At 55.0% G+C, this 922746-nt stretch carries 806 protein-coding genes, 15 tRNA genes, 2 other RNA genes and 16 pseudogenes (1 of these 839 only partly in view); 262 read left to right on the top strand and 577 right to left on the bottom strand.

Features of this window, described 5'->3' with window-relative positions:
* Positions 1–531 precede the first annotated feature (531 nt).
* Both L9H78_RS05395 and L9H78_RS05400 read right to left on the bottom strand, forming a co-directional pair.
* Positions 532–1605 carry an AAA family ATPase gene (locus L9H78_RS05395; RefSeq protein ID WP_249619485.1) on the bottom strand — a complete coding sequence of 358 codons (1074 nt, stop codon included), beginning with the start codon at positions 1603–1605 and terminating at the stop codon, positions 532–534.
* A 137-nt stretch (positions 1606–1742) separates the two neighbouring features.
* Positions 1743–2399 carry an HNH endonuclease gene (locus L9H78_RS05400; RefSeq protein ID WP_249619486.1) on the bottom strand — a complete coding sequence of 219 codons (657 nt, stop codon included), beginning with the start codon at positions 2397–2399 and terminating at the stop codon, positions 1743–1745.
* A gap of 954 nt (positions 2400–3353) precedes the next feature.
* Here L9H78_RS05400 and L9H78_RS05405 point away from each other — a divergent pair.
* The gene (locus L9H78_RS05405) at positions 3354–3905 is read left to right on the top strand and encodes a recombinase family protein (RefSeq protein ID WP_249619487.1); all 552 of its coding nucleotides are present in this window, start codon (positions 3354–3356) and stop codon (positions 3903–3905) included.
* Positions 3906–4715: 810 nt separating this feature from the next.
* Here the strand turns inward: L9H78_RS05405 and L9H78_RS05410 are convergent.
* The gene (locus L9H78_RS05410; RefSeq protein ID WP_249619488.1) at positions 4716–5054 is read right to left on the bottom strand and encodes an antA/AntB antirepressor family protein; all 339 of its coding nucleotides are present in this window, start codon (positions 5052–5054) and stop codon (positions 4716–4718) included.
* Between the two features lie 960 nt (positions 5055–6014).
* On the opposite strand from L9H78_RS05410, the gene L9H78_RS05415 reads away from it, so the two are divergent.
* From L9H78_RS05415 to L9H78_RS05430, 4 genes are read left to right on the top strand one after another with little or no spacing between them, the layout of a single operon-like run.
* Entirely contained in the window at positions 6015–6932 is a 918-nt protein-coding gene (locus L9H78_RS05415; RefSeq protein ID WP_024272921.1) for an ABC transporter ATP-binding protein, read from the top strand.
* A 4-nt stretch (positions 6933–6936) separates the two neighbouring features.
* On the top strand, positions 6937–7698 hold the full coding sequence (locus tag L9H78_RS05420; protein WP_249619489.1) for an ABC transporter permease: 762 nt from the start codon (positions 6937–6939) through the stop codon (positions 7696–7698).
* A complete protein-coding gene (locus L9H78_RS05425; protein ID WP_249619490.1) occupies positions 7699–8844 on the top strand; it encodes a sensor histidine kinase in 1146 nt (381 codons plus the stop codon).
* The gene (locus L9H78_RS05430; protein WP_249619491.1) at positions 8841–9449 is read left to right on the top strand and encodes a response regulator transcription factor; all 609 of its coding nucleotides are present in this window, start codon (positions 8841–8843) and stop codon (positions 9447–9449) included. Before L9H78_RS05425 ends, L9H78_RS05430 begins: the two co-directional genes overlap by 4 nt.
* Before the next feature lie 122 nt (positions 9450–9571).
* On the opposite strand, the gene L9H78_RS05435 is transcribed toward L9H78_RS05430, so the two are convergent.
* The 7 genes from L9H78_RS05435 to L9H78_RS05465 all read right to left on the bottom strand — a co-directional run bounded on the left by L9H78_RS05435 (position 9572) and on the right by L9H78_RS05465 (position 15976).
* Positions 9572–10006, bottom strand: a complete 435-nt coding sequence (locus L9H78_RS05435; protein WP_021353940.1) for a metal-sulfur cluster assembly factor — start codon at positions 10004–10006, stop codon at positions 9572–9574.
* Entirely contained in the window at positions 10006–10458 is a 453-nt protein-coding gene (gene sufU / locus L9H78_RS05440) for a Fe-S cluster assembly sulfur transfer protein SufU (RefSeq protein WP_249619492.1), read from the bottom strand. Before sufU ends, L9H78_RS05435 begins: the two co-directional genes overlap by 1 nt.
* A 5-nt stretch (positions 10459–10463) precedes the next feature.
* Positions 10464–11705 carry a cysteine desulfurase gene (locus L9H78_RS05445; RefSeq protein ID WP_249619493.1) on the bottom strand — a complete coding sequence of 414 codons (1242 nt, stop codon included), beginning with the start codon at positions 11703–11705 and terminating at the stop codon, positions 10464–10466.
* A gap of 73 nt (positions 11706–11778) precedes the next feature.
* Positions 11779–12534 carry a Fe-S cluster assembly ATPase SufC gene (gene sufC / locus L9H78_RS05450; RefSeq protein ID WP_021353942.1) on the bottom strand — a complete coding sequence of 252 codons (756 nt, stop codon included), beginning with the start codon at positions 12532–12534 and terminating at the stop codon, positions 11779–11781.
* 77 nt (positions 12535–12611) lie between these two features.
* Positions 12612–13778 carry a Fe-S cluster assembly protein SufD gene (gene sufD, locus L9H78_RS05455; RefSeq protein ID WP_249617178.1) on the bottom strand — a complete coding sequence of 389 codons (1167 nt, stop codon included), beginning with the start codon at positions 13776–13778 and terminating at the stop codon, positions 12612–12614.
* 1 nt (position 13779) lies between these two features.
* Positions 13780–15222, bottom strand: coding sequence for a Fe-S cluster assembly protein SufB (gene sufB, locus L9H78_RS05460; RefSeq protein ID WP_249617179.1), 1443 nt, complete (start codon positions 15220–15222; stop codon positions 13780–13782).
* Positions 15203–15976: a helix-turn-helix transcriptional regulator gene (locus L9H78_RS05465; protein WP_249618826.1), complete on the bottom strand. Its 774-nt coding sequence runs from the start codon at positions 15974–15976 to the stop codon at positions 15203–15205. The genes sufB and L9H78_RS05465 overlap by 20 nt, the downstream gene beginning before the upstream one ends.
* Before the next feature lie 239 nt (positions 15977–16215).
* Between L9H78_RS05465 and mptB the strand changes: the two genes are divergently transcribed.
* The 5 genes from mptB to L9H78_RS05490 all read left to right on the top strand — a co-directional run bounded on the left by mptB (position 16216) and on the right by L9H78_RS05490 (position 21820).
* Positions 16216–17877: a polyprenol phosphomannose-dependent alpha 1,6 mannosyltransferase MptB gene (mptB, locus tag L9H78_RS05470; RefSeq protein ID WP_249619494.1), complete on the top strand. Its 1662-nt coding sequence runs from the start codon at positions 16216–16218 to the stop codon at positions 17875–17877.
* Complete coding sequence (locus L9H78_RS05475) at positions 17874–18836, top strand: ABC transporter ATP-binding protein (protein ID WP_249617181.1); 963 nt, start codon at positions 17874–17876, stop codon at positions 18834–18836. The genes mptB and L9H78_RS05475 overlap by 4 nt, the downstream gene beginning before the upstream one ends.
* The gene (locus tag L9H78_RS05480) at positions 18823–19590 is read left to right on the top strand and encodes an ABC transporter permease (RefSeq protein ID WP_249619495.1); all 768 of its coding nucleotides are present in this window, start codon (positions 18823–18825) and stop codon (positions 19588–19590) included. The genes L9H78_RS05475 and L9H78_RS05480 overlap by 14 nt, the downstream gene beginning before the upstream one ends.
* A gap of 182 nt (positions 19591–19772) precedes the next feature.
* The gene (locus L9H78_RS05485; protein WP_249620743.1) at positions 19773–20780 is read left to right on the top strand and encodes a COX15/CtaA family protein; all 1008 of its coding nucleotides are present in this window, start codon (positions 19773–19775) and stop codon (positions 20778–20780) included.
* A 68-nt stretch (positions 20781–20848) separates the two neighbouring features.
* Positions 20849–21820 (top strand): quinone oxidoreductase family protein, encoded by a 972-nt coding sequence (locus L9H78_RS05490; protein ID WP_249619496.1) that lies wholly within the window; start codon positions 20849–20851, stop codon positions 21818–21820.
* A 60-nt stretch (positions 21821–21880) separates the two neighbouring features.
* On the opposite strand, the gene L9H78_RS05495 is transcribed toward L9H78_RS05490, so the two are convergent.
* Positions 21881–22816 (bottom strand): heme o synthase, encoded by a 936-nt coding sequence (locus tag L9H78_RS05495; protein WP_249619497.1) that lies wholly within the window; start codon positions 22814–22816, stop codon positions 21881–21883.
* Positions 22817–23073: 257 nt separating this feature from the next.
* On the opposite strand from L9H78_RS05495, the pseudogene tkt reads away from it, so the two are divergent.
* The 5 genes and pseudogenes from tkt to pgl all read left to right on the top strand — a co-directional run.
* Positions 23074–25167: pseudogene (gene tkt / locus L9H78_RS05500) on the top strand (transketolase); the annotation flags it as partial.
* A 201-nt stretch (positions 25168–25368) separates the two neighbouring features.
* A pseudogene (tal, locus tag L9H78_RS05505) lies at positions 25369–26385 on the top strand (transaldolase); the annotation flags it as partial.
* A gap of 65 nt (positions 26386–26450) precedes the next feature.
* Positions 26451–27977, top strand: a complete 1527-nt coding sequence (gene zwf, locus L9H78_RS05510) for a glucose-6-phosphate dehydrogenase (RefSeq protein ID WP_249617184.1) — start codon at positions 26451–26453, stop codon at positions 27975–27977.
* A 42-nt stretch (positions 27978–28019) separates the two neighbouring features.
* Positions 28020–28967: a glucose-6-phosphate dehydrogenase assembly protein OpcA gene (locus tag L9H78_RS05515; protein WP_249619498.1), complete on the top strand. Its 948-nt coding sequence runs from the start codon at positions 28020–28022 to the stop codon at positions 28965–28967.
* 4 nt (positions 28968–28971) lie between these two features.
* The gene (pgl, locus tag L9H78_RS05520) at positions 28972–29694 is read left to right on the top strand and encodes a 6-phosphogluconolactonase (protein ID WP_249619499.1); all 723 of its coding nucleotides are present in this window, start codon (positions 28972–28974) and stop codon (positions 29692–29694) included.
* A gap of 157 nt (positions 29695–29851) precedes the next feature.
* Here pgl and secG read toward each other — a convergent pair whose 3' ends face one another.
* The 29 genes from secG to pyrR form a co-directional block, all read right to left on the bottom strand.
* A complete protein-coding gene (gene secG, locus L9H78_RS05525) occupies positions 29852–30088 on the bottom strand; it encodes a preprotein translocase subunit SecG (RefSeq protein ID WP_021353958.1) in 237 nt (78 codons plus the stop codon).
* 199 nt (positions 30089–30287) lie between these two features.
* Positions 30288–31067: a triose-phosphate isomerase gene (gene tpiA, locus L9H78_RS05530; RefSeq protein ID WP_021353959.1), complete on the bottom strand. Its 780-nt coding sequence runs from the start codon at positions 31065–31067 to the stop codon at positions 30288–30290.
* 42 nt (positions 31068–31109) lie between these two features.
* A complete protein-coding gene (locus tag L9H78_RS05535) occupies positions 31110–32324 on the bottom strand; it encodes a phosphoglycerate kinase (RefSeq protein ID WP_023019437.1) in 1215 nt (404 codons plus the stop codon).
* Positions 32325–32388: 64 nt separating this feature from the next.
* Entirely contained in the window at positions 32389–33435 is a 1047-nt protein-coding gene (gap, locus tag L9H78_RS05540) for a type I glyceraldehyde-3-phosphate dehydrogenase (RefSeq protein WP_249619500.1), read from the bottom strand.
* A gap of 21 nt (positions 33436–33456) precedes the next feature.
* Positions 33457–34497, bottom strand: coding sequence for a DNA-binding protein WhiA (gene whiA / locus L9H78_RS05545; protein WP_249619501.1), 1041 nt, complete (start codon positions 34495–34497; stop codon positions 33457–33459).
* Positions 34498–34501: 4 nt separating this feature from the next.
* Positions 34502–35617 carry a gluconeogenesis factor YvcK family protein gene (locus L9H78_RS05550; RefSeq protein ID WP_430622726.1) on the bottom strand — a complete coding sequence of 372 codons (1116 nt, stop codon included), beginning with the start codon at positions 35615–35617 and terminating at the stop codon, positions 34502–34504.
* Positions 35618–35725: 108 nt separating this feature from the next.
* Positions 35726–36610 carry an RNase adapter RapZ gene (gene rapZ / locus L9H78_RS05555; RefSeq protein ID WP_249617190.1) on the bottom strand — a complete coding sequence of 295 codons (885 nt, stop codon included), beginning with the start codon at positions 36608–36610 and terminating at the stop codon, positions 35726–35728.
* 33 nt (positions 36611–36643) lie between these two features.
* Positions 36644–38677 carry an excinuclease ABC subunit UvrC gene (uvrC, locus tag L9H78_RS05560; RefSeq protein ID WP_249619502.1) on the bottom strand — a complete coding sequence of 678 codons (2034 nt, stop codon included), beginning with the start codon at positions 38675–38677 and terminating at the stop codon, positions 36644–36646.
* A gap of 17 nt (positions 38678–38694) precedes the next feature.
* Positions 38695–39255 (bottom strand): PH domain-containing protein, encoded by a 561-nt coding sequence (locus L9H78_RS05565; RefSeq protein WP_249619503.1) that lies wholly within the window; start codon positions 39253–39255, stop codon positions 38695–38697.
* Positions 39252–39764: a 6,7-dimethyl-8-ribityllumazine synthase gene (gene ribH, locus L9H78_RS05570; RefSeq protein WP_249619504.1), complete on the bottom strand. Its 513-nt coding sequence runs from the start codon at positions 39762–39764 to the stop codon at positions 39252–39254. Before ribH ends, L9H78_RS05565 begins: the two co-directional genes overlap by 4 nt.
* A 50-nt stretch (positions 39765–39814) precedes the next feature.
* Complete coding sequence (locus L9H78_RS05575) at positions 39815–41092, bottom strand: bifunctional 3,4-dihydroxy-2-butanone-4-phosphate synthase/GTP cyclohydrolase II (RefSeq protein WP_249619505.1); 1278 nt, start codon at positions 41090–41092, stop codon at positions 39815–39817.
* An 11-nt stretch (positions 41093–41103) separates the two neighbouring features.
* Entirely contained in the window at positions 41104–41844 is a 741-nt protein-coding gene (locus tag L9H78_RS05580; protein WP_249619506.1) for a riboflavin synthase, read from the bottom strand.
* 24 nt (positions 41845–41868) lie between these two features.
* A complete protein-coding gene (gene ribD, locus L9H78_RS05585; RefSeq protein WP_249617196.1) occupies positions 41869–42939 on the bottom strand; it encodes a bifunctional diaminohydroxyphosphoribosylaminopyrimidine deaminase/5-amino-6-(5-phosphoribosylamino)uracil reductase RibD in 1071 nt (356 codons plus the stop codon).
* A complete protein-coding gene (gene rpe / locus L9H78_RS05590) occupies positions 42940–43689 on the bottom strand; it encodes a ribulose-phosphate 3-epimerase (protein WP_249619507.1) in 750 nt (249 codons plus the stop codon).
* A 64-nt stretch (positions 43690–43753) separates the two neighbouring features.
* Entirely contained in the window at positions 43754–45346 is a 1593-nt protein-coding gene (locus L9H78_RS05595) for an RsmB/NOP family class I SAM-dependent RNA methyltransferase (protein WP_249619508.1), read from the bottom strand.
* The gene (fmt, locus tag L9H78_RS05600) at positions 45343–46302 is read right to left on the bottom strand and encodes a methionyl-tRNA formyltransferase (RefSeq protein ID WP_249619509.1); all 960 of its coding nucleotides are present in this window, start codon (positions 46300–46302) and stop codon (positions 45343–45345) included. The genes L9H78_RS05595 and fmt overlap by 4 nt, the downstream gene beginning before the upstream one ends.
* Positions 46303–46356: 54 nt before the next feature.
* Positions 46357–48444, bottom strand: coding sequence for a primosomal protein N' (locus L9H78_RS05605; protein ID WP_249619510.1), 2088 nt, complete (start codon positions 48442–48444; stop codon positions 46357–46359).
* Positions 48445–48461: 17 nt separating this feature from the next.
* Positions 48462–49697 carry a methionine adenosyltransferase gene (gene metK / locus L9H78_RS05610; RefSeq protein WP_283775174.1) on the bottom strand — a complete coding sequence of 412 codons (1236 nt, stop codon included), beginning with the start codon at positions 49695–49697 and terminating at the stop codon, positions 48462–48464.
* Between the two features lie 138 nt (positions 49698–49835).
* Positions 49836–51086, bottom strand: coding sequence for a bifunctional phosphopantothenoylcysteine decarboxylase/phosphopantothenate--cysteine ligase CoaBC (gene coaBC, locus L9H78_RS05615; protein ID WP_249617201.1), 1251 nt, complete (start codon positions 51084–51086; stop codon positions 49836–49838).
* Positions 51087–51112: 26 nt separating this feature from the next.
* Positions 51113–52732: a sodium:solute symporter family protein gene (locus L9H78_RS05620; RefSeq protein WP_249619511.1), complete on the bottom strand. Its 1620-nt coding sequence runs from the start codon at positions 52730–52732 to the stop codon at positions 51113–51115.
* Between the two features lie 443 nt (positions 52733–53175).
* Positions 53176–53457, bottom strand: a complete 282-nt coding sequence (gene rpoZ, locus L9H78_RS05625; protein WP_023019425.1) for a DNA-directed RNA polymerase subunit omega — start codon at positions 53455–53457, stop codon at positions 53176–53178.
* A gap of 66 nt (positions 53458–53523) precedes the next feature.
* Positions 53524–54093, bottom strand: coding sequence for a guanylate kinase (gmk, locus tag L9H78_RS05630; protein WP_249619512.1), 570 nt, complete (start codon positions 54091–54093; stop codon positions 53524–53526).
* A gap of 5 nt (positions 54094–54098) precedes the next feature.
* Entirely contained in the window at positions 54099–54422 is a 324-nt protein-coding gene (gene mihF / locus L9H78_RS05635) for an integration host factor, actinobacterial type (protein WP_021352521.1), read from the bottom strand.
* 296 nt (positions 54423–54718) lie between these two features.
* Positions 54719–55558, bottom strand: a complete 840-nt coding sequence (pyrF, locus tag L9H78_RS05640; RefSeq protein WP_249619513.1) for an orotidine-5'-phosphate decarboxylase — start codon at positions 55556–55558, stop codon at positions 54719–54721.
* Complete coding sequence (gene carB / locus L9H78_RS05645) at positions 55548–58883, bottom strand: carbamoyl-phosphate synthase large subunit (protein WP_249619514.1); 3336 nt, start codon at positions 58881–58883, stop codon at positions 55548–55550. The genes pyrF and carB overlap by 11 nt, the downstream gene beginning before the upstream one ends.
* Positions 58884–58885: 2 nt before the next feature.
* On the bottom strand, positions 58886–60094 hold the full coding sequence (gene carA, locus L9H78_RS05650; RefSeq protein WP_249617206.1) for a glutamine-hydrolyzing carbamoyl-phosphate synthase small subunit: 1209 nt from the start codon (positions 60092–60094) through the stop codon (positions 58886–58888).
* A 66-nt stretch (positions 60095–60160) separates the two neighbouring features.
* Positions 60161–61552: a dihydroorotase gene (locus L9H78_RS05655; protein WP_249620745.1), complete on the bottom strand. Its 1392-nt coding sequence runs from the start codon at positions 61550–61552 to the stop codon at positions 60161–60163.
* Positions 61553–61632: 80 nt separating this feature from the next.
* The gene (locus L9H78_RS05660; protein ID WP_249617208.1) at positions 61633–62568 is read right to left on the bottom strand and encodes an aspartate carbamoyltransferase catalytic subunit; all 936 of its coding nucleotides are present in this window, start codon (positions 62566–62568) and stop codon (positions 61633–61635) included.
* A complete protein-coding gene (gene pyrR / locus L9H78_RS05665; RefSeq protein WP_249617209.1) occupies positions 62568–63203 on the bottom strand; it encodes a bifunctional pyr operon transcriptional regulator/uracil phosphoribosyltransferase PyrR in 636 nt (211 codons plus the stop codon). Before pyrR ends, L9H78_RS05660 begins: the two co-directional genes overlap by 1 nt.
* A 641-nt stretch (positions 63204–63844) precedes the next feature.
* Between pyrR and L9H78_RS10645 the strand changes: the two are divergent.
* The 3 genes and pseudogenes from L9H78_RS10645 to L9H78_RS05680 all read left to right on the top strand — a co-directional run.
* Positions 63845–64696: pseudogene (locus L9H78_RS10645) on the top strand (TIGR01777 family oxidoreductase); the annotation flags it as partial.
* Between the two features lie 172 nt (positions 64697–64868).
* A complete protein-coding gene (locus L9H78_RS05675) occupies positions 64869–65387 on the top strand; it encodes a YbjN domain-containing protein (protein ID WP_249617211.1) in 519 nt (172 codons plus the stop codon).
* Positions 65388–65403: 16 nt separating this feature from the next.
* A complete protein-coding gene (locus L9H78_RS05680; RefSeq protein ID WP_249617212.1) occupies positions 65404–65856 on the top strand; it encodes a YbjN domain-containing protein in 453 nt (150 codons plus the stop codon).
* Between the two features lie 2 nt (positions 65857–65858).
* On the opposite strand, the gene L9H78_RS05685 is transcribed toward L9H78_RS05680, so the two are convergent.
* The 16 genes from L9H78_RS05685 to aspS all read right to left on the bottom strand — a co-directional run bounded on the left by L9H78_RS05685 (position 65859) and on the right by aspS (position 83175).
* Complete coding sequence (locus tag L9H78_RS05685; RefSeq protein WP_249619515.1) at positions 65859–66746, bottom strand: PPK2 family polyphosphate kinase; 888 nt, start codon at positions 66744–66746, stop codon at positions 65859–65861.
* Positions 66747–66752: 6 nt separating this feature from the next.
* Positions 66753–67301 (bottom strand): transcription antitermination factor NusB, encoded by a 549-nt coding sequence (gene nusB / locus L9H78_RS05690; RefSeq protein WP_249617214.1) that lies wholly within the window; start codon positions 67299–67301, stop codon positions 66753–66755.
* Between the two features lie 10 nt (positions 67302–67311).
* Entirely contained in the window at positions 67312–67875 is a 564-nt protein-coding gene (gene efp, locus L9H78_RS05695; protein ID WP_021352535.1) for an elongation factor P, read from the bottom strand.
* 113 nt (positions 67876–67988) lie between these two features.
* Complete coding sequence (locus L9H78_RS05700; RefSeq protein WP_249619516.1) at positions 67989–69080, bottom strand: M24 family metallopeptidase; 1092 nt, start codon at positions 69078–69080, stop codon at positions 67989–67991.
* A gap of 109 nt (positions 69081–69189) precedes the next feature.
* Complete coding sequence (aroQ, locus tag L9H78_RS05705) at positions 69190–69645, bottom strand: type II 3-dehydroquinate dehydratase (protein ID WP_249619517.1); 456 nt, start codon at positions 69643–69645, stop codon at positions 69190–69192.
* Between the two features lie 32 nt (positions 69646–69677).
* The gene (gene aroB / locus L9H78_RS05710; RefSeq protein ID WP_249620746.1) at positions 69678–70793 is read right to left on the bottom strand and encodes a 3-dehydroquinate synthase; all 1116 of its coding nucleotides are present in this window, start codon (positions 70791–70793) and stop codon (positions 69678–69680) included.
* A 35-nt stretch (positions 70794–70828) separates the two neighbouring features.
* Positions 70829–71362 carry a shikimate kinase gene (locus L9H78_RS05715; RefSeq protein ID WP_249619518.1) on the bottom strand — a complete coding sequence of 178 codons (534 nt, stop codon included), beginning with the start codon at positions 71360–71362 and terminating at the stop codon, positions 70829–70831.
* Positions 71359–72618, bottom strand: coding sequence for a chorismate synthase (gene aroC / locus L9H78_RS05720; protein WP_249619519.1), 1260 nt, complete (start codon positions 72616–72618; stop codon positions 71359–71361). The genes L9H78_RS05715 and aroC overlap by 4 nt, the downstream gene beginning before the upstream one ends.
* Before the next feature lie 8 nt (positions 72619–72626).
* Positions 72627–73085: a prepilin peptidase gene (locus tag L9H78_RS05725; protein ID WP_249619520.1), complete on the bottom strand. Its 459-nt coding sequence runs from the start codon at positions 73083–73085 to the stop codon at positions 72627–72629.
* 50 nt (positions 73086–73135) lie between these two features.
* Positions 73136–73981: a shikimate dehydrogenase gene (locus L9H78_RS05730; protein ID WP_249617219.1), complete on the bottom strand. Its 846-nt coding sequence runs from the start codon at positions 73979–73981 to the stop codon at positions 73136–73138.
* Entirely contained in the window at positions 73974–75170 is a 1197-nt protein-coding gene (gene mltG / locus L9H78_RS05735) for an endolytic transglycosylase MltG (RefSeq protein ID WP_249619521.1), read from the bottom strand. The genes L9H78_RS05730 and mltG overlap by 8 nt, the downstream gene beginning before the upstream one ends.
* Positions 75171–75185: 15 nt before the next feature.
* Complete coding sequence (gene ruvX, locus L9H78_RS05740; RefSeq protein WP_249620747.1) at positions 75186–75716, bottom strand: Holliday junction resolvase RuvX; 531 nt, start codon at positions 75714–75716, stop codon at positions 75186–75188.
* 134 nt (positions 75717–75850) lie between these two features.
* Complete coding sequence (gene alaS, locus L9H78_RS05745) at positions 75851–78523, bottom strand: alanine--tRNA ligase (RefSeq protein WP_249619522.1); 2673 nt, start codon at positions 78521–78523, stop codon at positions 75851–75853.
* A 66-nt stretch (positions 78524–78589) separates the two neighbouring features.
* Complete coding sequence (locus L9H78_RS05750) at positions 78590–80032, bottom strand: replication-associated recombination protein A (protein ID WP_249617223.1); 1443 nt, start codon at positions 80030–80032, stop codon at positions 78590–78592.
* Positions 80032–81243 carry a phosphotransferase gene (locus L9H78_RS05755; protein ID WP_249619523.1) on the bottom strand — a complete coding sequence of 404 codons (1212 nt, stop codon included), beginning with the start codon at positions 81241–81243 and terminating at the stop codon, positions 80032–80034. Before L9H78_RS05755 ends, L9H78_RS05750 begins: the two co-directional genes overlap by 1 nt.
* A gap of 126 nt (positions 81244–81369) precedes the next feature.
* Positions 81370–83175 (bottom strand): aspartate--tRNA ligase, encoded by a 1806-nt coding sequence (gene aspS / locus L9H78_RS05760; RefSeq protein ID WP_249619524.1) that lies wholly within the window; start codon positions 83173–83175, stop codon positions 81370–81372.
* Positions 83176–83566: 391 nt separating this feature from the next.
* Between aspS and L9H78_RS05765 the strand changes: the two genes are divergently transcribed.
* The gene (locus L9H78_RS05765) at positions 83567–84976 is read left to right on the top strand and encodes an L-serine ammonia-lyase (protein ID WP_249619525.1); all 1410 of its coding nucleotides are present in this window, start codon (positions 83567–83569) and stop codon (positions 84974–84976) included.
* Here L9H78_RS05765 and hisS read toward each other — a convergent pair.
* The 3 genes from hisS to tpx are packed head-to-tail and all read right to left on the bottom strand — an operon-like array spanning position 84973 to position 87464.
* Entirely contained in the window at positions 84973–86247 is a 1275-nt protein-coding gene (gene hisS, locus L9H78_RS05770; RefSeq protein WP_249619526.1) for a histidine--tRNA ligase, read from the bottom strand. The two genes, L9H78_RS05765 and hisS, sit on opposite strands and share 4 nt — an antisense overlap.
* An 11-nt stretch (positions 86248–86258) precedes the next feature.
* Positions 86259–86912, bottom strand: a complete 654-nt coding sequence (locus L9H78_RS05775; protein WP_249619527.1) for an MBL fold metallo-hydrolase — start codon at positions 86910–86912, stop codon at positions 86259–86261.
* Positions 86913–86963: 51 nt separating this feature from the next.
* Complete coding sequence (gene tpx / locus L9H78_RS05780; RefSeq protein WP_249617229.1) at positions 86964–87464, bottom strand: thiol peroxidase; 501 nt, start codon at positions 87462–87464, stop codon at positions 86964–86966.
* A 222-nt stretch (positions 87465–87686) separates the two neighbouring features.
* Here tpx and L9H78_RS05785 point away from each other — a divergent pair, with 222 nt between their 5' ends.
* Positions 87687–88559, top strand: coding sequence for a peptidylprolyl isomerase (locus L9H78_RS05785; RefSeq protein ID WP_249619528.1), 873 nt, complete (start codon positions 87687–87689; stop codon positions 88557–88559).
* 101 nt (positions 88560–88660) lie between these two features.
* Positions 88661–89002, top strand: coding sequence for a hypothetical protein (locus L9H78_RS05790; RefSeq protein WP_249617231.1), 342 nt, complete (start codon positions 88661–88663; stop codon positions 89000–89002).
* Between the two features lie 205 nt (positions 89003–89207).
* Here L9H78_RS05790 and L9H78_RS05795 read toward each other — a convergent pair whose 3' ends face one another.
* The 10 genes from L9H78_RS05795 to L9H78_RS05840 form a co-directional block, all read right to left on the bottom strand.
* Entirely contained in the window at positions 89208–91499 is a 2292-nt protein-coding gene (locus tag L9H78_RS05795) for a RelA/SpoT family protein (protein ID WP_249617232.1), read from the bottom strand.
* Between the two features lie 18 nt (positions 91500–91517).
* The gene (locus tag L9H78_RS05800; protein ID WP_249617233.1) at positions 91518–92084 is read right to left on the bottom strand and encodes an adenine phosphoribosyltransferase; all 567 of its coding nucleotides are present in this window, start codon (positions 92082–92084) and stop codon (positions 91518–91520) included.
* 141 nt (positions 92085–92225) lie between these two features.
* A complete protein-coding gene (locus tag L9H78_RS05805) occupies positions 92226–93998 on the bottom strand; it encodes an ABC transporter substrate-binding protein (protein WP_249619529.1) in 1773 nt (590 codons plus the stop codon).
* Positions 93999–94047: 49 nt separating this feature from the next.
* Positions 94048–95199 carry a protein translocase subunit SecF gene (secF, locus tag L9H78_RS05810; RefSeq protein WP_430622675.1) on the bottom strand — a complete coding sequence of 384 codons (1152 nt, stop codon included), beginning with the start codon at positions 95197–95199 and terminating at the stop codon, positions 94048–94050.
* Entirely contained in the window at positions 95192–96979 is a 1788-nt protein-coding gene (secD, locus tag L9H78_RS05815; RefSeq protein ID WP_249619530.1) for a protein translocase subunit SecD, read from the bottom strand. Before secD ends, secF begins: the two co-directional genes overlap by 8 nt.
* Positions 96980–97057: 78 nt before the next feature.
* On the bottom strand, positions 97058–97384 hold the full coding sequence (gene yajC, locus L9H78_RS05820; protein ID WP_249619531.1) for a preprotein translocase subunit YajC: 327 nt from the start codon (positions 97382–97384) through the stop codon (positions 97058–97060).
* Positions 97385–97522: 138 nt separating this feature from the next.
* Positions 97523–98644 (bottom strand): Holliday junction branch migration DNA helicase RuvB, encoded by a 1122-nt coding sequence (ruvB, locus tag L9H78_RS05825; protein WP_249619532.1) that lies wholly within the window; start codon positions 98642–98644, stop codon positions 97523–97525.
* A gap of 22 nt (positions 98645–98666) precedes the next feature.
* Positions 98667–99299, bottom strand: a complete 633-nt coding sequence (gene ruvA, locus L9H78_RS05830) for a Holliday junction branch migration protein RuvA (RefSeq protein ID WP_249619533.1) — start codon at positions 99297–99299, stop codon at positions 98667–98669.
* 7 nt (positions 99300–99306) lie between these two features.
* Positions 99307–99846 (bottom strand): crossover junction endodeoxyribonuclease RuvC, encoded by a 540-nt coding sequence (gene ruvC, locus L9H78_RS05835; protein ID WP_249619534.1) that lies wholly within the window; start codon positions 99844–99846, stop codon positions 99307–99309.
* Between the two features lie 5 nt (positions 99847–99851).
* Complete coding sequence (locus L9H78_RS05840) at positions 99852–100607, bottom strand: YebC/PmpR family DNA-binding transcriptional regulator (RefSeq protein WP_249617241.1); 756 nt, start codon at positions 100605–100607, stop codon at positions 99852–99854.
* A gap of 465 nt (positions 100608–101072) precedes the next feature.
* Here L9H78_RS05840 and L9H78_RS05845 point away from each other — a divergent pair, with 465 nt between their 5' ends.
* A complete protein-coding gene (locus L9H78_RS05845; RefSeq protein ID WP_249619535.1) occupies positions 101073–101549 on the top strand; it encodes a DUF3817 domain-containing protein in 477 nt (158 codons plus the stop codon).
* Positions 101550–101604: 55 nt separating this feature from the next.
* Here the strand turns inward: L9H78_RS05845 and L9H78_RS05850 are convergent, their stop codons facing one another.
* The 15 genes from L9H78_RS05850 to L9H78_RS05920 form a co-directional block, all read right to left on the bottom strand.
* Entirely contained in the window at positions 101605–102129 is a 525-nt protein-coding gene (locus L9H78_RS05850; RefSeq protein WP_249617243.1) for a hypothetical protein, read from the bottom strand.
* A complete protein-coding gene (locus L9H78_RS05855; protein ID WP_249619536.1) occupies positions 102126–103223 on the bottom strand; it encodes a glycosyltransferase family 4 protein in 1098 nt (365 codons plus the stop codon). The genes L9H78_RS05850 and L9H78_RS05855 overlap by 4 nt, the downstream gene beginning before the upstream one ends.
* Positions 103224–103234: 11 nt before the next feature.
* A complete protein-coding gene (locus L9H78_RS05860; RefSeq protein ID WP_249619537.1) occupies positions 103235–104212 on the bottom strand; it encodes a phosphatidylinositol mannoside acyltransferase in 978 nt (325 codons plus the stop codon).
* A complete protein-coding gene (gene pgsA, locus L9H78_RS05865) occupies positions 104209–104832 on the bottom strand; it encodes a phosphatidylinositol phosphate synthase (RefSeq protein WP_021352572.1) in 624 nt (207 codons plus the stop codon). The genes L9H78_RS05860 and pgsA (L9H78_RS05865) overlap by 4 nt, the downstream gene beginning before the upstream one ends.
* Entirely contained in the window at positions 104825–105427 is a 603-nt protein-coding gene (locus L9H78_RS05870; protein ID WP_024272711.1) for an HIT family protein, read from the bottom strand. Before L9H78_RS05870 ends, pgsA (L9H78_RS05865) begins: the two co-directional genes overlap by 8 nt.
* Positions 105390–107453 carry a threonine--tRNA ligase gene (thrS, locus tag L9H78_RS05875; RefSeq protein ID WP_249619538.1) on the bottom strand — a complete coding sequence of 688 codons (2064 nt, stop codon included), beginning with the start codon at positions 107451–107453 and terminating at the stop codon, positions 105390–105392. The genes L9H78_RS05870 and thrS overlap by 38 nt, the downstream gene beginning before the upstream one ends.
* A 149-nt stretch (positions 107454–107602) precedes the next feature.
* Positions 107603–108823 carry a Dyp-type peroxidase gene (locus L9H78_RS05880; RefSeq protein ID WP_249620748.1) on the bottom strand — a complete coding sequence of 407 codons (1221 nt, stop codon included), beginning with the start codon at positions 108821–108823 and terminating at the stop codon, positions 107603–107605.
* Between the two features lie 157 nt (positions 108824–108980).
* Positions 108981–109610, bottom strand: coding sequence for a copper chaperone PCu(A)C (locus L9H78_RS05885; RefSeq protein ID WP_249619539.1), 630 nt, complete (start codon positions 109608–109610; stop codon positions 108981–108983).
* A gap of 121 nt (positions 109611–109731) precedes the next feature.
* Positions 109732–110331 (bottom strand): copper resistance CopC family protein, encoded by a 600-nt coding sequence (locus tag L9H78_RS05890; RefSeq protein ID WP_249619540.1) that lies wholly within the window; start codon positions 110329–110331, stop codon positions 109732–109734.
* Between the two features lie 211 nt (positions 110332–110542).
* A tRNA-Gly gene (locus L9H78_RS05895) sits at positions 110543–110615 on the bottom strand.
* Positions 110616–110675: 60 nt separating this feature from the next.
* Positions 110676–110748: transfer RNA gene (locus L9H78_RS05900), tRNA-Val, on the bottom strand.
* 33 nt (positions 110749–110781) lie between these two features.
* Positions 110782–110852 (bottom strand) — tRNA-Cys (locus L9H78_RS05905).
* Positions 110853–110897: 45 nt separating this feature from the next.
* Positions 110898–110970, bottom strand: a tRNA-Gly gene (locus tag L9H78_RS05910).
* 30 nt (positions 110971–111000) lie between these two features.
* Positions 111001–111073 (bottom strand) — tRNA-Val (locus L9H78_RS05915).
* Positions 111074–111153: 80 nt separating this feature from the next.
* Positions 111154–111226: transfer RNA gene (locus tag L9H78_RS05920), tRNA-Gly, on the bottom strand.
* A gap of 173 nt (positions 111227–111399) precedes the next feature.
* Here L9H78_RS05920 and L9H78_RS05925 point away from each other — a divergent pair.
* From L9H78_RS05925 to msrB, 3 genes are all read left to right on the top strand, one after another.
* A complete protein-coding gene (locus L9H78_RS05925) occupies positions 111400–112116 on the top strand; it encodes a pyrimidine reductase family protein (RefSeq protein WP_249619541.1) in 717 nt (238 codons plus the stop codon).
* A complete protein-coding gene (locus tag L9H78_RS05930; RefSeq protein WP_249619542.1) occupies positions 112116–113321 on the top strand; it encodes a glycosyltransferase family 87 protein in 1206 nt (401 codons plus the stop codon). The genes L9H78_RS05925 and L9H78_RS05930 overlap by 1 nt, the downstream gene beginning before the upstream one ends.
* Positions 113322–113417: 96 nt before the next feature.
* Positions 113418–113819, top strand: a complete 402-nt coding sequence (gene msrB / locus L9H78_RS05935) for a peptide-methionine (R)-S-oxide reductase MsrB (RefSeq protein ID WP_249617252.1) — start codon at positions 113418–113420, stop codon at positions 113817–113819.
* Between the two features lie 87 nt (positions 113820–113906).
* Here msrB and hemQ read toward each other — a convergent pair whose 3' ends face one another.
* Positions 113907–114641: a hydrogen peroxide-dependent heme synthase gene (gene hemQ / locus L9H78_RS05940; RefSeq protein ID WP_249619543.1), complete on the bottom strand. Its 735-nt coding sequence runs from the start codon at positions 114639–114641 to the stop codon at positions 113907–113909.
* A 225-nt stretch (positions 114642–114866) separates the two neighbouring features.
* Here hemQ and L9H78_RS05945 point away from each other — a divergent pair, with 225 nt between their 5' ends.
* The gene (locus L9H78_RS05945) at positions 114867–115469 is read left to right on the top strand and encodes a DUF3000 domain-containing protein (RefSeq protein WP_052013793.1); all 603 of its coding nucleotides are present in this window, start codon (positions 114867–114869) and stop codon (positions 115467–115469) included.
* Positions 115470–115545: 76 nt separating this feature from the next.
* Complete coding sequence (locus L9H78_RS05950) at positions 115546–116769, top strand: HRDC domain-containing protein (RefSeq protein WP_249619544.1); 1224 nt, start codon at positions 115546–115548, stop codon at positions 116767–116769.
* On the opposite strand, the gene dxs is transcribed toward L9H78_RS05950, so the two are convergent.
* From dxs to dut, 4 genes are all read right to left on the bottom strand, one after another.
* A complete protein-coding gene (gene dxs, locus L9H78_RS05955; protein WP_249619545.1) occupies positions 116741–118642 on the bottom strand; it encodes a 1-deoxy-D-xylulose-5-phosphate synthase in 1902 nt (633 codons plus the stop codon). The two genes, L9H78_RS05950 and dxs, sit on opposite strands and share 29 nt — an antisense overlap.
* 126 nt (positions 118643–118768) lie before the next feature.
* Positions 118769–119995: a class I SAM-dependent RNA methyltransferase gene (locus tag L9H78_RS05960; protein ID WP_336621386.1), complete on the bottom strand. Its 1227-nt coding sequence runs from the start codon at positions 119993–119995 to the stop codon at positions 118769–118771.
* Between the two features lie 2 nt (positions 119996–119997).
* Positions 119998–120957, bottom strand: coding sequence for a DUF3710 domain-containing protein (locus L9H78_RS05965; protein WP_249619546.1), 960 nt, complete (start codon positions 120955–120957; stop codon positions 119998–120000).
* Between the two features lie 105 nt (positions 120958–121062).
* Positions 121063–121515, bottom strand: coding sequence for a dUTP diphosphatase (dut, locus tag L9H78_RS05970; protein WP_126925668.1), 453 nt, complete (start codon positions 121513–121515; stop codon positions 121063–121065).
* 134 nt (positions 121516–121649) lie between these two features.
* Here dut and L9H78_RS05975 point away from each other — a divergent pair, with 134 nt between their 5' ends.
* Positions 121650–122162 (top strand): DUF3093 domain-containing protein, encoded by a 513-nt coding sequence (locus tag L9H78_RS05975; protein ID WP_249617257.1) that lies wholly within the window; start codon positions 121650–121652, stop codon positions 122160–122162.
* Between the two features lie 90 nt (positions 122163–122252).
* Here the strand turns inward: L9H78_RS05975 and L9H78_RS05980 are convergent, their stop codons facing one another.
* Positions 122253–122543, bottom strand: coding sequence for a DUF4193 domain-containing protein (locus L9H78_RS05980; RefSeq protein ID WP_021352592.1), 291 nt, complete (start codon positions 122541–122543; stop codon positions 122253–122255).
* Between the two features lie 120 nt (positions 122544–122663).
* A complete protein-coding gene (locus tag L9H78_RS05985) occupies positions 122664–123605 on the bottom strand; it encodes an inositol monophosphatase family protein (protein WP_249619547.1) in 942 nt (313 codons plus the stop codon).
* A 78-nt stretch (positions 123606–123683) separates the two neighbouring features.
* Here L9H78_RS05985 and ppgK point away from each other — a divergent pair, with 78 nt between their 5' ends.
* Entirely contained in the window at positions 123684–124448 is a 765-nt protein-coding gene (gene ppgK, locus L9H78_RS05990) for a polyphosphate--glucose phosphotransferase (RefSeq protein WP_249619548.1), read from the top strand.
* Positions 124449–124627: 179 nt separating this feature from the next.
* Complete coding sequence (locus tag L9H78_RS05995) at positions 124628–126010, top strand: RNA polymerase sigma factor (RefSeq protein WP_023019376.1); 1383 nt, start codon at positions 124628–124630, stop codon at positions 126008–126010.
* A 126-nt stretch (positions 126011–126136) separates the two neighbouring features.
* Here the strand turns inward: L9H78_RS05995 and L9H78_RS06000 are convergent, their stop codons facing one another.
* The 3 genes from L9H78_RS06000 to L9H78_RS06010 form a co-directional block, all read right to left on the bottom strand.
* Positions 126137–126700, bottom strand: coding sequence for a tripartite tricarboxylate transporter TctB family protein (locus L9H78_RS06000; RefSeq protein ID WP_249617260.1), 564 nt, complete (start codon positions 126698–126700; stop codon positions 126137–126139).
* Positions 126701–126841: 141 nt separating this feature from the next.
* Positions 126842–128635 (bottom strand): DEAD/DEAH box helicase, encoded by a 1794-nt coding sequence (locus L9H78_RS06005; RefSeq protein WP_249619549.1) that lies wholly within the window; start codon positions 128633–128635, stop codon positions 126842–126844.
* Positions 128636–128694: 59 nt separating this feature from the next.
* Positions 128695–128937: a DUF3039 domain-containing protein gene (locus tag L9H78_RS06010; RefSeq protein ID WP_249619550.1), complete on the bottom strand. Its 243-nt coding sequence runs from the start codon at positions 128935–128937 to the stop codon at positions 128695–128697.
* Between the two features lie 59 nt (positions 128938–128996).
* Between L9H78_RS06010 and L9H78_RS06015 the strand changes: the two genes are divergently transcribed.
* The 6 genes from L9H78_RS06015 to galE all read left to right on the top strand — a co-directional run bounded on the left by L9H78_RS06015 (position 128997) and on the right by galE (position 134563).
* Complete coding sequence (locus L9H78_RS06015; RefSeq protein WP_249619551.1) at positions 128997–129467, top strand: DUF3099 domain-containing protein; 471 nt, start codon at positions 128997–128999, stop codon at positions 129465–129467.
* Positions 129468–129510: 43 nt separating this feature from the next.
* Positions 129511–131061 carry a DUF7782 domain-containing protein gene (locus L9H78_RS06020; protein WP_249619552.1) on the top strand — a complete coding sequence of 517 codons (1551 nt, stop codon included), beginning with the start codon at positions 129511–129513 and terminating at the stop codon, positions 131059–131061.
* 106 nt (positions 131062–131167) lie between these two features.
* The gene (gene dtd, locus L9H78_RS06025) at positions 131168–131608 is read left to right on the top strand and encodes a D-aminoacyl-tRNA deacylase (protein WP_249617265.1); all 441 of its coding nucleotides are present in this window, start codon (positions 131168–131170) and stop codon (positions 131606–131608) included.
* Positions 131609–131733: 125 nt separating this feature from the next.
* A complete protein-coding gene (locus L9H78_RS06030) occupies positions 131734–132723 on the top strand; it encodes a sigma-70 family RNA polymerase sigma factor (protein ID WP_018119693.1) in 990 nt (329 codons plus the stop codon).
* Positions 132724–132841: 118 nt separating this feature from the next.
* Positions 132842–133522 carry a metal-dependent transcriptional regulator gene (locus L9H78_RS06035; protein ID WP_249617266.1) on the top strand — a complete coding sequence of 227 codons (681 nt, stop codon included), beginning with the start codon at positions 132842–132844 and terminating at the stop codon, positions 133520–133522.
* Positions 133523–133570: 48 nt separating this feature from the next.
* Complete coding sequence (gene galE / locus L9H78_RS06040; RefSeq protein WP_249617267.1) at positions 133571–134563, top strand: UDP-glucose 4-epimerase GalE; 993 nt, start codon at positions 133571–133573, stop codon at positions 134561–134563.
* Here the strand turns inward: galE and L9H78_RS06045 are convergent.
* The gene (locus L9H78_RS06045) at positions 134529–135605 is read right to left on the bottom strand and encodes a DUF4192 domain-containing protein (RefSeq protein WP_249619553.1); all 1077 of its coding nucleotides are present in this window, start codon (positions 135603–135605) and stop codon (positions 134529–134531) included. The genes galE and L9H78_RS06045 overlap by 35 nt on opposite strands.
* Positions 135606–135906: 301 nt before the next feature.
* Here L9H78_RS06045 and L9H78_RS06050 point away from each other — a divergent pair, with 301 nt between their 5' ends.
* The 3 genes from L9H78_RS06050 to L9H78_RS06060 all read left to right on the top strand — a co-directional run bounded on the left by L9H78_RS06050 (position 135907) and on the right by L9H78_RS06060 (position 140581).
* Positions 135907–136860, top strand: coding sequence for a PAC2 family protein (locus L9H78_RS06050; RefSeq protein WP_249617269.1), 954 nt, complete (start codon positions 135907–135909; stop codon positions 136858–136860).
* Between the two features lie 28 nt (positions 136861–136888).
* Positions 136889–139438 carry a DEAD/DEAH box helicase gene (locus tag L9H78_RS06055; protein ID WP_249619554.1) on the top strand — a complete coding sequence of 850 codons (2550 nt, stop codon included), beginning with the start codon at positions 136889–136891 and terminating at the stop codon, positions 139436–139438.
* Between the two features lie 180 nt (positions 139439–139618).
* Entirely contained in the window at positions 139619–140581 is a 963-nt protein-coding gene (locus L9H78_RS06060; RefSeq protein WP_249619555.1) for a hydrogen peroxide-inducible genes activator, read from the top strand.
* A gap of 15 nt (positions 140582–140596) precedes the next feature.
* Here the strand turns inward: L9H78_RS06060 and L9H78_RS06065 are convergent, their stop codons facing one another.
* On the bottom strand, positions 140597–141571 hold the full coding sequence (locus L9H78_RS06065) for a hypothetical protein (RefSeq protein WP_249619556.1): 975 nt from the start codon (positions 141569–141571) through the stop codon (positions 140597–140599).
* 196 nt (positions 141572–141767) lie between these two features.
* Between L9H78_RS06065 and hrpA the strand changes: the two genes are divergently transcribed.
* Entirely contained in the window at positions 141768–145829 is a 4062-nt protein-coding gene (gene hrpA, locus L9H78_RS06070) for an ATP-dependent RNA helicase HrpA (RefSeq protein ID WP_249619557.1), read from the top strand.
* Between the two features lie 35 nt (positions 145830–145864).
* On the opposite strand, the gene nrdR is transcribed toward hrpA, so the two are convergent.
* A complete protein-coding gene (gene nrdR / locus L9H78_RS06075) occupies positions 145865–146320 on the bottom strand; it encodes a transcriptional regulator NrdR (RefSeq protein WP_023019363.1) in 456 nt (151 codons plus the stop codon).
* A gap of 90 nt (positions 146321–146410) precedes the next feature.
* Positions 146411–146737 carry a hypothetical protein gene (locus tag L9H78_RS06080; protein WP_249619558.1) on the bottom strand — a complete coding sequence of 109 codons (327 nt, stop codon included), beginning with the start codon at positions 146735–146737 and terminating at the stop codon, positions 146411–146413.
* Positions 146738–147017: 280 nt separating this feature from the next.
* Between L9H78_RS06080 and lexA the strand changes: the two genes are divergently transcribed.
* Positions 147018–147731, top strand: a complete 714-nt coding sequence (gene lexA / locus L9H78_RS06085) for a transcriptional repressor LexA (protein WP_249619559.1) — start codon at positions 147018–147020, stop codon at positions 147729–147731.
* Positions 147732–147778: 47 nt separating this feature from the next.
* Positions 147779–148558 carry a DeoR/GlpR family DNA-binding transcription regulator gene (locus L9H78_RS06090; protein WP_249619560.1) on the top strand — a complete coding sequence of 260 codons (780 nt, stop codon included), beginning with the start codon at positions 147779–147781 and terminating at the stop codon, positions 148556–148558.
* Between the two features lie 32 nt (positions 148559–148590).
* Here the strand turns inward: L9H78_RS06090 and L9H78_RS06095 are convergent, their stop codons facing one another.
* Both L9H78_RS06095 and hflX read right to left on the bottom strand, forming a co-directional pair.
* Entirely contained in the window at positions 148591–149853 is a 1263-nt protein-coding gene (locus L9H78_RS06095; RefSeq protein ID WP_249620750.1) for a uracil-xanthine permease family protein, read from the bottom strand.
* 35 nt (positions 149854–149888) lie between these two features.
* Positions 149889–151541 (bottom strand): GTPase HflX, encoded by a 1653-nt coding sequence (hflX, locus tag L9H78_RS06100; RefSeq protein ID WP_249619561.1) that lies wholly within the window; start codon positions 151539–151541, stop codon positions 149889–149891.
* Between the two features lie 79 nt (positions 151542–151620).
* Here hflX and L9H78_RS06105 point away from each other — a divergent pair, with 79 nt between their 5' ends.
* Complete coding sequence (locus L9H78_RS06105) at positions 151621–152391, top strand: hypothetical protein (RefSeq protein ID WP_249619562.1); 771 nt, start codon at positions 151621–151623, stop codon at positions 152389–152391.
* 122 nt (positions 152392–152513) lie between these two features.
* Complete coding sequence (locus L9H78_RS06110) at positions 152514–153053, top strand: hypothetical protein (protein ID WP_249617280.1); 540 nt, start codon at positions 152514–152516, stop codon at positions 153051–153053.
* Between the two features lie 48 nt (positions 153054–153101).
* On the opposite strand, the gene dapF is transcribed toward L9H78_RS06110, so the two are convergent.
* The 3 genes from dapF to L9H78_RS06125 are packed head-to-tail and all read right to left on the bottom strand — an operon-like array spanning position 153102 to position 155802.
* Positions 153102–153971, bottom strand: coding sequence for a diaminopimelate epimerase (gene dapF, locus L9H78_RS06115; protein WP_249620751.1), 870 nt, complete (start codon positions 153969–153971; stop codon positions 153102–153104).
* Positions 153972–153994: 23 nt separating this feature from the next.
* Entirely contained in the window at positions 153995–154975 is a 981-nt protein-coding gene (gene miaA, locus L9H78_RS06120; RefSeq protein WP_249619563.1) for a tRNA (adenosine(37)-N6)-dimethylallyltransferase MiaA, read from the bottom strand.
* Positions 154976–155004: 29 nt separating this feature from the next.
* The gene (locus L9H78_RS06125) at positions 155005–155802 is read right to left on the bottom strand and encodes a hypothetical protein (RefSeq protein WP_249619564.1); all 798 of its coding nucleotides are present in this window, start codon (positions 155800–155802) and stop codon (positions 155005–155007) included.
* A 193-nt stretch (positions 155803–155995) separates the two neighbouring features.
* Here L9H78_RS06125 and L9H78_RS06130 point away from each other — a divergent pair, with 193 nt between their 5' ends.
* A complete protein-coding gene (locus L9H78_RS06130; protein WP_430622676.1) occupies positions 155996–157360 on the top strand; it encodes a DUF349 domain-containing protein in 1365 nt (454 codons plus the stop codon).
* 18 nt (positions 157361–157378) lie between these two features.
* On the top strand, positions 157379–158626 hold the full coding sequence (locus tag L9H78_RS06135; RefSeq protein ID WP_249617284.1) for a GNAT family acetyltransferase: 1248 nt from the start codon (positions 157379–157381) through the stop codon (positions 158624–158626).
* Here the strand turns inward: L9H78_RS06135 and L9H78_RS06140 are convergent.
* From L9H78_RS06140 to dapB, 18 genes are all read right to left on the bottom strand, one after another.
* Positions 158623–159285, bottom strand: a complete 663-nt coding sequence (locus tag L9H78_RS06140) for an Rv2732c family membrane protein (RefSeq protein ID WP_249619565.1) — start codon at positions 159283–159285, stop codon at positions 158623–158625. The two genes, L9H78_RS06135 and L9H78_RS06140, sit on opposite strands and share 4 nt — an antisense overlap.
* A 23-nt stretch (positions 159286–159308) precedes the next feature.
* Positions 159309–160847: a tRNA (N6-isopentenyl adenosine(37)-C2)-methylthiotransferase MiaB gene (gene miaB / locus L9H78_RS06145; protein ID WP_283775234.1), complete on the bottom strand. Its 1539-nt coding sequence runs from the start codon at positions 160845–160847 to the stop codon at positions 159309–159311.
* 289 nt (positions 160848–161136) lie between these two features.
* The gene (locus L9H78_RS06150) at positions 161137–162075 is read right to left on the bottom strand and encodes an ABC transporter permease (protein ID WP_249619566.1); all 939 of its coding nucleotides are present in this window, start codon (positions 162073–162075) and stop codon (positions 161137–161139) included.
* Complete coding sequence (locus L9H78_RS06155; RefSeq protein WP_249617287.1) at positions 162075–163130, bottom strand: quaternary amine ABC transporter ATP-binding protein; 1056 nt, start codon at positions 163128–163130, stop codon at positions 162075–162077. Before L9H78_RS06155 ends, L9H78_RS06150 begins: the two co-directional genes overlap by 1 nt.
* 272 nt (positions 163131–163402) lie before the next feature.
* A complete protein-coding gene (locus tag L9H78_RS06160) occupies positions 163403–164050 on the bottom strand; it encodes a regulatory protein RecX (protein WP_249619567.1) in 648 nt (215 codons plus the stop codon).
* Positions 164034–165185 carry a recombinase RecA gene (gene recA, locus L9H78_RS06165; protein ID WP_249617289.1) on the bottom strand — a complete coding sequence of 384 codons (1152 nt, stop codon included), beginning with the start codon at positions 165183–165185 and terminating at the stop codon, positions 164034–164036. Before recA ends, L9H78_RS06160 begins: the two co-directional genes overlap by 17 nt.
* A gap of 208 nt (positions 165186–165393) precedes the next feature.
* On the bottom strand, positions 165394–165609 hold the full coding sequence (locus L9H78_RS06170) for a DUF3046 domain-containing protein (RefSeq protein WP_021352635.1): 216 nt from the start codon (positions 165607–165609) through the stop codon (positions 165394–165396).
* Between the two features lie 45 nt (positions 165610–165654).
* Positions 165655–166530: a PspA/IM30 family protein gene (locus L9H78_RS06175; RefSeq protein WP_249619568.1), complete on the bottom strand. Its 876-nt coding sequence runs from the start codon at positions 166528–166530 to the stop codon at positions 165655–165657.
* A gap of 109 nt (positions 166531–166639) precedes the next feature.
* Complete coding sequence (locus L9H78_RS06180; protein ID WP_249619569.1) at positions 166640–167014, bottom strand: helix-turn-helix domain-containing protein; 375 nt, start codon at positions 167012–167014, stop codon at positions 166640–166642.
* A 172-nt stretch (positions 167015–167186) separates the two neighbouring features.
* Positions 167187–167687 carry a CinA family protein gene (locus L9H78_RS06185; RefSeq protein WP_249619570.1) on the bottom strand — a complete coding sequence of 167 codons (501 nt, stop codon included), beginning with the start codon at positions 167685–167687 and terminating at the stop codon, positions 167187–167189.
* 1 nt (position 167688) lies between these two features.
* Positions 167689–168249 carry a CDP-diacylglycerol--glycerol-3-phosphate 3-phosphatidyltransferase gene (gene pgsA, locus L9H78_RS06190; RefSeq protein WP_283775177.1) on the bottom strand — a complete coding sequence of 187 codons (561 nt, stop codon included), beginning with the start codon at positions 168247–168249 and terminating at the stop codon, positions 167689–167691.
* Between the two features lie 36 nt (positions 168250–168285).
* Complete coding sequence (locus L9H78_RS06195; RefSeq protein WP_249619571.1) at positions 168286–169302, bottom strand: TerC family protein; 1017 nt, start codon at positions 169300–169302, stop codon at positions 168286–168288.
* A gap of 221 nt (positions 169303–169523) precedes the next feature.
* Positions 169524–173033 carry an FtsK/SpoIIIE family DNA translocase gene (locus tag L9H78_RS06200; protein WP_249619572.1) on the bottom strand — a complete coding sequence of 1170 codons (3510 nt, stop codon included), beginning with the start codon at positions 173031–173033 and terminating at the stop codon, positions 169524–169526.
* A gap of 85 nt (positions 173034–173118) precedes the next feature.
* Positions 173119–173745, bottom strand: a complete 627-nt coding sequence (locus tag L9H78_RS06205; RefSeq protein ID WP_249619573.1) for a TIGR03085 family metal-binding protein — start codon at positions 173743–173745, stop codon at positions 173119–173121.
* A 48-nt stretch (positions 173746–173793) separates the two neighbouring features.
* On the bottom strand, positions 173794–176055 hold the full coding sequence (locus L9H78_RS06210; protein ID WP_249619574.1) for a ribonuclease J: 2262 nt from the start codon (positions 176053–176055) through the stop codon (positions 173794–173796).
* On the bottom strand, positions 176056–176964 hold the full coding sequence (dapA, locus tag L9H78_RS06215) for a 4-hydroxy-tetrahydrodipicolinate synthase (RefSeq protein WP_249619575.1): 909 nt from the start codon (positions 176962–176964) through the stop codon (positions 176056–176058). It lies immediately after the preceding gene.
* A 117-nt stretch (positions 176965–177081) separates the two neighbouring features.
* A complete protein-coding gene (gene thyX / locus L9H78_RS06220; protein ID WP_249619576.1) occupies positions 177082–177837 on the bottom strand; it encodes an FAD-dependent thymidylate synthase in 756 nt (251 codons plus the stop codon).
* 3 nt (positions 177838–177840) lie between these two features.
* The gene (gene dapB, locus L9H78_RS06225) at positions 177841–178590 is read right to left on the bottom strand and encodes a 4-hydroxy-tetrahydrodipicolinate reductase (RefSeq protein WP_249619577.1); all 750 of its coding nucleotides are present in this window, start codon (positions 178588–178590) and stop codon (positions 177841–177843) included.
* 145 nt (positions 178591–178735) lie between these two features.
* Here dapB and L9H78_RS06230 point away from each other — a divergent pair, with 145 nt between their 5' ends.
* A complete protein-coding gene (locus tag L9H78_RS06230; protein WP_249619578.1) occupies positions 178736–179431 on the top strand; it encodes an AMIN domain-containing protein in 696 nt (231 codons plus the stop codon).
* A gap of 139 nt (positions 179432–179570) precedes the next feature.
* On the opposite strand, the gene L9H78_RS06235 is transcribed toward L9H78_RS06230, so the two are convergent.
* From L9H78_RS06235 to L9H78_RS06245, 3 genes are all read right to left on the bottom strand, one after another.
* Positions 179571–181877 (bottom strand): polyribonucleotide nucleotidyltransferase, encoded by a 2307-nt coding sequence (locus L9H78_RS06235; protein ID WP_249619579.1) that lies wholly within the window; start codon positions 181875–181877, stop codon positions 179571–179573.
* A gap of 232 nt (positions 181878–182109) precedes the next feature.
* Entirely contained in the window at positions 182110–182379 is a 270-nt protein-coding gene (gene rpsO / locus L9H78_RS06240) for a 30S ribosomal protein S15 (RefSeq protein WP_021352650.1), read from the bottom strand.
* A 155-nt stretch (positions 182380–182534) separates the two neighbouring features.
* Positions 182535–183608 carry a bifunctional riboflavin kinase/FAD synthetase gene (locus L9H78_RS06245; protein ID WP_283775178.1) on the bottom strand — a complete coding sequence of 358 codons (1074 nt, stop codon included), beginning with the start codon at positions 183606–183608 and terminating at the stop codon, positions 182535–182537.
* 30 nt (positions 183609–183638) lie between these two features.
* On the opposite strand from L9H78_RS06245, the gene truB reads away from it, so the two are divergent.
* Positions 183639–184622, top strand: a complete 984-nt coding sequence (gene truB / locus L9H78_RS06250; RefSeq protein ID WP_249617300.1) for a tRNA pseudouridine(55) synthase TruB — start codon at positions 183639–183641, stop codon at positions 184620–184622.
* Positions 184623–184664: 42 nt separating this feature from the next.
* Here the strand turns inward: truB and L9H78_RS06255 are convergent, their stop codons facing one another.
* The 9 genes and pseudogenes from L9H78_RS06255 to rimP all read right to left on the bottom strand — a co-directional run.
* A complete protein-coding gene (locus L9H78_RS06255) occupies positions 184665–185342 on the bottom strand; it encodes a 4'-phosphopantetheinyl transferase family protein (RefSeq protein ID WP_249617301.1) in 678 nt (225 codons plus the stop codon).
* Positions 185339–186271 (bottom strand): metallophosphoesterase family protein, encoded by a 933-nt coding sequence (locus tag L9H78_RS06260; protein WP_249617302.1) that lies wholly within the window; start codon positions 186269–186271, stop codon positions 185339–185341. Before L9H78_RS06260 ends, L9H78_RS06255 begins: the two co-directional genes overlap by 4 nt.
* Positions 186253–187605, bottom strand: a complete 1353-nt coding sequence (locus L9H78_RS06265) for an MATE family efflux transporter (RefSeq protein WP_283775180.1) — start codon at positions 187603–187605, stop codon at positions 186253–186255. The genes L9H78_RS06260 and L9H78_RS06265 overlap by 19 nt, the downstream gene beginning before the upstream one ends.
* Positions 187602–188567, bottom strand: a complete 966-nt coding sequence (locus tag L9H78_RS06270) for a DHH family phosphoesterase (protein ID WP_249617303.1) — start codon at positions 188565–188567, stop codon at positions 187602–187604. The genes L9H78_RS06265 and L9H78_RS06270 overlap by 4 nt, the downstream gene beginning before the upstream one ends.
* A 25-nt stretch (positions 188568–188592) precedes the next feature.
* Positions 188593–189024: a 30S ribosome-binding factor RbfA gene (gene rbfA, locus L9H78_RS06275; RefSeq protein WP_249617304.1), complete on the bottom strand. Its 432-nt coding sequence runs from the start codon at positions 189022–189024 to the stop codon at positions 188593–188595.
* Positions 189025–189195: 171 nt separating this feature from the next.
* Positions 189196–192102 (bottom strand): translation initiation factor IF-2, encoded by a 2907-nt coding sequence (infB, locus tag L9H78_RS06280; RefSeq protein WP_249619580.1) that lies wholly within the window; start codon positions 192100–192102, stop codon positions 189196–189198.
* Positions 192103–192203: 101 nt separating this feature from the next.
* On the bottom strand, positions 192204–192512 hold the full coding sequence (locus L9H78_RS06285) for a YlxR family protein (protein ID WP_021352659.1): 309 nt from the start codon (positions 192510–192512) through the stop codon (positions 192204–192206).
* Positions 192513–192615: 103 nt separating this feature from the next.
* Positions 192616–193863 (bottom strand): transcription termination factor NusA, encoded by a 1248-nt coding sequence (nusA, locus tag L9H78_RS06290; RefSeq protein WP_249619581.1) that lies wholly within the window; start codon positions 193861–193863, stop codon positions 192616–192618.
* Between the two features lie 116 nt (positions 193864–193979).
* Positions 193980–194564, bottom strand: a pseudogene (rimP, locus tag L9H78_RS06295) (ribosome maturation factor RimP); the annotation flags it as partial.
* Here rimP and L9H78_RS06300 point away from each other — a divergent pair.
* Positions 194563–195471, top strand: coding sequence for a hypothetical protein (locus L9H78_RS06300; RefSeq protein WP_249619582.1), 909 nt, complete (start codon positions 194563–194565; stop codon positions 195469–195471). The pseudogene rimP and the gene L9H78_RS06300 overlap by 2 nt on opposite strands.
* 9 nt (positions 195472–195480) lie before the next feature.
* Entirely contained in the window at positions 195481–196371 is an 891-nt protein-coding gene (locus L9H78_RS06305; RefSeq protein WP_249617308.1) for a PhzF family phenazine biosynthesis protein, read from the top strand.
* 70 nt (positions 196372–196441) lie between these two features.
* On the opposite strand, the gene L9H78_RS06310 is transcribed toward L9H78_RS06305, so the two are convergent.
* Positions 196442–198271, bottom strand: a complete 1830-nt coding sequence (locus L9H78_RS06310) for a proline--tRNA ligase (RefSeq protein ID WP_249619583.1) — start codon at positions 198269–198271, stop codon at positions 196442–196444.
* A gap of 43 nt (positions 198272–198314) precedes the next feature.
* On the opposite strand from L9H78_RS06310, the gene yaaA reads away from it, so the two are divergent.
* The 3 genes from yaaA to L9H78_RS06325 all read left to right on the top strand — a co-directional run bounded on the left by yaaA (position 198315) and on the right by L9H78_RS06325 (position 201685).
* Entirely contained in the window at positions 198315–199088 is a 774-nt protein-coding gene (gene yaaA / locus L9H78_RS06315; RefSeq protein ID WP_249619584.1) for a peroxide stress protein YaaA, read from the top strand.
* A gap of 194 nt (positions 199089–199282) precedes the next feature.
* Positions 199283–200215, top strand: coding sequence for an ornithine cyclodeaminase family protein (locus L9H78_RS06320; RefSeq protein WP_249619585.1), 933 nt, complete (start codon positions 199283–199285; stop codon positions 200213–200215).
* 3 nt (positions 200216–200218) lie between these two features.
* Positions 200219–201685, top strand: coding sequence for a protein adenylyltransferase SelO (locus tag L9H78_RS06325; protein WP_249619586.1), 1467 nt, complete (start codon positions 200219–200221; stop codon positions 201683–201685).
* Positions 201686–201814: 129 nt separating this feature from the next.
* On the opposite strand, the gene mqo is transcribed toward L9H78_RS06325, so the two are convergent.
* Entirely contained in the window at positions 201815–203311 is a 1497-nt protein-coding gene (gene mqo, locus L9H78_RS06330) for a malate dehydrogenase (quinone) (protein WP_283775181.1), read from the bottom strand.
* A 266-nt stretch (positions 203312–203577) separates the two neighbouring features.
* Here mqo and L9H78_RS06335 point away from each other — a divergent pair, with 266 nt between their 5' ends.
* Positions 203578–204642, top strand: coding sequence for an alpha/beta hydrolase (locus tag L9H78_RS06335; protein ID WP_249619587.1), 1065 nt, complete (start codon positions 203578–203580; stop codon positions 204640–204642).
* A 17-nt stretch (positions 204643–204659) separates the two neighbouring features.
* On the top strand, positions 204660–206087 hold the full coding sequence (gene mtr / locus L9H78_RS06340; RefSeq protein ID WP_249619588.1) for a mycothione reductase: 1428 nt from the start codon (positions 204660–204662) through the stop codon (positions 206085–206087).
* 105 nt (positions 206088–206192) lie between these two features.
* Here mtr and map read toward each other — a convergent pair whose 3' ends face one another.
* The 5 genes from map to dxr all read right to left on the bottom strand — a co-directional run bounded on the left by map (position 206193) and on the right by dxr (position 212920).
* Positions 206193–207059 carry a type I methionyl aminopeptidase gene (gene map / locus L9H78_RS06345; protein WP_249617315.1) on the bottom strand — a complete coding sequence of 289 codons (867 nt, stop codon included), beginning with the start codon at positions 207057–207059 and terminating at the stop codon, positions 206193–206195.
* A 249-nt stretch (positions 207060–207308) separates the two neighbouring features.
* Complete coding sequence (locus tag L9H78_RS06350; RefSeq protein ID WP_249619589.1) at positions 207309–209159, bottom strand: penicillin-binding transpeptidase domain-containing protein; 1851 nt, start codon at positions 209157–209159, stop codon at positions 207309–207311.
* Between the two features lie 32 nt (positions 209160–209191).
* The gene (ispG, locus tag L9H78_RS06355; protein ID WP_249619590.1) at positions 209192–210355 is read right to left on the bottom strand and encodes a flavodoxin-dependent (E)-4-hydroxy-3-methylbut-2-enyl-diphosphate synthase; all 1164 of its coding nucleotides are present in this window, start codon (positions 210353–210355) and stop codon (positions 209192–209194) included.
* A gap of 67 nt (positions 210356–210422) precedes the next feature.
* Positions 210423–211643, bottom strand: a complete 1221-nt coding sequence (locus L9H78_RS06360) for a M50 family metallopeptidase (RefSeq protein WP_249619591.1) — start codon at positions 211641–211643, stop codon at positions 210423–210425.
* Positions 211644–211711: 68 nt separating this feature from the next.
* Positions 211712–212920, bottom strand: a complete 1209-nt coding sequence (gene dxr, locus L9H78_RS06365; RefSeq protein WP_249619592.1) for a 1-deoxy-D-xylulose-5-phosphate reductoisomerase — start codon at positions 212918–212920, stop codon at positions 211712–211714.
* 174 nt (positions 212921–213094) lie between these two features.
* Between dxr and L9H78_RS06370 the strand changes: the two genes are divergently transcribed.
* Positions 213095–213532 carry a DUF2631 domain-containing protein gene (locus L9H78_RS06370; protein WP_021352678.1) on the top strand — a complete coding sequence of 146 codons (438 nt, stop codon included), beginning with the start codon at positions 213095–213097 and terminating at the stop codon, positions 213530–213532.
* Between the two features lie 160 nt (positions 213533–213692).
* Here the strand turns inward: L9H78_RS06370 and rlmN are convergent, their stop codons facing one another.
* The 6 genes from rlmN to rpsB form a co-directional block, all read right to left on the bottom strand.
* The gene (gene rlmN / locus L9H78_RS06375) at positions 213693–214820 is read right to left on the bottom strand and encodes a dual-specificity RNA methyltransferase RlmN (RefSeq protein WP_249617320.1); all 1128 of its coding nucleotides are present in this window, start codon (positions 214818–214820) and stop codon (positions 213693–213695) included.
* 40 nt (positions 214821–214860) lie between these two features.
* On the bottom strand, positions 214861–215754 hold the full coding sequence (locus tag L9H78_RS06380; RefSeq protein WP_249617321.1) for a phosphatidate cytidylyltransferase: 894 nt from the start codon (positions 215752–215754) through the stop codon (positions 214861–214863).
* A 176-nt stretch (positions 215755–215930) separates the two neighbouring features.
* Positions 215931–216488, bottom strand: a complete 558-nt coding sequence (gene frr / locus L9H78_RS06385) for a ribosome recycling factor (RefSeq protein ID WP_249619593.1) — start codon at positions 216486–216488, stop codon at positions 215931–215933.
* A 70-nt stretch (positions 216489–216558) separates the two neighbouring features.
* Positions 216559–217254, bottom strand: coding sequence for a UMP kinase (gene pyrH / locus L9H78_RS06390; protein WP_249620754.1), 696 nt, complete (start codon positions 217252–217254; stop codon positions 216559–216561).
* A gap of 242 nt (positions 217255–217496) precedes the next feature.
* Positions 217497–218324 (bottom strand): translation elongation factor Ts, encoded by an 828-nt coding sequence (gene tsf / locus L9H78_RS06395; RefSeq protein WP_126849794.1) that lies wholly within the window; start codon positions 218322–218324, stop codon positions 217497–217499.
* A 75-nt stretch (positions 218325–218399) separates the two neighbouring features.
* Positions 218400–219218 carry a 30S ribosomal protein S2 gene (gene rpsB / locus L9H78_RS06400; protein ID WP_021352684.1) on the bottom strand — a complete coding sequence of 273 codons (819 nt, stop codon included), beginning with the start codon at positions 219216–219218 and terminating at the stop codon, positions 218400–218402.
* 424 nt (positions 219219–219642) lie between these two features.
* Between rpsB and L9H78_RS06405 the strand changes: the two genes are divergently transcribed.
* Entirely contained in the window at positions 219643–220251 is a 609-nt protein-coding gene (locus tag L9H78_RS06405; protein ID WP_249617322.1) for a M23 family metallopeptidase, read from the top strand.
* 29 nt (positions 220252–220280) lie between these two features.
* Here L9H78_RS06405 and L9H78_RS06410 read toward each other — a convergent pair whose 3' ends face one another.
* From L9H78_RS06410 to rplS, 9 genes are all read right to left on the bottom strand, one after another.
* On the bottom strand, positions 220281–221234 hold the full coding sequence (locus L9H78_RS06410) for a tyrosine recombinase XerC (RefSeq protein ID WP_249617323.1): 954 nt from the start codon (positions 221232–221234) through the stop codon (positions 220281–220283).
* Between the two features lie 94 nt (positions 221235–221328).
* Positions 221329–222540 carry a DNA-processing protein DprA gene (dprA, locus tag L9H78_RS06415; protein WP_249617324.1) on the bottom strand — a complete coding sequence of 404 codons (1212 nt, stop codon included), beginning with the start codon at positions 222538–222540 and terminating at the stop codon, positions 221329–221331.
* Positions 222537–224087, bottom strand: a complete 1551-nt coding sequence (locus L9H78_RS06420) for a YifB family Mg chelatase-like AAA ATPase (protein ID WP_249617325.1) — start codon at positions 224085–224087, stop codon at positions 222537–222539. Before L9H78_RS06420 ends, dprA begins: the two co-directional genes overlap by 4 nt.
* Positions 224074–224508, bottom strand: a complete 435-nt coding sequence (locus L9H78_RS06425) for a YraN family protein (protein ID WP_249617326.1) — start codon at positions 224506–224508, stop codon at positions 224074–224076. The genes L9H78_RS06420 and L9H78_RS06425 overlap by 14 nt, the downstream gene beginning before the upstream one ends.
* A gap of 187 nt (positions 224509–224695) precedes the next feature.
* Complete coding sequence (locus L9H78_RS06430) at positions 224696–225004, bottom strand: DUF2469 domain-containing protein (RefSeq protein ID WP_021352690.1); 309 nt, start codon at positions 225002–225004, stop codon at positions 224696–224698.
* Between the two features lie 123 nt (positions 225005–225127).
* Positions 225128–225745 (bottom strand): ribonuclease HII, encoded by a 618-nt coding sequence (locus L9H78_RS06435; RefSeq protein WP_249620755.1) that lies wholly within the window; start codon positions 225743–225745, stop codon positions 225128–225130.
* Positions 225746–225824: 79 nt separating this feature from the next.
* Positions 225825–226487: a signal peptidase I gene (gene lepB, locus L9H78_RS06440; protein ID WP_249619594.1), complete on the bottom strand. Its 663-nt coding sequence runs from the start codon at positions 226485–226487 to the stop codon at positions 225825–225827.
* 55 nt (positions 226488–226542) lie between these two features.
* Positions 226543–227235: a signal peptidase I gene (gene lepB, locus L9H78_RS06445; protein ID WP_249618844.1), complete on the bottom strand. Its 693-nt coding sequence runs from the start codon at positions 227233–227235 to the stop codon at positions 226543–226545.
* Between the two features lie 306 nt (positions 227236–227541).
* On the bottom strand, positions 227542–227886 hold the full coding sequence (gene rplS / locus L9H78_RS06450; protein WP_249617328.1) for a 50S ribosomal protein L19: 345 nt from the start codon (positions 227884–227886) through the stop codon (positions 227542–227544).
* Between the two features lie 177 nt (positions 227887–228063).
* Between rplS and L9H78_RS06455 the strand changes: the two are divergent.
* The 5 genes and pseudogenes from L9H78_RS06455 to L9H78_RS06475 form a co-directional block, all read left to right on the top strand.
* Positions 228064–228729 (top strand): annotated as a pseudogene (locus tag L9H78_RS06455) (thiamine phosphate synthase); the annotation flags it as partial.
* A 57-nt stretch (positions 228730–228786) separates the two neighbouring features.
* A complete protein-coding gene (thiO, locus tag L9H78_RS06460; protein ID WP_283775235.1) occupies positions 228787–229911 on the top strand; it encodes a glycine oxidase ThiO in 1125 nt (374 codons plus the stop codon).
* 83 nt (positions 229912–229994) lie between these two features.
* Positions 229995–230228: a sulfur carrier protein ThiS gene (gene thiS / locus L9H78_RS06465; RefSeq protein ID WP_249617329.1), complete on the top strand. Its 234-nt coding sequence runs from the start codon at positions 229995–229997 to the stop codon at positions 230226–230228.
* A 7-nt stretch (positions 230229–230235) separates the two neighbouring features.
* Positions 230236–231018, top strand: a complete 783-nt coding sequence (locus L9H78_RS06470) for a thiazole synthase (protein WP_249617330.1) — start codon at positions 230236–230238, stop codon at positions 231016–231018.
* A 9-nt stretch (positions 231019–231027) separates the two neighbouring features.
* Positions 231028–232260 carry a ThiF family adenylyltransferase gene (locus L9H78_RS06475; protein WP_249617331.1) on the top strand — a complete coding sequence of 411 codons (1233 nt, stop codon included), beginning with the start codon at positions 231028–231030 and terminating at the stop codon, positions 232258–232260.
* Positions 232261–232339: 79 nt separating this feature from the next.
* Here L9H78_RS06475 and L9H78_RS06480 read toward each other — a convergent pair whose 3' ends face one another.
* From L9H78_RS06480 to rpsP, 5 genes are all read right to left on the bottom strand, one after another.
* Complete coding sequence (locus L9H78_RS06480) at positions 232340–232507, bottom strand: hypothetical protein (RefSeq protein ID WP_021352699.1); 168 nt, start codon at positions 232505–232507, stop codon at positions 232340–232342.
* A 185-nt stretch (positions 232508–232692) separates the two neighbouring features.
* On the bottom strand, positions 232693–235038 hold the full coding sequence (locus L9H78_RS06485; protein WP_249619595.1) for a Tex family protein: 2346 nt from the start codon (positions 235036–235038) through the stop codon (positions 232693–232695).
* A gap of 92 nt (positions 235039–235130) precedes the next feature.
* Positions 235131–236015 carry a tRNA (guanosine(37)-N1)-methyltransferase TrmD gene (trmD, locus tag L9H78_RS06490; RefSeq protein ID WP_249617333.1) on the bottom strand — a complete coding sequence of 295 codons (885 nt, stop codon included), beginning with the start codon at positions 236013–236015 and terminating at the stop codon, positions 235131–235133.
* Complete coding sequence (gene rimM / locus L9H78_RS06495; protein ID WP_249617334.1) at positions 236012–236512, bottom strand: ribosome maturation factor RimM; 501 nt, start codon at positions 236510–236512, stop codon at positions 236012–236014. The genes trmD and rimM overlap by 4 nt, the downstream gene beginning before the upstream one ends.
* Positions 236513–236622: 110 nt before the next feature.
* Positions 236623–237111, bottom strand: coding sequence for a 30S ribosomal protein S16 (rpsP, locus tag L9H78_RS06500; RefSeq protein ID WP_249617335.1), 489 nt, complete (start codon positions 237109–237111; stop codon positions 236623–236625).
* A 415-nt stretch (positions 237112–237526) separates the two neighbouring features.
* Here rpsP and L9H78_RS06505 point away from each other — a divergent pair, with 415 nt between their 5' ends.
* The gene (locus tag L9H78_RS06505) at positions 237527–239617 is read left to right on the top strand and encodes an acyltransferase family protein (RefSeq protein WP_249617336.1); all 2091 of its coding nucleotides are present in this window, start codon (positions 237527–237529) and stop codon (positions 239615–239617) included.
* A 1-nt stretch (position 239618) separates the two neighbouring features.
* Here L9H78_RS06505 and ffh read toward each other — a convergent pair whose 3' ends face one another.
* The 16 genes from ffh to gdhA all read right to left on the bottom strand — a co-directional run bounded on the left by ffh (position 239619) and on the right by gdhA (position 259400).
* Positions 239619–241193: a signal recognition particle protein gene (ffh, locus tag L9H78_RS06510; protein ID WP_249617337.1), complete on the bottom strand. Its 1575-nt coding sequence runs from the start codon at positions 241191–241193 to the stop codon at positions 239619–239621.
* A 306-nt stretch (positions 241194–241499) separates the two neighbouring features.
* Positions 241500–241892: a cation:proton antiporter gene (locus tag L9H78_RS06515; RefSeq protein WP_021352707.1), complete on the bottom strand. Its 393-nt coding sequence runs from the start codon at positions 241890–241892 to the stop codon at positions 241500–241502.
* Positions 241892–242152, bottom strand: coding sequence for an MrpF/PhaF family protein (locus L9H78_RS06520; protein WP_021352708.1), 261 nt, complete (start codon positions 242150–242152; stop codon positions 241892–241894). The genes L9H78_RS06515 and L9H78_RS06520 overlap by 1 nt, the downstream gene beginning before the upstream one ends.
* Positions 242152–242523 carry a Na+/H+ antiporter subunit E gene (locus tag L9H78_RS06525; protein ID WP_021352709.1) on the bottom strand — a complete coding sequence of 124 codons (372 nt, stop codon included), beginning with the start codon at positions 242521–242523 and terminating at the stop codon, positions 242152–242154. Before L9H78_RS06525 ends, L9H78_RS06520 begins: the two co-directional genes overlap by 1 nt.
* Positions 242523–244115: a monovalent cation/H+ antiporter subunit D family protein gene (locus L9H78_RS06530; RefSeq protein ID WP_249619596.1), complete on the bottom strand. Its 1593-nt coding sequence runs from the start codon at positions 244113–244115 to the stop codon at positions 242523–242525. Before L9H78_RS06530 ends, L9H78_RS06525 begins: the two co-directional genes overlap by 1 nt.
* Complete coding sequence (locus L9H78_RS06535) at positions 244115–244462, bottom strand: sodium:proton antiporter (protein WP_249617339.1); 348 nt, start codon at positions 244460–244462, stop codon at positions 244115–244117. Before L9H78_RS06535 ends, L9H78_RS06530 begins: the two co-directional genes overlap by 1 nt.
* Positions 244463–244465: 3 nt before the next feature.
* Positions 244466–247282 (bottom strand): DUF4040 family protein, encoded by a 2817-nt coding sequence (locus L9H78_RS06540; protein ID WP_249619597.1) that lies wholly within the window; start codon positions 247280–247282, stop codon positions 244466–244468.
* Positions 247283–247306: 24 nt separating this feature from the next.
* Positions 247307–248887, bottom strand: coding sequence for a signal recognition particle-docking protein FtsY (gene ftsY, locus L9H78_RS06545; RefSeq protein ID WP_249619598.1), 1581 nt, complete (start codon positions 248885–248887; stop codon positions 247307–247309).
* Positions 248888–248974: 87 nt separating this feature from the next.
* The gene (locus L9H78_RS06550; RefSeq protein WP_249617342.1) at positions 248975–249853 is read right to left on the bottom strand and encodes a glycine betaine ABC transporter substrate-binding protein; all 879 of its coding nucleotides are present in this window, start codon (positions 249851–249853) and stop codon (positions 248975–248977) included.
* Between the two features lie 122 nt (positions 249854–249975).
* Positions 249976–253443 carry a chromosome segregation protein SMC gene (gene smc / locus L9H78_RS06555; protein ID WP_249619599.1) on the bottom strand — a complete coding sequence of 1156 codons (3468 nt, stop codon included), beginning with the start codon at positions 253441–253443 and terminating at the stop codon, positions 249976–249978.
* A gap of 39 nt (positions 253444–253482) precedes the next feature.
* A complete protein-coding gene (locus L9H78_RS06560) occupies positions 253483–254964 on the bottom strand; it encodes an alanine/glycine:cation symporter family protein (RefSeq protein ID WP_249619600.1) in 1482 nt (493 codons plus the stop codon).
* A gap of 19 nt (positions 254965–254983) precedes the next feature.
* Positions 254984–255907 carry a bifunctional DNA-formamidopyrimidine glycosylase/DNA-(apurinic or apyrimidinic site) lyase gene (mutM, locus tag L9H78_RS06565; RefSeq protein WP_249619601.1) on the bottom strand — a complete coding sequence of 308 codons (924 nt, stop codon included), beginning with the start codon at positions 255905–255907 and terminating at the stop codon, positions 254984–254986.
* A 5-nt stretch (positions 255908–255912) separates the two neighbouring features.
* Positions 255913–256674, bottom strand: a complete 762-nt coding sequence (gene rnc, locus L9H78_RS06570) for a ribonuclease III (protein ID WP_249619602.1) — start codon at positions 256672–256674, stop codon at positions 255913–255915.
* Positions 256667–257209: a YceD family protein gene (locus L9H78_RS06575; protein ID WP_249619603.1), complete on the bottom strand. Its 543-nt coding sequence runs from the start codon at positions 257207–257209 to the stop codon at positions 256667–256669. The genes rnc and L9H78_RS06575 overlap by 8 nt, the downstream gene beginning before the upstream one ends.
* A gap of 31 nt (positions 257210–257240) precedes the next feature.
* The gene (locus L9H78_RS06580) at positions 257241–257963 is read right to left on the bottom strand and encodes a DivIVA domain-containing protein (protein ID WP_249617348.1); all 723 of its coding nucleotides are present in this window, start codon (positions 257961–257963) and stop codon (positions 257241–257243) included.
* A 93-nt stretch (positions 257964–258056) separates the two neighbouring features.
* Complete coding sequence (gene gdhA / locus L9H78_RS06585) at positions 258057–259400, bottom strand: NADP-specific glutamate dehydrogenase (RefSeq protein ID WP_249619604.1); 1344 nt, start codon at positions 259398–259400, stop codon at positions 258057–258059.
* A gap of 265 nt (positions 259401–259665) precedes the next feature.
* Here gdhA and L9H78_RS06590 point away from each other — a divergent pair, with 265 nt between their 5' ends.
* Positions 259666–260781, top strand: coding sequence for a glycerate kinase (locus L9H78_RS06590; protein ID WP_249619605.1), 1116 nt, complete (start codon positions 259666–259668; stop codon positions 260779–260781).
* A 25-nt stretch (positions 260782–260806) separates the two neighbouring features.
* On the opposite strand, the gene L9H78_RS06595 is transcribed toward L9H78_RS06590, so the two are convergent.
* The 3 genes from L9H78_RS06595 to L9H78_RS06605 all read right to left on the bottom strand — a co-directional run bounded on the left by L9H78_RS06595 (position 260807) and on the right by L9H78_RS06605 (position 267084).
* Positions 260807–261205 carry a hypothetical protein gene (locus L9H78_RS06595; RefSeq protein WP_021353236.1) on the bottom strand — a complete coding sequence of 133 codons (399 nt, stop codon included), beginning with the start codon at positions 261203–261205 and terminating at the stop codon, positions 260807–260809.
* A 227-nt stretch (positions 261206–261432) separates the two neighbouring features.
* Entirely contained in the window at positions 261433–262725 is a 1293-nt protein-coding gene (locus tag L9H78_RS06600) for a GA module-containing protein (protein WP_249619606.1), read from the bottom strand.
* A gap of 294 nt (positions 262726–263019) precedes the next feature.
* A complete protein-coding gene (locus L9H78_RS06605) occupies positions 263020–267084 on the bottom strand; it encodes a hypothetical protein (RefSeq protein ID WP_249619607.1) in 4065 nt (1354 codons plus the stop codon).
* Positions 267085–267462: 378 nt separating this feature from the next.
* On the opposite strand from L9H78_RS06605, the gene L9H78_RS06610 reads away from it, so the two are divergent.
* Entirely contained in the window at positions 267463–268704 is a 1242-nt protein-coding gene (locus tag L9H78_RS06610; protein WP_249619608.1) for an amidohydrolase, read from the top strand.
* Between the two features lie 40 nt (positions 268705–268744).
* On the opposite strand, the gene pyk is transcribed toward L9H78_RS06610, so the two are convergent.
* The 16 genes from pyk to L9H78_RS06690 all read right to left on the bottom strand — a co-directional run bounded on the left by pyk (position 268745) and on the right by L9H78_RS06690 (position 282365).
* Positions 268745–270175 carry a pyruvate kinase gene (gene pyk, locus L9H78_RS06615; RefSeq protein WP_249619609.1) on the bottom strand — a complete coding sequence of 477 codons (1431 nt, stop codon included), beginning with the start codon at positions 270173–270175 and terminating at the stop codon, positions 268745–268747.
* Between the two features lie 30 nt (positions 270176–270205).
* Positions 270206–271105 carry a prolipoprotein diacylglyceryl transferase gene (lgt, locus tag L9H78_RS06620; protein ID WP_249619610.1) on the bottom strand — a complete coding sequence of 300 codons (900 nt, stop codon included), beginning with the start codon at positions 271103–271105 and terminating at the stop codon, positions 270206–270208.
* A gap of 114 nt (positions 271106–271219) precedes the next feature.
* Entirely contained in the window at positions 271220–272098 is an 879-nt protein-coding gene (locus tag L9H78_RS06625) for an indole-3-glycerol phosphate synthase TrpC (RefSeq protein ID WP_249619611.1), read from the bottom strand.
* Positions 272099–272166: 68 nt separating this feature from the next.
* Positions 272167–272838, bottom strand: coding sequence for a TIGR02234 family membrane protein (locus L9H78_RS06630; protein ID WP_249619612.1), 672 nt, complete (start codon positions 272836–272838; stop codon positions 272167–272169).
* A gap of 4 nt (positions 272839–272842) precedes the next feature.
* Positions 272843–273208, bottom strand: coding sequence for a phosphoribosyl-AMP cyclohydrolase (gene hisI, locus L9H78_RS06635; protein ID WP_249619613.1), 366 nt, complete (start codon positions 273206–273208; stop codon positions 272843–272845).
* Positions 273205–273984 carry an imidazole glycerol phosphate synthase subunit HisF gene (hisF, locus tag L9H78_RS06640; RefSeq protein ID WP_021352406.1) on the bottom strand — a complete coding sequence of 260 codons (780 nt, stop codon included), beginning with the start codon at positions 273982–273984 and terminating at the stop codon, positions 273205–273207. Before hisF ends, hisI begins: the two co-directional genes overlap by 4 nt.
* Before the next feature lie 194 nt (positions 273985–274178).
* Positions 274179–275000, bottom strand: a complete 822-nt coding sequence (locus L9H78_RS06645; protein ID WP_249619614.1) for an inositol monophosphatase family protein — start codon at positions 274998–275000, stop codon at positions 274179–274181.
* 12 nt (positions 275001–275012) lie between these two features.
* Positions 275013–275774, bottom strand: coding sequence for a bifunctional 1-(5-phosphoribosyl)-5-((5-phosphoribosylamino)methylideneamino)imidazole-4-carboxamide isomerase/phosphoribosylanthranilate isomerase PriA (gene priA, locus L9H78_RS06650; protein ID WP_249619615.1), 762 nt, complete (start codon positions 275772–275774; stop codon positions 275013–275015).
* A gap of 41 nt (positions 275775–275815) precedes the next feature.
* The gene (gene hisH / locus L9H78_RS06655) at positions 275816–276448 is read right to left on the bottom strand and encodes an imidazole glycerol phosphate synthase subunit HisH (RefSeq protein ID WP_249619616.1); all 633 of its coding nucleotides are present in this window, start codon (positions 276446–276448) and stop codon (positions 275816–275818) included.
* Between the two features lie 15 nt (positions 276449–276463).
* A complete protein-coding gene (locus tag L9H78_RS06660; RefSeq protein WP_249619617.1) occupies positions 276464–277846 on the bottom strand; it encodes an MFS transporter in 1383 nt (460 codons plus the stop codon).
* Positions 277847–277902: 56 nt separating this feature from the next.
* Positions 277903–278070, bottom strand: a complete 168-nt coding sequence (locus tag L9H78_RS06665; RefSeq protein ID WP_249617364.1) for a hypothetical protein — start codon at positions 278068–278070, stop codon at positions 277903–277905.
* The gene (gene hisB, locus L9H78_RS06670) at positions 278070–278675 is read right to left on the bottom strand and encodes an imidazoleglycerol-phosphate dehydratase HisB (RefSeq protein WP_249619618.1); all 606 of its coding nucleotides are present in this window, start codon (positions 278673–278675) and stop codon (positions 278070–278072) included. The genes L9H78_RS06665 and hisB overlap by 1 nt, the downstream gene beginning before the upstream one ends.
* Complete coding sequence (locus L9H78_RS06675) at positions 278672–279766, bottom strand: histidinol-phosphate transaminase (protein ID WP_249619619.1); 1095 nt, start codon at positions 279764–279766, stop codon at positions 278672–278674. Before L9H78_RS06675 ends, hisB begins: the two co-directional genes overlap by 4 nt.
* 3 nt (positions 279767–279769) lie before the next feature.
* On the bottom strand, positions 279770–281095 hold the full coding sequence (gene hisD / locus L9H78_RS06680; RefSeq protein WP_249619620.1) for a histidinol dehydrogenase: 1326 nt from the start codon (positions 281093–281095) through the stop codon (positions 279770–279772).
* Positions 281096–281117: 22 nt separating this feature from the next.
* The gene (locus tag L9H78_RS06685) at positions 281118–281654 is read right to left on the bottom strand and encodes a hypothetical protein (RefSeq protein WP_249619621.1); all 537 of its coding nucleotides are present in this window, start codon (positions 281652–281654) and stop codon (positions 281118–281120) included.
* 3 nt (positions 281655–281657) lie between these two features.
* Positions 281658–282365, bottom strand: coding sequence for a hypothetical protein (locus tag L9H78_RS06690; protein ID WP_023019272.1), 708 nt, complete (start codon positions 282363–282365; stop codon positions 281658–281660).
* Positions 282366–282572: 207 nt separating this feature from the next.
* Here L9H78_RS06690 and L9H78_RS06695 point away from each other — a divergent pair, with 207 nt between their 5' ends.
* The 3 genes from L9H78_RS06695 to L9H78_RS06705 all read left to right on the top strand — a co-directional run bounded on the left by L9H78_RS06695 (position 282573) and on the right by L9H78_RS06705 (position 286609).
* Positions 282573–283280, top strand: a complete 708-nt coding sequence (locus L9H78_RS06695) for a TetR family transcriptional regulator (protein ID WP_249619622.1) — start codon at positions 282573–282575, stop codon at positions 283278–283280.
* A 59-nt stretch (positions 283281–283339) separates the two neighbouring features.
* Positions 283340–284752 (top strand): hypothetical protein, encoded by a 1413-nt coding sequence (locus L9H78_RS06700; protein ID WP_249619623.1) that lies wholly within the window; start codon positions 283340–283342, stop codon positions 284750–284752.
* Positions 284753–284851: 99 nt separating this feature from the next.
* Entirely contained in the window at positions 284852–286609 is a 1758-nt protein-coding gene (locus tag L9H78_RS06705) for a BCCT family transporter (protein WP_249619624.1), read from the top strand.
* A 36-nt stretch (positions 286610–286645) separates the two neighbouring features.
* On the opposite strand, the gene L9H78_RS06710 is transcribed toward L9H78_RS06705, so the two are convergent.
* The 5 genes from L9H78_RS06710 to L9H78_RS06730 all read right to left on the bottom strand — a co-directional run bounded on the left by L9H78_RS06710 (position 286646) and on the right by L9H78_RS06730 (position 292947).
* Entirely contained in the window at positions 286646–287335 is a 690-nt protein-coding gene (locus tag L9H78_RS06710; protein ID WP_249617373.1) for a S1 family peptidase, read from the bottom strand.
* A 98-nt stretch (positions 287336–287433) separates the two neighbouring features.
* Complete coding sequence (locus L9H78_RS06715; RefSeq protein ID WP_249617374.1) at positions 287434–288267, bottom strand: ABC transporter ATP-binding protein; 834 nt, start codon at positions 288265–288267, stop codon at positions 287434–287436.
* Between the two features lie 5 nt (positions 288268–288272).
* Positions 288273–290327, bottom strand: a complete 2055-nt coding sequence (locus L9H78_RS06720; RefSeq protein ID WP_249619625.1) for a dipeptide/oligopeptide/nickel ABC transporter permease/ATP-binding protein — start codon at positions 290325–290327, stop codon at positions 288273–288275.
* Positions 290327–291292, bottom strand: a complete 966-nt coding sequence (locus L9H78_RS06725) for an ABC transporter permease (protein ID WP_023019265.1) — start codon at positions 291290–291292, stop codon at positions 290327–290329. The genes L9H78_RS06720 and L9H78_RS06725 overlap by 1 nt, the downstream gene beginning before the upstream one ends.
* Positions 291293–291303: 11 nt before the next feature.
* The gene (locus L9H78_RS06730; protein ID WP_249617376.1) at positions 291304–292947 is read right to left on the bottom strand and encodes an ABC transporter substrate-binding protein; all 1644 of its coding nucleotides are present in this window, start codon (positions 292945–292947) and stop codon (positions 291304–291306) included.
* A gap of 308 nt (positions 292948–293255) precedes the next feature.
* On the opposite strand from L9H78_RS06730, the gene L9H78_RS06735 reads away from it, so the two are divergent.
* On the top strand, positions 293256–293957 hold the full coding sequence (locus L9H78_RS06735) for a FadR/GntR family transcriptional regulator (protein WP_249619626.1): 702 nt from the start codon (positions 293256–293258) through the stop codon (positions 293955–293957).
* 45 nt (positions 293958–294002) lie between these two features.
* Here L9H78_RS06735 and L9H78_RS06740 read toward each other — a convergent pair whose 3' ends face one another.
* The 3 genes from L9H78_RS06740 to L9H78_RS06750 form a co-directional block, all read right to left on the bottom strand.
* A complete protein-coding gene (locus L9H78_RS06740; protein ID WP_249617378.1) occupies positions 294003–294734 on the bottom strand; it encodes an N-acetylmannosamine-6-phosphate 2-epimerase in 732 nt (243 codons plus the stop codon).
* A 70-nt stretch (positions 294735–294804) separates the two neighbouring features.
* Positions 294805–295791 (bottom strand): ROK family protein, encoded by a 987-nt coding sequence (locus L9H78_RS06745; protein ID WP_249619627.1) that lies wholly within the window; start codon positions 295789–295791, stop codon positions 294805–294807.
* Between the two features lie 2 nt (positions 295792–295793).
* Positions 295794–296735 (bottom strand): dihydrodipicolinate synthase family protein, encoded by a 942-nt coding sequence (locus tag L9H78_RS06750; RefSeq protein ID WP_249618846.1) that lies wholly within the window; start codon positions 296733–296735, stop codon positions 295794–295796.
* Between the two features lie 150 nt (positions 296736–296885).
* Between L9H78_RS06750 and L9H78_RS06755 the strand changes: the two genes are divergently transcribed.
* The 4 genes from L9H78_RS06755 to L9H78_RS06770 all read left to right on the top strand — a co-directional run bounded on the left by L9H78_RS06755 (position 296886) and on the right by L9H78_RS06770 (position 302728).
* A complete protein-coding gene (locus tag L9H78_RS06755) occupies positions 296886–298103 on the top strand; it encodes an N-acetylglucosamine-6-phosphate deacetylase (protein WP_249619628.1) in 1218 nt (405 codons plus the stop codon).
* A gap of 39 nt (positions 298104–298142) precedes the next feature.
* Complete coding sequence (locus L9H78_RS06760) at positions 298143–298916, top strand: glucosamine-6-phosphate deaminase (protein WP_249619629.1); 774 nt, start codon at positions 298143–298145, stop codon at positions 298914–298916.
* A 54-nt stretch (positions 298917–298970) separates the two neighbouring features.
* Entirely contained in the window at positions 298971–301892 is a 2922-nt protein-coding gene (locus L9H78_RS06765; protein ID WP_249619630.1) for an FAD-binding and (Fe-S)-binding domain-containing protein, read from the top strand.
* A gap of 152 nt (positions 301893–302044) precedes the next feature.
* On the top strand, positions 302045–302728 hold the full coding sequence (locus tag L9H78_RS06770) for a hypothetical protein (protein WP_249619631.1): 684 nt from the start codon (positions 302045–302047) through the stop codon (positions 302726–302728).
* Between the two features lie 56 nt (positions 302729–302784).
* On the opposite strand, the gene L9H78_RS06775 is transcribed toward L9H78_RS06770, so the two are convergent.
* From L9H78_RS06775 to lspA, 9 genes are all read right to left on the bottom strand, one after another.
* Entirely contained in the window at positions 302785–303183 is a 399-nt protein-coding gene (locus L9H78_RS06775) for an RNA-binding S4 domain-containing protein (protein ID WP_023019256.1), read from the bottom strand.
* Positions 303184–303191: 8 nt separating this feature from the next.
* The gene (locus L9H78_RS06780) at positions 303192–303428 is read right to left on the bottom strand and encodes a hypothetical protein (protein WP_023019255.1); all 237 of its coding nucleotides are present in this window, start codon (positions 303426–303428) and stop codon (positions 303192–303194) included.
* Positions 303429–303434: 6 nt separating this feature from the next.
* Positions 303435–304082 carry an IMPACT family protein gene (locus L9H78_RS06785; protein WP_249619632.1) on the bottom strand — a complete coding sequence of 216 codons (648 nt, stop codon included), beginning with the start codon at positions 304080–304082 and terminating at the stop codon, positions 303435–303437.
* 13 nt (positions 304083–304095) lie between these two features.
* Positions 304096–305397 carry a threonine ammonia-lyase IlvA gene (gene ilvA, locus L9H78_RS06790; protein WP_249617385.1) on the bottom strand — a complete coding sequence of 434 codons (1302 nt, stop codon included), beginning with the start codon at positions 305395–305397 and terminating at the stop codon, positions 304096–304098.
* Between the two features lie 87 nt (positions 305398–305484).
* Complete coding sequence (gene dnaE, locus L9H78_RS06795) at positions 305485–309063, bottom strand: DNA polymerase III subunit alpha (RefSeq protein ID WP_249617386.1); 3579 nt, start codon at positions 309061–309063, stop codon at positions 305485–305487.
* Positions 309064–309086: 23 nt separating this feature from the next.
* Positions 309087–309278, bottom strand: a complete 192-nt coding sequence (locus L9H78_RS06800; RefSeq protein ID WP_021352291.1) for a hypothetical protein — start codon at positions 309276–309278, stop codon at positions 309087–309089.
* Between the two features lie 10 nt (positions 309279–309288).
* Positions 309289–309978, bottom strand: a complete 690-nt coding sequence (locus L9H78_RS06805) for a hypothetical protein (protein WP_249619633.1) — start codon at positions 309976–309978, stop codon at positions 309289–309291.
* A 91-nt stretch (positions 309979–310069) separates the two neighbouring features.
* Complete coding sequence (locus L9H78_RS06810; protein ID WP_027018283.1) at positions 310070–311005, bottom strand: RluA family pseudouridine synthase; 936 nt, start codon at positions 311003–311005, stop codon at positions 310070–310072.
* Positions 310995–311576 carry a signal peptidase II gene (gene lspA, locus L9H78_RS06815; protein WP_283775187.1) on the bottom strand — a complete coding sequence of 194 codons (582 nt, stop codon included), beginning with the start codon at positions 311574–311576 and terminating at the stop codon, positions 310995–310997. Before lspA ends, L9H78_RS06810 begins: the two co-directional genes overlap by 11 nt.
* Before the next feature lie 64 nt (positions 311577–311640).
* Between lspA and L9H78_RS06820 the strand changes: the two genes are divergently transcribed.
* Together L9H78_RS06820 and L9H78_RS06825 are read left to right on the top strand one after the other, a co-directional pair.
* Positions 311641–312858: a hypothetical protein gene (locus tag L9H78_RS06820; protein WP_249619634.1), complete on the top strand. Its 1218-nt coding sequence runs from the start codon at positions 311641–311643 to the stop codon at positions 312856–312858.
* 384 nt (positions 312859–313242) lie between these two features.
* Entirely contained in the window at positions 313243–314904 is a 1662-nt protein-coding gene (locus tag L9H78_RS06825) for an L-lactate permease (protein ID WP_430622751.1), read from the top strand.
* A 120-nt stretch (positions 314905–315024) separates the two neighbouring features.
* Here L9H78_RS06825 and L9H78_RS06830 read toward each other — a convergent pair whose 3' ends face one another.
* Entirely contained in the window at positions 315025–315648 is a 624-nt protein-coding gene (locus tag L9H78_RS06830; RefSeq protein ID WP_249619636.1) for a WKL family lipoprotein, read from the bottom strand.
* A gap of 107 nt (positions 315649–315755) precedes the next feature.
* Between L9H78_RS06830 and L9H78_RS06835 the strand changes: the two genes are divergently transcribed.
* A complete protein-coding gene (locus tag L9H78_RS06835) occupies positions 315756–316712 on the top strand; it encodes an asparaginase (protein ID WP_249619637.1) in 957 nt (318 codons plus the stop codon).
* Here L9H78_RS06835 and L9H78_RS06840 read toward each other — a convergent pair.
* Both L9H78_RS06840 and L9H78_RS06845 read right to left on the bottom strand, forming a co-directional pair.
* Positions 316709–318148, bottom strand: coding sequence for a DNA polymerase IV (locus L9H78_RS06840; RefSeq protein ID WP_249619638.1), 1440 nt, complete (start codon positions 318146–318148; stop codon positions 316709–316711). The two genes, L9H78_RS06835 and L9H78_RS06840, sit on opposite strands and share 4 nt — an antisense overlap.
* 819 nt (positions 318149–318967) lie before the next feature.
* Complete coding sequence (locus L9H78_RS06845; protein ID WP_249619639.1) at positions 318968–319288, bottom strand: hypothetical protein; 321 nt, start codon at positions 319286–319288, stop codon at positions 318968–318970.
* Positions 319289–319576: 288 nt separating this feature from the next.
* On the opposite strand from L9H78_RS06845, the gene L9H78_RS06850 reads away from it, so the two are divergent.
* Entirely contained in the window at positions 319577–320614 is a 1038-nt protein-coding gene (locus L9H78_RS06850) for an HtaA protein (RefSeq protein WP_249619640.1), read from the top strand.
* A gap of 7 nt (positions 320615–320621) precedes the next feature.
* On the opposite strand, the gene L9H78_RS06855 is transcribed toward L9H78_RS06850, so the two are convergent.
* From L9H78_RS06855 to L9H78_RS06870, 4 genes and pseudogenes are all read right to left on the bottom strand, one after another.
* The gene (locus tag L9H78_RS06855; protein WP_249620797.1) at positions 320622–320813 is read right to left on the bottom strand and encodes a hypothetical protein; all 192 of its coding nucleotides are present in this window, start codon (positions 320811–320813) and stop codon (positions 320622–320624) included.
* Positions 320810–321040: an ATP-binding cassette domain-containing protein gene (locus tag L9H78_RS06860; protein WP_249620798.1), complete on the bottom strand. Its 231-nt coding sequence runs from the start codon at positions 321038–321040 to the stop codon at positions 320810–320812. Before L9H78_RS06860 ends, L9H78_RS06855 begins: the two co-directional genes overlap by 4 nt.
* A gap of 73 nt (positions 321041–321113) precedes the next feature.
* A pseudogene (locus tag L9H78_RS06865) lies at positions 321114–321308 on the bottom strand (ATP-binding cassette domain-containing protein); the annotation flags it as partial.
* Positions 321305–321865: pseudogene (locus L9H78_RS06870) on the bottom strand (FecCD family ABC transporter permease); the annotation flags it as partial. The pseudogenes L9H78_RS06870 and L9H78_RS06865, both read right to left, overlap by 4 nt.
* A gap of 79 nt (positions 321866–321944) precedes the next feature.
* Between L9H78_RS06870 and L9H78_RS06875 the strand changes: the two are divergent.
* Positions 321945–322322 (top strand): ArsR/SmtB family transcription factor, encoded by a 378-nt coding sequence (locus L9H78_RS06875; protein WP_347276355.1) that lies wholly within the window; start codon positions 321945–321947, stop codon positions 322320–322322.
* 68 nt (positions 322323–322390) lie between these two features.
* Here L9H78_RS06875 and L9H78_RS06880 read toward each other — a convergent pair whose 3' ends face one another.
* The 14 genes and pseudogenes from L9H78_RS06880 to L9H78_RS06945 form a co-directional block, all read right to left on the bottom strand.
* Complete coding sequence (locus L9H78_RS06880) at positions 322391–323266, bottom strand: urease accessory protein UreD (protein WP_249619641.1); 876 nt, start codon at positions 323264–323266, stop codon at positions 322391–322393.
* 1 nt (position 323267) lies between these two features.
* On the bottom strand, positions 323268–323882 hold the full coding sequence (ureG, locus tag L9H78_RS06885; RefSeq protein WP_021352269.1) for an urease accessory protein UreG: 615 nt from the start codon (positions 323880–323882) through the stop codon (positions 323268–323270).
* Between the two features lie 81 nt (positions 323883–323963).
* The gene (locus L9H78_RS06890) at positions 323964–324713 is read right to left on the bottom strand and encodes an urease accessory protein UreF (RefSeq protein ID WP_249619642.1); all 750 of its coding nucleotides are present in this window, start codon (positions 324711–324713) and stop codon (positions 323964–323966) included.
* Positions 324694–325167 (bottom strand): urease accessory protein UreE, encoded by a 474-nt coding sequence (locus L9H78_RS06895; RefSeq protein WP_249619643.1) that lies wholly within the window; start codon positions 325165–325167, stop codon positions 324694–324696. Before L9H78_RS06895 ends, L9H78_RS06890 begins: the two co-directional genes overlap by 20 nt.
* 74 nt (positions 325168–325241) lie before the next feature.
* Positions 325242–326954: an urease subunit alpha gene (gene ureC / locus L9H78_RS06900; RefSeq protein WP_249619644.1), complete on the bottom strand. Its 1713-nt coding sequence runs from the start codon at positions 326952–326954 to the stop codon at positions 325242–325244.
* Between the two features lie 53 nt (positions 326955–327007).
* On the bottom strand, positions 327008–327319 hold the full coding sequence (locus L9H78_RS06905; RefSeq protein ID WP_249617414.1) for an urease subunit beta: 312 nt from the start codon (positions 327317–327319) through the stop codon (positions 327008–327010).
* A 44-nt stretch (positions 327320–327363) separates the two neighbouring features.
* Entirely contained in the window at positions 327364–327666 is a 303-nt protein-coding gene (locus L9H78_RS06910; protein WP_021352264.1) for an urease subunit gamma, read from the bottom strand.
* Positions 327667–327764: 98 nt separating this feature from the next.
* Positions 327765–328397 (bottom strand): annotated as a pseudogene (locus L9H78_RS06915) (EamA family transporter); the annotation flags it as partial.
* A gap of 475 nt (positions 328398–328872) precedes the next feature.
* Positions 328873–329475 (bottom strand): hypothetical protein, encoded by a 603-nt coding sequence (locus L9H78_RS06920; protein ID WP_249617415.1) that lies wholly within the window; start codon positions 329473–329475, stop codon positions 328873–328875.
* Between the two features lie 35 nt (positions 329476–329510).
* On the bottom strand, positions 329511–330608 hold the full coding sequence (locus L9H78_RS06925; protein WP_249619645.1) for a hypothetical protein: 1098 nt from the start codon (positions 330606–330608) through the stop codon (positions 329511–329513).
* Positions 330609–330807: 199 nt separating this feature from the next.
* Positions 330808–331815 (bottom strand): hypothetical protein, encoded by a 1008-nt coding sequence (locus tag L9H78_RS06930; protein WP_249619646.1) that lies wholly within the window; start codon positions 331813–331815, stop codon positions 330808–330810.
* A 419-nt stretch (positions 331816–332234) separates the two neighbouring features.
* The gene (locus L9H78_RS06935) at positions 332235–333188 is read right to left on the bottom strand and encodes a hypothetical protein (RefSeq protein WP_249619647.1); all 954 of its coding nucleotides are present in this window, start codon (positions 333186–333188) and stop codon (positions 332235–332237) included.
* Between the two features lie 282 nt (positions 333189–333470).
* Positions 333471–336620, bottom strand: coding sequence for an isoleucine--tRNA ligase (ileS, locus tag L9H78_RS06940; protein WP_249620758.1), 3150 nt, complete (start codon positions 336618–336620; stop codon positions 333471–333473).
* A gap of 348 nt (positions 336621–336968) precedes the next feature.
* Complete coding sequence (locus L9H78_RS06945; RefSeq protein ID WP_249617419.1) at positions 336969–337121, bottom strand: zinc-binding dehydrogenase; 153 nt, start codon at positions 337119–337121, stop codon at positions 336969–336971.
* A gap of 224 nt (positions 337122–337345) precedes the next feature.
* Here L9H78_RS06945 and L9H78_RS06950 point away from each other — a divergent pair, with 224 nt between their 5' ends.
* The 3 genes from L9H78_RS06950 to L9H78_RS06960 are packed head-to-tail and all read left to right on the top strand — an operon-like array spanning position 337346 to position 340259.
* On the top strand, positions 337346–338149 hold the full coding sequence (locus L9H78_RS06950) for a (Fe-S)-binding protein (RefSeq protein ID WP_249619648.1): 804 nt from the start codon (positions 337346–337348) through the stop codon (positions 338147–338149).
* Positions 338149–339624: a LutB/LldF family L-lactate oxidation iron-sulfur protein gene (locus L9H78_RS06955; protein ID WP_249619649.1), complete on the top strand. Its 1476-nt coding sequence runs from the start codon at positions 338149–338151 to the stop codon at positions 339622–339624. The genes L9H78_RS06950 and L9H78_RS06955 overlap by 1 nt, the downstream gene beginning before the upstream one ends.
* The gene (locus L9H78_RS06960) at positions 339624–340259 is read left to right on the top strand and encodes a LutC/YkgG family protein (protein WP_249619650.1); all 636 of its coding nucleotides are present in this window, start codon (positions 339624–339626) and stop codon (positions 340257–340259) included. Before L9H78_RS06955 ends, L9H78_RS06960 begins: the two co-directional genes overlap by 1 nt.
* 309 nt (positions 340260–340568) lie before the next feature.
* On the opposite strand, the gene L9H78_RS06965 is transcribed toward L9H78_RS06960, so the two are convergent.
* The 20 genes from L9H78_RS06965 to L9H78_RS07060 form a co-directional block, all read right to left on the bottom strand.
* Positions 340569–341645, bottom strand: coding sequence for a DivIVA domain-containing protein (locus L9H78_RS06965; RefSeq protein WP_249619651.1), 1077 nt, complete (start codon positions 341643–341645; stop codon positions 340569–340571).
* A 206-nt stretch (positions 341646–341851) separates the two neighbouring features.
* Positions 341852–342142: a YggT family protein gene (locus L9H78_RS06970; protein ID WP_024272910.1), complete on the bottom strand. Its 291-nt coding sequence runs from the start codon at positions 342140–342142 to the stop codon at positions 341852–341854.
* A gap of 34 nt (positions 342143–342176) precedes the next feature.
* Positions 342177–342758, bottom strand: a complete 582-nt coding sequence (locus tag L9H78_RS06975) for a cell division protein SepF (protein WP_249617424.1) — start codon at positions 342756–342758, stop codon at positions 342177–342179.
* A 56-nt stretch (positions 342759–342814) separates the two neighbouring features.
* On the bottom strand, positions 342815–343621 hold the full coding sequence (locus L9H78_RS06980; RefSeq protein WP_249619652.1) for a YggS family pyridoxal phosphate-dependent enzyme: 807 nt from the start codon (positions 343619–343621) through the stop codon (positions 342815–342817).
* Positions 343622–343634: 13 nt separating this feature from the next.
* Positions 343635–344324 (bottom strand): peptidoglycan editing factor PgeF, encoded by a 690-nt coding sequence (pgeF, locus tag L9H78_RS06985; RefSeq protein ID WP_430622717.1) that lies wholly within the window; start codon positions 344322–344324, stop codon positions 343635–343637.
* Between the two features lie 90 nt (positions 344325–344414).
* Complete coding sequence (ftsZ, locus tag L9H78_RS06990) at positions 344415–345665, bottom strand: cell division protein FtsZ (RefSeq protein WP_249617427.1); 1251 nt, start codon at positions 345663–345665, stop codon at positions 344415–344417.
* A gap of 201 nt (positions 345666–345866) precedes the next feature.
* A complete protein-coding gene (locus L9H78_RS06995) occupies positions 345867–346523 on the bottom strand; it encodes a cell division protein FtsQ/DivIB (protein WP_064834393.1) in 657 nt (218 codons plus the stop codon).
* A 2-nt stretch (positions 346524–346525) separates the two neighbouring features.
* The gene (gene murC, locus L9H78_RS07000) at positions 346526–348043 is read right to left on the bottom strand and encodes a UDP-N-acetylmuramate--L-alanine ligase (protein WP_249620759.1); all 1518 of its coding nucleotides are present in this window, start codon (positions 348041–348043) and stop codon (positions 346526–346528) included.
* A 111-nt stretch (positions 348044–348154) separates the two neighbouring features.
* Positions 348155–349297 (bottom strand): undecaprenyldiphospho-muramoylpentapeptide beta-N-acetylglucosaminyltransferase, encoded by a 1143-nt coding sequence (gene murG, locus L9H78_RS07005; RefSeq protein WP_249619653.1) that lies wholly within the window; start codon positions 349295–349297, stop codon positions 348155–348157.
* Positions 349270–350814: an FtsW/RodA/SpoVE family cell cycle protein gene (locus tag L9H78_RS07010; protein ID WP_347276356.1), complete on the bottom strand. Its 1545-nt coding sequence runs from the start codon at positions 350812–350814 to the stop codon at positions 349270–349272. The genes murG and L9H78_RS07010 overlap by 28 nt, the downstream gene beginning before the upstream one ends.
* A gap of 2 nt (positions 350815–350816) precedes the next feature.
* The gene (gene murD / locus L9H78_RS07015; RefSeq protein WP_249619654.1) at positions 350817–352334 is read right to left on the bottom strand and encodes a UDP-N-acetylmuramoyl-L-alanine--D-glutamate ligase; all 1518 of its coding nucleotides are present in this window, start codon (positions 352332–352334) and stop codon (positions 350817–350819) included.
* A 7-nt stretch (positions 352335–352341) separates the two neighbouring features.
* Positions 352342–353439 (bottom strand): phospho-N-acetylmuramoyl-pentapeptide-transferase, encoded by a 1098-nt coding sequence (gene mraY / locus L9H78_RS07020; protein WP_021353838.1) that lies wholly within the window; start codon positions 353437–353439, stop codon positions 352342–352344.
* 74 nt (positions 353440–353513) lie between these two features.
* The gene (locus L9H78_RS07025) at positions 353514–355037 is read right to left on the bottom strand and encodes a UDP-N-acetylmuramoyl-tripeptide--D-alanyl-D-alanine ligase (protein ID WP_249619655.1); all 1524 of its coding nucleotides are present in this window, start codon (positions 355035–355037) and stop codon (positions 353514–353516) included.
* Positions 355037–356623, bottom strand: coding sequence for a UDP-N-acetylmuramoyl-L-alanyl-D-glutamate--2,6-diaminopimelate ligase (locus L9H78_RS07030; protein WP_249619656.1), 1587 nt, complete (start codon positions 356621–356623; stop codon positions 355037–355039). Before L9H78_RS07030 ends, L9H78_RS07025 begins: the two co-directional genes overlap by 1 nt.
* 110 nt (positions 356624–356733) lie before the next feature.
* A complete protein-coding gene (locus L9H78_RS07035; RefSeq protein ID WP_249620761.1) occupies positions 356734–358644 on the bottom strand; it encodes a peptidoglycan D,D-transpeptidase FtsI family protein in 1911 nt (636 codons plus the stop codon).
* A 106-nt stretch (positions 358645–358750) separates the two neighbouring features.
* Positions 358751–359737: a cell division protein FtsL gene (ftsL, locus tag L9H78_RS07040; RefSeq protein ID WP_249619657.1), complete on the bottom strand. Its 987-nt coding sequence runs from the start codon at positions 359735–359737 to the stop codon at positions 358751–358753.
* 2 nt (positions 359738–359739) lie between these two features.
* A complete protein-coding gene (gene rsmH / locus L9H78_RS07045; protein WP_249619658.1) occupies positions 359740–360918 on the bottom strand; it encodes a 16S rRNA (cytosine(1402)-N(4))-methyltransferase RsmH in 1179 nt (392 codons plus the stop codon).
* Positions 360919–361062: 144 nt separating this feature from the next.
* Complete coding sequence (mraZ, locus tag L9H78_RS07050; protein WP_021353831.1) at positions 361063–361497, bottom strand: division/cell wall cluster transcriptional repressor MraZ; 435 nt, start codon at positions 361495–361497, stop codon at positions 361063–361065.
* A 462-nt stretch (positions 361498–361959) separates the two neighbouring features.
* Positions 361960–362415, bottom strand: a complete 456-nt coding sequence (locus tag L9H78_RS07055) for a DUF3040 domain-containing protein (RefSeq protein WP_249619659.1) — start codon at positions 362413–362415, stop codon at positions 361960–361962.
* 198 nt (positions 362416–362613) lie between these two features.
* Positions 362614–363057, bottom strand: a complete 444-nt coding sequence (locus L9H78_RS07060) for an SAV_6107 family HEPN domain-containing protein (protein ID WP_249619660.1) — start codon at positions 363055–363057, stop codon at positions 362614–362616.
* Between the two features lie 198 nt (positions 363058–363255).
* On the opposite strand from L9H78_RS07060, the gene L9H78_RS07065 reads away from it, so the two are divergent.
* From L9H78_RS07065 to L9H78_RS07075, 3 genes are read left to right on the top strand one after another with little or no spacing between them, the layout of a single operon-like run.
* Entirely contained in the window at positions 363256–363825 is a 570-nt protein-coding gene (locus L9H78_RS07065; protein WP_249619661.1) for a GNAT family N-acetyltransferase, read from the top strand.
* Positions 363826–363873: 48 nt separating this feature from the next.
* The gene (locus L9H78_RS07070; protein ID WP_249619662.1) at positions 363874–364986 is read left to right on the top strand and encodes a polyprenyl synthetase family protein; all 1113 of its coding nucleotides are present in this window, start codon (positions 363874–363876) and stop codon (positions 364984–364986) included.
* Positions 364986–366518 (top strand): alpha-(1->6)-mannopyranosyltransferase A, encoded by a 1533-nt coding sequence (locus L9H78_RS07075; RefSeq protein WP_249619663.1) that lies wholly within the window; start codon positions 364986–364988, stop codon positions 366516–366518. The genes L9H78_RS07070 and L9H78_RS07075 overlap by 1 nt, the downstream gene beginning before the upstream one ends.
* Here the strand turns inward: L9H78_RS07075 and L9H78_RS07080 are convergent.
* Positions 366515–366898, bottom strand: coding sequence for an Rv2175c family DNA-binding protein (locus tag L9H78_RS07080; RefSeq protein WP_249619664.1), 384 nt, complete (start codon positions 366896–366898; stop codon positions 366515–366517). The two genes, L9H78_RS07075 and L9H78_RS07080, sit on opposite strands and share 4 nt — an antisense overlap.
* 141 nt (positions 366899–367039) lie before the next feature.
* Between L9H78_RS07080 and L9H78_RS07085 the strand changes: the two genes are divergently transcribed.
* The gene (locus L9H78_RS07085; RefSeq protein ID WP_249619665.1) at positions 367040–368380 is read left to right on the top strand and encodes a protein kinase domain-containing protein; all 1341 of its coding nucleotides are present in this window, start codon (positions 367040–367042) and stop codon (positions 368378–368380) included.
* 172 nt (positions 368381–368552) lie between these two features.
* On the opposite strand, the gene L9H78_RS07090 is transcribed toward L9H78_RS07085, so the two are convergent.
* The 14 genes from L9H78_RS07090 to ctaC all read right to left on the bottom strand — a co-directional run bounded on the left by L9H78_RS07090 (position 368553) and on the right by ctaC (position 382708).
* The gene (locus L9H78_RS07090; protein ID WP_249617442.1) at positions 368553–369941 is read right to left on the bottom strand and encodes a class II 3-deoxy-7-phosphoheptulonate synthase; all 1389 of its coding nucleotides are present in this window, start codon (positions 369939–369941) and stop codon (positions 368553–368555) included.
* Positions 369942–369973: 32 nt separating this feature from the next.
* Positions 369974–370489, bottom strand: coding sequence for a polyadenylate-specific 3'-exoribonuclease AS (locus tag L9H78_RS07095; RefSeq protein WP_021353822.1), 516 nt, complete (start codon positions 370487–370489; stop codon positions 369974–369976).
* A 43-nt stretch (positions 370490–370532) separates the two neighbouring features.
* Entirely contained in the window at positions 370533–370688 is a 156-nt protein-coding gene (locus L9H78_RS07100; protein ID WP_021353821.1) for a hypothetical protein, read from the bottom strand.
* 45 nt (positions 370689–370733) lie between these two features.
* A complete protein-coding gene (locus L9H78_RS07105) occupies positions 370734–371831 on the bottom strand; it encodes an acyltransferase family protein (RefSeq protein ID WP_249619666.1) in 1098 nt (365 codons plus the stop codon).
* A 13-nt stretch (positions 371832–371844) separates the two neighbouring features.
* Positions 371845–372585, bottom strand: a complete 741-nt coding sequence (locus L9H78_RS07110) for a lysophospholipid acyltransferase family protein (protein ID WP_249620762.1) — start codon at positions 372583–372585, stop codon at positions 371845–371847.
* A 78-nt stretch (positions 372586–372663) separates the two neighbouring features.
* A complete protein-coding gene (locus L9H78_RS07115; protein WP_249617445.1) occupies positions 372664–373620 on the bottom strand; it encodes an ROK family protein in 957 nt (318 codons plus the stop codon).
* Between the two features lie 175 nt (positions 373621–373795).
* Positions 373796–374833 (bottom strand): C40 family peptidase, encoded by a 1038-nt coding sequence (locus tag L9H78_RS07120; RefSeq protein WP_249617446.1) that lies wholly within the window; start codon positions 374831–374833, stop codon positions 373796–373798.
* Between the two features lie 90 nt (positions 374834–374923).
* Positions 374924–375517, bottom strand: a complete 594-nt coding sequence (locus L9H78_RS07125) for a C40 family peptidase (protein ID WP_249617447.1) — start codon at positions 375515–375517, stop codon at positions 374924–374926.
* Between the two features lie 700 nt (positions 375518–376217).
* A complete protein-coding gene (gene qcrB, locus L9H78_RS07130; RefSeq protein ID WP_249619667.1) occupies positions 376218–377843 on the bottom strand; it encodes a cytochrome bc1 complex cytochrome b subunit in 1626 nt (541 codons plus the stop codon).
* The gene (qcrA, locus tag L9H78_RS07135; RefSeq protein ID WP_027018322.1) at positions 377843–379063 is read right to left on the bottom strand and encodes a cytochrome bc1 complex Rieske iron-sulfur subunit; all 1221 of its coding nucleotides are present in this window, start codon (positions 379061–379063) and stop codon (positions 377843–377845) included. Before qcrA ends, qcrB begins: the two co-directional genes overlap by 1 nt.
* A complete protein-coding gene (qcrC, locus tag L9H78_RS07140; protein WP_024272904.1) occupies positions 379063–379956 on the bottom strand; it encodes a cytochrome bc1 complex diheme cytochrome c subunit in 894 nt (297 codons plus the stop codon). The genes qcrA and qcrC overlap by 1 nt, the downstream gene beginning before the upstream one ends.
* Positions 379957–380020: 64 nt before the next feature.
* A complete protein-coding gene (ctaE, locus tag L9H78_RS07145) occupies positions 380021–380635 on the bottom strand; it encodes an aa3-type cytochrome oxidase subunit III (protein ID WP_430622718.1) in 615 nt (204 codons plus the stop codon).
* Between the two features lie 529 nt (positions 380636–381164).
* A complete protein-coding gene (gene ctaF / locus L9H78_RS07150) occupies positions 381165–381596 on the bottom strand; it encodes an aa3-type cytochrome oxidase subunit IV (RefSeq protein ID WP_021353811.1) in 432 nt (143 codons plus the stop codon).
* A gap of 20 nt (positions 381597–381616) precedes the next feature.
* The gene (gene ctaC / locus L9H78_RS07155) at positions 381617–382708 is read right to left on the bottom strand and encodes an aa3-type cytochrome oxidase subunit II (RefSeq protein ID WP_021353810.1); all 1092 of its coding nucleotides are present in this window, start codon (positions 382706–382708) and stop codon (positions 381617–381619) included.
* Between the two features lie 423 nt (positions 382709–383131).
* Between ctaC and asnB the strand changes: the two genes are divergently transcribed.
* On the top strand, positions 383132–385054 hold the full coding sequence (gene asnB / locus L9H78_RS07160) for an asparagine synthase (glutamine-hydrolyzing) (RefSeq protein WP_249619668.1): 1923 nt from the start codon (positions 383132–383134) through the stop codon (positions 385052–385054).
* A 145-nt stretch (positions 385055–385199) separates the two neighbouring features.
* Here asnB and L9H78_RS07165 read toward each other — a convergent pair whose 3' ends face one another.
* On the bottom strand, positions 385200–385544 hold the full coding sequence (locus L9H78_RS07165) for a HesB/IscA family protein (protein WP_249617452.1): 345 nt from the start codon (positions 385542–385544) through the stop codon (positions 385200–385202).
* A gap of 195 nt (positions 385545–385739) precedes the next feature.
* On the opposite strand from L9H78_RS07165, the gene L9H78_RS07170 reads away from it, so the two are divergent.
* Both L9H78_RS07170 and L9H78_RS07175 read left to right on the top strand, forming a co-directional pair.
* Positions 385740–386495: a DUF3043 domain-containing protein gene (locus tag L9H78_RS07170; protein WP_249619669.1), complete on the top strand. Its 756-nt coding sequence runs from the start codon at positions 385740–385742 to the stop codon at positions 386493–386495.
* A 56-nt stretch (positions 386496–386551) separates the two neighbouring features.
* Positions 386552–387679 (top strand): nicotinate-nucleotide--dimethylbenzimidazole phosphoribosyltransferase, encoded by a 1128-nt coding sequence (locus L9H78_RS07175; protein WP_249619670.1) that lies wholly within the window; start codon positions 386552–386554, stop codon positions 387677–387679.
* A 3-nt stretch (positions 387680–387682) separates the two neighbouring features.
* On the opposite strand, the gene L9H78_RS07180 is transcribed toward L9H78_RS07175, so the two are convergent.
* Positions 387683–388771 (bottom strand): branched-chain amino acid aminotransferase, encoded by a 1089-nt coding sequence (locus L9H78_RS07180; RefSeq protein WP_249617455.1) that lies wholly within the window; start codon positions 388769–388771, stop codon positions 387683–387685.
* Positions 388772–388920: 149 nt separating this feature from the next.
* Between L9H78_RS07180 and L9H78_RS07185 the strand changes: the two genes are divergently transcribed.
* Positions 388921–390471, top strand: a complete 1551-nt coding sequence (locus L9H78_RS07185) for a leucyl aminopeptidase (RefSeq protein WP_249619671.1) — start codon at positions 388921–388923, stop codon at positions 390469–390471.
* Here the strand turns inward: L9H78_RS07185 and L9H78_RS07190 are convergent.
* The gene (locus L9H78_RS07190) at positions 390468–390860 is read right to left on the bottom strand and encodes an oxidoreductase (RefSeq protein ID WP_249619672.1); all 393 of its coding nucleotides are present in this window, start codon (positions 390858–390860) and stop codon (positions 390468–390470) included. The two genes, L9H78_RS07185 and L9H78_RS07190, sit on opposite strands and share 4 nt — an antisense overlap.
* Positions 390861–390986: 126 nt before the next feature.
* Here L9H78_RS07190 and sucB point away from each other — a divergent pair, with 126 nt between their 5' ends.
* From sucB to L9H78_RS07215, 5 genes are all read left to right on the top strand, one after another.
* The gene (sucB, locus tag L9H78_RS07195) at positions 390987–393152 is read left to right on the top strand and encodes a 2-oxoglutarate dehydrogenase, E2 component, dihydrolipoamide succinyltransferase (protein WP_249619673.1); all 2166 of its coding nucleotides are present in this window, start codon (positions 390987–390989) and stop codon (positions 393150–393152) included.
* A gap of 284 nt (positions 393153–393436) precedes the next feature.
* Positions 393437–394651 (top strand): MFS transporter, encoded by a 1215-nt coding sequence (locus tag L9H78_RS07200; protein WP_249619674.1) that lies wholly within the window; start codon positions 393437–393439, stop codon positions 394649–394651.
* 45 nt (positions 394652–394696) lie between these two features.
* On the top strand, positions 394697–395458 hold the full coding sequence (lipB, locus tag L9H78_RS07205; protein ID WP_249619675.1) for a lipoyl(octanoyl) transferase LipB: 762 nt from the start codon (positions 394697–394699) through the stop codon (positions 395456–395458).
* 54 nt (positions 395459–395512) lie between these two features.
* Positions 395513–396556 (top strand): lipoyl synthase, encoded by a 1044-nt coding sequence (gene lipA, locus L9H78_RS07210; protein ID WP_021353799.1) that lies wholly within the window; start codon positions 395513–395515, stop codon positions 396554–396556.
* Positions 396557–396753: 197 nt separating this feature from the next.
* Entirely contained in the window at positions 396754–397533 is a 780-nt protein-coding gene (locus tag L9H78_RS07215) for a DUF4191 domain-containing protein (RefSeq protein ID WP_023019198.1), read from the top strand.
* 6 nt (positions 397534–397539) lie between these two features.
* On the opposite strand, the gene L9H78_RS07220 is transcribed toward L9H78_RS07215, so the two are convergent.
* The 5 genes from L9H78_RS07220 to thrC all read right to left on the bottom strand — a co-directional run bounded on the left by L9H78_RS07220 (position 397540) and on the right by thrC (position 402209).
* A complete protein-coding gene (locus tag L9H78_RS07220) occupies positions 397540–398028 on the bottom strand; it encodes an RDD family protein (RefSeq protein ID WP_021353797.1) in 489 nt (162 codons plus the stop codon).
* 133 nt (positions 398029–398161) lie between these two features.
* Positions 398162–399094 (bottom strand): SGNH/GDSL hydrolase family protein, encoded by a 933-nt coding sequence (locus L9H78_RS07225; protein WP_249619676.1) that lies wholly within the window; start codon positions 399092–399094, stop codon positions 398162–398164.
* Complete coding sequence (locus tag L9H78_RS07230; protein WP_249617462.1) at positions 399087–399626, bottom strand: NUDIX hydrolase; 540 nt, start codon at positions 399624–399626, stop codon at positions 399087–399089. Before L9H78_RS07230 ends, L9H78_RS07225 begins: the two co-directional genes overlap by 8 nt.
* Positions 399627–399644: 18 nt before the next feature.
* The gene (locus L9H78_RS07235; protein WP_249619677.1) at positions 399645–400721 is read right to left on the bottom strand and encodes a chymotrypsin family serine protease; all 1077 of its coding nucleotides are present in this window, start codon (positions 400719–400721) and stop codon (positions 399645–399647) included.
* 30 nt (positions 400722–400751) lie between these two features.
* On the bottom strand, positions 400752–402209 hold the full coding sequence (gene thrC, locus L9H78_RS07240; protein ID WP_249618853.1) for a threonine synthase: 1458 nt from the start codon (positions 402207–402209) through the stop codon (positions 400752–400754).
* Between the two features lie 191 nt (positions 402210–402400).
* Here thrC and L9H78_RS07245 point away from each other — a divergent pair, with 191 nt between their 5' ends.
* Positions 402401–403741: an MFS transporter gene (locus L9H78_RS07245; protein WP_249620763.1), complete on the top strand. Its 1341-nt coding sequence runs from the start codon at positions 402401–402403 to the stop codon at positions 403739–403741.
* Here the strand turns inward: L9H78_RS07245 and L9H78_RS07250 are convergent.
* The 4 genes from L9H78_RS07250 to L9H78_RS07265 all read right to left on the bottom strand — a co-directional run bounded on the left by L9H78_RS07250 (position 403647) and on the right by L9H78_RS07265 (position 409290).
* Positions 403647–404216, bottom strand: a complete 570-nt coding sequence (locus L9H78_RS07250) for a hypothetical protein (RefSeq protein ID WP_249619678.1) — start codon at positions 404214–404216, stop codon at positions 403647–403649. The genes L9H78_RS07245 and L9H78_RS07250 overlap by 95 nt on opposite strands.
* Positions 404217–404425: 209 nt before the next feature.
* Positions 404426–407659 (bottom strand): bifunctional [glutamine synthetase] adenylyltransferase/[glutamine synthetase]-adenylyl-L-tyrosine phosphorylase, encoded by a 3234-nt coding sequence (locus L9H78_RS07255; protein WP_249619679.1) that lies wholly within the window; start codon positions 407657–407659, stop codon positions 404426–404428.
* Between the two features lie 22 nt (positions 407660–407681).
* Positions 407682–409019: a glutamine synthetase family protein gene (locus L9H78_RS07260; protein WP_021353789.1), complete on the bottom strand. Its 1338-nt coding sequence runs from the start codon at positions 409017–409019 to the stop codon at positions 407682–407684.
* Positions 409020–409077: 58 nt separating this feature from the next.
* Positions 409078–409290 (bottom strand): hypothetical protein, encoded by a 213-nt coding sequence (locus L9H78_RS07265; protein WP_027018408.1) that lies wholly within the window; start codon positions 409288–409290, stop codon positions 409078–409080.
* Between the two features lie 225 nt (positions 409291–409515).
* Here L9H78_RS07265 and L9H78_RS07270 point away from each other — a divergent pair, with 225 nt between their 5' ends.
* Positions 409516–410811 (top strand): galactokinase family protein, encoded by a 1296-nt coding sequence (locus L9H78_RS07270; protein WP_249619680.1) that lies wholly within the window; start codon positions 409516–409518, stop codon positions 410809–410811.
* Here L9H78_RS07270 and rnpB read toward each other — a convergent pair.
* The 4 genes from rnpB to L9H78_RS07290 all read right to left on the bottom strand — a co-directional run bounded on the left by rnpB (position 410805) and on the right by L9H78_RS07290 (position 414425).
* An RNA gene (rnpB, locus tag L9H78_RS07275) (RNase P RNA component class A) lies at positions 410805–411240 on the bottom strand. The genes L9H78_RS07270 and rnpB overlap by 7 nt on opposite strands.
* Before the next feature lie 26 nt (positions 411241–411266).
* Positions 411267–412433 carry a bifunctional RNase H/acid phosphatase gene (locus tag L9H78_RS07280; RefSeq protein ID WP_249619681.1) on the bottom strand — a complete coding sequence of 389 codons (1167 nt, stop codon included), beginning with the start codon at positions 412431–412433 and terminating at the stop codon, positions 411267–411269.
* 29 nt (positions 412434–412462) lie between these two features.
* Positions 412463–413224, bottom strand: a complete 762-nt coding sequence (locus tag L9H78_RS07285) for a zinc ribbon domain-containing protein (RefSeq protein WP_249618854.1) — start codon at positions 413222–413224, stop codon at positions 412463–412465.
* A 61-nt stretch (positions 413225–413285) separates the two neighbouring features.
* Positions 413286–414425: a Nif3-like dinuclear metal center hexameric protein gene (locus tag L9H78_RS07290; RefSeq protein ID WP_249619682.1), complete on the bottom strand. Its 1140-nt coding sequence runs from the start codon at positions 414423–414425 to the stop codon at positions 413286–413288.
* A 94-nt stretch (positions 414426–414519) separates the two neighbouring features.
* Here L9H78_RS07290 and L9H78_RS07295 point away from each other — a divergent pair, with 94 nt between their 5' ends.
* The 5 genes from L9H78_RS07295 (at position 414520) to L9H78_RS07315 (ending at position 421694) form a co-directional block, all read left to right on the top strand.
* Positions 414520–414996, top strand: a complete 477-nt coding sequence (locus L9H78_RS07295; RefSeq protein ID WP_249617471.1) for a low molecular weight protein-tyrosine-phosphatase — start codon at positions 414520–414522, stop codon at positions 414994–414996.
* Between the two features lie 62 nt (positions 414997–415058).
* Positions 415059–416165, top strand: coding sequence for an SURF1 family cytochrome oxidase biogenesis protein (locus L9H78_RS07300; protein ID WP_249619683.1), 1107 nt, complete (start codon positions 415059–415061; stop codon positions 416163–416165).
* A 171-nt stretch (positions 416166–416336) separates the two neighbouring features.
* Positions 416337–418880, top strand: coding sequence for a YhgE/Pip domain-containing protein (locus tag L9H78_RS07305; protein WP_249619684.1), 2544 nt, complete (start codon positions 416337–416339; stop codon positions 418878–418880).
* Positions 418877–421099, top strand: a complete 2223-nt coding sequence (locus L9H78_RS07310) for a YhgE/Pip domain-containing protein (protein WP_249619685.1) — start codon at positions 418877–418879, stop codon at positions 421097–421099. The genes L9H78_RS07305 and L9H78_RS07310 overlap by 4 nt, the downstream gene beginning before the upstream one ends.
* 85 nt (positions 421100–421184) lie before the next feature.
* Positions 421185–421694, top strand: a complete 510-nt coding sequence (locus tag L9H78_RS07315) for a 2'-5' RNA ligase family protein (protein WP_249617475.1) — start codon at positions 421185–421187, stop codon at positions 421692–421694.
* Positions 421695–421803: 109 nt separating this feature from the next.
* Here L9H78_RS07315 and L9H78_RS07320 read toward each other — a convergent pair whose 3' ends face one another.
* Complete coding sequence (locus tag L9H78_RS07320; protein ID WP_249617476.1) at positions 421804–422247, bottom strand: hypothetical protein; 444 nt, start codon at positions 422245–422247, stop codon at positions 421804–421806.
* A gap of 238 nt (positions 422248–422485) precedes the next feature.
* On the opposite strand from L9H78_RS07320, the gene L9H78_RS07325 reads away from it, so the two are divergent.
* Together L9H78_RS07325 and L9H78_RS07330 are read left to right on the top strand one after the other, a co-directional pair.
* Positions 422486–423577 carry a 2,3-butanediol dehydrogenase gene (locus tag L9H78_RS07325; protein WP_249619686.1) on the top strand — a complete coding sequence of 364 codons (1092 nt, stop codon included), beginning with the start codon at positions 422486–422488 and terminating at the stop codon, positions 423575–423577.
* 91 nt (positions 423578–423668) lie between these two features.
* Positions 423669–423986 (top strand): hypothetical protein, encoded by a 318-nt coding sequence (locus L9H78_RS07330; RefSeq protein WP_249619687.1) that lies wholly within the window; start codon positions 423669–423671, stop codon positions 423984–423986.
* Positions 423987–424222: 236 nt separating this feature from the next.
* Here the strand turns inward: L9H78_RS07330 and L9H78_RS07335 are convergent, their stop codons facing one another.
* The 3 genes from L9H78_RS07335 to L9H78_RS07345 form a co-directional block, all read right to left on the bottom strand.
* Positions 424223–425539, bottom strand: coding sequence for an acid phosphatase (locus L9H78_RS07335; protein ID WP_249619688.1), 1317 nt, complete (start codon positions 425537–425539; stop codon positions 424223–424225).
* Positions 425540–425666: 127 nt separating this feature from the next.
* Complete coding sequence (locus tag L9H78_RS07340; RefSeq protein WP_018120433.1) at positions 425667–425867, bottom strand: hypothetical protein; 201 nt, start codon at positions 425865–425867, stop codon at positions 425667–425669.
* A gap of 18 nt (positions 425868–425885) precedes the next feature.
* Positions 425886–426698: a GTP pyrophosphokinase gene (locus L9H78_RS07345; protein ID WP_249619689.1), complete on the bottom strand. Its 813-nt coding sequence runs from the start codon at positions 426696–426698 to the stop codon at positions 425886–425888.
* Between the two features lie 119 nt (positions 426699–426817).
* Between L9H78_RS07345 and L9H78_RS07350 the strand changes: the two genes are divergently transcribed.
* Entirely contained in the window at positions 426818–427756 is a 939-nt protein-coding gene (locus L9H78_RS07350; RefSeq protein WP_249619690.1) for a S1 family peptidase, read from the top strand.
* Between the two features lie 50 nt (positions 427757–427806).
* Here the strand turns inward: L9H78_RS07350 and L9H78_RS07355 are convergent, their stop codons facing one another.
* Positions 427807–428505 carry an alpha-ketoglutarate-dependent dioxygenase AlkB family protein gene (locus L9H78_RS07355; RefSeq protein ID WP_249619691.1) on the bottom strand — a complete coding sequence of 233 codons (699 nt, stop codon included), beginning with the start codon at positions 428503–428505 and terminating at the stop codon, positions 427807–427809.
* A gap of 50 nt (positions 428506–428555) precedes the next feature.
* Positions 428556–430937 carry a Rib/alpha-like domain-containing protein gene (locus L9H78_RS10550; protein WP_283775195.1) on the bottom strand — a complete coding sequence of 794 codons (2382 nt, stop codon included), beginning with the start codon at positions 430935–430937 and terminating at the stop codon, positions 428556–428558.
* A gap of 222 nt (positions 430938–431159) precedes the next feature.
* On the opposite strand from L9H78_RS10550, the gene L9H78_RS07365 reads away from it, so the two are divergent.
* Positions 431160–432317 carry a Fic family protein gene (locus L9H78_RS07365; RefSeq protein ID WP_249619692.1) on the top strand — a complete coding sequence of 386 codons (1158 nt, stop codon included), beginning with the start codon at positions 431160–431162 and terminating at the stop codon, positions 432315–432317.
* Positions 432318–432378: 61 nt separating this feature from the next.
* On the opposite strand, the gene L9H78_RS07370 is transcribed toward L9H78_RS07365, so the two are convergent.
* The 9 genes from L9H78_RS07370 to L9H78_RS07410 form a co-directional block, all read right to left on the bottom strand.
* On the bottom strand, positions 432379–433602 hold the full coding sequence (locus tag L9H78_RS07370; protein WP_249619693.1) for an amidohydrolase: 1224 nt from the start codon (positions 433600–433602) through the stop codon (positions 432379–432381).
* Positions 433603–433614: 12 nt separating this feature from the next.
* On the bottom strand, positions 433615–434922 hold the full coding sequence (locus tag L9H78_RS07375; RefSeq protein ID WP_249619694.1) for a DUF3100 domain-containing protein: 1308 nt from the start codon (positions 434920–434922) through the stop codon (positions 433615–433617).
* 95 nt (positions 434923–435017) lie between these two features.
* Positions 435018–440267 (bottom strand): AAA domain-containing protein, encoded by a 5250-nt coding sequence (locus L9H78_RS07380; protein WP_249619695.1) that lies wholly within the window; start codon positions 440265–440267, stop codon positions 435018–435020.
* Positions 440268–440529: 262 nt separating this feature from the next.
* Positions 440530–441798: an alkylhydroperoxidase domain protein gene (locus L9H78_RS07385; protein WP_249619696.1), complete on the bottom strand. Its 1269-nt coding sequence runs from the start codon at positions 441796–441798 to the stop codon at positions 440530–440532.
* Between the two features lie 55 nt (positions 441799–441853).
* Positions 441854–443470 (bottom strand): dipeptide ABC transporter ATP-binding protein, encoded by a 1617-nt coding sequence (locus tag L9H78_RS07390; RefSeq protein WP_249619697.1) that lies wholly within the window; start codon positions 443468–443470, stop codon positions 441854–441856.
* Positions 443470–444282, bottom strand: a complete 813-nt coding sequence (locus L9H78_RS07395) for an ABC transporter permease (RefSeq protein ID WP_126843600.1) — start codon at positions 444280–444282, stop codon at positions 443470–443472. Before L9H78_RS07395 ends, L9H78_RS07390 begins: the two co-directional genes overlap by 1 nt.
* Entirely contained in the window at positions 444273–445319 is a 1047-nt protein-coding gene (locus L9H78_RS07400; protein WP_249619698.1) for an ABC transporter permease, read from the bottom strand. The genes L9H78_RS07395 and L9H78_RS07400 overlap by 10 nt, the downstream gene beginning before the upstream one ends.
* Positions 445319–446974: a TIGR04028 family ABC transporter substrate-binding protein gene (locus L9H78_RS07405; protein WP_249619699.1), complete on the bottom strand. Its 1656-nt coding sequence runs from the start codon at positions 446972–446974 to the stop codon at positions 445319–445321. The genes L9H78_RS07400 and L9H78_RS07405 overlap by 1 nt, the downstream gene beginning before the upstream one ends.
* A gap of 449 nt (positions 446975–447423) precedes the next feature.
* The gene (locus L9H78_RS07410; protein WP_249619700.1) at positions 447424–447702 is read right to left on the bottom strand and encodes a hypothetical protein; all 279 of its coding nucleotides are present in this window, start codon (positions 447700–447702) and stop codon (positions 447424–447426) included.
* Positions 447703–447967: 265 nt separating this feature from the next.
* Between L9H78_RS07410 and L9H78_RS07415 the strand changes: the two genes are divergently transcribed.
* The 3 genes from L9H78_RS07415 (at position 447968) to L9H78_RS07425 (ending at position 449407) form a co-directional block, all read left to right on the top strand.
* Complete coding sequence (locus L9H78_RS07415; RefSeq protein ID WP_249619701.1) at positions 447968–448336, top strand: hypothetical protein; 369 nt, start codon at positions 447968–447970, stop codon at positions 448334–448336.
* Positions 448333–448776, top strand: coding sequence for a hypothetical protein (locus tag L9H78_RS07420; protein WP_249619702.1), 444 nt, complete (start codon positions 448333–448335; stop codon positions 448774–448776). Before L9H78_RS07415 ends, L9H78_RS07420 begins: the two co-directional genes overlap by 4 nt.
* 148 nt (positions 448777–448924) lie before the next feature.
* A complete protein-coding gene (locus tag L9H78_RS07425; RefSeq protein WP_249619703.1) occupies positions 448925–449407 on the top strand; it encodes a type IIL restriction-modification enzyme MmeI in 483 nt (160 codons plus the stop codon).
* Here L9H78_RS07425 and L9H78_RS07430 read toward each other — a convergent pair.
* The 15 genes from L9H78_RS07430 to L9H78_RS07500 form a co-directional block, all read right to left on the bottom strand.
* A complete protein-coding gene (locus tag L9H78_RS07430) occupies positions 449324–450877 on the bottom strand; it encodes a Fic family protein (RefSeq protein WP_249619704.1) in 1554 nt (517 codons plus the stop codon). The genes L9H78_RS07425 and L9H78_RS07430 overlap by 84 nt on opposite strands.
* A gap of 9 nt (positions 450878–450886) precedes the next feature.
* Positions 450887–451753: a class C sortase gene (locus L9H78_RS07435; protein WP_249619705.1), complete on the bottom strand. Its 867-nt coding sequence runs from the start codon at positions 451751–451753 to the stop codon at positions 450887–450889.
* Between the two features lie 10 nt (positions 451754–451763).
* Positions 451764–452693 carry a class C sortase gene (locus tag L9H78_RS07440; RefSeq protein ID WP_249619706.1) on the bottom strand — a complete coding sequence of 310 codons (930 nt, stop codon included), beginning with the start codon at positions 452691–452693 and terminating at the stop codon, positions 451764–451766.
* Positions 452694–455729, bottom strand: coding sequence for a hypothetical protein (locus tag L9H78_RS07445; protein ID WP_249619707.1), 3036 nt, complete (start codon positions 455727–455729; stop codon positions 452694–452696).
* 146 nt (positions 455730–455875) lie between these two features.
* Positions 455876–457525 carry a SpaH/EbpB family LPXTG-anchored major pilin gene (locus L9H78_RS07450; protein ID WP_249619708.1) on the bottom strand — a complete coding sequence of 550 codons (1650 nt, stop codon included), beginning with the start codon at positions 457523–457525 and terminating at the stop codon, positions 455876–455878.
* Positions 457526–457777: 252 nt separating this feature from the next.
* Complete coding sequence (locus L9H78_RS07455) at positions 457778–457981, bottom strand: hypothetical protein (RefSeq protein WP_249620799.1); 204 nt, start codon at positions 457979–457981, stop codon at positions 457778–457780.
* Positions 457982–458030: 49 nt separating this feature from the next.
* A complete protein-coding gene (locus L9H78_RS07460; RefSeq protein ID WP_249619709.1) occupies positions 458031–458813 on the bottom strand; it encodes a class E sortase in 783 nt (260 codons plus the stop codon).
* Positions 458814–459147: 334 nt separating this feature from the next.
* Complete coding sequence (locus L9H78_RS07465; protein ID WP_249619710.1) at positions 459148–460056, bottom strand: class C sortase; 909 nt, start codon at positions 460054–460056, stop codon at positions 459148–459150.
* A gap of 179 nt (positions 460057–460235) precedes the next feature.
* A complete protein-coding gene (locus L9H78_RS07470; RefSeq protein ID WP_249619711.1) occupies positions 460236–461870 on the bottom strand; it encodes a SpaH/EbpB family LPXTG-anchored major pilin in 1635 nt (544 codons plus the stop codon).
* Positions 461871–462329: 459 nt separating this feature from the next.
* Positions 462330–463091 carry an LPXTG cell wall anchor domain-containing protein gene (locus L9H78_RS07475; protein ID WP_249619712.1) on the bottom strand — a complete coding sequence of 254 codons (762 nt, stop codon included), beginning with the start codon at positions 463089–463091 and terminating at the stop codon, positions 462330–462332.
* Positions 463092–463229: 138 nt separating this feature from the next.
* Positions 463230–466520 (bottom strand): vWA domain-containing protein, encoded by a 3291-nt coding sequence (locus L9H78_RS07480; RefSeq protein WP_249619713.1) that lies wholly within the window; start codon positions 466518–466520, stop codon positions 463230–463232.
* 54 nt (positions 466521–466574) lie between these two features.
* Positions 466575–467489, bottom strand: coding sequence for a class C sortase (locus tag L9H78_RS07485; RefSeq protein WP_249619714.1), 915 nt, complete (start codon positions 467487–467489; stop codon positions 466575–466577).
* 109 nt (positions 467490–467598) lie between these two features.
* Positions 467599–469107 carry a SpaH/EbpB family LPXTG-anchored major pilin gene (locus L9H78_RS07490; RefSeq protein WP_249619715.1) on the bottom strand — a complete coding sequence of 503 codons (1509 nt, stop codon included), beginning with the start codon at positions 469105–469107 and terminating at the stop codon, positions 467599–467601.
* Between the two features lie 216 nt (positions 469108–469323).
* Positions 469324–469396, bottom strand: a tRNA-Val gene (locus tag L9H78_RS07495).
* Between the two features lie 95 nt (positions 469397–469491).
* Positions 469492–469935 carry a DUF3052 domain-containing protein gene (locus tag L9H78_RS07500; RefSeq protein ID WP_018120400.1) on the bottom strand — a complete coding sequence of 148 codons (444 nt, stop codon included), beginning with the start codon at positions 469933–469935 and terminating at the stop codon, positions 469492–469494.
* 336 nt (positions 469936–470271) lie between these two features.
* On the opposite strand from L9H78_RS07500, the gene aceE reads away from it, so the two are divergent.
* The 4 genes from aceE to L9H78_RS07520 all read left to right on the top strand — a co-directional run bounded on the left by aceE (position 470272) and on the right by L9H78_RS07520 (position 475740).
* Positions 470272–473043: a pyruvate dehydrogenase (acetyl-transferring), homodimeric type gene (gene aceE, locus L9H78_RS07505; RefSeq protein ID WP_249619716.1), complete on the top strand. Its 2772-nt coding sequence runs from the start codon at positions 470272–470274 to the stop codon at positions 473041–473043.
* 322 nt (positions 473044–473365) lie between these two features.
* Positions 473366–474055, top strand: a complete 690-nt coding sequence (locus tag L9H78_RS07510) for a hypothetical protein (RefSeq protein ID WP_249619717.1) — start codon at positions 473366–473368, stop codon at positions 474053–474055.
* Between the two features lie 58 nt (positions 474056–474113).
* The gene (locus tag L9H78_RS07515) at positions 474114–474371 is read left to right on the top strand and encodes an acyl carrier protein (protein ID WP_249619718.1); all 258 of its coding nucleotides are present in this window, start codon (positions 474114–474116) and stop codon (positions 474369–474371) included.
* Positions 474372–474810: 439 nt separating this feature from the next.
* Positions 474811–475740, top strand: a complete 930-nt coding sequence (locus tag L9H78_RS07520) for a CE1 family esterase (protein WP_249619719.1) — start codon at positions 474811–474813, stop codon at positions 475738–475740.
* A 75-nt stretch (positions 475741–475815) separates the two neighbouring features.
* Here the strand turns inward: L9H78_RS07520 and L9H78_RS07525 are convergent, their stop codons facing one another.
* The 3 genes from L9H78_RS07525 to L9H78_RS07535 form a co-directional block, all read right to left on the bottom strand.
* Positions 475816–476646, bottom strand: a complete 831-nt coding sequence (locus L9H78_RS07525) for a serine hydrolase domain-containing protein (protein ID WP_430622727.1) — start codon at positions 476644–476646, stop codon at positions 475816–475818.
* Between the two features lie 69 nt (positions 476647–476715).
* Positions 476716–477537, bottom strand: coding sequence for an enoyl-CoA hydratase (locus L9H78_RS07530; protein ID WP_249619720.1), 822 nt, complete (start codon positions 477535–477537; stop codon positions 476716–476718).
* Positions 477538–477640: 103 nt separating this feature from the next.
* The gene (locus tag L9H78_RS07535) at positions 477641–478852 is read right to left on the bottom strand and encodes a bifunctional alpha/beta hydrolase/OsmC family protein (RefSeq protein ID WP_249619721.1); all 1212 of its coding nucleotides are present in this window, start codon (positions 478850–478852) and stop codon (positions 477641–477643) included.
* A gap of 213 nt (positions 478853–479065) precedes the next feature.
* On the opposite strand from L9H78_RS07535, the pseudogene L9H78_RS07540 reads away from it, so the two are divergent.
* A pseudogene (locus tag L9H78_RS07540) lies at positions 479066–480429 on the top strand (CitMHS family transporter).
* A gap of 77 nt (positions 480430–480506) precedes the next feature.
* On the opposite strand, the gene L9H78_RS07545 reads toward L9H78_RS07540, so the two are convergent.
* Positions 480507–481034, bottom strand: a complete 528-nt coding sequence (locus tag L9H78_RS07545) for a hypothetical protein (protein ID WP_249619722.1) — start codon at positions 481032–481034, stop codon at positions 480507–480509.
* A 283-nt stretch (positions 481035–481317) separates the two neighbouring features.
* On the opposite strand from L9H78_RS07545, the gene L9H78_RS07550 reads away from it, so the two are divergent.
* The 5 genes from L9H78_RS07550 (at position 481318) to L9H78_RS07570 (ending at position 485184) form a co-directional block, all read left to right on the top strand.
* Positions 481318–481740: a DinB family protein gene (locus L9H78_RS07550; protein ID WP_249619723.1), complete on the top strand. Its 423-nt coding sequence runs from the start codon at positions 481318–481320 to the stop codon at positions 481738–481740.
* Between the two features lie 257 nt (positions 481741–481997).
* Positions 481998–483593: a glutamate-cysteine ligase family protein gene (locus L9H78_RS07555; RefSeq protein WP_249619724.1), complete on the top strand. Its 1596-nt coding sequence runs from the start codon at positions 481998–482000 to the stop codon at positions 483591–483593.
* Between the two features lie 194 nt (positions 483594–483787).
* Positions 483788–484075, top strand: a complete 288-nt coding sequence (locus tag L9H78_RS07560; RefSeq protein ID WP_249617515.1) for a MarR family transcriptional regulator — start codon at positions 483788–483790, stop codon at positions 484073–484075.
* A gap of 1 nt (position 484076) precedes the next feature.
* Positions 484077–484298, top strand: a complete 222-nt coding sequence (locus L9H78_RS07565; RefSeq protein ID WP_249617516.1) for a hypothetical protein — start codon at positions 484077–484079, stop codon at positions 484296–484298.
* 127 nt (positions 484299–484425) lie between these two features.
* Complete coding sequence (locus L9H78_RS07570) at positions 484426–485184, top strand: hypothetical protein (protein WP_249617517.1); 759 nt, start codon at positions 484426–484428, stop codon at positions 485182–485184.
* Positions 485185–485296: 112 nt separating this feature from the next.
* Here L9H78_RS07570 and L9H78_RS07575 read toward each other — a convergent pair whose 3' ends face one another.
* From L9H78_RS07575 to L9H78_RS07615, 9 genes are all read right to left on the bottom strand, one after another.
* Positions 485297–485764, bottom strand: coding sequence for a Panacea domain-containing protein (locus L9H78_RS07575; protein ID WP_249617518.1), 468 nt, complete (start codon positions 485762–485764; stop codon positions 485297–485299).
* Positions 485757–486683, bottom strand: a complete 927-nt coding sequence (locus L9H78_RS07580; RefSeq protein ID WP_249617519.1) for a GAF domain-containing protein — start codon at positions 486681–486683, stop codon at positions 485757–485759. The genes L9H78_RS07575 and L9H78_RS07580 overlap by 8 nt, the downstream gene beginning before the upstream one ends.
* A 106-nt stretch (positions 486684–486789) precedes the next feature.
* On the bottom strand, positions 486790–487956 hold the full coding sequence (locus L9H78_RS07585) for a tyrosine-type recombinase/integrase (protein WP_249617520.1): 1167 nt from the start codon (positions 487954–487956) through the stop codon (positions 486790–486792).
* Between the two features lie 1878 nt (positions 487957–489834).
* The gene (locus tag L9H78_RS07590) at positions 489835–491133 is read right to left on the bottom strand and encodes a hypothetical protein (protein WP_249619725.1); all 1299 of its coding nucleotides are present in this window, start codon (positions 491131–491133) and stop codon (positions 489835–489837) included.
* Positions 491134–491700, bottom strand: a complete 567-nt coding sequence (locus L9H78_RS07595) for a hypothetical protein (RefSeq protein ID WP_249619726.1) — start codon at positions 491698–491700, stop codon at positions 491134–491136. It lies immediately after the preceding gene.
* Positions 491700–491909, bottom strand: coding sequence for a helix-turn-helix domain-containing protein (locus L9H78_RS07600; protein WP_249619727.1), 210 nt, complete (start codon positions 491907–491909; stop codon positions 491700–491702). The genes L9H78_RS07595 and L9H78_RS07600 overlap by 1 nt, the downstream gene beginning before the upstream one ends.
* Before the next feature lie 679 nt (positions 491910–492588).
* A complete protein-coding gene (locus L9H78_RS07605; RefSeq protein WP_249619728.1) occupies positions 492589–493836 on the bottom strand; it encodes a tyrosine-type recombinase/integrase in 1248 nt (415 codons plus the stop codon).
* Between the two features lie 177 nt (positions 493837–494013).
* A tRNA-Ile gene (locus L9H78_RS07610) sits at positions 494014–494087 on the bottom strand.
* 120 nt (positions 494088–494207) lie between these two features.
* Positions 494208–495590 carry an FAD-dependent oxidoreductase gene (locus tag L9H78_RS07615; protein ID WP_249617521.1) on the bottom strand — a complete coding sequence of 461 codons (1383 nt, stop codon included), beginning with the start codon at positions 495588–495590 and terminating at the stop codon, positions 494208–494210.
* 339 nt (positions 495591–495929) lie between these two features.
* Here L9H78_RS07615 and L9H78_RS07620 point away from each other — a divergent pair.
* Positions 495930–496002 (top strand) — tRNA-Asn (locus L9H78_RS07620).
* Positions 496003–496312: 310 nt separating this feature from the next.
* On the opposite strand, the gene L9H78_RS07625 is transcribed toward L9H78_RS07620, so the two are convergent.
* Together L9H78_RS07625 and L9H78_RS07630 are read right to left on the bottom strand one after the other, a co-directional pair.
* Positions 496313–497089 (bottom strand): DUF3800 domain-containing protein, encoded by a 777-nt coding sequence (locus L9H78_RS07625; protein ID WP_249617530.1) that lies wholly within the window; start codon positions 497087–497089, stop codon positions 496313–496315.
* Between the two features lie 222 nt (positions 497090–497311).
* Positions 497312–497803, bottom strand: a complete 492-nt coding sequence (locus L9H78_RS07630) for a hypothetical protein (protein ID WP_249619729.1) — start codon at positions 497801–497803, stop codon at positions 497312–497314.
* A gap of 564 nt (positions 497804–498367) precedes the next feature.
* Between L9H78_RS07630 and L9H78_RS07635 the strand changes: the two genes are divergently transcribed.
* A complete protein-coding gene (locus L9H78_RS07635; RefSeq protein WP_249617533.1) occupies positions 498368–498652 on the top strand; it encodes a hypothetical protein in 285 nt (94 codons plus the stop codon).
* 46 nt (positions 498653–498698) lie between these two features.
* Here L9H78_RS07635 and dnaG read toward each other — a convergent pair whose 3' ends face one another.
* From dnaG to L9H78_RS07650, 3 genes are read right to left on the bottom strand one after another with little or no spacing between them, the layout of a single operon-like run.
* Positions 498699–500603: a DNA primase gene (gene dnaG / locus L9H78_RS07640; RefSeq protein ID WP_249617534.1), complete on the bottom strand. Its 1905-nt coding sequence runs from the start codon at positions 500601–500603 to the stop codon at positions 498699–498701.
* Positions 500604–500644: 41 nt separating this feature from the next.
* Entirely contained in the window at positions 500645–502006 is a 1362-nt protein-coding gene (locus tag L9H78_RS07645; protein ID WP_249619730.1) for a deoxyguanosinetriphosphate triphosphohydrolase, read from the bottom strand.
* Positions 502003–502824, bottom strand: a complete 822-nt coding sequence (locus tag L9H78_RS07650; protein ID WP_249619731.1) for a YdcF family protein — start codon at positions 502822–502824, stop codon at positions 502003–502005. Before L9H78_RS07650 ends, L9H78_RS07645 begins: the two co-directional genes overlap by 4 nt.
* A gap of 50 nt (positions 502825–502874) precedes the next feature.
* On the opposite strand from L9H78_RS07650, the gene L9H78_RS07655 reads away from it, so the two are divergent.
* Complete coding sequence (locus L9H78_RS07655; RefSeq protein WP_249619732.1) at positions 502875–505148, top strand: TPM domain-containing protein; 2274 nt, start codon at positions 502875–502877, stop codon at positions 505146–505148.
* Here L9H78_RS07655 and L9H78_RS07660 read toward each other — a convergent pair.
* On the bottom strand, positions 505145–505669 hold the full coding sequence (locus L9H78_RS07660) for a hypothetical protein (RefSeq protein ID WP_249619733.1): 525 nt from the start codon (positions 505667–505669) through the stop codon (positions 505145–505147). The genes L9H78_RS07655 and L9H78_RS07660 overlap by 4 nt on opposite strands.
* A 44-nt stretch (positions 505670–505713) precedes the next feature.
* Positions 505714–507093, bottom strand: a complete 1380-nt coding sequence (locus L9H78_RS07665; protein ID WP_249617539.1) for a glycine--tRNA ligase — start codon at positions 507091–507093, stop codon at positions 505714–505716.
* Positions 507094–507543: 450 nt separating this feature from the next.
* Between L9H78_RS07665 and L9H78_RS07670 the strand changes: the two genes are divergently transcribed.
* Together L9H78_RS07670 and L9H78_RS07675 are read left to right on the top strand one after the other, a co-directional pair.
* On the top strand, positions 507544–507831 hold the full coding sequence (locus tag L9H78_RS07670; protein ID WP_018120374.1) for an ArsR/SmtB family transcription factor: 288 nt from the start codon (positions 507544–507546) through the stop codon (positions 507829–507831).
* A gap of 13 nt (positions 507832–507844) precedes the next feature.
* Entirely contained in the window at positions 507845–508279 is a 435-nt protein-coding gene (locus L9H78_RS07675; RefSeq protein ID WP_249619734.1) for a Fur family transcriptional regulator, read from the top strand.
* 113 nt (positions 508280–508392) lie between these two features.
* On the opposite strand, the gene L9H78_RS07680 is transcribed toward L9H78_RS07675, so the two are convergent.
* The 10 genes from L9H78_RS07680 to L9H78_RS07725 all read right to left on the bottom strand — a co-directional run bounded on the left by L9H78_RS07680 (position 508393) and on the right by L9H78_RS07725 (position 516613).
* Entirely contained in the window at positions 508393–509646 is a 1254-nt protein-coding gene (locus L9H78_RS07680) for a VIT1/CCC1 transporter family protein (protein ID WP_249619735.1), read from the bottom strand.
* A gap of 74 nt (positions 509647–509720) precedes the next feature.
* Positions 509721–510458 (bottom strand): isoprenyl transferase, encoded by a 738-nt coding sequence (locus tag L9H78_RS07685; RefSeq protein WP_249619736.1) that lies wholly within the window; start codon positions 510456–510458, stop codon positions 509721–509723.
* A 44-nt stretch (positions 510459–510502) separates the two neighbouring features.
* Positions 510503–511243 (bottom strand): DNA repair protein RecO, encoded by a 741-nt coding sequence (gene recO / locus L9H78_RS07690; RefSeq protein WP_249619737.1) that lies wholly within the window; start codon positions 511241–511243, stop codon positions 510503–510505.
* 3 nt (positions 511244–511246) lie between these two features.
* Positions 511247–512173 carry a GTPase Era gene (gene era / locus L9H78_RS07695; RefSeq protein WP_249617543.1) on the bottom strand — a complete coding sequence of 309 codons (927 nt, stop codon included), beginning with the start codon at positions 512171–512173 and terminating at the stop codon, positions 511247–511249.
* Positions 512174–512176: 3 nt separating this feature from the next.
* Positions 512177–513058 (bottom strand): pyridoxal kinase PdxY, encoded by an 882-nt coding sequence (gene pdxY, locus L9H78_RS07700; protein ID WP_430622728.1) that lies wholly within the window; start codon positions 513056–513058, stop codon positions 512177–512179.
* Positions 513059–513154: 96 nt separating this feature from the next.
* Positions 513155–513820 (bottom strand): rRNA maturation RNase YbeY, encoded by a 666-nt coding sequence (gene ybeY / locus L9H78_RS07705; protein WP_249619738.1) that lies wholly within the window; start codon positions 513818–513820, stop codon positions 513155–513157.
* Between the two features lie 42 nt (positions 513821–513862).
* Positions 513863–514822: a PhoH family protein gene (locus tag L9H78_RS07710; protein WP_249619739.1), complete on the bottom strand. Its 960-nt coding sequence runs from the start codon at positions 514820–514822 to the stop codon at positions 513863–513865.
* 84 nt (positions 514823–514906) lie between these two features.
* A complete protein-coding gene (locus L9H78_RS07715) occupies positions 514907–515635 on the bottom strand; it encodes an anti-sigma factor (RefSeq protein ID WP_249619740.1) in 729 nt (242 codons plus the stop codon).
* Positions 515628–516209 (bottom strand): sigma-70 family RNA polymerase sigma factor, encoded by a 582-nt coding sequence (locus L9H78_RS07720; RefSeq protein ID WP_249619741.1) that lies wholly within the window; start codon positions 516207–516209, stop codon positions 515628–515630. Before L9H78_RS07720 ends, L9H78_RS07715 begins: the two co-directional genes overlap by 8 nt.
* Positions 516210–516220: 11 nt before the next feature.
* Positions 516221–516613, bottom strand: coding sequence for a hypothetical protein (locus L9H78_RS07725; RefSeq protein ID WP_249619742.1), 393 nt, complete (start codon positions 516611–516613; stop codon positions 516221–516223).
* 239 nt (positions 516614–516852) lie between these two features.
* Between L9H78_RS07725 and L9H78_RS07730 the strand changes: the two genes are divergently transcribed.
* The gene (locus L9H78_RS07730) at positions 516853–518469 is read left to right on the top strand and encodes a cytochrome c biogenesis protein CcdA (protein WP_249619743.1); all 1617 of its coding nucleotides are present in this window, start codon (positions 516853–516855) and stop codon (positions 518467–518469) included.
* 88 nt (positions 518470–518557) lie between these two features.
* On the opposite strand, the gene L9H78_RS07735 is transcribed toward L9H78_RS07730, so the two are convergent.
* The 4 genes from L9H78_RS07735 to hemW all read right to left on the bottom strand — a co-directional run bounded on the left by L9H78_RS07735 (position 518558) and on the right by hemW (position 522910).
* On the bottom strand, positions 518558–519298 hold the full coding sequence (locus L9H78_RS07735) for a 16S rRNA (uracil(1498)-N(3))-methyltransferase (RefSeq protein WP_249619744.1): 741 nt from the start codon (positions 519296–519298) through the stop codon (positions 518558–518560).
* Between the two features lie 30 nt (positions 519299–519328).
* Complete coding sequence (gene dnaJ / locus L9H78_RS07740) at positions 519329–520474, bottom strand: molecular chaperone DnaJ (RefSeq protein ID WP_249619745.1); 1146 nt, start codon at positions 520472–520474, stop codon at positions 519329–519331.
* Positions 520475–520619: 145 nt separating this feature from the next.
* Positions 520620–521651 carry a heat-inducible transcriptional repressor HrcA gene (hrcA, locus tag L9H78_RS07745; RefSeq protein ID WP_021351798.1) on the bottom strand — a complete coding sequence of 344 codons (1032 nt, stop codon included), beginning with the start codon at positions 521649–521651 and terminating at the stop codon, positions 520620–520622.
* On the bottom strand, positions 521651–522910 hold the full coding sequence (gene hemW, locus L9H78_RS07750) for a radical SAM family heme chaperone HemW (RefSeq protein WP_249619746.1): 1260 nt from the start codon (positions 522908–522910) through the stop codon (positions 521651–521653). The genes hrcA and hemW overlap by 1 nt, the downstream gene beginning before the upstream one ends.
* Positions 522911–523077: 167 nt before the next feature.
* Here hemW and L9H78_RS07755 point away from each other — a divergent pair, with 167 nt between their 5' ends.
* Positions 523078–524538 (top strand): hemolysin family protein, encoded by a 1461-nt coding sequence (locus tag L9H78_RS07755; protein ID WP_249619747.1) that lies wholly within the window; start codon positions 523078–523080, stop codon positions 524536–524538.
* Positions 524539–524541: 3 nt separating this feature from the next.
* On the top strand, positions 524542–525582 hold the full coding sequence (locus L9H78_RS07760; RefSeq protein WP_249617554.1) for a CNNM domain-containing protein: 1041 nt from the start codon (positions 524542–524544) through the stop codon (positions 525580–525582).
* Positions 525583–525610: 28 nt separating this feature from the next.
* Here the strand turns inward: L9H78_RS07760 and L9H78_RS07765 are convergent, their stop codons facing one another.
* From L9H78_RS07765 to L9H78_RS07785, 5 genes are all read right to left on the bottom strand, one after another.
* The gene (locus tag L9H78_RS07765) at positions 525611–527353 is read right to left on the bottom strand and encodes an HNH endonuclease signature motif containing protein (protein ID WP_249619748.1); all 1743 of its coding nucleotides are present in this window, start codon (positions 527351–527353) and stop codon (positions 525611–525613) included.
* Positions 527354–527547: 194 nt separating this feature from the next.
* Positions 527548–528660, bottom strand: a complete 1113-nt coding sequence (locus tag L9H78_RS07770) for a thermonuclease family protein (protein WP_249619749.1) — start codon at positions 528658–528660, stop codon at positions 527548–527550.
* Positions 528661–528708: 48 nt separating this feature from the next.
* Positions 528709–529392, bottom strand: a complete 684-nt coding sequence (locus L9H78_RS07775; protein WP_249619750.1) for a hypothetical protein — start codon at positions 529390–529392, stop codon at positions 528709–528711.
* A 292-nt stretch (positions 529393–529684) separates the two neighbouring features.
* Positions 529685–531514 carry an AMP-dependent synthetase/ligase gene (locus tag L9H78_RS07780; RefSeq protein ID WP_249619751.1) on the bottom strand — a complete coding sequence of 610 codons (1830 nt, stop codon included), beginning with the start codon at positions 531512–531514 and terminating at the stop codon, positions 529685–529687.
* Positions 531515–531792: 278 nt separating this feature from the next.
* A complete protein-coding gene (locus L9H78_RS07785) occupies positions 531793–532047 on the bottom strand; it encodes a hypothetical protein (RefSeq protein ID WP_249619752.1) in 255 nt (84 codons plus the stop codon).
* A gap of 277 nt (positions 532048–532324) precedes the next feature.
* Here L9H78_RS07785 and L9H78_RS07790 point away from each other — a divergent pair, with 277 nt between their 5' ends.
* Together L9H78_RS07790 and L9H78_RS07795 are read left to right on the top strand one after the other, a co-directional pair.
* Entirely contained in the window at positions 532325–533089 is a 765-nt protein-coding gene (locus L9H78_RS07790; protein ID WP_249619753.1) for a hypothetical protein, read from the top strand.
* Between the two features lie 3 nt (positions 533090–533092).
* Positions 533093–534424, top strand: a complete 1332-nt coding sequence (locus L9H78_RS07795) for a carboxylesterase family protein (protein ID WP_249619754.1) — start codon at positions 533093–533095, stop codon at positions 534422–534424.
* Positions 534425–534492: 68 nt separating this feature from the next.
* Here L9H78_RS07795 and L9H78_RS07800 read toward each other — a convergent pair whose 3' ends face one another.
* A complete protein-coding gene (locus tag L9H78_RS07800; RefSeq protein WP_018121472.1) occupies positions 534493–535056 on the bottom strand; it encodes a hypothetical protein in 564 nt (187 codons plus the stop codon).
* Between the two features lie 261 nt (positions 535057–535317).
* Between L9H78_RS07800 and L9H78_RS07805 the strand changes: the two genes are divergently transcribed.
* The 8 genes from L9H78_RS07805 (at position 535318) to L9H78_RS07840 (ending at position 545966) form a co-directional block, all read left to right on the top strand.
* Positions 535318–537201, top strand: a complete 1884-nt coding sequence (locus L9H78_RS07805; RefSeq protein ID WP_249619755.1) for an ABC transporter ATP-binding protein — start codon at positions 535318–535320, stop codon at positions 537199–537201.
* A 104-nt stretch (positions 537202–537305) separates the two neighbouring features.
* Positions 537306–538454: a MalY/PatB family protein gene (locus L9H78_RS07810; protein ID WP_249620766.1), complete on the top strand. Its 1149-nt coding sequence runs from the start codon at positions 537306–537308 to the stop codon at positions 538452–538454.
* 106 nt (positions 538455–538560) lie between these two features.
* Positions 538561–539964, top strand: coding sequence for a branched-chain amino acid transport system II carrier protein (gene brnQ / locus L9H78_RS07815; RefSeq protein ID WP_249619756.1), 1404 nt, complete (start codon positions 538561–538563; stop codon positions 539962–539964).
* 75 nt (positions 539965–540039) lie between these two features.
* Positions 540040–541092 (top strand): LLM class flavin-dependent oxidoreductase, encoded by a 1053-nt coding sequence (locus tag L9H78_RS07820; protein WP_283775197.1) that lies wholly within the window; start codon positions 540040–540042, stop codon positions 541090–541092.
* Positions 541093–541136: 44 nt separating this feature from the next.
* On the top strand, positions 541137–542669 hold the full coding sequence (locus L9H78_RS07825; protein WP_249619757.1) for an ABC transporter substrate-binding protein: 1533 nt from the start codon (positions 541137–541139) through the stop codon (positions 542667–542669).
* Positions 542666–543628 (top strand): ABC transporter permease, encoded by a 963-nt coding sequence (locus tag L9H78_RS07830; RefSeq protein ID WP_249619758.1) that lies wholly within the window; start codon positions 542666–542668, stop codon positions 543626–543628. The genes L9H78_RS07825 and L9H78_RS07830 overlap by 4 nt, the downstream gene beginning before the upstream one ends.
* Positions 543625–544461 carry an ABC transporter permease gene (locus L9H78_RS07835; RefSeq protein ID WP_249619759.1) on the top strand — a complete coding sequence of 279 codons (837 nt, stop codon included), beginning with the start codon at positions 543625–543627 and terminating at the stop codon, positions 544459–544461. The genes L9H78_RS07830 and L9H78_RS07835 overlap by 4 nt, the downstream gene beginning before the upstream one ends.
* Positions 544458–545966, top strand: a complete 1509-nt coding sequence (locus L9H78_RS07840; RefSeq protein ID WP_249619760.1) for an ATP-binding cassette domain-containing protein — start codon at positions 544458–544460, stop codon at positions 545964–545966. The genes L9H78_RS07835 and L9H78_RS07840 overlap by 4 nt, the downstream gene beginning before the upstream one ends.
* Before the next feature lie 3 nt (positions 545967–545969).
* On the opposite strand, the gene L9H78_RS07845 is transcribed toward L9H78_RS07840, so the two are convergent.
* The 7 genes from L9H78_RS07845 to L9H78_RS07875 form a co-directional block, all read right to left on the bottom strand.
* Positions 545970–547280, bottom strand: coding sequence for an alpha/beta fold hydrolase (locus L9H78_RS07845; protein WP_249620768.1), 1311 nt, complete (start codon positions 547278–547280; stop codon positions 545970–545972).
* Positions 547281–547560: 280 nt separating this feature from the next.
* Complete coding sequence (locus tag L9H78_RS07850; protein WP_249619761.1) at positions 547561–549162, bottom strand: succinic semialdehyde dehydrogenase; 1602 nt, start codon at positions 549160–549162, stop codon at positions 547561–547563.
* A 58-nt stretch (positions 549163–549220) separates the two neighbouring features.
* Positions 549221–550216 (bottom strand): bile acid:sodium symporter family protein, encoded by a 996-nt coding sequence (locus tag L9H78_RS07855; RefSeq protein ID WP_249617568.1) that lies wholly within the window; start codon positions 550214–550216, stop codon positions 549221–549223.
* A 161-nt stretch (positions 550217–550377) separates the two neighbouring features.
* Positions 550378–550926: a 5-(carboxyamino)imidazole ribonucleotide mutase gene (gene purE / locus L9H78_RS07860; RefSeq protein ID WP_249617569.1), complete on the bottom strand. Its 549-nt coding sequence runs from the start codon at positions 550924–550926 to the stop codon at positions 550378–550380.
* Positions 550927–551002: 76 nt separating this feature from the next.
* A complete protein-coding gene (locus tag L9H78_RS07865; RefSeq protein WP_283775236.1) occupies positions 551003–552250 on the bottom strand; it encodes a 5-(carboxyamino)imidazole ribonucleotide synthase in 1248 nt (415 codons plus the stop codon).
* 180 nt (positions 552251–552430) lie between these two features.
* Positions 552431–552946, bottom strand: a complete 516-nt coding sequence (locus tag L9H78_RS07870; RefSeq protein ID WP_249619762.1) for a hypothetical protein — start codon at positions 552944–552946, stop codon at positions 552431–552433.
* The gene (locus L9H78_RS07875) at positions 552946–553770 is read right to left on the bottom strand and encodes a biotin--[acetyl-CoA-carboxylase] ligase (protein ID WP_249619763.1); all 825 of its coding nucleotides are present in this window, start codon (positions 553768–553770) and stop codon (positions 552946–552948) included. Before L9H78_RS07875 ends, L9H78_RS07870 begins: the two co-directional genes overlap by 1 nt.
* 32 nt (positions 553771–553802) lie before the next feature.
* On the opposite strand from L9H78_RS07875, the gene L9H78_RS07880 reads away from it, so the two are divergent.
* From L9H78_RS07880 to L9H78_RS07930, 11 genes are all read left to right on the top strand, one after another.
* Positions 553803–554924 carry an ABC transporter ATP-binding protein gene (locus tag L9H78_RS07880; protein WP_249619764.1) on the top strand — a complete coding sequence of 374 codons (1122 nt, stop codon included), beginning with the start codon at positions 553803–553805 and terminating at the stop codon, positions 554922–554924.
* A gap of 161 nt (positions 554925–555085) precedes the next feature.
* Positions 555086–556420 carry an ABC transporter substrate-binding protein gene (locus L9H78_RS07885; RefSeq protein WP_430622729.1) on the top strand — a complete coding sequence of 445 codons (1335 nt, stop codon included), beginning with the start codon at positions 555086–555088 and terminating at the stop codon, positions 556418–556420.
* A gap of 1 nt (position 556421) precedes the next feature.
* Positions 556422–557480, top strand: a complete 1059-nt coding sequence (locus L9H78_RS07890; protein WP_249619765.1) for a carbohydrate ABC transporter permease — start codon at positions 556422–556424, stop codon at positions 557478–557480.
* On the top strand, positions 557481–558353 hold the full coding sequence (locus L9H78_RS07895; protein ID WP_249619766.1) for a carbohydrate ABC transporter permease: 873 nt from the start codon (positions 557481–557483) through the stop codon (positions 558351–558353).
* A 5-nt stretch (positions 558354–558358) separates the two neighbouring features.
* Positions 558359–558532 (top strand): hypothetical protein, encoded by a 174-nt coding sequence (locus L9H78_RS07900; RefSeq protein WP_249617575.1) that lies wholly within the window; start codon positions 558359–558361, stop codon positions 558530–558532.
* 160 nt (positions 558533–558692) lie between these two features.
* On the top strand, positions 558693–560312 hold the full coding sequence (locus tag L9H78_RS07905; protein ID WP_023019073.1) for an acyl-CoA carboxylase subunit beta: 1620 nt from the start codon (positions 558693–558695) through the stop codon (positions 560310–560312).
* Between the two features lie 53 nt (positions 560313–560365).
* The gene (locus L9H78_RS07910) at positions 560366–560584 is read left to right on the top strand and encodes an acyl-CoA carboxylase subunit epsilon (protein WP_249619767.1); all 219 of its coding nucleotides are present in this window, start codon (positions 560366–560368) and stop codon (positions 560582–560584) included.
* Between the two features lie 52 nt (positions 560585–560636).
* Positions 560637–562229 (top strand): acyl-CoA carboxylase subunit beta, encoded by a 1593-nt coding sequence (locus tag L9H78_RS07915; RefSeq protein WP_249619768.1) that lies wholly within the window; start codon positions 560637–560639, stop codon positions 562227–562229.
* Between the two features lie 45 nt (positions 562230–562274).
* The gene (locus L9H78_RS07920) at positions 562275–562478 is read left to right on the top strand and encodes an acyl-CoA carboxylase epsilon subunit (RefSeq protein WP_249619769.1); all 204 of its coding nucleotides are present in this window, start codon (positions 562275–562277) and stop codon (positions 562476–562478) included.
* A 43-nt stretch (positions 562479–562521) separates the two neighbouring features.
* Positions 562522–563109: a Maf family protein gene (locus L9H78_RS07925; protein ID WP_249620771.1), complete on the top strand. Its 588-nt coding sequence runs from the start codon at positions 562522–562524 to the stop codon at positions 563107–563109.
* Positions 563110–563167: 58 nt separating this feature from the next.
* Complete coding sequence (locus L9H78_RS07930) at positions 563168–563650, top strand: DUF3151 domain-containing protein (RefSeq protein WP_249619770.1); 483 nt, start codon at positions 563168–563170, stop codon at positions 563648–563650.
* Between the two features lie 79 nt (positions 563651–563729).
* Here L9H78_RS07930 and L9H78_RS07935 read toward each other — a convergent pair whose 3' ends face one another.
* Complete coding sequence (locus tag L9H78_RS07935) at positions 563730–564875, bottom strand: Cj0069 family protein (RefSeq protein ID WP_249620772.1); 1146 nt, start codon at positions 564873–564875, stop codon at positions 563730–563732.
* 120 nt (positions 564876–564995) lie between these two features.
* Here L9H78_RS07935 and L9H78_RS07940 point away from each other — a divergent pair, with 120 nt between their 5' ends.
* The 4 genes from L9H78_RS07940 to L9H78_RS07955 all read left to right on the top strand — a co-directional run bounded on the left by L9H78_RS07940 (position 564996) and on the right by L9H78_RS07955 (position 569770).
* A complete protein-coding gene (locus L9H78_RS07940; RefSeq protein WP_249619771.1) occupies positions 564996–565886 on the top strand; it encodes a sulfurtransferase in 891 nt (296 codons plus the stop codon).
* A gap of 181 nt (positions 565887–566067) precedes the next feature.
* Positions 566068–567846 (top strand): acetyl-CoA carboxylase biotin carboxylase subunit, encoded by a 1779-nt coding sequence (locus L9H78_RS07945; protein WP_249619772.1) that lies wholly within the window; start codon positions 566068–566070, stop codon positions 567844–567846.
* A 59-nt stretch (positions 567847–567905) separates the two neighbouring features.
* Positions 567906–568406 (top strand): GNAT family N-acetyltransferase, encoded by a 501-nt coding sequence (locus tag L9H78_RS07950; RefSeq protein ID WP_249617584.1) that lies wholly within the window; start codon positions 567906–567908, stop codon positions 568404–568406.
* A 245-nt stretch (positions 568407–568651) separates the two neighbouring features.
* Positions 568652–569770 (top strand): ABC transporter substrate-binding protein, encoded by a 1119-nt coding sequence (locus L9H78_RS07955; RefSeq protein WP_249619773.1) that lies wholly within the window; start codon positions 568652–568654, stop codon positions 569768–569770.
* A gap of 31 nt (positions 569771–569801) precedes the next feature.
* Here the strand turns inward: L9H78_RS07955 and L9H78_RS07960 are convergent, their stop codons facing one another.
* From L9H78_RS07960 to upp, 5 genes are all read right to left on the bottom strand, one after another.
* Complete coding sequence (locus L9H78_RS07960) at positions 569802–573230, bottom strand: pyruvate carboxylase (RefSeq protein WP_249619774.1); 3429 nt, start codon at positions 573228–573230, stop codon at positions 569802–569804.
* Positions 573231–573395: 165 nt separating this feature from the next.
* The gene (locus L9H78_RS07965) at positions 573396–574802 is read right to left on the bottom strand and encodes an NAD(P)H-quinone dehydrogenase (protein WP_249618863.1); all 1407 of its coding nucleotides are present in this window, start codon (positions 574800–574802) and stop codon (positions 573396–573398) included.
* A gap of 202 nt (positions 574803–575004) precedes the next feature.
* A complete protein-coding gene (locus tag L9H78_RS07970; protein WP_249617588.1) occupies positions 575005–576195 on the bottom strand; it encodes an amidohydrolase in 1191 nt (396 codons plus the stop codon).
* Between the two features lie 107 nt (positions 576196–576302).
* Complete coding sequence (locus tag L9H78_RS07975) at positions 576303–576764, bottom strand: helix-turn-helix domain-containing protein (protein ID WP_249619775.1); 462 nt, start codon at positions 576762–576764, stop codon at positions 576303–576305.
* A gap of 216 nt (positions 576765–576980) precedes the next feature.
* Entirely contained in the window at positions 576981–577616 is a 636-nt protein-coding gene (gene upp / locus L9H78_RS07980) for a uracil phosphoribosyltransferase (protein ID WP_249619776.1), read from the bottom strand.
* Positions 577617–577705: 89 nt separating this feature from the next.
* Between upp and L9H78_RS07985 the strand changes: the two genes are divergently transcribed.
* From L9H78_RS07985 to L9H78_RS07995, 3 genes are all read left to right on the top strand, one after another.
* Entirely contained in the window at positions 577706–578077 is a 372-nt protein-coding gene (locus tag L9H78_RS07985; protein WP_249619777.1) for a hypothetical protein, read from the top strand.
* A 12-nt stretch (positions 578078–578089) separates the two neighbouring features.
* The gene (locus tag L9H78_RS07990) at positions 578090–579118 is read left to right on the top strand and encodes a C40 family peptidase (RefSeq protein WP_249619778.1); all 1029 of its coding nucleotides are present in this window, start codon (positions 578090–578092) and stop codon (positions 579116–579118) included.
* 144 nt (positions 579119–579262) lie between these two features.
* On the top strand, positions 579263–580513 hold the full coding sequence (locus tag L9H78_RS07995; RefSeq protein ID WP_249619779.1) for a hypothetical protein: 1251 nt from the start codon (positions 579263–579265) through the stop codon (positions 580511–580513).
* Here the strand turns inward: L9H78_RS07995 and L9H78_RS08000 are convergent.
* Complete coding sequence (locus L9H78_RS08000; RefSeq protein ID WP_249619780.1) at positions 580510–581574, bottom strand: amidohydrolase family protein; 1065 nt, start codon at positions 581572–581574, stop codon at positions 580510–580512. The two genes, L9H78_RS07995 and L9H78_RS08000, sit on opposite strands and share 4 nt — an antisense overlap.
* 232 nt (positions 581575–581806) lie before the next feature.
* Between L9H78_RS08000 and L9H78_RS08005 the strand changes: the two genes are divergently transcribed.
* Positions 581807–583132, top strand: a complete 1326-nt coding sequence (locus tag L9H78_RS08005; RefSeq protein WP_430622730.1) for a D-alanyl-D-alanine carboxypeptidase family protein — start codon at positions 581807–581809, stop codon at positions 583130–583132.
* Between the two features lie 68 nt (positions 583133–583200).
* Here the strand turns inward: L9H78_RS08005 and L9H78_RS08010 are convergent, their stop codons facing one another.
* The 6 genes from L9H78_RS08010 to L9H78_RS08035 all read right to left on the bottom strand — a co-directional run bounded on the left by L9H78_RS08010 (position 583201) and on the right by L9H78_RS08035 (position 588940).
* On the bottom strand, positions 583201–584289 hold the full coding sequence (locus L9H78_RS08010) for a YhjD/YihY/BrkB family envelope integrity protein (protein WP_249619782.1): 1089 nt from the start codon (positions 584287–584289) through the stop codon (positions 583201–583203).
* 166 nt (positions 584290–584455) lie between these two features.
* Positions 584456–585487, bottom strand: a complete 1032-nt coding sequence (trpS, locus tag L9H78_RS08015) for a tryptophan--tRNA ligase (protein ID WP_249617596.1) — start codon at positions 585485–585487, stop codon at positions 584456–584458.
* A gap of 107 nt (positions 585488–585594) precedes the next feature.
* Entirely contained in the window at positions 585595–585786 is a 192-nt protein-coding gene (locus tag L9H78_RS08020; RefSeq protein ID WP_021351859.1) for a hypothetical protein, read from the bottom strand.
* Positions 585787–585841: 55 nt separating this feature from the next.
* Positions 585842–586621: a trimeric intracellular cation channel family protein gene (locus L9H78_RS08025; RefSeq protein ID WP_021351860.1), complete on the bottom strand. Its 780-nt coding sequence runs from the start codon at positions 586619–586621 to the stop codon at positions 585842–585844.
* 75 nt (positions 586622–586696) lie between these two features.
* The gene (locus tag L9H78_RS08030; protein WP_249619783.1) at positions 586697–587632 is read right to left on the bottom strand and encodes an exodeoxyribonuclease III; all 936 of its coding nucleotides are present in this window, start codon (positions 587630–587632) and stop codon (positions 586697–586699) included.
* Positions 587633–587680: 48 nt separating this feature from the next.
* Positions 587681–588940 carry an MFS transporter gene (locus L9H78_RS08035; RefSeq protein WP_249619784.1) on the bottom strand — a complete coding sequence of 420 codons (1260 nt, stop codon included), beginning with the start codon at positions 588938–588940 and terminating at the stop codon, positions 587681–587683.
* Between the two features lie 201 nt (positions 588941–589141).
* Between L9H78_RS08035 and L9H78_RS08040 the strand changes: the two genes are divergently transcribed.
* Complete coding sequence (locus L9H78_RS08040) at positions 589142–591358, top strand: NADP-dependent isocitrate dehydrogenase (protein ID WP_249619785.1); 2217 nt, start codon at positions 589142–589144, stop codon at positions 591356–591358.
* 293 nt (positions 591359–591651) lie between these two features.
* Here the strand turns inward: L9H78_RS08040 and L9H78_RS08045 are convergent, their stop codons facing one another.
* Positions 591652–593004 carry an SLC5/6 family protein gene (locus tag L9H78_RS08045; protein ID WP_249619786.1) on the bottom strand — a complete coding sequence of 451 codons (1353 nt, stop codon included), beginning with the start codon at positions 593002–593004 and terminating at the stop codon, positions 591652–591654.
* Between the two features lie 242 nt (positions 593005–593246).
* On the opposite strand from L9H78_RS08045, the gene metX reads away from it, so the two are divergent.
* From metX to L9H78_RS08060, 3 genes are all read left to right on the top strand, one after another.
* Complete coding sequence (gene metX / locus L9H78_RS08050) at positions 593247–594365, top strand: homoserine O-acetyltransferase MetX (protein WP_249617602.1); 1119 nt, start codon at positions 593247–593249, stop codon at positions 594363–594365.
* Positions 594366–594578: 213 nt separating this feature from the next.
* Positions 594579–595682: an SWIM zinc finger family protein gene (locus L9H78_RS08055; RefSeq protein WP_249619787.1), complete on the top strand. Its 1104-nt coding sequence runs from the start codon at positions 594579–594581 to the stop codon at positions 595680–595682.
* A gap of 29 nt (positions 595683–595711) precedes the next feature.
* The gene (locus L9H78_RS08060) at positions 595712–596233 is read left to right on the top strand and encodes a gluconokinase (protein ID WP_249619788.1); all 522 of its coding nucleotides are present in this window, start codon (positions 595712–595714) and stop codon (positions 596231–596233) included.
* Here the strand turns inward: L9H78_RS08060 and L9H78_RS08065 are convergent.
* Genes L9H78_RS08065 through L9H78_RS08075 form a run of 3 tightly spaced genes read right to left on the bottom strand, consistent with a single transcriptional unit; the run spans position 596220 to position 598909 of the window.
* Positions 596220–597602 carry a GntP family permease gene (locus tag L9H78_RS08065; RefSeq protein ID WP_249619789.1) on the bottom strand — a complete coding sequence of 461 codons (1383 nt, stop codon included), beginning with the start codon at positions 597600–597602 and terminating at the stop codon, positions 596220–596222. The two genes, L9H78_RS08060 and L9H78_RS08065, sit on opposite strands and share 14 nt — an antisense overlap.
* Positions 597603–597651: 49 nt before the next feature.
* Positions 597652–598068, bottom strand: a complete 417-nt coding sequence (locus L9H78_RS10600) for a DUF3017 domain-containing protein (RefSeq protein WP_347276358.1) — start codon at positions 598066–598068, stop codon at positions 597652–597654.
* On the bottom strand, positions 598058–598909 hold the full coding sequence (locus tag L9H78_RS08075) for a bifunctional methylenetetrahydrofolate dehydrogenase/methenyltetrahydrofolate cyclohydrolase (protein WP_249619790.1): 852 nt from the start codon (positions 598907–598909) through the stop codon (positions 598058–598060). Before L9H78_RS08075 ends, L9H78_RS10600 begins: the two co-directional genes overlap by 11 nt.
* Before the next feature lie 23 nt (positions 598910–598932).
* Here L9H78_RS08075 and L9H78_RS08080 point away from each other — a divergent pair, with 23 nt between their 5' ends.
* Complete coding sequence (locus L9H78_RS08080) at positions 598933–599403, top strand: tRNA (cytidine(34)-2'-O)-methyltransferase (protein WP_249619791.1); 471 nt, start codon at positions 598933–598935, stop codon at positions 599401–599403.
* Here L9H78_RS08080 and L9H78_RS08085 read toward each other — a convergent pair.
* The 5 genes from L9H78_RS08085 to L9H78_RS08105 form a co-directional block, all read right to left on the bottom strand.
* Positions 599400–600971: a PH domain-containing protein gene (locus tag L9H78_RS08085; RefSeq protein WP_249619792.1), complete on the bottom strand. Its 1572-nt coding sequence runs from the start codon at positions 600969–600971 to the stop codon at positions 599400–599402. The genes L9H78_RS08080 and L9H78_RS08085 overlap by 4 nt on opposite strands.
* Positions 600968–601417 carry a PH domain-containing protein gene (locus L9H78_RS08090; RefSeq protein ID WP_249619793.1) on the bottom strand — a complete coding sequence of 150 codons (450 nt, stop codon included), beginning with the start codon at positions 601415–601417 and terminating at the stop codon, positions 600968–600970. Before L9H78_RS08090 ends, L9H78_RS08085 begins: the two co-directional genes overlap by 4 nt.
* An 82-nt stretch (positions 601418–601499) precedes the next feature.
* Positions 601500–602162, bottom strand: coding sequence for a hypothetical protein (locus tag L9H78_RS08095; protein WP_152514582.1), 663 nt, complete (start codon positions 602160–602162; stop codon positions 601500–601502).
* 36 nt (positions 602163–602198) lie between these two features.
* A complete protein-coding gene (locus tag L9H78_RS08100) occupies positions 602199–602342 on the bottom strand; it encodes a hypothetical protein (RefSeq protein ID WP_172641406.1) in 144 nt (47 codons plus the stop codon).
* Positions 602343–603551: 1209 nt separating this feature from the next.
* On the bottom strand, positions 603552–604160 hold the full coding sequence (locus L9H78_RS08105) for a neocarzinostatin apoprotein domain-containing protein (protein WP_249619794.1): 609 nt from the start codon (positions 604158–604160) through the stop codon (positions 603552–603554).
* Between the two features lie 151 nt (positions 604161–604311).
* Between L9H78_RS08105 and L9H78_RS08110 the strand changes: the two genes are divergently transcribed.
* The gene (locus L9H78_RS08110; protein WP_249619795.1) at positions 604312–604782 is read left to right on the top strand and encodes an excalibur calcium-binding domain-containing protein; all 471 of its coding nucleotides are present in this window, start codon (positions 604312–604314) and stop codon (positions 604780–604782) included.
* A 267-nt stretch (positions 604783–605049) separates the two neighbouring features.
* Here L9H78_RS08110 and L9H78_RS08115 read toward each other — a convergent pair.
* The 3 genes and pseudogenes from L9H78_RS08115 to L9H78_RS08125 form a co-directional block, all read right to left on the bottom strand.
* Positions 605050–605778 (bottom strand): annotated as a pseudogene (locus tag L9H78_RS08115) (SPFH domain-containing protein); the annotation flags it as partial.
* 259 nt (positions 605779–606037) lie between these two features.
* Positions 606038–606643, bottom strand: a pseudogene (locus tag L9H78_RS08120) (hypothetical protein); the annotation flags it as partial.
* A 15-nt stretch (positions 606644–606658) separates the two neighbouring features.
* Entirely contained in the window at positions 606659–609196 is a 2538-nt protein-coding gene (locus L9H78_RS08125; RefSeq protein ID WP_249619796.1) for a nitric-oxide reductase large subunit, read from the bottom strand.
* Between the two features lie 219 nt (positions 609197–609415).
* Between L9H78_RS08125 and L9H78_RS08130 the strand changes: the two genes are divergently transcribed.
* The 3 genes from L9H78_RS08130 (at position 609416) to L9H78_RS08140 (ending at position 611409) form a co-directional block, all read left to right on the top strand.
* Positions 609416–609679, top strand: coding sequence for a hypothetical protein (locus tag L9H78_RS08130; RefSeq protein ID WP_249619797.1), 264 nt, complete (start codon positions 609416–609418; stop codon positions 609677–609679).
* A 69-nt stretch (positions 609680–609748) separates the two neighbouring features.
* Positions 609749–610501 (top strand): NAD-dependent deacylase, encoded by a 753-nt coding sequence (locus tag L9H78_RS08135; RefSeq protein WP_249619798.1) that lies wholly within the window; start codon positions 609749–609751, stop codon positions 610499–610501.
* Between the two features lie 227 nt (positions 610502–610728).
* Positions 610729–611409, top strand: a complete 681-nt coding sequence (locus tag L9H78_RS08140; protein WP_249619799.1) for a hypothetical protein — start codon at positions 610729–610731, stop codon at positions 611407–611409.
* 42 nt (positions 611410–611451) lie between these two features.
* On the opposite strand, the gene L9H78_RS08145 is transcribed toward L9H78_RS08140, so the two are convergent.
* Positions 611452–611901, bottom strand: a complete 450-nt coding sequence (locus tag L9H78_RS08145; RefSeq protein WP_347276376.1) for a type I restriction endonuclease subunit R, EcoR124 family — start codon at positions 611899–611901, stop codon at positions 611452–611454.
* Positions 611902–611995: 94 nt separating this feature from the next.
* On the opposite strand from L9H78_RS08145, the gene L9H78_RS08150 reads away from it, so the two are divergent.
* Both L9H78_RS08150 and L9H78_RS08155 read left to right on the top strand, forming a co-directional pair.
* Positions 611996–612304, top strand: coding sequence for a transposase (locus L9H78_RS08150; protein WP_249617617.1), 309 nt, complete (start codon positions 611996–611998; stop codon positions 612302–612304).
* Positions 612305–612669: 365 nt separating this feature from the next.
* Entirely contained in the window at positions 612670–612864 is a 195-nt protein-coding gene (locus L9H78_RS08155; RefSeq protein WP_249617618.1) for a hypothetical protein, read from the top strand.
* Between the two features lie 135 nt (positions 612865–612999).
* Here L9H78_RS08155 and L9H78_RS08160 read toward each other — a convergent pair whose 3' ends face one another.
* Complete coding sequence (locus L9H78_RS08160) at positions 613000–613935, bottom strand: Abi family protein (protein ID WP_249617619.1); 936 nt, start codon at positions 613933–613935, stop codon at positions 613000–613002.
* Positions 613936–614177: 242 nt separating this feature from the next.
* Here L9H78_RS08160 and L9H78_RS08165 point away from each other — a divergent pair, with 242 nt between their 5' ends.
* The 3 genes from L9H78_RS08165 to L9H78_RS08175 are packed head-to-tail and all read left to right on the top strand — an operon-like array spanning position 614178 to position 615129.
* Complete coding sequence (locus L9H78_RS08165; protein ID WP_249617620.1) at positions 614178–614462, top strand: BRO-N domain-containing protein; 285 nt, start codon at positions 614178–614180, stop codon at positions 614460–614462.
* Between the two features lie 60 nt (positions 614463–614522).
* The gene (locus L9H78_RS08170; protein WP_249619801.1) at positions 614523–614891 is read left to right on the top strand and encodes a phage antirepressor KilAC domain-containing protein; all 369 of its coding nucleotides are present in this window, start codon (positions 614523–614525) and stop codon (positions 614889–614891) included.
* Between the two features lie 49 nt (positions 614892–614940).
* Positions 614941–615129: a hypothetical protein gene (locus tag L9H78_RS08175; protein ID WP_021351898.1), complete on the top strand. Its 189-nt coding sequence runs from the start codon at positions 614941–614943 to the stop codon at positions 615127–615129.
* Between the two features lie 411 nt (positions 615130–615540).
* On the opposite strand, the gene L9H78_RS08180 is transcribed toward L9H78_RS08175, so the two are convergent.
* The 6 genes from L9H78_RS08180 to L9H78_RS08205 form a co-directional block, all read right to left on the bottom strand.
* Positions 615541–615729, bottom strand: a complete 189-nt coding sequence (locus L9H78_RS08180; RefSeq protein WP_049150149.1) for a hypothetical protein — start codon at positions 615727–615729, stop codon at positions 615541–615543.
* Positions 615730–615876: 147 nt separating this feature from the next.
* The gene (locus L9H78_RS08185) at positions 615877–619155 is read right to left on the bottom strand and encodes an AAA family ATPase (RefSeq protein ID WP_249619802.1); all 3279 of its coding nucleotides are present in this window, start codon (positions 619153–619155) and stop codon (positions 615877–615879) included.
* A 257-nt stretch (positions 619156–619412) separates the two neighbouring features.
* On the bottom strand, positions 619413–621056 hold the full coding sequence (locus tag L9H78_RS08190; RefSeq protein WP_249619803.1) for an amidohydrolase: 1644 nt from the start codon (positions 621054–621056) through the stop codon (positions 619413–619415).
* A 28-nt stretch (positions 621057–621084) separates the two neighbouring features.
* The gene (locus L9H78_RS08195) at positions 621085–622710 is read right to left on the bottom strand and encodes an AMP-binding protein (protein WP_249619804.1); all 1626 of its coding nucleotides are present in this window, start codon (positions 622708–622710) and stop codon (positions 621085–621087) included.
* 39 nt (positions 622711–622749) lie between these two features.
* Positions 622750–623811 (bottom strand): trimeric intracellular cation channel family protein, encoded by a 1062-nt coding sequence (locus tag L9H78_RS08200; protein ID WP_049150142.1) that lies wholly within the window; start codon positions 623809–623811, stop codon positions 622750–622752.
* Between the two features lie 116 nt (positions 623812–623927).
* Entirely contained in the window at positions 623928–625133 is a 1206-nt protein-coding gene (locus tag L9H78_RS08205; RefSeq protein ID WP_249619805.1) for a glycerophosphodiester phosphodiesterase family protein, read from the bottom strand.
* A gap of 116 nt (positions 625134–625249) precedes the next feature.
* Between L9H78_RS08205 and L9H78_RS08210 the strand changes: the two genes are divergently transcribed.
* The 3 genes from L9H78_RS08210 to hisC all read left to right on the top strand — a co-directional run bounded on the left by L9H78_RS08210 (position 625250) and on the right by hisC (position 629498).
* Positions 625250–626989 (top strand): thiamine pyrophosphate-dependent enzyme, encoded by a 1740-nt coding sequence (locus tag L9H78_RS08210; protein ID WP_249619806.1) that lies wholly within the window; start codon positions 625250–625252, stop codon positions 626987–626989.
* Between the two features lie 87 nt (positions 626990–627076).
* Positions 627077–628417, top strand: coding sequence for an amino acid permease (locus L9H78_RS08215; RefSeq protein ID WP_249619807.1), 1341 nt, complete (start codon positions 627077–627079; stop codon positions 628415–628417).
* Between the two features lie 34 nt (positions 628418–628451).
* The gene (gene hisC / locus L9H78_RS08220) at positions 628452–629498 is read left to right on the top strand and encodes a histidinol-phosphate transaminase (protein WP_249619808.1); all 1047 of its coding nucleotides are present in this window, start codon (positions 628452–628454) and stop codon (positions 629496–629498) included.
* A gap of 108 nt (positions 629499–629606) precedes the next feature.
* Here hisC and fucU read toward each other — a convergent pair whose 3' ends face one another.
* From fucU to L9H78_RS08235, 3 genes are all read right to left on the bottom strand, one after another.
* Positions 629607–630032 carry an L-fucose mutarotase gene (gene fucU / locus L9H78_RS08225; protein WP_249619809.1) on the bottom strand — a complete coding sequence of 142 codons (426 nt, stop codon included), beginning with the start codon at positions 630030–630032 and terminating at the stop codon, positions 629607–629609.
* Between the two features lies 1 nt (position 630033).
* The gene (fucP, locus tag L9H78_RS08230) at positions 630034–631416 is read right to left on the bottom strand and encodes an L-fucose:H+ symporter permease (protein ID WP_249619810.1); all 1383 of its coding nucleotides are present in this window, start codon (positions 631414–631416) and stop codon (positions 630034–630036) included.
* Between the two features lie 67 nt (positions 631417–631483).
* The gene (locus L9H78_RS08235; protein WP_249619811.1) at positions 631484–632773 is read right to left on the bottom strand and encodes an enolase C-terminal domain-like protein; all 1290 of its coding nucleotides are present in this window, start codon (positions 632771–632773) and stop codon (positions 631484–631486) included.
* A gap of 254 nt (positions 632774–633027) precedes the next feature.
* Between L9H78_RS08235 and L9H78_RS08240 the strand changes: the two genes are divergently transcribed.
* From L9H78_RS08240 to L9H78_RS08265, 6 genes are all read left to right on the top strand, one after another.
* Positions 633028–633801 carry an IclR family transcriptional regulator gene (locus L9H78_RS08240; protein WP_249619812.1) on the top strand — a complete coding sequence of 258 codons (774 nt, stop codon included), beginning with the start codon at positions 633028–633030 and terminating at the stop codon, positions 633799–633801.
* 105 nt (positions 633802–633906) lie between these two features.
* A complete protein-coding gene (locus L9H78_RS08245) occupies positions 633907–634692 on the top strand; it encodes an SDR family oxidoreductase (RefSeq protein ID WP_023019013.1) in 786 nt (261 codons plus the stop codon).
* 44 nt (positions 634693–634736) lie between these two features.
* The gene (locus L9H78_RS08250; protein WP_249619813.1) at positions 634737–635552 is read left to right on the top strand and encodes an amidohydrolase family protein; all 816 of its coding nucleotides are present in this window, start codon (positions 634737–634739) and stop codon (positions 635550–635552) included.
* Entirely contained in the window at positions 635553–636437 is an 885-nt protein-coding gene (locus L9H78_RS08255) for a dihydrodipicolinate synthase family protein (RefSeq protein WP_249619814.1), read from the top strand.
* Positions 636438–636484: 47 nt separating this feature from the next.
* Positions 636485–637921, top strand: coding sequence for an aldehyde dehydrogenase (gene aldA / locus L9H78_RS08260; protein WP_249619815.1), 1437 nt, complete (start codon positions 636485–636487; stop codon positions 637919–637921).
* 43 nt (positions 637922–637964) lie between these two features.
* Entirely contained in the window at positions 637965–638999 is a 1035-nt protein-coding gene (locus L9H78_RS08265; protein ID WP_249619816.1) for an ABC transporter substrate-binding protein, read from the top strand.
* A 77-nt stretch (positions 639000–639076) separates the two neighbouring features.
* Here L9H78_RS08265 and L9H78_RS08270 read toward each other — a convergent pair whose 3' ends face one another.
* A complete protein-coding gene (locus L9H78_RS08270; RefSeq protein ID WP_249619817.1) occupies positions 639077–642325 on the bottom strand; it encodes an error-prone DNA polymerase in 3249 nt (1082 codons plus the stop codon).
* A gap of 216 nt (positions 642326–642541) precedes the next feature.
* Between L9H78_RS08270 and L9H78_RS08275 the strand changes: the two genes are divergently transcribed.
* The 3 genes from L9H78_RS08275 (at position 642542) to L9H78_RS08285 (ending at position 645317) form a co-directional block, all read left to right on the top strand.
* Positions 642542–643447, top strand: coding sequence for a MetQ/NlpA family ABC transporter substrate-binding protein (locus tag L9H78_RS08275; protein WP_249617642.1), 906 nt, complete (start codon positions 642542–642544; stop codon positions 643445–643447).
* 122 nt (positions 643448–643569) lie between these two features.
* Positions 643570–644646, top strand: coding sequence for a methionine ABC transporter ATP-binding protein (locus L9H78_RS08280; protein ID WP_021351923.1), 1077 nt, complete (start codon positions 643570–643572; stop codon positions 644644–644646).
* Positions 644643–645317 carry a methionine ABC transporter permease gene (locus L9H78_RS08285; RefSeq protein WP_021351924.1) on the top strand — a complete coding sequence of 225 codons (675 nt, stop codon included), beginning with the start codon at positions 644643–644645 and terminating at the stop codon, positions 645315–645317. The genes L9H78_RS08280 and L9H78_RS08285 overlap by 4 nt, the downstream gene beginning before the upstream one ends.
* Positions 645318–645444: 127 nt before the next feature.
* On the opposite strand, the gene arsB is transcribed toward L9H78_RS08285, so the two are convergent.
* Positions 645445–646554 carry an ACR3 family arsenite efflux transporter gene (gene arsB / locus L9H78_RS08290; protein WP_249619818.1) on the bottom strand — a complete coding sequence of 370 codons (1110 nt, stop codon included), beginning with the start codon at positions 646552–646554 and terminating at the stop codon, positions 645445–645447.
* Positions 646555–646657: 103 nt separating this feature from the next.
* Here arsB and L9H78_RS08295 point away from each other — a divergent pair, with 103 nt between their 5' ends.
* Together L9H78_RS08295 and L9H78_RS08300 are read left to right on the top strand one after the other, a co-directional pair.
* Complete coding sequence (locus L9H78_RS08295; protein WP_081703730.1) at positions 646658–647005, top strand: ArsR/SmtB family transcription factor; 348 nt, start codon at positions 646658–646660, stop codon at positions 647003–647005.
* A 60-nt stretch (positions 647006–647065) separates the two neighbouring features.
* Complete coding sequence (locus L9H78_RS08300) at positions 647066–648112, top strand: ArsO family NAD(P)H-dependent flavin-containing monooxygenase (RefSeq protein WP_249619819.1); 1047 nt, start codon at positions 647066–647068, stop codon at positions 648110–648112.
* 14 nt (positions 648113–648126) lie between these two features.
* Here L9H78_RS08300 and L9H78_RS08305 read toward each other — a convergent pair whose 3' ends face one another.
* Positions 648127–649092: a ferredoxin family protein gene (locus L9H78_RS08305; protein WP_249619820.1), complete on the bottom strand. Its 966-nt coding sequence runs from the start codon at positions 649090–649092 to the stop codon at positions 648127–648129.
* Between the two features lie 248 nt (positions 649093–649340).
* Between L9H78_RS08305 and L9H78_RS08310 the strand changes: the two genes are divergently transcribed.
* A complete protein-coding gene (locus L9H78_RS08310; protein WP_249619821.1) occupies positions 649341–649937 on the top strand; it encodes an AMIN-like domain-containing (lipo)protein in 597 nt (198 codons plus the stop codon).
* On the opposite strand, the gene L9H78_RS08315 is transcribed toward L9H78_RS08310, so the two are convergent.
* From L9H78_RS08315 to guaA, 3 genes are all read right to left on the bottom strand, one after another.
* A complete protein-coding gene (locus tag L9H78_RS08315; protein WP_249619822.1) occupies positions 649934–651598 on the bottom strand; it encodes a Y-family DNA polymerase in 1665 nt (554 codons plus the stop codon). The genes L9H78_RS08310 and L9H78_RS08315 overlap by 4 nt on opposite strands.
* Entirely contained in the window at positions 651599–652396 is a 798-nt protein-coding gene (locus tag L9H78_RS08320) for a hypothetical protein (RefSeq protein WP_249619823.1), read from the bottom strand.
* Between the two features lie 653 nt (positions 652397–653049).
* Complete coding sequence (guaA, locus tag L9H78_RS08325) at positions 653050–654624, bottom strand: glutamine-hydrolyzing GMP synthase (RefSeq protein ID WP_249619824.1); 1575 nt, start codon at positions 654622–654624, stop codon at positions 653050–653052.
* A gap of 151 nt (positions 654625–654775) precedes the next feature.
* Here guaA and L9H78_RS08330 point away from each other — a divergent pair, with 151 nt between their 5' ends.
* Complete coding sequence (locus L9H78_RS08330; protein WP_249619825.1) at positions 654776–655750, top strand: EamA family transporter; 975 nt, start codon at positions 654776–654778, stop codon at positions 655748–655750.
* Here L9H78_RS08330 and L9H78_RS08335 read toward each other — a convergent pair.
* Positions 655747–656907: a GuaB3 family IMP dehydrogenase-related protein gene (locus L9H78_RS08335; protein ID WP_249619826.1), complete on the bottom strand. Its 1161-nt coding sequence runs from the start codon at positions 656905–656907 to the stop codon at positions 655747–655749. The genes L9H78_RS08330 and L9H78_RS08335 overlap by 4 nt on opposite strands.
* Positions 656908–656934: 27 nt before the next feature.
* Entirely contained in the window at positions 656935–658452 is a 1518-nt protein-coding gene (guaB, locus tag L9H78_RS08340) for an IMP dehydrogenase (RefSeq protein ID WP_023018999.1), read from the bottom strand.
* Between the two features lie 168 nt (positions 658453–658620).
* Here guaB and L9H78_RS08345 point away from each other — a divergent pair, with 168 nt between their 5' ends.
* Positions 658621–659001, top strand: coding sequence for a DUF5319 domain-containing protein (locus L9H78_RS08345; RefSeq protein WP_027017540.1), 381 nt, complete (start codon positions 658621–658623; stop codon positions 658999–659001).
* A gap of 12 nt (positions 659002–659013) precedes the next feature.
* Here the strand turns inward: L9H78_RS08345 and L9H78_RS08350 are convergent, their stop codons facing one another.
* From L9H78_RS08350 to glmS, 11 genes are all read right to left on the bottom strand, one after another.
* A complete protein-coding gene (locus tag L9H78_RS08350) occupies positions 659014–660024 on the bottom strand; it encodes a hypothetical protein (protein WP_249619827.1) in 1011 nt (336 codons plus the stop codon).
* 2 nt (positions 660025–660026) lie between these two features.
* Positions 660027–660596 (bottom strand): sigma-70 family RNA polymerase sigma factor, encoded by a 570-nt coding sequence (locus L9H78_RS08355; RefSeq protein WP_249619828.1) that lies wholly within the window; start codon positions 660594–660596, stop codon positions 660027–660029.
* A 363-nt stretch (positions 660597–660959) separates the two neighbouring features.
* The gene (gene groL, locus L9H78_RS08360) at positions 660960–662579 is read right to left on the bottom strand and encodes a chaperonin GroEL (protein WP_027017538.1); all 1620 of its coding nucleotides are present in this window, start codon (positions 662577–662579) and stop codon (positions 660960–660962) included.
* A 16-nt stretch (positions 662580–662595) separates the two neighbouring features.
* Positions 662596–662895, bottom strand: a complete 300-nt coding sequence (groES, locus tag L9H78_RS08365) for a co-chaperone GroES (protein WP_126844147.1) — start codon at positions 662893–662895, stop codon at positions 662596–662598.
* Positions 662896–663115: 220 nt separating this feature from the next.
* Complete coding sequence (gene tsaD / locus L9H78_RS08370; protein ID WP_249617656.1) at positions 663116–664174, bottom strand: tRNA (adenosine(37)-N6)-threonylcarbamoyltransferase complex transferase subunit TsaD; 1059 nt, start codon at positions 664172–664174, stop codon at positions 663116–663118.
* Positions 664171–664695: a ribosomal protein S18-alanine N-acetyltransferase gene (rimI, locus tag L9H78_RS08375; protein ID WP_249620774.1), complete on the bottom strand. Its 525-nt coding sequence runs from the start codon at positions 664693–664695 to the stop codon at positions 664171–664173. Before rimI ends, tsaD begins: the two co-directional genes overlap by 4 nt.
* Before the next feature lie 116 nt (positions 664696–664811).
* Positions 664812–665558 (bottom strand): tRNA (adenosine(37)-N6)-threonylcarbamoyltransferase complex dimerization subunit type 1 TsaB, encoded by a 747-nt coding sequence (gene tsaB / locus L9H78_RS08380; RefSeq protein WP_249619829.1) that lies wholly within the window; start codon positions 665556–665558, stop codon positions 664812–664814.
* A gap of 2 nt (positions 665559–665560) precedes the next feature.
* A complete protein-coding gene (locus L9H78_RS08385) occupies positions 665561–666031 on the bottom strand; it encodes a hypothetical protein (RefSeq protein ID WP_021351942.1) in 471 nt (156 codons plus the stop codon).
* A 135-nt stretch (positions 666032–666166) separates the two neighbouring features.
* Positions 666167–666736, bottom strand: a complete 570-nt coding sequence (gene tsaE, locus L9H78_RS08390; RefSeq protein WP_064834642.1) for a tRNA (adenosine(37)-N6)-threonylcarbamoyltransferase complex ATPase subunit type 1 TsaE — start codon at positions 666734–666736, stop codon at positions 666167–666169.
* Positions 666733–667845: an alanine racemase gene (alr, locus tag L9H78_RS08395; protein ID WP_249619830.1), complete on the bottom strand. Its 1113-nt coding sequence runs from the start codon at positions 667843–667845 to the stop codon at positions 666733–666735. The genes tsaE and alr overlap by 4 nt, the downstream gene beginning before the upstream one ends.
* Before the next feature lie 81 nt (positions 667846–667926).
* A complete protein-coding gene (glmS, locus tag L9H78_RS08400; RefSeq protein ID WP_249619831.1) occupies positions 667927–669798 on the bottom strand; it encodes a glutamine--fructose-6-phosphate transaminase (isomerizing) in 1872 nt (623 codons plus the stop codon).
* A 91-nt stretch (positions 669799–669889) separates the two neighbouring features.
* Between glmS and L9H78_RS08405 the strand changes: the two genes are divergently transcribed.
* Positions 669890–670729, top strand: a complete 840-nt coding sequence (locus tag L9H78_RS08405) for a dienelactone hydrolase family protein (protein ID WP_249617661.1) — start codon at positions 669890–669892, stop codon at positions 670727–670729.
* A gap of 18 nt (positions 670730–670747) precedes the next feature.
* Here the strand turns inward: L9H78_RS08405 and L9H78_RS08410 are convergent, their stop codons facing one another.
* The 4 genes from L9H78_RS08410 to glmM form a co-directional block, all read right to left on the bottom strand.
* Entirely contained in the window at positions 670748–671062 is a 315-nt protein-coding gene (locus L9H78_RS08410) for a hypothetical protein (RefSeq protein WP_249617662.1), read from the bottom strand.
* Positions 671056–672735, bottom strand: coding sequence for a hypothetical protein (locus L9H78_RS08415; protein ID WP_249619832.1), 1680 nt, complete (start codon positions 672733–672735; stop codon positions 671056–671058). Before L9H78_RS08415 ends, L9H78_RS08410 begins: the two co-directional genes overlap by 7 nt.
* Complete coding sequence (locus tag L9H78_RS08420) at positions 672732–673046, bottom strand: hypothetical protein (RefSeq protein ID WP_035000469.1); 315 nt, start codon at positions 673044–673046, stop codon at positions 672732–672734. Before L9H78_RS08420 ends, L9H78_RS08415 begins: the two co-directional genes overlap by 4 nt.
* 159 nt (positions 673047–673205) lie before the next feature.
* Positions 673206–674549: a phosphoglucosamine mutase gene (glmM, locus tag L9H78_RS08425; RefSeq protein ID WP_249619833.1), complete on the bottom strand. Its 1344-nt coding sequence runs from the start codon at positions 674547–674549 to the stop codon at positions 673206–673208.
* A gap of 103 nt (positions 674550–674652) precedes the next feature.
* Between glmM and L9H78_RS08430 the strand changes: the two genes are divergently transcribed.
* Together L9H78_RS08430 and L9H78_RS08435 are read left to right on the top strand one after the other, a co-directional pair.
* Entirely contained in the window at positions 674653–676032 is a 1380-nt protein-coding gene (locus tag L9H78_RS08430; protein ID WP_249619834.1) for an MFS transporter, read from the top strand.
* 352 nt (positions 676033–676384) lie between these two features.
* Positions 676385–677303, top strand: a pseudogene (locus L9H78_RS08435) (transposase).
* Positions 677304–677415: 112 nt separating this feature from the next.
* Here the strand turns inward: L9H78_RS08435 and L9H78_RS08440 are convergent.
* From L9H78_RS08440 to eccCa, 7 genes are all read right to left on the bottom strand, one after another.
* A complete protein-coding gene (locus tag L9H78_RS08440; protein ID WP_249619835.1) occupies positions 677416–677796 on the bottom strand; it encodes a hypothetical protein in 381 nt (126 codons plus the stop codon).
* A gap of 325 nt (positions 677797–678121) precedes the next feature.
* Complete coding sequence (gene rpsI / locus L9H78_RS08445; RefSeq protein ID WP_126844596.1) at positions 678122–678661, bottom strand: 30S ribosomal protein S9; 540 nt, start codon at positions 678659–678661, stop codon at positions 678122–678124.
* Positions 678661–679104 carry a 50S ribosomal protein L13 gene (gene rplM / locus L9H78_RS08450; RefSeq protein ID WP_021351957.1) on the bottom strand — a complete coding sequence of 148 codons (444 nt, stop codon included), beginning with the start codon at positions 679102–679104 and terminating at the stop codon, positions 678661–678663. Before rplM ends, rpsI begins: the two co-directional genes overlap by 1 nt.
* A 322-nt stretch (positions 679105–679426) precedes the next feature.
* Complete coding sequence (locus L9H78_RS08455) at positions 679427–679714, bottom strand: WXG100 family type VII secretion target (RefSeq protein WP_018121609.1); 288 nt, start codon at positions 679712–679714, stop codon at positions 679427–679429.
* Between the two features lie 90 nt (positions 679715–679804).
* A complete protein-coding gene (locus tag L9H78_RS08460; RefSeq protein ID WP_049148452.1) occupies positions 679805–680122 on the bottom strand; it encodes a WXG100 family type VII secretion target in 318 nt (105 codons plus the stop codon).
* A 144-nt stretch (positions 680123–680266) separates the two neighbouring features.
* Positions 680267–681466 (bottom strand): type VII secretion-associated protein, encoded by a 1200-nt coding sequence (locus L9H78_RS08465; protein ID WP_249619836.1) that lies wholly within the window; start codon positions 681464–681466, stop codon positions 680267–680269.
* Positions 681463–685542 (bottom strand): type VII secretion protein EccCa, encoded by a 4080-nt coding sequence (gene eccCa / locus L9H78_RS08470; protein ID WP_249619837.1) that lies wholly within the window; start codon positions 685540–685542, stop codon positions 681463–681465. The genes L9H78_RS08465 and eccCa overlap by 4 nt, the downstream gene beginning before the upstream one ends.
* Before the next feature lie 136 nt (positions 685543–685678).
* Between eccCa and eccD the strand changes: the two genes are divergently transcribed.
* Together eccD and L9H78_RS08480 are read left to right on the top strand one after the other, a co-directional pair.
* Complete coding sequence (eccD, locus tag L9H78_RS08475; protein WP_249619838.1) at positions 685679–687073, top strand: type VII secretion integral membrane protein EccD; 1395 nt, start codon at positions 685679–685681, stop codon at positions 687071–687073.
* Positions 687073–688629, top strand: a complete 1557-nt coding sequence (locus tag L9H78_RS08480; protein WP_249619839.1) for a S8 family serine peptidase — start codon at positions 687073–687075, stop codon at positions 688627–688629. The genes eccD and L9H78_RS08480 overlap by 1 nt, the downstream gene beginning before the upstream one ends.
* Positions 688630–688674: 45 nt before the next feature.
* Here L9H78_RS08480 and eccB read toward each other — a convergent pair whose 3' ends face one another.
* The 3 genes from eccB to L9H78_RS08495 form a co-directional block, all read right to left on the bottom strand.
* Positions 688675–690270 carry a type VII secretion protein EccB gene (gene eccB / locus L9H78_RS08485; protein WP_249619840.1) on the bottom strand — a complete coding sequence of 532 codons (1596 nt, stop codon included), beginning with the start codon at positions 690268–690270 and terminating at the stop codon, positions 688675–688677.
* Between the two features lie 65 nt (positions 690271–690335).
* The gene (gene truA, locus L9H78_RS08490) at positions 690336–691220 is read right to left on the bottom strand and encodes a tRNA pseudouridine(38-40) synthase TruA (RefSeq protein ID WP_249619841.1); all 885 of its coding nucleotides are present in this window, start codon (positions 691218–691220) and stop codon (positions 690336–690338) included.
* Positions 691210–691995, bottom strand: a complete 786-nt coding sequence (locus L9H78_RS08495; RefSeq protein WP_249617672.1) for a metal-dependent transcriptional regulator — start codon at positions 691993–691995, stop codon at positions 691210–691212. Before L9H78_RS08495 ends, truA begins: the two co-directional genes overlap by 11 nt.
* 166 nt (positions 691996–692161) lie before the next feature.
* On the opposite strand from L9H78_RS08495, the gene L9H78_RS08500 reads away from it, so the two are divergent.
* The 4 genes from L9H78_RS08500 to L9H78_RS08515 are packed head-to-tail and all read left to right on the top strand — an operon-like array spanning position 692162 to position 695702.
* Positions 692162–693124 (top strand): metal ABC transporter substrate-binding protein, encoded by a 963-nt coding sequence (locus L9H78_RS08500; protein WP_249619842.1) that lies wholly within the window; start codon positions 692162–692164, stop codon positions 693122–693124.
* Positions 693125–693178: 54 nt separating this feature from the next.
* Positions 693179–693970 carry a metal ABC transporter ATP-binding protein gene (locus L9H78_RS08505; protein WP_249619843.1) on the top strand — a complete coding sequence of 264 codons (792 nt, stop codon included), beginning with the start codon at positions 693179–693181 and terminating at the stop codon, positions 693968–693970.
* Positions 693967–694839 carry a metal ABC transporter permease gene (locus L9H78_RS08510; protein WP_249617675.1) on the top strand — a complete coding sequence of 291 codons (873 nt, stop codon included), beginning with the start codon at positions 693967–693969 and terminating at the stop codon, positions 694837–694839. Before L9H78_RS08505 ends, L9H78_RS08510 begins: the two co-directional genes overlap by 4 nt.
* A complete protein-coding gene (locus L9H78_RS08515; protein WP_249619844.1) occupies positions 694836–695702 on the top strand; it encodes a metal ABC transporter permease in 867 nt (288 codons plus the stop codon). Before L9H78_RS08510 ends, L9H78_RS08515 begins: the two co-directional genes overlap by 4 nt.
* A 96-nt stretch (positions 695703–695798) precedes the next feature.
* Here L9H78_RS08515 and L9H78_RS08520 read toward each other — a convergent pair whose 3' ends face one another.
* The 17 genes from L9H78_RS08520 to L9H78_RS08600 all read right to left on the bottom strand — a co-directional run bounded on the left by L9H78_RS08520 (position 695799) and on the right by L9H78_RS08600 (position 706490).
* On the bottom strand, positions 695799–696002 hold the full coding sequence (locus L9H78_RS08520; RefSeq protein WP_249617677.1) for a YgaP family membrane protein: 204 nt from the start codon (positions 696000–696002) through the stop codon (positions 695799–695801).
* A 166-nt stretch (positions 696003–696168) separates the two neighbouring features.
* On the bottom strand, positions 696169–696666 hold the full coding sequence (rplQ, locus tag L9H78_RS08525; protein ID WP_023018971.1) for a 50S ribosomal protein L17: 498 nt from the start codon (positions 696664–696666) through the stop codon (positions 696169–696171).
* Positions 696667–696780: 114 nt separating this feature from the next.
* Positions 696781–697788: a DNA-directed RNA polymerase subunit alpha gene (locus L9H78_RS08530; protein WP_021351967.1), complete on the bottom strand. Its 1008-nt coding sequence runs from the start codon at positions 697786–697788 to the stop codon at positions 696781–696783.
* An 81-nt stretch (positions 697789–697869) separates the two neighbouring features.
* Positions 697870–698475 carry a 30S ribosomal protein S4 gene (gene rpsD, locus L9H78_RS08535; RefSeq protein ID WP_021351968.1) on the bottom strand — a complete coding sequence of 202 codons (606 nt, stop codon included), beginning with the start codon at positions 698473–698475 and terminating at the stop codon, positions 697870–697872.
* Between the two features lie 21 nt (positions 698476–698496).
* The gene (gene rpsK, locus L9H78_RS08540) at positions 698497–698898 is read right to left on the bottom strand and encodes a 30S ribosomal protein S11 (RefSeq protein WP_018121275.1); all 402 of its coding nucleotides are present in this window, start codon (positions 698896–698898) and stop codon (positions 698497–698499) included.
* A 3-nt stretch (positions 698899–698901) separates the two neighbouring features.
* Positions 698902–699270 (bottom strand): 30S ribosomal protein S13, encoded by a 369-nt coding sequence (gene rpsM, locus L9H78_RS08545; protein WP_021351969.1) that lies wholly within the window; start codon positions 699268–699270, stop codon positions 698902–698904.
* A 186-nt stretch (positions 699271–699456) separates the two neighbouring features.
* Positions 699457–699675 (bottom strand): translation initiation factor IF-1, encoded by a 219-nt coding sequence (gene infA, locus L9H78_RS08550; RefSeq protein WP_018121277.1) that lies wholly within the window; start codon positions 699673–699675, stop codon positions 699457–699459.
* Between the two features lie 267 nt (positions 699676–699942).
* Positions 699943–700680 (bottom strand): L,D-transpeptidase, encoded by a 738-nt coding sequence (locus tag L9H78_RS08555; protein ID WP_249619845.1) that lies wholly within the window; start codon positions 700678–700680, stop codon positions 699943–699945.
* 69 nt (positions 700681–700749) lie between these two features.
* Entirely contained in the window at positions 700750–701295 is a 546-nt protein-coding gene (locus tag L9H78_RS08560; protein ID WP_249617679.1) for an adenylate kinase, read from the bottom strand.
* Positions 701295–702620: a preprotein translocase subunit SecY gene (secY, locus tag L9H78_RS08565; RefSeq protein WP_126856737.1), complete on the bottom strand. Its 1326-nt coding sequence runs from the start codon at positions 702618–702620 to the stop codon at positions 701295–701297. The genes L9H78_RS08560 and secY overlap by 1 nt, the downstream gene beginning before the upstream one ends.
* Before the next feature lie 343 nt (positions 702621–702963).
* Positions 702964–703413: a 50S ribosomal protein L15 gene (gene rplO / locus L9H78_RS08570; RefSeq protein WP_021353412.1), complete on the bottom strand. Its 450-nt coding sequence runs from the start codon at positions 703411–703413 to the stop codon at positions 702964–702966.
* Between the two features lie 7 nt (positions 703414–703420).
* Positions 703421–703606, bottom strand: coding sequence for a 50S ribosomal protein L30 (rpmD, locus tag L9H78_RS08575; protein ID WP_021353411.1), 186 nt, complete (start codon positions 703604–703606; stop codon positions 703421–703423).
* A 3-nt stretch (positions 703607–703609) separates the two neighbouring features.
* Complete coding sequence (gene rpsE / locus L9H78_RS08580; RefSeq protein ID WP_249619846.1) at positions 703610–704224, bottom strand: 30S ribosomal protein S5; 615 nt, start codon at positions 704222–704224, stop codon at positions 703610–703612.
* A gap of 40 nt (positions 704225–704264) precedes the next feature.
* On the bottom strand, positions 704265–704660 hold the full coding sequence (rplR, locus tag L9H78_RS08585) for a 50S ribosomal protein L18 (protein ID WP_018121284.1): 396 nt from the start codon (positions 704658–704660) through the stop codon (positions 704265–704267).
* Positions 704661–704663: 3 nt separating this feature from the next.
* Positions 704664–705200, bottom strand: a complete 537-nt coding sequence (gene rplF / locus L9H78_RS08590) for a 50S ribosomal protein L6 (RefSeq protein WP_021353409.1) — start codon at positions 705198–705200, stop codon at positions 704664–704666.
* A 17-nt stretch (positions 705201–705217) separates the two neighbouring features.
* Positions 705218–705613: a 30S ribosomal protein S8 gene (gene rpsH / locus L9H78_RS08595; protein WP_249617680.1), complete on the bottom strand. Its 396-nt coding sequence runs from the start codon at positions 705611–705613 to the stop codon at positions 705218–705220.
* A gap of 367 nt (positions 705614–705980) precedes the next feature.
* The gene (locus L9H78_RS08600) at positions 705981–706490 is read right to left on the bottom strand and encodes a hypothetical protein (RefSeq protein ID WP_249617681.1); all 510 of its coding nucleotides are present in this window, start codon (positions 706488–706490) and stop codon (positions 705981–705983) included.
* A 157-nt stretch (positions 706491–706647) separates the two neighbouring features.
* Between L9H78_RS08600 and L9H78_RS08605 the strand changes: the two genes are divergently transcribed.
* Complete coding sequence (locus tag L9H78_RS08605; RefSeq protein WP_021353406.1) at positions 706648–706845, top strand: hypothetical protein; 198 nt, start codon at positions 706648–706650, stop codon at positions 706843–706845.
* Between the two features lie 71 nt (positions 706846–706916).
* Here L9H78_RS08605 and rplE read toward each other — a convergent pair whose 3' ends face one another.
* From rplE to rplN, 3 genes are read right to left on the bottom strand one after another with little or no spacing between them, the layout of a single operon-like run.
* Positions 706917–707471, bottom strand: coding sequence for a 50S ribosomal protein L5 (gene rplE / locus L9H78_RS08610; protein WP_023018966.1), 555 nt, complete (start codon positions 707469–707471; stop codon positions 706917–706919).
* Positions 707472–707474: 3 nt separating this feature from the next.
* On the bottom strand, positions 707475–707789 hold the full coding sequence (rplX, locus tag L9H78_RS08615) for a 50S ribosomal protein L24 (protein WP_018121290.1): 315 nt from the start codon (positions 707787–707789) through the stop codon (positions 707475–707477).
* Entirely contained in the window at positions 707790–708161 is a 372-nt protein-coding gene (rplN, locus tag L9H78_RS08620; RefSeq protein ID WP_018121291.1) for a 50S ribosomal protein L14, read from the bottom strand. It abuts the gene before it with no gap.
* A 433-nt stretch (positions 708162–708594) separates the two neighbouring features.
* Between rplN and L9H78_RS08625 the strand changes: the two genes are divergently transcribed.
* From L9H78_RS08625 to L9H78_RS08635, 3 genes are all read left to right on the top strand, one after another.
* Positions 708595–709617 carry a FecCD family ABC transporter permease gene (locus tag L9H78_RS08625; protein ID WP_249619847.1) on the top strand — a complete coding sequence of 341 codons (1023 nt, stop codon included), beginning with the start codon at positions 708595–708597 and terminating at the stop codon, positions 709615–709617.
* Positions 709614–710708: a FecCD family ABC transporter permease gene (locus L9H78_RS08630; protein WP_249619848.1), complete on the top strand. Its 1095-nt coding sequence runs from the start codon at positions 709614–709616 to the stop codon at positions 710706–710708. The genes L9H78_RS08625 and L9H78_RS08630 overlap by 4 nt, the downstream gene beginning before the upstream one ends.
* 113 nt (positions 710709–710821) lie before the next feature.
* Positions 710822–711622, top strand: coding sequence for an ABC transporter ATP-binding protein (locus tag L9H78_RS08635; RefSeq protein ID WP_249619849.1), 801 nt, complete (start codon positions 710822–710824; stop codon positions 711620–711622).
* A 7-nt stretch (positions 711623–711629) separates the two neighbouring features.
* Here the strand turns inward: L9H78_RS08635 and L9H78_RS08640 are convergent, their stop codons facing one another.
* From L9H78_RS08640 to rpsJ, 12 genes are all read right to left on the bottom strand, one after another.
* Complete coding sequence (locus tag L9H78_RS08640) at positions 711630–712607, bottom strand: iron-siderophore ABC transporter substrate-binding protein (protein ID WP_249619850.1); 978 nt, start codon at positions 712605–712607, stop codon at positions 711630–711632.
* A gap of 203 nt (positions 712608–712810) precedes the next feature.
* Entirely contained in the window at positions 712811–713119 is a 309-nt protein-coding gene (rpsQ, locus tag L9H78_RS08645; protein WP_249617686.1) for a 30S ribosomal protein S17, read from the bottom strand.
* A gap of 2 nt (positions 713120–713121) precedes the next feature.
* Entirely contained in the window at positions 713122–713352 is a 231-nt protein-coding gene (gene rpmC / locus L9H78_RS08650; RefSeq protein WP_249617687.1) for a 50S ribosomal protein L29, read from the bottom strand.
* Positions 713352–713768, bottom strand: coding sequence for a 50S ribosomal protein L16 (gene rplP, locus L9H78_RS08655; RefSeq protein ID WP_021353221.1), 417 nt, complete (start codon positions 713766–713768; stop codon positions 713352–713354). Before rplP ends, rpmC begins: the two co-directional genes overlap by 1 nt.
* A gap of 3 nt (positions 713769–713771) precedes the next feature.
* Entirely contained in the window at positions 713772–714509 is a 738-nt protein-coding gene (gene rpsC / locus L9H78_RS08660) for a 30S ribosomal protein S3 (RefSeq protein WP_018121301.1), read from the bottom strand.
* A complete protein-coding gene (gene rplV / locus L9H78_RS08665; RefSeq protein ID WP_021353219.1) occupies positions 714510–714872 on the bottom strand; it encodes a 50S ribosomal protein L22 in 363 nt (120 codons plus the stop codon).
* A gap of 3 nt (positions 714873–714875) precedes the next feature.
* Complete coding sequence (gene rpsS / locus L9H78_RS08670; protein WP_018121303.1) at positions 714876–715151, bottom strand: 30S ribosomal protein S19; 276 nt, start codon at positions 715149–715151, stop codon at positions 714876–714878.
* 16 nt (positions 715152–715167) lie between these two features.
* Complete coding sequence (gene rplB, locus L9H78_RS08675; RefSeq protein ID WP_021353218.1) at positions 715168–716004, bottom strand: 50S ribosomal protein L2; 837 nt, start codon at positions 716002–716004, stop codon at positions 715168–715170.
* Between the two features lie 24 nt (positions 716005–716028).
* Positions 716029–716331 (bottom strand): 50S ribosomal protein L23, encoded by a 303-nt coding sequence (rplW, locus tag L9H78_RS08680; protein WP_021353217.1) that lies wholly within the window; start codon positions 716329–716331, stop codon positions 716029–716031.
* 1 nt (position 716332) lies between these two features.
* Positions 716333–716992, bottom strand: coding sequence for a 50S ribosomal protein L4 (gene rplD, locus L9H78_RS08685; RefSeq protein WP_021353216.1), 660 nt, complete (start codon positions 716990–716992; stop codon positions 716333–716335).
* Between the two features lie 2 nt (positions 716993–716994).
* Positions 716995–717645: a 50S ribosomal protein L3 gene (gene rplC / locus L9H78_RS08690; RefSeq protein ID WP_021353215.1), complete on the bottom strand. Its 651-nt coding sequence runs from the start codon at positions 717643–717645 to the stop codon at positions 716995–716997.
* A 54-nt stretch (positions 717646–717699) separates the two neighbouring features.
* Positions 717700–718005, bottom strand: coding sequence for a 30S ribosomal protein S10 (gene rpsJ / locus L9H78_RS08695; protein ID WP_018121308.1), 306 nt, complete (start codon positions 718003–718005; stop codon positions 717700–717702).
* 757 nt (positions 718006–718762) lie between these two features.
* Here rpsJ and L9H78_RS08700 point away from each other — a divergent pair.
* The 7 genes from L9H78_RS08700 to L9H78_RS08730 all read left to right on the top strand — a co-directional run bounded on the left by L9H78_RS08700 (position 718763) and on the right by L9H78_RS08730 (position 722799).
* The gene (locus L9H78_RS08700) at positions 718763–719233 is read left to right on the top strand and encodes an Asp23/Gls24 family envelope stress response protein (protein ID WP_249619851.1); all 471 of its coding nucleotides are present in this window, start codon (positions 718763–718765) and stop codon (positions 719231–719233) included.
* Positions 719234–719235: 2 nt separating this feature from the next.
* Positions 719236–719577: an Asp23/Gls24 family envelope stress response protein gene (locus tag L9H78_RS08705; RefSeq protein ID WP_249619852.1), complete on the top strand. Its 342-nt coding sequence runs from the start codon at positions 719236–719238 to the stop codon at positions 719575–719577.
* 20 nt (positions 719578–719597) lie between these two features.
* A complete protein-coding gene (locus tag L9H78_RS08710; protein WP_021352949.1) occupies positions 719598–719786 on the top strand; it encodes a hypothetical protein in 189 nt (62 codons plus the stop codon).
* The gene (locus tag L9H78_RS08715; protein WP_249619853.1) at positions 719786–721177 is read left to right on the top strand and encodes an Asp23/Gls24 family envelope stress response protein; all 1392 of its coding nucleotides are present in this window, start codon (positions 719786–719788) and stop codon (positions 721175–721177) included. Before L9H78_RS08710 ends, L9H78_RS08715 begins: the two co-directional genes overlap by 1 nt.
* The gene (locus L9H78_RS08720; RefSeq protein WP_249619854.1) at positions 721170–721727 is read left to right on the top strand and encodes a DUF6286 domain-containing protein; all 558 of its coding nucleotides are present in this window, start codon (positions 721170–721172) and stop codon (positions 721725–721727) included. The genes L9H78_RS08715 and L9H78_RS08720 overlap by 8 nt, the downstream gene beginning before the upstream one ends.
* Positions 721724–722287, top strand: a complete 564-nt coding sequence (gene amaP, locus L9H78_RS08725) for an alkaline shock response membrane anchor protein AmaP (protein WP_249619855.1) — start codon at positions 721724–721726, stop codon at positions 722285–722287. The genes L9H78_RS08720 and amaP overlap by 4 nt, the downstream gene beginning before the upstream one ends.
* Before the next feature lie 206 nt (positions 722288–722493).
* A complete protein-coding gene (locus L9H78_RS08730; RefSeq protein WP_249619856.1) occupies positions 722494–722799 on the top strand; it encodes a hypothetical protein in 306 nt (101 codons plus the stop codon).
* Between the two features lie 323 nt (positions 722800–723122).
* Here the strand turns inward: L9H78_RS08730 and tuf are convergent, their stop codons facing one another.
* From tuf to L9H78_RS08785, 11 genes are all read right to left on the bottom strand, one after another.
* Entirely contained in the window at positions 723123–724313 is a 1191-nt protein-coding gene (gene tuf, locus L9H78_RS08735) for an elongation factor Tu (protein WP_021352944.1), read from the bottom strand.
* Positions 724314–724764: 451 nt separating this feature from the next.
* Positions 724765–726897, bottom strand: coding sequence for an elongation factor G (gene fusA / locus L9H78_RS08740; protein ID WP_249619858.1), 2133 nt, complete (start codon positions 726895–726897; stop codon positions 724765–724767).
* A 297-nt stretch (positions 726898–727194) separates the two neighbouring features.
* Positions 727195–727662, bottom strand: a complete 468-nt coding sequence (gene rpsG, locus L9H78_RS08745) for a 30S ribosomal protein S7 (RefSeq protein ID WP_021352942.1) — start codon at positions 727660–727662, stop codon at positions 727195–727197.
* 6 nt (positions 727663–727668) lie between these two features.
* Positions 727669–728037 (bottom strand): 30S ribosomal protein S12, encoded by a 369-nt coding sequence (gene rpsL / locus L9H78_RS08750; protein WP_018121319.1) that lies wholly within the window; start codon positions 728035–728037, stop codon positions 727669–727671.
* Between the two features lie 453 nt (positions 728038–728490).
* On the bottom strand, positions 728491–729261 hold the full coding sequence (locus tag L9H78_RS08755; protein ID WP_249620775.1) for an energy-coupling factor transporter transmembrane component T family protein: 771 nt from the start codon (positions 729259–729261) through the stop codon (positions 728491–728493).
* Between the two features lie 34 nt (positions 729262–729295).
* On the bottom strand, positions 729296–730708 hold the full coding sequence (locus L9H78_RS08760) for an ABC transporter ATP-binding protein (protein ID WP_249619859.1): 1413 nt from the start codon (positions 730706–730708) through the stop codon (positions 729296–729298).
* A 60-nt stretch (positions 730709–730768) separates the two neighbouring features.
* On the bottom strand, positions 730769–731392 hold the full coding sequence (locus L9H78_RS08765; RefSeq protein WP_249617695.1) for an ECF transporter S component: 624 nt from the start codon (positions 731390–731392) through the stop codon (positions 730769–730771).
* Between the two features lie 346 nt (positions 731393–731738).
* Positions 731739–735734: a DNA-directed RNA polymerase subunit beta' gene (locus tag L9H78_RS08770; protein WP_249619860.1), complete on the bottom strand. Its 3996-nt coding sequence runs from the start codon at positions 735732–735734 to the stop codon at positions 731739–731741.
* An 82-nt stretch (positions 735735–735816) separates the two neighbouring features.
* A complete protein-coding gene (gene rpoB / locus L9H78_RS08775; protein WP_249619861.1) occupies positions 735817–739311 on the bottom strand; it encodes a DNA-directed RNA polymerase subunit beta in 3495 nt (1164 codons plus the stop codon).
* A 267-nt stretch (positions 739312–739578) separates the two neighbouring features.
* Complete coding sequence (gene pgfA, locus L9H78_RS08780; RefSeq protein WP_249619862.1) at positions 739579–740655, bottom strand: cell envelope lipid trafficking protein PgfA; 1077 nt, start codon at positions 740653–740655, stop codon at positions 739579–739581.
* Between the two features lie 116 nt (positions 740656–740771).
* A complete protein-coding gene (locus L9H78_RS08785; RefSeq protein ID WP_249619863.1) occupies positions 740772–741311 on the bottom strand; it encodes a flavodoxin in 540 nt (179 codons plus the stop codon).
* 371 nt (positions 741312–741682) lie between these two features.
* Here L9H78_RS08785 and L9H78_RS08790 point away from each other — a divergent pair, with 371 nt between their 5' ends.
* Positions 741683–743002, top strand: coding sequence for an ATP-binding protein (locus L9H78_RS08790; protein WP_249619864.1), 1320 nt, complete (start codon positions 741683–741685; stop codon positions 743000–743002).
* Between the two features lie 171 nt (positions 743003–743173).
* Here L9H78_RS08790 and rplL read toward each other — a convergent pair whose 3' ends face one another.
* The 13 genes from rplL to L9H78_RS08855 form a co-directional block, all read right to left on the bottom strand.
* A complete protein-coding gene (gene rplL / locus L9H78_RS08795) occupies positions 743174–743560 on the bottom strand; it encodes a 50S ribosomal protein L7/L12 (RefSeq protein ID WP_018121329.1) in 387 nt (128 codons plus the stop codon).
* A 150-nt stretch (positions 743561–743710) separates the two neighbouring features.
* Positions 743711–744232, bottom strand: coding sequence for a 50S ribosomal protein L10 (gene rplJ, locus L9H78_RS08800; protein WP_021352088.1), 522 nt, complete (start codon positions 744230–744232; stop codon positions 743711–743713).
* Between the two features lie 287 nt (positions 744233–744519).
* A complete protein-coding gene (locus L9H78_RS08805; protein WP_249619865.1) occupies positions 744520–746073 on the bottom strand; it encodes a phytoene desaturase family protein in 1554 nt (517 codons plus the stop codon).
* A 44-nt stretch (positions 746074–746117) separates the two neighbouring features.
* Positions 746118–746597, bottom strand: a complete 480-nt coding sequence (locus L9H78_RS08810; RefSeq protein WP_049167383.1) for a YbaN family protein — start codon at positions 746595–746597, stop codon at positions 746118–746120.
* A gap of 239 nt (positions 746598–746836) precedes the next feature.
* Positions 746837–747547, bottom strand: a complete 711-nt coding sequence (gene rplA / locus L9H78_RS08815) for a 50S ribosomal protein L1 (RefSeq protein ID WP_249619866.1) — start codon at positions 747545–747547, stop codon at positions 746837–746839.
* Positions 747548–747703: 156 nt separating this feature from the next.
* Positions 747704–748153 carry a 50S ribosomal protein L11 gene (rplK, locus tag L9H78_RS08820; RefSeq protein WP_018121334.1) on the bottom strand — a complete coding sequence of 150 codons (450 nt, stop codon included), beginning with the start codon at positions 748151–748153 and terminating at the stop codon, positions 747704–747706.
* A 210-nt stretch (positions 748154–748363) separates the two neighbouring features.
* Entirely contained in the window at positions 748364–749299 is a 936-nt protein-coding gene (gene nusG / locus L9H78_RS08825) for a transcription termination/antitermination protein NusG (protein WP_249617702.1), read from the bottom strand.
* Positions 749300–749420: 121 nt separating this feature from the next.
* Positions 749421–749753, bottom strand: coding sequence for a preprotein translocase subunit SecE (secE, locus tag L9H78_RS08830; RefSeq protein WP_249617703.1), 333 nt, complete (start codon positions 749751–749753; stop codon positions 749421–749423).
* Between the two features lie 55 nt (positions 749754–749808).
* Positions 749809–749884 (bottom strand) — tRNA-Trp (locus L9H78_RS08835).
* A 118-nt stretch (positions 749885–750002) separates the two neighbouring features.
* Positions 750003–750074, bottom strand: a tRNA-Met gene (locus tag L9H78_RS08840).
* 43 nt (positions 750075–750117) lie between these two features.
* Positions 750118–750190, bottom strand: a tRNA-Thr gene (locus tag L9H78_RS08845).
* Positions 750191–750484: 294 nt separating this feature from the next.
* Positions 750485–750566: transfer RNA gene (locus L9H78_RS08850), tRNA-Tyr, on the bottom strand.
* A gap of 117 nt (positions 750567–750683) precedes the next feature.
* Positions 750684–751700, bottom strand: coding sequence for a polyprenyl synthetase family protein (locus L9H78_RS08855; RefSeq protein WP_249619867.1), 1017 nt, complete (start codon positions 751698–751700; stop codon positions 750684–750686).
* Positions 751701–751804: 104 nt separating this feature from the next.
* Between L9H78_RS08855 and L9H78_RS08860 the strand changes: the two genes are divergently transcribed.
* Positions 751805–753244: a geranylgeranyl reductase family protein gene (locus tag L9H78_RS08860; protein WP_249619868.1), complete on the top strand. Its 1440-nt coding sequence runs from the start codon at positions 751805–751807 to the stop codon at positions 753242–753244.
* Between the two features lie 573 nt (positions 753245–753817).
* On the opposite strand, the gene L9H78_RS08865 is transcribed toward L9H78_RS08860, so the two are convergent.
* The 7 genes from L9H78_RS08865 to L9H78_RS08895 all read right to left on the bottom strand — a co-directional run bounded on the left by L9H78_RS08865 (position 753818) and on the right by L9H78_RS08895 (position 762942).
* Entirely contained in the window at positions 753818–754525 is a 708-nt protein-coding gene (locus tag L9H78_RS08865; RefSeq protein ID WP_283775238.1) for a demethylmenaquinone methyltransferase, read from the bottom strand.
* Positions 754526–754567: 42 nt separating this feature from the next.
* Entirely contained in the window at positions 754568–755851 is a 1284-nt protein-coding gene (locus tag L9H78_RS08870; protein ID WP_430622731.1) for a glycosyltransferase family 4 protein, read from the bottom strand.
* 6 nt (positions 755852–755857) lie between these two features.
* Positions 755858–756430 (bottom strand): DUF3592 domain-containing protein, encoded by a 573-nt coding sequence (locus L9H78_RS08875; RefSeq protein WP_347276359.1) that lies wholly within the window; start codon positions 756428–756430, stop codon positions 755858–755860.
* A 12-nt stretch (positions 756431–756442) separates the two neighbouring features.
* Positions 756443–758206: a 2-succinyl-5-enolpyruvyl-6-hydroxy-3-cyclohexene-1-carboxylic-acid synthase gene (gene menD, locus L9H78_RS08880; protein ID WP_249619869.1), complete on the bottom strand. Its 1764-nt coding sequence runs from the start codon at positions 758204–758206 to the stop codon at positions 756443–756445.
* A 137-nt stretch (positions 758207–758343) separates the two neighbouring features.
* Positions 758344–759096, bottom strand: coding sequence for a hypothetical protein (locus L9H78_RS08885; protein WP_249619870.1), 753 nt, complete (start codon positions 759094–759096; stop codon positions 758344–758346).
* 36 nt (positions 759097–759132) lie between these two features.
* Positions 759133–761769 carry an ATP-binding cassette domain-containing protein gene (locus L9H78_RS08890; protein ID WP_430622732.1) on the bottom strand — a complete coding sequence of 879 codons (2637 nt, stop codon included), beginning with the start codon at positions 761767–761769 and terminating at the stop codon, positions 759133–759135.
* Positions 761770–761796: 27 nt separating this feature from the next.
* Positions 761797–762942 (bottom strand): o-succinylbenzoate synthase, encoded by a 1146-nt coding sequence (locus L9H78_RS08895; protein ID WP_283775209.1) that lies wholly within the window; start codon positions 762940–762942, stop codon positions 761797–761799.
* Between the two features lie 27 nt (positions 762943–762969).
* Here L9H78_RS08895 and L9H78_RS08900 point away from each other — a divergent pair, with 27 nt between their 5' ends.
* Together L9H78_RS08900 and menE are read left to right on the top strand one after the other, a co-directional pair.
* Positions 762970–763989 (top strand): 1,4-dihydroxy-2-naphthoyl-CoA synthase, encoded by a 1020-nt coding sequence (locus L9H78_RS08900; protein ID WP_249619871.1) that lies wholly within the window; start codon positions 762970–762972, stop codon positions 763987–763989.
* A gap of 91 nt (positions 763990–764080) precedes the next feature.
* Positions 764081–765274 (top strand): o-succinylbenzoate--CoA ligase, encoded by a 1194-nt coding sequence (menE, locus tag L9H78_RS08905; protein WP_249619872.1) that lies wholly within the window; start codon positions 764081–764083, stop codon positions 765272–765274.
* A gap of 37 nt (positions 765275–765311) precedes the next feature.
* Here menE and L9H78_RS08910 read toward each other — a convergent pair whose 3' ends face one another.
* The gene (locus L9H78_RS08910) at positions 765312–766445 is read right to left on the bottom strand and encodes an aldo/keto reductase (protein WP_249619873.1); all 1134 of its coding nucleotides are present in this window, start codon (positions 766443–766445) and stop codon (positions 765312–765314) included.
* 213 nt (positions 766446–766658) lie between these two features.
* On the opposite strand from L9H78_RS08910, the gene L9H78_RS08915 reads away from it, so the two are divergent.
* Together L9H78_RS08915 and L9H78_RS08920 are read left to right on the top strand one after the other, a co-directional pair.
* Complete coding sequence (locus tag L9H78_RS08915) at positions 766659–767549, top strand: 1,4-dihydroxy-2-naphthoate polyprenyltransferase (protein WP_249619874.1); 891 nt, start codon at positions 766659–766661, stop codon at positions 767547–767549.
* Between the two features lie 155 nt (positions 767550–767704).
* Positions 767705–768634, top strand: a complete 930-nt coding sequence (locus tag L9H78_RS08920) for an AEC family transporter (protein ID WP_249619875.1) — start codon at positions 767705–767707, stop codon at positions 768632–768634.
* A 15-nt stretch (positions 768635–768649) separates the two neighbouring features.
* Here the strand turns inward: L9H78_RS08920 and L9H78_RS10605 are convergent, their stop codons facing one another.
* Complete coding sequence (locus L9H78_RS10605) at positions 768650–769120, bottom strand: DUF4229 domain-containing protein (protein ID WP_347276360.1); 471 nt, start codon at positions 769118–769120, stop codon at positions 768650–768652.
* 45 nt (positions 769121–769165) lie between these two features.
* Between L9H78_RS10605 and L9H78_RS08930 the strand changes: the two genes are divergently transcribed.
* Positions 769166–769567 carry a hypothetical protein gene (locus L9H78_RS08930; protein ID WP_249619876.1) on the top strand — a complete coding sequence of 134 codons (402 nt, stop codon included), beginning with the start codon at positions 769166–769168 and terminating at the stop codon, positions 769565–769567.
* 222 nt (positions 769568–769789) lie between these two features.
* Here the strand turns inward: L9H78_RS08930 and ccsB are convergent, their stop codons facing one another.
* From ccsB to L9H78_RS09000, 14 genes are all read right to left on the bottom strand, one after another.
* Entirely contained in the window at positions 769790–770782 is a 993-nt protein-coding gene (ccsB, locus tag L9H78_RS08935) for a c-type cytochrome biogenesis protein CcsB (protein ID WP_249617714.1), read from the bottom strand.
* A gap of 255 nt (positions 770783–771037) precedes the next feature.
* The gene (locus tag L9H78_RS08940) at positions 771038–772630 is read right to left on the bottom strand and encodes a cytochrome c biogenesis protein ResB (RefSeq protein WP_249620781.1); all 1593 of its coding nucleotides are present in this window, start codon (positions 772628–772630) and stop codon (positions 771038–771040) included.
* 161 nt (positions 772631–772791) lie between these two features.
* Positions 772792–773781 (bottom strand): cytochrome c biogenesis CcdA family protein, encoded by a 990-nt coding sequence (locus L9H78_RS08945; protein WP_249620782.1) that lies wholly within the window; start codon positions 773779–773781, stop codon positions 772792–772794.
* Positions 773782–773805: 24 nt separating this feature from the next.
* Positions 773806–774432 (bottom strand): TlpA family protein disulfide reductase, encoded by a 627-nt coding sequence (locus L9H78_RS08950; RefSeq protein ID WP_430622733.1) that lies wholly within the window; start codon positions 774430–774432, stop codon positions 773806–773808.
* An 88-nt stretch (positions 774433–774520) separates the two neighbouring features.
* A complete protein-coding gene (locus L9H78_RS08955; RefSeq protein ID WP_249619877.1) occupies positions 774521–775237 on the bottom strand; it encodes a histidine phosphatase family protein in 717 nt (238 codons plus the stop codon).
* A gap of 208 nt (positions 775238–775445) precedes the next feature.
* Positions 775446–776879 (bottom strand): glutamate-1-semialdehyde 2,1-aminomutase, encoded by a 1434-nt coding sequence (hemL, locus tag L9H78_RS08960; protein WP_249619878.1) that lies wholly within the window; start codon positions 776877–776879, stop codon positions 775446–775448.
* A 76-nt stretch (positions 776880–776955) separates the two neighbouring features.
* Positions 776956–778518, bottom strand: a complete 1563-nt coding sequence (gene hemG, locus L9H78_RS08965; protein ID WP_249619879.1) for a protoporphyrinogen oxidase — start codon at positions 778516–778518, stop codon at positions 776956–776958.
* 93 nt (positions 778519–778611) lie between these two features.
* Positions 778612–779709, bottom strand: coding sequence for a uroporphyrinogen decarboxylase (hemE, locus tag L9H78_RS08970; RefSeq protein ID WP_249619880.1), 1098 nt, complete (start codon positions 779707–779709; stop codon positions 778612–778614).
* A 107-nt stretch (positions 779710–779816) separates the two neighbouring features.
* Positions 779817–780632 carry a hypothetical protein gene (locus tag L9H78_RS08975; RefSeq protein ID WP_249619881.1) on the bottom strand — a complete coding sequence of 272 codons (816 nt, stop codon included), beginning with the start codon at positions 780630–780632 and terminating at the stop codon, positions 779817–779819.
* A gap of 70 nt (positions 780633–780702) precedes the next feature.
* Positions 780703–781692: a porphobilinogen synthase gene (gene hemB, locus L9H78_RS08980; RefSeq protein ID WP_249619883.1), complete on the bottom strand. Its 990-nt coding sequence runs from the start codon at positions 781690–781692 to the stop codon at positions 780703–780705.
* Positions 781693–781867: 175 nt separating this feature from the next.
* Positions 781868–783604 (bottom strand): uroporphyrinogen-III synthase, encoded by a 1737-nt coding sequence (locus L9H78_RS08985; RefSeq protein WP_249619884.1) that lies wholly within the window; start codon positions 783602–783604, stop codon positions 781868–781870.
* A 279-nt stretch (positions 783605–783883) separates the two neighbouring features.
* Positions 783884–784777, bottom strand: coding sequence for a hydroxymethylbilane synthase (gene hemC / locus L9H78_RS08990; RefSeq protein WP_249619885.1), 894 nt, complete (start codon positions 784775–784777; stop codon positions 783884–783886).
* 71 nt (positions 784778–784848) lie between these two features.
* Complete coding sequence (locus tag L9H78_RS08995) at positions 784849–786315, bottom strand: glutamyl-tRNA reductase (protein ID WP_249619886.1); 1467 nt, start codon at positions 786313–786315, stop codon at positions 784849–784851.
* Positions 786316–786574: 259 nt separating this feature from the next.
* Positions 786575–786799: a glutaredoxin family protein gene (locus L9H78_RS09000; RefSeq protein WP_249620783.1), complete on the bottom strand. Its 225-nt coding sequence runs from the start codon at positions 786797–786799 to the stop codon at positions 786575–786577.
* Between the two features lie 392 nt (positions 786800–787191).
* On the opposite strand from L9H78_RS09000, the gene L9H78_RS09005 reads away from it, so the two are divergent.
* Together L9H78_RS09005 and L9H78_RS09010 are read left to right on the top strand one after the other, a co-directional pair.
* Entirely contained in the window at positions 787192–788157 is a 966-nt protein-coding gene (locus L9H78_RS09005) for an HAD family hydrolase (protein WP_419145539.1), read from the top strand.
* A 131-nt stretch (positions 788158–788288) separates the two neighbouring features.
* Positions 788289–790007, top strand: a complete 1719-nt coding sequence (locus tag L9H78_RS09010) for an HNH endonuclease signature motif containing protein (RefSeq protein WP_249619889.1) — start codon at positions 788289–788291, stop codon at positions 790005–790007.
* 155 nt (positions 790008–790162) lie between these two features.
* On the opposite strand, the gene L9H78_RS09015 is transcribed toward L9H78_RS09010, so the two are convergent.
* From L9H78_RS09015 to L9H78_RS09035, 5 genes are all read right to left on the bottom strand, one after another.
* Complete coding sequence (locus L9H78_RS09015; RefSeq protein WP_003855542.1) at positions 790163–790264, bottom strand: 30S ribosomal protein bS22; 102 nt, start codon at positions 790262–790264, stop codon at positions 790163–790165.
* Between the two features lie 251 nt (positions 790265–790515).
* On the bottom strand, positions 790516–790707 hold the full coding sequence (locus tag L9H78_RS09020; RefSeq protein WP_021352134.1) for a helix-turn-helix domain-containing protein: 192 nt from the start codon (positions 790705–790707) through the stop codon (positions 790516–790518).
* A gap of 353 nt (positions 790708–791060) precedes the next feature.
* Positions 791061–791867, bottom strand: coding sequence for a pyrroline-5-carboxylate reductase (proC, locus tag L9H78_RS09025; protein WP_027017487.1), 807 nt, complete (start codon positions 791865–791867; stop codon positions 791061–791063).
* 165 nt (positions 791868–792032) lie between these two features.
* Positions 792033–793439, bottom strand: a complete 1407-nt coding sequence (locus L9H78_RS09030; protein ID WP_249619890.1) for a hypothetical protein — start codon at positions 793437–793439, stop codon at positions 792033–792035.
* A gap of 11 nt (positions 793440–793450) precedes the next feature.
* Positions 793451–794380 carry a Ppx/GppA family phosphatase gene (locus L9H78_RS09035; RefSeq protein WP_031267958.1) on the bottom strand — a complete coding sequence of 310 codons (930 nt, stop codon included), beginning with the start codon at positions 794378–794380 and terminating at the stop codon, positions 793451–793453.
* A gap of 33 nt (positions 794381–794413) precedes the next feature.
* On the opposite strand from L9H78_RS09035, the gene L9H78_RS09040 reads away from it, so the two are divergent.
* Positions 794414–795316 (top strand): DUF3109 family protein, encoded by a 903-nt coding sequence (locus L9H78_RS09040; RefSeq protein WP_249619891.1) that lies wholly within the window; start codon positions 794414–794416, stop codon positions 795314–795316.
* Positions 795317–795347: 31 nt separating this feature from the next.
* On the opposite strand, the gene L9H78_RS09045 is transcribed toward L9H78_RS09040, so the two are convergent.
* From L9H78_RS09045 to mshA, 4 genes are all read right to left on the bottom strand, one after another.
* The gene (locus L9H78_RS09045) at positions 795348–796046 is read right to left on the bottom strand and encodes a response regulator transcription factor (RefSeq protein WP_249619892.1); all 699 of its coding nucleotides are present in this window, start codon (positions 796044–796046) and stop codon (positions 795348–795350) included.
* 110 nt (positions 796047–796156) lie between these two features.
* On the bottom strand, positions 796157–797587 hold the full coding sequence (locus tag L9H78_RS09050) for an ATP-binding protein (RefSeq protein ID WP_430622734.1): 1431 nt from the start codon (positions 797585–797587) through the stop codon (positions 796157–796159).
* Positions 797588–797592: 5 nt separating this feature from the next.
* Positions 797593–798369 (bottom strand): phosphoglyceromutase, encoded by a 777-nt coding sequence (locus L9H78_RS09055; RefSeq protein ID WP_249619893.1) that lies wholly within the window; start codon positions 798367–798369, stop codon positions 797593–797595.
* 93 nt (positions 798370–798462) lie between these two features.
* Positions 798463–799782: a D-inositol-3-phosphate glycosyltransferase gene (gene mshA, locus L9H78_RS09060; protein WP_249619894.1), complete on the bottom strand. Its 1320-nt coding sequence runs from the start codon at positions 799780–799782 to the stop codon at positions 798463–798465.
* Positions 799783–800037: 255 nt separating this feature from the next.
* Here mshA and L9H78_RS09065 point away from each other — a divergent pair, with 255 nt between their 5' ends.
* From L9H78_RS09065 to L9H78_RS09080, 4 genes and pseudogenes are all read left to right on the top strand, one after another.
* Positions 800038–801756, top strand: coding sequence for a long-chain-fatty-acid--CoA ligase (locus L9H78_RS09065; protein ID WP_249617730.1), 1719 nt, complete (start codon positions 800038–800040; stop codon positions 801754–801756).
* 535 nt (positions 801757–802291) lie between these two features.
* Complete coding sequence (locus L9H78_RS09070) at positions 802292–804100, top strand: long-chain-fatty-acid--CoA ligase (protein ID WP_249619895.1); 1809 nt, start codon at positions 802292–802294, stop codon at positions 804098–804100.
* Positions 804101–804355: 255 nt separating this feature from the next.
* Positions 804356–806056, top strand: a pseudogene (locus L9H78_RS09075) (long-chain-fatty-acid--CoA ligase); the annotation flags it as partial.
* A gap of 597 nt (positions 806057–806653) precedes the next feature.
* Complete coding sequence (locus L9H78_RS09080) at positions 806654–815956, top strand: type I polyketide synthase (protein WP_249619896.1); 9303 nt, start codon at positions 806654–806656, stop codon at positions 815954–815956.
* 355 nt (positions 815957–816311) lie between these two features.
* Here the strand turns inward: L9H78_RS09080 and L9H78_RS09085 are convergent, their stop codons facing one another.
* On the bottom strand, positions 816312–818717 hold the full coding sequence (locus L9H78_RS09085; protein WP_249619897.1) for a leucine-rich repeat domain-containing protein: 2406 nt from the start codon (positions 818715–818717) through the stop codon (positions 816312–816314).
* A 432-nt stretch (positions 818718–819149) separates the two neighbouring features.
* Entirely contained in the window at positions 819150–819599 is a 450-nt protein-coding gene (locus tag L9H78_RS09090) for a hypothetical protein (RefSeq protein ID WP_249619898.1), read from the bottom strand.
* Between the two features lie 179 nt (positions 819600–819778).
* Between L9H78_RS09090 and L9H78_RS09095 the strand changes: the two genes are divergently transcribed.
* Both L9H78_RS09095 and L9H78_RS09100 read left to right on the top strand, forming a co-directional pair.
* A complete protein-coding gene (locus tag L9H78_RS09095) occupies positions 819779–821020 on the top strand; it encodes an alpha/beta hydrolase (RefSeq protein ID WP_249619899.1) in 1242 nt (413 codons plus the stop codon).
* Positions 821021–821078: 58 nt separating this feature from the next.
* Entirely contained in the window at positions 821079–821582 is a 504-nt protein-coding gene (locus L9H78_RS09100; RefSeq protein ID WP_249619900.1) for a hypothetical protein, read from the top strand.
* Positions 821583–821615: 33 nt separating this feature from the next.
* Here the strand turns inward: L9H78_RS09100 and L9H78_RS09105 are convergent, their stop codons facing one another.
* Positions 821616–822788 (bottom strand): UDP-N-acetylmuramate dehydrogenase, encoded by a 1173-nt coding sequence (locus L9H78_RS09105; protein ID WP_430622752.1) that lies wholly within the window; start codon positions 822786–822788, stop codon positions 821616–821618.
* 38 nt (positions 822789–822826) lie between these two features.
* Here L9H78_RS09105 and L9H78_RS09110 point away from each other — a divergent pair, with 38 nt between their 5' ends.
* Together L9H78_RS09110 and L9H78_RS09115 are read left to right on the top strand one after the other, a co-directional pair.
* Positions 822827–823318 (top strand): DUF2505 domain-containing protein, encoded by a 492-nt coding sequence (locus L9H78_RS09110; protein WP_023018875.1) that lies wholly within the window; start codon positions 822827–822829, stop codon positions 823316–823318.
* A 29-nt stretch (positions 823319–823347) separates the two neighbouring features.
* On the top strand, positions 823348–824238 hold the full coding sequence (locus L9H78_RS09115) for an LmeA family phospholipid-binding protein (RefSeq protein ID WP_249619901.1): 891 nt from the start codon (positions 823348–823350) through the stop codon (positions 824236–824238).
* Positions 824239–824269: 31 nt separating this feature from the next.
* Here L9H78_RS09115 and L9H78_RS09120 read toward each other — a convergent pair whose 3' ends face one another.
* From L9H78_RS09120 to lpdA, 9 genes are all read right to left on the bottom strand, one after another.
* Entirely contained in the window at positions 824270–825112 is an 843-nt protein-coding gene (locus L9H78_RS09120) for a hypothetical protein (protein WP_249619902.1), read from the bottom strand.
* A 46-nt stretch (positions 825113–825158) separates the two neighbouring features.
* Positions 825159–825548 (bottom strand): DUF2516 family protein, encoded by a 390-nt coding sequence (locus L9H78_RS09125; protein WP_249619903.1) that lies wholly within the window; start codon positions 825546–825548, stop codon positions 825159–825161.
* A gap of 109 nt (positions 825549–825657) precedes the next feature.
* The gene (locus L9H78_RS09130; RefSeq protein ID WP_249619904.1) at positions 825658–826095 is read right to left on the bottom strand and encodes a hypothetical protein; all 438 of its coding nucleotides are present in this window, start codon (positions 826093–826095) and stop codon (positions 825658–825660) included.
* Positions 826096–826175: 80 nt separating this feature from the next.
* Complete coding sequence (locus L9H78_RS09135) at positions 826176–827594, bottom strand: DUF445 domain-containing protein (protein ID WP_249619905.1); 1419 nt, start codon at positions 827592–827594, stop codon at positions 826176–826178.
* A 120-nt stretch (positions 827595–827714) separates the two neighbouring features.
* Entirely contained in the window at positions 827715–828083 is a 369-nt protein-coding gene (locus tag L9H78_RS09140; protein WP_249619906.1) for a hypothetical protein, read from the bottom strand.
* 138 nt (positions 828084–828221) lie between these two features.
* Positions 828222–828971, bottom strand: a complete 750-nt coding sequence (locus L9H78_RS09145; protein WP_021352824.1) for a succinate dehydrogenase/fumarate reductase iron-sulfur subunit — start codon at positions 828969–828971, stop codon at positions 828222–828224.
* Positions 828971–830980: a fumarate reductase/succinate dehydrogenase flavoprotein subunit gene (locus tag L9H78_RS09150; RefSeq protein ID WP_419762736.1), complete on the bottom strand. Its 2010-nt coding sequence runs from the start codon at positions 830978–830980 to the stop codon at positions 828971–828973. Before L9H78_RS09150 ends, L9H78_RS09145 begins: the two co-directional genes overlap by 1 nt.
* Before the next feature lie 66 nt (positions 830981–831046).
* On the bottom strand, positions 831047–831802 hold the full coding sequence (locus L9H78_RS09155) for a succinate dehydrogenase cytochrome b subunit (RefSeq protein ID WP_249619907.1): 756 nt from the start codon (positions 831800–831802) through the stop codon (positions 831047–831049).
* A 354-nt stretch (positions 831803–832156) separates the two neighbouring features.
* On the bottom strand, positions 832157–833572 hold the full coding sequence (gene lpdA / locus L9H78_RS09160; RefSeq protein WP_249619908.1) for a dihydrolipoyl dehydrogenase: 1416 nt from the start codon (positions 833570–833572) through the stop codon (positions 832157–832159).
* Between the two features lie 813 nt (positions 833573–834385).
* Between lpdA and L9H78_RS09165 the strand changes: the two genes are divergently transcribed.
* The 6 genes from L9H78_RS09165 (at position 834386) to L9H78_RS09190 (ending at position 840854) form a co-directional block, all read left to right on the top strand.
* On the top strand, positions 834386–835510 hold the full coding sequence (locus L9H78_RS09165) for an alpha/beta hydrolase (RefSeq protein ID WP_249619909.1): 1125 nt from the start codon (positions 834386–834388) through the stop codon (positions 835508–835510).
* A 224-nt stretch (positions 835511–835734) separates the two neighbouring features.
* On the top strand, positions 835735–836730 hold the full coding sequence (gene rfbB / locus L9H78_RS09170; protein WP_249619910.1) for a dTDP-glucose 4,6-dehydratase: 996 nt from the start codon (positions 835735–835737) through the stop codon (positions 836728–836730).
* Positions 836731–836745: 15 nt separating this feature from the next.
* Entirely contained in the window at positions 836746–838110 is a 1365-nt protein-coding gene (gene rfbD / locus L9H78_RS09175) for a dTDP-4-dehydrorhamnose reductase (protein ID WP_249619912.1), read from the top strand.
* A gap of 6 nt (positions 838111–838116) precedes the next feature.
* The gene (rfbA, locus tag L9H78_RS09180; protein ID WP_249619913.1) at positions 838117–838983 is read left to right on the top strand and encodes a glucose-1-phosphate thymidylyltransferase RfbA; all 867 of its coding nucleotides are present in this window, start codon (positions 838117–838119) and stop codon (positions 838981–838983) included.
* A 51-nt stretch (positions 838984–839034) separates the two neighbouring features.
* Positions 839035–839976, top strand: a complete 942-nt coding sequence (locus tag L9H78_RS09185; RefSeq protein WP_249617749.1) for a DsbA family protein — start codon at positions 839035–839037, stop codon at positions 839974–839976.
* Positions 839977–839993: 17 nt separating this feature from the next.
* Positions 839994–840854, top strand: a complete 861-nt coding sequence (locus L9H78_RS09190) for a cytochrome c biogenesis CcdA family protein (protein WP_249619914.1) — start codon at positions 839994–839996, stop codon at positions 840852–840854.
* Positions 840855–840926: 72 nt separating this feature from the next.
* Here L9H78_RS09190 and L9H78_RS09195 read toward each other — a convergent pair whose 3' ends face one another.
* Together L9H78_RS09195 and L9H78_RS09200 are read right to left on the bottom strand one after the other, a co-directional pair.
* Positions 840927–841544: an MBL fold metallo-hydrolase gene (locus L9H78_RS09195; protein WP_249619916.1), complete on the bottom strand. Its 618-nt coding sequence runs from the start codon at positions 841542–841544 to the stop codon at positions 840927–840929.
* A 3-nt stretch (positions 841545–841547) separates the two neighbouring features.
* On the bottom strand, positions 841548–842699 hold the full coding sequence (locus L9H78_RS09200; RefSeq protein ID WP_249617751.1) for an S-(hydroxymethyl)mycothiol dehydrogenase: 1152 nt from the start codon (positions 842697–842699) through the stop codon (positions 841548–841550).
* A gap of 271 nt (positions 842700–842970) precedes the next feature.
* On the opposite strand from L9H78_RS09200, the gene L9H78_RS09205 reads away from it, so the two are divergent.
* Positions 842971–844614, top strand: a complete 1644-nt coding sequence (locus L9H78_RS09205) for an AMP-binding protein (protein WP_249619917.1) — start codon at positions 842971–842973, stop codon at positions 844612–844614.
* Positions 844615–845359: 745 nt separating this feature from the next.
* Here the strand turns inward: L9H78_RS09205 and L9H78_RS09210 are convergent.
* The 5 genes and pseudogenes from L9H78_RS09210 to L9H78_RS09230 form a co-directional block, all read right to left on the bottom strand.
* The gene (locus L9H78_RS09210; RefSeq protein WP_249619918.1) at positions 845360–845638 is read right to left on the bottom strand and encodes a DDE-type integrase/transposase/recombinase; all 279 of its coding nucleotides are present in this window, start codon (positions 845636–845638) and stop codon (positions 845360–845362) included.
* Between the two features lie 58 nt (positions 845639–845696).
* Positions 845697–845888: an IS3 family transposase gene (locus L9H78_RS09215; RefSeq protein ID WP_283775210.1), complete on the bottom strand. Its 192-nt coding sequence runs from the start codon at positions 845886–845888 to the stop codon at positions 845697–845699.
* A gap of 275 nt (positions 845889–846163) precedes the next feature.
* Positions 846164–846405 (bottom strand): annotated as a pseudogene (locus tag L9H78_RS09220) (hypothetical protein).
* A gap of 541 nt (positions 846406–846946) precedes the next feature.
* Positions 846947–847022, bottom strand: a tRNA-Thr gene (locus L9H78_RS09225).
* A 141-nt stretch (positions 847023–847163) separates the two neighbouring features.
* Entirely contained in the window at positions 847164–848543 is a 1380-nt protein-coding gene (locus L9H78_RS09230; protein WP_249619919.1) for a DNA polymerase III subunit delta', read from the bottom strand.
* A 43-nt stretch (positions 848544–848586) separates the two neighbouring features.
* Here L9H78_RS09230 and L9H78_RS09235 point away from each other — a divergent pair, with 43 nt between their 5' ends.
* A complete protein-coding gene (locus L9H78_RS09235; RefSeq protein WP_249617754.1) occupies positions 848587–850113 on the top strand; it encodes an adenylate/guanylate cyclase domain-containing protein in 1527 nt (508 codons plus the stop codon).
* Positions 850114–850284: 171 nt separating this feature from the next.
* Positions 850285–851634: a DUF418 domain-containing protein gene (locus L9H78_RS09240; protein WP_249619920.1), complete on the top strand. Its 1350-nt coding sequence runs from the start codon at positions 850285–850287 to the stop codon at positions 851632–851634.
* A 3-nt stretch (positions 851635–851637) separates the two neighbouring features.
* Here L9H78_RS09240 and topA read toward each other — a convergent pair whose 3' ends face one another.
* Both topA and cspE read right to left on the bottom strand, forming a co-directional pair.
* Positions 851638–854652: a type I DNA topoisomerase gene (topA, locus tag L9H78_RS09245; RefSeq protein WP_249619921.1), complete on the bottom strand. Its 3015-nt coding sequence runs from the start codon at positions 854650–854652 to the stop codon at positions 851638–851640.
* A gap of 226 nt (positions 854653–854878) precedes the next feature.
* Positions 854879–855082: a transcription antiterminator/RNA stability regulator CspE gene (gene cspE / locus L9H78_RS09250; RefSeq protein ID WP_021352804.1), complete on the bottom strand. Its 204-nt coding sequence runs from the start codon at positions 855080–855082 to the stop codon at positions 854879–854881.
* A gap of 187 nt (positions 855083–855269) precedes the next feature.
* Between cspE and L9H78_RS09255 the strand changes: the two genes are divergently transcribed.
* A complete protein-coding gene (locus L9H78_RS09255) occupies positions 855270–857654 on the top strand; it encodes a DEAD/DEAH box helicase (protein ID WP_249619922.1) in 2385 nt (794 codons plus the stop codon).
* A 33-nt stretch (positions 857655–857687) separates the two neighbouring features.
* Here L9H78_RS09255 and L9H78_RS09260 read toward each other — a convergent pair whose 3' ends face one another.
* From L9H78_RS09260 to L9H78_RS09290, 7 genes are all read right to left on the bottom strand, one after another.
* Positions 857688–858062, bottom strand: coding sequence for an Rv3654c family TadE-like protein (locus L9H78_RS09260; RefSeq protein WP_249619923.1), 375 nt, complete (start codon positions 858060–858062; stop codon positions 857688–857690).
* A complete protein-coding gene (locus L9H78_RS09265) occupies positions 858059–858367 on the bottom strand; it encodes a hypothetical protein (RefSeq protein ID WP_249619924.1) in 309 nt (102 codons plus the stop codon). Before L9H78_RS09265 ends, L9H78_RS09260 begins: the two co-directional genes overlap by 4 nt.
* A 22-nt stretch (positions 858368–858389) precedes the next feature.
* A complete protein-coding gene (locus L9H78_RS09270; protein WP_249620788.1) occupies positions 858390–858551 on the bottom strand; it encodes a DUF4244 domain-containing protein in 162 nt (53 codons plus the stop codon).
* Between the two features lie 197 nt (positions 858552–858748).
* The gene (locus tag L9H78_RS09275) at positions 858749–859189 is read right to left on the bottom strand and encodes a type II secretion system F family protein (protein WP_249617759.1); all 441 of its coding nucleotides are present in this window, start codon (positions 859187–859189) and stop codon (positions 858749–858751) included.
* A 140-nt stretch (positions 859190–859329) separates the two neighbouring features.
* Entirely contained in the window at positions 859330–860130 is an 801-nt protein-coding gene (locus L9H78_RS09280) for a type II secretion system F family protein (protein ID WP_249619925.1), read from the bottom strand.
* Entirely contained in the window at positions 860127–861371 is a 1245-nt protein-coding gene (locus L9H78_RS09285) for a TadA family conjugal transfer-associated ATPase (RefSeq protein ID WP_249619926.1), read from the bottom strand. The genes L9H78_RS09280 and L9H78_RS09285 overlap by 4 nt, the downstream gene beginning before the upstream one ends.
* A 98-nt stretch (positions 861372–861469) precedes the next feature.
* Entirely contained in the window at positions 861470–862684 is a 1215-nt protein-coding gene (locus tag L9H78_RS09290) for a CpaE-like family protein (protein WP_249619927.1), read from the bottom strand.
* A 270-nt stretch (positions 862685–862954) separates the two neighbouring features.
* On the opposite strand from L9H78_RS09290, the gene L9H78_RS09295 reads away from it, so the two are divergent.
* The 3 genes from L9H78_RS09295 to L9H78_RS09305 are packed head-to-tail and all read left to right on the top strand — an operon-like array spanning position 862955 to position 865464.
* Positions 862955–863938, top strand: a complete 984-nt coding sequence (locus tag L9H78_RS09295) for an HAD family hydrolase (protein ID WP_249619928.1) — start codon at positions 862955–862957, stop codon at positions 863936–863938.
* On the top strand, positions 863935–864438 hold the full coding sequence (locus L9H78_RS09300; RefSeq protein ID WP_249619929.1) for a phage holin family protein: 504 nt from the start codon (positions 863935–863937) through the stop codon (positions 864436–864438). Before L9H78_RS09295 ends, L9H78_RS09300 begins: the two co-directional genes overlap by 4 nt.
* 60 nt (positions 864439–864498) lie before the next feature.
* Positions 864499–865464, top strand: a complete 966-nt coding sequence (locus tag L9H78_RS09305; RefSeq protein ID WP_249617764.1) for an alpha/beta fold hydrolase — start codon at positions 864499–864501, stop codon at positions 865462–865464.
* Positions 865465–865502: 38 nt separating this feature from the next.
* On the opposite strand, the gene L9H78_RS09310 is transcribed toward L9H78_RS09305, so the two are convergent.
* The 3 genes from L9H78_RS09310 to L9H78_RS09320 are packed head-to-tail and all read right to left on the bottom strand — an operon-like array spanning position 865503 to position 868167.
* Entirely contained in the window at positions 865503–866699 is a 1197-nt protein-coding gene (locus L9H78_RS09310) for a MarP family serine protease (protein WP_249619930.1), read from the bottom strand.
* Positions 866700–866734: 35 nt separating this feature from the next.
* Positions 866735–867484: an NUDIX hydrolase gene (locus L9H78_RS09315; protein ID WP_249619931.1), complete on the bottom strand. Its 750-nt coding sequence runs from the start codon at positions 867482–867484 to the stop codon at positions 866735–866737.
* The gene (locus L9H78_RS09320; RefSeq protein ID WP_249619932.1) at positions 867484–868167 is read right to left on the bottom strand and encodes a TlpA family protein disulfide reductase; all 684 of its coding nucleotides are present in this window, start codon (positions 868165–868167) and stop codon (positions 867484–867486) included. The genes L9H78_RS09315 and L9H78_RS09320 overlap by 1 nt, the downstream gene beginning before the upstream one ends.
* A 128-nt stretch (positions 868168–868295) precedes the next feature.
* Between L9H78_RS09320 and L9H78_RS10555 the strand changes: the two genes are divergently transcribed.
* Both L9H78_RS10555 and glxR read left to right on the top strand, forming a co-directional pair.
* A complete protein-coding gene (locus tag L9H78_RS10555) occupies positions 868296–868418 on the top strand; it encodes a hypothetical protein (protein ID WP_021353542.1) in 123 nt (40 codons plus the stop codon).
* Positions 868419–868525: 107 nt separating this feature from the next.
* Complete coding sequence (glxR, locus tag L9H78_RS09325) at positions 868526–869209, top strand: CRP-like cAMP-activated global transcriptional regulator GlxR (RefSeq protein WP_021353541.1); 684 nt, start codon at positions 868526–868528, stop codon at positions 869207–869209.
* Positions 869210–869393: 184 nt separating this feature from the next.
* On the opposite strand, the gene L9H78_RS09330 is transcribed toward glxR, so the two are convergent.
* The 4 genes from L9H78_RS09330 to L9H78_RS09345 all read right to left on the bottom strand — a co-directional run bounded on the left by L9H78_RS09330 (position 869394) and on the right by L9H78_RS09345 (position 871363).
* Positions 869394–870221, bottom strand: coding sequence for an MBL fold metallo-hydrolase (locus tag L9H78_RS09330; RefSeq protein ID WP_126849740.1), 828 nt, complete (start codon positions 870219–870221; stop codon positions 869394–869396).
* Between the two features lie 77 nt (positions 870222–870298).
* Positions 870299–870769, bottom strand: a complete 471-nt coding sequence (locus tag L9H78_RS09335; RefSeq protein WP_023018847.1) for a RidA family protein — start codon at positions 870767–870769, stop codon at positions 870299–870301.
* Position 870770: 1 nt separating this feature from the next.
* The gene (sp36, locus tag L9H78_RS09340; RefSeq protein ID WP_021353538.1) at positions 870771–870926 is read right to left on the bottom strand and encodes a Sp36 family protein; all 156 of its coding nucleotides are present in this window, start codon (positions 870924–870926) and stop codon (positions 870771–870773) included.
* A gap of 83 nt (positions 870927–871009) precedes the next feature.
* The gene (locus L9H78_RS09345) at positions 871010–871363 is read right to left on the bottom strand and encodes a WhiB family transcriptional regulator (protein WP_249617768.1); all 354 of its coding nucleotides are present in this window, start codon (positions 871361–871363) and stop codon (positions 871010–871012) included.
* Between the two features lie 153 nt (positions 871364–871516).
* Between L9H78_RS09345 and L9H78_RS09350 the strand changes: the two genes are divergently transcribed.
* On the top strand, positions 871517–873928 hold the full coding sequence (locus L9H78_RS09350; RefSeq protein WP_249619933.1) for a transglycosylase domain-containing protein: 2412 nt from the start codon (positions 871517–871519) through the stop codon (positions 873926–873928).
* On the opposite strand, the gene L9H78_RS09355 is transcribed toward L9H78_RS09350, so the two are convergent.
* Positions 873925–874431, bottom strand: coding sequence for a GatB/YqeY domain-containing protein (locus tag L9H78_RS09355; protein WP_249619934.1), 507 nt, complete (start codon positions 874429–874431; stop codon positions 873925–873927). The genes L9H78_RS09350 and L9H78_RS09355 overlap by 4 nt on opposite strands.
* Positions 874432–874540: 109 nt before the next feature.
* Here L9H78_RS09355 and L9H78_RS09360 point away from each other — a divergent pair, with 109 nt between their 5' ends.
* Together L9H78_RS09360 and L9H78_RS09365 are read left to right on the top strand one after the other, a co-directional pair.
* Complete coding sequence (locus L9H78_RS09360; RefSeq protein WP_249619935.1) at positions 874541–875443, top strand: metallophosphoesterase; 903 nt, start codon at positions 874541–874543, stop codon at positions 875441–875443.
* Positions 875444–875565: 122 nt separating this feature from the next.
* Positions 875566–875639, top strand: a tRNA-Pro gene (locus L9H78_RS09365).
* Between the two features lie 289 nt (positions 875640–875928).
* On the opposite strand, the gene L9H78_RS09370 is transcribed toward L9H78_RS09365, so the two are convergent.
* A complete protein-coding gene (locus tag L9H78_RS09370) occupies positions 875929–877299 on the bottom strand; it encodes a collagen-like protein (protein ID WP_249619936.1) in 1371 nt (456 codons plus the stop codon).
* A 269-nt stretch (positions 877300–877568) separates the two neighbouring features.
* Here L9H78_RS09370 and L9H78_RS09375 point away from each other — a divergent pair, with 269 nt between their 5' ends.
* On the top strand, positions 877569–877859 hold the full coding sequence (locus tag L9H78_RS09375) for a peptidase M23 (RefSeq protein WP_249619937.1): 291 nt from the start codon (positions 877569–877571) through the stop codon (positions 877857–877859).
* Positions 877860–877946: 87 nt separating this feature from the next.
* On the opposite strand, the gene L9H78_RS09380 is transcribed toward L9H78_RS09375, so the two are convergent.
* Together L9H78_RS09380 and L9H78_RS09385 are read right to left on the bottom strand one after the other, a co-directional pair.
* Positions 877947–879479 carry a hypothetical protein gene (locus L9H78_RS09380; RefSeq protein WP_249619938.1) on the bottom strand — a complete coding sequence of 511 codons (1533 nt, stop codon included), beginning with the start codon at positions 879477–879479 and terminating at the stop codon, positions 877947–877949.
* A gap of 219 nt (positions 879480–879698) precedes the next feature.
* A complete protein-coding gene (locus L9H78_RS09385) occupies positions 879699–881246 on the bottom strand; it encodes a catalase (RefSeq protein WP_249619939.1) in 1548 nt (515 codons plus the stop codon).
* A 151-nt stretch (positions 881247–881397) separates the two neighbouring features.
* Here L9H78_RS09385 and L9H78_RS09390 point away from each other — a divergent pair, with 151 nt between their 5' ends.
* Entirely contained in the window at positions 881398–881946 is a 549-nt protein-coding gene (locus L9H78_RS09390; protein ID WP_249617774.1) for an RNA polymerase sigma factor, read from the top strand.
* An 88-nt stretch (positions 881947–882034) separates the two neighbouring features.
* Positions 882035–883342, top strand: a complete 1308-nt coding sequence (locus L9H78_RS09395; protein WP_249617775.1) for a YkvI family membrane protein — start codon at positions 882035–882037, stop codon at positions 883340–883342.
* Between the two features lie 109 nt (positions 883343–883451).
* Here the strand turns inward: L9H78_RS09395 and L9H78_RS09400 are convergent, their stop codons facing one another.
* Positions 883452–884489, bottom strand: coding sequence for an aspartate-semialdehyde dehydrogenase (locus L9H78_RS09400; RefSeq protein WP_249619940.1), 1038 nt, complete (start codon positions 884487–884489; stop codon positions 883452–883454).
* A 44-nt stretch (positions 884490–884533) separates the two neighbouring features.
* Entirely contained in the window at positions 884534–885799 is a 1266-nt protein-coding gene (locus L9H78_RS09405) for an aspartate kinase (RefSeq protein WP_249617777.1), read from the bottom strand.
* Positions 885800–886148: 349 nt separating this feature from the next.
* On the opposite strand from L9H78_RS09405, the gene leuA reads away from it, so the two are divergent.
* The 5 genes and pseudogenes from leuA (at position 886149) to L9H78_RS09430 (ending at position 892859) form a co-directional block, all read left to right on the top strand.
* Entirely contained in the window at positions 886149–887972 is a 1824-nt protein-coding gene (leuA, locus tag L9H78_RS09410; protein WP_249619941.1) for a 2-isopropylmalate synthase, read from the top strand.
* A 116-nt stretch (positions 887973–888088) separates the two neighbouring features.
* A pseudogene (locus tag L9H78_RS09415) lies at positions 888089–889210 on the top strand (DNA polymerase III subunit epsilon); the annotation flags it as partial.
* Positions 889211–889573: 363 nt separating this feature from the next.
* Positions 889574–891040, top strand: a complete 1467-nt coding sequence (locus tag L9H78_RS09420; protein WP_249619943.1) for a Mur ligase family protein — start codon at positions 889574–889576, stop codon at positions 891038–891040.
* Between the two features lie 3 nt (positions 891041–891043).
* Positions 891044–891892 (top strand): type 1 glutamine amidotransferase, encoded by an 849-nt coding sequence (locus tag L9H78_RS09425; RefSeq protein WP_249619944.1) that lies wholly within the window; start codon positions 891044–891046, stop codon positions 891890–891892.
* Between the two features lie 55 nt (positions 891893–891947).
* Complete coding sequence (locus L9H78_RS09430; protein ID WP_249617782.1) at positions 891948–892859, top strand: siderophore-interacting protein; 912 nt, start codon at positions 891948–891950, stop codon at positions 892857–892859.
* 61 nt (positions 892860–892920) lie between these two features.
* Here L9H78_RS09430 and recR read toward each other — a convergent pair whose 3' ends face one another.
* From recR to L9H78_RS09470, 8 genes are all read right to left on the bottom strand, one after another.
* Positions 892921–893580: a recombination mediator RecR gene (gene recR, locus L9H78_RS09435; protein ID WP_064833057.1), complete on the bottom strand. Its 660-nt coding sequence runs from the start codon at positions 893578–893580 to the stop codon at positions 892921–892923.
* Positions 893581–893919: a YbaB/EbfC family nucleoid-associated protein gene (locus L9H78_RS09440; protein WP_018121069.1), complete on the bottom strand. Its 339-nt coding sequence runs from the start codon at positions 893917–893919 to the stop codon at positions 893581–893583. It lies immediately after the preceding gene.
* Positions 893920–894046: 127 nt separating this feature from the next.
* Positions 894047–896584 carry a DNA polymerase III subunit gamma and tau gene (locus L9H78_RS09445; protein WP_249619945.1) on the bottom strand — a complete coding sequence of 846 codons (2538 nt, stop codon included), beginning with the start codon at positions 896582–896584 and terminating at the stop codon, positions 894047–894049.
* Between the two features lie 78 nt (positions 896585–896662).
* Positions 896663–897241 carry a suppressor of fused domain protein gene (locus tag L9H78_RS09450; protein ID WP_027017441.1) on the bottom strand — a complete coding sequence of 193 codons (579 nt, stop codon included), beginning with the start codon at positions 897239–897241 and terminating at the stop codon, positions 896663–896665.
* A complete protein-coding gene (locus L9H78_RS09455) occupies positions 897222–898490 on the bottom strand; it encodes an aspartate aminotransferase type Ic (protein WP_249617784.1) in 1269 nt (422 codons plus the stop codon). The genes L9H78_RS09450 and L9H78_RS09455 overlap by 20 nt, the downstream gene beginning before the upstream one ends.
* 151 nt (positions 898491–898641) lie before the next feature.
* The gene (locus L9H78_RS09460; protein WP_249617785.1) at positions 898642–899466 is read right to left on the bottom strand and encodes an ABC transporter ATP-binding protein; all 825 of its coding nucleotides are present in this window, start codon (positions 899464–899466) and stop codon (positions 898642–898644) included.
* The gene (locus L9H78_RS09465) at positions 899459–900307 is read right to left on the bottom strand and encodes an ABC transporter permease (protein WP_249617786.1); all 849 of its coding nucleotides are present in this window, start codon (positions 900305–900307) and stop codon (positions 899459–899461) included. The genes L9H78_RS09460 and L9H78_RS09465 overlap by 8 nt, the downstream gene beginning before the upstream one ends.
* A 9-nt stretch (positions 900308–900316) precedes the next feature.
* Entirely contained in the window at positions 900317–901522 is a 1206-nt protein-coding gene (locus L9H78_RS09470; RefSeq protein ID WP_249617787.1) for an ABC transporter substrate-binding protein, read from the bottom strand.
* Between the two features lie 874 nt (positions 901523–902396).
* Here L9H78_RS09470 and L9H78_RS09475 point away from each other — a divergent pair.
* Complete coding sequence (locus L9H78_RS09475) at positions 902397–902651, top strand: DUF6968 family protein (protein ID WP_249617788.1); 255 nt, start codon at positions 902397–902399, stop codon at positions 902649–902651.
* A 51-nt stretch (positions 902652–902702) separates the two neighbouring features.
* On the opposite strand, the gene L9H78_RS09480 is transcribed toward L9H78_RS09475, so the two are convergent.
* Positions 902703–903467: a transposase gene (locus tag L9H78_RS09480; RefSeq protein ID WP_347276361.1), complete on the bottom strand. Its 765-nt coding sequence runs from the start codon at positions 903465–903467 to the stop codon at positions 902703–902705.
* A gap of 502 nt (positions 903468–903969) precedes the next feature.
* Here L9H78_RS09480 and L9H78_RS09485 point away from each other — a divergent pair.
* The 3 genes and pseudogenes from L9H78_RS09485 to L9H78_RS09495 all read left to right on the top strand — a co-directional run.
* On the top strand, positions 903970–904455 hold the full coding sequence (locus L9H78_RS09485; RefSeq protein WP_023018828.1) for an RrF2 family transcriptional regulator: 486 nt from the start codon (positions 903970–903972) through the stop codon (positions 904453–904455).
* 19 nt (positions 904456–904474) lie between these two features.
* Positions 904475–905683 carry a globin domain-containing protein gene (locus L9H78_RS09490; RefSeq protein ID WP_249617789.1) on the top strand — a complete coding sequence of 403 codons (1209 nt, stop codon included), beginning with the start codon at positions 904475–904477 and terminating at the stop codon, positions 905681–905683.
* A 21-nt stretch (positions 905684–905704) separates the two neighbouring features.
* Positions 905705–906168 (top strand): annotated as a pseudogene (locus tag L9H78_RS09495) (OB-fold nucleic acid binding domain-containing protein); the annotation flags it as partial.
* 21 nt (positions 906169–906189) lie between these two features.
* Here the strand turns inward: L9H78_RS09495 and L9H78_RS09500 are convergent.
* Positions 906190–907005: a hypothetical protein gene (locus tag L9H78_RS09500; RefSeq protein ID WP_249619946.1), complete on the bottom strand. Its 816-nt coding sequence runs from the start codon at positions 907003–907005 to the stop codon at positions 906190–906192.
* A gap of 117 nt (positions 907006–907122) precedes the next feature.
* An RNA gene (ffs, locus tag L9H78_RS09505) (signal recognition particle sRNA small type) lies at positions 907123–907217 on the bottom strand.
* Positions 907218–907349: 132 nt separating this feature from the next.
* Between ffs and L9H78_RS09510 the strand changes: the two genes are divergently transcribed.
* Both L9H78_RS09510 and L9H78_RS09515 read left to right on the top strand, forming a co-directional pair.
* Positions 907350–908723: a YibE/F family protein gene (locus tag L9H78_RS09510; protein WP_249619947.1), complete on the top strand. Its 1374-nt coding sequence runs from the start codon at positions 907350–907352 to the stop codon at positions 908721–908723.
* A gap of 248 nt (positions 908724–908971) precedes the next feature.
* Entirely contained in the window at positions 908972–909481 is a 510-nt protein-coding gene (locus L9H78_RS09515; RefSeq protein ID WP_249619948.1) for a hypothetical protein, read from the top strand.
* On the opposite strand, the gene L9H78_RS09520 is transcribed toward L9H78_RS09515, so the two are convergent.
* From L9H78_RS09520 to L9H78_RS09530, 3 genes are all read right to left on the bottom strand, one after another.
* Complete coding sequence (locus L9H78_RS09520) at positions 909469–910383, bottom strand: siderophore-interacting protein (protein ID WP_249617793.1); 915 nt, start codon at positions 910381–910383, stop codon at positions 909469–909471. The two genes, L9H78_RS09515 and L9H78_RS09520, sit on opposite strands and share 13 nt — an antisense overlap.
* 62 nt (positions 910384–910445) lie before the next feature.
* On the bottom strand, positions 910446–911567 hold the full coding sequence (locus L9H78_RS09525; RefSeq protein ID WP_249617794.1) for a glycosyltransferase family 4 protein: 1122 nt from the start codon (positions 911565–911567) through the stop codon (positions 910446–910448).
* A gap of 106 nt (positions 911568–911673) precedes the next feature.
* The gene (locus L9H78_RS09530) at positions 911674–912297 is read right to left on the bottom strand and encodes a hypothetical protein (RefSeq protein ID WP_249617795.1); all 624 of its coding nucleotides are present in this window, start codon (positions 912295–912297) and stop codon (positions 911674–911676) included.
* A gap of 72 nt (positions 912298–912369) precedes the next feature.
* On the opposite strand from L9H78_RS09530, the gene L9H78_RS09535 reads away from it, so the two are divergent.
* Entirely contained in the window at positions 912370–913143 is a 774-nt protein-coding gene (locus L9H78_RS09535; RefSeq protein WP_249617796.1) for a class I SAM-dependent methyltransferase, read from the top strand.
* A gap of 5 nt (positions 913144–913148) precedes the next feature.
* Here L9H78_RS09535 and L9H78_RS09540 read toward each other — a convergent pair whose 3' ends face one another.
* The 3 genes from L9H78_RS09540 to L9H78_RS09550 all read right to left on the bottom strand — a co-directional run bounded on the left by L9H78_RS09540 (position 913149) and on the right by L9H78_RS09550 (position 916199).
* The gene (locus L9H78_RS09540; RefSeq protein WP_249617797.1) at positions 913149–913586 is read right to left on the bottom strand and encodes a hypothetical protein; all 438 of its coding nucleotides are present in this window, start codon (positions 913584–913586) and stop codon (positions 913149–913151) included.
* 181 nt (positions 913587–913767) lie between these two features.
* A complete protein-coding gene (locus tag L9H78_RS09545) occupies positions 913768–914121 on the bottom strand; it encodes a hypothetical protein (protein WP_249617798.1) in 354 nt (117 codons plus the stop codon).
* 245 nt (positions 914122–914366) lie between these two features.
* Positions 914367–916199 (bottom strand): phosphoenolpyruvate carboxykinase (GTP), encoded by a 1833-nt coding sequence (locus L9H78_RS09550; RefSeq protein ID WP_249617799.1) that lies wholly within the window; start codon positions 916197–916199, stop codon positions 914367–914369.
* Positions 916200–916475: 276 nt separating this feature from the next.
* On the opposite strand from L9H78_RS09550, the gene trmB reads away from it, so the two are divergent.
* The 5 genes from trmB (at position 916476) to L9H78_RS09575 (ending at position 921971) form a co-directional block, all read left to right on the top strand.
* Entirely contained in the window at positions 916476–917336 is an 861-nt protein-coding gene (trmB, locus tag L9H78_RS09555) for a tRNA (guanosine(46)-N7)-methyltransferase TrmB (RefSeq protein WP_249617800.1), read from the top strand.
* Positions 917337–917453: 117 nt separating this feature from the next.
* Positions 917454–918113: an NYN domain-containing protein gene (locus L9H78_RS09560; protein WP_249617801.1), complete on the top strand. Its 660-nt coding sequence runs from the start codon at positions 917454–917456 to the stop codon at positions 918111–918113.
* Positions 918114–918121: 8 nt separating this feature from the next.
* Positions 918122–920515: an MMPL family transporter gene (locus L9H78_RS09565; protein WP_249617802.1), complete on the top strand. Its 2394-nt coding sequence runs from the start codon at positions 918122–918124 to the stop codon at positions 920513–920515.
* Between the two features lie 14 nt (positions 920516–920529).
* Positions 920530–921567 carry a lysylphosphatidylglycerol synthase transmembrane domain-containing protein gene (locus L9H78_RS09570; protein WP_249617803.1) on the top strand — a complete coding sequence of 346 codons (1038 nt, stop codon included), beginning with the start codon at positions 920530–920532 and terminating at the stop codon, positions 921565–921567.
* 5 nt (positions 921568–921572) lie between these two features.
* On the top strand, positions 921573–921971 hold the full coding sequence (locus L9H78_RS09575) for a DUF3054 domain-containing protein (RefSeq protein WP_249617804.1): 399 nt from the start codon (positions 921573–921575) through the stop codon (positions 921969–921971).
* Here the strand turns inward: L9H78_RS09575 and rarD are convergent.
* Positions 921885–922746: the 3' portion of an EamA family transporter RarD gene (gene rarD, locus L9H78_RS09580; protein WP_249617805.1), read on the bottom strand. Its footprint extends 107 nt past the window's final position; 862 of the gene's 969 nt are visible here — the last part of the coding sequence; the start codon falls outside the window, past its right edge; it ends in the stop codon at positions 921885–921887. The two genes, L9H78_RS09575 and rarD, sit on opposite strands and share 87 nt — an antisense overlap.

Consider the following 922746-nt stretch of genomic DNA (forward strand, 5'->3'; position numbering starts at 1 on the left):
GAAAAACTGTTTACACAGCGAACCCTGTGGTTCGCTTGTTGGTTACCCCATCGGCAACCCCTCCGGTTGCCTCCAACATGGTTCAACCCCTTTGTTGGGGTTTCACCTAAACCAATCCACCTACCGGCCGTTGCTACGGCCTTACGGTGGTCGTATCACCACAGCCCCAACGGCTGTGATGCTACTCACTTTAGAAATGGTTTAGGCGGCCTCCGAAGGCCGCCATAACAACAGTTGGTTTTTCACCTGCGAACACGCCTGTTGGTTCAGGCGTATTCTTCGGTTCAACAGCTCAGACGTTTAGCAGCCCGCCGGGGCTGCCAAAGTCTTTCGCTTGGTATCGTTCACCCCTCCGGAGAATCGGCGCGAAGCCGCCGTAGGGGTTCACTCAGTGGGGGATATATAAGGGGGGTGCAGGTTGCAGGTGCATTGCTGTGACCTGCATAAACGCTAGAGAGTGCAACCGTGCCGGGTTGCACCCAAAAGCCTGTGACCTGCACGTTTACAAAACAGTGCAACCTATGAGGTGCATCACATTCTAAGCTTGTCGCCTGCCTCGTAGCAGCCTCTAGCCCGTGGATCACTGGACTTAACCAACAGGCCACACTTAACCAGTGCAGGCAATTTTTTGCCACTCAACGTTTTAGCACTTAGCCCTGCATCGCTAGCAATATCCTCAGCCACCCCGGCAACGGTGGTTGCTTTGGAGCCTACAGCCAGCCGCGCTATTGCAGCGTTGTTGTCAAGGGTTTGGCTATCCCTTTGCCTGCCAGCCTCCGGCTTATCGTCACTGTCATCAACCAGCGTCAACCCCTCCGGGGCAAGCATCGCCTGCAACCGTTCGTCTTCACCGTAGTTGTTCAACACCACAATCTCACGCAACGGGTTGGACCGGTTGCGCTCATCCGGCCTGTGCACCTCAACACGGGTACGTGCGAGCTGTGTAGCTGCACTGTTTCCGGAGGGCCTGTGAATGGTTTGCCCCTGGAATTTGGAATCAGTCGCATGACCAACCAGTAGCACCGGAACACCCAACGAATCCAAAAGTTCCCACAAGTTGCCCCACGGCTCACGCTCGTTAATGTTTTGATCCGTGGGTATAATCCCGGTGGCGTGGTCGAACACAGCAAACCCGTAGCCACCGATGGCAATCAGGTCTGCAACCTCTGCAAGCCGTTCCGGCTTTGGGTTAATGCCAACCGGAACCAAGACCACTCGGTCATCAGGTGCAACGCCTAAATCGTTTAGACGGTCATCGTAGGCGTAATCATCACCCGCGTCCGTTGTGACAATCACCACACCGTCAACCGTTTTCAGTGGTTGCCTACCCAAAAACGGCTTACCGTCCAACAGACTGGCCACAACGTTGGCCACCACAAACGACTTACCCACCTTCGACTGCCCGTAAAGGTACGTCAACGAACTGGACACAAACCCGGGAATTAAAAAATGCCGCGCCGGGTCATCTGGTTCATCAGCCAGTTCTGCCCGTGTTTTAGCCTGCAAACGGTGCTTAAGCAATGACGCCACCCCGGCGTTGGTGAGTTCCCCGGTGGAATCGTCAAAGAACACAGGGGCCTGTTGCTGTTTTTCAGCGGTTAACACAAAAATCCTTTCACACAACAAAAAACGGACACAGCACCCCGAAGCAACCTCACTGGTCAGAGTCTTCCGCTCAAAATTGAGCGTAAGTCCTAACCTGCAACAAGCCACCCCGGGGGTTGGTTACAGCTCAGACGGGCCTAACCGACGGCCTCAAACTCTGGTTCACGCATGAACGTGTGCATGTACTCGCAAAACAGCATCTCAACCGGTTCACCCACCGGTGCAGACTGTTTGACTGGTTGTGTCCAGCACGCTTTTGTGAGCTGTTCCACCGTCACCGGGTCAGCCGGGTGTTCACGGCTGGCCAGGAATTGAACAAGGTGTTTGCTGTGTTTTTGCTTGTTGCAGCTGGCACAGCACGGGATCAGGTTTGCTTTGGCGTGGCCTTTGGACCCTTTCAGACACAACGGTTCCAAATGGTCAATGTTGAAAAACTCAGGTGCGTCTTTGTCCATGCTCAGGACAACGTCACAGTATGCGCAACGGTTCGGGTCCAAGCCCCGGCGCGTCCACTCTTTCAGCACCTGTTCCCGTGTCACCCGGTAGGCGCGGCGGCCACACTGTTTAGCCTGTTTTGCACCGTTGTACAGGCGGCTTTGCAGCGGGGTTCGGTCTTTGCCACCTGAACGGTTGGCTGCCAGCTTGCAATCCCGGCAACGGTTTTCGTAGCCGCGGTAGTTGGACTTGTTGGGTGCCATCTGTGTTTCGGGTTTGATCTCGTTGCACGTTCTGCACCGGCGTTTACCCTGTTGTGCGAGCTGTTCGCGTTCGGTGTTGTAGTCTGGGTTTGGCAAGTGTTAACCTCTTTCTTGGTTGTGGAGCGGTTTGTTTTTCCACGGGCTTGCACCCCGTGAACACCGCTGTTGTTTGAACAATCGTCACAGCCTGTTGGCTGCTGTTTACTACCCCGGTCCATCTGATCCGTCTACTGCGTTGCATGACCGTGGACAAGGCTAGCCCTTCCAAGTTACTCTTAGCCGAAGGCTAAAGCAACATAAACGTTTGTGGTGTTTGTCACCTTAGAAACCTGTACAAGACCGGAGACCCGCATTACCTTGCGGTCTGGAACCCGGGGCGAGGGTATACCCCGTGGGGTGCACCAACAGCACCCGCTACAAGCCCGTCTGAGGTGTTAAACCACCGTGGCAAGGCAATCACCCCAACCGCTTGCCTAAAACCGCTTAAACGAGCGTACAGCCAAAACGGCTTTGTAAAACACCTGGTCACAGCCTCGCAAAAACAGCTAAAAACGGCTGGCCCAACCGATACACCCACCAACCGGTAACCGTGTATCCCTACACCCGGTAGCCGGGGCTGTACCCCGGCGGTAGCACCTGCCTAGCCAACCGGACCACGCCGGTGCCCTGCACCCGGCAACCCCGAAGCCTGTGCACGCCACAGCCCAACCGAGGCCACCGGAGGGTGTGCACCTACCCAACACCACAGCACCTGCCAGTGCACGGGACACCGGAGGCCACAGCACCCCGCGTGTATCCGGCAACCGGTAGCCGCGTTGCAAACGAGGCCCCTAGCCTTGCAACCCCGGCGCGCCGGGGGAACCAACCGAACCACGGTTGTCCAGTGTCTAGCCGTGTGTCTAAACAGGGTATACCCAAAATGAACACGCACCGGGTAAGCAAAACACCGTAAAAACAGGGTGGTTAACAACCCGTTTTGACACATGTATACCCGGGTCTTAGACTTTGCTTATACACACACCCCCGGATCAAGCAAAGGAACCCACCGCTATGGCCATCGTTGGATACAAACGAGTTTCAACGGTTGAACAAAACACCAACCGACAGTTGGACGGTGAACACGTTGACAAGGTGTTCGTGGACAAGGCCAGCGGAAAAAACAGCCACAGGCCACAGCTGCAGGCGGCTTTGGACTACGTGCGAGACGGTGACACGCTGGTTGTGCACAGCATGGACCGGTTGGCCAGAAACCTTGACGATTTGCGCAGCATCGTAAAACAGCTCACCACCGACGGTGTTCGTGTCCGTTTCGTCAAAGAATCACTAACGTTCACCGGTGAAGATTCCCCCATGAACACCATGCTGTTGTCCATGCTTGGTGCGGTTGCAGAGTTTGAACGGTCCATGATCCTGGAACGACAACGTGAGGGAATAAAAATTGCCCAACAACAGGGCAAATACAAAGGGGGTAAGCCGAAACTCAGCGACCAACAGGTCACAGAACTTAGGGCACGCAAAACCGGCGGGGAAACGGTTACAGCGCTGGCCAAAGAATACGGTGTGACACGCGCCACCGTGTACAACTACCTGGCCAACCGGTAACCAAACATGCAGGTCAGGATTTTTTGCCATTTTTGGCAAAAAGTTCTGATGTCACTTTTACTCAAAAATGAGTAAAACCCACAGGCCAAAGAATTTACGCCAATTTTGGCGAAAACCTCAGGCAAGACTTTTTTCGAAAAATCGAAAAAATACCGGCGTGACTTTTGTACAAAAATGTTCAAAACCAACGGCTAGGAGTTTTCGACAAAAATGTCGGAAACTAATGGCTAGGGGTTTTTCGGAAAAATCTGAGAAACTCCGGCAACATCATGGGCGTTTTCATTCTCAGCTGTGAAACCCAACAAGGTACAGACCACATGCACAGGGGTTAACAACCGAACCCACCACAGCCCCGGCGCGCCGGGGCATCAACAAACCCTTTCGCGTTTCAAACGCGATGGGGCCGAAGTCGAACACTGTGCAAACACCGTTGGTGCGTCCGTCTCAACGAGCGCAACGAACGGGAACAAGCCACAGTTGCCACCACCAGAACACCACGGTCTAAGCGACGCATAGCCTCACCCGTGGTTGTTTGTCGTCTGCACAAGGCTGTTAGACGGGTTTAAACCCCGTTGGGGCACCCTCTGACACCTGTAATCGGTTCTAAGCCGTCTACGGGGCTTGTGGCAGCCCCAAACCGTTGGAAACAACCGACTAAGACCATGAATAACCGCGGATCGTATCAGCTACTCAAATTTGAAAACCCCACACAACCGCGTTGTGTGGGGTGATACGTGCTTGGTTCAAGCCTTTGTAGAAGGATGAGACCATAATAACTCGTTTTAGCCGTATGTTCAAATCCGGCTTTGATCAGGGAAAAGACTTTCGGACAATTTTGTCCGAAACCACCGGGGTCATCTGAAACAGCTCAGGGGTTAGCTCCGGCTGGAGCTGCTTCATGCGACGCTCGCACTCGATGAAATACTGGCGAGCCTGACGTCCACGGTCGTTGTTTTGAACCATGGACAACTCCTTGGCCATGTCAAGCGTGAGGATGTGGTCTTGTTGCGGGCGGCCACGTCCGGTATTTTTCGACAAATTTGTCGAAAAATCCTGACCTGCGACAAAGCCGTATTTTTCGATTAGGCGGGTAATCCATCGGCTGTAATGTTCTTTGGATTCCAGGAACTCGTGTAGGTCTCGACCCATGACGGCTTTACCCCCGTCTGGGTTGGTGTGTACTGGGATTAGTTCTGTTGAAGCAAAGCCAGGACTACAACCCCGAAGCCTGTTCTACGGCAACAACAAAACCCGGCGCGAACCCTACGCGCCGGGCCTGTACAGTCACCGCCACCGGAGGTTGTTAGACGCTGGTGGTTTTGTGCACCGGCAAGTACCTACCAACCATGACAACGGACCCAACAAACTCTGCACAGGACATAAAAAACTTTGACGCATCAACCCGTTCACCGAACCGGGTGCTGCCAGCCTTGAACCCGTCTCTGTCCTCTGCAATCAACGTAAACCCTCCTTCGGGATCCGATAGCAGCAAAAACTTGTCACCTTTGTCAACGATCATTGTGACCTAAACCTCTTTCCTTGTTGTGAAAACGTTTACAGCAACCAGCACCGGGGCCACCAAAACCGTGTTCGATCGGTCCTGTTGCTGTGCACAGCGCCGGGAAACCCGGCGACTACAAAACACAGCCGCAAAACCAACCGAAAACAGCCGCAACCGTGCCCTGATTTTGGGCACGAATTGGGCACGCGCCGGGTGTAAGCTGGTTTCACCGGGAAAATTCAACGCAAAAACAGGGTTTAACCAGCGGTTTTAAAAACCGTTGGGGGTCGCAGGTTCAAATCCTGTCAGTCCGACAATAGCCCTGGCAGGGCAATGTTTCAGGTTAGCCTTATCTGATTCTTCCCTGTTCTGGGCAAGACGTACTCACTATCCGAATCCCGGCAATCCTTCCGGAATCCGCCAAAGCTCTCTGCCGATAGGTGTGATTCTGGTTTGATAAGGCACGCTAGTATCCAGCTGCTCATTGGTTCGTAATAAATAGAGACTTGGAAGTGCGGACGTTTTGTACCCCCCATGACAAATATCATGGGTGATTTCATGACGATTTCCATACGGCCACGAATCCCCAGATCATTAGCGTTGTCCGTATGAAAGCAATGCAGCAAACACAAGCCATTGAAGTTTCAGGAGCGAGTAAAACCTTCAACGCACACTCTCGTTCACCGGTACACGCATTAAAGAACGTGGACCTTTCCGTTCAACGTGGTGAGATCGTCGCGTTGCTCGGAACCAACGGAGCAGGCAAGACTACTTTAGTGGACCTCATCTTAGGGCTTAGCAGACCGACGGCTGGAACCGTCGAAGTCTTGAACAACTCCCCCAAACTCGCAATTTATAGGCAGAACATCGGTGCGCTAATGCAAACCGGTGGGCTACTGCACGAAATGACGGTGCAGGACACTGTAAAGATGATCGCCGCTACCTTCCCCCGCCACCTACCGCTGGACGACGTTGTCAAGCAAGCCAACCTGGAGCCAATCTACACCCGCCGCGTCGGCAAATGCTCCGGCGGTGAGCAACAACGCATACGCTTCGCATTGGCCATTCTGGGTAACCCGGACATCCTCATCCTGGACGAGCCCACCGCGGGAATGGACGCAGGCGCGCGCAGCCAGTTTTGGCAATCGATGAGGCGCCAGTCTGAACAGGGCCGCACGATCATCTTCACCACCCATTACCTGAAAGAAGCTGAGGAGTTCGCCGAGCGCATCGTACTGATGCACAAAGGCGAAATCATCGCCGACGGCACCACCTATGAGCTGCAGAATATGAGCTCTGAGCGCATCGTCACCGCTGAGTTCCCAGGCGAAATCCCGGAACTCGCGGACATACCGGGCGTGACTGCTAATGAAATTCACGGCCATCATCTGCGTCTGGTGAGTCAGGACTCTGATGCTCTGGCCCGCTACCTGTTATCGGAAACTGATGCCCGCAATCTCAGCATCACCAATCCCAGCCTAGAAAACATGTTCCTTGAGCTGACAAACCAAAACCAGGAAATCTAACCCCATGAGCACTACACTAAAATTCACCGGCCAGGAATTGCTGCGACTGCGCCGGGACATGACCACCTTGTTTTTCAGCGTTGTTTTGCCGGTCTTCTTTTATCTCGTTTTTGGCGCATCTCAGCCCTACGGCGCTCAGGAAATGAATGGCGGAAACGTCTCCGCCTTTGTCATGCTGGCCATGGCTTTGTACGCGGGCGTCGTCGGAGCGGTCGGTGCGGCTGGTTCGGCGTTCACTGATGATCGCAGTGGCTGGGGGCGGCAATTGGCTCTTACTCCACTGCGTAGTTGGCAACTCGCTTTCGCTAATACACTCAGCATCACGGTACGTGCGGTGCTTCCTATCGCAGCGGTATTCATCGCCGGCGCTCTCACCAACGCACACTTGCAAGCAATTCAGTGGGCAATAAGTTTCTTCGCTTGTGTTATCTGTGCCATTCCTTTCGGATTTTACGGCTTAGCTTGGGTCTTGGTGGTTCCGAAAGAAAACACAGTGGCGATCGCCACGGCCTCCATCGTGATCCTTGCCTTCGCGGGAAACGTGTTCATCGGCCTCAGCGGCACCCTGCTGCAAATCGCTCGATTTACCCCAATGTACGGTGCAGTCACACTGGTGCGCTGGCCTCTGGCCGAAGGTGCACAGCTGCAGCCGACAGGAATGATCTTCGATCCTATGTGGTACTCCTGGGCTAACATCACGATATGGACGGCCGTATTCGTTACTCTCTGCCTGTTGATGCGTAACCGCGACAAGGAGCGAAACTAAATGCACCATAGTGACATTTTTCGACGAACTGACTTCATCTCTGCTTCGGTATCGCTCCTATTTTTGTCACCACTCATGGTGCAGGTGTACACCGCTCCACAGCTCAGTACCGGGGACAAGGCATGGGTCACCGTCTGCGTGGGGTCTTTTGCTGCCTTCTATAGCTTCGCCTTTGGCTCGCTGGATTATTTTCCGCGAGGTTGGGATCGGCAGCCGCGAGCGCTTCTCCGATGGAGCGTTCTGCTTGCAATTGCCCTGGCCACCGCACCGGTGATCAGCATAGGAGTAGCGAATTTCGCCCCATTTCTGGCCGCGATGTTGGGTTTCACCTTGCCGCTGAAGAAATCCCTGCCCATCGTAGTCGCAACCGGCGCAATCGGTGCCGCGGCAGTGTGGCTCTGGGCACCGCAAAACCCGATCTGGCCCGCCGTACTCCTTTTCGGCATACCGTTGGGGCTGGTTGTACCGTTGGGACTGGTGGTGTTGGGCGCATTTATCCAATATGAAGAATCTCGCGACGAACTTCGACACAAGCTAGATCTAGCGCAGCAACGCGAAGATATCGCCACCGACGTCCACGACCTGTTAGGGCACTCCCTGACGGTTATCAACTTGAAATCCGAGGTCGCACGACGAGCCATCGATTCTAATCCTGAGCAGGTACGGCAGGAACTGAACGAGATCAGCGAGCTATCGCGCACGGGGCTAGCCGAAGTTCGCTCCACCGTGACCCGCATGCGCACCCCCACCTTCGCTGGCGAACTGCAAGCAGCACGCCGGGCTTTGGAAACTAAAGAAATTACTGCGCACCTACCCGAGCCGTTAACGACACCGGGCGCTCACGATTCGGTGTTTTCCTGGGCTCTACGAGAGCTCACGACGAACGTGCTACGACATTCGGGAGCGACTGAGTGCTGGATAAGTATCACAAACACTAAGCTGCAGGTAAAAGATAACGGCTGTGGTTTTCAATGCCAGTGGACGCATACGAAGGGCGGGCTGTCAGGCTTGCGCGAAAGAATTGAAGCCGCCGGCGGACGGCTGATCATACAACGCAAAGAGGGACTTAGCACCGTGCTGGTTTCCATGAGCGATGACAACACACTGATCGATGACGGCGCTGTGACGGAGGAATCTACCCTATGACCACACCGATCCGAATACTGATCGCCGAAGACCAATCGCTGGTACGCGGCGCGCTAATTGCGCTTTTAAACGCCGAATCCGACATCGAAGTCGTCGCCGAATGCGCCACAGGCACCGAGGCTGTGCGGCTCGTGCGGGAAAAATCGGTTGATGTAGCCCTGCTAGATATCGAAATGCCTGGGCTCAACGGGTTGGATGCAGCGGTGGAGCTTTCTGGCGAGTCCTGCCGTTGCATAATCGTCACAACTTTCGGCAGAGTTGGGTACGTCAAACGTGCAGTGGAAGCCGGGGTGGACGGGTTCGTCGTCAAGGACACTCCACCAGAACAGCTTGCCGACGCTATCCGCCGGGTGCAGTCCGGTATGCGTGTGATAGACCCAACGCTTGCACAAGAAAGCTTATTGACTCCCGATAATCCGCTAAGCAGACGAGAAGGTGAGGTCTGCCAGCAGCTATTCGAGGGTAAAAACTCGGCTGCCATAGCCAGAGCGTTGTTTCTGTCACCGGGAACGGTGCGTAACCATATTTCCAGCATCATGGCGAAAACGGGAGCGGGTAACCGTTACGAGGCGGCATACCTGGCGAAGAAGAACGGCTGGATCTAAAAATTGGATTGATCAGTGCCCGACATAATAGGGTGTACAGTTCGACACCCCGCCACTAGTAGAACTAGCAACGGGGCGTCGAATGCTTCTGCTGATCAGATCAGAAGCTAAAGGTACGGCGGCTATACTGCGAAGCCAAGAGCACGCAATTGTTCACGACCTTCGTCCGTGATCATCTGCGGGCCCCATGGCGGCATCCATACCCAGTTAAGCTCGAGCTCATCACACTTGGTGTTAGCTACTACGGCTTGCTCAGCCTGTTCAGCGATGACATCGGTCAATGGGCAGGCTGGCGACGTCAGCGTCATGTTAATGACGCAACGTGTCTTTCCGTCCTTTTCTTCAATCCAAAGGTCATATACCAAGCCCAGATCAACGACGTTGATGCCCAACTCCGGGTCAATGACGTCGCGAAGAAATTCTTCACAGTCATACGCCAAGCTCAGTTGTTCTTCTGTCTGCTCCGGTTTTTCACGCGCACCATCAAATGAGGAATTCTCATTCTGGTACGGATCAACCGGCTGGTCAGAAGATTGTGTTTGAGTATTCTCAGACATTATTTCTCCAATTCATTCAGCGCATCCGCGGTCGCGGATTGGAACGCTTTCCAACCCAACAGAGCGCACTTCACGCGGGCTGGGTACTTCGAGACACCAGAAAACGCGACTCCATCTCCAATGATGTCTTCGTCTCCTTCAGCTTTGCCTCGTGAGGTGATCATCCGCTCAAACTCAGCGAGCTTTTCCATCGCGCGGTCACGAGACATACCAATGATCTCTTCCGCCATTACCGAGGTCGACGCTTGCGAGATTGAGCATCCAACAGCGTCGTACGAGACGTCCTCGACGGTCCGCCCGTCATCAGACAACTGCACCCGCAGCGTGAGCTCATCGCCACACGATGGGTTCACGTGGTGGACTTCAGCCTGATACGGCTCACGTAATCCCCGGTGTTGCGGGTTTTTATAGTGATCTAGAATCACTTCCTGATACATCGATTCGAGATTCATCTAGATCAGACTCCAAAAAATTCTTGAGCATGCACGATGCCGTCGGCAAGCGCATCGATTTCTTCGGTGGTGTTATACAAGTAAAAACTTGCACGCGCAGTGGACTGCATTCCCAGGCTGCGGTGTGCCGGCCAGGCGCAATGGTGACCGACTCGCACGCACACCCCGCGATCATCCAGTACCTGACCTAAATCATGCGGGTGTACCCCATCCACTACAAACGATACTGCCCCGCCCCGGTTTTCTGTATCCAGCGGACCTGCAATCTGAACTCCAGGAATGGCAGAGAGTTTCTCCAAACAGTATTTGGTTAGTTCTTGCTCATGCGCGTGGATTTCGTCCATCCCGATTTCTTGTAAGAACTTGACGGCTGCCCCCAAACCAACAACTTGGCTGGTCATCTGGGTTCCCGCCTCAAACCGCTGCGGTGGTTCGGCGAAAGTCGTCTTTTCCATTTTCACGACTTCAATCATGGAGCCGCCGGTCAAAAATGGCGGCAACTTCGCCAGTAGATCTGGTTTGCCGTACAAGACACCAACCCCAGAAGGGCCGCACATCTTGTGGCCCGAAAACGCGGCAAAGTCCACATCCAATTCCCGGAAATCCACGGGCATATGCGGCACCGACTGGCAGGCATCCAAGACCACCAGTGCGTCAACCGCGCGAGCACGCTGGACAACTTCGTGAACGTCGACCACAGCACCAGTAACGTTGGACTGGTGGCTGACCGCAACCACTTTCACGGATTCATCGAGCTCAAGTGAATCCAAGTCAATGCGGCCGTCGTCCGTGGCCCGGTACCACTTGAGAGTGGCACCAGTTTTCTCACACAACTCCTGCCACGGAACCAAGTTAGCGTGATGTTCCAGCTCGCTAACCACCACGGTATCTCCTTCGCCGACGTACAGGTCCTCGGAGCGGGGGTCAGCGAAGGTAAATGCAACCAGGTTCAATGCTTCTGTCGCGTTCTTTGTGAACGCAATTTCAGCACCGTCTACACCGACGAAGTTGGCGATGGCCTCACGAGCATCCTCGTAGGCGTCGGTAGCTTCCTCAGCCAATTGGTAGGCGCCGCGGTGCACGGGCGCGAAAGAATTCAGGACGAATTCCTTTTCCGCTTCCCACACCACCTCGGGGCGTTGCGAGGTCGCGCCAGAATCCAGATAGACCAAAGGATGATCGCCGCGAACCGTACGCGACAGGATCGGAAAGTGTTTCCGAATTGCGTCGGTATCCAAAGTAGACATCGAGATGTTAAACCTAGTTTCTTCGTTTCTTCGTATCAGCGCAAACGTGGCCAGAGGAAGTTACTGGCTGCGTTTACATGAACTGATCGTAACCGCTGGACTCAAGGGTGTCGGCCAATTCAGCACCGCCAGTTTCGACGATGCGTCCTTTAGCAAACACGTGAACGAAGTCAGGGTTGACGTAGTTCAAGATGCGCTTGTAGTGGGTGATCATCATGATTCCGCCATTGGTTTCGTCCTGGTAACGGTTGATTCCGTCAGAGACGATACGCAACGCGTCAACGTCAAGGCCGGAGTCAGTTTCGTCCATGATGGCGAATTTTGGTTTCAGCAGACCCAGCTGCAGTACTTCGTGGCGCTTTTTCTCACCACCGGAGAAGCCTTCGTTGACCGAGCGCTCACCGAAGGACTTATCGATGGACAGCGCCTCACGGGCTTCGTTGACTTCCTTGACCCACTCACGCAGCTTTGGTGCTTCGCCGCGAACGGCAGATACTGCCGAACGCATAAAGTTCGACGAGGAAACGCCAGGAACTTCGGTTGGGTACTGCATGGCAAGGAACAGACCGGCCTGCGCGCGCTCGTCGACTTCCATCTCTAGGATGTTTTCACCGTCGAGAAGTACTTCGCCTTCAGTGATTTCGTAACGAGGGTGACCCGACAAGGCGTAAGCCAAGGTCGACTTGCCGGAGCCGTTTGGCCCCATGATGGCATGAGTTTCGCCCGACTTGATGGTCAGGTTGACGCCTTTCAGAATTGGCTTTGGCTCTGCGGTCTCATCCGACGGCAGCACCTGAGCGTGCAGATTCTTAATTTCCAAGGTAGACATAGCTCACTCTTTCCGTGGTTATAGGTCGTGCGTGTAGGGGCGACTGGAGCCGCTGCCCTAGCGATTTCGATTTCGTGTTATGCCGAGATGCTTGCGAGTTCGTCGTCGACTCGCTTTGCCAAGTCTTCGCGCAAGTTCTGCACTGGAATGCGGTTGATGATCTCCAAGAAGAAGCCACGGATAATCAAACGACGTGCCTCTCCTTCTGGGATACCGCGCGACATCAAGTAATAAACCTGCTCGTCGTCGAACCTGCCGACGGTTGCAGCGTGACCAGCTCCAGCGATCTCGCCGGTTTCGATTTCCAAGTTCGGGATCGCATCTGCGCGGGCACCATCGGTCAGCAAGAGGTTGCGGTTAACCTCGTAGGTGTCGGTGTTTTCTGCGTTTGAGCGAATCAGAATATCGCCAACCCAGCACGAGCGGGCGTCTGGCTTGGAGGAGCCCGGTGCTCCCTGAATCGCGCCCTTGTACATGACGTTGGAACGGCACGATGGCTGCGAGTGATCCATCAGCAGGCGGTTTTCGAAGTACTGCCCTTCGGAAGCGTAGTACACGCCCAGCAATTCCGCATCGCCACCTGGCGCACGGAAACCGACGCGAGGAACCATGCGAACGATCTCGCCGCCGAAAATGGCTGCGTTGTGGCGCAGGGTTGCGTCACGTCCCAGAGAAGCAACCTGGTGTGACAGGTGCACTGCATCATCATCCCAGTCGGCATCAACCACGACGTTGACGTGGGCGCCGTCTCCGATGACAAATTCCACGTTGTCTGCGTGCGTGCCAGAGCCCTGGTAGTTCAATACGACGGTGACCTCAGCATGGTTGCCGATCTCTACCGAAGTGGCGCCGAAGGACGTCACATCGTCGCCTGCACCGGTGATCGTAATGACCACGGCATCGTCGTACTGCTTGTCACCGTCAATGGTGATGACCTGACCAGCGAGCATCGAAGTCCAAGCTTGCGCTGCGACACGGTCTGCCGGTGCGCCCGCACGTCCCAGACGGGAATCGTCCGGAGCAACTTTTTCGCTCTTGACGCCACCTTGTTCGCTTACGCTGATGTTTTGTTCCACGACCTTAGAAAAAGTGCCATCGTGTAATCCCCGCAAGCTACGCAATGAGATATAGCGCCACACTTCGTCACGACCACTTGGCACCTGGAAGTCATCGACGTTAAATGACGTGAACTGGTCGCCCTTCGTGGCCGCTTTCGTGGTGTTGAATTCGTTGGAGTTAACCAATTTAGCCCACGGATCCTTCCATTTGTAGTTCGATCAGACGGTTCAATTCGAGTGCATATTCCATTGGCAACTCTTTCGCGATTGGCTCGACAAATCCGCGCACAATCATTGCCATTGCTTCTTCTTCGGCGATACCGCGCGACATCAAGTAGAACAATTGTTCTTCAGAAACCTGCGAAACCGTAGCCTCATGCCCCAAAGTGACATATTCGTTACGAATGTCATTGTATGGGTAGGTGTCGGTACGCGAGATTGAATCAACCAGTAGCGCGTCACACTCAATGTTCGAAGTCGAGTGCTTCGCGTTCTTGTTGATCTGCACGAGACCTCGGTACGAAGCACGCCCACCTGCACGGGCAACAGACTTGGACACGACGTTGGAGGAAGTGCGTGGTGCCATATGTACCATCTTGGCGCCGGTGTCCTGGAACTGGTTTTCGCCAGCAAACGCTACGGACAAAACTTCACCCTTGGCACCTTCACCGGTCATCCATACGGCCGGATATTTCATGGTGACCTTCGAACCGATGTTGCCGTCAACCCATTCCATGGTTGCGCCTTCTTCAGCCTTAGCGCGCTTAGTAACCAGGTTATAAACGTTTTGAGACCAGTTTTGGATCGTCGTGTAACGGCAACGAGCGTTCTTCTTGACGACGATTTCTACGACCGCGGAGTGCAACGAATCCGACTTGTAGATCGGTGCGGTGCAGCCTTCGACGTAATGGACATAGGCATCTTCATCAACGATGATCAAGGTGCGCTCAAACTGGCCCATGTTTTCGGTATTGATACGGAAATACGCCTGCAACGGAATATCGACATGCACGCCCTTCGGTACATAAATGAAAGAGCCGCCAGACCAGACAGAAGTATTCAACGCAGAGAACTTGTTGTCACCGGCTGGGATGACAGAGCCGAAGTATTCTTTAAAGAGATCTTCATATTCCCGCAGGCCAGTATCAGTGTCTACGAAAATGACACCTTTTTCCTCCAGGTCCTCGCGGATCTGGTGGTAAACAACCTCAGATTCATACTGCGCTGCAACGCCCGCAACCAACCGCTGCTTTTCTGCTTCTGGGATGCCCAGTTTGTCATAAGTAGCCTTAATGTCTTCTGGGAGGTCTTCCCAGGAAGCAGCTTGGCCCTCAGTCGAAGAGACGTAGTATTTAATCTGATCGAAGTCGATATCCGACAGATCAGCGCCCCACGTAGGCATTGGTTTCTTTTCAAAGATGCGGTAAGCCTTCAGACGAGCTTCGAGCATCCACTCTGGCTCATTCTTACGGCGCGAGATATCGCGGACTACGTCTTCGCTAATGCCACGTTCAGCGGATGCGCCCGCGGCGTCGGAGTCGTGCCAGCCGTACTCGTAGGCACCGATCGAATCGATAATCTCATCATCGGTCATCTGCGGAGTCTCTGGCTTAGGTTGTGCCTGAGTCATGACCAGCTCCTTTCATGATGGTTTGTGATTGCGTCAAGGGAATATTCGTGGTGCAAATACCGTGGCCTTCCGCGATGGTAGCCAGGGGCTGCACGTGTTGGCTTAGAAGCGAAGTAATGACCTCATGCTCAGCTTCACACAATTCTGGGTGTTCTGCCGCAACGTGAGCGATGGGGCAATGATGCTGGCACATCTGGATGCCTGATTCCGACGGGCGCACCGTCGATATGTAACCATGTGCGCTCAACGTTTCCGCTAACTGTTTGGCGGTGTGCTCCACCGCATGTTCATCAACTTGCTCCTCAGCGTCATCTGGGGATGTCGCTGGTGTTATTTTATCGAGGATTTTCCGGACACGCTGCCGTGCGAAAGCACGGACCGCATCTGCCCCTCCAGCTTCACGCAGAGCTTCCAGAGCATCCGATGCCAATAGGTCGTAGGAGTGCCCGAAATATGCACGTCCTCGATCAGTTAAGCGGAAGTGTTTTGCGGGCCGACCCCGCGTCTGCCCTCGCGGGCGACGGTGCACGGTTTCCGTCAATCCATCCTCCACCAAAATGTCCAGGTGTCTGCGCACACCCGCGGCCGAAAGGCCGAGATGATCACCAAGCATTCCAGCCGTAATCGGCCCTTGCTTGAGCAGCAAGTGCATTACTTGGCGACGGGTATCGCCATCAGTAGTACGTGTTTCTTTTCCAGTCAGCCCAGTAGCTTCGCCGGAATCTTGGTCACTATCGACACTTCTGTCGGGCATAGTCGCCATCATGCACCTCCTTAGCCCTTAACGGTGGTTCATCTTTTGACAACACTAGTGTTCCTTAAATATCGCGCAGTGTCCAGCTGGAGTGGGTTATACCTAGCCCTAACCAACTGGCCATATTCATCAAAAACTATGACTTCCACGCCGAGATCAAATCGCTATCGCCCGTACCCTGCCAAAGCAGAACCGACAGGGTTACAGCCACCCGAGGAATATGACTAAAATAGGCTTCCGTGAATTTGCGCACGCTGAACCCTTGGCCCTCCATCCGCGCGGTTTTACCGCGAGTGGGCACAGCTGGATCACGCTCTGCGCAGCTCTCCGACGCCACGCAAAAACCTCCGGTACACGAGGAGCCCACGCCCCGGGAGGCTCGGTTATTTCGTCTTTGGCAATGGATGGGCACGGTTGCGACTCTTCTGATCGGCTTGGGCGGACTCGGTGCAGGTGCTCTTCCCGTAGTTAACAACCCATATTCGGATTTTCCGTTGGGTTCGTTAATGGCCCGTATGCTGCAGACCTCCTCTGCATTAGTCATGCTAGGGATCGGAATTTTAGTATTCTCGTGGGTTGCTATGGCTCGATTTGTCGGAATTAGTTTCCGTTTCGACTCTGTGCAACGTCTCACGATTGGCACCGGCGAGTTAAAACTAACTTTGGTCGCCTGGTCGGTGCCATTGGTGTTTACCGCTCCTCTATTTACACAAGACATTTATTCTTACCTGGCGAATGGCTCAATCGTTGCGCAGGGCTTGAGCCCGTATGAAGCAGGACCGGTGGAACTTCTCGGGACTGAAAACGCGTTGGCACGCTCAGTGCCTTTTATCTGGGCGCAATCCCCTTCCCCATATGGCCCCGTAGCTTTGGGCATTGCTGCTGCGATCAGCCAGCTAACTAGCGACGGAATCGTATTCGGTGTTCTCGCGCACCGCCTAATTTCCCTAGTGGGTATCATCGCGATGGCTTGGGCGCTTGCCAAGCTTGCGAGACGTTGTGGAATCGCCCCAGAAACTGCCTTATGGCTTGGAGTGCTCAACCCCGTGGTCATGCTTCACTTGCTGGGTGGCATTCACAACGAAGCAATTTTATTGGGCTTCCTCTTGGTCGGCATAGAACTGGCCCTTCGCGGTATTAACAATCCGTGTTCGGCACGGCGATGGAGCTTATTATTCGCCGGTGGATTTCTACTCGCGTGCGCCGGGATGGTCAAGGTTACCGGCTTTATCGCTTTGGGTTTCGTCGGCATGGCACTGGCACGTTGGCTGGCGAACAACGGCATGCGCCGCTGGCTAGCGGTCGTCTTGGCAGCTGGTTTCTATCTTGTAACGCTTGTGGTCAGCATTGCTGTCATCACACTAATTACTGGTATCGATCTCGGTTGGATCAGTGCGCAAGGCGGGGCTGCGACCATCCGCAGTTGGCTGTCTTTAACAACAGCATTGGGAGTGATCAGCGGTTTTATTGGCACAGTGCTGGGGTTGGGAGACCACACAGAGTCCATTTTGGTAATCACCCGCACTCTTGGTGTGGTGGTGTCAGGAATTTTCCTGCTCCGCATGCTCTTCGCCACTTTTCGGGGAGCTATCCATCCGGTCGGGGGGCTTGGTATGGCAACCCTCGTGTTAGTCATATTCTTTCCGGTTGTACACCCGTGGTACCTACTGTGGGCAATCGTTCCACTAGCCGCATGGGCCAACCGTGCCGTATTCCGGGTACTGGTCACAATCTATTGCGTCATAGTGAGCTTCTTAACTCTGCCCCGCGGAATGGCACTGCCGCCGGAAGTTGTTGCTGGTATTTACACACAAGCGCTGCTCACTGCCCTGGTCATAACCAGTATCGTTACCGTGGTTTCCTACCTGCTTCGGCATCGCAAAACTTCTACCCTACAATGAGTGACGTGCATAAAACTTTCGATGGCTTCGAGGAGTCCACGGCCAACAGCTCGCCCGCCGTGGTGCTCGACAACGTCAGCAAACGTTTTGCTGACACCTCCGCAGTCGATGCACTCAACCTCACGGTTCCGCGCGGGTGCATCGTTTCCCTGCTTGGCCCAAATGGTGCAGGTAAAACTACCACCATCGAAATGTGCGAGGGCTTCACGCAACCATCTTCTGGACGCATTGAAGTCCTTGGCATGAACCCAGCTACGGAACCAGATAAAGTCCGTCAGCGCATCGGCATGATGCTGCAAGGCGGAGGTGGTTATTCCGGTGCTACCGTTTCTGAACAACTCAATTTGGCTGCGAAGTATTACGCCAACCCCCATGACCCCGAATGGCTGATCGACCTGGTTGGTTTACGCCCGCACAGTACAACCACTTACCGCCGACTTTCAGGTGGTCAACAGCAACGTCTTTCTCTCGCTTTGGCTCTTCTGCCCAGGCCAGAACTTATTTTTCTCGATGAACCAACCGCCGGCATGGATGCCCAAGCACGACGCTTAACCTGGGAACTCATCGAAGCCCTTCGTAGAGATGGCGTAACGGTCGTTTTAACCACCCATTTGCTTGACGAAGCTGAACGGCTCTCTGATTACATCTACATTATGGACCACGGCCAATTGCAAATTTCAGGCACACCTCAAGAGCTGCTCGCCCAATCGACGGGAGAAAGTCTAACGTTTACCACGGACACTGCGCTTGCCGACGACATGTTGCCTTCCGACTGGTCACTCAGCTCCATTGGTCACAACCGTTATCTCTTGCATTCAACACCTACCCCGGAGTTAATCGAACAACTTGGTACAACCATGGCCGCGCACAAGATCTTGCTGCGCGAATTAAATGTCACTGCCCGCAGCCTGGAAGATGTCTTTCTAGCCGTTACTGAGGACGTTGATGACCGCACATAGTTTTCCTGCTGGAACTTTTAGCCCTGCTCCGCTCCCAGCTTCGTTCCTCCGTATCGTCGGGGCACAGACCCGGATGGAAACCTCGCTGATTCTGCGTCACGGCGAACAATTGCTACTAAATATCGTTGTTCCTTTAGCAATTTTGGTCGGCGCAGCGTTTGTTCCGTTTTTGGGGGAAGAACGCGGCCTCGACGAAATTTTTCCTATGGTTTTGGCGGTTGCTGCTATGGGGTCGGGTTTTACTGGGCAAGCCATTGCCGTGGCTTTTGACAGACGCTACGGTGCTTTGAAAAGAGCAGGAGCTTCCGGGGTACCACGCACCGCGATCATTATCGGCAAAATCACCGCGATTGTTATCGTGACGCTGATACAAGCAATTGTGCTTGCAATTACAGCTGGAATTCTCGGGTTTCGTGCTAGCTTCGCAGAGATCTTTTTGACGCTCGTCGTATTGCTACTCTCTACTGCCAGCTTTACTGCTTTCGGGCTATTGCTCGGCGGGACATTGGCAGCTGAAAAAGTCCTTGGCTTGGGCAACTTTTTGTGGCTGGTTTTACTAGGAGTCGTCGGCTGGGTTCTGTACGCTCAAGGTTTGGGCAGCAACGGGTTATGGACATTGGTTCCCTCTGTTGCAGTAGCTTCCGGGCTCGCTGAAGGCTTACGCGGAATCATCCCTATCACCGAGTTGCTGATCATCATCGCCTGGGGGTTAGCAGCTGCGGGATTGGCGATCAAGAAATTTCGATTCTCCTAACCCAGAATTGACTTAACTTCCAGGACATTGTTCTGTGGCGACAGAGGACTGCCAGCATCGCGCGAAATGTGGGCAACGACTCAACATATCCGCCCTCCGCACGTTCGGAACCCGTGTATTCACCGAGTAGAATAATCGATGTGAACACCGTAAATCAGCAGGCAGATAGTACCGGAGTAGCTATGTCAACGAGCCCAGAAACGAGCCAGACAGCTAACAGTCCGCATTTCAGCCCCAGCCTGAAATGGCAGAGGCGTCTTGCGCTAATACTGTTGCTCTCCCAGGCGGGAATTACGGTTTCTGGATCTATCGTACGTGTGACTGGATCAGGATTAGGCTGCGATACTTGGCCGAATTGTCAGGAAGGTTCTTTGGTCCCGGTCGCTGGCGCACAGCCTTGGGTCCATCAAATTATCGAATTTGGTAACCGTCTGCTGACTTTCGTGGTCGTAGCTGCAGCAATCGCGGTGTTGGTTGCGCTAAAGCAAGCCGGCAGGCGCCGTGAGCTTAAAGCCTATAGTGTTGCATCAATTCTAGGTATCGTCCTGCAAGCGGTAATCGGCGGAATTTCCGTGCATATGGAGTTGCATTGGTGGTTTGTTGCATTGCACTTTCTACCCTCTATGGTCTTGGTCTGGATAGCAGCGCTACTCTACTCCCGGATCGCGGAAGATGATTCACAATCACCACAACGAATTTTCGCCGCGCACACCCGGCAATTTGCAGCTCTTGCCGCCGGCGCACTGTCGATTGTGCTGATCACGGGCACAATGGTCACCGGTTCCGGACCGCACTCCGGTGATGCGGATGCCGGTATGAAAGGCCGCCTGGAACTAGATACTGAAGTATTAGCGGTAGTCCATGCCGTGTGTATGTATGCCTATCTTTTGTTGACACTACTCGTCGTGTGGCAGCTGTATAAGCAAAAAGCACCGCAGCGTGCGAAACATACTGCGTGGGTCCTAGTCACGGTAATTATTATTCAATGGGGCATCGGTGTAGCACAGTTCTATCTTGGAGTCCCACGTTGGACCGTACCTTTTCATATCGCGATGAGCTCGGTGGTCGTAGCCTTTACCGCAGCTTTGTGGGCTCGCGGTTACGCACGTCCACGGTTCCAGTTGGACTATTCCGCCCGTGAAACATGCAGCTCGTCTGGCCTAGTCTCACAAAGAAAAGGCTCCAATTAACCCGGGCACGCACCAACCACCGGACTACCTAACCCACGCAACGCCCACAGACTGTAACCTCGATAACTATGAAGGCAATACAGATTACTCGCACCGGCGGCCCGGAAGTGCTCCAGATCGCTGAGGTCGAAAGCCCAACACCGTCCGACGATCAAGTCCTCGTAGACGTGCTCGTTGCCGGAGTTAACTACATCGACACCTACTACCGTGAAGGCATTTACTCAGCCACGACGCCGTTTATTCCTGGATTCGAAGGCGTTGGCCGTGTTCGCCACGATCCTATTGGGAAAATCGCTAGCGGCACTATGGTCGCGTGGAATACCGCGTTCGGCTCCTATGCCGAACAGGTATGTGTCGCCAGAGACAAGCTAGTTGCGGTACCAAACGATTTCGATTTATCCACCGCCGCTTCCATGCTGCTACAAGGCATTACCGCGCATTACCTCATGCACGGTGTCTACGAGCTTGCCGACGGCGACAACTGCGTGATCACCGCCGGTGCCGGTGGTGTTGGCCTGTTAGCTACGCAATTTGCTGCAGCAGCCGGCGCAAATGTTTACACCGTAGTCTCTTCCGATGAAAAAGAAGAATTGTCCTACCAAGCAGGAGCTACTCACGTATTACGTTATGGCCCGGAGTTAGCCAACCAGGTACGAGAATTAACTGCGGGAAAGGGCGTCGATGTAGTCTACGACGGCGTAGGCAAGGACACCTTTGAACAATCATTAGATATGGTTCGTAATCGCGGGACTGTCTGCTTATTTGGTGCAGCTTCCGGCCCGGTTGACCCTATTGATCCACAGATTTTAAATGAGAAAGGCTCCATATTTCTCACACGACCATCTGTGGCCGGGTGGACTAGTCGAGAAGGCGAATTCCAGATGCGGGCACAGGCAGTTGTACAAGCCGTCGTCGATGGGGACCTAAAGTTCCGGGTGCGCGATTCTTATCCATTGGAAGAAGCTGCACAAGCGCACCGTGACCTGCAAGACCGGAAGACCACTGGTTCTATTGTTCTGCGGGTCCAAGAAATGATCTAAAAAGAGAATTGAACCGCCCAAATTCGGTGAGACACCGTTCAAATGCAAGCCTACAGACAACTAAGCTAGAAACGGTGTCCACCCAATAATGGCGTCAACAGACAAGCTCAAGAACAAAATCGCTAGATAATTATTCGACCAGATGAACAGCGCCATGGGTTGTACCTTGGCGCCTTTTTTCACCCCTTGGTGTAGACGACTGGCCATGTAGAGAAACACGGCTGCTGTACTGACCGAGCCGACGAGATAGATCCAGGATGCGGCTGGGATCAGCGCGAAAGAAGTAATCACCATCGCCACTGAATAAAGCAGGATTTGACGGGTAACTTCAGATTCCTTGGCAACGACCGGCAGCATTGGAATGCCAGCACGCTTGTAATCCTCTTTGTATTTCATGGCCAAGGCCCAGGTGTGCGGTGGGGTCCAGAAGAAGATGATCAAGAAAAGCGCGATCGCTTGCCACCATCGCGCTGGTTCTTCTGCCGGAGCGTTATCGGTAATGACCGCCCAACCGACCATGACAGGCATGCACCCCGCAAGCCCGCCCCACACAATATTTTGCGAGGTTCGCCGTTTCAGGAACTTGGTATACACCACGATGTAGTGCACATTCGTCAAAATAACGAATAAGGCCGCCAACCAAGAATTCGCTAATATTCCCAGCCACAGCACAGAAATGACTAATAACAGGGAACCGAAAACAGCAGCTTCCCGCTTAGAAACGACATCATTAACTAACGGTCGGCCGCGAGTGCGTTTCATCTGCTGGTCTAGCTCATAGTCGGCAACCATGTTGAAGGTATGTGCAGCTGAGGCCCCCATCCAGCCGCCCAACAAAGTAAGTATGATCAGGCCAAAGTTATTGGATATCGCTTCTGTACCGCGCTCCGCTTGCAGCATGGCAGGAAGCGCAGCCACCAAGAGCAGTTCAATAATCCGCGGCTTGGTTAACGCGAAATATGCCTTGATCTTTCCCAAGGAAAAATCCTCCAACAACGTGCCAAATAAGTCCCTCTATGTTTGCCACCAGTCGGACTCCAGCGGCACTAGAGAGAGTCGTTTACAAAGGGCGGAAAGTTCCCACCAACTTTAGGCGGATAGAAACTGACTGTCCCGAACCACCATAGCCTACATGCCACCCACCGTGCGGCTCATAATCGCGTGCAAGTACACAAAACTCTGAATCTACCTTTAGACTAAGGAGCACACCATTGTTTTCACCGTTGCAAACAGATTGATGCGAGGAACCAGCTGTGTCACTGTCCCCCAAGCTTAAAGCTAAAACCATTCGTCGCTACCCGAGTGACTGGAGCGAGACGGATACCCGCGCTGTAGATACGGTGCGGTTATTAGCCGCCGACGCGGTGCAAAATTGCGGTTCTGGACACCCCGGCACCGCAATGTCACTCGCCCCGTTGGCTTACACGCTTTATCAGCGTGTGCTGAAACACAACCCGGCCGACCCGCAGTGGGCCGGGCGTGACCGTTTCGTGCTGTCTGTCGGCCATTCATCTCTGACACAATACATTCAGCTTTTCCTAGGTGGCTTTGGCTTAGAGCTGGATGATCTGAAGCAACTGCGTACCTGGGGCTCGTTGACACCAGGGCACCCCGAATACGGACACACCAACGGTGTAGAGATCACGACTGGACCTCTCGGACAAGGCCTAGCTTCCTCCGTCGGTATGGCGATGGCCGCTCGCAAAGAGCGCGGCCTATTCGACCCTGATGCACCTGCCGGACAATCTCCATTCGACCATTATGTTTACACCATTTGTTCCGACGGTGATGTGCAAGAAGGCGTCACGGCCGAAGCATGTTCCCTGGCGGGTACGCAACAGCTGGGCAACTTGATCGTCTTTTGGGATGACAACAACATCTCCATCGAGGATGACACCGACATCGCTTTCTCTGAGTCTGTGACCAAACGCTACGAAGCCTACGGTTGGCAGGTGCTTGAGGTGGGTTCTGGAGAAGACGTTGCTGCACTAGAACAGGCGGTCAAGCTCGCGAAGCAAGATACTTTGCGCCCGACTTTTATCCGGGTGCGAACGGTTATCGCCTACCCTGCGCCAAATGCTATGAATACCGGTGCCTCACATGGTGCAGCACTTGGTGAAGAAGAAATCCAGGCGACCAAAAAATTCCTTGGCTTTGACCCTGATGAGCACTTTCACGTCGACGAAAAAGTGCTTGCACACACCCGCGAGCTAGTCAGCCGCGGCACCAAAGCGCAACAAGAATGGCAGCAGCGTTTCGACGACTGGGCCAAGAAAAACCCAGAACGCAAAGAACTCTTCGACCGCATGGCGGCATACGAGTTACCAGAAAACTTCGGCGAAGATATGCCAGTTTGGGAAGCCGATTCTAAAGGCATTGCGACGCGTAAGGCCTCCGCGGAGGTAATTCAAGTCCTCGCAGCACAGCTGCCAGAGCTTTGGGGCGGCTCAGCGGACTTGGCTGGTTCCAACAACACTGTCATCAAGGGGGCACCTTCGTTCGGCCCGCAATCAATCTCTACGGATATGTGGCAAGCTGACCCGTTACACGGTCGCAATCTACACTTCGGCATTCGTGAGCATGGCATGGCAGCGATCATGAATGGTATTGCCTTACACGGCCACACCCGTGTTTACGGGGGAACATTCTTAATTTTCTCGGAATACATGTACCCGGCGGTTCGCCTGGGAGCCCTGATGGGCACCGACACCTACTACGTATGGACCCACGACTCCATCGGCTTGGGCGAAGATGGCCCAACTCACCAGCCGGTTGAGACCTTGGCCGCGCTACGTGCTATTCCAAATCTCGCGGTCATCCGCCCGGCGGACGCCAATGAAACTACACAGGCATGGGTATCCGCGATGCGCAAGGAGAAAGGCCCGAAGGGGCTAGCATTAACCCGGCAAAACGTCCCAGTGCTGGAGGGAACCGCCGAAAAGGCCTCCGTAGGCGTCGCAAAGGGTGCTTATGTTTTGGTGGAAGCTTCGGCTTCGCCAGAGCTCATCCTGATTGCGACGGGCTCCGAGGTACACCTCGCTGTGGCCGCTGCCGAACGGTTAGAAGCTGAAGGCACACCGACACGTGTCGTTTCTGCGCCTTGTTTGGAATGGTTCGAACAGCAAGACGAAAACTACCGCGAATCGGTTCTCCCACGTGAAGTTACTGCGCGAGTATCCATTGAAGCTGGTCTCGCCATGCCATGGCACAAATACACTGCACCGTTTGGCCGGCAGATTTCTCTGGAACATTACGGTGCCTCTGCCCCAGCAGAAGAACTCTTTGCAAAGTTTGGCTTTACCGTCGACAATGTAGTGGCCGAAGCCAAGAAAGCACTGGAACAAGCCCCCGCAGCTGGCAAAGTTCCTGGTTGGGGCAACACTGCCGACAATAACGATGATACTTCGGTGAGCGCAGACGCAGCCTCTATTACCGCCTCTGCTAGCTCGGTAACACCGGCACAGGCCATCGATTCTGCCGACGCCGACACTGCCTTGGCAGAGCTGGCAGCTGTTGGTACCGCAACTTGGTTGGATGATCTTTCTCGCGAGCGCATAGTCTCCGGAAATTTAAAAGAGCTCATCGAAACCAAGTCGGTATTGGGCGTAACTACTAATCCCTCAATTTTTTCTGCTGCAATGAGCAAGGGGGATTCCTATGACGCGGATATTGCACGTCTGGCCACACGTGATATCTCTGCCGACCAAGCCGTCTATGAGCTTGCTATTTCCGATGTGCAAAATGCTTGCGACATCTTGTCTTCGGTCCATCAACGCACCGGTGGCGCCGATGGACGCGTATCGATCGAGGTGGACCCGCGAATTTCTGCGGACACGGACAAAACTTTGCAGCAAGCACGCGACCTATGGAAGCGCGTCGACCGCAACAACGCGATGATTAAGATTCCGGCAACACCAGAAGGGCTGCCAGCCATCACTGCTGCGCTCGCGGAAGGCATCTCGGTCAACGTGACCTTGATTTTCTCTGTAGAACGGTACCGAGAAGTTATCCAGGCGTACAAGGAAGGCATTGCGCAAGCTAGGGAAAACGGTCTTGATCTTTCCAAGATCCATTCGGTTGCGTCTTTCTTCGTTTCCCGCATTGATACCGAAGTGGATAAGCGCCTCGAGCAGATTGGCACGGAAGAAGCGCGCAACTTGCGCGGGCAGGCAGGTATTGCCAATGCACGGCGCGCCTACGCACTATTTATCGAGGAGTTCCAAAACTTCGATGTTCCAGGTGCACACAAACAACGTCCATTATGGGCATCTACCGGAGTAAAAAATCCCGACTATCCTGCTGACATGTACGTCACGGAACTGGCAGGCCCAGACACTGTCAACACTATGCCGGAAGCAACGCTCGAAGCGGTTCTAAATAGCGGTACTATCAATGGCGATACTTTGACTGGCGCGGGTGATAAGGCTGAAGCTATTTTCCGCAAATTAGAATCTGCAGGCATTGATTTCGCAGATGTCTACGCGAAGCTCGAACTCGAAGGCATCGACAAGTTCGTGAACGCATGGGAAGAACTGCTGGAATCCATGTCTCAACGGCTGCGTTAACCAAACCACGCCAGTTAAATAGCACGACAACCGCCCAAATCCGGGCTAAGAAAGGACATTCGCCTGTGACGTCGAATCCTTGGCATAACCCCCTGCGCAACCCGCACGATTCCCGACTGCCGAGGATCGCCGGCCCTTCGGGCATGGTGATTTTTGGAGTCACAGGCGATCTGGCCTACAAAAAGCTTCTGCCTGCTATCTACGACCTAGCAAACCGCGGGTTGTTGTCTTCGGCATTCATCTTGGTTGGTTTCGGTCGCCGAGATTGGTCCAACCAAGATTTTGTGGACTACGTGAAACAGGCAGTCCAAGATGGCGCACGCACACCATTCCGTGAAAATGTGTGGCGTCAACTTGCTTCCGGAATGGAATTTGTAGTCGGTGGTTTCGATGATGACGGCTTTGACTGCTTAGCTGAACGCATTTCCGAAGTTGACGAGCAGCGCGGTACTGCTGGTAACTGGGCTTATTATTTGTCCATTCCACCGAGTTTTTTCTCCGAGGTTTGTCACCAGCTCGAGCGTACAAACATGGTGAATGCACAACCAGGGGCATGGCGGCGCGTCATCATTGAAAAGCCTTTCGGGCACAACGAACGATCCGCGCGTGAGCTCAATGAAATCGTTAACCAGGTTTTCCCGGAGGAATCGGTCTACCGTATCGACCATTATCTGGGTAAAGAGACAGTACAGAACATCCTCGCCTTGCGCTTTGCTAACTCGATATTTGAGCCAATCTGGAATGCTCGGCACATCGATCATGTGCAGATAACCATGGCTGAAGACATTGGGCTCGGTGGGCGTGCTGGATACTACGACGGCATCGGAGCAGCCCGTGATGTAATGCAAAACCACTTGCTGCAATTGTTGGCATTGGTGGCGATGGAAGAACCTATTTCATTTACCCCGGATGCACTGCGCGCGGAAAAGGTTAAGATTTTGCAAGCTACCTCGCTAGCTACGCCACTCGAGCACAGCACAGCCCGGGGACAATACTCTGCAGGTTGGCAGGGTTCGCAAAAGGTACAAGGATTGCGAGAAGAAGACGGTTTTGACCCAGAGTCAACAACTGAGACCTACGCGGCTTGCACCTTGGAGATTAACTCGCGCCGTTGGGCTGGTGTGCCGTTTTATTTGCGCACCGGCAAGCGTTTAGGGCGTCGCGTCACAGAAATTGCTTTAGTGTTTAAACACGCTCCACATCAACCGTTTGCGAAAAATGGTGCACAGCACGGACAGAACACCGTAGTCATCCGGGTACAGCCTGACGAGGGTGTGTTGATGCGATTCGGCTCCAAAGTCCCAGGTTCGGGCATGGAAGTTCGAGACGTCAATATGGACTTCTCTTATGCTGAAGCTTTTACCGAAGAATCTCCGGCTGCCTACGAACGTCTTATCCTTGATGCGCTCTTGGATGAATCCAGCTTGTTCCCTACCAACAAGGAAGTGGAGTTGAGTTGGTCGATCCTTGACCCGATGCTGGAGTATTGGCAGCACGCTGAACAGCCAGAAAGCTACCCGGCAGGCAGTTGGGGACCGGCAAGCGGTGATGCCATGCTGGCACGCCGCGGCCATGCTTGGCGCCGGCCATAATCTGTGTCCGTGATTGACCTGTACAAGGAGTAATTAACAACCATGATTCATTTCCTCACGGATACCACCACCACAGACATTGCCCGCGAACTAAATCTCGCCCAGGAGCACTACACGCTAACTACTGGACGGGTGCTAACCCTGATTATCGTGGCCTCTGCCAGTGACGACGTCGAAGCAATCCTGCGTGCCAGCCGTGATGCTTCGCACGAGCACCCAGCACGTGTCCTGATCTTGTTGACGGGCGACTCCATGGATGAGACCTACCTTGATGCAGAGCTTCGCGTTGGCGGTGAGGCCGGCGCTTCTGAGATCGTCGTTATGACGCTTAACGGCGCGATGGCTCACCACCCTTCATCCATCGTGACCCCATTATTGCTCCCAGATACTCCGATCGTGGCCTGGTGGCCCAACGTTCATCCGGAGAGCCCAGCAGAAGATCCAATCGGCAAGATTGCGCAACGCCGCATTACCAGTGCACGGGATTTCTCGCAGTTATCTCGCAACTATTCGCCTGGTGACTCAGATACGGCATGGTCTGCAATTACCGCCTGGCGTGGCATCGTTGCATCTGCCTTGGACCGTTACCCACATCACGAGGTACAGTCTGTCAACATCAGCGGTGACCAAGGTCCAGAACACGTGATTGCTGCAGGTTGGTTGGCCGATGCCCTAGGCGTTCCGGTAACTAGAAGCACTGCCATGCCCAGTAGCAGTTCAGCCGACGACACTAACCACCAAGGCGAAGAACAGTTTGCTGTCGAAAGCCTGACACTGGTGATGGACGATAGAGAAGCAATTAGCATCACCCGCGCCGATAACCACACCGTTGGTGTCCAGGTGCCCGGAGCCGCGCGTAATCTCGTCGCCCTCAACGTTCGCAGTTGGGCAGAACGCCTATCTGAGGAGCTACGGCATTTGGAACCAGACGAAACCTATGCGCGAGCATTACGGGCCATCTACTTCGATAACTCGCACGCCGAAGGATAAAACTATGACCACGATTTTCCCTGCTACAGATAAACACGACCTAGTTTCCAAGGTTGCCCACCGCTTCGTAGAATTGGTTTCTGAAATCCAAAATACTGGTGGTGGCTCGCATGACGACGGCACCGTTCGCGTAGTTCTCACAGGAGGAACTTCCGGAATTGCAGTGTTAGAGGCGTTGGCTACGACGGATTCCGATATCGAATGGTCTGGTGTCCACTTTTTCTTTGGCGATGAACGAAACCTAGCTATTTCCGACGAAGAATCAAACGAAGGACAAGCGCGGCGAGCGTTCCTCGACCAACTGGATATACCCGAAACCAATATCCACGGCTATGGATTAACCGGTGCCGATGATCTGGCAGAACGTGCACAGGAATACACCGCGATGCTCGAAAAATTCGCGCCCGCTGGTTTTGACATCCACATGGCAGGCGTTGGCGATGATGGGCATATCAATTCCTTGTTTCCGCACCATGCAGGGTTAAAAGACAATTCCGCTGTCATTAGCGTGACTGATTCCCCGAAACCTCCCGCGCAGCGTTTGAGCTTAGGTCTAAAGAAGGTTGCCCAATCCGACCGAATTTGGCTGTTGGCAGCAGGTCAAAATAAATCCGAGGCAATCGCTCACTTAGTTTCCACCACTACTCCAGATGCTTCATGCCCTGCCACACTCGTACACGGTCGCATTGAAACGCTTCTCTTTAGCGATGTAATCCCGGCGCACTAACTGCTCTGCTTGCGCGCATTCTAAAGCGCGCAGCAAATCAAAACATTAGGCATGTGGGGTGCCCGCGATCACGCCCCCACACAAAAGAATATCCACCGGTGGGAGTTAACCTCCACCGGTGGATATTTTATGCAGAAATTCGCTCGGAAGCTTCCACCTATAAATTATAAGCCTGTAACAGGTTCAAGGCGACGATCGCGGCAATCCAAATTAACGCCAAAACAATCGTATAACGCGTCAGGTTTTTCTCGACGACAGTAGAACCTGACAAGTTAGACTGCACTCCGCCACCAAACAAACTCGACAGACCGCCGCCTTTGCCCTTATGGAGCAGAACGAAAATCGTCATCAAAATAGCTGTCACCAGCAGGATGATCTGCAGCGTTAATTGCATTCAGGTGTTCCTTCACGAAAGTGCGAGTTGTATGGGCTTGCCGTGCGTTAAGTATACCCATTTTAGCCACGCAATGCGCGACTGTTCTAGAGTATTGTGCACAACCTTACAGCATTGTAACTTGCAACGCTGTAAGGCTCAGCCAGGCGAGCATGATTACAGGAGATAATTCAATCTACGTACAAGCTTCGCTTGCTAGCTAGAGTTGCGCGACGGACGCAGCGGCCAATTTGGCAAATTCTTCTCCATCTAGCGACGCTCCGCCGACCAAGCCACCATCGATATCAGGCTGTGCGACGATATCAGCGATCGAATCAGTCTGCACGGAACCGCCGTACAGGATCCTAATAGCATCAGCTGTTTCGTCGTCTGAAAGTCTCCGAACTAAGGTTCGCAATGCTTGGCAAACTTCTTGGGCATCTTTCGGCGACGCTGCCTTACCGGTACCAATTGCCCAAACCGGCTCGTATGCCAGAACTGTGTTTTTCAGCTGCTGAGCTTCCAAACCATCCAGCGAATTGCGGGCTTGCTCGACGATATAATCGAGGTAGCTGCCAGATTCGCGGATATCCAAGGACTCTCCTACGCACACTATCGGTTTAATTCCGTGCTTGTGTGCGACTTGTGCCTTTTGCGATACCAAATCTGAAGTCTCATGATGGTGTTGACGGCGTTCGGAGTGCCCCAGGATAACCCATTCGCAGCCGAGTTTTGCCAACATCGGGGCAGAAATATCTCCTGTATATGCTCCTTTTTCTTGTGGAGCTAGGTTTTGGGCGCCGTAACTGATCTTCATTTTCTCCCCGTTCACTACGGTTTGAATAGAGCGCAGATCAGTGAATGGTGCTAATACCGCGATATCTACCTGCTCGTAATATTCTTTCGGCAAAGCGAAAGTCAGCTTCTGGATGTTCTTGATCGCTTCAAGGTGATCAAGATTCATCTTCCAGTTGCCGGCGATCAATGGAGTTCGTGGCATGTGCTTCTCCTTCTTGTGATTTACGCGGATTTCCGGAAATTATTAACCAGCCAGGACGGCAACGCCCGGTAGTGCTTTCCCTTCTAAGAACTCCAGAGATGCTCCACCACCTGTCGAAATGTGGCTAAATCCGCTCTCATCAAGCCCTAAAGCACGCACGGCTGATGCAGAATCCCCACCGCCAACGACAGTGAATGCACCGTTGCTGGTAGCTGCAATGATGGCCTTTGCCACGCCTTCTGTGCCTCGCGCAAATGGTTCTTTTTCGAAGACCCCCATTGGACCATTCCAGAAAACAGTCTTCGACGAGGTAATTAGTTCTGCGAATTTTTGTACGGATTTTGGCCCGATATCTGGCGAGAGCCATCCCTCTGGAATCGCAGCCAATTCTACGATTTTTGTGTTTGCGTCGGCTGAAAATTCATCCGCAGCGAGCAAATCGACTGGCAAGCAGATTTTATCGCCAAAGCGGTCTAACAGTTGCTTGCAGGTATCGATCATGTCTTCCTGTAGCAAGGAATTCTGCACGTTATAGCCTTGTGCCGCGAGGAAAGTGTAGCACATTCCACCACCAATAATGATGTTTTGGGCTTTTCCAGCTAATGCTTCAATAACGCCCAGCTTGTCGGATACTTTCGATCCACCCAACACCACGGTGTAATCTTGCTCTGGATTGTCGGCTACAGCGGACAACTTTTCCAACTCGGCTTCCACCAAGTATCCGGCGTAGGCATCAAGTTTGTTCGCGACGTCGTAAACCGATGCCTGTGCACGGTGGACGACACCGAATCCATCCGAGACAAACACACCGTCATCAGCTGCCAAGGCAGCCAGTTCAGCGGCGAATTCTGCGCGTTCCGAAGCGTCTTTGGAAGTTTCACGTGCGTCGAACCGCACATTTTCCAACAACATAACGTCGCCGTCGTTCAGCCCATTGGCGCGTTCGTGTGCGTCTTCTCCAGTAACATCCTGAGCCAATGCCACCCACTGACCTAGTTCATCTGAAAGCGCTTCTGCAACAGGGGCCAGCGAATATTTCTGGTTAAACTGCCCCTTTGGACGTCCCAGGTGAGCAGCAATAACAACTTTGGCGCCGGCAGCAACAAGCGCCTGAATCGTTGGCAAAGCTGCGGTAATGCGACCCGGATCAGCGATTTCTCCCTCATCTGTCAGCGGTACATTTAAATCTGCCCGCAACAAAACATGCCGGGACTCGAGGTCCTGCTCCAACAATTGCGCTAGCTTTCGAAATGCCAATGTATTTTCCTTTACGCGATCAGGTTTTCGTGTGCGAGTGTACAAGCAAATGCTTGTAACAAGGCTAGAGTTGGGCGCCGACGTGTTTGCACAGTCGCAGCAATTGGCTGCTGTATCCCCACTCGTTGTCGTACCACGCCACTACCTTAACTAGATTGTCACCAATCACTTTGGTTAAGGGGGCATCAAAAATCGCCCCGTGGCCGTTGCCCACGATATCGCTGGACACCAACGGATCATCAGAGTATTGGACGATTCCAGATAAGTAACCGTCCGCCGCTTTCTGCACGGCAGCGTTAATCTCCTCCACTGAGACAGTTCGCTCAGCTTGGAACGTCAATTCCATCGCAGATCCGGTCAGAGTTGGGACTCGTAGCGCATACCCATCGAGTTTTCCGGCAAGCTCCGGGATCACCAAACCAACTGCTTTCGCTGCACCGGTAGAGGTAGGAACGATATTCTGTGCAGCAGCGCGAGCCCGGCGTAGATCTTTATGCGGCCCATCAACAAGCTGCTGATCACCGGTGTAAGCGTGGATGGTCGTCATTAAACCATTTGCGATCCCAAATTCTTGGTTGAGGATTTGTGCGATTGGCGCCAAGCAATTTGTAGTACACGAGGCCGCGGAAATGACATCCTGCTGCGCAGGGTCATAATTATCGGAGTTGATGCCGTAAACGAATGTGCCGTCGACGTCTTTGCCCGGTGCGGACAAGATGACCTTTTTCGCGCCTGAGTCCAGATGTGGATGAGCCTGTTCATTAGAACGGAACTTACCAGTGGCTTCAACGACAATATCTACATTGAAGGTTTTCCAAAGTAATTGTGAGGGATCTTTGATGTTAGTTAACGCGATACGGTGTCCATCAACCAGCAATTCTGCTGCCAAGTGGGTGTCATTAGCAGCCGAGCCTTCTTTGCTAGGAGGCTCGATCGAGACATCTGCCGCTAGAATCCCGAGCCCGGTGTCGAATTTCAACAAATGAGCTAAGGTTTCTGGTTCTGCCACGTCATTAATGGCAACGATCTCAATATCGCCCGGTGATTCTAGGACGGCGCGCAGAAAGCTGCGCCCAATGCGGCCAAAGCCGTTAATTGCTACGCGAGTCATGCTTATATTTTACCCGGTATTTTAGGACTTCGTCGGCTCTGAACTATCTCCCTCGCCGGTGAAGTGCTCAGCGCCTCCCAAATCATCGTCGAAGAGGTCTTCGTCAATGCCTTCTGAGGTATCCGGAATCCCAAGTTCTTCTGCGCGTTTATCAGCCATTGACAGCAATCTACGGATACGTCCGGCTACCGCATCTTTCGTCATTTGCGGATCCCCGAGGCGACCGAGTTCTTCTAAGGAAGCCTGCCTGTATTTCACTCGCAGATTACCTGCCTCAGCCAAGTGCTCGGGCACGTCATCTCCCAAAATTTCCATTGCGCGGTGTACCCGGGCAGCTGCAGTAACTGCCGCACGTGCAGAGCGACGCAAATTAGCATCATCGAAATTAGCTAAACGGTTTTGTGAGGCACGCGCTTCCCGACGCAAGCGCTTTTCGTCCCACTCCAAACGCGTCATTTGCGCCCCCATGCGTGTCAACAATGCGCCAATTGCTTCCCCATCGCGGATAACCACGCGATCAGTCCCACGTGATTCCTTCGTCTTTGCGGATATACCAAGCCTGCGCGCACAACCTACCAACGCCAGCGCGGCCTCTTGGCACGGACAAGCAACTTCCAGCGAAGAAGAACGACCAGGTTCGGTCAACAATCCTTGCGCCAAAAAAGCCCCACGCCAAGCCGCTTCATTATCAGCGATAGTCCCGGAAATCACCTGCGGTGGTAACCCAACCACGGGGTGCCCGGATTTCGTGACCAAACCGAGTCGCCGCGCAATGGTTTTTGCATTCCGGCTAATCCGCAACTGGTACCGAGGAGTCTTGTGTGTACCTGCTAGGCCCGTCGGAGTGGGACGAATCACGATATTAAACAACTCTTCTATATCTTTAGCCAAGCGTTCCGCAACCGCCCGTGAATTGAGTTCTACTTCAAAGGTGAGTGCGTCACCTACAACTTCCATGGTGGAGGCAAGGCGTAGGATAGCGGCGACTTCCGCGCTTCGAGCAGATTGTTTCGTCGGAACCACCCTGGTGAGTTCTTCTTGGACCTGTTCTGTCAGTCCCATCGCGTCACCCCTGTTTCTCTTCGGTTGGTTCAATTTCGGCCGGCTCCTGGTCATGGGTGTGCCTAACGTAAACATCGCTCAGAACCTGGGCCAGTTTCAGTTCATCATGTCGGGAACTTGCTCTGCCAGCCTCGTCGATTTCTCGAACATCAGCAAAAACCATCGAGGCCTGCAGAATACGCGCTGCTTTCTGCAAATACTCGCGCTCAGATTCCGAGGTTACCGATGCCGAATCACAAATGACTACGTCGACATGCAAGCCCGGCGCATGTTGCGCTAAGACGTGGATATGACGCTCATAAGAAAATCCCTGCGTTTCGCCAGGCTCACCATTGAGGTTGAGCACCAAGATTCTTAAAGCATCGGACTCATTAATTGCACGCACTACCTGTGGAAGCACAAGGTGCGGGATCACACTAGAAAACCATGAGCCGGGGCCTAGCGTGACCAGATCAGCTCCACGGATAGCCTCGAGTGCTGCGGGGTTAATTTCAGGGTTTTCTGGAATAACGCTGACTCGCCGTACCTGCCCTGGTGTCGATGCGACAGCTACCTGACCACGAACTGAACGCATTACCCTTGGGTCGTCATCTAGACCAGACACGTCCGCTTGAATATCCAACGGCTCTGTACACACCGGCAGTACCCGGCCCTGAGCACCGGTGAGTCGCATGACCGCATCGAGAGCGGCCTGTTCTTGACCAAGAATTTCTTTCAAACCGGTAATCAATAAATTGCCTAAGGCATGACCAGCCAGCGCGCCACTACCACCAAACCGATGTTGCAGGGTCTGCTCCCAAAACTTACCTTCCGCATCATCGCGCACTGACAAGGCGACTAGCGCCATACGGAGGTCACCAGGCGGAATCATATCGAATTCCTTACGCAATCGCCCAGAACTACCACCGTCATCAGCGACAGTGACGATTGCCGAAATATCCTCTGGAGCAAGCCGTCGCGCAGCTTTCAGCGTTTGAAACAGCCCATGGCCGCCCCCTAATGAGGCAATATGTAAGGGGCCTGGCCGTTTCTGACCTTGCTGGGCTTCTAAGACACGCGAAGACTCCGCGTTCGATGTGGTTGATTCGGGCTGTTCGGACTGTTCTGACTCTGCAGCCATAGTGCAGTATTATTCCTTCGTAGGTTGTATTACATATACGGAGTGCGGGTACTAAGGAGCAGTACCTAGGGTCTCTAGCAACAATTCTGTCTTCTACCCCTAAGGCAGCTAGGAGCGCTCAAAATCACGATGCATGATAGTAACCTCCAATTCATCACGGATCCGCAGCCTCCGAGCAAGCTCCTCCGAAATGGCAACTGATCGATGATGACCACCAGTACAACCTATTGCCACCGTGATGAAATTTTTACCTTCGTGCCGATAACCATCAAGCATGGAATCAAGCATCTTCTCGAAATTCGCGATAAAACTATGAGCAGCCGGGCTAGCCAAGACATAGTCGGCTACTGGCCCATCGGTGCCGCGGTATTCTCGCAATTCCGGAACCCAATACGGGTTAGGCAAAAATCGCACATCGAGTACCAAATCCGCATCCCGTGGTGCCCCATGTTTGAACCCAAACGACTCAACAGTGACATGCTGTTTATCCAGACCGCTGGAACCGAAACTGGCTTCCATTGCGCGACGTAAATCATGCACAGACAGATTTGAAGAATCGATGATGACGTCAGCTCGTTCTTTGAGTGCAGAAATTGCTGCCCGTTCTCGCTCGATACCGACTTGTAAGGTATCTTTTTCTTGCAACGGGTGGGTTCTGCGCACCGAATCAAAACGCCGAATCAAAACATCGTCACGGGCATCCATAAACAAAACTGTGACCGGCATATTCCGATTTTTTAGCTCATCCATAGCAGACAAGATCGAGCCACCGAACATACGCGAGCGAACATCCGCTACGACTGCCACTTTGTCAACCGGTGAATTGTCGTCTGCACACAAATCGAACAACTGCACCATAAGCTCCGGTGGCAAATTATGAGCGACATAGAACCCTTTGTCTTCCAGCACACGAGCAGCTGTAGACAGGCCTGCTCCAGACATTCCGGTAAGCAAAATTGGCGACGTGGCGAATGCGGTCATGCTGTAAAGCATAGTCGCTGGATCACACCAGTGCGATTCGCTTCCTTACTTATGGAGCGCAGCATAAATACTTTCTGCTAACGCAGGACCAAACCCCTTCACCTCAGTAATTTCCTTCACACTGGCTTGTTTTAGCTTTTTGACCGAACCAAAATGCTTCACCAAGTCTGCGCGCCGGGCTGGACCCAAGCCAGGTACCGCGTCTAACGCTGAGCTGCGCATACGCTTGGAACGCTGCTGACGGTGATAGCTAATTGCAAAGCGATGTGCTTCGTCGCGAATGTGCTGCAGCAAATAAAGTGCTTCACTTCCGCGTGGAAGGATAATCGGCTCTTCTTCACCGGGAACCCAGATTTCTTCGAGCCGTTTAGCCAAACCAATCAATGCCACATCGTTAACGCCAAGATCATCGAAAACTTTCTGTGCTGCATTAACCTGCGGTAAGCCACCATCGACGACGAATAATTGCGGTGGGTAGGCAAAACGATTCCCATCCGCGGATTCTTCTGTGACGTCCTCGTCTGCAAACGTGCTCGCTTCAAGTTCTTCATCAGGCACATGCAATTTATCATCCTGGTGACGCTTGAACCGTCGCCGCGTGACCTCAGCGATGGAAGCAACGTCATCTGAATGCCCACCACCTGCAGCTTCCTTTATTCGGTAACGACGATAACTTGCTTTGCGTGGAAGACCGTCCTCAAAAACGACTAATGACGCGACCACGTCTGTGCCCTGAATATGCGAAATGTCAATGCACTCAATACGTAGCGGGGCGCTATCCAAGAACAGAGAAGTCTGCAGATCTTGCAGGGCCGCCGACCGCGCGGTGAGATCACCGACGCGTTTTAGCTTGTGCTGTTTCAGCGCATCTAGGGCATTCCGATGCACGGTGTCCATGAGGGCTTTTTTCTCGCCTCGTTGTGGTACCCGAACTTCCACTGGCCCACCACGTAGATCAGATAATACTGTCGATACCTGCTTAACATCTTGTGGTTCGGTATGCACCATGATCTGGCGTGGAATCACATCGCGCGTGGTAGTCCGCGCTGCTTCGTCGTGTTCTTGGATTTCTAGCCTGGATTCTTGATCTACCCCGCGCCTGTCAATGAGTTTAGCGTCTTCCGCTGCTTCCATTTCTTCACGCTCAGCAGCATCGGAATAGAACTGGACCAAGAAATTTTCTATCAGTTCTGGAAGTTCCGTCAATTTTTCTACTACCCAGCCGCGCTGACCCCGGATACGTCCATCGCGCACATGGAAAATCTGCACTGCAGCTTCCAATTCATCATCCGCGAAAGCGATAAGGTCTGCTGCCGTACCATCCCCGAGCACCACCGTCTGCTGCTCCATCAGCTTATCGATCGCCCCTAGGTCATCACGCAAGCGTGCTGCTTTCTCAAATTCGAGTTCCTCTGACGCTTTTTCCATGTCTGCAGTCAGACGCTTAACGACGTCGTTGGTACGTCCACGCATGAAACCAACCAACCCGTTCACGGTTTCGCGATGTTCATCGGCACTGACCCGTCCAATACACGGCGCATCGCATTTGCCGATATAACCTAGCAAGCATGGCCTGCCCAACCGTTCGTGTCGGCGATATACACCGGATGAACAGCTACGCATTGGGAAAACTCGCAACAACAAATCCATGGTTTCGCGCACCGCCCAAGCATGCGCGTATGGACCGAAATACCGGACTCCACGTTTTCTTGGCCCCCGGTAGAAAAACACCCGAGGAACCTGTTCTCCCACTGACACCGCGAGCATCGGATATGTCTTGTCATCGCGGTACATGACATTAAATCGGGGGTCGAATCTCTTGATCCAGGTGTACTCCAGCTGAAGTGCTTCGACTTCGCTAGCGACGACTGTCCATTCCACAGAATCTGCGGTCTGCACCATTTGCCGCGTCCGTGGGTGCAGTTGCGTGATGTCCTGGAAATAATTCGATAAACGTGCCCGGAGGTTCTTCGCCTTACCGACGTAAACTACTCGACGATTCTCATCACGAAATTTGTAGACGCCGGGTTCCGTGGGGATAGTTCCGGGCGCCGGTCGGTACGTTGCTGGATCACTCATCGCTAAGAAATATTTCGCTATTCTTCGGGCATGTATTGGGCTTCAAGCTCGCGGAATTTTCTTACCGCCTGGATGGTGTCCGCACCATCGGAAACTTGAATCGCCCACAACGGCATATACTCGAATTCAGGAAGTTCGAGACGTGCCATACGAGCGCCTTCAGGAACGGATAGTCCGTAAATGAGTTGCCAATAATAAAACCGAGTTCCGATAATATTACGGACTTCTACGCCATCACTATTGACCCGCACGCGAGGACGCGAAAGCGCGAGCCAAACTAAAACAGAAATAATCATGCCGACGCCGGGAAATGCGATGAAATCGACGCCAGTGACCGATGCTCCAGTAAATTCGAGGCTAAGTTGCCAAGCCATGAAAATGTGAACAACCATGATGATCGGAATCAAGAGCATAGCGTAGACGCGCAGTTTACGAGAAGTAATGGTTAACTCCCACGGCTTATTGCTCGTCACCGAAAATGGATCCAGCGCGGTATACGCTGCTAATTTTTTTTCGTCGAGCTGCTGCTCTTTGTCAAACTGTTGGTGGGAATTCGTCTCATGAGATTGGGACGTCATGCTTGTTCCTCGCAAACGTCTGTCTCACGGTGGTGCGCAGTGGCGCGCAGCTCACGAAGGGTAGCCAATGTGTCAAGCGCTGCAGCCATGGCCTCACCACCCTTATCCTCAATCGAATCCGAAAACCCAGCTCTGGCACGTGCCTGCTCTTGGGAATTCACGGTCAACACCCCGTTGGCAACCGGGGTCGATTCATCCAGACTCACCCGGGTTAACCCCTGGGTCACAGAATCACAGACATAATCAAAGTGCGGGGTTCCGCCCCGAATCACGCAACCCAAAGCAACCACCGCGTCGAATTGCCGCGCCGCTTGCTGGACAACAACTGGCAGCTCAATCGCACCCATGACACGTGCTTCCGAAACCGTGGCCCCTGCTTCAGCAGCCACGGCTAGCGCCCGGGAGCGCATCTGCTCACAGACTTCCTCGTTCCAGCGAGTGCTCACTACGCATACTCGCACCCCTTTAGCGCTGCCTAGGGGGATCTGCGGTGCTCCACCGTGTGCCATGTCAGCTCCTTGCTGTAAATAGATATATGATGACGCAAATTTGCCGCGGATTATTGTGGACGTTGCACATCCCAGTCCGCAACCGTTGGCAAGTCATGCCCCATGCGGTCACGTTTCGTCCGTAGGTACGCGATGTTATCTTCGTTCGCTTCGGTAAGCAGTGCAGTGCGTTTAGATACTTCGACGCCAAACCCTTCCAAGGCTTCGGCCTTGAACGGGTTATTGGTCAACAAATTAGCGCTCGCGATTCCCAAATCAGCCAAGATCTGACCAGCCACGGAAAATTCGCGTGCGTCCGCAGGCAGCCCTTGTTCCAAATTCGCATCTACGGTATCAGCACCACTTTCCTGCAGACGATAAGCTTTAAGCTTGGCGAGTAGCCCGATGCCCCGGCCCTCATGTCCGCGAATATAGATCACTACGCCGCTACCAGCTCTTTGGATATAGTCAACCGCCTGATCCAGCTGCTGTCCACAGTCACAGCGGCGCGAGTGGAAAATATCACCAGTGAGACATTCCGAATGCACGCGTACTGGGACGTCTGTGGCATTGTGCAACTCGTCCACCGAGCCCGCGATCAGTGCCACATGCTCTGTCCCATCCACCTGGTGGCGATACCCGAGCGCAGTCATCGGTCCAGCATCCGTCGGCAAGCTGGTTACTACCTCACGGACCACCTGCATTTCATTACGACGTCGCCACTGAATCATTTGCTCTATTGAGATCAAAGCCAGGTCATGGGTATCAGCAAATTCCCGTAGTTCCGGAAGACGTGCCATATCGGTCGGGTCTTTTTCCGACACAATTTCACAGATCACACCGGCCGGGCGCAAACCTGCCAAGCGTGCCAAATCAACAGAAGCTTCGGTATGTCCGTTGCGTTCCAACACACCATGAGGGCGAGCGCTCAGGGGTACGACGTGGCCCGGGCGGGTGAACTGCTCCCGATGCGCATCCGTGGACGCCAATGCGCGCAAGGTCTTAGCACGACTAGCCGCAGAAATACCAGTGGTGCCGTCATTGAAATCAACAGTCACGGTATAAGCCGTACCGCGCACGTCCTCGTTAACCGCCGCCATAGGCGGCAAGCCTAGGCGATTGAGGTCCTCTGGAAGCATCGGCGCGCAGATATAGCCAGAGGTGTACCGGACCATAAAAGCCACTAATTCTGGAGTAGCTTTTTCTGCGGCAAAAATTAGATCGCCTTCGTTTTCGCGGTCTTCATCATCTACGACCACAACAGCTTTGCCTGCCCGAATATCGGCTATTGCACGTTCGACGCTATCAAGCTTGATTGCTTTGCCATCCTGGGTGACCTCGATGCTCATATGTCTCCACTTTAGTGTGTGTCTGACGGAAAGCTATAACCGGTCGGTGTTCCCGCGGCCAACAGCTTTTCGACGTATTTGCCGATGATGTCGACCTCTAGATTAACCCTCTCGCCCACTGCCAAGGTGCCTAAGGTGGTTTCGGACAATGTCGTAGGGATCAAGGAGACTTCAAACCAGTCGCCACTGTCAGCATTAGGGGTAGGAGTCGTTCTGGAAATCGCTTCAAATTCTGGACCAGAGGGCACAGTCGATGTCGCGGCCGTGGCCGCAGCTGATGGTCTAGGAGTCTCAGATATGGCAGACACAGTCAAAGACACACCGCTGATAGCAATAGACCCTTTTTCTACGACGTATTTTGCCAGTTGCTCTGGTAATTCGAAGCGCAAAACTTCCCAGTTCTCTGAGGGAGTGCGAGAAACCAGTCGCGCTGTACCATCAACATGCCCTTGCATGATGTGACCACCAAGTCGCGCGTCGGCACGGAGCGCACGCTCGAGGTTCACCATGCTGCCAGGGCGCAAGTCGCCCAGCACTGAACGATTTAGTGATTCCTGCATGACATCAGCGCCAAAAACTCCGGATTCAACATCCAATTCCGCAACCGTCAAGCAGACGCCGTTGACTGCTATGGAATCCCCCAGGCTGGCATCGTGCGTGATTCTCCCACCTTGGATGCTCATACGAACCGCATCCCCGACGTTGTCGACCGTTACGACCTCACCAGTGTTTTCTACCAATCCACTAAACATTTATTGCCTTTCTCCGTAGCTTATCTACTGCGCTCCCGGCACCATGGTCAACAACACATCATTGCCAAGTCTTTCCACACGATTGATCTCTAAACGCATACCATCTACCAGATTCGCACCAACAGCAGAAGCAAGCACACTGCGCCCGTCTCCTAGCAATAACGGTGCCACATATGCTTGCACTGCATCGACGTAACCACTCCCGACAAATGAACTCAGGAGTTTCGGACCGCCCTCGACTAGCACATCTCGACAGCCCTGTTCCCATAAGGCGGTCAGAGCAGTAGGAATATCGGGGTATTGTGTAAAGCCGAGACGCTGCAAATTACTGCATGCGGACAAATCTGACTTGCCGATTACCACACGACGTGGCTGCTGCTTATACGGCAAGGTTTCTCCGGTTTCGGAGATATAGCGAGCGGTCAACGACGGATTATCGGCTAACGCTGTCCCCGTACCAATAATGATCGCATCACGTTTACTGCGATCGAGATGCACCCTCTCTCTTGCCTTAGAACCAGTGATCCACTTGCTTGATCCGTCAGATGCAGCACTAAACCCATCGACCGATTGTGCGAACTTTGCCGTGACGTGCACTCGCCCCATGGCTGTAGCCTGCAGCCATGGCTCCAGCTCGTCGCCTAAAATCGCGGTGGAATCCCACTGCAAAAGACCAGAGGCCCCAAGATGATGAACCGCAATTCCCGCCGCGCGTAGTTTTTCTGCACCACCGGCTGCAATCACGTTGGGGTCAGCATGTAAATAATGCACTGAAGCCACACCTGCATCGATGAGAGCTTGCGAGCACGGGCCGGTCCTGCCTTGATGGTTACACGGTTCGAGGGTGACCACTACATGCGCACCCTTCGAAGACCTACCCGCCTGGTCCAACGCAACAATTTCTGCATGTCGCCCACCTGGCGGTTCAGTGGCGCCGACTCCACAAATATCTCCGTTTTCAGTCAGAATTACTGCCCCTACGGGCGGATTCGGGCTCGTGCTACCACGGACCTCCAGGGCTGCTCGGTGAGCTGCCGAGAGCGCAGCGTTGAGAATACGAGCGTCTAAGGCGCTCGCAGAAAATTCAGAAGTCATTTAGTGTTGTGTCGCCCCAGTCGCTAACGCGCGAAGATGATTCACCGCTGCTGCCGGATCTGTTTTCTTGAAGACCGCGGAGCCTGCAACGAAGGCATCACAACCAGCTTCAGCGGATTTCTCGATTGTATGTTCTGAAATTCCGCCGTCAATCTCGATGAGACAATCAAGATCCCGCTCATCAATGGCCTGGCGCAGTGCGCGAACTTTGTCTAATTGGTCAGGCATGAACGATTGTCCACCAAATCCGGGCTCGACACTCATTACCAAAGCCAAGTCGAAATGTTCAAGATCCTCAAGATACGGCTCGATCGGAGTAGCCGGTTTCAGCGAGAAGCCAGCACGAACGCCTTTTTCCCGGATCTTTTTGGCTAAAGCAACATGGTCATCAGTCGCTTCTACATGGAAGATGATGCAATCAGCACCGGCAGCAATATAGGTATCGACCCAGTGCTCCGGATTTTCGATCATCAAATGCACATCTAAATACTGCTCAGTGATCTTATCGACGGTTGCGGTCACATCCGGACCAAACGACAAGTTTGGGACAAAGTGTCCGTCCATGATGTCCACGTGAATCCAGTCAGCGTTGTCAACGCTACGGACTTGATCGCCAAGACTGGAAAAATCCGCGGCCAAAATAGACGGCGCGATCAAGGCACGCCGCTTGATTAATGGGCCAGAAATAGAAGACGATACATCAAGGGGCGAGACTCCCGGAGAGGAATTTGCTGAATCACGAACAGACATACTGGCCATTCTACGGTGATTCGGGCTAACGTCTAGTCCACTGGTTAACGTCTAGTCCACTGGTTTAGCTAATCCTCCGGCGGAGCACAGCAAAAAACATAGCGTCAGTGCCGTGCCTATGTGGCCACATCTGTGCCGAGATGAAATTCCCAGTGCCGATTCCTGGAATGTCCGGAAGAGTTGCCAACGCCGATAACTCTTCTACCGCCGGGCCGTCAGTATCCCCCAAAATTGTGTCAACGATTGACCGCGTTTCACGCAGGTCTGGCGAGCACGTGGAATAAACCACCACGCCACCTGGTCGCACCAACTGCAGCGCTGAGCGTAATAACTCCACTTGCAGTGTATTCAAATCCAGAATATCGCTATCGTCTTTTTTCCAGCGTGCTTCCGGACGTCGACGTAACGCTCCCAGCCCTGAGCATGGGGCGTCGACAAGCACCCGGTCAAAACCAGCTGCTAACCCCGGACTTCTACCGTCAGCCACGTGCACTGTGACCGGCAAATCAGCTACCGTTGAGCGAATCAATTCCGCACGGTGAGACGAGACTTCCACCGCGTCGATCGAAGCACCATCGATCGCGGCTAAAGCACCTAACAGAGCAGCTTTTCCACCAGGCCCAGCACAAAGGTCGAGCCAACGCCCAGAGTCTTCTCCCAGCACCTCGGCTTCCACGACCGCACGCGCAATCAACTGCGAACCTTCATCTTGCACTGCCGCCATTGACTGCTGCACTGGTTCCAATGCCCCCGGGTTGCCACCAGACTCCAAGTACACCGCATATGGGCTATACCTGCCGGTTTCTCCCCCAATCATCAACGCGAGTTCTTCAGCACTAATCTCTCCTGGACGCGCGACCAAATGCACCAATGGGCGCTCTGAATCGGCCGCAAGCGCCGCGGCAAGTTCTGGATGAATCCCGTCAGAATGCGGGCTTTCCACACCTAAGCTGGCATCTTGGTTTTCCGCCAACAACGCCTCATTGAACGACCGTGCAATCCACTCAGGATGCGCATGTTCAAATGCCAAACCAGCGAGTTCACCTTCTGGTCGCAGCTGTGCGATCCATTGCTCTCGGGGGGTTCGGCCGACCGTGCGCAAAATGCCGTTAACAAAACCTTTAGCCTTACCATGCTCAGCCGATTCGACTAGTCGCACTGAGGTATCCACAGCAGCATGATCATCAACGCGCGTAAACAACAATTGGTAAGTTCCCAAGCGAAGGGCATTCAGGACCGGCGTGGCGAGCGAGTCCAACTCGCGTGACGAGCACGCGTCAATCACAGTATCGAGAACGCCAAGCGACCGGAGGCAGCCATAGGTGATTTCTGTTGCAAACGCAGCATCACGCCCTTTAACACGCTCTTCCCGCAAACATTTCGGCAGAATCAAATTCGCATAGGCATCATCGTCGCTAACCCGATTCAAAACCGCAAAGGCAAGCAGGCGAGGCTTGTCGACGCCCGCTGTCTCGCGGCGTACTCGCTTCTGTCGCTTCTGCGGCTTGTAGCTGTGTGGACGCCGCTTGTCATGCTGTTGCGACTTAGCTCCTCGAGCATCCGTCTTTTTCCCAGTCTGGTTGCCTGCTTTGTCCGCTAAACGCGGGGATTCGCCGGAGCGCGACCGCGATCGAAATCCGCCAGCTTCTGCACTCATGACAAAATTCCTTCCGGTTGATTTCCGCGCGCCCAAGCTGCGGCATCCATTCTCTTCTTTCCTGGTGCTTGGACCATTCCCAAGCGCACTGGTGTAGTAGCGGTGCCAACAAACACATCGTTTTTCGCAACATACAATTCGCCAGCAGACAAAGATTTCTTCGCAAACAGGGCCGCAGCGTCACTACCCGCTGTCACCAGCGTCACCGGTGCAATCTTTAAACGTTGCTCACCGAGCATCGTCCACGCGCCAGGACCGGGTGTATAAGCCCGAATGTGCCGATCGATCGCAAAATCTGGTTGTGACCAATCGATGTGTGCCTGCTCAGCAGAAATTTTCGGGGCGTAGGTGGTCTCACCAGATTGCGGCTGCGCCTCTAAGCGTTCGTCGGCAAGCCCATCCATGGTAGCAACCAACAAATCCGCGCCGGAATAAGCCAGACGCGTCAACAGATCATCCGCTGTATCGTCGTCACGAATAACCTCTGTCACCGTGCCAAATACGTCCCCGGTATCAAGTCCTTCTTCGATCCGGAATGTGCTGGCACCAGTAATGTCATCACCATGCGCAATCGCAGCTTGCACCGGAGCAGCTCCGCGCCACTGTGGAAGTAGAGAAAAATGCAGATTAATCCAGCCATGCCGGGCAACGTTCAACAAATCCGTACTAATCAATTTACCGTAGGCCACCACCGCGATTGCCTCCGGAGCTAATTCCTGCAACCAGGCGCGAACCTGAGAACCATCCTCGCTGTCAGCGCGCAAAGTCTCGGGAGTAAGCACCTCAATCCCACGTTCCCGAGCCAAAGCTGCAACCGGCGACGGCGCCAAACTACGACCGCGCCCTTTCCGTGCATCTGGACGGGTAAGCACACCGACGACCTCGTGCTCAGATTCCAAGAGTGCTTCCAAAGCCACAACAGCCGGCTCCGGTGTACCAGCAAACACAATCCGCATTGTTCTTCCTACTCCTTTAATGGTCCATAACTATTCAGACTAACCGATTCTGGTTTAACCAATATGGGGCGGATCGACCTGAATCCGTAAAGGAAGCTCGTCTCTCCGCAAACTACGAGCCACCGCAGCGGTGCGCAACGCCACGCCTAGTTCCGCCCGGGGCCCCAACGGGGTCCGCACCAAAATTCTCTGTGGCGGGCCAAAGCGCTGTTCATCATAGTCCCCAGGCAAACTGGTGGAATAAGGCAAGTCAACTGGGCCCAGTACCTCCGCGTGCGTTGGAAGCTCAACTAAGTCAAGAAACATGTCCAGGCTCGCATCCGCGCCATCAATAGCAGCCATATGCACGGCGGGGGGAAATTTGGTCTCCCTACGCCCTGCCAATTCAGCAGTTGCGGCTCCTACGGGGTCCCAACGAATCAAATACTGCACGGACGGCAAGCTAGCTTCAGCCACAACGATGACCATGCCACCTGAAGCACGACTTTCCACCAAAGCGGCAGCGCGCATCCACGTCGCCAGGGTATCTTCCGCGGCACGTAAATCCTGCCTGCCAAGCAAAGCCCAAGTATCCAGTAACAACGCGGCCCCGTAATGGCCACCATCCACCGGGGGTTCCGCACCTGGGGTCGCAACCACCAACGCGGGTGAATCTGGAACCGAATCCAATACCCGAGAACCACCAGAGGTAATAACACGTGTGGACGGAAACGCTCTCCCCAATTCTTCCGCGGTGCGTTGTGTACCAAGTACCACTGCCCGGAGACGTTGTGAGCCACATTCGCCGCACCGAAACGATGAGTGCATCGCTCCACACCATCGACATGTGGGCACTTCCGCTCGTGATTCGGTTGATGTCGCGACTCGTGGCTGTGACTGTGGTTGTGGCTGTATCGCGCTCGTCGCGGATGCTGCCGCAGCAGCCGCAGGGTCCTGCCCGGGTAATCCTATCGGCCCATTACAGATACGACATCGCGCTGGATGTCGGCACTGTGCGCAAGACAGCGTCGGGATATAGCCCTTCCGTGGAACTTGCACCAAGACTGGCTTTCCTGCAGAAAGCGCCCGACGAGCTGCATCAAACGCGAGCCCTGGTACGCGAGCCTGCGCGGCTACCGGGTCTTTTTCCAGTTCGAAATCCGTATCGGCTGCCGCTCGTATCAGTGGGGACGATTCGCGTACTCGATCGCGTGAAGCAAGCAAACCGTGCATCCAGCCGGCTTCCACCAATAGCTGTGTCTCCGCGGTGCGGGCAAGCCCGCCGATGAGCAACGAGCAGCCCTCCAGCCCAGCACGCGTGGTCAGCACTTCCCGAGCGTGAGCATAAGGAGCACGCTGTTCGATGAGGTTTTCGTCTCCATCATCGATAATGACAGCTAAACTTAGATTTTTCAGTGGAGCATACGCCGCGCTGCGCGTACCAATTACCACCCGTGCTTGTCCATGTAAGACGGATAAAAATCTACGGTAGCGTGCCTGCGCCCCCAACTGAGCGTTAAGCACCGTGATTTGCTTCGGACCCAAATGCTCGCGAAGGGCAGTTTCCACGCGGTCAAGATCCCTTTGATCAGGCACCACAGCCAGTGCTCCGCCCCCATCAATGGCTACTTTCGCTAACAACGATGCCACGATGCCTGCCCAGTCATCGCCTGGTGTGATCTGCCATGCAGCACGTGCGGAACGGCGAGCAAGTACTGAATCAACAAAAGACTGCCCGTGCCGATAATTCGACCATCCAGAAAGGTCCGGCTCAATAGCTTCGCCGAGTTTGTCCCAGGCAGTAACAAAATCGGAGGATTCCGCTTGGGCATGACGCGGAGGTATCGCGGTTCTGATGAGGTCCGCACGGGTGCCGCCATAGCGCTGCGCCAGGGATTCCACAAGCCGTGCGGTCTGCTGAGGATAGACAACGTGCTCGGAATAAACCCGCTCTAGATAACGCAATCGCCCTAAATGCTCTGAGTGCGCACGACGTTCCAACACAATCCCGTCGACGAGTCGGCCGTGAAATCGAATGCGCACACGAGTACCTGCCTGGGCCACTTTGTCGTCTTTGTCTGCGACTAAGTAATCAAACCCACGGTCCAGATGTGCTAACCCCAAAAGAGGCAACACATGCGCAACCGGATGAGCTAGCTCCATAAACTCTCCATGAAGAGCTAGGATACCCCCGCGGCAGCCCGTAATTGCTCAACACGGTTCGTCTGTTCCCATGGCAGATTCAAATCTGTGCGACCGAAATGGCCGTAGGCAGCGGTAGGACGGTAAATCGGACGCAATAGATCTAACTCACGAATAATAACCGCAGGGCGAAGGTCAAAAGTCTTCGCGACGGCAGCTTGAATTGATTCATCGTCCAACCCATGGTGCGCAGTGCCAAAGGTTTCGACATAGAGTCCCACAGGATTCGCTCGCCCGATAGCATATGCGACCTGTACTTCTGCACGGTCAGCCAGCCCCGCAGCCACAATATTTTTAGCGACCCAACGCATCGCGTAGGCTGCGGAACGATCTACCTTCGACGGATCTTTCCCGGAAAAGGCTCCTCCACCGTGACGCGCCATGCCACCATAAGTGTCAACGATAATCTTGCGTCCGGTCAGGCCTGCATCGCCCATAGGACCGCCCAGGATGAAGGAACCGGAGGGATTAATAAGCAGCGTAACATCGTCGGTATAGAAATTCTGCAGACCAGCTTCAGCAATAACGTATTCAATGACGTGCGTGCGGAGCTGCTCTTCCAACCATTCCTGCGTAACTTCCGGATCATGTTGCGTAGAAATCACGATAGTGTCAATGTGCGATGGACGATCACCGGAATACGCAAACGTCGCCTGAGTTTTACCGTCCGGGCGCAAGTGCGGAACAATTCCTTGCTTCCGCACCTCCGTGAGTCGACGAGACAACCGGTGCGCGAGTGCGATTGGCAACGGCATAAACTCTGCAGTCTCATTCGTTGCATAGCCGAACATGAGCCCTTGGTCACCGGCACCAGCGAGATCATCGTCGTCAAGCTGCGATCCCGAACGCGCTTCGTGCGAGCGATCGACTCCATCCCCAATTTCCTGAGACTGCTCGCCAATGGCAATATTCACGCCACAAGTACGACCATCAAAACCAACATCTGAACTGGTAAACCCAATATCGACAAGGGTTTTCCGAACTAGTTGCGGGATTTCTACGTAACTCTTAGTACGCACTTCACCAGCGACATGAACTTGCCCGGTAGTCACTAGTGTTTCCACTGCCACACGTGCATGTTGATCCTTAGCCAGGAGAGCGTCCAATATGCTGTCCGATATTGCATCGCAAATCTTGTCGGGGTGACCTTCTGTCACAGATTCTGAAGTAAACAGACGCAAGCCCGAGGCGCTTGCGCGAACTGGTGCAGCCACAAAAAATCCTTAATGAGCAGAGAAAACGACGTACATTGCTAATTCATGCTGTCTAAAACAGCGTGTGTGGCGCAGAAAACTGCTTAAGAAAACCACGCCTGAATACCACTTAGTATAGATTACTATAGACAAAGCTGTCTACAGGCGCAATGCCAATTTATCCAAAATCTGGGCAGCCACCATATGCTTCGTCGCCGCAGCGATCTCACTAATCCCGCCGTCCTTATCCAGAAGGTAACCCTGGTTAGTGGATTGCCCGAAAACTTTGCCAACGCCGACTTCATTACACATCAGCATGTCGCAGCCCTTACGTTCGAGCTTTTCTTGGGCATATGTCAGAATCGATTGCGTATCGTCGCCCGTTTCAGCAGCAAAACCCATGATGATAGTCTCTGGAGCCAACGTGCGATCTGCCCGCGCTTTAACCAGGCTAGCTAACACGTCCGGATTTTCCGTCATCTCAATTCTGTTCAGACTGGGACTGTCCGTTTCATTCGATTTCTTCATTTTGAATTCTGCTGGATTCGCCGGGCGAAAATCCGACACCGCTGCAGCCATGATGATTACGTCAGCCTCCGGTGCCTGATTGTGCAGCTCCTGCTGCAGTTCTCGGGTTGTTTCCACCGGGATAACGGTGGCCCCGGGAGGAGCTGGCAAGGCGGCACTATTCGCAGCGACCACAGTGACCGTAGCCCCCCGCTGTACTGCAATTTCTGCCAAGGCAAAGCCTTGTTTTCCAGAAGAGCGGTTACCGATAAAACGAACCGGGTCAATAATTTCTTGCGTTCCACCGGCACTAATAAGTACGTTAACTCCCGCAAGCGTCTGTTTCATGCTGGCACCGGAAAAAACAGTTCGCGCAATATCAGCGATATGGCTAGGTTCCGGCAATCGTCCCGGCCCGGAGTCTTTGCCAGTAAGACGACCGGTGGCAGGATTTACCACGACGATCCCCCGTTCACGCAGCGTTGCAACGTTAGCTTGCGTGGCCGGATTCTCCCACATTTCTGTGTGCATAGCCGGTGCAATAATCACTGGACAAGCCGCCACCAACACGGTAGCCGCCAATAAATCATCAGCACGCCCATGAGCCACACGAGCCAAAAAATCTGCGGTAGCGGGAGCAATAACAATGCCATCCGCTTCCTGACCTAGCCGGACATGGGCGACTTCATCAACTTCAGAGAACACCGTGGTAGAAACAGGGTTACCGGACAACGCCTCAAAGGTCGCGCTACCCACAAACCGCAAGGCAGATTCGGTGGGAATAACACGAACCTGGTCACCTGCTTCGGTGAAGTCTCGAATCAACTGACAAGACTTATAAGCAGCAATCCCACCACATACCCCGATGACGAGGTTGCGTGGCTGGCTTTGATCTCCAGGCATCGTACGTTGGCCTCCTGCTGGTTGGGCTAGCTCATAATAGGGACATAGAAAAATCCTACCGCGCTAAACAAAATGGCAATAAAGCCGATCGCTACGTAAATGTATCGATTAGTCACCTTGACTTCCGCGACAGTCACGTCCGACTCTACGCGCTGCTTTAACTCCGAAATGTACTGCCACGAGTTTTTCTCGACTGGTCGCAGCATTGATCCAACGATGACCGCGATCAAACTTGCCGCAAGTCCGAACAACACCGGGTGGAATGCCATCGGCCAGTCCACACCACCGAAGGTCTTGATGCTCTCCAGGATCAAGGTAATCACGCCACCCAACAACATTCCCCAAAAAGCGCCAGTTTCGGAAATCCGCTTTGACTGTGTAGAGGCGAAGGCCACAATTCCCCAGGAAGCAGCAAAAAACGATGCAGCCATATAACCAATATCGAGCACGCTCGGGGTGGCAATATAGGCCAACAGCAACGCGATGGCCCCCACGATCAACATTGCCCAACGAGCACTACGCACATTATCAGTCTTTGTATCTCCACCATCGAGGCCTTCACCACGGCGGAACATCGGCCCCACGTCGTGTGCTGCACTGAAGCCGACTAACGACAAGAACGTCGATGCTGAAGATAAACCAGCAGCGACGATACCCGTGACAAGAATAACACCAATTGCAGTAGGCATGATGTTGTAGGCAGCCCAAATGAATACCTGGGAGTTCGGTTCAATGTCCGGGTTAATCAAATTCACGGCATACGCCGCGAACATGACGAAAAGATAGAAAGATGGGATTATCAGCAGGGTAACAATACCCGCCCGTATAGCAGTGTGACTGGATTTTGCCATCATGTAACGCGAAGCCTGCCACGGGCTCACAGCCGTGACAAAGGCCCACACCAGACCAAAGGTGAATATATAGATGAGGGCTTCCCCTATCGAGTTCAGACGCTCACCTGGTCCTTCAACCTGACCATGCCACAGCAAGCCCTCGCGCAGCGTAGGGTCAGCTGCCAGTTTGTTGAAGGTTTCTTTTACACCACCGGCCTCCCGGAAAATCGCTACCGACCCCAGCACGCCTCCGATGATAAAGAAAAAGAACATCATCGTATCGGTAATAATTACGCCCTTGGATCCAGACAACACCGTAAAAATCGTAAATGCCACCCAGGTTATGAACACCGCCCAAAAACCATCGATCCCCAGAATTGCTTCGATAACGACCGCTAGGCCACGAGTAACGGTAACCAGATAGAGCCCCATGCCCACTAACACTGAAGCCCCGGCTAGAGCCCGCAACCGAGACGAATTAAACCGCTTGCCAAAAAATTCCGGGATGGTCAATGCATCAGAATCGCGGAGATAACGACCAAACAGTACGACCCCGGCCAGGTAGCCCATTTTGGACATGACACCGAGCAATAGGATTGGCCAAGGGAAACCGTCGTAGGCCATACCGGCCTCACCCATGAGCGCCACCGTCGACAGAAAGGAAGCCACGAGCGTACCGACGATGAACAAAACGCCGACATTGCGACCCGCAACAAAGTAGTCGTTTTTATTGTTAATTCCCCGACTAACCCAAATTCCGACTACCAAAAACCCGATAAACGAGAGGACTACAGTGATCGTAAACGTATCCACTATTTCTCAACCTCCCCGTTCTGCTCGGCGGGGTGCTGGGCGTTTTTCAATTCAGAATTCAGCTTCCAAAAGGCCAAACTAAGTCCGAGACTAAACACCACAATATGCAATATGCTGGGAAACAGCAGTTCGAGCATTCATCACTCCATTCAACAACTCATCAGAACCAGGGTTCTCAAACAGTGGAATCCTAGCGTACTTTATAGTTCTTGTCAGGTTTCTCACACGACCCACAACTTGTGCTAACGTCAGAGCTCCCTATTACGAGCGCGAACAGCTTGAATTCAGAGGGCTTGAATTCAGAGGGGCGTTGCACACAGAAAACCCACCGCCCCGTTCTCGGGAACAGTGGGTTATAGAATAAGCACTGAAGCAGAGACTCGATACCAGCTAAGCGTCGAAGCCTGCGCAATACTAAAAGTTATTCATTGCAGCGGAGCGAATTAGCGAGCTTCTTCGTGATCTAACAAGCCTTCTTCGATTTCACGCAAAGACAAAGAGAGAGGTTTTTCGCCTGGCTCTGGGGTGACCAGCGGACCGACGAATTCGAATACGCCCTCGTCTTGCTCCTGGTAATAACTATTAATCTGGCGTGCGCGCTTCGCAGCAAAGATCACCAGAGCATACTTCGACGAGACTTTATTCAGTAGTTCGTCGATCGGTGGATCAGTGATGCCTTCGGGTGTGTCGAAGACGCTGTCAGATTTCGTGGACTCAGTAGCCACTACGAGACCAACCCCTTTTCGCGTTGAGTGTATGAAAATATATTAGCCGTCGAGTTGAAACAAGAGCTAACTGCGCAAGAATTCAGCAATGGACTCTACGGCCTGTTTTAGATCATCGTTAACCACAACGTGATCGAATTCGCCCTGTGCATCCAACTCTATACGAGCTGTGTCTAAACGACGACGGACAACATCGTCTGGTTCGGTACCCCGATTGCTCAAGCGCTCGCACAGCACCTCCCAAGATGGTGGCGCCAAAAATATCGTGGTTGCTTCCGGCATCTTTGCCTTCACATTTCTTGCACCTTCCAGGTCCACCTCTACAAGCACAGGGCGGCCTTGTTCCAAGGCCTCGGTTACTGGCTGAGCAGGTGTACCTGAACGCTGCAAGCCGGAGTGTACCTCTGCCCATTCAAGCATTTTCCCACTGTCAATGGTCTCCTGGAAACGCTCGGGGCTAACGAAATAATAGTCGACTCCATCAGCCTCTCCAGGACGCGGTGCCCTGGTGGTCATAGAAACTGAAAAATAGAGATCTGGGACGGTAGTGCGCAGTTGTTTCACGACCGTCGATTTCCCAACGGCCGTCGGCCCAGCTAACACGACCAAACGGCCCCGTGGTATCACGCCGGTCATCAGCTTTAGTTTTCGGAGTATCCGAAACGGTCCAGCAATGCACGACGCTGGCGCTCACCCAAGCCGCGAAGGCGACGAGTCTGAGCAATCTCCAGGTCCTCCATGATTTCGCGTGCCTTGACCTTGCCAACCTTAGGCAAAGCTTCCAGCAAAGCCGCAACCTTGGTCTTGCCGATGATCTCATCGGTTTCAGCCTTGTCCAGAACTTCTTTTAGATTGGTTCCGCCACGCTTCAGTTCGGCTTTGAGCTCAGCGCGTGCTTTACGTGCCTCAGCAGCCTTTGCCAGGGCTTCTTTACGCTGCTCATCAGTCAACTTTGGAAGGGCCACGTGGATTCCTCCGATTCAATGTGGGTTTATGGTTCTTATCTTCGGCAACTGTATCAGTTGCCTCCCGACTAGGAATTATAGAGCCGAGATCTATAGAGCCGAGACGCGGTCAATTGACGTGAATTAGCCACTTGTGCCACTCACGTTTCTGACAACGTCAGCTTTTCGCATATCTTAACACCGCAACCAGGCAATCCGCGATATTGCACCAGGCACAACGGCATAATTCTGTCATGCCACAGCTTCATCCACGATATTTTCTCGCAGAATATTCAAATGGTACAAACGACTGAATATTAACGCCCAGGAAAATTATTAGCCTCCTTCAGAACCGCTTTCCGCAGGTCAGAAACATCAGGGCCTGCGGAAAGTACACTCCGAGAGACATTAGGAAATGACCATTCTGTCGCATCTGCTGTAATCCGTGCGATGTCAGCCACAGTGCCGCCTTGCGCCCCAACTCCGGGCATGAGTATTGGACCATTGAATCCGCCCAGATCGAGCGGGCTAGACACTGTAGCTCCCACGACAATTCCCAGCACTGCTGCATTACGGTCTTGGTTAAAATCCCGGCAATAGTCCACTACGTGCTGCGCTAAACTGACGCCTGCTTGTTGAAAGCTTTGCAGTTCTACCGCTTCCGGGTTCGAAGTTGCCGCTAGCACGAAAACGCCGGCGCCATTTTGCTCCGCAGCTGCAATTGCTGGTTTTAGTGCCCCCAAACCGAGATATGGAGCCACTGTGACAGCATCAGCGTGTAACGGCGAATCCGGATCGAGCCAAGCAGACGCATATCCTTCCATAGTGGAACCGATATCGCCGCGTTTGGCATCCGCAATTACCAGCGCACCTGCGTCTCGTAGCGCGGCGAGCGTTTCTTCCAGCACCGCATAACCTGCAGAACCGAAGCGTTCATAAAACGCGACCTGCGGCTTGACGACGCATGCAGTATCCGCAAAGGCGTCGACACAACGCCGGGAGAATTCTCGCAACCCAGCAATATCGTTGGCAAGCCCCCAATCCTGTAATAGACCTGCATGCGGATCAATACCGACGCATAGCCGCCCGCGCTCGGCGGCACGTTCGCGAAGACGTTCGCCAAAACTAACAGAATTGCCTCGCGTACTAGTCGCCATGGTTAAGTTCCTGCAAGCTACGGACGGTCAACTCATCTCCACGCAGAGCTTCGATTCCCTGCACGGCTGCAGTAATTCCTTGGACGGTGGTAACGGCAGGAATACCTACTGAAATTGCTGCAGTACGAATGTCATATCCATCATGGCGGGCACCAGCAGAGCCAGCCGGGGTATTCAGGATCAGATCGATATCACCTTCAGTGATCTGATCCACGATGGATTTTCCTTCGACTTTGCCGGCACGGATTTCCGACGCCTTATGCGCAATCTCACAATCGATGCCGTTACGGCGCAGCATCTGTGCGGTTCCAGCGGTCGCTACGAGGTTAAATCCAAGCGAAGCGAGACGCTGAATAGGAACGATCAAAGTACGCTTGTCTCGGTTTGCCACGGAAACAAATACCGTTCCCTGGCGGGGCGGACAGCCAAAAGCTGCGGTTTCCGCTTTCGCATAAGCAGCACCGAAGTTATCTGCCAAGCCCATTACTTCACCGGTAGATTTCATTTCCGGTGACAGCAAGGTATCTAATGGAGTACCGTCCGGACGCCGGAAACGCTTGAACGGCATCACGGCTTCCTTCACTGCGATAGGGTGATCCAATGGCAGTGACCCGCCATCATAAGTCGTTGGAATCATTCCTTCAGCACGTAAGTCTTGCAACGTCGCACCAAGCATAATCCGCGCTGCAGCCTTCGCCAGTGGCACACCGGTAGCTTTCGAAACAAACGGAACTGTGCGAGAAGCACGCGGGTTCGCTTCAATGACGTAGAGAATGTCATCTTTGAGCGCAAACTGTACGTTTATCAAGCCTTTTACCCCGATGCCATGCGCCAATGCTTTGGTCGATTCACGTACTTTGTCGATATCTTCCGGCCCCAATGTCATCGGAGGCAATGCGCACGACGAATCACCGGAGTGAATGCCCGCTTCCTCAATGTGTTCCATCACGCCGGCGAGATAGACTTCTTCCCCGTCACACAGAGCGTCGACATCAATTTCAATTGCCGAATCTAAGAAGCGATCCACCAGAACGGGGTGGTCTTCACTAAGCTCTGTAGCGCGTTCGATATAACTTTCCAGGCTGGCCTCGTCATAGACGATTTCCATGCCGCGTCCACCAAGCACGTAGGAAGGGCGCACAAGCACTGGGTAGCCGATCTGCGCAGCGACTTCACGCGCTTCAGCATACGTGGTCGCAGTACCAAAATCTGGTGCTGGCAGTTTAGCCTGCGCCAACACTTTGCCGAAGACCCCGCGATCTTCAGCATTATTAATGGCCTCTGGACTGGTTCCCACCACTGGTACCCCGGCAGTCGCGAGACGTTCGGCCAGGCCGAGTGGTGTTTGTCCACCGAGCTGCACGATCACGCCAGCGACGTTTCCGGACTGCGATTCAGCGTGGTAGACCTCCATGACGTCTTCGAAAGTCAGAGGCTCAAAATACAGGCGGTCAGCCGTGTCATAGTCCGTGGAGACTGTCTCAGGGTTGCAGTTAACCATTACGGTTTCGTAGCCAATACGCGACAGTTCCAACGCAGCATGCACACATGAGTAGTCAAACTCGATTCCCTGACCGATGCGGTTTGGCCCAGAGCCCAAGATTATGACTTTGTCCTTGTCAGGCTGCTCAGAAACCTCTGATTCTGCGTTTGGATCATATTCATAGGCCGAATAATGATACGGCGTATGGGCTTCAAATTCTCCAGCGCAGGTATCAACAGTCTTGTAGACAGGGCGGATGCCCAGGCTCCAGCGCAACGAACGCACGCCGTCTTCGCCAGCAAACTCTGGTCGAAGCGCAGCGATCTGTGCATCTGACAGACCCATAACTTTCGCCTGCCGGAGTAGTTGTTCGTCTAAAACCGGTGAGGTACGCAAATAATTACCGAATTCCACGAGGTGCGCTAATTCGGCAAGGAACCAGGGATCAATTTCGGAAGCTTCGTGCACTGCATCAATGCTGGCACCCCAACGAATAGCCAATTCAGCATCGTACATACGCCCTGCGGTTGGGCGCCGCAAGCGATCAAGAATCTCAGAAACCTCAGTTGCCTCGCCCGCGATGACCTCATCTGGCACAGTCCAAAGGCCAAACGGTTTGGCTTCCAGCGAGCGCATAACTTTGTTCAAGCCTTGGATATAGTTGCGACCAATTCCCATGGCCTCGCCCACAGATTTCATAGTGGTCGTCAGCGTGTTATCGGCACCCGGGAATTTTTCAAAGGCAAAACGGGGTGCTTTTACGATGACATAATCCAAAGTCGGCTCAAAGGCTGCCGGGGTAGTTCCCGTGATGTCATTACTAACCTCATCCAAGGAATATCCGATCGCGAGCTTGGCTGCCAGCTTTGCAATTGGAAATCCAGTCGCTTTGGATGCCAGAGCTGACGAGCGAGACACTCGCGGGTTCATCTCAATAACAATGATCCGCCCGTCGTCCGGGTTGATAGCAAACTGGATATTACATCCGCCGGTATCCACTCCCACTTCGCGAATAATGTCGATACCCAGATCACGCATTCTCTGGAATTCACGGTCGGTTAGCGTCAGGGCAGGCGCTACCGTTACCGAATCACCAGTGTGCACGCCGAGGGCATCGACATTTTCGATGGAGGCAATAACCACGACGTTATCATCACCGTCGCGCATCAACTCCAACTCGAATTCTTTCCAACCTAATATGGATTCCTCAATGAGAACATTCGCATCTGGCGATGCGGCAATACCTCCGCCGGCAATTCTTTCCAAATCCTCGTAGGTGTAAGCAAGCCCTGAACCAAGGCCACCCATGGTAAACGATGGACGCACTACGACCGGAAGCCCTAACCGTTCGACGCACGCATGGACTTCGTCCATCGTGTAGCACACCTCAGAACGTGCTGATTCACCACCGACTTTCTCGACGATATCTTTAAACTTCTGACGATCTTCGCCACGTTCGATCGCATCGATATCAGCACCGATAAGCTCAATGCCATGTTTATCCAGGACACCAGCACGGTCTAATTGGATCGCAGCATTCAACGCAGTTTGTCCGCCAAGTGTCGCGAGCACAGCGTCAATCGGATGGCCACCGGCGCGTTCTTTTTCGATGATTTTCTCTATGTACTCAGTCTCGATCGGTTCGACGTAAGTCGCGTCAGCAAATTCCGGATCGGTCATGATCGTAGCTGGATTCGAATTCACCAAGGTTACCCGTAGGCCCTCAGCCTTCAGAACCCGGCATGCCTGTGTACCCGAATAATCGAACTCACAAGCTTGGCCAATAACAATTGGTCCAGATCCAATGACCAGGACGTGTTGAATATCAGGGCGCTTTGGCATAATTAAGCTTTCCTTTCCTGGTCGTGCTGATCAAGCAGAGCGAGAAATTGATCGAAAAGTGGGTGGGCATCGTGTGGCCCCGCAGCCGACTCTGGGTGGTATTGAACCGAATAAGCTAAACCACTACGAAGTGCCACGCCTTCAACAGTGCCATCGTTAAGACAAGTATGAGTGATTAACGCCGGTCCGAAATCAGTGGAAAACGCTCGATCAGTTTCTGGGCTGTCAGCAGTCAAAGTCTTGGTATTACCAGGCGCGGCCAAGGCAAAACCGTGGTTTTGTGAGGTGATGTCGATCTTCCCTGACTCATGGTGCACCACTGGAACATTGATTCCACGGTGCCCAAACTTCATTTTGTACGTCTCTAAGCCCAACGCTCGCCCAAGCAGCTGATTACCGAAACAGATACCGAAAAACGGAATTTTTGCAGCCAAAATTTCTCGTAGCGTAGACACCATCTCATCCGCTGTGGCCGGATCTCCCGGGCCGTTAGAGATAAATACTCCATCAGGCTGCAGCTCTTGCACTTCCGCAAAACTAGTACCTGCCGGAACCACCACAGTTTCAATTCCACGACGCGCAAAATTGCGCGGCGTCGCAGTCTTGATACCCATGTCGAAGGCAACTACGCGGTGACGGGTCTGTCCTTCTGCAGGCACCGTGTAGGCTTTGTCTACCGACACCTCACTGGCCAAATCCGCACCGGCCATGTCGTTCTGTCCCTGAACTTCTGCAATCAGCTCAGAATGCGGACGTTGTGCTTGCGCACCAGAAAATATTCCGGCCTTCACGGAGCCATGATTACGGAGACGCCGAACTAACGTGCGCGTATCGATACCCGAAATTCCTATGATTCCCTGCTTTTGCATAACTTCGGGTAACGAGCTCGTCGCACGCCAATTGGACACGCGGTGAGCCAGGTCGCGGATAACGAGCCCTGCGACCCAGATTCGCCCATCATGTGACTCATCATCTTCCTCATTCCAGCCGGTATTACCAATGTGCGGAGCCGCGGCCACCACAATCTGACGATGGTACGACGGATCCGTCATCGTCTCTTGGTAACCAGTCATCGCAGTTGTAAATACAGCCTCGCCGAGGTTTTTTCCGGTAGCGCCGAATCCAAACCCCGGATATACACTGCCATCTCCGAGGACAAGGACTGCAGGTATTGCCTCCGGTGGATAACTTCTGGCTGCAGGATTATTCACGGTCGTTGCCTTTCGCTTGCTGTGTTCGTGTTCTCGAGTACTCAATGCAATTATTCCCTGTGGGGACTACTTTTTGTTCGCCGGTTGTGCAGACTTGGCAAGCTCAAAACTCAAGCCACCACGCAAGATAGTGTGGGTGACTTTCGCCCCAAATTCGAGACCCTCATATGGGTTATTCCGAGATTTAGAGGCAAATTCCTCGGCTTTCGACGTCCAGGAATGAGCCGGATCTACCACCGTAAGGTTGGCGGGTTCTCCCACTGCGATCGGTCGGCCATGATCCGGCAGATGAGTAATTTGCGCAGGGCGTTCGGACATTACCCGCGCGACAAATCTCCAGTCAGCGATTCCTGATTCAACAAAAATCTGCGCTATGACAGCCAGAGATGATTCTAATCCGAGCATTCCGGGTTTCGCGTGTTCAAATTCGACGCATTTGTCTTCGCTACCATGCGGTGCGTGATCGGTTGCCACGCAGTCAATTACGCCATCAATCAAAGCTTGGCGCAAAGCCATCGTGTCTGATTCCTCGCGTAGCGGAGGATTCACACGAAAAATTCCGTCATACGTGCGCAGCTTCTCATCATGGAGCAATAAATGATGTGGCGTGACTTCCGCGGTGATAGGGATATTATTCTGCTTCGACCAGCGGATAAGCTCAACGGTTCCGGCAGTAGAAGCGTGGCAAATATGCACGCGGTTTCCGTAATCCCGTGCTAATAGCGCATCCCGGACGACGATCGATTCTTCTGCGACCCTCGGCCAGCCCGATAATCCAAGCTGCGCGGCAGTCGCCCCCTCGTGAGCAACCGCCGTTTGGGTCATACGATGGTCTTCTGCATGTTGCGCGATCAATACGTTCAAGCCTTTGGCATATTCCAGGGCGCGGCGCATCAATTGTGGATCGTTGACGCATTTACCATCGTCAGAAAACATTCGCACTTTCGCGGCGCTGCGTGCAAGCATGCCAAACTCTGTAAGGTTTTTCCCTTCCAGCCCCTGGGAAATCGACCCCACGGGATGCACATCGCAAACCCCATATTGCTGCCCCTTGTACCAGACGGACTCTGCGATCACCGGCTGATCAGTAACTGGCTGTGTGTTAGCCATGGTGAAGACTGCAGTAAAACCGCCGCGTGCCGCCGCCTCGGATCCCGTGACGATAGTTTCTGTGTCTTCCCTGCCCGGTTCACGCAAATGCACATGCATGTCTACCAGCCCAGGTAACAAGATATTGCCGCCTAAATCCCGCTGGTCATCTGCATTAAGCTTCGCAGCGGCCGGTGAATCGGTAGGCTCCATCGCCTGAATGCGACCGTCGGCAAGCAGCACATCGACTGGGCTGCCCTCTCCGTACGGGCGCACGTTGCGCAACAACAGCGATTGCGGTGCTGCTGGACGCAGCTCCCCGGTGGCTGGATATTCTCCGTGAGCCAGGGCATGGTGTGCATGAGACATGTTCGTCGCTTCCCCTGTGTTATGTGGTTTGTGTGCTGTCATTTTTTGTTCTTTATAGATGTTGTCTAACCTGTCTCGCATTACGCCGCCCCGGACCCGGCCAACAACGTGAATAACACCGCCATCCGCATATGCACACCGTTATTTACCTGCCCCAATACGACGGTATTGGGGTAATCGGCGACATCATAGTTGATTTCCATACCACGCAACATGGGGCCTGGGTGCATGATTATAGCTTCATCGCGTAACAGCGCCGCACGATCTTTCGAGAGTCCGTAATAGGTAGCGTACTCACGATGCGATGGGAAAAACCCACCGTCCATACGTTCTTTTTGTACGCGCAACATCATGACAGCATCCGCTTCAACTAACTCGGCATCAAAATCATGGCTGGTGCGTACCGGCCAGTTTTCCACACCATGCGGCAACAAAGTCTGTGGAGCCACTAACACTACGTCCGCGCCCATTGTGGCTAGCAAATCAACGTTCGAACGCACAACTCTGGAATGCAAACAGTCTCCAACGATTACCACCCGGCGCCCGGCAATTTCGCCGAGGTGTTGGCGCAGGGTCATCGCGTCCAACAACGCTTGAGTAGGATGCTGATGCGCTCCATCACCAGCGTTAATCACTGACGGGCCTGACCCATCAGTATCCACCCAGTTAGCAAGTAGTTGGGCTGCTCCAGACGATGGGTGCCTGGTAATAATCGCATCTGCGCCAATTGCTGCCAATGTCAATCCTGTATCACGCAGCGATTCCCCTTTGGACACTGATGACGAGGATGCAGACAGATTAATCACATCGGCGCTCATCCACTTCCCCGCAGTTTCAAACGAAGAACGAGTACGCGTCGAGTTTTCATAAAACAAGGTATAAATCGTCCGACCACGCAAGGTGGGAAGTTTCTTCACATCTCGATCGAGCAAGGCTTCCGAAAACCGTTCAGCTTCGTCCAGTAAAGCCGTAATTTCATCCGCGCTCAAGTCCGAGATCGACAATAAATGTTTCACTACTGTTCTCCTTGGCTAGTCTGCTCACCGACAGATGTCACTAGCGCCTGTGTGGCACGCGAACCGCGCGACAAAATCACTGCGTCTCGACCATCAATATCTGCGTTTAAAACCGAAATACCCTCAGAACGGGCAGTTGGCAGATTTTTACCGACGAAATCTGCGCGGATCGGAAGTTCACGGTGGCCACGATCAACTAAAACAGCTAACTGGATCGCGCGCGGGCGACCGATATCCGACATCGCATCAAGCGCCGCGCGAATCGTGCGACCAGAAAACAATACGTCGTCGACAAGCACCACAATGGCATCATCGAGACCACCACGTGGAATAGAAGTTGGTTTCAGTGCACGATGTGGCTTCGAACGAAGATCGTCACGGTACAGGGTAATATCCAACGCACCAGTGGCAACAGATTGTCCGGAAAATTCCTCAATTTTTTCCGCTATACGTTCTGCTAAAGGTAGGCCGCCTGATGGGATGCCCAATAAAATCACCGGCGCCGATTCCGGTGAACCAATAGCATTTTTCTCAATGATCTGGTGCGCGATGCGTGCTATCGTGCGCGAAATTGCAGCTGTACTCAACAACTCAGTTGTCTCTGCTGCTCCTGCGGACGGTTCTTCCACTGTCATCGTGCCCTCCTTCCCCGCCTCTCTGTGCGGACTTTAAAGGATGCCGACTGCATTTCTGTTTGAGTCTATGATGGAGACACCGCTTCAGTCTAGCACTAAGGATTACGCGCGTGAGCTTCTCCTCCCAGCACCTCGTTCCGGCCCCACGCCCCCAAGTGTGGGACTGGCATACCCGACCTGGGGCAATCGCTCGTCTCACCCCACCTTTTATGCCAATGACCCCCCATTCTGAGGCCCAAAATCTTGCCACCGGAACCACAGTTTTCCGCCTGCCTGCCGGCCTGAAATGGGTCTCGCGCCACGATCTGACTCGTTACCAACCAGAAATATCCTTTTCCGATATATGTTTAAATTCGCCGGTGCGGCAACTTGCGCAATGGCGTCACGACCACCATTTTGCCGATGGTACGCAGCCAAACACCACACTAGTCACTGACACAGTTCATACCCGTGCACCAGCAAATTTGTTGCGCTCAGTATTTGCCTACCGGCAACAACAACTCATCTCGGATTTGTCTTTCTTAACATCCCTCCGGCTCGTTGACGGTTCGGCGACTACTAAGCCCACGAAATCACTTACTATTGCGATTACCGGTGCGCATGGTTCTGTAGGTCGTAACCTCAAGGCTCAACTAACTACAGCTGGGCATACAGTCATCGAGTTAGTTCGCGGTACTGCCACAACCGGTCAGCGCCACTGGAATACCGATTATCCCTCAGTACACCTGCTTGCAGGCGTTGACGTGCTCGTGCACTTGGCAGGAGAACCCATTTTTGGTCGTTTCAACGAAGCACATAAAAAAGAGATTCGTGATTCACGAGTAAACCCTACCTACAAGCTAGCGCGCTTAGTCGCTGAATCCGCGAGCGTCACCACAATGGTATGTGCTTCTGCAATAGGCATTTACGGACCAGATCGTAGTACAGAAGAACTCACGGAAAGTTCTGGTCGCGGCGATGGTTTCCTCGCCGACGTCGTTACTGACTGGGAGCACGCATGTCGTCCAGCTGCAGACGCCGGAAAACGTGTGGTCAATATTCGTACCGGAGTGGCACTTTCCGGAAATTCTGGTCTGCTGCCACTTCTCAAAACATTGTTTTCCACCGGTTTGGGAGGGAGTTTCGGCGATGGCAATTTCTGGTTTAGTTGGATCGCAATGGACGATCTAACCGATATCTATACCCGTGCGATCGTCGACCATCGAATTAGTGGCGCAGTTAATGCGACTGCCCCAGAGCCCGTGCTCAATAAGGACATGGCGAAAGCACTCGGAACTGAACTCAATCGCCCAACCCTGCTGCCTATCCCTGCCTTCGGCCCAAAACTTTTACTCGGCAAAGAAGGTGCTCATGAATTAGCTCTAGCTGACCAACGAGTATCAAGTGCGAAAATACGTCAACTGGGCCATAATTTCCGTTTTTCGACCATCGAGGCAGCGCTAGCGCACGAACTAGGAGGTGAACAACTACAGGATAGCAGCGCTTATCTTTAATACAGCCGGAGTAGTGCAAAAATGCATTCGCCGAACCAAGCCGAGGGTCGAGAATACCGATTTCACCAATGTCTTTGCGTTAACGCATGCGGGACAACAATGATTTTCGGGAGCATTTCCCGGTACGGTGGCATTAGTTAGATCAAGTCGAACCCCAGAATGGAAACACCCCATGAACCAACAGTCCGTACCGAATGAGCAAGAACGTTCGCCAGAAACCGTCAATGACATCGCAGAAGTAACATTTGAGCGGATCGGCGAGATCCTCGAAGCGGAAAACCTCATTTACCGTCATGAAGAACAAGACATCCCCGATGGCAGCACGTTGCAGGTGGTACGAACCGGGTTTAGCAACGCAGCAATCGCGATAAGCGTGCGACAAAATACTCTCATCGTCGATTCCCTCTGGCGTGGACAGTTGAGCACCAGCCAAGCCGTGGATGTGCTTGCGGTCGTAAACTCTTGGAACCAAGCACAATTTGCGCCGACGCTGCGTTTTTTCGAACAGGGCGAAGAATTACTCGCAATCTCGGCTGTACGTGAGGCAGATGTCAGCACCGGAATGACGCGTAACCAATTGGGCGCGTTCCTTCTCAGCACGCTGGATGCAGTACTTGAATCTTTCCAGTCACTCGAAAAACAATTCCCGGATTCAGTCACCTGGGAAAGCAATCACGCACACGACAAGTAAAAATAGGAGTCCGAGGATGAATCAAGCAACGCAGCTTGCACCTGCCAGCATAGATCGCGTCATTACAACAATGCGGGAATTCGACGTAGAGCTAACAAGAGTGCAAGACAAAGAAATAGCCACGGCCAATCTAAATGACACGTTATGCACATTTGCTGTACTCGGTTCTGCCATGGTCGTCCGGTCAGAGGTAGCAACAGACACAAAATATGACAGTGCTGACGCGGGCCTGTTTCTAGCCGCTAACCAAATTAACTCCACCTCGATTGGGGCGCGAGCCGTAATCGCAGAGCACGAAGGAAAACTAATCGTGCGTACCGAACGCGACATCGTCGTAGCGGCGGGGATCTCTGATGAACAGCTTAAGGCGACTCTTAAAACGGCCGTGGACGGCGTAGTCCGCGCCCAAGATGCCATGGTCGCGGCCGCAGAAGAAATGCGCAAACTTAACGAGCATCGTGATCAGTAAAACTACTGGCTCAGGCGCCGCTGCTGCGCAGCGACGTCATAGCCAGGATCAGGCCAGTTAAGCCCCATCGCCCGCAACCGGCGAAGTAATAAAAACTTCACGGCTGTGCGGGCATAAAGTTTGTTATCACTCGGGACGATGTACCACGGTGCGTGATCGCTATCGGTACGATCAATCGCAATCTCATAAGCGCGCTGATAATCATCCCATTTAGCGCGGTTCTCGATGTCAGACGGATCGAATTTCCAGCGTTTATCCACCCTGCGCAAACGGCGAAGCAAGTTTTTCTTCTGGAAATCAGGAGAGATGTGGAGCATGACTTTTATTATGCTAACGCCTTGCGCAGCCAATTCTGATTCAAAATCGACGATGGCCCCATAGCGGCGCTCGATTTCTTCCGGCGTTGCCATGCTCTCTACTCGTTGAATCAGTACGTCCTCATAGTGAGAACGATCAAAGACAACAATTTCCCCCGGCCGCGGGGTGTGCTTTCGTATCCGCCAGAGAAAGTCGTGGGAAAGTTCCTCTGCATTCGGTGCACCGAAACTGATCGGTTTTAAGCCCTGTGGATCGAAAACTGATAAAGCATTGCGAATCATCCCGCCTTTGCCTGATGTATCCATCCCCTGCAGGATAAGTAGTATTGCTCCAGCTCTATTCGTACCTCTCCCACCCGAGGCAGAATCGTCGGTGCTAGCGCTAATCCGTGCATGGGCGAAGAGCTGCTCCTGTAGAGTCCGCAATTCTTCATCAAACTTATGAAATCGGCGACGCAGTCGTTTTCCGCTAACCTTGCCTACATATCCCGGGGTGGACAGAGGATTAATTGCGGCGAGATCGACAGGAAGGTCTGCCCGCAGTTGCTCTACACCTTTGGGCTTGAATCGCATTTTGCCTTAATCGCTTCCCGCCGATGATTCATCACTGGCTTCTGCAGGCGCCCCATCCCCCATCGGGTTATCTGCCGATTGGGTCTGCGCAATGTCATCAAGGACTGCATGAATGTATGGGGCAGCCGAATCAGTGGAATACTCGCTGGCTAATTCAACGCCTTCCACCACCGCTACAGCAGCGGGGACCTCTTTATTGAAGAGAATCTCCCACGCGGAGACTCGCATGATTGCGCGATCCACCGCCGGCAAACGCCTCAGTTCCCATTCTTGAGACAAGAAGCGCGCGATCAATTCATCAATTTCATCAAGCTTCTCAGCGGCACCAGCAACAATTTCTTTGGTGTAATCCGCCACTGGTGGAACAGGAGGTTGTTCCCAACTAGCTAACTCTACCCGTTCTTTGACGATTGCCACGGGGTCAAGGTCTCTAGTTTCAGCTTCATAGAGAATATCTGCAGCACGGCGGCGGGCTCGATATCGTTTAGTGTGTAGACGTTGGTCTAGCCTGTTGAATCGAGCACCCGCACTAGGCTGATTCTTCTTTACTGACATACCCTGCGCGTTAATTGTTGCTACGGGACAGGTAGTCGCCGGTACGGGTATCAATCTTCACCACGTTGCCGGTCTCAATAAACAATGGCACCTGAACTTCCGCACCCGTTTCGAGCGTTGCGGGCTTGGTTCCGCCATTGGAACGATCTCCCTGCAAACCTGGTTCGGTGTGCTCTACCTTGAGGTCGACGTTGATGGGAAGTTCAGCGAACAGGGGCTCGTTGTCGTGGAAAGAAACCTGAATCCGCATATTTTCCAACAAGAAGTCAACGGCACGACCAAATTTCTCTGCGTCTAACTCCACCTGGTCAAAGGTCTTATCATCCATAACAACGTAGTTGGTGCCGTCATTGTAAAGATACGTCATATCCCGACGGTCAACCGTCGCGAGTTCTGCCTTTGCACCGGCATTCCAGGTCTTATCGGTCACCTTGCCAGTCATGACATCTTTCAGCTTGGTACGCACAAAGGCAGGACCTTTGCCAGGCTTCACGTGCTGGAATTCGACAATTTGCTGCAGCTTGTTGTCAATTTTCAGGACGACGCCGTTTTTAAACGAAGTAGTATCAGCCACGAATCAACTCTCCAATGTGTCTAGTTAGCGGCAGTACGCTGTTTCCGGCACTGCTTAGTTCAGATTAGCTTGCGCCAGTATAACCCTAACGCTTCTGCACAAACTCCGCTGGTTTACAGTTCACGTAATTGCTTTGTAGGCGTTGACAGATTCTTGGGCTTACCGTCGGTAATCACCAATGTGTCTTCAATGCGAACGCCAAGCTTACCTGGAATATAAATACCAGGTTCAATCGTCAGTGTCATTCCAGCCTCAAGGCTACCTTGACCACTCTTCGCAGCCGCCGGAGCTTCATGTACATCCAAGCCGATTCCATGGCCAGTAGAGTGGACAAAATACTCGTCATAGCCTGCTTCTCGGATAATTTCACGACACGCCTCATCGACGTCAGAAAGAGATGTGCCCGGAGTAGCTGCTCGAACCCCTGCTTCCTGTGCTTTGAGCACAAGGTCATAAATTTCCCGGGCAAAATCATCAACGGGGCCGATAGCCACGGTACGGGTCATATCCGAGTTAAACCCGCGCAAATGCGCACCATAGTCGATAGTGACTAGATCCCCTTTTTGCAGCTCTCGATCGTCCGCCCCATGGTGTGGTTTCGCACCGTTCGGGCCACTTGCAACAATAGTGTCAAAACTAGGCCGTTCGGCCCCCAACAGCCTCATACGATATTCCAAATCGGCGGCCACCTGCCGCTCGGTACGGCCCGCTGCAATTTCGCCAGCAGCAATCATGTCTTCCAGTGCTTGCGACGCTAATTCTGCAACCCCGGTCAAACGCTCAATTTCGACGTTGTCTTTTACCAGGCGGATCTTCTCAATCATCCCGGAAATAGGTACTAAGGTGACTTCATCCGGGCACTGTTTTTCGAGCTGCTTAAACTGCTCAATGCTCACGAAATCGGATTCAACCCCGACGCGACGCGGTCCTTCCAGTTTCTGCAACAGCTCTTTCGTGATAGCGCTCGTGATCACCGCGTCGATATCCGGTACTTCCTCAGCGATCTGTGTTGCATAGCGACCATCAGTGCTAATAGCAGCTGATTGGTCTTTCGACAGCAGGACTGCTCCGTTAGATCCAGAAAATCCAGAGAGGTAGCGCACGTGTATTAAGTGAGTAACCAAAAAGTCGTCGAGTCGCTCCTCCGCCATTGCAGTCGCCAACTTACGGCGGCGGTTACTGAAACGAGTATCTGCCAGTGCCATTTTTCTCCTCATCGTAAACTAAATCTTATGATCGAATTAAAATCTGCGGTGATTCGCGATTGATTGCTCTCTTGCTCATATTCTATGAAAAGAATTACAAATCACGATGTTACGCCAAATTCTTCGCCCAATAATCTACTGCTGCGTAATAACCGGAAACGCCTAACCCGCAAATCACTCCTCGAGCGATAGGAGAAAGGTAGGAATGCGCACGAAACGGTTCGCGGGCATGGATATTGGAGATGTGTACCTCAATGAACCCCTTCTGTTCGGCAACTTCTGCTAGCGCATCACGCAATACTACCGACGTGTGTGTCAGTCCACCCGGATTAATAATCACAGGCCACTGCTTATCCGCAGCTTCATGCACGTATTCCACTAATTCGTGCTCTGCGTTCGATTGTCGACATACTACCTGCAGGCCTCGTGCATGACCTGCGCTGACCAGCTGTTTTTCCAGTTCCGGCAAGGTTACAGCACCGTAAATATCTGGTTGCCGCTTCCCTAAACGATTCAGGTTTGGGCCATTAAGCACCAAAATCGTCGGATGCTTATCACTGGACATTAATTCCTCCTTAACGTTGCGCAGCTACAGTATTAGCTACTGATCGCTGTGTACGCTGCGCGTAATTCCTCATCTGAGGCATCTGAAATGCGAGTGCACTCACCGATTCTTGTGAGGGCGACAAAGCGCAGATTTCCATCACGATTTTTCTTATCTCGACTCATACCGTCGCGCAGTACAGAAAAGTGTCCAGCTTCATACGAAACCGGGAGGCCGACAGACTGCAAGATGTTTCGATGACGTCGCAAAAGATCTTCGTCAATCAGTTTGCGATTGTGCGCGAGATGCGCAACATACATCATGCCGACGGCCACAGCGTCGCCGTGGCGCCACTGGAATTCTTCTCGCAATTCCACTGCGTGCGCGAAGGTGTGTCCATAATTCAAAGTCTCACGTAATCCAGACTCACGAAGATCCATTCCGACGACGTTCGCCTTTACTGCAATCGAACGCGCAATTAATTCTGGAAGGTAACCATCCGGGTCTAGGCAGTTCTGTGGATCTGCCTCGTAACGATCGATGATAATGCTGTCACTGATAAATCCAGTCTTAATAATTTCCGCTGATCCAGCAATGATTTCATTTTGCGGAAGCGTCGTAAGCCGGTCCAGATCGACAAATACACTATCGGGCTCATGGAATGCTCCCACCAGGTTTTTACCGTGACCAGTATTAATTCCTGTTTTTCCACCAACAGCTGCATCCACCATCGCCAACAGCGTGGTAGGTACTTGAATGACTTTGATACCGCGCATCCAGGTAGCAGCAACAAACCCCGCGAGGTCTGTGACCGCACCACCACCAAATCCAATGACCACGTCGCTGCGAGAAAAATTATGCTGTGCGAGCTTATCCCATAATTCGCTGACAACCTCTAGGCTCTTCGCGGCTTCTGCATCGGGTACCGGAAACAAATGCACTCGTAAGCCACGATCTTCGATGGCAGATGCTACCTGACGCGCCGGGGCTGCCATCGTCGGCTGGTGAATAATACCTACGGTTTGTGCGCCAGTCTGCTTACTCCGCTCTGCTATCGCATCAGTCAAGCCACGGTCGACAATAACTTGGTACGGATTAGGGCCGTTAACCTCGATAACCTCCGTAGTACCGCGGGCAAATTGCCGATTATCCGGCGATGGTGAAAACATGTTGAAGTTCATCGTCGTGTACTGCCTTCCAGGCGCTATAAGGTTTCCAAGAATCCCAAAATATCGGCAACAACCTGCTGCGGGCTGCGTTGCTCTGTCCGCGCGCGATAATCAGCGACTTCTCGGTACAACGGTCGCCGTTGCGCCATTAATTTTCGGTACCGTTCGCTGGCGTCAGCCCCAGCTAGTAACGGGCGCTGGTCTCTGTTGTGCGGTCGAGTAGTCCGCTCGATACCGGTTTCATCACTGACGTCTACAAAGACTACGGTTTGTTCTCCAAGCAACCCACGAGTGCCTTCGTGTATAACTGCGCCACCTCCGAGTGCAAGTATCCCGGGTTCATGTAATGCTTCAGCAATTATTTCGGCTTCCAGCTCACGGAATGCATCTTCTCCGCTATCAGCGAAAATCTCGGCGCAGGTTTTCCCAGCACGTTGTTCAATTACGGAATCAGAATCGACAAAAGTTTGGTTCAGTACCCGCGCCAAGCGACGCCCAATAGTGGTTTTTCCAGCTCCGGGAGGACCAACGAGTACGACAGAAGGGCGTGGCTGCTCTGCAGAAGTCATTGTTCCCCCTCTTCTACTGGTCCCGTACTTGCCCCTCCTGCCGACTGAGCTCCGCAAAACGAAAACCGCTTGTCGACGCTTTCTTGATAAGCCTGAAAATTGCGACGCGTTTCCGCAACGCTATCGCCACCAAATTTTTCGAGCACCGCCTGTGCAAGTACCAAGGCAACCATAGCTTCTGCGACAACTCCGGCAGCAGGCACCGCGCAGACATCCGAACGCTGGTGAATAGCAGTCGAAGACTTGCCGGTATTCATGTCGAAGGAGCGTAAAGCTCTGGGAACAGTAGAAATTGGTTTCATAGCGGCGCGTAACCGTAGCTGTTCACCATTGGTAGTCCCTCCTTCCAAACCGCCTGCCCGATTCGTCGCGCGGGTTAAACCAGATGCTGCATGCATAAATTCGTCGTGTGCTGCTGAGCCTCGTGAACGAGCCTGAGTGAAACCATCACCAATTTCCACGCCTTTAATGGCTTGAATACTCATCAAGGCTGCCGCCAACTGTGCATCCAGTCGAGTCTGACCCGAAACATGAGAACCTAAGCCGATAGGAAGACCATCGACAACGACTTCGACGATGCCGCCAAGCGTGTCACCAGCTTTTTTCGCCGCTTCTATTTCAGAGACCATCGATTCTTCTGCATCTTTGCCAAAAGCACGCACTGGAGAAGCATCGATGCGGTCAATATCATCCGGCGTTGGTGCAGGACCATCATAGGGTTGCGATGGCCCAATGGAGATTACATGGGAAAGAACTTCCACGCCGAGAACTTGCCGTAAAAAATTACGCGCAACCGTCGCACAGGCTACTCTCGCAGCAGTCTCACGTGCAGACGAACGCTCGAGAATATTACGAGCATCACTATGCTCATATTTCACCATGCCTGAGAAGTCTGCATGCCCTGGACGAGGTCTCGTCAACTGCGCACCACGCCCCGAACTCATTGCTTTAGCAATCTCGGGGTCATCCACATCAACCGGATTCGCAGCCATGATAGTTTCCCACTTCGGCCACTCTGTGTTACCGATCATGATCGCGATTGGACTGCCCAGTGTCTTACCATGCCGTATCCCTGCAAGCAGACTTAACTCGTCTGCTTCAAATTTCATGCGTGCCCCGCGCCCATAGCCCAGGCGACGGCGTGCGAGTTGGTGCGCAATATCATCTGAAGTGAGTTCAACGTGTGCAGGCATATTCTCTACGACAGCCACAAGTGCTTGGCCGTGTGATTCCCCAGCGGTTGTCCAACGAAGCATAGACACCATTATTCCACAAACACTATTGAAACCATCACAGTGGCCAATATCATAGCTGGTCCATGTGCAACGTAGCTGCGCCGTAGTAGTGTTGCAGCACACAAACTCAGTATTGCTGCGGTCATCGATGCAAGTAAAACAGCAAAAATATTGCCGACAGCGGCTGCGGCAACCCCCAAGGGAACGGCGAGTTTGATGTCACCGCCACCAACTCCGCGATTACATCCGTCCCGCCCATTGCAGAAAAAACTTACAACAAGTTGTGCAATATACAAGGTCGGCCAGGTTACTGCAGCCCAGAGGATCTGACCTGTGTTCTGCATAAAAAGAGCCCAAACCACCGACACCAATGCAGCAGGCACGGTAAGTAAATTTGGCAACCGGTGAAAGCGCAAGTCGTAGTAGATCAGAGCGCTAGCCCACACGATTGCAAGAACAACTAATGCGTATAGTGATAATCCCCCCATGCTTACTCACGGTACCGCAAGTCCTTAAAGCAACCGGTTATAAGCCACAATTATGCGATGCGAGACGCCAGTACCCGTTCCAATGCTTCCCACATACTTGATTCGGGAGCGGACTTTCCAGTAAAGGCTGTGAACTGGCCAAAAGCCTGATAGGCCAACATAACGTGTCCGCCTACGCTGCGGTGCCCATTAGAAGCAGCTTGAGTGGTCAATGCTGTCGGCCACGGATCATAAATCACATCGAGAACCGGTGCATGAGCAACACGGCGTTCATGACCAAGCAAAGCTGCGGAAGGAACAGTCGATATCACAGCATCGCTATCCGGAACTTTGTCTTCCCAACTAATTGTCCGCCAATTAAGTCCGACCGCTTCTGCTAGCGGAGCCCATTCATTACTACGATCCCTTCGGTTTACGACGGTGACAGTAGAAACACCGAGCGTACCCAACGCCCACAAGACAGGCCGGGAAGTTCCCCCGGATCCCAACACCACGACATGCTCCAATTGTTTACTGGTCTGTGGAAACAGCTCTTTTAATGCACCAAGCACCCCATCTCCATCAGTATTATCGGCAAACCAGCCGTTTTCGCGGCGAACCAGGGTGTTCGCCGCACCAATCATTTGGGCACGCCCGCTGACGGAATCGGCGACTTGGAGTGCTTCAAATTTTCCCGGCATGGTGACTGAAAACCCCTGAAATGAGGGATCAGCATTAGCCACAAACGATGCTAACTGTCCTTTAGGAACATCGAAGGATAGATAGTGCCACTGGTCAAGCCCCAATGCAGCGTAACCAGCATTATGTAATACCGGTGAGAGCGAATGAGAAACCGGCGACCCCAGCACGGCTGCACGGTGCACGATTTCCGAGCCACTCGGAACGGAACTACTCATGGTGATCCAAGATTCCGGATTCGAGCGCCCGATCTACATCTTCTAAGTGTTTTTCGAAGGTGTCGTTGAATACTGTGGTGCCTTTGTTGTCAATCGTCACGAAAAACAGCCAATTCCCCTCGGCAGGATGTTCCATAGCATGTAATGCATCATCTGAAGGCGCAGCAATCGGGGTTGCCGGCAAGCCATCCATCGCATAAGTATTCCACGGAGTTTGGCGTGCTCGATCTTCATCCGAGGTTGCGAGTTCAACATCATCCAACCCATAATTTACCGTCGAATCAAATTCTAGACGCATTGGTTCGTCTAAGCGGTTTAGAATCACACGCGCGACTTTGTCAAAGTCGCCCGCTGGTGCTTCCCTTTCTACCAAGGAAGCCGCAATCAATAGCTCATATGGTTCCAAGCCCACTGCTCGCGCACGTTCGACAATTTTTGAATCGTTGTACCGCTTGGTTGTTCGCGTTACCAGATCCGTTAAGATTTCTTCTGCATCCATACTCGGGTCAATGACGTATTGACCTGGAGCAATTAATCCTTCAAGCCGTTTTGGATCAGAGCCTTGCGCGCGGACAGGATCCAGCGCCCACTCAGGCGCGCCGAGATCCGCCGGGTCTTTATTAGCGGCTACAGATGCTAGTTCTTCAGCGCTAACACACTGATCCTCTTCATTATCTGCGCAGCTGACATTGGAAATCTGGCTATATATCCCAAGCCGAACATTACCACCTTTGACGTTGACATCCTGCAAAGTAGCGCCGCCGTGAACGTCAAGCAGGTCGACCTGCTTAGCTGGATCCAGCAGCGCTGCGACTGCAGCTTGAGCACTCATCTCCTCTTCCAGGCGGTAAAATCCAGGCTGTACATTTCCAGCATCTGGATTACTAGCAGCAGCAGTCTGGAATACGGAATCAGATGCTACAATGCCACGTTCTTCTAGCTCCGGGCCTAATGACGAAATAGAATCGCCCTCTTTAATCTGCACCATGGCAACGACGCCATTGCCATTCCCGTCGTAGTCATCCACAGATGCACCTCCACGAGCAAAAACGACATTGAACGCGATATAGGCGCTCACACCGATTATCAAGATAAATGACGCAATGAGGACAGCAAGACCCCGCTGCCGACGTTTGACATACTTCGGGTCCATGCTGCGCTTTACGCGCACTCGAGTTTGATTGCTCATCTCTATAATCTCTTCTTAGTTCGGCGAGTCATTTTCACGCTGGCGGGCGAGTGCAAGGGAATCCAACCACGATTGCAAAATTTCCACAGCTGCGGCTTGATCAATCACCGCTCGCCCGGCTTTTTCAGATACACCCGATGCACGCAATGCTTGGGATGCTGACACGGTAGTTAATCGTTCATCAGCGAACACTACGGGGGTCTCGACACCAGCACTACGCAGACGACGTCGGATGCGAAAGGCAATTTCTTTCGCGTGTTTCACGCTTTTTGAGCCATGACCTTGTAGATCCCTAGGCAGTCCGACGATAATCTCCACAGCCTCGTACTGTTCGATCAGACTGAGTAAACGGTCGATATCGCTTTGGTCGCGATCCTTAAACCCAGTTTTGCGCTGCACAGTTTCCACGGGAAATGCCATTGTCGCTTCGCGGTTCGAAGCAGCAACACCAATACGAACGGTACCGACATCGAGACCGATTCGGCGCCCAGCGATTGAAGCATAGTCGCCAGGAGAATCAACGCTTGGCGCGTCTGGCTCGGGCATACTCACGTATACTTTCTACCTTTCTGGTGCCGACAGGTCCATTGTATTGGGCTTCGTAGGTATTCTATAACTAAACGGTAACAAAATGACGATCGGCGCGGCTATTACGGCCTATCCCCTCTCGAAATACCACGTTAGATCTGAGAAATTTCCTCCCGCACAGCCGCAAAACCTTGGTTTATTCCAGCTGCGAGGTTCCCTGAGCCTTGCGCTAAGTCCGGTTTTCCTCCACCTTTTCCGCCAACATAGCCTCCAAACAGAGATACCAATTTGCCAGCTGCAATTCCCTTGTCGACTGCAGCCGAGCTTACGGCAGCTACGAACGGCACTTTACCGTCATTATCTGCAGCCAGAACGACCACGGCTGGGCGATCTTTAATGCGATTACGGATATCCACGGCGATCGAACGCAACTGCCCCCCATTAACATCAGATGGCAATTGTGCACAAACAACAGCAATTCCGTTCACATCTACTGCATCACTTGCGTATTCCGTGGCCTGTGCTGCCATTTGTTGTTGTCGAAGAGCCGCTACCTGTTTTTCGGCATCTTTCAACTTTCGGGTTAGTGCTTCGATTCGTTCCGGGACTTCATTCGGTTTAGCTTTCAACGATTGCGCAACGCCATGGGCCAACGCGGCTTCTTTCGAGAAATATCGGAAAGCATCCAATCCAGAGTAGGCCTCAATTCGGCGTGCGCCGGATCCTACGGATGATTCGCCAAGAACGGAAACCGGACCTATCTGCGAAGAATGGCTAACGTGTGTACCGCCACATAGCTCTGTCGAAAACGGGCCAGCAATCTCAACTACCCGAACTCGTTCGCCATAGTTCTCGCCAAATAGCGCGAGTGCTCCCATTTCTTTAGCCTGATCAAGCGTAGTTTCCATGGTGTTGACCTGGTAATCTGCGTCGACGACTTGGTTGGTGATCGTCGCGATCTGATCCATCTGCTCAGCGCTCAGCTGTTCAGTGTAGTTGAAGTCGAATCGCAAATACCCCGGCCGATTCATCGACCCCGCCTGCACAGCAGTTGGGCCAAGAACGTCTCGCAAAGCACCGTGGATAAGATGAGTCGCGGTGTGTGCCTGGCGTGCGCCATGACGCCATTGCTGGTCGTATTCTGCCGTCGCTGCCTGACCAATTTCAATAGAACCGCCTAGCAGTTGTCCACGGTGCACCCACAGTTTCTTGGCAATCTTTTGCACATCGGTAACTTCGACGGTGGCGTCCCCTGCAGTAATCGTACCGCGATCTGCCAGCTGGCCTCCGGATTCCGCGTACATCGGGGTTACATCCAGAATAACTTCCACATTCTCACCGCTGTGGGCGGTTGTGACTGATTGACCGTCGCGAACCAAACCGATGATCGTGGAATTCGTCGCTTGCTCTGAATAGCCCGCAAATTCAGTGGGTTGGTTATCCACCCATTCGCGGTAGACGGATTCGTCAGCGTGGGTATTTTTCTTCGCCTTATTATCGGCTTTCGCCCGCGCTTTTTGCTCGGCCATGGCGGTGTGAAAACCGTCCATGTCCACGTCTAAGCCAGCTTCTGCCGCCATTTCCATCGTCAAGTCAATGGGAAAGCCGTAAGTATCGTGCAGCAAAAAGGCGTCTGAGCCAGTGAGTACCTTTTCGCCACGTTGATTAAGCTGTTGTGCGGTCTCATCAAAGCGGCTTGTTCCCGATTCCAACGTTTTCAAAAAAGCTCGTTCTTCTGCTGAAGATACAGCCAGAATTCGTTCGCGGCTTTCTTGAATTTCTGGGTAGGACGGTTCCATCGTATCCATCACGGTCGACATAAAAGTCTTGATGGTTTCAGCACGGGCACCAAGCAGACGAGCAGAACGAATAATCCGGCGTAGAAGGCGTCGCAAAATATAGCCACGGCCTTCATTCGATGGTGTTACGCCGTCGAGAATTAGCATCATCGCGGTGCGCGAGTGATCAGCAATAACGCGGAACCGTACGTCATCGCCTTGTTTAGCACCATAGTCGGCACCAGTGAGCTTCTCCGCTGCAGAAATCACCGGGCGTAACAGATCAGTTTCGTACACATTATCTACGCCCTGAAGAAGGCAAGCCAGTCGTTCGATGCCTAAGCCAGTATCGATGTTTTTCGCTGGCAACTCTCCCAGAATTTCGAAATCGCCCTTACCGGAGCCAGTCGATTCACCACGTTCATATTGCATGAATACGAGGTTCCAAATCTCCATATAGCGGTGTTCGTCGGCTGCGGGGCCGCCTTCAATACCGTACTCTGGTCCGCGGTCATAATAGATTTCGGAGCATGGTCCGCACGGACCTGGCACGCCCATGTGCCAATAATTGTCTTCAACACCCATTCGCTGGATGCGTTCAGCTGGAATTCCGACAACATTTTGCCAGATTTCGGCGGCCTCATCATCGGTCTCATAGACAGTCACCCAAAGGCGATCCGGGGCAAGCCCTAAACCACCATCAGCCAACGAGTTGGTCAGCAGAGACCAGGCATTGGTAATGGCGCCTTCTTTGAAATACTGACCAAACGAGAAGTTACCAGCCATTTGGAAGAAAGTATTATGCCTCGTCGTAATACCTACTTCATCAATATCAAGAGTACGGACGCACTTCTGAATCGAGGTCGCGGTCCCATTCGGGTACGGAGGGTTCTGTTGCCCCAAGAAAAACGGCTTGAATGGAACCATACCCGCGTTCACGAATAGCAAATTTGGATCGTCTAAAACCAATGAAGCGCTCGGCACAACCTCATGTCCACGACGCGCGAAATGCTGAATAAATCGGTCTCTAATCTCATGAGTTTTCACTGCGAAGTCCTTTTCTCTTTGTCAAAACCTTTTTCAGAAGCGAGTCTACTAACTCGCTTCTCTTTCTTATTTCTTACCTCGTACCAACCTACGCAGTCTGCCCAGGTATTCCGAAATACGGCTCTCATTACCGTGGTCAGTAGGCTGGTAATAAACTGCATCGTCTAGCCCATCCGGGATATATTGTTGCTTGACAACACCGCGCGGATCATCATGCGGATACACATAGTCTTGCGCGTTCCCGAGGCGTTTTGCCCCTTGATAGTGTCCATCACGCAAATGAGCTGGCACCATTCCAGTTTTCCCCGCGCGAACATCACCCAGCGCTGCAGTAATCGCTTGATATACACTCGCTGACTTCGGTGCAGTTGCAAGGTGAATAACTGCCTGGGCAAGAGTTAATTTTCCTTCAGGCATCCCGATAAGTTGCACTGCTTGGGCCGCTGCAACTGCAACCTGCAGCGACTGCGGATCAGCCATACCGATATCCTCGCTTGCCAAAATCACTAACCTGCGTGCGATGAACCGGGGATCCTCCCCTGCCTCAATCATTCGTGCAAGGTAATGCAGCCCGGCGTCGACATCGGAACCACGGATTGATTTGATCAAGGCACTGGAAACGTCATAATGCTGATCACCATCACGGTCATACCGGACCAAAGCCTTGTCGACGCTTTGTGCCACCATGTCTGCGGTAATTTCGGGAGTATCCTGTTCATCGTTCCGATAAACCGCAGTTTGAGCCGCATCTCCATCTGCAGCTGATTCTTCGGCCAAAGCAGATTCTGCAGCGGCTTCTAGGTAAGTCAAAGCGCGACGAGCGTCCCCTCCTGCCAAGCGCACGATGTCCTTGACCGCCGCATCTGAAATCTCCACGCGGCGCGCAAGTCCACGATTATCAGAAACTGCACGACGGACGAGTTCAGCAACAGCAGCATTATCCAGTGGTTGCAGAGTCAATAACAAAGAACGAGATAACAGAGGAGACACAACCGAGAACGAGGGATTCTCCGTTGTCGCAGCTACCAAAAGCACGGTTTGGTTTTCTACCGCAGCTAAAAGAGCATCCTGCTGTGTTTTCGAGAATCGGTGAACCTCGTCTAGAAATAGCACGGTCTTCTTGCCAAGCTGCGCATCACGGCGTGCCACGGTAATGACTTCGCGGACTTGCTTAACCCCCGAATCTAATGCGGACAAACCCACAAAATTATGATTCATTTGCGCAGCTATAAGTGAAGCTATTGTAGTTTTTCCCGTTCCAGGTGGACCATAGAGTATGACTGAACTACGGCCGAAACCTTCCACTAACCTGCGCAACGGTTTGCCTTCATCTAGGAGGTGCCCCTGCCCCAAAACCTCGTCCAATGCCCTCGGACGCATGCGAGCTGCCAACGGTGCATCGTCCCCAGTTTGGAAGAGTTGTGTTCCGCGAAGGTTTTGCAAATCCTCGCTTGGATCGTTTATATCGGATCCAAGACGGGCAGAACCAAACAATGAATCCTGACTCATTACTTCCAACCAGGCTTTTCGACGCGCTGAGCAATACTGCGAGCGAACTCTGCAATCTGAATACTAGAAGCTGCACCTCCATACGTGCCATACCTCGACATAGCTTCGAAAGTTTCAAAAATATCGCGGCGCGCAAGTATTTCGTCTTCAGTGAAACTGTCGGCTGCACCAACCCGTAATAGTCTCGCCGCATGTTCGAGATCTCCAGTAATATCGTCGCCTTTTTCTAACATCCCGACGACCCCGCTCAAGTTCCCGGCAGCCATCGTCGCAAGTGTCGACAAGCCCCAACCAACAAGCGCAGCTAAGACTCTGCCGTGGAGATACTCTGGCTCAGCGAGTTTAGGAAAAACACTTTTGATCTCGCGTTTCCAAGCTGAAATAAAGGTCTCAACTTCATCGTCAGTAATAGGGTGGGTGAAAACGAACTGCGGGAAGCCCGCAATGACGCAAGCGATGTCAAAAGACACGTCCCGAAATCCAGCCCACTCATAATCCAAAAAATGAGTTCTGTCTGAGACAATAATATTGTCCGGTGACAAATCAAATGGCGTAAATGCTCGGGCCGATCCCCCCAGTACCCGCTTGCGCGCAATCTGCGCGGCGTCGCGAAAAGCTTGTGGTAAAACGAATCCAGAGTGCTCTAAGATCTGCTCACCTAATAGAATCGACTTTTCTAAGGCCGCATCCCGAACGCCTTGGTTTTCGCTAAATTGCGGGTGGTGTTTAAGCATGCGCGAAGTCAGAATATCGAATTCCTTTTCGCGCTCTGCAGTACCGGCATGCATGCGCCCAAGCGAACTACCAAGGTTACGTAAAATATGACCCCGTGTGTCCTGCTTAGCGGTTTCTAACAGCTCAGCAAAGGTATCGCCGTCCCCGGAATCTGTCATCACCACCAACCGCTCATCCATATCATAAGCCAAGAGGACCGGGCCAGGACGGACATTCTCCGGAAGAGCCGTTGTGAATTGGTAGGCCACCACTTCGCGCATCAAAGCAGCGTCATAAAGTACCTCGCCGGTCATTGGAACAAATTTCAATACCACCGTGCGGTGCTGCAAAAATGGTTGGCTGGCAACCTGTGCACGCAACACCGTGGATTCTCCAGATCCTGCAAGCACTTCAACATTTTCAAGGCGTTGGGAACCGCCAAATCGGTGCGATAGCAAATCTTGGGCGATACGTACTAATTGTTCCTTGCTAGGCACTCTACTTACTCCATAATGTGGTAATACCGCGCTGCTCATAGTTTTTTGCAGGCTCTCCGCAACTGGAGAGTGAAATAGCTATCAGCCGCGCGGTGGGAAGAAACCGAAAACAGGCACCGAAAAAGATTAAGCCTTCGGATTTTCTGCCTGCGGTTTTCCAGCCTTCGGCTTATAATCCACTCCGGTTTCCTTACGTTGTGCAGCAGAAATTGGTGCTGGTGCATCAGTCAATGGGTCTACACCGCCACCGGACTTCGGGAACGCGATGACATCACGAATGGAATCGAATCCGCCGAGCAACGAAACAATACGGTCCCATCCAAAGGCGATTCCGCCGTGTGGAGGTGCACCGTAGCTCATAGCTTCCAATAGGAAGCCAAACTTCGATTGGGCATCTTCCTCGCTGATGCCCATAACTTTGAATACCCGTTCCTGCAGATCTTTGTTGTGGATACGGATCGAACCGCCACCGATCTCGTTGCCATTGCAGACCAGATCATAAGCGTAGGCAGTAGCCTCACCTGGATTCTCATCAAAAGAGTCGATCCATTCTGGCTTTGGGGAGGTGAAAGCATGATGCACCGCGGTCCATTTCGAGTCGCCCAACGCGACATCGCCGTCAGCTACAGCGGCTTCCGCTGGTTCAAACAAGGGGGCATCAACGACCCAAACGAACGACCAGTCGCCGTCTTTAATAAGGCCTAGTTTCTGTGCAATCTCATTGCGAGCAGCGCCCAGCAGTGCACGAGAGGACCTGGTATCGCCAGCAGCAAAGAAGATGCAGTCTCCAGGATTCGCGCCAACGTGTGCTGCGATTCCCTCACGTTCTGTCTCGGTAATGTTCTTAGCGACAGGCCCGGATAGCGTGCCGTCTTCACCAACCAAGATATAAGCAAGCCCCTTAGCGCCTCGCTGTTTGGCCCATTCCTGCCAAGCATCTAGCTGTCGCCGTGGCTGGTTGGCCCCTCCGCACATTACTACTGCGCCAACATATTCGTTCTGAAAGACGCGGAAAGTTGTGTCCTTAAAAAAGTCGGCACATTCGGTGATCTCGATATCGAAGCGTAGATCTGGCTTATCTGAGCCGTATTTACGCATGGCATCAGCGTAGGTGATGCGTGGAATTGGGCGCGCAATCTCATGTCCGATTAGGCTCCAAAGCTCAGCAGCAATCTCTTCACCCAGGGAAATAACGTCTTCCTGGTCTACGAATGACATTTCGACATCAAGCTGAGTGAATTCTGGCTGCCGGTCCGCACGGAAATCTTCGTCTCGATAGCAACGCGCGATCTGGTAGTACCGTTCCATGCCTGCAACCATCAACAACTGTTTGAAAAGCTGTGGGGACTGCGGTAGTGCATACCAGGACCCTGGTTTCAAACGTGCTGGCACAACGAAATCCCGTGCGCCTTCAGGCGTGGAACGAGTCAAAGTTGGGGTTTCAATCTCCAAAAAATCATGCTTGTCCAACACGCGGCGTGCGGCCTGGTTAGCACGTGAACGCAGTTTCAACGCTTCTGCTTGCTTCTGACGGCGGAGGTCCAGATAGCGGTGACGCAAGCGTGCTTCCTCGCCTACGTCGTTAGACGAAGCATCTTCGACCTGGAATGGCAACGCTTCAGAGGCTGACAAGACCTTGAGCTCAGTGACGTTAACTTCAATCTCACCGGATGCCAGGTTTGGGTTTTCCGATCCAGCTGGACGTGGCTCTACTTCCCCGGTGATCGCGATGCAGTATTCCGAACGCAGCGCATGGGCTTGTTCAGCGACCTGTGAATCACGAAATACAGCTTGCACGTATCCAGAATGATCTCGCAGGTCGATAAAGATGACGCCGCCGTGGTCACGGCGACGAGCAACCCATCCGGCAAGGGTTACTGAGTTTCCTGCAAGGTCTTTGCCAAGCTGTCCTGCTGAATGTGTGCGCAGCACGATTATCGAAAATCCTTCCATAGGGTCGAATGGTTCTCACGCATTGCTTGTCTCACCGCAGCGCAAACGCGTAAGCGGTAACATTAGCGCAACAAGAGGCGCTGAACCATATTTAGACTGTCCCAATCCTACATTGTTTGATTATTACTCTTCACATGCCGGGGTTAATCTGTCGACGACCGAATTTTTCCATGGAGACAGCCTTGTATGCATATTCACGATTTATATTTCAGTCACACAAAATTATGGGAATCTGCCACCTAGATAGTTCGGCTCAAAGGCACGTAGACTAGACACCTCAAGCTTCGAAAATTGTTAAACAATTTTTCTTACTCGGTTAGTCCAGCGAAAAGCAAGAGTGCACACCCATAAAAGAATTGAGGACATCTCTATGACCATAAGTGTGACTGATATTTTCTCCATCGGCATCGGACCATCCTCGTCTCATACGGTTGGCCCCATGCGTGCAGCAAAATCATTCATCAATTCTTTAACGGCCATTCCTCACCGAGTCCAAGCCGAACTCCGTGGTTCCTTAGCCGCTACTGGACGTGGACATGCCACTGACCGTGCAGTTATTCTTGGCCTCGTCGGCTGGGATCCGCTTGATGTACCACTCGACGCCGAACCCCGAGCAGACCAACCCATTCCAACTAAAGGGTCAGCCACCGGCCCTGATAGGGAAATCCACTACGAACTTCGGTTCATTAATGAGCCCCTTCCACAACACCCCAACGCCGTGGTTTTTAGCGCCTGGGACGCCGAAGGAGAATGTCTTGCCAACGGCATCGAATACTTTTCTGTCGGCGGAGGGTTTATCCTCACGCGAGAAGAGCTAGATAAAGAACTCGAAACAGAAAACGAAGTGCCTGCCGGTATGGCTGCAGCTGATGGGCAGTCAGAAGTACCATACCCATTTAGGACGGGCGCGGAACTGCTGCGCATGTGCGAAGAATCGGGCCGGGAAATTTGGGAACTTGTCGAAGCAAATGAAAAGGCTTTACATGAAGGCAATGGTGGGCTGGATTTCGTCAATAACCACTTGACCACTGTGTGGGATGTTATGCGTTCATGCGTAACCGAAGGCATCGCTACCCAAGGACATTTACCTGGCGGATTGCATGTACCGCGCCGTGCACACCGAGTCTATGAGCAGCTTCTCGACGCTGTCGATGACACGTCGCACGGGTTTTCCGCTATGGAATGGGTCAATCTCTACGCGTTAGCAGTAAACGAACAAAATGCTGCCGGCGGTCGTGTGATAACTGCCCCCACCAACGGTGCCTGCGGAATCATTCCTGCGGTTTTGCACTACGCCCGCGATTTCCAAGCAAACTTCACCAGGGAATCCGCCCGACGCTACCTGCTAACTGCTGGCGCTATCGGCATGATCATCAAGCAAAATGCTTCAATCTCGGGTGCAGAAGTTGGTTGTCAAGGCGAAGTGGGCTCTGCTTCAGCCATGGCTGCTGCAGGAATGGCACAACTACTGGGTTGCACGCCGGCACAAATTGAAAATGCCGCGGAAATAGCGCTCGAACACAACCTCGGGTTAACGTGCGACCCAGTCGGTGGATTAGTGCAGATTCCGTGCATTGAACGCAACGCGATTGGCGGAGTGAAAGCAATCAACGCTGCGCGTCTAGCCAAGATCGGCGAAGGTACCCACCATGTCACACTGGACAACGCGATCAATACAATGGCTGAAACTGGCCGCGATATGCTCTCTAAATACAAAGAAACATCCATTGGCGGCCTAGCAAAAACCTTAGGCTTTACAGTCAGTCAGGTCGAGTGCTAACGCAGTTTCTCGAGTAGCCACTTCCCTAGTTGTTCGGCTGGGACTTCGGTTTGTTCGTGCGCAGCAAGGTCTTTAACCGCCACCACGCCCTCGGCCAACTCTGCCTCGCCAAGCACCAAGGCATAGGCCGCACCGGAACGGTTGGCAGCTTTCATGGACCCTTTCATTCCCTTGCCCCCGAAGGCCATATCCGCAGAAATACCCTCTTGCCTTAAAGAGTTAAGTAACAGTGGCATGCGAGCACCTGCGGCTTCGCCCAACGGAACACCAAAAACCTCAACCCTCTGTTCAGTTCCTTCCAGCGTGATACCTTCGGCCTCCAATGCCAGGATCGCGCGGTCAACTCCCAGACCAAAGCCTATACCTGACAGTTCCTGTCCGCCGAGTTGAGCCATCAGCCCGTCGTAACGGCCGCCACCACCAATGCCCGATTGTGCACCCAAACCATCGTGGACGAATTCGAAGCAAGTCTTCGTGTAATAATCCAAACCACGAACCATACGAGGGTTAATCGTGTATTCGATTCCCATCTCATCCAGATAGTTCGTTACCGCATCGAAGTGAGCACGGCACTCGTCGTTAAGGTGATCCAGCATTAGGGGCGCGTCGGCAAGCTGATTTTGCACCGCTTCACGCTTATCATCCAGTACCCGTAAAGGATTGATTTCAGCGCGCTTACGAGTCTCCTCATCTAAATCTAGCTGAAACAAGAAATCCTGCAGCTTCTGGCGGTATTGCGGACGACAATTGTGGTCACCCAAACTAGTGATTTCCAAACGGTAACCACGGAGACCAAGCGCTTTATATGCCCGATCTGCAATCGCTATTACTTCAGCGTCCAGTGCAGGATCATCTGCTCCAATCGCCTCAACGCCAACTTGTTGGAGCTGCCGATAGCGACCTGCTTGTGGCCGTTCATAGCGGAAGAACGGCCCATTGTATACCAATTTCACTGGCAGCGGACCACGATCGAGACCATGCTGGATGACAGCACGCACCACCCCCGCAGTACCTTCCGGACGTAAAGTCACAGAACGATCACCACGGTCTGCGAAAGTATACATCTCTTTCGATACCACGTCGGTTGATTCACCTACGCCTCGGGCGAAAAGCTGTGTATCTTCAAAAATCGGGAGCTCAATATGCTCGAATCCTGCTAAACGAGCATGATGCACTAACGTGTCACGTACTTTCACAAACGTCGCTGACTGGGGCGGGACATAATCTGGCACACCCTTCGGGGCTGCTGCTTTGAATTTCGAAGTACTCACAGGCAACCAGTTTAGCCCCTATACTCCGCTAAGAATGGATTGGTAGCCTTCTCGTATTTCATAACGGTTGTAGGACCGTGACCAGGCAGGACGGCTAGCTCATCAGGCAAAACTGCGACAACCTCACGCAAAGAAGACATCATTGCCTGCTGATCTGAAAAAGGCAGATCAGTCCGACCGATGGCTCCCCGAAACAGTACGTCACCAGAGAAAATAACATCTTCGTCTTGCAACATCACACAGCCAGGTGAATGTCCTGGCGCGTGGACCACACGAAAATGGTGCCCCAGTAATTCGAGCGATATAGGTTCGTTGCGCGAACCTGGGGTTCCGATAATACGCAAGTCTTTAATCGGGACCATGTTAGCTACGTCGAATAGCGCCTGCATCTGGGACGGCAGATCGGTCATATCATTCAACCAGAATTCATCAGCAGCATGAATATAAACCGGAATATCGAATTTCGCGGCTAAATCACCGGCGGATCGCGTGTGGTCAAAATGCCCATGGGTCAGAAAAACCGCCTCGAGCTGCAACGATTCAGTTGCTTGCACGACGCGGTCTACAGCATGCATTCCGGGATCAACCACGAACGCGCGCCCATTATCTGAAACAATATAACAGTTGGTTTTATACGGCCCTGCAGCAAATCCAGAAATCTCCATGGGCAGATTTTAACGGATTATTGCCGGGCCACCGCACTGTCGTATACAGAGCTATTTCTGTAACGCTTCCAAAGCGGCGTCGTAATTAGGCTCAGAGGTAATTTCCTCTACAAGCTCCACGTGGGTGATGGTGTGCTCCGCATCAGCGACGATCACGGTGCGAGCGAGCAGTCCCTTCAGCGGGGACCCCTCGAGTGTGACGCCATAATCCTTGCCAAAGCTGGAGCGGAAGACCGAGCCCGTTTTAACGTTATCGATGCCTTCTGCATCGGTAAACCGACCGTGTGCCATTGGCAAGTCCGCGGAAATGCCCAAAACGGCAGCGTCGTCGAGACTGGCAGCTTCTTCATTGAAACGACGCACAGAAGCTGCACAAACACCCGTATCCAAGGACGGGAAAATATTGAGCACTAGCTTCTTGCCAGAGAAATCCGCCAAAGAAAATTCCTGCAAGTCGGAGCCAACAACAGTAAAGTCAGGCAGCTTGTCACCGACCTTTGGCAGCTCTCCGACGGTAGCCGTTTCTTCATCGTGAAATTTAGTAGTAGCCATGCCCACGATAGTAATCATGGCTAGGCACTCGTGCCACCCTTTCGGCTACCACTATGTTCATTTCTGACTTATCGCCAGCACGGCACAGGTGGTCTGCCAGGATACCCTCAGTAGTGTTGAAGATATTACAAAGCCTTATGCTCCCCACCAGTCAGCCATATTCGTTAGACTCTTCGCAGATGCCTAGGCTCGGCACAGTAACCGCTAGTAGAAAGTCCAACAGTGGATAAGAAACAACAAAACAACCAACAACGAGGCGTAGAATCGCTTGACGAACTCGACAAAGCGCTGAAGTCTCGCGAACGTAAAGAAAAATCCCGCCCTTTGGGAATAGCAGCAATCGCAGCACTCGCAATCGTCGTTTTAGTGGGAGGCATTTGGTTATTGGCAACCCGGGACGGTGACGACGCGGATCTTACTGCAGAAGAAGAAAGCACAACCCCGGAAGCCCCAGATGTAGAGCCCCTCGCATTGGAGCGCTCCGAAGAACTTCCCGAAACCGTGACTTGCACCTATGAGAAGCGCGATGCCGAAAATGGGGCTTCCGACGCAGGCACTCCGAAGACGGATGAAGTTTCTGCACGGGGTCACGTAAATGTCACGTTGGAAACCTCGCAGGGCGAAATCGGAATGGAGCTCGACCGCGAAGTGGCGCCATGCACGGTGAATGCAATCGAACATTTGACAAGCGCAGGGTACTACGATGACACCGTCTGCCACCGCCTGACTACTTCTGGAATCCACGTCTTGCAATGCGGCGATCCAACGGGCCAGGGTTCCGGCGGTCCAGGATTCCAGTTCGCCAACGAATACCCAACTGATGAATTTGGAGATGAAGCCGCGTCAACTCAAGTTGTATACCCCCGTGGATCCATTGCCATGGCTAACGCCGGCGCCGGCACCAATGGTTCACAGTTCTTCCTGAACTATAAAGATTCCCCGCTACAAGCCAATTACACCTACTTCGGGCAAATCAACGACGAGGGACTGAAGACATTGGACGCAATTGCGCAAGCCGGTACCGAGGACGGCTCCGGTGACGGTGCACCATCGGAAGAAGTTCGAATCAAGAAAGCTGTTGTACAGGATTCCTAAAGAATCGCAAATCTTCTAGTGAAAACACTTGCAAGCAGAGAGGAACCTGCGTTATGCTGAGCAAAGTCCAGACACATCTAGTTCTAAGGAATTCAGGCAATATGAAGTTTTCCCCTCGCAAGGCAATTTTGGCCGGCGCAACTGCCCTCGCACTGTCCACTACTGCCCTGACTGCCGCTCCAGCTATCGCTGTTGAGGGACAGCCTGCTCAGAACAAAACTGCCACATTTAGCTCTAACATCTCTGAGACCTTCGCCGGTTCTTCAAATGAGGAAAACACCAAAGAATCCGGAACTGGCGCCAAGGAGACCGGCAACGGCTCTTCAACCAGCGAAGGTGGATTCAACTTTGATAGCTTCAACAAAATCTTGAAGGCCATCTCCGGTGTCGTCGGCGTTGCCAGCACCATCTTCGCTTTCTTGAAGAGCTTGAAGGTAATCTAACCAGAGGCTAACGAGGCATAAGCCCGTTAACAATTCTCGACTTAACACGATATTCCGGGCATTCCCGGATAAAATAAGTCGTAGATCATGGTTGACCATAGCAAGAGGACTCGATGAGCAATCTAACTGCTCATCGAGTCCTCTTCGTCTTCCGATGCTGAATCAATTACGGCAGACGAAAGAAACTCATCGGCCTAATTAATTACTAGGCTGTCACCCGGTAAACGTCGAATACGCCCTCAGTGTTTCGCAGAGTATTCATCAAGGCACCCAACTGTTTGCTGCCCGAAACGGTAAAGGTAAACCGGACCGTCGCCACATGGTCTTCCGAACTTTGCGAATTCATCGAAAGCACTGACAACGAAGATTTCTGAAAAATCCCGGTCAGGTCATACAAAAGGCCCTGCCGATCTAGCGCCTCCAACTGCAAGGTGGCACTAAAGGCACCTTCAGTATCAACGTTATTAGCCCAACTGACTTCAAGCACACGTTCTGGCTCATCGCGCAATTTAGTCGCGTTCGTACAATCAGCACGGTGCACCGATACGCCCCCGCCGCGCGTGATAAAACCAAAAATTTCGTCGCCGGGAACAGGCTGACAACACTTAGCAATTTTTGCCAGCACATCGGGGTTCCCCTCGACCAAAATCCCGCTGCGGTTCTGATCTTGAAGGGCTGCCTGCTGCTTAGATTGCAACAGTTCGCTCAATGGCGTGCGATCTGCCAGTGCATCCACGGCATCTTCTTGGTCGCCGAACATTGCCATAAGTTGGTTCGCAACGTGCTGTGCCGACACATGACCAGCGCCAATTGCAGTATAAAGGGCATCGATGTCCGGGTAATGCAGCTGAGTAGCTACCTGCTTCATGGAGCTAGTCGTAAAAAGACGGTGCATTGGAAGCCCGCCACGTTGGATCTCTGCCGCCAACGCATCCCTACCGGCCTCTAGATGCACCTCACGCATCTCTTTCGCAAACCACTGCCGGATATTCGCACGCGCCCTCGGCGAAACTACAAAGTTCTGCCAGTCACGAGATGGCCCGGCATTGGGATCTTTTGAGGTAAAAATTTCCACGCGGTCGCCCGATTTTAACGCAGATTCCAAAGCCACCAGTTTTCCGTTAACTTTGGCACCGATACAACGATGACCGACCTCAGTATGTACCGTATATGCAAAATCAACTGGAGTTGACCCAGCAGGGAGAGTTATAACGTCGCCCTTTGGCGTAAAGGCAAAAATCTGGCTGGAGGTAAGATCGTAACGTAAAGAATCCAAAAATTCGTTTGGATCAGCCGCTTCTTTCTGCCAGTCCAAGAGTTGACGCATCCACGCCATTTGATCTACTTCGGCATCTTTGCCGCTGTTTTTTCCTTTGAGTTCTTTGTAACGCCAGTGTGCAGCCACCCCATACTCGGCGTTATGATGCATTTCATGCGTCCGTATTTGGACTTCTAATGGCTTACCTGCACCAGAAATTACCGTAGTGTGCAAAGACTGATAAACCCCGAACCTCGGCTGGGCAATATAATCTTTAAATCTGCCTGGCAAAGCAGAATACAAACCATGAACCACGCCAATCGCCGCGTAGCAACTATTAACGTCGTTGACCAAAATACGAATACCAACCAGATCAAAGATCTCGGCAAATTCGCGACCTCGAACGATCATTTTTTGGTAGACCGACCAGTAATGCTTCGGGCGGCCACGTACTTCGGCTTCGATACCATTGGCCTTCAGCGTCGAAGAAACTTCGTTAGTAATTTCTTTCAATACACGATCGCGCTGGGGAGCTCGATCTGCAATCATTCGGACGATTTCGTCATATTTCTTCGGGTAAAGAATGGCAAAAGCCAGATCCTCTAGTTCCCATTTTACCGAGGCCATACCCAGTCGATGCGCCAGTGGGGCGATGATTTCCAGGGTTTCACGCGCTTTCTTTGCCTGTTTCTCAGGGGGCAAAAAGCGCATGGTGCGCATATTATGCAGGCGGTCAGAGACTTTAATTACCAACACACGCGGATCTTTAGACATTGCGACAATCATCTTCCTGATCGTCTCCGCTTCTGCACCACTTCCGAAAGCTAGTTTATCCAGTTTGGTGACGCCATCGACCAGCCGCGTAACCTCAGTTCCAAAATCACGTGTCAGGTCCTCCAACGAATAATCGGTGTCCTCAACCGTATCGTGCAGCAATGCAGCCACCACGGTTGTGGTATCCATGCCAATCTCCGCGGCGATGGTCGCCACAGCTAGCGGATGCGTGATATAAGGATCACCTGAGTTACGGGTTACCCCCTCATGCAATCGTTCAGCCGTCTCGTAGGCTCGATTGATAACATCCGCGTCAGCTTTTGGATGAAATTCGCGGTGAATCGACATCAATGGTTCCAGTACAGGTTTGATCTTCACCTTGCCTGAAGTCAATGATCTCGCGAGGCGCGCGGACATGCTGCGCACACTTGGTGACGGCCGTTTCGCTGCTTTGTTATCAGTCATAGATGGCCTTTCCGGAAATTAGCGTCCTCTGTTGGGATAGATAACTACTAGGTTATCGTCGCCAAGCTGTTCCCGCCCACCCAAACCGGGTATTTCTAAAATCACAACGTTAGCCACTACATTCGCCCCGCACGTAGCAAGCAGTTTGGCTGCAGCGCCGAGGGTACCCCCTGTCGCTAAGATATCGTCGACAAGTGCAACGTTTTTGTCAGAAAGCTCAATTCCGTTCGCAGGCACTTCCAAAGCAGCCTCGCCATATTCCAGGCTGTACTCTTGGCTGTGCACTGGTGGAGGAAGCTTCCCTTGCTTCCGTATCGCAAGAATTCCTAGTCCCAATTTATATGCAACTGCAGAACCCAACAAGAAACCACGTGCATCCAGACCACCAATGATTTCCGCACCTGCAGCTTGGCACTGTTCTGCAACCGCGTCGACTAATTGTGCAAAAGATTCGGGATCCGCGAGCACGGGAGTCAAGTCTTCAAACACGATTCCGGGCTGCGGAAAATCATGGACCCGACGAATCTTTTTCTCCAGAACGTTCTGGGCTCCGACGAGAGTGTTGGTTCTAGTAAATTCAGTCACAGTCTGTATTCCAATGTTGGCGGTTTAGTAGTCCTCGTTACCAAGCCTGTGTTCAGGGCTAAGCAACAACACGATTGACGTTAGCGAAGAATGGAACCGGAAGGTGGTTATTCCCAATCCCGCTATTGCTTTGCGAGCAATCTAACGCGATATCCACCAGCGATCCATATTCCAGCCTATCGCCGATTCACCAGTATAAGGCACGGCATTTACGACATCTCGGTTGATAACAAATACTCGAGGTTGCGCCGCCAGTGGAATCGTATGCATCTGCTCCCACATTCTTTTCTCCGCATCACGTAGAGCATTAACATCGTCGGTATGTACCGTCGCTCCCACATCGAGATTTGGCGGATAAATCGCACCTAGGTAGGCATCAATCTTCTGTCCGGAGATGTTTTCTGCTGTATCTGCAGTATCTTCGGCGTTTCCGGCACTTGAAGCCCCCTCATCGATCACCGAGTTTCCTAGTGCTTCCACACCTTCGGGGTTGTCCCCCTGGGCGGAAGTCGCGCCGGTAAAAGGTCCGTCGCTACGATGCAAATCCTCTGCGGTCGTCTCGGGAACTGATACGTCCACAACCTCGATACCGGCTGGCCTACATAATTCGGCTATTTTTTCCACCATTTTGGCGAGCCGTTGATCTTGTCCACGATAGCCTATGCGAATTGTCGCGCCATCTAATTCTCGAGCCATCTCCATATTTACCGCACGATGCGGATCAGAAATATCCCGCAAATGTTGGCGGGCAGGATCCTCATGTTCAACGCTCTGCCATAAAACAGCACCGACATCCACTCCAGATACCGCAGAAGATGCGGCTGCAACCGCTTCCTGGTCAATACACGCAGCAAATGCACGACGCTTCGGTGCTTCGGCAAAGATGCCATTGTCCGAAAGCAACAACGCGTCGGTGAGCTCGCCTACTTCCGGGAAGACTTCGAACTTATTGCCTGCAGCATTACGGTCCAACCAATCCGGTTCAACCTCGCTGACATCGACGATATCCAAGGAATCGCGTTCGAATAATGCGGCCGTATCAGCTCTTGCGGGCCAGACCGCAAGACTTCCTAGCTGAGCATTATCCCCGTAATAAGTCTCATTCCGAGTCAAGATTGCTGCGCCGTCATCAGTGACGTGATCAATAAGAAACGGCCCAAAGGAAACTTGCAATAACGGGTCGAAATTCGCAAGGTCAAAACCTTCTGACCAAATTTTGGCAGGCTCCAATAATGCTTGCGCATCACGATTCTGCAACGCATTATGTAACGCAACCAAAGGCATCCCCGCTCGCGACGCAATCGCGTGCGCGGGCAGCACCGTGCCCGGAGCGAATAGTTCACGCCACCGCAGTCCGGTCCCTTCAGCTAACTTGACGACGAAGCGTGAAGAATTCGGCTGGCATTCAAACTCCTCGATGTGCTGCATCAATGGTAGTTGCGAGTCGAATAATTCGGTCATCACGCCAGCAGTGTAAGTGAGCAAGAAATCGGAGCACGTCACAGGCGCACCATCCGAGAATTGAGCGTTCTCAGCAATGGTGTAAATGACCTGTGGCTTTAGCCCCGGCAAAAATCGTGTGCTAATCAGATCACTATTTTGAATAAACTGCCCATGTGGTCCCGGAACATGGACTCCTGGGTATAGGCGAGCAGACAACTGTTGCGCAGCTGTTGAACTACCGGTGATCGAACCTGCGTTCGTGGTCGTCAACGGTGATGACGATTGGTAATTAAGCTCCTGTGTTCCTTCATCAACAGTTGTGATCCACCCTGGCCGGTCCACGGCCTCCGGTGCTGGCTCATCTGCACACGCCGTTAACGTTGCGCCCAGCGCCAACGAAACCACTAATGCCCCGAAGCGACTTACTCCACGGCGGGGACATAGCCTTTCCGAATTTCGGGAATACGTCATAGGGTGGTCGTTCCTCATCATTATCAAGTCTCGCGTTTACTTACGAAACCTACTCCGGGCGCCAGGTGCTACCACCGCGATTACGAAGGCGACCATCGTCATCTGGTTTTGGGGCAGCGACCGGGGCTACCTCAGGCGGAGCAAAGGTACGATGCTCAATGTTATCCCCGTCGGTATCAGCGTCCAGACTGTGATCCTGATGTTTTTCTGCAGCACGATAGTCGGCAACTTCTTGGTTGTGTTTCTTAATTTTCTTGCTCCGATTCACCAGCGATACCAACAACGGTGTTGCTAAGAAAATCGACGAGAAAATTCCCTCAATCACGCCAATAAGCTGTACCAAGGCCAAATCGCGCAGCGTTCCAATTCCCATCAACCATACGGCGACCACGAATAGCGCGATAATCGGCAATGCAGAGATCACCGAGGTGGAAATCGAACGCATCACTGTCTGATTAATCGCTCTATTAGCTTCTTCGCTGTACGTCGCTCGCCGAGAAGCAGTAACACCCTCAGTATTTTCATTCACCTTGTCGAAAACGATGACCGTGTCATAGATGGAGAATGTCAACACGGTGAGCAAGCCAATGATGACTGCAGGTGATACTTCGAAACCGAACAACGAATAAATACCGGCAATCACAATGCCGTCCACGACCAATGCCCCCATAGCAGCAACGGCCATATACTTTTGCAGGCGGAACGCGACATAAATCGTGGCAAACACTAGGAAAACCACCATCGATAGCAACATGCGATGGGTGATCGTATCGCCCCAAGATTCAGAAACCGTAGAATCACCGATCGCATCCGGAGACGGAGCGCCAGTGTGGTCAAGCGGCTCGTGTTTTTCGTAGATCGCCAGGCGTGCTTCGTCGATTTGGGCTTGTGAGAGGTGTTCAGAAGTAATCTCGAGAGTTTCGGAATCACCGGATCCAACGATTTGTGTAACCTCTGGTTCGATTCCTGTTGCCTCAACAAAAGTTTCCTCAACCTCTTCCGCAACAAGATCACCGGCCGGCATGGTCATCCTAGTGCCGCCCTGGAAATCAATCGACATTGAAAAACCGCGGAACAGCATCGACCCCAAACTAATGAGGATCAAAGCGACGGTAATAATGTAGAAAATCTTGGTACGCCCGATGAAATCGACGCCGCCGTCACCAGTAGTCAAGCGGTTAACAAGAGATTGTTTAGCCATGGGTTTTCTCCTCGCCCGCATCTTCAGATTCCGTACGCCGCTCTTCGACGAGGTCATAGACCTTTCCTAGTCCATTAACTTGCGGTTTAGCCCAGAACGGCTTCCGTGCCGCCATGATCATCAATGGTGCCGTCACCAAGAAGGACACGACGATATCAAATACAGTTGTGATGCCCAGCGTAAATGCAAAGCCTTTGACGTCGCCTACTGCGAGGAAATAAACCACGACGGAACCAATGAGCGTTACAACGTTTCCTGTGACAATTGTGCGCTTTGCACGATCCCATGCTCGTGGAGCTGCAGATCGGAACGTTCTCCCTTGCAGTAGTTCATCTTTAATGCGCTCATAAAGCACCACGAAAGAATCGGCTGCTGTTGCGATACCGATAATCAGACCCGCGATTCCCGAAAGATCTAGCGAGTAACCAATCCAGCGCCCCAAAAGTACAATTGCGGCATACGTAATCAAGCCAGCTGCTGCGAGGGACACCAGAGAAATTAGCGCAAGCAGTCGGTAATAATAGAAAACAAAGACTGCGATTAGAGCAAGACCAACTAGTCCGGCAATCAATCCTGCCTTCAGTGCAGCTTGTCCCAGCGACGGTGGCACTGTTTCCGCAGTACCACCTGGCGTACCGTCTTCACCAACGAAGGAAAGTGGCAGCGCACCATAACGCAAGTTGTTGGCTAGTTCTTGAGCTTCCTCCTGGCTGAACTGGCCAGTAATTGACGTGGTAGAGCCATAGGGAGTTACGCCCTGGATCACTGGCGCCGAGATCACGTTCGAGTCCAAAGTGATCGCGATCTGTTGTTGTAGGTATTCTTGCGTCAAATCAGCCCAGGTTTGTGCGCCTGATGGCCCGGAGCCTGTCTTGAACGCAAAAGAAATTTCCATCTGACCGCTGTGCTGATTGAAACCACCATTGATTGGACTATTAGTGTCAATCTCGTTGCCCGTTAGCCGAGGTCCGTCTGAGTCAGTTATGCCATTTAGCAAAGGAGCAGGTTGCAACAAGTATGGATGGCCTTGATCATAGTCACAGGTAACTAATGGACGTGCGGGATCATCAGCACCAGACAACGGGTCAACATCTGCATCACAAGTCATCAGTGCGCTAGCGGCTGCTTGCGTCGTAGGATCTTCTGATTGCCGATCCTCAATCAGCATCTCGGTAGTCTTTTCCCTACGTTCCGCTTGTTCTAAGGAGTTCGCAGGCTCCGGTTTGGGTTTCGTAGTAATTTTAGGTTTTTCCGCTAGGTTCACACCCGCAGTTGCTCCACTTTGGCCTTCTTGTTCTTCGAAAGCCGCATAGATACGGTCGATGGTTTCTTCTGCATGCGTCTTGTCTATTAAATCGTATTCCACCCACCGGTTTGCCATATCTCCAAGAATTTCAGCTAATTGTGCTGGGTTTGGAGTTGGCTGTTGGGCAACCGGACGGAACAACAACTGAGAAGTCTGACCAACAGCCCGGGCCTGCGCCGTGTCTTCGCCCGGCACAGTAATAACGAGCGTGTTCCCGTCAGCGACCACCTGGGCACCAGAGACTCCCATGCCGTTGACGCGTTGTTCCAAAATCGCGCGCGCTTGGTCTAGCTGATCCTGAGTTGGTTCATCACCTTGTGGCACCAGCGTCACGCGGGTGCCACCCTGTAAGTCAATGCCTAAGCGAGGCGTCGCTTGGCGATCCCCAGTAAATAAAATGAGGGAAAATAGCGCCACAGTGACGAGGATAAACCAGGCTAAAGCCTTGGCAGGCCAGCTACGGGAATTTCCCACGCGTTTGGCCTTATTTGTTAATTCCGGCAAGGGTGTCTCTCCTGAAGAACGATTTGAACCGATGAGGTATTTCTTTAGTTAACGGTCGCGCTCATCATTTTCTGGGTGATGTGCACCATTATCTGTCGATGCGTTATCTGCTGGGCTTACCTGATCTGCTGGGCGAAGAATTGCGATCTTCTCCATAGTGACTTCAACGCCGTGAGCCAGTTCTCCAGTCACAGTGGTTTCACCGATGTCGGTCAGCACCAAGTGAATTCCTCCAGCCGAGATCACGCGGTCACCAGGATTTAAAGCTTGTTGAAAACTACGTAGCTCTTCTTGCTGTTTGCGCTGTTTGCGCATCATGAAAAAGGAAGGGAGTAGGAACAGGGCTAAAAGAGCAATGATCAGAATAATATCCATGCTCCATAGTGTGCCAGACACGGTTAAGGCAATGCTACTTAGCCATGATCGCTGATCATTGTCAGCCTCTACGGAGGTTAGCGAACACAAGAGCCTGCCGTTAGCGCACCAAATTTCTGAGCACGATGGTAAAACGACTTAGTCGTACTGGCCGAGTGCGGTTTCTGGTGGTTCCAATCCAAGATGACGCCACGCACGGGCGGTAGCTACCCTTCCACGGCCAGTTCGTGCTAGTAGCCCTGCACGAACTAAGTAGGGCTCACATACTTCTTCCACAGTTGCGGATTCTTCGCCGACAGCAACTGCCAGTGTGTTAACACCGACCGGGCCACCGCCGTGCCCTTTGACCAAGGCGTCTAAAACTGCTCTGTCGAGTCTGTCTAAGCCAAGTTCATCAACATCAAACACGTCTAAAGCTCCTCGTGCCGATGCTAAATCAATGCGACCTGAGCCATGCACATCAGCGTAGTCACGGACGCGGCGCAACAGACGGTTAGCAATACGTGGGGTTCCCCGCGAACGCGATCCGATTTCGGTTGCAGCGTCGTGGTCAATGTCGACCTGCAATATTGTTGCGGTGCGTTCGATCACCTCTGTGAGATCTTCCGTGTCATAAAACTCCATTTGGGCATTAAAGCCGAATCGATCTCGCAATGGGCCGGTAAGCATTCCGGCGCGAGTTGTGGCGCCGACAAGCGTGAAAGGAGGAATTTCTAGTGGAATAGACGTCGCACCCGGTCCCTTGCCGACGATGACATCAATGCGGAAGTCTTCCATGGCCATGTACAACATCTCTTCTGCTGAGCGTGCCATGCGATGTATCTCATCGATGAACAACACATCGCCCTCGATAAGATTCGATAACATCGCTGCCAAGTCACCCGCTCGTTCTAACGCAGGACCAGAGGTCATGCGTAAGCTGGATCCTAGCTCGCCAGCGATGATCATTGCCATGGTAGTTTTTCCCAAACCCGGCGGTCCAGAAAGTAAGACATGGTCAGGAGTAACGTTCCGTCCACGTGCACCATCGAGCACAAGCGAGAGCTGTTCACAGACCTTCGGTTGGCCAATAAATTCGTGCAAGCTCTTTGGGCGTAGTGAACGCTCAATGTCTTGCTCACCGCTATGCCGATGTGGGTCCACTGCAGCATCTTTTGACCGGGTGCCCTTTGCAGAAGCCGCAGCACCACCGCCATGAATCCCGCTATGTGAAGCTAAACCTTGGGGCAATTCAAATTCTGTGCGTTCTATATCTGACATTATTCACCAGCTCATTTCCGGATTATTTCTTCGGCCCCAGCTCGGCAAGTGCGCCTCGTAACGCAGCCGACGAATCCGCGTTTGGTTGTTGTCTCAGAACCCGATCCACAACACCGGCTGCTTGCTTTTCACTGAAGCCCAATCCAACCAGCGCTTCCACAACGTGGTCAGCTATCCCGGCCTGGGCATTCTCTGCAAAATCTGTAGGGGAATCGCTCTTAGCGCTCAATGTTCCTTCGACGTCTGCTGGTTGCCATTGCGCTACTTTATCTTTCAGCTCGACAATTAATCTCTCAGCTACCCGCTTGCCAATTCCCGGGATACGCTGCAGGGTTTTTGCTTCGCCGCTGGAAATTGCGATCGCAAGTTCTTCGGCGTTGAGCACAGCCAATGCTGTCATGGCCAGTTTCGGTCCAAAACCAGACACCGTTTGCAGTACGGTGAACATTTCTTGGTCACCGATATCGCTAAAGCCATACAACGTCATTGAATCTTCTCTGACCGCAAGCGTAGTCAAAATTGACGTCTGTTCACCCCGGTTAAGGCTGGCGAGAGTCTTCGGTGTAGCTATCACCCGGTAACCGACACCCGCGCACTCTACAACGGCGGCATTCAAGCCAATATCGATTACTGTTCCACGTAAAGAGGCGATCATAGTCAGGTTAGGAATCTTTCTCTAGTGATTTGTGTAACAGCTGGCGTCTCTGGGCTAAGGCTGGCGCACGCCAGCAGTGACAAATAGCCAAGGCGAGGGCGTCTGCCGCATCTGCAGGTTTTGGGGGTTCAGACAAGCCCAGAATTCGTTTAACCATGGCCGTCATTTGCTTTTTATCCGCCCGGCCATTTCCTGTGATAGCTTTTTTCACTTCGGAAGGCGTGTACATATCTACCGGCAGTCCACGTTCCGCAGCTGCCAATATCAAGACCCCCACGGCATGTGCTGTGTGCATGACTGTCGAGACGTTGCCGCGCTCAAATAAACGTTCAATGGCGACAACGTCCGGCTGATAATCATCGATCCATTCTCCTACGGCGTTCGAGATGCGGAGGAGACGATCAGTCAACGGGGCGTCGCTTGGGGTACGAATTACGCCCACGGACACCGGATAAATAGCTCGGCCTTTACCCGATTGCACAACGGATAGTCCACAGCGCGTTAGCCCTGGGTCAATCCCCATGACGCGTAGCCCTGCCAAATTCATCCGAATTAAGAGTTAAGCTCGTCCATGACTTCATCAGACACGGTCATATTTGTGTAGACGTCTTGCACATCATCTACGTCTTCGAGAGCATCAATCAATTTGAAAACCTTCTTAGCCCCTTCAGCATCCAGCGGCACATCGACTGATGCTCGAAAATCCTGATCTGAATCCTCAACTTCGATGCCCGCTTCTTCGAGTGCGCTACGCACGGCTGGTACGTCTGTTGGTTGACAGATAACCTCGAATTTCTCGCCTTGGTCCTTAACTTCCTCTGCGCCAGCTTCCAAAACAGCAAGCAAAAGCTCATCTTCGGTCAGGCTAGACTTTTTATCTACCAGAACATAGCCCGTCCGACTAAACATATAAGCCACAGATCCGGACTCGCCCAGGTTTCCGCCGTTCTTAGTCATTGCAGTACGCACCTCGGTGGCAGCGCGGTTTTTGTTGTCGGTCAGGCATTCAATCAACATTGCCACACCGTTTGGCGCGTAGCCTTCATACATCAAGGACTGCCAATCAGCGCCTCCAGCTTCTTCCCCGGATCCGCGTTTCCGTGCACGTTCGATATTGTCAGCAGGAACTGAGGCCTTCTTCGCTTTTTTGATCATGTCGTCAAGCGTTGGGTTAGCCGCAGGGTCACCGCCACCGTTGCGGGCGGCTACTTCAATATTCTTAACGAGTTTCGCGAATTCTTTCCCCCGTTTGGCATCATTGGCAGCCTTTTTGTGTTTGTTGTTTGCCCATTTTGAGTGGCCTGCCATGTCATTCCTTTCAACAGCTTCAACAGCTAGATGTCATAGTTTCTAAGCGTCTTTAACTCCGTTTAGTATACGTGCCACTGCAAGCTCATATATACCGGCCGTTTAGGTTTGCTAATTGGTTCTATCAAAGCAATGAGTCTGCCGATGGCCACGCACCATTCCTTCCTGCGCCACCATTGCGACAAGTCTGACATAAGTGCGTTCCAACCTTGACGAGCGCCAAGGCGCGTGGAACCAACGGCTTTCCGGAGTTTTCGAGTCACTTTCTAGTCGTTGACATAATGGAATCGCATCCACACGCAGAACACGACTTACCTCGCTCAGTTTCACTACCATAGCGCTCTATTCATTCACCATTAGCTTAGTGATGAAGATTACAAGACTACCGTGTAGTTTTCCTTTGCCTCTAAACAGAGCCCCGTGTGTCATATGCTCACAAATTGTTGAAGAACTAAAGTTGCGATCATGACTCCACAAAAACTCCACCGAACCGCGGCAATCTTGGAAACGATCACCTGGGCGCTATTGCTCTTGGGTATGGCCCTAAAATACTCCGGTACTACTGATTCTGTCGTTCCCATCACCGGTAGCATCCACGGCTTTGGATTCTTATGCTTCGTGGTAATGACGACACTGATCTGGGTCAACAATCGATGGACTCCCATCCTAGGCCTCACAGGTTTGGTGGTATCAGTCATACCGTTTGCCGCATGGCCGTTTGCTCGTTGGGCAGAAAAGCAAGGCCACCTCGAAGGTGGCTGGCGGTTCCGAAATACTGAGACAGAGACTCATCCAGAAGGGATTTTTGACTGGGCTTTATACCAAACCGTTCGATACCCAGCCCGCAGCATCCTTGTGGTGTTAGTAGTGGTAACGACCATATTCAGTCTTCTACTGCTTTTAGGCCCACCGGTATCGGTAGAAGACCTCATCAACGAATAACCGTACGAAAACCAATACAGTGCAATGCCCCAGAACGGAAAGAAAATTGCGACGCTTAAGAACTCAAATACGAAGTATATTGAAAGAAATCTGGTAGCGGTGCTCTACCACCCAAGCGGAAATTTTTTACCAGCGGGCGCAACCTTAAGCCACGTGTGCTCGCAACTGCTTCATTGTAAAACCTATGTGCAAGCTCAACGCGTACATCCGCATCAACCAGCTCCGCATAATGGGAACTGAGTTCGTGGGCAACAAGGCTGCCGGTTGCAGAATCATCCGCAGATTTGTCCGCCACAAACTCTTTGTTGACCCTGGCGGATAGTTCCCGTTCTGCAACTTCTCTCGGAGCCAAATTGTCATGCGCGAGACGAATCGATTCCACTTCCCTAGCTTGGGGAGCCAAATGGGTACTCACAACAGCAACCACAGCCACTCTACGATCAAGTGCTGCTTGCAATGATTGGAGTGCCGCATCGAGTCGGATGTGCAAGCGATGTAGGCGCTGCGCAGTAAAATAAATCCATAATAATGCACTAACGACACAAATCAATAGCAATGCGAGAGCAAGATCAAACATCATTTGCCGTATCGCACCTTCGTACCGTTGACTACGGTTTCATACACCGTTTCTACCTGCGTTGCGACGGATTCCCAATCAAAGTTGTGTGCACGCTTGATCCCTGCTTCCACTAAACGCCTTCTATGCTCGAAATTATCAACAAGCATACGCAAAACGCGCATGAGGTCAGTGCTATCACCGGTCCGGAACAATACCCCCGCGGGTGATTCGTTCGCTGCATCGCATACAACTTCAAAAGCCTCAAGGTCACTAGCAACGACGGCACATCCTGCCGCCATCGCTTCGACTAACACAATTCCGAAGCTTTCGCCCCCTAAATTGGGTGCGACATAAATATCAGCACGACCCAAAATCGCGGCCTTTTCAGCATCACTCACCCGTCCGACGAAATCTATCCCCGGTACTTCGCGCTTGCGTCCTCCGCCCATGATCGTCACCCGCACGTCTCGGTCGAGCTGGTGCAGGGCTTCTAATAGCACGTCCAGACCTTTACGCGATTCGTCTAAGCGTCCGAGAAACACGATCTCAACCGGTGCGGTTTTCTCCTCTAACGGAACACGGTGTTGGGCATAGACTGAAGTATCGACGCCATTCGGAATCAGCACCGGGTCACCACCGAGTTGTTCGACTTGCCAGCGACGCGCCATTTCCGATACTGCAATGCCCGCTCGAACCTTGTCCAAAACTGGCCGCAAAATCGGCTTGAAAATATTCAAGAGCACAGAAGACTCCGCTGAGGCATGATAAGTGGCGACTATCGGCCCTTGCGCCATTCGCAGAACCGCCATCGAATAACTCGGTGAATTCGGTTCATGGATGTGTAGAACGTCAAACTGTCCTTCACGAAGAAATCTTTTTACGGTTCGACGAACGTGTAGACCAAAGGACAAACGCGCAACTGAGCCGTTATATCGGATGGGAAACGATCCACCGCCCTTAACAACAAAATCAGGAACGTCAGTTTCTTCAGCAGCTGGACCAAGGACACGAACGGTGTGTCCACGAGTAATCAGTATTGTCGCAAGGTCATAGATATGAGCCTGCACCCCGCCCGGTTCATCAAAAGAGTATGGACAGACTATTCCAATGCGCATCGTGAATCGACCTATTTTTCTTCCTGGGTGTGCGCACGCAAAGCATCGATTTGTTCTTGGTTCATCCGCTCCGGATCGAGGTCTCGCAACCACACGGGCTGCAGCATATGCCAATCTTGCGGAGTTTTCGCGATATTCTCAGCGAATGCATCGGCTAGACGCTGAGTTGTCGATTGCACATCACTGACCTCAATTTCGTGAGTGGCCGCTAGGCCCCAATTCGGCGATGCACCATCGTCAATTCCTTGGTACCACGAGTGCACAGCAAACAAGGTAGCTCCGGTCTCTCTGGCAAGAGCAGCTGGTCCCGCCGCCATAGAAGCAGGTTCTCCGAAGAAGTCAACAATCACTCCGGTATTCTTCAGGTCACGCTCGCATAATAGCGCAACAACCCCACCATTATTAAGCACTTGTTTAAGGTACGGAAACGGGGGTTTATCCCCGCCAGTGAGAGGGATGACATCAAACCCAATCGAGTTGCGATATTCTACGAAAGCGTCAAACAAAGATTCAGGTTTAACTCGCTCGGCAACTGTAGCAAATTGTCCGTAATGGGCGACAACAAACGCACCAGCCATATCCCAATTGCCGGTGTGCGGCAGCGCGAGCACTACTCCACGCCCACGACTTAGCGCGGCGTCAAAAGCAGAACGCCCAGCTACACCTGCAGCGAGCCGTTGCGGCAGGTTGTGTTCGTACTGCATAGTAGGAAGCCGGAAGGCTTCTAACCAATAACGGAAGTAGCTCCGTATTGAGTCGCGTACCAATTGTCTAGTCACGTTTTCAGGTCCGACGACACGGGTCAGATTCTTCCGTAGCTGTTCAGGACCTTTGCCATTTCTGCTAACCACGTCGGCAATTTTTTCAAAGATCCTGTGTGTTAACCATAAAGGCAAACGCCGCACTAAGGACCATCCTGCAAAATAGCCGTAGGCCACGATGTTCTCTTGCCATGGAGGGCCTTTGTGTAATCCGAAATCTTTTTTCATGCAGTGGCCTTCCTCGCAATAGAGTCGAGACGCCGGGCCATAGAAATCCGCTGGTAAACCGTAAACACCGAACCGACTGCTAAAATCCACAATGCGAAATCAATCGCGTACGGCACCCCGAGGCCTTGCAGACCAATTCCGGCTAAAGCAACGATCAAACGTTCCGGTCGTTCTACAAGCCCTCCAACCAGATTCAACCCGGACGCTTCACCGCGAGCCTTGACATAACTGATGACTTGTGAAGACACCAGGACCAATAGTGAAGCTACTATCAGAGGTTTTGGGGCGTCGTAAGAATAAATCAGCCACCAAGTAATTGCCGCAAACAGCGCGCCGTCAGTGATTCGGTCGCATGTAGCATCCAATGTCGCTCCGAAACCAGATGCCCCGCCTTTCAGGCGTGCCATCGTGCCATCTATCATGTCGAACGCGGCAAACAGTCCTGACAAAATTGCCGCCCACAATAGAAAGCCTGCAGGAATCAATACGACGGCAATGGCAGTAGTCACAACTGCCCCAATCACCGTCACCATATTCGGGGTTAAGCCAGCAGCAATTGCCAATTTGGCGAGGGGTTCTACAACCACTGCCGCGGGTTTTCGACCATGAACGCTAAGCATCGGTGGCGTTATTCACTCCCTCATTATCAGTATTTTCTGCGGCAATTTCTGCCCAGCCTTCCGCCAGAATACTGCGTGTATCCGCTAATAACTCCGGCAACACCTTAATTCCATCAATTATTGTCAAGAAATTGGCGTCACCTTGCCAACGCGGCACCACATGCATGTGTAAGTGGTCGCGAACGCTACCGCCACTAGCCCCGCCGAGATTCATGCCGACATTGACCGCATGTGGACTGGAAACATGCTTTAAAACCCGAATGGCCATCTGGGTGTACTGGAACAATTCCACCGACTCTTCGAAATCCAAATCTTCCAGATTCGAAACTTTTCTATACGGAACTACCAGCATATGACCCGCATTATAAGGGTACAGATTCAGCAAGGCATAGACCTTTTCACCTCGAGCAACGATGAGTCCGTCCTCATCGCTTTTCTTTGGTGCCTCAAGGAAGGGATCTTCGCTTTTTGCTGCAATATAAGCCTTACGATACGGAGCCCACAGGCGCTGCAAACGATCCGCTTCCCCAGCGCCCTGGTCAACCCACTGCTGCTCGTTAATCTCGTTTGCCAAAGGTCTCCTTCGACGGTGCATCGTTACGACGCTGAACGATCCACTCACTAATCAACGTAACCGCCTCAGCGACGGGAACCCCGTTTAACTGTGTGCCGTCGAGGAAGCGGAATGATACTGCCCCGGCCTCCACATCACGTCCACCGGCGAGTAACATAAATGGGATTTTCCCGGTGGTGTGGTTACGAATTTTCTTCTGCATCCGGTCGTCGGAAGTATCCACGTCCGCGCGAATGCCCCGTGCGCGCAACTGTGCCGTGATCTCTTCCAAGTGAGGAACAAACTCATCAGCTACCGGGATGCCCATCACTTGCTGCGGCGCAAGCCAGGCCGGAAATACGCCGGCGTAGTGTTCGAGCAAAACGCCAAAGAAACGTTCAATTGATCCAAACAGGGCGCGGTGCACCATGATCGGGCGTTTTTTGCTGCCATCTGGCGCCGTATATTCGAGCTCGAAACGCTCCGGTAAGTTGAAGTCCAGCTGAACGGTCGACATCTGCCAAGTACGACCGATGGCATCGCGCGCCTGGACCGAAATCTTCGGCCCGTAAAATGCAGCACCTTCGGGGTCCGGCACCAAGCTCAGCCCCGAAGAATCAGCGACGCGTTGCAAAATGGCAGTCGAGCGCTCCCAGATCTCATCAGAACCAACGAACTTCTTCGGATCTTTGGTGGAAAGCTCTAGATAGAAATCATCCAACCCATAGTCACGCAGTAGAGAAATGATGAAATCGATGACTTTCCGAAGCTCATCTTCCAGCTGGTCTTCCGTGCAATAAATGTGGGCATCGTCCTGGGTGAAGCCACGTGCGCGGGTCAGGCCGTGAACGACTCCTGATTTTTCGTAACGATAAACCGTACCGAATTCAAACAGACGCAACGGCAATTCGCGATAGGAACGTCCCCGTGACGCAAAAATCAGATTATGCATCGGACAATTCATTGGCTTAGCGTAATAGTCTTGCGGCGGCTTAGTAACGCTGCCTTCCGCATCATATTCACCGTCAAGCTGCATTGGCGGAAACATGCCCTCGGAATAGAAATCCAGATGGCCAGATTTGCGGAACAGATCCCCCTTAGTCAAGTGTGGGGTGTTGACAAAAGAGTATCCAGCTTCAATGTGGCGACGGCGGGAAAATTCTTCCATTTCCATGCGCACGGTGGCACCATTGGGATGGAAGACTGGGAACCCGGAACCTATTTCTTCTGGAAAAGAGAAAAGGTCCAATTCAGCGCCAAGCCGCCTATGGTCACGCTTTTCGGCTTCCTCCATCATCGTCTGATACGCCTCTAAAGCTTCAGACGATTCCCATGCAGTCCCATAAACTCGCTGCAAATCAGCTTGCGACTGGTCACCACGCCAATATGCTGCCGAAGCCCGGGTCAGGCTAAAGGCTGGGATGTACTTCGTCGTCGGAAGATGTGGGCCACGACAGAGGTCCGACCATTCCACATCACCGGTGCGGGGGTTGAGGTTGTCGTAGTATGTCAGTTCTCCGGCACCGACTTCCGTCGCCTCATCCGAATCCGGATCCACATTTCCCTTATCGGCTACCAGCTCAAGCTTAAATGGTTCGTCAGCAAGCGCTAACTCAGCTGCAGCGGAATCAGCGAAAACACCACGGGCAAAACGTTGTCCTGTCTTGATGATCTTTTTCATCCGCTTTTCGATCTTTTTCAGATCATCGGGAGTGAATGGTTCTGCGACCTGGAAATCGTAATAGAAGCCGTTGTCGATGGCCGGGCCAATTCCCAACTTCGTGCCAGGAAATTCTTTTTGCACAGCCTGCGCTAGTACGTGCGCACAGGAGTGGCGGATGACTCCACGGCCTTCTACAGAGCCTGCGATAATTGGCCAGAAATCGCCATTGGTTTCGGGAACATGGCTAAGGTCTTTTAGCGCACCATCGGCGTCTTTGACGCACACGACCGCTTCCGGACCTTTATTAGGAAACCCAAGCTCCTTCATTGCAGCACCAACTGGTGTGCCAGCAATAACGCTAAAAGGCTGTGCGGGGTTCGCCAAAGGCTCGAGTGTGTGGACCATGAAAGTTTGCGCTCCTTTGCGCTCATTGGCTGCGGCATACCTGGCCGCAGCCTGAAGAAAACTAGTTACCGAGCCATTTTAGCGCCTCAGGTTTTGCACGTTGCATCCAGGCTAGCCAACACCAGCTCCGAGACGTACAGCACTCATACTTACCCCTTACCATGAGCCTCTAGTAAGGATTGCCCCCAATACTCATCTCGTCCCTTACCTTCTACATCGGTTCCGGGAGGGATAGCCCAGACCGACGATCCAATGTGCGTAATCCACTCGTTAAGTCTGTCGACTTCGTCTAAACGGCTTTGAATCGGAATAAATTGGTCACGCGGGTCCTGCTGGAAGCAGATAAAAATCAGCCCTGAATTCGAAAGCTGACCGTCTCCCGGCTCTGGTGGCAAATCGTAGCTAAACGGACGACGCAAGAGTTTCTGTTGCGGTTTGTCTAGCGGATTGCGCGCGCGTGCCATGTGACTGGTGGGATCAATAACAGGTAGTCCAAATTTATCGCGGGCGGCAAAATCTGGATCATCGTGTTCTTCTGTTCCGGTCAATGGAGCCCCGGAATCGAGTTTCCGTCCCATAGCATTTTCGCGGGATGCCCGGTCTAGTTTCTCCCATGTATCCAAGTTCATCCGAATGCGTCGAATAACCATCGCACTACCACCATGTATCCATGATGGTGCAGGAGAGTCATCTTCGATAAAAACTTGGTTGGCAAATTCTTGCTCTGCCCTGGGATTTACAGTTCCATCGAATTGTCCGAAAAGATTACGCGGCGTAGTGGACTTAGCGCGGGCGCCATCAGCATGGTTGAACCCTTGTTGCAACCACGCGACATCGACGTAATCTACGCCAGAACGAATCATATGACGCAATGCATAGGCCGCTGTAATTGGCTCATCAGAGCCGATCTGAAGCATTAAATCGGCTTCACCCCACCGGGGATCTAATTGATCACGGTCAAATTTTGGCAACGGCGCCAACCAGTCTGGACGCTGGTCTTCAGCACCGATGACGGTAAACAGCCCGGGACCAAAGCCAACAGTGATGGTCAGGTTTCCAGGAATATGCAACAATTCAGGCTCCAACGTGCCACGGGGTGCGATACCGGCGGTCAATCGCCGCGCGTCCTCAGTCCATAGCTTCAGAAGCCTAGCTACTCCAACGCGATCCACGCCTTCCTTCAGGTGGAAAGCAACTATATTGACGCGTGCCTGCTGTGCTTCTTTTATCCCTGCCTGATGTTCACCATCGAATTCCACGACGGCGTTTTGCAACCTTACGTCAGCCATGCCATCGCTACCGGGAACATCGTTTCGGCTTTCCCGGCCTACAGTAGACTGCTGAGCTTGGGAGCATCCCTGCAAAGCCATCGCGGAAGCGCCAGTGCCTAAACCAGCGAGAAAGTGCCTGCGTGAAAAACCAGCCACGAAACTAGCTCCTTTGTAATGCTATTGCCCGTTATCGTTTAGGTTCTTTCCTCAGCGTTGCGGTCGCTGCCGCGATAGTGCCGCAAGGAATTAACGATTCTTACTTGTTGTGGTCGCCGTGGTCGTGACCTTCATGATCATGGTCGCTATGACCGTGACTGTCATGGCCATGACCATCGTGACCTTCTAGATCACCATATTTTTCATCTCCCGGGCCGATAGTACGGACCGGAACGGGTTCTAGGTCCACTTCCGTGCCGTCACTAAGCTTAAGTGTGATGACGATTTCGTCCCCAGCAGCGATTTCTCCGTCATACTCCATGATCATCAAGTGATCGCCACCCGGCTGCAGTTTGTGTGACTTCCCGGCAGAGATTTTCAATTCCTCTTCCCGCTCTCGCATGGAACCATTGACAACCTCATGGATTTCGTACCGCGCCTCACCTAAGCTCGTGGTGAAGCTTTCGATGACAATATCTTCACCTGAGGTGTTCTTCAGTTCACCGAAAATCGCTGTCATCGGTTCACCAGCAGCTTTCGCCTTGACCACGCCATCCTCCAGAATAAGCTCACTGTCAGCAGATTCCGTTGCTTTTGTGGTCGATTCGGCGGCAGAGCTTTCAGAAGTCGCCGGTTTAGCACTACTGTCGGCTTCATCATTCGCGCATGCAGCCAAGGTCAAACCTGCTGTCAGAAAGAGAGCGGTCAATGGTAGGGCTTTATGCTTCATAATTTTCATCCTCTTCGCTTTAGACGACTTACACTAACTAGATTGCATTGTTTTACAGTGTCCCAGATTCCTATTGCACAGGACGAATACCGTGCTCGAAATCCGCACACTATGTCAGTTATTAGTTATCGAACCGCTTACGTTTTTGGATCAACAACACAATAACCGCAAGAGCAGCAGCGACAGCACCGATCGCAATAATGATGCTGGCAGCACCGATGCCGCCCGACTCGTCAGCATTGTCGGTAGATTCATCTGTCTCGGTGGATTTGCTATCTGCACTGGACCCCGAGTTTGTGGATCCCTCGGCATCGGATTCATCACCAACGATGAACTCCAGACCACCGCGGGTCGCATGGCCGTCAGATGAGGTGATCTGATAGCCCAGGGAATATGCCCCATCAGGAGTATCGAGACCATCTGGCACCTCGACTGTCAGCGTCCTCCCGTCCAGCACTGGCTCAGCATCAAAGACAGTTTGACCATTCGAATCCGTTACCGCAACTGTGTTAAAGCCTTCGCGTGGTTCTCCAGAAAATTCAAGAACAATGGTCTCTGGGAATTCCTCAACGACAGCACCATCAGCAGGGTTACTATCAACGACAACATCATGAGCTGATGCATGTGGCATAGACGACCACAAAGCAGCTGCACTCAAGGCGGTCGCCGCCAAGCCTGCGTTCATACGGCGTAGATGTGTTTTCTGAGCACCATTGCCCATCAAGTTCGGCCTCCGTTTTGTTCACTAGGTGTTGAGCTTCTGACGAGTCTCACGTGAGTAGTCGTTACACCTAAACGATTAGTTCCGACGAACACCAGTTTACTAAATTAATCTCGCTCACAATGCCAAAGTGCAAACCATTCCATGCAAGCATGCGAAAGCGCCGCTTCTCCATATAAAGAAGCGGCGCTAGTCCCTTTCGGGGAACCAGAGCGGATGACGAGACTCGAACTCGCGACCCTCACCTTGGCAAGGTGATGCGCTACCAACTGCGCTACATCCGCAAAAGAAAACCACAGGCCCGGTTTCCTTGGAGAAATTCGACTTTGCCGAGATTTCTCGTGTGCGCGATACTGGACTTGAACCAGTGACCCCTACCGTGTCGAGGTAGTGCTCTACCAACTGAGCTAATCGCGCCAACAATGACGAGCTTGCCGCCATTGTGACTAGAGGTGGAAACGGGAATCGAACCCGTGTGCACGGTTTTGCAGACCGTTGCCTCACCACTCGGCCATTCCACCGTGGCAATACCGCCTCTAACAGGATACCCATAAATCGGGAACCAGAGCGGATGACGAGACTCGAACTCGCGACCCTCACCTTGGCAAGGTGATGCGCTACCAACTGCGCTACATCCGCGGGCGAGGACACCGTGAGATGTGTCCTCTGTGCGCGATACTGGACTTGAACCAGTGACCCCTACCGTGTCGAGGTAGTGCTCTACCAACTGAGCTAATCGCGCTAGCCTATGGAGTTTTCACTCGACGCTCAACACCAGGTCCAACCCATCAAAGATGAGGCCAGAACCGGCGCTTTGCGCTGAGCGGATGACGAGACTCGAACTCGCGACCCTCACCTTGGCAAGGTGATGCGCTACCAACTGCGCTACATCCGCAAGCAGTGCTTCGTGCACTGCTTAAGAAACTCTAGTGGCACCGCTGTAGAAATACCAAATCACGAGGTGAGACCCGCCTCCAGGCCCCTCGACTATACGAGCCTATACCTCAACGAGTCTTTCCCCCCCCCCACTTGATCTTCTCCCGAATCTACGACTGTAATATGAGCGATATGCACAACTGGCCCAGTATCGATCAACTTATCGGCCCAGAACGGCGAAACCAAGACGACTACTGGGTTCGTGCAGTCTTTGCAACCACCATCACCGGCTCCACATCTATCAACGGCCGTTCACAGGATCTGGGCAACCAGCTAGATACGGAATTATTGCTAGGGCTTCGCGAATGGGCAGAGGTAATACTCGTCGGTTCAGGGACTGTTCGTGCAGAAGACTATGCCGGCGTCCAACCAACCGATAAAAAACCAAACCCAGCGCCGCTGGCAGTCATGACTTCATCACTAGATTTCGACTACGACTCACGATTTTTTCACGACTACCATGTCCCACATTTGTTCATGGTGCCCGAATCTTCGTTGCAGGATCCAACCAACTACACCAAGGTTCAAAAGTTGCAAGCCTTCGGAGAAGTTATTTCCACCGGCAGCGGTACAGTACGGGAATGTATAACGACATTGGTCAATCGTGGCTTTGCACGCATTAGCTGCGAAGGTGGCCCTTCGATTTTGGGCGGCTTAATTTCGGCAAACGCTGTAGATCAGTTTTATCTCACTATCGATCCCACCTTGACCAACGCGGTGGAATCACCAATTACTCGCTGCACCAGTGACACAACCGTCAAACACAAAATGCGTTTAGAATCTTCCATGCACTGCCCAGACAGCACACTCTTTCTGCGCTACGGCCACCCGCGGGTAAACTCAATGTGATGAAGGAACTCGAGCTACCGCAGGTGTCTAATCAGCGCTTACAGGCTTTTTTATGGCCACTCGCTATCCTGCTTGGGTTGCAGCTAGTGTTGGTCGACAGCTTCAACGGAGCAGTCACCGACGACTTCACAACCGTCTATTCTGCCTTACAACGCTTCCTTGACGGAGAGAATGTTTATCAACAGATCTACCACCACACTGATCCGTTGTACCTTTACAACCCAGGCGCTACGCTTTTGCTATCTCCACTCGGATTTGTTACCCATGCCGGAATTGCACGAGCATTATTCATCTTCGCTAATTTCGGCGCCATCATAGTCTCGTTGGGTATCTTAGTCCGGATGTTCGGATTTTCCCTGCGGAATCCTATTTTTCCACTGACGATCACAGTAGCCACCCTGACCGAATCTGTCCGCAATACCCTTATTTTTTCCAACGTCAACGGTCTGCTCCTACTTGCACTCGTAAGCTACCTATGGTGCTTGACTGAAGAGCGCCGTTGCGCCCGTTGGACTGGCGGGATCATCATCGGACTCGCGATTCTCATCAAGCCGCAGTTTGCCCCACTGCTATTTATACCTTTGGTTATGCGCTGGTGGTCCACGATATTCATAGGCATCGCGGTGCCCTTAGTTCTCAACGTCGTCGCTTGGCCAATAACCCCTGGTGCTGACAACTACCGCACAGAACTCATCCCGCATCTACGTCAGACTCGAGATTTCGCTAATTCCTCATTACCGGGGCTTGCCGAATATTTCGCCATGCCCAGCTGGCTGTACTACTTATTGTGGATCTTTTTTGCGGGTCTAGCCGTCATTTCAGTACTCGCACTGTTATCTCTGCGTAAAAAAGACCATCTGCTCTGGCTTGTCACTACAGCTGGAGTATTGTTCTGCGGTGTCTTCTTCTTGTCTTCTTTAGGACAAATGTATTATTCCATGCTGCTGTTTCCAATGATTTTCAGCGTAGCCAGGCAACGCAGCGTGTTCCATATCTGGCCATCGTGGTTAGCAGCAATTTTGTTCTTATTTCCAGTAAGTTGGGCTACCACATGGACACCGCGTGACTTTCCCCCACTGGGGATATGGCTAAACTATTTCGCTGCGACCGCTGGCTGGGGCCTATTGCTCTTGACCACGGTGTGCTGTTCCGTAGCATGGCATTTACACGACCGACAGCATACGGACTCGCAACCCGGTAGTTAACTGCGGGCCATGCACCAGAAGCCCCGATAAAAGCGTACGGAAAATGAAACACCTGCGATGTTCTACTCCCGCTTACGCAGGCGTAGAATATCGCCCATGACAGATTTTTCCTTGATTGCCGATGACCAATGGCGCAAACGCCTCAGCGCGGAAGAATACCATGTGCTCAGAGAGGGCGGCACCGAAGCTCCACACACTGGTGAATACACAAACACGACCACCGAGGGCATTTATTCCTGTCGAGGGTGCGGTGCAGAATTATTCCGCTCTACCCAAAAATTTTCGTCACATTGTGGCTGGCCATCGTTCTTTTCGCCACTGGCTGGTGACTCCGTCATTGAGCGGGAAGATCACTCACACGGAATGGTGCGTACGGAAGTCCTCTGCGCCAGCTGCCACTCACATTTGGGGCACGTATTCGCTGGGGAAGGCTATGACACCCCCACCGATTTACGGTACTGCATTAATTCGGTGGCAATGACGCTCAAAGAGTCCTGAGTCTAACAGGTTTGAGGTGCTAGTAGCACTAGCACCTCAAACGGTGGAATACCGACGGTATTGAATGCCCTAGACCTTTTCTAAGGCTTAGGGAAGAATCTGCACCAATTCGTCCAAGTTTTCCACCATTCGACCGGTGTAAAACGGCAATTCTTCACGTACGTGTAACCGGGCCTCCGTGTAGCGCATGGTGTGCATCAAATCAACGATGCGTCCCAAGTCTTTGGCTTCAAACGACAACATCCATTCGTAATCACTCAGCACGAAGGCAGCGATGGTATTAGCGCGCACGTCAGCAAAATCACGCGCTTTCAAACCATGCTCACGAAGAATACGGGCACGTTTTTCCTCGTCCATGATGTACCAGTCATATGAGCGAACGAACGGGTACACGCAGCACCACTTTTCAGGCGATTCTCCCATGATGAAAGCTGGGAGGTGCCGTTTGTTGAATTCTGACGGGCGGTGCACACCATTTCCGGCCCACACCAACGAACTGGCCTTACCCAAAGAAGTCTCACGACGGAATGCAGCAAAAGCCGCTTGCAACTCCTCGAAGTTTTCTGCGTGCCACCAGATCATGAAATCAGCATCGGCTTTCATACCCGCAAGATCATAAATACCACGAACGGTCACGAGACCTTCGTCGGCAAGCTTGTCAAAAAACTCTTGCGACTCAGCTGCCATACGCTCGCGCGATGCTTTATCGCCAGCACTGAATCCCTCATTAAGCTTAAACACCGCGTGCTGGCTGTAACGCTGCAGGTTATTCAGCTCATCGTAATTCAGTTCTTGTTGGGCTTCGTGTTCAGACGCCGGCATGAAAACCTCCTGGTTTTGCAAGTTTAGTTCGCAAAATTATCGTGACAAGCAAAGTTTTTGGAGTGATTTGCGCACAAGGCACAAAGCGAAACCCAAAAGCAGTGCTCACCGAACAGTGACCACGCAATAGGTGGTTCTGCCACCAATCCTACCCCACGGCGCGCCTTCACCACTATGAAGAGTCTCAACATTAGGTTGAACCTTGTGAATGAGACAGATGCGTCGATGAACTTGCAGGGCACCACTGCTTCTAAGTTAGAGCGTGGCCTGACACCCCCGGCTTTTAGCGAAGCCGTGGAATCAATGCACCAGGCTAACCTGCGTCAAGGTATTTCACTCGGGACAATCCGCCCTCCCCAGCGATTAGCACCTTTTTCCCATGCAATAGGCCTGGAAGTAGACCATCTCGATAAAGAAAACACCCCAACCGATTCTGAAGGCGATGCTTTCGGTCGGCTGATTCTCCTGCATGACCCCGGAGCACAGGAATCGTGGGAAGGGGAAATGCGGTTAGTCGCCTATATCCAGGCCGACATGGAGTCAGCAGTTGCTACCGATCCTTTGTTACCCGACGTTGCATGGCAATGGCTCGAAGAAGGTTTAGAAACGCACTCTGCTGGCTACACAAACCTTGGCGGTACCGTTACTTCCACAACCTCAGTCCGTTTTGGCGAAGTCGGTGGCCCTCCTCGCGCTTACCAACTCGAATTGCGGGCATCGTGGACAGCGAAAAACAATCAACTTGCCGATCATGTGGACGCCTTTGCAGAAGTGCTCGCCCATGTCGCTGGTCTACCACCAGAAGGGGTAAGTCAGCTACGTCGCTAAAGCTATGCCGCGACAGCCTTCCCGTTTATAATCTTGCTAACTCATCTATCAGCGTATCGCCTCAAACTGAAAGATCATGACCGAATTCCTTCGTCGCCCAGCCGCGGGTATCCCGCCCGTACTGACAACCCCTCAGGACTTTCACGAAGCGGCGGAGGCAATCGCCGGTGGGCACGGACCAATCGCGATTGATACAGAACGTGCTTCCGCATTTCGCTACAACGATCGCGCTTTTTTAGTCCAGATTAAACGCGCGGGTGCCGGTACCTTTCTTTTCGCACCAGAAGGCGTCCGCCAGCACCTCACCGAAGCCTTATCACCCGTCATCAACAACCTAACTTGGGTGGTACACGCTGCAGTATCAGATCTTCCCTGTCTTGCCTGGCTTGGGCTGTACCCAGCACAGCTACTTGACACAGAACTCGGCGGTCGTCTAGCTGGCTTATCCCGTGTCGGTCTCGCTGCAATGTATGAGGATTTACTTGGCGTACGCGTAGCCAAAGAACACAGCGCGCAAAACTGGTCCTCGACGCCGTTACCCAAACCATGGGTCGCTTATGCTGCCCTCGATGTCGAAAAATTACTCGAGCTGGCTGCCGAGGTAGAGTATCTTTTACGCAGCCAAGGAAAGTGGGAATGGGCACTGGAAGAGTTCGAGTATGTGCGCAACCAACACGCCACAATCACCGGGCCAGAACCCCGCGCGTGGCATTTGATGAAAGGGATGCGCGGACTCAAAATACCTCGACAATTGGCAGTTGCTCGCGAGCTGTGGCTAATTCGGGAGACCACTGCAGCAAACGATGATGTTGCACCAGGCAGTCTACTACCGAATAAGGTCCTACTCGCCTTCGCTAATATCCGCCCCAACACGCTCTCTCAATTAACACGCGTTCGTGGCTCACAAAATTCACGGTTAGCACCAGCAGTGTGGTTGACCGCAATTCAACAGGCTGAAGCATTAGCAGAGGCGGATCTTCCAATTCCTGGAAAAGGAGAATTAGCGTATTGGTATTCCTCGGGTGGCGTTAATACCCGGAATTGGAAGAAAAACGACCCCGACTCTTGGAATACCTGGCAACTCATTCGGGACGATCTCAATGTCTTCGCCGACGAATTTGCTGTGCCTACAGAGAATTTAATCAGCGTTGCCAAGGCAAAAAATCTCACCTGGGATATTACCGTCGCGAAAACCATTCTTTCCGAAGGCGATCTAGAAGCGTCTTTTACAAAACACGGTTTGCGCGAATGGCAAAAAGATATTATTTGGCCTATTTTTGCTGATTTTCTTCCAAGCTAAGCTCTGCAAGCACATTAGCGATGCCGGTCTCGTCAAGCCCGACCTCATGCAGCAATTCGTTACGTGAAGCATGCAATGGAAACACCGATGGGAATCCCAAATGCCGCACAGGCACATCTATCCCTGCTGCAGCGAATTCTTCAGCAATCAGCGATCCAATACCACCGCGGACAATACCATCTTCTACGGTCACAACGACATCGTGATCAGCCGCCAAGCTGAACAAGGATTCTGCTACTGGGACAACCCAACCGGGATCAACGACAGTCACGTTGGAATAGGTTTTTGCCGCGGATACCGCTGCCGCGACCATGGCTCCCACAGCGATCACCAGAACTGAACGAGTATCCGGAGAAGATTCTTCAGTAACTTTATCGGCGTAATAAACAATATCGACACCATCGCGAAGATTCGCCCAAGCTGGAATTTCGACAGGCAAGTTTCCTTTGGGAAAACGCACAAGCGTAGGCCCATCGTCGACAAGCAGCGCCTCACGGAACAAACGGCCCAATTGCGCCCCATCTCGTGGTGCAGCGATACGGACTCCTGGTACGACACTCGCCACAGACATATCCCAAACCCCGTTGTGACTTGCGCCATCTGAACCAGTAACGCCTGCGCGGTCCAGGACCAAGGTGACGGGTTGTTTGAGCAACGCTACGTCCATCAAAAGCTGGTCAAAGGCGCGGTTTAAAAAGGTGGAATACACTGCAACAACGGGATGCATTCCTGCCAATGCCAGACCGGAGGCTGAAGCGACCGCGTGTTGTTCCGCGATCCCTACATCGAAAAAACGATCTGGAAAGCGCTGTGCAAATGGCGTCAAACCAGTAGGGCCCGCCATCGCGGCAGTGATCGCAACAATATCTGAGCGTTTCTCAGCAGCCACAAGCAGTTCTTCAGTAAATACTTGAGTCCAGCCAGGCTGAGATTTCGAGATCGGCAGCCCCGTAGCCGGATCAATCGCACCGGTAGAGTGCATCTGGTCGGCTTCATCGTTAACCGCATGTGCGTAGCCGTGCCCCTTTTCGGTCACAACATGCACGATAAGTGGGCCATGGTGCGTCTTTGCATAGCTAAAAGCTTGTTCCAGAGCATCAAAGTCGTGACCATCGACAGGGCCAACATATTTCATGCCTAAATCCGGGAACATCTCTGTCGGCAAGACTGTATGCTTCACGCCTTCCTTGAAAGCGTGAAGCGCATCAAACGCACGATTGCCAACCCACCCCATAGACTTCAGAGTTTTCTTTCCGTGTTCCATCAGGCCGTCGTATGGTCCAGAAATACGCAGATTAGCCAGATTTTCAGCGAAGCCACCAATCGTCGGCGAATAACTACGCCCGTTATCATTGACGACGATGACTACGTTTCGGTCTTTTCCTGCGGCGATGTTATTCAGCGCTTCCCAGCACATGCCACCAGTCAACGCCCCATCACCGACAACCGCCACCACGTTATGTTGTCCTCGCCCGTCCAGAGCGAATCCCTTTGACAAACCATCCGCATAAGCGAGTGATGCTGAAGCATGTGACGATTCTGTCCAGTCATGCTCGGATTCAGCGCGAGCGGTGTAACCAGACAACCCATCTTTTTGACGCAAAGTAGAAAAAAGATGCGCACGGCCAGTCACTATTTTATGCACGTAAGATTGGTGGGAGGTGTCGAAGATAAAGGGCTCGTCCGGGGAATCGAATACTCGATGCAAAGCCAACGTTAATTCCACCACACCAAGGTTCGGCCCCAAGTGGCCGCCTGTCACCGACACGTTCTCGATGAGAAAGTCACGAACTTCCTCGGCTAATTGCGGGAGTTGTTCTTGGGACAAAGCCTTGAGGTCGGCGGGAGTCTGTATTCCGCGAAGAAGGCTCATTGTCTCTACCTCAACTCCTCGTCTCATCTGCATTCGTCGGTAACTAACGTATCCATCTTACTCGCTACCTCCCTAGAAATCGGAACCGGCGATTTACTAGGAAAAATCTTACTGTTCACGTGCGTGTTAAGCAGATTTTCTTAATAACGCCATAAGTTCGAAGTGATGTGTTCCCGGGAATGCATTTATTAACGTGAGCTTGTCGACCCGATACCCATTATCAGACCAGCTCCGTAAATCACGCGCGCAAGTTGCCGGATCACAACCAATATGAACCACTGTTTTCGGGTCGGCCGCAGCTATTTCGTCGATTACAGCTGCCCCTGCCCCTTTGCGTGGCGGATCGAGAACTACGCAATCAGGAGCGGCTAACTGAGCAACTGCTTTTTCTACGTGTTGTTTATGCATCGAAACGTTAAGCCCTTGCAGTGCTGGTTGTGTATTCTCCAAAGCTGCTGAAGAAGTATCGACGCTGTGCAACACTGAATCCGTAGGGCTTTCTGGGTTCAATGCTCGCGCAATTGCAGGTATAAACAGACCAACGCCCCCGTACAGATCCCAGCCGATTTTTCCTGCGGGTTGTCCAGGATCAGCTAGCCATTCCTCAATAATCGCGCTATACGCCTGAGGTGCTGCGCGGTGCGCTTGCCAAAATGCGGTGACCGGAAAACGGAATGTTTGGCCATCAACGATCTCGGTGACCTCGCCGCTGCCTTCTAAAACTCTTTCGACTTTCTCCAAGCGCTTCCCACGCCCCGTTTTGCGCGACTCCACGACATGCCGTTGACCAGTTGAATCAATTGCCACAATCAATTCTGCACCCGGCCGGAAACGGCGAGCTCCGGTTCCAACGATGCCTTCACTAAGACCGTCGACGAGCTGACTACAGGGATACTGTGTAACTAGTTCATGACTATGTTTTTTCCGGAGACCAGCTTTCCCATTCTCATCCACACCGAACCGCACCCGGGTGCGCCAACCGCGTACAGGGGCAAGCTCAACTGCGTTGAGTTCTGGCAGCTCTATTTCCGAAAACTTCCCAATTCGTGCGAGCTGATCAAGAAAAACCGAACGCTTCAGTTCCGTTTCCTGGGTGGTATCAAGCGTCGCAAAGTCACAACACCCAGCTCCGGCGGCAGCCGCCTGACAGGTTGGCTTGCCACGATATTTACTGGGGGTGATAACTTCTAGGATCTCACCAGTAACGAAAGATTTCTTTTCTTTCGTAATATCAATTTTTACTCTGTCACCAGGATAAGCAGAAGCAACAAATACCACGCGTCCGTCGTCCGCAGTACCAATGCCGACACCACCATGTCCCATCCGGTCAATGGAAAGTTCGAGGTTAGGCACGCTTATCGCTGCTCCTTTTCATTCGTAGGCTGAGCAACGCCTTCATCATCACCGTGCTCACGAGACTTGGTCCCACCAGCAGCCTCCCTAACTGCTTGTTGCGCATCAGCTATGCGGGGCGATTGTTGTTGGCTTTGCGCTTGCCGCTGCTGCATTGCCTGTTGAACCTGCTGCATTAGGCTAGCGGGCATTGTGACCGGTAACGAATTACCTGCCAAAATAGGTTTATCCCCCCGGTAGACGAAAGTCCGCGCAATAACTTCACGTGCCAATTCCGCGAGTTTATCTGCCCGTTGGGCCGGACCGGCCAACGTTACCCGCAACATCCACCGTGGCTGTTCCGCACCAATCACGCGTGTTACAGCCTGTTTGTTTTCACCAACGACCTCTCTACCCCAAGGACCTTGTTCAAAAGTAACCTCGGCACCGCTTTGTTTCATGCTTTGCGCAATCTCATCAGCAGCTTCCTCCCACTGGCCAGCCGATGATGGTGCAGCGAAAGCAACCGGGGTGAGCCGACCATAGTGGGTGACCAAGTGGAGCATCTTCGGACCTTTTTCACCCATTTCAACCTGTACCTGCGAATCTTTCGGTACGGCAAGCTTCAGTGAACCAAGATCTAACAAACCTGAGGAAAAATCACCAAAGTCGAATTCATTAATGTCAACGGTGTCTCCGTCGAATGGTCCGGTTTCCCCTATCGCTCCAGCTTCCACGGGAATAATCGGTGCATTGTGCGCAGATACTGCAGAATCTGCATTTTCCTGCGCCTCGGCACTAGTTCCCGCCGCCTTCTCGTTGGCAACAGCTGAAGTTTGAGCTCCAGCACGGTCGCTCTCCAGGTTCATTTGTGCACCCCGCTGAGCTTCCCCACTGGATTTCTCATTCGCGTTCGCGCCAGCTTGTTGCGCTGGTTTTTTCTTTTTCGAAAATCCAAACTTCGAAACTCCAAACAACGCCATAACTAGTGTTGTCCTTTCCCGCAGTACTATGCATACTACGTCTTTAAGCTAAATACCGATTTTGGGTTCAAATGTTTTGCGTGACAGAAACCGAAGCGTGCCCAACTAATGGGTACCGGTGGAGCCATAGCCACTAGAACCACGAGCAGTCTCATCCAATTGTGCAACTTCCACAAAGTCCACAAGCTCAACGCGCTGAATCACCAATTGCGCTATCCGCATACCACGAGTGATCTCAATAGGTGAGACTCGATCAAGATTAATCAGACACACTTTGATCTCACCACGATATTGCGCATCAATTGTTCCTGGAGAATTAACGATACTCAAGCCTTGACGTGCAGCTAGTCCAGAGCGTGGATGCACCAAACCTACGGTCCCCTCTGGTAATGCAATAGCAATTCCGGTTCCGACCACAGCCCTTTGGCCTGGTTCCAAAGTAATATCTTCGGTTGCGCACAAATCAGCGCCTGCGTCACCCGCGTGGGCTCGAGTCGGTAAAGCTATTTCCGGATCCAGTAGCTGGATTTTTATCGGACTCAAATCAGACAAGCTCATGTACGCAGACTACCCTGTATGCAAAGTAGTCGTCGGACAAAGGCTGCACTGAACAAGACAATCGCTCCCCGTTGCTTTTTACTCAAGCGCCCAGGGTTGGGGTTCTGTAGTTTTCGCGGGCTAAAATATCTCTCATGAGCGAAGCAAAATCTGCCCCAGAAATTCTTTACCACGAGCGCCAATGGGTGCCTTGGCATTGGTGGTTGATTGCATTGGCAGCAGTGACGGTTGGCACCGGGCAATTAGCCCTGAACCGTAATTTGTGGTGGTTTGCCGTGCCCTTTTTGATTTTCGCTGCGCTCGCCATATGGGTTCTTTTCCACCTGTCCTCAACCGTCATCCAGGTAGAAAAAGATTTCGACGGCACTCGCTGGCTAATTACCGGAGATGCACAATTGCCCGCGGATATTGTAAGTCGGAGCTTGGCCGTTCCTAAAAGTGCACGGCGGAACGCAATGGGGCCACAGCTGGACCCTGCAGCTTTTCTTGCCACCCACAGCTGGGTACCGCACTTGGCCATGCTCGTATTGGATGATAAAGACGATCCGACCCCGTACTGGCTAGTTAGCTCGAAAGACCCCCGAGCCTTGCTCGAAGCCTTTTTACCCGATCAAGCACTGGACGCCGCGCGCCAAATGCAGGGCTAGCTCACTTTAGACGGAAACAATGCCACCTCCAGGGTGGCGACTCAGAGACGATGGTTCCGGCTGACCTTATAGCCCCGGAGCGCGAGAGAATCAGGCACAGTCCAGGCAAATCTTTTGCCCATCTTCTTCATGTGAAAGGCGTTTGTTTCGCTGCACTAAAAAGCAGCTATCGCAGGTAAACTCGTCGGCCTGACGTGGCACGACTTTCACGTTCAGTTCTTCGCCAGATACATCGACTGTTGGTGGCTCAAATGGCTCGACAATTTCGCCGTCTTCATCCATCGGGTCAGAATCGTTTTCCGCAGCCTTCAGCCCTTCCAGCGAATCTGCTTCCAGTTCATCTTCCGGTCGAGTACGAGCCGCATCGTAATCAGTAGCCATTTATCCACGTCCTATTGGGTAGTTGATCAGCAAACAGTTGATCTTTGTCTATGTGGGACGGATACTAAGGCAAAATAACTACATTGTCATATTTGCAGCTCAAACGTGGTTTTGAAACCATTATTGGTTTACTGGCAATGATGCTAGCGCACCCGCGCCCCGTAGAATTTCATCCATGGTTTCAGCTATGCCAGGCGCGTACGCCACCAAGACTTCTCCTGCGCTACCTTCAGTCGAGAGCTTCGGTGCGTGGACCACTGCACCGGCTTCTTGTGCAATCAACATCCCTGCGGCATAGTCCCACTTATTCAACGCTGCCTCATAGAAGGCATCAACTTGGCCACTAGCTACTCGACAGAGATCTAACGCTGCAGACCCCATCCGACGAATATCTCTCACGTCCCCCAGCAATCGTGCCAGAATACGAGCTTGCTGAAGCCGACGGTCGCTCAGGTAGGAAAATCCAGTAGCGACCAACGCGGCAGATGAATCAGTTATAGAATTCGTGCGCAATCTTTTCGACTTTTTGACGAGAGTAAAACCGTCGGACGATTTCACTGTATGAGGGGTTATAGCGTACGCCCCACCGCCTATATGCGCGGAATACATCACGTCACCAGCGACGTTATAAACCGCTCCGGCAACAGGGACAGGTCCCCATACCGCAGCGACTGACACTGCGTATTCTGGAATACCGTACAAAAAATTCACTGTTCCGTCGATCGGATCAATAATCCAATCGATACCGGTTGACCCCTGCTGTCCAGCGCCTTCCTCCCCGACCACGCCATCGTTTGGACGTAATGTCAGCAGCTTTTCAACCAGCGCGCTCTCGGTTGCTTTATCAACGGCCGTGACCGGATCGACCGAACTGCTCTTTGTTTCTACTGTGTCAGCGATGTCAGATATCGTGCCTATTTCATTGGAACTGCGAGAAATAACTTCCCCGCCCAATTCTGCTAGCCCGCACGCAATCTCCTTAAGCCCGGCGGGAGACAAGTCCTGCTGCATGCTTTGATGCTCAGCAAAAGCGTTTATTACTTGTTCTCGGGACATAGTCATGCTTTTATCTTAGCCATTCCAGTCTTTTGCGGACTCTGATCACGAATCATTGCTTGCTCGTGCGCTAGTCTGTCATCCATGCAAGAACAGCAACTCGGTTTTGGCATTGACATCGGCGGCTCCGGCACGAAGGGTGCGCTGGTCGATTTGCAAACAGGCGATTTTATTGGTGAACGCATCAAGTTCGAGACCCCCAGGCCCTCTACCCCAGAGGCAGTCGCGGCCACCGCTGCACGCATTGTTGAATTAGCAGAATGGGACGGACCTATCGGGATCACTCTGCCCGGTGTCGTCCGCGGTTCATCAATGCTGACTGCAGCGAATATCGACGCCTCGTGGCTGCATACCAACATCCATGACGCATTTCAGTCAGTTCTTGGCGCACGTGACATCACTTTCTTGAACGACGCCGACGCCGCCGGTTTGGCAGAAGTCGCCTATGGTAATCCTCAATCGAGAAGTGGCGCTGTCATATTTTTGACTCTTGGCACTGGTATCGGGTCGGCTTTTCTAGTGGATGGCAAGCTGTTTCCAAATACTGAGCTAGGACATCTTTTCATTGGTGACGAAGAGGCAGAAAAGATTGCTTCATCGGGCGCCAAGAAATCGCTTGGGCTAAGCTTCACAGAATGGGCACCACGGCTAGAGAAAGTTCTTGCCGAATACGAACGGCTCTTCAATCCCTCGGCTTTTGTCATCGGTGGCGGTATTTCACGCAAATCTGCACGCTGGCTACCGCTCTTAGAAATTTCAACACCAATTATCCCTGCGACCCTCCTGAATCGGGCGGGGATAGTCGGCGCAGCCTTAGCCGCACATTCCCCTGATTACCTGGCAGGTTAGCGGAAACATCCGTGAACCACAGATTGATGGACCGCGTTGTCACCCCCTGACAACGCAAAACCATACGGTGTCCGTTATACTGGGCGCTCATTCCCTAGCATCTACTATGGTGTTGGTGTGACATGGTCCTCACACCGGCGTCCACAACACGCTGTATACATAGGTAGGCTAGATCATTGATGTCAGCACAATCCGGCGAAAGGGCGTACGTGTCAGCCACTGAATCTTCCGATCAGTCTCTTGCTGAGGGCGCACCCAGTTCTGCTCGCGCGCAAAGCGCGAAAAAAGCAACTAGGAAGTCAACCAGCAAGCCGAAGACCGCAAAGGCAACAACCGACAAGGTCCCGCAAAGCGGTGTGTCCATCGATCCCGAAGAAATCTCGCCTGCAACCGCACCGGTAGCGGATCCACTACTCGATGAACCTGGAGACGACGAAGACACCGACGTTGAGCCGGATCTTGCCGACGCCGATGCATTTGTAGACGAACCCCTAGACGATGATCCAGAACCCGCTGAACCGGAGCTCGGCGAAGAGGATGACGACGAAGATGTCGGCAGTTCCGTCTGGGACGAAGATGAATCTGCAGCTCTCCGCCAAGCCCGCAAGGACGCCGAGCTAACAGCATCAGCGGATTCAGTGCGCGCGTACCTAAAGCAAATTGGTAAAGTCGCGCTGCTCAATGCAGAACAAGAGGTTTCTCTTGCAGAACGTATCGAAGCCGGCCTGTATGCACAGTTCCGCATAGAAGAAATGTCGAAGGCTTTGGAAGCCGGAGACAAACAGGCAAAACTATCGCCTGCGCTCAAGCGTGATCTCCGGTCCATCGCTCGTGATGGCCGAAAAGCTAAGAATCACCTACTTGAAGCCAACCTTCGTCTTGTGGTCTCACTCGCTAAGCGTTACACGGGACGCGGTATGGCGTTCTTGGATTTGATCCAAGAAGGTAACTTGGGATTGATCCGAGCAGTCGAAAAATTCGACTACACCAAGGGTTATAAGTTTTCTACTTACGCCACCTGGTGGATTCGTCAAGCAATTACCCGCGCGATGGCAGACCAAGCCCGGACCATCCGTATTCCAGTACACATGGTTGAGGTCATCAATAAACTAGGCCGTATTCAGCGCGAACTACTGCAGGATCTAGGTCGCGAACCGACCCCCCAGGAACTCGCGAAAGAAATGGACATCACCGAAGAAAAGGTGATGGAGATCCAACAATATGCCCGAGAACCAATTTCGTTGGATCAAACCATCGGCGACGAGGGAGATAGCCAGCTCGGTGACTTCATTGAAGATTCTGAGGCTGTAATCGCGGTCGACGCTGTTTCCTTCACCCTGTTGCAAGACCAGTTGCAAGATGTCTTAACGACGTTGTCTGAACGGGAGGCTGGAGTGGTCCGGTTACGCTTCGGTTTGACTGACGGCATGCCACGCACCCTGGATGAAATCGGACAGGTGTACGGAGTTACCCGGGAGCGTATTCGCCAGATTGAATCGAAGACAATGTCGAAGTTGCGCCACCCTTCTCGTTCACAAGTATTGCGGGATTACCTCGATTAAGCTTTTAAAGCTGACATCGCAAAATCCTCACCCGCTCATATGCGGGTGAGGATTTTGCGTATTTATTATGCGCTCATGTCCCGAGCGCTGGAAGAGCGGCCGAAACAATGCAAAAGCGAGGCCAAACTAGCTGTCGTAATTCTCCACATTCGTGTTGATGCATTGCTCAATGGCATCCTCATCATCACCGTGTTGGTCAATACAGTCAACAATCCCGATCTCATCGAAAATATTGTAGACAGCAACCATGATTATTACTCCTACGATCATCGACAGAATCGAAGTCACCAACCCCACCACCGACATCACGGTGCGCCGGTTTTCCGGGCGACGTTTTCGACCGACAACCAGGGCTACAATCGCAAGAATCGTGCCGATAATGCCAAGCAACGAGCCGAATACAACAATTGATCCGAGCAATGACAAAATGCCAACCCCTAGAGCCCACGGCGCAACTGGGTTTTTCGACTCTTGCTGTGTTTCGAATCCGCCGTATTGTGGAGCCGAATATCCTCCAGCGTAGTACGCATCATGTGCAGTGTGATTCTCCACGGACTGATCCTGATTTACAGAAAAATCATAACCTCCGGATCCATATCCTTCATTGCCAGATTCGAAGCCGGAATTTTTGCCTTCCGCATACTCGCCGTATTGGCCGTCAGAATTGTTTGGATTATTGGGGGTAGTCATCTACTTTGCTATCCCTTCACGCATAGATGTAATTAACTATTTTTACCTTACCTTGCTTAGTCCCACTTATGTAGTGCTTCCGCCTTGAGCGGAGACCTCCACATCGGATTCACAAGGCTAACTAGTACAGGCTATTTTCTTCTACCACTTTCGCAAATAACGAATGCGCTCTTTCAACTGCTGTGCATTGCACAACGCCGTCGGCGGGCCCCCACATGCTTTACGTGCTTCCGTATGTATCGCTCCGTGCGGACGCCCTGATTGTTCAGCTTGGACTGCAACCAGCGTGTTCAATTCTTGGCGTAATTTGGGAATCTCCACCGCAGCAACATCATTGGTTTCCTTGGAATTTGCGCCTTTCACATTGGAACTTATTTTTCGAGGCGCCCCAGATGCTGGTTCCACTAATCCGTTTTTAAGCTTATGCTGGTATTCGAGTTCGGCTTGCCTCCGAGCTTTCTCCTCGGCTTCCCGAGCATCAAGCTGTTCTTCTTGCCTTTTTCGCAGTAATGCTCTGACCTGTTCTTGGTCAAGCAACCCAGGTAGTCCAAGGAAGTCCGCTTCCTCATCGGATCCACTAAACGCACCGGTTCCGAATGTCGACCCATCATAGATCAAGGAATCAAGTTCTGCCGATGCACCCACAGATTCGAAAGACGATTCTTCGATCCGCTCATTTTTTTCTTTGTTCGCTTCAGCGACAGCATCTTCGTCCCAAGCTTCTTCCCTGTGCGGTTTGCCGATCACGTGATCGCGAGAGGTTTCTAGTTTTTCCGCAAGATCTAACAGCGTAGGCACAGAGGGCAAAAACACACTGGCAGTTTCTCCAGGCATGCGGGATCGGACGAATCGCCCAATGGCTTGGGCGAAGAATAATGGCGTCGACGCCGAAGTGGCATACACTCCTACCGCTAAACGGGGAACATCCACGCCTTCAGATACCATACGCACCGCAACCATCCACTCGTCCGTGGACTCAGAAAAGGCGTTAATGCGCTCAGAAGATCCAGGCTCATCAGACAAAATCACCGATACAGGAGTAGAAGAAATCTTCTCCAGGATCTTAGCGTAAGCACGCGCAGTGGTCGTGTCGGTAGCAATTACCAGCCCACCCGCATCAGGCATATTGGTCCGGATTTGTTCCAACCGTGTGTGCGCCGCTTGCAATACAGCCGGAATCCATTCACCTTTCGGATCCAGAGCTGTTCTCCAAGCACGTGCAGTTTCTTCTGCGGTTAATGGAGTTCCTAAACGCGCAGAAATTTCTTCACCCGCACTTGTACGCCAGGTAGCTTCACCTGAATATGCCAAAAAGACGACGGGGCGAACGACGCCGTCGGCAAGCGCGTCGCCGTAACCATAAGTGTGGTCAGCCTGGGAAATTTCGTGGCCTTCCCCGTCTTCTTCATAACGCACGAAGGGAATATAAGAATTATCTGAACGAAACGGGGTGCCTGTGAGTGCCAACCGATATTCGGCCTCATCATATGCTTCACGAACACCATCACCCCAACTTTTTGCGTCACCGGCATGGTGAATTTCGTCAAGAATCACCAAGGTACGTTTCGCCGAAGCCAATGCATGGTGCTTTAATGGGTGCATCCCCACCTGGGCATAGGTGACAACAATGCCGTCGTAAGCCTGGTTAATGACACCAGCGTTAGTGAAACGATCATCCAGCGAAACCCCCACCCGACCAGCAGCTGCAGCCCACTGCCGTTTCAGATGCTCAGTAGGTACTACAACGATGACACGGTCTACCGACCGATCCTCTAATAATTCAGTCGCGACCCTAATCGCAAAGGTAGTTTTACCTGCACCCGGGGTCGCGACCGCCATGAAATCTCGCGGACGCGACGTCAAAAACTTTTGCAACGCAGCCTGCTGCCACGCACGCAGCCTGGAGTTATTGTTGAATCTGCGCGGTCTCGCCACTAAATACCACCATTGCTAGAAATAGCTTTTGTTGCTTGCCTCAAAATATCGAGTGCATTCTATTTTTTATGCAGGCCAGAGTATATCTCCTGGCATTTCGGGCATACCGGCGAGCCAGGCTTGGCTTGTTTGCGAACCGGAAATTTTTCTCCACACAACGCGACAATCATTTTGCCGCTGACCGCTGAATCTACAATCTGGTTCTTTTTCACATAGTGAAAGAACTTTGGTGTGTCGTCGTCAGTTCCTGTCTGATCTCGGGTTTCTGGGCGTTCTAGAGTCTGCGTTGATGTAGTCGTCATGGGCATCCATTTTGCCGTATTCATAGGCATTTGGGTAGCCAGGCTCTAGGCTGGGAACCATGACTACTGGAAGCTCGCGTGGTACTAACGGGCCGCATAGCCCGCGACGCTCACTCCGGCGTCACTTCCGTAACGGTTTTCGCCGGAATAAACCCGTCCTGATTACCACTGCGCGTATGACCCGCGCCCAGGACCGAAAAAAGCGCGAATGGTGGTACGGATTACTCCAATTCTTAAGAGTTCCGCTAACTCTGGTGTGCGTCGGAATGTATGTGGCTTGGGATTGGGTGCTCATTCCCGTCCTGCTGGCCACGCTTACGTTTCCATTGCCGTGGATTGCTGTAATCATTGCGAACTTAGACGGTGCTCCCCAAGACAAACGCCAGCCGCGAGTATATAAACCCGCTGTCGTTCGCCAAGCCCAGCGGCACACTAAGCAGCAGCTACCTACGTCTGATGCCACGTACGACCCGCCGCGCGAGCTTCCGCCGGGAATCATCGACGCCAGGCCTCGCGATTCGCGTGAGTGATAAAGACGAAAGGAAACGAATAACCTTCTACAATGATTCATTGATGAGCACTCACCTAGATTCCAGTACCCCTGACCCAGCCGAACGTTTCGGCGAGGCTGCAAGCGATTTAACCGCATACTTCACCGAGGTCGGTTTTGACTCAGCCGGGTTAGCTGCCCACTTGGGGCCAGAATATCTCTCTGCACTACACCGTGGCGATCCCGGAGCCCTGCGTTTTCGCACACAGACAGGAAGCGTCCTAGACAGACTTATTCAGGCTTTTATACTCCGCGACCCGGTGGAAAAAACCGATTTTGTGCAGCTCCTCGGCACTGAACTGGCAAATAAAGTCATTGCTGCAAATATTGCGGTTACCCACGGCCCTGCGATTGTGCGCGTAGTCATCGATGTGCGTCCACACATCATTAACGGCATTAGTCGATGGGTGTTTTCTGACCCTGATGCCGCCATGGTGCGTCAAGGTGCGGCCGAGGACCATGTACCGGGTGTCGGGGCCGCGTCATTATCGCTATTGCAATTTTGCCCCACGACACCAGTCGATTCGGTCTTAGATTTAGGAACAGGCTCGGGTGTACAAATTTTAGGGCAGGCACAAGCTGCAGATCAGATCACCGCAACGGATATTTCTACCCGTGCACTCGCCTTGGCAGATGCCACAGTTCGGGGCGCTGGAATTGCGCACAAAGTTACTTTCTCCACTGGGCCCTGGTTTGCACCGGTCGCCGGGCAAAAATTCGACCGAATTGTTGCCAATCCACCATTTGTGGTCGGGTCCACGGATATCACCCACACATACCGTGATTCAGGTCTGGAATTAGACGGTGCCAGCGAACTAGTCGTGTCGGAAATTTCAGATTATTTAGCCCCAGGTGGTTCTGCTTATTTACTCGGGTCTTGGGTCCACCAAGGCGATATACCTTGGCAGCATCGGGTAGCCAGTTGGTTGCCGAGTCATGGTGTTGCAGCCTGGATCCTGCAGCGAGATTTCGCAGATCCGGCACATTACGTCAGTACGTGGCTACGTGATGAAGCAATCGATCTGCGCTCCCAAGAAGCCAGCGAACGCAGTGCCGAATGGCTACAACATTTCAATAATGCTGATGTCCATGCCATCGGTTTTGGTTATATCGCGATTCAAGGCATCGGCGACCAGCCTTCAGAAATCATCGCTGAAGAAATCCCCCAAGCGTACGACGATCGGCTTGCCGACGAAGTGTCTGAGTATTTTCTACGTGCAGCTTGGCTGCGCGAGCAAACAAAAGACACCATTGCTGAAAGTCAGTTTCAACTGCGGCCACAAGTAGCCCGAGAGATAATCGAGGTTCCTGATACCGGCTCCGGGATGGGCTTTCGCCCCTCGGTCTACCGACTCACCCGAATGGATGGCCCACGCTGGTCCCACGAAGTAGATCATCATGTGGCGGCAATCGTAGCTGGTTTACATCCGCAAGGCTTAGCACTAGCAGAAGTCGTCGAGATGTATACCGCCGCGCACGGGCTCGAAGGCGAGCTTCTAGACCAAGCAACCCAAGTGATTGCAGACCTAGTTAGGCACGGGATGGTAATTCCTGCCGAACTTCTCGACGTTTAGCAGGCAGATACAATACCGCAGTAGTTGAACAAGGATAATCCTGGCGGCCGATATAACCTCCCGTGCAGGCCGCTGCCACCCCAGCATCAACAAGAGAGCTATCAAAATGAAAGCTGTACTAACCCGTGTATCTTCAGCAAGTGTAACCGTCAACGATCAAGTCGTCGGCCAGATTTCTGCACCGACAACCGGGGGGATTCTTGCCCTCGTTGGAGTGGGGATCGATGACGCCAACCAGGAAAAATCCTGGCAAAAAATGGCCACGAAGATTGCAGAGTTACGGATTCTAGACGGGGAAAAGTCAGCGTTGGAAAGCGATGCGCCGATTCTTATCGTCAGTCAGTTCACTCTCTACGGGCAAACTGCTAAGGGACGGCGCCCGTCCTGGTCACAAGCTGCCCGCGCCGAGGTTGCGGAACCACTAATAAACAACATTGTCTCAGATCTACGTGAACGAGGATTAGATGTTGCCACCGGGAGCTTCGGTGCGAAAATGGAAGTCTCTTCTGTCAATCAAGGACCGTTTACCGTATTGGTGGAAACCTAGTCACCATAAACCCTATTTTCGCCTTAAATTACCCCCGACAATTACCCCTGCAATGACACCGGGAACAACACATGTCAATGAGTCGTTATTAGCTATGTAAACGGCAACTTGAGGAGGCCATCACTGTGACTACCGCTCCCGTGCAAGAATTCGACGAAGAAGAGCAGGATCGGGGCTCCCGTCGTGGCCACACGAACGACAATCCATCTGCGGATTTAGTTCGGGTTTATTTGAATGGCATCGGTAAAACTGATCTGTTGACGGCTGACGACGAGATTGAACTCGCACAGCAAATCGAGGTCGGCTTGTATGCGCAACATTTGCTTAACGATCCAGAGCAGCATCTAACTCGCGCCAAAAAACGTGATTTGAAGGTCCTTGCGAAACAAGGGAAAAAAGCACGCTCCCACCTCTTGGAGGCTAATCTACGTCTGGTGGTCTCCCTCGCCAAGCGTTATACCGGGCGTGGCATGCCCCTGCTGGACCTTATACAAGAAGGCAACCTCGGGCTGATTCGAGCCATGGAAAAGTTTGATTATGACAAAGGCTTTAAGTTCTCCACGTACGCGACGTGGTGGATCCGTCAGGCAATTACACGTGGCATGGCAGATCAGTCACGAACCATCCGCCTTCCAGTTCATCTTGTCGAACAGGTCAACAAACTTTCCCGAATCAAACGGGAAATGTACCAGTCTCTAGGGCGCGAAGCTACCAACGAGGAGCTCTCGGAAGAATCCGGCATTCCCGAGGACAAGATCGAAATGCTGCTCCACCAATCGCGTGACCCGGTCTCTCTCGATATGCCTGTCGGCGCCGACGAAGAGGCACCATTGGGAGATTTCATCGAAGATGCTGAAGCGACTGACGCGGAATCTGCAGTCGTGGCTTCGCTTCGACACTCCGATATACGGGATGTCATCGGCACCTTGGAACAACGAGAACAAGATGTCATTCGCTTACGGTACGGTTTGGATGACGGGGTTCCGCGCACCCTGGACCAGATCGGTCGGCGATTTGAACTGTCTCGCGAGCGCGTCCGCCAAATCGAGCGAGAAGTGATGGCAAAGCTACGTGACGGCCACCGCGCTGATCGCCTACGCGAATACGCGCAATAGCCAACAGTTATTAACGGTCACGAAGCACCGTGAAGGTCTGGTTAATCTATACCAGGCCTTCTTTTTGCGATAGAATAGCCAGCAGGCATTAGACAAATTAACAGGAAGGTTTCCCAACGTGAGGGACTTGGTCGATACCACTGAGATGTACCTGCGTACGATCTATGAGCTAGAAGAAGAAGGAATCACTCCACTGCGAGCTCGTATCGCAGAACGCTTAGAGCAGTCAGGCCCGACGGTCTCACAGACTGTCGCACGCATGGAACGCGACGGCCTGCTGCATGTCCGCCCGGACCGCAGTTTGGATCTGACTGTTCGCGGACGTGAATTAGCCACTAAGGTCATGCGCAAGCACCGTTTAGCGGAGCTGCTACTTACTGAAGTCCTCGGCGTCGATATCCACGACGTGCACGACGAAGCCTGCCGTTGGGAACACGTAATGAGTGACAACGTTGAGCGGCACGTGGCATCCATTGTGCAGGACTGTTCCCGCTCTCCATTCGGCAACCCAGTTCCGGCTCTAGAAGAACTCGGCGTCGATGTCGAGGCTCTCCCTAAGGTTGCACGCGCAATTGACCTTCCAGAAGAGCAAGAGATCGAAGGAACTGTTGCACAGATTAATGAGATCTTGCAGTCCGAAAACGACCGGCTACACGAATTGACCAATGCTGGCATCGTGGTTGGCGCCAAAGTCAACGTTGTTAATTACGGCCATTCCGTAATTTTGACTGCTGGCGATGGGGCGAAAGTCGTTCTTAACGAAACCCTGGGCCACGCGATCCGCATCGCGACTAATTAGTCGCTAGCGAACCCATTTCATAACGTCGAACACAGGAGCCGCGTAAACATGCACGTGTTGGTCACTGGCGGCGCTGGATACGTCGGAAGCGTTTGCAGTGCTGTTCTCCTCGAATCCGGCCATGATGTGAGCATCATTGATGATTTTTCTACCGGCAACCGCGACGCAGTGCCGGCAGAAGCCCACTTAATCGAAGGTGAGCTCAGCAAGATAATTGATCAAGTCCTTGCGGAGAATTCATTTGACGCCGTCGTGCACTGTGCCGCACGTAGCCTCGTTGGAGAATCCGTGTCTAACCCTGAGTTATATTGGCACGCAAACGTAGTCACTACACTTCGTTTACTCGACGCTATGCGGACGCACCAGGTTTCCAATCTCGTTTTTTCCTCTACGGCGGCAACCTACGGCGAACCCGAATCGGTGCCGATTGAGGAATCTGCGCCTACTACCCCCACCAACCCTTACGGCGCCAGCAAATTAGCGATTGACCACATCATTAGTTCATACGCTAAAGCTTATGGACTGGCAGCTACATCTTTGCGGTATTTCAATGTCGCTGGAGCCTATGGCAAAATTGGTGAAAATCGCCGTATAGAGACTCACCTTATTCCGCTAATTTTGCAGGTAGCACTCGGTCATCGTGACAAGATCATGGTTTTCGGTGACGATTACCCCACAGCAGATGGCACCGCCGTGAGAGATTACATCCACGTTTACGACTTGGCTCAGGCCCATGTGCTTGCTCTAGAGTCAAATATAGAAAGCTCGCACAGGGTCTACAACCTGGGTTCGGGTAATGGTTATTCAGTGCAGGAAGTGATCTCCCAGGTTCGCGCGACGACTGGCCACCCAATCCCGGCTGAATTGGCCCCACGTCGTGCAGGTGATCCCGCCACCCTCGTTGCTTCTTCTGCCAAGATCACCACCGAACTCGGTTGGAACCCCACGCGCACAAACCTGCCGACTATTGTTGCAGACGCCTGGGAATTCACTCGCCAGTTAGGTGCTAACGCTCATTCTCATCCAAAAGCCCGCACTTAACCGCGTCGAGAGCCGCATAGTGCATTCCGGAACTTACAGCCGCGAATAATAATTGGCTTAAATTATGGCTTGGTTGCTCATGTAAAGCGACTGTTAATGCCTGGCTTGCAGATAAGATCTGCCCGAGTTCAAGAAAAACCAGAGCGAGTGTTGCCAGGGCATTGGCACGCAACTCCCCGGATAAGCTACGCACCGCTGCTATCAACAGATTTTTCGCAGCTTCCGGGGCGTCTAACATCGCGCCAACAACTTCATCCCGAAGCACAGTACACGACATCCAGATCCCCACCGATTCGATTATTTCTCCCTCGGATAACAACTCCTCTGTCGTCACATCGTTTCGGCCAAGGCCATTCAGCAATGCTGCGGCATCACTACTTGCGTTTGTGTCAACACGCGAAGTTCGGTTGACAAGCCGTTGTATCTCACGGGTACGAGCTGTTCGTTGCTCTTCGTCACTGTCGCTGTCGTCGCCAAGCAAATAAGCAAACGCTTCTTGCCTGGTTAAGCTAGGAAGTTCATTGCGAAGACTCCATGGGTGCATCGCCGGAGATGCCACAACTGATCCAACTGTGCCAGTTCGCCAGGCCGCTGGTGTGATTTCGTCATGAAGCACTTCTGCACCAAATAGCAAGCGATACCGTGCGCCTTCACGGGTTTCATCAACCAACCAACACCCCATGAGCGGGACTTTTCCGGCCGCATCTGCCTGTTGAATAGCTTGAAACCAGGCTTGTTTTTCAATCCACCCTGCATCTTCATGGTCATTATCTACAGCACTGTCGCTGACAATAAACCCAACGTGGAAAGAGCATTGCGCATTTACCAGGTAACGGGCTATTTCTCCACTAGGAAAATCGTCGCTCAAATCAACTCGGACTGTCGGCCCAATATAGACGCTACCGTCCGGTTTTGAATAATATCCCTGAACCACAAACGATTCTTCTGGGTAAAAACCCAGCAATCCCGGTAGATTTGCAATCAATTCGTCTGGCGTTGCAGCTAGGAGCCCATTTTCACCGTAACTGCGGTTCTCATGCATTACCCCTTTTCTAGCACCATTGCCGTGCCGATATCGAGCATCTGATCTTTTAGAATTCTGGTTCCTCATGACAACCAGTGTCAATGCTCTTACTATGCCTTTCCAGGCTATTGGAGCACGGGCAAACTAATCTGTGGACAACTCAAGTTATCCACAGTCGCATGGGCACCTGGGTTGCCTCTCGGCTATGCACGGAATAAGGTTCCGTGTTTTGGCGTTACACCATGTAGAAACTGGTGCGGAGAAGGGCTGAATGTCAGTCGCGCGCAACAACGCTAGAATGCAACGAGGAGGTGCGCCAATGTACGACGATGCACGTGAGATGTACGAACTGGAATATCCGGCCCCCGATATGGGTAACAATTCCAATGACCGCCTAACTTTAGTGGTGGCATTAAACGGTTATGCTGATGCTGGAATGGCTGTGGAGGCGGCTGCAGATCACCTCATTTCGGCACTAGACCATCGCCCGGTAGCCACATTCGATTCGGATGAACTAGTCGATTACCGTTCTCGGCGCCCGGCGGTAACCATCGCAAACAACGAGCCGGTGGAGATCGAAAACACCGAAATTAGCATGAAGGTATTGCGAGATAACCAAGGTAAGCCGTTTTTGCTACTGTCCGGACCAGAACCAGATTTGCGTTGGAATGGATTCACCGAGGCGGTCGCTGATCTCGTCGAAAAACTGGATGTACAACAGACAATTTGTCTCTACGCCGCCCCCATGACCGTCCCCCACACGAGACCGATGACGATTTCCGGCCACGGCAATTCTCAGGAATTAATCAAGCGCCTAGTTTCGTGGGATCAAAAACTCATGGTGCCAGGCTCCGCTGCTCTCTACCTAGAGCGTGCGTTGCACAAGCGAGATCGTAATGTCGCTGGTTACACAGCTCATGTTCCACACTATGTAGCCTCCTCGCCTTATCCACTGGCGACGTACAATTTGCTTAGTTCAGTCGCTAACGCTAGCAATTTGGATTTGCCGCTGGGGAGCTTGGAGCACGACATCCAGCGCATCAGTCAACAGCTAGAAGAACAGATTGATCAAGCCGATGAGGTGCAATCCCTAGTAGCTGGGTTAGAAGAACAATTCGATGAGGGTTTAGAGCGTTACCGAGAAAAGAATCCACAAGCTATCTTGCCAGGTGAGCAAAATATGCCGACTGGTGATGAGATCGGAGCATCGTTCGAACAGTTCTTAAATTCCCTCGATGGTAATGAGCATGGAGAAGCAGACGAAGAAGAGTAGCTTTCATTGATCGACTACGGTGGTGGGTGTGAATCTTAACGACGTAGTGCCTGATCTGTCAGAAGTTCCCTCCTCATTGCTTGAGGAATCCATCTGGGAGTCATTTCTTCGCTGGACCAGGGATAAAGACATATCCCTTTATCCCGCACAAGAAGAAGCTAGTCTCGCTGCTTTAGCCGGGGACAATGTCATTCTGTCGACGCCAACCGGTTCCGGAAAGACTATGGTGGCAACGGCTGCGCAATTCTTCTGTCTCGCGGAAGGTAAACGTTCGTTTTACACTGCCCCGATCAAAGCTCTAGTAAGCGAAAAATTCTTTGCGCTTTGTGGCGTCTTCGGCCCGGAAAACGTGGGGATGATGACCGGCGATGCCACAGTTAACGGCAATGCGCCTATCATCGCTGCTACTGCGGAAATTGTGGCTAATATTGCTTTGCGTGACGGCAAAGACGCCAGGATCGACCAAGTTGTGATGGACGAATTCCACTTCTATTCGGAACCAGACCGCGGTTGGGCCTGGCAAGTTCCCCTACTCGAGTTGCCCCAAGCGCAATTTGTACTGATGTCGGCGACTCTCGGCGACGTCAGCTGGCTGCGTGAAGACCTCACTCAACGCACTGGTCGAACAACTACCCTAGTAACAGGTACCACCCGCCCGGTCCCCTTAGCATTCAGCTATGAATTCATTGCTGTCGAGGAAATGATCGATACCCTCGTGGACAACCACAAGGCCCCCATTTATGTCGTGCATTTCTCGCAGCGCAAAGCCACTGAACAGGCTCAATCACTAACCGCAACCTCTTTTTTAAATTCCGAAGAAAAACAGCGAATGATCGAGGAGATTGGTGATTTTCGCTTTAGCACCACTTTCGGCAAGCAACTGTCGAAGATGATTCGCCGTGGTATCGGTTTGCACCATGCAGGAATGCTGCCCAAATACCGGCGACTGGTGGAGAAGCTAGCGCAAACTGGATTGCTGAAAGTCATTTGTGGAACAGATACCCTCGGAGTGGGCATTAATGTCCCGATCCGTACGGTTCTGTTGACTGGCCTCGCAAAATTCGATGGGCGACGAGAACGTATCGTCAAATCCCGTGAATTCCACCAAATTGCCGGCCGTGCGGGTCGTGCTGGCTACGACACGGAAGGCACCGTCGTCGTACTGGCTCCCGAGTTCGAAATTGAGAACGCAAAGATGCGTCGCAAAGCCGGCGATGATCCGAAGCGCTTAAAGAAGCTTAAAAAGAAAGCTCCACGTGATGGCGAAGTCTCTTGGTCAGAAAAGACTTATGAGCGGCTCATCAACTCCGAGCCGGAATCGCTCAGCAGCCAGTTCCAGATGAGCAATTCTATGTTGCTCAATGTGATCGCCCGTCCTGGAGACGTCTATGCGCACATGAAGCATCTGATTCGTTCCAACCACGACACCCGAGCACAACAAAATCAGTCAATTTTAGCCGCGACTTCCCTATTCCGTGGCTTACGGAATGCGGGTATCGTCGACAAACCTGCCAACGAGACGGGAACGGATTCACAGGGCCGACGCTACCACCTGACTGAAGAATTACAGCGTGATTTCGCGCTAAACCAACCTTTGGCTCCGTTTGCTCTGGCGGCGGTTGGTTTATGGGACCCGGACTCTCCCACCTACACATTAGACGTGATTTCCACTTTTGAAGCCATCTTGGATGATCCTCGCCAACTTCTCCAGGCGCAGCAATCGTCCGCGCGGGGCGAAGAAATCAATGCACTCAAAGCTGAAGGTGTTGATTACACGGAACGAATGAAAATCGTTGAGGAAATCACCTGGCCAATGCCATGTCGTGAAGAATTAGACGCAGCTTTTGAGACTTATTGCCAGGGACACCCATGGGCCAGAGAATTTGATATCTCGCCAAAGTCGGTCGTACGCGATATGTTGGAAAACTCCATGACCTTTTCGGATTTGATCGCAACCTATGGACTTGCCAGGTCCGAAGGGGTCGTGTTGAGGTATCTTACCGATGCTTGGCGCACGTTAAACCATTCTGTCCCTGCTGAGGCCAAGACTGATGAACTCTCGGATATCATTGTTTGGCTCGGAGAGCTGATTCAACAAGTGGATTCTTCGCTTGTCGACGAGTGGGCAACCATGACCGACGAGGATGCGCCGGTCTCGCAAGAACGAGTCGACCGCGAGCTGGCATTCGGTGTAGAGGATCCTAGCGCACTAAGCGCGAACCCGCGCGCTTTGAAGATCATGGTACGCAACTATATGTTCCGTCTAGTGCAACTTTTTGCCCTAGAACGAGAAGAGCGTCTCGAACAGTTGCTTGATTACCTGGAGAATTATCCAGATATCAGCGATGCTTTGGATGATTATTTTGAGGAATACACCGATCTTGATACTGGCCCCGAAGCACGCGGCCCAGAATATTTTCACCTCGATGCTTCTGCACGCTCACGCCTCTGGCCCGTCCGACAGATTATTAAAGATCCAGAAGGAAATAATGACTTCCAGTTCGTTGCTACCGTCGACTTAGACGCCAGTGACGATGCTGGTGAAGTTAGGCTTAGGGATCTGCGTATCGAGCGCTAACGAATGCTGCAGGAAGAATGCATGCTACCTCGTCGCTGCCCGCGGCTGGCATTGCCAGCACAGTCATGCCATGGTCATACCGTGGTTCTGCGCAACCTTATTCCTACTGATTTCCGGTGGTCACTAGTCTCTACTCACCGTTGATAGCTCTACACTAAAATTTTCGATAAAATAATAATTATGCCTAATAAGGAGTTTAGCCCGACACTGTCACAACTACGCACATTTGCGACTGTCGCCGAGAATCGGCATTTTGGTACCGCCGCAACTAAGCTGGGCATCTCCCAACCCTCACTTTCGCAAGCACTAGTTACTTTAGAGCAGGGGCTAGGCGTCCAGCTTATTGAGCGATCTACGCGCAAGGTGATTGTTACTGCAGCAGGCAAACGGTTACTGCCCTACGCTTTGGCTACGCTGCAAGCTGCGGAGCTGTTTGTTACAGAATCGCGTGGATCTGCGGGAACATTGGAAGGCCCGCTTACGTTGGGCATCATACCGACCGTGGCGCCGTATATTTTGCCGGATGTCCTGCGGGCAACGGCAGCTGAATACCCGAACCTGACGCTACATATCGTCGAAGAGCAAACTGCCCATTTGTTACAGCAGCTGCGCGACGGACAAATTGATGTTGCAATGCTTGCGCTCCCCACCAATGTCCCTGCGTTCGTGGAGCGGCCATTATATACAGAAAAGATGGCTTTAGTTATCCACGACCAGCATGAACTTGCTGACCGTTCCGACCTTACACTCGACGCGTTGCATTCAGTTGAGTTGTTATTGCTTGACGACGGCCATTGTCTCCGGGACCAGATTTTGGAACTATGCCGGCTTATTGACCGCCAACCACAATCACAAAATTCGTGGGTTACACGCGCTGCCTCGCTGACTACAATCATGCAGCTGGTGGTCGCGCACTTCGGCGCAACCCTGGTTCCGGAATCTGCACTTGATACAGAGTGCCGCAAGCCGGGATTGTCTGTATCGCAATTTGCTAACGCGGTACAAGCTGATCGCCGTATTGGGTTGGTTTACCGCGCTTCCAGCTCACGCGGCGACGATTTTGCTGCACTTGGCGATGTGCTACAAAAAGCATTTCACCAAGCGGTCGAGCGTGCCCGCGATCTGCAAACTCGCTCTTCCTAAGCTGCTGCGGATCGGCTATGCGGTACTAGGTACCGCCTGGCGGAACATGTGAGCCGTCACAAGCAACCACGCAGGAACGACAACAATTAGGACCAAACCCAAGCTAATCAGCAAAGCGACAGTCACTACCAGATTAGCGACGATCGCAAACAACAATAATTTCGCAAAATTAGTCCAGCCGATCCCCCAGCCGGTTTTCATACTTGCTCCAAAACCGAACTGCCCGCTGACCGCCGCCCAGCTCATAAACATGCTCAACACCGACCACGCAACCATCGCAACGGTTCCAATAAGCATCATAACGATGCCGGAAGCGCTAAAACTGTTGCTTTCTGGCGTTCCATCACTAAAAGCTCGTCCTAATGGGGTGACTGCGACGAAGTAAAGAATTCCGCTCACAAGAGAGACGGCTAGCATCACGCCAATAGCGCGAAGCAGTGGGGTGTTTTTCCACAAATACCCCCACCCGGTATTTGCATCATCTACTTGAAAGATTGCCAACCGATAAAAGTATGGGGTGAGAACCAAGGTGATCAGGATGATGCCAAGCGTGATTACATCAGAAACTGTCCCCGAAAACAGCTCTCCCCCGGTTTCTTCAAGCGTTCCCGGATCAGCAATTGACGCTATGACTGCGATCTGCGCAGCCACTGCTGCAATAATCCCGATAAACACAATCAGACCTAAAACAATCCACAACTTCGCATTTCTAAAGGTCGTAGCAAATCCCCAAGAAATGGCTTCAAGAATGTTGATTTTTCCTGGTTCTTGTTGCGCAGACACTTGCCCGTTGTGTTGAGCAGAGCTTTCCCCAGGATTGCTATAAGCACCATACGCTGCTTGCTCAGACCCCTGGTAGCCGAATTCAGGACGGTCTTCCGGGTGGTTGCTTGGTGGGTAAAACGGTTGTTGCTGTGAACCGCCACCATCTGGGTTTTCTTTGCTATTAGAATTGTCGTCTGCATTATGTCCGCGTGGGGGGTTAGTCATAGCACTCCCTAATCTCGCTGCTCATCCAATCGAAACTCATTTCCGGTATCCATGATACCGAGTTTCTCGTCGGATTTAGGTTAGCCAGACTCACGACCGCTAAACTAGCACTATCGTTATGAATGACTCCGAACAACCAAACCAAAGCCATAAAAATGTGGATCACCAGCGTTCTTCGCCTTCTATAGACCCTCTTATGAATTCCTCTTTCACAAACTCAAAATGCCAAAACCAAACTGACACTGTTCCAAGCAAGCACGAGCTCTACCAGCGTCTTGAGCAGTTACGTTACGCAGACCAGCAACGCTTCCGCCGTAGATTATCGAAAGCCAAAGCCGCGAAAGCCTTAAACGCTATTTCCGACGATCTCGACAAAGCTGCGGCAATCATTCCGGCTATTGAACAACACATTCCCACCATTAAATTTCCCGGTACTTTGCCGGTGAGCCAGAGCGTCGACGAAATTGCCGAAGCAATCACTGAAAATCAAGTCGTCGTCATTGCTGGTGAGACCGGTTCGGGAAAAACTACGCAAATCCCCAAAATTTGTTTGCAACTCGGACGTGGCCGCTATGGGTTGATTGGACATACTCAGCCACGTCGGCTTGCAGCACGAACCGTTGCTGAGCGCATTAGTGATGAACTGAACCAAAAGATTGGACAATCGGTTGGCTACGCCATTCGCTTCGATGACCGCGTAGGCAAAAATGCGGCAGTCAAGCTGATGACTGACGGCATTCTGCTGGCAGAATTGCAACGGGATCCGTACCTTTACGCCTACGACACCATCATTATCGACGAGGCGCATGAACGCAGTTTAAATATCGATTTTCTACTAGGGTATCTCAAGCGTTTACTGCCTAAACGACCTGACCTCAAAGTCATTATTACCTCGGCGACAATTGACCCGCAGAGCTTCGCCAAGCATTTCCGTGATCCGAAGACGCACAAGCCTGCGCCTGTGATTGAAGTGTCCGGCCGTACTTACCCGGTGGAGGTTCGCTATCAACCACTCGAGATTGACGTTGATGGCAAGACTGTAGCCATCGATCCCCTAGATGGTTTGTGCACTGCAGCAGAAGAGCTACTAGCCGAAGGAAACGGCGATATTTTGTGCTTTTTCCCTGGTGAACGTGAAATTCGCGATGCCCAAGAAGCACTCGAGCAAAAGCGCTTTCGCGGTGTCGAAATTGTCCCATTGTTTGGTCGTTTGTCGAACCAAGAACAACACCGAGTGTTCGCACCTCATTCGAAACGACGGATTGTCTTGGCCACGAACATCGCTGAAACATCACTGACAGTGCCCGGGATCCATTATGTAATCGATACTGGAACGGCACGCATTTCCCGATATTCGACGCGGACAAAAGTTCAACGCTTACCGATTGAACCTATCTCACAAGCCAGCGCCAACCAGCGCGCTGGCCGTTGCGGACGCATCGCAGATGGTATCGCGATTCGTTTGTACTCTGAAGAGGATTTCTTTTCTCGCCCAGAATTTACTGACCCGGAAATTCTGCGGACCAACCTAGCAAGCGTCATTTTGCAAATGTCCGCGCTCCGGCTCGGAGCAGTTGCGGATTTTCCGTTTGTGCAATCGCCGGAACATAAAGCAGTCCGCGATGGGTTAGTTCTGCTAAGTGAACTGGACGCAATTGATTCGACCGCAAACTCCGATTCTGCACCACAACTAACCAAAACCGGCAAACAACTCGCACGAATTCCGGTTGACCCGCGCTTGGCCCGTATGTTGGTAGAAGCTGAACGCCTAGAATGTCTGCAACCCGTCATCGTTATCGTTGCGGCCATGACGCTGCAAGATGTCCGTGAACGCCCTCTTGAACAGCAGCAACAAGCGGACCAAGCCCATGCACGTTTCCGCTCTCGCTCCAGTGATTTTTTGGGCTTGTTGTCATTGTGGGGTTATATCACTGAACAACGCGCGGAATTGTCCGGCAATCAATTTCGGAAACGCATGAAAGAAGAATTCTTACATTTCATGCGAATCCGGGAGTGGTTCGATTTGGTCCGTCAGCTCCAAGACATCGCCCTGGATATGAAGTGGACGATCTCAAACAACAAGGATAAACAACACGGTGGCATCTCGATCACCGATGGAAAATTCTCCGGCGACTCATCCGCGATACACCGCGCGCTCCTCACAGGCTTGCTGTCGAATATCGGATCGCGCGTGAGTGATTCTGCGGAATTCCAAGGTGCGCGCGGGACCCGTTTTATGATTTTCCCGGGGTCTGGAGTGGCAAAAAAGCCTCCAGAATTGCTGATGGCAGCCGAGCTTGTGGAAACCTCGAAACTTTTCGCACGTGGTGTGGCTGCTATTGAGCCCTCCTGGGTGGAAACCGCTGCCCGCCCATTGCTCAAACACCAGTACTCAGACCCAAGCTGGTCCTATAAACGCGGAGCTGCGGTGGCAACTCAACGTTCCACACTTTACGGAGTTCCTATCGTCGCTGATCGAACGATTTCTTATCATCGTGTCGATCCAGAAGCCGCCCGGGCAATGTTTATTCAGCATGCACTCATTGCTGGCGAGTGGAAGACTTCACATAAGTTTTTTCATCAAAACCTAGAGAAGCTTTCTACTGCAGGCGAATATGAAGAAAAAGCCCGTAGACGAGGCATCATCGTTGATGAGGATACCCTCTTCGAATTCTACGACCAGCGAATTCCAAATTCTGTGACCCATTCGAAAGCTTTCGATGGCTGGTGGAAAAAAGCACGCAGAAAACAACCGAACTTGCTGGATTTTGATCCCGACAAGCTGCTCACTGACGGGGCGACTGCTGTCACTGAACAAGATTTCCCAAATCATTGGCGGCACGGTGGATTAGACCTAGAGCTGACGTATTTATTTGAGCCAGGCCACCGCCGTGATGGCATAACGGTAAATATCCCGGTGCCCATGTTGGCCAACGTAGATCCAGAACCATTCGAGTGGTTGGTTCCTGGGCTACGCGAAGAGCTAGTGACAGAGCTGATTCGGAGTTTGCCTAAAGCATTACGCCGCAGCTTGGTTCCAGCACCAGATTTCGCCGCACAAGCCATAGATCATTTACTGCCTTACGAAACAGATTTACTGCAGCAGGTTGCGGAAGCTTTCCACAAAATAGGTGCACGTGGGATTAATGCCAGCGATTTTTCACCGGAGAAACTGCCTCCGCATCTACACATGACTTTTGCTGCTATCGATAAGCGCGGGAAAATTATCGATGACGATAAAGATCTCAGTGCTCTGCAACAGCGCCAAGCAGGCAAAATTAGCGCTTCGATTACCAAAAAAATGGAAAACAAGATCCGGCAATCGCAAAATTCATCGCAAGCAGATACTAGACCCCGTATGCACACTACCCAGCGCACATACGTTTCTGCTTGGACTAAAGAAAACTTGGGCACCATCCCCGAGCAGATCGAGCACGAAGTTGATAATCATTTGGTCACCGCCTATCCCGCGCTCACGATCAACGAACAAGGGCTATCAGTTCAGTACTACCCAACTCGGGCAGCTGCAGATACTGCAATGATGACCGCCACGCTGACATTGTTGTTGCGAAGTTTGAGCGTGAATACCCAGAAAATGGTTAATGGTCTACCGCTGCAACAACGGGTCGCTGTCGAACACTACCCTCACGGCGGTGCCGACGGGTTGGTCGCTGATGCCCGCATTGCAGCATTGCGCGATTTACTGATAGCAGAAGGAGGGCCAGTACGGAGCCCCGATGAATTCGAGAAACTGAAAGCCGCTATCGGAGGAAAACTCCCACGCGAAGTACGTCAAGCCGTCGTCACATTGGCACCCGGATTGGTGCGGTATTCTGCACTCGCCGACGAGCTAAGCAACTGGGAAGGCCCAGCGATTGATGATATGAGAGGTCAATTGGATTTCTTATTCCCCAAGCAAGCTATCAGCACCCACGGAATACAACAGCTACGTCATCTGCCTCGGTATTTGCGAGCGATAGAAATTCGTTTATCTGACATGACAACTGCCCCAGACAAGGATGGAGAACGCCAAGACATTATCGATGACTGCCACGCTTATTTAGAGAATCGCCTACGCCGACTTCCTTCCGGAGCGGAAAGATCTTCGGCGGTGGCAAAAATTCGGTGGATGATCGAAGAATTACGAGTGAGCTTATTCGCACAGCGCTTGGGAACTGCACATCCTGTTTCTGCGCGACGTATCCACAAAGCTATCGATGCCCTCGGGAAAAATTCTCCAACTAAAGCACAAAAGTAACAGCACTGCACTGCTGTTACTTAGACCGAATGTAATTAGTCTTCGCGTTCACGGCGGCGCATCAATCGGATTTCTGATTCGAAATCCTGTGCGCTGTCGAACGATTTATAGACCGAGGCAAAACGCAAATAAGCAACTTCGTCGAGTTCACGAAGGGGTTCCAAGATAGCCAGACCGATAGCGTTTGCATCAACCTGAGAGCTGCCGTGCCCGCGAACAGTTTCTTCAACCTGCTGTGCCAGTCGTTTCAAAGAATCTTCGGTAACAGGCCGCCCTTGGCAGGCGCGGTGGACACCGCGGATGAGCTTGTCGCGCGAAAACGGCTCGGTCAACCCATTTCTCTTGGTCACCAGCAATACTGATTTTTCTACAGTCGTAAAACGCCCTTGACATTCGGTACATTCCCGACGTCGGCGTATGGCAACACCGGCATCAACTAGGCGCGAATCTACGACTCTGGACTGTTCATGGTGACAGAATGGGCAGTACACAGCCTAGTCATCCTCCTTGTATCGTAAGCCTTCAAGAGATTCACTAAGACACCCGAACGGTTAATAGCAATCACTAACGATCTTAGGCATCTAAGCTGCACCAACGAAAACTCCCAGCGCCATAATCAGCCCTAGCACTACTCCCATCAAATACGGTGCTATACCAACCGCAGGTCGAGGTTGTGCCGTCCGAGACAGCTGTAGACTACCTTGCTCCAGATCATCCGGAACCAGCGAAATTGGCTGCAAGGTGTAAATCATTTCACGGGGATGCTCATTCGTACATTGCTGGGGCTCCCACTGCGCAACAGGGGAAACAACATTGTTAGATCTATGATTAGAAACCATAACCACGCGCGGGGACGTACCCCGGTCTATGCGAATCATGACGACAGTCCACGCTCCTTCTGAACTCATGCGATTAATTGGACTAGTAACTTCGGCTAGCTACCGAATACCAGCTCACCACCGACCGACTACCGCCTAGCGGTTCAATCGGCTTGCACTGAATCCTATAAAGTGAGTCTCACACCACCCCCCACAAAAACTAGTAATTGTGTTCGATTAGTACTTCGATTAGACTCGGATTCACCACACGGAAGCAATTTTCCATCTACATTCGATATCCAAGATGTGAACTACAGCATTAAGGTTGTTCATATTGGACGATCGTTGACGAGAATTTAAGGAGTTATGCATGCCGCGCCCACGCACTTCATCAGCACCGAAACCTACCTTCGAACAACTCTCCGACCGACAACGCCGCATCCTGGAAGTTATCCGTGATGCTGTCATGCTGCGTGGATACCCTCCGAGCATTCGGGAAATTGGTGATACCGCCGGCCTGCAATCCACATCATCTGTGGCATACCAGTTAAGACAGCTGGAAGAAAAAGGCTTTTTACAGCGGGACCCAAACAAACCTCGCGCCATGATCGTGCGCAATATGCCGGAGACGAAAAAACCAGGTAGGCGCACAAATAACGCAGAACGCAACGTTAATAGCGGGTCGCAAGCACCAACAGATGCTTCTGGTTATTCCTACGTCCCCGTATTAGGACGTATCGCTGCCGGTACTCCTATTACCGCAGAAGAGAATATCGACTCGTATTACCCCATGCCGAAAGAGATCGTCGGTGGCGGAGATCTCTTCATGTTGCAAGTCGTTGGTGAGTCCATGAAAGACGCTGGGATCTTAGACGGCGACTGGGTGGTTGTACGCTCACAAAAAGTGGCCGAAGTCGGCGAATTCGTTGCCGCGCTATTAGACGGTGACGAAGCCACCGTCAAAGAATTTCACCGCGATTCGTCCGGAATTTGGCTACTACCCCACAACGACGCATTTAGCCCTATTCCCGGTGATGAAGCCGAAATAATGGGCAAGGTTGTTTCTGTGATGCGCAAACTTTAACCCGAGATTGGCCCACTCCGGCTCAGCAGAAAGGACACTATACAAACATGTACGCCGAGGAACGACGCCGTCATATTGCTTCCCTGGCGGCAGTCGATGGTTGGGTCAAAGTTGGGTCTCTTGCCGAGCGCTTCGCAGTAACCTCGGAGACAATTCGTCGGGATCTTGCGGCTCTCGATGCAATTGGAGCCGTTCACCGTGTACGCGGCGGCGCACGTGCAGCGCACAGCTATCAGACCTCAGAGGTGCCATTGGCCGATCGAAATCGTTCGGCCACAGAAGCGAAGCTCGCTATCGCAACAGCAGCCTTAGACTTTGTTCCGGAATCCGGCACAATTTTTATCGGGGCTGGAACCACCAATAATTCACTGGCGGAATTTTTAGGGCAAACGGAACGCGCAGCCAACCTCAATATCATCATCAACAGTTTGCCGGGCGCCTTGAGCCTTGCTTCCTACGGTCTCGATAATGTCCAACTACTAGGCGGAACCGTGCGCGGTATGACCCAATCCATCGTCGGTCCCACCGCTTTGCGCTATTTAGCTTTACAAAGAGCCAGCGTCGCTTTCATCGGTACAGATGCCCTGACTGTGGAACATGGATTATCCACTGCAGACACCCAAGAAGCGGCTATCAAAACCGCATTTATGACGAACGCTGAAAAGGTCGTAGTGCTTTGCGATTCCAGCAAGCTTGGTCGAGATTACCTCGTTAGTTTCGCAACCATCCGAGATATCGATGTGTTGATCACTGACTCTGCAGCACCAGATTCTCTCGTTACTGCTGTAAAGAAACAAGGTGTGAACGTCATCGTCGTCCAACGTTAACGTAACCCTGTCCCATGGCCACTTAGGTTGCATTAGGCCTGCCCCTCTCCGATTCGCCCATATAGACAACGCATAATCGGATACAGCACCATGATTCCTACTGACCCCCAGGCGATACCTTCTAGCTCGATTGGGCCAACAGAGAGCGTTAAATTGCCGATCCCCGCAACCAAGGCAATCGCAGCAGCAGTCAGGTTCACCGGGTTATTGAAGTTGACTTTGTTGTCCATCCAGATGCGTACACCCAACATGCCAATCAAGCCGTAGAGTAACAGCGTGACGCCTCCCAGCACTCCCACCGGGATGCTGAAGATCAACGCCCCAAATTTCGGGATAAATGCTAGCGCAACCGCTCCCAATGCTGCTACCCAATATGCAGCAGTCGAATAGACCTTGGTCGCAGCCATGACCCCAATATTTTCCGCATAAGTGGTTGTGCCTGAGCCACCTGCACCACCAGCCAAAGTAGTAGCTAACCCATCAGCGAGTAAGGCGTCTCCAGCCAGGTGGTCAACATTGCGACCCGTCATCGCAGACACGGCCTTCACGTGGCCCACGTTTTCTGCGATCAGCACCACCAACACCGGCAGCGTGGTTAGCACGACCGAAAGCTGAAATTCCGGTGTATGGAATTCCGGAATTCCGACCCACGGTGCATTTTCAATCGCTTGTGCAGCCTCGGCATCAACCTCCCCGGTGATAGCGGCAAAAATCCACCCTGCAACCACTCCAATGAGGATGCTCAACCTGCTGATCATACCGCGTCCAGCCACCGTAGCGACTACAATCACGCCCAGAGTAATACCAGCAACCAGTGGTTGAGTTTGGAAATTTTCTGTCGCAGTCGGTGCTAGATTAAGTCCGATCAAAGCCACAATCGCACCAGTCACCGCAGGAGGTAACACAGCATCAATCACTGAACGGCCGGCAAGTTTCACCAGCAGCCCTACCAACATAAGCACGATGCCGGTAACGAAAATTCCGCCCAGCTGCGCGCCAATACCGTGCTGCTGTGAGGCAATCAGCGGTGCGATGAAGGCGAACGAGGAGCCAAGATACGACGGCAACCGGTTGCGGGTAATGAGCAAGAACAGCATCGTGCCCAAACCAGAAAACAACAGTGTGGTGTTGACCGGGAAGCCTGTCAGAGTCGGAACCAACAAAGTCGCCCCAAACATCGCAAAGACATGCTGAATGCCAATGCCTATTGTCCGGGGCCACGAGAGCCGTTCCTCAGGCGCAACAACTGCGCCTTTGTTTATCTTCTTACCGTCACCGTGTAGCGTCCAGCCCATCGAAGTAGTCACGGTTAGTCATTATTGTCGGCGGCTTAGCTGGTTTGGTAATCGGATTCGAATTCTGCAAGTTCTTTCGCCATCACCGCTGGTAGACGGACATCAATTACCGTGCCTTCTGCATTGTAGCTTTCGCTGTGCACTGTACCGTACTCGTGAACACGAGAAACAAGGTCACCTCGGGTGTATGGAATTTCCAGCAGCATCCGGGTATCCAGCGAATTCAAAAATAGCTCCACTCTGCCAGAAAGCTCAGCAATCCCTTCCCCCGTTTTCGCAGAGACATACACAACGTTGTCTCTTTCCAGCACGTGACGCATCTCGGCTAGCACTAGTGGATCTGCTGCATCAATCTTGTTCATCACAATAATTTCCGGAGGAGCCTGCTGGCCGGTTTCTTCGACAATATCGCTGATGACCTTGTTCACAGCTGTAATTTGTTTCAACGGGAATGGATCTGCAGCATCGACCACGTGCAGCATCACATCAGCCGCAAGCACTTCTTCCAACGTCGATTTAAACGCTTCCACAAGTTGCGTCGGTAGGTGGCGCACGAAACCGACGGTGTCAGTGAAAACGACGCTGCGACCGTCGCCAAGCTGAGCTTTCCGGGTCGTCGGATCAAGAGTCGCAAACAATGCATCTTCGACAAGTACGCCGGCATCAGTCATCGCATTAATCAAAGAGGACTTTCCAGCGTTCGTATAGCCAGCAATCGCGATTTGTGGCACCAAAGAGCCTTGCCGACGAGCACGCTTAACCTCCCGGGCGGTTTTCATCCCGGCTAATGATTTACGCAATCGCGCCATTTCTGCGCGAATCCGGCGACGGTCAGTCTCAATCTTAGTTTCACCCGGACCACGCAAGCCCACACCGCCATTAGAACCGGCACGACCACCAGCCTGGCGGGACAGGCTGCCACCCCAACCTCGGGTGTGGGTGTAAAGATATTCAAGTTGTGCGAGCGAGACTTGGGCTTTGCCTTCCTTGGACTTCGCATGCTGGGCAAAAATGTCCAAAATCAGCATCGTTCGGTCAATAACCTTGGTATCAAGCTCGCGTTCCAAAGCCGTGAGCTGGCCTGGGTTAAGCTCGCCGTCACAGATAACGGTGTCCGCACCATATTCCTGAACCAGTGACTTCAACTGTTGTACCTTACCCGAGCCAATGAATGTCCCGGAGTCAGGCGAATCACGCTTTTGGTACAAAATTTCTAGCACCTCAGCGCCGGCGGTCTCAGCCAAAGCAGCTAGTTCTTCTAGTGTCGCCTCCAATTCGGCGACAGTTCCTTCTGTCCATACACCAACGAGGATTACTTGCTCGAGACGAAGCTTTCGATATTCGACTTCGTAGCCATCAGTGGTGTCCTCCGTGCGAATAGTGGTATCCCGAGTCACGCGACGGAACGCGTTTCGTTCCGCCAAATCCATATCTCCGGTAGTCGGCGCACTATCTCTAGAATTGTCTCCAGAGCCCTGGTCACTACGAATGGCCTCAGATTTCCCAGCCGCAATTTCACTCAAAGCATCTTGCGCGTCAGTGATTGCGAAAGAATCCTGTGCTTCATTATCTTTGAATGCTGCTTCGAGGAGTTCATCATGCGCAGCGTTAGAGGATTTAGAGGAATTATGCTTGGCGTCAACATTTTTAGAGCCAGCAGAAAAACTATGTGAAAAATTCTTTGTCATCTTGTCTCCCATTATGCCAGCCACATCGCTATAAATCGAGGTTTCGCAGCTTTTCCGGTATTCGCTACACTGGGGCGCTATGACGGCGACGAAACAAACCAACTTATCCGCGATCGGTATGCACTTCGATAACTGGCAGGATGCCGTCGAAGCAGCCATCGCCAGCAACCAGCTCATGGTCACCGGAGAAGTCCGCGGTGGCCAGTTGGTGCAATTCAACGACTCTTCCGGCGCACAGCTCAACATTCTGGCTGTAGAGCCATTTTCTACTTTCGTTGGTTTCAATTCGTTAAGCCAGAGTTATGCTCACGTCGAAATGATCAACGACGTGCTCAGCCTGTGCGAAATTATTGATCCGCAAGGAACGCCCGTAGCAACCGTGACTGCACACCTAGCACAGGGGCCATTGCTTGCCGATGAACCTGCGCAGCCATGGCAGCAAGTCACCATGGCGGTGCTTGCCGACGACGTCGAAGTCATTTCCGATGCCGCCACGTGGCAACAGCGCAACCCGGACGGACAGCTTGGCTCTGTCAGTTCTCGTGGTGCTGCGGTTATCGAGTCTGGTTCTGGAGCACAAACCCCAGATGCCGCCACGACTTTTTCCGGTCAAGTAATCCAGTCCACCACGTTGCGCAACCAGCTGACCGGACAGGAATTTCATCATCTCGTATTGGATGCCCAGTTCCCACTGGACGTTTGCATCGCCACCGATGCATTAGCAACAGTTCCAGAAAAGGGGCAGATTGTGCACGGTAATGGTACGTTGACCGCTGCAATCCTTGCCCCTAGCGGCGGTTGTGGATCTGGCGGCTGCGGTTCCGGCGGCTGTGGCTGCGGCGGACACTAGTGCCCCAGGCACAAGCACAAACACTGTAGTAGATATAGGCTGGTAAGCGGACCCGAGGTATACCAACGATCGACTATCAAGCAGCAGCTTTGTATGTCACGCTAGTTTTTTTAGGTTAGGTTATGTCTTCAACTACCCCCGGCGGTTATTCTCGCCAACGCATCGGCATCATCATTGTCGCGTTGTTGGCGAGCTTCCTGGTGTGGTGGTGGTTGAAAGCCGCCGGAATTATCCTGGTGTTGGTAATCGGCGTCTTAGCCTGGTACTACGTTTCTTCGCGGCCCTCCTCAAACGAGGTACAAGCACTACGTGCCTCGATCAAGCTTTCACTCGACGAATTAGACGATGTGATCGCCGAATACGACGAGTTCGCTTACTCCCAAGAACCGGATTCTCTGGCTGACCGAACCATTCACCGCCCAGAACTGTTAAATAGCGACAGCGATGAGCCAGAGATCGAACGTTTTCACTACGAGTATTCCACTGCACAGCGCTATCGCAACCGAATGCATGCACATCTAGCTAACCCCCGCTTGGGAGTAAACCAGCTTGAAAGACTATTAAAAATTTCGGACGAACGAGTGTCCAATCTCCGGGAACATTGGTTCGCCGCGCGTCGTGCCGCCCAGCGCAAAGGGCCCGGCTCCACGGGAAGCAACTAACGGTAGATGCTCCGGCCCGAGGGCCAGAATCCGTAGTTGCAAAAACTATTACTGGTCTGCCAGTTCAATGTGGAAGGTACCTTGGGCGACGATGCGCGATGGGCCTGTAAGCGTTGCACCATCCTCACGGATGTCGACAGTTACAGTTCCCCCCGGTACGACGACGGTGACCGTCCCTTCTTGCTTGCCAGCATCCGCAAGGACTGCACAAGCTGTTGCTACAGTTCCAGTTCCGCAGGATTTCGTTTCACCAACCCCACGTTCAAAAACGCGCATATGCGTTGTGCCATCCACTAGTGGAGTCGCGATCTCCACATTGACGCCTGCCGGGAAGAAATCCTGATCAATACGCGGCGTCTGCAGCTGGAGACGAGCAATATCCTCCGAATCCCATCCTGGAACTACCACCGCAAGGTGTGGGTTTCCCACGTCGACCGCAATTCCTGCAAAAGATTCCCGGCCAATATGAGCCGTCGATAAGCCTGTGATTTCAGCCCGCCCCATTTCCACGCTGACAACTGCTTGCTGGCGATCCGGTATCCGCCCCGAATCGTCAGCTTCCGCAACCTTGATGGTTTTATCCCCGGCGCGAGTAGCAATGCTGAATTGTGGCACCGTCTCGTAGCCCTGGCGATAGAGCCAATGAGCAAAAACTCGAGTTCCGTTGCCACACATCTCAGCTATAGAACCATCGGCGTTGCGGTAGTCCATGAACCAAGTGGCATTCGATTCAGATACTTGCGGCACGTGTGGTTTTACATGCTCGGTGCGAACAACACGTAAGATGCCATCGGCGCCTATGCCACCGGTGCGGTCGCACAATGCTCGAACCTGTTCCTCCGTGAGGTCTCTCTGATTGCTGGGATCGTCAATGATGACGAAATCATTGTGGGTTCCGTGGCCTTTTGCAAAATCTATCTGGAAGTTCACAGGTTTTAAGTTTACCGGGGCGACAACGGACTGTGAGGATTTTCGATAGTCACGCTCGAATTACCAATATTGTCCAGGTAGTTAATGGCTTGCCGGTACGGGTCTGCTGCGGCATCGAGCCAGACGATGCGTTTATCACGACGAAACCATGAGCGTTGCCTTCGTGCGTATTGTCGGGTCGCAATCAGTGTTTTTTCTTCGGCTTCTTCTGCGGTGAGTGCGCCGTCCAGCATTGCTAAAACTTGCGCGTATCCAATGGCACGGCCAGCGGTGGAATCAGCCACCAATCCTTGTCCTTGCAGTGCTCGTACTTCTTCTACCAGTCCTTGCTGAAACATATTGCGCGTACGCGTGGCGATGCGCTCGTTGTAGCATTGTGAATCGACATATAAGCCAAAAACCGTGGCGTTCCAACGATAAGCGGAGGTTTTATCTGGTTGGCTGGCTTGGAACGGCTTCCCTGTTAGTTCGATGACCTCCAAGGCACGGACGATGCGGCGTGGGTCGTTTTCTTCGATCACCGCAGCAGCAGCTGGGTCTACCTCCCGCAATTTGCGGTGGAGTGCTGTAGTACCTATTTCTTCCTGTAACTCATAATATTTCTCACGCACGGCGGGTTCAGTGGGAGGGAATTCCCACTGGTCCAGCAAAGCTTGGGCATACATCATGGATCCGCCGACGATGATCGGTGTTTTCCCGCGGTCCAGGATATCGTTAACATCCGCGACTGCGGCACGCTGAAAGGCCGCAACGGAGGCGGTATCGGTGACAGCAAGCACGTCGAGTTGGTGGTGCGGAATTCCCTGACGCTCTACCGGGTGCAGTTTAGCGGTGCCGATATCCATACCACGATAAAGTTGCATGGAATCAACATTGACAACTTCCCCGTCGAAATACTGCGCCAAGGCGAGTCCGAGATCTGATTTTCCCACCCCAGTGGGCCCCACTACTGCTAATGGTCGTGGGGGATGAATTCTATTTGCGTTTGCCATATCCTCTGCAAACCCCTCTGCGAAAACTATTAAAATTCCTGTTGGAAATATCTATTTAAAACAGCTGCAGGCTCGATTAAACCGGTTGCTATATAGCGTGCCACTCCGTGGGTCGTGTCGAGATCGTGCAAATGCAAAGACGTGATTCCTCCTGCAGCTTTCAGCTGTGCAATTTCCAGCCAAAGCTCTGGTTCCCATACCCCTGCGCGAGATAACTGCTCGCTATTCGGATGTGTAGCGAAGCCAGGCCCGCTAGTGTTGCCGCCGAGCAATGTTTGCGACCATTGATGTGCGTGCGACGCGGTCGGTAGTTCGGCCAACGGTGCGCTTGGGCTCAGGCCCGCACTGCCGTCTATCCCCATGAGCACCAGTGTTCCTAACTCGTGTTGGTGAGCGGCGAATTCTTGCAGGCTGGCGTAGCTAGCAGTGATTAACGGCTCCAGTTCATTACACAGGTAGCGTAGGACCAATTCCGCCAAATAGTGTCCGTCGGCAAGCTGAATCTCCGGTGCGCCCCACGCACGGAAATTACCACGATGTTCGGTGCGCCAACGCGGATCTTGCGAGCCCACTAAGACAATCTCGGTAACAGGTGTGCCAGATTGGCGAGTGGTGTCGACAAGCACCCTCAATATTTCGCGAACGCGGTGGCGAATACGGCCGCTAGCGGTATCTGCTGGCGCTAATTGCGCAACAAGTGCGGGACTGGTCGGCACGATGCACAGAGGAAATGCCAGGGTCGAACGGCATATCGGTAAATCATCTGCGTGCTTTTCTGCAGGGGTGATTTCTGTCGACTCAGCTGAAGATATGGAATTCATGCTCACGATATCTAGCCTAACGGTTGTACCTTGGGAAAGAACGATATTGTATGAAACGACGAAGGAAGGCGTATGGCAGGTAAATTAGAAGTACTAACTTGCTATCCCCTAACAGACCAGAACAACCCAGACCGCACATAAACAACGCCTAGACAGCACCGGCTTGTTTAAGTTCACGAAACTTCGAGGACAATTAGCGATGACACAGCAGCACACCCCTAACCCAACCCCCGCATCTATTCCTAAACCGGGGCCTCGGCCACACGCTTCCGCACGCTCATCCTCCATGTCTGCCTCCACACCGACGCCGGTACCAGTATCTGCGCCGATTTCCTCTAATCCGGAGGACCATGGCTATATCTCCACGGATGGAACCGTCTACCTCACCAGTGTTCTTTCTGGAAGTGAGCGCGTAGTCGGCTATTGGCAAGCTGGCAGCAAAAACGAAGGGCTAGCACACTACGGGGCTAAATTCGACGAATTAGCCACCCAAGCTGAGGTGCTGGAAACTCGTCTACGCGCGCATCCGCATGATGCTGCAGCAATCGCCCGTTCAGCACAATCACAACGCGAAACCCTCCACGATGCTGCAGTCGTCGGTAATCTCCCCGCCCTGGACGAGCGGCTCGCCGAGATTAGTAAACGCTGCGACGCTGCCGCCGAGCAAGCCAAGCGTGATCAGCAGCGCCGTGCAACCGAGGCCAGAATTGCCAAAGACCGTTTGGCAACCGAAGCCGAAGAAATTGCAGACAACTCCACAGAGTGGAAAGCAGCAGGTAACCGGTTGCGCGCGATTCTGGAAGAATGGAAGTCCATTAAAGGCCTCGACAGAGCCACCGATGACGAATTGTGGAAACGTTTTTCTCGAGCTCGAGACGCATTCCACCGGCGACGAGGTGCACACTTCGCAGATCTAGATAAACATCGCGCGCAAGCACAAAAAAGCAAAGAAATATTGGTGGAAAAAGCCGAGGCTTTACAAAACTCCACAGATTGGTCACGTACGGCTGGGGCTTACCGGGATCTCATGCGCGAATGGAAAGCCGCTGGGCGCGCGCCACGGGGTGCTGATGATGCCTTATGGACCCGATTCCGCGCTGCCCAGGATCATTTCTTCAGTGCCCGAGATGCCGAACAAGCAGCCAAAGACGAAGAATTTGCCAAAAATGCAGAGCAGAAAGATGCGTTGCTTGCCCACTACGACGAGCTAATTGATCCGTCGAAAGGTATTTCCAGCGCCCGAGAAAAACTCCGAGACTTGCAAGAGAAATGGGACGCGATTGGCTTCGTCCCGCGCAATCAGGTTCGTACATACGAAGACAAAATCGCCGCTATAGAGGCTCGGGTAGCGGAAGCAGAGGATGCGGAATGGAAGCGCACAGACCCCGAAGCACAAGCCCGTATTGCCCAATTTCAAGCAAAAGTCGATGATTTCACTGCGCAAGCCGATGCAGCGCAGAAGGCCGGGAAACAGGCCAAAGCCGAAAACTTGCGCCACCAGGCCGAACAATGGCGCGAATGGACTCGAATGGCTGAACAGAGCCTAGAGAATCCTGAACAATAGAGGAATTGCTAGATTCTCATGCAGCTCGCGCAATTTTCCACCCCCATCCAGTCTCGGCAAGAACCTTCAGATTTCACGCCGCAAGCGCAGAATCTTCCTGAGAGCCAATTCGTCCCCAGCGATGAGATTCGGGATTTTGTGCTTGCTGCAAACGTTGCAGCTCAAGATGCCACACAGGACCCTGCAGCTTCAACAGCACCTGAACGAGTTGTCTCCCAATTAGCAGGTTCGGCGGAATCGGCGACCTATCTATTTGCGCTCTGCGAAAATGCACCCCTGGGTGAAGTCTCAGAGTTGTCCTACCCTCTTATTAGCTCTACCGAGCCCCCGCAACAATCCGGAATTCGCGGGCATGCTTGGCCCGGCGGCGAGCCTAATTTTGCAGGTTTTATTCACCTCACTTTGCCCTTGCTGGAAGATACCACCATCGCCGAAATCGAGTGTGTACTTGACCTGGACCTTCTTCCTTTACCAGGTGAGCGCGCTAGTAAAAAAGCGACAGCAGTAGCAAAATGTTTACTCGCTTATGCCGAAGATATCGCTATCCAGTTCGGCCGCACTCGCGCACAGATCACGCTGCATTATCCAGCAAACCACCCACCAAGCGCCGATCCGTTTTACTTCGCGATCACACACGCCGGTTATCAACAGCATTTAGGGCATGTCCAAGCATTTATTCCAGTCGCGAAACAGGAACAAAAACCTGTTACAGCCACCCGATACAGCAGAGGACCAAGCAGCACAGAACTAAGCAGCAGAGAACCAAACTACGAAATTGTCACGTGGCTAGATTTCGCAATTACGGAAAAGTATTCTTCGCAAATACGCGAATTATTGACCATAGCTTCGGTCGATGTCCCTAGCGGAGGCTTGGAACTAGAGCCGATCCACTGGACCCCAAGTCGGATGGCCCAAGCCGCTAAGCGCTTGCGGGCACGCGGTGGTACTACCATGCTGGTCGGAATCGTCGACAAGCACACAGGCAAGATCTGTGCACTCACAGAAATTGCCCGACACTATGGCTCTGATCCCTCGGTAGCGGAATGGACTCTAACGGTCACTGCACGCGAAAATCGGAATCAGGGCCTAGCAAAGTTGGTCAAACGTCACGCAATCGCTGCTGCGCGTGCACACTGGCCAAGTGTGCAACGCATTTATGGTTCAATCCCTGAGCAGCCCGACCAGATGCGCGCTATTTATCGCGCCCTGGGAGCCTCCGAATTCAGTTGCAGCTCCACCTGGGAAAAATCGCTCGACGCCAACTAATCGTTCTCGCTAGCACGCGAACCTGCCCGACGACGCCTGTCGTCAACAAACAATGGGTTGGAATCATAATCTGTATGCTGAACCGTCATACCGGAGACGCGTTTTAACCGAGTGACCTCGTCAACCGTTGTCGAATCAGCACGCATGCGCGCTGCAGCTCGTTGTTCCGGATTCTTTTTCAAAGCAACCGCACAATACGCGCCAAACGCAAGCACCGTGCCGAGAATGCCAACATACACGCCGATGGAATGCGGCACGTTCTCACCACCATGTGGGCCCGTATGACGCACCCACAACGAGAACAAAGAATACGGCAAGGCAACCGCTACGCACATCCAACCGACCAACCCAGCGGGCGCGAATTTGGTGAGCAGCACAGCGGTGCTCGCAAGCCCAATACCTATGGTTAACAACACTGCCCAGACTTGTTCAATCACAGTAGTTATGTCACTGCTACCGAACAACACTTCATAACCGCGAGTATTACCGGCATACGGCAGAATCAAAAACCCCACATACGCGAAAACTGCACCTCCCAGTGGGTAGACAGCTTTACCCAACGTCATAGTGCGCGCTGCTCGTTTTTCTACCGCCGCAGATTTTTCCGCGTCCGGTCGAGAATTCGATCTCGCTGGTTGTTGTGCTGGCCAAGTAGTCATATCTTCGATGCTATTAGACAGCGTTAATTGCTGCGAGTCGACACCGTCGGCAAGCCCAGGCTTACGCCAACAGGTGCGGTGCTCGGGGTCTTGCCTGCACTCGACATATCACCGGCCTTAGTCCGACGATGTTGGCTAACTCCACCATCAGAAATCAGGAAATACGGTTTTGCGGCAGTGATCGTGGTTGTAACGACATCTCCTGGACGGATCTCACCGTCTAAGTCTCCGCGTGGAGAAAAGTGCACCAAACGGCCGTCGCGGGCACGGCCAGATAACCGGTTGGTTTTATCATTTTTACGTCCTCCGCTTGCTTGGACAAGTAACTCAACCTCAGTCCCTACCAACGCACGATTGTCTTCCAACATGATCTCATCTTGCAAAGCAACCAACCGCTCGAAGCGATCTTGCACGACTTCTTTAGGAACCTGAGCTTCCATCTCTGCTGCCGGTGTACCAGGACGCGGCGAATACTGGAAAGTGAAGGCCGACGAGAATCGAGCACGCCGAACTATGTCCATTGTGGCCTGAAAATCTTCTTCAGTCTCACCGGGAAAACCAACAATGATATCAGTGGTGATCGCAGCACCAGGGATCTTCTCCCGCGCCTCATCGACTATCTTCATAAATTTCTTGCTGCGATAAGACCGGCGCATGTCTTTGAGGACCTTGTCAGATCCTGATTGCAAAGGCATATGCAACTGCGGGCAGATGACCGGGTATTCGGCCATTACGTCGATAACATCACTGGTGAATTCTGCAGGGTGTGGGCTAGTAAAGCGCAAACGGTCGAGCCCCTCGATCTGGGCGCACGCTGCGAGCAGCTTGGAAAACGCGCTACGATCGCGTTTGAGTTCAGGATCAACAAAGTTGACGCCATAAGCATTGACATTCTGTCCTAAAAGGGTAACTTCACTCACTCCCTGCTGTACCAGCGCCTCAACTTCGGCGAGGATATCTCCTGGCCGACGGTCGATTTCTTTACCGCGCAAGGACGGTACGATGCAAAAAGTACAGGTGTTATTGCATCCAACCGAAATGGAGACCCACCCAGAATACGCAGATTCGCGTTTTGCCGGTAAGACTGAAGGAAAATCTTCTAAAGCATCAACAATTTCGACCTGGGCTTGTTCATTATGCCGCGCACGCTCTAACAAGGTAGGCAGCGACCCCATGTTATGGGTGCCGAACACAGCATCCACCCAGGGTGCATTGTCTAAAACTGCATCTTTGTCTTTTTGCGCCAAGCAACCGCCAACAGCAATCTGCATTCCTGGGTGGTTTTGCTTGGTTTTCTTTAGGTTACCAAGGGTACCGTATAAGCGTTGATCAGCGTTTTCACGCACTGCGCAGGTGTTAAAAACAATAAGATCCGGCTCGACTGGGCCAGAGTCTTTAGATTCCGAATCAGTGCTCTTATCCGAACGATATTCTGCTGCCGAAACATATCCAGCATCTTCCAGTAATCCGGCTAGGCGTTCAGAATCATGCACATTCATTTGACAGCCAAAAGTACGAACCTCATACGTCCGAGGGCTCGTTTCCGATTGCTCTGTTTTTATGTCTGCTAAATTTTCAGCGGCATCTGCGCAATTCTCTTTGGCAGCCCCGTGACAGACTTTTTCGGTCTTCGCCGGCTCAGCCACGTCAACGGACGGTTGCCACATTTCGGTGTTATTTTCCCTATATTCATTGCGCATGCTCACGGGAGTTCATTGTAGTTACTGGCAGCGCGAGTTCATAACAGCACGCTACCAGCCATCTCTTGCGCCGACATGCCACCGTATAGGGATCTAGCTTGGTGCCTCAGTTTCATCGTGTCCGTTCCCTGCAGCAACCGAGATTGGTGAACTATGGTTTTGCGTTCCCGACCAGACCTTGTTCCACTCTTCCGTTCTGTCGCTGTCGCCGAGCTTTCCGCCACCGTGCTAATAATGACGATGGATAATCACCCGGATTACCTAAAGCCGCTGTTAGCCGATCTAAGAATACTGCCAAAATCACCACAGCAAGACCTGCTTCCAAACCTTGGCCGAGATTGAGCGTCGAGATCGCTGCAACGACTTCTTTACCAAGACCATCTGCACCCACCATGCCAGCAATAACCGCCATCGACAGCGAAAGCATGATTATTTGGTTTATCCCCGCCATAATCGACGGCATCGCCATGGGAAGTTCGATTCCGCGCAGAATTTGTCGATCAGTAGCACCATAGGCACGTCCCGCTTCCACGACCTCGGGGTCAACATGGCGAATCCCCAATTCAGTCATACGTACCCCCGGAGCCAGAGCAAAGATGATCGTCGAAAAGGTTCCCGGAACCACACCGATAGAAAAGAACATCACTGCAGGCAACAGATAGACAAAAGCCGGCATTGTCTGCATAAAATCCAAGATAGGGCGCACTGTTGCCGAAACCCGATCATTTTTTGCCGCCCAGATCCCGACAGGGAGCGCGATGACCACTGCGACCAGCGTAGCGATTATCACCATCGCCATAGTGTCGAGCATTTGTTCCCACTGCCGTAGCCCCATCACTAACAAGAAGCTGATACAAGCACTAAGCGCTAGCCGCCATGACCGCAGTGCCCAACCTGCGCAAGCAAAAATGGCCAACAACAGGATTGCTGGTATTGCTCTTAACCCATCCGCGAGAGCTTCGACCAGAAATTTTGTGATCTCAGAAAAAACATCAAAGATCACAGCGGCATTCTCCCGCAGCCACATGAGCGCATTATCGCCCCAGCTGCCGAGAGGGATGCGCGGGATAATTTCTTCGCTCAATGCCATTAGTGTCCGCTTTCTTCGAAAAGGTTAGTATCGTTCGCCGCAGCAGCAAGCAAACGTTCTCGAGTAATAATGCCTTCGATCTCACCGATGTCGTTTTTGACCACGAGCGGGGCATCATTGCGAGCAGAACGCGTAAATAAATGCGCGATTGGAGTCCGTGAGTTCACGATGAGCTCACTGCTAAGCGCTGCGCTAACAAATTGCTTCGATTCCGATTGTGTGCAAATATCTCCGGCCACTAGCACGCGAGCACGGTCAATATCCTGGATAAACTGAGCTACGTAACTATTTGCGGGTTTGCGCAAAATCTCACCGGCAGTACCAATCTGTTCAATACGACCATCTCGCATGACTGCGATTCGGTCTCCCACACGCATGGCTTCATTCAGGTCGTGAGTAATAAATACCACAGTTTTTCCTAGCTCTGCTTGGAGATTTAGCAGGTAATCTTGCATTTCTTTCCGGATCAACGGATCCAAAGCAGAAAACGCTTCATCCATCAGAAGGATCTCGGCGTCGTTAGCAAGGGCACGAGCGAGGCCGACGCGTTGTTTCATACCCCCGGAGAGCTCATCCGGGCGATAGTGCGACCAGCCGTCAAGCCCCACCAGTTGTAGGGCTTTGGTTGCTTTTTCTTCGCGCTCAGTTTTGCCTACACCTTTGATTTCTAAGCCATAAGCGGCATTTTCTCCTACACTTCGGTGCGGTAATAGCGCGAAGTTTTGAAATACCATGGAGATATTGTCTCTACGCACTGAACGCAGCTCAGCTTCTGACATCTCGGTGATGAGACGACCACCTAAGCTCAGCTCCCCGGCTGTCGCGGGGTGCAGTCCATTGACCATGCGCAGCAAGGTTGATTTTCCACTTCCGGATAACCCCATGACGACGAACACTTCTCCAGGAACCACCTCGAAGCTTGCGTCGATGACTGCCGCTGTCAAACCTTGGTCACGCAGCTCTGTACGAGTGGTCCCAGTTCTCAGTGCTTGAACCCCCCGAGCTGGATCTTTCCCAAAAATTTTATACAGTCCGTTGGCAATTATTCCGGACATGAATGCTCTCCTCTAATTTTGAAAAACCGTATATACACGGCCTAATGCCCGTGCTCGAGAGCATGTTCCGAGCCGCAAGTTTTTCTTCTTCGTCGGTTTCACCGTCAAAGTAACAGGTTGCTATGAACATCTCAGTTTCGCCGCTACCCGGGTCCAGTAGGTTCCCGGCGCCTTCTTCGTAATATAGCTAACCTGCTACATATATGCGGTTTAAAACATCGACTGAGAACTCTACATTCTCATCGTGATTTGTTGCCGGTCTGGGCCAAACCCTAGCGAACTTCGGTTCCTAACTCATCACATCGCTTGTCGAGAGCTTGTCGTGCAACGCCGAGTGCCATCCCCTGGCCAAATCCTCGCCGCGCAAGGACCCCGACAATTTTCCGCAGCTCTTTGTCATAAGCTGTACGATCTTCCACTCGTTTTACCTTCTTGGCTTTTTTCCTTGCCAAGGTTTCTGCGAGCGCGGCTTCGTCGTCATCATCGATTTGTTCCAGTGCCTGCGCCCTAATCCCCGGGGCGATGCCTTTGTCCGCCAATTCATGGTCGAGCACCAACCGTGTCTTCCCACGTCGCTGGTGTCGCTGATGGACCCACTCGTGTGCAAATTTCTCGTCATTCAATAATTCAGAATGTTCTAAATCAGCGATGACTTCGTCGATAACCTCTGCTTCGAATTCTGCATCGAGAAGTTTACCGCGCAGCTCCTGCGTGGAGCGTGCACGGTAATTGAGTAGGCCGAGGGCCTTTTTGCGCACCGGTGCTTTTGCTTCTTCTAGCTCGTGATCGATAAAAGCCGAACCATCCGAGTTTTTGGCGGTGTGTGCGGCAATGGCATCCCGCAACTGCGCAATTTTTCGTGCACTCGGCTGCGAATCGCCACGAGATTGATGCGCAGGCTGGTTACTCTTCGGAGTCATCGAAATCTGGCGCACCGTCATTAGCGTCTGCGTTATCGCTCAATGGTGTATCTGATCCTGGAACATCGAAGTTTTCGGCATCCTTATTATTCTTAGCTGCGTATTTACCAATTCCAAGCTTCTGGAAAATCTTTTGCTCTAGTTCATCGCTCAGATCAGGGTTCGATTTCAGGAACTGACGGACTTTTTCTTTTCCTTGGCCAAGCTGTTCCCCTTCGTAGGTGAACCAGGAACCAGATTTTTTCACGATATTGTTTTCCACGGCCAGATCAATGATCGAAGACTCACGTGAGATACCTTCGCCATACATGATGTCAAATTCAGCGACCTTAAACGGTGGCGAAACTTTGTTTTTGACAATCTTGATTTTTGTCCGGTTACCGATCGCATCTTGGCCATCTTTTAGAGTTTGGATTCGACGAATATCGCAGCGAACTGAAGAATAGAACTTCAAAGCTTTGCCGCCGGTGGTGGTTTCTGGTGAGCCAAACATCACGCCAATTTTCTCGCGCAGCTGGTTAATGAAGATCGCGGTGGTACCAGAGTTGTACAAAGCGCCAGTCATCTTCCGCAATGCCTGCGACATCAAGCGCGCTTGCAGTCCGACGTGCGAATCTCCCATCTCGCCTTCGATCTCGGCCTTTGGTGTCAAGGCGGCAACCGAGTCCACCACGATGATGTCGATTGCGCCGGAACGAATCAACATATCCGCAATTTCTAATGCTTGCTCTCCAGTATCTGGTTGCGAGACCAGCAAGTTATCGGTGTCGACGCCTAAGAGTCGAGCGTATTCCGGATCGAGCGCGTGCTCAGCATCGATGAATGCCGCAATACCGCCTGCCTTCTGAGCTTCTGCAATCGCATGCAAAGTTACAGTCGTTTTACCCGAAGATTCTGGACCATAGATTTCCACGACTCGACCACGCGGGAATCCTCCAATCCCCAATGCGACGTCGATCGCGGTATTACCGGATGAAATCGCCTGGATTGGAGGACGGTCATCGTCACCCAAACGCATAACCGCACCCTTGCCGTAGTCCTTCTCGATCATCGCCATCGCGGCATCTAAGGCCTTCTGGCGGTCTGACCCTGCGTTATCGGATTTCTTGCTATTAGTTTTTTTCTTTGGTGCCATTTCCTCTACTTTCACTAGGACTCATGGAGAGTACCTAATCACATCAATTAACCGCGTCGACATGTTCTGTCATGCAAACGCGATCGTCATTTTCTTGTAGTGCATATCAATTAGACTGCGTCCGCTTACTTTTGGTTCCACGGATCATCCTGCCCCCGGCTAACCGGTTTTGCACCTGGCGACGCGGGTTCATGCGGTAGCAGGACCCTTACCAGCCGGGATTATCTTTACCTAGGCGACGTTCTTCTGGAATACGAAAATCATGCATGATTCCATCCCAAATTTCTGCCGGATCACATCCCGCGTCGATGAGTTCGTCGGCAGTAGCTTCACGGCCGGTTAACACATGTGAGTGCGCTATCCATTTCGCCTGAGTTTCGCCAAACTCATCATTGAGCAGGCGACTGAATTCGGTTAACCGCATAACATCACCGCCTTAAAATCGACATCTTATTGGTGCTGATGTGACTTATTCGCCACGGAGTTCACGCATACGTTTCGCAATCTCATCTTGTGAAACCTGTGGCTGTGAAGTCGGCTGCGTCTGAGAGCTGGCTTGCTGTCCAGATTCCACTTGTTTCGGGGCAGTAGATTGCCCTTGCGTGACGGATTGTTGCGCAGAGTTCGAGCCAGTCATCTCCGCACGAATCTGCTCGAGTCGCGAATGCCCTGCCATCTGGATACCGGCCTGCTTGACCTCGTGCATGCGATTTTGAACTGAGTTCTCGGACAACTCAGCTTGACCGAGTGCACGAGAATAACGTTGCTCAATCTTGTCGCGCACACTATCGAGTGAAGGAGAAGAGTCGTTGGTGAGATTGTTCATGGAGTTCAACGACTCCGAAACCTTCTCCTGCATCTTGGCCTGTTCCAGCTGGCTCAACAACTTCGAACGTTGCTGGAACTTTTCTTGCAGTTGCATGTTATTCCGTTCAACTGCCTGCTTGGCTTGAGACGCCTGTTTTAGCGCCTGATCGTGTAGCTGCTTGGTCTCTTCCACGGATTGTTCTGCAGTCACCAGTTGTGCAGCAAAAGCTTCAGCAGCATTTTCGTATTCAACTGCCTTGCGCTCATCGCCCTCGCGGCGAGCCTTATCTGACAGTTCAAGAGCCTGTTTGGTATTGGACTGAAGTTTTTCGACCTCATTAAGGCGGCGGTTCAACTGCATTTCTAATTGCCGCTGGTTGCCAATAACAGCAGCTGCCTGCTGCGATAATTCGTGGTGCTGGCGTTTCGCGTCGCTAATCGCCTGCTCGATCTGAACTTTCGGATCCGCATGTTCGTCGATCTTGGAATCGAACAGAGCCATGAAATAGTTCCATGCTTTACTGAAAGGATTAGCCATGCTTAATCAAACGCCTTCCTATGTGCGTATCGAGGTCAATAAGTAGGTCTCGCAGTCCCTATAGAACCACAAATCAACGGAATCAATGGACCGACGAACTGTGCGAATTCTACAGCTCCGAGACTGGCTCCGCTGCAACCGGGGAAGCTTTCGCCAGTTCTTGGTCAACCGAAGTCATCGCCATATTTCCAGCAGCTTCGATGAGCACGTCAGCAACAGTGGCATTCAACGCGTGACAGACAGATGCTAATAGTTCCGACGAGACTTCCTTGCGTCCGCGCTCTAGCTCGGAAATATAGCCCGGCGAAACCCGAGCCGCTTTCGCAAGTTCACGCAACGTGACACCTTTATCGGCGCGAAAAGCACGCAGCGCGAGCCCTAGGGCTTGCCGCAATAACGGTTCTGGCTGCGCTAAACGTTCATGATACGCAGTGGGCTCTCCGGTGATAATCGGAGTATCGAGTACTACTGATTGAGTTGCCATCACTAATTCCAACGATTCGAGTTCATTATTTGTTCCCACTCGAAATGTGGGATCTTCGGCAAGTATACAACGACCTTTCACGCAAAGGACGGAGTTTGCCGGTTTAAGCGAAAGCACTTTCGAGAATTGTCTAGCGCTAAGGAACAAGAATCTATGGTTAATTTAAGGTGCTCTAGTGCAAAGTGATTTTCTCGTATAAAAGCTGAATTGCAGCATCCACAGCGTTGTCACGAACCTGCGCACGCGAGACATCCGGCCATTGGTAGAAAGCCGACTCGCCGTTTCCCATCTTCGGGCCGGCTACCGCAACATAAACGTCACCAGAAGCATGACCGTCCGCAGCCCCTGGGCCAGCCACACCAGTCAGGGACACAGCCCAATCACTCTCACACACTATGCGAGCTCCGGCGGCCATTGCTCTCGCACATTCTGCAGAGACAACACCATAATGTGCAATCACGTCGGCATCGACTCTAGCTAAAGAAGATTTCAGATCCGCAGAATAAGTGACCAACCCACCTTGTAACACTGCCGAAGCCCCCGGGATATCGGCTATCCGCGCTGCCAGCGCACCGGCAGTCAAAGACTCACAGGTAGCTAGAGTCTGCCCCCGTGATTCCAATACCCCGAGCACTGTTCCAGCATTAATAAAGTTTCTGTCTGCTTCACTCACACTAATTCTCCCGCTGAGAATCCCGAAGATAGACATATCCCGTCCATAAAGTAACTGCAACGGCGGCTAATATTACAAGCAACGTCGGAATATCCATCCAACTTGGCAGTGGACAAAGATACAGGGCAACTGCGAGAGACTGGAGCGCCGTCTTGAGCTTCCCCCCTTGGCTAGCAGGAACCACTTTTCCTTGACGCAGCAAAGCAAAACGCCAAACTGTTATGCCAAATTCACGAACGAGGATTACAACAGTGATCCAAACTGGCAACTCGCCGATGACATTCAAGCTGACTAAGGCTGCCGTCATGAGCGCTTTATCGGCAATAGGGTCTGCAATTTTGCCGAAGTTGGTCACGAGCCCGCGCGCTCGGGCTATATCTCCATCGAGTTTGTCCGTGACCATAAGCGCCACAAAAACCAGGAAAGCAGCCCACATCCAAGCGATTTCTGTTCCCCCGCCTGCAAGGACGAGCCATACAAAGACCGGTATAAAAGCGATCCGCATACTCGTGAGAACGTTCGGGAGATTTAGGTTAGACGGCTTCGCAGATGTGGTACTCACACCTAGAACCTTACCCCTTCAGTGTTGCGCGTCTGGTTATACCCCCGCGGCTTTGCGGGTATCAATGGCACCTTGAGCTACATCGCGACGAGATTTAATGATCGAGGCAATAACGGTCACAACCAATGTCGCAACAATGAACACTAGCGAACCGACCGTGGATACTTCTGGCACTGCAAGATTCTCGCCACCATTAATAAAAGGCAGGTTGTTTTCATGCAGTGCATGCAGTAGAAGTTTGATGCCAATAAATCCTAGGATCACGCCTAATCCGTACGCCAGATAGATCAAGCGATCTAGCAACCCGTCGAGAAGGAAATACAGCTGACGCAGCCCCATCAGCGAAAAGGCATTTGCAGCAAACACCAGGTAAGCCTCGGTCGTAATACCGTAAATTGCCGGAATTGAATCAAAAGCGAACATGACGTCAATAAACCCAATTGCCAACAGTGCTACCAGAAGCGGTGTGACGGCGGTTTTTCCGGACTTACGAATGACCAATTTATCCCCGTGATAGTCCTTTGTCACTGGCATAATCTTGCGTATTGCTTTGATGATAAACATGTCATTCGGATGGGTTTCTGGCTTATCCTGAAACTCATCAACGACAAGTTTAATCGCGATATACAGCAAAAAGATCGCGAATACATAGAAGATATCGGACCATGCAGAGATCAAGGCAGAACCAGCCAGAATGAATATCAAGCGAAAAACGAGAGCCAGCACAATGCCGATCAACAACACTTTTTGTTGATACTTACGAGGCACTTGGAAAGCTCCGATAATCAATGCAAAGACAAAGAGATTATCGATTGACAAGGCTTTCTCAGTCACATAGCCCGTAAGGTACTCGACTCCATGCTCAGCATCCCAGCCAAACCACACGACCGCACCGAAAAGAAGAGCCAGACCGATATAGAACGCCGACCAAAAGCCAGCTTCTTTTAGTGTCGGCGCGTGTGGCGTGCGCACGTGACTATAGAAATCGAAAATGAAGAACCCTACGATGACAGCGATCGTAATCAACCAAATAAAAAGTGGTACTCCCACCATGACCTCCGGTCAGCATGTAGATGGACCAGAGGTCTCTCCTACCGCAGTATCCGCATAATTGCGAGCTCTTACGAGCCTCAATGCACTCATACTGGGCCGACAGAACCGGGTACAGAAGGCTTCGTACCGTGTTGACGATTACTGTCGCGTCGAGGATACTCCCCTCCATGGACTGCACAACAGTCTAGCGCACTGAACCAAAGATGTGGTTATTCAACGCGCTAAAAAGCTTGTGACGTTGGATTATACGTAGCTTTTGTAATATGAGCTGAACCATCCGTGTCGCCAGCGGAGTCCTCGACAACGTTATCCGGCTGCCCCTGATTCTGCTGCTCTTGCACTTCTCGCGGGGCGTCGGCCGGATCTGCTCCCTTGATCATCCAAATCGTAGTGTCAAGTTCTTCTGGCTTCGTCAATACTTCGCGCGCCTTCGAGCCCTCCGATGGGCCGACGATTCCGCGGGTTTCCATGAGGTCCATCAGGCGCCCAGCTTTTGCAAAACCGATGCGTAGCTTCCTCTGCAACATAGACGTTGAGCCTAATCCGGAAGTCACCACAAGCTCGACGGCTTCCAGCAAGTCGTCCATATCCTTGCCGATATCATCATCGATTGCTTTTTTCGCCTCGGCTTGTTTGTCCTCGGTAACACCCTCGGTATAGTCCGGTTCCCCTTGCTCCTTCGCAGCCTCGACGACGGCGTACACCTCATCGTCGGACACAAATGCACCCTGCATACGCACTGGCCTTCCACCCTGTGGAATGAATAAACCATCACCCATACCAATAAGCGACTCCGCGCCTGTTTGATCCAGGATCACACGCGAGTCTGTGGAAGACGAAGTCGCGAATGCCAACCGCGACGGCACGTTAGTCTTGATTAGACCAGTAACGACATCTACCGATGGACGTTGCGTAGCAAGGACCAAGTGAATACCAGCTGCACGCGCTTTTTGCGTGATCCGCACGATGGATTCCTCGATCTCCTTCGGAGCCGTCATCATAAGATCTGCTAACTCGTCCACCACGCACACGATGAATGGGTACGGTTCCATCTTCCGTTCGGACCCCGCCGGGGCTTGTACCTCACCGGTGCGCACTTTGTGGTTGAAATCCTTAATATGACGCACGCGCGCCGAGCGCATGTCCTGGTAGCGCTGCTCCATTTCTTCCACCAACCACTGCAACGCCGCTGCGGCTTTCTTCGGTTGCGTGATAATCGGTGTAATCAAGTGCGGGATGCCCTCATACGGGGTCAATTCCACCATCTTGGGGTCCACCAGGATCAACCGAACATCATCCGGAGTGGCGCGAGTTAACAGTGAAACCAACATCGCATTAACGAAAGCCGATTTACCAGAACCAGTCGAACCGGCAACCAGCAAATGGGGCATTTTCTGAATCGACGACGAGATGAATTCGCCTTCAATATCTTTACCCAACCCAACCAATGTCGGATCTTCGTCTCCCGCGATAACCTCAGATTCCAGGACATCACGCAAGCGAACGATTTCCCGGTCGGAATTCGGCACTTCGATACCGACTGCAGACTTTCCGGGGATCGGAGCGAGAATACGCACACTGCCAGTGGCTACCGCGTAGGCAAGGTTCGATTGCAAGTTCGTAATCTTGCTAACCTTCACACCTGGCCCAAGCTCAACGATATAACGCGTCACTGTTGGCCCACGAGTAAAACCGGTGACCTGCGCATCAACCTTAAATTCCGCAAAACATGCATCGATGGCTTCAATTGTGCGGTCATTTATCTCCGTCCGAGTTTTCGGAGCTCGCCCCGGTTCCAATAGACCTGCAGAAGGAATCGTATATTCAGTGGCCAATTTCGATGCTTGTTGAGTCGCGCCTGCGTCTTCAAGCGGTCCATCATTAATCTGCGACGCCAAACCAACCTGGGTTGCTTGTTGTGCCACAGGCTGACGAGCGTCAGACTGCGGTTTTACTCCGGGCACACGAGTTTGTCGCGCCGTATCCGGGTGCTTGGTATCCACGGTGCGCGGGTTTTCTGCAGCTTGCTTTTGTTGCAGCCCGGCTTGAGCTTGGTCCACAGCATCTTCAGGCGCTAGAGGCAGCTTTTCTGTCTTCTCTACTTCTGGTTCCGTACGAGCAGACCTAGACCTCGTTGGACTGTCCAAGACCGCAGGAAACTCATCCGTATCACTTGCCGTCGGCGCACTTTCCAAACCAGCAGCAGTCTTCGGAACCTGCTCCTGATGTTCTCGAGAACCATTACTGTAAAGCACCTCAGTGTGTTCTACCTGAGATGGGTGTTCGGTGCGAGGAAAAAGTCCGGTGCTCTTCTTACCATTAGCAACTACATCGTGTGTCCCTGCGTTGCTTGACTGGCTTGTTGTGAAACCTGGCCGATTAGACTGCGAAGCCACTGGATTCGCCCGCAACGGCGCGCGTCGACGTGGCATGCGTTGTGCTCCAGATGCAATGGCTGCAATTTCGTCGTTCGCTCGCCCGTAGGCATCCCCGTATTCATTGTGGCCGCCGACCGACTCCCGATCGGGATCAACGTCCAAATTTTTGCTGCCATTACCAGAAATTACATTACGTAAATACTCAGTAAATTCTTTGACCGTAATTCCGGTGACCTTCAATGCACCATAAATAATGACTAGGAACAACAGAGGAACAGCAACATAGGGACTGAATCCAGCAGCTAATGCTCCGCCTGTCCATGCCCCGAGTGCACCACCAGCGACAAATCGTTCCGGCCATTCTGCTGGCGCTCCGGAAAATAGATGAATCAACCCGAGCATAGAAATAACGATCAACGCAGTCCCGATGGATACACGAGCCCTGTGTTCTACAGCCACGCGTCTGCCGGAAAACAACGCCGATGCTGCGATAACGAGCGCGACGGGGATAATGAAGGCCCCAGCCCCCAGTACTGCATGAGTGGCCGTCGCGATAGCTCGACCAATAAACCCAGCGATATCAAGCCACACAGAAGCCCCCAGAACGATGGCAACGCCAATCAGTGTCAAGGCAATCGCATCAGAGCGTGACGAAGGTACGCCTACCTCCGGTTTCGCCGCGGGGAGAGCCGACTCGGAGACAGCAACCTCATCCCCCTCGGTCTGCTCAGCCTGTGCATCATCACCATGCTGGTCTAAGTCACCATCCGACACGTCCGTATCGGTCGAGCGTTTCCTTCCCCGGGATTGCGCCATCGCACCTGAGCTACGTTGCCTCTTTTTTGCCTTAGCCTTCTTGCCCATCATGTCTGCTGAGTAGAGATCTTCATCTAATCCTGCAGGTGAATTTTTCAGCTTCTTGTTCTTGTCAGCTGCTTGCCTGCCCATTTCGGCAGCATCGGCATCTGTATCGGCATCATCGATCAAGTCGTCGTAATCGTCATCAGCCTGGCCAATATTTCCGAACCTTTTGAGCGCATCTGATGTTTTCGAAAATGCGGTGGCAATACCTGAACCCACAGCACGGAAAGCACTTCCCGTACGTTCATGCGAGGTATTGGCTGCACGTTGCGCAGAACCAAAAACTACAGTTTCTAGGTTCGCAGAATCAGACTTCTCCTCCCTAGATTTCGCCGGATCTCCACCAGTTTTTCCCGGCATTCCAGAACTTAATTTTTTGCCCGCTGCGCGACCGGGGCCGGTACGCGGAGCCGGGCGAGTCGAGTTGGCGCGGGCTTTGTTTCGCTCGCCGCCACCACGATGATTGCGAGGGCTGGTGGACTTTACAGACATGCCCCATACCCTAATACCTCAATGCCCATTATCCCCAAGCGCCACACCAATTTCTTACATTAACTTACACAACTGTTAGTCAAGCTTAAAAACTTGACCGCACGATAGCACGATCTTCCCCGGTGATTTCAACGCTGACCGCATTACGTCCGAATACCCACAAGATCAATTCACTAATATCCCCTGACACACGCACCACATCATCACCCTTATCGACTACACCACGGGTTCCACCGAAGGTGACTGGTGGGAAACCAGGCGCAGAAAGAATGATGGGTAGTCGGGATTTCCCCAACATCGTTTTAGCAAGAAAAGGTAAAGCTCTGACTAAGGATTTCTTACCCTCAAAGCTAATTTCCCGAGGTTGCCAATTCGGTACCGCACGGCGGACATCCTCATGGTGAACAAAGTTTTCTACTGCGTTCGCCTTCGCTTCAACCAATCGGAATAAGGAAAGCTGCGGAGGCCCCTGCCTCCAATTTTCTACAAGCTGCTCGTAACGCTGTGCCTTTGCCTTTTCTTGCACTTTCCTAAGATGCGAAGCTAATGACGGGACAAACATACCCAACGCCGCATCCGGACGATGTTCACGTACCCACAAGTGCGCTGCTAAATCTGCGGTCCTCCAACCCGAACATAAGGTTGGGGCATCAGGACCACGTTTGAGCAATAAGTCTGCCAAGCATTGGCGTTCCGAATCAGAAAAAGACATGTTTCCCAGGGTACCCTGGGAAACATGTCTTCTTGAAGAAAAGCGAGCTTAGACGGACTCGCGAGAATTACCGACCTCTTCGTCGTCGACGATCTCTATTTCCGAAGCCATTGGTACAACCGTTGGCAGGATAACAGGTTCGCGTTTCCAATTTTGCTCGATGAAGCGAGATACCTTCCGGCGCAACTTCTGCACCATGCGGTAGGTGTCGTTTTCACCTTCCGCAGCAAGATCATTCATCGTATTATCCACGAGTTCGACGACCTGTGGGATCAAGGCACGATCGTCTTCTGCAAAGCCCGTTGTCTCCACACGTGGGCGCTCCAAAAGCTGTGAAGTTCGGTTATCGACCACGCACGTAATAGAAACGACACCACCAGCGCCCAAGCTCGTACGGTCAGCCAAGGTATCCGCATCGACGTTGCCCATATTTAGGCCATCAACGTAGAGGTTTCCAACGGTCTTTTGTCCGACAACCTCTGCTTTACCGTTAGTCATATCAATGACCACGCCATTCTGGGCCAACATGACTCTCTCGCGCGGCACCCCGGTAGAAATGGCAAGCTCTTTATTGGCACGTAGATGCCGCCATTCACCGTGGACTGGCCATGCATTTTTTGGTCGCGCTGCGTTATAGAGGAATAACAGTTCACCAGCATAACCGTGGCCCGACGAGTGCACCTTAGCATCTGCGTTGGTAATCAGCTCAGCGCCGATCTGCGAAAGCATATTCATCACGCCAAAAACTGCTTCTTCGTTACCAGGGATCAGCGAGGAGGACAGGATAATAAGATCTCCTGCTCGAACGGTGATCTGCCTATGCTCGCGACGAGCCATGCGTGACAATGCAGCCATCGGCTCACCCTGCGTACCGGTAGTGATGAGCATGGTCTTGTGCGGGGCCATCTTTGAGGCTTCTTCGATCGGGATGATGGTTCCTTTTGGTACACGGAGGTACCCCATCTTTTCCGCGATCTCCATGTTTCGCAGCATCGAGCGTCCGTTAAAAGCAACCTTACGGTGCGCTGCTACCGCGGCATCAATGGCGGCCTGCACACGGTAAACGTTAGATGCAAAGGACGCAACGATCACGCGGTTTTTCGCAGACGCCACAATCCGCTTCAACGTCGGAGCGATATCTGCCTCGGTAGCAGAAACACCAGGAACCGTTGCATTGGTGGAATCACACAGCATTAGGTCTACGCCTTCGTCACCATAACGTGACAAGGCTGGAAGATCTGTCGGACGATTGTCCAATGGGGTCTGATCCAGCTTAATGTCGCCCGTGTGAATGATTGAACCAGCTGGGGTGTTCAACATGATTCCCAGCGCGTCTGGGATGGAGTGGTTGACAGCCCAGAAACGGCAACGGAACGGACCGTAGCTGACATCTGACTTTTCGTTAACTTCCACCATCTTCGGCTTCTGGCGGTGTTCTTTAGTCTTCGCAGCAATCAACGCCAAAGTGAATTTCGAAGCCACAATTGGAATATCTGGCCGCAGCTTCAGCAGCCATGGGATAGCCCCAATGTGGTCTTCGTGCGCGTGTGTCACAACAAGCGCTTCTACCTTATCGATCTTCTTTTCGATCGGGCCGAAGTCAGGCAAGATCAAGTCGACGCCTGGTTCTCCAGACGACGGGAATAACACGCCACAGTCGATGATCAGCAACTTGCCATCGTACTCAAAGACGGTCATGTTGCGACCAATCTCCGAAATCCCACCAAGAGCGTACATACGCAGCGAGCCTTTTTGCAGCTGGGGTGGTTCTGGCAGGCGTTTGGTCAAATCAGCGCCTTGCATCGATTTCGGTACATTACGGCGACCACGATTGTTGCTGCCGCCCTGGTTGTTACCGCCACCCTGGTTGTTGCCACCACGGCCACGGTTATTTCGCCCACGGGAACCACGGCCACGACCTTTAGCAGAGTTGCCTCCGTTATTGTCCTTGCCGTCGCCATGGTTGTTTTCGCTGTCTTTAGCGGCGCCTTGTTTATTTGAACCAGAATCTTCCCGGTTATTAGAGCGGGGATTCTTGCCAGATTTTTTGTTATCCGGCTTATTGGGTTTGCCCTGCTTCTTCCCCTGTTTATTAGGCTTGCTCGACTTCTGTCGGTTGTGGTTGTTGCCAGCACCATCGTTATCGGTTCCACCAGACTGTGGATTCCCCTCTGGTGGCTTAAACGAAGGGCTTGGTGCGGTATCAGTGGCACCACTAGATTGTGACAGTGATTGCGCTACGGTTGCAGCGTCCTCCGGTGGCCCCGCTTTTCGGGAAACTTTCCGGGAACGGGTGCGAGATTCAGTCATCTATAAGACTCCAGCTTGGTCCAAATCACGGCGTAGCCCGTCCACCTGCTCGTCGTCTAACGGAGCGAGTGGCAGACGTGGTTCGCCTACTTCAATTCCCTGTTCGCGCAGGGCTGCTTTAGCAAAATTGGCACCTCCCAGACGCTGCTGCGCCTGGATTAACGGTGTTAATACATTTGTGTGGATTTCTCGCGCACGGGCGAGATTTCCCTCGTCATATGCGTCGTACAACTCACGCAAAGCTCGTGGCGCGGCGTGTCCGATAACGGAAATAAAGCCGCTGGCCCCGACGGACAGCCACGGCAAATTGGCCGGGTCGTCACCGGAATACCATGCGAGTCCAGTTTCTTGCATGAGGTTACAAGCAGCATGCAGATCACCTTTGGCGTCTTTGACTGCTTGGATGGTGGGCAACTTAGCAAGTTCGGCAATCGTGTCCGACTCCACTGAGATGCCCGAGCGTCCAGGAATGTCATACAAACTGATGGGCAAATCGGTTGCTTGCGCCACCGCTGTGTAATGAGCGATAAGGCCTGCCTGACTCGGCTTCGAATAATACGGTGTGACCACTAACAAAGAATCGGCTCCCGCTTCTGCGGACTTTTTTGCTAGATCGATCGTAGTTGCCGTGTTGTTCGTACCGACACCTGCCATAATCTTGGCACGGTCACCGACCTCATCTTTGACAGCCTTCAGAAGTTCAAGTTTCTCGTCCACCGTCGTAGTCGGTGACTCTCCGGTGGTACCGGATACTACAAGGGCATCCAGGCCGTTATCCACCAAGTGAGCGGCTAGTTTTCGAGCAGCCGGTATATCCAAGGCACCGTCCGTATCGAACGGGGTAACCATGGCAACACTGACGCTGCCGAGTGTCTCGACTCCAGTCTTGACTGTCAAACCTGTGCTCATGCTGCTCTAGGTTACCCGTTACCCATGCCCAACCACGAACCGGCGCACCCTTTGGAGCGTATGATTTGGTTTTCGACCGTGTTTAGGCACCCTAGCAATATTCAATCTGAACGTAGGCTAGGCATAAGGGCTAGCCGCCATATAGGTACCATCCGATAACGCACTGATATAGAAATCTGAAAACAACGATGGCGCTTGTTTCTGAAGTACCCGCAGACACTCGACCGCCAGACGGCGCATTTCCACGTCCGCGTGCTCACTCGCGCGTGCACCAATAAAGTGCCGCCACGTGCGGTAATTACCCGTCACCACAATGCGCGATTCCGTCGCATTTGGTAACACAGCACGCGCTGCTTGCCGAGCCTGTTTTTTGCGTAACAAGGCATTTGGCTCGTCGGAAAGTTTTTCTTCCAGAGCAGCAAGCAACTCGTTGTAGACAAACCGAGAATCATCTACTGCTTGTTCCACTAAACGAGATAATTCCTCATCCCCTGCAACTACATCCGGCATAACAAATTGTGCGTCTCCCGAATGCACAAACCGCTGCGAGAGCTGGCTAAAAGAAAAGTGCCGATGCCGAACAAGTTCATGGCTCACTGAGCGCGAAATCCCACGAATATACAGTGTCGCGGTGGCGTGTTCCAACAGCGCAGTGTGCCCTACTTCCATGATGTGGTGCAAATAAGCATCATTAGCAGCGGTATGTGGGTTTGGCTTCGCGAACGTTTCATAACATGCACGACCAGCGAATTCCACTAGAGATTCAGCATCCGTTGCAGAAGAGTCTGCTTGCCAATTTATCTCTGGATCCTGTGGGGGAAAAAATTGAGTAGCAGCGAGAAGATCTACTTTCAGGTTCTTAGCTGTGGCCATGTGCTAATTCAGGCCCAAGAATTTCTCCAGGCCCACAGTCAGACCCGGGTGATCTTTAATCTGACGAACACCAGTAAATACGCCTGGAACGAAGGATGTCCGATCATAGGAATCTTGTCGAATTGTCAACGATTGGCCTTGCGCACCAAAGATCACTTCTTCGTGTGCCACCATCCCACGGGTGCGCACTGCGTGGACTGGAACCCCATCGACATTTGCTCCACGCGCGCCGTCGAGTGATTGCTCAGTTGCATCCGGCATCTCCGGCATGTTCGCTCGCCGTCTCGCATGAGCAATACCTTGCGCGGTATGAATCGCGGTACCCGATGGTGCATCAAGTTTCGTTGGGTGGTGGTATTCCACAACTTCAGCGGTCTCAAAAAATTCAGCGGCCTGACGGGCAAAGTGCATCGTCAAAATAGCGGAGATTGCAAAATTCGGTGCAATCAACACGTGGCCAGCCCCATCCGCCTGAGCCCACTGCTTCACCTCTTCCAGGCGCTCCTCGTCAAAACCCGTGGTCCCAACAACACAATGGATACCGCGTGCTAGGCAGAATTGTAAGTTCCCCATGACCACAGCTGGCTGGGTGAAATCCACGACGACTTCAGCCTGCTTTTCCACTAAAATGTCCAGACTGTCATCTCTATCGACAGCAGCAACTAGTTCCAGATCATCGCTTCCGTCAATAGCTTCCACAATCGCACTGCCGACGCGGCCTCGTGCTCCTAATACTCCGACTTTAATGGTCATAAATCTTCCTTAGGTAGAACGCCCCATGATGAGAGCGCATATTTTTATGCATGGCTTAGTGATCCGACTATCTCGTTACCTAATTGTATCGACTCTGTGTTTAGTTTTCGCCGAATATTTGCGAGAGAAACGATAAACTAGAACCATGAAAACTCCTCGGACATTTCTCAGCTTGGCTGCCACCATTATCACTTCCGGGTTGGTGTTAAGCGCATGCGCTACCGCTGACAATACGGATAATTCCGCGCAGCGGCCAACCAGCACCGTGACCTCGACCTCCCCACAGCCAGCAGAAACTACCGAAAACAAAACGACAACCGAAACAAACGGCGCGCAAGATACATCCCGCACGACCGCTGCACGTGGTCAAGAATCAGCTCAGCCAGCAGGTGCACAAATGCTTGGCACGCCTTCGATGGAAGACCGGCAAGACCTTCCTGACGGTCTTGGTGATTTAAGCCCCACGGATGTGCGCACAGGTACCCACCAAGGATTTGACCGGGTCGTATTCGAGTTCGCAGGTGTCGGCAAGCCAGGTTGGTTCACACACTACACAGACACCCCGGCACAGCCTGGTTCCGGCTTTCCCGTGGAGTATCAAGGCAATACAGCTTTGAATATCGCTATAGAAGGCACCCCTGCCCCAATTGATCCACAAAAGCAAGCGCAATGGATCGATCTCAATGCAAGCTTCCCGGGCGCCGGGTCGGTTGCCGAAGTCAAATTAGCCGGAGCCTTCGAAGCTCAGTCTAAATTCATCATTGGCTTAGATAAGCCACGACCCTATTCCGTTACCCGCCTGGAAAATCCAACGCGTGTGGTCGTAGATATCCAGAAATAGATATCCAATAACAGTTTTTAGTCTCCGCGCGCAAGCTCGGGGTAATAACAAAGGCAGCCTCCGGCGATGTAAATTACCGCTCGGAATGCTGCCTTTATTGTGACCGGTTTATACCGCACCGGCCACGACCGCGTGGAATTTAATCTTCCTCCACCGGCACCAGTGAGATCTTGCCCCGATCATCGATATCAGCGATCTCGACCTGCACCTTGTCTCCGACGTTAATTTCGTCTTCAACCTTTTCGATGCGACGACTACCGCCGATCTTGGAGATATGCATCAGACCATCACGGCCTGGCATCAGCGAAATAAACGCGCCGAAAGCTACAGTCTTCACGACGGTTCCCAAAAAACGCTCCCCAACCTTAGGAAGCTGTGGGTTCGCAATGGCGTTGATCTTTTCCACCGCGGCGTCTGCTTCCTCGCCGGTAGCCGCCGACACATAGACGGTGCCATCGTCTTCGATAGAGATTTCAGCACCAGTCTCGTCGTGGATGGCATTGATCGTCTTGCCCTTAGGGCCGATCAATTCACCAATCTTCGAAGGTGGGATGTTTACCGTGATCACCCGAGGTGCGGTATCAGCCAAGGCATCCGGCGAATCGATAACAACTGTCATCGTTTCTAGGATTGTCAGGCGTGCCTCGCGCGCCTGTTCCAAAGCCTCGGCCAATACGTCAGAAGGAATGCCATCAAGTTTGGTATCCAATTGCAGAGCCGTAATGTAATCCGGCGTACCAGCAACCTTAAAGTCCATGTCACCGAATGCATCTTCCACTCCCAAAATGTCAGTCAAGGTGACAAAGCGATCCTCACCATCGACTTCACCGGACACCAGGCCCATAGCAATACCAGCCACAGGTGCTTTCAAAGGGACACCAGCGTTGTACAGCGACAAGGTAGAAGCGCACACAGATCCCATGGAAGTCGAACCATTTGATCCCAACGCCTCAGAAACCTGGCGAATGGCATACGGGAAATCCTCGCGTGAAGGAATTACCGGCACAACCGCACGCTCTGCAAGCGCTCCGTGACCAATTTCTCGGCGTTTCGGGGAGCCAACACGGCCGGTCTCACCAGTTGAGAATGGTGGGAAGTTGTAATGGTGCATGTATCGCTTAGATTCACCGGGGGTCAAAGAATCTACCCGCTGAACCATCTCCAGCATGTTCAACGTGGTAACCCCCAGGATCTGAGTTTCGCCACGCTCAAACAACGCAGAACCGTGTGCTCGAGGAATTAACTCGACTTCCACTTCCAAATCACGGATGTCAGTGGTGCGACGTCCATCTACACGGTAGCCATCACGCAAGATCTTTTCGCGGACAATCTCTTTTTGCAAGGCACTGTATGCAGCACGGATTTCCAACAACGCATCGTCATCGTCGATGTCATATTTGTCTTCGATCTCGTCGGCGAGGTCTTCGTCCCACTCAGCAATGTAGTCATTGATAGCTTCGTCGCGGGCTTGTTTCTCACCAATCGATAGCAGCTTGTGCAGCTTCTTGCGAGCCTTCTTTGCGACTTCTTCAAAGACTTCGTCGGAATATTCCTTAAACAAGGGGAACTCCGCGGTTTCTTTCGCAACCTGCTTAGCCAATTCTGTTTGTGCCTGGCACAGCAGAGAGATAAAAGGCTTCGCTGCTTCCAGGCCCTGCGCGACAGTGGACTCGGTTGGAGCCGGCGCTCCCGCAGCCACACGGTCGGCTACCTGCACGCCCGCGCCAGCTTCCACCATCATGATCGCCACATCATTGTTGGCAGATTTATTGCCTTTAGAATTTCGACGCCCCTTCTTCTGGCCGCCTTCTTTCTTTTCCACGATTCGGCCTGCCACAACCATCTCAAACAGCGCTTCCTGGTGCTGTTGATGGTTCGGGAAGGCGACCCACGCGCCTTCTGGGTGTTCATCGTCGGCCAGCAAAGCCATACGAACCGCTCCGACCGCACCAGAAACCGGCAATCCGGAAATCTGGGTGGCTGCCGAAGCTCCGTTGATGGCCAGCACGTCGTAATATTCCCCCGGCGCTATCGACAGTACTGTGTTGACATTTTGTACCTCGTTGCGCAAACCTTTGACGAAAGTCGGACGCAGCGGGCGGTCAATCAAGCGACAAGCCAAAATCGCCTCGGTAGATGGTCGACCTTCACGGCGGAAGAAACTACCCGGAATACGGCCCGCAGCATACATACGTTCTTCCACATCGACAGTCAGCGGGAAGAAATTTAGCCCCTCTTTCGGCTTGGAAGAGGCGGTCGTCGTCGACAAGATCATTGTCTCGTCATCCAAGTAGGTGGTCACCGAGCCATCTGCTTGGCGGGCAAGCTGCCCAGTTTCAAATCGGATGGTACGGGTTCCGAAGTCCCCGTTGTCGATGGTGGTTTCTACACCGTTGATTCCGACTTCTTCATCAATAAATTTTTGCACAGCCTGGTTGCTGCTCATACAAACTCCTTGCTCTTAAACGAGCTCGTTCCTGGTGACGATCATCGTAGCCGCCAAAAGATCTTCATCTCTTATAAAAGACCTATACCTATTTCGGAAATATTCCTGGCAGATTTTATAAGCCAGAATCAGTTTAGCATGAGACAAACCCGTGATACGCAAAAACCACCCTGCCCGGCAAGCCGGACGGGTGGCGATAAGCGCGCAGCCTAGGCTGTTTAACGACAACGAATTATCGACGCAGTCCCAAGCGAGAAATCAGGTCGCGGTACCGGTTAATGTCTTTGCTCTGCAGGTACTTCAGCAAACCACGACGACGACCAACCAACAGCAACAGACCACGACGAGAGTGGTGATCATGCTTGTGATCTTTCAGGTGCTCGGTCAGGTTGGTGATACGGTAGGTCAACAGCGCGACCTGGGCCTCTGGGGAACCAGAGTCAGTCTCGTGAACGCCGTATTCCTTCAGGATTTCTTGCTTCTTTTCTGTAGAAAGAGCCATGCTTATCTCCTTATTTCAGTCCACACGAAAATTTATTTGCAACCACTGCGGACCATAGTCGCAAACCAGCCACTCATACTAGCCGCCAGGGCTACTGACGAGCAAATAACGAGGTTGTGTTTGGCGAAACTCAGAATCAAGACTGGCTATCGACACTAATCCCGCGAATCTCCCTGTGAAGCACGCTGCAAGAAAAACTCCCCCGCCACTGAATCATGATCAATAACTGAACTATCGCGCATCTCCAGGTCCTGTGCTAAGACCTCACGAATGCTGCAAACATCACGGGAAATAGCTTCCAGAAGTGCATCTAAACTATCATATTTCTCCATCGACCGAATTCGATCAACGAAATAAACCGTGGCACCATAGCCATACAAATCCGCTTCTCGGTCCAATACAAAAGACTCCACGCTGCGCTCGTCATCACCAAAAGTCGGGTTTGTGCCCACGGAAATGGCAGCAGCATAAGCCACCCCCGGAACCATATTCCCATTCACCGGAGAATTCGACCCCTCAACCACAAGCCAGCCTGCATAGACTCCATCAGCAGGAAGGGCTAGGTTTTCCGGAAAATACTGGTTCGCGGTAGGAAATCCAAGCTCTTTACCACCCCTCCCGGCTCCGCGCACGATCGGGCCATAGACGCTAAACGGTCGCCCCAATGCCCGACGTGCAGCAGCCACATTCCCGGCCGCAAGATATTTGCGAACGGCTGTCGAACAAACCAAAGTCTCACCGTCGGCAAGTGTCTTATCATGCAACAATTGCACCACGTCTACACCAATCCCACGCGCGGCACACAGCTGCCGCATGATTTCCGGCGTGCCAACGGCGTCTTTACCAAAAGTGAAATTCTCTCCGATTATCACGTGACTGGCGTGCAGTTTGTTGACGAGCAACCGGTCGACGTATTCCTGCGGCGACCAACCCGCCATCTCGACGGTGAAATCAATCACCATCACATTATCGATGCCCATTTTCTCCACGACGGACATACGCTGATCAAAACTGCTCAGTGCTAACGGAGCACGTTCCGGTAAAAATACGCTAACCGGGTGCGGGTCGAAGGTAATCAGAACCGATTGCTGCCCAGTAGCTCGTGCTTTGCGCACCGCAGCAGAAATAAGCTCTTGATGTCCGCGGTGCACCCCATCAAAAACTCCGATGGTGATCACAGAGGATTCCACGTGTTCGGGGATCTCGTCCATACCCTGCCAAATATTCACCCTGCCAGCTTAAGGCATACACTGACTGCTATGAATTCAGCTACGGATTTTTCGCAGCCAGACCCACTAGACGGTTCCGGGTTAGTGGTCGTCGACAAGCCAGCGGGCATGACCTCACACGATGTCGTCGGCAAGTTACGCCGTATCTTCCGCACCAAAAAAGTCGGACACGCGGGAACTTTAGACCCCATGGCAACTGGAGTACTGGTCGCCGGGATTAAGCGTGGCACCAAGTTTCTAGCCCATATGGTGGCCGCGGATAAAACCTACCAAGCAACCATCCGGCTAGGTGCTGCTACCACTACTGACGATGCCGAGGGCGATTTTCTCCCCGCAACGACAATCGAAGACGGGCTGAACCAAGAACAGATCAGTGTTCGTTTATCTGGCCTATCTGACGACGATATTGCAGCTGCAGTTGCTTCCTGGACCGGCACAGTCGAACAAGTCCCTGCGAAGGTCTCCGCCGTGAAAATTGCTGGTAAACGAGCCCACCAGCGGGTGCGCGAAGGCGAAGACGTAGAAATTCCCGCGCGCACTGTAACGATCAACCAATTTACTGTGCATTCCATACGACGCGGCAGTGACGACGAGGCCGGTACTGCTTTTATTGATATTGCATGCACCGTGACATGTTCTTCCGGAACTTATATCCGAAGCCTGGCCAGAGATATCGGTTCAGACCTGGGCGTTGGTGGCCATCTGACGAAGCTACGCCGAACGCACGTTGGCCCTTATGGGCTCAGCGATGCGGCAACCCTCGACGAGCTGGCCGACGATCCACAGCTCAGCTTAAGCCTCGACGACGCTCTGCAACGGAGTTACCCCCACTGGCAAGTCACTGAACAACAAGCAACCGATTTATCCATGGGTAAACGTTTACCCGCTTGCGGTCTGGACGGTGTAGTTGTGGCCATTGCCCCAAATGGGCAAGCGATAGCACTAGTCACCGAAACCACAGGAGCACGAGCCGAAATTAAAACCGTCTTCGTGGCACGTCCCAGTACTTTATAAGTTGATGACTCAGCAGTCTCGTCGTCTCAGCTTTTAGCGGTCTCATGTTCTCAGAGATGATTCGGTCACGGCTGCTGCAGTAAATACGAAGCCATCGTCAATCATCCACTTCCCAGTTATCAACGGCACCGGGGTCGGGCGAACCAGTAAATAGGCCACGAAGGTGCCGTCTTCGCGCAGATCAATTTCGGCCTGTTCGAAACCTAACCATCGCTGAGTCATCGGAAACCACGTCTTATACACGGTTTCTTTCGCACAAAAGATTATGCGATCCGCACACGATATTCCGGTTGCTCGAAAACGCGAAATTTGTGGCTTTTCACTACCACGGAGAATCAAATCCACAATATCCACTGGTAATTTTTCCGCTGGTTCAATATCGATTCCTAAGCTGTGTAACCGATGAGTCGGCGCCACAGCCGCCGCCCGCATACCAGAGGTATGCGACATGGACCCACAAAACCCCTCCGGCCATAGCGGCATGCCTCGATTTCCCCGCAAAATAGGCTCGTTTCTGGAATGACCCAACTGCCGGAGCGCTTGATGAGCGCACCATCGAGCATCACCAAACTCAGCTTTGCGTTTTTCCACTGAATGTGAGACTAGCGATTGTTCCAACGGGTGCAACCTGTGAAAATTACTCAAGTCCCCCGCCGCATCGCTGCGAACCGTAACGATTCGGGCGGAATCCGGCAACAAAAACTCATAATTTCTGGTCATACCCCATCACTCCCCTTGCCACGACCTCGCGGTATCCGTAGCTCCGGGTGGCTTTCACGGCACTGTTCGAGTCCTACCCGCTGCGCAATCTGTCCACCGTTCGGATCAGCAACCAGTTCTAGCACTGGGCAGGGCCAAATTCTATTCTGATCGCTTCGACCCCATTCCCGGGGATATCCCAACGAGACCTCATGGTGTTCCACGCCATCTAGTTCAAAGATTGCTGGCATATGCAAATGGCCGTAGACCACGGCCTTCGCGTTATAGCGCTGCGGCCAAGTGCGAGTATGCCGACTGCCGCACCACAACGCAAGTTCCGGCAACGCCATACGCAACGTCGGTTCCTGTACCAAAGGCCAATGATTGACTAAGACTGTCGGCCCGTTAACACGTGATAGACGCGTAATAGAATAGGCCAACCGATCCCAGCACCATGCCCGGATATCGGCGAATGGTGCAATCGCGATTTCATCAGTCATCACTACGTTTTTCTGTGCAGCAAGCTCCAAAGCCTCTTCTACCCCAGTACCTGCTGGACGAAAACTGTAATCATACAGCGTAAATAGTGGCACAACGGTGGTATCACCGAACACAGGGAAAGTATCTTCCGGCGTCAAAACATCAATGCTGCGACATATCTGCACCAAAGCATCATATTTGGCCCTTCCCCTATGCGCGTCCGTCGACCGAGAAAACAGCTCATGATTGCCGGGGACCCAAATCACCTGCGCAAACCGACTGCGCAGCTCGCTCAACACCGTAGAAATCAAATCTAGGCGCTCTGCGACGTCGCCTGCGACCAGCAACCAATCATCCGGATGTCGCGGGGTAATCTCATCGAGCCGCAGGCGGTTCGCACGCACCGCGGCGTGCAAATCAGCTACTGCCCACAAAGTAGGCCGGGGATGGTTCATTCCGTCATGGCCCATTTCATCGAGTGGAAACGATAAACCACCGCAGCTGTGCGAAACACGATAAATGCCAACAAACCGCACCAAATGCCAGCCAGTCCGCCGTCGACAAGGTATGCGATCCACACGCCAGGCAAGAATCCCAATAAAACTGCCCCAATCGTAATCGTGCGCAAAAACGCGACATCACCTGCACCAAGCAGTACGCCATCAATGGCAAATAGCACGCCTCCCAGCACGATCATGATGATCAGCAGCCACCACGGAGTCATGATTGTCTCTAGCACTCCAGCGTCCTCGGTAAATAATCGAGGTATCCACCCAGAAAACACGGCAAAAACTATGGCTAGCCCCACCGCAAAAATTGTGGAGTACCCGATAATCTTTAAGCCTGTCCGCCGAGCCAACGCAACCGTGCGTCCGCCCAAAGCAGCACCAATGAGCGCTTGAGCGGCAATTGCTAATGAATCCAGCACCAATGTCAAAAAATTCCACAACTGCAGCATGATCTGGTGGGCTGCCAAAGCATTAGTGCCGAAACGTGCAGCCACACCTGCCGCAGATAAAAAGGCCACTTGAAAGGCCAGTGAACGCAAAATCAGATCGCGGCCCAATACCAATTGCCGTGCAATTACTTGACCTCGTGGTGCCCAACTACCCTCATGTGCACGAATCAAGCACAACACAAAGCACGATGCTGTCAGCCCCATACCAAGCACATTCGCCCATGCTGAGCCAACCAGCCCAAAAGTGGAGACCAAAAATGGCAGGGCAAGAGCACCGGGGATAACGCCTATTAAGGTGAAATAGAACGGCCACCGCGTGTTGTGGATGCCCCTCATCCAGCCATTACCGGCCATGATCACTAGGGTCAGTGGAATCGCACATGCCGATACTCGCAACCAGTTAGCCGTGGCCGCAGCTACCTCCGGATCGCCAGTCAACCACTGCGCAATTGTAGAACCGAATATCCACAAGCCAACGGCCAACACCGCTCCCACAGCAAGCGCTACCCAGGTTGCTTGCACGCCTTCAGCTATCGCGGCAGATTTTTTACCCTGCCCGAATAACCGCGACGAGCGGGCGGTAGTGCCATACGACAGAAAAGTCAGCTGTGTTGTCAACATCGATTGCACAGTCGCCCCAGCACCAAGTGCTGCTAATTCAAAGCTGCCTAAACGACCAACAACCGCCGTATCAAGCAGCAAATACAACGGCATCGCGGCCAATACACCAAGCGCAGGGAGTGCGAGACCAAAGATACTGCGTGCAGTAACCTCACGATCTACGTCAGTTCTTTTATGCACAGCGTCGTTAAGTTCGGAACTGTTATTACGAGAAATTTTAGTCATGGACACTCACGTTCAATCACCCGGAAAAGCTGATTTAGTACTGCACGATTGGTTCCCCGCGCAGAAAAAGCTGCGGCGGGAACATGCCCTCCACCACCGAGCTGCATGGCAATTTGCGAACAATCAATTTCTCCTGAGCGCAATGAGATATTCCAGTACCCTGGCGCCATTTCTTTGCACACGACTCCCAGGTTCGTGCCATCGAGCGAACGCACAAAATCAACTAGTTTTTCCACGGCAGATTGACTGTGGCTTGTAATGATGCGGTGTGGAACCTGCAAAATTGCCATGTTTACCGAACCAGCGGCTTTGATCTGCAGATTGGATAAAACCTCACCCGTCATCTGCAAATCGTCCGCAGCAGTAAGATCCACCAAATCTTCCGCTATTTGTTTGGTGTCCAGACCAAACTTCATCAATTCCGCGGCCATGGTATGCATTAAGGCACTGCCCCAACGGAAACTTCCAGTATCCGTCATCAACCCTGCATACAAACCATGCGCAATGGATTGATCAAGTTCTACTCCCAGGTGCGCGAACAACTCATAAAGAACCACGGTCGTTGATTCACGGCTTGCATCCACCAAGTTGATGCTTCCGTATCCGGGGTTTGTTGCGTGGTGATCGATGTTTATGGTGTGCCCAGTGAAATCCTCGAAACTGGAAGCAGCTGTACCTGTCCGGGAAAGCGACCCGCAGTCCACACTGATGAGTATGTCTGCCGGGGGTAACGTATCGCCAGCACCGAAGAGCTCGACCCTATTTGCCTGCGGAATGGACAAAAGATTTTCCGGGATGCTTTTTTCTTGACCAACGAACATCCGCGAAGAAATGCCGAGTTGTCTTAATCCCAGGGAAAGCGCACAAGCCGACCCAATGGCATCAGCGTCAGGATTAACGTGAGCCAGGATATTTACCTGTCGGGCTTGCTTGATAAGGCTTGCAACCTGCGAATATATCATTATTCGGCACCTTTATTCTGCGCTATTATTCGGATTCTTTGTAGGGATCCGCCTCACCTGCCGGGCGGGCCTGTTCACGCAATCTAGCCAGTTCTTCGTCACGAGCTTTTGCTTTCGCTAACAAGCCTTCCATATGTGCAGAAGCCTGTGGGACTTCGTCGAACTCGAACTCAAGGGTCGGTGTAAACCGTACTGAAAGCACATCTCCAACGATTTTGCGCAGTTGTCCCCGGTGTCGGTGCAACGCCTGTGCCGCCTGCTCGAGATCAGGTTCTTCGCTGATATCGCGTCCGCGTACGGTGTAATACACCGTAGCGTTATGCAGGTCACCAGTTACCCGGGTATCCGTAACCGTGATGAGCTCCAACCGCGGGTCCTTAATCTGATGTTCCAAGGCACTTGCCACAATTTCTTGGATTCGCTTCGCAATTCGACCGGTACGCGCATTATCTGCCATGATCTAGCCGCCTTTCACATAAATAAGTTTTAACTGCTGATATTTTAGCGCAGACGAAAAACACCCACCCGTTGCCGGTGAGGCAATTCGGGTGGGTGTGCTAGCCAGCATCATAAGTGAGCAATAGCGCGACAGTCAGGTTACTGCCCGCGATCGCTACTTGAACAGGTACTAGTCTCGTGGGACTTCTACCTCTTCGTAAGCCTGGATGATATCGCCAACCGCAATGTCGGGATACGACAGGGTCATACCGCACTCATAACCGGCCTTGATCTCGGTCATATCGTCCTTTTCGTGACGCAAAGACTCGATCGTGGCATTCGGCGCGATGACGTTACCGTCACGCAAGATGCGCGCCTTACCGTTGCGCTTGACCGAGCCTTCGTTAACCATACAGCCGGCGATAAGGCCAACCGCGGAAGACTTGAACAGCGCACGGATTTCGGCTTCACCGGTATCGCGCTCTTCGAAAATCGGCTTGAGCATGCCTTTGAGGGCTTGCTCAATCTCTTCGATCGCGCGGTAGATAACGGTGTAGTAGCGCACATCGACGCCTTCTTGGTTGGCAGCTTCGGTAGCTTTACCTTCGGCGCGGACATTGAATGCCACGATAACGGCATCCGAAGCAGCAGCCAAAGATACGTTGGTCTGTGTAACAGCACCAACGCCACGGTCGATGATGTTCAGCTCGACTTCGTCGTCGATATCGATCTGCAGCAACGCATCTTCCAGAGCCTCGACGGAACCTGCGTTGTCGCCCTTCAAGATCAGGTTCAGCGTGCTGGTTTCCTTCAGCACCTTGTCCAAATCTTCCAAAGAAACGCGCTTCTTCGTCTTGGCCTGGATTGCAGAACGACGGCGGGCATCACGCTGCGCAGCAATCTGACGCGCAACCCGGTCGTCTTCTACCACCAACAGGGAGTCACCAGCGCCTGGTACGCCATTAAGTCCCTGTACCTGCACCGGACGCGAAGGTCCAGCTTCTTCCACGTCATTTCCAAACTCGTCGACCATACGACGCACACGGCCGTGAGCATCGCCGACGACGATGGAATCTCCAACATGCAAGGTACCGCGCTGGACAATCACAGTGGCGACAGGGCCACGTCCGCGGTCCAGGTTTGCCTCGATCGCCAGACCCTGCGCGTTCATGTCCGGATTCGCGGTCAGCTCTAGTGCTGCATCTGCAGTCAGAACTACCGCTTCCAGAAGCTCATCGATGTTCGTTCCCTGCCGGGCAGAGATATCGATGAACATGGTGTCTCCACCATATTCTTCCGGAATAAGACCATATTCAGTCAGCTGACCACGGATCTTATCAGGTTGTGCTTCTGGCTTATCGATCTTATTCACTGCCACAACCACTGGAATGTCAGCGGCCTTGGCGTGGTTAATCGCCTCAATGGTCTGTGGCATAACGCCATCGTCGGCAGCAACCACTAAGATCGCCAGGTCAGTAGCTTTCGCGCCACGAGCACGCATTTGAGTAAATGCCTCGTGACCTGGAGTATCCAGGAAGGTCAGAGTACGCTGTTTACCTTCGGCAGTGACCTCGGTCTGGTAAGCGCCGATGCCCTGGGTAATACCGCCAGCTTCGCCCTCACCTTCGTTGGTCTTACGGATGGTATCCAACAATCTGGTCTTACCGTGATCGACGTGACCCATAACGGTAATGACTGGAGGGCGTTTCGCGAGATCTTCCTCGTCGCCTTCATCCTCGCCGAACTGCAGGTCGAACGATTCCAACAGCTCACGGTCTTCGTCTTCTGGCGAGACAACTTGCACTTCATAGTTAATCTCGGCAGCTAGCAACTGCAGGGTTTCTTCCGAAACCGTAGCCGTAGCTGTGACCATTTCACCCATGTTGAACAGAGCTTGGACCAAAGCAGCTGGATCTGCATTAATCTTTTCCGCAAAGTCCGATACCGATGCGCCACGGCGCAGGCGAATGGTCTTACCCTTACCGTCCGGCAAGCGCACACCACCAACTACGTTTGGTGCGTGCAGCTCCTCGTACTCCGCCTTCTTCTGGCGCTTAGACTTCTTACCACGACGTGGAGGACCACCTGGACGACCGAATGCACCAGCGGTGCCGCCACGGCGACCACCACGACCACCGCGGAATCCACTTGGTGGACCACCACGACCTGGGCCACCACCTGGCGCGGCTTTTCCGCGTCCACGTCCGCCACCAGATTGCTTGTTCGGCATCGCCGCCGGACTTGGAGTTGCCGGCATCATAGCTGGGGTCGGACGACGTCCACCACCGCTACGTTCATTCGAGGAGCCGGAACGATTATCACGTGGCTTGGAACCGCCATCACGAGCGGGTTTGCCCTGCCCTTGTCCCGGCTTCGAGCCCTTCGACCCTCCAGGACGTGGCCCTGGTTTCGCACGGTCATCGCCAGCACCCGAAGAGAATGGGTTGTTCGCCATCTTCGGCCGGCCACCTGGCTTCGGCATTGGGCGTGGCATCGAGTTCCCTGGGCTCGGCGCACCGGGTTTAGCCTGTCCCGGTTTTGGTTGACCGGGTTTAGCTTGCCCTGGTTTAGCGGCGCCTGGCTTAGGTGCATTGGCACCTGGCCGTGGTGCTGGACGCTTATCTGCACCCACGGAAGCTTGTTTCGATGAAGGTTGTGCTGCCGCCTGCTGGTTCTTCGCAGGCTTCGTAGGCCGCTGCTGCCCTGGCTTCGGTGCACGAGCAGCCTGTGCGCCAGGCTTTGCTGGACGTTCCTGGCCTGGTTTTGGTACTCCTGCGGCGCCTTGTGCGGGTTTCGGTTGCGCCGGTTTCGCAGCTCCAGGTTTCGGTGCAGCCGAAGTGGCTTTTTGGCCTGCACCAGGCCCTGTACCAGGCTTAGCCTGGTTTTGTGGCTTCTGCGTAGCAGCTTGTGCTGCCCCACCAGTTTCGTTAGCTGCATTCTGCTCATAGTGAGCGCGCATCTTCTTCACGACAGGCGGTTCAATTGTCGATGACGCTGTTTTGACAAATTCGCCTTTTTCTTTCAGCGTCGCTAATAGTTCTTTACTGGTAATGCCGAGCTGTTTAGCTAGCTCGTGCACTCGTAACTTTCCGGGCACTTGACTCCTCTGTTGTTTACTAGAGGCCCAAGAAACCCTTGTGACCCCTAGTGTGTGCTAGTGACTTTCATCGCTGATGCAACTTCATGGTTGAGCGCTCATCAGTGTCGGTCTTCCTTACATTCTCTAGTCGGTGAAGCGGCGCGGGCTTCCAGGTACGTCCGTACATGACCAGCATCCAGTTTCCTGGATGTTTTGAACGCACGCGCGAAAGCGCGACGTTGCAGCGCCTTTTCGAGTGCAGACAACTCCGGCGTGATCCATGCTCCGCGGCCGGGTAGACCGCGGCCAGGGTCCGCAAGAATGCGGTGGTGATCATTGGGGTCAATCACCATACGAAGCAGGTGAGCATCGTCGAAACGTTTGTGGGTAGCGATGCAGGTTCGAACTGGGTTCATACCTTTACTCATCGCATCCCTTCGCTATATTGACGCACGTACTCGCCTGCAGTCGCTCTGCACGCAATAGCCCAGTCTAATAGAAAGCAGGCAAAAGGTGAACTTGGCGAACTAGTTAGCTTTCTGTTCCCTCAGCCGAAGCGCTTGGAAAATCCGCTCCGCGATATTCCACACCGTCACTGCTAACTACAGCTGCCGGAGCGTTGCCCGTCTTTTCTTCGGGCAATCCGTCGGCAAGTTCCTCGGCCTCTTGTTTATCCGCAGCAGCCTGCTGCACCCTGGCGCGAACCTGCTCCAGTGGCTCCAATTGTTCCTTATCGGAGTGAATATCAATCTTCCAGCCAGTCAAACGCGCAGCCAGACGCGCATTTTGCCCCTCTTTACCGATGGCTAGCGACAGTTGATAATCCGGAACTACCACACGAGCTTGCTGCTCATGTTCGTCAAGCACCTCGGATTTCACAACTTTCGACGGCGCCAACGCGTTACCTACATAGACGGCTGGGTCTTCGGAATAACCGATAATGTCGATCTTTTCTCCACCTAACTCGCGCATGACATTGTTCACACGCTGTCCACGCGGGCCAATACATGCACCTTTCGGGTTTAAACCTTTGGCATTACCGCGCACCGCAATTTTTGTCCGGTGCCCAGCTTCGCGGGCAATAGAAAGGATCTCCACACTTCCATCGGCAACTTCCGGAACCTCAAGTTCAAACAAGCCGCGCACCAAGTCAGGATGGGTACGCGACAAGTTCACCTGCACATTGGTATTTTGCCGGTTCACGCCAACGACATAGGCCTTGACGCGGTCACCGTGCTTTAGTTTTTCGCCGGGTACTTGTTCCGCAGGAAGCAAGATTCCGTCCTGGGCATCGATCTCAGTTCCTAGCTCAACGACGACAATGCCACGCTCGTTTGCGCGTGCATCCGCCTGCACTACTCCGGAAACCACACGTCCTTCGGTCTCGGAATAAGTTTCAAAAGTGCGCCCGGCTTCCGCTTCTCGCAATTTACGGACAATTGCGTTACGAACGGCAGGAGCACCGATACGAGAGAAATTAATTGGAGTGTCATCATATTCTGATTCCACTTCACCTGCAGCGTCAACCTCTTGCACGATCACCGTGGCCATACCTGTATTCGTGTCAATGTCGATGCGTGCACGGTCGGTCGGCCCGTCTACTCCTGCGGCCGCCGCCCGCGCACGATTGGCTTTACCGGCTCCGGATAGATCTTCTTCCATTCCGCGGTATTCACGGTATGCGCCAAGCAATGCTCGGGCGATAGTTTCCAGCAATTCCTCAAACGGAATGCCTTTTTCAGTTTCAATGCTGCGTAATGCGTTGAGATCAATATTCACTTGTGATCGTCCTAGTCTGTGCTGTCCATTTCGGCTGTGCTTTGGTTATTGCTGCTGATCGTTTCATCATCTGCGTTCGGGTTTATCGCGAGCCGCTCCGATATTTCTACCCCGCCAAAGGGTTGTCGCGTCAGCTCCAACTCTGCATGCGGCGGCTGCGAGAACTCAATTTCTACCACCGCGTGCACCGTTGGCGCTAATTCCAGGGCGACCGGGGTACGGCGCGTTTTAGCGCTCGCCTGTCCGCCCCCTTTCTTAGCCCCAGAACCAGCTGGCCCGACACCCGATTGTTTTGTGGGCACCAGAATTACCGCAGTCTCGTCGTCGGCAAGCGCACCAACACGCCAGACCTCGGCCGTACCCTGCCCACTAAGCTGAATCGCTACCAAACGGTGCCGGTTGCGTCGCCAATGCCGCGGATGAGTCAGCGGCATATCCAACCCAGGAGTAGAAACCTCCAGGGTGTAGCCAGGGCCAAAGCTCATTTCTCCGGCTTCTTCGCGGGCATCGAGCTCTTCCCCGATTTGCTGTGAAAGTTGCTCCAACATGTCTGAACCAGGCCGCTGATCTCCATCAAGGTAGACCCCAACCTGTGATTTTTTACCCGCGCGGGTAATTTTAATGTGCTCAATATCTAGTTGCTGCGCATGAGCAATCGGGCTAAGAACATCTTCTAATTGTCGCGTCGACGGGAATGCCATGCCCACTAGCCTAACCGTCAGCGGTAACCTATTTGCTGTGAACCCCAACAACCATCTCCGTAGCACCGGCATCGCAGCTTCGATTATCGCTGTGGGCCTAGCCCTGAGCGGTTGTAACTTCTCGCTCGATTCCATCGCAGAGAATTTTGGCCCCGAACCTGACTCCGCGCTGGTCAAAATGGCATTCAGCGCCGAAGATGAAGCTGCGAACTTTGCCGAATCCCACCCGGGACTATCGGAATTACGCGCCGGGCAGGCTAGTGCAATATTCGAAGAAATTGCACGTATCTGTGGCCATTATCCCGATGGTACCTCCCCAACCACCTGCGAAATTGATCGTGCGCAACGCAGCAACTACGACGAAGAGCATGCCGTAGCAACCACCCCTGAACAGGCTTTGGACCAGTTTTTAGCAGCACTTGCCGACGCCCCGCAACAGTCGTACCCTCTGCTGATTGAACAAGCTGTCGCGCTCGCCGAAACTATAGGCGACCACGAAGCTACGGTGGAGTTGACCGCAGAAAAGCTGCCACTAGCACCGCCCGCTACTTCTGCCAACTGGGATGCGCTAGTGGATTGGGAATATCGTCTCGGTTATGGCTTGGAAATGGCACGCGCCTTTAGTTCAGGTGAAGATGCACAACGCATCGACGAGGCCGCAGCGCAATCAGATGCTCGCTTAGCGCTTTTGCGCCAGCATGGCATCGCCACACCTGAACGTGCTCTGGCGTACCACACCGGAAATTTTCCTGAGGGGCTCAACGACGCAAACGCTCAGCAGTTCGTCACTCATGCACTGGAAGAGACCTCTCAACGCTGGAAACAGCAGGCTGTCGAGGCCACTGATGCTTCATGGCAGAAACTCGCCGTGCTTTTTGCCGCCGAAACTAAAAGCAATCATGGTTAGACTGGCGGCATGAGTACCCATGATTTTCTGCAGTTAGATGTTTTTAACACTAGCGCTTTCACCGGAAACCCCTTGGCTGTAGTCAACAACGCCGATGAGCTTAGCGCCGAACAAATGCAAGACATAGCCAGGTGGACAGGGCTTTCTGAGACCGCTTTTTTATGCGCCGCCGACGATGACGCACACGCAGATTACCAGGTACGCATTTTCACGCCTGACCGGGAGCTGCCATTCGCTGGACATCCAACGCTCGGCGCAGCATTTGCTTGGCGAGAGTTTGGCGGCAGCGACAAAACCGAAATCTCGCAGCAATGCCAAGCCGGCACCGTTTGTGTGCGCGAAGAGGCTGGCAAATGGTACTTTTCTGCCCCCGAATTGCGCCGCACCGGGCCACTCGATGACAACACTATTGGAACCATCGTGCGCGCCCTGGGGATCTCCCATTACGACATTATCGACCACTCCTGGGGCGACAACGGACCAGGCTGGGCGTTGATCCAGCTGAAGAACGCCGACGCGGTACGCCGCATCAAGGCCCGCACCCACGGTGACGTGAACATGGCAATTTTTGGTTTCGAAGAATCCGTCACCCACCAACACGCGCAACCGATCGTTGGCGCAATAGATGAAGAATTTGTCGCTGATGCCGGCGATGCCTCGGAAGGCGACGCGATTCTCGAGGTGCGCGCGGTGCACGGCTCGCACGAAGACCCTGTAACAGGATCTGCCAATGCAGCCATCGCGCAGTTTCTGCACGCAAAAAACGCTGTTCCGAAGCGCTACCGCGCGAAGCAAGGTTCACGCATCGGATTCAACGGTGAGATTGATATCAACATTGATTCCGAAATCTGGGTCGGCGGAAAAGTTACCCCGATCATCCGCGGCACCATCAACGTTTAGCTGCTATAGCTGGAAAAGTCGGCGTCGCTGGGAAAGTCGGCGTCGTCAAACGCCACTCCCAGTGAAGCTTTTACACCATTGGCTGAGCTTGACGGTCATGCCCGAGTAGCTCAATGATCTTAGCGACGATTTCTTCCTCAGTCACTTGCAAGGTTTCGCCGCCGCGAATACGCAATTCGATTTTTCCTTCTGCATATGCGCGCCCGACGACGGCGATTAACGGCATTCCTAACAACTCAGCATCTTTAAAACGCACGCCAGGGCTGACTTTCGGGCGATCATCGTAAAGAACGTCCATTCCGTGGTCAGACAGGCTAGTGACCAACCGATCGCCGGCCTGCTGCGCCTCCTCACCCTTTGCAGCCACCGTCACATGTACCTGGTACGGCGCTGCAGCGGCAGGCCAGATCAAGCCTTTATCATCGTGGTTTTGCTCCGCCAGCACTGCCAACATGCGGGAAACACCAATTCCGTATGAGCCCATGGTAGGCACCACTTGCTTGCCATTTTCGTCGAGGATAGTGGCTTTAAACGCTTCGGTGTATTTGCGACCAAGCTGGAAAATATGTCCTAGCTCAATGCCTCGCTGAATACTAAGTACTTCGCCATTCGGTGCGATGTCTCCATCTTTAACTTCCGCGGCTTCGATAGTTTCCGAGATTTCGAAATCACGTCCAGCCACCAAGCCCACCACATGGTGGTCTTTCTTATCAGCCCCGGCAATCCAGCTGGTACCACGCACCACGCGCGGATCCGCCAATATGCGAATTCCCGCGCTTGCTAGCCCACGTGGGCCCAGGTAGCCGCGAACCAAGCCGTGTGCAGCAAAGTCTTTGGCATCTGCCAGCTCTGCCGTTGCCGGTTCCAGAGTGGCCTCCAAGCGCTTCATATCCACCCCACGATCACCCGGAATTAACAAGCCAACCAACTCGGACTCTGGTTCTCCCGGCGTGCCATCAGTGTCACCAGCTTCAGAAGCATGAGAGGCGTCAGTAGCCACGGATGCTGGCTGCTGAATTTTCACCAACACCGTTTTCAACGTATCAGCAGCAGTGACCTCGTGCTCCGCAATGCGGATTCCTTGCTTATTCGCCCACTCCACCAAAGCATCGATGGTCTCAGCATCCGGAGTCTCATGTTCTTCCGCAGCTGGACGGGCCAGCGGATCAGATTCTGCGCCAGGTTGGGTGGTTACGGCCTCCACGTTTGCCGTGTAGTCGCCCGCACTGACAAACGTATCCTCACCGCTCGGGGAAATTGCCAAGAACTCTTCTGAAGCCGAACCCCCCATGGCTCCGGAAGTAGCTTGACAAATGGCATAGTCGATGCCCACCCGATCGAAAATACGCTGATACGCGTCGCGATGGCGCTGATAGGCAGCGTCGAGCCCCTCATCGGTGAGGTCGAAAGAATAGGAATCCTTCATGAGAAATTCCCGGCCCCGCAAAATTCCCGCACGCGGGCGTTCCTCATCCCGATATTTGGTTTGGATTTGGTACAGAGTTACCGGAAAATCCTTGTAGGAGCCGAACATGTCTTTAACTGCGGTGGCAAACATTTCTTCGTGGGTAGGGCCCAGAAGCAAGTCGGCATTCTTACGGTCCTGTAGGCGGAATAAGTTGTCGCCATATTCCCGCCAACGGTTGGTAGCATCATAAGGCTCACGCGGTAGCAATGCAGGAAACAGCAATTCTTGGCCACCGATCGCGTCCATTTCTTCCCGCACGATACTTTCCAACCTGCGTAGGGCTTTCAATCCCAACGGTAGCCAGGTATAGATTCCTGGAGCGACTCGTCGAATATAGCCGGCACGCACAAGCAGCTTGTGGGAAACAAACTCGGCATCTGCAGGGTCTTCACGCAAAGTGCGTAAAAACAGTGTGGACATACGTGTGATCATGGCCCTTAGCTTACATTCTGTTACTACTGCCTAGTATGGGGGCATGCTGATAGTTCTTCCCCCTTCTGAAACCAAAGCGTTTGGCGGCGATGGCGCCCCACTGAACTGGGACACTTTGCCCAACTTATCGTTCCCGAGCTTGCACGAGATCCGACGAGATATCGCACAGGACCTCGGCGCATTACCCATAGAAGAAGCGTTTGCGGTCCTTGGAGTCTCAGAAAAAATGCGGCCGGAACTAGAAGCCAACCAGCAGCTAGACCAAGCCACGACTATGCCAGCAATTTTGCGTTACACCGGTGTGCTTTACGACGCTTTAGATCCGGGAACTCTTCCAGATGTCGCCCTGGATTCGCTTGCAATCGGCTCTGCACTTTTTGGTGTTGTGTCCTCTAGTGATCCGATTCCTTACTACCGCCTTTCCGGCAGCAGCAAGCTACCGCGACGTAGCAGCGATGACACCCCCACGATGAAAAAGCGTTGGGGCTCGGCTATTTCCACGGCGTTAAAACAACGAGATGAGCTCATAGTGGACTTGCGCTCTGGCACCTACCAACAACTCGGCCGTGTCCCCGCGGTTACGGTAAGAGTAGAAACCCTGCGTGAAGATGGTTCGCGGAAAGTAGTTTCGCACTTTAACAAACACTACAAAGGGGAGCTAGCTAGAGTTTTAGCTCTGGCGGCAGCTGCGGGTGCACGACCGGGCTCAGCAGACGAGATAGCAGATATCGCGCGGGCCGCCGGTATGCACGTTGAAGGCCCCGTCGACAAGCAGAATTGCCACGAGCTCACGCTGGTAGTTTCCTCTACGCACTAAGGCGCTGCACAATAAATTGTGGAAGAAAAACTTGTTGAACGAATTACAACCCGCCGACCGTTTTCCCGCTAGACTGAATGAACGTGACCCCCGCTACACTTTGGGAGCCCCCGCTTTGGTGGCAGCGAACCCAAGCAGCTCGGGGCAAACCGCGACCATATAGCACTGTGTCCATATAGCAAGGAGATTCGTTCATGACTCAAGATTTCTTCCACATCGGCGCAGGAAAACTGCGCGAATTGATGAGTCCAAAAAGCGCAGCCGATGCCCTAAGGCAAACGATTCTGGATGGATTCGACCCAGCCGATGATTTCGATAAAACCCGCGCGGTCGTCGACAAGGAAGATAACGCGAAGTTCCTCCTCCTGCCAGCGATCAACCCGGATTATTTCGGGGCCAAGCTGATCACGGTCGCCCACATCAACCCATCCCGCGGCCGTGACACTGTACAAGGCACCTACGTACTGTTTTCCAACACCACCTACGGTCCGTTGTTCTCTATTGATGGTGCGGAACTGACCAACCTACGAACCCCGGCCGTGACGATGGCCGCTTTCAAAGATTTTATTGAGGCCCGGGATGAAGACCTCAAGGTCGCCATCTTCGGCTCCGGCGTGCAGGCACGAGCACATAAGGAAGCCATCGACGATAATTTTGGGCAGCGCAACCCGAGCTATACCTTCATTTCCCGTAACAATCCGGGCGACCTCGACAACTGGGTAGAGATTGGTTCCGAAGAAGCGAAAAAAGCTACCAAGGAAGCTGAGGTCGTGGTGTGCTCCACCTCTGCACACGAGGCCTACCTGGATATCGACGAAGTCCGCAGCGATGCGTTGGTCGTTGCTTTAGGTGCCGGAAACCCCAACGACCGCGAGTTGACCACCAATTTCATGGAAAAAGCCCAGATCATCCTGGAAGGTGGCGATGTCACTCTGAAGTACGGCGGTGATGCCGCTCGTGCATTGCAAGAAGGTGCGGACCTCTCCCACGCAGTCACCCTGCGCGACATCATCACCGGTGACAAGTCATTGCACCGCGAATCCCCGATTGTCTTTAAGACCACCGGTATGCCTTGGTTAGACTTGGCTGTTGCTGGTCGTATTGCAACCCAATTAGGAATTAAATAAACAGTGCAGCATCTGCACCACGACTTCGCTGATCATTTCCCCGATCTGTGCCTCGACTGGCGGGCTGCAAAGGCCCCAGCGCCTCAGATTGTGTGCCTCAATGAGCCGCTCGCCCACGAGCTGGGGCTAGATCCAAGCTGGTTGCGCAGCCCGGAAGGAATCGGCTTTTTGTGTGGGACTCATCTGCCAGAAGGCGCACAGCCGGTAGCAATGGGCTATGCAGGTCATCAGTTTGGCCAGTTCTCACCCAGATTAGGTGATGGGCGCGCCCTCCTGCTGGGAGAACTGAGAGATGGCGCCGGCAAACTACGTGATATTCATCTTAAGGGCTCCGGGCCAACGGCATTCTCTCGCGGCGGCGACGGCTGGGGCGCACTCGGGCCAATGCTGCGCGAATACTTGGTCTCGGAAGCTATGCACGCACTAGGTGTACCGACGACTCGTTCGTTGGCGGTAATTTCTACCGGCAGAGCAATTGCTCGCGAACGCGTAGTCCCGGGCGCACTGTTGGTACGCGTTGCACACTCACATATCCGCATAGGCAGCTTTCAATACGCCCAACTAACCGGTGGCGAAGAGCTTGTGTGCAAACTCGCAGAATACACCCGTAATCGTCACTACCCGGACGCCGCTGATACCCGCGAAGTTTTTCACCACGCACTCGATGCACAATTAGCCACCGTCGCACAATGGATGCGCTTAGGTTTCATCCACGGCGTGCTGAATACCGATAACACCACGTTATCCGGCGAGACTATCGATTACGGCCCATGCGCATTCATAGATGAATTTGACGAGCATGCAGTGTTTTCTTCCATTGATCACAGTGGCCGATACCGCTACCGCAATCAACCACAGATCATCGGATGGAACTTTGCCCGATTAGCCGAAGCAATGTTGCCGACCTTTGCCGCTGATCCAGACGAGGCAGTGGGCTTCGCACAAGAAACCATGAACACATTTCAAGAACGTTGGCGTAAGGCACATAATGCCGAGCGGTGCCGTGCGATCGGCGTGGAATACAGCGAAGATAACGCCAAGCTTGCCGACGAATTCTACGAATTAGTCGGCAAAACGAGCCCGGACTTAACCTCGGCACACCGGGCTCTAGTAGATGCGGCAGACAGGAATGGGCACACAATCCCGGCTTCCGGAGTCGACACCACCAGAACGCCGGTTAGCGTGCTCGCTCGCCAGCTCGGTGATACAACACCAGCTCGGGAATGGATTGCTCGCTGGCTCAATCACGCCCCCAGCCCCCATGCACTCGCACGATTACATCCGATGATTATTCCGCGTAACCATCTGGTGGAAAACGCGCTAAGCTCAGCGACCGATGGCGATCTGGAGCCCTTCCACCAGCTACTCCACGCCATAACGCATCCTTTCGGCAGGAATCATCCGCCGGAATTCCTGAAGCCAGCGCCCCGAGAATTCAGCGCAACGTATCAAACCTTCTGCGGTACTTAGGCCATACAGGTTTTCAGAAGATGAAGGGCTCGCACCTAACGGTGCGAGCCCTTCATGCCATCAATTACCTCGGGGAAGACTGCCCGCTGGAGTTGCTCGAATGATTCTGCTTTCCAGCTTGTTTTTGCCCTAGTCTTCCAGCTTCAGGGTCTTCTGCGTGAACTCCCACAATTCGTGGTACATCTTCTCATCCTTGAACAGCTTCGTGCCGTAGGACGGAATCATTTCATAAATCTTGTCTGCCCACTCAATCATCTTCTCGCCGAAGCAACGTTCCAACAGCTCTAGCATTGCGGCAGGCGCGATAGAAGCTCCTGGGGATGCACCAAGTAGGCCGGCGATCGATCCCTCAGTGTTGTTAATCAGAGCAGTACCAAATTCCAAGGATCCGAAACGCGGTGGAGCTGCTGGCTTAATAACCTGCACGCGCTGGCCGGCCGTAACGATCTCCCAGTCCTCGTTCTTTGCGTCTGGGACGTAATTACGCAAGTTTTCCATCCGCTTATCAAAGTCCTGCATCACTTCCGTGATCAGGTACTTCGTCAAGTTAAATTCTTGAACCGAAACTCCCAGGTAAGAAGGGATATTATCTGGGCGGATCGACTTGAACAGATCCAGATAAGAACCCTTCTTTAGGAACTTCGGCGACCAACCACCATACGGACCAAACATCAGGCCCTTCTTGCCGTCGATCACGCGGGTGTCCAAGTGCGGAACCGACATTGGTGGGGCATTTTTGGTCATGGCTTGCCCATAGACCTTGGCGTAGTGATTGTCGATCAGCTCTGGGTTCGTCGAACGTAGCCACAGACCAGAGACCGGGAAGCCTGCGTAGCCATGTACCTCAGACAAACCTGCTTTACGCAACAGGTCGAGTGCGTAACCACCGGCACCCACGAACACGAAGTTGGCTTTCACTACGCTGGTATCGCCAGTGTGTAGATTTTTGACGGTTACTTTCCACTTGTTTCCGTCCTTATGAAGTTTTTTAACCTCGTGCCCATAGCGCATTTCGGTGCCAGCGGCCTTCGCTGCGGTAAAGAACTGCTTGGTCAAGGCACCAAAGTTGATGTCAGTGCCTTTGTCCGTCCAAGAGATCGCAACTTTTTCGTTGTCATTCCGGCCGCTCGCCATCACAGGCAGCTTCTCCGCAAATTCATCGCGATCGTCGGTGAACTTCATGTCTGGGAACATGTGGTTATCGCGCAGTGCTGCAAACCGGCGCTCGATATAACCAACCTGGTCGGTTCCCTTACCAAAAGACACGTGTGGCACTTTGTTAATAAATTCCTTGGGATCCGACAAGATTCCGTTATTAAGCTGGTGCGCCCAGAATTGACGAGAAATCTGAAACTTCTCGTTCACCCCCACAGCCTTAGACAGGTCAATGGTGCCGTTCTTTTCTGGGGTGTAGTTCAGTTCGCAAAGTGCGGAGTGACCAGTGCCCGCGTTATTCCACGGCGACGAGGATTCCATGGCCGGCGCATCCAGACGCTCAATAACCATTTGTGACCAACTAGGTTCCAGTTCACGGAGCATGGCGCCGAGCGTGGCGCTCATGATTCCTCCGCCGACAAGAACAATGTCTACATCATCGGTGGGTTTCGGGTTTGGGTTTTTGGACACCTGACTACCTCTTCGTATTCGATTGCACCACTTCCGCCACGCGCAAACGGCCACGCCCGAAAAGTTGAGCGCTTCGCGATACGCACAGCGAAAATTTACTCGCCTTTTACCATACGCCCCGTGTGAGCTAATACGCGAATAACTGTGGCATGTTTATCCCCTACATTATCTTCTGCAGCACAAAACGAATTTCCTTGCGCAACAAACACTGCCTCACCCACGCCTGCACCTAACACGAAATCGAATCTTGCACCTAGACTGTTGCCATGCATAACTCTTGGGAGACCGACAGCCTGCTAGGAGCCCCGTTCGAGCAGTTGACGTTCAATTTCGGAATCGAGCCAACAGAAAACACCACGGCTTATGCGACACTCGTACGTTACCCAGGGCCCCATCGCCCCACCGCGCACGAGCGGGATACCGTTGTGCCTGCTTCTGAACCCCTTGCCGACGATTGGGCGAGCCGGCCGGCAATCTTATGGATTCATGGGCTCACTGATTACTTTTTTCACCAGCACGTGGCACACTACTTCCACGAGCACGGATTCGCCGTCTACGCGCTTGATTTACGCAAATGCGGTCGCTCTCTGCGCGCAGACCAAACACCACACCACTGCCTGGATGTCGCAGAGTATTACGAAGAGCTTGATGCAGCAGCCGAACTTATCGCACAAGCACACAACCAAGCGCCGAACAAACGCATCATCCCATTGGCCCACTCGACCGGCGGATTAATCGCGCCACTCTGGCTTGACTACCTACGTCGGGAAAAACCACAGCTGCATGCATATTGCGCTGCCCTGATTCTGAATAGCCCCTGGATGGAGCTACCAGTCGCCGATATTTTGGCAAAAATCGCGCGCCCAGTGCTGGCAGGCGTCGGCAAGGTGTTTCCTGGTCTCCCGTTTCCAGGTGGGGTCATGGACTTGTATGGTCGCTCACTGCACAAAAACTACGACGGCGAATGGGACATTGATTTAAGATTTAAGCCATTGCACAGCTTCGAAAAGCATATGGGCTGGATCCGCGCAATCATCAAAGCACAAGGCCGCATCCACCGCGATGAAATAAATACCGGAGTTCCGGTGTTGACATTGTCGTCAGCACAATCAGCGGTAGGAACTTCCACCATGGATAAAGCTCACCAGGCCGATATCATCTTGGCCGTTGAACACATGTGGACATGGACGCCACACTTGGCGCCAGACGTCACGCTTGCCCCTATAGAAGGAGCAATGCACGATGTATTTCTTTCCCGCCTGCCTGTGCGTGAACAAGCATTCGAAACTACCCTGAAGTGGCTACACCGAAACGGAGCAATCACAAACTAATGAGCACGGAATCTTCAATGACATCATCCGAAACGAATAATTCTGCACAGCCTAAGCACTCCAAGCATTATGACCTGGTGATCATCGGTACCGGCTCGGCAAATTCGATTCCAGACGAGAATTTTGCACATAAATCAATCGCGATTATCGAAAAGGATCGATTCGGCGGAACCTGCCTCAATGTCGGGTGCATTCCAACGAAAATGTATGTGTATGCTGCGGATATTGCATTAGCAGCGCGCACATCACAAGACCTGGGCATCCACGGTGAAATCACCAAAGTTGACTGGAATTCCATCGTAGAGCGCGTATTCGCCAACCGGATTGACCTCATCGCACAGGGTGGCGAAGAATATCGCCGCGGGGACGAATGCCCGAATATTGACGTCTACGCCGGCCATGCAGTTTTTAACGGACCAAAATCGCTGACCGTGACAGGTGCCGGTGCTGATGGTTCTGATTGCATCGTTACCGGCGATGAAATCGTGATTGCTACTGGCTCCCGTCCAATGATTCCAAGGCCAATCGCCGAATCTGGTGCACAGTTCTATACCAACGAAGACATCATGCGTCTGGACAAGCAACCAGAATCGATGATTATTGTTGGTGCCGGATTTATCGCTATGGAATTCGCACATGTCTTCCACGGTTTGGGCACGAACGTCACTGTTGCAGTTCGCGGCCAAGAGTTACTGAAACACTTGGATCACGACATCAAGTCCCGCTTCAACAAGGCGATGACTGATGCCGTCGATGTCCGCTTTGGCCTGAACATCACGGATGTGGAAAATACTGAACATGGTGTGCGAGTAACCTACGACGACGGCAGCACCCAGGAGGCAGATGTCTTGCTGGTCGCCACAGGACGCGTGCCTAACGGCGATCAAATGCATCTGGATACCGCGGGCATTGAAATGCGCGAAGATGGACGTGTGAAAGTCGACGACTACGGCCGCACGACCGCCGACGGAGTTTGGGCACTCGGCGATGTATCCTCGCCGTACATGCTGAAGCACGTTGCTAACGCCGAAACTCGCGTGCTCAAGCACAATATGCTGCACCCAGAAGATCTGCGCCCAATGCCGCACGACCACGTCCCATCCGCAATTTTCACGCATCCGCAGATTGCCGCCGTCGGCATGACCGAAGACGAAGCCAAAGAAGCTGGTTTCGATATCACCGTGAAGGTACAAAACTACGGTGACGTCGCTTATGGCTGGGCCATGAATGATTCACAGGGTATATGCAAACTGATTGCTGATCGCAAAACCGGGCGACTACTCGGAGCGCACTACTTCGGTGCGCAGGCCTCCACTCTGATCCAACAAATGGTACAGGTGATGGCCTTTGACCAAGACGTGCGTGATGTCGCAACCAAGCAGTACTGGATTCACCCAGCGCTGCCAGAACTCACGGAAAACGCGCTCCTCGGCCTAGAATTCTAGGCTGGAATTTTCAATATATTCCTGCGCACAATCATGGCGCTGCCGACGTTGCAAGCACGATTAACAGCGCCATTAGCTGATTCTTTAAATGGTCGGCGGTCGGCTTTAAATGGTTGGCTTTGTCAGAATCTCATTACCGTCGTCAGTGATGACGATTGTGTGCTCAAATTGAGCTGTGAATTTGCCGTCAGAGTTTTGGATAGTCCAATCATCATCCCAAACGTCATAATCTAGCGATCCGAGGTTGATCATTGGCTCAATAGTCAACGTCATGCCCGGCTCTAGGACATCCCGGTAGTGGTCAGAATCGTAGTGCAAGATGACCAGACCATTGTGGAAAGTCGGCCCAACGCCGTGACCCGTGAAATCACGCACCACGTTGTAGCCGAAACGGTTAGCATAGGATTCAATCACGCGTCCAATGACATTGACTTCCCTACCTGGCTTCGCCACCTTAATCGCGCGCATCATGGCTTCTTCCGTGCGTTCTACAAGCAACCGGTGTTCTTCTGATACCTCACCAGCCAAAAACGTACGGTTGGTATCGCCATGAACGCCGTTTTTGTATGCGGTGACGTCGATATTGACGATGTCACCTTCCTGAATCACGGTGGTATCCGGGATCCCGTGGCAGACGATCTCATTGAGTGAAGTACAGCAGGATTTCGGGTAACTCATATAGCCAAGGGTCGACGGATAAGCGCCATGGTCACACATGTATTCATGAGCAATGCGGTCAAGTTCGTCGGTGGTCACACCCGGAGCAACTGCCCGCCCAGCTTCTTCGAGTGCGTTGGCCGCGATCTCGCAAGATTCGCGCATAGCCTCAATGGTTTCTGGTTTTTGAATAAACGGCTCACCGATATTTTCTTGGACAGTGTCCTTCCATACGTATTCTGGGCGCTCGATGTTATCCGGAACAGTACGGAGAGGAGTTGGCTTGCCTGGGGAGAGCTTTCCACGTTGAGTCATGACTCCCCATGGTAGTAGCTAGGTAGCATTCTTGGTGAACCAGGCACCAGCAGCAACGCCACGAATCCGAGTGACAAGACACAACCCAGTTCAACGCTGCACATCCTTCTAAACAAGGCCGGGGCGTTATTTGCTGTCTCAGACGTCCCAGGGTCGGTTGTTGCTGTCGGTCTGTCTATAGATTCACTGCCTGACATGAATTAAGCAAAACGCAGGTCACAGACCGCTGTGCTTTACCTCGCTTCATTCTTATTCAAGCGGACCAGGTTCCGCGTAAGCACCCGCCCCTGCCCGGAGTTCATCAAGACGTTGGAAGAAACGGTCAGAGACATTAACCGCCGTTGTCGAACCTCCCCCGTCAACGATCAGCGTCGCGAAGGCAATGTCGTCGTCTCGGAACCCGGTAAACCAAGCATGCGAACCCCCAGAATATTCCGCTTCACCGGTCTTTCCGTGAATCGTGCCACCGGCTTGCATACCCGCAGCAGTTCCCGAAACGACGACCTCCCGCATCATCGAGCGCAAGCCATCAATAGCTGCCGGGGATGGGCCAGGAAGTTCTTCACTCGGCTTAGTTTCGTGCCCTTCGATCAGCGTCGGCACAGGACGATGCCCCGCAGCTACCGTCGATGACACCAAAGCAAAGCCGAATGGGCTAGCTAAATCTAGGCCCTGGCCATAACCGGCTTCCGTACGTTCAAACGCAGTTTCCCCTTCCGGGATTTCCCCGGTGATAGTTACCAATCCCGGGATATCGTAATCAATTCCCAGGCCAAATTTCTTGCCAGTCTGTTCCAATTCACCCGGCGCAAGATTCGTCGACATCTCAGCAAAGGTCGTGTTACACGATGCCGCGAATGCGCGCTGCAACGGGACTGTGCCCAGCGAGAATTGGTTGTAGTTGACCACGGTACGGCCCTGAATATTCATCACCCCAGGGCAGCCCACGGAGTTTTGTGGGTTAAGCCCCTGGTGCTCGATCCCGGCTGCCGCGGTAATAATCTTGAACACAGAACCAGGCGGGTAATGCCCGTTAAGCGCAATATCGCCGTCTTTATCCGCTGCTGGCGTTTGCGCGACTGCAAGAATTTCACCAGTCGACGGCCTCATGGCTACCAACATTGTCTGTTTATCCTGCCGCAGTGCAACGGCATCTTGTGCAGCCCGCTGGACGTTGTAATCGATCGCGATTTTTAGTGCCGGGGCCGGATCTGCTTCATACACGCTCACGTCGGAAAGCGCAGCACCGTGGGGATTAACCACGCTAACTTTCCAGCCGTTCGCACCTTCCAGATCATCGCCGACGATGCGAGTCACGCGCGACATAATGTCCGGAGCAAAATCTTTTTCCAGAGGAACCATCGCGGGTTCTTCATTCAATCGAACTCCGGGAATATCAGAAAGATCGTCGACGATCGTTGGGCCTGCATCAGCAGAATACACTCCCACTGAGTAGATCCCGTCGATGCTTTCTAATGATGACGCTAGTTCTCCGGCATCTAAGGGCGATATCGTCGTATCACGCCCACTAGCAGCATTGACTGCGCTAGCGATGCGTGCTGCAGCCGCACGCGGATCTTCCAGCTGCGCAGTATCAACCAACAACCGGTGCGATACGCCCGGCGATAGGAGCTCCACCCCGTCTGACGAAACCACGCTGGCACGAGCTGCCTCTACTGCGCGGAGTTCCAAGTGCTGGTTAGCACCCAGATCCGGGTGGATAATAGTCGGTTTATAACGGACCGTCCACTCATCGGAGGCCTTAGTCAGCGTCATCTCTGTTTCATAAACCAATTCGCGATCACGCGGGAGATTCCAATGCATGGAATAACGGGCAGTTGCGATGGAATCGTTGACGTCAACGTCGGCAAGCGTGGTGGTTAAGCCTTCTGCTTGCAAGCCGGTGAAAGTTTCATCGATTGCTTGCACAGCACTCTGAGGATTATCGATTACCTCAGATAAAGCCTCCGCATCACGCTCAGCCATCGCATCCAAAAAATCTTGGGCGACTGGATCTGCAGAAGCAGGCTTCGGGGTACACGCCACCAGCGTAGAGCCGCTAATAACGGCAGAAACCAGCAGCGCAACCGTCTTTTTCATAGCGAGAAGACTAACACGCCAAAGGCATGGTTTTAGGAAGTGACGCGCACATCAGCCTTTGCGCCTTCTTGCGCTTCCAAACCTTGCTCCTCAGCGATGATGTTTGCCTGCTCAATCAGCGTCTCGACGATCTGTGATTCTGGGACGGTTTTGACGACCTGTCCCTTCACAAAAATCTGGCCTTTCCCGTTGCCGGATGCCACACCAAGATCTGCATCGCGGGCCTCGCCAGGGCCATTAACGACGCATCCCATCACTGCCACCCGCAACGGGAATTCCAAACCGTCGAGGCCTTCAGTAACTTCTTCCGCCAATTTGTAGACATCCACTTGGGCACGACCACAAGACGGGCACGAGACGATCTCTAATTTGCGTTCCTTCAGGTTCATTGCCTGCAGGATCTGTTCACCAACCTTGATCTCTTCCACCGGGTCCGCAGACAAAGAAACGCGAATCGTATCACCAATTCCCTGTGATAGCAGAGCACCAAAGGCGACCGAGGACTTAATGGTTCCCATCATCAACGGACCAGCTTCGGTCACGCCCAAATGCAAAGGGTAATCCGTTTTCGCAGCTAATTGACGGTAAGCCTCCACCATGAGCACCGGATCGGAGTGTTTCACCGAAATAGCAATGTCTCCGAAACCGTGCTCTTCAAACAGAGAAGCCTCCCAAATGGCGGATTCGACCAGGGCCTCTGGGGTGGCTTTACCGTATTTCTCCAACAGCCGCTTATCCAGCGAGCCGCCATTGACACCGATGCGGATGGGAATGCCCGCATCGCCTGCCGCCTTGGCAACTTCTTTCACGCGGCCATCGAATTCTTTAATATTGCCGGGATTAACGCGCACCGCAGCGCAACCAGCATCAATGGCCTGGAAAATGTATTTCGGCTGGAAGTGAATATCCGCAATGACCGGAATCGGAGACTTCTTAGCAATCGCCGGCAAAGCCTCAGCGTCGACAGGCTTCGGGCACGCAACCCGGACGATATCGCAGCCCGTCGCCGTAAGCTGGGCAATCTGCTGCAACGTAGCGTTAATGTCGTGGGTTTTCGTTGTCGTCATCGACTGCACAGAAACCGGATAATCCGATCCGACTCCCACATCACCGACCATAATCTGACGTGTTTTCCGCCGCGGAGCCAGAGTTGGCGGCGGACCTTCCGGCATTCCGAGTCCAATCGGAGTTGGCATGTATTCTCCTTGCAAATTGCGAATGTGCTGGCAATATTCTAGCACTGCCTGCTGGTGCTACCCATTGCTAAAACAGTGCGATTGGATTCACGATATCCGCGATAATTACGATGACGCCTACCGTCAACAGCATCGCAGCCATGCCGTACGTCAGCGGCAGCAATTTCTCGTAGTTTGCTGGGCCGCCAGGTTCTTGTCCCCGTAGTCGGCGAAGCAGGTTGCGAACCTTTTCCCACAGCACTACCGCAATGTGACCGCCATCGAAAGGCGGTAATGGAATCATGTTAAACAGTGCGAGGAAAAAGTTAAGTGTTGCCAGCATCATCCAAAACATTGGCCATAATTCACGCTCGACGAGCTCACCACCCGCACGTGAGGCACCTACCACACTTATTGGGCTGTCCTGTTCCCGTTCGGCCCCGAAAATAGAAGCCGCGACTGCTGGGATCTTGCTTGGAAACGCAATGATCCCCTCAACCGTCGCTTGCAACATAAACCAGGAATATTCAAAACTAGCTGGAATTGCCCCGGCAACGCTGTATTCCCGATGCACGTCCAAAGGAGCACTTGCTAAACCTACCGATCCCACGGTTCGTGGTTGCCCCTCGGCGTCATAACGCACCACCGAATCTAGTTCTACGTCCAACTGTAGTTCACGGCCGTTACGCTCGATATCCAACGTGATGGTTTCCCCAGGCCGGGATTGCACCTCATCGCGGAACTCCATGAAGTTATCAAGCTTTTCGCCGTTGAAACCAGTGATAATATCTCCGGACTGCACCCCGGCTTGACCACCAGCTCCCTGCCCTGTGCAATCTTCTAGCTCAACACGCTCATCAGACTGGGTGGGCACTTTTTGGTCTGCAGAGCACGTAACCTCACCAACGGTGGCGCGCACATCAGCGTGCGGATCTGGCAGCCCAGCGCTAGCAGCAACTAAGAACAAGATCAGCAAACCGAGCACAATATTGACGAACGGCCCGGCTGCCAAGACCACGATTCGTTGCCAAGCTGGCTTGGAATACATGGCGTGCGCTTTTTCGTCCTCGGCCATCTCATCCATCGCGGTCATTCCCGCGATATCGCAAAAACCACCAAGCGGCAGTGCTGCCAGACCGTATCGGGTATGTCCCTTAGTAAAAGAGAACACCGAAGGGCCAAACCCAACATAGAAACGACGCACGCGCATCCCAAATGCCCGGGCAGAAACCATATGTCCTGCTTCATGCAAGGCAATGGTGGCCGCAATGCCCAGCGCAAACAAGAAAATGCCAAGAATAAAAGCCATCGCGAAAACTCTACCTCAACCGCACGTTAATTCAGACGTCTTTGTTCTAGATCTATACTGCTGAGCCACTAGTGCAGCGCTGCAATATGCTCACGGGCGACACGTCGGGCTGCAGTTTCGAGTTCATAAACATCATCCAAACTGCTAGCAAGTGGCCCTGGTCTTCCTGCAAAAATATCCATCACCGCTCCAACGAGGTCAACGATTTGCGGAAAATGGATTTGCTCGCGCAAAAATGCCCCGGCGGCTTCTTCATTAGCTGCGTTGAATACGGCCGGCATTCCGTCGGTGGCTAGAGCAATACGTGCCAAATTTAAAGCAGGAAACGCCTCATTATCCACGGGCAGAAAATCCCAAGACTGTGCATCCTGCCATTTCAAAGGCGGCTGCGCATGTGGCACCCGGTCGGGCCAAGCTAAAGCGAGTGCTATGGGCAGCTTCATTGACGGCGGTGAGGCCTGTGCGAGCGTCGAGCCATCATAAAAGGTCGCCGCGGAATGCACAATCGACTGCGGGTGCACAACCACATCGATACTGCTAGCAGGAAAATCGAATAAGTAACTAGCCTCGATCAGCTCCAGGCCTTTATTTACCAAAGTAGCCGAATTAAGCGTATTCATCTGCCCCATCGACCAGGTCGGGTGTGCTGCCGCTTGTTGCGGAGTTACCTCCCACATACGGCTACGATTCCAACCGCGAAAGGGGCCTCCAGAAGCTGTTAGTACCAAACGCGAGACCTCTTCTCGACGACCAGAGCGCAGAGCCTGGGCCATGGCAGAATGCTCGGAATCAACGGGGACAATCTGACCCTCGTTAGCTTTTTCGAGTACCCACCGACCGCCAGCTACCAATGATTCTTTATTCGCCAACGCCAGCGTGGACCCCGCTTCGAGAGCCGCAAGAGTAACCGGCAACCCCCGCGAACCATCCATGGCATTGAGTACGACATCAGCCTGCGTGGCTGCGCACAATGCAGCAGCAGAGTCAGGGCCTCCCATGATGTTTGCGCCGAGCTCCTGGGAAACGTTTCTCGCGACGTCGTTATCAGCGATGGCGAGGAAATCTGCGGGAATCGAAAAATCTCGTGCCTGCTGACAAAAAAGCTCTATGCGTGAGCCCCCTGCCGCAAGGCCAACTAATTGGAACTTGTCTGGGTTGTCAGCGATCACTTCCAGAGCTTGCGTGCCAATCGAACCTGTCGAACCCACTACGACAACAGTGCGGGGGGATGCAGATTTCCGGGACGCGGACTGGTGGTCTAGTTGTGCGAGATTCACAGCCGTTACTTTATCGTCTGGCGACATTAATCGCTTTATGCCCGCCGATATGCGAGAATAATGGCAGCTATATTTCAGGTTCGGTAACTACCGCCACAGTGAGTTCCCCGGGTTCTCCTCGGTGGTGTGCCGTACACAGGTTTTAACTGACGTTGATGTGAAGGAGTATCCGCTGTGGCTTCCCATGAACCCGCACCGCAGGTACATAATGGTGTATCTACCCTCGATGTTCCCTCGGCTGCCTGGGGTTACAGCGCCGTTAAGCGCACCACCATCCAGGTAACTGGCTGGCTTTCCGTTCTGTGGCTCTTGGGCTTGAACTTCGGCAACCACGAAGGTCATGTCGAGACCATTTACTTATTCCTCTTCGCGATCTTGATCGCAGTCGGCCTGCTCATTCACCTGTTTGAGCCAAAGCTATCGCAAGTACGCACCATTACTGGCCGAAACAAGGGTGAAAACCACAAAGAACCAGAATGGGCCTACCAACAGGCAACTTTGACCGGTGTCTATGCTGACCTGACTGATTCCCAGTTGCGTTCTATGAACATCGACCCTGCTCGGGTTGCTCAGCTGCGTGCCGGCCAGCGCAACGAAGCGATCGAAGGCTAAGCACCTTCCCGGCCTGATTTCCACGGCCAGCTACACTATGCTGGCCAGCAAATTGCTGTATCAGACTAATAGCCACCCCGGTTTCGGGGTGGCTATTAGTCTGTCTGGGGCCTTAAGTCGAAGAGAATCAAAACTCACACAAAAACTAGGCGGAGGCTTTCTAAGCGCGAGCTTCGGCCTCCATTTTTCTACCGGCTTCTTCTTCAGCAGCCAACTGACCACAAGCCGCCGCGATTTCTTGCCCCTTAGTATCACGAACAGTACACGGCACCCACTGAGAAACTCTGCGAACAAACTCGTCTTGCCTATCTTTTGGCGAGGCATCCCATTCCGATCCCGGAGTTGGATTCAGTGGAATTACGTTCACGTGCACCTTGGTGCCCAAAGCATTCCACAATTTCTCACCAAGTAAATCCGCCCGCCAGTCCTGGTCGTTCTTATCGCGGATTAAAGCATATTCAATTGATACGCGGCGGGAAGTTTTCTCCACATAATATTTCGCCGCAGAAAGCACTTCTTCCACGGACCAGCGATTATTAACTGGTACTAAGGTGTCACGGAATTCATCGTCCGGGGTATGCAAAGATACCGCGAGCGTAACGTTCATCTGTTCGTCGGCAAGCTTGCGAATAGCCGGAGCCAACCCCACAGTAGAAACTGTCACGTTGCGTGCAGAAATCCCAAAGCCCTTGGGGCCAGGAGCAATAATTTGGGAAACAGTTTCCTTAACACGTTTATAGTTCGCCAGAGGCTCCCCCATCCCCATGAAGACGATATTCGACAAACGAGAGCCTTCGGCAGCCAAGGTTTTAGCCGCATGGCGTACCTGCTCTGTCATTTCTGCAACCGAAAGGTTACGATCCAATCCGCCTTGCCCAGTTGCACAAAACGGACAGTTCATACCGCAGCCCGCTTGCGAAGATATGCAAAGCGTAGCGCGATTCGGATAACGCATCACCACCGATTCCAGCAGTGTCCCGTCGTGCAAGCGCCACAACGACTTTGATGTGTGGCCGTCATCTGTTTCTTTGGAATACAGGTGCGTCATCAGTTGCGGGAACAACGCTTCGGCAACTTTGTCACGGGCATCGGCTGGGAGATCTGTCATCGTCGATGGATCTGCTTCATAACGCTCATAATAATGACGAGCAATCTGGTTAGCCCGGAATTTTGGTAGCCCCAACTCGGCCAACGCAGCAATGCGCTGTTCGTCACTCAAATCCGCAAAATGCTTCGGCGGAAGGCCCCGCTTCGGGGAGGAAAAGTCGAGTTTTACAGGTTGTGGCATGACGACCATACTGCCTTGTTCGGCGGACAGGAACAAATCACTATGAACTGTATTGCACCAGTGCGTTGATCAATAGCCACGTTGCCATAGCCGCGGGCAACATGCCGTCGATTCGATCCATGACCCCACCATGGGCAGGAAGTATCGCAGACATATCTTTGATGCCAAATTCGCGTTTGAATTGCGACTCCACAAGATCACCGAGAGTGGCGCAGATGACCAGCCCGAGTCCTAAGACGATGCCGATTCGCCAGTCATCATGTAACAAGAAATGTACAGTTAATGCGCCCGTGGTAGTGCCAAATAGAACTGAGCCCGCAAAGCCCTCCCAAGACTTCTTCGGACTCACTGCAGGAGCCATTGGGTGTGCACCAAACATTACGCCAGCAGCATAACCGCCTACGTCAGAAGCAACGACGCACAACATGAAGGTCGCGATCGAAGCGCTCCCCGACGCCCAAGGGGTAGACAAATGCGAGAGCATAGCCGCGAACGAGGCAAACAATGGGATCCACATCAGCACGAAAACGCCGACGGACATATCCCGCAAGTAATTCTGCGGAGCAGAATGCCGACCGTTATGGAACAACCGCCCGAACATCAAAATGAGAACGGACGCGACAAAAGCCGTTACCAATCCTGTGAGCTCAAATGGCCAGGAAAGCCATACCATCGCCTGGCCCATGAATATCATTTGATAAAACGGCAGACTATAGGAATTCTCACGCAGCCGGGACAGCACTTCCCACATTGCGACGGCCACTCCGACCGAGACCACTGGATACCAAGCAACCGGACCAATCAATAGCGCACCGATTACTAGCGCTCCCAGCAGCACACCAACCAGAATCGCGACCTTAAGATCACGACCAGCATCGTTTTTAGGGTATGGAAGATGGCCACGTAGTGACCAAGTAGATCTAGATTCTTTCATACCCCTCCTCAAGGCTATTGTTGCGGAATGCATGGCACAGCAGGCGGAAACACCGTTGTAAGTATCTGCTCGCTTCCCGCCTAGGTACCCGGGAATTACTTGCTGGTTGTAGAAAGACGTCGCACTGCGAGTGAACCGCGCTCACAGTGCGACGTAAGCAGAATTGAGAAGGTAATTTAAACTTCCATCAATTCGGATTCCTTGTTATTTACGACGTCGTCGATTGACTCGACGTATTTCGCAGTAACTTTTTCCATCTCTGCTTCACCAGCCTTAACTTCATCTTCGCCGCTGTCTCCATCTTTTTGCAGTTTCTTAAGCTGCTCCATCGCTTTCCGGCGCACATTACGGATAGCAATCTTGCCATCCTCGCCCTTCGAGCGGGCGAGCTTCACCATGTCTTTACGACGTTCCTCAGTGAGCTGTGGGATAGTCACCCGCAGGACATGGCCATCATTGGTTGGGTTAACCCCCAGATCAGAATTCCGGATGGCATTTTCAATCTCACCGATCATGGACTGCTCATAAGGCTTAATCAGCAGCATACGAGGCTCCGGAACCGAAACCGTCGCCATCTGCGTAATTGGGGTAGGAGCACCGTAGTACTCCGCAACCAGACCGTTAAACATGGATGGGTTCGCCCGACCAGTACGAATAGTGGTGAGGTCCTCGCGTGTGTGCTCAACAGAAGCCGCCATACGCTCTTCTGCTTCCAGCAAAATATCGTCAATCATGAATAGATCCTGTACTTAATCGTGTATTACAGATTTGAAAAGTGTCCAGCCCGGCCAGCTAGCCACTGTTTTAGCTTTCCTGTGAGGATACCAGGGTGCCAATACGCTCCCCTGCGACAGCACGGGCAATGTTGCCCTCGGTCAGCAGGTTAAACACCAAAATCGGCATATTGTTGTCCATACAAAGGCTGAAAGCAGTGGCATCTGCAACCTTTAGACCTTTTTCGATGACTTCCCGTGGGCTGATTTCGCTGTACAGCTCGGCATCCGGGTTATGCCGTGGATCGTCGGAATAGACGCCGTCAACCCCCTTAGCCAAAAACAGTACCTCTGCCCCAATTTCCAAAGCCCGTTGTGCGGCAGTGGTATCTGTGGAGAAATACGGCATGCCCATACCTGCACCGAAAATAACCACCCGGCCCTTTTCTAGGTGCCTATCAGCACGCAATGGTAAGTATGGTTCGGCGATCTGGGCCATATTAATGGAAGTCTGCACACGGCAATCGACTCCCAGTTGTTTTAGGAAATCTTGCAGCGCCAACGAGTTCATCACCGTACCGAGCATGCCCATGTAATCCGACCGTGCTCGGTCCATCCCTCTCTGGGATAACTCGGCACCACGGAAGAAATTTCCGCCACCGATAACTACCGCGATTTCTGCGCCGGTTTTGGCTACCTCTGCAATTTGGCGGGCTACATTTTCCACTACATCGGGATCAATGCCAACGGTTCCACCGCCGAACATTTCACCGCCGAGTTTCAGCATGACGCGTTTATAACGGGCTCTTTGGGCACTTTCGGTGTCAGTCACCGTTGTTCTCTCCTTGGCTGTGCAGACATTGGATTCTATGCTACCTTCTCGGTTCACTAGCCTAGCAATTAGACACTAGAGTCGGCAGTTTTTCCTTACGAGCTTGATTAAACACCCTTAAATCACAACAAAACCCCCGCCAGAATTGGCGAGGGTTTTGTTAGGCACGCATTGTGCGCGATTGTTAATTCAGGTTATTACGCCTGACCAACCTCAAAGCGACGGAATCCAGTCAGCTTCACGCCTGCTTCCTCAGTTACCTGAGCGACGGTCTTCTTGCTGTCCTCTAACGATGGCTGCTCCAATAGAACGACATCCTTGTAGAAACCGTTCAGACGGCCTTCTACGATCTTTGGAATTGCCTTCTCTGGCTTGCCCTCTTCGCGAGTGATCTGCTCAGCAATAGCCTTTTCCTTCTCAACAACGTCGGAAGGGACGTCCTCGCGGGTCAGATACTTTGCCTTCAAAGCAGCAACCTGCATTGCAGCAGCACGTGCTACGTTTTCAGCGTTGTCGGCATCAGACTCGTAGGAAACCATGACACCAACAGATGGTGGCAAGTCACCAGAGCGCTTGTGCAGGTAGAGAGCAACCTTGTCGCTGTCTACGGTTGCAGCACGCTTCAGTTCCAGCTTCTCACCAATCTTGGCTGACTGCTCTTGGATCAGTTCACCAGCGGTGGAGCCATCAACCTCAACTGCTTGCAACTCTTCCTGGGAGTTAGCCTTAGCTGAAGCAGCAGCATCAGCGATCTTCTGGGCGAAGTTGATGAAGTCCTGGTTCTTCGCAACGAAGTCAGTCTCACAGTTAACTTCGACCATGGTGTTTCCGGAAACTGCAATTAGGCCTTCGGAAGCGTCGCGGTCTGCACGCTTGCCGACGTCCTTAGCACCCTGGATACGCAGGGTTTCGACAGCCTTGTCGAAGTCGCCGTCGTTTTCTGCCAGAGCCTTCTTGCAGTCCATCATGCCGGAACCGGTCATGTCACGGAGCTTCTTAACGTCTGCAGCGGTGTAATTCGCCATAGTTTGGACGATCCTCCTTATGTAGGAACGATGTGGGAACGGGAAACGTTTTCTTAGTACGTCTCGTTGGCGCGATTAAGCGTTCTCGGAAGAAGCGCCCTCTGCCGATGCTGGATCAGCAGCAGCCGCTGCTTCTGCAGCATCGCGCTGTTCCTTATCTGCGGAATCGCCGGCGGATTCCTTAGCAGCAGCGAGCTTACGCTCTTCACGTGCCTTCTTGCCTTCTTCCACTGCGTGGCCGACGATGCGGGACAGCAGCTTAGTAGCGCCGATGGCGTCATCGTTGCCTGGAATTGGGAAGTCAACATCGTCCGGATCACAGTTGGTATCCAGGATGGCGACGATCGGAATGTTGAGCTTATGAGCCTCGGAAACTGCGATGTGCTCTTTGTTGGTGTCAACGATCCACAAGGCCGATGGTGCCTTGGTCATCTCGGAGATACCACCCAGAACGCGCTCCAGTTTTTCGCGCTCGCGGGTCAGAGTCAGAACTTCTTTCTTGGTACGACCCTTGTAGCCATCCTCAGCAGCATCCATAGCCTGCAGTTCTTTCATGCGACCAAGACGCTTAGTGACAGTCTGGAAGTTGGTGAGCATACCGCCGAGCCAACGGTGGTTCACGTATGGCATGCCAACGCGCTTTGCTTCTTCTTCAACAGCTTCCTGAGCCTGCTTCTTGGTACCAACGAAGAGGATGGTGCCGCCGTGAGCAACGGTTTCTTTCACGAATTCGTATGCTTCATCGATGAAAGTCAGAGTCTGCTGCAGATCGATGATGTAGATGCCGTTGCGATCGGTGAAGATGTGGCGACGCATCTTTGGGTTCCAGCGACGCGTCTGGTGACCGAAGTGGACACCCGCGTCGAGGAGCTCGCGCATGGTTACAACTGCCATGGTTAGCTTCCTTCTCGGTAGATAGTTTTGGTTTTCAAGGACACCGCAGGGCTTACACCCTACTTTTGCACTGCAAGGGTTTTTATCCCTTGCCCTAGCAATGAAGTCCGCCGCTAACACTCCACAGTAAACTTTCGTGATTCGCATAGAATCGAATACCACGTGGAGACCACGTCAGCGCCGGTTTTTCGCCACCCTCTATATTGTTATGGAATGGTGAAAAACTTCATCGCGCGTAGTCAGTGCGCATAACACACACTGCTGAGCCGTATTTTAGGTTAATTCTTCGGATAACACCAATTTATTCGCTGAGTTATCCACAGCTCAATTTCGTTATGTCACTAGCATGTTCAAGCGCCACACTATCCACACGCTTTTCATTCTCAACGCACTATTCACACACTCTTCCTAGAGACTTGGTTTTATGAAGAGTGTGCATTATTTGGCTTTGATGACTGTTCGTCAGCACGATGAAACAACTGGGTGGATAGCTCTCCCACGCAAGTTATCCAGTATCGCGTGCGTGCTCGCACTAGTGGTCTTTAGCGTAATTCCACAAGCATTTGCTGGTCACGAGCAAAGCCTGGACGATAGGTCTGCCAATTCCGAGGCGTTTTCAGGCCTTTATGTTGATCCCGGCACCCGTACCGCTACCCCATCGCCAGTTTTGCGTGGTTTTGATCCACCAGAAAAAGATTGGTTGCCAGGGCATCGAGGAGTGGATCTGGATGTAGCCATTGGTGCTCCGGTTGCTTCTGCAGGAGCAGGTACTGTGCATTTTGCCGGAAACGTGGCTGGAACACCTACCGTATCCATCAATCACGCTGGAGGGCTACGTACGACATATCAACCGGTCTTTGCACGAGTCAAAGCTGGCGACGACGTAACTGTCGGGGAAATCATTGGAACCTTAGCCTCCCCCACCGACGGAACCCCGGGCCTGCACTGGGGTGCTCGCACCGGCCCTAAGAAATACATCAACCCGCTAGATCTATTGGGCGAAACGATTATCCGTTTAAAACCATGGGATTGAGATAAACCGTCAGCTTACCCGGCATTTTATTAGGCCCTTGGGTGAGCTTGCGAATGCACCTGTTTTAAACGCTCAGCAGTGACGTGCGTATAACGCTGAGTTGTTTGCAGCGAAGCATGCCCCAAAATTTCTTGTACCACACGAAGATCTGCTCCGCCCTCTAACAAATGTGTTGCTGCGGAATGCCGCAATCCATGTGGACTCAAGCCCGTAATTCCTTGCTGTAGCCCGGCGCGTTCTACTATTCGCCGTACCTGGCGTTGGTCGATTCTCTTGCCGCGGGCGCCGATAAATAGTGCGGGTTCCGTGGAATCATTCTTGGTTTTGGTTTGTATTACGACGCGGCCGTCGGCGATCCAGGTTGCCAGGGCATTCGCAGCTGCTGTCCCGAATGGCACGATGCGTTGTTTATTTCCTTTGCCAGTAACTTTGATGGTTTGTTGTCGGGTATCTAGATCATTCCGGTTTAGGGAAACGAGTTCGGCAACGCGCATTCCTGAGGCATAGAGCAACTCGAGGATTGCAGTATCACGTTGGTTTATGGGATCACGTTTATCGGGTTTGGTTTGGTCTTGATTGTGTTGTGCTACGACGTCGGCAGCTTCATTGACCGCAAGTACCGTGGGTAACGTTGAGGTAGCACTTGGATTATGGAGTCGCGCTGCTATGTCGGCTTCAAGATGTCCTTGGCGTTGTGCCCACCTAGAAAAAGCGCGAGTCGCAGAGGCCCTGCGCGCTATTGTTGCTCGGGATTTTCTCTCACGTACCGCCTGTGCAAGCCATGCCCGTAAGTTGGGGAGGGTGAATTCGGCGAAGGTCGGTACAAGGGTGGCCAGGTCATATAAATCGCTGCGATAGCTGCGTACGGTGGCAGGTGAGCGTCCTTGCACGTAATGCTGGTAATCGGCGAAGTCGTCTATGGCTTCGTGTAATTGGCTTCGCCGAACCCCTTGTGAGCGCGATGCATGGGTGCCGGTTTCCATATCGTGTGATTATAGGCCGACTCGCTATGTGATGGTTCTGCGTTGCTTTAATCCTGTGTTGTTATGGCGCAGCATTTTCTGCTCACGGTATTTGCTAGTCATTTTGTTGTGTTCGTGTGAACCGTCCGTTCTTTCGTGCAATGAATCCGTTTTTGTGCAGATCGAGTAGCAAATGGACGGTTAGCCCTAGTGGCATTCCGGCCTCGGTAGCTATTTGCTCTGCTTGCTTACCGGGAAAACCATGAGCCGGTGTGCAGTCGTAAATCTGAAGTTCATTGCGTGAGAGCTTTTGTATAGGATCCGGGCCGAACTGCAGCTCGTATTGGCCGGTAGCGTCAATTTCGCCGATACCACCGAGTAATTCACGCACGTCATCGGCACTCGTAACCAGCTGTGCGCGACCGTCTTTGACTAGCTGGTGACAGCCGAGCGAACCCACGGTAGTGATAGGCCCTGGTACTGCCATGGTGGTTTTACCGAAGCCTTCTGCCCAGTGCACAGTGTTCAGTGCGCCAGAACGCCATGCTGCTTCCACTACGACTGTGCCTTCAGTCAAGGCCGCTACTAGGCGATTGCGAGTGAGGAACCGGTGTCGTTGTGGTGGTGTTTCTGGTGGGTATTCAGTAACCAAGGCTCCGCGGCTACCTGTGGCAATAGTGTGGAAGAGTTTTGTGTTGACGCGAGGGTAAGTTCTATCCACCCCGCAGGCAGATATAGCCATAGTTGCACCTCCTGCTGCGAGAGCCGCAGAATGTGCCACAGTATCAATACCGATCGCGCCGCCAGCGACGATAGTCCATTGCGCTGGACATAGGCCTCGCACAAGGTGTTCGGTGGCTGCTTTGCCATAAGAACTTATGGACCGCGTCCCCACGACAGCGACGGCTTGGGCGACGAGCTCCCGCAGATCGTTGCCGCGCACCCACAGGCTATGCGGTGGGGAGCTGGCCCCAGTGTGCTTGCTAGCTAAGCCACCTCCACGTTCAGCACCCAGTTGAGCAAAACCAAAAGCCGCATTGAATGTCTCTGCCGGATACTCTTCATCATCTGGAGTCACCAGGCGCGCCCCATAGTCCGCAGCTATTTCTAGATCTTTTTCCCAGCGGCACCAATCATGTCGGGCTTCAGTCTGTCCCAATACCCCATGCAGCCAGCTCGCTCGTGCGCGAATACCACGGGCAATTTCTGTGCAGTCTCTGCCGGAGCGCAGTAATTGCCACAATGCCTGAGAAGGTCCTTCGATCACCCGATTGAGATAAGCCCACGCATAACGCTCTGCATCAATTTTGTTGCTGCCTGAGGTCATAGCACAACCTCCTGGTGTACCTGAGTCATGTCACCACGGATTTCTATTGCTTGCGCGACTTCTTCCAAGCCAGGTTGCGCACTGCCAGCAAGATCACACAGCGTCCAAGCAAGTTTTAAAATCTTATCGACTGCCCGCTGGCTAATATCCCCATTTGCTAAGTGCGCCTGCACCAAAGCCATGCCCGCCGAATCAGCCGCAAATTCCCGGCGCAGCAAGGTAGTGGGCACCGTTGCATTTGTCAGTGCCGCAATACCAGCTTGTGCCCAACGGAAATTACCGCGCTGCCGTGCTTCTGCGACAGATTCTGCAATGTCTGCCGACGTCCGTGCCCGATCACTGACTAACGTCGCTGCCTGCGAATGCGTCCGCACGGTCATATCAAGCCTATCGCGCATCGGCCCAGACAGATTATTCAAATAGCGCATGCGCTCATGCGGCCGACACCGACATTTCGTGGCGTCTTCAGCAGCACAACGACAGGGATTAGCTGCTAGAACCAACTGACAGCGCGCCGGGAAAATAATCTCGCGACGGTTGCGCACTAATCGTACTTCGCCTTGCTCCAACGGGGTGCGCAAACTATCAACCACGGCGGCCGGCATTTCTGAAATTTCGTCGAGAAACAACACCCCATGGTGGGCCAGACTGACTGCACCAGGGCGCGGGTTACCGGATCCTCCTCCCAATAACCCGGCGCGAGTAATGGAGTGGTGCGGGGCTATATAGGGGGCTTTCGTGATTACAGATCGCGGGGCACTACCAGTTCCTAAGACGGAATGTACTGCGCTAACTTCCAAGGATTGCGATGTTGATAGTTCAGGCATAATTCCGGGCAGCCGTGCAGCCAGCATGGATTTACCTGAACCCGGCGGGCCTATCAGCAACATATGGTGTCCGCCAGTAGCGGCGATTTCTGCAGCTCTAACGGCATCTTCCTGGCCCGCAATGTCTGCAAAATCCAGACTCGGAGGCCCAGAGGTATCTGGATGGCGGGCATAGCTGTGGGCGTCGGCAAGTTCTGTCTCACCACATATCCAGCGATAAGCGGCCGTCAACGTGGGCGCGACCAACACGTGCATGTCCTCCAGCAGCGCTGCCTCGGGCGCATTGGCTGGTGGAATGATCACAGTTTCAAAACCGTAGCGGCGAGCCGCTAACAAGGCAGGGACAATTCCAGCAACTGCATGTACCCGCCCATCAAGACCTAGTTCGCCGAGCACCAGGACTGAGTTCAAATCACGGTGTTGGCGTCGGCCCGTGTGCCCTGCGGCTTCCAAAATTGCCAAGGCAGTAGGCAGATCGAAATGTGATCCTGATTTGGGCAAGCCCGCGGGCGACATAGAAACCACAATTTTGGTTTTCGGCCAGCCTAGTTGTGCATTTGCGACTGCTGTGCGGATACGATCACGTGATTCATTGACGGCTGCATCGCCGAGCCCGACGACATGAATCCCGGGCAGCCCTGGTCCAATATTTGCTTCGACGGTGACAATATCGGCATGGACACCAGACAGTGCGACAGTATGGGTTTTAGCAAGCACCACGCTCAACCCCTTCAAAGACCTCTACGGCAACGCCTTTGTTTGGATCCGTGTCCGCGCTGACTACGACTACATCAAAACGAATCTGCCCCAGAAAAGAAGCACCGTCGCAGTGCTGTAGTTCGCTAAGCCACCGGACGGCAGCATGCCGCATACGATGAAGTTTCTTCGTCGTCACCGCCTCAGCCCCTCCGAAGGCCCTACTGGAGCGGGTTTTAACTTCCACGAACACGATTGCACCCGGCGGCCCATCGCCGGGCCGGACAATCAGATCTATCTCTCCACCACGGTAATAAACGTTACGAGCAATGACTTCGTAACCGCGGTTTCGGTAAAAATCTTGGGCAATAGACTCACCGCGTTGGCCTAGTTGCCGTGCATGAGTTGGCATCACGGATTCCCCCAAACAAAAACTGTTAATCATCTGAAGCTTTTTCAGATATCACTAGTTTTCGTCGGTACGCGGTCTGCCACAAGAAGCAACCACCAAGCTACCGCTTAACCTGTGGACAATGGGGGTTATCCACAGCTTGGCCTAAACAGATTTGACAGAATCCAACTATTCCGCAGGCAAGGTTTGTCGGAAGCCAGATTTGTCGGTAGTGCAGGTGCTATTCCGGCATAATCATATCTGGTTTATCGAGTTCTTCGATGTTGACATCTTTGTAGGTAATCACTCGAACATAACGAACGAAACGCGCCGCGCGATACATGTCCCACACCCAAGCATCAGACATTCGCACCTCGTAATATACGTCGCCACCACCAGAGGTATGCGGAATGAGTTCTACCGCGTTGGCTAAATAAAAACGACGTTCAGTTTCGATCACGTAGGAAAACTGGCTGACGACATCGCGATATTCACGATACAGAGACAGCTCGACTTCAGCTTCGTAGTTGTCCAGTTCTTCTGCGCTCATCTGCGATTACTCCTTACGCGGCCGGCTAAGGATCCGGTGTCTGCGAACAATGTGAAGACCAGTCTAACTGGCAATCGCCCCTGCGCGGCCGCGGCGCACCGGGGCCCAAACTCCTAGCCAGAATTATGGCTGCGCGGCTTCCCAGTGCGCATGAGCAGCCGCCACGTTGGCATAACTGCGACGATGCTCCGGGCAAGCTCCCCGCTGTTCTATCGCTTGGCTATGCGCTTTGGTGCCATATCCTTTATGCCCAGCAAGCCCATAGCCGGGATAACGTTGATCTAGTTCCGTCATCAGACGATCACGGCTTACCTTTGCCAGCACACTTGCCGCAGAAATGCACCGGGCTGCAGCATCACCACCAATGATCGGAAGCTGTGGCACAGTCAAACCGGGAATTTTCATCGCATCGCTAAGCACGTAGCCAACGGGGTGCGCCAAACCAACCACAGCGCGACGCATCCCGGAAAGATTCGCATGCTGAATTCCCCGGGCATCAATTTGCGCCGCCGAGATATGCACAACGTTAAAATCCACAGCCTGATCGACGATGAGATTATAGAGCTTCTCCCTCTTAACAGGAGTTAATTTTTTCGAATCGGTCAACGCTGCCAATTCCGGCAATGATGCAGCAGGCAACACGCACGCGGCTATGGTCACTGGCCCACAGCAGGCACCTCGACCAGCCTCATCTACTCCCGCAACTGGCCCAAAACCACTACTTTCCAGATGCAGTTCCATCCAGCTCGGGTTTCCGTGTAGCTTCGTGCCAGCCGTATCTTTGTGTGCTTTCTGCGCGTTTCGCGTTACCGCCATGGATTTACTCCAGTCCGCCGAAGCGATCCAGGGGCAGAAAAATTCCGCGGACCTTCCCAATGAAATTATCCACCGGAACCGTGCCCTGCTGTGGATCGCCCAGGTAAGCCCGCGAATCGAGGGAATTTGTACGGTTATCCCCCATCACCCAAACATGACCCTGGGGCACAGTTACGGGGCCGAAAAAGTCCCCACCACACTCTTGTGCACCACCGGGTCCGTCGACACGATGCGCAGGCGGATCAGCAAGATATGGTTCTGCGATAACTCGTCCGTCGACAAGCACCCCAGGATCACCGGGCATACACTGCACGGTCTGGCCCTCAATAGCGATGACCCGTTTAACGAAGCTATTCGCATCCGGAGCGACCACACCAATCGCAGAGCCTACGTTCTGTACACCACGCAGAAAACGATTGTTGCTGCGCGGGGAAGAAAAACCCGAGTGCCACGACTCAGTACCATCAAATACCGCTACATCGCCCGGCTGTGGATCACCAAAACGATAGGCTAACTTGTCGACGACGATGCGATCATTACTCTCCGGACAGTCTGTGCACCCCTGCAAGGTTGGCTCCATCGACGACGACGGCACCACATAAAACCTGCCGACGAAAGCCTGCACCGCAGCGAGCACACCAAAACTCACGACAGCGGTGACGAGCATGATCCGCCAACGCCACGCCTGCGAAGCACTTCGGCACACAGTGGTCGGGACAGAACTACTGCTGGATGTCCGGGTCATCGATACCGCCAAAGCGGTTAAACGGGTAAAAGACAAATTTTGCTTTGCCTCGTATATTTTCCGCGGGGATAGTGCCCTGACGATCATCAAACATGTGCGCCCGAGAATCGGCCGAATTCGTCCGATTATCCCCCATCATGAAGTAGGAATCTTCTGGAACCTCAACCGGGCCAAAATACGGGCCACCGCAAGCCTCCGAACCTATAGACTCATCGACCGCATACTGTGGTGGGCTTTGCACATAGGACTGATCAATCGGCTGACCGTCTACCATCACAGCCGTGTCGCCTTCCTGGCAGGACACTGTTTGCCCGCCAGTAGCAATGATGCGCTTCACCAAAGTATTTTCATCTGGCGCGGCCAAACCAACCAACGATAAGCCATCCTGGATACGAGCAAAGACAGCATTATCGGAACGCGGTGACTGATACATGCCGTCCCAGGATGGGGTACCTTCGAACACCACGACGTCGCCAGGCTGCGGTTCAGAAAAGTAGTAGCTGACCTTTTCCACAAAAATCCGGTCATCCGTACACTCCGGGCAACCATGCAAAGTCGGTTCCATGGAAGCCGAAGGGATCACGTATTGGCGGCCGACGAAATTCTGAAACAGCCCGACAACCACTAAAACCACCAAAACCGTCAGTATGGTCTCGGCCCAAGCTGGCATCCGCGGTTTTTCTTCGGCGGCTTCACTGTCGGCAGCGTCACTGCCCCTAGTCGCTTGAGTTTCCTCGCCGGTCGCAGCCTCGGTCTTAGCCACAGACTCAGGCCCAGCCTCACCTCGCAGGCGTCGACTTTTGGCTAGATCATCTCCAGTGCGGTTTTCTTCGCTAGTCACGGATTACACCTTAGCAGTGGATAAATGTACAGGCGGCAGATCAGTAACTTGCTAAGCAGCAATGAACATGTTCAGAGCAACAAAAAACCCAGGCGGAATGATTCAGCCTGGGTGATTGCAGCATCTGCGAAAAACTTAGCGCTTTTCCTTGATACGAGCCTTCTTGCCGCGCAGGTTACGCAGGTAGTACAGCTTCGCGCGACGGACTTTACCGCGGCGAGTAACCTTGATCGAGTCGATGTTTGGAGAGTGTACCGGGAAGGTACGCTCAATTCCGATACCGAAGGAGATCTTACGTACGGTGAAGGTCTCACGAATACCGGAGCCTTGACGACGGATGCAAACACCCGAGAAAAGCTGGGTACGCTGGGTGGTTCCCTCGATAACCTTGACGTCTACGTCCAGAGTATCGCCGGCACGGAATTCTGGGATGTCGTCGCGCAGCTGCGCAGCATCGACTTTGTCGAGAATGTGGTTCATAGCAGTGTCCTTAATACGTCGGGAAAGAGGAGCCTAGCAATCACAAAGAATCATCAGCATGACAGTTACGATTCTGCGTGATGTGACCGGTTCGTATCCTTAACAATCAACCGCTCTAGTCTGGCACAATAGTTAAACAGATTTCAAATCTATTCCAGCAATACAAACGGTGGTTTCATGTCTGCACCTTTTCCTACTCGTGCCCACAGCGCCCGGGAGCACCTGGATTTCCGTTGCTACTTTGTCACCGGAGCAGGAAGCCACGACGAGATTGTTGCTCGTGCGGTTGCTGCTGCTCGCGGCGGCGCCGGCATCATCCAGGTGCGCTCCAAACCAATCACTGAGGCAGATCTCTATCGGCTCGCCGCCGATGTCTCGGTGGCTGTTACACAGGTCAACCCACATTGTGCGGTTCTAGTCGACGACGTCGTGGAACTCGTCGCCAAGCTCAAAACCGATGGCTACCCCATTGCCGGAGTCCACGTCGGTCAAGATGACATGAACGTCGCTAAGGTTCGCGAAATCCTTGGCCCCGGCGCGGTCATCGGCTTGACCACGGGCACAGTTGAACTAGCGCGAGCTGCGAATGCCCACGCCGAAGAGCTGGATTACATCGGTTGTGGGCCGTTTCGGGCAACTCCGACGAAAGATTCCGGACGCAGCCCGCTGGGCATTTCTGGTTATCCACCAATCGTCGCAGCCAGTGCAGTGCCGGTCGTTGCCATCGGCGATGTGACTATCGACGATGCCCAGGACTTAGCCGCCACCGGAATTGCAGGCGTCGCGATTGTACGCGGGATTATGCATGCTGCGAACCCAGAAGAATATGTGGCTGGCGTCGTCAAGAATGTTACCGCCGGGCAGGCGGCATCCCGCGGAACCGAGCAGTTCGAGGTCAATATTATCGGTGCTGGAATGGTGGGTTTGGCTACCGCAGTGGAATTAGCACACCACGGTCATAGCGTCCGGGTGTTGGATCCGGCCCCTGCATCGGGTGCAACACATCACGCCGGTGGCATGCTCGCACCGGCCGCGGAAGTGGTCTATCAACAAGATCCACTCTTCCCGCTCATGCAACATTCCGGCCAGTGGTACCCCCAGCTTATGGAGGTCGTTGCCGAACACACGGATCTTCCAACTGGCTATCGCACCGAGGGCACGTTGGTGGTCGCTGCCGACCGCGCAGATTCTCAACACCTGACAGAGTTGATGGATTATCAAAATGCGCATGGTATGGACGTGGTGAAACTTTCCGTGCGCCAAGCCCGCAAGCTCGAGCCTGCTCTTTCCCCGGCGGTGGCGGGAGCTGTGGAGATTCCGGGAGATCACCAAATTTTTCCTCGCCAGACTGCCCTTGCGCTGCTCGATGCACTCAAGAACATGGGTGTGGAGATAATCCGAGAACAAGCCACGCAGCTCGAAGATGGTGCGGTGCTGACTGCCCAGGGACGATATCCTGCGAAACAAACTGTACTGGCCAATGGTTTGGGCGCTCGCGATATCGCGGGAGTCTTGCCGGAAGCCGGCACCAACCCAGCAAGTCCAAAAGGGGCGTTCCAGCTTCGCCCAGTCTATGGCGAGGTGTTACAACTCCAGTGCCCCGAGCACTTGCGGCCATTGTGCGATCGAGTAATCCGCGGTTTTGTGGAAGACCGTCCGATCTACATCATCCCGCGTGCCGACGGCCGTATCACGATCGGTGCAACCAGTCGCGAGGATCATCGCTCTGGGCCCCCAGCGTCGTCAGTCTACGATCTTCTGCGCGATGCCATCCGCCTCGTGCCTGGAATTGAAGAATGTGAATTTCTCGAAGCTACCACCGGCGCACGCCCTGGCACCCCCAATGATCTACCTTATCTGGGGCGAGTCAGTGCTAATCTGGTGATATCTACCGGCTATTTCCGACACGGGATTTTGCTTTCCGCACTGGCTGCGCGCGTTAGCCGTGAACTCATTGAAGGCGCAACACCTGATCAGCTCAGCGTGGATATCAGCGCTTGCGCCCCGCTTCGCGACGCCCGCTAACAATCCGTAATTCTGCGCTAAAACTAACCCAAAACCGAATATCTGACCTCAGCACCCAGCCTATAGCTGTTGAAAGGATCCACATGACAGATCGTTCTTCCGATACTGCTAAGACCGTTGAAATCACCGTTAACGACCAACCGCACACGACTTCGGCTATTGATGTCACCGCGCTGGTTAAAGAAATCACCGGTAAAGATCTCACAGCGGGCATTGCCGTTGCTATCGACGGTGAAGTAGTGCCGGCTTCGCAATGGTGTCGCGCACTAAACGACGGTGAGACCGTCGACATCCTCAACGCACGGCAAGGAGGCTAGCAACCGCATGCTCACTATTGCAGATCGTTCTTATGAATCCCGCTTGATCATGGGCACAGGTGGTTCTTCCTCACAGGAAATGCTGGAAAAAGCACTAATTGCTTCCGGCACACAGCTCACAACGGTCGCGATGCGGCGCTATTCGGCAGCTACCGGCGGAGGCGAATCTGTCTTTGAGTTAATGCAGCGCTTGGGTATCGACCCGTTACCCAATACCGCCGGCTGCCGCACCGCCCGCGATGCTGTGATTACCGCGAAATTGGCCCGCGAAGCACTCCGCACCAACTGGGTGAAACTCGAAGTAATCGCCGATGAACACACATTGTTACCCGACGTCACCGAAACCTTGGACGCCTGCGAGCTGCTGATCGACGAAGGCTTTACCGTCTTAGCCTATACCTCTGATGATCCGGTGGTGGCTCGCAAACTCGAAGATGCCGGTGCTTCTGCAGTGATGCCATTGGGCTCGCCGATCGGCACGGGCTTAGGAATTTTGAATCCGCACAATATTGAGCTGATCTGTTCTCGCGCGCAGGTACCAGTGCTGATCGATGCCGGTATCGGAACTGCCTCGGATGCCGCCTTTGCCATGGAGTTAGGATGCTCCGGCGTCTTGCTCGCCAGTGCCATCAATCGGTGCCAAAACCCGGTGGCAATGGCTGAGGCGATGCGCCACGCCGTCACCAGCGGACATCTTTCACGTAGCGCTGGACGCATCCCGCGCCGGGAACACGCCCAAGCCTCCAGTACTTTTTCTGGTCTCGCCTCGTGGCCCGATCAAGTGCTATAGATGTGGAGCATGACTACTAATTCTGTCGCGCAAGCACACGATTTCCTCAGCCAACTACCCGACCGCGAGATCCAGCGCACTGCGCGGCAAATGAATTTGCCGGGTTTTGGACCGCGCCAACAGGCACGTTTACATGCCAGCCATGTGCTTATCGTTGGTGCCGGTGGCTTGGGGTGCCCAGCGTTGCAGCAGCTGGCGGCCGCTGGCGTCGGCAAGATTACGCTGCTGGACGACGACACAGTGGATTTAAGCAATATTCACCGGCAAATTTTGTTTGGCGCCGGTGATGTTGGCAAACCCAAAGTCGAGGTTGCTGCCGCGCGCGCTCGGGAATTGCAACCCGATATTCAAGTTATTGCCCTGGCGGAACGCATACGGGTCGATAATGTCCTGCAACTTTTCGACGACGTCGACCTAGTGCTGGATGGCTCAGATACTTTTGCTACAAAATATTTGGTCGCTGATGCCTGCGAGATTCTGGGAATCCCACTGGTATGGGGCACGGTCTTGCAGTATTCCGGTGAGGTTGCACTATGGCGCTCAGGCCCAGACGTACGAGAGAAACAACGCGACAGCTCCCAGCAAGCGCAGCAACGTGGTGTTGGATTGCGGGACCTATTTCCCGAGCAACCCGATGCCACAAGCGCACCAGATTGCGCAACCGCCGGAGTGTTGGGCGTGACGACGTCCGTGATTGCTGGACTGATGTCTACCGAAGCAATCGCCTATCTCACCGAAATGCGCTACGAACCGGGCCGGGTTTTGCGTTATCAGGCTATGCCAGCTGCACTGACCAGCTTCCGCGTCCGTACTGATCCGCAACGCCCACTAACCACGAAATTGGCAGATTTTTATGGCGCCAGTTGCGCGGCGACGCCCACTGAACCGAAGAGCCTTTCGGATCAAGATGGACAAAAAGACCAGGCCACACAAGCACGCAAGCTTTTGCAACGAGTGGCTGGGGGCACAGCGGTGGCACTTGATGTACGAGAAGCACACGAGAAATACCTGGCAGACCTTCCAGAGCATTACCAGCCGCTGCGACTACCGCTCAGTACGATCACCAGCAGCGCAGATATCGAGACTGCAATTGGCTCCGCTACACAAGTAGTGATTTTTTGTGCTTCCGGCCTGCGCAGCCAACGCGTCATCGACGAATACGGCGCTGCACTACCGCAAGTGCAGTTACGCAGCCTACCCGGCGGGCTCAATGCGCTCGGTAGCGACCACCAGAAACCCTAGAATCCACTGCCCGTTTCGGGTTAAACGCCAAAAAGCCCGATTCCCGAAACGGAAGCGGGCAAATAAGAACGGGAAAGCTTTAGAGGTATTCCAAAGCGTTGAAACCGCCGATGACCAGACCAAGGCCAACTGCCATCACAACGAAGAAACCAATGAACGGCAGATAAACCTCAGACATATTCGACGGCTGATCATCACCGGTTTTAATGTCCCGGGCCTCTTCTTGCCGGTCCTGCTTGGTACTCATGCTTTGCCCCTTTGAATAGCTTTCTTAACTCGCACCCGGGCATATCTTGTAGCACGTGCGCTACACCCGGGCATCGTGTCCTACAGTATACTGCCTGCCTTCAACAGAATCCAACAGCCGTGCACTAATCACGCACGAAAGAACCCAACAGCCGTGCGTTAAAGACGCATGAAACTAACCAAGAGTTAGGCGCCGAACCCGGCGTTACGCAAGGCATCAGCCATAGAACCAGCTGGTTTATTCTTCGCAGTAGCAGCAGAGTTTTTGGCCCCACGCCCCTTTCCAACACGAGTCTCAGTACGGTCACCACCCGACCGCCCGGATCGGGCACCCTGATTCGAGGACTTCCGGGAAGACCCACCGCCTGGCTTGTTGCCACCCGATTTATTGCTACCAGCACCAGGCTCATCGTCTAAACGTAAACTCAATCCAATGCGCTGACGGTCAACATCAACATCAATGACCTTCACCTTCACAATCTCACCCGAACGCACCACTGTGTGTGGATCAGACACGAATTTGTTACTCATCGCAGAAATATGCACCAAGCCATCTTGGTGGACCCCAACATCTATAAACGCTCCGAAAGCAGCAACATTGGTAACCGTGCCTTCTAAGATCATGCCCGGTTGCAAATCCGCTACCTTTGTCACGCCTTCTTTAAAGCTCGCTGTTCGGAATTCCGGGCGCGGATCGCGGCCGGGCTTCTCCAGTTCAGCAATAATATCGGCGATGGTCAGCTCACCAAACTCCTCATCTGCAAACTCAGCAGGCTGCAACTTCGCCAGACGCGCAGAATCACCAATTAACTCTTCCACGCCTGCTCCAACCGCAGCCGCAATTTTTTGCACTACCGGATAGGCCTCGGGGTGTACCGCGGAGGAATCCAAAGGATTATCCCCACCATTGATACGCAAAAACCCTGCCGCTTGTTCAAACGCTTTGGGCCCTAAACGTGGTACTTTTCCCAACTCTTTGCGCGTAGCAAACCGGCCATTCTGATGCCGGTAAGTCACCAAGTTCTCCGCAACGGTCGCGTTTAACCCTGCCACCCGTTCTAATAGCGGAACCGAAGCCGTGTTGACATCCACTCCCACGCTGTTTACTGCATCCTCGACGACGTCGTCCAGCGCCCGGGCTAGGTTGGTCTGATTCACATCGTGCTGGTATTGCCCCACGCCGATGGACTTCGGATCGATTTTCACTAGCTCTGCCAACGGGTCTTGCAAACGCCGGGCGATCGAAACTGCTCCACGCAGAGAAACATCCATATCCGGCAATTCGGCCGCCGCTTGTGCCGAGGCAGAATACACCGATGCACCAGATTCCGACACCACAACAACTTGCGGGCGTGTTTCCAACGTGGCGACGACTTCCGCTGCTAACTCTTCCGACTCCCGGGAGGCCGTTCCATTACCCACAGCGACGAGTTCTACGGCGTGCTTAGCGCACAAACCGCGCAACACCTCCACCGCTTGCACCCACTGCTTTTGTGGCTGGTGCGGATATACCACTGTGGTATCCACGACTTTTCCGGTGGCGTCAACCACCGCGCACTTCACACCGTTGCGGTAGCCCGGATCCATACCCAACATGGCTTTTTGCCCAGCGGGTGCAGCCAGTAAAACATCACGCAGGTTCGTCGAAAAGACCTGTAGGGCTTCATCTTCGGCATAGCTACGCAGACGGTTGCGCGCATCCAACCCAGCAGAGACCATCAACTTGGTTCGCCACCCCCAACGCACCGCCTGTGCCAACCAACTCGAAGCCGTGGTATCTAGTCCGAAACGCTGAGCAATCAAGTGTTCGTAGCCCGCGTCATCGCCACCATCGAATTCCAGCTGGATAATGCCTTCCGATTCCGCACGTAACAACGCCAAAATGCGGTGTGAAGGCAATGCGGTCAAAGGCTCCGAAAAATCGAAATAATCGCGGAACTTCGCACCTTCAGTTTCTTTCCCAGCCACGACCTGAGCACCCAGGGTGCCATCGCGGAAAAACTGCTCGCGCACCTCCCCGACCAGGTCCGCATCCAAAGCGAACCTATCGACCAGAATCGCCCGGGCCCCATCCAGTGCCGATTTGGCATCAGCGTAGCCGTCGACAAGAAAATCCTGCGCAGCGGTCTCCGGATCCGCCGACGGATCCTCAATCAACGTGTCCGTCAACGGCTCCAGGCCAGCTTCCCGAGCTTTGTCCGCCTTGGTCTTCCGGCGTTTTTTATACGGCAGGTAGAGATCTTCTAAACGAGCCTTAGAATCGCATTCGCTAATCTCCGCGCGCAGCTTATCGGTGAGCTTGCCTTGCTCGTCGATTGCAGCGAGTATCGTCTCCTTGCGCGCTGCGAGTTCTTCCAGGTAGTCCGCGCGCTGTTGGATGTGCCGCAGCTGGGTATCATCCAGCGCGCCGGTAGCTTCCTTGCGGTAACGGGCGATAAATGGAACGGTGTTTCCTTCGGCAAGCAGGGACAATGCTGCCTGCACACGGTTGCTGGAAACACCTAATTCTTCGGCAATAACACTGACGATCATTGGGCCAAGCCTAGTTATTCGCCACCGTCAACACCACCTTTAGGCAGGCTTCTAGCAGAAGGTTAGTCCGCAGACCGCCTGATATCCCCCCGCTAATTTTCGTCGATACCTGCGGCTTCTTCCCGGATAGCGGCAAGAATTTCCCGGTCCGCTGTGCTCAGCTCCACATTTTCCAACAAATCCGGGCGCCGCGACTGCGTGCGCAGCAACGCTTGTTGCCGCCGCCACTGCGCCACTTTGCCATGATGGCCGGAAGTTAATACCTCAGGGATTTCTAAACTACGCCACACACGTGGCTTAGTGTACGACGGCGCTTCTAACAAACCGTCGGAAAACGAGTCTTCCTGGTGCGAACGTTGGTTCCCCAAAACCCCGGGGATTAACCGAACGATAGCTTCGGCAATCACCAAAGCCGCAACCTCGCCGCCGATCAAGACGTAATCACCGATCGAAACTTCACGCACACGGTAACGGTGCGCAGCATCATCGATAACGCGCTGATCAATACCCTCGTAGCGCCCACAGGCAAAAACAATGTGGTCTTCATTGGACCAGGTTTGTGCCTTATTTTGACTAAACACTGCACCAGCCGGGCTAGGCACAAGCAGCAACGGTGCATTCGGATCCTCGCCAGTCAACACATCCCGACCGTCGTAGCGTTGCGGAACAGTACCAGAAAGTTCATCGTGAGTGGCACCGTGGATGTGCTGCACGGCAGAATCTAACTGTTCAGCCCCTCCTGCGCGCTTGCCCGCGGCAATCTCGTCAAGCGCCGGGCCCCATACCTCGGGTTTCATAACCATGCCCGGTCCGCCGCCATAAGGCGAATCGTCGACAGACTTGTGCACCCCAGTGGCCCAGTCGCGGAGGTCATACACACCGACACTGATCAGACCACGCTCAATTGCGCGTCCAAGCAACGCGTGACGTAATGGTTGCAAATATTCTGGGAATATTGAGACAACATCAAGTCTCACAGGTCCAACAACCCTTCCGGCGGAGTGATCGTCATCGTTCCAGCGTCCAAATCTACTTCGGCAATGAACTCGTCGACGAATGGGACTAAAACGGTGCGACCGTCGTCGGTCAGCGTGATTTCCAGCAAACTACGGTTGATGGTTTCGACCACACCGCTGATTGCGCCAATCTCCGCGCCATCGTGCCACACGCGCAAACCTTCCAAGTCATGGTCATAGTAACCATCCTCGTCCGAATCATCAGCCGGCGCATAAAACTCCATGCCCCGTAACGATTCCGCGGTAGTGCGGTCCGTAATTTCCTTCAGTGCAAGTAATAAGCGCCCTTTATGCGGACGCGCGCTGCGGACCTGTAGTGATTGCGTGCGACCTGACTGACGACCCTCGATAACAGTATCCGGGGCAAAGCGGCCTTCCGGGTCATCCGTAGTTGTTTCCACCACGACTTCGCCACGGATGCCATGGGTCTTAACGACCCGACCAATTCGTACGTCCATATCCCCTAATTTAGCGTGTCCGTCATACAAAAAACCGCGCGGGTTCCCGGTTCGGGAACACCACGCGGTGTTGCAAAGCCTGCGGAATCTTTCAGACCGTCTGCAAACTTTTAGTCGTTGGATTCAGCTTCAGCTTCGGCTTCGCCTTCAGCAGCGGCAGCCTTCTCAGCTTCTGCCTTTTCCTTAGCGGCCTTAGCGTCGGCTTCTTCCTTAGCCTTCTTCTTCTTTTCGGTGATGGCTTCGATAGATGGGCCGTTGTTGGCTTCTTCCAGGGCCTTGTTGAACAGCTCCAGCTTGGAAGGCTTAGGCTCAGCGGTCTTCAGGGTGCCCTCTGCACCAGGCAAGCCCTTGAACTTCTGCCAGTCACCGGTAACCTTCAGCAGAGCGAGAACAGGCTCGGTTGGCTGTGCCCCAACAGACAACCAGTACTGAGCGCGCTCGGAATCAATATCGATCAGGGAAGGCTCCTGCTTTGGCTGGTAACGACCGATGACCTCGATCTCTTTACCATCACGACGAGTGCGAGAATCAGCGATGACCACACGGTATTGTGGAGTGCGGATCTTGCCGAGGCGTTGCAGCTTAATTTTGACAGCCATTCTTGGCTCCTTTTCTTTGTAGAGATTCACTGGGCAGTTCTGACACCTGCGGGTGCAGGCCGGTTCAACCCTTGGATTAGTCTGCGCGTGATCCCGACCGCGACGACCGTAGACGACCGCGGTGTTACGCAGATACACAGACAGCCCTCGATTATAGCCTGGATACGCCTTGTTGGCCAACCACGGTTTTCTTGCCGCACATTCGCCCAGCAGCGGACTAATCGAAAGCGGTTTAAGCAACAGAGGCTTAATCAGCAACAAGTTAAGCAACAGTGGCTTAAGCAAAACACCTGCAGGGTGGCCAAATAGGGCGAACAAGAAAAAGACGTTAAACTACCCGGGTATCCATAATCGATATCGCTATCCGCGCCCGTTTCGCAACAGTCTTATCACCGATTGATTATTTGACCCCGTTTTGACTCCCACGCCAGATAAACCCTCCTACCGCTATGACTTGGACGGCCTTCGTGGTCTTGCCATCGCCCTAGTGGTAGTTTTCCATGTCTTTGTTGGCAGGGTATCCGGTGGCGTGGATGTGTTCTTACTGTTGTCCGGCTATTTCTTTCTTGGTTCACAGCTCCGCTATGCCTCTGGTGACGACGCCTCCTTGAATCCATGGTGGCCCATCTGGCGCACAATTCGACGGATAGTCCCCGCACTCGCATTAGTTGTGGGCATCACGGTGATTTTAGTACTGACCACCACCCCATGGCTGATGAATATCGAGCTGGCACAGCAGATAACCGCCAGCCTGGCTTATTACCAAAACTGGGAATTGACCAGGCAGGACGCGGCTTATGCTGCGGCGGCAGCGGAAATCTCCCCACTGCAACATCTGTGGTCGATGTCGGTGCAAGGGCAGTTTTATGTGCTGGGCATCGCATTCGCATTGTTGCTGGCGTGGGCGCTACAGAACCGTAGGCACCTGGTAAAGCGGGTTGCGGGGCCGATACTTGTCATCGTCACGGCCATTTCATTTGCTTATGCTTCCCGCTTCGGTCTTTACGGCATGTCAGATAATTATTATTCCACCTGGTCACGCATGTGGGAATTAAGCCTCGGGGCAGTTTTGGTGATTTACGGCAGCAAACTGGCCCTGAACCGCTGGCTTTCCGACATCGCTGGCGTCACCGGGTTGGTGTTGCTGTTTATCACAGGCATCATCGTCGAAGATTCCACGGCCTATCCCGGGCCATTGTCGCTGCTTCCAATTGGTGGCGCCGTACTGTTGATCATGGGTGGCAACGGCTACGTCGCACAGTTTTTAGCCACTCGCTCGATGCGCTGGCTCGGTGAAATCGCCTACTCGCTGTACCTTTGGCACTGGTCTCTACTCATTATTGCTACGAATTACTGGAAGCAATCCGAACCCAACGCGATACTGGGCATCAGCATCATCGCTATCTCCGTGTTGCTGGCGTGGGTCACAAATAGGTTCGTAGAAAAACCGTTGCGGGAAAAATCTTCCCGCCGGACAAGCAAGTCTCCACAGATCACCTGGCAGGAACTGCGCCAGAGCATTAGCTCGCACCGTGCACGTGCCACCGGAGCCACTGTTACGGTTGCCGCCTTGCTCGCGTTGTTCTGCATCCAACCATGGTGGACGCAGCGTCTACACAATGAACGCAGCCTGCCATTACCGCAGGAAATGTATCCTGGCGTACTAGCCCAATCTGGGCACGACGTCCCAAAGAATGTAGACGTCGCACCAGATCCGCATCTCGTTTCTAGCCTCGCCCCTGTCGTGTCCGAGGTCCACTGCTTTATCCCGGCCGATCATCCTTCTTCGACCGTGCAAATTGAGGAATCCCGCTATGGTGAACCCTGCGTTTTCGGTGACCGTGACGCAGACAAGACCGTTTACTTAGTAGGAGGCTCACACGCCGAACAGTGGGCTGGACCGTTAGATGCGCTGGGCAAAAAATACGGTTTCCGCTTGGAGGTGATGCTGCGCGCGGGCTGCCCGGTTGTCACGGGCCCGAATGATTTGATCGTCGGCACTCATCAAATTGATCAGCGCTGCTATAACTGGAGTCAGCGGGTAATTGAGAAATTGCTCGAAGAAAAACCTGACCTCGTGATTTCAAATTCGACCCGACCGGTAGGCGAATTTGGTCATGGCCCGGATTATGTCCCGTATGGCTACGCAGCTTTTTGGCAAGAGCTTGCCGACGCTGACATCGACTTTGTCGGGCTACGCGATAACCCTTGGGGCTTGCGGCCCAACGGTGAGCCTTTCAACTTCAGTAACTGCCTAGTGGACGGTGGCGGGCTGTGTTCAGTCGCACGGAAGCAGGTGTATCAAGAAGTCGACCCCGCCGAATCCGTGTTGAATGAGCTGGGAATGAAGGCCGTAGATACAGCAGATTGGTTCTGCGACCAGCGACGCTGTGAAGTTGTTATCGGCAATATTGCTGTCTATCGCGATATGCACCATATTTCGAATGCATATGCAAAATCGGCCCAGCCTTTGCTGGAGCCGATTATCAAACCTTACGTCAAATAGCTTACTTGTTACCGAAGTTGAGCTTGCTCAAATCGATATTTTCCATTCCTGGAGGCATCTGCTGCTGCATTTGCTGTAGATCTTTCATCGATGGCATTCCGCCTCCCATTCCAGGCATACCTGGCATGTTTGGCATACCTCCGCCTCCGCCCCCGCCTTTCTTCCGTTTGCCCTTCTTGTTCTTCCGGCCCTTTGGTTTCTTCTTTGTCGCCGAACGTTTCGAGCCACCCATTCCAGGCATACCGAACTGCCCAGCCATCTTGCTCATCATCTTTTTCGCTTCGAAGAAGCGCTCCACCAGTTGATTAACGTCGGAGACTTCCACACCGGAACCTGCCGCAATACGCTTGCGGCGAGAAGCGTTCAAGATCTTCGGATCGTCACGCTCGGCAGGAGTCATGCCGCGAATAATGGCCTGGATGCGATCCAGTTGTTTTTCATCGACCATGTCGGCCATCTTCGACATTTGGCTACCGCCTGGCATCATCTTCAATAGATTGCCGATGGGACCCATCTTGCGCACCATCATGAGCTGGTCGAGGAAGTCATTCAGCGTCATCTCGCCCGAGCCGAGCTTATGCGCAGCCTCTTCGGCTTTTTTCTGGTCGAGGTTAGCCTCAGCCTGCTCAATCAAAGTGAGCATATCGCCCATGCCCAAGATACGGCTGGCCATGCGCTCAGGATGGAATATATCAAAATCGGTGAGTTTCTCGCCGGTCGACGCGTACAGGATCGGCTTGCCGGTTACCTCACGAATAGACAGCGCTGCACCACCACGAGCATCACCGTCCAACTTCGTCAGAACAACGCCAGTAAAATCGACGCCATCCCGGAAAGCCTCGGCGGTATGAACGGCATCCTGACCGATCATCGAGTCTATGACAAACAAGACTTCGTCGGGGTTAACCGCGTTCCGAATATCCCGGGCCTGGTTCATCAAAGTCTCGTCAATACCAAGGCGGCCAGCAGTGTCGATAATAACGACGTCATGTTGGGCCTTGCGAGCTTCTTCAATGCCGTTACGTGCGACCTCGACTGGGTCTCCGTGCGAGGTTCCCATTTCATGTCGGGAATCCATAGAGGTGCCAGGGTCCGGAGCGAAGGTTTTGACTCCCGCGCGCTCACCAACAATGCGCAGCTGATCAACAGCGCCTGGGCGTTGCAAGTCACAAGCTACCAACATTGGGGTGTGACCACGGCTTTCCAGGTGTTTGGCGAGCTTACCCGCCAGAGTGGTTTTACCAGCACCTTGCAAACCAGCCAACATGATGACTGTCGGCGGGTTTTTCGCCAAGTTCAGACGCCGAGTCTCGCCGCCGAGGATATCTTGTAGTTCCTCATTAACGATTTTTACAACCTGTTGAGCCGGGTTCAGGGCTTCGGAAACTTCCGCGCCAATGGCACGATCTTTGATGCGTTTAATGAAACCGCGCACGACGGTGAGCGAAACGTCGGCTTCCAACAACGCCAACCGGATTTCCCGGGCGGTGGCATTGATATCCGCCTCCGTCAGTTTGCCCTTGCCGCGAAGGCCTTTCAGGGCAGACTGTAGCCTGTCGGACAATGACTCAAACACGTCGTGTAACTCCCTACCGTTGGCATATACTAGCCCCACTAGCCTAGCCGGTCTTGCCCACGCAGGTCATATCAGACTCCCCCAAATGCCGGGGCCACGAAAACACAGGATTTTGATTCCTTTTCCGCCGCTTTCCCGAGTAGGGACTCGGATAATGTCTTCGGCCGGGGCAAACCAGAATGACAGCCGCAGTGGTAACGGTAGTGTTTACTCAGTCTGGCCTTGCTAAACCGCTCGAAAGATAGTTAGGGGTTAAGTAGCAAAAAGCCCCAGGCCACAAGGCCTAGGGCATATAAGCAAATCGGATTAGTCGCGTTTGCGCGCTTGTCCAGTCTCTTGTTTGTACTGGAAATCGTCGGGAGAGACGAATTCACCTTCCCAAACGTTTGCTTCATTAAATTGCACATCGACAATCGCGACGTGACGCAGGATCGACGACCGCGAAATCAAAATCGAGCCAATTGCCGAGGTGCCCAGCAGTAAGATGATCGCCCCGATGCCAACGATTGCGGTAGACCAACGGGGCTCCAGCAAGAAGACGCCGATAATAATCATCGACACACCAAAGCCTGATGCTGTCGACAGAACTGACATACGTGCGTAAACATCTCGGAAAGTAAGCATGCCTGCACCGCAGATTACGAAGTTGGCAGCGCCTATAAGGATGAATACCGAGGAAACAATTTCCATAACGTCCATTAACGAGCACCCCTCAATAGAGCACGGGATAGCGAGACTGCAGACAAAAAGCCAACCAGTGACGCGACGAGCATCAGGTCAAAGGTATAACCGGATCCTTTCAGGAACCCGCTGAGCCCGAGAAGCGCAACCAGTACAAACAATAAGAAGTCCGCGGCGGAAACTCGGTCCGAACGGGTCGGCCCCACCAACATACGATACGCTGCGGGAAGCGCCGACAGTGCGATCATAACGATTGCGATAGCGATTACGGTTGTCATTACTTAGCGTCCTCATTCAATCGCGGACGGAACATGATGCCCTTCAGCATGCGTTCTTCCATGTCCCGGAGATCTTCGCGTAGTTCATCGGCAGATTTGTTATACATACCGTGCACATACATGATGCGTACACCGTTCTTCGTCTCTCCTGCACCGACTACCAAAGTACCTGGGGTAATGGTCACCAACGCCGCAAATAGCGTGTAATGGCCGGCTTTAAAACTGCGAGATTCATAACAAGCTACACCAGGCGTCGAATCATGGCCGCGGGAAATAATGTCGCGAATAACGGACATATTCGCGACAACGAATTCTTTCAGGTACCAGAGCCAAAAGCCCAACATACGGAATGGCCAAGTCACAATATCCATTAGTTTTTCACCGCCTCAACATAGCTGGAGGTATCCATCAGGTTGTTAGCGGCTACCTCGGAATACTGCATCAAATATTCGCCACCGACACCGAGCACCAAGGTAATGACGGCAGTTATTACTGCTGGAGCAGCGAGCCAAAAACCAACACGCGATTTTGGTTTCGTCGCGGTTTTGTCCGCAGTCATCGTCTGAGAGTCGCTACGCGTATATGTGGCGACGCCACCTCCCAAGGTTGCATGAGGGCCGTCTGGGTCTTGTCCGTGCGCGGGATCCGGCAGTGGGGTTTTCGGGTTACCCCAGAAAACGCCTCCCCAGATCTTCAGCATCGACAATAGCGTGAGCAAAGAGACGACCACCATGACAGCCAACGGGTAGATCCAGTTAACCTCCCAAGTAGCTATCATCAGCGAGAATTTCGCTACAAAGCCGGAGAATGGCGGGATACCGGCCAGAGACAAAGCTGCGACGAAGAACGCAACGGCCATGATTGGTTCGCGTTTCGCCATCGCGGTCACCTTGCCCAATTCGCCGGTTCCGTATTGCACCTCGATTGCGCCGGTCGACATAAACAGGGAGGCTTTCACAATCATGTGGTGTACAAGATAGAAAATGCCCGCTGCCAAACCGAGTTCCGTAAACAACGCGACGCCCATCATGATGTAGCCGAGCTGGGAGACCATGTGGAATGCCAGAATCGAACGCGTAGTTTTTTCACCGACTGCTCCCAGGACGCCGACGACCATGGTTAAGCTGAACAGCGCGACCATGATCCAGAGGAAGCGGTCATCGCCATCGAAGAGCACCGCGTAGATGCGGTAAATCATGTAGACGCCGACTTTGGTGTGCAAGCCGGAAAACAGCGCGGTAATCGCAGGGCTGGTATATGGGTAGGTCTGCGCCAGCCAAGAGTGAACCGGCACGATCGACGCCTTGATGAACATAGCCAGCAAGCACACGGCACCTGCCAGGGCGACGGTTGGGTCTTCTTTGGCGGCACCGGCTAGCTCAGCAAGATTAATGCTTCCGGCCGTACCGTAGACCAGACCTACACCGACCATGTACAACGTAGAACCAAGAAGGTTCGACGCAATGAACAGGCGCATGCCACCTACTAGCAGTGATCCACCACGCTGGTGAATGGTTAATGCATACAACCCGTAGGACGGCAAGAGCATGATCTCAAGACAGACGAAGAAGTTAAAGAGATCGCCGGTCAAGATCGCACCAAAGACGCCGGCCATCAAAATGAGGATCAATGGTGCAGCGAAGCGCTGCTTGGTTAAACCAGAAGCAGCCGCAAACCATGCGCATACTAGGCCCAGTACGGCCGTGGTCACGAGCATCAGCACGGCGAACATATCGGCCACGAATGGGATCGAATAACCAAAGCCCCACATACCAATGTTGTGAGCGATGGTTTGCCCGTCAGAAACCAGTGGGAACAGCGCGACAGATGCTGCGATCGTGCCGGTCAGCGTCGCGAAGAGCACAATGTCTTGTAACAACTGGAAACGGTGTCCGACAACCAGGACGCCACCGAGAACTAGGGGCAGCGCAGTAAAGAGTGGTAGTAGTACAGCAATATCCATTACAGAACCACATCCTGCTCGCGTGCGAGGTTGACTTCTGGGCGGGTGGCATCGTCTTTCTTACCGACGGCTGCCGTGACGAACATCAAAACCGAAATTGAGAACGAAATCACGATTGCGGTGAGAACTAATGCCTGTGGCAGTGGGTCGGCTGCTTCCGCGACGGCCGCGGTGTCGTGGCTTCCGAATGGCTCGTTACGCGAAGCAGTACCGCCGGCTGCAATCAGGATTAGGTTTGCTCCGTGCGAGAGCAGAGTAAAGCCGAGCGCAATGCGTAGCATGTCGCGGCGCATCATTAAGTACACCGCACTGCCTACGAGCAGGCCGGCAGAAATGGCGAGTGTCATAAGTTAGTTCCTTTCTGCCTGTGGTTCGGCTTCCAGGGACCGGTCCGCAAGGTCGGCATCCGCTCCTGGTTCGCGGGCGTCGGCTTCGTCAGAATTCAGTCGAGGCATTCCCAGAAGGTTGAAAGCAGCGAGAATCATGCCAATCACGGCCAGATATACGCCAAGATCAAACAGCAGGGCCGTCGACAAGTGCAAGCCAAAAATGTGGGTGTCCAGCGGCCTGAGGAAAGAGCCTTCGACAAAGCCCAATAGACCCGTAGCTACAGCCACTGTGATGCCGCCACCGATCAGTGCCATGTATGGCAAGCGGATCTTGGCTTCGGCGTTGGATGGCGCGGCCAGGTAGACCAACGCAAATCCAGCCGAAGCAATCAACGCAGCAACGAATCCGCCGCCTGCTTCGTTGTGCCCGCGGAAAAACAGCAGGATCGACAAAGCGACGATGATTGGCCCCACCAACTTGCTGGTCGAACGCAAGAACACAGAGTTTGCGCGTGCATCAATCAGCGGAGAGTGCTTGTCCATGTGGGTATCGTGCACCGCAAGCAAGCGGTTATTGGACAGGAGTACGGCAATCGCGATACCGGCAACGCCAAGCACCGTTAGCTCGCCCAAGGTATCGAAGGCACGGAACTCGACCAGAATGACGTTGACAATATTGGAGCCGCCCGTCAGTTCTTCCGTTTCGCGCAAGAAGTATTCAGAAACATCCGATATTTCGCGGCGTCCAGTTAGAGCCAACACGGCCAGCATGGTGGAGATACCTACGGCAACCGAGAGAACAATAGACCAGAAATGCGAACGGCGTGTATCTGGAGTGAAATGGTCCGGTAGACGGTGCAGAATCAGCACCAGAACACAAACTGTCAGGATCTCCACCGTCAACTGGGTATTCGCCACGTCAGCGGCACCAAGGACGTAGAACCACAGAGTCATGCCAAAGCCCGCGATCGATACGACCACAACCACTGTCAAGCGTGACTTAGCCATCACGGTGGCCATACATCCCATTGCGACGAGTAGAACAAAAATCCAGTCAATGGCCCAGGCCCGTTCCCCTACTACCTCAGGAAGATCGTTCAGGGTAAAGATGCCGATCACCGCCAAGCTGATGACACCAAGCAGTGGTAACACGAGGTGACGCCGCATCGACGTCGTGCCAGTAGCGGCTGTGAAATACTTGCCGCCCGTATTGATGATGCCTTGGCGTAAGAATTCCACCACATATAGACCAGTGAGCGGAGCACCAAAAACTGACATCGCCCGGAACAACTGATCACGGTTCAGGACCAGCACGATGCCGACGAGGACGATGAGCGCCGACATGCCGAGTGCCATGTTGAAACCGTGCCAAATGGCGAGGTGCACATGTTGGGCTGCACCGGTAACAGCGAGCGCGGCATCGTCAACCAGGTTATCGACCGCACCCGGGTATACGCCCAATGCAAGCGTCAGCAAAGCCAACAACGCTGGGATGACCCAGAAAGTGAATGCAGCTTCTGGGACGGTCTTGTTTACGTCGGTTTCTGCAACACTGCCCCGTGCTCCGAAAACACCGATGATGTATTTAAAGGAATATACAAAGGTAAACATCGACGTCACGACCACGCCGGCGGTGATTAGAACGTTCATGTTGTCACCGAACGGTGCATCCAACGCAGCCTCAATCAGGCCTTCCTTGGATACGAAACCGAACAGCAACGGAATGCCTGCCATCGAGGTTGCGGCGATAACCACCAAGGTCTTGGTTACCGGCATTTTGGTACGGACATAATGCAGCTCAGAGTACAAACGCGTACCAGATTCATGCTCGACGATGCCGACAGACATGAACAACGCAGCCTTGAAGCACGCGTGCGCAATGGTGTGCACAATGGCCGCCGTCAGTGCTGCATCCGTGCCGATACCAACCGTGGCCACCAAAAGTCCGAGCTGCGACATGGTGGAATAAGCAAGCAGCTCTTTCAAGTCATCGCGGGTCACGGCGGTCATGGCACCAAAAGCAGCCGTGAACAAACCACACACAATGAGCAAAATGTTCCAGATGGCTACTTCGCCAAATAGCGGAGAATAGCGCAGAATCAAGTAGATTCCTGCTTTAACCATTGCTGCCGCGTGGAGATAAGCAGAAACCGGAGCGATAGCTACCATAGAATCAGGCAACCAAGCTTGGAATGGGAACTGCGCAGACTTTGTAAACGCGGCCCCTGCGATCAACATCGCTACCACAGTCAAGGTTCCAGGATTGTCGGCCCAATAGTCTGACGCGATGACCTCACTAAGCTGCAGTGTAGCCGTCGACACAGACATGATGATGGTTGCCGTCAGCAGCAACAAACCACCAAGGACGGTGACCAACAGGGTTCGGATAGCTGGCTGTTGACCCTTTTCACCGGAATTCCCAATGAGGAAAAACGAACACAGCGTCGTCATTTCCCAAGCAACATAGAAAACAAACAGGTTGTCAGTAGTCACCAACAGAGCCATTGCCGCCGCGAAGCCGGTGATAAAGAAGTAGAACGCCGAATCCTTGTGGTGCAGGTAGCGAGTGGAATACATCAGCACCCCGGCGCCAATCACTAGGACCAGCAACAGGAATACGAATGATAGACCGTCCAGGCGAACGTTGAAGTCCACGCCCAACGAAGGAATCCACGGTACTGATTCCGTGTGTATCCCATCGTAGACGGCAACCCCCATGATGGTTGCAACGATCAGCGGTAGAGCCAACACCCAACCCGCATTTCGGCCTAGTAGGCGCGAAAGCAGCGGGGCGCTGGCCACCGTCACCCCGAGTAGCGCTAATAAGGAAAAAATCATCGTCGTTTAGATTATCACGTAGAGCTAACGCTCATTGCCCAGGAGCGCATCGACAAATGACTCGATTTCAAACGGGGCCAGATCGTCCGCGCCTTCGCCCAAGCCAACGAGCTTGACCGGTACTCCTAGTTCTTCTTGTACTTGGAACACAATGCCGCCCTTCGCCGTGCCATCAAGTTTGGTCAAAACGACACCGGTGATGTCGACGACTTCACGGAAGATCCGCGCCTGGGCCAAGCCATTCTGGCCGACGGTGGAGTCGATGACCAGGAGCACCTCGTCAACTTCCGCCTTCTTTTCGATGACACGCTTAACCTTGCCCAACTGGTCCATCAGGTTATTCGAGGTATGCAAACGACCGGCAGTATCAACCAACACCACATCAACACCCTCGTTGACTCCCGTCGCCACGGCATCAAAAGCGACAGAAGCAGGGTCTGCTCCTTCAGCACCGCGGACGGTGGTCGCCCCAACGCGACGGCCCCATGTTTCCAGCTGGTCGGCTGCTGCAGCACGGAAGGTATCGGCAGCGCCGAAAACCACATCATGCCCCATTGCTACTAACACGCGACCGAGCTTGCCGGTGGTGGTTGTCTTACCGGTGCCGTTAACGCCAACAATCATGGCGACGGCCGGTTTACCGTCATGTGGCATCGCTTTGATGGAACGATCCATCTCTGGTTTGCCTACTTCAATAAGCGCCTCGCGTAACATCGCGCGGGCCTCGGCTTCGCTCGATACGCCGCGCTCAGAGATTTTCTCACGCAGCAAATCAGTGACTTTCATGGTGGCATTCGTTCCCAAATCCGCCATGATCAAGGTATCTTCAATTTCTTCCCATGCGTCCTCATCCAGATCGCCTGCGGTGAGAAGCCCCAACACTCCTTGCCCGATCGCATTTTGCGACTTGGATAACCGACCCCGCAATTTAGACAAACGTCCCGCAGCCGGAGCGATATCATCTTGAGGCTTCGGCTCCGGTTCTGGTTCTGATTCCGGTTTAGGTATTGCGTCCGGTTCTGGTTCTGATTCCGGTGCCGGTTCTGTCTCTGGTTCAGGCTCTGGCTCTACCTCTGGTTCCGGCTCTACCTCCGGTTCTGCCTCTGTTTCTGAAGCTGACGGTGCAGTTGCCTCTACCCGTCCGTCAACAGAGTCTTCCGCAGCAGACTTTTCGGTCTTTGGCTGTTCGGTTTTTGGTTGTGCTGGAGCTTCTTGCTCCGCTGACTCGACAGCCTCCGCATTCCTAATGGATTCCTCATCTGACGCATCAGCCGACGCTGGAGCAATTGGTTGCTGCTTAAATTCAGGCTCAGGCTTAGCAGCAGGTTGTTTTTCCCCTGCCCCACCCGGAGCAAAATTAAAGCCTCCAGTGGCTTGGTAATTACCAGATTTTTGCTCTTGGGTTAGCTGTTTTGGCTCTTCGGAATCCTCACCACCGAAACTAACCATTTTCGACTTTTTGCGCTTCGCTCCAACGATTAGCGCAATAATGATGATTAGTGCCAACGCGACGGCGGCAACAATCACCCAAAACGCGACGGCATTGTTCGTCGCAAAGTCTATGAGACTATCCCACCATGATTCTGAAGTATCCATGGTCTCCATTCTGGCAGCCTTCCTCGTTTTTTACATGCGCATCCCCAAAAATGGCATACGCTGTTATTTCGTGGTTTTTAGTTGTCTTTTCGTTGTCTACTCAGTAGGCCAGGCCGGTAAAGAATCGCCGTAATTTTCGATCCACTCTGCGATAGCCTCTTGCTCTTCGCCTTCGTCATATTTGTTCAACAATAAGTCTTCGAGCGCACCGTATTCCTCATCCGACAGCGAAATTTCAGAAATCCACTGCGCCAGCTCTGGGTGCTCAGCGGAAAAATCAGGGCGAGCCAGCGTATGCAAGCCTTCTGGCTCCCCCAAAGCACCTTTCGGATCCGCCAAATCTTTCACTGGGTACGTATTATTTGCCCAATACGGACGCCACAGTGTCACCACAACATCGCGTTTATCGGAAATCGCGTCGTCCAACTCCGCCAACATCGCCGGAGTCGACGAAGTTTTCAGCGTGTAGCCATCCAAACCATATTCCGGCATCACCTCGTTTTCAACGACGTTCACCGCGCCAGAACCCGCCTCAATTCCGATGATGTCGCCGTCGAAGCGCGCTTCTGCACCAACCAGATCCGCAATAGAATCCAGTTCACTGTATTCCGGTACAGCAAGCGTCAATCGTGCATTCGGGAAGAAAACCCCTATGTCTTCAATATTGTTTTTGAATCGCTCCCACTGGTCTTTATTGGTACGCTCCGGCCAGCTGGACGGCACAATGTCAATATCACCATTAGATACGGCTGTATAAACAGCAGCAACGTCATTAACGTCGGTGTGCTCGAAGCTATAGCCGTGGTCAGAGGCGACGTATTCAATTAAATTCGCCATGAGCAGCATGTCACTCCACGCTGTCATATATCCGAAAGTCAGTTCTTTGTCATCGCCGTCGTTGGGATCACTCGCACACGCACCCAGGACCAACGAGGTACTCACCAGCATGGACACAAAAGTCATTTTCTTTTTCACAGATGCCAGTCTACGTGCCTTAAACGTCACTGACTGCAACCTGCAAACATGCCACTTTTACCGGCACATCGCAGGCATCGGTAGCTGCGCCTAAGCTTCAACCGCAGCCCTTGGCGGACCTACTATCCGCGCGCCAACCGCTGCGAAAGCACGTGCGTCACACCATCCGAGCGCATCGTCACGCCATAAAGTACATTCGCGATATCCATCGTCGGTTTCTGGTGCGTGATCACAATCAATTGCGAATCCCTGCGCAATTCCTCGAACAAGGCCAGCAACCTGCGCAGGTTCACATCATCCAAGGCGGCTTCTACCTCATCCATCACGTAAAACGGCGACGGACGCGCACGGAAAATCGCCACCAACATTGCCAATGCAGTCAGTGATTTTTCCCCACCCGACAGCAGAGACAAACGCTTCACCTTCTTCCCCGGCGGCCGAGCTTCCACCTCGATGCCGGTGCTCAGCAGGTCTTCTGGCTCGGTCAAAAGCAACCGAGCTTCGCCACCAGGAAACAACGTGGCAAATACGCGCGGGAATTCCGCCTCCACATCTTTCCAGGCTTGGGTAAACAATTCTAGGATTTGCTGGTCGACCTCGGTGATCATGGTTTGCAGATCGCGCCGGGTCTGGATGACGTCGTCAAGCTGTTGCGATAAGTAGTTGTACCGCTCCTCCATCGCTTTGAATTCTTCAAGTGCCAATGGATTAACTTTGCCCAACGCCCCCAGGTCCTTTTCGGCGCGCTTGAGCCGCTTCGTTTCTGCCGCGCGATCGAAATCTTCCCCCGGACTATAATCGCGCACCAGATCCTCGATCGCGATACCCAGCTGCTCACCGACTTTATTTTCGGCTTCTTCGACGCGTACGGCGGACTGTGAGGCCTCCATATCTGCTTGATGAAATTCCTTCGTCACCGCGTCCAACGATCGCCGCGCTGCCGAAACTTCCGCGCGTACTGTGTTTAAGCGCGTATTTGTTTCATTCCGTCGAGCACTAAGCTCATCACGATGGCGACCGGCCCGCTCGGTCGCAGCTTCCGCCCGTTCTGCAATTTCTTGGGCATGGCCTAGCACTGCCTCAGCCAACTCAGCCTGTTGTTTGCGGCGAGCCATGGCTTGTTCATGCCTACGCTTAGCTACCCTCTCGTGTTCTGCTTGCCGACGCAGCGCGTCACCTTTTCCGTGCGCCTGCCCGGCCCGGTCTTGCGCACTGCGTGCGGCCACAGCGGCATCCATCTCTCGCACCTTAGCTTGGGACAATGCTGCCTGTGCCGCCTGTCGTTGCTGCTCTAGAGCTTCAGCTTCTTCCTTAGCATCACCGGCTTCTCCGGTGTCGTTGTGCTTATCGACGCGCGCCAGCCGGTCACTGACTTCCCTGTGCTGCGCTTCCAGCTCCTCGCTGCGTGCGCGCGCCTGCTGTGCTCTCTCAGCAGCAGTTTCATGCTCTTTGGCGTAACGTTCCACCTGTTGGTGCACACGCTGTTCTTCGCGTTCTGCTGCTTGAATGTCTTTATCATGTTCCCGGAGTGCGGACCCGTGATGGGCGGATTCTAAACGGGCTTCTTCCGCCGACTGCTTCGCACCTGCGATGGTGCCAGCCAGCTGCTCCAATTCCGCTTGTGCAACGCGCAGCCCCTGTTGCGCCTGCGCAATCTCCGAGCTGCGCTCCACCGCAGAACCTGCGTGTGAGCCAACTTCAACCCAGCCTTCACCGATCAGCAGTCCGTCACGGGTAACCGCACGCAGGCGTGGATCCTCACGAATCAGTTCTCGCGCGGTGGCGTAGTCTTTCGCGACGACGACGTCGGCAAGCATCCGGCCTACTGCTACTGCCACGGAATCATTCACAGTGACGTGGTCAAGTAACCACTCGGCACTAACCGCAGTATCCACATGCCAGGCAGTCGCGCTTCGACTCGTATCCACCAATACCGCGCGCGTGGAATCAACCGCCCCAGCAAGTAACTCGGACGAAACGGGACCAGCCAATGCTTTCGCGTAGTCGCCTAACGCAGCAGAAAGCGCCGCTTCCCATCCGGCATCTGCTCGCACAAGATCAACCAGATCACGCCAAGAATCATCCAGATGTTCTCGGATGTCTTGCTTCGGTGCTTGTGCCTGCAAAGTGTCGATACGCGATTGCAAGGTATAGACCACACGTTCGCGCTCTCGTTGAGTCTCACGTAAGTCATCTAGGCGCTGCTCGGCAGCTGTCGATTCAGAACTGGCTTGTTGTGCACGCGCGGCCAAGGTTTCGCGCTGTCCACGCAGTTCCTTAGTTTTTTGCGCCCATTCACGGGCTTCTTTGCGCACCTCTTGCAGGCGTGTGCGAGCTTCCTGCCCTGTTTCTTCTGCACGCTCCAGGTTTTCACGGGCGCTGTTCAGCTGCTGCGAGACGGATTCTTCTTCCGCCACCAGGCGCACCACGCCTTCGCGTCGGTCGGATTCTGCGCGCAATCGTGCCAGGTGCTCCCGCTCAGCTTCTTGTACGGTTTCGTTGAGCTCAGCGACTTCTTCTCGAATCTCTTCTAGCTCTTCTGCAGCCGCTTCAGCGGCTTCTACGAGTTCTTCATGCTCTTCATCTGCGCGTAACGCCCGGGCTTCCAATTCGTCGGGGTCTTGGCCAGAATAGGCAGCGATGTTCCTGGAATTGCGTGCTCTGTCGGCAGCAATGCGCACAGTGGCAGCGATGCGTTCACTCAACGCGGACAGACGGAACCATAGGTTTTGAGCTTCTTGTTCTGCTGGGGTGACCTGGGAAAGCTCGGATTCGGCTTCCGTCTGCCGAAACTCTGCTTCTTCCAGGTGTTCCTGGTTGGTCTCCACCCGCCCGCGCAGCTCTTCCGCTTTTGCTGCCGCCTGTTCTTTATGCCCACGCAAGCGCACAATTTTTTCACCCGCCAGCACCAGCCGGGCCTCGCGCACCTCTGCTTGCACAGTTGCAGCCCTACGTGCGGTTTCGGCCTGCCTTGCCAGTGGTTTGAGCTGTTTTGATAACTCGTCAGTAAGATCTTGCAGACGATCCAAGTTCGCCTGCATACCGTTGAGTTTGCGCTGAGCTTTTTCTCGCCGACGACGGTGTTTGAGCACGCCTGCAGCTTCTTCGATATAAGCACGGCGTTCTTCCGGTTTCGACTCCAGGATCTCAGACAGTTTTCCCTGGCCAACGATAACGTGCATCTCTCGCCCGATGCCGGAATCTGACAATAATTCCTGAATATCGGCCAGTCGGGCCTTAGCACCATTGATTTCATATTCACTGGCACCGTCACGGAACATGCGCCGTGTCAGGCTGACCTCGGTGTACTCGATCGGCAGCTGCCCGTCGGCATTGTCAATCGTCAGAGTAACTTCAGCGCGTCCGAGCGGTTTGCGCCCTCCCGCTCCGGCGAAGATGACATCTTGCATTTTGCCGCCACGCAGCGTTTTCGCGCTGCCTTCCCCCATGACCCAGGCCAGCGCATCCACGACGTTGGATTTTCCAGAGCCATTTGGCCCGACAACTGCACAGATGCCGGGCTCAAATTTCATTGTCGTCGCCGAAGCGAATGACTTAAACCCTTTGAGGGTTAATGCTTTTAAGTGCATAGACTATGTGGACTATGTCTGGAACCAGCCCAGGCTGGTTTATTTCAGCACGTCTTCTTCGCTGCGGCGGGTTACTGGATCGGACCCGTCCCAGGCTTCGACGTTTTTCAGGCCTGGCAGCATATCGCGGTGGAATACCGGATCCTGGCCGCGGCGCTTTTGCTGGTTGTAGTTCTTCAGCAGTTTGAGCGCAACTCCACCCAGCGGAACAATCGCGATCAGGTTAAGGACCACCATTGTCGCAGCGAAGGTATCTGCCAGCGCGAAGACTACAGGGATGCTGGTGACGGAACCGATAATGATGAAGGCCAGCACGCCTACTCGGAAACCATTGAGAATCTTGGGAGATTCCGTCAGGTATTGCAGGTTGGTCTGTGCCAGGTAGTAGTTACCCAGTACGGAGGAAAACGCCAGGCAGAAGATGATGAAGGTGACAATGTGGATACCCCAGTTGCCAACCTCGTTTGCCAAGGCGGTTTGGGTCAGTGCAGCGCCTTCAATGTTATCCAGCCCGTACTTGTGGTCGCCGCCAAGCAAAATGATGAAAGCGGTAATAGAGCAGACCAGCAGGGTGTCGAAATATACGCCCAAGGTCTGCACTAAGCCCTGCTTGACCGGGTGAGAAACGGTAGCGGTGGCAGCAGCGTTCGGAGCGGAACCTTGGCCAGCCTCGTTAGAGAACAAACCGCGGCGCATACCGTGGGAGAAGGCCGCACCGACAGTGGCACCGACAACCTCGGTAACTCCGAAAGCATGACCGATGATGTGGCCGATCATTCCCGGAACTTCGTTGATATTGATGATGATGACCACCAAGCCAATGGTCACATACAGGCCGGCCATGAATGGGACAATGACCTGGGTGAAGTTTGCGATGCGCTGGACACCGCCGAAGATGACTACGGAAGAAATCGCAGCCAAGACGATGCCGATGATGAGGTTAAACACCCAACCTTCCAGGCCTAAAGAGGTAGACATGGTATCGACAATGGCGTTCGATTGGAAAGCGTTATAAACGAAGCCGAAGGTGAAGGCCAAAGCCACCGAGAACACCGCTGCCAGCGGTTTGAAGCCCAGGCCACGGGTCATGTAGTAGGCCGGACCACCACGGTAGTTTCCGCTAGCTTCTTTGGTCTTCCACAGCTGTGCCAGGGTCGCCTCAATGAATGCGGTCGCGCCACCAACCAGCGCGATAATCCACATCCAAAACACTGCACCAGGGCCACCGATAGTGATGGCTACCGCGACCCCAGCGATATTGCCGGTACCCACGCGGGAGGCTGCAGAGATAGTGAAAGCCTTGAATGCGGAAATACCGCCATATTCGGGGTCCAGGTTTTTGCCTTTACCTTTCGGCCTTTCACCCAAAGAACGGAACATGTCGCCGAGTTTGGTGACCTGTACACCACTTGTCCGCACTGCGAAGTACACACCAGATGCAATCAGCAACCACGGGATGATTGCCCAAATGCCGTCGTTAAACTTAACGATGACGGCTTCAACGCTTTCCAGGAAGTTCATAGCTTGTCACTTTATAGTGTCATTGGCACACTGCACAAAAGTGACTCGAGCGTTTGTTAATCACAATTCGAGTGATCTCATTTCCGCAGCGCAGACATGGTTTTCCGGTTTGTCCATAAGCATTTAGTGAGCGTTCGAAATACCCGCTCCCACCATTAACGTTTACGTAAAGTGCATCGAAGCTGGTACCTCCGGCGTCTAAGGCGCGGGACATCACATCGTGAGCCGCTTCCAGCAATGACACCGCCTGGCGTTGCAAGAGTTTATTCGCGGGCGTCGCCGGGTGGATTTGTGCCGCCCACAGTGCTTCGTCGGCATAGATATTGCCAATACCGGAAACAATTTCTTGGTTTAACAGCACGGATTTCACCGCAGAACGGCGTTTTCGCACTGCGCGGGCGGCGGCTAGCACATCAAAATCTGGGCTAAACGGGTCCGGGGCAATGTGCGCTGCCGGTTCTGGCAGATCTGGCTTTTCTTCCGAAAATTCGCAGACCAACCACCGACCAAAAGTGCGTTGATCGACAAAGGCGAGCTCACGCTTGTCGACGCCGGCCGCACGATGGTCGCTGATCGCACGATGATCGGCAGTACCAGCGCGGCTGTCTGTTGCATCATCACCGTCACCGCTAGTGCTCGGCACTTCCAGCTCTGCTCGAATGCGCAGGTGTTTGGAAGTCACCTGCCCGGGCTTGCCGACGAGCATCTGCCCGCTCATCCCCAAATGCACGTACAGGGCCTGGCCGTCGGTGAGTTCAGCCCACAGGAATTTGCCACGCCGACACCACTGCTTGATAACCGCCCCGCGCAGCAAACCGGGCAACGGAAACTCCTGCCCGCGGTTCGCCCGTGGGTGTAAAACCTCGACATTGCAGAACCGCGCTCCGGTTGTGTGCTGGGCCAGACCGGAGCGGACTACTTCAACTTCGGGTAATTCCGGCACGGTGGCTATACCTTAATCGCACCTGGGTTCGATTGCACCAATTCGCATGCTTGACGTGCAGCTTGCTGTTCAGCGGATTTTTTGTTCGGCCCTTGCCCATGACCGACCTCGGTCTTGCCTACTGTCGCCGTGACATAGAACGTCAAGTCGTGATCAGGGCCGGTGCGTTCGTCCGAATAGACGGCCATCGGTAGTTTTGCGACCGCGAGTGCTTCTTGCAGGGTGGTCTTCCAATCCAGCGTGCGATTGCGTGCAGAAGCACCCTCGATTTTGCTAGCAAAAAGCCGCAGGATCACCTCCCTGGCAATTTCAAAACCGTACTGCCGGTAGATTGCCCCTAGCAAGGCCTCCGTCGTATCGGCAAGGATGGAATCTTTATCTCCACCATCACTGAGTTTTTCACCTTTCCCCAACAGAATATGTGGACCAAGGTTGATCTCTCGCGCTACGTCGGCCAAGCCGTAGCGAGAAACGATGGAGGCACGCATCTTCGAAATATCTGATTCAGGGCGGTCCGGGTGGAGCTCGTATAGTTTCGCGGCAATGGACAAACCAAGAACCGCATCGCCGAGAAACTCCAAGCGCTCATTATTCGGCAGCGTGCCATTTTCATTGGCAAAAGAACGGTGCGTTAATGCCAAACAAAGATATTCCTCAGATAAATCCACCCCCAAACTGTCAAGCAGCGGGGTGTGATCAATCGATGCAAAAGCCTGCTTTAGGGCTTGTTCGCCAGTCAACCGAGTTTTCTTATTCGACCTAGTCACGGAACTTCTCCAGCCCCGCCCAACGCGGATCTACGCGCTCTTCGGTTTCTTCACCCGATACCCCGTCAGGTTCTGGAGTGGGCGCATCGTCTGGGCAGCCATCTTCACAGACCGGGTTAAACGGCAACGCGACCACTAGCTCATCAGTGACGGTTTGCAGCAAGTCAATCGTGTCCTCATGGCTGACTTGTGGAATCTCATCGCCGGAGCCGGCATCCTCGTCATCTTCCGCATCGCCGCTAATAAACTCATCGTCGGCAGCAAAAACTTGACTAACCCGGAACTCGGTCGGACGCTCGAGTGGGCTTAAACAGCGAGAACACTCTCCCCGCAGCACCGCGCTGACGTCGGCATCTGCCATAACGCCGGAACCGAGCGAATGCAGCACGGCATCGACGGTGACTTCCGCTCCCTCTTCAATCGCAAGCATTTCTGCGCCGATGCGTCGTGGCGCTGGTCCGGTATGCGTGATCTGCTCTGGGCCTTGCTGCTGTGTCAGCAGGGCTTTGACGTCGAAAACAAATGGTGATGTCATAACTCGTCCTAGCATACCGGGCTAGCCCGAACTAGTAGTCGTAACCTTCGTCGCGTTCATCCCAGCGGCGGGCACCACGGCCGTTCGCACTGACTGCCCCACCAGCTCCAGCTCCACGACGGAGGGCGGCACGATCGCGCGTCACTGTACGCAACACACCATTGAGGTTTTCTTCGAATTCACCGAGCCGGGCATCGATGTAGTCATCGCATTCAGTGCGTAGCTGTTGCGAATCAGCATGTGCTGTAGACACGATGCGCTGGGCTTCTTCCTCTGAACGGCGCACAACTTCCGCATCGGAGACCAAACGCTGTTGTTCCGCCATACCTTCGTCAACGCTGCGCTGGTAAGAGGCGTTACCGTCTGCGATCAGGCGCTCTGCTTCATCGCGAGCACGAGTCACGGTGGTTTCGGCTTCTTCACGAGCGCGCGTAGTCACGGCTTCAGCATCTGCCTCTGCACGATCGACCATGTCGGTAGCGCGGGTCTGGGCGTCGGCAAGAATGTCTTCAGCATCCGCCTGAGCGTCATCCACAATCTGGCTAGCGCGCTCTTCTGCACCAGTAAGAATCTCATTGCGGTTATCTAACACGTCCTGCGCGTCATCAATCTCCGTAGGCAGGGCGTTACGAAGATCATCCAACAAGGCCAGCATGTCATTACGCGGGACCATGCAGTTGGAGGTCATTGGCACGCCGTAGCCTTGCTCGACATGTTGGACTAGTTCATCAAGCGCTTCAAAGACACGATACATAACCGACATCCTAAACTAGCTGGATACGAAAACGGGTCTGCCACGTCGGTGCGGACATGACAGACCCGAAACTTGGCAGGTTAGCAAGCAGTTTTAGATAACGCCCTGTGCCAGCATGGCATCAGCTACCTTCTTGAAGCCAGCGATGTTAGCACCGGCGACATAGTCGCCTTCGCGGCCATAGGTCTTTGCCGTCTTCGAAATCGACTGGAAGATGTTTGCCATGATCTGCTGCAAACGTTCGTCCGTGTAGTCGAAAGACCAAGAATCACGGGTGGCGTTTTGTTGCATTTCCAGTGCGGAGGTAGCAACGCCACCGGCATTGGCAGCTTTGCCCGGGATGAAAGCAACATCCTTGGACTGGAAATAATGCGCAGCCTCTGGGGTACACGGCATATTCGCACCTTCGGCAACGTACCTGACGCCATTTTCCACCAAGCGCTTTGCATCGTCCTCATCCAGCTCGTTCTGGGTGGCACATGGCAGTGCAACGTCACCGGATTCTTCCCAAATATTGCCGCCTTCATGGAAGGTGACACCGTCGACTTCTTCGGCGTAAACGTTAATGCGCTCGCGACGTTTTTCCTTGATGTCACGCAGTTTCTCTATATCCACGCCTTCTGGAGTGGAGATGTAGCCGGAAGAATCGGACATAGCGATGACAGTGCCGCCGAGCTCCTGGGCCTTTTGGGCGGCATAGATGGCGACGTTTCCGGAACCGGAGATAATAACCTTGGAGCCTTCGAAGCTGTCGCCGAAGTGATTCATAGCTTCTTTGGTGATATAAGCGACGCCATAACCGGTGGCTTCGGTACGCACCAGCGAGCCGCCCCAGGTCAGTCCTTTTCCGGTGAGGGTGCCGGATTCGTGCTGATTAGCCAGACGACGGTATTGGCCAAACAGGTAGCCGATCTCGCGCCCACCAACCCCAATATCACCGGCTGGAACATCACGGTATTCGCCAATGTGGCGGTGCAGCTCAGTCATGAACGACTGGCAAAAACGCATAATTTCAGCGTCGGAACGGCCCTTTGGGTCGAAGTCAGAACCACCCTTACCGCCACCGATGGGCAGGCCGGTCAGAGAGTTTTTGAAGATCTGTTCAAACCCCAGGAACTTAATGATTGAGAGGTTCACCGAAGGGTGGAAACGCAAACCGCCCTTGTATGGGCCCAGTGCGGAGTTGAACTGCACACGGAAGCCACGGTTAACCTGCACCTCACCGTTGTCGTCGGTCCATGGCACACGGAACATGAGCTGACGTTCCGGCTCGCACAGGCGTTCAATGAGGCCATAATTTGCGTATTCCGGATCTTTTTCCAGGACAACCTTGAGGGAGTCCATTACCTCCGCCAAGGCCTGGTGGAATTCAGGCTCTCCGGCATTGCGCTCAAGCAGGCGGTCGTAGTAGCTGTTGACTTGCTTTTCGACGTTCACGTCTATGACCTTTCTTGTGGATTGCACCAAGGTGGCTTGCACCAACAATTTTTAAGTTTTCTCGCATCGCGTGAATTTCGCAAACAAAAACACCCCGACACCGGGAACATACCGGTCATCCTATCGGAACCTACCCCCATAAGTGTGCACTGCATCATTATCCGACAGTCCGTCACCGCGTTAGCCTGTCGTTTTTCAACGGCCATTCGACAGGTATCCAAGAACCAATCAACAGCCGATCGGCCACTCGACTACCCTGACGGCTATGAATATCGTTATCGCCCCGGATTCTTTCAAAGGTTTCGCTACTTCCGAGCAAGCTGCAGCCTGGCTTGCCGACGGCGTCGCCGAGGTTTTGCCGAATGCCACTATCACCACCGCCGGTATGGCCGATGGTGGCGAAGGCACCGCGGAGCGGTTTTCCGGTGAGACCATCACCTTGCCGACGACGGATGCCGCCGGGCGCCTGACCGAGGCGAGCTACCGCTACGATCGTGCCACGAAGACTGCTTATATCGATATCTCAGCGGCTTCTGGGCTACCCGCGGTGGCCGATAAGCTCGACGCGTTGAGTGCTGACACTTACGGCACCGGTGTGCTCATCGCGGATGCACAGACCCGCGGAGCGCAACGAGTCGTGCTGGGTTTGGGTGGCTCGGCCACCACTGATGGCGGTATGGGGATTTTGGTGGCTTTGGGGGCGGCACCACACGATAAACGTGGTTATCCGTTGCCCAAGGGTGGCGGGCCGCTTGACCGCCTAGAACACATTGATACTGCGAACTTGAATGTCGCCGCTGCGGGCATGGAGTTCGTGTTGTTGGCCGATACGACTGCCCCCGCCTGTGGCCCGCATGGCAGCGCAGAGGTTTTCTCGCGACAAAAAGGCGCCGATGATGAGCAAGTCGCCCATTTAGACGCGGCCATGCGCAATTTGTGTGAGGTAACTGGAGTAGATCCTGCCGCAGAATTCATGGGCGCAGCGGGTGCCACTCCAGTGGGACTGATCTGGTTGTCGCGTTTAATCTATGGCACCGATGATCACGTACGCCTGTTGCCTGGTGCCGCCGTTGTGGCCCAGGAATTAGGACTTCCTGCGGCTATCACACAAGCCGATCTAGTGATTACCGGCGAGGGACGTTTTGACGAGCAGTCCAGCCACGGAAAGGTTATCAGCCAGATCGCGCAGTTGGTGGATGCAGCTGGGCAGAACTCCAGCGAGAAACCTGGCCCAGTGTTGGCTATTGCCGCGGCTGAGTTCAGTGTGCAGCCGGGCGACAATGTGTTCACTGTGCGGCTGGACCCTGGTAAAGAGGTGGCAGATCAACTACGCGCTGCCGGTGCGGAAATCGCCCGAAAATTTCAGCAAACCCGCTTATAGTCGTTAGGCCTATTGCTCGCAATATCTAGCGGAAGATGTTGACCGTCCATGGGTAGGTTGCGGGTTGCTCATAGGCTTTCTCGTTTTCCAGCAGCACGCGGTCATTTGGCAGTGGCGCTTCCGGTGTTAAAAAGCGCGACAGTGCCATGGTCAACTGATTGACTGAACCTTTTACCCCGTCGACTTCGAAGCGGTAGCGGTGCATGACACCGTCTTCGAGTTCGGCGTCGTTGTGTTCGTCCTCATAGATGCGGTGCAGTTGCTCTACGACGTCTTCGGCTACTTTAGGCTTGTCGTCGAAGGACAGCTTCGCCGATTTCAGCATCTCGGATTTCACGAGTTTATCGCAGGCAAGCTCGTAGTTTTCGCGCAGGCGTTGTGCGGGTTCTACGGGGATGAGAACGTCAAACTGAATAGTTGGCATAGCGATAAGCCTACCCTCATTATTCTTTGATGCCTAGGGGCGTTCGTGTGCCGTTATTCACGGTTTTCTTGCCGACGCCACGCTGCCGTTGCGCATTCACCACCCGATATTCTTGGCACCGCGGACACATGACGAAAACCGCCACCCCGTGTGGGATGGCGGCAGTCTAGGAGGGAACGAGTTAGCGTTACACGCAGCTACAGTTGCACGCCACTACGGAGCGAGGCTTATTTCGCAGCCTTGTTCAGCTTCTCTGCAGCGTGGAAAGCAGCTTCAACTTCGAAGACCTGCTTGGCAGCAACGATCTTATTACGGGCTTCCTTCTTCTGCTCGTGGGTCAGGTGCTCGAAACCGTCGAGCTTTTCCAAGGCTAGGTGCTTGGTGCGGGCGATCGCCTTAGCCAAGAATCCAGATGCTTTCTTTGCTTCTTCGTTAACTTGGTTCTTGGCGACGCCAGCCTCGTATGCATCCTCAACTTCGTAAATGTGCTCAGCATCATTGACCATCTTCTCGTAGAAAGCCTTCTGCTGCTCGGTCAGGTGAGTCAATCCACGCAACTTCTCCAAAGCCTCTGCCTTGGTGTAGTCCAGAGCCTTTTCGACGTCAGTGTCCGGGGCCTCAGATGGGGTTTCCTGGCCTGGTGCCGGTGCGAACGGAGCGACTGGGTTGTTATTCTCAGCTTCGGCTGCCTGCGAAACAGTTTTTACCTCTTGTACTGAGGTTGCGCCTTCGATCTGCTTTTTGAAGATGCTGCGCTGCAATGGGTTCAGGTTTTCAAGCTCCTGAAGTTTAACCAGTGCTTCCTGGCGTTCTTCATTGAGATTCAGGACATCTTGATCTGCTTTCTTCTTTGCCAGCTCGAAGACGCCATTTAACTGTTCGTCAGAAATTTTACCGATCTGATCTTGAGAGAACCCGGCTGCCAACAAACGCTCTTTAATAAGTTCACGAACCTGGGCTTCAGGGGTGCCACGACGAAGGGCATCTGCAACAATGCGTGCAGTCTCTTCTGCTGCTTTTCCTTCTTCGGTTCCACCAAACTCAGCTTCCAGGCGTTGTGGAGAGTACTTACCTGCTGGAGCTGGAGTTGCCCACTTTGCGGCTGGATTCTCAGGCTGGGCAGGGATTTCCTTTTCCTGAGACTGCTTCGTAGAATCAACGATGCCCTGCAGCTCGTTGTTCAGTTGATTTTGATCATATACGGCAAGATCTTCTGCAGAGAAGCCGGCGTCACCGACCTGTGCAGCACTTTTCAGGCCGTTCTCCAGGATCTGACGAAGCTGGTCTTCGCTTGCGCCAGACTTCAGGGCCTTGTTGTACTCATCTGCAGTTTCAGCTGCGATGTTCCCCGCTTCAGTTCCGAGGAATTCAGCTTCCAGCTCTTGCTGGGTTGGCTCGTTTGCTTCCACTGCCATTGCGTAGTTGGCAGTAGCGAGGCTACCTCCGGCAACAGCCACAGCCGCCGCAATAGCAATTCCGCGACGCTTTACGGTTCCGGCGACAAACTTCAGGTTGGACACGACCGTCCCCTTTCAGGTTAGTACTCAGGGCACACCAGCGGACTACTGATGCTTTGTAGAACAAACTATAAGTCGGCATTTTGTGTTATTGGACAAAAATTACCGTGGGTTTGTTACCAAAAATATAACAGCAACCTGGCAATAAAAAACCATTCCTGACCTGGAGTAATGGCGATCTCATTCTTGTCGGCAACTGTGACAAGAGCCGCCATCCCGTGTGGGACAGCGGCTCTGAATTGTGATCGAAACCAGTTTCTAGTTCGGATCGATCAGTCTAACCAATCAAGCAACTGACTAGAAACGGATACCAATCTTCGCGAATGCGTTGCGCACGTGTTCTTGGACTACGCCAAAGCCATCGAAGTGGTTGATTGTGTGCAGGATGCCGCCGAAAATCAGGGCGAATACACCCAGTCCCGCTGCAAGACCGAAGAACCCCTTGAACGCATCAGTTGTGCTACCAGGTTTTTGGTCTTGTCCTGGTTTGTTATCGCTACCTGGCTTGCCTGGTGTTTCATTGTTACCTGGTTTGCCTGGCTCTTGCTCACCAGCACCATCACCCGATGGATACTGCTGTGCATTCACTTCTTGCGCGCGTTCAACGATATGCGCGACGTATGCACCGGTGTTGGCGTCATCAACTTGTTTTTTGAACGCAGCTTTTTGCTCCAGCGAGAGCTTATTCAGGCCATCGATAATGCGGTAAGCCTCCTGCTTTTCCTTTTCCAAAGTAGCCTTTTCTTCATCTTCGGACGCAAGCTTATCCACTAGTTTGTGTGCTTCGTCAAGAACTGCCTTTACTTCTTCGACAGTTTTCGCAGCACCAATCCGATCTTTGAATTCTGACTTCTGGTTCTCAGTCAAGCGTGCTGCACCTTCAACATCAGCTGTTGCTGCACTCTTAGTCTCTTCCAGTTTTTTAGCAGCTTCATTAGCAGCATTTTGGCGGAAGGAATTCAAAAAGTCTTCAGGAGTCCACGGCTTTTCGTTCGGCGAGAATGCTGGGGTTCCGTTTGAACCGAGTTGCTCTTGAATCTTGGCGTAATCTTCAGCTTGCTCAGCACCATCAAGTGCACCGTAAACGAGTTCTTCAACCTGCCGTTCAGTAGATGCAGCGTCAACAGCTCCCTTGTAAGCAACCTTCTGAGCATCACTCAAATGCTGCGCACCATCAATAGCAGCCTTCGCAGCACGCTTCGCCTCAACCAGATCCTCAGCAGCTTCTACAGCTTCCTGCTTGGCCACCTCATCACGATGCTTAGCAAACGGCGCAGCCAAATCCTCAGCAGTCAACGACTCCTTATTCGGATCAACCACAGGATTCGAATTAACGTCCAGCTCATTGTCCAACACAGCACGATGAGCAGCAGCATCTTCTGCTTCAAGTTTGTCAGCTAGCTGTTGAACTAACTCACGGAACTCAGACTTCCACGCAGCCTCATCATTAGCAGCACCGAAATCAAGGCCCTCAGCCCTAACCTTGTCCGCATACTTATCAACAACCGCATCAACACCCAAAGCATCCGAACCATCAGCCGGACGCAAATCAGCAGCAATCAACGACTCAGAATGCGCGAAATAATCCGCAGCCTCAGCAACATAAAACTCAGGATAAAGAGCCCGCTCCTTAGCCTGAACTAACTCACGGAACTCAGACTTCCACGCAGCCTCATCATTAGCAGCACCGAAATCAAGGCCCTCAGCCCTAACCTTGTCCGCATACTTATCAACAACCGCATCAACACCCAAAGCATCCGAACCATCAGCCGGACGCAAATCAGCAGCAATCAACGACTCAGAATGCGCGAAATAATCCGCAGCCTCAGCAACATAAAACTCAGGATAAAGAGCCCGCTCCTTAGCCTGAACTAACTCACGGAACTCAGACTTCCACGCAGCCTCATCATTAGCAGCACCGAAATCAAGGCCCTCAGCCCTAACCTTGTCCGCATACTTATCAACAACCGCATCAACACCCAAAGCATCCGAACCATCAGCCGGACGCAAATCAGCAGCAATCAACGACTCAGAATGCGCGAAATAATCCGCAGCCTCAGCAACATAAAACTCAGGATAAAGAGCCCGCTCCTTAGCCTGAACTAACTCACGGAACTCAGACTTCCACGCAGCCTCATCATTAGCAGCACCGAAATCAAGGCCCTCAGCCCTAACCTTGTCCGCATACTTATCAACAACCGCATCAACACCCAAAGCATCCGAACCATCAGCCGGACGCAAATCAGCAGCAATCAACGACTCAGAATGCGCGAAATAATCCGCAGCCTCAGCAACATAAAACTCAGGATAAAGAGCCCGCTCCTTAGCCTGAACTAACTCACGGAACTCAGACTTCCACGCAGCCTCATCATTAGCAGCACCGAAATCAAGGCCCTCAGCCCTAACCTTGTCCGCATACTTATCAACAACCGCATCAACACCCAAAGCATCCGAACCATCAGCCGGACGCAAATCAGCAGCAATCAACGACTCAGAATGCGCGAAATAATCCGCAGCCTCAGCAACATAAAACTCAGGATAAAGAGCCCGCTCCTTAGCCTGAACTAACTCACGGAACTCAGACTTCCACGCAGCCTCATCATTAGCAGCACCGAAATCAAGGCCCTCAGCCCTAACCTTGTCCGCATACTTATCAACAACCGCATCAACACCCAAAGCATCCGAACCATCAGCCGGACGCAAATCAGCAGCAATCAACGACTCAGAATGCGCGAAATAATCCGCAGCCTCAGCAACATAAAACTCAGGATAAAGAGCCCGCTCCTTAGCCTGAACTAACTCACGGAACTCAGACTTCCACGCAGCCTCATCATTAGCAGCACCGAAATCAAGGCCCTCAGCCCTAACCTTGTCCGCATACTTATCAACAACCGCATCAACACCCAAAGCATCCGAACCATCAGCCGGACGCAAATCAGCAGCAATCAACGACTCAGAATGCGCGAAATAATCCGCAGCCTCAGCAACATAAAACTCAGGATAAAGAGCCCGCTCCTTAGCCTGAACTAACTCACGGAACTCAGACTTCCACGCAGCCTCATCATTAGCAGCACCGAAATCAAGGCCCTCAGCCCTAACCTTGTCCGCATACTTATCAACAACCGCATCAACACCCAAAGCATCCGAACCATCAGCCGGACGCAAATCAGCAGCAATCAACGACTCAGAATGCGCGAAATAATCCGCAGCCTCAGCAACATAAAACTCAGGATAAAGAGCCCGCTCCTTAGCCTGAACTAACTCACGGAACTCAGACTTCCACGCAGCCTCATCATTAGCAGCACCGAAATCAAGGCCCTCAGCCCTAACCTTGTCCGCATACTTATCAACAACCGCATCAACACCCAAAGCATCCGAACCATCAGCCGGACGCAAATCAGCAGCAATCAACGACTCAGAATGCGCGAAATAATCCGCAGCCTCAGCAACATAAAACTCAGGATAAAGAGCCCGCTCCTTAGCCTGAACTAACTCACGGAACTCAGACTTCCACGCAGCCTCATCATTAGCAGCACCGAAATCAAGGCCCTCAGCCCTAACCTTGTCCGCATACTTATCAACAACCGCATCAACACCCAAAGCATCCGAACCATCAGCCGGACGCAAATCAGCAGCAATCAACGACTCAGAATGCGCGAAATAATCCGCAGCCTCAGCAACATAAAACTCAGGATAAAGAGCCCGCTCCTTAGCCTGAACTAACTCACGGAACTCAGATTCCCACGCGTCATCGACGTCAATGCCATTACCCTCAGCCTGCGCCACATAGTGTGCAACTACAGCATCCGAGCCCAAGGCTTTCGAATTATCTGATGGACGCAAGGCAGCGGCGATGTCACGAGCATAGTGGTCGAAATAATCCTGCGCCGTGGGCGAATAATATTCCGGTAAAACAGCTCGTTCGCGAGCCGCAACCAATCTGTGGAAATCAGACTCCCACACGGAATCGACAGCAACTCCATCTTTTTTCGCCTGGGTCAAAAAGTGGTTGGCGACAGCTTCAGCACCTGGGGCCTCCGAAATATCGGCTGGACGCAAACTAGCAACAATGCCAGACTCATGTTGGTTGAAGTATTCAACCGCCGTAACGCTCTGGTTCGGGTTTTCTTTTTCCACCGACGTTTCATCAACATTTTCTGTCGGCCCGTTGATAGCACTATCGGTTGGATTGCCACCAGGCCCTGTAACCAAACCGGGGGTCATTGCGCGCGAATCATCACCTAATTCCTTAGCAAAAACGTAGTTCCCGCTTACTACACCACTACCCGCAATGGCCACTGCTGTAGCAATAGCGAGGCCACGACGCTTGACCGTCCGGTTAACTGATTTTGGAATTGACAACGCTTTCCCCTAACGAAAGTCTCAACCGAACGACGATGCCCAGCTGCCGATAACACTTACAGCCAGAATGTTATAGCTTTGCTACATTCCGCACAAGAAAACCTTGGAAAATTTTCCGGTCTTACTAAGCATTTTCCTACCGCGCAGACAAAATCTCGGCTTAGAAAAATTATTACCCATCTGAGCTGCACAAACCGGTTTTTTGCTCGTGGAATTTTCATACTGGCCCAGATGCGCTTCGGACCACACCACCTTATACCGGGGGTACTCCGCTCACTCCCCGCTCTCGCCAGTAATGGTCGTGTCAGCTTTCAAAAGACAAGTTCGGATACTTCCTCTCTGCATTCATCCTCGTGCTATTTAGCTAGCATTATTTGCATGTCTCAGCACTCAAAAACTTCACAAGTCAGCCCCAATCCACAACACATTGCTGACCTGCTCAATAACCACACCGCGGATCTTTCCTGGCAGCAAGCTTTTTATGACGACCTCCACGAACACCCCGAGCTTTCCCACCAGGAAGAACGCACAGCCGCAGCCATCCACACCGCCCTCCAGCGCTTTGATGTCGAGGTCACCACCGGAATTGGCGGCCACGGCATCACCGCTGTTATGCGCAACCAAGCTACAGAGGAAACTCCAACTGCCCTCATGCGTGCGGATTTTGATGCGTTGTTTGTCGATGGCAAAAACATGCATGCCTGTGGGCACGATATGCACACCACTGCCCTGCTCGGGGCGCTGGCAATCTTAGACAATCTCCGCAAGCATTGGGCCGGTACAGTTATTGCGTTATTCCAACCAGCCGAAGAATCCTCCATCGGTGCCAAGCTCATGATCGAGGACAGCCTCGTCGACAAGATCCCCGCCCCAGATGTATGCCTGGGCCAACATGTCATGCCTGGGCGCGCAGGCGAAGTACAAACCCGGCGCGGGCCGCTGATGGCTGGCTGCGATTCCATCAAGGTCACTATTTTTGGCAAGTCCGCCCACGCATCCATGCCGCACAAGTCGATTGACCCAACGTATACGGCGGCGATGATCGTTACTCGTTTGCAGGCGATTGTGGGCCGGGAAGTCGCTCCTGATGAGTTCTTCGTGATTTCTGTGGGCACGCTGCGCTCCGGCGATACTAACAACATCATTCCGGACAGCGCGGAGCTGGTGCTCAACACCCGCTATTACGACGAGGAATTAGCAGAACGCGTATACGCTGCGCTCAAGCGCGTGGTGCAAGCAGAAGTCGATGCTTCTGGTTCCACGAAAGAACCGGAGTTTCATTTTTATGCCCACGGCGAGGTGGTTGATAACAACGACGCAGTTTTTGACCGTGTGCGTGCAACTTTTGATGCGACTTTTGGTGAACAGAGCGTAACAGCGCAGCGTTCCACGGTCTCGGAAGATTTCACCTATTTGCCCAAGGCATGGAACGTGCCTTACTTGTTCTGGTTCGTGGGTTCGACGCCACGCCAGCTGTGGGATGAGGCCGCCGCCCGCGGCACCATAGACACAGATGTGCCAGTCAATCACCAGGCGAACTTTGTGCCCGAATATAAACCAACAGTGCACGCAACCACCCTTGCGGGTGCCGGTGCACTGCTGAGTTTCGTAGCGGCTTAGAGCAATTGCCCTGGTTGTTGCGCGCTCATGTTTTTGCCGTTTAGTTCTGTGGCGTAATGCGCACGTCTTCGCCGATCGCGTGGACGTGCACCATGTTGGTATTGCCTTCAACCCCAGGTGGAGTGCCAGCAACCAGCACGATTACGTCGTCGCGGTGATAACCATCGACCTTAACCAACTGGCGGTCCAGCACGTGCAGCATTTCATCGGTCGAAGCGACCTCCGGACACAAGAATGTCTCCACGCCCCATGTCAGTGCTAATTGTGAGCGCACTGACTCGTGCGGGGTGAATACCAACAGTGGCAGCTGGGATCGCAGACGCGACAAACGCTTGGCCGTATCTCCCGAGGTAGTAAACGCCACGAGAGCCTTGGAGTTCAAACGCTCGGCGATGTCGCGGGCAGAATACGCAATCACACCGCGTTTGGTGCGTGGGATATGCCCCAGATCAGGCAGCTCACCAATGGTTTCGGCTTCCAGCACAATGCGCGCCATAGTACGGACCACGTTGTGCGGATCTACGCCCACGGAAGTTTCTCCCGACAGCATCACCGCATCAGCACCGTCGAGCACCGCATTGGCCACATCCGAGGCCTCCGCGCGCGTCGGGCGTGAATTCTCGATCATCGAATCCAACATCTGGGTGGCCACAATCACCGGCTTCGCATTCTCGCGTGCAATCTGAATCGCGCGCTTCTGCACCAGCGGGACCTGCTCCAGCGGGACTTCCACGCCCAGATCGCCACGGGCAACCATAACCGCATCGAAAGCCAAGATGATGGACTCCAAAGCGTCGACAGCCTCAGGCTTCTCCAACTTCGCAATCACTGGTAGGCGGCGGCCTTCGTCATCCATGATCGCGTGGACTAAATCCACATCCGATGGTGAGCGCACAAACGACAACGCAATAAAGTCCACGCCTAGGCGTAACGCAAAGCGTAAGTCTTCAACGTCCTTTTCCGACAGCGCCGGCACGGAAATATTCATTCCGGGCAAAGAAACACCCTTGTTATTGGATACCGGGCCGCCCTCAGTCACACGACAGACCACATCGGTGCCGTCGACTTCAACGCATTCTACGGCGACTTTGCCGTCATCAATCAATAGTCGATCGCCCGGGCGGGCGTCGTCGGCAAGATTTTTATAGGTGGTCGACACCCGATCATGGGTGCCTTCCACATCATCGACGGTGATACGCACCGTTTCGCCGGTTGCCCAATAGGTTTCATTCTCAACAAACCGGCCCAGGCGAATCTTCGGGCCTTGTAGATCAGCCAGCACACCAACAGCCTTGCCACTTTTCGCGGCAGCCTGGCGCACCCATTCATAATTGCGCTGGTGATCTTCGTGTTCACCATGCGAAAAGTTCAGGCGAGCAACGTTCATCCCGTCAGCAACCAGGCCCGAAATGGCTTCCTGGCTGGCGACGGCTGGTCCAAGTGTGCATACAATCTTTGTTCGTCTGTCCACGTCGCCTAAGTTTACCCGCTTAGCACACCGCTAGTCAGAGTTTTCCGGTTTAGCAGGAGCCGCCGGATCCACCGCGCCCTCCTGAACTTGGCGACGGAAGCGCTTGCCCAGTACATCCAAGGCAACGATCGCAAGAGCACAAGCGACCACAGAAACCACCGCGTTCACACGCACTGCATCGAATAACAACGTGGCTTCGTCGGAACGCATCAGCTCAATCCAGAACCGACCTGCGGTATAACCCACCACATACAACGCGAAGACTTGCCCGCCGCCCAAACGGAAGCGCTTGTGCGCCCACAACAAAAAGACAAAGATCGCAACGTTCCACAACAGCTCATAAAGGAAGGTCGGGTGTACCGTCGCGATGACCTCACCCGTGGATGTTCCAGCAACCGGGGCATAATTGCCGTTTTCATCCACGCGCTGGTAAATCTCCAACGCCCACGGAACATCAGTAGCTCGCCCGTACAACTCCTGGTTAAACCAGTTGCCCAAACGCCCAATGCCCTGTGCCAGCACAATGGCCGGAGCCGCAGCATCGGCGAATGGGGCCAGGCGAATTCCACGAATTTTAAACATCACCGCCACAGCAACAGTGCCCAATGCAACCGCACCCCAAATACCCAAACCACCATTAGTGATCCGCAAAGCATCCACCGGGTCACAATCCGCACAAAAATACTTATGGTGATCCGTAATCACGTGATAAGCACGGCCGCCAATGACCCCAGCAGGAATCGCCAGAATCGCCGCGTCCCACACCACGTTGGAGTCGCCGCCAACCCGCACATAACGAGCCTGCGTAATATACAGCGCGACGATAATGCCTGCAATGATGCACAACGCATAAGCACGCAAAGGCAGTGGCCCCAACTGCCACACCCCCTGCGGCGGAGACGGAATATTCGCCAAAAAATCTGTAGCCATGCCTTAGGATTCTGCCATAAGCCCAGAAAGCATAATCCAGCGCGTTAAGTCAGGCCAATGCTGCGGACAGATAGGCGCGGTGCTACCGCAGACAGCAATGACCAGATGGCGCGCTCAACTACGCGAGACAGGGCATGCTGGGTGCAGACCAGCTGCCACCAGATCACGGGCCAGCATCGTCGGGTGCGGCGCAGCCATGAGAGCTTCCCCTACCAACACCGCATCCGCTCCCCAACCGGCGTAACGCCAAACTTCGCGGGCACTCATTACCCCGCCTAAGCCAATACGCACCACATCACTGGGCAAGCAAGGCACAATAGCGGAAAATCGATGCGGATTTAAGTGCCGCGAATGCAAGCCACGGGCATTAATACCGACGACTTTTACCCCAGCGGCAACCGCACGCTGGGCTTGTTCCGGGCTACGCACTTCTGCCAATGCCGTCATCCCCAGGCTTTCGATGCGATCAACCAATGCCACCAAACGTGCTTGCGCTAATAGCTCTACCTGCAGCGGAACCATATCAGCACCAAAAAAGCGGGCTTCATGCACTTGGTAGGGATCCACTATGATGTCCCGGCACAGCATAGGGACGGAACTAGCGGCCCGGGCAGTAGCCATATCTTCCAAGGACCCACGAAAACGCAGCTGCTCTGTCTGACAGGCGACCGCCGCCACCCCGGCTTGCGCGAATCCTTGCGCCAAGCCGGCGACGTCGGCAAGCGAAGACACAGCATCGAAATCAAACAAACTCGGCGCATCGGCGCGAACTCCAAAATCATCGCCACCGTGCACATGCGGCACAGGGTTGGCACGTTTAATTTCCGCAATGATGCTGCAACCAGGGCGAATCAACTCTGCGACTACCGGGCGCGGGCTGGGCACAGACCGCGAAAGCGCTTTGATATCCGCAAACGATACGTGGGCTTCACGAGCGGCGACGTCGGCAAGTATTTCAGCCACGATGGCATCGGCTGCCAGCACGGTTGTCACCAGCTACCACCCCTTCGTGTACGCGCACCCATCATGCGCAGAATCATGCTTTGAGTATCCCACAGCAATCAGCGGTCGTCTAACCTAGGATTATCAGAAGACGTCTCACCGCTTGGGCGCTCGCTCGGATCGATATCGGCATCCAGCGCATCCCACAACACGCGTCCAGAATCTGGGCTTTCTGCCAACTCGCGCTCAAGCTTTTCCTCACGCGCAGCTTTCCGCTCATATTTGTTCACCGCAGCCGGATCTACTCCCGGCCGCATAGCCAAAAGCACCGAGGCAAACAACGCCACAGCACAGGCCAGCAAGCTCAACACCGGGCCAACAACATTTGGCTCCACTGCCACCACATGGGCCCATTCGCTAATGCCTTCCGCATTCACCGCGGTTTCATTCGTGGCGGCCGCACGCAGCACATTGCGAGCATGCTCCGGATCCGGGGTCCCCGCCAGCATCGTCAAGCCAGCCCAACTAGCACCAATGGCAGCCAAAGCAGAAATAACGCCGACCACACGACGCCCTAAGCGCCGCAACGCTAAGCCAGCAACACACCCAGCCAACATCACCAAAGCAAGCGCGGTGGTTTCCATGGACCACTGCCCGCCACTAATCGCAATTGAGCGATCCCCCGCCAAATCATCGGCGGTGTCAGCAACCACCCAATCCATCCGGGACGCTCCCCACAGACCAGCAGCGCCCAAGCCCAAAAACAGCGCAGAAACCCGATGCGAAAACATTATTTTAGGCTAGCAAAACGTCAGCATCGAAACATGTGCGATCACCCGTGTGGCAAGCGCCCCCACTTTGCCAAACTCGTAACAGCACCGTATCGCCATCACAATCCAGCGCCACCGACTCCACTTGCTGGGTATTGCCGGAAGTCAAACCTTTAATCCAGTATTCCTGACGAGAGCGCGAATAATAGGTGCCACGGCGTGTCGCCAGCGTATAAGCCAACGCATGAGTATCCATCCACGCCAGCATGAGCACTTCCTCGGTATCGGCTGCCTGCACCACCACCGGGAGCAAACCGGCAGCATTGAGTTTAAGCCGCTTGCCGACGGCCGGATCCAACTCGTAATCAGCGGGGTTATCTTGTGTACTCATCGTCGCACCGTCAATCCCGCAGTCACCATGGTGGCTTTAACCTGATCGATAGTGACCTCCCCGAAGTGGAAAATCGACGCCGCAAGCACCGCATCGGCACCAGCCGCGATCGCTGGTGGGAAATGTTCGGCGGCCCCGGCCCCACCCGAAGCGATTACCGGTAAATTCGTGTGCTTCCGCACCGCGGTGATCAGCTCGAGATCAAAACCAGCTTTCGTACCATCGCCGTCCATGGAATTCAGCAAAATCTCGCCGACCCCAAGTTCTTGGCCCGTGCGCACCCATTCAACGGCATCGAGGCCTGCGGATTTCGAACCACCATGGGTAGTGACTTCAAAACCCGAAGGCATATCAGCTACTGGATTTCCGGCTACCCTACGCGCATCCACCGAAAGCACAATGCACTGCGAACCGAAACGACGCGACAACTCGCGGAGCAACTCTGGACGATGAATAGCCGCGGTGTTGATCGAGACTTTATCTGCACCGGCACGCAATAACTCATCCACGTCCGCAGCGCTACGCACCCCACCGCCCACGGTCAAAGGAATAAACACTTGCTCGGCAGTAGCACGCACAACTTCCAACATGGTGCCGCGCCCCTGCTGAGAAGCAGAAACATCCAAGAAGGTCAGCTCGTCTGCCCCCTCAGCCTCATAGCGACGAGCGAGTTCCACAGGGTCACCGGCATCACGCAAGCCGGTAAAATTTACGCCTTTGACCACGCGGCCATCTTTTACATCCAAGCACGGGATCACCCGCGTTGCCAGGCTCATGAGCACTGCCCCTTTTCTAGTATTTCCAACCGAATTTTCTGGCCGGTGTTTCTGACTGAGATTTCTGGCCGTTGTTGCTGGCCATTGTTTCTGGCCGAGTTTTTGACCTGTGTTTACGACCGAGTTTTCTGACCGTTATTTCCGACCGGTGTTTATGACCGTATTTACCGTATTTTAAGACCTGAGCTGAGCCGCTAGTTCTCTCGCACCAAACGGTGCAAGCGATGATGAATATCAGCACTGCCGGCAATGATGCCATGCGAACGTGTCGTCCACGGCCGACCTTCCAAGTCAGTGACCACCAACCCGGCCTCAGCGTTCAACAACGCCCCTGCAGCATTATCCCAGGGGAACGGTGAAAAATTCATAATGCCATCAAAAATTCCTTCGGCAGCAAAAGCCAAATCGAGCCCCACCGAACCAGTAATACGGGTGGATAGGCCTTGCGAAACAATGTCTTCCAACATTTGTGCACGACGGTGTGCGGAAACCTGATCCACCGCAGCTGACCCCACATTGGACGCCCCAATGTGCCCGTGTGGTCGATGGCGCACAAAATGCTTCCCGTTTCGCAACACTCCCCCACCAGCTACTGCGCTAATGCGCTTGTGCAGCAACGGCAATGCAATCATGCCGACCACCGGCCGGTAATTCGCCACCAAGGCAACATTAATCGCACACATCGGATTGCCCGCCGCGAAGTTCGCGGTGCCATCGATCGGATCAATTACCCACGCAGGTTCTGCGCCAATCTCACCGCCGTGCTCCTCACCGCAGACCGTAGCCCCAGCGATCCCCTGCAATGTGTCGCGCAAATATTCTTCAATACTGAAATCGACAGTGGTCACCGGCGATCCCCCGGACTTTCTGCGAGCGGGCGCAGTGCCGAAGCCAGCACGAAACATCTCCTCGGCCCTGCCTAGGAGTTCTTCCAACTGTGCTAGGTACTGCAGCGATTCTTGCGTACTCGTCTCATATGCTCTCGACTCACGTGCAGTGCTCTCGGATGCATCCATTAAAACCCGATCTTAGCCACGTGTGGTCTTGCTTACTAGTCCATCCACCAATTCGATTGCCGCTGACAAACTAAAACGGTCCTCATACAACGCTTTCCCAATGATCACGGAATCTATCCCTTCATTGGCATGCTTGGCGACGGCTGCCACATCGTCCAAGCTAGAAATCCCACCCGAAGCCGTAATATTTGCTTCAGTAGCTGCACTAACTTCCCGCAACAGATCGATGTTGGGGCCAGTCAGCGTACCGTCTTTCGACACATCAGTAACAACGAAGCGTCGGCAGCCGGCTGCGTCTAGACGTTCCAACACCTCCCAAAGGTCCCCACCGTCGGTTTCCCAACCGCGACCGCGAGTACGCCATTCGCCCGATTCATCGCGCAACACCGCGAGGTCCACCGCGACGACATCAGCATGCTCGGCTAAAACTCGCTCGATCCATGCCGGTTGCTCCAGTGCGGCAGTACCAATATTCACGCGACGCGCACCGGTAGCTAGAGCCCGCTGCAAAGATGCATCATCACGAATACCACCGGTTAGCTCAATGTTGACCCCCACCTCTGCCACAATCTGTGCCAACAACTCGTGGTTGGAGCCACGCCCGAAGGCCGCATCCAAATCAACGCAGTGGATCCACTCAGCACCCTGCTCTTGCCAACGGCGAGCAGCAGCAGTCGGATCACCATATGATTTTTCTGTGCCAGCAGCGCCTTGATCCAAACGGACAGCTTGGCCATCGACAACATCAACAGCGGGGAGAAGACTAAAAATCATGACAGCTTCTTTCTTGTTCCTTTAGCACGGTGTGCAGCCTGTTATAGCGTGTTAATCCAGTTCCGCAGCAACTGCGAACCAGCCGCACCAGATTTTTCTGGATGGAATTGTGTTGCCCACAACGCACCGTTGTCGACAGCAGCCACAAAACGATCGCCATCATGCTCCGACCAAGCAACCCGCGGCGGGGCTGCAAAATCAGTGCCATCTAATTGCCAGGTGCGCACCCCATAAGAATGCACGAAATAGAAGCGTTCGTCGTCGGAAAGCTCAGCAAACATGGGCGAATCAGGCTGCTGCACGGTATTCCACCCCATGTGCGGCAATACCCGCGCCTGCAACCGTTCGACGGTGCCCGGCCATTCACCACAACCATCGGCGGCTTCGTCATGTTCCACACCGTGTTCAAACAACACCTGCATGCCCACGCAAATCCCCAACACCGGACGCTCACCGGCGAGGCGCTGGCCGATGATGCGGGGGCCGTGCACCTCATGCAGCCCACGCATGCACGCAGCAAACGCGCCCACCCCCGGCACGAGTAGGCCGTCTGCGTTCAGACAAACTTGCGGATCTTTGGTAATTTCTACGTCCGCACCGACGTGTTCAAGGGCGCGGTAAGCACTACGGATATTTCCGGAACCATAATCAAGCAGGGCAACAGTCGGGCTCATGCCTGACAGTTTAGGCTATGACTTCTTACCAAACCGCAAACGGGAAGCACCCCTGCGAGAGACACGCCATGCACGACCCGCCGTGCGAGCTCCCGGCACCTGCCGTAAACGCCCACGGATATGGTGATATTCGGTGGTCCGATGCTTACCGATGAAAGCATCCAGGCTGGTCAGAATCATTAATAAGAAAACGATTCCCGCAGCGGCAAGGTAAGTTCCGGCATAACCATAACCGGCAACCAGAGCGCCAAGAGCCAAAGAACCAAGCCCAGTACCGGCGTCATAAAAAATATTCCACACGGCCGAAGCCTCGGAGAACTTGTGTCGCGGTAGGCGATCAAACATAGACAGCAACGCGTCGTTTTGCATAGCACCGAAGGCGGCACCGAAAAGCAGTGCGGACAAAACCAGCCACCAGATCGACCATCCGGCATAAGTCGCAACGGCCATCAACAACATGCTGAACAATCCAAGAACCTGCATGGGGATCATCAACATGCCCGGCTTTCCGGTGCGGTCGGCAACCGTACCGGAAACCAAACGGAAGATGAAGGTCATAGCCCCGATTAACGAGAGCATGAAACCGGCCAGAACAGCACCAGTAGCTGGGTCCGCTTCACGAACCGAAGCTGGTAAGAACGACGAGACCACACCATAGCTCATCGAGATACTAGTCATCGCCAGCGCGGGCACGAGCACTAATTTCCACATAGATACGTGCACAACACCGGTGTTGTCTTCATCCGCGGTGGCCGGGAATAGCTTCGGCAACCGAACAATCATGGCAACCGCAATCAAAGCGGTGATTGCTGCCAGGTAATACACCGTGTGATAGCCCCAGGCATCGCCCATCATCAAACCCACAGGCATGAACACCATTTGCGCACCGCCAACGAATACGCCCAAAATTCCAGTGGCTTTACCCAACAGGCGAATAGGCACTAACTCTGCGATCAAAGCGGACTGCGCAACGGTCAAGGCACCGAATCCGGTACCGCGCAAAGCAGAAAACAGCAGCACCACCCACGGTTCCATCCCTAACAAATGCCCCAGTGCGGGTACTCCCAGCATGAAGGCAGCAACCATCATCACCGGGTTATAGCCAAACTTACGCACCAACTGCGGGGTAAAGATCTGAATGGCGACGGTCGCAGCCATGAACGAACCGGTAGCACCACCGGCAAGAGTGGCAGAACCTCCCGAATCAAGCACCGCCAGAGGCAACACGGGTAACAGCAAAGAAAACGCGCCGAAAGCAGCGCCAATCGCCACCATCGTGGAGCTAAACCCGGGAACTTTCCAGATCGAGCCCGCCGACGACTGGACTACCCGCGGTTGCTCATCACCAGCAGCCTGCTCACGCTGGTCGTTGTTGTCACCACCATGCTGTTGACTCATCGTCGGCATCGCCTCCTCGCTTTACGCAGTGCTGTCGCTCACCTACTTTTCGCAGCTTACGGCATCTGCATAATCATCATCCATATAGCCAGCACTATCACTGACAGCGCAGCAACAGCAGCAATAATCGTCCAGGCTTTGGCACCGGCACGATAGGCACTGACGGCGCCACCAGCGAGAAGACCGGCGAACAAGAATGTGATTAAGACCGATAGATTCGCCATTACAGCGCACCTTTAGTAGACGGGATATGGCCAGCTTGCTTCGGATCAATCTGCACCGCGGCGCGCAAGGCTCGGGCCACCGCCTTGAATTCTGCTTCGGTGATATGATGCGGGTCGCGACCATAATGGCAGCGAACATGCAAAGTCAGCCCAGCGTGTTTGGCGAAAGTATCAAAAAAATGCTCGTTCATCACCGTTGCGTAGTGGCCGCCAATGATCTGGTGCACCAAGTGCTCCGGTTCTCCCCGAAACACGCAATACGGCCTACCGGAAATATCCACCACGGCTTCTACCAGCGCTTCATCCATTGGCAACTGCTGCTGGCCAAAACGGGTAATTCCGGCTTTATCTCCGAGCGCCTTCGCAAAAGCTTCGCCTAAAACAATCGCGGTATCTTCCACAGTGTGATGAGCGTCTACTGCAATATCGCCACGAGCCGCAACCTGCAACCCAAAGCCACCGTGCACGGCGAAAGCAGTAAGCATATGGTCAAAAAACGGCAGACCAGTGGCAATATCGGCTGCTGCTGGGCCGTCCAGGTTAATTTCTACCGATATATCAGATTCACTCGTGGCCCGTTGATGCGTGCCAATGCGTGCGCTCATCGCTGCACCTCCCGTGCTGCTTGCAAAAAGGCTTCGTTTTCTTCTGGTGTACCGATCGTCGCCCGCAAATATCCGGCAACGCCGACATCACGGATCAACACCCCACGATCCAAAAACTGCTGCCAGACTTCGTGTTGTTCAGCGAATTTTCCGAAAAACACAAAATTGGATTCGCTGGGCATCACGGTATAGCCGGACTTTTCCAGCCCGGCAACCACATGATTGCGCCCTTCGATCAGCTTGCCGACGTCGGCCAGCGTCTCATCAGCATGGCGCAAAGCAGCGCGGGCGGCAGCTTGTGTCAACACCGAAAGGTGATACGGCAAACGTACTAACTGTACGGCCTCCACGAAAGCGGGATCAGCAACAAAATAGCCCAGCCGCACCCCCGCGAAATCGAAGGCTTTGGACATGGTGCGCGAAACCACCAGTGTGGCAGGATACTTCGCGATCAGCGTTGTCGCCGACGGGCTTGCAGAAAATTCCGCGTACGCTTCGTCGACAATCACAATGCCGTTGGCAGCATAAGCAGCCTGACAGAGCTGCTCAATTTCGTCCAAGCTAGTGGGCGTACCAGTCGGGTTATTGGGCGTCGTAATAAACACAACCGACGGCCGGTGTTCGGCGATTGTAGCCAGTGCCAAATCGATATCGACGGTGAAATCTGCTCGCCGCGGAACGTTCAGAAATTCCGTGTGTGTACCAGCGGCCAAAATCGGATGCATAGAATATGACGGCTGGAAACCCAACACGCTGCGGCCAGGACCACCAAATGCCTGCAACAATTGCTGCAAAATCTCATTCGATCCGTTGGCTGCCCACACGTTTTCCCCAGTAACCTCTACCCCGGTCCGACGTGTCACATAGTCCGCCAAGTCCGCACGTAACTGCACCGCATCGCGGTCCGGATACCGGTTGAGTTGGGAAGATAATTGCCTGATCTCCTCCAACAACGTCTCCACTAGTGCCGGTGACGGCGGGTATGGATTTTCGTTAGTATTCAGCGCAACTGGTACCGCAAGCTGTGGGGCTCCATAAGCGCGTTGGCCACGCAGCTCCTCACGCAAAGGCAAATGGGAAATATCGACCATGCGCTAGCCCTCCGCGTTTTCCGCACGCCCAGCAAAACGCGCCCGGATCGCCTCACCGTGGGCAGGCAGCTGTTCGGCCTGCGAAAATGCAATCACGTGCTCTGCGACCGAACGCAAACCTGCACGATCGTAGTCAATCAAGTTCACCGGACGTAGGAAGGTATGCGTCGACAACCCTGCTGAGAAGCGAGCCGTGCCTCCCGTCGGCAACACGTGATTAGAACCGGCCACGTAATCGCCCAACGGCACGGGAGAATATTCCCCAACAAAAATCGCTCCCGCATGGCGAACGCGTTCAGCAACTTCGCGGGCATTTTCCGTATGCACTTCCAAATGCTCAGCCGCATAAGCATCTGCCACACGTATGGCTTGCTCAATGTCGTCGACAAGCACAATGCCGGACTGTTGGCCGCGCAAGGCTTGTTCGACACGAGCGTGATTGGCAGTCACGCCATAGCGCTTTGCGACCTCATCGTTCACACGAGCGGCAAACTCTTCATCAGCAGTGATCAGGACACTCGCTGCCATCTCATCGTGTTCTGCCTGGGAGATCAGGTCATACGCGACCCAAATCGGGTTCGCGGTGTGATCGGCGATAATCGCAATCTCCGTTGGGCCGGCCTCCGAATCAATACCAACCACGCCTTGCACGAGACGCTTGGCGGCAGCGACATAAATATTTCCCGGGCCAGTGACCATATCCACCGGCTCACACAACTCGTCATCGCCATAAGCCAGCAGCGCCACCGCTTGCGCGCCGCCAACCGCCCAGACTTCATCAACACCGAGCAACCGGCAAACAGCCAAAATAGTCGGATGCGGCCAACCACCACAATCTTCCTGTGGCGGGCTCGCAACTACGAGTGATTCTGCCCCGGCTTCCTGTGCCGGCACGGCATTCATGATTACCGACGACGGATACACCGCCTGCCCGCCAGGAACATACAAGCCGACGCGTTCCACCGGACGGAAAACCTCAGTCACGCAGGCGCCGTCGGCAAGCTCGGTCGTATGCGATTGCGGTTTTTGCTCACTATGTACCTTGCGGGTCCGGGCAATGGCTTCCTCAATCGCCGCACGCACATCCGGCTGCAACTCACCGACGGCACGGTCCATAATTTCTACTGGCACGCGCACAGAATCCGGCCGCACGCGATCGAAACGTGCACCAAATTCCAATGCCGCTTGCGCCCCGCCCGTTTTCACCGCTTCAATGATAGGCGTGACCGTCGGCAACACCGACGTAATATCTGTACCGCCCCGTGGCAGGCTACGGCGCAATTGGGCAGTGGTGGGCACTTGGCCTCGCAGGTCGATCGTGCTTAACACCGTAGTGGCTCCTTAATGCTGGCTAGGCGTCTTCTGTTTGTTTCACGACAGGGTTTGTCGTGGTTTCCGTCGCAGGACTAAGAACCTGTAACGACCAATACACCAGCATAGCCACGAATGGCGAGACCAGGTAACCCGAAATACCGGGTTTGGCGGCAGCTACCGTCGTGATCGTAGTCCCCGGCGCAAGCTGATCAGCAGCCCCAATGCCATGCACACTCATGCCAACGACATCACCAACGGCCAGAAATGACACTGCCCCTGCTAAAGCAACCACGCCAATCCACAACAAATCCACGAATTTGCGGGAGCCTTGCAGAAGATAGGCGAAAATCGCCAATGCCACGGACATCGCGGCAGTGGCGATCACATACGTCGCAAACGCTATGAAGTGGCTGGAATCAGAATAATCTGGGATCAGACTCTCGGTACTGACAACCTGCGCTGAAAACGTCGGGCGCAACAACCCCCAAATTGCGCCGCCAACGGAATACACGATCAGCCAGAGACCAATCAGGCCAGCCCGGTCCCCCAACCAGCGCGGAATACTGCGAGCCATGAATTACTTACAGAACTTCCACTGGCCGTCTTCGATCTGGTAGCGCTGGATGGATTCATCCTTGCCCTGCGGGGTGTTTACCGTAACGGTTGCCGAAGCACGGTCGCCGTTGCGCTGCACGTTGGTGACAGACTCAATGTACGAGCGGTTTGGCATAAGTTCATATGCCCGGTCGAATTGCGCACGAGTTGCCGGATCTAATTCATCCATATTGAAGGCATTAGCGCCACCAATTTCATCCAAAGCCGCGCGGCAAGTGTTATTCGGGATGTACTGCATGAATTTCGTCAGGGTCTCCTGCTGGTACGCGCCATCCAACAGCTGACGAATCTCACCGATGGTTTGCTCGTCGGCAGGCTGACCACCCTCGACAGGAGCCACATTCAAACGCTGCTGGTCGAGCTGCTGATCGAATGGGTTGACAGGCTGACCATTGTGGCCCCCCTGTGCTGGGGCACCGCCCGCTGCCGCTTGGTTACCAGGCTTCGGCTGCTGCCCCTCAGGGTGCTGATCTTCTTCTTTCTTGTCGTGCTCGTCCTTATGCTCTGGGTCTTCGGTTGGGCTTGCCGAAGGGGTTTCCGACGTGCTGGTGACAGTGGAAGTGTTTTTCGCAGCGGTTTCCTCGTCAGCCGACGAGCACCCAGCCACAATCAGTGGGGCCAGTGCAGCGAGAGCCACAATGGCTTTTTTGGGTGTCAGGGACAAAGACATGGATGCTCCTTGAATATTTGGGGTAGCGCCACGGAGGCGAATACTTGAACTCTTTGGCGTAACGTCACGTAATCCTAACAGCCTGCCCCGCGTGCGAACATGAAAACTTCCTCGGAACTTGCTGTGAGCTTCAGGCTAGGCGCTGCGAATCGCGGCGCTCGCCATCACGTACTACACACAAAACAGACTGCCGTAAACTATGCAATTGTGCAGCTACACCGCGAAACCATCATCTCCCAGGCCCTGGAGCTTCTTGACACCTATGGGCTGGCGGATATGACAATGCGACGGGTAGCGAACTCCCTCGGCGTTGCCGCAGGAGCCCTCTATTGGCATATCGCGAACAAACAAGAATTGATTACAGCGGTAGCAAAAAAGATTCTGCAGCCGGTTTTTGCGCTTGTCGACGCACCACCGGGCAGTACGTACGCTAGCCCCCAGGATTTTTGCACCACGCTGCACTCCACACTGCTTGCCCACCGTGATGGAGCCGAGCTAGTGCACGCAGCGGTCTCACAACCACATTCTCCCTTGTGGTCTCATCTATGTGACAGCCTTGTGGCTAGCATTCACCACGAGCTTGGACACATTGCCAATACTCCCGAAAAAGGTCACGTTGCGACCGCCCACCGCGAGACCGAGGCCGCAGATCACGCCGGGGCCGCAGACCACGCCGAGGCCGACGTCATCGCTACCGCCACCTCGGCTCTACACCTAGTGTTCGGCGCAAGCATAATGGAACAATCAGCTCAGCAATTGCTCGCCGCCAGTAATTCGGCTGCCACTAAATCCGCTAGCTCTAATACCGATGGTTCTAACGCAAACGATTGCAACGGGGCTGGCACCACCGATGTCGAACGAGGCATTACCGTGTTATTAGCAGGGCTGCAATCCCGGTGCCATGAGCAGAGTTAACCCAGTGCCATGAGCAGAACTGCCAGTCCACAGCCGCACAACCAGGAAGGATCACTGCCGTGACGCAAGCCCATAACGCCACGCTGACCGTCTCCAATGACACGATCACCATGATGCGTAGCGAATTATCCGCAGCGCTATACCGCGGCGACGAATCGCGCACGGTCTCAACTATCAATATTGCTGACATCACCGGCATTTCAGCCACCGAACCCACCGCACTAGAGTGTGGCTTCGTTGTGCTCCATGGCACTGATATGTCAGTCACCTTCCCACCTGGCCAAGCGAGCACCAAAGCACTACAAGCATTCGTCACCGATATTCGTGACGCCCAGCAAGGAAACGCTCCAGCCGAAGGCGCAGTAGCCGGGCTAAATTTCCTGGCCATTGCTATCGAGTCAACTGGAAACGTCGAGAAGAATACAGAAGACAATACGAAAGACAATACAAACGCCGAAGGCACAGCACAGGCCAATGCCAACGGCACGGCAGAGGACAATGCCAACGGCACAGCCTCATACAACAACGTACTGCGCGTCCACACCGTGGAGTACACCGACGGCCAAGCCAACACAGAAAAAACGTGGAGCCTAGAGGAATTCGCGCACCATGTGCAAAATTCGCCAGAGCTTGCCGACGGCTCGACCCCGATCGTCGCCCACAACGGTTTTTATCAGGCAGCACAGCTGCATCGGGCGCTCGCTGCTACTCACGCTACATTCAGCTACGCATGCACGCTAGCCCTAGCCCGCAACGCCAGCACGCACGCCACCATCACAGTCCGCGACCATGAACTAGACACGATCGCCCAAGCACTGGACGTCGCAACAGACAGCCCCGCTTCCACAGAAAGCGCGGGCGCTGCCGCCTACGCCACCGGGGAGATACTCGTAGCGCTAGCCCTACGTGAACATCACCGCGGCAGCGTTGCCGAGCTATATGCCACCAATAATTTTGCACTGGGCAAAGTGCACTGCGACACCCACCTTCCCGTACTGCGCACTGATCTCAGCGAGTTAGCCGGTGGCGGAGCACAAAGCACCGGCAGCAACGCGCAAGCCGGCCACAGCAGCCAGCAGGCGTCGACAAGCGAAAAAGCCGGGAAATCCACAACGAAATCCGGTGGTGGCCAGCCCGCACCATGGCAAGCCGTTGCCACCCCAGATACCGTGCCGGAAGCGAACCACAATGCAGACTCAAACCATCCGCTATTCGGCGAACACGTCACCCTAACCGGGGAATTCGAGCCTTACGACAAAGGTCGGCTGTGGTCAGACATTGCGGAACGCGGCGCGCAAATCGGCAAAAATGTCACGAAGAAAACCACCATTTTGGTGGTCGGCGAATGGGCGAAAAAGACCTCGAAAGAAAAGCGAGCGGAAGAACTCAACGAAAAAGGTCAAGGGATCGCCATTTGGCCGGCATCCAAGCTCCTGCACGTCTTGGGGCTAGACGAAGAGCCTCCGTTCTAGGACGCCTCCGTCCCAGCGCCGGGACAAAAATCTCCCCAGCCAAGGTCAGGCTCAGTATAATCCCTGCTAGAACTTTGTAACCTAGCTGGCAGGAATAATATGACGCCACCTTCTACATCATCAACCGGGTCCGCAACCGAGTCCGCACCCACTAAGCGCAGATTCCGGCTCCAAACTGACCCCTTCGTCTTTTTCACCGCCACCATCTTCGTGGCGGTTTTCGTAGCCGGAACCATCGCCTTCGGTTCCCAGGCGCGCGATCTCTACAGCGATGCTTCCGACACACTGCTGCGGAATTTCGCATGGCTTTATATCGGTGGTTTTTCCGTCATCTTCGTGTTCCTGATCGGAATCTTCGTCTCCAAATTCGGAAAACTGCGCTTAGGCGACGACGAGGACGAACCTGAATTTTCCTTGCCGGTTTGGTTCGCCATGCTTTTCGCGGCCGGGCTAGGCGCTACCCTGCTGTTTTGGGGTGCCGCTGAACCAATTCACCACGCGTACAATCCACCACGCGGTGAGCTGGAACCGATGAGCCAAGAGGCCATCACCCAGGCATTCGAATACACCTACTACCACTTCGCTGCCCACATGTGGGTCATTTTCGTACTGCCGGGTTTGGCGATGGGCTATTTCATTTACAAGCGCAAAATGCCCGCACGCATCTCTTCGGTCTTCTCACCGTTTCTGGGTGGAATGGTCTACCGCTGGCCGGGCAAACTGATTGATGCGATGGCCATCATCGGCACAATCTTTGGTCTGGCGGTTTCCGTCGGCCTGGGCGTTCTGCAGATCAACGCCGGACTGAACATCATGTGGGGTGTGCCGCTAGTCGGCTGGGTAGAAGTGCTGATCATCGTCGGAATTACCGTGATTGCCTCGATTTCTGTGGCCACCGGCCTGGACAAGGGCGTGAAAATCCTATCCAACCTGAACATACTCGGTGCCGTGCTGCTGATGATTTTCGTTGCCGTCATGGGCCCAACACTGAAAGTTATTAACCACACGACGGAAGCGTTCGGAATTTATGCCAGCAGCCTGCCGGAACTGATGTTTTGGGTAGACTCCTACAACGAGAACCCAGGGTGGCTAAATTCCTGGACAGCCTTCTACTGGGCGTGGACAATATGCTGGTCGCCGTTCGTCGGCATGTTCATCGCACGTATCTCACGTGGGCGCACCGTACGTGAATTCATCGGTGGCGTACTAGCCTTGCCGACGATTTTTGTCATCGTATGGTTCTCCATTTTTGGCCGCTCCGCCATTGAAATGGAGCTGGAAGATCCCGGTGTGCTGACCGGACCAGTCGTTGAAGAAGGCAACACCCCGGTTGCCTTGTTCGCGCTGTTAGAGCAATACCCCCTGTATGCCGTATCCGGCACCCTTGCTTTGGTGGTCATCACGATTTTCTTCATCACCTCAATTGACTCCGCAGCCCTGGTGATGGATACATTCGCCACCGGTGAAGAGGCCAAATCCCCTACCTACTACCGCGTCGCCTGGGCGATTGCTGTCGGTGTGGTAACCGCTGCCTTATTGTTCATCAACGAATCAGGAATCCAAGCGATCCAGGAAGTGGTGACCATCGTCGCGCTGCCATTCTTCATCATGCAAGGGTTCATCATGATCTCATTGCTGAAGGGTATGGGCAACGACTACGCAGCTTCGACACGCGTGCGCACCCGCCGCTGGGAAAAGACTGATACTCCGGAAAAACTGGAGAAAGCCGAAAACAAGCCAGCGCCAGGTTACGACAAAGATGGCAACGAAGTCGAAGCCCCGGAATTCGAATACGAAGAAGGCGATGGGTGGAAGCTCACCGGTAATGTCACGGTCGAAACGGACGACAAGAAATAGACCAAAAACTGTCAGGCAGCAGGCAGGAGAACTGTGTTAGAAATTCGCGGTGTCTCCTGTAGTCGCCAGTTTTTCCGCGATCCACTCTTTTTGCGCCGCAATATCAGCGAGGTTCAGTGGCACACCGTTGCCAGAGATTGCCGAGGCCACACCCGCCAGCTTTCCATCAATAAAAAGCGGCCCGCCGGAATCACCTGGTTTGGAATAGGCACCATCTTGGTGGTGCACAACAAACATCTTGCCGTTGCTATAACTGCCGTCCTGGTAGCTACCTTGTACCTCAGCGGTCGATTGCTGCAAGTAATTGTGTGCTCGATTATCCCAACCGTAGAAGGTTCCGGTCTGTCCAGCCTGAGGCGATTCGGAAGCCAATTGTGGGTAGCTGTCGAAATCGAAGGCAGAATACATGGACATCCGCACAAGCGAAATGTCACCGCTTGGGGCATAGAAAGTTTCCTGCGAGCCTTTGCGGCCGCCCTTTTTGTCGATGCCAGCAGTGACCGGCATCGGGTGGTTACCTTCTCGGAAGCAGTGTTTTGCGGCGAGGACCCAGTGCGGGCTGATGACCGTACCCGTGCAGCCGCCGATAATGACGATATTCTGTGCCTTTTTGTCATCGGGGGAGACGTCATGGCCTCCCCGAACGGCATTGGCTTGTGGCGCTACCGCGCCGGTGACAGCAACAGCAATGGCGCTCAGAACGAACGCAACTTTCTTTAATCTCATACTTAAGAGACTAATAGGGTTCCTTTATGAACCCAAAAAGTGTTAACTATCACTCATTTTTCGCACAAAACCCACAGAGTCTGCTGGGATTTTCCAGGCTATTCCCCTAGTAGCGACGGCACGGCGCTTAGCAACTCGCGCGTGTATTCATGCTGCGGGTTACCGAAAATCTCCTCTGTAGTGTTTTCTTCCACGATTTCCCCACCGAGCATCACGCAAATCCGGTCGGATACGTAACGCACAGTGTTGATATCGTGGGAAATGAACACCAAGCCCAAGCCCATTTCACGTTTGAGGTCCAATAACAGGTTAAGCACCTGCGCACGCACGGAAACATCAAGCGCGGACGTCGGCTCATCTGCGATGATGACATCCGGTTCCAATACCAGTGCACGGGCAATCGCGACGCGCTGGCGCTGGCCACCGGATATCTGCCGCGGTAACACGTTGAGTGCTGACTGCGGCAAGCCAACTAGTGACAACAGCTCACGGACACGACTGAGACGATCACTATGCGAGCCCACCCCATGCACATTCAACGGATCCAGCAATTGCTGCTGCACGCTCATACGTGGATTCAATGAGGTTGCTGGATCCTGAAAAACCACAGAAACTGATTTTCCCATTTGTTTGCGTGCAGACCTCCCCCAACCCAACTGCTCGCCTTTAAACAGCACCTCGCCAGAGGTAGGTTTCTGCAGCCCCACCATGACTTTGGCCAGGGTAGACTTACCGCAGCCAGATTCGCCGACAATGCCGACAATATCGTTGCGGTAGATCTGGAAGTTAATGCCTTTATTCGCTTGCACCTTATTCGGGCTAAACAGACTACCGGTGCGGGTTTTGAACACCACGCTGGTATCCCGCAGCTCCAACACCGGCTGGCCTAGATCTGATTTCTTAGCCGACAGGCTTTTATCCAATTCGGTCATGGCGACTAGCCTTCCTGCTTCGAACTATCAGCTGCCGCGTTAGCGCCACGGCGAACTGCCTCTAGCTCATCGGTGCTCGCATAATAGTGGGTAGAGGTTGCTTCATCGCCGAGCAAACGCAGCGTTGGTTTCTCCTCCAACCCCAGCTCTGGGTATGACGAGCGCGGCGCGAAACGATCCCCGTTGACGAATTCCGTCGGCGACGGCACTGTGCCTGGGATCTGGTACAAACGCTGTGCGTTAGCTTCGACGGACAGCACCGCACCGAGCAACCCGCGGGTATATTCATGCGTCGGGTTACCCAAGATCTCAGAAGTCGCGCCCTGCTCAACCACCTGTCCGGCGTACATCACGGTGATTTTATCCGCCATGCGCGCGACCAAAGCAAGGTCATGGGAGACAAAGATCATCGCGAAACCAAGTTTCTTTTGCAGATCATTAAGCAGTTCGACGACTTGCTTTTGCACCGTCACATCCAGTGCAGTAGTCGGTTCATCGGCAATCAACAAGCGCGGGTTCCGTGTCAGCGCCATTGCAATCAGCACGCGTTGACGCTGACCTCCCGAAAGCTCATGCGGGTAGGACTTCAGCGTGCGATCTGGATCCAAACCAACCAGTTCTAGAAGTTCCCTAGCTCCGCGCTTTCCGCCTCGCTTAATCAATTGCGCCATCTGCGCCTTGATCAGCATTGAGGGATTCAGTGAGGACAAAGCATCCTGATAAATCATGGCGATTTCGTGTCCGCGCAATACGTTGTGCTGTTTTTCGCTCAGCTCCAGCACGTTCTTGCCGTCGTAAAGCACTTCGCCGGTTTTCACCGCCGAATCCGGCAACAAGCCCATGATGGACATGGCCGAAATGGACTTGCCACAGCCAGACTCACCCACCAATCCCAGGGTTTCTCCGGGGGCGACGGAAAAGTTTACGCCGTCGATAATATCGACCGACCCATGCGCATCCGGAAAGCTAATGCGGAGATTTTTGACTTCCAGCAGCGGGGTTTTCTTTGCAGAAGCCCCGGCCTCTGCCTTCCCAGCTTCGCGTCGTTGAGTCACCATGGACGAACCACGCAGAGCATTCAGCGATTGTTCCAGCGCAGCCTGGGATTCCTCCCGGGAAGTCGCACCGAGAGTCTTCACAGCGGCAGCTTTCTCAGCTTGTTCGGCAGCTTTCGCATCATCGGCGATTGGTTTGCGTGCAGGCGGCGAAGCCAGTGCGTCGGTCATGCCCTCGGACATGATGTTCAAACACAACACGGTAATCAACAGCATCAAACCAGCGAAGAAAGTAGGCCACCAGGCACCGGTGAGCAAAATGCCCTGTCCATCGGACAGAATATTGCCCCACGATGGGTTCGGCGGCGCAACACCGGCGTTGATGAAGGACAACGAGGCTTCCAGCACAATTGCGTCAGCAACCAAAACAGTGGCAAAAACTAATACCGGTGCAATGCAGTTGCGCGCGACTTGTTTGAGCAAGATATGCGCCGTTGATGCACCCATGACCCGGGAGGCTGATACGTAGTCTTCACCGAACTGCCCCAAAACATTCGCACGAATGATACGGGACAGCTGCGGGGTATAAACGAAACCGATCGCGATGATCAAAATAGCTACGTTATTACCCCACACCGCAACGAAGACCGCGGCCAACGCGATGGCGGGAAAGGACATGACGATGTCCAAAATACGCATCAGAATTTCTGAAACTACTTTGTTCGATGTCGCAGCAATTGAGCCCAACACAGCCGCGGCCAGCAAAGCCAGCCCTGTTGCCAACAAACCAATGAGCAGCGAGGAACGTGCACCGTAAATGACCCGCGATAAAATGTCGCGACCAACAGAGTCCGTACCGAATAAGTGCTCACCGGACGGTGCCTGAATCGGAGTTCCCGTAGACAATGGATCATGCGGTGCGATAAGCGGCGCAAAGACAGCGGCCAGCACCACGAAGCCGAGAACCACCATGGAAATCTTTGATTTCAACGGCAGGTTTTTCAGCCCAGTAAATCGTGCGCCAGCTTTATTCTCCAGCTTTTGCGTGGTTTTTGCTCGTAGCATTAGATGCTCCTAATCCGTGGATTCACCAGCACGTAGAGAATATCGACGATGATGTTGATAACGATGAACGCGATCGCGACCACCAATGTCACGCCTTGGACCAAGTAAACGTCGTTACGCACGACACCATCGAGAATTAGCTGACCCATCGCCTGGATATTAAAGATGATCTCGATGACGGCCGCACCACCCATGAGGTAGCCCACACGAAGACCAAGCACTGTAATTGGGGTAATCAGAGCGTTGCGCAAGACGTTTCGTCCGATGACGGTGCCACGCGGCACACCTGCACCGATGGCCATGCGGACGTAATCTTTGTCGAGTTCTTCCACCATCGAGGTACGCACAACACGGGTTAACGAACCCGCCACCGGCACAGCGAGTGCCACGGCAGGGAGGAAAATGTTATTCGCCCAGGTCGCAGGATCTTGGCTAAACGGCACCCACCGAGCCACGACAGCTGGGAACGCTCCCCAACCACCAGGAATGGTTCCCAGCCACTGGATCAGCAGAATAGCCAACCAGAACGACGGGGTCGCTAACGCGGCAATAGAGAGCACACGAATAACCTGGTCTACCCATTTTTCGCGGTAGATAGCAGCTAAAACACCCAAGATCACGGAGACGATGACCGCTAACAGCAACCCTGTAAAAGTTAGCTGCAGCGTGATGGGAAACGCGTGCGCGATGCGCTCGGTAACCGGCACGCCGCCGGATGACAAGCCCAGGTCGCCTTGCACCATGTTGACCAAAAACTGGCCATAGCGCACGAGTAATGGATCATTCAGACCGTGTTCTTCGCGGTAAGCCTCCAGGGCAGCGGGCGAAGCAGTCTCGCCGAGGGCGAGGCGTGCCGGGTCCGCTGGCGAGAACGACATGATGAAAAACACCAGGAACGTTACGCCCAGGACCATGATCGGCAGCGCCAGCAGCCTGCGTCCGACGAGGCGGATCAGATTAGACATTCAGTCTTGCCTTATTTTTCGGTGGTTCCTGCACCCAAGAAGTACAGTCCGGTGACCGGAATTGGCGCAAAGTCAACGAGGGTGTTGTTATCCCAAGCGCTTGGCGACTTCCGGTGGAACAGTGGGTACAGCGGAACCTCATCGGAAAGCACGTCGAAGGTTTCGTTCCAGATTTCTTGCTGCTTAGCCTCATCGGTTTCTTGCAGGCCTTTATCCAGCAAGTCCTGGATCTTCTCGTAGCCTTCGTCATTCCAGTGCATACGAGTCTGGGTCCAGGTGTCGTTGCCGTACCACCAGCGCATCAGCAAGTTTGGATCGTTGCCGAAGACCGATGGGTCGCCTGGGGCCAGAACCACGTCGTAAGCTTCGGGCTTACCGTCGATGGTGTTGTAGACATCGGAGGATTTCTTCTCCGTGAATTCAACTTCTACGCCAGCTTCTTTCAGGCTTTCCTGCACGATCGGCGAGACCAGCTTTACCCAGTCGTGGTCGGTAGCCAACAGACGAAGCTTAGACACGCCAGCTTTTTCGAACAGTTCTTTCGCCTTGGCCGTGTCGTGTTCATAGACGTTAGCGGCTTCATGGAAGTTCGGGTGCTCAGTATCCAAGAAGGACTTCGCGGCGGTGGCCTGCCCCTGCATCGCGTTTTCGATGACCTTGTCCATATCAATCGCGTACAAGAATGCCTGGCGAGCGTCCTTGTTCGAGAATTGGTTCGACGGATCGTTGTTGAACATGGAGAACAACAGGCCGAATCCCTGCTCGGATTCAAGCTCGTTGGTGGCAGCAACCGTATCTACGTTCAGATATGGCACGGCGTCAATCGCCTGTACTTGCTGGGATTGCAAGGCGTTAATGCGCGTCGAGGCATCCGGAATGATGTCCCATTCCATCTTCGCGGAACGTGCCGGACGATCACCATTATAGTGCTCGTTGCGTTCAAACTTGATGGTGTTCGTGGCGCCACCGTTGTCGGTCATAACGTATGGGCCAGAACCAACCGGGTTGTTATCGAAAGCCTTTGGATCTTCCTCTACCACATCCTTCGGCACAATCTTTACCGTCGACAAGCGCTCGGCCAAGACGCCAGTTGGGTGCTTCAGCGTGAATTTCACGCTAGTATCGTCCACTTTTTCTACCGAGTCGATGAAGTCAATGAACGAAGCGTAGAGCGACTCATTGGATTCATCCATAACGCGCTCAAAGGAGTAAACGACGTCGTCGGCTGTAATATCCGAACCGTTGGAGAATTTCGCGCCTTCACGTAGCTGCACGGTAGCTTCGGTGCTATCGCCAGAATCAGGCAACTCCGAGGCCAGTGCTGCATAGGTGGTGCCGTCGGTCTGGTCTAGTTCGGTCAGACCTTCCAGGGTGTGCCAGTTAGCAGCCACAGTCAGTGCAGCGGTGGTGGTCATTGGGTCATAACCATTGGTGCCGAGCTCATAGGAAATAGCGGCCCGGATGGTGCCTTCTTCGTTGACCTCGCCAGAGGCTGCAGAATCAGAAGAATCAGAAGCGCTAGAGCCATTCGTGTTGGTGTCTTGCGCACCATTGGACGAGCTGTTGTCAGGAGCACACGCGGCAAGCGCAATGCTCATACTGGCCGCGGCAGCAACCAGGCCAATCCGGCGGATAATGGAGATATTCATAGACATGTGGTCTTGATCCTTCCTTGTCAGGCCTGCTCACCCGGTGCACGGTGCGCCCCGGCGATTACGTGACATGTCACGTTGCGACCCAATGGTGTGAATGTGATCATATAATATGTCAGACATCTGACTTCCGACAAGCAAGCTGGCACTAAACTTGCCATACAAAGCAGTCACAATTGCCATTTTCCAAGGTCAACAACTATCGTTGCCAGCCGACCGGGGGTAACCGCCCCCAACACTTCCCCCAACAAGACTGCCACCGCCAAAGGCCCCATCCCCCAAATTTTCAGCCCGGCCCGAAAGGACCACTTGTGAGCCAACGCACTAATGCCGCAACACTCGCCGCCAACGGGATCACCGAATACATCAAACGCAACCAGCTGCACCCAGGCGACCCTTTGCCCACAGAAGCCAATTTGTGTGAGGCGCTTAATCTTTCTCGCTCCTCTGTCCGCGAGGCAGTACGCACGCTGTCCAGCTTGGACATCGTGGAGGTACGCCACGGACACGGCACTTTTGTGGGCTCGCTTTCTCTTTCCCCCTTAATCCAAGGCCTGGTTCTGCGCACCACCATTGATTCCGAAAATTCTTTCCAACATCTACGCGATGTGGTGGAAGTGCGTATCGGTCTTGATTTATCCATGGCCGGTGAATTGTGCGCAGCCTTTACTGCCGACGACGCCACCCACCTATTGGAATTGGTGCAGGCCATGCACGAAAAACACTCGGCCGGACAATCTTTTGCGGAAGAGGACCACGCCTACCACCGTCGTCTGCATTCGTTGATTGCCAATAATCTGATCCGAGAGCTCTCCGATGCTTTTTGGCAGATTCACATGGACGTATTGCCATTAATGGAAGTGCAGATGCCCGGTGACATTGAAAAAACCATCGAGGCCCACGCGGCGATAGTGCACGCTTTAGAAGCCGGTGACGCGCAACTCTACCGTGAAAAAGTACTTGCGCATTACGCCCCTTTGCAGCGCGCGATCGCCGCAGTGCAAGCACGCTAATGGGGACGGTGGCCACCTGCACGGAGGCCACCTGGCAGGCGAAAACTAATCTAGCTCCCGCAAGGGGGCAGAAAATGCCGCGGTAATCCAGCCCGGATCGGTAATCGCGGTTCCGGCAATGATCGCATCAGCGCCGTGCTCAATACCTTGCGCGACTGCCGCTGGGCTATGGAACCGCCCTTCCCCAATCACGAATGCATCTGCCCCCACCAGTGCACGCCCTTGTTCGAGGCAGGCGAAATCCGGCCCCGCAGTCTTCTCCCGGTGTTCGGTGTAACCAGCCAGCGTCGTCGAGATGATATCCGCACCATCGCTATGTGCCGCCGCCATTTCTTCTGGGGTCGCGCAATCAGCCATAATCACCGCGCCCAGTTCGTGGGCCAATTCCACCAACTCAGCAAAACTGGAACCGTCAGGACGCTCACGCAAGGTGGCATCCGCGCAGACCACCGCTGCCCCCGCAGCAACCACATTGCGCACAGACTCACGCGTTGGCGTGATGTAGACGCCGGTATCGCCTTCTTTGGTCAAGCCAAACACCGGCACGTCGACTGCACTGGCGATAGACGCAATATCTTCTACCCCACCATATCCACCGCAGCGAATCGCTGGTGCTCCGCCATCGACGCAGGCGCGCGCCACGTGAGTCAGCGTATGAGTATCGCGCATCGCATGCCCATCAGGAGCTTGTACCGAAACCACGAGTTTGCCACGCACGGCGGTGATGATTTCTTGCCGACGACCGGCGATATCACTGGCCTGAAAATTAAAAGGCATAGCTTTTGCGCCCTTTCTGATGTGAGGTGTTTAGGTCTGTGGGGTAACTGAGCGGTGTTTCTCATTACAACTATTCCGCATACTCGCGAGCATAAGCAGCTGCACCCACCAATGGTGCGAGTCTGCCCAGCTCAGAATCCACGATTGGTAGTCGTTGCGCAGAATCCACCGTCCATTGTGCAAACCCAGCGCGCAGCGCACCTAGAATCGGTTCACCGAGCCCACCAACCCCGCCGCCGATGATGATGCCATCGATATCGAGCGCAAAAGCGAGCCCGGCCAGCGCACGCCCAAAACCGCGCATATTGCCATCAATCACATCAAATGCCAGGCGATCTCCGGCATGGTAGCGCTTCATGATCTCTGGAAGGCTCAGGTCATCGGGTCCGGCAGGGTGGTCCCAAGCGATACGTCCGGCATAGTCTGCATCAGCCGCGAGCACGTTGTAATAGCGCGCTAGAGAGTTTCCGGAGCAAGTGTTTTCTACCCTTTCGGCCATGCCGCGCAGATCTGCCACGAGTAACTCCGAAAATTCACCGGTGGAACCGGAGGTTCCGGTTTGTAATTCTCCGTTGTCGACGATGGCTCCGCCGACGCCTGTGCCCAGCGAAAGATAGATCACGCGCCCAGTAATACCGCGTCCGGCACCGAAGTTGTGTTCACCGAACGCCCAAATGCGCACGTCGTTGTGACATGCTACGGGCACATTCGTGTGACGCGCGATAATGTCTTCGATGATGGTTCCTTGCCAACCAGGAACCGTGGGGCCGGAACGGAGTATGGTTCCACTCGGCCCGCGAACAATGCCCGGCGCGCCGACGCCGATGCGGTCTGGCTCGATCCCCGCTTCACGTGCTGCTGCTAATGCGATGCCGACAGCTTTGTCGAACTCCGCTGCTAGCGAAGAACCTTGTGGTTGTGCAGGCACGGATCCGGCAGCAATCGTTTCAGTTGGGCTGTTGTCGTGGACGATGCCGTAGGCGATTTTCGTACCACCGATATCGAAGCACAGAGTGCTCGGTGCGCTCTGTGTCGGGATGCTGTTTTGCACCTGCACCGTTACACACCGTGGCTGAATTCATCGACGATGGCTGCGACCCGCGCATGCTCGTCGTCGTTAAGCGGCATGTGCGTAGGTGCCATGCGTGGGGAAGCAAAGATACCCAGATGGTGCAGTGCAGATTTGAAACCACCCAGCCCTGCCGCCGAGCCGCCCATCCGCGAGCCATCGCCGACAAATGCTACGGCCATGAGCTTGTTGATGCGTTCTTGGATTTCGACGGCTTGTTCCCAGTTTTTCGCCCGGCATGTCTCGTGCAGTTGTACGTAGGCGTAAGGGTCGACGTTGCCCAGGCCTGGCACGACGCCATCGCAGCCGCCCAAGTAGGCGTAGTCCACGGTCATTTCCGAGCCGGTGAGTACGACGAAGTTTTCCAGCTGGGCTGTCTTGCGTGCGGCAACAACGGCACGGGTGTAGTCATCCTTACCGCCCGAATCTTTGATGCCAGCCAGCACTCCTTCTTGGGCCAGACGAATCAGCATAGGAATCTCCAGCACCACGTTGACGGAGACCGGCAGGTTGTAGGCGAATAGCTTCAGGTCAGGTGCTGCAGCGTGTAGCTGGCGGAAGTGTTCTTCGATTTCGTTTGCGTGGGTGCGTACGTAAAACGGTGCGGTAGCTACCAGGGCGTCGACGCCTCGTTCGCGCGCATCAGCGACGTGTTCCAGGCAGCGTGGGGTGGTCATGTCGATGACGCCAGCAGCGACGGGCAGACGCCCAGCGTTTTGGTCGATGATGGTGTCCAGGACGACCTGCCGGTTTTCTCGGGTCAAAAAAGCGACCTCGGCGGAAGAGCCCAGCGCGAACAAACCATGAATGCCGGCTTTGATCATCCGCTCTACTTGTGCGCGAAGCGAATCCGTATCAATGGAAAAATCCTCATTAAACGGGGTGACGATTGGGGGCACGACGCCGTGAAATGGCGCGATGGATTCTGACATTTCTTCTGCTCCTGACAATCCAGACAATTGGTGCACAGTCTTTTCAGTAAACATCATACGTCTTATGTCTGCATGGGGTAGAATTCACAATTAAACGTTTCTCCGGTCAAAATCTCAACCGGTCACTAGCTAAAGAGAATACTCAGGAGAATGATGCCTCCCTCGCCCTCTCCCACAGCCACTGCCGCCGACCACGGCTTTCCGCGCCACCTGGAAGGTCGCCTTGTCACCGCACACGCTGTCTGGGATAACGCCCGCATTACTATCGATGAAGCCGGCGTCGTCAGCACTGTCGAACAAACACCGGGCATTGGCGACATCACCTGGGTGCCGGGCTTTGTCGATTTGCACAATCACGGCGGAAATTCCGGCGCTTTCCCTTCTGGAACCACCGAAGATTGCCGTCGCGCAGCACAGTACCACCGTGCACACGGCACCACGACATTGTTAGCCAGCTTGGTTTCTGCCACCAGCGACGAATTAGCCCAGCAAGCACACCGCCTCCACCCACTGGTGGGCGAAGGCCTGATTCACGGCATCCACATGGAAGGCCCGTTCGTCAATCCAGGTAAATGCGGTGCCCAAAACCCAGCCAAAATCATGCCTGGTAATCCTGACGTCTTCGCCCGCGTCATCGATGCCTCAAACAACACGGTCCGGTCAATCACCTTTGCGCCAGAAACCGATCACGTCGACGAACTGCTCCAGCTGTGCGCAAACCACAACATCATCGCCTCCCTGGGGCACACCAACGCGGACTACGCCACCACCTCTGCCGTAATAACGCGGGCTAGAGAACTCGGCGTAACCGTTACCGCCACCCACCTGTTTAATGCGATGCCTCCGATTCACCACCGCGAGCCTGGTGCGGCAGCCGCCTGTATCGCCGCCGCGCGACAAGGGCACGCGCACCTGGAAATCATCGGTGACGGAGTGCACTTAGCCGATGGAACCGTCGACATGATCATGGCCGGTGGTAATCCCTCTGCCTTTGCCATCAGCGACGCCATGGAAGCAGCCGGACTTGCCGACGGCAACTATCAGCTCGGCGGGCTTGACGTCACAGTCAACGCTGCAGTAGCCCGCCTGACCACCACAGATGGCAGCACCGGCAGCATTGCTGGTGGCACCACCACTTTGTTGGAACAGTTCACCCGCTTTGCCGCGCGCCACAGCCTGCCAGAAGCCGTGGCTTTTACTTCTAGCAATGCCCACGCGGTCCTGGGCCACCCCACAACTCTGCAAGACTCCACCCAGCCCAAAAACTCCACCAAGCCCGAAGACCCCACAGCGATCGTCGGCAAGCCAATCGACCTCGTCGGAATCGCCCCAAACAACACTATCCATGCGGTGCATTCAGCCCGCTGAATTTACTGCTCATAACGAAAGACTCCCAGGAACCCCATCATGGAAATACTCATTCGCGCCACCCCAGACGCTGTTGCCAAGCAAGCAGCTGACATCATCGCAGGCTATGCCCGGAGTGGCTCAGTGCTAGGCCTAGCAACCGGATCAACACCAATCGCGACCTACCAAGAACTCATCCGCCGACACCAACACGAAGGGCTAAGCTTCGCTGGCTGCAAAGTCTTCATGCTCGATGAATACTTGGGCCTCGATCCACAACACGAGCAATCCTATGCCCGCACTATCCGCCGCGAGTTCACCGAACACATCGACATCAACGATGCCGACGTCTTCTCCCCATCCGGCAACAGCGAAGACCCGCTAGCCGCCGCTGCCGCATACGAGCAGCACATCACCAGTGAACACGTCGCCATCCAACTCCTCGGCATCGGCACCAACGGCCACATTGGTTTTAACGAGCCCACATCGTCACTGAATTCTGTGACCCGAATGAAAACGCTGCACCCACAAACCATCCAAGACAACGCACGTTTTTTCGATGACGCCGAAGAAGTGCCCACCCACGTGCTTACCCAAGGTTTGGCGACTATCCGCCGCGCCGGGCACCTGTTGTTGGTTGCTACCGGCGCTAGCAAGGCAGCTGCCATCGCCGCGACTGTCGAAGGGCCACTGTCCGCGATGTGCCCGGCGTCCACATTGCAGCTACACCCGCACGCGACAGTGCTTGTCGACGAAGAAGCCGCCGCACAATTGACCTTCCGCGAGTATTACCAGTACGCCGACCAGAACAAGCCGGCGTTCCAGGGATATTAAAACCCAGCGTGATTGCGCACACATCACCGAACGTAACCATATAAGGTATGGGCTATGAAAAAACTCCTCACGCCCAATCCACAAAGCTACGGTCGACCGGAGAATTCGGCACCACAAAGCGATGCCGTGCCCACCTCCCACCTGCACGCCGATAAGCAACAGCTCGTCGACGATATGGGCGCGATCGTCGGCCCGGAAAACGTGCACGCACGCATCAGTGACATAGTCCGCTATGCCTCGGATGGTGGCCCGTACCGCTTGCTCCCGCAGGTCATCGTCGCACCCCGCAACACACAGGATCTCTCGCGCGTGATGCGCTATGCCACCGATCATGGCCGTAATATCACGTTCCGCTCTGCTGGCACCTCACTGAACGGCCAGGCACAGGGTGATGATCTACTGGTCGATCTGAAAACCCACTTCACCGGCATGGAAGTTCGCGAAGGCGGCAAGGTGTTGTGGTCGCGCCCAGGCGTGGTTCTCGGTGATGCCCAGGCGGTTCTCGGCCGCGATGGTTTCATGCTGGGGCCGGACCCAGGATCAACGTCGGTGTGCACCATCGGTGGTGTGCTCGCCAACAACGCCGGTGGCATGCGCTGTCGGCTGGAAAACGATAGTTATCACAGCATTCGCCAGGCGGAATTCGTGTTGCCATCCGGCACGATCGTGAACACGCGCGCCGGTGACGCGAAATTCCGCTCCCAGGAACCGGAACTGCACGCTGGTCTATTACAACTGCGTGACAAGATCCGCAGTGACGAGCAGTTGGTTACACACTTGCGGGAGAAGTTTTCTATCCGCAACACCAATGGACTGCGCTTGGACGCGTTCTTGGACGAAGAAGAACCAGTACGCATCCTGATGCGCTTGTTGGTCGGGTCCGAAGGTATTTTCGGCGCATTCACCGAATGTGAGCTTGCTACCGTCGCATTGCCGAAGAAGAAGGCTGTGGCCTGGGTGATGCTGCCGGACCTTTACCAGGCTGCGAATTACGTCGCCCCGTTGATGGAGACCGGCGCGTGGGCCTGCGAACTATTGGTGGCTCCGGTGCTGAAGAAATCCGTGGAGAATTTCGACCAAGCGCCTGCCGAGTGGGCGGATATTTCCGACGAGTCCGCTGCCCTGCTGTTGGAAGTCGGTGGCGCCAACGACGACGAACTGGCCGAAGCCATGGATCGAGTGAAAGATGTGCTTGCCGACGCCGACCTGGGCGCCGAACTAGAATTTCTCACCAGTGAGGCAGACATCCGCGGTGCCTGGGCCATCCGTAATGGGTTATTCGGTCTGTTGGGCGCCGACCGCCCGCAAGGGTCGGCGCTGATCACCGAGGACGTGTGTTTCCCACCGGCGCAGATCGGTGCAGCTGCTGCCGATTTGCTGCATTTACTCTCACGCTACGGTTACCCGGAAATGGTCATGGGCCATGCCGCCTTCGGTAACCTGCACTTCTTCCTCATCCCGGAATTTGATGATCCGAAAGAAAAGGAGAAATACGCCGAATTCCTGCGCGAGCTCGCGGATCTGGTCATCGATAAATACAACGGCTCGCTGAAAGCCGAGCACGGCACGGGCATCAACATGGCACCGTTCGTGCGCCAAGAATGGGGTGATGCCGCCTGGAATCTGATGTGGGAGGCCAAACAGCTGATCGATCCCACCGCGATGCTGGCCCCAGATGTGAAGCTAACCCACCGCACGGATAACCATCTGCATAACTTCAAATCTTTCCCACGCGTGGAAGCAGAGATCAACCCATGTGTGGAATGCGGCTTCTGCGAGCCAGTGTGTCCATCACGGCACGCAACAGTCACTCCACGCCAGCGCATCGTACTGCGCCGAGAGATGGCCCGGCAAGCTCCAGGGTCCCCGGTGTTGCAGCAGTTGCAGAAGGAATACCAGTACGATGCCGTCGATATGTGCGCTGCCGACGGCACCTGTGCCATCCCCTGTCCGATCAGTATTGATACCGGTGCAGTGATGAAAAACCTGCGCGCGCGACAAGTCACTCCGCGTGCAGAAAAAGTGGCGCTCACTACCGCAGAAAAATGGGATGTTGTAGAAAAACTCGCACGCGCTGGCATTATCAGTGCTAATAAGGTTGGAGAAAAAGCCGCTGGTTGGGCAGCAAACATGGCCCGCACGGTGATCAACCCAGACTTAGTGCCTGCGGTACCAGGCGCTTTGCCCCAGGCAGCTAGCCGTTTGCCCGCCACCGAACGAGCCGGTGCCAACGCGGTGTATTTCCCGGCATGTGTGAACCGAATTTTTGGGCGCCCGGCTGGCTCAGACCCAGATACCGTCGATTTGCCACGTGCCATGGTGGAGCTTGCCCGCCGCAGCGGCCAGTCGCTGTGGATTCCAGACGACGTCACCGGTTTCTGCTGCGGCACACCGTGGTCGTCGAAGGGGTACCAGGATGGTTTCAGCCACCAGGCGCATGCAATCGTGCACAAGTTCCACGAATGGTCCGATGGGGGCAGGTTGCCGATCATTATCGATGCCTCGAGCTGCACCCATGGCTTGCTTTCTGGTGTGCCCGAGGCGTTGGATGCCGAGACGAAGCAGCTCTACGACGCACTACACATCATCGACATCGTGGAATGGTTGCATAACGACGTCATCGACTACCTTCCTATCCATCACGACATGGGCACCATCGCGGTTCACCCGGCCTGTTCCACGCAACACATGGGCCAGACGGAGGCACTGGTAGCTGTGGCTAATCACGCTGGCCGAGCCAGCGTGCCGTTTGGTGCAATGTGTTGCGGTACCGCCGGTGACCGTGGCCTGTTGCACCCTGAATTGGTGGAATCCGCCACCCGAGAGGAACGCACGGGGCTGGATGCCCGGCGTTATGACGCGTTTGTATCCTCAAACCGCACGTGCGAGATGGGCTTGGATGTAGTCGCTGGCTATCAGTTCGATTCCGTTGCCGTACTGCTCGAAAAAGCTTCCCGTCCGGTGGTTACGCCGTAACTTTCTGTCGTTCTGGTGCTGGTACCAACCAGACTGCTTGACGACGCCGGAAAAGCAGGGAACCACCGCTGGCCTGCGACAGTCCAATGTTGCTGTAACCATGAAACGCAGATGCTGCCTAATTAACGCAGCAAGCCAGCGAAAGGATTCCCGTGACGGCACCAACTATTGCCCCAGCAGCACCTTTAACCACCACAACCGGTACCACTGAGACCGACACCACTACGGCCAGGACCCCACAAGCGCTAGCCAAATGCGTTCCTATTATGCGACCGGGCTCCTGGGTGGACCAACGCGGTTTAAGCGACGACGGATTCTGTGATTCCCTAGCCCACCTACCTTTGTCCCGCACCACTGCAGTGACACTCAGTGTCGATGATATAACCTTGAGCCACCGAGCGTTATCTGAATTCAACCTGCCGATGCGCCAGGCCTGGGATTTAGCCGCGGACAACGTCTTGCGAGCCGCCCACACACCGGAAGGCACCCAGTTCTGGACCCGCCCTGCCACCCGACTCTTAGGTGGCAGCGCCCCACCAGGGCTACAGCTTCGCTCCTCCCCTGTTCCAGCTACCAGCTGGTTGGCTCACCCGCTTTTACTGTCCGTGATGCACGACCACGTAGCACGGTTGTTAGGCAGCAGCGCTTTGATTTTCTTGGCTCCCAACACCGATACGCTGGTTGCGCTCACCGATTGCTCGATTTCTGCCGCAACTTCCTGGTTGCGGGTTGCAGCCGAACATACCCAGCCAGCATCGCAATTTTTCGGCTCCAGAGATTTGCTCTGCGCTTCACCACTGGTGGCAGCGCACGGATTTCCCACAGAGTTGTGCTGACTAGGTTTCGCCGATTAAGTTGTGCTGATTAACTTGTGCTCATTAAGTTGTGCTGATTAGCCTCGACGTTTCCCTGTGAATTTCTCCATCTCACGGCGGTCTTTTTTCGTCGGGCGCCCGGCACCTGGGTCCCGCTTAGGCACACTGGGCTGCAGCGGCTTCGGTGGAGCCGGCGGTGAATAATCGATATAACAATGCTCCGCAATCTTCGCGCCCACGCGTTTGGATACGGTCGCGTTAATCTCCAAACGGAATTCACGATCGTCTTTCCACACCGTGATCCGCAAACCTGGAACCACCGGTGTGGAGGGTTTAGCTACCTTGTCGCCGATCAGCACATGGCCTGCTTTCACAGCTTTGGTGGCTTCTGCCCGTGTTTTAAAAAAGCGTGTCGACCACAGCCAGGCATCAATACGCACTGGTGCCGCCGAGGGTTCATTCGCCTTCGCAGTCATAAAAAACTCTAGTAATGGTCCTTATGGTTAACGATCTTGCGCACCTTGTTGTAGTTGTACACGCCACCGACCACGGCAACGATAAAGCCCAAAATCAACCAGAATGACGAGCTAGAAAACAAGAACGCGAACAATACGCCACCACCAATTCCGGCACCGACGCTAATCAGTCCATTCTTGGAGTACTTGCGTACAGCCGCCTTGCGCCTGTCGATAGGGTTATGCGAAGTTGGTTGCATGCTCATGGGCGTCTAGTCTACCGGCTTTTCCACCCACGCCGTACCAGCTTCAACTAGCTGCGCCGTCCCAGAAGTAAGTGCAGCTAATTGCGATTCAAGCAGCTCCACCGCGTCGGGATCCACCGCCAAGGTGTAGGTGACATCCGCTCCGTACTGGGTATCTGTGATCGTGATGTTTTTCGCACGCAGCTCGGCTTCGTATTTCTGTGCCGCAGCATGCGAGAAACTCACCTCATACAAATTACGCATGCACCGCAACCGGCGCTGTACCTGCGCTAAAGCATCCCCTGCCGTCTGCGAATACGCATGCACCAAGCCACCCGCGCCCAGTTTGATACCACCAAAATAACGCACTACCACGCACGCAAGATCCTGCATTCCGGAGCCATTCAGCACATCCAATATCGGTTTGCCTGCAGTTCCACCCGGCTCACCATCATCGGAAGAACGCTCCACGGGGTTAGCCTGATCCACCCGGTAAACATATGCCGAGCAGTGATGCCGTGCATCGGGAAATTCTGCACGCACCCGATCAATAAACCCGCGTGCTTGTTCATCGTCGGACACGCGCTCGATGATTCCAATGAACCGCGAGCGTTTTATCTCAATCTCTGCACGAAACGATTCGCCCGCCGCAGGCAGTTGGTAACAATGCTCCATTCCTCGCTCAGTTCTACTTCACCAGATAGTCATATTCCGGAGTTCCCGGCAACAAACGCTGACATTCAATCGACGACGCAGCCATACGCTCAAGCAAAGGATCTAAGTCTGTAGCCGAACCCAATTCCAAGCCCACTAGTGCGGCCCCGGTTTCCCGGTTGTTTCGCTTGAGATATTCGAACAGCGTGATGTCATCGTCTGGGCCTAATATTTCCATCAGGAAATGGCGCAGCTGGCCTGGTTCTTGCAAGAAATTCACCAGGAAATAGTGTTTCAGGCCACGATCAACCAAGCTGCGTTCCATGATTTCTGCATAACGCAGCACATCGTTGTTGCCACCAGAAATAATGCACACCACTACTGAACCCGGCGCGATATCTATTTTTTCCAGGGCAGCCACTGAAAGTGCACCTGCGGGTTCAGCGATGATGCCTTCGTCTTGGTAAAGGCTCAGCTGAGCAGTGCATACAGCGCCTTCGGCTACCTGCAGGTTCTGGATGCGTTCCCGGTTGGCATTGATGATGTGAAACGGTTTGGCTCCGATGCGTTTGACCGCGGCTCCGTCGACGAAAGCATCCACAGTCTCCAGAGTCACCGGCTCACCGGCTTTCAGCGCAGCATCGAGCGAGGCTGCACCGAGTGGTTCTGCAGCCACCAGAGCAGCGTTTGGTGCCATGTCTGCAAAATAACTTGTGATGCCTGACAACAGACCACCGCCACCGACGGGAACCACAACAGTATCCAAGCTGTGTCCGCGCGCGGATAACTGCGACAGAATCTCAGCGGCTACGGTGCCTTGGCCGACGATGGTATCGCGAGCATCGAAAGGTTCGATAACGGTCGATCCGTGCTTCGTTGCTTCTTCCCGGGCGGCAGCTGCAGCCTCGTCGAAGTTGGAACCGGTGACCACGAGTTCGATGGCATCTCCGCCGTGGACTTTGATGCGGTTACGTTTTTGTTTCGGGGTTTTCGTCGGCACAAAAATCCGACCTTTGATGCCCATGGTGCGGCAAGCATAAGCCACACCCTGTGCGTGGTTGCCCGCCGAAGCAGCGACAATTCCAGCTTCACGTTCTTCTTGGCTGAGTTTCGCGATGGAATAGTACGCTCCACGAATTTTATAGGAGCGGACGTCTTGCAGGTCCTCGCGTTTCAAGAAGATTTCTGCACCGGTTTCCTGGGAAAGCCGAGGGCAATACTGCAATGGGGTAGGCGCAATTACACTAGAAATTCGCGACTGCGCAAGCTGAATATCGGCGGCCCGTACGGGCTCGAAATTGTCTGGGGACGCTGGCGCAGTCTGCGGGGTAGTCATAGCAACTCATTGTAACCACCCCAGTGCAGATCACATAGCTAGCTATCACGGATAATTCCCAAAAAACTTATCCGCCTTCATGCTGGCTTAGGTCTGCGCCATGACGATGCCCGGCCCCATCGTGGCTTTCAGGTCGCCCATCAAGCTATTCGAACGATCAACCGTCAGATGATCACCGAGCACGAGTACTTCTTCAGCCTCGCCGTGGCTAAGGGTTAGGTAGACTTCCGTATCCCCTGGGTGGTCCAACAACACGGATTTCAGCGCGGCGATGGCTTCCATCGAGCACTGTTGCGTCGTCAAGTGCAAACGCAACGGCAGCCCTGCTCCCCCGCCACGCCCTAACTCGGGAACGCGCATGTCACTACCAATAACCTTCTGATCGCCGTCACCCCAGACTTGGATCTGGGCTTTGAACAGCACGATATTATCTTCCACAATATCTTCGGCCACCAGCGAATAAGCCTTACTGAACACCCACACGTCGACCTGCGCACCATGATGGTCCTCAATGGTGACGATCGCCCACGGCGAACCATCCTTTTTGGAAAAACGCCGGTCTACGTTCGAAATAATGCCGCCGATCACCACGTTTTGCTTCGGCTTTAACTCACCTGAAACCACCGTCGTCAGTGCGGTATCGATATACGAAGCCAACGCTTGTTCGTATCCGTCCAGTGGGTGGCCAGAAACATACAGTCCGAGCATTTCGCGTTCAAGAGCCAATTCGTGTTTCCGCTCCCAGGATTCATCCGGAACAGTGATGGTGAATGCGTTTTGTTCGGAATCATCACCGCCCATGCCGGCAAACAAGTCGAATTGGCCCTTATCCGCGGCCTTCTTCGTTGATTGCACCGAGTCGACGGCATCTTCTTGGATCAGCATCAGACCCTTGCGCGGATGCCCCAGCGAATCGAAAGCGCCGGCTTTAATCAAGGCTTCCGTAATCCGCTTTGAGCACGGCAGCAATTCGATCTTGTCTAGGTAATCGCCGAACGAACGGTAGGCACCTTTTTGCTTGCGCGTTTTAATAATCGAATTGACTACTTCAGTACCGACGTTGCGCACAGCCCCCATGCCGTAACGAATGTCTTTGCCGACAGCCATGAACTCGACATCCGACTCGTTGACATCTGGCGGCATCACCTTGATGCCCAGGTGCCGGCAGTCAGCCAGATAGATCGCAGACTTATCTTTTTTATCTCCCACCGAGGTCAGCAAGGCTGCCATATATTCCGCGGTGTAATAGGCCTTCAGATACCCAGTCCAGAAAGACACCAGCCCGTACCCCGCCGCGTGCGATTTGTTGAACGCATAGGACGCGAACGGCTCGATAACGCCCCACAAGGTATCGCAAGCTTCCTTGGAATAGCCGTTTTCTGCCATGCCCGCAGAGAACTTCTCGTATTGCTGGGCCAGCACTTCCGGTTTCTTCTTACCCATGGCTTTTCGGAAACCATCCGCCTCACCAGCGGTATAGTTCGCAAGCTTCTGCGAAATACGCATGATCTGCTCCTGGTACACAATCAGACCGTAGGTTTCCGCCAGGATCTCTTCCAAAGGCTCCGCCAGCTCCGGGTGGATCGGGGTAATCGGTTTCCGTCCGTTTTTCCGGTCGGCATAATCCAGGTGGGCATTCACACCCATTGGGCCTGGCCGATACAGCGCAAGCGCGGCGACGATGTCTTTGAACCCAGTCGGGTTCATGCGTTTCAGCAGCTCCTGCATACCCGTGGAGTCCAGCTGGAACACACCCAAGGTTTCGCCACGCGACAACAACCGGTACACCTCGGAAACCGATTCGTCGTCAGGCATGAGTGTTTCCAGATCAATTTCTTCGCCGCGGTTTTGCCGGATATTGCGTAACGCATCACCGATCACCGTCAGGTTACGCAGGCCCAGAAAGTCCATCTTCAGCAGGCCGATGGCCTCACAAGCCGGGTAATCCCAGCCGGTAATGATCGCACCGTCCGCGTTGCGTTTCCACATCGGAATGTGTTCCATCAGCGGCACCGAAGCCATAATCACCGCACAGGCATGCACGCCCGGTTGGCGCACCACGCCTTCCAAACCGCGGGCGGTGTCGTAAATCTTTTTCACGTCCGGGTCGGATTCAATGAGGTTACGTACCTCGGTGGCCTCGGAATAGCGCTCGTGCTCCGGGTCCATGATTCCCGACAGCGGAATGTCTTTGGCCATAATCGGCGCTGGCAGCGCGCCATTGATGCGGTCGGCCATCTGGAAACCGGGTTGGCCGAAATGCACCTTCGCCGCATCCTTAATCGCCTGCTTGGTTTTCACCGTGCCGAAGGTGATCACCTGCGCGATCTTGTCCTCGCCCCAGCGTTCTGCGGCATAGGTGATCATTTCACCACGCCGACGGTCGTCGAAGTCAATATCGATATCAGGTGCCGACGGGCGTTCTGGGTTCAAGAAACGCTCGAACAACAGGCCGTGCTCAATCGGGTCGATATTGGTAATCGTCAACGCATACGCCACCAGTGCACCCGCGGCTGATCCACGACCCGGACCGACCCAAATGCCCACCGAACGAGCATATTTAATGATCTCCGCGACGATCAGAAAGTACGACGGATACCCTTTGCCGTCAATGACCTCGATTTCGTATTCCGCACGCTCGATATATTCGCGGGGAACTTCCTGGCCGGGGAAACGTTCTGCCAGGCCCTCCATCACCTCGTGGTGCAGCCACGTCGTCGGCGTATACCCCTCTGGCACATCCGCAACCGGCATGCGATCATGCGAGTGTTCTTCCCACATGGAGGAATAATCACCGACGCGCTCGGCAATCCATAACGTGTTATCGCAACCATCGGGAACCATGTGATCCCAGCTCTCACGCATTTCCGCCGCGGATTTGATGTAGTAGCCGTCGCCATCAAACTTAAAGCGATCCGGGTCCTGGAACGTCTTGCCGGTCTGCACACACAGCATCGCCTCGTGGGCTTTCGCCTGCGATTGCAACACGTAATGGCAGTCGTTGGTCACCAGCGGCGGCAAATCCAAACGCTTGCCGATCTCTAGCAATTGATCTCTGGTGCGCTTTTCGATGTCCAGCCCATGGTCCATCAACTCCAGGAAATAATTTTCCTTGCCGTAGATGTCTTGCCACATGGCTGCGGCTTCTAAAGCCTGGTTGAATTGCCCCAACCGCAGACGCGTCTGTACGTCTCCCGACGGACAGCCAGTAGTTGCGATGATGCCGTCGGCGTGCTCGGCGATCAGCTCAGCGTCCATACGCGGCCATTTACCAAGCTGGCCTTCGTAGGATGCCAGCGATGAAAGCTTAAACAGATTTTTCAAACCCGTAGCATTTTCCGCGAGCATCGTCTGGTGCAAGTACGCGCCCGAGGCCGAGACGTCGTCACGCTTTTGATCCGGGGTTCCCCAACGCACGCGGTTTTTATTGAAGCGAGATTCCGGGGCCATGTAGGCCTCGATACCAATGATCGGCTTTATGCCTTTCGACGTCATGCGACGATAAAACGCATCCGCACCAAACATATTGCCGTGGTCAGTCATGCCGACGGCGGGCATTTCTTGCCGGTTCACCTCTTCCGAAAGCAGATCCACCTTGGCCATACCATCCAACATGGAAAATTCGGTGTGGTTATGCAGATGAACGAAAGAGGATTTTTTAGCCATGGAGTTATTCTAACGCCTGGCGGCTAAGACTCCAGTGCCTCTTGTGCACGCGCATGAGCACGCAAAACATAAAACGCTACGAAAGCACCCACGATCGCAGCAAACAATCCTGGCCAGGCGAAAGAACCATTAAATACGCCAATGACCAAGCTGAAACAGCCCACAAAAATCGCCAAGAGCGCGGCGGTAAAAGTGATCGATTCTCGCTTCTTCATAGCCAGAATTCTAGCGGAAGCGCGGGTCCTCGCTGAGGGCAACCTGCGGTGGACTGATGCCAAACTGTCCCCACACCGCATCCGGGGGCAGCACTTCGACAGCGTCAATGCGTGGATCGTGGGTGAGAGCTTCCAGCTTCCGCGGGGTGTCATAAGCGATGACGGCGGTGATGCCAGACGATTCTGTCCCCTCCGGAGGCTCCAATACCTGCGAAGGCTTCATCCCAGAAGAAGCTGCTATGGTGCTAGCGAAAATCTCGGTCCGCGCGGCCGCAATTTCACTATCAGTCGCAGTTGCACCGGTACCAGCACCCATGTCTTTTGCACCACTACCAAGCCCGGAGGAAATGCCAGTTCGGTCATCAGGGGCCACGGTTGGTTCGGCGGCCGCAGCTGGTTCCGGCAAGGCCAGAATCTGCGCATCTTGCGTAATCAAGCTCCCTACTCGACGGAGATCAGCAACCAAGCTGCCTGCGTCAGCACTAGACAGCGGAGCAGCGAAAGAGAGCATCGCAAATGCTGCCTGTTCCGGTGCTCGCTGTAGAGCTGCTGCCAAGGAAGCGTCGGCAAGCGCTGTGTAGTCTGCACGGCTCTGCTGAACATGTGGGCCCAGATGATCTCCAGCAAAAGGACGCGGGCGCGCGTTGTCGTCGCCGCCAGCCCACCACACAAGTGCTGTAATCAAAACAGCGAGGAGCACCAGCTCGCCCAAGCCGCGACCAGGTATTCTATCTGAGGGATTGCCCTGCAACTTTTACCTCGGTAACTCTGTTTCTGCCTCAACAACTCTGTTATTGCCGAAGTTTGCCGAGGGCGTCGGCAAGATCATCCGGGTACGGAGCTTCAATTTCCATCCAATGACCATCGCCGGGATGGTGGAATCCCACCTTGACCGCATGCAACCACTGGCGCTGCAAGCCCAACCTCTGCGCCAAATTCGGATCTGAACCATACATTGGGTCCCCGCAGCACGGGTGTCCCAGCGCAGACATGTGCACGCGAATCTGGTGCGTACGCCCGGTTTCCAGGGAAATCTCCAACAAACTAGCCTCGCGGAAAGCTTCCAACAAACGATAGTGCGTGATAGCACGCTTACCATCGTCGGTGACTGCAAATTTCCAACCGGCGCTGGGATGACGCCCGATAGAACCGTCCACGGTGCCCTCGATAGGGTCCGGCAACCCCTGCACCAATGCATGGTAGGTTTTGGACACATTGCGCTCGCGAAACGCGTTTTTCAAGCTGCTATAACCACGCTCCGAAGCCGCCACCACCATCACCCCCGAAGTACCGACGTCCAGGCGCTGCACAATGCCCTTGCGCTCCGGCGGGCCAGACGTCGAGATGCGGAATCCGGCCGCAGCCAGACCACCCACCACAGTGGGGCCTTCCCAACCAACAGTAGGATGCGCGACCACGCCCACAGGCTTGTGCACCGCAATCAAATCGTCGTCGAAGTACAAAATGTCCATACCTTCAACGAGTTCTTCTTTTGGCACCAGTGGCTTCGCAGGCTCTGGCAGTGTGACCTCCAACCAGGCACCTTCATGTAAGCGTTCCGACTTGCCGACGGCGGTGCCGTCGACCAGCACGTCCCCGTCCGCACTCAGGTTCGCCGCAACTGTGCGCGACAGCCCCAGCAATTTCGCCAACGCAGCATCGACACGCATACCTGCCAGCCCTTCCGGCACCGGCAACGAACGGGTCTCACGTGGGTTAGTGCTCATCGTCGACCTCCTTGGCTGGGCGTGCTGGTTGTTCAATGCTGTTTTGCGGCGCATCTGTTACTGCTTTGCGTGCTCGATGCTCTTCCGTGAACACCGCGACCAGGAACAGCACGACACCGACGGTGATAAACGAGTCTGCGACATTGAAAATGGCAAAATCGCCCACCGAAATGAAATCCACCACGTGGCCGAACCAAAAACCCGGCTCGCGGAACAGTCGATCCACTAAATTTCCGCCTGCGCCACCCGCAACCATCGCCAGAGCGATTGCTTGGAAACGGTCGTCGATGCGTGGCGACGCTAGCAGCACGCCGACGAGGAAAACCAGTTGAAAGGTAGTAAACAGCCAGGTAAAAGATTCGCTACCTAAGGAAAACGCCGCTCCTGGGTTGTAGACCAGTAAAAAGCGGAACCAGTCACCGAGAATTGGGAAGGCCTGACCGGGTTGCAGTGCAGCCTCGATAGCGATTTTGCTGGCTTGGTCGAACCCAATAACGCCTGCGATTACCAGCAACATGAGCCGCAGGTAGGGTGCGCGTCGTCGAGTTGGCAACGTTTTTAACCTAGTCACGGCCTTTATTGTTCCTGAAAGTAGGGTTTTACGTGAAATCGCCGCGCTGGCTAAACTGGCAAGGGTGATTTCTGCTGCTGCTTTTTCCCATTCTGCTTCTCGTGGCTCGACGGGTTCTCGCCGCTCAGCCAATTCTCGCCACTCAGCTAGTTCGCGGCACTCTGCCCATTCGCGGCGCTCTGCCCGTTCGTGGCGCGACGCCAAATCCCGCCGCCTTGCTGTGGCTTCCCTCTTGACGACGTCGGCCCTGCTATTAGCGGCCTGTGGTGACGAGGGCTCGGCAAACGATGAGACCAGCAACAGCGCGGGCGCCAGTGCTGGTAGCGCGGGTGAGCGTCGTGGCGAAGCCCCTGCTACGGAACAAGCCGTCGGGCTTCCGCTGGACGCACCACGCATCCAGGTGCTGTCTACCGGTACGGGCGAGCGCAAGCTTCTGTCCTACAACGACGTGAGTTCCGAGCAAGCAGTCGATATTGAAGTATCAGAAGGGTTTCAGCAGCTGGTCATGAAAAATGATCAGCTGGTGACCGAGGCTCCGGAACTGGGAGATTTGGTGACCACTACTCTGCCGGTGGCTGGTTCCGTGCTGGTTCCAGAAGGTTTTACTGACTCGACTCCCGGTGCAGATTCTGCGCGACATGTCGATTTCCGGGTGCGCGACCCACATATTTCCGGAACCAAAAATAACAATGACTCTACTGATGAGACCAGCTTGAGTGCGGCAGGTTTAGCAGAGGAGATCGCTTCTGCCGACGGTTTTGGCTTCGGGTGGTTGGCTGAAAATAATGGCCAGTTAAATACGTTGCTGTTGGCCGCACCACAGCAGGCTAGCGATCAGGCGCGTGCTGTTGTGGAACAATCGCTGACGAAGTTGGTGTCCACACCCGTGATTTTCCCGGACGAGCCAGTCGGCGTTGGCGCGCAATGGTCAGTGGATTCTCGTGTCACCGGCGAAGCAACCATGTTGCAAACCACGACGTTTACGGTGACCGAAATTTCTGGCGATGAGGTGAAACTTGATATCTCCGTCGAGCAGCGTCCCGCACTCGGGGCGTTGTCCTTAGAGGGGCATGCTGGCGCGGAAGGTTTTGCCGACGACACTTTGAATGTGACTAGCACCGATACTCGCTCACGTGGTTCTTTGACCGTGGATATGAAACAGCCACTGCCGGTTGCAGGCGAGCTCGATTTCACCACCCGCGTGGTCTACGGCAACGACGACGGTGCAGCCAGCGTCGTGCAGGATTCTTCCACTCGAATGCGTTTTAGCAGCGCGCAATAGCAGCACATGCCACGAAGGTTCTCTGCATAATGCCGACGGGTTGACCAACCGCCGTATTGGCGCGGGTTTCGTCGGCAAACGCCCGCTGCTTCTCAGAATCCCGTACCAAACGCTCCCCCAGAAACTGTGTTTTGCAGGTAATTCAATTTCGTGAATTGGGCTGTGTTAACGTCATTTTCGTGACTCATGTTACCGGTTTGTGCCCCAATTTTCCGGGTGCCTGAATCGATTTAGCGACGTGCTGCATTCCCAATGCATCAGCGCGATGGATGCACCAGCACCAGCGCGGCGGATGCTACGCAGTCAGCTAAGTATCTTCTCGTAACGCCTCATTACGAAGCTTTTTATCCACCTCACAGTTCGGAGTCTCCCGTGAACCAATTTATGGTTAATACCGAAGCTATCGGAGGAAGTCTCGGGCTCACCGCCCTCATTTCCGCCGTTCCATTGGTGACCTTCTTCGTCATGCTGTTGTTCGTGAAAGCACGCGCACACACCTCAGGCGCCGCGGCCCTACTAGCAGCACTGCTGATTGCCATTTTCGGCATGAGCATGCCAGTCGACGCTGCGCTCTCGTCAGCTTTCCGCGGTGGTCTATTCGGCCTATTGCCGATCGTCTGGGTCATCATGATGGCGATCTGGTTCTACCAGGTCACCGTCGTTTCCGGCCGATTCCAAGACCTGCGCCGCACATTCGATGCCCTCGGTAACGGCGATATCCGTATTCAAGCCATCCTCATTGCCTTCTGTTTCGGTGGTTTGCTGGAAGCACTTGCCGGATTCGGTGCTCCAGTGGCAATTACCGCAACCATGATCCTGGCCCTGGGCGTAAAGCCGCTGAAGGCCGCCACCACAGTTCTGCTGGCTAATACCGCCCCGGTAGCCTTCGGCGCCGTCGCAATCCCAATTACCACCGCAGGTAACGTCGGCGGACGTACCGTCGAACAGACTGAAAACATCGCAGCCATCGTCGGGCACCAGGCTCCATTTTTCGCGTTCTTAGTGCCGTTTATCTTGCTGTTCATCCTCGACGGATTCCGCGGTGTGCGCGAAGCCGCTCCGGCAGCAGCAATCATTGGTGGTTCCTTCGCAATCGCACAATGGTGGGCATCAAACTTCTTCGCCTACCAGCTCACCGACATCGTCGCCTGCCTGGCTTCCCTGGGCGCTGCTTTCGCCTTCCTGCGCGTGTGGCAACCCAAGGGCGTTGCCGCCATGCGTAAGCGTCTTGACATCCCAGAACGCGAAGACGATGGCGAGGTATTGACCAAGTCTCGCGTCTGGATGGCCATGATGCCGTATGCCATCGTTACCGTCATCTTTGGTCTCGCAAACCTCGGCGAAACCATCCCGGGCATCCTAGATAAGGCAAAAATTTCTTTCGCCTGGCCATTGCTCACCGACCGTCTGGTTAACGCCTCCGGCGATGTCATCGACACTTCGTACACCTTCAAGATCATCAATAACCCAGGTACGCTGCTGTTAATCTCCGGAATCATCGTTGCGGTTATCTACGGAATCTACAACCACAACGGTAAGTTCCGCGTCAAAGGTAGCGACGTCGTCAGTGAGCTAACCAGCACCGCATACAAGATGCGCTGGACTGCACTGACCATCGTCATGGTTCTGGCGCTGGCCTATGTCATGAACTACTCCGGCCAAACCGTCGCCATGGGCACCTACGTCGCCTCGCTCGGTGCTGTCTACGGCTTCCTGGCACCAGTTCTGGGCTGGGTCGGGACCGCGATTACTGGCTCCGACACATCCGCCAACGCACTGTTCGCAAACCTGCAAGTCACCGCCGCTAATAACATCGGCCTCAACCCAGACCTGTTGCTGGCAGCTAATACCACCGGTGGTGTCGTCGGAAAGATGATCTCACCACAATCGCTGGCTATTGCGGCCACCGCCGTCAGCATGGAAGGCAAGGAAAGCGCGATTTTCAAGTCGGTGGTTGGTTACTCCATCGTCCTGCTGATCGGGCTCTGCACCCTAGTCTTCTTGCAAACAAACATCCTGTCCTGGATGGCTCCGGTTGTGAACTAAGTTCGAGCACCCGATGCAAACAAAAGACCGCCTGCACCAATCTCATCTGGTGCAGGCGGTCTTTGTCTATCGCGAGTCTAAGAACTCGTGGCCCATAATGAACTCCGGGCCCATAATTATTTACTGCGCAGGAGCTGGGTGCTCTCCGTGCTCGTTGTGTGCCTCCGGCAATTCCTGGTGGCCTTCGTCGATAACTTCTGCCTCGTTCGGTGGTACTTCAACGCCGCCATCCATACAGACCTCTGGAACCTGCTCTGGTTCCACAGTGTTGATAACCAAGACGCAGGCCCATTCACGTGAAAGCTTCCAGTGACCATCTTGGTAGATGAACTCGACGTTATCGGCAGGCTGCACCTCACGCTCTGGCAAAGAGTAGGCGACGGTCGCCAACGCTGATCCCTCGGTGTAACCCGGCAAAACCGGATCGACGACGTTGAATTCAGCTCCCGATTCCATCTTTGCGGCAGCCATGGTGTCGAACAGCTCTGGGAATTCCTCGCCGCCCTCGACGGTGAGTACACGCTCTTCTGCAGGCAGGTTCGGGTCTGCAGCGCGCTGCAAAACGTCGTTCAGCACTTCTTTGGTAGGCAGCTCAACCGGCGCGGCCTTGGCCGAAGTGCTCGATTCTGCTTTCTTCGTGCTTTCGGCGGCGGTACCCGCGTTGTCGGCGTCGTCGGAGCAAGCCGCCAGGGTCAGCGCCAAACCGACGGTCGCGGCGGCGATGCTCGTTTTCGTGAATTTCACGGTTAATCCTCCAAAATAGACATCTGCGTAAGCAAATTCGAAGCCACAGCTTTGATACTCGTAGCGCTCGAAGAAATCTTACCCGTGTGCCTTTTATACTTGAATTCATGACTCGCCAGATTTCCGTCATCTGCACCGGCGGCACCATCGCATGTACCGCCGATGAATCCGGCGCACTCGTGCCCACAGTCAGCGGCCAACAGCTTGTCGACGCCGCGCAACAACAACTTCGCCAGCAACCAACCGGACACAACAAGCTTGTCGACGAGCTCACCTTCCGTGTCCACGACACGCTGCAGCTAGATTCTTCCTCGATCGGCCTACCAGAGCTGGACACACTGCTGGCTGCCATCGCCGAACAAGCTACTGATCCTGCGGTGGACGCGGTCGTCGTCACGCATGGCACAGATTCTATGGAGGAATCTGCCTTCGCCGCTGCCCTGCTGGTGCACGGTGCGCCAGTGGTGTTCACGGGGGCACAACGCTCCTTCGACCATCCGGAGACCGACGGGCCGGGCAACCTGGCGGGCGCAATCAGCCGCGCTGTGGAATTGCTCCCAACCAATACCGTGGAAGTGCATTTCGGCGGGCAGAATCTGCCTGCTACCGCGGTACACAAACGCCACACTGCAGAGCTCACAGCTTTCATCACACACGGTAGTGCGGCAGCGGTACCAAAATTCGCCACGCTGCCATCTTTATCCGGCTTCCGGGTGCCCGTGCTCGCAGGATATCCCGGCGCCACCGCGGAGCTGCTAGATTACGCCGTGGATACAGGCGTCGACGGGGTGGTCATCGAAGCACTGGGGTCCGGGAATATGTCCGCAGAACTCGGGCAGGCCGCACGGCGTGCACTACAACAAGGAATCCCAGTTGTCGTGGCCACACGTGTGCCCCACGGCGCAGTGCAACTAGCCTACGGTGGTGGCGGTGGCGGGGCTACCTTAGCTGAACACGGTGCGATTTCCGCACGCACGGTGCATCCAGGCCAAGCGCGGCTAGCCTTGATTATTGCCTTGGCCACCGGCACAGCCCCGGAAGAATTATTCCGCTGCTTCGATTAATGCGACTTTTCGGCTAACCAGTCGTACCACGCTAGTGAATCGAGCGGGTCCGCCGGCACCAATTGCGGGTCATCAGCAGGGAAAGTCCGGGTCTTGCCAGGCCCGGTGGCTCGGGTTTCGAATCGCACAGACACCACCCCGTGCCCACTTCCCTGAATCCAACCGTGGCCATAATCGGGATGGAACACATCCTGGGTTGCACGCCAATGGCTTCCCGGAAGCTCAGGCGCACTGGCTTGTTCGGCCGCCGCGTCTTCTACAGCCCCCGGAACCACTACCCCATCCGCGCCCGGAATACCGGTGACCATGGTGGGCTCTTCCATGCTCAAGCCACCACTCGCGCTTGCTGTGACCTGCCGTTGTGCCGCGCGGTCCAGCTCCGGAAACAACACGTCTTGCCGAGCGGTCTCTAAACCCGAATAGCCGACGCCGACTAACCTCACGGGACCGGTTTCTGCTGGGTAACGGACAATAGTGCCGGCGACCGCGCGCAAGGTTTCGGCGTTATCGGTGGCGTACGGCAGGGTAGCTGAGCGAGTTTCGGTGCGAAAATCCGCCATCTTCAACTTCACCGTGACCGTGCGCGCGCCCCGGCCGTCGGCAAGCAAGCGTTTATGCGCAGATTCCGCAGCCCAGCCAAGCGCTTCGTCCACCTCTGCGGCGGTGGTCAGGTCTTTGGCGAAGGTTTGTTCCGCCGAATGTGACTTCGCCTCTGCGCGCGGGGCCACCGGCCGCTCGTCGATGCCACGCGCCAGGTGCCACAAGTCCATGCCGACGGTACCGCCCAACGAGATTTTTACCTCCCGCTCGCTCATATTCGCCAGATCACCGATCGTCGTCACGCCGATGGCCTGCAGCTTTGACGCCGTTACTGGGCCCACGCCCCACAGCTTGCCGACGGGCAACGGGTGTAGAAATTCCAGTTCTTCGTCGACAGGAATGATCTTGGAGCCATCTGGTTTCGCCTGGCCCGAGCCGATTTTCGCGAATTGTTTTCCAGAACCCGCGCCGATCGACGACGGCAAACCGGTGATTTCTTTGATTTCTGCGCGCAGGTTATCCGCCCAGTCTTTCACCTCTGCCGCGGTGGCTCCGATGAGTTCGGCAGGTTCCATGAACGCTTCGTCGATAGAGAGTTGTTCCACCAGGTCCACGCGCTGGTGAATCAGCTCAAACACGCGTTTGCTGGCAGCCGAGTACACAGCTTTACGCGGCTGGATTTGTACCGCACCAAAGCCGATGAGTTGCAACGCGCGGTACGTAGGCATCGCAGACGACACCCCGAATTTGCGGGCCTCATAGGAAGCCCCGGCGACAACTCCCCGGCCATTCATGCCACCGACGATGACGGGGCGGCCGCGCAGAGTGGGCCGGGTCAGCTGTTCGACGGAAGCGAAAAACGCGTCCATATCGATGTGAATGACCCAGCGCTGCATGCCTTCCAGTCTAGTGACTGTGCTCGAGTAAGGGCTGACCGTGCGGGGTTTCTCCTAGCTTCTCACTAGTGCTGCGTCTGTCGACGGACCAACTCGAATGGGCGCAGTTTATCTATCCATTCTGCACGGCTTCGTGCTGCAGGCACCATGGTCTGCGCCGGTGCGGCTGCCTGCCCAAGTGCGTGTTGGTAAAGCTTCACCGAAACTTTTCCATGCTCTTCTCCGCGCACGCGGGGTAATGCCAGGCACAACAGCGGTGCACAGCAGGTGTCCTCCGCACACGTGGAGGTTATTCTAAAGCAGACCACTAAAATAATCCCCTGCCAAACCGAGTGGCAGGGGATTGACCCCCACCCTACAACAGAAAGTACCCATCATGGAAAAAATAATCACCACCACACTCGGAGTAGCGCTCATAATCAGTAATGCCCTACCCGCGCCTATTGAAGTCACTCTTATCCTATACGGAGCTTTTGCTATGGCAGTAGGCTACGGCCTAAGAAATATCCCCCGCCTATACAAAGAGCTGAGAGCCGTGTAATACGCCCGCCATCATTCGCTTCTCCGCGCACGCGGGGTAATGCCAAGTCGCTGGCAGTAGAACACGTCAAGCATGTCTCTTCTCCACGAATGCGGAGAGCTAATACCTTGCTTGCAGCTTGTCGAATGCTTCCTTGAGCGTCTCGACATGCTCCTGGGTCTCGTCGGAGCTGCTGCAACGGAGCATTGAGACATCAACGCCAAATGCTTGAGCACTCTGGACCGCTTTCCCAGCCGGCGCGATAATGATCGGGCCGGCTGGGTGATGAATCTTTCGGGTTAAGCGCTTGCCTTAGCGTGGTGTGCGCGCACGCGCTTGGCGTAGTCGGCGAACTTTTCACGATCCCAGGGGTCTAGATAAATCGCTACTTCGAGCACATCAAGCCACTGTTCGCTGATTATGATGTCTTCAGCAATCAATGCATGAATTGCGTACTCAAACGATAGGTCAAATTCTCCTCCATTAGTGTCATCAATCGCATTTGGAGTTTGAAATTCCTGTAGGTAATCGGTCAAGAACTCTTCCCACAATCTTCTTAACGCGCCATCGACGTCATCGGCTGCATCTTCAGCATTGATGCCATAAATCGATGGTGTCATGCCTGTTTCCTAACTTTAGAGAAGAATTCGTCGCTATTAAACGAGTTAGTGGGTGTAACCAGTTTCCCACCCCGCACTTTCATCACCCCTTTACCTCGGACTGGATAAGCCGTCTTCAAAACAGCTTTTCCGTCTTCTACAACCCACGCGACGTTTACGAGCACTCCATTAACTTCTTTCCGTACTGCACGCCTTTGCTCGTCGCGCACACGATATGAAGTGCCCCAGGTGAGACAAACCATAAAAAATTGAGATTGGCAAACCTGTTAGTGAACTACGCTGAATAATATGAACCCTCACCTCCCATCCCGCGCAGCATCACTGTCCGCCGCCGTGCTCACGCTCGCTCTTGCAGCTAGCACGCTTGCTCCTGGCACGCCAGAGATCACTCCCAGCGCCCACGCCGCCGCTCCCGTGATTCCGGATGATCTACCAATTTTCCCAAAGGTTTCTGAAAACCCACAGATTTCCGTGACTTTCGAAGACGGCACCCCCGTCGATGGTGCCACTGTCCACCGTGGCGACGTGCTGCTCGTGCATGGCACCGGATTCTCCCCCGAGGCTAACCAAGGCGGCTTTCCCCTCCCCGTCCCGCCGGGTGTGCCCAATGGCCTCTACGCCCTATACGGAGCATTCCCCGCGCACTGGAAGCCCAGCGAGGGCGCAGATCCATCCACCCGCACCCACCCACACGATCGCATGGCGTGGGTCATGCCAGAGGGCACTCTGGACAGTATTCCCGCAGGAGCCATTGATATGCGCCGCTCTATCGCGCGGCAGGAGCAGCCGATGAATGCTGACGGTTCGTTCACCGCCCGCATCGTGGTGGATCCACCCGAAACCACCCCGGGCGATAACTGGGGCGTGTATGTCTACCCCGGCGCAGGTTCCATTAATGCGGCCGAGGAGTTTTATATTCCGCTGAATTACTCGCCCGAACCAGGACCAAACACCCCTGCACCACCCCAACCTGATCTTCTTCTCGACGCCGACCTTGCCTTCCGTTTCGCGGAGATCACCAAAGGCGGGGTAAACGCCAAGAATGGAGCCACCAAGGTGGATGCACACCGCGTGGCATTCACCCGAGATGCGGCCGCAGAAAACGGCGATGGCGTGCGCAAGTACAAAGGCACCGTGATCACCACCGCACGTTTTACCCTGGCGGAGGTCGCGGTGGCCGATCCGTGGCTCATACCGCAACCAGACGGCAGCTACCTGATTACGGGGCTTATCTCACGCTCTTACAATGTGGGTGCCGATGAAATGGTGCGGGTGCCACTGGGTCTGATCACTGCCGCCCAGGCCGCCGATCAGGTACGCGGTTAGCGTTGGGCTAGTTTTCAGACAAGAATTTCTTCAGCTGCTCAACACCATTAATTGCCAGTGGTGATGGTGGCTCAGCGAAAGCCAGCAGCATCGGCAGAATCTTGTGTTCTTTCACCGCGGTTTCTGCGCTGCTGCAGCCAGCCAGAATCAGTGGTGCAATCAGGAGCGGGGCAAATTTCTTTTGTGCTAGTTTTTTCATTTTTCTAACCTTTCGAAGTGTAAGTGGTGCTCTGTGCGCACCACGCGAACGTTGTAGATGGGCTCGAGGATTTCCGGGACGAGTACGTCGCCAGGCGGCCCCGACTCCACCAGCCGGCCTTCTTCCAGCAAATGGATCCAATCGCAGTACTCCAGCGCCATGTTCAGGTCGTGTAACACAACCGTGGCATTGGCGCGGTATTCCTTGATCAGTTTGAAGACCTCCAACTGGTAGTGAATATCCAGGTGGTTCCCCGCTATCTTGCGCCACCACGGAAAGCTCGTGGGCGATTGTGCGCGCCCGCATCGAGGCCAGAGGTGTCCCGTTCAGAAGCACCCTGCCTTCGGTCGGTTGTAGAGCACCAAAAAACGTGCGCAGCAGCGTGGTTTTGCCCGAACCATTTGGCCCCACTAGGCCAACAACACCGTGATCGGGAATTTCGAAGGAAATATCCTTGATGATCTCCTGATAAGAAATATTCTCAGCAGTAATCATTTCAAAACTCCCATCCGGCGAACCAGCAAAATCAAAAATGGTGCGCCGCCCAGGGAGGTCAAGATACCGATTGGGATTTCCTGCGGTGCCAGCAGCGTGCGCGCACCAATATCCGCGGCGATCAGCAAACTAGCTCCCAGTAATGCGGCGACCGGAATCATGTGGAGGTGCGAACCACCCACCAAACGGCGGGCAGCGTGCGGAATTACCAAACCAACGAAACCAATCGAGCCAGCCATGGCCACGACAGAGCCGACAAGTATGCAGGTCAACACCACCAGGATGACGCGCATGCGATCCGGGTTCACCCCCAACGTCAACGCGGCGTCGTCGCCAACGGTCAAGGCATCAATGCGGCGCCCCATGGACCAGAAAACGATCGTCACCGTCGACGCTGCGAGCGCGCCGATGAAAGCAGCACCTTGCAAAGCGTATTCACCAAAACCTGCGCCCACACCGAACAAAATCGCCAGCGCGGCGCCAGTACTAGCACCTGAGTTAATTCCCAGAATATACGGATCCGCCAGCGCGTTTCGGGCTGTCAGGTTCAGCGTCGCCCTGCTGTGCCCCGTTGTGCGAAGCCAGCTGAGCTTCGGAGTGAGCCTTTTTCACAGCTTAATTCTATCAACCATTCAATTGAATGAGAAATTATCTAAAGTTAGCGCTAAGCTGAAATATGGAGTACGCAAAACATTCTCAGGAGCAGGTATGCCCGATCTCAAAATCAATTTGGAACGCGCCGAAAACTGGAGCGCCACTTTCCGCATTCTCGGGGATATCACACGCTTGAAAATACTAACGGCCCTGCATTTCGCAGGACCGTATGTTCTCACCGTCAGTGAGCTTGCGGAAACCACAGGCGTGCGCGTAGCTACCTGCTCTGCCGCACTGCGCGCCATGGCGCTCAACGGCACAGTCGCCTACAGACGCGAGGGACGTTCAATGTTTTATGCGATCAAAGATGAAAATGCACATAAGCTACTGCATTTCATGGGCAGCGAGCACGAAGGCTAAGCCCGCCATGCAAACTGCTGGGCACCGATCGCTGGCGCAAGACCTCGCGATCACTGCCCAGCAAGCAACTAGTACTGACGCAGATTAATCGGGCCTTGGCCGCGGGTAGCGCGAACTACCCCAGCAACCGCCAGAACCAATGACAAGAGCTCTTCTGTTCGTTTGCCGATTGCACGCAAAACAAAACCCGGGCGTTCAGTGGCGGTGATCGCTGCTTCCATGGAGTCGTCCGCGTCGGCGTGTTCTGCTACCACTTTACGAACGGCAGCCAGCAGATCATCGTCAACAGCAGGGTCGAAGCAAATGGCGGTCGCAACGTGGGTCCGCCCGCCCATGGCAAAATCGAGATTTTCATCAAACTCAGTTTCTTGCGGGCACAACCGGAGGTTATCGACCAGGGCGGTTTCGCCGTCAATTTCCACGACATTACGCAAATGCGCCTGGGTGTACTGAAACTGTTCCCCGTCTGGCGACCATCCCGGAGTAACAATATCCGACATGAACAAACTTCCCGTCGGGTGCACTTTAGCGGTGATGTGCTGGCGGAAATCCGCGTCCCGGTACAAAATGAGCTGGTCCGGAACATATTCCAATACTGCACCCTCTGCGACGGTGAAGTGCATATTCTGCACGACGTACTCGTCTGGCGTGCGGTACACCTTCGCCGCCGACTGATCGGTGATCAACATAGACGCATTCTTGTCGACGTCCAGAGCAATGCGGTACGCATCGCCACCGACGTATCCGCCGCCCGGGTTCACGATGATGTAGTAAACCTGCCCGGAATCATCTAGGTAATGCGGGCGGATCACTTTCAGAGCCCGGGTATGGTATTGCTTGGTTGCTACTGATTTGCCATCGCTTAAGGCAATGCCGAGTTCCAGCTCGCCCATTTCTTTGCGTGGCGGATCATGCAAAAAACGGTCTTGCGGGAGCTTCCACATACTAATCAGCCAAATCCTGCATCAACACGTCATGGCGAATCCATTCGACAAGCTTGTCCAGGCCTTCGTCAGATTTGAGGTTCGTCAGCACAAATGGCTTATCGCCGCGGAAGACTTTGGAATCATCCGTCATCACCTGCAGATCAGCACCCACGTGTGGAGCCAAGTCAGTCTTGTTGATCACGAACATGTCGGATTTAATCATGCCCTGGCCAGCCTTGCGAGGAATCTTCTCACCTTGCGCCACGTCGATAATGTAAATCGAGAAATCAACCAGTTCTGGCGAGAACGTCGCAGAGAGGTTATCTCCGCCGGATTCCACGAACACCAACTCTAGATCCGAGTGACGGTTCATTAGCTCTTCGATGGCATCTTCGTTCATGGAGGTGTCTTCACGAATTGCGGTATGCGGGCAACCACCGGTTTCCACACCAATGATGCGATCTACGGGTAGCAGACCGTCGCGGGCGAGGATCTTTGCGTCTTCCGTCGTATAAATATCATTGGTAATCGCGGCCATTGACACCTCGCCGTCCAGGGCGCGGGTAATGCGTTCGATTAGCGCGGTTTTACCCGAACCAACTGGGCCACCAACTCCGATTTTAATAATGCTCACGGAACAAGTTCCTTTCGTTTGTGTACTACTGGTGTAGCGCTACACGCTACAACGCTTCTCGGCAACAGATTAGTTAGAGATCTAGGACATGAACATTCGAGAGATCAAGCTCTCGTGAGCCATCTGCGCAACCTCGAGACGTGGTGCCACGACCCCAAGATCGCTGACGTCATGCTCCATCGTCATTTCCGCAGCCTGCGTGATCGCTGGGTACGCCTGTACAAGCACGCGCTGGCCCGCATCTTGTCCCAATGGGATAGCACGGATCGCGTTTTGCGTCATTGAATTCGCCATCTGCATGAGATAGGCGGTGACAGCTTCCCGCGCGCCGACCCCCACGGAACCGAGGACGAGCCCGGCGGCGATCCCTGGGTTTCCGTGCAAGCTGCGGTCGGTAAGGCTCTTTTTATAGTGCGATACCAGCACGTCCTCCGGGGCGATGATTGCAGCGACTCGGGACATCCGTTTGCCCATCGAGTTCATCGAGGTACGGACCTGCTTGGGGGTCTGACAGGCGTGCACCAACTGATCTAGAGAATGCAATTGTTCTTGTTTCTCTTCAGCACTGAGGTCAGCTTGCTGCAGTTCAACAGCGAAGCGGACAGCGAGAGCTTCAGAATAGCTTGCCTGTCGCAGATAGCCGTGGAGCCACTTGCCATAGGTGTCCGGTGAATCGATTTCACCGGATTGCACCGAGACCTCCATACCCGCAGAGTGGGCGAAGCCACCGGTAGGTAACGCGGAATCAGTCAGGTGCCACAGCACTAGTTGTGCATAGCCACGGTTGCTGATCTCGGCAGAGTCCACGGCCTTAGTGGGTGTGTTCGGCATGGCGGAACGCCTCCGGCATTACGTGTTCGGTGCGCTCGTAGGACACACCGACATGGTCCAGGTGATGCTCAACCGTATGATCGTAGCGCACCACCATCACCTCGGCACCGAACTGGCTATCAGTACCGAAGAATTGTGCCTGCAGGTGACGATTCCCGAGGGTATGTGCAACTCGCAGGGCTTCTTGCACAGATTCTGGCGTGATAACCAAAACATCAGTCGGCTTGATCTTGGCGACGAACAGCTTCTCGCCATCGTCGTAAAGAACGTCCCCGTCTTTCAGCTCCGTGAAGTCACCGGAAAAACGCAGGGCAACTTCTGCACCGGAATTAGCGCGAGCGCGCTGCACACGCTTCAAGCGGGTTTCGTTGTCGAATTCCACCCAGTCGATGGTGCGCTCAGAGCCACCATCTGGCAAATTCGCGAGGTTTCCGGAAATTTCGGTGATAATCATATCGACCTTCCTTGCAATATCGGGGCAATATCGGGGCTGAAAAACTCGGGCCGTTTGTAGCTGAAACTGGGACGCTAGAACAGGAAGTAACGTTGCGTCATCGGCAGTTCCGTTGCTGGCTCAGCGGTGATGATTTCACCGTCGACGGAAAGCTCGTAGGTCTCTGGATCCACCTTGATCTCTGGCGTAGCGTCGTTCAGGCGCATGTCCTTCTTCGAGATATTGCGCATGTTCTTAGCTTCAACGAAACGGCGCGCGATGCGCAGCGTTTCTGGAACGCCAGCTTCCATGGCAGCCGTCGGCAAGAAGGTCACCGAGTTACGGCGGGATGCGTGGCCCAAAGCGCCGTAGGAGTAACGCATGGTGCGAGGCTGTGGAGTCGGGATAGACGCGTTAGCATCACCCATGATCGAACGTACAACGTAGCCAGACTTTAGAACCATGCTTGGCTTCACGCCGAAGTTCTTCGGATCCCAGATGACAAGGTCAGCCAGTTTGCCTTCTTCTACAGATCCAACGGAGTGCGAGATACCGGAAGCAATCGCTGGGTTGATCGTATATTTCGCGATGTAACGCTTGATGCGCTCGTTATCGTTGTTTTCCGAGTCGCCAGCCAAAGAACCAAATTGTTCCTTCATACGGTGTGCGACCTGCCAGGTACGCAAAACAACTTCGCCCACACGACCCATTGCCTGGGAGTCAGAGGACGTAATCGACAAAATACCACGGTCGTGCAAAACATCTTCTGCAGCAATCGTTTCTTTGCGGATACGCGAATCAGCAAACGCAACGTCTTCTGGAAGATCTGGGTTCAAGTGGTGACACACCATGATCATATCCAGGTGCTCATCCATCGTGTTGACGGTGTATGGCAGCGTCGGGTTCGTGGACGCAGGCAAAACGTTGTTCAGACCGGCAACCTTCAGGATGTCAGGGGCGTGGCCACCACCGGCACCTTCGGTGTGGAAAGTGTGGATGACGCGGTCTTTGAACGCAGCGATGGTGTTGTCAGCAAAGCCACCTTCGTTCAAGGTGTCGGTGTGGATAGCTACCTGGATATCCATCTCGTCGGCGACAGAAAGCGCCTGGTCGATGGTGTTGGCAGTAGCACCCCAGTCCTCGTGGATCTTCAGGCCAATCGCGCCTGCCTTGATTTGCTCACGCAACGGGTTGGCATCGGAGGCGTGGCCTTTGCCCAAGAAACCGACGTTAACGGCAAAGTTTTCGGTCGCCCGGATCATGTGGGTGATGTTATCGGCACCAGCGGTAACCGTGGTGGCGTTCGTGGAATCTACCGGGCCAGTTCCGCCGCCGATCAGCGTAGTAGTGCCGTTATCCAGGGCAGCTTCTACCTGCTCTGGGGAGATGAAGTGTACGTGGGTATCAATAGCACCAGCGGTGATGATCTTTCCTTCACCGCCGATAACTTCGGTGCCCACACCAATCATGACGTCGACATCGTCCATGATGTCTGGGTTACCGGCGTTGCCGATCTTCATGATCTTGCCGTCTTTGATCGCAATATCTGCGGTGAAGATGCCTGTGTGGTCAATGACCGTTCCGTTGGTAATGACCAGGTCCGGAACCATATCATTACCGCGCATGCGCGAGTTCTGGCCCATACCATCGCGGATTACCTTGCCGCCGCCGAAGGATACTTCCTCGCCGTATTTAGTGAAATCTTTTTCCACGCGGGCAATAAGATTGGTATCGGCGAGACGAATGCCGTCGCCTGTCGTTGGGCCGTGAAGCTCAATATATTGGCGTCGATCCATCTGAAAAGACATGGTGTATTACTCCTCTAGCTGGGTGTTTTAGGTATTGCGACGAGAGTTTGGGGCTAGTCGAGCTTGCCGTTGACTTTGCCGTTGAAGCCATGGATTTCGCGGTCGCCTGCGAAATCGATCAGGTTAACAGTGCGGGAATCGCCAGGTTCTAGACGGATTGCGGTTCCGGCCGGGATATCGAGGCGTTTACCACGAGCAGCCTCACGGTCGAAGTCCAGTTCCGCATTGGCTTCGGCGAAGTGGAAGTGCGAACCAACCTGGACGGGGCGGTCACCGGTGTTGGTAACTTCCAGAGTGATTGCCTCACGGCCTTCATTCAACGTGATAGGACCATCTTCTGAGATAAAGAATTCACCAGGAATCAAGGGTTTCTCCTTCGTAGTTATGCAGTCAGTTCGGGGATGATGGTCTAGCGGATTGGACGGTGCACAGTGACCAGTTTGGTTCCGTCGCGGAAGGTCGCTTCAACCTGCACATCGGAAATCATTTCCGGGACGCCTTCCATGACATCTTCGCGGCTGAGGTAGGTAACACCTTCACTCATCAGGTCCGCTACAGATTTCCCGTCACGTGCGCCCTCGAGTAGTTCGGCGGTGATATAGGCGACAGCTTCTGGTCGGTTCAGCTTGAGACCACGTTCTTTACGTCGGCGAGCTAGGTCGCCTGCGACGACAATCATCAGTTTGTCTTGTTCACGCTCTGTCAAGTGCATTGATTTCCTCCAAGAACTAGTTAGTGTTTAAGGCATTGAGACCGGATATGGTCGAGGGCGCCGAGGGTAAAAGCCTCCTTCGGCGCCACTGTGTGTGGTTAAGCTGGTCGCCACGGGCCTTCGCCCGGATCTTTCACCGGCTCAGGCTCATCCTTCAGGCCTTTTCGGCCCATACCGATGTCGACAAGCTCATTTGGATCATCTTTACCTGCCTTACCTTTCGGCGGTTTATTCTTCTTTCCTATGAATTTATCGAACAACCCGTTCTGATACATCACCGTTCCGAGGATCATCAAGATACCGAGGAACTGCAAGGCGGATGGAACTTCACCGAACAATGGCCAGGCGATGACAACCGAGGACACTGGGGAGAGCAGCAGGATACCAGCGGACAGGGTTGGATCCAGCCAGACCGAACCCCACTGAACGAACGTCCAAGCAACAGCTTGACCGAGGGTCGCCAGCATCAGCAACATCAGCCAGTTGGTCGCGGTCAGTGGATCACCCAAGGCGGTTTCTGGGTTTTCCAAAGGAATCTGGCCGTCGACAAGCACGCCGTGGGTGAAGTCGAATCCACCGCGAGAAGAACCAGTGTGAGCCCAGACGAACGGAGCAACCATCTGCGCAGCCGCGGTGTACATCATTGGCTGTACATACAGGTCCTTACGAGGAGCGGTCGTACCAGCTTTACGCGAGAAGTACAGGTAGAACGAGTAGCAGATACCGGAGGTAGAAACATTGCAATAGCTTTAAATTATTCCATGAAAAAACCCGGGAATAGCTGAGTTTTTCCCAAAACAGTACGTTCAAATGCGAATTTGAATAATGATATATCAACAGGTTCCTGGGAATAACCTGGACCACAAAATCGATTGAAGACGTCGAAATATTGCCAACTCTACTACAACCCTACGGAGGACCTACATCACCATCCGTGAAATATCACCATTTTTCGAACTTTGTTTCTATATTATTTGAGACTTAGGACGCGAGCCATTGCAGTGGCACCGTCCAGAACTCGAAAGCAGCTGTCAAAACTCAGACCGGTAATGATTCTTCATTTTTTGCCTAGAGACGCGAAGACCGGAGCAAACCGGTCGCACGATGAATAATCATGCTTTCTCGGTTTGCTCCGGTCTTACGGGCTTACACTCTGTACAAGCCCGCCCAGGGTTTTAGTTCAGTGGTTCCGCCCCACCCCACGCTTTAACCAAACAGGTTCGATGAGCTAGAACTCAACAATCCTCCGTTGCCCAGGCCTGGGCGCTGTGGAGTCTTCGGGGCATCGTCCGGTTTGGCATCCTCAGGACTTTGCCCTGGGGCTGGCCTACGGCCATCTTCAGTACCCGGTTTGTGCTCTGGCGTCTTCTCGGGTGCACCATCCGGCACGGGCACATCGGCCTCTCCGACCTGAATTTGTTGGAATGTCTCCGGCTTACCGGCGATCCCCACCGTAATGGTCTCGCCCACACGCAGCTGATACAGCGTCGGGATGGCGTACTCGAAAGATACGAGATCCGAGCCAAAAGCTTCTTGGCGGGAAGCAAGCACTGTCTGTTGGTGGGCACGGTCGTTAAACAGAATAGAAACGTACTGCGCTTTACGTCCCGCCTCCAGCAATACCTTGCCGGTGAGCTTCGTGTCTCCGACTTTCACCGGATTAACAATGACCTGCTTCGTCGCATCAGACGCCTGGTTCTGCACGGATGCCACAGGTTGCGCCTGTGCTTCAGCAGTCACCGAAGCCGCCACCGGAACAGCAAGAGACAGTGAAACTACTGCCGCTGCGAATACGCGCTGGTTAATCATGCAGAATTCCTTTCTGGAGAATCGCGGAACCGAAGTTAAATCTTGATGTTGAACTGCGCCAGGAAACCACGCAGTGGTTGTAGGAAGTGTGGACCACTGAAACCTTCGGTGAGGAGCTTAACGACGCCAGAGACAACTCCAACTACTCCACCGATGGCTGCGAGGGTCTTGAAGAAATCACCAATATTCGAGCTTCCCTGCAACGCACCTTTGTCAATCTCTGGTTTTTTATCACCCTCACCAGGAAGTTTTGGGTTCTCTGGTTGCTTTTCTGGTGCCTTCGGAGCCTCTGGTTTCTTTTCTTCACTAGGCTTTTGGGATTCCGGCTTCTTCTCGCCCGGCTTCATGCCTTCGTTTTCGGGAGTCTTAGGATCTGCCGGCTTGTTCTCGGACTGTCCCGGTTTTTCCGGCTGCTGTTCTTTGTCTCCCGGCTGTTTATCCTTATCGCCAGGTTTCATGTCTTCAGCATCTCCAGCAGGCTTTTGTTCATCAGCCTCTGGTTTCTTCTCTGTTTCAGGATTCGGGACTTGCTGCTCTCCTTCTGGCTTAGCCTCACCTTCCGGTTTTTTCTCAGCTTCCGGCATCGGGGACTGCTGGCCCTCCCCTGGTTTGTTCCCGCCCTCCGGCTGCTGTTCTTTATCCTGCGGTTGTGGCGCCGGTTGCTCTATTTCTGGCTTGTGCTCATTCCCCGGATCCGGAACTGGTGCCGGGCTCGTTTCTGGTGTCAGAGCTTTTTGCACGGTGACGGTTTGGAAGGTGTTTAGATTCCCAGGAATTCCTACGGTGATTGCCTCGCCTTCCTGCAGAGGGCGCGACGTCGGAACAGTATATTCAAAGGAAACCAGATCTGCGCCCATGGTGGTGTCTCGAGTTACTTGAATTTCGTCACGGTGCACATTTGAAACAAACAAAACCGCAACTTTTTGAGAATTCTCACCGTCTGCAATAAGTACTTTACCCGTGATCTTGGCATCACCAACCCGAGGTTGATCAACAATAACCTGCTTGGAAGCGTCATCGGCAACAACCGGTGCAATTTCTTGTGCCTGCGCAACAGGCGGAATAGCAGAAACAGAAGGAACAGCGAGCGAGCCCAGGGCCGCGATAGCAACGACTACGCGTTTGTTAAGCATAGTAAAAGGCCTTTCAGAAAACGGCGGGAACAAAATATTTGGTTTTATCTTTAACCAAAATTTGTAATAACTGCTTGAAAAAGGGTGGGAGAATTCTGGGGTTAACGTCCCAATATGGTTCTCGACCGCTGGCGTGCTTAGCTGACTGCTCCGACACCGCCAACGGCCTTGCCTTCCGACAATCTGGCGAATTTTTAACTTAAGCCTTCACCACGACGGTTTGGACTTCCGCCAACTTGCCGACCGGGCCGATCTTGACTTGATCGCCTACCTGTAGGTTCAGGCTCTCCGGCACCGCAATCTCAAAATTCACAAAACCTTGCGCATCCTTCTGTGCGTTCTGCACACTCACCTGCGCAAACAGCGACCGAGGGAAGAAGGCTGCAATCTGCTGCTCCGAAACACCCTCGGGCAGTTTCACTTTCCCGGTTATTGTCTGAGCTCCAGCAGCAATCTCGTCGACAAGAATCTGTGTCTGCTGCGTTTGTGCACCATTATCTGCGCTGTCCGCGCTATCTTCCCCGGCACCTGAGCCTTCCGCTTCAACCAGCAACATAGCACCCCCGTTGCGTATACGCTGTGGTGTCGGGGCGCCCTCCCCCGTGTATACAAACACCTGGTGATGCTCCCGCAGCCGTAGACTTTCGGGAACCGGGATTTCGAATTTCACCAATTCAGCTTTACCCGGGTTTTTCTTCTTCGCAGTAACTGTGACAAAGTTACGGCGCGGAAGTGCTGCGCTAATTTTCTGCTCATCCTGATCTGCCTGGAGATACACCGTGCCGGTTACAGTCCGGGCCCCAGCTTTGATGCGGTCTACGCTCACGCCGGTCTGGTAGTCACGATCGAGGTCGTCGGTTCCTCCAGCGTTTCCTGGCTTATCAGTGTTTTGGTCGATGGTGCCAGCTGCGGCTCGCACCAAAGCTAGGTTGAGTCCTACTTTGGAGATACCTAGTTCTTCGATAACCTGCGTCAAGTCGCTATCCGACAGTTGAGCAATTTGCTGGACCGACAACCCACACGAGACCTTCAGATGCTTGGCGACGACAATCGAGACGTCCCCTTTGAAACCGGCATCTTCGACGACCTGCTTGCCGCAACCCAGGTGCGACGGCGCCGCCTGGGCAATTGGCGAAAGAGTGGAGACAGCGGGAGCCGCGATGGACAGGGACAAAATGGCAGTAGCCAGAAGGCGCTTGTTAAGCATGAGAGGGCCTTTCGCAGTAAACAACAAAACGGAAACTGATCGTCAAAGTTCGATTCCGCTAGCGCGAGCACTGGACTCAGATATTCCCAGGCTTCTGCCAGAAGGCATCGTCATCGAATCACTTGATTGATCGATCGCAGAAAACTAGTCCGTCATTTGTTTGGTTGTCAAAACAAGGTCACTACCAGTACTTTTGCTATTAAAAATAATCTGAATAGTTCATTAAAATTTCATCGTTAAGCTTGGGGTTTACTGAACCGCCGGAGACGTTAAGCAACCGCACAAAATGGGACGCCCCTTGCGCTCCTCCCCAAAAACACAAAACCGGAGCGCCTCATTCAATGAGGCGCTCCGGGAGGTTTCACCGTCTGCGCTAAACCACAAGCACACAGCCGCGGTTTACTCAGCGATACACAGTCTTAGATCTTGATGTTGAACTGAGCCAAGAAGTCGCGGACAGGCTGCAAGAAGTGCGCTCCACCCGCATGGTGGTTAATCAAGTGCACAATTCCACCAGCCAGTGCAGCTAAGCCACCAAGACCAGCCAAAGCAGCGGCTACTGCGCCGAAGTCCGAGCTTCCTTTTGGCTCCTTCGGCTCAGCAGCAGGCTTCTCGTTTTGATCTTGCTCCTTGTCACCTTCAACGACGTTGTCCTCGCCACCCGGTGCTGCTGCAGGTTTAACGGTGACATTTTTGCCAGGCCCCTCGTTGGTTCCAGGGATCGCAACATTAGGGACAGGGGTGACGAATACTTCGTCACCGGCCTTCAATTCGACGCCTTCCGGAACTGCAATCTCAAAGTTCACGGTTGCAGCCGCAGCAGGGGCATCTAACTGGGTTTTCGCAACCTGGCCGCCAGGGAACGTAGCAGCGAATTCGTATTTCTTTGCGCTTGGGTACAAACGAACAGTTCCGGTGACTTTCTTGTCTCCCGCTGTGATGTCGTTTACCTGTGGCGAAACAATCATCTGCTGGTCGGCAGCATCGCCGTCTGCGTTATCCTGGCCGCCGGCTTGCCCGGCCTCATTAGCACCAGGGCCTTCTACAGCAGCCCGGTTCACCTGTGCAGCATCGAGACTGTTGATCTGTTCATCAGTGAAAACTGCTTCATCGTTTTTATTCTTCAGCTCTTTCGCAACGCTCTTCAGCTCATCAACGCTCAACTGAGAAATCTGCTCTTCAGTCAAACCACAGTTCTTTTTCAAATGCTGTGCAACCGCAATCGCCGGCTGTGAGTTGAAATCCAAACCACTGACAAAACGCTGCTCGCAATTCTGGTGCGAATCAGCTGCCTGCGCGACTGGTGCAACGGCAGGAGCAACGAGAGAAACAGATACTGCTGCAGCAGCTAGAATGCGCTTATTAAATTTCATGGAAAACCTTCCAACACAAGATATCAAGAGACAAAGACTGCTAACACCAGGAACGAAGCACAACCACAGGCCGCAGAAAATTCAGCACCCTGGGTGATGTAAGCAACTTTTCCAATGTAATTATCAGCCTGTTATCAACGTATCCGGGTGAATATACAGCGTCAAACTACCGCAGATCCCATGATCCTTATCGCTACCCCAAAACACAGAAAAACCCCAGTTTACCGGAAAGGTAACCAGGGCTATCTCAGTTTGGCAAGCGTTTACGGGCGCGTTGTTTACCTAAACAAGCTGCACAGCAACGCTCACGCCATCGAGCACGCGGTAGACATTGTCGCCTTTCTGTGGCTCGGTGACCACCTGCAGGTCCGTTGCCAATACCTCGCCCGCGATGTGCTCGCGGTGGCGGTTCGCCCACTCTTCTTTGTCTGCAGGAACCGACAGCGTGGCGGTGATGCGATCGCTGACCGCAAAATCAGCAGCCTTACGCGCATCCTGGATACCGCGAATCACATCAGCTGCCCAGCCTTTGGCTTCCAGCTCCTCGGTCACCGTCATATCCAGCACTACCAAGCCCTCTCGGCCAGCAATCTGTGCAGTGGAAGCCGCATCCGCAGCCACCAAACGCTCGGTGTATTCGCCTTCACGCAGCTCGACACCGTCAGCAAGCACCATGTCACCAGAGCGCTCATAATTGCCGGACTTCACAGCCTTGATCGCGCGCTGCACGTCCTTGCCCAAACGAGGGCCTGCCACCTTAGCATTGACGACGACCTCGAAACGGCCCACCGAATCCACATCATCGGTCAGCTCAACTTCGTTGACGTTCACCTCATCACGGATGATATCCGCGAAATCAGCCAGTTGTGCAGACTCTGGCATCGCGACCAGCAGCTTCGGCAATGGCAAACGGTTACGCAGCTTATTCGCCTTGCGTACCGACGATGCTGCCGAGCACACCGCGCGGGTGTAGTCCATGGCGTGCACCAGCTCGTCGTCGGCAGGCAGATCACTGGCAGCCGGGAAATCAGCCAGGTGCACCGAACGCTCACCAGTCAGACCTCGGTAAATGACCTCCGCAACGTGTGGCAAAAGCGGGGCTACCGTGCGGGAAACGATCTCCAACACCGTGTACAAGGTATTGAAAGCCTCTGGGTTGGCCTCGTCGCCCTCCCAGAAACGATCGCGCGAACGACGGACATACCAGTTGGTCAGCGCATCGGCGTAGACACGCACGGCCTCGGTGGCATCGGCAATATTGGTATTAGCCAATGCCGTGTCGACAGCGTCGACAAGATCGTGGGTCTTAGCCAAGATGTAACGGTCCCGCACATCGGTAGAATCCACCGACCACTGCGCTGGCTTGCTGGAATACAGCTGCAAGAAGGTATACGCATTCCAGATCGGCAAGATTGCCTGCCGCACACCATCGCGGATGCCCTGCTCAGTGACAATGAGGTTGCCGCCACGCAGGATCGGGCTGGACATCAAGAACCAGCGCATCGCATCCGAGCCGTCGCGGTCAAAGACCTCATTAACGTCCGGGTAGTTGCCCTTGGACTTCGACATCTTCAGCCCATCATCGCCCAGCACGATGCCGTGCGCAACCACCTTCTTAAACGCCGGACGATCAAACAGCGCCGTGGACAGCACATGCAACAGGTAGAACCAACCGCGGGTCTGGCCGGAATACTCAACGATGAAGTCCGCAGGGTTGTGCGATTCAAACCATTCCTTGTTCTCGAATGGGTAATGCTTCTGCGCAAACGGCATGGAGCCGGACTCAAACCAGCAGTCCAGCACATCCGGCACACGACGCATGGTGGACTTGCCAGTAGGATCATCAGGGTTCGGGCGCGTCAACTCGTCAATATCCGGGCGGTGCAGCGAGGTAGGACGCACACCAAAATCACGTTCCAGCTCGTCCAGCGAACCGTAGACGTCGATACGCGGGTATTCCTCATTGTCAGAGATCCACACCGGAATCGGCGCGCCCCAGTAACGGGACCGCGAAATATTCCAGTCACGAGCACCTTCCAACCACTTACCAAACTGGCCATCACGGATATGCTCCGGAATCCACTCAATCTCGTTGTGGTTCAGCTCCACCATGCGATCACGAATCTTAGTCACAGCGACGAACCACGCTGGCATCGCGCGATAAATTAATGGCTGGCCAGAACGCCACGAGTGCGGATACGAGTGGACAATAACTTGGTGCCGCAGAACCCGGCCCGTCTGTTTCAGGTCACGGATGATGTTCTTGTTGGCATCAAAAACCAACTGGCCTTGGTAATCCGGGACATCCGCGGTGAATTCACCATCGGCATCCACCGGAATAACCAACTCAATATCGGCTTCCTGGCAGGTAGCCATATCGTCTTCACCAAAAGCAGGCGCTTGGTGAACCACACCAGTACCGCCGTCGGTGGTGACGTAATCAGCAGCCAAGATCTGGTAGCCGTTTTTCAACTCCGGGAAGTATCCAAAGATTGGCTCATAGGTGAAGCCCACCAAGTCAGCGCCCGGCAGAGACAGCACCACCTCGTGGTCTTTGCCCAGCTCTTTCAGGTAAGCATCGCGGAGGTCGTCGGCAAGCAACAACAGCTTGCCCGCAAAACCATCAGCACCGCTCTCTCCTACCCGCACAGCCGTGTAGGTGACCTTCGGGTTTACCGCTAACGCCGAGTTCGAGGGCAACGTCCACGGTGTTGTCGTCCAGGCAACGGCCTCAACATCGCCGAAGATTGGGTTTTCTTGCAGAGTTTTTTCTGCAGCCGAGCCCGAGCGCGCACCAGTCAGCGGGAAAGAAACCGTCAACGACGGATCCTGGCGCTCCTTATAAGAATCATCCAAGCGAGTCTCTTGGTTAGACAACGAAGTGTGCTCAGCCCAGGAATACGGCAGCACACGGAAACCCTGATAAATCAAGCCCTTGTCATACAGTTCCTTGAACGCCCACATGACAGATTCCATGAACTCGATGTCCATAGTCTTGTAGCCGTTCTCGAAATCGACCCAACGAGCCTGCCGGTTAACGTAGGCTTCCCACTCATCGGCGTATTTCAAAACAGAAGTAGCGCAAACCTCATTGAACTTCTCCAGCCCCATTTCCTCAACCTCATGGCGCTGGTTAATGCCCAACTGTTTTTCGGCTTCCAGCTCGGCAGGCAAGCCATGGCAATCCCAGCCAAAAACACGAGGGACGTAATTTCCAGCCATGGTGCGGTACCGGGGGACGATATCTTTCACATAGCCGGTGAGCAGGTGCCCGTAATGCGGCAGACCATTGGCAAACGGAGGACCATCATAAAAAATATATTCTGGAGCGTCTTTACGCTGGTCCAGCGAAGCCTGGAAAGTCTGATCCTTATTCCAATAATCCTGAACGATGGATTCCATCGCTGGGAAGCTATTAGTGCCATCGGTCATGTCGACCTTCGGGTACACGCTACCGACAGCGGTGTGGTCATTAGCAGGAATTGCCTCTGTCTGGCTCTCTACAGCTCGGGCTTTTGCATCCTGGTTTTTCGCAGCCACGGTTATTCTCCTTCACACACGAATGTTCGCGACGCAGGGACGCTACTGATAGCGCGGTACCACCCTGCTTGGAGACGGAGCTGATTAACACCAACTACGCTTCCCACTTCATTGTGGTGAAGGTTTCACCTTGTGGCCCGGTTCTAATGAGCGCCCGTGTCTTCTATAAGAAGAACAAGCGCCGTTCTTCCGGAAAGCTCCCCGGTGATGGCCGGATCATAGCAACGAAAACTAAGCCTACTAGTTTTTACGGACAACGTCGACAAGCAACAGCACCAACGCCACACCGGCTCCCCCAAACAGCAATGCCAACCAGGCAGCTGCGCCCGTCGACAAAAACAATACGAGCCCCAGGAAAGCAAGAAACGCCAATATAAGCACCGCGAGCATCATGGTGTCTGTAACCCCGACCTTCCTGCTTACTAAGCATTACCTGTGTGACTTTTTTAGCAATAATTCTATTATGCCACCGAGACGTTGTTATGGCACCGTGTAATTACACGCGCACCATCGCAGCGCTCTAGACCAGACCAGCAGTGTTGCAGAAATCGCCCCGGCGGTCCGATAATTTTATACGATCTTATTTTTGCGTCACTGCGTCACTAAGGACAATTCCCATGAAAATTGCATTATTTGCTACTTGCATCGTCGACGCGATGTATCCGCGAGTGGCACTAGCGACGGCAAACATCTTGGAACGACTCGGCCACGAGGTTATTTTCCCCGAAGGCCAAGCATGCTGCTCCCAGATGCACGTCAATAGTGGCTATCTCAAAGACGCTCTGCCCGTGGTCCGTAACCACGTCTCTGCGTTCAGCAAGGCAGACTACGACGTCGCCGTGGCTCCATCCGGTTCCTGCGTAGCCTCCCTGCGGCACCAACAGCCCATGGTTGCGCAGAAAAATGGTGACCCGAAACTCGCCAAGCACGCTAGTGAAATCGCCGGCAACACTTACGAGCTCTCGCAGTTCCTACGCGATATCGAAGGCATCACCAACGCTGCCGAACAACTCGGCTCCTATTTCCCGCACACCGTGACTTACCACCCGTCTTGCCACGGCATGCGCCTACTACGCTTGGGCACCCGTCAACCCGACCTGCTCGAAACCGTCGGCGGTATCAACATGGTCGAGCTACCGGATAAAGAAGAATGCTGCGGCTTCGGAGGCACATTCTCCATTAAAGACCCTGGTGTTTCCGGTGCCATGGGTGAGCAAAAAGTACGCAATATCGAATCCACCGGCGCGGAAATGTGCACCGGCGGCGACGCATCTTGCCTCATGCACATCGGGGGCATCTTGCACCGCCAAGGTTCGAAGACTCGCACGCTGCACTTAGCAGAAATTCTGGCATCAACCCGCGAAAACCCGTGGAATCCAGAAACTGCCAACGAACTTTCCATCCCGCAGGAGGCGAAATAATGAGCACCGTCGCTTTGGGAATGCCTGCCTATGGCCAGGGCAATATCAACCTATCCACCCCATTCCCGGCCTCTGCTAAGCAGCAAATGCAAAACAAGCAGATGCGCAAAAACATTCACCATGCCACCCACGCGATTCGCGCCAAACGCAATAACGTCGTCGGCGAAGTTCCAGATTGGGAACAGCTGCGCAACGCCGGTTCCGCGATCAAATCCAACGTCATGGCGAACCTTCCGGAACTGCTGGAGCAATTTGCGCAAAACTTCGAAGCAGCGGGCGGCCACGTGCACTGGGCACGGGATGCTAAGGAAGCAAATAAAATAGTCACGGAGCTCATTCGTGAGACCGGTGAAACCGAAGTAAACAAGATCAAATCCATGGCTACCCAGGAAATCGGCCTGGATGAGTACTTGGAAGAACAAGGAATCACCGCTACAGAAACCGACTTAGCTGAATTGATCGTGCAGCTTGGCGAGGACAAACCTTCGCACATTCTGGTTCCTGCAATCCACCGCAACCGCGATGAGATTCGCGAGATCTTCAAAAAGACTATGCCAGAAGCCGGCGATGACCTCACCTCTGAGCCAGCCGTGCTAGCTGAAGCTGCCCGTCGTCACCTGCGCAGGCGCTTCCTATCACGCAAAGTCGCGGTCTCTGGCGCCAACTTCGGTGTCGCCGATACCGGGACGCTGTCTGTCGTAGAATCCGAAGGCAATGGTCGCATGTGCCTAAGCCTGCCGGAAACTCTCATCACCGTGATGGGTATAGAAAAACTCATCCCGACGTTCTCCGACCTCGAAGTCTTTTTACAATTGCTTCCCCGTTCTTCCACCGGAGAACGCATGAACCCGTACACCTCTTTGTGGACCGGCGCATTTGAGGGCGACGGGCCCAAAAATGTGCATGTAGTATTGCTAGACAATGGTCGCTCCGCGGTATTAAACGACGAAGATGGCCGTTCTGCGCTGCATTGCATCCGTTGTTCTGCTTGTTTGAACGTCTGCCCTGTTTACGAGCAAGCCGGCGGCCACTCCTATGGCTCGGTCTATCCAGGACCTATTGGCGCCATCCTGTCGCCACAGCTCACCGGTATCACTTCAGAACAAAACGCGACTCTGCCTTTCGCTTCTTCACTGTGCAACGCCTGCTACGACGTCTGCCCTGTGAAAATCAATATTCCTGACATCTTGGTGCATTTGCGTTCCAAGGCTGTAGACGAACAATCGGGGCCTTCACAGATGGCCGCGCTGATGAAAGCCGCCAGCTTTGTCATGGGGTCGGGTCAAGTTATGAAGCTCGTAGAGCGCGGATTGCCGCTGAGCCGGATTGTCGCCGGACGTTCCGGAACCATCGGTTGGCTACCAGGCATAGCGGGTGCATGGACGTCACAACGCGATATTCCGAAACCACCGAAGCAAGCCTTCCGTCATTGGTGGGCGAAAAACCGCGGAAACACAACAAAGGCGGATTCCTAATGGACCAAAAATACCAATACGATGACGCGAAGACAGAGATCTTCGCACGCCTGCGCAATTCATTGAGCGACCACCCCACCCCACCCGCCGTGCCGCGTGAATACCGGCGCGTCGGCGAACGAACCGGGGCGGAAGTCGTTGACGTACTGATTGACCGCTTGGAAGACTACAAAGCCAACGTCTACCGTGAAGATCTAGATTCCTTGCCAGAACGCATCGGCGCTCTGTTGGAAGATCGCAGCTGTGTAATCCCATCCGGGCTTTATGAAAAATGGTTACCGGATCGCGACTTCATTGTGGATCTCGATGATCAACCCCTAACCATCTCTGACCTCGATTCCATCGATGCAGTTCTTACTGGTTCCACCGTCGCTTGCGCAGATACCGGAACCATATTCCTATCTGCACAACCAAACGAGGGCCGCCGCGCGATCACATTGGTCCCGGACCACCACGTGTGCGTCGTCTTCGAAAAGGACGTTGTGGATTTGGTGCCGCAGGCGCTCGAAGCTATTGAGAGTACCCAGCCCATCACCATGATCTCCGGCCCGTCAGCGACATCAGATATTGAGCTTGAGCGCGTCGAAGGCGTCCATGGACCGCGGCGTTTAGACATCATCATCGTCGCCACATAACCCCACCAGACAACTTTCCCAACCAATTATTAGCCCTTCACAGGTGCTTCCTAACTGCGGGTTAGGCTGGTATATGGTCTGCATCGCTAGTAGATCACATAGCAGCCTAACCCCTTTTTCGTGTGGCAGATCCAGACGAAAAATCCCCAGCACCTGCTAGCCTTAATACAGCACGCTCTCTGAAAACCAGTCCAAAGACGAAAACGCCTGCAGGAATTGCTCCTGCAGGCGTCTTCTGGACTTAACTTTCACCGCGCTGCAATCATCAGCGCAAAACGCTAAACAACGCGGCAGATAGTGTCCTTCTAACTATTTGTTAGTGCCTTTGATATCGCCACTCGGGGCAGCGGAACCACGTGCTTCCAGCTCTTCCAACTGGGATTCCAGCATGGTGCGCAAGCGTGTGCGATACTCACGCTCGTAAGTACGGAGATCTTCGATCCGTGCTTCCAGAGCTGCCTGCTGCTGCTTCACGGTGTTCATAACTTCGGTGTGCTTCTTCTCAGCGTCAGCACGCAGCGAAGCTGCCTTCTCGTTGGCCTGTCGCACCTGAGCTTCCGCACGGGATTCCGCGTCCGAAGTGGTCTGTGCAGCCTTCTTCTCTGCATCCTGAATCATGGTGCGCGAACGAGTCTCAGCATCCTGCAATTGCTTCGAAGACCTCTGTTCAGCGTCATCGACCAGACGTTTAGCTTCGGATTGTGCATCGCTAAGCTGCTTTTCCGAAGTGGACCGGGCATCGTCCAACATAGCCTTGGATTCTGCCTGTGCATCGGCGGTCAAACGGTCCGCCATCTCCTGGGCCAAGCCCAAGACCTTAGCTGCTTGCATGTGGGTAGCAGGGGTAGCCATGCCACTGGCATCTGCGGTGGCCTGAGCTGGAGCATTAGCAGCAGGGGCCGCCGTGGCAGCTGCCGAGCCTGCGGACTTGCTAGTGTCTGCCTTCTTCGCGCTCGATTCCGCAGACTGACGAGCCTGTGCCAGTTCTTTCTTGGTCGACTCGTGCTCAGCTTTAGCCTGGTTTGCCTCGCTCTGCGCCTTGGAAGCGGCCTTGCGGGACTCGTTAAGCTTTTGGTCGTATTCTGCGCGAATTTCTTTTTCAATCTTCGCGCGCAGATCAGATTCGATTTCCGAGCGGAGCTTAGATTCATCCACCGAAGCAGACTGCGCGGAAGCACCAGTTGTGCTGGAGGTGTTCGCCGAAGACCCCTGGGTCTCGGCTTCATCTAGAAGAGCACGCAACTCATCGTTTTCATCTTGCAGCTGTGCAAGAGTGTCTTCAACTAAGTCGAGGAACTGATCCACCTCGTCCTCGTTATAGCCCCGTTTACCAATAGGAGGCTTGTTAAACGCGACGTTATGGACGTCTGCTGGTGAAAGTGGCATTGGCACTCCCCTTCTTAGTCAAGTGACGGCCCCGCGTATGCGGGCGAGACCTGTTAGTTACGAAAATCTCACGCGTTGTATTAACGGTATTAAATTTATCTGACTTGCAGTCTTCTATCAATCTTTGCCCACAGTCACCTATAGCCACCGATTAGCCTCGGGGGCGATTAAGCCCCGCGAGCCAGTCGCTTCGATGGGAGCAGCAACTATAGGAAAACCGCACGGACCAACATGCCGGCCACCATGAGCAGCAAAAACAGCACCAGTACGGACATATCAACTGCCACACCGCCGGTCCGCAGCGGCGGGATAACCCGGCGCAGCGCTTTCACTGGCGGATCTGTCAACATGAACAGCACTTCGGCGATCATGATGAACCACCGCGGAGGCTGGAAGGTACGACCAAAGGATTGAATCATCTCAATAATGATCCGCCCCACAAGTACGAGAGTGTACAAGCGAATGGCAACGAGAAGAATTACTCCGAGCATACTCACGGGCGTCTACCTTACCTGATCCCCACCACCGTGGTTAGCGCAAACCTGCTGCACGTTCCAGATCAATGCTAGTAACTTGAGCATGTTCCGGAACAATCGCGAAAATCTTACGGTCCGTGTCAATTTTAGCGGTCACATTTTTCATCTGCCCACGAAGGGCAAAGCACAGCCCCGCAGAGAAATCAATAATGCGCTTGGCCACGCTCCGCTCTGCATCGGTGATTTCAAAAACCACAACATCGCCGTCGCGGAAAGCCTCACCCATTTTGCGGGCCTCGTCATAGCTGACCAGAGACAAAGGCACCACCGTAGGATTCGGGTTCACTGCAGGTGCCGAGGCTACCTGTGGAGCGACTGCAGCCTGGTAGCCGTCGTACTCACGCCCACGGGCTCCGCTAGTCTCACGCAGTGGCTCGCGATCATAGCCGTAATCGCGGGCCGCAACAGCTTCGCGACGCGGCGGGAGATCCCGGTATCCCCCATCGCGAACGTCATCACGCACACCTGGTTCACGGTAACCTTCGCGACGGTCGTAGTCCGAGGCCTCGTCGTATTCGTAATATGCCTCGTCATCTGGCCCAAAGAAAAATTCTCTGGCAGAACGCATGATAGACATTGGCTTCCCCTTGAATTAGTTGTAATCGGTGTAGAAATTCAGTACTAAGTAGTTGTTTAAAAAGCTACTGGTCGCGGGCCCATTATATCGGTACCGACACGCACGATATCACTGCCTGCGGCGATAGCTTTCTCCAGGTCAGCTGACATTCCGGCCGACAGCTGCAGCCGTCTACCTACACGTTCGGCAAGGGAATCGCACATCATACGAGCATGACGAAACACCGACTCCGCTGCAGAATCCAAAGGAGGTACAACCATCACCCCGGCCAAGGTTACGTTCTTCAGCGTTTCGACGTGTTCGGCAAGTTGCATCAGTGCATCGCCCTGGATTCCGCCACGCGAGGTATCCCCATCGGCGGAATACTGCAGGAACACCGGCAGCGCATAGCCTTCGGTTCGTTGTCCACGCTCAATTGCCAGTGCGATCCCTCGGTCAAGGGCGTCGGCAAGCTTATGCGAATCCACCGAATGCACACTCGATGCCCAACGAGCTACCGCGTTGGCTTTCTTCGTTTGCACCTGGCCAATCATGTGGAACCGCATTCCCGGAAGTTTCTCCGCTTTATCGCGTGCTTCCTGTTCTCTATTTTCGGCCACATCTGTCACACCAAGGTCGGCCAGGCCCGAGATCGACTCTACTGGATGAAACTTGGTCACCGGGAGTAATGTAATTTCTTCAGGATCACGCCCAGCGGCCCGGGCAGCTGTCGCTATACGCTGTGTGGTTTTCTGAAGGTTCCGGCGCAAAGCATGCACGGTCTCGTCTTCGCTTAATCCGGAGCCATCCCGTTTGGATACCCCGGCCTGTGAGGGAAGTTTTTGCGAATCCTCGTGGTGCGCAAAAGGTTTATTATCAGCCATACTCCCTGCCCTGTTATTGCCCGGTCAACCAGATAACGCCTGCTTGGCGTCCGGTAGTACCTTCTCGGCGGTAGGAAAAGAATTCTTCATCATCGATCGTGCACCGCGGGTCGGCTTCAATTGCGGTTACTCCCAACGCCATAAGTTGGCGAACTAGCCCGGTCCGAATATCCAAGCCCGCAGTGCCATTCGCAGTTTTGGTTCGGGAACCTGGAAGGTGCCGCTCGACATCCACCGCCATGGCGTCGGGTACCTCATAATTTTTTCCACTAGCTGCCGGCCCCAGCAGTGCCTGTATCTTATTAGGCTGCGCACCGAGTTCGACCATGGCTTTGACGGTTCGCGGAACGATCCCGTTGCGTGCCCCTATGCGGCCGGCGTGTGCCGCTGCACAGACCCCGGCACTGGTATCAGCTAACAAAACCGGTACGCAATCTGCCACTAGAACCCCTAGTGCCAGGCCTGGCACCGTAGTCACTAAAGCATCGGTAGCTTCAACCGGATTTTCACTGGCTGCAGTCACTACGGTGACCGTATTCGTATGGAGCTGTTCCATCCACTGAATTTTTTGCAGCCCCAACACGCGCTCCAACCGCTCTCGGTTGTGCGCGACCGCTAGCGTGTCATCACCAACGTGGTTCGCCAGGTTAAAGGAATCATACGGTGCTTGCGATTCCCCACCTTTGCGCGTGGTAAACACCATGCGCACACGACGCTTGTCGACGTTGCTGCCGCCCGCAGCTCCGGACCCGGCCGGTGAATGCGAAGATTCCGTAGAAGCCATACTTAGGCCTTAGCGCATGAAATCTGGGACGTCGAGGTCATCATCCGGATCCGTGTCGCGGTGCGGCTGACGTGGTTCCGGTGTCTCTTGGAACCTGTCCGAGGTAGTAAACAAACCACCCGAACGGCTGCTGGGAGTACGAGGTTTTTCGCGCTCGCTAAACAACGATCCACGTTCAGGGCGTGGCGCACGAGGCTCAGTTCGCTGGGTGCGCGCTGCACTTTCTGCGGCAGGTCCGCGCTGTGCTGGCTGTGCAGACTGCCCCTGCGCTTCGTTCTGCGCGGCATGTGAGCCGTATTCGTCTTGCAAGTTAGCTTGCGCATCGAAACCAGTTGCAATGATGGTCACACGCACCTCATCACCGAGGTTGTCGTCGATGATGGTGCCGAAGATGATGTTGGCGTCAGGATCAGCTTTTTCTTCCACCATGGTCGAAGCCTGGTAAACCTCTTGCAGTCCGAGGTCAGATCCGCCGGCAATCGACAACAACACGCCCTTTGCGCCTTCCATCGTCGATTCAAGCAATGGCGAATTTATGGCTTGCTCAGCAGCGGACATGACGCGGTCGTCGCCACGTGCAGAGCCAACACCCATCAATGCTGACCCCGCTTCTGCCATAACCGAGCGAACGTCAGCAAAGTCGACATTGATCATGCCCGGAATGGTGATCAGGTTAGTGATACCCTGCACACCATTGTGCAGAACCTCGTCAGCTGCCCGGAATGCCTCCATCATGGATAGATTTGCATCACCCAGCTGCAAGAGACGGTCGTTTGGAATAACAATCAAAGTATCGCAGACTTCCCGCAACTCTGCGATACCTGCTTCTGCCTGGCGAGAGCGACGTGCGCCTTCGAACTTGAACGGACGGGTGACAACACCGACGGTCAGTGCACCCATCTTTTTAGCGATATTGGCCACCACCGGAGCCGCACCGGTACCTGTTCCGCCACCCTCGCCCGCAGTGACAAATACCATGTCGGCGCCACGCAAGGTTTCTTCCAACTCTGACTTGGAATCTTCGGCGGAGGTGCGGCCAACTTCCGGGTTGGCTCCGGCACCCAGGCCACGGGTCGCTTCACGGCCGATGTCATGTTTGACGTCAGCATCCGAAAACAGCAGTGCCTGCGAGTCCGTGTTAATCGCAACGAATTGGACCCCCTTGAGGCCCTCTTCGATCATGCGGTTCACTGCGTTGACGCCGCCGCCGCCAACGCCAACGACCTTGATATCAGCAAGGTGATTGTTAGGTGAGGTCATAAGAGGAATTCCGGCCTTTCAGGTTCTGCTTGTTCTGCTTGTCGACTTTCGCGGGCGCGTTACTCGACTATCTTGAGTGACACTTGTGTAATTTTGGCGCATATCCGCGCGCGTGTCGAACACCTAAACCTTTACTTTAGGGTATTGAACTGGGCTTTTAACCCAAACGTTCAGGTGATCACCCCCGGGATTACCCCCGAGTTAGCGGACGGTAACCAGCCCTGGATTCGAAATATCCCAATGCTGCCCGTCTCGGTGGAGAACATGCTCCAACGCGGCAGCTTTCTGTTCATTGATTTCGTCGACGCCCCAGTAAATCGTGCGCCCATCATGTAAGTGTAACTCCATCGCATGAGACGCTTTCACTTCGACGGATGCAATGTCACGTCGCATTTCGGCCGGTATGGTCGCAATCGCCGATACGGCTGCATTCACAGCCCCTTCATCTTCGATTGCACCGGAGATTTCTACGGCTTCGTCCGGCGGAGTATCAATAAAAAAGGCATGCCCCTGGTGATCAATCAAATGTGGGCCATCATCATGCTCAATAAAGCCCACAACTTCCCGCTCCGTGATCTCAATTTCCACAGTCGACGGCAGATGCCGGGAAACAGTAACCCCACGGACCCAAGGCTGCTTCGCTATACGAGCAGCGGCCCCAGAAGCGTCTATTCGTAACAGGTTGTCGCCCTCCTGAATAGCACTGTCGTCCAAGATACTCGCCTCTGCAACGCGTTCGGTACCACTAATTTCGACCGAACTGACGCGCAGTACAGGAATAAACCAAAAGACAGCTGCCGTGAGGGCTAGCACCACGACGATCGCGGCTGTAGTAATCGTGATCGGTTTCTTTGCCACGGTTAGCGCCCGGCCTGATCCTCGGCAGCGTGGGGCTTTGGCTGTTCACCATTAGGTTCCGTAGCCTCGCCAGCGCTGACCAACCGCAAATGCTGCAAAATCTCAGGAGCCAGTACGGTCACGGAACCGGCGCCCATTGTCAACACCAAATCATGAGGCCCAGCCAACGATACGACTGTCGCCGGTGCAGCCGCCATGTCTGGTTCATAACGCACCGTGACCGATTCTTCCATGGCGTTGGTAATGATCCTTGAGGTCAACCCTTCCACCGGAGTTTCACGCGCACCGAAGATATCGAGAACCACGCATGCGTCGGCCAGCGAGAGCGCCTGTGCAAATTCTTGATAGAACTCTTTAGTACGCGAATACAAGTGAGGCTGGAAACAAGCAATGACTTTTCCGCCATTGGCCTCAGCTAAGACCTGTTCACGAGCAGCTGTCAGCACCGCCATAACCTCGGTCGGATGATGCGCATAATCGTCGTACACCTTCGCACCATGCAACGCACCGGAAGACACATCGCCATGGTATTCGAAACGACGACGGACGCCTGCGAAACTAGCGACGCCTTCTGCCAGTTTTTGCGGGTCCGCACCTGCAGCGGCACCAGCCAACACCGCTGCAACCGAATTCAACACCATGTGATATCCGGGTGTCTGCACTAAATAATCCAACGCAATATCCCGTTGCGTTGCTACAAACTGGTTGTTCTGAAGTGCTACAGCGTCGGGGACACGCACCTGCACCCCCACGCGAGTACCGGCCGCCAAAACTTGTGTTCCGGTTACCTCTGCCACCAGCAAATCTGCCACTTCTGGCGCTCTGGTCTGTGAGGAGGTTCCGTACCCCAAAACCGCGATTCCACGACGCGCACATGCTACTGCCAGGTCGGCGGTGTGCTTATCGTCCAGGCAAGCCACCAACACGCCGTCGTCTTCGATGAGCTCAGCAAAGTCTTGAAAGACCTGGAAATAATTTTCCGGGCTGCCAAAATAATCCAAATGATCCGGCTCTATGTTGGTTACTACCGCGATAGACGGGCGGTAACGAAGTAGCGAGGCGTCGGATTCATCCGCTTCGGCGACAAAAATGTCTCCACTACCGTGATGGGCGTTTGTGCCTGCACGATTAAGCTGGCCACCGATTGCAAAGGAAGGGTCAGCACCAGCACCCTGCAAGGCAGTAACAGCCATCGACGTAGTCGAAGTCTTACCGTGTGTGCCCGCGATCAGTACCTGGGTATAGCCTTCCATAAGCTCGGCTAGCAGATCTGAACGCCGGATGACTGGGATTCCATGTTCTGCTGCAGCCTGCAACTCCGGATTATCTTTCGGAATTGCAGCGAATGAGGTAACCACCACCGTCGGCAAGCTACCCGTTAACTGTAAATTTTCTGCCTTGTGGCCTACTGCGATCTCAGCCCCCATTGAGCGCAGCGCACGCACTGGACGCGAGTCTTTCACATCGGAACCAGACACTTTCGCCCCACGCGCCAACAGGATTCGAGCCACACCCGACATTCCCGCGCCGCCGATACCGACTAAGTGCACTCGCGACAAATCAACCGTATCCGGATCAGTATTCAATTCAGCGTGCTGTTCTGACACGACAGTCTCCTAGCTCTGAGATTCTTATGTGCTGCTGGCTTCGTGGCTAGTACCTTCCGCGGAGGTGAAAGGAGAAGGATTAACCGAATTATCGAAAATGATACGCTCAGCCAATCGCCACGCAGCATCACCTTGTTGGCTGGCAGCAGCCGCAATGCGCATCCGCTGGTAGGTGCCACTATCACCCAGAATGGAAGACACCTCGTTGTACATCGTATCTGGAGTGAATTTAGCGTCGTCAATCTTACGTGCTGCACCTTCCGCTACCACGGCTTCGCAATTCAAGCCTTGTTCGCCGTTGCCATGCGGCAGCGGAACATAGACAGCAGGTAAGCCGCTAGCGGAGACTTCGGCGACGGTCATCGCACCAGAACGACATACGACCAAGTCGGCTACAGCCAACGCAGCAGCCATGTCTTCGATATACGGCAGGGATACGTAGTGCGGGTGTTCCTGCGGTGGCTGGTTTTTCTTTCCATAGGCGTGCAAAATCTGGTAGCCCGCGTCGACAAGCCTGTCGACGCTGCCAGCTACCGCAGCATTTATCGAAGCAGCTCCCTGGGAGCCCCCGGTAACCAAAATGGTCGGCCGGTCTTCGACAAGACCAAAAATCTCCCGGGCCCGGGCGGTTTTTTCGCCGCTTGGATCTCCCCCAGCCAGCTGTGGACGCACGGGAACACCGACGATATCGCCTGGCATCCCAGATCCAGCAATCGCGTTGAAACCGGTTCCGCCCAACCGCACCCCCATTTTGTTGGCCATGCCCGCCAAAGCATTGGTCTCTAGGACATAAAACGGAATACCAAGCGATTTTGCAGCTAAATAAGCTGATGCAGAAACGTAACCACCAGTGCCAAACACAGCATCCGCACGGTTTTTCTTCAAAATCTTTCGGGCTTGCCGGATGGAACGCAATACCTTAAACGGCAGTGCAAACAAGTCGGCGTTAATCCGGCGCGGCACCGGCACGGGTGTAATCAATTCCAGATCAAAGCCGCGAGCCGGAATGATATCGCTTTCTAGCCCCCGCGAGGTACCTAATGCGAGAACCTGCGCGCCGTAACGGTTTCGCAACACCTCACCAACGGCCAAGGCCGGCTCAATGTGCCCGGCGGTTCCCCCTCCAGCGAGGACAATGGTCAGTGCCGAATCGGTGGTTGACGCCATGTTCCTGATTGGCCTTTCTGGTTCGGGTACGAATTTAGATTATCGTGCATGCCGTGTTTCGAGCTTACGGCCGTGTGCGCTGCTCGTGTCACACTCCGCGAACGCGACGTTACTGCAGCGCCGAAGCGCTGTTCTGTACGACGCTGCTCCGTCCGTCGACGTTCCGGGCGCGATTTTTCCGGCCCACGTGCGGGCTGGCGCCGACCGACACGCTCGCGCGAACGTTGGCCACCAGCTGCGGCGCGAGAAGATCGAACATCGACAGTTGGTTCTGGAATCATAAACACGCGATCAAACAATGGTCGCCCATAGCTTTGCATATACGACACTGCTTCCGGCTCATGCCGCGCCACAGAAGCAAGCAGCCCCATGGCACCGAGCGTAACGACGGTTGAGGTACCGCCGGAAGAAATCAGTGGCAGCTGCACACCAGTCATCGGCATCAAGCCAATGACATAGGAGACGTTATAAAACGCCTGTGAGACGACGGTAGCTGTCAATGTTGCTGCCAGCAGCGACTGGAACTGGTTTTGGGCACGCATGGCGGTGCGCAGGCCAAAAATTCCCAGCAATACGAACATCGCGATGACCAAAACGCCGCCAAACAATCCGAGTTCTTCGCCAATGATGGCAAACACGAAGTCATTTTTGGCTTCCGGCAAATAGAACCACTTAGCGCGCGACTGGCCGATTCCAACACCTGTCATAGAGCCGTCGGCAAGCGACAAGAAGCCCTGGTAAGTCTGAAACGCCGAACCCCGAGTGTCTGAGAAGTTACCCGTGAATGCCCCGAAGAACGTCGTAAAGCGATCACTTCGGTAGCCCCCACCAAGGAACACGAAAACTAGCCCAACCACAAGGCCGAGGACCGCCAAGGCAATCACCCGCCAGTTAATTCCCGCAAAAAACAGAGTGAAACCGACGATGACGGCGAATGTCATCGCTACACCTAGGTTCCCTTCTGCAAGCATGGCTCCGAAAAACAACACGGAGACCAAGATGTAAATCACAAACGGGTTCGTGAGCTTCACTTCATTCAGAGTGCGCGGTGGTCGTTTGTTTGCCAGACTCAACGCGCCAAACATTGCTACGGCAATACGAGCAATCTCCGACGGTTGCAGGCGAATCGGCCCCAACACGATCCAAGACTGCGAGCCAACCTCATTACGTCCAACGCCAATACCTGGAACGAAAACCAACATGGTCAAAATAGCTGCGAAGGCCAAAAACCATGGCGTGAGCTTCTTAACCTTAGTAAAAGGCGTGCGCAATGCACCCCAGAAAACCGCCAGCCCCAACACGACGTAAAAGGTTTGCCTTATCGCTTGCGCCCAGACAGTATTGCCTTCAATGACAGACCAGGTCATGGTCGCAGAAAACGCCATGACGACTCCGATGCCCACCAACACGAAAATGGAAATACGCAGCATTAAATAATCCAAGCCTGGGTGCTTAGGCATGCTGAACTTCCAGTTACGCAAGAAACGTCGACGGCGTTGCGGGGTCTGTGTGGCCATAGTTAACCAGAGTAGTCGGATGTGGCACGAGCAAACAGATCGCCACGCTGTGCCATCCCAGAAAACATGTCGAGGGAGGCTGCGGCTGGAGCGAGCAGCACAGTATCCCCAGCACTTGCCTGCCTATGAGCTGCGGCAACAGCCAAATCCATACAACGTTGCGGATCCTGCTCAGAAATTATCTCCACCGGAATACCCGGCGCTTGCTTATGCAATGTGTCGGCGATGGTGTGCCTATCCACACCAATGAGCACCACTGCTTTCAGCCGGTGCGCTTCTGTACGCACGAGCTCCTCCACGCTGGCTCCTTTTAACTGACCGCCAGCAACCCAGATAATAGACTCCAACCCAGCCATGGCAGCTTGCGCTGCATGCGGGTTCGTAGCTTTGGAGTTATCGATATAGTCGATTCCTGCAATAGTGGCGACCACGGCTCCGCGGTGGGCAGCCACCCGGTAACGTGCCAGTCCAGCCGCAATGTCGTGCGGTGCCACTCCGTAGTCATACGCCGCTGCTGCAGCAGCTCCAGCGTCCAAGATTCCGGCAGCCCCTGGTGGTTGCAAACCTTCGATTTGGGCTAATTCCGTTATGGCGCATTCTTGAGTGTTCTCGCTATCTAGGCCTTCTCCGGCTAAAGCCTCTCCTGCTAGAACTAAAGCGCGGTCCCGTACTCCTACCTGCCCAGTTATCGGCGCATATTGGGTGAAACCACGGGTAGTCCCAGTCCCGCCGGCGTCGGCTGCAGCATCTCGTTCATCGGAAATGCGGCGCGCTTCCGCGTCATCAATGCCCACCACGCGCTTGGCAGCACGCAAAACGGTAGCTTTGTCTGCAGCATAAGCGGCGAAACTGCCATGCCAATCAATGTGGTCATCTGCAATATTCAGCAACACCCCCACATCTGGAATCAGGGTTGGCGCCCAATGGAGCTGGAAACTAGACGCTTCCAGCACCAGGATGTCTACGCGCGGGCGAGCTGCCAGCGCTTCGAAAACAGAAGCACCAATATTGCCGGTAGCCATCGCGCGCTTACCGACGCGTGCACCATGAGCATCCATGATGGAAGTCAGCATCCCAGTAGTAGTTGTCTTGCCGTTAGTCCCGGTGACCACTAACCAATCGCGGCAGGGCCCATATACTCCGGCTCGGTCCAACCGGAAACCAAGTTCGACGTCGCCAATGACCTCTAAGCCCGCTCGTTGCGCAGCAATCAAGAGCGGCGCGTGTGGGGGCCAACCAGGGCTGGTGACGACGAGATCTAGAGCAGCAAGTTCGCGATCACCTTCGAAATCTACTGCAGTAGCTGCAACTGGTATCACCCGTGGTGCGCGGTCTGCTGAGCCATGTGCCCCTTTGTCCAGTGTGAGAAATTGTTTCAACTCCTCAGCAAGCGCAGAAGCTGCAGCCAGATTGTTATCGGCGATAATTACGTCTGCGCCGAGTTGCACCAGGGCACGTGCACAACCAGCACCCGAGACACCTGCACCCGCGACGAGCACGCGCTTGAGTTGCGTTTTCATTAGCGTCCTAACCTGTCAGAAGCAACCATTCGCCGTAGAACAGCGAGGTACCAAAAATCACTGCCATGGCGGAGAGCAACCAGAATCGGATAACCACCGAGGTTTCGGCCCAGCCACCATTTTCGAAGTGGTGATGGATTGGTGCCATACGGAAGAAACGTTTGCCAGTGGTACGGAAGACCACTATCTGGATAACCACCGATGCTGCTTCGATGACGAAAATAGAACCGATGATAATCATCAACAATTCAGTCCGCGTGGTGACCGAAATGCCAGCCACCAATCCACCCAGTGCGAGCGATCCAGTATCCCCCATGAAAATCTTCGCCGGGGCTGCATTCCACCACAAAAAGCCCAAACTCGCGCCTAATCCGGCAGCGGCCAAAATCGCAATATCGAGTGGATCGCGCACCTGGTAACAAGCGGCGTCGACCGCATGGGCGCAAGAATTCCGGAATTGCCAGAAGGTAATCAGCGTGTATCCGCCCATCACCAGCGCGGTGGAACCCGCAGCCAGCCCGTCCAAACCATCAGTGAAGTTCACTGCGTTGGACCACGCGGAGATCAGGATGTACATGAAGATCACAAAAGCAATCGTTCCGATGATGATCCCGCCGGCTGCGATGTCAAAAGTCTCAATATCGCGGATAAATGACAGATTGGTGGTGCCTGGAGTCAGCCCCTCATCGTTCGGAAACTGCAGCACCAAAACAGCGAAGGCGATCGCTAAAAATAACTGCCCGACGAGCTTGCCCGTCTTATTTAGCCCTAAGTTCCGCGACTTAAACAGCTTGATTGAGTCGTCCATAAAGCCAAGACCTGCGAGGCCAAGCATCAAGCCAAGAACTAATAAACCGGATGCGGTGAAAGAGCCCGCATTAGTCAGCCAGCCGTATATGTTGACCAAGACATAAGCAATCGTGATCCCCAGCACGATAGCGATACCGCCCATGGTAGGCGTACCACGTTTACGCATATGCGAACGTGGCCCATCTTCGCGGATCTCCTGGCCCCGGCCCACGTTGGTGAAATACCGAACCAGCACCGGAGTCGTGAAGATTGCGACCAGGAAGCTGATAACGCCGGAGAGAATAATCTGAGTCACTGGTTACTATTCCTTATGCTTTTTCTCAATACTTTTAATCGAAAGCGCTTCGGTTTACTGCGAGCATCCGCACGCTACAGCTCAGAATTCACGAGCTGCTCAGCTACTCGCCACAGCCTCCACGCGTTCGAGGCTTTCACCAAGACAACCACGCGGCGCTGTGCCGAACCTAGGATCTCTTCCACTGTACGCGTCGCACCAGTCACATCCGCAACATGGCGGGTAACAACGCCTACTTCCTGGGCGCCTTCCGTGAGCGCAGCAATATTGTCAGTCTTGCCGACGGCCACAAGCGTATCTACGCCATAGGTGGCCAATTGCGTGCCCAACTCCCGATGCGCAGCAACAGCGTCGGTGCCTAATTCACTCATCTCGCCTAGCACCGCGATGGCCTGTCCGGAATCTTCCAACTGCGTGTCTTCCAACTGCGTGGTAGTGCCGGCGCTCGCTGCTAAAGCCGCAAGACCTGCGCGCATCGATTCTGGATTCGCGTTATACGCGTCGTTGATGATGGTGACATTCGCACCACGCTGCCTTATATCCATCCGATGCGCAGACGCTGCAACGTAATCACAAAGCGTCGTTCCAATGGTTTCCAATGGCACACCGGCAGCAGCAGCCACCGCTGCAGCAGCCAAGGCATTAGCGATCTGATGTTTGCCCGCCACCTGCAACCGAATCTGAACGGGCTGCGCTTCCGGGCTATGGAGCAGGAATGACGCGCGTGCAAGCTCGTCAAGTCTGACATCAGTCGCATAATAATCGGCCTGAGTGTCCCCATTCGCCGAAAACGTCACGATCTTGCCCTGCGTACGCGTGGCCATCTGCACAACGGCGGGGTCATCGGCATTAAGCACCGCGACGCCACCTGCGCTTGCTTCTGGCACAGCTTCTATTAACTCACCTTTTGCTTGGGCGATGGTGTCTTTTGAGCCGAACTCACCCAGGTGCGCAGTGCCCACGTTGAGCACCGCACCAATTTGCGGAGGCGCGATCTCCGCCAACTGCGCGATATGCCCAAGGCCGCGCGCTGAAAGTTCAGTCACCAAGAATTGCGTATCTTCGTGGCAACGAAGCGCGGTATAGGGATGGCCAATTTCATTGTTAAACGATCCCGGGGGTGCAACTGTCGGCCCTGCCGTCGACAAGAGTGCCGCCAACATATCCTTCGTCGAGGTCTTGCCGGCTGAACCAGTCACCCCGACTACGCTGAGCCCCCACCTGCTGGTCAGCCTCGTGACCACAGCGCGTGCAAGTTTCGCGAGCGCAGTTAACAGCGCACGTACGGAACCGTCTTCGTCATGCGCGAAAACATAGGCTTGCGAACCAGCTTCAGCTTTGGCCTGGCTAGGCACGATAATCGCCGGGGTCCCTACCGGGCGGGCTGCAAGTGTAACCACTGCCCCTGCTGCATGGGCTTTTTCTGCAAAGTCATGGCCATCGACCTTGGCACCCGGCAACGCAAGAAACAGACTTCCCGGGCTAATCTGTCGGGAATCAAATTCGACGGTGCCGATGACCTTGGCTTGCGGGTTTGCAACGTTGTCTAGCCGCCCCCCGACAATCTCAGCAATTTCTGCGATAGTCAGTGGAATCATTATTTCGCCCCATTTCCAGCGAGCGCTTCGGCAAGAACTTTCCGGTCATCAAATTCGTACACCGTATCCCCTACTATTTGCCCAGTTTCATGGCCTTTTCCAGCCACAACGATGGCATCTCCAGGGCGTGCCCATTCGACCAAAAGCTTGATAGCCTGCGCACGATCACCTTCCTCCACCAAATGGGCAGATTCATCCGCTAGGCCAGCCTCCCCGGCTGCTTTTCGCAACTCCGCACGCGCACCCTCCATCATTGCTGCGCGGATTGGTGCTGGATCTTCCGTACGCGGGTTGTCATCCGTGATGACGACATAATCGGCTTGTTCGGCTGCAATCCGCCCCATAACGGCACGTTTCGAAGAATCACGATCACCGCCACAGCCGACGACCACACCGACTCTTCCGCTGACCTGGCCACGCAGTGTTGCGAGCACCGCCTCCAGCGCACCAGGCTTGTGCGCGTAGTCAACCACAGCCACAAAATCTTGGCCTTGTGCCAACGATTCCATCCGGCCCGGGACAGCAACTTTTTCCACGCCGCGTATAAATGCGCTCAGTTCCACACCAGCAAGCTTCGCCATTGCACAGGCCAGGGCTGCGTTCGCGACATTGAAGCTGCCCGGTAATGGCAGATCTATCTCTACTTCTTCTCCAGTTATCTGCACATGCACCTGCTGATTACCGCTCGGTGCAAGTTGCGCAGCAGTGACGACAACTTCGGCGCCAGTGGCCTTATCCAAGGCGTCGGCTTGCTGTGAAGCGCTATCAACGTCGGCAAGATGCGTACGGACTCGCCAGCATTCCTGCGTATTACCTTCTGCAATATCGGCCATCTCTTGACCCCAATGCTCATCGATAACAACTGCTGCATTGCGCGCAGCTAGCTCGCCCCGGAATAACCGTGCCTTCGCCTGGAAATAATCTTGCATGGTCGGATGGAAGTCCAAATGATCCTGGGACAAGTTGCTAAAACCTGCGACCGCAAAACGCGTACCTGTAACCCGACCAAGTTCCAGAGCATGGGAGGAGACTTCCATGACGACGTGGCTGACTCCCTGTTCCACCATCATCGCGAAAAGCTCTTGCAGCTTTGGTGCTTCTGGGGTGGTCAACCTGGTGGGAACCTTGGTCCCGTTGATCCGCGTACCGGTGGTGCCGATTATGCCGACTTTGGCACCGGTTTCGCGCAGGCCAGCTTCTAAAATATAACTCGTCGTAGTTTTCCCGGAAGTGCCAGTTATGCCAATAACCTGCATTTTCTGCGAAGGATGATCGTAGATTTCTGCGGCAATCAGCCCCAGCACGCTTCGCAAGTCGTCTATCACCCAGACGGGACGCTGCTCGCCACGGTCCTTGAGAATTCTTGCACCAGCGGTATCCGTCAGGATCGCTGTGGCTACAGTCTTTTCGGCAAATTCCGCTCCATGCGCCCTATTGCCTGGCAATGCGGCAAAGATTTCTCCCGGCTTAATGTTCTGAGAATCTAAACCAATCCCGGAGATCGTGATACCGCTTGTCGAGCTGCTCGTAGCGCCAGCAAGCTCACCACCAAATTTTTCCAGCAGTGTGGCCAGTGTTGTGCTCATGGGAACATGCTCCTTGTCTAATGGTCGTCGGTGGCAAAGGGTCTATGGCGAAGGGTCGGTTGGCAAAGAATCAGCACCAGTAGTTGGCGTCGAAAAGGCAGACGCCATGGTTACGGTGCTTGCAAAGTTAGCTCAGGTGCAGGCGGCGATGGCGGCACATTATCCCGGTCCAGTAACCACGATGCGATCTGGTGGAACAGTGGCCCGGCGCTACCGCCTCCGCCACCACCGTCAAGGACGCCGCGTTCTGGTTCGTCCAACATAATGGCGACGACAAAACGTGGATCGTCGACGGGGGCGATACCTGCGAAGGTAATCCAGTACGCTGAATTGGAGTACGCGCCGGTATTCGGATCCACTTTCTGGGCGGTGCCAGTCTTACCGCTGATGTTGTAGCCTTCGATGTTCGCATCCGGGGCGGTACCGTTATTCACTCCCGCCGGGTCTGCTTGCACGGTGGCACGGAACATGTCGACGACGGTCTTGGCAGTTTCTTTACTTACTACCCGCGTTTTTTCTGGTTCATCGTCGCTAGCTCCAGCCCCATCCGCGTCGTTGCTGTCTTTGACTTTATTGTCGTTGGCTCCGTTACCTTCACCAGCGTTCTTCTTCGCATCGTCTTCCGCGCTGGTTTTGATGATGCGTGGTTCTACGCGCTCTCCACCATTAGCCAGTGTCTGGAAAACTGAAGCCATCTGCAACGTCGTCCACGACATGCCCTGCCCGATTGGCAGATTGGCAAACGTCGAGCCTGACCACTGCGAGCGTGCCGGACGCAGACCCGAAGATTCGTTAGGCAACTCGATCCCAGTTGTGGCGCCGATACCGAATTTATTCAGATATTCGTCAAACTTGTCTTGCCCCAGTTTTTCCGCCAATTGCAGCGTGCCGACGTTGGAAGACTTGCCGAAAATACCAGCAGTGGTATACGGCAACGGACCGTGCGGCCACGCATCATTAACGGTGACATCAGCGATTTGAATGCTGCCAGGCACTGTATGCACCTCATCTGCGGTGGTGATGCCTTCTTCAATCGCCGCAGCTGCGGTAATGATCTTGGCTACAGAACCTGGTTCGTAAGGAAACGAGATGGAACGGTTATCAAAGTGTTTGCCGTCCTCTAATTGTTTTGCGATGTCTCCGTTTGGGTCAATCGTATCGGTATTTGCCATAGCCAACACTTCCCCCGTGGTGGCGTCGAGTACTACGGCCTCAGCAGACTCTGCTCGCGAATTGTTTTTGGCTTGTTCAAGTTGCTGCTGCACGAAAGTCTGCAAGTCCAAATCCAGAGTCAACTGGATATCTTTGCCATCGACAGCCGGGGTTTCATCACGCAACGTACCAGGGATGACTTGACCATTAGTAGAAACATCTTCAGTTGAGCGACCATTGATTCCCGAAAGGGTGGAGTCGCGAGAAGCTTCCAGGCCGAACTGCCCTGTGCCATCCATCGACACGCGACCAACAACATTTTCGCCGATCGCCCCGTTGGGATATTGGCGGATGTCCTGGTGGTCGGCTGCAACGCCGTGGAACCGTTCAGAAATTTCTGCGGCAATATCAGGATCGACGTTCCGCACCAGCACCTCGTATTGTGTATCGGCGCGTAGCTTATCTAGCAGATCCTTCGACTTTAGGTCCTGTTTGTCTTCCGAAGCTTCCTCGATCATCTTCGGGATTTCTCGCGACATCTTTAACAATGTGGCATTGACATATTCGTCTTTTTGCTCGTCGTCCAGCCGCTCATCTGATTCCAGCTGTGCCTGCTCACGAAGTTCTTTTCGTAGAGTTGTGGGCGATACTGTCAACGATCGTGCTTGCATCGTGTAGGCAATCTGTTTGCCTTCACGGTCCACTACACCGCCCCGCCGGGCTGGATCAACATAAATGCGGGCGCGCTGGTCTTCTGCACGAGCGGAAAGATCTGGCCCCCACACCACTTGCACCCATGCAAGCCGTCCTGCGAGCACCACCGAAAAAACTAGCAGCAGCGCAGCGATAAGCCGGAGGCGTTTATGCATCAGCATTCGCTGTTCCTGGTGCGGAGTGCGTGGAGTCTGCGGTCGTGCCGAACCACGTGGACCGCGCTGGGCAGAAGATGTCACGGTGGGAATGTCACCTTCCTAATTAGCGAAGATTGGGCTGGTACGGCGCCTGTAACGGGACTTGGTTATTTTGCGGGGCCACCGCGTCCGGGTTGGCAGCCGGACCGGCTGGTTCAGAATCCACGGATCCTGGCTCGCCGGCGTGCGGTGCAGGGCTAGGGCTACCCTCAGCACCTTCCGGAGCCGAAGCAGGTCGTTCACCGACCTCAGAAGCTGCGCTTTCTGGAGCCCGTGGTCCGCCAGCATGCGGATACGGAATACCTCGACGACCTTCCGGAATCGATTCCAAACGATCACGCAACTCACCGATACCGTCAGGGTCACTGGAGGCCTGTCCCGGGCGAACAGGCTCTCCGTTCACATCAATAATAGGCCGAGTTTCTGACGAAGCTGGGCGATCTTCCACGATGTCGCCATTTTCTTCACGCCGAAGAATTCCCGGTTCCACCGGAATTTGCATACCTTCAGCAACCGCATGGCCCGCTACTTCCGCAGCTGAGCGCACGTTTTCCAAATCGCGGTGTAGCGTTTCCAGCTCATTATTCAACTGGCTTTCTTCCGCCGTCAGCACCTGTACTCGAAAGGTCTGTTGGGTGGCAATACCCGACAGCCAGATGGCAAACACGATACCGCCAATCATCATCATGATCGCGAGAACAGACAACCGTGCCCGGGTTGTCACCCGCTTAACCGGGTTAACCTGGCGACCGCGCACGCTGACCACCTGTTGCGATCCCAAACGGTGCGGGCCCTTTCCAGCCTGTGTTGCCTTGTAGCCGCCACTGCGCCGCGAGGGGGCAGCGTAGCCGTGGGTACCGTCACCTGGGTGCTGGCGCTCACGGAAGTTATGGGGAACAGAAGATTGCCGTACTCCACCACCGGCACCCGGTTGATTTCCCGAACGGGTGTATTCGGCGCGCCGCGGTAGCGTTGTGGTGCCATTGCTGGTGGTGTTGGCCTGGCTGAAATTCGTGGTACGGCGCTGGCGCTCATCAGTGCTGGTGTACATATCTAGCTACGACCTTCCGAGTCCACCGCACATGCGGTCTTTTCTTCTTGCAACTTTTCAACGGCGCGCACTCGCACCGATGCGGCACGAGGGTTTTCCATGATCTCTTCTTCGCTCGCTTGCTCCGCACCACGGGTGATAAGGCGAAATTTGGCTGCAGTACCAGGCAAATCCATTGGCAGACCCGCCGGTGTTTTCGACTGTGAAATATCGCGGAAGTGCTTTTTTACCAGCCGGTCTTCCAAGGACTGATAACTCATGAACACCGCTCGTCCGCCATCACGCAGCATGTCCGTGATCATCGGCAACGCATTCTCTATCGCAGAGAGTTCTTGATTAACCTCAATGCGCAGCGCTTGAAATGTGCGCTTCGCTGGGTGTCCGCCACTACGACGCGCTGGAGCCGGAATGGTGGCATACAAAAGCTCTACTAACCGCTGCGAAGTAGCAAAAGGTTGCTTTTCACGTTCGCGCAGCACCGCCGAAGCAATTTTTCCAGCGAATTTCTCATCACCATAAGTCTTCAAAACTCGCGCAAGATCCCCGTGGGAATAGGTATTCAGGATATCTGCCGCTGTGATCGGTGCTGCACTATCCATACGCATATCCAACGGAGCATCTGCCTTGTACGCAAAACCACGCTCAAGTTGGTCCAGCTGCATCGAAGACACTCCAAGATCGAACAATGCTCCGCTTATCCCGGCATGAAAAGCGTCGGCAAGAATCTCAGTGTTTCCAAAATACGCAACGGTCTGGGATTCTGCATTCCGCGTCTCAGCATCTACAAGTTGGAACTTCTGGACATCGACACCATCGGCATCCGCACTAGACACTGCCGCAGTTGCAACACTGGTAGCCAGTTTGTCTGCGAATTCATCAAACCGGCACTGCACTGCGCAAAACCGATCTCGATACGGGGCTAAACGTTTAGTCGCCGACCGCAGCGCGTTGCTATCTCGATCGAGACCGATCACGCGGACGTCAGGAAAGCGTTGCAAAAAATACTCGGTGTGCCCGCCAGCACCCAGGGTGCCGTCGACAAGAATTCCATGTGCCCCCGCTGCTTCTACAGCCGGCGCCAAAAGCTCAGCCATCCGATCGCGCATCACTGGGACGTGCCCGTGCTGCGACTGTTCCGAAGTGGATTGTGCTGTGCCCACTGGTTCTGTCGGGTTTGCCATGGCGACTGTCCTCCCCTCGCGCAAAAAGCTCTGTGGTGATGGGGTGTATATAGGGCTCTGTTTGAGGCAGGTTTCTGATGTCGGGGAAGTACACCAGAGGCATCCGCCTCAAACAGAGTCCTTATACACACTCCGTGCGCTGCCTTAGAGAAGGCCAGCCAGCACTTCATCAGCGTCGGCTGCAGAGTATGCAGCTTCGGTCTGTTCTTGGTATGCGGCCCAGGACTCTTTGTCCCAGATTTCGAGAAAATCCACGGAACCAACGACGACGCATTCCTTCGAAAGGTTTGCATACTCGCGGTGCGCCACTGACAAGGTAATACGACCGTTACCATCTGGCCGCTGCTCATCTGCACTTGCTGCCAAGTTGCGAATGAATGCGCGGGCTTCCGGATTGGTACGTGAGACCGCCGCCGCTTTGCGAGCGCGCGCAGCGAACTCCTCCCGGGGATAGACCGCCAAAGAGTGATCCTGCCCCTTCGTTACCATCAACCCACCAGCGAGTTCATCGCGAAACTTCGCCGGTAGTGTCAGGCGCCCTTTGTCGTCGAGCTTGGGAGTGTACGTGCCGAGAAACATTCTCGGTGACCTCCTGTCGCTCAACTCCTCCGGTACACGGGTTTTCTCTGTGCCATCACGTCAGCCTTGCGGATACACAAGACCTGTCATGTCGGCTAAGCCCACTCTACCCCACTTTGCCCCACAATCAACCCCAAACACCCCACCAGAAAGCAACACACCACCACAGATAGAACATTCATGCAGGTAAAACATATGAAATCGGGTGGGAGATTTTTCCAGAGAGCTCAGATTTCCAGCACTAAAATCAACCTATCGTGACGTCATTCCACTACCTGCCAACCTATTTCCCGGCCCTCAACTCGAATTTCCCTATCGGAATACCGGGAAAATTAACCTTTTCGACAGATCTCACCCAAAGGTGGGGCAAAGTGGGGGATGCACAATGCAAGAAAAACCCCATGGTGATCACAAGGACCACCATGGGGTTAATAGAGCTATTTACGGGCGAAAGCCCCAGAACTACTTCTCATCGAAGCGCGAGCGGAATCGCTCCTCCATCTTGTCCCCCAATGTGCGCTTGCCATCGTTACCACGAGAGGACTTGAACGCATTAGAAGCTTTCTCGCGTGCAGGGGATGAAGAAACAGTGTTCTTAAGCGAAGCCGACGAAAGCTGGCCACTGGAATTTCCATCACCCCGGAGCATCCAAACACCGGCGCCAAACATAACCAAGAAACCGACAATACTGATAGCGATATACCAAAGACTGAATTGCGCAGCCGCGGCGCCGCCGATAACCGCCACCAACCCAACTACTGCTAGTGCGACTCCACGCAAGGTGATTCCCCCACCCTCACCAAAACCAGTGAAGGACGAGTCATCTTCGGAAACTGAAGAGCCAAACTTAGGGTCTTCAGCAAGCAGCGACTCCTCAATCTGACGGAGTGCTTGCTGCTCTTGCTCAGACAGCGACACGGTGATTCCTCCTGGTGGGGCAATTGGCATCCCACACGGCCTGCCAACAGCGCGCATGGACACTTCTCACTTGTTTTCTATCTAATCAACGCCCAGAGTATCGCTATTGTTCCCGGAATTTCTACTTTTGTCTTCGCCCAGCAAACAACTCGCCCTAGCCGTAAGCCCCCAGAAACAATGTCGCACCCCCAAGAGCAATTAAGCCGCACTGCGCACAACCGGAGCGACAGAAGACACTTCAGCCAAAAATTCCGAAACCAGTTTTATCAGGGAGATGACCTGTAATTGGGAAACCTCCACTGCCTGGCCGAGGTCTATATCTCGGCGGATTCCAGAAAATTGCTGAAACCGCTGTGCCCACCGCTCGGCCTCAGCATCAACAAGCGCCAACTGCCCCCAAGCACTAGATGGCTTACGCCTCTTGCGCTCCACGGGAGAAAGCGCCACCCGAGCTCCAGCCAGACGCAAACCAGCCATATAAGCAAGCTCAAAAGCGCGCACATCTTCCCCCGCTCGGAATTGTTCACGCGCCTGCTCTACAAGCAACACAGCACTATCCAACAGCTTCTGATGACGTGCACGCGAGACATCAGTCGTGTGGTTAAATTTAGTTGTTGCAGAAATAACCTGTGACGTCATCATCTACCTCGTTTTCGTTTCCGATTGTCTCGTTTATCCAATTACCTCACTGCCCCACAGCAACTTTGCGGACTGTCATCGCTTTGCGCTTTCGCCGCTTTTAGCACTGCATTCAGCGTGTGGAATTTGAAACTACGCCTAGAAACTCACACCCACCCCAGATTAGACGAAAATTAGTTCGAAAGAATGACGGTGACCTGCATGAAGATCGAATACCGACGCCTATCGCCACAGGAATTTTCTCTTTTGGTGCCCGATTTAGTGAACATCTACTTGCGCGCTATGGACTACCCAGCGAACATCGCCAGCAGTCGAATAAACTCCTGGCGACGCGATATTTTTCATCCAGGCTTCAGCGCCATCATTGCAGTATTCGGAGACACAATCATTGGGGTTGCGTACGGTTTTTTGGGACACCGCGGATATTGGTGGGACAACCACTTACGCGCTTTCCTAGAACAGGCCGGGACCACTGACGAACACCACGAAAAGCTCGCCAGCTATATAGAGCTGGCTGAACTGCATGTCTTGCCACAGATGCAAGGACACGGCGTCGGCAAGCATCTGCTCACCCAACTGGCATGGAACCTGCCTGCTGATTATTTATTGCTTTCCACCCCCGAAGTTGCTGGTGAAGCCAATCGTGCTTTTGGTCTATACCGTTCCTTAGGGTTCCGTGATGTCGCCAGGCACGTCCACTACCCTGGCGATCGTCGCGATTATGCAATTTTGGCAGCCCCATTACCGCTACCTGGTACCGAAACCCAGTAGGCTCACAGGTACTGCAAGCTTCCCAACCACCCATGCAAGGACTTTTCCGTGGCATTCGAATTGCGTGATCACAACGAGCCATTGCTAACCCTCGAGGAACTTCCCGGCGCCGTACAGCGTGCACTAGAAGAATTTTTTGCTTCTCGACGTAGTGAGCTCAGCAGTATCGGCACCCCCGTGACAGAAGCCGCCGAATACCTGGAACGCTTCGTTCTCGAAGGTGGTAAGCGCATCCGCCCTCTCTACTTGTGGGCGGGTTTTTGTGGGGCCACCGCGGAATCAACCTCCCCCGAAGACCATGCTGCCGTCATTCGAGCCGCTGCCTCTTTGGAACTCATCCAAGCCTGCGCTCTGATACACGACGACATTCTCGATGCTTCAGAAACCCGACGCGGCAAGCCTGCTGTACACCGGCAGGTCGCACAACGCCATCAGGGGCAAGGTTTGCTCGGCGACGGGCAGCATTTCGGTACTTCCGTCGCGATTTTGCTGGGCGATATGGCATTGGCTTGGGCCGATGATATGTTCCACGAATCAGGAATCAGCACGCACGCTCTATTACGCTCACAAAAACCTTGGCACCATATGCGCCAAGAAGTCATTGGTGGGCAACTACTTGATATTTCCATCGAAGCTCATGCCGACGAATCCCGCGCTTTGGCCGCGAATGTAAACCGCTTCAAAACTGCCGCCTATACGATTGAACGTCCACTGCATTTGGGGGCAGCTATCGGTGGTGGTTCCGAAGAACTCATTTCAGCTTTCCGCGGATATGGGCGCGATATCGGTATCGCTTTCCAGTTGCGCGACGATCTACTCGGAGTCTTCGGCGACCCGGCGATCACAGGCAAACCCGCTGGCGACGACCTCCGCGAAGGCAAACGCACCGAGCTTATTGCCCTCACGCTCACTCGCACTGATAAACATGATCAATCAGCAGCGGCCGATCTTCGGAAGCTGCTGGGTAATACTGCCGACCCAGACGAGATAAATCGTATGCGAGAAATTATCACCAAGTCTGGTGCAGTTGAAGAAATAGAAAGCACCATCGACAGTCTGTATGAGTCTGGGTTAGCACACCTCCATGCGGTACCCCTTGCCGACGACGTGCGGGACAGTCTGGAAGCACTTGCACTCAAAGCCACGAGGCGTCATAGCTGATGACGGTTCGACTGCACGCCCCGCGCCCGTTATGGCTCGGACTAGCCGCAACCGTGCTACTGACGCTCTCGTCCTTCGGTGCGGGTGCTGTCCGAAACCGCGGTGGAATATTACATGACCTCGGGTTGAGTTTTCTCACCTTCGGCCACGCACGCGGACTCGCAAGCGTAATCTACTGGATAGCACTATTCTTGCTGGTAACAGCCTGGGCGCTTCTGGGTCGTCAGCTCGTCGAAAAGCAGAACAGTGGTCTACCACAAACCGGAAGTTCCGTCGGCAAGCACATTGTGGTTTGGGCCGCGCCTCTGTTATTCGCAGGGCCGCTGGCATCGCGGGATGTGTATTCCTATTTAATGCAGGGCGCGATGCTTCGCGATGGCTTCGACCCTTACAACGACGGTGCGGCAGTCAACCCAGGACCGTATTTGCTGGAAGTTTCCCATGACTGGCGCAATACCACTACCCCGTATGGCCCGCTGCATTTATGGACCGGGGAAATCATTACTGCTCTCGTGGGCGATAACGTCACAGCGGGCATCGTTGTTTACAAGTTGCTATCGGTGTTGGGTTTCGCCGGCATCGTCTATGCGGTACCGCGGATCGCTCAGTACCTGGGTGGCAACCCCGAACTTGCGCTATGGATTGGCGTGGCGAACCCGGTGTTGATTTTGCATCTGATTGGGGGCATGCACAACGAATCGGTGATGGTCGGCCTGGTTTCGCTGGGCCTGCTGTTGTCGCTGCGCAAACGCTTTGTTTCTGGAATTGCCTTGATCGCGGTCGCAGTGTCGCTAAAAGCAACTGCGGGCATCGCGCTGCCATTCGTTGTTTGGATGATGTTGCGTCACTACACCGCGTTGCACGATCCAGTGTGGAGGCGCCTGGTGGCTTTGCTGGTGCTAGGCATCAGTGCGGTTGTGGAAACGGTCCTAGTGATTGCAGCGGTCACGCTAGCGTCTGGCTCTTCCTGGGGCTGGCTGACAGAGATAACCGGCAATTCGAAGGTGGTAAACCCTTTGGCATTGCCAACGCTGGTAACCGATGTGCTCGTCAGTGGGGTTTTGGGGCTCGCCGAAATCGACCTCACCTATAACCAAGTTTTGACACTAACTCGAACAGTTGGCTCAGTGCTCATGCTGGCTGGGTTGGCGGTTACCTGGTTGGTATTCCGAAAAACACAGCGAGCCGCTGTACATGGCATTGCCGCGGCGTACTCCGTCGCGTTTGTCGCGAACTCAGTCACGCTGCCCTGGTACTACGCCTCACTCATCTCGTTAGTTGGAGTGGGGCGCCCGCCAATGTGGGTATGGAAACTAGCGACTGGCGGTTCGGTGTTTATCGCGCTCGGCTTTGCAGCAGGGGGAAACCACCAGTTTTACAACCTGGTCTGGGTATTGGCGACGGGCGCTGTTGCCTGGGCACTGACCATCCTGGTATTCCCACTCGGCACCCGAGTTAGCTACCCTGGTAATACCCCTGGCGGAGCAAGCGCTAACGAAAACGCGCCCCAGAAATCCCGAGCACAGTGCTAAAACGCTAGAGCCTGCGCGCGGCGAATAACTTCCCGCGCCAGGTGCCCGTGCAGCGCGTCAATCGGACGGCCCGGCAGAGTCTCATCAGCGGTAAACAGGTGTGCGAAAATCTCGCTGTTACTAAACCCTCCGTCGGAAAGCACGGTAATCACACCAGAGACGTGTTTGCTGATCGCGCCCTTGTCATTAAAAAAGGCTGCTGGGACATAGCGGTGGCCTTCGAGCTCTACCGCGATGATCTGCTTTGCAGACAATAAGTCATGCACACGCGTGATGCGCAGCCCGAGTTTTTCTGCAACCTGCGGTAGCGTTAGCAGCTCATCGTCGGCAAGCAACCGGGCTAGTGCTCTTTCACTCAACTGTTCTTCATTATCCAACACGCCACCACTCTACTACCCAGGCCGACGATCGAAGCGCGCAGCTAAGAATTTCAGCTAATCGTTTCAGCTAAGAGTTTCACTGACAAGATTTTCCCGCGCCCTGTACACACTTATTCCGGCTCATCAGTCATACTGGAAACCATGACAAGGCTGGAACCAGGTGAGGTACTTGAGGACCGCTACCGCATAGACCGCACGATTGCGCGTGGCGGCATGTCCACCGTCTACCGCTGTCTAGACCTCCGGCTTGGGCGCGCAGTCGCAGCAAAAGTCATGGATGGCGATTACCTCGACGATCCTATTTCCAGGGACCGTTTCACCCGCGAAGCTCGCGCAATGGCACAACTGCGCCATCCCAATATCCTGGGCGTTTATGATTTTTCTTCCGCGGGCGAACACATCTTCTTAATCACAGAGCTGATAACCGGCGGTACTTTAGGTGAGCTCTTAGCAGAAACTGGCCCTATGGATCCGGCCACCGCCACGGTTTTGCTGCGCTCCGTGTTGCAGGGGCTGGTGGTGGCGCACGACAAAGGCTTGGTACATCGTGATATCAAGCCCCACAACGTGCTTATCGACGCCGATGGTGGCATCAAACTCGCCGATTTTGGTTTGGTGCGGGCGATGAACAACCCACAGAAAACCTCCAACCAAATCGTCGGCACCGTCTCGTATATTTCCCCAGAACAGGTCGACGGTGGCCACATCACACCGGCAACCGACGTGTACTCCGCCGGAATCGTATTGTTTGAGCTATTAACCGGCAAGGTTCCCTTTGAGGGGGAAACTTCCCTCGGCCGGGCGCTCGCTCGCCTGCATAATGATGTTCCAGCGCCATCAGATCTGATCGATGGTATCCCGCCGCTATTTGATGCATTGGTAGCCTCGGCAACCACCCGCAATCCCGACGAGCGCTTCCGCGATGCACAAGAATTTTTGGATGCTCTGGACGACGTCGCCAGTGAGCTCCTACTGCCGCACATCGCCGTGCCCGTGCCCGAGAATGCTGCCGCGCACCGGGCTGCAGTACTAGCACCATTCGCAGAATCTCCACTCCCCGAAGCTACTGCCCATTTACCTGTGATGGACGAAGCTTCCGGGGCACCGGCAGCTAGCGATTCCGAACGCGAAGAAGCACCGGAAACACTTGCCGACGGCACCATTGCTGACTCCGCCGACGTCGCTACTCCGTCTGCATCCGCTAACCCGGGAGCCGTCGAACCAGCAATCGCACTGCCTACACCAGCAGCGCCTTCAGCACCTATTGCACCAGTTACTGGGCCAAGACCACCCGCAGCCCCGGCGATGCAACCACCTGCGTCGGCAAGCCCTGCACCAAAGGAAAAACCACTCAGCAACCGCTCTCGAGTAAAGCTGTTTCTGGTGGTTTTCTTGATGGCTTTGGCAACCGGAGCCGTCGCTGTAGCCAGCTGGTGGTTTGGTTCGGGTGGCTACGGTTATATGCCGCAATTATGGCTCTGACGGTCTGCATGGTGCGCTGTGCTCCGCCATGGAGGTTCGAATACACACCTTCCTGCGTTTAGTCGCCGAATACGGAGCACGGCAGCAGTGTCACGTCGCGCTCCTACAGCACGCACGCAGGGAGACATCCCACATCCCAACCAGATCTAATGTTGGCTGGGATCGGCTTGTACTAATTACGAAGCATTTCAGCGACCAGAAACGCCAGCTCTAAAGACTGTTGCGTATTCAGACGTGGATCAACCTTTGATTCATAACGTCCAGGCAAATCGACATCCGTAATATCCTCTGCACCACCGAGACACTCGGTGACATTTTCGCCGGTCAGCTCAATGTGAATCCCGCCCGGGTGAGTCCCCAGCGCGCGGTGTACTTCGAAAAATCCCTGCACTTCGTCAATGATTTTGTCAAAATGGCGGGTTTTATAGCCATTTGAAGAAGTAAATGTGTTGCCATGCATCGGATCTGACTGCCAAACAACCTTGTGTCCAGCTTCCTCCACTGCCTTAATCACACCCGGCAAAACGCTGCGAATCTTGTCATGCCCCATGCGTGCGACGAAAGTCAGCCGACCTGGTTCCTTATTCGGATCCAGTTTCTCGGCATAAGCTAGTGCCTCTTCTGGGGTAACCGATGGGCCGATCTTGATTCCCACTGGGTTCGCAATCAGCGAGCAGAAATTAACGTGGAAATCGTCCAAACCACGTGTGCGCTCACCGATCCAAACCTGATGCGCCGATAAATCATACAGCTTGGTTTCACCATTTTCGTCTTGCCCCAAACGCAGCATGCCACGTTCGTAGTCAACAAGCAGAGCCTCGTGTGAACAGTAGATATCGGCGGTCTTCAGCACATTGTCATTGACGCCGCACGCATCCATGAAACGCAGACCACGCGAAATCTCGTTTGCCAAAGCCTGGTAACGTGCCCCGGCGGACGACGTGGCGACAAACTTACGGTTCCATTCATTCAATCGGTGCAGATCGGCGGTCCCCGATGAAGTAAGTGAACGAACGAGGTTCATCGCGGCTGAGGAGTTAGCATAAGCGCGAATCATACGAGCCGGGTCGTGCCTACGAGCTTCTTCGGTCGGCTCGACGCCATTCACGATGTCACCGCGATAATTCAGCAGACCATTGCCGTCTCGATCTGATGAACGGGGTTTGGCGTACTGGCCGGCAATACGAGCAAGCTTGACGACGGGCGTCGAGGCCCCATAAGTCAGCACCACTGCCATTTGCAGCAAAGTCTTGATATTGCCCCGGATATGCGGTTCGGTATTGGTTTCAAATGATTCCGCACAGTCTCCACCCTGCAGTAAGAAAGCTTCGCCGTTAGCAACCTGAGCCAACTGCGACTTCAGGTTGTAAACCTCTGGTGGCAGAACAATCGGTGGGACCGATTCCAAAATTTTGCGCACGTTATCGGCTTGTGCACGGTCCCACGTGGGCTGCTGAAAGGCTGGACGAGCAATGACATCTTCAAACCGCTCACGGATGCCATCCGGAAGCGGTGGAAGATCAGGTAGCGCGTCTTTGGGGATATCTACTGTCCAACTCACGCTTCCATTAAAGCAGAAGTAATTGAAGAGAGCTAAGATAGCATTCTTTGCCCTCGGTTATCCCGATCTAAACGGGCTAGTTTTTGGCAGACCTTGAATTTTTCCAGGTTGTGCCGGGCGTCGACAAGCGCGTCATGGTTACCTTTCGGCACATCCGGTAATTTCGGCCTTCCGACCATTTCCCACAACTGTTTCAGCTCATGGGTAAACCTCGGAATTGCTTGTGGTAATCCACTCATATCACCCCATAACTGCACAAGCACCACATGGTCATACGCACCGACCCACGCCCAAAGGTCTGGGCGTCCCTCGGCGGTAAGGAATTGGAGAACCTCCCGACGAATCTGCGAATTGGTTTTCCAGACACTCGCGTTGCGGGGCGGCAACTTACTCAGTACATTTTTACGTACCCAAGAATTTGCACGTTGCGGTTCGAAATCTGTAGACACGGCATAGTATTCTTCACCGCGTTCTGAGACAATGCCGATCGAGACCAGCTGAATGGTGGTGCCGTCTTCGATGAATTCGGTGTCATAAAAATAGCGCACGAAATGCTTGCTTCTTCCTAAATCAATATCGACGGCAGCCTAGTCAACGGCGTCGTAGCGGAACGAACAACAGCAGGAGAATCAACACCACCGAAATGGGACCGACGATGGTGGCGTCTACACCAATCGATGCTAAAACGACGTAGCCAACGATACTGGCAGTGACCGCAACCAGTCGAAAAATGGTGAGTTTATCCACGAAAAGCTTCTTTCTGCTTAGCGTCCTGCGCATTCGGCACTGATCTTACTCGCGCCTACCGAGTGCTGACAACGGGGGCGGGTATAACAACCACCGCAAAGATTTGACGCGTGTGAGATATTTCAGCACCGCACCCGTAGCTAAAGCACCGAGCAGACCGCAAAATGCCCAGAACAGGGAATTTTCAAACGGAAAACGGCCAAAGCGGGTGATATCTTGCAATTCGACATCCACCACCCACAAACGCTGATAGTGAAACAGCGCCATGATGCCGAAGTGGTGTCCGATATACAGTGGCAAAGTATTCCGACCAAATTTTAATAACACGGTGCTGACTCGCGGAAGATAGGTCAGTAACACCGACAGCACTATCGCGGCAGGCAAAGAAAACGCATGCTGGATAATGCGGAAGAACAAATCCAACTCAAAAGGTCCAAACTCAATAGACCCCGGACCACTCCAGTAAGCCTGTTCACCGCGTACACTTTCCCACAACTGCGCCCCGGCATAACCCAACAAATAAGCCACCAGAGCACTGATCACCACCGGAACTCGCTTCGCATGAGCGGTAAAGCGGTGGATGGAGGATGCAAAATATGCGGCAAAAACGAATACCGGCAGATATATAACCGATTTAGCGATCATATGCCAGTGCTCGTGAAACGGAAGCAATAACACCGGCACGATGAAAGACACCAGAACTGCTACCCAGCCTGGCAACGCGCGAAGTGCCCACAAAGCGATGTTAAAAAGCACCAACGCGTACAAAAACCAGATCAAAGTAGAACCTGTGATTACCTGTTTGAGAAAGTATTGTGCAGGTGGCCACTCCGCGTCATAATCATTAACGAGTACAACCTGGTATGCCGCTAGTTCGAGTGGCACCCAAAAGATATAAGGGACCAGAAGAAACCACAGTCTACGCGTGAAAAGTTGTTGAAAACTAAACCGGAATACTTTCGCCGAGAACAACCCGCTGACTAAAAAGAATAGCGGCATGCGCAGTGGATCCAGAAATTCATTTGCTTGGGAAAGCCAGGTATCACGTGCCTCAGGAACTGCCAGCGATACGTGCAGAATGATCACGCCTAGAATCGATACACCCCGGGCGATATCGGGCCACTTGAGTCTCTGCTGCGCCACGATACTCCTGCAATTATGTCTGGTTTGGCTCGGCACCTTCCGGGTATCCATTTCCGGCAGCTAGCGACTCTTTCACCTCAGAGGCATAATGATCGACGTATTCAACGCCGGTTAATTCCGCAAGCTCATGCATAATGAAGTCCGTAAAATCACGCATCGTTTGGTGTTCTTTCGGGTCTAAGCCACGTTTCCGCGCCCATTCGTGGGGAGAAACAGGTGTGCCAAAACGAACGCCGACCTTAACTGGGCGCGGGATCCAGGTACCGATGGGGTTCGCTTTAGCAACATTAATCATCGCGACAGGGATAACAGGCACGTCAGTTTCCATAGCGATGCGTGCCATGCCAGTGCGGCCCCGGTAAACCCTGCCATCAGGACTACGGGTACCTTCTGGGTAAATGCCTAGTAGATCTCCCCTTGCGAAGACGCTCTTTGCAGTGTCTACGAGCGCTCCACCCGCGTCTTTCGCCTTACGGTCAATAGGGACCTGGCCGACAGAGGTGAAAAAGAAACGCTGCAGGGAACCGACAATTCCTTTACCTGTGAAGTACTCTTTTTTCGCCGGAAATGTAAACTGTCGCGGGCAAACCAACGGCAAATAGAATGAATCCATCACCGCTTGGTGATTCGAGACGACCATCGCAGCCCCTTGCTTCGGAACATTGCCTAAACCTTCCGTAACAGGGCGATTCCACAACCGTAACCATGGGCCAATCAAAACGTATTTGAAAAAGTGGTACCAGCCGTTGTTCATGCTCTTGGTTTCTACGTGTGCCACAGCCCTTAACCAGCCTTCCTAGATTAATTTATGGAGCTTAAATTACGGAGTTGCCTAATTAGGAAAATTCTCAGCATAACGCGATAAATGTGCAACTCCGACCATACCTGCCGCAGAACCTAGTTTCGCGACAGAAACCTCTGGGTGTGGCCGATGTGTCGCAGCCACCATTGATTGTCTGAGCACCCGATCTGCAGCTGGCAAAAATAAATCGTGATTACCAACTACCCCACCTCCGAGCACGATCAATTCCGGGTCGATGACATCCGCAACGAACGACAGGCCGATCCCAAGCCAACGTGCGAACTCACTAACCACCGCCTGCCCAAGTGCATCACCATCACGCGCGGCGTTCATGATCTCTTCACCTGTTGACGCGGTATGCAGCAAAGGACTTCTGCGATACTCCGGGCAGTCGTCAGCGAGTTCCAGGACTGTGTCCGCCAATGCCGTACCGGACGCATAACGCTCCAGACATCCCCGTTTTCCACATGAGCATTGCCTACCACCAGGCACTACCGTGACGTGCCCGAATTCTGGCGCCATACCAAAAGAACCACGGAAGATTTCTCCGCGGTGCATAATTGTTGCCCCGATACCGGTACCTACCGAAAAATAGACCCAGGTTCCGGCTTCCCGAGCTTGGCCGAAAACGTACTCTCCCCATGCTGCAGAATTGGCATCGTGTTCTAAGCGCACGGGAAGTTGCAAACGATCAGTCATGATCTCTCGAACAGGGGCATCGCGCCAAGGCAAATGCGGTGCGAAGCGAACGGTAGTGCAATCAGGGTCCAAAAAGCCCGCGACTGCCAGTCCAACAGCTGCAATTTCATGACGGTCCCGGAGAGTGTTGACAAGTGCGACCAATTTGTCGACCAGAACGTCTTCGCTGTTTGGTGTGAGTGTGGCTGCACGATCGAGGATTTCACCGTGCGTGTCAACGACAGCCGCACGCATATTGGTGCCACCAATATCCACACCGATCGTCAAGGCATTAGGGGCAATAGACATAACGTAGTTACTATACTCCATCCACTTGTCTATGCTGCGGTGCGTTCCGAAATGCTTTACCGCCACCTGAATTATGGCCGCCGAACTAAATATCGCTTTGGTTGTTAGGGATGGCACTAATAGACCCGCGGCTCGTACTGAGACGCGGGTTGGGTTCCGTGCAGTAGGCGACTATTTAATACCGGGAAGCACCAGTGATCGGCATCGAATCATAAGGAACAACCTGCACGGGCACGCCATAGGTCGAAGCATGGACTACTTTGCCATCACCGATGTACATACCTACGTGAGTGGTGCCGGGGTAATAACCAATAATATCTCCGGGCTGCAAAGCATTCAGGGAAACCGGAGTGCCACCGGCTAGCTGCGCTTGTGACGTGCGCGGGATGTTCTTCCCTTGCTGCTGATAAGCCCAGTGCATAAGGCCCGAGCAGTCGAAGGAATCTGGTCCCGCAGCCCCCCAGTTATAAGGCATACCGAGCCGAGTTAAGGCCGCACCGGAAGCGCCTGAACCCGCTGCGCTAAGCAAGGCATCACCGATTTTGGCAAAGTCCGCAGGAGCGCCGCCTGCCAAAGAAATGCGCTCGTCGTCGCTTAGCGCTTCGACGCGGGCTTCTAGGTCTCCGATTTTTGCCTCGAGGGCGTCACGCTCTTCCTGCAGTTTAGTGCGCTGAATTTCCAAATCGGTTTTGTGGAAGATCGCCTCTTGCAACGACGCATTCGCCTTGCTGGCCGCACGAGCGGACTCGCGTACCTCCTGCTGTAGACGGGCGATATCAGCTTCGGCATCACGAGAAAGCGCCCCCATGAACGATTGCCGGTCGATAAGCTCCTGTGGGCTGCCGGACGACATGACAGAGGCGGCTTTATCCAAGCCCGTTCCGGTGTACTGGGCTTTCGCTAATTGATCCACGGTGGCTTGCAGCTGAGCGCGTGCTTCAGCAGCATTAGCAGCCTTGTGGTTGGCATCAGCGCTGAGAGCGTCGAGATGTGCAACGTTCTCGGCGCGTTTATTCAGCTTCTCCTCGATATTCTTCAGCTCTTCGTGTTTACGGGACAGCTCAAAGCCAGACTCTTGAATCTGCTGAGTAGCGATCTCAACATCATCTGCCGAGGCAATGGAGGGATTGACACCAACCGCACCAAAAACAAGTGCACTGGAGGTGACGATGGCTAGGAAGCGCTGGCGCGACCGAAAAGCAGCGGAAGACATGCGTGGAAATGACTTTCTGGATGAAGCGAGTAGACCAACGGCAATACTAGCGCCCTACACAGTGACTTGGCTAGTTCTGCCCCAAAAAAGCTAAAAACGGACTGCAGAATGGATTGGCTGGAAATGCAGTGGGCGTTCACCGACCGGGCTACCGGCGTTTAGAGCGTCAATGATAGTGCCGTGGCCGGTGTAGATTCCGACGTGAGAGGCACCACCGTAGTAGGCAATGATATCGCCTGGTTGCAAAGCATCGAGTGACACACGCGTACCGCCAGCTGCCTGAGCTTGTGACGTGCGCGGAATATTCACGCCGGCCTGCTGGTAAGCCCAGCTCGTCAAACCGGAGCAATCAAAAGAACCTGGCCCTGCCGCTCCCCATGCGTAAGGGCTACCGATTGCTGAACGAGCGGCATCTACGATCTGCTGCCCCTTCGATGCCACGGAAGCGTGAGCCACCTGCACTGGGTTTACATGAGGTGCGGGCGCCTGGGAGCTACCGAGTAGTTGATCCGCCCCAGGGATGTTTTCTACGCCAGGAACGTCAACGGTGAAGTTTGTGTTTGGAATTGTGAATTCGGCTGCGGACGCCATGCCCGGGGCCATCATCGTCGAACCAACAACAGCAGCGGAGGCTGCAGCGACGCGACGCTTGGTGGACACATTCTGCTTACGGTGTTTAGCCACGAAATCTTCTCCAAATCAGATTGAGTATGCACTACAGTTTTCGTAGTTTGCCCCGTACCGACCGAGTCCGCCTGAACTCATTCAACTGGTGCGACGCAATGTCTCAAATAGGTTACGAAATGACAACAAACGTTGTCGAATCAAGGCCTGTGATTACTCCCGTTATCTACCCGTTATCTTGCTGTTGTCAGATATACATCAACGATTTGTTCGCAAGCCGCCAAGACTATGAAGATCCGTATAGCACCCAAAAACCGCATTTTTCCTGGAGTTTCATAGGGAAGGATGCCCGTTACTGTGGACGCACAAGCGCCTAGGAAGCGAGCGGAGACTAAAAAACTACTGATATGTGAAATCAAACACAAGTACCAGGTGGTTGCTAAATTCCGGCCCATAGACCACAGGACTAACCAAAGCTCGACGTTAAAACTAAGCCGGGACAGAAACGACCACGAATCCTTAATTGGGGCGAAATTAGACAACGGAACTACCCTAAATGTGCTCACTGTTAGGCAGAAACCAGACAACGACTTGGACGTACGTAGCCAATGATCGCCGAGCGACCGGAAGATTACACCTTGAAATGCCAAAGGCTCGGTACTGGATTATCCAGTACCGAGCCTTTGCTATTTGATTAAGGCGTCGCATCGCCCCATGGAGGCCAGATTGTGGCGCTCACTTGGTCTAAGTGTCTTTTACCTTAGTCTAAGTGGCCTTTGCGACGGTCAGCCTCGCGGTTGGCCTCATTGAGGCGCCGCAGCATTTCAGCCTCTTCAGCATGGTTGTCATGTTCGATCTGACGCCGACGAGATGCTACGTCATCTGGATCCGGGCTAAAGACGCCGGACGCATTCTGGTCGGCATAGCCTAAGTTATTCAGCTGTTTCGGTACGGCCGCACCTGCGTACTCCAACGGAATAGGATGACCATGATCGTCGACCGGTCCAAGTGGCTGGTGTACTTCGATGAATGCACCATTCGGCAGCTGCTTGATTGTGCCGGTTTCGATGCCGTGTTCCAGCACCTCGCGGTCAGAACGCTGCAGCGAGACACAAATGCGGTAGGTCAAGAAGTAAACCAGCGGTGGGAGCACTACCAAGCCGATGCGGCCGAACCAGGTCATGGCATTCAACGAAATGTTGAAGAAGTGGGCGATGTGGTCGTTACCACCGGAAATGGTCACCAGCAGGAAGAACGTGATCGCCATTGCGCCGATTGCGGTACGCGCTGGAACGTCGCGTGGACGTTGCAACAGGTTATGGTGCGCATCGTCGCCGGTCGCCTTCTTTTCCAGGGCAGGGTAAGCGAAGAGCAGCATTACCATCACACCACACATCAACGCGACCCAGAATGCTGATGGGATCGTGTAGCCGGCGATGTACAGCTCCCAAGCTGGCATAATGCGGGCAACACCGTCGGTCCACAACATATAAACGTCAGGCTGCGAACCTGCGGATACCTGCGATGGGTTGTAAGGTCCAATAGTCCAGAAACCGTTGATGGTCAGCAGCCCCGCCATCAATGCGAGAACACCGGCAACGATCAAACCCATGCCAATCGCCTTAGTAGCGAATACTGGCATAATCCGGACGCCTACAACATTGTTTTCAGTGCGCCCCGGACCAGGTAATTGGGTGTGCTTTTGGTACCAAACTAGCATCAAGTGGGCAGCAATTAGCGCGAGGATAATTCCTGGGATGATAAGGACGTGCAGCACGTAGAAACGGTCTAGCATCAGGTCCGATGGGAAGTCCCCGTCGAAGATGGCCCAGTGGATCCAAGTTCCGATGATAGGCACACCGAGGATGATGGCCGACATAATGCGCAAACCGACACCGGAGAGAAGGTCGTCCGGCAAAGAGTAGCCCATGAAGCCTTCAACCATGCCGAGCATGATCAATGCGCAACCGATGATCCAGTTAGCTTCACGAGGACGCCGGAATGCACCAGTGAAGAACACGCGGAGCATGTGAGCAACCATCGACATCATGAACATGAGGGCTGCCCAGTGGTGCATCTGACGCACGAACAGGCCACCGCGCACTTCGAAAGAAATATCGAGTGCGGTTGCATATGCGCGTGACATCTCGACGCCATTCAACGGCAGGTATCCGCCGTCGTAGATCACCTTGGTGATTGATGGGTCGAAAAACAGAGTTAGGTACACGCCTGTAAGCAACAAGATAATGAAGCTGTACAGAGCAATCTCACCCAACATGAAGGACCAGTGGGTTGGGAAGACTTTGTTGATCTGGGTGCGCACCATCCCGGAGATGGTGTAACGCGAATCAACATTGTCTGCTATTTGTCCGAGTTTATTGCTCATTAGGATTCACGCTCCCAGAAAGCCGGGCCAACTGGCTCGATGAAGTTACCGCGAGCGATGAGGTACCCCTCTTCGTCAACGGTGATGGGCAACTGTGGCAACGCACGGGCCGCAGGTCCGAAGACAGGCTTTGCGTATTGCATAGCGTCGAACTGCGACTGGTGGCACGGGCACAGGATGCGGTTAGTCTGTGCCTCAAATAGAGAGGTTGGACAACCGACATGCGTACAGATCTTGGAGTACGCGTAGTAATCGCCGTAGTGGAAATCTTCCTGGTTTTCGCGCTCGACAACAGCTTTGGCATCGTCATGGCGCAAGCGAATGAGCATAACGGCGTTGCGTGGGCCGTGGATAGAGTGCATATGGTTTTCGTATACGTCGCGCTGTGGATCGTAACGATCTCCATCGTTCACATCGTCTTCTGCCAATGGGAAAACGGTTTCCATCGCGGCTGCAGACAGGTCTTCGGGGCGAACGCGGACAAGACGGGTAACGCCTTTGGTCTCCCAGTGATTCCCGGCCTGCCCTTCGTGGTATTCGGCAATCGCTCCGGTATCCCGGGCAAGGTAAAGCTTTACGCCTTTATCGTGAAGCGTCCACCCGGATGTCCACAGAGTTCCGTCTCCGTTGTAGTTGAGCTCGTGGCGTGGCTTCCAAGGATTGCGGATAGCTCCGCCCAGCGGTGCAATTACTACAAGACCTGCAAGGATACCTGCGCCGCCAAGCAGACCCTGCAGTGCTTTACGACGACCGAGGGTGGAAGTCTGCCAAGCGTCATTCAGCAACGCGGTAACGGTCTGGCGGTCAACCTCATCAGAACGCCCGTCGTGGCGATTCTGCACGGCAATTTCTTCCGGCACCATCTTTTTGACGATCATGACTACACCGATGCCCAAGCAAAGGATGGCCAAACCGGAGGTAAGACCTAATAAGGGGGTGTATACCGCGTGCAACCACTGGCCGTCTTCGCCGTGCCCTTTGTAGCCCCAAGGCCAGAAAAGGTACACGCCTAAAAACGCGATAGCGGCAACGACTGCAATTGCAAAGAAGATGCCAACGGAGATGGAGGCACGCTTTTCAGCAGGATCGTTCTCTACCGGGAAGCGCTCTTTCCGATAAGCAACTGTCACTTCATCGAGCTCGGTACCAAGTTGAGCCAATTCATCCTGGCTCATGCCCCGAAGCTCTTGTTCCGTGTAATTTTTTTTCTCGTTCGACATTAGGTACGCGATCCAATCCACATAGCTGCACCAACCAAAGCGGTGATGCCGATGATCCACATGGCCAAGCCTTCAGCGACAGGGCCCAATCCGCCGACAGACCAACCGCCTGAGGATGGAGACTCTTTAGCGTCCTTGATAAACGCGATGATGTCTGCTTTCTCGTCGTGGGTAAGTTGACGTTCAGAGAACTTCGGCATGTTCTGCGGGCCAGTCAACATGGCTTGATAAATCTCTTGCTCGTTCGCCGGGTCCAGTGGAGGCGCATACTTACCTGACGACAGAGCGCCACCACGACCGGTAAAGTTATGGCAAGAAGCACAGTTCATACGGAACAACTCCGAACCACGTGCGATATCTTCTGGATGGATCTTTCCATCGTAGGAGGAACCGCGCAGCTCTTCCATTGCGATGGTGCCATCGTCGTTATATACCAGTTCGGGTCCCCCGCCGTTGGCTGCAACGTAAGCAGCCAACGCAAGAGTTTGTTGTTCCGTATAGCGAGGAGTTTTACGTTCCGCCTGGGCGTCGTTAGACATCATCGGCATGCGGCCGGAGTGAACCTGGAAGTAAACGGAACCTTCACCGACACCAATCAGTGATGGCCCACGGTCAGGTACGCCTTGCAGGTTTGTGCCGTGACAAGTAATGCAAGCAACTTCGTAAATGTCCTTACCCTCTTGAATAAGGGCTTGGTCATCACGCTGTGCGGTTGCTACCTGAGCGTCTGGAGTCAATGCGCTGGCCAAGATGCCTGCACCGGTAAGTCCCACAGACAAAGCAGCTGCACCGGCGAGCGTCCGGCGCATCTTGCGTTTGCGGCGCGAAGCGCTCGCGTTGGCAGCAGTAGGGTTCTCCGACTGCGGCTCTGTGTTCGGGTTGGAATCCATCATTTCCCTTAAATATGTCGAGAACGGAAAGTGAAGGGCTGTAGGCCGGATTACGGCGAGCTACGGCCTACTGAACGAGATAAATAACGATGAAGACGCCGATCCAGATGACGTCAACGAAGTGCCAGTAATACGAGACTGCCATCGCAGCAGTTGCCTGTGCGGGGGTGAATTTAGACTTCCAAATTCGCGCCAGCACGATAGCGAATGCGATAAGGCCCGCCGTCACGTGCAGCATATGGAAGCCGGTGATGATAAAGAACACCGAGCCAAACACACTGGCTTGAATGGTTACGCCGTGCGAGATCATCTCGTAGTACTCGAATGCGACCATGCCCAAGAAAACAACACCAAGGGCAATAGTGATTACGTACCACAAGCGGAGCTTGAAGACGTCACCTTTCTCGGCCGCGAAAACGCCGAACTGCGAGGTCACAGACGAAGTAATAAGGATAGCTGTAATGATGAGACCGTAGATCACGTTAAGGTGCTCGGTCTGTTCAGTCCAGTCCCCTGCCTGTCCGTTTGCGCGCGAGGTAAACCACATCGCGAACAGTCCGGCGAAGAACATTAATTCCTGCGACAGGAACACAATCGTGCCTACGCTGACCATGTTTGGTCGGTTCAGCGACACAACACGTTGTGGTGCTGTCATTCCTGGGTTAGTTACTGCGCTCGTCACGCTCATAAGTATGCACCGTCCTTTCTCGAATTTCATCTCAATTCTTAGCCATTTTCCCAGGTCACCATAAGGCCATATGCGACACCCACACCATACGGGGGTAGCTAAAGTATTTATACCCACCCTGGAACTTTTTCCCGCAAATTCCGACTAACTTAACTAGCAGGTCAACCGGCAATTACACCCCCGATAACCTCGATCATCAGCGAGAGCAGGTTACTGCTTTAACTCAAATCGGGGGTATTGGTTTTCGCACCTCAACCGTCAAAGTGCCCTAACTCACAAGCCAAAATTGCCATTTTCCAATGACTCCAACTTTTGGTTGCCCCTAAAATTGCGCCAACTAATTCATGATCCAAACAGCTTGGAACTCAATAGATTTTTTCGTCACTAGTCGATATTCGCTCGGGTCTTTACACTCTCATTTACCCTCCCCACCCTGGCCCCCGGCGCAACAAAACCCCCAATTGCTCGAGCGAAGAGCAATTAGGGGTTGAAGGTTGCGCCGAAACCAGATCGGGGATTTAAACTAGTGCTTTTCTTTAGGCAATCCGTATTGCAGGCTCAGCATCGTACATGCCCAAATGAGCATTACGCCACCAACCAGGATCAGCCAGTAGTACAAGAAGATAACACCAAGGCCGAATACGAAGATGGAGATCGACATCCAGAATGGCCACATGGATCCCGGGGAGAAAAATCCGAGGACTCCCGCGGAGTCAGAGATTTCCGCTTCCTCCCAGTCTTCCGGAAGGACGTCGGATCGGGATTCGGTTATATGCAGGTAGGCACCGAGCATAATCGCCATAAGAGACGACAAGAGCAACGGGATGCCACCAGCCCAGTCGTAGCGGTACTTCCAACCGTCATCTTCAATCCATACGGTACCGAAGACGTAGACAACACCGGAGATTCCGAGGAAGACGGCGATTGCGTAAAAGAGTTTCGCACTGGCGCGCATGTCTGTATTCTCCTTTGGCTTTACAGAGCGGTGTTCGGATCTGCCGCGTTATCGCCATCGGCGGTCTCGCGAGCGGAGTTGAATGGCTTGGTGGAGGTTGCATATGGGGCTTCACCGATGGATGCCAGCGCCTCTGAGTTAGGGGCATCCGGGTTAGCCATACGGAATTCCATATACTGAGCGAACTTCTCTGGGGAGACCGCGCGGATCTCGAAGTTCATCATCGCGTGGTAAGTACCGCACATCTCAGCACAGCGACCTACGAAGGCACCCTCTTCTTGGATTTCCTCAATCTGGAATGCGCGCTCCTGCTGGTTGTTTTCTGGGTGAGAATAAACGTCACGCTTGAACAAGAATTCAGGGACCCAGAAGGAGTGAGAAACGTCGCCGGAAGCTAGACGGAATTCGATTGCGGTGTTGGTAGGCAGAACCAAAACAGGAATCTCATCTGTGGTTCCCAGCGTCTCGATCTCGTTGTAATTCAAGTACGAGTTGTCACCGCTGGAACGTCCGTGAACAGGGTTGGCGTTCTTAACATCTTCAGGGTCATGCTTGGACTTCTCGGCGATAGCGGTACGCTCCTCGTCTTCGCCGAGATAATCCTGACCATTAGGAGTGAAGTTTCCGCCAACCTCTGCATAACCAAACTTCCAGTTCCACTGGAAAGCAGTGACGTCTACGGCAACCTCAGGCTCTTTGTCGTTCGCGACAACTTTCTGCTGGACTTGAACGGTAAAGAAGAATAGCGCCATAACGATGATGACGGGAATAATCGTCAAAACCAATTCAACAGGCACGTTGTACTGCAGTTGACGAGGGAATTCTCCTCGACCATTCTTTTTTGCACGCTTGGCACTCCAGCGGAAAATGGCCGTCAGGAACAGCGCCCACATGATAATGCCGATAAACCAGGCAAGGACCCAAATCCAGATCCAGAAATTAAACATTGAGTTCGCCTCGGGGGTAACTCCCTCAGGCCAACCCATGTGCAGGAATTTCGATGCCGCTGCCGGTGGCTCGACCTCACAAGCGGCCAGACCGACCGTTGCGAGGCCCAAGACGCCACCAAGGCCCAGCTTCCGGCTCAAGCTGCGTTCTTTACGCTGTCCCACGTGTGTTCTGCCTTTCTTTGCACACAATTGTCTGCCTACTTTTATAAGCATTCCTATTCAAGCAGCATAACTCAAATACGCCATCTTCTTATCAGGGTTGCATGAACCTATTTCCAGCTAAATAAAGGCTTGCACATCCAGAAGTACAGCAACGCTCCAGTCACCCCGATACGCGCTGGACAATGGGCAACCATTTAGCCCACCGACAAAAATTGACCACACACGGAATGCCAAAAGTATTAGCCATCTCACACTACATATCGCCGCTATCATCCCAAAGTTTCACTCACATTGAGGTAAACGGATAAGCCCATGGGATTCAGGTCCAATATGCGCGAAACTCTCCGTTAAATGATTAACCGCTGACGAATACTTGGCCGTAAAGTAGTCGTGGCAGATCACCACCCTGAGGAGAAATAAACAATGTGCGGACTTCTCGCTATGTTGAGCGCCCAAAGCGATGCCCCTTCTTACGTTACCGCTATGGAAGAAGCGCTCCCTTGCATGCGCCATCGTGGCCCTGACGCCGCTGGCACCTGGAACGATGAACACGCAGTTTTTGGCTTCAACCGGCTGTCAATCATCGACCTGGAGCATTCTCATCAGCCTTTACGCTGGGGTCCAGAGGACGACCCTGAGCGCTACGCGATGACGTTCAATGGGGAAATTTATAACTACGTTGAACTTCGTGCCGAGCTCAAAGAGGCGGGGTATCACTTTCAGACATCCGGCGATGGTGAACCAATTGTTGTCGGTTTCCACCATTGGGGACCTTCCGTCGTCGAGCATCTTCGTGGAATGTTCGCCATCGCCATCTGGGACACCCGCCGGAAACAGATGTTCGTCGCCCGCGATCAGTTTGGAATCAAGCCGCTGTTTTATGCCACAACGCCGGCAGGAACCGTTTTTGCGTCCGAGAAAAAATCCATTCTGGAGCTTGCCGACGCTATCGATCTAGGGCTAAGCCTTGACCGCAGGGCCATCGAACATTATGTGGACCTGCAATATGTCCCAGAACCAGAATCTTTGCACGCAGACATTCGTCGCCTGGAATCAGGTTGCACTGCAATTCTTTCGCCAGGCGGTCAGGTCAAAGCGGAACGTTATTTCCGGCCTCGGTTTCAGACTAAAGCCGTTCCGGCAGGCCAGGAGCAACAGCTTTTTGACCGAATCGCCCATGCCCTCGAGGATTCCGTCGAAAAGCACATGCGCGCAGACGTCACTGTTGGGTCATTCTTGTCGGGTGGTATTGATTCCACCGCGATCGCTGCATTGGCGAAACGACACAACCCAAATCTTTTAACATTTACCACCGGTTTCGAACGCGAAGGTTATTCTGAGGTCGACGTCGCGGCAGAGTCGGCAGAAGCGATTGGCGCTGAGCATATCGTTAAGATTGTCAGCCCAGAAGAATATGCCGACGCCATTCCGAAAATCATGTGGTATCTGGATGACCCTGTGGCAGACCCCTCCCTCGTTCCGCTGCATTTTGTCGCAGCAGAAGCTCGGAAACACGTCAAGGTCGTGCTCTCTGGCGAGGGTGCCGACGAGCTCTTTGGCGGTTACACTATTTACAAAGAGCCCCTCTCCCTCGCGCCATTCGAAAAAATTCCAAGCCCTTTGCGTCGGGGCCTAGGCGCACTTTCCCGTATCTTGCCTGATGGCATGAAGGGGAAATCCCTTCTCGAACGCGGATCGATGTCCATGGAAGAGCGCTACTACGGTAATGCTCGCTCTTTCAATTTCGAGCAAATGCAACGCGTGATCCCTTGGGCCCGTAAAGATTGGGATCACCGTGATGTCACCAAAGACATTTACGCGCGTTCTGAAGACATGGACCCCGTTGCGCGTATGCAGCATTTGGACTTGTTTACCTGGATGCGCGGCGACATCCTCGTGAAAGCGGACAAGATCAATATGGCGAACTCCTTAGAACTCCGCGTCCCATTCCTCGACAAGGAAGTTTTCCGGGTTGCCGAAACCATCCCGCACGAACTGAAGATCTCCCATGGAACCACGAAATATGCCTTACGTAAGGCTATGGAACAAATCGTTCCCCCACATGTTTTGCACCGAAAGAAATTAGGCTTCCCGGTACCGATGCGGCACTGGTTAGCAGGAGATGAACTACACGGATGGGCACAAGAGCAGATTAACGCCTCCCAAACAGAAGACATCTTCAACAAGAAAGCTGTCCTGGAGATGCTGCAAGAACACCGTGCAGGCCAATCAGATCACTCACGTCGTCTGTGGACAGTGCTGGCCTTCATGGTCTGGCACGGAATTTTCGTGGAGAAACGTATCGACCCAAATATCGAGCAACGGGACTACCCAGTCCGCCTATAAGTGCATACTGACGCGGCCCTGGGCAGCACTATTGATGCAGCCCGGCCGCGCACAACGCTAAAGCCCCTGGCTCTCTGTACTGATTAGTAACGAGAACCAGGGGCTTTTAATATCCGTCGAGTTGTTTGGAATCCTGACTATAATTTTAGTTGAAAGAATCGCCGCAAGCGCAGGATCCACCGGCATTCGGATTATCGATAGTAAATCCTTGCTGCTCAATGGTGTCAGCGAAGTCAATCTTCGCACCCATCAGGTACGGCACCGACATCTTGTCGACAACCAAGGTAACGCCGTCGATCTCATCGCTTTTATCACCATCGAGCTCGCGGTCGTCAAAGTACAGTTGATAGCGCAAACCTGCACAACCACCTGGCTGAACGGCAATACGCAGAGACAAATCTGTACGGCCTTCCTGCTCTAGCAAAGACTTAGCTTTCTCAGCTGCAGCGTCAGTCAAAATTACGCCGGTCGACGAAGTTGGGGCGGTCATAATAGTTCTCCTTCGTGGTGAACGCGTCGTTTGCGTCCAGAGTACTCGCCTTTCGTGCGAGACGAAACCCCTGGATCCGCAGTCCGTTCGACATTTAATTTAACTGCCCCAAGGCTGTTTGCGCCACCTACGCCGGACATACCCGACAAGTACTTATTCTTGTTACCAGCACACAAAGTTGTACCCTGTAGAACTGTGAAACTACCGTGGCAAAAACCTCAAAACATCAAAGCAGATAACTCCGACAACTCCACTACCAGTGCGGACAATAAGAGCTCATCTGCACCATCAAACTCTGCACAATCTAGCCCTGCACAGGCCAATTCTGCTTCCGCAGAGCAGACAGATTTACCGAAGGGCTACACCCCTAAGAAAAATAAACCTACTCCCTCGCGCAAAGAGCAAGAGATTCGTCGCGGCGTACGACGCGATCCTAACGGTGCATCCCCAGCCCAGGCTCGAGAACGTCGTAAAGAGCTCAAAAAATCCATGTCCAAGCAAGAATGGAAAGAATACAAACGCGAAGAACGCCAAGAAAACATGCGTCGTCGTAAGGAACAGCAAGAACGCATGGATGCTGGCGATGAGCGCTACCTCTTGGCTCGCGATATTGGACCAGAGCGACGCTACGCACGGGACTGGGTGGATTCCCGCGCTTTCTTGACCAACTGGGTGATGCTTATTGCCCTTATTATTCTTGGTGCTACCCTGCTCGGCGGAATTAACCCTCACGCAGCGAATATCATTTCACTCATCGGCATGGTGATTATTGTTATTCTCGCAATCGAGGGGGTTATCCTGGGCAAACGTTGCAATAACGCGGTGCGCAAGAAATTCCCAGACTCCACCGAAGCTGGATTGCGCTTGGGCTTTTACGCTTATTCTCGTGCCACTCAGCCACGCAAGTGGCGTTCACCAAAGCCCCAGGTCGAACGCGGTGCCAAGGTCTAACCGTCCCTATTCTTCATTCTTCTAGGCCCTAGATAGTTACAGTTTAGGTTTTCACAATGCCAATGCCGCACGAGCCCGCATCCATCCCCCAGCCCGAGCCTGATTCCACACCCAAGCAGAGTGCTGACGCTGCCGCTAACGCGGATTCCAACGCCCAAGCCGACAGTGCTGAGTTTGCTGATCTTGGGGCTCCCGCGAAGATTGATACTGAGGCTAGCGCCGCGGTGGTTGCAGCTATGTCGTCGACACAGCGGGGCCGGAGTTTTGGTCGGCTTACTGATGCAGCAGCTTTCATGGCCGCGTGCCAAGGGAAAGTTCCCGCGGAGCCGTTGCGGCAGCCCCGAGTCGTCATTTTCCATTCTGCTACCGCCAGCCCTGCCCCCGGCAGTTCTGCCCCCCGAAACTCTGCCCCCCGGAACTCTGCCACTGGTAGCAACGGTTCGTCATCTTTGCGCACGCCCGAGTCCCAGACTGCAGCCAACGATATTGCCGCTGGTTCTGCCCCCGTGGCGACACTGGCCCGTACTCATGGTGCTGGCGTTCGCCTAGAGGAGATCCCTACCGACGGAGCCGCGCTAGAATTTGGCCGCTCTATCGCTGATTCTGAAATCGATGCTGGCGCAGATCTACTGATCCCAGGCGAGCTCACTGAGGGATTCTCCGTCGAAGCTGCTGCCTTGTTTGGCGCAATAACGAAGACAGAACCGGTAGCACTAGCCAGCTTGGAAGCTTCGCTTACGACGAAACAATGGCAAGCCGACGTCACGGCTATCCGGGATCACATGTTCCGCTTCCGACGATATCCCGCTAGTTTGTTGGATCTTGTGCGCGAATGCCAAATGCCAACGGTGCAGTCATTAGTTGGTTTTATTCTGCAAGCAACTTCCCGACGCACTCCAGTGCTTGTCGACGGCTGCCTTGCCACTGTGTGTGGCCTGATAGCAGAAAAAATTGTTCCAGGAACCCAACCATGGCTGCGCTCGGCACAGCTGTCCCCGGAGCCTGCGCATATCCAAGCCGTTCAACAATTGGGATTAACGCCCCTACTTGCCTTCGATCTCACAACCGGGCAAGGAACCGGTGGCGTACTAGCATTATCTGCGCTCAACGCAGCGATTGAGCTAGTAGCTGATGAGGTTTATGCAATCACTGATGCGATCAACGCGCACAATCACGGCGCGTGATCATCAGGCGAGCTTTTGTAGCCAGCCGTGCGTGTCCTCAACTTCTCCCCGTTGGATTCCGGTTAGTTTCTCACGCAGTTGCATCGTGATTTCGCCGGGTTGACCGCCACCGATGCTAAACGTGCCACTGGTAGTTTTCACGGTGCCGATTGGCGTGATTACCGCTGCCGTCCCGCACGCAAAGGCCTCGCTCATGGCACCGGATTCGGCGGCTTCCCGCCATTGCTCCAGAGTGATGCTTTCTTCCACCACTTCAATGCCCATCTCACGCGCTAGTTGCAACAGCGAATTTCGCGTCACACCAGGCAAAATAGTGCCGGTCAGTTCGGGAGTGACCAGCTTGCCCTGGATGACAAACATGACGTTCATGCCGCCCATCTCTTCGACTTTTTGGCGTTTCGCAGCATCTAAAAAGACCACTTGGTCGCAGCCATGTGCGATGGATTCTTGCTGGGCAACTAGCGAAGCAGCGTAGTTACCGGCGAATTTGGCGGCCCCGGTTCCACCGGGAGCGGCACGCACATAATCTTCGGAAATCCACACAGATACCGGTTTCACGCCACCCTGAAAATACGCACCGACTGGCGAGGCAATAACCAAGAATCGATAAGACTGCGATGGCGCGACGCCGAGCCCTATTTCCGTTGCAATCAGGAATGGACGAAGGTACAAGGATCCCTCTCCCCCGGCTGCTGGGACCCAATCCTTGTCGACGGCAACTAATTCTTTCAATGCTTGGATAAATAATTGCTCTGGGATTTCCGGCATTGCCATGCGCTGCGCGGAGCTCGCTATACGTTGCGCATTCTTCTCAGGACGGAAAGTAACGATTGAATCATCACTCTGCCGATATGCCTTGATGCCTTCAAAAATTGCTTGCCCGTAATGAAAAACGGTCGTCGCAGGATCCAAGGTCAATGGCGCGTATGGCTGCACCGATAGGTTGTGCCAGCCTTGTTCTGCATTCCAGTCGGCAACCACCATGTGATCCGTGAATTTTTTACCGAAAGCTGGGTTCGCCAGGATTTCCTCGCGTTCAGCTGCGGGCGTCGGAGTGTCATTGCGGGTCACGGAAAATTTGAAGTCGCTCATGGTAGCTAATGTACCCTTTCCACCTTTTAATAGAGACTTAGGGCACACCCTTGCACGGCGTTCTGCGGTAAATCCCGCTAGGCTGGGAAGGCCTAGAACGAATTTCAACTAGATTGCGCGACCATTGTCATGTGACAAGAAAGGATATTATGGCTGCCCCAAAGTTCGAACTTCCAGCCCGCGGCAAGATTAGCCCAGTGGAGTTGCAGAAAAAGTTGCCTAAAAACGCCGATGCCCTCGTCATCGGCGTGTTCCGCACGCAGGACTCAGCCAACGAGAACAGCGTAGAAATCCTTGACACAGATTGGCTCTCTGGTGGCCAGCTACGCGAAGTGGTCGAGGGCTTGCAGACAGTCAAAGCCACGGGCAAAGCAAACGAAATCACCCGCTTGCCGGCCCCAAAAAAGCTGGGCGTCGACGTAGTCGTCGCGGTGGGTTTGGGTGTGCAGGACAAGCTTGACGACGAGGTTCTGCGTCGCGCGGCTGGTACTCTTTCCCGCGCGGTCAAGGATCTAAGTTCGGTCGCCGTTGCTCTTTCCGGTGACCGTGATCACCTCGCCGCCATCGTAGAAGGCTTGATCTTAGGCGGATATGCCTACCCAGGCATCCGTGGAAGCAAAGACGAGGGTGTCACCCAGCCGGACGAGAAAAAGAACCGCGCTGATAAAGATCCCGCCGAATTCACTGTGCTCGGCGATCCAAAGAAGGATTCTGATGTCTTCCGTCTCGCACAAGTTGGTGCAGAATCGGTGTGCCTAGCACGGGACTTTGTCAACGTTCCTTCCAGCCATAAATTCCCAGAATCCTATGCTGAGTTTATCCGTGGCTTTGCCGAAGATGCAGGCCTGAAGGTGGAGATTCTCGACGAAAAACAACTGGAAAAAGAGGGCTTTGGTGGTATTTTGGCGGTCGGCCAAGGTTCGGTCCGCCCACCGCGTCTGGTCCGCCTGCACCATAGTCCACGCAAGGCCAAGAAGAAGGTTGCTCTCGTAGGCAAGGGCATTACCTTTGACACCGGTGGTATCTCTTTGAAGCCGGGCGCAGGCATGGGCGAGATGATCATGGACATGGGTGGCTCAGCAGCCGTCGTAGCTGCCACTGTCGCTGCTGCAAAGCTCGACCTCAACGTGGAGTTAACCACCACTGTGCCGCTGGCAGAAAACATGCCTTCCGGTAACGCTATTCGCCCAGGAGACGTCATCACCCACTATGGTGGCATTACTTCAGAAATTCTGAATACCGATGCTGAAGGCCGTATCGTGCTTGCCGACGCCATCGCGCGCGCGAGCGAAGACAAGCCAGATTATCTGGTAGAGACGGCAACGTTGACCGGCCACCAGATGCTCGCGTTGGGCAAGAAAACCTACGGTGTTATGGGTAGCGATGAGCTACGTGATCGCATCGCTGAGCTGGGACGCCGTGTAGGCGAAAAAGCTTGGGCCATGGCCTTGCTGGAAGAGCACGAAGAAGCGATTAAAACCCCTGCGGCGGATATCCGCAATATCTCCGAGGACCGTTGGGGTGGCATGCAGTTTGCGGGTACCTACCTGTCGCAATTCGTCGGCGAGGGCATTGAGTGGGCACATCTCGATATCGCCGGCCCTGCCTGGGCAGCAAGCGCTTCCGGATACACTGCGCAGCGAGCAACCGGTGTTCCGGTACGCACACTAGTTGCTTGGTTGGACGAAATCGCCAGCTAAGCATCTCCGTGGCGCCGCTCCCACTGTTTGCGGCGCTCCACTTGTTCTTGGCGCTTGCGTAGGATCCGTTCGCGTTTCATGCGCTCGCGCATACGCTGTGGATACCCGGTTTCTTCAACGTCATAGATTGGCACATCTAGTACCCGGGCCACGGCGTCTATTCCTTTCGGCCCGCCAATACGCCGGCGGATATAGTCGCCGGAGTCGTCGACAAGCACAATCGACATTTCATTAACCACGGTTTCCGGCTCCACGAAGCCTTCTATGAAACCGCGGCCATCGATCCATGCAACCAGATCTGCCTGGTCGTGCTCGCGTATCGTATCGCCAGGCGCGCGGGGTGGCCTGAGCTGTGATTTCGTGGAGTTACGACGGAATAGGTTGAACACAGTTCACAATTCTAGGGGTAGTGCACAATATTGCGCATTGACTCATTACACGTAGCAGCGGCGATGGCGGTAGGCTGGAATGCCGTAGCTTCTATTTACTAACGACTTTAGAGGAGTCTCTCACACATGTCGCACTCCGTAGAGATGCCCGAGCTGGGCGAATCGGTTACCGAAGGCACCATCACCCAGTGGCTGAAGTCCGTCGGCGATACCGTCGAAGCCGACGAGCCTTTGCTCGAAGTTTCCACTGACAAAGTGGACACTGAAGTCCCTTCCCCGGTCTCGGGTACGCTTCTGGAGATCAAAGCCGAAGAAGACGACACCGTAGAAGTTGGCGACGTCATTGCCATCATCGGCGACGAGGGCGAGAACGCAGACTCGCAGGACTCTGCTGATGCTGCTAGCGCCGATGATTCTGACGACGCTGGCTCCGGGGATTCCGCTTCTGAGGAAAAGGAAGACAACAAAGAGTCCAAGAACGACAAGAAGTCTTCCGGTGGCTCATCCCAAGCTACCGACGTAGAAATGCCAGAACTCGGCGAATCAGTAACCGAAGGCACCATCACCCAGTGGCTGAAGTCCGTCGGCGATACCGTCGAAGTCGACGAACCACTGCTTGAGGTATCCACCGACAAGGTCGATACCGAAGTTCCTTCCCCAGTTGCCGGTACCATCATCGAAATCCTCGCCGAAGAAGACGACACCGTCGAGGTCGGAGAAGTCATCGTCCGCGTTGGCGACGAAAACGCCGCAGCAGACGACTCCAGCGAATCCGCCGATTCTGGCGACGCTGAGGACGATGCTGGCTCCGGGGATTCCGCTTCTGAGGAAAAGGAAGACAACAAAGAGTCCAAGAACGACAAGAAGTCTTCCGGTGGCTCATCCCAAGCTACCGACGTAGAAATGCCAGAACTCGGCGAATCAGTAACCGAAGGCACCATCACCCAGTGGCTGAAGTCCGTCGGCGATACCGTCGAAGTCGACGAACCACTGCTTGAGGTATCCACCGACAAGGTCGATACCGAAGTTCCTTCCCCAGTTGCCGGTACCATCATCGAAATCCTCGCCGAAGAAGACGACACCGTCGAGGTCGGAGAAGTCATCGTCCGCGTTGGCGACGAAAACGCCGCAGCAAACGACTCCAACGAATCCGACGATTCTAAGGATGCAGACAAGAAATCCGCAGACAAGAAGTCTGAGGATAAAGAAGCCGAGTCTGCGAAGAAAGAACCGTCGGCGAAGAAGGATTCTGCGGACAAGAAACAAGACTCCGACCAAGAAACCAAGAAGGCTAACGAGGGCGCCGCGAAGGATTCAGCGAAGAAGAATTCCGGAAAGGTTCCTTACGTCACCCCGCTGGTACGCAAACTGGCAGATAAGCACGGCGTTGACCTGAGCTCACTGGAAGGTACCGGCGTCGGTGGTCGCATCCGCAAGCAGGATGTCATGGCTGCTGTCGAAGGTAGCTCGGCTGATTCTTCTGCCCAGGGCTCTGCGCAGTCTTCCGAAAAGGATGCGAAGAAGGCCGGCTCCAACTGGTCCACCAAGTCGGTCGATCCAGAAAAGGCTGAGCTGCGCGGCACCACGCAAAAGGTCAACCGCATCCGCCAGATCACCGCAGAAAAGATGGTGGAAGCGCTGCAAATCTCTGCTCAGCTGACCCACGTGCAGGAAATCGACATGACTGCTGTGTCCAACCTGCGCAAGGCCAACAAGCAGGCTTTCGCAGACAAGCACGGTTCGAAGTTGACCTTCCTGCCATTCTTCGTCAAGGCCGCCGTCGAAGCCCTGGTATCTCATCCGAACGTCAACGCCTCCTACAACGCTGAAAAGAAGGAGATGACCTACCACGCTGACGTCAACGTCGCCATCGCGGTGGATACCCCTAAGGGCTTGTTGACTCCAGTGATCAAGAAGGCGCAGGACAAGTCCTTGCCTGAGATCGCCGCTGAGATCATCGACTTGGCTGACCGCGCACGCAACAACAAGTTGAAGCCGAATGACCTCACTGGCGCTACCTTCACGGTCACCAATATTGGTTCCGAAGGTGCGTTGCTGGATACTCCGATTCTGGTTCCACCACAGGCCGGCATTCTGGGAACGGCAGTCATCGAAAAGCGCCCAGTCGTCGTTACCGAGGACGGCCAGGACGCTATCGCGATCCGCCAGATGTGCTACTTGCCATTCACCTACGACCACCAGGTCGTCGACGGTGCCGACGCAGGTCGTTTCATCACTACCATCAAGGATCGTCTCGAAACTGCCGACTTCGAGGCTGATTTGGACCTATAAATCGGTCCCAATTCTCTGGATAAACTCCGGAGGACCAATCGCCTAGCCCTGCTAAGCAGCTAGCTGGCGCGCATACCGGGCCTTCCCTCTGTTAGCTCCTGTTCTCGTTACAGGACGCAGAGTAGGAAGGCCCGGTTTTCGTGTTATGAGCTGAATCACGTAACATAACGGTCATCATGTTAAGCACAGTCACATGACCACACAAGGTAATGAAAGATCACAAACACCGCCGGTCTTGTCGGCGGTCATCGACACACGATCTCCAGTAGCCAAAAGAGGAACACATGCGTATCAGCGATTGGTTAAGAGTTGGCTTAGGTATGTTCGTCGTCGCATTCGGCGCCAACGCCTTTGCTCCACTGATGGTTTCCTACCGCCTGGAAGCCGGGCTTAGCGACGGCCAGGTGACAGCTTTCCTCGCCATCTACATCGTGGGCCTCATCCCCGCTCTGATCATTGGTGGCCCGCTATCAGATATCTACGGCCGCCGTGCGCTGATTCGCCCCGCACTGGTGCTCTCCTTTTTCGGTTCCGCAGTTTTGGCGCTCGGTGCTTTCGGCCCGGCATTTTTTATCGGCACTGGCCGCTTCATCACCGGCCTGGCTACCGGCCTAGTTATGGCCTCCGGCGCAGCCTGGCTGAAGCAGCTATCAGCTGGGCCATCAATCCAGGGTGCGCGCCGCGCGACCATCGCTCTTACTTCCGGTTTTGCTGGCGGACCTCTGGTGGCGGGTCTAGTCGCTGAGTTCTTGCCAAAGCCGGATTTACTCCCCTACCTGCTGCACCTAGTACTAGTAACTCTCATTACACCGCTGGTATGGAACACCCCGACGGTTACTACTGGTAGTTCCGGCAAGGGCAAGCTGTTTGCCAGCCAGGTAGCCACCAAGCGTTTTTGGCTTACCCTAGGCTTGTCCGGTCCGTGGGTATTCGGTGCGGCTTCCACAGCCTTCGCAGTCAACACCCGTTTGCTGGAAGCACAGATGGACCACCCGGTCGTCTACACCGGCTCGATCGCTTGTTTGGCTATGGTCTTCGGCAATCTGATTCAGCGGTTCGTTGGCACCTCGCGGACCTACCCGCCAGCGGTCTATGGGCTGTCACTGATCATCGTTGGCATGCTGTGTTCAATCTGCGTTACCCTCTGGCAAGATTCCATCGTTGGTGTCATCTTCGGGTTGCTAGCCACTATCCCGCTGGGTTTCGCCTACGGCATCCTCATGTCGTCGGGACTACAGGAAGCACAGCGTCAAGCTCCAGACGAAGAACTGGGTGCCGCCAGCGCTTCGTTCTATTCGCTGACCTATATCGGCTTCGTCTTCCCGTTTGTCATCTCCATTCTGGGCCCGGCAATTGGTTACATCACGTGCTTCGCATTTGGTATCGCAATGGCATTGTTTACCATCTTCATGGTGTTACGCTTCGACGGTCGGTTTTTCAAGAAATCCCGGCGGCGGGCACAGAAAAACCCGGAAACCACGAATATAACCCGCAGCTAGGTGCACGCGCGGCTTGCTCTAACAGGGCGCGTTAAAATGAGCACTATGACTGCCCCGCGTGCCCCGTTTTTCCCTGCTGACCGTTCCATTCGTGCCGATCAAGCCCTAGAGATCCAAAAACTAGGAACAGTGGATTACCAAGAGGCTTGGGATCTGCAAGCGAAGTTAGCCAGGCAACGTGCCGACGGAGAGATTCCGGATCAGCTGCTATTTCTCGAGCACCCTGATGTCTACACCGCCGGCAAAAGAACCCAACCTTCCGATATGCCCACTAATGGCTTGCCAACGATCAAGGTCGACCGCGGTGGCCGCATAACGTGGCACGGTCGCGGGCAACTAGTCGTCTACCCCATCATCAAGCTCGCAGAACCGGTCGATGTAGTCGATTACGTGCGTCGCTTGGAAGAAGGCATCATCGACGCGCTGACGACGTTCGGTACCCAAAAGGTCGGCCGAATTGCAGGCCGTTCCGGTGTTTGGGTTCCGCACAGCGTGCCCGCCGTCGACAAGAATGCTTCCAGCAGGGACCGCAAGATCGCAGCACTAGGCATCCGCGTCACCCGTGGCGTCACCATGCATGGACTGTCGCTGAACTGCAATAACTCACTGGAATTTTATGAGCACATCGTCGCTTGTGGCATTGACGACGCAGATGTCACCACCTTGTCCTTGGAACATGGACGGGAGGTTACTACTGAAGAAATGATCCCATTACTACACAAGTCATTGATGCGTGCACTGGCCGGTGACTTAGCCGTTAGTGATCACAGTTTGGATAGTTCGCGAGTCGGCCCGTCCCCGCAATAAGGCACAGCGAACCCTGTTCGTCAGAAGCTACAACAAGGCGTAGGCTGGGGCATTATGAGTGTCACCCCCGAAGGGCGCAAACTGCTGCGCATTGAGAAGCGGAACGCAGAAAATCCTATCGAGAAGAAGCCACGCTGGATCCGCAACCAGGTCCGCAACGGCCCGGAATATAAAGACATGAAGGCCAAGGTTGCTGGCGCAGGCTTGCATACCGTGTGCCAGGAGGCTGGCTGCCCGAATATTCACGAGTGCTGGGAGTCGCGTGAGGCCACCTTCTTGATCGGCGGCGATTTGTGTACTCGCAGGTGCGACTTCTGCGATATTAAAACCGGCAAGCCTGGTTTGTTAGATACCGACGAACCACGCCGCGTAGCGGAAAATATCCGCGAAATGGATCTGAACTACACCACTGTCACTGGTGTTACTCGTGATGATCTGAAGGATGAAGGCGCCTGGTTGTACGCAGAGATTGTGCGGAAGATCCGGGAATTAAACCCGAATACCGGTATTGAAAACCTAACTCCTGATTTTTCTGGCAAACCGGATCTGTTGCAAGAGGTTTTCGAAGCCGAGCCAGAAGTTTTCGCGCATAACCTGGAAACAGTACCGCGCATCTTCAAGCGCATTCGTCCTGCGTTTCGTTATGATCGCTCGCTCGATGTTATTCGTCAGGCACACGATTATGGCTTAATTACCAAGTCCAACCTGATCTTGGGCATGGGCGAGACCGAGCAGGAAGTTCTCGATACCTTGCAAGATCTGCGTGATGCGGGAACCGACATCATCACCATCACGCAGTACCTACGCCCAGGGCCTCTGTTCCACCCAATTGACCGCTGGGTTCGACCAGAAGAATTTGTGGAACATTCCAAGGCCGCCCGCGAAATGGGCTACGGCGCTGTCATGGCTGGTCCGCTGGTGCGTTCCTCCTACCGCGCTGGCAAATTGTATGTGCAGGCGATGCAGGCTCGCGGCCGTGAACTGCCAGAGCGATTGTCTCACTTGCAGGAGACTTCGCAAGGCCCAACCGCGCAGGAAGCTTCTTCCCTGTTAAGCAAATATGGCGCTTCCCAGGAAACCCCGGTAACCACCCGCTAAGGGGCCGTGGATACTAGCTCTTCTACGGAGGAGCGCACCCCCGGATAGCAGCGCAGGGGTGTGCTGCTATTCTGCAACGCGCTTCGGGTCCTGCCCGGGGCGCGTTTTCTCGTGGACACTTACTAGTGCGAGTACTGATTAGTATGAGTGCTGACAGCGTTTTCTAAATTGGTTGACTACCCCCTAAAGTGAGAGACATGGCAAAAGACGACAAGGCGAAGCTGAAAGCCCAAAAACGCGAGGCAAAACAGGCTAAAAAGGCGCAACGCAAACAAACGCGTTCGCAAATGTGGCAAGCGTTTAACATGCAGCGTAAGGAAGATAAAGCGCTGATCCCGCTGATGCTGCTGGCGGTAGTTGGCATCGCCGTGGCGTTTTTCTTCATCGGCATGTTGTGGGGCGGCCAGTGGTTTACCTTGCCTTTCGGCATCGTATTGGGTGCTGTCGTGGCCATGTGGATCTTCACCCGTCGTCTGCAGTCCTCGATGTACAAGCGCGTAGAGGATCAACCGGGTGCTGCTGGCTGGACCTTGGATAACCTTCGGAACACCTTTGGCATCGTCTGGTTTAGCAAGCAAGGTGTAGGCATGACGCGTCAGCAGGATTTGCTGCACCGCGTTGTCGGCAACCCGGGCGTGGTTTTTGTCGGTGAGGGCAACCCGAAGCGCTTGGAGAAGATCGTCGACAAGGAACGTCGCCGTATTGATCGCATCGCTGGTGGAGTTCCGGTACATGTGATTTACACCGGCACCGGTGAAGATCAGGTTCCACTCAGCAAACTGCAGCGTAAGTTGCTGAAGCTGCCACGGAACTACAGCAAAACTGAGGTCTACGACATCAACGCCCGCATCGAAGCCATGGATGCTGCAGCTGGCCCCGGCGCCGGTATGCCCAAAGGTCCGCTGCCTAGCCAGGCACAGAACCCTTCTGGCATGAACCGCCGCATGCGTCGTATGAACGCGAAAAAGGGAAAATAATCCCAGCTAGTTCGTGCGAATAACGGTGGTTCCTGTGGCACGGTCGTGCATGCCACGGCCGTCGGAATCCACCATCACAGCCGGGAAAAAACATGCGGTAAGCAAGGTGCGCACCACTGCCCGCCATAGGCCGACACGTTCTTCTGCATCAACCCGCGCAACCCCCATGCCGAGCAACATCATGCCCGGGGTGCGGGCAAACAACCAGCCGCACACAATTCCCATAACAATCCAGAGCACATAATTCCACGTGGTGGTTGCTCCTTGGCTCACGTCGCCAAGTCCCAGGCCATAGCGCAAACCAAAAGCCAGCGCCAAGGCAACAAACCAATCAATAAGCACCGCTAGCGCGCGTTTACCCACCGGTGCCATGGATCCGCGACCATGTTGCGGCATGCCAAGTTTTTCGCCTGGCCACCGACTTGGCGCATTGGGATCTTCATTTTCACCGGGAATGGCTGGCCCATCGAGCCAGCTTCGCTTTCTTTCCGCCATGGTCTCTAATCTACAAGCCAGGTTTAGGGCAGCGAAACCAGACAGAACATCCTCGACTGTCGCTGTCGCTTTCCTCGCCTGTCGCTGCCGCTAACGAGGCTTGCACCCGCTGCAGTGCTATCAGGCAGTCCCGCTACCGTAGCGTTGCAACCCGCTGGTGAATTTCCCGGCCCATGGCCGCTTGGCCCGCCGCAGTGGGGTGAAATGGGAACGACCCGGTTTCAATTCCAGTCAGATCCACCCAGCGTTGTTGTGGTTGTGCACAGACGGTGTGCTTGTCGACGTCGTCAGGCAACACAAATTCCGCACCATTGCGGTGGGCTGCTTCTGCAAGTGCGTGGTTGAGCTGGTGAGTCACGCTTTGCAACCATGTACGGTCGGTTCCCGAAATCGCGGCAATTTCTGCACAGTCATCCCAAGCTGCGAGCAAAGGCAAATAGCCTGTCATGATCACCCGCGCCTGTGGGGCCTCGTTTTCGATGGCCTGAAAAACCTGGTCCAAGCGATCAGAAACTACGCCAATTTCGTGCGCTACCTTGCGGTCTAAGAAAGTGCTGCAATTGGATGGCTCACCCGTGTGCATCGCTGTCTGGGCACACCACACGAGTTCCCCGAAGCCAATATCATTGCCCCCGATCGTCAGGGTAACGAGCTCTACCGGCTGTTCGGTTTCGCGCAAAATATTTAATTGTGCGGGTACTTCTACCCCGCCGGCTTCGCGGGTTTCTGAAAGATTATCAATAATCGCGCCCTGGCAGCTGCGGTCAATAGCCGTATCCGTTCCCAGCAACTCCGCGACTATTGCTGGGTAATTATCCGGCGAGCGCCGACAAAAATCAGCAACCGGATCATCTGGGCGTTGCGCACCAGCACGCGAGGCCATGGAAGCAAAAGAATCGCCGAGGGCCACGTACGTTCCAATCCCATTGGCACCTAAGTCTTCCACTGGATTTGTCTGCTCGTTAGCAGGCGGTTGGCTTTCGGAAGAGGTGCTGCTGCATGCAGTCAGCGCTAATGCACTAACCATAAGCCCAACCCAGGTGCCACCAAGCCGGTTATTAGCCATTCCGCTTTGTAAATCCTAAGCGTGGGCGAAAACGAGTCGGGTTTTTCATATGCGCTACTGCATCAGCAATAACCAGCCTGTGGCGGGCCGATACAGACTGTGGCAACTGGGCTACGGAACACCATTGCACAGCAACGGATTCATCGTCAGCAACCACCGGCTGCTGATCGTAGTCGCCGAGCAACCTAGCAGATATCGCGGTGTCCATGAACTGGCACACGTCGCCATTGGGGTAGGTTACTGGCCCCACCGCGCCGGTGCCGAGCAAGGCAACTGGTTCGATGTCCAACCCAGTTTCTTCTTTTACCTCCCGCACAGCAGTAGCGTGCGGTTGTTCACCGGGTTCGCATATGCCACCAATCGGCGTCCAATTGCCAGTATCGGCACGCTTGACCAACAGCACCGTCGGAACCTCCCAAATGGGAGCATCGGCAGGCACTTCGCGTATCACCACCGTGGTAGTGGCTGGAACCCACAAGGGTGCATTGCCGATATGTTCACGCAGTTGGGTAATAAATTCCGGGGTTGCCATATCCGTATTCTAGCTGGCTTACCAGGTTTCTGTATTCGCCACAGCCTCGGGCACCACAGCGTTAATGATGCGCTGAAATTCCGTGGCCGGTGTATACGAGACGCTAATGTCTTCCCCGGCACTATTCCCGGCATTGTGCCCAGATTCTTCCAGGTGGCACTGGTGTGTGGCCTGCTGCGTAGTGGTGCCGGAAACCAACCCGACGATGACTTTTTCGCCATTTATTTCGGCATATACCGGTCCACCAGAGTCACCAGTGGTCGCACACAAAGCCGCCCGCGCCGAACGCGCATTCAACACCGTGCCATCATGCGTGTTCAGCTTGCCTAGTGCCTGCGACGCCGTGGTATGCCCGCACGTGGTGCCCGTGATCCTGCCATTCTTGCACACCTGTTCTGGCAGAAAATCAAGCCGTTCCGCGATTGCAGTCGGCATTGGGTGCACCGCAGCATCGGCCCCGCCGGCCAGACTGGCATCGTATGCATTAGCGTTGAGTTCGATAATCGCAACGTCTAAATCTGAAGAATTCAGGGTATACAAATCGGAATAGACAAAAGTACCGATCGGTTCTGCAGGCCAGCGGAATTTATTGTTGCCTTGGCCTGCCCACACCAGGTCGCCTTCGCGCCCACAGTGTGAGGCAGTAACGGCATAACCGGTGCCATCAGCATCAGTAAACGAATACGCAACGGTGCAAATGTTGTAATTAAATTGCTCACCCGGTGCGGGCACATGGGTAGAAATATCAATGGGCGCTCCCGGCGCCAGCGGCGCATTCACTGGATGAATAATCCGAGTTTGCGATTCTGGTTCTCGGGGTAGGCGTTGGTTGTCCGCGCCATTGAGTGCGTCGACTCGCGGCGGAGGCGCCAGCCGGGGCTGTGCCGCCGCTTGGTCATAATTATCTGGGTCTTCCTGGACTCCAGATCCCCCCGTAGCACCGCCGTTGCTGCCTGCTTGGTTTAGTTCGCCCGCACCAAAATAGGCAGTGCTGCAAGCCGTGGCGAACAGCGCTGGAATGGCTAAAGCTGCCACAACACTGCCCCGCCGTGCGGCAGGGCGTGCTGCGTAACTGTGCTGTTCATGCCCGGTCATAGCTACAGAGTATAACCCGGCGAATACTAATTAACGGACTTCTGTTTGCTCAATCGAAGTGCGGATGTAGTCCTTAGCCTTCTCGGCATCGTTCGCTAAATCAACAACCTTCCGGCCACCATCCATAATGCCAGCGAAACGCTGCGGCATCGGCGGCGTGGTACCGAGAGCTTCTTCAATAGTTTCGGCGAATTTCACCGGAAGCGCAGTTTCTAAACACACCACGGGGCTGGTGATGTCGTGTTCAGCCACGGCGTCCCAGGCGACCTTGATGCCGTCGGCAGTGTGCGGATCGACGACCATGTTGTGGTTCTGCTGTACCTGTGCAATCGTCGCCAAGCGATCCGAGTGCAGCGACCGTCCGGACACAAAACCGAATTCTTCACGCGCGCGAGCGAGCAGATCGTCGGAAAGTGCGAATCCTCCGTCCTTAATGCGCTGGCCAAACAACTCTGCCACCTGGGCCGCATCACGGTCCAACAGGTCCGCGATGAAGCGCTCGAAGTTTGAGGCCCGGGAAATATCCATCGACGGCGAGGAAGTCTCGTGCGTATCCGCGGCAGAGCGAGGCCGATACTGACCTGTACGGAAGAACTCATCAAGCACGTCGTTTTCATTCGTGGCGACGATCAGCCGGTCGATCGGCAGCCCCATCTGACGGGCGATGTGGCCTGCGCAAATATCACCAAAATTGCCCGTCGGCACGCTAAACGACACTTTCTGTGCGTAATCGCCGGTTGCTTCAGTGACTTTAATCCAGCAAGAGACGTAATAAACGATCTGCGCTAACAACCGCGCCCAGTTGATGGAATTAACCGCGCCAATGCGGTATTCGCGTTTGAAAGCCTCATCCGCACTAACGGCCTTGACCACGTCCTGGCAATCGTCAAAAACTCCGTCCAGCGCGATATTGAAAATATTCTCATCATCCAGCCCGAACATCTGGGCCTGCTGGAACGGACTCATCCGGCCTTTCGGAGTCAACATGAATACGCGGATTCCTTGGCGTCCACGCATAGCGTATTCCGCCGAGGATCCGGTATCGCCCGAGGTCGCCCCCAGAATATTCAGCGTGGTTTCCCGCCGCGCTAGCTCATACTCAAATAACTCTCCAAGCAGCTGCATAGCCATGTCTTTAAACGCCGCGGTTGGGCCTTCAGACAAATGGCCGATATAAAACTGCTCATCTAGTTTGGTCACCGGCACGATTTCTTCGTGCGCAAACTTTTCTGTGTTGTAGGCCCGGCGCGCCATGGCTTCGAGTTCGGCGGCAGGAATGTCGTCGACGAATAACTGCAAAATTTTTGCTGCGAGCCCTGCATATCCACTACTGCGGGAAACTTCCCGCAGATTCGCTAAGGTTTCTGCATCCAGCTGGGGGTACTGCGTAGGTAAGTAAAGCCCGCCGTCGGCTGCGAGGCCTCCGAGCAAAATATCGGTAAATTGAGCGGGTTGTGCCTGGGTATCACGAGTCGAAATATAATCCACGAGTTTCATCTTAGCGTCTACCTACAATGACATATATGGAAAATCACGCTTCACCGGCTTCTCATTCAGGAGCTTCGCGCTCTGGGTCTTCTCGCTCAGGGTCTTCTCGCCCGGAAGCTAGCCGCCCGCAAGTCGCCGCTACAGAGGCTGTTCCACCTGGTTCTGCTATAACCGGCACCTCCCGCGCCGAGATGTCCCGGGCTGGTGGGTCGGCGCCGCACCCCCGCGAGGTAGTCACTCGCCGGGCATTGGTGGTCTGGGTGGCTGGCGTGGCGTGTTACATAGTCGCGATCACAGGTCGCACCTCCTTCGGCGTAGCTGGTGTAGAAGCCATTGCGCGTTTCGATGTGGATGCCTCACGCATCGCGGTTTTCGCGGCAGTGCAATTAGGTGTGTACGCCCTAGCGCAAATTCCTACTGGGCTGGGTATCGATAGGTTTGGCCCGCGTGCGGTAGTTATGTTTGGTGCGGTAGTCATGGGGCTCGGGCAGTTCCTGTTGGCCTTGACGACGTCCTATCCGCTGGCGATTGTTGCTCGCGTATTGATCGGCGCCGGTGATGCCTCAGCGTTTTTGGCTGTCATGCGATTGCTTCCCTATTGGTTCCCGTTACGCAAAACACCGTTGTTTACGCAGTTGACCGGCGCGATTGGGCAGACAGGCCAGTTTATTTCCGCTGTGCCATTTTTGGCTTTGCTCGGTAGCGCTGGTTGGACGGGCGCTTTTGTGACCTTGGGTGCGACCAGCATTTTGCTTGCTGGCTTGGCGGGCTTGGCCATTAAAGATCTTCCCGACGTTGATCGGCATGCAGCGCATGCGTCGGAATCGGGTACGGCTGCGAGCAGGCGCGATTCGTTGCGCACCCGCATGCGTACGCTGCTTCGCACACCAGTTGCTTGGCAGGGCTTTTTCATGCACTATTCCTGCCTAATGTTTCAGCTGGTGTTTTTGATGATGTGGGGTTTCCCATTGATGACACTCGGAATGGGGCTCAGCGCACAACAGGCCGGTGCGGTCTTGGCAATTAACACCGTCGTCACGGTGTTTTCTGGGCCGTTGCATGGCCTCTTTTCTGCCCGCATCAGCGCTGTCAGGCACTGGGCGGTTGTGGGTTTTTCTGTCACAATCGTGCTTACCTGGGCGGTGTTTTTCGCCAGCGCTACACCACGGGGGCTAGCCGCCATCGTGGTGGTTAACGTGATTGTTGCTTTGTGCGCGTCTTCAGCTAATTATGGTTTCGATAACGTGCGCGAGGGAGTACCCCGCGAGGTTGTGGCTACTGCTACTGGTTTAGCGAATATGGGCGGTTTCCTGGCCGGAATGGCGGCATCGCAGGGTATCGGGGTTGTTTTGGATATTTCTTCCGCTGGTGGTGAATACGCCTGGGGTGATTTTCAGGTTGCGGCCTTAGCCGCTGGTGTGGTGTGGGCCGTCGGCGTTATTGGGTTGTTGGTTGCTTCGGCATGGCGGAAGTATCCGGGACCTGCGCATCGGGTTCTGCCCCACCGATTGCGTGCTCTGCGATCGCACTAGTGGGCGCATCGATCAACCCCAGGTCAAAGGTATAAAGCACTCGGTCTCGGTCCACATAGGAAATTTCGCTGCGCTCTACCGCTTGGTTCAGAATATTTTCGAGAACGATACGCATGGCAGCACGGTTTTCGTTGTTCACGGTGATGGTGATGTCCGGCCGGTCAGAAGACGTGGCAAGTTCCATGGGCAGCCCCAATGCAGAGGCAAGCTCAGAAAGCCGATTGGTATAGATTTCTGCCGAGATCTCCCCGTTCGGGGTGGCCGCGAAACTGCTGCCAGCAGTTGCATCATCGTCGAACGGGTGTGGCTGGTCAGTCAGCATCGCACCGACGGTACGTCCGCTGCGTTGCTCGTCGTTGTGTAAAGCGAATTGCCATGCAAAGACACCAGCGACGACGGTCACTAGACCGATTACACCCCAGACCCACCGTGTGCTGGTTTTGGGCTTCTGTGTAGGTGCTTGTTGTTGTGGCATTTGGGTAATCTTCCTTGATGCATTTTCACCAATAACGACTCGACATCGTTTAGTTTAACCAGGTTATGTGACTGCAACAGTAGATATTCCTGTCAGTTTGCTAGGTATATCACATTATTTAGCCACCGGAAACAGCTATCTCCAGCTGCACTGGTGGCAGCACCTAGTTACGGGTTTGCTGGGATGCAGTTTTTTTATAGACGCAGGGCCTATTCGTATTCATAAGAGTCTGGTTCACCCCAGAAAACTTGGTCAACGACCCGGCGCGCGTGTCTGGTTGCCTTCAGATAAGCCTCGAGGAATTCTTGGTTTTCTTCCGGCGCCCATCCGGCAACACCGGCAACTTGGGCCAGGTGGTTGCCGGGTTGTGGCAATTGGTCCACGCGTTTGCCACGCACCAACACCAGCGCGTTGCGAGCATTCGTAGCCATCAACCACGCTTCCCGTAGTTGTGTGACTTCCTTAGCGCTTAAGATTGCGCAATCGCGCAAAGCATCGAGTGCGTCTAGCGTTGAGGGGGTGCGTAGTTCGTGGTGTTCTGAGCCGTGCATCATGATCAGTAATTGCACAGTCCATTCCACATCCGTTAATCCACCTCGGCCGAGCTTGGTGTGAGTATTACGGTCGGCTCCGCGCGGCAGGCGTTCATTATCCACGCGAGCTTTGATTCGGCGAATCTCGCGAATTGTGGCATCAGAAATTCCGCTTGCCGGGTAGCGGAAATCGTTAATCATCTCGATAAATTCCGCTCCGACTTCGGGGTCTCCAGCCACCACATTTGCTCGTAGCAGGGCTTGGATTTCCCAGGCTTCACCCCACTGCGAATAATAGCGTCGGTACGAAGAAATGCTGCGTACCACTGCCCCGCTGCGACCTTCTGGGCGTAGCCCAAGGTCTACCTCCAACGGTGGATCCCCGGAGGGTTTCGCCAGCCGAGCACGCAGCTTGTCGACGATTTTTTTCGCCCAGGCCATCGCCTCGGTTTCGTCCTCGCCTTCGGCTGGCTCGGCCACCATGAGCACATCTGCGTCTGAGCCAAAACCAAGTTCTTGGCCTCCCAACCGGCCCATGCCGATCACTGCAATGCGTGCAGGTGGTTCTTCTCGGTCCATCTCTCGCAGGCTGGCGCGGACTTCCGCGCGGATTGCTGCTTCTAGTACCGCGTCCCAAATCAAGGAAAGCTCCCGGCACACGCGTTCTACCGGCATGAATCCAAGCTGATCTGCTGCAGCAATACGCGCTAGCTCAACACGCCTTAAGGATCGCGCCACCGCGACCGCCTTGTCTGGGTCTGCGTGGCGTTTCGACGAGTTTACTAGCGATTTCGACACCTGCTGTGGGTTAGTGTCTAAGAACTTCGGTCCGTTCGCACCGTCGGAAAGCAGCTTCATGGTATCCGGCGAGTTGATAATGAGTTCTGCCGTGTACGGCGAATTTCCGAGGATCGACATCAAGCGCTTGCCGACGATTCCTTCATCGCGCAACATGCGCAAAAACCAAGCCCTATCGAATGCCGCATCCGATAGTTTGCGGTAGTTCAACAACCCGGCATCAGGATCGGCGGTTTCTCCGAGCCATTCCATCAGCCCAGGCAGTAAAATCGACTGGATGCGGGCTTTTCGGGAGCTACCTGATGCCAGCTTGGTGAGGTGGTCAAATGCACGCCCTGGGTGTCGGTAACCGAGGGCAGAAAGTTGCAGCTTCGCCGCTGCCGGGGACAGCCGCAGTTCTTCGGCGGACATGGAGGCGACGGCATCCAGCAGCGGCCGGTAAAACAGGCGCGAATGCAGTTCGGAAATGCGCAGGCGGACTTTGCGCAGGTGGTTCACCATTAAGTCATAAGATGATTTCGCGCCGTGGGCATCGAAGCCGGCCGCGCGTGCCAGCCAACGCAAAGCCTCTGTGTCGTCATCGGCAGGCATCGTGTGCGTGCGACGAAAGCGCTGTAATTGCAGGCGATGTTCCAGCAGCCGCAAAAATTCGTAGGCCTCGATGAGTTGCCAGGAATCTTCGCGCCCAATATAGCCGGCGTTTTTCAGAGCATCTAAAGCTTCCACTGTGGATAAAACCCGCAAACGCTCGTCAGAGCGTCCGTGCACCAGCTGCAGAAGTTGCACCGCAAACTCCACGTCGCGCATGCCGCCGGTGCCAAGTTTCAGCTCACGGTTGCGCATGTCTTTCGGCACGTTGGCTAGGACCCGACGACGCATTGCTTGCACGTCTTCGACAAAGGAATCACGCTCCGAGGCAGTCCAGACCATGGGCCGGATGGCGTCCTCGTAGCGGCGCCCCAGTGGTAGGTACCCCGTTTGTGCACGGGCTTTCAGCAATGCTTGAAATTCCCAGGTTTCTGCCCAGCGGCGATAATAAGAAATATGTGAATCTAAAGTGCGTACGAGCGCGCCGGATTTGCCCTCCGGGCGCAAGTTGGGGTCGACTTCGAAAAACGCGGCTGAGCCAATGCGGCTAAATTCTGCCGCCAGCCGGGTGGCTTTATTGCTCGCAGGCTCGGCGACGAAGATGACGTCGACATCTGAGATGTAATTGAGCTCCTGCGCACCGCACTTCCCCATCGCGATCACAGCCAAGCGGGCGTCGACGGGTGTGGCCTTTTTTGCGGTGGTTTTCCTTGCCCCTGGCCTTGCCCCGACCGCTGTCCGGGCCGCCGTCTGTGTCGTTGTCTGTGTCGCCTCCGTCGCCGAATGGCTTCCGGATGTTTTGTCATCTGCATTTTCCGTGGGGTCCGTGGGGTATGGCCCGTAGACTTCCGCGACTGCAACCGCGAGTGCAGCAGTCAAAGCCGCATCCGCCAAACGCGACAGCGCACCGGTAACCGTGCTAAATAACAGTTTTGGTTGCGGCTCAGATTGCCCTTTGCGTGCGAAATAACTGCCAGCGAGATCATGCGCGGCGATCCGAAGCATCAGTGTCCGATACGCATCGCGTAGCGCAGAAACCGCCTCACTGCCAGTCACCGACGCCCGGTAAGTTCCTGGCGTCGTGAGATCTTTACTGGCTGGGTCATCTTCCACTGATTCAAGCTCAGCAAAATCTGCGACGTGTGCGCCCACCGATCCCAACATCTGCTGGAACATTTCGTGTTCTTCCGGCAATGGTTTCGTCAACTCTTGCCAAGTCTCCGGGTGTGCGGCAAGGTGATCGCCTAACAAAGTGGATCCACCTAGCAAGGCGAAAAACCGCACGCGCAATGCTTCATCTTCGCACAGGCGTGCTGTCAGTTCGGCGCCATCGTCGGCAAGGTTGCCTGCCATGCGCATGAGTGTGTTCAGCGCAAGGTCTTGGTCGGACGCTGCAGCCAAACACCATAAAAGCGTGGTGTGGTCGGGGTCGTTCCACCCCAGCCATGCAATATCTTCGCTAGCTTTCGGGCTGGAAAGACCCAGTGTGGCAATCGAGGGAACGGATGGGCGGTTCGAAGTCACAGTATCGCTCAGATCTTCGGGGTTAAATGTTCAGGTTGTTGTGGAGCTCGAAAGGAGTGATGTGTTCCTGATACGCACGGAATTCTTGCCACTTGGACCGCAAGAAGAATTCGAAGACGTTCTCGCCTAATACTTCTGCCATGAAATCAGACTTTTCGAGTTTGCGTAGAGCATGATCCAAGGAATTCGGCAAATCAATATAGCCCATCGCCCGGCGTTCGCGGCGCGTGAGCTCTTGCACGTTATCTTCGGCTGGGTCTCCCAGTTCATAGCCTTCCCTGATGCCGCGCAACCCAGCAGCCAGCAACACTGAATAGGCCAAATAAGGGTTTGCCGAAGAATCCAGGCTGCGGATCTCTACCCGACGTGACTCCGGCTTGTTCAACCGGTACGTGGGCACGCGCACCATTGCAGAACGGTTAGACACACCCCAGGTTGCTGCGCCAGGGGCTTCTTTGCCGAACATCAATCGCTTATAGGAATTCACCCATTGGTTGGTCACCGCGGTGAGCTCTGGCGCGTGGTGCAAAATACCAGCGATGAACTGCTTGGCCGTCGTCGACAAGCAAAATTCGTCATCGGGATCGTGGAAAGCGTTGCTATCGCCTTCAAACAATGACATGTGGGTGTGCATGCCCGAGCCGGTCCAGTCTTTGTGTGGTTTGGGCATAAACGTCGCTCGTGCACCCTGCTGTTGGGCGACCTTCTTGATCAGATAACGGAAGGTCATGATGTTATCCGACATGGTCAGCGCGTCGGTGTGACGTAGGTCGATTTCTTGCTGCCCCGGGCTGGTTTCATGGTGCGAAAATTCAGTGACGATGCCGAGGTTTTCCAGCATCTGAATAGCAGTACGCCGGAATTCTGGTGCCAGGTTCATCGTCGACTGGTCGAAATAACCGCCGTTGTCGGTCGGCTGCAGATCAGCTGGATCGTCGGTCTGTTGCAGCAGATAAAACTCAATCTCCGGGCCCACCATGCAGGTAAAACCGTCATCCGCGGCCTCCTGCACTTGGCGCCGCAAAATATAGCGCGGATCCACCAGCGAAGGGCTGCCATCGGGCTGGACGATATCGCAGAACATGCGCGCTGTCAGCAACGATTCATTTTCGCTTTCCGAAGACATGATCTTGAACGTCGAAGGATCGGGCATCGCAATAGTGTCGGATTCGGCCACACGCGAAAACCCTTCCACGGAGGAACCATCGAAGCCGACGCCCTCCTCAAACGCATTTTCCAGCTCGGCCGGTGACATATCCACGGATTTCAGTGCGCCGGTGATATCGGTAAACCACAGGCGGATAAAACGGACATCGCGTTCTTCAACCGTGCGCAAGACGTAATCGTGTTGGCTGTTCATGAGTCCTAGTCTAGGCAACCGCGGTCACATTGGGCGGGGCGAAAGTCTCCTCTGAGAATTATTTCTCCCAAGCTGCAGGCTGGCCCCAGTCGTCATCGTCTTCTTCTGCCTCATCAGCAGCGTCGTTTCGCCTCCGCGCAATCTCGAACGCATTTTCGGCCAATTCTTTACTGTCATACGGGCCCATGCGATCATTCCACCCGGCTACTTTACCTTCGGTCACCTCCCCAGTAGAGGGGTTGAAAAACCATTGTTCATCTGCGTGTGCCATGTTTTAGTGCTGCTCCTTCACTCGAGTTCCCGGCCATTAGCTTTGCCGCATAGACAAAAGCCAGAACCATGCCTATTCAGTATAAATCTGACTACCCACCGACACAGCCAAACAGGTAAAATCGCCCGAGATTGCCGAAAACGGATGTGTCCATATCGCTATTCTCGATCGATATTTTCGATTTTCAGTTCGCTATTCCCGATTTCCAAGGAGTTTTCTTCCCCCATGCCACATGCGCCCCAGACGAACGGTTCACCTGACGTTTCACTGACCGTTTCTGCAGCCGCATGGCACACAGAACTCCATGGTTGTGCCCCAACCTGGCAAGCCGACGCCCCCGCCACCTGGTCACTGATCGGAGAGCACGTCGATCACGCAGGCGGCGTCGTACTCATGAGTCTGGCCGCGCAGCGCGCCGCAGTTGCGGTATCTGCCCGCGAGGACCAGCAATTCGTGGTGAACTTTCGCCGCTCCTCGCTTACCGACGGCTCCACCACGCAGGCGTCCACAACCATGGACGAGGTCGCCGAACTGTATTCCCAACAACAACCGGACATTGATGAATCCGGTAAGCCAACTACCCCACCGCTGCCGCGCGGCGGATTGGCCGAGCGCTTAGGCGGGATTGTCTGGATGATGGTGCAGCGCCAACTGCTTTCTCGCGAAACCAACGGCATGAATATCACGGTGTTGTCTGAAATCACCCCAGATTCGGGCTTAGGTGAATACGCTGCTATTGATTGCGCTTTAGCGCTGGCGTTGCAAGCAGAAACAGCTGATATTGACGAAGCCCCGCTGCGGGCACGGTTGGCGGAAATCTGCGCGCAGGCCGGCGAAGTGTTTTCCAGCACCGCCACCTTACGCGCGCGGTATTCCACGGCCTTGCGTGGAGCTGCTGCACAAATCTCTGTGCTGGATTATGCCGATGGTTCACTCACCAAAGCGGTACACCCGGTGACGCGAGAATTAGCAGCCTTTGCGGTGACAGTCCCACAGGATGCCGACTCACCCGACCAGTCCGACGAAATCCGTTCCCGCCACCGGTTTGTGGATTCCGCCCAGCATGCGTTTGGTGCGCAGTCGCTGCGGCTGCTTCCCGACGCCCCGGCGCGCGTCACGCAATGGTTGTCCGCGGTGCACAAGGTGCATGGCACCAACGGTGTCCCGGAGCTACATGAGTCGCGCACCTGGTTGGATTTCCACGAAGCGGAAACTGAGCGTGCTCAACAGTTTGCACACGCGCTTCGTTCACAGCGTTCCCGGGATATTTGGCCATTGCTGCACAGCTCGCAGCAGGCTTTACAAGATGATTACACGCTCGATGCTGCCATGGAACTGGCGCAGTTGTGTCAGGTTCGTGGCGCAATCGCCGCGCGGGCGGCTGCTGCGGGAACCTCCAAGGCCGTGATCGCCTACGTCGACAAGAAAAAAGCCGACAACTTCGCGCATGATCTCAGCTCTGATGGCTTGGTGGTCACGCGCTTGTTGCCGGGCGAAGTCGCCAAAATAGTGAGTGAATGAGCCAGCCTATAAGCCGGATTCTGTCCCGCACCGTGGTGGTGCGTGGGCGATCATCCATCTGGGCCGACCATTGCTGGTGACCTCAAGCAGCTACCTTCGAATATCGGGCGAGCAGCCCTCAAGCATTCGAGCAGGCACGCACCGTGGCGCGCCGTGATGCCTTGCTCCCAATGGGGTTTACCTAGCCACGCCAGTCACCTGGCATGCTGGTGCGCTCTTACCGCACCCTTTCACCCTCACCGCCGGAAGCGTTGCGAGTGCTCGCAGCGTTCCCGGTGGCGGTCTACTTTCTGTTGCACTTGCCCGCAGGTTGCCCTGGGTTGCTGTTAGCAACCATCGTGCTCTGTGGAGTCCGGACTTTCCTCGACTTGCACTTACGCCACACGGTTGTCGGCGTAGTTTGTCAGCCGCGATCGCCCGGCCAGCTCATTCACGCACCCTATCTTCGTTGATAGTCACGCACCCGTGCAAATACGCTGCAAATGCGCCGTCTCGTTCACGCTAAGCACCGCGGATGCCACTGGCGAGTTTTCGTCATAGAACTTCACCACAGCAATGCTGGCCAAATCCAAAAACAGGTGGCTAAACGTCGCCGGCCCAGCATTCAACCCTTGCCGGATCAGTGATTTGATCGGGTTCACGTGGCTGACCACCGCAATAGTTTTGCCCGGATGCTTGGCGACGAGCTGTTTGCGAAATTCGCGTACCCGGCGATGCACCTGCGCAAGCGACTCCCCTTCTGGCGGTGTTAGCGACGCATCTGTAATCCAGGCATCGTGTAGCTCAGCATCGTTGTCTTGGGCTTGCTGAAAAGTCAGGCCTTCCCAGTTTCCGAAGTTCGCCTCAATCAACGCATCGTGCGTTTCTAACTGGGCACCGGTTTTTTCTGCGATCATTTTCGCCGTCGTTTGGCACCGCTGTAGTGGAGAAGACACCACCAGATCGATGTCACCACGCTCAGCTACCGCAGTAGCCGAAGCCGCGGCCTGACGCATTCCGGTCTCAGTCAGCACGATATCGCTGTGCCCGCAGTAGCGGTGTTCGGCGGAGTAGGAAGTTTGCCCATGGCGCACCAAAATCAGCGTGGTCGGCTGGCAAGTCGCGCCTGTCCAGGAAGCATGCGTGCCCGTTGTCGCCGGGGACTTTTCTGCATCGGGCTCGTCGCCAACGTTATCTGGCTCGTCGCCACGGTCCACCACGCCCGGCGCGTGTCCTTCGGCTGCAGCATCCATGGCCTCGTTAGACAAGGCATCGGCAACCTTATTGTCGTTACGACGCACCCAACTAAGATGCACCGCGCCTAACTGTTGCATGAGTTTTTGCGCTTGCAACCCGAGCTGCTTCATATCCGGGTGCTTGATCTTCCACCGGCCATTCATCTGCTCGACGACCAGCCGGGAGTCCATATAAAAATCGACGTCATCCGCCCCCAGCTCCACAGCTGCTTCCAGCCCGCGCAACAAGCCGTGATATTCGGCAACGTTGTTGCTGGCTTTCTTGCCGACGACATAGACGATCTCACGCAGCACGGTTGTGCCATCAGCGGCATAGACCACAGTGCCAGAACCGGCGATGCCAGGATTGCCGCGCGAGCCACCGTCTGCATAAATGATCAGCTTCATCGCTGCCTACTCCTTATTTTGCCTGCAACTTATTCTGCCTGGCCGCGTACCAGGAAGGTGCCACAATCTGGGCATTCTGGAACGACATCTGGCTTGGCTCCACGTACCGCGGACTGGTCTGCTGGTGGCAGCTGGATGTAGCAGCCGCCGCAACCACGCCCGGTAAAGCGGGCTACGCCCACACCATTTTCGCCCCGGACTTCGTCATAGGCCGCCAACGCTTCAGGGGCTTGTTCTTGCAGTTCCGCGCGTAGTTTCGTGATGTTTTCTAGCGGGTCCGGTTCTTCAGTCTTAACGGCATCCGCAGCATCGGCGGCGCGCTCAGCAGCTTCCAGCTCGTTTTTGGCTTGGTCCACCTTTGCTCCGTGCACGTCACGGTTTTGCCGTAAAGCGTGGATCTCGTTATGGGCTTCTTGTAGTTCACTCATCAAATCCGCGATGCGGGATTTTGTGGTGTATTTGTCGTGTTCGAGGTCTTTCCGGATTTCCGGGTCTTGCTCGGTGGCTAGCTGCTTTTTGTTGTCGATATTGCGACGCTTCAGCTTGCGTTCGTCTTGTTGGATGCGCAAGATCTCAGCTTCCATATCGTCCACTGCCATTTGCGCGGCCGCGGCGGCATCCCGCGCGCGTTTGAGCTTGCTTGCTGCTTTATCCGCTTCGGCGCGTTCTGGCGTGACAGATTTGCGCTTAGCTGCGTCACCAGACCCAGCCTGCGCACCAGCGCTGGCTTGCGCGCGTTCCAGGTTGGCCAGTTCCAGTAACTGTTGTTGCTGTTTCGGGGCTAGCTTCATCATCGTGAGTCTCCGTTAATTTCCGTATTTTCTTGAGTCGCGTTTATAAGTATTTATGCTCTTAGCCCTTATGCACAGACACCGTCCAAGGATCAGTACGCACCTGCAAAATTGTGGTCTCAACACCAGCTTCCCGGCGCACAATTTCTTCAGCTTGCGCAGTCCACGGAAATTCCGAGGCCCAATGCGCGGTATCAATAATTGCCATATCGCTGGTGCGCAGGTGCTCATCGACGGGGTGATGCCGCAAATCTGAGGTAACAAACACATCAGCGCCCAGTTTCGCAGCCGTCGCGATAAAACCATCGCCAGCTCCTGAAGCCACCGCCACCGTCTGTACTTGTTTGTTCGGGTCTCCTGCCGCACGCACTCCCCAAGATGTAGCAGGTAAACCATCAGCGACTTGCTGGGTAAATTCCCGCAAACTCATCGGTTCTGGCAACTTACCTATCCGTCCCAGGCCATAGGCGCTTTCCAGCGGGGTGGCGTCGGCAAGCTCGGTGATATCAAAGGCGGGTTCTTCATACGGATGGTGGGCGTACAAGGCGTCGAGAAGCACCTGTTTATCGCCTGGCTTGGCGACGAACTGAATGCGCAGCTCATCGTCACGGTAAGTATGCCCGACCTCACCGTCTGTGGGATCCGCACCTGGTTCTGGTTTGAACTGCCCGGTGCCTGCGATCTCGTAGACGCACTCGGAATAATTACCAATCCGGCCCGCTCCCGCAGCAAACAAGGCCTGCTTCAGTGTCTCGGCGTGTGCCGCTGGCACGTGCACACCCCACAAGTGCCGCCCCGGCTCCGGCTTCGGTGCCAACGGGCGCCCTGGGGTGATGCCGACGAGTTCAGCCAGCTTATCGTTCACTCCCGGGCGTGCAGAATCAGCGTTGGTGTGTGCAGCAAACAACGCGATGCCTGCCTCAATCAGCGAGTGCAAAATCCGCCCCTTCGGGGTATCCGCAGCCACGCTATCCACCCCGCGCAGCAGCAACGGGTGATGCACGATCAACATGTCCACACCGGCCGCTACCGCCGCGTCTGCCACCTCGTCGGTGCAGTCCAGAGCAAAAGCCACCTGGCGCACCGGGGCTTCGCGACGCCCACAAATAAGCCCGACGCTATCCCAGCTTTCCGCCAAATGCGGTGGATAGGCGCGGTCCATAATCTGGCAAATTTCGCCTACCGTGGTCTCGGTGCTCATGTACTGCTCCTTTAACTCCGTCATACGCTCCTACAATTATGGCACGCAGCAGGCACCTGAGACGATAAAATCCGAGACGATAAAATACAGCAACATGACTGCTACCTATTCCATTAATTTTGTATGCACCGGAAATATCTGTCGCTCGCCAATGGCAGAAGTCATGGCACGCCAGGCCATTCAGGAGGCGGGCCTGGGCGAGCTCGTCAAAGTCGCTTCCTGTGGTGTAGACAGCTGGCACGTCGGCGAAGGTGCGGATGAGCGCACCGTGGCAGAATTACACGAGATCGGCTTGGACGGTACCGAACACATAGCGCAACAGTTTGGCCCGCAGGCTGGTGACACGGACTTGTTCATTGCCATGGATACCGGCCACCGCTCCCAGCTCATCGCCCGCGGTGTCGACGAAAACCGCGTGGCCCTGATGCGTAGTTTCGATCCAACAGCAGAAGAAGAACCCTCCGTCGCTGACCCTTATTACGGGGGCAGCGACGGCTTCACGCGTGTGCGCAAAGAGATCGAAGCCAGCTTGCCTGGGCTGCTCGAGTACATCCAGAACCAGCTGCGCTAGTAACCGGGCTGTGCTGCTACCAGCTGCGCTAGTAACCGGCGAGCAGGTCTATCATGGTCGGTGTGAGTGCCCGACCCCAGCAGCCTGAACAGTCTGAACAGTCCGAACAACCGATTCAGCCGCGCAATACCGACGTGCCACAAACCAACCGCAGCGCCAACAACGGCGCACCAACCTCCTGGTGGAAAGTCTTTGCCAAGCCCAGCTGGATAATCCTGGCCCTATCGCTCATCGCGTTTTCTATTCTGGCTTTCACGGTGCTCGCGCCCTGGCAGCTGAATAAGGATGATGAAATCGTCGACCGTAACGAGCGCATTCAGCAAGCCTACGAGCAGGATCCGGTGCCGTTTGCTGAGCTTGTCGACGCCTCCGGCGGAATTACCATCGACGAGGAATGGCACCGTGTCACCCTGCGCGGCCACTACCTGCCAGAACACGAAATGCTGCTGCGCTTGCGCCCATTGGAAGGCTCGCAGGTGTTTCAATCCTTGGTGCCTTTCCAGTTGGATTCGGGCCAGACAGTATTGGTTAATCGCGGTTTTGCGGTGGCTAATCGTGATGGTTCTGTTCCGGAAATCACCCCGCCTTCTGGCACGCACATCACTACCGAGGCCATGCTGCGTTTCGGGGAAGCACCCCACGAGGCCCCGCCGATTGACGACGCTGGCTATACGCAGGTGCGCTCGGTCAGCCCGGAACAGGTCGAAGAGCTGACCGGCCTGGAGCTTGCCGACGCCATCGTGAACGTGACCGCGGCTGAGCAACCAGAAGCACTGGAACCAATTCCGGTGCCGAAGCTGGATCGTGGTTCGCACTTATCGTATGGCTTCCAGTGGATCGCTTTCGGCATTATGGCCCCTGCTGGCCTGGCATATTTTGTGTATGCCGAACTGCGCGAGCGACGCCGGGAGCGCGCGGAACACGCGACAGAAGGGCAGTCTCAGATCGCAGACACCAACGAGCAAGTCGACGTCGGCGAACAAGCAGATGCCAACGAGCAAACAGATGCCGACGAGGCTGCCGCGCAGGCGAATTCCCCGGCAGGCGCCAGTGCCCCAGCGGCTTCTGCGCGGCCTGTGGCAGCCACGCGTTCGCGTGGTTTACAGGATCGCTACGGCGGGGATAGCGCGAATCAACTCGCGAAGTTCCGTGGCAGGCGGCGTCGCTAAGCCACGGTTTGCGTCGTCAAGCATCCATCCGCCGCGCGGCGTAGTTAAGCATCTCGAGAAAAACCGTCGGTTCTAAAACAGATTCGCCAAAGTACTATCACTTATCCGAAAAGGCCGAAAATTAGGCTCTGAGCTGTGCAAGTGCCTAAAAGCGGTGCTAGCGTTCTACGGGTGAGTATTAGTTGGAAGGTCTTTCGCGAGGACTTAGCCCGGTTGTGGCGCACCCGGAAAGTGTGGGTGATTCTGATCGGATTGATGATCACCCCAGCTTTATATTCCTGGGTTAATATCGCGGCGTTTTGGGATCCGTATGAAAACACCGGCAATATCAAAGTTGCTGTGGTTAACGAGGATGAGGGCGCTAGTTCGGATCTCACGGGCGATCTTGACGTCGGTGCGGAGTTAGTAAAGCAGCTCAAAGACAACGACCGTTTAGGCTGGCAGTTTATTAACCGCGACGAGGCCAACCACGCGGTGCACACGGGGGACGTTTTTGCTTCTATCACGGTGCCAAAAACCTTCTCGCAGGACTTCGTCAGCTTGTTTCAGGGCACATATTCCCAGCCGACGCTAGAATATGCGGTGAACGAGAAGCTCAACGCGATTGCCCCGAAAATCACGGATCAGGGCGCTTCCACCATTGATTCGACGATCAGCGCTGCGTTTAACGAGCAGGTCGCACAATCGGTGGCCACGGAATTGCGGAAGTCGGGCCACGACCTGGATTTCCGCATCGGCGATACTGCCGATCGGGCTTCGGATTCTTTTATCCGCACTGCGGAGACGGTGGCGCAATCTCGCGACAGGCTCGCTGCGGTGCAATCCAGCCTAGATAATTCCCGCCCAGCCATCGCCGAGGCCCGCGAAGCGCTGGTTACGGTAGAGCGCACCATCGACGACGCCCAAATTGCCCTGGGCCAGGTGGAGTCGATCACCAATGAGGTGCAGCGCCAGCTGACCACGTTTGCCGATGAAGCGACCGCTGCTTATGTGCAGGGCACCACCGCGCTTGCCGACGGCGCTGCTTCCGCGCACGCGAGCGTGAACTCCGTATCTGGCCAATTGACCGGCGCACTCAACCGCGTGGGGGCGGCCACCGATGGTGCCAGCGGCATCGTCGACCAAGCAGAACAAGCCATCGACCGTTTAGGCGGGTTAGCGCGACTGCCGGCCTTACCGCCGCAGATTTCCGGACAGATCCAGCAAACCGTGGATGATCTGCACGCCCGCAATTCGCAAAACCGCACCGTGCTCGGTGAGCTTTCCGCGTTGCAGGATAGCGCACAAAATACGCTGCATTCTTTGAACGACACTGCCGCTGCACTCGACCGCGCCACGGACGCAGTGCGTGCAGATTCCGTGGGGCTGCGTGATTCCATCAACAACACCGTGCCGCAATTGAATTCGGCCATCTCGCAGGTATCTGCTACCGCCGCGAATCTGTCCGCCACCCTGGGTGCACAGAAGAGTTTGCTCGGCGAGACCGATGGTTTGCTCGACGGCGTCGACACGCAGCTGGGGCGCGCGAAGGACGTCATCGGTAATTTCCGGGCAGATCTCGATGGCATCGAAAATGGGCTCAACACTGCGCGCACGGACATTCTGGCACTGGCCAATCTTGCCCAAGATAATCCTGCTTTGCGCTCGGTCAATGCACTGAATGCCGACGAGATTTCGTCATTTTTGGCCTCCCCGGCAGAGATGGAATCGCACGCGGTCTTCCCGGTTTCGCACTATGGTTCTGGCATGTCCTCACTGTTTATCAACCTGACGCTGTGGATCGGTGCATTCATGTTGATGATCATTTTCCGCACAGAGGTCGATTCCCGCGGACGGGAAGGCCTCACCGTGCAGCGGGCATACCGGGCGCGCTACTTGCTCATGGGTGTATTTGGCATCATGCAAGCACTGATCGTGTCCATCGGCAACCTAGTCATTGGCGTCGAACACGTTTCCGCAATCGGTTATGTCCTCACCGCCACCATTTTGAGCCTGTGTTACTTAGCGATTATTTACGGTTTGGTCTCTGCCTTCGGCCACATCGGACGCATCATCGCGGTGGTCTACGCCTTCGTGCAAATCCCCGGCGCTTCTGGCCTCTACCCCATTGAGATGACCCCCGATTTCTTCCGCGCGGTACACCCTTTCCTGCCGTTTACCTACGGCATTGGGGCGATGCGAGAAACCGTCGGCGGGTTCTATGGCAACCACTACTGGAGCAACCTGGCCACAATCATCGCGATGGCAGCGATGGCCTTCCTGGTGGGCATGTTGGCGCGTCGCGGACTATCGCATGTCAATATTTTGGTCAACGATCAGCTGGAAAAAGGCGGCCTGGTAATCAACGAGAAGGTGCATTTAACCGGCAGCCCGTACCGCCTCACCGACGTCGTCGCTGCTTTGCGGGACCGCGAAGGCTACCAAGAGAGTTTGGATTCCAAGTGGCGTTCCGCGCGTCGCAATTACTCGCAATGGATGGGGATCACCATTGGTGTGGGTGCGTTGCTCGTGCTGATCTTGGGCATCGTTTCCCGCTTCAACCCGGATGAGAAAGCTGTCTTTTTCGGTTTGGCGTGCCTAGTGGTGATGATCGCGGTAGTCATTATTTGCGCGTTGGAATACATTAAACAGTCCGTCGCACGCGATAACAGCTTGGCGGATCTCAGCGATGACGAGCTGCAAGAACAACTGGCCAAGCAAGGTGAGAAGTCATGAACAACATCCTGAGTATTTTCCGCAATGATCTGCATGCAATCCGCGGCAATGTCATGACGGGTGTGATTGTCTTCGGTCTGGTCATCATCCCGTTGCTGTTTACTGGCTTCAATATTTTGGCGAGCTGGGATCCCTTCAGCAATACCGACCGCTTGAAAATCGCCGTGGCCAGCAAGGATGAGGGCCACGAGTCCGATCTGGCTTCGTTGCGGTTGAATCTTGGCGACGAAGTGCTGTCCCAGCTTTCCCGAAATGAGCAGGTCGATTGGGTTTTGACCAACGCCGATGATGCTTTAGAGGGCACCAAGTCCGGCGAATACTACGCCGGCATCGTGTTGCCAGAAAACTTCAGCCGGGAATTGCTGACCTTCTATATCGAAGGCACCGAGCCGGCAAAGTTGGATCTGTATACCAACGAGAAGAAAAACGCTTTGTCAACGACCATCACCGAGCGCAGTGCCAGTGGTGTGATTGAGCGTATCGACGAATCTTTCACCCGCGTGGTCACCACCGTTGGGCTGGGTGTTGTCGAATCGTTGGATAATTATTTAGAGGAGGAAGAAACCCAGGCGGCTTTGGATAATGTCGCCAACCGGATTGAAAACATCGGTACACGGTTGAATTCTTCTGCCGCCACGGTGCGTAGTTTGGCAAACCTTGTCGACTCCGCAATTCCGCTGGCGCAGGCCGCCGATAATATTTTGCGTGCTGCCGGGAGCAACACTGCCTCTGGTACTGGCGCTGGCGCTAGCTCTGGCGCTGGGGCTGGGGCCGGGGCTGATGGCTCCTCCCCCATTGATACGCTTTCGGCAACCCTAAATGATTCCACCGGCGCGCTGGAAAATTCTTTGGGCGCGACCTCGCAAGCTTATGCAGCATTATCGGATCAATTCGACGAGTTATTGAATAATGCGCAGGCTGCCACGGCGCAGACGGCGCAAACTTACCGCACCGCAGCAGAACGGGTAGCGCAGCAAACGGCAGCGTTCCAAGGCGTACGCGATGCACTCGAACGGGAAGTCGGCAAATTGCCGCTACCAGGCCCGGTTTCTGCAGGCTACCAGCAAGTTCGCGCGCAACTGGATGCGTCGATCGCCCAGTCGAATGCCCTACATGATTCTTTGACGACGACCGCCGATCGCATCGAATCGGGCACCGGTAATGCACGGCAATCCCGGCAACAAACCCAGGAAGCAATCGCAGCAGCCCGCCAGGCTGTCGATAATGCACGCACCGCCTACCGCGAGAATTTGCAGCCGCAGTTGAATACGCTGCGCGGGAGCGTAAACACCGTCGTTAATGACATCGCTGCGGTGCGCGCGGAAATCGCGGATGTGCGCACTACGCTATCGAGCACCTCGGGTGGTCCGGAATCCAGCTTGTTGCGCGCCCGGGATGGCGCCGACCGTTTGGCCGATACTCTCTATGAGCAAGCACGTCGCTTTACTGATCTGGAACATCAATTTGCAGAGGTACGCGAAGGTGGCGACCTGAGCAAATTAGCTGACATCATCGGCTCGGATCCAGAATTGCTTGCCTCCCGGATCTCCGCGCCAGTGGCTGTGGAACGCAAACCGGTGTTCGCAGTGGCGTCGTTCGGTGTAGGTATGACGCCGTTCTACCTGGCACTCGCACTGTGGGTGGGTGCGCTGTTGACGTGCGTTTTGATGCGCAGTAACGCTGAACACAAATACCTCAGCGACGACGGCGAGTTCACGCGGAACCAGATTTATCTGGGCCGGTTGGCTACGTTCTTGGCGATCGGTATTGCCCAGGCAACCTTCGCCGTGGGCGGTTTGATCTTCTTCGTGCAGATTCAACCAGAGCACCCACTCTTACTCTGGTTGAGTGCTGTGCTTGCCTCATCGGTATTCATGTTGATCGTGCATGCGCTGGTGATCGCCTTCGATAGTGCTGGTAAGGCACTGGCTGTGCTGCTATTGATCGTGCAGGTTTCCGGCTCCGGCGGTGCTTATCCGCTCCCACTGCTGCCGCATTGGTTCCAGTCTGTGAGTCCCTGGCTGCCTGCCACCTATGCCATCGATGCGTTCCGCAGTGCAATCGCAGGTGTGTACCAAGGGGATATTTTCCGCGACCTGGGCATGCTGCTGTTATTTGCCATCCCGGCTTTGGTGCTGGGATTGTGGCTGCGTCGCGCGATGGATAGCTACCACCAGCGGCTGCAGAAAGGCATCCGGGAAACCCGAGTCATGCAATAGCGCTAATACTAGTAGGAGGACGCCGTGGTCGGCTGACTTTGCTCGCCAACACTGCTATTACTGGGTGCTATGAGTGGTGATTGGCGTGAGTAAAAATTCCCCCGATAATATCCTGCTCTATTTGCCGGAAAAGCAAGAGCAGCAGATCCGCGAGATTTTCGCTGGTTTGGCTGACCGGGGCTTTCCGGTGCAAAACCAGCGCCCACATATTACGGTGACGTTTTCCGCGGCGATGGATCCCAGCGTCGTCGAGTTGGCAGCCGAGTTATTGCCCGCGGTGATCCCAGCGCAGTTTCGCCGAGTAGGAAACGTCATCTTCGGTACTAAGAGCAAACAGACCGTGGCGTGGTTGTTGCAGACCACCCGGGAATTAGAAATTGCTGCTAGCAAGATCAGTGCAGCTAACCCCGATGGCCACGGACCGTTGTGGACGCCCCACCTGACCATGGGGCTGCGGCTTCCACGCAAAGACATTCCCGGTTATTTGCAGGCCATGGAAGAGCTGACCTCGTCGCATTTCAAAGAACTCACCGCAGTAGAAGCCGCATATTGGCGCCCGAGGACGCAGGAAAAACGGTTGCTCGCGGGTGGCTAGCATTATTTTCCAGCGCGGATTAGCGTTTCAAAACCGCGCCGACTATTTGAATCCACGATATCCAAAGTCGTCGTAGCAATATGCTGGTTAATGTCGGTAGAAAGGTCAATTATTTGCTGGATCGTGAGGCTAAGCTCCGCAGTGCGTATTCACGCCGATAAGCGGTATTGATATATTCCCGAGCTGCCATCATTTGCAGATTGCCGTACTTAGAATTAGACGGATCCACCAGTAATTCACATTTCTGCAGGGCTTCATAACGAGCAACAACATCAGCCAAATCCAGATTCATAAAGTCCATGGTGTCCCCAGCATCGACACCGTATCGGACATAAAACGCCGTGGCTACGTCGAGAAGATTCGGCCTGTCTTCTTTGGGGCGAGAAAAATCAACTGAATAAGCAAGATCCACATCCCCCGCACTGTGAGCATCAGTACGTGCACTTCCGAATAAAACCAGCAAGTCAATACCCAGTTCTAAGCAGAACGATTCCAGCGAGCCATCTTCGACTTCGCTGCGCAACCTGGCGACGATTTCTGTGGGGGTACTCATAATGCAACTCTAGCAAGCAACGTCTCCGGTTTTTAACGTCTCTGTTTTTGTGGCGCAAGGTTGGCACAGTCTTCGTGATAAAAAACATACGCCGGTCATACGCCACTGCTTATATTATGGGGACCATAAGATTCCGGAATTTTATAGCACATCATTCTTCGACATTCGTCCGATTTGCAGCCTGTCCACGCTACCGCCGCAGGCTGTCCATACACACGCCGTGACCTGAGGAGGCACCATGAAAGCTGCACGTTTTTATGATCGCAATGACATCCGTATCGAAGACATCGAGCAGCAAGAATTACAACCAGGTACCGCCCGCGTTGATGTTGCCTGGTGTGGTATTTGCGGCACTGACCTGCACGAATACCTCGACGGCCCGATCTTCTGCCCTTCACACGGCAACCCACACCCCATCAGTGGCGAAGAACCACCAGTGACGATGGGCCACGAATTCTGTGGCGTGATCTCCGAAGTAGCCGATGATATCGATGACCTGGCCGTTGGCGATCACGTCGTTGTCGAGCCCTACATCATCAGTGAAGACGTCAATACCGGCCCAGAGTCCAAGACCTACCACCTGTCGGAAAACATGAACTTCATCGGGCTGGGTGGCCGCGGCGGCGGGCTGGCGGAAAATGTCGTCGTCAAGCGTCGGTGGATCCACAAGATCAGCGATAAGGTTTCCCTCGATCACGCCGCGCTCATTGAACCACTGACCGTGGCTTATCACGCCGTGGAACGCGCTGGCGTGGGCGAGGATTCCACGGGCCAGGTCGCACTCATCGGTGGTGCGGGCCCGATCGGTTTGCTCACCGCGGCTGTGCTGAAGGCTTTTGGCGTGACCGTCGTCGTATCCGAATTGTCCAAAGCCCGCCGCGAGAAGGCCCTGGAAACCGGGGTTGCTGATCATGCGCTGAACCCAGAAGAAGTCGACGTCGTCGCCAAGGTCAAGGAGCTTACCGACGGCGCGGGCGTCGATGTGGCTTTTGAATGCACCTCTGTTCCGGTGGTTTTCGACACGCTCATGGATGCGCTGCGCCCACGCGGGGTTTTGCAGATCGTCTCAATTTGGGGCAAGCCTGCTGAGGTGGACCTGAACAAGGTCGTGCTCAAGGAACTGGACGTGCGCGGCACCATTGGTTATGTCAACAACCACCCGGCTGCCATCAAATTGGTCGAAGATGGCCGCGTGGACCTCACGCCGTTTGTCACCGCGCGCATTGGTTTGGACGAGCTGATCGACGAAGGTTTCGACACACTCATCCACCGCAACGAAACTGCCGTGAAAATCCTTGTTTCGCCATCAGGCAAGGGCTTGGATAAGTAGCACTTCCTGGTTGGTGCTCTCCCTCCCCCGGTCTTCTCTGAGCTATGCTCTATTGTGAGCTACAGCTTGTGAGAATATTCGGGGGATTTTTATGGATACGGCAGAAATAGTTCTGCAAGTAGCGCAGTTAGTTGTTGCATTAGCAGGCCTAATAGGGCTAGTTACAACAATCCAACAGAGGACCCATAGCGATAACCGGTCTGAATGGTGGAAACGATATACCTGGTCACTGGAAAACATAACCAGCGACAACCTGTACGTGCGTGAATCTGCGTGGCGCAACATCAACGTACTGAATAAAAGCGCATTAATTACAAAGACTGAAAAATCTCTTATTGCTGGCATTGCTTATGAATTCATCGACGACGATAATGAAGAGCAGCGCTCTGGAGGAGACGAAGATGTTTAGAGAAACCGAACCACGAGTACTTCGAGCAAAAGCTCAAGCGGCGGTCTCCGGCAGCAAAATTACAGGGGACATACTCCCCCGCTATGTCTACGAGTTAGCCGAAGAACCTGTCCCTCCAGGCGCCACAGATAAGCTTCAAAAGGGTACGCCGCCGCCTGAGGATAAAAGCTTACGCGGTCGACTCAAACGGTGGTGGCGGAGAAATTGGAGCTCAGAAGTCATCTTCGACGACTAACTTATTTCACCACTACTTCCCCGCCCGCGCCGATGCTTACCTGTGCATTCCAGGCGCGGGCTAGATTAATTCGCTGCCAATCGCCCTTGGCCGGGTCGCGATCATCTAATGGATAGCCCGACGGCAACGCGGTCTGGCGCAGGACTTCCGCGCGCTGTTCGTAGCTGAGTTCTGGGAAGCGGGTTTCCAGTAACGCTGGTGCCGCTGTGGGGACGTTCACCGGTTCATCGGTCGCGAAAATTGGTGTGAAGCCGTAGGTCATGCGTCGTGTGTAATCGGCTTCTGCTTGCTGGTCGCTGAGCGCATGCGAGTCTTCGGCAATCATCTCGACAAAAGGCTTGCCCGCGCGCCATTCCATCTCTGCGACGATCTCTGCACGCGCCTGCAGCAGCGCATCGCGCATTTTCGGATCATTCCAACGATCCGCCGCAGCCGCCTGCCCGGTCATGCGCCCGCCGATGACATCCAGAGGGAAGTGCACGCCCATCACCAGTCGCGATTCCCCAGCCTCAGAACCGCGAGCCAGCAATTGCGTACCCACTTCCGGCAGCATCATTGCCAGCAAAGTGGTAATCCACGTCGCCTGGTTGGTGTGCCCGGACGGGAACGACTTGCTGGAGCCGTCGTACAGCTCACGTTCCGGTGACTCATGGCGCTGAATGCGCTCCGGGGCTTGCACGAATGGGCGGTCGTTATTGAACAGCAGCTTTTCGGCCCGGCCCCAGCTCGCTATGCCACCGGCGCGGGCGGCATAACCGTTGCCCAGCAGGAATTCGGTCTTCGGCAGGCGTTTTTCGTGCAGAGCTTGCAAGAAGTGCTGGCCAAATTCGTCGCCAAGCGCCTCAGCTGCGGTAAACAGCACGCCGTCTTTATCGGCCAACGCATCACGGATGGCCTTGTCGACGCGTTCTGGCTGTGCATTGTTGTTGTAGTCAGCGACGATATCGAGGTTTTTACGCATCACATCCGGGTGATTGCTGCGCAGGTCTTTGAACTCACGCACCACCTCGTAATAGATACCGTACTGGTAAGAAGACACATCGGAGACGTAGCCGGTGAGGTAGCTGACATCGAAAGGCCGCGGCACCGGGGCGCCCGCGTGGTGTTGTGGACTCGCTCCGATCGAGCTCAGCGGGCTGTGCTCTGGCCCCGCACCGTGCTCGCTGGAAAGTTTCGGGGCGGGCAATTGGAGCTGTGGAATCTCAAATGGGAGTGCCAGGTGCGTGGTGTTTTGTGTCTCGCTTGCCTGGGGGCTCATTTCTGCTGCCGCGGCCGGTGAGCCGGAGGCGTCCGACGCCACAAAATTAGGAACTGCCACGAGGCTTCCTGTAACAATGGCGACGGCTAGCGGAGCGGGGACACGGCCCCTGTGCGCAACAAACGATTTCACTAGACTTTGCCTAATCATTCAAAGTGGAGATCAGGTATCATTCACCAAAATGAATTTAAGCTGCAGAAAAATACCGTGAGTGGGATAACCGCAAGTGATCTTCGCTCTCACAAGCAACTGCGACAACCTCGAGATCAGGGTCATCATTCACGGCGTCCAATTCAAGGCGCTTCATTGTTGCTTCTGACAGCGAATCATATTCGAGGATATCTAGCTTCCCGGAACGCCGATGATACTGAATAAGATATGATGCCATAACGATTGCCCTTCCGTATCAGTCTCGATGTCGCTGTTGCCGAAGCTCGGCCCGGATACAGGAAAGCTTATCATCGATCTGATCCCGAAGCTTTCGGGCCACATCATAACGCTTAGACAACTCCTTGTCTGTAAGGAGTTCATACTCAGCTATAACCTGTGACGCTTCAAAAAGCTGCCCCACAATATCCTTCGCATCCAGAGGCAAACTTGCCCCTTCATGGAGATAGCGAATTTCTCTACCAAAAATATCAGCAGCTTCTTCGTAATAGTTTGCCCACTTAGATTGCCAAGCCGTCCGGATTTGCATCTCGCTTCTACCAGCATTACCTCGGATATAGAGGTGAATGGCGCGATATCCCGAGTGGGGTTCGTCCCGACAGTCCCTGATATCTACACGCTTCGCACCACTATTTTCGAATCCGCGCTTAAAAACTTCTGCAACCTCTGTTTGCTCAGTCAGCGACAGATCGCAATCAAACCTAATGCCAGCTACATCTTGAATGTTCATTAACGGCGTGGTCTGCAACCTCTGCAGTTTTTCAAGCAAGGTGTCTTTAGTCTTTACTCGTGCGGATAATAAGTACGAACCCGAATCTGGGGTCACGGCATCACCTGCAGGACTGATGTTCATCATGAATCCAGACGTAATTTGCTCTGTAATCGAGAGTAATTCTTCGACATACACTGCATTAAACGCGATGTATTCATTAATCACTTTGACTTCAAAGTCTTGACCATCTCGCCAAAGACTTCCATGTTTATTTACTCGGCTTTTAGAAAACGGCGGATTTTCGCCCAGAAAACTCGCGCTTTTTCGGCTTGAATTCATCCCACCCCACAGAGACGTAATTAGTCAAAATATTGAGCATCTTGCGATAGCTGAATTCTAACAACTGTGAATATTATTCACTTACAAAACATATCGATTGCTAGTACTAAGATAACGGTATGCGGAAAATAGCCACCCTTGCTGCAGCAAGCTTGCTGGGCATTGCAGGTACCAGCGGTGTTCTTGGTGCGGGAACAGCCGCCGCGTTGACGAATGGCATGCCCGTCTCCCCTGAGGACGATACCGCTGCCGGGGTAGTGCAGGTAGCTAGTTGTACTGGCACCGTGGTTGCTCCTCAGTGGGTGCTGACCGCCCAGCATTGCGTCGAGGTGCCCAATTTGCAGCGCACAGTCTACACCGGCACCACCCGCGAGCAGCAGCATCGGGAAGAAAATAAATTCACCTCGGATTACGCAGTGTGGGCACCGCACGGCGATGTGGCGTTGGTGCATGTCACCGATGTGCTGCCGCAGCGTCTGGTCCGCGAGGTTCGCCGCACACCTGTGAGCTTTGGCGAACAAGGACGCGTGTACGGCTGGGGTGCTGGCACCGGCGAGACACTGCAGTATTCCCGCGCTGCAGTTGGCAAAACCACTTCTGGCGTTCGGCCACAAGGCAACGAGCATGATGCATTCGTCGTGCAGTATTTGGACGAGGCCAGGGCCGGGCGTGGCGATTCTGGTGGGCCGCTTTTTATCGACGATGAGGTTGCCGGGGTGACCTCGTTTAAAGCTCCTCAAGGTGGTGGGCGCTACTCGTTGTTTGCTTCGCTGCATGGGCTAGGCGATTGGATTGCGCAGACCACCGCTACCCCAACGCAGCCGAGCACTGGCGACGCTCCAGCTGAGACTGCCCCGCACCAGAATGGCCCTGTCGTCAAGCCCGAGCAACCAAGCACCGGGTCCGTACCTCCCGTCGCCAAGCCCGAGAACCCGAATTCCAAAAATCTACTACCCCAGAATCCGCAGACCGAGCCACCACGTGGGCCGCAAGCCACACCAGGCCGCGGCGGTACTGGTGGCGCAGGCGGCTCCAGCCTGGGACTGTCGTCTTTTTAGCGCCCCGGCACATTCCGGCCACAGCCAAGCCCCAGGCCGCAGCCCCAAGCTCAGCGCCCCTGCATTTTCGGCGCCGCAGAAACCTGCCGGATGGTGATGTTGATCCGGCCTTGTGCCAGCCCGCAGCCGTCGGGAAGCGTGGCATCATTCACGCGTACCACCCCGTGATAAGCAAAACGCTTCGGCCCGCCGAAAACCACCAGGTCGCCGGAGCACAGCGTCACATCGTCCCAGGGTTGGGTTCGCGATTCGGTATGCCCCATGCGGAACAACGCTTCGTCGCCAATGGAGAGCGAAATGACCGGCGCCCGGGATTCCTCGAATTCGTCGACGTGCATGCCCATCCCGGAACCCGGCGGATAGTAGTTGACCAGCACCATCTCTGGCACGAAGGTCTCTACCCACGGGGCCAGTTCCTCGGCAACCCCTGCTGCCGCGCGCAACGCTACCGGCGCCAACGCCACCAGGCTGTCTGGCACTGGCGGGACGGTGGTGCCAGCAATCTTGTCGACGTACCGGTAACTCGGATAGTGCCAGTACCTGCCTAAATGCAGCTGGTACACGCTCATTTGCCCGCCGGATTTTAACGTCGGGCGCAGCATCGCCATTGGAGTGTCCGCGTATGTGCGGGCAATCTCGCGAACCTCGCGCACTAGCTCTGCTTGCTTGTCGACGCCCAACCACCCCGGCAGGTGCGCCACGCCCGGCGCGATGCGCTCACTCGGGCGCGGCAGAGAGTCAAAGAGCATGCTCTCACCGTATCGGCTGCTGTGGGCTGTGTCGACGGGTGGCACCCCGTCTATAGGCGAATCCCGATTCCTTTTAGCATCTCCATGACGTTGTGCTTCAGTTGTGCAAAGCCTGGATCGTTATTCAACAAATGAATAATTCCCCCAAATACTGCTGCCATTACTCCGAGCCCGGTGATGACCTTGAAGATTTTACCGAGCGTGTTATCCGGCTGTTCCGTTGCTGGTTGGTCATCGACAACGATGATGGTTGTGATCTCGTCCGTCGAGCCGTCTGGGTAGGTCACCACAATCGTGGCGGTTTGTATTCCCGGCCGGGAGGTGTCAAGCGGTGTTTTCCAAGCATAGGTGGTGTCTGCTGGCAATTGCGCAGTATTTGTCAGGGCATCTTGTGCCTGGACGGCTGCGCCAGGAGCAACTGTGACTGAGGTGTGTGGTGCGGGTGAATATTCTTCCGCCATGGTCTTTCCAGGTTTCGCGCCTGGGGTAGCGGGATCTTGGTTATCCCCATGATCACTGCCTGCTGGCACATCCTCGACTGGGATTTTGGCAGTCAGTTTGATCGGTGCGGGTGCTTTATCCGCATCCAGGCTAGCGCCCGTGGTGTACCACCATGCCCGGGTGTCCGGGGAAAGATAATCAATGAATTCTTTCGGCCACGAGTTGGGATATTGCTTCTCTTCTCCTTGATAGGCACGACCATAGAATTCGGGTGTTGCTTCGAAGGTGATGTCTCCACCGGCAATGTCTATTGTCGAAGAGCTAAATGTGGCGACAGTGACGCGTTTGTAGCCCTCGCTCTTTTTATCTTCATAGACCGACCAGGCAACATCCATAGTCAAGGCACCGGAGCCGTCTGCATTGACCTGTAGTTCGGGATTACCCATCGTCGTGATTACGTGCGGGGCGAGCGTGGGGTAATGCTTGATGCGGAAACCGTTGCCAAAAGACAAGTGCATTTGTTTAGTGGTTGTATCGAACCATCCTTGGGCGCGAGTGAAGCTTGGCAGATAGTTATCCACTGTCACTGCTTCGCCTAGGGCTTCTACTGACCACGCCTTCAGGTATTCGTTGATTCCCCAGCGCAAATTCGCCTCTTTTACGTCGACGGCGCTAGCCGGTTTGTGGACTGCCGCATCCTGGGGTTGTTCCGGGCCGTTCCAGCCTGTGCTGTCGGCGTCGACTGGTGGTTTCTGGTTCTCGCCGGAGGGCTGCAAAGGGGTAATCGCCGGTGTTGGCCCGGTTCGATGCAGCTGGCTTACTCGGGAATGTTCTTTATAGGGGTGTGAAACGTAGGCGACATTGCCCGTAGAGTTTCCCGTAACGACAGCGAGGTTAGCTTCGCCAGTACCGTAGCCGCTCGTGACGCCCAGCTCAGTGAAATCGATCTTTTCGGTGACAGTCCAGGTTTCCGGGCTCACGACTGACACACGGTTGTCGTCAGCTGCTGCCGCATAAATTTCATGTGTGCGCGGGTTAACGTGTAGCGAGTTAACCTTGGTTCCGACTTCGATCGGCGTGCCAAGGAATTTGCCGGTCGCTGCATCAAGCGTGAGTATCTTGCTCTCTGTGAACTCGTCTTGCAAAGTTGGCTTGACGACGACGTACAGGTGCCCGAGTTCTGAGTCAAAAGCTAGCTCGTATGGGCGCCCGCCTACTGCGGCCCCCTGAAAACTGGTTTCCGCGACGGGAATAGCCAGGTCTTGCACCCATTGCTTGGCTGCAGTGTTGTATCCAGTGATAACGTTTTCGCGGCCTGCGCTGATCCACAGCATCTTGCGGGTTGCATCGTAGACTAGGCCATTAATCGACGGGTATTTTTCCGTGCTAACTGAGATCGGCGCACTCACGGTTGCGTTCGTGGGATCTACATGAACCAGGGATTTCGAATCGTAAATATAGATTGCACCGGTATCTGTGTCTTCCACCATGCCCTTCGGGAACCTCGGGGTCCCAGAAATCTGTCGTACCACGGTTCCGTCATCTGCATTAAAGACGGTGAGTTTTCCCTCGCGTTGGTGTAGAGCGTAGATATATTTTCCGTCGTTGCTCAGAGAAATCTGTACTAGCGCTTCTTTGCTTGGCGCCCAATACACGGTCTCAGATGGTTTCTGGGTTTCCAGGTCGAACCACGTTATTCCGCTGGGGCTCTCCCCTAGCTTGTCGACGGCTACCCAGCCGCGTCCGCGTTTTTCGTCGATGAGAATGTCTCTGGCGACTTCCCCAGCAGCAAACGTCGCAGTGACTTGATGGTTTTTGCTTTGTTGCTCTTTTTGTGGCGTTGGCGCGGTTTCACTGTGTGGCACTTCATCGCGTGGTACTTCGCCGGGCGCTTTTCCACTATCCAGCGTTGTGCCACGTGCTGCTTCTTGCGTCGCAGGTTGGGCAAAAGCTGGTTGTACAACGCTAAGGTGTATGCCGGTAACAGACATGCTTATTGCGGCCGCAATCCATATTTTGCGGAGGTTATGAGATTTTTGCACCGAATTAGCTTACCCTAAACAAATACGGCTCAACAAGGCTATGCGCTTCGGTTTGTATGCGCTCACCCCGCAGCCGGCGCCACCCACAGTGGGCAACTACCTGCGACGGGCGGATCCCGGCAACGAGCACATCCCCCGATATGTTTACGCAATCGACATTAGACATGTTTAATGTCGATTTTTCGACTGAAAATCGACATTACTCACCAATATGTTTATTCTTTCGACATGAGCAGCACCACGTTCGATCCCAACCGGCCTTTCAACGAGCTTCCACCTCTGCCCCCTGCCCAAGTCGTCGAAACCGTTCCGGTGCTCAAAGCGATTATTGCTGCAAAAGAAAAACTTGCTGAGCTACGCACCGCTTGCCAGCTTATTCCCAATCCGGAGATTCTTACTTCCACGATTCCGTTGCGCGAAGCACGCGCGTCTACAGAGATCGAAAACATCGTAACCACAAACGATGAACTTTTCCGCGCTGCCTGGAACGTTGACGCAGAGCCGACCCCGGCAACTAAAGAAGCTCTGCGCTATAACGCCGCCTTGCATGCAGGCTTGGAATCGATCGGCCAACGGCCACTATCTGCCAAGACCACGCAAATAGTCTGCGGAACTTTGCAAAGCGATGAACCGCGCATCGCGCCGTTTCGCTCTTACCCTGGAACGTTTATCGGTAACCCGCATACGCAACAGCGCATCTACACTCCCCCTGAGGGGCGAGAAGTGATTGAACAGCACTTATCGCGTTGGGAGCGCTATATTTATAGCGAGCATGACGTTGATTCTTTGGTAAAGATGGCTCTGCTGCATTATCAGTTCGAAGCCATCCACCCGTTTGCCGACGGTAACGGACGCACAGGGCGTATCCTCAATGTGCTGTATCTACTGCAAGAAGCCCTGCTTCCGTTCCCTGTGCTTTATTTATCTGGCTATATCGTGGAGAACAAGGCGCAATATTATCGTTGCTTGAACCGAGTGACAACGGAATCTGCCTGGGAAGATTGGCTTTTGTTTATGATCCACGGCGTGGAGGCTGCAGCCACCGACGCCGCCACTATGATCGCGGACTTACGTCAGATACAAGATGGGATCACGGCTGCTATCCGTGATGCAGGCGTTATTAGTCCGGCTAAAGAAATGTCTGAAATCACGATGATGCGCCCGTACCTACGCATTCAGGATGTGGAAGACAGCGGACTAGTGAAAAGACAAACGGCTGCAACGTGGCTTAATCATCTGGTTAGTATTGGGGTGTTAAGCGAAATTAAGCGGGGCCGTCAGCGTATTTTCATTAACGACGCCGCATTGCGCGTACTCACACGGGAGTAGGGTCCACGACGATTTTAAGTCTGTCTATGCTTGCCGACGCCACCGCCGAGCAACCCGCTGATCACCGCAAATACTCACACGCTGCCGAGACCAACGCCCTGGTTCCGGTTTCTAGAGTCGGCTGCAGAACCGGCGCGAATTTCGGGCTATGGTTCGGGATGCTCACGCCTTCCGGCGCCCCACCCAGTAGCCAGAAGCAGTACGGTGTGCCGAAGGCGTCGGCAAGCACGGAGAAATCTTCCGAGGCCGTCAGTGGTTCGATGCGGTGCACGTTCTTCTCGCCCAGGTCACGCCCGAAGCTCGCGGTTAACCGGCTGGCCACCACGTCGTCGTTGTCTGTGACCGGGAAGGATTCGTAATAGCGGAACTCCGGCTCCCGCGGCGCACCAGCAGCTGCGGCTTCCCCGCGAGTGATCCGCTCGATCGCCGCCAGGATCTTCGCGCGCACTGCTTCGTCGTAGGCTCGCACGTTCAGCTTCAGCCGTGCGGTTTCCGGGATGACGTTCGGGCGTGTGCCAGCTTCCACGACACCGACGGTGACCACCCCGAATTCGTGCGGGCTCAGCTCACGCGCCACGATCGTCTGCAAGCGCTGCACCACGTGTGCTGCCAGCACAATCGGGTCGACGCCCAGGTGTGGCATTGAACCGTGCGAGCCGCGCCCGTGCAGCGTGATGTCCACGTTCACTGCCGTCGACATGAACGGCCCCGGTACCACGCCGACGTGCCCAGCCGGCACCGGGCCACAGAAAACGTGCTGCCCCAGCACCACATCTGGCTTGTCGACGCGTTCCACTAGCCCGTCGGCAACCATCGACTTTGAGCCCTCGCCGGTTTCTTCGCCCGGCTGGAACAGCAGTTGCAACCGGCCGGACCACTGTTCACGGTGGCGCATCATCAGCGCCCCCATCGCCAGCAACGATGCCACGTGGCAATCGTGCCCGCAGGCGTGCATGACGGGGACGGTTTTGCCTTCTGGGTTCACTGCCGTTGCCTTCGAGGCATAGTCCAGCTCGGTTTCCTCGCGCACCGGCAGCGCATCAAAATCTGCGCGCAGCATGACCGTCGCCCCTGGCCCATTGTCCAGCGTGCCGACGAGCCCGCCACCGATCTTGTCTACGCGATACCCCAGCGCCTCCAGCTCACGAGCGATCACCCCGCGCGTGCGTGCCTCCTGCATGCTCAGCTCGGGGTTGCGGTGCAGGTCCAGGTAAATCTCGGTTTGCCACTGCTGCACCGAGGCGTAGTCGCCCATGATCGTAGTAACCGCGCTAGCAGCATCCATGAACTTTGCTCCTTACAACAACACATTCGCAATCGCGGCGGAGCCCACGAAGGTTCCGGTGAACACCAGCAGTGCGATCACGGCAATCTGCACGCCGGATTTTTTGAAGATCGAGACTTCCGTGCGCGAGATCGCCAACCCGGAATACGTTAACGCCGGGGTGAGCAGTGCCAGCATATTCAGCTGATCCGTCGCGGCAATGAATGCTTCCGACCATGGCAAAAACGGCAGCGCTGCCAGGATCGCCACCACGGAAATCCACGCCACGTTGGGCACGCCGATGCGCACGTACTTCGTAATCAGCAGTCCGCCAATGCAGCAGACGTAGAGGATCATCATGCCCGGCGCGGCAGCCAGCGGGTTTACCCCGGAATTTACCCAGTTCACTACCAGCGCCAGCGCGCACACCCACACCAGCGCAGCCAGTACTGTGCGGATCGGCAGCTCGGTGTCGCCTTCTTGGCCGGATTCCCATTCTTCGTCGGTGTATGCACTGAAGTTGCTTGCCGACGCCTTCTGCCGTCGCATTTTCGCCAGCACCGTAAACAGGCGTTCTGCCAGTGGTAGCGCGATGAACGCGGAAACGAATAATCCGGTGCCGTAGGTAAGCAGGTTGCTGGTGGCCGCGAAGGCGCTGATCTCGTTGGCGGCATCCGGCACGGTTTCTGCCAACGCCGTGGAGCACGCGCCCATCATGCTGCCGGAGCCCACGCCACAGGCCATGGCTAGCGAGCGAATATCGAATACCTCCCAGGAGGCGAATAGCCCGGCCACCAGCGAGAAGTACACGCCTCCGAAGACGGTGCCCATGACGTAGACGCCCATCACGCCGATGCCTTCGGAGGATTTCAGACCGTATCTATCCGCAACCAGCGCGATATTTGGTTCTCGTGCAATCGAGTGCGTCGCACCGATAGTTTCGCGCCCCATGTTGAACAGCAGCACGGCGACTGGCATGGCAATCAGCAGTGTGGCAACGTTGCCGAGTTCTTGCAGGATCAACGCTGGCCCGGCTGCGATGATGTCGCCGATTTGCGGGCCAATGCCGATGGCGAATTTCGCCATGAACGGCATCATGCAGATGAGAATCCACCGCGGCGCAATACCTGCGCCCTGCTTGCCGACGACGTTGCCCAGGCCAGAAACAATATTCGGGTTGAACAACAGCGAGAAGAAAAACGCGTACAGCAGCGGCAACAGAACTACCATGCCGATGCCGATGTCGATCTGGATGATGCCGATGACCTCTGCCAGGCATGCGAGCACCAACACGACTAGGTGCAGGCGCCAATGCATCAGGCGTGCGATAGTTTCAGCCATATAAGAAATTAAACTAGATGAATAACACCGCACAAAATACTGTATTCACGCTGTATAGCCACAGTTTAGGCGGGCTAGCTCAAATGTATACCGCGCTACCACCGAGCCTCTGCTTTACCCTGCATGACAAGTTCGTAATGTGGCAAGAGCGTCTCTTCAGTTTTTGAGGTTAATCTTTTAAGGTCAAGTAGCTTGAGTGCTTCACGCATCACTTTCTCCCGATCATCAGTTTTAGCGCGAATCCTGCCTTTCAGCACATACCGGGTAAGCTCATCGAACGGAATCTCGTCGATTTTTCGTGGCCCCCGAGTACGCAGTTTCATAGGACTCTGATGTGGCAGATAAAACGTGTATTCTGCAAAATCTCCTCTTTCAGGTTTCTGGGATACCCTCAGTTCGCCAGTTCTTATAAGGCTGCTCAAGATTTTCTTCCCCCGAAGCTCCACATACTTCGTCACCCGAATATCACCTGCACATTTAACGTATCGTGAATACAGATAGCTTCCTGTCATCGGTGCCTCTTGGCTCAGTATTCTTAAAAAGCCTTCTGCTAGTTCGCCATCACTTGCATCCTGCACCGATACCGTAGATCCCGTAAACTCAACGTACGGAACAGACGCTTTCCTCACATCCGCAGCTGACAACGTCTCTTCGCCGTCAGACGCAGTTTTTTCAATTGCCGATGCAAACTCGGTAGCTGCTAGCTGGTTGTCGAAATCGGGCGTTGCGAACATTTTGTTTTCTTTATAGGTAGAAATATCTTCGCTGTTTAAAATCGGGCTGCCTGCGTACAGCCGCTCGCCTTCCACAGACGAGTCTTCGGCCGCACCGTCATTTTCTGAGAATGCATCTACAGCTAGGGTTGTCAGCGAATCTGGTTCGCCATCCGCATAAACTGCTTCGAGAATCTCTACATTTTTGGAGGCTTCAAACGTGGGGGCATCAGCACTCGCGGGAGTTATCCCCAGCTCATTTAGCTGACTCCATACTTTTTGCATCTGCGCATCAGAATCCAAATAGAAATCTGATTCGAAAATACGCACAAATGTCCATCCCAGCCGCTCCAGTTCGCGTTGCCGGTGCTGATCCCGCAACGCATTCTGATCACTATGCCAATAATCCCCGTCACATTCTACGGCTAAACGTCCTTGAACTCCTGTCACCACGAGATCTATTCGATATCCAAGCTCTGGATACTGTGGGGTAACTTGGTAACCATTTTCCACAATTCTGTTGTAAACCCGCTGTTCAAATAGGGAATCAAACGGTTCTACGCGAACATCATTCGGCACACTGGCACTAACGGCAAGCTCGGGTGCTTTCTCTGCCACGCCATAGGCATATTGCAAAAGTTGCGCACGAATATCATTCGGGTTTAAGTCATCGAAACCAATTGAGTGGAATAACCACACTTGATCTTTCGCACGACTAACTGCCACGTTATACCGTTGCAAAGTTTCTTTTTTGGCCAACAAAGAGGCCTTTTTACCCGGGATGACCGGTTGCACCATCGATAGGAACATAACGTCGCGCTCAGCACCCTGGAATTCGGCCGGGCTGCCCACCTTAAGGTCACGTTTTTGCCATACTTCAGGCAAAACTTTTTCTATGAGTCGAGCTTGAATGTATGCCGCCTGGCCTGAATCACTAAGCAAAGAGATCACGCCAATTGTTTTGCCATCATACTGCGGATCATCAAGCACAGAAACCAAGCGTTCTACGAGAGTATCAGCTTCAGCTTGGTTGACCTTTTTCGACTTGTTAGCAGCCCAGAACGCATTCGGAGTTCGGGTAATTTTGAATGGAGCTAGGCGGTCCGCTTCAGGTTCACGAACAGGCTTCAATGAAATATTCTCAGGCTCATAGATAAACCGATTAGAGAACCCGATAATTTCGGGTACGCACCGCCGGTGCTCTTCCAGTGTAATGCGACCACCGTATCGCATATTCGCTTCATCAAAGAGTGAGCGCGCAGGATCTGCCCAAGAGTCAATCTTGTCAAAATCCGAAAGATATTGCTGAGCAAGCTTCCGAATCCCATCCTGATTACGGAAACTCGTGGGTGAGACCTGCTTGTCGTCTCCAATGACAACCATTCGCGGGGCGAGATATTGGAGAAAAATAGCATCGATTCCAGACTGTGAAGCCTCATCCACAATGACCACATCAAACATATTTTCGGTTAGATCAAATTGCTCCACTACTTTGTAAATTGGCATAATCCATACCGGCACGGCAGACCGACAAGAGGCAAGATGTTTGCGGACGTCCCTCTTGTGTTGCGCTGCATATTTTCCGGTTCCTTTACCCAACCGCTTTACCGCTTGGCTATAGGCAACAAGGTTTGACTGTGTAGCCGGATCAATTCGGTCTTTACCAACCGCTTTTGACCAGGCTCGAGCTGCGGCAAGCTCCGAAATCGTGGCGGAGATACGCTGGTCAATCATCCGAATCGCACTCGATAGCTCCTCGAGGTCTATACGCGAACGTTGCTTAATTTTTTCTCCCGCCAGCGCCCAGAATCGAGCTTTGTCGGTCTCGCTAGCACGTGCACGCCAGACAGTGCTATCAACCGAGTTCACTACCATCTGTACGAAAAGTGCTGACCAGCGGCTAGCCTTCGAGGTAAGTTCATTCCGTCGACGAATAGGTCCTGATAAAGCAGCTTGCCCTCTAGCTGACTCTAACGCTGTCCGGTACTGTTCAACATCACGGCTTTCCAATGCTGATTGCAGTCCATCGATCCAAGCAAGCGGTCCGAGCGTCGATTTTGCAATACGGGTTGTCTCTACTCCAAGACTGATTAGCTCGGCGTATCCTGCGGCCTTAGTCTGTGCATCAGATAGCGCTTTCAGTTGCCGTAGCTTACCCGGAAAACTGTCAAGGTCGGCTATGCCAACGCCAAAGCCAAGATTATTGAATTCGGCTATTCGAGAAACAATCTCTTCGACTTGTTCCACAGAGGTCGAAAAAGTTTCAAGTTCATGTTGCCAAAACCCAATTTTTTCTCGGGGCGTCAAATTACTTGCAGGTTGCGAATAGTTCCAGGAGCGCTGCAATGCCCCTAGTGCCCATTCAAGCTCCACGTAGTCAAGGTACGCATCGATCTCAGCTGAAGAGGTCGGCGGTACACCGTTAATACGGACTTGTTCAAAGAACGGAAAGGAATCTTTGATGATTGGCTTAGTGAACAAGCCAGCTTTCGGAAGACCATCAACTTTAGTTTTGATGACGCCACCATCTTGGAGGAATTTTTGCAGCGCCCGGGCAATCGGCACAAAAGAGTCAACATTTCCTTTGATGTCAATGGCCCTTAAATTGTCCAGTTTTTGCCCTCGAGTTTTGGCAGCAGCAAAATCGTTCGTCAAGGATTCAACGGCGTTCTTCCACTTGAAAAGGTTCTTGGACCGCGCATCAGAAAGCAACGCATCCACCCAAGGCAGAGAATCACGGTGCATCGCCTGCAACTTCTCGACAGCGCTTTCTGCTTCCCCAGACAACTCGGTTTGCTTCGCTGCTGCAAGCTGCGACCACGACGCTAGTTCACTAGAAGAAATTTGTGCTGCGAATTCTCCATCAAACGAATCCAGTTCCCGTTCGGCTTCGACTAAGCGAACCAGCTCCTCCACGGTTGGCAAGATACTAAAATCAATCTCGTCACCGTTTTCCGTTACATCAGTTCCAGAGAGCTCTTCAGAATCGAGCAGTGAAAACCATTCATCCAACTCTTGGGGTGTCAATGGAAATGGCTGATTAAGGTCGGGAACCTGCAAGGAGTCAATCCACTCATACATGGGCTTGTCTGCCAACCATTTTTCCACCGCATGGGACATCTGCATGTCATAGCCTGGAATCGCCAAGTTGTCCCTCTCAGATTCCATAAGAGAGGTCCATTTTCTCAATTCGGCAGTTCTTTGTTCCTGCAGCTGGTTAAGGCTAGATTCTAGAGCATGTATATCACGGGTTGCCGCCGCGTGATCGTAGTCGCTCGACCGTCGGCTTATCGTGTCAACAGCTACTTCTAGCTCAGCTAAATCCGATTGTCCCGAGTTAATCACAGACACAGCTAGTTCCCGGATCTCCTCCGGGAGTTTGTCGCGTAATTCGTACAGTGCCCGAGCTGCTTGTGCTGTCACGAGAACTCGCTTGCCTTGGGCTAGCAAATGCGACAACAGAGCGGCAGCCATATGCGTTTTCCCTGTCCCCGGAGGCCCCTGGACAATGGTCTGCGCATGCGTGTCTACGTGTTTTAACACCTGGAGCTGTTTAGCATTCAACGGCAATGGGGTAAATATCTCACTGTTTGATTCGAAAGTCGCCCCAGGCTCTTCTACCGGCTGAACCTCTGCTTGAGAATTTGGATCAATCAAGGTAGCTAACCCTGCAGGAACTACGCCCGCTACTTCAATAGCGTTAGCTATATTCTTGAACGCAGAGGCAAAACCAGTTTGTTGACGCTTTCTTAAGATGATCGTGGGTTGCCATGAGATCACGGGACGTTCTGAAACAGCTTGTTGCCGCCAATCTGGGTGATATACAGCTTGAGTATCGAGCCCGTGTGCTGTCACTGCCCCCAAGCTGGCAAACGCTGCCGGGTCAAAAACTTCTCCATCGAAACGCGATAGTTCAGTCTTGACGTCGGATAGAAAGGTGCCATCATGCAGACAGTCCGCGGGCACCGCGTCGAATTCCGTCTTCAATTCACCGTCACCGAGCGTAATTTCAATATCCCCGGTAATCTTATCGCGTCGAATGCTCAGCCCAGAAGTAAACAGATGGCGGTCGATTCTCACCCCGCCTTCTCTTTTCCAGGTTAAGTTACCCAGGCCCAAAATCAGTTCGAACTCATCAGCGTGCTGGTTTGCGCTGGTTTGGATTTCAAATAAATCTTTATACGCTAGAGAATATTTTTCTGCGGTGGCCCATGTCCGCCAACTCGCCATCCACTCATCCAGTTGCACCCGATCTTGCTCTGAGCCTACCATCTCGGTATCAATCTTTGGCTCCTGCAACGCATCATCTACGCTGCCAATAACGAAGTTTTCCAGCTGTGTCGGTAAACTTGGGCGCTCAAGGGCTGCTGGTTTTTTAAAAGATACCAGAAGACTATCTTCACTGTCTTTTAGGCTAAGATACGTTTCTTCCAAATCTAAAGTGCTACAAATTGGCTCGCCAAATTTAACCTGCCCCGTACTCTGCGCTAATTCTTTTAGACGTTCAAAGGTTAATACCTTTCCTCCGTCTTTTTTATACTCTGCCGTAGAAAAGATGATCTTTTCTTTCGTCTTCTGCAAAGCGGAAAGAAATTCGAACAGACGTGAAGCTTTATCAGCGTTAACCTGCACCGGCGATTCTCCAAACTACGTACTACGAGGGTTACCCGCGACGAAAAATACGCCGGAGCACACTAGGAATAGACATATCTTACTATCCTTAACCGCCGTAATATACAGCGCAATTGTTGCAGTACAAGCCTCAGAAACTTTGCTCCACCCCGAGTAACAACACCCCCTCTCTCATTTGAGCTGTGCAGGTGAGAGGCTTGGAGAGGGGTTTACTGCGACGTAACCAACCGCGTCTACAACCGCTGGGCGATCCGCACGCCAGCTACCGGTACCGCTTCGGGACTTCTGCTTGACCTAACGTCAGCATCAATCGATTAGCCCAGTTGAAGAACGCCGAGGAATAGATCAGGTCTAGAATCGACTGTTCATCAAAGCCAAACTCGCGAAGCTCCGCACACTGTGCAGCGTCGAAGGCAAACGGTGTGCTCGTCAGGGCAACCGCCGTTCCGCGAATCAGATCCCATTTCTTTGAGCCAAGGTCCGCCGTAATGCCCTCATCGAGTAGCCGTTGCACCGCTGCTGATTCACCGCCCTCGTCGATGCAGCGTGCTTGGTGCACCGTAGCGCAATATTCGCAGCCGTTGTAGCGCGAAACCACGGTTGCTGCGAGCTCCCGGTCGGCGCGCGAGAGCCCACCTTCGGTGTTGTAGAAAATATCCAGGTCCGTGAGTGTGCGGGCTTTCAACGCGTCTGGGTCACGGGCAAGCAACCGAAAATACGCGATACCGGCACGTTCAGGCTTAATGAGCGCATCAATATGCTTATCGTTAAGTTCTTCTTTTTCCAGCGGGGCGATCCACGGCAGCCAGCCCAATGGGTGGTTCACAAAGTGACTAGGCGCAACAGAGTCATGCACGAGAATATTCGAGGTGGTTTCCCAGCCCGTGTTCTTCGTCCCTGGAGCACGATCGACTGTAGGCGTATGCGGGTTCTGCCCCGCCATCACTCGCAGGCCATGCACTACGCGCACCTGGAACGCAAGGAACGCCACCAACTGCGAAAGGCTAACGATCTCAGTTGCGCTCCAACCGGCGGCATCCAGGTTCCCCAACGCCTGTGGGGACGCATCCTTCGGATGGAATGCCACCAGGTGTGCCCAGGAAAAGGCTGCTGCCAAGCGGGCACCAAGCGCTGCTTCACCACTCTCGGCGTCACCGTCGCTCGCCGTAACGTCACCCGCAGCAACATCGCCCGTATCACCAGTGCCACCGAACACGACAAATTCACCATCGTGGTACGGTCCAGTCGACGCCCCACGGGCACTGGCGGCACGCACTGCCGCAATCAGCTCTTCGTCGGCTTCGTCAGCAAGCAAATCGGAATAAAAGTCCGCGGCTTTTTCTTCCCCAAACAAAGCGGCCGTAAACGCAGCAACGGCATAACGCTCTGCGTAGGAAAAATTGCCTGGATCTTCCGGCTCCAGAAGTGCCGAAAAGCTCGCTTGCGCATTGTGCAACGCATCGGGACGAGCATTGCGTAGCTCCTCGATTTCCGGTGCTGCCGCAGCCAGGTTGTTAATGATATCCGCCATAGTGTTTCTCCTTTTCCGATCCCTGATTTCCGCTAATTTTGCAGCACTTTCGGCTCTACAAGCCCAAGTTCAAATCTCCCGCACGGTAGCGCGAGCCTGGGATGGCGTCGATAAGCGTCCGGGTGTAATCCGTGCTCGGCTGGCTAAATATTTTCTCCGTAGCACCGTATTCCACCTGTTTTCCGCGCGAGAGCACTGATACGGAATCCGATATTTGATTCACGACCGCCAGGTCATGCGAGATGAAAATATAAGTAAGCCCGAGTTCTTTCTGGAGATCATCGAGCAGACGAAGGATCTGCGCCTGTACGGTGACGTCCAGTGCTGATACGGCCTCGTCAAGAACAATGAGTTCTGGTTCGATGATGATCGCCCGCGCAATCGCCACCCGCTGGCGCTGACCACCGGAAAGCTCACTGGGTTTCCGGGTAGCCATCGAAGAATCTAGCGACACCTGGTCCAGCACTTCCTTGGCTTTCGCCCGAGCGCTACGCCGCGAAGCACCGAAGAAATTGCGCACTGGTTCGGCAATGCTATCGCCAATGCTCAACCGCGGATCCAACGAGCCAAAAGGGTTTTGGTACACCATCTGGATGGCTCGCCGAAGTTCGCGTTGGCGTCTACCGCGAGCCGTCGTTATTTCTTCCCCGTGCAACGCGATGCTTCCGGCAGTTGGACGGCTAAACAGAGAGATTGCCCGCCCGGTCGTGGTTTTACCGGAGCCCGACTCCCCCACGAGCGCGTGCGTGGTACCCGGCGCGACGCTAAAGCTCACGTCGCTCACCGCTGTGAAGTCCCCAAATTGTTGGGTCAGCCCGGTAACCGTGAGCAATGACTCCTGCGCCTGTGGCGTCTCTTGCCCGCGACGGGAGGTGCCCAGGTGCGGTGAGCTTAACGAAGGAGCATCTGCGAGTAGTCGTTTGGAGTACTCGTGCTGCGGCTTGGTTAATACCCTTGCCGCAACCCCAGATTCACGCACCATTCCTTTTTCCATCACCACGATCTTGTTTGCGCGATCGCCAGCCACCGCCAGATCATGAGTGATAAGCAGTATGCCCATCTTGAGTTCATGGCACATGTTGTCTAGGAGGTCCAAGATGATCTTCTGCACGGTTACGTCCAATGCAGACGTCGGCTCGTCGGCGATGATCAATTCGGGTTCCAGCGCCACTGCCGCGGCAATCAAGACGCGTTGTTTCATGCCACCGGAGAGTTCATGCGGGTACTGCTCGTAACGACGCTGTGGATCATCAATTCCTACTCGTTCCAAGAGCTCAATTGCGCGCCGTTTACGGGTGGGCTTATCACCAAAGTTGTGGATGCTTAAGCCTTCTTCAACAGATGCACCAATTGTTTTGAGTGGATTCAGCGAATTATTTGGATCCTGTGGGATTAAACCGATGCGTCGACCGCGTAGCTGTCGCCATTGCTTTTCCGACAGCTGCGTGACTTCTTGCCCGTCGAAGGTAATCGAACCGGAAACAATTGTCGCGTTTTCTGCAAGCAGGCCAATCGCAGCCATAGCTGAAGTGGATTTTCCGGATCCGGATTCTCCCACGATGGCCGTCATTTCGCCTGGAACCACCTCAAAGTTGATGCCGCTGACGGCTTCCACCTCACCGTGTTCGGTGCGGTAAGTAATGGAAAGATCAGAAACAGATAGCAGGGACATTATGCTGCCTTTCGCAAAATCTGGCTGAGGTGGTTCGCTGCGAGTACCACAGCAACAATGACAAGTCCGGGTGCCAAGGTAAGCCAACCAGCGGTGGCGATATAGTCGCGTGATTCCGAGATCAACAGCCCCCATTCTGGCGTCGGCGGCGGGGCACCGTAGCCGAGGAATCCCAGGGTAGCCAGCTGCAGAATTGCTAGGCCGAATTGCAAAGCGGCAACAGCGAACACTGAGGTCAGCGAATTTGGCAGGATATGGCGCATGAGTACTTGCAGTGGTGTTCCGCCCGAGCCGTAAGCAGCTTCGACGAAATCAGCACCGGCAACACTGAGCACCTGTGAACGGGCTAATCGGGCGAAAGTGGCAACCGAGGTAACGCCCACTGCGATCGCAGCATTAAAGATGCCGTGCCCCAAAACGATGATGACCGACAGGGAAAGCAAAAGTGCGGGGATGGATAGCAGCACATCGACAACGCGCATTATCGCTGCATCCAACCATCCTTTATTTACCCCTGCGATCACGCCGAGGAGCGTTCCGACGACGAGGCCGAAAAGCACGGCGAGCAGGGCCCCGAGTAAGGATTGCCGGGCGCCGTAGACAACCCTGGTGTATAGGTCGCGTCCGACCGCGTCGGTGCCGAACCAATGCTGAAAACTTGGAGCTAGTAATGCGGTGGTGTCGCCACCCTGGTTCGGATCTTGCGAAGTAAACAACTGCGGCACCAATGCACACAGCACTGCCAAGCCAAGCACGATGAGTGAAATAGCTGTACCGGGACGAACTTTAAGTTGTGCGGGTTTTAGCTGCATTTTTGCTCTTCCTTTTCGTGCGGTTCTGAGGCATTCCGGGAAGCACCTACCGCGTGTGCAGATGAAGAAGTTGCGGAAGGCTGTGCTGCGGAATTTACGGCAGTGCGGCGCTCCCGAAGGCGCACATCGAGCACTGGATAAAGAAGGTCAACCACGAGGTTGATGAGCACGAAGACCACCGCGGCAAGCACCACGATCGCCAACAACACCGAGGTGTCACGGTCTGCAACCGCATCCACCGTTAAGGCCCCAATGCCGTGCCGAGCAAAAACGGCTTCTGTCACCACGGACCCGCCGATTAATTCGCCAAAGGTAAGCCCAGCCATGGTCAATACCGGCAGGAAGGCGTTGCGCAATACATTTCGCCACAGCAGCCATGTCCCGCTTGCGCCTTTAGCACGCACCACTTGTACGAAAGGCATGTCCATAACTTCGTCGATCGAGCGCATGAGCACCTGGGCCAGCGGCGCAGATATCGCGATAGCCAAGGTAATGACTGGAAGCACCAGTGATTGCACAGAATTCGCGCCGATAACCGGCACCCAGCCAAGCCCGAAGGAAAAGACTTGAATCAAAATAATACCGATCCAAAAGGTGGGCACCGAGACCATCACCGAGGGCAAGCTACGTGACAGGCTTCGCAACCACTTCATTGGCCCGAAGGTAGATAGCACCGCAATACCGAAGGCGAGGATGACCCCCACCACAAACGCGGATAATGCCAGGGCCATTGTGGACGGGATGGCATTAGCGAGCATCTCCGAAACCGCAGTGCCTGTTGCCACGGAATAGCCGAAGTCGCCAGTCAGGAATCCTGTGAGAGCAGAAAAATACCGTGAGATAAGTGGTTCATCAGCGCCATAAACCTCCCGGATTTCGGCCAGCTGCTCCGGGGTGAGGCCTAGATTGGGATTGTCGTAACGAGCAGCCACAGCATCGCTGGGCAAAGCGCTGAGCAAGATAAACGCCAGCGTAAACGTCGCCCAGATAACTAAAATGGACTGGCCGATTCGTGCAAATATTGATTTCCGACTCATTACTTCCCCCGTCCTTGCACAGGGTTAATCTCTACTGCGTAAAACGACGGCCGACCAATGGCTTCCGTCGTAAAGCCGTCGACATGCGGTTGTGCACCGTAGACTTGTGGTTCTTCAAACAACGGCAGAATATAGGCTTGTTCTGCCAGGTAGTCTTGCATTTCGGCAGCTTTTGCCAGGCGTTGTTTCTCGCTGGTCAGGTGGAAGTAGTCATCCACCAGCGCTTGCAATTGCTCATCGCCGTAACTATCGGTTTCTGCATCGTAGTTCAAGAAACTATTTCGCCCTCCGCCATCAAGCCAGGTGGCTAGCGTGTCGACGTTTGCGCGTCCGGTCATAGTGTGCCGTACTTGCACGAGCTCCTGATCCTTCATTGCCTTGGTTTGGGCTGAACGATCTCCTGGGTACAAATGCGCTTCTACCCCAATGTTTTTCAGCATCTCTTGCGCTTTAGTAAACATCTCCCGGGACCGCGGTTGCGGCACGGCTTCGTTAAAGGTCAGGGAAAGCCGTTGGCCTTCTTTAGTACGGATCCCGTCGGCACCACGTTTCCAGCCTGCGTCGTCGAGCAATTGCTCTGCTTTGTCTGGATCGTAGGCGTAGTGTTCTGACTCGTCTTGGAAGCCAATTGCGGTGCGCGCCAAGATCGATGCACCTTTCGGGTACGAGTCCGAATAGAGGGTACGCAGGATATTGTCGCGGTCGATGGCGTGAATGAGTGCCTGCCGGACCCGGATATCTTCCACGAGAGGGTGCCGGAAATGGAAGTGGTAGCTATTGTTGACGCCGCGCGTAGGGGCCGCGAGAATCTGTAGATTCTGATCCTTTAAGTGCTTTTCATCTGGTGCTTCGATCTGGCGGGCCACATCAGACTGCCCTGCAACTAGCGACCCCACGCGCACGGAATCTTCTTCAGCTAACACGATATTCACCCCGGCAATGTCTGCCGGGCCTTGCTGATCACCCCGGGCCGGCGGTGCCCACTGGTAATCTTCACGCGCCTTCAGCACCAGTTTTGTGCCGAGTTCTTCTGCGTCGATGAAGAAAGGACCAGAACCAGAGATCGCTGTGGCATTGCCTGGGGCAAAACCAGAATCGTCAAGATCCAAGGTTTCGTTGGACAGCAGCCCTTGGTTCATGACTGATGTCGCTTGTGGGAAGCCCGGGGATGGCTTCGTGAAATAAAACTTCACCGTGTAATCATCAATGACTTCGGCTTTGTCGTAATTCGGGAGCTGTTCGGAGGGCGTTAATAAGCGTGCCTCGTCGCCTTTCGCGTAGAGGTCATAGTTCTTCTTCACGTTCGCGGCATCAAGCACAGAACCATCGGAGTAAGTAACGCCCCGGCGGATTCGAAACGTGAATTCCGTATTATCCGCATTTGCTTGCGGTAATTCTTCTGCAATCCACGGGTGAAGCTCTAAGGTTTCCGGGTCTTGCCACAGCAGCCGGTCCGTAATGTTGTTTAACACGCCACCATTTGGGTAATAACCGCCAGAAGGTGGATAAAGGTTATTAAACATATTCGGTTCCACGTAGGTAACCATGCCCGTGTCAGCCGAATCAGAAGTATTCGCGCAAGCGGCTAAGGAGAGCGCCATCGCGCCACCCATCGCTGCTGCGAGCACTTTCACGCGCCGTCGTAGGTTTGTCATAATCGTGAGTTTCCTTCAGTTCTAAAGCGAAGCCCGCTAATTAGACCACATAAGAAAGCTACACACAAGACCGTTCGGTCTATTGATTCACCTCGATAGATATGGCAATTGCACAAACCATACAGACAGTACAGTCTATAGTTCACGCACCAACTAGTCGCCCAATACAATACCTGGCTGCAAACGACCGTTAGATTCTTTTCGAACCCCAGGATTTGTATCAAAACTAGTCAGGCGCCAAAACGCGCCCGCAGCCGACTGAAGCGCTCCCCATTAGTTGGGCTGAAAAATCAGTTTCTGACTAGTGGGGAGTACTTCAAACTCAGCATGAAGGGGGTCCTTCGTTTTCAATTTTGGAGTAACCCCATCCCCTCGGTCGTCTCTGGAATTTGGAACTAAATCGTCAGATCCATGAACCTAGGGTTGGAACCGAAGTGTGTTCTCAGCCACTAAATCCAGACAATATTGCCAAAACTGATGATGTACAAAAGGAAGCTCACCATATACGCTGCCCACAGCAATAGCACCGGAGAAAACCCGGCAGCAATAGCCAGGACAACAGCACGTGGTGAACGAGCAACAACCCCTAAAATCAAGGGAATAACGGCCAACCCGAGGGTCCAACCTAGTGCAGTGACGGAACCATCCGGAAACAATGGCGAGATAAACTGAATTCCCACGACGCATGCGGATAAGGCGCAGGAAGTTTTTCGCAGGGATAACGCCATTGGTTTCCTCGGATTTTGAGTTAAACGACAAAAGGGAATGTGTATATCCTTAAGATACAGCACACTAAACCCGACCTAGATTTTTAGCACTACTATTCGATAATCCATTAGTGCTGTGCAACTCATTTACTATAATTCCTCTGTGTGGCACTGAATTCGAATAAGAAGAATTACCGCTTAGCAGACATGAGCATAACGCCGGATCACGAAATTCCGTACCCCTGATCCCGACGAACGTGCTGAGATTATCGAAGATCGAGTGGACATGGCTGAATTTGGCACGGTCCTTAACATTCGTGAGTGGCGAGCTCACGATGACTCCGTTGAACAATTCGCAATCATGCTCGACATCACTCCGAACCACGAAGCTTTCGACCGCTGCAAACCACTAAAAGGTAGCTCCAATGAACTTACACACGTAAGACGCACGGATACCTGGCACAGGACGCTCCACAGCCACCAATTTTTCATAGATTCATTCGAACAGGAACGGGAGGTTCATGCAGAGATCGTCGGCGGAAACAAAACACCGGATTCGCGTCGAGTGGTTAACGCAGCTTTCGCCGAGTACTACAGTGAACTGCTATACAACCCTTTCGAATACTTGGAGCGCTGGGAGAAAGGCAAGCAATGAACGAGCTGAAAAAGCAGACTTACCGCAAACGCATAGCTGTAGCGGAGATTTTCCGGTCTGCCCTCCGACAAAACGATGAGCGGAATCGTTTTTTAACCGAAATCGGAGCCAGCGACATGCCTGTCATCATCCCTGCTTTAGATAAGACTCTTGCTGTAAATATTCAGCACGCTGCCCAGCGCTATTTCGATGCAGGTGAGCAAAAAGTTGTTATCCCTGTTTGGAACGACAGCAAGCAAAACGATACTTTCGAATTACGAGTTCTCATCTTATCTGAGCAGGATGCGCCCGGTTTCTGGTCGCTGAATAAGCATGAGTTCCAGGAGCATGCCACAATGGCCCAGATTGTCGAGGCTGCTGCCCCTGATAAGCAATGGCAATTTGCCACACTCAATACAGAAGAGCAGCAAGAATTTCAGAACCTCATTGGCTCTGCATAGCCTAGCCGTCCTGCTGTCTACCGAAAGCCAGAAGGAATGACCAAACCTCTTCGATTCAGTCATTCCGCTCTGCTCAAATTCGCGCGTAACCCCACCCCAATCGCCTACACTCTAAGCAGAGAATTGTCGGCAAAAGGATAAGCCCAAGGTGGCTACGCTTAGCATCCGGGAAATTGAGCAGCGCGTCACGCAGATCGCGGAGCAGGATGAGTTCGGCGATGATCTCCTTTTCGATCTCCTGCTCGCCTATGGCCGCGCGCAGTCTAATGTCACGCGTTTGCGCAAGGGCAGCTACAACGTGGCGGAGGATCCTTCCCGGGATTATGCCCAGAAGAACATCGTCTACTTCCGCCCGCTTGTCGACGGCGACGCCCCCACTTCCCCGGCTGATCGCGAGGCCAAGCTTCTCGACGCCGTCCAGCATTTGCGTACGCATGAGCGCGTGGTCCGTTACAACACGAGGTTTGTGATCGCCACGGACTACCACTGGTTAGCCGCGGTGGATATTAAGACCAACGAGAACCGTATTTTCCCGGGCTCCCTGCGCCTACACACCCTTCAGTTCATTGATCAAGAACTGCAGGAATTCTTCGACAATATCGCGCGCCGTAATCTCTGCGGCAACGCGTAAATGTTGTGTAATCACGGGGTCCAGCTCCCGCCGAAAAACTTGCAACTGCAATGATTCCGGAGTCGATACCCAGTAATCGTAAATTGGGTCATTCTCCGCCGGATTCCCGCCGTGATTTGCGGCAAAGATCTCCACTTCCCAACTGATCGGGTGCGGCTGAAGCCGCGGGCAATCTGCAAAAACACTAATCCGCATGTCTATCCCTAATTCATGAAAATCACGGATCCCGTCGCTTGAAGCCCACGGTTGCGCGGCGTCCTCTCCGGTCCTGACGCGTAAATTCAGTTGTTCGCCCACCTTACGCTCAGCAACTTCTCGCTCGAGTGCAGACACCAATAATTCATGCAGACGCACAGCACCTTCAGCCAATTGCTGCTTGCCGACGTCATCGTTGCCGATCGCTTTCGCCCCCGAACCGCTGTTTTTCTCAGCACCGGCATCCAGCAAGGCGCTCAGTTCAAGGTCCGCAGAAATTGCTCCGGATTCTTGCCCCCGTACCCCAGCAGCGCCTGCTTGCCGACGTCCGCCCGTACTATGCCGACGCACACTGCGTGCTATCGACCAGGCAGTGTCCACAGATTTTTCTGCGAGAAACCGCACTAACTGCGTGAAATGACCGTCGTCGGCGGCTTCCAACGCATCCAGATAATCGGCTCGTTGGTCATGGTAAATAACCAGCGGCACCCCGGGTGAACGGTATAAGAAGATACTTGCCAATGCCCGCGCTATCCGGCCGTTACCGTCCGCGAATGGATGAATACGTACAAACGTATAATGCGCATACGCAGCCTGCACCACGGGGTGCAGGGCAGCAAATGTCTCAGAGCTCAGCTCTGCTATAAACCTGGCCATTTCTGGAGCCGTGTCAGCAACCGGAGCATAATGGAAGGTGCTGCCGTCGTGCCGGGTGGGACTGTTCGGCTGTTTCTTGTATTCGCCTTTCGGCAGTTTTTGCTGCTGAGCTTGCAGCGTGCCGTTTACTGGCACGTATACCGTGATCTCGTCCTGGCTGCGCAGCATCACCGCGTGTAGTTCTTTAATCTCGGTTTCTGTCAGCGGATACTTGCCCGTGGTGTGGTCCAAGATGAAGTCAAACCCGGCTAGGGTGTCTTCAAATGCTGGCCGCACGTGCGCACCTCGTTGGTCCATCAATTGCTGCCACGCACCAGTTTGCTCTGCCACTGTGCGCGTGAAGCCACGATCCGTGGGAAAAATCCCCTCGATGGCATTCGTGTCGACGGCTGCTGCTCGTCGTGCAGCCTCTAGAGCGGAACCAAGAGCTTCAGTAGAAACTGTTTCTTTTGCTTCTTGCATCCGCGCGTGTGCGTTATCTACATCGCGCAACGACACCGAAAGCTCCGCCCATTGAGAAACACTAGGAAACGGCCGGTAACCGACCGCTTCATCAGCCATGGATTCAGGCGAGACATCAGCCGGATGATGCAGGTTGGTTTCGCTGTTTTCGGTCATACTGACACGCTACACCCCAGCGCGTTGCGCTTTCCGGGTTTGCCTGCCGCGGCGCACCAGCCACCAAATCAGGTAGAACGCAGTCAGCAGAGAGATGACCACCGAGGCCACCATCCACGGCTGCCACGGGCTGTAATAGCTGCGCGTCAGTGGTTGTTCCGGCATTTCTACTCGTTGCCCACGAACTAGCAGCCGGTGCGTGTTCAGACCATACGGGGTGCAGGTAACCAGAGTCATCTGGTCCTTGCCTTCCTCAGCACGTAGATGCTCGACTTCGTCGGGCAGCACGGTCTGAATCTGGTCCACCTGGTAGGCAATCTTCTGCCCCATCGATTCGACGGTAAAGATTTCGCCTTCTTCCACGCTGGTGAGGTTATCGAACATGGTCAACGTCGCCATTCCGGTGTGCCCGGTGAGCACGGAATGCGTCCCCATACCACCGACCGGTAAGTCCGTGCCAAATAAGTGCCCGACGCCCGCGGCTAAAACATCTGTCGAGGTTCCGTGGTAGACGGGCAAATCAACACCCACCGATGGGATCTCGATGCGCGCCATGAGCCCGTCGACGTTGAGGTGGTTTTCGTAGTCGTGGTAGGCCGGCGAGTTGGTGTCCACGCCGTATTTCCACGGGTCGGAGACGGGAAAATCCACTAGCCCTTCGTTGTAGGCGTGGGTGTCGGCAAGTATCGGGTCGATGTATTCTGCGGGCAGCAGCGCAATGTCTTCGGAGTACTGCGCGGCGAGGTTGTGCTGTTCGACGTTTTTGTAGTGCGTCAGCACCACCGGCGATAGGAAAACCGCCAGCGCTAGCAGGAAGTACACGACGGAGCGGTAGCGTCGGCGTGGTTTTTGCCGCGTGCTGTGGTTGGTGTGCATGTGCCTGGGCCTAGGCGATGGTTTCTAGCGCTGCGGCTTCGCGTTCTGCTGCCTTTCGTGCGGCGCGCTTTTTCCATTCGCGATAAGCAACGATTGCGAGCACCACCAGGATGATGAACAGATCAAGATACATCCACCAGCTCAAGTGCGGCATCCACGATGTGCGGGTTTCTTGGGCTTCGTCCATTGGCACGCGTTCGGCGTTGACCAGCAGCCGGTCTGTGTTAATTCCGTACGGGGTGCAGGTCACCAGCGTCAGTTTGTCTTTGTCGTGTTCGTAGGTCACTGCATCATAGTCATCCGGTCCGACGACTTCGCGTGCGTTAACCTGGTAGAGCAGCTTTTCGCCCATGATGTCGATGTAGACATCGGCGCCGTCTTTGATACGCGGCAGATTGTCGAACATAGTGGCGTTGACCATGCCCGTGTGCGCGGAGATCACCGAGTTGGTGCCCAGCCCACCGACGGGCAGCGAACTACCGAACATGTGTCCGGCGCCTTCGTAGAGCACGTGATCCGCAGTTGTGTGATAAACCGGCAGGTCGACGTCGATCGACGGGATGGTGATACGCGCGATCACGCTGTTAGTCTCGGGGGCGTTGAGCGTCGACATGTAATCGTCGAAGCCCGGCACGCCTTCTTCTGGTGGCATGGCGTGGTGGCCTTGGCGTGCTAAGCGTTCGTTGTATTCGCGGGCTTCTTCGAGGTACTTGGCAACGCGCTCGCTTGGCTGAATCTTTTCGATGTTGTCGGAGTAGCTGCGTGCTTGCGCGTCTAGTTGATAGTCGTTGTAGATGGTCGCAAATATTGGGTACAGCAGCACCGCGATACCGAGGATGAGGTAGATGGCACTGTTAGATTTTTTGCGCTTCGCGTGTCGCGCACTCTGCTGCTGGCGCGGCTGCCCACCGCCGGAGGGCTGCTGTGCAAGGAGGGTCATTTAGTTTTCCTCTTTATCATCACGAAGGTACCGCCACAATCCGTACAGCAATGCTAACAGGCCAAGTCCCAGAATCCAGACCATGGTTTGCACACCGGTGTTTGGCAGCATCTGGTCGATGAGTTGGGAGAGCTTGGTTGCACCGTAGCTAGATTGTTCCGTTTTCGGCTCTTGTCCTTCTGCAGTGGCAGTGACTGTGAACGTGTCTCCGTCATAGCTGTAATCATCGCCAGCCTCTGCCGGGATGTGTACTGCAAGTTGGCATGTTAGCTCTGTTTCTGCGGGAATTGTCCCGGCTTCACGCAGATTGCCAATGTTTACACCGTTGGAGCCGGCGAAACAGTGTCTGATGACAGCAAGGTTGCCGTCTTCTGGGATGGTGAATTCCTCCCCGCCGGATACCGCGAAGTTTTCGATCGTCCCACCCACTGTTACTCGGTAGCCAGCAAGTGAAGCATCAGTAAGCGAAAGATTGTCTCCAGCAGGTAACGGGAAATCAGCGTCGTTGCGCACCTTCAGGGTCATTGGCATCACTGTGGCATCATGCGGAAGCAACGCGTTGCGTCCGATATTGAATGGTTCCCGACCTTCAATGCGCTTGTCGACGGTGAACTTTAATTCCCGCGGACGGTAGTCGGATACCAAGCGCAGTTGATGGCTGTTTTGCCCTTCCGGAAGTTTTTCTGGAAGTTTGAAGAGGAATGCCAACGGCGCAGTGTCAGTATTATCGATGGTCCGCATGCCTGGGGATACTTCTTCACCGTTCAGATATAGCTTGCGATCAACCGGGCGGGGGCCGTCTGCTGATTCTTCAATCTCGAGCTTGCATTGGCGTTGCGTGGGCATCGCGTGGAAGTTTTGTTGTTCATCCAGTGCAATTGAGTTTCCGTCTCGGCGTACCTGTGCCCTTGAGTGAGCGTCTGGGACTGGATTTTTATCCTGATCAACAATCGAGACGCGATCACAGGTCAGATGGGAGCTAATCTGCTTTGTCTGAGCGGAGCTCAAAATAGCTTCCGGATTATTTTCCGGAATAAACTCGTAGTCCATCGTCACGGGGGCACGATCTGCCTGGTAGTTGTTCTCCAAGGCAATCGCATAAGTAACCGGCAAGCCGCCCCTACTATGTTGCACATTCCCGTGGGAAGGAACCTCACTCTTCCGGTTCACGTAAAAATTTAGGGTTTCGAATTCGCCCGGCCCAATTTTCGGCATTTTTCCACGGAACTCATCTGCAGCGTTACCTGGTCGAGCATTCGGGTGAGGCTTAATCGAGATGTTTATGTCCTGTTCTAAGCCATCCTGGGCACTGTCTTCTTCGAAAACTCCACAGCGCAACCGCTCGGGAACGGTAGCGATGATAGGTTGGCCATCAACTGGAACGTCTATTACGTTACGCAGCACAAGGTCTGTTTGATTCTCTGGGCTTTGTGCGAGGAAATATTCTGGGTAGGCCGCGCGTAAATCGTCATTGCTAAACGTCGTGGAGTTTACGTTATAGCCGCCGGTGCTACGACGGTCGACTGTACACTGGTACCCGATTTTTGCCGTCGGGGCCTCGCCTCCGGGATGGTAATCACTCGCTGCGGCAAAAGTTTTGCTCAGGTGCAATTCGGCTAGCTCGAATCGCGGGAGCCATTCAACCTCGCAGTAGGTACCGCCCATGTTTCGATTGCCTGCAGCAATGCGCACTTCGCTCATACCGGTAGCTGGGTCATTGAACATTTCGATCCCGTATTTTTCTAGCACATTGGAATCGAAATAGTTTTTGTGGCCGTTGACGTCCTGGTGATTATAGTTTGATGATTCCGCTTGCCCATCGGGCCTAAAACGTTCTAGCTTCACAGGCTCACGGAACGAAATTCCTGTCGCCCCATCTATCCCGTCGATGCTGACGCCTGGTACGCGGCACGTCCATTCGGGACGATACCGGTACAGCGCTTTTGCCTGGTCGCCTACGACTGCCCGAGAGGTAAATAATAGATCCGCATCTGGTTCAATCGCGTGATCACGGGGCACCGCATTGAAGCGGTGCACTTTGTGCGCATGCGGAACGAGCCCATAAGAACCATGTTTAAAGGACACCGGTTTGCTATTAACGGTGGCTGTCAGATCAAATTCAGTACGTTGGCCTGTGTAGCGTGATTCAAGCTCGGTGAGTTCGGGGCGCTCGCCGACTTTCGGGTGTACATCACCTCCAACACGGTCCACCACAATTGCGAAAGCTACAGCCTGCTTCGGGTTTCCTCCGGTACGGAGATCAATCTGTAAATTGAAGTTTTTGGGGTTCTTCATTGTGACAGCAAAGGATCCACCGTCGTTGTTTTGCGGCTCACAGCGGAAACTTGTTCCAGCATCCGAGAAGCTTCTCCTGCAGGAATTACTGTTACCTCTTGCTGATCCGCCAAATCCCATGTCTTTACCTGTTGCAATGACATCATCTGCGTCAGCAGATAAACTCCAGGATTCTGTTGGTTTGTCCGAGGTTTCCGCATCAGCAAATGCAAGACTGAAATTGTTTACTTGCCCACCATTGCCGTTTTTTTCGACGAGTCGGATATTTGAGAGATTAATGATGGCGTTTTGCGCATCTCGATTGCCTCGGCGAACAAAGTTTTTCTCGTATTGGATGACAGGCGCGGGATCGTTCAAAGAATTCGGAGGGAAAACTGAGTTGCCAAATGCTGCCCTGTTCCAGGTTATGTGTGAGGTTGCGCTGCCATTAGTGTGACCTGGCGTGCCAACGAATGCGGCCGAATACTGAAGCTCATATTCGCCGATCGATATCGGTTGCCCGGAGATGAGCTTTTCTGCCGAGAGCCAGCAGTATGAGTCTTCGAGTTTGTTGGTGTTGTGTCCGGTTCCGGCGTTGCGGAATGCACAGTCGCCAAAGTTAGAGTGCATAGCTGGGTTGGGTACGTCTGCGCGTGCGCGTGGGGTTGCGGGTGCTCCACCGAAGATCGAGATCATTGAGGTTGCTGTAAGCATGATGCTGACAACGACGAGCGCGAGCATTGTGCGCGGCTGAGTAATCAATCCAGATTCCTTACCGATTAACCGGTGCAGGTCACGATATCGATTCGTGAACTACGTGGGCTTCTTAGGCAACTGGCGGGAGACTTCCTCAGCCTCCCGCCAGTTAGGTGCGGTTTCTTTGGCAGCCAACCGCGGTGGCCAATTGACTACGCGGTAGCACGACCATCTTTACGGCTGGTGTAGAAACCACGTGCCAGCAAGCCCAGGCCGACCAAGAACACGAGGATGATGCCCCATGCACCGGTTGCTGGAAGCGAGCTGAGGAAGTTATCGCGCTGGTTTTCGACGCGCACGAACAACCGCTCGGCTTGATCAGCCGTCGCGGCTTGTAGCTCAACTTCATGTACCTCAGGGTTCCGGATAAAACCGGCTGGGGCCTTAGTCTCGACTACGCAGTATTTGTAATCCTGCGTTGCAGTGCCACCCGCAGCAAAAGTGCGTACCGGGATGCCATATCCATGGAAGACACCCTCACGTTCGTTGTCGTTACTCTGCACCGTTGTCAGAGTAGTTGCGGTTGTCGGATTAAAATCGTTTGCCAAATTCTCAGAGGTCGATACCGGGATTGCCTCACCCTTGAGCTCTTTACCCACGCAGCGGTATAAGTTGAACTGAGCGCCTGCAAGATTGGCTTCGCCTTCTTGATCCTTAGTGAATTTTATGATCGTTAGGTTTGCATAATCCGTCTTAGTCGGCTTCGGAGCTTTGTCATCCTCAGTGGCAGGGCTGTCGGTGGTCACCTCTGCCCCATTTGGATACTCAACTTTCGCGGTGTTCGTGATTGACTCACCAGGTGCTGGCAAAGATACCACCTTTGCCTCGAACTGAACGTGTACCTGCAGGTTTGGATTTGTTTGTCGCAATCCTTCAAGTTTCGCGCGACCAGCTTCAGTAAAGTCGACGGTCAACGTGTTGTTTGCAGTCGTTAAAGTGTAATCTTCTGCTTGGAGCTCTCCGGCTGGGGAGACAGATACCGACGGTGCCTGTTCTCCCTCCGCAACCAACTGCAGTTGAGCTACTAGCTGGTCCGTAATTTTGAAACGACTGATATCACCGGCAGGAACCGGCGCATTGATGGTGTATTTCATGTTCGAACCAAGTGTCGCGCCTTGTGCATCGACCTGTTTATTTGGACGTAGTTCCTGGTTCTTTGGATACACCGTCCGGGTATATTCCCATTTACCAGTTAGTCCATCCGAATATGGCAGGCTGACCAGGAATGGCGCAGAAGTAGAATACCCGTCACGCGGCTGCTCTGTTACGACGTAAACACCGACGGGCACATCCGAGAAAGCAGCCTCACCTTCGGCTCCAGTAGTTTGTGACCGTTTACCCTCAGCTGGTTGTTCCGCATGGCGGTTGAAGTTTGCAATATTTTGTGGGTTATCGACGAGGTCGTTCAGCTGTGACCAACCGTTTAGCTTCGTGAGGTCAATATCCAGGCGTTCAATGTTAAAGACAGCCCCTGCAAGAGGGGTTACGTCGCCAGTCGGTGCCCCACTGTGAGTAGCTCCGTCGTCACCACGCTCCGGATCGCCCAGAAGCTTCTTAATTGTCAACGTTCCTGTTTTACCAGCATCAATCAAGTCAGCTTGGGCAGCAGTTGGGGAAGCCATTTCTCCAGCCGGCGCCGGTGCGCCGAATGGGCGATCAACAGCGCCAGCAGTGGCTCCGTCTTCAGTGACCGCAGCATCCTCATCCTGGGCAAAAGATATCGGGGCTGCTACTGCAGCACTACCGATGGCAAGTGTGCCAGCAGCACAGATTGCAATTACGCGCGACTTGAATGAGACCATGATGTCCGTTCCTATGAGGTGACTAGTTACTCTGAGGCTGCCCAAACATCACCGACCGATATGGTTTCGTTATCAAAACCACAGGTTAGCGAGAACCCTGCAGCGAACCCAGCTTAAACTAACAGCTTTTTACGCTTGAAACAAGCTTCTCACAGCGTCAAATCCCGTCATCCAAGGTCTGGCCGCTGCCATCTAGCCCCAAAGGTGTTCAACAACATACAATCGCCCCGGTCGGCAACCAGATCCTAGCGTCTAAACAGACACGTCCGAGTACGGCATCAACTCCGCGACATACGGAAACACCACTTCCATCAACAGGAAAAACACCCCCACCGCTAGCAACACAGCGAGCAGAGTTTTCACCACCACGCCACCTGGCAGCAAATTCCACAATCCGCGATACATAACTACCTCATCTCCCAAGCTTTCCAAGAATTTCTGGGCTTCAGCACCCAAACTCCCCGTGCACCAATACTCGAGTAAACAACCCCAGAATTACCGCCCTCTACACCAGTTCACCCAAAGCCGCAGGGCGCTGACCTTCGGTTTTCTCCAGCACTTCAACTTGCATCGCATGTACGATCATGCGCTGCGAGTTCGAATACCACGGGTGGCACGTCGTCAACGTCGCTAGCGACTCACTCGGCTGCGGGGCTCCTTCCCTGCTGAAATCAACTCCCGGAATCGGCGCAATGACCCCAACATCGCCCGGATGCGTGATGTGACGGCCTGGAATTCCGGCATACTCGTCGGCAAGCTTGGCGCGTTGTTCCTCGCTAAAACATTGCGCGCCACCGTCCGCGCCTGCGTCAATCGGCAACACCCGATACGTCACCCACTGCGTGGCGGTCTCCACCACGATTGCATCGCAAGCATGCAGATCCTCCAAATGCACAAAGGGCGCCCCCTGCCCCATGCGGTGCCCGGCGATTGCAAAATTGCCAAGTTCCCCCGGCGCCTGCGTGTCCATATAATGCCCTGGCCCGGCGGCTAAGACATCCTGAGAAGTACCGACTAATACCGCGTACTGATAATCCGGCCCCAACCGCGGAATATAGATGCGGCTAAACGCCTGCCCGTTATCCGGTTCCGGCACCCCCTCCCCCGTGCCACCAGTATCTGCTTCCTGCCAGCGTTGCTCCATGCGCTCATTCGCTTGCGCCTGCAATTGGCCAGATTTCATGTTCGTCCAATACGCCTCATAGAACACGAACAAGACGATGAGCGCTCCGGCGGTCAGCAGGATCTCGCCCAACAACCGTCGAAAACTAAACGGCTCAGATTTCATGCGCTTCCCATCGCCTTATCTCAGTGCTTTATACTTGCCGACGCCACTGCGCAGCAAAGCGTTACCGGCCACTAAGAATAATCCACCAAGTACAAAACTCCAGATACCGTTGCCGCCAGTCCTCGGCCATTTCGGGGGGAGCAGGTGTCCGTAGCCTTCAGTAAAGAAAGTCTGTATCGCTAATGGAATCTGCTCGTTGCCAGAACTGATCCCAAGGCTTTCGTTTATCTCTTCTTGCCCCACGCCACTTAAGCGCAAGGTCGGAAGCAGGATTCGTCCCAGGTAGCGCAGTCTCTGCGGTATTTTGCTGCTACCCGATTGCTCCGAGTTCTGCTCACGATACTTCTATGGGGGCACGCTGTGCCGTGGCTGCTTTTCGACGTTCCTTGCGTATCCAGTGAAGTAGATAAGCAATGGTCAGCATCGCGATGATCAACAGTGCCCACATCCACCACTGCAAGATGCCGTTTTTCTTGGCAAAAGCGGTTTCGTCTTCTGGATCGAGAGGGACACGTTCTGCATGGATCAACAGACGATGCGAGTTCACGCCATAGGGCGTACAGGTAATTAAGGTGATCAGATCTTTATCCGGCTGCTGCGCAAGACTTTCTGTTTCATGTGGCAAAACCACTTCCGTGGATGTCACCTGATACTTCATTTTCTCACCGAAGGTATTGACATAAATTGCGTCGCCTTCTTTAACGTCAACCAGGTTGTCCCACATCGTCGACGTCGTCAGCCCGGTGTGTCCAGTAATAACTGAGTGGGTGCCTTCCCCACCAACCGGTAATGACGTTCCGTATAAGTGGCCGAGGCCCTTTTGCAGAACTTCTTCCGTCGTTCCGTGATAAACCGGTAGTGAAGAATCGATAGACGGGATGGAAACTTGCGACATTGCCTGCAGGCCGGAAAGCTGCTTCAAATAGCGCTGGTAATCCTGGTTATCTTCAGACACCCGAGCGAGCCACGGATCCAGGATCGGCCCGCCACCAGAATTAGCGTTGTATTCTCGAGCCGCTTCGACAGCAGCGTTGAGTTGGTCTTGGGGCTCGTCAGCAATTTCCGAGGTGTACTCTTCGATAACTTTTCGCTGGATGTAATTGTTCCATTGCGTGGAGACTACGGGATACAACAGCACGGAAATCCCCACCAGGATGATTAAGGCAGGCACCACCACGCGTCGGAATACCGATGCTTGTTTGGGTTTATTAGGCGTCGTGGCTTGATGGGTGGCAACTGCCATAGCGGGTATTTCCTAGACTCTCTAAATAAAGCAAAACTAATACTATTTTTATTAAATTTCGGTGCATTCACCGAAGGCCCGACGCTCGAAGCGCCGGACCTTGAATATGCTTTCTTTACGGCATGATCATTGAGATCCACCGTGCACGGGAAAGCATCCGCGTGAGCTCCTAGGAGCTGCTAAGCCGTGGCGGAGTTGCGACGAGCAGCGTAAACACCACCGCCGATGATTCCCAGACCAAGCAGGGTTACGAGCAAGATACCCATGCCACCCGTCTTTGGCAGGAGTGGTCGATCAGTATCCGGGATGTTTTCGATCGTCATCGAGACCCGGCGGATGGTCTCACCATTCTGGCTTCCGTCAACGAATTCACGTGAGTCGATGTTTAGGTAGAAGCGGTATGGCTCTTCGCGGGTTTGCAAATAACCGGAAGGTGCGTCAGTTTCCTGCAGACAGTACTCAACGCCCTTCTGCGGAGCTTCGTTGTTGACCCAGTCGCTGACGTGGATGCCCGAGAACGTCAATTGTCCTTTGTCATCGGTGGTACCAGACTGAATAATCTTATCTGGAGCATCGCAACGGAAGAGATCGAAATCTGCGCCTTCCAGGAACCGCTCGTTGTTCGACTGATCTACCTTGTGGATTCGGACATCACCGATATAGGTAGCAACCTTCTCGTTCGGGGTTTCGAAACGCTGGGCACCATCCCCACTTGTAATAGCGCCATAGGAGCTAACCGCGTTCTCAATATCTTGGTCTTTCGCATTCAGGAGTGTTGCCTGATATGCGACATAAACGCTATCCCCGCTCTCTAGCTCCGCAGTTTCTGGGTTTATGGCAATCTTAAAGGACTCATTCGCGTCCGCAGGCAAGTTCTGTGCATTGCTTGCTACAGGCTGCTGGGTCTGAACTTCATAGGTTGACGGGTTGAGCAACTTTGGTCGACCGTTTCCACCAGGCACGCGGTATACCAGCGGTTTCAGGTCGTTATCAATACCCAATTCGTCCTTATTGTAGGAGTCCTGCACGACAAACTCGCTCAGAAAATCTCCCTCAGCCACGTTTGGAACATGTGCGGTTAGGCCATATCCGAGTTGGGCGGTAGCGGGATCACGGAAATCATTCAACGCGTGCTTATCTTCGTCAACGACTTCTTTCCCTACCTTGACGGAAGAATTTTTCGGGTAGACGTGAACGTTCTTTTCCCAGCCGGATCCGTCTTCGTTTACAGTCGGAACCAGAACGATGAACGGCTTGGATTTTACGAATCCTTGTGCTCCATCCGGCGTAGGTGTCTGAGTTTCGGTCACCAAGTAGGCGCCCGGTTCCAAATCATTGAATTTGAGCTCACCATCGATTCCAGCTCCGCCGGTTACGCCGGTGCGTGTCTGGAAGTTTTCATCCAACGGAGGGGTCGTGAGACCACCGTTGCCCTGCCAATTTCCTCGTGCACGGTTAAATTCATCGGCAACTGCTGCGAGGTTGCTCAAGCCAGCTTGTTCGCGGATATTGCCGTGCAGTTTCTGCAGTTGGAAGTGTGCGCCGTTAAGCGGTTCGCCACTAACGTGCTGGTCTTCGTTACCATTTGCTTCACCATGGATACGTGGATTCAAGCTCTTGTGCAGGGTCAGAGAGAAATCTTTAGTATCGGGAATCGCCGATGCGTGTGGCAGAACTTGCGATGATTCTTCGACAACCGATTCCTGGTCATTGTCGACCTGTGCGAAAGCTGGCGCGCCAGCTCCAAACGAGCCACCAAGTGCGATGCCCGCTGCAATCGCAAGCGCGACAGGTTTAGCAATAGCTTTTGCCATGAGAGGTCCTTTCACCCCGATACAGACAGCACGCATTAAAAAACTCAAAGGAACAGTAGCTTTTCTTTGTCAAAGCAGAGTTCTTTCCTAGCCTTATATGACAGCGCCTATATGAACTTGTTTCAGCTAATAACCACCCCACGTGGTTATCCGAAAAGGAATCTTAAAGTTTTGGAATACTCATCAACAAGCCAAAAAGACAACTTCACACAGCCTAAACGTGCTGGTCACAGGCACTATCGTTTTAGGACACAAAATTATTTAAACGACAGGTTCTATCCAGTCTATTCAATATTAAAATTCGGGTAATTTGTATCCGTGTGCCAGCACTCAAATGTGTTGTTTGGCTACGCAACTCAAGATCAAACAACTTTGGACCCCCGCCTATAAGCCAAAAGCACCACAATCCAACGCCAATAAATGACGAGAGGATTGGGTGCCACGAAAATATTTGGTTAGTTACTGCTCTTTTCGGCGGCGTATGAGGACGAAGCCGAGAAGAATCAGCACCACACCGGTTACCAGTGCCCACACGATGTTTGCACCGGTGATTGCCAGTGCTCCATCCGTTCCATGACTTTTCGCACTGTCATCGGGGTCATCGCCCGGCTTATCCGTTGAAGGTGGAGGTGTATCAGGGTTCGTCGGAGTCTCTGGGGTCCCCGGCGGAGTGCCACCCGGGTCAGGTTTTGTGACCACCACATTCTCGTAACTAAATTCCCGGCCAGTTATATCGCCCAAGGGCAAGAGCGTCAACCGTGGACTGGATAAACGCCAATCGTGGTCGTCGTCCGGCGCAAATTCCTCAATAAGGTATAGCCCCGGGCCCAAATTATCGAATACAGCCAGGCCTCCGGCATCGGTCTTTTTCTCCCGAGTTTCACTAAACCCTGCCTGCCGTGCGCGAGCAACATCGAATTGCTTCGCTGCTTCGCGTCCAGATCCGGTGGTGACGTCTAGGCCTTGCACCTTGGAGAGACGAAAGGTCAGCCCCTCCACACCACCAAATGGCTTGTCCCCCGGCAAAAGCTCATCATACGGATTCGGGGCAAGTTTTCTAATTTTGAGGGTCTGAGCACGGCCTGTTTCCATGGTCTCTGCGGAAAGATTTTTATCATTACCGGTGATTACCCGCTCGTGTGCCTCGGCAATAGGTGCCGCTAACGCGACAGACGTGGTCAGCGCTGCAGCCACACAAGCACTACAGAACTTATTGAGCACTCTGCCACCTACCCGGCGTAGTTACTTTCACAAGCACATACCTTTCTTGTAATTCCACGCGAACCTTCTCTGTTTTCTTGCACAGCTGCTGACGCCGAGATCGCATTGTGGGCAATGCCGTGCTCGTCATCTCATTGCTTAGCTCAGAGAGCGACGCCCTAAGAAAATTGCAGCAACAGCGACAATTCCCGCTGCGAATGCGATCCAACCAACTCCAATTCCTCCTACCAATGGCAGGTCGCCTTTTCGAATATCCGCTACTTGCATAATGAACTCAGCCTGTTGTTTATTTGCTTCATTAGGCTTAATTGTGATTTGCGGGTATTGTTCTTCGCCACCTTCCAGGACGACTTGCGGCCCTTTTTCACCACGTTGGATGCTAAATCGCACTGCCTTCGTCAACAGTTGGAAGCCCTCGGGCGCTTTGGTTTCAATGAGCTCATACGTCTCGCCATGCTTAAGCCCTGACACAGTCCGCGTTCCCTCAGTGATTGTACGTGGCCAGCTTTCCGCTGCCGGTATCTTATTGATCAAGAACTCTGCGCCGCCGAGTGGCACAGATTTATCCGCTGCATCAACCTTTTGCACGGTGATCGAAACGTCTAGTTGTTTGGCGTTCACAATAGTGCAGTGAACATTTCCGCGGAATGGAATATCGACGCGGAAACCCGGGTTTCGTCCATCATCGATATTCACTAGATTCGGCTTAGTTGTTTCCCATCCTTTGCCTTCGCCTTTGAAGACTTGAGCTGTACAGACGGCATTTTTATCACCTTGTTTTTGCAGCGTGTACTCACTCTGCTGCTGCTCTACAACATTAACTGAGTGACCTCTTCTGCTGGATTGATCGATTGACCGACCGAAATCACCATTTTGATCCGTGACATCTGTCACGCTGGATTTACGATCGTCACCGTCGATAATGACATTCTGCTGGTCATCAACTGTGGTCGTAAAAGTCCAGTCGGCACCTGGGGTCAGTGTTCCTTCATTATTCTGAATCTTTTTGGTCACGCTAAGCGTTCCAAAGCAATTTTGCAGAACGAGCTCTGAAAGATTTCTTGCAAGCTCGGTGAATCGAGCGACTGTAGTAACAGCGTCAGGGCTGGAAATGTCAGACGCGATTGTCTTAGTATTTCGCACTGCCGCGCGCCAAATTTCTGGCTGATTCGTGATGTCATACTTCACAGCTTTGTACCTGTCGGGAGTATCCCTGATGGTAATTTCGCCTGTTGTGACTAGTTCACGTACAGAATCTGCCTGGCCATAATAGCTAGGATAGCCAATTCCTTCGAGGTGAGGCCATGGTTTTGCTATACCCGTCGTCACCCCTGAAACCGCCGGCGTTTTCTGATGCTGAACTGAGGCCACTTGGAAGTAATCATCTTTGAGAATATATTCATCAAATGGTTCAAAACCCGCCATGATCGTTTCAATCCGGGTGCCTGAGTTCTTAAGCCTGTTAGCTTCTCTTACTGCAGCGGATAAATCACTTTGATTAATGAGATTGCCAATATCGAAACCATAAGGGTAGTCCCGACTACTCGTTGTAGGCAGACCATCTGTGATGAAATATACTGTGTCGAACTCGCCACTAGGCACCTGCCCCAAACCAGCTTCGTAATTCGTTCCACCACGGCCATTGCGTGTGAACTCGCGTGTCAAAGATTCGACTGCATAGCGAAGCTTCTTGACGCTACCGGCATCGTTTAAGCTCAGAGTATCAGTCGACATATCCGGAACAGATTTAGCAGCTGAGGCAAAATTGTATATGGCCATCTCGCTGCCACTGCCCTGCAACACATCGATTATTTTCAGTCCGGCTTCCACACTTGATCTAGCACCAATAGCATTATTACGGGCAAGAGAAGCAGAGGTATCGAATACCAGGGCAATTTTTGCACCACAACGTGGCGTTGCGGTGGGATTCGGAAGCGATTCCGGGAGCCAACCGCGAAGCTCAGTGGTTGGAGTTTCTCCTACGGTCAAGTCAATGCTACCGGCATCTGGATTAAACCACTCTGGTTTTTCTTTCCACATGATAATCTGGCATCCAGTTTGACTGCCTCGCAGAGGAATGTACGCCTCGACATCATATGATACTTGTTCTTTGGACGGCCGCCTATTAGTCGTCTTCAGAGTGAAATAAACGCTGCCCCCGCTGACAGTCAGCGTATAGTCTTCATCTTTACGCAGTTCCTGCCAACCATCATTATTAGAACCAAAGCGAAGTTTTAACCTCGGATCATTAACATTAATCCTCCCACTAAGGTTCGAGACACCATTAACCGCAACTTCAACAACATCTGCACCACCGTGCTCTGTTGTTGCCCATTTCTTATCCCACCAAGTCTTTGCATACAGTAGACCATTGTTATGGTGGCACTCATCAAATCTGCGGGAATTTGGAACCTCACGATGACTAGCAGACAAAACAGGATTTTGATTGCCTTGTGAACTGGCTTCATCCTTGTGCCACAAGTTAACCCGGCATCCAGTTGCAGAACCGCGCAGAGGAATAAACGCCTCTACATCATAAGATTTTTGGGCTAGAGGCGCACGGTTTTGTGTCGTCTTCAGAGCAAAATAAACACTGCCCCCACTGACAGTCAGCGTATAGTCTTCATCTTTACGCAGTTCCTGCCAACCATCAGTCTTAGAACCAAAGCGAAGTTTTAACCTCGGATCATTAACATTAATCCTCCCACTAAGGTTCGAGACACCATTAACCGCAACTTCAACAACATCTACACCACCTTGCGATGTTGTCTCCGGACTGTTGTCCCACCAGGTCTTTGCATACAGCAAACCGCTATTATGCCTGCACTCGTCCCAAAAACGGTCATTTGTAATGGTGCTAAAGCCTGCTCCGGAAACTGGATTTCCTTCAGTAATCGGGGGCGTATCTTCTCCATGAATCTGGCCTTCGTCAACGGTAGGATCCGTGTCAATTTCAATGCCCGCCATGGTGGCGCTTAGACTCGACTGGCTAGGGCGTTTTCTCTCACCCGCTGCCCATGAAACTGTGATCGGGCTCCCTGGTTGGACCTCAATTTCGTTTCCAAACTCAACAGATAGGGAGTTACCCGTCGAAGAAATCCAGCTAGTCGGCAGCGGTTCGCCGTTAACCGTTAGGCCTTTGATTCTGTCAGCAGCCCTAGGTGCAAGTTTTGTGCGCGAAGCAATTTCCAAACGGGTCATTTTCATTGCCTGCGTCGCCGACATGTGAATTGTAAAGTTCGTTCCGCCGTCGACGCGCGTGACCGTAACTGGCGCCTGAATGGTCCCCTGCGCGTGCGCAGCAGGAGTCGTCGAAAATTCTGTGAACTCTGAAGTTGCAGCAGGTATAACGCCTAAAATCAGCAGCAAGGTAAACGCTGTTGCCACGCAATTCCGCACCATGCGGAGAGGCGTCTTCTCTGTCTTCATCTTTTTATCCTTGACTTCTCACACTGCGGCGGACTGGCTGTGTTCGCGACACGACTAATTCTGCTCAACTAACGACGGCAGGCTGTATTTTTCTTTGTGCTTACGGTTCATCTTCTTCAACCAAGCGAGTGTAAGCAGCGCGAGCAGAACCGCCGCCCCAATAAAAGCCCACATCCACCAGGACCAGGTCAAGCCACGCGATTTGAATACATCGCCTGCTTCTTCGTCGTATGGCACACGTTGCCCAGTCACCAGTAGTCGGTGTGAGTTAACACCATACGGGGTACATGTAATCAGGGTGACTTGATCTTTGTCCGCCTCTGGGCGTAGCGAATCAGTCTCATGCGGTAGTACAACGCGAATGTCGTTGACCTGGTATTTCATTTTTTCGCCAGAAACCGATACATAAATCGGATCGTCCATTTCGACGTCAGTGAGGGTGTCGAACAGCGAGGCATTCACCAAGCCTGTATGGGCGGTAAGTACGGAATGGGTACCTTCCCCACCGACGGGCAAATCCGACCCGTATAAGTGACCCACGCCTTTTTGCAGAACGTCTTCATTCGTACCGTGATAAACGGGAAGATCGATGTCCGCGGATGGAACCACAAGTCGCGCCATAACATCATGCGCATCTAACTCAGCCAAATATGCTTGATAATCCTCGTTATCCTCGGAAATTCGAGTCAACCATGGATCGAGAATTGGCCCTGAAGAATGCGTGCGGTTGTACTCATGCGCCGATGCCAATTGGTCTGCCAATAACTGTTGATCGGTGTTATCAATCTCCTGGGAGTATTTATCTGCTGTACGCATTTGTTCCCAGTTATTGAGTTGAGTAACCACCACCGGGTATAGCAGAAGTAGAATTGCTGCCACGGCCAGGATAACTACCGGTAATACTTTGCGGTTAAACGATTCCACAGCATGCTTGGGTTTTGCCTTAGCATCAGCGGCACGCAATACCATATTAATCCTATCTAGTCATCCGTGACGTGGGTTTTATGATGGTGGGTAACAACCCAAAGCCCCTATCCCCATAAATCAAATCCATGAGGATAGGAAACAGGTTCTCGAATTAAGCTTTCGAGCTAGCACGACGGGCGAACCAGGCTGCCAATCCTGCAACCAGTGCTGCCAGAGCGGCCAACAAGCCAATACCCATGCCACCGGTCAAAGGCAACTGTGGCATCTCGGAGCGCTTGTTTTTAATCTGCGCCTCATACTGGACGGGAGATTGCGTATTCAAAGTTTCGTCCTTTGAAACCAGCTTGAACTTGTGAACCTCACTGGTTGCCACGAATCCACGCGGTGCTTTAGTCTCCACCAAACAGTAAGACTTATCGATGTTCGTCGAATCATCTTCGATATTAGTGACATGGATGCCATCGATCAGAACTGTTCCGTCATCACCGGTCGTCCACTTGGAGGTTTCGCCGATCGTAATCTTGTCTTGCTCTTGCAACTGGTTAGCCTGCGGATCGTCACCGGTGCAACGGTAAAGCTCAAACTCCGCACCCTTCAGTGGAGTTTCAGAGCCTTCCTCGGTCTTGACTACCTTGACCTGACCCCAGTAGGACTTAACCTCATTCGACTCGGTTTCGCGTTCTTGATCCTGATTGGGGTAATGCACAAACTGCTTCGCTTTGTTGACTGCGATACCGTCGGTGCCTTCCAGCTTCTTCACCGTGGCGGTAATCGTGAGGTCAACAGTGGTTCCCGCAGGCAATCCGGAAAGCTTGTCTAGGTTCGTAAAAGACAATTCGACCAAACCTGTTCCTTGATTAATACTCAAGCTGTAATCAGCATTAACCAGTTGCGTGCCATCAGACAGTGCTACCTTAGCCTCAATATTGTCAAGATTTTCCGTGTCGAGTTGGTCCGTAATGCGGAAACCTTTGAGTTTTTCACCCGTTGGAATGACTGGCACGTTACCATGGACCACGTACTCAATGGTCTCCCCAACGTTCTTGTCCGCGTCTTTGACTTCCTTAGTGACGCCGGAAGTGGTGTTCTTGGGTTGGACTACAACGTCATAGTTCCACCCGTCGCCCGCAGCGTTGGTATATGGAAGGGAAACGATAAATGGAGTGGAAGGGGCTACTTCAGAGGCCTGATACGTTTTATTGGTCTCGACATCCGTAACTTGGCCATCAATGGTTTCTTCGAATAGCCAGATTCCCTGTGCGAGTGCAGATGTTCCCGATTCGAATTTGAGTTGGCCGTTATCTCCAGTGGTACCCGTAACTGTCGTCTGGGTAAGAGTAGCGCCTTTCTGTGCGTAGTTGCGAGCAGTAAGGGTGCCTAGTTCTGAGGCATCGACACCATCAACGTTCAGAAGCGTGCCGGTGAAGGTAGCACCTTTCAGTGGGTTACCGGTTACGTTGGGGTCTGCCGTACCTGAACCGGCTTCGCCGATGCTGGTGGGGTTGAGACGCTTATCGATCGTCAGGGTTACCGGTCTATTCTCATCGATGACAGCAGCGGGAGCAGCTTCTTGCGCGACAGCTGTTACTCCCCCCATGGACAGGGATAGGCCAAGAATAGCGACAGCACTAGCTGAACGAATAAATCCAGTTTTCTTCATAGGTATAAGACCTTTCATGACTTAACACCTAATCCTGAGAAAATTTTTGTTAGGTGTTAACGATGACATCCGGAATCTGAATGTTCAACAAGAAAATATATAGCTAACGTTTAGCTACTTACAAGATTGTTCAACGATCTATTACCCCCCCCCAACAACCCCGGCCATGCGCAACGCGAAAGACCGGAAACCTTCCGGTTCCCGGTCTTGGCATCGTGCGGCCTGAGGGGATCGAACCCCCGACCTACTGGGTGTAAACCAGTTGCTCTTCCAGCTGAGCTAAAGCCGCATCCCTCTGTGCGAGGTACTGGTATACCATAACATGATCATCATAAACTTTGACAAATCGCCAGGTTAAGCATCATTTTATGGAGTTATAGAACGCTATACTGCAGCGCCTTTGGACTTGGTATAGCCGCGACCCACCAAGCAGGAAGCCTGCCAATCACCGAAGCGATCAGCCTTCGTCTGCACCATTCCAGCCAGTTGAGCAGATTCAGAGATCACACCAGGTTCCACAGTGCCCGGCTTCTGTGCGCCAGGGGTCAGCAACCAGATGCAGCCGCCGTCGGCAAGCGGAGTGATCGAGTCCACCAAACCGTCGACAAGGTCCCCGTCTTCTTCCCGCCACCACAGCAGGACGACGTCGCAAAGCTCATCAGTATCTGCATCCAACAGCTCCTCGCCAATTACGTCCTCAATGGCCTCGGAGATGCTGCTGTCGCAATCTTCGTCCCAACCAACTTCCTGCACCACCATGCCTTTTTCGATACCAAGGCGCTGTGCAAGGTCCTGGGTGCGCTCCTCGCCACCCGGAGTGTCTACCACTGTGTTAATCCTTCCTGAGATTTCTCGGTTGTCTGGGTTTCCCCGATCTTCCCGGCTACAGCCTGAAGACCGCTTCAAGCCACACCCTACAACGATTAGCATCAAAAATGTGAGATACGCGTGGATATTGCGCCGTAATTACTTAGCGTTGTTCAACCATCGGTGGCGCCAGGTAGCATGTAAACAACACCCGCGTGCTCTCGCAACGCGGACTGGAACGGTGTATCAGCCAAAAACTTGGCTGGTAGCCGCCTCCGTGGCATACCCCAGTATTGGTGGCGCCCGCGCGCCATACTGGTACACAACTGGTCAAGATATCTGTGCAAGGAGAACCACATGGCAGATCACTCTGATAATTCTGCAAACAGCAAGAACCCCGCGCAGGATTTCGGCAGCGACGAATCCAACCACCCACTCATCCGGGACGGCGTTGCCTCTTACCTGAACGACCAAGACCCGGAAGAGACCCGGGAATGGATGGACTCGCTCGACGGGCTGCTAGAAAACGCGTCTTCTGACCGTGCGCGTTACCTGATGCTGCGTCTTCTGGAGCGCGCCTCAGCAAAACGCGTACCGCTGCCGTCGCTGACTTCCACGGACTTCGTCAACACCATCCCCACCGACCAGGAACCAGAATTCCCGGGCGACGAGGAGATTGAGAAGCGCTACCGCCGTTGGATGCGCTGGAACGCCGCCGTGATGGTGCACCGTGCTCAGCGCGAAGGCATCGGCGTCGGTGGGCACATTTCCACCTACGCTGGCGCTGCCCCACTCTATGAGGTCGGCTACAACCACTTCTTCAAAGGTAAAGACCACCCATCCGGTGGCGACCAGGTCTTCTTCCAAGGCCATGCCTCGCCAGGCATGTACGCGCGCGCCTTCCTGGAAGGCCGCTTGGATGAAGAAGACCTCGACGGCTTCCGCCAGGAAGTCTCCCGTGGCCCAAACAACGGCCTGCCTTCCTACCCACACCCAAAGGGCATGGACTGGTTCTGGGAATTCCCTACCGTATCCATGGGCCTGGGCCCAATGAACGCCATCTACCAGGCACGCTTTAACAAATACCTGGAAAACCGCGGCATCAAAGACACCTCCGACCAGCACGTCTGGGCCTTCCTAGGCGACGGCGAGATGGACGAAGCCGAATCCCGCGGCCTGGTGCACTTCGCTGCCCTGAACGGCCTGGACAACTTGACGTTCATCGTCAACTGCAACCTGCAGCGTCTCGACGGCCCAGTGCGCGGTAACTCGCAGATCATCCAAGAGCTCGAGTCCTTCTTCCTAGGCTCCGGCTGGGACGTGATCAAGATTGTTTGGGGCCGCGAATGGGACAAACTGTTCGCCGCCGACAAAGACGGCGCGCTGGTCAACATCATGAACAACACCGCCGACGGCGACTACCAAACCTTCAAGGCCAACGACGGCGCCTACGTGCGTGAGCACTTCTTCGGCCGCGACGAACGCACCGCCAAGCTGGTTGAAGACATGAGCGACGACGAGATCTGGGCGCTGCGCCGCGGTGGCCACGACTACCGCAAGATCTACGCCGCATACAAGCGCGCCACCGAGAAGAAGGACGGCCGCCCAACCGCCATCCTGGCACTGACCATCAAGGGCTACGGCCTGGGCCACAACTTCGAGGGCCGCAACGCAACCCACCAGATGAAGAAGATCGGCCTGGACGATCTGAAGCAGTTCCGCGACAAACAGGGCATCCCGTTTACCGATGAGCAGTTGGAGAAGGATCCAGCCCTGCCGCCGTACTATCACCCAGGCAAAGACGCCGACGAGATCAAGTATATGCTGGAGCGTCGGAAAGAGCTCGGCGGTTACCTGCCGGAGCGTCGCACGAAGTATTCGCCAATCGAGGTGCCACCGCTGGACAAGCTGCGCAGCGTGCGCAAGGGTTCCGGCAAGAACCAAGTTGCTACCACCATGGCGCTGGTACGTACCTTCAAAGAACTCATGCGTGATAAGGAACTGGGCAAGCGCGTGGTTCCGATCATCCCGGATGAGGCCCGCACCTTCGGTATGGACTCCTGGTTCCCAACGCTGAAGATCTACAACCCACACGGCCAGAACTACGTGCCAGTGGACCACAACCTGATGCTGTCCTACACCGAAGCCAAAGACGGCCAGATGCTGCACGAGGGCATCAACGAGGCTGGCTCGGTGGCATCATTCACCGCGGCTGGTACCTCGTACGCCACCCATGGCGAGCCAATGATTCCGCTGTACATCTTCTACTCGATGTTCGGCTTCCAGCGCACTGGCGACGGCATCTGGGCAGCTGGCGACCAAATGGCCCGCGGCTTCCTGGTGGGCGCCACCGCAGGCCGCACCACGCTGACCGGTGAAGGCCTGCAGCACATGGACGGCCACTCGCCAATGCTGGCCGCCACCAACCCAGCTGTGGTTACCTACGATCCAGCCTTTGCCTACGAAATCGCGCACCTGGTGCACCGCGGCATCGACCGGATGTACGGCCCAGAAGGCGGCGAGGACGTCATCTACTACCTCACCGTGTACAACGAGCCAATGGATCAGCCTGCCGAGCCAGAAGATCTGGACGTGGAAGGCCTGCACCGCGGCATCTACCACTACAACACGGCCGAATCCGGCTCCATCCCAGCCAACATCTTGGCCTCTGGCGTGGGCATGGTCGAAGCCCTTCGCGCACAGAAGATCCTGGCCGAAGAATTCGACGTCAAGGCGTCTGTATTCTCCGTGACCTCCTGGATCGAGCTGGCCCGCGAAGCTGCCGCACGCAACAAAGAAGCGCTGCAGCAGGGCAAGATCAACCCAGAAAAGCCATTCGTGACCAAGCAGTTGGAAGGCTTCGACGGCCCATTCGTTGGTGTTTCTGACTTCGGCACCGACCTGCAGAAGAAGCTGCGCCCATACGTGCCGGGCACCTACACCGCACTGGGTGCAGACGGCTTCGGCTTCTCCGATACTCGCGAGGCTGCACGCCGCTACTTCAACATCGATGCCGAATCCATCGTCGTCGCTACTCTGTTGAACCTGGCCAAGGAAGGCACCGTGGACGAAGAGGTTGCCGAGAAGGCAGCCAAGAAGTTCCACTTGGATGATCCGACCAAGGCCTAAGCTGTAGCTGGCTAGTTCTTGCTGGTTAGTTGGCCAGCGTGCTTGCTGGCTAGACTCCTAGCTACCAGGCCAGCTGCTGCGCCCCGGCTGGAGGCTTTCGCGTTATTCACCGTGTAGAGTCTTCTCGCCGGGGTTTAGTCATGTACGTCTCCGGCCAAGGTGCCATGAGCTCAACCGGGCTACCCCATCCGGCGGGATTATGAACCCGCTCGGGACTATGACGAGAGTCTGTCTTGCCTTGCCCATGAAACGTCGTTGCACCCCGTAATATAAAGCAACGTATTTTGCCCAGATAGCTTCACGAATTGGATTGGTGAGAATAATGTCGAGCCCATCGTCGCAGCAGCGCCAACAATTACAAGATGAACTCACCCGCGCGGTGGGCACGGGGCGCATCAACATCAAGCAATTCGATTACTTGATGGGCATCGTGTGGTCGTCAGAGTCGATGGCAGATTTGGATTCTATCCGGCGGGACTATCTGGGGCAGGGTCTACCACCGCGGCCTGCTCACGGGGCGTACCCTCCTGGCACACAACGGGAGCAACACGGACCGCAGGACGGCCGACAAAGTAGTGCACAGGGCGCACCCGGCATGCGGGGCCCCGGGCACTCACAGGGGGTTTCTCGCCCCGCTGAGCCAGCACCGTATCGTCCCGGGCAGTTTTCTGCCCAGGCACCAATGAAAACGACGCTGGGAACCATCAGCCTGACGGGCCGGTGGACCGTTCCAGAACGCCAAGAATTCATCGCCTCCGGCGGCACGATCCATATTGACCTCCGTCAGGCACGCGCAGATACACCCGTCGTCGAGTTCCACATCAACGCGAAAATGTCGAGCGTACGCATCATCGCCCCACCCGGCGTTGCCGTGGACAACCGCATGCGGAACCTGGCTTCCACTGTTGAAATGGATAACACCATCCCTCACCCGAACGCCCCACGGGTGGTACTAACCGGGGCGATCTCTGGCTGCAAGCTGAGCGTGCTGCGCGTTCCGTTGCAGCCCTAAAACTCGTGGTATAAGCGTCGCAACACGCCAGGCAGCGCAACTGTTCTACACTGACAACATGGATCTCGCCGATAAGCTCGACACCTTCGCCCGCCTGGTTCCCCTGCTGGACGACGCCAGCGGGGCAGATACCGACGACATCACCAGGGATGCCCGCCTCCACGATCTGGCGATTGATTCTTTGTCGATGATCGAGCTCGTCGTCAAGATTGAAGACGAGTTCAAAGTGCGGCTGGACGAAAACATTGTGCAGGACTGGGACACCGTCTCCGATGTCATTGCCTATATTGACGAGCACGGCGAAAAAGTAAACTAACAAACAAGTTTTCGGCGCTAGCGAGCAAACCTAGCGAGCCAGCACTGTCGGCTCGGCCCCAAAGAACACCTTAAAGCGCTACCTTAACGGCGGCGCGCCCATGACAATAGGGCACTCAACCGCGACTTCCCCATCGCAGCGAGCACCCTACGCCAGCGCGCACCAGCCGCTCACTAAGCAAGCATCGTCTTCCCCAACGTGCCCACCCTCGCTTGCGCCACAAATGATTCAACTACCCCACCAGTCACACCAGCAACCCTCAAGCCGCCATTGAACCCCCGTTTTCTGAAGTGCTGCTTGAAGGTTTTTCCATCGGCGCAGTTCAGAAACTTACATCACTGTAATCCCACTAATTAACATTCACACCTGACGTGGGTAGTGCGCTTCAGGGAACTTTCAGGCTGGTATCTGACCAGAACATAACGTAGGCTACGGTTTCATGAAACCATCCTTCCGCGCTCTCGGCGCCGCTGTCGCTGCCGGTACCCTCGGCAGCCTGCTGGCTCTCACTGCCCCTGTCAGTCATGCACAATCGACAACGGACCCGCTGGTGCAGATCTCCTCCGCCATCGCTGGGCAACCCACCGAAACGCGGACGATTGATGTCAACGGCACCCCACGCCACTTCATCGTGGACCTACCCGCCAATTACGACCCGAACCGCGCCTACCCAGTGGTTCTCGGTTATTCCGGCGCCTGGGATACCGCAGACGCCTTCCGCGGGCATTCCTTTTTAAACAAAGCCGTGGGCAGTGACGCCATCGTCGCCTACCCGCAAGGCGTCACCGATAAGCTCAAGGGCAAACCAGCCTGGGGCGGACCACACTACGCCGCGCAAAGCGTCGAGGATGACGCCGCTTTCGCCCGTGCACTCGTCGCTGATCTAGCCGGGAAATACAACGTGGATACCAACCGCATCTACGCCACCGGGCTTTCCAACGGCGGCGGTGCAGCACTCAGTCTGGCGTGTCATGCACCGGATCTTGTCGCCGGAGTGGCCAGCTCTGCCGGCGCCTACTACGACGCGACAGTCTCTAACTGCGTACCCGACGCCGCCGTGCCAACGCTGATCATGCACCACAAAGACGATCACGTCATCAACATCAACGGTGGCGCCAATGATCACGGCGGCCACTACAAAGCCGCACGCCAAGTTTTCGATGAATTCGCCACCCGCAACGGTTGCGCACCAGGCGGCAACGTCAACAACTGGATCGTTGGCGCCCACACCGTTTCCGGAAGCAACTGCCGTGCTGCAACGGAATTCGCCACCGTTGTCAGCCCGCAGGTGAACAACGGCCACACCTGGTTCAAGGCCGTACCATCAGCCAACCTGCTGGTGTGGGAGTTCTTTAAAAACCAGGCCTAGCACCGGGTTCTAGCGCCCGGTTCTAGTCCCTGCTCCTAGCTTCTGCCGCTAGCCACCCAAACCTCCCCCGGGAAGCTAGCCCTGCAGCTCCTGCCAGATCGCGTCGTTCGTTTCCGCCCACAACGGCTTGGCCCACTCGCCAAAGTCTTTATCGGTGAGAGCGAGCAACGCGATTTTTTCGTCTGGCAGCAACCACATATAAGAGCCATACATGCCAAAGTGCCCGACGGCATTGTCCGGCAAGGCCGCCCCCATCCAGTGCGGATCCTTCGTGCCATGAATTTCAAAGCCCAGCCCCCACACACATGGTTTCTGCATGCCATAGCCGGGAACAATTCCACGCAAGTCCGCAAACTGCGGCGTCAGCATCTCTTTTACCGTCGACGGGTCCAGCAAACTCGGCTCCAGCACTTCCTGGGCAAAACGGGCCAAGTCAGCCGCGGTAGTTTCCAACGCGTAACCAGACGAACCTTTCAACACAGTGTTGTTCATGCCTAACGGTTCGAACAACCCTAACTTAAGGTATTCGGCAAAATCCATGCCGGCTTCGTCCTCGAGCTTTTCCTGCAGCACCTCAAAGCCCGCCGACGAATAAATACGGCGTTCTTCCGGGGCGCGATCCGGGTTTTCTGCATCTTTCCCGATCCCACTGGCATGTGCGAGCAGGTGCCGCACGGTCGAGCCCTCCGGACCCACCGGCGTATCCCAAGCAAACACGCCTTCTTCAACGGCCATGGCAAAGCCATACGCGGCCACCGGTTTAGTTACGGAGGCCACTGCGAAAACGTGCTCATCGTCGCCCAGGGTGTGGGCGAGTTCGCCGTCCCAAATCAGCGCGGCAGCCACATTTTCAACTGGCCAGTCAGCGATTTTTTCGAAAGATGTCAGTGGTTCATGGTTTGTCATGCTCACCAGTGTAAACCTCAGCAGAAGATCCAGCGGGCGGTGATTACATCGCGCAGCATACGCCGTGCACTAGCGGTGCTTGAACTCCGGATCACGCTTGTTGGCGAAGGCATCCATTCCTTCTTTCTGATCTTCCGAAGCAAAAGCAGAATGGAACAAACGCCGCTCCTGCAGCAGCCCCTGACGCAAAGTGGTTTCATATGCTGCATCAACGGCTTCTGTCACCATCGTTGTTGCCACCAGCGACTTATTCGCAATGGTCTCGGCAACGGACACGGCTTCGTCGACAAGCTTGTCTGCCTCAACAACGCGGGCAACCAAACCCGAGCGCTCTGCTTCATCTGCGTCCATCATGCGGCCAGTCAGGCACATTTCCATTGCCTTTGCCTTGCCGACGGCGCGGGTCAACCGTTGCGTACCACCCATGCCTGGCAGAACTCCCAGGTTGATTTCTGGCTGGCCGAATTTTGCCTTGTCACCGGCGATAATGAAATCGCACATCATGGCCAGCTCACAGCCACCGCCCAACGCATAACCATTCACGGCCGCAATCAACGGTGTGCGTATTTGCGTCAGCTGTTCCCATTCGGAAAACCAATCCGACATGTACATTTCAGTGGCAGATTTATTCGCCATTTCTTTGATATCAGCGCCCGCTGCGAAGGCTTTCTCGGATCCGGTGAGCACAATGCAACCGATGCTGTCGTCGCCATCAAACTTTTGTGCTGCAGAAATCACCTCAAGCATGAGCTGCTGATTCAAAGCGTTTAATGCTTTGGGGCGGTTCAGCGTAATGATGCCTACTCGGCCGCGGGTCTCCGTCTGAATAGTCTCAAAATCGGTTTGTGCAGTGGAATCGTTATGTGCAGTGATGTCGTTGTTTGTAGCCATGAGGGGCTCCTCCTTGTGAAACGTGATGTGCGTGTAACTCGCTTGAGCCACGCATCTGTATGCCAGGTTAGCTAGCTTTTCAATATGGCTCTGCCGTTGAAGGCTACTCGCTGGTTTCCGTCACAATATGGATCTCGCCGTGCAACGTCTTGTGCACTGGGCACTTCTCGGAAATTGCGGTCAGTTTTTCCTGTTGCTCCGTGCTCAGTGCAGGGTCGAAATGCAGCACGCGGGTGAACGTCGTCACGCCTTGCTTATCGCGCTCGTGGGTCACGGTGACTTTAGTATCACCCATGTCCCACTTTTTGCGGCGCGCATACATGCCCATCGTCATCGCGGTGCACGTAGCCAGCGACGCTTGCAGCATGTCATACGGGTTCGGGCCAGTGTCCTTGGCCCCGGGCACGCTCTTCGGCTCGTCTGCGATCCAGCGATGACTTCCAGCGCGAAGCTCGGTGGCGAAATCACCATCACCGGTAAGTCGCGCTTCAACAACGCCTTCCTTGGTATAACTGTAGCGCTCATCGGCGCAGTCGTCGCGGTCCACATCCGGGGTATCCGGCAAATAGGGCCGAGCCCAGCCAGCCAGCATCTGCGCGACGTGCTGTGCCTGCTTATCCTTGTTGAGCAAGTGATCCACGCCGTCCAGCATGATAAACGACTTCACGGTACGTGCCGCGCGATAAATTCCCTGCGCGTTATGGATATCGACCAACTCATCCGCATTCGAATGCATGACCAACAAAGGCACATCAATCGCCGCAATGCGCTCTTTTTGATCAAATCCGCGCAGGTCGTCGACAAGCCCCTGCCCCACGCAGACAGTCTTGCCACCGATTTTCACCGATGCCGAACCATCTTCAGCGATATCGTCCAGTGCACCAGCAAACAAACCAGTGACATGCTCCGGATCATACGGCGCGGCGATGGTGACCACCGCACGCAACGAATCAATATCGGCAGCCGCAGCCAACGCCGCCGCACCACCGAGCGAATGACCAATCAGCAATTGCGGGGCTTGATAATGCTCCTCCAACCACTCCGCGGCCGCCACCACATCCTGGGCGTCGCCAGAAAACGTAGAATCTTCGAAATTGCCTTCGGAATGCCCCAGGCCCGCGAAATCAATCCGCAACACCGCGATATCTTCCTGCACCAACTGCTTAGCGATGCGCGACGTCGCCGGGGAATCCTTGGAGCAGGTAAAACAATGCGCCAACAAGGCATACGCACTCGGGTTGGCCGGGCTTTCCAACCGCGCCGCCAACTGGATGCCACTGTGGCCTGCAATGGTGAAGTTTTCGCTAGTAGTCATGGCCACCAGGATACGACGTTTTGTTCGCCGCGACCGCCAGCAATCCGGCTGGCCACCTGGTTGGCAATCGGGCTAGGAATCTGGCTGGCAATCCGGCTGGCACAGCCACGATAATTTCAGTATCCGCGGCAACGTGCTTGCCCCATCTGAGACTTTCAGCACCCTTGAGCTACTTTCGACTCCTCGGCTATGCCATCCCGCTAATCTGATGCCATGCAATCAGAACTCGGCCTGACCCTCATGGGTCTGCTTATTGTAGGCACCACCGTCGGCATTTTGATCCGCGGCAAAACACATCCGTTAATCCCAATGACGCTGGTACCAGTCATCGGTGCGTTTATCACCGGGTTTGGGCTGGAAGACCTCTCGACCTTCTTCGAAGAGGGCCTGGGTTCAGTGATGAAGGTCGTCGTGATGTTCATCTTCGCGATCATCTTCTTCGGCATCCTGCAAGACGTCGGGCTGTTCACACCGATCATCCGCGCGCTGATCAAAACCACGCGCGGAAACGTGGTGGCAGTAGCCGTCGGCACGGGCTTGATTGGTGTGGTTGCGCACCTGGACGGTTCAGGTTCGACGACGTTTTTGCTCACGATCCCCGCGCTGCTGCCGCTCTACCAGGCGCTGCATATGCGCGGTATGTGCTGCTGACCATCGTCGCGCTGGCGGCTTCCGTGATGAACATGGTGCCATGGGGCGGACCGCTGGGGCGCGCGGGTGCGGTGATCTCACAAGATACGAACACCGTGTGGATGCACCTGATCCCGATGCAGGGGCTGGCGTTGCTGTTCGTGGTGGCGATCGCTTTTGCCCTGGGGGTGCGCGAGAAACGCCGGATTAGCGCACTGCAAGCTGCTGGTGACCTGCCAGCCACTGACAACATTGACGTGCACGCCATTGCCGACGAATTTGAGCAGGAACAACGCGAAAAACAACTCGAGCAAGGCTACAAATTCCGCTCCGGCACCGTGCCGACTGTGCTGAACGTGCTGGTTGTGTTGGCAGCACTGGTGGTATTGCTGGCTGGGCTGTTGCCTCCTGCACCGACGTTCCTGATTGCCGCCACGCTAGCGCTCATCATCAACTTCACCTCGCAGGCGGAGCAAGCAGACGCACTGAAGCGGCACGCACCAAACGCGCTATCGATGGCCGGAATCATTATCGCCGCCGCAATGTTCCTGGGTGTGCTGAACGAAACCGGAATGCTGGAAGCCATCGCGCTGTCCCTGATTAACGTGCTGCCGGAAGCCGCCGGACCGTACCTGCACGTCGCCGTCGGCATGCTGGGTGTGCCACTCGATCTGTTGACCTCGACTGATGCGTATTACTTCTCTGTGCTGCCAATTGTGCAAGAAACCGTCGCCGCCTACGATATTTCCGGCCTGGGTGCAGCCAGCGCGCTGATTCTGGGCAACGTGATTGGTACGTTCGTCTCGCCGTTCTCCCCGGCTCTGTGGCTGGCACTCGGCCTGGCAAACGCGCAGATGGGCCGCTACCTGAAGCTGGCCTTCCCGATCGCGTGGGTGTTCTCCGTAATTATCGTGGGCATTGCCTTTGCAACGGGAATGCTGGCATAGGGTTGCAGCCTATCTGCTGGCGTAGGGGTTACGTAAAGCATTCCCTAGTAAGTTCAATCGAAGCAAAACCAAGGTTCTCATTCATGTTTGCCTCGATTGAGTAACGCATGAACTAACGGCGCAACCCCGCCAATGCCTGCAACCCCTGCACCGACTAATGATTCCGATGGCTCCAGGAAAAATAAAAATAAGGAGATGAACAAGAAAGCAATTAGAGGCAGCATTACCGCTGCAACAAGCCTGACCTTAGCCTCAAAAATCGCAAACTCAAAAGACCTTCTACTAACTTCTCTGTCTTGCACCGCGTCTTCATGAGCGTCTCTGAGAATCTGACTACCAGCACCCTCAGATATCCGGTTGTAGTCCTTGATTACCGAAGGCGGCGGAATTGGGCCGTGGAAAGCTACCGCCGCGAATCTTCCAGTTCCTGTGAGTACCTGCTCATCTGATAATTGATCCGTCCCCCGACTCGGCCGAAGGCGCGCTGAGTTCTGGTCGCTGACCTCAAGTGCATCTCGCGAGCTGCCTGCTCCACCCGCGGAGTTTGCAACGTGTGAATCTTCGTCACGTCGTCGAGAATTTTGCGGATCATCTTCATGCTTCATATCCTAATCTTTGTTTGCCGCCAGTTCAGTTCCACACATGAACGGCAAATTCCCTCCCCGTAGAAATTGACTGATCTCACAGTATCAACCCTCGTTTTACTTCGCCAGAGCAAGGAAACATACGAGAAAATTTTTCCACCGTGCTACAAGTCATAGTTAGCCTTGTGGTCTAAGGCTTGTGAAAAAGACGTTTACCACTGCTCACCAACATCGCTGCCGGATTACCCCAATCGTCAATCCCAGGCATTGCGGGGTTGCTGCCGCGATAACTAGTGAGAACTAGATGGGGCGCACGAACGGAATCGACGTACTCCTTGACTTCGCAGCCCACCCGAAAGACGTACTCACCGCGCTACCCAGCCTTAGTGCCGAGCAGCTCAACCAGCATCCCGAGGGTCACCCCAATTCCATCGCCTGGTTGCTCTGGCACACCGGCCGCGAGATTGATGTACAGCTGTCGGCCCTTACCGGCAACGACGTGTGGTATTCCAGCCAGTACCGGGCTGCCCTGGCGCTTGGCGACGTAGGCGATAGCCTGGGTTACGGTCATTCTGCCGACGATGCCGCACAGATCCAGCTCCATGATGCTGCAGACTTCGACCATCTGCGCAGCTACGTCGCCGCAACGCTCGATGCCTTAGCCGCCTACTGCCGCGGCCTCGCTGATAATGATCTCAGTGACATCATCGCCGAATATGAAGGCTAACCGATCAGCCGTGGCACCTGCTTGGTGTCAATTATCGACGACGCCACCGCGCACCTCGCGCAAGCCGCTTATGTCGCCGGGATGTGGAACTAATCTTGTTGGCCTCGGCGTGAAGTGCTACGCTGCGCCACTTTATACTTATTTATAAATTGGCCGAAAGTATAAAGAAGTATAAAGTCGCCCCATTCCACTTCGCCCGTCCTGGCACTGCATAAAAGTCGGAATCCCCAGCGCACACCGGTCTATACTTGGCCAGCATGGGTGATGCAGTCAATTCCGAGTCCTATACGCCGCGCCAGCGCACGCGCTACCGCCAACGTTTGATCGACGATCTCGAGGTCTTCGACCGGCATTTGCAACAAGCCGAATTCATCGATCAGGGCACCATCGGGTTGGAACTCGAGCTCAACCTCGTCGACAAGAATATGCAGCCAAAGACATGTAACGGCGACGTATTGGCTCCGCTTGACGACGAATACCAGTCGGAAATCGGCGCCTATAACGTGGAGATGAACCACCCTCCGCTATCGATTTCTGGCACCGGCCTGCAAGAACTGGAAGACGGGTTGAACCAGCGGCTCAACACTGTGCGCGAGGCCGCGAACAAAGCTGATGCGGAAGTCGCGATGATCGGTACGCTTCCCAGCGTAACTACGGAGTTTCTGGAAGATCCGGCCTGGATGACCTCCGAGAACCGCTACAAGGCGCTGTCGAATTCGGTGTTGGAATCCCGCGGCGAGCTCGTCCATATTGAACTGGAAGGCCAGGAAAAATACCGGCACGGTTTTGAAGATATCGCCCCGGAATCCACGTGCACATCGATCCAGCTACACCTGCAGGTTTCCCCGAACCATTTCGCGGCCGCGTGGAATGCCTCGCAAGCCATCGCGGGTGTGCAAACCGCGCTGAGCGCGAATTCCCCGCTTTTCGCCGGGCACAAACTCTGGCATGAGTCCCGCGTCCCTGTCTTCCAGCAATCCATCGATACCCGTACCCCAGAATTGGTGACGCAAGGTGTGCGCCCGCGCGTGTGGTTCGGTGAGCGATGGATCACCAGCGCTTTCGATCTCTTCGAAGAAAACGTGCGCTACTTTTCGCCACTGTTGCCCGAAGATCGTGTGGAATCCGGCACTCCGATCGTCACCGATGGCAAACCAGGCTTGCACTACCTGAATATGCAAAACGGCACCATTTGGCGCTGGAACCGCCCAATTTATGATCCGAACACGGAGCTGTCCCATATCCGCGTGGAAAACCGCTTGTTGCCCGCCGGCCCCACCGTGGCGGACATCGTCGCCGATGCTGCTTTTTACTACGGCTTGGTGAACTTCCTCGTCGGCCAGACACGACCGGTGTGGTCGCGCTTGTCTTTCGACGATGCGGCGAACAACTTCTTCGCCGGGGCCCGCGATGGCATCCACGCAAACATGACCTGGCCGACGCTGGGGACTATCCCCGTCGCCGAATTGGTGACCGATCACTTGTTGGAGCAAGCCGAGCAGGGCTTGGAGCAACTCGAGGTGAACCCGGCGTTGATTCAGAAGCATCTAGGGATCATCGAAGGGCGCGCACGGAACCGACAGAATGGTGCAACCTGGCAGCTAGCAGCACTCGACAACGCGACCGCTGCCCTTAGTGCCGAGGCTGGTCACGACGCTAATGACCGCGATGCTTCTGCCGCCGTTTCCACGGCCGACGCCACGGTCAATCCGACTACCGATGCGCCTGCCAAGGATCATGACGGCCCGGATAGCACGCTGCGCCGGCAAGCCATCGCGCGCATGCTCAGCGCTTATATCGACAATCAGAAATCCGGCGAACCGGTGCACACCTGGTCCACCGATATCAGCTAAGTCATAGCACCAACAGTTAAAGACGCTGATAAACAACGGGCACAGCGTCCGCTCGACTGGAGGCGAAATTCGCTGTCATTACGTGTCCGCGATTGTGGATAACCCCAGGGGCGGTGTAGCCGACAGATTCCGCATTTTCACAGAACCAGGACGGCGTACTGCATGCGGAAGCAATTTAAGGGATGATCTAAGTCATGAACGAGCCTGAAATAAGCAACGATGGCCTTGGTGAGTTTGTCATTTACACCACCGATGATGGCCGTGTCGAGATTCACCTGCGCCTGATTGATGGAAGTGTTTGGCTAACCCAGAAAGAGATAGCTGAACTGTTTGATGTTTCGCGCTCGAGTGTGAGTGAGCATGTGAAGCATCTTGTGAATTCTGGAGAATTAGACCGTGGTGAGGTTGTTCGGAAATTCCGAAAGGAACCAGGTCAGAGCGCCCACGGTAGAGCATTAGATCACTACTGCGGTTTACGGTGATATGCCGGTAGATAACGGGTTTTTCAATCTACGCCAGGAGGCACGCGCGGATAGGTGGGCGGCGAAGTTACTAATCTCGCCTGTGGAGTTTGCGTTAGCCGCGCAGTGGCATGGTGATTGTTTGCCCGCGGTTGCTGACGAGTTGGAGGTTACCCAGCACCTACTTGAGGTGTGGGTCGAAGCCCGGCAACGGCGACAGCTGGGACAAAATAACTTTCGCTAAAACACCTACGGCGATGGAGAGCTCAACTACCAAGCAACTGTTTCCAAATTGGAAAATGTTCCGAACCCTCTGCGCACAAACCCTGACTGCGATACGGTTAAATTTCACCGGCAGAAAGGATCTATCGATGCGCCGTCTTGTCTCCCTGATTGTTGCAACACCCTTAGTTCTTGCTTCATGCTCAAATGAGTCCGATGAGTTTGAATCCGCTCCAAGTATTTCAGCGTCGGAAAGCCAGGCCCCGACCAATAAGAGTTATTCCCTAAACGACACCGTAGATATTGCTGGGGTGATCGTCTCCGATATTGAGCTCCACCAGGAAGGCTGCGAATTTAACCAAGAACCGGCTAGCGATGCAATCAAATTTGAGCTAATCGCAACGGTAGAAAACACTACAACCGAAGCAATTGTGCAAGCACTATGGCCGTCGGAGTTTTCTTTTACTGACAAAGACGGATTCGAAATCGAACACCTTGATCTTGAGCCAACCGGCGAACCGCCTTGTAGCAGTAACAATCCGTCTCAGTTCATTGACCTACAGCCCGGCGCGAAGCGGCGAGCTGCTATTGCTCTCGTTGCTCCTCCATCTGCGCAGAAGATGACGTACAGTACTACACTTATCCCGAATGCGGAGCCCATCACCTGGGATCTAGACGGGGCGCTTAATGATTTCACTGTGAGCTCACCGGACAGCCAGTCCGGAAATAGTAAATCCAGCAAGCCAGTAGTTGGCTTTACCGAATCCCCTAGCGAAGGCACACCGCATGAATTGGATAAGACTATCCGTGAGTGTGGCGACCCGGCACTGCATCAGCTTGGCACTAGCTTCTTTACCGATGGAACTAGCGGGTGGACGCAGCAATGTGCAGACGAAATGGGATCCTAAAAATTTAGGGTGGTGCAGAACTGAACAAAGGTTGAACTCTTAGGCAATTTCTAAGAGTTCAACCCGCGGGTTCATACAAACAGCGGGGCTAGAACAAGAGCTATGCGTAGATTCACGCAATCTTTGAAGATTCTTCCAGTTGACGCCTGAAATGCTTCTTCATGAGCTCTTCATCGATAACGACATCGGAGCTCGCACGTGGCCGAACGCCCGCTTGTTCACGGGTGAATGTCCAGGGCGAATCCGGCATATGGGTCAATTCACTAAGGTCCGTTCCGCTTAATGCACCATAATTAGTCAACACGCCGTCAACAACAAGTTTCTCGAGTTCCCCCAAGTTCTCCGGGTCTCCGATCCAGGACGAGACATGAAACTGTCCCTTATGGCGCGAAAATAGGTCGCGGTTGACTGGACCATGGCGCCAGGCCTGAAATTCAGCGTTGAACAACGGCTTTTCAAGCAATGCGAGCGACCAACCTTGCGAGAAATATGCCAATTTCTGCAGTTTCATTGCAGAAATCGGTTTCCCAAAATAGCGAACAATATAGGCGGCAACATCGTGAATAGTCGTATTATGCATGACTGCCACCTCCATCCCGACTGTCGCGTTCAGCCGCAAGTCTACTCTTAATCTGCCTATAAATCTCTGGCATTACGTCTTGCGTATCTTGCCCTCCTTTTCGGATTGTTGCAAATCCGACCTCAAACGCCTTGGCGATACCTAAATAAATTTCACGGTCATAGGTATAGAATTTCCGTTTTTCCGGGTAATCAATAGTTATTACCCCTCGAAGTCTCCGCTCTTGTTCACCGCCTACCCGTGCGCTCTCAATTGGAATGACAACAAACGACTGATACCCATTATGTATATTCGGATTTATCGCAACCAAGTCTTTATGCTCTTCTTGGACATCCTCGACAACGATTATTTGGCGTTCGCCCACAACGGCCCCCAACAGAGCCCTCCCCTCTTCGGTATTCCTGTCGAAGTATTCTCGTGCATCACCAGGACGGCCGTGGCACTTTATAAGCTCAAACCGGTCACGATCTTCGTCTTCCTTGTCTTCTTCCATAAGCGCATACTTATAAACGCATATCCGGGCATCATCGCTCAATGCGCTCGATGTGCATGCAACCAGGTCATTTAGCAGTGCATCTTTATGATGGTCGAGCATGTCAGATTGGATATAGTCCGAAATTGGCTGAATAAACCCCGGCACTGCCGATGTAAATCGGCGCATATAATCCAACGGATTCGCCTTATTCCGAAGTATTAAATTCGTGAGATTTGGCGCGAATACACCAGCAGCGATAAATAACAGCAACAATGACGAGAACGCCCATTGTCCTTCGCCTAACGCCGGCGGTAACAACCCGGAACAAATAATGCCCGAAACACGGAAAGTGCCCTCAATACTATGGCGCTTTGTCTCTTTTGGTTTCCGGAATTCGTTCTTATTTTGAGCAGGCTTTCTAACAAATTTATTCCGCCTTTTCATACCGCATTCCACCCTGGCACACAGACCTGTTGATTAAGCATCTGTTCCTCTCATCAATTAAGAATTGGATTTTGAGTTCTACACCATCAAAGTTCTACTTCTGGCGCTATTCACCAAGCAAAGAATCCACACGCCCAAAGATTTCCTTAGTCTTCGTCTGGCTCGCACGCATATACGTCTCAGTAATCGTCTTGAGATCCACTTGGCCTAAGATCTCACCAATCGCAGCCGGAGTCATACCTTGTTCTGCCAGCGTCGTAATCAACCAGACACGACCGTAATGCGGAGTAATACGCACATCACCATACCCGGCGCGGGTTTTGGCGTTGTTTTGTGCGGTTCTGTAGGTGGTGTCCATGAGTAGGCGGCCGGTGGGTGTGGTGGTAACCCAGGCTGTGGTGGCGGTGCCGGTGTAGGTGTCTAGGTGCTGGCGGATTGTGTTGTGGAAGCGGGTGAAGATGGGGACTTCGCGTCGGCCGGCGTCTGTTTTGGGGTTGGGGTCGTAGACCATACCTTCGCCTTGTTTGCGCCAGGCGGTGCCTTGGATGTGGATTGTCATGGTTGTGCCGTTGTCGGTGATGTCGCAGCGTCGTAGGCCGAGGGCTTCGCCGATGCGGAGTCCGTGGAAGAGGGTGAAGATAGCGATGAGTTTGTAGCGTTCGGGCATTTCATCGACGATGGCGTTCATGACTTCGATGTCGGGCAGTTTTTTGCGGTGTGGTTTTGGTTTTTGTATTGCGGAGATGTTGGCTGCTGGGTTGGTGGGGATTATTTCGCGTTCGACGGCGGCGACGAGTGCTGTGTGGAGACGTTTGAATGCGCTGTAGCTGGTGGACTGTATGCCGTATTTGGCGGCTAGTGCGTCCCACCAGTCGATAATGTCGCGGCGGGATAGTTCTTCGAGGGGCACGGTTTTGAGTTGTGCCGCGCGGCCAGTGGTGTTCAGGATTCGATTACCGATGGTTTTGCGGTAGTCCTGCATTGTGGAGGGCTTGAGGATGTGGCTTTGGGTTTCAAGCCATTGTTCTAGCCAGCTGCCTAGTGTGTATGCCGGGGTGGTGTTTTGTTGCTTTTGTTCGGCGCGTTGTTTTGGTGGACTCCAGGCATCGAATTCGATGAGTTTGCGTTCGCCTTTGAGCCAGGCGGCTGCATCGTCGGAGTCGAAGAATGTGATGGGTGCTTTGTGCGCGGCGCCATCTGGTCCGGTGTAGCGGGCGCGCCACTTGCCGGAGGGTAATTGCTCGATTGATCCAAATTTCCGTTTGGTGGCCATGATTGGGTCTCCTGGCGTGGAATTATCGTGGAAGATTTGTGGAAGATCATGGCATATATGGAAGATATTTGGAAGATGAATCCCCCCCATTTGCACGCCTATGCACGCTACTGCACAGTTAGCATAACCGCAGTACAAGTGGTGATTACATGAGAAAAGCCCAGGTTATTACTAACCTGGGCTACCCCCATTTTGTGGGGCCAGCGGGGCTCCACAAGTCAACACATATAAATGCAGCTAGACGGCTACTTCTAGGAAATCCAGGTAAGAATATTCCCTAATTCTTCCCTAATGACACCTTGAAAGGGCCATCATGACCACACCCAAAACAACGACAGACCCGGCGCGCCGGGCCAGCACAACCAAACCACGGGGGCGCCACCTCGTTCACCACGTCGAAGCCAACGGCGCCATTCACACCCTATGCGGCATCCGGTATCACCCAAACAGTGGTGCCAAAGTAGTACCCGATACGGATAAGCGCCACTGTGCTGCCTGCGATGCAGCTAGCTACCTCTACGAGGTGGGGCTATGAGCACCGTCAACCGACCTGCTGCAGACCAGCCCGATAACTATCACGGCGCCTGGCTCCAGCACTACGTGCGATACCTGTTCGCAGACACCACCGAAGGCGTATGGCACTTAGGGGTAGGCGGACATCAAGACGGCACCTACTGCACCCGTATGAACCCAAGGGGCTGTGTCGACCTAGCCGGGAAGAAACTCTTTTACCTCAACGGCGGATACTGTATACCCTCACAGCAAGGCGGCAAGGTATCCATTTTCATGCACCACAAATCAATTAGACCCGTAGTACTGGCATACCGGAAGCAGGTACTACAACCTTGCCCCGACTGCTTAACAATGGCGGCGGTGACAGCAGAAATGTATGGGCAAAATACCTACCCCGTTAAGCGCTTACTGAAAGCCCTAGAGCACGTAAAGACTACGGCGCATAGCTAGCACACAGCCCCGGCGCGATACTGCCACATCCACACATCGCGCCGGGCACGCGGGGTAGCGTCAGGACTTACACCATTTTCGGGGAAAACCTCAGGCAAGACTAGGTGCTCAAAAATGAGAACGTACAGGCCAAGACTTTTCGACAAAAATGTCGGAAAGTACCGGCAAGACTACACGGTCAAAAATGTCCAGGTACACCGCGGCAACCACACCAACCCCGAAGCCCAAGCACGGCTAAAAAACAGCCGATAGCCTGGCAAAACAGTAACAAGCCCAGAGCCATTCTCAGCAGTCCAAGGGTACAACCACACCACCGGCGGGCATTCATCGCCTTAGACGGCCACACAGCGCGTCTACTTCAGCCAGATTCAGCAACAAAGACACCCCCTAGCGCGCCGGGCTATTGCTCGGAAGGGTCGCGTTTGAAATGCAACCCTTTAGCGCCCCGTAGCACGCCGGGGCTAACCATGTGAGTTATAGCACTGGAGAGAGAGACAGCACCCACAAGACAAGAAGGGGGAGGGTGCTTCGACATACGCACGAATAATTCAGCACGTAGGCCCGTGCGGCAGGCCATCAGCATGACCGCGGAGGGGTTAAGACACCGGCTATCCGAAGCCGTGAGACGGCCATACAGACACGCTTAGCGATAAGGCTAGATACCCGGCGCGGTAATGGTTGCGGTGGCGTGTTTGTGTGGGGGTGGTGTCCTATGCGTCCTATGTGTCCTATGCAGGTCAGAGCGTTTTTTACCCGTCCTATTGGCGTCCTATTGCCGTCCTATTGGACTAGCACCGCAACAACGTCGCCTTAGCCGGTAGGACGGATAGGACACCACATAGGACACCCGAAATGCCCCATACGCTGCATAGGACGGTAGGACTGGCAGGACACCCGGCCAATCAGGCAGGAAGCCTAAGCGCTACCGGCTTCAGCGGCATAAGCAGCATCGAAATTAGTACCGGGCTTCAGCATCCGCTTGCCACTAGTTTCGTCGGCATGCACCACATCGGCGGTAGCCAATTGCTCCAGTAGGCCATCAGCGACAGACCTACCCCGAATTTTGCTGTTTAGATTCTGAGTTGCTTCAGACCACGACACCCCGCGCTCACCATGGGCATGTACGGCTTTAAAAATCGTGGTGCGCAATTTCTCAGTACGGTTCTTATGGACGCGCGTTTCTGCATCATCTTCTACAGCGGCCCGCTGTGCTTTACGCTCAACCTCATGGTTAGCAGTCACCGACGCGGCATAGTCACGAACACTATCGCTGTAATCCATCAGCACCCCGGCGCGGCGCCAGTTAGCTTCAGACACGCTTCTATTGCCATGCAGTAAGGCTAGACCGGCGGCAAGACGGGCACGGATAAGGTTACGATGTCCACTAGTGCCATTAGACTCGCCATAACGCACAGCGCGCCACCGCGCTTTCAGTGTTTCTTCCCGCGCAATCTCAGGAAATCCAATAGGCCTTCCTTTAATTACCTCTTCCGGAATCACCACCGGATGCAAGACACCTTTCCGTGGCGGTAGCTCCAGAGCATCAGCATCAACACAATCAACCCACACAAAACGATGCCTTAACCCATCATCGTCACCCCCAAGAATCACATAGGCCTTTTCAGGTTGCACCGCTACCCACACCCCAGCTGTGTATCTATTTCTAGCAACCTTAATCTTTTCCTGCTTGGTGGAATTGCCCAACGGGTTACCCGAAAACATCTTCAGCAACACAGACCTTAGCGACGAATCACGGCGATCTAGGTAGGTGCCTAATTGGGTTACTTCAGACTCACGAAACAAAATAGGTTCAGGGCTGTTGTCTGTGCTTTGCAGTTGTTCTAGCACCCCCTCACCACTGCCAAGAAAGCCCTCAACTGGTTCAATTCTGTTACCAGCATCGTCAATGGTTACTAGCTCTGCAATGTCATTAGCTAAGGAATCCTTACCACCACCTGGAACCCCATAGACCACACTAAACAGATTCAGGCTTATCGGCCCGCGCCCTGCATCCAGCACACAACCGGCGGGCATGGCAGATAACACCCACTGAATGGTTTGAATGAGAAACGCCACCGGGCTGTAGCCATAGTCGCGAGAGACCTCCCTCAACCGGGTTAAAGCTTGCCCACTGCCATCAAAAACCTCACGCTCAATCTCACGGCGACGATCATCACTCAACGGGTTGTAGCGCACTATGTTTTGCTCACTCATTTATGCCACCCCCTTAGCCGCATCAACCGCATGCACACGGCCCGTATTCAGCCCGGCGCGATCAGCCAGCCCAACCAAATGCACGGCATCCGAAATAGCCTTAGCCATCCAAGTAGTAGAACCATCGGCGGCGGCATGCAGCCCATCGGCGGCAATGCGCATAGCGCGCCGGGTACGCTCCAGACGCAACGCCTTAACTATCTCACCTATTTCTACCTGGCTTACCGGCTGTCTTCCGGTACTAGCCACGGCAAGCATTTTATGGGCCATGGACTCAGTGAGCTTGCCAGCATCCTGTAGTTGAGCCTGCACCCGCACAGGGGTTAAGTGGTCTTCCGGGGCTTGCCTTGCAACCTCACGGGCATTAGCTGCAATGAGAGTGCATATCTCATAGTGGTCATCATCGGCGAAATCCATGCGCTCTAGAGCGTCCACAATCTCGCAAACAAAGCGCGCCGGGCATGAAAACAAGCCATGCAATAGCGTTGTCTCTAAAGACGCGGTAGAATATGGGGTGTCTTTAATGCCCTCGTCGTTCATGGCGGGGGTTCTGCTTTGTTCGCTCATTAAGCCACACCCCCGTCCCATTTATTGGTGGGGGTGAACAGGGCGTCAACATCTTCAGGCTTTAGGCGGATGGCACGCCCGGCGCGATAAGCAGTTAAACGCCCCTCAGCGATATAGCGCCGAAGAGTACGTGCGCTTAATTGGGTGCTGTCCGCGGCTTGCTGCAGCGTAATCAAACGCGGCAACCCATGATTAGACTCAGTGGACATTATGGTCAACTTTCCCCATGCTCAAGGCATGGCAACTAGCCCCAACGAATCGGGCACTTGTTGCACTCCAGGCCGTTTAGCCTGACGTGGGTAGTTGAAACTCTACCGTCCCCCGTTTATCCCAACATTAAGCCTTAGAGGCGGCTTGCTTTAGTAGACGGGTCGCACTTGCAAGCTGGACAATTGCCAATATACACCACAAGCGGACACAACGGGCACTAGGTTACATTCCCAACAAGCGGCGCAAGTTGGAGTACTCAATCTCCCGCAAACCCCCTTCGATAGCCTTACAGACTGTAGGCAGTAACTTTTCGGCCCGGATAACGAAATCAGGGAACCGAATATATTCCCCATCCTGCGTAATCGTTCGTGGTCGCCGCTCTCGTTTTTGTTTTTCAAAGTACTGACGGTACCTATAGTCGCTCCCACTTACGGCATCCGTAACCACGGGGCGGTTATCGACAAAAACTCTTAGCCTTGGAAAGCGTAGCGCAAAATTACCGGCCCTCCGATTGACAATCAAGTTACCCAAAATGTGGCCCTCGTCCCGAACCTGCAGCACCGACCCGGAATCCCGATCACGGTAGCGCTCAGACTTCTTCCGCGGCATCACCATTCACCTCCAGTGTCTTAATTACTTCATCCATCAACGACGTTGTGCGCTCTACTCGCACTTGACCTAACCTTTTATCTGCAACTCGTTTAAGGCAGCGGCTGCACGCTGTTGGTAACCAGCTTCTGCACGCATGTACTCCATCAACTGCTGTGTTGTCTCATGCCCCATAAGACGGCGCGCTTCTTCCAACGACAAATTGCCTGCCATGACCAAACGCACTAACTGTGTGCCATAAAAACGGCGGCAAGAATATACGGTGCTATCTTCCCCACGGCCCGCTGCCCTCTTAGCCGGATTAAAATACCTGTCACGAAAATTTCCCTGCGTAAATTGGTTACCATTCTTTCGGCTAACTACGAGGTCTTCCGGCTTAGTCTTAGCCATGTCTTTAAGATGCTTACGGATAGCATCAGCAACCCAGGCCGGTGCATGAACATCCCTTAGCGCCGCATCAGTCTTAGGCACATCGTTAATCAGTATTTCCTTACCCCCACCTTCTACCCGGTCAACATCTTGCATGTTTCGGCGAACCTTAAGCACCATCGTCGCGCCGGGATTAACCCCAGAAATGTCTTTCAGGCGTAGCTCCAGCATCTCCCCCGGTCGCAATCCGCAATACAGCAGAATTAGCGGGGCGTGCTGCAGCCATTCAGGAAACGTGTTCACTATGGTGTTTGCTTCCTTGTTAGTAAACACCGGTTCATCCCTGTTTCTAGGTAGTGGCTTGCGCATCTTCACCCCAGACACCGGGTTGTTCTCAATCAGCTCCAGCTCATTTTTTGCCCAGTTAAATGCAGTCACAAGACGCTTATGGGCGTAGTAACAAGCATGGTAGCCATCTTCCCCATATGGCCATATCGCCAACATCTGCTCTACCCACAAACGCACGCGCTGCCTATCCACATCCAGTACGCGAACATCCTTCAGACTATCCAGCTGCCCCGGTATCGAAGGGCATAAGGCCCGTAATTCAAGTTTCTTACGGTGGGTACGCTTTGCAGTTTCCTTCAAGTTGGTAGCCCTAGTAAGCCAATCATCTACAAGCTCACCCACGGTCATACCGTTAGCTTCTTCCGCGAGGGCCCGGCGCGCCTTTTCCTCTTGTCGCTGTTTCGACGGAGTCCAGGCACTGAGGTCAATCAGGCGGCGCTCACCCGCTAACCAACCTTCCGCATCAATCTTTGACGGGAAAGAATGACCAGGGGTATGTATGCGCCCATCCGGGCCGGTGTATTCCGCATAAACGCGCTTGCCTTTAACCGATACCTTGCCGAATGCCCGGCGCGTTCGCTCAGACTTCTTCCGTGCCATTGCCATGCCTTCCACAACAAGGGATGAAAACAAGGGGGAATATTCCCTAATTCTTCCCTAATCAGAGTCATTAAGTGGCAACTCTTGTCCACCTGTGGCAACATAGTATCATGCCGTTAACCTGCACAGATACAACAAAACCCCCGGTCATTCACGACCAGGGGAAATACTAAGTTGTGGGGCCAGCGGGGCTCGAACCCGCGACCAATGGATTATGAGTCCACTGCTCTAACCGACTGAGCTATAGCCCCTTCCAGTTCCCGCACATCACGGCCCGAGGACTCTACCGCAAAATCTCTGCGGTGGAGCAGCCGAGCCGAAGTACCGAAACTCTTGTTTAAGTATAACGGCAAATTAATCGCCGTCTACCACTACCCCAGCAAAGCGTTGAAAACCTCGCTTGAGCTTGGGTGAGTGTAGATGCCGCCACCGACGGTGCTTGCTGGAATCTCAGCAGACATCGCCAGTGCCAACGTGTTAATCAACTCCTGGGCATCGACGCACAGCAAGGTTGCGCCCACGATGCGGTCGGTTTCGCGCTCAACCAGGATCTTCGCGCGTCCTTCAGGTTTACCCAGGATCTTCGGGCGCGGCATGATCGGAATATCCTTGATATCCGCTGCCTTGACATCCAAAGTGTTGCCGCGTGCTTCGACTTCCTCGCGGGCGGCTTCTTCACCCAAACCAACCGTCGCCAAGGGCGGGTCGATGAACGTCGCCGTCGGCACCACACGATTTTCCGTCGTCCGGGAACCATCGCCCCAACGGTCCGACAGAATCACGCGGTGATCATCAAACGACACGTAGGTAAATTGCGGCCCACCATTGACGTCACCCGCAGCGTAGACGCCTTCGACGTTGGTGCGCAGGTGCTTGTCGACGGCTACTGCCCCGCGCTCAGTCAGCTCGATGCCAGCCTTATCCAGACCAAGGTCTTTCGTCGCCGGTTTCCGTCCGACGGCGACCAGTACCTGCGCGGTATCGGCGGTTTGTTCGTTGCCGTCACTGTCTTTCCACACGGTGGTGACAGAATCGGCACCGTTTTCGCGGAATTCAGTGACCTGCGCTCCCGTGATCCACGTAATGCCCAAGTTGTCCATGATCGTGCCGACGTGTTCTGCAATGTCGCGATCAAAGTTGGCAAATGGCTTGTCGACGGTATCGACGACGGTCACTTTGGTGCCGAATTTAGCGAAGTAGGTCGCGAATTCCATGCCGATAGGGCCGCCGCCCACGATCAGGAGGGATTCTGGGCGCTCATCCAACTGCTGTGCCTGGGTGGAATCGATGACGCGCTCCAGATCGGCGCCTGGCAACGGCAAGACGACGGGCACAGCGCCGGTGTTGATGATGACGGTCTCGCCAGCGATCTCCATGCGGTCATCGCCGCCGGTGACTTCCACGGTCTTTTCGCTAATGAAGCTAGCGTGACCGTCGACGACAATAACGCCTTTGCCTTCCGCGAGGTCGAGGTTCACCTGGTTCATCTTCGACGTCAGCGTTCCGCGGCGCTGGATGGCTTCCGCGAAAGCCGTGGAATCATCAGCGGTGGGTTTGGCGTGGTGGCTTTCTGCGTCGGTGAGCAGGGCTTTCGTCGGCACGCAGCCAATGTTGATGCAGGTTCCGCCGTACATGGCGCTGGATTGCTCCACCAAAGCCACCCGGTCGCCTGCTGCGGCGCGGTTCATCGCAATGGTTTTACCGGCTTTGCCGAAACCAATAACGAGAACGTCGACCTTCATGTTTTCGCTCATTCGTTGTTAGGCCTTTCTTCGTTCATTCGGTCAATCTGCCCGCCTGGCGCCAATTAGCGTCAATTGGTGTTGCTGTCCTCCGCAACGACATGCACGCGTGAAAAATTCCAGTCTTAGCAAACGTCACATTATGACGGTATAAGCACAAACCATTAACCCCTAATACCCGCGAATTAGCAACAAATAGCACCTTTGAGCTGGCGATTTGCACTGTATTAAATACGCTTATATAGTTAATCATCGTTGCGCCGGAAGGCACAGGCCGAAAGGTTAAGAAGAACTCGGAGTTAATCTCAGAGCTTCAAGATCTAAAGCCTCGCCGGAAGACGTAAGTTATATTCCTCCATAGCTCAGTTGGCAGAGCATTCGACTGTTAATCGAAGGGTCACTGGTTCGAGCCCAGTTGGAGGAGCAATACATCGCCCCGCTAAGCAGTGAGTTCGCTGCTCAGCGGGGCCTGTCTCACATGCGAACACTTGAAGATGCGGGGTTAAATGTGATCTCCCTAGTCCACTTCGATAGCAGCTTAATAATCCCCATTGCAACGGCCCTCTGGACTCAAGGTGCATTACAGCAAAGCAAACGCCCCACATGGAAGTGAGGCGTCGCGATAAGTACGGGAATCAATGCGGTATGAGTATCCGCTATTCATGGGTTATAAGTCTGAGACTTGGCCCATCTGGCGCTTGCTTTTAGTCTGAGACTATGGCTCCAGCGCCTAGTCAGATCATATGCCTTCTATTCAACTCTGTCAAAGACTTCTCATGACTCGTCTGCAGTCTCAGTATGTCTGTCCGACAATCAGCAAAATGCGTTTCACCCAATGTTGACGCAATATCTTTTGCCAACCGTGCCTTTGGAGTTCTGTCTTCAAGGAATTTCTCGAGCCCATGATCCTCGATCTTCTTTCTTGCGTGAAACACTGCGCTAGCTAACAGGTCAGCAATTTGCAAAGCGGGACAAGTTCTTGAGTCTAAACTGACCGCTGATATGACTCGCTTGTTACCAAATCGAGAATTAAGCGAGGTTGCAAGCTCATCCCCATATGACACCCCTTGTGGGACATCAATATGATCTAGCATTACTACGCTAACTTCACGACGAGTTATCAGTCCCCGAAGCAACCTGTCTGTAGCGAACAGATGCCCCTGCCACTGATTCCTACTGGACCACGGATCAAAATGTCTTTTATCTAGAACAAACGCTCCAAATTTGCACCCTGAAGCAACTGCTTCAGAAAACAATTCAGCGAGAATTGGTTCAGAATTCTTGTTGACCTTCGAAAATTTAATTTCGTCGGCTTTTGTAAAATTATTTCTATCTCGGCATGCTTTGATGGCACGGGATAACTTGTCTGGATCAGTCGTCCTCACCGCTGCGGTCACAAAATGCTTTCCAAGGGTCCCTTTACTTCCCGCTTCATCAACAAAATACGCAACACCTTCGGTTGAGATAGGTAGGTACACAAGAGGAGGTGACGAAGGAGAAGAGCCATTCATGCAACCATATTATCGAAACCCTATTGCTCTGCACGCTCGCCACCAATTGTTTGGATTCTAGGGGTCGTTGCAACGACCCCTAGAATCCAAGGCCACCGCGACATAAGAAAACCGCCCGGTACGCTATGCGCGTATCGGGCGGTTTCGCTGGGTTCCCAAAAGAACCAATTAGTAAATGCCCTGCATAGTCACAAAAGCTATGCAGAAGCTGAGACGACCTATTTAGCGGTCAACGTTAAGAACCAGACCGTTCTGGTCGATGTCAATGTCGATGCCACCAACTTCAACTTCCCAGTAGCCGTCGTTGTCCCACTTGACCCGGCCTTCACCATTGTGGGCGCGCTGCAGAACCTGAGCTACTTCGTCCTTAGTCAGGCGCTCTTCGCTCAGGTCGCGCTCTGCTTCACCGGTGTAGCCGGTGATATCGGCAGGCAGGTTGTTGGTGGCAGCGTTGCCACCCGCCTGGCCAGCTCCGGCACCGGCACCGGCACCGGCACCGGCGTTGTTGCCAGCGTTAGCGCCAGCACCTTCAGTTACGGTGACAGTTTCCTGGCCGCTGTTTTGGTTGTTCTGGTTATTCTGTTGTGCTGGTGCTGCGGTTTCAGTGACGGTCACTGGGGCACCATTGCCACCATTGCTGCAGGCTGCCAGGGTCAGGCCCAGAGCGGCGGTGGCTGCTGCGATGGAAACGCGGCGGAAAGTGTTCGATTTCATGTCTTCAACCCTTCTTGTGAGTCTTGTGAGTTTTCCCAGCGTTTGCTGGGGAGGCGGTGTCTAGCCTCTGAGAACTCCAGCTCGACACGATAAGTGAGTATACATACATTGACACGTCAACTATGCGTCTAAGCCCCAAATTGTGGGGTACATATCACAACAAGCCGTCTGGTGACGGTGGTTACGCTTGCCTTAAAATTACTAGGTAACGCTCAAAAAGCTACGAATTTAACGGCACACGAGCCGGAAAATGCTGTAACTAGTGCTCGCAAGGAAATGCCTCATCCCCCGCCACCACGCCGCGGTGGAATCCCGGTCATCCCCACACCAGCTAAAGCCACCGAAACAACTTGGCGAAGACATTAGGTCGAAATAGCCAGACCAAGCCAGTAGACCTAAACAGCTAGACCGAACCAACTAGGCCGCGCCAACCAAGGAAACAGCCAGACCGAGCCAGTAGACCAAGACAAGTAGGCTGAGACAGGTAGGCTAGAGCACAGTTCATTGCACGACCCTGCGCGAGCACGTGCACAACAACCGCAAGGAAAAGGGAAACGTTTCACTATGATTCAGTTCGTCGTCGGTGCCACCGCGGGATACGTCTTCGGCACGAAGGCGGGCCGAAAGCGGTTCCACCAAATCAAAGGCGCCTACGAAAAGGCGATTAACTCCCCAGTCACCCAATCCGTGGCCCGTTCAACCCGCAAAGCCATCGCCAATAAACTGGACCCGGAACCACGTATGCGCGAGGTCAAAGACTTACGCGCTGGCAAAAACAACAAGCGCAACGATGCTGATTACGACAGCCGCGCAGAAGCAGACCGCATTTACGAACACGACGAGGACTAACTAGCAGCGCATTGCCACGGGGTGCGCACGCACCCCATGGTCACTACTACCGGAACGCCCGGGCAATCAGGTCCCGGCGCGCCTGCTCCAAGGCCACCAAATCGGCAAACAACGAGTGATAGGTCTGCTCATCATCACTCGGACGCATGCGTTGTAGCTGTGCTTTCAACTGCGCGATCTGATCGCCTACCCGGGCTTCCTGCAACCGGGATAACACCATGTCAACGTAGGCTTCCAGTCCCGCACTTGCATAGCGAATTTCTTCCACCGCCAATTCTGAGACCAACGAACGCCCCACCAGGTCCGCCATGTGTTCGGCAACCGCAGCAATCCAGTCGACGCCGTCGCTGGCATTAGCAACTCCCCCGGCTTGGTAAATCGCGGCACGCACCGCACGGTAAGCCTCGTTACTGAACACGTCCTCGCCCAAGCCGTCGAAGTACTCGCCGACGTGCTGCGGGTACTGCAGCGCCAGTTTCAGCGATTCCCGCTGCGGCCACAAATACGTATCCCGCGGATTAGGCGCGACGATGCCGGGCTTGTCCTGCCGGGCATCACGTTGGCTGTCATTATCAAACCGACGCGCACGCTTCACCGTTTCCTGTGGGTTCTGTACCTTCGCAGATTCCTTGCGCACCTGTGCGACGACCTCATCCGGGCTATCCCAGCCGACCCACCCGGACAACCGCCGCGCGTATTCCATCTGCAGCGGTTTGTCACGAATGCCAGCAACCACCGGCACGGTGCGTCGTAAAGCCTGCAGGCGCCCTTCAGCAGTATCCAGCTTGTGGCTAGCCAGGATGGACTGGATCACGAACTCGAACATCGGGATCCGATCAGCCACCAGATCCCGCACCGCGGCGTCGCCACGTTCCAAGCGCAGGTCACACGGATCCATCCCCGGCGGGGCGATGGCCACGAAAGACTGTCCGGAAAATTTTTGTTCCCCGGAAAATGCGCGCAACGCTGCCTTCTGCCCGGCCTCATCGCCGTCGAAGGTATAAATCAGCTCGCCGCTGAAATAGTTATCGTCCAGCATCAACCGGCGGATCACCTGCAAGTGATCCTGGCCAAAAGCGGTACCACAGGCAGCGATCGCGGTTTTCACCCCCGCGGCATGCATCGCCATGACGTCCGTGTAGCCTTCCACGACCACCGCCTGATGCCCAGCAGCGATATGCTTTTTCGCCATGTCCAGGCCAAACAACACCTTTGATTTGTGATACAGCATGGTATCCGGGGTGTTCATGTACTTGCCCAACTTGTCGTCGTCGAAAAGCTTGCGGGCACCAAAACCAATCACATTGCCGGCGATATCTTTGATCGGCCACAACAGCCGGCGATGGAAACGATCAATCGGGCCGCGCTTGCCCATCTTCGACAGGCCTGCCTTGTCTAGCTCGTCGAACTCGAAGCCCTTGCGCAGCAAGTGTTTGGTCATCGTGTCCCAGCCTGCCGGGGCGTAACCGATTTCAAACTCGTAGATCTGCTCGCGGGAGAACCCACGGTCCAGCAAAAACTCGCGCCCAGTGCGCGCTTGTTCGGTTTCCAGCTGCTCACGATAAAACTCGTGCGCCACACGATTGGCCTGGATCAGGCGTTGGCGGGTGCCAGGTTTTTCCCGCCGACCACCAGTGCTTCCTCCCTGGTAAGTGATGTGATAGCCGATCTTTTCCGCGACGGCTTCCACAGCCTCCGGGAATGTCAGCTGTTCCATTTCCATGAGGAAGCTGAAAACATCGCCACCTTTGCCGGAAGAAAAGCAGTGGTAATAGCCGCGCTGCGGACGCACATGAAACGACGGCGTCTTTTCGTCTTTAAACGGCGACAGCCCCTTGAGCGAATCATGCCCCGCGTTTTTTAGTTGTACGTACTCGCCGACGATCTCGTCGATAGCTGCGCGTTCGCGGATTGCCTGAATATCACTATCGGGGATCCGTCCTTGAGCCATGCCCAAAGACTACCTTTTCCGGGCGCAACAGCGTAGCTGGGCTAGTGCAAAAACCCGGATAGCTGCGCGGCCTGCTGGGCCAAGCGTTCCAACCGCGATTCCGTCATCGAGGCAATCTGATCAATGATCACGCGCTGCCGCTGTGCTGAGTTCCCTGCTTGCTCCCACCACAGCGCGAACATCGGGTCCAACGAACCCGGAGCGCCAGCCACCAGATAGTCGTAGACGTTATACACCCGCTCACGCTGCCGGTCTTGCCGCGCCAAGTGCGAAGGCTCATCCATCACGTACAGCACAGCCAGGGTTTTCAACAGTTTCACCTCGGCCGCTGCCTGTCGCGGAACCAGCAGTTCACCCTGGTAACGCCCCAACTGGCTCTTGCCGACGAGCTCCGCATTGTGCTCCCGGCTTGCCGCAATAGTCGCGCCGACGTACCTGCCTACTAGCTCGGAAGTCATGGCCTTCAGCTGCACGTAACCGCGCAAGCTGGGAGTGAAATCGACCGCGGCATTAATGATCGGGAGCTCGCGTAGCGCCCCGGCGGCGTCGAGAAGCTCTTCGGCATCCCCGCCGAAGGCCTTCGCGCCCTTTTCGGCCAACGCGGCCAGCTCCACCAAATCCCACAGCACCGCCAGGTTCACGCGCCCAGCGACCACGCCATCTTCGACATCATGCACGGAATAAGCAATATCGTCCGACCAGTCCATGGTTTGTGCTTCCATCGTGGGCCGCGCCTGGCCGCTACGGTGGTTTCCCGCCGGATCATGGGCGCGGATCCAATCGAGCACGTCGGCTTGTTCGTCATAGCAGCCATATTTTCGGTTGGTGCTGCCATCCGCATTGGTCTTGGTACGTGGATATTTACACGCCGCATCAAGTGCCGCCCGGGTCAGGTTCAGCCCGCGGCTTGTGCCAGCGTCGTCCAGAATCTTCGGTTCCAACAGCGTCAAAATCCGCAAGGTTTGTGCATTGCCTTCGAAGCCGCCGCATTCGTCGGCAAGCTCATTGAGCGCGGTCTCACCATTGTGGCCATACGGCGGGTGGCCGATATCGTGGATGAGCCCTGCCATCTCGCACAAATCCGGGTTCAGGCCCAGGCCTTCGCCGATGCCACGGGAGATCTGCGCAACCTCCAGGGAATGCGTCAGCCGGGTGCGCGGAGTATCGCCGTCGCGTGGTCCCACCACCTGGGTTTTATCCGCTAGCCGACGCAGCGCAGCCGAGTGCAACGCGCGGGCACGATCACGGGAAAACTCGTCACGCTGTTCTGCGCTGGCCGGATCCAGCACACTACCGGTGCTGGTGGTAGTAGCCGTCGACAAGTGCGATTGTTTCGCCTGTTCTGCATAGCGACGCTGCGTATCTGCGGCGCCGTAGCGGTAGGCCTTCCCGGCTGCTGTCACTGGCTACTCCCCTGTCCGTTTTCTCGGCGTTGCTGCTGTTGCTGCCGCGCTTCCGCCTGCTCATGCGCCTGCGCTTGCACCCGCGCCTGCTCATGCTCATGCTCATGCTCATGCTCATGCTGCGCACGCAAATACTCATGGCGCATGCGCCGCGATGGCCACACCAGCGCCTGCGCTTTCCGCAGCACACTTTCTAGCCTAACCGCCGCCGATGCTCCCGCCAGCACATGCACATCCGCCACGGTCAACCCGCCGATCTCGTGTAACAACGATTTCCACCAAGCCAAGCTCGGAAATTGGCAAGGTGAATACGGTGTGGGAAACGCCTGCGGTAACACACCAAAACGCCGTGCGATTTTTTCCGCCCGCGCGCTATGGTTGGGATCAGTCACCAGCAACACATCACGGCCCCGCAGCTCCGGGTAGCGGTCTAACGTCGCCGCCAGGCTCGCTGCAGTATCCGAGCCCACACCAACGCCTTCCGCCCAGGCAATCCCGCGTGCCTGCAAATATTTTGCACCAACCGCAGCCTCAGTTTCGGTATCGCCCGGCAACGCGCCGCCCACGCACAACACCTGAGCGTCCGGGAAAATACGCGCAGCAAACACCGCTTGTTCCAGACGCGCCGCGAATTGCCGGGACGGGGTTCCGTTGTACTGCGCAGTACCTAAAACCACGATGGCTTCAGGATCATAGACCGGCAGGTAACGGCGCCGATAGGCCACGGTGAGTACCCGGCTGGCCTGCACAACCGCCCCTAGCAACGACGTGCACGCCAGCGAAGCCAGGCCCCTCCGTGCAATTTTTAGTGGATTCACGCCCTCTAGTCTGCCTTAACCATCCTGGCTTCGCGGGTATCATCGTCGCCATGCGGCAGAATTCAACTTCTTTCGAGTCTTCAACGTCTACAGCGCACGCGCAGGCCTCCGGTACCCGCCCGGCGATCGCTTTTCGACGCCGTCTGCTCGGCTCCGGTGCCCGCGGTGGATTTCGAACTACTGCTGGAATTGCGGCGGCTTTCGCGGCAACAGGTTGGGCTGCGTCATTCGGCATGAGTGCTGCCGACGCCAGCGCTGCCACCGAATCCCCCGCGCTAGCCGAAACGCACCTAGCGGCAACCGCCGAGTACCCATTGCCCGCCCACACCACGGTTCTTGCCCAGTCCGTCGATGCGGGGCGGCTCAATAGCCAGCTGGTCGACGGCGTCGGCATCCTGTCCGCGAACGACGAGCAAGCAATTAACGACGAGCTCAAACAGTTACAACAAGCAGAGCGAATTCAGTTCTATATCGTCTACACCGACACCTTCGGCGGGATGAGCGCGCAGGAATACGCAGAGACCACCGCCGCAGCCAACGGTGGCGGCCAGGGCAGCAACGTCGGTGTGCTGGCCATTGCCGTGGACGACCGCCAATACGATGTCTACGCCTCGCCGGGCGGCACCTGGAGCCAAGACAAACTCGATGCTGCTTCCGCCGCCGCGTACGACGAGTTGGTTAACGACAACTTCGCCGGCGCCGGGCTCGCTGCTGCGCAAGCCGTGCGCACGGGTTCTGCTGGCGGCGCTGGTAATGCTGGCGGCAGTGACTCGTCTGGGGCGGGCTGGCTTGCCGCCGGTGGTCTCGCAGCCGTCGCCGGTGGCGGTGGTGTGTGGTATTACAACCGCCGGAAAACCCAACAGAATTCCTCCGAGCTGCTCTCCGATGCGCGCGGAATTTCTCCGGACGACACCAGCTCGCTGCTGCGCCTGCCGGTGGCGACGTTGGAAGAACGCGCCGATGAAGAAATCACCTCGACTGATGAGTCCATCCGGCGCGCGAAGGAAGAACTAGACTTGGCAACCGCAGAATTCGGTGCCGATCGTGTCCGACAATTCACGCGCGCGATGAACAATTCTAAATCTGTCATGCAGCGCGCCTTCCGCACGAAGAAGGAGCTGGACGCGCATAACACTCTGCCGGAAGATCAGCGTCGTGCACGGTTGGTGGAAATCATCTCTGATTGTGGCAAGGCCGACCGTGAGTTGGATTCCCAGGCCGAAAAATTCGCGGAGATGCGCAACTTGCTGGCGCAGGCGGATTCTAAGATTGCCGAGCTCACCCAGCGCAGCGTCGCAGCGCGTTCCCAATTACACCGGGCCCAATCCACTATGGCATCGCTGCGGGAAAGCTACTCTCCAGAAGTACTGCACACCATCGCCGATAACCCAGAGATGGCCGAGGTTTCCTTGGAAGAAGCCGAGGATTTGCTCTCGCACGCTAACGAGCTGCAGGATAAGCCGGCCGGTCAGCAGCAGGGATTAGTAGAAACCATCCGCGAAACAGAACATGCACTGGAGGTCACCACCCGGCTTCTCGACGGCGTGGAAAACGCGCGTTCAGATATTGCTACCGCGAAATCCAGTATCAACGATCTGATTGCTGAAGTAGAAGAAGAAATCAACGAGGCCGCGCAGTTGAAGCAACGCGGCTCGCACGATGGTACTCCGGCAGATTGGGACCGGCTCGATTCCGTGGTCGACAACGCACAACAAGCGCTGGCGCACGCCAAAGAAAATAAAGACAGCGATCCGCTGGGCAGCTACAACCAACTACTGGATGCTGATACCGAGTTGGACGACAAGCTGGACCGGGTGCGCGAGAAATCCGCCGATCACCAGCGCACATTGCAGCTTTTGCAACAGCAGCTAGAGTCTGCGAATTCGCGAATTCAGGCTGCAGAGGATCTGATTTCTTCCCGCGGACGAATCGTGAAATCCGGGGCTCGGACCGCGCTTGCCGACGCCCAACGCATGCACGCCGAGGCCCTGCAGTTGCGTCAGACGGATGCGCGTTTAGGCATTGAGGCTGCCCGTGGCGCCGGTCAGGCGGCACAAGCCGCGATTAAGCGCGCTGAAGACGATGTGAAAGACCACCAGCGGTCGATGAATGAGCACGGTGGTTTTGGCGGCCCCGGCGGCCCTGGTGGCTATGGTTACCGCCGTGGCCGCAGCTCCACCGGTTCTTTGTTAACCGGAATGGTGCTGGGGTCCATCTTGGGCGGATCCGGCGGCAGCAGTGGCTTCGGCGGCGGTTTTGGTGGCGGCGGAAGCTTTGGCGGGGGTGGTGGCTTCGGCGGTGGCCACTCCGGCGGCTCGTTCTAGAACAAGAAGGCCAGGATCGCCACGATTGTGCACAACAATAGTGTGGCGATAATGCCTACTGCCGACGACGACAGCCGTGATTCCAGGATCATGCGTGCGCTAAAACTCAGCGCGATGACCTCATCCCGGCTCAATGATTGTTCTCCATCGAATTCCAGGATGGCGCGGCGCACTCCCCGGTTGGCACCGCTGAATTGCGCAACTTTATTGCCGTTTTCGTCGTCAATGATCCAGTTCTTGCCGGATTCATTGATCAAGGTAAATTCGCGCTCGCCCACGCGGGCAAACAAACGCGATGCACGCGCTAGGTTGCCTTCGACAGACAGCTTCAGCTGCGAGGTTTCAGCATCCACGGCTTCAATCCCACGAGACTGCTCTACCTGCAGCTGCCAGTTGGCTCCGTCGTTGGCCCCGTCGAGCTGCGCCAGCTCGTCGCTAAACACTCCCATACGGTTTGGCCCGTCTTCTTCCAGCAACACCGGGGCATTGCGGTCATTACGGTCCCAACTGGTGTAGCGCATAAGCGTGCCTTTCTATCCAGCCCCTTTTACGGGGCTATAAGCGTTTAGCAGCCGACCAGGCGTGCAGCCAAGTAGGATTCCAAATCCTCGATGGCCACGCGCTCTTGCTCCATGGTGTCGCGCTCACGCACGGTGACGGCTCCGTCTTCCAAAGAATCGAAATCGTAGGTCACACAGAACGGCGTACCGATCTCATCGTGGCGACGGTAGCGGCGACCAATAGCACCAGAAGTATCGTAATCAACATTCCAGTGCTGGCGCAGCTTCTGCGACAATTCCTTGGCTGGGCCGGTCAGTTCTTCCTTCTTGGACAACGGCAAAACCGCTACCTTAACCGGAGCCAGGCGACGGTCCAGGCGCAGCACGACGCGCTTGTCGGTTCCGCCCTTGGCATTCGGTGCTTCTTCCTCGTGGTAGGCGTCAACAAGGAAAGCCATCATGGAACGACCCAAGCCAGCGGCAGGTTCAATAACGTAAGGAATCCAGCGCTCTTCCTTGGTCTGGTCGTAGTACGACATGTCTTCGCCAGAGCCTTCTTGGTGCACACGCAAGTCGTAGTCAGTGCGGTTGGCCACGCCCTCCAACTCGCCCCACTTGGAGCCTTGGAAACCGAATGCGTATTCCACGTCGACGGTGCGCTTGGAGTAGTGCGATAGAGACTCTGGTGGGTGCTCATACAGACGCAGGTTTTCTGGCTTAATACCCAGATCGATGTACCACTGGTGCCGATCATCGATCCAGTACTGGTGCCATTCTTCATCGGTTCCAGGCTCGACGAAGAACTCCATCTCCATCTGCTCGAACTCGCGGGTGCGGAAGATGAAGTTACCCGGGGTGATCTCGTTACGGAAGGACTTACCGATATTCGCGATGCCGAATGGTGGCTTCATGCGCGAAGAGGTCAGCACATTCTTGAAGTTCACGAAAATACCCTGCGCGGTTTCTGGGCGCAGGTAGTGCAGGCCTTCTTCGTCGTCGACTGGGCCCAAAAAGGTCTTCAGCAATCCGGAAAACGCGCGTGGCTCAGTCCAGTTACCTGGCTGGCCGGTTTCTGGGTCGTTGATGTCTGCCAGGCCGTTTTCTGGTGGGTGGCCGTGCTTTTCCTCATAGGCCTCCAGCAGATGATCAGCGCGGTAACGCTTGTGGGTATACAGCGATTCCACCAACGGGTCGGTAAACACTTCGACGTGGCCGGACGAGACCCAGGTCTGGCGCGGCAGGATGATGGAAGAGTCAATACCGACGACGTCATCGCGGGATTGCACCATGTGACGCCACCACTGGCGTTTGATGTTCTCTTTCAATTCAACGCCGAGCGGGCCGTAGTCCCATGCCGAACGCGAGCCGCCATAGATCTCACCTGCTTGGTAGACCAGGCCGCGACGCTTGCATAGGTTTACGACGGTGTCGATGACATTCGCCATTGTAAAAGGACTCCTCTGGTAGGGGATAAGTCGGTTCTCGCAGGCCATCCTACCGTGCATCGGAAAACATACCTGAGTTAGGTAGTCCAGACTGCCGAACTTCTCGATTCTTGTGTTTGCGTCCACGGGGCCAAATAGGCCGCCACTGCACAACGCCGACACGAGTTTGCCGAACCAGCGTTGCCGGGCCAGGGTTACCAGGCACGGATTTTCCGGAGCAGGGTTACCGGGCACCGCCCTCCCGATACATAAGTATCCCCGTATGGGGGTGGAGACAAAAACCCGAATCCCCTGCAAATATAAGGTAACACTTGGTTAGTTTTGTTCAGGCGCCTGAAGTGTCTTAAGATTTAAGATAAATTTTATTGAAGATCGATCCCATTATGCACGGGATTGCTATCTCTCGTCACATCGGTGTCGGCAGATAGAAACCACCAGGAAGGACTCGTGATGCCTACCGACGTTATCGCGAACACCACCGCTGCTGCGACTATTATTCGCGCACTCAACTCCCCGCTACGCCTGCAAATCCTGCACTGCCTAAGCCAGCGCGACTGCTGCGTCTATGAACTCGTTCGCGAACTAGGACGCTCACAACCATTGGTGAGCCAGCACCTGCGCATCCTCAAGCAATCCGGCCTGGTCAGCTCTCACTCCTGTGGACGCGAAGTCACCTACCAACTGACCCGCCGCGAAGCCCTCAATATCGCAGCCATTGCGGCTAGCATCGCTCCTTAAATAGACTGGAGCAATGTCTTCCGTACAGTCCGCCATCCCAAAACTAGGCGCGCGTAATACTCGCCAGCGAACCGCCGTTATTCAGGTGTTAAACGACCTGGACAATTTCGCCTCCGCGAAAACCATTCATCATGAATTGGTGCACCGCGAAAACCAGGTTGGCTTGACGACGGTCTACCGCACCCTACAATCGTTATCAGAAATCAATGCCGTCGATGTGCTGCACATGCCATCCGGTGAAACTCTGTACCGCAGCTGCGAATCTCATCATCATCACCACCACTTAGTCTGCACCGAATGCGGCCGCACCGAAGAAATCGACGGCGGCCCAGTAGAAAGCTGGGCACGCGATGTAGTGGCCGATTATGGTTTTCAGCTCACTGGCCACGATGCAGAAGTCTTCGGCATCTGTGCGGACTGCAGTAAGAAAGACGGCGACAACAAATAACTGCGGTAGCCACCGTAGCTACCGCGCTGTAGCTCTTTCGCACGGTACGCAACTCTGCCGGGCTGCATCCGCGTGCGGCTGAGCTTGCCTCCGCGTGCGACGCGCTTGCAGCTTTAGCCAACCACTCCGCCGAAAGCCAGGCCTAACAAATAAGTGATGCCAGCTGCACCCAGCCCGATCAGCAGCTGTCGTAGCCCGCGCCAGGCCGGCGGTTTACCGGACAAGATCCCGGTTACTGCACCTGTGATCAGCAGCGCTAATGACACCAGCACCACAGCAATCACGGCACCCAGGGTGGTCGAGGCACCAAAAATAAAAGGCAAGATTGGCAACAAAGCTCCACCCGCGAAAAAACAGAAGCTAGAGATAGCCGCTTCCCATGCACCGCCTGGCGTGTGCGCTTCCGCGAACTCCTCATCTTCTGCTGCTTCCCCACCACGGACCTCGGTGCTCGGGTTTTCCGGGCCTGCGCTTTCCGTGCTTGGGTTTTCCGCGCTCGGGTTTTCTGCGCTCGAGTTTTCCAGGCCGGGATTTTCTGGGTTGTGATTTTCCGGTCCGGGATTTTCTGGACTGTGCCCGCCACCGCCAAAACTTTCTGCATAGCTTTCTGCAGAATGGGAGATCCGCGCAAACAGCTGATCCGCCTTGTACTGCGCCTCAGCCTCAGACATACCACGGGCCCGGAAGACTAAGGCCAACTCATTAGCCTCCACGTCCACGTTGGCTGCCATCGCTGACGAGGACGTCTGCGGGGTGGAAGCACCCAACAACTCATTTTGCGACTTCACAGAAATAAATTCACCGGCTGCCATGGATAATGCGCCGGCGAGCAATCCGGAAACACCAGTGATCAGCACCACCGTGCTGCCGACACCGGATCCTAAAACCCCCAGTACCAACGCCAAATTGGATACCAATCCATCGTTTACGCCGAACACCGCAGCACGGAAGGTCCCCGACATTCGCTCGCGCGAACGCGTCGCCAAGCCACGCACCACTTCTGCGTGGACCTTTTCATCCATTGCCAGCTGATCAGAGGCATCTTCGTCGGCAAGATAGGGGCTGCGCGATTCCGCAGACTGCATCAAAGCGAGCGTAAACACGGAACCAAAAATTTTCGCCAAAAAGCCCAATAGACGAGTATTAAAATCAGCTTTCCGCGGTGTACCAAGTTGATCACCGAGCTTATCGCGCCAATAACGCTGATGCCGCGATTCCGCTTCCGCGATTTTACTGAGAATCTCGCGATCTTCCGGGTTCTTCTGCCGGGCAGCCAGCGTTTTATACACCGCTGCCTCGGAGCGCTCATTAGCTAGATAGCGACGCCAGCGTTCCAGCTGTTCCTCGGAGGGCGCTGCAGCAGGCACAGAGTCTGCTCGCTGTCGTCGTGCTTGCTGTCCTGGTCGTGCTGGTCGACGCCGACCACCACTGCTGTCCAGATTCACTTCGTTCCCCCGAAACGGCGATCACGCCGCGCGTACTCCGCCACGGCGTCGTAAAGATCCTGCGGGGTGAAATCCGGAAACAGCTTATCCTGATACACCATCTCCGCGTACGCCGATTGCCACAGCAGAAAATTCGAGGTCCGCTTCTCCCCCGACGGGCGCAAAAACAAATCCACATCGGGCATTTCAGGGTCATACAAATAACGACCAATAGTTTTCTCGGTGATCTCCCCGGCGCGCAACGTACCGGCCTCGATATCCCGAGCCATTGACTGCATAGCGTCGGCAAGCTCAGCACGACCACCGTAGTTCACGCACATGACCAATGTCATCCGAGTATTGTTCTTCGTCAGCTCTTCAGCCGCACGCAATTCCTTAATTACGCTGCGCCACAGCCGCGGACGGCGCCCCGCCCAGACCACGCGCACACCCTTGTCATGCAACACATCGCGTTGGCGCCGCAGAACATCTCGATTGAAGCCCATGAGGAAGCGCACCTCGCTGGCGGAACGGCGCCAGTTTTCCGTCGAAAACGCGTACGCAGAAAGATATTCCACCCCCAGTTCCAGGCACGCGTCAACGGCATCCATGAGCACTGCTTCGCCACGCTTGTGGCCTTCGGTGCGCTCCATGCCACGCTCTTGCGCCCACCGGCCATTTCCGTCCATGACCAGGGCAATATGACGCGGAATAAACTGCTGCGGGATCTGGTGGTCCGTGTCAAAAATACTCATCGCATCACAGTCTAGTGCGCGGGTAGCGCGCAAGGAATGCTTGGCTACAGCGATTGTTCCATGATGTGCAACGCTTTTACGTTCTGCTCCATGTGCCATTGCAAATGCGTACGCACCAGCCGGTGGGCAGTGCTGGAATACTCCGGGTGTGCGTGAGCAATTTCTGCGGCTTTCTCCCAGTACCGCCCGGCAAGCAGCCACATATAATGCAGTACTTCCTCGTTGATATCCGCCGAGCCGCTCGGGCGGCACTCGTGGCAGCACGCGCCACCGACCCCAGGGTGAAAAGCATGGTGCGGGCCGGGCCGACCACACTGGGCGCACTCGAATAACACCGGTGCCCAACCGGCAAAATCCATTGCCTGCAACAAAAAAGAATCCAGTACCGCAATTGGGTCCCGGGCGTCGGCAAGCAACCCAAGGGCCGCCAGCAAGGCATCGAACATCGCCGTGTCTGCTGGCTGGGCTAAGCGTTCGGCGGCTTCCAGCATGGCGCAACCAGAGGTATAACGCTCATAGTCGTCAATAATGCCGGTAGCGAAAAACGCCACGGTATCCGCACCAGTGATGGTCGCGAGGCTACGGCCCGGGTACAACTGCACATTCAGGTGCACAAACGGTGCTAAGCGCGAGCCAAAACGTGATTTCGCCCGGCGCACCCCTTTGGCCACCGCGCGCACCACCCCGTGTTGCTTCGTCAACAGCACGATGATGCGGTCGGCTTCGCCAAAATCATAGGTGCGCACGACCACGGCATCTTCCCGGTAAGGCTTGCTCCGCGCCACAGTCTAAAAGCCCAGCCGACCTAGCGATTTCGGATCCGATTGCCAGTTCTTCAGCACTTTGATGCGCAAATCCAAAAACACGTTATGCCCTAACAGCTCAATAATCTGCTTGCGCGCGTTGTGCACGATGCGGCCAAAACGGCGACCATCTTTGCCTTCGATGATCTTCTTCTGGCCAGGGCGTTCCACGTACAACACCGCGTGCACATTGCTCACACCCGGGCGGTCCTCGTCGGGAAGAATCTCGTCGATCTCCACAGCAACCGAGTGCGGAAGCTCATCACGCAAGCCTGACAAAGCCGCTTCCCGAATCAGCTCGCTAATGCGGGTGAAATTATCATCATCCGTAATATGATCGTCTGGATAAAACTTGTGCCCTTCCGGCAGCTGCTGCACGATCACGTCCGTCAGCACATCAATCTGCGTACGTTTCGTCGCAGAAACCGGCACCACCTCGCTGTCACCACCGAGCATCTCATGCAGCGCAATAAGCTGCTTGCCGACGGCATCCTTGCCCACTTTATCCAGCTTGGTGACAATCCCAATGATCGGTACATTCGGCGCTACATTGCGGATATTGTCCAGAATCCAGCGGTCGCCGGGGCCGATTTTCTCGTCGGCAGGCACGGTAAAACCGATTACATCGACATCCGAATAATTGTCTTTCACCAGCTCATTAAGCCGCTCCCCCAACAGCGTGCGCGGGCGGTGCAAACCTGGAGTATCCACGACCACGACCTGCGCATCATCGCGGTGAATCAACCCGCGAATAGCATGCCGGGTGGTTTCTGGTTGGTCAGCGGTAATCGCAATCTTCTGCCCCACCAAGGCATTAGTCAACGTCGATTTTCCGGTATTTGGGCGCCCAACGAAGCTGACGAAACCAGAACGGAAGCCTTCCGGCACATCGAGGTAGCTATCCAGACTCATAATTTACTTCTCACCTGCTGGCAAATTGTCTACGGCCGTGACATCAAAGTACTGCTTGGGCTGCACGAAGCACTCCTGCGCAAAAATCAGGTCTAGCTCCGTAGAACCACGTTTATAGGTGGTCTCGAGCAACTCATACACCGAGGCCGCGGTGGCCTCCAGGGCCTGTGAAACCTCGCCATGGTAGGCGTAGTGAGCACTAAACAGCGCCGCGGTAACATCGCCTGATCCGTTCCGTTTGAAATCCAGGTACGGGGTTTGCACCAGGTAGGCCTCGTCACCATCAACTGCGAGCATTTCGATGACATCAGCCGGGTTTTCTGGGCGCACCAGCGAAGTCACCAACACCACCCGCGGTCCCATTTTCTGTAGCGCACGCACTGCCTCCAGTACCTGCTCAAAAGTTTCTACCGGTTTACCAGTCAAGTACCCGAGTTCGAACTGATTTGGGGTGGCGATATCCGCTACCGGGATGACCTTGTCACGCAGCAGCGGCGGGATCGAATCGTCCACGAAGCAACCAGATTTCGCGTTGCCCATCACCGGATCGCAAGCGTACAACGCATCCGGGTTCTGCTGTTTAATGCGCTTCACCGCATCTGTAATCACGCCCGCGATTTCTGGGCTGCCTTGGTAGCCAGACAGGATCACGTTGATCTTGTCGAAAGCTTCCCGGCGCTCCAAGCCATTGATAACATCAGCAACCTGCTCGGCGGGAAGCAACGGGCCACCCCAGTCGCCGTAGCCAGTGTGATTAGAAAAATTCACGGTGTGTACCGGCCATACCTCATAGCCAGCGCGCTGTAGGGGAAATACGGCTGCGGAATTACCCACGTGTCCAAAGCTCACGTGCGACTGAATCGACAACACGGTGTTCATGTTCATAAGCGGTTACCTCTTAACCTGCAATAGCACGCAATCTGCTATTGCAACCTTTGCTTGCAATCTTCTAATGCAATATTCGCTTGCAATATTGCTTGTTTAATTTTCTTCGCCTGCACCACGAGCTTCGCCAGTCAGCTCCTCGCCTGCTCTTTCCTGCGGCTGCGCAATGGCTGGAATGTGGCCGTCGGCAAGCGATTGGCTGGCCAACTGCTCATCCAAATCAGCACGATCCGCTGCCGACGGGAAAGCCTGCGGGCCAGTCGGCTTCGGGGGGAATTTCTTCCCACGACGAGAGACGTCGTCGTACCAGTCCGCGAGAATCTCGTTTTGCAGGGCGAACATTTCTTTTTCTTCTGCCGGAGTGCCGTGATCATAGCCCAATAAATGCAGACAAGAATGAGTAGTCAGCAAAGCTAGCTCATGCGCCAGACTATGCCCGCCCGCATCTGCTTGTTTCTGCGCAAATTCTGGGCACAGCACAATATCCCCCAGCATTGCTGGGCCCACGGCTTCCCCATCCGGCCGTGGGGTATGAAAGCCCGGAGTCAGCTCATCGATCGGAAAACTCATCACATCCGTTGGGCCTGGCAGGTTCATCCAATGCATATGCAGTTCAGCAATGGTGTCTTCATCCACACACGTAATCGTGGCTTCCACGTCCGGGCTTACATCCATGGCTGCCAGGGAAAACGCAGCAACATCCAGCAGCATTTCCTCATTGATGCCATCGAAGCCAGATTCGTTGAAAAATTCAATACTCATATGCGGGTTCCTCAGTGCTTTCTCTGTGCGCGTCTTGCCTAGCTAACTTTCCGCCTGCTCGTGATAGTCATAAGCATCCACAATGCGCCCCACCAGCGAGTGGCGCACAACATCGTTGGCTCCCAGTTCAGCGAAGTGAATCCCTTCGACCCCGCCCAAAATACGACGCACGGTCTTCAACCCTGAATTGTGCCCACGCGGCAAGTCCACCTGCGATTCATCGCCGGTGACCACAAAGGTGGTGCCAAAGCCCAAACGCGTCAAAAACATCTTCATCTGTGCCGCAGTAGTATTTTGCGCCTCATCCAAGATCACGAAGGCATCGTTCAACGTACGGCCACGCATATACGCCAACGGCGCCACCTCGATGATCCCTGCTTCCATCAAACGAGGAATGGCCTCTGGATCCAGCATGTCCCGCAAAGCATCGTGCAACGGGCGCAGATACGGATCGATCTTGTCATTCAACGTGCCCGGCAAAAATCCCAGCTTCTCACCGGCCTCCACTGCCGGGCGGGTTAGGATAATGCGCTGCACCTGCTTGTTCTGCAGGGCCTGCACCGCCTTGGCCACCGCTAAGTAGGTTTTGCCCGTACCAGCCGGGCCCAAACCAAAGACAATGGTGTTTTCATCAATTGCGTCCACGTATTCGGCTTGACCAACGGTTTTCGCACGAATCTTTTTGCCCCGGCGCGAAACAATGCTCCCGCCGAGTGCCTGCGCAACTGATACCGGTGAATCTTCACTCAACAGCGACAACACGTGCTTCACACCATCCGGGCTAACAGTGTGCCCGCGTCGGGCCATAGATTCCAATTCATGGAAGGCCTTGACGGCGCGCGCGACCTCATAATCCGGGCCGGTGATTTTCACCATTGTGCCGCGAGCAAAAATATCCGCGTCTAATTGATTGCCCAGCACGCGCAGGTTTTCATCAGTATTACCTAATACTGTGCGTGCGTGAACGGGGTCCAGGTCGATCTTGCGGGTTTGAATGTGCACGTCGCTAGCCTACCAACTGAAACGAGCTTTCCACGAAGTTTTCCACGTCTGTGCTCTCTGCTTGTGCGCTTTCCGGTTCCGCGTTTAGGCTTCCAGCTCAACTTCGGCAAGCATCCGCCCACTCGGGCTAGCGCTACCAGCAGCAGGCTCTTCAGTGATCATAACCTTGTGCGCTGCGGCGTCGAACGGCATCCATACATCCTGATGTGGATCCTGGCCGATAACGCCGGCAGAACGAACCACCCCATGCTTGTCGACGGCCCAAACTTGCGCGCCCATGCCGTCGGCAAGTTCCGGCTGGCCATCCACCATCGCACCGGCTTTGTCCATCTCATTGGAAGAAACAATTTTGAGACGTGCTCCCTCCGCGGTAGTGGCACCACTGACCATGTCTGTAGCGGACATGATCTCATGCATCTGCTCATGCCCATCCGTCGACGGTGCACCGCGCGTGGATTGAGTTTCTTCTGCAACGATGGCGCCCTCACCAGCATCATCCGCAGTGTTATTGAGCACCGGGGTAAGCACCGTAATGCCCACCAGCAGTGCCGCGGCCGCGGCCCCGGCAAGTACTGCCCAGGGCTTTCTTGACGTTTCCGAAGCGGCGCCACCACGGTTCTGCGCTGTTTGCGTTCGATGTGTGCGCGCCTGCAACGACACCACGTTGGTTGTTTCCGCATCCAAGTGGCCAAGTTTGGCCAGCACCTGGTTTTTTATTTCTGGCGGTGGGGTGTGTTCCGGGACAGCGTCGAGAAAGGACTCGAAAGTCTCATCATCGAATTCATCCGTGTTATTCACGGTGCGATCACTCATGGTGGGCTTCACCCCTTCCCCAGACAGCTGCTAATTTGCGTACTCCATCACGCACTCGCGTTTTGGCGGTACCCAATGGAACATTGGTGGTTTCTGCCAGTTCCGCGTGACTAAGCCCATCGAAAAAGGTCAGTAACACGGCCGTACGATGCGGCTCCCCAATCGTGTCAACGGCTGCTCTCAGGCGCTTGCCTTCCACATTGGTGAGTGCTTCGGTTTCCACATCGATGCTTCGGATGCGCTCGCCAAGCACGAAGTCAGCGTCATCGCGTCGCACACTAGCATTATGAGCACGTAGTCTGTCGATTCCGCGAGAATGTGCAATCCGGCCCACCCACGTGCGAGCATGACCACGCTCTGGATCAAAGCTACCTGCTTTATTCCAGACTTCCACGAACACTTCCTGGAGCACTTCTTCTGCCAGCGAGTTATCCCCCAGAATCTGGATGATCACACCGAAGGCCAACGGCGAAAGCGCATCATAAAGCTGTGAAAAGGCATGCTGATCCCCGTTGGCCACGCCCGCGACAAGCGAGTCGAGGCGAGCATGCTCTTCGGGGCTGCAACTAGACACAGCATTACATACTACTGGCTCATCTTGTCGCTGTCGCCAGTCATCTTGTCATCGTGCTCCATCTTGTCATCGTGGCCCATTTTGTCGCCTTCACCGCCCATCTTGTCACCATGTTCCATTTTGTCGTGTTCCATCTTGTCGCTGTCGCCAGTCATCTTGTCATCGTGGCCCATTTTGTCGTGTTCCATCTTGTCGCCGCTCGTGCTTTCCGAAGTCGCCTTTTCGGAACTCATCTTGTCCGAGCTCTCCTCTGAGCTTTTCTCAGTGCTTTTCTCAGTGCTCGTTTCTGAGGACTTCGTCGGAGTTGCAGCAGAATCATTGCTGCACGCAGCCAGGCCGACCGTACTCATAGCAACAGCAGCGGCGGTGATCAAAAATTTCTTCATCGAAGTATGTGCAGGCATTGGGTTCTCCTCAAAGCTAGTGGTTTCAGCAGTTTTTCTGCCTTCAACTACTACTGCGGAACCACCCGTCTGATCGGATTGGAAAAAATAAAAAATTTTTATCACACGATCAACACCGCCAAAGACCAATCCGCTCCAGCGCTTCGCTCCGGATTAAACAATGACCGAGAAATTACGGGCTCGCACGTATCACGCAGACGCCGATGCACGGGAGCCCCATTGAGAAAGGCTGCACAATCATGCTCAGTACCATCGCCATCGGTTTTATCGGTGGCCTGATCACCGGTATTTCACCGTGTATATTGCCCATCCTGCCGCTTGTTCTGGCGGTATCCCAAGGCTCCAAAGCTCGACCATGGTTGGTTATCGGCGGTTTGGTCACCAGTTTTACCGTCGTCACGCTTTTTGCCACCACGTTGCTCAATGCGCTGGGACTGCCCGCAGATATTTTGTGGAAGCTCGGCATCGCCCTACTCGTGCTCGTCGGCTTGGGCATGATCTTCCCGAAGCTACAGGAACTATTGGAATGGCCGTTCCAGTTCCTGCCGCGGGCGCACAAGTTGCAGGCCCGCGCCCGCGATAAGGGTGGGTTCGCCGTCGGCCTGGCAATGGGCGTGGTCTTTGTGCCCTGCGCCGGTCCAGTATTGGCTGCAATCACCGTTGCAGGCGCTACCGGCGAAATCGATGCCCGCATCGCTGTGCTGTGTGTTTCTTTCGCCATTGGCGTAGCCATCCCGCTGTTGGCTTTCGCTCTGGGCGGCCAGCAAGTGGGCAAGCGCGTAGATTTCTTCCAGTCGCGTCAACGCATCTTCCGGGCGACCGCTGGCGTCATCGTCATCACCATGGCTGGCGCCCTGGCATTGGGTGCACCGGCATGGATCCAACAAAAACTGCCAAACTGGACAGGTGATGCCGAAAAGACGGTCACCGCGCAACTGGCACAACAAAATGAGGGTTCAGACTCACTGGAAGATTGCCGCGGCAACGGTGAGCTTGGCAATTGCGGCACCGTCCCGGAGCTGGTGGGTCTGGAAAACTGGATGAACACGGACGCCCCCGTCGACCCGCGTACCTCTGGTGATGTCACGTTGATCGATTTCTGGGCTTATGCCTGCATCAACTGCCAGCGCGCAAATACGCACATCACCAAACTTTATGATCACTACCGCGACTATGGTTTCACCGTTATCGGTGTGCACTCTCCGGAATATGCCTTCGAGCGGGAAACCGCGAACGTGCGCCAGGCGGTTTCCGAGCAAAACATCAACTACCCGGTTGCCCAAGACAATTCTTTCACGACGTGGAAGGCCTTCAACAATCAGTATTGGCCGGCACACTATCTTGTCGACGCTGAGGGCACCGTACGGGAAATCCACGAAGGAGAGGGCGCCTATGCCCGTACTGAGCAGCTCGTGCGCGAATTACTACAGAAGCGTGATCCGTCAGTGGAACTTCCTGCCCCGCTAGAAGATTCCGATGACGAAACCACCCAGCAACGCAACCCAGAGACCTATTTGGGCAGCCAGCGTGCCCGCTACTACGCCAACTCGGCATACAAATCCGGCACCCTGTCTGGTCCAGAACCGGAGATCGGTCAATACACTTTGGAAGGCGACTGGACCATCGACCGGGAGAACATCACGGCCGGTGACAACGCCAAGATCCGCTTGAATTACCGCGCAGCTTTGGTGCAGGCAGTGGTGTCTGGCAGCGGCACCATCAAGGCCAACGGTAAAGACTTCACTGTTACCGACGACGGCACCGTCAATCTTCTGGAATCCGACCAAGCACAAGCGGGGATCCTGGAGGTCGAGGTCTCACCCGGTTTGAGCTTGTATTCGTTTACCTTTGGATAGTTCGACGGTATGCGGACACTTGTTCGCCACCGTTTCCCCACTTCAGCGCATAAATTCATAAACTTCATAAAGTTCATAAGCGTATGGGTTACCCACCCCAGCGACTGGTGGCTGCACCGATGACGGACAACGCCACCATCGCCGCAGAAGCCGTGCGCAACACCTGTGGCCCCAGAACCACTGGCTGCGCACCGGCGCTGCGCAGTAGTGCTACTTCTTCATCGCCGATACCACCTTCTGGCCCGACGATAAGAAACACTGTCCCGGAAAACCCTGGAGCCAGCTGGGCTAACGGCTGGCTGGCTTCCTCGTGCAATACGACGGCGGTGTGTCCGTCGATCAGCTGCGCCAGCTGCGCGGTGCTCACCGGCTCCCAAACTTCCGGCACTGTCACCCGGCGCGATTGTTTCGCCGCCGCAGCCGCCGCGGACTGCCATTTCTGCACGCCTTTGCTGCGTTTGGCGCCCTGCCATTTCGCAATACAGCGGGCGGCTTGCCACGGGATGATCTCGTCGGCCCCGGCTTGCGTCGCCAAGTCCACGGCTAGCTCGCTGCGCTCGGCCTTCGGTAATGCTTGTACGACGATGAGGTAGGGGTCCGGGCGCTCGCATTCGCCAGCGGTCAGTACCACCCCAGTCAGGTGATCTTTGCCGACTGCTTCGGTGACCTCAATTTCGGCCCAGCGGCCTGCGCCATCAATCAGCTGGATGAGCTCTCCGGGCCCGATACGCTTGACCGTGACGGCGTGGCGGGCCTCCGGCCCAGTGAGCTCCGTGGCCTCACCGACCTGCGGAAACGGGGCGGAAGCAAAAAATACCGGGAGTGACATGGCAAAAACCTTGTGCGCTAGAAGCCGAACTTAAAATCCGAAGCGTCCACGCAGCCGGCTGAACAATCCGTCCGAGTGGCCGTCGGCCTCAGAATTCACACGCGAAGATTCCTCGCGTTTGTCGCGGACTTCCTCCAGCAACTGGCGGGTCTTTTTGTCCAGGTCCGTCGGCACGGCGACGTCGACATGGGCAATCATCTTGCCTTGGCCGTCGGTGCGCACGCGCGGCATGCCTTTACCTTCCTTCACGATCTGCCCGCCCGGCTGAGTTCCGGCTGCGATCTCAAATTCGATCTCTTCACCGTCCAGGCCCTCCACGTTGCAGGTGGTGCCCAACGCAGCATCGACCATCGGCACGGTGATGGACAGGTGCAGCGTATCGGCATCGCGGGTGAAGATATCGTGCTTTTTCACCCGGACTTCCACATACAAGTCACCAGCGGGGCCACCGCCGTGGCCCACTTCACCCTGGCCTGCCATGCGGATGCGCATGCCGTCGTCGATGCCCCTCGGAATATTGATGGTCAGATCACGGCGCTTCTTCACGCGGCCATCACCGCCGCAGTGATTGCACGGATCCTTGATAACTTCACCAAAGCCCTGGCAATTGTGGCAGGCACGCGTGGTCATCACATTGCCTAAGAAGCTGCGTTGCATCTCCTGGATCTCACCAGCACCATTACATACCTCGCAGGTCACTGGCTTCTCACCATCAGCCGAGCCGGAACCGGTGCACCGATCACACAACACCGCGGTGTCCACGGTGACTTGTTTTTTCATGCCGGTATAAGCCTGGTTCAGCGTGATCGAGGTCCGCAGCAGCGCGTCGTTACCCGGCTGCACACGCGACCGCGGGCCACGGGAACCGCCCCCGGCGCCACCACCAAAGAAGGCTTCGAAGATATCGCCAAAGCCACCGGCGCCGCCGAAGCCGCCACCGCCCCCGGCTCCGCCGCCTTGCTCCATGGGATCGCCACCCATGTCGACGATCTTGCGCTTCTTCGGATCCATCAAAACGTCGTGAGCGTCGGTCGCTTCGGAAAACTTCGAGGCGGCCTCATCGGACGGGTTCACATCCGGGTGATATTTACGGGCGAGTTTGCGGTACGCCTTTTTGATCTCCGCCTCGCTGGCGTCTTTGGATACTCCCAAAATTCCGTAATAGTCACGAGCCACTGTTGTATCGATTCCTTCGGGTCAGTTGGTTTATAGGGTTTCTCGGTTTTCTCGCTGCGCCTGCTTCTCGCTGCACCTGCGACTGCAACTACAACTGCGCATGCACATGCATCTTTGTGCATTAATCGATCTACCAGCCTACAGGCTAATTCGTGCCTGCCAGAATCTGGCTGACATACCGTGCAACAGCACGAACCGAAGAAATTGTTCCCGAATAATCCATAAATGTGGGCCCTACCACACCAAGCCCGCCGAGTGTGGCGGATTCATTGCCATAACCTGCGGTAACAATCGAGGCTTGCTGTAGTTCTTCGTCCTCATTTTCGCGACCAATGAGCACATCGACGTTCCCCAGCTGTGGCACGTTCGCTAACAGCTTAAACATCACCACTTGTTCTTCCAGTGCGTCAATGATCTGCGGCAACCCCTGCGGGAAATCCCTACCGCCCCGAGTCAGGTTCGACGCACCCGCCATCAGCAAACGATCATTAGGCTGATCCACCAAAGTTTCTATCAACACCGTGGCCACGCGGATCATGTGGTGCCGCAAATCCGCCGGGGAATGCTCCAACAAATCAGCCACCCGGTTTGCCGCCTGCCCTACCGGCACCCGTGCCAGTGCGCGGTTCAAAAGCTGCCGTAATTCGTGTACTTCAGCCTCCCCGATTGGGGCATCCAACTCCACGTTGCGCTGGTCAACCCGGCCAGTATCCGTAATCAACACCAACAACAAGCGCATCGGCGTCAGATCCACAACCTCCACGTGCTTGACGTGCGAAACATTCAGCGTCGGCAACTGCACCACCGCCGCTTGCCGGGTCAGCTGCGCCAATAACCGCACCGAGCGCCGCAGCACATCTTCCAGGTCAACACCGTCTTCGAGGAAGCTACGAATCGCGCGCTTTTCCGCCTCCGACATGGGCTTGACCTCACCTAAACCATCAACGAAGCGTCGGTAGCCTTTCTCGGTCGGCACTCTTCCCGACGACGCATGCTGCTGGGCAATAAAGCCCTCCGATTCCAACACAGCCATGTCATTACGGATTGTTGCCGAAGAAACCCCCAGTTGATGTCGATCCACCAGTGCTTTGGATCCCACAGGCTCCTGGGATGCGATGTAATCCGTGACGATCGCACGCAGAACTTCCGCCCGGCGCGTTTCTGTCGTACCAGCCATCAGGACCTCGCTTCCCCATCCGCTGTAGTGTCATCTTCGGCGACCAAAATATCCGTGATGATGCCGTCAGCAAGCAACCTACCAGCATCCGTCAACGCTAAACGCCCTGGCTGCGGGAATTGCAGCAAGCCACGGTCCACAAAATTCTGGACGACGCCTGCAGCTCCAGCGCCAACCGCCGAATAGTCAATGCCTTCACGCAAACGCAAGCCCAGCATCAACAGCTCCGTATGACGATCAGCCGGGGTTAGGTCTTCTACCTGACTGATCGGCAACTCGCCGTCGGCAAGCACCGCGGAATAGCGGTTCGGGTGCTTGACATTGGAAAAACGCTGCATACCCAGGTGTGAGTGCGCACCCGGGCCTGCACCCCACCAGTCGCCATCGCGCCAATAAATCAAATTGTGCTGACACTCGCCGCCAGGTCGCGCCCAGTTCGACACCTCGTACCACTCCAAGCCGGCCTCGGCCAGGCGCTGCGCAATCATCTCGTAGCGAGTAGCCATCACGTCTTCTTGGGGGGACGGGATCTCCCCTCGACGGACTTTACGGGCCATCGCAGTACCGTCTTCCACGATCAACGAATAAGCCGAAACGTGATCCACATCGGCCTCGATCACCCGATCCAAGGTGCGGGCAACATCATCATCCGTTTCCGTGGGCGTCGCATAAATCATGTCCAGGTTGACATGCGCAAAACCAGCCTGCCGCGCCTCACGAGCCGCCGCAAACGCACGACCCGGGGTATGGGCGCGCTCGAGCACTTGCAAAACCTCATGGGAAGCAGACTGCATACCCAAGGAAATGCGCGTATAACCAGCCTCGCGCAGCCCGGCGAAAAACTCGGGCGAGGTCGATTCCGGGTTGGATTCCGTGGTGACCTCGGCGCCGTCGACAAGACCAAAAGTATTGCGCACCGTCGTCAAGATTCGGCTCAACCCATCGGCGCCCAACAGCGACGGAGTCCCGCCTCCAATAAAAACTGTGTCCGCACGGCGACCAACGCGCTGGGCAGCCAGGTCTAGCTCGACATCCAACGCATCCAAATAACCTTCTGGGTTTGCACCGCCCGCTTCACGCGGGGTGTAGGTGTTGAAATCGCAATAGCCACAGCGCGTAGCACAAAACGGGACGTGGATGTACAAGCCGAATGGTGCAGAAGACTCACAGGTGAGTTGAGTGGACAACTGACTAGACAGCTGACGGGCCGAGGCAATAGGTGACGAACTAGGCGGCGAACTGGGCGACTGCGAATGCATAGCACCAGCCTAATAGTTGTTTGCGCTGCCAACCAAGGTGTACGCTGGTCGTATTTATTGGACTGATTGCCACACGCAGAAAGGATGATGGTGGAGCCTCCGAGTCGAAGTATCGACGCCCCGCACGAACAATTATCTAAACCAGCTAAATCCCAGGTGGTGGGATCATGCTAAGTGCGGTGTTCTTCCTCATTCTTGGCTTAGCGGTGATTTTTCTCATCATCGTGGCCAATGGCTATTTTGTGGCCCAAGAGTTTTCTTTCATGTCCGTCGACCGCGCACAGTTGCACACCAATGCCGCACGCGGCGACGAAGCCAGCAAAAGAGCGTTGGCGATCACCAATCGCACCTCATTCATGCTCTCCGGCGCCCAGCTAGGCATTACCGTCACCGGCTTGTTGGTCGGTTATGTGGCAGAACCACTGGTCGGTGAATCACTCGGCACGTTGCTGAGCGCCACCGGGCTATCCGTGACCACGGCCGTGGCCATCAGTACGGTAGCAGCCCTGGCAGTATCCACAATCGTACAAATGATCTTCGGTGAGTTAATGCCGAAAAACTACACCATAGCCGCCCCCATGGAATCGGCATTGTTCCTGTCGCGGTCGACGGCCTGGTACCTGCGCATCTTCGGGCCACTCATTAAATTTTTTGATTTTTCTTCCAACGCGTTGCTGCGCCTATTGCGTATCGAACCAGTCGCCGATATTGATACTTCTGCAACCACGAAAGAATTCGAGTCCATCGTGGAAAGCTCCCACGATTCCGGTGATATCGACGACGAGACCTTCATGGTGCTCGACCGCCTGCTGGATTTCCCAGACCACGATGTCGAACACGCCATGATCCCACGCTCACGCGTCGACGTCATCGATCCCGAAACCACCCTCGGCGAACTGCGCGAGCTCATGGCAATCGCGCACACCCGCTACCCCATCATCGACGACGAACACACCCCGATCGGCGTGGTGCATCTAACGGATATTTTGCTGACCGACAAACCTGATAGCACGTTGGCCACCGAGCTCATGCGCGAATCACTAGTGGTTCCGGAGCTGATGCCGCTTCCCGACGTCGTCGTCGAGCTGCAGGAAAACGACGAGAAAATGGCCTGTGTGATTGATGAGTACGGCGGCTTCGTCGGCATCGTCACCCTGGAAGATCTGGCAGAAGAAATTCTGGGCGACGTCACCGACGAGCACGACGTTGACCTGGAAGAATCCGAAGAGATTACCGAAACCGCCGAAGATCACTGGACCGTTGATGGCGACACCCCACTGGATGAGGTGGAACGCGCCATCGGGCACGACCTGCCCGAAGGCGACTACGAGACCGTCGCCGGATTACTGATTGCACAAGTGGGCTCATTAGTGGAAGAGGGCGAAACTCACACCATTGAGTTGGATGCAGAGCCCGAAGACTGGGTAGATGCAGATGCCGCACCGAACCGCCAATTGATCATCACCGTGGACGAGGTAGAGCGGCACGTGCCATCGAGTTTGTCACTGGAATTAGTTGAGGAGTTCGAGGGCGCAGAAGGCGAAGGCGGTCGCAGCGCCCGCGCGAACAAGGATGCGGTGGACACAGATCTTGCAGCTAACAATCGTCGACAAGCTGAGAGGGGCTAGACAATGCAGGAATGGTATATCGCTGGCCCGCTGAGCCTGGCGATCGTCGTGTTGTCCGGGTTCTTCGTCATCATTGAGTTTTCCTTGATGGGCGCGCGACGGCACCGCCTGGAGGATACCGCGGAAACGTCGGCGGCCTCGCGCGCGGCGTTGCGGAGTTTGAATGAGCTGACCATCATGTTGGCTGGCGCGCAACTGGGTATTACTGCGGCGACGTTTGCGTTGGGTGCCATCACCAAACCGTGGATGCATCATTTGCTGATGCCTGTGTTTGCGGCTGTCGGGATTTCCGGCGGCCTGGCAGACACCATCGCGTTTCTGGTGTCTTTGCTGCTGGTGACGTTTTTGCACCTGGTGGTTGGTGAAATGGCGCCGAAGTCGTGGGCAATTGCGCACCCGGAGCTTGCTGTACGGGTCATTGCGTTGCCAGCTCGCGGATTCATTTGGATCTTTCGACCGCTGCTGAAATGGATCAACCTGATCGCGAATAAATTGGTGGCTGCTACGGGTGTGCAGCCCGTGGATCGTGCTGGAGCGCAGGGCTATGACACAGATACCTTGCGCACGTTGGTGCAGCATTCCGGGCAGACAGGTGCGATGGATCAGAAATCCGCGCAGCAGATCAGTGGTGTGATTGAATTGGAGAACTCCACGGTTTCGGCATTGGCCCGGGCACATGGCGTGGAGATCACTCCCCTGCCGCATGATGCGACGGTGCGTGATGTGCAAGAGGCTAGCCGGTCGATGAACCGTTTGCGCGTGGTGCTCTCGGATGCGGAATCTGCCGTGCCCCGGGTAGTGCACGTACGGGATACGTTGCTACAGGACCCAGATAGTCCAGCCGCCGATGTCGCCCGCCCAGCCTTGTCGCTGGCTGGTTCCACGAAGGTGCAGCACGCCATCGAGCACATGCGCGCACTTGGCGAGCAAATCGTGGTCGTTGGCCGCGGTAACAACAGCGAGTCGCTGTGGATTCTGAACTGGGACGACATCATGGGCCAGCTATGGCCGGAGATCACGAAACAGCTGGAGCGCGAGGCTTAGAATTTCGGCTGCACGCCGCTGCTTTTTCCTAAAACGGTGGCTCGCCCGGGTCAGTGGTATGTGCATTCGTTTTACCTTTGCTGAAATCATACGACGATTCATGAGCCGGACCATCCGCATCAGAACCGGGGCCATTGTCCCGCAGCACCGCAATCGCCTCCCGAATACGCTCAACCTGCCTGCGGCACTTCGGAATCGTCACAAAAGCAAAATCACGATCCACTAAAGTCCGCTCCAAGTGGGAGATATTGTTAGCCCAGCGCTGCTCCTCTTGCGTTTTCGTCATCCGCGCCGACATCTCGGCCAATTCCGAGGAACCCACACCCCAAGTTTCACAGAAATTCTCCCAGGGGTGCTTAAACTTATACGCCCCATACTCATCGCGCTCCGCACCACTGTCATCATTCGGATCGCGGTATTCTCTGCCATATTTTTCTTTCCATTCCTGGCGCCACTTAGCTTGCCAGGCTTGCTGCTTCCGGTTCCACTTTTCTTCTTGTTCTTCCAACCGGCGGGCTTGTTCTTTTGCCTCCTCACGTACTGCTTGCCGGTGGCCATCCATCTTTTCTTGCACCGACTGCACCCACCTACGGTTCGAAACAGACAACGGACCATCAGCCTCAGTCGACTGCCACGAACCATCCGCAAACAACCACACCACACTGCCACTCACAGGCTCAAAAATAGGCCGGACACGTTTATCAGTTTTAATATTATGGTGATGCTGACACAAAGAGATCACATTACTCGGCGATGTTAAACCACCAGCAGCAAATTCCACCACATGATCCATCTGACACACCGTGGCAGGCCTATTACAACCTGGGTATCGACAATGCCCATCCCTACCAGCCACCGCCGAACGCATCGCCTGAGTAGTCGCATAACCAGACACCACAGCGCCCATCGCCGCATCCATGTCATAATGCTTACCCGCCCGAGCAGCTAAAACATCAGCCGCTTCAGCAAAAACCGTGGCCACCCCATCACCGGTATCAGTAGCCACAAACAACGGAGCATCGTCTACATCTGTAGCCCGATAACAATTCAACGTCACCGAAGTTTCTGCTTTTCCTAACAACAACTCCACGGTGGCATCACGCAACGAAATACCAGCCTGCTTTGCATAATTACGAATATGCGCATCAATCTCAACCGCAGTCGCAGCATCAGTATCAAACCGAAACACATGACTATCATGCCCATTGGCCACGCATGCAGGGATATGTTCTACCCCATAGGGTTTCCGGGAAGTCTGTGACTTATTTGTTTTATCTGTACGCACCGCGGAATCAAGTGCTTCAATCTCCCGATTAATCCGGTTACTAATCGTACGTTTGGTAACCATCTGCTGGGCAGGCTTTACCGGAGTTAACAAATCAACCAAAAGGTCATCGATAACAGAAAAGATCTGCGCGCTAGTATCACCTGCTTTATGCATCGCCCGATCAATAGCCATCCAATGCTCAATATCCAAATGCCACAGTTTCATTGCAAGCGCATGCAGCTTCGGCAAATCACTCATGCGGTAAAAAGCACTGATGATATCTCCCACTCGGGCAGTGGTTTCACCGCTATCAGCCACCAACAGGGTCTGCAGTTCATCATAATCATCAGCATTAAGCTCAACGGCTTTTTCCCACACTAAATATTTATGCCGCCGTAACTCCAACATCGCCACAGCTTGCCGGTTATACGGATTGCAATGCGTGAAATAAGCAGTGGGAGTTTGCGCCCCATCAGCATCGTTAGGTGTCGTGGACTCAGCCATGTTTCCCCCGGCGGGCATATTCGGCATCCAACCCCGTCGAATGCGTTGGTCGTTCTTACTTAGTTATAAGCTAGCCGGACCCTGTCACATACGGCGCAACGACCAGCACAAAATAGGAACATATGTTTGAATCTCACGCACTGTTCTCGATTTCCTTTACAGTGCGTAATTTTCGGGTGAGCCTGTCTTCTCAATTAACCAATCTGCTGCTTGGTGGTGCAATCAATCTTGGCATATGGCTGTCCCTTACTGTCGATATTGCTTAAGACATAGTTTCCGCCATAGGCTCGACATCCTGTATATCCATCAGCGCCTCCACCGCCACCACGAGCGGGATTTGATGTCTGCGGCTGAGGTGTCGGAGCGGGCTGTGGCTGTAGGCTCTGCTGCGGAGCTTCATACACACCACTGTCAAACGATTGTTTGAGTTCTTCTGCGGCGCGCTCCAACTCAGATTTCTCTTCTGCAGCGCGCAACTCCCGTTCGCGTTTTTGTTCCTCGCGTAGCTTTTGTTTTTGCTCCCTAAATACCACATCTAGCTCTGTGCTCAGTTCACTCGCACGACTACGTAGCTCACGCACCTCATCCCGGAAAAGGTCTCCATAAGCAGCGCGTTGAAAATCGGATTGCTCGACTTTTTTGTGGTCTAAGCTACCGAGCACCCCAATAACCCCAACCAGTTCTTTCCGCGCTTTCTTAATGCGCGTTAGATCCAAATCTCCATGGACTACGCTCTGAAAATCTTGTTCAATATCATTGAGCTTTTGTTGTGCCCCCACCAATTCCTCAAAATTCTTGGCATCAGCGGTATAGCATTCAGGGCCAACACTGTGGATACCTTTGTTCGCAGACTTCGCCTGCTCGGATGCCGCAGAGACTTCTTGATAAAAACGCCGATTGGGAGCTATCTCCATTGGCACAGCAAGGCCTTCTGCCGCAATTTCCGCATTTATCAACGAATCGTCCAGGAAGACTCCTGCCAGAGTTCGACCATATTTGTCCTCGCGCTCTTCATCGAACTCAAGACGTACCTCAGTTCCGATAGGCAACCGGGTTTCCAGGAAATCACGGGCTTCTTCAGCCAAGCACTCCGATGGTTTACCTCCGCGACCAATTTCCGGCGTATCTATGTTCAATAGCCGAATACGTGTGGTTTCGCCTGAACTTTCGACATCAATCGTATCGCCGTCAACAATTTTAGTCACCGTAGTCGGGCTCCCCAGCACCACCCCGGTCGCCACAGCAATTCCTCCGGCTGCGAGAATCGCCACCAGCGCCGTCTTAGCAATAGTGCTTCCAACTCCCATGAAACCCCTCAATACTCAATGCAACCCAATGCACCAATCCCCGCTCCGCTAGCCTACGCTTGCGGCGCGCAACCGCGCGCGCTTTGCGGCAACCTTGGCGACGATCCGGTCGATGCGGGCGCGCTCTTCCAAAAATTCCGGTGGTTTGCGCCCACGCATGCTGCGGGCAAAAGCAGGGTGTGCAGAAACCGCGGTGGTTTCCCACGCATGCGCCGCCGTCGCAGCCATCCGCCCAACTTTGTTGTATAGGTGCGGTAGCGAAACTGCATCCAAATCGCGGGCGACGGCCTCAGTCTGTTCGAGTACGTATTCCACCAACTCGCGCAGGAAATCCACGGTGTGTGTGGTGCGCTCGTGCAGGGTGTGCACGAGCTCATTGACCACGACCGGTGGGCCGGACAGTGGGAAAAACGCCTCCAACAAATCCGCCGTCACCGCTTCGGGCTCGCGCAAGCGCTTCATACCATCCGCAGCCGCAGAGATGCTTCCCGACGCTACCCCGGATACCAACGCCTGCCGCAAACCAATCAGCTCACCAACGACGTCCCGGGAATCACGGCGCGCATCTTCCACGATCTCCGCCAACTCCGCCAAGCAATCCTCGACGAGCTCCGCGTCGTAATCCTCAATCGCTTCGATCACGTGCTCAATGTATTCGGCCACTTCGTCGCCAATGTTGTACACCTCTTGGGTGAGCTCACGATGGCGCAGCTCAGCAGCGATTTTGCGCATTAGGGGGCTGCCTCCTTCTAGACCGTCGCGACCGAATACCCTAATCCTCAACCGCACTCGAAGCTCGGCTCACAACACTGCACAAGGCAGCCCGCAAACCTCGCAACCTGAAGTACTGGTTGAGAGTTTCTCTGCGCTGTAGCCTATTGCAGCAGCGGCGCAAAAACGGTTCGACTCGCCGGAAAAAACTCAGCAGATTATAAGCTTGCCGACGGCTGCGGCAGACTGGCTTCGAAAGGGGCTGGTGGCAGGCTTTCACGGTGCCGAAATACGCAACCCACGATTCCGCGTTTTACCGCGAATACAGTTTGTCCAGAACCTCCGAATAGCGCTGGACAACCACGTTGCGCTTCACTTTCATCGTCGGAGTCAACTCGCCGGATTCCTCGGTGAAGTCGTCGTCAAGAATGTAGAACTTTTTGATCGCTTCTGCGTGTGAAACCGTGGCGTTCACCGCATTAATCGCGTCCTGGATCTCTGCACGCAGTGAAGCATCGTGCGCTACGTCCGCCACGCTGCGGGAGGCATCAATGTTGTGCTGCGATTTCCAACGCCCCAGTGCTTCTTCATCCAAGGTCACCAGCACCGCGACAAACGGCTTACCATCCCCGACGACGAGCGCCTGCGAAATCAGCGGATGCGAACGCAAGCCGTCTTCCATTCCACCCGGCGCGACGTTTTTTCCTCCGGCAGTCACGATCAAATCTTTCTTCCTACCGACGATTTTTACGTGCCCGGAAGGCAGAATCTCACCCAGGTCACCGGTGCAGTACCACTGGCCGTCGAAGGCTTCGTCGGTAGCTTCCGCGTTGCGCCAGTAGCCCGCGAAGACTAAGTCTCCGGCCAACTGCAGCTCACCATCTGGTGCAATACGCACACGGGTTCCCCCTAGCGGAGGGCCCACGGTGCCGATTTTTTGCTCTTCGAAATCCACTGTCGCTGCCGCCGCGGTTTCTGTCAGACCGTAGCCTTCGTACACCGGCACTCCAATTCCGCGGAAGAAGTGCATCAATTCCGGGCTCATTGCTGAACCGCCAGAAATGCAGTAATCAACTTCGCCGCCCATGCCAGCGCGGATCTTGGACAACACCAATTTATCCAGGGCTTTGTGGGCGCTGCGCAGCGCCAGCGATGGACCTTTTTCTGTATCCAACGCACGAGAATAAGCAATTGCAGTCGCTTCTGCCCGGTCGAACAATGCTCCTTGGATAGCACCAGAATCATGTGCTTTCGCCCGCGCACCATTGCGAACTTTTTCAAATACCCGTGGCACGCCCAGGATCAGGTTTGGTTTGGACCGCTGAAATTCCGTCGCTAAGGTCGCAAAATCTGGCCAAAAATTCTGCGTCGCCCCGCTAATCATCGCAGCTGCGGACACTGAAAACGCCAGCACGTGAGCCAGCGGCAAGAAGGTCAACACGTGTTTGCCGGGGCGCGCGATCCCACCAATCGGATTGCTAAGCAGCCCTAGGATCTGCGCATTCCAGTTGCGGTGGGTCAACATGCAGCCTTTTGGCCGCCCCGTGGTGCCCGAGGTGTAGACCAGTGAAGCCACATCATCCGTCGCTGTCGCAGCTATGCGCTTGTCGACGACGTCATCATCGATAGTCTTGCCCGCCGCTTGCAACACATCGACTGCGCCGTCGTTGATTTCGAAAAACGAGCGCATCTGCGACGTGGAATCTTTCACACGCGGCTCGCCGTCGTCGGCAAGCTGCAACATGCGCAGGATCTCGGTGTGTTCTTGGGTCTCACCAATGCCTAGCACTGCGCCGGAATTCTCGATGATCCACTGGACCTGCGACAGGGACGACGACGGATACACCGGCACCACCACACCACCGGCGGCCCAGATGGCGTAATTGATGAGCATCCATTCGTAGCGAGTATTGGACATCAGCGCCACACGATCGCCTTGTTCCACCCCGGCGTCGATTAGTCCTTTGGCCACCGCGTAGACCTCATCGAGGAATTCCTGGCGCGACACCGAAACCCAAGTGTGGTTTTTCGGACGGCTGAAAATCTCTGCTTTCGGCTGGGCTTTCACCGCATCGATAGTCAGGGTCAATAATGTCTGGCCTGGTTCAATGGTGTATTTCGCGGGGCTGAAGGCTTCTCGCACAGTTCTCCTAGGTAGTTACGCGCCGTTCCACTTACTCTCAGGGCAACTGTACTCCCCACCCCGCGTTGCCTCGAAGTCGGACGTGCTAGTGCGGGCCGACACCCGCATACCGGGCCGTTCAACTGAAACTCGTAGCTAACAGCGATTTAAATACGACTAAACAAATACACCAGGACAATCAGTACCAGCAAGGTAATAAGTGCAAAACGCACACGAGAACGCGGGTACTTCTTCTGCTTCGCCATGCCACTAGCCTAACCTTTTTACCGCTCATTCCGTCATTGAGTTGCCGACTGGCTACCCTGTGCCTTCGCTTCCAGCTTGCCACGTGCGTTACCCCGCAATGACAACCAGGCAGCTACCACAAAGTTCAAGCCGCGCACGATTACCGTCGCCAACACCGCCGCCACGACACCGGCGACCACCACGACAATCGGCATCTGCAACCACGGCGATAGCGATACCAGCATCTGCGTTACTCCCGTTAGAGTTCCCCCAGCTATCGATGTGCTGGTTATCAGTGCATCGTCCATTGCGTTCATTCTAGACACAGTGCCCCACAGGGTGGAAGGGCGCAATGCCTCCAATTAGACCCTCGCCAGCATTACGGCTTCACCAAACAGCTGGCATAAATCTGTAAATTTCCACACCAAATGTGTTTCATCTGGCATACTTGAATGAGCTGAGATACAGATAACAAAGAGACATGAGGGATCACATGTTAAAACGACACCTTTTCGCAACAGGCCCCCCGCCCCCGGAAACTGCGCATGCCCGCGAAACCAAATGTATAGGAAGAAAGTAATTTTTATGTCTATTTCCGCAAATTACCCAGATTTTCGCACCACGAAAGATATTCAGGCTTACACGAGCAAATTTCTGGATCGGAGCGAACGGATTTGCGTCGTGGATTTAGCTCCGCGATGGACATCCAGTCGGTGCATGTTCGAATGCGGCTATACCACACGTGCCCAAGGTCACGCACTGCTCGATGAGGAAACCCCTGATTCAGATTTCCTCATCGAGCTAGGCGAATACATCATGATAGTTGCACCTCCAACAGCTTGCGAGAAGCAAAACAGGGAAAAACAAGAAATCTCTTTATTGTTACGCGCAGGGGCTCTGGGCAAACAAATACAGGAAGAACGGATTGATTACTTTCTGGAACGATTCAACCAACCCTTACAGAACATAACCACCCTCGACGAACTAAACGAGAAAGTTGATAATCGGTCAGATGAAGATTTCGACCTATTTTCGTTAGCGCCTTATGCTGCATCTTTCGATGAGGATTATATTAGGCATCTATTGCGGTGCTATAAACGTGGAATAATTTCTCCACGAGAGACCTCTTATCACCAAGATCTTGAAGGCAACATTACTCAGCATTATTCTCCTCAATATACTGTGCGCAGTAGAGATATGTTTTACATCAAAGTAAAGCTCCCCTGGAAATCTGAGTTCTTGCAGAATAATTTTCCTTACTCCCCAATCATTTTCCCGGAGAAGAAAGCCATCCAGGACGATCCCTCCCACATCGCTAACGATCCTAACTGGAAAAAGCTAGTGTCTTAGTTTATGACATCACAACCACACGTCGTTACTCCCACTGGCATGATCACCGGGGCCTGGAGCAACAACCACACGGTGCGGCGCTTTAATTCCATTCCGTATGCGAACTTCCTCGGGGAATTTGACGACGCCGAACTGCGTACTGCCAACGGCGATGTGGATGCCAGCACACCCGCCCCAGATGCTGTGGCATTGACGGTCGCAACCCCGGCCGATGCCCACGATCGCGACGATCTTCCGGTCATCGTGTTTATCCACGGTGGATCATTCGAAACTGGTTCACACGATGACCCGCGCCACGATGCCACAGCCAACGTGCAGGCTGGCTGCGTGCAGGTCAATATTGGTTACCGTAAGAAATTACCTGGTTTTGCACGATTCAATAACGACGCCCCCGGTCATTACCGAGGAGTGCACGACTGTCTACTGGCCCTAGAATGGATTCAGCGCAATATTGAATCTTTTGGCGGTGATCCCACCAACGTTACCCTGGCCGGACAATCCGCTGGGGCCAACTTAGTGCTGTGGCTCTGCCGCCCGGATCATTATCGGGGCGGTTTCCGGCGCGCGATAGTCATGTCGCCGGCCTCACCGCGTGAACCAATCGAGGCCCGCACCTCTACCCTGCGCATGGCGATGCAAGTACCGCTGACTCGCCGCCGTTTGGCCGAACTGCCGCAGAAAAAACTCGACCGCGGCTACCAGCGCTTCAAATACCTACACATTAATGACGTCGCGTTAGGGCCCGACTTGCGCGAATTGGGCGAGCTTGCCGACGTCCCACTGTGGGTATCTACCACCCACGATGAATTTCACCACCACCCGCTGGCGGCCACCGATAGCAAACCGTGGGTGCGCAGTGTGCCAGGCTCCAAAGCACTGTTTAAAAAGGCCGCACGGGATCTGCAACTTTCCCGTAATTTTGACGGTTGGATGGAAGGTGCGCTCGCGCTGGATCCTTACCGCCCAATGGGCCGGTTGCTCACGGATGCTCTGATTGGACGCTGGGCTGCCAGCGCGGTCACCAAGGTCACCGGGCCAGTCTGGTTGTCCGAATACTACCGCAGCACCGCGGGTGCCGTGCAGCATTCTTCTGATATCACGTATTTATTTGGTGTCAGTGACGGCGCCAATGACAGCGCCAGTGAACCTGCCGGGCGCAGACGACTGCACGAGGCTTTATTGTCGTTCGCCCGCACCGGTAACCCCGGCTTTGACAGCTATTCGGCCACAGGGCGCACCTGGCGGCTGGATTTCGGCACTGGACAAGCCACCATGTCAGAATCCCGAATCCCACGGTTGGCCGAATACTTCCCTACGGAATCCCGGGGGCAGTAAGGCTAGAACGGAACGACCCCGGCGCGCCAGGCACTAGATGCTGGACTCCCGCCACCAGGCACCAGGGACTAGTTGCTTAGGTTTCCTTCATACACCACGTTGCCTATGGTCAGGCGCGCATCCCACAGCGCGCCAGGGGTGGTGTCGAAGACATACTGCAAGTTCGTCGTGGCGCCAACGCCCAGCGGCAGATCCAACCCGCCGAGCGCCTCGCCGTCCTCTGGGTTAGATTGCAATAAATCCACCTTGCTGTAATTTCCACCGCCGTTGCCGGTTTCCAGGGTCGGCTCGTCGAACGCATCCGGCGGCAGGGTCACATCATTGTCGTTGCGCACAGCGATGGTCACCACCGTGCCACCATTCGAGGCCGACACCGCGCCTTGGTAAGTGAAGCTCACCCCGTAGCCTGGGTCTTCTACCTGGGCATTGACGTTGTCGGGTCTGATCGGATCGACATCTTTGGATTTGTAATCCGGTTCCTCGGTTTCTTCCACCTCAATGGTGCTGGCTGGGTCTGCGCTGCTACCACCATTCGGATCCCCACAGGCCGCCAGGCCCAACGCCAGGGTGCCAAGGACACCGACGAACCAGGCCCGCGTCGTTGTCTGTGGCTTCGCGATTGGTTTCACCATTGGTTTTCCTCTGCCTTTCCACTGCCTCTCAGCACCTGCTAGGTAACTGTGAGGGCCGGAGACCCCGGCGGGGCTCACCGCCCGAGTGTCTTATGTCTTCCTACGTCCCGTCTATGGTAACCGAAAGGAATAACCACGCACCGCAGCAGAGCGGAAACAACAGAACGGCCACAGCACAACAGATCTTCCCCGACAGTGGCACAATGGTAGATTCTGTAGCCCTGATTCATCAATAAACCCTTATGAAAGCGTGAATTTTTCGTGTCTTCCCTATTTCGCATCATGCGCAGCGCCTCGGCACTCTGGCCGCTGTATTTAGGCGTTATTGTCTCCGCAGTCGTGGTCGCGGTGGTCTCGATGATCGGGCCGTTTTTGGTCGGCCAGGCCACCGACGTGATCGCCGAGGGAATCCGCGAAGGTGGCGATCCCTCCGCAATCTTGACGACGGTGCTCTGGCTAGCCGTCGCGCTGTTTGCCGCTGACGCGGTGCGTGTGCTGGTCGACAACCTCGGCGGATACTGGGGAGACATGATGTCGGCACGCCTGCGGCAGATCTTGTCGACGCGCTACTACGCGAAGCTGCTGGCATTACCGCAGCGCTTTCACGATAACCAGAACACCGGCGCAATTATCGCCCGGCTGGATCGTTCCATCCACGCGGTCACGCAGTTTATCCAGTATTTCTCGAACAACATGTTCACGATCATCATTCAGTTGTTCGTGATTTTGGGCATCACCATTTTTTATTATTGGCCGTTGGCAGTCTTGTTGGCGCTGTTGTTCCCCACGTACCTGTGGCTGACGGCGCTGACGTCTAAGCGGTGGCAAAGCTACGAGCACGAGAAAAACGAAGAAATCGATACGGCGAATTCACGCTTTGCCGAGGCCATCGGCCAGGTGAAAATCACCAAATCTTTCGTTTCGGAAGTACGCGAGCTGGCAAGCTTCGGCAACGGCTATCGTCGTACGGTTTCCATCACTCGCCCGCAATCACGCTGGTGGCATTCGATGGATATTGCGCGTGGGTTAACCACCGCCGTGCTGTTTTTCGGCATCTACGCCTTGATTTTTTGGCGCACGCTGGAAGGCCATTTCTCGCTCGGTCAAATGGTCATGCTCATTCAGCTGATGAACATGGCGAAAACTCCGGTGTTCATGCTGTCGTTTCTTGTCGACGCCGCGCAAAAGGCCATGGCTAACTCCCGGGATTATTTCCGGATCATGGACGAAGAACTCGACGACAGCGCCAACCCGCAACTGCGCAACACCATTGCTGCCCCGGACATCCCAGAGGTCAACCCTGCGGTTCCGGCACCGCTGCAGCAGGAAGATTCCGAGCCCGGCTTCGAATTCCGCAACGTGAAATTCGCTTATGAAGAAGGCAAACCTGTGCTCAACGATATTTCATTATCGGCCCCGCAGGGCAGCAAGATCGCGTTGATCGGCGAATCCGGCGGCGGCAAATCCACCGTGGTCAACTTATTGTTGGGCTTGTACCAGCCGCAAGCTGGCAGCGTGTCCGTGCTTGGCCACGAGACCGCAGAATTAAGCCCGGAGAAATTGCGTTCGTCCGTCGGCGTGGTTTTCCAGGAACCGTCCCTGTTTTCCGGCACGATCCGGGAGAATATTGCCTACGGTAAGCCTGATGCCAGTGACGACGAGATTGTTGCGGTGGCGCGTCGGGCCAATGCACACGATTTCATCTCGGAGTTCCCGGATGGCTACGACACCGTGATCGGTGAGCGTGGTCTGCGCCTATCCGGTGGACAAAAGCAACGCGTTGCCGTCGCGCGCGCCATGTTGAAAGATGCCCCGCTGCTCATCCTGGACGAGGCCACTTCTGCACTGGATACCAAGGCAGAACGCAGTGTGCAGGCCGGGTTGGAAGAGCTGATGAAAGACCGCACCACACTCATTATCGCGCACCGGCTGTCCACCATCGCGGACGTGGACACGATCTTCACCTTAGAAAAAGGCGAGGTGGTCGAGTCTGGTTCGCCGGTGGAATTGGCGCGCAGCGGCGGAATATATGCACAGTTGTTGGAGCTTTCAGAATCGGTTTCTGCAAACCCAGATAAGCAGGTCACAGAGGAACAACGCCAGCATTTTCAGCGCTACGGCATGGTGCACGACAGCACTAACTAAGTGGTAGCGGCGCTTCCCGGCTGAGCTCGTGCGCGACTGTCACTAGGCTGGAATGCATGAACACACACCAGAAACAACAGCTAAACCAGCAAGAAAAACCCCAGTTGAACTTCCCGGATCTGGAGCAGCTCCGGGCTCGCGGCACCCGCAAGTGGACGGTTTTTGATGACGACGTGCTGCCGTTGTGGGTCGCCGAGAGTGATTTTCCCACCGCCGCGCCGGTGCACCAGCGCATCCGGGATGCCGTTGAAGCAGAAACCTTCGGCTATTCACCCGCACCGCACACCACGCACCTCGCAGAGTCCATCGCGGATTTTTACGCCGATTATTTTGGTTGGCGGCCCGACCCGCACAATATTGTCTGGTGCGCGGATGTAGTGCGCGGCCTCTTGTTAGGCCTGCAATATTTCACCCGCGAAGATTCCGCGGTCATCATCCCTACCCCGTCTTATCCGCCGCTGCTGGAACTGCCGGGTACCGCGGGCCGCGAGAAAATCGAGGTGGATGCTTACGGTGGGCTGAATCTCGACGAGATTGAGAAAGCTTTCCAGAACGGCGCCGGCGCACTGGTGCTGTCGAACCCCTATAACCCTCTAGGCGAGGTCTTTTCCCGCGAGACCCTGACCCGCTTGGTAGAGCTTGCCGACGCCTACGACGCACGGTTATTACTCGACGAAATCCATGCACCGCTGGTCTACGACGGCGAGCACGTGCCAGCTGCTTCGCTCTCAGAGAAAGCCGCCCGGGTGTGTTTCACCGTCACGGCCGCATCAAAGGCCTGGAATATTGCCGGGCTAAAGTGCGCGCAGATCATCTTTTCCAATGACGCAGACCGCGAAAAATGGTCGCAATTGACCGGGGTTGCCAAAGACGGCACCGGCACGTTAGGCATCGTGGCCTCGCAAACCTGTTACCGCGACGCCCGTGGCGAGTTGGACGCGCAGGTGGAGTATCTGCGTGCCACCCGCGATTGGCTTGTGCAGGCTTTGCCGGAGGCTGTCGAAGGATTGCGGGTTTCTGCCACGCACGCTACCTACCTGATGTGGCTAGATTTCCGTGACACCGCGTTAGGCGATCTGGATACCCCAGCGCAGTGGTTGCGTCGGCACGCGAAGGTCGGTCTGAATGAAGGCACGGACTTCGGCACCGGTGGCGCTGGGCACGCACGCCTGAACTTCGCGACCTCGCGGGAAATCTTGGAAGAGGCGATCGCTCGCATCAAAACAGCCGTCGACAAGCGGGCTGCTGAATAAAATATGGCAATCTGTTAGTCCCATCACCGCACACTGATTAGGGTCTGTGTACAGTATTCTGAATATTCTTCATCACTACTCACCCAAAAAGTTAAGGTGACACACTATGGCTACAGCTGCTACCCAGGCTCCGCAGGGCTCTTCCCGGGGTTCTGCGAAGTCCGGTCCGGGCATCAGCATCATCATCTTCAGTTCATTGATGCTGTTTTCGATGTTCTTCGGCGCCGGCAACCTGATTTTCCCGCCGATGCTAGGCGTACAGTCCGGCGAAAACTTCTGGCCAGCGATCCTCGGATTTGTCGGCTCTGGTGTGATTTTGCCGGTGCTCGCAATTATCGCCATCGCCATTTCCGGTCACAGCGTCCGCGACCTAGCTGCTCGTGGCGGAGCAATCTTCGGCCTGGTCTTTTCGCTGTTGGCCTACCTTTCTATCGGTGCGTTCTATGCATTACCTCGTACCGCAGCCGTATCCTTTGAAACCGCGATCACCCCGATTTTGGGTTTCGAAGGCACTGCTGCGAACTGGGTTTTCTGCCTAATTTTCTTCGGTGTGGCCTTGGCATTGGCCTGGCGCCCAACCACCATCATGGACACCCTGGGGCGTATTTTGACCCCAGCTTTAACAATCTTGCTGGTTATCCTGGTGATCTCTGCGATCACCGGTTTTGATGCGCAAAATCTCACGGCTTCCGAAGAATACTCGGAGTCCGCATTCACCACCGGCCTGCTCGAAGGCTACCTGACGATGGACTCCATCGCCGGTCTGGCTTTCGGCATCGTCATCATTTCCACGCTGCGCACCAGAGGTTTTTCCGAAGGCGGCCAGCTGGTTCGCGGCACGATCACCACGGGTATCATCGCGGGTGCTTTCTTGGCCGTCATTTACATTGGCCTGGGCTATATCGGCCAAATGCTTCCAGGTGCCGCAGACCAGGATTCGGGTGCTGCAATTTTGTCTGCTGCTGCGGAATCCGCACTGGGTACCCCCGGCCAGATCATCTGGGCTTTCATCGTGTTGCTGGCTTGTATGACCACCGCCGTCGGCCTGATCTCGTCAACTTCTGAGTTCTTTTCCACACTGACCCCACAGATGGGCTACCGCACATGGGCGATCATCTTCACCGTGATCTCCCTGGTACTGGCCGCACAGGGGCTGGATTTCGTGCTGGATATCGCCGTCCCAATCATCATCTTCCTGTACCCGCCAGCAATCACCCTGATTTTCTTGACTCTGATCGAGCCAATCTTCGGCGGCAAGGTTAAGTTCTATTTCACTTTCCGCCTCGGTTTGTGGACCGCAGTTGTATGGTCCGCGATCATGGTGGCTGTTTCCCAAGGCGCCGAGGGTCTGGAGCCAATCATCGGCTGGACCCCACTGCACGGCGTGAACTTGGGCTGGCTGTTGCCGGTTATTGTCGCTGTAATCATCGGTGTCATTCTGGATATGTCGAAACCTCGTAAAGCCCCAGCACAATCTCCTGTGCGCCAGGAAGCAGCACACGAAGCCTAAAACTTTGTGCAACATTGCGCGGAGCATAAACCAACATTGCGCGGAGCATAAACACGGACTAATTTGGCGGACACTATGTCTGAATCCGCATCCGCTTCCGCTGCCGCTAATCCAACCACTACCTCTGGTGATTCCGCGCACAACATTCCCCTGTCCCTGATCGACTTCTGCACGATGTACCCCGGCGAATCCACCGCCGCCACTATGAGGCGTTCGGTGGATTTTGCGCGTTCTGCAGAAAAACTGGGCTTTGCACGTATTTGGTACGCCGAGCACCACAACATGCCACAGATTGCGTCTTCTGTGCCTTCGCTGATCATGGCTCATGTGGGCGCACATACCGAAACCATTCGGCTGGGTGCTGGTGGCGTGATGTTGCCAAACCACGCGCCGTATTCCATCGCCGAGCAATACGGAACCCTGGCTGAGATGTACCCTGGCCGCATCGACCTTGGCCTCGGCCGCGCACCGGGTACTGATATGCATACTTTGGGCCGTGCTTTACGACGTGATCCGCGCGCAGCAGAAAATTTCCCGGATGATGTCCGCCAATTGCAGGGTTTTTTAGGCGCCCCGGAAGATTCCCCGGTGCCCGGAGTCGTCGCGATTCCGGGCCGGAACACTCACGTTCCGCTCTATATTTTGGGCTCTTCGTTATTTGGCGCTTCCCTGGCGGCGAAATATGGCCTGCCGTATGCTTTCGCCTCGCATTTTGCGCCGCAGCATTTGGAAAATGCCACGCGCTACTACCGCGAGAATTTCCAGCCTTCCGAGTATCTTGCCGAGCCCTATGTCATCGCTGCAGTTAACGTCGTTGCTGATGAGACGACAGAGCGCGCCCAGGCTCAGTTCGAAGAGGTTGCACGAAAACGCGTGCAGGCGTTCGCTGCCCGGGGCGCAAAAATTACCGATGCCCAGCTCGACGATCTGGTGAATTCACCACAGGGCCAACAAATTATCTCAATGCTGCATTACACAGCCGTGGGTACTGAAGACGAGGTTCGTGACTATCTGCAGGAGTTCGCTGCCACCGCATCTGCTGACGAGTTGATGGTTTCCTTACAAGGCCCAAGCTACGAGCACACAGCGGCTAGCATGCAACATTTGGCTAATACGTGGAAGCTGTAACTCAAAATCATCAACCCCGAGTCATCAACTGAGCATCATCTGCAATGTCACAGAGATTCAGCACCGGCAGCCTTCGCTGGTTGTCTGTCTTAGCTAGCACTGCCCTGTTAGTAGCGGGGTGCTCCGCTGGCAGCACCGCCAATTATGCGCGGCCCGGAAACGCGGATGCGATCGTGTTGGCCTCCACCTCTGCAGCACGCTCTCTTGATTTCACCAACGCCGGTGGTTCTGCGGCACCGAGCGCATTGCTTCCCGACGTATACGAAACCCTGGTGCGCATCGATAGCGAAGGCGAGATCGCCCCGTTTTTGGCCACCGATTGGCAGGTTTCAGATGATCGCACCGAATACGTTTTTCAGCTGCGCCACGACGTGAAGTTTTCTGACGGCACGCCTTTTACTGCCGAAACAGCAGCTTTTAGCATTCATTATGTGCAAAATGAGTGGACGAATGGTTTGAAGTCCGGCATGGATGTCGTCGCTGCGGCCGAAGCCTTGGACGAGCACACATTGCGCGTGCAGCTAGAGCACCCGGATTCGCAATGGCTGTGGTCAATGGGCACCACTATCGGGGCTATGATGTCGCCTACTGGGGTGGAATCATTAGCCAGCGATCCCGTCGGCACGGGCCCTTTGCTCGTGGAGAGTTTTGCCACGGGGGAATCAATTCGATTCCGCCCACGGGATGATTATTGGGGCACTCCTGCCAGCTCGTCGGTGGAGATCCGCTATTTTTCCGATGCCATCTCGTCAGTAAACGCTTTACAGTCCGGGCAAGTCGATCTGGTGTGGGCAATGCAGGCTCCCGAGCTATTGGACTCACTCGATAATGAGATCAACGTCGATATCGGCACTACCAATGGCGAGATTATTTTCTCAATGAATAACAACGCCGCGCCTTTCGACGATCCTCTCGTGCGTCAGGCTGCAGCTTTCGCGATCGACCGGCAAGCCGCCAGCGAGGTGGTCTTTTCTGGTTATGCCACCGATACTGCGGGCGCGCCGGTCTCTCCCACGGACCCGTGGTTCACCGATGTGCTTGCCAGAAGCTCTGCTCCTGGCGGTTTTTATCCTTTCGACCCAGACCGTGCGCGAGAATTACTTGCCGCAAGTTCCTATGACGGAGAGCTGGTGACGTTGACTGTACCGTCGCTACCGTATGCGAAATTACTGGCGGAATTGGTGTATTCCCAGTTGCGCGAGGTGGGTTTTCACGTGGCGGTGGAAACCGTCGAATTTCCTGCGGTGTGGCTGAACCAGGTGCATGGCGCGGCGGATTATCAGGCCTCCATCATCGCGCATATGGAAGCCCGGGACACTGAGCACATGTTCGGCAACCCAGATTATTATTTGGGCTATGACAATGCTCGCGTCCGCGAGCTTTTCGACGCCGCAGGACGTAGCTCCGCCCCTGCGGAAGAAATAACCGAGGCTATCGTGCAGATCATGGCAGATGCCGGTGCACTGAGCATCGCAAATTTGCCCAATATTGTGCTTTCTTCTCCAGCAATTTCTGGAGTGCAGCCGACAATGGTCACCGATGCAATTGAGCTAGCTCGTCTTCGGGAGGCATCATGATTCGTGCACTGGCCCGGGGTTTCGCACGGTTCGCGGTACTGTTGGCGTTAGCATCGGTGCTAATTTTCCTGTTGCTTCGCGCAGCCCCCGGCAACCCGGCGCGGGTGGCCCTTGGGGTTTCTGCTAGTGACGAGGACGTCGCGAAGCTTTCTGCGGCACTCGGGCTGGATCGCCCATTGCTGGTGCAGTACCTCGATTGGATCACCGGTTTGCTCGGCGGTGATTTCGGTACTTCGCTGGTGTCGCAAGAAAACATCACTCCCCTGGTGTGGGACCGTGCGCAGGTCTCGCTGATATTGGTGGGGTTGGCCATGACGTTGTCCTTGGCAATCGCAGTGCCAGTGGGCACCTGGCTGGCATATCGGCATGGTAAGCCGGATGCCGCGGTGTTGTCCGGACTGGTGCAATTGGGCATTGCAGTGCCGTCGTTTCTTTTAGCGGTTGTGCTCGTCGCTATTTTTGCTGTGCATTTGGGCTGGTTACCGGCTGGTGGCTGGTTACCGCCGGAATATGGTTTTGCTGGTTTCCTGGCACGCCTGGTGTTGCCGGTGGTGGCTTTAGCGTTGGTGCAGGCAGCGATTTTGACGCGCTATGTGCGCTCTGCCGTGTTGGAAGTAATCGAACAGGACTACGTGCGTACCGCCCGGGCCAGTGGGTATACCCAATTGCAGGCTCTAGGCAGGCATGGCCTGCGCAACGCTACCCTGCCGGTATTGACGGTAGCCGGGGTGCAACTTGCGACGTTAGTGGCCAGCGCTGTGGTCATAGAACGGGTATTTGTCCTTCCCGGTTTGAGTTCCATGTTGTTGGATGCGGTCAATTCCCGGGATTTGCCAACTGTGCAATCGCTGGTGATGGTGTTGGTGTTTTTCACTTTAACGGTCACCCTGTGTGTGGACCTGGCTTACCGGTTTATTGATCCGCGGTTGCGGCGTGGCAAGGTGGTGCGTGCATCATGAATCTAGCCGTACAGAAGAATTTCTCCCTTTATTTGGGAGCCAGCATTGTAGGTGTCGTCGTGGTGATGGCGGTGGTTTCGTTGTTCTGGACTCCGCACGACCCGGTGCAGGCTGTGCCGGCTGATCGCTTGCACGGACCATCGGCACAGTACTGGTTGGGCACGGACCGTTTCGGCCGCGATATTGCGTCCCGTCTTTTCGTGGGCGCGCAGGTAAGCCTATTCGTTGGGGTCATTGCCGTGAGCATTTCTGGATTACTGGGTATTCCATTCGGGGTGTGGGCAGCCATGCGCGGTGGCTGGACAGATGTGGTGATTATGCGGGGTGCGGATTTGCTGCTTGCCTTCCCGGCGCTATTGTTAGCGATTGTTGCTGCAGCGGTGTTCGGGCCATCGGTGCTCACCGCGATGTTGGCCATTGGGGTCTCGGGGGTGCCAGGCTTTGCTCGCGTCGCGCGTGCTGGCGCGCTGCAAGTTCTCACGCAAGATTATATTTCGGCGGCACGCATTTCCGGGGTTCCAGAGCTGGTGATCGCGTGGCGCCATATTTGGCCGAATATTCGCGCGATGGCCATTGTGCAGGCGTCGGTGGCGTTTGCCCTGGCGATTTTGGCCGAGGCCGCACTGAGTTTCTTAGGCCTGGGCGTCAGCCCACCGCATCCATCATGGGGGTTAATGCTGCAGGCAGCGCAGACCCAACTGGGTACTTCCCCAATGCTGGCGGTCTGGCCAGGGTTGGCAATTGCAACGACTGTGTTGGGCTTTAACCTGCTTGGCGACGGCCTGCGCGACGTCCTGGATCCACGCCGTGCAGCACATTGGAGGACACGATGATGGGTGCACAAGAAAGCACGATGAGCCAGGCGCAGGCACCAAGTCTGTTAGCCGTGCATGCACTACGGGTTCACGCTCGGGATAAGGTTCTGGTCGACGACCTCAGCTTTTCTCTTAGACCGGGTCAGCGTCTTGGGATCATTGGGGAGTCTGGGTCGGGAAAATCACTGACGGCTTTGGCCCTGCTGGGGCTGTGCCCGCGTGGCGTACAAGCTACCGGCTCGATCTGCGTCGATGGTGAAGAAATGCTGGCTGTGCGCAGGCGTGCCCGCAGGCAAGAGAAGCGCTGGGTTCAGCTACGTGGAACACGCATCGGCATGGTTTTTCAGGAACCAATGAGCGCATTGGATCCTTTGCTGAAAATCGGTCGGATACTAGGCCGCAATGCCCGCCAGCTGTTGGCCGAGGTGGGTCTGGAACCGGATTTTATTTCCCGTTTCCCTTTCGAATTGTCCGGTGGTCAGCGTCAGCGGGTGTTGTTGGCACTGGCAATATCCCAAGATCCAGACATCCTGATCTGTGATGAGCCGACCACGGCGCTGGATGTCCTTGCCCAGGATGAGGTACTCGGTGTCATCGAACGCTTGGTTCGCGAGCGTGACATGGCGTTGTTATTCATCAGCCATGACTTGAATGTTATTCAGCGCATGTGCAACAACGTATTGGTGCTGCACAACGGACACGTTGTGGAGCTTGGTGCAAGCACACAGGTATTCCAGAGTCCGCGTGAGCCTTATACGAAACAGCTGTTGGCGGCGTCTCGTTATCGGCTACCCGCCCGCACGGCAGGCACAAAATCAAGTTCCCGGGGTTCCTGCAGTGCCCCGGCCAAGGCCGACCCGATCATCGAACTGGAGGGAGTCGCGCACGCCTATGGCACAACTCCGGTGCTGCGCAATATCAGCCTACAGGTGCGCCGAGGTAAGCGCCTAGGAATCGTGGGTGCGTCCGGTTCTGGGAAATCCACGCTGCTGAAACTCATAGCAGGATTAGAGGCCCCGACCGCCGGGAATATCGAGGTCAAAGCCGGTGTGCAGATGGTGTTCCAGGATCCGTTTTCTTCCCTGAACCCGCGGCTACCCATTGGCCGCATCATTGCCGAGGGTGGTGGCAGCGATGAACACAGCGTCAAAATTCTGGCCGAAGTCGGTCTGCCAACCGATGCCACCGGACGGCTGCCACACGAGTTTTCCGGTGGCCAGCGTCAGCGCATTTCCATTGCTCGTTCCGTTGCTGGTCACCCGGATATTCTGCTTGCCGACGAAGCCGTCTCCGCACTCGATGTTTCTGTGCGCTCCCAAGTGCTCGACCTGCTCGATTCGCTGGTCGACGATTACGGACTAACGTTGGTATTCGTCAGCCATGACCTGCACGTAGTGCGCCAGATCTGCGATGAGGTGATTGTCATGCGCGACGGGCAGATTGTGGAGGCTGGCGCCGTCGACAAGATCTGGAAGGATCCGGCTCACGACTACACCGCCCGTCTGCTAGCGGCTGCACGATAACTTTTAAAAATCGCGCACCTTATCGCGCAAAACATCGAAGATTTCTGCGCCAGCATAGCCGATGCCGTCATGCTGATACAGGTTGGTCACGTGCAGGCGGCAGTCCGCGTAGGCACGCGCGGTGTCATACGACAGCTCGAATGGCACATACATGTCATCGAAATATGCAGCTGCGGCCGCGACTGGGGCAGTTGCCAAAATTTCCCGGTCATAAGGCGAGGTCTGGAAATCATGCTGCGCCAGGTCGTGCGCACCTTGCCGGAAGGCATGCAACGCAGGGTCCTCATCGAATTGCCACGGGAAGACGTGTTCGCCAGTGAGGTAGAACGGTTCCTGCGAACGAGGGTCGGCATTTTCTTCGAAACCTGGGATTTCTTCGCGGATGCGGTGCGCGGACCAGTTGGTAGCGCCCGGAGTAACCACACCCCCGTAAATGGATTCGTGGATCGCGGCGTACAACGGACCATCAGCGAAAGAGACCATGCCGCCGACGCTGGTCAAAAAATCCGTCTTCAGCCGCTTTTCGCCGCCGACGGTGCGGAATGGATCTTCAAATAGGTACGCCAGGGTGTGGAATCCCGGACCCTGCCCCAGGGTAATACCGATGGTGCGCAGGCGGCGTGCACTCAGCCGCTCGCCCGTCGGCAAGAGTTCTTGGGACTGATCCAGGTGGTGGCATACTTCCCGAATTCGCTGGTCAATCCACGGGTACTCGCGATACATGGCGTGGTGGCGAGCCCGCACTTTGTCGAAGGTGGAACGGTAGACATCATCGATGCCCACGCTAGTGGCGGGTAGGCCGCCGGTGAGGTACGCGTGCTCGATTGCCTCCGGGTAGCGCGAGAGGTAAGAGGTGATGCAGAAACCGCCGAAGGATTGCCCGAACAGGGACCATTTTTCGATGCCCAGAGCTTTCCGTAGGGCTTCGGCATCGTCGACGATATAGTTTTGCTGGAGTTTTGATAGGCGTTCGACGCTTAAGTCTTCGGCTGGGCTGGCGTTATCGATGCGGTGGGAGCGGCCGGTGCCGCGCTGGTCTAGCAGGATGAAACGGAATTCTTCTAGGGCTTTGCCTACTACCCCACCAATCTCTGAACCAGCGACTTTACCTGCGCCACCAAAGGGGCGTGGTGCGGGAAACCCTGGGCCACCCTGCAGGTAGACGATGGCGGGTTTATTTTCGTTGCCGTCGGCGTAAATTTCGCGGGCGTAGAGCTCGAAGCTACCTGCGGAGGCGTTCTGTGGGTCCCAAGGGACGGTGAGCGTGTGTTCTTTGAGGTTGTGACCAAAATGGCGACTGGAAGTGGTTTTCAGAGACATAACTTATGTCTAGTGATGCATGTGCGACGCGTCAAGGTTTTAGTTCGTTCCGGACTTTTCTTCGGGTCTGCAGTATGCACCACTTCACCCTCTGCGGCACTGCCCCGGGCATACTTGGGGGCGGAAGGCCAGAGAAATTTTTGGGCCCCGTGGAATTTCGGGGGGGTGAATTCCACGGGGCGGCGCCTCCAACAGGAGGGCCAGGGCCACTCGGGGGGGGGTGGCGGCCAAGGCCGCGGCCTGTGAAGACATTTCCTACTATAACGAAAAGATGCTATCGCAGCAAACCTGTCTTCTTGCCTACAGAAAGACCCCTCCACAACACTTTTGACCAGGATTTTTGCGATAACCACCGTGGCCCCCAAATGGGGAAACCACGTTGTTGTGCGATTGTTTTCGGCTCCGTGTATTTGTATAACCCCTCTGCACCATGCCGACGCGACACCCCCGATTCTTTATACCCACCGATGGGGCTATCAATAGAGGCCCACCCTGCCACATAACCGTCATTGATATTGACCGATCCAGCATGAATACGTGGGGCGAGCTTCCAAGCAGTTTTTGGTGCAGCAAATATCGAAGAATTCAGCCCGTAACAGGTGCCATTCGCCGCTGCGACGGCGTCGTCAACATTCGCCACCGGCTGGATGTACACGACTGGGCCAAAGACTTCTTCGCGCAGCAGCCTGGCGCTGTCTGGGACATCGAGCAGAATCGTCGGCTCGTAGAAATACTTTCCCAAATCCGGCCGGGGTTTCCCACCAGTGAGCACGCGGGCCCCGGCGTGCTTGGCGTCGGCGACGAATTCTTCCACGGTTTCCAGCTGCCCTGCACTAACCAACGACCCCACCTGGTTTTTCCAGTCCAACGCACCGCCGAGCTTTTGTGCACGGAAGGAATCTGCGAGCCGTTCACAGAATTCCTGGTAAATATCCTGGTCGACATAAATACGTTCAATAGACACACATAGCTGGCCGGTATTCGACAGACATGCGTGCGTTATCGCCCGCACCGCGGTATCCAGGTGGGCATCGCTGGCGACGATCATCGGGTTTTTGCCACCCAATTCCGCAGAAAACCCCACTAAGCGTTTACTTACTTGCTCCGCCAAGACCTTCCCAGTGGCAGTCGATCCAGTAAACATCAAAAAGTCACAGTTCTCGGCAATCGCGGTACCCACTACCCCGCCGGAGCCAATTACCACAGTAAACACGCCGTCGGGAAGCCCTGCTACAGACAACAAGTGTGCGATCAGCAAGGAAGTGAACGGAGTTTGTGAATCCGGCTTGGCAACAACCGTATTGCCTGCCAGCAACGCCGGAATTGCATCAGAAACACCCAAGCTAAATGGATAATTCCATGGGCTGATCTGCCCGACCACGCCTTTCGGATCATGGTGCAGGTAGGTTTTGGTCAAGACCGGCATTCCACCACGTTTTTTCTGTGGGCGCAGCAGTTTCGGTGCTTGCCCGGCATAATATCGAGCATTATTAGCCACATCGGTGACTTCGTCGAACGCTCCTGCCCTGGCTTTGCCCGTCTCCAGCTGCACCAGGTCCATGATCAGCTCACGGTTGCTGAACACGAGATCATGAAACTTCGATATGATTTTCGCACGCTTCTTCACTCCCAATTGGTGCCATTCTGGCTGCACAGCACGCGCGGCACGAAAAGCAGCACAGGTGGCGTCGGCACCAACTTTCGGCACCCAACCAAGTGGCTGCTGCAAAAAAGGGGATTCGATTTCCACGCACCCAGGTGGAGTTATGCTCGCAGAATCATGGCCGGTAAATGCAAAAGAACGCAGGTGCTCCGCGAATTTCTCCGGCAATGGTTCTAAAGAGAAGCGTTTCGGGACGGCACGTTGGAAGGTCATGCCCCGCAATTATAGCTGGCAGCAGCTACTACTCCGGATTTTTATGAAGCACTTTTCTTTAATTACTTGTAGGTGTTACCGGAGCAACCACATCGGCATCATTGCTACCCGAGCTTTTCGGGATTTCGCTAGAAAACCGACGGACGATCGCAGAATACAAAGCTCCAGTAATGTTGTGCAGCACGGCAGCGACCGCACCAGGCAAGGCTGCTTCAGGGGTGAAGAATTTTGCTGCCATACCCGAAGACAGTCCGGCTGATTGGGTTCCGATTTCCACCGCCATCGTTCGGTTATAGGATGGCGGCATCTTCAATAAAGCTCCAGCTGCATAGCCTAAGAGGTAGCCAAAAACATTGTGCAACAAAACGGCAATAATGACGATCACGCCTACCTGCGCAAGCCGCTCTCCGTTATTAGCGACTGTAGGAAACACCACTCCCCCGATGCCGAGAATGGATACCCACGGAAGAATAGGGGTAATTTTCGCAATCATAGTGTCAAAGATGCAGCGCAGAATCAGGCCACCAATCACTGGAACCAGCACCGTCTGCGCCAAGGTTAGCGCCATACCGACACCGTCGATAGCGATGTCTTCCCCAGCCAAAGCGAGCATAAGCAGAGGAGTCACAATCGGTGAAAGCAACGTGGAAACAGATGTCATCGCCACCGACAGCGCCACGTCACCCCGCGAAAGGTAGGCGATCACATTTGACGAAGTACCACCCGGCACCGACCCCAGCATCAACAACCCCACGGCAAGGGCCGGGTGCAACCCCAATAGCTTGGCGACGCCAATTGCACATAGCGGCATAATCACGAACTGCCCCACCACACCGATGAACACGGGCCACGGCCTACGTGCAATTTCTTGAAAGTCTGGGATGGTCAATGTCAGCCCCATCGCAAACATGATCACCATCAGAAAATAGGTAATCGCCCCGCTCAAAGGCACAAAGGGTGTGGGGAAGAAATACGCAATGATGGTTCCGACCAGAATAAAAGCCGGAAAGGCAGTCACGGCAATGGCTGCGGAGCGGTCCTCGGAGGTTTTCATTCGAACAGTATGCCGGATCACACGCGCACTGTCAGTTCACAGCCAATTTTCCGGGTATTTTTATTCAACCAAGCGCCAATCCCCATTGGCGCGCACGCTTGGTCTCACCGCAACGCCAGGGCATTTATCGGCTACTACGCGCACCCGCGGGACGATCCGCATTATTCATCGGCCATGCGTTCGAGTTTCTCACGTAACCGTTGATCTTTACGTTCTACATCAGCAGCCATATTTTCCTGATACTCCACCATGGCGTCGACAAGCTCCGGCTGCCCTGCCGACAAAATCCGCACTGCTAACAAACCAGCATTTTTCGCCCCATCAATCGAGACCGTAGCCACTGGAACCCCGGCCGGCATCTGCACGATAGATAGCAAGGAATCCAGACCATCTAAGTTCTTCAGCGCTCGTGGAATACCAATCACCGGAAGCGGGGTTGCCGCCGCCACCATGCCCGGCAAATGCGCAGCGCCACCAGCGCAGGCCAAGATGCACTTGATGCCACGAGTATGCGCTTGCTTCGCATAAGCCAACATCTTTTCCGGGGTGCGATGGGCGGAAACGACACCGACCTCAAAAGGCACCCCAAACTCCGCAAAGACTTCTACGGCAGGCTTCACTGTGTCCCAATCAGAATCCGACCCCATAATCAGCCCGATCACAGGACCATTATTCTTTGAGGCTTCCTTCTGCGCAGCTTCTTGGCTCATCTCTGGCTCCTTCTTGTGCTCACAGTGGCGTCTTTTCCGCCGTATCTGTGTTCGTGCTGTCTAGGTAATGTTCAGACTAGCCGGTATAGCCGTCGTCCCACCGGGCATTAACCACGAAATTAGCAGCCAGCTGGGCTTGCCGACGAACTTCCGCAACGTCTGCTGCTTCGCCTGGGGTAGCATCTGCGGCATCGCCAGGGCTAGCAACAGCACCACTGATATTCACATGTCCCATCTTGCGGCCTGGACGATAATCCTTGCCATATAAATGCACTTTGGCCTGCGGAAAACGCTGCCAGACTGCACGCACACGTTCGCGCATCGGCATCTCAGGATCAGATTCCCCACCCAGCACATTAGCCATGACAGTCACCGCCGCCGTCGGTTCCGTAGCACCAAGCGGATAATCCATCACCGCACGCAGGTGTTGTTCAAACTGGGAAGTCACGCACCCATCCTGGCTCCAGTGGCCGGTATTGTGCGGGCGCATCGCTAACTCATTGACGCTCAACTGCTCTGCACCGGTTGCATCCCGGTAGTAGAACAACTCGACAGCTAACACGCCGGTGACATCCAGCTTTTCTGCGACTGTCACCGCCAGCTGCTCTGCTTGCCGACGCAGCGTTTCAGAGATTCCAGGGGCGGGTGCGACGGCCTCGGCACATACTCCCCCAGATTGCACTGATTCCACGACCGGCCAGGTCTGTACCTGCCCGGATGGCGTACGCGCGACCATGGCAGAGAGCTCGCCGACGAAGTCCACTTTGGTTTCTGCCAATAATTCCACGGCTTCGTCCAGCAATTCGTCGACAAGAGCTTCCAGGTGCTCTACCGATTCTGGAAACCACACGCCTTTGCCATCGTAGCCACCCCGGCAGGCCTTCAGGCAGACCTTGCCGTCGTGCTCATCCCAGAACGCACGGACGGTTTTGGTATCTGTGATCGGCGCAAAGTCTGGCACCGGCACGCCAAGCTTTTCCAGGTTACGCCGCATTACCAGTTTGTCCTGCGCATTTTCCAAAGCATCGGGGCCTGGTTGGATATTCACGCCCTCTGCCTGCAGCGTGCGCAGATGTTCAAGCGGAACATGCTCGTGGTCGAAGGTAATGACATCAACACCATGGGCAACCGAGCGCAAGTCATCCAGGTTGCGGTAATCCCCCACAAACACATCGCTGGTGACCTGCGCAGCCGAAGAATCAGGTTTGCCCGCCAGCACGCGTAAAGATTGGCCTAATTCACTAGCTGCCGGAGCCATCATGCGCGCCAATTGCCCATCACCGACGACGGCGACAACAGGAAGATCAGCAGCAGGCGTCGGCACGCCCCGGGCGGCACGGGCTGCCTCGCCCGGATTCGGTTGCACATTAGTGGAGTTATTGGAGGACTGATTCTGGGATGGCTTAGTCACAACTGCACATTGTAATCGTGCTCGCACTAAGCAGAAAAGGCAGCGGAGAAGACAGCCGAAAATCCGCGTACAAACTCGGTCTAAAAACTCGGCCTAAAAATATGGACTCGGGTGTAAGGCGTTTTTGATTTCACCAACGACCTTTTTTGATTTCGGCACCCCACCGAAATACAGCGGATACGAAAACCCGCGCACTGCCAAAGAAATCCCTTTGCGACGCCGCGCCACATCCAATACCTGATGCAAAGGAATGGAATCTACCTTCGCAGTCAGCTTCGCGGGGCGCGCAACAATCCGCTGGTTGGTGACGATGAAGCGTTGTTTGCGGTTACGCAGTAGCGGCAGCACAAAACGCCATACCACCAGTAGCATCCACACCGCCACCACGCTGTTGTGTAGCAGCGCCGGATCGAACAGCCCGGTATTCAACTGTGGGAGGTTATGGGGATTATCCAACCAGCCAATCCCCATCCACGCCAGGCCGGTAAGCAGCACGACTTCCAAAAACGGGAAAACCAGGTTGCTGTTTGGCGCGGTCATATCTACCAGCACTTGTTCGTCTGGCTTGATGGACAGGCCACGGCTACCGCCTTTCCGCATGCCCGCCATTAGCTATAGTTCCCATCTTTGCGGCGCAAATGGGAGACATCGCCGGCAGAAAATGCATTGCCGTCGATGCTGATACGGCCATCATCGGTGACGGTATCGACAGTGCCTTCGATGGCTTCCGAATGGGTTTCCAGGCGCACCCGCGCTCCGATTGAGGCGCAGGCCGCGCGGTAGTCATCCATCAACTGCGGGTCGTTATCCTGCCATTGCTGCATGCGCTCGTGGAAGTTACGCAACACATCTGCCGCGATCTGCGTGTGATCTGTCGTTTTTCCGGCAATCTGCAAACTAGTTGCATGCGGAACAGGCAATTGCTCCTCGCTTAGGGCCACGTTGATGCCCCAGCCGACTACCACGCGCGCAGCAGGTGGAAGCTCACCGCTGGCCTTAGCGGATGTGAAAGCAGAGTCAGAGCCGGATTTGAACTGCCCAGATTTGAACTCGTCGTTTGCGTGCAGCGCCCCGGCTTCCGCCAGAATGCCGCACAGTTTCTTTTCACCTAGCAGCACATCATTGGGCCATTTCAGGCGGGTACCACCGATCGCATCCGCAACTGCCAGCCCGGCAGCCAGTGGGATAGTGCCAATGCGGTCCAGCGAAGTAGGCGTCAGCAGCACCGACATCGCCAGATTTGACCCGGCTGGGGCTTCCCACACACGCCCTAAACGACCTTTGCCAGCGGTTTGATTAGTGGTGATGCGCACGGTCCACGGCCCAGCGTCAGCGTCGGCAAGCAAATCGGTATTCGTCGATTCGGTGGATTCCGCATAGGAAACAGTGGCGAACTCGAGTGCGTCGGCAAGCTGGTGGGCATCAAAACTCATGGTCAATATTCTACTGGTGCTACATTGCTTGCATGGCAAAAGTCACGTTTGATTCGGTCACTATCCAGTACCCCGGCGCAGCATCCCCATCGGTCGCCGGGTTGGATCTAGAGATTGCCGACGGCGAATTCTTGGTGTTAGTAGGTCCATCAGGCTGCGGCAAATCCACCACCTTGCGCGCACTGGCCGGGCTGGAAGACATCAGCTCCGGACGCATTCTCATTGGAGAAGAAGACGTCACTGGCACCGAACCTGGGCAGCGCGATATAGCAATGGTGTTTCAGAACTACGCCTTGTACCCACACCTAACCGTCGAACAAAACATGGGCTTTGCGTTAAAACTGGCGAAAGTGCCGAAACGTGAAATCGCCGAAAAGGTTGCCGCCGCCGCGGAGATCTTAGGGCTGACGGAATACCTCAAGCGTAAGCCGAAGGAACTCTCCGGTGGCCAGCGCCAGCGCGTAGCCATGGGCCGGGCGATCGTGCGGGAACCGAAAGCTTTTTTGATGGACGAACCGCTATCTAACCTGGATGCAAAGCTGCGGGTGCAGACACGTTCTGAGTTGGCTGCTTTGCAACGACGCCTAGGTACTACAACGGTATATGTCACCCACGATCAGGTAGAAGCCATGACCATGGGTGATCGCGTGGCGGTGTTGAAAGACGGTTTGCTGCAACAGGTTGCCCCACCCCGTGAGCTCTATGAGCACCCGGCCAACGAATTTGTCGCCGGGTTTATAGGTTCACCAGCGATGAATATTTTCTCAGCAGACACCGGCAGCAGCGCTGCCGACAGCCCCGGCGCGACCGGCAGCGTCGGAGAGCGCGGAGGCATTCGTTTCGGCGTGCGTCCGGAAGATATGCACATTCACGCAAGCAAAGAAGTTGCAGGCGCGAGCACGATTCCCGGTGCACATGACACCATCGCCGGCACCATCGAGATTGTCGAAGAGCTCGGCGCTGAATCCTATATTTATGTCTCCCCAACTGACGGGCCTGCGGCTTCCCTGGGCGGTGCCCCCGAGCGTTTTGTCGCACGATGGACCGCCGATACGCGCCCGAGACGCGGCGAAAAGGTCACGTTGTCTTTTGACCCGGCGAAAGCTCACCGCTTCGATGTAAAAACCGGGCAGGCGCTCCAACAGCCCCACTAGTTTCCTACCGCAACACACCCCACACGGGGGTGATTTGCCAGAAATCTTCTCGTACCCGTGTGGGTTCGCCTTAAGGTTAGACCACACCTGTGTGTACACAGCCACTTGCGAGCCACCCGTACGGCACGTCACACAAGAACCATAAGAAAGGTGCTTCTTCCATGACTTCCCAGCCACTCAAGACCACCACGCTGCCATCGCTCCGCGCGCTCGCTACCGGCCGCACGGGAAAGGTCGCTGCCACGGTTTTCGCATCGTCGCTGATGCTTACTGCTTGTTCCGTGGAAAATACCGCAGAATCTGACTCCACGACAGACTCCACAGACAGCAAGGCAGAGAAATCGGCTTCGGGTGAAGAAGGTCGCGGGCCGATCACCTTCGCGATGGGCCGCAACGATACCGACAAGCTCACCCCCATCATCGAGAAGTGGAACGAAGAGCATCCCGATGAGCAGGTCACGCTAGAAGAACTCGCCGGTGAAGCCGACGACCAGCGCGAGACCCTGGTGCAGTCGCTGCAGGCTGGCAACTCGGATTACGACGTTATGGCACTGGACGTGGTCTGGACGGCAGATTTTGCTGCCAACCAATGGCTGGAACCACTCGAGGGCGACTTTGAGGTTGATACCTCGAACCTGCTGGATGCCACCGTGGAATCCGCCACGTACCGCGATACGTTGTACGCATTGCCGCAAAACACCAACGGCCAACTGCTGTTCCGTAACACCAAGCTGGTGGATTCCGAGCCAGAAAACTTTGCTGATCTGACGCAATCCTGCGCCGATCTCGACGATTCTGTCGAGTGCCTGACCCTGCAACTGAAGCAGTACGAAGGTTTGACGGTCAACACCATTGGCTTTATCGAAGGCTGGGGTGGCTCTGTCCTCGATGGTGAAGACGTCACCGTGGATAGCGAAGAAGCGAAAGAAGGCTTGCAGGCTCTGGTTGATGCCTTCGAAGACGGCACCATATCCTCGTCGTCACTGTCTGCTACCGAAGAAGAAACCAACCTGGCATTCACCGGCGGCGAAACCGCCTACGCCATCAACTGGCCATATATGTACACCAACGCCGAAGAAGCCAGCGCCACCGCTGACAACTTCGAGGTATCCCCGCTCGTCGGCAAGGATGGAGTCGGTGTGTCCACGCTGGGTGGCTACAACAACGGCATCAACGTCAATTCGGAGCATAAGAAGACTGCTTTGGACTTCATGAAGTTCATCATCAGCGAGGAAAACCAGACCTCATTCGCAGAAAACTCCTTCCCACCAGTGTTGGCATCGATCTACGAAGATGAGTCGCTGGTAGAGAAGTTCCCATACCTGCCCGCCCTGAAGGAATCACTGGAGAACGCGGCACCACGTCCGGTTTCGCCGTTCTACGAGGCCATTTCTAAGGCTATCCAGGACAACGCTTATGCTGCGTTGCAGGGCGACAAGCCGGTGGACCAGGCTGTTGCTGACATGAAGAAGGCTATCGAGGCCGCTTCCAACTAAAATGCCTGCACGCACTACCTGGAGTTCGCAACTTCGGCAGGCTGGCTGGCTTATTGCCCCAGCTTTGATCGTGCTCGCCATCGTGATTGGTTATCCGGTGGTGCGCGCGATCTTCTTGTCGTTTCAAGGTAACCGCCGACTCGACCCGGAAACCGGGCTTTTTACCGAAGGCGGTTTCACCGGTCTAGAGAATTACCTGTACTGGGTCAATAGCCGATGCATGGGTTCAGACGGCACGGCGATTACCTGCCCACCGGGTTCTTTGGCCACGGATTTTTGGCCAGCGGTGGGGATTACTCTCTTTTTCACCGTCGTTACGGTCAGCCTGGAAATCATTCTGGGCATGGCGATGGCGCTGATCATGAATGGGAAATACCGTGGCCGCGGGCTAGTGCGCGCTGCTGTGTTGATCCCATGGGCAATTCCGACGGCTGTAACCGCGAAGTTGTGGCAGTTTATGTTCGCAGACCACGGCATAGTCAATTCGTTGCTGGACGCCAATATTCACTGGACGACGGACCCGTGGGCTGCACGATTCGCAGTAATCATCGCCGATGTGTGGAAAACTTCGCCGTTTATGGCTTTGTTGATCCTCGCTGGTCTCCAGATGATTCCCGATGAGGTCTACGACGCCGCCAAGGTCGACGGCGCAAGCCGCATGCAACGCTTTGTTCGCATCACATTGCCGCTGGTAAAACCGGCACTAATGGTCGCGATTTTGTTCCGCACCCTGGACGCGCTGCGTATGTACGATCTGCCGGTGATCATGATTTCTGGTTCCTCGAATTCTCCAACGGCGGTGATTTCCCAGCTGGTTGTGGAAGATATGCGCCAGGGCAATTTCAATTCCGCCTCTGCCCTTTCTACGCTGATCTTCCTGCTCATCTTCGCGGTGGCGTTTTTCATGATCCGCTTTTTCGGCGCTAATGTCTCCGGCAGCCCACGTGGTCGAACCAGCCCTGACCGTGGTCGGCGCGCACGCGCGAAGGCTGCCCGTCGGCAGGCAAAACAGGGACAAACAAAACAGGAACGCACCGCAACACCGCAGGAGGTGTCTTAAATGAGCACGGCACGATCTCAGGCAGTTCCACGCGCACGTGCCCGCCGCGGTTCTTCGCAACTATGGCACTACCTCGGCTTGGCGTTCATCATCTTCTGGGGCTTGGCACCGTTTTATTGGATGGTGGTTACCGCACTACGCGACTCCAAACACACCTTCGACACCACACCGTGGCCCACGCACGTCACTCTGGATAACTTTGCCGATGCCTTGGCCACCGACAAGGGCAACGACTTCCTAGGCGCGATCTTCAATTCGCTGTTGATTTCCTTGGCGACGACTGGCCTGGCCGTCGCTGTCGGTGTGTTTACTGCTTATGCGATTGCGCGTCTAGAGTTTCCGGGCAAAGGTTTTATCACCGGCCTGATTCTGGCAGCTTCCATGTTTCCCGCGATCGCCCTGGTTACCCCGTTGTTCCAACTGTTCGGCGATCTGGAGTGGATCGGGACGTACCGGGCGATGATTATCCCGAATATTTCTTTCGCTCTCCCTTTAACCGTCTACACGCTGGTGTCGTTTTTCCGACAACTGCCGTGGGAGTTGGAAGAAGCCGCGCGTGTCGACGGCGCATCGCGCGGGCAAGCTTTCCGCCTGGTGCTGCTGCCACTGGCTGCCCCGGCACTGTTTACCACGGCAATTATCGCTTTTATCACCACCTGGAATGAATTTATGCTGGCACGGCAGCTCTCCAACCGCGATACCGAACCGGTGACCGTGGCTATCGCGCGTTTCTCCGGACCTTCTGCGTTCGAATACCCGTACGCCGCCACCATGGCTGCTGGTGCACTGGTGACAATCCCGCTGATCATCATGGTGTTAGTCTTCCAGCACCGCATCGTCTCTGGACTAACTGCCGGCGGAGTGAAAGCCTAAACCTGATGCGGGAAGACCTCGCGTGGCAAGCCATTGCCGGTTTTGTCGGTTTTTTCACCGTGCTGTCCGGCATCCAGGCGGTCTGGAACATATTCCAGGACGAACCGGGGGTTGTGCCGGCACTTTTGTTTGCGGGCATGCTTGTACTGAGTTTCTTGGTCTGGCGTGCTCGACCATAACCCGCCAGCCACATATCTCCAGCCACATATCTCCAGTCACGATTCTGGCGTGGCTCGCCATCCCCACTACGAAACCACGAGCGCTACAGTTTTGTTTTGTGACTAAACTCACCTACAGAAAAACGTGCTTTCTCTTACAAAACCAGCCTATAGTCTAAACATGACTATTTCCTCACCTTTAGAGAACTTGGCTGCGGAAACCACCGCGGAAAAGATCGCTGACCTCAAACGCCGTCGGGAAGAAGCCCACGCGCCGATGGGCCCAGCCGCGCATGAGAAGGTGCGCTCGCAAGAGCGGCTGACCGCACGCGACCGGCTGGATTACCTACTCGACGAAGGATCTTTCGTCGAAACCGACCAACTCGCCCGCCACCGGACACAGGACTTCGGCATGGGGGCACGCCGCCCAGTCACCGATGGCATCGTCACCGGCTGGGGCACCATCGACGGCCGTGAAGTCTGCATCTTCTCGCAAGACGGCACAGTCTTTGGCGGCGCACTCGGTGAGGTCTACGGCGAAAAGATGGTGAAAATTCAAGAACTAGCTATCACCACTGGCCGCCCACTCATCGGTCTCTACGAAGGCGCTGGCGCCCGCATCCAAGATGGTGTGGTCTCACTGGACTGGATCGCGCAGACTTTTTACCAAAACATTCAAGCCTCCGGCGTCGTGCCACAGATTTCGGTCATCATGGGTGCCTGTGCCGGCGGCAACGCCTATTCCCCGGCCCTGACAGATTTTGTGGTCATGGTGGATAAAAAATCCAAGATGTTTGTCACTGGACCGGACGTCATCAAAACCGTTACCGGCGAGGAAATCACGCAAGAAGAACTCGGTGGCGCCTCCGCCCACATGGGCCTGGCCGGCAATTCACATTTCACTGCCGAAACTGATGAAGAAGCCCTCGACTGGGTACATGACCTGGTTAGCTACCTGCCGACCTCCAACCGGGTGAGCCCGCCGCGCGAACACCATATTCCGGAAACTGGCGCTATCGAAGAGCACCTTTCTGCTGCCGACCAAGCGCTGGATTCCATCATCCCGGATTCCCCTACCCAGCCTTATGAGGTCCGCGATGTTATCGAAGCGCTCACCGACGACGGCGAATACCTAGAAATCCAGGAAAAGCGCGCCGAAAACGTGGTGATTGCTTTTGGTCGCATCGAAGGCCAAACCGTCGGCTTCGTCGCCAACCAGCCCCAGGTCTATGCAGGTTGTTTGGATATTGATTCTTCCGAAAAGGCCGCGCGGTTCATCCGCACTTGCGATGCCTTTAATATCCCCATCGTGTTGCTTGTCGACGTCCCCGGCTTCTTGCCCGGTGCCTCACAGGAATACGGTGGCATTCTACGCCGAGGCGCGAAGCTGCTATATGCCTATGGTGAGGCCAGCGTCCCCAAGATCACCGTTACCATGCGCAAGGCCTACGGCGGCGCCTACTGCGTAATGGGCTCGAAAGGCCTGGGAGCCGACGTGAACTTGGCTTGGCCAACCGCGCAGATCGCAGTCATGGGCGCAGCCGGAGCCGTGGGCTTCATCCACCGCAAAGAATTGAAAAAAGCCGCCGACGAAGGCCTGGATACCGCTGCCCTGGCCGCATCGTTTGAGCGCGAGTACGAAGATTTCATGCTCAACCCTTACAAGGCTGCCGAACGCGGCTTGATTGATGCGGTAATCCTGCCGAGCGAAACGCGCGGCATGATCGCACGCAATCTGCGTTTATACGCGGATAAATCCGTCGCCCGTCCGGCACGCAAGCACGGCAACATACCACTGTAATTTTGCCGTCCACCGTAATTTTCAGTTAGCTTTTCGAAAGGATAATCCAAACCATGTTCTCTACAGCAACCCCCACAGGCTCCCCACTGTTTTCCATCACCAAAGGAAATCCTTCTGACGACCAACTAGCAGCACTGTCTGCAATCGTATCCTCGCTGGCAGCACGCTCAACCCGCACCACAGCAGCCCGCACCCCACAGACCCGACGCCTTGTGGCCGACATTGGACGCGAGTACCAGCCACTACAATTCCCGCATGTACGTTTCTACTAAATATTCCAGTATCATTTCCTGGTTTGGTTCCTGTTCTCTAAACTAGAAGATTATGACTGCTTCCCAACCGGATATGACTACCACCGCAGGCAAGCTCGCCGACCTTGCCCAGCGACTAGAAAACGCAGCGCGGCCCGTTGGAGCTGAGGCCGTCGACAAGCGCCACGAGGCCGGGCAGCTCACCGCACGTGAGCGTGCCGAGCGCCTATTAGACGCTGATTCTTTCGTCGAAACCGACGCACTTGCCCGACACCGAGTCAGCGATTTCGACTTAGAGCACAACAAGCCACTCACCGATGGCGTAGTCACGGGCTACGGCACCATCGGCGGGCGTCGAGTATGCGTCTATTCCCAGGACAACACGGTTTTCTCTGGGCAACTCGGCGAAGTCTATGGCGAAAAGATCTGCAAAATCTACCAGCTGGCCACCAAAACCGGCCAGCCAATCATCGCTATTCACGAAGGCACCGGCCCACGCTTTGCCGAAGGGATTGTCACCCTGGCGATGTACTCCAAGATTTTGTCGCACATGACCGCAGCATCGGGCGTAATCCCACAAATTTCGGTGGTCACCGGGCAAACCACTGGGCTGCATGCATTTGGCCCAGCTTTTTCAGATATCACGATCATGGTGGATGGCGATGCCAGCCTGCACCACGCGAGCGAAGCAGCCATCGCCCATGCCACCGGAACTCGCCTGGATGCACAAGCGTTGGGAAGCGCACAAGTGCATGCCACCGAGTCCGGCACCTGCCACCTGCGTGCCGAATCCGACGCGCAAGCCTTAGAACTAGCACGCACCGTCGTCAACTACCTGCCAGTAAACAACATGGCAGAAGCGCTGCGGACCGAAGCGGAAATCCAGGTCGGCTCCGTGCAAGACAACATCACAGACACCGATTACCAATTGGACGATCTCATTCCAGATGACGCCTTCGCCGCCTATGATGTGCGCGAGGTGCTTAATATCGTCACCGATGACGGCATTTTCGAGCTGCAAGAAGAATACGCACCGAATATCGTCACCGCTTTCGCGCACGTCGAAGGCCGCGCCGTGGGAATTATCGCGAACCAGTCCGCACACCAATCCGGTGCTCTCACCTCCCGAGCAGCCGAAAAAGCCGCCCGCTTTATCCGCACCTGCGATGCCTTCAACACCCCAATCATTGAGTTCGTGGACTCCGCAGACTTCGTACATAGCGCCGATGAAGAGCGCGCCGGGCTACTGCGCCGCGGAGCCAAATTGGCTTATGCCTACGCCGAAGCGACAGTCCCGAAGGTCACAGTGATTTTGCGCAAAGCATTCGGCACCTCTTACGTATTCATGGGTTCGAAGGATCTGGGCGCAGACCTGGTCTATGCGTGGCCAACCGCCCAGATCGCCATTGCCGGAGCCGAGGAAACTGCACGCGGTATTTATGGTGCCCAATTCGAAGGCACGGCAAACGGTGCCGAGAGCCTGGCAGAAAAGGCCGCAGAGCTGGAAGAAAAATTCATCCACCCCTACGCTGCCGCCGAACGTGGTTACGTCGACGCTGTCATCCCTCCGAATGAAACCCGTGGCCAGCTAGTAGAAGCACTCCGCATGCTGGGCCGCAAAGTGGTAACGACGCAGCCGAAAAAACACGGCAATATCGCACTATAAGAATTCTCGTTACAAGCATTCGTGCTACAAGAACCTGGAGAAGCTGTGGAATCTTTTTCTATCGTCAACGGCACCCCAAACGACAGCGAACTCACTGCTTTGTCAGTCGTTCTCGCACAAGTCGATGCCCGGGCCCGTGCGGAAGCCGCCGGGGTCTATGCCCCGCATAACCGCTGGGGCACGGGGCGCACCCTTGCCGGCCGCCCAGTGTATAACCCTTCCGCCTACCGGAATGCGCACTTTGACTAAACACAACGCACACCACATACAGCCCCCACAGCCCGCACCGCGTATGGTTCTCGCTTCCCAGTCGCCTTCCCGCGCTGGGATTTTGCGTTCAGCCGGCGTCGAGCCCGTGATCGAACCCGCCCATGTGGATGAAGACGCCATCCAGGCTGAGCTTGGCAACGCTAGCCCCAGCGAGATCGTGACTGCACTGGCGCACGCCAAAGCACAAGCCATCGCGCGAATTTACCCGAATGACGTGGTCATCGGTGGCGATTCCATGCTGCTTCTCGACGGCGTATTGCAAGGTAAACCGCACACTGAACAAGCCACGATTGCGCGGTGGCGCGCCCAAGCAGGCCGCAACGCCCAGCTGTTGACCGGGCATTGCCTGATATTTGGCGGCGAGACATACACTGAGGCCGCCACAACTGACATTGCCTTTGCACAAGCCAGTGAAGCTGATCTTGCTGCCTACGCGGCGACTGGTGAGCCATGGCAATGCGCCGGTGCTTTCACACTCGAAGCACTCGGTGGTTGGTTTATTGATCGTATCGACGGCGACCCGTCATCAGTAATTGGTTTATCGCTGCCAGTCGTGCGCCGCGCGCTGTACCACTTTGGCTTTGGCGTTTCCGACTTCTGGAATGCTTAACCACCTTTAACCGCAAACCTGCGGCATCTTCTTGCGGAATCTCCAGTAGTCTATGGGCATGGAAATGAAAGACATGCTAGCCCCAGAGCCATTGAAATTGCCTGCCGATCCGGCACAGGCGCAGGATCTACAAGCGGCAGAAACCGCACTGAAATTCCCAGAAAGCCCCTTGGTGTGGGCCTTCCGGGCCGAAGAGACGCTGAAAATGATCAGCGACGACGAAGCCGAGTCGATTTCTTCCTTGTGGGCTTCGCAATCCACTTCCGAAGGTTTATCCCGGAATGAAACTAAGCTAATTGCCTATTCCTGCGCCCGCACCGGCTACCACCGTGGCCTAGACCGTCTGCGTGCGAACGGCTGGAAAGGCTGGGGCCCGGTTCCGTTTTCCCACGAGCCCAACCAGGGTGTGTTGCGAGCGATCGCCGCGCTAGCGCTGGCCTCGAAGGCCATCGGTGATGACGACGAATACGATCGCTGCCGCCAGATGCTTTCTGATGCAGATCCTGCCAGCGTCGGAAAGCTGCTGGGTGAAACCAGCTGAACCTCGCCGCGCAGCGTTTAGCTGTTCACTGGCTTCACCGCACAGCGTTTAGCTGTTCACTGGCTTCACCGCACAGCGTTTAGCTGTTCACTGGCTTCACTGCCTTCGCCGCCCGGGCCTCCACACGGGAGATGACCTCGGCGGCGATTTTTTCTTGAATCCCAGATTCCAGCTGCGAGCTAAAACCAACGCAAGAGCAGTTGATTTCACCGAGCACGTAGGCATCGCGAGCTTGCTTGTTTTGGTCAGTCCCCTCGGCGCCCGTGTTTTCGGTACGCACGCTTTCTGCTCCATCGTCGCCGTCGGCCAGAATAAAATCAGCAGTCCACAGCAATGGCATCGTGCCACCCAATTCACCGCCCAGACGCTCAGCAAGCACCGGGCGGAAACGATCAAACACGGCCAGCAAATCCGGCCACGACTCCGGGGCATCATGGGTGTAATGCGCACCAGAAAATAGCGTCGCCGAGAAGTTGTTGCCGCCCGCAGCAGGCTTCTTGTGAATCACCGAAACCGGAGTATCACCGACAACCAAGACACGGATCTCGCCCTCCACAATGCGCGGCAAAAAGCGCATGTCTACGAGCATGCCGTTATCCCCCTCCAGATAGGCCTCACACTGCGTCATGAATTCCGCCAGCGTGTGGGTTTCAGTATGGTTGTCCACGGCCTCGGTACAGGTGACCTGGGCATCGCCCGCCACCGGCTGCCCAGACCCAGGTCGCGCAGATTCGTCGGCAAGCTGTACGCGCCAAATGCCCTCCCCGGTAGAGCCGCGGTTTTGCTTGAGCACCCGCTCGCCGCCAGCTAGGGACATTGGGAAAGCCTGCCGGAAGCTGTTTACGTCGTAATACGCTGCGGTATCCGCGGGAACCAGCGGAGTGTCATTCAGCTTGACCAATGCGTCTTTCGCGCCATAAGCCAGCATTTCTGCCGGGCGGGAGAATGCGGCCAGACCGGCGTCGGCAAGCTTTTCTAGCAAAGCAAAATATCCGGCCTCGCCACCAGGAATATTGCCCGGGTTTACTCGCGAAATATAAGCATCGAAGGAGCCGGACACGTAGTCGAATAATTTATCGGACCACTCCGGGCGGTACACAACCACTTCCGCATGCCAGCCTTGCGCCCGCAACGCATCAAGAATGGGCTGGGTGTCGACGCGATTGCCGTGGATGGTTTTGTCGTTTCCGCCTTCCACTTCAAAGACGACGACGGCCCGGTGGATTCCGTCTACGGTGCGCGTGGTGTCAGGTTTCTGGGCGTCTGTGCTCATGGCTGCTCCTTGCATGAGAAGTTTTCGATAAGATTTAATGGTGTACTTTCCCGCCGTCTGAAAGGCTAACCCGTGGCTATTGCATTCGATAACCATCCCTCGTTTCGGGAATATGCGGAACCTGGACGGTTAGTTTCCGCCTCGTGGCTATCCGCACGCTTGGGCGTAAAAGGTTTGCACGTCGTTGAGTGTAATGAAGACTCCGTGCTTTATAACATCGGGCACTTGCCGTCTGCCCTGCGCATCAACCCCGAAGAGCTGATTGACCCCACGACCTTGGATATTATCGACGGCGAAGGTTTTTCCGCGCTGTTATCCCGCCTGGGCATTGGCCGGGATGACACCGTGGTTTTCTATGGTGATCGGGGCAACCGATGGGCGTGCTTCGCGCTGTGGGTTTTCGAGTTGTTTGGGCACCCGGACACGCGCATTTTAGATGGTGGCCGTGAAGGCTGGATGCAAGAAGAACGGGATACTTCCCTTAGCCCGGCGTTGGTGCTGAGCCCATCGCATTATCCGGTGTGCGAACGCGATGATTCCGCCGCCCGAGCATTTGTGGATGAGCTTGCCGACGACGATTCCATAACGGCAATCGATGTGCGCTCTGCCGCGGAGTTTTCCGGGTTGCCTAGTGAGCAGGCAGCCGCGCGCTCGGAGCTGGGATCAGGCCCTGGTGCGGTGACTGCGCGTCGACAAGGTCACGTTCCTGGCGCTAAGCATCTACCGTGGAAATCGCTGATAACTCCGAGTGGCATGTTCCGTTCCCGTAAGGAGCTCGAGAAAGTCTGGCCAGCACAGTCAAGCGTAATTTATTCACAGGTAGGCGCACGTGCCGCACTAGCGTGGTTCATTGGCCGGTTCTTGTTGGGGCACACAGAAACTCGAATTTATGACGGCGGTTGGTCCGAATGGGGCAACATGGTCGGCATGCCTATTGAAACGGGCAGCGACGCCGAAAATTAAAGCGACACCGAAAATTACTTAGCCGATGTCGCGATTTTGGTTTTTGCGCAATTTTCGGCATGATTTTGGGACACTAACCAAAACCTGATGGTTTTCTCATGTTTTGGTGTGTAAGAATAGACTGAGACGAATTCACGAATTGTGCAACGATTTTTTACTTTAAGCGCTATGGAGGGCCAACGTGGCTGAACAGACAAAGATCACCAAGGTATTGATCGCCAACCGCGGAGAGATCGCGGTACGCATCATCCGCGCCGCCAAGGACGCCGGCATCGGCTCCGTGGCTGTCTATGCGGAACCCGACGCCAACGCGCCTTTCGTTGGGCTTGCCGACGAAGCTTTCGCCTTGGGTGGCTCCACGTCTGCAGAGTCATATTTGGACTTCCACAAAGTACTCGACGCCGCAAAGAAATCCGGCGCCAACGCCATCCACCCTGGCTACGGCTTCCTATCCGAAAATGCTGATTTCGCACAAGCAGTCATCGACGCCGGCTTCATCTGGATCGGCCCTTCACCAGAAGCCATCGCGAACCTAGGCGATAAAGTCACCGCGCGCCATATCGCAGAAAAAGCCGAAGCTCCGATGGCACCGGGCACCAAAGATCCAGTCGCTGACGCCGCAGAAGTGGAAGCTTTCGCGGATAAACACGGCCTGCCCATCGCCATTAAAGCCGCATTTGGTGGTGGTGGTCGTGGCATGAAAGTCGCCTACGAGCGAGAGGAAGTTGCCGAACTTTTTGAATCCGCCACCCGTGAAGCCACTGCCGCCTTCGGCCGCGGGGAATGCTTCGTCGAACGTTACCTCGACCGTGCCCGCCACGTGGAAGCCCAGGTGCTGGCCGACCAGCACGGCAACGTCATCGTCGCCGGCACGCGCGACTGTTCGCTACAGCGTCGTTTCCAAAAATTGGTGGAAGAAGCCCCAGCCCCGTTCTTGACAGACGCGCAGCGCGCAGAAATCCACGAATCATCCAAACGCATCTGCCGTGAGGCCGGTTATTACGGTGCCGGAACCGTCGAGTTCTTGGTGGGTTCCGACGGCCTGATTTCCTTCTTGGAGGTCAATACCCGCCTGCAGGTGGAACACCCGGTTACGGAAGTAACCACTGGCATCGATTTGGTGCGCGAACAGTTCCGCATCGCCGAAGGGCAAAAACTGCGCTTTAGCGAAGACCCCACACCTGTCGGCCATGCCTTTGAATTCCGCATCAACGGCGAAGATCCAGGCGCAAATTTCATGCCCACACCAGGTACCGTAGCGACTTATTCCGAGCCGGCCGGACCCGGCATCCGCGTCGATTCCGGCGTACGCCAGGGCACCGTAATCGGCGGCCAGTTCGACTCCATGCTGGCCAAGCTGATCGTGCACGCAGAAAGCCGCGAAGAAGCCCTAGCGCGTTCTCGCCGTGCACTGGATGAGTTCCTGGTCGACGGCATGCCCACGGTCATCCCTTTCCACCGCACAATCATCGACAATCCAGCTTTCGCATCCGCCGATGCCGAAGGTTTTACGGTGTACACCAAGTGGATCGAAGAAGAATGGAACAACGAGCTCGCTGCTTTTTCTGGGGAGCACGTGGAACCAGAAGCCGAAGCAGACTTGCCACCGCAGAAATACGTTGTCGAAATCGACGGACGTCGCATCGAAGTTGCACTGCCTGGCTCATTGACTGTTGGCGGTGGCGGAGAAGCACCAAAGAAGAAGGCAAAGAAACGTCGCGGCGGTAGCTCCAAGGCAGCCGTGTCCGGCGATGCCGTCACTGCCCCAATGCAAGGCACCGTGATCAAAGTGGCCGTGGAGGAAAACCAAGAGGTCGCAGAAGGCGATGTCATCGTCGTCCTGGAAGCCATGAAAATGGAAAACCCGGTGAAAGCCCACAAAGCTGGCACAGTAACTGGCCTGCAAATCGCTGAAGGTGGGCAAATCGGCAAAGGCGATGTCATGCTGGAGATCAAATAAGTCATCTTCCCCAAAATCTGTAGCCCACGCTACATAGATTTCGGTTATCCTAGATAGCTATGGCTAACGACACAACTATCACCCTGCGTCCGGCTACCAACGAGGACCGCACCTACCTATCCCGTCTGCACTACCTAGCTGACGTTTTCGGCGACGAATCCCGCGATCTCCCGGAAAGCGAAGCCGCTGATCACCACAAATACGTCAACCAGTGGGACCCCCACACCCAGGGCGGGATCATCGCCATCTCTAGCCACGCGGTACCTGCCGGTGGCCTGTTTTTGCGCTACTGGAAATCCAACAACCCTGGTTCTGGCTGGGTTGGCTACCCAGAGGTGCCGGAGCTCGTGATCGCTGTTGAGCGCCGCTACGCAGGCTTGGGGCTTGGAACCCGGCTGCTCGAAGCCGGCGTAGAGTTGGCACGCACCCAGGGTGCTCCTGGCATCTCTTTGTTTGTCGACGAGAACAACCCCCGCGCACGCGCCCGCTATGAAAAATTTGGCTTCGAGTACAAGACGGACTCGACAATGGTCAAATGGTTCGAGCAGCCGCGCGTTTAGCGGGAGCGTTGTGGGAGTCTAGCGGGGCCGGTCTGCACGTTGAGCGGGATTTAACCCGCCACGGCTCCGTGACTATTTCATGGTCTCCACATCATCACCACCGCTTCATCACCCAGCTTCACAATAACTTATAAATTTGGCTATGCTAACCTATTGGTCGTAATAAGGGTAGACTAACAACACCGTACGCTATTTCGGCGTTGCTGGTCTGCACTTCAGTTTTGCGACCAGGAGGTACAGCCATAATGCCAGCATCCCCACTGCCCGAAGCAGCAGCAGTTTCCTCACCACTTCCCCACAGGCAATTCTCCCCACACCCAACGTCGATAAGCAGACAATCGCTCGGCAGCCCATTCCACAGCCGGAAGGCCAGAAGCGCATTCCTCGCAGTCGCCTGCAGCTTGGGGCTACTGACTGCATGTACCGCACCAGCCGATGATTCTGCGCGCTCCAGCCAGAATACAACCACCGGCACTGCAGACAGCACATTCAAACCTGCAGAATCGTCTGCTACACGGACAATTTCGCACGCAATGGGATCGACGGAGCTGGGCGAAGAAATTACCACCGTCGCAGCACTCGACCGCACGGTATTGGACCCAGCTATCGCTCTGGGCTTGCACGTCGTTGGCTTCACCGAGCTCCAAGGGGACAGCGGAATCCCTGCTTATTTCGGCGATGATGGCGAGAAATACGCAGGTGACGCGGTCTCGGTTGGTGAACTTAGTGACCCGTCATTAGAGAAAATCGCTGCGCTGAAACCCGATGCGATCTTGTCGTCGAAAGTCCGGCATGAAGGTCTCTACGAACGGATGAGCAGCATCGCGCCGACGGTTTTCTCTGATTCTGGAGGCCATGGCTGGAAAGACAGCTTGCGCCTGGTAGGTGAAGTAGCGGATAAAACCGAAAAAGCCGACGAGCTGATCACCGACTACGAAGAGCGTGCTGGGCGCATCGGTGATCGCGTACGCGAAAAGCTCGGGAAAAACCCTGCCGTGACGTCCGTGCGATTCGTCGATGGGCCGACTCGGATCTATAAAGATGACAGCTATATCGGAGTGATCTTTGCCGATCTCGGCTTCGCACGAAATGACGCTTCCACCGGCACTGGGTTCAGCACCGAAATTTCCGCAGAAGAAATCGCCAAAGCGGATGCAGACTACATCTTTACCAGCGCGTATGGCGACAACGATGGCGAAGCCGCAAAGACACAAGAAGAATTCCAGCGCAATCCGCTCTGGAACCAACTGAAAGGTGAGATCCACGATGTCGACGACACCATTTGGATGAGCGCCGTCGGCATTTATGGAGCAAACGAAGTACTCGACGATATCGCCGAGTACTTCGAAGTGGACGCAGACTAGCTGGACAGAGACTAGCTAGTCTAGTCTCGCACTAGTCTTCCTTGATCACCACGATCAAGTCTCCACCTTCCACGCTGGTGGCCTGGCCCATCGCAACACGCTCGATGGTGCCATCGACGGTAGCGGAAATCTGGGCCTCCATCTTCATTGCCTCGATGATGGCTACTTCATCACCAGCAGAAACCTTGTCGCCGACCTGAGCGGTTGGGTTCACCACACCAGCGAATGGCGCTGCAACGTGGCCAGGGTTAGACTTATCAGCCTTTTCCACGGACGCGACGGACGATTCCACTGAGTTATCGCGGACCTTGATCGGCCGGATCTGTCCATTGACGTTCATCACGACATTGCAGATGCCCTTCTCATCCGGATCACCCACGGCATCCAGACGTACCACCATGGATGGCGGAGTGGAGCCTGTCTCATCCGGAGCAAAGTGCAACACGGTTTCTTCGCCTTCCACCAAGCCATAGAAGAAGACGCGATCATCCAACGCGGAAGTATCGCCGTAGCGGCGCTTGAATTCTGCGAATTCTTCCACCTGCTTCGGGAACAGTAGACGATCCAGCCCGCCGCGGCGCACCCACTTGTCGTCGTCGGCAAGCGCTTTTTCTTCTTCTTCCGGCACCTCGGTCAAAGCTGGCTTCGAATCAGAGCGGCCCGCCAGTGCTTTATCTTTCAGCTCTGGCCAACCAGCTGGTGGGGTACCCAACTCACCGCGCAAGAAAGCAATGACCGAATCCGGGATGTCGTACTTCTGCGGATCAGCCGCGAAATCTTCCGGCGAGACATTTGCTCCCACCAAGTGCAGCGCCAAGTCGCCCACCACCTTGGACGATGGCGTGACTTTAGTAGGGCGCCCCAGCATCTCGTTCACGGCGGCATAGGTGTCTTCGATCAGTTCGAAGCGGTCGGCCAAGCCCAGCGCGCTGGCCTGGGTACGCAAGTTAGATAGCTGGCCGCCCGGGATTTCGTGCTTGTACACGCGGCCCGTCGGCCCAGGAATACCAGACTCAAACGGTGCATACACTTGCCGCACTGCTTCCCAATACGGTTCCAGATCGCCTACGGCCTTCAGATCCAGACCAGTATCACGGTCAGTATTTTCGAAGGCAGCCACAATCGCCGACAGTGATGGCTGCGACGTGGTGCCGGCCAATGGAGCCGAAGCCCCGTCGACCGCATCCGCACCTGCGTTGGCTGCTGCCAAATACGTTGCAAGTTGGCCGCCAGCGGTGTCGTGCGTATGCACGTGCACCGGCAAATCGAAGTTCTTGCGAAGTTCAGTAATTAACTTGCTGGCGGCTGCCGGACGCAGCAAGCCTGCCATGTCCTTGATTGCCAATACGTGCGCGCCGGATTTCACAATCTCTTCTGCCAGGCGCAGGTAGTAATCCAGAGTGTAAATATTCTCTTTCGGCGAAGTCATATCACCCGAGTAGGCGAGAGCTACTTCGGCGACCGACTTGTTGGTTTCCAGCACAGCGTCGATAGCTGGGCGCATTTGCGAAACATCATTCAGCGCATCGAAAATACGGAAAATATCGATGCCGGAATCAGAAGCTTCCTGCACGAAGGCCTTAGCAACGGCATCCGGGTACGGCGTGTAGCCAACGGTGTTGCGCCCACGCAGCAGCATTTGCAGGTTGATATTTGGCATCTCTCTACGCAGCAGATCCAAACGCTGCCAAGGATCTTCATGCAAGAAACGCATAGAGACGTCGTAAGTAGCACCGCCCCAGGCTTCCACGGAGTACAGATCCGGGGTCATGCGTGCGACATGCTGGGCTGCAGCGAACAGCGTAGAAGTGCGCACGCGGGTAGCCAGCAATGACTGGTGTGCATCACGGAACGTGGTGTCGGTGACCGCCAGCGCATCTTGCTCGCGGATCGATTTCGCGAAACCTTCTGGGCCGAGCTCCAGCAAGCGATCACGAGAGCCCTTCGGGATCTCCGGGGCCAATTTCTTTGGCAGCTTATCGAAAGCACGCAGCGCAGTTGGGCGTTCACCGTGTGGTTTATTCACGGTCATATCTGCGATGTATTCCAAGATCCGGCCTGGCTCATCATCAGCTGGTGGCGCTTCCAGCAGGTGTGGGTGATCCGCAATGAAGCCAGTGTTAATGCGTTTATTCGCGAATTCTGGTTCGCGCAGCAAGGCGCGCAGGAAGCCAATATTCGTCGAGACACCGGTAACGGTGAATTCGTTCAGTGCGCGCTGAGCACGGGCCACAGCGATCTGGAAATCCGCACCACGGCAAGTCATTTTCACCAGCAGCGAGTCAAAATTCGGGGTGATCTCAGCCCCGACAGAGGTAGCGCCATCCAGACGTACACCCGCACCGCCCGGCGAACGGTACGACGAGACCGTGCCGGTATCCGGGCGGAAGCCGTTGGCAGGATCCTCAGTGGTAATACGGCACTGCAGCGCGGCACCGGATAGTGTGATGGAATCTTGGGTGAGACCGAGTTGCTCCAGGGTAGCTCCAGCGGCAATGTGCATCTGCGATTTCACGATATCGACCGAGGTAACTTCCTCGGTGACGGTGTGTTCCACCTGCACACGCGGGTTCATTTCAATGAAGACGTGCTTGCCGTTTTCGTCGACAAGAAACTCGACCGTACCGGCACCCTCATAATTGATGTGTTCACAGAACCGCACCGCGTCGGCACAAATCTTTTCCCGCAGCTCTGCATCCAAAAACTGCGCCGGAGCAATCTCAACAACTTTTTGGTGACGACGCTGCAACGAGCAGTCGCGCTCATACAGGTGCACCACGTTGCCATGCGAATCGGCCAGGATCTGAACCTCAATGTGCTGTGGCTTAATCACCGCGGTTTCTAGATAAACGCTGGCGTCTCCGAATGCGGCCTCGGCTTCACGAGAAGCTTCAGAGATTTTGGTGCGCAGCTCTTTCTCGTTTTTCACAAAGCGCATGCCACGCCCGCCACCACCAGCCACGGCTTTGACGAACAGCGGGTATTCAAAGTCTGCGGAATACTCCACCAGCGTATCGACATCCGACGACGGTTTGGAATCCTTCAGCGTCGGCAAGCCAGCTTCTTCTGCAGCATGAACAGCGGCGGCCTTATCACCGGTCAGGTGCAAAGTGTCTTCGGTTGGGCCAATGAATTTGATTCCGTTTTCGGCGCACTTGCGTGCCAAATCCGCACGTTCAGACAAGAAACCATAGCCCGGGTAAACCGCGTCCGCACCGGATTTCTTCGCAGCGCGAATGATTTCGTCGACGTCCAGATATGCCTTGACCGGCTGAGCTTCCGCACCAATCCGCACTGCCTCATCGGCGAACGCGCGGTGGAAAGAGTTGCGGTCTTCTTTCGGATACACCGCGACGGTACGCGCGCCGGTCTCGAAAGCGGCGCGGAATGCGCGAACGGCAATTTCACCGCGGTTAGCAACAAGAATTTTGTTGAAGGCTGGCAAGCCTGACTGTGGCACGTCATTTTCCTTTCGGATATACACATGAGAAATCACCCACCCACATCGTCACACTCCGCCTCACCGGCTGAGCGTTACAGATTGTTGGGTAATCTAGGTCTCAATATACTAAACCCGCCGTGGGTGACGGCGGGAGGGGTAATATCTCGATAGAAAATACGCAGCTTAAGTCAGCGTATCTGGGGCAATCAGGCGACGAGCTGCCTCGGTGATCGAACCAGACAGTGATGGGTACACGGCAAAAGAATCCGCCAGATCCGTCACAGTGAGGTTGTTTGCCACCGCAACCGCGATCGGCAAAATCAGCTCCGAAGCATGCGGAGCGACGACCACGCCGCCAATAACCAGGTCGGATTGCCCACGGCAGAAAATCTTCACAAAACCATGGCGCAGCGAACGCATCTTCGCACGCGGGTTGGTGTGCAACGGCAATTTAAACTTCCGGGCCAGCACTTCCCCATCTTCGATTTCTTTTTCTGTCACGCCCACAGCCGCGATCTCCGGACGAGTGAACACCGCGGTAGCCACCGTCTTCAAGCGCAATGGCGAGACGCCTTCGCCCAGTGCGTGGTAGGCCGCGATACGGCCCTGCATAGCAGCCACCGATGCCAGTGGGAACAGGTTCGAGCAATCGCCAGCGGCATAAACATTCGGCACGTTGGTACGCGAGACGCGGTCCACCTTGATGTGGCCAGATTTTTCCATCTCCACACCTAGGCGCTCCAGCCCCATATTGGAGGTATTCGGGATGGAACCAATCGACAGCAACGCATGCGAGCCATGAATTTCGCGGCCATCGTCAGTGATCACCACAACGCCTTGCCCACCTTCACCGTCAGTGCGCTTGATCTCGGAAACACGCGCGTGCTTTTCTAATTCCACGCCACGCTCGGCCAGCACTTCCTCCAGAGTATCGGCAGCATCGGCGTCGTCATGCGGCAAAATACGATCACGAGAGGCCACCATGGTGACCTTCACATCCAGCTCGGAGAACGCGGAGACAAACTCGGCACCAGTAACACCGGAACCAACCACAATGAGGTGCTCTGGCAGCTCTTCCAAGTTATAAATTTGTTGCCACGTCAAAATCCGTTCACCATCTGGCTGCGCACCCGGCAAAATACGTGGGCTCGCACCGGTGGCCAGCAACACCAGGTCACACGGGATTAACTCCTCGCGGCCATCTTCCTTATGGGTAGCAGTAACTAGGTGGGTGACGCCGGAAACCATTTCCTCGAAGCTAGCGCGGCCGTTAATTACGCGCACACCCAGCTCTTCCAGGCCTTCGGCGATATCAGCAGACTGCTCATTAGCCAGCACCTGCACACGTTCGTTCAGCGCTTTCACCGAAAGGTTGGTTTCACCAATCCCCTCGTTCAAGCCCATGTCGTCGGCACGACGCAAGTCAGTTTTAATATTCGCGCCGGCGATAAACGATTTCGATGGAACACAATCCAGCAGCACCGAGTTGCCACCCGGAGCCAGATCATCAATCAAGGTCACTTTGGCACCATACTTAGTTGCCGCCGAGGCTGCTTCATACCCGGCTGGCCCTCCGCCTATGATTACCATTCGCTTTGCGGTGTGAGACACGCGGGCTCCTTACACTCTCATCGAAAATTATGTGCGGTTTGATGTTGTCCGGCCTGCATTTCTCCGACCTGATGTAGTCGTGGGAACCATCAGAGGGTTAGCAGGATTTGACCCCAGCGGCACGCCCACACACCAGATTTGGCGTGCAGAACAACGCAGCAAAGATCACATTTAACTCATTCTAACGCGCTTGTTCCTCATAACGCGCAACAATGCCACCAAACAAACGAATGCCGACGGCCAACGAGCGCTCATCCGGGTGGAAGTTTCCCTGATGCAGGTCCTGCATTTCGCCGGTACCCGACCAGCACCCCAGGCGCGCCATAGAACCAGGAACGTGTTCGAGGTACCAGGAAAAATCTTCCCCTCCCGACGATTGCGGAGCTTGCACTGCCGCCTGCGGATCAATGCCGGTCACTGCTTCTGCCAGCAGGGCCGTTGCCACCTCGTCGTTAAGCACGGGTGGTACACCTTGGTCATGCGTAACGGCGTAATCCACCCCGGTTGGGGCCAGGATCTCGCCGACGATTTCTGATAATTCCCGACGCAGCCAACGCCAGACGCTGATATCCGCGGTGCGCAACGTGCCCATCACTGAACCTTGTTCTGGGATCGCGTTCGGAGCAAATCCCGCGTGAATGGCACCAAAGACTACGACGGTGCCGGTGCGCGGATCCACTCGGCGTGAAAGCACCGCTGGCAATTCCGTCACCAATTTGCCCAGTGCGTAGACGACGTCGCTAGTGAGATGAGGGCGGGAAGTATGCCCGCCCGAGCCAGAGACTGCGATTTCAATAACATCTGAGGCCGAGGTAATCGCACCCGTACGGATTCCGATCTGGCCAACTTTCAATTTGGGTTCTGCATGCACCGCGTACAGCGCCGAGACCCCTTCGAGTGCGCCCCACTCAATCACATCAACTGCGCCACCAGTCATAACTTCTTCAGCCGGCTGGAAAATTACCCGCACGCCAAAGCTCAAAGCACCGGGATAAGCACTGATCAACTGCCCCAAGGAACACGCCAAGCCCAGCGCAATGGTGGTGTGGATATCATGCCCGCAAGAATGCGAAACCCCATCAATCTGCGAAGCAAATTCCGCACCTGTGAGCTCTTGAATGGGCAGCGCATCAATATCAGCACGGAAGGCTATGCGACCTTTACCGTGGTCCTCGCCGACATCGACATAAAGTCCTGTTTCTGGGAATCGGTGGGGGTGCAGGCCGTATTCTTCCAGCACCTGGCATAAGAAATCCGTGGTGGCATATTCCTTGTGGGATAGTTCCGGGTTACGGTGAATGTGGCGACGCCACCCGAGAACCTCGTCGTGATGGTGTTCGATCCACTCAGCAACGAACGAGGCAATATCCATCAACCCGGTCCTTTCTTCAGCTATCTAACAGCTAATCTCCAATTGCGAATCTCGCAATTACTCTTGCACCCTACTCTGCACAGTACACAGGCCCGAATTATACGCTGTTATCTTTTCCTGCGACGTTCTCCTGAGGACCGCTTGGGTGGCGTGATTTCCGCTGTTCCTAACGGTTCTGGTGCGGCGAATTCCGGAAGCTCATCGGTGACTGCCCGCGCCAAATACAGCGGGCTAAACGGGGCTGTGTCATGCTCTGCAACCGGCCACCTGCCCTGCAAATGCGGGGTGGTCGCCACACACGGGCCAGCAATCACCTCATCTACCCCGGGCAACAGCACGCCTGGCGGAACATACAGAATCTGTGCCAGCTTATACACCGTGGACAACACGGGATCAGCAGCTTTAGCTCCAGATTCATTACGTTCCAGGTTAGAAATAAGGTTGCGCGAAAGCCCCGATAATTGCGCTAACCGGGCCTGCGATAGCCCGCGCATTTCCCGCAAGGACCGCAGATTATTAGCTAGTGCGTGTCCGTAGCTTGTCCAATACCAGCGGTGGTATTCCACCATTGCGTATCCTCCCCCGAAAACAACTGCAATGCGCCCCACTCTAGTATGAGCGGAACCACACGCGCAGCTGCCACGCGGGGTGAGGCTTGGCTTAGGGCCGACTAAGGTTGCGGGCGTTGCTGGTGTTGCTGGTGTTGCCGCCAATTCGGGCTAGCGTTCTAGCGTTCTAATGTTTTAGTGTTTTAGCGTTTGCCTACAGCCCACGGGCACGGGGAATTAGAGATCAATATTGCGCGGGCCATACAGGCGATCACCAGCATCGCCAAGCCCAGGAACAATATAGGCGTCGTCGTTAAGCTCCGGGTCAATGGCCGCGGTGACCAGACGCACCGGCAAACCTGACTCCTCAAGGGCCTGCACACCCGGGCGAGCAGAGACGATGCACACCGCAGTGATGTCACGCGCACCTCGATCAGCCAACAGGCGCAGTGAATGCAGCAATGAGCCACCAGTTGCCAACATCGGGTCGACCAGGAAGACCGTGCGATCGCTCAAATCATCCGGTAGAGCTTCCAAATACGGAACTGGCTCATGAGTTTGTTCATCCCGCGCCATCCCGATGAAACCAACTTGTGCATCCGGGATCATTGCCAATGCTGGATCTACCATGCCTAGCCCGGCGCGGATGATCGGCACGATAATCGGCGGGTTCGAAAGCCTGGTGCCGGTGGTTTCGGCAACCGGGGTGTGCAGGGCAAACTCGTCGATGTCTAAGTTGCGTGCGGCTTCATACACCAGCATGGAACCTAGGTCTTTCAATGCTCCGCGAAAAGCTGCATTGTCGCTGCGTTGATCGCGCAGCAAGCTCAAACGCGCGGCGGCCAGGGGGTGTTCTACCACGGTGATATCCATAGTGCCCATGCTATGCCATGGGGAAGGCTTTGTGGCTGCCGGTGGAAACTCGTGGGAACCATTATGCATTCACCGTTGTCTAATGGGACATGACGACGTTCGCTTTTGCTTATGACCATGCCACTGCTCTATCCCACGACCTAGAAAAAGCCGCAGGTAGCATCCGTGAGCCTGCCCCACCAATGGCCGAGCCTTCCGTTGCCGCCAAAGCAGATGGCCAGCAGGGCCAGCAGGAATTCCGCACTGCTTTAGAACGCGCCACGACTGTGACTGCCACACATTCACGCCGGTTAGCACGGCGTTTACAGCAAGCTGCGGATTCTGGTTTCACCATGGTCCGTGATGCCCAATTGGCAGAATCCAGCACGATCGCCGAATCGAATACGCTTGCCGACGCCCTGTCTGGCCGAAGTACCTCAACCAGCGGCAATTTCTCTAACCAACATTCCTCTAATGGATAAGGAGGCGGGCTGATGAACGTCTTGGAAACTATCAACCGCATCAGTGAGCTCGCTCCCGCGCAGCTAGGTGATTTTTCTACGCCTATCATGCCGGATGTCTCCGCTGCTGGTGAGTTGGCCGCCGTCAGTGGTGCGAGCGCTGCGGATATAGAGGCAGCTGCAAAACTGATCGACGGGAATAATCACCACATCGCAGAAATCACCGCCGAGGCACAAGTAGCGATAACTACCACTGCAGAAAATCTACTGGGAATTGGGCACTCATTTCTCCAACAGGCTGCCCCTGTAGCACTGACAGCACTGCAACCAGTCCCAGGTGCCGCTGCAGGCGCTATCGCGCAGCTTGATGCCCTAGCACGCAGCCACATGGCGGAAGCGGAAACGGCAGCCAACGAGTTGGACGAACAGCTTTCTGCATTGGCTACGCGGCTGCACGGTATCGCCGAAGAACCGTTTGCACTCGATGATGCTTCACCCACTGCAACACCTCCTAGTCCAGCGCAGTACGCCAGCACCGGAGGCAATGGGACTGCTTACAGCCCGGGCAGTAACGCTGCTTTCCCTGAAGCAAATTTTGTACCAGCAGCACTAGAAACCACCGAAGAAACTGGCATTCAAGCTGGCACTGCAACTGGCGCAGAAAGTGACACAGAAACTGATAACCCGACAGACAACGCAACAGATGATGCCAGTACCGCCGCCGGGCGCGCAGCCGTTGCTGCTGCCCGAGGCCAGCTGGGAACGCCCTACCAATGGGGCGGAACCACACCTGGTGTCGGATTCGATTGCTCTGGGTTCACTCAATGGGCTTGGGGCGAAGCCGGAGTAGATATTCCCCGTTTGGCGCATGAACAGGCCGTCGGCCAGCAGGTTTCTGTCAATGAATTGCGCGAAGGAGATCTCGCAGTTTGGGACGGGCACGTGGCCATGTATGCCGGAAACGGTGAGCTCATTGAGGCAGGCAGCCCAGTATCTACTTCACCGTTGCGGACCAACAACTTGGACATGAATTTTCATGGTTTCTATCGGCCGACAGCTTAGCAACTCAACAGGCCAAAACCATGCCAAAGCCATGCCGAATCCATCACCTGCCACGCGCCACAGAGCCATCTCAGCACCGTCACAGATCCGTTACACAGCCGTTAACAGCACACTGTTTAATCGGGTTCGCTAAACTTAGTGCCCATGAATAATCGCGCGATCATCCCGGTTTCTGTTTCACTCAACAGCGGTGACTTTTACACCCTGTGGGCTCCAACCTGGAAAGAAAACGGCTCGCAGTGGGAAGCGTTTCTGGGCGACGATGAAAACGTCTTAGTCTTTCCCACTGTGGCGGAAATGCTGGTGTATTTGGAAAACACCACGAAGCACGACTTGCGTGACCACCCTAAGTGGAAAGATTTCGCAGAACTTCCGGAATACCGCGCACACCCGGAAGACCGCGATCATTATGACATCGTCGGCTTGCCCCACTACCTGGCCGATCGTCCTTCGTACGACGCCGTCGCTACCTCTGCCAAGATTTTGTCGATCACCAAAGCCCTCGGCAATGTCTGCGCCGATGACGACACAATGATCTTCTTTTCTACCCACTCTGTGCTGAATAACGTGCAGCGCGGCGCTGACCACTACTCTGGCGAACACGGCCTTTCCGAGTGGTCTTCCGTCGGCCGAGCGGTGCTCACGAACTGGAAAAAGATCGAATCGAATCTGGCAGATAGCGTGCGCATTGTTGATGTCACCGAAGAATTCCCCAGTGTCGACAAAACCACCATCGAAGATGCCGAAAAACGAATCGCTTCTTCGAAAGAGCAAGCCGACCAAGAGCGCGCCGAGCGGGAAGAAAAACGCAAGCGCGAGGCAGAAGCAGCCGATCCTTATGATTCCTCAGCCTGGGCCGCGGCAGGTATCGACCCAATCAAAATCACCATCGACGGTAAATCTGTGTACACATTGCGGTGCTATGTCGACGGCGCACCGGTCTTTTTGGGGCGTTTTGGCACCATCAACACCTTCGCGACCAGCCGCCAGTTGTTGCGCTGGATCATCGAAAATGATGAACACGACCTCGCCAAGGTTTCTACGTGGGAAGACATAGTGACTGCCGCCAACGCCGGAGAACTGGATGTCACGGTCCACCGCGATAACTCGTATAGCTTCCAGGGGCTAACCGAGGACATGGAAAAAGGGCCCGAAGCAGTGGACGTGCCACAAATGTCGGCCTGCTACGAACTGCTCGCCGATGCAGCAGACTGGGCTGGTGATGATTCCATCAACTCGTATATGCTGGCCAACCCACGTTTCCAAGATTATCTGGGCTATATGCTCGGATCACAACAAACCAGCGGCTACGTGCCTTCCAAGCCCTACACCGACCACTCGAAAGGTTGGCGCGGCTTGGAAGACATGCTGGTCAAGCGCTTCACGAAGTTCTAGTCTGCGTTCTCGCCTGCGGTGCCGTCCTCGGTTACCGCACCCGTTTCACCAGCTTCTTCCGCTTCCTCAGACTCATTAGTTCCATCTGGCTGCCGCAATTCTGCGTCAGCCAGTTTTTCATAGCGCGGCAAAATCTGGGTTTCCAACAATTGCTGGCGCTCCGGCTCACTCAAGAAACTAGCCGAGATTGTCTTCGCAGTAAGGTCAAAAAACTCTTCGAGCCCATAGCCGAAGGTCTCGGTAAGCGAATTCATGACATCGCTGCAGCTACCAGCATGCAATTGCCCAGCGGAAATGGTGCAGCGAAATCCCAGCTGCTGCAGCAGCGGCAACGGATGATCCGGAAGCTCATCGACGGCGGCCTCTCCCAAAGACTCGTCGGCAAGATCCCACAACGGCGTCATTTCCGCAGTAATGCCCCGATCTCGCACCCAACTCGAAATCTTTCCCGGCACAATACCGGTGATATCAGCAGAAAAGTCATCCACCAGCGCCAGCGGGCGACCTAAGCGCAACGCGCCTAGCTGGACAGCTGCGCCAACCGCATCAATACCGGCAGCACCGTCGATCGCGAAGGGCAGATAATTTTCCCGCAACTTCGTGCAAGCAGCGGCCAAGGCCGAACCGACAGTATTCCAGGCAGCATCCTCGCCCAAGATAAACACCATCCCAGCAAAGTTGGGATCCCCCTGCGCTTGTACCGCCAGCTCCGTCAATTCGGAAACGGCAGCACCATCGGCACGCGCGCACACTAACAACCTCGCCTGGATCCCCTCGGCAGCCACGGCATCTAGCGCCGTGGCAAAGGCGTCGGCAAGCACAAAGTCATCAGTGCAGAAATCCTCCACTACAACACGTAACTCAAGGTAGACGACATTATCCTCGCGATAGCGATGCACCGTCGACTGGATGTGTTTGGCCAATTGCTCGCGAGATGCCACCTGGGAACCGTCGTCGGTCTGCGTGGGCAAGTATTCATGGATGCTGACTTTCGGCAGCTCAGTGATCAACTGAGAAGCAAAGTTTTTATGCTCTGGGCTAATCGCAGGAGTCTCAATCATGCATACGATGGTACCGTCCGAATTTTGCGGTCTGAGATTCATTGCCGGTGTTTGCGCGCTGAGCCTAAACACTGTGTTTGCTAAGACAATTGGTTCGCCCCGCCTACGGAATAAGCAACGCTGCCGGTCGCGCGGAGTAGAATTATCGGCTGTTATGAATGAGAGCAAACCCGGCCGCCGAGCCATTGTGAGATACGGTTCAACCTGTTGCGCGAATCTTCTGGTCGTCGGCATGGCCACTGGAGCAGCCACGCTTGGCATTGGTGCTTTTGGCTCCGCGACCCCATACGCTGCCGCAACCCCGCACACTGCCGCGGCCCCGCTGCTTCACGCCCAGCAGGAAGAGCCCACTCCACTGGAAGGCCCCGCTCCAGCCCCAAGCGAGGGCGACGAGTCGGCAGCTCCGGAGCCACTCAGCCGCGAGGAAGCACCCGATACCAGCTCGTGCCCGAACCGTGTGCATCCGCCGCAGGCTCGCACCACGTCGGAGGCTGTCGCGCCGGGTCAGCCCTCCCCTACCCCATTGCCGCCGCTGGAGAAACAAAACTGCGGGGTCAGCACTGCTCCGGGTTTTCATGTCGACGAATCAGTCTTGGCTTCGGCCTGGTTGGTTGCCGATATCGATTCTGGCGAGATCATCGCACAAAAAGACCCCCACGGACGCTACCGGCCGGCCTCGATTATCAAAGCATTGCTGGCCTTGGTCGCCATTGCAGAGCTGGACCTGGAAAAGACCGTGACCGTCTCGCAGGAGTCCGCTGATCAAGTCGGCTCCCGAGTAGGCATCGGCGCCGGTGGCGAATACACCATCGAGCAGCTGCTGCACGGTTTGTTGCTGGCATCGGGTAATGATGCCGCGCACGCTCTGGCACAGGAACTCGGCGGCGACGAAGCGACGCTGCGCAAGATCAATAAGCTTGCCGACGAGCTCGGAACCACAGACACCTACGCCGCGAGCTATTCCGGCTTGGACGTGGCTGGAAACTCAGCCTCAGCCTATGACCTGGGATTGATTTATCGCGCGGCCTACCAAAACCCTACTTTTGATCGCATCGTGAACACCGAATTCATCGCATTCCCAGGCTTCGACGAGCACGAGGGATTCGAAGTATGGAACGACAACCACCTGTTCATGAATGATCCGGACGGGATGGGCGGTAAAACTGGCTACACCGACGATGCGAACCACACCTTCGTCGGTGCACTGAACCGTGACGGTCGGCGATTAATGGCGGTAATTCTCGATACCACCGTCGACAAGGCCCGCGCGTGGGAGCAGGCGCAGAAACTATTGCACTCGGGATTCTCTGTGGCGCCGGGCACGAATATCGGGATGCTGCAGCCAGTCGCCGATGCAGACACCGAACCCACCCTGACACAGGGGGCTAGTCCAGCACCGCAAAACTCCGATGATGCATCGCCAGATAGCGCGGACGCGGACAATGCCGGTATGGACGCTGCCCCGCACGAAAAGACGATCTTGATTGTGGTACTGGCTGTCATCGCCGCTGGCGCCGGAATTGCGGCAATAGCTGGATTTATCTTGCGCAGGCGTTAAGCTCTTTGCCACGGACAACTCTATATTTTCCCACGAGAGCAATCGTTCGGGAAAACGTTATCCAGACGTTATTTCGCCTTAAAGATCCGTCGGAGCGCCCAACCACCGGCGGCACCCAAGCCTGCACCCGCGCCTAGTAGGGTGCGGGTCGACGGGCGCTTTTTCACCTCGTGGCGTACTCGGATCACGGCTGGTTCAGGGACCGGAACCTCTTCCGTGGCACGAGCCTGCTTGGTGGTGGCGGTAAACGCAGAAACGTAGAGCACCACACGCCAGATCAAATACAACACAATCATCAAAGCGATGATTGGCCCGAATATCGCGCCGGTCGGACTACCCGTAGCCGAAGACAGAATCACGGTAAACAATTGCTTGATCACTTCAAAAACGAGCGCGCCGAGCAATGCACCAATGAAGCCAGCTTTCTTGGGCACTTTCTTGCGGGGCAGGATAACCACCAGCCACCACATGACCAGGAAGTTGGCCAAAATACCAACGAGCAATGCGGAAAAGAACAGGATGTAATTCAACCCTGGCATCACATCTTCTACATGAAGCCATTCCAAAACGGTAAAGACAATGCCAGACGACCCCACAGCAGTAATGCCGAAAGCAATGACGAATGCCAGGATCAAGCCAATCAGGCCCAGCAAATCATTGATCTTCTTGACGACGAAGTTAGCCCCGTCATTCGGATCCATATTCCACATCGCTGAAATACCAGCGCGCAGGTTGTGCATCCAGTTCAGACCAGTCCACAACGCGGTTAGGCCACCAATACCGGCCACCGCACCGCGGCGTTCGACCGCGCCTTCCAGAATCTCGTTGGCGATTTCGCCCATCTGCCCTTCCAGCGATTCCGTGATCTGGTTCTGGAAGCTAGCAAAAAGCTCGGGACGTCCTGCCAGAACCTGTGCAGCCGCAGCGACGATCAACATGGCGATCGGGAAGACCGCCAGCACCGAAAAATAAGTAATACCGGCGGCAAACTGATTACCGCCCTGCGCACCATAACGTTCGACGGTGCGCATAACGTGGTCGAAAAAGTCCGACTTTTGGCGCATCTTGTCGACGAAACCGGGCTCGTCTTCTCGAACTCGCTCGATGCCGTAATTATCGTGGTTTTTCTCGTTTGACTTTGTGGTGGTGGCTGCCACTTCAGTGTCCTTTAAGTTGGTGTTGGTCGTGCATTCAGGCGGGTTGCCACATATGTGTTGTCACAGACGTGCACTAGCCAGCGCTGACCTACGATGGCTAGTGCTATCTTAGACTGCCCTGAGTTTTCTCTGTGAGAGCTGCTTGCTCACTCTAACGCATCCGTAGCTAACGCGGCTGCGTTGGCAGGAAACCCACCTTGTCGTAAACGTCGGCAAGCACTCCAGCAGCCACTGCCCGGGCGCGCTCGGCTCCGTCGGCAAGAATTTGGCCCAACTGTGCGCGATCATCCATGAGTTCGTCGTAACGAGCACGCAGCGGAGTGGTGAATTCTTCCAACGCGTCCGCAGTATCGACCTTTAGATGGCCATAGCCTTTACCCTCGTAAGAGGCGATCAGCTCGTCAACAGAAGTGCCGGTCAACGCAGACTGAATGGTCAGGAGGTTGGACACCCCGGGCTGCTGCTCACGATCAAAAGCAATAACGCCGCGGTCATCAGTGACCGCTGATTTCAGGCGCTTCGCCGAGGTCTTCGGCGGATCCAGCAGGTTAATCAACCCCTTCGGATGTGGAGTGGATTTCGACATTTTGATCGTCGGATCCTGCAAATCATAAATCTTGGCCGAACCTTCTGGGATGAACGGCTCGGGAACCTCAAAGGTGCTGCCAAAACGGGTGTTGAAACGTTCCGCCAGGTTACGGGTGAGTTCCAAATGCTGGCGCTGATCTTCACCAACCGGTACGCACTGCGGACGGTAAAGCAAAATGTCAGCGGCCATGAGCATCGGATAAGTAAACAAGCCCACCGACGTGCGCTCCTCGCCCTGCTTAGCGGACTTGTCTTTAAACTGCGTCATGCGTGCAGCCTCGCCGTAGCCAGTCAGGCACTGCAGCACCCAATTCAGCTCAGCATGTTCCGGCACATGCGACTGGATGAACAATGTGGAACGCTCCGGATCAATCCCCAAAGCGATCAATTGCGCGACACCAGCGAAAGTCCGCTCGCGCAGCTGTTTCGGATCCTGCTCCACCGTCAATGCGTGCATATCTGGGATGAAATAAAACGCGTCGAAGTCATTTTGCAGCTCAATCCACTGCTTCAGCGCTCCGAGGTAATTACCCAGATGATATGAGTCTGCGGTTGGCTGAATGCCAGACAGCACGCGTGGTTTGTCGGTTGTGGGCACCGATGCAGTCATCTTCTTATCCTTTACTGAAAAACGAATGGTTTCTGGCACGCAAAAACCCTGCTGGCGGGAGTGCAACCAGCAGGGCGCGAAGCTAACGGTAGCTAGTGGGTATTCAGCTAAACCTTGCGCGAAGTTGGATCATAGAGATCCAGCGCAGTGGCGAAAGCAGCAACGAGGAACGCGCCGCCTACACCCATGGTGATACCTGAAACCAGCCCTGCCATGGAATACTGCACGTTCAGGTACCAGACAATCGAACCGGCCAAAATGGCGATGCCGATGATCAGCCAGGATAAAACGCGAATCATACTGAATTCTCTTTCCGCTCAGCGTCAGAAGTTAAGTTCCTTTTATGCTAGCAGGTTAGTCGCTTTCCGACGATTTTGGCTGCTTATTATCAGGGTTCTTAGTTTTCTTCGACGCCTCCGGTTTGATCCCCCTAGCAACCTTTGATTTCGCTTTCCGCGCGGTTTCGCGCACAAACTGCGCCGATAGGCGCAGGCGCGGATCCACCGGCTGGTTTTCGTCGTTATACGCGAAAATTGGCATGGACTTGTTGTACTTCACCGCCCACATGCGCACGGCAAAGGTCACGATCAGCCCTGCGGGAATCACCACTGCCGGTGGGGCACCTAATTGTTCCAAGACCATATAAGTCACCGAGCCGATCAGTGCGCAGGCTGCATACAAATCGCCCATGAATACTAGCGGCACACGGTCGCTTAAGATATCGCGCAAAATTCCGCCGAAGACACCGGTACAAATCGCGGCCACGATAGCGATCAATGGCCCATGGCCTTCCGACAACGCCACCTGGGTACCCAACACCGTAAACGCTGCCAGTCCCACCGCATCAAGCGCCAAAAAGAGCGAACGGAAATAGTGCATGAAAAACGACAGCGAAACAGTGATCGCCGCAGCTGCCAGTACGACAATCAAATACACCGGATTTTCCACCCACACCAGCGGGTAATGCCCAAGTAACACGTCACGCACTGTTCCCCCACCGAAGGCAGTGATAGCGGCGAGCAGCGAGACGGCGAAAAAATCCAGGCGCTGGCGGCCAGCAGACAAAGCTGCGGTCATGGCCTCTGCGGAAATACCGACGACATATGTCGCGGTCAATAACGTCGTCACGGTCATTGATGCACGTCCTTTACACGAGCTGGAAGCGAAGCTGGGGCTGCGCTGGAGCAAACCTTGAGCTGCGAGCCGAACTTAGTGAAATTCCACCAACAACGGCGAGTGATCCGACCAACGCTGCTCGACCGTCGGGGCCTTTTCTACCCAGGTTCGCTGCGCGCGTTCCAGCATGGCGCGGGTGGCAGCCTGATAATCAATGCGCCACCCCGCGTCGTTGTTAAATGCCTGACCACGGTAGGTCCACCAGGTATACGGCCCGTCTTGTTCCGGATCTGGATTGAGACGACGCGCCAGGTCAAACCACTGCGGGTCGATGGTCGGCTCACGTCGTGTGTGTGCCGAATAATCAACTACGCCTTGGTAGTCACCAAGAAACTTCTTCTCTTGCGGGGCAGCATCAGGAAACGCCCCGAAGACGGAATCAAAAAAGGCGCGTTCTTCCGGCAAATGGCCAGAGACCTTTTCATTAGGCTTGTTGTTTTTCAGATCTTGACTGCGGTGGCAAATATTCCAGTCCCCACCGATGACCATGTTCTCGTGTGCAGCTGCACGCTGGTCCAAAATCGAATCAAATTCATCCAAGAAAGCATATTTTTCGTCTTGCTTAGCTGTCCCCTGTGCACCGGAAGGCAAATACAGCGAGGCCACGCGGACATCGCCAAAGCTAGACCCCAGAGTGCCTTCGATCCAACGACCGGCATTATTAAACGCGCTGTCGCCGCCAAAGCCCACCTGGACGTCGGCAAGCGGACTACGCGATAAAATTCCCACCCCGGCGCGACCCTTGGCCTCGGCATCAGCAACCACCAGGTGCCAGCCAGATTCCAGCGCAGGGGCTAATGCCTTTTCGGTTTGTTCCGGGGTCGCGCGGACTTCCTGCATGAGAACGACGTCGGCACTGGTATTTTCCAACCAGTGATTCATCCCCAGGTTATCGTCGTTACGTTTCTTGCAGGCGGCGCGGATGCCGTTGACGTTAACTGTGGCTATCGTCAGTTGAGGTTCAGACATGGCACCCACTGTATAGGGTGGGCGTCACAGTGTGGAAACTAACCAGTCTTAGTGAACGGTTTGTCCCGTTTTAGTGAACGACTTGTGGCGCAACCAAATAGTCGGAAACCAAATAATGATTGCAGCGATGGCCAAAGCGGCACCAGCAAGCGATGGGGCGCTGTAGCTGTAACCGGCGGAAATCACCGCACCACCCAGCGCAGCACCCGCTGCATTCGCCATGTTCAGTGCGGAATGGTTCAACGCAGCAGCCAGAGTTTGTGCGTCGCCAGCGGTATCCATCAAACGAATCTGTAGCGATGGCACCAGCGTCGAGCCGAAGAAACCTACCAGGCCGAAGTTGATGGTGCCTAACCACGGGTTCGAAGATGTGAAATAGAACGCGACCAGCACCAGGCAGATCATCGCCAAAGCAAACAGGATGCCCTTTTCCAAATTCCAGTCAGCAACGCGCCCACCGAACCACGTACCGGCGACCATACCAATGCCGTAAGCCATGAGGACCACCCACATCAGTGACGGATCCAGCCCAGCTTGTTCGGTCATCGTCCAGGAGATGTAGGTGTAGACCGCGAACATGCCGCCGAAACCAACGGTGCCCATCGCCAAGGTGAGCCATACCTGGCCACGCTGCAGTGCGCCCAACTCCGTACGAACGGAGGTCGCGCCCATACGCACCATGTGCGGCATCAGGTACCACAACGACAGCAGCGTAATAACGCCAACAGCGGTGACGAAAACGTACGACGCGTGCCAGCCAAAGGCTTGCCCCAGCGCCTGTGCCGCAGGAACACCGCCGACGGTGGCAAAGGACAGCCCCATCGAGACAAAGGAAATCGCACGTCCGCGTTCACCCTCCGGCGCCATCGAAGCCGCGGCCAAACCCGCCACCGAGAAATATGCGCCATGTGGCAAACCCGCAAGAAAACGGGCTGCAAGTAAGAATTCATAGCTCGGCGCGATGACCGACAAGAAGTTTCCTGCGATGAACGCACCAACCAGCAGAAGCAGCAACCGTCGCCGGGGAATCTTTCCTGTTACAGCAGTGATCGCTGGCGCACCGATGACGACGCCCAACGCGTAGAGGGAAATGATGCGCCCTGCAGAATCTTCCGTGACCCCGAAATCCTCGGCGATCAGCGACAACAAACCCATGGACACGAATTCGGTAACCCCAATACCGAATCCACCCAATCCCAGGGCAACCATGACGATATAACGTCGTTTCTCTGTGATCTCTGTTTGCCGTGGCAGGGCTCGACGACGAGGGGCAGAAGCAATCTTGCGCAAATGACTCAGGTGTGGCACGCATGTGACCCTACGCCGAAAAACATGCAGGTGCCTAGTTTCCCGTTTGTTGTGTGTTATGCGCCACGACAACACACGGTGTTGGGCCATCTTCATGGCCTTTACGACGGGCCATCTTTATGGCCTTCACGGCAGACAATTGCTTTTGTAGGTAACCTGGTACCGCGACATTTTAGTGACGAAAATTTTAAGGAGTCTGAGATGGCGAAGATTATTTGGACCCGTACCGACGAAGCCCCTCTGCTGGCAACCTACTCATTCAAGCCAGTAGTCGAGGCTTTTGCTTCCACTGCGAATATTGATGTTGAAACCGCCGATATCTCCCTGGCTGGTCGTATCATCTCCCAGTTCCCAGAGCGTTTGACCGAAGAGCAGAAAATGGACGACGCTCTGGCACAGCTCGGCGAGCTGGCGCAGAAGCCAGAAGCGAACATCATCAAACTGCCAAATATCTCAGCTTCCCTCGTGCAGCTAAAGAACGCCATCAAGGAACTGCAGGAAGGCGGCTACGACCTTCCTGATTACCCAGATAAGCCTGCCAATGCCGAAGAAGAAGACATCCAGAACCGCTATGACTCGGTGAAGGGTTCTGCCGTAAACCCTGTGCTACGCGAGGGCAACTCCGACCGCCGCGCACCACAGGCTGTCAAGAACTTCACCAAGAAGCACCCACACTCCATGCAGGACTGGCCAGCAGATTCCAAGTCCGCCGTGGCCACCATGGATGCCAACGACTTCGCGCACAACGAGAAGTCCGTCATCATCGACGGCGACGACGAATTGAAGTTTGTCCTCAAGGCCGCCGACGGTTCCGAAAAGGTACTGAAGGAAGGTCTGAAGGTTGAAGACCGCGAAGTAGTCGACGCCACCTTCATGTCTGCGAAAGCCTTGGATTCCTTCCTGCGCGACCAGGTTGCCTACGCCAAGGAAAACAACCTGCTGTTCTCGGCGCACCTGAAGGCGACCATGATGAAGGTCTCCGACCCGATTCTATTCGGCCACGTCGTACGCGCGTACTTCCACGAAGTTTTTGAGAAGTACGGCGAAGAACTGATCGAAGCCGGCCTGAACGGCGAGAACGGCCTGGGCCATATCCTGGAAAACCTGGACAAACTGGACAACGGCAACGAGATCAAGCAGGCATTCGAGAAGGCACAGGAAGACGGCGCCCCACTGGCTTACGTCAACTCGCACAAGGGAATCACCGCTCTGCACGTGCCGTCAGACGTCATCGTGGACGCTTCCATGCCTGCGATGATGAAAACCGGCGGCCAGATGTGGAACAAGAACGACGAAACCCAGGACGCCTTGGCTATCATCCCGGATTCTTCCTACGCCGGTGTGTACCAGACCGTCATCGAGGATTCCCAGGCGAACGGCCAGTACGACCCAACCACCCTGGGTACTGTGCCAAACGTGGGCCTGATGGCCAAGAAGGCCGAAGAATATGGTTCCCACGACAAGACCTTCAAGATCCCTTCTGCAGGCACCGTCGAGGTTCGCAACAGCGCTGGCGAGGTTCTAATCTCCCACGACGTGGAAGAAAACGATATCTGGCGTGCCACCCAAACCAAGGATGAGCCAATCCAGGACTGGGTCAAGCTGGCTGTTTCCCGTGCGCGTACTTCCGGCATGCCAGCCATCTTCTGGTTGGACGAGAACCGCGGCCACGACGCCACCCTGATCAAGCTGGTGAACAAGTACCTCGAAGACCACGACACCGAGGGCTTGGATATCTCCATCATGGATCCAGTCTCTGCCACCAAGAAGTCTGTAGAGCGTATGCGCAATGGTGAGGACACCATCTCCGTGACCGGTAACGTTTTGCGTGACTACAACACCGACCTGTTCCCGATCTTGGAGCTGGGTACTTCCGCGAAGATGCTCTCGGTGGTTCCACTGATGGCTGGCGGTGGCCTGTTCGAGACCGGTGCTGGCGGATCCGCTCCAAAGCACGTGCAGCAGGTCCTGGAAGAAAACCACCTGCGCTGGGACTCCCTGGGTGAATTCCTGGCTCTGGCGGAATCCTTCCGTCACGAGGCAGCGAAAAACGACAACGCCAAGGCCTCTGTTTTGGCCTCGGCACTGGACAAGGCCACCGAGAAGCTTCTCGACGAGGGCAAGTCACCTTCCCGCAAGGTAGGCGAAATCGACAACCGCGGTTCTCACTTCTATCTGGCGATGTACTGGGCTCAGGAACTGGCAGCACAGTCGGAGGATTCCGAGCTGGCTGAGCACTTCGCCCCAATCGCGGAGAAGTTCTCCGAGGCTGCTGACAAGATCGATGCCGAGCTGATGGAAGTTCAGGGCGACGGCGCTGATTTGGGTGGCTACTACCAGCCATCCGACGACAAAGCTTCCAAGGTCATGCGCCCATCGGCTACCTACAACCAGCTGATGGAAGAGCTGAAGAAGTAAAACTTCGCGCAAAGCTGCGGTGCTTGCGCCGGATATCCGGCGCAAGCACCCATTTAAAGTTTTAAGCGCCCGAGGCAGGGTTTTGCCTCGGGCGCTTTTTCGGTGCCTGGGTGGTGTGGACGCTTGGGTGGTGTCGGTTCCCGGGCGCTTTTTGCTGCGGTTTGGTGCGTTTTTACAAATAGTGGGGTAAAAAGGCCCAGTTTTCAGCGTCTATTTGTAAAACGGCACCACTAGCTTCGGCCTACAAAAGTTTTCACCTGGGCTTTCGCGGAGCCCACGCCCCGCGGCCTTGCTTAACCCACCAGGTTGCGCAGCACATCCCAGAAGGTTCCGACCATCACGACCACACCGATGATGACCACAAACCAGTTGCTGACTACCGGCCGGAAACGCTTGAGCGCATCGATGCGGTAGATGGCCCACGCTGGCAGCAAGTAAGTCATGAAGCCCATGAAGATGCCGCCGATCAAGGTGATCATGTCCAAAATGGATGGGTTGATGATCGCCACGGCCGTGACCACGACAAAAACAAACAGGTAGATAGCAATGGCCACGCTACGCGGGTTAGCATCCCGCATTACGCCCGGAGCCACCAGCTTGCCGAAGTACCGGGTACCTTCCACCGTGGCCAGCAGGTGACCGAAGTACGACGAAATGATCGCACAGATCACCACGATTGGTGCAATATAGGCAAGGAACTGCGTGCCAGTTTCATTCGCCAGGTAGGACAGCACCGGAATGTTCTGCTCGTAGGCTTCTTCCATGCCGTCCGCCCCCAAAGCGAGTGCGGAAGACCAGACAAAGAACATGGTGAAAAGCGTTAGCAAAGCCGTGGCAATCAGGATGATCTTGGAGGATTGCTTCTCGGCTCCGTCACCGTAGAAGCGTTCCGTGTCCAGCACGAACTGCGAAATTGCTGCCAGGAAACTGAAGGAGAACACCAACACCGGCATGATCAAGATGATGTCGCCAAGATTAGCGACAAAGCCATCGGCGCTGTAGTGGTAGAACGAGCTGAAATCCCACTGCGGGATCAGGTACAGAGACACCGCAGCCAGCGCCACGATCAACGGGTAGATCACGAACTGCGCGACCAGCAACGCGGTGTTGCGACCTAGGGCAAAACCGAGTGTCATCAAGCCGACGCAGAGCGTCGCCAAGATTGGGCGCGAGATTTCTGGGCCGTTCAGCTGATTTTGGATGAAGCTGTCCACGGTGTTGGTGATCGATATACCGTAGATCATCACGATCGGGAACACCGTGAACCAGTAAATCAGGGCGACCAGAATACCGATATTTTTGCCGAAGAAGCCCGTGACCACTTCCAGGACGTCTTGACCTTGCTGCGAGGATCCGCTAAGCATGCGTGCGTAGGCGCGGTGCGACAGGAATGCCATAGGACCGATCAGAAGGGTGGCAACCAAAAGCGGCCAGAATCCGAAGCTACCGGCATTAATGGGCAGAAAGAGGATACCGGCACCGACTGCGGTACCAAACAGTGCCAGAGCCCACTTCGAGTTGTTGGGTTTTTCGCCGCGGACGTCCTGATCATAGCCAGGACCTCCGGTTTTCCCGGGATCGCCAGCTGTACCTTGGCCGCCTGCGGTTTCGGTTTGCGCTGAAGCGGGAGTGTGTTTTTCGCTCACGAGCTGGAGCCTTTCCGTCGTCAAGAATGATTATTAATAATCACAGATTGTTGAGCAGTCCACACCATTATGTCAGCCACATCACAAGAATGGAAAACCAGACTTGAAGCACAACCACATCCACCACATCTGACTTGTCGACGACCACCGCCACGGAAACAGAATATAATTCTATAAGTAGACAGCTCTGTTCATCTAGACTGTGTGAAGCAAGTTACCGTCCACGTCGGAAAGCCCAAAACATGCCTCACACCACGCCTTTTGGTCCATCCTCCACGCTGAACCACGCCAGCATCGGCGAATTCCGCACGGAAGCTGGCGCCATGATGGATGAGGTCACGCTGGGATATCATGTCTTTGGAGCTTTCCGGGGCGAGTTGGACGGACCCAATAACGTCATCCTGATCGAGCATGCCCTGACTGGCTCCTCCGACGTCGCGGATTGGTGGGGCGAGCTGCTCGGCCCCGGGCGGGCACTCGACACTTCGCGCTGGTGCTTCATCTGCGTCAACGCGCTTGGCGGCTGCCACGGATCTACGGGACCATCCAGCATTGCTTCCGACGGCCGGGCATGGGGTTCACGGTTTCCGGCAGTATCCATCCGCGATATCGTCGCCGCGGAATACCAACTTCTCGAGCTGCTGGGCTTGCAGAAAATCCACGCCGTTATTGGCGGTTCCATGGGCGGTGCGCGCGCTTTGGAATGGTCACTGCTCTACCCGGAAATGATGAATGCCGTGTGCATTCTGGCAGTCTCCGCCCGGGCGTCTGGCTGGCAGATCGGCATTCAGTGTGCGCAAATCTCTGCAATCGAGCGCGATATCAACTGGCACGGTGGCGACTACTACGACACCGACGACTACCCTCTCGAAGGTCTGTGCGCCGCTCGCCGGATCGCACACCTGACTTACCGTGGCGAGCAGGAGATCGACGAACGCTTCGGCTCCGATGCGAACGAAGGCGAAAACCCCTTCGGCGAATTCCGCGACCCTACCCAGCGCTTTGCCGTCAATAGCTACCTGGAATACCAGGGCATCAAGCTGTCGGAACGCTTCGATGCCGGTTCCTACGTCGCGCTCACCGAGGCGCTTAACCGGCACGATATTGGGCGCGGGCGCGGCGGGCTTAACCGTGCACTCGGACGTTCGACCGTGCCGACGATGATCGTTGGCGTCGACACGGATATTTTGTACCCATATCACCAGCAGGAACATCTCTCGCGGAATATTGGCAACTTCTTGGGCATGGCGAAGATTGTCTCGCCGGTTGGCCACGACGCGTTCCTAACGGAAACCCGGCAGTTAGATCGCATTTTCCGGAAGTTTTTCAAGCTATCCCTGCCGGAGCCCTACAGTATTTAGGATTTAGGCCGCCCCACATTCTGGTGCCGCTGACTCTGAAACAGCTGCAAGAAACGGCCCACTCCGAGTTGAATTCCCCACTCGATAGGGCGTTCGTTTCGAACAAAATTACCTTTCCAATGGGATTTGAATTATCCACAGCATAATTCATTAATTAGTAAATATATTCGAAACAGTGAGGCTGTGTGTGCAGCGGCATCTTATTCTTAAGTCATGTCATTGCCACAGCAGTCTTATTTAATTAACCTCCTTACTCCTAGCTACATCGCCGACCACACAGATTCCGGGAGCTTCCACAAGGGATCAAAGATCGATCCCGCAGCAATTTCCGGCCACACAGTGACGGACAAATCTATTAAAGCTTTTGTGCAAGGCTCGGCAATTCATCCCTACGAGGTGCACATCAAGCTTGTCGAAGGAACACCCATCACCTATTGCACCTGCCCTGTGCAGCACCAATGGTGCAAGCACTGCGTCGCAGTCGGTTTACGCAGCATCGCATTATTTCCCAAGACCGAGGATCGTTTTCTAGAGAACTTCGTCGATACCGCCAGCCCTAGTGAAATCGTTAGTGCCTTCCGGCAAATTTTTCAGTGGGAACCACAGGTACAGCTCCCGCTACAGCTACACGTCTTGGCGCATACTGGCACAACCGTGAGCATTTCGGAGTTTCTCGAAGATCACCTTGGCAAAGCCATTGGGAGCTTTCTGCCGCCGCGGTGGACAGAAAGCAGCCCGCCATCTGGGGCTGGTGCGCACTCAAGTCTGAACGCGGGCGTCGGCAAGCGCGAACAAACTGCTCGGTGTGAAGAAATGATGGTGATTTTTCGGCATTTCCTTGACCATGGGCATACAGAATTGATGCTTCCGTACCTCGAGGAATTCATCAAGCAACTTGCCAGCAACCGTACGCTGAGCCTGGCAGGAAGTAAGGCTGCAAAAAATACGCTGAACGATGCTCTTGCCCTGCATTTATCCGCAGCCAAGGCTGTGGTGAGCTCAGCGAATGCGTCTGCTGGGGCGGAAATCGCGCGGTGGGTAACCTGGACCTATTTTTTCAGCGAAGATATTGCGCCACGTCTGCCTACCTATGCTGCCGAGAAAGCACTGGGGCACACCGGCATAGACTACTGCGTGAATTTCGCGTTCTTGGCAGAAGGCTACTACGGCAAGGACCACCCGCGTCTGTGGCCGTACCTGCGTGACGTCATCGCCATCGCGGCACCGGCCCAAGCGAGTGCGATTACGGCGTACGCAGAAAGTTTGGGCTTGCCACGACACAACAACGCCGAGGCACAACAACACAGCCGCCAGTGAGGTTCCCGGCAGGTGTTAGGATCACCAACATGCCTGAACATGCACCGGATGCACCACTGCCCCATCACATCGTCGTGATGGGAGTTTCTGGGAGCGGGAAGACCACCGTCGGCACAGAGCTGGCGAACCTGATGGGGCTGGTCTACCTGGATGGGGATGATTTTCACCCGCAAGCCAATATCAACAAGATGGCCAGCGGCATCCCGCTTGACGACGCCGACCGCTGGCCGTGGCTACGGCGCGTGGGAAATTGGCTCGCCGAGCAGGAGCACGGCGCCATCGTTGCCTGCAGTGCGCTAAAGCAAAGTTACCGCGAGGTACTGCTTTCTGCATGCCCTGGCGCAGTATTTGTGCACTGCACGGGCTCACGCGTACTGCTAGAGCAACGAATGTTGGAGCGCACGAAGCATTTCATGCCGGCGCATTTGCTGGACTCGCAACTGGCAACTTTGGAGCCGCTGCGTGCAGATGAACCCGGCGCGAGTTTTGATGTCGCCGAACCACCAACCCTGGTGGCGGAGGCAATGAAGAACTGGATTACAGCGCGCTGACGCCGTAGATCACCATGACCAGGGCGAAACCGATAACGGAGATCAGTGTTTGGTTTACCGTCCAGGTTTTCAGAGTAGTCGCGGTATCCATGCCCATCAGTCGGCCCACTAGCCAGAAGCCGGAGTCGTTGACGTGGGAGGCAATGACGGAACCTGCGGCCGTCGCCAAGACGATCAGTGCCAGCGCGACTTCGGAGTAATCCGCGGCAGCCACGCCCGGTGCCATCAGTGCTGCGGCCGTCGTCAAGGCGACGGTCGCCGAACCTTGAGCAACGCGGAGTGCGGCAGCAATCAGGTAGGCAGCGAGAATCAGCGGGATGCCCATGCCTTCCATGGATTCGGCGAGCGCGTCGCCAATGCCCGAGGTACGCAATACGCCACCGAACATGCCGCCAGCGCCGGTGATCAGCACGACGGAGCAGATTGGGCCAAGCGCGCCATCCATGGATTTCTCGATGGCTTCGCGGCTTACTCCCCTACGCAATCCCAACACAGCGATGGCTGCGAATGCGGTAATCAGCAGGGCGATTGGGGTTTGTCCGAGGAAACGTAGGAACTGCACAAGCCCAGAATCACCGTCGATCCAGCCTGCGGTGGCGGCGGTGTTCGCCCCGGTGTTGCCGAAAATCAGGAGCATCGGCAGCAGCAGGATCGTAGCGACGGAACCAGCGCCCGCCGGGTTCTTCGGAGCCTCGGAGCGCGCGCCCAACAACAAGTCAGGTACTGGCAGCGGGAATTTGCGTCCCAGGAATTGCCCCCACAGGTAGCCGGAGATATACCACGTGGGCAAGGCGATAAGCAGGCCAAACAGCAAGATCAGCCCAATATCCGCATTGTAGAATTCGGCAGCTGCTACCGGCCCTGGGTGCGGTGGCAAGAAAACGTGGGTGACAGAAAACGCACCAGCTGCCGGAATACCATAAGCCAGAATCGGGCCGTCCAGGCGCCGAGCGACCGCAAAGATGACCGGCAGCATAACGATGAGCCCGGCGTCGAAGAAAATGGGAAAGCCCATCAGCAGCGATGCCACGCCCAGGGCAAACGGGGCACGCTTTTCACCAAATTTACGCACCAGCAATTCCGCCAGTGACTGCGCACCACCGGAGTTTTCCACCAAGCGACCAAGCATCGCACCCAGACCGACCAGCAAAGCCACCGATGCCAAGGTGGATCCGAAGCCGTCGGTCATGGTCGGGACGACGCCTTCTAATGGGATGCCCGTGGCCAAGGCCGTCAGTGCAGAGACTGTGATCAGGGTGATGAAGGCGTGGATGCGGAAATAAATCACCAGCACCAAAATCGTTGCGACGGCGGCCGCGGCGATGGCTAAAAGCGGTGCAGTGCCCAGAGTGGGCTCCCAAGTATCCATTGGTGCAACTTTCTACTATTCGCGGCGCACAACTAACTACACCGCACGACTAACTACCCAGTGCGTCGACTGAGGCGGATAAAAACATCAGCGCTGCCCCGGCAACAGTGCTGAAAGCGGCGTCGAACCGGCGCGAACGCACAGCAAAGACGCCCAGCTTCGCGGAGTCACAGGTCAACCGCAGCACAGCCAGCCAGAGCATCGACACGCCCAGGGCAAACGTGGCTCGGCGCCAATGATCCGCCACCAAAAACCAGGCGGCGGCGGCCAGCAACACGATAAACGCAGCCATGCCGGCCCACTGCAACCAACCAGGCATGCGGGAGGCAGCCAGGTTCAGGTCATGCGGGTTGGCCAAGCCGCTGCGGTCTGCCTTCTTTTGGCGGGTCGTCAGGGATTGCGCACCGCCAGTGACTGGTTGGCCAGTGCGACGCCCAGCCTGGTGCGAGTGTGGTTTATCCGGCATGCAATTCTGCGCACTCCACCACGTTGTGCACCAGGAAGGCACGGGTCAGCGGGCCCACGCCGCCGGGGTTGGGCGAGACCGCACCGGCTTTCTCCCAGACATCGGGGGCCACATCTCCGGCGAGTTTGCCTTCGACACGCGACACGCCCACGTCCAGCACGGCAGCACCTTCTTTCACCATGTCTGCGGTGAGCATATGCGGCACGCCGGCAGCCGCGATGATGACATCAGCAGCTTTGGTTTCTGCAGCCAGGTCTTTGGTTCCGGTGTGGCACAGGGTGACAGTGGAGTTTTCGCTGCGACGCGTCAGCATCAGACCGATTGGGCGGCCCACGGTCACGCCGCGGCCGATGACCACGACTTTTGCGCCGTCGAGCTCGACGCCGAAACGACGCAACAGAGAAATGCAACCATTCGGGGTGCATGGCAGAGGTGCGTCCTCGTTGAGCACCAGCTTGCCCAGGTTCACTGGGTGCAGACCGTCGGCGTCCTTGTCGGGGTCGATGCGCTCCAGCACCTCGTTTTCGTCGAGGTGCTTCGGTAACGGCAACTGCACGATATAGCCGGTGCAGGCTGGGTCCGCGTTGAGCTCATCAATGACGGCGAGCAATTCTTCCTGGCTAATATCAGCGGGAAGATCGCGGCGGATCGAGTTGATGCCCAGAGCTTCACAGTCACGGTGCTTCATTTTGACGTAGCTGTGCGAGCCTGGATCATCACCCACCAACACGGTGGCCAGACCAGGGGTAATGCCCTTGTCGCGCAGCTTGTCGACGCGCTTTTTCAGATCGTCGAAGATTTCGTCTCGGTAGAGTTTTCCATCCAATGTCAATGCAGTCACGGCTACCATTCTAGACTCTTGCCATGGCCGATTTGCATGTTGTCTTTGATAATCCGGTGATCCCCTCGAATACCGGCAACGCGATCCGCTTAGCTGCGGTAACCGGGACCCACCTACATTTGGTGGAGCCGCTGGGGTTCAATTTCGACGATAAACATTTGAAACGCGCGGGGCTGGATTATCACGATCTGGCGGATCTGCAGATCCACCCCAATTTGGACGCGTGTTTGGAATCGCTTGGCGACGGCCGAGTGTTTGCCTTTAGCACTGGTGCCAGCACCTTTCACACTGAGGTGAACTACCAAGACGGCGATATTTTGCTTTTTGGCACAGAACCCACCGGGCTGCCTGCCGAGGCGCTAGCGCACCCGCGGATCACCGAGCAGGTGCGCATCCCCATGCTGCCAGCGCGTCGGTCGATGAATTTGTCGAATTCCGCTGCCGTCGCGGTGTTTGAGGCGTGGCGGCAACTGGGTTTTAGTGGCGGAATCTAGTGAAAAGTCCCTGCCTGTTCTAACTCCGGCAACGTGCGCTGGCGCAGGTATTCCAGGAGTTCTTCGGCATCGTCTGGGGAAAGATCCGCGCCTACCATGTGCACTGGCCCACCGACTAAATCCAACCGCAGGCTGCGCAAACCAAGCAGCGCTTGTATCGGCCCCCTGCGCAACGAGAGTTCCTGGATATGCGGCTCAGCTACGATGGCAACCTTGCGCCCAATGCGCCCGTGGTGGATGATCACGGCGTCGTCGACAAGCGTGACGCCCTGTTGTTGGTAATCAATCGGCGAGCACCAGCGCGCCTGCTTCGGCGAGGTGTACCGGGGGCGGGTGAAACCGTCTGGCCGGGCAAATTCGGTGAGGTGCTCGTCGGCAAGCGGGGTGACCAGCGTGGCAATCTGCTGGGCCTGTTGTTTGCTGCCGACGGGCAGGATCATCGTGGAGCCGGAATCTTTGCCCGATAGTGCGCCATAACCTGCGACGTCTACCTGCACCATCCACCAGCCGGTCAGCCGCCACAGGACGGGTTGGCGGATTTCGACGGCATGGATGCGGTTCAGTGGCACTGATTGCCGACGCCTGCTGGTGAGCCCGTACGCGATGTCGAGGGACGGTGAGTTGTTCGGCCCGCCGGTCTCGTTGAGCGTGGCGGTGAATTGCCACGCATTGTTGATGTGGCCAAGCAACGCGCCCAGGGCGGCAAGGACGATGACGAAACTGGAAAAGATATTCAGAGCGGTAAACAGCTGAGAAAGCACGACGATCACCGCGACGAAAGTGCTGGGACGCAGCACCATTGAGCCGAGCACCCGTCCGGTGGGAATCGGCGGGATGATTACGCGGTTCGGCTGGTCAGTCGAATGAGCCGGATCAGGTTTGTGTGTTTGCGCGGCATCACCGGCTGGGGTTTCTGCTAGCGTCGCTTCCGGTGCACCGGGTTCTGCGATGCCCGAGTGCGCGGTATCAGGCTCGGGTGATTTTTCACCACGCACGCGCTGCAGAACTTCCGCGCGTAGGCGTTCTGCTTGTTTCTTGCGCAGATATTCGACTTCAATCACAGAATCCGAGCCGCCGGCAGTCTCGACGCGGACTTTCGCGAGGCCAAAGATGCGGGCAACGAACGGCTCGACGATGTCGACGGCTTGGATGCGATTGAACCGCGCCGAGCGCACTTGGGTAGAAAACACGCCCTTTTTGCGCGCTATTTCTTCGTCGTCAAGCCGGAAACCCATGGCCCGCCACCAGAAATACGACAGCCCCACGATGAGTACCGCAATGCCGAGCAGAATCACGGTACCAACCAGCAAGTCAGTCAGGCTCTCGCCATCTGCCCAACTGGAGACCGTGTTGATAATCGTCGAATTGATGTTGACGAAAATGATGACGGCCAAACCAACCAACACCGACCAGAATTCCAGGATCGGGGTGAGGAAGTGCACTCGGTGCCACTGCTGCTGGTTGGTCTGTGCCTCGGCCGGTGCCTGTGTGGCTGCTGGTTCTGCGGCAGTTGGGTGCGAAGCCGTGGGGTGTTGCCTGTGTGTCTGAGGGTCTTCTGCTGAACTCATAGGCCGCTCATCCTCTCACGGGCCTTTTCGGACAGACGCTGCCGCAGCGCGTCCGCGTCGGCAGCTTCTAGCCCGGGGACATCGGAATCGGACGACGACGAAGCCGTATGTAGCTTCACGTTTTTTAAGCCAAAGAGTTTATCGATGGGGCCGGCGGAAACATCAACGAATTGAATCCGCCCGTACGGCACGACGGTGAAGGTGTGCCAGATTTTGCCGCGGGTGATCAGAAGTTCATCCTCAGTTTCTTTCCACCCGAGTAGTTTTACCTGCCGCGGAATGAGCCAGATGCGAGAAAGGACGAAGGCGACTATGACGGCGGTGGCGATCCATAACCAACCGCTCCAGAACACGGCGGCTGCGATGGAGCCACCAATAAATAATAAGGCCCACGGCAGACCTGAAAGATAACGCGCTTTGATCAGTTTCCTCGACACTGGGTTCATGGCAACCCAGGTTACCTTTCGTTGTGCGGCCTTGCGTGGGAGTTCTGCGCGGTCGAATCTGCATATCCTGACCTACCTGTTGTCACTGAGCTGGTGGATCGACTGCATATCCGCTTTCTTCAAGAATCGATACCGCGCGTAGCATATTTTTCCTGATCACGGTGTCCGTTTGTATTTCATGAAATTCTTTTCGTCGTTGCTTTACCTGATCAATCCAACTGTCTTTCGCATCTGCACCAAATTCATCAATGAGGAATTCGACAACATCTTCTAGGCAAATACGGTAGCGCGAATCACCAGCAGGGAAATGGATATTCTGCTGTTGTGTAGCTGAATCGTGCTTACCTGCTCGTGCCAATAGCAGCCCTAAAGGCACAGAATCCGCGTGAAACTGAATATGGCTCGCGGGTTTATTACGTGCATGACGCTCATACTCGAACCGCACGATTGGCACATATTTCTTCAGCGCGCGAAATTCAATTTTGAATGCGCTCTTATCCACCGCTAGATAATCGCCTGTGGAATTCTTGCAAAGCCTATATTCGCGGTCTAAGTGCAATCGGTCGCTACCGGTTCGCTGGACGTACAAGCTCTGAGACAGCTTAAATGCCGCACGAAAATCACTGAGGTTAAAAGGCGAGGTTTCTAATCGTGTCTCACCACGCAGTGTGGTTTCTAGTGGTCGTAGGCGCTTCGATAGCATCCGTCGGCTTTGCGGCCATTGGATGCGGTCACCAGTCTTCACGTTTACCCCGCCCTTACCTTAAGCTGATATCTCAGGCTACGGGCGCCCCGGATATTTAAGCGCGTGAGCACCGTACGAAATACGGACGTAGCCGAGTACGACCAGTTTCTGCCCCTTGGTCTTGCGCAAATGCACAATCGCCTCATGTGACACGCCAATCGCTTCCAAAGTTCGCCTCATGCCTGTAATGCCAAACGAGCCAGCGTGAAGCTACGAAGCATGTTGAATCAAGGTGCTTGAGATCGGCAAGGATTTCCGTGAATCCACAGATGCAGACGCTTCCCGCGGGCTTGAGTACACGTCTCGCTGCAGCAATCGACCCTAGACTCCACGCGGTATACGCTTCTTACTATTCGAAGTTGTCCAAATCAGCCTTCTTAATATTCTAGGGAGAATCAGCGAAAACGAAGTGAACGGATGCGTCTTCCACTGATTTCTACCAGACGAGTACATCACTCTTAAAAGATAGTCTCCTCTGGCGCAATTACCTGAGCTCGAAAGTCTCCAATATTCGCTATTTGGAAACCAGATTTCATGAAAAATCAGTGATCTGTCGGCTTGCAGCCTCAGTCACATCGAAAAGCGAGTCGGGCGAGGTTGATTCAGGCGATTTAGCAGCGTCAATGTATTGGTCTAATACTATCGAAACTCATTACTTATCCTCAGATTTTGCGTTGAGAAAAAACTCCACTCTGCCGCTTGTTGTATCGGATTTCACAGTAACCACCCCACTTAACACGGCCGGACTCTTATCGAGGTTCAGTCCCAATCTTTGAAGATGCGCCGGAATCTCTTCCTTCCTGATTTCTGCCTTATTGTTGCAGTCACGCTTATGAGCCAAGCAAAGATTTTCTACTCGGTCTAGCCAGTCGGGTGTGAGACCCCAGTCGACTACGCCGATTCTAAATGGCACTCGATGGGCTAACTGGATTTGGCCTTTTCCTTCTCCACCAGGTTTTCCACAAACTGAGCAATGGTCTCCATCACGGGCAGCTACCTCTAAACGATGTTTCTGCGGATACCGAACAGCGCCCCTCTTTCGGTAGGTTTGCCACTCTGCGACTGACAGCCACACTCGATCCCCGTATCCTCCAGACTCAACAAGCGAAGCCCTCTGGCTCATCGTTTACCCCCAGCCGTTACATTGAAACGAAACTCCACCCGATTCCGCTCTAATTTCAGTTCGCCTACCGACCATGACTCAAATAATGGTGCGGACATTTTGTCTCCCAATCAATTTCGCTATTCCTATCCCATAGCCCCGAGTGTATACACAAGCACAAAAAGCCATGCCAGTCATCATAACCAGCATGGCTGTGCGAAACGAGGGCAAAACACAACGTTCGCAGTGTTAAAGACGTTGTTAAAGACGTTCCTAAACGAACTTGCTTAAACGAACTTGATCTCGGTTTCTTCAACGCGCTTAAAGCCTTCGGTGTGGTCACCGAACAACTGCACGTTGCAGTCCTGGGTGGTGCAGTCGACGCCTTCGCCAGTTGGGGTCGCGCGCAAGGTGACAACAGCGGTGCCATCTTCCTTCATGTCCACGGTGCCACCCTCAGTCTTGACCCAAGCCTGGGTGGCTTCGTCGCCATGCTCACCGGTGCATAGTGGTGGACGACCTTCAGAGTCGTTTTCGTCGTCAGCACAAATGGCCACGTAGTAGCCCTGATCCGAGTTCAGACCAGACAGTTCAATCTGCAGTTCGCTGTCTGCTTCCACACCAGCTTCTGGGTCTGGGGTCACGCGCATTTCGGCGTCAATGGCCTGCATTGCTTTGTCCCCGGCTTCTTTGGCCTTTTCGGTGGCGGACTCTGCAGCATCGCCAGCCGCCTTGGTAGCGGATTCTGCGGCTTCGCCAGCCTCGGAGGTAACCGAGGCTGCGGTGTCTTTAGCTTCTTCAGACGAGCAGCTAGCCAGCACCAGTGCGGATGCGGCGGTGATGCCCAGAGCTGCGGAACGGAGCGTACGGCGACGAGAGGTCTTTGCAATAGTCATAAGCACATTATATGCACAGCTAGTTTTTGAACAAGGTACGAGTTGCTTTAAAGGTAACCATCAGGAAATATGGCCACATGTGAATTCCCTGCGCAAAACACTCTTAGCGACGCTTTCTACCACGTGCATCCTCTTAGCATCGTGCACGGATGTGGATTCTTCAGCAGACCAAGCAATGGTTACCGAAACATCTACGGAAACTTTCACGGAAACTGCAACCGAGTCGGCAGAATCCATGGAAGCAGCACGTGCTGCAGACGCAGCGGAAAACCCCACCGAAGCCAACGCACACGAGCATTCTGGGCGTGGCAATGGCACGAATGGCACGGTGCTCCCGGAACGTTACGACGAACGCTTCCCGCATGCCCAGGAAGCACCAGCAGATCAGCCACCAGCACCGGAGGCCCCGGGGGCTGCGGGGGCGAATCCCGAAATGAACGAACACCCGGTGGCACCGGCGCACGTCGATGCTCCTGCGGCCCCACCGGCGGCACCCGGCGGCGAAACGTATTTCCAGAATTGCGCGGCCGCCCGTGCAGCCGGTGCCGCTCCCCTGCACGCAGGTGATCCGGGCTATCGCTCACAGCTGGACCGAGACAAGGACGGCGTAGCCTGCGAATAACGCGGCGCGCGATTACTCTTTGTCGACGGTTTTATCGTCGCCTTTATCGCCGTCGACGTCCTTGCCATACCCGTCGTCAAGCTTGTATTCGGCAGTCTCCGGCCGCAGATCCAAAGAGGTGAATTCACCAGCCTGCTTACCACTATCGGAGTTGTTGTTCGCAGGCGAGTCGTGGTTGTCACTCGTTGGTGACTCGTCAGCCTTATTGCCCACCAATGAGCTGAGGTTTTGGTTCAAATCACTAAATCCCTGCTGGAACTTGCCCATGTTGTCCATGAACCCACCCAGAATATCGATGGGCAATGGGAACACCACGGTAGAGTTCTGGTCAGCACCCAGCTCCAAGATGGTCTGCAAGTAGCGTAACTGCAGAGCGGCTGGCGCCTTTTGTAATTCCTCAGCCGCTTCACGCAGCTCTTTCGACGATTGCAGTTCACCGTGTGCCGAAATGACTTTCGCACGGCGCTCACGCTCGGCCTCTGCCTCACGCGCGAGGGCGCGCTGCATGAGTTCCGGAATTTCCACGTCCTTGATTTCGACAATCCGAGTTTCTACACCCCAACGGTGTGTTTGACCATTGATGATGCGTCGAAGATCCTCGTTGAGCTCATCGCGGTGCGCCAACAAGTCGTCCAAACTGGCACGTCCCAGCAGTGAACGCAGCGTCGTCTGCGCGATCTGCGAGGTCGCGACCGCATAGTTTTCTACCTGCAGCACAGCTTTGATCGAATCGGTCACTTCAAACATGACGACGGCATTCACGCGCACCGAGACGTTGTCTTTCGTGATGATCTCCTGTGGCGGGATGGTCAACGTAACCACGCGCTGGTCGACGCGTTCCATCTTGTCAATCACCGGGATGATCCAATGCCCGCCCGGTTCCATCAACGGGCGCAAGTGCCCAAAACGGAAGGCCACTCCCCTTTCGTATTGTTTGATGACCTTAAACGAGTAGCTGATGATCACCACCAGCACTCCCAATGCCAGCAATGCCATGATCGGCCAAAATACTAATGCGCTCATGAAAAGTTCGCCTGTGCCTTACCTTTATGCCTAATGAGGCTTGTGTGTTTTAGGAGTTTTCCACTGGTTTGCTGCGCGACCGACGCTGCAATCGGCTATCCGAACGATAGTGGTGCTTGTATTTTGCAGCAATTACTTCGTCGTGGTTTTCGCCGGTTGCGCGAATGCGCTCGGAGCCGTATTTCTTCGCAAGGCGCGAGACTTCGTCGTCACGCACGCCAGCGATGGCTTCTTTCGTCGAACGGTACTTCACACCGTATTTATCAGCTACGGCCGCATTAACCTCGGCCTCGATATTATCCATCGATGGCAGCTCTTCGGGGAAGTTCGACGGGGTGGACCACAGGTGACGCGCCAAAGGAATAGTGCCGCCGACCAGCACGACCAGCACTCCACCAGTCAACACCAAATCTGCGGTCGACGAATGCACAAGCAATGACATGAGCGGAAGAATAAAGCCCATCAACGCCACCGCCAAAGAAACCCCACGGTGGAAACGTCCGGTCTCCGAATGTGGCCAAGGGTCAAGCTGACGGGTGACCTCGCGGCCTTTCGCACTGATCGTGCAGGATTGCTTGACCGGGCAGGTGTTGCACACGGTCGGGTTACCCCGGTAACGCATGACGCGGTTTTCTGGGTCGAAGCTGGAAGGCCACAGCCATTGGTCTTCCGGGCACTGCCAAGCATCGTGGGATTCCATATAGCGGAATCCACCGGTCTGATCGCCATTGGTGCGATTGGATGCCGACCGAGCCATCCGGTCAAAGCCCCACGCCACGGCGAGCAGGAACAGACCATAGATGGAACTGAGGATGGTAAATACCGCAGGTAATTCCATTGCTATCTCGCTTGCTTACTTGCTGTCGTCGTCGCGCTTGTCGGAGCTGTAGCGGCCGCCCCACTTGGTGGAGCTGTTGGCCTTGTGCTTATCCAGCGTATCCGAGACTTCTGCGCCCGTGCGGTTGTCGACGCGGCCATGGCCACCGGAGACCAACCCAACCGGAGAGCCTTGGCCTTGTGCTCCAGTACCAACGGGCTTTAGGTTTTCTTCGGATTCCACCTTGCTAAACAGTGGCGTGACCGGGAATTCTTTCTCATCTTCCATCGTTGGGATCTCACCGCTGTGACGCACGGCCTTGAATGCTCCCCAGATCAAGCCAGGAATCCCGGCCATGAAGATCACGTCGCCAGGCAGACGCAGCCATTCGATCAGGGCGTTATCCGGCTGGGTGATGTATCCCAGCGAACGAGCTTCAACATAACCTTCGGCAACCGAGTGGTAGAGCTGCAATGTGCCCAGCGGCAGCAGCGAAATAAAGACCATCCACAGCAGGCCAATGTTGAGTAGCCAGAAGCTCCACTGCATCGACTTATCCGACCAGTACTTCGGAGGTGTCAGGTAACGGAGCGCGAACACGCCTAGGCCGACGGCAAGGAATCCGTAAACACCCATCATCGCGCCGTGCGCGTGGTTGGCCGTCAGGGCGGTACCGATCTGGAAGTACGACACAATTGGCAAGTTGACCAAGAATCCGAAGATACCGGCACCCAAGAAGTTCCAAAAACCAACAGCAACCAGGAACATCACAGCCCAACGGTGTGGGAATGGCCGCTTGCCGGTCGCACGCTGTTTAGATCCAAGCTGCATGAACGTCCAGGCTTCGACGGTCAACAATGTCAACGGGACCACCTCGGCGGCAGAGAAGAACGAACCCAGCGCCATGTGCTCGACCGGAGTACCGGAGAAATACAGGTGGTGCATGGTGCCGATCACGCCACCAATGGAATACAAAATGATGTCCAAGTAGATGATGCCCAGGGCGATCTTTTCGCGAATAACACCCAGCAACACGAAGACATAGGCAACCATGATCGTCGTAAAGAGTTCCAGGAAGTCTTCCACCCAAAGGTGGACAACCCAGAAACGCCAGAACTCTGCAACAGTCAGGTGCGTCGACGAGCCTGCAAGCATGCCGACGGCGTAGAAACCTGGGATGGTCAGCCCGGAGAAGAAGAACAACCACGGCATGTTCGACTTGTGCTCGGTTTTCAGGCGACCGTGCAGGGTTCGGAAGATCATGAAGATCCATAGGAACATGCCGATGGTCAGCAGGATCTGGAAGAAGCGTGGCAGATCCAAAAATTCCCACTGCTGCGACCAAATGCTGCCTTCTGGCACGATGCCGAAGGAAGAGAGCCATTCAAAGGCCATGGAACCGAAGACGACGAAAGCGATGGCGCCCAGCAGAGCCCATGTCAGCCAGCTTTGTTTTTTAGGTTCGCGGCGAGCAATGAATGGTGCCAGGAAGATACCGGCGGCCAGCAAACCACCGGCAGTCCACAGCAGGGATAATTGCAGGTGCCAGGTACGCGCGACGTTGTACGGCAAGATTTCTTGCAGCGGGATGCCGAAGAAGCCTTCGATTTCCACGCGGTAATGCTGCACTGCGGCACCCAGCAGCGCTTGGATGAGGAACAACAGCATGGTGACCAGAACGAACCAGGCGACCACTTTTTGCGATTTGGAGAGTTTTACTTCTCCGGGCTGTTTGAAATCGAGGTTTGGGGTCTCTTCAGCGTGCCAGCCAATCTGGCGCGACCAGCGGCCGTAGATGGCGAAGATCAGACCGATACCACCGATCAGTGCAATTAGCGAGAGCACCGACCACACGACTAAGTCAGCCGTCGGAGTGTTGTTCACGCGTGGCTCTGCTGGCCAGTTGTTTGTGTAAGAATAATCATGGCCTGGGCGTTCTGCAGCAGAAGCCCATGCGGTCCAAGCGAAAAAGCCGGTGAGGTCGTGAATTTCGTCTTCGTTGTTGATGAACTCCTTCGGCAGACCGTGAACATCGGAGTTAGTACCGAAATAGTCCAGGTAGTGTTTTTGCGCTTCTTCGAATGCCGAGATTTGGTTCGGGGTCCACTCCAGCACACCAGTTTGTTCGTCGAACCGGTTGGTGCGGAATTCCTCAACGATGGCTTCATCTTCCGTTGCCTCCGGCGAGATGAAGCCTGGGATACCGTTTGCTGAGTTCTGCTCTTTGGCATGCTCAGTGGCCATGCGCAGGTACTCCGCGGTGAAATCAGGGCCCAGGTATGCACCGTGCCCCATCACAGAGCCATATTGTTGCAGGCCGCGGGCCTGGAATAACTCCTGGCCATGGGTGATCTCTTCAGAAGTCAGGATGGTCTCACCGGACTCCTGCGAAACAATCTTTTCTGGCTGCGGCATGGAGGCATCGTAAGTTCGATACGCCAAAAAGCCCATGACGAAAAAGCCGAAAAGCATGGTCAGTGCAACACCTTGCACCCATGCACTATTGAATGCGAGGACCGGCTTCGACCGATCTTCTGTGTCCTCTGCCAAGGACGCGCGCTGAACTTCAGACATGATGACCCAAATCCCATCTATAAGACTTCGCACAGATAACCTGTGTACAGTCCTATAAATACCTCATAAAATAGTCGGAAAATAATTCACGACCGGCGGGGTTACTAATAGGTTCCTTCAAAAGATGTAGGTCGATAAACAGCCAGTTGAGTAAGCAGTGTGATTGTTGTGGCGCGGTAAAAATTGTCTCCAAAACGCTCCCCCATTAAAATTAAAACCATGTCCTTCAAGGAGCACACGAAAAAGAATTGGCTGATCACTTTCTTCGCTGCAATCTTCGCAGCCTCGGTCGTGGTCATGATCTTTTTCGACGAGCCGCGCAATACCGTGGTGATCTCTTTGGCCTTCGTGGCATTTGCAGTGCTGAGTTTTCTGCTCATCCTGGTGATCTGGCTGTGGCTATCCAACCGGAAACAACGCGTGCAGGGTGGTGGCACGCAAAGTAACTCGCAGAGCAAGCAGGGCAAATCTGCCGCGAGCTAGGTAGCGAGTTACATGCACTCTTGAGCCTGATCACGGTGGCTAACCCGCACCACACCGTAGGCTTGTGGCATGAAGCAATCGCTTATCGACGCCCACGAGATTCTTGCCGACGCCAACCAGGTGGAAGTGTTCACTGGCGCGGGCATGAGTGCGGATAGTGGGATCGCCACTTACCGGGACGCGCAGACCGGCTTGTGGGAGAACGTGGACCCGCAGGCGATGGCCTCGATCGATGCCTGGCATCGCGATCCAGAAACCATGTTTGCCTGGTATTTGTGGCGCGCACACTTGGCACAACGCGCCGAGCCCAATGTCGGCCACCGCGCCCTCGCAGCAGCACGAAAAATAACCGTGACAACGCAAAACATTGATAATCTGCATGAACGCGCTGGCAGTGAAGATGTTGCCCACTTGCATGGTTCTTTGTTCGAATTCCGCTGCACGGATTGCGCAACGCCTTATCGTGAGCAAATTGCCCTGCCTACCAGACCAGTGGACAAGATTACGCCACCAGCATGCAGGGAGTGCGGTGGACTTATTCGTCCAGGCGTGGTCTGGTTTGGCGAACCGCTGCCACAAAATGAGTGGGTAGAGGCGGAACGTCGAATGTCCACGGCGGACACACTGCTCATCGTCGGAACTTCTGGGATGGTCTACCCTGCCGCCGGGCTGCCTGTGACGGCATATAGGCGGGGTATTCCGATCGTGGAGGTCAGCCCGCAGCCGACGGATTTATCACAGCTAGCCAGCGTGGTTGTCACAGCCACCGCTGCGGAGGCTCTGCCACGCATACTCAGTGGGAGGATCACTAGCAATCCGTAATCTGGTATTCAGGAAGACTATGGGTCACAAAGCACCAATGGGCCACAAAGCACCGTTGTGGCGAAATTCCCCGATCCCGTCAACCACTGGAAACGCTTAGGACACCTACTATGAATCATGCCAGTTCAATTTGCGTTTACACGCTAGCCCCGAACTCATGGAGCTGCTACATTGTCATGGGCCCATGGCCTTCGAGGGACCAACTTGCGTTCAAAACCCATTCATTCTTGTACGGTTCGATTCTATATTTCGAGGCTGCGGGAAAACTGGGCAAGACCGCTCTCAAAAAAGCCTACGATGCTTATAAAGCCGCATTTTTTGACCCCCTCTACCAAGCAGCAATACAGCGGTGCATCGTAGACGCGAAAATATCTCAAATCGCCACCCAAATTACCCCATTTCTCCACCACCACCTATATCTCCAATTCGAAATATTCGACGATGGCTCCTTACTCGAATGGATCAAACGTTATGCCCACACAATTGATCCCACACTGAATCTAGGCCGCCCAGTCCATTTCAATCCAGATATTGAAATAGAAACACCCCAAGGACAAAAACCAGAACTAGTCGGCTTTTACGGGTATATGTATGAATTCCCGTGGCCAAATGTGTCCATGTATTGCCGAAGCGAACGGGAACTTCTGGCACGCACAGCAGGAGCTGCCTTTGAAAGTCTTGCCGCCAGAATACATTTCCGGCATTCCCCACCAATGGACAGTGAATTTCCTTTTCGGTACAACGCCCAATTGCGTTGGTGGGAAAGCTATTGGAATGGCTGCTTCGATGAGATGGCACCTTGCGAAAAAGTCGCAAGCTTTATTCGTGCACAGAATCGTTACGAGCCTCATTTCATCCGAATTTATCCACTGTTCCCTGCAAGACAATCATCCGAGGTCAAGGATTAAACGCCTGGGCATCAACCCCAGGCTAACTTCACAAGCAAAGCACTACGCCCCACGCATCTGCATGAGCTCAGTAGACCCATCCTCCACAAACAGCGGATCAAACCGCGCCAATAACTCGTGCAGTTTCTGTTCAACCCGCGATTGTTTTTCTTTCCGGTCCTCGCCGCCGCGGCTAAACCGCGACATCGGCGGCAGCAGTTTCGCGATCTTCGCCCCGCCCAGGTAGGCCGCTCCACTGCCGAAAGCAGCTGGTACCACATCCCAGGTGGCATCTGCTTTTAATTTTTCGCCTTCGATAATGCGGTTCAGCTCTTCCGCCATTTTGCGGCGCACGTATGCTGGCCAGGCCTCATCAATGGCGGTTGTCACGGTAACGGAATCAACGAATTCTTCTACCAAGTCCTTAACGATCTCGTCGATGGCATCGCGAAGCTGAGATTGGCGCATCACAATACTTTCAATCTCCGCAATGAGCTCTTTGATGTCAATGATCTCGCGAGTATCTTCAGGCTCAACGTGAGGTTACCCTCGAGTAGTGGACACCCTATTAGTACGGATCTTGTGTCCGTAAGAGCGGATGTTCATTGTGAGTTCGTCAAGGAAGAAATACACCCCGGAGTACCGGCAGGAGGCCGCCAGACTGGTCATCGAGTCCGGGCGCCCAATCGCTCATGTGGCTATGGAAATTAACGTATCAGCCACAATCTTAGGCAGGTGGGTCAAACTCGAGCGAGAACGCCAAGGCGCGGTAGATGGCCGCAGTGATGCCGATATACGAGCCGAAAATGCACGTTTACGTCGTGAGTTAGCTGAGGCCAAGATGGATAATGAGTTCTTGTCACAAGCCACCGCCTTCTTCACTTTGAAACAACGCGATCGGAAAAACTTGAGCTAATACAGCTGGAGAAGGCGAACTACAGCATAAAAAGAATGATCAGCTTATTAGAGGTTTCCCGTTCTGGCTATTATAAATGGCAAAAGGCTCAAGCAGTACGGCTTCGTGGTGAAAATCAGCATCAGAGATTCCTCGACCAGTGAGTCAGGCAAATTCATGACGTCTCACCCAGGGCGTTTGTTCCCGTAACGACGATTCAATCCAAGCGGAAGTCCACGCTTGCAGACCTGGTGAAACGTCTATGTGATCAAGGGCAGCTTAATCGAGTGTGGATGTCGGATATTACCTATCTACGCACGAGCCAGGGCTGGCTGTACCTATGCGTTATCCGCGATGGACACTCCCGCCGAGTCCTAGGATAGTCTATGGATAGTGTGCAGGATTCTTACCTGGTTGAACGTGCACTGCGCATGGCTTACACCCTGCGTGGTGACGTACCCGATGGCTTGGTATTCCACGCAGATCCTGGCACTCAGTTCACGAGTGAACAATTGTGGAATGTCTGCCAGCAACTAGGGATTGCACAACCGGCGCCGTTGCCACTCGTTCATCGGGGATGATCAGCCTCTTCGATTTCGAAGCCCAGATCGCTGATCACAATGGTAATAAGAAGGCCGCTGCTTAACCCCTAAGCAGCTTAACAACGTGTCCAGGATTCGCGGGCAACCCCACTCATGCGAGCTCTACCAAAAGGACTAGTCGATAAGGGTATCGGGAGATAGTTCTCCGTATCGTGCCGGTTCAGCGATTCCTTTCGCGAGCAACCGATGCTTGTCCAATATCGGCTCGATGGTCTCTGACAGCCAGCCGGTCGAAATTCCAGAACGGGTAGCTACGTCGTCGAGTGCAACAAGGATTTTGTAAATCGAATGGTCCGAGAATTTTCGGTAGTCCTGTTTGATGCGTCTGGTGGTCTTCGGCTGCAGGCCGGGAACATCGAGCACTCGGTGGTTCCATAATTGAGCACAATGAGCTATCCGGTTACGTAAGTACACGAATGACTTCACTTGGCCAGGCAGTAGTCTGCGAGAGGTATTCATCGAGTCTGCAATGTCATCCAACACTCCAGACGAGCTGGATGCCTCGATGAGGCGTGACAGGCTACCGAAAGAAAAGGCTTCCACGGCGACCCAGATTGGCATGCGGTCATAGGCTTCAGGCTTGTAGGTTTGACCTTGTTTGATTTCATCGCGGTAGTGGGCGACGAAAGCCTCTTTACTGCGATCAAGGTTGGCAAGGGCGTGCTCTTCGACGCGTTCAGCATCAGGGTGGGGTGATTGAGTAAAACCTTCACCGTGTGCGAACGTCCCGGTTACCCCGACACGGCAACCATAGGCATAGGCGAACCGGGTGCGTAAGAGAACCTCAAGGGGGTGCAGGAGCTCATCACAGACAGCCACCAGCTCCTGCTCTGCGTCATAGAGAGCGCGAATCGTCTCAAATGAGGCACCCTGGAAGAACTGGTTGTCGCCCCGTGCTGGGTCATGTTGCCAATGCCGGAAGTATCCGGAGAAGCGATAGTAGTTGACCCGCGCGAGAAATTCAGCTGCAGATGCCTCGTCATCGATGTGCATGCCGCGCTGACCGAGTAGCTCTACTTGTTGCTCGTAGCTCAACCAATCCTTCGACATCGGGTATGCCTCCATAGAAATGAAAGGCCCCGGTCATTTGTGCATTCCCTCACGGGGAAGAGGCCTGACCGGGGATCTATTGCAACCCACTATACAACGCTTCTCCCAACGGATACAAAGTTGCTGCTGTCGGGGTGTCCGGATTCACGTGGGCTCAGGGGCGTATGCGTGAGAGCCCGACGCGGCCGCACCCGTGGCTTGCTGGAATTCACATCAACCCTGGCTCTTAGAAGGAGCCAGACATGGCTACGAGAGATCTTCAGGTATTCACTAACGATGCCTTTGGAACGATCCGAACTGTCGAGCATGAGGACAAGGTGTATTTCTGTGGCCGTGATGTGGTCACGGCGCTTGGATACACCAATACCAGCAAGGCGATTCAGGATCATTGCCGCGGGCTTCCGTTTCGTTACCCCATCGTCGATGCACACGGGCGCACTCAAGAAGCCCGATTCATCACCGAAGGTGACCTGTACCGGCTCATCTTCTCCTCCAAGCTCCCCGCAGCCCAGGACTTCGAAGCCTAGGTTGTCGACGAGATCCTACCCATCATCCGCCGCCACGGTGTCTACGCCATCGACGAGCTCTTGGACAACGATGAGTTCCTCGAGCATGCCATCGTCCACCTTCGGTCCGAGCGGGCCAAACGGCTGGCGGCAGAGCAGGCCCTGCTTGAGGTCGCCCCGAAGGTCTCCTACTACGACGTGGTGCTCCAGTCGGACTCGCTGCTGACGATCACGGAAATCGCCAAAGACTATGGATTGTCGGCAAAGAAGCTGAACTTGCTGCTGCACGACGCTGGAGTTCAGTTCAGGCAGTCCGGCCGCTGGTTTCTCTACACCCGCTTCGCGGAGCAGGGCTACACGCAGTCCAAGACGCACGAGTACGACGAGGGCTACACCGTACGCACATGTACTGGACCCAGGAGGGACGGCTGTTCGTCTACTACTGGCTGAAGAACGAGTCCGGCGTGCTGCCGGTCATCGAGCAGGACGGCGGTGCAGCATGACGACGACTGCTGTCAACATCGACTTGGGTTTCTCACCCCACAACACGGAGGGCTACCCAGACCCCACCGTGTTCAAAGCGCTGAAGAATCTCCAGCGCGCCGAGATCGAATGGGCCCACCACCTCGAGCTGCCGATCACCTATTTAGACGTTGATTTTGAGGAAGTCACCCTACGAGGGCAATGACGATGTTCACCACGCAGGTGGCAGTCCAGCAAAACAACGCCACTACCCAAACCCGCAAACTGTGACCACTGCGGTAGACCTGGAGGCGGTCGCCAGGCTGGTTCATGTGGTTGCCGAGTACCTACGCCGTAGGCGCTGGGCGGGCAGTTTCGTGACCTCGAACTGCCTGGTCATGAATGTCGACAACTCCCACACCGAGGACCTGGCTGAATGGGTCACCCCGGAATCGCTAGCTAAGCGGATGGCGGGTGTGGCGTTGATGACCGCTACCAGCAGGAACCACCAGAGGGCGAGAGGAGCCCAGTCGGCGAGACCCCACTTCCACGTCTACTTCCCAATTGCCCCCGTGACTGATGCTGTGCCCCCTCAACGGGGCAAGCAACGATGATAACTCGTTGGTGTCCACAGAAATTAGTCTTCAATGAGCCACGAAAGTGCTTCATAGCGATCGAGCAGTTCTTCTTCTTTGAATTCGAGGGCGTCTGCTTCTCGGAGTCGCCGCAACATCTCCACTGTGTAGGGATTCATTTCTTTTTCGACCTGGTCCCGATCACTGCGGAGCTCCTCCGTTGAACGTGGAGTCGATAATGGTACCGACATGATGCCTCCTCGCAGCTTCCCCTGATTAGATCGAATTACTATTCCAATAGTTATCCTACTGCTAATGCAGCTAGAGTATTAGTCTCCAGAATCGTGGAGCAGCATTTTCTGAACTGGCCCCCAAAGTTCCTGGTTCCTCAGCAATCGTTATTTCTTCGTCACCAACGCCAAAATACCGAACACAACTACACAGACCAGGGATGCCATCCAACCGAGCATAAGTACTACCCCTACCGCAGCTGGGGCGTCCGCAATAGCCGCAACGATAGTCACTGCGGTTATGCCACTCAGTGTCAACGCTGACTGTTTCAGTCTGCGAGGCGCTTTCCGCGGTTGTGCTTGTTTAGCAGGCTCTGCAGAATAACTTTCCTGATATTGCACTGGTGCAGCATCAGGGCCCCTGCCGTCATTTATCGGGCCATAGCGCAAAGCACGTGCCTGGGCTAGCAGCTGCTCACCAATCTCATCATCAATTTCTGGATCCAGATTTTCCCGCGCTGCCTGCATAGACCGTGGTTGTGGAGTAGCTTCCTCGTTCCTGTGTGTCGCACGAGTAATGCGGTCGTCGCTACGGGAGCGCTGGCCTTCGTCGTTAAGCACCCTACGCTCATCGCTAGCTTGCTGTTCTACAGGCTGTGCTAGTTCTGCAAGCTCGTCAACCTCTGCCTCTTCTGTAGCAAAAGCCTCATCTGCAAAAGACACATCGAGTTGGAGCTCCGCCCACTGCGCAAAATCAGCTGCGGTAACAACTGGCTTCCCATAACGACGGGCCAACCCCGTTTTACCGTCTTCAGCCGTAATGTCATCAGAAACCAGGACGTCGCAACGCGTCTTAGTAACAGCCTGCTTGTAGTCCAGGCCAAGCATCGCGCACAGCCTTTGCAGAGAATCCCCGTGCGGGTACAACTCACCATTGACGACAGTGGAACCGCGGAAGGCAACCCGGGTGCCTTCGACAAGAGCTTCGTCTGCTCGAACTACCTGAAGAGCAGATTTTTCCGTCTCCGGCTGCTGGCCATACGGGTAGTGTTGTGAATCTGCAACAAATTTTTCGACTACCGGAGCCTTTGGCTCAGGGGCAGGCGCAGAAACCGCAACGTAGTTCGGAGTCTGTGTCTCCTGCGCATGATCGTTGTTGTAGTACCAGTCTTCAAAATCTTCTTGGGCAATAATCGGTTTACCAAACTCGCGGGCAGCCTGTGCCTTCCGCGACATTGAAGCGATGTCAGCGGCAACAACCACGTCGCACCGCGTCTTCGACATATTCTTCTTGTACTCCAGCCCCTTTTCGGCACAGATTTCTGCTGATCTTTCATCGTTCGCAGACCCGCCCAACAAGCTGGTGACTCCCGTAAACGCCACCCGGGTGCCCGGGCGCAGCAGCTGAGAAAGGTCCACGACTTCGTCTTCCACTGGTGGGAGCGAAACCGGACGCGAATCAATACGAGCAACTCGCTGTTTGATCTCATGCTCCAACGTCGTGGTCCAAGCACCACGCGACAGTGCCCACGCGGACAAAAGCTCAGCACATTCTGCTACTTCAGCAAAATCCTGCGGCTGTGCACCACCTCCCGACATTGCTGCCCACGCGATATCGGAATCTGTAGCCTGCGAATTATCCAAAATCATCGGGAAGTTCGGCGCCCACTGCGGTCGATACACAGCACCTTCCGCATCCTTGTTTGCGTTTGGGACGAGCTGCCCACGTTCAGGCACAAGTTTGCCTTGTTCGTAAGCCCGGGCCATCGATTCGCAACGCTCTACCACTGTTTCGCCTTGCGCCTCAAACTGAAAATCGCCAGTTTCATAACCGATACCCAACGCTACATCCATGCCTGGTTCTTGATGGCGTACTGCGCCTTCTAACATCGCAAGGCGATCACCAATAACAATTCCTCCCTGTGCCTGGCGCAGCAACAACGGCCAAAAATCGCCGAGTGTTGGCACCATCGCTAAGCCCCTGGCTGGAATGTTGTGCTGTCGGCCAAAATCACCCAAGTCTGCCATCGGATTAATCCACGAACCAAAATCAGCTACCCGCCGTCCATCTTGGTAAATAATCGCGTGAATACGTGCCACGTGCTGGCTAAGCCCAAAATTCACTCCATTAAATGACAAAAACACCACGCGGCTAGCATTGATCCCGGCGCTCACTTCCCGTCGCACCTTGCGCACCAACGCATTATTCGCCCGAATATGCCGGGGCTCCACCGGTGCCGAGAACCGCAGATTCTCCAAATCAACCGCCCGCGACAACGCGACATAAAATTGCCCATCGGTAGCAGTTCCGCCTTTCAAATTAATGAAAAGTCGCGGAATCGTCTTGCCTTGGCTCTTATGGATCGTGATCGCCCAAGCTAAAATAATCGGAAATTGCGTCACCGCACCAACTCGAACACTCACCAAACGCCCGCCCTCAACAGCAGGCTGTTTAATCTCCCAGGTATAACGGACAATCTTCACTAGTTGGCCGGTGTCGTCGATACGCACCATAATCTCTTTATCCGTTGCGCCGACTATCTCACCAAAACTGCCGTTCACATAACGCCCGTGGGCATCATTAACCACCGTCATTACCCGAGCTCCCACAGCATAATGCAGTTCTTCGCTGCCGCTAAAGGAGTGGACATCCGCGTATCCGTTCTTTTCGGCGTAAGAAACGTAACGACGGCCAGGCAGCTGGCTCAGCCGCGTTTGGTTGATCGCTGCAACCGTAGCTTTACGTGACGTCAACGTAACCCAACCATCCGGAGCGACAAAATCTGGGTCTACTCGCTGGTTCAGGATTTCTAAAGCTTCACTTCCAACCACGCCTTCGCGCACCTCATTGAGGATATCGACGAACGTGGAATCTGCCTGGCGCCAAATCGTCGTCAGGTTAATTTCCTTTAACTGCAGTTCAGCATAAGATTTCGCGGAAAAGAAGTACGGCGTATCCCACACGCTGTTGAACAGGTCTGCTTCCTTGCTCGTCACAACAGGTGGAAGCTGGAGTAGATCGCCTACTAACACCAGTTGTACTCCGCCGAACGAAACATCACGACCGCGAATTTTCCGCAGTGCGATATCCATCATGTCGAAAATGTCCGCGCGCACCATGGAAATTTCATCAACCACGAGCACGTCGATAGCTTTCAGCACCTTAGAAACTCTGCTCGACGCACTCCACTCACCACCAGGTGCGAGCGCATCCGGATACATTCCCGGACGGAACCCAAAGGACTTATGTATGGTAAACCCATCTATGTTCAGTGCAGCCACTCCAGTAGGCGCGGTTACTAGAATTTCTTTATCGCTGTGGCTGTCCAAAAAATGCCGCAACAAGGTGGATTTACCAGTACCCGCCTTGCCAGTAATCAAAACATTCCGCCCCTGCTCAATAATATCCAGGGCATCTTTAAATTCGGCGGTAATAGTGATGGGCACGGCGCCTCCGCAAAGAACAAATAAAAACTATTGACGATTGTGTTTAATAACATATCTAATCAACGGTTCCGGCTATTCATTACCCAGCTCTTGCGAATACACACTGGTAAATAGCTCTCGGCGACACCGACGGCATCCAATTCCTGATTCGGGCCTCCGGCCTCGCCGTGACATCCATGGGCACCGGAAAACAGCTGGTTTAACAGCTGATCTGCAGCGGGTATAACAGGCGAGGCCCGCTGCAGATTGCAGTAAAACTACACTTCTTCCAGCCCACCGTGGACAAACTCGCCGCCCACCATTGTGGCCAGGATCTCGATCTCGCTGATGGTATCCGGATCCACCTCGCGGGGGTCTTCGGCAAGCACCACCAAGTCAGCCAACTGGCCCGGCGCGATCTGCCCCTTGCGGCCAGCCCAGCCGGTCGCGGCGGCCGAGCCGACAGTATAAGCGTAGAGCGCGTCGTCGACGGTGATGATTTCTGCTGGGCCGAACTTTTCCCCGTTTTCTGTCGTACGCTGCACGAATGCCTGAATAACCTTGAGCGGTTCACCATCGGCCACCGGGCGGTCCGAGCTTCCCGGCAAGATCATGCCTGCTTCCAGCAAACGCTTGGCCGGGTAAGCCAGTTTCGTGCGCTCTTCACCGAGCATTTCTGCCATGATCCCGCCGAATTCCGGGATGAACCGCGGCTGCGGGGCGACGACGATGTTGTTTTTCGCCAGCCGCTCAATTTGATCAGTGCGCACTACCCCGCCGTGTTCGATGCGGTGCGGCATTTCCGGTGCCCCGTATTTTTCGGTGGCTTCTTCGATAATGTCGAGTGCCAAATCTACCGCGGCATCGCCAATGGCATGCAACGCTAGCGACCAGCCATTTCCGGCAGCCTTGATGGCTTGCGCAGTCATATCTTCCGGATCGCCCTGCAAGTAGCCCGTGCGGTGCGAGCAGCCACAGTAGGCTTCAGTCATCGCCGCGGTGGTGCCCAACATTGAGCCGTCAGTAAACAGCTTCACCGGGCCGATCTGCAGGTGCTCGTCACCCAAACCAGTGCGGATTCCGGCATCCAGGCCGTGACCTTCCGGATCATCAGCGTGTCCATCGAGCGGGTGCAAAACGTCGCTGGTGATCATCGCTTGCGTGCGGGCCAGCAAGTCCCCGGCAGCCGCGGCTTGCTGGTACGCGGCCATCTCGCGCGGGCTGTGGCCGATCCAACCACCGGCGATTCCGGCATCAGTCACCGAAGTCAGGCCTTCTTCTACATAACGACGGTGCGCCAGCTGCAGCGCGTAGGCGAGCTCGTCGACCGCTTCCGGGCTGAGCTGATCGTTGATTGCGCGCATGGCGTTTTCTTCCAGCAGGCCAGTCGGGTTGCCGTCGTCGTCAAGCACCACCTGGCCGCCTTCTGGCTGCTCCGGATCGTCGACATTGATGCCGCCTGCTTGCAGGCCCGCGGTGTTGACCGTCATGCTGTGGCCAGAATTGTGCTTGATGGCTAGTTTGCGGTTGTTGGTCGCGCGGTCCAGCTCAGCGATGTCCAGCTCTTCCCCACCCATTTTCGACGGGCGGAAATTCGAAGCAATCAGCCACTCCTGGTCTGGACGATCCTTTTCTGCCTGGGCCAAGGTGTCATATACATCCTGTGCACTGTGGCAATCACTCAGGTCAATTTCTGCCAGAGTCAGCCCAAACCACACCGAGTGGCAGTGCGCATCATTAAAGCCCGGCGCGATAAACGCATTGTTCGCATCAAAGCGACGGCGCGCACCCAACTGATGCGCTTGGGCCTCATCGAGGATGAAGAACCGATCGCCGACAATGCCAACTGCGCCTGCCGACGGATTCTCGCGGTCGCCAGTCCAGATACGGGCATTAGTAATGAGTATGTCGAGCAAGGCCATGATGAATGTTGCTTCCTTTCAGTTCTTCTCAGCGTTCAGCCTCAGTCACAGGGAGGTCCCGCAGCTCCTTGCGCAGGATCTTTCCGGTGCTTGATTTCGGAATCACGTCAATGAACTCCATCATGCGGATTTTTTTGTATGGTGTCACGCGCTGCGCCACCCATTCCAGTAAAGCCTCGGCACTAACAGCTGGATCAGCTGCATCAACGCCCTGCTGCAACACCACGAACGCGCGCGGCAGTTCTTCCCCAGCAGATTCACGCCGGTGCCCGACTACTGCGGCATCGGCAATGGCCTTATGCGTCATCAACAGCGCCTCCAATTCCGCAGGCACAACCTGATAGCCCTTATACTTGATCAATTCTTTCAAGCGATCAACCACGTAAACGTTGCCGCGGTGATCCAAGTTTGCGATATCACCGGTGCGCAACCAGCCGTCGTCAAGCATGATCCTGTGAGTCGCCGCCTCATTGTTGAGATACCCCAGCATCACTTGTGGGCCACGCACCCACAACTCGCCGTCGGCTGAACGCTGGCCCGCACGCGCTGGCAGTGGAATCTCCTCGAAAGCGGCCGAGTTAACGTCTACCACCTTGATTTCCGTATTAGCTACCGGCACCCCGATGGAATCCAGTGGGGTCACGCCGATATCGCCGACGTTCGTAACCGGGCTGGTTTCTGTCATACCAAACCCCTGAATAACGTTGACCCCCAAGCGATCAGCAACGGCGCGCGCTAACTCACCATCCAGGGAGGCCGCCCCGGAGAGCACAGTTTCTAAAGCGCTGATGTCAAAATCAGCAACCAACGGATGCTTAGCTAACGCCACAGCAATTGGCGGAGCGATAAAAGTAAAAGTCACCCCATACTTTTGGTGCGCGGCCAAGAAACTTCCCAATTCAAACTTCGGCATGGCCACGATGTGCGAACGTAAACGCAAACCAACGTTCAACGACACATTCATGCCATATATATGCGAAAACGGCAGCACGCACATGAGCACAGAATCACGGTGTACCCCGTTAGCCTGTAGCCGAGCAGTCATCTGCACAATATTCGCCACCAAGTTCCGGTGGCTAAGACGCACGCCCTTCGGAAGCCCCGTGGTTCCTGAAGAATAAGGCAGCGCAGCCACATGCGTGGCAGGATCAATATCAAGATCCGGCGGAGCATACCCCGCAGCCACGAGAGCCTGCACACCGGTGTTTTCATCAGTAAGATCCACGATGTTCTGAGCAACGATTCCAGCCTCTTCGGCTCCGGCAAAGCCAGCTTGCCCCAGCATGCTGGTGGTGAACAAGTAGCTCGCACCAGAATCTTTGAGCTGCTGCGCAATATCCGCGGTGTTCAACAGTGCGCCCAACGTGGTTACGCTCGCCCCGGCGCGCAAACTTCCGTGGAATGCCACGGCAAAAGCAAGACTATTCGGGCAGTGCAGCCCAATAACATCTCCCGGTTTTATTCCCCGGTGCGTGAGCGCACCAGCAAATGCGTCGACAAGCGCTTTGAGTTCCGCGTAGGTAGTTGTGGAACCGGTCGCATCATCGGTGATAGCGATGTGGCCACGATCTTCATCGGCGAGGTTGCCAAACAACACGTCGTAGACAGTGCTATTCGGGATTTCCAGATCTGGTTGTGCACTGTAAATTGGCATGTCTTCTAAGTTTTAAGCTTTCTTAACCCTAAGCTACTTTTAATCGCGGGAATTATAGCGGCTCATCAGACGTTCAATGAGTTCATCTGTGAGCTTGTCATCCGCCAAAATAGCATCAAGCAACCGCTGCGATTCTTCCGTGGATACCGGCTCTTCGGTGTCATAAGAATCACCGCTCAAGTCCATGCCAAAATCAGTCTCGTCAGCAGCGCCAGAGTCGGTACTAGCGCTGAGCTGATCCACATCAGAATCAAAAGAATCCATAAAGTCGCTGACTTCTTCTTCCGTCATCTTCTTACGCTTGCCCGAGCGTGCCTCTTTTTCCATACGACGCTGCAGCGCTGCTTCCATCTGCCGGTGCCGCCAAGAACGCACGCGGTGTGGTTCCAGCTTGCGCCCCACCGCGCGGCTTTTATGCTCAGCCTTCTTAGCCAGCACTTTCACCTGCGCCGCGGTGTCATTAATTGGTGCCCAATCCTGGTGGGCAGGCACGCGCCAACCAGCCCAAATACCCAGCAGCGCAAGGAAAATAGAAACTAACGGGCCGACGACCATGCCGACGGCCAGCATGCCGAAGTGATTACCGATGAGCACAATGCTGGCACAGGCGATCGCCGGAATGACCGTGGGCTGATTATTGCCAAAAACAGCTGGCTCCCGCCCCATGGAAATATCGCGGATCATGGAACCGCCCGTAGCGGTAAACACGCCCATCATGATGCACGGAATCAACGGCAGACCGTAGGTAATAGCCTTCACCGCACCAGTTCCTGCCCACAGGCCAGAGACGACGGCGTCGCCATGCGCCTGGATATAATCCCAGGTTTTGCCCTTGAAATACACGAAACGCGCAATCAGCGCACCGGTAAAAGCCAGGTACAGATACTCCGGCTCACTCATTGCCGCGACGGTGCCCTGGTTGATGAGCACGTCACGCACCATACCGCCGCCCAGCGAGGAGAACATCGCGATAAAAAAGAACCCGATGATGTCATACCCGCTTTTCCGGGCGATGGTGCCGCCGATAATTCCCATCAGCAACACGCCGCTGACATCAGACCAGCGGTACAAGGATTCAATGAGCGGATCAACTTCGGACATAAGCAATATTGAACTCCACTGCTACGCAGAGCGCGAAATTAGTCCACCCAAATGCGGCGAAGATTTCTTAGCTCATCGCGTTCTTATCCCCGTGCGCTGCTGCTCTCGCTAGCGTGCTACTTCTCCTGCAATACCGCCTGGCCCTTGCTTGGATAATCGGTGATAAGACCATCCACACCAGCAGCGATCTGCTCACGCATAGTGTCTTCATCATTGACGGTCCACGGCACCACCGCCATGCCCGCCTTATGCGCCTTGGAAATCAGCTCCGGTGTAGCGACCGGGTGGTAGTCGTCGTCACGCGGGGTTTGCCCATAAGGAACCGCATGTCCAGGCGAAAGCACCTGCACACCTAACTGTTTTGCGGCTTCTACGATGTCACCATCGACGGCATCATAATCAACATCGCCAATCCAGGCCGAGCCCGATTTCCATGTGGTTTCATCCCACAACAAGACCAGCGGCATTTCCGGATCACGTTCCCGCACCAGCGGCAACGATGCCCAATCGAAGGACTGAATCATGGTGCGATCAGCAACGCCAGCACCCTCCACCTCATCCATGATCGCATCGACGAATTCCTGTGGGGATGCGGTTTGTTCGCGGTGCTCCGGCTCCAGCTTGGTTTCAATATTGAAGTGCACATCCGGGTAATCCGCGGCGATCTCGAAGACCTCAGAAAGTTGCAGTAACCGGTTGTCGTCCTGCGGGGCTGCATCGGGGAAATCGTCCAAGTTCTTATTGCAGTTCAGCGTGGACAGCTGCTCAAAAGTCAGATCGTGGAGCAGCTTGCCGACGTACGGGAACTGCGGATCATCCTCAGTAACAGGCTTGGTGTCCTGGCATTTCTCGGCATCGATCGACGTGTCATGCCAGACCACAGGAACCCCGTCGGCAGATAGCCCGATGTCGAATTCCAGGGTGGTCACGCCCATTTCTAGGGAATTTTCCAAGCCCTCACGCGAAGACTCGATCCATTCGCCACGCCCAAAACGATGGGACTGCAAATCAAACCCCTGCGGCAATTTCGCCGCCGCTGCTGGTACGGGGTTCGCCTGCACGTCCAGGTCTGCAAACTGCTGTTTTTCGAAGGTCAACTTTTCTTCCTTCCCAGTAGTGGCGGTTTCAGTTGCGCTTTCTACAACTTCGCTAGCACTGTCGGCCGCGTTGTGTGCTGCATCAGCGGCGTCATCAGCCTGCGAACATCCCACCAGGGTAATAGCACTTACCCCGAGTGCTGCGATGACCTGTACACCACGACGCCGGCTCGTCCGCGAATTGCGCGGGCTACGAGAACCAAAAATACGGAGATTATCTGTCATGAATTCCACCTCTAAATAGTTAACACATGCATAGTTTTTTACACGCAAGGGCAATTTGCTTCAGATCACTAGAATGGTCGCTAACTAATATCCCTGCTACATCACGAGGTAACAGCATGAGCGTAGGCCACGTGGGCACAGCAATCGCCCGTAGTCTTGAACTCCACGACGTCCCACGGATCTTCCAGGTACCAGGCGAAAGTTTCCTTCCGGTACTGGATGGTCTTTACGAATCGTCCATCGACACCGTCGTGTGCCGCCAAGAAGGCGGCGCCTGTTATATGGCAGAAGCCCACGGCAAAGCCACGGGACAGCCGGGCGTCGCCATGGTCACCCGCGGCCCGGGTGCCGCGAATGCGTTCGTCGGCATCCACACCGCCTGGCAGGACGCTACTCCCCTGGTGCTATTCGTCGGGTTGGTTCCCACCAGCGACCGCGACCGGGAATCCTTCCAAGAATTCGATATCAAAGCGTGGTTCAGCACCCAAGCAAAGCGCGTTTATGTGCTTGACGACGCTTCCCGCGCCAGCCGCGTCGTCGCCGAAGCCTTCCACCTGGCAACCCAGGGCCGCCCCGGCCCCGTCGTGATCGGCCTACCGGAAGACGTGCTGCATCAAGAATTCACCGGCGATCTCTGCAATCCTCTACCTGCCAGCCCTGGCGCATTCAGCGATGCCGACCTCGATTACCTCGCTTCCGAGCTGCGCACAGCAGAAAAACCGCTGATCTTTGCCGGTGGCGCGCACTGGACCCCGGAAACCAGCGCAGCCGTACAAAAATTCGCTGAGCAACAGCAGATCCCGGTAGTGCACGACTGGCGCGCCAGCGACCGCACCGCGTTTTCCTCGCCAGCAAATGCCGGCTGGTTGGGCTATGGCCGCAACGATGCCGCCGCTGAATTGCTATGCGAAGCAGACTTGGTCGTAGAACTCGGCGCCGTCCTCACAGATGTCCCCACTGATGGCTACACATTGCGCCAAAACTTGGACGCGAAAAATATCGTAATCACTACCGATACCACTTTGTTGGGGAATTCCGCGGCCGTCAGCCACCACATTCTGGCCAGCCCGCAAGCGTTCGCGCAGGTTACCGAGGAACTGGCCAAGCGCATCGGCTCCGAAGAGCGGGTTACCGCTGGCAGTGAAGCCAGCACGGGCAGCAACGACAGCACAGATGCTGCTATCACCGCCACACAGCGCGAATGGTTCACCGCTGCCCACCGCGAACACCTAGCTTTCTCGCACGTCGGCAAGCCAGAAGATTGGCCCGCCACCGCACAAGGCACCGCGCACATGGCAGCCATCATGGCTGCAATCCAAAAACAGGCCCCACACGATGCGTTGTACACCTTTGGCGCGGGAAACCACTGTTTGTGGGCGCAGCGGTACCTGCGCACGGAAACATACCCTTCGCAGCTCAGCGTGCGTAACGGCTCGATGGGCTATTCCATACCGTCAGCCGTCGCGGCCTCGTTGCAGTTCCCCGAGCGCACCGTCATCACCATCGCTGGCGACGGCGAATATCTGATGAACGGGCAAGAACTTGCCACCGCGGTGCAAGCCGGCGGGGCCTTTCTGGTGGTGGTCATGAGCAACGCGGAGTTCGGCACCATCCGCACTCACCAACTCAACCACTACCCTAAGCGAGTGTCCGGCACGCAACTGGCGAACCCAGATTTCGCTGCCGCCGCCGTGGCCTTCGGCGCGCATGGCGAAACCGTCACCTCTGACCAGGACGCCACCAGCGCAGTCAAGCGCGCCCTGGCCGCGGTGCGTGAAGGAAAACCGGCATTAATTAACGTGCTTACCGACCAAGCACTTTCCATCCCCACCATTCGACAAAACACTGAGGAGTAGCATTACGACGAGTAGAATTCGTCACCCAAACAACCAGCACCCAACAAACAGCGCCCAGCACCCAGCTCAAACAAGAAAGCAACCGCTATGAGCACAAACAACCAGAACGCCAGCAACACCGGCGTGCACCCCGACGGGGTTAGCCAAGCTAGCCCCACCAGCACGAAGCAACGGAAAAAGAAGAAGGCAGAGCCAGCCGGTTCTACTTCCACCTGGGTAATCACGTTGTTCGGCACCGCCGTGGGCGCGGGCATCCTGTTTTTGCCTATCAACGCTGGTTCTTTCGGTTTCATCCCGCTGCTGTTCGCCACCATCATCGCATTTCCACTGGTCTATTATTCGCACCGCACCTATGCGCGCATCGTCTCCGGAGCGCCGGAAAAAGACCACGGCAAAGATGTTTTAGAACTCTGCACGCAATACCTGGGACGGCGTGGTGGTGTGGTCATCGCAATCCTGTACTGGATCTCAGTATTTTCCACTGTGCTCATCTACGGGGTTTCCATCACCAATGCCGTCGATAGTTTCATCGTGCATCAAATGGGCGGGCCCTCCATTAACCGTTGGGTCTTGGCGACGCTGTGCGTTGGTTTAATGACCGCCGGTTTTGCCTTCGGCCGCAAACCTATGCTGTGGCTCGCGCAAATGTTGGTCTACCCGCTGATCGGTTTCCTAGCGATCACCTCGATCTACCTCATTCCACGCTGGGATATTTCCAGCTTCTTGGAATTCGAATACGGCGACGGCGGTTTCTTGTCCGTCGTCAAGGGTGTTTTGCTGATCCTGCCGGTGATGGTCTTTGCTTTCTCGCATATGGCAGCGCTTTCACAGCTGTCCGTCGACATGCAGCCGGCATATGGCAAAAATACGGAAAAGCGTGTGTCCAAAATTGAGTTCTACACCGCGATTCTGCTGGTCGTATTCACCATGGTCTTCGTGTGGTCGTGCGTGTTAGCTCTTGGCGCGGACGGTATGCGCGAGGCGCATGAACAAAATATTCCGGTGCTGTCCTATTTCGCCAACGTCACTGGAACCCCCATCATGGCCGCGATTGCGCCAATGGTTGTGGTCTGCGCGATCGTCTCGTCGTACTTCGGCCACCTATTGGGTAGCGAGGAAGGCACCGAATACCTCTTCAAAACCGTGGCACCAAAAACTGCCGAGCGCATTCCACGCCGCAACCTGCTCATCGGCATCTACGTCTTCGCTTTCGTGACCACGACGCTGGTCGCTGTGTTCAACCCGTCGATCGTTACCCTGGCGTCTCTGGTCGCCGGCGTTTTCGTGGTCTTTATGGTCTATTTGTTGCCGGTCTATATGTTCCGCAACCTGGATGTGTACAAGCACTTCCGCAAGGACAAAGCAAACTATTTCGTTCTTGGACTCGGTGTGGTCATTATGCTCATCACCATCTGGGATCTGTTCTAATTCTTCATTCCCGCATTCTTAGGAGGTCAGCCGTATGCTACGCAAAGATCTTGACAAGTTCCCGTATTATCGCCCGGGCAAAAGCGCCGAGGGGAAAGTAAAGCTCTCATCCAACGAAGCCGACTACGCCCCGCCATCATTCGTGCAAGATGCCATCCACGCTGCTGTGCAGTATGGCAACCGCTATGGCGAATTCAGGTCCCCGGAGCTCACAACTGCGCTTGCGGAATACCTCGGTTTGAGCGAGGACAATCTTTGCGTTGGCCCTGGTGCTTCATCCATCGTGCAACGCGCCGTCCGCATCACCTGTAACACCGGCGATGAGGTGGTCTTCCCTTGGCGCAGCTTCGAGGCCTACCCGCTGTATGTGCGCATGGCTGGCGCCGTTCCGGTCACGGTCCCGCTTGCCGACGACTACAGCATCGATCTGCATGCCTGTGCCGAGGCCATCACTGAGAAAACCAAGTTGGTGATCTTGTGCAACCCGAATAACCCTACCGGTACGACTTTTAGCCGCGCAGAATTCCGCGAGTTCATGGATATGATCCCGGATGATCTTGTGGTGCTGATCGACGAAGCTTACTGGGAATTTAACGATGACCCGGACCGCCCAGATGCAGTGCAGGAAATTCAGGATTACCCAAACCTGATTGGCGCACGGACCTTTTCCAAAGCCTTCGGTTTGGCCGGCATGCGGGTTGGCTACGGCTTTGCCCAGCCAGAATTGGCAAAAGCGCTGAACTTGGTGGCACTGCCACTGGCCGTGACCGGAATGGCGGAACAGGCAGCAATTGCTGCCCTGGCACACCGCGAAGCTTTTAGCCCGCGGGTGGAAGAATCCAAGCGCCAACGTGATCGCATTGCACAAGCTATCGGCGCGGCACCGTCGCAAGGCAACTTCGTGTGGCTACCACGCGCGGATGCGGCGGACGTGGAACAGCGCATCTTTGATGAAGGCGTGATCATCCGCCGTTACGGAGACGAAGGCGTACGTATTTCGGTGACTAGTGAACAAGAAGCCGATGCCTTCTTGAATGCGTGGGAACGCGCGGGGTTGAGCAAACGGGATTCCCATTGCTAAACAACCCGGCGCGCTGCACTAGTTAAAACAACGGCTCGTAATTCGGCAGTTCCATGGTTGGCTCGAGCCCATACGTTGCGCACATGGCAGCCAGCCTACCTGGGCGACTTAATCGAGAATTACGCCTTTCCGCAAAATGATGTTGCCGTATTGGGCGGTTTCACCAGTCACGACTGTTAAATATGAACTCTGCGCGCGCTCATAGAAGCGAAACCTCTCTAAAAATTCTGGTTCTGCACCTGGGTCATGCGCCGAAATTATCTTGCGATAGCTGTCCCAGACCGGAGCGTCAGAATCACCTGCTACCGGTGCCATGAGCAAATACTGTTTATCCTCGTATTGGTCGAGTTTAAACAACGGCATGATTGCCTCGAGCAAAGTAGGGATTCCTAGTCCATCCATGCGGATGGTGCACTGCCCATCACCAAACCGCGGATAATGGGCGTCGGCAAGCGTTATCTCATCACCATGCCCCATTGCTGATAATGCTGACAATAGTTCGGGAGTCAGTATCGGCGAGATTCCACGCAGCATTTTATTTCTTCCCCATCGCTGGTACGTCCTCGATATCATCAGATTTTTGGTGCTTGATAGCGTACAACCCAAAGGCACCGATAACGATGAAACACAGCAGAACGAAAGTGAAACCAACTTGCGGGTTGGTCGCGTCTTGGATTGCACCTTGGATCATTGGCGCGATTGCACCACCAATGATCGCCATGACCAGACCCGAGGAAGCGAATTTGGTATCACGCCCCACTCCAGTCAAAGAAATTCCGTAAATGGTTGGGAACAGCAGCGAAATGCACGCGGACAAAGCGACAATGCACAACGCACCCAAGACGTTTCCGGAAAGGATGCCGATGATCGTGAATAGCACACCTAGACCGCACATTATGGTCAACAGGTAACGGCCTTCGATTTTACCCATCAACCAGACCATGACGAACCTGGCAACCAAGAAGAACACCAGTGAGATCTGCAGCCACCAACCAGCAGTTTTTAGGTCTGCGTCGAGCGTGTACTGGATATAGAACGGAATGAAAGTCCAGATACAAGTCTGTGCCGCCACATTAAAGAACTGCGCGACGACGCCGAAACGATAGGTTCCGTTATTCCACAGGCGTCCAACAACGCCCTTCGGAACATTAGAGAAGTCAGTTTCTTCCATCGCTTTGTTCTTTGGAACTTTCACGAAGAAGATGGACAGTGCCAGTGCAACGTAGAGTACGCCCAGGATGATGTATGGAATCATCACCTTTTCCAGTTCCTGGGAGGTTTGCTCGAGCAACTGGTCTTCGCTAAGTCCGGATTTGTCGACGGATTCACGAATATGAGGCGCTACCAACAGAGTGGCCATCAAAACACCAATGTTGGCACCGATCGGGTTGAAGGCCTGCGCAAAGTTCAGGCGTCGAGTCGCATTCTTCTCCGGCCCCAGTGACATTACGTACGGATTCGCTGAAGTTTCGACGATCGACAATCCACCGGCAAGAATAAACAGTGCCGCGAGGAATACCCCGTAGGTCATAATTTGTGACGCAGGGAAGAACATGAAGGCACCCAGTGCTGCCATGCTCATGCCCAGAACGACGCCACCTTTGAACCCCAGCTTGGTATTGATGATCGCTGCCGGGATGGCAAGTAAGAAATATGCTCCGAAATATGCAAACTGCACAAGAGCTGATTGAAATGCATTCATATCGAAAACCGAGCTGAACACGTTAACCATTGGAGCGGTGAGGTCAGTCGAAATTCCCCACGCCGCGAAACACGAAACGATCAGGACGAAGGGAAGCAGCAACCCTGGGTAAAGGAATCCACCGGATTCGTTTTTCTTCGTTCCAGTAGACTTTTGCGTTCCTGTAGCTTCTGCTCCCGCGTTATTCGCTGGGCTCAGATTTGATTTTCCATTCATATCGCATCCTTAGAAAATGAAGGCTTAGGCCTTGGGTAGTGGCTCTGGGTGGTGGCTCTTTATCCTGTTAGGCATCAGGCGTGTAGAGATATTTCTCTGTGCTGGCCAGAGTCATTTCACAACTGTTTCCCGGTAACAGTGGCGGCATGTAATTACCGTTTTTGATCACGACCGGGTCCACGAAATGCTCGTGCTGGTTATCGACATATTCGATCAACCGGTTGTCCAATGTGCATGACACTGACAGATAATCGAACATCGCAAAATGTTGCACAGCCTCGCACAAGCCGACGCCGCCAGCATGCGGCACCACAGGCTTGTTAAATTTATGTGCCAGCAAATACTCGATGATGAGTTCTTGTGGCCCCGCCACCCGGGTAGCATCTACCTGCATAATTCCGAAGGCATTAGCCTGCAAGAATTGCTTATACAGGATTCGGGATTGCATCTGCTCGCCGGTTGCTACGGGGATTGGGTCCACGGCACGGGCAATCGCAGCGTGTCCGAGCACATCATCAGGGCTGGTGGGTTCTTCCACAAACGCGAGATCGAATTCGTGGAATTGTTTAATCCAATCAATTGCCTGTGGGACGTCCCATACCTGATTGGCGTCCACTGCCAAGCGAACATTAGGGCCGATTGCTTCCCTGGCTAGGGCCAACCGACGCAAATCGTCATCAAGGTTCTGTCCGACTTTGAGTTTGATCAGCTGGAAACCTTTGTCCTGGCTTTCCGTTTTCGCCAATCTAACCATCTTGTCATCGGAATACCCCAGCCATCCGGCCGCCGTGGAATATCCCGGGTAACCGTGAGCCAAAAGATTATCGATGCGCTCTTGCTGGCCTCGTTTACCATCTTTTAGGAAATCAATAGCTTCTTCTGGAGTTAAAGCATCCGTGAGATACCGGAAATCAAGAGTCGCCACCAAGTCGGCTGGATCCATCTCCGCTAATAACCGCCAGAGTGGCACCTCTGCACGTTTAGCTTTCAGGTCCCAAAACGCATTCAGCACTGCACCGATAGCCATATGCTCGACGCCTTTTTCTGGGCCCAGCCAGCGCAGTTGGGAATCATGCACCAGGTCATCCCAGGCACGCTTCATATTGTCGAGGTATGGTTCTATCTCTTGCCCAATAAATCGTTGGCTAAGCGATTCAATAGCTTTACACACGACGTCGTTACCACGTCCGATGGTGAAAACGAAGCCGATACCAGTGTGCCCGTCGTCTGCGTCCGTCGAAATTTCCACGTACGCAGAAGAATAATCCGGGTCGGGGTTCATCGCATCAGAGCCGGAGAGTGACTGCGAGGTCGGAAATCTAAAATCGTAGGTTTTTATTTGCGTGATTCTGGACAATTGTGCCCTCCTTAACGGATGGCTCTGCGCGCACCATGAAGCGTGAAGTTTCACATGGCAGAACCTAGTTCCTTAATTGTGTAGTTAGGAATGTAGTTCAAGTCACGAACATACGCAAGGGGTTAGACAAATTACGTTCAACCTCACACACAAACCCACTCATAACAATCGTGCGACAATAGGCATTAGCCCAGCTACTGATGAAGTAATTTTCACCCCATGCCTGCCAATATCCGCGAGGAGCACCCCCAATAATGACCGCGCCGAACGCTCGTCTTACTGCTGCCGACAAAACGTTGATTGTTTTACAAGCCGCCATTGAGCACGAACGCTTTTCAGACATCGTCACAGCTACCGGATTCGCCAAGGCTACGGTGCACCGAATCCTGCAAACGCTACTTGATTATGAATTTGTCTACCTGGCAAGTGATGGGACTTATGCGCCTGGTGTCACCTCGCTTCGTCTCGCCAGCCGAGCATTTAATTCGATTGACATTTCCGAAGTTGCCAACCCAGTACTGACACAACTTGCCGAAGAAACTGGATACACCGTGCACGTTGGTGCGCTCAACGTCAATGAGGCAATTTACGTCGCCAAACGCCAAGGCCCAACCCCCTACGAGATCCCATCCACAATCGGCAAACGCCTTCCACTCCACTCGACTGCAATTGGAAAGTGCCTACTCGCTGACATGGATAAGTCAGAACTAGAAAGCGCCATCAGGCAAGCAGGACTCGCTGCACTAACCCCAAACACCATTACCACCCCAGAAGACCTCGACCAGGAAATCGCGGTCGTGCGCACCCGTGGCTACAGCTTCGATGATGAAGAAAATGTCCCCGGAATTCGCTGTATCGGCGCACCAGTCTTCGACCACTCCGGGAAAGCTACATACGGGATTTCCCTCACCTCTCTGGCAATGGAAAACACATTGAAGCAGGTGGAACGGTTTGCGCCGTTGATCACCGAAGCCGCAGCCGAAATATCACATAATTTAGGTGCACACACGACGAAATATTCCAGCTAGATCACACTAATTGATATCGCGGGTTCCATCTCACATTTTCTTGGGGTACTATGAGACAAAACATGAAACAGGGTTTCACACCATAGAACCAAAGGATGGTGCAGCATGGACCTTCACCTCGACCAAAAAGTTTTCGTCGTCACCGGTGGCATGGGCGGAATCGGCAAGGCAATCGTATTTGCGCTCGCGCGCGAAGGTGCGATTCCGGTCATCCTTGATCGCACTCCCCTCAACGACGAATACAAAACCGAAATTGAAGATCTCACAGCAGATTACGCTGCCTACGAGATTGATCTGAATAACACCGACGACATAGCAGGCATTATCGATGATGCCTACCAGCGTTATGGACATATCGACGGCATCGTAAACAATGCGGGCGCCAACGATAATAAAGCGCTCGAAGAAACTTCCTGGCGTGAGTTTGAACAATCTTTGCATAGCAATCTCACGCACTACTACGAGACCGTGCACGCAGCTCAAAAATACCTGCAAGAATCTGCCGGAGCCATTCTCAATATCGGTTCGAAAACTGCGCTGACCGGCCAAGGAAAAACCTCAGCCTACGCAGCCGCGAAAGGTGCCATCCTAGGCCTGACCCGTGAATGGGCTGCTGCATTGGCTCCCCATGGGGTGCGCGTGAACGCACTCGTCGTCGCAGAAGCATGGACCCCTTTGTACGAGAAGTGGATTAAATCGTTTGGCGATGAAGAGGCTCAACAGAAGCGTCTACAGCTCATCACCGACGAAATCCCCCTGCACAACCGCATGACCACGGTCGAAGAGCTCGCTGATACGGCAGTGTTCTTACTGTCGGACCGGTCTTCGCACACTACCGGCCAGTGGATCCATCCGGATGGTGGCTACGTGCACTTAGACCGGGCTCTGTAAAGCAGGTTGCAACGACAGCTGTAATCGCGAAAACGGTACGGGAAATGACTAATCTGAAGATTTTCGATTCTCACATTCATGTGTGGGATCTTGCAGCCCAACAGCTCGACTGGCTGCAGGGCGTAGATTCCATGTTGCATAGGTCTTTCAGTTTTTCTGACCTTAAGCAGGCTTACAGCAACCTGCACGACAAAGGTCTGGAGGACGTCGAACTAGTCGGTGCACTGCATGTGGAAGCCGACGTCGCTGATCCTGTTGACGAAGACGCTCGCATTACATCTTTAATGCAGCAGGAACCTTTATTAACCGGGTTCGTGACCCACGCCAATTTGCGAAAAGGCATGCATGTTACCCCAGATGCTGTCGGAGTACGGGAGGTATTGCATAACGATAACGTCCCTCGAGGCCGCTGCTTAGAAAGCAGTTTCACCGCGGGTTGCAGGGACTTATCTAGCCAAGCAAAGGTTTTCGATCTCTGCATGCGCACCCCGGAATTAGCGGATTTTCATGCAGCGTATAAAAACTGTGCGAATGTCCGCGTTGTTATTGACCATTGCGGCAATGCCCAAAAACTCGATGACGAGTTTGTCAGCAATATGAGAGCTTTAGCCGAATCCCCCAACGTGTACTGCAAACTCTCGGGGCTTAATTACGAATCCACAGCGGATGCCTACCGGCTACTGGAGTTTCTTGGCGAGATCTTTGGCCCGCAAAGACTCATGTTTGCATCAAACTGGCCGGTCATCGGTATTTATACCGAGTTACATACGCATATCACCGCAATACGGAAAGTGTTTGGCGATGATCCTGATGTGTTTTCCGGTACTGCCCGTTCCGTTTATAACTTGAAAGGAAAATAAATGTTTACAGGAGTTTACTGCCCGTCAATAACTCCATTTCACAGCGACGGCAGCATTGATTTTCAGGCTTGGGAAGCCCATCTCGATCGGCTGATTTCCGGAGGCATTTCCGGTGTTTTAATCTTCGGCAGCATCGGTGAGTTCTATGCGTTGAGCATGGAGCAAAAGAAGCAGGCTATCGAATTTGTTAGCCAGGTTGTCCAAGGCCGCATGCATTTCTTTATTGGCTCGGGCAGCGCCCGAATAGAAGAAGTCAAAGAACTCAACGCCCATGGTCTGAAACATGGGGCCGATGCTGCAGTTGTCGTCAGTCCATATTATTTTGGCCCCAGCGATGAACTTGCAGTGCAATATTTCACCGAGCTTGCCGACGCTTGTGAGTTGCCCATCGTGCTGTACAACTTCCCCGACCGCACAGGCAATGATCTTTCGGCGGAACTTATCAACCGGATTGCACAGGCACACCCAAATATCGTCGGGGTAAAAGACACCGTGGATTCCGCAGCCCACACTAGACGGGTAATCCGAGATACCCCAGATAGTTTTTCCGTGCTTTCCGGTTTCGACGAGTACTATTTCCCTAACCGCATCGCAGGGGGCCAGGGCGTATTGTGCGGACTCACCAATGTCGTTCCGGAGATTTTCGGTCACATGCACCGCGCATATGAGTCTGGCGATTTAGCCGCTGCAGCACAGAATGCGGAAAAGATTGCTGCTCTGATGTCTGTCTACGAGGTAGGTGATCACTTCATTCACACCATAAAACACGCTGTGCGTTATGCCAGCGGCGCAGATTTCAACACCGCCACGCATGAGCCATATATCGAGCTAACAACAGCACAGCAGGAAGAAATTGTTCGACTCATTGACACTGCTCGCAGCTAACGCAGTAGTGCAACTAACCCAGTAGTTACATCAACCAAGGAGTTTTCATGTCCAACTACCAGAACTACATCAACAACGAGTTCGTCGCCCCAGCCGAATTCCACGACGTGCTCAACCCATCAACCGGCGAGGTCATCGCACAAGCCCCAGCATCCGATGCCGCCGCAGTGGATCAAGCAGTCCAGGCAGCCAAAGCCGCCCAGGTGGAATGGGCGAAACTACCCGCCATTGAGCGTGCAGGCTACCTGACCAAGATCGCAGCAGAACTGCGCAACCACGTCGACCGTTTCGCTGATTACTTGGTGCGTGAGCAAGGTAAAGCCCGTGGCCTGGCCAAAGTCGAGGTCAGCTTCACTGCCGACTACCTCGACTACATGGCGGGTTTTGCCCGTCGCATTGAAGGCGAAGTCATTCCATCGGATCGTCCCAACGAGTCCATCTTCCTGACCTACCAACCTATCGGCGTCGTCGGTGGCATCTTGCCGTGGAACTTCCCGTTCTTCCTCATTGTGCGCAAAATGGCTCCGGCCCTGGTCACTGGTAATACGATCGTCATCAAACCTTCGGACGAAACCCCTATCAACGCCTTCGAGTTCGCCAAACTGGTCGACGGCATCGGGCTGCCTAAGGGCGTATTCAACATGGTCGGTGGCCGCGGATCTGTCGTGGGCGATGCGTTGACCCGCCACAAGGACGTCGACATGATCTCGATGACGGGATCGGTAGCGACCGGCAAAAAGATCATGGCAGCTGCTGCGGAAAACCTCACCCGCGTCAACCTAGAACTCGGCGGTAAGGCACCAGCGATCGTGCTTGCCGACGCCGACCTGGACCTGGCAGCCACCGCCATCTGGAACTCACGCGTAATCAACACCGGCCAGGTATGCAACTGCGCGGAAGTCGTGCTCGTGGAAGAAGCCGTGCATGATGAGCTCGTCGCCAAGCTGAAGGAAAAATTCGAGTCCACCCGCTACGGTGATACTTCCACCGAGGACGAGCTGGACATGGGCCCACTAATCAACCAGGCCGGACTGACGAATGTCAGCGAAATGGTGCAAGCCGCCGTCGACGCCGGCGCCCAAGTAGTCTGCGGTGGTTCCGCTGCCGAAGACAAAGGCAAAGGCTTCTTCTACCAGCCGACGCTGTTGGACGGCGTAGAAAAAGGCTCTGCGATTACCCGCGAAGAAGTCTTCGGTCCTGTTCTACCGGTGGTTACCGTCAAGGATTTGGATGAGGCCATTGAGTTCGCCAACAGCTCAGACTATGGACTGACCTCGTCGGTATATACCGAGAACGTGCACAAAGCCCACAAGGCTGCCCGCGAGCTGCTCTACGGCGAGACCTACATCAACCGCGAAAATTTCGAAGCAATGCAGGGCTTCCACGCTGGCCGTCGCAACTCTGGTATCGGCGGTGCCGATGGCAAGCACGGCATCATGGAATTCGTCGAAACCCACGTAACCTACATCGAATCCAAGATGTAATTCCTAGGGTTTTGGCAGCAGATTTTTTGCTAACGTAATAATTATGAAAAAGATTATTCCGCTATGTGTAGCTGCTGCCTTGACCCTGAGCGCGTGCTCTTCTGCTGACGAAGCCGCTGATTCTGTCAAAGACGCAGCCTCGGAAGCAGCAAGCACCGCATCCTCGGTTGCTTCGGACGCCGAGAAGTCCGCCAATAAGGATGGCGAATCCCGCACTGTGGATACCGAGCTCGGCGAGGTAGAAGTACCTGCCGACGTCAAATCCGTCGTGGTGCTGACTGGCAGCCGTGACCTCGATATTGCTCTATCTTTGGAGCTGCCGGTCACCGGTTATCCGAAGGCACCAGAGGCGTTTGATTTGGATTCGCCATTGGCTGCAGAAATCAAGCAAGCCGACGAAGATGGCGCAGAAACGCTGTACACCGCTGGTGATGAAGAAGTAGACATCGACGCTATTAAAAAAGCCGACCCGGACCTAATCATCGGTGCGGTCCAGGATGTCACCCCGATCCACGACGAACTCAAAGAGATCGCCCCAGTACTGCCAATCGGTGATTTTTCCACCGCCACCTGGCAAGATGATTTGATGCTGGTTGCGTCTGCCACCGGCACCGAAGAAAAGGGTGGCAGCCTGATTGCCGATTATGAGAAACGCGTCGGCAAGCTATCGGACAAGTACGCCAAGGTCCTGGCGGACAACAAGTTCGCACCGGTCAGCTACGACGGCGAAGAATTCGTCATCAACGGCACGCGTTTACTCTCGCAGATGCTGCAGGATCTCGGCGCGGAACCTTCGAAGGCATTCAACGAGGCCCTGGAGGGTGTCACTGGCAAGTACTCTGTCGATGAGATTGGCGATGAGCTTGCCGACGTCGATGCCTTGGTGGCCCTGGTCAACGAGAAGTCCGTCTGGCAGTCGCTGCAGTCGAATGCACAGTTCGGCAAGATTCCAGCGGTGAAGAACGAGGCCGTGGTCCGCTCTGATGAGCAGACCCATGAGGGCGCTTATTACTCCGCAATGCATGCCCTTGATGTCATTGAAGAGCTGCTAGAGATGCTGGATGCAGACAGCAAATAAGCTCAACTGATGCGCTCGGCCCAGCTGCATGAGCTGGGCTTTCACTGCATAAGTACAGCTCGGCTGCATAAGCTCAGCTACTGAAAATCCCGCGAGCGCACCGCAAGCAACTCACTGATTTCTAGCGGTTCCAGCCGGTCGGCCACCACGGTGGCTGCCCCGCTGGCGTTTTGCACTATCCCGCGCACCACCAAAGCTTTGGCGGTGCGCGCTAGTCTTTTCTGCCTCTTCCACAACCCCGGCGAAACAATAACGTTAATCAGCCCGGTTTCATCTTCCATTCCCAGAAACGTCGACCCGCTAGCGGTATTCGGGCGTTGCCGGTGGGTAATCATGCCTGCCACGCGGATGCGTTTACCATCTGTAACCCGCAACAAATCCGCAGCACGCAGCACCTGTTGGCCTGCCAACGCATGCCGCAGCAACTCCATCGGCTGGGTATCCGGGGTTATTCCGGTGCTGGCAAGATCTGCCACCAGCATTTCAAAACCACTCATGCCGGGAAGCGCCGGTGCAGCAATCGCCGAAAGCCCCGGCAGCATACCCGGCTGTTCGGTAGCAGCCACACCAGCCACCCATTGCGCTTGCCGACGATCCAGCCCGAGTATTTCCAATGCCCCAGCGCGGGCAAGTGCTTCGACCTCGCGTACTGATGCCCCGGTTCGGCGCACCAGATCGGCTACCGAAGACTGTCGGGACAACGCGGGTTGCGCGGTGACGATAGCTTCAGCGGTGGACGTCGACAAGCCTTTCACAGAACCGAGCCCCAAGCGGATGGCGCCGCTGATCACGCTGGCTTCTACCTGCGAATCCAACACCGAAACTGGCAGGATCTGCACTCCGTGGCGGCGGGCATCCTGAATCAGCGACTGCGGAGAATAAAAACCCATCGGCTGGGCGCGCAGCAGCCCCACACAAAATTCTGCCGGATAGTAGCACTTGAACCAGGCGGAGAAAAACACCAGTGAGGCAAAAGACTGCGAATGCGATTCCGGAAACCCATAAGCTGCAAAGGCTACGATCTTTGACCACAGCTTATAGGCTATTTCTGCCTCGATCTGGTTGGTTTCCCAACATCCGCGCAAAAAGCGTTCTTGCAGCGCAGCCATGCGCTCAGGTGAGCGCTTCGATCCCATCGCCCGTCGGAGGTCATCGGCTTCTGTGCCACTAAAACCTGCGGCATCAACCGCGATATGCATTAATTGTTCCTGAAATAATGGAATTCCCAGGGTTTTTGCCAAAGCTTTTTCCAGCACCGGGTGGTCATAGCTGATCTTTTCCAGGCCATCCCGCCGTCGTAAGTACGGATGCACGGAACCGCCTTGGATCGGCCCGGGGCGAATCAGTGCGACTTCCACCACCAAATCGAAAAAACAGCGAGGTTTTAACCGCGGCAGGGTGTTCAATTGCGCACGTGATTCCACCTGAAATACGCCCACGGCATCAGCCCGGCACAACATGTCATAAACATTGTGGTCTGCTAGGTCAATTTCCCAAAGATTCACGGTATGCCCGTGTTGTTCCTGCACCAGGTCAATCATGTGGTGCAAAGCTTCCAGCATGCCCAGCCCCAACAAGTCGAATTTCACCAAACCTGCGCCCGCGCAGCTATCTTTGTCCCATTGCACGACGCTGCGGCCTTCCATCGCCGCCCACTGCGTGGGCACCACGTCGGTGACTGGCCGGTCGCACAAAACCATGCCCCCGGAATGAATCCCCAAATGGCGTGGTTGTCCCAGGAATTGCTCGGAAAGAGCCACCACATTATTCGGAGGCTCTGTTTTGCCTTGCGCCCAGCTATCTGCGGTGCCTTGTGGGAACCCCAACGCCCGCGCAGCATCACGAACCGCACCTTTCCGGCGGTAAGTAATCACATTAGCCACCTGCGCGGCACGGTCACGCCCGTACGTGGCATAGACGTATTGGATGACTTCTTCCCTGCGAGTGGATTCAATATCAAGGTCAATATCTGGTGGACCATCGCGATCTGCCGACAAGAAGCGTTCGAATAGCAGCTGCGCACTGATTGGTTCCGCGTTGGTGATCCCCAGGCTAAAACACACCACGGAATTAGCTGCCGACCCCCTGCCCTGGGCCAAGATATTCTGTTTCACACAGAAATCAACGATATCCATGACGATCAAAAAATAGCCAGGAAACCCGAGTTTCTCGATAACCCTGAGCTCATGCGCAATCTGGTTTTTAGCTTTCTGATAGACCTGTTCCGGGTACGCCTGGTAGCGTTGCCGGGCCCGCGCAAAGGTCAGCTGCCTTAGCCAGCTCATTTCAGTTTCTCCGTCGGGCACAGCAAAATGCGGTAAGCGCGGAGCCACAATATTCCAACTAAAAGCACATTCTGCAGCAATATCGACGGTTTCTTGCAGCAGCTGTTCCCGCCCCGGAGCTAAACGCAGCATGCCACGGCCATCACGCAACCACTGCGCTCCCATCGGGTGAGTGTGCCAACTAGCGGTGTCCAGTGATTCGCGCTGCGCCAACGCGGCTTTCGCACTAGCCAGACGAGTTTCCTTACGGGTAGCAGCATGTGGGCTGGCGCTAATGATCGCACGAAGGCGCGGCCATCTCCGCGTAGTTTCCCCGTTAGTTCCAGGTGCTTTAAGACCTTGTGTGGCAGCCACTTGCACCAAATTCCCAGATTCTGCAGTTTTCACCGCCGCAGCAGCGGAATCCAGAGCAGCAAAGTGATCAGCGTCTTCCGGTAATAACTTAGATTCATAGTGTAGAACCAAGCTGTCTATTCCGAAGCATTCGATCAAGGTATCGAGCATACTAAGCCAAGAATAATCCACGAGAATATAGCATTGCCCGGCCAATTGCTTGGCCAAAGATTCCAAGCTTGGATACCGCGGGCGTCGATCATCACTAGCCATATGCGCAGCCGCCATCACCCGAGACAACAGACGGTAGCCTTCCGGGGTGCGCACCAGGACGGTAAGACTGCCATGATCCAGACTCAGCCGAGCACCAAAAACAGTCGGCAAACCAGCTTTAGCCGCAGCTTCTGCAAAGACGATGGAACCATAAAAACCGTCACGATCACAGATACCCAACGCGGTCAGCCCCAATTGACAGGCACGTTCCACCAGGGCTTCTGGGTCCGAAGCCCCCGCAAGAAAGCTATAGGAGCTCACCGCAGTCAATTCCGCAAAGGCTGGACCGTCGGCAAGCTTATATCCTGCAGAATCTTGCGAGGTAGAAACAATATCAGCATGTGCGGGCAGCGATACGGGGGCAGGCACTGGATGCCCAGATAAGATCCTTTCCAAACGGGACCACGGCAGGCCCGCACCACCATTGAAATTCATGCGTGCAACCCTACACACAAATCCTCACACATGCGCATAGATTTTCGAACAAAGCATTTTCCGCACGGCCCGTCACGGCGATGGTTGAACGAAAATATAGACAAAGCTGTACAGTGTCTGCTAGATTCCACGTCATTGCATCCACATGCACCAAGGGCCAAACACCGAGGGCCGAAACCGCATGCTGGAAACTCCCATGAAAGGACCCCACACGCTATGAAGATCCGCCGCATTATTGCAGGCAGCACCGCTGCACTGACCGCAGCCACCCTGGTTGCCTGCTCCAGCGATGACTCCGCCAATTCCGCTAACGGTGAAGGCGGATACTCCAAAGACGACACCATCGTCATCGGCACCACTGATGCTTCGATGCCATCGTGGGCAGTATTCGAAGAAGTCGCAGAAGAACACGGCTTCAACATCGACCTGCGCAACTTCGCGGAATATTCCACCCCAAACCCTGCGCTAACCCAGGGCGAGCTGGATACCAACAAATTCCAGCACCTGATGTACTTGGCACAGCACAACATTGGCTCCGGCGATGACCTGGCGCCACTGGTTTCCACAGAGATCTACCCATTGGGCCTGTACTGGAAGGACGCCGAAAAGCTCGACGTCGACCAGATCGAAGGCGAAGAAATCGCCATCCCGAACGACACCGTGAACCAGGGCCGCGCACTGTTGCTGCTGCAAGAAGCTGGCCTGATCAAGCTGACCGGCGGTTCCAAGTACACCCCAACCCCTGCTGATATCGACAAAGACGCTTCCAAGGTCACCGTCACCCCGATCGACGCTGCCCAGACCGCACGCTTGTACGGCGAAGGCCGCCCTGCTGTGATCAACAACTCCTTCCTGGAGAAGGCCAACATTGATCCAAAGGAAGCCATCTTCGAAGATGATCCAAATGGTGAAGGCGCCGAACCATACATCAACCTATGGGCCGTGCGTGCCGACAACGTCGACGATGCTGTACTGAACGAGCTGGCAGAACTGTGGCACGACGAACGCGTCGCAGAAGCTGTACGCGAAGAATCCGGCGGCACCGCCGTGCAAATTAAGCGTTCACGCGCAGAACTGCAAGAGATCCTGGACAAGCTGGAAGAGGAGCTACAGCAAGGCTAATTCAGAGCATATTCGGTACCCATCCGAATATTTCTGACCAGGCTAGTAACGAAATACGCTTAGTCACGGCTAACATAGCTGCGACTAAGCGTTTTCCGTCTAAGAAGAAATGATGGTTTTTCGTGGTAAAACACTCGGGCCAAAGCCCTACTAGCGGAAGTGGCGAACGCCGCGGCACCCGCATCGAATTCACCAACGTCGAAAAAGTCTTTGCGAGCAAGAAGAAAGGCTCTGCGAAGGTCACCGCCGTCGACGATGTCACCTTGACCGTTGAGTCCGGTGAAGTCATCGGCATCATCGGCTATTCCGGCGCAGGTAAATCCACCCTGGTGCGCCTGATCAACGGCCTAGATTCACCAACTTCCGGTTCGCTCAAACTCGACGGCACAGAGATCGTCGGCATGTCCGAAGCAAAAATGCGCGGACTACGCCGCAATATCGGGATGATCTTCCAGCAATTCAACCTGTTTAATTCCCGTACCGCAGCCGCAAATATCGAGTTCCCACTGAAGCTCGCCGGTATCGCAAAAGCCGAACGCAAAAAACGCGTGCAAGAGCTACTCGAATTCGTCGGTCTTGGCGAACGCGGCAACTCCTACCCCGAGCAGCTATCCGGCGGACAAAAACAGCGCGTCGGCATTGCCCGCGCCCTGGCGACAAACCCGTCGCTGTTGCTTGCCGACGAAGCCACCTCCGCACTCGACCCAGAGACCACTCAAGAAATCTTGGAAGTATTGCGGAAAGTCAACCAAGAATTCGGGATCACCATCGTGGTGATTACCCACGAAATGGAAGTCGTGCGCTCCATCGCGGACAAAGTCGCGGTGATGGAAAACGGCTCCGTCGTGGAATACGGCGAGATTTACGAAATCTTTTCTGCGCCAAAAACGGACGTCGCCAAGCGATTCGTCGCTACTGCCCTGCGCAATGAACCGGACTCTATTGAAGCCGATGACCTACTGGCCCACGACGGGCGCCTGTTCACCATCGAGCTGACCGAAAACTCCGGGTTCTTTGAAGCCGCCGCCACGCTGCGTTCAGGCGGTGGTTCCATCAATATCGTGCACGGTGGCGTCACCACCCTGCAGCAGCAGTCCTTTGGCAAGATGACTGTGCGTCTCAACGGCTCTGATGACACCATCGATGAGTTCTACCGCACACTATCCCAGCGCACCCACATTGAGGAGATTAAGCGATGATTTCCGCAGCTGATACCAACTGGGACCGCCTGGGCCCCATGTTTTCCGACGCAATCGTCGACACAGTGGTCATGGTTGCTTTCGCCATGGCTGTCGGCGGCATCCTCGGCCTAGTCACCGGCGTTTTCTTATTCACCACCCGCGAAGGCGGGATCCTGCAGAACAAATTCTTCTACACGGTCCTAAACATCCTGGTGAACTTCGTCCGCCCAATCCCCTTCATCATTTTGCTGGCGTTGCTACAACCAGTGACTGTGGGAGTGATCGGCTCCTCCATTGGCCGTGAATCCGCGGCATTTGTGATGGGGATTGCCGCAACCTTCGCCGTCGCCCGTATCGTCGAACAGAACCTAGTCGCGATCGATCCCGGCATTATCGAAGCTGCCCGCGCAATGGGTGCTGGCCCGTGGCGAATCATCACCCGCGTGATCCTCCCCGAAGCCCTGGGGCCATTGGTCCTGGGTTACACCTTCATCTTCATCGCGATCGTCGACATGTCCGCCATGGCCGGTTACGTCGGCGGCGGTGGTTTGGGTGACTTCGCCATCGTCTACGGACACCGCGCCTTCAACTACGAGGTCACACTGGTTGCTACTGCCGTGATCATCCTGATGGTGCAGGCCGCGCAGTTCTTCGGCAACTGGTTGTCCAAAAAGATCATGCGGCGCTAAATCATCTGGCGCTAGATCATGCGACCCTAAATCATCTGGCGCTAGTCTCCGCACTCTTTACTACCACCCAGCCCGGCTTAGCCGCCGGGCTTTTCCATACGCACAGCACCTAACGCACAGCACCTAATTACACACAACTGCGGTCAGGTTGCTGTCCCGTAGCTGGCGCGGTCATGCCCGGCAAGGTTGCATCACCAGGGAAAAGCCTTGGCCCCACCCACAACATGACGTAAACCAACCCGACAAGCACAGGAATCTCGACCATCGGACCTATTGTTCCAGCTAACGCTTGTGCGGAATGCGCTCCGAAAGTACCGATGGATACGGCAATAGCCAATTCGAAATTATTTCCGGCAGCTGTAAACGACACCGACGAAGACTGCGCATAATTCATCCCCACCAGTTTTGACACAACCAACGACACAGCAAACATCCCAACAAAATAAAGAAGCAATGGGACGGCTACACGAACTACTGCCGTCGGTTGCGCTGCAATGTGTTCACCCTGCAGGGAAAACAATAAAACGATGGTGTACAACAGCCCAAGCAGCGCCAATGGTGAAATAGCTGGCAAAAATTTCGTTTCATACCACTGCCGCCCTTTGATATTTTCTCCCACACCCCGGGACAAAGCACCAGCAACCAGAGGCACTCCGAGGAACACCAACACAGAACTCACGATGGTCCAGAAGGAAAACTCCACTTCGCTGGCACCCAGCCCCAACCATTGGGGTAATACTTGCAGATAAAACCAGCCAAGCAGCCCGAACATAAGTACCTGAAATACAGAGTTAATAGCCACCAAAACAGCTGTAGCTTCCCGGTCACCACAGGATAGATCTGACCACACCAGCACCATTGCAATGCACCTGGCCAAGCCAACGATGATTAATCCAGTACGAAGTTCCGGCTGATCAGGTAAGAAAAACCACGCCAATGCAAACATGAAGGCTGGCCCCACCAGCCAATTAAGCACGATTGATACTGTCATCAACCGCTTATCTGCAACGATCTTGCGGGTTTTATCGTAACGAACTTTCGCTAGAGGCGGGTACATCATCACCAGCAAACCGAGTGTAATAGGCAAAGAAATACCACCTACTTCTAGCCGCGCCAGCGTTTCTCCGATTCCCGGCATCGTGCGCCCCAGGAGTAGTCCAACACCCATCGCGACGAGGATCCATACCGGTAAAAATCGATTCAACCAGGACATACGCGGACGTTGGGCAACGGTCATAAAACTCCTTAAAAACAATTCTGAACATCAAGCCAGAATCCTAAACTTATATCGATAGCTATCAATATTTTATATCGATAGCCGTCAATATAAAATAGTTGTTATGACCTCCCCAGAGACTCTCCCGCTGACTGATCTCACCTCCTGTTGTTCCCTGGGATCTGGCCTTTTGACCAAAAGTGAAGCTGAACGCTATTCCATTCTGTTCACAGCGCTGTCCGATCCCACCCGCCTACGATTGCTCTCGCGGCTAGCTGCGGAGGGATGCGAACCAGTTAGCGTCGCAGAGTTAACAGAATTATCAGGGTTGAGCCAACCTACCGTATCCCATCATTTAGCACGCTTAACCGAGGTCGGCTTATTGACCAAGGTACGAATCGGCCGTACGGTCACCCACCGCGTGCGTCCACAGCTTTTCGCAGAACTACGTACCGTCCTGCAGATCGGATAGAACTAAGCAATCAGCAACGGCGACACGATGGAAGGCAAGACAGCGCAAGGGACAAAATCTATGAATACGACCGGCACACGCGCTCACGAGCGTAACCAGCACCCTGACCATCCCAGCCCTGAACAGCACGAAGCCATCATTATTGGAGGGGGCCAAGCCGGCCTAGCTACCGCATACTATCTACTGCGCGCTGGGGTCGACACCCTCGTTCTGGATGATCAAGACGCCCCTGGCGGGGCATGGCGTCACGTATGGCCGTCCATGACGTTGTTTTCCACCGCGAGTTTTTCCAATCTTCCGGGCAAACCCATGCCAGAATACGACGGCTTCCCTCCGGCTGACCACGTCGTTGCTTATTTGGACGAATATGAGCAGCGCTACCGGGTCCCCGTTGACCGCCCCGTCCACGTTGACCAGGTAGAACGAAAAGACGACGGCTACCAGGTTTTTGCTGGCGAGCAGTCCTGGACCGCATCACACATCGTCGCTGCCACTGGAACCTGGTCTAGCCCTTTTGTTCCGCATTACCCAGGCACGTTTGACGGCACCCAGTGGCATTCCGCGAATTATCCCGGTCCGGAACCCTTCCGCGATTCTTCTGTCGCTGTAGTAGGTGCCGGAAACTCTGCGGCACAAATAGCCGCCGAACTCACCGACTATGCCGATGTCACCTGGTACACCCGGCATGAACCACGGTGGATGCCTGATGATGTCGATGGCCGCGTGTTATTTCGCCGCAACAGAAAACGAGCCCTAGCCATGCAACGCGGTGACAAAGACCCTGGGGCTGATAGCAACCTGGGCGACATCGTCGCACTGCCGAAAGTGCGCGAGGCTCGTGATTCCGGACGGTTGCAGGCAACCCCCATATTTGACTCACTCGATGAGGTAAGCACCGATCACCTTATTTGGTGCACAGGTTTCCGCCCGGCACTAAAACCGATTCGCCATCTGCTCAATGGCACGACACCAAAATATACCGATCTACACTTAGTCGGTTACGGTGACTGGACTGGCCCCGGGTCAGCAACGATCACCGGAGTCGGCCCCTTCGCCAAAGAAACCGCACGGAAAATCGCAACCACATTCGGGAAAGAAGTGAAATAGCCGGCGCGAAAATATCAGGACGCCGCTAAATCAGTGACCGCCCAGCCCGGCTTCGTCGCAGGGCTTTTCCCGCAGGAAGCCACGACACCGTCGAAAAGCTGCTGTTCCAACGCAACCCGCCAGGTACGGCCGTCGCGGTGTGCAACTTCCACCACGCACAAGTCTGCACCGGGGTCACTGGTCCCGCTGGATTCGCCGGGGGCACCGGTGGCACGTTCTGCAACCTGCCGAGCATAAACCAGATCCTGGTAGTGCAAATGCTCACCGGCGGCTAACAATTCACCGGCCACCGCTACTTCCGCGGCCTGGCTCGGCTCATCGTAGATTCCCCGCCCACGGTTGGCGGGATGAAAATACTTGCCTTCCAGTGCCGCCTGTAAAAGTTCACCGCCAGCCTGCTCATTCAGCCGTCCAAAGCTATAGCCCCACGGCAGCAACAGCATCGCCGGCGCAAACCTGTGACCTTTAGTGTGCGAGGTTTCCCAGACCACATCACCGGTAGACGATTTCGTTTCCAAGTATGCAGCCAGCGGACGCCCTTTCACCGCGCAGCAAACGTCGCGTTTAGCGTGCGTGCATACCAGGAGCAGTGGATCACTGCTGGGGCGGGCAGCAAATTGTTTATTGTTCCCCGGCCCTGTCAGATCCAGGTGCAGAAGATCTTCCGGCCCGCCGATATAAAGCAGCTCCGTATATGCCTGTTCCGGATACACCAAATACACCCGGTGCTGTCGGGGCATCTGGTGCCCGGCGCGACCAGGTTTGCGGATAAGTTGGAACCCCACCCCAGAACCCAAGTGCTCTTTGATTTTCTTGGAAAGCTCCGCGTCGAAGGTATCACCATCAAGTACGTCATGGCTCCAGCCCGCGGGCCATTCAAAAACCACGTACATCCGGTCGCGTTTGGCAGTGCCGGGCAATGGTTCTATTTGCACATCAGAGCATCGTGGATTGTGGTTCCGGGATTCAGGTTCAGTCATACCCCCAGCCTAGAACACAATTAGGCAACGATTTGGTTGAGTCTTTCTATCGCTTTGCTTTTGTACGCTGATTGTCTTGGCCCCCAGTATTGTGGGCGACTACGGTAATGAATATGGTTTCCCGGAAGCGATACGTGCCAGGCTTAGCTACTGCGGTAGCGAGCTGTCTGTTGTTGGGCGCGTGCACTGATTCCGGGACGAATGCTGCCGGGATGGGGTTCGGGGAGCACCGGCCTGATAATCATTCTGTGAATTCACATCCCGCACACACGGATGCTTCTGGAAAAGCCCAGAAGGCAGGTGCAGATTCCGACGGTGCGCTTACCCCACGAACTCCAGCCTCGCCACAGCCTGAGCATTCGGCACCGGCTGGTTTGACGGCTCTTGGCGATACTAATGGCGCGCCAAAAACGGAGCGTTTGGAGGCACCGGCACAGTTGGCTATCACGGATATCCGCATTGCTGGGCATGATGATTTCGATCGTGTGGTTTTTGAAATGGCGGGCAACGGCATGCCGGGCTGGTATGTCTCTTATACCGAACAGCCCTTCTACCAGGGCTCCGGCCGCACTGTGGATATGGAGCATTTGGTGGCCTTGAACATCAATATCGACGGCGTGGTGCGCTCGGATGAGGTTGCAAAGGATCTTCCCAGTCCAGATTATGCGGAGGTAGCCAAACTAGAGTCTGATTTGGGCAAGCAGCTCGGCGTCGTCAAGGAGTTCATCCCTGGTGGTATGCACGACGGCCGTGCCCAGTATTTCCTGGGGTTGGATATGAAACAGCCATTTTCGGTACAGGTTTTACGGGGGCCGACGCGGCTGGTCATTGATATTTTGCATTAGTACATGGCTTCGATGCACCAAGCACGGTGTTGCCACACTAAGAGCCACGCTTTTGGGTGCTGATCACCGGAGTTCTTGCCGACGAGCTGCATCCGCGCGAGCCGCTGGCTTTCATCAAAAATCTCGCTTTCCCACCATCCGGTGTCCACGGGCCAGGGCGCAGACCAGCCAAACACCTGGAATTTCTTATTGCCCCAAGACATGCCGACGGGATCGGCGCTCAACAGTGCCTCTGCGGTGACAAAAACCGGGTTGCCGTGTTTGTCCACCAAGCGCACTCGGCTGGCGGGGTGATCCAGCCCACCACCCAGTCGCGTCGGTAGTGGCGAGGGGATGGCACCGATCCATTCTGCACTGCGCCGGCCAGGTTCCCGAATATTTTCTGCAGCCTGCCCGTAGGGCAGAAAGCGCACCCGCTCGGCAACTCCCCTGCCGCCAACAGCATGCGGTTGTTGTACGGCATCGAAACCGAGCATTGACTGCAAACGAGACACTACGGTCGCGGTGGTTTCTTCTGCCACGGCAGTATCGGCTTCGATGATGGAGCCAGTGGTTGTCGGAGTTTGGGTTTCCAGTGGAATCAGGGATAATTCCACAATCGCCCCGGCCCCACCGCTGGAAAGCCACCCATCGAGCTGCCAACGTACGCGTTCGGTGGTGGCGTGTTCTGTCAATGCCGTGGTGGTGCGCCAGACTTTAGAAATCGTCGTTCCGTCGTCAGTTTCTGCGGCAATTTTGATGCGCACACAATTCAGTCCCTGTGCGGCCAGCTGCTGGTGCACCTGGTCGGCGAGCATGCGCGCGATGAAGGCGGCTTCATCAACACGCGTGATGGGCTCTTCCGGTGCGATGGTAGCCGACAGGTCCAGCTCTGCTGCATCGGGAGCGACTTTGCGTTGCTGTTGCGCGCTAGCGATGCGATGGCAGTGCAACCCTGCACTGCCAAAACGAGTACTAATGGCAGTGGTTGGTAGTTCGGTGAGCTCGCCCAGGGTGGAAATGCCGAGTCCAGCAAGGGTTTCTACAGTGTCTTTTTGACAGCCCAGCGCGGGTTCTGCGAGCAGCACAGACAATGGTTGCTGCCGCAAGAATGCAGCAGAACCACCCGGCTGGACGACGGTTCCAAGCACACGGTGCCGGGCAGCGATGATGGCAGTGGGTAACTCGTCGGCAGCCCCAGCGGTGGCATCGATTCCCTCGTGTGCAGCAGCATCAATGAAATGTTCCAAGGCGGCTTGCTCACTGCCGTAGAAACGCGTGGCGGCAGTCAGATTCAGTGCAACCATCCCCGGGCGTAGCACCTCAAGGGATGCAGCGACATTCTCCAGTTCCTCGACAATGGTGCTAAACAAGCGCCCGTCGCGTTGCGGGTCAGTATCACGCACCACCATGGATGGGCACAATGCTTGGGCTGCGCGCAGTTTCATGCCACGGCGCACCCCATGACCGCGGGCTTTATCGCAGCACGCTGTGATGCGGTGATTACTAGCCAGTGCAATAGCCGGGCTTTCTGGGCTGATACCGTGGCGAGTTTCTTCCAAAAGCGCTGCCTGGACGGGCCAGTCCGGAAACCACAGCACGGCGATGCGGTTGTCTCCCCTGCGGGCATGCTGTTGTCTCTCTACTGCAGGCTGAATGCGAGACGGAACCGCGGCAGTCATTTACTGCACCGCCTGTAGTGGTTCGGCGCTGCTAGGTACGGCGCTGGAGCGCGCACCACACGTGAGCATGACAGGCCCATTCCTGTGGGTTTTGCTGTAGGAGCTAACCGCAATTTCTGTATTTCGGATGCGCCCAGTACCGCAACCGATGCCAGAAAAACCAGTGACCTGAGCATTAATTGTCAGTGCCGGTGAGGGTACTTGTGCACCAACAGTGAGCACAGCCGCCCTACCCTTGCGGACTTTCGCCAGCAACGGGCGTGCTTGCGTAGGACTCAAAGTCTGGGTGCGCGGGCTGCGGTAAATCAGCACATCTACACCTTCTGCCAGCACGCCGAGCACCGTGATCCACTCCCTACCCGGGTTGGGAACCGTGATGATTTTGGAGAGATCCCCGCTTTCCGCGACCTGTGCCAGGGAAAGTTCTGACCAGTTCACAATAGCGACTGTTTTTCCCTGTGCGCTAATTTGTGCGATAAGTTCAGAGACGAGTGCAGGGCAATCACTACAATGAGATACAGAGTTTTTCGGCAACCCACCGGTGGAAATAACACCAGCGAGCTGACCAGACAATTCCACCACACGATATAGATCTGCAGAAGATTCATTTCCACCAGAAACGGAATCATTACTGAGTAGACGCGGTTTTTGTTGAACAGGAGTTAAGTTTGCTGCGGACTCTAAACCAGCAATTCTATTCCGTAATGACGCCACACGCTCCGCACGCACGTCAGCAGGAACAGCCACAGAACCATCCTGCAACCGCCCACCTTGCGCACGAATACCTGTTTGAGCCATAGCGACAGTATGGCACAGGTTTTCTAAACGCGCAATCATGTTCGAACACTTGGGGGTATCACACCTAGATAAATGGATAAGCTATCTTAGCCTGATGGATCTACGTGACAACGGGTGCTGCATCTTAGCGATCAGTCAAAATAAGACATTAAGTAACCCTGGGGCTATCAAGGATCTAACATTTCCAATGTGTAGACCCAGAAAATCAGATTATTTTCTATACACCCTACCCTTACCTAAAGTTTAATTATTGAAAAGATTAGGCAAAGTTTAATAAAATAATCTTACCCAAGAGGGGTTTCTGCATAAGCACAGCGTTGTCAAGCCCACTGACTGGGAGGAAAAATGAGAAATCTAGTGGCGGCAGCATCTTTTGGTACTATTCAAAGCCAGGCTCATGCCGAAATTTCGGGAATTCGTGAGAGTTGCTTTTAAAAAAATGCGGATTCATAACATTGCATCCATAGTGCTAGCGTTAATTGCTATCATATTGACTATTACCGAAATAGCTTCGACATTAGCGACGATGGCAATAGCGACACTAGCACTGATCGTTTTCATCTCCGGAGCTGAGACTCGAAAGCGCTAACGCCAAATGCCTGAAGAAAGCTGAGATCTAAACTAGCTTCAGGCCCAGCATTTTCAACTACTCCTTATTCCCACTCGATGGTTCCCGGTGGCTTCGAGGTCACGTCGACGACCACTCGGTTAACCTCCGCAACCTCATTGGTAATGCGCGTCGAGATCGTCTCCAACACCCCATACGGCACGCGAGTCCAGTCGGCAGTCATCGCATCCTCCGACGACACCGGGCGCAGCACAATCGGGTGACCGTAGGTACGGCCATCGCCCTGCACACCGACAGAGCGCACGTCGGCAAGCAAGACCACCGGACACTGCCAGATCTCGGCATCCATACCGGCGGCAGTCAACTCCTCACGGGCAATCAGATCGGCAGCACGCAAGGTTTCCAAACGATCAGCAGTGACCTCGCCAATGATGCGGATGCCCAAACCAGGGCCCGGGAACGGCTGGCGCGAAACAATCTCATCCGGCAAGCCCAACTCGCGGCCCACAGCGCGAACCTCGTCCTTAAACAGCAAACGCAGCGGCTCCACCAGCTCGAATTCCACGTCATCTGGCAAACCACCGACGTTGTGGTGCGATTTAATATTCGCAGTACCCGATCCCCCGCCGGATTCCACAACATCCGGATACAACGTGCCCTGCACTAAGTAGTCCACGGAAGCGCCCTCTGGAGCATCATCCAGCACGCCTGCCACCGCGCGCTCGAAGGAACGGATGAATTCCGCACCAATCGCCTTGCGTTTGGCCTCCGGCTCAGTCACACCGGCCAGCTTGCGCAAGAAAGCCTCGCGTTCGTCGACGGTCACCAGGCGCGCACCGGTAGCGGCAACGAAATCCTGCTCCACCTGCTCACGCTCACCGGAACGCAACAAACCATGATCAACGAACACACAAGTCAGACGGTCACCAATCGCGCGCTGCACCAGCGCTGCAGCCACCGCGGAATCCACGCCACCGGACAGGCCACAAATAGCGCGGCCTTCGCCAATCTGGGCTCGGACATCAGCCACCAAAGACTCCGCAATAGCACCCGGGGTCCACGTCGGCTGCAAGCCCGCAACCTGCGTCAAGAAGCGCTCCAACACCTGCTGGCCATGCGGGCTGTGCAACACCTCAGGATGGTACTGCACGCCAGCCATCTTCTTTTCCAAGCACTCAAACGCAGCCACCGGCGCACCCTCGGAAGTAGCCGTAACCTCAAACCCTTCCGGAGCCTTTGAGACGGAATCACCATGCGACATCCACACTTTGTGGGTCTCTGCCAAGCCCTCGTGCAACACGCCACAGCCGTCGGCAAGCGTCAAATCAGTACGGCCATACTCGCGCTTACCAGTCTGGGCGACGGTACCGCCCAACGCGTGCGTCATAGCTTGGAAGCCGTAGCAAATACCAAAAACCGGTACTCCCAGCTCCAACAATTCTGGCTGCAACGACGGCGCACCATCGGCATACACAGAGCTCGGGCCGCCAGTGAGCACCAGGGCAACCGGGTTTTTCTCCCGGAATTGCGCAATTGGCGCATCGTGGGCGATGACCTCGGAATACATCTGCGCCTCGCGTACACGACGCGCGATCAGCTGCGCGTATTGCGCACCGAAGTCGACAACAAGGACAGGACGTGGAGTTGCTGCATCAGTCACGCCCCATAGTTTAACTCACTGCCACAACCTAGATGACGCACGCTGTTATTTAGTGCAAGGCTGACAATGCTTTTCCAGCCCCACGAGTGGCAAGAAAACTAGCAAAACCCCGGCTGGACGCAAGAATCATACAAACGGAATAATCACTGCCATGGCTTCATCAGCAAACCCGATCTCTGTGCTGTGCATCATCGGCTCGTGCATCTCCCTGCAACTGGGATCAGCGCTGGCAGTGAAGCTTTTCGACGACGGCGGCACCTGGGGTACCTCGGCGGTGCGGCTACTCGTCGCGGCGGTGGTATTACTGGCCATCACGCGCCCGCGGGTACACGAATGGAACCGGCAACAATGGGCCGGGGTACTCGGACTTGGACTATCGCTGGGCCTGATGAACGGATTTTTCTACGCCGGAATTGACCTAGTACCCCTCGGACCCGCCGTGACCATCGAGTTCTTAGGCCCACTGCTCCTGGCAGCATTTTTATCGCGGTCTGTGCGCGATGGCATCTGCGTCGTCCTCGCCATGACCGGCATGGCGCTACTGGGTCTGGATGCTTTCAACGGCAACCCGCTCAACCCACTGGGCGTGGCATTCCTGCTGGGGGCAGCCTTGTTCTGGGCCATTTATATCCTGGCGAATAAAAACGCCGGTGCGCTGGTGCCCGGCCAGGGCGGGTTGGCCGTGGCGTTCGTCGTTGGCGGCGTCGCGATGCTACCGATGGGCGCTGGCGGCGCATGGAACCTGATTAGCTCCACCAACACCTTGTGGTTTGCCATTGGCACCGGAATCTTGGGGTCGCTGGTGCCGTATTCCTTGGAATTGATCGCGCTGCGCGGGCTGGCCCCCAATGTCTTTTCTATTCTGATTTCCCTCGAACCCGTCTTCGCCGCATTCTTCGGGTGGCTACTACTCGCGCAAAACATCAGCACGCTGAAACTAGTAGCCATCGGTGTGGTTATCGCCGCGTCAGTGGTGCAAACCGTCGGCCCAAAGCGCTCCGGCGAGGACGGCGAACCACGGGCGAAGCTGAAAAAGCTGCAAGACATTGGCAAAAAGGTTGCTACGAAGCGTACAGAAAAACGGCTCCGCGCCGAAGCCCGAAGCCGCAAGAAAAACCTGGATTAGCGCACTGCCAAGTCCACTTTCTGGAAAGCCTTCAAATCGGTGTACCCGCACTTCGCCATCGCGCGACGTAAGCCACCGACCAGATTTTGTCTGCCAAGCGGATCAGACGACGGTCCGTGTAGCACAACCTCCAGCGGGAAGTTCTGCAAAACCACCGCCGTAGGATCCCATTCCTCGGCTTCGTCCATGGCACCCAGTTCTAATACCGGATCGCTATAGATTTCTACGAATCCTCGCGGGAAGCTTGGGTGCCCGGCCACCGACGGCCAGAACCGACCACGTGCGGCAGCCTCTTCGGCCTGCGCCAACAAAGGTCCAAGCACGACAGCATCGGCACCACACGCGATAGCCTTGGCGATATCCCCAGCATTGTTCAACAATCCGTCGGCAAGAATGTGTACGTACCGGCCGCCGGTCTCATCCAAGTAGTCCCGGCGCGCAGCGGCGATATCAGCAATCGCGGTGGCTTTCGGAACATTGATTCCCAACGAAATATCGTTGGTGTTCACACCGCCGCCCACGATCACACCCGCCGCGCCCGTGCGCATCAAGTGCAACGCAGTGGTGTAATCAACTGCCCCACCAGCGATGACGGGAACTTCCAACGAACCAATGAACTCCTTCAAATTCAGCGGTTCGCCGTCAGCAGAAACATGCTCAGCAGAAATCAATGTTCCCTGGATTACCAGGATTTCCGTACCCGCGCTAATGACCGTCGGTGCCAACTCCCGCGCACGCTGTGGCGAAACACGCACCGCAACGGTCACACCGGATTCCCGGACCTCAGCGATACGGCGAGCCAGCAGCTCCTCGTCCAGCGGCAACGCGTGCAACTTCTGCAGGTACTCGGTGGGGTTATCCGCCTTGGTGACGGCCTCGACAGCGCCAGCGAGGTCGTCGACACGCCCCCACAGCCCTTCCGCATTGATGATGCCCAAGCCACCTTGCTTGCCCATCTCAATAATAAACTCCGGGCTAGCCAGCGCATCAGAGGCATGCGAGCAGACTGGGATATCGAAGTTATAAGCGTCGATGCTCCAGGTGGTATCGACATCCTTCGAGGAGCGGGTACGACGAGTCGGGATGATAGAAATATCCGCTAGCTCGTAGGTACGACGTGCCTCGCGGCCGATCCCAATCTCTGAATATTCGCGCACGAAATTAGCCTTCCTTTAGCGGTAGTTCTAGCGGTAATTCGGGGCTTCCATGGTCTGCTGCAAGTGGTGCGGGTGAGATTCCGCCAAGCCTGCCGCGGTGATTTGCACGAAGCGCTTGGTCTTCAGATCCGCAATGGAAGCAGAACCGGTGTAGCCCATCGAAGCGCGCAGACCACCGATGATCTGGTGGGTGATCGCGTCGATCTCACCGCGGTACGGAACTTTGCCTTCCACACCTTCTGGCACCAGCTTGTCTTCGCTGCGCACGTCGGACTGGAAGTAACGGTCCTTGGAGTAAGAACGCTTCTCGCCGGTCAGGCCGCGCCCCTGCATCGCCCCCATCGAACCCATGCCACGGTAGCGTTTGTACTGCTTACCGCCCACAACAACGATATCGCCAGGCGATTCCTTGGTGCCGGCCAACATGGAGCCCAACATGACGCAGTCCGCACCAGCAGCCAGCGCCTTGGCGATATCACCGGAGTACTGCATGCCACCGTCGGCAATCACGGGAATGCCAGCTGGGCCAGCAACAGAGGCGGCTTCCAAAATCGCGGTGATCTGTGGAGCGCCCACACCAGCAACCACGCGGGTGGTGCAAATCGAACCTGGGCCAATACCCACCTTGATGCCGTCAGCTCCCGCATCGATCATGGCCTGCGCGGCCTCACGCGTTGCCAAGTTACCGCCAACGACGTCGACCTGCGGGAAGGCCTTTTTCACGTCCGAGACCATCTGCAACACGCGGTTGTTGTGTGCGTGCGCGGAATCAACCACAAGCACATCGACGCCAGCTTCCACCAAAGCCTCGGCGCGTTGGAAAGACTCTGCACCCGTGCCGATACCGGCAGCGACCAACAGACGACCTTCCTTATCTTTGGAGGCGTGCGGGAACTGCTCGGTCTTCACAAAGTCTTTCACCGTAATCAGGCCAACGAGCTTGTTGTCCTCGTTAACGATAGGCAGCTTTTCTACCTTGTTTTCGCTGAGCAAGCTCAATGCTTCTTGCTTGCTGACGCCCTCTTTCGCCACCACCAGTGGAGTCGGCGTCATGACATCCTGCACCAGGCGGTTCGGGTCTGCTTCAAAGCGCATATCACGGTTCGTGCAAATCCCGACCAAGCGACCGTCGGCGTCGACCACAGGCAGGCCGGAGATGCGGAAACGCCCGCAGAGGTCGTCCACCTCAGTGATTGTCATATCCGGGCGGGCAGTCACCGGATCAGTAACCATGCCCGATTCGGAGCGTTTCACAATCTCAACCTGCTGTGCTTGCTCATCAATGGAGAGGTTGCGATGCAGCACGCCTATACCGCCCTGCCGCGCCATCGCAATGGCCATGCGGGCTTCGGTAACCGTGTCCATCGCCGCGGACGCTATTGGCAGGCCCAAGTTCACATTGCGGCTAAACCGCGTAGAAACATTAACCTCAGAGGGAATAACGTTCGATTCTGCTGGGAGCAGCAACACGTCGTCAAAGGTCAGGCCATACAATGCAACCTTGTTTGGGTCATCTCCACCAGTGTGTACGCGTTGATCAGTCATTCCCAAGATTCTCCTTTTCCAGCTTCACGTTTGTCAGACCGCTGTCATCCGCTGCTAGCTGTCTAGCTATGTCCTTATATCGTAATGGCTGGCCAAGAAAAAGGGGTAGCCGGGAGGGAACGGAAAGGGGAATTGAATATGAATGGTTTTGACAATAGTGTGTGCTATGTGGACTTTGATTCGAATATGCCCCGCGATCCCTTCGCAGATGATCCGAACGATCCGGCGTCGTTCCTCGATGCTGACGAGCCCATGCCAGAGCTTTCCGACGAAGAACGCCTCATGCTAGAACATGATCTACGCATGGTGCGCAAAATGGCACAGACCCTGCCGGAATTCGGCATCGATGGCATATTTTTCATCTGCGAGGACTGCGAAGAACAGCACTACTACGACTGGGACATCATGGCCGCTAATATGCGCTCCACCCTCTCTGGTGAATTAGCGCCGGTACATGAGCCCTCCGCGCAACCGAATACCGACCGCTACACCCCTTGGGAATACGCAGTTGGTTTCTTTGATGGGTTAAACCGCAAGCACTTGAATTAACAAGCACCTATTTTAAGACGCGCCGCCCCGCGTGCTCGCCTGGTGTTCCGGGCCAGCCGGGGCGGCGTGGTCATTTCCAGGGGATACGCCTGCGCCCTGACCACCCTGGCCGCGTTGTCCGTCTTCCCGCGACTCGACGTCCGGTTGCGTTGGAGACAACGGTTGCTGTGGCTGTGCAGGCGGTTGCTCACCAACAGACGGCTCACCCGACGGGCGTGGTTGTGGTTCCGGGCCGCCACCACCCGGCACTGCCTGTGGGTTTTGCTGTGCCGGAGCCACAGTCTTCGTGACGGTAACTTCCTTGGTTTCTGTAACCGTTTGCGGTTCTGATTCGCCTTCCGGCTGCGGTCGCACACGGGTAACGGTGGTTTTGGTTTTCGCCGCCTTACCGTCAGTGTCCGATTGCTCACCGCGGTCTTTATTCTCTCCCGCGCCTTTGCTCTGCTTGGCTTCTTTGCGCTCACGCAGGTTTTCCAGCAAAGTGCGGGCCTCAGCGATCAGTTTCCGGGTGGCTTCCTCATCACCGCGGTTAGCGCTGTCTTCCAGCTGTTGCAAGGTACTGGCAAGCTCTATACGAGCTGCTTTTTCATCATCAAACAGCGCCTGGTGCATTCCCCACAGCGGAGAATTCGGGGTCGCGTGATAAACGCTCAAACTTCCAACCGCAAACAATGCTGTGGCGGCCGCGGCGCCCACCAAGGCACTAGTCCACCCAAAACGTCGGCTGGCACCGGCACCAGTGCCAAAACCGAAACCTCTCCTTGGGGCGCGGTGGGTTCCGCGAGCAGCTCGGCAACGGCGGGCGTCAGCCAACTCATCAGGAGCATCAGCTTGGGGTTGCGCAGCGTGGGGTTCCACTGCCCAATCTGCAGGAAGCTTTGGCGCAGCTGGCATCTCGGATTCGATTTCTGTACGCAAACCCAACAATGCTGCCGCTAGGGGGTCCTTCCCCTGCGAAGGGTCTTGGCCCTGCGCCAGCTGGTCCAGGAAGAAATCGTCTTTCTCCCAGTCGCGTTGGTTCACGTTCACTCCCTTGAATCCTCGTTTTCCATACGCTTGCGAAGTTGCGCAAGCGCGCGGTGTTGCGCCACCCGTACCGCGCCAGGAGTGCTGCCCAAGGCTTGTGCTGTTTCCTCGGCCGTCAGCCCCACGAATACGCGCAGGATGATAATATTACGAGCTTTGTCATTTAAAGTATCGAGCATCCCGCGGACTGCGTTACAACCATCAGATTCCAATGCCGCGTCCTCCGGGGTGGGCATCAGATCCAGCTCTTCTGGTATTTCCTCTGAAGGGTGCAGCCGGTCTTTTCCCATGAAGCGATGGGCATCAGCAATTTTATTAAAAGCAATCCCGTAAACAAACGCCATGAATGGTCGGCCACGGTCCACAAACTTCTGCATCGAACTAGCTACCGCCAGGCAGACTTCTTGGGCCACGTCTTCGGCGGTGGGAGTTTTTCCGCCACCGATACGGGCGCGGCAATAGCGCAGCACCTGCGGATGAATAATCCGCATGACTTGCTGCATGGCACGGCGATCCCCATCTACTGCCAGTGGAACCAGCCGCGCGAGTTCTTCATCAGAATCGCTCACGTCCCAAATCTTTCGTTGACTGCAGGCCAATTTGCCGACACAAGTGCATGCGCGGCATTCCGGCCGAAGCCGACCTAAACTCTCGTCCCATCATATAACCGCGTGCGAACACGTGTTAAATTAATTGCTCTAATTTCGATAATTTATTCGACCCTATTTCTGCTGGCTCCCCGCAGAGAATATCTTTCTCCGTTAGCGATAGTCCGAACATTGCCTCCGCGCCATAGGGGAACCGCAAAACCAGAAAACCGCCGAAAGAACCAGGTTATTACCCTGGCGCTTCCGGCGGTTCAGGAAAATTCCCGCTAGAAAGATTGTTAGCACAGCCGACAGATCGTGCACAACTGGCTAGCAAGCAGCGGCTTAGTGATGATGATGGCTGTGTCCAGCCTCAGAGTTCTCCGACTCTGCAGGTTTGTCAACAACCGACGCCTCCGTGGTCAGCACCATACGGGCAACCGAAGAAGCGTTAACCACAGCAGAGTGCGCAACCTTTACGGGATCAATGATGCCGCTTTCAATCAGGTTGCCGTATTCCAGGTTGGCGGCATTAAAGCCTTCGCCATTAGCCATTTCCGCGACGCGGGAAACGACCACAGCGCCGTCTTCACCAGCATTGTGGGCAATCCAGAAAGCCGGCTTGGTCAGCGCGCGGGCTACCGATTCCACACCCACGCGAGCTTCGCCTTCGAACTGCTCAGCATAAGACTTCAGCGACTCAGCGATCTGCACCAGCGCGGAACCGCCGCCAGCGATCACGCCTTCTTCCACCGCCGCACGTGCGGCATTGATAGCGTCTTCTACGCGCAGCTTGCGCTCGTTTACCTCGGTCTCAGTAGCAGCACCAATGCGGATTACAGCAACGCCACCGGAAAGCTTTGCCAGACGTTCTTCCGCCTTCTCTTTATCCCAAGTGGAGTCGGTGGCTTCGATCTCGCGGCGGATCTTCTCGCGGCGTTCCTCCAATGCAGCATCGGAACCGGCGCCGTCGACAAGCACGGTCTCGTCCTTTTCGACGGTGACACGACGAGCAGAGCCCAGCACTTCCAGGCCTGCTTCATGTAGATTGACACCAATTTCTGGGTCAACCACGGTGGCATCGGTAACCACTGCCAAGTCATCCATGAACGCTTTCCGACGGTCACCAAAATATGGTGCCTTCACGGCAGCGACCTTGAGAGTCTTGCGGATAGCGTTAACCACCAGCGCCTGCAGGGCTTCGCCCTCGACATCTTCGGCGACGATCAGCACCGGCTTGCCAGCCTCGGCGATCTTTTCCAGCAACGGCAAGAAGTCCGGCAACGAAGAAATCTTGTTGCGCACCAGCAGCACGTATGGATCATCCAAGACGGCCTGCTGAGTTTCCTGGTCCGTCACGAAATATGGCGACAAGAATCCCTTATCGAAAGCTACGCCTTCGGTGACCTCGACGGAGGAATCCATGGACTGCGATTCTTCCACGGTGACCACACCGTCTTTGCCGACCTTGTCCATCGCGCCAGCGACCATCTCGCCGACTTCACTGTCACGAGAGGAAACGGTAGCGACCTGAGCAATTTCCGCGCTGGAATTAACCTGAGTGGCCCGAGCCTTCAGCTCTTCCACGGTTTTTTCTGCAGCTGCAGCAATACCACGGTTCAGTTCCACAGGGTTGGCACCAGAAGCAACGTTGCGCAGGCCCTCGAAGATCAGAGCTTGTGCCAACAGCGTAGCGGTGGTGGTACCGTCACCGGCAACATCGTTGGTTTTCACCGCAACGGATTTCACCAGCTGCGCGCCGAGGTTCTCGAAAGGTTCCGAGAGATCAATATCGCGGGCGATAGTAACGCCGTCATTGGTGACCAGGGGGCCACCAAATGCTTTATCCAGCACGACGTTGCGACCACGAGGGCCGAGAGTGACCTTAACGGTGTCCGCAAGCGTGTCGACGCCCGCCTGCAGGTGCTCCCGAGCCTGTTGATCAAAAGCAATGAGTTTTGCCATAGTGGCTTACTCCCCCTTACTTTTCGATAACTGCCAGCAGGTCACGAGCCGAAAGCAGCAGGTATTCCTGGCCGTCATACTTCAGCTCAGTGCCGCCGAACTTGGAGAAGATGACGGTGTCACCTTCATTGACGTCTGGTTTTACGCGCTCGCCCTTGTCGTCGGTGCGGCCTGGGCCAACAGCGATGACGGTGGCTTCTTGTGGCTTTTCCTTAGCAGAGTCTGGGATGACCAGGCCGGATGCCGTGGTGGTTTCTGCTTCTTTAATCTGCACCAGAACTTTGTCTTCGAGCGGTTTGATGTTTGCCACGATGATTCCTTTCGTGAAATCAGGTCCAATGCGTGCTCTCACCTATGTGACCAGCACGCGAAGCTGTTATGTGCCGGTTGTGGATGTCCAGCACAGCCGTCGTCGCGGGTGAACAACTGTGGGTCAAACAACCTATTAGCACTCTACCTACCCGGGTGCTAAGTGACAACTATCTTGAGCGTAGCGCTAGCAACTTGCCTCTCGCTTGCCATTCGCTTGCCAACGGCTAGTCTGCCCCTAATTCCAACGCTGGATCAGTGGCAATATCCCAGTTTGCAGGCTGCATACCATGCGCAATTTGCTGTGCAGCCGCTGCAGCAATCATCAAACCGTTATCCGTGCAGTATTCAAACCGTGGAATTCGCAAACTAATACCTGCAGAATCACAACGCCGCTGCGCTAGCTCCCGCAGGCGTGAGTTCGCGACCACTCCACCACCAAGTAATAGCGTGTTAGCACCAGTGTCTTTACACGCCAGCACAGCTTTTTTGGTCAGTACGTCGCAAACAGCTTCCTGGAAAGAAGCACACAAATCCTCGGCATTGATCGATTCACCATTGCGCTCAGCTTTTTCCACGAACCGCGCCACCGAAGTCTTCACACCGGAAAAGGAAAAATCATAACGATGCTCACCGCGCAAATCCTCCGCCCGGGACAACCCCCGTGGGAAATCAACGGTGACCGTGCCTTTTCGCGCCAACTTGTCAATCAATGGCCCACCCGGATACCCCAAACCTAGTAACCGCGAGACTTTATCGTAAGCCTCACCAGCAGCGTCGTCTAGCGTGGCACCCAGTTCCCGGTACTGCTGTTTCGCAGCATCAACTTCCAACAATGAGGTATGCCCGCCCGAAACCAACAGGGCGACGGCATGCGGGAGCTGCTCGCCTTCCAAGTTCGCTACCGCAACATGGCCGGCCAGATGGTTCACGCCATAAAACGGGACGCCCCACCCCGCAGCGTATGCCTTCGCACCAGCGACACCAACCAGCAAAGCACCTGCCAAACCCGGACCAATGGTGGCAGCCACGGCATCGGGCTTGTCGATGCCAGCCTCATCCAATGCTTGTTGCATCACCTGCGGCAGGGCTTCCAGATGCGCCCGAGACGCAATTTCTGGGACGACACCACCAAAACGCGCGTGTTGTTCCATAGAACTTGCCACTACATTGGCCAAAACCTCAATGCGCGGTTGGGTGCTGGCAGAATTTCCGTCATCTGTGTGCAAGCGGACGATACCGACGCCAGTTTCATCGCATGAGGATTCAATTCCGGCAATAATCATGGAGCGTCCTTTCGCTGCAATTCCGCTGGGTTCGCTGGCCGACCGTTCGCTGGCCGACGCATCGTGTAAGCATCACCGCCACCCGCATAATAGTTTTTTCGAAGCCCCAGGGTGTCGAATCCATAGGCTCGATACAGGCCAATCGCGGGTTCGTTGTCAGTACGGACCTCTAAAAACACCGGCGCCGAGACGCGATCCGCAACATAACAAAAATTATCCATGAGTAACCGGGCCACACCGCGACGCTGCGCTCGTGGATCAACTCCGATGGTATGAATTTCAAACTCTGGATCATCACTTGGCCCCAATTGCGCCAAACCTGCATACCCCACTAGAACGCGCGCCGGAGGCTTGCCCGGCTCTTGGCTCGCCACGCCTTCCACCCCCAAGTAAAAGGTATGCGCCGAGGCAAACTCCGCGCGGAAATCAGCTTCCGTCCAGGGGTCTTCATTAGCAAACAACTCGCGTTCTAGCTGCGCGCACCGGTGCGCATCAGCCGGACCTAGTTCACGGAGACGCAGCTGTTCCAAAGCCAGGCTCGCAGGGCCAGCGGCTTGTGTGCTCGGGCGCTTGCGAGCCGAGTTCCCGCCACCTTGGCTATCCATCATTGGTTGCTCTGCTCATCGGTTGTTTCTGCTCATTTATTGTTCTGCTCAGCCCAACGCAACGCGGCAGAAACCGGTTTGGCGGCTGGTACTTTCGCATCTGGGCGCCGAAGATACAACGGAGTCAACGGCTGCGGGGCAACTGCGAAATCCGCCACCGCAACCAGTCCACGAGCACTAGGAACCGCCGGAACCTCTTCTTGCTGAGCAAGCGCCCGCAAACGATCCGGCAGCCGCGCAGCAATAGTCGGGTTGGCCAGCACACGGGAAACTTCCGGCTGCAAGATTTCGGCGGGCCCGACTTCCGGTCCCGTGACGCGTTGGGCACCACGATAGGTCGCCCAGTAGGTCTCTCGACGACGCGCATCAGTGGCGACCAATAAATGCTCTTCTGCTGAAGCAGAAGCCTGCTGGGCGCGCCAGGCAATCGCATCATGCGAACAAACACCATACACCGGCACCTGCAAAGCATGACCGAGACCAGAAGCCGTCGCCATGCCCACACGCAAACCACTAAATGGCCCGGGCCCGCAGCCAACCACAATGGCGGTAAGCTCGTGCAATTCACTTCCATTGGATTCCAATAACTGGAAAATCGTTGGCATCAGCAGCTCATTGTGCGCGCGGGTGTTTTCCACCGCGTTCTCAGTGGCATCACTGCTGCCGTCGGCAAGCGTGTGCACCAAGCCTGTCACCAGTGTGGGTGTCGAAGTATCCAGGGCCAGCACACGGTGATCCGCGGTACCCCGAGAAGACGATGTGGAAGGACTAAACGACATAATTACCCGATGAAGTTCCAGGTTCCTTCTTCATCTTTTTCCAAGTGGATGATGGCCTGGGTTTGGAATGGCCCCTGCAACGGAATGGTGCAGAGGTTGACGTTGTGAATGGACATCTTCTCCACGTGGTACTCACCGTTTTCTTTCGCTACCAGCAAGTAGTTATCGTGCTTGTCAATCTCACCGTTGACCAGGTTGAACTCTGCCGGGTTCAAACCACTAACCAACAATTCCTGCTCCGTAACACCGGGGCATACGAAGGTTCCAGCAACCCATTCCTCGCCGAAAAGATCGGCTGGCGAAATGCCGGTGGTCGACAAACCTTGCTGTTCTACCTTATGTAGAGTCCCAGCGAACGATTCCTTCGGCGCGGAATCGTCTTGTGCCAATGCAGCTGCCCCAACCATAGTTGCCAAGGCCAGACAGAACAGTGCAACAAGGGTACCGATGATGGCTCCGCCGTTTTTCGGCATACAAGCTCCTTAAAAATAAAACAGACATGGGGTCTTTGCCGTGCAATCTGTCTCAAGGATAGCGCGTAGCCCGACAGCTCCAAGAAACGGGGTTTCCGCCTAACATCCCCTTAGCAACATTGTGGCGACAACTTCTTAGTTTTCCACCCAACGCCAGGTAATGATACGCGTTTCAGAATCCGGATCGCTCACCGCTGCGGTTTCGCGATCCAGCTCAACCAATAAATAACGACGAGTCAGAGCTTCCACCAACCCCGCTCCCCATTCCGCAACCACGACGGAAGTTTCTAAATCAGTATCCAGATCTAGTGCGTCCAGCTCTCCCCAAGGATCAGCTGCAGCAGTGCTACCATCTAGCTCTTGCCCCACAGGTGATTCGGTGGCTGAAGACACGGGCTGGTGAGCAGATTCACCGAGCAAACGGTAAGCGTCGACATGCACTAAATCTGGGGCCTCTGACCGACGCGCTCGATGCACTCGCGCAATAGTAAAGGTGGGACTTGTCACCCTGCCACGCACATCCATCCCTTGGGCAATGCCCTGGGTGAGCGTAGTTTTTCCGGCGCCGAGAGCACCTGCCAAGATAACGACGTCACCAGCAACCAGCGTAGAGCCGAGATATGCGCCGAACTCACGAGTGGCATCAGCGGTGGGCAACTCGACGGTGCCAGACTGCGAAAAATCTAGTAGCGACAATGCACTCATAGCTGGATTCCCCCTTCATACTCGCGAACAGTGCGCCCGCCAGGGCGAGTCACGATCTCATAATTAATAGTTCCCGTAGCATCAGCTAACTCCGTGGCAGACATGCCACCTTCCCCAAACAACACTGCTTCATCACCCGGTTGCACGCCGAAGGGGTTTTCGCCAAGATCCAGCAAAATCTGATCCATGCATACTCGCCCAACCTGCGGATAACACTTCCCAGAAATACCTACCGCAAGATGCCCCTGGATACTGCGTGGCAAACCATCAGCGTAGCCACAAGGAATAACCGCCAAATACCCCGTCTTTCCTGCCCGCCAAGTCAAGCCATAGGAAGCGGCTTCACCTGCGGTAATGGGCTTGACGTTAACGACAGTACCGGCCCAAGTCATCGCCGGGCGCAAGTCATACGCGAAACCAACAGCGGGTTGCAACCCATAGCAGGCAAGGCCCGGGCGAACTTGTTGAAAATGAGTATCAGGGAGCTGCACGGTCGCGGCCGAATTAGCTATATGGTTGACCGGAACCTCCAAGCCCATGGCGCGCGCTTGCCTAATTGCGGCGCGGAATTGCTCAAGCTGTGCGGTATTAGCGGGATTATCCGGCTCATCCGCACACGCCAGATGTGACATCAACCCGCGCACGTCCAGGTGTGGGGCATTTTTCGCCATCTCGAAGGCACGCTGCCAATCAGCGGGATCAATGCCATTGCGATGCATCCCTGTTTCGACTTTCAGCGTGATCGTCGCAGGGATGCCAGCGTTAACGAGCACGGCCAGGTGATCTAATGATGGCGCAGCCAACTGGATGTCGTCGGCAAGAGCATCTGCAACTACCTGTGCAGCATCCTGGCTCGCGGCATCCCACAACCACGCCATGACCGGTAGTTCTGTACCGAGTTCACGCAAGCGTTGGGCTTCGGCGATCGTGGCCACACCAAAAAGGTCAGCCCCTGATTTTTCCATTACCGGAACCACGCGCTCCATACCGTGACCGTAAGCGTCAGCCTTGACGACGCACATCAGCTGCGCTTCGCCTGCCGCCCGCTTAAGCACACGGACATTGTGGGCGATGGCATCCAAGTCGATGCGAGTGCGCAGCATGTTCATACGTTCGGCTTTGCTCTTTCCGGCGACGGCGGGTTGCTTAACTCAGGTTTATGCACACCAGATCTATTCCACGGTGCAGGCTTATTCCACGGTGACGGACTTCGCCAAGTTACGTGGCTGGTCGACGTCATAACCTTTTGCTTCAGCCACCGCGCAGGCAAAAATCTGCAGCGGCACGGTGGCCAGCAATGGCTGCATAAGTGTCGGCGACTGCGGGATGCGAATGATGTGGTTAGCGTAATCCTCCACGGCAGTATCGCCTTCCTCGGCAATCACAATAGTTACTGCACCGCGGGCTCGGATCTCCTGGATGTTCGAGACAACCTTAGAATGCAGCACATCACGTCCACGTGGTGATGGCACAATAACGAAAACCGGCTGGCCTTCTTCTACCAAGGCAATAGGCCCGTGTTTGAGCTCACCTGCAGCGAAACCTTCGGAGTGCAAGTAGGCGATCTCTTTCAACTTCAACGCACCCTCAAGCGCAACCGGGAAACCGACGTGACGGCCCAAGAACAACACGGTGCGCGCATCGTACATCTTCTCCGCGATAGACTTCACATCGCCCTCAGCATCAATGACCTGCTGAATCTTTTCCGGCATCTGGCGCAGCTCGTTGAGCACGGCATGCACCTCGTCAGAGAACATATTGCCGCGCAACTGCGCAAGGTAGAGACCAAACAAATAGGTTGCGGCAATCTTCGCCAGGAAGGCTTTGGTGGAAGCAACCGCAATTTCCGGACCTGCGTGCGTGTAAAGCGCTGCGTCAGATTCACGCGGGATCGAGGAACCACGGGTATTCGAAATCGCGATAACCTTGGCCCCTTGCTGGCGGGCGTGGCGCACAGCCATGAGCGTGTCCATGGTTTCACCAGACTGTGACAGGGCAACGACGAGGGTCTTTTCATTGACGATCGGGTCGCGATAACGGAACTCATGCGCCAATTCAACCTCGGTCGGGATGCGGCACCAGTGTTCAATCGCGTAGCGAGCAACGTGCCCGGCATAAGCTGCGGTACCGCAGGCAATCACGATGATCTTGTCGACTGATTTCAAAATCGACTCGTCGATGCGCACCTCATCCAACGAGAGCTGGCCATTTTCATCGAAACGGCCCATCAGGGTATCGCGAACCGCAGCGGGCTGGTCATGGATTTCTTTGTCCATGAACGAGGCATAGCCACCCTTTTCTGCGGATTCTGCATCCCACTCCACTTTGAATTCGCGCGGCTCGACGACGTTACCGTCATAGTCGGTGATCTCGATGTCATCGGCAGTAACAGTAACCACCTGATCATTGTCGATGATCACGGCATCTTTGGAATAGTCGATAAATCCAGAAACATCCGAGCCCAGGAAGTTCTGGCCTTCACCACGACCAATCAGCAACGGCGAGTCACGACGGGCAGCCACAATCCGGTCAGGTTGATCAACGTGCATGGCCAACAAGGTGAATGCACCCGCAAACCGGCTAGCGGTACGACGCATCGCTTCTGCCAGATCTCCGTTGGCCTCGGTAGCGAAAACGTCGGCAAGCAAGGTGCCTGCGACCTCGGTGTCCGTGTCTGAGACGAAGTTATAGCCTTTGTCTTTTAGCTCGCGTTTGATTTCCGCAAAGTTTTCGACGATGCCATTGTGCACGACGGCGACTTTGCCGTTCCCCACCACGTGTGGGTGCGCATTGACGTCACTGGGGCCGCCATGGGTAGCCCAGCGCGTATGACCGATGCCGAGAATGGAATCCGGCAGCGGTCGCTTCTTCAATTCTGCTTCCAGGGAAGCAACTTTGCCAGCTTTTTTACGCCAGGCGATCTGACCGTCTGCATAAACTGCAACACCAGCGGAATCATAGCCGCGGTATTCCAGGCGTGATAGGCCTTCCATCACCACGTCAAGAGCATAAAACTCACGGTCAGCGCCAGGGTGTCCCACATATCCAACGATTCCACACATGAGCTGGATACTACATTACGTAGAAAAATCGTGATGGCGCGCCTCTTACTCGTCGTCGCTATACAGGACGCTATACATTAGGCTGTTCTGTGTGAGTCTTAAAAAGCAGCTAGCAAACGTGTCCAAGCGCGGCCCGCACCGTGTGCTGGTCGGCGATTTAGATTATGCCGGCCTACCCGGCAAAGTTTATGCCCCAGCCGAAGGCAATTCTCTGCCTGCCGTTGCTTTTGGGCATGACTGGCGGATTTCGCTGAAACACTACCGCCATACCCTGCGGCATTTGGCTAGCTGGGGCATTGTAGTGGTCGCACCTGAAACCGAAATGGGTATGTGGCCAGATCACCGAGATTTCGCATCTGATTTAGAAACTTCGTTGCAAATTGCTGCCGGCGTGAAACTAGGCCAGGGCAATATCACTGTCAGCCCAAACAAGTTAGGTGTAATCGGCCACGGAATGGGCGGCGGTGCCGCTGTGCTTGCAGCCTTGGAAAATGAAAAGGTGCAATGCGTAGCCGCACTGTACCCTGCACAAACCTCACCTTCTTCACAAGACGCAGCTAAATATATTGACAAGCCAGGCTTAATCATCGGCCCAGAAGATACCGATATTTTCTCCGCTGGTAACCCACCACAGATGGCACAGAACTGGAACGGCCCAGTCTGCTACCGCGCGGTTGATAATGGCAAGCAAGCAACGTTTAGTGAAGACACCCTACGGAAGCTTTTCTTAGGCATTGGCATAGGAAAAGCTTCTGCCGTAGAAACCGCGCGAGGCCTGGTCACTGGCTTTTTGCTGCACCAGCTCAACGACGACAAACAATACTCCGATTTTTCTGATCCAGAAGCGGACGGAAAAGGATTCAGCAGTGTTACCGGCGATGAGCTGGAAGAAGAGCAAAAACCCTCTGGGTTGTTGGGCAAGCTGTTCTAATCCAGTAATCCCTCATCTTTAGCCAGGTCCGCGACGCAACACAGATTTCACTTGCCGCGGCCTAGCAGCTCCCGCCGCATCCCGCATGTGGCTTATTCGATTCGCCGTTGGGCTCGCTCGTTTTGTCCGGGCCTGCTGTGGGTTCTGCGGCGGACCGTACTCGCCGCTAGTCCGGCCACGCCCCTGCTGCGGATCCGACGATTTTTTAGCTTGCGTTTCTGCCTGTTTTTCTAAATCTTGCTGGGCTTTTTCTAACTTGTTTTCAAATTCCAGCAGGCGCTTAGCTGTGCGCTCCCGGAATTTTTCAGCGAATTCTTGAAATTCCATTACCATTGTCCCATTCTGTGCGTGTTGCCGCCTGCTTTCTCAGCTTCTTTTTCTCCATCACCTGGCTCATGAGCAGCAGAATGATCGGGCTCTGCAGGTGTCTCCGGTTCGGGTTGCGGGGCTGGGGTTGCAGGTTGCGATGGTTGCACCGGCTCTGGTGCAGGTTCTGGTTTCGACTGCGTCTCCGGTGCTACCTGTGCTGGACCAGAATGGAACTGCTTTTTGTCCACAGAATGTTCCGGCATTGGTTTTTCAATAACCTCGTCTTTTGGTTCCGGCTCTGGTTTCGGCTCAGGCTCCGGTTGTGGTTGAGGATCTGGTTTTGGCTCAGGCTCCAATTGTGGTTCCGGCTTTTCCTCGGGTGGGCACTCCGGCTCTGGTTCAGGTGGGCACTCCGGTTCCGGTTCCGGCTCTGGTGCAGTTTCAGTTTCACACGGCTTAGAAGGTGCACAAGGCTCAGCAGCTTGCACCGTTTGTGGTTCTTGCGCTGACGGCTGGTCAGGCGCTATACCTTGGGTTTCTGGCTGGGATGGAACAGCCTCGCAACGAAGCTGCTCCAAACACTCAGCAGCCAGATCTTGCACCAGCTGTGCCCCCATCACTGCCATCCCAAGACCTACCCGAGCCAATTCACCGACGCATGACTTGGCGACCTCACAACCAAGCTGCACGGAACTAGCCGTATGCGTTAGTGGTGCTGCGGGATCCAGCTGCTCAGGCTCTGGCAACGGAGTGAGTTGTGGCTCGGGTGTGTTTGGCACGCACTCTGTCCGTAGCTGTTCATCTGTGACCTTTTGGGAGGCCCCGGACGTTTCGCAGTACTCAGCAGCGGAGCCGCTTGTCCCGGTCGGACCTAGTTTCTGCTCTGTGGCCGTCTTACCTTCCGCTTGGCCAACTGAGGGGCTCGGCTGGCTCGGTGTCCCAGGTTCGCACGAGGCAGTTGAGATTGGCGGAGCACCTTCTGGTTTTTCCACTGCTGAGGTAGATTCTGCAGTGTTTTGTTTGCCGCCTATTGCCGGGCTGGATGCTTCCGACCCCTGCTTTGGTGGCTCGACGAGTTCTTTTTCACATAGCTGCTCACACCTACGCAAAAACTCTTCATAACAGCCACAGATAGCATCATCTCGATCACCAATCATGCGCATGAACGCCGACACCGCAGGTTCGATCACCATACTGGCCAACGTTCCCACCATGCCGGTAATCCGCATGATCGGATGCAGGCGCAGCAAACGGGTCACCAACTGAATGATTGGTATCACCGACCCCAGAATCTCTGATAACCCAATTTCTGAACTATCGCGGATATCGTCCACGGCAGTGCCGCAGGACTGAGCATCATCGGTGAACTTCTTGCTCGCTACTTCATCTTCTTCGTGATCCGACTGAAAATCGCGCAACCTTTCTTCCAGACGACCTCCGGCAAGCTGCATCCCCGAACCGGCAGTCAAGATGTCTAAGACGTAGCTGAATCCATCGCCCTTATCTCGTCTTGCCCCAGATGCTGCCGAGGACTGAGCTACCAGTTGCGAAGAATCCAGTCCATCTACCCTGCCAGCAGCTTCCCGCATGGTATCCACAACACCCACCGGTGGCTGATAACTACCGCCGGATACTACAGAAAGTTCTGCCAAGCACTGCTGAAAATCATTAAGTAATCGATTAATCGCTACGCTCATCGAACCCGTCCCACCTGCTGTGCACTAAATGGTGCTGCATTGTGGTCATCTCGGACGCAGAAATTATCGCATTCTACAATGCCCGACTGCGCAGTTTGCTGGCGTCGGTAGATCCGTGCACTCCCCTGCGCATGCACAGCTTCGAGTGCTGCTGCAATACGCGCACCATAATGGCTAAAACCCTGACCAGCAGCCTGAGAGGGATAAACCGGCCGGTCAGCAGCATGCGCGTGCTGGTGCTCATTATCAGCATGAACTACGTGGCGGAATCCCTCACGCAATGCCTCATAGTCAAAATCGACATTAGACATGAAAAACCGCACCTCCTTTTTCTCCACTGCAAATCTGGGGGCACATAATGTGCACTATTTACCCAGAAAGACGAGCAGAATCATCCAACGTTTTCTCTCGCCCATATTGGACTGCAGAAGTAGAGGTGCGGTTCCCGGAGAAATATTTTCGGGGAATTTTTATACTGCAGAGACCACAGCCGCGAGTTGACCTGCAACTTTCCGTGCAGTTTCTTCTTGTTCTGCTTCCACCATCACGCGGAATAATTCCTCGGTACCAGAAGGCCGTAACAACACACGTCCACCGTTGCCCAGCTCTTCTTCAGCCTTGGCAATAGCCGCCCGGACGTCGTCGTTGCCCATGATCACAGATTTATCCGAGACCGGAACGTTAATCAGCACCTGCGGAAGCACCGTCATGACCCCAGCAAGTTCTTGTAAGCTCTTGCCGGTTTTGACCATCTGCGACATCAACAGCAAACCAGTCAAAGTGCCGTCACCAGTCGTGCAGTGCTCTGGCAGAACGATGTGACCGGATTGCTCTCCGCCCAAGGCGAACCCACCGTCATGCAGTGCCTCCACAACGTAACGGTCGCCGACCTTGGTCTGGATCATCTCAATTCCTTGCTGCTCCATAGCCAGGCTCAGTCCGAGATTCGACATGACCGTGGCTACCAACGTGTTGTGGCGAAGGTCAGAGTCATTTTTCATGCCAACGGCCAAAATCGCCATGATCTGATCGCCGTCGACGACATTGCCTTCGGCATCGACAGCCAAGCAGCGATCCGCATCACCGTCGTGCGATAAGGCCAAATCCGCACCATATTCCTTCACGGCTGCCTGTGCCTTCTCGATGTGCGTAGAACCGCAGTCATCATTGATGTTGTAGGCATTAGGCGCGTTGTAAATCGCATCGACGCGAGCCCCAGCTGCCGCATAGGCTTCAGGAGCGATCTTAGAAGCGGCGCCATTTGCACAGTCGACGACAACGTGCAGGCCGCTAAGATCCGTCGCACAAATTTCTTGCAAATGCGTCAGGTATCGTTCATGTGCATCCGGAGATTCCTCAACCACGCGCCCAATGGCAGAGCCAGTAGGGCCGGACTCCGCTAATACATTCATGCGCGCTTCAATTTCGTCTTCCACGTGATCCGGCAACTTGCGCCCACCAGCGGAGAAAAATTTGATGCCGTTATCCGGCATCGGGTTGTGCGAAGCAGAAATCATCACGCCCATATCCGCGCCGTAGTCGTCGGTAAGAAACGCCACCGCGGGTGTGGGAAGTACGCCTACGCGCAACACATCCACCCCACGAGAAGCCATGCCTGCAGCCATCGCAGCAGCGAGCATCTCTCCGGAAACACGCGGGTCACGGCCAATGATGGCAGTTGGACGACGCCCCTGCCTATCGCGTTGCGAAGTCAGTACTTCTGCCGCTGCTGCGCCCAAACGCAAAGCCAGCGGAGCGGTGAGTACCTCATTAGCGTGGCCACGGACACCATCGGTTCCAAATAGACGAGTCATGCCCTCAATTATGCACCCTTAGCCAAGATCGCGACCTATCTGCTGGCTTTAGCCCTGAGATCCCCGCGCAGTACAGGCATACCGTTGGAGTAGCCTATAAGCCATGAATTCCTCCTCCAGCTCCGATGGGAAATCTGGCAAGGCCACAGCGAGCGCACAACAACTCACCCGAAGCCAACGGCTTGAGCAACTGCCTTTGACGCGTGCGCACGGAAAACTACTCGGCGGCTCCGGTATTGGTTGGGCACTCGATGCCATGGATGTTGGTCTGATCTCGTTCGTGATGGCCGCGCTCGTCGCCCAGTGGGGACTATCGCCTGGGCAAGCATCGTGGTTGGGCTCCATCGGGTTTGTGGGCATGGCCATTGGCGCTACGCTCGGCGGATTGTTGGCGGATAAATTCGGCCGACGGCAAGTCTTTGCCGCCACGCTGTTGCTTTATGGCTTGGCGACGGGCGCGTCTGCCCTGGCTGGTTCGCTGGCGGTGTTGATCATTTTGCGTTTTATCGTCGGACTCGGTCTGGGTGCGGAACTGCCTGTGGCCTCGACCTACGTGGCCGAATTCGCGCCGCGTTCTATCCGCGGACGCATGGTTGTGGTCCTGGAAGCTTTCTGGGCCGTGGGCTGGATTCTCGCTGCGGTGATCGGCACATTCGTGGTGGCTTCTGGCGACAACGGTTGGCGTTGGGCACTGGCGTTAGGATGCATCCCAGCCATCTATGGTCTGGTGATTCGAATGGCGCTGCCAGAATCCGTGCGTTACTTGGAAAGCCGCGGGAAAACACGCGAAGCAGAAAAAGTAGTGCAGGAATTTGAGGATTCCCCACGGCTGAAATGGCAAGCCAAACGCTTGCCCAAGCGTACCGACGACGTGCAAGAACAATCCAGTGTGCGGGGTGGAAAATCCATTTGGTCGCCATCTTTGCGGTCGCGTACCCGCAACCTGTGGATCATTTGGTTCTGCATCAACTTGTCGTATTACGGCGCCTTTATTTGGATTCCGTCGCTGCTTCATGAGCAAGGCTTCAGCCTGGTGAAATCTTTCGGATTCACGCTGATCATCACCCTGGCACAACTTCCAGGCTATGCAGTAGCTGCCTGGCTCATTGAGCGTTGGGGCAGGCGGGCAACCTTGGCGACGTTTTTGGCGGGTTCTGCTATGGCAGCTGGGTTGTATGGTTTCAGCTCCACCGAAGCGACGATCATTATCGCCGGATGCTTGCTCAGTTTCTTTAACTTGGGTGCCTGGGGCGCGCTATACGCAATTGGGCCGGAGCTCTACCCGACGGCGCTGCGCGGGACAGGAACTGGTGCCGCGGCTGGGTTCGGCCGCCTGGCATCGATCTTAGCTCCACTGTTGGTGCCTGTTGTTCTGAATATCGGCGGACAAGGATTGTTATTCGCGCTGTTCGGGCTGAGCTTCGCGGTCGCTGCCGTTGCTGCATTCCAGCTCCCGGAACAAAAAGGTAAGCAACTGCGGTAATTAAATTAAAGAAAAGTGGATAATATGTGGTTTCCTCTGTTAGTGGTAGCGAGTGCAGCAATATTGTCTGGTAGTGCTGCGTATTCTGCAGGGAGTCAAAACCCGAAGCACCCATCGGTAGAAAGACCATCAAAAATAGGCGTATGCTCATTTTGCATAGCTACGATTTTTTACCTCTCTTCAGCGTTTTGTCTCTTCCTAGGACATATGGCGCCCGCAATAGGCCTTGGATTCGCGGGACTAGTTACGTTTGCGATTGGCTACAGTGCGACAAACTGAAGTGTCCCAAGTTTTGTTGAGGGTGTCAGGAAGTTTGTGTGTGAGGCTCGATCTAGAAGGAGTTTCACCGATAATGACTACCGTGTCACCGAAGAAAAACCATGACCCGACAAGGGTCACCGAAATCAGCAAAAAACTGATGGAAAACCCTCAAGCTCGCCAGCCTGATCAGCGAGCTGTCGACTTCCACCGATGATGCAAGCGAACTGGTCAAAGGCCTGCTGCAGGCATCGATCAACGCTGGTCTGCAGGCAGAGATGGATGCGCATTTGGGCTATAGCCATTCCGACCGTAAGGCAAAAGCCCAGGTTGGCCCCGCACAGGAGAGCAATCACCGCAACGGGGCGTACACCAAGACCGTCAATTCTGGGTATGGCACAACCGCCAGTGTGATGAGTTTTACCTAGTAGTCTTTCTCGATGCGCTACGCGTGAAAATCCGCGACGGTCACCGCGCGGTCAACAAGGCCTATTATATGGCAGTGGGCATCGATATAGATGGCATCAAGCACATCCTGGGATTATGGATCGCTAACAATGAAGGTGCGTCATTCTGGGCATCGGTGTGCGCGGATCTGGCCAACCGCGGTGTCCAAGACGTATTCATCGTGTGCTGCGATGGGCTGAAAGGCCTGCCGGAAGCAGTGGAGGCAACCTGGCCGAATTTTATGGTGCAGACTTGTATTGTGCACCTGATTCGAGCTGCGAACCGGCGAGTGCTCTACACCACCAACTCGATCGAATCGCTCAACGCTTAAACTGCGTAAAGCTACCCGTAACCGGGGTCAATTCCCGAACGATACTGCCGCACTAAAGACGCTGTGGCTGATGATCTGCAACATCGAAGACAAGCGCGCTGCCCAGCGAGCGAAGAAAGCCAAGCGTGAAATTGAATGCAACGGTTATATTGAAGGAGCGAAAGCCACCGGATGGAAACAAGCCATCAACCAACTAGCCGTGGCTTACCCGGATCGATTCGCGGACTATTTGTAAACCAAAGCCCCGCACACAAAAAATCGGACACCCTCGCTAGGCCCAGGCATCGGTACCGTTGAAACTCGCCAAGTATCCTCAGCAAACATTCATAATAGTACGACTTATTCAGTTAGCTATTAACGAGCGATATACTAAATACTGTTATCATTCCAAGCACAGCCGTCGTCGCTGCGAATACATTCTGTTCTGGCCCAAGTTGACTGATAATGAAGAACAGAAATGGCAAGCTAACTGTTACAAGCCTTTTCGGCAAAGGCATTTTCTGTGCATTCACCTCTTGATGCGCATACACAAGATTTTTACGAGACAGTCTCTCCCACCCGAGCCATAATAAGAGGATAACTATAACCACTAAAAAGCTTGCCAACATGTTTCGATACGTAGCAAAAAATAAAAATAGACCAAAAAGCGAGGATATAGCAAGTAAAACCAGTATGTATAATACCCTCGGAAAAGTAATTTTTTCAGTCGCACGGTTGCCATCAGTCATGAAATCAGGTGCCTTTCTGAAGAAAGAACTTCTATGCTCATACAATGGAAAAGTTTACCCTCTCGCATTACGGCAAACTCGCTCTTTTGCTTCTTCACATCCGAACATTGCAATCAGCGCTAAAACCCCTCCACAGGCTATTCCTGCTACTTACGCTTAAACCCAGTAGCCCGCAAATGATAGCACCACCCGCTCCTCCACCCTCGTCGTTGGCCTCCGCGCTCTAAATAGCAAATAAGCCGCCGCTTCCGAAATGGAAGCGACGGCTTGGCTTTTTCGCGGCCAGCACACCATCGGGTGCACTGGACGGAAAGCGAAAAGAAACTTAACGCTTGGAGTACTGCGGGGCACGACGTGCCTTGTGCAGACCAACCTTCTTACGCTCAACGGCACGAGCGTCACGAGTGAGCAGGCCAGCCTTCTTCAACTGGTCACGCTCAGCAGGGTTGTAAACGTTCAGTGCGCGGGCAATAGCCAAACGCAGTGCACCAGACTGACCGGTTGGGCCACCGCCGTGAAGGGTGACCTTGATGTCGAACTGGTTCTCGCGCTCGAGCAAAGTCAGCGGAGTCATGATGTCCTGCTGGTGCAGCTTGGATGGGAAGTAATCCTCGAAGCTACGACCATTAACAACAATCTGGCCAGAACCTTCCACCAGGCGCACACGAGCGACGGCGCGCTTACGACGACCGACGGTCTGGATTGGGCCCTCGTGGATTTCTGGAGCAGCGGTTTCTACCTCGTCGGAAGCCTCCGGAGCCAGGGAATCACCGATGGTGTTGGTGAACTGCTCGGTAGCTGCGGTTGCAGCAGCAATGTCGGAAGCGTCAGCGACGGTGTTTTCTTCAAAGTTCTGATCAGTCATTACTGTGCCACCTGCTTAAATTCGAATTTTTCTGGCTTCTGGCCACCATATGGGTGCTCGGAACCAGCGAAAACGTGGAGCTTCTTGATGGATTCACCGGAAAGCTTGTTGTGCGGCATCATGCCACGGATAGCTTCTTCGACGGTGCGCTCCGGGTGGTTATCCAGGGACTGACCAAGGGTCATGGTCTTCAGACCACCTGGGTAGCCGGAGTGACGGTAGCGCATCTCACGCTCACGCTTGTTAGCGGAGATGTGAACCTTGTCAGCGTTAACGATGATGACATGATCGCCGGTATCAACGTTTGGTGCGAACTGTGGCTTGTGCTTACCGCGCAAGACGTCTGCGACGGTGGAAGCAAGCTTACCCAGCACCACGTCGGTGGCGTCGATGACATACCACTTGCGGGTAATGTCACCACTTTTTGGGTGGAATGTAGACACAATGACTCCTTGAAAGTCTGTCTTGGACTGCCGGCCAACTTCTATCGAATGCCTCAGCACTACCCCACAGCGGCCGGTGGAGACCTGCAGGTAGCGTTGCCGTCTCACATAATGATTACGTCAAGAAAACACCTGTGCATTTTCTGACGAAATCGCTCATGAGCCAGCAGGGCACACAGCTAGGTAACTTTACTGGAAACGCACAGCTATAACAACCTGTGCAACGACCCTGAGAATCCAAGCTCTAACCGCACAGAAAAACACCCCCGCAGCAAATACGGGAGTGCAGCAGACGAAAAGAGACTTGGATTTAGACCAGCCGTTAGCTCCAGGAAGCTGCCGCTGCGCGGTTGACATCACTCATGGCGTCATTGCCAGAGGTCACCGTGCGCGAGATGGTCGCCAAGACCTGGTTGAGTTCTGCCGCTGCCTGGTCCCAACGGGCCTGCGCTTCCTGATAAGCAATGCTTGATTCGCCTTCCCAGGTCGAAACCATCGGCTGCAGCTGCGCTTTCAAGTCATCGAGCTGCCCATTGATACGGGCCGAGGTGGAATTGATATCTGCCGCGGCAGCCTGGATGGCACCGAATTGGTATTTAATCTGTGACATTGAATTTTCGCCTTTCTCTGTTTCCGTGGTGCTCACGGAGTTCTGATAACGTGCTCACGCAATAGCGCTCATGGTTGCAGCAGGCTGGCGTTAGAGAGCCAGGCCTCCGCCACCAACGTTGTTGAACGCCTGCGCGTTTTGCGCTTCCATGTCGTCAAAGTGGTGCGCGTTACTACGGATATTGTCGCTGATAGAGGCCAGCGCATTCTGCAGTTCGTTTGCAGACTGTTGATAACGCTGCATCAGGTTGTCGAACGAAACCTGTGCCGCGCCCTGCCAATTAGCACGTACCCCATCGACTGTGCCCTGCAGGCGCGTTAACTCAGACTGCACCTCGTTGTTGACGGTATCTACACGGCCTGCGGTTGCGACCATGACATCTGCTTCGGTGGCAAATTGTTGTGCCATAAAAATCCCCTCCCCGGATTAGAAGTCTGAAAAAATTTTGCCCGAACGATAAGAGATCCCGGCATCCTGCCGTCGTCATCTCATCGCTCTCATTGTCATTGGACTGCGTATAACTAACGACGGTTCCCGAATAACACAAAAATTTTAAATTCGTTCTAAACTTCCGACGACCAGCTCACATACCTGCTTCTGTTCTGCTGTTGCTGTGTGCCTACTGTGACACCCGACGGTCAACTGCTGGTTTTCTTCCACCCAACTAGTCCAGGCAATACGCGATCCATCACCCGGGTTTTCCACATAACGAACTTGTTCGCGTGGTTCGTGTTCACGGCGCCCTTCTTGCAAGTCCGGACTGCTGGCTACCGTCTGCATGATGTCAGTCAACACCGCATCATGATTGATCTGAGCCGCGACGTCATCATGCAACTGATCGGTGGTGACATAAATACGTAAATTCGGGTCCTCCCCCGTCGCAGCAAACACCCCGGGTTGTGAACTATCACCAATAACAAAACCACGTGGTGTGACCAGCCGCAGCCCAGAATGCTCGTGCACCATTTGGGGTTTGTCCATCGGGCGCGGGGAAGCGACAATTTCACCCGCGTCAGCCGACTCAGCGTCAGCAGGCTCAGCGTCAGCAGTCTCGGCATCAGTAAGCTCGGCGTCAGTAGTCTCGGTAGAGCCAGCACCACCGGCACTATCAGCAGTAATCACTGCATTTACCTCGTCGACGCCACCAGCACCGCCATAGCGATCCAATACCCACCATCCAGACAAACCAGTCACCGCTATCCCTGCAGCCACCAAAATTTGAAACGGGCTGGGCCGCCAACCAGCCTTAGCGTGCCGACGACGCTTCGGCTTACGCGCAATCAGCTGCACAAAATTCGACCCCACCGACTGGTTTTCCGTAGCACGCTGACTCACCCCGGCGCGGGCAGCAGCGAAAGCATCCTCACCACTGTGCATCGGGGCCGATTGCGCAGCATCCGTAGCATTCGAAGCGTTGTCCGGTTCTGCAGCAACGGCCCCAACGTCGTCGGCAAGCACCCGCACGCCGTGTTGGGTGAGTACGCGGGCGAAATCGTCGTAAACTTCGGCATCATCCGCAAAAATTTCTACATCGATTTGTGGCCATTCTTCTTCAGCCATTGCCTCAGTCTGTTCCAACACGGCAGATACCGTCCATCCCTCGGTAATTCCGCGTGCAGGAAGGTCGTAGCGCACGATAGTCTCATCAGTGCCTGCAATGCCGAAGACCGTGGCATCATCGTAGAAATACACCGAGACCTGTGCCCCGGAATGCTGTGGCTGATTTTCTGTCTCGTAGTCTGCTCGGATCATTGCTCCACCTCCGAATCAGTAGCGAAGCTCACGTCCGAGGAAGCGGACTGCGCTTCAACCCGAGATCCACTTGCAGGAGAGGCCGTACCCGGCACAGCAACCTGACAAGTGCCGACCGTCGAACCGTCGTCGTGCCAAATACCCCGCCCTGGGAGTGGTCCGTTGGAAGGTTGCGGCACCGGTTTAATACCGAAGAAAGGGCCGTCGTCTTTATCAGCACCCAAAACCACGACGCATGGTTGTGAATCGCGGATCGCGCTGAGCACCGGCCCGAAGGCAGCACGATTAAACCCACCAGCCTTCCGCGCAACCACCAGATGCATGCCAATATCCCGAGCGTGTGGGATCAGTTCGATCAGCGGGTGCAGCACATTATCGGCGACCAAGTCATAGTCATCGATAACCAGGTAGATCTCTGGGCCGTCCCACCAGTCACGGCGGGCAAGTTGTTCCGGGGAAATATCTGCCGAAGGCAGGCGCTGGCGCAGCGTAGTCACGGCATCGGCCAGAACTTTTTCTGTCTGCGGCGCGGAATGCGAATAGGCCGCCAGCATGTCTTGATCGATCGTGCCCAAATGCGCACGCCGGTGGTCAATCACGACCATCCGCGCCTGCTCGCGGCCTAAGTCACTAATGCCAGCCATGACGGTGCGCAGCGTGGTGGTTTTACCCATTCCGCGCGCGGCCACACACAAAAAGTGATCGCTCGCCGACGGATCCCAGGCCAGCGTGGACAGCCGCGGACCTCCCACCGCAACCGGGAGGCCCGGCACTGCAGCAGTGCCTGCGGGCTCGGCGTCGGCAAGAGTGCCAGCAGCTGTGAGTTCTCCCCGCTCGATCCGCTCTGGTAACACTCGCAGCGCAGCAACCGGCTCGTCGCCACGCTCAGCGCTGACTACAGCGATATGTGCCAGGTCTTGATTCGAGCTTTGCGCAATCAGCAAGTATTTCTTGTCGACACTCAGTCCACGCCCCGGAAGCGCCGGCAATTTGTCTTGCATCTTGCGATCACACAGCGAATCCATGGATTCTGCGAGTTTCAGCTCCAGGCGTGTGCCGATGAGATCGCGGATCGCCGGGCGCAGCGTGTTCCACCGCGGGGTCGCAACCAGTAGGTGAATTCCAGCACTCGGACCATCGGCGGCAATCTGGGTGATTGGTTCGGCGAGGTCCTCGAACTCCGCGGTAGAGGTACCGATATTGTGCCAACCGTCGACCACCAGAAAAGTCTGCTGCTGGGTTTTCACTGTGCTGTGGGCTTGGGTGTTATCGCTGAGCAGACCAGAGACTTCGTCAACGACACGACGAATACGTTCTGGCTGATGACGCCCAGCGACCCCGGCCACGTGCGGCAGCCGCGATAAGGTTTCTAGTTGTCCACCACCAAGATCGATGACATAAAAACGTGCCTCCGCGGTGGAATGGGTCGCAGCTAGCGATGCCACCATCGTGCGCAGGGCAGTTGATTTACCCATTTGCGGACCGCTGCACAATGCGACGTGGCCACCGTGGGCTGAGAAATCAATCTCCAACAAATCTTGGCGCTGGTGATACGGCTGGTCGATAATTCCGATGCCCACGGTAAGGCGTGCGCTGCGTTCTGCCACGCTGGCCAGCTCAATAGATTTCGGCAACGGCGGTAGCCAAATTTGATGTGCCTCCTGGCCCCTAGTGCGCGCCGTGGCCACAGCTGCGTTAACCACAGCGTCCATGGTGGTACCCGCGGGCTCACTGGCGACGGCAAGTGCGTCCATATTCGTTGGTTCTGCCACATCGTCAGGTTCCAGTCCGTCGGCAGCTTCCACGTCTCCGGCAGATTTCAATTCGCCTGCGGGATCAGCAATCGGATCGTGTTCTAATGCCAGCGGCTGGTCAATATCAGCCCAGCAAGAAAATTCAATAACCTGCGCTTCAGCAGTTTCCTGCTCAACTTCACCGGCTCCCGAACGGCCCAACCTGGCAGTTGGTCCGGCACCAGCTGTTGCCGGAACCTCCAACGGGCCAGAAACATACGCCGCCTGGAAACGCTGCAACTCTTCCGCATCAGTTTTCACATACCCCGCACCAGGTTGGCCAGGCAAATGATAGGCATCAGCACTACCCAACACCTGACGTGATTCCATCGCCGAAAATGTCTTTAGGCCAATGCGATAGGACAAGTGGGAATCCAGCCCCCGCAACCGGCCTTCTTCCAACCGCTGCGAAGCCAACAACAAATGCACATGCAACGAACGCCCCAGCCGCCCAATAGCCACAAACAGGTCAGCAAAATCTGGGAACTGCCCAAGTAACTCAGAAAATTCGTCGACGATGATCACCAGAGCAGGCAAAGGCTCCAGATCATCCCGGCCACCCCGGCGCGCCTGGTTATATTCACCGACGTTGGCGAAATTCCCAGCCTTACGCAGCACCTCCTGGCGCCGGTTCATCTCTCCGGAAAGGGCATCGAACATGCGGTCCACCAGCACGGCTTCGTCTTCCAAGTTGGTGATCACGGCGGAGGTATGTGGCAAAGAGTCCAACCCCAAGAAAGTCGCGCCACCTTTGAAATCAACCAACACAAAGTTAAGTTCTTCCGGGCTGTGGGTGGCAGCCAATGCTGTGACCAGTGTTCGCAACAACTCGGATTTTCCCGAGCCCGTGGCACCGATGCATAAACCGTGCGGGCCCATGCCGCCATGGGCAGATTCTTTCAAATCCAGTTGCACCGGGGTCTTATCTGGCCCCAAGCCGATCGGCACGGTCAGGCGGCGGTCATCGCGTTCGCGTTCTGGCCACATTGTGGAATTATCCAACTGCCGCAGATCATCGATGCCGAGCAGTGAACCCATCTCATTGCGCGTGGCCTCGCCGGCGCTGCCTGTGGCATAAGGCCGGGAATATTTCGCCAGACCTTTCGCTAATGCACGCAACTGACCGTCGGCAAGCCCATCGGCTAACCCAAGATTTTCCAAGCCGGCTTCTGTTTGCACCGCCAGTTCGTCGTCGGCAAACAGCAATAGGCCTTCCATTTCGGCACGGATCCCCAGCGCAGTGGTGCTACGCGAGTTGATATCGATAATGGTGGTCCACTCATCGTCGACCAAAAAATCCTCAGTTCCGGTGGTCGTCACGTCATCAACCAACAAAATTCGGTACTGCGCATCATCCGGCCTGCGAGTATGCGGTAGCCACTTCAGCCATTCCCAGTTCTGTGTTGTGCTGTTGTCCACCACACTGATGCCGACGGTTTCCGGGCCATGGTGAACAACCAACTGCGCCAGCAGCGCACGAGCCAGTGCGCGCGCCCGAATACCTGATACCCCAATGCAGCTAAATGCCTGCAGCTGGACGACGATGGGCAACTCCGCAACCTGCGACACCTGATCGACCGTCCGACGCACGCTCACCGCACACACCGGGTCAAGATCTTCCGGAGCACCCGATTCGCTGACTTCCACCGGGGTGCACAACTCCGCTTCGCCGAGCCCCAGCCGCACCTGCAGCACATCGTCGTCATCGCCAGCGCGCTCCCACAGCCGTCTAGTGCTCAGCCGTGCATGCAGATCCTCCGGGTGCGGATGGCGGGCCAGCTGGTGCGCACGCTGTTTATCGGCATTGTTTTCTGCTTTATCCCGGATGACATCCAAGTGGCGCAGGTAGGTCCGCCGCGTATCGTCGGCGTCGGCCTGCTGGCCCTGCGGCATAAACATCATCGCCATTGACATCACCATCATCAGCGGAAAGATCAGCAGCATCGGTGACATGCCCACCCCACTGACCGAACCGCCACCGAAGAACATCACGCCGACCAGCAGCACCAGTACCGCAATCATCACCACCGGCAGCAGAATCCGCAGCATGGGCACTGCTTGTGGTTTTTGTGCAGCCGGAACCGCGTCGACCTGCAGACTGCCCTGCGGTAACGGCGGCAACGGGTCACGCTGGGCTTGTGTGATTGGCTCCACCGTAAACTCTTGCGGGCCTATTGTGGGCTGCCGAGTGCCCACGGCAGCCGCGACAGCATTATCACTGGCTGCTTGGTTAATGGCAGCTGTGTTACTTGCTTCCGTGGTTGTCGGATACGCAGAATTCATAACCCCTCCCCGAATTATGTCTCTCCCCCGATCATTAGACACAGACCACATTGTAGGTCACAATTGCAGCATGGGGGTGATGTAGGGGCGGGTACGCCCCCAGTGACCGCGTACCCGCATTCGGGAGGGGAATTCTATGTCTCTCACGCAGTGTTTGCGTGTTTCTTTGTGTTTTGTTGTCGGGGAATTTTCCCGCGAGGTCGATGTCGCAATCCCGCGGCACGCATCAATACTGGAGTTATTGCCGCGCTGCACGCAGCTGTGCCAGGCACCGCGGATTTCCAAGCCATGGCAGGCCTCTACAGTGGTGGGCCAGCCACTGGATATGGGCTCGCCGGTGGGAGAAATTGGGCTTGCCGACGGCGACACCATCCTGGTGCACCCACGAGCGGAATTGCGTTCGCCGGTGGTGCGGGATTCTGCAGAATCACTGGCTGCCACCGCACACGGCAATCGTGGTGGTCGGCAGCTGTCCGCGGTGGTACTTGCCGCGCAAACCGGGGCAGCACTTCTGACTGCCGGGTTGGCGTGGTGGTGGCTGGCGTTTGCAGTGGCTGCGTTTATCGGGGTGGTCATCGTGCCTTGGCAGCAGCGCATGCGGCACAAGACCGTCGGTGGTGACAGTTCTGCAGTTGCACTCGCTTCGATTATTTCCGCCGGGCTGGCCGGTGGTTTTCTCGTTGCCTGGGGGCTACAGCCTGCCGGAGCACCAGCGGATCTGTTAGCACGACTTTCCGCTGCCGATACCGCATGGGCGTTATTATCCGGGGTGGCGGTAGCAACATTATTGCTGGTGCTTATGATCTTTTACCGCGCTTTACCCATGCGCACGGTTGCCGCACTCACAACCGCGGCGGTGTTGCTCGTGCTGGCTAGTTCTGCGCTGTCGTTGCCGTCGGCAAGCATTACCAGCGCTTTTGCAGGCGCACTCATCACGTGCGGGGTCCTCGGTTTAGCACTCGCACCGATGCTCGCAACCAAATTTTCCGGCATTCCTATTCCACGCTTGCCCACCGCCGGGCAGGAGCTGTCCACTACTGACCATGCTGCTGCGCGGACGCGGTCGGCCGAAGAAAAATCTCTCACATTAGCCCAGCGCACTCACGATGTGCACGCAGGAATCGTCAGCGGCATTGCGGCAATGGTGGTGCCCGCGCTGCTGGCAGTGGGCATGGAAGGTGAAATTTTTGCACAGATGCTGTGCCTCGCAGTAGCTGGTGCAGTCTGTTTGCATGCCGCCCGGCACCACCACGGTGCTGCAGTGTGGGCATTGATGTTGGTAGTCGCAGCCGCAGTCATTGCCATCGGCAGCAGCATTTGGGCTGGGCTAGACCACCCCGGCGCGATCGGCGTGGCGTTGGTGGTCATGGTGGCAGCGTCGGCAAGCCCGGTGTGGGCACCAAAAATACGAGACCTGGAACCGACCACAATGGTGTGGCTGGAGCGTGCAGAATCGCTTGCCGTTGCCGCATGCTTGCCACTCGCTTTACAGGTCATCGGAGTATTTGCCATGATTCGGGGGTTGGGTTAATGCGGAAAGTACAGCGGGTTATAGCGGCCAGCACCGCCGGTGCGCTCGGGCTACATGGTTTTATGTTCTTCCCGGTTGGAGGCAGCACGGGTTCCGCGACCGCACAGGCACAAACTCGTGACGACGTCGAGGTCCGCCGCACCGTTGACTGCGTTGACCCCATTGTGGCTCCGGCACCAACTCCGGCGGCTCCGGGAGCCGAGGCTGAATTTTCGAGGCCCTGGCAGGATGCTTTTGGCAGCTCCCCCGGTTCTGCACCCGGTTCTACGCCGAGCCGCCACGGCCGTGCGGAACAGACACGCTCTGAGCCCGCACGCAACCAACAGCCGCTCACCGTCAGCACGGATTACCGCACCGCCCACCAATTCGCCACCGGAGCCGGAGTACGTGTTGCAGTCATTGACACCGGAGTTTTCGACCACGAACAGTTGCACGTGGAACCAGTCGCCGATTTGGTTTCCCCGGCTGAAAACAACCCACTACTCGACTGCGACGGGCACGGCACCATCGTCGCGGGCATCATCGGAGCCGAACAATCGGGCGTCGCACCGAACGCACAGATCCTGTCCATCCGACAATCCTCGGCGCACTACAGCTCCCGCCAGCCGAACAACACACCAGACCAGCAGCACGCACCCGATGCCGAGGAACCAGAGCTCACCGGCACTCTCAGCAGTTTTGCCCAGGCCATCCACACCGCGCTTGACCATGACGCGCAGGTCATCAACGCCTCGGTGGTTTCCTGCATCCCACCAGAACACGCAGAACATCTACGCACACAAGCTCTTGACGACGCACTCGCCCGCGCCGAACACCAGCAAGTTCCCGTCGTCGCTGCCGCCGGAAATGCCGGGCAGGGGTGCGAACGCGACTCAGTCGTTTTTCCAGGAAACAACGAAACCGTCGTTACCGTCGGTGCACTCGCCACCCCACACGAGCACGCTGAATATTCCATGCCGCAGCTTGGTCACCCGACTGGCTCAAGTGATAGGGCTACCGGGGATGGTGGGGATGACAGGAATGTTGTGCACAACTCCGGCGGTCCGAACAACGTGGCACTTTCCGCGCCGGGCCGAGTTGCCGTTGGACTATCACCAAATTCGCAGGCCTGGGCGGCCGGGATCATCCGTAATGGGCAACCATCCGGGCTGCATGGCACGAGTTTCGCGGCCCCGGTGGTGACCGGAACCGTAGCTTTGCTGCGGGAACGCTATCCGCATGCCAGTGCAGCAGAAATCCGGGAGCTTTTGGTTACTGCTAGCTACCCACAGCATGGTTTTATCGACCCGGTGCGCGTGCTCACGCACCCCGCCCCAGGCTTGGAACCTGCTGGTGACGGTGGTGACGGTGCTCGGAACGCTGGTGCACCCTCCGAGCACGACCATGCTGCTATCGCGCAGCCGCGCATGGTCGTGGCCGGTCCACCGGGTAATGAAACCCTGGTTACAGCTCGAAGCCTGGTGGCACTGGCCGTTGTGGTACTCATCGGCGCGCTTATTGTCACCTTATTGGCCTTTGGGATTTCGGCACGCATGCGGAGAAACGAGCAGACGTAGTCGGTGCCTCCACTCACGAAAAACCCTGTGCGCAGGATAGCCAGGTTATTTCCTAGCTTGCCGTGCGGACCGCTCATCCAGGCTCGGTCCTTCCGGCAAAAGACGCAGCAAGTCCCAAGAAACTTCTTCCACGAGCAGCTCATCCTGCACCACCGGCGCGCCCACAGCCTGCATAGCTTCTGCACCATCGACATCATGTATCCGACCCGAAGGCGTCAACACATGATAGCCGTGTTCGCTGGCAACACCGTGGCTGAAGGTTCGCGTGGAGACAAAATAATCCGCGGCCGCAGTGCCAGAAATTTCTACCGTGCTGACCTGGACCGGATCCGAGGCTTCGGCGCTGGGAGCATCTGGCTCACGGAGATCACTAGGAGCATTGGGAGCACTAGAAGCACCGGGATCATCGGGATCATCGGGATCAGGTTCTGCATCGTGATTCAGCACCACCAATTCTCCGTTTGCACCAGCACACACTTGGCCGTGAGCGTCGTCAAGCAAATCCGGCCTGAATTCAGGCAGATTCCAATTCACAGCCGCTGGCTGCGCATCCGGGTAACGGTGCACCTCAGCGGAATCTGTGCGGCGCGATTGCGCACCCATATCCTGCAAGATCTGCGCTTCTAGCTGGCTTAACGGCGTGATGTCGCGTGATTCCTGTGGGGTGCCACCAGCCTCAAGCAACGCCCACCACTGATTGGCATCCGGGGCTGGGGCTTTTACCTCTAAAACCTCAGGAAGTTCTTCAGCCGGTGGCACAGAAAAAGCTGGCTTTGCTGTCCAATTCGCGAGTAATTCCGGCGGCGCCTCCCACACGGCAGAGTCGTGGTTCACGCCTAGGCCACGCCGCACGGCACGCGAAAACTGATCTGTACCATCCGGGATTTCTACGCGACCATCGGCGCTGACCAGCCACTGTACGCCATCATGTTCGACGAGTGCGGCGGCATCGTCGTCGACGGCATCCAGCAAGAATGCCTCTTCCGGATTATCAGCGACCACGCTCAACGCACCGGTAGCGAAATCAATACACCCCGCCCACGGGCCAGGAGCTGGTGCACCAGAACCAGCAGAACCTGATGCAGACATACGACCTGCAAAACTACCGCCAGCTGCGGCGTCGGCAAGATCATCAGCAGTTGGCAAATTATTTGGTGCATCGACAATACCCACCGGGATGCCATGTAGGCGCTGCGCGAGTTTTTCCGCCCCGATCGCCACCGGGTCCTCGGGGCTGCCAGCCAACAACCGGGCCGAGGCCAGATTCGTCGTCGGATGATAACGCCCATCCAGCAGCGTATAGAGCTGCCCGTGCTCACTGCGCACGATCACAGCATCGCCCGGATCCGGTTCCGGCGACAACCACGCCAACACGCCAGCACCAGCACCGATGAGCACCGTGGCGACAGTACCAAAAATCAACGCCCGCCGACGCGTCGCCAGCGGATCATGAATCATTCGGATATCGCCAGTAACCACCCCATGTTCCACCCGGCGACGCAAAAACTTATGCCCACTAACTTGCGCTTTCGTCGTCGGCAGCATGGTCTGCGACGCACCGCTTTTCTTCTGCCCACCATCGTTACTCGCCAGAGCACGGCCAGAACCCTGCAAATTCTCGTTAGTATCCCCCGTGGCCATAGAACGTCCCCTCCCCGAAAGTTCATACAGACGCCAGTATGCTACATCACGATTCGCGCCACTGCCTAGTCACGGCGCTGCCTAGTTTCAATAGCACGCGCCGCCAGTTCCTCGTCGGCCGGATAATCCACGCGTACCAAACTCAACCCATTTGCCGGTGCCACCTGGATCTTCGAGCTACGCGAATCCTGCCCCAACAACGTCGCGGCGAAATCCACATCACGTTTCCCGGACCCCACCTGCAGGCACGTGCCGACGAGACTGCGCACCATTGACCAGCAAAACGCATCAGCAACTACGTGCGCGAGATACGTCGCCGGTTCAGTGGCAGTAGAGACATCTTCCCACTGAAAAATTTGCAGATCCCGCACCGTGGTGGCGTGTGGCTTCGCTTTACAAAACGCAGCGAAATCATGAAAACCCACCAGCGCATCTGCGGCATCCTGCATGGCAGCAAGGTCAACTGCTGCACCCCATAACGCAGTATCACGTGCCCGCGTCGGCAGCACCCCACCCGGATGCGCAGTCACACGATATTCATAATGACGGCGCAACGCAGAAAACCGGGCATCAAAACCTGCGGGAGCAAACTCCACCGAATTAATGCGAATATCCTCCGGTAACAGCCGCGACAAGCGCCGCACCAGTTTGCACGGCTGGCCATCAATTGAGCGCTGCTGCAGAGCGTCCACCGGCACGTCGACATGACACACTTGGCCCGCCGAATGCACCCCGGCATCTGTACGCCCTGCCACCGTCAGCTGTAACGGCGCACGCAGAACCAAGGACAAGGCATCTTCGACAACGCCTTGCACAGTGCGCAATTCTTGGCCGTCTTGTGGTTTTTGTCGGGCCCAACCGTGAAAATCTGTGCCGTCATAGGCCAGGTCGATACGCAGGCGCACCTTGTCAGAACACTCCTCGCGAGGCAATTCAGTACTAGTTCTCATTAGAGTGACGTTCTGCAATCGGTTCTGCAATAGAGTCTTCGGCGGTGGGGTGCGCGTCGGCAAGCGAATCGTTATCCACACTAATTTTTACATCTGCGGCCGCTTTCACAGCCAACGCCACCGGATCGCCTGCCGGTTCATCAGTCGTCGACGAAAGCACCTGCACGTGCACCAAACCTGCCACCGACGGACTCGTCACCCGGACACGAGAGCCCGGTGCGATGTCATGCGCGGCCAAATACCGCAGCAATTCAGGATCTTCATCATTAACCTGTTCGATGACCACCGGCAATCCAGGCTCGCACTCCGCTAGGCTCATCACACCAAGATCTTCCACCTGACCATCGGCAGACGGAATCGGGTCGCCATGCGGATCACGAGTTGGAAAATCCAACAGCGCATCAATGCGGTTGATAAAACGGTCCGAGGCTGCGTGTTCCAGCAGGTCGGCATCGGTATGAATTTCGTCCCAGGTATAACCAAGGGTTTCCACCAGGAACGTTTCGATCAAGCGGTGGCGGCGGATCATCACGAGTGCCAACCGTGCGCCCAGTTCAGTGAGCTTCACCCCAGAATAAGGTTCGTGTTCCACCAGGCCACGAGCCTGCAGGCGTTTGATGGCCTCAGAAGTAGTGGAATTTTTTTGCTGCGCACGACGGGATAACTCGGAAAGACTTACCGATGCTTGGCCCCCGGATTCACCGGAACGTTCTGAGATCCCCCACAGCAATTTCAGATATTCCTGGGTCCGTTGCGGCAGCTCACCAATATGCATGCGGCCATTCTAGCTGGCAAATACCTGCCACGTCACTGTTAGGGCAGGTAGGCACAGAAACTCAGTTGAAGATTCAAAAACCAGTGTCTAGGATTTCAATTATCCATATTGCTGAACTTTTTTAAGCATACTTTCATAAAATAAGATTCATCCACGAAAGGCAAGCATGACACGCAAATCCATCCGCACCGCCGCCACCATCGGCACAGCCTTAGCCTGCCTAGGCGGCTTGGCTGCATGCAGCAATGACTCCGATTCCAATGCCAGCGGCACTAATGGCAGCAACGGCGCAGACGAACAACTGACCATCTTCGCCACTACCGGCTACCTTGCCGACGCTGCCCAGCACATCGCACCAAATGCCGAGGTGATCACCCTGGTTGGCCCTGGCGGCGACCCACACACCTACCAGCCCACCACGCAAGACATCGACACAATGCAAAAGTCCGATGTTGTGTTGTGGAACGGCCTGCACCTCGAAGCCCAGATGGATAAGCAGCTAGAAGCCCTCGGTGATAAGCAAGTTGCCGTTGGTGATCAGCTCGACGAATCCAAGTTGCTGCCTTGGCCAGAAGCTGAGGAAGAAGGCGAACCAGAATACGACCCACACATTTGGAACTCGCCGGAACTGTGGCAAGAAGTCGTCGATATCGTCGCCGACCATATCTCCGAAATCGACCCAGACGGCAGCGAGGGCTACCACGAGGCCGCCGAGAAGTACAACGACGAAATCGCGACGCTGCACCAAGAAGCCAAAGAAGCTCTCGGCGAGTTGTCTTCCCGTCTATTGGTCACCGGCCACGATGCCTTCAACTACCTCGGCGATACCTACGACCTAGATGTGGAAGCAACCGACTTCGTGTCCACCGAAGCCGAGAAATCTGCCAGTGAACTCGATGAGTTGGCCGGAAAGATCGCAGAAGCCAAGGTTCCGACGATCTTCTACGATAACCAGGTCAATCCACAGGCCATCAACGCGTTGAGCGAAGCCATCGCGGCGCGCGGATGGGATGTCGAAATCTCTGATGAGGAACTGTTCGCCGATAGCCTCGGAGCCGAAGCCCCAGTTGATACGTACCTTGGCGCATTCCGCCACAACTTCGAAGCCATCGCTGCCGCACTGAAGTAGACCAACCCAGTAATCAAGAAAATCAAGGTGTCAACCACCGTCCAGGAGACCGCCATGCTTGCACCCGCCCCCACTACCACCACTGCATTATCGGTACGTGGCCTGACAGTCAATTACGGCACCGGCGTCATCTTGGATGAGCTGGACGTCAAAATCCCGCGCGGTAGTTTCGCCGGCATCGTCGGCGCAAACGGGAGCGGCAAGTCCACGTTGTTGCAAGCCTGCCTGGGGTTATTGCCCAAAGCGACCCGGGGGCAGGCACAGGTGGAATTTTTTGGCAAGCCGCTGCGTGCCATCCGGACGGACCTCGGCTATATGCCACAAAGCCAGCAGGTGGACTGGGATTTTCCGGCCACTGTCCTGGACGTGGCCTTGATGGGTCGTACTGCTAGCAAACGCTCGTGGTGGCCTTGGCCAAATTCGGCAGATAAAAAAGCCGCGCGAGAGGCCGTTGCCGCCGTCGGCTTGGAGAAGTATTCCGGCGCAGCGATTGGCGCACTCTCCGGTGGGCAGAGGCAACGCGCACTGTTAGCCCGCACGCTCGTCAACAGCCCGGAGCTGCTGGTCCTCGATGAACCTTTCCAGGGCATCGACGCATTTAGCCAAGAAACAATCGTCGACATCCTCCGCGAGCTACACCAGTCAGGGACCACCATCATCATGGTTCACCACAACCTGGCAGAAGTCGCCGAATACTGCGACCACGTGACGTTGTTAGCTGGCGGCAAGGTATCCGCCAACGGACCAACGCATAAAACTCTCACCGACACCGCCATCAGCGCCGCTTATAATCTGCCAGGCAACTTCTCCGCGAACCTCACGCGGGATCGCAGGTCGGTGTCATGATCACACCATGGGAATTGCTGACCACCCACACGTATCTCATGGCGGTGCTCGGCACCATGGTCATCGGCGTTGCAGCCGGTGCATTGTCCCCCGTGGTGTATTTCCGCAAGCAAGCACTGATTTCCGACGTGATTTCCCACGCCAGTTTACCGGGAATCACCTTCGCGTTTCTTATCGCCGCGTACCTCAACTTGCCGACGCGCAACCCGCTGTTTTTAGCGGCTGGTGCGTTGCTGACCGCATTACTAGCCGTCGGCCTGTCCCACTGGTTGTTTCACCACACGCCGTTGTCGGTCGATACCGGCATGGCCATCTCACTCAGCGTGTCTTTTGCCTTAGGCATGCTGGGGCTGTTCATCATCACCAAACAGCCGCTGCCCGGCAAAGGCGGAATTCAAGACTACCTGTTGGGTAATGCTAGCTCGGTAACCATCGCAGATCTACGGATTTCCGTCGTACTCAGCCTGGTTATTCTCAGCGGACTCATCTGGTACTTCCCCACGCTGAAATGCTGGCTTTTCGACCCAACCTTCGCCGCAACCTCCGGAGTACACACCCGCCTGCTGCACGTCGTCGCCATGACCGCCTTCGCATTAGTGGTCGTCAACGGCATCAAAGTCGTCGGCGTTATCTTGATGGTCTCGTTCGTCATCGCCCCCTGCGTGGCCGCGCGGCAATGGTCTAACCACCTCGGCGCCGTCACGATCCTTGCCGCTGTGATCGGTGCTGCTAGTTGCTTAATCGGGGTCTACCTGGCCGTGATCATTGGCTCGATCCCTACCGGGCCACTTATCGCCGTTGTGCAGGCCTGCTTCGCCCTCGTCTCTCTGATTTTCGCCCCTAAGCGCGGATTGGTGTTTTCCCAATGAGCTTCGTCGTCACCGTCAGTATTTTAGCCGTCGTTACCGCTATTACCTGCGCAATTCCCGGGGTAATCGTGGTAGCAAACAAAGATGCGATGCTTCTCGACGGCATGGGACACGCCGTGCTCCCCGGAATCGTGGTAGGCGCGCTGATTTCCGGATCAGTGCAGTCCCCGTTACTCGTTTTATTCGCCGGAGCCGCGGCGTTTCTGGTGGCTTTGGGCACGAGGTGGCTGGCTGACACCGGGTTAATCGCAGAAGGCGGCGCACTGGGGTTGGTTTTTCCCTCCATGTTCGCCGTCGGGATCGTGCTGCTAAGCTTGAATTTTTCGAACGTGCACTTCGACGTGCACACCGTGTTAGTCGGCAATCTCAATCTGGCCGCGCTTTCGCAACCGTCTTATCTATGGACGCTAGTGCCGATCATGCTGGCAAATATCGTCTTCGTCGGCTGGCTCCTCCCCCTGCTTGGAGCTTGTGCCTTCGACGACCGTGCCGCCAAAGTCGCTGGCGTACAGGTACGGGCATTGCGCTTGACGACGCTCGCCTTAACCTCTTTGACGGTCACTGCGAGTTTTTACGCCGCCGGTGTGATGCTGGTGATCGCGATGATGGTACTGCCTGCGGCTACCGGGCGAATCTTCGCTGTCACTTTTCGTCTACCAGGCATTTCCATGCTGACCCAAATTCTGGGCAGTGCCGTCGTAATTGCATTAATAGGCAGCATGGTGGGATTCTGGAGCGCGTATCGCATAGACATCCCCGCGGCTGTGGCAATCACCCTCGCTTATGCCCTGCTCTTGGTGGCGGCGCTCGGCTCAATATCTTTGGGGCGACGCGGTCGCAAACGTGCTCCCGCTTTTGCCTAGGCTAGACCGCCGCTAGGTAAACGCCGATCTGTTTTCACGCCGGCTTTGTTAATGCCGGACTTTGTTAACTCCAGGCTGAGTTAATGCCAGGCTTTGTTAATGCCGCACTTTGCAGGTGTTGATTCCCAGCAGGCGGTACAGCGGGCAGAAGCCCACTGCTGCGGTGATCACCAGAACGAGGCCGACAATGATCAATAGTGCGCGGAGAAAACCGCCGACTGCAAACAGCCCAATAAGCAAGGCAATAATGCCGACTACAGCACGGATCCCACGGTCTTGGTTAGATTCGTTGCGTTTCATAATTTCACTTTAATGCACAAAAGCTCTATTTCCTCGGTCGAGAGGAAATAGAGCTTAGTGATCTTCATTACACACAACCGTGTTGGTGTGCTGCAGATAAGGTACCGAGAGCTAGCAGTTGGTCATAAATAACAAACCACTAGCCCACCGCTAGAAAGCCGTGGGATTACTTCTCCTCGGAGTCTGCTTCGGTGTTAGCAGCGGCACCTTCAGAATCCATGTTGGATTCGTCAGATGGATCGGTGGAGTCGGAATCAGCCTTCGCAGCAGCAGCCTGAGTGGTGCGTTCTGCGGAGGCGGACACGGTCTCTTCCAGAACCAGGGAAATCTGGGTCATAGGAGCGTTGTCACCGGTACGGTTTTCCAGCTTCACCATGCGGGTGTAGCCGCCGTCGCGTTTTTCAAACTTTGGAGCAAGTTCGTTGAATAGACGAGCAACAGCTTCCTTTTGCGGAACCTGTGCGAGTACCTCACGACGGTCAGCCAAGGTGCCGGAACGGGCCTTGGTGATCAGCTTCTCTGCGTATGGACGCAGCAGCTTAGCTTTGGCGTCGGTGGTCTTGATGGAGTCGTGCTCGAACAGTGCAGCGGCCAGATTCGACAGAATGTGACGCTGGTTGCGAGCCGAGCCTCCAATTCGGGCGCCTCGTTTTGGAGTAGGCATAGTGTTTCTCCTCGTATTATTTAAGTGAGCGCGTAAGCAGGGACACTAGGGAACTGTGCTTGCAGTGTCGGCACAGTATTCACTAAACAGTGAACCTGCCAGAACATATGCGCTTTACTCGGAATCTTCTGCAGGATCCTTGAAGTCGCCGGTTTCTGCGTCGTAGCCTTCCAACACAGTTGGGTCGAAATCTTCAGGTGCGTCCTTCAGAGTCAGATTCAGATTCGCCAGCTTGATCTTGACCTCATTGATGGACTTCTGGCCGAAGTTGCGGATATCCAACAAATCAGACTCGGTGCACTCGGCGAGCTCACCAACAGTGTGGATTTCCTGACGCTTCAGGCAGTTATACGAGCGAACAGAGAAGTTCAACTCCTCAATAGGCATACCGTAAGCGGCAATGTATTCGGATTCCTGTGGGGATGGTCCAATCTCAATGCCTTCTGCCTGCGTGTTAAGTTCGCGCGCCAGACCGAACAACTCGACCAGGGTACCGCCGGCGGAAGCGAGCGCGTCCCGAGCGGAAATCGAGTTTTTCGTCTCTACGTCGATGATCAGCTTATCGAAGTCAGTACGCTGCTCAACACGAGTTGCCTCCACCTTGTAGGACACCTTCAGCACTGGCGAGTAGATTTGATCTACTGGGATGCGTCCGATGTCTCCCGAGGTAGCGGCAGCAGGTACGTAGCCACGACCGCGTTCAACAACAAGCTCCATTTCAAAACGGGCATCGTCGTTCAGCGTTGCGATGTGCAGATCCGGGTTGTGGATCTCCACTCCCGCTGGCGGCTGAATGTCACCGGCGGTAATGGTGCCCGCCCCCTGCTGGGAGACATACATCACTACCGGCTCGTCCGAATCCGAGGACAGCACAAGGTCTTTGACGTTCAGAATGATTTCAGAAACGTCTTCCTTAACGCCGTTGATGGTCGTGAACTCGTGGAGTACGCCGTCAATCTTGACGGAGGTGACCGCCGCCCCAGGGATCGAGGACAGCAACGTACGACGCAGCGAGTTACCCAGCGTGTAGCCGAACCCCGGCTCCAATGGTTCAATGACGAACTTCGAGCGGGAAGAATCGATAAATTCTTCGCTCAGCTGGGGACGCTGTGAAATAAGCATGAATTTTCTCCTTTGGCGCCCGCTATTTGACGCCGGCTAGGACAACAATGAGGAATGTAAAGCTGCAGATCCGAAGCCAGATTACTTCGAGTAAAGCTCGACGATGAGCTGTTCTTGCAGCGGAACGTCGATCTGAGCGCGCTCGGGCAACTGGTGCACGAGGATGCGCAAGGTATCAGGGACTACCTGCAACCAAGCCGGAACGACGGCGTCGGCAAGGGAGTCCTGGGCTTCTTCGAACCACTGCATCTTCTGCGAACGTGGGCGAACGTCGATGATGTCGTACTGGGTAACCGAGTAGGACGGGATGTCGATGTTCTTGCCATTCACGGTGAAGTGTCCGTGGGAAACCAACTGCCGTGCCTGACGACGGGTCTTGGCCAGACCTGCACGGTAGACGACGTTATCCAGGCGGGATTCGAGCAAGATGACGAGGTTGTCACCAGTCTTGCCGTTCAGGCGGTTAGCCTCGGTGTAGTAACGACGGAACTGGCGTTCCAAAACACCGTAGGTGTACTTCGCCTTCTGCTTTTCCTGCAGCTGCAGCAGGTATTCAGATTCTTTAATGCGGTTGCGTCCAGCGTGTCCTGGTGGGTAAGGACGACGCTCGAATGCCAAGTCTCCGCCGACTAGGTCGACGCGCAGACGGCGGGATACGCGGGTTGCGGGGCCAATATAACGAGCCATGTTTTAAACCTCTTCCTTCCCCTAGAACTTACGCTTTTTCGGTGGGCGGCAGCCATTGAATGGGTGCGGTGTGCCATCAGTGATGGAGTTGACCTCAAGGCCTGCAGCCTGCAGGGAACGAATGGCGGTCTCACGGCCAGAGCCCGGACCCTTGACGAAAACGTCAACCTTCTTCATGTTGTGATCCATTGCCTTGCGGGCAGCGTTTTCAGCGGCCATCTGTGCGGCGAATGGGGTGGACTTACGGGAGCCCTTGAAACCAACATGACCAGACGAAGCCCATGCAATGACAGCACCGGCCGGGTCCGTAATAGACACGATGGTGTTGTTGAAGGTCGACTTGATGTAGGCGTGGCCATGGGCCACATTCTTCTTTACGACGCGACGGCCACGGCGTGCGCCAGAGCGAGTCTTTGGAGGCATAAACTACTTCTTCTTTCCTGCGATCGTCTTCTTTGGACCCTTGCGAGTACGAGCATTGGTCTTGGTGCGCTGACCACGGACTGGCAGACCACGACGGTGGCGCAGGCCTTGGTAGCTTCCAATCTCGATCTTGCGACGGATGTTGGCCTGGACTTCACGACGAAGGTCACCTTCGACGGTGTACTGAGCCTCGATCTGGTCGCGCAACGAGGACACCTGATCGTCTGTGAGGGCGTCGGTACGCAAATCAGGAGAGATGCCGGTAGCTTCCAGCAACTCGGTGGCACGGGTTGGACCGATGCCGTAAATGTAGGTGAGAGCGATCTCCATACGCTTGTTGCGTGGGAGATCCACACCAGCGAGACGTGCCATAAGGCGAGTCCTTTCGGGGTATGTACGGTGGTTTTCTCCCTACCCGCCCTGGATCATGCGGCCTAGACGCAAAATATTACGCCGTAATGCACACCAGGCTCGGGCCACCGCGGCCTGAGGTATACGAACAATTGTCCGCGGAATTATTAGCGGACGGATTGTTTTGAGTAGGGAGGCTTACAGTCTTTACTTGTAGCGATAGACAATACGGCCACGGTTCAGGTCATAGGGAGACAACTCCACGACGACCCGATCCTCGGGAAGGATACGGATGTAGTGCTGGCGCATCTTACCCGAAATATGAGCAAGCACCTCATGTCCGTTGTCTAGCTCGACTTTGAACATTGCGTTTGGCAAAGGCTCGGTTACCCGACCTTCAACCTCAATTGCGCCTTCCTTAGCCATATCCTCCGGCTTCCTGGCACAGAGCGAACTGCGCCGATTGCTTGTCTAATGCTTTACTGGCCTGAAAGAGTCTTATAAATGCAAAAACACCGGCCACGGCCGGTGTCAGTGAGTCTCGTCGTGCTGGTCGAACGCAGCAAGACTAAACCTTGACAGACCAAGCTCCAACTATACAGAGCACTAGCAGCAAAAACAAACTTTTCCCGGTTTGCTTGTGCTTCCGCTCAATTCAGACGGACCCTGGCTGTCAGGCAGCTTAAGGCGATTTTAGTAAATGAAGACCTTGTCTCCGATATTCAAGTGGTTCCAGAAGGTGATCGCATCCTGATTTGGAAGACGGACGCATCCGGCGGAATCGTAAGCCGGAGAACCTTCATGGAACGCATGCCCGTTATTGGTGAAGTAAATCGCGTATGGCATCGGGGCGTTATTGAACTCGTAAGAGATCTCGTCCTTAACCTTACGGTTTACGTGGAAAGTACCCCGAGGGGTGTCTTGACCTGGTTTACCGGGAGCCATGGCGGACGCGACATGGGTGACAGATCCGTGACCATCTTGCAGCCAAGTGCGGCGACCGTCAATATCCACACAAACGCGAGCATCAGCCGGACACGCTCCGGTGTCAATGTGCGGACCGCGTGCCGGGGCCGGGGTCATTGGCTCCGCGGGACCACGAGCGGCTTGTTGCTTTTGGGCGATCAGCCCCGGGAATACGAACTCCAGCGCTTGGTCGATGGTCTGCGCAAGACCCGCTGCGAACTGGGGATTCAAGGTGTGAGCCTGGTGCACGAGTTGTGTCCGCAAATGCCAAGCACCGTCTCGGTTGCCTTGATCAAACTGTTGGACCAGCTGATTGAAGTCTGGGAATTGCGGGGCTTGGAAGCGGTCGGTAACGGCTGAGGAACCGGACAGTGGCTGTGCTTGCGCGGAGACGCCCGGAAGCATAACCGATACCAACATTGCCAAGCTGCCTACGAGGCCGGCAACAAGTTTGCGTGTAGTCATGGAAGAGTTGTCCTTTTAATGAAAACGGGACGCCTGCTGGCGATCCCCCATAGCTTATCGGATAGCTGGCTATTTCCCGAGCGCCTGCATGGTGCGTTGGTTAATTTCCGAGATTTCTCCCTCGGCTTGCACATTGATGACGTTGTCACCGTAGTGCTTAATCAGCGGGACTACTTCGTCCCGGTATACCTCCAACCGTGTGCGGATTACGTCTTCAGTGTCGTCAGCACGTCCGCGTGCCTTCATGCGCTGAACGACGACATCTTCCGAAACTTCAAAGTTGACTACGTGATCGAGCTGCAGGTTTTTCTTGGCGAGCAAGTCCTCCAGAATCTGAGCTTGTTCCACGGTCCTCGGGAAACCATCAAGAAGGAATCCTTCCTCGGTATCCGGCTCTTCCAAGCGGGACTCAACCATCCGAGCTGTAACGTCAGTAGGGACCAGCTTTCCGGCATCGATGTATTCCTTGGCTTCGACGCCGAGCGGTGTGCCTTCGGAGATATTCGCCCGGAAGAGATCACCAGTAGAGATATGCGGAACATTAAGTTTTTCACTGAGGATTTCAGCCTGGGTGCCTTTACCGGCGCCAGCTGGGCCAAGAAGTACCAATCGCATTATTTGAGCAGCCCTTCATAGTTGGATTGCAGAAGTTGGGATTCGATTTGCTTCACTGTGGTAAGAGCCACAGAGACCATAATCAGGATAGCAGTACCACCAAACGCAGTCATGCCTGCGGAATCATTGGAGCCAACCCCCATGTCAAGCGCAAGGTTCGGAAGGATCGCAATGAACGCGAGATAAATAGATCCAACGAACAGAAGCCGGTTCATGACGAAGCTCAAGTACATCGCGGTTGGGCGGCCTGGACGAATACCAGGAATGAAGCCGCCGTACTTCTTCATGTTTTCTGCTTGCTCATTCGGGTCGTACTGGATTGAGGTATAGAAATACGAGAAGAAGATAATCAGTGTGACATAAACCGCGATATAAACGTACGACGATGGCGACTGCAGATTCGCGATTACATTGCGCATCCACCAATTGTCAGGTGGTGTCGGATTCGAAGAGTTCACAATCTCGGTGATTAAAACCGGCATGTAAATCAACGACGAAGCGAAGATAACCGGGATAACTCCGGCCTGGTTGACCTTCAGTGGCAAGTAAGTCGAAGATCCGCCGTATTGACGACGGCCGACCATCCGCTTTGCGTACTGAACCGGGATCCGACGCTGGCCTTGCTCCATGAAGGTAATACCGACAACGAGCGCCACCACAGCCGCGCATACGACCGCAAAAACGACTCCGCCGTTGTCCTGCAAGATTCTGTAACCATCGGTAGGAAGACGGGTTGCGATACCGGCGAAAATGAGCAAGGACATGCCGTTTCCAATGCCTTTTTCGGTGATGAGTTCACCGAGCCACATCACGAAAATTGCGCCGGTAGTCATCACCGTCACGAGAAGAACCAGGTCAAAAACGGTGCGGTCAGGATCCAAAACCTCTACACCCTGGCCCAGCAGCTGGTTCCTGTCCGCCAAGGCGACGATTCCCGCCGATTGCAACAGCGCCAGGGCAAGCGTCATGTACCTGGTGTATTGGGTCATCTTCGCTTGGCCGGATTGGCCCTCTTTTTTCAACTGCTCAAAATGTGGAATCACGACGGTGAGCAACTGCGAGATAATAGAGGCCGTAATGTACGGCATGATGCCGATGGCAAATATCGATAGCTGCAGCAGTGCGCCACCGGAAAACAGGTTAATGACGGAATACAAGCTGTCATTTTCTTGGGTCAACTCATGGAGTCGCCCAGAAATGTTTTGATAATCCACGCCCGGTGATGGGATCTGCGCACCGACGCGGTAGATCACGATCAGAAGAATCGTGAACAAAATCTTGCGCCGAAGATCCGCATCCTTAAAAGCCTGAATGATGGCAGACACTAAAGCCTCCTAGCCCAACTACTGCCACCGTGGAAAGTGACGCAAAGGCAACCGATTAGTTCTAATTTGTGTGCATTCGAGGGTTAGCCGTCGCCGACTAAATCCAAATACCTGCGTGCAAGCTTATGCACGCGTGACCCTAGTAGCCTACCAGTCTTCTCTAAGTGAAAACACCTCGCGTCGATGTGTGATAGGACAACCTTAATCATTCTTGGGAAAACGACACAGGGTGCGGGTATAACAAAGCCCCTGACACTGCGTAGTGCAGCCTCAGGGGGCGTTAGGCGATAGCGACGCTTAGAGCATTCTTTGGGAAGCCCATAAGCTAGTCATCGCATGGAAATTATGCCTTGGTGGTCGATCCGCCAGCAGCTTCAATCTTTTCGACGGCCGATTTAGAGAACTTCTGCGCGGTAACGTTGACCTTGACAGAGATCTCGCCGTTGCCTAAGACCTTGACCGGCTGATTTTTGCGAACCAAACCGTTGTTAACCAAGTCAGCGACGGTGATGTCGCCACCTTGTGGGAAGGCCTTTTCCAGATCAGTAACGTTAACAACCTGGAATACAACCTTGTTCGGGTTTTTGAAGCCGCGCAGCTTTGGCAAACGCATCTGGATTGGCATTTGGCCACCCTCGAAGTTTGCTGCTACCTGCTTACGTGCTTTTGTACCCTTGGTACCACGACCAGCTGTCTTACCGCGCTTGCCGCCTTCACCGCGGCCGACGCGACGCTTAGCCTTATTCGCACCCTTTTCTGGGCGCAAGTCGTGCAGTTTGATGATATCGCTCATGGTGTATCTACTCCCCTGCCACTTCTTCTACGGTGACCAGGTGGCGCACCTTCTGAATGATGCCACGGATCGCCGGCGTGTCCTTCTGGACAACAGAATGGCGAATACGCTTCAGGCCCAGTGCCTCCATGTTGGCCTTCTGGTTCGGCGTGCTACCGACCAAGCCACGTGTTTGAGTAATCTTCAGAGCCATGGTTTATGCCTCCTGTCCTGCGCGAGCGCGCAGCATACGGGCTGGAGCAACCTCTTCGACGGATTTGCCACGACGTGCGGCAACTTCCTCAGGTCGTACCAGCTGCTTTAGGCCGTCCACGGTGGCGCGAACGACGTTTAGAGCGTTGTCCGAGCCCAGTGACTTGGACAGGATGTCCTGTACACCAGCGCACTCCAGTACTGGACGTGCGGCGCCACCAGCGATGACACCGGTACCTGGAGCTGCAGGCTTCAGCATAACGACGCCTGCTGCGTCTTCACCCTGTACTGGGTGGGTGATAGTTCCGCCCACCATTGGGACGCGGAAGAAGTTCTTGCGGGCTTCTTCAGCACCCTTCTGGATTGCGGCTGGAACTTCCTTGGCCTTGCCATAGCCAACTCCGACCATACCTTCGCCGTCACCGACGATGACCAGAGCGGTGAAGCTCATGTTGCGGCCACCCTTGACAGTCTTGGAAACCCGGTTGATGGCTACAACGCGCTCGATGTACTTATCGCGGTCGTTGTCTTGATTGCGACGATCGTTACGGCGATTGTTGCGATCGTTCTTCTTGTTGTCGGCGGAGCGTCCGCCGTCGCGCTGATCACGATCCGACATTACGCGTCCTTTCCGTTGGTGTGTGCAACTGCGTTGATCATTAGAACTTCAGACCACCTTCACGTGCGGCGTCAGCGAAAGCAGCAACGCGACCGTGGTACTTGTAACCGGCGCGGTCGAATACAACTGCTTCGATGCCTGCTTCTTGGGCACGCTGTGCGATAAGCTTGCCGACCTCGGCACCACGTGCCTTCTTGTCGCCCTCTGCGTCGCGGATCTCCATGGTGGATGCGGCAGCCAGGGTGTGGCCGGCGAGGTCGTCGATCAGCTGAGCGTGCAGGTGACGCGCGGTGCGGTGAACGACCAAACGTGGGGTCTGTGGGGTTCCACGCAGCGTCTTACGAATACGGAAATGACGGCGTGCACGTGCTTCACGACGGCGGGACGAAATGTCCTTACCGACCGGAGTGCGCTTGGTATTCTCAGAATTAGACATTGCTTACTTACCCGTCTTTCCGACCTTGCGACGTACCTGTTCGCCGACGTAGCGGATGCCCTTACCCTTGTAAGGATCGTGCTTACGCAGACGACGGATATTCGCCGCAACTTGGCCAACCTGTTGCTTGTCGATACCAGAGATAGAGAACTTGGTGTTGCCGTCTACAGCGAAGGTGATGCCTTCATCAGCCTTGACTGGTACGGAGTGCGAGTAGCCCAAAGCGAACTCCAGGTCCTTACCCTTTTGCTGCACACGGTAACCAACACCGTGGATTTCCATCTTGATTTCGTAGCCTTCGGTTACACCGATAACGCAGTTGTTCACCAAAGAACGTGCAAGACCGTGCAGAGAACGGTTCTTGCGGTGGTTGTCCGGGCGTGAAACGCGAAGTTCACCGTCTTCCTGGACGATGGAAATTGGCTCTGGAACGTCCACCTCCAAGGTGCCCTTTGGGCCCTTGACAGAAACGTTCTGGCCATCGATTTTTACCTCGACGCCGCTAGGGACGGCGATTGGTGCCAAACCAACTCGTGACATTAATAATCACCCTTCCCTTACCAGACGTAGGCGATGACTTCTCCGCCTACGCCTTTCTGCTCAGCCTCGCGGTCGGTCAACAGGCCGTGGGAGGTGGAAATGATAGCCACACCCAGTCCGCCCAGAACCTTAGGAAGTTCCGTGGCCTTTGCGTAGACACGCAAACCTGGCTTGGAAACGCGACGCAGTCCGGACAGAGCGCGCTCGCGGCCGTTGTATTTCAGGTTCAGCGACAAGGTTTTCTTTGCCTTTTCGCCTTCCACGGAGTAATCGGAAATGTAGCCTTCTTGCTTCAGGATTCCAGCGATATTCGCCTTGATCTTGGATGCAGGCATGGACACGGTGTCGTGCTGCGCGTGGTTAGCGTTGCGCACCCGTGAGAGCATGTCTGCAATCGGGTCAGTCATGGTCATGTGTTGACCTTGAACCTTTCTCGTTGCGGTTCCCGAACTCACCTTAAGGGCGTTACCGGGCTGTTTTGGGCAACTTAACGCTCCCATGCTCAATAGCATGTTTGCTCGCTACCTCGATGAAGCTCGGTCGCCATGATGGCGAGGGGCCTACAACAAACGTAGGAAAAACTTGCAAGTCTGTGCGTGCAGAGTAAACGCCAAAACGGTTCTTCCCGCCGACGCTAAATCTCTATTCAGGCTACGGTGTTTTAGACGCACGTATCCCAAAAAGCACAAGACGCCCCAACCCTAGCAGGATTGAGGCGATTCGGCCAACCATTAGAACGGTCAGCCGACTCTGCATGCCAATGTCACCGGGAAATTAGCTTTAGGAGTTTCTCCTTGCGTCTTTCTTAGCCTTTCGTGCGGCCTTCTTGGCAGCTTTCTTTTCTGCCTTAGCAATCTTGCGTTCCTGCAATACACCAGAGATGCGATCCTGCTGGTCCAGAGCGATCAGCCCGGTGCCAATCGCAACCATCATGGAATCCTTCGCGATAGACATGCCATCCTGTGATGGACGGATGCCATCCTCGCGGGTCATGTCGTCGTTACGGAAGTAAATGCTCAACAGACCTGCGCCAAAGGTGGTCAGCGCGAGACCGGCAAGGCGGTTGGAGACGAATGGAGCCAACAGCGCACCACCGACGGCCACTTCGGAAGCACCGATGATAGTGCCAAATTTATCGGATGGCAGTTCCTTCACCTGAGGGATTCCCGTAGCAGCAAAATCCTGCAGACCTTTCGAGGATTCTGCATCCATACCTAACTTGGAAATGCCAGAATCAGCGATAAGGGCACCTGGGATAGCGCGGAGAAGAATGCTTGGGATTGTAGACATAGTTATTGGCTCCTTGTAGGTTTCTTGCATTACCACTCTAAATAGCTTTTGTAGCTATTCTAGCAATACACGCAGGTGATTAATTTGACAATATACCGCCAGATCCATTGCATAGCAGGTTGCCGTTGCACTGGCGCGATAAGGCGGTACGCGTACTGTGGCGACAAAAGATAAAAAACGGCGCGATGATTGGATTTGTTTTACAACGCTGCTGTTGCTCGGTCTTTTTCACTGGTTGTTGTACTTCATACGAGATTCTTCTGAGTTAATCATCGCGGTCATCCCCAGCCTCATCGCTTTCTTAGCTGCATGGTATTTCTTCCCAAGAAGAAAACACCAAGGACACCAAAAATGACTTTAACCCCTCCGGTTTCATGCCGGCGGGGTTAAAGGTCTTAACAAACAGACTTGTTCAGTCCTGCAAAACTACTTTTTGAATGGGAATCCCAGCTCACGAAGTAGTGCGCGACCTTCGTCATCGTTGGTAGCGCTGGTAACAACGGTGATATCCATACCACGTGGACGATCGACCTTGTCGATGTCGATCTCGTAGAACATGGTCTGCTCAGACAGACCGAAGGTGTAGTTTCCGTGGCCATCGAACTGCTGATCGGACAGACCGCGGAAGTCACGAATACGTGGCAGCGCGATGGTCAGCAGACGATCCAAGAACTCCCACATACGGTCGCCACGCATGGTGACGCGTACACCGATTGGCATACCTTCACGCAGCTTGAAGTTCGCGATGGACTTCTTAGCGCGACGCAGCTGTGGCTTCTGACCAGTAATCAGAGTCAAGTCCTCAACCGCACCGTTGATCAGCTTGGAATCGCGAGCAGCATCGCCAACACCCATGTTGACAACAACTTTGACAACACCAGGGATCTCCATGACGTTCTCGTAAGAGAATTCGTCATTCAGCTTGTTCTTGATTTCGTCGCGGTAACGGGTTTTCAGACGTGGAGTGTAGTTATCGCTCATGCCTTAAATATCCTTCCCGTTGCGACGAGCAATGCGGACTTTCTTGCCGTTCTCGTCAAAGCGGTAGCCAACGCGAGTTGGGTTACCGTCAGAATCGAGCACCGCGACGTTCGAGACGTGGATTGGTGCTTCCTGGGTAACGATTCCGCCAGACTCAGCGCCACGCTCCGGCGCGGAGTTCGCAACGTGCTTCTTGATGCGGTTGACGCCCTCAACCAAAACCTTGTTGGTCTTTGGGTATGCCTCGATGACCTTGCCTTGCGCGCCCTTATCTGGGCCCGAAATGACCTGGACCATATCGCCCTTGTGTACCTTCACCTAGATCACCTCCGGTGCGAGAGAAACAATCTTCATGAACTTCTTCTCACGCAGCTCACGAGCGACAGGCCCGAAGATACGGGTACCGCGTGGGTCATTATCGTTGGAACGAAGAATGACAGCAGCGTTTTCGTCGAAAGCAATGTAGGAGCCGTCTGGACGACGGGTTTCCTTCTTTGCGCGAACGATGACGGCGCGAACGACGTCACCCTCTTTCACGTTTCCACCTGGGACTGCTTCTTTGACAGTAGCGACGACGATGTCACCAATGCCTGCGAAGCGTCGCACGGATCCGCCGAGAGCCCGGATGACGAGAATTTCTCGTGCACCGGAGTTGTCGGCGACCTTCAGGCGCGATTCTTGTTGAATCACAGTTGGTCTCCTGACCTGGATTTATGTGCGAAAAGATTTCCGTCCTGATCGCACTCGGTCTTGTTCTTGCAGCTACCTGATGCTTGTCGACGAACACGCCACAGAAAAAGTCAGTGACGGTCGAAGGGTCTCGGCGGTTGCGATTCGGAAACGCATCACAAATCCGCCGACCTGCATCGGCAACCCTGCCATTCAACCACAGCCTGGGATGATTGTTCAACTCAGTTCGCGACTCGTAGCTGCGGCCGTGCCGGTGGTCGCGTCCGGGATAATTTGCGTAATCGATGCGCGATAACGCATATCTAAATCAAACTAATAGCCTAGGCATGGCTAATCCACTCCTGAGAGGGTAGGCTGTCCAAGTTGAAAGCATTTCGGTGGCAGGTCTCGACGGTCAAAAACTCTCCGGCCTGCTGAAAACGAAGGATGGTTCATGCAGGCACCTGCACTTTTTGCCCGCCGCACGCTGGGCATGCTGGCGATACTCGCCGCCATCGTGGTGATGATCTGCTTCAGCATCGCCCTCGGCGCTAACCCTTTACCCTGGGGTGAAGTCTGGAATGGCCTGCTCGCCCGCGATAACTCCGAAGCCGCCATCATTGTCTGGGCCCTGCGCATCCCCCGCACCGTCGTGGCGATCGCGACCGGCGCGGCCTTCGGCGTGGCGGGTGCTCTCATCCAGGCGTTAACACGCAACCCACTGGCCGATCCCGGCATCCTCGGAGTCAATGCCGGCGCCGGATTCGCGGTCACCTTAGGCGTCGGGTTTTTCGGATTGACCAGCATCAGCGGGTATATCTGGTTCGCCTTCCTGGGCGCAGCGATCACCACCGTGGTGGTTTATTTCATTGGCTCTGGCGCATCGTTAGGCGCGAGCGGCAAGGCAAACCCCGCGACGTTGGTGCTAGCCGGTGTGGCTTTGGCGGCGGTGCTTTCTGGAATCACACAGTTTCTTACCCTGATCGACCCCGACACTTTCCAAGCCATCCGCAACTGGAGCTTGGGGTCTGTTGCCCGCGCCGACCTCTCTGATACCGCTCTCGTCGCACCATTCCTAGCGGCAGGTTTGGTTCTCGCGCTGGCGATTTCGTCGTCACTGAATTCGATTGCGCTTGGCGACGACCTCGCTGCTTCACTTGGCACCAAAGTCGTGCGTACCCGCGTGCTGGGCATCATTGCAGTCACGCTGCTGGCAGGTGGTGCCACCGCACTGACGGGCGGTCTGGCTTTCGTCGGTCTGATGGTTCCCCACGTCGTACGGTGGATAGTCGGCCCGGATCAGCGCTGGATCATTATTTATTCAGCGCTGGCAGCACCCGTGCTGGTGTTGGCTTCCGACGTCATCGGCCGCATCATCGCGCGTCCTGGAGAAATTGAAGTCGGCATCATCACTGCAGTGGTCGGCGCACCGGTGCTGATCATGCTGGTGCGCCGTCGGAAAGCGAGTGGACTATGAGTTCCCAGTCACAGGAAACACAAGCACCTGCGTCGGTGGACCCTGGCTACCGCAAACTCGTCGTGCGCACCAGGTGGGTCTCACTGCACTTCCCTACCCGCCTGCTACTGACCGCGCTGGGCTTGTTCGCCCTAGCTGTGATCGGAGCGATCGCGGCCATCACTCTCGGCGAATATCCACTGGATTTGGGCGAAGTGATAACCGCCTTGTTCAGCGGCGGAGATGGTTTCGATACCACCATCGTGCGCGAATGGCGCTTACCCATCGCCGTAGCCGCCGTCGCCTTCGGTGCGTTACTTGGCATCGGCGGGGCAATTTTCCAATCACTGACCCGCAATCCACTCGGCTCGCCGGACATCATCGGCTTCGATGCGGGTGCTTATACCGCCGTCGTCATCACGATGCTGGTGATCGGCACGAGTAGTTTTTGGTCGATCGCCGCCGCCTCCATTATCGGTGGCATCATCACCGCCTTAGCGGTCTACGTCTTGGCGTGGCGCAAAGGCGTACAGGGATTCCGGTTGATCATCGTCGGCATTGGCATCTCCGCCATGTTGACATCGTTGAATTCGTATCTCATCACCCGCGCCGATGTGGAAGAAGGCATACAGGTTGGTTTTTGGGCAGCCGGATCCATCACGAAAGTGACCTGGCAAGGCCTGCTGCCCACGCTGGTGCTCGGCGTAATCGTCATCATCGGAGCTGCAATACTGTCGCGTCCACTACGGCACTTAGAGCTTGGCGACGACGCCGCGACGACGCAAGGCTTCGAAGTCAACCGTGCGCGCCTGCTGCTTATCGTGGTGGGGGTTGCTACCACTGCGCTCGTGACAGCAGCTGCCGGGCCAATTTCGTTTATTGCGTTGGTCTCACCGCAAATCGCTCGCCGATTAATGCACACCGCTGGGGTTTCTCTCCTCGGCGCCGCCGCTATGGGCGCTGTGTTGTTAACCGGAGCACACGTATTGTCGTTGATTATTGCCACGTTCTACCGGCAAATTCCGGTCGGCTTGATCACCGTCGTTATCGGCGGCATGTACATGTTGTGGCTACTGATACGCGAATCTAAGCGACATTACGGCACCGGCTGACAAAAAAGGATCCACCTCGGCTCAGGATCCACCTTGGCTCACACCTTGCTGTCCACTCACAAACCCACGCGAACTCCCCCACACATACTCCCCCAAACTGAGAAGCAATAACGATGAACTCTACTGCTCCACGTCTCCGCGTCGTCAATGCCACCGTCGGTTATGACACCGCCACCATTTCCCGCGATATCAACGTCGAAATCCCGGATAATTCCTTCACCGCGATCATCGGCCCGAATGGTTGTGGTAAATCGACCTTGCTTCGTGCATTTTCGCGGGTACTCACCCCATCGCAAGGTGAGGTGCTTCTTGATGGCAAAGCCATCGCCAGCTTGCCCGCTAAACGGGTCGCGCGACAGTTGGGGCTATTGCCGCAGTCTTCTAGTTCGCCAGATGGAATTCGGGTGGCTGATTTGATTGCGCGTGGGCGTGCTCCTTATCAGAGCCTGTTTCACCAGTGGAGCAAGCAGGATGAGCAGGCTGTCGCTGAGGCACTGGCAGCTACTCGTTTGGAAGATATTTCAGGGAAATTGGTAGCTGAATTATCGGGTGGGCAGCGCCAGCGCGTGTGGATTGCGATGTTGTTGGCGCAGCAAACTCCGATCATGTTGCTGGACGAGCCAACTACGTTTCTGGATATTGCGCACCAGTACGAGTTGATGGAGCTCATGCGCGATTTCCACGAAAGAGGAAAAACTATCGTCGCGGTATTGCACGATTTAAATCAAGCAGGACGGTATGCCGATCATTTGATCGTGATGAAAAAGGGCGAGATCGTGACCACCGGGGCCCCCAATGAAGTATTAGACGCCCAGTTGGTCGAAGACGTCTATGGTTTAGCGGCGATGGTGGTCCCCGACCCCGTCACGGGCACACCGTCCGTGTGCCCGTTGGACCCCCGAAAGCCTCGCTAGCGCGAGTCTATTTCGTGCTATCACTGGGCTTTTCAGTGAGCTTCTCGGTGAATTTACCGATGGAATATGGGATGGTGCGAGGGTTCGGCAAGGACATGGCGGTCCCGGTGAGGTCATCGAAGTAAAAGACGTTGCCGTTTTTCACGGCATCAATGTTTTGGAATGCCTCCAGGGACTTAATCTTGTCGGCTGCACCTTCCCAGTCCACGATGAACAGGTAGTCGACCTGGTTATATTCGCTGAAATTTTCAGCCGCGATGGTCCGGTAGAATTCGCCGTCGGTTTCTTGCAGCTCCTCCGGAATGACAAAGCCAAGGTCTTCGATGAATTGCCCACGACCATCACCAGAGGTGTACAGGCTCAGCTGGTTGTCAGATGGCAATGCGATGGCCGCGGTTTTGCCCTGCAGCTCTGGGTGGTCCTCCCGGAATTTCTCGAAGGCAGCATTCGTCTCGTCGATAAGCTTTTGGCCTTCGTCTTCTTTATCCAACGCCTTGGCGATGGTTTCTACTTGCTTTTCCCACGGAATTTGCCAATCGCTATCTTCTGCGGAGTGCAGCGTGGTCGGCGCAATGGTTTCGAATTTCTTCTTGGTTTCGTCATCAATTGAGTGATTGACCGCGATGATCTTCGTGGGGTCCGTTGCTGCTATCGCTTCGATGTGCTGTTGATCGAAGCCGCCGGAAGTATCGCGGATCAGGGCAGGATCAGCGCCACCCAATAGATCTTCCGACCACGGTCCTACCCCATCGTTGGAGCCTGCCCACGGGGCAATCGCGACTGGGGTCTCGCCGAGAGCCAGGACCGTATCGGCATCGCCCAGGCCGACTGCCGCAATTCGCTCTTCCGAAGTGGCCTCCATCTTTTCGTCAGAGCTATCTGCGCTGTCGGCAGAGTCTTGCGAGTTCGAGCATCCTGCGGCGAGCAATGCAAAGCCGGCCAGGCTCGCGGTTACTCCGGTTTTGATGCTAAAACGGCGGAACATCCATTCACCTTTCGTCATGTTTCGTTGAAATCGGCTGAAGTCAACTCAGATTAGCCTATCATGATATAGATGCCCTAAGTTACAGAAAGACCCCGCAAAGGCAAGCCAATGCGGGGCATTCGGGTAGGTCGTAAGTTAGCTAACGACCAGGCGTCTCAAACGAGTGTCGCCGTCGACAGGTATAAGTTCTGTCCGCTGTTGGGCTACTTAGCCTTTTCGACGATCTCTGCGAGACGGTAGTGCTTGTCTTTCGACAGCGGACGGGTCTCGACGATGCGGACGCGGTCACCAATGCCGGCGATCTCGTCTTCGTCATGGGCCTTGACCTTGCTGTTCGAGCGCATAATTTTGCCGTACAGCGCGTGCTGCTTGCGGTCTTCGAGCTCGACGACGATGGTCTTTTGCATTTTGTCAGATACGACGTAGCCGATCCGAACCTTACGGGCACCTTTTTCCTTTTCCTTCTTCGGGGTAGGGCCGTTGGTGGAATCTGTCACAGTTGCCTCACTCATAATTATGCCTCAGCTCCTGGAGTCTCGGTCATACCCAACTCGCGTTCCCGAAGCACCGTGTAGACGCGAGCGATGTCGCGTTTAACGACGCCGATACGGCGGTTGTTGGTCAGCTGACCTGTTGCCAGTTGGAAACGCAGGTTGAATAGTTCTTCCTTGGCGTCGCTCAGACGCTGCTTGAGCTCTTTGTCATCGAGTTCGCGGAACTCGGATGCAGGGGTACCTGTTGCCATTAGAGCTGGTCCTCCTTCTTGATGATGCGGACCTTACATGGCAGCTTTTGGCTGGCACGACGCAGAGCCTCAACCGCAACTGCCTCGTTCGGGTACGACATTTCGAAAAGTACGCGGCCCGGCTTAACGTTAGCTACCCACTTTTCGACTGGTCCCTTACCGGAACCCATACGTACACCGAGTGGCTTTTGGGTCAGCGGACGGTCCGGGAAGATGTTGATCCACACTTTACCTCCACGCTTAACGTGGCGGTTGATGGCGATACGTGCGGATTCGATCTGGCGGTTGGTCACATACGCTGGCTCGAGGGCCTGGATCGCGTAGTCACCGAAGTTAATGCGGTTTCCGCCCTTCGAGACACCGCTACGGTTTGGGCGGTGCTGGCGACGGAATTTCACGCGCTTAGGAATAAGCATGCTTTAGTCCTTCTTCTGCTGAGCGCGCTGGCGGCGTTGGCCACCACGGCGAGGACGACGATCGCCCCGGCCACGACGCTCGGATGGTGCGTTCAGTTCGGATTCCCGTACGCCGCCGACGACGTCGCCCTTGTAGATCCACACTTTGATGCCGATGCGGCCAAAGGTGGTGTGGGCTTCGGCGGTTCCGTAGTCAATCTCTGCACGAAGGGTGTGCAAAGGAACACGGCCCTCGTGGTAGCGCTCAACGCGGGACATGTCGGCACCAGCCAGGCGGCCCGAGCACATTACCTTGATGCCCTTGACCTGAGGCTGACGCATCGCGGACTGGATTGCCTTGCGCATAGCACGACGGAAAGCAACGCGGTTCACGAGCTGTTCAGCGATCGACTGAGCAACCAAGGTTGCGTTGGCGTCAACCTGCTTAACTTCAAGAATGTTCAGCGCGACCATCTTGCCGGTCAGCTTTTCGAGCTCGCGACGAATGCGGTCGGCTTCTGCTCCCCGGCGACCAATAACGATGCCTGGGCGGGCCGTGTGGATGTCGACGCGAACGCGATCGCGAGTGCGTTCGATGACCACATCTGCGATACCCGCGCGCTCTAGTCCTTTGGACAAGAAGTTACGGATCTTGATGTCTTCGGCCACGTAGTCTGCGTAGTCTTTTTCAGCAAACCAGTGGGTATTCCAGTTAGCGGTAATACCCAAACGTAGGCCGTGTGGATGGATCTTGTTACCCATTTACTTGGCACCTTCTTCCTGGCTTTCGACTACCACAGTGATGTGGCTGGTGCGCTTGCGGATCATGAACGCACGACCCTGAGCACGCGGTTGGAAACGACGCATGGTTGGTCCTTCGTTGGCGTATGCCTCGGAGATAACCAATGTGCGAGGATTCAGCCCGAAGTTGTTTTCTGCGTTAGCCGCGGCCGAAGCAACAACCTTTGCAACTGGCTTCGCAGCGGCCTGTGGTGCGTACTTCAGGATGGCTAGAGCCTCAGATACTGACTTTCCGCGCACCAGGTCGATGACGCGACGTGCCTTCATTGGGGTTACACGCACGTACCGAGCAGTGGCGGTTGCGCTGGTGATAACGTCACTCATCGCTTATCGCCTCTTCTTATCTTCTTTGACGTGACCCTTGAAGGTCTTGGTAGGTGCAAATTCGCCGAGTTTGTGTCCGACCATTGAGTCTTCTACGAAGACGGGAACGTGCTTGCGGCCATCGTGCACCGCGAAGGTGTGGCCAATGAAGTCCGGCAAAATGGTGGAACGGCGGGACCAGGTCTTGATTACCTGCTTGGTGCCCTTTTCGTTCTGAGCGTCCACCTTGTTGAGGAGGTGCTCATCGACGAACGGGCCTTTCTTTAGGCTGCGTGGCATATCGTTTTACCTCCTCTTAGCGTTTCTTGTTCGGGCGACGACGGCGCACGATCATGTTGTTGGAATAGCGGTTCGGGTTGCGGGTGCGACCTTCCTTCTTGCCCCATGGGGACACAGGGTGACGACCACCGGAAGACTTACCTTCACCACCACCGTGTGGGTGGTCGATCGGGTTCATCACGACACCACGAACGGTAGGACGAACGCCCTTCCAGCGCATACGTCCAGCTTTACCCCAACGGATGTTCATCTGATCAGCGTTGCCTACGGTACCGACGGTAGCGCGACAGCGGATATCTACGCGACGAATTTCCGAAGACGGCATACGGAGGATGGCGTACTTGCCTTCCTTACCCAGCAACTGAATCGAGGAACCAGCGGAGCGTGCAAGTTTAGCGCCCGCACCTGGCTTCAGTTCAACTGCGTGAATCGTGGTACCGGTTGGAATGTTGCGCAGAGGTAGGTTGTTACCTACCTTGATGTCGGCGTCAGGGCCGGATTCAACGATGGTGTGCTGCTTCAAGCCTTTAGGCGCGATGATGTAGCGCTTTTCACCGTCGGCGTAGTGCAGTAACGCGATGTTAGCGGTGCGGTTTGGATCGTACTCGATGTGCGCAACCTTGGCCTGGATGCCATCTTTGTCGTTGCGACGGAAGTCGATCAAACGGTAGCGGCGCTTGTGACCGCCACCAATGTGCCGAGCGGTGATGTGTCCGTGTACGTTACGACCACCGGTTTTGTGCAGTGGACGCAACAGTGACTTTTCCGGGGTGGAACGGGTCAGTTCCTCGAATTCGGAAACGGAGCTCGCGCGGCGACCCGGAGTTGTCGGCTTGTATTTACGAATAGCCATAATTCTTCCTTACCTTCCGAAGTCTTAGGCGTTAGCGCCGAAGATATCGATGGAGTCGCTGCCCTCGCGAAGAGTTACGTAGGCGCGCTTGGTTGCCTTCCGACGCCCGAAACCGGTGCGAGTACGCTTGCGCTTGCCCTCACGGTTCAGAGTGTTGACGGATGCGACCTGCACGCCAAAGATTTCTTCAACGGCATTCTTGATCTGGTTCTTATTGGAGTCCTTGGCGACGTAGAACGTGTAGGTGTTCTGCTCCATAAGGCCATAGGACTTCTCGGAAACAACCGGTGCGATGATGATATCGCGTGGGTTTACGATTTTAGCCATGTTAGTTTTCCTCCCCTGCAACGGCTGCTTCTGCGCCGCGGTTGATGAAGGTATGCAGGGCTGCGGCCGAGAAGACAACGTCATCAGCGTTCAAAACGTCATACGTGTTGAGCTGGCCGGAGTCCAAGATATGAACGTTCGGCAAGTTGTTGGCGCTGCGCTGAGCGTTCAAATCTTCGCGGTTGATTACCAGCAAGATCTTCTTGTTGGATGAAACGCGCTCCAGGAATGCCTTGGCCTTCTTGGTGGAAGGCTCTTGACCTGGAACCAATTCGTCAATGACGTGAATACGACCGTTACGAGCACGATCGGATAGTGCGCCAAAGAGAGCAGCTTTGATCATCTTCTTAGGGGTGCGCTGTGCGTAGTCACGTGGGACTGGACCGTGCACAATGCCACCACCGGTGTAGTGAGGAGCACGAATCGAACCCTGACGAGCACGACCGGTTCCCTTTTGACGGAATGGCTTACGGCCACCACCACGGACTTCTCCGCGGGTCTTTACCTTGTGGGTACCGGCTCGACCGGCAGCAAGCTGAGCGGTAACTACCTGGTGCATGGTGGCAACCGAGGTGGTCACGTCAAAGATTTCTGCTGGTAGGTCAACGGTACCGTTGGTGGAGCCTTCAGCGGTCTGTACATCTAGCGTGAGGTTACTCATGCTTATGCACCACCCTTCACAGCAGTCTTAACGGTGACGACGCCCTTGTTGACACCTGGGATAGCGCCCTTGATGAGCAACAGGTTGGATTCTGCGTCAATCTTTTGGATTTTCAGGTTTTGAGTGGTGACGCGGTCACGACCCATGCGACCGGCCATACGCTTTCCTTTGAAAACGCGACCTGGGGTTGCGGCACCACCGATACCACCGACGCGACGGTGAGCGGCCTGGTTACCGTGTGCAGCACCCTGACCTGCAAAGCCGTGGCGTTTCATAGCGCCAGCGTAGCCCTTGCCTTTAGTGATGCCGGTGACGTCAACGAGGTTAACTCCCTCGAAGATGTCGACGGTAACTTCTTGACCGACCTCGTAGGACGAAGTGTCATCCATACGGATTTCAGCTACGTGACGGCGCGGGGTGACACCGGCCTTCTTAAAGTGGCCAGCCTGTGGTTTCGCAGTTTTGCGGGGATCGATTTCGCCGTACGCAATCTGGATGGCCGAATAGCCGTCTTTTTCTTTTGTGCGGATCTGGGTAACCACGCAAGGACCAGCTTCGACGACGGTAACCGGGACGACCCGGTTGTTCTCGTCAAAGACCTGAGTCATGCCGAGCTTGGTGCCCAGAATGCCCTTGATCTCTTTTTCGCTCATTATTTGTTCTCCACTGACAGTTTTAGACAGTTTTATATAGTGTTCGCTTCGCGATTACTGGATGTTGACATCAACGCTGGCCGGAAGATCGATGCGCATCAATGCGTCAACGGTCTTAGGCGTCGGGTCGAGAATGTCGATCAAGCGCTTGTGTGTGCGCATTTCAAAGTGTTCACGCGAATCGGTGTACTTGTGTGGAGAACCGATAACGGCATAGACGTTCTTTTCAGTCGGCAGCGGCACAGGCCCAACCACGCGGGCGCCGGTGCGGGTGACGGTCTCGACAATCTTTTTTGCCGAGACGTCAATTGCCTCATGATCGTAGGCTTTTAGCCTAATGCGGATTTTTTGTCCCGCCACGATTATCCTCTTCCTCGCTTGCTTTCTGTCGTCTAACGATGAAAGCTCGCTCTTCGATTTCTCTTCAACGTTGTCCGCATCCAGGGCTAGCTGAAGGCAAACAACGCCAGCATTCGGTCTATATTGACACGCACCGGATCCGGCCAGGCACGCAATTCTTGCGCGCACTGAAGCCAAACGTCCCGATGGAACCTGACTGTGTACTGCCGCTGTTTACTTGCTATGCCCCTTCTCCGGCACTACCGCTCGGGATGCCCTGTCTATGACGACGAACCTAGCCCGATTGGCAGCCCTTCTGTGCACATTTGTCGGCCCCTGATGTTTTGAGAGTTTTTTAGGGGCCATGCACGGCGAAGGTGTCATGTTTGCTTAACCACAGCGCATCTTTGACTATTGAGGTAGCGCTCCGGATACCGCATATGCAGCACCTTGACTGCGCCAATAGATGGAATACGCCCTGTTTAAGCAACCTGGCCATTTAAACACGTCAATCGGAAAAATTCAACCTACCTCTATTTACCCCCACAGCCTCCCCACCTGTATGATCTACAGCACTACGAGACGACGCTAATAAACGTTTTCCGTAGGATTAAATCAGTCAAGGGAAATGGCACACATCAACGTGTGATTTCCAACGCTTGGCAGATTCAAATACACCCCGGGTACCTCCATATTCTCAACGGCGGTACCGCCACGGCTAGTAAGCCACCGGGGTCTCATTTCTTAACCATGAGACAGCAGAAAGGTAGGCGCCACAATGGCCGACCAAAAACAGAACCAATCGTCTGACAACACTCCTGCTCGCAAGGTAAACAGCAACTTGGAAACCGAGCACGGCACCACCACCATCGACGACGGTGTAGTTGGCAAGATTGCTGGCCTGGCTACCCGCGAAGTTTCGGGAGTTGCTGCCCTGGGATCGACTTCCCAACGTGTCATGGGCTCTATCCGCCAAACCTTCGGTAGCGAAGACGTCAAACAAGGCGTTTCTGTCGAAGTAGAAGAAGGCACCGCTTCCGTCGAGGTTGCAATCACCGCAGAATACGGTGTTGCCATCCACGAGCTGGCTGACGCTATCCGTCGTAACGTTATTTCCGCCGTCGAGCGCATGACCGGTTTGAATGTCTCCGGCGTTGATGTCAACGTTCACGACGTCAAGCTTCCTGGTGATGAAGAAGACGAAAACGAAGACGAGCAAACCGCAATCTCTTCTGGCCAGGATCGCTAAAAATGGCCGCAACTCAAGCACCCCAGCTTGAGGTGGCGGATGCGCGATCCATCGCATCCAAAGTTAAAGATGTTCACGGGGTCGCTGGGCTACACTCCGGCCGTTTCGGCGAAGTCGCCCTGCTGTACCCCGGAGAACGCATTTCTGGCCTACGCCGCGTTTCTGGTGCAGGTGAACTACACATCGAAATTCACATCACCGCGGATTTCGCCGCGGGAGTGAATCTACACGATCTCGCATCTGACATCCGCGTTGTTGCTCAGAAAGCCTGCTCCATCGATCTAGGCCGCGTGGACGTGATCTTTTCTGATGCCACCGATAGCTCCACATCTACCCTGCAGTAAGACTTTTGAGGACGGGTTTTATGAACAACATTAGTTACACTTTGATTGGCGCGCTGGTCGGCATCGGTATAATGCTGCTGATCGCTATCACCGGATGGTACTCCCTTTGGGCTATCCCATTTGCACTGATCGGCGCCGCCATCGGCGCTCATTTCGATGGTCGTATCGATCTGACGAACATCTTCTCTTCGGGTAAAGGTCAGGGCTAATGGAAAAGCAGGATAAACCTGCGGCCACCACGGAATCACTTGCGAATTCTTCCCCCAGCGCCGTCGACAAGACCGAGCAGGCTCATAAGGCCGTCAAGTCTTCAGGTTCGTCGCAGGCTGCAGGCGTAACCACATACAAAACCCGCGTCGCCGAACACGTCGTTGAGCGCGCGATTTACCAAGTACCGGGCACCACTGACATCGACGGCGGCTTGTTGTCACGCAACTACCCAAGGTTTGATATCCGATTGGATCAAGAGCGCCAGGTCGCTTCGGTCGATGTTGTCATCGCCGTGGTTTGGCCATCTCCTGCGGTAAGGGTTGCTGCGGAAGTGCGCAAGGCTATTGCCGAAGCACTAGACATCTATATTGGATATGAAGCCACGCGGGTCAATGTCACAATCGGCGAAGCTGTACCGTCGAAGCAACGAATCAGCCGCGATGACGTCGAGGCTCGCTCCGAATTCACACCACGCGCAATTTCGGTCAATGAACTCGAAGTTGCGCATCCTCGCGTGACCTCAAAAACCCAGACCCTGCGGGAAATTGAAACGGCAGAAGCAGCTCCTTTGCGGGAGATAACGATCTCGTCTGAGTTTGCGGAACTCAATGCAGTTGAGACCCGTGAACTAGCTATCCGCAGAAAAGTAGAAACTCCCTGGCCAAAACCTCTCGGAGTTATCTCTGTGGATGATCCCAAGGAGCTCGTCCCCGTCTTTACACCGGAGGCAAGGCCCCTAGCCGAAATCACGGTGAACGAGTTACCGACTCCGCGAAAGGTGGAGGCACCGAAGTCTCGGGCACCATTTTCTCCTTCAGTACCGGAGCAAAAGAAGTTAAAGGCAATCTCGGTTCCGAAAAGACCCCCACTGCGTGAAATTTCCGTGCCGCAACCGGCTGCTTTACGGTCGGTTACCGTTGGTGAAATGCCAAGCGTTTCGGTACAAGCACCCAAACCTCAGCCACTGCGCGAAGTGGTTTCGCCGCAACCGCGGGAACTTATTGACGTCAATACACGGTCATTCGCTCTACGGTCAGTCGAAGTGCCAAGGAAACGGAAACTTCGCTCGGTTTCAGTGCCGAAACCACGCAAACCACGACCAGTAAACATTCGACGTAAAAAACTGCGAAAAATACGGCCGCCTAAACAACACGCATTGCGTGAAATAAACGTTGCGAGTTGGGGCCAGCCACGCAAGCCCGAGGTCCCCAAGGCCCGTGCTCTTCGCAAAGTACGGACGCCGATGAAACAACAACTGCGTAAGCCTTACGCACCTGCCGATCACCCGTTCCGACCGGTGACCGTTCCGAAACCAGCCCCATTGCGCGCCATCTACCGGAAAGACACAAAGGAAGTACTTCGAGATCTAAGAGGAGGCTCACGTGGCTAAACAAAAGGCTTATCGTGGCCAAGCACCAAAGGCATCACCGATCGCCCGTGGGCTTGCTGTGCTCCTTGGCCTACTTCTACTCGCGGTAGCCGGCGTAATGATCCGGGAAATCTGGTTCGTCTTACCGAATCAAGACCAACAGAGCTGGATTACACCAATTACGGACTTCTTCGGACAGAATGAGCTTCCCGAATGGATCGTATGGGTCGGCGCAGGCGCGATCGTGCTCGGAGTGCTGCTCCTGATTGTTGCCTTCAAACCACGTAGACAAACACACAGCACGCTAAACAGCAATGCGGCAGTCTGGGTACGTCCCGTGGATCTGGCTCGAGTCAGTTCTGCAACTGCGCAACAACTGCCTGGTGCGCGTTCCGCACATTCCAAGATTTCGCGAAAGAAGTTGCAAGTCATTGTCGAAGGAGATACCAACGACTCCTCGTTACCCCAGCGCGTAGAGGAAGCGATCAAAACTAAGCTTGCGTTCTTGCAACAACAGCCGAAGATCGAGGTTCGGGTCGAGGGTGACAGTTCTCAGGAGGGCGTATCATGAGCAAACTGACCGCATTCATTGACCGCTTCATATTCTTCTTGCTCGCGATTACGCTGATCCTCTTTGGACTCTGGCCAGTGTTAGCGTACTTCGATGTAGAGTTCGCGAAGGAGCTCGCACTCTGGCGCGACCCAGACGCTTGGCGGACCTTGCCAGACCAAGATTGGTATGAATACCTGCTCTGGGGCATCCTAGCGGGAACGATTATCATTGGTTTGTGGCTGATCATCATCAACTTACGCCGCCGGACCTTTTCGCAAGTTGGTTCTTCGGCCTCCGACGAAAAGGGCGATATTTCTATACACATTAGTCATATCGCGCAGGCAGTGGCAGCTCAGTTAGAGACAGACTCCGACGTGACCTCAGCGAAACAGAAGGTTTCTATCGACCGAAAACGGCCAACTATTGAGTTCACGATTAATGCGCGTCCAGAGGCCGATCTGAACAAGCTCAATGACATGATTGAAACGAGCGAGACAGATCTTCGTGATGCAATCGAAGATGTGGATATCGATACTGTCTACTTGCTGCACATGGACAAGGTAAGACCCGCCTACTAACGAAGACATCACGGCACGGAAGAGGCCGTTAGCGAGCAAAAGCTGCGCAGATACATTATTCAGCGTCGTCGAATTTGCGAGACTAAAGAAACCGCGTGTGGAAGCTTATTCCCGGCACGCGGTTTTCTTTTCGCCAAATACTAAAACCTGCCATTAGATGAGTGCAGGCTTATGATTTTTCCGAGTTTGTGCGTAGGCAACAACGTATGGCAGTTGGCAGCATAGACACTACCGGAACGTTAGTACTCACAGCTGGGGTAACGGAATATGCCGACGCTCCGATTTCGCTAGCGTGGATCATGGCCGGGGCGTTGTTACTCACGCCTATGGGGGCCTTCGCCTTCAATAATCGCACCCCTTCTGTCGCGCTGTTATTAGGCCTCGGCATGCTTATCGGCCCGTCTGTGCTAGACCTTGCAGCAGAAGAGACGATCATAGGAATGCTTAAAGAGCTAAGACTAGGCCCGACGAGTTCGGATTACTTTCTCCGTCGTGTGGCCATCGATACGTAGCCACAGTTTCAGAATCACTTATGTTTTCGATCCGCTGAGAAAAAGCATAGGTTACAAAATCGCAAGACCCTACTATAGCCAGAGAGCCTCCTGTCAACGGAGGTAAAGCAACAAGACTCCCCGTGGTCTCATTGTAGCACCGGGGCCACTACACCAACCGAATCGACGCGTAAACCGGGTAGATACGGCCAACCCTAGTGGACCTGCAACGTACAATCTGCAGCACCACGCAAAAAGCCGCTACCGAAAGTTCGGTAGCGGCTAAAAGGCGTCTAGCCTAGTGAACGCCATGGGCGTTGACACTACGCCAACAAGTCAAGGAATTAATCCAGGATCTTGTTAACGACACCAGCACCAACGGTACGGGAACCTTCGCGGATAGCGAAGCGCAGGCCCTCGTCCATAGCGACTGGCTGAATCAATTCGACGGACATGTCGACGTTGTCGCCAGGCATAACCATCTCGGTGCCCTCAGGCAGGGTAACAACACCGGTAACGTCGGTGGTGCGGAAGTAGAACTGAGGACGGTAGTTGTCGAAGAACGGGGTGTGGCGGCCGCCCTCGTCCTTGGAAAGAACATAGACGGAACCTTCGAACTTCTTGTGGGTGCTGTAAGCACCTGGAGCAACGATAACCTGTCCACGCTCAACGTCTTCACGCTTGGTACCGCGAAGCAGCAGACCAGCGTTGTCGCCAGCTTCGGTGTAGTCCAGCATCTTGCGGAACATCTCGATACCGGTGATGGTGGTCTTCTGGGACTTTTCCTTGATGCCGATGATCTCGACTTCTTCGTTGACCTTCAGGGAGCCACGCTCAACACGACCGGTGACAACGGTGCCACGACCGGTGATGGTGAAGATGTCCTCGATAGGCATCAAGAATGGCTTGTCGGTAGCACGGTCTGGATCAGGGATCGACTCGTCACAAGCATCCATCAGTTCAACGATGGCGTTAACCCACTTCTCTTCGCCTTCCAAGGCGCCGACAGCGGAGATGTGAACGATTGGAGCCTCTTCATCGAATTCCTGGTCAGCCAGCAATTCGCGGATCTCCATCTCGACGAGCTCGAGGATTTCCTCGTCGTCAACCATGTCGCACTTGTTCAGTGCAACCAGGATGTATGGAACGCCAACCTGGCGAGCCAGCAGAACGTGCTCGCGGGTCTGTGGCATTGGGCCGTCGGTAGCTGCAACAACCAAGATAGCGCCGTCCATCTGAGCGGCACCGGTAATCATGTTCTTGATGTAGTCAGCGTGACCTGGGGCGTCCACGTGCGCGTAGTGGCGCTTAGGAGTGGAGTACTCCACGTGGGAGATGTTGATGGTAATACCGCGCTCCTTCTCCTCAGGAGCCTTATCGATCATGTCGAACGCGAATGCCTGGTTTTCATCAGGGTACTTGTCCGACAGAACCTTGGTGATAGCTGCGGTGGTGGTGGTCTTGCCGTGGTCGACGTGTCCGATAGTGCCGATGTTCACATGCGGCTTCGTACGCTCGAACTTCTCCTTTGCCACTGTATGTCCTCCTGGACTTTATCGGTGGCTACGACCTTCGCAGCCACGTGGTTTGTTTAATTTGCCTACTAATTCGTCCGCGGAATAGTCACGGACATGCGGCAGGCAACGTCTGACAGGTGTGCCCGTTACCTGATCCTAGAATTATGGCAGAGATATATCAAGCCGTTCATACATATAGACGGCTCTAACCTCAGCATATCACTAGAAACAGTTTCCTTCGGGTAACGGCCGGCTCAACCCATTCGCTTGTGGTAAATCACGTTCTCGTTTACGCGAAAACAGACCCCAAATAGTGGTCTTCGATGCGAAGTGATGGGTTCAGCACGACCGCAACCCAGGCGATAACAGTACGCGGGCACAGTGCCCCTGGAGGTTAGTTTTTCGGTCCAGGGGCTAGCGAAACTGTCCGCCTCTCGGGCCCGAGCCCGAGTTCGAACTCATCGAAAGCTTAGTTCGAAGAGCCGCCAGTGCGTGCAGCAATAACCTCTTCGGCTACTGACTGTGGAACTTCACCGTAGGAGTCGAAAACCATGGTGTAGTTCGCGCGACCCTGGGTGCGGGAGCGCAGGTCGCCGACGTAGCCGAACATGGAAGACAGCGGAACGCGGGCCTTCACGACCTTGGCGCCAGAACGGTCGTCCATAGATTCAACCTGGCCACGACGTGCATTGATGTCACCGATGACGTCACCCATGAATTCTTCTGGGGTAACAACTTCAACGGCCATCAAAGGCTCCAGCAGAACTGGCTTCGCCTTAGCGACAGCTTCCTTCAGTACCTGGGAACCAGCCAACTTGAAGGCCATTTCGGAGGAGTCGACGTCGTGGTATGCGCCGTCTTCCAAGGTCGCCTTAATGTTGACCAACGGGTAACCAGCCAGGTAGCCGTACTGCATGGCGTCCTGGATACCAGCGTCGACAGATGGGATGTATTCCTTCGGAATACGCCCACCGGTGACCGCGTTCTCGAACTTGTACAGTGGGCTCTCGCCCTCTTCCAGTTCGCTCTCGTCTGGGGCGTATGGCTCGATGGAGACAACGACCTTCGCGAACTGACCGGAACCACCAGTCTGCTTCTTGTGGGTGTAATCCAGAGAAGCAACCGACTTGCGAATGGTTTCGCGGTAGGCAACCTGTGGGTTACCAATGTTCGCTTCGACCTTGAATTCACGCTTCATGCGGTCGACCAGAACGTCGAGGTGCAGCTCACCCATACCGCCGATGACGGTTTGGCCGGATTCTTCATCCAGCTTGACGGTAAAGGTTGGGTCCTCGTCGGCAAGACGCTGGATAGCGGTCGACAGCTTCTCCTGGTCGGCTTTGGTCTTTGGCTCGATGGCAACCTGGATAACTGGATCTGGGAAGTCCATGGATTCCAGGATGATCGGCTCATCCTTGGAACAAATGGTGTCACCGGTAGTGATGTCTTTCAGGCCGATGATCGCGTAGATGTTACCAGCTACTGCCTCGTCAACAGGGTTTTCCTTGTTGGCGTGCATCTGGAAGATCTTACCGATGCGCTGCTTCTTGCCCTTGGTCGAGTTGAGAACTTCGTTGCCTGGCTCGACGCGTCCCGAGTAGACGCGAACGAAGGTGAGCTGACCGAAAAATGGGTGAGCAGCAATCTTGAAGGCCAGACCGGAGAATGGTTCTTCAGCCGATGGCTTACGACGCATCTCAACATCTTCGTTGCCCATTTCGTGGCCAATGACTTCGCCAACGTCCATTGGGTTTGGCAAGAAATCAATGACAGCGTCCAGCAATGGCTGGACACCCTTATTGCGGTACGCAGTACCACAGTAGACCGGGTAGATTTCAGAGTTAACGACCAGCTTACGGATCTGTGCCTTCAACTCATCGAGGGAGATTTCCTCGCCACCGAAGTACTTTTCCATGAGTTCTTCATCAGTCTCAGCAACAGCTTCGACTAATTTCTCACGGTATTCTTCGGCCTTTTCTTGCAGGGCTGCAGGAATCTCAGTCAGCTGAGGTTCTGCTCCAACCTCGACCTTGCCAGGCCACATATAAGCCTTCATTTGCAGCAGGTCAACCACGCCGTCGAAATCGTCCTCAACGCCGATTGGGAGCTGCATAACGAGTGGCTTGGCACCCAAACGATCGATAATGGTCTGCACGGTGTAGTAGAAGTCTGCACCCAGCTTGTCCATCTTGTTCACGAAACAGATACGCGGAACGTCGTACTTCGCAGCCTGACGCCAAACCTGTTCGGACTGCGGTTCAACGCCTTCCTTGCCATCGAAAACAGCTACGGCGCCGTCGAGCACACGCAGGGAACGCTCAACCTCAACGGTGAAGTCCACGTGGCCTGGCGTGTCAATGATGTTGACCTGGTTGCCATTCCAGAAACAGGTAACAGCTGCGGAGGTAATGGTGATACCGCGCTCTTTTTCCTGCTCCATCCAGTCGGTGGTCGAACCACCGTCGTGAGTTTCACCAACCTTGCGGTTAATACCGGTATAGAACAAGATACGCTCGGTGGTGGTGGTTTTACCAGCATCGATGTGGGCCATGATGCCGATATTGCGAACCTTGTTTAGATCCTTAAGCACTTCTTGTGCCACAGTTTTACCCCATCAAAATAGTTGTTGCTGTAAATTTCCGCGCGATAGTCGCGTTAATTGCGATAATGCCACGAAAAGTTTCGTTTGGCAGCGTTTAGCCCTTATCGACGTCCTTCGCACGGTCTTGACCGAAGCTTTTATCGTCGATTTTGCATGAAGGCTGCTAAACAAATGACCCGTAATCCTCCAGGTTGGGCTGGCGCATTGCGGGTCAATCTGTCGTGTCCGGACTGCATTTGCTTCCCTGCCGAGGCATAACTCAATGTGGGGAGCTTCGCAGTCTGGTTAAACAGCGAATTACCAGCGGTAGTGGGCGAAAGCGCGGTTGGCTTCTGCCATCTTGTGAGTGTCTTCACGACGCTTGACGGAAGCACCCAAACCGTTGGAAGCATCCAAGATCTCATTAGCAAGACGCTCGATCATGGTGTTCTCGCGACGTTTACGGGTAAAGGTAACCAACCAACGCAGAGCCAGAGTGTTCGCACGGCTTGGGCGTACTTCTACTGGAACCTGGTATGTAGCGCCACCGACACGGCGGGAACGGACCTCGAGGTCAGGACGAATGTTGCCCAGTGCCTTCTCCAAGGTGCCCAATGGGTCAGTTCCGGTTTTTTCCTTGCACTTATCTAGAGCGCCATACACGATGCGTTCAGCGGTAGCTTTCTTACCATCGAGCAAGACCTTGTTGACCAGCTGGGATACCTGCTCCGACTGGTAGATCGGGTCTTTAACAACTGGACGCTTTGGAGCTTGATTCTTACGCATTGTTTATTACCCCTTCTTTGCGCCGTAACGGGAACGAGCCTGCTTACGGTCCTTAACGCCCTGGGTGTCAAGAGCGCCACGGACGATCTTGTAGCGAATACCTGGAAGGTCCTTTACACGTCCACCGCGCACCAGAACCATGGAGTGCTCCTGGAGGTTGTGGCCCTCACCTGGAATGTAGGCCGAAACCTCTACACCAGAGGTCAGACGAACACGAGCGAGCTTACGCAACGCCGAGTTTGGCTTCTTTGGGGTGGTGGTGTAGACGCGGGTGCAGACGCCACGACGCTGTGGGGAACCCTTCAGCGCTGCGGTTGCCACCTTCGACTTCTTATCGTGGCGGCCCTTGCGGACCAGCTGTTGAATAGTTGGCATAAACCAGTCTTTCTTGTCGGTTGAGTTTTCTTCACCTTTGTGGCGCCAGCCGGAGCTGGACTAGACAACGCATCCAAACACGCAAAAATCGGGGCTCTTTTCCGGGGCCCTTCCGCGTGTCCAGAACGTCTCCATTGACGTTTCTGCGCCAAGAAGATGATCAGACTTATCATCCCACCACATAAGTGAGACGAACCAACTAGTAGGCTAGCACTTCTCGAGCACGAGTTCAATCGACGGGGCTATCAATCCAGGACCACCCCTGCCACAGAAGATTGCCTCATTCCACCTATTTCTCCGAGCGCAACACTTTTCCGGCTTGGATTGGGCCCTCAACAGGCTTTCTCAGTGTATTTACTTAGCAACCGGCGTCGGCAAGCGTTGCACCAGCACCGTCCGAATGCATCCACCCCGCACAAAAAATACTGCCAGAACAGCGGAGACCTACGCAGATCAGAGACCAAACCAACGCCAACTTCCCACCATCACTGCGACCACTACCGGGATTGCGGCACACACGAGGGCAAGCCCCAGTGCCAGCCAGTCTGCGGTGTGCAAGCGCGACGGCCGCGCCCACGATCGGTGCTCCCCATAGAGCGGCCGGCAGCCAAACCCACGAGCTTCCATGGCGGTGGCGAGCTTGCCACCACGCCTTAAAGCCAGCACCAACAGGCCAAAAGCCATAGTGAAGAAATGGGCAGTTCTTTTCCGATCGCCCAAGCCACGGGCGCGACGAGCGCGATTCATCGCCACCCAATCGTCTTTGAACAGGCCGGTCATCCGTACACCTGCCACCGAACCAATGACAAAGCGGTCTGGGAAATGCAATATCTGTGCTAGCGCATCGCCCAAGCGTGTGGGGTCAATATTCCGGGCCAGCAAAATCACCGGGCTCGCCACCGCAAGGATGCGAATCATGATTGCAATGGCCAATTCAATGGAGTTGTCAGAGATCGTCATCAACCAAAACTCGAAATAGACCTCGCCACCTTCGGCACCATATAGCAGCATCGAGATGCCCGACAGCGGCGCAACCAACAGTAAAGGCCAAAGCGTGGCTACCAGTTTTTTCCATCCCACTCCCCCGATAAGAGCTGCCACGATGGTAATAGCCAACGAGACCGTCGCACTTAGCCAATCCAGGCTCAGCAACAACGGGGTGGTCACCAACAGCATGATGAAAATGCGGGTCAACGGGTTAATCTTCGGCGCTCCAGAAGGCATAAGCATTCCAGAGGGGATCTGCTCGGAAGCCATCTCACTTACCCCCTGTCGCTAACAACTCGACATGATTATCGCCCAGCGCGTTGCGGTAATTCGCATCGTGCGTCACTGAGGCCACGGTTACGCCTTCGTCAACCAAACCACGCACAATTGCGACCAGTTCGCCGAAGGTATGGGGATCTTGTCCGAAAGTCGGCTCATCGAAAAGCAATAGTTTCGGTGCAGCTATCAATGCGGTAGCCACAGAAAGGCGCCGTTTTTCTCCCCCAGACAATGTAAAAGGGTTTGCTTGTGCAAGATGAGACAGGGACAGCCGCTCCAACAACTCGTCATAACGACTCGCACCGACCTTCAATCCCATCACCTTCGGCCCCACTTGGACTTCTTCCAATACCGTGCGGGCGACAAATTGATGCTCCGGGTTCTGAAACACATATCCAATTCGCTGGGCCAGCTGACGAGACTTCCACTTCGCGACGTTGCCCCGCAGGCCATCGCGGATAGTATCTGCCAAATCAATCCGGCCCGAGGCAAGAGGCCGCAAGCCCGCCAGTGTCATCAGCAGCGTAGTCTTACCAGTACCATTAGCGCCGGTAAGCACCGTCGACGCATGCTCAGGCAGGTGCAGGCTGCGTGCAGGCAAATGAGCAGGTTGATCCGCTGCTATGACCTCATGCGCCGTGAGCGCTGCGGCATTGCTTGCTAACTTCGGCGCTGCCTCTGGGAGGTTTCCAATGCGGCGACGGTTTACGATGTCTTTGGCCGGTGCGTCGTCGACAAGTTTACCTGCAGAAAACTCCAGGCCACGCTCTAATAATGGCAGCCAAACGTCGTAATTATGCTCGACGACCAGCAATGTCGCTCCGGTGTGGTTTACGACGTTGGTTACCGCTTGCACCACGTCGCGCGCGCCTTCGGGGTCAAGATTCGCGGTTGGTTCGTCCAAAATGATGATGCCCGGACGCATGGCAATAACGCCCGCCAAAGCCAAGCGCTGCTTTTGGCCACCGGACAAGTGTGCAGTCGGATGGTCTAACGGGAGATTCAAACCCACCAATGGCAAGGCTTCGCGGACCCGGGACCAAATTTCAGAGCGCTCCAATCCTAGATTTTCGCAGCCAAATGCGACGTCGTCCCCCACGCGTGCAGCTATGACCTGCGAGTCCGGATCCTGCAATACCAGGCCCACTGGTGTCGAGGTGCCTGCAGCCTCTTTTCTACCGCTGGCATCTGCAAGCAACAACCGGCCAGATTCATCGCCTTCTTCATCACCGCCCAGTACACCAGCGATGGCAGCGACCAAAGTGGATTTCCCTGAACCGGAATTACCACAAATGAGCACACGTTCGCCGGCCGCAATCTCTAGGTTCAGATTGTCGATTGCTGGCTTCGCGCGCCCAGCATGCGTCCAGGTGTAATTAGCAATTTCGACCGCTGTTGCTGACATATCGATAAGGATGCGATTGGTCTCGATTGATGAAAAGCTAGTGTTGTTGGACCAGAACCTCTATGCGCGGTGCTCCCGACCAGCCGCGAAACGGTCGAGCGCACCCGTTTTCGCCAGTGACTTCATTAACGAAAAACCTAGAATGCCAGCCAGGATCGCACCCGAAATAGCAACACAGACGAGGTAGATAATGTTGAATTCCAGTGATTTTGCCAGGTTCGGAGAGAGGAACAATTCCAACGTCCAGGCGCCAACACCTGCCCCGATACCAGAAAGCGTGGCGACGACGATATTAAACTTGCGGTACGCAAAGAGAAGGAAGATTAATTCCGCACCCAACCCCTGTGCCAGACCGGAATAGAGGGTTTCCGGCCCCCATTGCGAACCCAGAGCTGCAGAAACGCTGGCCGCAAAAACTTCGACGAAGATCGCCGCACCCGGTTTCCGGATAATTAGTCCGCCCAGCACACCACCGAGTAGCCAAATGCCCACCGCCAGACCACCCAGCCCTGGCGTCAGATCATCCATAGCGGTAAACCACGCGTAACCGATGTTGTTCCAGACTACGAAGATGAATCCAGTCGCCACACCCAAGATGGCAACGATGACGATGTCAATCGGGCGCCAAGTCAGGCTACGTTTCGGTTGTGCTGTCGCGCGCGCGTTGGAGGAATGATCAGACATGGCTGCCTTTCTGAAATTCTAATGATCCTTTTAAGTTTCTAAGCCCGCTTTACGCTATACCCAAGGCTAAGTTTTTCCAAGCACTTATGGGAACAATCACCACACCCAGGTGGTGCACCACGCACTCACGGTCTTGGTCTGTCTGGAATGCCAGTAATTTCGGCTCTGCCCGCCCACAAGGCTCGCCCGAGTCTGGAAAGCAAACTCGATTTGGGCGCACAAAAGGCCCTACCCCAAGAAAGGGATAGGGCCTTGCAGAACGGCATAGGACTAGCACCGAGCGGCGATCATTGTCCTAATCCTGCGAGTCCTACTCCTGTGCAAGGTGCAGGACACAAACAGCGCTTTAGAGCTCGAAAGTTTCATCCAATGGGACGGAAGCGCCAGTGAAGTCACTGTAGCCGTCGTCGCCGTAAATGGAGTCACCGTAGGTCGGGATGGAGTATGCCGCGTTGCGAGCAGCCTCCGTCGGCTTGACGGTGATGTTGCGGTAACGGTTAATACCGGTACCGGCTGGGATGAGCTTACCGATGATGACGTTCTCCTTCAGACCGATCAACGAGTCGGAACGCTTGTTGATGGCGGCGTCGGTAAGAACGCGGGTGGTCTCCTGGAACGAGGCAGCCGACAGCCACGACTCGGTAGCCAAGGAAGCCTTGGTGATACCCATGATCTCGGAACGCATCTCGGCAGGCTGGCCGCCCTCTGCGACCTGCGCGGCGTTGACCTGCTTGGCCTCGGAAAGGTCGATCAGGTTGCCCGGCAGCAGCGAAGTGGTACCGGAATCGATAACGGTACCGCGGCGCAGCATCTGGCGGATAATGATCTCGATGTGCTTGTCGTGGATAGCCACACCCTGGGTTCGGTACACGGCCTGCACTTCGTCGATCAGGTGCTTTTCGACGCCACGACGTCCCAGAACCTCCAGAACATCGTGCGGATCGGCAGCACCGCGCAGCAGACGCTCACCAACCTCGACATGGTCGCCATCTCGCAGTGCCCGCTCGATCATGGCATCCGGGTTGGATTCCATTGGGCGACGCACCTGCGCCAGGCCCTGACGCTTCGACAGCTTCTCGTAAACGACATTGTCCGAACCATCATCTGGGTGGATGGTCAGGGTCCAGAAGTTTCCTTCGTCCGACAACGAGATCTCACCGGCGACCGATGCAATTGGGGCACGGTTCTTCGGGTTGCGGGCCTCAAACAGCTCCTGAACACGCGGCAGACCACCGGTAATGTCGCCACCGACACCACCCTGGTGGAAGGTACGCATGGTCAACTGGGTACCAGGCTCACCAATGGACTGAGCTGCCACAATACCGACGGCTTCGCCGATGTCGACCAAGTTGCCGGAAGCCATGGACTTGCCGTAGCACTTCGCACAGACACCTGCTGGGGTCTGGCAGGTAAGAACCGAACGAACCTTAATCTCGGTGATTCCGGCGTCGACCAGCTTTTGGGTGTTCTCCTCAGTCAAGTCGTCGCCGCCAGCAACCAAAACCTCACCATTGGCGTCCTTGACATCGGAGGCAACCACACGACCGGAGGCGGAAGTCTCCCAGAGCTCGTGCACTGCGTATGTGTCGTCGCTGATCTGCTCACCGATTGGCACACGCACGCCCTGGCGGGTTGCACAGTCTTCTTCGCGGACAATGACGTCCTGGGCGACGTCGACCAGACGACGGGTCAGGTAACCGGAGTCTGCGGTACGCAGAGCGGTATCAGCCAGACCCTTACGGGAACCGTGCGAGTTGTTGAAGTACTCGAGAACCGACAGACCTTCGCGGAAGGAGGTCTTGATCGGACGGGTGATGTAGTCACCCTTCGAGTTCACAACCATGCCCTTCATGCCGGCCAGCGTCCAGATCTGACGCATGTTACCCGCGGCACCCGACTTCACGATCATCGGAATTGGGTTGTCGTCTGGGTACAGCTCCTCAACAGAAGTACCGACCTTGTCGGTCGCATCCTTCCAGAGCTCGACCAAGCGCTCATAGCGCTCGCGCTCGGTCAGAGCACCCTGCTCCCAGTACTTGCGCTCGATACGCTCTGCTTCGGCCTCATAAGACTCGAGGATCTCGGTCTTGTTTGGCAGCACCAAAACGTCGTGCATCGTAATGGTCACACCGGATCGGGTTGCCCAGTAGAAACCGGCATCCTTCATCTTGTCCAGCGTTTGTGCGACGGAGATCATCGGGTACTTGACGGCCAAGTCATTAATGACATCGCCCAGCAGGATCTTCTCCGAGCCACCGCCCTTACGCACCATGACGCCTTCAAGGTACGGATAGTCCCATGGCAGCAGTTCATTGAACATGATGCGACCCAGGGTGGTATCAGCAAACCAAGTATCGCCGCGCTGCCAACCTTCTGGGAACTGCGCTTCCTCAATTTCGCGCGGTGGACGCAAGTGAGAAATACGGACCTTGATAGGCGCCTGCAAGCCCAGAACGCCGCGGTCGCGTGCCATGATGGCTTCCGCATACGACGAGTACACGCCCTGTGCCGGACCATTTTCGTCGGCCGGTTGGTAGCGGCCCTCTCCGCCCTGTTCGTCGGCACGCTTGTTCATGGTCAAGAAGTACAGACCTGTGACCATATCCAGACGCGGCATGGCCAATGGCTTACCAGACGCTGGTGACAGAATGTTGTTTGACGACAGCATCAGCACGCGGGCTTCGGCCTGCGCCTCGGCGGACAATGGCAGGTGAACCGCCATCTGGTCGCCGTCGAAGTCCGCGTTGAAGGCCTCACAGGCAAGTGGGTGCAGCTGGATGGCTTTACCTTCGACCAGCTTCGGTTCGAATGCCTGGATACCCAGACGGTGCAGGGTTGGTGCACGGTTCAGCAGCACCGGGTGCTCAGAAATGGCTTCTTCGAGAACGTCCCAGACTTCTGGACGTTGACGCTCAACCATGCGCTTGGCGGACTTGATGTTCTGCGCATAGTCGTTTTCCACCAGGCGCTTCATGACGAATGGCTTGAACAGCTCCAACGCCATCAACTTCGGCAGACCACACTCGTGCAGCTTCAGCTGCGGACCGACGATAATAACCGAACGGCCGGAGTAGTCCACACGCTTACCCAGCAGGTTCTGACGGAAACGACCCGACTTACCCTTCAAGAGGTCGGACAAGGACTTCAGTGGGCGGTTACCCGGGCCAGCGACAGGACGGCCGCGTCGGCCGTTGTCGAACAGTGCATCCACCGACTCCTGCAGCATGCGCTTCTCGTTGTTCACGATGATTTCCGGAGCACCGAGATCCAGCATGCGCTTCAGACGGTTGTTGCGGTTGATTACACGACGGTAGAGGTCATTCAAGTCGGAGGTAGCGAATCGGCCACCATCAAGCTGCACCATTGGCCGAAGCTCTGGCGGGATGACCGGAATGGAATCCAGAACCATTCCAGCAGGATCGTTACCGGAATTCAGGAATGCAGCGACGACCTTCAGGCGCTTCAACGCGCGCATCTTCTTCTGGCCCTTGCCTTCATTGATGATGCCGCGCAGCTCCTCAGCCTCAGCTTCAAGGTCGAAGTTCCGGATCAGAGTCTGGATGGCTTCCGCACCCATGCCACCGGTGAAGTAATCCTCGTAGCGATCGACGAGTTCTTCGTAGATGGTCTCGTCGATGATCATCTGCTTTGGAGCTAGCTTGACGAAGTGGTTCCAGATTTCGTCGAGACGATCAACTTCGCGCTCGCCGCGTTCGCGCATGTGCTGCATTTCTTTCTCTGCAGCGTTTTGCACCTTACGACGTGCATCGGCCTTCGCGCCGGCTTCTTCCAGCTCCGCCAGGTCCTGCTCGAGCTTCTGAGCCCGCTCGGCGATCTCAGAGTTGGTGTCGTCTTCGACGTCCTTCTTTTCCAGAAGCATTTCTGCTTCCAGAGTGGACAAGTCGTTGTGACGGGCTTCCTCATCTACTGAGGTGATGATGTTCGCCGCGAAGTAGATGATGCGCTCCAGGTCCTTCGGAGCCAAATCCAACAAGTAACCCAAGCGGGAAGGAACACCCTTGAAGTACCAGATGTGGGTCACTGGAGCAGCCAACTCGATGTGGCCCATGCGCTCGCGGCGCACCTTGGACTTGGTCACCTCAACGCCACAGCGCTCACAAATGATGCCCTTGTAGCGGACACGCTTGTACTTGCCACAGGCACATTCCCAGTCGCGGGTTGGTCCGAAGATGCGCTCACAGAACAAGCCGTCACGTTCCGGCTTCAGGGTGCGGTAGTTAATGGTTTCCGGCTTCTTGACCTCGCCCTTGGACCAACGGCGGATGTCGTCGGCAGTGGCAAGACCAATGCGGAGTTCGTCGAAGAGGTTTACGTCAAACACGTAAATACCCTTTCCCCTCCGATGAAGGAGGGATTGCAATGACTATTAAGGACTTTTGGTATTTCGGCGTTGGTTTTGCCGTTTAGGAGATGTCTGCAGCGGCGCCCTCATCGCGGGACAAGTTAATGCCCAGCGATGGTCCAGCTTCGTCGTCCTCGTCAGAGCCAGACAGCTCCATCGGAGTTCCGTCAGAGGAAAGAACCTCAACGTTCAGACACAGCGACTGCAGCTCCTTGAGCAAGACCTTGAAGGACTCTGGGATACCCGGATCCGGAATGTTATCGCCCTTCACGATCGCCTCGTAGACCTTCACACGTCCAACCACGTCGTCGGACTTGATCGTCAGAAGCTCCTGCAGGGTGTAGGCGGCACCGTATGCCTGCATTGCCCACACCTCCATCTCACCGAAGCGCTGACCACCGAACTGTGCCTTACCACCCAGCGGCTGCTGGGTAATCATGGAATAAGGACCAGTCGAGCGAGCGTGAATCTTCTCGTCGATCAAGTGGTGCAGCTTCAAGATGTACATGTAACCGACAGAGATCGGGTGCTCGAATGGCTCACCGGAGCGGCCGTCGAACAAACGAGCCTTACCATGGCGATCCACCATGACGTTGCCGTCCCGGTTTGGACGGGAGTTAGCCAACAGACCAGAAACTTCTTCGTTGGAAGCACCGTCGAAAACCGGGGTTGCGGTCAGCGAATGTGCCGGAACGTCGTACAGTTCCTTCGGCAGGGTCTTGATCAGTTCTTCGTTCTGTGGATCGTTGGGATCAACCTTCCAACCGGCATGTGCCAGCCAGCCCAGGTGAATCTCCAAAACCTGACCAATGTTCATACGACGAGGAACACCGTGGGTGTTCAGGATGACGTCAACCGGGGTGCCGTCTTCCATGAATGGCATATCCTCCGGCGGCAGGATCTTGCCGACGACACCCTTGTTACCGTGGCGGCCAGCGAGCTTATCGCCATCCTGGATCTTGCGCTTCTGGGCAACGTAGACGCGAATCATCTCATTGACGCCTGGCGAGAGATCATCGTCATCCTCACGAGAGAAGCGCGCCACGCCAATGACCTTGCCGGTCTCACCGTGTGGAACCTTCATAGAGGTATCACGAACTTCGCGGGCCTTCTCACCAAAGATGGCACGGAGCAAACGCTCCTCAGGGGTCAGCTCAGTTTCACCCTTCGGAGTGACCTTACCGACCAGGATGTCGCCTGGGCGGACGTCTGCACCGATGCGGATGATGCCGCGTTCGTCGAGGTCTCGCAGAACATCTTCCGAAACATTCGGAATTTCGCGAGTAATTTCTTCGGCACCCAGCTTAGTGTCGCGTGCATCAATCTCGTGCTCTTCGATGTGCACGGAGGTCAGCGAATCATCTTCCACGATGGACTGATTCAGGATGATCGCGTCCTCGTAGTTGTGGCCTTCCCATGGCATGAACGCCACCAGCATGTTGCGGCCCAACGACATTTCGCCGTTATGGGTGCCAGGGCCGTCGGCAAGCACTTGGCCTGCCTCGACGCGGTCGCCAATGTTAACCAGTGGAGTCTGGTTGTAGTTGGTGCCCTGGTTGGTGCGCTCGAATTTGCGCAGCATGTAGGTATCGCGAATGCCATCATCATCCATGATGGTGATCAGATCCGCAGAGACGTTTTCCACAACGCCTGCCTTCGGCGTAATGACAACGTCGCCAGCATCATAAGCGGCGCGCAATTCCATACCCGTACCAACATATGGTGCCTCGGAACGGACCAGAGGAACCGCCTGGCGCTGCATGTTCGCACCCATCAAAGCACGGTTAGCGTCGTCGTGCTCCAGGAACGGAATCATCGCGGTAGCGACAGAAACCATCTGTCGTGGGGAAACGTCAACGTAATCTACGCCGTCAGCAGTGGTAACGGCGATATCGCCATCCTTCTGGCGGACCTCGATACGGTCACTGGTAATCGTGCCGTCTTCTGCGGTTGGGACCTCAGCCTGGGCAATGGAATAGCGATCTTCCGCATCGGCAGCCAGGTACTCTACTTCGTCAGTAACGCGACCATCGACAACTTTGCGGTATGGGGTCTCGATAAAGCCGAAGGAATTCACCCGAGCATACGATGCCAACGATCCGATCAGACCAATGTTCGGACCTTCCGGGGTCTCAATCGGACACATGCGTCCGTAGTGCGAAGGGTGCACGTCACGAACTTCGATGCCGGCGCGCTCGCGCGACAGACCACCAGGACCCAGCGCGGAGAGACGACGCTTGTGAGTCAGACCAGACAACGAGTTGTTCTGGTCCATAAACTGGGACAGCTGGGAAGTACCAAAGAATTCGCGAATCGAAGCAGAGACCGGACGGACGTTGATCAACGAAGTCGGGGTGATCGACTCTGCATCCTGGGTGGTCATACGTTCACGTACGACGCGCTCCATACGAGACAAACCGACGCGCACCTGGTTTTGAATCAACTCACCGACAGTACGCAGACGACGGTTACCAAAGTGGTCGATGTCGTCGGTGTCCAACATCAGATGCTGACCGTCCGGCGATTGCATCTCCCGCTCGCCGGTGTGCAAACGCACCAGATATTCCAGCGTGGTGGCAATGTCCTCTTCAGTTAGGGTGCTCAGACCATCATGATCGCCACCCAAGCCCAACTTGCGGTTGATCTTGTAACGACCAACGCGTGCCAAGTCATAACGCTTCGGGTTGAAGAAAGAATTGTCCAGCAGCGACTGTGCCAGATCTCGGGTAGGCTGCTCGCCCGGACGTTGCTTGCGGTAGATCTCCAACAAAGCCTCGTCGGTATTGGCAACGCCGTCAGCTTCCAGCGTGGACATCATAAGTTCGGAGAAGCCGAAACGGTCCCGGATCTTCTCTTCGGTCCAGCCCAAAGCCTTCAACAGCACAGTAACCGGCTGACGACGCTTGCGGTCAATACGCACGCCGACGGTGTCACGCTTATCAACGTCAAATTCCAGCCACGCACCACGAGAAGGGATAACCTTCACCGCATGCAGCGGACGCTCGGTAGATTTGTCGATAGAACGATCAAAGTACACACCCGGGGAACGGACCAGCTGCGAAACAATGACGCGCTCTGTACCGTTCACAATGAAGGTGCCCTTTTCGGTCATCATCGGGAAATCACCGATGAAAACAGTCTGGGACTTGATCTCCTGGGTATCGGAATTAATGAATTCCGCAGTCACATACAGTGGTGCGGAGTAGTTAATGTCTTTTTCTTTCGCCTCGTCGACGGTGTTTTTCACCGGCTCGAAACGGGGCTCAGACAACGAAAGAGACATGTTGCCGGAGTAATCCTCAATCGGCGAAAGCTCATTCAGGATATCCTCGAGCCCTGAAGTAATCTGCGCATCGGCACCGCGACGTTCTTGTTCGCGCTCACGCCACTCGGGCGTACCGATGAGCCAATCATAAGAGTCTCGTTGTAGGTCTAAAAGCCCCGGGACGGCGATCGGTTCGTTAATCTTCGCGAACGAGTACCGTTGCGGGGCTCCGGGAATATTAGCCACTGAACTGGTCTGGCGGGAGACTGCCAAGATGGGTCCTTCCAGCACCTCACGCGGAAGCGGGTTTCAGCCACTCTGGCATGTGACTGCCCTACAACCGCTGGTATTTTTTAGCATCTGTTATTGCTGTGGAATCCCGTGATCAGATAGCATAAAATCACCTTGTCAAGTGAACGTTTTCACGAAAATCAACAAGGCTCAAGCATGCACTAGCCCACAGGTTCCAGCGCAACGTAGCAGTTTATTGCAATTTGCTTATTTTGTAAAGTCCTGATTAGCAACTGTGGCGGATGGAGTTAACGGATCACCTGCTGCTCAGACTAAGTTCTGTCGGGCCCGCCGAAAGCCACCAAACACGCCGATCAACGCCAGCACCGTAATAAGTGCACCAATTCCCAACACAATGTAGCGGATAAGACGCACTGTGTCATCGTCAGGGAATGACTCCGCCTGGGTAATAAGCTTGTCGACGTCGGCGTCGGCAAGCTGCGCCTGATATGCGATGCCGTCTTCGATGCGCTCTCCCGTGTGAGTCGCAAAATAATCGTCGACAGTTTCGTGCACGTCGACGATCATGCCTGTGCGTGGATGCACAAAATAATCACGCGTCGCCGAATGATGCAAATACAGCTGCCGCCTAATTGCGGGTGCCGGAGCTTGTTCTAGCGCATCCGCTTCTTCAGCGTTTTCTTCTGGAGTTTTAATCGGCACTTCTGCAGCGTTTTCTTCAGAAGTTTTATCAGGAACCACCAGCTCTTCCTGTTTAGTGTTGCGCGCATCCGCGTATTTCGAGGCCACGTTCACCGGATCGATAACCTGACGATATCGGTACAGCTCCACCCCGTCTACTGTAACTTCCTCCTGAAACGCCGCCGGGTGGGATTCCCGAAGCGTTTCGTCAAACACGTCATAGCTGGTCTTTTCCGCGTTGACTGGGAATTTTAACCACTGGCCATCGATCTCGATGTGTGCAGCCGGAGTCACCAACGTGTGGCTGAGTTGCGCGGCACTCAGCGCTTGCCCGCTCCGACGGTCCATATCAAAAGCCCAAACGTCGGCGTCGACAAGCTCGGTTGCATCCGGGTTGTCTTGCGCGTGGTTACCCCCTGGCTGCTCGTCGGGCTGGCCTGCTTGGTTTTCCTCGGTGCTTCGTATAAGCGTCGAACCAACGCGAACTGCGACCGATTCTGCATCAGCAGGCTCCAGCAGGTCCCAATGCAACTGGCGCTGGTAACCAGTGGCGTCGTCGACAAGCCGGAAGGTGGTGTGCTGGACATCAAGCGGTAAGCGCGCATCAATGTGCACAAAGCGCGGAGCCAGGCCGGCGCCGACCACCAAGGCAAGGCCAATGCCAATCGCAATGGCAGACAAAACGCGTGAGGCAGGCAGCATGTGTGGCAGTTTACCGTACCTAGGGTCCGAGAGCCGCCTAGGTGATCCCCGCACCATGTCACACCATGTCACACCATGTCACACCATGTGAGATGATCGCGCTACATGGTAGTTACTCAAAGCTCCTCACCATGGAACTCGACTGCCACCCAGGCGTCAACATCTTCCCCTGCATTATCCACATCCTCACCGCGAACCGGCAGCCCCTGGTGCACCGTCGCCTTCGGACATGCCGCAGCCACCTCCGACAATGCCGCACCCGCGCCGCCAGTAAACGTCACAAACGGATAGACGTCCTTACCTGGCAAACCGTTGGTCTCATCGAAGAAGGTGCGCAGAATCATGGGGAGCTCTGCGTGCCACACCGGGCTACCCACGATGATCCGCTCATACTTGCCGACGTCGGGCAGTTCGCCAGCGATGGCCGGACGGGCGTTGTTGCGTAGTTCTTGTGCCGAGCGCCGGTCAACGGAATCGAACTCGTCGGAATAGGGGTCAGCGGCCGTGATCTCGAAAGTGTCGCATTCGATGCGTTCGGCGATCATATCGGCAACGCGCTTGGTGTTACCGATTTCTAGTGTGCGGCGACCACCATCCCAGAGATTTTCACCGCTACGAGAAAAGAAAACGAGAAGGGTGTTCGGGGTGCCAGTCATGGGGAATCCTTTCTTCACAAATGGTGGCATCTGCGCGGGCAGCATGCCGACAGTGCCGACGCTGCCGCCAATTATGGTGGCAGCACTCTGCTCTAGCCTACCCCTTCTGGCTCCGAAAAATCATCCGAAAGTAGGAGGATATGGTGGAGGGCCCATGCGTGGAACACACTCGACGGCAGAACGATTTCCCACCCGCCGGAACCGCACCTGCTTTTTGCGAAAAATTCCTCGCGCCTATTGTGATAAATCATTAATTTTATTGTGGTAAATCACCGTCTTTATTGTGAGAAAACCTCTAGAGGTTTACGGTAAATCCTCGCGCTTGAGCTCAACAAACCCCGTGTAGCGTGTTCACCTGCTACTATTTAGCTATGAAGAACCTCTCGCACGAAGTACGTCGACATAGCACGCTAATCGCTCGAGAGATCGTTGAAGACTCTCCATTATTGGTAGTGCAGGGCGCACGCCAGGTCGGCAAATCAACCCTGTTACGGCAAACATTCAGCAACGATGAAGCCGCTTTTGTCACCTTGGATGTCGACGTAGAGCGCGAATATGCACAGGCTGACCCAATCGGATTTCTACAACAAGCACCAAACAAGACTCTTGTCATTGACGAAGCACAGCGCGCGCCCAATCTAGCCTTGGCCTTGAAACGCGTCATTGACTTAGACCGCCGTCCGGGCAGGTATGCCATTACTGGCTCCACCGATTTGCTCAGCCTCCCCGGGGTATCCGATTCTCTTGCCGGACGAGCGGAATCACTACGTCTCTACGGGCTCAGTCAGGGAGAATTAGCCAATAGGTCAACCCCAGAAGATTGGGTCCACTGGATCCTTTCTGTCACTTCAAGTACCACGATCGACTCCGTCGGCGAGCACTACCAGCACGAAAATATTGCTCGCCCTGAGCAGCAAAGATCGATTGTTATTGCAGGTGGATACCCAGAGCCACTAAAGAGAGAGCCTGGTCGCCGACGGGACCGATGGTTTTCTTCATATCTGGAACGCTTAGCTACCCATGACGCACGTGAATTAGCAGGAAGCAGTGACTACGCAGAATATCTGCAACCATTGTTAAAAATATTGGCAAGCCAAGGACAAGCTGAACTTGTCAAAGCAAAAGTCGCCCGGAACCTAGGAATCTCCGAAACTGCACTTACCGACTATCTACAACTCGCTGAACGGATGTATCTGGTCGACTCTATTCCCGGCTGGGGCGTCGGTTTTACCAACCGCAGCGTGAAACGCCCAAAAATCAGCGTTTCCGATACAGGGCTAGCCGGGTTTTTATCAGGACTAACCGTGCAAAAATCGCTGCAATCCGGCGGCTTTGAATTATACGGTGCACTTCTAGAAGCATTCATCGTCGGAGAACTGCGCAAACAACAAACCTGGTCTACCGAGCGTTATTCCATCGCTCATTTCCGGCAAAGAAACGAAGAAATCGATATCGTTGTTGAGCTTGCCGACGGGCGGGTTATTCTCATCGAAGTAAAAAGCTCGCATGACGTCGATGCTCGCGCGTGGAAACACCTAAAAACCATTGGCTCACAGCTAGGTCAACGCGTAGCGGCCACCGTCGTTATCTACCTCGGGGATAAGGCGCTCCGATTCCACGACGACGAGCACACGATATTCGTCCTTCCGGTGACATCGTTGTGGCAACATCCCGAGCCACGTCAGGGTTAATAGGGGTGTAACGACAGGAAAGGGCTAAACGACAGGGTTAACCCACAAAAAGCGTGTACCAAACCATATAACAAAACCCGCGGGCACCGAAAAGGTGAACCCGCGGGTTAGCGATTGTTACGAGTTATAACCAACTCGCGGCGGTGGCAAGAATGCTTGGGATAGTAAAAACTACTTCAGCTCGACAGAAGCGCCAGCTTCTTCCAGCTTGGTCTTGGCAGCTTCTGCGTCGTCCTTGGAAGCGCCCTCGATGATAGCCTTTGGAGCAGACTCTACGAGTTCCTTGGCTTCCTTCAGGCCCAGGCCGGAAACGATTTCGCGGACAGCCTTGATAACGCCGATCTTCTTAGCGCCAGCATCGGTCAGGACAACGTCGAACTCGTCCTTCTCTTCAGCGGCACCCTCGCCAGCACCAGCGGCTGGGGCAGCAGCGACAGCTGCAGGAGCAGCAGCTTCAACGTCGAATACTTCCTCGAATTCCTTAACGAAGTCGGAAAGTTCGATCAGGGTCATTTCCTTGAACGCTTCAATGAGCTCGTCCTTGGAGAGCTTAGCCATGTCAGGCTTCCTTTCTATAGTTGCGTGTTCTGCGCGTTAGCGCTTAACAGTGCACAATTTGTCGTTGGTTCCGGCACATCGTCGGTATGCGAGCCGCACTGGATGATCCAGCCAGGCCTAGCAACCGCAAGCGCCAGCACCGTGTGGTTTTTAGCCTTCGTTCTGCTTCTTCTCTTCGAGAGCAGCGCCGAGGCGAGCCATCTTGGTAGCAGGTGCGTTGAACACTGCTGCTGCCTTTGCCAAGTTGCCCTTCATAGCGCCGGCCAGCTTCGCAAGGGTTACCTCGCGACTGTCCAGGTCAGCCAGTGCCTTGACTTGGTCGGCATTCAGTGCTTTGCCATCCATGTAGCCGGCCTTAACGACGAGAGCGTCGTTTTCGGAACCGAACTTCTTGAATACCTTTGCAGCGTCAACAGCTTCGCCCTTGATAAAGGCGATAGCGGTTGGCCCCTGGAAGTATTCGTCAAGGTCAGTGATTCCCGCTTCGTTGGCGGCAATCTTCAGAAGGGTGTTCTTGGCGACGGAGTATTCAACATCGAAACCCAGCTGATCACGCAGCTCGGAAATCTGCGGAACAGTCAGACCACGGTATTCAGTCAGAACTACCGAGTCAGACTCAGCCAGCTTGTTTTTGATCTTGGCCAATTCCGCAACATTCTTCGGGTTTGCCATGGTTACTCACGCCTCCTTTCGATACATCCTAGTGGTGTCACCACGGGACTCCCCTGCTTCCAGCAAGACCATGCCACTGTGGCTGGCAAGCTAGCAACAAAAAAGCCCCGTGCAAGAGCACAGGGCGCATACAACCTTCTGGTTGGAATGCACAAGTGTCTCCTGCGTGGGTCGTCGCCACCACGAGTAACTCGTGGGGTGACCTTCGATCCGTTACACGGATAACCGACGGTCTTCGGTGAAACTTGAGCGCGGCAAAAGCCGTTCAAACTTCAGCAAGAACCCTATCACCTTAATTCGGTAGCACCAAATCTACGGAGAATCGTTTGCGCTGCTCGCCACCCGGCCATTCCGTGCACACCTGCGCCTGGCAGGCTAGCCCCGCTCGCCTGCACCACCGGAACCTCCGGATTCATCGTCAACGTGCCGACGTATTGGCGCTGTCGTAGCATCTGCGCCAAATTCATGGCTCCACCTGCGATATCCCCGCCGATCAGATTCGCGTTGGCTTCCTGCAGCTGCCCTGGAGAAGCCTGGTGGCGTTCGATGATTTGTGCGGAAAACCCGGAGGCATATCGCGAAATTTGCGTTTCTATCAGGCCTGCTACTTCACCCGGGAATTTCTCCTGGTAACCATGCGGCACGTGGGCATAGGCCCAGAGGATGTGCGGTAGCCTGGCATCCTCCGGCATTCTCCCTGCATCAAGCTGCGCCGACAGCACCCGCCCAGCCCCCACCGACCGCCGATTACCAGAAAAACGCGTAGGGTCCGCGGCCTGTTGTTGACAGACCATCACGAATGGGCGCTCCGGCAACGTCCCCGCCGCAGCCTGACTTTCCGCTAACTGCATCTCAGGCACGGTTCCACCCACGTGCACCGTGCCCGCGCCTGCCACTCGCGGATCATTCCACCGCACCGGACCATTAACCAAATAGTCCACCTTGTACACCGCAGTACCGTACTTCCATCGTCGTAGACTCCGCGAACGCAGCCTGGACAACTCTAGCCCCTGCAAGGCCAGTAGCTGGCGCGGAGTTTGCGTGGTCACCACTGCGTCATAGGTTGCAAAACCAGAAAGATCCTGGACCTCAGCACCGGTCTTGATTATCCCGCCGTTGTGCTTAATCACCCGTGCCAATGCCCTAGCTAATTGTCCAGTGCCGCCGGAAACCACTGGCCAGCCCGTGGTCATCCCGAGTGAGTTAAATAACAATCCAAACGCTGCGGTACCTGGCTGGCTCGGCGGGCGAATCGCGTGCACAGCAGAACCAACCAGCAAGGCCCGGGCAGATTCGTCGACAAGCAGCCGCGAAGTTAAGCTTCTCGCTGGCCACACACCCCGCAGGCCCAAGCACGCGAGAGCAAGCGGGTAACGTGGGCGGACCGGAAGCACCGAGTTGACAAGCTTGCCGACGTCGTCGACAAGCGGCTTGTGCAAGTGGTTCCACACCCGTTCGTCATGGTCGGAAAACTGTGCGGCGGTGGACTTAAGATCGCGATGCAAAAGAACCGCAGGTGCGTCGACAAGCGGGTGCGCCATCGGGTACTGCGAATGCTTCCACTCCAGCCCATAATTTTCGAGGCCCAACTGGCGAAACACCGGACTCACGGCTCCAAACGGATGAGCCGCGGCACCGAAATCAACCGCGCTCCCCGCCCCGAACGCAGGGTAGGTGCGCGCGGATCCACCGATGTCGTCGGCGGATTCAAAAACTTCTACACGGCAGCCAGCCTGCGCTAAAACTGCTGCAGCAGTAAGGCCGTTAGGGCCGGCACCAATAACGGCGACCCGGGCCCCGCCATTATGGGCGAAGGAAGACCGGGCAAAACCAGAACTCATAGGTTAAATCTAAGCATCTGCGATACGCGGCGACCGTATTGGCGTCATTTCTGGCGACGTTTCTGTCGGTGATGATCCAGTTGGTGCTGTTCCTGCTGGCGGCATTTTTGTTTGCGAGATTCCTGGAAACGAGCAGACTCTTCGTAACGGCGCCAAAAACGAGCTACCTTTTCTGGTTTGGGTTGGCGGCGCCAGATTACGGTCGCGGCAATGATCCCGATGCCTACCATCATGACCGCGAACCACAATTTTCCCACCAAAATCGTTGACAAAATCATAGAGGCCCACGCCGTCGCAATAATGTATATCCGACGTCTGCGGCTTAAGGAACCAGAGTAAAAATCAATGAGATAACTACGCAGCGGTGAGCGGTGCAGAATATAGAATTCCAACCGCTGCGAACTACGCGTGAAAAAGAAAAACGCCAGCAGCACGAACGGAGTCGCCGGTACCAACGGCACTAATGCACCGAAAGCACCGAGCCCCACGCACAACAGCCCACAGGCCAGATAGAGATACCGCATAGCACCTTCAAGATTACCCCGGGTTCACTTGAGTTCATAGGGGCTTAATAGGGGGTAATAGCAGGCTAATTCACGGATACTAGAAAACCCACCTTCACTATCCCAACGAACGGGAGTGAAGGTGGGCGGGGTGCAGTACGAGTACTTCGGGCGCGAGATCCTCGGGCCAAAACACTCGGGCACTCAGTTGCTGAAGTCTTGAGCTACCTAAGCTTCGAGATGATTAAGCCTGGAGGTGTTTATGCCTCGACGGTGTAGTTCTTCTGCACCGATGGGTCAACTGGAACACCAGGACCAGTGGTGGAAGAAACGGTAACCTTCTTCAGGTAAATACCCTTAGCAGCCGATGGCTTCAGACGCAGGACTTCGTCCAACAGTGCGCCGTAGTTCTCAGCCAGAGCTTGCTCGCTGAACGAGGCCTTACCGATCAGGGCGTGCAGGTTGGAAGCCTTGTCGACGCGGAAAGAGATCTTACCGCCCTTAACTTCTTTGATCGCCTTGGTGACGTCGTTAGTGACGGTACCGGTCTTCGGGTTCGGCATCAGGCCACGAGGGCCCAGGACGCGCGCAATACGACCAATCTTAGCCATCTGGTCCGGGGTAGCAATTGCGACGTCGAAATCGATCTTGCCTTCGGTGACCTGGGAGATCAGCTCATCAACACCGACGATGTCGGCGCCAGCCTGCTCAGCTTCGGTGGCCTTCTCGCCAGCCGCGAAAACGGCAACGCGAACATCTTTGCCGGTGCCATTTGGAAGGGACACGGTGCCACGAACCAACTGGTCAGCCTTACGTGGATCAACGCCCAGACGCATAGCGACGTCGATGGTGGCATCGAAGTTCTTCGAAGAAGTATCCTTAGCCAGCTTTACTGCCTCTAGTGGGCGGTACAGGTGGTCGCGGGAGATCTTGGTCGCGGCTTCTTTAAAAGCTTTGGACTTAGTGCTCATTTCTCAATTCCTTTAGGTTTGGGGATTGTCGTGGTCAGCGAGCCGTAGCTGGCTCTGCCACGGTGGATGTGGCCGCATCCGACTTTATCCGAGTGCGGCCATGGCGAACATCAAGGCTGCGGTACGACAGACCTTAACGCTTGCGAGGGGCCCGACTTACGCGTCTGGGTGTCCATCAACGTTCAGGCCCATGGAGCGAGCGGTACCAGCGATGATGCGGGCAGCGTTTTCCTCGTCACGAGCGTTCAGGTCTTCGAACTTGGTCTTGCCGATTTCCTTGCACTGTTCCCAGGTCACGGTTCCGACCTTCTGGGTGTGCGGAACGCCGGAGCCCTTCTGCACGCCAGCGGCCTTCAGCAGCAACTTGGCAGCAGGTGGGGTCTTCAGCTTGAAGTCGAAGGAGCGGTCCTCGTAGACGGTGATTTCTACAGGGATAACTTCGCCGCGCTTGTCTTCAGTAGCAGCGTTATAAGCCTTGCAGAATTCCATGATGTTGACCTGGTGGGCACCCAGGGCAGGGCCGACTGGAGGAGCAGGGTTTGCCTGACCAGCCTGGATCTGCAGCTTAATAAAGCCTGCTTGCTTCTTTTTCTTCTTTGGAGCCATCGCTTTACCTCAATTCCGTGGTACCAGCACCCCGCCACGATGAATAACGGGGAACTGTCCGGATTCCGGCCTTCGCCGGCAACCGGGGATGTGCAATTCTTTTCCGGTGTGCTGCTGCAAACGCGATTGCGCACGCATCAGTACGCACACACGAAGAACTAGCGTACTGTAACCCGGGCGCCAAGCCCAAACCCAGGCGCCAGGCCCAAACTACATAATGCGCTCGACCTGATCTGCGGTGAGTTCCACTGGGGTTTCGCGACCAAAGATCGACACCAGCGCCTGCATCTTGCCGGTTTCTGGGTCGATCTCGGAGATGGTAGCCGAAACCGAAGCCAGCGCACCAGACAGGATCGTGACGGCTTCGCCAACCTGGTAATCGTGATCGATGCCAGATGCGGCTGGCTTCTGCGGGCTTGCCACCTGCTCTTCTTCGGCCTGTGCCGGCGTCTCATCGCGCGCCTCGGTAGTCTTCGGCAGCAAGAACTTGGCCACCTCACGGGTCTTGACAACAGTCGCATTGCCCTCGTTGCCCACAAAAGAAGTTACACCCGGGGTATCACGAACCACAGACCAAGCGCGGTCGTTAATCTCCATGCGTACCAAAACATAGCCTGGCAGGAGTTTCTTCTTGACGATCTTTTTCTTGCCGTCTTTTTTCTCCACGACATTTTCAATCGGCACTACGACGTCGAAGATGGAATCCTCAACCTCAAGAGTTTGGATGCGCATATCCAGGTTGGTTTTCACCTTGTTTTCGTAACCCGAATAGCACTGAATGATGTACCACTGCCCCGGCTGCTTCTTCAGCTCTTTCGTGAACTCCCGCAAACGCATACGGTAGGCAGCATCCGCATCTGCATCCGTCTCCGTTGCAGAAGCACCAGACTCAGCGGAATCATTAGGGGCCTCTGCGCTGGCATCGTCTGCGCCTTCTACAGACTTTGCGGCAGCTTCAGTAGCCTTGACGGCCTCTTCGTGGTCTTTAGCGAAATCATCGGAATCCGCATCGTAGTCGTCGCCAAGCGATTCGCGGTCTTCCTCAGCAGCGAGCTCTGCCGCTTCACTAGCCCTGGCTACCTCCGGGGTGACGTCTTCAAAAACGTCGCTGTCGTTAAGGTTTTCGTTCTGCGTATCTTCGCTCACGGTCGTCCTACTCCCTTATGCATAGGGTCATTGGGTAATTCTGGTGCGGTTGTGTCATAAATTATCCCGCTTATCCAACGAGGGACAAGCGGGATAACAACCTGATATTTAGCAACTATACCTAAGGGTTAAGAACTGCATCAACTCCCAAGCTGGCAACAGTATCAATACCCCAAACCAGCGCAGTGAGGACAAAGAGGAAGGCGAACACGACGATGGTGTACTGCACCATCTGCTTTGCGGTAGGCCAGACAACCTTGCCCATTTCAGAGACGACCTCTGGAACAAAGCTAGTTGGACCGCCACCGGGCTTATCATCACGAACAGATGAGTCATCGACATTGACGACGCGCTTCGCTTCGTAGGAAGCGCTGGATGTCGTGGAAGCACCCGAGAGTTGACGTTTACCGACTGGGCGAGCCGCTCCCCCGGTAGCGTTGTTTTCTTCGCTCACGTCAATAACTCCTCAATGGCCTCGGAGACCTTGGTGAATGACCTCATAAAAATAATGGCAGGGGCGACAGGACTCGAACCTGCAACCTACGGTTTTGGAGACCGTTGCGCTACCAATTGCGCCACGCCCCTAGAGGGTGCTGGGTAAAAGAACAGGGATCCAAAGATGATACCTGAACTTACAGCAGCCTTCACCTTAGCAGACCGGGAACCGATCAGCACAAGGCTTGAGGTAATGGGAAAAACCCAGTAGCGATGGCGGGAATTGAACCCGCGACACAACGATTATGAGTCGTATGCTCTACCACTGAGCTACACCGCCTGGTGTTGCAGCGTCTAAGGTGTTCGACCCTAAACAGCAACAGAGCCCCCTGACGGAATCGAACCGTCGACCTTTTCCTTACCATGGAAACGCTCTGCCGACTGAGCTAAGGGGGCGCAGCCTCGAAACCAACTTTGCAGTCTTTCAATCTACTTTGTTGCGCTCCGTTGAAGCCTCACACAGCCTAACTCAGTTTATTATAAATACACAAATCGGCAGGTCAACCATTGTTTTTCCACCGTTTAAGGGCACTTTAGAGGTTATACGTCAAAAAGGGGATGCGGACGAAATCTTGGAGGGTTTTCCGCAGGTCTAATATTCGCTACCCGAATACACAACGACCATCCGAACTCACGGCCACGCCTGCAACAGAAAACCCCACGCGGTAATTCGCGTGGGGTTTGACACTGTGCCAGGTAGAAGATTCGAACTTCTGAAGGCAATGCCGGCGGATTTACAGTCCGCTCCCTTTGGCCGCTCGGGCAACCTGGCGTGCACCATTTGGTGCGGTTATTTACCCTACTATAGACACCCAATAAACTTACAAATCAGCACTACAGGCAGGGTTTCAACAGCCAGAAACAGCCACGATTACCAGCAAGCACCCAGCTAACCCACCCGGCGCATGGTGTATTCCGCAAGCAAGCGCAGGGCGCGCGTCGCGGCATTATTCGGCAGCTTGTCCAATTCACGGTCCACAACATCCAAATGGGCTTGGACGTCGGCAAGTGCTTTCGCACGCCCTTCCGTCTCCCGAATCAGTGCAATAGCACGCTGCACATCATCCTCGGCCTCCAATGGGCCGGTCAACAAAGAACGCAACTCATTAGCAGCAGCGCTATCTTCCGCCAATGCATACAACACCGGCAGCGTAAATACGCCTTCACGCAAGTCAGTACCCGGAATCTTGCCAGAATCTTTTGGATCAGAAAACAGGTCAATAATATCGTCGACGATCTGGAAGATCATGCCGATCGCACCGCCAATGGTTTGCAAAGAGCGCTGCGTCGGCTCATCCGCACCCGCATGATACGCACCCAAGTACCCAGCCGAGGCGATCAGCACGGCGGTCTTTTCCTCAATCACCTTCTGGTAATGCTCCACCGGGTCGGACTCACCCGCGCCAAGTGTCTCACGCATCTGCCCAGTAACCAGCTCCTGGAAAGTTTCCCCGAAGTGGCGCACAGTCAGACTATCCATCGTGGACATGATCCGAGACGCGTGCGCGAGCAACACATCACCAGACAAGATCGCCACCGAATTACTCCAGCGTGAATTCGCAGATTCGACCCCACGTCGCTGATCGGCTTCATCCATCACATCGTCGTGGTAAAGCGTGGCTAAATGCACAATCTCCACCACACTCGCTGCTTTATACACGTTGTCCGACTCTGCATGCGGGCCATATTCCGCCGCAAGCAACGCCATCATCGGGCGGAAGCGCTTGCCACCAGCGGTAGTCAGGTGCAAAACCTTATCCGTGATGAACTCTGCGCCCTGCGAAAGCTCCGAACGCAACAGGTCTTCGACCGTTTCCATCCCGGCAGCAATGCGCGAATTGAGCTGTTCATCCCCCAAATCCACAGCGGGGGTGTAACCAGAAACCTGGTTTTGGCCAGTGGTCATATCCGAGGTTTATCCTTGCGCTTATTCGTTCCCATAATTCCCGTCCTAACAGTAGCCGACGAAACAGGGCAAAACACTTCCGGGGGCTTATTCATGCAACAATAATGCCCATGAGCCTTGCCGACGACTCCCCCGATCGCCCCGATTCCGGGTCCCATACTGCATCTTCCAGGTCGAAACCTCCGAAAAGCGAAATTCTTGCCGACGCCTCCAGCACCAGCAATGACGCGGTTTCCTGCGAAGTCGCGGTAATCGGCGGTGGTCCGGCCGGAGCCGCGGCTGCAATTTATGCCGCACGCGCCGGATGGGACGTCGTATTGGTAGACCAAGCAACCTTTCCCCGCGATAAAACCTGCGGCGATGGTCTCACCCCACGCGCGATGGCGAAACTCCGGGAGCTAGGGCTTCTGGATGGAGTGAACCCGGGATACCGCAACCGGGGGTTGAAACTGCACGGCTTTGGCGGAGCAGTGACCGCCGCATGGCCAGACGGGCATTTCGGGGATGCAGGCACCGCCTGGCCACGGCGCGAATTGGACAATTATCTGGTGCAGGAAGCCGCGGCAGCAGGCGCACGGGTATGGACCGGGTATTCGGGTGCTGATGTCGTCGTCAAGAACAATTCGATCACAAACATCACGGTGCGACGGGTCGGCGGCCAGCAGGCGGCGGAGCAGTCAGCACCCTCCGGCAGCCAACAACCAACAAACGACCAGCAGCCGTCGGCAAGCGAGATTACGCTGCGGCCGCGGTGGACGATCGTGGCCGACGGGGTGCGCTCAACGTTTGGCAAGAAACTCGGGCGTACCTGGCACCGCAGCGAAGTCTATGGGATCGCCGCGCGGTCGTATTGCAGCTCGCCATACTCGGATGAACCATGGATGCACTCGCACGTGGAACTGACCGATGAGCAAGGCACCGTTCAGCCTGGTTACGGGTGGATTTTCCCGCTTGGCGACGGCACGGTGAACCTGGGATGCGGCGCATTGTCGACGGATAAACGTCCGGCAGCGATCAATACCAAGAAACTGTTGGAATTTTATGCCAGCCAACAGCGCGAAGCCTGGGGCTTGGGCGATCCGCGCGATGTGGCCTCGGCGTTGTTGCCCATGGGTGGGGCTGTATCGAACGTAGCCGGGGCGAACTGGATGCTGATCGGCGACGCGGCGGCATGCGTGAATCCGTTAAACGGTGAGGGTATCGACTACGGACTGGAAACCGCCGAGCTAGCCGTAGGGCTATTGGACAGGGGTGTCGACCTCACCTTGGTGTGGCCCGAAGTGTTGCGGGCGCATTTCGGCGAGGCGTTCATGTGGGCACGCACCGCGGCCCGGCTTTTGACCTATCCGCAGTTTTTGCCTGTGTTCGGCCCGTTAGGGTTGCGGGGCCCGGCGGCGCGCTATTTAATGCCAGCGGCTGCTCGGTTAATGGGCAACTTAGTTACCGACGAAGACCGGGACCTGATTTCCCGGTTGTGGAAGAAAGCCGGAAAATATGCGGCGACGGTACGGGCCGACACGCCGCTGTGGGATGCAACGGTTTAGGGAATGTGGGGGGACCTGCGATGCCAAAGCCAATGGCGAGACATAACTAAACAAGGCCAAACAAAGCCACACAAAGCCACAGCCGATTTTGAGGAATCTATCCAGATTATCTGGTTATCTGGGTTTTTTCGTGTTTTCGTCACTCGTGGCTCCTGTGTTCTTACGCTCCAACAGCACGAGTTTTGTTTCTACAAGCACCAGAAGCACGAAAATATAAACAGCGGTCGCAATGATTTCGCGTAGAGGCATTTCCTGGAGGCCTCCGGCAGTAGCGCGATAAAGAACCCATGCAGCGGGTAATGCTAAGAGAACTCCAGCCCAGCCCACTATCCTGGCTCGTGGCCGATTGCCATGTTTAACTTCATAGATAGCAGATAAGCCCGCTACGACTATCGCGATTATCAAAATAGACAGAATTATCATTATGGGCTACCAACTAAGCTTACGGACGGCGAATATGGTTGAACCGACCTTACGGATGGCGAATATAGTTCCAGTAAAATGCCACAACGGCATCGTATATTTTTCCTGACCTTTGGTGAGATCGCGAAAATCGGGCGCAACCCAGTCCAATTAAGCCTTGCGCGCCGAATGTAGCGCCACAATCCCACCCGTCAGATTCTGCCAACCGCACTCAGTCCACCCATTAGCGTTGATCTCAGCGGCTAAGGTCTCCTGATCCGGCCACATACGGATCGACTCCGCCAGGTACTCGTACGCTTGCGCATTCGACGAAATCACCCGCGCGATCGCCGGCAGCGCGCGCATCAAATACTCCTTGTACACCGTGCTAAATACTGGCACCACAGGGGTAGAAAATTCAGCCACTGTGAGCTTGCCACCTGGTTTGGTCACCCGCGCCATTTCCCGCAGCCCGGCGCGGAAATCGTGGATATTACGGAGCCCATACGAGATCGTGACAGCGTCGAAACTTTCGTCCGCAAACGGCAGATGCATACCGTCGCCAGCAACCTTGGGAACATCACGGTGGGCACCGGCGGCCAACATGCCGGTAGAAAAATCACAGGCCACGCACCAGGCTCCGGAGCGCGCCAACTGCACGGTAGACACGGCGGTTCCGGCCGCTAAGTCCAGCACCTTATCCCCCGGCTGCAGATCCAAACGCTCACGGGTGCGCTTGCGCCAATAATTATCGATACCGAGCGAGAGCACGGTATTGGTCAGGTCATAATTCTTGCTGACCGTATCAAACATCGACGCCACATCCACCGGCGCCTTATCCAGCGTCGCACGAGTGAGTTTCGGCGCTTGCTTGTCCAGCTTGTCTTGCTCAGCCTTATTCGAAGAGTCCACCCCACCAGCTTAATGGTTGGCACCCGGAGATTCCCACGCAGCTGGGTTCACCTCTGCCAGCACCTGGCGGTAATAGTCCACCAACTGAGCACAGATCTTCGGCCAGGTCTTATCCTCCACGTGCTTGCGAGCTGCAGCGGATAATTCTTGCCGACGGCTCGGGGCTGCCAGCCAGCTGACTGCGTCGGCAAGCTCGGCTTCGAAATTATCGGGATCCAGTAGCAGCCCATTGCAGCCAGCAGAGTTCCCGGTGCCATCACGAAGGTTCCCGGTGCTGTCATCAAGGTTCCCGATGCAGCCATCCCGGATCAGGTCGACTGGGCCGCCTACCCGCGGGGCGATCGTCGGCACGCCGCTAGCCTGCGCTTCCTGAATGGTTTGGCAAAAAGTCTCCAGTTCCCCGGGGTGGACGAAAACATCGAAACTGGCATAGGCGGCCGCCAGGTCGCTGCCGCTGAGTGCTCCGCAAAACACCGCATCCGGCATCGCGGCTTCCAACTCAGAACGGCACGGGCCATCGCCAACGATGACGAGCTGCACATCAGCCCGGCGCGACAATCCAGCCAGCCGGTGCACGCCCTTCTCATTGGCTAGGCGCCCCACATAACCGACGATGATTGGCGGTGATTGTTTGGGCCGGCCTGCGCACCATTTCCGACGCAACGCATCCGAGCGTTTCTCCGGATGAAACAACTGCGTATCCACCCCGCGCCCCCAATGCGCAAGATTGCGCACCCCGTGCGATTCCAGCTGCTGGATGGTTTCCGTCGACGGCGCCAACGTCAGCTGGCAATGGTTATGCATCCGCCTGATCCAACGCCAGGTAGCGCGCTGTAACACCCCCAACTGGTACAGCGCGGCGAAACCTGCAATATCAGTCTGAAAAACCGCCACCCTGGGAATACCTAAGCGCCGAGTTGCCCAACCACCACCGCGCCCCAGCGCGAAGGGACTGGCCAGGTGCACGATATCCGGGCGGAATTCGGCGAGCGTGCGGTAGACGGTCGGCGTCGGCACGCCAATGGGCAGAGAATCAACGAACGGCAAGCGGATCGTCGGCACGCGCACGACCCGGAAACCCGCGTAATGGGAGATTTCTGGATGGTGCGTGCCCCTGCCGTGTGGGCCCCTGCCGTGTGGGCCCGGTGCGATAACGATGGCGTCATGGCCTTGCGCGCTCAGATACTCCAGGATGCGGAGGACCGAGTTGCTGACCCCGTTAACGTGCGGCAAAAAAGACTCGGCGACGATGGCCACCCGCAGCCGCGATCGGACCGAAGGTACTGACGACAACTGGCATCACCCGCGATTACTTGTCTTGGGAGTTCTTGGTGTGCTCGTCGACGTCCTGTGAGGATGCGCTTTAGGACGCGTCGCGAAGCTAATCAACTGCCACAGCACCAGCGTGACGACGACAACCAGCACCGCGACACTCAGCCCCGGGATAATCGCCAACGTCCAACCGCGGCCGGCGACTTTCACCAGGTCCGGATCCGCGCGCGAATACTGCACCCATACCTGCTGGCCCTCGGCAAGCCCGGTGGGATACAACACGCCTGTCGACGGCGCCCGATACAAACCCTCGCCGTCCCGGAATTCCACGGTGGTGCGCAACAAGGAAGTACCCGTGACCGTCGCTAGGGCCCGACCTGGATCAGATTCAATCCGGTGATCATTCGCCGCTGCCCCACCAATCATGGCAACCGAGCCCAGTAGCCCGGATAAGCACAAGGTTGCAACCAACTGGTGCATGCGCCGCCGCCACTGCCGACGCCGCCGGTGCGGATCATAAGACTGTGCGGCGGAAGGTGCAGTTTTATCCGGGCTTGCTTCTTGCGCACTCGTGGCTTGGGGATCTACAGAATCTGCCATAGGGAACCAGATTTATCCCCCAAGAACTGCATCGATCGCCTGGTGCAATTGCCGACGCGTCGCCCGAGTGGTCGCAGCCTCAATGACCAGGATCGGTTCCGGAAATTCGGTTTGGGCGGCCAAGGCGTCGAGAAGCTCCTGCGGGCTCTCCACACGCTGGTAAGACAGGCCGTAGCCCTCACAGATCGCGGCAATGTCCACCCCATGCGGGGTACCGAAGGCCTGCTCAAAATCACGGCGCAAGCCGGGCTGGCCCACTTCGAGGGATTCGAAAATTCCACCACCGTCATCGTTGGCCACCACGATCGTGAGGTTTTCCGGCTCCGGCTGATCCACCCCGCGCAACAGGCCCCCGACGTCGTGCAAAAAGGTGATGTCGCCGAGCAGGGCCACGGTGCGCGGGGCGCGGATTTCGTCGGCACGCAAAGACTGCGCAGCGATAGCCACCCCCATGGCTTGGGAAATATTGCCGTCAATCCCGGCAGCTCCCCTCGGGGAATACGTGTCGACGCCATCAAACGGCAGGCCAGTCAGGGCAACATCCCGGACCGGGTTCGACGGGCCGACGAACACGGTATCGCCGACGGCTAACGTGTCCGTGACAGCGGCAGCAACGTGGAGACCAGTAAATCCGTGCGATTCATCTTCCAGTGCCTCGCGGACTGCCCCGGCAGCCAGATCGGAGGCGGCCTGGCATACTTGCAGCCACTCCCGGGTGGGCTCACCAGTGGCTTTCACGCGGGTGCCGCGGGTTTCTTGAGCGCCGCCCTCACGCAGACTCAAGAAATCATCGGTGCGGGACAGCACGATAACCTCGATATCCGGATCCGTGATCAGCGACAGGACCCCGCGGTGCAAAGTAGGGTGCCCAACGACGATTATCTGGTCAGGTTTGGTACGCACGTAGTACTCGCCAACCTGGGCATCATCTTTGGCGAAAATCGCGGCCGCCCCCGGGTGCACCGGAACATACGGAGCCGGGGCGCTCGGCTCGGCAATCGTCGGCACATCTTCAAGCCCGTCGACACGCCAGGCTTCATCGCCGGCAATCACCAGGGTTGGTTTACTCAGGTCAACGGCAACCTCGCCATGATCCAACCAGGTAGGCAGCCTGCGGCGGGCAGGGTGCGCGGGATCCGCCGGTGCAATTGCGGGGGCGTCGGCAAGGTTGGCATCAGCAAAGTGGGCGTCGGCAAGACCATCTGTACCAGGCTCGGCCAGTTCGCTTCCCACCAGCGGCACATCAAAAGCCACATTGATGTGTGCCAGGCGGTCAGCGCTAAGGCGCTCAGAAAACGCGGGGAGGTCATCCACGGTGTTGATCTGCGTGGTCTGGGTAAACGTGGAGAAAATGCCCTGCTGTTGGATTGTTTGCGAAGCCCCCGTGCCGACGAGTCGCTGCGGCCGATCCGCGCTCAACACCAGCAGCGGCGTATGAGAATGAGCAGCCTCAACGACGGCAGGCAAACAATTCGACACCGCCGAGCCCGAAGTCATTACCACCGCAACATGCCGCTGCTGCACGCGCGCCAACCCCAACGCCAAAAAGGCTGCGCTGCGCTCATCCAGGCGCACATGCACCCGCAGTCCTGGGTGCGCAATGAGCGCCAACGAAAGCGGGGCGTTACGCGAACCCGGACACAGCACGACATCGGTGGCGAATTCTGCGAGCCGGGCAGCGACCTGTTGGGCCAACTGGACGGCTGCAGGTTGCACCTGGTTTTCGGGCTGTGGGTTGTCCGGTTGCGAGGTTTCGGGCTGTGGGGATTCGGGCATGATCTCCTACTCAGGATTTACAGTTTCAGTATTTATGAGCTCAATATTTACGATCAGATGAGCGTTGATACGGCCAGGTCATGACTAGTCAGGCCTAAACTAGCCAGGCTTAATCAGGTGCCTATTCAGGTAAAGAACTAGCCGAAAATATTGCTCAACCAGCTGCGCAGATCGAACTCTTCACCTTCCGGCGGCAACAGTTCCTCCGGCACCTCAGTTGGGATCTGGTCTCGCCAACTTCCACCGTCACCGCCAGGTAAAACGGGTTCTTCGATAACGGTGGTTGGTTCTGTCACCGTGACATTAACCTCTTCTGTCTGTGTGGAGGTCACAGTAGTTGGTGTCGGCGGCGTAGCCTGCTCATTATCAGCGGAACGCCACAGGAAGAAAAACACCACGGCCAGTAGTAACGCCAAACCCGAAATGATGCCAAGCAACATTTGCCAGGAACTCGAGCCACCCGAAGCCTGCGTTGCTTGCTGCGGCTGGTGCGCATTGTGCACGGTAGCCTGCTGCGCCGCAGGAGCATAGCCGGAGTTATATGGCTGTCCATACTGTTGCCCGTATCGGTTCTGGCCAAAACCTTGGGTATACGGACCCTGGTACTGCTGAGTCTGCGGTTGACCTTGCTGGCCCTGGGGCCCCTGGTTCTGGTCCTGATCCGGAAAGTACTGCCGTGGACGGTCTATGTTCGGACGATCTATGTATTGTGTCTGCTCGTTCGAACCAAAATATTGCGTGCGCTCGTTCGAACCGAAATATTCCGTGCGGTCGTCGCCACGGAAAAATTCGGTACGCTCATCGCGGCCCGGGCGGTCACTATGGTTCGAGCCACCATGGTTCGCTCCAGAACGGCCGGAATGACCAGAATTGCCAGAATTAGGTGTCATCAATCCTCCTCAAGGCTTGGGCCCAGTCTAGACATTTTACGGCCCCACCCGCCGGGCCAATTCCCGACCCGTAGCAGTATCTTCTTCCGCCAACTTCTTAGGGCTCGCCTGCGCTAGGATGCGACCTCCAGCAGCTCCCGCCCCAGGGCCAAGCTCAATCACACGATCCACACGAGCCAGCGCCTCCAAGTTGTGCTCCACCATGACGACGGTGGCGCCGGCGTCGGCAAGCGCTTCCAATTTATCCAACAACTTCGCGCTATCGTGCGGGTGCAGCCCCATGGTTGGCTCATCGAGCAGATACACACTGGATTTCTTCTGCGTCCGCTGCAGCTCCGTCGCCAACTTGATGCGCTGGGCCTCACCACCAGACAACTCCGGCGCACCCTGCCCCAAGCGGAGGTAACCCAGGCCAAGTTCATCCAAAACCTCTAAAGCCCGCACCACCTGGGTGATCTGGGAATGGTCGGGATCCTTACTGCCGCCGTCGGCAAGGTCCTGGAAAACCTCCAACGCTTCCGAAACCCGCAACCGCAAAACATCAGCGACCGTGCGCCCATGCCAGCGCACCTCCAGTGCCTCGTCGTTAAACCGGCCGCCCTGGCACCGCGGGCACAACGTATAGGTCCCGGGCAGGAACACCAACTCGACCTCAATATGGCCAGCCCCTGAGCACTCCGGACACTGCCCCTTTTTCGTGTTATAGGAAAACTTCGAGGCGTTCCACTTCTTCGCATCCTTGCCATCCCGGCGCGCCTGGTCAGCGAAAATGCTGCGGACACGGTCAAACATCCCGGTATACGTCGCCAGGGTGGAACGCGGAGTACGGCCGATGGGTTTCTGCGTGATCGTGACAACCCGGCTAATATCCGGGTGCTCCGTTGCGCGCTTGCCGACGACGTCTGTCACCAGCGTCGATTTTCCCGAACCAGATACCCCTGCCACCGCGGTGAACTGGCCCAAGCCGAGCTCCAGGTCAAGCCCTTGCAGGTTTCGGTGGTTGATCCCCCGCAGCACCAAGTGGCCGTTAGCCTCGCGCGGGGCGTCGGCAAGCTGCAAGTGGCGGTTTGCCAGCGCGCGAGCTGTGGGATATTCGGCTAACTGCCCGTTGGCGTCGACAAGCTCACTTGGCTTACCCGCAAATACCACGGTCCCTCCCCCATCACCGGCATAAGGGCCAATGTCGATGAGGTAATCAGCCTGGGCCACGAAATCCATGTCATGCTCAACGACGAACACGTTATTTCCCGCGGCCAACAGGCGACGGATCACCGTGAGCACAGCCGTGCGTTCCTGCGGATGCAGCCCCGCGGTGGGTTCGTCGAGAATATAGGTCACGCCAAACAAGGAACTGTGCAACTGCGAAGCCAGGCGTAGACGTTGCAGCTCCCCGGCAGCCAATGTGGTTGCGGCTCGGTCCAGGCTCAAGTGCCCCAGGCCAAGCTCCAGTGCAGCAGCCAGCGGAGGGACAATCTGGGTTAATAACAAGGCCTCGGCATCATCCTGCGCAGTACGGGTGGCCGGGGCCGCAGCAGTGTCGGGTTGGTCATCACGGCCGACGTTGCTGGCGCCGGCACGCTGGCCAAGCTCCTGCTGGCGGTCCACCAACGCCTGGTGCAGAAAGTCCAAGGACCACACATTCAGCTCATTAATCGGAACATCCAAATAGCGCACTTGCAGCGCCTGCGGCCGCAGCCCCGCGCCGCCACAGTTGCTGCAGGTATGCGATTCCAGGAAAGACTCCGTGCGACGTCGCAACGAATCCGATTCCGTTTCCCGCAGTGTCTTATACAAATACTCCGCCACACTGCGCCAAGTGCCCTGGTAGGTGCGTTGGATCTGGTCGGCGCCGCGGTGCGGGACGATCTCGACGACGGGGCGCTCGCGGGTAAACAGGATCCAGTTGCGGTCGGACTCGGAAAGTTCCTGCCATGGGCGGTCGAGGTCATAGCCCAGGGCCTCCAGGATGTCGCGGAAATTTTTCCCAGCCCAGGCACCCGGCCACGCGGTGATCGCACCGTCGCGGATCGACAACTGCGGTTCGTGCACCATGGACTCTTCCGTGGCGACGAACTTCGTGCCCGTTCCACGGCACTCCGGGCACATGCCATCGGCCGTATTCGGGCTGAAGGCATCCGAAGCCAGGCGGGTGATTGGGGTTGCGGATGGGGCGCTGCCAGACGGGGCACCGTCGGACGTTGCGGCGTTAAACGGAGCATCGCCAGACAGAGTGCCGCCAGACAGTGCGCTGTAATCACCACACCGGGAATACAACAGACGAACAATATTCGATGTGGAACTAATCGTGCCCACCGTCGAGCGGGCCCCAGGCGCCGTAGTCTGTTGCTGAAGCGCAACCGTCGGCGATAGCCCCTCAATGGAACCGACCTGCGGATCGGTCGCCTGGCTGATCAAGCGGCGCGCAAACGGTGCCACCGATTCCAGGTAACTACGCTGGCCTTCCCCATGGATCGTGCCGAACGCCAACGAGGATTTACCCGAGCCACTAATACCGGTAAACGCAACCAGCTGGCCGTGCGGGATGGTCACGTCAATGTGGCGCAAATTGTGCAGGTGCGCATCATGGATGCTCACGCAGGTCGGGACCTGCATGGGTTCTTGCTGATCAGAGGCGTCGGTTTGTGACGGGTTTGAAGGATCCGAAGAAGGCATAACCTCCAGTCTAACCGGGGCGGACCTTTACTGCGGCGCCCCACTTTCACCATTTTCTCGGGAACGGTGGGCTTCCATTTCCGCGTACGCCGCACGCAACCGATCCAACCACCAGTCGCGCGTCGCACCGTCCGCGGCCAAAGCAGCCAACCGATCGGCATCGGGCGCCACCGGGGCAGTCGCCAGCATGCCGTCGACAAGCGAACGCGGCGCGGCCACATCTTCCAAAAAAAGCGAACCCGTCGCCAAGCCCGCCGGTGCCGGAGCCACATCGATGTCCTCGTCGTCGTTCAACTTCGGCAAACTCGCCACCGCCGCCAACCCAGCATTAATCCCTACCGCGCTGTCCAAAGCCGAGGCAATTGTCACATCCATATGGCGCGCGCGCAGATCCGCACTCAGCTGCAACACCCGACGTACCCCACCCAGCGGGGCCACCTTGACGACGGCCACATCCGCCGCCTGCAAATCCGCCACCCGGTACGGATCTTCCACCCGCCGGATGCTCTCATCGGCGGCGACGCGAACAAAAATCCCGCGGCGCATCAGCTGGGTGCGAACCTCCGCCAGCTCCTCTGGAGTGGCACATGGCTGTTCCACATAATCCAGCGGGGCCAACGCGGACACCGCCTCCACGGCCTGCTCCACGCTCCACGCGCCGTTGGCATCCACACGGATGCGGGTGCCTGGAATCCCGGAAAGTTCCTCGCGCACCGCGGACACCCGGGCGATGTCGTCGGCAAGCGCATCTCGGAAATCCTTACCAGGCTCGGCAACCTTCACCTTGACGCAACGAGCGCCGGGCATGCGGGAAAGCACCTCCGGAACCTGGGCTGGCTCCACCGCCGGAACCGTGGCATTGACCTCAATATAGTCGCGGTGGGCGGCCGGAAAACCCTGGTAAGCAGCTTCTAACCCAGAGCGCAGCCAGGGAGCGGTCTCGCGGGCGGAGTAATCAGCGAACGGGGCGAATTCTCCCCACCCAGCTGGGCCGTTGATAAGCACAACTTCCCGGTGGCGCAGGCCGCGAAATTTCACCGCCATGGGCAAAGAAACGACGTGGGCGCGCTCGAGAATTTCTGCAAGAGGGGGCAGGGGTGGTTGAGGCGCCTGCGGTGAGCGCAGTGAGCGCGGTGGCTGCGGTAGCCGGGCGTCGTAATTCGGAAAATTCATGCCCCAAGCCTAGCTAGACTGAAGGCCATGACTAACACTCCTGAGCACAAAACCGAGGCCAACCCCAATACAGGCCCCGACGCCACCGCCAACACCAACCACGAGGCCAGCCCCTTCGATCCCACCCAATGGCGCACCGTCGCAGGCTTCGAAGACTTGACCGATATCACCTATCACCGTCACGTAGGCAACACCCGGCGCGACGGAATCGTGCGCATCGCCTTCGACCGGCCAGAGGTGCGCAACGCCTTCCGCCCGCACACCGTCGACGAGCTGTACCGCGCTCTCGACCACGCGCGCCGCACCCCCGATGTGGGTACCGTGTTGTTGACCGGTAATGGGCCGTCGCCGAAAGATGGCGGCTGGGCGTTTTGTTCCGGTGGCGACCAGCGCATTCGCGGGCGTTCCGGGTACCGATACGCTACGAATCACGACTCGGATGTCACCAGCGCCGACGAATCCGGCGTGGATACCGCCCGCGAGAAAGTCGAGGGTGGGCGTTTGCACATCCTGGAGGTGCAACGGCTGATCCGCACGATGCCGAAGGTGGTCATCGCGGTGGTTAATGGTTGGGCCGCTGGTGGTGGGCACTCGCTGCATGTGGTGTGCGACCTGACGATCGCTTCGCGCCAACACGCCCGTTTTAAACAGACCGACGCCGACGTCGGAAGCTTCGATGCCGGTTATGGTTCGGCCTACCTGGCACAGATGGTGGGGCAAAAGAATGCGCGCGAGATCTTCTTCTTGGGCCGGTCTTACGATGCCACCCACATGATGAAGATGGGCGCGGTCAATATCGTGGCCGAGCATGCCGAGCTTGAGGCCGAAGCCATCCAGGCTGCCCGCGAGATCAACTCCAAGTCGCCGACAGCGCAACGCATGCTGAAGTTCGCCTTCAATCTTGCCGACGACGGGCTGGCCGGCCAACAGGTCTTTGCCGGCGAGGCCACCCGCTTGGCATACATGACCGATGAGGCTGTGGAAGGTAAGGAAGCGTTTTTGGAAAAGCGCGACCCGAATTGGGAGGAGTTTCCTTATTACTACTAAGGACCTCAGTGCTAGGGATCTCAGTGATAGGGGCCCCAGCGATAAGGGCCCCAGCACGGGCGAGGCAGCAGGACAACCGAGCCCGAGCCCAATGCCCGCTCCTCTCCCCTCCCATGCCTCGGTGCTGACCGCGCTTCCGGTTCGGCTTGATGACCCCGCAGCGATCCTCGACGACTTGGAAGCCGCCATCGCAGGCCAAGCGCATTATCTTCCGGTGCCCGCTGGCGACCGCGCGCGTACTGAGTTGCTGTATTCCTCGCAACGCGTCGGCCAGCCCATCAACGACGATATTGCCCTAGTGGTGCCCACCTCGGGTTCCACTGGCACGCCCAAAGGCGCGCAGCTCACCGCAGCCAACCTGGTGGCTTCGGCCGATGCCACCCACGAAGTCCTTGGCGGCCCCGGACACTGGCTATTGGCCCTGCCCGCGTATCACATCGCCGGAATCCAGGTTTTGGTGCGCAGCCTGGTCGCCGGGGTTGACCCGGTGTGCCTGGATCTTTCCCACGGTTTCCGCATTCCCGCGTTTGCCGCCGCCGCGGAATATTTAGACCACGCCCGGGACGGGAACACCCCCAATGCCCGCGAACCCATGTACACCGCATTAACCCCGATGCAGCTGGACAAAGCCATAGAAACCTTAGAGGGCATTACTGCTTTACGACGCTTCGACGCCATCTTGATCGGCGGGGCAGCACTGAACCCACAATTGGCGGAATCGGCTCGCAAGCTGGGCATCCACCTCGTGGCCACCTACGGCAGCGCCGAAACCGCCGGGGGCTGCATCTACGACGGCCAGCCCTTGCCCTGCAGCTCCGTCGCCGTGGAATCCGGTCGCATCATGCTCGGTGGCGCCACCATCGCCGCCGGATACCGCAATATGCCGGGCCACGAAGCCTTCGCCCACCCGGACTGGCCGGGCTGGTTCGCCACCTCCGACGGCGGGCGCATTATCGACGGCCGGTTGGAGGTCAGCGGGCGCCTCGACGCGGTCATCACCACCGGTGGTTTGAAGGTGCACCCGGAAATCATCGAAAAAGAGCTCTTGGCCGTCCCCGGGGTCAAAGAGGCCTGCGTCGTCGGCGTGGATGATCGCCGTTTCGGGCAAGCCATCATGGCGGCCTATGAAGGCAGCGCCGAGGTCGGAGAAATTTTCGATGCTCTCTACGAGCTCCCCCGCTGGCAACTACCGAAAGAGCTGCTGCGTGTCGACGAACTGCCGCGGACATCGCTGGGCAAAATCCACCGGGCTGGTGTGGCGGAATTATTCCAGCCTCGGGACTAGCTAATCGCGAGTTCTAGTTGGTCACCGACTAGCCCAACTAGTCGCGGTCGATAAACCGCAGATGCTTGTCGACGTAACGCTCGCCCGCCAAAGGATGGGTATCCAAGAGGTTGTCTAGCGCGGCGCGGTCGTCGTCGGCAAGCGTCACGTTGGCTGCCGCCACGTTCTCCTGGATGCGTGCCGGGTTGATGCTGCCCGGCAAAACCAACATTCCGCCCGGATGCTGCGCACCGCGATCCAACAACCACGCCAAGGCAATCTGAGCGGCCGTGGCGTCGTAACGATGCGCGATTTCCGCGACCCGGGCTGCGTTGCGCTGGTTTTGCGCGAAATTGTCCGGGTGCAGGCGCGGGCTGTTGGAATCCGCATTGGGCTCGGTGAGCTGGGCGGACAACATTCCCTTGGCCAGCGGGCTGTAAGCGATAAAACCGATTCCGAGCTCCGAGCAAGTCGGCAACACGGATTCCTCGACTCCTCGCGACCACAGCGAGTACTCGCTTTCGACGGCTGCAACCGGAAATTCACGGTGGGCGCGGGCGATGGTGGTGGCCGAAGCCTCACACAAACCGAAGTGGGCGACGAGGCCTTCGTCGACAAGTTCACCAACGGTGCCTGCGACCTCTTCGATGGGCACATCAGGGTCCACGCGGTGCTGCATGAACAAATCCAGGCGCTCGACGCCCAAACGACGGGCGGATTCCTGGGCAACACGGCGGATGGTTTCCGGGCGGGAATTCAGCTCGCCGGTGGGTTGGCCGTTGTCGATATTCCAACCGAACTTCGTGGCAATCGTCGGGGCCTGCACCGAAGAACCTGCAGAGGCCGCAGATGGCGTGTGGGCGCGGGCGAAGGCGTCGCCAAGCAGCTCTTCACCGGTGTATGGCCCTTGGATCTCAGAGGTGTCGAAAAACTCCACGCCAAGCTCAGCAGCGGTGCGCAACACCTGGATCATTTCCTGGCGGCGGGGTGAGTCCGAATAAGAATGCGGGGTCATGCCGGTACACCCCAGCCCAATCGGGAATAGATCTAGTGGCCCGGACTGTTTTCGGCCAGCCTGTGGGGTCGCGGACTGCAGAGGCCCGGACTGTGGGGGCTCAGAACGCAGAAGGCCGGACTGTGTTTCTGACTGACTCGTGGTGGTGTCGGTGTGATGGTTGGGTTTATCGCTCATACCCCCACTCTAGGTCGCGACCTAGCACTAGTCTGTTCCACGTAAATATTGGGAATTTGCGCGCACCAGACCCGCGGCAATTCCCCAGCTGAAGAGCACGACGGTACCCCAGTTACTGAGCGTCACGTTTCCGGCGCTGCCACCTCATCGCCGAATCCCGCCGGTGTCATTTGGTGTTTGTTAATGACATGCAATGTAGCGCACAATGAATGCATGAGCGCTACAACATATTCGGCCACTACCCGCGATTGGATCCAGGCGGCACGACCGCATACGTGGCCGAATGCGTTCGCTCCGGTTTTGGCCGGAACAGGCGCTGCACTGTATCAAAATTCCGGAAAATTTGTCCCATTCTTATTAGCCCTGATCGTCTCCTGGGCTTTGGTCATCGGCGTCAACTACGCGAACGATTATTCGGACGGCATCCGCGGCACCGACGACGAACGCACCGGCCCCACCCGGCTCACCGCCAGCAAGCTTGCCCGCCCATCGGACGTGAAAAAGGCAGCGTTTATTTCTTTCGGCGTCGCAGGTGCGGCAGGTCTCATCCTGGCGCTACTTTCGGCCTGGTGGCTGATCCTGGTAGGCGCGATGTGCTTGGCCGGGGCTTGGTTTTATACCGGAGGGAAGAACCCGTATGGCTATAAGGGCCTGGGCGAGGTCGCGATCTTCATTTTCTTTGGCCTGATCGCCGTACTGGGCACCGAGTTCACCCAAGCCGGTGCCATCTCTGAAGTTGGTATTGGTTTGGCTATTTCCGTCGGCGCAATGTCATCCGCGGTCAACTTAACCAACAACATCCGCGATATCGCCACCGACAAACCAGCAGGCAAACGCACCCTGGCGGTGATCCTGGGTGATTCCGCCTCCCGCAAGCTGTATACCGTTTTGCTGGTCATCCCATACGTCGTAACGTTTCTTGTCGGCATCTTGGCATTCCCAGCCACCTGGATCGCGTTTGTTTCCGGTTACTGGACGCTGAAAGCCCTGCACCGAGTAAATTCGGGGGCACGTGGTGGGCAGCTAGTCACCGTGCTGGCTCTGACCGGGCGCGCGATGGCCTTGTGGTCCGGGCTCATGTTCTTAGCCCTGGCTTTGGCCTAGGTTGCTCTGGCCTAGATTACAGTGGCCTAGATTGTCTGGCCTAGGTTGAGCGTAAGTCAGGATTAGTTCTGGTCTTGACCGACACCGGAGCCAGTTGTCGTCGTCAAGCCTAAGAAAGGCCGAAGAAGCCTCAAGAAGCCCATAGGAGGGCGTATATGGCAGGTGTGATCACTGCTTTTACCATCATCTTGTCGATCATCGCCGTGGGCTTTGCGCTATCCAAATTCGGCATCATCGGCAACGATTCCCAACGGCTGGTCCTGAACAAAACTGCCTTTTATGCCGCCACGCCCTGCCTGCTGTTTACCTCGCTCGCGAAATCCAATCCGGGCACGCTCTTTTCCCCGGTACTTGCCGCCGTGGTTGTCTCCAGCCTGCTCACGGGCGCAAGCTATATCATCGCCTCCCGCCTGTTTTTCCCGAAAGACTTGCCGACGACCACCATGGGCGCGGCCTCATCGTTTTATTTCAACTCCGTGAACATTGGGCTGCCGGTGAGCATCTACGTGGTTGGCGAAGCCACCTGGGTAATTTCGATCTTGATGCTGCAGATGGTGTTTTTCACACCGTTTATTCTGGCTGCGCTCAACGACGGGCATGGGCGCACCCGTGGCGCGAAGATTATTGATGGCATCCGTTCCGGGTTTTTGTCTCCGCTGGTGCTCGCGGGAATTGCGGGCATGATTGTTGCGGTGGCTGGGTGGGAAATCCCGGAGGTTGTGATGGAGCCGATGTCGATTATTGGCGGCGCATCCATCCCGATGATTTTGATCAGTTTTGGTGCTTCCCTGACCTCAATCCAGATCCTCGACGACCCAGCAGACCGCCCCGCCGTCATCACCGCCACCGCCATGAAACTCGTGCTCATGCCGGTATTCGCGTGGTTGGCCGGCCTGGCACTGGGGCTCAGCAGCGACCACCTCTACGTCGCCGTGATCTTGGCCTGCTTGCCGACGGCACAAAACGTGTACAATTACGCCGCGACCTACCAAAAAGGCCTTGCTGTTACCCGAGATACCGTTTTCTTGACGACGTTCGCTTCCCTGCCGGTCATGGCCGTGGTGGCCGGGATTTTCGGTAGTTAACGTGACGGCAGGTTGCTAACGGCCGGCGAGTTCCCGGTTGACCCATTCTTTGCGGGCTTTGCGCTGCTGCGCCAACTTGGCGACGGCTTCTGTGGTTTCGATACGGAGTTTTTTGAAGATCAGCATCGACAGCGGCAGCGCCACCAACAGCGCCAGAAGTGCAGAAACGACTAATGGAACTTGGGCTCCGATGAGGACTGCTAGCGCCTGAATCACAATAGTCAGCCCCAAAAACAGGCCCAATCGGGCAGCCCCGTATTTCAGCATCGCACGGGTTGCTTGCTTGCGGGTTTGCGGGTCCAGTTGGGGTTCTTCAGCAGGTGCAAAACTGTGCTGGGATTCATCACGCGAAGCTGGGTTAGCACTTTCGGTGGCACGCGGGCTATTGCTGGACGGACCCGAGCCTTCTGCACCTTGCGCGCCTTGCCGATCCACCCCATTCGGAATACGGGTTCGTGCACCATTACTGTCTGGTTGATTAGTCACAAGATTCATCCTAAAACGCACCGATCGTGCCGTAAAATGATCAGTATGGGAAAGCTGATCTTGTTAGCGCTAATAGTCCTGGCTGCAGTCTTAGTGTGGAAGGCTTTTGGTCCAGCATCCTGGAATCAAAACCGCCAAATGAAAACTGCTGAACGCCCGGCGATTAAAGGGCCAGACGATGACGAAGAATTCCTGTGGAATATCGAAAAGAATCGGTTTAAAGAACGTCGTCGTCAAGAACAAGAACGACAGCAACGCCACGAGCATCAACAACGGCAACCTCGTAGCCAAGGCGAGACCAAGGGAGCATCCCGATCAAACGATGCCCCCGAGACAAGTCCCTCCGGCGACGCAACCCCTTCGGGCGATGCAACGGGATCAGATCCAACAAAAGATTCGCGCTACCCAAATAATAAGAAAAACGACGCGAAACCCGACGACCAGTAAAACCTGCTTCAGCCGATACCGCCGACATTAAGCATGACGGTATCGCGTCACTTTAGTTAGCACCGTTGAGGGAGAGTCCGAAAATAGCCGCGGGCATGGGCTCCCCCGAACACTGCATGCCGAACACTAGTTGCCGGGCACTCATTGACGGACACAGCTTCCCCGGACACACGCCGCAGCGCGCGCATCTCAGGGCGCGCATCTCAGGGCGCACGTTGCGGCCTAGTTCAGCCCAGCGTAAGAATGTAGGCCCGACACCACCATGTTAATGAAGAAGAAATTAAAGATCATGGTGGCCAGCGCGACAATGTTGATCCAAGCCGCCCGCATGGCACGCCACCCGGCGGTGGCACGGGCATGCAGATACGCCGCGTATAAGATCCAGGAAATTAGGGAAACGGTTTCTTTCGGGTCCCAGTTCCATGGCCTACCCCACGCGGCTTCTGCCCAAATCGCACCGAGCACGATTCCCAGGCCAAGGACCGGCAAGGTCACAATCGCAGACTTATAGGCCAGCCCGTCAAGCTTTTTCGCGCTAGGCAGTGGTTTCACGATCGCGCCGGCAATGCCGTCACTCTCCTCGCCTTTTGGCTGCCAACGTCGCAACAAATACAGCAGCGAAGCGACACCCGAAAGCATGCCGATGGAACCGCCTAAGACGGCAATGCCCACGTGGATCGGCAACCAGAATGAACGCAGTGCCGGAACCAATGGGGCAGATTCTGCATATAGGTGTGAACCGCCAACGAACATCAAGATGATGACGGGAATCAGCAGCCAGGGCCACAACACGCGCCATTCCTGCCGCTGGCCGATAACGACGGCCGCCACAACCATGGTAAGCAAGGTCAGCATGAGCGAATACTCATACATGTTGCCGAACGGGAACCGGCTGTTCGCCAAGCCACGAGTAAGCACGGCACCGGCCTGAACAATAATTCCCAGCCAGATCAGCGTCTGCGCCATACCTGACCACTTGCGGGCACCAGCTTCCAGTTCGTCGACTGTTTTGCCACCGGCCCCTGCATCGGCATCGCGGTTATTGCCGACAGCGCGACCGTCGGCCCCAACGCGTTCGCGTTGCCGGTGTGCGTCGATCACGCTTTGCACCTTGACGTAAAACACCAGGGCCACAACCAGGGCAATCGCATAAATAACGAACGTCGTCCGGAACATCAGGTCCGAGAAATTGGACAGCGTTTGATCAGCAAGCATTAATTCACACTTTCTTATCGTGATCACGACGTTTCCGGACGAACACCAGCGGATGTTGCGGGAAACATGGCCATTTCAAACTACAGCAGAACGAGTCCCCACCTCAACTAATGATAGGGCGGACATAATCCTTTCGGATGATAAACACCCAAGCCTGAACCACCAGGCGGTGCCCCACCAAACCGAACACCACCGGCTTAGCCAATCTGACCTAGCCGATCTGGCCCAACCGATCTGGCTTAGCAGCCAGATGACTTAATCCCGCGCATACAAATCGTCTTCTTCCACATCATCCGGATCCGGCAAAGCAAACAGCTCCCGGTAGATCTTGTCCAGTTCTTCACCCCAACCGGCACGGTCAGTACGAGCCAGTCCAGCCATCTCAATACCGGTGGTGCCATCACCATTATCGGTAAACCGTACCCAAATACGGCGACGCTTAATCACCAACGAACCCACCAACGACAGCAACATCACGATCGTCGACAGCAACACCCACCGCTGGAACGGATCATGCGCGATCTGGTAATTCGCAAACTCCGAAGCACCGTCGAAAGTCAGCTCTGTGCCATCATCCAACGTGATCGACTCGCCTACTTCCAAGTTCACGCGCTCCAACTTCTGCAACTGGCCACTGTGAATCAGGGTCTGGTCCAGGTCAAAAATTGACTGCGCGATACCCGTATCCAATCCGGCATCACCCCGGTAAACATCAATCGCCACCGCCGGGTCACGCATCTCTGGGAAAGCCGAAGTCAGCAGCTCACCATTCTCTCCCTGCCAATCAGCCGTCGGCGCAAACAGCCCCTGCAGTGCAATCTGATTCTGTCGGCGCTCATACAAATCTGGATACATGCCAGCAGGAGGATCGAAGCGCATCGCGCCGGAAGACAAGAAGTTCACCAAATCATCGGGACGGAACTGCCAAGTCTGGGTCCGGGTTTCCCCATTAGGCCACTTCACGGTAAACGTCGGCGCAAACCCATGGCCCTGCAAATAGACACGCTCACCGTCGATACGGAGCGGATCATTCACCCGCAACTGGTAGTCGTCCCATGTTTCCGGGTCGGAAAAAATCTCGTCGCCCTGGGCATAGGAAATATCAGAACTGAACATCTCCGCCTGCCCATTAGGCAGATAATCAGCCTGAAAATTATGGGCAATGAAACAAAACGGGTTCAGGCCCGTGCCGTCGAAAAGCGGCCCAGCGCGAAAAGAGTCATAGCTTGAGACGGAAGTATTACAGAATTCAGTGGACTGGTCCAGTTCGACCGCAGTATCGTAGCTACCAGATTCCGTAACAATAATGACCTGGCCCTCGTAGTAAACCATGCGCCCTGCAGCCACCGTCACCAAAATGGCAACCAACGCGATGTGGAATAACAAATTCGCCAATTCACGCCCATAACCGCGCTCCGCAGAAATAGACGGTCTCCCGGCGCGGTCCTCATCGGCGCTAAACTCCGAGATCCGCCAGCGACGCAGCAGCCTTAACGTCTCAGTGCGGGCGTCGGCAAGCGACTTGTCCAAGGTACCCGTGTGGTGATGCGGCATCCGGTGCAAGAAACGCGGGGCTCGAGTCGGACGCGCGCGCCACGCCTTATAGTGATCCCAACTACGCGGGATAATACAGCCAACCAACGAGGCCGCCAGCAACGTGAAAATCGCGATAAACCACGAGGACTGAAAGACGTCGAAAAGCTGCAACGAATCATAAACCTCGGCGAGCTTACCGTTATTTGCGATGTACTCGTTGACGTTGTCCTCATTCAACGAACGCTGCGGCAACAGCGCACCCGGCACCGCGGCGATGGCCAACAGGAACAACAACACCAACGCCGTACGCATACTGGTTAACCAACGCCAGGCTCGCTTCAACAATCGCCAGGGCAACCAGGATTTGCGCGCGGTGTTGTCCACGGTGGGCTCCTTAAGGAAAATCGCGGGAATAGTCAGCGGGTTGGGTGGTTAGGGTGATAGGCGTAGGGTGATGGGCCTGGGGCAATGGGCTAAATCAGAGTCGTTCCATAATCAAAAGTCCACTGCCGAATATAGTTAATGAACTCCGCCCATACACCTGTTGCCAGGGCAAGCCCAACAAGGATCATGAGTACGCCTCCGATGGTCTGGATAGTGCGGGAATTCTTCCGCAACCAGTCGATAGAGCGCATGGCCTTGGCCGAACCCAGCGCAAACAGCACAAACGGCAGCCCCAGGCCCAGGCAATAGCCGATGATCATAAGCACACCCCGGGCCGCAGTACTGCCTTCAGTACCGGCCGAAATCGAAATGATCGCTGCAAGAGTCGGCCCCAAACACGGAGTCCAGCCCAGCGCAAACACGCCACCCAGCAGCGGAGCACCCACCCAGGTACTCCATTTTCTCGGTTCCACACGGGTGTCACGCTGCAGGAACCTCACGCCACCCAAAAACACGACACCCATCAGTATCGTGACGACACCACCAACCCGTTGCAGGGTTTCGGCATTCGCATTAATGGCACTCAAGGCCCCAAAAACAGAGACGGTTGCCAGAAGGAAGACCGTGGTAAAACCGGCAATAAAAAGCAACGAAGCCCCAACCACGGCCCACTGGCGACGCTTCGCGACGCGGACACCATAACGATCATCCAGCTCCACCGAGCCACCCGCAACACCCGCAAGGTAAGAAATGTAGCCGGGCACCAACGGAACGACACACGGCGAAGCAAATGACACGAGTCCGGCCAACGCAGCGGCAAGAAAGCCTAGGACAAGCGGGCCACTTGCCGCGGCGTCTGCGAATGATGATGCAGACGCCGACGCAGCAGCAACCGAGGACACCACGGTACTGTTAGTACTAGCACTGACACTGAAACTCGCACTTGCGATAAAACCGGCGCTCGCTGCTTGTTCTGACAACGCTGCACGCGAGAACTCAGAACTGAATAGGCTCGATAGGCCCGATATGTTTGACAGGTTTGACGGGTTTGCCAGGTTCATAAAATCCATAGAGGCCATAGGCACGACAGACACTCCCAGCGCTTAACTTTCGTCGAGAAGCGGTAGTGCCGCATCAAGAATGTCCTGATCGGTAACCTCGCGCAAGAAAACCGCGGCCGGGCGGTGCTGTTTATCCAGGATGATCGTCGTCGGCACCACGGAAGTCGGAATACCACCCAACGCAGCCGCGGAACGGAACGGTGGATCATAAATCGACGGGTACTCCACGCCGTTATCCTTAACGAAATCCTGCGAGATCGTTTGATTGTAGTCCCGGACATTAATGCCCAGCACGGTGCCACCGGATTCACTGAGCTCCTCATGAGCACGCTGCAAATCGTCTACCTCCGCGCGACACGGAGCACACCACTGGCCCCACGAGTTCAGAACGACGACCTCTCCAGCGAAATCATCAAGAGACAAGGTCTCATCCTCGTTCATCAAAGACGGACCGCGTAGATTCGCAATCGGCTGACGCTCAGATTCGTCATAGAAAATCTCCGTTTGCCCACCCGGAGTATGGAACTCGAAAGTACCGCCCACGTCGGAAACAGCATTCTTATTGGCTTCTTCCGACGCACATGCCGCCAAAGTCAACGACATTGCGCCTGCCAGCACAAGAGACGCGACGGTACGGGAACGCCGGGATGGTCCAAAAGTCGTAATCATAGTGCCCCTAGTATCACCCAACATGACAGCTGAGCCAAGTCGAGACCTGGACACCAAACCCCAAATGGTTCACCTTGGTATGAGAAATTTATATTTCCCGAGCCGGCGTGGAATAGCGGATATCAATAATATCCTTTCCGCTAAATACCAAGCTGGTTACCGACGCCAGCGCACACTCGCGATTCCATGGGGCATGTGCCAACGCCTGGCCGCGCACCGTGCGTTGCACCATGACGATCGGCAACTGATGAGAAACCACAATGCCCTCGTGGCCTTCGGCTTTATCGCGGATATCGTGCACTGCTGCCATCATGCGATCAGCAATATCCACAAACGGCTCGCCCCAAGATGGCTCCAGAGGGTTATACATCTGCGGCCAGCGTTTTGGGTTCCACAACTGCGAACGCAAGCCCTTCGTGCGCAGACCTTCGAAATCATTACCCGATTCGATAACCTGTGGGCATTCCTCAACGTCTAGGCCGGTGACTTTAGAGATTGGTTGCGCAGTCTGCTGCGCCCGAAGCAACGGTGATGCCGCCAGATAAGCCACATCATGGCCTGCGAAAGATTTCGCAGTGCGGGCAGCCATAGAGTGGCCCCGGGAAGACAAATGATAACCAGGAATCCGGCCATAAAGGATCTTGCCCGGGTTAAAAACTTCCCCATGACGTACCAGGTGCACGATAGTCACCGGAACCTCCGAACCAGTACCACCGGATTTCTTGGTTTCATGCGATTGGTTGGCTGGGTTGGCTTGTTTCGCTTGGTTGGCTGCAGAGTGATCACTGGATGAGATATTCAGCATGGGGCAATTCTCCTTTTCCTGACATTAGGATTCGTCAGCTGCACGAAATGGCATTTCGAATAGCGTCCAGCCTAGCGCAGGTTCACTGTTGGCTGGACGCAAGCGACTAGAGCACGCTCGCAATCCCTGAACCTCAAAACCCCAGAACCCCAGAGTCTCAGAGTCCCAGTCGAGACATGGTCGGTGCGCGGAGACTAAACCGCAACCATTAATTCATCAGCTGTGCAGCAGCTGCAGCCTTCGCCGCCGGTGCGAGCGCTTTTTCGAGAATTTCAAAGTCTGCATCACCCAAAGCATCGTGCACAAACCAGGTCTCAAAAGCCGAAGGTGGAACTACTACCCCGTTATCCAGCAAAGCATGGAAAAACGGACCAAAGCGGAACGTATCGGCAGCTTGCATATCAGCGAAGTTGCGCCCCTGCCCCTCAGCAAAACGAATGGACAACATGGTGCCGGCACGCTGAATATTGTGGGCAACGCCTTCCGCCTGCAATGCACGCGAAATCATCTCGCTAAGAGTGTCCGCGTGCGCACCGATGCGCTGGTATAGGGATTCGTCGGCAAGCTGCAACGACTTGGTGCCCGCCGCAACAGCAACCGGATTACCAGACAAGGTTCCAGCCTGATAAACAGGGCCTTCTGGTGCCAAATGAGCCATGATGTCAGCACGGCCACCGAAAGCAGCGGCGGGCAACCCTCCCGAAATGACCTTGCCAAAGGTCACCAAATCACCAGCCACACCATCAATGCCGTACCATCCCTGATACGAAGTACGGAACCCAGTCATGACCTCGTCGAGGATCAACAAAGCACCGTTATCGTGCGCAAGCTGCTTCAACGCCTGGTTGAACCCCTCCTCCGGGGCGACGGTTCCCATATTCCCTGCGGCTGCTTCCGCAATCACGGCAGCAACCTCCCCCTGATTTTCGGCAAACGCCTGGCGCACAGCCTCCAAATCGTTATACGGGACAACGATGGTTTCCGAGGCCTGCGCCTTAGTCACACCAGGAGAATCCGGGCTTGACGACGTCAACACACCCGAACCTGCGGAAGCCAGCAGAGCATCGACATGCCCGTGATAACAGCCCTGGAACTTGATGATCTTGCTCTTCCCCGTATAACCGCGTGCCAGGCGAACCGCGGTCATCGTGGCCTCAGTACCCGAATTAACCAGGCGGACCTTGTCCACGGCAGTGCGCTGCGCAATCAACTCAGCCAGTTCCACCTCACCCGTGGTCGGTGTGCCGAAACCTAGCCCCTTCTCCGCGGCACGAGTTACCGCCGCAACAATCTCCGGATGAGCATTACCGTGAATTCCTGGGCCATAAGAACACAGCAAATCGACATACTCGTTTCCGTCAACGTCAAACAAACGAGAGCCCTTGCCATGAGCAATAAACCGCGCAGTGCCTCCAACCGCATCAAAGGTACGAGCTGGAGAGTTCACACCACCCGGGGTTATATTCACAGCGCGACGAAACCACTCTTCCGAGCGTGCCGAAGGCAATATGCTTCCAGAAATGGCATCAACGCCAGCCCCGTTACCTGTAGAGGCACGGGAAGCAGAATGCCTTGCGGTTTCTACACGTGTGGTTTCTACGGTCGAGGAATCTACAGATGCATGTGAATTGTCCTGAGTCATAACCCCTAGTCTACGGGGTCTGTCACCTACGAGAATTCAGGCCTAGAGGTGGTGCCCCTCTAGAACCGGCGAGTTCCTACAACTGACGAGCAAGACTTTGCGCTGCCTTGCGCGCATGCGCAATCACCGCCGGGACACCAACGCCACCGGCCCACGCTCCAGTCACGGCGATACGGTCTACGTCGGCAAGCACTTCTTCCGCACGCTGCACAGTTTCTGTATGGGTGTGATCATAACGCGGCAACCCACCAAACCAACGCTGCGTGTAAATCTCTTCAACACCAGCCGCACGACCATCGAAACCGGTGAGTGCGGCGAGATCATCAAGAGCATAATCCACGAGTTCATCTTCCGGCGCCCGAGTGATCGCGTCATCACCGAAACGACCAAAGCTGGCGCGCACTATCGCGCCTCGCTCCGCCAAATGTGGCCATTTCCGAGATGACAACGTAAACGCTTTCGCCGTCACCCCAGGTTGATCAGCAGCGACAAGAATCCCAGAATTTTCCGGAAGCGCATTACCTGCTGGATCCACATCCGAAGCAAAACGCAAGCCGACAACAGCAGAACTTGCCAACTTGATGGAACTCATGATCTCCGCCGCCTTCGCGGTAGGCCCAGGTAAGGATTTCAAGATCCGCGCTGCCATCGGAGCTGGAGCCGCAACCAAGACGGCGTCGTAAAGAGTTTCATCCACGCCCAAGCCAAGCAGCCGATACCTGGTAGCTGCGGCAGATGCCGACTGCAAAGTAGCAGAGTCAGATTGCTGATCGTCGGAGCCCACCTGGTCGGAGCTAGTAGCCCCCGAATGGCTTGCACCTTCCGAACTCGAGACCTCCGAACTCGGGACCTCCGCAATTCCAGTCACAAAAGTTTCCAGGTAGATCTCAGCATCAGAAGCCTGCGCCAACCGCTCATACAAAGTGGCATACCCGTTGCGGAAAGTGCCGAAAACCGGGGCGCGCTTCGCCCCACTAGAAGTCTGCGGCGAAGCGGCGTTTTGACCCGCGGCAAGAACCTTGGCAACAGCAGCACTCAGCGTGACCTGCCCGCCCTCGCGCACCAACTCATCTAAAGCATTCGCTAAAGCCGGAACCGTGGCACGAACCCCCAAATCATCCGCAGCACAGGAATACACCCCACCCAACAACGCAGAAACACAACGATCGACGACTTCATCCCCATAACGATCACGCACCAATAATCCCAGGCTTTGATCCCCACCCAGCTCCCAGGCAATTGACTCTCGTTGCGCTTCCGCATCGATGGACTTGACCGTTTCCGGACTCACAAGACCCGCCACAGCTTGCCCCGTTGCCGGAATCCCCATCACCCCGGCGGTTGGCAACGCATGAGTGGTCTCCTGGGAATACAGCAACGGGCGCAAAGCAGAGGGATAAACAATCTCGTCAGCAAGGCCCAACTCTGCAAAAAACTCATGCGCATCATCCCGCCGGGCTAAAAACGCTTCCGCCCCCATATCAACCGGACCGCCGTCAAAGGGCACCGTGTGCAACTTACCGCCAATGCGCTCCGCACCTTCCCACACATCAATCTGTGCAGAGGGCAGCTCCTGGCGTAGCTGATAAGCAGCAGTCAAACCGGCGAGTCCGGCTCCAATAATCGCGCAACGAGTCATGAGAAAAATACTCCGAATTAGTCAGGTTGTGAAGGCGACGGCGGCAGCCGTCTAGATAGCTTTAGGCGCGCGAGTTCCGGCGCCCATGCTCTTTCAACGAGTTCCTGGCGCAGCAACTGCCCCAGTACCAGTTTCATGAATAAGTTCCACAGCCTTCGTAATGTCTTCCGGGACTGTGTTAGGTAGCACGCCATGCCCCAAGTTGAAAATGTGTCCCGTAGCATTACCAGTGGAAACCGCAGCCGCAGCTTCCCCTTTAATACGGGTAATCTCGCGGGCCATCGCCTGCTCGCCGCTAAACAAAATCGCTGGGTCCAAGTTGCCCTGCAACACACGTGGCCCCGCGGCCTGGCAAATTCGCTCAGCTGCACTATCCAGCGGCACGCGCCAATCCACCCCCATAACCTCAGAACCTGCCTGGCTCATGGCACCCAGCAACTCACCCGTGCCGACGCCGAAATGAATACGGGGGATTTCGCCCCGTACCGATTCCAGAATGCGCTGCGAATACGGCAGCACAAATTCGCGGTAATCCCGCTCTGTGAGATACCCAGCCCAGGAGTCAAACAGCTGCATGGCATCAATTCCCGCCGTAATCTGCGTCTGCAAAAACCGCGTCACCGTAGGGGTGATTTTCTCCATCAGCGAATGCCAGGTGTTCGGATCAGAATGCATCAACGATTTTGTACGCTCATGGTTTTTCGACGGCCCACCTTCCACGAGGTAACTAGCCAAAGTAAACGGCGCACCAATAAAACCAATCAGCGCCTGCGAATCCGTGAGTTCATCCAGAATTATCTCGATTCCCTCGGATACCTCCGAAATATCATCGTCCAGCACCGGCAAATCGCGCACGTCCTGAGGCGTACGCACAGGTTGCGCCATCACCGGCCCCCGCCCCGGAACAATTTCGACATCAACACCCGCTGCTTTCAACGGGATCACAATGTCTGAAAACAAAATCGCGGCGTCGACATCATGGCGACGCACAGGCTGCATCGTAATTTCAGCGAGCATCTCAGGCTGAAAGCACGCGTCCAACATGCTCGTGCCCTCGCGCAACTTCCGGTACTCAGGAAGGCTACGGCCAGCCTGGCGCATAAACCACACCGGAGTGCGGCTTGGGGTCCGCCCAAAGGCGGCATCAAGGAAAGGCGAATTGTTTAAATTCCGACGCGTCATAGCTCCCATTATCCACGAGGTCGCAACCTAGAACGAAACCGGCCTAGCAGCGTCCCCGGGCAGTCCTGCAGCGCCCCTGGGCAGTCATGCAGGAACTTCCACCAGCGTTTTCTTCTTTAGCGCTCTGCGTCCTGCGAGATCTTCTGCGCTTTTTGGGCATCTTCGCTTTTCCCGGAATTCCGGGCCTCTCGCTCCGCCTGCTTCTTAGCTTGCTTCTCTTTTTTCTTTTGCACCCGCCGTTCCTGCTCAGCGCGTAGCTCTTGCTCCATCTGGCGCATACGTTCTAGCTCCCCGGTGTAGTCCAGCGTCTCATTTCGGCCTCCGAATATGAGAGTAAGGACAGCAGCAACACCAACAAGAACCTGCAGATTGCCGTCAATAATGTAGAAAACTTCCGGAATTTCGGACAACGGGTTGCCAGAGGACCCAAAAATCATAACCAGGCGGAACGTGAAATATAGGCCAAAGAAAAACAGCATCCGTCGTGCCAAACCTGCCCGCTTATGTTGCTTATTAAGCAAATACAGCATCGTTGCCAGTAGTCCAAGCAGCAGTACGGAGATCAGCCCCATTAATACAATCGAGCCATAAACACCGAAGTTCAGCAAACTCTCACTAATTGCTTGGCCGCTTTCTTCGATACTGCTAGCAGCCTGGGCTTGCAGTTCGGAAGGATCCCACAGCGCCAGCGCGATATTGAGAACTTGGTGGACAAACTCCACAAACAGTACGAACGCCCACAGCCGCGTATAAAAACGCACAGATTCCGGCTGTTGCGGGCGTTGGGATTTTTTCGGGGACGGGCTTGTCACACTCTGCTCCTGCAAATTTTTCCCTTTCGCGCCATCAGCCCTCGGTGAAACGCTGTTCGCCTTTGTGGCATTCTTAGTCGACAACTCTGGCTCACGGGACTGAGGCTGCAAATTCACCATAGGGTGCACCTTATACACTGTGTGGTTTTTGTGCACGGTAGCACACAGAACGGGACAACCTCCCGGCACCTTAGCGCTGGTTTAACAGCCGGGCTGCATCCGTCGCAAAGTACGTCAGGATTTGATTGGCTCCCGCACGCTTAATGCTCAACAACGACTCCATCATTACGGCATCACGGTCAATCCAACCGTTATGACCAGCAGCTTGGATCATCGAATATTCACCAGAAACCTGGTAGGCGGCAACTGGCACAGGGGAAAACTCGGCAACCTCGCTGATGATATCCAAGTACGCCAGAGCAGGCTTTACCATGACAAAGTCTGCACCTTCCTCAATATCCAGCTGCACCTCCAGCAAGGATTCCCGTCGGTTTGCCGGGTCTTGTTGGTAGGTACGCCGATCCCCTTGCAATGAGGAACCGACGGCTTCTCGGAACGGGCCAAAAAACGCCGACGCATACTTCGCCGAGTAAGCCATGATCGCGACATCGGAATATCCTGCAGAATCCAACCCCTGGCGGATCGCTGCCACCTGACCATCCATCATTCCTGATGGAGAAACCAGGTGCGCGCCTGCTGCTGCCTGGCTCACTGCCATATCCACGTAACAATCCACTGTTGCGTCGTTAAGCACGTCTCCGTTGGCGTCAAGAAGCCCACAATGTCCGTGACTGGTGAATTCATCCAGGCAGGTATCAGCCATGATTAGCAAGTCATCGCCAAACTCTTTGCGCAGGTGTGCGATCCCGCGGTTTAAGATGCCGCTTTCTGCCCACGCTTGTGATCCGTTCTCATCCTTGTGCTCTGGGAGCGGGACTCCAAACAAATCGACGCAACGTACTCCCTGTTCCAGAGCTTGTTCTGCAGCTCGGGTCAAGGAATCAAAAGTGTGCTGAGAAACGCCCGGCATCGCCGAAATCGGATTCGGCTCGTCCAAACCATCAGCGATGAACATCGGAAGGATGAAATCAGCGGGGCGCAGGTGCGTCTCCGCTGTTAGTTCCCGTAATGCGGGGGTGGTGCGTAGGCGACGGGGGCGACGGGACAGCAGGTAATCCACTTCGGGGACCTTCCTTAAATTTCTTATTTTCCAGGTAAGAGGGGCTGTGGAGCTAGTGCATAGCCAGTTACATAGTTAGCGAAACAACACGGTGGCTCCGCTCTAACTCGTGTTTTGCCTGCGTACTACTTTCCGACAGCAAATTTCAAGAATTAGCATTTCCAGAATCAGTATTTCAAGAATTGATACTTCCAGAATCAGCTTCTCCAGAGGCAGCTTTTCCAGAATTGGTGCTTACCGAAGCCGCCGCTTTCCGACGCGTACGACGTTTTTTCCGCGGAGCCGGAAGGTTACCCGTTGCGCGCAGGTGTGCCACGTGGTCCGCCAGGGCGTCGATAAGATGTGGAACATCAGCGACTTCCGGGACGACGTCGACGCGCAGCCCCATCTCTTCTGCCGCGGCTTTCGCCATCGGGCCAATGCAAGCAATGATAGTGCGCTGGTGTGGTTTCCCCGCGATGCCCACGAGGTTACGCACCGTCGACCCGGAGGTAAAGGCCACCGCATCAAAGGCACCCGTTTTGATCATGTCGCGGGTTTCCGCTGATGGTGGAGCCGCGCGAACCGTCCGGTACGCGACCACATCGTCAACTTCCCAACCGAGCGCCTGTAGCCCGTCTACTAACGCATCACCGGCAATATCCGCGCGTGGCAGCAGAACGCGACCAACAGCGTCAATATCTTCCACATATGGTGGGAAAGATTCCACCAAGCCATGAGCGTTTTGTGCGTCTGCCTTCGGCAAAGCTTCCGGAACCATGCCTTTTTCACGAATAGCTTCAGCGGTTTTTCCTCCCACCGCAGCTAAGTGCACGCCAGCAAAATCGCGGGCATCCAGGCCCAATTCCGCGATCTTGTCCCAAACTACTTTTACCGCGTTCACGCTGGTGAACACGACCCATTTATAGCGCCCTTCGACAATGCCTTTGATTGCGCGGTCCATCTGGGCTGGGTTTCGCGGCGGTTCCACAGAAATCGTCGGCACCAATTGCGGAATTGCCCCATAGGAAGCCAGCTGCGCCGACATTGGACCGGCTTGCTCTTTCGTGCGCGGAACCAACACCCGCCAACCGTACAGGGGACGGTTCTCCCACCAAGAATACTTGGAACGGTCATCGAAGCTGCGCCCTAAGGTCACCACTAAGATGCCATCGAGCTCTGCGTTCAGCTTGCCCAGCGTTGCTAGGGTCGCCTCATAGGTGCGCTGCAAGCGTGTCGTGCCGTTGACTGTGACAAACGCGGGGGTGTCAACGCTCATCCCGCGCGTGCTCAACTCGTCGGCGATCGTCGGCAAGTCCGAAGCCCAAGCCTGCAACACGATAGGTTGTGTCGCGACAGACAATTGGTCCCAGTCGACGTCGCCATCGGTCATATCGGCTTCGGTGTATGTTGAGCCCAGTGCTAATCCTGCAAACGACGGCACTGTGGAAGGCAACGACATCCCAGGAACCACCTGGAATTCCATGCCAGCGGCACTCACGGCGGAGATTTCCGCCAAAATCGCTTCCCGATTTAATGGGTTACCGGCAACCAACCGGATAACATCACTGCCTCCGGCCTCTTCTAACGCCGTGCGCAGCTGGGTGACGACCTGCTCCGAACCAGCAAACTCCCGCACATCAGCAGCCGTCGGGGCTGCTGGCCTTGGCGGCTTCCGACGAGCCCCCTGGGCTTTCGCCTCAGCACACATGCGGGCGTATTCCTGCTCTGCAGCATCTAGTTTTTCTTGGGGCACTGGCAGTGCCGAGCCCACAATTTCGCGTACCCCAGCAAGCACCTGCGAGTCTGCGACCGCAATAGCGTTGTACGCGAGTACTTCCCTGGCGCGAACTGTTAGAAGGTCCGGGTTGCCGGGTCCGGCGCCGACGAACACCACTTTGCCTTGGTGGGCGACGGAGGGGGCGTTGCTCATATAGACCTTTTCTACGCGCGGTCACGGACAGTAAACAAAAATAAACCACGACGAAGCACCGTCATCTGCGGTTTTGCCTTTAACCGGACCCAAACCGTAGACGGTGCATTATCGTGTGCTAGTACCAGCTTAAAGCAGACGCCGGAAAACTAAAAAACAAACGGATTAGTCAGGACTCATTGAAACTCGAGGGCGAACGTCAGGTTACGTCCTTAGGGCGAGTAGTAGGCACCCCTTTAGCACCCAATCTCAGTGTCCCAGCGTGGCACCGGTGGTGCGCTAGGAATCACCCAGGAGTTCCGCAGCGCCGTCGGCAAGCAATGCCTGCGAGACCTCTTCGCCTACCGCGATAGGGTCGGTACCGCTGGCAGTGGCGAGCAACCTCTTTTTCCCATCCAGTGCGAACACCCCACCATGGGCAGTAATCATTCCAGTCTGCTCATCGAAGGTGGAGTACGCCGCCACCGGAGCGGTGCATCCTGCTTCCAAACGATTCAGCACCACGCGTTCCGCGAATGCGCAATCACGGTCGACGACACTGGTGAGCTTGTCGACGACTTCCACAACCGCAGCATCTTCCACGCGTACTTCCACGGCCAATGCCCCTTGCGCTGGAGCTGGCATCACTTCATCTACAGCAAAAACCTGGGTCGCTTTGTCCTGATAGCCATTTCGGATCAGCCCGGCATATGCCAAAACCACCGCATCGAGCTCGCCATCGTCAATCTTGCTCATTCGCGTTTCGATATTCCCGCGCAGAGGACGAATGTCGAGATCCGGGCGTAAGGACAGCAATTGTGAGATTCGGCGAGGCGCCGAAGTGCCCACGCGGGCACCTTCCGGTAATTCATCCAAGCGCAGACCATCGCGCGCAATCAGGGCTTCCCGGTTGTCCTCGCGCTTCGGGATTACCAAATGGAACCTGTCGTCAGCAGCCGTCGGCAAGTCTTTAAACGAGTGCACGGCCACGTCGCAGCCTCCTGCATCAAGTACTTCCCGCAGTTTCTGTGTAAATACGCCCACTCCGATACGCTCAACCGGGGCCATATTCACATCGCCTTCCGTTTTAACGATTTTCAACTCCGCGGGCGCACCAGCTGCGATAATCCAGTCACGCACGTGGCCAGCCTGGGTAGTAGCTAGTTTCGAGCCCCGGGTACCAATCTGCAACATGTTCTACTCCTTAGGCCCCCATGTGGGTTCCTTCTGCGTCTCTTAAAGCTTTTTAAAGGGATTCTTTAACGCTAATTATCCACGGAATTTTTATTCGTCCCAGCCTTATCGCCGGCCCCGGAATGGTTCCCGGCGTTATTGCCCAGAGCAATAACTTCCTGCACGGACGGTAGATCATCGGCATCGACGGCAATCGAGCTACCGTCGATCTCCAAACCAAACATTTCTTGGAGTGCTGTTTCATGGCTGACCGCGCCTGATTCCGCTGCGAGTTTTTTCGCCCGCACGGTGGGTTCGTGCAATAGCTTGTCGACGGCACGTCTAATCGCTACCTGCACTTGTCCGAAATCATCCTCCGACATGTGCGGACGCCTTTGCCGAAGACGCGCCATCTCACACTCGATCACGCCAGCAGCATGCTTGCGCAAGGCAGAAACTGCAGGGACTACTTCGCGTACACGCTGTTCAGAAGCAAATGCTTGTAACTCCTCACGAACAATGCGTTTCGCGTCTTGGTGGCCGACGGTGGTATCTTCATCGCTTTGCGACGCCAACGACTGATGCAGTCTCTCGATGTTGACCAGATCAACCCCGCGGAGCTCTGCGGTGTCATCCGCAATGTCGCGTGGCAATGAAAGGTCAATGAGTACCAGGTGACCGTGGCGCTGTTCCGGAATGGAAGCCCGGTCGACCGTGTAATTGTCTGCGCCCGTCGCCGAAACGATGATGTCTACTTTGCCATAAACTTGCTGACGGTCTTCGAAGTTCACAGCCTCTGCACACACGCCAGCTTGGTGCGCATGGTCGACCAGATTATCAGCCCGTTCGCGGGTGCGGTTAGCAACAATGATCTTGTCGACGCCCAACCGCCCCAGGTGTGTGGCAGCCAAGGACGCCATCGCGCCGGCTCCCAATACTAAAGCTGTACGGCCGATCAACAAAGGCTCGTCGACAAGGTCAGGAGTGCGAACAGTTGCGGAGTCATCACCGCTCTGCAAACCCAAATCCATGTACTGCAGCGCTTCGTTCAACGCAACAGTAACCATAGATGCGCCTGCCTCATCGATTTTGGTCTCGGTATGCACTCTCTTTCCTGCTCGCAGAGCAGATTGCGCCAGGGCATGAAGAGTTTTTCCAGCCGTGTTTGCGGCTACTGCACGCTGGTACGCCTTGCGTACCTGGCCAATGATTTGCTGCTCACCGACCACCATGGAGTCCAACCCGGAGGCGACCACCATCATATGCTCAGCAGCAGCATCCGCATAGCGCACGTAGAGATAGCTACGCAGTTCATCGATATCAATGTGAGAAATACGGTGCAGGACTTCCACCACATCTTGAACTCCGGAATGGAATGAATTCGTGACGCAGTAGACCTCCAAGCGGTTGCACGTGGAGATGATCATTGCCTCACTCAGCGACGAAGTGGCCACGAGCTCAGCATTCGTCTCCTCGCGTTGCATGCCATCTACGCTCAGTCGCTCTAACAAAGCGACCGGAGCCGAACGATGGGACATTCCCACGACGAGCACGCTCACATTTTCCTCCGCAATCTCACTAACTCAACTACAAAACTTAACTACAGTAATCCGCGTCATGATTGGAACGACTCAGGGCTTCGCCAAGCACTCCGCGCCCACCAGTTAGGGCACTCCAGCTGGAGCCCTCCAGCTGTCCCGGTTTTGGGTAGGCCCGCACTCACGACTGAGGTCTACCCATGATATCAACCAAAAGGATAGCCCCAATGGCCACAGAAAGCAGAATCTCCAGGGCAATGGGCAAGCAAATTACCAGCTCCTAGAGCCCATTCTGCAAAGCAGCGGCCAACTCATCGTTGTCGACCTCCCAGCACGCGAATTCCTCGTTATCAAGAACCACCACGGGCACCCGGTCTCCAAATTCAACCGCAAGCCCAGCATCATTATCAACGTTACGCACCACCAGTTTTGCATCTGCGGCTGCAACGATTGGGGCGATCTGCTCACGAACGCGAACACACGACCCACAATTTGTCCGAACCATCAATTCTACGATGTGCGTGGCCGTGGGGTTGGGGCTAGGAGCATAACCAGCTTCAGTCTTATTCTCGGTGGCATCTACTTCAGCTCGAGCGACCCCAACAGAATTATTGTGACGCGATTGCATCGCGGACTCCCCGGATCGCCAAGCGTCATTCATCATGCAAACTAGCCTCTCTAACTTCTAAGCCATACGGGTCTATATTCTGCAGGCAGTTCTACACCAGAGAAAATACAGCACGAAATATTAATGGGTTTTTACATACAACAGGTAGAGTCTAGCGAGTGAATTTCTTGTCTGATCCTGACGGCAGTGGGCCGAACTCAGCAGAAGATTTCCTCGCGGAATGGTCTGCAAGTCGCGGCAATTTACGACGTTTCCTAGAAAATACCGTCATGCCACCGCTGGATGAGGCACACCAACAAGAAGCCGGTGAAGCCGCCGCCGCAAACGCCATTAGCGAAACTTTTGGCATCGGCCTCCCCGACTTTGACTCGGGCGTCGCCTCGGTCTCGGGATCTGTGAAAGCCGCAGGAAGCTTTAAACTCACTCAGCCCGATCCCGCCATACCGCAAGATATCGGCGCAGCTGCGTTTTTTGACGTAGATAACACCCTAATCCAAGGATCATCACTCGTCGTTCTCGCTATGGGGCTGGCACGGAAACGCTTTTTTCGCTTGCGCGATATCGCCCCGATCGCGTGGAAACAAATAAAATACCGCGTTACCGGCTCCGAAAACATTAATGACGTAGCCTCAGGTCGCGAACAAGCCCTGGAATTTATTAAAGGCCGCACCGTAGAAGAGCTCAACGATATCTGCCAAGAAATCGTGGACTCACGGGTTGCAGACAAAGCCTATCCTGCTACCCGTGAGCTAGCGAACAAACACTTGGCAGCCGGCCAACAAGTATGGCTCGTGACGGCAACACCTGTGCAACTGGCCCAAATTTTAGCCCAAAGATTTGGTTTTACCGGTGCGCTTGGCACCGTGGCAGAGGTGCAAAACGGCAAATTCACTGGACGACTAGTCGGCGACATCCTGCACGGACCAGGTAAAAAACATGCAGTCGCGGCTTTGGCTGCGATGGAGAAGCTAGATCTTGATCGCTGTACTGCCTATTCAGATTCAATCAACGATATTCCGATGCTGACAATGGTCGGCACCGCCGTAGCTATTAACCCAGATCGGGAGCTGCGCAAGGAAGCAGAATCGCGAGGGTGGAAAATCAACGACTACCGTTCCCTACGTAAGGCCGTGCGTTCCTTCGGTGTACCGGCATTAATTACCGCACTATTTTCCTACGGTGCTTACGGTGGCTGGAAAATATTAGGGCCTTCTAAGAAAAATTCCACCACATAGAAAGCAAATAGCCACCGTTCAAATCAAAAGCCAGGTAAATCAAAAGCTAGTTAATTCAAGCACAGGTTGCTGCCCAACAAATTTAGCAACATTCATTCATCTTTTGCTGCAACCCAACCCCATCATTGGCTGTGGATAACTCCGTTTCTCCACAGCTTTTCGGACTGTTCCCCCATTTCCACTGCAACTATCCGCCCCGAGCTCTTAACGTCAGTTCCATGACACCTTTAGGCAAGCTACGTAAGATTTCCCCAGAACAGCACCAGCACGGTTCTCAGAAACGTCCTCCACACCTACATAACCAAAAACGGGCAGACGCTTGGCAACGAGTCTCCGACATTGCGTCCATTCTCTCGAAATTAGACGCAGAATTAGCAGATCTTAGCGATGAACTAGCGCAATCTAGAAGTAAACACCTCGACCACAGAGAGTCTATTGCGCAAGCACTCGAATACCTTTCCCAGGCCGCTTCTGCCCGTCGATCCACCGAAACTTCCCTTGCCTGGTGTGCAGAGCGAACCGAAATTGGTCGATTGGTAGGTACAACGACCGCTCGTGGGTTTTATACCAAACGCCTAGGTTATTCCACATCACACGCCAATACTGTAAAAAATCGTGCAACAACCGCCTACGGACACATCCATATCGCCGAATACGATCCAGATGACGACGAAGTCGAAGTTGAATCTAGCAATCAGCGATCAAAACGGATGCGTTTAGCAAAAAACAAGCTTAACCAGGAAAGATATGCCCAATCTACCGGTCGTGAACTTGCACGAAAAATTTCCACAGACAAGATCGACGTAATTGATCGGGAGTTACGCCACCTTAACGACACCGCGGTGCCAGGAAAACACCGGGTTCGTCTAGAATCCATGAAAGAGGCTGACAAGGGACGCAATTGTGCCGACCTCGCCCACTGGTGTCGTGAGCGTATACGCAACGCAAATAATCATCCTGACGCCTATTCGTCGCCTGCTAAAGCACGGGCAACCCGAGAATCTGCACGCTCTAAGCGGTACATTTCTCAACCCCGAGAGCTTCCCAACGGAATGATAAATTTCGGAATTACCACCGATCCTGTCTTCTCCACGCGCATTGAAGCTATTCGGGCAAAAGCCACACGAGTCTGGAAAGCCCGTCAGGCCGACGCCAGTGTCACGGAGACTCGAACACTTTCACAATTTGTCCACGACTACTTCATGAACGCTATATTCGGGCCTACACCAAACTCGGAAGCGTCCCAAGTCACAGCGGAATCAGCAGAGAAAACAACACCTGCTAGAGTGCCTGCGCAACTGGTGCTCGTCGGCACAATCGATGACTACCTAAATATGGGACCACGAACGAGGTTCCGGACGGATACCGGCACTACGCTAACCCCGGCAGAAATTATGCAATTGGGAATCTCCGAATGCCATCTTGGAATCACGGACAATGGCAGGGCAAAGCTTCTCGACGCGGGCTCAGTACGCAACATGACTCAGATCCAAAGAGCCTTTCTCACTGCAATGCAGCTAGTTTGTAGCCACCCTGGCTGTTCAGAGCCAGCGGCGAAATGCGAAGGCCATCACATAGCTGCATATTCTCATGGTGGAAAGACCAACATCGAAAACCTCACGCTACTTTGTGCCTATCATCACCGGGGCAATAACGACCGGCGTGACGGCCAAAACAACATGGGCCACATGGAAAGAGAAAACGATACTCATCTTGTAGGAAAATTTAACCCCAGCACCGGAAAGATCGACATCAATGAAACGATTGCCGCACACAATGCTCCAGGTCGCCGGTTGCTGGCAACATCTCCAACACAGTCCAAGGCGCGCACCAAAAACAGAGCCGCATAACCCGTATCTGCACTAGATACACAAAATCCCTGTGGAAATTAGTGGCATGGAGACTCGGCGGTAATTTGGATGCCGAACTCCAACCTGTTCCACAGGGTGCGTGCTGGTAGACAGACCGCATAGGATCTGACTCCAACTGAATAACGTGGGCTAGTTTACTTGCCCAGTTTACGACGCTGGACGCGAGTACGGCGCAGCATCTTGCGGTGTTTCTTCTTGGACATGCGCTTACGGCGCTTCTTAATGACTGAACCCATGGTCAGTACCCTCAATTCTTAGTTGATATGTGTACAAACTGCCGACACTAATACTCACACTTTAGCGATTGTCAAGAAGCTTACCCAAATCTGGGCAAACTCCGGGGATTTCCCAGAACTGGCAAGTCTTAACGACGTAACCTGACTCGGTGTCCCCGCATCAACAGTTGCCTACCGCGGGGGTATAAAACCGATTAAAAGTTTGCAAGTTCCGGTAATAACTCAATCGCTATTGTGATAAGCCCGTGAACCTACCCAACCTCGTAAATCGACGAGTGCAGGTACTCGTTCACGGCTTCTTCGTGAACCCGGAAAGAACGTCCCACGCGAACAGCCGGCAAATCACCAGCGTGCACAAGGCGGTAGACCGTCATTTTCGAGACGCGCATCATCTCCGCAACCTCGGCGATGGTCAGAAACGTTCCTTTGTCTTCATGTGCCATATGTATCTCACCCTTCAGCTCGTAGTGCGCTGCAGGCTTCCCCTCCCGCAGGACTTCACACGCACGTGCTCAAACTAGTCTAGCGTGTCACTTGTGACTATTGCGACCCGCCCTGCACATTAATCCCATCTATCGCTTGCAACCCCCGAATATCTCCTGGAACGTAACTGCTCACAAGTACGCAAAACCCGCCGCACCACACCAGTGCCAGTATGTATTCTGGCAACGATGTGGTCGGCGGGCGTTATCTCTGAAGCTCAACCGGTCATGATGCGGGGAGCTTCTTAGTAGGCATTAAACAACCAGACAGTCATATCACCGAGTAAGTGTCCTGCCGTTGCGTAAAAGAAGTTTTAGCCAAGTTCCTTGGAGCGGTTAGCACAGGCCTCAGCTGCACGGAAGAACATGCCGCGTAGACCAGACTCTTCAAGTTCACGAAGAGCATGCACAGTGGTGCCACCTGGAGAAGAGACGTTCTGCCGAAGGGTTGCTGGATCGCGACCAGAATCCGTCAGCATCTTTCCTGCACCGTGGGCGGCATTGGTAGCCAGTTTCTCGGCGACATCGCGCTTCAACCCCATCTGCACACCGGCGTCGATAAGAGCCTCAGTGACCAAAAAATAATACGCTGGCGAGGAACCTGACATCGCGGTTACAGCATCCATATCGCCTTCTTCTACGATGACTACTTCACCGACTGCCTCGAGCAGTTCTGAAACTCCCGACATCTGTTCATCGGATACGCTGCTTCCTGGCGCTGCAGCGTTAGTTCCTTTACCGACCAGCATCGGAGTGTTTGGCATCACACGAACCACTGGCACCCCGCTGCCAGCCGCTTTTTCCATAGCTTCTAAGGTCAAACCTGCGGCCATGGATACGGCCACAGTCTTGCCTTCCCGAGACTGCAGCGTCTCGGAAACATCTTCTAACAGATCAATAATGTGATAAGGCTTGACGCACAAAAACGCATAGTCGGCGTCCTTGATCGCAGCCGCGTTATCCGAAGTAGTGTGCACACCGTAGTTTTCTTCAAAGTAGCTCGATTTCTCGGCGCTGCGGTTAGTCACGGTAATGGACTTTGGGTCGTAATCAGAGGCTACGAGACCGGAAACGAGAGCTTCGCCGATCTGGCCTCCACCTAGAACTGCAATGTTAGTCATGGTTTCTACGATGCCAGAAAGCAAAACCCCTAGCCACCACACTGTGGAAGACTAGGGGTTTAATGCGCAATCGAGTTCATAGCTTAGCCCGTGACGGTCGTGTTTACCACAACCAGTTTTTAGACGTCCTTGTCCCAAGCGGCGAGATAGCCAATCACTGGAACACTAGAGCACTACCAAGATCGCCGGACCAAAAGTCAACAACAAGCCCACGATAGCCGTCAATGTCATCGACAATCCATCACGCTCCGTGCGCAGCGCGTGAACTATGCCAGCCATAACGCCGGTAACGCCGACTGCCAACGCGGCAACCAGGTAGTTATTCAGAGCACCCCAAAGCATTTCGAAGCCCTTGAATACAACGACGCCAAGCACGATGCCGACCAGTGCCAGTAAAATCACCGCAACCGGACTCATACCTTCGCCTTCGGAGACTGCGTCATCCTGATCCGCATCAGCGTGGACGGGAGATGGTCCGCCCGACGGTTGGGCATTCTCCTGTACCAAATTATCAGGTTGCCCTGTCTGCTGAGCACCCTGAGCAGCTTTCTTCTGCGTGGAATTTATTCCGGTAGATTTTGCACCGTCTTGGCCAGCCCCACCAACCGGGGCACCCGCGGCTGCCTGCGTAAGCGAATCCGGAATGTTCTGAAATTCGGAGGTATCGTCATCAGCTCGCTTGCCCGGTTTCACCGGCTGGCTAGCGGTGTCTGCTGTCTTCGCAGCTTTATCAACTGGCTTGCCGGGCTGCACGCGCGGAATCTCACCAGTCGTCTCGGAGTCCTTGCGGCTGGTTTCCTTGCGTTCGTGGTTCTTCTGATCGCGGCCGTTGGGGCGCTGGTTCTGTTTATCAGAACCGCCCTCAGTTCGTGCGCTCGTAGTGTCGGTAACTCGGGAGATTTCTGCGGTCTCGTCTGAGGCCGGTGTCAGTTTCTCTGGAGCTTTAGCACTTCCAGCACCAGCAGCGTTACCGGCGTTACCAATACCAGCAGCACTACCGCTAGCACCAGCACTAGCACTGCTTACCTTCTCTTGGCTGGAACCCTGAACACTGGTGGCCTGTCCACCGGTCTTTGTCCCTATACCACCATTGTTTTTCTCATCGCTCTTACGGCCAACCGTGATGGTTTTGGACTTCTTCCGGGTAGTTGCCGGTGTTGCCGGTGACACCGACTGTGTTGCCGGTTGCTTCTTTTCGGCAGCCACAGGCGCTTTTGATCCCGATGGTTTTTCCGTAGCCGCATTCTGCGCAGCCTCGGAACCTGCGTTTGCAGCTTTTGCACCCTTGTTGCTGCTGGTCTCACCGCTACTGGTCTCATCAATAGGGGACCCGTGCTTGGATTCCTTTGGCTTCGCGGTGACTTTCGGAAACGACCCAGTCAGCTCAGCGACGGAGACACCTCCGCCGTCTTCCATGCTGCGACGCCGACGTCGACGTGGTTTCTCCGAGTCGCTTCCGGATTTCCGTGCACCAGAACCGCCTTGAGCGTCGGCTTTCCCTTGGCCATCGGAGTTCTCTTTCCCGGCGCGGGCCAACAATTCCGCGACTGTTAATTGCTTGTCGTCAGACATGCTGTTTCTCCCTATTCCAGTCCTTTATCGATGCGACGCAGAATTACGCCTTCGCGCAGTGCCCAGGGGCAGATTTCGAGTTCGTCGATTCCTAATGCTCGCATACTAGCTTCTGCAACTAAAGCACCGGCAACGATTTGATGCGAACGGTCGTTGCTCACGCCTTCTAATTCGGCTCGGTCGGCGGCAGTCATGCGGGAAATGAATGCGATCAATTGACGCAAACCTGGTGCGGTCAGATTACGTCGTACATAGGGCCCTGCCGACGATGGAGCGGCACCAGTAAGGCGCGCCAGGGTACGGATTGTCTTCGAGGTGCCTACCGCGATTCCTGGGGCACCGTAGGCGCGGATCTCAGCGGCAACATCCTTGAGCTCAGCGTCAATGTAGTCGCGCAGCGTGTTGATTTTCTTTTTGCCCGGCGGATCCGCATCAAACCAGTTATACGTCAATCGGCCAGCACCCAAATCCAGCGAACTGGCAACATCGGGGTGCTCGTCGGTGCCGGTACATAACTCGAGCGAGCCGCCACCGATGTCAATGTTCGTGATGCGACCAGCCGACCAGCCAAACCAACGTCGTACAGCCAGGAATGTCAACCGGCCTTCGTCCTTGCCAGAGAGGATTTCTAAGCGCACCCCCGTCTGTTTTTCCACTTCATCCAGCACATAGGCGGAGTTCGTGGCGGAGCGAATGGCAGACGTGGCAAAGGGCATAAATTCGTCGCATCCGAGTTTGTTGGCGAGTTCTTTAGCTTCCCCAACGGACGAGATCAGTTTCTTCAAGCCTCGCTCGTGGATATTTCCGTCAGCGTCGAGCTGCTCCACCAGCTTCAGCGAAGTCTTCCAATCGCTCATGGGCGTTGGCCGACCGCCGTCCCGAACATCTACTGCTACTAGGTGGACAGTGTTGCTGCCCACATCAATTACACCTAATCGCACACTCCTAGCCTAAACGGTCTACGGTGTCTAGGTGTGAATCACGCACAGTCTTCTTCCGTTTTCCTTGGTTTTCCTGCAAACTCGCCTGCCGGCAAATCTATTCGTGCTGGCCGGGAGGTTGCCCCGGATTTTGCTCGCGAGTGGTTCGAATTCACCAACCCGGACGATCCCGAACATGTCTTTTCCGTCGACCTGACTTGGGTTGAATCTCATTACAGTTGCAAGTTTGGCACCTCGGATTGTTTCGGCATCCGCGAAGGAATTACCGACGTGGCCTGCTGCACTCATGGGGCTTTTCTTGCCGACGAAACCGACCAGGATCAACTTTTCGACGCCGTCCGCAACATGCCCGCGAAATACTGGCAATTGCGCCCGAACAATACCGAGGAACACTTGTCCGGAGTAGCTCCAGCTGGCGAGTTAGAGCCGTGGCTGGTGTGGGACGAAGAGGAAAACGAGGATGGTGAAATGGAGCCGTCGTTGAAAACCCGCACTGTTGATGGTGGTTGTATATTCGCCAACCGTCATGGCTGGGCAACTGGCGCAGGGTGTGCGCTACACCAGTGGGCAGTCGCGGAGGATGAAGAGCTAACCGTTGTCAAGCCCGAAGTATGCTGGCAGGTGCCTATTCGTCGACACGAGGATTATGAAACTCGCAGCGACGACGTGGAAATTTTACGCACTGTAATCAGTGAGTACGACCGACGCGCGTGGGGCAACGGTGGCGAGGAATTCGACTGGTGGTGTTCTTCGGCTCCGCAGTGTCACACGACGACTGATCCGTTGTGGAAGACACACCAGGAAGAGTTGGTCGCGGTAATGGGTCAACGCAATTACGAAATTTTGGCGAGCCACTGCCAGATGCGCGATGCTGCCCGCGCGGCAGGCGTGAATCTTCCCCAGCATCCGGCGACACGGGCGGCAACTGGAAATTAAACCTTAGAGAAACAATTAAACCTCAAAGAAACTAGGCGTCGAATTTATAACCTAGCCCGCGCACAGTCACCAGGTGTGTCGGGCGGGATGGCTCCGGTTCAATTTTGGAGCGTAGCCGTTTGACATGCACGTCGATGGTTTTGGTGTCGCCGATGTAATCAGAGCCCCAGATGCGGTCGATCAGTTGCCCGCGGGTAAGAACGCGTCCGGCGTTTTCCAGCAAGTATTCCAACAGGTGGAATTCTTTCAGCGGCATTGGAACTGCTTCGCCATCGACGTAAACGATATGACTGTCGACGTCCATGCGCACGCGGCCGCCTTCCAAAACGTTATCGGCGGCCTCGATAGTCTTTGCTTCTGTGTTTTTCTCGGCTCCTCGACGCAGCACCGCCCGGATGCGGGCGGTGAGTTCACGAGCAGAATATGGCTTGGTCACGTAGTCGTCGGCGCCAAGCTCGAGCCCGAGCACCTTGTCAATCTCAGAGTCACGTGCGGTGACCATAATGATCGGAACCTGTGAGGTGAGCCGGATTTTCTTGCACACTTCAGTGCCTGACATCCCGGGAAGCATCAAGTCCAGCAAAACGATATCGACGTGTTGTGACTGAAACGTCGACAGCGCCGTTGGGCCATCAGCGGCAATGACCGTCTCGAATCCCTCTTTGCGCAGAAGAAATGCCAGCGGATCAGATAACGACTCTTCATCTTCCACGATCAAAACAGTAGCCATGGGGCTTGTGTCCTTTCGACGTTCAACGGCGTGTAACGTTTCGCCGGTTCGACGGCCGCAGCCTGTTTCCTGCCACAGGGGCGATTCTATAACAGCTCGCCGTTAAAAGATCACGGTTCTTCTGGTTTTTCCCGGACGGGTAGGCCTTCCGGATTTTCTGGGGTTCCCCAGTTATCTAGGCCTTCCAAATCTTCTAAATTTTCCAGGTCATGGTTTTCCATTTCATGCCCACCCATGCCGTCACCTTGGTAACGCGGCAACGCCAGGGTAAACGTGGTGCCCTCGCCCAATTCGGAAAATAATCTGATGTTGCCACCGTGGTTAGCGACCACATGTTTCACGATCGCCAGCCCCAGGCCCGTGCCACCGGTTTGTCGGGAGCGGGCCTTGTCGACTCGGAAAAACCGCTCGAATACGCGCTCCTGGTCTTCGGAAGCAATACCTATGCCTTGATCAACGACGTGGATGCAGATTTCCTCAGCGGATACTGCCTCGTAACTCACAGTCACCGGGGTGGAATCTGGGGAATAGTTAATGGCATTGGAGACTAGGTTCGACACTGCCGTAACCAAGAGATTTCTATTACCGACGACGAATAGCCCAGAGTTTGATTCGGCACCACCGGTTCCATCACCACCGGTTGCGCCATCGCTAGTTGCGTCGCCTCCAGTTGCACCGCTGGCTGCGTCGTCGCCAGTTGCGCCGCTGGCTCCCTTCGCAGCCCCCAGGTTTCGCAAAATAATGCCGTGGTTTTCTGCTGCCACCTGGTTGCGCGCAATCGCAGCACTAATGACCTCGGCCACGGAGACCGGCGCAATCTCTGGAAGTGCTTCCGCCCCCTGCAACTTGGACAAGGAAATCAGCTCATTGACCATATCCGCCATGCGGTTAGCTTCGCGCTGCAGCTGACGCCCAAAATGCGTCACGTGCTCCGGATCATCCGGCGAACCCAACAGCGCTTCGGCTAACAGCGCCATTCCCCCAACCGGGGTTTTTAGCTCGTGGGATACGTTCGCGACGAAATCCCGCCGTGCCGATTGCATACGCACGTTTTCGGATTCGTCGGTGCCATAGACGATCATGAAACGATCGTCGACAAGGGTTAAGGGCTTGACTAAAGCGCGCACGTTGGAAATTCGATTACCTGTGCGATGCTTAGGCACGGAAAGCTCGAGGTAGCGATTTTCTTTTTCTTCGTCGTCAAAGACGTTCGCAGCCACCCGCCACACCTGTGGGTTAATGGTGCGCGCGTGCACCAGAGCCATGTCGTGAGCGCGGGCATTCGACAGCATGACATCGCCATTGCGGTCCACCACGACGATGCCCGTCGGCGATGATTGAATAACCAAATGCAACATCTGGCCGACGGTGGCAACCTGGTTAGATTCCAAAATACGGTCCGAGTCCTGGGTTTGTTCTTCAGCACCGAACCGGCCCAGCTGCCCACCGCGGCGTAACCACACCGCCCCAGCGACAAGTAGCACTGCGGTGACCAGTACCGTCACCACGACGGCAAGAACAACAATCTGGGTTGTCGTCACGTGATTTACTTGGCCTGGCCCTGGTTCGCTACGGCAGCAGCACCCGCCTGCGCGGCTTCTGGGTCCAAGTAGTCGCCTCCTGGGTTCACGATGCTGCCGTCGGCGGCAAATTCGTACACCAGTGGCATACCGGTCGGGATGTTGAGCCCAGCGATGTCTTCATCAGAAATCGCATCCAGGTGCTTAACAAGTGCGCGCAGCGAATTGCCGTGCGCAGCCAACAACACGGTCTGACCATCCCGCAGGCGTGGCAGGATCTCCGCCTCGAAATATGGGATGGCCCGGGCTACGACGTCTTTCAGGCATTCCGTACGGGGCGGGTTGTCCACATCCGCATAACGCGGATCGCCAGCTTGGGAGTACTGGGAGTCGTCGGCAAGCTCCGGTGGCGGGGTGTCATAAGAACGACGCCACGACATGAACTGATCCTCACCGTATTTGTCGCGGGTTTCCGCCTTGTTCAGCCCTTGCAGGGCACCGTAATGGCGTTCGTTTATGCGCCAGTTACGGACTACAGGAATCCAGTGGCGGTCGGCCGCGGACAGCGCAATATTTGCCGAACGGATCGCACGACGCAGCAGCGAAGTGTAGACCACCTCTGGCTGCAGCCCAGCAGCGGCAATCAATTCTCCGGCCCGGCGCGCCTCGCTTTCTCCACGTGCGGTCAGGTCTACATCAACCCAGCCGGTGAACTGGTTGGATTCATTCCAGGTGGATTGGCCATGGCGCAGCAAGATGAGCTTGCCGTTGGCAGAATTCGGTTCAGAATTAGGTCCAGTCATAGCTTCTAGCATGCCACGGTCCGCGGGATCAGTGCCGGAGCCACGGCGAGCTCGCCAGACTCCCCACCCCTTCAGTTCCCCGTCAGTTCCCCTTTAATTCCCGCTGGCTTGCCGATTGTGCAACCTTGCTGCCCCGTCAGCGCTCGCAATCGCATCCTGGAATACCCCCACTAGCCGGTCCGCAGCCGCCGCCCACGAGAACTGCGCGGCGTGTCCCACCGCGGCCTGCCCCATTTCTATGCGCCGGTCGTCGTCATCCAGCAAATCTGCCAACGCATCAGCCCAATCGTCAGGGTCGTGGCCGTCGACAAGCACACCCGTCTGTCCATCTGCAACGGCAATCGGCAGGCCACCGACCCGCGCGGCCACCACCGGGGTGCCACAAGCCTGCGCCTCCATGGGAACGAGCCCAAAGGATTCGTTGTAACTCGGCACCGCAATCAGGTCAGCAGCTTGATACACCGCGACCAGCTCCTCCGGCGGGCGGGTATCGATAAACCGGATACACTTGCCGACGCCTAACTCACGGGCAAGATTGTGATAATAATCCGGGCTGGCTGCGCTTCCCGAAGGGCCACCGCAGATCACCACTCGTAAGCACCGGTCCGGCTCGCGGCGGAAAAGCTCGGCGGTGGCGCGGATGAGCACCTCGGGGCCTTTGAATTTCTGTAGCCGGCCGACGAAAGCGACCACTTTCGTGTGTAGTGGGATGCCGAGTTCGCGTCGGGAGCGCTCGGTGTTGCGGTCTGTGCCCGGGGTAAACAGTTCTAGGTCGGCACCTGGCGGAACCACCACGATCTTGGATGGTTCGGCATCATAATGGCCAATGAGGTCGCGGGCTTCCTCATCGGTGTTGACGACGAGAGTGTCGGCGTTGTCGACGAGTTGCTGTTCGCAGATGCGCCGGGCCTCAGATTCGGCGGTATCGTCAGCCGAACGGTAGGCGTTTTTCACCGCCGCAAGCGTGTGGGCGGTGTGGACGAGGCTGATGCCCCATAGGTCGCGCAGCAACCAGCCGACCTGGCCGGAGAGCCAATAATGGGAATGGATCGCATCGTACGGTGCGTGGCAGGGAGCGTAGCCAGTACGGGATTCCGGCTTGGCCGTAGGCTGGGATTCTTTATTGATGAACTGCACGATGCCCCCGGTGAAAGCAACGAGCTGCGTCGGTAAGGATTCTTTTTCCAGACCGACATAAGGGCCCGCAATGATGTTGATAACGCGGAGGTTATCGGCAAGTTGCATGACCTCCGGCTGGGAAGATCGGGTGGCGCGGGTGAAGATATCCACACCAATGCCCTGTTTCGCGAGCTGGCGGGCAATGTTTAAGACATAGACGTTCATGCCCCCGGCATCGCCGATTCCCGGCTGCTCGATGGGTGAGGTGTGCATAGAGATCATGGCGATGCGCATACTTGCATCCTAAAGATACTGGCGTGCTGCAGCAGAACCGGAGCTTATATAGGTCGCGACCTAGAACGATAAGCCCAGCGTGGCCGCTAGATCTCACGCACAAACAACTTGCCACGCGCGCACGAAACACCCCACGTTGCCGGGAGTACACTGGAAAGAGTTCTCCAGTCCGGACAAAACAGTCCGCACGCCAAAACAGGCCGCAATAAAAACAGTCCCAGTACACCCCAGCACGAAGGAAGCACAGTAGTTTCTATGTCAGCTTTTGAATCGAAGGCATGGTTGCAGCACTACGCACCATCGACTCCGCACACGCTTGATTACGGCAACGTCACCTTGCTGGATGTTTATGACAACAACCTGGCGATCAACCGAAACAAGCCCGCGACGTGGTTTTTCGGCCACCGCATGTCTTACGGGGAGCTCGACGAACAAGTCCGTAGCATCGCCGCCGGATTACGTTCACTTGGGGTGGGTCCGGGCGATCGCGTCGCGTTGATTCTGCCGAACTGCCCGCAGCACGTCGCCGCGTTTTACGCCATTCTCAAGCTGGGCGCGGTCGTCGTCGAGCACAATCCGCTCTACACGGCACATGAGTTGCACGATCCTTTCATCAACCATGGCGCCCGCGTGGCGATTGTCTGGGATAAGGCTGCGGAAACGGTAGAGAAGCTACGCCAGGATCGCGACCTGGCGCTGGAAACGATCATTTCGGTGAACATGGTCGAAGCGATGCCGAAGTTGAAGCAGCTGGCTCTGCGCATTCCCCTGCCGAAAATCCGCGAAACCCGTAAGCAGTTGACCGCACCTGCGCCAAACACGGTGCCGTTTTCCGTGCTTGCCGACGGCTCTATGGGCGGTTCGGCGGGCGATTTTGTGCCTGCCGACGGCGTCGACAAGAACACACCCGCGCTGCTTTTGTATACCTCGGGCACTACTGGCACACCGAAGGGCGCGCAGCTGACCCACGGCAATCTGTATGCCAACATTTTGCAGGGCAAGCATTGGGTTCCCGGGCTAGGAGATGAACAAGAACGCCTGTTGGGGGCGCTGCCCATGTTCCATGCGTATGGTCTGACATTCTTCGGCACGTTGGGGCCATTTTTGGGTGCAGAGATGGTGCTGTTGCCGTCGCCGCAGATTCCGTTGCTGATGGACATTATGAAAAAGCACCCGCCGACATGGATCCCGGGTGTGCCACCGCTGTACGAGAAAATCATCGAGGCAGCCAAGGACAAAGATATCGACCTTTCCCAGGTGCGCAACGCATTTTCTGGTGCTTCTACTCTGCCGGTGCACACCGTGGAAAACTGGGAGCAAGCCACCTCTGGCCTTTTGGTGGAAGGCTATGGTCTGACTGAATGTTCGCCGATTTTGGTGGGTAACCCCATGAGTCAGAACCGTCGGCCGGGTTATATCGGTGTCCCATTTCCTGATACCGAAATTCGGATCGCAAACCCGGACAACCTGGATGAGACGCTTCCCGACGGCCAGGAAGGCGAGCTTCTCGCCCGCGGGCCGCAGGTTTTCCGTGGCTATTACGACAACCCGGAGGCTACAGAGGCTGCGTTCCACGACGGCTGGTTCCGCACCGGCGATGTCGGTGTAATGGAAGAGGATGGTTTCATCCGTCTGGTTTCGCGCATCAAGGAAATCATCATTACCGGTGGCTTTAACGTGTATCCGGGTGAGGTGGAAGAGACGATGTTGAGCCATGCCGACGTCGTCGAGTGCGCCGTGGTGGGCCGTCCGCGTTCCGACGGTGCCGAGGATGTCGTGGCTTGTGTGGTTTTGCGCGATGGCGCCGAGCTGAACCCAGAAGGGCTGCGTGCTTTTGCCAAGGAGCGACTGACTCCATATAAGGTTCCCCGCACGTTCTATCACTTTGAGGAGTTGTCGAAGGACCAATTGGGGAAGATCCGCCGACGCGAGGTACAGTCTGACCTGCTGAAACGTTTAGAGGATGCGAGCTAGCGGAAGGCTAGAGGTTCTGTAGTTCCTTCTTATCGCTTCTGGATGCAGTTTTCACCGCCCGGTTTTCCGGGCGGTTTTCTTTTTCTCGGTTTCTGTCTGCCGGCTTTCTCTCTGCCAGTTTTCTCCCTGTCGGTTTCTCTCTGCCGGTTTTCTCCCTGTCGGTTTCTCTCTGCCGGTTTCTATCCGTCACTTTCTCTCTGCCGGTCTTCTGTCAGGCCGGCACAGCCCCACCCCGCTTTTCCGGTTGATCGTCACTAACCACCCCTTTACGCACACAAACTATTTTGTTTGCCTGCAAATCAGTTAATGTGCTTTTCAACGTGCCGCAATCTTGCCTCAAAGTACCGTTTTAACGAACATGCCCTAGCCAAGCGAGCCTCAATCGCCTACTGTGGTTATGGAACCAAAACTGCAATACAGATCACAATATTTTGGTGCAGTTCGCTAGTGACGGTTCGTACACCCCCCGCAAGGTTTGCCCACCCACGACCCAGCAAGCGAAACGAGCAAACGCCAACACAGGAGGATTGTTCCCATGTCAGAGCCCAAACATGCTCTCAACACCGACACAAACGACAACAGAAATGAGGACTCAAACAACAATCCAAACGACAACACAAACACCGGTGCGGCAACCGCATTCAAAAACCGCGCCTGGTTACAGCACTATAACGACGCCTGCCCTCCCGAAATCGATTTCGCGGATCTCACCCTTGTCGACAATTACGTCGAAAACCTCAAAAATCACCGGGATCGCAATGCCACCTGGTTTTTCGGGCAATCGACGACGTATGCGCAACTTGATAAGCAGGTCCGCGCGGTAGCCGCAAGCCTAAAATCACTAGGAGTCAGCAAAGGCGACCGGGTGGCTGTGGTGCTCCCTAACTGCCCACAGCACATCGTCGCGGTGCACGCCATCCTGCGGTTAGGTGCAACCGTCGTCGAGCACAACCCGCTGTACACCCCATATGAGCTGGAAGGCCTATTCAAAGACCATGGGGCGCGCACCGCCATCGTCTGGGACAAAATCGCTAGTTCGCTGGAGCCGCTTCGCCATGCCACAGCGCTGCAAAATCTCATCGCGGTAAACATGGTTGAGGCCATGCCCGTAACCAAGCAGCTGGCGTTGCGCTACCTGCCTCTACCAGCGGTGCGTGAAAAGCGCGAGATGCTCACTGAAAAAGCCGATAACGCTATCCCCTACCGCATGCTTCTCGACGGCGCGATCGGCGGCACCGGTGAAAACCTGGAACCAGAGCCGACGCTGACCCCGGACGACATCGCATTCATCCTTTATACTTCCGGAACCACCGGCGCCCCGAAGGGTGCGATGCTTAGCCACCGCAATATCTGCTCCAACGTGCAGATGGCAAAGTACTGGCTACCCGGAATTGGCGAAAAGCCCGAAACTCTCATGGGTGCATTGCCTATGTTCCACGTGTACGGCCTGACTCTCATTGGCGCGCTGGCTTCCTACGTCGGCGGTGAAATCATCCTGCTGCCTAAACCGGAAATCCCTTTGATTCTCGATGCCATCAAGAAGCGCAAGCCCACCTGGTTGCCCGGTGTGCCGACACTTTACGACAAAATTTCCGAGGAAGCCCAAAAGAAGGACCTCGACTTGCACGGCATCCGCTATTCTTTTGCCGGTGCTGCCCCGCTACCGGCATCCACCGTCGACGAATGGGAAAAACTTTCGGGCGGCTTGTTGGTCGAAGGCTATGGTTTGACCGAAACCTCGCCGGTGATCGTAGCTAATCCTGTCAATGAAAACCGGCGCCCAGGCTTCATTGGCGTTCCGATGCCAAATACGCTGATCCGTATTGCAAACCCCAAAAACCTCGACGAGACCATGCCGGATGGTGAGGAAGGCGAGGTGCTGGTCAAGGGACCACAGGTTTTCCAGGGTTACTTAAATAAGCCGGAAGCTACCGAGGAAGCGTTCCATGATGGCTGGTTCCGCACTGGCGATATGGGTGTGATGGAAGAAGACGGTTTCTTGCGCCTGGTTTCGCGTTTGAAAGAAATCATCATCACTGGTGGGTTTAACGTCCACCCTGCCGAGGTAGAAGAAACCATCAGCGCCCACCGGGATATCGCTGACGTTGCTGTGGTGGGTCGCCCACGCAAGGACGGCTCGGAGGACGTCGTCGCCTGTGTGATTCTTAACGACGGTGCCGAGCTAGATCCGGAAGGTTTGCGCGAGTTCTGCCGTGAACGTTTGACCCGGTATAAGGTTCCGCGCACCTTCTACCACTTCGAAGAACTAGCCCGGGACCAGCTGGGGAAGATTCGTCGCCGCGAGGTCCAGGCTGACTTGATTACACGCTTGGAGCAGGCGTAGGCGAAGTTTTGTTCGCTATCCCACGAGCACAGGGGACGAATATAGATTCGTAAAATCACGCTATTTTTGGGCGGGCCGACGTCGAAACCGCTACGTCGGCCCGCCCCACTTCCATTTTCCACCCCTTTTATGCTGGAGTTTTAACAAACAGCACTGAAAACTTGCGTAGTTTATGTGAAACGACTCACCAATTGGTAGTGTGGGGACCATCTCAAAAACGTGTGATGCAAAACACCCCTACGCAAGGAGGTAGCAATGACCGCTTCGGATACCAAAGCGTGGCTACAACACTACGGCGATATTCCAGAAAAGCCGGAATACGAGCACACGACGCTGCTGAGTCTGTACGACTCGAACCTGACCAATAACCACCACCGGCAGGCCACCTACTTTTTTGGCGAGTCGATGACTTATAGCGAACTCGACAAGAATGTGCGCGCTGTGGCGGCTGGCCTGAAGGCCTTCGGCGTAGGCCCTGGTGATCGCGTGGCGGTCCTGCTACCGAATTGCCCGCAGCACGTTATTGCGTTTTATGCGATCCAAAAAATTGGCGCAACCGTCGTCGAGCACAACCCGCTGTACACGGCACACGAGCTAGAAAGTCTGTTTAGCGACCACGGCGCCCGCATCGCGATTTGTTGGGACAAAGCCGCCCCAATGTTGGAGCAGGTCCGCAGCAAGACCCCGCTCGAGACCATCATCTCTGTCAACATGATTAATGCGATGCCCCGCACCAAACAGCTGGCCTTGCGCTACCTGCCTCTGCCGTCGATCCGCGAAAAACGCAAGCAGCTTTCCCAGTTCGCCCCAAACACCATCTCATTTGAATCTTTGGCCAGCGAAGCCTTCGGTGGCGACGGGCGGGAAATTCGCACCCCAGATTGTGTCACCAGTGATTCCACCGCGTTAATCCTGTATACCTCCGGCACCACGGGCACCCCGAAGGGCGCAGAGCTTACCCAAGGCAATATCTCGGCAAATATTGCACAGATCCTGACCTTCTTCCCCACCCTGGGCCGCAACCCGGACGAGCGCGTGCTGGGTGCGCTGCCAATGTTCCACGTGTACGGCCTCACGCTGATCGCCGGGCTTGCCGTATCACTGGGTGGCGAGATGGTGCTGGTGCCGAAGCCGGAAATCCCACTACTGATGGACGTGATCAAAAACCGCAAGCCATCCTGGATGCCGGGCGTGCCGACGCTCTATTCCAAGGTCATGGAGGCAGCCGAGAAGCAAAATATTGACCTCAAGGGCATCACCAATTCCATTTCCGGTGCCGCTCCGTTGCCGGAAGACACCGTCGAGAAGTGGGAACAGCGCACCGGCGGCCTGCTGGTGGAAGGCTACGGCCTGACCGAGACCTCGCCGGTGTTGTGTTGCAACCCGCACTCAGAAAACCGTCGCCCGGGTTATATTGGCATCCCGTTCCCCGATACCCAGGTGCGCATCGCTAACCCAGACAATTTGGACGAAACCATGCCGGATGGCGAGGAAGGCGAGCTGCTCGGCCGCGGCCCGCAGGTATTCAAGGGCTACCTGCACAATGAGGAAGCCACGGAGAACGCTTTCCACGACGGCTGGTTCCGCACCGGTGACATGGCTGTGATGGAAGAAGACGGCTTCGTGCGCATCGTGTCCCGCATTAAGGAAATGATCATCACCGGTGGCTTCAACGTCTACCCTGGCGAGGTCGAGGATTGCCTGGGGCAGCACCCTGATGTGGAAGAGTGCGCTGTCGTCGGCCGTCCACGCAAGGATGGCTCGGAGGATGTCGTGGCCTGTGTCGTGCTGCGCGCCGGTGCTGCACTGGACCCGGATGGGCTGAAGGATTATTGCCGTGAGCGTCTGACTGCCTACAAGGTTCCGCGCACCTTCTACCACTTCGAGGAGTTGGCCACTGACCAGATCGGTAAGCTGCGCCGCCGCGAAGTTCAGGCCGATTTGCTGGATATGTTGGGCCTGGTGCCGAAGGAAAAGGGCGACGCTACCGACGCTGACAATGCTGACGAGGCCGACGGTTCCGAGGATTCCGATAATTCCGGCAAGGCGAAGCCGCTCGATGAGCAGCCAGACCACCAGGAATCCGACATTGCGGGCGTAGAAGTAGACGATCTTGCCGACGCCCAACCCGACGAGACTGCGGTTGCTGAGGCAGACGAGGCTGCTTCTGCCAAGCCAGACGATTCTGCTGCCGCCGAGCCGCAAGACAGTGGCACACAAGACAGTGGCACACAAGACAGCGGTACGCAAGACAGCGGTACGCAAGACAGCGGTTCGCAAGACGGCGCCGCTACGGATAAGTAGCTTGCGCTGAGTAATATCCACCTCTCCGGAGCATTTCACGCCCTGGTTCGCCCGTGATAGTGGCCAACCAGGGCGTTTTATTGTGCCACTATGCCGAACGCGCCCATTCAAATCATGGTTTCTAAAACAAAATCATGAGAATTTACTCACATTTGCCGCGAGTTATCCACGTGAGATAACTCGCATGCACTACGGTAACCAAAGACAACATGAACGTTTCCTCATATTTTCTGTAAAGGATGCCACTGCATGTCTTTGACACCGCTTGATTCCATGCGCGCCCCCGCCATCATTTTTGCTGGTCAAGCCTCGGAGTGGGAAAAGCAGCTGCACAACGCCGCTGCCAGCCACCACGCCGTCGGCCGCCTAAACAATTATCTGACCCAAGCCCGCAGCCTGGTCAGCCCTTACGCCCGCACCATCGCTTCCACTGTCCCCGGTGCCATGGAGCGCCTGGAAGAGCTCGTGCACGCAGGTTCCCAAGACACCAGCGCATCCGAACACACCACCAGCTCGAACAATTCCACCAGTTCCAATGACGTATTCCCCGCCGTCAGCGTCCCGGGCATCGTGCTCAGCCAGTTGGCTGCCATTGATCAGCTGCGTGACCTGGGGCTGAACCTTGCAGGTTGCGACCTAGAACAGGGCTCAACACAGAACAACCCAACCACCGCCTTCGGCCACTCCCAGGGCAGCCTCGGCATCGCCGCCATCAAGCACCCGGTCCACGCACTAGCTCTGGCCATCCTGATGGGCACAGCAGCCAACGTCACCCACGGCTCCACCGATTCCCGCTCACACATGCTGCTGATCCGCGACCTCCCGCGCGATGTCGTCGAGCAGTCCCTGAATGGGACCACCACTGGCTCGGCAGCCATATCCGTAGTCAACGGCACCCGCGCTTTCGTTGTCTCGGGCACCCCGGACGAGCTCGCAGCGGTAGAAAATAACGTCGCCGCCCACGCCAGCGCCTATAACGACGCCCTGGAGGCCCGCGAATTCGGAGGCTCAGAACTCACTCCAAACTTCACCTACTTACCGGTCGCGCTGCCTTTCCACCACGACAGCCTCACCGCAGCCGCAGAGCTGACCATCGAGTGGGCCCAGGCTTGCCAGCTGGATCTTGGCGAGACCGATATCGCCACCGTCGTCCGCGACATCCTGGTCCGCCCATTCGACTGGACCGCACAGACCGCCCAGATGGTCGACCAGCACATCAGCCACGCCCTGGTGCTTGACGACGGTCTGGCCAAACTCACCACCCCTCTCGTGGCAGGCACCGGCCTGTCCGTCGTTCCGGCCTGGACGCCGTCGCAACGCGATAACCTCGCTACCCCCGGCGCGCAGTTACCTACTGCCCGCGACTGGTCTGAATTCGCCCCACGCCTGGTCACGCTGCCGGATGGCAAGACGTACACGCAGACGAAGTTCTCTGCACTGACCGGCCTGTCGCCCATCATGCTGGGTGGTATGACCCCGACCACCGTCGACCCAGCTATCGTCGCCGCTGCCGCCAATGCCGGTTTCTGGACGGAGATGGCCGGCGGTGGAATGTATTCCGAAGAGCTGTTTACGGAACTGAAGAATTCGCTGATCCGCCAGCTGCAGCCGGGACGCACCGTGGCGTTTAACACCATGTTCTTCGATCGCTTCATGTGGAACTTGCAGTTTGGCCAAGCACGCATCGTCCCGAAGGCCCGCGCGAACGGCGCACCAATTACCGGTGTCACCATTTCCGCTGGCGTGCCGGAAGCCGACGAGGCCACCGAGCTGCTCGCCCAGCTGCGTGCCGACGGTTTCCCATATATTTCCTTCAAACCAGGCACCACCAAGCAGATCCGCGACATCCTGGCCATCGCTGCCGCCAACCCGGAGCACCAGTTGATTCTGCAGATCGAGGACGGCCACGCCGGCGGCCACCACTCGTGGCTGGATCTGGATGAGATGCTCATCGACACCTACGCCGCTGCCCGCGAGCACGATAACGTCACCATCACCGTCGGCGGTGGCATTTACTCGGCAGAACGTGCCGCGGAATACCTGACCGGTACGTGGTCACAGAAATATTCGCTGCCCCGTATGCCGGTCGACGGCGTGTTCGTCGGCACCGTCGCCATGGCCACCAAAGAAGCCACCACTTCCCCGCAGGTCAAACAGCTGCTCGTCGACACCCCAGGTATCAGCCCGGAGACCAACGGCGGTTGGGTCGGCCGCGGCCGCGCTAACGGTGGTGTGGCCTCTGGTCAGTCGCACCTGCTGGCGGATCTCCACGAAATCGACAACTCTTTCGCCGCTGCGGCCCGGCTGATCACCTCGCTGGATCCAGCTGACTACCAGGATCACCGCGAAGAGATCATCGCCGCATTGGCCAAGACCTCCAAGCCGTATTTCGGTGACGTGGAAACCATGACCTACCAGCAGTGGCTGGAGCGTTTCGTCGACCTGGCCTTTCCGTTCATGGACCCGACCTGGCAGGATCGCTGGTTCGACCTGCTGCATCGCATCGAGGCGCGCCTGCACCCGTCGGATCACGGCGAGATCGACACCCTGTTCCCCGACTTGGATTCCGTCGCCGATGCCCCGGCCAACCTGCGCACCTTGCTCGAGGCCTTCCCGCAGGCTGCCACCACTACCGTCGCAGCGCGCGATGCCGCCTGGTTTGTTTCGCTGAACCACAAGCACAACAAGCCGATGCCATGGACCACCGCCATTGATGGTGACCTGAAAAAGTGGTTCTCCAAAGACACCCTGTGGCAGGCGCAGGAAGATCGTTACGACGCCGATGCCGTGCGCATCATCCCGGGCCCGGTCTCGGTAGCAGGCATTACCAAGGTCGACGAACCCGTCGCCGAGTTGCTGGCCCGGTTCGAAACCGGCACCACCGAGGCTTTGCAGCAAGCTGGCGTGGAAGCAACCAAGCAGTACTCGCGCCTGGGCAACGCCACCACCGCAGAGGAATTTTTGCGCCAGGCCCCAAGCTTGGAATGGCACGGGCACACCATCGCCAACCCAGCCGTGGAGCTGCCAACAGAAGCCTTTGACATCATCAACGACGGCACCGAGGCTGCCCCGCAGTATTCCATCCGCATCAACACCGACTCCTACTGGGATAACCTGCCAGAAGAGCAGCGCCCGTTCTATGTAAAGTCCGTGTCCATCCCTGTCGATCTTTCCGACGCCGTCGCCACCGGTGCCAGCCCGGTCGTGGACCACGATCGTCTGCCACAAGCCGTCTTTGAACTGCTGGCAGGCCTGGCTGGTGTGGGTTCGACCTCCGAATCTGGCGATGAGATCACCGCCCTGCCCACCATCGTGGAAGGTTCAGTCGACGAGCAGTACCCATTCGGCTATGCCGAGGATTCCTTCACCTTGCCTACCACGCTGTTGCAGGCGCACACTGCAGTCACCGGCGCTGGTTTGGGCGACAAGCTCACCACCGCCCCAGGCACCCCGGACGTGTTGGTGGGCCCAGCCTGGCCTGCGATTTATACCGCGCTGGGCTCTGGCCGCATCGGCGAAGAGCACGGCGAGCCTGCTGGTACCGACTACCCAGTCATCGAGGGCCTTCTCAATGCCGTGCACCTGAATCACGTCATTGACCTGCGGGTGCCGCTCCACGAGCTCGCCCGCGGCAACAAGGGCGAGGCCACTGCGCGCCGCATCGACGTCAAATCCTGGTGCTCGGCAATCGACGAATCCAACGCCGGACGCATCGTCACCGTGGAACTGGAATTGCGCGATCACGAATCCGGCGAGTTGGTGGCCACCCAGATGCAGCGCTTCGCCATCCGCGGCCGCGCCACTGGTGCCAGCGTTCCAGCGCCTGCACCGGAATGGGGCGGTGCTGCCCTAGCTGCTGAGGTCGAGCCGACCCCACGCTCCTTCGTCGACCGCGCAACCGTCACGGCGCCGCAGGATATGACCCCATTCGCGCTGGTCTCGGGCGACTACAACCCGATCCACACCTCCACCAACGCGGCTCGCCTGGTTAATCTTGACGACGCCCTAGTGCACGGCATGTGGCTCTCAGCCACCGCCCAGCACTTGGCTAATACCCACGGCACGGTCACCAGCTGGACGTATTCGATGTTCGGCATGGTGCAACTCGGCGACAAGGTGGAAATCACCGCAGAACGCGTCGGACGCGCCGGAATCCACAGTGCTTTAGAAGTCACCTGCCGTATCGATGGCGAAGTCGTCTCCGTCGGCCAGGCGCTGTTGGCGCAACCGGCCACCGCCTACGTCTACCCAGGCCAGGGTGTACAGGCAGAAGGCATGGGCCGTGGCGATCGCAACGCCTCCCCGGCTGCACGTGAGGCCTGGCGTCGCGCGGATCACCACACCCGCACCCAGCATGGTTTTTCCATCCGCCAGATCATCGACGACAACCCGACGGAGCTCAAGGTGCGCGGCACTACCTTCCGTCACCCACAGGGCGTGCTGCACCTGACGCAGTTCACCCAGGTCGCGCTGGCTGTTGTCGCCTATGGTCAGACCGAGCGTTTGCGCGAGAACAACGCGCTGGCTACTGGTGCCATGTACGCCGGCCACTCGTTGGGTGAATACACCGCGCTGGCCTCGCTGGCGAATATCTTCGATTTAGAAGCTGTCATCGACATCGTCTACTCGCGTGGTTCCGCGATGGGCACGTTGGTCGAGCGCGACGAGCACGGTAACTCCAACTACGGGATGGGTGCGCTGCGCCCGAACATGATCGGTGTCAGTGCCGAAGACGTACAGGATTATGTTGCCCAGGTGGCGCAGGAAACCGGTGAGTTCTTGGAGATCGTCAACTACAACATCTCCGGACAGCAGTATTCCATCGCTGGCACCAAGGCTGGCTTGGCGGAATTGGGCAAGCGCGCGACGGCCATCGCCCCGCGTGCCTTCGTGACCGTCCCGGGCATCGATGTGCCGTTCCACTCCCGCGTGCTGCGCGACGGCGTGCCGGCATTCGCAGACAAACTCGACGAGCTGCTACCGGAGACCTTGGACCTGGATGCCCTGGTCGGACGCTATGTGCCGAACCTAGTGGCTCGCCCGTTTGAGCTCACCCAGGATTTCGTGGATGCCACCGCGGCTTTGGCCCCGTCTGGCCGTCTCGACAACATCGACGCTGCCACCATGGAGCCGCAAAAGCTGGCCCGCCTGTTGCTGATCGAGTTGTTGTCCTGGCAGTTTGCTTCGCCGGTGCGCTGGATCGAAACCCAGGAATTGTTGTTTGGTCGCGTCGACCAGATCATCGAGGTCGGCTTGGCGTCATCGCCAACGTTGACCAACTTGGCGCAGCGTTCCATGGCCGTGGCTGGCGTCAGCCTGCCGGTGTACAACGTCGAGCGCGACCAGGATGTGGTCATGCTTTCCGACGTCACCGAGGCGCCAGCCGAGGTGGATGACGAAGATACTGCAAGTAACTCTGCTGCTGCCGACCAAGCCAGCCAGAGCCCGGAGGTCGGCGCCGATGCAGCACGTCCGACGGAAAACCCGGCACCGATGCCGGAGGCGGGTCCTGATAGTGCAGCCGGTGCAGCAGCCGCAAACGCTGCAGCCGCTGCCACCGAGTCAACCGGTGCAGCCGAGTCAGACCCAGCAAACGCGTCGGCAAGCGCCAGCGCTAACACCACTGCTGGAGGCGGCGCCCCGGCCGGCGAGCTCAGCTTCACCGCCGCCGAGGCCATCATGACGCTGTTCGCGTTTTCCAACAAGATCCGCCTAGAGCAGATCAACGATTCCGATACGGTCGAAGAACTCACCAACGGTGTGTCCTCGCGCCGTAACCAGTTGCTCATGGATATGTCCGCTGAGCTGGGCGTTCCAGCCATCGACGGGGCCGCTGATGCTGATGTCGCCACCCTGCGCGGCCGCGTCACCACCGCAGCTCCGGGCTACAGCCCGTTTGGTGCAGTACTCAGCGAGGCCATCGGAGCGCGCCTGCGTCAGCTCACCGGTGCCGCCGGTGCCAAGCCTGCTGCTGTCGGCGAGCGCGTAACCGGCACCTGGGCCCTGCCACAATCCTGGATCGCCCACGTGGAAGCCGAAATTCTGCTGGGCTCGCGCGAAGAAGATTCGGTGCGTGGCGGTTCCCTAGCAACAATCCCAACTTCGGCCAGCTCCAAGGCAGAAGTCAACGAACTAGTCGACGCCGCCGTGCAACAAGTGGCTGCTCGCCACGGTGTGGCAGTCTCGCAAGCAACCGGTGGTTCCGGTGCCGGTGGTGGTTCCGTCGTGGATTCCGCTGCGCTCAACGAATTCGCCGAACAAGTCACCGGCGAAAATGGCGTGCTGGCTACTGCCGCACGCACCGTACTGGCGCAGCTGGGCCTGTCCGAGCCCGCACCAGAGACCCCCGAAACCGATAACACGCTGTTCGAAACCGTCGAGGCAGAGCTGGGTTCCGGCTGGGTCAAGACCGTCACCCCGGTCTTCGATGCCCGCAAGGCCGTGCTTTTCGACGACCGCTGGGCCAGCGCCCGGGAAGATCTCGCGCGCTACGCACTGGGGCAGGCAGATATCGCCCTGGAGCGTTTCCGCGGCACGGGCTCGACCGTCGCCAAGCAAGCCCGCTGGTGGGCAGCCAATGGTGGGCAGGGTGAGCTGGAGACCGTCGCCAAGCTGGCAGAATCTGAGCTGCAGGGCGCCTACGCCGAGGATATTGCGCTGGTTACCGGTGCTGCTCCAGGCTCGATTGCCACTGCACTGATCGCGCGCCTGTTGGAAGGCGGCGCGACCGTCGTCATGACTGCTTCGCGCGTGAGCCAAGCGCGTAAGGAATTTGCCCGCAAGCTGTACGCCGAGCACGCCATTCCAGGTGCTGCGCTGTGGCTGGTACCGGCGAACTTGTCGTCCTACCGCGATGTCGATGCGGTCATCGACTGGATCGGCACTGAGCAGGTGGAATCCGTCGGCAATGAGGTGAAGCTGCTCAAGCCAGCTCTGATCCCAACCCTGGCCTTCCCATTCGCCGCCCCACCGGTGACAGGGTCGCTGGCCGACGCCGGCCCGCAGGCAGAAAACCAAACGCGTTTGCTGTTGTGGTCCGTCGAGCGCACCATCGCGGGATTGGCCGGTTTGGCGCAAGCTGGCGTCGACAAGCGCTGCCATGTGGTGCTTCCTGGTTCGCCGAACCGCGGTGTATTCGGTGGCGACGGCGCTTATGGCGAGGTCAAGGCCGCGCTGGATGCGATTATGAACAAGTGGAAGGTCGAGGCTGGCTGGTCCGACGGTGTCACCCTGGCGCAGGTTCTGATCGGTTGGGTGGCCGGTACGCACCTGATGGCCGGCAACGACGGACTGGTTCCGGCTGTGGAGGCTGCGGGTATCCGGGTCTGGAACCCAGCAGAGATTTCCCACGAGCTGATGGGCTTGGCTTCTGCCGAATCCCGCGCGCAGGCTGCCGAGGCTCCGTTGCACCTGGATCTGACCGGTGGTTTGGGTGACACGCTGAACATGGCCGAGCTGACTGCCCAGGCGGCAGCGAATGCGGAACAAGCCGCCGCGGCCGCAGCAGAGGCAGCAGCCAACGCCCCCGCCGCCCCGGCCACCATCGCTGCCCTGCCAAATATCGCGGTGCCCGCACAGCCGGAGCGTGTGGAAACCGGTGAGATCACCACGGATCTGGATGACATGATCGTCATCGCTGGTGTCGGTGAGGTCTCGTCCTGGGGTTCAGGCCGCACGCGTTTCGAGGCAGAATACGGTATCCAGCGCGATGGCTCCGTGGAGCTAACCGCCGCTGGTGTTCTGGAATTGGCCTGGATGACGGGCCTGGTCAACTGGGCCGAAGACCCAACCCCGGGCTGGTACGACGCCAACGGTGCAGAGGTCGCCGAAGAGGACATCTATGCCCGCTTCCGCGATGAGGTCGTCGCCCGCGCTGGTGTGCGCACCTTGTCGGACAAATACCACCTGCAGGATCAGGGCTCGATCGACTTGGCGACAGTCTTCTTGGACCGCGACATCAGCTTCACCGTGCCAACCGAGGCCCAGGCCCGCGAAATCGAAGCTGCTGACCCAGCCTTTACCCGCGTGGCCGAAGCCGACGGCGAGTGGCAGGTCACCCGCCTGCAGGGCGCTACCGCGAAGGTGCCGCGCAAGGCGACGCTGACCCGCACGGTGGCGGGCCAGATGCCGGATAACTTCGACCCAACACGCTGGGGCATCCCAGAGCACATGGTCGACGCCCTGGACCGCATGGCTGTGTGGAACCTGGTCACCGCCGTCGACGCGTTCATCAGCGCCGGGTTCAGCCCCGCGGAACTGCTGCAATCGATCCACCCGGGCGATATTGCTTCCACCCAAGGCACCGGTATTGGTGGCATGGAATCGCTGCACAAGGTCTTCGTCTCGCGCTTCTTGGACGAGGAGCGCCCGTCGGACATCCTGCAGGAAGCCCTGCCGAACGTGATTGCTGCGCACACCATGCAGTCGCTGGTCGGCGGCTATGGTTCCATGATTCACCCGATCGGTGCGTGCGCGACCTCAGCGGTGTCCATCGAGGAAGGCTGCGACAAGATCAAGCTGGGCAAAGCCGATGTGGTGGTTGCCGGTGGTATCGACGACGTGCAGGTGGAATCGCTAGCCGGCTTCGGTGATATGAATGCCACCGCGGAGACGAAGAAGATGACCGACCAGGGCATCGATGAGCGTTTCATCTCGCGTGCGAATGACCGCCGCCGCGGTGGCTTCCTGGAGGCCGAAGGTGGCGGAACCGTGCTGCTGGTGCGTGGTTCGCTGGCGCGGGAGCTGGGCTTGCCGGTGTATGCGGTGGTTGCGCATGCGGCATCGTATGCCGATGGTGCTCACACCTCGATCCCTGCTCCGGGCTTGGGTGCTTTGGGCGCTGGCCGGGGCCGCGAGAATTCGCGCCTGGCGAAGTCGCTGCGTGGGCTGGGCTTGCACCCGAATGACGTGACGGTGGTGTCCAAGCACGATACGTCTACCAACGCCAACGACCCGAACGAGTCCGAGCTGCATTCCATGCTGTGGCCAGCCATTGGCCGCGATGCTGATGCGCCACTGTTTGTGATTTCGCAGAAGTCGCTGACGGGCCACTCCAAGGCTGGTGCCGCACTGTTCCAGACCGGTGGGTTGATCGATGTCTTCCGCACGGGCCGGGTGCCGCACAATGCGGCGTTGGATTGCGTGGATCCGCTGATCGAGCCGAAGGCGAAGAACCTGGTGTGGCTGCGCGACGGCGTTTCGCTTGCCGACGCCGGGCGCCCGGTGAAAGCCGCTGTGTTGACCTCGCTCGGCTTCGGTCACGTTGGTGCCGTGGTGGTCTATGGCCACCCGGGTGTTTTCGAAGCTGCGGTGGCCGCGCAGTTCGGCGAGGATGCTGCTGGTGCTTGGCGCGAGCAGGCGAATGCTCGTCTGGCTGCTGGTGCCGCGCATCGCGAGGCTGGCATGATTGGCCGCCGTGCGTTGTTCAGTGTGATTGAGGGCCGTCGCTTGCCGGAGCGGGGTTCGAAGGAAGCGGAGATCGCACTGCTGCTTGACGAGGATGCTCGCTTGGGTGCTGACGGCACTTATCCGGTCCCTGGTGCGTCCGGATAGGCTGCTGTGGCTGGAGGTCTGGCAGAATGATCTAGTCCTGGGGTAACCGGTAACTCTCAAGCCGGTTAGCCAGGGGCCTAGCACTCAGCGAGGTTTTGCGATTCTGTAATTCCGGGGCAGTCTCCGCTGCTCGCGTCCGGCAACAATTAGCAAGGGTTCGTCCGGTTTTCAGTTCTGCGGATTAGCTGGACGGACCCTTTTCTTATTCTGCACGGCACCGCCCAACCTGCAAGGGTTTCTGGAACGCATTAGTTTTGGGTTAGTAGACAATATGGAAAAGTCCAGATTTCACCTCCTTGCGGACGAAGCAAAATCTGGACAATTCATCGAGGCTTCAGCTTACTCTGCTGCCTCACTATATAGTGTGGTCCAAGACTCCTTTATCTCGCAACTGTTTAACTTTCGGGTCAGATTCCTTTATTCCAGGATTACCCCCGATTGTGACGCTCTCCAGCGAGGGTAACTCGAGTAGAAAATCCGGGAATTCGAGCAGATTATTCGAGTAAAGCTGTACCCGTCCCAAATTAGTCAATTCGTTTGGCTCCAGGGTCAACGAGCTCAATGCAGAATTGTTTGTTATTCGAAGCTCTCGCAATTCCCTGAGACTTCCAAGCTCCGGCGCAATACTTCGCAGAGCCTTATTATTCCAGATGGATAAAGTTCGCAGGTTTCGTGCCTGCGCAAGCGACGATGGGATTTCGCGAAGAGAATGGTTATGGGAAATGCTTAGTTGGGACAGTGCCGGAATGTTTAGATTACCTTTTGGTAAATTACGCAGACCTGTGTCATCTATCTCCATAATGCCCAATGCAGGGAGATTCCAATCTTCGGGCAGAGCCTTCAGTAGTGGATTGTGTTTGATTTTCAGGTCGTTAAGACGCGTTTGGTCGAAAATCTTCGGAGGAAGGTTTTGTATCGGCCCTTCCAAACCCACCTCTTTTAAACCATCCCCATTTGCAATATCTTGAGGCACCTCTAACTCCGGGTTAGTACATAACGGACTTCCATGGGTGATGTGCAATTCCTTTAAATTCGGAAATCCTCCACCCGAAGAGTCTATTTTTACCCTACACCCATTTGAGACATTAAAAGCAAATCTGTCTAGGTTTTCCAATCGGGATAGATCCGGAATATAGACGTCATCTTGAGTAGTGTCCACGTCCAAACTTCGGAGTTCTTTTGCATATTGCAATCCCTCCAAAGAGAGTTGGGGAGTCGCTTTATAATAGCCTCTTTTTAAACCAATAAATTGAATTTTTGCAATTTCATCCGCAGAAATTGGATTATCCCTAAGCTCCTCAGGTTTGCCTAAAAGACCGTTCAAATAGGACCGCAAGTAAGGATCCGGAACCACATCATTAAGATCTTCTTCAGTTTCTCCTGAGATTGGCGGCTTATTCGCACAGAGATTTCCACTCTTATACAACGCAATCTTCTCTCCGCCAATGCTATGCCTCCAAGACGGGCCACCAGGGATTTCAGCTTTAAATCGAGCTGTCGGATACAAGTCAGCATTAATAACACACCGTGGGGATTGGTGAGGATGCACTTGAACATCGAATGTTGTATTGATCCGACCCTCACCAGTGGTGTTCAGCACATTATAAAAGCTCAAATCATTCGATGCCACAAGATTCGCTTCCAGGCGAGACTTCGCGGTGATATTCGGCTCAGCTATGCCAACCAGATCAAACCACTTGTCGTTCACCGGCGAAAAATTACCGTTTGCATATTGCATACCGGTCCTGGTGCCAGCATTTAACCGAGGCTTGTAATCAAATTTACCTTCAGCATCGACTCCACCATCGAGCATAATTTTCGCGGTGTTTTGCAAATACACCGGCACCGGACCAAGCATGATGATGTAGGTGGTTGGCTGAGAAGCAACATTCACACGGAATTTTTCCTGAATAGCACGACTAGCAGCCAAATCAAGGCGACCATCCATATTCGTATTCAGCGTAACGGAAGCATGATTCACACCCCCTAATAAAGAAATATCAAGCTTCAATTTGGCATCAATAGCATAGCCACCAATAAGCTCACCATCTTTCAGTCCCGGAACCCTTTTCTTGATGTCTGCCCGGAATCCACGTCCCGCAATACTTCTCGTAGCATCGATGCTAGCGCGTGAAGCAATGCCGTTTTCACGAGGTTGCAGTTTTTCTGAATCAACTTCAGACAAATCAAATAATTCTACTGCATCATCATCAGTGGTTGCCTGTGAATCTAGGGGCACGGCATCAAATTCGACCAGCCCATGAGTATCTTCAACAACATCTTGCAGGGTGGCTTCTTCCGTGATCACTTGGCTAGTTCCATCATCACTAGCCTTAATGGAAGTGACCTTGACCAAGGCACCGTTAGGCACGCCTTCTGCAGGTGGTACAGACAACACTGTACCTTCAACGAGCTCCTGTTCTTCAACTACCTGCTGCGAGACCGTGTGCGTACCTGCAACAACAATTCCCTCCGGGCCAGACAGAATTGCCTGTGCTTCTTCAATCTCCACACCTTTTGCCTGTGGATTTACTTTCACGTCGTCCGGGAAGCTTTCGCCTCCATCTGCAGGCGGATCTGTTGGCACCAGCTGCTCTTCGTCATCAGGTTTAGGCGCAGGAGCCGGATCCTGTTCCGCAGGTGGGTTCTGCGGCTTCGGTACCGATGGGTTCGGCACTGCAGGGTTTGGTGCCGGAGGATTACCAGGCTGTGGCTTATTCTGCCGGCCATCATCGAAAGAAGAGCCGATGCTGCTATGCAAATTGAAAGAACTTTGCGCTAGAGCTTCGCCCCCCCCCTGTAAATAACATTGCGCTCAGCGCGACCATCGCACTTATACGCAACCGTTTACGGATGCTTGTCATTGAACTTCTTTCTCTCAAAACCGTGTGGATTCCGCTCATCCAGGTGAAGTTGCGGCATCTATGTCCCAAACCATAGAAGCTGGCCGAAACATGGATATGACCTGCCAATATGGTTCTCAATTTTAAGAATATTCAGTGCCATAATCCCCAGCAAGTTTTCGCATTAAAATCACTGCCCCCAAAAATAAGGGATGGATAAATCAACCAACACCAGGGACTTGAACTAGCCCAGGCGCGGTCTTGAAAATTCCAGCTACCACTCATCACGACACCTCATGACAGCGCAAAACAGAGAAGTTGCTGCTCAACGGGTAGCCAATTAATTGCTACTAGAGATCTTTCTCCTCATGAAGCCGCTTCACAAACTGCTGTGGCCGGTCCACCGTCACCCGGTAGGTTTTGCCATCTGTCATCTCCAGCGCCAAGTTCGCCGCGCCCGCGTGCATGGACAATGCACCTCCGACGAAGTGCACGCCGAAGGTATTACGTTCCAATGGCAAAGGATCCTGTGGAATAGCAGCTTCCTTGATATCTGCGAAGTTGCAGGTTTTTACAGGGACCCACAGGACTTTGATTTTTAGCGTCTGCTGCTTCTGGTCTAACTGAGTGTCGATATGGAACAACACGACGATTGTCGTCACGATGACGATGGGAAACGCCATCCAACTCATCATGAGAAAAAACCAGATGGTGATCGCTACTGTCACTGCAATCAAAACCCAGCGAGCAGCGTTGTATCCAAAAACTTGTGAATGTAGACGAGATTGTTGATTCGCCATAGGGGGTTACACCTCCGAGGTTAAAGCGTCACATAAACCTAGAGTACCCAGATACTTGCGAAAGCTTTTGGGATTCTACATTTCTCGGCGACCCCATTTATGATGTCTCCAAAGCTCATCGGCTCACACGCCACGTAGCCGCGAGATCTCCCCATTCGACTTATCCTTCTGGAGCCCCCATGCCATCTTCGTTATCCCGGCGCGCAGCCGCGCTTGCTCTGACTGCGGCATTCAGCCTGCCTGCAGTCGCTGCTGTCTCGTCTGCCGTGGCCACCCCACAAGCACACGCGCAACAGTTTTCCAGCGAAACCAGCTCCCGGATCGCTTTCGATGGTTCTTCCGCGCCAATGGCGGAATGGTCCAAAGACCCAGCCGTACAGGGACATGTGCTAAATGTTCTTCAATTTTTCCAGAACCACACCCCCTGGCATCAACTGCCGATGTGGAACCTATGGGGCGAGCAAACCCCCTACACCATCGACAAGGAGCAGGATTTTGCACAGCCGCGCCTGATCCACCGCGAAGCAGATGAGCGCTTCGCTGTCGAACGTCTCTACGTGGAGTCCCCGGCAATGCGCCGCGTCGTCCAGGTGCAAGTGCAGTACCCGAAGGACCGCGACACAGCCGCACCGATGCTGTATCTTCTCGACGGCGTGTCAGCCCCGCGTCAGTCCGGATGGCTGCGAAAAGGCGACGTGCAAGGAACCATGGCGAATGAACACGTCACCACGATCATGCCCGTCGAGGCTGGTGGCACCAACTACACAGATTGGAACGCCACCGACCCATATTTGGGCCGCGCGAAGTGGGAGACTTTCCTGACTCAGGAACTACCCGGCGTGATGGAACAACAAACCGGAATCCCGTTTAACGGTGAGCGCTATATTGGCGGTTTGTCCATGGGTGGTTCGGCTGCCGTCCGTCTGGCCAATCTGTACCCACAGCTGTATTCCGGTACTTTCTCGGTTTCGGGCTGCTATTCGTCGATAAGCACTGCTGGTCGTGCTTATTTCGACCTGGCAGCGCTTGTCATGGGTGGCAACCCAGAGCTGATGTGGGGCCCGGGCAACACCCCGGAGCGCCTGCGTAACGACGTCGTCTCGGACCCAAAGGGTATCGCCAGCATGCCGGTCTATATCTATTCCGCCAATGGCTACGCCACTGAACATGATATTGAGCTGGCCCGCCCCGAGGGCATTCCGACGTTCTTCGGCAATATCACGCTGGAAAAACTCACGAACCAATGCACCGCAGAATTGGAGCACTCATTGCAGGAAAAGGGCCTGATGCACGAGCGCATTGAGTTCGACCACGCAGCAACCGGCATCCACGACTGGCCGTATTACAAGCAACAGCTCCCCGTGGCCTGGGCCAGCGTAACCCAAGGCAAATACACCTACCCGAACCAAGCAGAAAATTAGCGCCGATGATTTCGGCACTTCTGATCGGATATATGAGCTGCAGTTATACTAGGCGGGCATGAAACTTTCACGTACTTTCACTGCCCTGGCCGCGACCTCCATGCTTACCTTGGCAGCATGCTCGAACGCCGCGGACAGCGCCGATGAGACCGTTAATAGCGCTAGTGAGCAAGCCTCGAGCGCGGTTGAATCCACTACTGACGCCGCAAGCAGCGCGGCCAACGAAGCAAAAGATGCCGCTTCGGACGCAACCGACCAGAAATATCCGGACATCCTGGAAGCCGAATTATCCGGTTCCGATGGCGAATACCGCATCGCTGTTACGGTGTCCTCGCCCTATGATTCCCCGGAGCGCTACGCCGACGGCTGGCGCGTGCTCGACGAAGACGGCACCGTGTTAGCCGAACACGAACTCGGCCACGACCACGCCAACGAGCAGCCATTTACTCGCTCCCGCGGCCCCTTCGAAATCCCGGACAACGTCAAGGAGGTCACCGTCGAAGGCCACGACCAAGAACATGGCTACGGCGGCAAAACCGTCACCATCGAAGTCCCACGCTAGCCAGTTGCGCGCAGTCTTTCGCCACGATGGTGGCTAGATTTCCAGCCCGATCCACAACGGTTCTGGCTCAAGCTGTACCCCAAATTTTTCCTGCACCCCGGCGCGCACATCACGGGCTAGCTTGACGACGTCCGCAGCCCGCGCCGCACCACGGTTGGTCAGGGCCAGGGTGTGCTTCGTCGACAAGCGCGCTGGGGCATCCGCACCCGGGTAGCCTTTGGCAAAACCGGCGCGATCAATCAGCCAGGCGGCAGACAGCTTCACCATTGCTTCTGCGGCTCCATCGGAACCCCCAGTATCAGACCCCTCAGTGGCCATGCTGCCTGCAGCCACCGGGAAACGGGGCATGCCCGCTGCTTCGTCGGCACCCAGCTCTGCGGCAACGACCTGGGTGATCTCGTCGGCAAGCGTCTCCGGCACTACCGGGTTGGTAAAAAACGAACCCGCCGACCACGTATCGTGATCTTCTGGATCATGCACCATTCCCTTGGAACGACGCAGGCCCAGCACCTCCTCGCGCACCTCCGCCGGATCGCGACGCTGTCCCGGCTCGCCCGCCAGCTGGCCAAAACGCAACGGCGCTGACAAACCATCAGTGCGCAGCTGGAACTCCACGGCCAGCACCACCCCACGAGCGGTGAATTTCAAATTGGAATAGCGATACGCCAAATCCAGCGCACTGGCAGGCACCCATTCAACCGCACCAGTCGAGCGGTCCAGTAACTGCACGCGGGTAAGCACATCCGCGATCTCCGCACCATAAGCGCCAACGTTTTGCACCGGGGTGGCACCGGCAGAACCCGGAATACCTGATAAGCACTCCAAGCCGCCAAGCCCCGCATTGATGCTGGCAGCGACGACCTCATCCCAGACAGCACCCGGACCCGCGCGCAACACACCAGTGCTGGCGTCGATCTCCAGGTGGTCATCGCCCATAATCACCGCGACCACATCCAGCGGCTCGTCGGTCACCAGCAAATTGGAACCGCCGCCGACAATCAGCAGCTCCACCCCGGCAGCATCCAGGGCACGGACTACCGCCGCGGCGGCCTCACCAGTCGCGGCTCGCACGGCAGCCCGCGGGGCACCACCCAGGTGAAACGTCGTCAACTGAGAAAATTCCACGCCATCGACGCGTTCGAGCGCCCCGGCGTCGGCAAGCGTGCGCAACTCCGGGGTATCCAAGGCCGTATTTGCTTGAGTCATAAAATCATTCATCACTATCACAGGGTAGTCTGTAGGGCATGTCTACCCGTAGCGAAAACACAGTGACCATCAATCACTCCGCCGAAAAAGTCCACCAGGCGTTGACCAACGAAAAGTACTGGGCTTATATCGCCGAAAACCTTTCGCCAGAACCAGGCGAGCTCAACGAGTTCTCCAACAACGAAGCCACCCTGTTCGAGCTGCTTCCCGTCACCATCCTGCCGGAGGCCGTCCGCGCGATGGTCTCGCAGTCGCTGAAGGTTAAGCGCACCGTCAAAGTTGGCGCGCTTGCCGACGACAAAGCAGAGCTTTCCTACAACGCCGACGTCAAGGGCACCCCGGTCGATTTCAAAGGCACCGTTCAGCTGGCAGGCCAAGGTGAAACCACCACCCTGAGCTACACCAACGACGTTTCCGTCAACATCCCAATGATGGGCGCAGCTATCGAGCCCAAGGTTGGCGAAGCACTAGAAGAGCTCTTCGACAACGAAGGCCAGCTGACCGAAAAGTGGATTAACGAAAACCTCTAAGCCAGGCCGTCTCACGCTAGACTGTGCCTATGCCTTCTAGCTCTCAAGCCCCAGTCAGCTCTAAAGCACAATCATCCGCCGCAACTGCCTGGAAAATCATCGTCGCCGTCTTGGTGGCGGTGCTGATCCTGGTGTTGCTGGCGGAATTTGGCGCGCGTTATTTCATTGGTCAACAACTGCGCGCAAGCTTCCGTGAAGACATCGAGGCCCAAGGCATTGAGATGACCGAAGACCCAGAAGTCTCCTTCGGCTCCAGCCCAGTGCTGTTCGGCCTGGTCGGTGGGAAGCTCAGCGAAGTCAACATCGATACCCCATCCACGCTGCAGCAGGATGCCGAGGGCAACTACAAAGGTATGCCCGCCTCGCACGTGCACATGGAATCCATGGCACTTGAATCTGGGGAAGCAGAATTCCTGCGCACCCGTTCGGAGCTTCCCGACGAGTACCTCACTCACACCATCCAAGAGGGACTGCGGGAGCAACTCGGCGGCGCCGCATTTTTGGGTGAACTCGTGGTCTCCGATATTTCAACGGATCACGAAGCCGGTACCATCACCGTGAAGTTTCTGTCCGGCGCTGCGAATCTGACGCTACGCCCACTGGTGGGGGACAACGGAAATGTCTCTTTCGATGCTTCTGAAGCAAAAATCCTGGGCTTTTCACTCCCGGAAGGCGCCGCTGACGGTATCGCGAATTCCTTGAACCAAAACCTGCGCGAGGCTACCGGTGGCCAATTGGATATCACTGCAATTGAATTCAATGACCACGGTTTGGTAATCACCCTGGAGGGTCGCAACGTGAATCCTTCGGATATGAGCAAAGAGCTCAACGCAACGCCGGGGGCCAATCCTGGTGGTGCGGGCAAGGGCGCTGAACAGGGTGCCGGAGCAAATTCGACGGCACTAGTCCATAAAAGTTAGGTAGATGCATTGTTAGGCTTGTTTTGCCTAGCTAAGAGTCTCTACGAATAGCCCCACTGGGTACAGGAATTACCGCCAAGATTTGCTTGGCGGTTTCTGCTTTTTCTAGACCCTTTTCTAGGGCCTTTTTGTTGGCTGCAAGATCCGCGGATTCCGCAACCAGCCACTCCACTAACGAAGAATCAGCAGCCGGGGATTCAGCTAGCTCTGCACCCGCCCCTATGTCCAAAACTATTGGAATGCGATCAGACAGCTGCTGCGCCGTTGCCCACGGTGCCGGGTGCTTCGTTTGGGAGGTCACTACGAGTTGGTCCACCTTCGCAAAATCACAAGTAGATAGCAATTCGCCACGCCGGGTTTCGGGATCCCACGTTTCCTCCCCTGCCAGCTGCTCTGACCGCTGCCCTGCTGGTGCAGACTGCTTGCCCGCCGCGGAATAATCCGGCACCACCACGCCGAGTTGTGCCGGGGCGGGTACGGCTTCCCGAAGGCTAATCATGTCGCTGAGAAGGGCATTAGCGTCGGGATTACTCGTGTCTACACAAGCCCAGACACGGTGCGCTCCTTGCGAAACCGCCAGCCGCGCCTCAGATGCTTTTACCAAAATATGGTGGCGCCCCGTCGGGAAGCCAACTGCCGTGATGATCGTTAACACGGATGATTCATCCGCATCGCCGTCGTAATGATCTCCACCGTGTTGCCGCACGTATCTGTCTAGCGTTTTTGCCGCTATCGCTACGTGATTCGGGCTCACAACAACCGCCCCAACCCCTGCAGCAACAGCGGCAGCCACGCCATTGCGCACTTCAGCTAAACCGACGTGCGGGGCACGAAAATCCCACGCAACAAACTGATGTAACCAGTTTTCTTCCATCTTTTAATTCCACATCATCTGCTGCTACAAGGCGAAGCGCACGGGCCTAATCCCAGCGATATTCGCCGTTGATCAAGGCTTTGAGCGAAGGGCGAACGTCAAACCAGTAAATACCGATAACCACCATGCCGACCCACGGCAAAATCGGAATCGGCATCGGCACGATAAATGCGGAAGCAGCCAACATCGCCACCCACACCATCTTTGATTGGCGGGAATCCGCATCAAAGGCGTCGTCACGAGTCATAGCCGCCGAAATAGCGCCTGCCAAACCGGCAATGGCCACCAGGGAATAAAGCCCCTGCTGCAGCCAAAACACGCCATACAAGAGATTAGACTGCCAAGGCTCTAACGACGGCCCGCTAGGTGGCAGTTGCGCCAAGTGCTGGGTCTGTTCAGCAGCGAAATTAGCCTGCAATAATACGTCAACAATCATGTGGTGTCGGGGTCCCTCGGAATACGATTAGTCTAACTAGCGAAAATTATCACACGCGCATTCGCGCGAGATAATGGCGGGCGCCATCACCCGGCGTCAGGGCACCGGTTTAGTCCGGCTTGTGGCCGTCGACATCAACAACTTCGCCTTCAATAATACGTGGCTGCCTGTTTTTCGCCATAGCATCAGCATCTTTCCCCCTCCCAGGGAACTTACGCAGTTTTTCTTTGGCCTCGCTTACTGCTTCACTATCGCGGGTTTTCGCGACGGCATCGCGTAACTCAGAACCGAATTCGCTGCCCAAGTATTTACCGCGCTTCCACAGCTTCGCACCGGTTTCTTTCAAATCGTCGAAACTATCAATGCCGCGGAAATCCTGCGCGGTTTGGCGCGCTGCGTTTTTCGCTGTACCAATGGCATCACGATCGTGATAATTCTGAGCGGCATTTTCCGCAAATTCGCCAGCTACAGAACGCAAAGAGGAACCCGTCTGTTTGAGCGAATCTACAATGTCGTCCGCCGAAAATCGCTTGCGCTTATCAGTCATAGTGATACTCCATCCGTCCTCTGGGGTCGTGCCTAGCGGGGGTTGACATGGTGGGCGCTCACCCCGGTTGTGATCTTTATTTAAGCGCCAAACAGTAGCTGATTGACAGTGTAGATAACCAAGCCAGCCAGCGCACCAACAACGGTGCCGTTAAGCCGAATAAACTGCAGATCTTTACCCACCATAAGCTCAATTTTTTCGCTGGCTTCATCAGCATCCCAGCGCGCGATTGTCTCGGAAATGAGCCCTGTGACTTCCGAAGAATAGTTGTTCGCCAAAAACTCCACTGCAGAGTTGATGCGCCGGTCCAACGAACCACGCAGTTCAACATCGGTACGGATGTTTTCCCCCCAGCGCACACACAGTTCCACGATCTTCTGGCGCAGCGTGGACTCTGGATCTTCGGCAGCGCTCAGCAAACCTGTTGCAGCCTTATCCCACAACATTTCCGGTAATGCTTTCACCGCGCGTGAACCGCGGATCTCTGCCTTCCATTCTTCTACCCGGCTAATCATCGTGGCATCAAACTGTAAGTCATACGCCAGTTGGCGTAGCCCCTTGCGAATGGACTTCCGTGCGGGGTGTTGCGGGTCTGCCTCCACTTCCCTGATAAACGACGCCATCTCGCGGAAAACTTTCTCTCCCACCAATTGCCGCGCAAAACGCGGAGCCCAAGTCGGCATGCGATCGTTGATTAAGGCGACAATCGACTCCTCCGAATCATCAATCTTGCTCTTCGCCCAGGTCACTACTTCGTCGACAGCTGGTTCCAGCTTGCCTTCATCGATCAAAGCGTCGAGCATACGTCCTAGTGGCGGGCCCCATATCGGTTCGGCAGCCTTATCAATCAAGTGCCGCTGGATAAGTTCTTCGGCCTCTTGTGCGTCGATGGCTCGAACAATATTCGTGGTCAGCTTGCCCACTTCCCGAGAGACCTTCTCAGCGTTTTCGCGTTCGCTTAGCCACGCCCCCAACCATTCCGGCAATTTGGCTGCACGCACCTTGGACGTGATTAATTCAGCATTGAGAAAGTTATCGCCGACAAATTGCGACAGCGAATCGCCTAACTGGTCCTTCTTTTTACGAATCAATGCCGTGTGCGGGATCGGTAGGCCCATCGGGTGCCGGAACAAGGCGGTCACTGCAAACCAGTCCGCCAAGCCACCGACCATGCCGGCCTCTGCGGCAGCGCGCACATAACCAACCCACCCTGGGGTATCGCCCGGCTGGCTTTGCCACCAGGAACAGCCCAGAAATATCACAGCAGCCAGCACCAATAGGCTGGTCACGAATATCTTGTGTTTGCGTAGTTCAAGAGCACGTTGCTGGTCTGTGGGTGCAGCATTGTTAGCAGCTGCGTGGTTTACCGAAGAGCTGTTTGCAAAGGCGTTTTTGCCAGCAGTACTTTTCGCGGCAGTGCTTTTCGGGGCCGTGCTTTTAGCGACGGTGCTTTTCGCGGCCGTGCGTTTAGCGGCGATGCTGTGTTTCGGGGGATTCATATTCTGCGTGGTCTCCGCTTGGATTCTTGAGGGCGTTGTCTCGAACTACGAAAAGCCCCGCCCTGCCTAGACGCGGTAGGCATCTAGCAGGTGCGGGGCGAGGCTGGCAGGAAAGGCGCGTTAGGAGGTGCGGCCGGTTTCCTTCACGTATTGACGGTAATACCGGCGACCAAAGTGGATCGAACCAAAACCACCGACCAAAGTAACAACAACACCAATGGCGCCAATAGTGGTCAAAATAGTGGAGTAATTAGCTGCGGTACCGGCATCCCAAATACCCGTGCCGATTCCCCAAATTAGGGTGCCAGCGAATGGGAAGAAGCCGAGAAGAAGGCCCATGCCAATCCAAGTCGAATTACGCAGCAGCGACGAGTGTGGCGCGCCCAGCGAAACTGGGTTGTAGCCCTCGATGTAGCTGTGGTGCAGTTCCTGCGAATAGCTTGGGTAGGTCTCCGCAGCGAAGTCCGCTACTTGTTCATTGGTGCTCATGGGGTGCCAAAGCCTTTCTTCTGTATCACTAGTGACAACTCTAGTCTAGATTTGCTGCCAGCAAAAGTGGTGCCGAACCGTGTGTGCACAAGCAAAAGCGCTGTACATAACACGCTGCGTCGGCACTTTTGATTCGTCTTAGTCGTCCTTCGAGCGGAACGCCGCACGGGCACGCTCACGGGTAACTGCGGAAACCGCGGTCAGCGGGATACCAGCTGGGCAAACATCGGCACATTCGCCGTATAGCGAACAACCACCGAAGTTTCGCTCCAGCTCATCGACCATGTTACGGGCGCGCTTACCGCGTTCCTTAGCTCCGAGTGGCGACATAGACAGGTGCACCAGCTTGGCGCCAGTGAACAAGTGTGCAGCACCATTCGGGCAAGCAGCCACGCAAGCACCGCAGCCGATGCAGGCTGCATGATCCAGTGCCAATTCGTTGTCCTGGGAGTTTTGCAGCAAGGTATCGGCATCTGGTGCGGTACCGGCATCCATGGAAACGTAGCCGCCCTGGTGCATGATGTCGTCCAAAGCGGAACGGTCTACAACCATGTCCTTGATGACGGGGAAGGCTGCGGAGCGAAGTGGCTCCAAGCGCAAGGTGTCGCCGTCATTGAATTGGAACAAACGCTGCTGGCATGCCGGGGTGTTCTGGCCTGGCCCATGTGGGCGACCGTTGATTAGCAAACCACAGGTTCCACAGATACCTTCACGGCAGTCTGATGCGAATGCAAATGGTTCTTTGTTGTCTTCGATACGTCCGGTGTTGACGTGGTCCAACAGCTCCAGGATGGACATCTGCTCGACGGCGTCGTCGACCTGGACGGTCTCGAAGCTGCCTTCTTGCGTAGGTCCGGCCTGACGCCAGACTTCAAGTGTCAATTTCATTACTTGTAGTTCCTTGTCATCAGCGGGATCGAGTCGAAGTACAGCGGGTCAGCGTGGCGGATGAACTTCTCTGGGCCATTTGGCTGCCATGCGGATACGAAGCACCAGTTTTCGTCGTCACGCTCTGCCTCACCGTCTTCGGAAAGGTGGTCGTCGCGGTAGTGAGCTCCAGCGGACTCGTTGCGATCCAGTGCGTCGACGCACATCAGCTCACCGAGGTCAAGGTAGTCGGCTACACGCTGTGCGTATTCGAGATCCTGGTTCATGTCATGCAACTGGCCAGTCACACGAACATTTGCCCAGAAATCACGACGGATTTCACGGATCTTTTCGATGGAGGTCTTGAGGTCGTCGACGTTACGCGAAACACCACAACCCCAGTACAGAATCTCGCCGAGCTGGCGGTGATAGTGCTCCGCACCATGTGGATTCTCGCCTCGAATACTCATCAAGCGGTTTAAGCGATCCTTGACCTCTTCGACTACTTCCTGAGCCTCTGCAGAATCCTCTGCCAGCTTCTCTTCGCCAAGGTGCTCAGCCAAATAGTTCGGAATCGTGAACGGCAAGGTAAACCAGCCATCAACCGATGCCGACAACAGCGAGTTCGCTCCCAGACGGTTAGCGCCGTGGTAGGTCCACGAAGCTTCACCCGCAGCGAACAAGCCGTCGATCGAAGTCATTTCATTAAAGTCGGTCCACAAACCGCCCATGGTGAAGTGGCAAGTCGGCGCAATGCGCATCGGAGTCTCATATGGGTCCTCACCGATGGACTCTTCGTACATCTGGAAGAGGTTGGAGTAGCGCGAACGCACGGTTTCCTTACCCAGACGCTCAATAGCATCGCGGAAATCCAGGTAGCAGGAGTTCTGCATTGGACCTACGCCTAGGCCGGCGTTGATCTGCTGCGACAGTGCACGAGAAGCCACGTCACGCGGAACCAAGTTGCCGAAGGCTGGGTAACGACGCTCCAGGAAGTAATCGCGCTCGTCCTCTGGGATGGAGTTCGGGTCGCGGTCGTCGCCTTCTTTCTTTGGCGACCAAATACGACCGTCGTTACGCAACGATTCCGACATCAGTGTCGTCTTCGACTGCCAGGTGGAGTTGACCGGCAGGCCAGTTGGGTGGAACTGAATATAAGCAGGTGATGCCAAGTAAGCGCCACGCTCATACGCACGCATCATGGCGCCTGCGTTTGAGTTCTTGGCCAGCGTCGACATGTGGTAAACGTTGCCGTAACCACCGGTTGCGATGACGGTCGCGTGACCGGTGAAGGCCTTAATCTCGCCGTCAATCAGGTTGCGGGTGACGATGCCATCGCAGTGTTTCACACCATCAACTTCGCGGACGATGATGTCCTGCATGTCATGGTGTGCAAACATCTCGACGTTGCCCAAGCCGATCTGCCGGTACAGAGCCGAGGTGGTCGACAGCTGTAGCTGCTGACCAGTTTGTCCACGGGTGTAGTAGGTTCGGGAAACCTGCACACCACCGAAGGAACGGGTGGCCAGGGTTCCGCCGTATTCACGAGCAAACGGCGCACCGATGGCGTTCATGTGGTCGATAACGCGACCGGACTCCAGCGCCAAGCGCCAACAGTCAGATTCACGGCAACGGTAGTCTCCGCCCTTAACCGTGTCTTTCACGTGCCGGTATGCGGAGTCATTGTCGACCTTCTTACCACGAGCAGAGTTCACACCACCCTGTGCTGCAATGGAGTGCGCACGACGAGGTGAGTCGTGATAAGAGAAAACCTTCACGTCATAGCCCAGCTCACCGAGGGCTGCGGCAGCTGCACCACCGGAAAGGCCGGTGCCGACGATGATGACTGTGAATTTGCGGCGGTTCAGTGGAGAAACCAGGTTCATGTGGTCTTTGTGGTAATTCCACATGTCCCGCATAGGAACGCCTTTTGGTTCCGCGTTTTCCAGGATGTCGCCCGGGGTGACCCCATCGACAATAGAGTCTGGCTGGCGGAACTCTTTACGAGTCGAAGTATCTGTGTTGCTCATAATCTATCTTTCCGATCTGGTTAGAACTTTAGCGGCGCGTGAACTGTGTCAGCGCTTGGTGAGGTTCTAGCTCACCCAACCAAACAGGACGGACAAAGGCATGACGATGTTGCCGATGACAACCACTGCTGGAATGACATAAGCAATCACGACGAAGGTCTGACGCCACTTGTGGCCAGTGATGCCCAAGTCCGAGACGGCCAAGCGAATACCGTGAGACATGTGCAGGAACAGCAAGCACATGGCAACCACGTAGAAGAGGGTGACTGGCCACCGGCTGAAGGTAGCCACCATGTTGGCGTGAACTTCACCGTGTACGAACTGTTCGGTCGCCGCTGGTGCAACTCCCAAAGTCAGGTCCAGCAAGTGGAAGCAGACGAACAGCAGAAGGAACAGTCCGGTAACCAGCATGGTGCGGGTAGCGAAGGAATCTACACCGCCCATCAGGTTGGTGCGGTTGAACTTACCGCGGGATTGCTTTGCGCGGCTGATCAGGGCAAATGCACCCCAAACGTGCAGAATCAGCGCAGTCAACAAGACGAGACGGAAGCCCCACAGGAAAGCTTCTTCCGGCAGCAATGGCGAACCAAGGCTACGAAGGAACTCACCGTATTCATCTAGCGCCGGTACACCATCATGTGCTGGAGCGTAGAGCTTCAAGTTTCCAGCCATGTGTCCGAGCGTGAACAGCACAAACAACAGGCCAGTGATCGCCATAATCAGCTTGATGGCCCAAGTTGGCACTACTGGCGATTCACGAATTTTTTCGTTTGAGATTTTTCCGTGAGCGATTGCCTCACGATCAGGATTCTTTATTGTCATGGCACCTCCATTGTCGCTTTAACCATACGGTGATCGGGGGTGTTGACGCGAACCAAAATACCGTGCTGGGTGCGTTTTTAGCCTTCTTCGGTCACGTTTTCGGGGGTGCTTTATGTGAGGCTTGGCTTAAACGGCAACAACAATATCGCTACTGCCACGACCCTTAGCTGCAAGCCAACCTGAGCCCATCACTCAACCGCAAGATATGTGACTTTACACACAGCAATTTTTTAGCTAGCCAGCATTCACCCATACTGCGTCAAACTTTCGGACAGTACCCCATAAGAAAACGACCGCCCTACCGTCAACAAGAACGGTAGGGCGGCCGTAAGGCTTTCTTTAAGCGACAGGCCTTTAGAGGTTAATCATGTGGCCATCAGCAACGCCGTGCGCGGTTTCTTTCATACCCTCGGACAACGTTGGGTGCGTGTGCACGTTGCGCGCAATTTCGCCCGCGGTCAGGTCAAAGCGCTGCGCAAGAGTCAATTGTGGCAGCAGCTCGGAAACATTGGAACCAACCAAGTGGGCGCCGAGCAGCTCGCCAAACTCGCCGTCAGCGATGAGCTTAGTGAAACCTGCAGACTCATTTAGGCCAAGCGCTTTACCGTTTGCAGAGAACGGGAAGGTGGCAACCTTAATGTCGCGATCCGGCCACTTCTCCTTCGCTGCTTCTTCGGTGTAACCAAAGGAAGCGACCTGTGGGTTACAGAAAGTTGCACGTGGCATCATCTGGTAATCGCCCAATTCCTGGGTTTCCACTCCGCCGATGGTCTCGGCAGCAACTACACCCTGTGCTTCAGCAACGTGAGCCAACTGCAGCTTCGCAGTAACATCGCCAATGGCGTAAATACCGTCCACGTTGGTACGCATACGCTCGTCGATTGCAATAGCGCCTCGCTCGGTCAGTTCCACACCGGTGTTTTCCAGGCCATAGCCCTCCACCCGTGGGGCAAAACCAACCGCAACCAGGCAGCGATCGACGGTCAGCGTGTCTTGCTTCTTGCCATCCTTAGACTCCACGTCAACGGTGACGTTATCGCCGTTGTCTTTCACAGCGGTGGTCTTATAGCTGGTCAGCAGCTTCACGCCAAGCTTCTTGTACTGTTTAGCAATCTCCTTGGATACATCCGCATCTTCGTTTGGAAGTACCCGGTCCATAAATTCAACGACGGTGACGTCCACGCCGTAGTTTGCCAGAACATAGGCAAATTCCATGCCAATGGCACCAGCACCCACAATTACGATGGATTCTGGCGCATTTTCATCCAGGATTTGCTCTTCATAAGAGACAATATTTCCACCCAGCTCAATGCCAGGAAGAGTCTTAACGACGGAACCGGTCGCGATGATGCAGTCGTCAAAGGTCAGGGTTTTACCCTCGTCGTCGCCTTCTTTCACTTCGATGGTCTTGGCATCTTTGAAATGACCCAGGCCATTGATTTCCTGAATCTTGTTTTTCTTCATCAAATAGTGGATGCCACCGACGATCTTTTTCGAGACTTTGCGCGAACGCTTGTGCGCAGTCGGGAAGTCGAAAGAAACGTCACCGGAGATGCCGAAATCTTTGGCCTCATGGTTGAAAGTGTGGGCAACCTCAGCGTTTTTCAGCAGCGCCTTCGAAGGGATGCAACCAACATTGAGGCAGACTCCGCCCCAGTATTGCTTTTCGACGACAGCAACTTTCTTACCTAGCTGGGCAGCGCGGATGGCGGCAACATATCCACCTGGTCCGGCGCCGAGTACAACGAGATCATAATGTTCTTTAGTCACGGTCTCCAGCATACGTAATCCCTGCAGACATGTGAAAGCACCCGCGGGAAGAAATTCCGAGAGTCTACCGGAGCTACCGCAGGTGCCTAATTACGTTCGCCGCCAGGCTTCGCCCTAGCTAATAGTGGTCGTTGCGAATCTCGGCGGTTGTTAATCTTCGTCGTTGCTGCAACAACCAGAATCCGCTGGCCGCGAACTGCAGGAATTAAATCAGGTGCAGTACTGCGCTCAATTTTGCAAAACCAGCAAAGAACTCGTGGATAGCTGGGCCGAAGAAGTTGTTGGACATCACGATCAGGTTATCTAGCTGCATTGTCAATACTCTTTCAGGTCTGGGTCAGGTCTGATTCAGGTCGAAGAATTTTCTACATCCTGTGCACCATCGGCAACGTCGTGTCCGCATTGTCTACGGAGCTAATTGGCTACGGAGCTGCCTGGAAAATACAAAAGGCTGCAGAAAAACAGAAAACGGCACCCTCTGGGTGAAGCAAAATTTAGCCTATTCCAGGCCCACCCCAACTGCAAGAATTTTGCTCGAAACATTTTTGGTCATGCCCTTTTGCCTGACAAACTCTTAACAGCGTCTTAACAGCGGAGTAATAAAACCGCGCAGTAACACAACAGCGCAGTATCAGAACAGTTCAGTAACAAAGAACCCGCTTAGGACGACAGATTCAATAGCACACGCGAGTAGCGGAAGACATGTTCCTAATACTCGCCATACGCTAAGCTACTATCCAACTGTTATTGAGTTTTACGTTTCCACGTTTAAGTCTTCACCGTTTAAGTTTTCACACTGTGTAAGGATCACGCATGAAACTTCGCAACGTCGCCGTTGCCGCCGCTGCAATCAGCACATTGGCGCTGACCCCGGTATCTGGCATTGCCCAACCGGCCCCACAAGCTGGCATCGCTCAAGGTGCTGTTCAGCAGCCAGCCGCCGAGAACACCATTCCGGCTGGCACTGTCAGCGAGGAAATCCTGCCAGCAGAATTCGACGACGAATCTTGGCGTCAAGTCATTGCAGAAAAGGGCAACCGCGTACAAGAAGTCACGGTCTACTCACCTTCCATGGATCGGAAGATCCCGGTCGTAACCATCAAGGCTGATGAATCGGCTGGCCCACGCCCAACCCTGTACCTGCTTAATGGTGCCGGTGGTGGCGAGCAGTCCGCCAACTGGATTGTTCAAACGGATGCGGTTGATTTCTACCTGGAAAAGAACATCAATGTCGTTATCCCTATGCGCGGTGCGTTTTCTTACTACACCGACTGGAACGAAACCCCTACCGGTAGCAAGTACCTGCAGGGCCCACAGAAGTGGGAGACCTTCCTGATCAACGAGCTTCCAGGACCAATCGAGAACTACTTGGGCGCAAACGGTAAGCGCGGCATTGCTGGCATGTCGATGTCTGCCACCAGCTCGCTTCTGCTAGCCGCTCACAACCCAGGCATGTTCGACGCCACCGGCTCGTTCTCGGGTTGTGCCGAAACCAACTCCCCGATGGGACGCGCTGCTGTCGGGCTAACCGTCAACCGCGGCGGTGCACACCCAGATCAGGTCTGGGGCCCAATGGGTTCCCAACGCGCACTGGAAAACGACGCCCTGCTACAGGCTGAATTCCTGCGTGGCACCGCGATCTACGTTTCTAACGCCACCGGTTTGATTGGTGAACGCGAGACTGCAGAAGGTCTGCGCGCACAGGGCATCCCAGAACAAGCTCTGTCAGCCAACCAGGCCAACCTTGCTATCGCCGGCGGCGGTATCGAAGCTGTCACCAACGCCTGCACCCACCGCTTCGTGGCCAAGCTGAACCACTTGGGCATTCCGGTGCATCACCACAAGCCAGCAGTTGGCACCCATACTTGGTCCTACTGGCAGGATGACCTGCGCACCTCCTGGCCAACCTTTGCAAACGCATTCGGCATCGAGCAATAAGCAATAAGACCAGAACCAGCGCTAGGAACAGCATCAAATAGCATCGCTGATTCAGCAGACCACAATCGCCAGGCACCCGGTGATTGTGGTCTTTGTGCATTGCACGGCTAGTGATTTTTTGTCATGCCATGCTCGGCAAGGCCCCGCCATGCCAGGTCCTGCCAGGCCTTGCCGAACTTTCTACTATCCCTTGCCAGCTATCGGACCTGCCTTAAACTAGTGGCATGTCCACCATGCTTGTCACCGGCGGAGCCGGGTTCATCGGCACCAATTTCGTGCGCCTAACCCGCAAACTGTATCCCGAAATCCACGTAATCGTGCTGGATAAACTGACTTATTCCGGCAACCGCGCCAACCTGAATGGAATTGACTGCGAACTTGTAGTTGGCGATATCGCTGATGCGGAGCTCGTCGACAAGCTAGTGCAACGTGCGGACACCGTGGTGCATTTTGCCGCCGAATCCCACAATGACAATTCTCTGCGCGACCCATCACCGTTCGTGCAGACCAACATCGTCGGCACGTATTGCCTGCTCGAGGCGGTGCGGAAGTACGATAAGCGTTTTCACCACATCTCGACCGACGAGGTTTTCGGTGATCTCGCACTCGATTCCGGCGAGCAATTCACCGAATCCACCGCATACCGGCCTTCCAGCCCTTATTCTGCAACCAAAGCCGGTTCCGACCACCTGGTCCGTGCTTGGGTGCGTTCCTTCGGCATCCGCGCAACAATCTCGAACTGCTCCAATAACTATGGCGCTTACCAGCACATAGAGAAATTCATCCCCCGGCAAATTACCAATATTCTGTCTGGGCGCACGCCGAAGCTCTACGGCACGGGTGCACAAGTACGCGACTGGATTCATGTCGACGACCACAATCGAGCGGTGCACGCAATCCTAGAACGTGGCAAGATTGGCGAGACTTACAATATTGGCGCATACGGCGAAGCCAACAATCTCTCGGTAATCCAGCTCATTTGTGAGCTCATGGGCAGCGATGGCGCCACAAGCTTCGAACACGTCGCCGACCGCCCGGGACACGACCAACGCTATGCCATCGACCCCGGAAAAATCACTGAAGAGCTGGGGTGGCGGCCACACTACACTGATTTGCGGGCGGGTTTGGAGAGCACGATCGACTGGTACCGCAGCCACCGCACGTGGTGGCAAGACACGAAAGAAGCAGTGGAAAACAATTACGCGAAGCGAGGGCAATAAGCAGTGACAGCGAATATGACACCAGAGCATCGTGGTGCACGAGTACGCACCACGGACATCGATGGCCTGCTGATTATCAATCTCGACCTGCATAAAGATGCCCGCGGGTGGTTTAAAGAAAACTGGCAGCGGCAAGCTTTCGTCGCCGCGGGTTTACCTGATTTCGGGCCAGTACAAAACAATATTTCGTTTAACGAAAAAGCCGGTGTCACCCGCGGTTTACACGCTGAACCGTGGGATAAATTCGTCTCTGTAGCCACCGGTGCTGTGTTTGGTGCTTGGTGTGATCTGCGTGCAGACTCACCGACGTACGGCGCAACCGTCACGCAGCGCATCGAACCAGATACGGCGGTCTTTGTTCCCCGGGGCGTCGCGAATGGTTTTCAAGCTCTGCACGACGCCACCAGCTACACTTACCTGGTTAATGACCACTATTCCCCCGAGGCCAGCTACACCAGCGTGAACCTGGACATGATCGATTGGCCGCTGGAGCCGAGCGAAATCTCCGCCAAAGATCGCCAGCATCCGCAGCTTGCCGACGCTACCCCGATGCCACCCCGGAAGATTCTGGTGACCGGTGCCGACGGGCAACTAGGAAAGGCGTTGCGCGACGCCCTGCGGAACCACAATCATGTGGAGTTCTGTTCACGCACGGAGTTCGACATCACTGCTCCTCCGGCTCGAGACTGGCGACAGTACCAAGCGATCATTAATACCGCTGCTTATAACGACGTCAACGGTGCCGAAACCGACCGGGCTGGCGCCTGGGCCGTCAACGCTGCTGCCCCAGCCAAACTGGCAACAATCGCTAACGAGCACAACCTGACTTTGGTGCATGTGTCCTCGGATTATATCTTCGACGGCCAGCACGAGATCCACGGAGAAGATGAAATCGCTTCCCCGCTGTCTGCTTATGGTGCTAGCAAAGCCGCCGGAGATACCGCAGCGCAGACAACCCCGCGGCATTACGTGGTGCGTACCTCTTGGGTTTTTGGCGATGGCAGAAATTTCATTGCCACCATGGCTGCTCTCGCCCGTGCCGGAAAAAAGCCCAAGGTGGTTTGCGACCAGCGCGGTCGGCCAACGGACGCCCGAGATCTGGCGCGGGGCATCATGCATTTGTTAGATACCTGTGCTCCTTATGGCGTGTACAACTTGAGCTCGGATGGCGACACGGCTTCGCGGGATGAGATCGCCATGGCCGTTTTCATTGGCTGCGGTGGCGACCCTGCTGATGTCACCCCGGTTAGCAGCGCAGAATACGGCCGGGACCAGGCCGCCCGACCGGCAGAATCCACCCTGGACCTAAGCAAAATCAAAGCCACTGGTTTTCAGCCCAGCAATTGGCGCGCCAGCCTCGCGCTGTATCTGGCAACATAGGTGGCTATGAAAGGCATCATCCTGGCAGGCGGCTCCGGCACGCGGCTGTACCCGATTACGCAGGGGATTTCTAAGCAGCTTATGCCGATCTACGACAAGCCGATGATCTACTACCCGCTGTCTACGCTAATCCAGGCCGGGATTCGGGAAATTCTGATCATCACCACCCCAGAAGATGCGCCTGCTTTTCAGCGTTTGCTTGGCGACGGATCGCAATGGGGGCTGCTGTTGGATTATGAGATTCAACCGCGTCCAGAGGGGCTGGCGCAAGCATTTTTGATCGGCGAAGACTTCATTGGCGATGACGACGTTGCTTTGGTGCTCGGGGATAATATTTTCGATGGTCATGGATTTTCTGGGGCGCTGCCACAATGCCATGATCCCCAAGGGGGAATTATTTTCGCCTATGAAGTTGCTGATCCGCAGCGTTACGGCGTCGTCGAGTTCTCTCCAGCAGGCCGTGCCCTGTCCATCGAAGAAAAACCGGCCAACCCAACGTCACCCTATGCTGTGGTCGGCTTGTATTTTTACGACAACTCAGTCGTAGAGATCGCCAAATCGATCAAGCCTTCGGCGCGCGGCGAACTTGAGATCACAGCAATCAACGAGGAATACCTCTACCGGGGGCAATTATCTGTGCAACGGATGCAACGCGGAGATGTGTGGTTAGACACAGGAACCGTGGACTCGATGTCCGAAGCTGCAGCGTACGTGGAGGTTTTACAAAAACGCACCGGAGTTATCATCGGATCCCCGGAAGTTTCTGCCTACCGAGAGGGATTTATTAGCGCCCGGGAATTGTTGGACTTAGCGCAACCATTAATCAAGTCCGGCTATGGCTCTTATTTAGAGCGCGCAGCACGGGAAGATTAATGTGCTCGCAGGCCCAACCCGCCTGTCAGTTCCCGATAGACGAAGGTTGAAATGTCCTCTTCACGTAACGCTTTCCAGCGCAAGCCCGCGCTTCTCTGGACGTTAGTCGCCCTGGTAGTGGCGCTGGCCGTGCTCATTGTTGTCGCTGTGGTTCGCTCTGGCGACGATGAATCCATGAGCGCCGGTGGCCAAGATGCGATGCACGGCCCACAGGCCCCAAGCTCCGCACAGTCTGGTAATTCGGATTCGCAGTCGACTCCTATGCCAGGTGGTGAATACTCCCCAGAACAAGCCCGCGAGCTCGCCAAACAGGTAGAGCCCGGCACGGATTTCTCACGACCAAATTCCCCGGATCCAACCATCATCGGTCCTGGTGCCGAGATCACATCGAATGACGACATTTTGAACGTGCATCGTCGTAATGCCGAAGATCCTTTTGCAATGGGCGCTCTCGATGCACCGGTGGTGCTGTCAGAATTTTCCGATTTTGAATGCCCTTTCTGCACCCGATTCGCGGTTGAGACCGCTCCGAAGTTGAAAGAAAAGTTCGTGGACACTGGTCTGCTGCGCATCGAATGGAATGACTTGCCGGTTAATGGCCCACATGCGGAAACTGGCGCGCAGGCAGGCCGCGCCGCTGGTAACCAGGGTAAGTTCTATGAATTCCATGATGTGCTCTACAACAACACCTACGACAACCAGACCGGCGGCCACCCTGGCTATGACGTTGCTGACTATGTGCGTTTTGCCAAAGAGGCTGGCATAGAAGATCTGGAGAAATTCCGCACAGAAATCGAAAACGAGGAATACCGCGATGTAGTGCGCCAGGCTCTGCACTACGCATCGTCCATCGGCATGCGCGGTACCCCAGCATTTATTCTTGGTGATCGCTTCATTTCTGGCGCACAGCCCTACGAAGTTTTCGAAGATGAGGTTTACCGCCAGCTAGCCAAAGTTGCCGACGGCACCGTGCCTCACCCGAAATCCAAGTAGAGAGGTTGAGCTGATAGATGATTGAAGTTGGTCTTTTTGGTGCATTGCTCGCGGGAGTGCTCTCGCTGATCAGCCCGTGCTCAGCATTACTGCTACCAGCATTTTTCGCTTATGCCTTCGATTCACTCCGCCATTTGGTATTCAAGACTTTAATCTTTTTGGCTGGTCTCATCACCGTTCTGGTGCCTATTGGGGCGGGTGTAGGCAGCATTGGTGCGTTCATGGTTGATCATCGGTCCACGATCATCCTGATTGGCGGAATCATCATTATTGCGCTCGGCATCTACACTTTCTTTGGTGGAGGATTCAGCCTGCCCTTTTCTAACCTCTCGTCGAAAGCCAAAGGTTCCGGCCCTGGCTCAGTCTTCTTTCTAGGTGCAGTTTATGGTTTTGCTGGTTTCTGTGCCGGCCCATTGCTGGGTGCGGTGCTGACCACCGCTGCAGTTTCCGCATCTGTCTGGTACGGCGCGGCGATCATGGCAGCGTATGCCGTCGGCATGGCCATCCCACTGTTCGTTCTCGCCTTATTGTGGGAAAAGATGGACTTGGGCACGAAGATGCGCCCAAAGCCAATCAAAATCGGCCCGTTTACCACCCACCTGGTTTCCATGATCTCCGGTGCGTTATTTATTGCCATCGGCTTCTTGTTCATCTTCAGCCACGGCACCTCGGCCTGGGGCGGGCCGCTAAGCACCGACGCGCAAGCACGTATTCAGGAATGGGTCATGCAGTTTGCGCACTTGTCTGACCTCACATTAGCGATCATCGTGCTCGTGGCGTTGATCATCATTGTGCTGATTCTGGGTCTGCGGAAAAAAGACGATAAAGATAAAGACGCCAGCAGCACAAAAACTTCAGCTGCTGACGTCTCACAATAGTCATCGGGCTGTGCTCCCAATAACCGCGGAACTATGAGCGTTGGACGTAAGTGCATCCAGCGCTCATAGTGCTTAATAGCCGCGCTCGATGTATTCGTCGAGGCGCGAGAATTCTTCACCGACGGTTGTGAAATCACCGTGGCCGGGCAAGACCTTAGTTTCGTCCGGCTGGGTGAATACCTTGGATTTCAGCGACTCAATGATGGTCCCGAAATCCGAATACTTCTTATCGGTTGCACCTGGGCCACCAGAAAACAGGGTATCGCCGGCAAAGATCTTTGCTTCGTCTTCGCAGTACAACACGCAGGAACCTGGTGAGTGTCCCGGGGTGTGGAGAACCTTCAGCGTGCTGCCTTCTACGTCGAAGGTGTCGCCGTCGGCAAGCCGGGCGAATGAACGATCGCCGTTAGCTTCCTCCCACAGCATCTCGTCATCTGGGTGCATGTACATTTCCACCCCGAAATGATCCGCGACCTGCGGGGCAATATCGACGTGATCGCTGTGACCATGCGTCAAAATAATGCCTTTGACGTTGCGGTTTTCCACGGCACCGACGATGGTATCGAATTCATGCGAAGGGTCGATGATCCAGCAATCCTGGTCGCCGACGATGAAGACGTTGTTGTCGACATCCCATTCATTGCCGTCGAGTTTGAACTTTCCAGAAGTCACTAGATGGTCAATACGCATGTGTTACACCTCTACTACGCTGCGCAGGACTTTGCCTGCCTTCATGGTTGCGAATGCTTTCTCTACATCATTCAGGGTAATGCGTTCGTCAACGAATTTGTCCAGTGGGAAGCGTCCCTGCTTAGCCAGATCAGCGTACAACGGGAAGTCACGCTCTGGCAGGCAATCGCCGTACCAGGATGGCTTCAATGCGCCGCCGCGAGAGAAGAAATCAATAGCTGGAACCTCGAATTTCGCATCTGGCCCAGGAACGCCCACCATGACCATGCGTCCGGCAAGATCACGGGAGTAGAAAGCTTGTCGGGTGGTAGCTGGGATGCCTACACCATCGATGGTGACATCAGGACCAAAGCCATCGGTGAGTTCGCGGACTGCTTCAATAACTTCTTCTTCCGATTTGCCGCTGGCATCCACCGTGTGGGTCGCACCGAATTCTTCGCGGGCACGCTCGAGCTTCTGCGCATCCAGGTCCACCGCAATGATTTTGCGTGCGCCCACCAAGCTGGCACCAGCGATAGCTGCCATGCCGACGCCACCGACGCCGAAAACAGCCACGGATTCACCACGAGTAACTTCACCGGTATTCACGGCCGCTCCCAAGCCGGCCATAACGCCGCAGCCCAGCAAGCCAGAAGCAGCAGCGTCGGCCTCCGAATCAATCACGGTGCACTGCCCTTCGTGTACCAGTGTCTTTTCTGCCAAAGCGCCGATACCCAAAGCTGCGGTGAGCTCGGTGCCGTCGGCAAGCGTCATTGGCTTGGAAGCATTGTGGGTATCGAAGCAGTAACGTGGCTGCCCCTTCTTGCAGGCTCGGCATTCGCCGCACACAGCGCGCCAGTTCAATACGACGGTGTCGCCAACTTTGACGTGGGAAACTTCGCTGCCGATGGATTCGACGACTGCAGTAGCTTCGTGGCCCAATAGGAATGGATAGGCGTCTTCAATGTCGCCATCGCGGTAAGCCAGATCGGTATGGCAGATACCACAAGTTTTCACGGCAACAACGACGTCATGTGCACCTGGAGCCGGGATGACAATGTCGACAGTCTCGACTTCTGCACCCTTCGAGCGCGCGATGACGCCCTTCACGGTTTGTGAATCTGCACCGCCGCTTGATTGATCATCATTTTCAATAAGATTTTCTTGATATGTCATATATCTGATATTACAGAAATGCCTTCGATGCCGCTGATGCTTCATCTACTAGCAAGTTTCATTTCGCGCGCTGCACGATGTAACGAAAACTAATTAGAGTGACGATAGTTATGGTGTAAGTTTCTAAATGAAAAGTATTACTCGGGTGCCACTCGGCTTTACTCAGACTCACCCAAGGCTCTAATGTCTAGGCTTTATTGTCTGAATCTTATTGCCACCTGCTCCGTGTGCTCATTAATTTTTGTGTTCTGATTATTGAAGGTGTGATTTTGTGTCATTGCGCGACCGGCTGGAATACCTCGCTACCAACGGCAAGGGGCTAGCAAAACTAGTTCCTACATTGCTGCGAACCGGGATCATTGCCCCCGGCGACAACCCACGCGCGCTGCTACACACCCCAGGCATCGTCGCACGTTATTGGCTAAGCACTGCCCGCGAGATCGAACAAGCGGCACTCATTTGCCCGGATCGCCCTGCCTTGCTTGACGACGAAGGCACCATGACCTACCGCGATCTGCAGCAACAGGCCACTACTTTTGCCCGTTACCTACATCAGCTGCCAGTCGACGAAATCCGTCTGGGCATCATGGCACGCAATGGGCGTGGCATCGTCACCCCGCTGGTTGCCAAGGGCTATGCCGGGGCAACAATCTATTTGCTCAATATTGGTTCTTCATCTGAACAACTCGCTGGTTGCATTGAAGAGAACGACATCAATGTGCTGGTCATCGACAGCGAATTTGCAGACCGCCTGCCGCAACCTGGCTCTGCGGCCGCCACCAACTTGCACGTGGTCATCGGCCACGAAGGCGGCGAAGACACCGGAGAGCACCTGGCTTTAGCCGAGATCGTCAAGCGCAACATCGAGCAAAAGCTGCCTCGCTTTCCAAAGCACGGCAATATCGTCTTGATGTCTTCGGGCACTACCGGCGTGCCAAAAGGTATTGCGCGGCCTGAGCCAAAACTGCCCACGGTGTTAAGCACAATCCTGGATGCTGTCCCCTGGAAAACCAACCAAACCGTGCAAATGACAGCATCGATTTTCCACACTTGGGGTTGGGCGATGCTCAACATTGCCTTCGCGCTACGTTCCACGGTGGTCACACGGCGCATTTTTGATGCCGAAGCCTGCCTCAACGATATCCAAGAGCACCGCTGCGAGGTATTGATCTCGTCGCCAGTGTTCTATAAATCGATGGTCACGCTCGACAACACCTGGGATTACGACACCTCCTCGTTGCAGGTCATCGCTTCCTCCGGCCACGCGCTAACTCCCCAGGTGGCAGCGGATACCATCGAGCGTTTCGGCCCAATTCTGGCTAATATTTATGGTTCCACCGAGCTCACCTTGGCCAGTGCCGCGACGCCACAGCAAATCGCCGAGGACCCCACCGTGGGCGGTTCCATCGCCAACGGCACCCTGCTAAAAATCTTGGACGGCGACGGCAAGGAAGTCCCCCGTGGCAAGGTTGGCAAAATTTATCTGCGCAACGCGACCACGATGGTCGGATACACCAATCCGAAGCACAAACTAGACCGCATCGGCATGCTGCAATCCATCGGCGATCTCGGCTATATCGACAACGACGGCATGCTGCACGTATTGGGCCGCGCTGATGAAATGATCATCGTCGGCGGCGAAAACGTCTACCCATCGTCGGTGGATAACGTGCTCGATACTATGCCTGGCATTGCTGATCACTATTCCAAGGGTGTCGACGACGACGAGACGTTTAGCCGCATTGCAGCATGGATCGTAAAAGATCCAGACGGGCCGGAAATTTCTGCCGACGATGTCCGCGAATGGGTGCGCACCCGTTTAGCGGAGCATTCCGTGCCGCGCGACGTGCATTTTGTTGATGAGCTGCCACGTAACGCCACCGGCAAGGTTATTCCACGCCAGCTGTCGGCTTAAAACCCACTCACTGCTAGTAACAGGGCGCCGCCGGTGCTGGGGCTTGCTGGCCAACTCTGCTAGCTAGAGGTTTCTGCTTGCTATAGCGAGCCCTGCCATCACGGCCGCGGCCCGTACCGAGCTCACGCTGCGGAGCCACAGTGCAATTTCCAGACTGCAATTTTCAGACCGTGATTTACAGTGTGCGTTTTACAGTGTAAGCCAGTTTTGCACTGTCGTTTTACACTGTGACCTGAGTTTAGGGTCTATCAATGACATATTGGCACTCGCAAATCGGAATATTCACTTTCGCCGAAGACGCCTGCAGCCACAAAAACACTGGTAAGAACACCAAGTTATCATCCCGGCACCAACACTGAAACAATACTGAATAACAGTGCACACCACAGTGCAAAAGCACCCTGAGAGCACTAGACACTTTCACACTGTAACTGTAGCCTTTACAGTGTGAAATGGGACAGTGGAACTTTAATTCAAACATTGCACTTGAAGTGTCCTGGGGTTTGTTCCTAGGCATTTACCCTATTTTCTATTGTTTCCCGGGACTCATCTTGTTCCCACAACGCGTCTTCAACCTCGACCGGGGTGCGGTATCCCAAGCTTTGATGCAATCTGGTCTAGTTCCACCATGACCCCCCATTCGAAGGTCGCGATTTCTACCTCGACAACGTCATCCCAGCTTCTGGTATGAATCAGCACATTTTTGTGAGGGGCCGTTCACGTTCTCAGCTAGAGCATTGTCATATCAGTTACCGACAGTCCCGGTGTAAGCGGTAATCCTGTGCTGGGCACCTCGCTCGTTGTAGACAACGCTGACGTACTGTGAGCCGTGATCCGAATGGTGAATAAGACCTGTTGTTTCCCTCGCACTCACAATCGCTTGATTGAGTGCTTGCAGCGGCAAAGCCTTGGTGCGCATCGAGTCCGATAGCGCCCACCCAACGATCCGCCTGGAGTAAACGTCGGTGACAAATGCGGCATACACAAAGCCTTTCTTCGTGCGCACATACGTAATGTCAGCCACCCATAACTTGTTTGGTACTGCGGCACTGAATTCGTGTTGCACTAAATCCGGGCGCAGATCAGGAATGTTGAGGTGAACGGGTTGTGATTGGTGACCGGCCTTTGCCGGAAACACCGGCCAGGCGCATCAGCCGGGCGGTGTGTTCACGACCGATATCGATTCGGTCACGGCGTAGAGCATGCCACATTTTTCGCACACCGTAGACACCGTAATTAACTTGATGAACAGCACTAATGCGTTCAACCAGCACAGTATCGCGAAGGCGACGAGCACTTAATCCACGGGCCTTTAACTGACGATAACCACGCGAGGTGGTAAACCCTCCAACCCCGGTTATTCTTCAACGTGGTGCAGATGAACTCGTTTGTGAAACGATTCCGGTATTCATCGATGAATCGGATCATTTCTTAACGTTTCGGGCCTGGTCATGAGGCGAAAATAGCCGAGGCAGCCTTCAGCAGCTCATTAGTGTCGCGGAGCTTATGGTTTTCACGTCGCAGCCTTGCGTTTTCGGGGGCCATATCTTCAGGCACAGGCTCTGGGATGGTTCCCGAACGGCGGGCCTGCCAAAGTCCATTGACGAGCCGTGTGCCATGAAACCCCCAACTTTGGGGCTACTGCCTGGCACGCGGGGGTGCATCGACGAGTTTTCCGCCAAGATGCGGTCTTCCACGAGACGGACCACACGATCCTTGGCATCCTGGTCAAATTTCTTTGGCATATTCCAGATTTTCCCATCTACTCAAACGGAACAAAACCTGGGACATTTCATAAAATGAATTATGAGATGCAGCCTGCTTGAAGATTTCATTCTCCCGTTTTTCTTTGTTCAAGAAACCAGCAAAATCGAATTCCTAGTCTCATCAGAACCGCAAAAGAAAGTAGAAATAGCCAGAAAGGAATAAGCTTATAGCCACCCACACTGACATTAATAATGTGGGATATATATCCCACAAGGAGTGCAAGGCCCAGCGATCCTACTATGACCAGAGCTCTGAGAGATGGTCTCAGGTCGTCGAAGACGTATTTTCTTCGCTGTTCATTTGAGCCTTCGGCACGTGAGGTAAGCCCAAAAAAATCGAGCACTTTCTGCATCTGCATCATCTCCCCCTTCACATTCGATGCCACCGTATCACAGCTGTTAGCAAGCTCACAAAAATATTTCGGCTTTTGGTTCCAGCTTTCATCTTGTCATCAATGGCCACGCTTCGACCGAAAGGTGAAAAACTCATGTCGCTGCGCCAACCCCCTATGGCACATGCAGCAACCAAATCACAAAGGATCGCAAAGGAATAAGAGTTTGAGTAGTGGAGCCATCTAAGGGAATCGAACCCTTGACCTGCTCTTTACGAGGGAGCTGCTCTACCGACTGAGCTAAGATGGCACGTTGCTTGTGTGGAACCGTGAAAGATTCCCGCATAGCGGGCTTCCTGCACAATCACAGCAACACTGGCATTCTAGCCGATAGTCGCCGTCAATGAAAAACGGCGGGACTAACACCGCCACACCAGCGAGGCTGTAACAGTTAGTGCACCCGGTATGCGCAGCGCAAACGCCCCACCAGACCATCAAAAGCAATCTGCGGCGAGACGTTAAAGCCTAAAAGCTCACGATAATGACTAATCGCATCCTGGCATTCCACCAGCCCCGCTTCATCCAAATGCTCAGCCAACTCCGAGGCCAGTGGCTGAAAATCCGGATGTGTCAGATCCACCTGTGCGCCCAGCTTTACCATCAGCGCGTCCCGGTAAATCCCAGCCAGATCGACCAAGGCCAGATCCAATACATCCCGTAAACGCCTGGTCTGCCTCTTTTTCTGCTGCTTTTCCAACTCGCGCAAGTCACCCGCACCACCCGCGACGGATTTCTGGGTACCCTTGCCTTTCGCCCCCATACCTAAGGCGTTGCGCAGGCGTTCTTTTTCCGCCTCATCCGCCTCGGCATAGCTTTCTTTCGCTTCTTTTTCTACAGCTTTGACCAGCTGCCCGACGGCCTGGAAGCCCCCGGATTCGTGAAAAATTGCTTCCGCGAGGTTGATAGCTTGCGCACGCCGCTGCTGGATCGCCGGGGTGTTGACCAACTTTCGCGCGCGGCCAACATGACGCAACGAAGTATGTGCCGCCAACCGGGCGTGATTTTCACTCGCGCCTTCGTCGACAAGCATCTGCACAATCGTGTCCACCGGTAACGCTGGCACGTACAAGTGTCGGCAGCGGGACCGGAGCGTCTGCGGGAAATCCTCCGGATCTGTCGACGGCGCGCACAGAATGATCACGGTGTGCGCGGGCGGTTCCTCAATTGTCTTCAACAATGCATTCGCCGCGCCGTCGGTCAACCGGTCAGCGTCTTCGAAAATCACCACACGCCAGGCACCAACCGTGGGCCGCTTAGCAGCAGAAGCCACGACTTTCTCGCGTACGAAATCCACTCCGATCGACAACTCTTGCGGCACGACATGCACAACATCCGTATGTTTGCCAGTCATTGCAGTCCGGCACGCCTGGCATTCCCCACAGCCATATGCTCCCGAGGTTTCGCAGAGCAGAGCCGCGGCAAAGTTCAACGCCGTGGTGGAACGGCCCGCCCCCGGCGGACCAGTGAACAACCAGGCATGTGACATCGCATGTGCTTGAGCTCGGGTCTCGATCTGGGCTTGGGTTTGGATTGACGCATCAGCTGCAGCCCCGTCGGCAAGCACTGCGCCACTGTCAACGCCTGACCGCGACCGTGTCCGTGCTGCTGCCCGAGCGGCAGCCATGATGGTCTCTTGCACCCGGGGGTGGTCCCGCAAGCGGTCCGCTATGGTGACCGAAGGTCCAGAATCTGTGCCGTTTGTGACAGATGTTGCAGGTGTTGCGGTTACAGGTGTGTCGTCGGTTGCCGTGGCAGCTCGCGTATAACTCACGCCACTAGTCTAGCCGGGCAGTCGACAGTTATTGTAGTAAGTTATGAACAGATTTCTGCGTGGCATCAAATGGCTGTGGGGCACCTCATGGCCACTGTTTGCCACCGCAGTTCTAGGGGCAAACATCACCGGCGCCGTCGCGATCATGCTATTCGTGCGGTTCTTCCTGCCAATGCCGGAAATCATGGACTTCACCGACGAAGTTCCCAATTTACTCTCAGTCGGCATCGCCTACCTCGTCTTCGCGGTATTCGTCGGCATGGGCGCCACCTATCTATTGTTCCGCCCGGTTCTGGACTGGCAACGCAACCCCGAGGAACATGACCGAAACATGGTGCGGTACCTCGTTATGCGCATACCGGTTTACCAAGCCGGGGTGGCGGCGTTCGTCTGGATCATCGGCATCTTGGTCGCCACGATCCTGACCGGAAACTACGCTGCCCGCCTAGGGCTCGTCGTCGCAGTTGCAACCTCCCTAACGGGCATGATCACCATCCTGATCACTTATCTGCAAGCAGAGCGGCTGGTGCGCCCAGTTGCGGCCGAAGCTCTGGCCAGGCGCTTTGAAGACTCCACTCTGGAACCACCCATTAAAGTGCGGCTATTGACCACTTGGGTCATGACCACCGGCGTGCCAATCCTGGGCATCGTGCTGCTCTTATTCGCACACCAAGCCAATTATTTCACCGATAACGCCGCAGATCTGATCCCTCCGGTACTGCTCATGGCAGTCACTGGCATCGTCACCGGCCTGACCGGGACCATGTTCGCGATGATGAGCGTGATTGACCCGATTAAGGAACTCCAGGACGCCATCAATCGTGTACGCCGCGGTGAATCCAACGTGGCGGTCGATATTTACGACGGCTCCGAGATGGGCGTTCTGCAGGCCGGTTTTAACGAAATGATGAAGGGCCTGCGCGAGCGTGAGCGGGTGCGCGATATTTTCGGCCGCTATGTGGGCACGGAAGTCGCAACCAAAGCCTTAGAGGAACGCCCCGAGTTGGGTGGTGAAGATCGCGAGGTTGCAGTCCTGTTCGTCGACGTGATCGGCTCGACGACGTTTGCCGTCACTCATACCCCAGAAGAAGTCGTCGATGAGCTCAACCAATTTTTCGAGCGCGTTGTCGAGTGTGTCCATCGCAACCGGGGAATCATCAACAAGTTCCAGGGCGATGCTGCACTCGCTGTATTCGGCGCACCGCTCCAGCTCACGGACGCGAATTCACTCGCCCTGCAGGCGGCGCGCGAGCTACGCGAAGAGCTGAAAGGCCTGGCACTGCACGCTGGGATCGGCGTGGCCGCCGGGCACGTCGTCGCCGGTCATATCGGTGGCTCGGATCGCTTCGAATATACCGTCATCGGCGACGCCGTAAACCAGGCTGCGCGCCTGACCGAACTCGCTAAAGACACCCCCGGGCAAATCCTGACCAACGCCGCCACTCTGCGCGGAGCCAATGAAGTAGAACAATCCCGCTGGACATTTTTGAAATCCATCGAGCTGCGCGGGCGAGGCGAGATGACGCAACTGGCTCGTCCTGTGCGTGCGACGTTAGCGGATCGTTCCTAGCGGCGTCGCACTTGTCGGCGTCGCACTTGTCGGCGCTGTGCTTGTCGGGGTTGTGCTTGTCGGCGCCGCTCCCGCCGACCGTCTGAGCCAATACTGGTTTTGCTAACCTACTTTTAGCGCTTGGATGGCGCCGAAACACTCAACTCTGAAGTACCCACGCTGGGAGCCTTTATGCAGAATCAGCCTGCACCACACCCGCAAACAAGCACCCCACCTCCGGAAAACCCGGCACCGCAGAACCCGCCATCGCCTACCCCACGCATGATCGCCCCTGATTTCGCCCGCGGGATCGCATTGCTAGGCATCGCGCTGGCAAACATACAGACTGCGTGGACGCTAGAGACCTCGAGCTCACACGCGGAGAACATCGAGTCTTCCTATTTCGGCGGCTATACCGACGGTTCACTACTCGATACCGTCTTCACGCTTTTTTCTGCCATGCTCGTGCACGTGCGTGGCCTACCCATGTTTTCCACATTATTGGGATTCGGCATCGGTTTGATCGCCATCAGTCTGTGGAAGAAATCCTTCCCACTTTCTCGAGCCCGCCAGGTCATCGCTCGCCGCTACTTTTTCCTAGCCGTCTTCGGCTTGCTGCACATCATTTTCTTGTTCTTCGGCGACATCATGTTCTCCTACGGCGTCATGGGGATGATCGTCGCCACCATGCTGTCATTGCGTAATAAGACTCTAGGCTGGATTATTGTGGTTCTCTTTGCGCTCAATGCCTTGACTGGTATCGGTATTGCACTGGCCAGCATGGGCTCTACGCTGGTCAACGTAGCAGGCCCGTCCAATTATGCACTCGGGGAGGCCTCCGAGCCGACCAGTAATTACTTGGAATACCTATTCGGGAACTTTTTTCTAGCTATCTTTGCCCCCTTTGAAGCCATTTTTGTCGCCTTCACGCTACTGCCAGTGATTTTGTTGGGCTTCACATGGGCGCGCCGTGGTGTGCTTGCCGACGTAGCTACGCATCGAAAAGAACTCGTAATCTGGGCCGTTATCGCTGCTCTGATATGCCTCGGCATCGGCTTGCCGTGGGGCCTGGCGGAACTAGGGATCATTAACCAAGAGCTGGCCGATCCACTGATGACAGCAAATGTTTTTCTAGGGATTTTTACCGGCCCGGGCATCCTTGCTGCTATCGCGTTGGGCTGTAATGGTGTGCAAAAGAAGTATGCAGAAACCCAGCGCGTGCCGTTCTTGTTGCGGCCATTTATCGCGCTAGGTAAACGTTCCATGTCTGGCTATGTCGCCCAGTCAGTATTTTTCGTGATCCTGGTGTTGCCGTTCACGCTGAATTTAGCAGAAGGCCAAACGGTAACTGGGCTGATCGTCATCGCCTTCGCGGTCTGGTTGGCCACGCTATTGTGGGCGTGGCTGTGGGAAGCGCTCGGGTGGAATGGCCCGCTAGAAACTATCCACCGCCGTCTCGGCTACGGCCCTGGTTCACGCCCGCGCTTGGAGTCTCAACGACAAGAGCGTGCACGCCTAGCGGCTGAAACTCCGAGCCCGTAGCGCTTAGCTCCGCCGCGAACCTGCCTTCACCACATTTTTCGTTCCTGGTGAAGGCTTTTTCGCGGTCTTTTTCGCCGTTTTCTTGACAGTCTTTTTCGCCGTCTTTTTCACAGCTTTTTTGGTGGTTTTCTTTGCCGTCGTTTTCTTGGCTGCAGTCTTTTTCGTAGCAGTCTTTTTCACTGTAGTCTTCTTTGCAGCTTTCTTGGTGGTCTTCTTGCCCACCTCGCCGGCGGCTTCTTTGGCGCGACGCTCAGAAAGCAGCTCATTTGCCCGCGCATCCGTCATCGCTTCAGGCTTATCGCCCTTACGCAACGACGCATTTGTTTCGCCATCGGTGACGTACGGACCAAAACGGCCGTCTTTCACCGTCATCGGCTTTCCAGAAACGTCGTTATCGCCAAGCTTCTTCAACGGTGGCTGCGCAGCAGCACGCCCGCGACGTTTTGGCTCAGCATAGATTCGGCGCGCCTCATCCAAATCAATGGAGAAAATCTGTTCTTCATCGGCCAATGAGCGCGAATCCGAGCCCTTCTTCAAATACGGACCATAGCGGCCGTTTTGCGCGGTAATCATCTCGCCATCGGCTGGATCCACGCCCACTTCGCGCGGCAGCGACAACAAGCGCAGCGCTTCTTCCAAAGTCACCGATGCCGGCTCCATCGACTGGAACAATGAGGCCGTGGCTGGTTTCAGCTTGGCTTCCACCAACTCGGTAATGCGCTTTTCTTTTTGTTTCTCTGCAGTCTTGGTGTCCCAGTTTTTCGCGCGTTTGCCCTCTTCTTTGCGTTGGGCGTCCTCAGCAGCACGTTCTTCACGAATGATCTCTTCTGCCTCAGCGGCAGCCTTTTCTTGCTCGTCATCACGCACTTGCTCGGTGACATACGGGCCAAACCGGCCTTCCTTAGCCACAATCATCCGGCCATTGTCCGGGTTTTCGCCCAGCTCACGGCCACCTTGTGGGGTGGCGAATAGCTTTTCTGCCATCTGCAGGTTCAGCTCGTCCGGAGTCGTTGATTCAGACAAATTCGCACGCTGATATTCCGGCTCACCATCGGCATCCGTTCCGATGCGGCGTTCCAGATACGGTCCATACCGCCCCACACGTACGACGACTGCACGTCCGTCCTCGTCGTCGAAAAGATGCAACGAGTTAACTTCACGCGCATCAATCTTTTCCAGGTTGACGTCGATCAGTGATTTCAGCCCGCCGTGGCGCGCGATGGATTCCGCAGTGTTCTTGTCGTCTTCGCTATTAGCCTCATTGCCAAAATAGAAGCCGGTCAGCCACTCGGTGCGGTCTTGCTCACCGGTAGCGATCTGGTCGAGTTCGTCTTCCATCGAAGAAGTGAAATCGTAGTCCACTAGCGGAGCGAAGTTGTTTTCCAGCAAACCAACCACCGCGAATGCCACCCACGACGGCACCAGCGCATTACCGCGGGCGTGCACGTAGCCACGGTCTTTGATGGTTTTGATGATCGAGGCATAGGTTGACGGACGGCCAATGCCTTGTTCTTCCATCTTTTTCACCAGCGAGGCTTCTGTGTAGCGTGCCGGTGGGTTCGTAGAGTGGCCTTCTGCGCTGACCTTATCGACGGACAGCTCGTCGCCCTTATCCAGCTGCGGCAAGCGTTTTTCGCTGCTGTCAGCAGAATCATCGTCGTAGGCCCGCAGGAACCCTGGGAAGGTGATGGTGCGCCCATTAGCCTGGAATTCGGCCTGTTCACCGGTGCTGGCAGAGCCAGCCATGGTGACTTTCATCGACGTCCCTTTGGCGTCGGCCATCTGCGAGGCGATGGTGCGCTTCCAGATCAACTCATAAAGCTTAAATTCTTCGGTATCCAGCTGATTGTGCAGCGCACCAGGGGTCGCAAATGACTCGCCTGCTGGGCGAATCGCCTCGTGGGCCTCCTGCGAATTCTTCACCTTCCGGTCGTAACGGCGTGGTGCTTCAGAAACGAAATCACTGCCATACAACTCGGTCGCCTGATTGCGGGCGGCGAACAATCCCTGCTGCGACAGCGAGGTCGAGTCGGTACGCATGTAGGTGATGTGGCCGTTTTCGTACAGCCGCTGCGCGATACGCATGGTCCGCTCAGAGCTGTAGTGCAACTTGCGTCCTGCTTCTTGCTGCAGCGTCGAAGTCATAAACGGCGCATACGGACGGCGAGTATACGGTTTGTGTTCAACGGCGGTGACGGTGAGTTTTGCTTGCTGCAGGCCGTCGGCAAGCCGGTTGGCCTGTTGCTTGTCGACGATGGTGGCCGAGCCTTTCAGCTGTCCACGATCATCGAAATCGCGCCCCTGCGCCACTCGTAGTCCGTCGACGGTAGCCAAGCGGGCCGGGAAGGACGCCGGATTTTCCGCAGAGTCTGCCGCACCTGTGTTCAGGGTGGCCGAGAGGTCCCAATAATCAGCAGAAATAAACGCCATGCGCTCGCGCTCGCGCTCAACGATCACGCGGGTGGCCACGGATTGCACACGGCCTGCCGACAGCCGCGGCATGACCTTTTTCCACAGCACCGGCGAAACTTCGTAGCCGTACAGGCGGTCCAGGATACGGCGGGTCTCTTGTGCATCAATGAGGTCTTCGTCAAGCTCGCGGGTATTGCTTGCGGCCTCCAGGATGGCGGATTTGGTGATCTCGTTGAATACCATCCGGCGTACCGGCACTTTTGGCTTCAGCACTTCTAACAGATGCCACGCGATAGCTTCACCTTCGCGGTCCGGGTCTGTTGCCAGATAAAGCTCGGAGCAATCCTTGAGCTTAGCTCTTAAGTCCGTAACTTTTTTCTTCTTATCCGGACTGACCACGTACAACGCACCAAAGCCATTGTCCGTGTCGACGCCCAGACGCGCCCACGGCTCTTTCTTGTATTTCGCGGGAACATCAGCGGCTCCGCGTGGCAGATCACGAATGTGCCCCACGGAGGCTTCGACCAGGTAGTCGTTACCTAAGTAGGGTTGGATCTTTTTTGCTTTGGTTTGTGACTCGACGATAACGAGCGTCTTGCCTGCCACGGGATCACGTCTCTTTCGTGCTTAATTAGCGTGCGGAGTACTAGTGCGCTACTTCGTTTACACAGTAATATATGGTGCTTCTACACTAAAGCAAAAACCCAGCATGCCTTGTGGCAATGCTGGGTGATGTTTTTCTTGCTTATTCGGCAAGATTTACCGAGGCTACATGCCGGAGATTCCCGACATTATTTTCCCGGTGTTTGCGTGACCTTACAGGCCACCCAAATTAGAGGGCTACAACCTGCTGAGCCTGTGGGCCCTTAGCGCCTTCGCCGACTTCAAATTCAACCTGCTGGTTTTCTTCCAGGCTACGGAATCCGTTGCCTTGAATCTCGGAATAGTGCACGAAGACATCCTTCGAGCCATCTTCCGGAGCGATGAAGCCGAAACCTTTTTCAGCGTTAAACCATTTAACGGTTCCTTTTGCCATGTTAAAACCTTTTCTTTTTGGCGACGGATCTGCAAAGTGTCCGCGAATCTAACCTTGCTGCGAGCACTTCTCGAACTAACCTAGAAACCGCGTTCAGAGATTAGTCTCGCACGATTTCGGCGCAGAAGATACTCTTAAGAAATATATTCAAGAAATCCCCGCCAAGCACACCCACAAGGGGGTAGAAATGGGCGCTTTTGAGCAGCCGGATACAACTTTTGGCCGAGAGCTTCTCGACGAACTCGTGTCCGCATTCCCCAATTCCACCCTGACCCACCAGCGCGTGATCCCGGCGCGGCCTGCCCGCTATGCGGAGTGGCCGGATTGGGTCAGCCCGGCATTGCGCACGGCACTCGAGGATCGAGGTATCACGCGATTATTTAGCCACCAGGCGGAAGCCGCTGAGGCCATTCACTCCAAGCACAATACAGTGATTGCCACAGGCACGTCCTCGGGAAAATCACTCGGTTACCAGCTTCCGGTGCTTTCTCGTTTAGGCACCGATCGCACAGCATGCGCGTTGTATCTGACCCCAACAAAGGCGCTGGGGTCGGATCAGCTGTTATCGATCCAACGTTTACTTCGTGCGGCAACGGACGGCTTGCCGTACTTATCGACAATCGCTCCAGCACCGTATGACGGCGACACCCCCACAGAATCCAGGGCGGGAATCCGTGAGTCTTCTCGTTTTATCTTTTCCAATCCGGATATGGTGCATGCTTCCTTGTTAGGTGCTCACCAACGCTGGGCACGGGTATTACGACATTTAGAATTCATCATCATTGACGAATGCCATACCTATCGCGGAGTGTTTGGCTCCCACGTCGCCCTGGTGCTTCGCCGACTTCTGCGATTATGCGCCCACTACGGTTCAGAACCGACGATTATCTGTGCTTCCGCAACCTCAGCAGATCCAATAGCCCACGCGCAGCGTCTCACCGGGCGGGCTATGCACGGGGTTACGGACGACGGTTCCCCACAGGGCACGCGCACCGTGGCCTTATGGGAACCGGGTTTCCGCGACGATATCTCGGGCCAGAATGGCGCCCCGGTCCGGCGCGCCGCTTCGACGGAGGCCGCGGCGATCATGGCGCATTTGGTTGCCTCCGGTGCCCGCACATTGACGTTCGTGCGTTCTCGCAGACAAGCAGAAACCACCGCTTTGCGTTGTGCTGAAGAACTCAGTGCACGTGGTCGCATGGACTTCGCCGCCCGAATCGCTTCTTATCGCGCCGGCTATTTAGCCGAGGACCGGCGAAAATTGGAACAAGATTTAGACAACGGCCAGTTGTTGGGCGTGGCTACAACATCTGCTCTCGAACTAGGCATTGATGTGGGCGGGCTTGATGCGGTAATTGGGGCTGGTTTTCCCGGCACTGTGGCCTCTTTTTGGCAGCAGGCAGGTCGGGCTGGGCGCCGGGGGCAAGGTTCCTTAGTGGTGCTCGTTGCCCGCGATGACCCGATGGATACCTATCTAGTTCATCACCCAGCAGCACTTTTGGAACGTCCAATTGAGGCCAGCGTATTTAATCCAACAAACCCCTATGTCCTGGAAGGTCACGTTTATTGCGCGGCCGTGGAAAAGCCTCTTTCCGCCTTCGATATTGAACAGTGGCAAGCCCACGATGTCGTACGGCGTTTAACGGACAGCGGTTTTTTGCGAGCGCGGGCACAAGGCTGGTTCGCCGCCCCGCTTCCGGAAGGCCAATTGCGCCCTGATACTGCACATTCGGCTGTCGATATCCGGGGTGGTTCCGGCCAACAAGTCATGATTGTGGATTCTTCTGACGGACGGTTATTGGGCACGGTGGATTCCGCACGCGCTGCCAGCCAGCTGCATCCCGGTGCGGTGTATTTGCACCAAGGGGAAAGCTTTCTTATCGACGATTTGGATTTCGACGACTACATCGCTGTTGCCCGGCCAGAGCAGCCTGATTATTCCACGCAAGCGCTCTCTGATACGCAAATCCGTATTGTCTCCAGCCCACCCAATGATCATGTACGACAATTGTCTCCTGATGTTTCAGTCGCGTTGGTGGATGTGGAGGTCATTGACCAAGTCACCGGCTTTATGGTGCGGCTTCCTGATGGTTCCATCGCAGAACAAGTACCTTTAGATTTGCCGCGACAACGCCTATTTACGCAGGCAGCGGCTTACACCATTAGCCCACGAGCTTTGGCTGCCGCCGGGGTGGAAGAAGCCGATATTCCTGGTAGCTTGCATGCTGCCGAGCATGCCGCTATTGGTTTGTTACCGCTGCTGGCCACGTGCGACCGCTGGGATATTGGTGGTGTTTCCACTGCATTGCATGTTGATACCCAGTTACCAACGGTGTTCGTCTACGACGGCTATCCAGGCGGAGCGGGCTTTGCCGAGGAGGGGTTTCGCCGCTTCCGTAACTGGATTGCCGCTACCTTGCAAGCGGTATCCGCGTGCACTTGTGCCCACGGCTGTCCCTCCTGCGTGCAATCACCGAAATGCGGTAACGGTAATGAGCCGCTCAACAAAGCCGGTGCTATCAAGGTGCTGGATGCCCTGCTCATTTCCTTGGATGCCAGTGCAGCCAGTTAACTTAACTCGCAATTTGCACTGCATTACCCGATATTAGACAGGCCCGGCACGCGCTTTCGCATGCGCATTTGTGACGGATACCCCTGCGGTAACTTCTAAGAGCACATCGCGGTTATCTATCCGACAAGAAACCACACTGGCATGGTTTAGCCCTGCGATGCGTTGCGCAACAGGGCACGGCAGATCACCTTGTGACAAGCCTTCGGCTGCAGCAACCGCCGCCATATCCGCCGCCAACTGGGCTTGGTGCCGTGCGACGACATGGCTTGCCACACCAACCAGTGCCAAGGCCACAGCCGCAATGGCCAGAATGATTCCGATAGCTGCTACGGTCGCATAGCCATCATCATCGCGAGCATGCCGGGATCGGCGATAAAGGCTGCTGCCACCGTGCTTGTGCATCGTCATCGCGTCTCCACAGGGTATATTGCGCTAGCGCTGCGGGTTCCGAATACCGCGGGAACCTCTGCAGTTACTGTCACCAACCCAGCTGATTCCTGCACCCTGATCTGTGCATTTCCTGACGGTTGGTAATCCACCCCAATCGCGTGCGCACGAGCAGCCGCGCTTGCTGCATCCAGTGCCGAGATATGTGCACTGACCGTTGCAATCGCTCCAATGATTAGTGCTGTCACAATCACCAGCGCGGCCAATGCAAACGCGGCTTCGATGGTGACCGAACCACGGTCATTACCGAACGGTCCTGTCTGCAACCAGCCTGCGCGTCGTCTCGGATTAGGACGGGGTATCAGACAGCGCATCAGTGATAATCGATTCGATTGCATCAGTCACTCCCCCACTGCTGACCACAAGGTACAGTGCCGCAGCCAGTGCGGCAGCAGCTAACGATCCCAGGGCGTATTCAATCGTGCTCATGCCGGAATCGTCGACGAGCATTCGCACTCCGCCCTTCGTTTTCCTTGTCGTCGTGTGTGCTGCCAGATCGTCGTTTTCAGCACATTGAGCGCCTTGGTTAGGCTGCGGTGTGGCATCGAGAAGGTTATCTGGTTGTTCCGTGTGGGAAGTCTGAAATGGTGTAGTCATTTTGTCTCCTTTGAGTCAAATGAAATGATCTTCTGAAATGGTCTTTTGCTTCACCCCGGTGTGGTGGCGAGCAGGTCTGTTGCCAAGCTGATAACGACTGGGGCCAGGCCGAGGACAATGAACGCGGGCAAAAAGCACACCGCGAGGGGCAAGGCAATTAACACCCCTGCGCGTTCTGCAGCTGCCCGGGCATGATCTGTGGCATCCGCACGCAAGTTGGCAGCTAATTCACGACAACGTGGCGCGATGCGCGCTCCGGAATGCCGAGCTGATTCAATAATCGCCGCCAGCTCTGCGAACCCCTCATGCGCGCGCATCCCACGAAAAGCTTCACGGTCAGCAATGCCCACGGCTTCCAGCTGGCTGACTGCCTGCCATACCGAGGCAGTATCATTGGCTGCAGCTTCTGCTACCACACTGGTAGCAATATGCAGCGCTAACCCGGATTCCACGCAGGCCGCAAACAGTTCGATATCAGCAGCGATGTGCATAGAGTGCAGTTTTTTCGGTGGTTCTCGCGGGTTTTTCGTTGTGCTTGTCCCACATCCCACTCTGCCGGTGACGGGCGAAGCGGGAATGCACAAGGCTGCAGCCAGAATGACAAGCGCTGTAGCGAGGATTGCGGGCTCCGTCATGACGTCTCCCCCACCGCTTTCGTAGTAATCTTCCTAGACCAAACGAATCCTGTGCAAGCCAATCCGACACCAGTAACCAGGGCAATACCGCCTAAGTTCGTTGTAAGCAAGAACCTTAGTGGAGCTGCACCCATGGCGATCCCCATGAGTATTCCTGCCAGTGGCAAGCACGTGAGAATTACCGCTGTCGCCTGTGGTCCTTGCAGACTCGCCTCAGTAGCGCTGCGATGCCGGTTAGCACCATCGATACTTCGTTGCACAGAATCTAATAACCCGGACAGTGCGATGCCGTGACGTCCCGCCGCGTGCCACAACACCGATAACCTCTGTAATTGCGGTAATTCAGAAGAACTGTGCTGGGCGAAAGCATGTGCCGGACTGTGGCCAAATCTGGCTTGCGCGGCTGCAGATTCTGCCACCGTGCGTACTCGCGGGGAGGCATCTTCCGGTAGCTGGGCCGCTGCGGTTTCCACTGCGTGAAAGTGGTGCGCCCCAGAATCAATGTCTGCTGCCAATTGGCCAATATAGGCCCCCAATGACTTGGTATCAGCGATAATCCGGCGTCGACGCATATGTTGTCGCATAGTGATAATCACCGTTGCCGCTGCCATCGCACCGGCAAGCGCCAATGCTATGGTGCCAACTGCCATAAGCACGGTCACTACCAGGAAAACCACAGCGATCATTAGCAAAAATTCTTTCGAAACCAGCGCTGTGGATGTCGTGCCGATGCGCGCACTTGCCGAACCAGGATGTAAGGCCACCGCTACTGCAAGCACTATTATTGCTGCGCTCATGCTGGCACCTCAGCAGAAATACTGTCATGAGGATCCATGTCACGCGGATCGGCATCCTGCAGATGATCATCGTGCTTATCATCGTTATCCGAATCGTTGCTGTTCGAATCGGCGCTATTCGAATCATTGTGGTTCGAATCGTTGTCGCCGTATTCCCAGATAGTCTCGATGCGTAAAGGATCTGCCTGCAATTGACCAATCTGCGCTAGCCGGCGGGTTCCATCGGGGCGGCGCTGCATCACCAACACCACTTCCACGGCAGCAGTGAGCTGTGAATGCAAAGCCATACGTTCTAACCCACCAAGAGCGCCCAGTGCTTCCAGTCGTGCGGGCACTTCTGTGAGCCGGTTAGCGTGTAAAGTTCCACCGCCACCGTCGTGGCCTGTATTCAGCGCGGCCAACAAATCTACGACCTCAGCCCCACGAATTTCGCCAACGATAATTCGATCTGGCCGCATACGCAGAGCCTGTTTCAACAGGTCAGAAATGCTGATCGCACCGCCCCCTTCGCTATTAGCACCTCGTGCAGTCAGGTTGACCACGTGCGGATGGTTGGGAGTCAGTTCTGGGGTATCTTCAATGCAAACCAGACGCTGTTGCGGGGCAATTTCGCTGAGCAAAGCAGAAAGCAAGGTAGTTTTCCCGCTGCCGGTTCCGCCAACGATAAGAAAAGAACGACGTTGCGCAATAACCTCACGCAGATAGTGTCTGGAGTATTCGTCCAAGCTGCCGTGCTGATATAACGAGTCCAAGCTTGCAGAATGCGAACGTAAAACTCGCAAACTAATACAGGTGCCTTGTTGTGCTGGTGGGCTGAGCACTGCATGAAATCGCAGTGCAATGCCTTCTTCCCGACGAATCCTGCCGTCCACACACGGTTGGGCATCATCCAATCGCCGACCGCATAGGCTAGCCAATCGTACTGCTAGTCTTCGGACTTCTTCATCGTCGCAAAACTCAATTTCGGCTTTTTCTAGACCGTCGCCTCGATCAAAAAATACGGATTCGGGACCATTCACAACAATGTCGGTCACTCCGGTGAGCGATAATAAAGGTTCCAAAACACCGATGCCGACGGTGTCATTTTTCAATTTCCGGAGAATTTCTAAGACGTCAAAATCGCTTATCACTCCCGATTCTTTACGGATCAAGCGGGCTAGCTGGGCAGGGTCGTCGACAAGACTGGGTTCGGTAGCAACCCGACGCTGGATTGTCTCGACTATGTGCGGTGCAACGGACATAATTTCACTTTCAGTTCATAGAGGTTTTTGGTCTTCGAGAACACTCACGCCTGCACCCAACGGCTGATGTCTGCGCATCTAGTAGATGAGATGTGGGGTTAGTGGGTCTCGGCGGTATTCCACCCGTATTCCGCGAGTACAGCGTGAGCGACGATCGACAGTGGTTTCGGAATTCTGTCTGGCAGCCCACCGCTCTCAGTGCTTTTTGTCAGACGCTTGATGGTGCCGATTTCTGCAATGACCTGGCTTCGTACGAGGTTTTCCAGTTCCTCGATACTGAGTGCTGACCACTGGCGGTGCCTGACCACCAGGCTGTGTGGAGTATGCGTTCGAGACAGCTGCGTGCTTAAATGTGCTGCTCGGGCCGCGCAGCGTAGCTCTGCCGGGCAGATCAACACTGCCGCATCAATCGAACGCGGAATGTGCCAGGGATTAGCATCGATAACGGAAAGCCCAGGTTCGCTGTGCAGCGTGGAAAGCACAGTTTCAATTTCTTCCCGGTCGCCAAAACTTGCTGTTCCGTCATTAGTGCGTCGTTCGGTCAACACGGCGATACCGTCATCAGTAGTAGGCAAACAGGCACGGAGGTCGCTGGCATTGACGCGCCCGTCACCCAAGTTCAAATCTGGCCACCGCAATCCATCATGTTTTTCAATCCCCAGCAGCAGGTCCAAACCGCCAGAATGATCAATTGCATCAATCAGCGTTACTGCACCAACGTTTTCATGTGCAGCCACCCGGGAAATCGCCGCTGCCACCGTCGAAGCTCCAGCTCCGCCGCCGGCTGAGACCACCGCGATGGTCACGTGCGGGTGGCGTCGTGATGCAGACTGCGGCGGTGCGAACTGTGCTGGATAGTGTTGCTCAGAAATGCGGTTGGACAAGGGGCGCTGCAAACGTGCGGAATTGGGCAATTCCGTAGCTGCCCTCGGGCGGGGTGCGGGTGTCTGTGCCTCTGCGGGGCGCGATTGTTCTCCTAAAGTAATGAGAAATTCTTTGTTTTGTGAAGGAATCACGTACCCGACTTCCGCGCCACAATCGCGGACTAGTTGTTCGTCGACCGGCCCCGGATCTAAACACACCAGATAAATAGGGCTGCTCTGCTGGTCACGGCGTGCAGCAGATTCCGTCAAAAGATCGGCGTAATCAGCATCAAGAATGATTGCTTCGGCCCGTGTACCAAGCCGGTAGATATCGCGTTCATCAGTGGCTGTGACCACCCGATGACCGGTGGCTGCCGCAATATGAATCGCCTCAGTACGCAGAGTGGGATCTGCAATGGCGATGACGATGGATGAATCTTGTGCGCTCATGGTCTCTAGCCAAGCCGGAATGGAATAGAAGCTCAATGACCTGGGGTGATTCTGTGGACAACCAGTCGAATTTGTTGCCTTATCAACTAGATAACTGTGAATAATCCTCAAAAACCCTGCTGCTTCCCCCTAAAATCCTCCACCCCATCATCCAATCTGTAACAAGCCCAAACATTGCAGAGATAAGCCAACTAAGATAGTTCTTGTAACAGTAGGCAACAATCGTTAACTTTTATCCCAACAGTCACATACGTTTTACGGCAGGTCTTCATGGACAATTCTCGCAGCACCGCCGCCAGCGACACCGAGGCGCAGCCCGGTCAAGTGGCAGCGTTTTTTGACCTGGACAAAACGATTATTGCCACCTCTTCCGCGTTTGCTTACGGCCGCGAATTCCTCCACAACGGGCTGATCACCCCACAGGATGCACTGAGCCTATCTTTAGCAAAAGCCAGCTATATGCTCGCTGGGCAATCCAGCACGCAAATGGACTCCACCCGCGACCAACTGACCTCCATGATCACCGGCTGGTCAGAAAAACAAGTCCGCGAAATCGTACGCGAGACCATGCACAACGTGCTGACCCCAGCGATTTATAGCGAAGCCCGGGAACTAATCCAAGCCCACAAAAAAGCAGGCCACGAGGTCATTATCATTTCAGCATCGGCCCGGCAGCTCGTGGAACCGATCGCGGAAGAGCTGGGCATCACCGAGGTCATCAGCACCGAACTGGAAATTGTTGACGGCGCGTTCACCGGGGTAGTCGAGTTTTATTGCAAAGGCACGGCGAAAGCCGAAGCGATCACGACGCTTGTCGGCAAACACGGTTATGAACTGCAACAAAGCTTTGCTTATTCCGACTCTGTGACGGATGCGCCCATGCTGGAACTAGTGGGTAACCCGGTTGCAGTTAACCCGGATCGCCCACTAAAAAAGCTTGCCCTAGAACGTGGCTGGGAAATCCGCAGTTTCAAAGATCCGGCACCGCTGTTCCAAATGCCCGGTGCAAAAGAAATCGGCATCGGCGCTGGCCTGCTCGCCGGAGTCATCGCATTAATCACCGCAGGGACCCTGCTTAGCAAGTTTTATGCGCCAAACAAGCACGAAGCATCTGCCCTGGAGACAGCGCAAGCACTCACAGAAAACACCGGAAGATACCTAAACTCCACAGCTAGAGCCATACGACGTACAATTATTAACCAACACACGATTTCTGCGAATATTCTGCGAAAAGCAAGGGAAGGTATAGCGTGAGCAAGCAAGGACTTTTCACCGATGGCACCGATGATTTTAACCCAAAAGTGGATTCAATCCCTTTAAGTGATGCTGATACCGCCAAACCAGGGGAAACTTCCATCGGCGACTTAGTTTCTAATGCCACTACCCAAATCTCTAGCCTGGTACGGGCAGAGATTGAGCTTGCCAAAACAGAGCTTGCCGGTGAAGCGAAAAAGGGCGCCATCGGCGGTGGCATGTTTGCCGTAGCAGGCACCGTCGCCTTGTATAGCTCGTTTTTCTTGTTCTTCTTCCTCGCAGAACTGCTGGCCCACCTGTGGCTGCAGCGCTGGGCAGCATTCCTCATCGTCTTCCTGGTGATGTTGGTTATTGCAGCCGTCGTCGCGCTGATTGGTGTGAAGAAGGTAAAGAAGATCCAAGCGCCAAAAGCAACCATTAAATCAGTAGGCGAGCTGAAGAAGCTTCGTCCGGGTTCGGCCAGCAAATCGCTGGAAGGCCCATCGGGAATGTACACCTAATCTCATAAACCCCAGCTATGCCACCACCCCAGGCCCCTAAGCCTGGGGTACAGTGTGGGCATGCCCAAACGTTCCGCTAAGCTTTCGCCGTCCATCGTTGAATTAGACGGTCCATTCCAGCACGGACACGTTCATACTCATGGCCTCCGTTTGCACACCGTCAGCGCCGGTTCCACTACTGATCCGCTGATTATGTTGTTACACGGGGCCTTTAGTGGTTGGTTTGAATACCGCCACATCATCGCAGAACTTGCCGACGCCGGCTTCCACGTCGTCGCTGTGGATTTACGTGGCTACGGCATGTCGGACCATCCACCGGTTTCCGCAGGCCAAGATATTCGCAGCGATTCCGGGCAAATTTCTGGCATCATTTCGGCTCTGGGATACGATTCCGCTTATCTCATAGGCTACGACGTTGGCGGTGCTCTAAGCTGGGCACTTGCTAGCAAATATCCAGACCAGGTCCGTGGTCTCATTGCCATCGCCAGCCCGCACCCGGTCGATCTTCGAAAAACCGTGCAAACCCGCCCCTGGAATTTTTTATGGATTCTGCTGCGCGCCGCGATCATGCGTTTGCCATCCTTTTTCTACCTGCCGTTTCCCCAACGATTCGAATGGTTATACCGGCGCAATTTGCGCAGCGAAACCACCGCAGAATTCCACGACACTCCGGAATTTGCTAACGAATTAAACCTGCGTGTGCGGGCATCTAAGATTGGCCACACCCGTGCGGTGGCCCTACAGCATAACCGGCACTTGCTCAGTTTTGGTTCTGGTAGTTGGCTGGACCAGCCGGTAAAGGTGCCCGTAACCATGGTGCACGCGGATCAAAGCCTGTGGAAAAAACTCACGGCACGCAGCGCACAACGCATGCTCGCTCCTTGGACCACCGTGACTATGCAGGGAACAAAAAACCTGCCGCATATAGAGCGCCCCCAAGCATTCGTGCGGATGGTGCGTGAACAAATTAAACAGTGGCAACAGGCAGAGCTAACCAGTACTGGCAGCAGCCAAGACGGTCGTTAATAAAGCATGAAAACTAAAACGGCATACCTGCCAACCGGCTACTGAGCAACACAAGCACCGGTTTCTACTGGTGCGCGCAGGGCACCGAACTCGCCAACTTGCTGGCGCACTTCTTCAGCGGTCAGGGCATAGCCGGTATCTGAGTTATCCACTGCAGCACCAAAAACCATGCCGATCACGCGCCCGTCATCAGTGGTGACTGGCCCGCCAGAATTTCCCTGTCGAATATTTCCGCGCAGTGTATAAACTTCACGTTCTACCCGGCCTTGGGCATAAATATCAGGGCCGGAAATCCGGATCTGGTCCCGCACACGCGCAGGCGAAGCCTCAAAGGGCCCGGATTGTGGAAAGCCCATCACCACTGCATCGTCACCGCTTAATGCTGGCTGTTCTGCCCATGGCAAAACTGGTAAGCCTAGGTTCGGAACATGCAGTACCGCAATATCAATGTCTGGGTTGTAGTAAACCACCTCAGCATCACGGAGCCCGACCACGGTATCAGCGCGTACGCTCTGGGTTCCGGCAACTACATGGGCGTTGGTGAGAATGTAATCATCCTGCGCCACAAACCCTGTGCCCATCAACCGCCTGCGGCACTGATCGGATTCTCCCATCACATGAATGACCGAAGGGCGCACATCATGCACCATCTGTTCATTGTCGACGTTGATACGTGGGGCTTCAACTTCGTGGGGTTCCGGGTGGTTTTCAAACGGAGACACCAATGGCGGCAGCCCAGATTCGTTGAGCATCGCTGAAATCTGGGCTGGCAGTTGCCCCGCGCGCTCTGGCGCTAGCGAATTCATCGCGCTAAGTACCGCAGAGCTACGCAACATCTGGCTAAACGCACCGCTAGTACCAGTCACAAGCGGGATCGACACCAGCCAAATCAAGACTGAAACAGCCACGGCTTGGGCCACCGAACCGATCGCAGAATCCACCGTCTGTAATGATTTCAGGCGCATGCTTTCGCGCAATTTCAGCCCAAGCGAAATACCTACTAAATGGCCAATACCAGCACTCACAACTAGACTGCCGATCGCCAAAACAAAGCGCGCCAATGTGTGCTCAGTCAGTCCCATCAGCATCGGCGCGGCCGCGCCTCCAATGATTAATCCGGAGATCACTCCGATGAAAGACAGGATGGACGCAATTGCGCCTTGCCGCCAACCGATGCCAATACTGGTCACAATGACCAGAAGAATAATAAGGTCAACGAAAATTGATTCTGCCACGGGGAAATCCTACTCGCTTCCTGCGCCAGCCACCGCTAACGAAGCGCTTCATTATTACGCGATTTTGCTAAACTCTCGCGCAAGTCAAAAACATCTGTCTTATTCCAAGCTCGTTCCCACCCCGAATAGTGGAAAATCGCATTCAATAATCCTGCGGTAAACCCCCAGATCACATAATCCCGCACCCGGAAGGCCGGACTGACCCAGTTCCCGTGGCCAATGGCAAACCGATTTTCCGGAGTCAATAGTTCGCCGACGTGGACAGTGAAAACATCATCTGCTTCTTCCGGGCTAGTCACGGCGACTCCCGATGGCTTATCCCAGTAGCTCAACACAGGGTGCACCTGGTTTCCTGTCACTGGAATAGCCAACTCATTAAATTGCTTCAGCGGGGTCACGTTGTTCCGGTTCAACCCTGTTTCTTCCCAGGCTTCCCGCAACGCGGTATCAACCGGCGAAAGATCGGTGCTATCAATCCGGCCACCAGGAAAGGCAATTTGGCCTGAATGGCTACGCATCCCGGGGTGGCGGTGGGTCAATAAGACTGTGGCATCGTCCGGGGCACCACCGTCGCCAGCAGGGGCTTGGGAGCCCCCAAACAGCATTAACACTGCAGCCTTTTTGATGGTTTTTGGCTTTGGCAGATTGAATTCCTCTGCACTTCGGTTTGGCAGATACTTCTGCAAGCTACCTTCGTGCAGCCCGGCGAGTTTCCCTAACCATTGTGGAGCTTGCTCTGGCTGGACTGCAATGTTGCAGCCAGGATGATCAGAGTTCGCTATCACTACAAAACACCTTCTATGCTTTCGATAATTTCCTCTGTTGAGCGGAATGGCTGGACGAACACTTTCCTCTGCTCGTTTCCTACATACACAATGGTAATCGGAATCACGCCAGGTAAACCGAGTTCGGAAGCAAAGGTATTATGAGCATCCTGGTAACTGACAAAATCTACGCCCATTTCATCCAGCATCCCGGCGCCGTTTTTCGCGTTTTTATCGGCGTGCACGCCGACGACCTGCCATTCAGGGTGCTTATCTTGGACTTCCTGCAGATAAGGTATTTCCTCCCGGCACGGCTGGCACCACCAAGCCCACACATTCACAACAGTAATTTCGTCACCAGCCGCACCGGCATCGCCGCCAATGGCCTCATTCTTCTCATCAGTTGAGAGTTCATTATTTTTGTCAGCGTCAGTCACTGCATGCTCCGACAAACACGGCAGCTGCACTTGCGCACCAGGAATTTCCAAGCTCGGACAAGCCGGGCGTCGCAAGCCCGCACTCTCATCCTGAGCCACGGAACCCTCCATTGCCTCGCCAGTTGGGCTCTCAGCTTTATTACTTACAGCCGTTTCTCCCGCGACGTGACCTGTGGAACTATGCAGCATGGCATAAGCACCAAAGCCCACCGCGACGCTAAGCACAAGGCCAATAACACTAATAAGTGCGATCTGTTTATTCATCATGCACTAGACTAATACAGCCACGTCACACAGGCCCCAGACAAAGCTATAACCTGCCGAAATAACACCCGCCCACGAAAATGTGCGATGCGAGCACCACAAAAGTAGGCCACGTTTACTAGAATGAAGGCATGATTGCTCTCACTATAATCGTTCCCATCGCCTTGGCTGTTTTTGCTATGGCAATGGAAAAGCTAGAAGCGGGGGTTTTGGCTAGCGCAGCGGAGAACCCTAGCGGTGTGACAAAAGCGTAAATATAATCAATCTTCGCATTTGCACCCGCCAATGCAGTCAGCCCACTAAGGTGGGGTATATTACTACAGCTATTTCAGCTAACCGAAGCTAGTCCAAGGAGTCAGAAGTGGAAGAAGTACACGAGATTCTCTCGCGCGCGGGTATTTTCCAGGGCGTCGACCCAGAAGCCGTCGACAACCTCATCGAGCAGATGGAAACCGTCAAGTATCCGCGGGGAACCACCATTTTCGAGGAAGGTGAGCCGGGCGATCGCCTGTACATCATCACTTCCGGCAAGATTAAACTCGCGCGCCACGCCCCAGATGGCCGCGAAAATCTACTGACGGTCATGGGGCCTTCCGATATGTTCGGCGAGCTGTCCATCTTCGATCCTGGTCCACGTACTTCTTCCGCAGTTTGTGTTACCGAAGTCCGCGCGGCCACGATGAATTCAGAGATGCTGCAGAAATGGGTCTCTGACCATCCGCTGATTGCACAACAGTTACTGCGCGTACTCGCTCGCCGTCTACGCCGCACTAACGCTTCCTTGGCGGACTTGATCTTCACCGATGTGCCTGGCCGCGTGGCCAAGACCCTATTGCAACTGGCTAACCGTTTCGGTGTCCAGGAGGGTGGAGCACTACGCGTGAACCACGACCTGACCCAGGAAGAGATTGCGCAGCTGGTCGGTGCTTCCCGTGAGACAGTGAACAAAGCTCTCGCGACATTCGCACACCGTGGCTGGATTCGCCTGGAGGGCAAGTCCGTGCTCATCGTCGATACCGAACACCTCGCACGTCGCGCCCGTTAAGCAAAACTCGCTTCTCAAGCCTCGTTAAGCAAGTTCGGGCGGGAAAAGCTAAGCACCTAGCACCTAGCCAGAGCTTGCAGGAAAAAAGCGCTAGCGGAAACACATCCGACTAGCGCTTTTCTTATTTTTAACTTCAGCAGCCCCGGCGTGGCGTGCCCTATGGCCACAGCTGCGCTTTCAGGAGTTAAGCCTGTGCCTCGGCGCTCTGCTCATCCAAATACCGCAACGCAACCCTGGTCGATTGTTCTGCTGCGTGCCGCAACACCGGATCCACATCCTGGTACATGGCATCAATCAACGTCTGTAATTCCACATCATTACCATGCTCAGCGCGCAGTTCTCGGATCTGTTGCAGACGGTACTGCCGACGTTCCAAATATTTTTCGGCCCACTCAGCCACATTGTCTTGGTCCGGCCCATGCCCTGGCAGAAGTGGCACCCCTTGCCCTCGGATCTGCAACATACGCAGCGTATCCAGGTATTGTCCGAGGTCGCCATCCGTCTCGGAAATCATCGTAGTGTGACGCCCAGCGATCGTATCGCCGGTAATGATGCCTTCAAGTTGGGATTCGTGTGGGGTGGAAGACCACACAAAAAAGCACACACAATCCGAGGTATGCCCCGGTGTGTGCACAACTTCTACCTGCGGAGTTACTCCCTCAATAGAAATGATTTCGCCGTCTTGCAAGGCTTCGCCGCCAATGCAGTAGCTTGGGTCAAAAGCACGTACTGGCTGGTTGGTCAGCTGCCGAAACCGATCAGCGCTGTCGGCGTGATCGTAATGACGGTGGGTCAGCAACGTCAGCCCCACCTCGCCGGCTTTTCCACGAACCACATTGAGGTGGCCTTCATCTTCTGGTCCGGGATCGACAACAATTGCTTTATCGTCTTCACCTGCGCGAATAATCCAGGTGTTAGTGCCTTCTAATGCCGCGTAACTCGGGTTAGCGCATAGCACCACGCCCACCGAAGGGGTTACGGGACGAAGCTGACTATAAGCAGGATGCTTCATGCCTCCTACCGTACTAGAACTTCCAGTTTTCCCGGCTATGCGCCACCGTTATCGGCTGCGCTGTTGATCACGAAAAGCTAGCGCAGTTCAACAACCATCTCTACTTCAACCGGTGCATTCTTCGGCAAGACGGCCACACCGACGGCGGATCGAACGTGTTGGCCTGCATCACCAAAAATCTCGCCCACCAGATCGGATGCACCATTGACGACGGCTGGTTGCTCGTAAAACCCCGGCGCGCTGGCAACAAAACCGACCAGCTTAGAAATGCTAGCAACGTTGTCCAACCCTACTTCTGCATCCACCGCTGCCAATGCATTAAGAGCGCAGATACGCGCCAACCCATAAGCCTCGTCAGCAGAAACTTCGTCACCAACCAGCCCGGTTACCGGCAGCTGACCGTCGACAAGCGGCAGCTGGCCGGAGGTCCAGACTTGCTTTCCGACGCGCTTCGCGGGCACATAAGCAGCCAACGGCTTGGCCACGTTTGGTAGTTCAATACCGAGCTCTGCCAGCCGCTCATTAATGTTCACAGCATCGCCGGCCATGTTAAACCAGCTCGCGCTTGAAGTAAGCGACCAGATTTTCTGGGTTTGGCCCCGGAATGATGGTCACCAGTTCCCAACCGTCTTCACCCCAGCTGTTCAAAATCTGCTGGGTAGCGTGGACAAGGACAGGTGCAGTTGCGTATTCCCATTTCTTCATGGGCCCAATTCTACCGCCTGCTCCATACCGACGACTAGGTCACGGGTGCACAGTGTGACGGGTGCACAGTCGCACAGTCGGGCCTAAAACTCGCCACCGTTGGAAAGGTAACTCGCCCAATCCGTTACGTGCGGGTTTTTGCGCAGAATGGCCCGGCGCTGGCGCTCGGTTAGCCCACCCCAAACACCGAATTCCACCTCGTTATCCAGCGCATCGGCGCAACATTCCAAGACCACGGGGCAGTGACGGCAAATCAGCGCAGCTTTGCGTTGTTCTGCTCCGCGCACAAATAATGCGTCAGGGTCACCATTGCGGCACTTGGCCTGGGCTACCCACTCACCACGCTCGACAGTTGCCGCGGAAATTTTCGCGGTTTTCCGGCCGTAGGCCCCACGGTAGTTTGAGCTGTGTTGGTGGTTGCCTGGAGTGGCGGGCATGAATCGACTCCTCATTGTTGACAGCGAGGGCGTGATTTTTCGCTGAGATGTTCCAGATAGTTTAGGGCGCGTGACCAATCTTGTCGAATGCGTCACACTTCCAGGGGGAGTGAGTGCTTTTGCCACACACCTTTACTGCGTAAAGTATCTATCGTGTCTTATTCCAAATCGATGATCACCATACTGCTGGCGACGCTCGGTGTGTCTGCGGTTTTTGCCGCGGCCATCGCACCGGTTGCCGGCATCACTGGGGCGAGTGCAGCACGTGCCGAAAAGGCTATGGAATCTGATCTCACCGACATTCAGGAGGGCGGCGCCCCAGGCGTGTCCACCATGTATGACAGTGAGGGCAATGTGTTGGCAAATTTTTTCAGCCAACGCCGCCACGAGGTTCCGCCGGAGGAAATCTCACAGGCCATGAAGGATGCCATCGTCGCGATCGAAGACAACCGTTTCTACGAACACGAGGGCGTCGATTTTCAGGGCTACCTGCGTGCGCTGGCCACTAACATTGCCGCCGGCGGTGTACAGCAAGGCGCGTCGACGATCCACCAGCAATATGCCAAGAACTGGGCTTTGCTTGTCGACGCCGACACCGACGAAGAGCGTCGAGAAGCAATTGAACAAACAATCGCGCGTAAATTGCGCGAGATCCGCGTTGCTGCCGATTTGGATGACCGCCTGAGCAAAGAAGATATTCTGGCTGGTTATTTGAACCTGGTACCGTTTGGCAACCACGCATACGGCATTGAATCCGCTGCACGCACCTACTTTGGTATTTCAGCTGCTGAATTGTCGGTGCCCCAGGCCGCCATGCTGGCTGGAATGGTGCAGTCTTCGGAATATTTAAATCCGTACACCAACCCAGACGGTGCAACCGATCGCCGGAATACCGTCTTGCAGGCAATGGTCGATCATGGATATTTGGATCAGGAAGCAGCCGATGGCTTTAAGAATGAGCCTCTTGGGGTGCTCGAGACCCCCGAGACTTTGGCCAACGGTTGTATCGCGGCAGGCGATGCCGGATTTTTCTGTGATTACGCCTTGAAGTATCTAGACGAGCGCGGAATTACGACCGACGAACTGGTTGCCGGAAAATATGATATCCACACCACTCTAGATCCGGGCGTGCAGCATGAAGCGCGGCGGGCGGTCTCCAGCTATACCGACCCGCAGGCGAACGGCGTCGCTGAGGTCATGAATGTCATTGAACCCAGCAGAGATTCTCGTCGCATCCTAGCGATGACGTCGTCACGTAATTACGGCCTGAACCAAGAAGCCGGGGAAACGATTCTCCCACAGCCGTACTCGCTGGTCGGCCACGGCGCAGGTTCTGTCTTCAAAGTTTTTGCTGCTGCCGCTGCTATCGAAGACGGCATGGGCATCGAACAATACATGTCGGTTCCTTCGCGGTACGAGGCAGAAGGCTTGGGTCACGGTGGCGCACCAAACTGCCCGGCCAACCGCTACTGCGTGGAAAACTTCGGTGAATTTGCCGATTCCATGACTCTGCGCGACGCACTAGCGCATTCACCAAACACACCGTTCGTCCAGCTGATGGAACGCGTCGGGGTACCTGCCGTGGTAGATCTGTCGGTGAACCTAGGACTGCGCAGCTACGCAGAAGAAGGCACGCACGACGGTGAGCGCTCCATCGCGCAGTTCCAGAAAGACGCCAACCTTGGTTCCTACGTTTTGGGCTCCACCCCGGTCAACGCATTGGAACTGTCCAATGTCGGTGCTTCGTTGGCCTCCGGCGGAACCTGGTGTGAACCGAATCCAATCGACGCCGTCTATGACCGCAATGGGCAGGAAGTCTACCTAGAGCGCACCCCGTGCGAAAACGTCATGGACTCCAACGCAGCCGATGCATTATCACAGGCAATGACCGAGGACGGTAAATCCGGTACCGCCGCCAACGCTCGTAATGCCGAGGGCTTCCCCGGCACGATGGCAGCCAAAACGGGTACCACCAACGAGAACTATTCCGCTGCTTTCCTGGCCTTCAACTCTGGCATCGCAGCGGCACCATATATCTTCAACGACAGCACCACCACGATGTCGCTATGCACCAGCCCAGTGCGCCAGTGCAGCAACGGAAACCTCTTTGGTGGTACTGAACCGGCGCGTTCGTTCTACAACATGGCCAACAACCTGCCACCGGCGCTCAACGGTGGCGTTTCAGAAGACTACGATCCAGCTTTTAACGAAGGCCTCGACGCCGCCAAACTCAACGAAGTGCGCGGATTGCGTGAATCCGTAGCGCGGGATCGTTTGGCCGAGGCCGGTTTAGAAGTGCGTACGGAGCGAGTGGCTGGCAATGGAATGCCCGCCGGCCGAGTAGTCAGTGCGGATTTCGCAGGACCAGCTAATAGCGTGGTAATTTTGCGGATTTCCGATGGCTCAGCCCGCAGCACCCCGCCAACACGCCGCCAGTCAAGCCCAGGGGCCCCGACAGAAAACAACACCGGTGGCGGCGGTAGCCAACCACCAGCGCTGGAATTCAATCTAGAACAGGAAATTGAAAACGCCACCGAAGAGTTGCGTAACCTGTTTAACTTTTAGCCCTGCAGGCGGTCTTTTACTGCCTCCGAGATGCGCTTACCATCTGCGCGTCCGGAGGCTTTTGCGTTTGCAGCCTTCATCACTTGGCCCATGTGTTTCATGCTCAATTTTTCGCCAGCAGCATTCGAAACTTCACTAATAACGCCATCGACTAACTCGGCAAGCTCGGAATCATCCAACTGCTGTGGCTGATATTTTTCGAAGACTTCGACTTCAGACTGTTCAGCGTCGGCAAGCTCATCGCGCCCATTGTCGCGGTAAATTTCTGCGGATTCGCGACGCTTTTTGATCTCCCGAGCGATAACCTTGAGAACGTCATCGTCGGTGAGCTCGGTGCGGGTACCGGTGGAAGTCTCCTCGGCCTGGATAGCTGCCAGCAGCATACGCAAGGCAGACGTCGTCGCCTTGTCCTTGGACTTCATCGCGGTAGTCAGATCCTGGCGGATGTGCTCTTTTAATGATGCCTGGGCGCTGTTCTCGCTTGTCATGTTGTTCTCACTCATAGTCCCAAAGATACTCGCTTGGCCTGACCGGGCAACGAGATCACGACAAGATTCCACCGAAAGTCCGTCTAGACTAGGCGGGGTGAATATTTCGTGGAAAGCTGCACTAATGACCACAACCGTTACCACCCTCGGTGCGGGTGCGGGCACACTGGCCTGGGCGGTTTCGGAACTCAACCGCTTTGAGCTCAAAGAACACACCGTTGCGCTCCTACCCAAAGGCACCTTGGGCAAGAAGCGCAGCGCACACGGCCAGGCAGAGTTTCGGATACTGCATGTCTCGGATCTACACATGATCCCCGGCCAGGACAAAAAAATTGCGTGGGTACGCAATCTAGCCCGATTGCAGCCTGATTTAGTGGTTAACACCGGAGATAATCTTTCTGACCAGCACGCAGTTCCTGATGTGTTGCGCGCACTGGACCCGCTCTTGAACACACCGGGGTTGTTCGTATGGGGCACTAATGATTACTGGGCACCCCAGCCGGTCAACCCCTTCCAGTACCTGACGGGCAAGAAACGTACGCCGTCATATGTGGATTTGCCGTGGCGGGATATGCGTGCCGCGTTTATTGAGCGGGGCTGGTTTGATGCGAATCAGCGGCGCCACGAATTCCGGGTTGGTAACGTGCGCCTGGCGGTGGCCGGGGTAGATGATCCGCACCATGATTTTGATGACTACGACGAGATCGCTGGTGCCCCAAACCCGGATGCGGATCTGGCCCTGGCGCTGTTGCATGCCCCTGAGCCACGCGTCTTACAGCGCTTTGCTGCCGACGGCTACCAGCTCTCGTTGTCTGGCCATACGCACGGCGGGCAAGTGTGTTTGCCGGGTTCCAAAGCGTTGGTGACCAATTGCGGTATCGATCGCGAGCGGGTACAGGGACTACATGACTTCGACGGCATGGCAATGCACGTCTCCAATGGTTTAGGGACCTCAAAGTATGCCCCAGTTCGTTTGTTCTGCCGCCCATCGGCAACACTGCTACGAATTACCGAAAAAACAACTTAATACTTGGCGACGCTTACCGCCATACGCTGGGGATTCTTTCCTATTAGGCCCTCGATTTGTGTTCTGCAAGCTCGATATAATAAGATATCCAAGTCGCAGAAATTAATACTTCAACGCGATGGCGGGGCGTAGCGCAGCTTGGTAGCGCATCTGCTTTGGGAGCAGAGGGTCGCAGGTTCAAATCCTGTCGCCCCGACAATAGAAAAGACCGAGAAGCTTTTACTTCTCGGTCTTTCTTCGTATACAGGCTAACCCGACCCCCTGAAACCCAGACACAGTTTTGAGGCTTAACCCAGGTTTAACCCACGCTTTTTATCGTATAACCCTGCCTGAAGGTCGCACCCAACCCTTAAAGAGCAGAATGCGACCGCGTGCACAATTGGTGTTCCAAGCTTTATTGCCACCCACCGGGGCGCACACTTCCCCGTGTTTTCACTAGGAGTTTTCGCTGGGAGGCTTGACTAGGAGTAGGCGAAATCAGTGATTTAGATCCGCATACCGCTTAGGGTTTTCAGAAGATCCATGATTTTACTGAAGAAGCTGCCCAGTAACGTCGGCCCGGTAAACAAGCTTGCCAGCGTCTTCAGGATCGAGCCGAAAATACCGCCAGCGCTTGACGACGACACATCGGACTGATCTTCCTGTGGCTTCTTTGGTGCTGGTTCGGCGTCCTTGCCGTCTTTACCATCCCTGCCATCCTTACCGTCTTGTCCATCCTTGCCATCTTTCGGCAGCGGGATTTCGACAGTGCTGCCGTCCGAGAACTTGACGATGACTTTTCCGTCTTTAATCTCCTGGCCGACGATGGTCAACGGCTTGGCATCTTTGCCATCTTGCCCCTTTTCACCGTCTTTACCAGCAGCGCCATCCTTACCCTTCGGGATGACAATCTTTTGGCCGTTAGTGAACTCTACGACGATGTTGCCTTGTGCATCATCGTACTGCTTTTTGATCTTCAGGTCTTCACCTGCAGGGCCTGCCGGTCCCCGCTGTCCAGGCTCGCCTTGTGGGCCCTGCACACCTGGTTTACCTTCACTGCCCGGAGGGCCTGCTGGTCCAGCAGGACCGCGATCTCCTTGTGGGCCGGTCTCGCCATCCTTACCTGGCTCACCGTCTTTACCTGGGGTGCCCGGAGGACCTGCCGGACCAGCTGGGCCACGATCACCTTGTGGGCCGATTGGGCCGCGAGGTCCTTGCAGCCCCTTCTTTTCTTCTTCGGAGCAATTTTCTTTGCGGATTGGCGCAAGTTCGCCATATACCGTGAGGGTTCCAGACAAAGCGGCTTTCACGTCATCGGAAATATTGCTCAAGAAATCAAGCTTATCTACCTGGCCCTTGAACAACACCGTATGGCTGTCAAGCACTGGACGAGTGTCAGCTTCTTCCTTCGTCAAAATACCTTTAGCTATCGTTTGCGAGCTACCGTTGTAGCTCGCACTCAGAGAGACCTTTTTGTCATGCGAAACGGTCAACACAAGAGAATTGATGGTCTCGTCCCCCACAGAAAACAAAGCGTCAGCAGTAATTGACGCACTAGCGATTCGATTTTCCGCATCCAGCTTTACTGAAGTCAGGTCTTGGTTACCACGAAAGGTAGCCGCAATCGCTTGGCCGTTCTCGCCACGAGCTACAGCACTACCTTGGTAGTGATGTTTTGCTGCTTGCTCCGGCGAAATTTCCCAAGAAAACGCCGCCGAGGAGACAGCGAAATCGACGACTGGACAGAGTTGGGTTTCGCTCGTTGCGGTGGGGTCAACATTTTCCTGCGCATGAGCAGTATTGATTGGGGTCAGCAGCCCCAGGCTCAGGGCGAATACTGCGCATGCAGTTACGCCGACTGACTTCTTTCTAGCCACAGTGTGGTCTCCGAGTTTCTCTTCAAAAGCCAAGTGCAACACCACTTCTGTGGGTACACAAAATCTATTTTGTGTGAGCAAAACAGATTTGAAACCAACTAAACACTTAATCGATTCAGAAAACAAGAGAATTGACAATGATCTTCACTACATAATTCCACTCCTATGCATATTATGTGGAATTTTTAACGCTTTCCACAGCTTCATAAGCCAATACCAACATCCCACCTGATGTAGCGAAGATCACCCCGTAGCACTAAGCTAACCCCATGGAATCTGCAAATGCACTGAGCTTCTACGACGCTGCTAAATGGGTCTATCAACGCCGTGGCAAACTTTCCGGCGCTGCGGAAACGGAATCCTGGTGGCTTTTCGCACCCGCATCACCTGAGCCCGGCAAGGGACCGATCATGATCAACCGAAAAACCAATGAGCTCGAGCAATTCGGTTCGCTCCCGAAAGAATGGAAGCCCCGGCTGGAAGCATTCAAAAAAGAAGGGCCCACCCCACTCTCCATTCCAGAAGAGTTTTATGGTGAGCCCGAAGAAATATCTTTGTAATTCACTAGCGCTGTAGCGCTGCAATTCAACAGCGGCAAGTGCAATACTGCCTTGCCACCATGGCTGCTAGCAACTAGCAAGCAAGCATTAATTCACACGGCGGCGGTTAAGCAGTGGCGCCACCACCAGGCCTACAAATGCGCTCACTGCCAGTACCGCGAGCGCTACCCAAAGTCCCAGAATTGCGCCCTCATTCGCAGTAGTACTCAACGCTGTCGTCGCCCAGTGTAACGGCAAGAAACCAGCCAGGGCCGACCATGCTTGAGAAATTTCCGCACTCGCAGCAGCCTGCCAGATCCAACCAACCGCAGCGACCTGTCCGATGCCTGCAATAGCTGCAATCACAAGGCCACTACGCACCCCAGTCAACTGCATCAGTACCCAAGTAAACCCGGCAGCTACCCAGGCACTCAATGCAGAAACACCGGCCGAAATCGCGATCGTAGCGATGCTTAGCCCCTCACCCAACAGGCTGACAAGCACAGCGCCGCTAGCGGCAGCTAGTAGGCCACCGCTTAACTGCACAGCCCAACGGGCCGCAAAAAAGTTGTTCATCGCTGCCATCACTACGCCTGCCAACATAACTAGTGCTGCAACCAACATTGCCACCACTGGCGGCAAAACCCCGCGGGCTGGTTCTGCATCAGTAGCTTCTGCCCCACTCGGGCCCGCCGGGATAGCGCGATTCACTGCATCAGCTTTTTGCTTGGTGCTTTGCGCCATAGCTTCCAGCCGTTCTGCACCACCATCAAATTCGTCTAGACCTGCCGTAGCTTCGTCAATCCGAGCTCGCAGTTCTTGTAAACCAGCGGACAAATTCTTGGAGCCATTCGTCAGCTCATACACGCCGTCATGGAAACCATAACCAGGGACATTTAGTTGATTCGCGAGGTCCCGTGATCCGTTTTTCATAGCCAAAAGATCATCAGCAACTTCGCGTTGGAAGTTAAAGTTGTCGATTTGCTGACGCAGACTTTTCAGATCACGCACTGCTTGTTCTGCTTCCGGCCCTTGCACACCGCGCAGCTCTTCGATCGCCCGGTCCGCGGCCTCTAGTAACTGCCCTTGTACCGCGCCAAAGCCAACAACTTGATCCACTGCTTGCCCGACACCGTCAGCCAGCTCATTAGCACCACGCCCCAGCTGACCAGTACCCGCTTGTAGCTCCACCATGCCTTGGCGCAGTCGATCCGCGCCATCCGCAGCTTCGCCAACTGCACCCACCAATTCTTCAGTATTGCCGTCCACGCCTTCCAAACCAGAAAGCAGTTCGTCGATTGCACTGTACAAAATTCCTGCTTGGGAAGAAGCTTGTCCAGCAGCGCGACGGGCATCAATCAACTTACTGTTGTCCACCCCTGGGTTCTGCACGGCCGGAGCACCAGTTGGTTCTTCTGGCGCTGACCAACTGTCACTCGGGCTTAAAGAAGCTACAGCGGCAATCACCGCACCAACTACTAGCGGCAACACCACCGCTAGCAGAGCCACGATGCCACGCATGCGGGATCCCGGCACGCGTTGTTCACCAAACCGAGATTCCCCTAATCCCATCGATGCATGTGGCGATGCACCATCTGGCGTGGCAGCTCGGTTATTCACCGCTGACGAAGAATCGTTCATACGACCGCACTTTAGTGCTAAACCCGCAGCTTATGGGACAACGTTCTCGGCGAGTCACATAAACAACACCAATCACAAACACCAAAAGGGGCCACACCGATTTATTGGTGCGGCCCCTTTGCCCTGCAGGGTTACTCGAGAGCACTGGCACTGTTGTGCTGCTAGCCGGCACGCATATTGAACACCAGCAACAGGTAGCGCCTACAAAGCCTGAGAAATTTAATTCTTGTACTTCTCAGCAAACTTCTTGCGGACGGCTGCGCCCAAGTCCTCGTGAACGTTGTCCCAGTACTCGTAGACGCGCTGCTCGACGCCTTCAGAAACACCGGCCATGGCGTTGGTGATGTTGTGCGCCAGGCGGTTCTTCTCTTCGTCGTTCATGACTTCTTCGTACAGCTTGCGTGGCTGGGTGAAGTCATCGTCCTGCTCGTGCTTGACGTATGCTGCACGAACCAAGTCGGTGCCGTGTGGATCAGGGTTGACGTAGTAGTCAGAAGCCTGTCCGTAGCTGGTGTGGTTCGACGACGAAGTCTCGCCATCATCCAGGTAGCCAGCACCCTTGTCGAAGCGGTTCGGCGTGTATACCGGCTGGTCTGGACCGTTAAAGTTGTACTGCATCGAACCCTCATGATTATAGGTATTCACAGGGTTGATTGGCTGGTTGATCGGCAGGTGACGGTAGTTGGTGCCGATGCGGTAACGGTGCTGATCCGCGTATGCGAATGCACGGGCCTGCAGCATGCGGTCTGGCGACAGACCGGTGCCTGGAACGATATTGGACGGATCCAGGGCGATCTGCTCGATCTGTGCAAAGTTGTTACGAGGGTTACGGTTCAGCTCGAAGTAACCAACCTTCTGCAGTGGGTAATCCTCGTGGTACCAGACCTTAGTCAGATCGAACGGGTTGAACTTGTAGTTCTCTGCATCCTCGAACGGCATGATCTGCACGTAGACGTCCCAGCGTGGATAGTCGCCATTCTCGATGGCGTTGAACAGATCCTCGCGGTGGTAGTCAGCGTTTTGACCTGCCATCTCGGCGGCTTCTTCGTCAGTGAAGCACTCCCAACCCTGTTGAGTCTTGAAGTGGTACTTCACCCAGAAAGCCTCGCCCTTGTCGTTAACCCACTGGAAGGTGTGGGAACCGAAGCCGTCCTGGTGACGGGATGTCTTTGGGGTGCCGCGATCACCCATCAGGTAAGTGACCTGGTGTGCGGACTCAGGGGTGCGAGTCCAGAAATCCCACTGCATATCAGCGTCACGCAAACCGGAAGCCCCGGTGCGCTTCTGGGAGTGAATAAAATCTGGGAACTTGATGCCATCGCGCAGGAAGAACGTCGGGGTGTTATTACCGACGATGTCGAAGTTTCCTTCTTGGGTCCAGAAACGCAGGGCGAATCCGTGGACGTCACGCCAGGTGTCAGGCGAGCCCTGCTCACCGGCAACGGTGGAGAAACGGATACCCATCGGGGTGACCTTGTTCGGCTGGAACAGGTCAGCCTTGGTGTATGCGGATACGTCTTCGGTGACATGGAATTCACCGAATGCACCGTGGCCTTTCGCGTGAGGGTTGCGCTCTGGAACACGCTCACGGTTGAAGGACTGCAGCTTCTCAATCAGCTGCAGGTCATTCAGTACGTTTGGGCCCTGTGGTCCAGCGGTGATGGAAATGTTTTCCGAGGCGATTGGCTGTCCACCCTGGCGAGTGGTGGTGCCTGGGGCGTCCTCCCGCTGGCCAAGATCCAGCTTGTCATCAATGTTCTTAGTCATGGAATGCTCACTCCTGTTGGGAATTGATTAGACGCTCTTATGGGGATGAGGTCAATTGATAGTCTACTTGCATACATCAGAGTTAGCAATCGCACTGGCACACCACAAACTCTGCTCAGGAATAAAAATCAGCGCTGGTAACCTCAGCTAAGTGAACGCACAACGACACTCTGCGAGCCGCGATGCACGCACCACCCAGCTGGCCCTGAAGGCCGGTCGTGGTGATCGCGCAGCCCTGAGCGCGTTCGTAAAGGAAACCCATGACGACGTCTGGCGTTTTCTCGCTCACCTAGCCGGCCCCGAGCTTGCCGACGATCTCACCCAAGACACTTATGTACGCGTAATGGGGGCACTCCCCCGGTTTGCCGGACGCTCCACTGCACGTACCTGGCTACTTTCACTCGCGCGTCGCGTGTGGATCGACAACATTCGCCACGAACGCGCCCGCCCCCGGAAGTCACATTCAGAACTAGAAGACTTAGACCCAGTACACGAAGATTCGTCGGTATGGAGCGAATGGATCGATGCCCGTACCATGATCGCTTCGCTATCCGACGAACGTCGCGAAGCACTCGTTCTGACACAGATACTGGGTTATTCCTACGAAGAGGCAGCTGCAATCGCGGGGGTACGTATCGGGACAATTCGCTCTCGAGTAGCCCGGGCTCGGAAAGATATTCTCGCAGAATACGACAATTAATCACAGAAACTGTTATATTCCGTTAAAAGTTCATAGATTTTCGGACGCGCTTTCACAGCGTGATCACAGATTCGGAGTTGTTGTCTTCATGCTCAAACGATCGTTAGCCATCTCGATGGCGTTCGTCGGAACCCTCGCCGGTGCCGGTTTTGCATCCGGGCAGGAGGCCATGACGTATTTCGTCGCCTTCGGTAACTGGGGAATTGTCGGAGCATTACTCGGCTCCGTTGTCATGATCATTTGCGGTATCGCCATTTTGCAGCTCGGTAGCTATTACCAGGCACGCGAGCACACGGCGGTGATCGACCGCATCACTAACAGCCCAATCATCGCCAAGATCCTTGACTGGGGCACCATCGCAACCCTATTTTCTATCGGCTTTGTTATGTTCGCCGGTGGTGGCTCGAACCTGACAGAAGCCTGGGGCTGGCCGACCTGGATCGGCGCCGCCCTCATGTTGGTGCTAACCATCCTGGTTGGCTTGCTTGATGTGGAGAAAACCACCGCGGTGATCGGAATGATCACGCCATTTTTGATCATCATGGTCTTGGGCACCGCGATCTACACAATAATCACGGTGGACCCGAACTGGGAAAACATTCAGCAGGCTTCTACCGAAGTCCAAACCACACTACCCAACTGGTGGGTATCCGCCATCAACAACATCGCTTTCCAGGTGATCGTGGCAGTGTCCATGGCCATCGTCATCGGCGGTAGTTTCATGGATACCCGCGAAGCAGGCATCGGTGGAGCCATCGGCGGCGGAATTTTCCTTTCCTTGCTGCTCTTGCTGGTAATGAGCATGTACTTCACCGTCGAAACCACCAAAGATGCCGACATGCCAATGCTGGCGCTGATGATTAGCCTGCACCCTGTGCTGGGACACATCATGACCGTAGTTCTCTACGGCATGGTCTTTAACACCGCCATCGGTATGTTCTATGCGCTGGCTAAGCGTCTGACCCGTAATTCGCCAGAGAAATTCTTCCGCGTCTATGTGATTGCGTGTCTGGTCGGCTTCGTGCTTTCCTTCGTTGGCTTCCGCCAACTGGTCAGCTACGTCTACCCAGTACTGGGATACATCGGCATGTTGCTGATCATCGTCCTGATTTGGGCCTGGGTACGCAATTTCCGCACCATGCGCACCGAAGGCCAGCGCCGTCGTCGCGGCCGTGAATTGATGGCCCGCAAAGTGGATCCACGCGTGCGCTTTAGCAAGAAGCACGACCGCGAGCTCACCACCCTAGCTGCCCAATCCAATATGAATTCCGAGGAATTCTTAGAGAGCATCAAAGAAGAAATCGACAACGAGCTAGAAAACGATCCCGATGTGGATTATGACCGCACCACGCCAGCTGGCAGCGTAGTCTACGTCGAGCACACCAAACCGGAATAAACTCCACCAGCGAGGCACCGTTCCAGGACGCCTCCCGCCCGCCCATACTGACTGCGGGAAGATACGAAAAAGGCACCCACCGGTAAATCGGTTGGGTGCCTAGCCTATTTTAATTCTCTAACAGCAATTCAGCGATCTGAATCGTGTTCAGCGCAGCGCCTTTCCGCAAGTTGTCACCAGAAACTACCAATACCAAGCCGTTGTTACCCTCCAACGACTGATCCTGACGAATACGCCCCACCAGGCAATCATCAATACCCGTAGCAGCCAACGGGGTCGGTACATCGACAACCTGCACGCCAGGAGCCTGCTCGAGTGCTTCCACAGCTTGGTCTGGAGTAATGTCCTGGCCAAACTCAGCGTGGATCGTCATGGTGTGGCCGCTGAAAACCGGCACACGCACGCAGGTTCCAGAAACGCGCAGTTCCGGCAAACCAAGAATCCGGCGCGATTCATTACGCAGCTTCTGTTCCTCATCAGTTTCTAAAGAACCATCGTCGACAAGGTTTCCTGCTAGTGGCAACGCGTTATAGGCGATCGGAGCTACATAAGGGGCAGTCTCCAAACCGTCGAGCTTGCGGCCGTCATAAGTCAGGTCAACCGCGTGTTCGCCTGCCTCATAAATCTGGGCCGCCAACGCCTGCACGCCTGCCAGGCCAGAACCAGAAACCGCCTGGTAAGAAGAAACATTCAAGCGTTTCAACTCTGCAATATCGTGCAGTGCCTTAATCACCGGCATCGCAGCCATGGTGGTGCAGTTCGGATTCGCGATGATTCCCTTCGGCACCTCTTTCACAGCCTCCGGGTTGACTTCGGAAACCACCAACGGAACCTCAGGATCCTTACGGAATGCCGAAGAGTTATCAACCACGGTTGCACCGGCTTCCGCAAACACCGGCGACCACTGATTCGAGGTAGCGCCACCAGCGGAAAACAGCGCAATGTCGACGTCGGAGACAGACTCAACAGTCACCTGCGACAAATCTTCTACTGTGATGCGCTCGCCGCGGTAATCCAGTTCAGTACCAGCCGAACGCGGAGAAGCAAAAAAGCGCACCTTGTCTGCAGGGAACTCGCGCTCCTCCAGAATTTGGCGCATCACCTGGCCTACTTGGCCGGTAGCACCAACGACGGCGAGTGTGGTCATAGTTGTGGTCTCCTCCCAGAGCAGTTGAGCGGTCAAGCTGGTAATTAGCGTCCAGTTCCAGCATAGACGGTGACATCTTCGTCACCGCCAAGATCAAAGCGATCGTGCAGCGCACGGGTAGCTTTTTCCAGATCCGATTCACGCAAAAGTACGGAAATCCGGATCTCAGAAGTCGAGATCAGCTCCATATTCACGCCAGCATCACGCAATGCCTCGGTGAAATCGGCGGTAACACCTGGGTGCGATTTCATTCCCGCACCAACCAGAGAAACCTTGCCCACCTGATCGTCGTACAGCACCTGTGACCAGTTGCCTTCGCGGCTCAGCTTCGACAGGATCTCAACTGCTCGTGGGCCATCTTCGCGTGGACAGGTGAAGGTGATATCGGTGATGCCATCTTCCACGGTGGAGATATTCTGCAGCACCATATCGATGTTGATCTCTGCATCCGCAATTGCGCGGAAGACCTTGGCGGCCTCGCCCGGCTTATCGGGAATTCCCAGCACGGTCACCTTGGCTTCGGACTTGTCGGTGGCAACACCAGTCAGTACTGCATCTTCCATTGGGATATCCTCCATTGAACCGGACACCAAAGTGCCGGGGTCGTTGCTATAAGACGAACGTACGCGCAAAGCGACGTTGTGGGCACGGGCATATTCGACGCTACGCAGCACCAAAATTTTGGAGCCGACGGCTGCCATTTCCAACATTTCTTCAAAAGACAGCTGCTCTAGCTTGCGGGCATTGGGCACAATACGCGGATCAGCGGTGTACACGCCGTCGACGTCAGAATAAATTTCACACACATCCGCGTTCAGTGCCGCAGCGAGCGCCACTGCAGTGGTGTCTGAGCCGCCTCGGCCCAGGGTAGTGACGTCCCGGGTGTCTTTATTGACGCCCTGAAAACCAGCGACGATGCAAATCTTGCCTTCGTCCAGTGATTCCTGCAGACGTTCGGGAGTGACGTTAAGAATGCGAGCATTACCGTGGCGTTCGGTAGTCAGCACACCGGCCTGCGAACCAGTAAACGATTGCGCCTGCGCACCTAGTGAATTCACGGCCATCGCAACCAGTGCATTGGAGATTCGCTCGCCGGCTGTGAGCAACATATCGAGTTCGCGCTGCGGTGGAACTGGGTTCACGGAAGCTGCCAGATCCAGCAACTCGTCGGTAGTATCCCCCATCGCCGAACACACAACGACGACGTCATTGCCAGCCTTTTTCGTCGCAACAATACGGTCTGCTACCGCCCGGATCCGCTCCGCGCTTTCTAGGGATGAACCCCCGTATTTCTGCACAACTAGTGCCATGAGGCCAGCTGCCTTTCCTGATCGTTCGTTTCTGCTGTCTTTGCGGCTCAAAAACGCAGGTTAATGCTTATTCATACCATAGTATGTGCCCTGTCACCCAGACTTAAATGCAGCCCAAGTTTCACACGAACCTCAGAAATTGTGTAGTCTATACCACATGATTTCCGGGGTGCGTTTTCTTCTCCTTAGCAGCCGCGGCGGGTTTTAGAGCCAACGGCAACAGTTTGGTCGGCACCCCGTCGCGGTAGTTCGCGTAGCTTTTGCTTCTCGCCCCGGCACGCACTAATCGCCGACCGAACACACAGTGCTAACCCCATAAACGCTAAACCCATAGACACAAGGAATCATCATGTCTCCTAACGACGCTTTTATTTCCGCGCCCCGCCAACTGAACAAGCCCAACGGCCCACGCAATGAAAATCAACCGGTCTGGAATAAGCAAAAAGGCTCTACTATGCCGATGGATCGTTATTTACCGTTCGCCAAAGAAGTTGAAGATATTCAACTGCCGGACCGCACCTGGCCAGATAAAAAAATCACCACCGCCCCACAATGGTGTGCAGTCGACCTGCGTGACGGCAATCAGGCACTGATTGACCCCATGAGCCCAGAACGGAAGCGCCGCATGTTCGATCTTCTGGTGACCATGGGATACAAGGAAATCGAGGTAGGTTTCCCGTCGGCATCGCAGACAGATTTTGACTTCGTCCGCGAAATCATTGAGCAGGATCTAATCCCAGACGACGTCACTATCCAGGTGTTGGTCCAGGCACGTGAACACCTGATTCGCCGGACTTTCGAGGCCTGCGCAGGAGCAAAGAATGTGATCGTGCACTTCTACAATTCCACTTCGAAGCTGCAGCGCCGCGTCGTGTTCCGTAAAGACCGCCCAGCCATCAAGGCCTTAGCCACGGATGCCGCACAGCTGATCAAAACCATCGCCCAGGATTATCCGGATACCAATTGGCGCTGGGAATACTCCCCGGAATCTTTCACCGGCACCGAACTGGATTTCGCCAAAGAAGTCTGCGATGCCGTCGCAGAAATCATGGAACCGACTCCAGAAAATCCGCTGATCATTAACCTTCCTTCCACCGTCGAGATGATCACACCGAATATTTATGCTGACTCTATTGAGTGGATGCACCGCAATTTAAACAACCGTGAGTCATTAATCATCTCGCTGCACCCGCACAATGACCGCGGCGAAGGCGTAGCAGCCGCCGAGTTGGGCTACCTGGCCGGCGCTGACCGTATCGAAGGTTGCTTATTCGGTAACGGCGAGCGCACAGGCAACGTCGATCTGGTGACTTTGGGCTTAAACATGCTGACCCAAGGCGTAGACCCACAGATTGATTTTTCCGATATCGCGCAGATTCGTCGCACCGTCGAATACTGTAATCAGCTGCGTGTACACGAACGCTCTCCCTACGGTGGCGAGCTGGTGTTCACCGCTTTTTCCGGTTCCCACCAAGATGCCATTAACAAAGGCTTGGACGCGATGGCCGCCAACGTGCATCCACAGGCCAGCAGCTCCGATGTGGCTTGGGAAGAATTGCGCGAAACCACGTGGGAGGTTCCGTACCTGCCTATTGACCCGAAAGACATCGGCCGTGATTACGAAGCCGTCATTCGCGTAAACTCCCAGTCTGGCAAGGGCGGGGTGGCTTATATCATGAAAACTGACCACGGCATCGCCATGCCTCGCGCCATGCAGGTTGATTTCTCCCGGGTCGTACAGACCGTCACGGATGCCGAAGGCGGCGAGGTTGATTCGAAGACCATGTGGGATATCTTCGCCAATGAGTATTTGGAGACAAAGTCCCCCGTCGAACAACTTTCAGTGAGTGTGCAGAATGCAGAAACCGAGGACAAAGACGCTACGGTAACCGCCAAGGTTATCCACGATGGCGAAGAGCGCAGCATCGAAGGCACCGGTAACGGCCCAATCGCCGCATATGCTGACGCTCTGGGGAATCTGGGCATAGACATCGAGGTTCTGGAATACTCCCAGCACGCCCGCAGCGCCGGGGAAGATGCCGAAGCTGCTTGTTATATCTTGGCGACAGTCAACGGCTCTAGCGTCTGGGGCGTCGGCATTGCCGGCTCTACGACGTATGCTTCGTTGAAGGCCCTGGTCTCCGCTGCCAACCGCGCACACGCCAATCTTTAGCATTGGCACGAGGAACTCGGGTTAGTTTTATACCGCAGCGGCGGATGGTTTTCTGTGCCACGTTGGCGTTGCTGAACTATCCGCAAGCTAAATCGGTGAACTAGACTGCTGTACTAATGACCTCGCATACCGATACCGATGACCGCGCCGCAACCAGCGAGCGCCACGACAACGGCACGAAGAACAAAGAAGCCTCCGGCGAGCTGCACCCAAAAGAAGTAGCTCGTCGCGAGGCTGTTGCGGAATTTCCGTATCTTGCGCTGACTGTGCAAACTTCCGGTATTCACCCTTCAACGGCGCGTCTGGTTGCCGTCGACGCCGTTACCTTCAATGATGCGGGTGAGACTAGCGAGACTTTCCACGCTGTACTCAACCCCGGAGAAGATCCAGGGCCACGCCACTACCATGGGCTTTCCCGCGAAGAAGTGGACAACGGCCAGCGTTTTGCAAAAATCTTGAAACCGCTGGATCGGCTTATCGACGACCGCACATTGATCGTCCACGATTTGCCGTTGACATGGGGCTTTCTGGTTTCAGAAGCAAAGCGCGCGATGAGCGCTGCCGCCCGCGCAAACCGGAAACGCTCCCGCAAAGGCAACCGCAAACGGCAGCGTGTCGGTCATATTCCGCAGCCTGCACGCATCGTGGATACGCTGGCGACTGCGCGTCGACAAGAAATATCTTTTAGCGATATCCGGCCCGCTGGTGTGGCGCGCGCCAGTGGCTTGTCTGCTGTCAGTCCAGTGGCTTCTGTCGTTCGTGCTGGCCGTAGTCAGGAAGAAACCTCACGCGAGACCACACAGTTGGTCTGGGATATTTACCAACATCAGCAACGAGCCGCGGAAAAATCCTTAATCACAGATCATGAGCTAATCGCCAGCTACCATCCCGGTGATCTGCGCGCGGACCGGTTTGGTTTACAGCGCAGCCATGTCCGGGTGCAGGCCGCCGAAGCCGAGCTCAGCCTGGCAAACCCCGGGAAATATGTTCCGGGGCGATCCCTGATCGAAGGCATGGAAGTGGTAGTGGCTGATGAGATTGGCTACAGTCCGGATACCATCATCGACGCTTTGCTCGAGGCGGGGCTGGTGTATCGCGAGCACCTGCATCGAGGGGTGTCGGTAGTCGTCTGCAACAAAACCACCGATCTACGTGGCAAGGCGATGCATGCGGTACGCAAAGGCATCCCCTTGCTGGGTGATACCGCATTTTTAGATGCACTGACCCGCGTCAAGCCACACCCAAATCCGGATGCGCCAGTCGAGCAATCCACCCATCCCCGCGGTGTCTTGGGCGGATCATCGGGTCTGAAGGCCAGCTCCAAACCCGGGAAAAAATCTGCGCTTAAATCTGGCACGAAGTCCACGAACAAACCTGGCGCAAAAACCAGCGGAAAATCTGGCGCGAAGACCGGAAAGCACCCTGCAAAACAAACCGGGGCACAGTCCGGTACACAAACTAACGTCAAGTCCGGCGCACAACCTACGGCAAGGTCCGGCCGCCCCAACAAGACGAATAAACGTCGCCGGAGCCGCTCCCGCCGGGCCAGCGCACAGCCCCAGGCCGACTAGCCGTCCAACCTTTTACTATCCTAGATTCCTATGACTAAGCCTTCTGTGTCATCTTCTGAGCCATCGCCTTCCGAGCCGTTGTCTTCCAAGCCATCGCCTGCAGTTTCCTCTTCTGCGAAATCGTCTGCCCTTTCCCTACTGTCGCGCGCCCGCACGCAGGTTGCTACATCCGTTGCTCGTTTGGCGACGGTGGCTTCACGCGCAACCGGCCGGGGTGCGGGTGGCATGATTGGTGGGCTGCTCGCGGACAAGATCGACCCACACGTCATGCATAATCTTGCCGACGGACGCCCCGCGGTGCTGGTCACTGGCACCAACGGTAAATCCACTACCACCCGCATGTTGGCAAATGCGCTGCGCAGTGAGTATTCCGTCGCTACGAATGAGGGCGGCGACAATATGGATGCTGGAATTATCTCCGCGCTGCTGGCCGGACGTAATGCCGAGGTCCTCGCCTTGGAGGTCGACGAGCTGCACGTTCCGCAGGTGGCGAACAAGATCAACCCACAGGCGCTGGTTCTGCTTAATCTGTCACGCGATCAGCTGGACCGTGTCGGCGAGATCAACAAGATTGAGCGCACCTTGCGCGGGGCCATCGAAGCGCACCCAGAAATGATGGTCATCGCTAACTGCGATGATGTCCTGATTTCTTCCGTCGCCTACGATGCTCCGAATGTGGTGTGGGTGGCTGCTGGTGGCGGTTGGCTCGGCGAGTCCACCACCTGCCCGCGCACCGGCGGCGCGATCGTGCGCGACGGTGAGCATTGGTATGCGGCGAAGAAGCTTGCCGACGGCTCGACCTTCGAACGCCCTACCCCAGATTGGACGATCACGGGCGAGGGCATTACGCGCAGCTCATCGCTGGACGACGCCGCGCACCCGCTGAACCTGGCACTGCCGGGCCGGGCCAACCGCGGCAACGCTACCCAGGCTATCGCCGCTGCGGTGGAAGCTTTCGGCATCGGCTTCGAGCAGGCTGTTTCTGCCACTGAGCAGGTTGATGATGTCGCCGGTCGCTATTCCACAATCACCCGCGGCGAGCACGAAATCCGCCTGTTATTGGCCAAGAACCCGGCCGGCTGGCAAGAAGCATTGTCCATGGTCGATCGCAGCGCCGAAGGTTTGGTGATCGCGGTCAACGGCCAGGTTGCCGACGGTGAGGATTTGTCCTGGCTGTGGGATGTCACTTTTGAGGATTTCGCCGAGCAGTCCGTCAAGGCCGCCGGTGAACGCGGCACGGACCTCGCTGTACGTCTGGTGTATGCCGATATCAGCCACGAATTGATCGCTGATCCACTCAAAGCCATCGATGCATGCCCAGCCGGGCGCATTGAGGTGCTAGCGAACTACACCGCCTTCCGTGATCTGAAGAAGGCTCTGGAGCGTGGCGAACCTTCGCAGTTGCAGCGTTCCACCAGTCCAAACTCGACCACAAGTAATTCGACGCCAAGTAATTCGACCACGAAAAATTCCACCGCAGGTTCTGCGGAAGCTTAGGAGATGGCAGCAAATATGGCACACGATGAGCACAGCGCTGCGGCTAACAAATCCGTGGCTGCAAGCACTGCCGAAGCCAACCAGGCTGCTAAGAATGCAGAGTTGAATATCGGTTTGGTTTTACCGGATGTTTTGGGCACCTATGGCGATGATGGCAACGCGCTGGTGTTACGCCAACGTGCGCGCATGCGTGGCATTTCGGCGCAGATCCACCCAATTAAGTTGGGTGAGCCGGTGCCTAGCCAACTCGACGCCTATACCTTGGGCGGTGGTGAAGACAGCGCGCAGATCTTGGCGGTGGAGCATTTGCTTGCCGACGGTGGCTTGCACAAAGCCGCCCGCACTGGGGCACCTATTTTCGCGATTTGTGCAGGATTTCAGCTGGTTGGCGAAACTTTCCGTGCCGCGGGACGCGAGATCGAGGGCCTCGGCCTGGTTGATGCCCGGACTGTCACGTTGCAAAAACGCGCGATTGGTGAAGTAGCCTCGCAACCCACGCAAGCAGGTGTTACTAGTAGCCTCACTGCCCCGTTAACTGGCTTTGAAAACCATATGGGTGCCAGCTTGCTCGGCCCAGATGCGCGGCCTTTAGGGGCAATTACCACTGGTATTGGTAACTGTGATGCCGATGCCGCCCGTGCCGGGGAAGCAGAAAACATCGATTCCCAAACCCGCGCGGAAGGCGCGGTGCAAGGATCGGTCATCGCTACGTATATGCACGGCCCTGCGCTCGCGCGCAATCCGCAGTTAGCGGATCTGGTGCTGTCCATGGCTTTAGGGTGCCAGTTGGATGAGCTAGCGCCACTGGAGGTCCCTGCGATCGAGCAACTACGCAAAGAACGCCTGCGCTAACCAGGCAACACCAGCCCACACTAGGTTAGGCTGATCTTTGCCCTAAAATATGGGTATGGCTGCCAACCACTCCACGTTTCTCGATACCAGATTGTCCACCCCACCCGGCGATGCACGCCACGATTTCTTGCGCTGCCGGGTGGAATCTATAGAGGTGCTTGCTGAAGAACTCGTGCGGGTGCATCTGCATTCTCCAGCATTCGCAGATCTGCGCCTGACTGGCCCAGATGAATTTTTCGGACTCGTCATGCCTACCTCCGACGCCAGTCTGGACGGTTTAGCGGATGCGCTTGCCACCGGTGACCGCACGAACCTGCGCGCAGTCATTGCTTCCTGCGATTCCGCGTGGCGCCCGGAGCTACGCTGGTACACTTTCCGCTCACTGAACCGCGAAAACGCAACTGCTTGTTTTGATGTGGCCACGCATGGCAAACGCAGCCGGTCGGATAGCACAAAGGACACTACCGAAGCGTTCCCGGCCCCGGGTGTGAACTGGGTACTGCGCGCACAAGCGGGTGATGAATGCGCGGTGTACACCTCGCGTGGGCTCTGGCACCATCCCAGCAGCCAGCAGCTGCTCATCGCAGACCCTTCGGCGCTGCCCTCAGTGTGGGCCATTCTGGATTATTGTCAGAGTTTCCACCCAAACACGCTAGGCACCATCCGTGTGATTGCACTCGCGGAAACCGATGCGGATATTGAGGTTTCCGCGCTCCACCAGTGGGAAAAGAAGCTGGCTGGGCTGGACGTCGTCAAGGGACCCTATGCGCGGCACCAGGAACTTTTAACTATGCAAATTGAAAAACTGGCCCACCAGCACCCAGAGTTTCGTCCGGAGTATCTGTGGGCCAGTGGGGAAATGGGAATGGCCAAAACCGCGCGCAAGCTGGGAATGGAGATCTTCGGTTTGGATTCCGCAGCGATCCAGTGGTGCGTGTATTGGATCGCGGGTAAAGCACGGCCGTAGTCTGCCACAAGCGCAGCGCTAGCCGCACCCCTCTTTTGGCTGCCAGCTAGCATTAGCGCAACTAGCGCACGGGCAGGCGGCCGGACAGCGCGCGGGAGAGTGTGAGCTCGTCGACGAATTCCAAATCGCCACCCAGCGGCATACCGGAGGCCAGCCGAGAGATTTTCAAATCCGGGAAATCCCGCAGCAGGCGCACCAGGTAGGACGCTGTTGCCTCGCCCTCGGTGTTCGGGTCCATCGCGAGAATCACCTCGGTGATCTCTGGGGCGTCGTCGTAAAGCGGGTTTTCCGGTGTGGAATCTGCCAGCTCACGGTCCTGCACCACGCCACCGATGCGCTGCAACAATTGGCTAATATTCAGGTCTTTCGGCCCGATATTCGCCAGTGGGTCCAACGCACCCCCAAGCACGTGATAACGGCCAGTGAATTCGCCAGTACGCTCGATGGATTGGATGTCTTTGGGTTCTTCCACCACGCAGATCATCGAGCGATCACGCCCGGAATCGTGGCAGATGCGGCACACGCTTTCACGGGAGATATTGCAGCAAATGCGGCAAAACGTTACCCCGTCGCGGACACCAGCAAGCGCCTGCTGGAGGCGGTCGATATCTTCCGGTTCTGTGTGCAAAACGTGGAAGGCGATCCGCTGGGCACTTTTCGGCCCAATCCCAGGCAGGCGCGAGAATTCGTCGATGAGGTCTTGTAAAGGACCTTCGAACACTTACATTCCACCCATGAGGTTGTTGATGTCGCCATCGCCCATGCCCTGTGACAGCGGGCCCATCTTTTCCTTGGCCAGCTCACCGGCCTGGCGGTGACCGTCCTGGAATGCGCCCAGGATCAGATCCTGCAGCGTGTCGACGTCATCAGCATCAACAACCTGCGGGTCAATCTTGATATCGGTGACTTCAGCACCGCCAGTCATGGTGACCTCAACCAGGCCGTTAGCTGCTTTGCCGGTGACCGAGGTAGCCAGGATTTCTTCCTGTGCCTTCTGCAGGTTGGCCTGCATTTCGGCGGCCTGGGCGATCAGCTGCTGCATGTCTTGTGGCTGCGTCATTGTCGATGCTCCTTGCTTTGTTGTTTTGGTGCGTTTTGTTTATAGCTTTGGGTTTTGGCCCGGTAGCTAGTCTTCTGTGCGAATCTGCACGCACAACGGCCCCAGTTTACAACTGGACTGGCGCAGACTACAGCGGACGCGCTCCCAGCTCGGTTTCTAGCAGCTTGCGCGCGGCAGCATGAATTTCTTCCGGGCTACGTTCGCCGGGGCTGGTGTTGGCATTGGTGTCCGTATTTGTGCTGGTGCTGGTTCCTGTGTCGTCCCCGCCGTTTCGCGCGTTGCTGTTTTCGGCGTTGTTTCTTTCGGCGTTGCCGTTTTGCGCATTGTTGTTTTGGGCATTGCCGTTTTCGGCGTTGTTTCTTTCGGCACTACTGGTTTCGGCGCTGCCCGGCGCGCCATGTGCGTTCTGTGTGTGGCTTGCCGACGATTGTGCTGGCTGCGTTTGCGGTGGCTCGTCCGGTGCAGCCTCGTCTGCAGCCGGCTCAGGTGGCAGCGGTACACCGTCGCCGAAGGTATCGCCGCTGGATTGTGCTGCGCGCTCACGCGCCCGATTTTTCGCCTGGTTGGCTACCTCGCGCCAATCTTGATTTTTCGGGCTCACGGGGATATTCCCGGTGGCGTTCGTGCTTTGTTTTTCCGGTCGCTGTGATTCTGAGCGCTGTTTTTCCGGCTGCTGTGATTGCGGCTGTTGCGGTTCTGGCCAGACACTGTCGTTGTTTGCCTGCTGAGATCTTTCCGGCTGGTCTGCTGGCTGGGTCTGATCCTTTTGCTGCGGCTGCGTATTCTGCTGCACAAATCTCTGTGGTTGCGGAGTAGCACGCCGTTGTGCTGTTAGCTCCGGGGGAGTTTTCGTCCCAACGATACACTTGACCTGTAGTTTCTGGTCGACGGCAACACTGATTGCTTCTACGATCACGGCATTGTTGCGCTCAGAATTGATGCGTTCTGCCAAAGCACCAGTGTTGTGCCCCAGCACGACGGTGTCACCATCGATGCCCAAGACTTTTGCTTCGGTGAGCATGACTTCAGCAACACGGTTTGTCTGCCCCACCTTCGAACGAATTTTTGTCCATTGGCTACGAATGATGTCGAGGGCATCCTCGCTGGGTTGCTCGGCACTTATCCGCTCATCGTGTGGCTGTTCCTCATGAGGCCGCTCCTCATGCTGCAGTTCCTCACGTGGTGGTTGCTGTGGCTTTTCCGGCGCAATTTCGGCAGCTTGCTGCGCCTGCACAATATTCTGGGTTTGCTGATTATGCTCAGGCTGCTGCACCCGCTGTGTCTGCTGTGCCTGTCCACCAGCTTGCTCGCCTGGCTTAGGCTTGGGTGCCGGGCCGTGCGACGGCATCGATTTTGTCTGCGGTTTCGCCGAACCCATCGCAGCCACAGCAGCCAACGCCGCGGCAGCACCACGCGGGCCACCTTGTCCGCTTGGTTGCCGATTCGCCTGGCCTACAGCACCCTGCCCTGCACCACCCTGATCTACCCCAGCCTGGCCAGCCTGGCCTGGTTGCGGGACACCAGCTCCAGTCCCAGCCCCAGCACCAGCTGCGTTACCCGTCGCCGCAACGTATGGCCGCGCCAACAAGTGCGCACACAAAATCTCCAGCAATAACTGTGGTGAAGTCGCCCCACGCATCTGTGGCAAGCGCTCATTAACCACATCTGCGTAATGTGTCAGCGCCTCCGGGCTAAACCATCCGGCTTGTTCCTTCAGAACCGCCACGCGATCCTGCGGGGCGGAAACCAGCCCCTCATCGAATGCCTCGGGCACAGCCTGGATGATCAACAGATCCCGCAGGCGGTCGAGCAAATCCTGCACGAAACGGCGGGGCTCATGCCCAGCATTGATGACGTCGTTGACGATGCGGAATAATTCGCCTTTTTCGTCGTCGGCAAGCGCAGCAATCACGCGGTCAATCAGAGCCAAATCCGTCACGCCCAGCAGCGGCGCAGCCTGTTGGTAAGTCAAAAGCCCGTCTTTCGCACCGGCCAACAACTGGTCCAGTAACGAGAGAGTATCGCGCGGCGAGCCACCACCGGCCTGCATCACCAAGGGGTAGACCGCGTCTTCTACCTGCACGTTTTCTTCTTCCACCACGTGCTGCAACAGTGCTTTCATATCCGGTGGCGTCAGCAGACGGAACGGGTAGTTATGGGTACGCGAACGGATCGTGCCGATGACTTTTTCCGGCTCGGTGGTCGCAAAAATAAAAATTAGGTGCTCAGGCGGTTCTTCGACGATCTTCAGCAGAGCGTTGAAACCCTGCTGCGAGATCATGTGCGCCTCGTCGATGATGAAAATGCGGTAGCGCGATTCGGCCGGCGCGTAGTGGCCGCGGTCGCGCAGCTCGCGCATGTCTTCTACACCGTTGTGGGAGGCCGCGTCGAGCTCCGTGACATCCAGGTTGCCGGGACCACCGGGGGCGAGCGCACGGCAACTATCGCACTTCCCGCAGGGCGTCGAGGTCGGCCCTTCGACGCAGTTCAGCGAGCGCGCGAGAATGCGCGCTGAGGAGGTCTTGCCGCACCCACGCGGGCCCGAAAAAAGGTAAGCGTGGTTGATGCGGTGGGCATCGAGCGCCACTGACAAAGGCTCAGTGACCTGCGATTGTCCGATGACCTCAGCAAAGCTTGCGGGGCGATATTTCCGGTAAAGAGCCACGCCACTACTTTACCGATATCCCCACAAGACCCAACAGCCACCGGTGCGAGTCATTACTGGCTACCATTTCCAGCCCCACTACCGACCCCAGTTACCCGGATCAATACCTTCGGTCGACAACTTGTCTTGCAGCTTGCCGACGCCATGCTCCACCGCGAATTCATATTCCGCATCGGTGAGCATGATCAGCTGGCAAATCAACGTGAGCCGGTCGTCTTCTTCCAAGCGTGGCGTCTTCCCAGACCACAAATATGGCACGGCTAGCAACCCGTGACGCACGGTGAGATGATCTTGTTCCAGCTCAGCGAATTTCTGGCCAATATCCGGCAGCAGCACCCCCGGCTGTGCTGGCAAAACACCGTTTGCCGAACGTAACAGTTCTGCAGCTGCCAAAACGGCTGTCGCAATGGCGGGCTGTTCGGCTTGCGCCACGGCAAGTAGCTCGCAGCGCACGGACTGGCCGGATTCATCGCTGGTCAGCCCAGTGTCAACGTCGCCAAAGTTAGCGGTTGCCGCTAAGGCTTGTTGCTCGTCGATCTGTGCACTGGCAATACGCCACTGATCGAGTCTGCGAAATTCCAGCTTGGCCGGGATGAGTTGGCTGAGCCAATAGCCGGTTTCTTCGAATTGCAGGGCCTTAAGCCTCCTTCTTCTCAATCGCAGCCAGCAGCACGCAGGTGGCCACACCATCCATGGCGACAGCGACCTCATCGGCAGTAGGCATCGATGGTGCCAGGCGGATATTCCGGTTGTGCGGATCTTCGCCGTACGGGAAGGAAGCACCGGCCTTGGTTAATTCAATTCCGGCTTCTTTCGCCAGCTCCCACACGCGTGTCGCGGTGCCATCGATGACGTTAAGGTCAATGAAATAACCGCCTTCTGGGTGCGACCAACTAGCAACGTCATATCCGCCCAGTTTCTTTTCCAACAGATCCAACACCGCGTCGAACTTCGGTGCCAATGATCCGGAGTGCTTGCGCATCAGCGCTTTCAGGCCTTCTTCATCTCCGAAGAAACGCGCGTGTGCCAGCTGGTTGACCTTATTTGGGCCGATGCCGCGGGCGCTAGCGATGGAGGAATACCACGCGATGTTTTCCTCCGATGAGGTGAAAAAGCCTACCCCCGAGCCAGCATGCGTGACCTTGGACGACGACGACATTTCCCAGAAGCGGTTCGGGTTGCCGGCAGCTGCCGCCATCTCGTGCACGTTGTAGTTTTCCGGAAATTCGTTGGTCAGCGTGTGCAGCGCATACGCGTTGTCCCACACAATGCGGAAATCTGGCGCGGCAGTGTCCATAGCAGCCAGTTTTTCGCAGACTTCCTTAGAGAAGCTCACCCCGGTTGGGTTGGAGAACACCGGCACGGCCCACATGCCCTTCACCTGCGGGTCCTGGGCGAGCTTTGCGACGGCATCCATATCCGGGCCGTCGTCAAGCATAGGAACGGAAACCATCTCGATGCCGAGTTTTTCGGTGATGGTGAAGTGGCGATCGTAACCCGGCACCGGGCAGATCCAGCGGATCTTTTCTTCCTGGCTCCACGGGCGTACGGAATCGTTGTTGCCGAAGGTATAAGACCACAGCAGCAGGTCAAAGGTAATGTTCAGCGAAGAAGAATCAGCTGCGATGGTGTTGTCCACCGAGCGTCCCAGGGCATTCGCCCAGATTTCGCGCAGCTGCTTGATTCCCAGCAATCCGCCGTAGTTGCGCACGTCTACCCCATCAGCGTCGATCGGATCATCGCCAGGCAAGGTAAGCAGGTCATGAGAAAAATCGAGCTGTTCGTTCGACGGCTTACCGCGCGTCAGGTTCAGGTTCAGGTTTTTCGCCTGCAAATCCTGGTAATCCCGGCGCACTTGCTGGGCTAGTTCGTTAAATTGTGCAGTATCTAAGTCGAGCAATGACATTGGGGTACTCGCCTACCTTCCGTTACATCTGTGCTGCTTGCCATGGTAGCGAGTTTGTGTGAGATCTGTGTTGCCTACCCAAAAGCAAAGCTTTCGGCCGAACGCGATGCTTTCCGCCGACGGTCAGGTACGCAGCACACCCAATTTGCCGTTATTTGTGCTCCAGCAGCGACAACAGGTGCTGGCGCAGCTCATTTTTGCGCTTGCCGACGGCTGGGTCCGCTTCACCAGTACGTGGGCGGGCAAGGCCGACCCGTAAATCCTCCACGATGGTTGCCTCTGGCCCCGGCGACATGACCAAGATGCGGTCGGACAGCAGGATCGCTTCGTCAACATCGTGGGTCACCATCACCACCGTGCGTCGGTTTTCTTCCCAAACACTGAGCAGCAAGGTCTGTAATTGCCGCCGGGTCAGCGCATCCAACGCACCAAAGGGTTCATCCAGCAGCAAAATATCCGAACCAATGGCAAAAGCGCGCGCCAACCCCACCCGTTGCTGCATGCCACCAGACAATCGTGCTGGACGACGATCAGCCGCGTGCCCCAAACTGACTTCATCCAGGAATTCCTGCGTGATTGTTTTCCGCTGGGCTTTCGACAAATCCGGCCGTGCAGAGCGCAGACCAAATTCGATATTGCCGCGTGCTGTCATCCATGGCAGCAGGGCGTGATTTTGAAAAACCACTCCTCGGTCTGGACCAGGGCCGGTGATCACCTCGTCGCGGGCACGGACTTCGCCTGTCGACGGCGTCGCCAAGCCAGCAATCATGTTCAGCATTGTGGACTTGCCCGAACCCGACGGCCCCAGCAAGGAGACAAACTCGCCTTCCTTAATAGCTACGGAGGTCTCGCCGATGATCGTCGTCGACCCGTAACTTTTTGTAATATTTTTAAATTCGATATGCGCGGTGCCAGTACCACTGGTGTTAGGCGCATCGACGGTATTTGGCACTGTATCGGTTGAGGTATTAGTCATAACGCACCACTTTCTGCAATGAAGCAACCAGGTAATCCAGGGCCAAGCCGATGGCGCCGATGAGAACGATGACCACGACGATGGCATCAATGTCCAGGCGGTTCCACATATTCCACACGAAAAAGCCAACGCCTTGCCCGCCAACAAGCATCTCCGCTGCCACAATCACCAGCCACGCGGTGGACAGCGACTGACGCATGCCCGTGATGATGCCGGGAAGCGCGGCAGGCCCGATGATGTAAAGCAGCCGGTCCACACGGCTGGTGCCCAATGTGGCACCGAGGTTTTTGTACGACGGGTGCACGCCGCGTACGGCCTCAATGGTGTTGAGCAGGGTGGGCCACAAAGCGGAGAGAATGATGACGAAGACCGCGGTATTTTCCGCATCCCGCAGTAGGGCAAGCCCCAACGGCAGCCACGCCAGCGGGGATACCGGCCGCAGAATTTGCACAAAGGGGTCCGTCGCCCGGCGGAAAGTGGTGGATGATCCTAACCAAAAGCCCAGCGGAATGGCGATGAGCATCGCGATGATAAAGCCGAACAGCACGCGGCGCAGGGATGCCACCATGTGCCAGAAAATGCCGACGGAGGCTGGACCATCCCGGTAAAAAGGATCAGCCAAGATTTCAGCACCGCGGCTAAGGGTGCGAGCGGGCGTCGGCGCGATATCCGACAGCCACCCCGCAGCCGCGATTAATTGCCAGACCAGAAGGAAAGCGAGAAACAGGCCGACGCCGAGGGCAACGGGTTTCCACGGGCCGGGCTTTTTCCTTGGCAGCGTTCGCGTAGCTGACGTGCGAGTAGCTGGCGTTCGAATGGTAGACGTGTGAGTTCGAGACATAGTGGGTCCTTAACGCTGGTATCCAGCCGTGGGCTTTAGCGGATCAAATATCCGGCCATTGATGTCAACCGGGTCCGTGCTGCGGTCTGCCTCAGGCGGCAAGACTGATTCCGTAGCTGCTAAGAGCACATCGTCGTCCATCGTCAAGGCCATGCCGCCGAGGTCCCAGCGCGCGATTTGCGCGGCCATCCAGGTAATCGCGGTAGCCGAAGTTTGTCCGCCGAAATTGATCATGTCCGGATCCACCACATCGGTGCCGTCCCAGGTGGTATAGGATCCGGCCAAAGCAGGCGAGATCAATTCTTCTTTCTGGTTCAGGTATTTTTCTTCGGCCAACATCGACGCTGATTCGTGTACGTGATGCGGGCTGTCGACGAATTGGGCACCTTCCCGCAGAGCCGCGACCACACGATCACGCACCCCGCGGTCAATTTCTTTAGCTATAGCAACCGAGCAGCAGGGGTGGTTTTCCCACATCTGCCGGGTGGGAATAAACGCGCGGCCTGATCCCGTGTTCAAAGCTCTTTGGTTGAACGGTTCGGGGCCAATAAAACCGTCGACGGCGCCGACCGCCAATTGCGCCACCATGTCCGGTGGCCGCAAGAGTCGCAATTCCACATCTGAAACTGGGTCGAGACCACCGGCTACCAAATAATCGCGCAAAAGTAATGCATGCACCGAATACTCAAAGGGAATTCCTAGCACCATCCCCGCAAGATCTGTCGGTTGCGAGACCGCGCCCAAGTGAGAGGTAGACAAGGTTAGCGCTTGGCCGTTGGTGTTTTGGGTAAAAGCCAATTCTGTGGGCCGGGATGCGTTCGTCGCACCAGCATCAATTGCCAGTGGCATTGGTGAGAGCATGTGCGCAACGTCGAGGGTTCCGGTTGCATATGCCGTCCAGAGATCAGCCCACCCAGCGTATTTCCGTAATTTTACGTGGAGTCCCTGTTTTTCAAATGCGCCGAGCGCGTCTGCGGCAACCAGTGGTGAGGCACACGCAATGGGCACAAAACCGATGACCAGTTCTTCCCGGGAAGCAGAGCTAGCAGAAGATGCGCGCCCGGAAACGCTTGTTTGTAGCTGTCGTGTTTGTGACTGTCGTATTTGTGACTGCGTAGAACAGGCAGAAAGCATGCCGCCTCCCAGGGCTACCCCGCCCATGGCTGCTGCTGTGCGCAGCAACTGTCGCCGGGACAGAATGCGGTTATAGACCATACGTTCTTCCTTAAATAGACCAACCGGTTCAGTAAGGGTTTAAACGTAAGCCAGAGCACACGGCAGAGTCAATTTCTAAATTCACGGCCTCACAACGGGTATTGCACACCAGTGCTGGTAACACGCCGTTCAGCCCATACAGTAACGCTGCGTCAGCTACGGAAGATTGATAGACAAGTTTGTCTATCAGGTGCCGAGTTGGCAAAGACCCAAGGATCCGGACCCAGGCCCAACACGGGAAGAGTTATGCGACAAAAGGGGATGCGGGCGAAATCTTGCAGGATTTTCCGCCAGGATGGCGCGGATTCGAGGCGTGGTTTCGGTTTTGCGCGGTGCCGGAAGCTTTGTTGGTCCGTTGACTCTCGCTTCGCCCCCTTAACCGTCTTCCTTACCCCGGGGAAACCTCTTTTCGTCGTCTTTGTGGCGCCTTGTGTTGGCAGATGGTGCACTTTTGCAAATAGGGACTAAAAAGGCCGTTTTCAACGGGCTTATTTGCAAAAGTGCACCATGACTGAGTTGAGTGGCCAAGCCTCAGGGCCGCGGAGTCCATACACCCGTTATCCACGAGTGACTGACAGCGAGCGCGTCTTGTATCGACAAGTCTTCTGCCGGGATATAGTCATCGACAACGCGGGGCACGTTGTCTTTGCCTCGTGATCACACTTCTTTGGCATGATTGAAGAGATGCCCATCTACTCAAACGGAACAAAAACTGGGACACTTCAACCAGCCCGGCTCACATCCCACACCTAGAAAGAACCGAGATGTCCAAACACCTCTCCACTAAAAAACTAATCATCAGCGCCACAATCGTCGGCTCTCTCACCAGCAGTATGGGATCTGCCGCAGCCGTTCAATACGCAAACTGTCGCCGATGAGCGAACATAGGGTCATCGCCCAAAGAACCTACCGCGATGATGAAGGAGAATTCACCGTGGGGCTACTCGCCCCCTACCAAGATGGAAACGATTGGATCTGTGAAATCTTCACAGAAGGCCTGGACGCCGGAACCCTGCCAGTCGGCGGTATAGACGCACTACAATCCATCAGATTGGCGGTGGATATGCTCGACGCCCTGATCAAAACCCGCCCCTCAGCCAAAGCATACGGCATAACCGGCCGCTTCTAGCGGATTCAGCTAAATTCAGGATCCGCACCCCCTTGCTGGCTTTGTGCCCCTCTAGCAGGGGGTATTCCTATATAGGTTGTCAACTCCGTGGGTGAGTTCGACGACGGCGGCGTTGTGTCCTTTGCCTTCTTTGCGTTTTCGTTCATAGAATTGCCGGGAACGCTCGTGGAATCTGATCGATGCAAAAGACGATTGCCATAGGGCGTTCTTTAATTTTTTGTTGCCAGCCTGGTTAGGCGAATTCGACATAATGGACGTTGTCGACTGATTCGTCCGCGGTGATAGGCCTGCATAGGACGCTAAGTGCGCTGCATCGGGGAAGTCGGACATATCGCCAACAGTCATGAGGATCTGCGCGGTGCTACGCGGGCCGATACCGGGCATGGATAAAAGAATCTCGGTCTGCCCATCGATGGCAGCAAGCATGGCATCGATGACAGGCTCAGGATTGCGCGCGTTATGGCTGCGTGCAAAGGCTTTAAGGCGTGCGCTACCGACGCGTCGAATCTTGGTGGGACCACCGTATTTCGCAAGTAGGTGGAGGATCCACTTTCGGTGAATCATCTGTCCGCGCAGGACATGTTCGAATGCAGGATAGGTTCCCACGAGCGCGGATCGCATCTGGTTAATCAGGCGTGTGTAGGCCCGGGCAAGGTCTTCGTCGATACCGTTGAGAACTTTCAGCTGGCAGAAGACTTCCTCAACGCGGTCGAGGTTGCGCAGGGTATCCGGAAGGTGAAGACCGGCATGGGCGAGGACGCAAGCGTGGTGGAAGTATTTGCCGACGTCCATGCCAATGACGAAGTCATAAGCCATGGGTGTGTGCCTGCTAGCGATGAATGAGAAGTTGGATTATTTAAGCTTCATCGCTGGGGTTGGTCGGACATACTTCACGCTGGCATCCACATTACTGTGAGACCTCATACCACCTGGGCTGGGTCAGGTTCCTATTAGCAGTTTGAGTATGTCACTGTCTTCGACGACATCACCCCTGGATCATTGTCAGACAGGGACAGGAATAAGCCATACCGAAGCCAGCGACTAGTTCCACTGTCCTTTCGGACGGTCTGAACGAACATAAACATAGCTCGCCTAATCGGATGGACAGGCTATGAACCTTCGGTGCCCTGATGTGGAACTGCTAACAACGTAATGGGATAGCCCGTTAGGGGATGAGGGGTAGCGCCGGCGGTGGTTAGGAGCATTAAAAAACGTCGCATTGACTCTGAAAACATGCGGAAATGTTGCGTTGGCCACAACCACAATAAAAGATGCATCTGAGATAGATCTTTTATTGATTGACGCTTAGGGTGGAATTATGCACTTGACCACGTTCGCAGATCTGGGCTTGCGGACCCTCATGGTTTTAGGGGATCTGCAGCCAGGACAGAGAGTGACGATCTCTGATCTCGCGACGCGCATCAACGGATCAACCAACCACGTGGCAAAGGTAAACGCCCGCTTGGTTGAACTGGGATGGGTAGCTGCCGTGCGGGGCAGAAACGGTGGAGTGTATCTGGCGGATGACACCCGCCAAGCAAGCGTGGGAAAAATCCTGCGCCAATTGGAAGGCCCCGGCGAAGTCGTGGATTGCGAAGGGGGCCAAAACTGCCCTCTGGCCTCGCGCGACTGTGCTCTCCGGAGCCGCCTTGCTGCCGCCCGTGAAGCCTTCTTTGCGGAGCTGGATGGAGACACAATTGGCGACTTGATCGCGAATACCGCGCCCGCGCCATTCGGAGAAAACCCAACACGACAGGCTCTGGGCTTACCGCGCACTCAGCAGAGCTCTGGCGTGACGGCATAAGGAGTTCGAAGCGAAGACCATGCATATCTCAACTCAGCCACAGACGACCGACATCGCCCTGACCCCCGAAAACGAAGAGATCATCAAGGCGACCCTTCCCATCGTCGGCGGTGCAATCGAAGACATCACTCCCGTCTTTTACCGCACCATGTTCGGCAAGCATCCGGAACTGATTTCGGACCTGTTTAATCGCGGCAACCAGCGCTCCGGCGAGCAGCAGAAAGCCTTGGCCGCCTCGATTGCTACCTTCGCCTCCATGCTGGTCAACCCGGATGCCCCGGACCCGCGCGACATGCTCTCTCGCATCGGCCACAAGCACGTCTCTCTCGGTATCACCGAGGCCCAGTACCAGATCGTGCACGACAACCTGTTCGCCGCGATTGTTGAAGTGCTGGGTGAGGACGTAGTCACCCCCGAGGTCGCCGCTGCCTGGGATGAGGTCTACTGGCTAATGGCCAAGGTCCTCATCGACTTCGAACGCAACCTCTACCGCTCCGCCGACGTGGCCGACGGCGACGTCTTCCGTACCGTGACCCTGCAGGAGAAAAAGCAGCTTTCCGACAATGTCGTGGAGTTCACCTTCAGTGGTGTGGACTTCAGTGATGCGCTACCTGGCCAGTATGTTTCCGTCGGTGTACAGCTCCCAGATGGTGCTCGCCAGCTGCGCCAATACTCGATCGTCGGCACCACTGCGGAAAGCTTCACCATCGCCGTGCAGCGCGATGGTGAGGTCAGCTCCTTCCTCATGGATGAGGTGGAAATCGACGGGAAGGTGCAAGCCACGCTTCCGGCTGGCGACCTGGTGCTGCAGGAAGACGACGCGCCCGCGGTGCTCGTCTCTCAGGGAATCGGTTCAACCCCAATGACCGGCATGCTGGCCGCACTGGTTGCCCGCTCTGCCTCCAGCGCGGTACCCGCCGTCACCGTTATTCATGCGGACGCCACCCCAGACTCCTACGCTCAACGCGACATCACGGACTCCCACGTTGTCGGCCTGGCCGATAAGGGCGAAGCCCGCCATATCGCCCGCTACCGCGACAATGGAGAATCGGTCGATCTGAAGGCACTGGCCGAAGAGGGGCTGATCCCGCAGGGCGCCCGCTGGTACCTCTGTGGTGGCAGCAACTTCCTGCAGAACCAGCGCGACCAGCTGGCCGAAAACGCCGATGCGCTGGCACCGAAGGGAATCCACTTCGAGCTGTTTAGCCCTAATGACTGGTTGATTTAAGGTGCGCAAGACTTATGACCCGTGACTGACGCATCGAAAGCCCCAGCTTTCGACGTTCCAGAACAGCTTCGCATCCGGCGCGACAAGCGTCAGCGGATTCTCGAATCCGGGAGGATGCCTACCCAGTAGAAGTGCCGCGGACCCACTCCCTGTCCGAGGTTCGCGCACGTTGGGCTGTGCGGAAAGATGACGGCGAAGCGGAAGCTACGTCGGCGGAGAATGAGGGCATCACTTACCTCGCCACAGGCGAAGAAACCCAAGATGCCGTGAGTGTTACGGGTCGTCTGATTTTCATACGCAATACCGGCAAGCTATGCTTCGCCACGCTGCAAGACGGCGATGGTACGCAGCTGCAGGCCATGCTCTCGCTGGCAGAGATCGGCGAGGACGCGCTGGCGGAATGGAAAGCAGATGTCGACCTCGGTGACTTCATCGGGGTGACCGGTCGCGTTATTGCCTCCCTCCGGGGCGAGCTATCCGTGATGGTGAGCTCTTCCGTTGAGTTCTCACATAGTGCGTGAGTGCCACGCCTCAGCAACCGAATCAAGGAAAGAATTTCTGTCGTCGCAGTAAATTTCGACTGCAGTCACATAGACCCGTCCTTTGTGCAGGTCTTCCGCCAAGACCAATGGTTCCATCTCAAGTCTGACGTTAACTTCGCTCAGGACCGGGAGCCTGGCTTCTCCGTCTTCATTAATAATGATGTCACCGCCCTGCCCGGGACCAGCCTTTTTCGCCCGCGCCAAGTTTTCCCATGGAATCTCACACACGAATCTGTGGCCGCGTCGGATTTCTAAGCCCCGCGGTGTAAGAAGATGCGGATTGACCTTAATAGAGGTGTAAAACCCGATTAATAGTAAGAGTGCGTAGATGCTTAGCACCAGCAGCAGAATGCGCCAAAATTGGCTTGGCACGGCCAGATGTATGACAATGCTTTCAACGATGACTAGAACGACGATTAAGGTAACCACGGTTCGTAGGTTCTTGTACCCGGGGTGGGCGTCGGCACCGGCAGGGGAAGAGGGACGTGTAAAGATTTTGGTGAGCGACCACAGCGAACTGATCTCCGAAACCAGCAAAGCCAGTGCCACTCTAGGAACCCCGAAACGATCGGCAGTTTCAGAGAGTGAGACCGACCAAGATCCTTTCTTCCGCCGGTCCGTTGCCATCCCAACAAACAACAGCATGAAAGCTACGGCGATGACCGAGATAGGGGCTAATACCCACCAGCCCGAGAGTACCGACGACGTCACCGAGAGGGTCACCACTGCGATTTCGGAAATAACTCCGAGAGCCAGCAGCGTTCTAAACACGGCTTTCATTTATTTTCTCTCGTTACTACTCGGGTGCACGACTTTGCCGTTAAACCCTTGTCGTTTAACCCGACTTTGCCGCACAACCCCATAACCGGCATACCCAAACCTTACAAAGCAGGTAACAAAAACGGACCCCGCGCACCCGCCAGAGCCTCCGTACCCTTGCTGCATTCCTGCCCTGGGGGAGTTGAGAGGATGAACGCCACGCGAGATCCTGCAGATAAACCTACCACATCGCCACCGCTGTGGTCTAACCTCAGGGCATCACGAGACCACGGAAACATGCACTGAACCAACGTTCTGCCACCAGATTTTTAGGCAACACTGCACGCAGGCGATATTCTTAGCCCATGGGTCGCCATCACCGCACTAGTTCGTCGCAGTCCGCACAATCGCTGCTTGCACAGCAAAAACAGTCCGCCAACCAAGCAGCGCCCGCCCCGCACACAACGGAGACCACAGGGCCGGACCAGCGATCGGCGCAGCCCGAACATCAGCCATCCGGTCGCAGTCTCAGCGCCATCAAAACCTGGACGTGGCCTCAGCGCGTACTTGCAGCCGGGCTCATCCTCGCGGCTGCGGCGACCATCATTGGGTTTATCATCCAATGGCCACCAAATGAAGAACCCCCAGTCAGTGAGCAATTCGAGCAGACGTCATCACTTTCCGGTGAGCTTGTCGACGGCACCGTCGCCATCGTCCAGCCCGGCATGTGCGGTTCCCCGTCGAATGGCCAGGTCTTTGACACTTCCCCGCAAACCAACCCAGAGGCGCCCAACGATTGCACCCACGCGATAATCGATTTAACTTCCGGTGAGCACGAAGGCCAACGCACACTGCTGGAGATTCACCCAGAAATCCCAGGCAATCCGCAATTGGAAGAGGGCGACAAGATCGCTCTTTCCAAGCACGACGCCGGCATCTATGGTTTTCAAGATTTCCAACGCAGCACCACTATGTGGCTCTGGCTGGCAGCAGCGATTATCCTGATCATCGCGGTTGGCGCCTGGCGCGGCCTGCGCTCAGTATTCGGCCTGGTCATCACTCTGGCTGTGATCGCGGCGTTTCTTATTCCCGGGCTCATCCACGGTGGTTCCGCTATTCTGCTCGCACTCACCTGCGGCGCCGCGGTGCTGTTCTTGGTGCTGTTTTTAGTGCATGGTTTCAGCTGGAAAACCGCTAGTGCCATGGGCGGAACACTGTTGGCATTGTGCCTATCCGTGGGCTTGTCGACGCTTGCTGTGGCCACCGCCGGCATCCGCGGGCTGGGCGATGAAAACAATTTGAATATCCTGGTCTACCTGCCGGGAGTCAGCATTTCCGGGTTGATGCTCGCCGGCATGATCATCGGCGCGCTCGGTGTTCTGAACGACGTCACCATCGCGCAAGCCTCCACCGTCAACGAAATGCGCGAACTGGAACCCGGCGCGAAGCCCTTACGCTTGTTCGCTGGTGCCATGCGCGTCGGCCGTGACCATATTGCGTCGATGGTATACACCCTGGTCTTAAGCTATACGGGTGTGGCCTTGCCGACGCTTTTGCTGCTAAGCATTTCTGGTCGTCCGCTGGGGCAGATTCTCAGCAGTGACATCATGGCTACGGAAATTCTGCGTTCGGTGACCGGCGCGATTGCCCTGGTCTTGGCGGTTCCACTCACCACAGCCATTGCTGCTTTGACTGTACGCGCCCCTGCCGCCGTTGATGCTGCCCCGCGGGAAGCATAAATAAGCAGCCGACATACAACACCTACATACAACATACGACGCCGAACATAAGACACAGTGTCGTATGTGTAGTATGTTTATCCTGAAGCGTATTTGGGCTCGACGAGAATAATAATTTCGCTACGTCGCACAAATTCCAGCTATTGCAGACTATGACAAACCCGCGTACGTCACGAATAAGGGAATGTACCGTGAATCATATATTCGTACCGCTGTGAAGTGTCCCAGGTTTTGTTCCGTCTGAGTAGATGGAAAAGCTGGACTATGCCCAAAAAATTGCTCAACCAAGCAGCGCGTCCAGCATGGAATTATCACTTCCACCGGAACCTGCGCCCCCGGGAAAGTTGACAAAACTCAAAAAAATCATGAAATCACATATTGTTTCACTCGGTTTTTGTCGCAACATTGGTCATTATTGCTGCTACTGGATGACTTATATATCGCTGGGGATGTTAGCGGCTTCCTCGTCTCTGTGGGCTATCTACATGCAAGACAATGCAATTGTGCTTATTGGCCTGCTTTTTGGGACGGCGCTCACCGCCTGGCAAATTCATCATTACAAGACGACGATTCCAATCGCCGTTAATGCCATTGCGATAGCTGCCGGAGCTCTGTCAGCTTTCGGCTTTGTAATCCGGGAGAACTTTGCAAGTTCTGCAATTGCATTCCTTAGCTTTGGCACCGCTGGTGCTTTAATCGCCTACGTTGTTTTCGCCGCTATTATGATTATCAAATCCCAGCAAAGCTATTTCCGTTGACTGCGTAGCGCGCGTTCCTCGTCTTCGACGCTTTGATTGAACTCCATCTTGGATGCCTGCCATTCATCTTCGGTCATGCGCAAGCGCCAATACCCCGAAATGGAAGTGTCCTCTTTCGCGATATTGCCGTCCACGTACAAAAACTTTCGGACGTCTTTAATCATTTCGGCAACACCATGGACAAACCAGCTGGTTCGCTTCTCTGGGTAACCGGCCTCACGGATAGCAGAAACCAAAGCAGTTCCTGGCATGCGCCCATCCCGCAGCACCCAATGCAGGTTGGCACCAGCCGGTTCCGGCATGGGCATGGTGCACTCTGCATCGGCGATCTCCAGGTACACATCAGCAGTGGTGTTGTCCGGCAGGTTTTCCAACGCGGCGGCAATCGCAGGTGCTGCGGCTTCGTCACCAGCCAAGACAAAATGTTCGTAGCTGTCGCTTGGGTGCCATTTTCCACCAGGCCCTAGAAAACCGATGCGTTCACCGATTTTCGCGTTCTGCGCCCACACCCCGGCAACACCGTGCTCGCCATGCACCACAAAATCGATCTCAAAATCTCCCGTGGCCGGATCAATCCGGCGGAAAGTGTAAGTCCGGCGCACCGGCTGGTGCTCCCTCGGCTGGGTTTTCTTTATTTCTTCTACATCAAATGGCCAGCTATAGTCAGCCCCTGCTGGCGCAAAAAGCAGCTTGACATAGTGGTCACTAAACGGAAATTCGCCTCCAGCCAAGCTCGGGCAAGAAAAACTGAGGCGCACCATCGTGCGGGATAACTGAGTACGCCCCGTGACGGTGGCTTCCCGTACTTGCCGTTTTTTCTTTGGCTTCTCCGACTTCTCTGGCTTCGCGGTATTGTTCACCAGGTTCTCTTCAGCTATCGTGTTCATCTCCGAGGAATTCATAAAGCATAGCCTACCTTTCTAGAACACAGCCGACATCGCCTACGCCACTGCGACAAGCCCCATCAGCCGCGCCCAGCATCTCTAGCAACCACATCTTCCAATAACGCGGCAAAGCGCTGGCCGGTCTTTTCCCAGGAAAACTGTTCCGCAAACTTCCTCGCACCCGCACCGAGCTGTGCGCGCAAGGAGTCGTCGGCAAGAATTTTTTGCAGCTGTACCGCCAGTTCCTCTGGAGTATCAGCGAGCAACCCAGTGCGCCCGTGCCCGACGGAATCACGCAGACCAAAGCTATAACCGACCGTCGGGACGGCATGCTTACCTGCTTCGACGACGGCTAAGCCCCAGCCTTCTTTCCGCGACGGCATCACATGTACTTCGGCACGCTCCAATAACGCGTGTTTGTAGTCGTCGGTGACTTGCCCATGAAAAAACACGCGCTCGCCCACCCCAGACGCCTCCGCATAGGCCCGCAATTTGTCTTCCCACCAGCCGGAACCGATGACATCCAGCACGACGTCGTCGGCAAGCCCCACCGCTCCGTCCAACCCAGCTAGCGCATCGATGGCGTGCTCGATCTGCTTATGCGGGACCAGCCGCGACAGCGTGACAATGTGCGCCCCACGACGCTCCAGACGCGGCAGCAGTGCAGGCACCTCATCCACACCGTTTTCAATGATTGCGGCATCCGGCACCCCGAGGGACTGTAAATCCTCCTTGGAGGCCTGCGAAACAGTCACATAGGGCGCGCCCCGGTACACCTTCGGCGCGATTTTCGATTCCAACAACCAACCAATCCGCGCCAGCACCTGCCCAGCAACCGGCCATTGTTCCTTGTGACAGTGATGCGTGAGCAGCACTGTTGGGCGAAACACCAAGCGCGCAAAAAATGGAATCCCGTTTTGCGTATCGACGACTACATCAAGGTTCGACAGCGTGCCCAGCCCCAGCTTGCCGACGAGCATGCCCAACAGTGCTTTCGGATACACCGTGAACTTCCCGCCGCTACGCGAATAACGCACGCCATCGCGCACCGAACGCCGCGGCATATCGGTGTGCGCGGCGGATCGGTAAATCACCTCATGCCCTGCTCGCGCGAGATATTCCCCAACCCGCTCCAAATACAGCTCGGAACCGCCACCCTGCGGGTGGGTGGAATCGCGCCAGCACAGCAATAAGATCTTCATATTCCGTACCAGCTTAGCGGGGTAAGGCTGCATCCACATCAAAAGGACTAGAACTATACACAGTCAGCACAAAACACTGGCCCGAAATATTCCCCGAGCTGCCAGACTACTTGTGAATGGGGCCATTCTTGATTAGTGGAACCTGATTACCGTACGTGCGAACCTTTTTTAATTCCATGACAAATGCAACCAAAAGATTGAGAAAGAAGAGAGCAAACGCAGAGTAAATATAGGTGACCATTGTTCCAAGTCCAATGAACGAATCAGGATATTCGCTAGCTTCAACAGCAGCCATAGGCACTGCAAGGCCTGCGGCGACAGCAATCGATGCGAGTACACAACCCCGAAAAGTATTGCGCAACTTCACACTGACAAAAATAGAGCAGGCAGCAACAGTTACTACACAACCTAATATTTGCCATAGAGGGTAGTCACCAGGTGATTCAGGTACATGCTGCGCCCCATAACTAGGCGCCCATGTCAACCAAACAATCGGGGCAAATACACCGGCTGCCGCACCACACATCAGCAATAACCAAGCCGGATAAGAACGCTGTGGCTGGTCTATACGCCGCTGCATCTTAGGGTCCGACGCCGAGCGCTCTTCACGCAGAGCTTTCCTCCGAGAAATCAGATAGCTGAGCCAAATGACACCTCCGATTATCATCGAAGGAATAATGCTGAACAATAACACCAAGTTTAGAAAAATCGGGAAATCAAAATTATCCACAATGGACCTATCCTTTAAAAAGGGGGGGGGGGATGCCACCATATCCCCAAGCCCACTATATCCTAGGAAGTTATGCGTTCTGCCCTGCGCCATACTTTGCACCACACGCGCCGCCATGCCAGCTTAGCCCGGTCGATTCGCCTGCTGCGTTCTTTCGGTTACGAGCAATCCCAGCCACGCAAATTTTATGAACCGCTGGCCCGTGATACCGCGCAACAACTGGCAGCAATCCACCAGGATGTGCACGGCACGGGGCTGGACAAGCTATCGGTGCTGGATGTCGGCGGTGGCCCCGGGTATTTTTCGGCGGCTTTCGCCGAGCACGGCGCGCACTATATTGGCTTGGAACCAGACGTTTCAGAAATGACTGCAGCCGGAATCACCTTGGATACCGCGGTTCGTGCTTCCGGCACAGCGCTGCCTTTTCGGGATAACAGCGTCGACATCGTCTATTCCTCCAACGTGGCCGAGCACATCGCGCGCCCCTGGGAGATGGCTGAGGAAATGGTGCGGGTTGCACGCAACTTGGCGGTCATCAGTTACACGGTGTGGCTCGGGCCTTTCGGCGGGCACGAAACAGGATTGTGGCCGCATTATATCGGTGGGGATTTCGCCCGGCGTCGTTACGAACGCAAGCACGGGCATCCACCAAAAAATATCTGGGGGCATTCGCTTTTCGACGTCTCCGCCCGCGAAGGCCTCGGCTGGGCAGCCGAATGCGGCTACCATACCTACTGCTTCCCGCGCTATCACCCCAGCTGGGCCTGGTGGATTACGAAGATACCCGGGTTGCGGGAGTTGGGCACTTCAAACCTGATGATTGTGGTGGATAAGACGCGGAGCTAACGCATTCAAAGTTTCATTCGGTTTGCCAGCAAATCGGCCCTGGAATTGGTTTCACTCCCGCCCGGGATGATCTTGCCTATTGCTGCTGCCACGACGACATTGACCAGGGCCGCAAGCAAGGCAAACCAGATGCTTTCGGCTACGAAGAAATACAAAAATACCAATAGGACTATCGCAATGATATTTTCAATGGCCTGCGTATGAAATATCTCTAGACCAGATAAAAAATAAGCAGCACGCGCTACGGTGCGCACCAACCCGTCAAGTGAAATTCCCACCAATAGTGCAATAATTCCCCATTGCAACATGGAGGCCAAGCTAGCGGTTGCGAGCCCACCTAGGATATGCACGGTTCCCAATGCGACTACAAATGGACTGGCCACAATAAGAATGAGGAAAACTATCCTCGCAATGAGGCTGGCGAAAATTTTCACATTATCCAAACTGCACCTTTCCTGATCCACGAAATCCAGCTTCTTGATTCGTGACCTTTTGCTTTTGCTCGAATAACCCTACAATCCGGGTATCGCCACGCTGTTTAGCCGAGAGTGTCTGTTCCAGATTTTCGATCTACTCAAACGGAACACTTCAGACATAAGACCGGAAAGATCCTACCGTTTATGTTTACTTGACGTTTATAAGGTGTTCAGCACCGCGCAGGGCACCGGCACGCCGCAACAGAAGATAAGCACCGGCCCACAGCGCTGTAATTACCACCAGACCAAAAACTAAGCCTGCCCGATCGTCGGAAGATATACGCCACGAAAATAACACCGAAATAGCGCTCGCTACTGACACTCCCAGGACAATATGGGAATGCATTTCATTGCGTAAAATCTTCAAGCGCAACCAGAAAGATATCAGCATAGTTACCAAGATCATCAGAGCACTCAGCCAAATATGGTCGAAGAATCCTAAAACAAACCCAGCAAGCGAAAAAATACTGGCACTAGCTATTCCCTTCATCAAGCTAGACATAAGCATTGTTTACCTCCTCGTTTCAGACTTTCCATTACCGAATGTCCAGCTCCAAGCCGAGGGCCGGACATCAGGACGGAAAGATCCTTCCGATAACGTTCTTCAGCACGCAGTTTTCGCATGCAAAAAAGCGCAAACGGAATAATCTTTCCGTTTGCGCTCAAACACCAGGCCCCAGGCAGGAAGCCTTATCTCAGCGCTTCCCTGCTCTAGCCCTAGGCAGGCAACAGAGCAGAATGCCAGATTTACTTCGCTGCAGAAGCTTCCTCAATACGCGACTTCAAGGCCTCAAACTGCTCCAAAACCTCATCCGGGACCCGTGAGCCCAAGAAGTTGAGGTACTCAGCGTTATCGTCGACATCGCTGGACCACTCTGCCGGGTCCACAGCCAGGGCCTCTTTAACCTCATCCAGGCTGGTCTCCAAACCGGTCAGGTCCAAGTCCTCGGCACGCGCGGTGTTACCCACGATGGTCTTTTCTGCGCCGACCTTGCCGTCGACACGCTCGGTGATCCACTTCAATACGCGGGAATTTTCACCGAAGCCAGGCCAGATAATCTTGCCGTCGTCGTTCTTGCGGAACCAGTTAACCAGGAAGATCGACGGCATCAGGTCGCCGCCCTTCTTACCCATGTCAATCCAGTGCTGCAGGTATTCACCAGCGTTGTAGCCCATGAACGGCAACATCGCCATTGGGTCGTGGCGCAGCGCACCGACGGTTCCCTCGGCAGCGGCAGTCTGGCCGGAAGCCAGCAGCGAACCGATCATGGTGCCGTGTTCCCAATCGAAAGCCTCGGTAACCAGCGGGATGGTGTCGGCACGACGTCCACCGAACAGGATGGCGTCGATCTTCACACCGTGCCAGTCGTCGTATTCCGGGGCAGCGACAGGGCACTGGGAAATTGGCACGCAGTAACGGGAGTTCGGGTGCGCAGCCTTCTCCGCAGAATCCGGGGTCCAGTCATTACCCTTCCAGTCAATCAGGTGCTCTGGGGCTTCCCCATCCATGCCTTCCCACCAGACGTCGCCGTCGTCGGTCAGCGCAACGTTAGTGAACAGGGTATTGCCTGGTTCGATAGTGCGCATCGCAATAGGGTTGGATGCATAGTTGGTGCCCGGCGCGACGCCGAAGAAGCCGTTTTCTGGGTTCACGGCATACAGACCATCTTCGCGCAGGTGCATCCACGCGATATCGTCACCGACTACCTCTGCGGACCAGCCATCCAGAGTTGGGGTGATCATGGCCAGGTTGGTCTTGCCACAAGCGGATGGGAAGGCGGCGGCAACGTTGTAGTTTTTACCTTCTGGGCTGGTCAGCTTCAGGATGAGCATGTGCTCAGCCATCCAGCCTTCTTCTTTCGCCATAACCGAAGCGATGCGCAGCGCGTAGCACTTCTTCGCCAAAATGGCGTTGCCACCGTAGCCGGAGCCGTAGGACCAGATTTCTTTGCTCTCCGGGAACTGGGTGATGTACTTGGTTTCATTGCATGGCCAGGCAACATCTTCCTCGCCTGGTTCCAGCGGGGCACCCACGGAGTGTAAGCAGCGCACGAAGGAGCCTTCGTCGCCAAGCTTATCCAGGACTTCCGTGCCCATGCGGGTCATGATGCGCATGGACATGACGACGTACGCCGAGTCCGTCAGCTGGATGCCCAGTTTTGGATCCGGATCATTGATCGGACCCATGCAAAAAGGAACGACGTACATGCGGCGGCCTTTCATTGCGCCGGTATAAACGTCGACCATTTCCTCTTTCATGGCCTGCGGCGGGGCCCAGTTATTGGTTGGGCCGGCACCTTCCTGGTCTTCCGTGCAGATGAAAGTGCGCGATTCCACACGAGCAACGTCCGATGGGTTGGAGCGTGCTAGGTAGCTGTTTGGACGCTTTTCCTCATTGAGCTTGATGAGGGTTCCTGCGTCGACAAGTTCGCCTGCAAGCCGATCCCATTCTTGTTGCGAACCATCGACGAACACAACGTCTTCTGGTTGGAACATAGCAACGGCGTCGTTGATCCAGTTGATCAATTCTTTGTTCTGCGTTGGCGCTTCACCAACAAGTCCCGTGATTGGGGCGCTCATTTAGACTCCTGATCGGTCACTACAGCAGGTTGGACATGCCCCAGGGTAGCGACTACCAGGGGTGAAAGGTAATAACCACGTATAAGCGTGTATGCACGTACTGCCACTACCCCTGCTTATCCACATTTTGATTCTGCGAAATGTGCACTTGCCACCCCCATGTAGGGGTATTAACCCTTGGGTGCAGACGCCCCGAGAATCCCCTTAATCACAGTGACAGACCCGAATTGTTCTACCGTTTTTGACAGGGAACAATAGACAATAATGAATAGCACTATGAAAACTGAGAATTCCAAGAATATCGAGAATACTGTGAATACTGATTTGAATACAGCAAATACCGACAACGCCGATACTCCCGGCACTACCAGCAACACCGAACACTCCCGCGGCATCGGCGAATTTCCTGCCGGTCGGCCCCCACAAACCAATTTCAATGAGGTTTTCAACAATGATCTCGATTACCCGCGGCTAGGCACCGTAACTTTTCGCCGCGGCTCGCTCAGCGATAACCAGCTGGCGACCTTCGAAAAGCACTGGCCAGAACTCGGCACGATGCTTGCCGACGAACGCGTCGACGTCGACAAGTGGTTTGGCCGCAGCGGCGCCCCCACGATCGTGGAAATCGGCTCCGGCACAGGTACTTCAACCGCGGCGATGGCACCAAAAGAAGCAGATACCAATGTTATTGCCGTCGAGTTGTACAAGCCCGGCCTGGCGAAGCTACTTGGGCAGGTAGTACGCGAAGACATCCCGAATATCCGCATGATCCGCGGCGACGGCATGGAAGTACTCATGCGCATGTTCGCCCCAGAATCCCTCGATGGCATCCGCGTGTTCTTCCCGGACCCATGGCCGAAAGCCAAGCACCACAAGCGCCGCATCATTCAATCCGGGCCGTTGAACCTGTTTGCCTCCCGCCTCAAACCCGGCGGAGTACTGCACGTGGCCACCGACCACGCGGACTATGCCGAATGGATTAACGAGTTGGTCGAGGTCGAACCGCAACTAGAATACAAAGGCTGGCCGTGGCCGGAATGCCCGCAGCTGACCGACCGCCAACTGATCACCAAATTCGAAGGCAAAGGCCTAGAAAAAGACCACATTATTAATGAATACTTGTGGGTGAAGCGCTAGGCAGAAACGCCCGCAGGACCCATAGCAGCCGTACAGCACGTACAGCACGTACGGCTGCACACCCCGCGGCCGCATAAAACCCGAAAAAATACGAGAAATACTGGATACACCAAAAATATGGACGCACATACCGCACACACCGCGCAGAATCACTCTGCGCCCACTAGTTCAGCGCACAACAACACTCTGCTGATGATCTGGGACGCACCAAACCTGGACATGGGGCTGGGCTCCATCCTGGGTGGCCGCCCCACCGCTAATTCCCGCCCGCGTTTCGACGCCATCGGCCGCTGGATTCTGGAAATCTCTGAAGAAGAAAACCTCACCCCAGAAGCCTGCGTGTTCACCAATGTCTCACCCGGTGGCGCGGAAGTCATTCGCCCATGGGTAGAAGCACTGCGCAACGTCGGCTATGCCGTATTCGCAAAACCAAAAATCACCGAAGAATCTGATGTGGACCCAGACATGGTCGCCCACATCCGGCAACGGTTCGAGGAAGGCAACTTAAGCGAGATCGTCGTCGCCTCTGCCGACGGCCAAAACTTCCAGGGACTGCTCGAAGAACTCATCAATGCCGGCATTCCCGCCACCGTGCTGGGTTTCCAGGAGCACTGCTCGTGGGCGGTGAGCCACGAAGATATCGGTTTTGTAGACCTGGAAGATATCGAGGGGGTCTTCCTCGAACCACTGCCGCGGGTTAGTCTGGATGCGCTGCCGGAAGAAGGCGCCTGGTTGGCACCCTTCCGCCCGCTGTCGTCACTATTGTCTAACCGTTAGGAACCGGCATGTTTTTCAGGTGGGGGCAGTTTTCCTATGCCCATCGCAGGATCATTCCACTGCTGATCATCGCGGCTATCGCCGTGGTCTTCGCGGTTTTTGGCACCAAGCTCGACGATCGCCTCAGCCAGGAGGGGTGGGAAGACCCCCGCGCGGCTTCCACCACAGCCGCGGAGATTGAGGCCGAGACCTTCGGGCGGGACCGCAACGGCGATGTCATCTTGCTGTTCGACAACCCGCAAGAAAACTTAGAGGCTGCGCGCGCCCACCTGAATTACCTGCAAGAACAGTACCCAGACCAGATCGCGCAAGTCACCAGCTATTTCGATACGCGCAATCCAAACTTGCTGTCCGACGACGGCTCGGTAGCGTTCGCGGCCATCGGTTTAGCAGGTGACGACGAGCAGACCTTGCGTGATTTCCGCACCATCCAGGATGATCTCACCGGTGCCGACACCGCCCAGGGCCTAGATATCGAGGTTGCCGGAGCCACCGCCGTTGCTGATGCTTTGGACGACGGCATGGCGCACGATATCTCGGTTGCCGAACGCGCAGCATTACCGCTGGTGGGCTTGCTATTGCTGTTCGTCTTCGGTTCCGTGATCGCCGCGTTTATGCCGTTGATCGTCGGCGCGCTGTCGATCATGGGCTCCATCGGCATTCTCTCGGTATTGGCCGGGTTCATCCAGGTCAACGTGTTTTCGCAGGCCGTCGTCACCTTGCTGGGCCTAGGCCTGGCCATCGACTACGGGCTATTTATGGTCTCGCGTTTCCGTGAGGAACTAGATAAAGGCCGCGATACCCGCACAGCTGTCGCAATCACCACCGCCACCGCTGGGCAAACGGTGGTCTTTTCCGCACTCATGGTGGCCGTGGCCATTTCCAGCCTGCTGATTTTCCCGCAGGCGTTCTTGAAATCCGTGGCTTATGGCGCGATTTCCGCCGTCGGCCTCGCAGCACTGCTCTCTGTGACGGTGCTGCCAGCAATTTTCGGCATGCTCGGCCACAACATCGACAAATGGACGGTACGCAAGACCAAACGCTCCCGCCCAATCGAGGAAACCTTCTGGTACCGCGTGCCACGCTGGGCCATGAGCAAAGCCCGCTGGTTCACCGTCGGCATCACCGCCCTGCTGCTCGCACTGACCATCCCGCTGTTGGGTGTCAGCTTCGGCGGCGTCAACGAAACCTACCTGCCACCGAGTCACGAAACCCGCCAGGCACAGGATCGTTTCAACGAGGAATTCCCGGAACACCGCACCGAGCCCATCAAACTTGTAGTCAAGGGGGCCGATAACCAGCAGCTTGTCGACGTCGTCTTGCAAGCCCGTGAGATCGAAGGGCTGACCTCCCCCATGGCGCCATCCAGCCAAACCATAGACGGCACCACTGTGTTGAGCGCCGGTATTGCAGACCGCGAAGATAACGCCGGAGTCATCGAACAACTCCGCGCAATTGAGGCACCGGAAGGCGTGGAACTTTATGTCGGCGGCACCCCGGCGATGGAAGTCGAATCACTCGAAGCACTCTTTGAAAAGCTGCCGTGGATGGCGCTGTACGTTATTGTCGCCACGTTCTTGCTGATGGCCGCGGTGTTCGGCTCGCTGATCATCCCGGCAAAAGCCATCATCATGACGGTGCTGACCTTAGGCGCCACCCTGGGTATTTTGACCGGCATGTTTGTCCTCGGCGCCGGTTCCGGACTGCTGGATTTCTCGCCGGGCCCACTGATGAGCCCAATCCTGGTGCTGATCATCGCCATCATTTATGGCTTGTCGACGGACTACGAGGTCTTTTTGGTCTCGCGCATGGTGGAAGCCCGCAAGCGTGGAGCTTCAACCGACGACGCCATCAACTACGGCACCGCGCACACCGGCCACATCATTACGGCCGCCGCGCTGATCATGATTGTGGTGGCTGGCGCGTTCGGATTCTCCGATATCGTGATGATGAAATACATCGCCTTCGGCATGATCTTCGCGCTCTTCCTGGATGCCACTATCGTGCGCATGTTCCTCGTACCAGCCGTGATGCACCTGCTGCGCGAAGACAACTGGTGGGCACCGGCCTTCGTGCACCGAATTTATGAACGCATGGGGCACGGCGCATACGAAGAAACCGTGGTCCCGGCTGGGCGGATGGCGGATGCTTCCGGTCCGGAGGGTGATCTTGCCCCGGACGGTGACCATGAACAGTACGACCTTGCCTCGGAAAACAACCTTGCCCCGGACGGCGACCATGAGCAGTACGAGGAACAGTACGAGCTGGATGAACCTCGCGAACTGCATGAGTCGGAAGTCGTCGCCGATACCAAAGCCATTCGCAGCGGACGCACCACCGACCAAGACAGCGACCTGATTCCGTTCTCGGAGCTCATGAAGCGCCTAGAAAACGACAAGTAGACGGGGCCGCAACGATGAAGAGCACAGTAGGCAAATGGCTGCGGTGGATGCTGCCCCTAGCAGTACTCGTCGTCATGGGGATTTTCTTCCGTGACGAGCTAGATTTCTTGAGCGATGGCTTCCGTACCCTTCATCACGCGCAACCTTGGCCCATCGTCGTCGTGTTTATCACCTTTGCGTTTTCGCTATTGGCAATGGCCGAGGTGATGCGCAAATTGTTTGTCGCCGGTGGTGTGCCTGTCTCGTTCAAAGAATGCAACAACATTGTCTTGGCCTCCAATGCCTGGTCGACGACGCTTCCCGGCGGTCCTGCGTTCGCCGCTATCCTTACGTATAAAGTGCAGCGCGCTTGGGGGGCTTCCGTGGTGCTGTGTGGCTGGTTTTTTGTGCTCTCTTCTGCGATTTCCACGCTCTGGGTCGTATTAATCGGTTTTACCGGCGTATTTTTCTGGGGCGCGGATGTGGCGTTGTGGTCATTAGTAGTATCCCTGGCGTTGATGTTGGGTCTGTGCGGCGGCCTGTACTGGGCTTCCTGCAATACCCGGACCGTGGAACGGTGGATTAAAAACCTGCCGTGGAAAAAGACTGACAAGCTGGTCAAACACATTAACAAGCTCGACCAAGTTTCGTTGAACTTGGGCCAATTTTCCTGGGTGACGTTGATGGCGTTTTTCAACCGAGCCTTCGACGCCGTTGCTCTGTGGGCCTGTGCCTGGGCCGTGACCGGTAATATGCCTTCTTTCTGGCCTGCCGACGACCACACCACCATCATGGGCATTAGCGTCGCGTTTATTACCGCCAAACTGGCGGGTTCCGCGCAAATCACCCCGGCGGGCGTCGGCACCGTGGAAATCGCGATTATCACCGCGCTAGTGGCCACCGGCATGACGGCCGTCGATGCCACTGGCACGGTGTTGGTCTACCGGCTGATCACCTTTGTTTTCTACAGCGCAATCGGCTGGGTCATCTACTTCGCCTACTACGCACGCAAGGGTATGTCCTATGCGGCGCTGCGCCAGACTGATTCGGAAGAGACCAGCGACGTAAAATAACTGGCATGTCGACATCTACCCGCCACACATCTGCCCGTCCGATCATCTTCGATGCCATCGCACTGGCAGTTTTCGCCTTACTTGCACGTTTTGCCCACCAGTCTGCGGACATGCCACTGTCTTTCGTGGGCTGGTTATCCACGCTGTGGCCATTCCTTATTGGGCTGGGGCTCGGCTGGTTATTGCTTTCCCGCGCGACGGCGCTGACGATGGTTAGCGGTGCGAGCAACGGCCGCGGGGCGGCCATCGTGTGGTTGTGCACCGTCATCGTCGGGCTGGTCATCTGGGCGTTACGTAATGGGGCGGTGCCGCACTGGTCATTCGTGTTGGTCGCCAGTGCGACGTCCGCACTGTTCATGTTCGGTTGGCGGGCTGCCGCCACGCTGGCCGGTTCCCGCAAATGATACCGTTTGTCGGCGCTGCTCCCGCCTGCTGTGCCGACGCATCCGCACCAAGTCAGCGACATACACCGCCACCGCGACCCAAATGATGATGAAGCCGATCCAGCGCTGCTGCGACATCGGTTCTTGCGTGATAAACAGCGCCCACAACATCAGAATCGTCGGGGTAAGGTACTGCAGCATGCCGATCGTCGACAGCGGCAGCATGTGCGCACCGCGGGCATAAAACAGCAGCGGGGTGGCGGTGACCAGACCACACGACATCATCAGCAGGGTGTGTCCCCAGCCTTCACTGGCGAAAGTGGATTGTTGCTCTGGGTTCACGCTGATATATGCCACATAGCCCAGCGCAAATGGCAGCATGATCATCGTTTCTGCCCCGACGGAGAAAAACGCGGACACGGCTACTTTCTTTTTCAGCAGGCCATAGGTACCAAAGCTGAATGCCAACGCCAGCGCGATCACTGGTGGCTGGCCGCTCAGGAACGTCAGATACACCACGGCTACGGCCGCGATAGCCACTGCCACCATCTGCCAGCGGCGTAGGTGCTCGCGCAAAATCAACACGCCAAGCGCCACTGATACCAACGGGTTCATGTAGTAGCCCAGTGAGGCATCAGCCACGTGATCATTCATCACCGCCAAGACATAAGTACCCCAATTCACGGTGATCACCACGCCAGCAGCAGCCAAACGCCACCAGGTAGCCGCGCGCACCTCATAGATTTCGCGCCACCGGCCGGTCACCAGCAAAATTCCCACCATCAACACCGCAGTC

It is taken from the genome of Corynebacterium pseudodiphtheriticum, assembly GCF_023509295.1.
In the GTDB taxonomy this organism is placed as follows: Bacteria; Actinomycetota; Actinomycetes; order Mycobacteriales; family Mycobacteriaceae; genus Corynebacterium; species Corynebacterium pseudodiphtheriticum.

Coding starts and splice junctions, on each gene's coding strand:
- L9H78_RS05765 (WP_249619525.1), top strand. CDS start 83,567: ATGACCATAAGTGTGACTGATATTTTCTCCATCGGCATCGGACCATCC.
- L9H78_RS07415 (WP_249619701.1), top strand. CDS start 447,968: ATGGCTGAATTTGGCACGGTCCTTAACATTCGTGAGTGGCGAGCTCAC.
- mtr (WP_249619588.1), top strand. CDS start 204,660: ATGACATCATCCGAAACGAATAATTCTGCACAGCCTAAGCACTCCAAG.
- L9H78_RS08205 (WP_249619805.1), bottom strand. CDS start 625,133: ATGACAGATAATCTCCGTATTTTTGGTTCTCGTAGCCCGCGCAATTCG.
- murD (WP_249619654.1), bottom strand. CDS start 352,334: ATGAAAACGCAACTCAAGCGCGTGCTCGTCGCGGGTGCAGGTGTCTCG.
- L9H78_RS05485 (WP_249620743.1), top strand. CDS start 19,773: ATGTCAACGAGCCCAGAAACGAGCCAGACAGCTAACAGTCCGCATTTC.
- L9H78_RS09480 (WP_347276361.1), bottom strand. CDS start 903,467: ATGGCTTATGACTTCGTCATTGGCATGGACGTCGGCAAATACTTCCAC.
- aldA (WP_249619815.1), top strand. CDS start 636,485: ATGTCCAACTACCAGAACTACATCAACAACGAGTTCGTCGCCCCAGCC.
- L9H78_RS06255 (WP_249617301.1), bottom strand. CDS start 185,342: ATGACCAGAAATTATGAGTTTTTGTTGCCGGATTCCGCCCGAATCGTT.
- L9H78_RS08180 (WP_049150149.1), bottom strand. CDS start 615,729: ATGTCGGTACCATTATCGACTCCACGTTCAACGGAGGAGCTCCGCAGT.
- carB (WP_249619514.1), bottom strand. CDS start 58,883: ATGCCAAAGCGCCCTGATATTCAACACGTCCTGGTCATTGGATCTGGA.
- L9H78_RS06265 (WP_283775180.1), bottom strand. CDS start 187,605: ATGACTAAAATTTCTCGTAATAACAGTTCCGAACTTAACGACGCTGTG.
- L9H78_RS06010 (WP_249619550.1), bottom strand. CDS start 128,937: ATGACGACTACATCAACGCAGACTCTAGAACGCCCAGAAACCCGAGAT.
- rplD (WP_021353216.1), bottom strand. CDS start 716,992: ATGAGTAACCTCACGCTAGATGTACAGACCGCTGAAGGCTCCACCAAC.
- L9H78_RS09190 (WP_249619914.1), top strand. CDS start 839,994: ATGATTGAAGTTGGTCTTTTTGGTGCATTGCTCGCGGGAGTGCTCTCG.
- L9H78_RS07120 (WP_249617446.1), bottom strand. CDS start 374,833: ATGTCTTCCGCTGCTTTTCGGTCGCGCCAGCGCTTCCTAGCCATCGTC.
- L9H78_RS07290 (WP_249619682.1), bottom strand. CDS start 414,425: ATGAGCACCGAGACCACGGTAGGCGAAATTTGCCAGATTATGGACCGC.
- L9H78_RS07855 (WP_249617568.1), bottom strand. CDS start 550,216: ATGAAAACCTCCGAGGACCGCTCCGCAGCCATTGCCGTGACTGCCTTT.
- L9H78_RS07575 (WP_249617518.1), bottom strand. CDS start 485,764: ATGCATAATACGACTATTCACGATGTTGCCGCCTATATTGTTCGCTAT.
- qcrC (WP_024272904.1), bottom strand. CDS start 379,956: ATGATGGATTCCAACCCGAACACAGAGCCGCAGTCGGAGAACCCTACT.
- rplQ (WP_023018971.1), bottom strand. CDS start 696,666: ATGCCTACTCCAAAACGAGGCGCCCGAATTGGAGGCTCGGCTCGCAAC.
- L9H78_RS08945 (WP_249620782.1), bottom strand. CDS start 773,781: ATGGCCTCTATGGATTTTATGAACCTGGCAAACCCGTCAAACCTGTCA.
- L9H78_RS05490 (WP_249619496.1), top strand. CDS start 20,849: ATGAAGGCAATACAGATTACTCGCACCGGCGGCCCGGAAGTGCTCCAG.
- rsmH (WP_249619658.1), bottom strand. CDS start 360,918: ATGGCAAACCCGACAGAACCAGTGGGCACAGCACAATCCACTTCGGAA.
- L9H78_RS08730 (WP_249619856.1), top strand. CDS start 722,494: ATGGCAGTTGGCAGCATAGACACTACCGGAACGTTAGTACTCACAGCT.
- L9H78_RS06155 (WP_249617287.1), bottom strand. CDS start 163,130: ATGTCCGGAATAATTGCCAACGGACTGTATAAAATTTTTGGGAAAGAT.
- L9H78_RS06080 (WP_249619558.1), bottom strand. CDS start 146,737: ATGAGTTCAGAAGGAGCGTGGACTGTCGTCATGATTCGCATAGACCGG.
- rplA (WP_249619866.1), bottom strand. CDS start 747,547: ATGAGCACTAAGTCCAAAGCTTTTAAAGAAGCCGCGACCAAGATCTCC.
- L9H78_RS06630 (WP_249619612.1), bottom strand. CDS start 272,838: ATGTTTTCGCATCGGGTTTCTGCGCTGTTTTTGGGCTTGGGCGCTGCT.
- L9H78_RS06840 (WP_249619638.1), bottom strand. CDS start 318,148: ATGCAGCGCTGGGTCATTCACATCGATATGGACGCGTTTTTCGCTTCC.
- trpS (WP_249617596.1), bottom strand. CDS start 585,487: ATGACTGCATCGGTGCCCACAACCGACAAACCACGCGTGCTGTCTGGC.
- L9H78_RS06580 (WP_249617348.1), bottom strand. CDS start 257,963: ATGTATCGTGTCTTTGAAGCGCTTGATGAACTAGTCCAACATGTCGAG.
- L9H78_RS09280 (WP_249619925.1), bottom strand. CDS start 860,130: ATGAGCGCAGCAATAATAGTGCTTGCAGTAGCGGTGGCCTTACATCCT.
- dprA (WP_249617324.1), bottom strand. CDS start 222,540: ATGACCTCAGGCAGCAACAAAATTGATGCAGAGCGTTATGCGTGGGCT.
- L9H78_RS08200 (WP_049150142.1), bottom strand. CDS start 623,811: ATGTCCGAAGTTGATCCGCTCATTGAATCCTTGTACCGCTGGTCTGAT.
- L9H78_RS07870 (WP_249619762.1), bottom strand. CDS start 552,946: ATGGCGGGCATGCGGAAAGGCGGTAGCCGTGGCCTGTCCATCAAGCCA.
- L9H78_RS08160 (WP_249617619.1), bottom strand. CDS start 613,935: ATGTCGAAGGATTGGTTGAGCTACGAGCAACAAGTAGAGCTACTCGGT.
- ribD (WP_249617196.1), bottom strand. CDS start 42,939: ATGACTTCTGAATTTTCTGCGAGCGCCTTAGACGCTCGTATTCTCAAC.
- L9H78_RS08530 (WP_021351967.1), bottom strand. CDS start 697,788: ATGCTTATTTCACAGCGTCCCCAGCTGAGCGAAGAATTTATCGATTCT.
- L9H78_RS09575 (WP_249617804.1), top strand. CDS start 921,573: ATGTCGACATCTACCCGCCACACATCTGCCCGTCCGATCATCTTCGAT.
- L9H78_RS09515 (WP_249619948.1), top strand. CDS start 908,972: ATGGAAAAGCTGGACTATGCCCAAAAAATTGCTCAACCAAGCAGCGCG.
- L9H78_RS08420 (WP_035000469.1), bottom strand. CDS start 673,046: ATGTCTAATGTCGATTTTGACTATGAGGCATTGCGTGAGGGATTCCGC.
- pdxY (WP_430622728.1), bottom strand. CDS start 513,058: ATGAACATGAACACCGTGTTGTCGATTCAGTCGCACGTGAGCTTTGGA.
- L9H78_RS07685 (WP_249619736.1), bottom strand. CDS start 510,458: ATGAGTATTTTTGACACGGACCACCAGATCCCGCAGCAGTTTATTCCG.
- L9H78_RS09080 (WP_249619896.1), top strand. CDS start 806,654: ATGTCTTTGACACCGCTTGATTCCATGCGCGCCCCCGCCATCATTTTT.
- L9H78_RS06575 (WP_249619603.1), bottom strand. CDS start 257,209: ATGACATCACCATTTGTTTTCGACGTCAAAGCCCTGCTGACACAGCAG.
- L9H78_RS07965 (WP_249618863.1), bottom strand. CDS start 574,802: ATGGTAATCATAGGCGGAGGGCCAGCCGGGTATGAAGCAGCCTCGGCG.
- L9H78_RS08065 (WP_249619789.1), bottom strand. CDS start 597,602: ATGGATACTTGGGAGCCCACTCTGGGCACTGCACCGCTTTTAGCCATC.
- L9H78_RS05860 (WP_249619537.1), bottom strand. CDS start 104,212: ATGAAAAAAGATTTCGGATTACACAAAGGCCCTCCATGGCAAGAGAAC.
- L9H78_RS06925 (WP_249619645.1), bottom strand. CDS start 330,608: ATGCTTAACAAACGCGTAGTCGTTGCTATCGCGGCCCTGGGCTCGCTC.
- L9H78_RS07355 (WP_249619691.1), bottom strand. CDS start 428,505: ATGCTCTTTGACTCTCTGCCGCGCCCGAGTGAGCGCATCGCGCCGGGC.
- L9H78_RS08495 (WP_249617672.1), bottom strand. CDS start 691,995: ATGCATATTGGTGAGCTGCCGCAACGGACCCAGGAATATCTGAAATTG.
- L9H78_RS08505 (WP_249619843.1), top strand. CDS start 693,179: ATGCTTGCACCCGCCCCCACTACCACCACTGCATTATCGGTACGTGGC.
- dnaG (WP_249617534.1), bottom strand. CDS start 500,603: ATGGCTCAAGGACGGATCCCCGATAGTGATATTCAGGCAATCCGCGAA.
- purE (WP_249617569.1), bottom strand. CDS start 550,926: ATGAGCCAAGAAGCTGCGCAGAAGGAAGCCTCAAAGAATAATGGTCCT.
- L9H78_RS08305 (WP_249619820.1), bottom strand. CDS start 649,092: ATGACTGAACCTGAATCCCGGAACCACAATCCACGATGCTCTGATGTG.
- L9H78_RS09285 (WP_249619926.1), bottom strand. CDS start 861,371: ATGTCCGTTGCACCGCACATAGTCGAGACAATCCAGCGTCGGGTTGCT.
- L9H78_RS06705 (WP_249619624.1), top strand. CDS start 284,852: ATGACGCCACCTTCTACATCATCAACCGGGTCCGCAACCGAGTCCGCA.
- L9H78_RS07235 (WP_249619677.1), bottom strand. CDS start 400,721: ATGACCGGGCATGAACAGCACAGTTACGCAGCACGCCCTGCCGCACGG.
- L9H78_RS06435 (WP_249620755.1), bottom strand. CDS start 225,745: ATGGAACTGCATCTGGAAAGTAGTGGTTTTGGGCCAGTTGCGGGAGTA.
- L9H78_RS09145 (WP_021352824.1), bottom strand. CDS start 828,971: ATGAAATTGACACTTGAAGTCTGGCGTCAGGCCGGACCTACGCAAGAA.
- rpsK (WP_018121275.1), bottom strand. CDS start 698,898: ATGCCTCCAAAGACTCGCTCTGGCGCACGCCGTGGCCGTCGCGTCGTA.
- whiA (WP_249619501.1), bottom strand. CDS start 34,497: ATGGGACTGACAGAACAGGTCCAAGAAGAACTCACCAGGGTGGTTCCG.
- L9H78_RS09395 (WP_249617775.1), top strand. CDS start 882,035: ATGCTCAAACGATCGTTAGCCATCTCGATGGCGTTCGTCGGAACCCTC.
- L9H78_RS07655 (WP_249619732.1), top strand. CDS start 502,875: ATGCGGCAGAATTCAACTTCTTTCGAGTCTTCAACGTCTACAGCGCAC.
- L9H78_RS07385 (WP_249619696.1), bottom strand. CDS start 441,798: ATGGCGGATATCATTAACAACCTGGCTGCGGCAGCACCGGAAATCGAG.
- L9H78_RS09330 (WP_126849740.1), bottom strand. CDS start 870,221: ATGAAGCATCCTGCTTATAGTCAGCTTCGTCCCGTAACCCCTTCGGTG.
- ribH (WP_249619504.1), bottom strand. CDS start 39,764: ATGGCACACGGTGGAGCACCGCAGATCCCCCTAGGCAGCGCTAAAGGG.
- mraZ (WP_021353831.1), bottom strand. CDS start 361,497: ATGTTTCTCGGCACGTACACTCCCAAGCTCGACGACAAAGGGCGCCTG.
- L9H78_RS09005 (WP_419145539.1), top strand. CDS start 787,192: ATGCCACCGCTGGATGAGGCACACCAACAAGAAGCCGGTGAAGCCGCC.
- coaBC (WP_249617201.1), bottom strand. CDS start 51,086: ATGCCTGGAGATCAAAGCCAGCCACGCAACCTCGTCATCGGGGTATGT.
- L9H78_RS07270 (WP_249619680.1), top strand. CDS start 409,516: ATGCCACATGCGCCCCAGACGAACGGTTCACCTGACGTTTCACTGACC.
- hisI (WP_249619613.1), bottom strand. CDS start 273,208: ATGAGTACACAAGATAACCCCGCTGATTACGAGTTGGATCCGGCCGTC.
- L9H78_RS09400 (WP_249619940.1), bottom strand. CDS start 884,489: ATGACCACACTCGCCGTCGTTGGTGCTACCGGCCAAGTAGGCCAGGTG.
- sp36 (WP_021353538.1), bottom strand. CDS start 870,926: ATGAAGAAATGGGAATACGCAACTGCACCTGTCCTTGTCCACGCTACC.
- L9H78_RS06205 (WP_249619573.1), bottom strand. CDS start 173,745: ATGTCTTTTTCTGATTCGGAACGCCAATGCTTGGCAGACTTATTGCTC.
- L9H78_RS06660 (WP_249619617.1), bottom strand. CDS start 277,846: ATGAGTCAACAGCATGGTGGTGACAACAACGACCAGCGTGAGCAGGCT.
- L9H78_RS09255 (WP_249619922.1), top strand. CDS start 855,270: ATGGGCGCTTTTGAGCAGCCGGATACAACTTTTGGCCGAGAGCTTCTC.
- L9H78_RS07915 (WP_249619768.1), top strand. CDS start 560,637: ATGACTGCTTCCCAACCGGATATGACTACCACCGCAGGCAAGCTCGCC.
- L9H78_RS10555 (WP_021353542.1), top strand. CDS start 868,296: ATGATTGCTCTCACTATAATCGTTCCCATCGCCTTGGCTGTTTTTGCT.
- L9H78_RS08785 (WP_249619863.1), bottom strand. CDS start 741,311: ATGACTGGCACCCCGAACACCCTTCTCGTTTTCTTTTCTCGTAGCGGT.
- L9H78_RS09290 (WP_249619927.1), bottom strand. CDS start 862,684: ATGAGCGCACAAGATTCATCCATCGTCATCGCCATTGCAGATCCCACT.
- L9H78_RS06880 (WP_249619641.1), bottom strand. CDS start 323,266: ATGTGGAAGCTCCCGCAAGACCGTTTTTTGCATGATCCGCCACGCAAA.
- L9H78_RS09260 (WP_249619923.1), bottom strand. CDS start 858,062: ATGACGATGCACAAGCACGGTGGCAGCAGCCTTTATCGCCGATCCCGG.
- L9H78_RS06000 (WP_249617260.1), bottom strand. CDS start 126,700: ATGACTACCCCCAATAATCCAAACAATTCTGACGGCCAATACGGCGAG.
- rpsH (WP_249617680.1), bottom strand. CDS start 705,613: ATGACCATGACTGACCCGATTGCAGACATGCTCTCACGGGTGCGCAAC.
- rplV (WP_021353219.1), bottom strand. CDS start 714,872: ATGAGTGACGTTATCACCAGCGCAACCGCCACTGCTCGGTACGTGCGT.
- L9H78_RS06675 (WP_249619619.1), bottom strand. CDS start 279,766: ATGGTCGATATTTCCCATTTGCCTTTGCGTGAGGAGCTGCGTGGCCAA.
- L9H78_RS06540 (WP_249619597.1), bottom strand. CDS start 247,282: ATGATTTTTTCCTTATTAGCGCTACTCGGGGTGACGGTGGCCAGCGCC.
- hemC (WP_249619885.1), bottom strand. CDS start 784,777: ATGTTGCAGATTGGTACCCGGGGCTCGAAACTAGCTACTACCCAGGCT.
- L9H78_RS07775 (WP_249619750.1), bottom strand. CDS start 529,392: ATGCGCAAAATCGCTGCTGAGCTGCGCCATCGTGAGCTCACCCAAGAG.
- alr (WP_249619830.1), bottom strand. CDS start 667,845: ATGAACATGCTGCGCACTCGCATCGACTTGGATGCCATCGCCCACAAT.
- L9H78_RS07525 (WP_430622727.1), bottom strand. CDS start 476,646: ATGACAAACCATGAACCACTGACATCTTTCGAAAAAATCGCTGACTGG.
- ctaF (WP_021353811.1), bottom strand. CDS start 381,596: ATGCGCGCCAGTGCGAAACTCTTTTACGCAATCGCCGTCTTCCTCGGA.
- qcrA (WP_027018322.1), bottom strand. CDS start 379,063: ATGTCGAACGAGAAAAAAAATTACACGGAACAAGAGCTTCGGGGCATG.
- L9H78_RS05885 (WP_249619539.1), bottom strand. CDS start 109,610: ATGAAGCATAAAGCCCTACCATTGACCGCTCTCTTTCTGACAGCAGGT.
- L9H78_RS06180 (WP_249619569.1), bottom strand. CDS start 167,014: ATGGCAACTCAATCAGTAGTACTCGATACTCCGATTATCACCGGAGAG.
- L9H78_RS07970 (WP_249617588.1), bottom strand. CDS start 576,195: ATGGATATTGCCTCGTTCGTTGCTGAGTGGATCGAACACCATCACGAC.
- L9H78_RS07245 (WP_249620763.1), top strand. CDS start 402,401: ATGTCCCGGGCTGGTGGGTCGGCGCCGCACCCCCGCGAGGTAGTCACT.
- L9H78_RS08155 (WP_249617618.1), top strand. CDS start 612,670: ATGGATAGTGTGCAGGATTCTTACCTGGTTGAACGTGCACTGCGCATG.
- L9H78_RS05890 (WP_249619540.1), bottom strand. CDS start 110,331: ATGGGCAATGGTGCTCAGAAAACACATCTACGCCGTATGAACGCAGGC.
- pyrR (WP_249617209.1), bottom strand. CDS start 63,203: ATGACAGTGGAAGAACCGTCCGCAGGAGCAGCAGAGACAACTGAGTTG.
- L9H78_RS06320 (WP_249619585.1), top strand. CDS start 199,283: ATGACTCAAGATTTCTTCCACATCGGCGCAGGAAAACTGCGCGAATTG.
- ruvC (WP_249619534.1), bottom strand. CDS start 99,846: ATGAATTTGGCAGGGCTACGCGTCATGGGGATTGACCCAGGGCTAACG.
- trmB (WP_249617800.1), top strand. CDS start 916,476: ATGAAAACTGAGAATTCCAAGAATATCGAGAATACTGTGAATACTGAT.
- nusB (WP_249617214.1), bottom strand. CDS start 67,301: ATGTCAGTAAAGAAGAATCAGCCTAGTGCGGGTGCTCGATTCAACAGG.
- guaB (WP_023018999.1), bottom strand. CDS start 658,452: ATGACTGATCAACGCGTACACACTGGTGGAGATGACCCAAACAAGGTT.
- L9H78_RS07265 (WP_027018408.1), bottom strand. CDS start 409,290: ATGGCACACGCAGATGAACAATGGTTTTTCAACCCCTCTACTGGGGAG.
- L9H78_RS06260 (WP_249617302.1), bottom strand. CDS start 186,271: ATGGGCCATGACGGAATGAACCATCCCCGGCCTACTTTGTGGGCAGTA.
- thrS (WP_249619538.1), bottom strand. CDS start 107,453: ATGGTCCACACACTCGAGCCTTTGGCGAACCCCGCACAGCCTTTTAGC.
- L9H78_RS09420 (WP_249619943.1), top strand. CDS start 889,574: ATGACTAAGCCTTCTGTGTCATCTTCTGAGCCATCGCCTTCCGAGCCG.
- rpmC (WP_249617687.1), bottom strand. CDS start 713,352: ATGGCAACAGGTACCCCTGCATCCGAGTTCCGCGAACTCGATGACAAA.
- L9H78_RS07490 (WP_249619715.1), bottom strand. CDS start 469,107: ATGAAGAAAACTGGATTTATTCGTTCAGCTAGTGCTGTCGCTATTCTT.
- L9H78_RS07345 (WP_249619689.1), bottom strand. CDS start 426,698: ATGAATTCAAGCCGAAAAAGCGCGAGTTTTCTGGGCGAAAATCCGCCG.
- L9H78_RS07560 (WP_249617515.1), top strand. CDS start 483,788: ATGAACGAGCCTGAAATAAGCAACGATGGCCTTGGTGAGTTTGTCATT.
- L9H78_RS09165 (WP_249619909.1), top strand. CDS start 834,386: ATGAAACTTCGCAACGTCGCCGTTGCCGCCGCTGCAATCAGCACATTG.
- L9H78_RS06210 (WP_249619574.1), bottom strand. CDS start 176,055: ATGACTGAATCTCGCACCCGTTCCCGGAAAGTTTCCCGAAAAGCGGGG.
- rplF (WP_021353409.1), bottom strand. CDS start 705,200: ATGTCACGAGTTGGTTTGGCACCAATCGCCGTCCCTAGCGGCGTCGAG.
- L9H78_RS09475 (WP_249617788.1), top strand. CDS start 902,397: ATGAGCGAACATAGGGTCATCGCCCAAAGAACCTACCGCGATGATGAA.
- dxs (WP_249619545.1), bottom strand. CDS start 118,642: ATGAGCCTTCTTCGCGGAATACAGACTCCCGCCGACCTCAAGGCTTTG.
- L9H78_RS06825 (WP_430622751.1), top strand. CDS start 313,243: ATGGTTAATACCGAAGCTATCGGAGGAAGTCTCGGGCTCACCGCCCTC.
- L9H78_RS06975 (WP_249617424.1), bottom strand. CDS start 342,758: ATGTCTATCATGCGTTCTGCCAGAGAATTTTTCTTTGGGCCAGATGAC.
- rpsL (WP_018121319.1), bottom strand. CDS start 728,037: ATGCCAACTATTCAACAGCTGGTCCGCAAGGGCCGCCACGATAAGAAG.
- L9H78_RS09460 (WP_249617785.1), bottom strand. CDS start 899,466: ATGACTAATACCTCAACCGATACAGTGCCAAATACCGTCGATGCGCCT.
- leuA (WP_249619941.1), top strand. CDS start 886,149: ATGTCTCCTAACGACGCTTTTATTTCCGCGCCCCGCCAACTGAACAAG.
- L9H78_RS06930 (WP_249619646.1), bottom strand. CDS start 331,815: ATGCTTAACAAGCGCCTTCTGGCTACTGCCATTTTGTCCCTGTCCATC.
- L9H78_RS05840 (WP_249617241.1), bottom strand. CDS start 100,607: ATGGCAGGCCACTCAAAATGGGCAAACAACAAACACAAAAAGGCTGCC.
- L9H78_RS07595 (WP_249619726.1), bottom strand. CDS start 491,700: ATGAGCGAACAAAGCAGAACCCCCGCCATGAACGACGAGGGCATTAAA.
- L9H78_RS06590 (WP_249619605.1), top strand. CDS start 259,666: ATGAATATCGTTATCGCCCCGGATTCTTTCAAAGGTTTCGCTACTTCC.
- L9H78_RS05575 (WP_249619505.1), bottom strand. CDS start 41,092: ATGAGCATCGAGGTCACCCAGGATGGCAAAGCAATCAAGCTTGATAGC.
- L9H78_RS07875 (WP_249619763.1), bottom strand. CDS start 553,770: ATGAGTTTTGATGCCCACCAGCTTGCCGACGCACTCGAGTTCGCCACT.
- arsB (WP_249619818.1), bottom strand. CDS start 646,554: ATGACCGTTGCCCAACGTCCGCGTATGTCCTGGTTGAATCGATTTTTA.
- L9H78_RS09295 (WP_249619928.1), top strand. CDS start 862,955: ATGGACAATTCTCGCAGCACCGCCGCCAGCGACACCGAGGCGCAGCCC.
- L9H78_RS06855 (WP_249620797.1), bottom strand. CDS start 320,813: ATGAAAAAACTAGCACAAAAGAAATTTGCCCCGCTCCTGATTGCACCA.
- asnB (WP_249619668.1), top strand. CDS start 383,132: ATGTGCGGACTTCTCGCTATGTTGAGCGCCCAAAGCGATGCCCCTTCT.
- L9H78_RS09455 (WP_249617784.1), bottom strand. CDS start 898,490: ATGTCATTGCTCGACTTAGATACTGCACAATTTAACGAACTAGCCCAG.
- L9H78_RS08790 (WP_249619864.1), top strand. CDS start 741,683: ATGAAGAACCTCTCGCACGAAGTACGTCGACATAGCACGCTAATCGCT.
- rpe (WP_249619507.1), bottom strand. CDS start 43,689: ATGTCTGTTCGTGATTCAGCAAATTCCTCTCCGGGAGTCTCGCCCCTT.
- ispG (WP_249619590.1), bottom strand. CDS start 210,355: ATGCCAACTCCGATTGGACTCGGAATGCCGGAAGGTCCGCCGCCAACT.
- L9H78_RS07085 (WP_249619665.1), top strand. CDS start 367,040: ATGACAAGGCTGGAACCAGGTGAGGTACTTGAGGACCGCTACCGCATA.
- L9H78_RS08465 (WP_249619836.1), bottom strand. CDS start 681,466: ATGATCCGAGCAGACTACGAGACAGAAAATCAGCCACAGCATTCCGGG.
- hisH (WP_249619616.1), bottom strand. CDS start 276,448: ATGAGCCCGACTGTTGCCCTGCTTGATTATGGTTCCGGAAATATCCGT.
- L9H78_RS09320 (WP_249619932.1), bottom strand. CDS start 868,167: ATGATGAATAAACAGATCGCACTTATTAGTGTTATTGGCCTTGTGCTT.
- L9H78_RS08715 (WP_249619853.1), top strand. CDS start 719,786: ATGGAAAAGCAGGATAAACCTGCGGCCACCACGGAATCACTTGCGAAT.
- L9H78_RS08765 (WP_249617695.1), bottom strand. CDS start 731,392: ATGTCTGATCATTCCTCCAACGCGCGCGCGACAGCACAACCGAAACGT.
- L9H78_RS05715 (WP_249619518.1), bottom strand. CDS start 71,362: ATGACTTCTGCAGAGCAGCCACGCCCTTCTGTCGTACTCGTTGGTCCT.
- L9H78_RS06090 (WP_249619560.1), top strand. CDS start 147,779: ATGTACGCCGAGGAACGACGCCGTCATATTGCTTCCCTGGCGGCAGTC.
- L9H78_RS08885 (WP_249619870.1), bottom strand. CDS start 759,096: ATGACACCTAATTCTGGCAATTCTGGTCATTCCGGCCGTTCTGGAGCG.
- ruvX (WP_249620747.1), bottom strand. CDS start 75,716: ATGCCCGAGCCAGACGCGCCAAGCGTTGATTCTCCTGGCGACTATGCT.
- L9H78_RS06910 (WP_021352264.1), bottom strand. CDS start 327,666: ATGCACTTGACAGAGCGTGAACAAGACAAACTGATGATTGTCGTCGCA.
- L9H78_RS08090 (WP_249619793.1), bottom strand. CDS start 601,417: ATGAACCCAGTGTCGAGGAAACTGATCAAAGCGCGTTATCTTTCAGGT.
- L9H78_RS08385 (WP_021351942.1), bottom strand. CDS start 666,031: ATGCCGAAAAACGGCGGAGCCATCATCGGTACCCTTGTTGCACTGTTC.
- L9H78_RS10550 (WP_283775195.1), bottom strand. CDS start 430,937: ATGTCTGTTACCGGCATACACCTTAGCGTTGTACAACCAGCTTTTGCC.
- hemQ (WP_249619543.1), bottom strand. CDS start 114,641: ATGCCGGCGTCTGAACACGAAGCCCAACAAGAACTGAATTACGATGAG.
- pgsA (WP_021352572.1), bottom strand. CDS start 104,832: ATGCTTAGCGTTCATGGTCGAAAACCCGCGGCAGTGGTTGTAGAACCC.
- L9H78_RS07995 (WP_249619779.1), top strand. CDS start 579,263: ATGAATAATCGCGCGATCATCCCGGTTTCTGTTTCACTCAACAGCGGT.
- hisF (WP_021352406.1), bottom strand. CDS start 273,984: ATGAGCCTGGCAACGCGGGTGATCCCGTGCTTGGATGTAAAAGATGGC.
- L9H78_RS07800 (WP_018121472.1), bottom strand. CDS start 535,056: ATGGTGAAACCAATCGCGAAGCCACAGACAACGACGCGGGCCTGGTTC.
- L9H78_RS08955 (WP_249619877.1), bottom strand. CDS start 775,237: ATGCTGAATATCTCATCCAGTGATCACTCTGCAGCCAACCAAGCGAAA.
- murG (WP_249619653.1), bottom strand. CDS start 349,297: ATGGCGTCAACCACCGATTCGGCACTGACCATTGTCCTCGCTGGAGGG.
- L9H78_RS05850 (WP_249617243.1), bottom strand. CDS start 102,129: ATGATGTTTGATCTTGCTCTCGCATTGCTATTGATTTGTGTCGTTAGT.
- L9H78_RS07895 (WP_249619766.1), top strand. CDS start 557,481: ATGAGCACGGCACGATCTCAGGCAGTTCCACGCGCACGTGCCCGCCGC.
- L9H78_RS08455 (WP_018121609.1), bottom strand. CDS start 679,714: ATGTCACAGATTAAATACCAATTCGGTGCCATCCAGGCTGCCGCGGCA.
- L9H78_RS07820 (WP_283775197.1), top strand. CDS start 540,040: ATGTCTGAATCCGCATCCGCTTCCGCTGCCGCTAATCCAACCACTACC.
- L9H78_RS08930 (WP_249619876.1), top strand. CDS start 769,166: ATGGGAAAGCTGATCTTGTTAGCGCTAATAGTCCTGGCTGCAGTCTTA.
- L9H78_RS06285 (WP_021352659.1), bottom strand. CDS start 192,512: ATGAGTAAAGGTATGAACCCAGTTCGAACCTGCATCGCTACCCACAAA.
- murC (WP_249620759.1), bottom strand. CDS start 348,043: ATGTCGGGTGTGGCTCGAATCCTGTTGGCGCGTGGGGCGAAAGTGTCT.
- L9H78_RS10600 (WP_347276358.1), bottom strand. CDS start 598,068: ATGCCGGATAAACCACACTCGCACCAGGCTGGGCGTCGCACTGGCCAA.
- L9H78_RS09440 (WP_018121069.1), bottom strand. CDS start 893,919: ATGACGCAGCCACAAGACATGCAGCAGCTGATCGCCCAGGCCGCCGAA.
- L9H78_RS06535 (WP_249617339.1), bottom strand. CDS start 244,462: ATGACACTCGCCATTTCTGCCGGCCTGCTCGTAGGCAGTGCGGTGTAC.
- L9H78_RS08060 (WP_249619788.1), top strand. CDS start 595,712: ATGCCTGAACATGCACCGGATGCACCACTGCCCCATCACATCGTCGTG.
- L9H78_RS06475 (WP_249617331.1), top strand. CDS start 231,028: ATGACTACTAATTCTGTCGCGCAAGCACACGATTTCCTCAGCCAACTA.
- hemW (WP_249619746.1), bottom strand. CDS start 522,910: ATGCATTCGCAGTCGCCCAGTTCGCCGCCTAGTTCGTCACCTATTGCC.
- rpmD (WP_021353411.1), bottom strand. CDS start 703,606: ATGGCTCTGAAGATTACTCAAACACGTGGCTTGGTCGGTAGCACGCCG.
- L9H78_RS06785 (WP_249619632.1), bottom strand. CDS start 304,082: ATGGAGCATTGTTACCAACTGCCTGCGGCGGGCGAATCGTTTCGTGCA.
- L9H78_RS05655 (WP_249620745.1), bottom strand. CDS start 61,552: ATGTCTCATGCACACCATGCCCTGGCTCACGGAGAATATCCAGCCACC.
- L9H78_RS09570 (WP_249617803.1), top strand. CDS start 920,530: ATGAAGAGCACAGTAGGCAAATGGCTGCGGTGGATGCTGCCCCTAGCA.
- L9H78_RS08760 (WP_249619859.1), bottom strand. CDS start 730,708: ATGTCAGCAACAGCGGTCGAAATTGCTAATTACACCTGGACGCATGCT.
- L9H78_RS06560 (WP_249619600.1), bottom strand. CDS start 254,964: ATGAACTTCCTGGAAAGCGTTGAAGCCGTCATCGTTAAGTTTAACGAC.
- yajC (WP_249619531.1), bottom strand. CDS start 97,384: ATGGATATTATTCTGATCATTGCTCTTTTAGCCCTGTTCCTACTCCCT.
- L9H78_RS07515 (WP_249619718.1), top strand. CDS start 474,114: ATGGATCTCGCCGATAAGCTCGACACCTTCGCCCGCCTGGTTCCCCTG.
- rpsM (WP_021351969.1), bottom strand. CDS start 699,270: ATGGCACGTCTCGCTGGTGTGGATCTCCCACGCAACAAGCGTATGGAG.
- L9H78_RS08240 (WP_249619812.1), top strand. CDS start 633,028: ATGACCGCGCCGAACGCTCGTCTTACTGCTGCCGACAAAACGTTGATT.
- L9H78_RS08025 (WP_021351860.1), bottom strand. CDS start 586,621: ATGACCGTGACGACGTTATTGACCGCGACATATGTCGTCGGTATTTCC.
- L9H78_RS07025 (WP_249619655.1), bottom strand. CDS start 355,037: ATGATTCCACTGACTATCGCAGAAATTGCTGAGATTGTCGGGGGGCGG.
- L9H78_RS05420 (WP_249619489.1), top strand. CDS start 6,937: ATGAGCACTACACTAAAATTCACCGGCCAGGAATTGCTGCGACTGCGC.
- L9H78_RS07535 (WP_249619721.1), bottom strand. CDS start 478,852: ATGACTACTAGCGAAAACTTCACCATTGCAGGCCACAGTGGCATCCAG.
- L9H78_RS07510 (WP_249619717.1), top strand. CDS start 473,366: ATGTCGAGCCCATCGTCGCAGCAGCGCCAACAATTACAAGATGAACTC.
- L9H78_RS06845 (WP_249619639.1), bottom strand. CDS start 319,288: ATGACACCATCGATTTATGGCATCAATGCTGAAGATGCAGCCGATGAC.
- L9H78_RS08710 (WP_021352949.1), top strand. CDS start 719,598: ATGAACAACATTAGTTACACTTTGATTGGCGCGCTGGTCGGCATCGGT.
- L9H78_RS07480 (WP_249619713.1), bottom strand. CDS start 466,520: ATGAAGACAGAGAAGACGCCTCTCCGCATGGTGCGGAATTGCGTGGCA.
- L9H78_RS06740 (WP_249617378.1), bottom strand. CDS start 294,734: ATGCCTTTTAATTTTCAGGCCAGTGATATCGCCGGTCGTCGGCAAGAA.
- L9H78_RS08330 (WP_249619825.1), top strand. CDS start 654,776: ATGGCTTCATCAGCAAACCCGATCTCTGTGCTGTGCATCATCGGCTCG.
- L9H78_RS09070 (WP_249619895.1), top strand. CDS start 802,292: ATGTCAGAGCCCAAACATGCTCTCAACACCGACACAAACGACAACAGA.
- L9H78_RS05930 (WP_249619542.1), top strand. CDS start 112,116: ATGAAGGAACTCGAGCTACCGCAGGTGTCTAATCAGCGCTTACAGGCT.
- ybeY (WP_249619738.1), bottom strand. CDS start 513,820: ATGAGTATTGAATTTTTCAACGAATCTGGCTTCGATGGCATCAATGAG.
- L9H78_RS06150 (WP_249619566.1), bottom strand. CDS start 162,075: ATGGCATTGAGCGAAGAAATTATCCCGCGCATCCCTCTCGGCAGCTGG.
- L9H78_RS05410 (WP_249619488.1), bottom strand. CDS start 5,054: ATGGGTCGAGACCTACACGAGTTCCTGGAATCCAAAGAACATTACAGC.
- L9H78_RS09270 (WP_249620788.1), bottom strand. CDS start 858,551: ATGCTCGTCGACGATTCCGGCATGAGCACGATTGAATACGCCCTGGGA.
- dtd (WP_249617265.1), top strand. CDS start 131,168: ATGAAAGCTGTACTAACCCGTGTATCTTCAGCAAGTGTAACCGTCAAC.
- rlmN (WP_249617320.1), bottom strand. CDS start 214,820: ATGCCACAACCTGTAAAACTCGACTTTTCCTCCCCGAAGCGGGGCCTT.
- L9H78_RS05775 (WP_249619527.1), bottom strand. CDS start 86,912: ATGGAGATTTCTGGATTTGCTGCAGGGCCGTATAAAACCAACTGTTAT.
- L9H78_RS06050 (WP_249617269.1), top strand. CDS start 135,907: ATGTACGACGATGCACGTGAGATGTACGAACTGGAATATCCGGCCCCC.
- L9H78_RS07825 (WP_249619757.1), top strand. CDS start 541,137: ATGTCACAGAGATTCAGCACCGGCAGCCTTCGCTGGTTGTCTGTCTTA.
- L9H78_RS06775 (WP_023019256.1), bottom strand. CDS start 303,183: ATGACTGCGAAGGCGAATGAACCCTCGGCGGCACCAGTGCGTATTGAT.
- L9H78_RS08430 (WP_249619834.1), top strand. CDS start 674,653: ATGAATTCCTCCTCCAGCTCCGATGGGAAATCTGGCAAGGCCACAGCG.
- L9H78_RS09105 (WP_430622752.1), bottom strand. CDS start 822,788: ATGACTCAAGCAAATACGGCCTTGGATACCCCGGAGTTGCGCACGCTT.
- rplE (WP_023018966.1), bottom strand. CDS start 707,471: ATGAGCGATAACTACACTCCACGTCTGAAAACCCGTTACCGCGACGAA.
- rplR (WP_018121284.1), bottom strand. CDS start 704,660: ATGTCTAATTCTGAGAATACCAAGCGCACTCCGGTCGGTAAGGACATT.
- L9H78_RS07520 (WP_249619719.1), top strand. CDS start 474,811: ATGAAACCATCCTTCCGCGCTCTCGGCGCCGCTGTCGCTGCCGGTACC.
- L9H78_RS08910 (WP_249619873.1), bottom strand. CDS start 766,445: ATGAGCGATAAACCCAACCATCACACCGACACCACCACGAGTCAGTCA.
- L9H78_RS05945 (WP_052013793.1), top strand. CDS start 114,867: ATGAACTTGCAGGGCACCACTGCTTCTAAGTTAGAGCGTGGCCTGACA.
- L9H78_RS07955 (WP_249619773.1), top strand. CDS start 568,652: ATGCCAGCATCCCCACTGCCCGAAGCAGCAGCAGTTTCCTCACCACTT.
- L9H78_RS07370 (WP_249619693.1), bottom strand. CDS start 433,602: ATGGATGCTGCTAGCGCGGTTACTACGATCATGGGCGACTACGCCTCG.
- L9H78_RS07285 (WP_249618854.1), bottom strand. CDS start 413,224: ATGAAGCTAGCCCCGAAACAGCAACAACAGTTACTGGAACTGGCCAAC.
- mshA (WP_249619894.1), bottom strand. CDS start 799,782: ATGCGCATCGCCATGATCTCTATGCACACCTCACCCATCGAGCAGCCG.
- L9H78_RS07280 (WP_249619681.1), bottom strand. CDS start 412,433: ATGAAGCTGATCATTTATGCAGACGGTGGCTCGCGCGGCAATCCTGGC.
- L9H78_RS09150 (WP_419762736.1), bottom strand. CDS start 830,980: ATGAGCAACACAGATACTTCGACTCGTAAAGAGTTCCGCCAGCCAGAC.
- L9H78_RS08130 (WP_249619797.1), top strand. CDS start 609,416: ATGTCCTTCAAGGAGCACACGAAAAAGAATTGGCTGATCACTTTCTTC.
- gap (WP_249619500.1), bottom strand. CDS start 33,435: ATGACTCGCGTAGCAATTAACGGCTTTGGCCGCATTGGGCGCAGCTTT.
- hrpA (WP_249619557.1), top strand. CDS start 141,768: ATGAATTCCTCTTTCACAAACTCAAAATGCCAAAACCAAACTGACACT.
- L9H78_RS07715 (WP_249619740.1), bottom strand. CDS start 515,635: ATGAGTGATCGCACCGTGAATAACACGGATGAATTCGATGATGAGACT.
- L9H78_RS05790 (WP_249617231.1), top strand. CDS start 88,661: ATGAAGTTTTCCCCTCGCAAGGCAATTTTGGCCGGCGCAACTGCCCTC.
- thiS (WP_249617329.1), top strand. CDS start 229,995: ATGACAGATCGTTCTTCCGATACTGCTAAGACCGTTGAAATCACCGTT.
- L9H78_RS07605 (WP_249619728.1), bottom strand. CDS start 493,836: ATGGCACGGAAGAAGTCTGAGCGAACGCGCCGGGCATTCGGCAAGGTA.
- upp (WP_249619776.1), bottom strand. CDS start 577,616: ATGGATATCACCGTGGTAGAACACCCCCTGGCCGCCGCGCGTTTGAGC.
- L9H78_RS09405 (WP_249617777.1), bottom strand. CDS start 885,799: ATGGCACTAGTTGTGCAGAAATACGGGGGTTCATCCCTAGAAAGCGCG.
- pgfA (WP_249619862.1), bottom strand. CDS start 740,655: ATGCTGCCTGCCTCACGCGTTTTGTCTGCCATTGCGATTGGCATTGGC.
- L9H78_RS06750 (WP_249618846.1), bottom strand. CDS start 296,735: ATGTCAGAATCCATCGCGCCATTTCACGGCGTCGTGCCCCCAATCGTC.
- L9H78_RS05870 (WP_024272711.1), bottom strand. CDS start 105,427: ATGCACCGTCGAAGGAGACCTTTGGCAAACGAGATTAACGAGCAGCAG.
- L9H78_RS09380 (WP_249619938.1), bottom strand. CDS start 879,479: ATGAACGATTCTTCGTCAGCGGTGAATAACCGAGCTGCCACGCCAGAT.
- L9H78_RS08000 (WP_249619780.1), bottom strand. CDS start 581,574: ATGATTGAGACTCCTGCGATTAGCCCAGAGCATAAAAACTTTGCTTCT.
- L9H78_RS09545 (WP_249617798.1), bottom strand. CDS start 914,121: ATGTCTAGCTTGATGAAGGGAATAGCTAGTGCCAGTATTTTTTCGCTT.
- L9H78_RS06300 (WP_249619582.1), top strand. CDS start 194,563: ATGCCCACTAGCCTAACCGTCAGCGGTAACCTATTTGCTGTGAACCCC.
- L9H78_RS09525 (WP_249617794.1), bottom strand. CDS start 911,567: ATGAAGATCTTATTGCTGTGCTGGCGCGATTCCACCCACCCGCAGGGT.
- pgl (WP_249619499.1), top strand. CDS start 28,972: ATGACCACGATTTTCCCTGCTACAGATAAACACGACCTAGTTTCCAAG.
- L9H78_RS09470 (WP_249617787.1), bottom strand. CDS start 901,522: ATGGTCTATAACCGCATTCTGTCCCGGCGACAGTTGCTGCGCACAGCA.
- rfbA (WP_249619913.1), top strand. CDS start 838,117: ATGAAAGGCATCATCCTGGCAGGCGGCTCCGGCACGCGGCTGTACCCG.
- L9H78_RS06060 (WP_249619555.1), top strand. CDS start 139,619: ATGCCTAATAAGGAGTTTAGCCCGACACTGTCACAACTACGCACATTT.
- L9H78_RS06020 (WP_249619552.1), top strand. CDS start 129,511: ATGAGCACTCACCTAGATTCCAGTACCCCTGACCCAGCCGAACGTTTC.
- eccB (WP_249619840.1), bottom strand. CDS start 690,270: ATGGCCACGGGGGATACTAACGAGAATTTGCAGGGTTCTGGCCGTGCT.
- L9H78_RS06685 (WP_249619621.1), bottom strand. CDS start 281,654: ATGGCTCGCAGTATTCCGCGCTGGTTGGGGGACCGGGCTGGCCTGATT.
- L9H78_RS08320 (WP_249619823.1), bottom strand. CDS start 652,396: ATGGCTCAAACAGGTATTCGTGCGCAAGGTGGGCGGTTGCAGGATGGT.
- L9H78_RS07420 (WP_249619702.1), top strand. CDS start 448,333: ATGAACGAGCTGAAAAAGCAGACTTACCGCAAACGCATAGCTGTAGCG.
- L9H78_RS06360 (WP_249619591.1), bottom strand. CDS start 211,643: ATGGCTTTTATTCTTGGCATTTTCTTGTTTGCGCTGGGCATTGCGGCC.
- L9H78_RS06015 (WP_249619551.1), top strand. CDS start 128,997: ATGACTACTGGAAGCTCGCGTGGTACTAACGGGCCGCATAGCCCGCGA.
- L9H78_RS05965 (WP_249619546.1), bottom strand. CDS start 120,957: ATGGCGTTGTTTGGAGTTTCGAAGTTTGGATTTTCGAAAAAGAAAAAA.
- L9H78_RS05975 (WP_249617257.1), top strand. CDS start 121,650: ATGAGCGAAGCAAAATCTGCCCCAGAAATTCTTTACCACGAGCGCCAA.
- aroB (WP_249620746.1), bottom strand. CDS start 70,793: ATGTTTTCACCATCGCCGGATAATCGGCAATTTGCCCGCGGTACTACG.
- L9H78_RS08005 (WP_430622730.1), top strand. CDS start 581,807: ATGGCCACTGGAGCAGCCACGCTTGGCATTGGTGCTTTTGGCTCCGCG.
- L9H78_RS09345 (WP_249617768.1), bottom strand. CDS start 871,363: ATGCCCGCCACTCCAGGCAACCACCAACACAGCTCAAACTACCGTGGG.
- L9H78_RS06780 (WP_023019255.1), bottom strand. CDS start 303,428: ATGAGCATGCAACCAACTTCGCATAACCCTATCGACAGGCGCAAGGCG.
- L9H78_RS08285 (WP_021351924.1), top strand. CDS start 644,643: ATGATTTCCGCAGCTGATACCAACTGGGACCGCCTGGGCCCCATGTTT.
- L9H78_RS06310 (WP_249619583.1), bottom strand. CDS start 198,271: ATGATCACACGTATGTCCACACTGTTTTTACGCACTTTGCGTGAAGAC.
- L9H78_RS09000 (WP_249620783.1), bottom strand. CDS start 786,799: ATGGTTCGGACAAATTGTGGGTCGTGTGTTCGCGTTCGTGAGCAGATC.
- L9H78_RS08245 (WP_023019013.1), top strand. CDS start 633,907: ATGGACCTTCACCTCGACCAAAAAGTTTTCGTCGTCACCGGTGGCATG.
- L9H78_RS07675 (WP_249619734.1), top strand. CDS start 507,845: ATGTCTTCCGTACAGTCCGCCATCCCAAAACTAGGCGCGCGTAATACT.
- L9H78_RS06950 (WP_249619648.1), top strand. CDS start 337,346: ATGAAAATTGCATTATTTGCTACTTGCATCGTCGACGCGATGTATCCG.
- L9H78_RS08515 (WP_249619844.1), top strand. CDS start 694,836: ATGAGCTTCGTCGTCACCGTCAGTATTTTAGCCGTCGTTACCGCTATT.
- rfbB (WP_249619910.1), top strand. CDS start 835,735: ATGTCCACCATGCTTGTCACCGGCGGAGCCGGGTTCATCGGCACCAAT.
- L9H78_RS08510 (WP_249617675.1), top strand. CDS start 693,967: ATGATCACACCATGGGAATTGCTGACCACCCACACGTATCTCATGGCG.
- L9H78_RS06890 (WP_249619642.1), bottom strand. CDS start 324,713: ATGCCGAACACACCCACTAAGGCCGTGGACTCTGCCGAGATCAGCAAC.
- L9H78_RS05550 (WP_430622726.1), bottom strand. CDS start 35,617: ATGGCTGCAGAGTCAGAACAGTCCGAACAGCCCGAATCAACCACATCG.
- ftsL (WP_249619657.1), bottom strand. CDS start 359,737: ATGTACACCAGCACTGATGAGCGCCAGCGCCGTACCACGAATTTCAGC.
- L9H78_RS07230 (WP_249617462.1), bottom strand. CDS start 399,626: ATGGCAACCCCGGAATTTATTACCCAACTGCGTGAACATATCGGCAAT.
- L9H78_RS07565 (WP_249617516.1), top strand. CDS start 484,077: ATGCCGGTAGATAACGGGTTTTTCAATCTACGCCAGGAGGCACGCGCG.
- hflX (WP_249619561.1), bottom strand. CDS start 151,541: ATGACAAAGAATTTTTCACATAGTTTTTCTGCTGGCTCTAAAAATGTT.
- L9H78_RS06755 (WP_249619628.1), top strand. CDS start 296,886: ATGATGCCTCCCTCGCCCTCTCCCACAGCCACTGCCGCCGACCACGGC.
- L9H78_RS09485 (WP_023018828.1), top strand. CDS start 903,970: ATGCACTTGACCACGTTCGCAGATCTGGGCTTGCGGACCCTCATGGTT.
- L9H78_RS05795 (WP_249617232.1), bottom strand. CDS start 91,499: ATGACTGATAACAAAGCAGCGAAACGGCCGTCACCAAGTGTGCGCAGC.
- ilvA (WP_249617385.1), bottom strand. CDS start 305,397: ATGACTACCCCGCAGACTGCGCCAGCGTCCCCAGACAATTTCGAGCCC.
- pyrH (WP_249620754.1), bottom strand. CDS start 217,254: ATGCTGAAACTCGGCGGTGAAATGTTCGGCGGTGGAACCGTTGGCATT.
- L9H78_RS07930 (WP_249619770.1), top strand. CDS start 563,168: ATGGAAATGAAAGACATGCTAGCCCCAGAGCCATTGAAATTGCCTGCC.
- L9H78_RS09130 (WP_249619904.1), bottom strand. CDS start 826,095: ATGACTGATAAGCGCAAGCGATTTTCGGCGGACGACATTGTAGATTCG.
- L9H78_RS08520 (WP_249617677.1), bottom strand. CDS start 696,002: ATGAAACGCAACGAATCTAACCAAGACCGTGGGATCCGTGCTGTAGTC.
- L9H78_RS06065 (WP_249619556.1), bottom strand. CDS start 141,571: ATGACTAACCCCCCACGCGGACATAATGCAGACGACAATTCTAATAGC.
- fucP (WP_249619810.1), bottom strand. CDS start 631,416: ATGAATGGAAAATCAAATCTGAGCCCAGCGAATAACGCGGGAGCAGAA.
- L9H78_RS08635 (WP_249619849.1), top strand. CDS start 710,822: ATGAACTCTACTGCTCCACGTCTCCGCGTCGTCAATGCCACCGTCGGT.
- L9H78_RS07985 (WP_249619777.1), top strand. CDS start 577,706: ATGACGACGTTCGCTTTTGCTTATGACCATGCCACTGCTCTATCCCAC.
- L9H78_RS06195 (WP_249619571.1), bottom strand. CDS start 169,302: ATGGTGGGAGTACCACTTTTTATTTGGTTGATTACGATCGCTGTCATC.
- rfbD (WP_249619912.1), top strand. CDS start 836,746: ATGACACCAGAGCATCGTGGTGCACGAGTACGCACCACGGACATCGAT.
- L9H78_RS05685 (WP_249619515.1), bottom strand. CDS start 66,746: ATGCGATTCAAGCCCAAAGGTGTAGAGCAACTGCGGGCAGACCTTCCT.
- L9H78_RS09510 (WP_249619947.1), top strand. CDS start 907,350: ATGGGTCGCCATCACCGCACTAGTTCGTCGCAGTCCGCACAATCGCTG.
- L9H78_RS09045 (WP_249619892.1), bottom strand. CDS start 796,046: ATGGCTACTGTTTTGATCGTGGAAGATGAAGAGTCGTTATCTGATCCG.
- L9H78_RS05880 (WP_249620748.1), bottom strand. CDS start 108,823: ATGGCTTTGCAGGGATGCTCCCAAGCTCAGCAGTCTACTGTAGGCCGG.
- sucB (WP_249619673.1), top strand. CDS start 390,987: ATGTCGCACTCCGTAGAGATGCCCGAGCTGGGCGAATCGGTTACCGAA.
- hemL (WP_249619878.1), bottom strand. CDS start 776,879: ATGACTCAGGACAATTCACATGCATCTGTAGATTCCTCGACCGTAGAA.
- L9H78_RS05750 (WP_249617223.1), bottom strand. CDS start 80,032: ATGAGTCAGGATTCATTGTTTGGTTCTGCCCGTCTTGGATCCGATATA.
- L9H78_RS08265 (WP_249619816.1), top strand. CDS start 637,965: ATGAAAAAGATTATTCCGCTATGTGTAGCTGCTGCCTTGACCCTGAGC.
- L9H78_RS09520 (WP_249617793.1), bottom strand. CDS start 910,383: ATGAATTCCTCGGAGATGAACACGATAGCTGAAGAGAACCTGGTGAAC.
- L9H78_RS06935 (WP_249619647.1), bottom strand. CDS start 333,188: ATGAAATTTAATAAGCGCATTCTAGCTGCTGCAGCAGTATCTGTTTCT.
- L9H78_RS06105 (WP_249619562.1), top strand. CDS start 151,621: ATGACGGCGACGAAACAAACCAACTTATCCGCGATCGGTATGCACTTC.
- L9H78_RS08985 (WP_249619884.1), bottom strand. CDS start 783,604: ATGAGCAACGCCCCCTCCGTCGCCCACCAAGGCAAAGTGGTGTTCGTC.
- lipB (WP_249619675.1), top strand. CDS start 394,697: ATGACTGCCCCGCGTGCCCCGTTTTTCCCTGCTGACCGTTCCATTCGT.
- L9H78_RS06765 (WP_249619630.1), top strand. CDS start 298,971: ATGAAAAAACTCCTCACGCCCAATCCACAAAGCTACGGTCGACCGGAG.
- recA (WP_249617289.1), bottom strand. CDS start 165,185: ATGGCACCAAAGAAAAAAACTAATAGCAAGAAATCCGATAACGCAGGG.
- L9H78_RS07365 (WP_249619692.1), top strand. CDS start 431,160: ATGTCGATTTTTCGACTGAAAATCGACATTACTCACCAATATGTTTAT.
- rplB (WP_021353218.1), bottom strand. CDS start 716,004: ATGGCTATTCGTAAATACAAGCCGACAACTCCGGGTCGCCGCGCGAGC.
- L9H78_RS05475 (WP_249617181.1), top strand. CDS start 17,874: ATGAGTGACGTGCATAAAACTTTCGATGGCTTCGAGGAGTCCACGGCC.
- tsaD (WP_249617656.1), bottom strand. CDS start 664,174: ATGATTATTGCCGGAATTGAATCCTCATGCGATGAAACTGGCGTCGGT.
- L9H78_RS08125 (WP_249619796.1), bottom strand. CDS start 609,196: ATGTCTGAAGTTCAGCGCGCGTCCTTGGCAGAGGACACAGAAGATCGG.
- L9H78_RS07220 (WP_021353797.1), bottom strand. CDS start 398,028: ATGGCGGAAAGAAAGCGAAGCTGGCTCGATGGGCCAGCCATTCCCGGT.
- map (WP_249617315.1), bottom strand. CDS start 207,059: ATGACTCAACGTGGAAAGCTCTCCCCAGGCAAGCCAACTCCTCTCCGT.
- ftsZ (WP_249617427.1), bottom strand. CDS start 345,665: ATGACCTCACCTAACAATCACCTTGCTGATATCAAGGTCGTTGGCGTT.
- L9H78_RS09355 (WP_249619934.1), bottom strand. CDS start 874,431: ATGAGTGAGAACAACATGACAAGCGAGAACAGCGCCCAGGCATCATTA.
- L9H78_RS06835 (WP_249619637.1), top strand. CDS start 315,756: ATGACTCGCCAGATTTCCGTCATCTGCACCGGCGGCACCATCGCATGT.
- L9H78_RS05925 (WP_249619541.1), top strand. CDS start 111,400: ATGCACAACTGGCCCAGTATCGATCAACTTATCGGCCCAGAACGGCGA.
- L9H78_RS08190 (WP_249619803.1), bottom strand. CDS start 621,056: ATGGCCTTGCTCGACATACTCATTACTAATGCCCGTATCTGGACTGGC.
- L9H78_RS07730 (WP_249619743.1), top strand. CDS start 516,853: ATGCTCAGTACCATCGCCATCGGTTTTATCGGTGGCCTGATCACCGGT.
- L9H78_RS07390 (WP_249619697.1), bottom strand. CDS start 443,470: ATGTCCCTGCTATCTGTTTCTGATCTTTCCATTACTTACCGCACCGAA.
- rplC (WP_021353215.1), bottom strand. CDS start 717,645: ATGAGCGAAAAAGAGATCAAGGGCATTCTGGGCACCAAGCTCGGCATG.
- L9H78_RS09140 (WP_249619906.1), bottom strand. CDS start 828,083: ATGAGCACCAATGAACAAGTAGCGGACTTCGCTGCGGAGACCTACCCA.
- L9H78_RS07770 (WP_249619749.1), bottom strand. CDS start 528,660: ATGGGAGTTGGAAGCACTATTGCTAAGACGGCGCTGGTGGCGATTCTC.
- L9H78_RS08940 (WP_249620781.1), bottom strand. CDS start 772,630: ATGCGTACGGCGTTGGTGTTGTTGTTCCTGTTGGCCATCGCCGCGGTG.
- L9H78_RS08810 (WP_049167383.1), bottom strand. CDS start 746,597: ATGCGGTATCTCTATCTGGCCTGTGGGCTGTTGTGCGTGGGGCTCGGT.
- L9H78_RS09430 (WP_249617782.1), top strand. CDS start 891,948: ATGGCTGCCAACCACTCCACGTTTCTCGATACCAGATTGTCCACCCCA.
- L9H78_RS06430 (WP_021352690.1), bottom strand. CDS start 225,004: ATGAGCGCAGAAGAACTGGACAACTACGAAGCTGAAGTCGAGCTGTCT.
- L9H78_RS08250 (WP_249619813.1), top strand. CDS start 634,737: ATGACTAATCTGAAGATTTTCGATTCTCACATTCATGTGTGGGATCTT.
- L9H78_RS07310 (WP_249619685.1), top strand. CDS start 418,877: ATGAACAACATCCTGAGTATTTTCCGCAATGATCTGCATGCAATCCGC.
- L9H78_RS07405 (WP_249619699.1), bottom strand. CDS start 446,974: ATGACAAACCTACGACGGCGCGTGAAAGTGCTCGCAGCAGCGATGGGT.
- L9H78_RS07410 (WP_249619700.1), bottom strand. CDS start 447,702: ATGGCGTTATCCCTGCGAAAAACTTCCTGCGCCTTATCCGCATGCGTC.
- rplP (WP_021353221.1), bottom strand. CDS start 713,768: ATGCTTATTCCTAAGCGCGTGAAATTCCGTCGCCAGCACCGCCCAAAC.
- ruvB (WP_249619532.1), bottom strand. CDS start 98,644: ATGTCAGATATAGAACGCACAGAATTTGAATTGCCCCAAGGTTTAGCT.
- metX (WP_249617602.1), top strand. CDS start 593,247: ATGCCTCACACCACGCCTTTTGGTCCATCCTCCACGCTGAACCACGCC.
- L9H78_RS06725 (WP_023019265.1), bottom strand. CDS start 291,292: ATGTCTAATCTGATCCGCCTCGTCGGACGCAGGCTGCTGGCGCTGCCG.
- dapA (WP_249619575.1), bottom strand. CDS start 176,964: ATGAGCACAGGTTTGACAGTCAAGACTGGAGTCGAGACACTCGGCAGC.
- L9H78_RS07175 (WP_249619670.1), top strand. CDS start 386,552: ATGCCAATGCCGCACGAGCCCGCATCCATCCCCCAGCCCGAGCCTGAT.
- rapZ (WP_249617190.1), bottom strand. CDS start 36,610: ATGCTTTACAGCATGACCGCATTCGCCACGTCGCCAATTTTGCTTACC.
- L9H78_RS08410 (WP_249617662.1), bottom strand. CDS start 671,062: ATGGTAATGGAATTTCAAGAATTCGCTGAAAAATTCCGGGAGCGCACA.
- L9H78_RS09240 (WP_249619920.1), top strand. CDS start 850,285: ATGCAGAATCAGCCTGCACCACACCCGCAAACAAGCACCCCACCTCCG.
- L9H78_RS08875 (WP_347276359.1), bottom strand. CDS start 756,430: ATGGCAGATTCTGTAGATCCCCAAGCCACGAGTGCGCAAGAAGCAAGC.
- L9H78_RS08900 (WP_249619871.1), top strand. CDS start 762,970: ATGACTAACACTCCTGAGCACAAAACCGAGGCCAACCCCAATACAGGC.
- rpsI (WP_126844596.1), bottom strand. CDS start 678,661: ATGACTGATCAGAACTTTGAAGAAAACACCGTCGCTGACGCTTCCGAC.
- L9H78_RS07430 (WP_249619704.1), bottom strand. CDS start 450,877: ATGACCGAAAACAGCGAAACCAACCTGCATCATCCGGCTGATGTCTCG.
- L9H78_RS06810 (WP_027018283.1), bottom strand. CDS start 311,005: ATGAGCACTAACCCACGTGAGACCCGTTCGTTGCCGGTGCCGGAAGGG.
- L9H78_RS08085 (WP_249619792.1), bottom strand. CDS start 600,971: ATGAGTTCAGCAGAAGACCCTCAGACACACAGGCAACACCCCACGGCT.
- L9H78_RS05465 (WP_249618826.1), bottom strand. CDS start 15,976: ATGCCCGACAGAAGTGTCGATAGTGACCAAGATTCCGGCGAAGCTACT.
- L9H78_RS05845 (WP_249619535.1), top strand. CDS start 101,073: ATGACTCCACAAAAACTCCACCGAACCGCGGCAATCTTGGAAACGATC.
- L9H78_RS06480 (WP_021352699.1), bottom strand. CDS start 232,507: ATGAGTACCAAGCAGGACCGGCAAGAAGAGGCCCGGGACATTAAAACC.
- sufB (WP_249617179.1), bottom strand. CDS start 15,222: ATGACTCAGGCACAACCTAAGCCAGAGACTCCGCAGATGACCGATGAT.
- L9H78_RS08975 (WP_249619881.1), bottom strand. CDS start 780,632: ATGGTGAATTTGCAGCCTCAGTCCCGTGAGCCAGAGTTGTCGACTAAG.
- L9H78_RS06305 (WP_249617308.1), top strand. CDS start 195,481: ATGAGTACCCATGATTTTCTGCAGTTAGATGTTTTTAACACTAGCGCT.
- L9H78_RS07440 (WP_249619706.1), bottom strand. CDS start 452,693: ATGACCCTCCTTGCACAGCAGCCCTCCGGCGGTGGGCAGCCGCGCCAG.
- L9H78_RS08625 (WP_249619847.1), top strand. CDS start 708,595: ATGCAGGCACCTGCACTTTTTGCCCGCCGCACGCTGGGCATGCTGGCG.
- L9H78_RS07435 (WP_249619705.1), bottom strand. CDS start 451,753: ATGCACACCAACCACAGCACGCGGCAAAAACCACGCCGACGCTACCGC.
- aroC (WP_249619519.1), bottom strand. CDS start 72,618: ATGCTTCGTTGGACAACCGCTGGGGAATCACACGGCCAAGCACTTGTG.
- rpsP (WP_249617335.1), bottom strand. CDS start 237,111: ATGGCTGTCAAAATTAAGCTGCAACGCCTCGGCAAGATCCGCACTCCA.
- L9H78_RS06170 (WP_021352635.1), bottom strand. CDS start 165,609: ATGCGGTTAACCGAATTCAGTCGCCTGCTCAATGATGAGTTTGGCGAA.
- L9H78_RS08215 (WP_249619807.1), top strand. CDS start 627,077: ATGAGCACAAACAACCAGAACGCCAGCAACACCGGCGTGCACCCCGAC.
- L9H78_RS06955 (WP_249619649.1), top strand. CDS start 338,149: ATGAGCACCGTCGCTTTGGGAATGCCTGCCTATGGCCAGGGCAATATC.
- L9H78_RS08415 (WP_249619832.1), bottom strand. CDS start 672,735: ATGAGCGTAGCGATTAATCGATTACTTAATGATTTTCAGCAGTGCTTG.
- L9H78_RS07400 (WP_249619698.1), bottom strand. CDS start 445,319: ATGAGTCGGAAATCAATATTTGCACGAATCGGCCAGTCCATTTTAGTT.
- L9H78_RS09465 (WP_249617786.1), bottom strand. CDS start 900,307: ATGTCTCGAACTCACACGTCTACCATTCGAACGCCAGCTACTCGCACG.
- L9H78_RS05985 (WP_249619547.1), bottom strand. CDS start 123,605: ATGACTATGTCCCGAGAACAAGTAATAAACGCTTTTGCTGAGCATCAA.
- L9H78_RS09125 (WP_249619903.1), bottom strand. CDS start 825,548: ATGATTGTTGACGTATTATTGCAGGCTAATTTCGCTGCTGAACAGACC.
- L9H78_RS07065 (WP_249619661.1), top strand. CDS start 363,256: ATGAAGATCGAATACCGACGCCTATCGCCACAGGAATTTTCTCTTTTG.
- L9H78_RS09185 (WP_249617749.1), top strand. CDS start 839,035: ATGTCCTCTTCACGTAACGCTTTCCAGCGCAAGCCCGCGCTTCTCTGG.
- L9H78_RS05675 (WP_249617211.1), top strand. CDS start 64,869: ATGAACCAACAGTCCGTACCGAATGAGCAAGAACGTTCGCCAGAAACC.
- L9H78_RS07630 (WP_249619729.1), bottom strand. CDS start 497,803: ATGAAATCGAACACTTTCCGCCGCGTTTCCATCGCAGCAGCCACCGCC.
- L9H78_RS09065 (WP_249617730.1), top strand. CDS start 800,038: ATGTCAGCTTTTGAATCGAAGGCATGGTTGCAGCACTACGCACCATCG.
- L9H78_RS07545 (WP_249619722.1), bottom strand. CDS start 481,034: ATGAAGCATGAAGATGATCCGCAAAATTCTCGACGACGTGACGAAGAT.
- L9H78_RS08805 (WP_249619865.1), bottom strand. CDS start 746,073: ATGAGTTCTGGTTTTGCCCGGTCTTCCTTCGCCCATAATGGCGGGGCC.
- L9H78_RS09275 (WP_249617759.1), bottom strand. CDS start 859,189: ATGCACATCGCTGCTGATATCGAACTGTTTGCGGCCTGCGTGGAATCC.
- L9H78_RS09550 (WP_249617799.1), bottom strand. CDS start 916,199: ATGAGCGCCCCAATCACGGGACTTGTTGGTGAAGCGCCAACGCAGAAC.
- L9H78_RS07900 (WP_249617575.1), top strand. CDS start 558,359: ATGCGGGAAGACCTCGCGTGGCAAGCCATTGCCGGTTTTGTCGGTTTT.
- rpsG (WP_021352942.1), bottom strand. CDS start 727,662: ATGCGTAAGAATCAAGCTCCAAAGCGTCCAGTTGTTAAAGACCCGATC.
- eccD (WP_249619838.1), top strand. CDS start 685,679: ATGTCTCTCACGCAGTGTTTGCGTGTTTCTTTGTGTTTTGTTGTCGGG.
- L9H78_RS09115 (WP_249619901.1), top strand. CDS start 823,348: ATGCCTTCTAGCTCTCAAGCCCCAGTCAGCTCTAAAGCACAATCATCC.
- rplS (WP_249617328.1), bottom strand. CDS start 227,886: ATGAACCACATTCTCGACAAAGTCGATGCTGCGCAGCTGCGCGACGAC.
- qcrB (WP_249619667.1), bottom strand. CDS start 377,843: ATGAGCAATAAACTCGGACAAATAGCAGACAATGTTGATTCGCGTTAC.
- ppgK (WP_249619548.1), top strand. CDS start 123,684: ATGCAAGAACAGCAACTCGGTTTTGGCATTGACATCGGCGGCTCCGGC.
- uvrC (WP_249619502.1), bottom strand. CDS start 38,677: ATGAGTGATCCAGCAACGTACCGACCGGCGCCCGGAACTATCCCCACG.
- L9H78_RS08100 (WP_172641406.1), bottom strand. CDS start 602,342: ATGAGGCGAACTTTGGAAGCGATTGGCGTGTCACATGAGGCGATTGTG.
- L9H78_RS05580 (WP_249619506.1), bottom strand. CDS start 41,844: ATGTTTAGTGGATTGGTAGAAAACACTGGTGAGGTCGTAACGGTCGAC.
- pyrF (WP_249619513.1), bottom strand. CDS start 55,558: ATGGCGACTAGTACGCGAGGCAATTCTGTTAGTTTTGGCGAACGTCTT.
- L9H78_RS05725 (WP_249619520.1), bottom strand. CDS start 73,085: ATGGGGGGATTATCACTATACGCATTAGTTGTTCTTGCAATCGTGTGG.
- infA (WP_018121277.1), bottom strand. CDS start 699,675: ATGGCTAAGGAAGGCGCAATTGAGGTTGAAGGTCGGGTAACCGAGCCT.
- L9H78_RS09110 (WP_023018875.1), top strand. CDS start 822,827: ATGTCTACCCGTAGCGAAAACACAGTGACCATCAATCACTCCGCCGAA.
- L9H78_RS08020 (WP_021351859.1), bottom strand. CDS start 585,786: ATGATTCGCGTTTTATCCTGGCTGATCATCGGCATCGCCATTTTGGCC.
- L9H78_RS05480 (WP_249619495.1), top strand. CDS start 18,823: ATGACCGCACATAGTTTTCCTGCTGGAACTTTTAGCCCTGCTCCGCTC.
- rplO (WP_021353412.1), bottom strand. CDS start 703,413: ATGAGCGATATCATCAAACTGCACGACTTGCGCCCAGAAAAGGGTGCG.
- L9H78_RS07395 (WP_126843600.1), bottom strand. CDS start 444,282: ATGCAGCTAAAACCCGCACAACTTAAAGTTCGTCCCGGTACAGCTATT.
- cspE (WP_021352804.1), bottom strand. CDS start 855,082: ATGGCAAAAGGAACCGTTAAATGGTTTAACGCTGAAAAAGGTTTCGGC.
- rplL (WP_018121329.1), bottom strand. CDS start 743,560: ATGGCTAAGCTCTCCAAGGACGAGCTCATTGAAGCGTTCAAGGAAATG.
- L9H78_RS07765 (WP_249619748.1), bottom strand. CDS start 527,353: ATGGCTGAGTCCACGACACCTAACGATGCTGATGGGGCGCAAACTCCC.
- L9H78_RS05995 (WP_023019376.1), top strand. CDS start 124,628: ATGTCAGCACAATCCGGCGAAAGGGCGTACGTGTCAGCCACTGAATCT.
- L9H78_RS07035 (WP_249620761.1), bottom strand. CDS start 358,644: ATGCATAAACGCCTCCGGCTTATCGCTGCGCTGCTGCTAGTTTTTTCG.
- L9H78_RS07890 (WP_249619765.1), top strand. CDS start 556,422: ATGCCTGCACGCACTACCTGGAGTTCGCAACTTCGGCAGGCTGGCTGG.
- L9H78_RS05730 (WP_249617219.1), bottom strand. CDS start 73,981: ATGAGTAGTTCCGTTCCGAGTGGCTCGGAAATCGTGCACCGTGCAGCC.
- L9H78_RS08080 (WP_249619791.1), top strand. CDS start 598,933: ATGGCCGATTTGCATGTTGTCTTTGATAATCCGGTGATCCCCTCGAAT.
- L9H78_RS06230 (WP_249619578.1), top strand. CDS start 178,736: ATGAAAACTCCTCGGACATTTCTCAGCTTGGCTGCCACCATTATCACT.
- L9H78_RS07295 (WP_249617471.1), top strand. CDS start 414,520: ATGACTGCTACCTATTCCATTAATTTTGTATGCACCGGAAATATCTGT.
- L9H78_RS06525 (WP_021352709.1), bottom strand. CDS start 242,523: ATGGATATTGTGACTTGGCCATTCCGTATGTTGGGCTTTTGGCTCTGG.
- sufC (WP_021353942.1), bottom strand. CDS start 12,534: ATGTCTACCTTGGAAATTAAGAATCTGCACGCTCAGGTGCTGCCGTCG.
- L9H78_RS07950 (WP_249617584.1), top strand. CDS start 567,906: ATGGCTAACGACACAACTATCACCCTGCGTCCGGCTACCAACGAGGAC.
- L9H78_RS07590 (WP_249619725.1), bottom strand. CDS start 491,133: ATGAGTGAGCAAAACATAGTGCGCTACAACCCGTTGAGTGATGATCGT.
- eccCa (WP_249619837.1), bottom strand. CDS start 685,542: ATGAATTCTGCGTATCCGACAACCACGGAAGCAAGTAACACAGCTGCC.
- L9H78_RS05855 (WP_249619536.1), bottom strand. CDS start 103,223: ATGCGCATTGGAATAGTCTGTCCATACTCTTTTGATGAACCGGGCGGG.
- L9H78_RS05415 (WP_024272921.1), top strand. CDS start 6,015: ATGAAAGCAATGCAGCAAACACAAGCCATTGAAGTTTCAGGAGCGAGT.
- ccsB (WP_249617714.1), bottom strand. CDS start 770,782: ATGCTTGCTGATCAAACGCTGTCCAATTTCTCGGACCTGATGTTCCGG.
- lexA (WP_249619559.1), top strand. CDS start 147,018: ATGCCGCGCCCACGCACTTCATCAGCACCGAAACCTACCTTCGAACAA.
- L9H78_RS05595 (WP_249619508.1), bottom strand. CDS start 45,346: ATGAGTGCAGAAGCTGGCGGATTTCGATCGCGGTCGCGCTCCGGCGAA.
- ureC (WP_249619644.1), bottom strand. CDS start 326,954: ATGTCTTTTCAGATGGATCGACGCCAATATATTGAGCTTCACGGCCCA.
- tsaB (WP_249619829.1), bottom strand. CDS start 665,558: ATGTCGTTTAGTCCTTCCACATCGTCTTCTCGGGGTACCGCGGATCAC.
- L9H78_RS07215 (WP_023019198.1), top strand. CDS start 396,754: ATGGCAAAAGACGACAAGGCGAAGCTGAAAGCCCAAAAACGCGAGGCA.
- L9H78_RS07600 (WP_249619727.1), bottom strand. CDS start 491,909: ATGTCCACTGAGTCTAATCATGGGTTGCCGCGTTTGATTACGCTGCAG.
- L9H78_RS09120 (WP_249619902.1), bottom strand. CDS start 825,112: ATGGAAGAAAACTGGTTACATCAGTTTGTTGCGTGGGATTTTCGTGCC.
- dnaE (WP_249617386.1), bottom strand. CDS start 309,063: ATGGCTAAAAAATCCTCTTTCGTTCATCTGCATAACCACACCGAATTT.
- L9H78_RS09090 (WP_249619898.1), bottom strand. CDS start 819,599: ATGGCGAATCAACAATCTCGTCTACATTCACAAGTTTTTGGATACAAC.
- lepB (WP_249619594.1), bottom strand. CDS start 226,487: ATGCTCGTCACCGCTGTCGTGAGTTTTGGTGTGCTCGCTGCGGTGCAG.
- ileS (WP_249620758.1), bottom strand. CDS start 336,620: ATGACCGATGGCACTAATAGCTTCCCAGCGATGGAATCCATCGTTCAG.
- L9H78_RS05425 (WP_249619490.1), top strand. CDS start 7,699: ATGCACCATAGTGACATTTTTCGACGAACTGACTTCATCTCTGCTTCG.
- tpiA (WP_021353959.1), bottom strand. CDS start 31,067: ATGCCACGAACTCCATTGATCGCCGGCAACTGGAAGATGAATCTTGAT.
- aceE (WP_249619716.1), top strand. CDS start 470,272: ATGGCAGATCACTCTGATAATTCTGCAAACAGCAAGAACCCCGCGCAG.
- L9H78_RS05605 (WP_249619510.1), bottom strand. CDS start 48,444: ATGGAGCTAGCTCATCCGGTTGCGCATGTGTTGCCTCTTTTGGGGTTA.
- L9H78_RS07885 (WP_430622729.1), top strand. CDS start 555,086: ATGACTTCCCAGCCACTCAAGACCACCACGCTGCCATCGCTCCGCGCG.
- L9H78_RS06595 (WP_021353236.1), bottom strand. CDS start 261,205: ATGCCAACTATTCAGTTTGACGTTCTCATCCCCGTAGAACCCGCACAA.
- L9H78_RS08500 (WP_249619842.1), top strand. CDS start 692,162: ATGACACGCAAATCCATCCGCACCGCCGCCACCATCGGCACAGCCTTA.
- L9H78_RS08950 (WP_430622733.1), bottom strand. CDS start 774,432: ATGATTACGACTTTTGGACCATCCCGGCGTTCCCGTACCGTCGCGTCT.
- L9H78_RS06895 (WP_249619643.1), bottom strand. CDS start 325,167: ATGATTATCACCGAAATTTCCGGAAACCTCGCGAATTTGCCAGATGGT.
- L9H78_RS08255 (WP_249619814.1), top strand. CDS start 635,553: ATGTTTACAGGAGTTTACTGCCCGTCAATAACTCCATTTCACAGCGAC.
- L9H78_RS06110 (WP_249617280.1), top strand. CDS start 152,514: ATGTCTTCAACTACCCCCGGCGGTTATTCTCGCCAACGCATCGGCATC.
- L9H78_RS08300 (WP_249619819.1), top strand. CDS start 647,066: ATGAATACGACCGGCACACGCGCTCACGAGCGTAACCAGCACCCTGAC.
- L9H78_RS06530 (WP_249619596.1), bottom strand. CDS start 244,115: ATGGATATTGCTGTACTACTACCACTCTTTACTGCGCTGCCCCTAGTT.
- dapB (WP_249619577.1), bottom strand. CDS start 178,590: ATGACCATTAAAGTCGGAGTATTAGGAGCACGAGGCCGCGTCGGCAGT.
- L9H78_RS05515 (WP_249619498.1), top strand. CDS start 28,020: ATGATTCATTTCCTCACGGATACCACCACCACAGACATTGCCCGCGAA.
- L9H78_RS09535 (WP_249617796.1), top strand. CDS start 912,370: ATGCGTTCTGCCCTGCGCCATACTTTGCACCACACGCGCCGCCATGCC.
- L9H78_RS07555 (WP_249619724.1), top strand. CDS start 481,998: ATGGGTGATGCAGTCAATTCCGAGTCCTATACGCCGCGCCAGCGCACG.
- L9H78_RS07320 (WP_249617476.1), bottom strand. CDS start 422,247: ATGAGTACCCCCACAGAAATCGTCGCCAGGTTGCGCAGCGAAGTCGAA.
- L9H78_RS08315 (WP_249619822.1), bottom strand. CDS start 651,598: ATGACTGCCGCGGTTCCGTCTCGCATTCAGCCTGCAGTAGAGAGACAA.
- L9H78_RS06710 (WP_249617373.1), bottom strand. CDS start 287,335: ATGAGATTAAAGAAAGTTGCGTTCGTTCTGAGCGCCATTGCTGTTGCT.
- L9H78_RS08460 (WP_049148452.1), bottom strand. CDS start 680,122: ATGGCACAACAATTTGCCACCGAAGCAGATGTCATGGTCGCAACCGCA.
- L9H78_RS07910 (WP_249619767.1), top strand. CDS start 560,366: ATGTTCTCTACAGCAACCCCCACAGGCTCCCCACTGTTTTCCATCACC.
- L9H78_RS09135 (WP_249619905.1), bottom strand. CDS start 827,594: ATGAATCCCCCGAAACACAGCATCGCCGCTAAACGCACGGCCGCGAAA.
- L9H78_RS05430 (WP_249619491.1), top strand. CDS start 8,841: ATGACCACACCGATCCGAATACTGATCGCCGAAGACCAATCGCTGGTA.
- lepB (WP_249618844.1), bottom strand. CDS start 227,235: ATGCCAGCTTGGGCCGAGACCATACTGACGGTTTTGGTGGTTTTAGTG.
- L9H78_RS09335 (WP_023018847.1), bottom strand. CDS start 870,769: ATGGCCGGCGATGCTGTGAACATTAATGAGCGGCTGGCAGAGCTCGGT.
- L9H78_RS07030 (WP_249619656.1), bottom strand. CDS start 356,623: ATGAGCACAACACTGGCCACACTGCTGGAAAAATTTGGTGGTGAGCTT.
- menE (WP_249619872.1), top strand. CDS start 764,081: ATGCCCGCTCCTCTCCCCTCCCATGCCTCGGTGCTGACCGCGCTTCCG.
- L9H78_RS06690 (WP_023019272.1), bottom strand. CDS start 282,365: ATGTCTTTGTCCCTGACACCCAAAAAAGCCATTGTGGCTCTCGCTGCA.
- L9H78_RS07585 (WP_249617520.1), bottom strand. CDS start 487,956: ATGGCCACCAAACGGAAATTTGGATCAATCGAGCAATTACCCTCCGGC.
- priA (WP_249619615.1), bottom strand. CDS start 275,774: ATGATTTTTAGTCTTCTCCCCGCTGTTGATGTTGTCGATGGCCAAGCT.
- L9H78_RS05805 (WP_249619529.1), bottom strand. CDS start 93,998: ATGACGTATTCCCGAAATTCGGAAAGGCTATGTCCCCGCCGTGGAGTA.
- yaaA (WP_249619584.1), top strand. CDS start 198,315: ATGCTGATAGTTCTTCCCCCTTCTGAAACCAAAGCGTTTGGCGGCGAT.
- dut (WP_126925668.1), bottom strand. CDS start 121,515: ATGAGCTTGTCTGATTTGAGTCCGATAAAAATCCAGCTACTGGATCCG.
- L9H78_RS08855 (WP_249619867.1), bottom strand. CDS start 751,700: ATGACCACTGGCCAAAACCAGGTTTCTGGTTACACCCCCGCTGTGGAT.
- tsaE (WP_064834642.1), bottom strand. CDS start 666,736: ATGAGTGCATTGTCGCTACTAGATTTTTCGCAGTCTGGCACCGTCGAG.
- rplJ (WP_021352088.1), bottom strand. CDS start 744,232: ATGGCAAACCCGAAGAATGTTGCGGAATTGGCCAAGATCAAAAACAAG.
- rbfA (WP_249617304.1), bottom strand. CDS start 189,024: ATGGCAGATAATGCGCGTACCGGTCGAATTGCGAAGCGAATCCAAGAA.
- L9H78_RS06645 (WP_249619614.1), bottom strand. CDS start 275,000: ATGGATGCATCCGAGAGCACTGCACGTGAGTCGAGAGCATATGAGACG.
- proC (WP_027017487.1), bottom strand. CDS start 791,867: ATGACTAACATTGCAGTTCTAGGTGGAGGCCAGATCGGCGAAGCTCTC.
- L9H78_RS09100 (WP_249619900.1), top strand. CDS start 821,079: ATGAAACTTTCACGTACTTTCACTGCCCTGGCCGCGACCTCCATGCTT.
- L9H78_RS08560 (WP_249617679.1), bottom strand. CDS start 701,295: ATGCGATTGGTACTTCTTGGCCCAGCTGGCGCCGGTAAAGGCACCCAG.
- L9H78_RS09030 (WP_249619890.1), bottom strand. CDS start 793,439: ATGTCTGACGACAAGCAATTAACAGTCGCGGAATTGTTGGCCCGCGCC.
- hisC (WP_249619808.1), top strand. CDS start 628,452: ATGCTACGCAAAGATCTTGACAAGTTCCCGTATTATCGCCCGGGCAAA.
- L9H78_RS06945 (WP_249617419.1), bottom strand. CDS start 337,121: ATGATGCTCGCGGTGCTTATATTGGCGTTTCTTGCTTTCCTGGGGCTC.
- L9H78_RS07075 (WP_249619663.1), top strand. CDS start 364,986: ATGACGGTTCGACTGCACGCCCCGCGCCCGTTATGGCTCGGACTAGCC.
- era (WP_249617543.1), bottom strand. CDS start 512,173: ATGAGTCTGGATAGCTACCTCGATGTGCCGGAAGGCTTCCGTTCTGGT.
- L9H78_RS06920 (WP_249617415.1), bottom strand. CDS start 329,475: ATGATTAACCAGCGCGTATTCGCAGCGGCAGTAGTTTCACTGTCTCTT.
- L9H78_RS09020 (WP_021352134.1), bottom strand. CDS start 790,707: ATGGCACATGAAGACAAAGGAACGTTTCTGACCATCGCCGAGGTTGCG.
- amaP (WP_249619855.1), top strand. CDS start 721,724: ATGAGCAAACTGACCGCATTCATTGACCGCTTCATATTCTTCTTGCTC.
- L9H78_RS07790 (WP_249619753.1), top strand. CDS start 532,325: ATGTCTATTTCCGCAAATTACCCAGATTTTCGCACCACGAAAGATATT.
- gmk (WP_249619512.1), bottom strand. CDS start 54,093: ATGACCGGCGTGATACCACGGGGCCGTTTGGTCGTGTTAGCTGGGCCG.
- L9H78_RS07785 (WP_249619752.1), bottom strand. CDS start 532,047: ATGGACGATGCACTGATAACCAGCACATCGATAGCTGGGGGAACTCTA.
- L9H78_RS08700 (WP_249619851.1), top strand. CDS start 718,763: ATGGCCGACCAAAAACAGAACCAATCGTCTGACAACACTCCTGCTCGC.
- L9H78_RS07665 (WP_249617539.1), bottom strand. CDS start 507,093: ATGGCGAATGTCATCGACACCGTCGTAAACCTATGCAAGCGTCGCGGC.
- rplK (WP_018121334.1), bottom strand. CDS start 748,153: ATGGCTCCAAAGAAGAAAAAGAAGCAAGCAGGCTTTATTAAGCTGCAG.
- L9H78_RS07850 (WP_249619761.1), bottom strand. CDS start 549,162: ATGACCTTCCAACGTGCCGTCCCGAAACGCTTCTCTTTAGAACCATTG.
- L9H78_RS07350 (WP_249619690.1), top strand. CDS start 426,818: ATGCGGAAAATAGCCACCCTTGCTGCAGCAAGCTTGCTGGGCATTGCA.
- L9H78_RS07470 (WP_249619711.1), bottom strand. CDS start 461,870: ATGGCAAAAGCTATTGCTAAACCTGTCGCGCTTGCGATTGCAGCGGGC.
- truB (WP_249617300.1), top strand. CDS start 183,639: ATGAATTCAGCTACGGATTTTTCGCAGCCAGACCCACTAGACGGTTCC.
- L9H78_RS06200 (WP_249619572.1), bottom strand. CDS start 173,033: ATGTCTGTAAAGTCCACCAGCCCTCGCAATCATCGTGGTGGCGGCGAG.
- glmM (WP_249619833.1), bottom strand. CDS start 674,549: ATGACTCGTCTATTTGGAACCGATGGTGTCCGTGGCCACGCTAATGAG.
- L9H78_RS07180 (WP_249617455.1), bottom strand. CDS start 388,771: ATGAGCGACTTCAAATTTTCCGTGACCCGCAATGACACTCCGACGCCC.
- L9H78_RS06665 (WP_249617364.1), bottom strand. CDS start 278,070: ATGGCGAATCTATCGGTCTTAATCACATTCTTGTTCGCCGGTCTTCTC.
- L9H78_RS06380 (WP_249617321.1), bottom strand. CDS start 215,754: ATGAAAGAATCTAGATCTACTTGGTCACTACGTGGCCATCTTCCATAC.
- L9H78_RS07925 (WP_249620771.1), top strand. CDS start 562,522: ATGGTTCTCGCTTCCCAGTCGCCTTCCCGCGCTGGGATTTTGCGTTCA.
- rpsE (WP_249619846.1), bottom strand. CDS start 704,224: ATGTCGGATCGTGATCAGCGCGACGGCGGACGCTCCGCCGACAACAAG.
- rpsO (WP_021352650.1), bottom strand. CDS start 182,379: ATGGCTCTTTCTACAGAAAAGAAGCAAGAAATCCTGAAGGAATACGGC.
- mltG (WP_249619521.1), bottom strand. CDS start 75,170: ATGAGCAATCAAACTCGAGTGCGCGTAAAGCGCAGCATGGACCCGAAG.
- L9H78_RS07635 (WP_249617533.1), top strand. CDS start 498,368: ATGATTCAGTTCGTCGTCGGTGCCACCGCGGGATACGTCTTCGGCACG.
- L9H78_RS09200 (WP_249617751.1), bottom strand. CDS start 842,699: ATGACATATCAAGAAAATCTTATTGAAAATGATGATCAATCAAGCGGC.
- L9H78_RS06270 (WP_249617303.1), bottom strand. CDS start 188,567: ATGATATATTCGCAGGTTGCAAGCCTTATCAAGCAAGCCCGACAGGTA.
- L9H78_RS09385 (WP_249619939.1), bottom strand. CDS start 881,246: ATGACTAAGAACATTGATGACAAGCTGGATCTTGGCCAGCGGGAGGAC.
- L9H78_RS09095 (WP_249619899.1), top strand. CDS start 819,779: ATGCCATCTTCGTTATCCCGGCGCGCAGCCGCGCTTGCTCTGACTGCG.
- L9H78_RS07880 (WP_249619764.1), top strand. CDS start 553,803: ATGGCAAAAGTCACGTTTGATTCGGTCACTATCCAGTACCCCGGCGCA.
- rpsQ (WP_249617686.1), bottom strand. CDS start 713,119: ATGAGTGAGGCAACTGTGACAGATTCCACCAACGGCCCTACCCCGAAG.
- L9H78_RS07615 (WP_249617521.1), bottom strand. CDS start 495,590: ATGAGCGAAAACATGAAGGTCGACGTTCTCGTTATTGGTTTCGGCAAA.
- L9H78_RS06135 (WP_249617284.1), top strand. CDS start 157,379: ATGCAGCTCGCGCAATTTTCCACCCCCATCCAGTCTCGGCAAGAACCT.
- L9H78_RS06045 (WP_249619553.1), bottom strand. CDS start 135,605: ATGCATGAGAACCGCAGTTACGGTGAAAATGGGCTCCTAGCTGCAACG.
- L9H78_RS07260 (WP_021353789.1), bottom strand. CDS start 409,019: ATGAACAGCCAACACGATTACGTCTTGCGCACGGTTGAAGAACGCGAT.
- L9H78_RS05445 (WP_249619493.1), bottom strand. CDS start 11,705: ATGTCTACTTTGGATACCGACGCAATTCGGAAACACTTTCCGATCCTG.
- pgeF (WP_430622717.1), bottom strand. CDS start 344,324: ATGGTGTTTACCACGCGCAAAGGTGGGGAATCGCAAGCACCGTATGAT.
- L9H78_RS06130 (WP_430622676.1), top strand. CDS start 155,996: ATGACACAGCAGCACACCCCTAACCCAACCCCCGCATCTATTCCTAAA.
- L9H78_RS08270 (WP_249619817.1), bottom strand. CDS start 642,325: ATGAATTTCAATGGTGGTGCGGGCCTGCCGTGGTCCCGTTTGGAAAGG.
- L9H78_RS05950 (WP_249619544.1), top strand. CDS start 115,546: ATGACCGAATTCCTTCGTCGCCCAGCCGCGGGTATCCCGCCCGTACTG.
- L9H78_RS06760 (WP_249619629.1), top strand. CDS start 298,143: ATGGAAATACTCATTCGCGCCACCCCAGACGCTGTTGCCAAGCAAGCA.
- L9H78_RS06730 (WP_249617376.1), bottom strand. CDS start 292,947: ATGTCTATGAATATCTCCATTATCCGCCGGATTGGCCTGGTTGCTGCC.
- L9H78_RS07110 (WP_249620762.1), bottom strand. CDS start 372,585: ATGAACAACGGCTGGTACCACTTTTTCAAATACGTTTTGATTGGCCCA.
- L9H78_RS06175 (WP_249619568.1), bottom strand. CDS start 166,530: ATGGCTAATCCTTTCAGTAAAGCATGGAACTATTTCATGGCTCTGTTC.
- L9H78_RS07905 (WP_023019073.1), top strand. CDS start 558,693: ATGACTATTTCCTCACCTTTAGAGAACTTGGCTGCGGAAACCACCGCG.
- secG (WP_021353958.1), bottom strand. CDS start 30,088: ATGCAATTAACGCTGCAGATCATCCTGCTGGTGACAGCTATTTTGATG.
- L9H78_RS07835 (WP_249619759.1), top strand. CDS start 543,625: ATGAATCTAGCCGTACAGAAGAATTTCTCCCTTTATTTGGGAGCCAGC.
- L9H78_RS09305 (WP_249617764.1), top strand. CDS start 864,499: ATGCCCAAACGTTCCGCTAAGCTTTCGCCGTCCATCGTTGAATTAGAC.
- L9H78_RS07735 (WP_249619744.1), bottom strand. CDS start 519,298: ATGTCACTCCCGGTATTTTTTGCTTCCGCCCCGTTTCCGCAGGTCGGT.
- L9H78_RS06520 (WP_021352708.1), bottom strand. CDS start 242,152: ATGACAACCGTAATCGCTATCGCAATCGTTATGATCGCACTGTCGGCG.
- L9H78_RS08030 (WP_249619783.1), bottom strand. CDS start 587,632: ATGTCTGAACCTCAACTGACGATAGCCACAGTTAACGTCAACGGCATC.
- L9H78_RS08640 (WP_249619850.1), bottom strand. CDS start 712,607: ATGTTCCGCCGTTTTAGCATCAAAACCGGAGTAACCGCGAGCCTGGCC.
- L9H78_RS09425 (WP_249619944.1), top strand. CDS start 891,044: ATGGCAGCAAATATGGCACACGATGAGCACAGCGCTGCGGCTAACAAA.
- L9H78_RS05680 (WP_249617212.1), top strand. CDS start 65,404: ATGAATCAAGCAACGCAGCTTGCACCTGCCAGCATAGATCGCGTCATT.
- L9H78_RS08630 (WP_249619848.1), top strand. CDS start 709,614: ATGAGTTCCCAGTCACAGGAAACACAAGCACCTGCGTCGGTGGACCCT.
- L9H78_RS08920 (WP_249619875.1), top strand. CDS start 767,705: ATGGCAGGTGTGATCACTGCTTTTACCATCATCTTGTCGATCATCGCC.
- L9H78_RS06350 (WP_249619589.1), bottom strand. CDS start 209,159: ATGAAAAAGACGGTTGCGCTGCTGGTTTCTGCCGTTATTAGCGGCTCT.
- L9H78_RS07795 (WP_249619754.1), top strand. CDS start 533,093: ATGACATCACAACCACACGTCGTTACTCCCACTGGCATGATCACCGGG.
- L9H78_RS06980 (WP_249619652.1), bottom strand. CDS start 343,621: ATGGCTGATAATAAACCTTTTGCGCACCACGAGGATTCGCAAAAACTT.
- L9H78_RS09195 (WP_249619916.1), bottom strand. CDS start 841,544: ATGCGTATTGACCATCTAGTGACTTCTGGAAAGTTCAAACTCGACGGC.
- L9H78_RS07185 (WP_249619671.1), top strand. CDS start 388,921: ATGGCTGCCCCAAAGTTCGAACTTCCAGCCCGCGGCAAGATTAGCCCA.
- L9H78_RS08600 (WP_249617681.1), bottom strand. CDS start 706,490: ATGTCTACAATCCCAAGCATTCTTCTCCGCGCTATCCCAGGTGCCCTT.
- L9H78_RS07485 (WP_249619714.1), bottom strand. CDS start 467,489: ATGGTATTGCGTGCCGCTGATGCTAAGGCAAAACCCAAGCATGCTGTG.
- L9H78_RS06140 (WP_249619565.1), bottom strand. CDS start 159,285: ATGACTACTTGGCCAGCACAACAACCAGCGAGATCGAATTCTCGACCG.
- L9H78_RS09375 (WP_249619937.1), top strand. CDS start 877,569: ATGGAATCTGCAAATGCACTGAGCTTCTACGACGCTGCTAAATGGGTC.
- L9H78_RS07165 (WP_249617452.1), bottom strand. CDS start 385,544: ATGACCGCCCCAACTTCGTCGACCGGCGTAATTTTGACTGACGCTGCA.
- L9H78_RS08105 (WP_249619794.1), bottom strand. CDS start 604,160: ATGACTATTGCAAAGACCTCTCGTCGCCGTACGCTCCGTTCCGCAGCT.
- L9H78_RS07325 (WP_249619686.1), top strand. CDS start 422,486: ATGAAAGCTGCACGTTTTTATGATCGCAATGACATCCGTATCGAAGAC.
- L9H78_RS07250 (WP_249619678.1), bottom strand. CDS start 404,216: ATGCCACAACAACAAGCACCTACACAGAAGCCCAAAACCAGCACACGG.
- L9H78_RS07530 (WP_249619720.1), bottom strand. CDS start 477,537: ATGGCTACAAACAACGACATCACTGCACATAACGATTCCACTGCACAA.
- rimM (WP_249617334.1), bottom strand. CDS start 236,512: ATGGACGTACGAATTGGTCGGGTCGTTAAGACCCATGGCATCCGTGGC.
- smc (WP_249619599.1), bottom strand. CDS start 253,443: ATGCACTTAAAAGCATTAACCCTCAAAGGGTTTAAGTCATTCGCTTCG.
- L9H78_RS07225 (WP_249619676.1), bottom strand. CDS start 399,094: ATGGCTAATAACCGGCTTGGTGGCACCTGGGTTGGGCTTATGGTTAGT.
- lgt (WP_249619610.1), bottom strand. CDS start 271,105: ATGGCTACAGATTTTTTGGCGAATATTCCGTCTCCGCCGCAGGGGGTG.
- L9H78_RS08440 (WP_249619835.1), bottom strand. CDS start 677,796: ATGACTGATGGCAACCGTGCGACTGAAAAAATTACTTTTCCGAGGGTA.
- L9H78_RS05435 (WP_021353940.1), bottom strand. CDS start 10,006: ATGTCTGAGAATACTCAAACACAATCTTCTGACCAGCCGGTTGATCCG.
- L9H78_RS09490 (WP_249617789.1), top strand. CDS start 904,475: ATGCATATCTCAACTCAGCCACAGACGACCGACATCGCCCTGACCCCC.
- thyX (WP_249619576.1), bottom strand. CDS start 177,837: ATGGCCACAGCTAAGAACCTGAAAGTAGATCTTCTCGCTGCTACTCAA.
- L9H78_RS07990 (WP_249619778.1), top strand. CDS start 578,090: ATGAACGTCTTGGAAACTATCAACCGCATCAGTGAGCTCGCTCCCGCG.
- L9H78_RS09155 (WP_249619907.1), bottom strand. CDS start 831,802: ATGACAATAAAGAATCCTGATCGTGAGGCAATCGCTCACGGAAAAATC.
- L9H78_RS07060 (WP_249619660.1), bottom strand. CDS start 363,057: ATGATGACGTCACAGGTTATTTCTGCAACAACTAAATTTAACCACACG.
- rplW (WP_021353217.1), bottom strand. CDS start 716,331: ATGGCTAAAATCGTAAACCCACGCGATATCATCATCGCACCGGTTGTT.
- L9H78_RS07465 (WP_249619710.1), bottom strand. CDS start 460,056: ATGGCAGTTGCCACCCATCAAGCCACGACGCCTAATAAACCCAAACAA.
- rpsS (WP_018121303.1), bottom strand. CDS start 715,151: ATGCCACGCAGCCTAAAGAAAGGCCCGTTCGTCGATGAGCACCTCCTC.
- L9H78_RS06515 (WP_021352707.1), bottom strand. CDS start 241,892: ATGGACGTTATGGAAATTGTTTCCTCGGTATTCATCCTTATAGGCGCT.
- L9H78_RS06235 (WP_249619579.1), bottom strand. CDS start 181,877: ATGAGCAGCAACCAGGCTGTGCAAAAATTTATTGATGAAGAAGTCGGA.
- tsf (WP_126849794.1), bottom strand. CDS start 218,324: ATGGCGAATTACACCGCTGCAGACGTTAAGAAGCTCCGTGACATGACC.
- L9H78_RS07460 (WP_249619709.1), bottom strand. CDS start 458,813: ATGAAATCTGAGCCGTTTAGTTTTCGACGGTTGTTGGGCGAGATCCTG.
- tpx (WP_249617229.1), bottom strand. CDS start 87,464: ATGGCTACTACTAAATTTCACGATGAAGAAACGGCTACCGTCGGAGAG.
- L9H78_RS06800 (WP_021352291.1), bottom strand. CDS start 309,278: ATGAAGAAGCGAGAATCGATCACTTTTACCGCCGCGCTCTTGGCGATT.
- L9H78_RS08295 (WP_081703730.1), top strand. CDS start 646,658: ATGACCTCCCCAGAGACTCTCCCGCTGACTGATCTCACCTCCTGTTGT.
- L9H78_RS08915 (WP_249619874.1), top strand. CDS start 766,659: ATGAGCGCTACAACATATTCGGCCACTACCCGCGATTGGATCCAGGCG.
- L9H78_RS07010 (WP_347276356.1), bottom strand. CDS start 350,814: ATGGCCACACAGACCCCGCAACGCCGTCGACGTTTCTTGCGTAACTGG.
- glmS (WP_249619831.1), bottom strand. CDS start 669,798: ATGTGTGGAATCGTTGGATATGTGGGACACCCTGGCGCTGACCGTGAG.
- L9H78_RS07580 (WP_249617519.1), bottom strand. CDS start 486,683: ATGAAAAGGCGGAATAAATTTGTTAGAAAGCCTGCTCAAAATAAGAAC.
- aroQ (WP_249619517.1), bottom strand. CDS start 69,645: ATGTCCAGTGATAAGCATCCGACGATTTTGGTGCTTAATGGCCCAAAC.
- L9H78_RS08055 (WP_249619787.1), top strand. CDS start 594,579: ATGTCATTGCCACAGCAGTCTTATTTAATTAACCTCCTTACTCCTAGC.
- L9H78_RS07660 (WP_249619733.1), bottom strand. CDS start 505,669: ATGCGCTACACCAGTTGGGACCGTAATGACCGCAATGCCCCGGTGTTG.
- L9H78_RS06410 (WP_249617323.1), bottom strand. CDS start 221,234: ATGGAAACCGGCACCCATGCATCGCGCTCACAAGGGGTTCGGCGAAGC.
- L9H78_RS06160 (WP_249619567.1), bottom strand. CDS start 164,050: ATGACTCCGAAGAGTAACCAGCCTGCGCATCAATCTCGTGGCGATTCG.
- L9H78_RS06335 (WP_249619587.1), top strand. CDS start 203,578: ATGCATAACTCTTGGGAGACCGACAGCCTGCTAGGAGCCCCGTTCGAG.
- L9H78_RS06485 (WP_249619595.1), bottom strand. CDS start 235,038: ATGATCGTCAGTGTTATTGCCGAAGAATTAGGTGTTTCCAGCAACCGT.
- L9H78_RS07975 (WP_249619775.1), bottom strand. CDS start 576,764: ATGGTGGAATACCACCGCTGGTATTGGACAAGCTACGGACACGCACTA.
- L9H78_RS05405 (WP_249619487.1), top strand. CDS start 3,354: ATGGCCATCGTTGGATACAAACGAGTTTCAACGGTTGAACAAAACACC.
- L9H78_RS07450 (WP_249619708.1), bottom strand. CDS start 457,525: ATGGTCTCATTCAAGTCGCGCGTAATTGCAATCTGTGCTGCTGGCACA.
- msrB (WP_249617252.1), top strand. CDS start 113,418: ATGACAGATTTTTCCTTGATTGCCGATGACCAATGGCGCAAACGCCTC.
- groL (WP_027017538.1), bottom strand. CDS start 662,579: ATGGCAAAACTCATTGCTTTTGATCAACAGGCTCGGGAGCACCTGCAG.
- L9H78_RS05565 (WP_249619503.1), bottom strand. CDS start 39,255: ATGACGTCCCAATCTCATGAGACGAATTCCCACCAACAGTTTGACAAA.
- L9H78_RS08210 (WP_249619806.1), top strand. CDS start 625,250: ATGAGCGTAGGCCACGTGGGCACAGCAATCGCCCGTAGTCTTGAACTC.
- L9H78_RS09560 (WP_249617801.1), top strand. CDS start 917,454: ATGGACGCACATACCGCACACACCGCGCAGAATCACTCTGCGCCCACT.
- rpsD (WP_021351968.1), bottom strand. CDS start 698,475: ATGGCTCGTTATATTGGCCCCGCAACCCGCGTATCCCGCCGTCTGCGC.
- L9H78_RS07570 (WP_249617517.1), top strand. CDS start 484,426: ATGCGCCGTCTTGTCTCCCTGATTGTTGCAACACCCTTAGTTCTTGCT.
- L9H78_RS07755 (WP_249619747.1), top strand. CDS start 523,078: ATGCTAAGTGCGGTGTTCTTCCTCATTCTTGGCTTAGCGGTGATTTTT.
- L9H78_RS07830 (WP_249619758.1), top strand. CDS start 542,666: ATGATTCGTGCACTGGCCCGGGGTTTCGCACGGTTCGCGGTACTGTTG.
- L9H78_RS09055 (WP_249619893.1), bottom strand. CDS start 798,369: ATGACTGGACCTAATTCTGAACCGAATTCTGCCAACGGCAAGCTCATC.
- miaA (WP_249619563.1), bottom strand. CDS start 154,975: ATGGCAAACGCAAATAGAATTCATCCCCCACGACCATTAGCAGTAGTG.
- L9H78_RS07760 (WP_249617554.1), top strand. CDS start 524,542: ATGCAGGAATGGTATATCGCTGGCCCGCTGAGCCTGGCGATCGTCGTG.
- hisB (WP_249619618.1), bottom strand. CDS start 278,675: ATGAGCGCACGCATTGGCACGCATCAACGGGCCACGAGTGAATCTGAT.
- L9H78_RS06610 (WP_249619608.1), top strand. CDS start 267,463: ATGTCTCAGCACTCAAAAACTTCACAAGTCAGCCCCAATCCACAACAC.
- L9H78_RS08135 (WP_249619798.1), top strand. CDS start 609,749: ATGAAGCAATCGCTTATCGACGCCCACGAGATTCTTGCCGACGCCAAC.
- L9H78_RS07330 (WP_249619687.1), top strand. CDS start 423,669: ATGGATACGGCAGAAATAGTTCTGCAAGTAGCGCAGTTAGTTGTTGCA.
- L9H78_RS05980 (WP_021352592.1), bottom strand. CDS start 122,543: ATGGCTACTGATTACGATGCGGCTCGTACTCGACCGGAAGATGAACTG.
- L9H78_RS07625 (WP_249617530.1), bottom strand. CDS start 497,089: ATGAATGGCTCTTCTCCTTCGTCACCTCCTCTTGTGTACCTACCTATC.
- L9H78_RS08895 (WP_283775209.1), bottom strand. CDS start 762,942: ATGAATTTTCCGAATTACGACGCCCGGCTACCGCAGCCACCGCGCTCA.
- L9H78_RS07725 (WP_249619742.1), bottom strand. CDS start 516,613: ATGCCTGCACATACTTCGATGAAGAAATTTTTGATCACCGCCGCTGCT.
- L9H78_RS06715 (WP_249617374.1), bottom strand. CDS start 288,267: ATGACCGAATTGGATAAAAGCCTGTCGGCTAAGAAATCAGATCTAGGC.
- L9H78_RS08755 (WP_249620775.1), bottom strand. CDS start 729,261: ATGCCTTCTGGAGCGCCGAAGATTAACCCGTTGACCCGCATTTTCATC.
- frr (WP_249619593.1), bottom strand. CDS start 216,488: ATGATTGACGATATTTTGCTGGAAGCAGAAGAGCGTATGGCGGCTTCT.
- hemG (WP_249619879.1), bottom strand. CDS start 778,518: ATGACTCGTTGCGCGATTATTGGAGCCGGACTCGCCGGTTTGACTGCT.
- hemE (WP_249619880.1), bottom strand. CDS start 779,709: ATGGGAGCTATGACGCGTCGGAATTTAAACAATTCGCCTTTCCTTGAT.
- ftsY (WP_249619598.1), bottom strand. CDS start 248,887: ATGGAGACCATGGATACTTCAGAATCATGGTGGGATAGTCTCATAGAC.
- L9H78_RS06720 (WP_249619625.1), bottom strand. CDS start 290,327: ATGCTACGAGCAAAAACCACGCAAAAGCTGGAGAATAAAGCTGGCGCA.
- L9H78_RS09235 (WP_249617754.1), top strand. CDS start 848,587: ATGAACAGATTTCTGCGTGGCATCAAATGGCTGTGGGGCACCTCATGG.
- L9H78_RS09500 (WP_249619946.1), bottom strand. CDS start 907,005: ATGAAAGCCGTGTTTAGAACGCTGCTGGCTCTCGGAGTTATTTCCGAA.
- L9H78_RS06425 (WP_249617326.1), bottom strand. CDS start 224,508: ATGATTAACAGTTTTTGTTTGGGGGAATCCGTGATGCCAACTCATGCA.
- L9H78_RS08275 (WP_249617642.1), top strand. CDS start 642,542: ATGAAGATCCGCCGCATTATTGCAGGCAGCACCGCTGCACTGACCGCA.
- L9H78_RS07550 (WP_249619723.1), top strand. CDS start 481,318: ATGGGGCGCACGAACGGAATCGACGTACTCCTTGACTTCGCAGCCCAC.
- L9H78_RS08195 (WP_249619804.1), bottom strand. CDS start 622,710: ATGCCAATTTACAGTGCACAACCAGATCTGGAAATCCCGAATAGCACT.
- L9H78_RS07115 (WP_249617445.1), bottom strand. CDS start 373,620: ATGTCTATTGCCCCTAATGCCTTGACGATCGGTGTGGATATTGGTGGC.
- rpsB (WP_021352684.1), bottom strand. CDS start 219,218: ATGGCAGTTGTAACCATGCGCGAGCTCCTCGACGCGGGTGTCCACTTC.
- brnQ (WP_249619756.1), top strand. CDS start 538,561: ATGGCTACAGCTGCTACCCAGGCTCCGCAGGGCTCTTCCCGGGGTTCT.
- L9H78_RS07840 (WP_249619760.1), top strand. CDS start 544,458: ATGATGGGTGCACAAGAAAGCACGATGAGCCAGGCGCAGGCACCAAGT.
- L9H78_RS09565 (WP_249617802.1), top strand. CDS start 918,122: ATGTTTTTCAGGTGGGGGCAGTTTTCCTATGCCCATCGCAGGATCATT.
- rpsC (WP_018121301.1), bottom strand. CDS start 714,509: ATGGGTAACAAGATCCATCCACACGGCCTACGTTTGGGTATTACCGCT.
- lipA (WP_021353799.1), top strand. CDS start 395,513: ATGAGTGTCACCCCCGAAGGGCGCAAACTGCTGCGCATTGAGAAGCGG.
- L9H78_RS08480 (WP_249619839.1), top strand. CDS start 687,073: ATGCGGAAAGTACAGCGGGTTATAGCGGCCAGCACCGCCGGTGCGCTC.
- L9H78_RS07670 (WP_018120374.1), top strand. CDS start 507,544: ATGCCTACCGACGTTATCGCGAACACCACCGCTGCTGCGACTATTATT.
- fmt (WP_249619509.1), bottom strand. CDS start 46,302: ATGCGGATTGTGTTTGCTGGTACACCGGAGCCGGCTGTTGTGGCTTTG.
- L9H78_RS09360 (WP_249619935.1), top strand. CDS start 874,541: ATGACCACAACCGTTACCACCCTCGGTGCGGGTGCGGGCACACTGGCC.
- L9H78_RS09015 (WP_003855542.1), bottom strand. CDS start 790,264: ATGGGTTCAGTCATTAAGAAGCGCCGTAAGCGCATGTCCAAGAAGAAA.
- L9H78_RS08860 (WP_249619868.1), top strand. CDS start 751,805: ATGCCCATGAGCCTTGCCGACGACTCCCCCGATCGCCCCGATTCCGGG.
- menD (WP_249619869.1), bottom strand. CDS start 758,206: ATGCCCGAATCCCCACAGCCCGAAACCTCGCAACCGGACAACCCACAG.
- L9H78_RS07375 (WP_249619694.1), bottom strand. CDS start 434,922: ATGGCTGAAACTATCGCACGCCTGATGCATTGGCGCCTGCACCTAGTC.
- L9H78_RS07200 (WP_249619674.1), top strand. CDS start 393,437: ATGCGTATCAGCGATTGGTTAAGAGTTGGCTTAGGTATGTTCGTCGTC.
- L9H78_RS06470 (WP_249617330.1), top strand. CDS start 230,236: ATGCTCACTATTGCAGATCGTTCTTATGAATCCCGCTTGATCATGGGC.
- sufU (WP_249619492.1), bottom strand. CDS start 10,458: ATGAATCTCGAATCGATGTATCAGGAAGTGATTCTAGATCACTATAAA.
- secF (WP_430622675.1), bottom strand. CDS start 95,199: ATGGCTAAACAATCTCTTGTTAACCGCTTGACTACTGGTGACGGCGGC.
- L9H78_RS08890 (WP_430622732.1), bottom strand. CDS start 761,769: ATGCCTTCTTCGGATCCTTCAAACCCGTCACAAACCGACGCCTCTGAT.
- L9H78_RS06095 (WP_249620750.1), bottom strand. CDS start 149,853: ATGGGCTGGACGCTACACGGTGACGGTAAGAAGATAAACAAAGGCGCA.
- L9H78_RS08705 (WP_249619852.1), top strand. CDS start 719,236: ATGGCCGCAACTCAAGCACCCCAGCTTGAGGTGGCGGATGCGCGATCC.
- L9H78_RS07340 (WP_018120433.1), bottom strand. CDS start 425,867: ATGGCATCATATCTTATTCAGTATCATCGGCGTTCCGGGAAGCTAGAT.
- L9H78_RS08175 (WP_021351898.1), top strand. CDS start 614,941: ATGACGACGACTGCTGTCAACATCGACTTGGGTTTCTCACCCCACAAC.
- ruvA (WP_249619533.1), bottom strand. CDS start 99,299: ATGATCGCCTCTTTACGTGGAACAGTAATCGATATTGGCTTGAATGCC.
- L9H78_RS06405 (WP_249617322.1), top strand. CDS start 219,643: ATGAAGAGTGTGCATTATTTGGCTTTGATGACTGTTCGTCAGCACGAT.
- hrcA (WP_021351798.1), bottom strand. CDS start 521,651: ATGGCTGGTACGACAGAAACGCGCCGGGCGGAAGTTCTGCGTGCGATC.
- L9H78_RS08040 (WP_249619785.1), top strand. CDS start 589,142: ATGGCGAAGATTATTTGGACCCGTACCGACGAAGCCCCTCTGCTGGCA.
- L9H78_RS06960 (WP_249619650.1), top strand. CDS start 339,624: ATGGACCAAAAATACCAATACGATGACGCGAAGACAGAGATCTTCGCA.
- L9H78_RS05700 (WP_249619516.1), bottom strand. CDS start 69,080: ATGGCACTGGCAGATACTCGTTTCAGTAACCGCCGCCGTAAGTTGGCG.
- fucU (WP_249619809.1), bottom strand. CDS start 630,032: ATGCTGCGTGGAATCTCGCCGATACTGACTCCCGAACTATTGTCAGCA.
- truA (WP_249619841.1), bottom strand. CDS start 691,220: ATGAGAACTAGTACTGAATTGCCTCGCGAGGAGTGTTCTGACAAGGTG.
- L9H78_RS06965 (WP_249619651.1), bottom strand. CDS start 341,645: ATGCCACTTTCACCAGCAGACGTCCATAACGTCGCGTTTAACAAGCCT.
- L9H78_RS06850 (WP_249619640.1), top strand. CDS start 319,577: ATGAACCCTCACCTCCCATCCCGCGCAGCATCACTGTCCGCCGCCGTG.
- L9H78_RS08165 (WP_249617620.1), top strand. CDS start 614,178: ATGGCTACGAGAGATCTTCAGGTATTCACTAACGATGCCTTTGGAACG.
- galE (WP_249617267.1), top strand. CDS start 133,571: ATGCACGTGTTGGTCACTGGCGGCGCTGGATACGTCGGAAGCGTTTGC.
- L9H78_RS08555 (WP_249619845.1), bottom strand. CDS start 700,680: ATGACTACACGCAAACTTGTTGCCGGCCTCGTAGGCAGCTTGGCAATG.